800 protein-coding genes, 16 tRNA genes, 5 pseudogenes and 3 riboswitches (1 of these 824 only partly in view) are annotated in these 919,862 nt (G+C 70.1%); of the genes and pseudogenes, 310 read left to right on the top strand and 511 right to left on the bottom strand.

Going from position 1 to position 919,862, the window contains the following annotated elements:
- Positions 1-36: 36 nt before the first annotated feature.
- From CHAN_RS05575 to rplS, 4 genes are all read right to left on the bottom strand, one after another.
- A complete protein-coding gene (locus CHAN_RS05575) occupies positions 37-342 on the bottom strand; it encodes a DUF2469 domain-containing protein (protein WP_046650144.1) in 306 nt (101 codons plus the stop codon).
- A 1-nt stretch (position 343) separates the two neighbouring features.
- Positions 344-1,090 carry a ribonuclease HII gene (locus CHAN_RS05570; RefSeq protein WP_290292686.1) on the bottom strand — a complete coding sequence of 249 codons (747 nt, stop codon included), beginning with the start codon at positions 1,088-1,090 and terminating at the stop codon, positions 344-346.
- Positions 1,065-1,889, bottom strand: a complete 825-nt coding sequence (gene lepB / locus CHAN_RS05565) for a signal peptidase I (RefSeq protein ID WP_048743978.1) — start codon at positions 1,887-1,889, stop codon at positions 1,065-1,067. The genes CHAN_RS05570 and lepB overlap by 26 nt, the downstream gene beginning before the upstream one ends.
- 138 nt (positions 1,890-2,027) lie before the next feature.
- Entirely contained in the window at positions 2,028-2,369 is a 342-nt protein-coding gene (gene rplS, locus CHAN_RS05560; protein ID WP_048743977.1) for a 50S ribosomal protein L19, read from the bottom strand.
- Positions 2,370-2,592: 223 nt separating this feature from the next.
- Between rplS and CHAN_RS05555 the strand changes: the two genes are divergently transcribed.
- Positions 2,593-3,576, top strand: coding sequence for a DUF1648 domain-containing protein (locus CHAN_RS05555; protein ID WP_290292682.1), 984 nt, complete (start codon positions 2,593-2,595; stop codon positions 3,574-3,576).
- Positions 3,577-3,715: 139 nt separating this feature from the next.
- On the opposite strand, the gene CHAN_RS05550 is transcribed toward CHAN_RS05555, so the two are convergent.
- Positions 3,716-5,221, bottom strand: a complete 1,506-nt coding sequence (locus CHAN_RS05550) for an HNH endonuclease signature motif containing protein (RefSeq protein ID WP_290292679.1) — start codon at positions 5,219-5,221, stop codon at positions 3,716-3,718.
- Between the two features lie 868 nt (positions 5,222-6,089).
- Here CHAN_RS05550 and CHAN_RS05545 point away from each other — a divergent pair.
- Positions 6,090-6,611, top strand: coding sequence for a hypothetical protein (locus tag CHAN_RS05545; RefSeq protein ID WP_290292677.1), 522 nt, complete (start codon positions 6,090-6,092; stop codon positions 6,609-6,611).
- Between the two features lie 6 nt (positions 6,612-6,617).
- Here CHAN_RS05545 and CHAN_RS05540 read toward each other — a convergent pair whose 3' ends face one another.
- Positions 6,618-6,956, bottom strand: coding sequence for a hypothetical protein (locus CHAN_RS05540; protein WP_290292675.1), 339 nt, complete (start codon positions 6,954-6,956; stop codon positions 6,618-6,620).
- Positions 6,957-6,965: 9 nt separating this feature from the next.
- Positions 6,966-9,254: a Tex family protein gene (locus tag CHAN_RS05535; protein WP_290292673.1), complete on the bottom strand. Its 2,289-nt coding sequence runs from the start codon at positions 9,252-9,254 to the stop codon at positions 6,966-6,968.
- Positions 9,255-9,408: 154 nt separating this feature from the next.
- Here CHAN_RS05535 and CHAN_RS05530 point away from each other — a divergent pair, with 154 nt between their 5' ends.
- Positions 9,409-9,927: a DUF2938 domain-containing protein gene (locus CHAN_RS05530; RefSeq protein WP_290292671.1), complete on the top strand. Its 519-nt coding sequence runs from the start codon at positions 9,409-9,411 to the stop codon at positions 9,925-9,927.
- Here the strand turns inward: CHAN_RS05530 and CHAN_RS05525 are convergent.
- Positions 9,874-10,455, bottom strand: coding sequence for a helix-turn-helix domain-containing protein (locus CHAN_RS05525; protein WP_290292669.1), 582 nt, complete (start codon positions 10,453-10,455; stop codon positions 9,874-9,876). The two genes, CHAN_RS05530 and CHAN_RS05525, sit on opposite strands and share 54 nt — an antisense overlap.
- Positions 10,456-10,517: 62 nt before the next feature.
- Here CHAN_RS05525 and CHAN_RS05520 point away from each other — a divergent pair, with 62 nt between their 5' ends.
- The 4 genes from CHAN_RS05520 to CHAN_RS05505 are packed head-to-tail and all read left to right on the top strand — an operon-like array spanning position 10,518 to position 13,694.
- Positions 10,518-11,579, top strand: coding sequence for an ATP-binding cassette domain-containing protein (locus tag CHAN_RS05520; protein WP_290292667.1), 1,062 nt, complete (start codon positions 10,518-10,520; stop codon positions 11,577-11,579).
- Positions 11,576-12,349, top strand: a complete 774-nt coding sequence (locus tag CHAN_RS05515; RefSeq protein WP_290292666.1) for a hypothetical protein — start codon at positions 11,576-11,578, stop codon at positions 12,347-12,349. Before CHAN_RS05520 ends, CHAN_RS05515 begins: the two co-directional genes overlap by 4 nt.
- 6 nt (positions 12,350-12,355) lie before the next feature.
- Positions 12,356-12,718, top strand: a complete 363-nt coding sequence (locus tag CHAN_RS05510; RefSeq protein ID WP_290292663.1) for a GntR family transcriptional regulator — start codon at positions 12,356-12,358, stop codon at positions 12,716-12,718.
- A 1-nt stretch (position 12,719) separates the two neighbouring features.
- Entirely contained in the window at positions 12,720-13,694 is a 975-nt protein-coding gene (locus CHAN_RS05505; RefSeq protein WP_290292662.1) for a DUF1648 domain-containing protein, read from the top strand.
- Here the strand turns inward: CHAN_RS05505 and CHAN_RS05500 are convergent.
- Positions 13,691-14,356, bottom strand: coding sequence for a phosphatase PAP2 family protein (locus CHAN_RS05500; RefSeq protein WP_290292660.1), 666 nt, complete (start codon positions 14,354-14,356; stop codon positions 13,691-13,693). The two genes, CHAN_RS05505 and CHAN_RS05500, sit on opposite strands and share 4 nt — an antisense overlap.
- Entirely contained in the window at positions 14,353-14,712 is a 360-nt protein-coding gene (locus CHAN_RS05495; protein ID WP_290292658.1) for a hypothetical protein, read from the bottom strand. The genes CHAN_RS05500 and CHAN_RS05495 overlap by 4 nt, the downstream gene beginning before the upstream one ends.
- Positions 14,713-14,796: 84 nt before the next feature.
- Here CHAN_RS05495 and CHAN_RS05490 point away from each other — a divergent pair, with 84 nt between their 5' ends.
- On the top strand, positions 14,797-15,129 hold the full coding sequence (locus CHAN_RS05490; protein WP_290292656.1) for a cupin domain-containing protein: 333 nt from the start codon (positions 14,797-14,799) through the stop codon (positions 15,127-15,129).
- Between the two features lie 9 nt (positions 15,130-15,138).
- Here the strand turns inward: CHAN_RS05490 and trmD are convergent, their stop codons facing one another.
- The 4 genes from trmD to rpsP form a co-directional block, all read right to left on the bottom strand.
- Positions 15,139-15,999, bottom strand: coding sequence for a tRNA (guanosine(37)-N1)-methyltransferase TrmD (gene trmD / locus CHAN_RS05485; RefSeq protein ID WP_290293357.1), 861 nt, complete (start codon positions 15,997-15,999; stop codon positions 15,139-15,141).
- A gap of 5 nt (positions 16,000-16,004) precedes the next feature.
- The gene (gene rimM, locus CHAN_RS05480) at positions 16,005-16,598 is read right to left on the bottom strand and encodes a ribosome maturation factor RimM (protein WP_377748515.1); all 594 of its coding nucleotides are present in this window, start codon (positions 16,596-16,598) and stop codon (positions 16,005-16,007) included.
- Between the two features lie 23 nt (positions 16,599-16,621).
- Entirely contained in the window at positions 16,622-18,268 is a 1,647-nt protein-coding gene (locus CHAN_RS05475) for an ABC-F family ATP-binding cassette domain-containing protein (protein ID WP_290292654.1), read from the bottom strand.
- A 78-nt stretch (positions 18,269-18,346) separates the two neighbouring features.
- The gene (rpsP, locus tag CHAN_RS05470; protein ID WP_048742422.1) at positions 18,347-18,829 is read right to left on the bottom strand and encodes a 30S ribosomal protein S16; all 483 of its coding nucleotides are present in this window, start codon (positions 18,827-18,829) and stop codon (positions 18,347-18,349) included.
- 407 nt (positions 18,830-19,236) lie between these two features.
- Here rpsP and CHAN_RS05465 point away from each other — a divergent pair, with 407 nt between their 5' ends.
- A complete protein-coding gene (locus CHAN_RS05465; protein ID WP_435384054.1) occupies positions 19,237-21,261 on the top strand; it encodes an acyltransferase family protein in 2,025 nt (674 codons plus the stop codon).
- Positions 21,258-23,393 (top strand): acyltransferase family protein, encoded by a 2,136-nt coding sequence (locus CHAN_RS05460; RefSeq protein WP_290292652.1) that lies wholly within the window; start codon positions 21,258-21,260, stop codon positions 23,391-23,393. The genes CHAN_RS05465 and CHAN_RS05460 overlap by 4 nt, the downstream gene beginning before the upstream one ends.
- A gap of 26 nt (positions 23,394-23,419) precedes the next feature.
- Here CHAN_RS05460 and ffh read toward each other — a convergent pair whose 3' ends face one another.
- From ffh to ftsY, 4 genes are all read right to left on the bottom strand, one after another.
- Positions 23,420-25,036 (bottom strand): signal recognition particle protein, encoded by a 1,617-nt coding sequence (gene ffh / locus CHAN_RS05455; RefSeq protein WP_048742416.1) that lies wholly within the window; start codon positions 25,034-25,036, stop codon positions 23,420-23,422.
- Between the two features lie 91 nt (positions 25,037-25,127).
- The gene (locus tag CHAN_RS05450; RefSeq protein WP_048742413.1) at positions 25,128-25,469 is read right to left on the bottom strand and encodes a P-II family nitrogen regulator; all 342 of its coding nucleotides are present in this window, start codon (positions 25,467-25,469) and stop codon (positions 25,128-25,130) included.
- Between the two features lie 54 nt (positions 25,470-25,523).
- Entirely contained in the window at positions 25,524-26,864 is a 1,341-nt protein-coding gene (locus tag CHAN_RS05445; protein WP_290292648.1) for an ammonium transporter, read from the bottom strand.
- A gap of 145 nt (positions 26,865-27,009) precedes the next feature.
- The gene (ftsY, locus tag CHAN_RS05440; protein WP_290292646.1) at positions 27,010-28,611 is read right to left on the bottom strand and encodes a signal recognition particle-docking protein FtsY; all 1,602 of its coding nucleotides are present in this window, start codon (positions 28,609-28,611) and stop codon (positions 27,010-27,012) included.
- A gap of 86 nt (positions 28,612-28,697) precedes the next feature.
- On the opposite strand from ftsY, the gene CHAN_RS05435 reads away from it, so the two are divergent.
- Positions 28,698-30,071 carry an FAD-binding oxidoreductase gene (locus CHAN_RS05435; protein WP_290292640.1) on the top strand — a complete coding sequence of 458 codons (1,374 nt, stop codon included), beginning with the start codon at positions 28,698-28,700 and terminating at the stop codon, positions 30,069-30,071.
- Positions 30,072-30,083: 12 nt separating this feature from the next.
- Here CHAN_RS05435 and CHAN_RS05430 read toward each other — a convergent pair whose 3' ends face one another.
- Genes CHAN_RS05430 through smc form a run of 3 tightly spaced genes read right to left on the bottom strand, consistent with a single transcriptional unit; the run spans position 30,084 to position 35,603 of the window.
- Positions 30,084-31,169 carry an ABC transporter permease gene (locus tag CHAN_RS05430; RefSeq protein ID WP_290292638.1) on the bottom strand — a complete coding sequence of 362 codons (1,086 nt, stop codon included), beginning with the start codon at positions 31,167-31,169 and terminating at the stop codon, positions 30,084-30,086.
- Positions 31,166-32,086, bottom strand: coding sequence for an ABC transporter ATP-binding protein (locus CHAN_RS05425; protein WP_290292636.1), 921 nt, complete (start codon positions 32,084-32,086; stop codon positions 31,166-31,168). Before CHAN_RS05425 ends, CHAN_RS05430 begins: the two co-directional genes overlap by 4 nt.
- A gap of 25 nt (positions 32,087-32,111) precedes the next feature.
- Positions 32,112-35,603, bottom strand: a complete 3,492-nt coding sequence (gene smc, locus CHAN_RS05420; RefSeq protein ID WP_290292634.1) for a chromosome segregation protein SMC — start codon at positions 35,601-35,603, stop codon at positions 32,112-32,114.
- A gap of 95 nt (positions 35,604-35,698) precedes the next feature.
- Here smc and CHAN_RS05415 point away from each other — a divergent pair, with 95 nt between their 5' ends.
- Positions 35,699-36,232 (top strand): hypothetical protein, encoded by a 534-nt coding sequence (locus CHAN_RS05415; RefSeq protein WP_290292631.1) that lies wholly within the window; start codon positions 35,699-35,701, stop codon positions 36,230-36,232.
- On the opposite strand, the gene CHAN_RS05410 is transcribed toward CHAN_RS05415, so the two are convergent.
- The 14 genes from CHAN_RS05410 to CHAN_RS05345 form a co-directional block, all read right to left on the bottom strand.
- Complete coding sequence (locus CHAN_RS05410; protein WP_290292630.1) at positions 36,222-36,503, bottom strand: acylphosphatase; 282 nt, start codon at positions 36,501-36,503, stop codon at positions 36,222-36,224. The genes CHAN_RS05415 and CHAN_RS05410 overlap by 11 nt on opposite strands.
- Positions 36,500-37,978, bottom strand: a complete 1,479-nt coding sequence (locus CHAN_RS05405) for an alanine/glycine:cation symporter family protein (protein WP_290292628.1) — start codon at positions 37,976-37,978, stop codon at positions 36,500-36,502. Before CHAN_RS05405 ends, CHAN_RS05410 begins: the two co-directional genes overlap by 4 nt.
- The gene (locus CHAN_RS05400; RefSeq protein WP_290292625.1) at positions 37,954-39,213 is read right to left on the bottom strand and encodes a glycosyltransferase 87 family protein; all 1,260 of its coding nucleotides are present in this window, start codon (positions 39,211-39,213) and stop codon (positions 37,954-37,956) included. Before CHAN_RS05400 ends, CHAN_RS05405 begins: the two co-directional genes overlap by 25 nt.
- Positions 39,210-40,058, bottom strand: a complete 849-nt coding sequence (gene mutM, locus CHAN_RS05395) for a bifunctional DNA-formamidopyrimidine glycosylase/DNA-(apurinic or apyrimidinic site) lyase (RefSeq protein WP_290292623.1) — start codon at positions 40,056-40,058, stop codon at positions 39,210-39,212. Before mutM ends, CHAN_RS05400 begins: the two co-directional genes overlap by 4 nt.
- Positions 40,059-40,064: 6 nt before the next feature.
- Positions 40,065-40,793, bottom strand: coding sequence for a ribonuclease III (gene rnc / locus CHAN_RS05390; protein ID WP_048742385.1), 729 nt, complete (start codon positions 40,791-40,793; stop codon positions 40,065-40,067).
- Positions 40,790-41,365 carry a YceD family protein gene (locus tag CHAN_RS05385; protein ID WP_377748516.1) on the bottom strand — a complete coding sequence of 192 codons (576 nt, stop codon included), beginning with the start codon at positions 41,363-41,365 and terminating at the stop codon, positions 40,790-40,792. Before CHAN_RS05385 ends, rnc begins: the two co-directional genes overlap by 4 nt.
- Before the next feature lie 50 nt (positions 41,366-41,415).
- On the bottom strand, positions 41,416-42,180 hold the full coding sequence (locus CHAN_RS05380; protein WP_048742382.1) for a DivIVA domain-containing protein: 765 nt from the start codon (positions 42,178-42,180) through the stop codon (positions 41,416-41,418).
- A gap of 74 nt (positions 42,181-42,254) precedes the next feature.
- Positions 42,255-42,728: a pantetheine-phosphate adenylyltransferase gene (coaD, locus tag CHAN_RS05375; protein WP_048742379.1), complete on the bottom strand. Its 474-nt coding sequence runs from the start codon at positions 42,726-42,728 to the stop codon at positions 42,255-42,257.
- Entirely contained in the window at positions 42,725-43,303 is a 579-nt protein-coding gene (rsmD, locus tag CHAN_RS05370; protein ID WP_290292617.1) for a 16S rRNA (guanine(966)-N(2))-methyltransferase RsmD, read from the bottom strand. The genes coaD and rsmD overlap by 4 nt, the downstream gene beginning before the upstream one ends.
- Positions 43,300-43,557: a biotin/lipoyl-containing protein gene (locus tag CHAN_RS05365; RefSeq protein WP_377748517.1), complete on the bottom strand. Its 258-nt coding sequence runs from the start codon at positions 43,555-43,557 to the stop codon at positions 43,300-43,302. The genes rsmD and CHAN_RS05365 overlap by 4 nt, the downstream gene beginning before the upstream one ends.
- Before the next feature lie 33 nt (positions 43,558-43,590).
- On the bottom strand, positions 43,591-45,723 hold the full coding sequence (locus CHAN_RS05360; RefSeq protein WP_290292614.1) for an ATP-dependent DNA helicase RecG: 2,133 nt from the start codon (positions 45,721-45,723) through the stop codon (positions 43,591-43,593).
- Positions 45,724-45,735: 12 nt separating this feature from the next.
- Complete coding sequence (locus CHAN_RS05355) at positions 45,736-47,325, bottom strand: DAK2 domain-containing protein (RefSeq protein ID WP_290292611.1); 1,590 nt, start codon at positions 47,323-47,325, stop codon at positions 45,736-45,738.
- Positions 47,326-47,335: 10 nt separating this feature from the next.
- Positions 47,336-48,028: a uracil-DNA glycosylase gene (locus CHAN_RS05350; RefSeq protein WP_048742373.1), complete on the bottom strand. Its 693-nt coding sequence runs from the start codon at positions 48,026-48,028 to the stop codon at positions 47,336-47,338.
- A complete protein-coding gene (locus CHAN_RS05345; RefSeq protein ID WP_290292608.1) occupies positions 48,028-48,978 on the bottom strand; it encodes a thiamine-phosphate kinase in 951 nt (316 codons plus the stop codon). Before CHAN_RS05345 ends, CHAN_RS05350 begins: the two co-directional genes overlap by 1 nt.
- Positions 48,979-49,077: 99 nt before the next feature.
- Here CHAN_RS05345 and CHAN_RS05340 point away from each other — a divergent pair, with 99 nt between their 5' ends.
- Entirely contained in the window at positions 49,078-50,022 is a 945-nt protein-coding gene (locus CHAN_RS05340; protein WP_290292606.1) for a DUF3515 domain-containing protein, read from the top strand.
- Between the two features lie 15 nt (positions 50,023-50,037).
- Here the strand turns inward: CHAN_RS05340 and CHAN_RS05335 are convergent, their stop codons facing one another.
- Positions 50,038-51,174, bottom strand: a complete 1,137-nt coding sequence (locus CHAN_RS05335) for a D-alanine--D-alanine ligase family protein (RefSeq protein ID WP_290292603.1) — start codon at positions 51,172-51,174, stop codon at positions 50,038-50,040.
- A gap of 38 nt (positions 51,175-51,212) precedes the next feature.
- Positions 51,213-52,211, bottom strand: a complete 999-nt coding sequence (locus CHAN_RS05330; protein WP_290292599.1) for an NAD(P)H-dependent glycerol-3-phosphate dehydrogenase — start codon at positions 52,209-52,211, stop codon at positions 51,213-51,215.
- A 232-nt stretch (positions 52,212-52,443) separates the two neighbouring features.
- On the opposite strand from CHAN_RS05330, the gene CHAN_RS05325 reads away from it, so the two are divergent.
- Complete coding sequence (locus CHAN_RS05325) at positions 52,444-53,421, top strand: NUDIX hydrolase (protein WP_082144432.1); 978 nt, start codon at positions 52,444-52,446, stop codon at positions 53,419-53,421.
- A 77-nt stretch (positions 53,422-53,498) separates the two neighbouring features.
- On the opposite strand, the gene CHAN_RS05320 is transcribed toward CHAN_RS05325, so the two are convergent.
- The 3 genes from CHAN_RS05320 to leuC form a co-directional block, all read right to left on the bottom strand.
- Positions 53,499-53,837, bottom strand: a complete 339-nt coding sequence (locus CHAN_RS05320; protein WP_290292597.1) for an HU family DNA-binding protein — start codon at positions 53,835-53,837, stop codon at positions 53,499-53,501.
- Between the two features lie 190 nt (positions 53,838-54,027).
- Positions 54,028-54,621: a 3-isopropylmalate dehydratase small subunit gene (gene leuD, locus CHAN_RS05315; protein ID WP_048742361.1), complete on the bottom strand. Its 594-nt coding sequence runs from the start codon at positions 54,619-54,621 to the stop codon at positions 54,028-54,030.
- A 39-nt stretch (positions 54,622-54,660) separates the two neighbouring features.
- Complete coding sequence (leuC, locus tag CHAN_RS05310) at positions 54,661-56,091, bottom strand: 3-isopropylmalate dehydratase large subunit (protein ID WP_290292593.1); 1,431 nt, start codon at positions 56,089-56,091, stop codon at positions 54,661-54,663.
- A gap of 136 nt (positions 56,092-56,227) precedes the next feature.
- Here leuC and CHAN_RS05305 point away from each other — a divergent pair, with 136 nt between their 5' ends.
- The 3 genes from CHAN_RS05305 to CHAN_RS05295 are packed head-to-tail and all read left to right on the top strand — an operon-like array spanning position 56,228 to position 58,906.
- Positions 56,228-56,953 (top strand): IclR family transcriptional regulator, encoded by a 726-nt coding sequence (locus CHAN_RS05305; RefSeq protein WP_048742359.1) that lies wholly within the window; start codon positions 56,228-56,230, stop codon positions 56,951-56,953.
- Positions 56,953-58,194 (top strand): MFS transporter, encoded by a 1,242-nt coding sequence (locus tag CHAN_RS05300; RefSeq protein WP_290292588.1) that lies wholly within the window; start codon positions 56,953-56,955, stop codon positions 58,192-58,194. Before CHAN_RS05305 ends, CHAN_RS05300 begins: the two co-directional genes overlap by 1 nt.
- Before the next feature lie 28 nt (positions 58,195-58,222).
- On the top strand, positions 58,223-58,906 hold the full coding sequence (locus tag CHAN_RS05295; protein WP_290292586.1) for a metal-dependent transcriptional regulator: 684 nt from the start codon (positions 58,223-58,225) through the stop codon (positions 58,904-58,906).
- Positions 58,907-58,909: 3 nt separating this feature from the next.
- Here the strand turns inward: CHAN_RS05295 and CHAN_RS05290 are convergent, their stop codons facing one another.
- Both CHAN_RS05290 and CHAN_RS05285 read right to left on the bottom strand, forming a co-directional pair.
- Complete coding sequence (locus CHAN_RS05290) at positions 58,910-59,407, bottom strand: flavin reductase family protein (protein ID WP_048742353.1); 498 nt, start codon at positions 59,405-59,407, stop codon at positions 58,910-58,912.
- Positions 59,404-59,811 carry a pyridoxamine 5'-phosphate oxidase family protein gene (locus tag CHAN_RS05285; protein WP_035122131.1) on the bottom strand — a complete coding sequence of 136 codons (408 nt, stop codon included), beginning with the start codon at positions 59,809-59,811 and terminating at the stop codon, positions 59,404-59,406. Before CHAN_RS05285 ends, CHAN_RS05290 begins: the two co-directional genes overlap by 4 nt.
- Before the next feature lie 104 nt (positions 59,812-59,915).
- Here CHAN_RS05285 and nrdI (CHAN_RS05280) point away from each other — a divergent pair, with 104 nt between their 5' ends.
- Positions 59,916-60,365: a class Ib ribonucleoside-diphosphate reductase assembly flavoprotein NrdI gene (gene nrdI, locus CHAN_RS05280; RefSeq protein WP_290292581.1), complete on the top strand. Its 450-nt coding sequence runs from the start codon at positions 59,916-59,918 to the stop codon at positions 60,363-60,365.
- Positions 60,362-61,351: a class 1b ribonucleoside-diphosphate reductase subunit beta gene (gene nrdF / locus CHAN_RS05275; protein ID WP_290292579.1), complete on the top strand. Its 990-nt coding sequence runs from the start codon at positions 60,362-60,364 to the stop codon at positions 61,349-61,351. The genes nrdI (CHAN_RS05280) and nrdF (CHAN_RS05275) overlap by 4 nt, the downstream gene beginning before the upstream one ends.
- Positions 61,352-61,783: 432 nt before the next feature.
- On the opposite strand, the gene CHAN_RS05270 is transcribed toward nrdF (CHAN_RS05275), so the two are convergent.
- The 6 genes from CHAN_RS05270 to CHAN_RS05245 form a co-directional block, all read right to left on the bottom strand.
- A tRNA-Glu gene (locus tag CHAN_RS05270) sits at positions 61,784-61,856 on the bottom strand.
- A gap of 282 nt (positions 61,857-62,138) precedes the next feature.
- Positions 62,139-62,211, bottom strand: a tRNA-Glu gene (locus CHAN_RS05265).
- A gap of 43 nt (positions 62,212-62,254) precedes the next feature.
- A tRNA-Gln gene (locus tag CHAN_RS05260) sits at positions 62,255-62,326 on the bottom strand.
- Positions 62,327-62,425: 99 nt separating this feature from the next.
- A complete protein-coding gene (gltX, locus tag CHAN_RS05255; RefSeq protein WP_290292577.1) occupies positions 62,426-63,919 on the bottom strand; it encodes a glutamate--tRNA ligase in 1,494 nt (497 codons plus the stop codon).
- 59 nt (positions 63,920-63,978) lie between these two features.
- Positions 63,979-64,179 carry a YgaP family membrane protein gene (locus tag CHAN_RS05250; RefSeq protein WP_290292575.1) on the bottom strand — a complete coding sequence of 67 codons (201 nt, stop codon included), beginning with the start codon at positions 64,177-64,179 and terminating at the stop codon, positions 63,979-63,981.
- A gap of 86 nt (positions 64,180-64,265) precedes the next feature.
- Positions 64,266-65,024 carry a TIM barrel protein gene (locus CHAN_RS05245; RefSeq protein WP_290292573.1) on the bottom strand — a complete coding sequence of 253 codons (759 nt, stop codon included), beginning with the start codon at positions 65,022-65,024 and terminating at the stop codon, positions 64,266-64,268.
- A gap of 37 nt (positions 65,025-65,061) precedes the next feature.
- Here CHAN_RS05245 and CHAN_RS05240 point away from each other — a divergent pair, with 37 nt between their 5' ends.
- Entirely contained in the window at positions 65,062-65,850 is a 789-nt protein-coding gene (locus CHAN_RS05240; protein ID WP_290292571.1) for an SDR family oxidoreductase, read from the top strand.
- 177 nt (positions 65,851-66,027) lie between these two features.
- Entirely contained in the window at positions 66,028-67,185 is a 1,158-nt protein-coding gene (locus CHAN_RS05235) for an isochorismate synthase (RefSeq protein WP_048742342.1), read from the top strand.
- 60 nt (positions 67,186-67,245) lie between these two features.
- On the opposite strand, the gene CHAN_RS05230 is transcribed toward CHAN_RS05235, so the two are convergent.
- The 3 genes from CHAN_RS05230 to CHAN_RS05220 form a co-directional block, all read right to left on the bottom strand.
- The gene (locus CHAN_RS05230; RefSeq protein WP_048742340.1) at positions 67,246-68,034 is read right to left on the bottom strand and encodes a fumarylacetoacetate hydrolase family protein; all 789 of its coding nucleotides are present in this window, start codon (positions 68,032-68,034) and stop codon (positions 67,246-67,248) included.
- A gap of 89 nt (positions 68,035-68,123) precedes the next feature.
- Positions 68,124-68,750: an exonuclease domain-containing protein gene (locus CHAN_RS05225; RefSeq protein ID WP_377748518.1), complete on the bottom strand. Its 627-nt coding sequence runs from the start codon at positions 68,748-68,750 to the stop codon at positions 68,124-68,126.
- Between the two features lie 13 nt (positions 68,751-68,763).
- Positions 68,764-70,623, bottom strand: a complete 1,860-nt coding sequence (locus CHAN_RS05220; protein WP_290292564.1) for a DUF294 nucleotidyltransferase-like domain-containing protein — start codon at positions 70,621-70,623, stop codon at positions 68,764-68,766.
- An 89-nt stretch (positions 70,624-70,712) separates the two neighbouring features.
- On the opposite strand from CHAN_RS05220, the gene CHAN_RS05215 reads away from it, so the two are divergent.
- Both CHAN_RS05215 and CHAN_RS05210 read left to right on the top strand, forming a co-directional pair.
- On the top strand, positions 70,713-71,513 hold the full coding sequence (locus CHAN_RS05215; protein ID WP_290292561.1) for a hypothetical protein: 801 nt from the start codon (positions 70,713-70,715) through the stop codon (positions 71,511-71,513).
- A 57-nt stretch (positions 71,514-71,570) separates the two neighbouring features.
- Positions 71,571-72,299: a mycothiol transferase gene (locus CHAN_RS05210; protein WP_065421498.1), complete on the top strand. Its 729-nt coding sequence runs from the start codon at positions 71,571-71,573 to the stop codon at positions 72,297-72,299.
- Positions 72,300-72,321: 22 nt separating this feature from the next.
- Here CHAN_RS05210 and CHAN_RS05205 read toward each other — a convergent pair whose 3' ends face one another.
- Positions 72,322-73,452: a SufD family Fe-S cluster assembly protein gene (locus CHAN_RS05205; RefSeq protein WP_035123823.1), complete on the bottom strand. Its 1,131-nt coding sequence runs from the start codon at positions 73,450-73,452 to the stop codon at positions 72,322-72,324.
- 36 nt (positions 73,453-73,488) lie between these two features.
- Entirely contained in the window at positions 73,489-74,229 is a 741-nt protein-coding gene (locus CHAN_RS05200; protein ID WP_290292557.1) for an ATP-binding cassette domain-containing protein, read from the bottom strand.
- Positions 74,230-74,466: 237 nt separating this feature from the next.
- Between CHAN_RS05200 and CHAN_RS05195 the strand changes: the two genes are divergently transcribed.
- Genes CHAN_RS05195 through CHAN_RS05185 form a run of 3 tightly spaced genes read left to right on the top strand, consistent with a single transcriptional unit; the run spans position 74,467 to position 76,993 of the window.
- Positions 74,467-75,582 (top strand): isochorismate synthase, encoded by a 1,116-nt coding sequence (locus tag CHAN_RS05195; RefSeq protein WP_290292554.1) that lies wholly within the window; start codon positions 74,467-74,469, stop codon positions 75,580-75,582.
- Positions 75,579-76,187: a GNAT family N-acetyltransferase gene (locus CHAN_RS05190; protein ID WP_052054479.1), complete on the top strand. Its 609-nt coding sequence runs from the start codon at positions 75,579-75,581 to the stop codon at positions 76,185-76,187. Before CHAN_RS05195 ends, CHAN_RS05190 begins: the two co-directional genes overlap by 4 nt.
- The gene (locus CHAN_RS05185) at positions 76,184-76,993 is read left to right on the top strand and encodes an alpha/beta fold hydrolase (RefSeq protein WP_290292551.1); all 810 of its coding nucleotides are present in this window, start codon (positions 76,184-76,186) and stop codon (positions 76,991-76,993) included. The genes CHAN_RS05190 and CHAN_RS05185 overlap by 4 nt, the downstream gene beginning before the upstream one ends.
- A 12-nt stretch (positions 76,994-77,005) precedes the next feature.
- Here CHAN_RS05185 and CHAN_RS05180 read toward each other — a convergent pair whose 3' ends face one another.
- The 11 genes from CHAN_RS05180 to CHAN_RS05130 form a co-directional block, all read right to left on the bottom strand.
- Positions 77,006-78,646, bottom strand: a complete 1,641-nt coding sequence (locus tag CHAN_RS05180) for a (2,3-dihydroxybenzoyl)adenylate synthase (RefSeq protein WP_377748519.1) — start codon at positions 78,644-78,646, stop codon at positions 77,006-77,008.
- Positions 78,646-81,714, bottom strand: a complete 3,069-nt coding sequence (locus tag CHAN_RS05175) for an acyltransferase domain-containing protein (RefSeq protein ID WP_290292548.1) — start codon at positions 81,712-81,714, stop codon at positions 78,646-78,648. The genes CHAN_RS05180 and CHAN_RS05175 overlap by 1 nt, the downstream gene beginning before the upstream one ends.
- Positions 81,711-83,045, bottom strand: a complete 1,335-nt coding sequence (locus CHAN_RS05170) for a beta-ketoacyl [acyl carrier protein] synthase domain-containing protein (RefSeq protein WP_290292545.1) — start codon at positions 83,043-83,045, stop codon at positions 81,711-81,713. The genes CHAN_RS05175 and CHAN_RS05170 overlap by 4 nt, the downstream gene beginning before the upstream one ends.
- Entirely contained in the window at positions 83,042-83,806 is a 765-nt protein-coding gene (locus CHAN_RS05165) for a thioesterase II family protein (RefSeq protein ID WP_290292542.1), read from the bottom strand. Before CHAN_RS05165 ends, CHAN_RS05170 begins: the two co-directional genes overlap by 4 nt.
- Before the next feature lie 44 nt (positions 83,807-83,850).
- Positions 83,851-89,802 carry a non-ribosomal peptide synthetase gene (locus CHAN_RS05160; RefSeq protein ID WP_290292538.1) on the bottom strand — a complete coding sequence of 1,984 codons (5,952 nt, stop codon included), beginning with the start codon at positions 89,800-89,802 and terminating at the stop codon, positions 83,851-83,853.
- On the bottom strand, positions 89,799-93,302 hold the full coding sequence (locus CHAN_RS05155) for a non-ribosomal peptide synthetase (protein WP_290292535.1): 3,504 nt from the start codon (positions 93,300-93,302) through the stop codon (positions 89,799-89,801). Before CHAN_RS05155 ends, CHAN_RS05160 begins: the two co-directional genes overlap by 4 nt.
- Positions 93,302-97,657 (bottom strand): non-ribosomal peptide synthetase, encoded by a 4,356-nt coding sequence (locus CHAN_RS05150; RefSeq protein ID WP_290292532.1) that lies wholly within the window; start codon positions 97,655-97,657, stop codon positions 93,302-93,304. Before CHAN_RS05150 ends, CHAN_RS05155 begins: the two co-directional genes overlap by 1 nt.
- A complete protein-coding gene (locus tag CHAN_RS05145; RefSeq protein WP_290292530.1) occupies positions 97,654-99,048 on the bottom strand; it encodes an acyl carrier protein in 1,395 nt (464 codons plus the stop codon). The genes CHAN_RS05150 and CHAN_RS05145 overlap by 4 nt, the downstream gene beginning before the upstream one ends.
- On the bottom strand, positions 99,045-100,349 hold the full coding sequence (locus CHAN_RS05140) for a SidA/IucD/PvdA family monooxygenase (RefSeq protein WP_048742314.1): 1,305 nt from the start codon (positions 100,347-100,349) through the stop codon (positions 99,045-99,047). Before CHAN_RS05140 ends, CHAN_RS05145 begins: the two co-directional genes overlap by 4 nt.
- A gap of 277 nt (positions 100,350-100,626) precedes the next feature.
- Complete coding sequence (locus CHAN_RS05135) at positions 100,627-101,547, bottom strand: esterase/lipase family protein (RefSeq protein ID WP_290292525.1); 921 nt, start codon at positions 101,545-101,547, stop codon at positions 100,627-100,629.
- Positions 101,548-101,593: 46 nt separating this feature from the next.
- Entirely contained in the window at positions 101,594-102,565 is a 972-nt protein-coding gene (locus CHAN_RS05130) for an ABC transporter substrate-binding protein (protein WP_290292522.1), read from the bottom strand.
- 228 nt (positions 102,566-102,793) lie between these two features.
- On the opposite strand from CHAN_RS05130, the gene CHAN_RS05125 reads away from it, so the two are divergent.
- The 3 genes from CHAN_RS05125 to CHAN_RS05115 are packed head-to-tail and all read left to right on the top strand — an operon-like array spanning position 102,794 to position 105,665.
- Positions 102,794-103,786, top strand: coding sequence for a FecCD family ABC transporter permease (locus CHAN_RS05125; RefSeq protein WP_048742309.1), 993 nt, complete (start codon positions 102,794-102,796; stop codon positions 103,784-103,786).
- Complete coding sequence (locus CHAN_RS05120) at positions 103,783-104,883, top strand: FecCD family ABC transporter permease (RefSeq protein WP_048742307.1); 1,101 nt, start codon at positions 103,783-103,785, stop codon at positions 104,881-104,883. Before CHAN_RS05125 ends, CHAN_RS05120 begins: the two co-directional genes overlap by 4 nt.
- Entirely contained in the window at positions 104,880-105,665 is a 786-nt protein-coding gene (locus tag CHAN_RS05115) for an ABC transporter ATP-binding protein (protein WP_048742304.1), read from the top strand. Before CHAN_RS05120 ends, CHAN_RS05115 begins: the two co-directional genes overlap by 4 nt.
- Here CHAN_RS05115 and CHAN_RS05110 read toward each other — a convergent pair.
- The 3 genes from CHAN_RS05110 to CHAN_RS05100 all read right to left on the bottom strand — a co-directional run bounded on the left by CHAN_RS05110 (position 105,649) and on the right by CHAN_RS05100 (position 108,226).
- Positions 105,649-106,047 carry a chorismate mutase gene (locus CHAN_RS05110; RefSeq protein ID WP_290292515.1) on the bottom strand — a complete coding sequence of 133 codons (399 nt, stop codon included), beginning with the start codon at positions 106,045-106,047 and terminating at the stop codon, positions 105,649-105,651. The two genes, CHAN_RS05115 and CHAN_RS05110, sit on opposite strands and share 17 nt — an antisense overlap.
- Before the next feature lie 143 nt (positions 106,048-106,190).
- Positions 106,191-107,213, bottom strand: a complete 1,023-nt coding sequence (locus tag CHAN_RS05105) for a 3-isopropylmalate dehydrogenase (RefSeq protein ID WP_290293342.1) — start codon at positions 107,211-107,213, stop codon at positions 106,191-106,193.
- Positions 107,214-107,296: 83 nt separating this feature from the next.
- Complete coding sequence (locus CHAN_RS05100) at positions 107,297-108,226, bottom strand: hypothetical protein (RefSeq protein ID WP_290292512.1); 930 nt, start codon at positions 108,224-108,226, stop codon at positions 107,297-107,299.
- 145 nt (positions 108,227-108,371) lie between these two features.
- Between CHAN_RS05100 and CHAN_RS05095 the strand changes: the two genes are divergently transcribed.
- Positions 108,372-109,313 (top strand): hypothetical protein, encoded by a 942-nt coding sequence (locus CHAN_RS05095; RefSeq protein WP_290292509.1) that lies wholly within the window; start codon positions 108,372-108,374, stop codon positions 109,311-109,313.
- Positions 109,314-109,378: 65 nt separating this feature from the next.
- On the opposite strand, the gene CHAN_RS05090 is transcribed toward CHAN_RS05095, so the two are convergent.
- From CHAN_RS05090 to CHAN_RS05075, 4 genes are read right to left on the bottom strand one after another with little or no spacing between them, the layout of a single operon-like run.
- Positions 109,379-111,061 carry a dipeptide ABC transporter ATP-binding protein gene (locus CHAN_RS05090; protein ID WP_082144430.1) on the bottom strand — a complete coding sequence of 561 codons (1,683 nt, stop codon included), beginning with the start codon at positions 111,059-111,061 and terminating at the stop codon, positions 109,379-109,381.
- A gap of 50 nt (positions 111,062-111,111) precedes the next feature.
- Positions 111,112-112,089 carry an ABC transporter permease gene (locus CHAN_RS05085; protein WP_082144420.1) on the bottom strand — a complete coding sequence of 326 codons (978 nt, stop codon included), beginning with the start codon at positions 112,087-112,089 and terminating at the stop codon, positions 111,112-111,114.
- Positions 112,082-113,008, bottom strand: coding sequence for an ABC transporter permease (locus CHAN_RS05080; RefSeq protein WP_048742294.1), 927 nt, complete (start codon positions 113,006-113,008; stop codon positions 112,082-112,084). Before CHAN_RS05080 ends, CHAN_RS05085 begins: the two co-directional genes overlap by 8 nt.
- A gap of 5 nt (positions 113,009-113,013) precedes the next feature.
- Complete coding sequence (locus tag CHAN_RS05075) at positions 113,014-114,642, bottom strand: peptide ABC transporter substrate-binding protein (protein WP_290292501.1); 1,629 nt, start codon at positions 114,640-114,642, stop codon at positions 113,014-113,016.
- 293 nt (positions 114,643-114,935) lie between these two features.
- Between CHAN_RS05075 and CHAN_RS05070 the strand changes: the two genes are divergently transcribed.
- The gene (locus CHAN_RS05070; protein ID WP_290292498.1) at positions 114,936-116,075 is read left to right on the top strand and encodes a GTP-binding protein; all 1,140 of its coding nucleotides are present in this window, start codon (positions 114,936-114,938) and stop codon (positions 116,073-116,075) included.
- 327 nt (positions 116,076-116,402) lie between these two features.
- On the top strand, positions 116,403-117,914 hold the full coding sequence (scpC, locus tag CHAN_RS05065; protein WP_048742291.1) for a succinyl-CoA:acetate CoA-transferase ScpC: 1,512 nt from the start codon (positions 116,403-116,405) through the stop codon (positions 117,912-117,914).
- 67 nt (positions 117,915-117,981) lie between these two features.
- Here the strand turns inward: scpC and CHAN_RS05060 are convergent, their stop codons facing one another.
- The 8 genes from CHAN_RS05060 to CHAN_RS05025 form a co-directional block, all read right to left on the bottom strand.
- Positions 117,982-119,784 (bottom strand): ABC transporter ATP-binding protein, encoded by a 1,803-nt coding sequence (locus tag CHAN_RS05060; RefSeq protein ID WP_290292492.1) that lies wholly within the window; start codon positions 119,782-119,784, stop codon positions 117,982-117,984.
- Position 119,785: 1 nt separating this feature from the next.
- Positions 119,786-121,426, bottom strand: a complete 1,641-nt coding sequence (locus tag CHAN_RS05055; RefSeq protein WP_290292488.1) for an ABC transporter transmembrane domain-containing protein — start codon at positions 121,424-121,426, stop codon at positions 119,786-119,788.
- 64 nt (positions 121,427-121,490) lie between these two features.
- A complete protein-coding gene (locus tag CHAN_RS05050; protein WP_153251525.1) occupies positions 121,491-122,618 on the bottom strand; it encodes a hypothetical protein in 1,128 nt (375 codons plus the stop codon).
- Between the two features lie 35 nt (positions 122,619-122,653).
- The gene (serA, locus tag CHAN_RS05045) at positions 122,654-124,249 is read right to left on the bottom strand and encodes a phosphoglycerate dehydrogenase (protein ID WP_048742283.1); all 1,596 of its coding nucleotides are present in this window, start codon (positions 124,247-124,249) and stop codon (positions 122,654-122,656) included.
- Between the two features lie 178 nt (positions 124,250-124,427).
- A complete protein-coding gene (locus CHAN_RS05040) occupies positions 124,428-126,053 on the bottom strand; it encodes a hypothetical protein (protein ID WP_290292482.1) in 1,626 nt (541 codons plus the stop codon).
- 173 nt (positions 126,054-126,226) lie between these two features.
- The gene (gene ilvC, locus CHAN_RS05035; RefSeq protein WP_290292480.1) at positions 126,227-127,240 is read right to left on the bottom strand and encodes a ketol-acid reductoisomerase; all 1,014 of its coding nucleotides are present in this window, start codon (positions 127,238-127,240) and stop codon (positions 126,227-126,229) included.
- Between the two features lie 102 nt (positions 127,241-127,342).
- Complete coding sequence (gene ilvN, locus CHAN_RS05030) at positions 127,343-127,852, bottom strand: acetolactate synthase small subunit (RefSeq protein WP_048742451.1); 510 nt, start codon at positions 127,850-127,852, stop codon at positions 127,343-127,345.
- 36 nt (positions 127,853-127,888) lie between these two features.
- Positions 127,889-129,799 carry an acetolactate synthase large subunit gene (locus CHAN_RS05025; protein ID WP_290292478.1) on the bottom strand — a complete coding sequence of 637 codons (1,911 nt, stop codon included), beginning with the start codon at positions 129,797-129,799 and terminating at the stop codon, positions 127,889-127,891.
- Positions 129,800-130,026: 227 nt separating this feature from the next.
- Between CHAN_RS05025 and CHAN_RS05020 the strand changes: the two genes are divergently transcribed.
- The 3 genes from CHAN_RS05020 to ilvD all read left to right on the top strand — a co-directional run bounded on the left by CHAN_RS05020 (position 130,027) and on the right by ilvD (position 134,344).
- A complete protein-coding gene (locus CHAN_RS05020) occupies positions 130,027-131,775 on the top strand; it encodes a mechanosensitive ion channel family protein (RefSeq protein ID WP_290292476.1) in 1,749 nt (582 codons plus the stop codon).
- 23 nt (positions 131,776-131,798) lie between these two features.
- On the top strand, positions 131,799-132,344 hold the full coding sequence (locus tag CHAN_RS05015) for a PH domain-containing protein (RefSeq protein WP_290292474.1): 546 nt from the start codon (positions 131,799-131,801) through the stop codon (positions 132,342-132,344).
- 155 nt (positions 132,345-132,499) lie between these two features.
- On the top strand, positions 132,500-134,344 hold the full coding sequence (ilvD, locus tag CHAN_RS05010) for a dihydroxy-acid dehydratase (RefSeq protein WP_290292472.1): 1,845 nt from the start codon (positions 132,500-132,502) through the stop codon (positions 134,342-134,344).
- Between the two features lie 84 nt (positions 134,345-134,428).
- On the opposite strand, the gene CHAN_RS05005 is transcribed toward ilvD, so the two are convergent.
- Positions 134,429-135,610, bottom strand: coding sequence for a DoxX family protein (locus CHAN_RS05005; RefSeq protein ID WP_290292470.1), 1,182 nt, complete (start codon positions 135,608-135,610; stop codon positions 134,429-134,431).
- Positions 135,611-135,689: 79 nt separating this feature from the next.
- Here CHAN_RS05005 and CHAN_RS05000 point away from each other — a divergent pair, with 79 nt between their 5' ends.
- The 3 genes from CHAN_RS05000 (at position 135,690) to CHAN_RS04990 (ending at position 140,038) form a co-directional block, all read left to right on the top strand.
- On the top strand, positions 135,690-136,727 hold the full coding sequence (locus CHAN_RS05000) for a glucose dehydrogenase (RefSeq protein ID WP_290292468.1): 1,038 nt from the start codon (positions 135,690-135,692) through the stop codon (positions 136,725-136,727).
- 550 nt (positions 136,728-137,277) lie between these two features.
- The gene (locus CHAN_RS04995; RefSeq protein ID WP_290292465.1) at positions 137,278-139,065 is read left to right on the top strand and encodes an HNH endonuclease signature motif containing protein; all 1,788 of its coding nucleotides are present in this window, start codon (positions 137,278-137,280) and stop codon (positions 139,063-139,065) included.
- Between the two features lie 166 nt (positions 139,066-139,231).
- Positions 139,232-140,038, top strand: coding sequence for a siderophore-interacting protein (locus CHAN_RS04990; protein ID WP_290292462.1), 807 nt, complete (start codon positions 139,232-139,234; stop codon positions 140,036-140,038).
- Positions 140,039-140,070: 32 nt separating this feature from the next.
- Here CHAN_RS04990 and CHAN_RS04985 read toward each other — a convergent pair whose 3' ends face one another.
- The 4 genes from CHAN_RS04985 to gatB form a co-directional block, all read right to left on the bottom strand.
- Positions 140,071-140,754, bottom strand: coding sequence for a sortase domain-containing protein (locus CHAN_RS04985; RefSeq protein ID WP_290292460.1), 684 nt, complete (start codon positions 140,752-140,754; stop codon positions 140,071-140,073).
- Positions 140,755-140,788: 34 nt separating this feature from the next.
- Positions 140,789-141,472, bottom strand: coding sequence for a sortase family protein (locus tag CHAN_RS04980; RefSeq protein WP_290292458.1), 684 nt, complete (start codon positions 141,470-141,472; stop codon positions 140,789-140,791).
- 18 nt (positions 141,473-141,490) lie between these two features.
- On the bottom strand, positions 141,491-141,970 hold the full coding sequence (locus CHAN_RS04975; RefSeq protein WP_048742571.1) for an LPXTG cell wall anchor domain-containing protein: 480 nt from the start codon (positions 141,968-141,970) through the stop codon (positions 141,491-141,493).
- Between the two features lie 436 nt (positions 141,971-142,406).
- A complete protein-coding gene (gene gatB / locus CHAN_RS04970) occupies positions 142,407-143,915 on the bottom strand; it encodes an Asp-tRNA(Asn)/Glu-tRNA(Gln) amidotransferase subunit GatB (RefSeq protein WP_290292456.1) in 1,509 nt (502 codons plus the stop codon).
- 109 nt (positions 143,916-144,024) lie between these two features.
- On the opposite strand from gatB, the gene CHAN_RS04965 reads away from it, so the two are divergent.
- Entirely contained in the window at positions 144,025-144,576 is a 552-nt protein-coding gene (locus CHAN_RS04965) for a hypothetical protein (protein ID WP_290292454.1), read from the top strand.
- Between the two features lie 18 nt (positions 144,577-144,594).
- Positions 144,595-145,419: a class I SAM-dependent methyltransferase gene (locus tag CHAN_RS04960; RefSeq protein WP_290292452.1), complete on the top strand. Its 825-nt coding sequence runs from the start codon at positions 144,595-144,597 to the stop codon at positions 145,417-145,419.
- Here CHAN_RS04960 and CHAN_RS04955 read toward each other — a convergent pair.
- The 3 genes from CHAN_RS04955 to CHAN_RS04945 form a co-directional block, all read right to left on the bottom strand.
- Entirely contained in the window at positions 145,416-146,447 is a 1,032-nt protein-coding gene (locus CHAN_RS04955) for a 6-phosphofructokinase (RefSeq protein ID WP_048742579.1), read from the bottom strand. The two genes, CHAN_RS04960 and CHAN_RS04955, sit on opposite strands and share 4 nt — an antisense overlap.
- A gap of 100 nt (positions 146,448-146,547) precedes the next feature.
- On the bottom strand, positions 146,548-147,942 hold the full coding sequence (locus CHAN_RS04950; RefSeq protein WP_193388839.1) for a DHA2 family efflux MFS transporter permease subunit: 1,395 nt from the start codon (positions 147,940-147,942) through the stop codon (positions 146,548-146,550).
- A gap of 38 nt (positions 147,943-147,980) precedes the next feature.
- A complete protein-coding gene (locus CHAN_RS04945) occupies positions 147,981-148,343 on the bottom strand; it encodes a helix-turn-helix domain-containing protein (protein ID WP_290292446.1) in 363 nt (120 codons plus the stop codon).
- Positions 148,344-148,451: 108 nt separating this feature from the next.
- Here CHAN_RS04945 and CHAN_RS04940 point away from each other — a divergent pair, with 108 nt between their 5' ends.
- Positions 148,452-149,846 (top strand): LssY C-terminal domain-containing protein, encoded by a 1,395-nt coding sequence (locus CHAN_RS04940; RefSeq protein ID WP_290292445.1) that lies wholly within the window; start codon positions 148,452-148,454, stop codon positions 149,844-149,846.
- Here CHAN_RS04940 and gatA read toward each other — a convergent pair.
- On the bottom strand, positions 149,843-151,336 hold the full coding sequence (gene gatA / locus CHAN_RS04935) for an Asp-tRNA(Asn)/Glu-tRNA(Gln) amidotransferase subunit GatA (protein WP_048742878.1): 1,494 nt from the start codon (positions 151,334-151,336) through the stop codon (positions 149,843-149,845). The two genes, CHAN_RS04940 and gatA, sit on opposite strands and share 4 nt — an antisense overlap.
- Before the next feature lie 20 nt (positions 151,337-151,356).
- Positions 151,357-151,656 carry an Asp-tRNA(Asn)/Glu-tRNA(Gln) amidotransferase subunit GatC gene (gatC, locus tag CHAN_RS04930; RefSeq protein ID WP_048742582.1) on the bottom strand — a complete coding sequence of 100 codons (300 nt, stop codon included), beginning with the start codon at positions 151,654-151,656 and terminating at the stop codon, positions 151,357-151,359.
- A 298-nt stretch (positions 151,657-151,954) separates the two neighbouring features.
- On the opposite strand from gatC, the gene CHAN_RS04925 reads away from it, so the two are divergent.
- Both CHAN_RS04925 and CHAN_RS04920 read left to right on the top strand, forming a co-directional pair.
- Positions 151,955-152,617, top strand: a complete 663-nt coding sequence (locus CHAN_RS04925; RefSeq protein ID WP_048742583.1) for an ACT domain-containing protein — start codon at positions 151,955-151,957, stop codon at positions 152,615-152,617.
- Between the two features lie 87 nt (positions 152,618-152,704).
- A complete protein-coding gene (locus CHAN_RS04920; protein WP_290292439.1) occupies positions 152,705-155,071 on the top strand; it encodes a glycogen/starch/alpha-glucan phosphorylase in 2,367 nt (788 codons plus the stop codon).
- On the opposite strand, the gene ligA is transcribed toward CHAN_RS04920, so the two are convergent.
- Positions 155,064-157,142, bottom strand: a complete 2,079-nt coding sequence (gene ligA, locus CHAN_RS04915; RefSeq protein WP_290293334.1) for an NAD-dependent DNA ligase LigA — start codon at positions 157,140-157,142, stop codon at positions 155,064-155,066. The genes CHAN_RS04920 and ligA overlap by 8 nt on opposite strands.
- A 165-nt stretch (positions 157,143-157,307) precedes the next feature.
- Here ligA and CHAN_RS04910 point away from each other — a divergent pair, with 165 nt between their 5' ends.
- Entirely contained in the window at positions 157,308-158,006 is a 699-nt protein-coding gene (locus tag CHAN_RS04910; protein WP_048742586.1) for a 3'-5' exonuclease, read from the top strand.
- On the opposite strand, the gene CHAN_RS04905 is transcribed toward CHAN_RS04910, so the two are convergent.
- The 3 genes from CHAN_RS04905 to CHAN_RS04895 are packed head-to-tail and all read right to left on the bottom strand — an operon-like array spanning position 157,990 to position 160,846.
- Positions 157,990-158,760, bottom strand: a complete 771-nt coding sequence (locus CHAN_RS04905; RefSeq protein WP_290292434.1) for an ABC transporter ATP-binding protein — start codon at positions 158,758-158,760, stop codon at positions 157,990-157,992. The genes CHAN_RS04910 and CHAN_RS04905 overlap by 17 nt on opposite strands.
- Positions 158,757-159,791, bottom strand: a complete 1,035-nt coding sequence (locus tag CHAN_RS04900) for a FecCD family ABC transporter permease (protein ID WP_290293332.1) — start codon at positions 159,789-159,791, stop codon at positions 158,757-158,759. Before CHAN_RS04900 ends, CHAN_RS04905 begins: the two co-directional genes overlap by 4 nt.
- A 20-nt stretch (positions 159,792-159,811) precedes the next feature.
- Entirely contained in the window at positions 159,812-160,846 is a 1,035-nt protein-coding gene (locus tag CHAN_RS04895) for an ABC transporter substrate-binding protein (protein ID WP_377748406.1), read from the bottom strand.
- A 94-nt stretch (positions 160,847-160,940) separates the two neighbouring features.
- Positions 160,941-161,112, bottom strand: a riboswitch (cobalamin riboswitch).
- Positions 161,113-161,202: 90 nt separating this feature from the next.
- On the opposite strand from CHAN_RS04895, the gene CHAN_RS04890 reads away from it, so the two are divergent.
- Positions 161,203-161,901, top strand: a complete 699-nt coding sequence (locus CHAN_RS04890; protein WP_290292429.1) for an HAD family hydrolase — start codon at positions 161,203-161,205, stop codon at positions 161,899-161,901.
- A 2-nt stretch (positions 161,902-161,903) separates the two neighbouring features.
- Here the strand turns inward: CHAN_RS04890 and CHAN_RS04885 are convergent, their stop codons facing one another.
- The 8 genes from CHAN_RS04885 to CHAN_RS04850 form a co-directional block, all read right to left on the bottom strand.
- Complete coding sequence (locus CHAN_RS04885) at positions 161,904-162,926, bottom strand: uroporphyrinogen decarboxylase/cobalamine-independent methonine synthase family protein (RefSeq protein WP_290292425.1); 1,023 nt, start codon at positions 162,924-162,926, stop codon at positions 161,904-161,906.
- A complete protein-coding gene (gene mnmA / locus CHAN_RS04880) occupies positions 162,923-164,035 on the bottom strand; it encodes a tRNA 2-thiouridine(34) synthase MnmA (RefSeq protein WP_290292421.1) in 1,113 nt (370 codons plus the stop codon). The genes CHAN_RS04885 and mnmA overlap by 4 nt, the downstream gene beginning before the upstream one ends.
- Positions 164,036-164,083: 48 nt before the next feature.
- Positions 164,084-165,280: a cysteine desulfurase family protein gene (locus CHAN_RS04875; protein WP_290292419.1), complete on the bottom strand. Its 1,197-nt coding sequence runs from the start codon at positions 165,278-165,280 to the stop codon at positions 164,084-164,086.
- Positions 165,281-165,392: 112 nt separating this feature from the next.
- Entirely contained in the window at positions 165,393-166,343 is a 951-nt protein-coding gene (locus CHAN_RS04870; RefSeq protein ID WP_048742597.1) for an electron transfer flavoprotein subunit alpha/FixB family protein, read from the bottom strand.
- Between the two features lie 48 nt (positions 166,344-166,391).
- On the bottom strand, positions 166,392-167,177 hold the full coding sequence (locus CHAN_RS04865; protein WP_048742599.1) for an electron transfer flavoprotein subunit beta/FixA family protein: 786 nt from the start codon (positions 167,175-167,177) through the stop codon (positions 166,392-166,394).
- Positions 167,178-167,439: 262 nt separating this feature from the next.
- The gene (locus tag CHAN_RS04860; RefSeq protein ID WP_290292411.1) at positions 167,440-168,693 is read right to left on the bottom strand and encodes a THUMP-like domain-containing protein; all 1,254 of its coding nucleotides are present in this window, start codon (positions 168,691-168,693) and stop codon (positions 167,440-167,442) included.
- The gene (locus tag CHAN_RS04855; RefSeq protein ID WP_048742607.1) at positions 168,690-169,559 is read right to left on the bottom strand and encodes an NUDIX hydrolase; all 870 of its coding nucleotides are present in this window, start codon (positions 169,557-169,559) and stop codon (positions 168,690-168,692) included. The genes CHAN_RS04860 and CHAN_RS04855 overlap by 4 nt, the downstream gene beginning before the upstream one ends.
- Before the next feature lie 5 nt (positions 169,560-169,564).
- Entirely contained in the window at positions 169,565-170,419 is an 855-nt protein-coding gene (locus tag CHAN_RS04850) for an ABC transporter ATP-binding protein (RefSeq protein ID WP_048742610.1), read from the bottom strand.
- Positions 170,420-170,671: 252 nt separating this feature from the next.
- Here CHAN_RS04850 and CHAN_RS04845 point away from each other — a divergent pair, with 252 nt between their 5' ends.
- Together CHAN_RS04845 and glgB are read left to right on the top strand one after the other, a co-directional pair.
- Positions 170,672-172,702 (top strand): maltotransferase domain-containing protein, encoded by a 2,031-nt coding sequence (locus CHAN_RS04845; protein ID WP_290292400.1) that lies wholly within the window; start codon positions 170,672-170,674, stop codon positions 172,700-172,702.
- A gap of 158 nt (positions 172,703-172,860) precedes the next feature.
- Positions 172,861-175,053 (top strand): 1,4-alpha-glucan branching protein GlgB, encoded by a 2,193-nt coding sequence (glgB, locus tag CHAN_RS04840; protein WP_290292397.1) that lies wholly within the window; start codon positions 172,861-172,863, stop codon positions 175,051-175,053.
- Between the two features lie 21 nt (positions 175,054-175,074).
- Here the strand turns inward: glgB and CHAN_RS04835 are convergent, their stop codons facing one another.
- On the bottom strand, positions 175,075-176,205 hold the full coding sequence (locus CHAN_RS04835; RefSeq protein ID WP_290292393.1) for a serine hydrolase: 1,131 nt from the start codon (positions 176,203-176,205) through the stop codon (positions 175,075-175,077).
- Positions 176,206-176,549: 344 nt separating this feature from the next.
- Here CHAN_RS04835 and CHAN_RS04830 point away from each other — a divergent pair, with 344 nt between their 5' ends.
- Positions 176,550-176,945, top strand: a complete 396-nt coding sequence (locus tag CHAN_RS04830) for a TIGR02611 family protein (protein ID WP_048742615.1) — start codon at positions 176,550-176,552, stop codon at positions 176,943-176,945.
- 57 nt (positions 176,946-177,002) lie between these two features.
- On the opposite strand, the gene CHAN_RS04825 is transcribed toward CHAN_RS04830, so the two are convergent.
- Together CHAN_RS04825 and CHAN_RS04820 are read right to left on the bottom strand one after the other, a co-directional pair.
- Positions 177,003-178,034, bottom strand: a complete 1,032-nt coding sequence (locus tag CHAN_RS04825; protein ID WP_290292388.1) for a tetratricopeptide repeat protein — start codon at positions 178,032-178,034, stop codon at positions 177,003-177,005.
- A gap of 75 nt (positions 178,035-178,109) precedes the next feature.
- Entirely contained in the window at positions 178,110-178,409 is a 300-nt protein-coding gene (locus tag CHAN_RS04820) for a thiamine-binding protein (RefSeq protein WP_048742620.1), read from the bottom strand.
- 70 nt (positions 178,410-178,479) lie between these two features.
- On the opposite strand from CHAN_RS04820, the gene mce reads away from it, so the two are divergent.
- Both mce and CHAN_RS04810 read left to right on the top strand, forming a co-directional pair.
- Positions 178,480-178,932 carry a methylmalonyl-CoA epimerase gene (gene mce, locus CHAN_RS04815; protein WP_290292382.1) on the top strand — a complete coding sequence of 151 codons (453 nt, stop codon included), beginning with the start codon at positions 178,480-178,482 and terminating at the stop codon, positions 178,930-178,932.
- A gap of 215 nt (positions 178,933-179,147) precedes the next feature.
- Positions 179,148-179,783 (top strand): DedA family protein, encoded by a 636-nt coding sequence (locus CHAN_RS04810; RefSeq protein WP_353959830.1) that lies wholly within the window; start codon positions 179,148-179,150, stop codon positions 179,781-179,783.
- A gap of 224 nt (positions 179,784-180,007) precedes the next feature.
- Here the strand turns inward: CHAN_RS04810 and CHAN_RS04805 are convergent, their stop codons facing one another.
- The 19 genes from CHAN_RS04805 to rho all read right to left on the bottom strand — a co-directional run bounded on the left by CHAN_RS04805 (position 180,008) and on the right by rho (position 199,647).
- Positions 180,008-180,982: a PDDEXK family nuclease gene (locus CHAN_RS04805; protein WP_290292376.1), complete on the bottom strand. Its 975-nt coding sequence runs from the start codon at positions 180,980-180,982 to the stop codon at positions 180,008-180,010.
- A gap of 217 nt (positions 180,983-181,199) precedes the next feature.
- Positions 181,200-183,308 carry a glucose PTS transporter subunit IIA gene (locus CHAN_RS04800; RefSeq protein WP_290292374.1) on the bottom strand — a complete coding sequence of 703 codons (2,109 nt, stop codon included), beginning with the start codon at positions 183,306-183,308 and terminating at the stop codon, positions 181,200-181,202.
- Positions 183,309-183,554: 246 nt separating this feature from the next.
- Complete coding sequence (locus CHAN_RS04795) at positions 183,555-183,836, bottom strand: Rv1322 family protein (RefSeq protein ID WP_048742628.1); 282 nt, start codon at positions 183,834-183,836, stop codon at positions 183,555-183,557.
- A 110-nt stretch (positions 183,837-183,946) separates the two neighbouring features.
- A complete protein-coding gene (nucS, locus tag CHAN_RS04790; protein WP_048742630.1) occupies positions 183,947-184,639 on the bottom strand; it encodes an endonuclease NucS in 693 nt (230 codons plus the stop codon).
- A 32-nt stretch (positions 184,640-184,671) separates the two neighbouring features.
- Positions 184,672-185,193 carry a DUF2550 domain-containing protein gene (locus tag CHAN_RS04785; RefSeq protein ID WP_065421507.1) on the bottom strand — a complete coding sequence of 174 codons (522 nt, stop codon included), beginning with the start codon at positions 185,191-185,193 and terminating at the stop codon, positions 184,672-184,674.
- Positions 185,194-185,487: 294 nt separating this feature from the next.
- Positions 185,488-185,862 (bottom strand): F0F1 ATP synthase subunit epsilon, encoded by a 375-nt coding sequence (locus CHAN_RS04780; RefSeq protein WP_048742632.1) that lies wholly within the window; start codon positions 185,860-185,862, stop codon positions 185,488-185,490.
- Between the two features lie 12 nt (positions 185,863-185,874).
- Positions 185,875-187,314, bottom strand: coding sequence for a F0F1 ATP synthase subunit beta (gene atpD / locus CHAN_RS04775; protein ID WP_048742634.1), 1,440 nt, complete (start codon positions 187,312-187,314; stop codon positions 185,875-185,877).
- 2 nt (positions 187,315-187,316) lie between these two features.
- Positions 187,317-188,297, bottom strand: coding sequence for a F0F1 ATP synthase subunit gamma (locus CHAN_RS04770; protein WP_290292365.1), 981 nt, complete (start codon positions 188,295-188,297; stop codon positions 187,317-187,319).
- A 52-nt stretch (positions 188,298-188,349) separates the two neighbouring features.
- A complete protein-coding gene (gene atpA, locus CHAN_RS04765; protein WP_048742638.1) occupies positions 188,350-189,993 on the bottom strand; it encodes a F0F1 ATP synthase subunit alpha in 1,644 nt (547 codons plus the stop codon).
- Between the two features lie 55 nt (positions 189,994-190,048).
- Complete coding sequence (locus CHAN_RS04760) at positions 190,049-190,867, bottom strand: F0F1 ATP synthase subunit delta (RefSeq protein WP_048742640.1); 819 nt, start codon at positions 190,865-190,867, stop codon at positions 190,049-190,051.
- 5 nt (positions 190,868-190,872) lie between these two features.
- Positions 190,873-191,439 (bottom strand): F0F1 ATP synthase subunit B, encoded by a 567-nt coding sequence (locus tag CHAN_RS04755; RefSeq protein ID WP_048742642.1) that lies wholly within the window; start codon positions 191,437-191,439, stop codon positions 190,873-190,875.
- A gap of 34 nt (positions 191,440-191,473) precedes the next feature.
- Complete coding sequence (locus CHAN_RS04750) at positions 191,474-191,725, bottom strand: ATP synthase F0 subunit C (protein ID WP_290292360.1); 252 nt, start codon at positions 191,723-191,725, stop codon at positions 191,474-191,476.
- Positions 191,726-191,850: 125 nt separating this feature from the next.
- Positions 191,851-192,645, bottom strand: a complete 795-nt coding sequence (gene atpB, locus CHAN_RS04745; RefSeq protein ID WP_048742645.1) for a F0F1 ATP synthase subunit A — start codon at positions 192,643-192,645, stop codon at positions 191,851-191,853.
- A gap of 423 nt (positions 192,646-193,068) precedes the next feature.
- Positions 193,069-193,518, bottom strand: a complete 450-nt coding sequence (locus CHAN_RS04740) for a Cg1360 family ATP-synthase-associated protein (RefSeq protein WP_290293330.1) — start codon at positions 193,516-193,518, stop codon at positions 193,069-193,071.
- A gap of 25 nt (positions 193,519-193,543) precedes the next feature.
- On the bottom strand, positions 193,544-194,731 hold the full coding sequence (locus CHAN_RS04735; RefSeq protein WP_048742646.1) for an MraY family glycosyltransferase: 1,188 nt from the start codon (positions 194,729-194,731) through the stop codon (positions 193,544-193,546).
- A 13-nt stretch (positions 194,732-194,744) separates the two neighbouring features.
- The gene (locus CHAN_RS04730) at positions 194,745-195,410 is read right to left on the bottom strand and encodes an L-threonylcarbamoyladenylate synthase (protein ID WP_048742648.1); all 666 of its coding nucleotides are present in this window, start codon (positions 195,408-195,410) and stop codon (positions 194,745-194,747) included.
- A complete protein-coding gene (gene prmC, locus CHAN_RS04725) occupies positions 195,407-196,408 on the bottom strand; it encodes a peptide chain release factor N(5)-glutamine methyltransferase (protein ID WP_048742893.1) in 1,002 nt (333 codons plus the stop codon). Before prmC ends, CHAN_RS04730 begins: the two co-directional genes overlap by 4 nt.
- An 86-nt stretch (positions 196,409-196,494) precedes the next feature.
- On the bottom strand, positions 196,495-197,568 hold the full coding sequence (gene prfA, locus CHAN_RS04720; protein ID WP_290293326.1) for a peptide chain release factor 1: 1,074 nt from the start codon (positions 197,566-197,568) through the stop codon (positions 196,495-196,497).
- 12 nt (positions 197,569-197,580) lie between these two features.
- Complete coding sequence (gene rho, locus CHAN_RS04715) at positions 197,581-199,647, bottom strand: transcription termination factor Rho (protein ID WP_377748368.1); 2,067 nt, start codon at positions 199,645-199,647, stop codon at positions 197,581-197,583.
- Between the two features lie 360 nt (positions 199,648-200,007).
- On the opposite strand from rho, the gene CHAN_RS04710 reads away from it, so the two are divergent.
- Entirely contained in the window at positions 200,008-201,726 is a 1,719-nt protein-coding gene (locus CHAN_RS04710; RefSeq protein ID WP_290292343.1) for a long-chain fatty-acid--CoA ligase, read from the top strand.
- Between the two features lie 60 nt (positions 201,727-201,786).
- Here the strand turns inward: CHAN_RS04710 and thrB are convergent, their stop codons facing one another.
- The 4 genes from thrB to argS all read right to left on the bottom strand — a co-directional run bounded on the left by thrB (position 201,787) and on the right by argS (position 207,201).
- Positions 201,787-202,713 (bottom strand): homoserine kinase, encoded by a 927-nt coding sequence (gene thrB / locus CHAN_RS04705; protein WP_048742652.1) that lies wholly within the window; start codon positions 202,711-202,713, stop codon positions 201,787-201,789.
- A 2-nt stretch (positions 202,714-202,715) separates the two neighbouring features.
- Entirely contained in the window at positions 202,716-204,059 is a 1,344-nt protein-coding gene (locus tag CHAN_RS04700) for a homoserine dehydrogenase (protein WP_048742653.1), read from the bottom strand.
- Between the two features lie 145 nt (positions 204,060-204,204).
- Positions 204,205-205,545 carry a diaminopimelate decarboxylase gene (gene lysA, locus CHAN_RS04695; RefSeq protein WP_290292334.1) on the bottom strand — a complete coding sequence of 447 codons (1,341 nt, stop codon included), beginning with the start codon at positions 205,543-205,545 and terminating at the stop codon, positions 204,205-204,207.
- Between the two features lie 3 nt (positions 205,546-205,548).
- Positions 205,549-207,201: an arginine--tRNA ligase gene (gene argS / locus CHAN_RS04690; RefSeq protein ID WP_290292331.1), complete on the bottom strand. Its 1,653-nt coding sequence runs from the start codon at positions 207,199-207,201 to the stop codon at positions 205,549-205,551.
- A gap of 141 nt (positions 207,202-207,342) precedes the next feature.
- On the opposite strand from argS, the gene CHAN_RS04685 reads away from it, so the two are divergent.
- Genes CHAN_RS04685 through CHAN_RS04675 form a run of 3 tightly spaced genes read left to right on the top strand, consistent with a single transcriptional unit; the run spans position 207,343 to position 210,466 of the window.
- Entirely contained in the window at positions 207,343-208,167 is an 825-nt protein-coding gene (locus tag CHAN_RS04685) for a (Fe-S)-binding protein (RefSeq protein WP_290292328.1), read from the top strand.
- The gene (locus CHAN_RS04680) at positions 208,164-209,747 is read left to right on the top strand and encodes a lactate utilization protein B (RefSeq protein WP_290292326.1); all 1,584 of its coding nucleotides are present in this window, start codon (positions 208,164-208,166) and stop codon (positions 209,745-209,747) included. Before CHAN_RS04685 ends, CHAN_RS04680 begins: the two co-directional genes overlap by 4 nt.
- Positions 209,744-210,466 (top strand): LutC/YkgG family protein, encoded by a 723-nt coding sequence (locus CHAN_RS04675; RefSeq protein ID WP_290292321.1) that lies wholly within the window; start codon positions 209,744-209,746, stop codon positions 210,464-210,466. Before CHAN_RS04680 ends, CHAN_RS04675 begins: the two co-directional genes overlap by 4 nt.
- A gap of 92 nt (positions 210,467-210,558) precedes the next feature.
- Here the strand turns inward: CHAN_RS04675 and CHAN_RS04670 are convergent.
- The 4 genes from CHAN_RS04670 to CHAN_RS04655 form a co-directional block, all read right to left on the bottom strand.
- A tRNA-Arg gene (locus CHAN_RS04670) sits at positions 210,559-210,631 on the bottom strand.
- A 100-nt stretch (positions 210,632-210,731) separates the two neighbouring features.
- Positions 210,732-210,974 carry a PspC domain-containing protein gene (locus CHAN_RS04665; RefSeq protein WP_241485416.1) on the bottom strand — a complete coding sequence of 81 codons (243 nt, stop codon included), beginning with the start codon at positions 210,972-210,974 and terminating at the stop codon, positions 210,732-210,734.
- A 91-nt stretch (positions 210,975-211,065) separates the two neighbouring features.
- Positions 211,066-211,545 carry a MarR family winged helix-turn-helix transcriptional regulator gene (locus CHAN_RS04660; protein ID WP_290292317.1) on the bottom strand — a complete coding sequence of 160 codons (480 nt, stop codon included), beginning with the start codon at positions 211,543-211,545 and terminating at the stop codon, positions 211,066-211,068.
- 114 nt (positions 211,546-211,659) lie between these two features.
- On the bottom strand, positions 211,660-212,148 hold the full coding sequence (locus CHAN_RS04655) for a MarR family winged helix-turn-helix transcriptional regulator (RefSeq protein ID WP_048742904.1): 489 nt from the start codon (positions 212,146-212,148) through the stop codon (positions 211,660-211,662).
- A gap of 157 nt (positions 212,149-212,305) precedes the next feature.
- Here CHAN_RS04655 and CHAN_RS04650 point away from each other — a divergent pair, with 157 nt between their 5' ends.
- Positions 212,306-212,848, top strand: a complete 543-nt coding sequence (locus tag CHAN_RS04650) for a YceI family protein (protein WP_048742661.1) — start codon at positions 212,306-212,308, stop codon at positions 212,846-212,848.
- Positions 212,849-213,135: 287 nt separating this feature from the next.
- Here the strand turns inward: CHAN_RS04650 and CHAN_RS04645 are convergent, their stop codons facing one another.
- The 7 genes from CHAN_RS04645 to CHAN_RS04615 all read right to left on the bottom strand — a co-directional run bounded on the left by CHAN_RS04645 (position 213,136) and on the right by CHAN_RS04615 (position 224,644).
- The gene (locus tag CHAN_RS04645; protein WP_290292312.1) at positions 213,136-215,871 is read right to left on the bottom strand and encodes an AAA family ATPase; all 2,736 of its coding nucleotides are present in this window, start codon (positions 215,869-215,871) and stop codon (positions 213,136-213,138) included.
- Positions 215,872-215,882: 11 nt separating this feature from the next.
- A complete protein-coding gene (locus CHAN_RS04640; RefSeq protein ID WP_290292307.1) occupies positions 215,883-217,073 on the bottom strand; it encodes a metallophosphoesterase family protein in 1,191 nt (396 codons plus the stop codon).
- Between the two features lie 91 nt (positions 217,074-217,164).
- Positions 217,165-218,181, bottom strand: coding sequence for a hypothetical protein (locus CHAN_RS04635; protein ID WP_290292303.1), 1,017 nt, complete (start codon positions 218,179-218,181; stop codon positions 217,165-217,167).
- On the bottom strand, positions 218,168-221,467 hold the full coding sequence (locus tag CHAN_RS04630; protein WP_290292300.1) for a DEAD/DEAH box helicase: 3,300 nt from the start codon (positions 221,465-221,467) through the stop codon (positions 218,168-218,170). Before CHAN_RS04630 ends, CHAN_RS04635 begins: the two co-directional genes overlap by 14 nt.
- A gap of 84 nt (positions 221,468-221,551) precedes the next feature.
- Positions 221,552-222,322, bottom strand: a complete 771-nt coding sequence (locus CHAN_RS04625) for an ABC transporter ATP-binding protein (protein ID WP_290292298.1) — start codon at positions 222,320-222,322, stop codon at positions 221,552-221,554.
- 1 nt (position 222,323) lies between these two features.
- Complete coding sequence (locus CHAN_RS04620) at positions 222,324-223,319, bottom strand: FecCD family ABC transporter permease (protein WP_290293324.1); 996 nt, start codon at positions 223,317-223,319, stop codon at positions 222,324-222,326.
- A gap of 143 nt (positions 223,320-223,462) precedes the next feature.
- On the bottom strand, positions 223,463-224,644 hold the full coding sequence (locus tag CHAN_RS04615) for an ABC transporter substrate-binding protein (protein WP_377748369.1): 1,182 nt from the start codon (positions 224,642-224,644) through the stop codon (positions 223,463-223,465).
- A gap of 440 nt (positions 224,645-225,084) precedes the next feature.
- On the opposite strand from CHAN_RS04615, the gene putP reads away from it, so the two are divergent.
- The 9 genes from putP to CHAN_RS04570 all read left to right on the top strand — a co-directional run bounded on the left by putP (position 225,085) and on the right by CHAN_RS04570 (position 237,804).
- Positions 225,085-226,653, top strand: a complete 1,569-nt coding sequence (gene putP / locus CHAN_RS04610) for a sodium/proline symporter PutP (protein ID WP_290292296.1) — start codon at positions 225,085-225,087, stop codon at positions 226,651-226,653.
- 75 nt (positions 226,654-226,728) lie between these two features.
- Entirely contained in the window at positions 226,729-227,442 is a 714-nt protein-coding gene (locus tag CHAN_RS04605) for a GmrSD restriction endonuclease domain-containing protein (protein WP_290292294.1), read from the top strand.
- A 228-nt stretch (positions 227,443-227,670) separates the two neighbouring features.
- Complete coding sequence (locus tag CHAN_RS04600; RefSeq protein ID WP_048742671.1) at positions 227,671-228,171, top strand: hypothetical protein; 501 nt, start codon at positions 227,671-227,673, stop codon at positions 228,169-228,171.
- Positions 228,172-228,456: 285 nt separating this feature from the next.
- Positions 228,457-232,338, top strand: coding sequence for a bifunctional proline dehydrogenase/L-glutamate gamma-semialdehyde dehydrogenase (locus tag CHAN_RS04595; RefSeq protein WP_290292288.1), 3,882 nt, complete (start codon positions 228,457-228,459; stop codon positions 232,336-232,338).
- Between the two features lie 528 nt (positions 232,339-232,866).
- On the top strand, positions 232,867-233,454 hold the full coding sequence (locus CHAN_RS04590; protein ID WP_290292284.1) for a hypothetical protein: 588 nt from the start codon (positions 232,867-232,869) through the stop codon (positions 233,452-233,454).
- A 133-nt stretch (positions 233,455-233,587) separates the two neighbouring features.
- Positions 233,588-234,172 (top strand): hypothetical protein, encoded by a 585-nt coding sequence (locus tag CHAN_RS04585; RefSeq protein WP_290292282.1) that lies wholly within the window; start codon positions 233,588-233,590, stop codon positions 234,170-234,172.
- 415 nt (positions 234,173-234,587) lie between these two features.
- Positions 234,588-235,688 carry a biotin/lipoyl-binding protein gene (locus CHAN_RS04580; protein ID WP_290292280.1) on the top strand — a complete coding sequence of 367 codons (1,101 nt, stop codon included), beginning with the start codon at positions 234,588-234,590 and terminating at the stop codon, positions 235,686-235,688.
- 9 nt (positions 235,689-235,697) lie between these two features.
- The gene (locus CHAN_RS04575; protein WP_048742680.1) at positions 235,698-236,417 is read left to right on the top strand and encodes an ABC transporter ATP-binding protein; all 720 of its coding nucleotides are present in this window, start codon (positions 235,698-235,700) and stop codon (positions 236,415-236,417) included.
- Positions 236,410-237,804, top strand: a complete 1,395-nt coding sequence (locus CHAN_RS04570; RefSeq protein ID WP_290292276.1) for an ABC transporter permease — start codon at positions 236,410-236,412, stop codon at positions 237,802-237,804. The genes CHAN_RS04575 and CHAN_RS04570 overlap by 8 nt, the downstream gene beginning before the upstream one ends.
- Positions 237,805-237,949: 145 nt before the next feature.
- Here CHAN_RS04570 and CHAN_RS04565 read toward each other — a convergent pair whose 3' ends face one another.
- Both CHAN_RS04565 and CHAN_RS04560 read right to left on the bottom strand, forming a co-directional pair.
- On the bottom strand, positions 237,950-240,673 hold the full coding sequence (locus CHAN_RS04565; protein WP_290292272.1) for a DEAD/DEAH box helicase: 2,724 nt from the start codon (positions 240,671-240,673) through the stop codon (positions 237,950-237,952).
- Positions 240,674-241,660: 987 nt separating this feature from the next.
- Complete coding sequence (locus CHAN_RS04560) at positions 241,661-242,902, bottom strand: MFS transporter (protein ID WP_290292270.1); 1,242 nt, start codon at positions 242,900-242,902, stop codon at positions 241,661-241,663.
- Between the two features lie 229 nt (positions 242,903-243,131).
- On the opposite strand from CHAN_RS04560, the gene CHAN_RS04555 reads away from it, so the two are divergent.
- From CHAN_RS04555 to CHAN_RS04525, 7 genes are all read left to right on the top strand, one after another.
- Complete coding sequence (locus CHAN_RS04555) at positions 243,132-244,337, top strand: dipeptidase (RefSeq protein ID WP_290292268.1); 1,206 nt, start codon at positions 243,132-243,134, stop codon at positions 244,335-244,337.
- 179 nt (positions 244,338-244,516) lie between these two features.
- Positions 244,517-247,162: a Z1 domain-containing protein gene (locus CHAN_RS04550; RefSeq protein ID WP_290292266.1), complete on the top strand. Its 2,646-nt coding sequence runs from the start codon at positions 244,517-244,519 to the stop codon at positions 247,160-247,162.
- Positions 247,162-248,130 carry a PD-(D/E)XK motif protein gene (locus CHAN_RS04545; protein WP_290292263.1) on the top strand — a complete coding sequence of 323 codons (969 nt, stop codon included), beginning with the start codon at positions 247,162-247,164 and terminating at the stop codon, positions 248,128-248,130. Before CHAN_RS04550 ends, CHAN_RS04545 begins: the two co-directional genes overlap by 1 nt.
- The gene (locus CHAN_RS04540; RefSeq protein ID WP_290292260.1) at positions 248,127-249,962 is read left to right on the top strand and encodes a hypothetical protein; all 1,836 of its coding nucleotides are present in this window, start codon (positions 248,127-248,129) and stop codon (positions 249,960-249,962) included. The genes CHAN_RS04545 and CHAN_RS04540 overlap by 4 nt, the downstream gene beginning before the upstream one ends.
- Complete coding sequence (locus CHAN_RS04535) at positions 249,962-250,852, top strand: hypothetical protein (RefSeq protein WP_290292257.1); 891 nt, start codon at positions 249,962-249,964, stop codon at positions 250,850-250,852. Before CHAN_RS04540 ends, CHAN_RS04535 begins: the two co-directional genes overlap by 1 nt.
- Positions 250,852-251,598 (top strand): DUF6339 family protein, encoded by a 747-nt coding sequence (locus tag CHAN_RS04530; RefSeq protein WP_290292254.1) that lies wholly within the window; start codon positions 250,852-250,854, stop codon positions 251,596-251,598. Before CHAN_RS04535 ends, CHAN_RS04530 begins: the two co-directional genes overlap by 1 nt.
- Before the next feature lie 89 nt (positions 251,599-251,687).
- Positions 251,688-252,779, top strand: coding sequence for a DNA cytosine methyltransferase (locus CHAN_RS04525; RefSeq protein WP_290292251.1), 1,092 nt, complete (start codon positions 251,688-251,690; stop codon positions 252,777-252,779).
- A gap of 21 nt (positions 252,780-252,800) precedes the next feature.
- Here the strand turns inward: CHAN_RS04525 and CHAN_RS04520 are convergent, their stop codons facing one another.
- Positions 252,801-253,238 (bottom strand): very short patch repair endonuclease, encoded by a 438-nt coding sequence (locus CHAN_RS04520; protein WP_290292249.1) that lies wholly within the window; start codon positions 253,236-253,238, stop codon positions 252,801-252,803.
- Between the two features lie 132 nt (positions 253,239-253,370).
- On the opposite strand from CHAN_RS04520, the gene CHAN_RS04515 reads away from it, so the two are divergent.
- Complete coding sequence (locus CHAN_RS04515; RefSeq protein ID WP_290292246.1) at positions 253,371-253,952, top strand: hypothetical protein; 582 nt, start codon at positions 253,371-253,373, stop codon at positions 253,950-253,952.
- A gap of 66 nt (positions 253,953-254,018) precedes the next feature.
- On the opposite strand, the gene CHAN_RS04510 is transcribed toward CHAN_RS04515, so the two are convergent.
- Complete coding sequence (locus CHAN_RS04510) at positions 254,019-254,966, bottom strand: ADP-ribosylglycohydrolase family protein (protein WP_290292245.1); 948 nt, start codon at positions 254,964-254,966, stop codon at positions 254,019-254,021.
- 45 nt (positions 254,967-255,011) lie between these two features.
- Positions 255,012-255,551: a hypothetical protein gene (locus tag CHAN_RS04505; protein WP_290292242.1), complete on the bottom strand. Its 540-nt coding sequence runs from the start codon at positions 255,549-255,551 to the stop codon at positions 255,012-255,014.
- Positions 255,552-255,630: 79 nt separating this feature from the next.
- Here CHAN_RS04505 and CHAN_RS04500 point away from each other — a divergent pair, with 79 nt between their 5' ends.
- Positions 255,631-256,275 (top strand): TetR/AcrR family transcriptional regulator, encoded by a 645-nt coding sequence (locus CHAN_RS04500; RefSeq protein WP_290292240.1) that lies wholly within the window; start codon positions 255,631-255,633, stop codon positions 256,273-256,275.
- Positions 256,276-256,661: 386 nt separating this feature from the next.
- Here CHAN_RS04500 and CHAN_RS04495 read toward each other — a convergent pair.
- Together CHAN_RS04495 and CHAN_RS04490 are read right to left on the bottom strand one after the other, a co-directional pair.
- Positions 256,662-257,483 (bottom strand): annotated as a pseudogene (locus tag CHAN_RS04495) (hypothetical protein); the annotation flags it as partial.
- Between the two features lie 108 nt (positions 257,484-257,591).
- Entirely contained in the window at positions 257,592-258,539 is a 948-nt protein-coding gene (locus tag CHAN_RS04490; RefSeq protein WP_290293319.1) for a (2Fe-2S)-binding protein, read from the bottom strand.
- A 278-nt stretch (positions 258,540-258,817) separates the two neighbouring features.
- Here CHAN_RS04490 and CHAN_RS04485 point away from each other — a divergent pair, with 278 nt between their 5' ends.
- The 3 genes from CHAN_RS04485 to CHAN_RS04475 all read left to right on the top strand — a co-directional run bounded on the left by CHAN_RS04485 (position 258,818) and on the right by CHAN_RS04475 (position 267,547).
- On the top strand, positions 258,818-259,786 hold the full coding sequence (locus CHAN_RS04485; protein ID WP_290292238.1) for a hypothetical protein: 969 nt from the start codon (positions 258,818-258,820) through the stop codon (positions 259,784-259,786).
- Positions 259,787-263,758, top strand: a complete 3,972-nt coding sequence (locus CHAN_RS04480; RefSeq protein ID WP_290292236.1) for an ABC transporter ATP-binding protein — start codon at positions 259,787-259,789, stop codon at positions 263,756-263,758.
- A gap of 66 nt (positions 263,759-263,824) precedes the next feature.
- Positions 263,825-267,547 (top strand): multifunctional oxoglutarate decarboxylase/oxoglutarate dehydrogenase thiamine pyrophosphate-binding subunit/dihydrolipoyllysine-residue succinyltransferase subunit, encoded by a 3,723-nt coding sequence (locus CHAN_RS04475; RefSeq protein WP_290292233.1) that lies wholly within the window; start codon positions 263,825-263,827, stop codon positions 267,545-267,547.
- Between the two features lie 610 nt (positions 267,548-268,157).
- On the opposite strand, the gene CHAN_RS04470 is transcribed toward CHAN_RS04475, so the two are convergent.
- From CHAN_RS04470 to CHAN_RS04460, 3 genes are all read right to left on the bottom strand, one after another.
- The gene (locus tag CHAN_RS04470; protein ID WP_290292232.1) at positions 268,158-269,279 is read right to left on the bottom strand and encodes a cation diffusion facilitator family transporter; all 1,122 of its coding nucleotides are present in this window, start codon (positions 269,277-269,279) and stop codon (positions 268,158-268,160) included.
- Between the two features lie 90 nt (positions 269,280-269,369).
- The gene (locus CHAN_RS04465) at positions 269,370-269,789 is read right to left on the bottom strand and encodes an ArsR/SmtB family transcription factor (RefSeq protein ID WP_290292230.1); all 420 of its coding nucleotides are present in this window, start codon (positions 269,787-269,789) and stop codon (positions 269,370-269,372) included.
- A gap of 98 nt (positions 269,790-269,887) precedes the next feature.
- Positions 269,888-270,658 (bottom strand): type 2 periplasmic-binding domain-containing protein, encoded by a 771-nt coding sequence (locus CHAN_RS04460; protein WP_290292227.1) that lies wholly within the window; start codon positions 270,656-270,658, stop codon positions 269,888-269,890.
- Between the two features lie 228 nt (positions 270,659-270,886).
- Here CHAN_RS04460 and CHAN_RS04455 point away from each other — a divergent pair, with 228 nt between their 5' ends.
- Entirely contained in the window at positions 270,887-271,948 is a 1,062-nt protein-coding gene (locus CHAN_RS04455) for a magnesium and cobalt transport protein CorA (protein WP_241485422.1), read from the top strand.
- Between the two features lie 13 nt (positions 271,949-271,961).
- On the opposite strand, the gene CHAN_RS04450 is transcribed toward CHAN_RS04455, so the two are convergent.
- Positions 271,962-272,564, bottom strand: a complete 603-nt coding sequence (locus CHAN_RS04450; RefSeq protein ID WP_377748407.1) for a YflT domain-containing protein — start codon at positions 272,562-272,564, stop codon at positions 271,962-271,964.
- Positions 272,565-272,604: 40 nt separating this feature from the next.
- On the opposite strand from CHAN_RS04450, the gene CHAN_RS04445 reads away from it, so the two are divergent.
- The 4 genes from CHAN_RS04445 (at position 272,605) to CHAN_RS04430 (ending at position 277,069) form a co-directional block, all read left to right on the top strand.
- Complete coding sequence (locus tag CHAN_RS04445) at positions 272,605-273,978, top strand: magnesium transporter MgtE N-terminal domain-containing protein (protein WP_290292222.1); 1,374 nt, start codon at positions 272,605-272,607, stop codon at positions 273,976-273,978.
- Between the two features lie 3 nt (positions 273,979-273,981).
- The gene (locus CHAN_RS04440) at positions 273,982-274,569 is read left to right on the top strand and encodes a DUF1003 domain-containing protein (RefSeq protein WP_290292218.1); all 588 of its coding nucleotides are present in this window, start codon (positions 273,982-273,984) and stop codon (positions 274,567-274,569) included.
- A gap of 11 nt (positions 274,570-274,580) precedes the next feature.
- Positions 274,581-275,714 (top strand): Mrp/NBP35 family ATP-binding protein, encoded by a 1,134-nt coding sequence (locus CHAN_RS04435; protein WP_048742711.1) that lies wholly within the window; start codon positions 274,581-274,583, stop codon positions 275,712-275,714.
- A 215-nt stretch (positions 275,715-275,929) separates the two neighbouring features.
- Positions 275,930-277,069: a nitronate monooxygenase gene (locus CHAN_RS04430; RefSeq protein ID WP_290292212.1), complete on the top strand. Its 1,140-nt coding sequence runs from the start codon at positions 275,930-275,932 to the stop codon at positions 277,067-277,069.
- Positions 277,070-277,111: 42 nt separating this feature from the next.
- Here the strand turns inward: CHAN_RS04430 and tatB are convergent, their stop codons facing one another.
- From tatB to sigE, 4 genes are all read right to left on the bottom strand, one after another.
- A complete protein-coding gene (gene tatB, locus CHAN_RS13695; RefSeq protein WP_353959826.1) occupies positions 277,112-277,687 on the bottom strand; it encodes a Sec-independent protein translocase protein TatB in 576 nt (191 codons plus the stop codon).
- Positions 277,688-277,777: 90 nt separating this feature from the next.
- Positions 277,778-279,277: a S1C family serine protease gene (locus CHAN_RS04420; protein ID WP_290292210.1), complete on the bottom strand. Its 1,500-nt coding sequence runs from the start codon at positions 279,275-279,277 to the stop codon at positions 277,778-277,780.
- Entirely contained in the window at positions 279,274-279,633 is a 360-nt protein-coding gene (locus CHAN_RS04415) for a zf-HC2 domain-containing protein (protein WP_290292208.1), read from the bottom strand. The genes CHAN_RS04420 and CHAN_RS04415 overlap by 4 nt, the downstream gene beginning before the upstream one ends.
- A gap of 167 nt (positions 279,634-279,800) precedes the next feature.
- A complete protein-coding gene (gene sigE, locus CHAN_RS04410; protein WP_290292206.1) occupies positions 279,801-280,463 on the bottom strand; it encodes an RNA polymerase sigma factor SigE in 663 nt (220 codons plus the stop codon).
- A gap of 208 nt (positions 280,464-280,671) precedes the next feature.
- Here sigE and CHAN_RS04405 point away from each other — a divergent pair, with 208 nt between their 5' ends.
- The gene (locus CHAN_RS04405) at positions 280,672-281,298 is read left to right on the top strand and encodes an O-methyltransferase (protein WP_290293316.1); all 627 of its coding nucleotides are present in this window, start codon (positions 280,672-280,674) and stop codon (positions 281,296-281,298) included.
- Positions 281,299-281,303: 5 nt separating this feature from the next.
- The gene (locus CHAN_RS04400; RefSeq protein WP_290292204.1) at positions 281,304-282,464 is read left to right on the top strand and encodes an LD-carboxypeptidase; all 1,161 of its coding nucleotides are present in this window, start codon (positions 281,304-281,306) and stop codon (positions 282,462-282,464) included.
- Positions 282,465-282,468: 4 nt separating this feature from the next.
- Here CHAN_RS04400 and CHAN_RS04395 read toward each other — a convergent pair whose 3' ends face one another.
- Positions 282,469-283,017: a type 1 glutamine amidotransferase domain-containing protein gene (locus CHAN_RS04395; RefSeq protein WP_290293314.1), complete on the bottom strand. Its 549-nt coding sequence runs from the start codon at positions 283,015-283,017 to the stop codon at positions 282,469-282,471.
- 408 nt (positions 283,018-283,425) lie between these two features.
- Positions 283,426-284,643, bottom strand: a complete 1,218-nt coding sequence (gene glgC / locus CHAN_RS04390) for a glucose-1-phosphate adenylyltransferase (protein WP_377748372.1) — start codon at positions 284,641-284,643, stop codon at positions 283,426-283,428.
- Between the two features lie 183 nt (positions 284,644-284,826).
- Here glgC and glgA point away from each other — a divergent pair, with 183 nt between their 5' ends.
- The 4 genes from glgA to CHAN_RS04370 are packed head-to-tail and all read left to right on the top strand — an operon-like array spanning position 284,827 to position 289,224.
- On the top strand, positions 284,827-286,023 hold the full coding sequence (gene glgA, locus CHAN_RS04385; RefSeq protein ID WP_290292199.1) for a glycogen synthase: 1,197 nt from the start codon (positions 284,827-284,829) through the stop codon (positions 286,021-286,023).
- 10 nt (positions 286,024-286,033) lie between these two features.
- A complete protein-coding gene (locus CHAN_RS04380) occupies positions 286,034-286,555 on the top strand; it encodes a thiol-disulfide oxidoreductase DCC family protein (protein WP_290292196.1) in 522 nt (173 codons plus the stop codon).
- A 10-nt stretch (positions 286,556-286,565) separates the two neighbouring features.
- The gene (gene budA / locus CHAN_RS04375) at positions 286,566-287,333 is read left to right on the top strand and encodes an acetolactate decarboxylase (protein ID WP_290292194.1); all 768 of its coding nucleotides are present in this window, start codon (positions 286,566-286,568) and stop codon (positions 287,331-287,333) included.
- Between the two features lie 4 nt (positions 287,334-287,337).
- On the top strand, positions 287,338-289,224 hold the full coding sequence (locus CHAN_RS04370) for a glycoside hydrolase family 32 protein (protein ID WP_290292192.1): 1,887 nt from the start codon (positions 287,338-287,340) through the stop codon (positions 289,222-289,224).
- A gap of 908 nt (positions 289,225-290,132) precedes the next feature.
- On the opposite strand, the gene CHAN_RS04365 is transcribed toward CHAN_RS04370, so the two are convergent.
- The 7 genes from CHAN_RS04365 to CHAN_RS04335 form a co-directional block, all read right to left on the bottom strand.
- Positions 290,133-291,005, bottom strand: a complete 873-nt coding sequence (locus tag CHAN_RS04365; RefSeq protein WP_048742723.1) for a methyltransferase domain-containing protein — start codon at positions 291,003-291,005, stop codon at positions 290,133-290,135.
- Between the two features lie 321 nt (positions 291,006-291,326).
- The gene (locus CHAN_RS04360) at positions 291,327-291,494 is read right to left on the bottom strand and encodes a DUF3117 domain-containing protein (RefSeq protein WP_065421513.1); all 168 of its coding nucleotides are present in this window, start codon (positions 291,492-291,494) and stop codon (positions 291,327-291,329) included.
- Positions 291,495-291,683: 189 nt separating this feature from the next.
- Positions 291,684-292,595 carry a glucosyl-3-phosphoglycerate synthase gene (locus CHAN_RS04355; protein ID WP_290292186.1) on the bottom strand — a complete coding sequence of 304 codons (912 nt, stop codon included), beginning with the start codon at positions 292,593-292,595 and terminating at the stop codon, positions 291,684-291,686.
- Positions 292,592-293,404, bottom strand: coding sequence for a dihydropteroate synthase (folP, locus tag CHAN_RS04350; RefSeq protein WP_290293312.1), 813 nt, complete (start codon positions 293,402-293,404; stop codon positions 292,592-292,594). Before folP ends, CHAN_RS04355 begins: the two co-directional genes overlap by 4 nt.
- A 53-nt stretch (positions 293,405-293,457) precedes the next feature.
- Positions 293,458-294,306, bottom strand: a complete 849-nt coding sequence (locus CHAN_RS04345) for an LOG family protein (protein WP_048742725.1) — start codon at positions 294,304-294,306, stop codon at positions 293,458-293,460.
- Positions 294,307-294,336: 30 nt separating this feature from the next.
- Positions 294,337-295,485, bottom strand: a complete 1,149-nt coding sequence (gene dapE / locus CHAN_RS04340) for a succinyl-diaminopimelate desuccinylase (RefSeq protein WP_290293309.1) — start codon at positions 295,483-295,485, stop codon at positions 294,337-294,339.
- A gap of 64 nt (positions 295,486-295,549) precedes the next feature.
- Positions 295,550-296,530: a hypothetical protein gene (locus tag CHAN_RS04335; RefSeq protein ID WP_290292181.1), complete on the bottom strand. Its 981-nt coding sequence runs from the start codon at positions 296,528-296,530 to the stop codon at positions 295,550-295,552.
- A gap of 240 nt (positions 296,531-296,770) precedes the next feature.
- Here CHAN_RS04335 and CHAN_RS04330 point away from each other — a divergent pair, with 240 nt between their 5' ends.
- The 3 genes from CHAN_RS04330 (at position 296,771) to dapD (ending at position 300,382) form a co-directional block, all read left to right on the top strand.
- A complete protein-coding gene (locus CHAN_RS04330) occupies positions 296,771-297,697 on the top strand; it encodes a DapH/DapD/GlmU-related protein (RefSeq protein ID WP_048742732.1) in 927 nt (308 codons plus the stop codon).
- Between the two features lie 163 nt (positions 297,698-297,860).
- Positions 297,861-299,273 carry an amino acid permease gene (locus tag CHAN_RS04325; protein ID WP_377748409.1) on the top strand — a complete coding sequence of 471 codons (1,413 nt, stop codon included), beginning with the start codon at positions 297,861-297,863 and terminating at the stop codon, positions 299,271-299,273.
- A gap of 143 nt (positions 299,274-299,416) precedes the next feature.
- Positions 299,417-300,382, top strand: a complete 966-nt coding sequence (dapD, locus tag CHAN_RS04320; RefSeq protein ID WP_048742736.1) for a 2,3,4,5-tetrahydropyridine-2,6-dicarboxylate N-succinyltransferase — start codon at positions 299,417-299,419, stop codon at positions 300,380-300,382.
- Between the two features lie 146 nt (positions 300,383-300,528).
- Here dapD and CHAN_RS04315 read toward each other — a convergent pair whose 3' ends face one another.
- Positions 300,529-301,752 carry a cutinase family protein gene (locus CHAN_RS04315; protein WP_290292174.1) on the bottom strand — a complete coding sequence of 408 codons (1,224 nt, stop codon included), beginning with the start codon at positions 301,750-301,752 and terminating at the stop codon, positions 300,529-300,531.
- A gap of 177 nt (positions 301,753-301,929) precedes the next feature.
- The gene (locus CHAN_RS04310) at positions 301,930-303,066 is read right to left on the bottom strand and encodes a pseudouridine synthase (protein ID WP_290292171.1); all 1,137 of its coding nucleotides are present in this window, start codon (positions 303,064-303,066) and stop codon (positions 301,930-301,932) included.
- 62 nt (positions 303,067-303,128) lie between these two features.
- Between CHAN_RS04310 and CHAN_RS04305 the strand changes: the two genes are divergently transcribed.
- From CHAN_RS04305 to CHAN_RS04290, 4 genes are all read left to right on the top strand, one after another.
- On the top strand, positions 303,129-303,476 hold the full coding sequence (locus tag CHAN_RS04305; protein WP_290292170.1) for a hypothetical protein: 348 nt from the start codon (positions 303,129-303,131) through the stop codon (positions 303,474-303,476).
- A 203-nt stretch (positions 303,477-303,679) separates the two neighbouring features.
- Positions 303,680-303,892: a helix-turn-helix transcriptional regulator gene (locus CHAN_RS04300; protein WP_290292167.1), complete on the top strand. Its 213-nt coding sequence runs from the start codon at positions 303,680-303,682 to the stop codon at positions 303,890-303,892.
- 5 nt (positions 303,893-303,897) lie between these two features.
- Positions 303,898-304,377 (top strand): hypothetical protein, encoded by a 480-nt coding sequence (locus CHAN_RS04295; RefSeq protein ID WP_290292164.1) that lies wholly within the window; start codon positions 303,898-303,900, stop codon positions 304,375-304,377.
- A 197-nt stretch (positions 304,378-304,574) separates the two neighbouring features.
- Entirely contained in the window at positions 304,575-305,771 is a 1,197-nt protein-coding gene (locus CHAN_RS04290) for a hypothetical protein (protein ID WP_290292160.1), read from the top strand.
- Positions 305,772-306,195: 424 nt separating this feature from the next.
- Here CHAN_RS04290 and dapC read toward each other — a convergent pair whose 3' ends face one another.
- The 6 genes from dapC to typA form a co-directional block, all read right to left on the bottom strand.
- Positions 306,196-307,341 carry a succinyldiaminopimelate transaminase gene (dapC, locus tag CHAN_RS04285; RefSeq protein WP_290292157.1) on the bottom strand — a complete coding sequence of 382 codons (1,146 nt, stop codon included), beginning with the start codon at positions 307,339-307,341 and terminating at the stop codon, positions 306,196-306,198.
- A 6-nt stretch (positions 307,342-307,347) separates the two neighbouring features.
- Positions 307,348-307,671, bottom strand: a complete 324-nt coding sequence (gene fdxA / locus CHAN_RS04280) for a ferredoxin (RefSeq protein WP_048742754.1) — start codon at positions 307,669-307,671, stop codon at positions 307,348-307,350.
- Positions 307,672-307,725: 54 nt separating this feature from the next.
- Positions 307,726-308,175, bottom strand: a complete 450-nt coding sequence (locus CHAN_RS04275; RefSeq protein WP_048742756.1) for a hypothetical protein — start codon at positions 308,173-308,175, stop codon at positions 307,726-307,728.
- Complete coding sequence (gene mshB, locus CHAN_RS04270) at positions 308,172-309,197, bottom strand: N-acetyl-1-D-myo-inositol-2-amino-2-deoxy-alpha-D-glucopyranoside deacetylase (protein WP_290292151.1); 1,026 nt, start codon at positions 309,195-309,197, stop codon at positions 308,172-308,174. The genes CHAN_RS04275 and mshB overlap by 4 nt, the downstream gene beginning before the upstream one ends.
- A 119-nt stretch (positions 309,198-309,316) precedes the next feature.
- Positions 309,317-311,509 (bottom strand): ABC transporter substrate-binding protein, encoded by a 2,193-nt coding sequence (locus CHAN_RS04265; RefSeq protein WP_290292149.1) that lies wholly within the window; start codon positions 311,507-311,509, stop codon positions 309,317-309,319.
- A gap of 113 nt (positions 311,510-311,622) precedes the next feature.
- On the bottom strand, positions 311,623-313,539 hold the full coding sequence (gene typA / locus CHAN_RS04260) for a translational GTPase TypA (protein WP_290292146.1): 1,917 nt from the start codon (positions 313,537-313,539) through the stop codon (positions 311,623-311,625).
- Positions 313,540-313,805: 266 nt separating this feature from the next.
- Between typA and CHAN_RS04255 the strand changes: the two genes are divergently transcribed.
- The 5 genes from CHAN_RS04255 (at position 313,806) to CHAN_RS04235 (ending at position 317,954) form a co-directional block, all read left to right on the top strand.
- Entirely contained in the window at positions 313,806-315,086 is a 1,281-nt protein-coding gene (locus CHAN_RS04255; RefSeq protein ID WP_290292141.1) for a TsoY family (seleno)protein, read from the top strand.
- A 391-nt stretch (positions 315,087-315,477) separates the two neighbouring features.
- Positions 315,478-316,188 carry an Rv1157c family protein gene (locus CHAN_RS04250; RefSeq protein ID WP_048742767.1) on the top strand — a complete coding sequence of 237 codons (711 nt, stop codon included), beginning with the start codon at positions 315,478-315,480 and terminating at the stop codon, positions 316,186-316,188.
- Positions 316,189-316,457: 269 nt separating this feature from the next.
- On the top strand, positions 316,458-316,616 hold the full coding sequence (locus CHAN_RS04245) for a DUF8730 family Cys-rich protein (RefSeq protein WP_193388843.1): 159 nt from the start codon (positions 316,458-316,460) through the stop codon (positions 316,614-316,616).
- A 36-nt stretch (positions 316,617-316,652) separates the two neighbouring features.
- On the top strand, positions 316,653-317,264 hold the full coding sequence (locus tag CHAN_RS04240; RefSeq protein WP_290292138.1) for a DUF402 domain-containing protein: 612 nt from the start codon (positions 316,653-316,655) through the stop codon (positions 317,262-317,264).
- 93 nt (positions 317,265-317,357) lie between these two features.
- Positions 317,358-317,954, top strand: a complete 597-nt coding sequence (locus CHAN_RS04235; protein ID WP_290292135.1) for a suppressor of fused domain protein — start codon at positions 317,358-317,360, stop codon at positions 317,952-317,954.
- 32 nt (positions 317,955-317,986) lie between these two features.
- Here CHAN_RS04235 and CHAN_RS04230 read toward each other — a convergent pair whose 3' ends face one another.
- Positions 317,987-318,274, bottom strand: coding sequence for a metal-sensitive transcriptional regulator (locus tag CHAN_RS04230; RefSeq protein WP_048742957.1), 288 nt, complete (start codon positions 318,272-318,274; stop codon positions 317,987-317,989).
- Positions 318,275-318,569: 295 nt separating this feature from the next.
- Here CHAN_RS04230 and CHAN_RS04225 point away from each other — a divergent pair, with 295 nt between their 5' ends.
- The 3 genes from CHAN_RS04225 to CHAN_RS04215 all read left to right on the top strand — a co-directional run bounded on the left by CHAN_RS04225 (position 318,570) and on the right by CHAN_RS04215 (position 320,948).
- On the top strand, positions 318,570-319,106 hold the full coding sequence (locus CHAN_RS04225; RefSeq protein WP_290292134.1) for a hypothetical protein: 537 nt from the start codon (positions 318,570-318,572) through the stop codon (positions 319,104-319,106).
- A gap of 3 nt (positions 319,107-319,109) precedes the next feature.
- Positions 319,110-320,024 (top strand): EamA family transporter, encoded by a 915-nt coding sequence (locus tag CHAN_RS04220; RefSeq protein WP_290292130.1) that lies wholly within the window; start codon positions 319,110-319,112, stop codon positions 320,022-320,024.
- A 108-nt stretch (positions 320,025-320,132) separates the two neighbouring features.
- On the top strand, positions 320,133-320,948 hold the full coding sequence (locus CHAN_RS04215) for an NAD-dependent deacylase (RefSeq protein WP_048742774.1): 816 nt from the start codon (positions 320,133-320,135) through the stop codon (positions 320,946-320,948).
- 112 nt (positions 320,949-321,060) lie between these two features.
- Here the strand turns inward: CHAN_RS04215 and CHAN_RS04210 are convergent, their stop codons facing one another.
- The 6 genes from CHAN_RS04210 to CHAN_RS04185 all read right to left on the bottom strand — a co-directional run bounded on the left by CHAN_RS04210 (position 321,061) and on the right by CHAN_RS04185 (position 328,993).
- A complete protein-coding gene (locus CHAN_RS04210) occupies positions 321,061-321,726 on the bottom strand; it encodes a GntR family transcriptional regulator (protein WP_048742776.1) in 666 nt (221 codons plus the stop codon).
- A gap of 308 nt (positions 321,727-322,034) precedes the next feature.
- On the bottom strand, positions 322,035-323,618 hold the full coding sequence (locus tag CHAN_RS04205) for a long-chain-fatty-acid--CoA ligase (RefSeq protein ID WP_290292122.1): 1,584 nt from the start codon (positions 323,616-323,618) through the stop codon (positions 322,035-322,037).
- Between the two features lie 127 nt (positions 323,619-323,745).
- On the bottom strand, positions 323,746-324,531 hold the full coding sequence (locus tag CHAN_RS04200) for an enoyl-CoA hydratase/isomerase family protein (protein ID WP_290292119.1): 786 nt from the start codon (positions 324,529-324,531) through the stop codon (positions 323,746-323,748).
- Entirely contained in the window at positions 324,528-325,514 is a 987-nt protein-coding gene (locus tag CHAN_RS04195) for an NAD(P)H-dependent flavin oxidoreductase (protein ID WP_048742785.1), read from the bottom strand. The genes CHAN_RS04200 and CHAN_RS04195 overlap by 4 nt, the downstream gene beginning before the upstream one ends.
- A gap of 2 nt (positions 325,515-325,516) precedes the next feature.
- A complete protein-coding gene (locus CHAN_RS04190) occupies positions 325,517-327,718 on the bottom strand; it encodes a 3-hydroxyacyl-CoA dehydrogenase NAD-binding domain-containing protein (protein WP_290292114.1) in 2,202 nt (733 codons plus the stop codon).
- Between the two features lie 57 nt (positions 327,719-327,775).
- Complete coding sequence (locus CHAN_RS04185; RefSeq protein ID WP_048742791.1) at positions 327,776-328,993, bottom strand: acetyl-CoA C-acetyltransferase; 1,218 nt, start codon at positions 328,991-328,993, stop codon at positions 327,776-327,778.
- Positions 328,994-329,357: 364 nt separating this feature from the next.
- Here CHAN_RS04185 and CHAN_RS04180 point away from each other — a divergent pair, with 364 nt between their 5' ends.
- On the top strand, positions 329,358-330,500 hold the full coding sequence (locus tag CHAN_RS04180; protein WP_048742794.1) for an acyl-CoA dehydrogenase family protein: 1,143 nt from the start codon (positions 329,358-329,360) through the stop codon (positions 330,498-330,500).
- 237 nt (positions 330,501-330,737) lie between these two features.
- Here CHAN_RS04180 and CHAN_RS04175 read toward each other — a convergent pair whose 3' ends face one another.
- The 6 genes from CHAN_RS04175 to CHAN_RS04150 all read right to left on the bottom strand — a co-directional run bounded on the left by CHAN_RS04175 (position 330,738) and on the right by CHAN_RS04150 (position 336,578).
- Complete coding sequence (locus CHAN_RS04175) at positions 330,738-331,925, bottom strand: acyl-CoA dehydrogenase family protein (protein ID WP_048742799.1); 1,188 nt, start codon at positions 331,923-331,925, stop codon at positions 330,738-330,740.
- A 90-nt stretch (positions 331,926-332,015) separates the two neighbouring features.
- Positions 332,016-332,969: a YdcF family protein gene (locus CHAN_RS04170; RefSeq protein ID WP_290292108.1), complete on the bottom strand. Its 954-nt coding sequence runs from the start codon at positions 332,967-332,969 to the stop codon at positions 332,016-332,018.
- Positions 332,970-333,043: 74 nt separating this feature from the next.
- The gene (locus tag CHAN_RS04165) at positions 333,044-333,538 is read right to left on the bottom strand and encodes a nucleoside/nucleotide kinase family protein (protein ID WP_290292104.1); all 495 of its coding nucleotides are present in this window, start codon (positions 333,536-333,538) and stop codon (positions 333,044-333,046) included.
- Complete coding sequence (locus CHAN_RS04160) at positions 333,535-334,293, bottom strand: energy-coupling factor transporter transmembrane component T family protein (protein WP_048742806.1); 759 nt, start codon at positions 334,291-334,293, stop codon at positions 333,535-333,537. The genes CHAN_RS04165 and CHAN_RS04160 overlap by 4 nt, the downstream gene beginning before the upstream one ends.
- Complete coding sequence (locus CHAN_RS04155; protein WP_290292099.1) at positions 334,290-335,858, bottom strand: ABC transporter ATP-binding protein; 1,569 nt, start codon at positions 335,856-335,858, stop codon at positions 334,290-334,292. Before CHAN_RS04155 ends, CHAN_RS04160 begins: the two co-directional genes overlap by 4 nt.
- 15 nt (positions 335,859-335,873) lie before the next feature.
- On the bottom strand, positions 335,874-336,578 hold the full coding sequence (locus tag CHAN_RS04150; protein ID WP_290292096.1) for an ECF transporter S component: 705 nt from the start codon (positions 336,576-336,578) through the stop codon (positions 335,874-335,876).
- A 1-nt stretch (position 336,579) separates the two neighbouring features.
- Positions 336,580-336,709, bottom strand: a riboswitch (TPP riboswitch).
- Between the two features lie 47 nt (positions 336,710-336,756).
- On the opposite strand from CHAN_RS04150, the gene CHAN_RS04145 reads away from it, so the two are divergent.
- Together CHAN_RS04145 and CHAN_RS04140 are read left to right on the top strand one after the other, a co-directional pair.
- Positions 336,757-338,667, top strand: a complete 1,911-nt coding sequence (locus tag CHAN_RS04145; RefSeq protein WP_290292093.1) for a hypothetical protein — start codon at positions 336,757-336,759, stop codon at positions 338,665-338,667.
- 59 nt (positions 338,668-338,726) lie between these two features.
- The gene (locus tag CHAN_RS04140; protein WP_290292089.1) at positions 338,727-338,951 is read left to right on the top strand and encodes a hypothetical protein; all 225 of its coding nucleotides are present in this window, start codon (positions 338,727-338,729) and stop codon (positions 338,949-338,951) included.
- Between the two features lie 373 nt (positions 338,952-339,324).
- Here the strand turns inward: CHAN_RS04140 and CHAN_RS04135 are convergent, their stop codons facing one another.
- From CHAN_RS04135 to CHAN_RS04125, 3 genes are all read right to left on the bottom strand, one after another.
- Positions 339,325-340,626, bottom strand: coding sequence for an alpha-amylase family protein (locus CHAN_RS04135; RefSeq protein ID WP_290292086.1), 1,302 nt, complete (start codon positions 340,624-340,626; stop codon positions 339,325-339,327).
- 16 nt (positions 340,627-340,642) lie between these two features.
- Positions 340,643-342,226 (bottom strand): M20 metallopeptidase family protein, encoded by a 1,584-nt coding sequence (locus CHAN_RS04130; protein ID WP_290292084.1) that lies wholly within the window; start codon positions 342,224-342,226, stop codon positions 340,643-340,645.
- A gap of 149 nt (positions 342,227-342,375) precedes the next feature.
- Entirely contained in the window at positions 342,376-343,818 is a 1,443-nt protein-coding gene (locus CHAN_RS04125) for a M18 family aminopeptidase (RefSeq protein ID WP_290292083.1), read from the bottom strand.
- A 70-nt stretch (positions 343,819-343,888) separates the two neighbouring features.
- Here CHAN_RS04125 and CHAN_RS04120 point away from each other — a divergent pair, with 70 nt between their 5' ends.
- The 3 genes from CHAN_RS04120 (at position 343,889) to CHAN_RS04110 (ending at position 346,410) form a co-directional block, all read left to right on the top strand.
- Entirely contained in the window at positions 343,889-344,857 is a 969-nt protein-coding gene (locus CHAN_RS04120) for a patatin-like phospholipase family protein (protein WP_290292081.1), read from the top strand.
- A gap of 414 nt (positions 344,858-345,271) precedes the next feature.
- Positions 345,272-345,523: a HigA family addiction module antitoxin gene (locus tag CHAN_RS04115; RefSeq protein ID WP_048742818.1), complete on the top strand. Its 252-nt coding sequence runs from the start codon at positions 345,272-345,274 to the stop codon at positions 345,521-345,523.
- 167 nt (positions 345,524-345,690) lie between these two features.
- Positions 345,691-346,410: a hypothetical protein gene (locus tag CHAN_RS04110; protein WP_290292077.1), complete on the top strand. Its 720-nt coding sequence runs from the start codon at positions 345,691-345,693 to the stop codon at positions 346,408-346,410.
- A gap of 289 nt (positions 346,411-346,699) precedes the next feature.
- On the opposite strand, the gene CHAN_RS04105 is transcribed toward CHAN_RS04110, so the two are convergent.
- Positions 346,700-347,320: a hypothetical protein gene (locus tag CHAN_RS04105; protein ID WP_290292074.1), complete on the bottom strand. Its 621-nt coding sequence runs from the start codon at positions 347,318-347,320 to the stop codon at positions 346,700-346,702.
- A 182-nt stretch (positions 347,321-347,502) separates the two neighbouring features.
- On the opposite strand from CHAN_RS04105, the gene CHAN_RS04100 reads away from it, so the two are divergent.
- Positions 347,503-347,982, top strand: a complete 480-nt coding sequence (locus CHAN_RS04100; protein WP_290292073.1) for a DUF1877 family protein — start codon at positions 347,503-347,505, stop codon at positions 347,980-347,982.
- A gap of 96 nt (positions 347,983-348,078) precedes the next feature.
- On the opposite strand, the gene CHAN_RS04095 is transcribed toward CHAN_RS04100, so the two are convergent.
- From CHAN_RS04095 to CHAN_RS04080, 4 genes are all read right to left on the bottom strand, one after another.
- Positions 348,079-349,602: a DUF6114 domain-containing protein gene (locus tag CHAN_RS04095; RefSeq protein ID WP_290292071.1), complete on the bottom strand. Its 1,524-nt coding sequence runs from the start codon at positions 349,600-349,602 to the stop codon at positions 348,079-348,081.
- A complete protein-coding gene (locus CHAN_RS04090) occupies positions 349,592-350,164 on the bottom strand; it encodes a DUF6230 family protein (protein WP_290292069.1) in 573 nt (190 codons plus the stop codon). The genes CHAN_RS04095 and CHAN_RS04090 overlap by 11 nt, the downstream gene beginning before the upstream one ends.
- Before the next feature lie 164 nt (positions 350,165-350,328).
- Entirely contained in the window at positions 350,329-351,117 is a 789-nt protein-coding gene (locus tag CHAN_RS04085; RefSeq protein WP_290292067.1) for a DsbA family oxidoreductase, read from the bottom strand.
- A 138-nt stretch (positions 351,118-351,255) separates the two neighbouring features.
- A complete protein-coding gene (locus CHAN_RS04080) occupies positions 351,256-352,329 on the bottom strand; it encodes a bile acid:sodium symporter family protein (RefSeq protein WP_290292065.1) in 1,074 nt (357 codons plus the stop codon).
- Positions 352,330-352,443: 114 nt separating this feature from the next.
- Between CHAN_RS04080 and CHAN_RS04075 the strand changes: the two genes are divergently transcribed.
- Positions 352,444-353,028, top strand: coding sequence for an HD domain-containing protein (locus CHAN_RS04075; protein WP_290292063.1), 585 nt, complete (start codon positions 352,444-352,446; stop codon positions 353,026-353,028).
- On the opposite strand, the gene CHAN_RS04070 is transcribed toward CHAN_RS04075, so the two are convergent.
- Positions 353,015-356,419, bottom strand: coding sequence for an exonuclease domain-containing protein (locus CHAN_RS04070; RefSeq protein ID WP_290292061.1), 3,405 nt, complete (start codon positions 356,417-356,419; stop codon positions 353,015-353,017). The two genes, CHAN_RS04075 and CHAN_RS04070, sit on opposite strands and share 14 nt — an antisense overlap.
- A 180-nt stretch (positions 356,420-356,599) precedes the next feature.
- Here CHAN_RS04070 and CHAN_RS04065 point away from each other — a divergent pair, with 180 nt between their 5' ends.
- The 3 genes from CHAN_RS04065 (at position 356,600) to CHAN_RS04055 (ending at position 360,981) form a co-directional block, all read left to right on the top strand.
- Complete coding sequence (locus CHAN_RS04065; protein WP_290292059.1) at positions 356,600-358,450, top strand: GmrSD restriction endonuclease domain-containing protein; 1,851 nt, start codon at positions 356,600-356,602, stop codon at positions 358,448-358,450.
- A 287-nt stretch (positions 358,451-358,737) separates the two neighbouring features.
- A complete protein-coding gene (locus CHAN_RS04060; protein WP_290292057.1) occupies positions 358,738-359,940 on the top strand; it encodes a Gfo/Idh/MocA family protein in 1,203 nt (400 codons plus the stop codon).
- A 126-nt stretch (positions 359,941-360,066) separates the two neighbouring features.
- Positions 360,067-360,981 carry an SDR family NAD(P)-dependent oxidoreductase gene (locus tag CHAN_RS04055; protein WP_290292056.1) on the top strand — a complete coding sequence of 305 codons (915 nt, stop codon included), beginning with the start codon at positions 360,067-360,069 and terminating at the stop codon, positions 360,979-360,981.
- A gap of 138 nt (positions 360,982-361,119) precedes the next feature.
- On the opposite strand, the gene CHAN_RS04050 is transcribed toward CHAN_RS04055, so the two are convergent.
- Together CHAN_RS04050 and CHAN_RS04045 are read right to left on the bottom strand one after the other, a co-directional pair.
- Positions 361,120-361,596: a DUF302 domain-containing protein gene (locus CHAN_RS04050; RefSeq protein ID WP_241485426.1), complete on the bottom strand. Its 477-nt coding sequence runs from the start codon at positions 361,594-361,596 to the stop codon at positions 361,120-361,122.
- A 161-nt stretch (positions 361,597-361,757) separates the two neighbouring features.
- Positions 361,758-363,296, bottom strand: coding sequence for a hypothetical protein (locus tag CHAN_RS04045; RefSeq protein WP_290292054.1), 1,539 nt, complete (start codon positions 363,294-363,296; stop codon positions 361,758-361,760).
- 195 nt (positions 363,297-363,491) lie between these two features.
- Here CHAN_RS04045 and CHAN_RS04040 point away from each other — a divergent pair, with 195 nt between their 5' ends.
- From CHAN_RS04040 to CHAN_RS04025, 4 genes and pseudogenes are all read left to right on the top strand, one after another.
- On the top strand, positions 363,492-365,012 hold the full coding sequence (locus CHAN_RS04040) for a protein adenylyltransferase SelO (RefSeq protein ID WP_290292051.1): 1,521 nt from the start codon (positions 363,492-363,494) through the stop codon (positions 365,010-365,012).
- Between the two features lie 1,488 nt (positions 365,013-366,500).
- A pseudogene (locus CHAN_RS04035) lies at positions 366,501-367,538 on the top strand (PTS transporter subunit IIC); the annotation flags it as partial.
- A gap of 380 nt (positions 367,539-367,918) precedes the next feature.
- Positions 367,919-369,535 carry a Re/Si-specific NAD(P)(+) transhydrogenase subunit alpha gene (locus CHAN_RS04030; protein WP_048742840.1) on the top strand — a complete coding sequence of 539 codons (1,617 nt, stop codon included), beginning with the start codon at positions 367,919-367,921 and terminating at the stop codon, positions 369,533-369,535.
- A gap of 3 nt (positions 369,536-369,538) precedes the next feature.
- Positions 369,539-371,167, top strand: coding sequence for an NAD(P)(+) transhydrogenase (Re/Si-specific) subunit beta (locus CHAN_RS04025; RefSeq protein WP_290292047.1), 1,629 nt, complete (start codon positions 369,539-369,541; stop codon positions 371,165-371,167).
- A gap of 174 nt (positions 371,168-371,341) precedes the next feature.
- Here the strand turns inward: CHAN_RS04025 and CHAN_RS04020 are convergent, their stop codons facing one another.
- Both CHAN_RS04020 and CHAN_RS04015 read right to left on the bottom strand, forming a co-directional pair.
- Positions 371,342-371,578, bottom strand: a complete 237-nt coding sequence (locus CHAN_RS04020) for a hypothetical protein (RefSeq protein ID WP_290292045.1) — start codon at positions 371,576-371,578, stop codon at positions 371,342-371,344.
- A gap of 59 nt (positions 371,579-371,637) precedes the next feature.
- On the bottom strand, positions 371,638-373,332 hold the full coding sequence (locus CHAN_RS04015; RefSeq protein WP_290292043.1) for a glycerol-3-phosphate dehydrogenase/oxidase: 1,695 nt from the start codon (positions 373,330-373,332) through the stop codon (positions 371,638-371,640).
- A gap of 301 nt (positions 373,333-373,633) precedes the next feature.
- On the opposite strand from CHAN_RS04015, the gene CHAN_RS04010 reads away from it, so the two are divergent.
- Positions 373,634-375,286 carry an FAD-binding oxidoreductase gene (locus tag CHAN_RS04010; protein WP_290292041.1) on the top strand — a complete coding sequence of 551 codons (1,653 nt, stop codon included), beginning with the start codon at positions 373,634-373,636 and terminating at the stop codon, positions 375,284-375,286.
- Positions 375,276-376,274 carry a diacylglycerol kinase family protein gene (locus CHAN_RS04005; protein WP_241485428.1) on the top strand — a complete coding sequence of 333 codons (999 nt, stop codon included), beginning with the start codon at positions 375,276-375,278 and terminating at the stop codon, positions 376,272-376,274. The genes CHAN_RS04010 and CHAN_RS04005 overlap by 11 nt, the downstream gene beginning before the upstream one ends.
- Positions 376,275-376,340: 66 nt before the next feature.
- On the opposite strand, the gene CHAN_RS04000 is transcribed toward CHAN_RS04005, so the two are convergent.
- Positions 376,341-377,240 (bottom strand): L,D-transpeptidase, encoded by a 900-nt coding sequence (locus CHAN_RS04000; RefSeq protein WP_290292036.1) that lies wholly within the window; start codon positions 377,238-377,240, stop codon positions 376,341-376,343.
- Positions 377,241-377,393: 153 nt separating this feature from the next.
- Between CHAN_RS04000 and CHAN_RS03995 the strand changes: the two genes are divergently transcribed.
- Positions 377,394-378,704, top strand: coding sequence for a CapA family protein (locus tag CHAN_RS03995; RefSeq protein WP_290292034.1), 1,311 nt, complete (start codon positions 377,394-377,396; stop codon positions 378,702-378,704).
- A gap of 34 nt (positions 378,705-378,738) precedes the next feature.
- Here CHAN_RS03995 and CHAN_RS03990 read toward each other — a convergent pair whose 3' ends face one another.
- The 3 genes from CHAN_RS03990 to CHAN_RS03980 all read right to left on the bottom strand — a co-directional run bounded on the left by CHAN_RS03990 (position 378,739) and on the right by CHAN_RS03980 (position 381,468).
- Positions 378,739-379,071 (bottom strand): rhodanese-like domain-containing protein, encoded by a 333-nt coding sequence (locus CHAN_RS03990; RefSeq protein ID WP_065421526.1) that lies wholly within the window; start codon positions 379,069-379,071, stop codon positions 378,739-378,741.
- An 88-nt stretch (positions 379,072-379,159) separates the two neighbouring features.
- Entirely contained in the window at positions 379,160-380,251 is a 1,092-nt protein-coding gene (locus tag CHAN_RS03985; protein ID WP_290292031.1) for a DUF2339 domain-containing protein, read from the bottom strand.
- A gap of 176 nt (positions 380,252-380,427) precedes the next feature.
- Positions 380,428-381,468, bottom strand: a complete 1,041-nt coding sequence (locus tag CHAN_RS03980) for a hypothetical protein (RefSeq protein ID WP_290292028.1) — start codon at positions 381,466-381,468, stop codon at positions 380,428-380,430.
- A 262-nt stretch (positions 381,469-381,730) separates the two neighbouring features.
- On the opposite strand from CHAN_RS03980, the gene CHAN_RS03975 reads away from it, so the two are divergent.
- The 4 genes from CHAN_RS03975 (at position 381,731) to CHAN_RS03960 (ending at position 386,555) form a co-directional block, all read left to right on the top strand.
- Positions 381,731-382,303, top strand: a complete 573-nt coding sequence (locus CHAN_RS03975; RefSeq protein ID WP_048742856.1) for a TetR/AcrR family transcriptional regulator — start codon at positions 381,731-381,733, stop codon at positions 382,301-382,303.
- A gap of 220 nt (positions 382,304-382,523) precedes the next feature.
- Positions 382,524-384,044, top strand: coding sequence for a CoA-acylating methylmalonate-semialdehyde dehydrogenase (locus CHAN_RS03970; RefSeq protein ID WP_048742859.1), 1,521 nt, complete (start codon positions 382,524-382,526; stop codon positions 384,042-384,044).
- Positions 384,045-384,052: 8 nt separating this feature from the next.
- A complete protein-coding gene (mmsB, locus tag CHAN_RS03965; RefSeq protein WP_290292022.1) occupies positions 384,053-384,958 on the top strand; it encodes a 3-hydroxyisobutyrate dehydrogenase in 906 nt (301 codons plus the stop codon).
- Between the two features lie 103 nt (positions 384,959-385,061).
- A complete protein-coding gene (locus CHAN_RS03960; RefSeq protein ID WP_290292020.1) occupies positions 385,062-386,555 on the top strand; it encodes a GntP family permease in 1,494 nt (497 codons plus the stop codon).
- A 261-nt stretch (positions 386,556-386,816) separates the two neighbouring features.
- Here the strand turns inward: CHAN_RS03960 and CHAN_RS03955 are convergent, their stop codons facing one another.
- A complete protein-coding gene (locus CHAN_RS03955) occupies positions 386,817-387,770 on the bottom strand; it encodes an NAD-dependent epimerase/dehydratase family protein (protein WP_290292017.1) in 954 nt (317 codons plus the stop codon).
- Between the two features lie 253 nt (positions 387,771-388,023).
- Here CHAN_RS03955 and CHAN_RS03950 point away from each other — a divergent pair, with 253 nt between their 5' ends.
- Complete coding sequence (locus tag CHAN_RS03950; protein ID WP_290292015.1) at positions 388,024-389,112, top strand: DUF5692 family protein; 1,089 nt, start codon at positions 388,024-388,026, stop codon at positions 389,110-389,112.
- A 153-nt stretch (positions 389,113-389,265) separates the two neighbouring features.
- Here the strand turns inward: CHAN_RS03950 and CHAN_RS03945 are convergent, their stop codons facing one another.
- Positions 389,266-390,324 carry a hypothetical protein gene (locus CHAN_RS03945; RefSeq protein ID WP_048742869.1) on the bottom strand — a complete coding sequence of 353 codons (1,059 nt, stop codon included), beginning with the start codon at positions 390,322-390,324 and terminating at the stop codon, positions 389,266-389,268.
- Between the two features lie 411 nt (positions 390,325-390,735).
- On the opposite strand from CHAN_RS03945, the gene CHAN_RS03940 reads away from it, so the two are divergent.
- Positions 390,736-392,139, top strand: coding sequence for a DUF5692 family protein (locus CHAN_RS03940; protein WP_290292012.1), 1,404 nt, complete (start codon positions 390,736-390,738; stop codon positions 392,137-392,139).
- 280 nt (positions 392,140-392,419) lie between these two features.
- Positions 392,420-392,926 carry a hypothetical protein gene (locus CHAN_RS03935; RefSeq protein ID WP_290292009.1) on the top strand — a complete coding sequence of 169 codons (507 nt, stop codon included), beginning with the start codon at positions 392,420-392,422 and terminating at the stop codon, positions 392,924-392,926.
- A gap of 144 nt (positions 392,927-393,070) precedes the next feature.
- Here CHAN_RS03935 and CHAN_RS03930 read toward each other — a convergent pair whose 3' ends face one another.
- A complete protein-coding gene (locus CHAN_RS03930) occupies positions 393,071-394,360 on the bottom strand; it encodes an O-acetylhomoserine aminocarboxypropyltransferase/cysteine synthase family protein (protein ID WP_290292007.1) in 1,290 nt (429 codons plus the stop codon).
- A gap of 322 nt (positions 394,361-394,682) precedes the next feature.
- Between CHAN_RS03930 and CHAN_RS03925 the strand changes: the two genes are divergently transcribed.
- A complete protein-coding gene (locus CHAN_RS03925) occupies positions 394,683-395,801 on the top strand; it encodes an RluA family pseudouridine synthase (RefSeq protein ID WP_290292005.1) in 1,119 nt (372 codons plus the stop codon).
- A gap of 204 nt (positions 395,802-396,005) precedes the next feature.
- Here the strand turns inward: CHAN_RS03925 and CHAN_RS03920 are convergent, their stop codons facing one another.
- From CHAN_RS03920 to CHAN_RS03905, 4 genes are all read right to left on the bottom strand, one after another.
- Positions 396,006-396,797: an ABC transporter ATP-binding protein gene (locus tag CHAN_RS03920; protein ID WP_048742870.1), complete on the bottom strand. Its 792-nt coding sequence runs from the start codon at positions 396,795-396,797 to the stop codon at positions 396,006-396,008.
- Positions 396,797-397,825 carry an ABC transporter permease gene (locus tag CHAN_RS03915; RefSeq protein WP_290292001.1) on the bottom strand — a complete coding sequence of 343 codons (1,029 nt, stop codon included), beginning with the start codon at positions 397,823-397,825 and terminating at the stop codon, positions 396,797-396,799. The genes CHAN_RS03920 and CHAN_RS03915 overlap by 1 nt, the downstream gene beginning before the upstream one ends.
- A complete protein-coding gene (locus CHAN_RS03910; RefSeq protein WP_048742871.1) occupies positions 397,822-398,814 on the bottom strand; it encodes an ABC transporter substrate-binding protein in 993 nt (330 codons plus the stop codon). The genes CHAN_RS03915 and CHAN_RS03910 overlap by 4 nt, the downstream gene beginning before the upstream one ends.
- A 964-nt stretch (positions 398,815-399,778) precedes the next feature.
- Positions 399,779-401,143 (bottom strand): MFS transporter, encoded by a 1,365-nt coding sequence (locus CHAN_RS03905; protein ID WP_290291997.1) that lies wholly within the window; start codon positions 401,141-401,143, stop codon positions 399,779-399,781.
- An 89-nt stretch (positions 401,144-401,232) separates the two neighbouring features.
- Between CHAN_RS03905 and CHAN_RS03900 the strand changes: the two genes are divergently transcribed.
- The 4 genes from CHAN_RS03900 (at position 401,233) to CHAN_RS03885 (ending at position 406,533) form a co-directional block, all read left to right on the top strand.
- Complete coding sequence (locus CHAN_RS03900; RefSeq protein ID WP_290291994.1) at positions 401,233-402,849, top strand: cation:proton antiporter family protein; 1,617 nt, start codon at positions 401,233-401,235, stop codon at positions 402,847-402,849.
- Positions 402,850-402,965: 116 nt separating this feature from the next.
- On the top strand, positions 402,966-404,009 hold the full coding sequence (locus CHAN_RS03895; RefSeq protein ID WP_290291991.1) for a DUF4272 domain-containing protein: 1,044 nt from the start codon (positions 402,966-402,968) through the stop codon (positions 404,007-404,009).
- Positions 404,010-404,261: 252 nt separating this feature from the next.
- Positions 404,262-405,842: an alkaline phosphatase D family protein gene (locus tag CHAN_RS03890; RefSeq protein WP_290291987.1), complete on the top strand. Its 1,581-nt coding sequence runs from the start codon at positions 404,262-404,264 to the stop codon at positions 405,840-405,842.
- A 151-nt stretch (positions 405,843-405,993) separates the two neighbouring features.
- A complete protein-coding gene (locus tag CHAN_RS03885; protein WP_290291984.1) occupies positions 405,994-406,533 on the top strand; it encodes a hypothetical protein in 540 nt (179 codons plus the stop codon).
- Between the two features lie 52 nt (positions 406,534-406,585).
- Here the strand turns inward: CHAN_RS03885 and CHAN_RS03880 are convergent, their stop codons facing one another.
- Positions 406,586-407,098: a hypothetical protein gene (locus CHAN_RS03880; protein WP_290291982.1), complete on the bottom strand. Its 513-nt coding sequence runs from the start codon at positions 407,096-407,098 to the stop codon at positions 406,586-406,588.
- 172 nt (positions 407,099-407,270) lie between these two features.
- Here CHAN_RS03880 and CHAN_RS03875 point away from each other — a divergent pair, with 172 nt between their 5' ends.
- The gene (locus CHAN_RS03875; RefSeq protein WP_290291978.1) at positions 407,271-409,310 is read left to right on the top strand and encodes a KAP family P-loop NTPase fold protein; all 2,040 of its coding nucleotides are present in this window, start codon (positions 407,271-407,273) and stop codon (positions 409,308-409,310) included.
- A 48-nt stretch (positions 409,311-409,358) separates the two neighbouring features.
- Here the strand turns inward: CHAN_RS03875 and CHAN_RS03870 are convergent, their stop codons facing one another.
- On the bottom strand, positions 409,359-410,561 hold the full coding sequence (locus CHAN_RS03870) for an MFS transporter (RefSeq protein WP_290291977.1): 1,203 nt from the start codon (positions 410,559-410,561) through the stop codon (positions 409,359-409,361).
- 545 nt (positions 410,562-411,106) lie between these two features.
- Here CHAN_RS03870 and CHAN_RS03865 point away from each other — a divergent pair.
- The 11 genes from CHAN_RS03865 to CHAN_RS13680 all read left to right on the top strand — a co-directional run bounded on the left by CHAN_RS03865 (position 411,107) and on the right by CHAN_RS13680 (position 419,984).
- Positions 411,107-411,430, top strand: a complete 324-nt coding sequence (locus CHAN_RS03865) for a hypothetical protein (RefSeq protein WP_290291974.1) — start codon at positions 411,107-411,109, stop codon at positions 411,428-411,430.
- Positions 411,417-411,737: a hypothetical protein gene (locus CHAN_RS03860; protein ID WP_290291972.1), complete on the top strand. Its 321-nt coding sequence runs from the start codon at positions 411,417-411,419 to the stop codon at positions 411,735-411,737. The genes CHAN_RS03865 and CHAN_RS03860 overlap by 14 nt, the downstream gene beginning before the upstream one ends.
- 146 nt (positions 411,738-411,883) lie before the next feature.
- A complete protein-coding gene (locus tag CHAN_RS03855) occupies positions 411,884-412,384 on the top strand; it encodes a hypothetical protein (protein WP_290291969.1) in 501 nt (166 codons plus the stop codon).
- A 70-nt stretch (positions 412,385-412,454) separates the two neighbouring features.
- Entirely contained in the window at positions 412,455-413,522 is a 1,068-nt protein-coding gene (locus CHAN_RS03850) for a DNA adenine methylase (protein ID WP_290291967.1), read from the top strand.
- Positions 413,523-413,893: 371 nt separating this feature from the next.
- Positions 413,894-415,672 carry a hypothetical protein gene (locus tag CHAN_RS03845; RefSeq protein ID WP_290291965.1) on the top strand — a complete coding sequence of 593 codons (1,779 nt, stop codon included), beginning with the start codon at positions 413,894-413,896 and terminating at the stop codon, positions 415,670-415,672.
- Between the two features lie 134 nt (positions 415,673-415,806).
- On the top strand, positions 415,807-416,229 hold the full coding sequence (locus tag CHAN_RS03840) for a hypothetical protein (protein WP_290291962.1): 423 nt from the start codon (positions 415,807-415,809) through the stop codon (positions 416,227-416,229).
- Positions 416,219-417,328, top strand: a complete 1,110-nt coding sequence (locus CHAN_RS03835; protein WP_290291961.1) for an AAA family ATPase — start codon at positions 416,219-416,221, stop codon at positions 417,326-417,328. The genes CHAN_RS03840 and CHAN_RS03835 overlap by 11 nt, the downstream gene beginning before the upstream one ends.
- 5 nt (positions 417,329-417,333) lie before the next feature.
- Positions 417,334-418,593 (top strand): 5-methylcytosine restriction system specificity protein McrC, encoded by a 1,260-nt coding sequence (locus tag CHAN_RS03830; protein ID WP_290291959.1) that lies wholly within the window; start codon positions 417,334-417,336, stop codon positions 418,591-418,593.
- Between the two features lie 106 nt (positions 418,594-418,699).
- Positions 418,700-419,158: a transposase gene (locus CHAN_RS13745; RefSeq protein WP_494337347.1), complete on the top strand. Its 459-nt coding sequence runs from the start codon at positions 418,700-418,702 to the stop codon at positions 419,156-419,158.
- 62 nt (positions 419,159-419,220) lie between these two features.
- Complete coding sequence (locus tag CHAN_RS13685) at positions 419,221-419,361, top strand: IS3 family transposase (protein ID WP_353959825.1); 141 nt, start codon at positions 419,221-419,223, stop codon at positions 419,359-419,361.
- Between the two features lie 302 nt (positions 419,362-419,663).
- Entirely contained in the window at positions 419,664-419,984 is a 321-nt protein-coding gene (locus CHAN_RS13680; RefSeq protein WP_353959824.1) for an integrase core domain-containing protein, read from the top strand.
- 94 nt (positions 419,985-420,078) lie between these two features.
- On the opposite strand, the gene CHAN_RS03825 is transcribed toward CHAN_RS13680, so the two are convergent.
- Together CHAN_RS03825 and lepA are read right to left on the bottom strand one after the other, a co-directional pair.
- Positions 420,079-422,229, bottom strand: coding sequence for a hypothetical protein (locus CHAN_RS03825; RefSeq protein ID WP_290291956.1), 2,151 nt, complete (start codon positions 422,227-422,229; stop codon positions 420,079-420,081).
- A 51-nt stretch (positions 422,230-422,280) separates the two neighbouring features.
- Complete coding sequence (gene lepA, locus CHAN_RS03820; protein WP_290291954.1) at positions 422,281-424,122, bottom strand: translation elongation factor 4; 1,842 nt, start codon at positions 424,120-424,122, stop codon at positions 422,281-422,283.
- Positions 424,123-424,244: 122 nt separating this feature from the next.
- Between lepA and CHAN_RS03815 the strand changes: the two genes are divergently transcribed.
- Both CHAN_RS03815 and rpsT read left to right on the top strand, forming a co-directional pair.
- Positions 424,245-424,931 (top strand): type II toxin-antitoxin system PemK/MazF family toxin, encoded by a 687-nt coding sequence (locus tag CHAN_RS03815; protein ID WP_290291951.1) that lies wholly within the window; start codon positions 424,245-424,247, stop codon positions 424,929-424,931.
- Positions 424,932-425,700: 769 nt separating this feature from the next.
- Positions 425,701-425,967, top strand: coding sequence for a 30S ribosomal protein S20 (rpsT, locus tag CHAN_RS03810; protein WP_048739448.1), 267 nt, complete (start codon positions 425,701-425,703; stop codon positions 425,965-425,967).
- A gap of 141 nt (positions 425,968-426,108) precedes the next feature.
- Here the strand turns inward: rpsT and holA are convergent, their stop codons facing one another.
- The 10 genes from holA to obgE form a co-directional block, all read right to left on the bottom strand.
- The gene (holA, locus tag CHAN_RS03805) at positions 426,109-427,101 is read right to left on the bottom strand and encodes a DNA polymerase III subunit delta (protein ID WP_290291948.1); all 993 of its coding nucleotides are present in this window, start codon (positions 427,099-427,101) and stop codon (positions 426,109-426,111) included.
- A complete protein-coding gene (locus CHAN_RS03800; RefSeq protein WP_290291945.1) occupies positions 427,098-429,095 on the bottom strand; it encodes a ComEC/Rec2 family competence protein in 1,998 nt (665 codons plus the stop codon). The genes holA and CHAN_RS03800 overlap by 4 nt, the downstream gene beginning before the upstream one ends.
- A gap of 4 nt (positions 429,096-429,099) precedes the next feature.
- The gene (locus CHAN_RS03795; RefSeq protein ID WP_290291941.1) at positions 429,100-429,999 is read right to left on the bottom strand and encodes a ComEA family DNA-binding protein; all 900 of its coding nucleotides are present in this window, start codon (positions 429,997-429,999) and stop codon (positions 429,100-429,102) included.
- A 109-nt stretch (positions 430,000-430,108) separates the two neighbouring features.
- On the bottom strand, positions 430,109-431,689 hold the full coding sequence (locus tag CHAN_RS03790) for a DegV family protein (RefSeq protein WP_290291938.1): 1,581 nt from the start codon (positions 431,687-431,689) through the stop codon (positions 430,109-430,111).
- Positions 431,686-432,375, bottom strand: coding sequence for a histidine phosphatase family protein (locus CHAN_RS03785; RefSeq protein ID WP_290291935.1), 690 nt, complete (start codon positions 432,373-432,375; stop codon positions 431,686-431,688). Before CHAN_RS03785 ends, CHAN_RS03790 begins: the two co-directional genes overlap by 4 nt.
- Positions 432,376-432,509: 134 nt before the next feature.
- Positions 432,510-432,968, bottom strand: coding sequence for a ribosome silencing factor (gene rsfS / locus CHAN_RS03780; protein ID WP_048739440.1), 459 nt, complete (start codon positions 432,966-432,968; stop codon positions 432,510-432,512).
- Positions 432,969-432,977: 9 nt separating this feature from the next.
- Positions 432,978-433,736 (bottom strand): nicotinate-nucleotide adenylyltransferase, encoded by a 759-nt coding sequence (nadD, locus tag CHAN_RS03775; RefSeq protein ID WP_082144228.1) that lies wholly within the window; start codon positions 433,734-433,736, stop codon positions 432,978-432,980.
- Positions 433,737-433,852: 116 nt separating this feature from the next.
- Positions 433,853-435,151 (bottom strand): glutamate-5-semialdehyde dehydrogenase, encoded by a 1,299-nt coding sequence (locus CHAN_RS03770; RefSeq protein ID WP_290291929.1) that lies wholly within the window; start codon positions 435,149-435,151, stop codon positions 433,853-433,855.
- 142 nt (positions 435,152-435,293) lie between these two features.
- Positions 435,294-436,421, bottom strand: coding sequence for a glutamate 5-kinase (gene proB / locus CHAN_RS03765; RefSeq protein ID WP_048739423.1), 1,128 nt, complete (start codon positions 436,419-436,421; stop codon positions 435,294-435,296).
- A gap of 84 nt (positions 436,422-436,505) precedes the next feature.
- Positions 436,506-438,014, bottom strand: coding sequence for a GTPase ObgE (gene obgE / locus CHAN_RS03760; RefSeq protein ID WP_290291927.1), 1,509 nt, complete (start codon positions 438,012-438,014; stop codon positions 436,506-436,508).
- A gap of 417 nt (positions 438,015-438,431) precedes the next feature.
- On the opposite strand from obgE, the gene CHAN_RS03755 reads away from it, so the two are divergent.
- Positions 438,432-440,765, top strand: a complete 2,334-nt coding sequence (locus CHAN_RS03755) for a RecQ family ATP-dependent DNA helicase (RefSeq protein ID WP_290291924.1) — start codon at positions 438,432-438,434, stop codon at positions 440,763-440,765.
- A 197-nt stretch (positions 440,766-440,962) separates the two neighbouring features.
- Here the strand turns inward: CHAN_RS03755 and rpmA are convergent, their stop codons facing one another.
- The 4 genes from rpmA to ndk all read right to left on the bottom strand — a co-directional run bounded on the left by rpmA (position 440,963) and on the right by ndk (position 446,946).
- Positions 440,963-441,229 (bottom strand): 50S ribosomal protein L27, encoded by a 267-nt coding sequence (rpmA, locus tag CHAN_RS03750; protein ID WP_046650489.1) that lies wholly within the window; start codon positions 441,227-441,229, stop codon positions 440,963-440,965.
- A 34-nt stretch (positions 441,230-441,263) separates the two neighbouring features.
- Positions 441,264-441,572, bottom strand: coding sequence for a 50S ribosomal protein L21 (gene rplU / locus CHAN_RS03745; protein ID WP_048739419.1), 309 nt, complete (start codon positions 441,570-441,572; stop codon positions 441,264-441,266).
- 263 nt (positions 441,573-441,835) lie between these two features.
- Entirely contained in the window at positions 441,836-446,233 is a 4,398-nt protein-coding gene (locus tag CHAN_RS03740; RefSeq protein WP_290291918.1) for a translation initiation factor IF-2 N-terminal domain-containing protein, read from the bottom strand.
- A gap of 302 nt (positions 446,234-446,535) precedes the next feature.
- Entirely contained in the window at positions 446,536-446,946 is a 411-nt protein-coding gene (ndk, locus tag CHAN_RS03735) for a nucleoside-diphosphate kinase (protein ID WP_290291915.1), read from the bottom strand.
- A gap of 121 nt (positions 446,947-447,067) precedes the next feature.
- On the opposite strand from ndk, the gene CHAN_RS03730 reads away from it, so the two are divergent.
- Positions 447,068-448,672 (top strand): cryptochrome/photolyase family protein, encoded by a 1,605-nt coding sequence (locus CHAN_RS03730; RefSeq protein ID WP_290291912.1) that lies wholly within the window; start codon positions 447,068-447,070, stop codon positions 448,670-448,672.
- A gap of 48 nt (positions 448,673-448,720) precedes the next feature.
- Here the strand turns inward: CHAN_RS03730 and CHAN_RS03725 are convergent, their stop codons facing one another.
- The 4 genes from CHAN_RS03725 to CHAN_RS03710 form a co-directional block, all read right to left on the bottom strand.
- On the bottom strand, positions 448,721-449,140 hold the full coding sequence (locus CHAN_RS03725) for a DUF4233 domain-containing protein (RefSeq protein ID WP_048739493.1): 420 nt from the start codon (positions 449,138-449,140) through the stop codon (positions 448,721-448,723).
- A gap of 98 nt (positions 449,141-449,238) precedes the next feature.
- A complete protein-coding gene (gene folC, locus CHAN_RS03720; RefSeq protein ID WP_290293302.1) occupies positions 449,239-450,711 on the bottom strand; it encodes a bifunctional tetrahydrofolate synthase/dihydrofolate synthase in 1,473 nt (490 codons plus the stop codon).
- 350 nt (positions 450,712-451,061) lie between these two features.
- Positions 451,062-453,806, bottom strand: coding sequence for a valine--tRNA ligase (locus CHAN_RS03715; RefSeq protein WP_377748412.1), 2,745 nt, complete (start codon positions 453,804-453,806; stop codon positions 451,062-451,064).
- A gap of 137 nt (positions 453,807-453,943) precedes the next feature.
- On the bottom strand, positions 453,944-454,927 hold the full coding sequence (locus CHAN_RS03710; protein WP_290291907.1) for a malate dehydrogenase: 984 nt from the start codon (positions 454,925-454,927) through the stop codon (positions 453,944-453,946).
- Between the two features lie 218 nt (positions 454,928-455,145).
- On the opposite strand from CHAN_RS03710, the gene CHAN_RS03705 reads away from it, so the two are divergent.
- Entirely contained in the window at positions 455,146-455,934 is a 789-nt protein-coding gene (locus tag CHAN_RS03705; protein ID WP_053088008.1) for a TetR/AcrR family transcriptional regulator, read from the top strand.
- 495 nt (positions 455,935-456,429) lie between these two features.
- Here CHAN_RS03705 and clpX read toward each other — a convergent pair whose 3' ends face one another.
- From clpX to CHAN_RS03670, 7 genes are all read right to left on the bottom strand, one after another.
- On the bottom strand, positions 456,430-457,692 hold the full coding sequence (gene clpX / locus CHAN_RS03700) for an ATP-dependent Clp protease ATP-binding subunit ClpX (RefSeq protein WP_048739413.1): 1,263 nt from the start codon (positions 457,690-457,692) through the stop codon (positions 456,430-456,432).
- A 301-nt stretch (positions 457,693-457,993) separates the two neighbouring features.
- On the bottom strand, positions 457,994-458,665 hold the full coding sequence (locus tag CHAN_RS03695) for a suppressor of fused domain protein (RefSeq protein ID WP_290291901.1): 672 nt from the start codon (positions 458,663-458,665) through the stop codon (positions 457,994-457,996).
- 160 nt (positions 458,666-458,825) lie between these two features.
- Positions 458,826-459,497, bottom strand: coding sequence for a suppressor of fused domain protein (locus CHAN_RS03690; protein WP_290291899.1), 672 nt, complete (start codon positions 459,495-459,497; stop codon positions 458,826-458,828).
- 217 nt (positions 459,498-459,714) lie between these two features.
- Positions 459,715-460,329 carry an ATP-dependent Clp protease proteolytic subunit gene (locus CHAN_RS03685; RefSeq protein ID WP_377748413.1) on the bottom strand — a complete coding sequence of 205 codons (615 nt, stop codon included), beginning with the start codon at positions 460,327-460,329 and terminating at the stop codon, positions 459,715-459,717.
- Positions 460,330-460,432: 103 nt separating this feature from the next.
- Positions 460,433-461,101, bottom strand: a complete 669-nt coding sequence (locus tag CHAN_RS03680) for an ATP-dependent Clp protease proteolytic subunit (protein ID WP_082144223.1) — start codon at positions 461,099-461,101, stop codon at positions 460,433-460,435.
- A 250-nt stretch (positions 461,102-461,351) separates the two neighbouring features.
- Positions 461,352-462,731, bottom strand: coding sequence for a trigger factor (tig, locus tag CHAN_RS03675; protein ID WP_048739411.1), 1,380 nt, complete (start codon positions 462,729-462,731; stop codon positions 461,352-461,354).
- A gap of 67 nt (positions 462,732-462,798) precedes the next feature.
- Positions 462,799-462,875, bottom strand: a tRNA-Pro gene (locus CHAN_RS03670).
- 264 nt (positions 462,876-463,139) lie between these two features.
- On the opposite strand from CHAN_RS03670, the gene CHAN_RS03665 reads away from it, so the two are divergent.
- Positions 463,140-463,214 (top strand) — tRNA-Gly (locus tag CHAN_RS03665).
- A 154-nt stretch (positions 463,215-463,368) separates the two neighbouring features.
- The gene (locus CHAN_RS03660; protein ID WP_048739484.1) at positions 463,369-463,581 is read left to right on the top strand and encodes a helix-turn-helix transcriptional regulator; all 213 of its coding nucleotides are present in this window, start codon (positions 463,369-463,371) and stop codon (positions 463,579-463,581) included.
- 67 nt (positions 463,582-463,648) lie between these two features.
- Here the strand turns inward: CHAN_RS03660 and CHAN_RS03655 are convergent, their stop codons facing one another.
- From CHAN_RS03655 to CHAN_RS03645, 3 genes are all read right to left on the bottom strand, one after another.
- Positions 463,649-465,190 carry an alpha/beta fold hydrolase gene (locus CHAN_RS03655; protein ID WP_290291895.1) on the bottom strand — a complete coding sequence of 514 codons (1,542 nt, stop codon included), beginning with the start codon at positions 465,188-465,190 and terminating at the stop codon, positions 463,649-463,651.
- Between the two features lie 65 nt (positions 465,191-465,255).
- Positions 465,256-466,539, bottom strand: a complete 1,284-nt coding sequence (locus tag CHAN_RS03650) for an MFS transporter (protein ID WP_290291893.1) — start codon at positions 466,537-466,539, stop codon at positions 465,256-465,258.
- The gene (locus tag CHAN_RS03645; protein WP_290291891.1) at positions 466,536-468,116 is read right to left on the bottom strand and encodes a glycoside hydrolase family 1 protein; all 1,581 of its coding nucleotides are present in this window, start codon (positions 468,114-468,116) and stop codon (positions 466,536-466,538) included. Before CHAN_RS03645 ends, CHAN_RS03650 begins: the two co-directional genes overlap by 4 nt.
- A gap of 273 nt (positions 468,117-468,389) precedes the next feature.
- Here CHAN_RS03645 and CHAN_RS03640 point away from each other — a divergent pair, with 273 nt between their 5' ends.
- Positions 468,390-469,226, top strand: coding sequence for a DUF1542 domain-containing protein (locus tag CHAN_RS03640; RefSeq protein WP_290291887.1), 837 nt, complete (start codon positions 468,390-468,392; stop codon positions 469,224-469,226).
- Between the two features lie 132 nt (positions 469,227-469,358).
- Here CHAN_RS03640 and CHAN_RS03635 read toward each other — a convergent pair whose 3' ends face one another.
- Entirely contained in the window at positions 469,359-469,835 is a 477-nt protein-coding gene (locus CHAN_RS03635) for a ribose-5-phosphate isomerase (protein WP_035123591.1), read from the bottom strand.
- A gap of 237 nt (positions 469,836-470,072) precedes the next feature.
- On the opposite strand from CHAN_RS03635, the gene CHAN_RS03630 reads away from it, so the two are divergent.
- The 3 genes from CHAN_RS03630 (at position 470,073) to CHAN_RS03620 (ending at position 472,998) form a co-directional block, all read left to right on the top strand.
- A complete protein-coding gene (locus CHAN_RS03630) occupies positions 470,073-470,756 on the top strand; it encodes a YdcF family protein (RefSeq protein ID WP_290291885.1) in 684 nt (227 codons plus the stop codon).
- Positions 470,757-471,054: 298 nt separating this feature from the next.
- Positions 471,055-471,645, top strand: a complete 591-nt coding sequence (locus CHAN_RS03625) for a hypothetical protein (RefSeq protein ID WP_290291884.1) — start codon at positions 471,055-471,057, stop codon at positions 471,643-471,645.
- Between the two features lie 78 nt (positions 471,646-471,723).
- Complete coding sequence (locus tag CHAN_RS03620; RefSeq protein ID WP_377748376.1) at positions 471,724-472,998, top strand: TIGR04053 family radical SAM/SPASM domain-containing protein; 1,275 nt, start codon at positions 471,724-471,726, stop codon at positions 472,996-472,998.
- A 9-nt stretch (positions 472,999-473,007) separates the two neighbouring features.
- Here CHAN_RS03620 and CHAN_RS03615 read toward each other — a convergent pair whose 3' ends face one another.
- From CHAN_RS03615 to CHAN_RS03600, 4 genes are all read right to left on the bottom strand, one after another.
- Positions 473,008-473,463, bottom strand: coding sequence for an META domain-containing protein (locus tag CHAN_RS03615; protein WP_290291879.1), 456 nt, complete (start codon positions 473,461-473,463; stop codon positions 473,008-473,010).
- Between the two features lie 3 nt (positions 473,464-473,466).
- Positions 473,467-474,096, bottom strand: a complete 630-nt coding sequence (locus tag CHAN_RS03610) for a mycothiol-dependent nitroreductase Rv2466c family protein (RefSeq protein WP_290291877.1) — start codon at positions 474,094-474,096, stop codon at positions 473,467-473,469.
- A 101-nt stretch (positions 474,097-474,197) separates the two neighbouring features.
- Positions 474,198-474,692: an SMI1/KNR4 family protein gene (locus tag CHAN_RS03605; RefSeq protein ID WP_048739402.1), complete on the bottom strand. Its 495-nt coding sequence runs from the start codon at positions 474,690-474,692 to the stop codon at positions 474,198-474,200.
- A 63-nt stretch (positions 474,693-474,755) separates the two neighbouring features.
- Complete coding sequence (locus CHAN_RS03600) at positions 474,756-475,289, bottom strand: SMI1/KNR4 family protein (RefSeq protein ID WP_048739475.1); 534 nt, start codon at positions 475,287-475,289, stop codon at positions 474,756-474,758.
- 73 nt (positions 475,290-475,362) lie between these two features.
- Between CHAN_RS03600 and pepN the strand changes: the two genes are divergently transcribed.
- Complete coding sequence (gene pepN, locus CHAN_RS03595) at positions 475,363-478,119, top strand: aminopeptidase N (RefSeq protein ID WP_290291870.1); 2,757 nt, start codon at positions 475,363-475,365, stop codon at positions 478,117-478,119.
- A 57-nt stretch (positions 478,120-478,176) separates the two neighbouring features.
- The gene (locus tag CHAN_RS03590) at positions 478,177-478,608 is read left to right on the top strand and encodes a globin (RefSeq protein ID WP_290291867.1); all 432 of its coding nucleotides are present in this window, start codon (positions 478,177-478,179) and stop codon (positions 478,606-478,608) included.
- A gap of 33 nt (positions 478,609-478,641) precedes the next feature.
- Here CHAN_RS03590 and CHAN_RS03585 read toward each other — a convergent pair whose 3' ends face one another.
- The 5 genes from CHAN_RS03585 to CHAN_RS03565 all read right to left on the bottom strand — a co-directional run bounded on the left by CHAN_RS03585 (position 478,642) and on the right by CHAN_RS03565 (position 484,883).
- On the bottom strand, positions 478,642-479,496 hold the full coding sequence (locus CHAN_RS03585) for a DUF8185 domain-containing protein (RefSeq protein ID WP_290293299.1): 855 nt from the start codon (positions 479,494-479,496) through the stop codon (positions 478,642-478,644).
- Complete coding sequence (locus CHAN_RS03580) at positions 479,489-479,995, bottom strand: acyl-CoA thioesterase (RefSeq protein WP_290291864.1); 507 nt, start codon at positions 479,993-479,995, stop codon at positions 479,489-479,491. The genes CHAN_RS03585 and CHAN_RS03580 overlap by 8 nt, the downstream gene beginning before the upstream one ends.
- 19 nt (positions 479,996-480,014) lie before the next feature.
- Positions 480,015-481,685 carry an energy-dependent translational throttle protein EttA gene (gene ettA / locus CHAN_RS03575; protein ID WP_048739391.1) on the bottom strand — a complete coding sequence of 557 codons (1,671 nt, stop codon included), beginning with the start codon at positions 481,683-481,685 and terminating at the stop codon, positions 480,015-480,017.
- 179 nt (positions 481,686-481,864) lie between these two features.
- A complete protein-coding gene (locus CHAN_RS03570) occupies positions 481,865-482,497 on the bottom strand; it encodes a single-stranded DNA-binding protein (RefSeq protein WP_290291860.1) in 633 nt (210 codons plus the stop codon).
- Between the two features lie 265 nt (positions 482,498-482,762).
- Positions 482,763-484,883 carry a bifunctional copper resistance protein CopD/cytochrome c oxidase assembly protein gene (locus CHAN_RS03565; RefSeq protein ID WP_290291858.1) on the bottom strand — a complete coding sequence of 707 codons (2,121 nt, stop codon included), beginning with the start codon at positions 484,881-484,883 and terminating at the stop codon, positions 482,763-482,765.
- Between the two features lie 113 nt (positions 484,884-484,996).
- Here CHAN_RS03565 and CHAN_RS03560 point away from each other — a divergent pair.
- Positions 484,997-485,070: transfer RNA gene (locus tag CHAN_RS03560), tRNA-Arg, on the top strand.
- Between the two features lie 142 nt (positions 485,071-485,212).
- On the opposite strand, the gene CHAN_RS03555 is transcribed toward CHAN_RS03560, so the two are convergent.
- On the bottom strand, positions 485,213-485,611 hold the full coding sequence (locus CHAN_RS03555) for a hypothetical protein (protein WP_290291856.1): 399 nt from the start codon (positions 485,609-485,611) through the stop codon (positions 485,213-485,215).
- On the bottom strand, positions 485,611-486,234 hold the full coding sequence (locus tag CHAN_RS03550; protein WP_048739472.1) for a TetR/AcrR family transcriptional regulator: 624 nt from the start codon (positions 486,232-486,234) through the stop codon (positions 485,611-485,613). Before CHAN_RS03550 ends, CHAN_RS03555 begins: the two co-directional genes overlap by 1 nt.
- Positions 486,235-486,528: 294 nt before the next feature.
- On the opposite strand from CHAN_RS03550, the gene cmrA reads away from it, so the two are divergent.
- The 3 genes from cmrA to CHAN_RS03535 all read left to right on the top strand — a co-directional run bounded on the left by cmrA (position 486,529) and on the right by CHAN_RS03535 (position 488,199).
- On the top strand, positions 486,529-487,326 hold the full coding sequence (gene cmrA / locus CHAN_RS03545) for a mycolate reductase (RefSeq protein WP_290291852.1): 798 nt from the start codon (positions 486,529-486,531) through the stop codon (positions 487,324-487,326).
- Positions 487,327-487,409: 83 nt separating this feature from the next.
- Positions 487,410-488,009, top strand: coding sequence for an oligoribonuclease (gene orn, locus CHAN_RS03540; protein ID WP_377748414.1), 600 nt, complete (start codon positions 487,410-487,412; stop codon positions 488,007-488,009).
- Positions 488,010-488,126: 117 nt separating this feature from the next.
- Positions 488,127-488,199, top strand: a tRNA-His gene (locus CHAN_RS03535).
- Positions 488,200-488,274: 75 nt separating this feature from the next.
- Here the strand turns inward: CHAN_RS03535 and CHAN_RS03530 are convergent.
- Both CHAN_RS03530 and CHAN_RS03525 read right to left on the bottom strand, forming a co-directional pair.
- Entirely contained in the window at positions 488,275-488,877 is a 603-nt protein-coding gene (locus tag CHAN_RS03530; RefSeq protein ID WP_290293296.1) for a histidine phosphatase family protein, read from the bottom strand.
- A gap of 153 nt (positions 488,878-489,030) precedes the next feature.
- Positions 489,031-490,278, bottom strand: coding sequence for a PEP/pyruvate-binding domain-containing protein (locus CHAN_RS03525; RefSeq protein ID WP_290291850.1), 1,248 nt, complete (start codon positions 490,276-490,278; stop codon positions 489,031-489,033).
- On the opposite strand from CHAN_RS03525, the gene CHAN_RS03520 reads away from it, so the two are divergent.
- On the top strand, positions 490,277-490,684 hold the full coding sequence (locus tag CHAN_RS03520) for a DNA-binding protein (protein ID WP_082144215.1): 408 nt from the start codon (positions 490,277-490,279) through the stop codon (positions 490,682-490,684). The two genes, CHAN_RS03525 and CHAN_RS03520, sit on opposite strands and share 2 nt — an antisense overlap.
- A gap of 2 nt (positions 490,685-490,686) precedes the next feature.
- Positions 490,687-491,343, top strand: a complete 657-nt coding sequence (locus CHAN_RS03515; RefSeq protein ID WP_290291846.1) for a hypothetical protein — start codon at positions 490,687-490,689, stop codon at positions 491,341-491,343.
- A 1-nt stretch (position 491,344) separates the two neighbouring features.
- On the opposite strand, the gene CHAN_RS03510 is transcribed toward CHAN_RS03515, so the two are convergent.
- The 3 genes from CHAN_RS03510 to CHAN_RS03500 form a co-directional block, all read right to left on the bottom strand.
- Positions 491,345-492,064, bottom strand: a complete 720-nt coding sequence (locus tag CHAN_RS03510; protein ID WP_290291845.1) for a type 1 glutamine amidotransferase domain-containing protein — start codon at positions 492,062-492,064, stop codon at positions 491,345-491,347.
- 160 nt (positions 492,065-492,224) lie between these two features.
- Entirely contained in the window at positions 492,225-493,028 is an 804-nt protein-coding gene (locus CHAN_RS03505) for an ABC transporter ATP-binding protein (RefSeq protein ID WP_290291842.1), read from the bottom strand.
- 71 nt (positions 493,029-493,099) lie between these two features.
- Positions 493,100-494,095, bottom strand: coding sequence for an ABC transporter permease (locus tag CHAN_RS03500; RefSeq protein ID WP_290291838.1), 996 nt, complete (start codon positions 494,093-494,095; stop codon positions 493,100-493,102).
- Positions 494,096-494,237: 142 nt separating this feature from the next.
- On the opposite strand from CHAN_RS03500, the gene CHAN_RS03495 reads away from it, so the two are divergent.
- Together CHAN_RS03495 and CHAN_RS03490 are read left to right on the top strand one after the other, a co-directional pair.
- Positions 494,238-495,566, top strand: a complete 1,329-nt coding sequence (locus CHAN_RS03495; RefSeq protein WP_290291837.1) for a sensor histidine kinase — start codon at positions 494,238-494,240, stop codon at positions 495,564-495,566.
- Entirely contained in the window at positions 495,563-496,213 is a 651-nt protein-coding gene (locus CHAN_RS03490) for a LuxR C-terminal-related transcriptional regulator (protein WP_290291834.1), read from the top strand. Before CHAN_RS03495 ends, CHAN_RS03490 begins: the two co-directional genes overlap by 4 nt.
- A gap of 730 nt (positions 496,214-496,943) precedes the next feature.
- Here CHAN_RS03490 and CHAN_RS03485 read toward each other — a convergent pair.
- On the bottom strand, positions 496,944-498,128 hold the full coding sequence (locus CHAN_RS03485) for a L,D-transpeptidase (protein ID WP_082144213.1): 1,185 nt from the start codon (positions 498,126-498,128) through the stop codon (positions 496,944-496,946).
- A 671-nt stretch (positions 498,129-498,799) separates the two neighbouring features.
- Here CHAN_RS03485 and CHAN_RS03480 point away from each other — a divergent pair.
- Positions 498,800-498,875 (top strand) — tRNA-Lys (locus CHAN_RS03480).
- Positions 498,876-499,002: 127 nt separating this feature from the next.
- On the opposite strand, the gene CHAN_RS03475 is transcribed toward CHAN_RS03480, so the two are convergent.
- The 3 genes from CHAN_RS03475 to CHAN_RS03465 all read right to left on the bottom strand — a co-directional run bounded on the left by CHAN_RS03475 (position 499,003) and on the right by CHAN_RS03465 (position 501,189).
- Positions 499,003-500,211, bottom strand: a complete 1,209-nt coding sequence (locus CHAN_RS03475; RefSeq protein ID WP_290291828.1) for a tyrosine-type recombinase/integrase — start codon at positions 500,209-500,211, stop codon at positions 499,003-499,005.
- Positions 500,211-500,639, bottom strand: a complete 429-nt coding sequence (locus CHAN_RS03470) for an ImmA/IrrE family metallo-endopeptidase (RefSeq protein WP_290291826.1) — start codon at positions 500,637-500,639, stop codon at positions 500,211-500,213. Before CHAN_RS03470 ends, CHAN_RS03475 begins: the two co-directional genes overlap by 1 nt.
- Before the next feature lie 79 nt (positions 500,640-500,718).
- Positions 500,719-501,189: a helix-turn-helix domain-containing protein gene (locus CHAN_RS03465; RefSeq protein WP_290291824.1), complete on the bottom strand. Its 471-nt coding sequence runs from the start codon at positions 501,187-501,189 to the stop codon at positions 500,719-500,721.
- 128 nt (positions 501,190-501,317) lie between these two features.
- Here CHAN_RS03465 and CHAN_RS03460 point away from each other — a divergent pair, with 128 nt between their 5' ends.
- From CHAN_RS03460 to CHAN_RS03380, 17 genes are all read left to right on the top strand, one after another.
- Positions 501,318-501,560 carry a helix-turn-helix domain-containing protein gene (locus CHAN_RS03460; protein WP_290291820.1) on the top strand — a complete coding sequence of 81 codons (243 nt, stop codon included), beginning with the start codon at positions 501,318-501,320 and terminating at the stop codon, positions 501,558-501,560.
- Positions 501,557-501,838, top strand: coding sequence for a helix-turn-helix transcriptional regulator (locus tag CHAN_RS03455; protein ID WP_290291817.1), 282 nt, complete (start codon positions 501,557-501,559; stop codon positions 501,836-501,838). The genes CHAN_RS03460 and CHAN_RS03455 overlap by 4 nt, the downstream gene beginning before the upstream one ends.
- A 16-nt stretch (positions 501,839-501,854) precedes the next feature.
- The gene (locus tag CHAN_RS03450) at positions 501,855-502,865 is read left to right on the top strand and encodes a YqaJ viral recombinase family nuclease (RefSeq protein ID WP_290291816.1); all 1,011 of its coding nucleotides are present in this window, start codon (positions 501,855-501,857) and stop codon (positions 502,863-502,865) included.
- Between the two features lie 5 nt (positions 502,866-502,870).
- Complete coding sequence (gene recT / locus CHAN_RS03445; protein ID WP_290291813.1) at positions 502,871-503,743, top strand: recombination protein RecT; 873 nt, start codon at positions 502,871-502,873, stop codon at positions 503,741-503,743.
- A complete protein-coding gene (locus tag CHAN_RS03440; RefSeq protein ID WP_290291810.1) occupies positions 503,740-504,018 on the top strand; it encodes a WhiB family transcriptional regulator in 279 nt (92 codons plus the stop codon). Before recT ends, CHAN_RS03440 begins: the two co-directional genes overlap by 4 nt.
- A complete protein-coding gene (locus CHAN_RS03435) occupies positions 504,015-504,251 on the top strand; it encodes a hypothetical protein (protein ID WP_290291808.1) in 237 nt (78 codons plus the stop codon). The genes CHAN_RS03440 and CHAN_RS03435 overlap by 4 nt, the downstream gene beginning before the upstream one ends.
- Positions 504,248-505,243: a hypothetical protein gene (locus tag CHAN_RS03430; RefSeq protein WP_290291805.1), complete on the top strand. Its 996-nt coding sequence runs from the start codon at positions 504,248-504,250 to the stop codon at positions 505,241-505,243. The genes CHAN_RS03435 and CHAN_RS03430 overlap by 4 nt, the downstream gene beginning before the upstream one ends.
- Positions 505,240-505,665 (top strand): hypothetical protein, encoded by a 426-nt coding sequence (locus tag CHAN_RS03425; protein WP_290291802.1) that lies wholly within the window; start codon positions 505,240-505,242, stop codon positions 505,663-505,665. The genes CHAN_RS03430 and CHAN_RS03425 overlap by 4 nt, the downstream gene beginning before the upstream one ends.
- 112 nt (positions 505,666-505,777) lie before the next feature.
- Positions 505,778-506,221 (top strand): hypothetical protein, encoded by a 444-nt coding sequence (locus CHAN_RS03420; protein WP_290291797.1) that lies wholly within the window; start codon positions 505,778-505,780, stop codon positions 506,219-506,221.
- Between the two features lie 31 nt (positions 506,222-506,252).
- On the top strand, positions 506,253-506,561 hold the full coding sequence (locus CHAN_RS03415) for a helix-turn-helix domain-containing protein (RefSeq protein WP_290291794.1): 309 nt from the start codon (positions 506,253-506,255) through the stop codon (positions 506,559-506,561).
- A 130-nt stretch (positions 506,562-506,691) separates the two neighbouring features.
- Positions 506,692-507,405 carry a hypothetical protein gene (locus tag CHAN_RS03410; protein WP_290291792.1) on the top strand — a complete coding sequence of 238 codons (714 nt, stop codon included), beginning with the start codon at positions 506,692-506,694 and terminating at the stop codon, positions 507,403-507,405.
- Positions 507,406-507,701: 296 nt separating this feature from the next.
- Positions 507,702-507,881 carry a hypothetical protein gene (locus tag CHAN_RS03405; RefSeq protein WP_290291790.1) on the top strand — a complete coding sequence of 60 codons (180 nt, stop codon included), beginning with the start codon at positions 507,702-507,704 and terminating at the stop codon, positions 507,879-507,881.
- Positions 507,882-508,055: 174 nt separating this feature from the next.
- Positions 508,056-508,691, top strand: coding sequence for a hypothetical protein (locus CHAN_RS03400; protein WP_290291788.1), 636 nt, complete (start codon positions 508,056-508,058; stop codon positions 508,689-508,691).
- Positions 508,688-509,080, top strand: a complete 393-nt coding sequence (locus tag CHAN_RS03395) for a hypothetical protein (protein ID WP_290291785.1) — start codon at positions 508,688-508,690, stop codon at positions 509,078-509,080. The genes CHAN_RS03400 and CHAN_RS03395 overlap by 4 nt, the downstream gene beginning before the upstream one ends.
- Complete coding sequence (locus CHAN_RS03390) at positions 509,077-509,259, top strand: hypothetical protein (protein ID WP_290291784.1); 183 nt, start codon at positions 509,077-509,079, stop codon at positions 509,257-509,259. The genes CHAN_RS03395 and CHAN_RS03390 overlap by 4 nt, the downstream gene beginning before the upstream one ends.
- A gap of 255 nt (positions 509,260-509,514) precedes the next feature.
- On the top strand, positions 509,515-509,772 hold the full coding sequence (locus CHAN_RS03385) for a hypothetical protein (RefSeq protein WP_290291782.1): 258 nt from the start codon (positions 509,515-509,517) through the stop codon (positions 509,770-509,772).
- 32 nt (positions 509,773-509,804) lie between these two features.
- Complete coding sequence (locus CHAN_RS03380) at positions 509,805-512,549, top strand: LAGLIDADG family homing endonuclease (protein WP_290291778.1); 2,745 nt, start codon at positions 509,805-509,807, stop codon at positions 512,547-512,549.
- Here the strand turns inward: CHAN_RS03380 and CHAN_RS03375 are convergent.
- Positions 512,546-512,749, bottom strand: a complete 204-nt coding sequence (locus CHAN_RS03375; RefSeq protein WP_290291776.1) for a hypothetical protein — start codon at positions 512,747-512,749, stop codon at positions 512,546-512,548. The genes CHAN_RS03380 and CHAN_RS03375 overlap by 4 nt on opposite strands.
- Positions 512,750-513,026: 277 nt before the next feature.
- Between CHAN_RS03375 and CHAN_RS03370 the strand changes: the two genes are divergently transcribed.
- The 10 genes from CHAN_RS03370 (at position 513,027) to CHAN_RS03325 (ending at position 522,684) form a co-directional block, all read left to right on the top strand.
- Positions 513,027-513,347 carry a hypothetical protein gene (locus CHAN_RS03370; protein ID WP_290291774.1) on the top strand — a complete coding sequence of 107 codons (321 nt, stop codon included), beginning with the start codon at positions 513,027-513,029 and terminating at the stop codon, positions 513,345-513,347.
- Positions 513,348-514,832, top strand: coding sequence for a phage portal family protein (locus CHAN_RS03365; protein WP_290291771.1), 1,485 nt, complete (start codon positions 513,348-513,350; stop codon positions 514,830-514,832).
- On the top strand, positions 514,829-518,164 hold the full coding sequence (locus CHAN_RS03360) for a hypothetical protein (RefSeq protein ID WP_290291769.1): 3,336 nt from the start codon (positions 514,829-514,831) through the stop codon (positions 518,162-518,164). Before CHAN_RS03365 ends, CHAN_RS03360 begins: the two co-directional genes overlap by 4 nt.
- The gene (locus tag CHAN_RS03355) at positions 518,161-518,439 is read left to right on the top strand and encodes a glutaredoxin domain-containing protein (protein ID WP_353959823.1); all 279 of its coding nucleotides are present in this window, start codon (positions 518,161-518,163) and stop codon (positions 518,437-518,439) included. The genes CHAN_RS03360 and CHAN_RS03355 overlap by 4 nt, the downstream gene beginning before the upstream one ends.
- The gene (locus CHAN_RS03350; protein ID WP_290291767.1) at positions 518,436-518,591 is read left to right on the top strand and encodes a DUF7196 family protein; all 156 of its coding nucleotides are present in this window, start codon (positions 518,436-518,438) and stop codon (positions 518,589-518,591) included. The genes CHAN_RS03355 and CHAN_RS03350 overlap by 4 nt, the downstream gene beginning before the upstream one ends.
- Before the next feature lie 32 nt (positions 518,592-518,623).
- A complete protein-coding gene (locus CHAN_RS03345) occupies positions 518,624-519,040 on the top strand; it encodes a hypothetical protein (RefSeq protein WP_290291765.1) in 417 nt (138 codons plus the stop codon).
- Positions 519,041-519,134: 94 nt separating this feature from the next.
- Complete coding sequence (locus CHAN_RS03340; protein ID WP_290291764.1) at positions 519,135-520,784, top strand: major capsid protein; 1,650 nt, start codon at positions 519,135-519,137, stop codon at positions 520,782-520,784.
- Positions 520,785-520,877: 93 nt separating this feature from the next.
- Complete coding sequence (locus CHAN_RS03335) at positions 520,878-521,612, top strand: hypothetical protein (protein ID WP_048740879.1); 735 nt, start codon at positions 520,878-520,880, stop codon at positions 521,610-521,612.
- Positions 521,613-521,620: 8 nt separating this feature from the next.
- Positions 521,621-521,851 carry an SPRY domain-containing protein gene (locus CHAN_RS03330; RefSeq protein WP_048740877.1) on the top strand — a complete coding sequence of 77 codons (231 nt, stop codon included), beginning with the start codon at positions 521,621-521,623 and terminating at the stop codon, positions 521,849-521,851.
- Positions 521,852-521,934: 83 nt separating this feature from the next.
- On the top strand, positions 521,935-522,684 hold the full coding sequence (locus CHAN_RS03325) for a hypothetical protein (RefSeq protein ID WP_290291760.1): 750 nt from the start codon (positions 521,935-521,937) through the stop codon (positions 522,682-522,684).
- On the opposite strand, the gene CHAN_RS03320 is transcribed toward CHAN_RS03325, so the two are convergent.
- Positions 522,681-523,328: an NUMOD4 motif-containing HNH endonuclease gene (locus CHAN_RS03320; RefSeq protein WP_048740875.1), complete on the bottom strand. Its 648-nt coding sequence runs from the start codon at positions 523,326-523,328 to the stop codon at positions 522,681-522,683. The two genes, CHAN_RS03325 and CHAN_RS03320, sit on opposite strands and share 4 nt — an antisense overlap.
- 326 nt (positions 523,329-523,654) lie before the next feature.
- Here CHAN_RS03320 and CHAN_RS03315 point away from each other — a divergent pair, with 326 nt between their 5' ends.
- On the top strand, positions 523,655-524,392 hold the full coding sequence (locus tag CHAN_RS03315; protein ID WP_290291757.1) for a hypothetical protein: 738 nt from the start codon (positions 523,655-523,657) through the stop codon (positions 524,390-524,392).
- On the opposite strand, the gene CHAN_RS03310 is transcribed toward CHAN_RS03315, so the two are convergent.
- Positions 524,377-524,943 carry an NUMOD4 motif-containing HNH endonuclease gene (locus tag CHAN_RS03310; protein ID WP_290291756.1) on the bottom strand — a complete coding sequence of 189 codons (567 nt, stop codon included), beginning with the start codon at positions 524,941-524,943 and terminating at the stop codon, positions 524,377-524,379. The genes CHAN_RS03315 and CHAN_RS03310 overlap by 16 nt on opposite strands.
- Before the next feature lie 135 nt (positions 524,944-525,078).
- Here CHAN_RS03310 and CHAN_RS03305 point away from each other — a divergent pair, with 135 nt between their 5' ends.
- From CHAN_RS03305 to CHAN_RS03285, 5 genes are read left to right on the top strand one after another with little or no spacing between them, the layout of a single operon-like run.
- The gene (locus tag CHAN_RS03305) at positions 525,079-525,594 is read left to right on the top strand and encodes a hypothetical protein (protein WP_290291752.1); all 516 of its coding nucleotides are present in this window, start codon (positions 525,079-525,081) and stop codon (positions 525,592-525,594) included.
- A gap of 9 nt (positions 525,595-525,603) precedes the next feature.
- Entirely contained in the window at positions 525,604-525,795 is a 192-nt protein-coding gene (locus CHAN_RS03300) for a hypothetical protein (protein ID WP_290291750.1), read from the top strand.
- Between the two features lie 3 nt (positions 525,796-525,798).
- Complete coding sequence (locus CHAN_RS03295) at positions 525,799-526,227, top strand: hypothetical protein (protein WP_290291747.1); 429 nt, start codon at positions 525,799-525,801, stop codon at positions 526,225-526,227.
- Positions 526,228-526,277: 50 nt separating this feature from the next.
- Positions 526,278-526,763 carry a hypothetical protein gene (locus CHAN_RS03290; protein ID WP_290291746.1) on the top strand — a complete coding sequence of 162 codons (486 nt, stop codon included), beginning with the start codon at positions 526,278-526,280 and terminating at the stop codon, positions 526,761-526,763.
- 8 nt (positions 526,764-526,771) lie between these two features.
- Entirely contained in the window at positions 526,772-527,284 is a 513-nt protein-coding gene (locus CHAN_RS03285) for a DUF7240 domain-containing protein (protein ID WP_290291743.1), read from the top strand.
- A gap of 62 nt (positions 527,285-527,346) precedes the next feature.
- Here the strand turns inward: CHAN_RS03285 and CHAN_RS03280 are convergent, their stop codons facing one another.
- The 5 genes from CHAN_RS03280 to CHAN_RS03260 all read right to left on the bottom strand — a co-directional run bounded on the left by CHAN_RS03280 (position 527,347) and on the right by CHAN_RS03260 (position 529,388).
- Positions 527,347-527,553 (bottom strand): hypothetical protein, encoded by a 207-nt coding sequence (locus CHAN_RS03280; RefSeq protein ID WP_290291741.1) that lies wholly within the window; start codon positions 527,551-527,553, stop codon positions 527,347-527,349.
- Positions 527,550-527,801 carry a hypothetical protein gene (locus CHAN_RS03275; RefSeq protein WP_290291738.1) on the bottom strand — a complete coding sequence of 84 codons (252 nt, stop codon included), beginning with the start codon at positions 527,799-527,801 and terminating at the stop codon, positions 527,550-527,552. Before CHAN_RS03275 ends, CHAN_RS03280 begins: the two co-directional genes overlap by 4 nt.
- Complete coding sequence (locus tag CHAN_RS03270) at positions 527,798-528,625, bottom strand: phage antirepressor KilAC domain-containing protein (RefSeq protein WP_290291734.1); 828 nt, start codon at positions 528,623-528,625, stop codon at positions 527,798-527,800. Before CHAN_RS03270 ends, CHAN_RS03275 begins: the two co-directional genes overlap by 4 nt.
- A gap of 124 nt (positions 528,626-528,749) precedes the next feature.
- Positions 528,750-528,986, bottom strand: a complete 237-nt coding sequence (locus tag CHAN_RS03265) for a helix-turn-helix domain-containing protein (RefSeq protein WP_290291730.1) — start codon at positions 528,984-528,986, stop codon at positions 528,750-528,752.
- 9 nt (positions 528,987-528,995) lie between these two features.
- Positions 528,996-529,388, bottom strand: coding sequence for a hypothetical protein (locus CHAN_RS03260; protein ID WP_290291727.1), 393 nt, complete (start codon positions 529,386-529,388; stop codon positions 528,996-528,998).
- Positions 529,389-529,468: 80 nt separating this feature from the next.
- On the opposite strand from CHAN_RS03260, the gene CHAN_RS03255 reads away from it, so the two are divergent.
- The 12 genes from CHAN_RS03255 to CHAN_RS03200 are packed head-to-tail and all read left to right on the top strand — an operon-like array spanning position 529,469 to position 544,511.
- The gene (locus tag CHAN_RS03255; protein ID WP_290291724.1) at positions 529,469-534,901 is read left to right on the top strand and encodes a tape measure protein; all 5,433 of its coding nucleotides are present in this window, start codon (positions 529,469-529,471) and stop codon (positions 534,899-534,901) included.
- Positions 534,902-534,910: 9 nt separating this feature from the next.
- Positions 534,911-536,209: a hypothetical protein gene (locus CHAN_RS03250; RefSeq protein WP_290291721.1), complete on the top strand. Its 1,299-nt coding sequence runs from the start codon at positions 534,911-534,913 to the stop codon at positions 536,207-536,209.
- Positions 536,209-537,372, top strand: a complete 1,164-nt coding sequence (locus CHAN_RS03245) for a hypothetical protein (protein WP_290291719.1) — start codon at positions 536,209-536,211, stop codon at positions 537,370-537,372. The genes CHAN_RS03250 and CHAN_RS03245 overlap by 1 nt, the downstream gene beginning before the upstream one ends.
- Entirely contained in the window at positions 537,369-537,575 is a 207-nt protein-coding gene (locus tag CHAN_RS03240; RefSeq protein WP_290291716.1) for a hypothetical protein, read from the top strand. The genes CHAN_RS03245 and CHAN_RS03240 overlap by 4 nt, the downstream gene beginning before the upstream one ends.
- 2 nt (positions 537,576-537,577) lie before the next feature.
- Positions 537,578-538,228, top strand: coding sequence for a DUF7172 family protein (locus CHAN_RS03235; protein WP_290291714.1), 651 nt, complete (start codon positions 537,578-537,580; stop codon positions 538,226-538,228).
- A gap of 57 nt (positions 538,229-538,285) precedes the next feature.
- Positions 538,286-540,046: a collagen-like domain-containing protein gene (locus tag CHAN_RS03230; RefSeq protein WP_290291711.1), complete on the top strand. Its 1,761-nt coding sequence runs from the start codon at positions 538,286-538,288 to the stop codon at positions 540,044-540,046.
- A 10-nt stretch (positions 540,047-540,056) separates the two neighbouring features.
- Complete coding sequence (locus CHAN_RS03225) at positions 540,057-540,650, top strand: hypothetical protein (RefSeq protein ID WP_290291708.1); 594 nt, start codon at positions 540,057-540,059, stop codon at positions 540,648-540,650.
- On the top strand, positions 540,647-541,342 hold the full coding sequence (locus tag CHAN_RS03220; protein ID WP_290291703.1) for a LamG domain-containing protein: 696 nt from the start codon (positions 540,647-540,649) through the stop codon (positions 541,340-541,342). Before CHAN_RS03225 ends, CHAN_RS03220 begins: the two co-directional genes overlap by 4 nt.
- A 34-nt stretch (positions 541,343-541,376) precedes the next feature.
- Positions 541,377-543,344 (top strand): glycoside hydrolase domain-containing protein, encoded by a 1,968-nt coding sequence (locus CHAN_RS03215; RefSeq protein WP_290291701.1) that lies wholly within the window; start codon positions 541,377-541,379, stop codon positions 543,342-543,344.
- On the top strand, positions 543,341-543,709 hold the full coding sequence (locus tag CHAN_RS03210; protein WP_290291697.1) for a hypothetical protein: 369 nt from the start codon (positions 543,341-543,343) through the stop codon (positions 543,707-543,709). The genes CHAN_RS03215 and CHAN_RS03210 overlap by 4 nt, the downstream gene beginning before the upstream one ends.
- Positions 543,710-543,712: 3 nt before the next feature.
- The gene (locus tag CHAN_RS03205; RefSeq protein ID WP_290291696.1) at positions 543,713-544,156 is read left to right on the top strand and encodes a hypothetical protein; all 444 of its coding nucleotides are present in this window, start codon (positions 543,713-543,715) and stop codon (positions 544,154-544,156) included.
- The gene (locus tag CHAN_RS03200) at positions 544,116-544,511 is read left to right on the top strand and encodes a KIAA0408 family protein (RefSeq protein WP_290291694.1); all 396 of its coding nucleotides are present in this window, start codon (positions 544,116-544,118) and stop codon (positions 544,509-544,511) included. The genes CHAN_RS03205 and CHAN_RS03200 overlap by 41 nt, the downstream gene beginning before the upstream one ends.
- Before the next feature lie 394 nt (positions 544,512-544,905).
- Here CHAN_RS03200 and CHAN_RS03195 read toward each other — a convergent pair whose 3' ends face one another.
- On the bottom strand, positions 544,906-545,187 hold the full coding sequence (locus CHAN_RS03195) for a DUF3618 domain-containing protein (protein WP_048739369.1): 282 nt from the start codon (positions 545,185-545,187) through the stop codon (positions 544,906-544,908).
- Positions 545,188-545,289: 102 nt separating this feature from the next.
- On the opposite strand from CHAN_RS03195, the gene bcp reads away from it, so the two are divergent.
- Entirely contained in the window at positions 545,290-545,790 is a 501-nt protein-coding gene (bcp, locus tag CHAN_RS03190) for a thioredoxin-dependent thiol peroxidase (protein WP_290291692.1), read from the top strand.
- Between the two features lie 52 nt (positions 545,791-545,842).
- The gene (locus tag CHAN_RS03185) at positions 545,843-546,520 is read left to right on the top strand and encodes a TetR/AcrR family transcriptional regulator (RefSeq protein ID WP_048739466.1); all 678 of its coding nucleotides are present in this window, start codon (positions 545,843-545,845) and stop codon (positions 546,518-546,520) included.
- A gap of 64 nt (positions 546,521-546,584) precedes the next feature.
- On the opposite strand, the gene CHAN_RS03180 is transcribed toward CHAN_RS03185, so the two are convergent.
- The 6 genes from CHAN_RS03180 to CHAN_RS03155 all read right to left on the bottom strand — a co-directional run bounded on the left by CHAN_RS03180 (position 546,585) and on the right by CHAN_RS03155 (position 560,356).
- Positions 546,585-547,529 (bottom strand): DUF7716 domain-containing protein, encoded by a 945-nt coding sequence (locus tag CHAN_RS03180; protein ID WP_290291688.1) that lies wholly within the window; start codon positions 547,527-547,529, stop codon positions 546,585-546,587.
- 33 nt (positions 547,530-547,562) lie between these two features.
- Positions 547,563-548,018, bottom strand: coding sequence for a holo-ACP synthase AcpS (gene acpS / locus CHAN_RS03175; RefSeq protein ID WP_290293286.1), 456 nt, complete (start codon positions 548,016-548,018; stop codon positions 547,563-547,565).
- A 346-nt stretch (positions 548,019-548,364) separates the two neighbouring features.
- Positions 548,365-557,556: a type I polyketide synthase gene (locus CHAN_RS03170; RefSeq protein ID WP_290293284.1), complete on the bottom strand. Its 9,192-nt coding sequence runs from the start codon at positions 557,554-557,556 to the stop codon at positions 548,365-548,367.
- 594 nt (positions 557,557-558,150) lie between these two features.
- Complete coding sequence (locus CHAN_RS03165; RefSeq protein WP_193388806.1) at positions 558,151-558,324, bottom strand: hypothetical protein; 174 nt, start codon at positions 558,322-558,324, stop codon at positions 558,151-558,153.
- A gap of 84 nt (positions 558,325-558,408) precedes the next feature.
- A complete protein-coding gene (locus CHAN_RS03160; protein ID WP_048739359.1) occupies positions 558,409-560,016 on the bottom strand; it encodes an inorganic phosphate transporter in 1,608 nt (535 codons plus the stop codon).
- A 258-nt stretch (positions 560,017-560,274) separates the two neighbouring features.
- Positions 560,275-560,356 (bottom strand) — tRNA-Leu (locus tag CHAN_RS03155).
- 85 nt (positions 560,357-560,441) lie between these two features.
- Here CHAN_RS03155 and CHAN_RS03150 point away from each other — a divergent pair.
- Positions 560,442-560,885, top strand: coding sequence for a hypothetical protein (locus CHAN_RS03150; RefSeq protein WP_377748379.1), 444 nt, complete (start codon positions 560,442-560,444; stop codon positions 560,883-560,885).
- Between the two features lie 77 nt (positions 560,886-560,962).
- Positions 560,963-561,307, top strand: a complete 345-nt coding sequence (locus CHAN_RS03145; protein WP_048739459.1) for a DUF3817 domain-containing protein — start codon at positions 560,963-560,965, stop codon at positions 561,305-561,307.
- A gap of 107 nt (positions 561,308-561,414) precedes the next feature.
- On the opposite strand, the gene CHAN_RS03140 is transcribed toward CHAN_RS03145, so the two are convergent.
- The 8 genes from CHAN_RS03140 to clpS form a co-directional block, all read right to left on the bottom strand.
- Complete coding sequence (locus CHAN_RS03140) at positions 561,415-562,119, bottom strand: non-canonical purine NTP pyrophosphatase (RefSeq protein WP_290291686.1); 705 nt, start codon at positions 562,117-562,119, stop codon at positions 561,415-561,417.
- 142 nt (positions 562,120-562,261) lie between these two features.
- On the bottom strand, positions 562,262-563,032 hold the full coding sequence (rph, locus tag CHAN_RS03135) for a ribonuclease PH (RefSeq protein WP_290291683.1): 771 nt from the start codon (positions 563,030-563,032) through the stop codon (positions 562,262-562,264).
- An 18-nt stretch (positions 563,033-563,050) separates the two neighbouring features.
- Positions 563,051-563,809: an MBL fold metallo-hydrolase gene (locus CHAN_RS03130; protein ID WP_290291681.1), complete on the bottom strand. Its 759-nt coding sequence runs from the start codon at positions 563,807-563,809 to the stop codon at positions 563,051-563,053.
- 61 nt (positions 563,810-563,870) lie between these two features.
- Positions 563,871-564,728 carry a glutamate racemase gene (gene murI, locus CHAN_RS03125; RefSeq protein ID WP_290291677.1) on the bottom strand — a complete coding sequence of 286 codons (858 nt, stop codon included), beginning with the start codon at positions 564,726-564,728 and terminating at the stop codon, positions 563,871-563,873.
- Positions 564,725-565,375, bottom strand: a complete 651-nt coding sequence (locus tag CHAN_RS03120) for a rhomboid family intramembrane serine protease (RefSeq protein ID WP_290293276.1) — start codon at positions 565,373-565,375, stop codon at positions 564,725-564,727. Before CHAN_RS03120 ends, murI begins: the two co-directional genes overlap by 4 nt.
- A gap of 2 nt (positions 565,376-565,377) precedes the next feature.
- Positions 565,378-566,517 (bottom strand): P1 family peptidase, encoded by a 1,140-nt coding sequence (locus CHAN_RS03115; RefSeq protein ID WP_290291675.1) that lies wholly within the window; start codon positions 566,515-566,517, stop codon positions 565,378-565,380.
- Positions 566,514-567,065, bottom strand: a complete 552-nt coding sequence (locus tag CHAN_RS03110) for a DUF2017 domain-containing protein (RefSeq protein ID WP_290291673.1) — start codon at positions 567,063-567,065, stop codon at positions 566,514-566,516. Before CHAN_RS03110 ends, CHAN_RS03115 begins: the two co-directional genes overlap by 4 nt.
- A gap of 40 nt (positions 567,066-567,105) precedes the next feature.
- Positions 567,106-567,399, bottom strand: a complete 294-nt coding sequence (clpS, locus tag CHAN_RS03105; RefSeq protein ID WP_048739347.1) for an ATP-dependent Clp protease adapter ClpS — start codon at positions 567,397-567,399, stop codon at positions 567,106-567,108.
- Positions 567,400-567,474: 75 nt separating this feature from the next.
- Here clpS and CHAN_RS03100 point away from each other — a divergent pair, with 75 nt between their 5' ends.
- Entirely contained in the window at positions 567,475-568,797 is a 1,323-nt protein-coding gene (locus tag CHAN_RS03100) for a nicotinate phosphoribosyltransferase (protein ID WP_048739346.1), read from the top strand.
- Positions 568,790-570,754 carry an ATP-dependent DNA helicase gene (locus CHAN_RS03095; protein ID WP_290291670.1) on the top strand — a complete coding sequence of 655 codons (1,965 nt, stop codon included), beginning with the start codon at positions 568,790-568,792 and terminating at the stop codon, positions 570,752-570,754. Before CHAN_RS03100 ends, CHAN_RS03095 begins: the two co-directional genes overlap by 8 nt.
- Positions 570,755-570,989: 235 nt before the next feature.
- Here CHAN_RS03095 and CHAN_RS03090 read toward each other — a convergent pair whose 3' ends face one another.
- From CHAN_RS03090 to CHAN_RS03070, 5 genes are all read right to left on the bottom strand, one after another.
- Positions 570,990-572,216 carry an MFS transporter gene (locus CHAN_RS03090; protein WP_290291669.1) on the bottom strand — a complete coding sequence of 409 codons (1,227 nt, stop codon included), beginning with the start codon at positions 572,214-572,216 and terminating at the stop codon, positions 570,990-570,992.
- Between the two features lie 162 nt (positions 572,217-572,378).
- Complete coding sequence (locus CHAN_RS03085) at positions 572,379-573,434, bottom strand: phosphotransferase family protein (RefSeq protein WP_290291666.1); 1,056 nt, start codon at positions 573,432-573,434, stop codon at positions 572,379-572,381.
- Positions 573,431-574,690 carry an acyl-CoA dehydrogenase family protein gene (locus CHAN_RS03080; RefSeq protein ID WP_290291663.1) on the bottom strand — a complete coding sequence of 420 codons (1,260 nt, stop codon included), beginning with the start codon at positions 574,688-574,690 and terminating at the stop codon, positions 573,431-573,433. The genes CHAN_RS03085 and CHAN_RS03080 overlap by 4 nt, the downstream gene beginning before the upstream one ends.
- 8 nt (positions 574,691-574,698) lie before the next feature.
- Entirely contained in the window at positions 574,699-575,469 is a 771-nt protein-coding gene (locus tag CHAN_RS03075) for an SDR family oxidoreductase (RefSeq protein ID WP_290291660.1), read from the bottom strand.
- Positions 575,470-575,542: 73 nt separating this feature from the next.
- Positions 575,543-576,187, bottom strand: a complete 645-nt coding sequence (locus CHAN_RS03070; protein WP_290291658.1) for a TetR/AcrR family transcriptional regulator — start codon at positions 576,185-576,187, stop codon at positions 575,543-575,545.
- A gap of 198 nt (positions 576,188-576,385) precedes the next feature.
- Between CHAN_RS03070 and CHAN_RS03065 the strand changes: the two genes are divergently transcribed.
- The gene (locus tag CHAN_RS03065) at positions 576,386-577,966 is read left to right on the top strand and encodes an AMP-binding protein (protein WP_290291655.1); all 1,581 of its coding nucleotides are present in this window, start codon (positions 576,386-576,388) and stop codon (positions 577,964-577,966) included.
- Between the two features lie 15 nt (positions 577,967-577,981).
- Here the strand turns inward: CHAN_RS03065 and CHAN_RS03060 are convergent, their stop codons facing one another.
- The 3 genes from CHAN_RS03060 to ctaD form a co-directional block, all read right to left on the bottom strand.
- Complete coding sequence (locus CHAN_RS03060; RefSeq protein ID WP_290291653.1) at positions 577,982-578,764, bottom strand: peptidyl-tRNA hydrolase; 783 nt, start codon at positions 578,762-578,764, stop codon at positions 577,982-577,984.
- A complete protein-coding gene (gene serB / locus CHAN_RS03055) occupies positions 578,764-580,059 on the bottom strand; it encodes a phosphoserine phosphatase SerB (protein WP_048739333.1) in 1,296 nt (431 codons plus the stop codon). The genes CHAN_RS03060 and serB overlap by 1 nt, the downstream gene beginning before the upstream one ends.
- A 142-nt stretch (positions 580,060-580,201) precedes the next feature.
- Complete coding sequence (gene ctaD / locus CHAN_RS03050) at positions 580,202-581,902, bottom strand: aa3-type cytochrome oxidase subunit I (RefSeq protein WP_048739332.1); 1,701 nt, start codon at positions 581,900-581,902, stop codon at positions 580,202-580,204.
- 494 nt (positions 581,903-582,396) lie between these two features.
- Between ctaD and CHAN_RS03045 the strand changes: the two genes are divergently transcribed.
- Positions 582,397-583,086 (top strand): TetR/AcrR family transcriptional regulator, encoded by a 690-nt coding sequence (locus CHAN_RS03045; RefSeq protein WP_290291648.1) that lies wholly within the window; start codon positions 582,397-582,399, stop codon positions 583,084-583,086.
- A gap of 21 nt (positions 583,087-583,107) precedes the next feature.
- On the opposite strand, the gene CHAN_RS03040 is transcribed toward CHAN_RS03045, so the two are convergent.
- The 11 genes from CHAN_RS03040 to CHAN_RS02990 form a co-directional block, all read right to left on the bottom strand.
- On the bottom strand, positions 583,108-584,784 hold the full coding sequence (locus CHAN_RS03040; protein ID WP_290291646.1) for an ABC transporter ATP-binding protein: 1,677 nt from the start codon (positions 584,782-584,784) through the stop codon (positions 583,108-583,110).
- Complete coding sequence (locus CHAN_RS03035) at positions 584,781-586,601, bottom strand: ABC transporter ATP-binding protein (protein ID WP_290291643.1); 1,821 nt, start codon at positions 586,599-586,601, stop codon at positions 584,781-584,783. Before CHAN_RS03035 ends, CHAN_RS03040 begins: the two co-directional genes overlap by 4 nt.
- 287 nt (positions 586,602-586,888) lie before the next feature.
- A complete protein-coding gene (nrdF, locus tag CHAN_RS03030) occupies positions 586,889-587,911 on the bottom strand; it encodes a class 1b ribonucleoside-diphosphate reductase subunit beta (RefSeq protein ID WP_048739330.1) in 1,023 nt (340 codons plus the stop codon).
- 51 nt (positions 587,912-587,962) lie between these two features.
- Positions 587,963-589,360: an MFS transporter gene (locus tag CHAN_RS03025; RefSeq protein WP_377748416.1), complete on the bottom strand. Its 1,398-nt coding sequence runs from the start codon at positions 589,358-589,360 to the stop codon at positions 587,963-587,965.
- A 17-nt stretch (positions 589,361-589,377) separates the two neighbouring features.
- Positions 589,378-590,094 carry a purine-nucleoside phosphorylase gene (gene deoD / locus CHAN_RS03020; RefSeq protein ID WP_290291639.1) on the bottom strand — a complete coding sequence of 239 codons (717 nt, stop codon included), beginning with the start codon at positions 590,092-590,094 and terminating at the stop codon, positions 589,378-589,380.
- Positions 590,095-590,335: 241 nt separating this feature from the next.
- Positions 590,336-592,480 (bottom strand): class 1b ribonucleoside-diphosphate reductase subunit alpha, encoded by a 2,145-nt coding sequence (gene nrdE, locus CHAN_RS03015; protein ID WP_290291637.1) that lies wholly within the window; start codon positions 592,478-592,480, stop codon positions 590,336-590,338.
- 215 nt (positions 592,481-592,695) lie between these two features.
- Entirely contained in the window at positions 592,696-593,118 is a 423-nt protein-coding gene (nrdI, locus tag CHAN_RS03010; RefSeq protein ID WP_290291635.1) for a class Ib ribonucleoside-diphosphate reductase assembly flavoprotein NrdI, read from the bottom strand.
- A gap of 80 nt (positions 593,119-593,198) precedes the next feature.
- Positions 593,199-593,423, bottom strand: a complete 225-nt coding sequence (nrdH, locus tag CHAN_RS03005) for a glutaredoxin-like protein NrdH (RefSeq protein ID WP_048739318.1) — start codon at positions 593,421-593,423, stop codon at positions 593,199-593,201.
- Between the two features lie 361 nt (positions 593,424-593,784).
- On the bottom strand, positions 593,785-593,907 hold the full coding sequence (ykgO, locus tag CHAN_RS03000) for a type B 50S ribosomal protein L36 (RefSeq protein ID WP_005511141.1): 123 nt from the start codon (positions 593,905-593,907) through the stop codon (positions 593,785-593,787).
- Between the two features lie 193 nt (positions 593,908-594,100).
- Complete coding sequence (locus CHAN_RS02995; protein WP_290291629.1) at positions 594,101-594,547, bottom strand: DUF3995 domain-containing protein; 447 nt, start codon at positions 594,545-594,547, stop codon at positions 594,101-594,103.
- A 69-nt stretch (positions 594,548-594,616) separates the two neighbouring features.
- Positions 594,617-595,990 (bottom strand): sugar porter family MFS transporter, encoded by a 1,374-nt coding sequence (locus tag CHAN_RS02990; RefSeq protein WP_290291626.1) that lies wholly within the window; start codon positions 595,988-595,990, stop codon positions 594,617-594,619.
- Positions 595,991-596,046: 56 nt separating this feature from the next.
- Here CHAN_RS02990 and nadE point away from each other — a divergent pair, with 56 nt between their 5' ends.
- Entirely contained in the window at positions 596,047-596,910 is an 864-nt protein-coding gene (nadE, locus tag CHAN_RS02985; protein WP_290291624.1) for an NAD(+) synthase, read from the top strand.
- On the opposite strand, the gene CHAN_RS02980 is transcribed toward nadE, so the two are convergent.
- Together CHAN_RS02980 and CHAN_RS02975 are read right to left on the bottom strand one after the other, a co-directional pair.
- Positions 596,907-597,500 carry a TetR/AcrR family transcriptional regulator gene (locus CHAN_RS02980; protein WP_241485322.1) on the bottom strand — a complete coding sequence of 198 codons (594 nt, stop codon included), beginning with the start codon at positions 597,498-597,500 and terminating at the stop codon, positions 596,907-596,909. The two genes, nadE and CHAN_RS02980, sit on opposite strands and share 4 nt — an antisense overlap.
- Positions 597,501-597,563: 63 nt before the next feature.
- Complete coding sequence (locus CHAN_RS02975) at positions 597,564-597,992, bottom strand: pyridoxamine 5'-phosphate oxidase family protein (protein ID WP_290291620.1); 429 nt, start codon at positions 597,990-597,992, stop codon at positions 597,564-597,566.
- Positions 597,993-598,240: 248 nt separating this feature from the next.
- Here CHAN_RS02975 and CHAN_RS02970 point away from each other — a divergent pair, with 248 nt between their 5' ends.
- Both CHAN_RS02970 and CHAN_RS02965 read left to right on the top strand, forming a co-directional pair.
- Positions 598,241-599,047 (top strand): helix-turn-helix domain-containing protein, encoded by an 807-nt coding sequence (locus CHAN_RS02970; protein ID WP_290291617.1) that lies wholly within the window; start codon positions 598,241-598,243, stop codon positions 599,045-599,047.
- Positions 599,048-599,051: 4 nt separating this feature from the next.
- Positions 599,052-599,459 carry a VOC family protein gene (locus CHAN_RS02965; protein ID WP_048739311.1) on the top strand — a complete coding sequence of 136 codons (408 nt, stop codon included), beginning with the start codon at positions 599,052-599,054 and terminating at the stop codon, positions 599,457-599,459.
- 117 nt (positions 599,460-599,576) lie between these two features.
- On the opposite strand, the gene CHAN_RS02960 is transcribed toward CHAN_RS02965, so the two are convergent.
- The 5 genes from CHAN_RS02960 to pgm form a co-directional block, all read right to left on the bottom strand.
- Positions 599,577-599,649: transfer RNA gene (locus CHAN_RS02960), tRNA-Ala, on the bottom strand.
- 61 nt (positions 599,650-599,710) lie between these two features.
- Positions 599,711-599,783: transfer RNA gene (locus CHAN_RS02955), tRNA-Ala, on the bottom strand.
- Positions 599,784-599,887: 104 nt separating this feature from the next.
- Positions 599,888-600,622 (bottom strand): DsbA family protein, encoded by a 735-nt coding sequence (locus CHAN_RS02950; protein WP_290291578.1) that lies wholly within the window; start codon positions 600,620-600,622, stop codon positions 599,888-599,890.
- A gap of 46 nt (positions 600,623-600,668) precedes the next feature.
- The gene (locus CHAN_RS02945) at positions 600,669-601,109 is read right to left on the bottom strand and encodes a MauE/DoxX family redox-associated membrane protein (RefSeq protein WP_290291576.1); all 441 of its coding nucleotides are present in this window, start codon (positions 601,107-601,109) and stop codon (positions 600,669-600,671) included.
- Entirely contained in the window at positions 601,109-602,752 is a 1,644-nt protein-coding gene (pgm, locus tag CHAN_RS02940) for a phosphoglucomutase (alpha-D-glucose-1,6-bisphosphate-dependent) (protein WP_290291574.1), read from the bottom strand. The genes CHAN_RS02945 and pgm overlap by 1 nt, the downstream gene beginning before the upstream one ends.
- Positions 602,753-602,863: 111 nt before the next feature.
- Here pgm and CHAN_RS02935 point away from each other — a divergent pair, with 111 nt between their 5' ends.
- From CHAN_RS02935 to CHAN_RS02920, 4 genes are all read left to right on the top strand, one after another.
- Positions 602,864-603,232, top strand: a complete 369-nt coding sequence (locus tag CHAN_RS02935; protein WP_290291570.1) for a fluoride efflux transporter FluC — start codon at positions 602,864-602,866, stop codon at positions 603,230-603,232.
- Positions 603,222-603,590, top strand: a complete 369-nt coding sequence (locus CHAN_RS02930) for a fluoride efflux transporter FluC (protein ID WP_290291567.1) — start codon at positions 603,222-603,224, stop codon at positions 603,588-603,590. The genes CHAN_RS02935 and CHAN_RS02930 overlap by 11 nt, the downstream gene beginning before the upstream one ends.
- Positions 603,591-603,682: 92 nt before the next feature.
- Positions 603,683-605,092 carry an alanine/glycine:cation symporter family protein gene (locus tag CHAN_RS02925; RefSeq protein WP_290291565.1) on the top strand — a complete coding sequence of 470 codons (1,410 nt, stop codon included), beginning with the start codon at positions 603,683-603,685 and terminating at the stop codon, positions 605,090-605,092.
- A gap of 19 nt (positions 605,093-605,111) precedes the next feature.
- Complete coding sequence (locus CHAN_RS02920) at positions 605,112-607,886, top strand: HAD-IC family P-type ATPase (RefSeq protein ID WP_290291562.1); 2,775 nt, start codon at positions 605,112-605,114, stop codon at positions 607,884-607,886.
- Here the strand turns inward: CHAN_RS02920 and CHAN_RS02915 are convergent.
- A complete protein-coding gene (locus CHAN_RS02915; protein WP_290291560.1) occupies positions 607,816-608,838 on the bottom strand; it encodes a YlbL family protein in 1,023 nt (340 codons plus the stop codon). The genes CHAN_RS02920 and CHAN_RS02915 overlap by 71 nt on opposite strands.
- A gap of 104 nt (positions 608,839-608,942) precedes the next feature.
- Here CHAN_RS02915 and CHAN_RS02910 point away from each other — a divergent pair, with 104 nt between their 5' ends.
- Positions 608,943-610,370 (top strand): zinc-dependent metalloprotease, encoded by a 1,428-nt coding sequence (locus CHAN_RS02910; protein ID WP_290291558.1) that lies wholly within the window; start codon positions 608,943-608,945, stop codon positions 610,368-610,370.
- Here CHAN_RS02910 and CHAN_RS02905 read toward each other — a convergent pair.
- Positions 610,367-610,903 carry a YgjP-like metallopeptidase domain-containing protein gene (locus CHAN_RS02905; protein ID WP_290291555.1) on the bottom strand — a complete coding sequence of 179 codons (537 nt, stop codon included), beginning with the start codon at positions 610,901-610,903 and terminating at the stop codon, positions 610,367-610,369. The genes CHAN_RS02910 and CHAN_RS02905 overlap by 4 nt on opposite strands.
- An 82-nt stretch (positions 610,904-610,985) precedes the next feature.
- On the opposite strand from CHAN_RS02905, the gene CHAN_RS02900 reads away from it, so the two are divergent.
- The 3 genes from CHAN_RS02900 to CHAN_RS02890 are packed head-to-tail and all read left to right on the top strand — an operon-like array spanning position 610,986 to position 613,429.
- The gene (locus CHAN_RS02900) at positions 610,986-611,825 is read left to right on the top strand and encodes a TOMM precursor leader peptide-binding protein (protein ID WP_290291553.1); all 840 of its coding nucleotides are present in this window, start codon (positions 610,986-610,988) and stop codon (positions 611,823-611,825) included.
- Between the two features lie 16 nt (positions 611,826-611,841).
- Positions 611,842-613,152 (top strand): ABC1 kinase family protein, encoded by a 1,311-nt coding sequence (locus CHAN_RS02895; protein ID WP_290291550.1) that lies wholly within the window; start codon positions 611,842-611,844, stop codon positions 613,150-613,152.
- A 10-nt stretch (positions 613,153-613,162) separates the two neighbouring features.
- The gene (locus CHAN_RS02890) at positions 613,163-613,429 is read left to right on the top strand and encodes a hypothetical protein (protein WP_290291548.1); all 267 of its coding nucleotides are present in this window, start codon (positions 613,163-613,165) and stop codon (positions 613,427-613,429) included.
- Positions 613,430-613,529: 100 nt separating this feature from the next.
- Here the strand turns inward: CHAN_RS02890 and CHAN_RS02885 are convergent, their stop codons facing one another.
- From CHAN_RS02885 to CHAN_RS02840, 10 genes are all read right to left on the bottom strand, one after another.
- Positions 613,530-615,407 (bottom strand): hypothetical protein, encoded by a 1,878-nt coding sequence (locus CHAN_RS02885; protein ID WP_290291546.1) that lies wholly within the window; start codon positions 615,405-615,407, stop codon positions 613,530-613,532.
- Between the two features lie 594 nt (positions 615,408-616,001).
- Positions 616,002-616,658 carry an NAD(P)H-binding protein gene (locus CHAN_RS02880; RefSeq protein ID WP_290291544.1) on the bottom strand — a complete coding sequence of 219 codons (657 nt, stop codon included), beginning with the start codon at positions 616,656-616,658 and terminating at the stop codon, positions 616,002-616,004.
- A gap of 27 nt (positions 616,659-616,685) precedes the next feature.
- Positions 616,686-618,809, bottom strand: coding sequence for an ATP-dependent DNA helicase UvrD2 (locus CHAN_RS02875; RefSeq protein ID WP_290291543.1), 2,124 nt, complete (start codon positions 618,807-618,809; stop codon positions 616,686-616,688).
- Complete coding sequence (locus tag CHAN_RS02870; RefSeq protein WP_048742986.1) at positions 618,796-619,881, bottom strand: potassium channel family protein; 1,086 nt, start codon at positions 619,879-619,881, stop codon at positions 618,796-618,798. Before CHAN_RS02870 ends, CHAN_RS02875 begins: the two co-directional genes overlap by 14 nt.
- A 2-nt stretch (positions 619,882-619,883) precedes the next feature.
- Complete coding sequence (locus tag CHAN_RS02865) at positions 619,884-623,168, bottom strand: ATP-dependent DNA helicase (RefSeq protein ID WP_290291537.1); 3,285 nt, start codon at positions 623,166-623,168, stop codon at positions 619,884-619,886.
- Entirely contained in the window at positions 623,165-626,281 is a 3,117-nt protein-coding gene (locus tag CHAN_RS02860) for an ATP-dependent helicase (protein WP_290291535.1), read from the bottom strand. The genes CHAN_RS02865 and CHAN_RS02860 overlap by 4 nt, the downstream gene beginning before the upstream one ends.
- 55 nt (positions 626,282-626,336) lie before the next feature.
- Positions 626,337-627,170: a TIGR02569 family protein gene (locus tag CHAN_RS02855; RefSeq protein ID WP_048742992.1), complete on the bottom strand. Its 834-nt coding sequence runs from the start codon at positions 627,168-627,170 to the stop codon at positions 626,337-626,339.
- Positions 627,167-627,961: a HesA/MoeB/ThiF family protein gene (locus tag CHAN_RS02850; protein WP_290291531.1), complete on the bottom strand. Its 795-nt coding sequence runs from the start codon at positions 627,959-627,961 to the stop codon at positions 627,167-627,169. Before CHAN_RS02850 ends, CHAN_RS02855 begins: the two co-directional genes overlap by 4 nt.
- Positions 627,912-628,766, bottom strand: coding sequence for a DUF3152 domain-containing protein (locus CHAN_RS02845; RefSeq protein WP_048742995.1), 855 nt, complete (start codon positions 628,764-628,766; stop codon positions 627,912-627,914). Before CHAN_RS02845 ends, CHAN_RS02850 begins: the two co-directional genes overlap by 50 nt.
- Before the next feature lie 31 nt (positions 628,767-628,797).
- The gene (locus CHAN_RS02840) at positions 628,798-629,022 is read right to left on the bottom strand and encodes a DUF3107 domain-containing protein (RefSeq protein WP_048743045.1); all 225 of its coding nucleotides are present in this window, start codon (positions 629,020-629,022) and stop codon (positions 628,798-628,800) included.
- Between the two features lie 75 nt (positions 629,023-629,097).
- Between CHAN_RS02840 and CHAN_RS02835 the strand changes: the two genes are divergently transcribed.
- Together CHAN_RS02835 and CHAN_RS02830 are read left to right on the top strand one after the other, a co-directional pair.
- Positions 629,098-630,387 carry a DEAD/DEAH box helicase gene (locus tag CHAN_RS02835; RefSeq protein ID WP_048742998.1) on the top strand — a complete coding sequence of 430 codons (1,290 nt, stop codon included), beginning with the start codon at positions 629,098-629,100 and terminating at the stop codon, positions 630,385-630,387.
- Positions 630,384-631,580 carry an Rv3212 family protein gene (locus tag CHAN_RS02830; RefSeq protein WP_290291523.1) on the top strand — a complete coding sequence of 399 codons (1,197 nt, stop codon included), beginning with the start codon at positions 630,384-630,386 and terminating at the stop codon, positions 631,578-631,580. The genes CHAN_RS02835 and CHAN_RS02830 overlap by 4 nt, the downstream gene beginning before the upstream one ends.
- On the opposite strand, the gene CHAN_RS02825 is transcribed toward CHAN_RS02830, so the two are convergent.
- Positions 631,568-631,996, bottom strand: coding sequence for a hypothetical protein (locus CHAN_RS02825; RefSeq protein WP_241485435.1), 429 nt, complete (start codon positions 631,994-631,996; stop codon positions 631,568-631,570). The two genes, CHAN_RS02830 and CHAN_RS02825, sit on opposite strands and share 13 nt — an antisense overlap.
- Positions 631,997-632,029: 33 nt before the next feature.
- Between CHAN_RS02825 and CHAN_RS02820 the strand changes: the two genes are divergently transcribed.
- The 3 genes from CHAN_RS02820 to CHAN_RS13730 all read left to right on the top strand — a co-directional run bounded on the left by CHAN_RS02820 (position 632,030) and on the right by CHAN_RS13730 (position 633,837).
- Positions 632,030-633,100, top strand: coding sequence for a diacylglycerol/lipid kinase family protein (locus CHAN_RS02820; RefSeq protein ID WP_290291518.1), 1,071 nt, complete (start codon positions 632,030-632,032; stop codon positions 633,098-633,100).
- A 350-nt stretch (positions 633,101-633,450) separates the two neighbouring features.
- Positions 633,451-633,717, top strand: coding sequence for a WhiB family transcriptional regulator (locus CHAN_RS02815; protein ID WP_046650008.1), 267 nt, complete (start codon positions 633,451-633,453; stop codon positions 633,715-633,717).
- 45 nt (positions 633,718-633,762) lie between these two features.
- The gene (locus CHAN_RS13730) at positions 633,763-633,837 is read left to right on the top strand and encodes a 50S ribosomal protein bL37 (protein WP_377748417.1); all 75 of its coding nucleotides are present in this window, start codon (positions 633,763-633,765) and stop codon (positions 633,835-633,837) included.
- A gap of 61 nt (positions 633,838-633,898) precedes the next feature.
- Here the strand turns inward: CHAN_RS13730 and rsrA are convergent, their stop codons facing one another.
- Positions 633,899-634,171, bottom strand: coding sequence for a mycothiol system anti-sigma-R factor (gene rsrA / locus CHAN_RS02810; protein WP_053088125.1), 273 nt, complete (start codon positions 634,169-634,171; stop codon positions 633,899-633,901).
- Positions 634,172-634,175: 4 nt separating this feature from the next.
- Positions 634,176-634,811 (bottom strand): sigma-70 family RNA polymerase sigma factor, encoded by a 636-nt coding sequence (locus CHAN_RS02805; RefSeq protein ID WP_048743005.1) that lies wholly within the window; start codon positions 634,809-634,811, stop codon positions 634,176-634,178.
- 39 nt (positions 634,812-634,850) lie between these two features.
- On the opposite strand from CHAN_RS02805, the gene ybaK reads away from it, so the two are divergent.
- A complete protein-coding gene (gene ybaK / locus CHAN_RS02800; RefSeq protein WP_290291510.1) occupies positions 634,851-635,369 on the top strand; it encodes a Cys-tRNA(Pro) deacylase in 519 nt (172 codons plus the stop codon).
- On the opposite strand, the gene CHAN_RS02795 is transcribed toward ybaK, so the two are convergent.
- A complete protein-coding gene (locus CHAN_RS02795; RefSeq protein WP_290291507.1) occupies positions 635,366-635,995 on the bottom strand; it encodes an SOS response-associated peptidase in 630 nt (209 codons plus the stop codon). The genes ybaK and CHAN_RS02795 overlap by 4 nt on opposite strands.
- 58 nt (positions 635,996-636,053) lie before the next feature.
- On the opposite strand from CHAN_RS02795, the gene aroA reads away from it, so the two are divergent.
- From aroA to CHAN_RS02780, 3 genes are read left to right on the top strand one after another with little or no spacing between them, the layout of a single operon-like run.
- Complete coding sequence (aroA, locus tag CHAN_RS02790; protein WP_290291505.1) at positions 636,054-637,382, top strand: 3-phosphoshikimate 1-carboxyvinyltransferase; 1,329 nt, start codon at positions 636,054-636,056, stop codon at positions 637,380-637,382.
- A complete protein-coding gene (gene rsgA / locus CHAN_RS02785; protein WP_290293274.1) occupies positions 637,379-638,392 on the top strand; it encodes a ribosome small subunit-dependent GTPase A in 1,014 nt (337 codons plus the stop codon). Before aroA ends, rsgA begins: the two co-directional genes overlap by 4 nt.
- Positions 638,379-639,707 (top strand): chloride channel protein, encoded by a 1,329-nt coding sequence (locus tag CHAN_RS02780; protein WP_290291503.1) that lies wholly within the window; start codon positions 638,379-638,381, stop codon positions 639,705-639,707. Before rsgA ends, CHAN_RS02780 begins: the two co-directional genes overlap by 14 nt.
- Here the strand turns inward: CHAN_RS02780 and CHAN_RS02775 are convergent.
- The 4 genes from CHAN_RS02775 to CHAN_RS02760 all read right to left on the bottom strand — a co-directional run bounded on the left by CHAN_RS02775 (position 639,704) and on the right by CHAN_RS02760 (position 643,155).
- Positions 639,704-641,068 carry a fatty acid desaturase family protein gene (locus tag CHAN_RS02775; RefSeq protein ID WP_290291501.1) on the bottom strand — a complete coding sequence of 455 codons (1,365 nt, stop codon included), beginning with the start codon at positions 641,066-641,068 and terminating at the stop codon, positions 639,704-639,706. The genes CHAN_RS02780 and CHAN_RS02775 overlap by 4 nt on opposite strands.
- Before the next feature lie 27 nt (positions 641,069-641,095).
- Entirely contained in the window at positions 641,096-642,082 is a 987-nt protein-coding gene (locus CHAN_RS02770; protein ID WP_082144479.1) for a ferredoxin reductase, read from the bottom strand.
- Positions 642,083-642,244: 162 nt separating this feature from the next.
- Entirely contained in the window at positions 642,245-642,745 is a 501-nt protein-coding gene (locus tag CHAN_RS02765) for a DUF6912 family protein (RefSeq protein WP_290291497.1), read from the bottom strand.
- Entirely contained in the window at positions 642,745-643,155 is a 411-nt protein-coding gene (locus tag CHAN_RS02760) for an HAD family hydrolase (RefSeq protein WP_048743052.1), read from the bottom strand. Before CHAN_RS02760 ends, CHAN_RS02765 begins: the two co-directional genes overlap by 1 nt.
- Positions 643,156-643,266: 111 nt before the next feature.
- Between CHAN_RS02760 and CHAN_RS02755 the strand changes: the two genes are divergently transcribed.
- Positions 643,267-643,707 carry an Rv3235 family protein gene (locus tag CHAN_RS02755; RefSeq protein ID WP_290291495.1) on the top strand — a complete coding sequence of 147 codons (441 nt, stop codon included), beginning with the start codon at positions 643,267-643,269 and terminating at the stop codon, positions 643,705-643,707.
- A 9-nt stretch (positions 643,708-643,716) separates the two neighbouring features.
- On the opposite strand, the gene secA is transcribed toward CHAN_RS02755, so the two are convergent.
- The 10 genes from secA to CHAN_RS02705 form a co-directional block, all read right to left on the bottom strand.
- Positions 643,717-646,446, bottom strand: coding sequence for a preprotein translocase subunit SecA (gene secA / locus CHAN_RS02750; protein ID WP_290291493.1), 2,730 nt, complete (start codon positions 646,444-646,446; stop codon positions 643,717-643,719).
- A gap of 119 nt (positions 646,447-646,565) precedes the next feature.
- Positions 646,566-647,117 (bottom strand): hypothetical protein, encoded by a 552-nt coding sequence (locus CHAN_RS02745; protein ID WP_048743014.1) that lies wholly within the window; start codon positions 647,115-647,117, stop codon positions 646,566-646,568.
- 113 nt (positions 647,118-647,230) lie between these two features.
- The gene (hpf, locus tag CHAN_RS02740) at positions 647,231-647,884 is read right to left on the bottom strand and encodes a ribosome hibernation-promoting factor, HPF/YfiA family (RefSeq protein WP_048743016.1); all 654 of its coding nucleotides are present in this window, start codon (positions 647,882-647,884) and stop codon (positions 647,231-647,233) included.
- A gap of 171 nt (positions 647,885-648,055) precedes the next feature.
- A complete protein-coding gene (locus tag CHAN_RS02735) occupies positions 648,056-648,703 on the bottom strand; it encodes a ComF family protein (protein WP_290291486.1) in 648 nt (215 codons plus the stop codon).
- Positions 648,704-648,714: 11 nt separating this feature from the next.
- Positions 648,715-650,472, bottom strand: a complete 1,758-nt coding sequence (locus CHAN_RS02730) for an LpqB family beta-propeller domain-containing protein (protein WP_290291485.1) — start codon at positions 650,470-650,472, stop codon at positions 648,715-648,717.
- Entirely contained in the window at positions 650,469-652,127 is a 1,659-nt protein-coding gene (mtrB, locus tag CHAN_RS02725; protein ID WP_290291483.1) for an MtrAB system histidine kinase MtrB, read from the bottom strand. The genes CHAN_RS02730 and mtrB overlap by 4 nt, the downstream gene beginning before the upstream one ends.
- Before the next feature lie 9 nt (positions 652,128-652,136).
- Entirely contained in the window at positions 652,137-652,811 is a 675-nt protein-coding gene (mtrA, locus tag CHAN_RS02720) for an MtrAB system response regulator MtrA (RefSeq protein WP_290291482.1), read from the bottom strand.
- Between the two features lie 10 nt (positions 652,812-652,821).
- Positions 652,822-653,472, bottom strand: coding sequence for a dTMP kinase (locus CHAN_RS02715; RefSeq protein WP_290291479.1), 651 nt, complete (start codon positions 653,470-653,472; stop codon positions 652,822-652,824).
- A complete protein-coding gene (ahcY, locus tag CHAN_RS02710; RefSeq protein WP_290291476.1) occupies positions 653,472-654,926 on the bottom strand; it encodes an adenosylhomocysteinase in 1,455 nt (484 codons plus the stop codon). The genes CHAN_RS02715 and ahcY overlap by 1 nt, the downstream gene beginning before the upstream one ends.
- 78 nt (positions 654,927-655,004) lie before the next feature.
- Positions 655,005-655,370: a hypothetical protein gene (locus CHAN_RS02705; protein WP_290291474.1), complete on the bottom strand. Its 366-nt coding sequence runs from the start codon at positions 655,368-655,370 to the stop codon at positions 655,005-655,007.
- Positions 655,371-655,683: 313 nt separating this feature from the next.
- Between CHAN_RS02705 and CHAN_RS02700 the strand changes: the two genes are divergently transcribed.
- On the top strand, positions 655,684-656,439 hold the full coding sequence (locus CHAN_RS02700) for a hypothetical protein (protein ID WP_290291471.1): 756 nt from the start codon (positions 655,684-655,686) through the stop codon (positions 656,437-656,439).
- Here CHAN_RS02700 and manA read toward each other — a convergent pair.
- The 4 genes from manA to CHAN_RS02680 are packed head-to-tail and all read right to left on the bottom strand — an operon-like array spanning position 656,436 to position 660,478.
- On the bottom strand, positions 656,436-657,626 hold the full coding sequence (manA, locus tag CHAN_RS02695) for a mannose-6-phosphate isomerase, class I (RefSeq protein WP_048743033.1): 1,191 nt from the start codon (positions 657,624-657,626) through the stop codon (positions 656,436-656,438). The genes CHAN_RS02700 and manA overlap by 4 nt on opposite strands.
- Positions 657,627-657,633: 7 nt before the next feature.
- The gene (locus tag CHAN_RS02690; protein WP_290291464.1) at positions 657,634-658,629 is read right to left on the bottom strand and encodes a hypothetical protein; all 996 of its coding nucleotides are present in this window, start codon (positions 658,627-658,629) and stop codon (positions 657,634-657,636) included.
- 25 nt (positions 658,630-658,654) lie between these two features.
- A complete protein-coding gene (locus CHAN_RS02685) occupies positions 658,655-660,034 on the bottom strand; it encodes a phosphomannomutase/phosphoglucomutase (protein WP_048743035.1) in 1,380 nt (459 codons plus the stop codon).
- Between the two features lie 51 nt (positions 660,035-660,085).
- Positions 660,086-660,478, bottom strand: coding sequence for a DUF3499 domain-containing protein (locus CHAN_RS02680; RefSeq protein ID WP_048743036.1), 393 nt, complete (start codon positions 660,476-660,478; stop codon positions 660,086-660,088).
- A gap of 95 nt (positions 660,479-660,573) precedes the next feature.
- On the opposite strand from CHAN_RS02680, the gene CHAN_RS02675 reads away from it, so the two are divergent.
- Positions 660,574-661,032 (top strand): metallopeptidase family protein, encoded by a 459-nt coding sequence (locus CHAN_RS02675; RefSeq protein WP_048743055.1) that lies wholly within the window; start codon positions 660,574-660,576, stop codon positions 661,030-661,032.
- A gap of 71 nt (positions 661,033-661,103) precedes the next feature.
- Here the strand turns inward: CHAN_RS02675 and CHAN_RS02670 are convergent, their stop codons facing one another.
- The 5 genes from CHAN_RS02670 to rfbD form a co-directional block, all read right to left on the bottom strand.
- On the bottom strand, positions 661,104-661,469 hold the full coding sequence (locus CHAN_RS02670) for a WhiB family transcriptional regulator (RefSeq protein WP_048743037.1): 366 nt from the start codon (positions 661,467-661,469) through the stop codon (positions 661,104-661,106).
- 235 nt (positions 661,470-661,704) lie between these two features.
- Complete coding sequence (gene manB, locus CHAN_RS02665; RefSeq protein ID WP_290291454.1) at positions 661,705-662,817, bottom strand: mannose-1-phosphate guanylyltransferase; 1,113 nt, start codon at positions 662,815-662,817, stop codon at positions 661,705-661,707.
- Positions 662,818-662,887: 70 nt separating this feature from the next.
- Positions 662,888-663,871, bottom strand: coding sequence for a glycosyltransferase family 2 protein (locus tag CHAN_RS02660; RefSeq protein WP_290291452.1), 984 nt, complete (start codon positions 663,869-663,871; stop codon positions 662,888-662,890).
- 484 nt (positions 663,872-664,355) lie between these two features.
- Entirely contained in the window at positions 664,356-666,143 is a 1,788-nt protein-coding gene (locus CHAN_RS02655) for an HNH endonuclease signature motif containing protein (RefSeq protein ID WP_290291449.1), read from the bottom strand.
- 499 nt (positions 666,144-666,642) lie between these two features.
- The gene (gene rfbD / locus CHAN_RS02650) at positions 666,643-667,626 is read right to left on the bottom strand and encodes a dTDP-4-dehydrorhamnose reductase (RefSeq protein ID WP_290291446.1); all 984 of its coding nucleotides are present in this window, start codon (positions 667,624-667,626) and stop codon (positions 666,643-666,645) included.
- Positions 667,627-667,759: 133 nt separating this feature from the next.
- Between rfbD and CHAN_RS02645 the strand changes: the two genes are divergently transcribed.
- The gene (locus CHAN_RS02645; protein WP_048740309.1) at positions 667,760-669,334 is read left to right on the top strand and encodes an LCP family protein; all 1,575 of its coding nucleotides are present in this window, start codon (positions 667,760-667,762) and stop codon (positions 669,332-669,334) included.
- Between the two features lie 18 nt (positions 669,335-669,352).
- Here the strand turns inward: CHAN_RS02645 and CHAN_RS02640 are convergent, their stop codons facing one another.
- The 11 genes from CHAN_RS02640 to CHAN_RS02590 form a co-directional block, all read right to left on the bottom strand.
- Positions 669,353-671,077, bottom strand: coding sequence for an AMP-binding protein (locus tag CHAN_RS02640; RefSeq protein WP_290291443.1), 1,725 nt, complete (start codon positions 671,075-671,077; stop codon positions 669,353-669,355).
- A 136-nt stretch (positions 671,078-671,213) separates the two neighbouring features.
- Positions 671,214-672,059, bottom strand: coding sequence for an HpcH/HpaI aldolase/citrate lyase family protein (locus CHAN_RS02635; protein ID WP_290291440.1), 846 nt, complete (start codon positions 672,057-672,059; stop codon positions 671,214-671,216).
- A 25-nt stretch (positions 672,060-672,084) separates the two neighbouring features.
- On the bottom strand, positions 672,085-673,293 hold the full coding sequence (locus CHAN_RS02630; protein ID WP_290291437.1) for an acetyl-CoA C-acetyltransferase: 1,209 nt from the start codon (positions 673,291-673,293) through the stop codon (positions 672,085-672,087).
- Positions 673,294-673,406: 113 nt separating this feature from the next.
- Positions 673,407-674,066, bottom strand: a complete 660-nt coding sequence (locus CHAN_RS02625; protein ID WP_048740313.1) for a CoA transferase subunit B — start codon at positions 674,064-674,066, stop codon at positions 673,407-673,409.
- Position 674,067: 1 nt separating this feature from the next.
- Entirely contained in the window at positions 674,068-674,781 is a 714-nt protein-coding gene (locus tag CHAN_RS02620) for a CoA transferase subunit A (protein ID WP_048740422.1), read from the bottom strand.
- A 5-nt stretch (positions 674,782-674,786) separates the two neighbouring features.
- Complete coding sequence (locus CHAN_RS02615; RefSeq protein WP_193388819.1) at positions 674,787-676,484, bottom strand: AMP-binding protein; 1,698 nt, start codon at positions 676,482-676,484, stop codon at positions 674,787-674,789.
- Positions 676,485-676,544: 60 nt separating this feature from the next.
- Positions 676,545-677,381 carry an HpcH/HpaI aldolase/citrate lyase family protein gene (locus CHAN_RS02610; RefSeq protein ID WP_290291422.1) on the bottom strand — a complete coding sequence of 279 codons (837 nt, stop codon included), beginning with the start codon at positions 677,379-677,381 and terminating at the stop codon, positions 676,545-676,547.
- Positions 677,378-677,869: a MaoC family dehydratase gene (locus CHAN_RS02605; RefSeq protein WP_290291420.1), complete on the bottom strand. Its 492-nt coding sequence runs from the start codon at positions 677,867-677,869 to the stop codon at positions 677,378-677,380. The genes CHAN_RS02610 and CHAN_RS02605 overlap by 4 nt, the downstream gene beginning before the upstream one ends.
- 12 nt (positions 677,870-677,881) lie before the next feature.
- Complete coding sequence (locus CHAN_RS02600; RefSeq protein ID WP_048740319.1) at positions 677,882-679,042, bottom strand: acyl-CoA dehydrogenase family protein; 1,161 nt, start codon at positions 679,040-679,042, stop codon at positions 677,882-677,884.
- Positions 679,043-679,111: 69 nt separating this feature from the next.
- Positions 679,112-681,184 carry an acetyl-CoA carboxylase biotin carboxylase subunit gene (locus CHAN_RS02595; RefSeq protein ID WP_290291416.1) on the bottom strand — a complete coding sequence of 691 codons (2,073 nt, stop codon included), beginning with the start codon at positions 681,182-681,184 and terminating at the stop codon, positions 679,112-679,114.
- Between the two features lie 33 nt (positions 681,185-681,217).
- Positions 681,218-682,789 (bottom strand): carboxyl transferase domain-containing protein, encoded by a 1,572-nt coding sequence (locus CHAN_RS02590; RefSeq protein ID WP_048740424.1) that lies wholly within the window; start codon positions 682,787-682,789, stop codon positions 681,218-681,220.
- Between the two features lie 434 nt (positions 682,790-683,223).
- Between CHAN_RS02590 and CHAN_RS02585 the strand changes: the two genes are divergently transcribed.
- Positions 683,224-685,347 carry an AMP-dependent synthetase/ligase gene (locus CHAN_RS02585; protein WP_290291413.1) on the top strand — a complete coding sequence of 708 codons (2,124 nt, stop codon included), beginning with the start codon at positions 683,224-683,226 and terminating at the stop codon, positions 685,345-685,347.
- Here CHAN_RS02585 and CHAN_RS02580 read toward each other — a convergent pair.
- From CHAN_RS02580 to CHAN_RS02560, 5 genes are read right to left on the bottom strand one after another with little or no spacing between them, the layout of a single operon-like run.
- Positions 685,344-686,672, bottom strand: coding sequence for a flavin-containing monooxygenase (locus CHAN_RS02580; protein ID WP_290291410.1), 1,329 nt, complete (start codon positions 686,670-686,672; stop codon positions 685,344-685,346). The two genes, CHAN_RS02585 and CHAN_RS02580, sit on opposite strands and share 4 nt — an antisense overlap.
- A gap of 18 nt (positions 686,673-686,690) precedes the next feature.
- The gene (locus CHAN_RS02575) at positions 686,691-687,389 is read right to left on the bottom strand and encodes a TetR/AcrR family transcriptional regulator (RefSeq protein WP_290291408.1); all 699 of its coding nucleotides are present in this window, start codon (positions 687,387-687,389) and stop codon (positions 686,691-686,693) included.
- A 60-nt stretch (positions 687,390-687,449) separates the two neighbouring features.
- A complete protein-coding gene (purH, locus tag CHAN_RS02570) occupies positions 687,450-689,051 on the bottom strand; it encodes a bifunctional phosphoribosylaminoimidazolecarboxamide formyltransferase/IMP cyclohydrolase (RefSeq protein ID WP_290291407.1) in 1,602 nt (533 codons plus the stop codon).
- Positions 689,048-689,689 carry a phosphoribosylglycinamide formyltransferase gene (gene purN / locus CHAN_RS02565; protein ID WP_275042081.1) on the bottom strand — a complete coding sequence of 214 codons (642 nt, stop codon included), beginning with the start codon at positions 689,687-689,689 and terminating at the stop codon, positions 689,048-689,050. Before purN ends, purH begins: the two co-directional genes overlap by 4 nt.
- A 50-nt stretch (positions 689,690-689,739) precedes the next feature.
- Positions 689,740-691,401 carry a cell division protein PerM gene (locus CHAN_RS02560; RefSeq protein WP_290291403.1) on the bottom strand — a complete coding sequence of 554 codons (1,662 nt, stop codon included), beginning with the start codon at positions 691,399-691,401 and terminating at the stop codon, positions 689,740-689,742.
- Between the two features lie 427 nt (positions 691,402-691,828).
- Between CHAN_RS02560 and CHAN_RS02555 the strand changes: the two genes are divergently transcribed.
- Complete coding sequence (locus CHAN_RS02555; RefSeq protein ID WP_241485357.1) at positions 691,829-692,554, top strand: M23 family metallopeptidase; 726 nt, start codon at positions 691,829-691,831, stop codon at positions 692,552-692,554.
- A gap of 129 nt (positions 692,555-692,683) precedes the next feature.
- On the top strand, positions 692,684-693,208 hold the full coding sequence (locus CHAN_RS02550) for a hotdog fold domain-containing protein (RefSeq protein ID WP_241485358.1): 525 nt from the start codon (positions 692,684-692,686) through the stop codon (positions 693,206-693,208).
- A gap of 34 nt (positions 693,209-693,242) precedes the next feature.
- Here CHAN_RS02550 and pcrA read toward each other — a convergent pair whose 3' ends face one another.
- The gene (gene pcrA / locus CHAN_RS02545) at positions 693,243-695,660 is read right to left on the bottom strand and encodes a DNA helicase PcrA (RefSeq protein ID WP_290291393.1); all 2,418 of its coding nucleotides are present in this window, start codon (positions 695,658-695,660) and stop codon (positions 693,243-693,245) included.
- Positions 695,661-695,714: 54 nt separating this feature from the next.
- Here pcrA and CHAN_RS02540 point away from each other — a divergent pair, with 54 nt between their 5' ends.
- The 3 genes from CHAN_RS02540 (at position 695,715) to CHAN_RS02530 (ending at position 699,385) form a co-directional block, all read left to right on the top strand.
- Entirely contained in the window at positions 695,715-696,023 is a 309-nt protein-coding gene (locus CHAN_RS02540; RefSeq protein WP_082144304.1) for a chorismate mutase, read from the top strand.
- Positions 696,024-696,074: 51 nt separating this feature from the next.
- On the top strand, positions 696,075-697,382 hold the full coding sequence (locus CHAN_RS02535; protein ID WP_290291388.1) for an MFS transporter: 1,308 nt from the start codon (positions 696,075-696,077) through the stop codon (positions 697,380-697,382).
- Positions 697,383-697,555: 173 nt separating this feature from the next.
- Positions 697,556-699,385 carry a phosphoenolpyruvate carboxykinase (GTP) gene (locus CHAN_RS02530; protein WP_290291385.1) on the top strand — a complete coding sequence of 610 codons (1,830 nt, stop codon included), beginning with the start codon at positions 697,556-697,558 and terminating at the stop codon, positions 699,383-699,385.
- Between the two features lie 70 nt (positions 699,386-699,455).
- Here CHAN_RS02530 and CHAN_RS02525 read toward each other — a convergent pair whose 3' ends face one another.
- Entirely contained in the window at positions 699,456-700,928 is a 1,473-nt protein-coding gene (locus tag CHAN_RS02525) for an NAD-dependent succinate-semialdehyde dehydrogenase (RefSeq protein WP_290291382.1), read from the bottom strand.
- 163 nt (positions 700,929-701,091) lie between these two features.
- On the opposite strand from CHAN_RS02525, the gene CHAN_RS02520 reads away from it, so the two are divergent.
- Positions 701,092-703,332, top strand: a complete 2,241-nt coding sequence (locus tag CHAN_RS02520; protein ID WP_290291380.1) for an Ig-like domain-containing protein — start codon at positions 701,092-701,094, stop codon at positions 703,330-703,332.
- A gap of 130 nt (positions 703,333-703,462) precedes the next feature.
- Entirely contained in the window at positions 703,463-705,097 is a 1,635-nt protein-coding gene (pgi, locus tag CHAN_RS02515) for a glucose-6-phosphate isomerase (protein WP_048740345.1), read from the top strand.
- Between the two features lie 107 nt (positions 705,098-705,204).
- Here pgi and CHAN_RS02510 read toward each other — a convergent pair whose 3' ends face one another.
- A complete protein-coding gene (locus tag CHAN_RS02510; RefSeq protein ID WP_290291377.1) occupies positions 705,205-705,609 on the bottom strand; it encodes a YccF domain-containing protein in 405 nt (134 codons plus the stop codon).
- 66 nt (positions 705,610-705,675) lie between these two features.
- Between CHAN_RS02510 and CHAN_RS02505 the strand changes: the two genes are divergently transcribed.
- From CHAN_RS02505 to CHAN_RS02490, 4 genes are all read left to right on the top strand, one after another.
- The gene (locus tag CHAN_RS02505; RefSeq protein WP_290291375.1) at positions 705,676-706,434 is read left to right on the top strand and encodes a 3'(2'),5'-bisphosphate nucleotidase CysQ; all 759 of its coding nucleotides are present in this window, start codon (positions 705,676-705,678) and stop codon (positions 706,432-706,434) included.
- Positions 706,435-706,476: 42 nt separating this feature from the next.
- Positions 706,477-707,313, top strand: coding sequence for a thymidylate synthase (locus tag CHAN_RS02500; RefSeq protein WP_290291373.1), 837 nt, complete (start codon positions 706,477-706,479; stop codon positions 707,311-707,313).
- On the top strand, positions 707,313-707,849 hold the full coding sequence (locus tag CHAN_RS02495) for a dihydrofolate reductase (protein ID WP_290291370.1): 537 nt from the start codon (positions 707,313-707,315) through the stop codon (positions 707,847-707,849). The genes CHAN_RS02500 and CHAN_RS02495 overlap by 1 nt, the downstream gene beginning before the upstream one ends.
- A gap of 115 nt (positions 707,850-707,964) precedes the next feature.
- On the top strand, positions 707,965-708,249 hold the full coding sequence (locus CHAN_RS02490; RefSeq protein ID WP_048740352.1) for a mycoredoxin: 285 nt from the start codon (positions 707,965-707,967) through the stop codon (positions 708,247-708,249).
- A 117-nt stretch (positions 708,250-708,366) separates the two neighbouring features.
- Here CHAN_RS02490 and CHAN_RS02485 read toward each other — a convergent pair whose 3' ends face one another.
- Positions 708,367-709,776, bottom strand: a complete 1,410-nt coding sequence (locus CHAN_RS02485; RefSeq protein WP_048740357.1) for an NAD(P)H-quinone dehydrogenase — start codon at positions 709,774-709,776, stop codon at positions 708,367-708,369.
- Between the two features lie 75 nt (positions 709,777-709,851).
- Complete coding sequence (locus CHAN_RS02480) at positions 709,852-711,075, bottom strand: amidohydrolase (RefSeq protein ID WP_290291364.1); 1,224 nt, start codon at positions 711,073-711,075, stop codon at positions 709,852-709,854.
- A 143-nt stretch (positions 711,076-711,218) separates the two neighbouring features.
- Here CHAN_RS02480 and CHAN_RS02475 point away from each other — a divergent pair, with 143 nt between their 5' ends.
- Positions 711,219-711,824 carry a hypothetical protein gene (locus CHAN_RS02475; RefSeq protein ID WP_290291362.1) on the top strand — a complete coding sequence of 202 codons (606 nt, stop codon included), beginning with the start codon at positions 711,219-711,221 and terminating at the stop codon, positions 711,822-711,824.
- Positions 711,825-711,852: 28 nt separating this feature from the next.
- Here CHAN_RS02475 and upp read toward each other — a convergent pair whose 3' ends face one another.
- Complete coding sequence (upp, locus tag CHAN_RS02470; RefSeq protein WP_290291360.1) at positions 711,853-712,488, bottom strand: uracil phosphoribosyltransferase; 636 nt, start codon at positions 712,486-712,488, stop codon at positions 711,853-711,855.
- A gap of 117 nt (positions 712,489-712,605) precedes the next feature.
- On the opposite strand from upp, the gene CHAN_RS02465 reads away from it, so the two are divergent.
- The 3 genes from CHAN_RS02465 to CHAN_RS02455 all read left to right on the top strand — a co-directional run bounded on the left by CHAN_RS02465 (position 712,606) and on the right by CHAN_RS02455 (position 715,216).
- Positions 712,606-712,956 carry a hypothetical protein gene (locus CHAN_RS02465; protein ID WP_290291357.1) on the top strand — a complete coding sequence of 117 codons (351 nt, stop codon included), beginning with the start codon at positions 712,606-712,608 and terminating at the stop codon, positions 712,954-712,956.
- Positions 712,953-713,870, top strand: a complete 918-nt coding sequence (locus tag CHAN_RS02460) for a C40 family peptidase (RefSeq protein WP_290291354.1) — start codon at positions 712,953-712,955, stop codon at positions 713,868-713,870. The genes CHAN_RS02465 and CHAN_RS02460 overlap by 4 nt, the downstream gene beginning before the upstream one ends.
- An 86-nt stretch (positions 713,871-713,956) precedes the next feature.
- On the top strand, positions 713,957-715,216 hold the full coding sequence (locus tag CHAN_RS02455; RefSeq protein WP_048740416.1) for a SatS C-terminal domain-containing protein: 1,260 nt from the start codon (positions 713,957-713,959) through the stop codon (positions 715,214-715,216).
- 382 nt (positions 715,217-715,598) lie between these two features.
- On the opposite strand, the gene CHAN_RS02450 is transcribed toward CHAN_RS02455, so the two are convergent.
- The gene (locus CHAN_RS02450) at positions 715,599-716,777 is read right to left on the bottom strand and encodes an adenosine deaminase (protein WP_290291349.1); all 1,179 of its coding nucleotides are present in this window, start codon (positions 716,775-716,777) and stop codon (positions 715,599-715,601) included.
- 150 nt (positions 716,778-716,927) lie between these two features.
- Between CHAN_RS02450 and CHAN_RS02445 the strand changes: the two genes are divergently transcribed.
- Positions 716,928-718,244, top strand: a complete 1,317-nt coding sequence (locus CHAN_RS02445; RefSeq protein WP_290291346.1) for a D-alanyl-D-alanine carboxypeptidase family protein — start codon at positions 716,928-716,930, stop codon at positions 718,242-718,244.
- Between the two features lie 42 nt (positions 718,245-718,286).
- On the opposite strand, the gene CHAN_RS02440 is transcribed toward CHAN_RS02445, so the two are convergent.
- From CHAN_RS02440 to CHAN_RS02430, 3 genes are all read right to left on the bottom strand, one after another.
- The gene (locus CHAN_RS02440; protein WP_290291343.1) at positions 718,287-719,312 is read right to left on the bottom strand and encodes a YhjD/YihY/BrkB family envelope integrity protein; all 1,026 of its coding nucleotides are present in this window, start codon (positions 719,310-719,312) and stop codon (positions 718,287-718,289) included.
- Between the two features lie 133 nt (positions 719,313-719,445).
- A complete protein-coding gene (trpS, locus tag CHAN_RS02435; RefSeq protein WP_290291341.1) occupies positions 719,446-720,522 on the bottom strand; it encodes a tryptophan--tRNA ligase in 1,077 nt (358 codons plus the stop codon).
- Between the two features lie 60 nt (positions 720,523-720,582).
- Positions 720,583-721,065 carry a hypothetical protein gene (locus CHAN_RS02430; protein ID WP_290291340.1) on the bottom strand — a complete coding sequence of 161 codons (483 nt, stop codon included), beginning with the start codon at positions 721,063-721,065 and terminating at the stop codon, positions 720,583-720,585.
- Positions 721,066-721,341: 276 nt separating this feature from the next.
- Here CHAN_RS02430 and CHAN_RS02425 point away from each other — a divergent pair, with 276 nt between their 5' ends.
- Together CHAN_RS02425 and CHAN_RS02420 are read left to right on the top strand one after the other, a co-directional pair.
- Entirely contained in the window at positions 721,342-724,323 is a 2,982-nt protein-coding gene (locus tag CHAN_RS02425; RefSeq protein ID WP_290291339.1) for a DUF6541 family protein, read from the top strand.
- A gap of 8 nt (positions 724,324-724,331) precedes the next feature.
- Positions 724,332-725,216 carry an N-acetylmuramoyl-L-alanine amidase gene (locus CHAN_RS02420; protein WP_290291337.1) on the top strand — a complete coding sequence of 295 codons (885 nt, stop codon included), beginning with the start codon at positions 724,332-724,334 and terminating at the stop codon, positions 725,214-725,216.
- Here CHAN_RS02420 and CHAN_RS02415 read toward each other — a convergent pair.
- Together CHAN_RS02415 and CHAN_RS02410 are read right to left on the bottom strand one after the other, a co-directional pair.
- Positions 725,197-726,153, bottom strand: a complete 957-nt coding sequence (locus tag CHAN_RS02415) for an exodeoxyribonuclease III (RefSeq protein WP_290291335.1) — start codon at positions 726,151-726,153, stop codon at positions 725,197-725,199. The two genes, CHAN_RS02420 and CHAN_RS02415, sit on opposite strands and share 20 nt — an antisense overlap.
- A gap of 63 nt (positions 726,154-726,216) precedes the next feature.
- On the bottom strand, positions 726,217-727,497 hold the full coding sequence (locus CHAN_RS02410; protein ID WP_048740206.1) for an MFS transporter: 1,281 nt from the start codon (positions 727,495-727,497) through the stop codon (positions 726,217-726,219).
- A gap of 209 nt (positions 727,498-727,706) precedes the next feature.
- Between CHAN_RS02410 and CHAN_RS02405 the strand changes: the two genes are divergently transcribed.
- The 4 genes and pseudogenes from CHAN_RS02405 to CHAN_RS02390 all read left to right on the top strand — a co-directional run.
- Positions 727,707-729,020 carry a hypothetical protein gene (locus CHAN_RS02405; RefSeq protein ID WP_290291331.1) on the top strand — a complete coding sequence of 438 codons (1,314 nt, stop codon included), beginning with the start codon at positions 727,707-727,709 and terminating at the stop codon, positions 729,018-729,020.
- Between the two features lie 303 nt (positions 729,021-729,323).
- The gene (locus CHAN_RS02400; protein ID WP_290291330.1) at positions 729,324-731,546 is read left to right on the top strand and encodes an NADP-dependent isocitrate dehydrogenase; all 2,223 of its coding nucleotides are present in this window, start codon (positions 729,324-729,326) and stop codon (positions 731,544-731,546) included.
- A gap of 214 nt (positions 731,547-731,760) precedes the next feature.
- The gene (locus CHAN_RS02395) at positions 731,761-733,089 is read left to right on the top strand and encodes an O-acetylhomoserine/O-acetylserine sulfhydrylase (protein WP_290291328.1); all 1,329 of its coding nucleotides are present in this window, start codon (positions 731,761-731,763) and stop codon (positions 733,087-733,089) included.
- Positions 733,090-733,232: 143 nt separating this feature from the next.
- Positions 733,233-733,454: pseudogene (locus tag CHAN_RS02390) on the top strand (transposase); the annotation flags it as partial.
- A 315-nt stretch (positions 733,455-733,769) separates the two neighbouring features.
- On the opposite strand, the gene CHAN_RS02385 reads toward CHAN_RS02390, so the two are convergent.
- Entirely contained in the window at positions 733,770-735,371 is a 1,602-nt protein-coding gene (locus CHAN_RS02385; protein WP_290291326.1) for an LGFP repeat-containing protein, read from the bottom strand.
- Between the two features lie 121 nt (positions 735,372-735,492).
- Here CHAN_RS02385 and CHAN_RS13725 point away from each other — a divergent pair.
- Both CHAN_RS13725 and CHAN_RS02370 read left to right on the top strand, forming a co-directional pair.
- A pseudogene (locus CHAN_RS13725) lies at positions 735,493-736,485 on the top strand (DDE-type integrase/transposase/recombinase); the annotation flags it as partial.
- Positions 736,486-736,701: 216 nt separating this feature from the next.
- Positions 736,702-736,827: pseudogene (locus CHAN_RS02370) on the top strand (PLP-dependent transferase); the annotation flags it as partial.
- On the opposite strand, the gene CHAN_RS02365 reads toward CHAN_RS02370, so the two are convergent.
- From CHAN_RS02365 to CHAN_RS02355, 3 genes are read right to left on the bottom strand one after another with little or no spacing between them, the layout of a single operon-like run.
- On the bottom strand, positions 736,784-737,635 hold the full coding sequence (locus CHAN_RS02365; protein WP_290291319.1) for a DNA-formamidopyrimidine glycosylase family protein: 852 nt from the start codon (positions 737,633-737,635) through the stop codon (positions 736,784-736,786). The pseudogene CHAN_RS02370 and the gene CHAN_RS02365 sit on opposite strands and share 44 nt — an antisense overlap.
- Positions 737,622-742,541 carry an Lhr family ATP-dependent helicase gene (locus CHAN_RS02360; RefSeq protein WP_290291318.1) on the bottom strand — a complete coding sequence of 1,640 codons (4,920 nt, stop codon included), beginning with the start codon at positions 742,539-742,541 and terminating at the stop codon, positions 737,622-737,624. The genes CHAN_RS02365 and CHAN_RS02360 overlap by 14 nt, the downstream gene beginning before the upstream one ends.
- 8 nt (positions 742,542-742,549) lie before the next feature.
- Positions 742,550-743,053 carry a DUF1707 SHOCT-like domain-containing protein gene (locus tag CHAN_RS02355; protein ID WP_290291315.1) on the bottom strand — a complete coding sequence of 168 codons (504 nt, stop codon included), beginning with the start codon at positions 743,051-743,053 and terminating at the stop codon, positions 742,550-742,552.
- 106 nt (positions 743,054-743,159) lie between these two features.
- On the opposite strand from CHAN_RS02355, the gene CHAN_RS02350 reads away from it, so the two are divergent.
- Entirely contained in the window at positions 743,160-743,909 is a 750-nt protein-coding gene (locus tag CHAN_RS02350; RefSeq protein ID WP_290291313.1) for a TetR/AcrR family transcriptional regulator, read from the top strand.
- A 256-nt stretch (positions 743,910-744,165) separates the two neighbouring features.
- Entirely contained in the window at positions 744,166-745,278 is a 1,113-nt protein-coding gene (gene metX, locus CHAN_RS02345) for a homoserine O-acetyltransferase MetX (RefSeq protein ID WP_290291311.1), read from the top strand.
- Between the two features lie 83 nt (positions 745,279-745,361).
- Here the strand turns inward: metX and CHAN_RS02340 are convergent, their stop codons facing one another.
- From CHAN_RS02340 to CHAN_RS02300, 9 genes are all read right to left on the bottom strand, one after another.
- Entirely contained in the window at positions 745,362-745,805 is a 444-nt protein-coding gene (locus CHAN_RS02340; RefSeq protein ID WP_290291309.1) for a hypothetical protein, read from the bottom strand.
- A gap of 10 nt (positions 745,806-745,815) precedes the next feature.
- Positions 745,816-746,241 (bottom strand): DUF3017 domain-containing protein, encoded by a 426-nt coding sequence (locus CHAN_RS02335; RefSeq protein ID WP_290291307.1) that lies wholly within the window; start codon positions 746,239-746,241, stop codon positions 745,816-745,818.
- Positions 746,242-746,250: 9 nt separating this feature from the next.
- Positions 746,251-747,105, bottom strand: coding sequence for a bifunctional methylenetetrahydrofolate dehydrogenase/methenyltetrahydrofolate cyclohydrolase (locus CHAN_RS02330; RefSeq protein WP_290291305.1), 855 nt, complete (start codon positions 747,103-747,105; stop codon positions 746,251-746,253).
- A gap of 84 nt (positions 747,106-747,189) precedes the next feature.
- The gene (locus CHAN_RS02325) at positions 747,190-747,828 is read right to left on the bottom strand and encodes a hypothetical protein (RefSeq protein WP_290291303.1); all 639 of its coding nucleotides are present in this window, start codon (positions 747,826-747,828) and stop codon (positions 747,190-747,192) included.
- A 17-nt stretch (positions 747,829-747,845) separates the two neighbouring features.
- Positions 747,846-748,385, bottom strand: coding sequence for a hypothetical protein (locus CHAN_RS02320; RefSeq protein WP_290291301.1), 540 nt, complete (start codon positions 748,383-748,385; stop codon positions 747,846-747,848).
- A 104-nt stretch (positions 748,386-748,489) separates the two neighbouring features.
- A complete protein-coding gene (locus CHAN_RS02315) occupies positions 748,490-748,969 on the bottom strand; it encodes a tRNA (cytidine(34)-2'-O)-methyltransferase (RefSeq protein WP_377748418.1) in 480 nt (159 codons plus the stop codon).
- Positions 748,970-749,244: 275 nt separating this feature from the next.
- Positions 749,245-749,841, bottom strand: coding sequence for a hypothetical protein (locus CHAN_RS02310; RefSeq protein WP_290291299.1), 597 nt, complete (start codon positions 749,839-749,841; stop codon positions 749,245-749,247).
- A gap of 63 nt (positions 749,842-749,904) precedes the next feature.
- The gene (locus CHAN_RS02305) at positions 749,905-751,779 is read right to left on the bottom strand and encodes an alpha/beta hydrolase family protein (RefSeq protein WP_290291296.1); all 1,875 of its coding nucleotides are present in this window, start codon (positions 751,777-751,779) and stop codon (positions 749,905-749,907) included.
- 99 nt (positions 751,780-751,878) lie between these two features.
- Positions 751,879-755,163 (bottom strand): error-prone DNA polymerase, encoded by a 3,285-nt coding sequence (locus CHAN_RS02300; RefSeq protein WP_290291294.1) that lies wholly within the window; start codon positions 755,161-755,163, stop codon positions 751,879-751,881.
- Positions 755,164-755,412: 249 nt separating this feature from the next.
- Between CHAN_RS02300 and CHAN_RS02295 the strand changes: the two genes are divergently transcribed.
- The 3 genes from CHAN_RS02295 (at position 755,413) to CHAN_RS02285 (ending at position 758,121) form a co-directional block, all read left to right on the top strand.
- Complete coding sequence (locus tag CHAN_RS02295; RefSeq protein ID WP_048740184.1) at positions 755,413-756,309, top strand: MetQ/NlpA family ABC transporter substrate-binding protein; 897 nt, start codon at positions 755,413-755,415, stop codon at positions 756,307-756,309.
- Complete coding sequence (locus CHAN_RS02290) at positions 756,299-757,402, top strand: methionine ABC transporter ATP-binding protein (RefSeq protein ID WP_290291291.1); 1,104 nt, start codon at positions 756,299-756,301, stop codon at positions 757,400-757,402. Before CHAN_RS02295 ends, CHAN_RS02290 begins: the two co-directional genes overlap by 11 nt.
- Before the next feature lie 89 nt (positions 757,403-757,491).
- The gene (locus CHAN_RS02285) at positions 757,492-758,121 is read left to right on the top strand and encodes a methionine ABC transporter permease (RefSeq protein WP_290293269.1); all 630 of its coding nucleotides are present in this window, start codon (positions 757,492-757,494) and stop codon (positions 758,119-758,121) included.
- Between the two features lie 292 nt (positions 758,122-758,413).
- On the opposite strand, the gene CHAN_RS02280 is transcribed toward CHAN_RS02285, so the two are convergent.
- Complete coding sequence (locus CHAN_RS02280; protein ID WP_290291290.1) at positions 758,414-759,448, bottom strand: sucrase ferredoxin; 1,035 nt, start codon at positions 759,446-759,448, stop codon at positions 758,414-758,416.
- A 149-nt stretch (positions 759,449-759,597) separates the two neighbouring features.
- Here CHAN_RS02280 and CHAN_RS02275 point away from each other — a divergent pair, with 149 nt between their 5' ends.
- Positions 759,598-760,284, top strand: coding sequence for an AMIN-like domain-containing (lipo)protein (locus tag CHAN_RS02275; RefSeq protein WP_153251447.1), 687 nt, complete (start codon positions 759,598-759,600; stop codon positions 760,282-760,284).
- Positions 760,285-760,871: 587 nt separating this feature from the next.
- Here the strand turns inward: CHAN_RS02275 and CHAN_RS02270 are convergent.
- The 7 genes from CHAN_RS02270 to guaB form a co-directional block, all read right to left on the bottom strand.
- A complete protein-coding gene (locus CHAN_RS02270; RefSeq protein WP_290291287.1) occupies positions 760,872-762,500 on the bottom strand; it encodes a Y-family DNA polymerase in 1,629 nt (542 codons plus the stop codon).
- A 31-nt stretch (positions 762,501-762,531) separates the two neighbouring features.
- The gene (imuA', locus tag CHAN_RS02265) at positions 762,532-763,413 is read right to left on the bottom strand and encodes a DnaE2-dependent mutagenesis accessory factor ImuA' (protein WP_290291285.1); all 882 of its coding nucleotides are present in this window, start codon (positions 763,411-763,413) and stop codon (positions 762,532-762,534) included.
- Positions 763,414-763,595: 182 nt separating this feature from the next.
- The gene (locus tag CHAN_RS02260; protein WP_048740287.1) at positions 763,596-763,904 is read right to left on the bottom strand and encodes an antibiotic biosynthesis monooxygenase family protein; all 309 of its coding nucleotides are present in this window, start codon (positions 763,902-763,904) and stop codon (positions 763,596-763,598) included.
- A gap of 136 nt (positions 763,905-764,040) precedes the next feature.
- Complete coding sequence (gene guaA, locus CHAN_RS02255) at positions 764,041-765,609, bottom strand: glutamine-hydrolyzing GMP synthase (protein WP_048740176.1); 1,569 nt, start codon at positions 765,607-765,609, stop codon at positions 764,041-764,043.
- 92 nt (positions 765,610-765,701) lie between these two features.
- Complete coding sequence (locus CHAN_RS02250; protein WP_048740174.1) at positions 765,702-767,417, bottom strand: FAD-dependent oxidoreductase; 1,716 nt, start codon at positions 767,415-767,417, stop codon at positions 765,702-765,704.
- 316 nt (positions 767,418-767,733) lie between these two features.
- The gene (locus CHAN_RS02245) at positions 767,734-768,873 is read right to left on the bottom strand and encodes a GuaB3 family IMP dehydrogenase-related protein (protein ID WP_048740172.1); all 1,140 of its coding nucleotides are present in this window, start codon (positions 768,871-768,873) and stop codon (positions 767,734-767,736) included.
- A gap of 30 nt (positions 768,874-768,903) precedes the next feature.
- On the bottom strand, positions 768,904-770,433 hold the full coding sequence (guaB, locus tag CHAN_RS02240) for an IMP dehydrogenase (protein ID WP_048740170.1): 1,530 nt from the start codon (positions 770,431-770,433) through the stop codon (positions 768,904-768,906).
- Positions 770,434-770,542: 109 nt separating this feature from the next.
- On the opposite strand from guaB, the gene CHAN_RS02235 reads away from it, so the two are divergent.
- Complete coding sequence (locus CHAN_RS02235; protein WP_241485350.1) at positions 770,543-770,920, top strand: DUF5319 domain-containing protein; 378 nt, start codon at positions 770,543-770,545, stop codon at positions 770,918-770,920.
- Positions 770,921-770,966: 46 nt separating this feature from the next.
- On the opposite strand, the gene CHAN_RS02230 is transcribed toward CHAN_RS02235, so the two are convergent.
- Positions 770,967-772,040, bottom strand: a complete 1,074-nt coding sequence (locus CHAN_RS02230; protein WP_290291278.1) for a hypothetical protein — start codon at positions 772,038-772,040, stop codon at positions 770,967-770,969.
- A 2-nt stretch (positions 772,041-772,042) separates the two neighbouring features.
- Entirely contained in the window at positions 772,043-772,636 is a 594-nt protein-coding gene (shbA, locus tag CHAN_RS02225) for an RNA polymerase sigma factor ShbA (RefSeq protein ID WP_290291276.1), read from the bottom strand.
- Positions 772,637-773,071: 435 nt separating this feature from the next.
- Between shbA and CHAN_RS02220 the strand changes: the two genes are divergently transcribed.
- The gene (locus CHAN_RS02220) at positions 773,072-773,386 is read left to right on the top strand and encodes a WhiB family transcriptional regulator (protein ID WP_048740166.1); all 315 of its coding nucleotides are present in this window, start codon (positions 773,072-773,074) and stop codon (positions 773,384-773,386) included.
- Positions 773,387-773,552: 166 nt separating this feature from the next.
- On the opposite strand, the gene groL is transcribed toward CHAN_RS02220, so the two are convergent.
- Together groL and groES are read right to left on the bottom strand one after the other, a co-directional pair.
- A complete protein-coding gene (groL, locus tag CHAN_RS02215) occupies positions 773,553-775,166 on the bottom strand; it encodes a chaperonin GroEL (RefSeq protein WP_290291273.1) in 1,614 nt (537 codons plus the stop codon).
- 12 nt (positions 775,167-775,178) lie between these two features.
- A complete protein-coding gene (gene groES, locus CHAN_RS02210; protein ID WP_048740285.1) occupies positions 775,179-775,478 on the bottom strand; it encodes a co-chaperone GroES in 300 nt (99 codons plus the stop codon).
- Between the two features lie 309 nt (positions 775,479-775,787).
- On the opposite strand from groES, the gene CHAN_RS02205 reads away from it, so the two are divergent.
- Positions 775,788-775,958, top strand: a complete 171-nt coding sequence (locus CHAN_RS02205; protein WP_290291271.1) for a hypothetical protein — start codon at positions 775,788-775,790, stop codon at positions 775,956-775,958.
- A gap of 481 nt (positions 775,959-776,439) precedes the next feature.
- Here CHAN_RS02205 and tsaD read toward each other — a convergent pair whose 3' ends face one another.
- From tsaD to CHAN_RS02170, 7 genes are all read right to left on the bottom strand, one after another.
- On the bottom strand, positions 776,440-777,597 hold the full coding sequence (gene tsaD / locus CHAN_RS02200; RefSeq protein WP_290291269.1) for a tRNA (adenosine(37)-N6)-threonylcarbamoyltransferase complex transferase subunit TsaD: 1,158 nt from the start codon (positions 777,595-777,597) through the stop codon (positions 776,440-776,442).
- A 9-nt stretch (positions 777,598-777,606) separates the two neighbouring features.
- Positions 777,607-778,092, bottom strand: a complete 486-nt coding sequence (gene rimI / locus CHAN_RS02195; protein WP_290293266.1) for a ribosomal protein S18-alanine N-acetyltransferase — start codon at positions 778,090-778,092, stop codon at positions 777,607-777,609.
- An 89-nt stretch (positions 778,093-778,181) separates the two neighbouring features.
- Complete coding sequence (tsaB, locus tag CHAN_RS02190; RefSeq protein WP_290291267.1) at positions 778,182-779,060, bottom strand: tRNA (adenosine(37)-N6)-threonylcarbamoyltransferase complex dimerization subunit type 1 TsaB; 879 nt, start codon at positions 779,058-779,060, stop codon at positions 778,182-778,184.
- Positions 779,061-779,065: 5 nt separating this feature from the next.
- Positions 779,066-779,572 carry a tRNA (adenosine(37)-N6)-threonylcarbamoyltransferase complex ATPase subunit type 1 TsaE gene (gene tsaE / locus CHAN_RS02185; RefSeq protein ID WP_290291265.1) on the bottom strand — a complete coding sequence of 169 codons (507 nt, stop codon included), beginning with the start codon at positions 779,570-779,572 and terminating at the stop codon, positions 779,066-779,068.
- A 99-nt stretch (positions 779,573-779,671) separates the two neighbouring features.
- The gene (locus CHAN_RS02180) at positions 779,672-780,742 is read right to left on the bottom strand and encodes an alpha/beta fold hydrolase (protein WP_290291264.1); all 1,071 of its coding nucleotides are present in this window, start codon (positions 780,740-780,742) and stop codon (positions 779,672-779,674) included.
- Positions 780,743-780,751: 9 nt separating this feature from the next.
- Positions 780,752-781,960, bottom strand: coding sequence for an alanine racemase (alr, locus tag CHAN_RS02175; RefSeq protein ID WP_290291262.1), 1,209 nt, complete (start codon positions 781,958-781,960; stop codon positions 780,752-780,754).
- Between the two features lie 5 nt (positions 781,961-781,965).
- Positions 781,966-783,834, bottom strand: a complete 1,869-nt coding sequence (locus tag CHAN_RS02170; protein ID WP_290291260.1) for a bifunctional ADP-dependent NAD(P)H-hydrate dehydratase/NAD(P)H-hydrate epimerase — start codon at positions 783,832-783,834, stop codon at positions 781,966-781,968.
- A 172-nt stretch (positions 783,835-784,006) separates the two neighbouring features.
- On the opposite strand from CHAN_RS02170, the gene CHAN_RS02165 reads away from it, so the two are divergent.
- The 5 genes from CHAN_RS02165 (at position 784,007) to CHAN_RS02145 (ending at position 792,200) form a co-directional block, all read left to right on the top strand.
- On the top strand, positions 784,007-784,864 hold the full coding sequence (locus tag CHAN_RS02165) for a MerR family transcriptional regulator (RefSeq protein WP_290291258.1): 858 nt from the start codon (positions 784,007-784,009) through the stop codon (positions 784,862-784,864).
- Positions 784,865-784,877: 13 nt separating this feature from the next.
- Positions 784,878-785,888 (top strand): ABC transporter ATP-binding protein, encoded by a 1,011-nt coding sequence (locus CHAN_RS02160; protein ID WP_290291256.1) that lies wholly within the window; start codon positions 784,878-784,880, stop codon positions 785,886-785,888.
- The gene (locus tag CHAN_RS02155; protein ID WP_290291254.1) at positions 785,885-787,483 is read left to right on the top strand and encodes an efflux permease Rv1217c-related protein; all 1,599 of its coding nucleotides are present in this window, start codon (positions 785,885-785,887) and stop codon (positions 787,481-787,483) included. Before CHAN_RS02160 ends, CHAN_RS02155 begins: the two co-directional genes overlap by 4 nt.
- 70 nt (positions 787,484-787,553) lie before the next feature.
- Positions 787,554-789,452 (top strand): acyltransferase family protein, encoded by a 1,899-nt coding sequence (locus CHAN_RS02150; RefSeq protein WP_290291252.1) that lies wholly within the window; start codon positions 787,554-787,556, stop codon positions 789,450-789,452.
- A 639-nt stretch (positions 789,453-790,091) separates the two neighbouring features.
- On the top strand, positions 790,092-792,200 hold the full coding sequence (locus tag CHAN_RS02145) for an acyltransferase family protein (RefSeq protein ID WP_290291250.1): 2,109 nt from the start codon (positions 790,092-790,094) through the stop codon (positions 792,198-792,200).
- Positions 792,201-792,290: 90 nt separating this feature from the next.
- On the opposite strand, the gene glmS is transcribed toward CHAN_RS02145, so the two are convergent.
- Positions 792,291-794,165, bottom strand: a complete 1,875-nt coding sequence (gene glmS / locus CHAN_RS02140) for a glutamine--fructose-6-phosphate transaminase (isomerizing) (protein ID WP_290291248.1) — start codon at positions 794,163-794,165, stop codon at positions 792,291-792,293.
- Positions 794,166-794,282: 117 nt separating this feature from the next.
- On the opposite strand from glmS, the gene CHAN_RS02135 reads away from it, so the two are divergent.
- Positions 794,283-795,140 carry a dienelactone hydrolase family protein gene (locus tag CHAN_RS02135; protein WP_048740273.1) on the top strand — a complete coding sequence of 286 codons (858 nt, stop codon included), beginning with the start codon at positions 794,283-794,285 and terminating at the stop codon, positions 795,138-795,140.
- Positions 795,141-795,269: 129 nt separating this feature from the next.
- Here CHAN_RS02135 and CHAN_RS02130 read toward each other — a convergent pair whose 3' ends face one another.
- The 4 genes from CHAN_RS02130 to glmM form a co-directional block, all read right to left on the bottom strand.
- On the bottom strand, positions 795,270-795,656 hold the full coding sequence (locus tag CHAN_RS02130) for a hypothetical protein (RefSeq protein ID WP_290291244.1): 387 nt from the start codon (positions 795,654-795,656) through the stop codon (positions 795,270-795,272).
- Complete coding sequence (locus CHAN_RS02125; protein WP_290291241.1) at positions 795,653-797,239, bottom strand: hypothetical protein; 1,587 nt, start codon at positions 797,237-797,239, stop codon at positions 795,653-795,655. Before CHAN_RS02125 ends, CHAN_RS02130 begins: the two co-directional genes overlap by 4 nt.
- Positions 797,236-797,538 carry a hypothetical protein gene (locus CHAN_RS02120; RefSeq protein ID WP_290291239.1) on the bottom strand — a complete coding sequence of 101 codons (303 nt, stop codon included), beginning with the start codon at positions 797,536-797,538 and terminating at the stop codon, positions 797,236-797,238. The genes CHAN_RS02125 and CHAN_RS02120 overlap by 4 nt, the downstream gene beginning before the upstream one ends.
- 354 nt (positions 797,539-797,892) lie before the next feature.
- Positions 797,893-799,236, bottom strand: coding sequence for a phosphoglucosamine mutase (gene glmM, locus CHAN_RS02115; protein ID WP_290291238.1), 1,344 nt, complete (start codon positions 799,234-799,236; stop codon positions 797,893-797,895).
- A gap of 178 nt (positions 799,237-799,414) precedes the next feature.
- Here glmM and CHAN_RS02110 point away from each other — a divergent pair, with 178 nt between their 5' ends.
- Complete coding sequence (locus CHAN_RS02110; RefSeq protein ID WP_290291235.1) at positions 799,415-802,024, top strand: excinuclease ABC subunit UvrA; 2,610 nt, start codon at positions 799,415-799,417, stop codon at positions 802,022-802,024.
- 345 nt (positions 802,025-802,369) lie between these two features.
- Here the strand turns inward: CHAN_RS02110 and CHAN_RS02105 are convergent, their stop codons facing one another.
- The 10 genes from CHAN_RS02105 to eccCa form a co-directional block, all read right to left on the bottom strand.
- Positions 802,370-802,696, bottom strand: a complete 327-nt coding sequence (locus CHAN_RS02105) for a type II toxin-antitoxin system HicB family antitoxin (RefSeq protein WP_290291233.1) — start codon at positions 802,694-802,696, stop codon at positions 802,370-802,372.
- 11 nt (positions 802,697-802,707) lie between these two features.
- Positions 802,708-802,974: a toxin HicA gene (locus tag CHAN_RS02100; protein WP_290291231.1), complete on the bottom strand. Its 267-nt coding sequence runs from the start codon at positions 802,972-802,974 to the stop codon at positions 802,708-802,710.
- Positions 802,975-803,531: 557 nt separating this feature from the next.
- Entirely contained in the window at positions 803,532-804,101 is a 570-nt protein-coding gene (gene rpsI, locus CHAN_RS02095) for a 30S ribosomal protein S9 (RefSeq protein ID WP_048740139.1), read from the bottom strand.
- Entirely contained in the window at positions 804,098-804,541 is a 444-nt protein-coding gene (rplM, locus tag CHAN_RS02090; protein ID WP_048740271.1) for a 50S ribosomal protein L13, read from the bottom strand. The genes rpsI and rplM overlap by 4 nt, the downstream gene beginning before the upstream one ends.
- Before the next feature lie 335 nt (positions 804,542-804,876).
- Positions 804,877-805,167 (bottom strand): WXG100 family type VII secretion target, encoded by a 291-nt coding sequence (locus tag CHAN_RS02085; protein ID WP_048740137.1) that lies wholly within the window; start codon positions 805,165-805,167, stop codon positions 804,877-804,879.
- A 79-nt stretch (positions 805,168-805,246) separates the two neighbouring features.
- A complete protein-coding gene (locus CHAN_RS02080) occupies positions 805,247-805,576 on the bottom strand; it encodes a WXG100 family type VII secretion target (RefSeq protein WP_048740135.1) in 330 nt (109 codons plus the stop codon).
- Between the two features lie 194 nt (positions 805,577-805,770).
- Positions 805,771-807,135 carry a type VII secretion-associated protein gene (locus CHAN_RS02075; RefSeq protein WP_290291225.1) on the bottom strand — a complete coding sequence of 455 codons (1,365 nt, stop codon included), beginning with the start codon at positions 807,133-807,135 and terminating at the stop codon, positions 805,771-805,773.
- Positions 807,125-807,457 (bottom strand): hypothetical protein, encoded by a 333-nt coding sequence (locus CHAN_RS02070; RefSeq protein ID WP_290291223.1) that lies wholly within the window; start codon positions 807,455-807,457, stop codon positions 807,125-807,127. The genes CHAN_RS02075 and CHAN_RS02070 overlap by 11 nt, the downstream gene beginning before the upstream one ends.
- The gene (gene eccCb, locus CHAN_RS02065; protein ID WP_290291221.1) at positions 807,369-808,775 is read right to left on the bottom strand and encodes a type VII secretion protein EccCb; all 1,407 of its coding nucleotides are present in this window, start codon (positions 808,773-808,775) and stop codon (positions 807,369-807,371) included. The genes CHAN_RS02070 and eccCb overlap by 89 nt, the downstream gene beginning before the upstream one ends.
- Positions 808,676-811,192: a type VII secretion protein EccCa gene (eccCa, locus tag CHAN_RS02060; RefSeq protein WP_435384053.1), complete on the bottom strand. Its 2,517-nt coding sequence runs from the start codon at positions 811,190-811,192 to the stop codon at positions 808,676-808,678. The genes eccCb and eccCa overlap by 100 nt, the downstream gene beginning before the upstream one ends.
- A 146-nt stretch (positions 811,193-811,338) precedes the next feature.
- Between eccCa and eccD the strand changes: the two genes are divergently transcribed.
- Both eccD and CHAN_RS02050 read left to right on the top strand, forming a co-directional pair.
- Positions 811,339-812,715, top strand: a complete 1,377-nt coding sequence (gene eccD, locus CHAN_RS02055) for a type VII secretion integral membrane protein EccD (RefSeq protein WP_290291219.1) — start codon at positions 811,339-811,341, stop codon at positions 812,713-812,715.
- Positions 812,712-813,857, top strand: coding sequence for a S8 family serine peptidase (locus CHAN_RS02050; RefSeq protein WP_290291216.1), 1,146 nt, complete (start codon positions 812,712-812,714; stop codon positions 813,855-813,857). The genes eccD and CHAN_RS02050 overlap by 4 nt, the downstream gene beginning before the upstream one ends.
- Before the next feature lie 4 nt (positions 813,858-813,861).
- On the opposite strand, the gene CHAN_RS02045 is transcribed toward CHAN_RS02050, so the two are convergent.
- The 4 genes from CHAN_RS02045 to eccB all read right to left on the bottom strand — a co-directional run bounded on the left by CHAN_RS02045 (position 813,862) and on the right by eccB (position 817,933).
- Entirely contained in the window at positions 813,862-814,644 is a 783-nt protein-coding gene (locus tag CHAN_RS02045) for an ABC transporter permease (RefSeq protein WP_290291214.1), read from the bottom strand.
- Positions 814,641-815,432, bottom strand: coding sequence for an ABC transporter permease (locus CHAN_RS02040; protein WP_290291212.1), 792 nt, complete (start codon positions 815,430-815,432; stop codon positions 814,641-814,643). The genes CHAN_RS02045 and CHAN_RS02040 overlap by 4 nt, the downstream gene beginning before the upstream one ends.
- Entirely contained in the window at positions 815,429-816,439 is a 1,011-nt protein-coding gene (locus tag CHAN_RS02035) for an ABC transporter ATP-binding protein (protein WP_290291210.1), read from the bottom strand. The genes CHAN_RS02040 and CHAN_RS02035 overlap by 4 nt, the downstream gene beginning before the upstream one ends.
- A gap of 195 nt (positions 816,440-816,634) precedes the next feature.
- Positions 816,635-817,933, bottom strand: a complete 1,299-nt coding sequence (gene eccB / locus CHAN_RS02030; RefSeq protein ID WP_290291208.1) for a type VII secretion protein EccB — start codon at positions 817,931-817,933, stop codon at positions 816,635-816,637.
- 157 nt (positions 817,934-818,090) lie between these two features.
- Between eccB and CHAN_RS02025 the strand changes: the two genes are divergently transcribed.
- A complete protein-coding gene (locus CHAN_RS02025; protein ID WP_290291206.1) occupies positions 818,091-819,083 on the top strand; it encodes an amino acid adenylation domain-containing protein in 993 nt (330 codons plus the stop codon).
- A 25-nt stretch (positions 819,084-819,108) separates the two neighbouring features.
- Here CHAN_RS02025 and CHAN_RS02020 read toward each other — a convergent pair whose 3' ends face one another.
- The 25 genes from CHAN_RS02020 to rplN all read right to left on the bottom strand — a co-directional run bounded on the left by CHAN_RS02020 (position 819,109) and on the right by rplN (position 840,086).
- Complete coding sequence (locus CHAN_RS02020; protein WP_290291204.1) at positions 819,109-819,795, bottom strand: hypothetical protein; 687 nt, start codon at positions 819,793-819,795, stop codon at positions 819,109-819,111.
- Between the two features lie 138 nt (positions 819,796-819,933).
- The gene (locus CHAN_RS02015) at positions 819,934-822,303 is read right to left on the bottom strand and encodes a DUF6541 family protein (protein ID WP_290291201.1); all 2,370 of its coding nucleotides are present in this window, start codon (positions 822,301-822,303) and stop codon (positions 819,934-819,936) included.
- A gap of 86 nt (positions 822,304-822,389) precedes the next feature.
- A complete protein-coding gene (gene truA / locus CHAN_RS02010; protein ID WP_065421439.1) occupies positions 822,390-823,307 on the bottom strand; it encodes a tRNA pseudouridine(38-40) synthase TruA in 918 nt (305 codons plus the stop codon).
- 224 nt (positions 823,308-823,531) lie between these two features.
- Complete coding sequence (gene rplQ / locus CHAN_RS02005; RefSeq protein ID WP_290291198.1) at positions 823,532-824,113, bottom strand: 50S ribosomal protein L17; 582 nt, start codon at positions 824,111-824,113, stop codon at positions 823,532-823,534.
- Positions 824,114-824,154: 41 nt separating this feature from the next.
- Positions 824,155-825,171: a DNA-directed RNA polymerase subunit alpha gene (locus CHAN_RS02000; RefSeq protein ID WP_048740117.1), complete on the bottom strand. Its 1,017-nt coding sequence runs from the start codon at positions 825,169-825,171 to the stop codon at positions 824,155-824,157.
- Between the two features lie 159 nt (positions 825,172-825,330).
- On the bottom strand, positions 825,331-825,936 hold the full coding sequence (gene rpsD / locus CHAN_RS01995; protein ID WP_048740116.1) for a 30S ribosomal protein S4: 606 nt from the start codon (positions 825,934-825,936) through the stop codon (positions 825,331-825,333).
- Between the two features lie 23 nt (positions 825,937-825,959).
- On the bottom strand, positions 825,960-826,364 hold the full coding sequence (gene rpsK, locus CHAN_RS01990; RefSeq protein WP_046650836.1) for a 30S ribosomal protein S11: 405 nt from the start codon (positions 826,362-826,364) through the stop codon (positions 825,960-825,962).
- A 2-nt stretch (positions 826,365-826,366) separates the two neighbouring features.
- Entirely contained in the window at positions 826,367-826,735 is a 369-nt protein-coding gene (rpsM, locus tag CHAN_RS01985) for a 30S ribosomal protein S13 (protein ID WP_048740115.1), read from the bottom strand.
- Between the two features lie 251 nt (positions 826,736-826,986).
- Positions 826,987-827,205, bottom strand: a complete 219-nt coding sequence (gene infA / locus CHAN_RS01980; RefSeq protein WP_048740264.1) for a translation initiation factor IF-1 — start codon at positions 827,203-827,205, stop codon at positions 826,987-826,989.
- A gap of 366 nt (positions 827,206-827,571) precedes the next feature.
- Positions 827,572-829,041 carry a hypothetical protein gene (locus CHAN_RS01975; RefSeq protein ID WP_290291189.1) on the bottom strand — a complete coding sequence of 490 codons (1,470 nt, stop codon included), beginning with the start codon at positions 829,039-829,041 and terminating at the stop codon, positions 827,572-827,574.
- A gap of 10 nt (positions 829,042-829,051) precedes the next feature.
- The gene (locus CHAN_RS01970) at positions 829,052-830,299 is read right to left on the bottom strand and encodes a dicarboxylate/amino acid:cation symporter (protein WP_048740113.1); all 1,248 of its coding nucleotides are present in this window, start codon (positions 830,297-830,299) and stop codon (positions 829,052-829,054) included.
- 147 nt (positions 830,300-830,446) lie between these two features.
- Positions 830,447-831,205 carry a hypothetical protein gene (locus CHAN_RS01965; protein ID WP_290291187.1) on the bottom strand — a complete coding sequence of 253 codons (759 nt, stop codon included), beginning with the start codon at positions 831,203-831,205 and terminating at the stop codon, positions 830,447-830,449.
- 22 nt (positions 831,206-831,227) lie between these two features.
- The gene (map, locus tag CHAN_RS01960) at positions 831,228-832,028 is read right to left on the bottom strand and encodes a type I methionyl aminopeptidase (RefSeq protein WP_377748384.1); all 801 of its coding nucleotides are present in this window, start codon (positions 832,026-832,028) and stop codon (positions 831,228-831,230) included.
- Between the two features lie 136 nt (positions 832,029-832,164).
- Entirely contained in the window at positions 832,165-832,719 is a 555-nt protein-coding gene (locus tag CHAN_RS01955; RefSeq protein ID WP_048740111.1) for an adenylate kinase, read from the bottom strand.
- Positions 832,719-834,059: a preprotein translocase subunit SecY gene (gene secY / locus CHAN_RS01950; protein WP_048740110.1), complete on the bottom strand. Its 1,341-nt coding sequence runs from the start codon at positions 834,057-834,059 to the stop codon at positions 832,719-832,721. Before secY ends, CHAN_RS01955 begins: the two co-directional genes overlap by 1 nt.
- 334 nt (positions 834,060-834,393) lie before the next feature.
- A complete protein-coding gene (rplO, locus tag CHAN_RS01945) occupies positions 834,394-834,840 on the bottom strand; it encodes a 50S ribosomal protein L15 (protein WP_048740109.1) in 447 nt (148 codons plus the stop codon).
- A 7-nt stretch (positions 834,841-834,847) separates the two neighbouring features.
- Positions 834,848-835,033 (bottom strand): 50S ribosomal protein L30, encoded by a 186-nt coding sequence (gene rpmD / locus CHAN_RS01940; protein WP_035121291.1) that lies wholly within the window; start codon positions 835,031-835,033, stop codon positions 834,848-834,850.
- 5 nt (positions 835,034-835,038) lie between these two features.
- Positions 835,039-835,680 (bottom strand): 30S ribosomal protein S5, encoded by a 642-nt coding sequence (gene rpsE, locus CHAN_RS01935; protein ID WP_048740108.1) that lies wholly within the window; start codon positions 835,678-835,680, stop codon positions 835,039-835,041.
- 37 nt (positions 835,681-835,717) lie between these two features.
- Positions 835,718-836,116: a 50S ribosomal protein L18 gene (gene rplR, locus CHAN_RS01930; protein ID WP_048740107.1), complete on the bottom strand. Its 399-nt coding sequence runs from the start codon at positions 836,114-836,116 to the stop codon at positions 835,718-835,720.
- Positions 836,116-836,652 (bottom strand): 50S ribosomal protein L6, encoded by a 537-nt coding sequence (gene rplF / locus CHAN_RS01925; RefSeq protein ID WP_048740106.1) that lies wholly within the window; start codon positions 836,650-836,652, stop codon positions 836,116-836,118. Before rplF ends, rplR begins: the two co-directional genes overlap by 1 nt.
- A 15-nt stretch (positions 836,653-836,667) precedes the next feature.
- On the bottom strand, positions 836,668-837,066 hold the full coding sequence (rpsH, locus tag CHAN_RS01920) for a 30S ribosomal protein S8 (protein WP_048740105.1): 399 nt from the start codon (positions 837,064-837,066) through the stop codon (positions 836,668-836,670).
- A gap of 362 nt (positions 837,067-837,428) precedes the next feature.
- A complete protein-coding gene (locus tag CHAN_RS01915) occupies positions 837,429-838,331 on the bottom strand; it encodes a GDSL-type esterase/lipase family protein (protein ID WP_290291179.1) in 903 nt (300 codons plus the stop codon).
- 499 nt (positions 838,332-838,830) lie between these two features.
- The gene (gene rplE, locus CHAN_RS01910; RefSeq protein WP_048740103.1) at positions 838,831-839,400 is read right to left on the bottom strand and encodes a 50S ribosomal protein L5; all 570 of its coding nucleotides are present in this window, start codon (positions 839,398-839,400) and stop codon (positions 838,831-838,833) included.
- 2 nt (positions 839,401-839,402) lie between these two features.
- Positions 839,403-839,717 (bottom strand): 50S ribosomal protein L24, encoded by a 315-nt coding sequence (rplX, locus tag CHAN_RS01905; protein ID WP_048740102.1) that lies wholly within the window; start codon positions 839,715-839,717, stop codon positions 839,403-839,405.
- On the bottom strand, positions 839,718-840,086 hold the full coding sequence (gene rplN / locus CHAN_RS01900; RefSeq protein ID WP_048740101.1) for a 50S ribosomal protein L14: 369 nt from the start codon (positions 840,084-840,086) through the stop codon (positions 839,718-839,720).
- A gap of 374 nt (positions 840,087-840,460) precedes the next feature.
- Here rplN and CHAN_RS01895 point away from each other — a divergent pair, with 374 nt between their 5' ends.
- Positions 840,461-842,002 carry a PAS domain-containing protein gene (locus CHAN_RS01895; RefSeq protein ID WP_290291175.1) on the top strand — a complete coding sequence of 514 codons (1,542 nt, stop codon included), beginning with the start codon at positions 840,461-840,463 and terminating at the stop codon, positions 842,000-842,002.
- A gap of 173 nt (positions 842,003-842,175) precedes the next feature.
- Here CHAN_RS01895 and CHAN_RS01890 read toward each other — a convergent pair whose 3' ends face one another.
- The 15 genes from CHAN_RS01890 to rpsJ all read right to left on the bottom strand — a co-directional run bounded on the left by CHAN_RS01890 (position 842,176) and on the right by rpsJ (position 851,904).
- Positions 842,176-842,814, bottom strand: a complete 639-nt coding sequence (locus tag CHAN_RS01890; protein ID WP_048740260.1) for a class I SAM-dependent methyltransferase — start codon at positions 842,812-842,814, stop codon at positions 842,176-842,178.
- A 58-nt stretch (positions 842,815-842,872) separates the two neighbouring features.
- Complete coding sequence (locus tag CHAN_RS01885; protein ID WP_290291173.1) at positions 842,873-844,081, bottom strand: hypothetical protein; 1,209 nt, start codon at positions 844,079-844,081, stop codon at positions 842,873-842,875.
- A gap of 55 nt (positions 844,082-844,136) precedes the next feature.
- Positions 844,137-845,276, bottom strand: coding sequence for a hypothetical protein (locus CHAN_RS01880; protein WP_290291171.1), 1,140 nt, complete (start codon positions 845,274-845,276; stop codon positions 844,137-844,139).
- Between the two features lie 76 nt (positions 845,277-845,352).
- The gene (locus tag CHAN_RS01875) at positions 845,353-846,612 is read right to left on the bottom strand and encodes a hypothetical protein (protein WP_290291169.1); all 1,260 of its coding nucleotides are present in this window, start codon (positions 846,610-846,612) and stop codon (positions 845,353-845,355) included.
- Between the two features lie 139 nt (positions 846,613-846,751).
- Positions 846,752-847,030 (bottom strand): 30S ribosomal protein S17, encoded by a 279-nt coding sequence (gene rpsQ / locus CHAN_RS01870; RefSeq protein ID WP_048740092.1) that lies wholly within the window; start codon positions 847,028-847,030, stop codon positions 846,752-846,754.
- Entirely contained in the window at positions 847,027-847,263 is a 237-nt protein-coding gene (gene rpmC / locus CHAN_RS01865) for a 50S ribosomal protein L29 (protein ID WP_035121313.1), read from the bottom strand. Before rpmC ends, rpsQ begins: the two co-directional genes overlap by 4 nt.
- On the bottom strand, positions 847,263-847,679 hold the full coding sequence (gene rplP, locus CHAN_RS01860) for a 50S ribosomal protein L16 (protein ID WP_290291165.1): 417 nt from the start codon (positions 847,677-847,679) through the stop codon (positions 847,263-847,265). Before rplP ends, rpmC begins: the two co-directional genes overlap by 1 nt.
- On the bottom strand, positions 847,680-848,423 hold the full coding sequence (gene rpsC, locus CHAN_RS01855) for a 30S ribosomal protein S3 (RefSeq protein WP_035121318.1): 744 nt from the start codon (positions 848,421-848,423) through the stop codon (positions 847,680-847,682).
- Entirely contained in the window at positions 848,423-848,785 is a 363-nt protein-coding gene (gene rplV / locus CHAN_RS01850) for a 50S ribosomal protein L22 (protein ID WP_048740087.1), read from the bottom strand. Before rplV ends, rpsC begins: the two co-directional genes overlap by 1 nt.
- Positions 848,786-848,788: 3 nt before the next feature.
- Positions 848,789-849,067, bottom strand: a complete 279-nt coding sequence (gene rpsS / locus CHAN_RS01845) for a 30S ribosomal protein S19 (RefSeq protein WP_005509882.1) — start codon at positions 849,065-849,067, stop codon at positions 848,789-848,791.
- Between the two features lie 14 nt (positions 849,068-849,081).
- Positions 849,082-849,924, bottom strand: coding sequence for a 50S ribosomal protein L2 (gene rplB / locus CHAN_RS01840; protein ID WP_048740085.1), 843 nt, complete (start codon positions 849,922-849,924; stop codon positions 849,082-849,084).
- Positions 849,925-849,960: 36 nt separating this feature from the next.
- On the bottom strand, positions 849,961-850,266 hold the full coding sequence (rplW, locus tag CHAN_RS01835; protein ID WP_048740083.1) for a 50S ribosomal protein L23: 306 nt from the start codon (positions 850,264-850,266) through the stop codon (positions 849,961-849,963).
- Positions 850,266-850,916: a 50S ribosomal protein L4 gene (gene rplD, locus CHAN_RS01830; protein ID WP_048740081.1), complete on the bottom strand. Its 651-nt coding sequence runs from the start codon at positions 850,914-850,916 to the stop codon at positions 850,266-850,268. The genes rplW and rplD overlap by 1 nt, the downstream gene beginning before the upstream one ends.
- Entirely contained in the window at positions 850,913-851,569 is a 657-nt protein-coding gene (gene rplC / locus CHAN_RS01825) for a 50S ribosomal protein L3 (RefSeq protein WP_048740079.1), read from the bottom strand. The genes rplD and rplC overlap by 4 nt, the downstream gene beginning before the upstream one ends.
- A gap of 29 nt (positions 851,570-851,598) precedes the next feature.
- Complete coding sequence (rpsJ, locus tag CHAN_RS01820; protein WP_035121337.1) at positions 851,599-851,904, bottom strand: 30S ribosomal protein S10; 306 nt, start codon at positions 851,902-851,904, stop codon at positions 851,599-851,601.
- A gap of 626 nt (positions 851,905-852,530) precedes the next feature.
- Here rpsJ and CHAN_RS01815 point away from each other — a divergent pair.
- From CHAN_RS01815 to CHAN_RS01790, 6 genes are read left to right on the top strand one after another with little or no spacing between them, the layout of a single operon-like run.
- On the top strand, positions 852,531-853,061 hold the full coding sequence (locus tag CHAN_RS01815; protein ID WP_290291161.1) for an Asp23/Gls24 family envelope stress response protein: 531 nt from the start codon (positions 852,531-852,533) through the stop codon (positions 853,059-853,061).
- Positions 853,030-853,338 carry a hypothetical protein gene (locus CHAN_RS01810; RefSeq protein WP_065421438.1) on the top strand — a complete coding sequence of 103 codons (309 nt, stop codon included), beginning with the start codon at positions 853,030-853,032 and terminating at the stop codon, positions 853,336-853,338. The genes CHAN_RS01815 and CHAN_RS01810 overlap by 32 nt, the downstream gene beginning before the upstream one ends.
- Before the next feature lie 49 nt (positions 853,339-853,387).
- Positions 853,388-853,582 carry a hypothetical protein gene (locus CHAN_RS01805; RefSeq protein WP_048740074.1) on the top strand — a complete coding sequence of 65 codons (195 nt, stop codon included), beginning with the start codon at positions 853,388-853,390 and terminating at the stop codon, positions 853,580-853,582.
- A gap of 1 nt (position 853,583) precedes the next feature.
- Positions 853,584-854,159, top strand: coding sequence for an Asp23/Gls24 family envelope stress response protein (locus CHAN_RS01800; RefSeq protein ID WP_290291156.1), 576 nt, complete (start codon positions 853,584-853,586; stop codon positions 854,157-854,159).
- Positions 854,156-854,728 carry a DUF6286 domain-containing protein gene (locus CHAN_RS01795; RefSeq protein ID WP_290291154.1) on the top strand — a complete coding sequence of 191 codons (573 nt, stop codon included), beginning with the start codon at positions 854,156-854,158 and terminating at the stop codon, positions 854,726-854,728. Before CHAN_RS01800 ends, CHAN_RS01795 begins: the two co-directional genes overlap by 4 nt.
- Positions 854,725-855,285, top strand: a complete 561-nt coding sequence (locus CHAN_RS01790) for an Asp23/Gls24 family envelope stress response protein (protein WP_290291153.1) — start codon at positions 854,725-854,727, stop codon at positions 855,283-855,285. Before CHAN_RS01795 ends, CHAN_RS01790 begins: the two co-directional genes overlap by 4 nt.
- 250 nt (positions 855,286-855,535) lie before the next feature.
- Here the strand turns inward: CHAN_RS01790 and tuf are convergent, their stop codons facing one another.
- The 6 genes from tuf to CHAN_RS01760 all read right to left on the bottom strand — a co-directional run bounded on the left by tuf (position 855,536) and on the right by CHAN_RS01760 (position 863,387).
- Complete coding sequence (gene tuf, locus CHAN_RS01785) at positions 855,536-856,726, bottom strand: elongation factor Tu (protein WP_048740066.1); 1,191 nt, start codon at positions 856,724-856,726, stop codon at positions 855,536-855,538.
- 419 nt (positions 856,727-857,145) lie between these two features.
- A complete protein-coding gene (fusA, locus tag CHAN_RS01780) occupies positions 857,146-859,278 on the bottom strand; it encodes an elongation factor G (RefSeq protein ID WP_290291149.1) in 2,133 nt (710 codons plus the stop codon).
- A 209-nt stretch (positions 859,279-859,487) separates the two neighbouring features.
- On the bottom strand, positions 859,488-859,958 hold the full coding sequence (rpsG, locus tag CHAN_RS01775; protein ID WP_048740064.1) for a 30S ribosomal protein S7: 471 nt from the start codon (positions 859,956-859,958) through the stop codon (positions 859,488-859,490).
- A gap of 2 nt (positions 859,959-859,960) precedes the next feature.
- A complete protein-coding gene (rpsL, locus tag CHAN_RS01770; RefSeq protein ID WP_035121347.1) occupies positions 859,961-860,332 on the bottom strand; it encodes a 30S ribosomal protein S12 in 372 nt (123 codons plus the stop codon).
- Positions 860,333-860,663: 331 nt separating this feature from the next.
- Positions 860,664-862,109, bottom strand: coding sequence for an MFS transporter (locus CHAN_RS01765; protein ID WP_290291146.1), 1,446 nt, complete (start codon positions 862,107-862,109; stop codon positions 860,664-860,666).
- 348 nt (positions 862,110-862,457) lie between these two features.
- Positions 862,458-863,387: a LuxR C-terminal-related transcriptional regulator gene (locus CHAN_RS01760; RefSeq protein WP_290291144.1), complete on the bottom strand. Its 930-nt coding sequence runs from the start codon at positions 863,385-863,387 to the stop codon at positions 862,458-862,460.
- A gap of 206 nt (positions 863,388-863,593) precedes the next feature.
- A riboswitch (TPP riboswitch) is annotated at positions 863,594-863,710 on the top strand.
- Between CHAN_RS01760 and thiC the strand changes: the two genes are divergently transcribed.
- The 5 genes from thiC to CHAN_RS01735 all read left to right on the top strand — a co-directional run bounded on the left by thiC (position 863,703) and on the right by CHAN_RS01735 (position 868,907).
- Positions 863,703-865,415 carry a phosphomethylpyrimidine synthase ThiC gene (gene thiC / locus CHAN_RS01755; protein WP_290291141.1) on the top strand — a complete coding sequence of 571 codons (1,713 nt, stop codon included), beginning with the start codon at positions 863,703-863,705 and terminating at the stop codon, positions 865,413-865,415. It overlaps the preceding riboswitch by 8 nt.
- Positions 865,416-865,737: 322 nt before the next feature.
- Positions 865,738-867,006 carry a Na/Pi symporter gene (locus tag CHAN_RS01750; protein ID WP_082144283.1) on the top strand — a complete coding sequence of 423 codons (1,269 nt, stop codon included), beginning with the start codon at positions 865,738-865,740 and terminating at the stop codon, positions 867,004-867,006.
- Between the two features lie 30 nt (positions 867,007-867,036).
- On the top strand, positions 867,037-867,312 hold the full coding sequence (locus tag CHAN_RS01745) for a hypothetical protein (RefSeq protein WP_048740060.1): 276 nt from the start codon (positions 867,037-867,039) through the stop codon (positions 867,310-867,312).
- A 387-nt stretch (positions 867,313-867,699) separates the two neighbouring features.
- Positions 867,700-867,900, top strand: coding sequence for a hypothetical protein (locus tag CHAN_RS01740; protein ID WP_290291136.1), 201 nt, complete (start codon positions 867,700-867,702; stop codon positions 867,898-867,900).
- A gap of 245 nt (positions 867,901-868,145) precedes the next feature.
- Complete coding sequence (locus CHAN_RS01735; protein WP_290291134.1) at positions 868,146-868,907, top strand: DUF1707 SHOCT-like domain-containing protein; 762 nt, start codon at positions 868,146-868,148, stop codon at positions 868,905-868,907.
- A gap of 88 nt (positions 868,908-868,995) precedes the next feature.
- Here CHAN_RS01735 and CHAN_RS01730 read toward each other — a convergent pair whose 3' ends face one another.
- From CHAN_RS01730 to CHAN_RS01660, 15 genes are all read right to left on the bottom strand, one after another.
- A complete protein-coding gene (locus tag CHAN_RS01730) occupies positions 868,996-872,961 on the bottom strand; it encodes a DNA-directed RNA polymerase subunit beta' (protein ID WP_048740054.1) in 3,966 nt (1,321 codons plus the stop codon).
- A 111-nt stretch (positions 872,962-873,072) separates the two neighbouring features.
- On the bottom strand, positions 873,073-876,561 hold the full coding sequence (rpoB, locus tag CHAN_RS01725; RefSeq protein ID WP_048740248.1) for a DNA-directed RNA polymerase subunit beta: 3,489 nt from the start codon (positions 876,559-876,561) through the stop codon (positions 873,073-873,075).
- A gap of 348 nt (positions 876,562-876,909) precedes the next feature.
- Positions 876,910-877,962 carry a cell envelope lipid trafficking protein PgfA gene (pgfA, locus tag CHAN_RS01720; protein ID WP_065421436.1) on the bottom strand — a complete coding sequence of 351 codons (1,053 nt, stop codon included), beginning with the start codon at positions 877,960-877,962 and terminating at the stop codon, positions 876,910-876,912.
- Positions 877,963-878,101: 139 nt separating this feature from the next.
- On the bottom strand, positions 878,102-878,488 hold the full coding sequence (gene rplL, locus CHAN_RS01715; protein WP_048740052.1) for a 50S ribosomal protein L7/L12: 387 nt from the start codon (positions 878,486-878,488) through the stop codon (positions 878,102-878,104).
- A 90-nt stretch (positions 878,489-878,578) separates the two neighbouring features.
- The gene (gene rplJ, locus CHAN_RS01710; RefSeq protein ID WP_048740050.1) at positions 878,579-879,094 is read right to left on the bottom strand and encodes a 50S ribosomal protein L10; all 516 of its coding nucleotides are present in this window, start codon (positions 879,092-879,094) and stop codon (positions 878,579-878,581) included.
- A 269-nt stretch (positions 879,095-879,363) separates the two neighbouring features.
- Positions 879,364-880,146, bottom strand: a complete 783-nt coding sequence (locus tag CHAN_RS01705) for a hypothetical protein (protein WP_290291125.1) — start codon at positions 880,144-880,146, stop codon at positions 879,364-879,366.
- Between the two features lie 118 nt (positions 880,147-880,264).
- Positions 880,265-880,981 (bottom strand): 50S ribosomal protein L1, encoded by a 717-nt coding sequence (rplA, locus tag CHAN_RS01700; protein WP_290291123.1) that lies wholly within the window; start codon positions 880,979-880,981, stop codon positions 880,265-880,267.
- A 96-nt stretch (positions 880,982-881,077) separates the two neighbouring features.
- Complete coding sequence (gene rplK, locus CHAN_RS01695) at positions 881,078-881,515, bottom strand: 50S ribosomal protein L11 (protein ID WP_048740046.1); 438 nt, start codon at positions 881,513-881,515, stop codon at positions 881,078-881,080.
- 213 nt (positions 881,516-881,728) lie between these two features.
- Complete coding sequence (gene nusG, locus CHAN_RS01690) at positions 881,729-882,697, bottom strand: transcription termination/antitermination protein NusG (protein ID WP_290291119.1); 969 nt, start codon at positions 882,695-882,697, stop codon at positions 881,729-881,731.
- Between the two features lie 159 nt (positions 882,698-882,856).
- Positions 882,857-883,168: a preprotein translocase subunit SecE gene (gene secE, locus CHAN_RS01685; protein ID WP_048740044.1), complete on the bottom strand. Its 312-nt coding sequence runs from the start codon at positions 883,166-883,168 to the stop codon at positions 882,857-882,859.
- 38 nt (positions 883,169-883,206) lie between these two features.
- Positions 883,207-883,279: transfer RNA gene (locus CHAN_RS01680), tRNA-Trp, on the bottom strand.
- 76 nt (positions 883,280-883,355) lie between these two features.
- Positions 883,356-883,429, bottom strand: a tRNA-Met gene (locus CHAN_RS01675).
- Between the two features lie 53 nt (positions 883,430-883,482).
- Positions 883,483-883,558, bottom strand: a tRNA-Thr gene (locus tag CHAN_RS01670).
- 360 nt (positions 883,559-883,918) lie between these two features.
- A tRNA-Tyr gene (locus CHAN_RS01665) sits at positions 883,919-884,003 on the bottom strand.
- 130 nt (positions 884,004-884,133) lie between these two features.
- Positions 884,134-885,183, bottom strand: coding sequence for a polyprenyl synthetase family protein (locus CHAN_RS01660; RefSeq protein ID WP_290291116.1), 1,050 nt, complete (start codon positions 885,181-885,183; stop codon positions 884,134-884,136).
- Between the two features lie 220 nt (positions 885,184-885,403).
- On the opposite strand from CHAN_RS01660, the gene CHAN_RS01655 reads away from it, so the two are divergent.
- The 7 genes from CHAN_RS01655 (at position 885,404) to CHAN_RS01625 (ending at position 892,412) form a co-directional block, all read left to right on the top strand.
- A complete protein-coding gene (locus CHAN_RS01655; RefSeq protein WP_290291114.1) occupies positions 885,404-886,684 on the top strand; it encodes a geranylgeranyl reductase family protein in 1,281 nt (426 codons plus the stop codon).
- A gap of 305 nt (positions 886,685-886,989) precedes the next feature.
- On the top strand, positions 886,990-887,532 hold the full coding sequence (locus CHAN_RS01650; RefSeq protein WP_048740041.1) for an OsmC family protein: 543 nt from the start codon (positions 886,990-886,992) through the stop codon (positions 887,530-887,532).
- 59 nt (positions 887,533-887,591) lie between these two features.
- Positions 887,592-888,665, top strand: coding sequence for an acyl-CoA dehydrogenase family protein (locus tag CHAN_RS01645; protein WP_290291112.1), 1,074 nt, complete (start codon positions 887,592-887,594; stop codon positions 888,663-888,665).
- Positions 888,666-888,717: 52 nt separating this feature from the next.
- The gene (locus CHAN_RS01640; protein WP_290291110.1) at positions 888,718-889,284 is read left to right on the top strand and encodes a flavin reductase family protein; all 567 of its coding nucleotides are present in this window, start codon (positions 888,718-888,720) and stop codon (positions 889,282-889,284) included.
- Positions 889,284-890,540, top strand: a complete 1,257-nt coding sequence (locus CHAN_RS01635; RefSeq protein ID WP_290291108.1) for an ABC transporter substrate-binding protein — start codon at positions 889,284-889,286, stop codon at positions 890,538-890,540. The genes CHAN_RS01640 and CHAN_RS01635 overlap by 1 nt, the downstream gene beginning before the upstream one ends.
- 299 nt (positions 890,541-890,839) lie before the next feature.
- On the top strand, positions 890,840-891,571 hold the full coding sequence (locus tag CHAN_RS01630) for an ABC transporter permease (protein WP_290293258.1): 732 nt from the start codon (positions 890,840-890,842) through the stop codon (positions 891,569-891,571).
- The gene (locus tag CHAN_RS01625) at positions 891,564-892,412 is read left to right on the top strand and encodes an ABC transporter ATP-binding protein (protein WP_290291106.1); all 849 of its coding nucleotides are present in this window, start codon (positions 891,564-891,566) and stop codon (positions 892,410-892,412) included. The genes CHAN_RS01630 and CHAN_RS01625 overlap by 8 nt, the downstream gene beginning before the upstream one ends.
- 54 nt (positions 892,413-892,466) lie before the next feature.
- Here CHAN_RS01625 and CHAN_RS01620 read toward each other — a convergent pair whose 3' ends face one another.
- The 5 genes from CHAN_RS01620 to CHAN_RS01600 form a co-directional block, all read right to left on the bottom strand.
- Positions 892,467-893,156 (bottom strand): demethylmenaquinone methyltransferase, encoded by a 690-nt coding sequence (locus CHAN_RS01620; RefSeq protein ID WP_048740036.1) that lies wholly within the window; start codon positions 893,154-893,156, stop codon positions 892,467-892,469.
- 63 nt (positions 893,157-893,219) lie between these two features.
- Positions 893,220-894,374: a glycosyltransferase family 4 protein gene (locus tag CHAN_RS01615; RefSeq protein WP_290291103.1), complete on the bottom strand. Its 1,155-nt coding sequence runs from the start codon at positions 894,372-894,374 to the stop codon at positions 893,220-893,222.
- 11 nt (positions 894,375-894,385) lie between these two features.
- Positions 894,386-894,967 carry a DUF3592 domain-containing protein gene (locus CHAN_RS01610; protein WP_290291101.1) on the bottom strand — a complete coding sequence of 194 codons (582 nt, stop codon included), beginning with the start codon at positions 894,965-894,967 and terminating at the stop codon, positions 894,386-894,388.
- On the bottom strand, positions 894,968-896,677 hold the full coding sequence (menD, locus tag CHAN_RS01605) for a 2-succinyl-5-enolpyruvyl-6-hydroxy-3-cyclohexene-1-carboxylic-acid synthase (protein WP_290293256.1): 1,710 nt from the start codon (positions 896,675-896,677) through the stop codon (positions 894,968-894,970).
- Positions 896,678-896,723: 46 nt separating this feature from the next.
- Positions 896,724-897,827: an o-succinylbenzoate synthase gene (locus tag CHAN_RS01600; protein WP_290291099.1), complete on the bottom strand. Its 1,104-nt coding sequence runs from the start codon at positions 897,825-897,827 to the stop codon at positions 896,724-896,726.
- A 38-nt stretch (positions 897,828-897,865) separates the two neighbouring features.
- On the opposite strand from CHAN_RS01600, the gene CHAN_RS01595 reads away from it, so the two are divergent.
- A complete protein-coding gene (locus CHAN_RS01595; RefSeq protein WP_048740031.1) occupies positions 897,866-898,852 on the top strand; it encodes a 1,4-dihydroxy-2-naphthoyl-CoA synthase in 987 nt (328 codons plus the stop codon).
- Positions 898,853-899,052: 200 nt separating this feature from the next.
- Here CHAN_RS01595 and CHAN_RS01590 read toward each other — a convergent pair whose 3' ends face one another.
- Complete coding sequence (locus CHAN_RS01590; protein WP_290291097.1) at positions 899,053-899,922, bottom strand: trypsin-like serine protease; 870 nt, start codon at positions 899,920-899,922, stop codon at positions 899,053-899,055.
- 317 nt (positions 899,923-900,239) lie between these two features.
- Here CHAN_RS01590 and menE point away from each other — a divergent pair, with 317 nt between their 5' ends.
- Positions 900,240-901,562 carry an o-succinylbenzoate--CoA ligase gene (menE, locus tag CHAN_RS01585; protein ID WP_290293253.1) on the top strand — a complete coding sequence of 441 codons (1,323 nt, stop codon included), beginning with the start codon at positions 900,240-900,242 and terminating at the stop codon, positions 901,560-901,562.
- On the top strand, positions 901,559-902,464 hold the full coding sequence (locus tag CHAN_RS01580) for a 1,4-dihydroxy-2-naphthoate polyprenyltransferase (RefSeq protein ID WP_290291095.1): 906 nt from the start codon (positions 901,559-901,561) through the stop codon (positions 902,462-902,464). Before menE ends, CHAN_RS01580 begins: the two co-directional genes overlap by 4 nt.
- A 59-nt stretch (positions 902,465-902,523) precedes the next feature.
- Here CHAN_RS01580 and CHAN_RS01575 read toward each other — a convergent pair whose 3' ends face one another.
- Positions 902,524-903,417: a trypsin-like serine protease gene (locus CHAN_RS01575; protein ID WP_290291092.1), complete on the bottom strand. Its 894-nt coding sequence runs from the start codon at positions 903,415-903,417 to the stop codon at positions 902,524-902,526.
- 356 nt (positions 903,418-903,773) lie between these two features.
- Positions 903,774-904,148: a DUF4229 domain-containing protein gene (locus CHAN_RS01570; RefSeq protein ID WP_065421435.1), complete on the bottom strand. Its 375-nt coding sequence runs from the start codon at positions 904,146-904,148 to the stop codon at positions 903,774-903,776.
- 43 nt (positions 904,149-904,191) lie between these two features.
- Between CHAN_RS01570 and CHAN_RS01565 the strand changes: the two genes are divergently transcribed.
- A complete protein-coding gene (locus CHAN_RS01565) occupies positions 904,192-904,659 on the top strand; it encodes a hypothetical protein (RefSeq protein ID WP_290291090.1) in 468 nt (155 codons plus the stop codon).
- Positions 904,660-905,049: 390 nt separating this feature from the next.
- Here the strand turns inward: CHAN_RS01565 and rfbA are convergent, their stop codons facing one another.
- The 15 genes from rfbA to CHAN_RS01490 all read right to left on the bottom strand — a co-directional run.
- Positions 905,050-905,925: a glucose-1-phosphate thymidylyltransferase RfbA gene (gene rfbA, locus CHAN_RS01560; RefSeq protein ID WP_290291088.1), complete on the bottom strand. Its 876-nt coding sequence runs from the start codon at positions 905,923-905,925 to the stop codon at positions 905,050-905,052.
- 7 nt (positions 905,926-905,932) lie between these two features.
- On the bottom strand, positions 905,933-906,631 hold the full coding sequence (locus CHAN_RS01555; protein ID WP_290291086.1) for a dTDP-4-dehydrorhamnose 3,5-epimerase family protein: 699 nt from the start codon (positions 906,629-906,631) through the stop codon (positions 905,933-905,935).
- 75 nt (positions 906,632-906,706) lie between these two features.
- Positions 906,707-907,744, bottom strand: a complete 1,038-nt coding sequence (gene rfbB, locus CHAN_RS01550; RefSeq protein WP_290291084.1) for a dTDP-glucose 4,6-dehydratase — start codon at positions 907,742-907,744, stop codon at positions 906,707-906,709.
- A gap of 100 nt (positions 907,745-907,844) precedes the next feature.
- Entirely contained in the window at positions 907,845-908,225 is a 381-nt protein-coding gene (locus tag CHAN_RS01545; RefSeq protein WP_290291082.1) for an NfeD family protein, read from the bottom strand.
- Positions 908,225-909,271 carry a c-type cytochrome biogenesis protein CcsB gene (gene ccsB / locus CHAN_RS01540; RefSeq protein ID WP_048740009.1) on the bottom strand — a complete coding sequence of 349 codons (1,047 nt, stop codon included), beginning with the start codon at positions 909,269-909,271 and terminating at the stop codon, positions 908,225-908,227. The genes CHAN_RS01545 and ccsB overlap by 1 nt, the downstream gene beginning before the upstream one ends.
- 151 nt (positions 909,272-909,422) lie before the next feature.
- On the bottom strand, positions 909,423-911,033 hold the full coding sequence (locus tag CHAN_RS01535; protein ID WP_290293251.1) for a cytochrome c biogenesis protein ResB: 1,611 nt from the start codon (positions 911,031-911,033) through the stop codon (positions 909,423-909,425).
- Between the two features lie 64 nt (positions 911,034-911,097).
- The gene (locus CHAN_RS01530) at positions 911,098-911,943 is read right to left on the bottom strand and encodes a cytochrome c biogenesis CcdA family protein (RefSeq protein ID WP_290291079.1); all 846 of its coding nucleotides are present in this window, start codon (positions 911,941-911,943) and stop codon (positions 911,098-911,100) included.
- Positions 911,944-912,588: a TlpA disulfide reductase family protein gene (locus tag CHAN_RS01525; protein WP_377748389.1), complete on the bottom strand. Its 645-nt coding sequence runs from the start codon at positions 912,586-912,588 to the stop codon at positions 911,944-911,946. It lies immediately after the preceding gene.
- Positions 912,589-912,740: 152 nt separating this feature from the next.
- Entirely contained in the window at positions 912,741-913,385 is a 645-nt protein-coding gene (locus tag CHAN_RS01520; RefSeq protein ID WP_048740005.1) for a histidine phosphatase family protein, read from the bottom strand.
- Entirely contained in the window at positions 913,382-914,713 is a 1,332-nt protein-coding gene (gene hemL, locus CHAN_RS01515) for a glutamate-1-semialdehyde 2,1-aminomutase (protein WP_275042079.1), read from the bottom strand. Before hemL ends, CHAN_RS01520 begins: the two co-directional genes overlap by 4 nt.
- A gap of 126 nt (positions 914,714-914,839) precedes the next feature.
- Positions 914,840-917,611 carry a heavy metal translocating P-type ATPase gene (locus tag CHAN_RS01510; protein ID WP_290291076.1) on the bottom strand — a complete coding sequence of 924 codons (2,772 nt, stop codon included), beginning with the start codon at positions 917,609-917,611 and terminating at the stop codon, positions 914,840-914,842.
- Entirely contained in the window at positions 917,608-917,994 is a 387-nt protein-coding gene (locus CHAN_RS01505; protein ID WP_290291074.1) for a hypothetical protein, read from the bottom strand. The genes CHAN_RS01510 and CHAN_RS01505 overlap by 4 nt, the downstream gene beginning before the upstream one ends.
- The gene (locus CHAN_RS01500; RefSeq protein ID WP_290291073.1) at positions 917,984-918,580 is read right to left on the bottom strand and encodes a hypothetical protein; all 597 of its coding nucleotides are present in this window, start codon (positions 918,578-918,580) and stop codon (positions 917,984-917,986) included. Before CHAN_RS01500 ends, CHAN_RS01505 begins: the two co-directional genes overlap by 11 nt.
- Positions 918,577-919,605, bottom strand: a complete 1,029-nt coding sequence (gene hemB, locus CHAN_RS01495) for a porphobilinogen synthase (protein ID WP_290291071.1) — start codon at positions 919,603-919,605, stop codon at positions 918,577-918,579. The genes CHAN_RS01500 and hemB overlap by 4 nt, the downstream gene beginning before the upstream one ends.
- Positions 919,606-919,721: 116 nt before the next feature.
- Positions 919,722-919,862, bottom strand: the final stretch of a protein-coding gene (locus CHAN_RS01490; RefSeq protein ID WP_290291069.1) for a bifunctional uroporphyrinogen-III C-methyltransferase/uroporphyrinogen-III synthase. 1,593 nt of this gene lie beyond the right edge of the window; only the last 141 of its 1,734 coding nucleotides appear in the window; the start codon falls outside the window, past its right edge — the gene reads right to left on this strand; the stop codon is at positions 919,722-919,724.

Below are 919,862 nucleotides of genomic sequence, written 5' to 3'. Positions count from 1 at the left end.
TCCGTGGATGGATCGGGGCCTGTGGATGAACGGTTCCTACTCGGGAAGCCGCAGGTCGGGTTTGTCCAGCTCCTCGATGTTGACGTCCTTGAAGGTGATCACGCGGACGTACCTCACGAACCGCGCGGGACGGTACATGTCCCACACCCATGCGTCGGACATCCGCAGCTCGAAGTACACCTCGCCGCCGGAGTTGTGCGGGATCAGCTCCACGGCGTTGGCCAGGTAGAAGCGGCGCTCCGTCTCCACGACGTAGGCGAACTGGCTGACCACGTCGCGGTATTCCTTGTAGAGGGACAGCTCGACTTCGGCCTCGTAGTTGTCCAGATCTTCGGCGCTCACGTCAGCGTCTCCCCTCGGTTGCGGTTCGGTCTTCCATTGCGTCTGTCCTGCGGTGGCGACGGTGCGCCGCCGCCACGTTGGCGTAGCTTCTCCGGTGTTCCCGGCTCGCGCCGAGCAGCTCCACCGCGGCCATGTGCGCGGCGGTGCCGTAGCCCTTGTGGGCCGCCAGGCCGTAGCCCGGCAATTGCTCGTCGAGGTCAAACATAATGCGGTCCCTGGTCACTTTGGCGACGACACTCGCGGCGGCGATGCATCGGGCCGCCGCGTCGCCCCCGATCATCGGCAGGTGGGGCGCCGGCAGGCCGGGCACCTTCATCGCGTCGGTGAGCACGTACCCGGCCGGGGCATCGAGCTTTTCGACGGCCCTCCGCATCCCCGAAACGTTCGCGTGCTGGATGCCCAGCGCGTCGATCTCCGCTGCGGGGATGACGACGGTGGACACGGCCGTCGCAAAGCGATGGATCAGCGGGAACAGGCGCTCGCGGGCCGCCGGCGACAGCGCCTTCGAATCGGTCAGGGCGGCGAGCTCCGGGATCGTGCGGCGCGGCAGGATGCACGCCGCGATGACGATCGGCCCCGCGCACGCGCCCCGGCCCGCCTCGTCGACGCCGGCGACCGGCCCGAACCCGCGGGAGTCCAGCGCGACCTCGAACATCCGGTCCTGCGCGAGCCTGCGCAGCGCCGGTCGCGGCAGGTCGTCGAGCAGCGCGGGACGGTCGGCGCTACTTGCCCTGGATGTCCGGGTCATCGACGCCGCCGATGCGGCTGAACGGCAGGATGATCGCCTGGACCTTGCCCACCACGTTGGCCACCGGCACGGAGCCCTGGAACTCGTCGCCGAGGTGGTAGCGGGAGTCGAGGGAGTTGGTGCGGTTGTCGCCCATCATCCACAGGTGATCGGCCGGGATGGTGACGGGGCCGAAGAAGGGGCCGCCGCACGCCTCCGAGCCCGTGGTCGGGTCGATCGGGTTCTGCGGCGGGGCCAGGGTGAAGGATTCGTCGACGAGCTTGCCGTCGACCATGATCCCGGGGTCGCCCTCACGACACTGCACCGTCTGGCCGCCGGTCGCGATGACGCGCTTGACCAGTGCGTTTTCATTCGGCGCGACGACGCCGATCCAGCTGCCCAGCGTCTGCAGCGAATTGACCACCGGGTTCGGGGAGCGGTGGTTGACGAACGAGTCGTCCCACGACGGCGGGCCGTTGAACACCAGGACGTCGCCCGGCTCCGGGTCGGAGAACCGGTAGCTCAGCTTGTCCACCCAGATCCGGTCGCCAGTGCAGCCCTGGCAGCCGTGCAGCGTCGGCTCCATCGACTCCGAGGGGATCAGGTACACGCGGCCCACGAACGTCTGCACGCCCACGGAAATCAGCAGCGCGATGACGATGATGATCGGGATCTCGATGAACCACGGCGTCTGCCGCTTCTCTTCCCCTTCGTCGGCCTCGGTCACGGCCTCGGGTTCGCGTTCGCGGGGCCGGGGCTCGTCCTCGCGGCGCCCCGAAGGCCTCCAGGTCCGCCCGGTGGTGGCTTCGTCCTCGCTCATGCCCACGAACTATACGCGCCGCACCGGAGGGGGCCGCGTTGCCGCGCGCGAAACGCCGACGGCGCCGGGCCCACCGTCGGGGTGGGACCGGCGCCGTCGCAAAGCGAAACGGAGCAGGAGCGAAAAGGCTCCGGGCGCTTAGCGCTTCTCCTTGATGCGGGCGGCCTTGCCGCGCAGGTTGCGCAGGTAGTACAGCTTGGCGCGACGGACGTCACCGCGGAACACGACGTTGATGGAGTCGATGTTCGGGGAGTGGACCGGGAAGGTGCGCTCGACGCCGATGCCGAACGAGATCTTGCGGACGGTGAAGGTCTCGCGGATGCCGCCGCCCTGGCGGCGGATCACGACGCCCTTGAACATCTGGATGCGCTCGGTCTTGCCCTCGACGATCTTCACGTTGACCTCGACCGTGTCACCGGCGCGGAAGTCGGGAATGTCGTCGCGGAGCGACGCGGCATCAACCTTGTCGAGAATGTTCATGGAATTGGTTTCCTATCTACTGTGCTGGACAGAGGACCCTGGCGGCTCTTCCCCTCGGGGCGCTCGGCCGGTTCGTGCCCGAAACATGATCAGCCGTCGCGACGGACGCCGTTTCCCCGTGGCGGGGGCGGTGAACCCGCGATCAACCGGCACAGTATGCCACGAACCGCAGGTCGGGGCCAAATCCCGCCCGGTTGGCGGAGGTTCGGGCATCGTGTGGGACATGGATCGCTTTACGACGCCCCGACGTGGTGCCCCGGCCGGCCGATGGGAACCGATCGGGTTGGCGGGTTTCGTGGCCGCGCCCGTGCTCGCCGTGGCCGCCGCCGTCGGATGGGCGCTGTCCGTGCGGGGTGAGCTGCCGGATCGGATCGCAGTGCATTTCGGCGCCGGCGGCGAGGCCGATGGTTTCGGCGGGTTGGCGGGGATACTTGCCGTCCTGGTCGTGGTGACGCTGCCGATGGTGCTGTTCTTCGGTTTGTTCGGGTCGTGGCGGCGGCATCCGCGGATCATGCGCCGCAGCCTCGGCCCCGGGGCGCCGGTGTTCGCCGGTTTCATGGCGGGAATCGTTCCGGACACGTTGGCGCCGCAGTTGGGGCTCGCGTCGGCGGAAGGCACGGTGATCGGTTCCGCGTGGATGATCATCGGCACGTTCGCCGGACTGGTCGTCGGCGCGGTGACCGCCCGGTTGATTCCGCCGGCGCCGGCCTCCACCGCCGATTCGGCCCCCGATCCGTCGCTCCTCCGCGGTCCCCGCAGCGAACCGGTGCGGACGGTGACGTCGACGGGGATGAAGATCTTCGTGGTCATGTGGCTGGTCGGCGCGGTGGCGTCGTTGCTGTTGTCCACGGCGTTGTTCCTGATTCTCTTGCTCAGCACCTTTTATCTCGCGCAGACGTATGCCGTGCGCCTGCGGGTGGATGATGATGCGGTGCGGTTCCGCGCGTTGCTCGGCGAGACCATTCCCCTGGACACGATCACCGCCGCGCGCCCCGCCACGTACGACTGGGGCGATTCGGGAGGCGTCGGCATTCGGACGGTGTCGTTCCCCGGCACGCGTGGCAAGCGAGTCGCCGTAGCGTCGCGGTCGGGCGAGGCGCTCGACATCGACACCACCGGCACCAGTTGGACGTTCGTCGTCCCCGACGGAACCGCCGAGGCCCTGGCCGGCGATATCAACGCTCGCCTGGACCGACTGCACGGGTAGTCCGCCTTCTTGTCGCCCTGGGACGGCCAGGTTAAGCGTCTCCTTCAAAACGGCACCATCAAAGCGCCACCGCCACAAGGGAGCCATTCGAACGGCCCCTTCAAGTGGCTCCACCAGCACGGCACCGTCAAGCGCCTCATCAAAACGGCACCGTCGGGTCCGGCCCCAACGGCCGCGGCGCCTGAGGCGCCGAGTCCAGGTCATCGTCGCCCAGGCCCGGCCACCCATCATCGGTCGCATCGACCACCGCCTGCGCATCCGCCGCGATCACCGGGTCCGGTGAATTCAACGGCCCGGCAACGAACTCCGCCATGTCACGCTCATACTTCGCGGTTTGTCGGGCGTGTTCCCGCAAGGCCGCATCAACCTCGGCTTGGTCCATCGCCTCCCGCGCTTGGGTTTCGGCCCGCATGCGCTTGTCGTTGTTGGCGCGGATGGTCTTCGCCAGCCTGGTGGCCCGCTGATCGAAGGTCTGTCGTTTGATGTGGGCGATCGGGCCATGCGGCACCGTCGTCGCCTGGGTTTCGCCGGTGTGGTCGCTCCACGTCACCGACGCGTCGTCGTGCATCACCGCATGCCAGTGGCGGGAGGTCTTGAGGTTGTGGTGGTGCTGGCACAGGCACTGCAGGTTCCACGTCGCCGTCGCACCCAGGCCATTGGCCGCGTTGCCGGCGACGAACCCATCGGCACGCTCATGGTCGTGGCTGCAGCCGCCATGGTCGCCGTGACCGTGGCCTGCGGTGTTGAACAGCGGGTTATCCACCATCGCGGCGTGGTCGAGGTTGGGGTCGTAGTTGACGACATGATCGATCTGGCACTTATCCGCCGGCACCGAACACCCCGGAAACCTGCACCCACCATCCCGGCCCCGCACCCTGGCCTTCTGCGCCTCGGTGGGCACATACCCACCAGTGACCGAATCGGATGAGAGGCGTACTGAGCTCGCGCGTTCCAACCACTGCTTCGTGACGTACCTCGGCAACCACCCGGCACCGTCCAACCACAACCGAAGCTCCCCCTCATCGGTGACCGCACCATCGGCGTAGACGTTGAGGGTGACGTTCGCGCCACCATGGTCTCCCCGGCACAGGTGCATGAGCGCATCGGCGAGGGTGCAGGTCTCGCCGGCGTTGAGTTTGGTGTCGCGGATGGCGCGGACGGTGGCGTCGAACTCGGCCAGCCGGTCCTTGCGCAACACCACCTCCACGCACCCGTGATCACCGGGTGCGTCGTGGTCGGCGACGTACCCCTCCGAGGCCGGTTGTTCTTCTTCGTCGTCGGGTGGGGTGGAGATCGGTTCGATGTCCTCGACGATGCGGGCCAGGTGCCGGGCGAAGACCCTGATGCCGGGAAGCGCCTGGAAGTCCCGCCGGGGCGTGAGGTACTCCAGGAACCGGGTTTCTACTTCCGGGAGGTGGTCGTCGGTGACGGCGATGATGGCGGCGGCGATTTTCACCAGGTGCCCCATCGGCACCACACCGCCAGTACAGAAGTCGCGGATGCGGGGCATGCGGTGGAGCATCACCCCGACGTCGCAGTACTGCATCGCCCGCACCTTGCCCGCCCCGATGCGGGTGGCGATGGCCGCGGCGTGGGAATCGACGTCCGTGCCACCGTCGGGTGTGCAGGCAATCGCCATGTCCACCTCGGCGATGTTGCGGCCGCGCGCGAGGCAGGCCAACGCGTCGTCTGCGCGTTCGGTGACCCACCTCTTCCGCGGCGGGGCCTCCTGCTCGTCTGACCGATGCGGCCGGGGCTCCGGTTCGGCAGGCTTATGCGGCGATGGCTCTTGCTGGCCGCAGTCCCCGCTATCCCGATCGACCTGATCGGGGTGGTCTACGTGGCCGGGTGCGTCCCGCCCACCGTTGTCGGGTGGGTGGGTGTGGTGGTTGCGGTGGTGGTCCGGACAGTTGTGCTCATCGTCGCTTGCATCGGATGGAACATGGTCGAAAGCCATGTCGATTCCCCCACGGTGGCGAAAAGAAACTGGAACTGCAACGTCAACGGGAAACCCTCAAGATCCCCCTGCGGAAGCCGGCCCATTATCCCCATCCCGCTTCACCACAGATGATACACGTGTTCGACCGATATCGCTCGAACATTGCGTCACGTTTTCGCTTCTTTTCGCACCATCGGACACTTTCACACCAGGCAGGGTGGCGCGCAAGAGGCTCGCACGTATAGCCGACTAATGGCTGACTGGCGGTTGCTGGGGGGTGTGGGTGTGTGTCGCCCGCACGGAGGGCGGCGCGGGTGCCCGCATGAATGACCGGACGGCACATAGGGCCATGTGGCGTTTCACCAGGAATTCAATGACCGGGCAACCGACGGGACCGCGGGACGATCGCCCGGCCGAGGGGAAAAATGGGAAATCACCACGCAACGGGCCGCTCAATGGGCGCGGCGGGCCGTCGTCAAGCGGGACGCGAGGCACAACTCCGACCGCATGCAGGCGCAACCCCGTCCAACCACTTCCGATGGCGAGTGACCCTCGCCACATATATTGTATTGCCATGAGAAACGCATTGCACACCAAAAGCACCCGGACGAAGGCCCTCGCGATGACGGCGGCGGCGACGCTGACCCTCGGGCTCGCAGCCTGCGGAAACGTCGGCACCGACAAGCAGGCCGACGACGCCGCGACGACGGAAACCGCGACTACCGAAACCTCGGCGGCCGACGCCCCGAAGAACACGGCCCCTAAGAGCGCAAGCGAAACCCCTGCCGCCCCCACCGGCGAAGGCATCGTCGAAACCAAGGGCTCGACGACCGTGACCATCGGCCCGAGCAAGAACCCCAAGCTCAACGAGCCGCTGAAGGTCACGTGGAACTCGGAGGGCCACTCGGACTGCGGGACCATCGTGGTGCTGAGGACCCCCGACGGCCTGATGCTCCAGTTCAACCCGAACGCCGGCTGCACCGGCGAGTTCACCGAGTCGATGGACGAAAGCCTCGGCAGCAAGGCCGGCACGTGGACGCTGATGCTGAAGGGCACGCCCGACGGCGATTTCGAGATCCCCTTCGACGTCAGCTGACCGGGCTCACGCGCCCCCGACGGTCGTCCCGTACCAACCGGCGCCCTCGGGCAGCGCACCGGCCAGGGCCTTCGTGATCGCCCGCTCGGCCTCCACTCCGGACCTGCCGCCGGACGACCGCACGCGGATGAGGTGGATCTCCTCGACCGTCGGCGGCGACTCATGCGCGGCCATGTGCTGGTCGAGGAGCATGTTGTCCTCCTCGCAATAATTGCGCTGGACCCGCACCCCGACCTCGTCGGCGCGCAGGCCCAGGTCGGCCAGCGCGGACCGCATCCGCTTTTCGACGGCCGGCCACGCCGCGGGATCGGCCAGCGCAGTCAAGTGAGTGGTGAAGGTTCCCATGGGGCGAGGCTACGCCCCGAAGCCGGCCCTCTTCAGGGCATCCGCCATGGAGCCGCCGCCGGAGTTGCCGCCCTTGCGCTGCGCGCCCCGGTTGCCGCGATTGCCGCGCTTTCCCGACGCTCCCCGGTTCCGGCCGCCCCGCTCCGGCTTGGCGCCCGGCTCGTCGTCGAGGCGCAGCGACAGGCCGATGCGCTGGCGGTCGACGTCGACGTCCATGACCTTCACCTTGACCACCTCGCCGGACTTGACCACCTCGTGCGGGTCGGACACGTAGCCCTTGCTCATGGCGGAGACATGGACCAGGCCATCCTGGTGCACGCCGACGTCGACGAACGCGCCGAACGCCGCGACGTTGGTGACCGTGCCCTCGAGGATCATGCCCGGGGTCAAGTCGGAGACCTTTTCCACGCCCTCCTTGAAGCTGGCCGTCCGGAACTCGGGGCGCGGGTCGCGGCCGGGCTTGTCCAGCTCGGCGATGATGTCGGTGACGGTCGGCACGCCGACGCCCGCCGCCTCGTCGACGAAGTCGCGCGGGTCCAGCGACGACAGGACGCGGGAGTTGCCGATCAGCTCCGCCACGCCCAGGCCCGTCGCCTCGGCGATGCGGTCGACGACGCCATAGGACTCGGGGTGCACCGCCGACGCATCGAGCGGGTTGGCCGCCCCGCGGACGCGGAGGAAGCCCGCGCACTGCTCGAAGGCCTTCGGGCCCAGGCGCGGCACCTTCAGCAGCTCGCGGCGAGACGCGAAGGCGCCGTTGTCGTCGCGGTAGGCGACGATGTTCTCCGCCACCGTCGAGCTCACGCCGGCGACGCGGCCCAGCAGCGGGGCCGACGCGGTGTTGACCTCCACGCCCACGGCGTTCACCGCGTCCTCCACGACCGCGTCGAGCGAGTGTGCCAGCTTCGTCTGCGAGACGTCGTGCTGGTACTGGCCGACGCCGATCGACTTGGGGTCGATCTTCACCAGCTCGGCCAGCGGGTCCTGCAGGCGGCGGGCGATGGAGACCGCGCCGCGCAGCGACACGTCCATGTCGGGGAACTCCGCCGCGGCCAGAGCGGACGCCGAGTACACCGACGCGCCGGACTCGGACACGGTGACGGGCTCGGGCCGCGCTCCCCCGGCCTTGACCAGGAGGTCGACGACCTCGCGAGCCAGCTGGTCCGTTTCGCGCGATGCCGTGCCGTTGCCCACGGCCATGAGTTCGACGCGGTGGGTGGCGCACAGGGTGGCCAGGGCGTCGCGGGCGGCGTCCCACTTGTTCTGCGGCTGGTGCGGGTAGACGATCGCGGTGTCCAGCACCTTGCCCGTGCCGTCGACGACGGCGCACTTGACGCCGTTGCGGAAGCCCGGGTCGAGACCCAGTGTCGCGCGCTGCCCGGCCGGGGCGGCGAGCAGCAGATCGCGCAGGTTCCGGGCGAAGACCTCCACGGCCTCGGCCTCGGCGCGCTCCTTCAGGCGCATGCGGGCGTCCAGCGCCGCGGAGACCTCCAGCTTGGTGCGCCAGCCGAAGCGGATGGCCTGGTCGATCCACTCGGATTCGGGCAGGTCGAACGCGCGGCGGACCATGCCCTCGTAGACGGCGTCGTCGCCGGCGTCGATGCCCAGCTGCAGGATGCCCTCGGATTCGCCGCGCAGCACCGCCAGGACGCGGTGGCCCGGCATGGTCTCCAGAGGTTCGGTGTGCTCGAAGTAGTCGCGGTACTTCGCGCCGGCCTGCTCCTTGCCCTCGACGACGCTCGCCACCGCCGATCCCGTGGACCACACGCGCTCGCGGACCTCGCCCACCAGGTCGGCGTCGGTGGAGAACGACTCGACGAGGATCGCCCGGGCGCCGTTCAGCGCGTCCTTCGGCTCGGCGAAGCCCTCGGTGACGTACCCGGCGGCGATCTGCGACGGGTCGGCGGACGGCGAGGACAGCAGCTCGTCGAGAAGCCCGTCCAGCCCGGCCTCGCGCGCGATGTCGGCCTTGGTGCGGCGCTTCTTCTTGAACGGCAGGTAGAGGTCCTCCAGCCGCGCCTTGGTGTCGCAGGCCAGGATCAGGGCGCGCAGGTCGTCGGTGAGCTTCCCCTGCTCCTCGATGGCCTTGAGCACCGCGGTCTTGCGGTCCTCGAGTTCACGCAGGTAGGTCAGCCGTTCCTCGATGGTGCGCAGCTGGCCGTCGTCGAGGCCGCCTGTGGCCTCCTTGCGGTAGCGGGCGATGAAGGGCACGGTGTTGCCCTCGTCGAGGAGCTTCACGGCGGTGGCGACGTGCGCCTGATCCACCCCGAGTTCGCGGGCGATGGTGGTCTCGATCATTCCGGCGAGTGTAGTGGCCCGGGTGGGTTGGCTTGACGACGGCCCGCCGCGGCGCGGGAAGCGGCGTATTTGCCATTTCGGCAAGTTCTGTTGCGGCGATTTCAATGCCGCGTTCATAGTTGTGCTCCAGACCACTTCCCCCGAAAGGAGCCCCATGTCCCCCACCCGCTCGCAGCTGCTGCGCGCCGTCGCCATCGGCGCCGGCGCCACGGCGCTCATGGACGTCACCGCCGAAATCCTCCGCCGGACCCGAGGCACCCGTTCCCTCGACTACGGCCTGGTCGGACGGTGGATCGGCCACATGCCGTCGGGTACGTTCGCCCACCGGCCGATCATGGCCGCCGAGCCCGTGCCCGGCGAACGACCGCTCGGCTGGGCCGCCCACTACGGAATCGGAATCGGGTTCGCCGCCGCCCTGGTGGCGCTGAAGCCGGATTGGGTCGACCGGCCGACGCTCGCGCCGGCGCTGGCGATGGGCGTGGGCACCGTCGCCGCGCCGTGGCTGCTGATGCAGCCGGCGTTCGGCATGGGCGTGGCCGCCGCCAAGACGCCCGACCCGGCGAAGGCGCGGATGGGCAGCCTGCGCGCGCACGCCACCTACGGCGCCGGATTGTGGCTGTCAGCCAAGCTTCTCCGGATCGGTCAGGTGGACGCGCTGCCCCTGAAGTCCTAGCAGACTCAGCACCTCGACCGGGCCGTCGCCGGTGGAGCCGAACCAGTGCGCGGCCCTGGTGTCGAACTCCGCCGCCTGGCCCGGCTCCAGTTCGACGTCGTGCTCGCCGACGATCAGGCGCAGCGTTCCGGAGAGCACGTAGAGCCACTCCCGCCCTTCGTGGCGGCACGGGCGCGGGGTGGACCGGGAGGCGGGCAGGATCATCTTCAGCGCCTGATGCGGGCCGGGGACGTGGGTCAACGGCACCACGGTGATGCCGTTGCGGCGGACGGGGCGGGCATGCACGCGCGGGTCCCCCACCGGCGGGGCGCCGACGAGGTCGTCGAGAGGAAGCCCGTAGACGCCGGACAGGGCCAGCAGAAGCTCCAGCGTGGGCCTGCGGCCGCCGGATTCGAGGCGCGACAGCGTCGACCCCGATATCCCCGTCATCTCCGAAACGTCGCCGAGCGTCAATTGCCGCGCGCGCCGCGCGGAGCGAAGCCGTTCCCCGACACCATCGAGGACCTCGCCGATCCGGCCGTCGTCCATGGAGCAAGGGTACCGGACGCGTCGTCGGCACAAGTGCGAGTTGTGCTAGCGTTAATGGCACTATGAACTTCACCGGGGTACACGTCGCGCTGGGGGCGCTGGTCGCCCTGCAGATCCTCTTGATCGCGGCCGCGCTGATCGTGCTCGCCCGCACGCCCGCCGACCGGATCAAACTCCTTTCGAAGCCCGTCTGGGTCCCGGTCATCCTCCTCGCCAACGGCATCGGGCCGATCGTCTTCTTCGCCGTCGGGCGGGAACGGGCCGGCCGGTCGGCGCCCGCGACCACGGCCCCTGCGACGGGCGACCTGCTGGAGAAGTACGGCGCGGCAGTCGGGCCTGGGACCGCCATCTCCTTCGACGGCGTGCGCAAAACCTACGGCGACCACGTGGTCCTCGACGGCGTGACGCTGGAGGTCCCGCACGGTTCCGTCTTCGGATTCCTCGGTCCGAACGGATCGGGCAAAACGACGGCCCTGAGGATCCTCATGGGCCTCTCTCGCGCGGACGCGGGCGTCGTCACGCTCGACGGGAAGGTCGGGTACCTGCCCGACGTCCCCGCCTTCGACCCGTGGGCGACCCCCGCGGAGTACCTGCGCCTGTCGGCGCGCCTGGAGGGTTACCGCGGCGGCGAGCTCGACTCGCGCGTCGGCGAAGCGCTGGCGCTGTCGGGGCTGGCCGCCGTGGACCGTCCCGTGTCCGGGCTGTCGCGCGGCATGCGGCAGCGGCTCGGCATCGCGCAGGCGCTGATCGCCACGCCCGGCATCGTCGTCCTCGATGAACCGACGTCCGCCCTCGACCCGATCTCGCGCCGCGAGGTCCTCGACGTCATCGCCTCGCTGCGCGGGCGGGCGACGGTGTTCTTTTCCACGCACTCGATGGCCGACGTCGAGGCCGTCTGCGACCGCGCGGCGTTCCTGGGGCGGGGGCGGATCCTCGCCGCCGGGACGCTGCCGGAGCTCGTCGAGGAGTACGGCGACCCCGGCCGGGTGACCGCGACATTCCGCGCCCCCGACGCCGGCGCCGCCGCGCGCGCACTCGAGGCGGCGGGCTGCACCGACGTGGCCACGTCCACCGGAGGCGCACTCGACGACGCCTTCGCAAACGCGATGGGAGGCGCCCGATGACCCCCTCGACCATCTTCGTCCTGCTCGGCCGGCAATTCCGGGCCCTGCGCGCCTCGTGGGCGACGTGGGCGCTCGCCGCCGCGGCGGTGTTCTTCGCCCTCGTGGCACCGGTCACCGCGCGCTACCTGCGGGAGATCCTCGGTGGAGTGCTCGGCGGTTCCGGCGGGGAGGTCCCCATCGACGTCGGCGCCCTGCCGGATCCGTCCGTCGCCGACGCCTGGGCGCAGTGGGCGTCGAATCTGTCGCAGGTCATCGTCGTGATCGTGGCCATCGTCGCCGCCTCCGCGATATCCGCCGACGTCTCCCGCGGCACCGCGGTGCCCCTGCTCGCCCGCCCCGTGACGCGGGCCGGGCTGTGGGGCACCGCCTTCGCGGCGGTGTGCGCGGTCGTCGCCGCCGTCGCCGTCATCTCCACGGCCGTCATGATCGGCGTCACCGCCCTGCTTTTCGACGATCTCGCAGCGGCCGATCTCCGCGCCCCGATCGGCGGTTCGGCGGCGTGGCTGTTCTTCGCCGCCTCCCTCGTCGCCGTGACCATGGCTGCGTCCGGCGCCGGGGCCACCGCCCTGGGCGCGACCGCCGCCGGCATCGGCTATTTCGCGCTGACGGCGGCGGCGGGATTGTCGCCCGCGCTGGTCGAGTGGGGGCCGTCGGGGCTGCTCATGGCGACCGCGGGCAAGGCGGGGACCGGGGCGTTCGCGGTCACGGCCGCCATCGCCGCGGCGGCCATCGCCATCGGGATCGCCGCTTTCCGGCGGCGGGAGTTGTAGGGCGCGATGCTGATCCACTTGGACACGACGTCATCGACCCCGCTGTACGCCCAGCTGGTGGCCACGCTGCGGCGATCGATCTCCAACGGGGAAGTCGCCGTCGGCGAGAAGCTGCCGGCGGCCGGAGACCTGGCCGACTCGCTCGACCTGAACAAGAACACCGTGCTGCGGGCCTACCGGCAGCTGCGCGACGACGGCCTCGTCGAACTGCGCCGCGGCCGTGGCGCGACGGTGACGCGCGCCCCCGCCGCCCCCGGGTCCGACCCCGGGCTGGAATCCGCGCTCGACGCCCTCGCCTCGGCCGCCCGACGCACCGCCACCCCACTGTCGGACGTCATCGCCGGCCTGACCATCAGAGGAGTCCGCTGACATGTCCCGTTTCACCCCGGCCCGCAACCGCTTCACGGCGATGCTCGTCGTCCCCTCGGCCATCGCCCTGGCCGCGTCGATCATCTGGTCGGCGCTGCTCGTCCCCGACCTTCCGGACCCGGTGGCCACGCACTTCGACTTCACGGGCACGGCCGACGGTTTCGGTTCCGCGGCCGGGTCGATCGCGGGGCTGTCCGGGATCGCCGCGGCGATGCTGGTCATGTTCGCGGTCATGGCGCTCGCCGGCATGAGCTCCGGCGCGATGTCCCGCGTCCTCGCCGGATTCGGCTCGGGTTCGGTGTTCCTGCTCGCCGCACTGCAGGTGGCGCTGCTGCTGCCGCAGCAGGGGCTCGACGACGCCCGCGGATTCACGCTGCCCTTCGGGTACCTGGCCGTGCCATTCCTCATCGCCATCGCCGGCGGCGCGGCCGTCGCGCTGCTGATCGACCCGATCGAGGAGCCGGAGGACACTGTTCCGCCCGCCGACCCCATCGCGGTGACGGAGGCGTCGCGGGCCGTGTGGTTCGGCAGGGCCAGGGCCTCGTGGATCCTGTTCGTCGCGATGGCGGCGGGCGTGCCGGCGTGTGCGGTGCCCGCCGTCATCGCCCACCGCGGGGGCGAGACTCTCATCGCGGTGCTGCTGTTCATCGGTGCCGTGGCCCTCGCCCTGCTCACCGCCGCATTCGCATCGGTGCGGGTGCGCGTGGATTCCACCGGCGTGCACTGGCGCCTGGTGCCCGGGCTGCCGGAGCGCACCGTCGAATACGGTGACCTCGACGACGTCTCCGCCGTGGAGCTGAAGGCAGGCGATTGGGGCGGCTGGGGCTACCGCCTCGGCCCGAAGGGAAAGGCCATTTTGCTGCGCGGCGGCGAGGGCCTGCGCCTGTCCCGGAGGAAGGGCGCGGACCTGTACATCAGCGTCGACGACGCCGCCCGCGGCGCGGAGCTCGCGCGCGGTTATCTGCGGCGCGGCTAGAACCTACCGCCGCCCATCATGCGCCGCGCGGGCGCCGAACGCAGGACCAGCAGGGCAATGATCAACCCGACCACGCCCGCCGCGAGTCCACCGGCGACGTCGGAAAGCCAATGGGCCCCGACCCACACGCGGCTCAGCGCCACGACGCCCACCAAAGCCACGACCGCCCATTTCAGCGCCGTGGCCATCCCGCGCCGCACCATCGGCGCGAGGAGCTGGATCAGCGCCATGCCGGTGCCCGTGACACCGGCGACGTGGGCGGAGGGGAAGGCGCCGTCGTGCAGCGCGGGCAGCTCCGAAAGCCGCAGCGGCCCGTCGGGGCGGTCGCGGTCGAGCAGCCACTTCATGGCGTAGGTCATCGCGATGGACGCGCCGAACGCCAGCGGCACGAGCAGCGCCATCGCGCGCAGCCGCCGCCACAGGAAGAAGGCGGCGACCAGCGAAGCCGGAGCGATGAAGATCGGCCGGAACACCTCGGTGATGCCCAGGAACGCGCCGTCGAGATCGCCGCTCAGGGCGCCGGCCCGCAGGTCGCGCACCCAGCCGGCGAAACGCAGGTCCACTTCCGAGCCGGTCGTCGTCGTGGCGAACCAGGCCAGCGCGACCAGGGCGGCGACCCACCCGATGACGTGGGCGGGGCGGGCCACGGCGGTGCGCCTCATTCGTCCTCGCCGTCGCCGAGGACGATCGTTTCCCCGGTCCACGGCGTCGAATCGCCGAGACCGCGGCCGATGGCGGCGGTGATCTCGTCCCCGAGGCCCGCCGGCCCCTCGGTCACGAAGAGCAGCGCATGCAGCTTCTCGATCGTCGGCGGCTGCGAATTCATGGACAGCCACCGGTCCATGAGCGATTCCGCCTGGGCGTCGACCGCGGCGTCCTCCCCCGCCAGCGGCATGGCCACGCGGTTTTTCACGATGGTCAGATTCAGCGCCGCGAGTTCGGCGACGATGCGCTCGCCGATGGACGGGAGGTCCTCGGGGTCGAACAACGCGCGCGTGATGGTCCGGTATCGGGTCATGGCAACTGTCTAGCACGTCCGCCGGATCGCGCCTATCGTGGTACCTGACATTCCAATTTGGATCGCCCCACCCGAGGAGCAGCCATGACCGACACCGCCACGCCCGAAACCCTCATCGACGTCCCCGGCGCGGCCCCGGCGGCCAAGGACGGGGACTTCCCCGCCGCGACGCGCCTGCTCACCGCGGACGGCGCCACGATCGTGGCGTTCAGGTTCGCGAAAGGCCAGCGCCTCGACGATCACCATGCCCCGCATCCCCTGACCGCGCAGGTGATCGAGGGGAGCCTGACGTTCACCGTCGAGGACCGGGACCACCTACTCGAGCCGGGGCGGGTCCTCCACGTGCCGGAGGGCGTCGTCCACTCCGTGCACGCCGGCGACCGCGACGCGGTGCTGCTCCTGCTGCTGTCGTCGTAGCGGCGCCCGCTACTCCTCCGGGCTGCGGCCGGCGTCGAGAGCCTCGCGGTCGCGCGCGGACAGCTCCACGTCGTCCAGGAGCTCCGGCCGGCGTGCGGCGGTGCGAAGCAGGGCCTGGTCGCGGCGCCACCGGTCGACCTTCGCGTGGTTGCCCGACAGCAGCACCGGCGGCACCTCCAGGCCTCGCCACACGCGCGGTTTGGTGTAGCCGGGCCCCTCGAGCAGGCCGTCGGAGAAGCTGTCCTCCTCGTGGCTGCGGCGGTTGCCCAGCACGCCGGGCACCAGGCGGACGATGGCCTCCGCCATCACCAGAACCGCCACTTCCCCGCCGATGAGCACGTAATCGCCGATGGACACTTCCTCGACCCGGTAGCGGTCGCGGGCGTCGTCGACGACGCGCTGGTCGATGCCCTCGTAGCGCCCGCAGGCGAACACGATGTGCTTCTCGTGCGACCAGCGCCGCGCCATCTCCTGGGTGAAGGGGACGCCGGCCGGGGTGGGCACGATGAGCAGCGGTTTATCGGCGGGGGCGGCGTCGCCGTAGGACGACGTCGGCGGCAGTCCCGCCAATTCGTCGTGGCGGGCCTGGCCCTTGTGCGGCATGGCGGAATCCAGCGCCTCTGCGCGTGCGGCTGGGCCGGTGCCCTCGGCGACGTCGTCGAGCGCAGGACCCCACACGTCCGGCTTCATGACCATCCCCGGGCCGCCGCCGTACGGCGAATCGTCGACCGCCTGGTGGACGCCGGTCGCCCACTGACGCAGGTCGTGCACGCCGACTTCGAGGATGCCCTTTTCGATGGCCTTCCCCAGCAGCGCGTGGCGCAGCGGATCGAGGTAGCCGGGGAAGATGGTCACCACGTCCAGGCGCATGGAAGTCACAGGTCCAACAGCCCTTCCGGAGGGGTGATCACGACGGCCCCGTTGTCCACGTCGACGATCGGCACCATGGCGTGGACGAAGGGCACGAGGACGTCGCGGCCCGAGTCATCCAGCCGCACCTGCAGCAGCCGCTGGGCGGGATTGCGGATTACGCCGGTGATCTCGCCGATGTCCTCGGGCTCCGGCTGCGCGCCCTCGTAGGCCCGGGCGTTGGCGGTCTCCTCGTCGACGTCGCCGACGTCGAGCACGCGCAGCCCGATGAGCTCGTGGTCGTAGTAGGCGTCGTCGGCGTCGTCGAAGACGGGCGCGGCGAAGAACCGCATGCCGCGCAGGGTTTCGGCGTCGTTGCGGTCGGGGACCTCCTCGAAGAACACCAGCAGGCGGCCCTGGTGGGGGCGCATCGACTTCACGGTCAGCTCGCGCTCGCGGCCCGACTGCTTGCCGACGAGCACCTCCCCGACGGCGAAGCGGCCCGCGGGGTCGTCGGTGGTGGCGTCGACGACGACTTCGCCGCGCACCCCGTGGGGCTTGATGACGCGGCCGATCTGCACCAGATCCGCACCGCCGGTTCCCGAATTCTTCTGGCTCACGCGCCCAGACTATCGCGCCGGCGTCAAAGATCCGTCACGCGGCCGCCGTCGACGGAGATGGTGCGCGTCGCCCGGAAGGCGTCGCGCATGCGGCGGTCGTGGGTCACCAGCAACACGGTGCCCGGGAAAGACTCGACCGCTTGCTCCAGCTGCTCGATCGCGGGCAGGTCCAGGTGGTTCGTCGGCTCATCGAGGACGAGGGTGTTCGTGCCCCGGGCCTGCAGCAGCGCGAGGGCGGCGCGGGTGCGCTCCCCCGGCGACAGCGAGTCGCACGGCCGCGGCACGTGATCGCCGGTCAGCCCGTACTTCGCCAGAAGGGTGCGCACCTCCGCATCCGGCCATTCGGGCATCTGCCCGGCGAAGCGGTCGAACAGCGGATCCGGGCCGTCGAAAAGCTCCCTGGCCTGGTCGACCCGCCCGAAGACGACGCCCGCGCCCACCGCCGCCGAGCCCGCGTCCGGCCGTCGCTCGCCGATGAGCAACGACAGGAGCGTCGACTTGCCGGACCCGTTGGGGCCCTCGACGAGCACCCGGTCGCCCTGGTTGATCTGCAGCGTCACGGGGCCCAGGGTGAAGCCCGGGAATCGGGCCTCGGCATCGTGCAGCGTGGCCACCACCGTGCCCGAGCGCGGCGCGGCGGCGATGGACATGCGCAGCTCCCACTCCTTGCGCGGCTCCTCCACGACCTCCATGCGCTCCAGGGCGCGCTCGGTCTGCGCGATCTTCCCCGCCTGCTTCTCCGACCGCTGCCCCGCCCGGTGGCGGATGTGCTTGTCCTTCTCCGGGTTCTTCCCGCCGTGGGCGCGCATGGCGTTGCGGGTGCCCTTGTCCAGCCAGGTCTTCTGGGTCTGCAGGCGGGACTTGAGCTTGTCGACGTCACCGGCGTACTCCTCGTAGGCCTCCCGCGCCCGGCGGCGGCGCAGTTCCCGCTCGGCCAGGAAAGCCTCGTAGCCGCCGTCGAACACGGTGATCTGGCGCTGCGCGGCGTCGAGTTCCACCATTCGGGTCACGGTGCGGGCCAGGAACTCGCGGTCGTGGCTGACGATGAGCATCGGGCGGCGCTCGCCGGAGATGAAGGCCTCCAGCCGGGCGATGCCGTCGAGGTCGAGGTCGTTGGTCGGCTCGTCGAGGAGCAGGATGTCGTGGCCGGCCAGCAGGATCACCGCGAGATTGGCGCGCGCGGCCTGGCCGCCGGACAGGGCGGTCATGGGCAGGGCGAGCACCGCCTCGTCGAGGCCCAGCTCAGCGGCGACCCGGGGCAGGCGCTCGTCGAGGTCGGCGCCGCCCAGCGCCAGCCACAGGTCCAGTGCGGCGGAGTAGGCGTCGGCCGCGGCGGGATCGTCGGCCATCGCCTCCGCCAGGGCGTCCATCCGCGCGGCCGCCGCCGCGACGCCCGTGCGGCGCGCGACGAACCCGGCGACGGTCTCGTCCCCGCGCTCCACCTCCTGCTCCAGCAGGCCCACCGTCGCATCCGGCGGAGACGTGGAGATCGAGCCGGTCATCTCCGCGGTCGGGGCGCCGGCCGCGGCGGCGAGAAGCGTGGACTTGCCCGCGCCGTTGGGCCCCGTCAGCCCCGCGACGTCGCCCGGCGCCAGCACCAGATCGAGATCCGCGAACAGCGTGCGGGGGCCGTGGGCGGCGCCGACGCCGCGGAACTCGATGGTTGCCATGGGCACCGATGCTACCCCGGACATGCGAAAACGCCGCCACCCGAGGGGTGGCGGCGTCGTCTGGCGCGGGAGCCGGGATTACTCGGCGGACTCCTCGGCCGGGGCCTCCTCGGAGGACTCCTCGGCCTTGGCCTCCTCGGCCTCCTTCGCGGCCTTGGCCTCGGCGGCCTCCTTGGCGGCGCGGCGCTTCTCGGTGATGGCCTCGGCGGACGGGCCCTCGTTGGCCTCGGCGAGGGCCTGGTTGAACAGGTCCAGCTTCGAAACCTTCTCCTCGGCCACCTTCAGGGTGCCCTCGGCGCCCGGCAGGCCCTTGAACTTCTGCCAGTCGCCGGTGACCTTCAGCAGGGCCAGGACCGGCTCGGTCGGCTGGGCGCCGACGGACAGCCAGTGCTGCGCGCGCTCGGAGTCGATCTTGATGACGGACGGCTCGGACTTCGGCTCGTAGGTGCCGATGTTCTCGATGACGCGGCCCGAGCGACGGGTGCGGGCGTCGGCGACGACGACGCGGTAGTGCGGGGTGCGGATCTTGCCGATGCGCTGGAGCTTGATCTTGACGGCCATGTGGCGTCTTCCTCTCGGTCACGGGGCAATTCTTGTGACACCCCCGCATCGTTCGGCGGGGGCCGGTTTTGCCCTTGGTTTGGTCTGCGGGTGACCATCGGGCGACCGTGGTCGGGTCCGACGTACCGCAGCGTCGCCCACGCGGCGCGCGGACAACCCCGGAGACGATACCAGCGCCGGTGCCCCCAACCCAAACCGCCGGGCCCCGCGCGGGCGCTGGTTCGGCCAACCGTTCACCCGATTGTTATCCTGCCATCGTCACGTCCCCTTGGTGAACGCAAGCAACCGGCCGACCGATCCCCCAGAGGTGCCAACTGAACACCGCCGAGCGACCCAGCGCCTACCGTCATGATCTCGACGGTCTGCGCGGTCTGTCGATCGCACTGGTCGTTCTGTTCCACGTCTTCGTGGGCACCGTCTCCGGCGGCGTCGACGTGTTCCTCCTTCTTTCGGGATTCTTCTTCCTCGGCTCGCAGATCCGCAACGCGGACCGCACCGGTCAGTCGATCAACCCGCTGCATTCGATCTGGCGCACCGCCCGCCGGCTGTTGCCGGCGCTGATCCTCGTGCTGGCGTCGACCACCGCGATCGCGCTGGCCAAGTTCCCGCAGCTGCAGTCGCCGTCGATGGCGAACCAGCTGACGGCCTCCATCCTTTACCGGCAGAACTCGGAGTTGGCCGCCCAGGCCGAGGACTACGCGGTCGCGGGCTCCACGGTCTCCCCCTTGCAGCATCTGTGGTCGATGTCGGTGCAGGGGCAGTTCTACGTCGGCGCGATCCTCTTCGTCTCCGGCCTCGCCTTCGTGCTGCGGCGCTCGGGATCCGGCCGCACCGTGCGTTCGGCGATGCTGCCGATCCTCCTGGCCGCCACCGTCGCCTCCTTCGTCTACGCCACGTGGCTCCACGGGGCATCGCAGGGCCTGAACTACTACTCCCTCTGGTCGCGGATCTGGGAGATCTCCGCCGGCGGCGTGCTCATCTACGTCGCCGCGGGACTGCCCATTCCTCCGAAGATCCGGCCATGGCTGCCCGCCGCGGGCGTGGCCATGATCGTGTCCACCGGCTTCTTCCTCGACGGCGCCCGCCAGTTCCCCGGGCCGTGGGCGCTGTGGCCGCTGCTCGGCGCCGCCCTGGTGATCATGGGCGGCGGCGCCGGCGCCACGTCCGCGCTGCTGGCCTCGCGCCCGATACGGTGGCTCGGCGACGTCGCCTACGCCCTCTACCTGTGGCACTGGCCGCTGCTGATCCTCGGATTGCTCGCCACCGGCGCCAACGCCCCCGGCCGGCGGCTCGGCACCCTCGTCATCGCCGCGTCGCTGGTGTTGGCGTGGCTGACGCACCGGTTCGTCGAAAAGCCCCTGATGCAGAAACGCAAGCGGCCCGCGATCGGCGAACGCCCCGTCCGGGAGGCCGGCCGGGCCCTGCGGACCGATCCCGCCGCCCGCCGACGCGCCCTGGCCGGGGCGGCGCTCGGGATGGCGGCGCTGCTGATGCTGTCGGCCTCGCCGCTGCAGAACCACCGCATCGGCGTCGCCCGGGCGGAGACGCTCGACCCCGTCGCCTACCCCGGCGCGCGGGCGGTCACCGACGGCGCCCCCGTGCCCGCGGACGTCCCCTACCGTCCGGCCCAGGACCTGATCAACAACATGTGGCCCCTGCCCGCGCAGGAGGGCTGCCTGGCCGTGCGCGCCGACGACCCCGACGAAATCGTGACGGTCAAGCGCTACACCGACCAATCGCCGTGCGTCTACGGCGACGTCGACTCCGACCGCACCATCATGCTCGTCGGCGGCTCCCACTCCGAGCAGTGGTTCTCGCCGCTGGAGGAAGTCGCGCTGGAGGCCGGGTACCGCCTGGAGGTCGTCCTCCGGCCCGGTTGCGCGACCTTCCTCTCCCCCGTCTGGGACATGGACGACATGTGCGTGGAATGGTCGGAGGCCGTCGTGGAGCATCTCTCCGAAGAGCGGCCCGACGTCGTGGTCACCACCTCCAGCCGCCCCGGCTTCGAGAACACCGACTACACCCCCGACGGCTACGTGGACTTCTGGCATGCGGTGACCGGCATGGGCATCCCCGTCGTCGGCATCCGCGACACCCCGTGGCTGCGCGACGGAGCCGGCGACCCGTTCAACGCGACCGACTGCGTCGCCGCCGGCGGGGACCCCGTCGAATGCGGTCCGCCGCGGGACCGGGTGCTCTCCCCCGGCGACCCGGCGGCGGGGATCCTGGCGGGCATGCCCGGCGGCCTGGGCCTCGACTTCTCCGACGTCATCTGCGGTCCCGAGCGCTGCCCGGCCGTGATCGGCAACATCTACGTCTACCGCGACGACAACCACCTGTCCGATCAATTCGCGCGGTCGCTGTCGGCGGAAATGAAGCGGCGGTTGATCCCTTTCCTCGATGATCTGGAAGCACTGGAGGATTTCGAATGACCGGCGGCTACCGCCACGATCTCGACGGGTTGCGTGGCCTGGCCATCGCGCTGGTCGTGCTCTTCCACGTCTTCGGCGGCCGGGTTTCCGGCGGCGTCGACGTGTTCCTGCTGCTGTCGGGCTTCTTCTTCCTCGGGTCGCAGATGCGCAACGCGGACCGCCCCGACCGCTCCGTCAACGTGTGGCACTCGCTGTGGCGGACCATCCGCCGGCTGCTGCCGTCGCTGATCCTGGTGGTCACGGCCACCGCCGCCGGCGTCCTGGCCTTCGCCCCCGCCCTGGTCAACGGCGAAATCGCCGCCCAGCTGCCGGCGTCGTTGCTCTACGTGCAGAACAACGTCCTGGCCGCCCAGGGCGCCGATTACGCGGCGGCGTCGGCGCAGGTCTCGCCGCTGCAGCACCTGTGGTCGATGGCGGTGCAGGGGCAGTTCTACCTGTTCGGCATCCTCATCGTCTCCGCCATCGCCTTCGTCCTGCGCTCAACGCACGCGCCCGCGCGGGTGTCCGCAGTGATGGCGCCGCTGCTCGTCGCGGCGACGGTCGCCTCGTTCTGGTACGCCACCGTCCTCCACGGCCAGGACCAGGGGCAGAACTACTACTCGACATGGACGCGGATGTGGGAGCTCGCGGCCGGCGGGCTGCTCGCCCTGGCGGTCACGCGCTTCACGACGCCCCGGTTCCTCGCCCCCGTGCTCCCCGTCGCGGGCGTGGCCATGATCGTGGCCACGGGCTTCATGTTCGACGGCGCCGCCGAGTTCCCCGGCCCCTGGACGCTGTGGCCCCTGGGCGGCGCTGCGCTGGTGATCCTCGGCGGCGGCGCCGGCTTCATGTCGCGGATCCTCGAATCCGGCCTCATGCGCATGCTCGGCGACGTCGCCTACGCCCTGTACCTGTGGCACTGGCCGCTGCTGATCATCGCCATGTCGGCGCTGCGCATCGACGACGTCGACGCCGGCATCGGATCGGCGGGCATCGCCGTGTCTCTCGGGTTGGCGTGGCTGACGCACCGTTTCGTCGAAAAGCCCCTGATGCAGAAGGCGCCCCGGCCGCTCGTCGGGGAAAGGCGGGCCCGCGCCGCGGTGCGCTCCCTGAAGACCCCGCCCGGCGCCGCGCGCGCCGTGGCCGGCGTGGTGCTGCTGGCGATGTTCGGATCGATGCTCGGCCTCGGCCAGGAGTACACGCGCAGGGCCACCGAGTCCGCCGGGCAGAGCCTCGACGCCCTCACCTACCCCGGTGCCCGCGCGCTGACCGACGGCTACCCCGTCCCCCGCGGCCTGGACCCGAAACCCGACCCCGAATACGTCGCCGACGCCTACCCGCTCGCCGCCGAGGACGGCTGCATGACCTACGCCCGCGAGGACGCCGGCCACATGGCCGACGGCAAGCGGTTCGGGTCCCGCGCCGGCGAACCGTGCGTCTACGGCGACCCGGACGGCGACAAGACGATGTTCCTCATCGGCAGCTCGCACTCCGAGCAGTGGAGCACCGTCCTCGACCGGATCGCCCGCGACCGCGGCTGGCGGATGATCCCCGTCACCAGGCAGGGGTGCGTCATCACTCTGGGCACCCCCCTGCCCAGCTCCGACGACGCCTGCATCGAATGGTCCCAGCGCGTGCTGGACCGGATCGCCGCCGAACGGCCGGACCTGGTGATCACGACGTCGACCCGCGCGCGCGGCGACTGGGGCGAGGGCCCCGACGAGCTGGCGCCGGGCATGGCCGCCGCCTTCCGCTTCCTCGACGAAAAGGGCATCCCGCTCGTGGGGCTGCGCAGCAACCCCTGGCTGGTCGACTCCGACGGCGACCGCCTCAACGCGCCCGCGTGCCTGGCCAAACGGTCCGTGGACTGGCGCGACGAGGACGAGGCCGCGGAAGCCGCCGAGGACTGCGGCATCGCCCGGGACAAGGCGTTGGCGCCGCGCGATCCCGCGGCGCGCCTGTTCGCCGGCTTCGACCGGGCCTGGGCCATCGACCTGTCCGACGCGTTCTGCCGGGGCAACCGGTGCCCCGCGATCATCGGCAACATCCTCGTCTACCGCGATTCCAACCACCTGAGCGTGGCGTACGCGGATTCCCTCCAGCCGGCGCTGATGCGCGAACTCGCGCCGATCTTCGCCGAGCTGGAGGGCTGAGGGCCCGGGGGCCGGGCCTACTTCGCCTACTTCCGGCCCTTGCCGCCCTGCCCGAAGTCCAGGTTGTCCAGGTCGATGCCCTCCATGCCCGGGGGCATCTGGCCCTTCATCTGCTTCTGCAGGTCGGCGAGGTCGGGCATTCCGCCGCCGCCCATGCCCGGCATTCCGGGCATGCCCGGCATACCGGGCATTCCCGGCATGCCGCCCCCGCGCATCGACTTCGGCGGCGTCGGCCCGCGGCCCCTGCCCTTCTTGCCCTTGCGGCCCTTCTTGTTCTTGCGGTTCGACGGGCGGCCGCCGGGCATGCCGAACTTGCCGGCCATCTGGGCCATCATCTTGCGGGCCTCGAAGAAGCGGTCGACCAGCTGATTGACCTCGCTGACCGAGACGCCCGAGCCCGCGGCGATGCGCTTGCGGCGCGAGGCGTTGAGGATCTTCGGGTCGTTGCGCTCGGCCGGGGTCATGCCGCGGATGATCGCCTGCATGCGGTCGAGGTGCTTTTCGTCGACCATGTCCGCCATCTCGGACATCTGGGCGCCGCCGGGCAGCATCTTCAGGATGTTCCCGATCGGCCCCATCTTGCGGACCATGAGCATCTGCTCGAGGAAGTCCTCCAGTGTCAGCTCGCCGGTGCCCATCTTGGCGGCGGTCTTCTCCGCTTCCTTCTGGTCGAAGACCTGCTCCGCCTGCTCGATGAGGCTGAGCATGTCGCCCATGCCCAGGATGCGGCTGGCCATGCGCTCGGGGTGGAAGACGTCGAAGTCCTCGAGCTTTTCGCCGGTGGAGGCGAACATGATCGGCTTGCCGGTGACCTCGCGGATGGACAGGGCGGCGCCGCCGCGGGCGTCGCCGTCGAGCTTGGTCAGCACCACGCCGGTGAAGTCGACGCCGTCGCGGAAGGCCTCGGCGGTGGTGACCGCGTCCTGGCCGATCATGGCGTCGATGACGAAGAGGACCTCGTCGGGGTTGACCGCGTCGCGGATGTTCCGCGCCTGGGTCATCAGGGTCTCGTCGATGCCGAGTCGGCCGGCGGTGTCCACGATGACCACGTCGTGCTGCGCCCGCTTGGCTTCCTCGATGCCGGCCTGGGCGACGGCGACGGGATCGCCGTGGGACGTGCCCATCTCATGGTCGTGGGAATCCATCGACGTGCCGGGATCCGGCGCGAAGGTGGGCACGCCGGCGCGCTCGCCGACGATCTGCAGCTGCTGGACGGCGCCGGGGCGCTGCAGGTCGCAGGCCACGAGCATCGGGGTGTGGCCCTGACCGGCCAGGTGCTTGGCCAGCTTGCCGGCCAGGGTCGTCTTGCCGGCGCCCTGGAGGCCGGCGAGCATGATCACCGTCGGCGGGTTCTTCGCCAGCCGCAGGCGCTGGGTGTCGCCGCCGAGGATCTGGACCAGTTCCTCGTTGACGATCTTGATGACCTGCTGCGCCGGGTTGAGCGCCTGGGACACCTCCGCGCCGGCGGCGCGCTCCTTGATGCGCTTGATGAAGGCGCGCACCACGGGCAGGGAGACGTCGGCCTCCAGAAGGGCGAGGCGGATCTCGCGGGCGGTGGCGTTGATGTCCGCTTCGGACAGGCGCCCCTTGCCGCGGAGATCCTTCAGTGCCCCGGTGAGCCGTTCGGAGAGTGATTCAAACACGGGTGGTCGATCTCCCTGGGGGTCGGTGTCATGGATATGGCTTTCCCACCATACCCGCCGCCGCCACCGGCCACGGCAACCGCCGGGGCGTTCAGCGCAGGGCCGCCTCGCCCATTTCCCCGGTGCGGACGCGCACGGCGTCGGTCACGTCGGTGGCCCAGGCCTTGCCGTCGCCGATGGACCCGGTGCGGGCGGCGTCGGCGATGACCGCGAGGGTCTCCGCGGCGAGGTCGTCGGGCACCGCGACGTCCAGGCGGAGCTTTTCGACGAAGGCGACCGCATATTCCGTTCCGCGGTACACCTCGACGTGCCCCTGTTGCCTGCCGAAACCGCGGACTTCGGCGACGGTGAGCCCGGAGACCCCGAGTTCCTCGAGTGCGGCGCGGACGTTTTCCAGGGTGGTGGGCTTGATGATCGCCGTGATCAGCTTCATGGCGGGTTCCTTCCGTTGTTCTTCGCTGTTCTTCGCGTTGGTTGCCGGGCCGCGTCAGCGGGTCAGCGAGACGGGGATCCCGCCCGAGGCGTCGTAGGCGGTTTCGCGGTGCTCGGCGTTGTCGACGCCGCCGCGTTCGTCGTCCTCGCCGATGCGCCAACCCATCGTCGACTTCAGGGCCATCGCCAGGACGAAGGTGACGATGCCGGAGAAGGCCAGGGCGACCGCGGCGATGATGACCTGGATGGCGAAGAGCTTGAGGCCGTGGACGCCGCCGCCGGTGAGCAGGCCGTCGCCGGTGGCCAGCAGGCCCGCGCCGACGGTGCCCCACAGGCCCGCGACGAGGTGGACGCCGACGACGTCGAGGGAATCGTCGAACCCGAAGCGGTACTTCAGCGAGACGCCCAGGCAGGCCAGCGCGCCGCCGACGGCGCCGAGGAGCAGCGAGGTCACGGGGCTCAGCGCGCCGGCCGCCGGGGTGATGGCGACGAGGCCGGCGACGATGCCCGATGCGGCGCCCAGCGACGTCGAGTGGCCGTAGCGGATGCGCTCGACCGCGAGCCAGCCGAGCATCGCGGCGGCGGTGGCGGCGGTGGTGTTCACCCACGCCAGGCCCGCCAGCCCGTCGGCGGCGAAGGAGGAGCCGGCGTTGAACCCGAACCAGCCGAACCACAGCAGGGCGGCGCCGAGCATGACGAGCGGAAGGTTGTGCGGGCGGTGCGCCTCGCGCATGAAGCCGTGGCCGCGTCCGATGATCACCGCGAGCACGAGGGCCGCCATGCCGGCGTTGATGTGGACGACGGTGCCGCCGGCGAAGTCGATGGGGGCCACGGCGGCGACGGTCTCGCCGTTTTCGGTGACCGTGCCGAACAGCTTCGCGGACAGCGAGCTCGCCGAGTCGCTGAGCAGGCCGCCGCCCCACACCATGTGGGCCATCGGGAAGTAGGCGAAAGTGGCCCACAGCCCGGTGAAGGCGAGCCACGTGCCGAACTTCACGCGGCCGGCCAGGGCGCCGGAGATCAGCGCCGTGGAGATGACGGCGAAGGTCAGCTGGAAACCGACGTCGATGACGTTGGCGTACCCGCCGGCCCCGGCCACGTAATTGCCGGCCCCGTCCGTGATCTGCCCCGCCAAGCCGAACTGCTCGAAGGGGTCGGCCACGATGCCCGCGATGGACTTCGTGCCGTAGGACATCGACCAGCCCCACAGGACGTAGACGACGCTCACGACGCCGAGTGCGCCGAAGGACATCATCATCATGTTCAGGACCGACCTTCGGCCGGTCATTCCGCCGTAGAACAGCGCGAGGGCGGGGGTCATCAGCAGCACCAGCGAGGCGGAAACGAGCATCCACGCCGCATTGCCGGAGTTCAGCACAACCTCTTCGGGGGTCATCGCGTCTCCTGTTTTCATCTTCGTTTCGGGTGGGACGAAATGATCATCGGACGACGCCGTTACGGCGGAACCCGCCGCCCGGTTACGTTTCCGTCACCGGTCGGCGGGTTCGTGTTTCGCGGTTGTTGCGCTCGTTTCGGGTGGGTTACCCCAGCAGGGCGTCGACGAAGCCCTCCGGCTCGAAGGGCGCCAGGTCGTCGGCGCCCTCGCCCAGGCCGACGAGCTTGACGGGCACGCCGAGCTCGCGCTGGACCTGGAAGACGATGCCGCCCTTGGCGGTGCCGTCGAGCTTGGTCAGGACGACGCCGGTGATGTCGACGACGTCGCGGAAGGTGCGGGCCTGCAGCAGGCCGTTCTGCCCGACCGTGGCGTCGAGGACCAGCAGCACCTCGTCGACCTCGGCCTTCTTCTCCACCACGCGCTTGACCTTGCCCAGCTGATCCATCAGGCCGGTCTTGGTGTGCAGCCGGCCGGCGGTGTCGATGAGCACCACGTCGGCGGAATCGTCGATGCCCTTGGCCACGGCGTCGAAGGCGATGGAGGCGGGGTCGGCGCCCTCCGGCCCGCGGACGGTGGCGGCACCGACCCGGCGGCCCCAGGTTTCCAGCTGGTCGGCGGCGGCGGCGCGGAACGTGTCGGCCGCGCCGAGCAGCACCTCATGGCCCTGCGCCACGAGGACGCGGGCGAGCTTGCCGGTGGTGGTGGTCTTGCCGGTGCCGTTGACGCCCACGACGAGGACGACGGCGGGCTTGCCCTCGTGCGGCAGCGCGCGGATCGAACGGTCCAGGTCCGGGCCGCACTCCTCGATGAGGACCTCGCGCAGCAGGGCTCGGGCCTCCGCTTCCGAGGACACGCCGCGGGAGGCGATGCGCTCGCGGAGCTTTTCGACGACGTTCATCGTCGCCGCGGTGCCGAGGTCCGCCATGATCAGCGTGTCCTCGATCTCCTCCCACGCGTCCTCGTCCAGATCGCCGGCGCCGAGGATGCCGAGCACCGACTGGCCGATGGCGTTCTGCGACCGCGACAGGCGACCGCGCAGGCGCGAGATGCGGCCCTCGGTCGGGGCGATGTCGTCGAGCGGCTGCTCCGGCGCGGCGGGGGCAACGGGCTCGGCGGCGGCGGGCTCCTCCAGGATCTCCTCGACGGGCTCGGGCGCGAGATCGGCCGGCGGCACGACGTCCGGCGCGGGCTGCCCGAGATCCTCGACCTCCGGCAGGGCCGGCTCGGCGGCGAGCTCCTCCGGAACCTCCGGCGCCTCCATCTCCTCGACGGGCCGGGGCTCGGGTTCGACGAGCGCAGCCTCAGATTCAAGGGCTTCCGGCGCGGCCTCGGCAGACTCAGGCTCAGGCTCGGGCTCGACCTTCTCGGTCTCCACGGGCTCCGGCTCCGGCGCAGCCTCAACCCGCTCAGGCTCCGGCTCCGGAGCAGGCTCGACGCGCTTGCCCAGGTCCGACCCTTCGGGGCGCGGCGGCAGCGGCGGGCTCGGCGGGGTGCCCAACTCCTGGCCGGGCAGGAGGTCGGGCTGCTTCTCCGGCTTCTTGGTCGCCGGAGCGGCCGGGGCGAAGTTGAATCCGCCGGTGGCCTGGTAATTCCCGGACTTTTCCGCCTGGGTCAGCTCCTCGGGGGCCTTCTTCTCCTCGAACGAGATGGTGTTCTTCTTCCGGCGGGCCAGGCCCACGAGAAGCAGAATCACCAGCAGCAGCACCACGACAACCGCGGCGAGAATGATCCATTGCGTAACCGTCATGCCCCACAGTCTTGCAGGTTCCGGCGCGCCCGTCTCGCCCCGGGTGCTCGCGCGGGTTCCGGCCGCCCCGGTAATACAGTGGCGGCATGGCCACCACCGCACTCCAGGAACTCATCGATTCGCTGCCGCCCGGCGCCGTCATCGTCGACGCCGACGTCCTCGACTCATACGCCCGCGACCGCACCGACGTACTCGCCGCGGGGGCTCCCCTCGCCGCCGTCACCGCCCGCTCCACGGACGACGTGGCCGCCGCGCTCGCGTGGGCCCATGCGAACGACGTGCCCGTCGTCACGCGGGGCGCCGGCTCGGGTCTGTCCGGTGGCGCGACCGCGACGCCGGGCTGCCTGATCCTGTCGCTGGCGAAGATGAACCGGATCCTGGCCATCGAACCGGACGATTTCGTGGCCAGGGTCGAGGCGGGCGTGATCAACGGCGACCTCGATCGCGCCGCGGCGGCGCACGGGCTGATGTACGCGCCGGACCCGTCGAGCATGGACATCTCGTCCGTCGGCGGCAACATCGCCACCAACGCCGGCGGCCTGCGCTGCGTGAAGTACGGCGTCACCCGCAATTCGGTGCGGTCCCTGACGGTGGTGCTCGCCGACGGCCGCGTGCTGCGCACCGGGCATGACACGGTCAAGGGCGTTTCCGGCTTGGACATGGTCGGGCTCTTCTGCGGCTCGGAGGGCACGCTCGGCGTGATCACCGAGGCCACCGTCGCGCTCGTGCCGCGCCCCGGAGGCGATCCCGTCACCCTGCTGGCCCCCTTCCCCACCGCCGACGCGGCGCTCGGCGCGGTATCGGCGGCGATGCGGCTGGGCGCCGACCCCGAGCTGATGGAGTTCATGGACCGCCGCACGCTGCAGGCGATCGACGATTGGAAGGGCACCGACTTCGCCTCCGCCGGCGGGATGGTGCTGGCGCAGGTCATGGGCCCGGACGCGGCGGGCCGCGCGGAGAAGATCGCGCAGGCGTTCCACGCGGGCGGTGCAGACGACGTCGCGGTGTCCGACAACGCCGCCGAAGGCGAGCAGCTCATCGCCATCCGCCGCATGGCCTACCCCGCCAAGGAGCGCCTTGGCCATTTGCTCACCGAGGACGTCTGCGTCCCCCGGTCGCAGCTGGCGCACATGATGCGCTTCATCGACGACCTCGCCGCGGAGCGCGGCTTGGCCATCTGCACCGTCGCCCACGCCGGCGACGGCAACCTGCACCCGGTGTTCATCTACGACGGCGCCACGCCCACCGACGTCCCCGACGAAATCTGGGAGGCCGCGGGCGACGTCTTCCGCGAGGCGCTGCGCGTCGGCGGCACGCTCACCGGCGAACACGGCGTCGGCACGCTGAAGCGCCGTTTCCTGGCCGAGGAACTCGGCGACGTCGGCGTGGAGGTCCAGCGCGCCGTGAAGCGCGCCCTCGACCCCAAGGGACTGCTCAACCCGGGCAAGGCCCTGGCCTAGACCCACCCGGGCTCAGGCGATGCGCACGCCCTTCGGCAGTTCGCCGGCGGGCACCCTGAGCCTGCGGTGGGCGAACGCGACGCCCAGCGCGCCGAGCAACAGGTTGACGGCCAGGCCGGGCGCCCACTTCCAGCCCGGGCGGCTCTCCGAGCGCGGCGGCGTCGGCTCCGTGATCGCGCCCGTCTCGGGCTCCCGCATGGACTCGGCGAGCTGGGCGCAGGTCTCCGGCTGGCGCTCCGGTTCGCGGAAGGCGCGGTCGGCGACGTCGCGCACGATGGGCGTCACCCCGGCCAGCTCGGCCTTGTACGGCAGGGCGTCGGAAAGCACCACCACCGGGTTGGGCGGCAGCAGCCACGCGATGCGGCGGGTGTCCATGGTCCGGATCTCGGTCATTTCCTCGCGGCACCAGGTGGTGGTGTCGCCGAGGTCGAGGTTCTCCTCGTAACGCACCATGTACGCGACCTGGCGCGTTTCGCGGTGCTCGGTCAGGGGCATCGACAGCAGGAACACCATGGGCAGCCCGATGACCAGCACGGCGACGATCAGATACGACAGCATCGTCGACGACGCCGTCCGCGGCGTCAGCGCCGATACGCCGAGCCCCATGCCGGACACGGCGAGCAGCAGCAGTGCCACGACGACCGTCCCCAGCAGCAGGGCCCACCACGGCATGCCGCCGCGGATGACGGTCCACACCAGCACGGGCAGCGAGACCAGCAGGAAGGCCAGGGAGGACAGCCATGCGGCCATGAGCTTGCCGACGGCCACCGCCCACGTGGGGATGGGCGCCGCCTGGATCAGGGCCAGCACCCCGTCGCGCCGGTCGCCGTTGATGGACGTCGCGGTTTGGGCGGGCGCCACCAGCAGCCCGACGAGCAGGACGAACAGCAGCGTGCCGGACGCGGTGGCCTCGGCCGACGCCGCCGCCCAGGCGTCCTCGTCGCCGGACAGGCCCGGCCCGACGTTGCGGAAGAACAGGGTCTGCAGCAGCACCGTGCCCGAAAGCACGACGAACCATCCGATCAGCAGCGCGCGCCACCGCGTCGATCGCGCCCGCTGCGTCAGTTCGAGGGCCAGGACCTCGCGCATCGCGTTCATTCGTTCGCACCCCATTCCAGGTATCGGGATTCCAGCGTCCTCCGGCCGAAGGACGCCACCACCACTCCGGCCGCCAGCGCCCGGGCCAGCGCGGCCGATGCGGCCTCCGGGCCGGCGGCGAATTCCGCCCACGCCAGCCGGGGCCCGTCGTCCGGGGACGCGGCGCCGACGGCGATGCCGAGAGCGGGGTCCTCGGCCTCGGCCCAGCGCCGCAGGTCGGCGTCCCCGCCGCCCGCGACCTCCAGCCGCCACATGGGCGTCCCGTCGCCGGACGACGGGGCCAGGGTACGGCCGTCGCGCATCATGATGACGTCGTCGACCATCTCCTCCAGCTCCGGCAGGATGTGGGAACTCACGATGATCGCCGCCCCGGCATCCGCCCGGCGCCGCAGGATGCCGCGCAGCGCCACCCTGGAATCGGGGTCGAGCCCGGACGCCGGCTCGTCGAGAAGCAGGACCGCCGGGTCATGCACCAGCGCCCGCGCCAGCGACAGGCGCTGCTTCTGGCCGCGCGACAGCACGCGCACGCGGCTGCCGGCGAAGTCGGAAAGGCCGACCTCCGCGAGCAGCTCCGTGGCGCGCTCGCCCGCGACGTCGCGCGGCAGGCCGTAGACGCGGCCGAAGGCGGCGACGATCTCCCACGACGTCAGCGTCTCCCACGTGCCCACGTGATCGGGCATCCACCCGATCCGCGCGCGGGCCCGGGGGCCGTCGGCCGCGGGGTCGGAACCGGCGACTTCCACCGTGCCCGAATCCGGCGCCAGCAACCCTGCCAGCACCAGCAGCAGGGTGGTCTTGCCGCAGCCGTTCGGGCCGATCAGGCCGGTGATCCGGCCCGGTGCGACGTCGACGTCCGCATGGTCTATGGCGACGTGTTCGCCGAAGGTCCTGCGCACGTCCCGGGCCTTTATGCTCATGCGTCCAACGTATAGGATGCGGCCGCTACTTCGCCGTCTCCGGCGACATGCGCTGCGAGATCACCCGTGTGACGCCGTCGCCGCGCATGGTCACGCCGTACAGGACGTTCGCCACGTCCATGGTCGGCTTCTGGTGCGTGATCACGATCAGCTGGGACGACTCGCGCAGCTCCTCCAGCAGGGCGATGAGCCGGCGCAGGTTGACGTCGTCGAGCGCCGCCTCGACCTCGTCGAGGACGTAGAACGGGCTGGGGCGGGCGCGGAAGATGGCCACCAGCATCGCCAGCGCCGTCAGCGACTTCTCGCCGCCCGACAGCAGCGACAGCCGCTTGACCTTCTTGCCCGGCGGGCGGGCCTCCACCTCGATGCCGGTGGCCAGCATGTCCTCCGGCTCGGTGAGCACCAACCGGCCGTCGCCGCCCGGGAAGAGGGTGTCGAAGACCTTGGGGAACTCCCGCTCCACGTCCAGCCAGGCCTCGGTGAACAGCCGCAGGATGGTCTCGTCGACCTCCTCCACGACGTCGAGCAGGTCCTTGCGGGCGCGGCGGACGTCGTCGAGCTGCGTGGCCAGGAAGTCGTGGCGCTCCTCCATGGCCTTGAACTCCTCCAGGGCCAGCGGGTTGACGCGGCCGAGCACGCGGAGGTCCTTTTCCGCGCGCTTGAGGCGGGCCTCGGCCTCCGCGCGGTCGAAGTCCTCCCCCGGCGCATGCGATTCGAGCAGGTCGGCGACGGGCACGCCGAGCCGGTCGACGATGGACTCCTCCATCTGATCGACGCGAAGCTGGGCCTCGGCCCGGGCGATGTCGCCCCGGTGCGCGCCGTCGGTGAGCTCGGCGACGCGCTTGGCGGCGGCCGATGCGTCGGCGCGCGCCTTGTTCAGTTCGGCGCCGATGGCCTTGCGGGTGGCCTCCAGCTCGTCGCGGTCGGCGGCGGCACGCTCAAGAGACACCGACACCTGCTCGGCGACGTCGCCGGACAGCTCGGCGACGGTGGCCGCCAGCTCGCGGGAGCGTTCCCGGCGCACCTGGGCGGCCTCGTGGCGGGCGCGGGCCTGGCGTTCCGCGGTTGCTTGGCGACGCAGCCGTTCGGCCTTCCCGCGCACCCCGCCCGAGCGTTCCTCGGCGGTGCGCAGCGCCAGCCGCGCCTCGGTTTCCATGGCTCGGGCCTGGGCCAGCGCCGCGGCGGCGTGATCGCGTTCCTCGGTGGAGGGTTCGCCCTCGGCCGGATCCTCGTCGACGCGGGACAGGCGGTCGGAGACCTCGTCGAGTTCCTCGCGCAGCTGCACCAGCCGGGCCTCGGCCTCCCCGCGGCGGGCGGCGGCGCGTTCGGCGTCGTGGTCGACTCCGGCGAGCTGCGACTGCGCGCGGGTGCGGGCGTCCTTCAGGGTCTTCAGGCCACGTTCGTGCTCGCGCAGGGCGGCGCGGGCCGCGGCGGCGTCGGTGCGGCGGTCTTCTTCTTCGGCGGCGGCGCCGGCCAGGACTCCGCCGAGGTCGGCGAGCTCCTCGCGGGCGGCGGCGAGCTCCTCCTCCGCCGCGGCGATGCCCGCGCCGATCTCCACGCTGGACTGCGCGCCGCCCGCGCCGCCCGACGCCCACCCGGGGCCGTGCAGGCGCCCGTCGGCGGTGGCGGCGCGCAGGCGGTTGTCCTCGTCGACGACGCGGCGCGCGGTCGCGGCGTCGGGGCACAGCACCACATCGACGAGCAGCGCCGACAGCGCCGCCGCCAATTCGTTCGGGTGCTCCACCACGTCCAGGGCCCACGTGCAGCCGGGCGGGATGCCCGCGTCGAGGCGCCAGCCCGCGCCGGACCCCGGTTCCACGACGGTCGCGGTGCCGGCGCCGGCGTCGGACAGCGAGGCGATCAGGTCGTCGGCCGAATGGTCCGGTGCGTCCTCGTCGCCGGCGACCAGCGCCTCGGCGGCGGGGCCGAGTGCCGCGGCGATCGCCGAGTCCCAGCCGCCGGTGACGTGCAGCGCCCCCGACAGCGCGGGCAGCCCGTGGGTGTCGCGCAACCATCCCGCCCCGTCGGTGGCGGCGGCGCGGCGGGCGGCGTCGAGGGCCTCGATGCGCGCGGACAGGCCCGACACCGTCTTCTCCAGCGCGCGCTCGCGGTCGCGGAGCTCCTTCACGCGGGCGGTGGCGGCGGTGGCCTCGGCGTCGGCGCGCTCATGGGCGCGGGCGAGCTCGGGACCGGCCGTCTCGGCTTCCGCCAGTGCCTCGGCGGCGTCGTCGAGGGCGTCGGCGGCATCGTCGCGGCGCTGCCCCGCTTCGGCCACGTGCTCGGCCAGGCGGGCGGACTCGGCTTCGGCCGACTCGATGCGCGCGCGCAGGGATTCCTCCGCGGCGACCAGCCGGACCACGCCTTCGCGGCGGTCGGCCAGAGCGCGGACCTGCGCCATGTGCTCCGATTCGGCGGCGCGGAACGCATCCTCGGCCTCCGCGAGGACGTCGCGGACCGATTCCAGGCGCTCGCGCGCCTCCGATTCGGCCTCGGCCAGCTCCTCTTCCTCGGCGGCGGCGCGTTCGGCGCGGGACTCGAGCTCCTCCGGGTCCTGGCCGGTCCACGGGGCCGGGGCGGAATCGGCGGCGCGGTCGGCGGCGATGCGCCGGGTCGCGCCCACGCGCTCCGCCAGCGCGGACAGCCGGAACCACAGGTCGCGGGCGGCGTCGGCGCGCGGGGTGACGTCCTCCAGCTCCGCTTCCAGATCATCGCGGCGTTCGGCGACCGCTTCGGCCACCGCCTCCTCCGCCGCAACCTTGTCCGCGACCATTTTCGCGCGCTCGGCGGCGTCGGAAAGCGCCTCGCGCAGCGCGACCAGGTCGGCCGCCGCGAGCGCGAGCCTGGCCTGGCGCAGATCGGCCTGCACGGTCTGCGCGCGTTGGGCGGCCTCCGCCTGCCGGGCCAGCGGCTTCAGCTGCCGGCGCAGCTCCCCGACCAGGTCCTCCAGACGGTCGAGGTTGCCCTGCATCGACTGCAGCTTGCGCTGGGCCTTTTCCTTGCGACGCCGGTGCTTGAGCACGCCGGCGGCTTCCTCGATGAACGCGCGGCGCTCCTCCGGCCGCGACTCCAGGATCTGGGCGAGCCGGCCCTGGCCGACGATGACGTGCATCTCGCGGCCGATGCCCGAATCGCTGAGCAGCTCCTGGACGTCCATCAGGCGGCAGCGCGAACCGTTGATCTCGTACTCGCTGGCGCCGTCGCGGAACATGCGGCGCGTGACCGAAACCTCGGAATAGCCGATGGGGAGGACGCCATCGGAGTTGTCGATGGTCAGCGTCACCTCGGCGCGGCCCAGCGGCTTGCGGCCGGACGTGCCGGCGAAGATGACGTCCTCCATCTTCCCGCCGCGCAGGGTCTTCGCGCCCTGCTCGCCCATCACCCACGCCAGGGCGTCGACGACGTTGGACTTGCCGGAGCCGTTCGGGCCGACGACCGCGCAGATGCCCGGCTCGAACTTCAGCGTGGTCGCCGACGCGAAGGACTTGAATCCCTTGAGGGTCAGCGATTTGAGGTGCACGGCTGATCATTGTGCCATGTCGGGTACGTGAATAGCACCGCACGCGCCCGCCGCGACGGGAGGCCGGCCACCCGCGGCCGGGGTATCGTGCCCACATGAGCATCCACGTGACCGATCCGGATGAGGGTCTGTCCCCGCGCACCAGCCATCCCCGATTCGTCGAATTCGCACCCGAGCGCTTCTACTCCGAAGTCGACGAATTCGCCCCGTTCGGCAACGACTCCGGCGCGGACGTCCTGGACGTCCTCGAGGAACTGGCCGAATCCGACGGTGACGGCGTCGACGCCCTCGACGCGCTCCGTGAAATCCTGTCCGACTGGGACTTCGGCATCGACCCGGAGTTGTTCGGCGCCGGCGACGACGAAGTGCGGGCCTGGGTCGCCGAGAACCCGGGCGAGGTGAACGCGCTCGCCGCCGAAGCCCAGGCCCGCATCGCCGCCGCCATCGGGCAGGTCAAGATCACCGGCGCCGCCGAGGACCGGCTCCTCCGCGTCGGCGAGCAGGGCGCCCGCGTGCTCGGCATGCTCGATCCCGGGGAACATCGGGAAGAGCATCTCGCCGCACTCGCGGAAATCCGCGAATTCCTCGCGGCCGCGGCGGCGAGGGAGCGCGGGGGCGCTACTTCCTGAGGAAACCCTCGTAACCGCCGCGGGCGTCGCCGACCTCGCTGACGACCGTCGACACCGAGCCCGGGGCGTCGGGGCCCTCCAGCCAGGCGAGCAGCTCCTCGCAGGCCGCGGCGGGCCCTTCCGCGATGACCAGCACCCGGCCATCCGTGTAATTCTTCGCGTATCCGGTCAACCCCAGCTCCAGGGCCCGCACGCGGGTGGCCCAGCGGAAGCCGACGCCCTGCACGTGCCCGTGGACCCAGGCGGTCAGGCGCGATCCGCCGTCGCTCATCGCGCCACCTCGGCCGCGCCGCCGTCGTCGGCGCGGACCGTCATCGGGTCGGAGCCGTCCCAGCACTCGATGTTCTCGCGGCCGCGCAGGCCCGGAATATCATCGCGGTGGAACACGGGGTTGAGTCCCCTGGCCCTCTGCGCCGAGTAGTTGGCCAACAGCGCCACCGCCACCCCGCCCAGCGGCAGGATCGCGGCGATGTTGATGGTGGCCATCAGCGCCGAGAAGACGTCGGCCAACGCCCAGACCAGCGGCACCGAACCGATCGCGCCGCCGAGGACGCACAGCATGATCAGCGCGCGCACGCCGTTGAGGACGCTCCTGCGCTCGTCGAGGAAGGGCACGTTGGCCTCGGCGTAGTAGTAGTTGCCGATGATCGACGAGAACGCCAGGAAGAAGATGATCACCGTCACCGCGTGGGTGGCCCAAGAACCGACTTGGGCGGCCAGCGCGGCCTGGGTCAGCGACGTGCCCTCCGCCTCCGCGCCGTACACCGGGTTCGACAGCAGGATGATGACGGCCGTGACCGTGCACACGATGATCGTGTCGAAGTAGACGCCGAGCGTCTGGATCAGACCCTGCTTGCACGGGTGGGACACCGACGACGTCGCGGCGGCGTTCGGCGTGGAGCCCATGCCGGCTTCGTTGGAGAACAGGCCGCGGCGCATGCCCTGCATGATGGCGGTGCCCACGGCCGCGCCGGCGATTTCGCGGATGCCCAGGGCGTGCTCGACGATCAGCGCCAGCATCGACGGGACCTCGCTCCAGTTGAGCACCAGGACGATGATGCCCAGGATGATGTACGCCATGGCCATGACGGGCACGATGACCTGGGTGACCTTCGAGATGCGCTGCACGCCGCCGAAGATGATCGCGCCGGTGGCCGCGGCGAGCACCAGGCCGATGATGACCTTCAGGTTCGGCGAGTCGTTTCCGGTGGATTCGGCCACGGCGGCCGTGATGGAGTTCGACTGCACCGCGTTGAACACGAAGCCGTAGGTGATGGTGATGGCCAGCGCGAACAGGATGGCCAGCCACCGGAACTTCTCGCCCAGGCCGCGGGTGATGTAGTAGGCCGGGCCGCCGCGGTAGGACTCCCTGTCCTTCACCTTGTACAGCTGGGCGAGGGTGGACTCGACGAAACTGGTCGCGCCGCCGACGATGGCCAGCAGCCACATCCAGAACACCGCGCCCGGGCCGCCCGTGGAAATGGCCACCGCCACGCCGGCGACGTTGCCGGTGCCCACGCGCGACGCCGCCGAAATGGTGAACGCCTTGAAGCTGGAGATGCCCTTGACGCCCTCGGAAATGTCCGACGGCTTCTCGGCGATGGCGCGGAACATGTCCGGCACATAGCGGATCTGGACGACGATCGTCCGGATGCAGAAGTACAGGCCCGCCAGAATGAGCAGGCCGATCATGAACAGCCAGTACTTGTCGTTCCAGGCCGTTACCGCGCTTGTGGCGCTTTCCATCCATTCCATGAATGCGACATTAGACGCGACTCAGCGGACGGTAAATGCCTTGACAGGAACCACATCATGATCAACGCGGCCACCGCCCACCACAGGTAGGCGTTGCCGAACACGTGCCAGAAGGCGCTCCAGTCCAGTTCACGGCCTTGTTCCGCCGGTGCGAGCGCCTGGGGCTCGAATGCGAAGCACACCACTCCGGAGGCGATGAAAATCCACGGCAGCGCCCCACCCGGATCGCCCCTCCGGCGTGGTGCCCGCAGGGCGAGAACGGTCACCGCGATGACCATGACGGGCACCCAGACCCAGTGGTGCGACCACGATATGGGCGACGCCAGCAGCCCGAACAGGGCGTTGGCGCACACGGCGAGGAAGGGGTGCCCGTCGCGGAGCAGCCGCAGCATCACGGCGACGGTGACGGCCAGCGCCGCCAGCACCAGCGCCAGCCACAGCCCGCCGCCGGAGTCCTCGGTGTGCAGGCCCAGGCGCCACAGTTCGGCGTCGATGGATTGGTTGGAGGCGTACATGGGGCCGCCGATGCGCCCGGTGTTGGCCAGCGTGTCCGTCCAGTACCGGGCCGAATCGGCCGGCGCCGCGAGGTGCCCGAGCAGCGTCAGCCCGCCGGCCGACGCCGCGATGCGCGCGATGCCGCCCCAGTCGCGGCGCAGCAGGAACCACAGGCCGAACACCGCCGGCGTGAGTTTGACGGCGATGGCGGCCCCGGTGAGCAGGCCCCGCCAGCGCGGCGGCACGACGAGGACGTCGATGGCCACGAGCATCATCAAAATGACGTTGACCTGCCCGAAACCGATGGTCGTGTGCACGGGGCCGAACCACAGCAGGGCGGCGGTCAGCGCCAGCGCGAGCCATCCCGCGTCGGCGGCGCGCAGGCCCCCGAGCTTTGCGACGACCTCCCGCAGCACCCACCACAGCGACCCCATCGTCGCGGCCGCGACGAGGACGAAGACCAGCTGCAGCGGCATCATCGCCAGCGGCGCGAAGAGCACCGCGGCCACCGGCGGATACGTGAACGGCAGCCAGACGCCGCTGGACGTCGGGAAGGAGCCGTCGTAAAGCGGGAGCCCCTCGAGGAAGCGGAGGCCGCCGACCGCGTACACGTCGGCGTCGAGGAAGTAGCGCGGTGCGCCGGAGAAGTGGACGAGCTTCGACGCCGCGAGCGCGGCGAAGACGACGGAAATGAGCGCGCGGACCCCGGGCCGGCGCAGAACGGGCATCATGCGGCCTCCCGCGGCAGCCGCTGGCACCGCGGGCAGTGGTAGCTGGAACGGTTCATGAACGTCGACCGGACGATCGGCCGGCCGCAGCGGGAGCAGGGCTCGCCTTCGCGGCCGTACGCCTCCAGGTCGCGGGAGAAGTAGCCCGATTCGCCGTTGACGTTGACGTACAGCGAGTCGAAGCTGGTGCCGCCGACCTTGACCGCCCGGCCCATGACCTCGCGGCCCGCCCGCAGGAGCTTCGCCAGCGTGCGCACCGACAGCTCGTCGGCGGGGGTCTCGCCGTGGACGCGGGCGGCCCACAGCATCTCGTCGGCGTAGATGTTGCCGATGCCCGAAACGACCTCCTGGTTGAGCAACACGCGCTTGATGCCGCTGGTGCGGCGGCGGATCACGTGGGCGAGCGCGACGGGGTCCACCCGCGGATCCATCAGGTCGCGGGCGATGTGCGCGGCCGGCTCCGGCACGCCGTCGGCGCCGGCGTCGCAGGCCCACACCCACCCGAACGTCCGCTGGTCGCGGAACTGCAGCGTCAGGCCGTCGAGTTCGAGCGTGGCGCGCACGTGCGGCGAGGGCGGCGTGTCCGGGCCGGGCACGATCAGCTGGCCGCTCATGCCCAGGTGGATGAGCAGCGCGGAGGCGTCGTCGAGCGTCAGCCACAGGAACTTGCCCCTCCGGCCGGTGCCCGTGATGGTGCGGCCGACCAGGCGTTCGCCGAACTCCGCGGCACCGCCCGGCTGACGGCGCACCGCACGGTCGCGGAGCACGCGCGCGCCGGTGATGCGGCGCCCGCGGACGTGGGGATCGAGCCCGATGCGGATCGTCTCGACTTCGGGCAGTTCAGGCATCCGCCCCTACCCCAGCGCCGTGTGGGCCCGGTGGGCCGCGAGCATCTCGGCTTCCTTCTTCGTCGCGCCGGTGCCGGTGCCGCGGACGACGCCGTCGACGAGCAGTTCGACGGAGTACGTGCGGGCGTGGTCCGGGCCCTCGGAGCTGACGACGTATTCGGCGGCCGGGAGCTTCTTCGCCGCCAGGCGCTCCTGCAGCAGCGTCTTCCAGTCGCGGCCGCGCGACTGGGTCGGGGCCTCGTCGATCATCGCGTCGAACAGCCGCAGGATGGTGTCCCGCGACGTGGCGAAGCCGTGCTGGAGGTAGATCGCACCGAGCAGCGCCTCCACGGTGTCCGCCAGGATCGAATGCTTGTCGGCGCCGCCCGTCGACTTCTCGCCGCGGCCCAGCAGGATGTGCGGGCCCAACTCGATGCGGCGAGCCAGGTCGGCGAGGGCGTACATGTTGACCACGCCCGCGCGCATCTTGGAGATGTCCTGCTCCGCGCGATCGGGGAAACGCCGGTACAGCTCCTCGGCGACGCACATGCCCAGCACGGCGTCGCCCAGGAACTCCAGGCGCTCGTTGTTGGTCAGGTTGCCGTTTTCGTTGGCGAAGCTGCGGTGCGTCAGCGCCAGGCACAGCCGGTCGTCGTCGAGCCCGACGCCCAGCCGCTCGAGCAGCGGTGCGTGATCGACCGCGGTGAACGCCGCCTGGCGCGCCGCCTCACCGCTCAGGCGCCGCTTCCGGCTCACTTGGCGTCCCCGTCGCCGGAGCCCAGGTCGCCGAACTTCTCGGCCAAACCGGCCCAGCGCGGATCCGGGAGGTCACCCTCCTGGCCGGACACGCCGTCGGGCTCGGGCACGCCGGTCTCCTCCCCGTGGCAGGGGTGATCCTCGAAGCTCTCGCACGTCGGGTTGAAGGGCAGCGCCAGCACGGCCTCGTCGATCACCGCCTGGGTGATGTCGGCCAGGTCGCCGTCGAGGGCCGGGACGTCGTCGTCCACGTCGCCGTCCTCCGGATCGGCGGTGACGAAGCCCTCGCCGGCCGAGAACACGGTGGACACGTGGATGTCCAGCTCGTCGGCCAGGTTGCCCAGGCAGCGCACGCACTGGCCGGACAGCGGGGCGCGGACGTCGGCGTCGATGAGCACGCCGCCGCCGAGGGGGGTGACCACGCCGTCGAGGCGCACCTCCGTCCCCTTCTCCACCGCGATCATTTCGGCGCCGATGCGCTCGGGCGCATCGCCGACACGGGAAAAGGGCTCGGGCGCGCCTTCGCGCAGCACCCGGCCCACGTCAAACACGAAAGGGGAAGCGGCAGTCATAATGCCGCCATCCTACCTCCCCCGCCGGATTCCCTCTCCGGCGCGGGGCCTCAGCGGCGGTAGTCCCCGCCGCGCTCGTACGGGCGGTCCGACCCGAGCTCCTCGCGGTCGGCTGCGGCGCCCGGCCCGGAGGCGCCGGCGCCCTTGCGCAGCGCCGCGCGGTCGCGGCCGACCGAGCGCAGCGTCTCGGACAGCGACGCCTCGAATTCGGCGAGCTTGTCGTCGACGTACACGTCGCACTCCCCGCGAAGCCGCTTCGAGTCGGCGTAGGCGGATTCGACGACCCGGCGCGCCTCCTCGTTGGCCTCGTGGACGACCGTCGACTCGGAGACCAGCCGCTCCTGCTCCGCCAGGCCGTCCTTGACGGAACGGTCGTAGGCGGCGTTGCCGGACGCGACGAGGCGCTCGGCCTCGGTCGCCGCGCGCTCGGTGACCTGGCGGTACTCGCGGTCGGCGTCCTCGCGCCGGCGGGCGGCCTCTTCCTGGGCCTCGGCGACGGTGGCGTGGGCGCGGTTCTCCGCGTCCTCCACCATGCGGCGGGAGCGCTCCTCGGCCTCGTCCATGATGCGGCGGGCCTCCTCCTCCGCGGCCGCGATCGACTCGGCCGCGGTCGCCTCGGCCTCGCCGATGATCGCGTCGCGCTGGTCGAGCACGTCCTGGGCGTCGTCGAGCTCCGCGGGGAACGCGTTGCGCAATTCGTCGAGAAGCACCAGCACGTCGCGGCGCGGCACCATGCAATTCGCCGTCATCGGGACGCCATAGGCTTCCTCGACGGTCTGGACAAGTTCATCGAGGGATTCAAAGACGCGGTACATGGCCCCGAGATTACGCGACGACCTGCGGGGATGCCGTGATTGCAGGCCACGGCGTTTTGCGGTCGGCGATGCGGCTACGTCAGCCGCGCGCGCAGGGCCTCCTGCACCGGTTCCGGCACGAGCCCCTCGACGGAGCCGCCGTAGCGCACGACTTCCTTCATCAGGGTCGACGAGACGTGCCCGTACTTGGGGTCCGCCTCGATGAACATGGTGTCCACGCCGGACATGCGGCGGTTCATCTGGGCCATGGGAACTTCGTATTCGTAGTCCAGCGCCGAGCGCAGGCCCTTGACCAGCGTCGCGATGCCGTGCTCGGTGGTGTAGTCCACCAGCAGCTCGGACCAGGAATCGACGCGGACGTTGTCCAGGTGGCCGGTGCACTCCTCGATCAGGCGCATCCGCTCATCCGGGGTGAACATCCCCGTCTTGTTGGGGTTGTGGGTGACCAGGACGGTCACTTCGTCGAAAAGCACCGAGGCGCGCTGGATGACGTCGAGATGGCCGCTGGTGAGCGGGTCGTACGAACCGGGGCAGCAGGCATGGGTCATTGGTCTTCCCCTCGTCGGTAGATCGCGGTGTCGAAGCGGGCCAGGCCGTGGATGCGGCGCTTGAGCTTCTGCTCCAGGATGCCGTATCCGTCGGGCCAGACGGTTTCGTCGTCCGCGGAATGCCGCTCGACGGTGACCACGGCGCCGTCGCGCAGCGCCGGGCGCAGCGCCTCGAGCATCTCGGTGACCGCCTCCCCCGCCAGCTCATAGGGCGGATCCGCGATGACGCGGTCGAAATGGTCCGCCGGCGCACCGGCCAGGTACGTCGACGCCTTCATTTCGGCGACGGTGACCCGGGGGTGGCCCACCGTGCCGATGTTCGCGCGGATCGCGCGGCACGCCGCCGGGCTCGACTCGACCAGCACGACCTCCGCGGCACCGCGCGACGCCGCCTCCAGGCCCAGCGCGCCCGACCCCGCGAACAGGTCCAGCACCGTGGTGCCCTCGATGCCGAAGCGCGAGGACCAGGAGGAGAAGATCGCCTCGCGCGCCCGATCCGTCGTCGGCCGGGTCGCGTCGCCCTTCGGGGTCACCAGCTTCCGGCCGCGGGCGACGCCCGCGATGATGCGGCTCATCGGGCCCCCTCGCCCTTCGGCGCCAGGGTCAGCAGCGGGTCACCGCCGGAGACGTCGGAGAAGTCCTCCACCAGCACCTCGGCCACCGTCGCGGGGCACGGCGCCTGCACGGGGGCCTCCAGCTTCACGGCCTCGACCACCGCGACGGGCAGCCCGGTGGTCACGTCATCGCCCGCGGCGACCTGCAGCCGCACCACTCCCGCGAAGGGGGCGCACACGACCACGGCGCCGTCGTCACCGTTCGATTCGCTCATGGCACCGAGTCTACGGGCGCGGCGCGGTGGGGCTCAGCTGCGGTCCAGGAACCCGGCTTCCTCGTCGGTGATGTCGTAGGTCAGCGTCCTCGCGTGCTTGGGGTCCGCGGCGGCGAGCTTTGCGGCGTCCTCCCGCGCGCGCTCGATGATCCGCGCGTCGCCGCCGAGGTCGAGCAGGCCGAGCCCGGCGGTCAGGCCGGACTGGCTCTCGCCCAGGACGTCGCCGTGCTTGCGGGTGCGCACGTCGATCTCGGCGAGCCGGAAGCCGTCGTTCGTCGCCGCGATGGCGTCGAGCCGCGCCCGCTCCGGCGTGTCCGGCATCGTCTCGGTGCACAGGAAGCACCGCCCGGGCAGCTCGCCGCGGCCGATGCGCCCGCGCAGCTGGTGCAGCTGCGAGACGCCGTAGCTCTCGGCGCGGCGGATCATCATCACGGTCGCCTCGGGCACGTCGACGCCGACCTCGACGACCGTCGTCGCCACCAGCACCGACGTCCGGCCCGCCGCGAAATCGGCCATCGCCGAGGACTTCTCCTCCGCCGACATGCGGCCGTGCAGGAACCCGACCGCGACGCCCGGCAGGTTGCGCCGGGCCAGGTCGAAGTTGTCCTCCACGGATTCTCCCTCGCCCAGGATCCGCGGCGACACCACGAACGCCCGGTGCCCCGCTTCGGCCTCCTCGCGGATCACCTCCCAGGCACGTGCCTCCCACTTCGGCTTTTCCACGGTCGGAACGACGATCGTCCGCACGTTCCGGCGCCGCCCGGGCAGTTCGGCGAGCTCCGAGACGTCGAGGTCGCCGAACACCGTCATCGCCAGGGTGCGCGGGATGGGCGTGGCGGTCATGACCAGCACGTGGGGCGTCATCCCGTCGCGCCCGCGCTCGCGCAGCCGGTCGCGCTGGCGGACGCCGAAGCGGTGCTGCTCGTCGATGACCACCATCCCCAGGTCAAAGAAGTCCACGCCCTCGCTCAGCAGCGCGTGCGTGCCCACGATGATCCCCGACTCGCCCGAGACGATGTCCAGCAGCGCCGCCCGCTTCTCCCCCACGGGCATCGAACCGGTCAGCGAGGTCACCTTCGCGTCCACGCCGGCGTCGTCGAGAAGCCCCGCGATGGTCCGCGCGTGCTGCGCGGCCAGGACCTCCGTCGGGGCCAGCAGCACGCTCTGGCGGCCCTCGTCGAGGACCTGCAGCATGCCCAGCAGCGCGACGACGGTCTTACCGGAGCCGACCTCGCCCTGCAGCAGACGGTTCATCGGCGTCGGGCGGGAAAGGTCGGCGGAGATGTCGGCGAGCACCGACCGCTGCCCGCCGGTCAGCTCGAAGGGGAGATTCCCGGCGAGCCGGGCCGCGCGGCCGTCGGCGGACGGCGGGCACTCAGGCGCCACCCGGTCGGCGTTGCCCGCGCGGCGCAGGGCGAGGGCGAGCTGCAGCTCCAGGGCCTCGTCGTATTTGAGGCGGTCGATGGCCGCCTGCGGGCCGGCGGCGCCCGGGAAGTGCGCCTCGCGCAGCGCCACGTCAAACGTCGGCAGGTGCGACGGCCATTCGGGCAGCGGCTCGTCCTGGCGCGGCAGCCACCGCAGCACCCGCCGGATGTACAGCGCCAGGAGAATCCCCGACAGCCCCTTCCGGCCGCGGTGGATGGGCAGATACGGCCGCGCCAGCAGGCCGCGGAGCTCCGCCATGCCGTCGGCGCCGTCGATGAGCTTCTTCAGCTTGCCCGTCGCCGCGCCCGGCTGGCCGTCGGCGCCGATGACCAGCAGGTCCGCGCCCTTGATCTGGGGATTCCCGCGGTATTCGTCGAGCGTGCCCAGCACCAGCAGCCGCGTGCCCGGGTGCAGCACGTGCACCAGCCACCCCTGCCCGAACAGGGGCATCGGCATGATCCGCCGGCCATCGGTGACCGTGACGCGGAGCGGGCGGCGGGTCGCCCCCGGAGCCGATTCGACGACGCTCACCACCTCCACGACCGCCGTGATCGACTCCCCCACCTGGGCGTAATCGACGTTGAGGCTGTGCCCCTGTGCGGCGTAGCGCTGGGGCAGGCGCGAGAGCAATTCGCCGACCGACGTCGCGCCGATCGAATCCCCGACCTTCTTCGCGGCCTTGGGCCCCAGGACCTCGCGCAGCGGCGTCATGGCCGTCGCCGTCGCCAACCAGCCCAGCATCGCCGTCGCCCGCTACTCGACGCCGATCTGGGCGAGCTCGGCGATGCCGTCGGCGGCGTACGCGGTGACGTCGACGCCCGGCGCGATGTCCCGCAGCCGCCGGCGCAGGGCCGTGGTCGACTCGGGGTCGACGCCCGTGCCCAGCAGCACCGTGACCAGCTCTCCGCCGGAGCGCAGCATCAGCTCCACCGTCCGGGTCAGCGCCTCGGCGACGGTGTCGGCGACGACGAGGATGTCCCCGCCGACCGTCGCCAGCACGTCCCCCTTGGCGCAGGGCCCGGCGGCGGTGAGGCCCGCGCCCGGCGCCGCGCCCAGGGTGGCGGTGCGCATGCCGGCGGACGCCTCGCTCATGGCGTAGGCGTCGACGGCCAGGGGGATCGTCGGATCGTGCACCGCGACGGCGGCCAGCCCGTTGGCCAGCGTCGCCGTCGGCAGGATGGTGATGGAATGGCCCCCGGCCTGCGCGGCCAGCTCGACTTGGATCAGCTCGCGGTTGCCCACCAGGCCGTTGGGCAGCAGCAGCACCTCGCCGTCGCCGGGGATGCCGGCGATGGCCCCGAGGATCGATCCGACGACGTCGCCGTCCGGCCCCACCGGCGTCGCGCCCGCGGACGCGAACAGGTCGGAGATCGGCCCCGTCGGCGCGACGGCCAGCAGCGACCGGGCCGGTGCCTTCCGCCCGCCCGCGGGGACCTCGTCGATGACCTCGATGCGGATGTTCTCCGGCCGCCCGTAGTCCAGCGCCGCCTCGATGACGGCCCCCGCCTCGGCGGAATGGATGTGCGTCATGTGGCGTTCCCCGCCCTCGCCGGCGATGACCAGCGAGTTGCCCAGCGCGTGCATGGTGGCGCGGTACTCGTCCATCCGGTCGGCGGCGACGTCGATGAGGAACATCACCTCCAGCTCGGGGCCCTCCGGGGCGGATGCCGTGACGTGCAGGTCGGGTTCGTCGGGGGCTTCGCCGGACACTTCGTCGAGGAGCGCGTCGAGAAGCAGCACCAGCCCCGCGCCGCCGGCGTCGACGACGCCCGCCTCGCGCAGCGCCGGCAACTGCGACGGGGTGCGGTCCAGAGCCTGCCGCGCGGCCTCGGAGGCCGCCGCGATGACGTCGACGAGGTTCGCCGGGTCCCGCCGCCCGGCGGCGACGGCCGCCTGCCGCAGGACGGTGAGGATCGTGCCCTCCACCGGATCGGCGATGGCCCGGTCGACGTGCTTCACCGCGGTGTCCAGCGCCTTCTGCACGTGCTCGCCGCCGAAGCCGCCGGGCGCCGCGGCCTCCGCCAACGCGCGCAGGACCTGCGACAGCACCGTCCCGGAGTTGCCCCGCGCGCCGCGCACCGCGCCGGCGGCCAGGGCGATGGCGATGTCGTGCGCCCCGGGGGCCGCGCCGCTTTGCGACGGGCCGGCCGCGGCATGCTCGGCCGCGGCGAGGGCGGCGGCCATGGTCGCCGCCATGTTCGACCCCGTGTCGGCGTCGGGCACCGGGAACACGTTGAGCTCGTTGATCTCCTCGCGGCGGCGCTCCAGCACGGACACGCAGCGGCGGGCCCAGCTGAGCAGCGACGGCCCATCGATGCGGGTGGGCTGGGCGGGCGACGGCATGGCGGGCATATTACAGCGTCCAGTCCACGGGCTCGGCGCCGAGCGAGCGCAACGCCTCGTTGGCGCGGGAAAACGGGCGGGAACCGAAGAAACCCCGGGAAGCGCTCAGCGGCGACGGGTGCGGCGAACAGATGCACGGCACGTCGGCGCCGAGGAGCTTCTGCGCCGTCTGCGCGTCGCGGCCCCACAGGATGGCCACCAGAGGGGTGCCGCGGCCGGCGAGCGCGCGGATCGCCTCGGCGGTGACCTCCTCCCACCCCTTGCCGCGGTGCGAGGCGGGCTTGCCCGGCTGGACGGTGAGCACCCTGTTGAACAGCGCGACCCCGTTGTCCGTCCAGCGCGACAGATCCCCGTGCTCCGGAGGGGTCAGGCCCAGATCGGACTCGTACTCGCGGTAGATGTTGGCCAGCGACCGCGGCAACGGCCGGACGTCGCGGTGCACCGAGAAGCTCAGGCCCATCGGGTGCCCCGGCGTGGGGTACGGGTCCTGGCCGACGATGAGCACGCGGACGTCGTCGAAGGGCTTGGTGAAGGCACGCAGGACGTCGTCGCCGGCGGGCAGGTACCCGCGCCCGGCGGCGTTTTCGGCCCGGAGGAAATCGCCCATGGCGTGGATGCGGTCGGCTACGGGCTCCAGCGCGCGGGCCCAGCCGGCCTCGACGGGCAGCGGGCGGTTACCTCCATCGGTGGTCCGGTCGGCCATCAGAAGCTCACCCATCCCCCGCGCAGCCACGGCTGGCGCCCGGCGACGGACACGGGCAGGCCGCGGTCCCGGTGGACGGTGCCGATGCGCCGGAAGCCCGTGGGCGGCTCGCCCGACGTCGTGCCCAGGAGGGTGTGGTCCTCCCCGCCGGCGAGCACCCACCGCCATGGGTCGGTGTCGAGCGCGTCGGCGGCGGCCATGAGCAGCTCCGGCGGGGCGATCGTGTCCTCGTCGACGTCGATGGTGACGTTGGAGGCTCGCGCGATCTCGGAAAGGTCGACCACGAGGCCGTCGGAGTTGTCGGTCAGCGCGTTGACGCCGGCCGCACGGGCGACGGGGCCGCGGCCGTAGGCGAAATCGGGGACGAGGTGCGCTTCGACGAGCGCCCGGAACTTGTCGGGGACCGCGGAGGGAGAACCGTACCGGCGGAGCAGATCCAGGCCGGCGCCGGAGTGGCCGATGCGGCCGGCGGCGATGACCGCGTCGCCCGGCCGGGCGGCGGAGCGGACCAGCGGGCGGCCGGGACCGCCGAGCTCGCCCATCGCGGTGATGGAGATGACCAGCGAATCGCCCCCGACGACGTCGCCGCCGACCAGTTCGGCGGCGCACTTGCGGCCCTGCTCGCGCAGCCCCCTGGCGATGCCCCGCACCACGTCGAGCTTCGTGTGCTCGGGGACGGACAGGCTCATGAGGATCGCCGTGGGGCGGGCGCCCATCGCCTCGACGTCGGCGAAATTCTGCACGGCGGCCTTCGCCCCCACCTGCTCGGGGGTGGACCACTCGAGGGAGAAGTGGCGGCCCTCGACGAGCATGTCGGTGGAGGCGATGTAGCGCGCGTTGGGGGTCGTCATCGACAAAACGGCTGCGTCGTCGCCGTTTCGGGCCGAGGGGGCGGCCTCCCGGATGGCCGCGATCACCGCGTGCTCGCCGACTTCTCCGACTGTCGTCATGGTTTTGGGGTCACCGTTCCTTCCGCGGCGCCGTGGCCCGCCCGGGACGCCGCGGGGTGGCGCGTCGCCCGGGGCGGTGGCGAAGTAGACTTTTCCCACATGGGAGAAAACGTTCAGGCACAGGGTAGCCGTCGCCGTGCGGGCATCGCACTGGCCCTCGCGGTACTGCTCGCTTTCGGCGTCATCGTCGGGGCGAAGTTTTTCCAGGACAAACAGGCCCGCCAGCCGGTGCTGCTGTCGACGCTGGAGATGCCGGAAGACGATTCCCTCAAGTGCGCCGAGCTCGTCGAACGCCTCCCCGACCGCCTGGACGGCCTGGTCCGCGCCGAACTCGCCGACCCGGCGCCGAAGGGCGCGGCCGTGTGGCGCAACACCTCCGACGACCGCGTGACGCTGCGGTGCGGCGCCCCGGTGCCGATGCAGTACACGGAGCAGTCCGTCACCGAGGAACACGACGGCGTCAAGTGGATCCGCATCGACGACCCCACCGACGGGGTCAACCTGTCCACGTGGTTCTCCGTGGGCCGCTCCCCCGTCGTCGCGGTGACGGCCGACTTCTCGCGCCCGGGCGCCGTGAAGGAACTGTCGAAGGTGATGGGCCCCGATTCGGAGGTCGGCGGCGCCCCCGCGGCCAACCCGATCCCGCTGACCGATCTCCCGGCCGACGAGGCCGATGACCGCTGCTCCGCCCTGATGGCCGCGCTGCCCTCGGAAATCGGCGAGCGCAAGCGCATCGAGGGCAAGAAGCTGCCCGCCGGGTCGATGGTGTGGGCCGATGACCGGGGCAGCCTGATTTCCCTGCGCTGCGGCGTCGCCGAGCCGGCGGGTTACGAGGACACGACGGAGCAGCTGACGCAGATCAACGACATCGTGTGGTTCATGGAGCCCTCCCTGACCTCCGGCGAGGTGGGCACGTGGTACGCGATGGGCCGCGAGCGGTTCGTCGCCGTCCACCTGCCCGTCGGCGAGGCCTCCGGGATCCTGCCGAGCCTGTCCAACATCATCTCGGCGAACCTGAAGAACATCTCGCCGAGCGAGAAGTAGCGGCGGCGCCCCGCGCTATCTCCGCGCGACCAGGGCGCGCTGCACCAGCGTGCCCAGCAGCTCCGGGTAGGGCACGCCGGAGGCCGCGAACATCTGCGGGTACATGGAGATCGGGGTGAAGCCGGGCATCGTGTTGACCTCGTTGAGCACCGGCCCCCGGTCGGTGACGAAGAAGTCGACGCGGGTCAGGCCGTCGCAGCCCAGCGAGCGGAACGCCAGCTTGGACAGCTCCTGCACCTCGGCGATGGTCTCGGCCGGCAGCGGGGCGGGGATCTGGGCGGTGACCACGTCGTCGAGGTACTTGGTGTCGAAGCCGTAGAACCCCTCGTCGGAATCCTCGGTGCCCGCCAGCTGCGCGGGCGCCGACGCGATGAGCTCGCCGTCGGGGCGCTGCAGCACGCCGCACTCGACCTCCGCTCCGACGATGCCCTTCTCCACGATCACCTTCGCGTCGTGCGAGCGCGCCAGCTCCAGGGCGGCGTCGAACTCGTCCCAGGAATCGACCTTGGAGATGCCGATCGACGAGCCGCCCCGGGCCGGCTTGACGAACACCGGAAGGCCCAGCCGCTCGCGGTCGGCCCCCGACAGCTCCTCGCCCTCCAGCAGCACCGCCTGCTCCCCCACGGGGATGCCGCCGGCGACGGCCAGGTTCTTGGTGCGCTCCTTGTCCATGCCCGCAGCCGACGCGAGCACGCCCGGCCCGACGAACGGGATGCGCGACAGCTCGAGAAGTCCCTGGATCGTGCCGTCCTCGCCGTTGGGGCCGTGGAGCACCGGGAAGACGACGTCCACGACGTCGAAAAGCTCGCCCGCATCCGGCCCCGCGACGAAGCGGAGCTCTCCCTTGCGCCGCGGATCCGCCGACAACTGCAGTTCGGCGCCGCCCTCGGCGACATCCGGCACGTGCGGCAGCTCGCGGCCGTGCTTGCTCAGCGCCTCCGGGGCCGAGGTGCCCGGGGTCCACGTGCCGTCGCGGGTGATGCCGACGGGCACCACGCGGTACGTCGCGGCGTCCAGGTGCGCCATGATCGCGCCGGCGGACACGCAGGACACGTTGTGCTCGGGGCTCGCGCCGCCGTAGAGGACGGCGACGGAAATGCGGTCATCGGTGCGGCCTTCGGGGCCGGCGGTGCGCTGTGCGGGCGAAGTCATGGTTTCGCATCCTACCCGCGGCCGTGCACCGCATTTGCTCACTCCGCCTTGCGGGAGCGGCCCATCAGCGCGCGGATCATCTCCTCGACGGATTCGCCCTCGTGGCACACCGCGTGGACCGCCTCGGTGATGGGCATTTCCACGCCGTGGCCGCGGGCGAGGTCGCGCACGGAGATGGACGAGATGACGCCCTCGGCGACCTGGCCGCGGGTGGCCTTCTGGGCCTCCTCGACGGTGTCGCCGCGGCCCATGCGCTCGCCGAAGGTGCGGTTGCGCGACAGCGGCGACGAACACGTGGCCACGAGGTCGCCGAGTCCGGCCAGGCCCGAAAACGTCTTCTCCTGCGCGCCGGCGGCGACGCCGAGTCGGGTGATCTCCGCCAGGCCGCGGGTGATGATCGTCGCCAGCGTGTTCTCCCCCAGCCCCTGCCCCGTGGCCATGCCGCACGCCAGGGCGATGACGTTCTTGCACGCGCCGCCGATCTCGCAGCCGACGACGTCGGGGTTGGTGTAGGGGCGGAAATACCCGGTGGCCACGGCCGCCTGCACCAGTTGGGCGCGCGTGACGTCGGTGCACGCGATGACGGTCGCCGCGGGCTGGCCGTCGGCGATCTCGCGGGCCAGGTTCGGCCCGGACAGCACGGCCACGCGCTCCTCGGGGACCTCGGCGACCTCGGTGATGACCTCGCTCATGCGCTTGTGCGATTCGCGCTCGATGCCCTTGGCCAGGCTCAGCAGCGTCGCCTGCGGGCCGATCAGGTCACGCCAGTCGGCGAGGTTCGCGCGCAACGTCTGCGACGGCACGGCCAGCACCACGATGTCGGCGCCGTCGAGCGTCCCGGCGGCGTCGTCGGAGGCGGTGATGTTCTCGGGCAGGACCAGGCCGGGCAGGTAGTCGGAGTTTTCGCGCGTGGCCTGGATGCGCTCCGCCTGCTCGCCGCGGCGGGCCCACAGCCGCACCGGGTTGCCCGCGTCCGCGAAGACCTTGGCCAGCGTCGTGCCCCACGATCCCGCGCCCATCACGGCCACGTCCACCATCGTCGGTTCCTTCCCGTCGATCCGTTGCGTCCCGTCGGTTCCCGTGTCCGCCGGAAAGGGCGCGAACGCGCCGCCGGAAACCGTTTTCGCCGTCAAGCCTAGCCGTGCCCGGCCCGGCCGCGTTCGGCAGGTGAGCCGATTCGGCCGGGGTTATGCTTGGTCGAAGCATGAACCCCGCCCACAGCCGAATGCCGCGCCGGCCCCGGCGCACAGGAGTCGCAGCCACATGACCATGCACGAAAACGACAAGGACCAGGTCAACGACCAGAGCCTGACGGGTCGGTTGCGCGAGATCGGCTCCGAGCCGGGCGAGGGCGTGGCCAAGCCGACGTACGCGGCGGGCGCGGTCCTGTGGCGCGGAGATGTGGCGGACCCGGAGATCGGCGTCATCCACCGCCCCGGGTACGACGACTGGTCGCTGCCGAAGGGCAAGCTGGATCCCGGCGAGAACCTGCCCATGACCGCCGAGCGCGAGCTACGCGAGGAGACCGGCTACACGGTGCGCCTGGGCAAGCTGCTGGGCAACGTCAGCTATCCGGTCGCCGGGCGCACGAAGCTGGTCTGGTACTGGACGGGCGAGGTCCTCGAGGGCGAGTTCACGCCCAATTCCGAGGTCGACGAGCTGCGCTGGGTCGGCTTCGACGAGGCCGCCGAGCTGCTGACCTACGACCTCGACCGCGACGTGCTGAACAAGGCCCGCAAGCGCCTGGGCAACGAGCCGGACACGCGCGTCATCTACGTCCGCCACGCCCGCGCGCACTCGCGCAAGAACTGGGCCGGCGACGACAACCTGCGCCCGCTGGACAAGAAGGGCCGCCGCCAGTCGGAGCTGCTCGTCCCGGAGCTGCTGCCCTTCCGCCCGGAGCGCGTGTACTCGGCCGAGCCGGTGCGCTGCCGCCACACCGTGGAGCCCCTGGCCTCCGAGCTCGGCGTCGACGTGGTCGTCGACGAGCTCTTCGGCGACGAGGCCTGCATCTCCCGCCTGGTCGATTCCCAGCGCCGCTTCATGGAGGTCGTCGCCGAGGGCGGCGTGTCCGTCATCTGCGCCCAGGGCACGGTCATCCCCGACACCATCGCGTGGCTGTCCGCCCAGGGCACGCTGCCCATCGCGGACATCCCCTGCAAGAAGGGCTCCGCGTGGGTGCTCGGCTTCAACGACGGCGTGCTCACCACCGCCGACTACTACGCCAGCGCCCTGCCCGTGAAGTAGGACCGCGGCCTTCCCGCTTTACGACGGAAAGCCGGCTCCGACGTTCGATGTCGGAGCCGGCTTTCGTCGTGAAGCAGTCAAGCGTCGAAGCCCGTGTGGGACGACGAACGGCGCACGGAGATTCCCTCGTCGTCCGCCCTGCCCTCCTTGACCACGGCCCGGAAGTAGTTGCCGGGCCGGAACGCCGGGCTGCGCGTCGCCGGGACCTCGATGGTCTCGCCGGTGTGCGGGTTGCGGGCGGTGCGCGGCGCGCGTTCGCGGGATTCGAGGGTGCCGAAGCCCATGATCGTCACCGACTTACCCTGGGCCACCGACCGGACGACGATGTCGAGCGTGCCCTCCACCGCGGCGGCGGCGTCGGCGTGGTTGATGTCGAGCTTCTCTGCGAGCTGGGCGACGAGGTCGGCCTTGTTCATCGCGGTTGGCCTCCGGGGAATTCGGGGGTGGGGCGAGCGGTGGACGGATGCGCGGCGTGCGGGCCAATTCATCGTTTTCGACTAATGCCGCCATTGAACCAATGGCCCGACTTTCTTCCCTCAACTTAACCGCGCATGCGAAAGGGCGCCACGCGAACGTGGCGCCCTCACCCCGGGCCGAACTCGGGGTTTACTGCAGGGTACGCGGCTTGTGCGACGGCCGGGATTCCTCAAATGCCTTAATGTCGGCTTCATTTCGGAGGGTCAGGGAAATGTCGTCGAGGCCCTCGCGCAGGCGCCAGCGGGTGTAGTCGTCCACGTCGAACGGCAGGACGACGTCGCCCGCGGCCACGGTGCGGCCCTCGAGATCGACCGTCAGCTCCAGGCCCGGCTCCTCCTCGAGCTTCTTCCACAGCAGCTCGACGTCCGACTGCTCCATCTGCGCGGCCAGCAGACCGGCCTTGCCGGAGTTGCCGCGGAAGATGTCGGCGAAGCGCGACGAGATGACCACGCGGAAGCCGTAGTCCATGAGCGCCCAGACGGCGTGCTCGCGCGACGAGCCGGTGCCGAAGTCGGGGCCGGCGACCAGCACGGAGCCGTCGGCGTAGACGGGGCGGTTGAGCACGAAGTCGGGCTCGTTGACGCGCCAGTTCTTGAACAGGCCGTCCTCGAAGCCGGAGCGGGTGACGCGCTTGAGGTAGACCGCCGGGATGATCTGGTCGGTGTCGACGTTGGAGCGCCGCAGCGGCACGCCGACACCGGTGTGGGTGGTGAACTTCTCCATTTTCGGAGTCCTTTCGGAGTACGTGTCGGTGTTCGGGCGCTACAGGTCTTCCGGCGACGCCAGGCGGCCGGCGACGGCGGAGGCGGCGGCGACCGCCGGGCTGACCAGGTGGGTGCGGCCGCCCTTGCCCTGGCGGCCCTCGAAGTTGCGGTTCGAGGTCGACGCGCAGCGCTGGCCCGGATCGAGCTGGTCGGGGTTCATGCCCAGGCACATGGAGCAGCCCGGCTGGCGCCATTCCGCGCCGGCGGCGGTGAACACGGCGTCGAGGCCCTCGGCTTCGGCGAGCTCGCGGACGCGGGCGGAGCCGGGGACGACGAGCATCTGCACGCCCTCGGCGACCTTGCGGTCGCGCAGGACGTCGGCGACTGCGCGCATGTCCTCGATGCGGCCGTTGGTGCAGGAGCCGACGAAGACGACGTCGATGGGCACCTCGCGCATCGGGGTGCCGGGCTCGAGGTCCATGTATTCGAGGGCGCGCTCGGCGGCGAGGCGCTCGTCGTCGCCGGAGATCAGCTCGGGGTCCGGCACGGTTTCGCCCAGCGGGACGCCCTGGCCGGGGTTGGTGCCCCAGGTGACGAAGGGGGTCAGCGCGGAGCCGTCGATCTCGACGACGGTGTCGAATTCGGCGTCGTCGTCGGTGACCAGCGACTCCCAGTACTCGACGGCGGAGTCCCACTCCTCGCCCCGCGGCGCGTGCGGGCGGCCCTTGAGGTACTCGTACGTGGTGGCGTCGGGGGCGATCATGCCCGCGCGGGCGCCGGCCTCGATGGACATGTTGCAGATGGTCATGCGGGCTTCCATCGACAGCTTGGAGATGGCCTCGCCGCGGTACTCGATGACGTGGCCCTGGCCGCCGCCGGTGCCGATCTTGGCGATGATCGCCAGGATCAGGTCCTTGGCGGTGACCCCGGGGCGCAGCTCGCCGGAGACGTTGACCGCCATGGTCTTGAACGGCTTGAGCGGCAGCGTCTGGGTGGCCAGGACGTGCTCGACCTCGGAGGTGCCGATGCCGAAGGCCATCGCGCCGAACGCGCCGTGGGTGGCGGTGTGCGAGTCGCCGCAGACGACGGTGGTGCCCGGCTGGGTCAGGCCCAGCTGGGGGCCGACGACGTGGACGATGCCCTGCTCGCGGTCGCCCATGGGGTGCAGGCGGATGCCGAATTCCTCGGCGTTGGCGCGCAGCGTGGCGATCTGCGTGCGCGACGTCGGCTCTTTGATCAGCTCGATGGCGCCGCCGCCCGCGCCGTCGGTGGGCACGTTGTGGTCCTCGGTGGCGATGGTGAGGTCGGGGCGGCGGACCTTGCGGCCGGCGAGGCGCAGGCCGTCGAAGGCCTGGGGCGACGTGACCTCGTGGACGAGGTGGAGGTCGATGTAGATGAGATCGGGTTCACCGTTCTCGCCCCGCTTGACGACGTGGTCGCGCCACACCTTTTCGGCGAGCGTCTTCGGGCTGGCGTCCGTGGTGCTCATGGTCACCTCTCGGGTCGTGATGGGCTGCTGTGTCATCCTTGGATCCGGGGCCCGGCACGGGGTGGCGGCCCCGGTCCGAGGGTCGGCCGGCGAACCGGCCATTACATCCCAGATCGTGAGATGTTAATATCATGGCATGGGACAGACTAGCACAGCCGACGCCGCCCCGATGAGCGGGATCAAGGTTCTCGACCGTTCGGTCCTCATCCTCACCACGGTCGCCGCCGGCCCCTGCACGCTGGCCGAGTTGTGCGACCGCACCGGCCTGCCGCGCGCCACCGCGCACCGCCTGGCCACCGCACTGGAGGTGCACCGCCTGGTCACCCGCACGCCCGACGGGCGCTGGACGACGGGCCCCGGTCTCACCGACCTGACCCCGGTCACCTCTGACCTGCTGGCCGACGCCGCCGCGCACGTGCTCCCCCGCCTGATGGAGACCACCGGCGAATCGGTGCAGCTGTACCGCCTCACGGGCGACACGCGCACGTGCATCGCCTCCCTCGAACCGCCCACCGGCCTGCGCAACACCGTCCCGGTGGGCTCGCGCATGCCGCTGTCGGCCGGTTCCGCGGCGAAGATCCTGCTCGCCTACGGGCCCGCCGGCTTGGCGGAGCGCATTTTGCCCGACGCCGACTTCGATGCCGCGGAGCTGGACGACGTCGCGAAGCAGGGCTGGGCCGAGTCCATGGGCGAGCGCGACCCGGCGCTGGCCAGCGTCTCCGCCCCGGTGCGCGACGGCGCCGGCGAGATCGTGGCGGTGCTGTCCATTTCCGGGCCGGTCGAGCGCCTGTCGCCGTCGCCGTACCAGGCATGGGGCCGCGAGGTGCTCACCGCCGCGGCCGACATGGAAAAGAGGTTGTAGTGCCGCGCGGGGCCTCCCCGGCATACCGTCATTTCGTCCTGGGCCTGTCGACGCTCGCCGCCGTCGGCTCCTCCGTCGTGCACATGGGCACGCCCTTCCTCATCCCGGCGCTGACGGCGTCGGGGCTGTCGCTGCCCGCCGCGGGATTGATCGCCGCGATGCCGGCGGCGGGCATCGTGTTCACGCTCATCGCGTGGGGGTGGTTCGTCGACGTCTTCGGCGAGCGCGCCGCACTGTCGCTCGGCCTGGGGTCGACGGCGGCGATGACGGCGGTCGCGGCATGGGCGGCCGACCGCGGACCCGCCATGCTGGCGGGCGCGCTGTTCCTGGCCGGCTGCGCGGCGGCGTCGGTGAATTCGGCGTCCGGGCGCGTGGTGTCGGGATGGTACCCGCCGTCGCAGCGCGGCACGGCCATGGGCATCCGCCAGATGGCGCAGCCGCTGGGCGCGGCGCTGTCCGCCGTGACGCTGCCGGTGCTCGCGGCGTCGCACGGGATCCGCGCCGCACTGTTCTTCGCCGCCGCCCTGTGCGCGGCGCTGGCCGTCGCCTGCCTGCTGGGCATCGCCGACCCGCCGCGCCCGGAGTCCGGATCGGCGGATCACGCGGCCGCCGCCGTGAGCCCCTACCGGGGTTCGCGGCACCTGGTGCGCATCCACGTCGCATCGGCGATGCTGTCGTGGCCGCAGTCGATGATGGGCTCGTTCATCCTGGTGTGGCTCATCGCGCGGGGGCATTCGGAGGTTTCCGCCGGCGTGATCGTCATGGTCGCCCAGCTGTCCGGCGCGGGATCCCGCGCGGCGATGGGGTTCATCTCCGACCGGGCCCGTTCGCGCCTGCGCCCCTACCGGCACGTGGCCATGACGACGCTCGGGCTGCTGCTGCTCATGGCGCTTCTCGACGGCCTCGGCGGCGGATCCGACGCGGCCGATTTCGCCGCCACCCCGCTGGGCATCGCGGCGACGATCGTCATCGGGGCGCTCGCGGTCGCGGCGGTATCGCCGAACGGCCTGGCGTTCACGGCCGTGGCGGAATACGCCGGGCCGCTGTGGTCCGGGCGCGCGCTGGGCACCCAGAACACTTTCCAGAACATTATCTACGCCGCCACTCCCCCGCTGGCCGGCGCCGTGGTGGCGGGCGCCGGGTTCCCCGCGCTGTTCGCCCTGTCGGCGGTCTTCCCGGCCATCGCGCTGGCCGTCGGGCCCCGCGACGACGAACGCCGCCACGCGACCCTCGACCCCTGACGCGCGCCCCCGGATTAGGCTGAACGCCATGGAGCTCACGGACCTCAGCGACAGCGCGCAGAATTACCTGAAGACCCTGTGGACGCTGTCCGAATGGTCGGGTGCGCCGGTGCCGCCGTCCGAGGTGGCGGCCCACCTGGGGCTGCGCCCGTCGTCGGTATCGGACCAGATCCGGCGCCTGCGGGAGCAGTCGCTCGTGGAGCACGCGCCCTACGGCGCCGTGTCGCTCACCCCGGAGGGCCGGCGGTTGGCTCTGCAGATGGTGCGCCGGCACCGGCTCGTGGAGACGTTCCTCGCCGAAGTGCTCGGCTACCCCTGGGACGAGGTCCACGAGGACGCCGACCGGCTCGAGCACGCCGTCTCCGACCGCATGCTGGAACGCCTCGACGAATACCTGGGGTCGCCCGCCCACGACCCCCACGGGGACCCCATCCCCGGGCCCGACGGCGACTTGGGCGATCGCGGTGATCGCCCGCTGACGTCGTCGAGGATCGGCGAGGCCATCGAGATCACGCGGATCAGGGACGCCGACCCCGCCCTGCTGCGCCATCTGGGCGCGCGGGGCGTGGTGCCCGGGGCGGGGTTCACGGTCTCCGACGACGGGGCGTCGTCGGGCGTCATCGCCCTGGAACCGGCCTCGCCGGAGGGCGGCGCCGTCGCGGTGTCCGTCGACGTGGCGGAATCCATCCGCATCGCCGCGCCGCGCGGCTGACCCTCAGGCGGGCATGGTCGCCCAGTACGCGCGGTCGTGATGGACCAGCGGCGGGCGGCGGTTGCCCGGGATATGGGTCTCGGTGGCCCTGCACAGCAGCAGCCTCGACTCCCCGACCGGGACGATCGTGAGGATTTCCGCGCTCATCCAGCCGTTGGAGCCCTCGATCAGCGGCAGGCCGTCCGCCGCCGGCCTCCAATTCACGCCGCGGAAGCGGTCGACGCCGGAGGTCGAGAAGAGGCGGGCCACGGCCTGCTGGCCGGCGGATAGCGCGTGGACGATGAGCCGCCCGGTCGCCTCCACGGCGGGCCACGATGACGAGCCCGCCTGCATGGAGATGGTGAACACCGCCGGATCGAGGGACACCGACGCGACGGACGACGCGGTGAAGCCCACCGGCCGCCCATCGGGGTCGACCGTGGTGATCACCCACACCCCGGCCGCGCAGCCGCGGAAGAACGTCCGCAGCCCCTCGCCGAAATGATTGGTTTCCGGGTTCATCGCCCTCCGGCCACCCGGGTCCCGGCCTTCGGCCCGGAACGCAGGGAATGCACTTCCTCGATGTGGATGACCACCGCGTGCTTCGGTTCGCCCATGCCGTTGGCCGCGGCGAACGCCAGGCAATCGTCCCACGCCGGGCCGTCGTCATGCAGTTCCGCGCGGCCGAGGAAGCGGTAGCCGTCGAGGTTCGGCCGGTCGATGACCGCCACCGCGACGGGAGAACCGGCCCTGATGTTCTCCAGGTGCTGCCCGCCGGTGTTCTCGTTGTAGATCAGGGCGTCGTCGCCGTACGCGCGCAGCGATCGCTTCGGCCCGACGTTGGGCCGCTCGCCGTCGGTGACGGTCGCCAGGATGGGCAGCTGCTCGGACAGCATTTCTCGCATGCTCTCGTCGATGAGCGCCATGTGGGTTCTCCTTCTCCCGCTCGGGCGGGATTGATTGATCGATGCACCACACCCTAAACTACGGTGCTACGTACTTCAATATTCGGACTACCGGAAAGGGATGAATGGGACTCATCGTCTACTTCTCATCCGCATCGGAGAACACGCGGCGCTTCGTCGGGAAAGTGGGGCTCGACGCGGTGCGCATACCGCTCGGCCCCAAAGACCCGCCACTGCGCGTCACGCGCCCGTACGTCCTGATCACCCCGACCTACGGGGGCGGCGCACTGCGGCACGCGGTGCCGAAACAGGTGATCCGGTTCCTCAACGACCCGGACAATCGCGCGCTGATCCGCGGCGTCATCACCTCCGGCAACACCAACTTCGGCGAGGCGTTCTGCTGCGCCGGCCCGATCATCTCCGCGAAATGCGGGGTCCCGGAGCTCTTCCGCTTCGAGCTGCTGGGCACCGACCACGACGTCGACGTCGTCCGCGCGGGCCTCGCCGACTTCTGGGCCACCGCAGCCCGCACCCACCCGACCAACGACCACACCAAGGACCACGCGACCACATGAACGACATCACCCCGCCGGAATGGCGCCCGGGAGACACCCGCCCGCTGCGCCCGATCAACTGGAACCGGCTGCAGGACGACAAGGACCTGGAGATCTGGCAGCGCCTGACCGCCAACTTCTGGCTGCCGGAAAAGGTGCCGCTGTCCAACGACCTGCCGAAATGGCGGCAGATGGAACAGCGCGAGCGGGACCTCACCGTCCGCGTCTTCACCGGGCTGACCCTCCTGGACACGGTGCAGGCGACCGTCGGCGAAGTCAGCCAGATCCCCGACGCCCGCACGGAGCACGAGCAGGCCGTCTACGCGAACATCGCATTCATGCAGGCCGTCCACGCGCGGAGCTACTCATCGGTGTTCTCCACCATGTGCTCGACGGCCGAAATCGACGACGCTTACGCATGGGCCACCGCCAATCCCCTGCTCCAGGTCCGCGCGACGGCCGTGATGGCCCAGTACCGCGGGCCCGACCCGCTCAAGCGGAAGGCGGCGGCGACGCTGCTGTCGTCGCTGCTGCTGTACGCCGGCTTCTACCTGCCGCTGCGCTTCTCCTCGAGGGGCGTGATGATGAACACCGCCGACATGATCCGCCTGATCCTGCGCGACAAGGCCGTCCACGGCTACTACTCCGGCTACAAGTACCAGCGCGGCCTGGAGGCTCATCCGGAGCGGCGCGCGGAAATGGAGGATTTCACCCTGGGCCTCGTGGAAGAACTGCTGGCCATGGAGAAGGCCTATTCTTCCGAGCTTTACGACGGCTTCGAGATGATCGACGGAGTCATGGCATTCGTCCATTACAACGCCGACAAGGCCCTGATGAATCTCGGGTACCGCCCGCAGTACGAGGGCGAGGCCTCGAAGGTGGAACCGGAGATTCTCGCCGCCCTCGCGCCGGATTCGGCGGAAACGCATGATTTCTTCTCGGGCTCGGGATCGTCGTACGTGATCGGCCGGGCCGAGGAGACCGACGACGGCGACTGGGCCTTCTAGGCGCCGCGTCCCGTGACGGTGAATTGTTGGGCCCCGTGACGTTGCGATCGGCTTCTGCGGCGGTTCAGCCGCCCCGCCACCGCAACCCGCCGGGACGCGCCGGCTAACCCACCCCGAATCGGGCCCGGCCGGCGCAACCTCCCGGAACGCGCCGGCTAGCCCCTGCTAACCCACCCCGAATGGGCAGACCCACCCGTTGCAGCGGGTGGGCCTGCGCATTCGGGGTGGGTTTACGTTTAGGGGCGATGCACCGACCGGGTGGACCGACGGTTTAGACCGAGGGTGCCGTGCGCCTGGCGCCACGACTCCCCGGGCGCCGCCACCCCAGTCGCCGGCGTTCGCAACTCACCGGGACAATGACGACTGGACGGGGCTGACGGATGCGCCAAAAAGAAGAAGGCCCCCACCGAGTGGTGGAGGCCTTCTGCGTTGTACCCCGTACGGGATTTGAACCCGTGCCGCCGCCGTGAGAGGGCGGTGTCCTGGGCCGCTAGACGAACGGGGCTCATGGACGGCGATGGGGCGATCCGTTTCCGGAAGCGCTCTTCGCTGACTTGAAGAAGATTAGCAACACCCTTCGCACACTCCTAATCGCCTGGTGAAGGGCACTTTTCGGCCCCACTGCAGCCCACTGCGGCCAATCCCGAGGACTATCCCGGCGACGAGTGCCGGCGCGCACCGCAAACTCGCCGAGAAGGTCCGCGTAGCCCTGCCCAAACCCGCTGCACCCAATCCTCCCAACGAAAAAAGAAGACCCCCACCGTGAAGGTGGAGGTCTTCTTCGTCGTACCCCGTACGGGATTTGAACCCGTGCCGCCGCCGTGAGAGGGCGGTGTCCTAGGCCGCTAGACGAACGGGGCGCAGAACTCCTGCGACCACCGTTGCAGATGATCTGGAATTCAGCTGGCCTACCAGGACTCGAACCTAGAATGACGGTACCAGAAACCGTAGTGTTGCCAATTACACCATAGGCCATTGCGCTTCCGGCTCCCGGCCTTGCGACCGGCTGCCGTTGCAACGAGGACTAATATAGCCAGAGTTCCCGGAAGCACACAAATCCCCAGGTCACGGCGATTATTGCGTCGCGTCGGCCTGCCAGGGGGTGACCTCGCGGGCGGCCTTGAGGCGGGCGAGCGACTTCTCGCGGCCGAGCAGCTCCATGGACTCGAACAGCGGCGGCGACACCTGGGCGCCGGTCACGGCGACGCGGATCGGGCCGAAGGCCTTGCGGGGCTTGAGCTCCAGATCCTCGATGAGCGCCTTCTGCAGGGCGGCCTCGATGGCGGGCGTGGTGAACTCGCCGTCGCCAAGCCCCTCGACCGCCGCGATGGCGGCGTCGAGCGCCGCCACGGCATCCTCCTTGAGGTTGCGGCGGGCCGAGCGCTCGTCGAGCTCGAACTCGTCGTCGGAGACCACCAGGAACTTCACCAGGTCCCACGCCTCGCCCAGGGTCTTGATGCGGGTCTGCACCAGATCGGCGAGGAACGCGAAGTCCTTCGCGGAGAAGTCCACGGGCCATTCGCGGGTCTCGGCCAGGTAGGTGCGCAGGCGGGCCGCGAAGTCCTCCGGCTCGAGGCGGCGGATGTGCTCGGCGTTGATCGCGTCGGCCTTCTTCTGGTCGAAGCGGGCGGGGTTGGAGTTGACGTCGGCGACGTCGAACGCGGCCACCATCTCGTCCATGGTGAAGACCTCGTTGTCCGCCGAGATCGACCAGCCCAGCAGAGCCAGGTAGTTGAGCAGGCCCTCGGGCAGGAAGCCGTTGTCGCGGTGGATGAACAGGTCCGACTCGGGGTCGCGCTTGGACAGCTTCTTGTTGCCCTCGCCCATGACGAACGGCAGGTGCCCGAACTTCGGGGCGCCGGAGCCGATGCCGATGCGCTCCAGGGCGCGGTACAGGGCGATCTGGCGCGGCGTCGACGGCAGCAGGTCCTCGCCGCGCAGGACGTGGGTGATCTCCATCAGCGCGTCGTCGACCGGGTTGACCAGGGTGTACAGCGGCTCGCCGGTGGAGCGGGCGATGACGAAGTCGGAGACGGCGCCGGCCTTGAACTCGACGCGGCCGCGGACGAGGTCGTCGAAGGCGATGTCCTCGTCGGGCATGCGCAGGCGGATGACGGGCTTGCGGCCCTCCGCGCGGAACGCGTCCTTCTCCTCGTCGGTGAGGGTGCGGTCGTGGTTGTCGTAGCCGAGCTTCGGGTCGCGGCCGGCGGCGCGGTGGCGGGCCTCGGTCTCCTCCGGGGTGGAGAAGGACTCGTAGGCCTCGCCGGACTCGATGAGCTTGGCCAGGACGTCCGCGTAGATGTCCTTGCGCCGCGACTGCCGGTACGGGCCGTGCGGCCCGCCGACGTCGATGCCCTCGTCCCAGTCGAGGCCGAGCCACGTCAGGGCGTCGATGATGGCCTGGTAAGACTCTTCGGAGTCGCGCGCGGCATCGGTGTCCTCGATGCGGAACACGAGCTTGCCGCCGGTGTGGCGGGCGTAGGCCCAGTTGAACAGGGCGGTGCGGATCAGACCGACGTGGGGTGTGCCGGTCGGTGAGGGGCAGAAGCGGACGCGAACATCAGACATGCTTGACGACGATACCCGCCCCGGCCTGCGGTCTCACCGCCAACCGGCGCCGGGGCGGGCTAGTGGCGCACCTTGCAGGTGGAGATCCCGAACACGCGGTAGAGCGGGCAGAACCCGACGATGGCGGTCAGGGCCATGATGGCCGCGACGATCCAGGCGATGACGGAGATGGCGCCGGCGGTCTTCCAGGCCACGACGGCGGCGATGATGGCGATGACGAAGCGGATGATGCGGTCGGCGTTGCTTTCGTTGGTTTTCATGCCGCCGATTCTATTGGCGCGAAACACGTCGGTCATCGGCACGGCGAGTGTCTTCGGACACATGCCCCACCGGGCATGCGCGGGACTCATGCGCCGGGGCGCCGCTCCCCCACCCATTCGTCGGCGACGCGGCCGGCGTAGCCGAGTTCGCGCAGCCGGCCGAGCCACTCGCCGATGGGCGCCTCCCCGGTGCCCGGTGCGCCCCGGCCGGGGGAATCCGCGATCTGCACGTGGTGCGGCAGCGGCTGCTCCCCCGCCGCGACGTCGTCGAGCCACGCCCCGACGTCGACGCCGAGTTCCGCAAGGTGGAAGAAGTCCAGCAGCAGACCCGCCCCGGTCTCGCGGCACAGCTCCACCGCCGTCCACGGGTCGCGCACCGGCAGGTCCGGGTTGCCGGACAACGGCTCGATGAGCGGGGTGAAGCCCGGCAGCGCGGCGACCGTCTCACGCAGATGGCGACGCTGCGCCTCCGACACCCCGGGCCCGCCCGCGCCGGGGAGCAGATTGCCCATGGACACGCCCGTCAGCTCGCGCAGGCGGTGAACGGCCTCCAGGTGGCCGTCGGCAAGCATCCTTTCGTGCAGGACCCCGCGCTCGCCGGCCGCCATGTCGCCGCCCCACAGATTGACCGCGATGAGGCGCACGCCCGCGGAGCGCAGCGCCTCGGCGAACCCGTCGACGTCGCTTTGCGACGGCTCCTCCACCGGGAAGGGCCACCAGAACTCGACGTCGCGGTATCCCGCATCCGCGGCGGCGCGGGCGGCTTCGGCGGGAGTGCGGCCGGGAAAGAGAATGGAGCAATTGGCCACATGATCGGTCCGGGCCACGTGATCGGCGGGGGTCATGGAGGCCAGAGTAGTGGCGCATGCCACAATTCGAGTCATGAACCAGGCCAAGGCAGTCACGGATGGCGGCGACGACGGGGTTCCCCGCTTCGCCCTGGTGACCGGTGGCGGGGCCGGCATCGGCGCCGAAGTGGCCCGCGCGCTCGCCGCCGACGGGTGGACGGTGCGCATCTGCGGCCGCACGCCGGAACCTCTCGCCGGGGTGTGCGCGGCCGACCCGGAACGCCTCAGCTGGGCGCGCTGCGACGTCACCGACGAGGGCGACGTCGAGGAGCTGTTCGAGGGCATCGACGCCGACTTCGGCAGGCTGGACCTCGCCGTGGTCAACGCCGGGGTGCCCGGCCCGACGGCCCCGCTGGGCGACGTCGGCGCCGACGGTTTCCGCGACACCGTCGCCGTCAACCTGACGGGCGCGTTCCTCACGGCGCGCGCGGCGTTCCGCGCCATGGCGGCGCAGGAGCCGGCCGGCGGGCGGATCATCTTCAACGGCTCCATCGCCGCGCAGACCCCGCGCCCCCACTCGGCCCCCTACGCCGCATCGAAGGCGGGCCTGGCCGGGCTGGCCGCCGTGACCTCCCTCGACGGCAGGCCCCACGGGATCACCGCCACGCGCATCGACATCGGCAACGCCGCCACGGGGCTGCTCGCCGGATTCGGCGCGTCGACGGGGGCGCTGCAGGCCGACGGCTCCCGCATCGCCGAACCGACGTTCCCCGCCGCGGAAGCCGCCCGCGCGTTCGTCTACGCCGCATCGCTGCCCCCGACCGCGGTCGTCGACCAGCTGACGGTCACCGCCGCGGGAATGCCGTTCGCCGGAAGGGGATGAGCCGGCCATGAATGCCGCTGACGTGGAGGTTTCCGGGGCGAATCGGTTCTCGGACATCGGCTGGGTATCATCTGGATACGCCCGGGATGCCGGATCGGCCGGGGCAGTGCACGGCACTCACGAGCCCATTTCCGGCATCCCGCAAGGTCAAGTGCGGGAAGGCGGTGAACGGGTCCGATGACCTCGGAAGGCGACGAATGCGTCCGCGGCCGACGAGGCCCCTTCAACGGCCGCCCCGCCACGGCCCCCGATTTCCTGCTCTCCCGCAGCCACGGCTCCGTGCGCACCCAGGGGGCGCTGGCCACCTACACCGACCCGTGGCTGGCCGCCGAGCGGCTGCGCCGCGGCGAGCACCAGATGGTCGTCGGCGCCATCCCGTTCAATCCGGAACATCCCGCCGCGCTGACCGTCCCGCGCGACATCATCCGCTCCGAACAGCCGCTGGAGCCGCCCGCCCACTACCGGTGGAACGCGCCGCAGATGAAGGCGCGGATCCTGGGCCACGACCCCGCGCCCGAGGAGCACCTCGAGCGCATCGACGCCGCCATCCGCACCATCAAGGTCTCCGGGCTGGAGAAGATCGTCCTCGCCCGCGCCATCGACCTGGCCATCGACCCGGCCATCGACCCGCTGCAGCTGTCCGCCCGGCTCATCGACCAATCGCCCAACCGCGACGGCTTCGTCGTCGACCTGGGCCCCGCCGGCGGGCGCTTCACCGGACGGATGCTGGTGGGCTCCTCCCCCGAGATGCTGGTCCGCCGCCGCGGGCGCATCGTCGAGGCCTTCCCCCTGGCCGGCTCCGCGCCCCGTTCCCGCGATCGCGCCGCCGACGAGGCCGCCGCCGCGAAACTCACGGCCTCGCGCAAGAACAACGAGGAGCACGAGTTCGTCGTCGACGACATCGCCGACAACCTCGACCCGCTGTGCTCGCACCTCGACGTCCCCCTCGAACCGCAGCTGCTGAGCACCTCCGAGATGTGGCACCTGGGCACCTTCATCCGCGGCGAGCTTAAGGACCCCGTCATCTCCGCGCTCGACCTGGCGCTGCTGGTCCACCCCACCCCGGCCATCTGCGGCACCCCCACCGAATCGGCCATGAGCGTCATCGAGGCCGTCGAATCCGACCGCGGCTTCTACGCCGGCTGCGTCGGCTGGTGCGACTCCGACGGCGACGGCGAATTCGTCGTGTCCATCCGCTGCGCCGAAATCGACTCCGCCGGCACCGACGCCCGCCTGTGGGCCGGCGGCGGCATCGTCGCCGATTCCAACCCCGAGGAAGAACTCGCCGAGACCACGGCGAAGCTGCGCACCGTCCTGCGCGCCTTCGGGCTCTGACGCGCGAAAACCCCTCCCCGACCTCGAAGGTCCGGGAGGGGTTCGTCGTGAAGCGGGAAGTTACGCGCGCTCGACCGGGTTGGCCAGGCGGCCGATGCCCGGGATCTCGATCTCGATGCGGTCGCCCGGGAACATCGCGGCGGTGCCGGCCGGGGAGCCGGTGCAGATGACGTCGCCCGGCAGCAGGGTGATCGACGCGGTGAGGAACTCGATGATCTCCGGGATCGACATGATCATCTGGTTGGAGTTCGAGTCCTGCTTGGTCTCGGTGGTGCCGTTCTGCGTCAGGTGCGCCTTGATCGGCAGGTCCTCGTAGTCCAGCTCGGTCTGGATCCACGGGCCCAGCGGGCAGAAGGTGTCGATGCCCTTCGCGCGCGCCCACTGGCCGTCGGCGAACTGCAGGTCGCGCGACGAAACGTCGTTGACGATGGTGTAGCCGAAGATGACCGACTCGGCGTCGGCGGCCTTGACGTTCTTGCACGGCTTGCCGATCACGATGGCCAGCTCGCCCTCGAACTCCACCTTCGTGGCGAAGTCCGGGATGCGGATGGGGGCCTCGGGGCCGATGACGGCCGTCGGCGGCTTGAGGAACATCGTCGGCGGCAGCGACTCGCCGGAGGTCTTGAAGACCTCCTTGACGTGGTCCGCGTAGTTGCGGCCGATGGCGACCACCTTCGACGGCAGCATCGGCGCGAGCAGGCGCACGTCGGCGAGCGGCCACGAGCGGCCGGTCTTGGTCACCTCGCCGAACGGGTGGCCTTCGATTTCGTGCAGCTGGACACCGTCATCTTCGCCCTCGACGAGCGCGAAGCACATGCCCTCGGGGTGGGCGATTCGAGCAATACGCATGCGGGACAGGTTACATGGCGCCCCGCGCGCGGGCGTGATCGGCCCCACTTTCCCGGGCACCCCCGCGCCTCCCCGCGGCTCCCCCGCGACTACCTCGGCAGGCCCGCGGCGTTCTGCGCCAGCCACAGCTCCGCCCCCGCCAGGGCGTCGGTGAGCGCGTGGTGGGCCTTGTACGGCGGCAGCCCGTAGCGTTCGCGGCACGTCCACAGGCGCAGCTCGTCGCGCCGGGGTTCGCGGTCCGCGGCCTGGTATTTCAGGTATTCGCGCTGCATGGTGTCGGCGACGTCGACCTTGAGGCCCGCGCCGAAATGCTTGCGGCAGGCCCTGTCCAGGAACCCCGTCTCCAGCTTGGCGAAGTGCGCCAGCAGCTTCCGCCCCGCCAGCGCGCGGAGCACCATTTCCATGGCTTCCCGCGGCTCAACGCCCGCGGCGACGTCGTCGTCGGTGAGCCCGTGCAGCGTGGCCGACGCGCCGACGGACGCCTCCCCCTCCGCGCCGCGCAGGATGACGTGGCCGGCGCCGCCGAGGATGATCTCGTCGCCGTCGACCGGCACCCAGCCGATGGACAGCAGGCGGTCCTTGTTCGGGTCCAACCCCGTGGTCTCCACGTCGACCGCCAGCCAGCGGTCGTCGCGGGTGGGTGCGGCGTAGAACTCGGCCAATGCGCCCGTCGCCTTGCGACGGCCACCGCCGAGCATCGAATCGAAGATTCCCATGTCGCCCGCCCCGTCACGACATCTGACTGATGGGGTACTTCGTCGCCAGCGACTGCTGGAGACGGCGGATCACGCCGAAGGCGTCGCGCAGGTGCTCGCGCTCGAGGCGGGAGAGCTCCTTCGGGTTGACGTGGTTGTCCGGCTCGCCGCCCGCGTTGACGGCCGCGCGCTGGTGGCCGAGCTGGACGGTGGCCAGGAAGTCGAAGGCGTCGCGCAGGTCGTCGGCTCCCTGCCGGCTGACCGCGCCGGCGCCGACGGCGGCGTTGAGGCGTTCGCGGGTGCCGATTTGCGGCAGCCCGGAGGCGACGGCGAACAGCCGGGCCATCTGCACGACGGTGGCCAGGCCGCCCTTCTTGATGTCCAGGGTGTTCTCGTGGCTGCCGCCCTTTTCCAGCACCAGGCCCCGGAAGAAGCCCAGCGGCGGTTCCCTGTGGGCGGCGAGCTTGGCCAGGTGGGCATGCAGGCGCTTGGAGCCTTCCGCGATGGGCACGTAGGTCGCGCGCAGCTCCTCGACCAGCTCGTCTTCGCCGTGGATGCCGCGGATGTCGAAGAAGGTCTGCGCGTGCAGCAGCGCATCCGGGTCGGGCCGGGTGATCCACTGGTGGAACACCGTCTTCCACCGCGACAGGCTCATGCGCCAGTCCGGGTTGGAGGCCATCATGTCGCCGGGGCACAGCGGGTAGCCGCACTCCGCCAGTGCGCCGCAGACGAACTCGGAGATGTTCCGGAAGTACTCGCCGTGGGTGGCTTCGTCGTAGGAGTCGTCGATGATCAGGGCGTTGTCCTGGTCGGACGCCATGCCCATCTCGCGGCGCCCCTGCGAACCGAGCACGACGAAGGAGTACGGCACCGGCGGGGCGCCGAATTCGTCCTCCGCCATGTCCAGCAGGCGCCGGGTGACGGCGTCGGCGGTGACGGTGAGCAGGCGGGAGATCTCGTCGGCGGAGACGCCGCGGTCGACGAAGCGGCTGACCACCCGCCGGGAGTTCGCGGCGACCTCGGCGATCTCGGCGACCGTCTTCTTCCGAGCCAGGGTCGCCGTGGCGTACACCGGGTCGGTGTGCAGCGTGCGCAACAGGTCGCCGATGACGATCATGCCCACCACGCCGGAGTCGTCGGACACCGGCAGGTGGTGGTAGCCGCGCTCCGCCATGAGCAGCATGGCCTCGAACGCCAGCATGGAGGGGTCCACGGTGACGGGGTTGGGCGTCATCGCGTCGGCGATGGCGATGTCCGGGCCGTGGCCGGCGGCGAGCACCCGCCGCCGCAGATCGCGGTCGGTGAGGATGCCGGTCAGGTCGCCGTCGTCGATGATGAGCAGCGAGGAGACGTTGCGCTCGGTCATCAGCTTCGCCCCGTCGCCGATGGTGGCGCCGGAGCCGATGTGCACGGGCGGGCCGGCCATGAGGTCGGCGACGCGGGTGCGCAGCGCATCGGAGGACGCGGAGCTGCGCAGGTCGGAGGCCACCGCGCGGATGCGGGCGTTCTCTCCGCCGAAGTGGCGGCTGACCTGGGGGTAGCGGCCCATCAGGTCGTCGAAGACCTCCTCCGGGAACACCAGCAGCAGGGTGTCCTCCACCGCCGTCATGGTGTACAGCGACGGCTCGTGGGACAGCATCGTGGAGTAGCCCATCGCGGCGCCGTCGTCGCGGCGGTCGAGCAGCGTGCCGGAGGCGTCGAAGACGTCGACGAGGCCGGAGCGGACCACGTACAGCGCGTCGCTGCTGCGCCCGGCCGCGATGATCTCCTGCCCGCGCCGCGCGTAGCGCATGGTCAGCCGACGGGGAAGCGCGTTGAGCTCGTCCTCCGGCAGCTCCGAAAACGGCGGGGTCTGGCGCAGGAATTCGCGGATTTCGTCGAGCTCGACGGACATTGGGGCCTCCCGGGGCTCCCGCCGGGCGTTTTCCGCCCGGACGACGGCATTTTCCCCAGAGTATCGAACACCGCTGCTAGGTTGGCCCCATGTTCAGCCGACGCAGCCACACCGGTCCCCGGGACACCCCCGAACCCGCCCCCGCGGCGGAGGATCGGCTCGACGAGATCCCCTCGGACGACGTCGAGCTGATGCATTCCCTGCGGTCCCGGCTTTTCGACGGGATGGCCGACGAGACCCGCGACGGCACGTTCTCCTACTCCCGCCGCATCGGCCCGCTCGTGGAGGTGATGTGCAGGGATTCCCCCACCCACGTCACCACGCTGACCGACGCCCACCTCGAGGGCCGCGACCTGGAGCTGCTCTTCGCGGCCGCCCGGAAGAACACCGAAGTCGAGCCGTCGGACCTCAGCTCCGTCGACGTCGAGGGCGGAGGGCCGATGTGGCTGCTGGAGGGGGACCACTTCTTCGTCTCCTCGCAGCTGCCGTCGCTGCCGGCGCGGATCGCCGAGCGGGCCGGCGTGCCCGCCGTCGGCGAGGGCGTGCTCGCCGTCGCCCCGCGCCGGGGTTCCCTGGTCGGGGTGCCGCTCATCGACGAGGACTCGCTGAAGGGCGTGGGCATGCTCTTCGATTTCCTGGACCGCTTCGGCGACGAGACGGGGTTCGGGGGGCTGTATTACATCCATGACCCGGAGGTGTCGTCGGTGGCGTCGGGAAGCGGATTCAGCGACGGGCCGCTCGTGCAGAACGTCCGCGGCCCGGACGGCCCCGGCGGCAAGCCGTCCGTCGTCGTCGACGGCCCCTTCGAGGACGCGATGATGCGCGCGGGCCTGATCAACCCCGGCGGTCCCGCGGGCGGCGATGCGGGGCCGGGGCAGGGCGAACGGTGACGCCCGGCGGCGTCGCAAAGCCTGCCCTGTGAGATCGATCACGGCTATGGTGGGTGCATGAACACGCAGAACCCCGCCCGCCCCCTGGAATCCCACATTCTCACGGCATTCGACGCGATGGCCGCGATCGTCGGCGGCATGGACGACGAGCAGGCGAACGCCCGCCCGGACATCCCCGGCGTGAACTCGCCGCTGGTGCTGCTGCGCCACGTCGGCGGGTCGGCCAGATACTGGCTCGACCACGTGTGCCTGGGCAACGAGGACGTCCGCGACCGCAGCGACGAGTTCTCGGCCTCCGGCCCCGTCGCCGAGGAGATGGAGCGCCACGCCGCGCAGCGCGAGGTCATCGTCGCCGCGCTGGAGAAGCTCCGCGACGCCGACCCGCAGGACCCGCCCGCCGCTCCCCCGACCGACAAGGAGCGCTGGTGGCTGCCGACGATCGGCGGCGTGATGGTGCACGTCTACAACGAGTGCGCCCAGCACCTCGGCCACCTGGAGATCACCCGCGACGCGCTCGCGGCCGGCCTGCCCCGCGCCGGCCAGAAGCGCTCGGTGCTGGACCTGATCATCGACGAGCTCGACCGCCAGGGCCACCCCGCCGACGCCATCGAACCCGACGAGTACTACGGCGGGCACGTCATCACCACCACCGACGGCAAGCAGCTGGGCACCGTCGACATCGAGGCCGCGTGCATCCGCGTCTCCGACGGCGTCGCCGGCCCGGAACGTTCGCAGCGCCGCCGGTGGGTGGTCCGCGAGCAGCTCATCGCGCTGCTCGAGGACTAGCGGGCCGGCGCCCGCCGCGCGCCTACATGTTCTCGGCGCCGCGGGCGGCTTCGACCAGCCCCTGGACGGTCTTCCGGATCGACGACGGGATCCGTTCATCGTCCAGGTTCAGGAACCCCTGGACGATGAGGTCGCGGGACTCGGACTCCGTCAGGCCGGTGGACATGAGGTAATCCATCTTCTCGTCGTCGATCATGCCGACCGACGCCTCGTGGGACAACTGCGCCCGCGCCACCCCGGCGTCGAGCGCCGGAATGGACTCGACCCGGCCGCCGGCCCGCAGCATCAGGCCGTCGCACTCGAGGAACCCGCGGGTGTCGCCGCTGGTCGCCTGGAGGACGTTGTGGTTGCGGATCGTGCCGCCGTCGGAAACCATGCGGGACACCTGCTCGGCTCGGGCCTCCGGGCCGGCGAGGGTGATGGCCGTGTCGAGGACGCGCTCCGACCCGCCCGTGGCCAGGATGATCGAATGGTTCACGCACGATGAACCGGCGCCCACCTCGGTGCGGGAGTCCGAGCGGCAGCGGCGCAGCGGCCACACCGCGACGGACACGCTGCTGGCCGACGCATTCTCGCCGATCTTGGTGCGGGCATAGGACGTCACGTCCATGTCCGAGCCCCAGCGGTCGACGTCGACGGAACGGACCTGCGCGCCGTCGCCGATGAACGTCTCGGACAGCGACACGTGGTGGCCGCGGGTCAGCGCCGGGGCGACGGCCGCGCCGGACACCATGTCCACGACGGCCCCCTCCCCGATGACGGTGACGTCGTGGATGAACTGGCGCTCCTGCGGGACCGTCATCACGCAGAACGACTGCGACGGCAGGTCCACCGTGGCGCCGGGGCGCACCCAGGTGAACGTGCCCAGCGGCTCCCGGGTCGACTCGAACGCGCGCCGCAGCACCTCGTCCTCGTCGGGGGAGACCAGGCTGAACATCAGGTCCTGCACCCACGGGTATTCCACGAGGGCGCGGGACAGGGGCATGACGACGACGCCGTCGTCGTTGACGTCGAGCGTCCCGTGGGCGTGGTCCACGATGATGCTCGTGCTGGAACGGGTCTCCTCCGGCGCCCAGCCGACCGGCGAGAGCAGTTCGGGGGTGGCCGTGGCGGCGCCGAGCGGCACCCTGTTGGCGCTGAGATCGGTGCTCATGATCGCGATTCCTTTCGTTGCTCCGGCGGTGCCGGATCAGGCGCGCGCCGGCGCGTAGCCGTCGCGGCGAATTCGTTCGAACATTTCGTGTGCGTCGCCCGACTCGACGATGCGCCCGTCGATCATCAGGTGCGCGGTAGTCGCCTCGACGCCGTCGAGGATGAAGCCCGTGTGCGTGATGATGATCGCCGCACGGTCCCGGCCCCCGGCGTCGGGCTTCGACAGGAGGTCATCGATGACCTCGGCGACGATGCCGACCTGCTCCAGGTCGACCCCGGATTCCGGTTCGTCGAAGAGGCACAGCGACGGGCCCTGGACCCCGAGCTTGGCGACCTCCCACCGCTTGACTTCGCCGCCGGAGAACCCGCGGTTGACTTCGCGGTCCAGCAGGTGGTCCACGCCCAGGTCCGCGATGAAGGGATGGTCCTCGGCATCTGCCCCGACGCCGTGCTCGTCGAGCGTCTGGACGAGCCGGCGGGCGGTGACGCCGGTCAGGCTCGGCGGGCGCTGGAAGGCCATGCCGATTCCCGCGCGGGCCCGTTCGTCGATGGACATGTCGGCGAGGTCGCGGCCCAGCAGCGTCGCGGTGCCGGCGACGATGCGGAACGGCCGCACCCCCATGAGGCCGCAGAGGAGCGACGACTTCCCGGAGCCGTTGGGGCCGATCAGGATGTGCCTCTCCCCTTCGTTGACCGTCAGGTCGATGTCGCGGCAAATGACGTCGTCGCCCGCGGCGATGGCGACGCCTTCGAGTTCGAGAATGGGATTGCCGGTCATGCCGGTCCTCCTTGCTTCCGTGCCCCGGATGCCGGGGCGGGCGAATTAGCGTGGGCTACTGCCCTAAGGATAGGCGCACCTCATGGGAAGCGTCGCCAAGCCGCACCCGCGCATACCCCCACGGGCAAAGGTCCGGCCGCCCGCGAATACTTGAATAACCATATGACCTAAGGCTAGCCTTACCTGTCGTGCGGATCCGTCCGCTCCCCATCCGGCAACCGATCCCAAAGGAATCCGATGATCTCGTTTCTCCTCCGAACCCAGGGCCGCGGCGTGGCCGCCGAAGGCATCGCCGAAGTGCCGTCCGGCACCGATGAAGCGATCCGGCTCCTCCGCCGGCGCCGGGGTCCGGTGATCGTCGGCGCGCTACCGTTCCATCACGGCGACGCACCAGCACTCTTCGCGCCCGAGACATTCCGGGCCGCCCCACCGCCCCGACCGGGGGTCCCGCCCCGGGTGACGGGATGGCGGGAAATCCCCGACAGGAACGAACACACGCGGCGCGTGCGCGAGGCCGTGGACCTGATCAGGGACGGATACGCGGAAAAGCTCGTGCTGTCGCGCGCCCTCGTGCTCGACCTCGAATCCCGCCCCGATCCCGCCGCATTGGCGGACGCGTTCGCCGCGGGCGGCGGCAACGCGTACCTCGCCCTGCTCACGCCCTCCGGGCCCGAATCCGATGCGGCCCATTTGGTCGGTTCCAGCCCGGAACTGCTCATCCGCAAGCGCGGGTCCATCATCTCGTCGCATCCCCTCGCCGGAACGGCGCCCCGGTGCGCGGACCCCGTCAAGGACCATGCCCGCGCCACGGAGCTGATGCTCTCGCAGAAGGACCGCGCCGAGCACGCCGTCGTTACCGACGCGATCAAGCGCGCGCTGTCGCCGCTGTGCCTGGAACTCCATGTGCCGGACCGCCCTTCGCTGATGAAGACCGAGCACACCTGGCACCTCGGCACCCCGATCTCCGGCATCCTCAGGGACCCCTCGTGCACCTCCCTCGAGCTCGCGGAACTGCTGCACCCGACGCCCGCCGTCGGAGGGCACCCCGCCGCCGAGGCGCTCCGCTACCTGCGAAAGCACGAGCCGGACCGGGGCTTCTACGCCGGGGCGGTCGGATGGTCCCGGGCCAACGGGGACGGCGAATGGAGGGTCGCCATCCGCGGTGCCCTGCTCCGCGGCCGGCGGGTGACCGCGCATGCCGGCGGCGGCATAGTCGCCGATTCCGTCCCCGCCGACGAAACCGCCGAAACGACCGCCAAGTTCGGCCCGGTCACCGACGTGTTCCGGCTCGGCCCGGAATGGGCGGCCGCCTCCGCAACCGGCGAACCCGCGACCTCGGGTGCCGCGCAGTGAACGATCCCGCCGCAATCCTGCCCCGGCTCCGCGAAGTCCCCGCCGACGCCGTGCTCGCCGAACGCCCCCCGCTGCCCGACATGCCGCCCCCCTTCGGGCTCCGGCCAGTCGACCCCGACTCCGGGGACCCCGAACTGATCGCCGGGTGGATGGCCCTGCCCCACCTCGTCGCCGCCTGGGAGCAGGACTGGGGCCCCGACCGGTGGCGCGCGGACGCACGCGCGCGGCTCGACGGCACCTATTCGATGCCGGCGATCATCCGGTACGAGGACCGCGACGTCGGGTACCTCGAGGTCTACCGCCCCATGCGGGACGAAATCGGCGTCCTGTACGGGGCATCCCCCCATGACCTCGGCTACCACATCGCGATCGGGCGCCCGGAGCTGACCGGGCGGGGCATCTTCGGCCGGTTCATGGCCGAACTCGGCCCGGCGATGCTGCGCAGCGACCCGGAGTGCGAAAAGCTCGCGGTGGAACCCGACTACCGGAACACCGTGGTCCACAAGATCCTGCGCGGCGCCGGGTGGCGCGACGAAGGGGAATTCGACGCCCGGCCCGACCGCAGGATCAGGCTGTTCACCTACGAACGGGGCACTGGCCGATGACGGCCGCGGCGCCGCCGGAGGGCGGCCACGGCGTGCGCACCCGCGGCGACGGCCCGCCCGTCGTCCTGGTCATGGGCCGCGGGCACGGCGGGCGCGTGTGGGAGCTGCACCAGGTGCCGGCGCTGGTGCGGGCGGGATACCGCGTCACCGTGTTCGACAACCGCGGCTCCGGGGTCTCCGCCGGCCACTCCATCCCCTTCACCCTCGACGACATGGTCGCGGATCTCGCCGGCATCATCGAGTCCGAGCACGGGCAGCCGGCCTTCGTGGTGGGCACGTCGTTGGGCGCCCGGATCTGCCAGGAACTCGCCCTGTCGCGCCCGGATCTGGTGCGCGGGGCGGTGTTCGCCGCCGGCCACGCCCGCCAGACGCCGGCCCAACTGGCCATGTCCCGGCATTCCGCGGACGCGGATGCCACGCTGCGGGCGGAACACCCCGAGTTCGCGGCCGCGGCGGAGGTGTCCCGCAACCTGTCGGCGTCGACGCTTCTCGACGACGTCGGGTGCCGCGATTGGATGGACATCGTCCGCCACGCCCCCGCGCCCGGCTACGGCGCCCGCCTGCAGGCGATGGTCGATGACGGCCGGGACCGCAGGGAGGCCTACGGGCGGATCACGGCGCGTTGCCTGGCCCTCGCCTACGCCGATGACGCCGTGATTCCACCCGCCCAGGTCCGCGAAGTCGCCGACTCCATCCCGCGGTGCGGGTACGTCGAGCTTCCGCGGACCGGGCACTGGGGGTACTTGGAGCGGCCCGAGGCGTTCAATGCCCTGCTGCTCGGTTTCCTCCGCCTCGGCGGCGGGTGACCCGGGCCCGGGTCACCGGCCGCCGGTCCGCTGATTGCCCTTGTCCACCTTTCCCACCGCGGTGAACGGGAACTCGTCGACGAGGTCGATCACATCGGGAATCGAGAACGAGGCCAGCCCGTGGCGCCGCAGATGCATTCGCAGTTGCGCCGGGGTGGGGCACTGCCCCTCCTCCCGCGACCGGGGGATGACCAGCGCCCGGATCTTCTCGCCCAGCACCTCGTCCGGGATGCCGACCACCGAGGCGTCGTGGACCCCCGGGTGCGTGAGCAGGCCGTTTTCGACCAGCTCGGGGGCGATCTTCTCCCCTCCCCGATTGATGATGTCCTTCGAGCGGCCGGTGACGGTGATGTTGCCCCGCTCGTCCACCCGCACCAGGTCCCCGGTGCGGTAGAAGCCGTCGTCCGTGAAGCTGCGGCGGTTGTGGTCGGGGGCCCGGTAGTAGCCGCGGATGGTGTACGGGCCACGCGTCAGCAGATGGCCTTCCGTTCCCGCGGGCACCGGCTCCCCGCCGTCGTCCACGACGAGCACTTCATCGGCCGGCGAAACCGGCCGCCCCTGGGTCTTTTCCACGACCTCGTCGGGGTCGTCGAGGCGGGTGTAATTCAACAGCCCCTCGGCCATGCCGAAGACCTGCTGCAGCCGGCAGCCCAGCTCCGGCGTCACCCGGCGCGCCGCCGCCTCGGACAGCTTCGCGCCCCCGACCCACACCGTCCGCAGCGAGGACAGGTCCGAGCCCGCCAGGTCCAGCGAATTGAGCCATGCCAGCAACAGCGGCGGAACCAGAGCCACGTGGGTGACTCGGTGGCGGCCGACGAGCTCCAGGCACGTCGCGGGCGACGGGTCCGGGGCCATCACGATTTCCGCGCCCACCTGCATCGCGCCGAGGATCCCGGGGGCGCTGAGCGTGAAGTTGTGGGTGCACGGCAACGCGATCATCATGACGTCGCCCTTGCGCAGCCGGCACACGTCGACGCTCTCCCGCACGGAGTACAGGTAGTCGTCGTGCGTGCGCGGGATCAGCTTCGGCGCCCCGGTGGTACCTCCGGACAGCAGCATCAGCGCCATCGAGGACGGCGGCGCCTCATGAGGTGCCTCGACCCCGTCTCCGCACGCCCGCCACGCCCTCGCCCCGGGCGCGCCGACGGCCGCGACGCGGAGATCGCCGACTTCCCCGGCCACCGTCTCGGCGATGGCCAGGGGGTCGGTCATGCCCTTCCGCTCCTCCGTGACCAGCAGCCGCGCGCCGGAGTGCCGTGCGACGTGGACGAGTTCGGCGCGCCCGTGGGCGGCCAGCGCCAGCACCGGTACCGCGCCGACCCGCAGGATGGCGCAGAAGACCTCGACGAAGGCGATGGTGTTCGGCATGTAGATCAACACCCGGTCCCCCGGGGCGATGCCGCTCTCGCGAAGCCATTGCGCGGCGCGATCCGCCGATTCGATCAACTGCCGGTAGGTGAGCGTGCCGGATTCGTCCGTCACGCAGGGGGCGTCGCCGTGCTCGGCGCAGACGCGGCCGATGAACCCCGGCAGCGTCTCCCCGGTCCAGTACCCCGCCTCCCGGTAGGCGCGCGCGACGTCGGCCGGGTATTCCACCATGTCGGGGTACCCGCCGGCCTCCGTCTCCGTCGCGTTCCTGTCATCGTTGTCCATCAATCTCGTCCTTTCTCGGTCATCATTGCGACTACGTCGTCGAGGGAGGCGCCGGAGAGGATGCCCGCGATCGGCACCTCCGCACCCGTCGCCGAAGTGATGCGGTTGCATGCGTCGAGGGCCTGGACCGAGTCCAGCCCCAGGGAAACCAGGGGCACGGTCGGGTCGGGGTCGTCGCCTTCGGCGTACCCGAGGGTCTCCAGCAGCACCGACCGGGCGATCGCCCCCGCTCCGGCGGAGGCTCCTGGCGCCGGGGCGGTTTCGGCCGCCGCCGGTTCCCCGTCCTTCACCGGTGTTTCCGGGGCAGGCGCCCCCGCGATGCGCGCGAACAGCCCGGGCATTCCCCGGAGTGCGTGGACCGCCGCCACCTTGCGCCAATCGCCCGAGGCGACCGTGGCCATCGCGTCATCGCCGCCGAACAGCCCGAGCGCGGCATCGACGGCCGCATCCGGGTCCATCGGGCGAAGGCCGATGGCCTCGATCTCGCCGATCGCCCCGTCGTTGTCGGCCCCGACCCCGTGCCACAGGCCCCACCGGATGGCGAGGGCGTCCACCCCGTTTTCGCGGGCCCGGGCCGCCTCGACTTCGAGGAGCCGGTTGACGGCGGCATAGGCGGCGTGGCCCCGACCCCCGATTCCCGCGGACAGCGACGAGCAGGCCAGCACCCGGTCCCCGGGGCGGGCCAGCTCCGCCACGACGGCGGCCAGCGATCCCCGCTTGGCGGCGTCCGCGCGGTGCCAGGCGCCGGCATCCGCGGCACCGTCGTCCGCGGCGGCCGATTCGGCGGAGGCGTAATCGACGGTGCAGTGGACGATCAGGCGCGGGCCGGCGGAGCCCAGGTCCGCGGCCAGCCGGGCGAGCTGCGCCCGATCGGTCGCGTCGCAGCGCACGTGGCGGACGGCGGCGGTTCCCCCGTCCGCCAGCCCGGCGATCTCGGCCGCGACCGCCGCCGACGGTGCACTGCGGGACACGAGCACCACGTCGGCGGCCCCGAGGGCGACGCACCGGGCCGCGAAGGCCCTGCCGACGGGTCCGGTGCCCCCGATGATCACCACGGTGGGCGGAGCGTCGGGCGTGCCGGCGGAAATCGGGACGAACCGGCGTCCCAGAAGCTCCCGGCCCCGGACGGCGATTTCCGGTTCCCCCGTGGCGTGGAGGGCCCTGATCACCGATCGGGCGGTCTCGGCGGGGTCGTCGTCCGGTTCGACGTCGATGCGCATCGGTCCCGGGCCGGTCGCGGCGCCGATGCAGCGCATCATGGCCGCCGCCGCGGCGTGCCCCGCGTCGACCCGTCCCGGTGCCACGTCTCCGGCGGATTCCCCGCCCCGCGTGACCAGGCACGCGACGCCGGCCGTGCCCGCGGCATCGGCGACGTCCGCGAGGAACGCCGCCATGGCCTCCGCCGGTTCGTCTCCGGTCCCGCCGTCGGGCGGCATCACCAGGATGCGTCCCGCGGCGGCCGGCTCATCGACGATCCGGTCGCCGAAGCGGGCCGCCGCGGCCGCCAATTCGGCGCGGAAGGCGTCATCCGCGCCGACGATGCACAGGGAGTCCGGTGCGGCGAGCTCTCCTTCGCCGAGGGCGGACCATCGTTCCGAGAAAACGAGCGGCGGTTCTCCCGCCCGCGTCAACGGATTCTGAACCGGGGCCGGAGTCGGGGCCGGACGCGCGGGCACGCCGCCGCCCGGGACCGTGGCGTCCGGTCCCGGTGCCCAGTACTCCGCCCGTTCCCAGACGGTGGCGGGGAAACCCCACGGCACGGCCCCGGGCGGCGTCCCGTCCGGCGCGTCCAGGCCCCGATGCACCGCGCGGACGGCGGCGAGGGACCCGAGGAAGCCGGAGAGGTCGCCGTCATCCCGGCGCAACGTCCCGATGTTGACGGCGCCCGGGCCGCCGGCCCCGCCGATTCCCGCGAGGATCCCGTTGATCGACAATTGGAGGGTGGGATGCTCGGAGGCCTCGATGAACACGTCGGCGCCGGCTTCGGCGGCCCGTTCGACCGCGAGATCGAAGCGGACCCGGTTGCGCAGGTTCCAGTACCAGTACGTCGCCGGGTCGAGGTCGGGGGTGATCGGCCCGCCCAGCGCACCGCCGAAACAGGGGATCGCCGCCGGATCGAAGCGCGGCTCATCCAGGTCATCGAGCAGCCCCAGGAAATCGTCCCGGAAGGCGCCGACGAGCGAAGTGTGGGCCGGGTAGTCGACCCGGATGCGGCGGGCGAACACGCCCCGGTCGGCCATGTCGCCGACGATGCCGTCGATGGCGGGGGTCTCTCCGGCGATGGCGTGGATGCCCGGAGCGTTGACCACGGACAGTTCCGCCCATCCGACCTGCCGGGCCAGGGCCGCCTCGACGGTGTCGCGGTCCGCGCCGATCACCGCCATCGCGTTGTCGGCGGACAACCGCCCGTCGGCGATGAGGTCGTGGACCAGCCGCGCCCGCGACCCGACGACCCTGACGGCGTCGCGCGCCCCGATCAGCCCGGCGACCCGCGCGGCGGCGATCTCCCCCTGGCTATGCCCGATGGTCATGTCCGGTTCCACCCCGTGCTCGCGCCAGAGTTCGGCGAGCCCGATCATGTGCACGAACAGGGCGGGCTGCACGACGCGGATGTCGTCGCCGTGTTCGGGTTCCAGCAGGTACCTGCCGGGGCGGAACCCGAAGATCTCGTCGAAAAGCAGGTCGTATTCGGCGACCGTCGCGCGGTACCCGGGCGACGCGGAGTGCGCCAGCAGCCCCATGCCGGGGCGCTGGGACCCCTGTCCCGGGAACACCATCGCGATGGTTCGGGCGGAGGCTTCGCCGGCCGCGGTTTTCCCGGCGGCGCGGCCCTGCGCCAGCGCGTCCAGGTTCTCGAGCAGTTCCGCCCGGTCGGCCGCGACGATGACGGCGCGGAAGCGCCTCCACCCGCGGGTCGCGTCGAGGGCCGCCGCGACGTCGCCGACGGAGACGTCCGGCGACTCCCGCAGGAAGGCGGCGATGGCGGCGGCCTCGCGGGCGACTCCGCCGCGGTGCGCCGACGAGACGACGACCATCGGCGGCGCGCCATCGTGGTGTGCGGTGTTCATCGTGATGCTCCTTCGGTGTCGCCGGGCGCGGAATCGCCCCCGCGTTCGTCCATTTCGATGATCAACTGCGCGTTGGTCCCCGCCATCCCGAAGGAGGACGCCACGGCGCAGCGGCGCCCGTCGCGGGCGGGCCACTCGGCGGATGCCATCGCCGGCCGGAGCCTCGTCTCTTCCCAATCCAATGCCCGCGTCGGCTCCCCGATGTGCGGGCTCCGCGGAATCCGGCCGTGCCATCCCGACAGCAGGACCTTGGCCAGGCCCAGGCCACCGGCGGCGGCCTGGGCGTGGCCCAGGTTGGCCTTGATGGACCCGATGGACGCCGGCGGAGCGCCATCCGGGCCCGGTTGCCCGTAGGTGCCGTGCAGCGCCCGGAGTTCTATGGGATCTCCGACGGCCGTGGCGGTGCCATGGCCCTCGATCATCGTGATGTCCGCCGCGGCCAGGCCGGACACGGCAAGCGCCCTGCGGCACAGCGCCTCCTGGGCCCGCTGGGAAGGCACCGCGAGCGGGGCACCGGAGCCGTTGTGGTTGACCACGGCCGCCCGCACCCGGCCCAGGATCCGCGCGCCCCGGGCCCGGGCGGCGTCCTCCCGTTCCACCACGAACAGGGCCGCCCCCTCCGACCACACGGTCCCCGACGCCCGCGACGAATACGGCCGGCAGCGCCCGTCCGCCGAAATCGCGCCGTTCGCCGAGAATTCGACGAAGGGTGCCGCGGAGCCCATGACGCAGACCCCGCCCGCCAGCGCCCAGTCGCTCTCCCCCGACGCGACGGAGGCGACGGCCGCGGAAATCGCCGCGAGGGACGACGCGCAGGCGGCGTCGACGGTCATCGACGGCCCATGCAGGCCGAGCGCATGCGACACCCGCCCCGACACCGCGGAGAGGGACACGCCGGTCCCCCGGAACCCGGAGAGCTCGTTGACTTCGTCGATGCGCGGGCCGTATTCGGTGTAGGACGCCCCGATGAAGCAGCCGCCCCATTGCCCGGACAGGGACGCCGGGTTCAATCCGGCGTTCTCCAGCGCCTCCCACGCGACCCTCAGCCCGACCCTCTGCTGGGGATCGAGCGCAGGCGCTTCGCGGGGAGCCACCCCGAAGAACGCGGCATCGAACTCCGCGGCATCGTCCAGGAACCCGCCCGAATCGGGCACCGGCGCCCAGCCGGGCCGGTCGCCGAGGGAGAACAGCAGGTCCAACGGCCAGCCGCGGTCCCGGGGCAGGGGGCCGAGCACGTCGCGCCCGGCCTCCAGCATCCGCCACAGGGAGGTCGGCCCGGTCACGCCCCCGGGGGCGGCGACGCCCATTCCGGTGATCACGATGGAGCTCATGGCCGCACCAGTCCCACGATGGCGGCGGCGACGGCCCCGACGCGGTCGTCGATGTAGAAGTGCCCGCCGGGGAACAGCCGCACGTCGCAGCCGCCGCAGGTGTGCCCCGACCAACCGAAGAGGTCGCCGGGCGTGACGTGTTCGTCGTCCTCGCCGCCGAAGGCGCTGATGGGGGCGGCCAGCGGCGCCTCCCCGGCCGTCTCGTAGCGGTCGAAGGCCGCGTAGTCGGCGCGCAGGGCCGGCAGCGCGAGCCGCATGATGTCCGGGTGGCCCAGCACGTCCCCGCCGGTTCCGCGCAGCGCCGCCAGGTGGCGTGCCAGCCCTTCATCGTCGGTGGGATGGGGCGGCAGGTCGGCCACCCGCGACGGCGCCACGGCACCGGAGACGAACAGGCGCCCCACGGCGACCCCCTCCTCCTCGAGGCGGCGCGCCAGCTCGAAGGCGACCATCGACCCCATGCTGTGGCCGAACAGGATGGGCGCCGGGCCGTCGCAAAGCAGGGGGCGCAGCTCGGCGAGCGCGCCGTCCGCGTAGCCGCCGATGGTCTCCGGGGCGGGGTCGGCGATGCGGTCCTGGCGGCCCGGGTACTGCAGCGCGATGACGTCCACCGCCCCCTGCGCCGCTTCCTCGATTGCCGCGGCCAACGGCCGGTAGGCCGCCGCCCCGCCGCCCGCGTGGGGGCAGATCACGAGGGGCGTCGCCCCCCGCACCGCTTCGCGCCCGAAGCGGCGCAGCCAAGCGGATCCGATCTGGGTCTGCATGTTTTTCCTTTCGAAGTGTGTGATTCGGGTCCCGGTCAGGGCCGTCAGCGGAGAATTCCCCCGAGGGCCATGGCATCGAATTCGTCGGGCACGGGCCCGTCCGCGATCGCCGCGTCCGGGGCGTCGGCGATGGCGCGCACGCACCCGAGGAAGAGCTTTTCGATGACCTCCGCCGCGGCGTCGTCGATGACGCCCGCGGCGAAGGTGAACAGGAACCGGGTCCCCGCTCCCCCGATGACGGAGTCCCCGGGGAACACCATCAGCAGCGCCGCGTTGTCCGTGGTGCCGCCCGGGTCGGTGCCGACGTGGCCCAACCCGCAGGACTCCAGGATCGACGCGAGCCGGTCCTGGTGCGGGGGGTAGGACTGGTGCACGAACATGGTGTCGAACAACCGGCGCGCGCCCGTGACGGACAGCGCCCGGGTCATGGGGAAATGGTCGTGGCCCAGCAGCGGCAGGCGCTCGTCGCGCATCTGCGCCAGCGCGCCGGCCCAGGTGCCGGAGGGGTCGACCGACGCCGGGACGGCGACGAGGTTGGCGAAGCAGCCGATGCCCTCCGCCACTCCGGCGATGGAGGGATCCCGCCCGGACACGACCTCCCCGAACACGACGTCGCCCCTGCCGAGGACGATCCCGAGGGTCCGCGCCCACGCCGCCTGGTAGGCGACGGCCGGGGTGACCCCGAGTCGGCGGGTGACCGCGTGGAGCCGGTCCACGACGTCCTGGCCGACCGAGCTCATGCGCGACGACTGACCCGCCCGGGTGGGCGTGGACTCCGGCCCGACCAGCGCCGGGGCGACCCCGCGCAGCCTGGCTTCCCAGGCCCTCCGGGCCTCCGGCCCGTCTTCCGCGATCGCCTCGAGCAGCGCCGGGAACGCCCCGGGGTCGCCGATGCGGCCGGCGCCCGGGTCGGCCCCGATCTCGCGGGCGTATTCGGCGAAGATGGCCACGGGCAGCAGCTGCCCGGTCCAGCCGTCGGTGAGGATGTGGTGGGCCGAGATGAGCACCAGCGTCTCGCCGTCTGCGCCGTCGCCGGGGTGCGCGACCGTGACCCGCAGCAGGGGCGCGGCGGCGAAGTCGAATCCCTCGGCGGCGTCGGCGGCGATGAGGTCGGGGGCCCGGTTCGCGTCGCGGACCCGGCAGCCGAACGCGCCGCAGGGCCTGACGACGCCCACCGGGGTGCCGTCCACCGTGGCCGCGGGTTGGATGCGCAGGTTGGGGAACCGCCGCAGCACGGCGCCGACGGCTCGGCCCAGCGCCGCGGCATCGACGCGGCCGCGCACGCGCAGCGGCGTCTGCACCGCGTATCCCGCGGGATCGCCCGAGGTCAGCGACGAAAGCATCAGCCCTTCCTGCATCGGCGTCAGCGGCAGCACGTCCTCGATCTCGCCGCCCCAGGCGCGGACGTCGGCGTCCGTGATGCCGGGGGCGGTGAAATCGGCGGGTGCGCGCCGGGCATCCCCCGTCGCCGCCGCGGCCGCGATGTCCGCCAGCGCGGCCCCGAGCTCCCGGCCGACGTCCGCGGCGCCGGGTGCGCCGGGCACCTTCGCGGCGACCCTGATGGTCGCGGCCAGCAGCCCGTCCGCGCCGACGTGCGACATCACGTCGATGACGTTGGGCAGCGGCGCCGACGCATCGGCCGCGCCGATGAGGGCGGGGGCTTCCGGGGCGGGCGCGAAGTCCCCTTCCGGGACATCGGAGGCGACGGTCCCGAGGTGGTTCAGGCAGGCGATGGGCCGGGGCGCCGGTCGCCCGCCCAGCCATATGGCGCAGCCGTGGACGTGGACGTCATCGGGCAGGCGCCGGCGGGCCCGGCGCACGGCGTGCACCGCGGCGACGGGGTCGAGGCCGTCGCCGACCTCCACCGCGACGGGGTACGCGGCGGTGAACCATCCCACCGCATCGGGCGGCACCGGTGGCACGGAGCCGGTCGCGTCGCGGCCGTGGGATTCGAGGGTCAGCCCGACCGTGCCGTCGGCGTCGAGGCCCAGCCGGCGCAGCGCCATGGACAGCCCGGCGATGAGCAGGTCCTGCCCGCGGCACCCGAAGGCCCGCTCCACGCCGCCGGCGAGTGCGGCGGACGACGCTTCGGGCATGGTGATCTCCGCGATGTCGACCGTCGCTTCGGTGTCGCGGGCCGGGTCGATGGCCAGCGTCCCCGATGCGTCCGCGGCGATCTTCTCCCAGGCCGCGAGATCTTCGTCGAATTCGCCCGACAGTGTGGCGGCGCGCAGGCGGCGCGCATGGTCCGCGACGGCCGCTTCCGGCCGGCGGTCGGCGGCGGTGTGCTTTGCGACGCCGCGGAGATCGCGGAAGTCGTCGATGAGGGTCTCCCAGGACACCGCGTCGACGACGAGGTGATGGGCGACCAGCACGATGCGGCGCCCGGCGGGAAGTTCGGCCACCGCGCCGGCGAGCATCGTCCCGCGGGCGGGATCGAGCCGGGAGGCGAGCTCCGCGATCAGTTCCCCGACCCCGTCCGCGGCGGCGACCTCCGCCTCCGCCTCCGCCATCGTGAATGGTTCGGCGCCGGCGGACGGCTCCGCGAACATCGGCCATCCGCCGTCGTCGGCCACCGCGCGGGAGAGGACGGGGTGGAGCCCGGCCAGGCGTTGCAGAACCTCCGACAGCCGTTCCGCGCCGAAATCCGCCGGCGCGGTCAGCAGCCGCGCCTGGCACAGGCCACCGCCGCCGGGGGCCGACTCCAGCAGCGCCGCGGCCAACGGATGGACGGGGGCCGGCGCGGCGAATCCCCCGCCGTCCGCCCCGTCGGCGGGATCCGTCGCGGACACCGGCCGCGCGGCGGCGGCCACGGTGCGGACGGTCCCGCCGCCGAGGATGTCGCGCACCTCGGCCTCCCAGCCGCTGCGGCGCAACAGCGAGATCGCGCGGATCGCCGTGATGGAATCGCCCCCGAGCTCGATCAGCCCGGACTGCGCGGTCGGCCGGACATCCTTCCCGATGGCGCGCGCGAACGCATCGGCGACGGCCAGCTCGGCCGCCCCGCGCGGTTCGTCGGCGTCGCCTCCGCCGGCATGTGCGCCCGGGCGTTCCGGCAGGGCCGCGCGGTCGAGTTTCCCGGTCGCGGTCGTGGGGAGGGAATCCACTGCGACGATCGTCCCGGGCACCATGTACGCGGGCAGGGCCCGGGCCAGCTCCGCGAGAATGGCGCGCTCGTCCGGCTTTCCGCCGTCGGCCGCGACCACGTAGCCCACGAGCCGCGCCGGTGCGCCGGTTACCCCGAAGAGCCGGCACGCGCCGGCCGCGACCCCGTGCACCCTGCACAGCGCCGCGTCGATGTCGAGCAGTTCCACCCTGTTGCCCCGGATCTTCACCTGGTCGCCGATGCGGCCGAGGAAGCGCAGCATGCCGTCGGCTCCCCATTTCGCCACGTCGCCGGTGCGGTACAGGGTTCCGCCGGGTTCGAAGGGGTCGTCCACGAAGGCATCCGCGGTGGCGTCCGGGGCCCCGTGATACCCGTGGCCGACCTGCACCCCGCCGATGCACAGCTCGCCGGCCTCGCCGACGGGCAGCTCCCGCAGGTTTTCGTCCAGGACGTGGAGGTCGTTGTTGTCCTCGGCGGCGCCGAGCAGGAAGCCGTCCTCCGGGAAATCATCGCCGTATTCCACCCAGGCGACGTCCATCGCAGTTTCGCTCGGGCCGTAGAGGCCGTGCACGCGGCAGCCGATCTCCGCCCTCGCCCGGCGCGCGAGATCGGTGGGCACCGCTTCGCCGCCGAGCAGCAGGTGGCGCAGCGTCCTCAGCCGCCCGGCCGCGCCCGCCGCGAGCAGCTCGCGCAGCAGGCCGGGCACCAGCGACAGCACCGTGACCCGGTGTTCCTCGATCATCGAGGCAAGGCCCTCGGCGTCCCCCGCCCACCAATCGGCCGGGGGAATCACGGCCGTGCCCCCGGAAGTCAGGGCCAGCAGCACTTCGCCCATGCCCACGTCGAACGAGATCGGCGCCTTGTGCAGCATCCGGATCGGGCCGTCGCCGAAGGTGCGGGCCATCCACTGCAGATGGGACGCGACGCCCCGGTGGTGGTTGACCACTCCCTTGGGCCGGCCCGTCGTCCCCGACGTGTAAATGAGGTAGACCGGGTCGTCGCCGCGGATGGGCCGCGCCGGAACGAATTCGGGCGTTCCGGCTTCCGGCCCCTCCTCATCGATACGCTCCACTTCGACGATCGCGGCCGCCGTGTCCGGCAGCGGGACATCGCCGGCGCGGACGATGGCCGCGGGTGCGGCGTCGTCGAGCATCATCCGGATCCGCTCGGCGGGGTACCGGGGATCCACCGGGACCACCGCCGCGCCCGTGCGGATCACGGCGGCGATCGCGCAGGGCAGCCACGAACCGCGTTCGGCGACGACGGCGACGATCTCGCCGGCGCGCGCCCCCGCCTCCGCGAGCCGCGCGGCCAAGGCCGAGACCCGCGCATCGAACTCGGCGTAGGTGAGAGTGCGGTCCTCCGCGACCACCGCCACCGCATCCGGGGACGCGGCCGACGCCGCGCGGATCATCGCGTCGACGTCGCCGGGCTCGACCGGCACCCGGCGGCCCCGGCCCATCGCGGAGGCGGGCGCGGCGGCCGACTCGATCTCGGCCCGCGCCACCTGCGCCAATTCCTCCGTCGGCACGTCGGCGCCCGCGTTCGACAGCACCGCGGCCAACGCCCGTTGCAGGGCCCGCGCCCCCTCGGCCGACACGGAGTCCAGGCGGTGGGTCATCTGGACCTCCACCCGGCCCGGGTGCATGAACGCCTCCGTGGCCACCGCGTGGAGCGCGGCATCGGCGTGGACCAGCTCCCACGAGGTCTCCGCGCCCGGCAGCCGCGGCCCGGCGATGCCCTCGTGGAGGAAGAGGACGAGCACCGGGAACAGGGTCTCCCCCGCCGCCCGGTCGACCCCCGCGATGGCGGCGATCCGATCGAAGGGGACGGATTTCGCCGACATCGCGCCGGTGATGGACCGTGCGGCCCGCAGCACCAGATCGCCGAACGTCTCCGCTCCCCCGTCCGAGATCCGGATGGGCACCTGGTTGCTGAAGTTGCCGATCAGCTCATCCGCGCCGACGGCCTCCCGGTTGGCCACCGTCGTGCCGGTCACCGTGTCCCGCGCCCCGGTCACCGCGCGCAGCACCAGATGATGCGCCGCGAGGAACACGGCGAACGGGGTCACCGACGACTCCTCCGCGATGGCCGTCAGCGCCCGCGCGGCGTCGTCGGGAAGCACCGCGTCGACCCGTCCACCGGCGTTCGGGGGAGCATCCGCGGCCCCGCCGAGCATCGGCCTCATCTGCGGCACACCGTCCGGGAACACGGAACGCCAATGGTCCTCTCCGGAAGCGTCCGGATGGGTCGCCTCCCATTCCGCGAAGTCGGCGACCTGGACGGCCAACGGCGGGACGGAGCCGTCCCCCTCGGTGGGCCGGCCGGTGCGCAGCCGATACGCGCGGGCGACGTCCCGGGCCAGCACGGGCATGGTCATCCCGTCCCAGGCGATGTGCTGGATCACCATCACCGCATCCACCCGCCCGGGGCCCCGTTCGCAGATGGCCAGGCGCAGCGGCGACTGCGCCGCCAGGTCGAAGGGCCGGCGGACCTGCTCGGCGGCCAGCGCATCGACGGCGGCGTCGCCCGCGTCGCCCGGCGGCATCGCGTGCCGGGTGATCTCCGGTTCGAGGTCGGCGTGGATGCGCTGTTGCAGGGCTCCTTCGTCGTCTGCGTGGTACGTCGTGCGCAGCACTTCGTGCCTGTCGACGAGATCCCCGAAGGCCCCCGCGAGCGCTTCGGCGTCGATGCGGCCCTCGAAGGTGAACTTCAGGCAGAGGTTGTACGACACGTCGTCCGGGTCGAGCGCCGAGGCCAGCCACACCGATTTCTGCGCCGCCGACGCGGGCGCCCGATCCGGCAGCGACCGGGCCGGGCGGTCGGCCACCGTGCCGGATTCGCCGCGGTGCCGGGCCATCAGCCGCCGCACCTCTTCCAGGTCCCTCATCGCGCGTCCTCCCCGCCATCGGCGAACTCCATCAGCATCGCCGCCATCGCGGCGACGTCCCCCGGCGATCGGCCGGACTCGCTCACCCGCGCGGCGATGCCGCGCACCGTCCGCGCCTCGAAAACGTCCGCGACCGAGAACGCCGCGGCGTCGAGAAGCTCGCGGATCTGGGCGGTCAGGGTCGTGGCCAGGATCGAGTTGCCGCCGACGTCGAAGAAATCGTCCGCGGCGGAACAGCCGCCGGCCCCGGTCAGGGCCCCGAACAGGTAGGCCACCGCCGACTCGACCGGACCGTCCGGGGGCTCGGCGACGCCGCGCGGCCCACGGTCGACCAGCGCGGACACGGCGGCCCGGTCCTTCTTGCCGTTGGCGGTCACGGGCAGCTCCTCGATGACGGCGATCGCATCCGGGATCATGTACTCCGGCACGATCCCCGCCAGCGCCGCGCGCGCCTCGGCGCCGGTGGGCACACGCCCGGCATCCGGCGCCGGCACGATCGCCGCGACGATCGCGCCATCGGCCCCGGTCGCCGCGGCACCGGAAACCCCGGGCAGAGATTCGAGCGCCGCCTCCACCTCGCCCAGCTCGACGCGGTAGCCGCGGATCTTCAGCTGACCGTCGGCGCGGCCGATGAACTCCACGCGCCCGTCGGGCAGCACGCGGCCCAGATCGCCCGTGCGATACCAATCCACGGAACCGGACCGGATGAACTTCCGGGCGGTCAATTCCGGCATGCCGCGGTAGCCCCGCGCGACGGCGGCGCCGCCGATCCACACTTCGCCGATCACGTGATCGGGGCATTCCTCGCCGCGTTCGTTCACCACCTTCAGCTGGACCCCGTCCAGAGGCAGCCCGTACGGGACCGACGCGAAGTCGTCCGGGTAATCGGGCCCCACCTCCTCGCGGGTGGAGTGGATCGCCGCTTCGGTGGCGCCGCCCATGGCGATGAACCGGAGCCCCGGGACGCGCCTCGACAGGGCGCGGCCCAACGACGGCGGCACCCGGTCACCTCCGGTGAGGATCAGCCGGACGCCCGCCAGCTCGTCGTCCGACGCGATGTCGTGGAGCATCCCCACCAGCCCGGGCGCGGCATTGACGACGGTGACGGAGTGCTCGCGGATCAGACGCGCCCATTCCGCCGCGTCGCGGGTCGACTCCTCGCCGACGAGCACCACGGCGCCGCCGACGGACAGCGGGAGCATCAGATCCAGGACGGAGAGGTCGAAGTCGAACGCCGACAGGGCGATGGTCCGGTCCTCCGGCCCGCACCCGAACCTCGACGCGATCGCGTCGATGGTGTGGGCCGCCGCGCCATGAGCGACCTCCACCCCCTTGGGCTCGCCGGTGGAACCCGAGGTGAACAGCACGTAGGCCAGGTCCTCCGGCCCCGCGCCGGCGTCCACGCCATCCGCCGCCCCGTCCGGGACGGCCGCGGGATCGACGACGGCGACCTCCGGGGGCAGTTCGCCGATGCGGGCCGGATCGGCGATGACGTGCCGGGCACCGCCGCTCCGCAGAATCGCATCCCGGCGCGGACCCGGCTGCCCGACGCCGATGGGCAGGTAGGCGGCGCCCGCCATGAGGACGGCCAGGATCGCGGTGATCTGGCCGACTCCCCGGGGCAGGGACACTGCGACGACGTCTCCCGATCGGACCCCTCGACGGCGCAGTTCGGCCGCCAGCGCCGCGGCTCCGTCCGCCAATTCGCCGTAGGAGACGGCGCCGTCCGCGGACACGGCCGCGACCCGCTCCGGGGCCTCCTCCGCGCGGCGCAGGAACTCCCGGTGCAGCGTCCGCCGCCCGATCGCGGCGCCGCCATCGGCCGAGTCGCGGGCGATGGCCGCCCGGCGCGAGGCCTGCGCCGGGGGCAGCGGCACCGACAGCGGGCGGTTCCAGTCCGGGACATCGCGGGCGACCGCGTCGAGCAGGCGCGTGAACGCGCCGAACATGTCGCCGATGACGCCCTCGGGCAGGCAATCGCGCCGGACGTCCCAGTTGACCAACAGTCCCCCGTCCAATTCCACGACCTGGGCGTCGATGTCGACCTGCGGGCCCTGCGAAAGGATGTGCACGGGATCGCCGGCGATGTCCCGGACCCGGCTCGAGAAGACCTCGCCGAGATCGAGGCCGGACGTGAACACCACCGAGGCCATGACCGGCTCGCCCCGGTGGGCGCCGAGCGACCGGAGCACGTCGAGCCCCGTCACCGTCGAGTGCGAGGCCGCGAGATGGACTTCGCGGGACAGCGCCCGGACGCGGTCGAGGAACGATGCTCCCGGATCCGCGTCCACCCCGACGATCACGGAGTTCGTGAAGTCGCCGACGACGCCGCCGATGTCCGGGTGCACCTGCTCGCGGGCGAACAACGGCACGTTGAGCAGGAACCTCCGCTGCGTCGACCAGCGGGCGATGACCTCGGTGAACAACGTGGCCAGCACCATCGCCGGCGTCACGCCCGCGGCGTGGGCCGCATCGCCGAACCGGGCCGCGTCGAGTGCCCCGACCCTGTGCTCGAGCCGGATGCTGCGCCGGGGGTCGGCGCGCCGGGCCTCCTCGACGAAGGGCAGGGCGGGGGGCGGCGGCAGTTCGGGCACCCGCGTTTCCCAGTACCGCGCGTCCTCCGCGTCCGGTCCGCCGGAATCCGCCATGGCCAGGCGGTACTCCCGGTACGTCACGCCGGGTCGCTCGGGGACGGTGCGGTCGTCGTCGCCGTCGGCGGGCTCCGTCCCGTGCGCCAGCTCGCTCCGGTAGATGCGCATGAGGTCGTCCAGGAGCGTGCGGTAGCTCATCGCGTCGCAGGCGAACATGTCGACGTCGACGTGCAGGCGATGGCGGTCCCCCGGCAGCAGCGTGAGGGTGAGGTCGATGACCTCGCCGGCATCCACCTCGAGTTTCTGGTGGCTCTTCGCCTCCCGCTTTTCCCGCAGCCGCCGCTCGATCTCCTCTTCGGGCAGGCAGGTCGCGTCGTCGATGGTCAGGGCCGGCCCGGGCGAGGCGGGCAGCACCCGCTGCCGCCCGTCGCCGAGCGCCCGGGTGCGGAGCATCGGGTGCAGGTCGATGAGGGCGCGGGCGGCGCGCTCCAGCGCCGCGGCGTCGATTCCCCCGCCATCGAACTCGACGTAGAGGTGCGCCGCGACTCCACCGAGGCCGAGGTCGTCGCGCCGTCCCACCCAGTAGGCGTGCTGCATGGGAGCCATGGGGAAAGGCTCGCCATCATCCTCGTCCGCGCCACCGGGGACGGTCATCCCGCCCGAGGGGTCCGCCCCACCTTCGGCGGCGGCGGATTCGCCGATGATCCGCAACCACGCTTCGGGCGTCGGCTCCAGCACCAGGGCCGAATAGTGGACGCCGCAACCTCTGCGGCGGAGTTCCTCGCTGATCCCGATCACGCCGAGGGAATCGAGGCCGAGGTTCACCAGATCATCGCCGGCGCCGATGTCGGCCGGGCTCACGCCGAGTTCTTCGGCGAGGATGCCGCGGAGGGTTTCCAGGTCAATCATTAGTCGTTTTCGTCTTTCTCGTTCATCGCCGATCCGGCGAAGGTTTCCAGCGCCCGAACGACGCCGGTGCGGAATCGTGCGGCCGCGTCCTCGCCGACGGCGGGGACGTCGATTTCGAACCGCAGGCCGAGCACGGGTCCCCCGGGGCCCCGGTCCATGGCCGCCGTGATCTCCGCTCCGTGGCACGGGGGGACGGCGGAATGGCCCGGTGCGCCGAATCGCCGGAAGAACTCCCCCTGGCCGATCAGCCGGCATTCGCGGGTCTCGGGCATCGCCATGTCCATGCGCCCGAGGTAGTTGACGTTCACGGCGCCCACCGCCGACGGATCCGTCGTCGGCGACGGCGGGGGCCCGCCGCCCGCGATGAAGCCCCTCGCGTCGGCCGCGGGAATGAGGACGGCTTCTTCGGCGGTCAACCAGCCGACCCGCCGATCGGCGCCACCGTCGGGGCGGCCCAGCGTGGTGCGGGTGATTGCCGTCATCCCCGATTCATCTGGGGTCGCGGCGACGGCGACGGCCGATTCCAGGACGTCCCGCAGGGATGCGCCGCGCTCGAGCGCCGCGCGTTCCACCGCGGCGGTGGTCGCGGCGTCGAGAACCTCGTGCCGGGCGCGGACGTCGGCGGGCCGGTCGACCCGCGGGTCCGCGTGCCGCAGCCCCACCGGGGGGACGGGCACCCGCCGGAACGGGCTGCCGGGGGCTTCCGTCTCGGACGGGCCGTGCGGGGCATCGCCGCGCGCTTCTTCGCCGAGGGGCGGCTGCCCGCCCAGGGCCAGCGCGAGATCCTCCAGGATGAAGCGCCACGACATCATGTCGACCGCGAGATGGGCGATGGTGACCACCAGCCAGGGGTCGGTTCCGCCGCCGTAGGTGGCGGCCACCATCCGGCCGGCGGCCGGATCGAGTGCGCCGTGGTGGGCGTCGAGGACGCCGCCCTCGTCCCGTTCGCCGGATCCGGCGATGCGGAAGACGAATTCCGGGTCCTCCCGCGGGATCAGCCGTGCCCGGGGGCCGGAATCGTCGTACCGGGCGCCGAGTGCGGGGTGCGCGCCGATCACGCGCCGCAACGCGGACTCGGCGGCATCGGCCGAGATGCCCGGGCGCAGGCGCAGGCCCTGTGAATGGGTCGATTCGACTGCTCCGCCGAGCACCGCGAACCGGGCCGCCAGCGGGGCCAGTTCGATCGGTCGGTCGGGGTCGGCGCCGGCCGCGGGAGCCGGGGGCTCGGCCGCGATCGGCCGGACGATCGCCGCCAGCGACCTGAGGTCCGCTGCGCCCAATGCCGGGGCCGCGCCGACGTCGAGCCCCTCGGCGCGCAGGCGCACGATGAGATCCATGACGCCGAGGCTGTCGATGCCGGCGTCGGCGAGACCGGAGGACAATGCGACGTCCATGCCCGTCATGTCGCGGACGCACCGGGCCACCGCCTTCTCCTCGGGAGTGGAGGGCGCCCCGTCGGTGCGCGCCATCTCTTCGCGGACCATCGCCGCCGCCGCGGCGGAGTCCAGTTTGCCGTTGCGGTTGAGCGGGATCGACGCGCATTCGACCACGGGCGAGGGCAGCAGGTACGACGGCAGCAGCTTCGCCGCCTCGGCCCGGATGTCCGCCACCGGCGACGATGCGACGACCAGGGCCGCCAGCCGCATCCGGTTGCCGACCCGGTGCGCGATCACTTCGGCGGCCTCGACTCCGTCGATGGAGCGGAGCACCACTCCGGCCTCGGCCGGTTCGACGCGGTAACCGTTGATCTTGATCTGCTCGTCTGCGCGCCCCCCGAACACCAGCAGCCCGTCGCCGCTGCGGCGGCGGACGACGTCCCCGGTGCGGTACCAGCGGCGGCCCTCCCTTTCCACGAAGGAACGCCGCGTCAGTTCGGGCCGGCCGATGTAGCCGATCGCCAACTGCGGGCCCGAGATGATCAGTTCGCCCGACCCATCGGGCGGCACCGGGCGCAAACGGTGGTCGACGACGGCGACGGCCATCCCGTCCAACGGTCGCCCGATCGTCGGCTCCGGGTACTCGGACAAGGGGGCCATGAGGGCCTCGACCGTGGTTTCCGTCGGGCCGTAGCAGTTGATCGCCTCGAGGCCGGCCATGCCGCGCAGCCTCCGCCAGACGTCGCGGGAGATGGCCTCCCCGCCCAATGCGAGGACGGACAGGGGCGCGCCCTCCGCGAAGAACCCGGCGCGTTCCAGTTCCGCCAGCATCGACGGGGTGGTGTCGAAGACATCGATGGCGTTGTCGCGCAGGGCCGCGACCAGCCGCGCCGGATCCGAGCGGTCGGGGCCGTCCAGCATGACGACGGCCGCCCCGCTGAGCAGGGCGATCCCCGGCTGCCACGCGGCGTCGAACCCCGTGGACCAGCCATGCCCGACGCGCACTTGCCGCCCCAGTTCGGCGGCGAGCGGCGCCAGGATGTTCCGGTCGTGGTGCCTCCACAGGTTGAGCAGCGCGCGGTGCGGGACCAGGACGCCCTTCGGCCGGCCCGTCGTGCCCGAGGTGAACACCGCGTACATGGGGTCCTCCGGTGCCGGGGCTTTCGTCCCGGCCGAGGCACGCAACGGCCCCCACCAGCGCAGTTCGCCGGAGAGGTCCGGCATGGCCGTCGTCAAGCGCCAGTTGGCGTCCTCTTCCGACGACGGCGCGTTCCCGGGGTCGTCCTCCCCCAGGCAAGCGCGCACCCGGCCGGCGACGCCATCGGCGGCCAACAGGTGGCGCGCCCCGGAATCCTCGATGATCGCCGCGGCACGCTGCGGCGGCGAATCGGGATCGATGTGGATGGTGTGCGCCCCGAGGGCCGCCACCGCGAAGGGGGCCGCGAGCACGCGGCGATCCCGCGGCAGCATCACGGCCACGGCGTCGCCGGCGGAGACCCCGGCGGCGCGCAGCCCCGACGCCATCGCCTCGGCGAGCTCGGCCACGCCCCGGAAATCGACGGTCCCGTGCACGTCGACGATCGCGTCCGCACCGGGGCACTCGTCCGCGATGGCGCGCAGCGCTTCATCCGCCGTTTCCGGCCCCGGCCCGGGATCCGGCCGGGCGCCCCGGATGATCGGCGTCTCGGAATCGAGCAGCACGTCCACGGAAGCGAGCGAGTCCGCCCCCGCCAAACGCCCGAGAACCGCCACGAAGCGGCGCGCCATGATGCCCGGGTCGAATCCCGACCCGGGAGCCGATTCGACCCGCACCACCAGGCGCCCGCCCTCGATGACCGGCACGACCGTCAACGGATAGTGGCTGGGCGAGTCGATGCGGTCCAGGCCCAGGCGCGCACCGCCGCCGCAATCGAAATCGTCGCCGTGGGCGGGGGCGTCCCCGCGCGGCGTGTTCTCGAAGACGAGGAGGGTGTCGAAAAGGTCGCCCGCGCCGATCGACTTGATGATGTCGGACATGCCGATGTGATCCGCGTCCCGCAGGGCTCCGGTGACCGACTGGAGACGGGCACCCGCCTCCGCGGGCGAAGCATCGCCGACGTCCACGCGGACCGGGACCGTGGAAACCAGGCCCCCGATCAAGCGGTCCGCACCGGGGATCGACGGGTGCCGGCCGGCGACGGTCTGCCCGAAGCACACGTCGTCGCGGCCCACGAGCCCCGACAGGATCCGCGCCCACGCCAACTGCATGAGCGTGTTCGCGGTCAAACCGGATTCCCGGGCGAAGGCCAGCAGCCCGGCGGTATCGGCCTCGCCGAGCACGGCTTCGCCCACTTCGGGGGCGCCCGCCGGCCTTCCCGCGGGCCCCACCATCGGCATTTCGGCGAATCCGGAGAAGGCGCGGCGCCAGGCGTCGCGGGCTTCCCCGGGATCCGCCGCGGCCACCCAAGCGGCGTGATCGCGGATCGGCGGCGCCGGCGGCAGCTCGTCGGCCTCGTTTGCCATGGCCGCGACGATCTCGCCCAGGAAGATCGGGATCGACCATCCGTCAATGACGATGTGATGGACGGTGATCAGGATCCCCCACTCAGATTCACCGAGCCGGACTGCTTTGACCCTGGTCAACGGCCCCTCGATCGTGTCCAGGGGCCGGGCCTGCTCCCGCTCCGCATGCCGTTGCAATTCGGCGCCGGGATCCGCGGCCCCACGGGCGTCGACCTCGGACCAGTCGAACCGGGGCGCCCCGGGCACGATGAGCACGGGGTGGGGCACGCCGGCGGACAGCACCCGGCCCCCGAGGTGCGGATGGCGCCCGACGACGGTGCCGAGGGCCTCCCGAAAGCGATCGAGCGCTCCGGGACCGGTCAGCCGCAGCCGGAGGACGACCAGGTAAGGGTCATACTCTTCCGTCGCGGCGCCGGTCGCCCACAGGCCCGACTGCTGCGGGGTCAGCGCGACGACGTCGGCGATGGCACCCGTCATCGGTTCTCCTCCCCGAGCAGCGCCGAGAGCTGCTCGGCGCTGAGCCCGGACGCGGACATGGGTTCGGCGGACGCGGCGGTCTCCGCCGCCCCGCCGGCGGCATCCGTTTCGGCCCCATCCGCGGCGCCGGGGCGCAACAGGCCGGCGAGCTCGCCGAGCACCGGATGCTCGAAAATGCCGCGGACCTCGAGGGACATCCCGCGCGCGGACAACGCGGCGCTGAGCCTCAACGCGGCCATGCTGTCGCCGCCGAGCCGGAAGAAGTCGTCGCCGGGGCCCGGCGCCTTTTCCTCCGGAAGGTCGAGGACTTCGGCCACCGCGGCGCACAGGACGCCGAGGTTCGCGTCGGCCGCGCCTCCGGGCGCCCCGGAGCCGGCTTCCGCGCCGGCTTCCGCGCCGGCTTCCGCGCCGGCTTCCGATGCGCCGACTTCCGATGCGCCGGACGGGGCGGCCTTCTGCCCGGTTCCCTCGATCGCGGCGGTGACCGCGGCGAGGAGTGAGCGGGCGCCGGCCTGCCCGCCGCGGGCGCGCACGCTCAGGGAGACCGCGGAGGCGTCGCCGACGACCGCGTCGATTCCGGCCAGGCAGAACTCCGGCACGGGGGCGCGATCGTCGACGATCCGCGCCCCTCCGCAATCGAGGGGCGACCGAATGACGACGGCCACGGGAAACGGCGGCCTGCCCAGCGCCGCCACGATGCCGGGCAACCCCACACGGCGTACGCCATCGTCGGCGGCTGCGATCCGCGCGAGAGCTTCGGCGGCGGCGTCTTCGCGGGACTGCCCCGGCCGCGGCCGCACGCGAACGGGCAAGGGCTGCCCGGACCACGTGTCCGGGCCGATCTCGGGGACGACCCCCACGACCGAATCACGGGGCGCCCCGGTGCAGGCCGCGACTGCCGCGACCAACGCCGCGACGGGGTTCGCGCCCAACGCCTCGCGCGGCACCCTCCCCTTCGCCACGCCGATCGCCCGGTCCTCCTCGATGCCGGGCACTTCGGCGATGGCGGGCACGCCGACGGTCCCCTCCAGTTCATCGGTCCAGAACGGGACGGCGTTCTCCGCCGCGTCGCCGGACGGAGTCGGGGCGGCGGTTACGCCGTCGCCCGACCCCGCGCAGATGCGATGTGCCACGGACGGCGCATCGTTCCCGCATACGGTCACCAGCGTTCCCGAGGGCCGGGGATGAACGGCGACGCGGGGCTCCCCGAGGTCCTCGCCGGCATCGGCGTCGGCGTCGGCGTCGAGAATCGCCGGCACCGGGGTGGACGGGTCATCCGCGACGCGCACGGATTCGGGGCCCACGACGGCCGCCGCGTCCGCCGCGACCCGGTCATGCGGCCGGTCCGGGCCGATGACGCGGGCGGCGAAGCGAGCCAGGGCCCGGCTCATGCCTTCACCTCCGCCCGGGCTTCGAGTGCGCGCTGCGCGGAGGCGGGCGGAAAACCGCCGAGGACGCGGTCCGACAGCTCGCCCAGGCAACTCAGGTTGGCGAACCCGGGGCCCTGCGCCATGCCCGCGAGGCCGGGCAGGAAGAGCTTCGGCGTCATGCCCTCGACCGAAAGGTCGCGGCCGATCACCGCCTCCACGGATTCGACCGCCAGGTCGCCCCCGGCGGCGACGCGGAGCTCGGCGACGATGTCGTCGCCGAGCAAGCCCGCGAACCACATCGGGGAGTTGCCGCGGGCGTCGATGACGAGATCCGTGCGCAGCACCTGCGCCGAATGCCGGCTGTCGACGACGGTGACCGCGAGCGCGGGCCCGGCGTCGCCCGCCGCGTTCACTTTTTCGACGCGGCCGTGGACGTGATGCACCCGATCCTCGGCATGGAGGGATCCCTGCACGCGCCCGGAGAAGACGCCGCGGTCGGTGCGGCGGATGACGTCCCGCCTCTCGTCGTCGTCCAACATCGCCCACTTCCGGGGATCGGTGTACAGGGCGTTCTCGAACTGGCTTTCACCGCGGGAGAAGATGGCGGCCAGGGGCGAAATGACGTCGATGATCTCGAGGTCGTGGCGCACGAGCTCGTCGATGACGCTGGCCGCGGTTTCCCCGCCGCCGATCACCGAGACTCGGGCGGCGTCGGGAAGCGAACCCGCCACCACCGCCTCCCAGAAGGCGGCCACGGAGAGCACCCCCGGGATCTCCGCGAATCGCCGGTCGCTGCGGCCCGGCCCGGTGATCATCAGGGCGTCGGCCGACATGGTGCGCGTGCCCCCGCCGACTTCGTCGATGGAGACGCTCCACGCCGCGGGATCGCCGGGGTGCCGCGACGCCCGGGTGACCGTTCCGGCGATGACGTCCATGCCGACCCGGCCGGCGACCCATTCGAGGTAGTCGGCCCACAGGTCATGGCGGGGGCAGGGGTTGCCGCGGTCGATCCATTCGGAGTAGCGGCCCGACTCGATGAGGTACTGGACCCATCCATTGGCCAGCAGTCGCTGATCGACCGCGGGACCCAGCGTTCCCGCGATCTCGGACCGGTACGGGAAGCCGATGTCCTTGGCCGGCGGGGTGCCCAGCAGGTGCTTGCCGTCGGTCCAGCCGCCGACCGCCCGCCAGTTTGCGCCGATCCCGTGCGGCTCGACCACGGTGACCTCCGGCGCATCCAGGCCGACTTCCCGCAGTGCGTGCGCCTTGGCCGCGACGGCGACGGCCTTGGGCCCGGCGCCCACGATCATGAGGTTCGTCATCTGATTGGTTCCTTTCTGGGGGTGCGCCGCGTACGGCGGCCCCGGGGTGTCGGTTCCCGGCCTCCGGGGAAACCGGGGCCGGGCCAAAGCAAGATATTAGGTTGCCCTCGCTTGCTATGGCTAGGCTTTCCTCGCTCTGTGGCAATAATCATATTTTCACTGCGGCATCCGCCCTGAACGGCCCCGGAAGGAAAGTCCCCGCGCACGCGAAAGCGGTGCCCGCCGAGGAGGAGGGCACCGCTTCATTTCCGCCGGGCCCATCGGCCCGGCCACCGGATCAGGTGACCTTGGGGCCGTTCTCGACCGGCGGGACGTCCTTCAGGGACGGCGCCCCCGGCGGAGAATCGGGGGTCATGCACTTCATTTCGAGCGGACCCCCCTTCAGCGCGGAGGCGACGAGGGACTGCACCGACGGGGTCATCGTCATCGTCAGATGGACGACCGGATCGTTCGGGCACAGGTCCTGCGTGACGATGTTGTAGTAGTCGCCCGGACCGTCCATCAGATTGATGCGGTAGGGCGAGGCATCGTATTCCAGGGTCGTCGTGATGTTGTAGTACCGGATGCCGGGCAACGCCTCGGACGGGGTGTTCAACCGGCGCACCTCATCACCCTCCGAGGACATTTCCAGGCAGGCGTCGGAGGGGTTCTTCGCCAGTTCCGGGGGCACGAGAAGCTCCAGCCCGGGCGGCGGGCACTGGCCGTTGCGCACCGCATCGGCCTGGAACGGCGACCCCTTGATCATCCCCGAGAGGCTCACGACCTTTCGGACGTGGCGCGCCCCGTCGAAGTCCTTCAGCCAGTACCTCGTCACCAGGCCACCCTGCGAATACGTGACCACGTCGAACTTGTCGTGGCCGGTCTCGGCCCTGAGCTTCTCGATGAAAGCCGGGATCCGGGCCGAGTTTCCCTTCACCGTGACATAGGGGCTGGTGGCGGGGTCGGACGGCTCCCACACCATGAACACGTGGACGTCCACGCCGAAGCGCCGCATCGAGGCGGCGAAGGCATCCGCCGATTGTTTCGGCTCGTTCGAGCCGGTGACGTAGATGACCGGCAGCTTCTCGGACTCGTCGATCGACGCGGCGGGACCGGGGCCCCGCACGACGCCGGCATCGGCGACGGGAGCCGCCGCGAAAGCCAGCGACATGCTCAGCGCGCACGCCACGGAGCAGCGCCGCAGCAGTTTCGAACTCATCGTTTGCACCTTTCTTCGGGCCCCGCCGGGCGGGGCCCGTCTGGGACTACTGCTTCGCGACCTTTTCGAGGGTCGGGCGGAGCTGCTCGAGGACCCAGGCGCGGCTGAGGGAACTCGGGCTGTTCAGCGCCTGCACCAGCACGGCATCGCCGAAGATGGTCGTGTCGTTCTTGACCTGGCGCAGGTCCGAGAAGCCGGGGATCGCGCGAATCTCGTCGGGACCGCCGGAGACGGCGTACACGGCCATGAAGTCGGCGTCGATCACGGAGATGTTCTCGGGGGACACCATGGCGCGGCCCGATCGCTGCGGGAGGGACGCGAAGGAATCGGGCACCTTCATGCCCAGGTCGTAGAGCGCGGAGTTGCCCGGCTCCTCCGGATCCGCGACCACGCCCATGCCCCGCTGCGGCGCGTACTGGGCGATGACGCCCGTCTTGCCCTCGAGCTTCGGCAGGTCCGACTTCACGGAGTCGAAGCGCCCGGCGTCTTCGTCGATGACCTTCTTCGCGTCGCCCTCCTTGCCGTAGATCTTGCCCAGGGCCTCCAGCTGCGGCTTCCAGCCGAGGGATTCGCCCTCCGCGCCGATGCCGCCGAGGGTCGGGGCGATCTCCTTGAGGCTCGTGTAGGTCTCCTGCGTGATCCGCCAGAAGTCGCCGACGATGAAGTCGGGCTTCGCGGCGGCGATCTTCTCGACGGGAACCGTGCGGAAATCGGGGACGTCGATGCGCTCGACCCCCTTCAGCGCCTCGGCGCGCCACGGGGCGCCCTTGTCCTCGGGGGTTTCGATGACCACGTCGGGGGTCACGCCCAGGGCAAGGAGGTTGTCGACGGCGACGCCGGAGGCCACCACCTTGGCGGGCTTGACGGGGTATTCGTCGGTTCCCCACGCGTGGGCGATGCTGACCGTTCCGGCGTCCTTCCGGTCGCCTTCCGCGGGTTCATCGGCTTTCGAGCAGCCGGTCAGGAGGAGGCCGGCCGCCGCGACGATCGCCGCGGCTTTCCCAATGGTTCGCTTCACTGAATCTGGTTTCCTTAACTCGTTCCGGGGTGCGCCACCCGCGCCACGCACGGGATTTAGGCCCACCATTCACAGGCAACGCAGGCTTGCGTAACCTGAATGCTAGCCTATGTCCTGGCCAACATCCATGCAACCCCTATTGCGGAGAATCACATGTCACACACAACCGTCCGGGCCCCGAGCGCCGGAGTCGCGGGCGCACCATGCCGCCGGCGCAGATCCGGCTGGGTGATCGCGCTGCCCGTGCTCATCATCGCGGCCTCGGCACTGAGCCTGGCCATCGGCTCGAGGCCGATGTCGGCCGACCAACTGGCCGATGCCATCGGGCCGGCCCTGGAGTCCCTGCGCACCGGGTCGCGCGGCGGGTCGGACGGCGAGATCATCGCCAACCTCCGGGTGCCCCGCACCATCCTGGCGTTGTCCGTGGGCGCCGCGCTCGGCGTGGCGGGGGCGATCATCCAGGGCCACACCCGCAATCCCCTCGCGGAGCCCGGGATTCTCGGGATTTCCGCCGGCGCCGCCTTCGCGGTGGTCGCGGGGACGCTGCTCGCCGGCTCGCTGTCCACTCCGGCGACGGCCGCCCTGGCCTTCGTCGGCGCGGCGATCGCGGCATTCGCGGTGTTCGGCGTGACCTCCTTCGGGGGCGGGCTCAACCCGCTGACGCTCATCCTCGCGGGCGCAGCCATCACCGCCCTGCTCGCTTCGCTGACGTCCGCGCTGGTCCTGTCGGATGCGCGGGCCCTCGACCGGGTGCGGTTTTGGACGGTGGGGTCGGTGGCCGCCGGCGATCTGGGGGTGGCGCTGACCATCGCCCCGATTCTGGCGATCGGGATCCTCGCGGGATTCGCCACGGCCCCGACGCTCAATCTCCTGGCCCTGGGCGACGACGTCTCGGCGGGGCTCGGCGTCAACGTCCCGGTGGCCCGGATCGCGGCGATGGTCATCGTCGCGGTTTTGGCGGGGGCCTCGACGGCCGCGGCGGGGCCGATCGGCTTCGTCGGGCTGATGGTCCCCCACCTGGTCCGCAGTTTCACGGGGCCGGACCATCGTTGGCTGCTGCCGGCCTCGGCGGCGGCCGGTGCCGCGCTGCTCACCTTCGCCGACGTGGTCGGGCGCGTGATCATCCCTTCGGGCGAACTCGAGGTCGGCGTCGTGCTCGCGTTCGTCGGCGCCCCGTTCTTCATCGCGGTCGTGCGCCGCAGGAAGTTGGTGACGGCATGACCCCCAAATTGATCGGCCCGCCGGTGGTGCCGGGGCGTCCGCCCCTGCGGTTCGCTGGCATGTCGGCGGTGTGGCGGCCGCGTGCGGCCCTCGCCGCCGGTGGCCTCGCGGTCCTGTGCTTGGCGACGGTCGTCGTCGGCCTGGGCATGGGCGACTACGCGATTTCGCCGGCCCGCGTCATCGAGGTCCTCTTCGGCGGCGGCTCCTCGCTGGACCGGACGGTGGTGCTGGGTTCGCGCCTGCCCCGGGTGGTGGGCGGCGTGATCGTGGGCGCCGCCCTGGGCATTGCCGGGGCGTTGACGCAGTCGATCGCGCGCAATGCGCTGGCCAGCCCCGATGTCCTGGGCATCACCGAAGGCGCCTCGGCGATGGCGGTGACGATCATCGTCGCGGGCACGGTTCTCGGCGGCGGCGGTTACGGGGCGGCGGCGCCGACGCTGTCGGGCGTCGGCATCCCGCTCGCCGCGTTCGCCGGCGCGTTGACGGTGACGGCGGCGATCTGGCTGCTGGCGTGGCGCCGCGGCGTGGATCCCTTCCGGCTGGTGCTGATCGGCATCGCCGTGTCGGCGCTGCTGCAGGCGTACATCATCTACTTGATGGCGGCGTCCGATCTGCGGGATGCGGCCGCGGCGCGGACCTGGCTGTCCGGCAGCCTGTCGGGGGCGTCGTGGTCGGGGCTGGCGGCGGTGGCGCTGTGCGTCGCCGTCGCCATGGGCCTGTTCGGGTGGATGGCGTTTCGCCTGTCCGTCCTGCAGCTCGGGCCGGCGACGGCGTCGGCCCTGGGCGGCCGGGTCCAGCTCAGCCAGGTCGCCCTGTTGCTCGTGGCCGTCGCATTGGCCGCGTCGTCGGTGGCCGCGGCGGGCCCGATCGGATTCGTGGCCTTCGTCGCGCCCCAGTTGGCGCTGCGGCTGGCCGGCGTACCGTCCCCTCCCCTGGCCACGTCCGCCGCGGCGGGTGCCGCGCTGGTGACGGTGGCCGACGTCATCGCCCGCGGCATCGCGCCGTGGGAATTGCCGGTGGGCATCGTCACCTCGGCCATCGGCGCCCCGTTCCTCATCCATCTGCTCATCCGCTCGAATCGGAGGACCACCGCATGACCACAACGACCGAAATCGGAATCAGGGCGCGCGGGCTGCGGGCCGGTTACGGCGGAGGCGTCATTCTCGATGGCGTCGACGTCGACATCCCCAAGGGGGCCGTCACCACGGTGATCGGCCCCAACGGCTGCGGGAAGTCGACGCTGCTGAAGTCATTGGCGCGCACGCACCCGGCGGAGGGCTCCCTGCACGTCGATGGGCGCGACGTGACGTCGGTGGCGCGGCGGGAGCTGGCCCGGATGGTGGGGATGCTCCCGCAATCGCCGTTGGCCCCGGATGGGATCGTGGTGGCGGATCTCGTGTCCAGGGGGCGCCATCCGCATCAGAGTTGGCTGCGCCAGTGGTCGGGGTCGGACGAGATGGAGGTCGCGGAGGCCCTGGCCTTGACCGGCATCTCGGATCTGGCGGAGCGCCCGTTGTCGTCGTTGTCCGGCGGGCAGCGCCAGCGGGTCTGGATTTCGATGGTGCTGGCCCAGCAGACGCCGACCCTGTTGCTCGATGAGCCGACCACGTACCTCGATCTGGCCCACGCCATCGACGTGCTCAAGCTGGTCGGCACTCTGCGGGACCGCCTGGGCCGCACGGTCGTGATGGTCCTCCACGACCTCAACCTGGCCGTGCGCCACTCGGATCATCTGGTGGTCATGCACGAGGGGGCGATCGCGGCGACCGGGTCGCCGGGGCAGGTGCTCACGGAGGGTTTGCTTGCCGACGTCTTCGGCCTGGATGCCCTCATCGTGGAGGATCCGGTTGCGGGCGGTCCCCTCATCGTCCCGCGGTGACCCGCGGGGCGGTGCTCCGGGCCCGCAACAGGCGGTGCGCCCCCAGCTGATGGTCGATGGATGCGGCGATCAGAGCGCGGTAGGTGGGTTCGGCGATGTCGTGGGACAGCCCGTTTTCATCAGCGAGGGCCTTCACCTTGCCCAGGACCTCGTCGACGCGTTCGGGCGCCCGCACCGCCTCTTCCCCGGATTCCCGTTTCACGAATGCGGCGAGGGTGACCCAGTGCTGGCGGCGTGCGAGCAGGGCGACGATCTCCTCGTCGAGTTCGTCGATGTTGCGGCGAAGGGTGCCCAGGGTGGCACCCGCTTCCCAGTCCGCCTTCGCCGAGGCCATTGCGCGCTCGAGGTCGAAGCCGTGCCGGGTGTGGTCTGCGTGGGACATGCTGAATCCTGACGGTGGAAAAGGTTGGGACCTACTTCATGACTGGACTAATCTTAGCCTAACCTGACCCACCGTAGGGCAATCCCCGGCGCCGTTCCATGGGGCGGCGCCACCTCCGCCCCATGGACGCTTGCGGAGTGGACCTACCCCTGCGCGACGGCGGCCGCGATGCGGTCGCCGACCTCGGCGGTCACGATGGGCGCGTCACCGCGGGCGGCGACGTCGGCCTCCACCGCGCGCTCGATGCGGGCGGCGTCGTCCTCGCGGCCGAGGTGGCGCAGCATCATCGCCCCCGAGAGGATCGCGGCGGTGGGGTCGGCGATGCCCTGGCCGGCGATGTCCGGCGCCGAACCGTGGACCGGCTCGAACATGGAGGGGTTCGTGCGGGAAGCGTCGATGTTGGCGGACGCGGCGAGGCCGATGCCGCCGGAGATCGCCCCGGCCTCGTCGGTGATGATGTCGCCGAAGAGGTTGTCGGTGACGATGACGTCGAAGCGCGACGGCTGGGTGACCATGTAGATGGTCGCGGCGTCGATGTGGCTGTAGTCGACGGTGACCTCGGGGTACTCCCGCGCGACCTCGTCGACGGTGCGCTGCCACAGGCCGCCGCCGTGGACCAGCACGTTGGTCTTGTGCACCAGGGTCAGGTGCTTGCGGCGGGTCATGGCCAGCTCGAAGGCGTAGCGGACCACGCGCTCGGCACCGAAGCGGGTGTTCACCGAGGTTTCGTTGGCGACCTCCTGCGGAGTTCCGACGCGGATCGCCCCGCCGTTGCCGGTGTAGGCGCCCTCGGTGCCCTCGCGCACGACGACGAAGTCGATGTCGCCCGGGTTCTTCAGCGGGGATTCGACGCCCGGGTACAGCTTCGACGGGCGCAGGTTGACGTGGTGGTCGAGGGCGAAGCGCATTTTCAGCAGCAGGCCGCGCTCCAGGACCCCCGGCGGCACCTTGCGGGGGTCGCCGATGGCGCCCAGGAGGATCGCGTCATGCTCGCGCAGGCTGTCGAGGTCGGCGTCGGTGAGCAGCTCGCCGTTGCGTTCGTAACGGCGTGCGCCCAGGTCATACTCGGTGGTCTCGAAGTCGCCGATGGTCGCGCGGAGGACCTTGAGGGCCTCGGCGGTGACCTCGGTGCCGATGCCGTCGCCGTCGATGACGGCGATCTTCAGCGTGCCGGTGGTGTCGCTCATTGTCGCGGGGATCCCTTCTCACTATATGGACTCCCCAATCCTACCAAATGAGACGCACGCCATCAGCCGGGCGGACCCGAATTGCACAGATCCTGCCAGAGCTCCTCACCGCATTCCTGGCGTCCGTAGAGACCACCGCAGCACCTCTCGCCCATCAGAGCCCGCTGCGCTTCGGGCGTTTCCACGCACTCCCGGGCAAATCCCACCGAACCATCGCTGTACTCGGCGGGGCCGGGCGTCCCCTCGATGCACCTGACGACGGTCGGCGCCGCCGCGGGCTGCGCTCCGGCGCCAGCTCCGGCCCCCGGCGCCGACGCCGACTGCCGGTATTCGTGGACGTCGTAGACGACGTCGCCGAGATTGCTCACGTCCGACGACGACAGGAACTCCCATTGCGGCGTCGCGCAGTTCGTCAGCAGCATCCACCCCCGCGACGTCCTCTCGGAGGCGACGACGTCCCGCACCGAATTGATCAGGCTCGCGTTCAGCGACACGTTGTCGTTCGCGGCCCGGAACACCACGAGGTACATCGCCGCACCGCAGGAGTTCATCGACATCGGCCACTGCCCTCCGTCGAGCGTCGCCTGGCTCGCCTCTTGCCCTTCGAACACGCGGACCCGCCCATTCGTCGACCGCTCCCGGCGGTAGCCGCCCCACGTGTCCACGGCCTCGGGCGCGGGCCCCGACATGACGACGTCGAACCCCGCCCCCTCCAGCATCGCCGCCGAATCGACGGCCGGGGCTTCTTCGGTGCTCTCCGTCTCCGGCGGCGGGTCGCCCGTGTCGGACGTCGGCGCCGTCGCCGACGTTTCCGAGGCCTTCCCCTCGCCCCCGTCGCCTCCCCTGAGCACGGCCACGGTGACGGCCACGGATACGGCGATCACGGCGAGCAGCGCGACGACGATGATCGTCCCCCGCAGCGCCGGCGACATCCTGGCCGAACCGGTTCCCCGATCATCGTCGTCAAGCGGATCTTCGTCGGCGCGCGCCATGGTTCTCCGGCCTCCTCGGATGCACGGGCGATTCTTGTTTCCCGTTCGAGAGTACCCGCGTTCACCCTGCCCGTCCCTCCCCCGTCGCGTTGCCCCCGTGACTGCACTTCTGCGGACACGCGCCCGCCGGGCTAGTTTGCGGGCCATGGGGGAAACGACGACGGCGCGGCCGTCACTGGGAATGATCATCCGCACGCTGAAATGGTCCGGCATCCGGGTCGAGGTGATCGCCGACGACGGCGACGGGGCCCGCCTGAAACTGGGCGACGGAACCATCTTCGACACGCACAATCTCGAGCACATTCTCGGCGGCGCACCGCGCACGAAGTGGCGGCGCATCATCGAGGACTTCATCAAGCCGGCGATCGACGGCGTGCCGGATTTCCCCTCGATCGACGAGGTGGATCTGCTGAAGAACACCTACTCCCGCCTGGTGTGGGAGCTGCCCGCCGAGGTCGGGCCAGAGGCCTACACCTACTCCCGGAAGTTCGGCCCGTTTCATGAAGTGCTGCAAATGAAGATGGGACAGCATCTGGCGTACCTCTCCGACCTCCAGGTGGAGGGCAGGGACCTGGATCTGCTTTACGACGCCGCCCGCAAGAACACCGAGCTGCTGCACTGCGACGTCGACCTCATGGCCCACCCGGAGACCGGGGCGATGCTGTGGTCGTTCAAGGGAGACTCGAATCTGGTGGCTTCGAAGCTGCCGTTCGTGCCGGCGGCGATCCGGAAAGTCATCGGCGGCGTTCGCCGTGAGTCGCGATGGGGCGACTCCCTGGGCCACGGCCTGTTGTTCGCCATTCCGAACCGCCACGAGATCCTCGCCACCGGCTTGGCCGAGCCGTGCGACCTGACCGCCATCGAGCTGCTCATGAAATTCTCCGCCGACGCCGCCGATCCGACCGGCATGCCCGGGGTGTGGTTCATGCATTGGGACGGCGGCGAGATGGAGATCGAGGCGGTGACATACGGGACGCATCCGATCGCGGGCGAGATGCGACTGTCCGACGGCGCGTTCCGCGAGGCGATCCTGCAGCTGGAGGACGAGATGGACGATTGGGAGGCGTGGAACGAGCCGGAGGACTGACCACCGTAACGCCGACGACGCCCGCCCCGGCCTGGATGGCCGGGAACGGGCGTCGTCAAGCGGGGCTACCCCGCGTGGAGCTCGATGCTGCCGCCGGGGATCGAGTCGATCAGGCGGCGGGTGTACTGCTCCTTCGGGTTCTCGAAGAGCTCATCGGTGCGGCCGGTCTCGACGATCCTGCCCTTCTCCATCACCAGCACCTGGTCGGCGATCTGCTTGACCACCGCCAGGTCGTGCGTGATGAACAGGTAGGACAGCCCGAGTTCGGCCTGCAGCGAATTGAGCAGGTCGAGGATCTGCGACTGCACGAGCACGTCCAGGGCGCTGACCGCCTCGTCGCACACCACCAGCTCCGGGTTCAGCGCCAGGGCGCGGGCGATGGCCACGCGCTGGCGCTGGCCGCCGGACAGCTCACCGGGATAACGGTGCGCCATCTGCCGGGGAATGGACACGCGGTCGAGCAGCTCGTTGACGCGCGCCTGCCGCGACTTCTCGTCGCCGATGCCGTGGATGCGCAGCGGCTCCGCGATGGTGTTGTACACCGAGTACATCGGGTCGAGGGAACCGTACGGGTTCTGGAAGATCGGCTGAACGCGGCGCCGGAAATCCAGTTCGCCGGACTCTCCCCGCCGGCCGGCGCAGCGCTCGGCCACGTCGATGCCGTCGAAGGTCGCCGTGCCCGACGTCGGTTCCAGCAGCCCCAGCACCATCTGGGCGACCGTTGACTTGCCCGAACCGGACTCGCCGACGATGGCCGTCGTGGTGCCGCGCGGCATGGAGAACGACACGTCGTCGACGGCCGTGAACTTGTCCTTCCGCCACGGGCGGCTGCCCGGGACGTCGAACACCTTCGTCAGCTCGCGGACCTCGAGGATCGGCACCTCGGGCGCGACGTCGTGCTCTTCCACGACCTCCGTCGCCTGGACCATCGCCTCCTCGCGGACCTCCGCGCGGAGATCGAGGACATCATCGCGCCGGGCGCGCAGCGACGGGGCCGCCGCGACCAGGCGCTTGGTGTACTCGTGCCGCGGATCCTGCAGGATCTCGAGGGCCGGGCCCCACTCGACCACGTGCCCCTGGCTCATGACGATGATGCGCGAGGCGCGCTCCGCCGCCAGGCCCAGGTCGTGGGTGATCAGCAGCACCGCCGTGCCCAGCTCCTCGGTCAGGCCGTCGAGGTGGTCCAGGATCTGCTGCTGCACCGTCACGTCCAGCGCCGACGTCGGCTCATCGGCGATGAGCAGCTTCGGCCGCGCCGCCAGCCCGATGGCGATGAGCGCACGCTGGCGCATGCCGCCGGAATACTCGTGCGGGTACTGGTCGATGCGGCGGGCGGCGTCGGGAAGCCCGGCCTCCTCCAGCAGCTCGATCGCCCTGGCGTGGGCCTTCGAACCGGAGGCGATGCCGTTGGCGCGCAGCGACTCCTTGATCTGGTGGCCGACCTTCCACACCGGGTTCAGGTTCGACATCGGGTCCTGCGGGACCAGGCCGATCTGCGCCCCGCGCAAGGCGGTCATGCGGCGGTCGCCGGCGTTGGTGATGTCCTCGCCGTCGAAGGTGATCGTGCCGCCGGTGACGTGCCCGCCGCCGGGCAGCAGCCCGATGATCGAATGCGCCAGCGTCGACTTGCCGGACCCCGACTCGCCGACGACGGCCACCGTCTCGCCCGGATAAATGTCCAGGTCGACGCCGAAGACCGTCGGCGACGGGTTCTTCTTTCCGCCGAAGGCGATGTCCACTCCGCGCATCGACAGCAGCGGCGCCGGTCCCGACGCGTGATCGGGCTGAGGTGATTCCGTCACTTCTTCCTCTCCTTCGGGTCCAGCGCGTCCTTGACCACGTCGCCGAGCAGGATGAAGCCCAGCACGGTCAGGGCCAGGGCCCCGGCCGGGTAGAACAGCGTCTGCGGCGACTGGCGCAGGGTCTGCTGGGCGACGGAAATGTCGTTGCCCCAGCTCACCTCGGTCGGCGGCAGGCCGATGCCCAGGTAGGACAGCGTCGCCTCCGCGACGATGTAAATGCCCAGCGAGGTCGTCGCCATGACGATGATCGGCGCCAGGCAATTCGGCAGGACGTGCCGCAGCAGGATGCGCCCGCCGGACAGCCCCAGCGCGCGCGACGCCATGACGTACTCGTTGTTCTTCACCGACAGCACCGCCGACCGCACCACGCGGGCCATCGACGGCCAGCCGAACAGCGACAGCACCAGCGTCACCGTCCACACGTCGCGCTGCGGGAAGACCTGCATCAGGACGATGCCGGCCAGCAGCAGCGGGATGGCGAAGAAGATGTCGGTGACGCGCGACAGGACGGAGTCGAGGAGTCCCCCGACCCAGCCCGCGGTCGCGCCGATGAGGATGCCCAGCAAGGTCACCAGCAGCGTGACGCACACGCCGACGATCACCGACGGGCGCGCGCCGTGGATGACGCGCGAGTACACGTCGTAACCCTGGCGGGTGAAGCCGAACGGGTGCCCGTCGGTGGGCGCGCCCAACGAGTTGCGCAGGTCCGCGGCGCGCGGATCCACGGACGTGAACAGGCCGGGGAACAGCGCCATGAGCGAGACGAACGCGATGATGGCGATGGAAACCCAGAAGAGGGGGCGACGGCGCATGCGCCGCCACGCCTCCCCCCACATGCCCAGGGGCACGGTGTCGGGGAGCTTCTGGTCGCGGGTGAGCACGTCCTCGGTGGACACGGGCGCATGGCCGCGCCGCAGCCTCGGGTCACCGTCGGCGATGCCGGTGCCCGCGGGGACGTTTCTTGGATCAGGCATATCGGATCCTCGGGTCGAGTGCGGCGTACAGCAGGTCGATGAGCAGGTTGGCCACCATGTAGATGATCACCAGGACGGTGACCACGCTGACGACGGTCGGGGTTTCGCCGATGACGACCGACCTGTAGATCAGGCCGCCGACGCCGGGGATGTTGAAGATTCCCTCGGTGACGATCGCCCCGCCCATCAGCGCCGCCAGATCCGCGCCGATGAACGTCACGACCGGGATCAGCGAGTTGCGCAGAACATGCGAGCCCACGACTTCCCGGCGGGACATGCCGCGGGCGTAGGCCGTGCGGACGAAGTCCGAGCCGACCGCCTCGGCGACCGAGGATCTGGTGAGTCTGAGCACGTACGCGAAGGACACCAGCCCCAGCACCGCGGCGGGCATGATCAGGTCGATGAAGCCGGCGTTGCCGCCCACCGTCGGCGGGACCACCGCCCACTTGATGCCGAAGAGGAACTGGGCGACGAAACCGATGACGAAGATCGGCACGGCGATGATGAACAGCGACGCCACCAGCACGGTCGAATCGAACCAGCCGCCCTTGCGCAGGCCGGCGACGACGCCGAAGCCGATGCCGAAGACCGTCTCGATCACCAGGGCCATCAGCGCCAGCTTGATGGTGACGGGGAACGCCTCCGCCAGCACCGTGGTGACGGGGCGACCGGAGAAGGTCTGCCCGAAATCGAACTGGAAAATCCCGCCGACGTACATCAGGTACTGCACGATGAAGGGCTTGTCCAGGTTGAATCGCTCGCGGAGCTCGTTTTCGACCGCCGGCGTCAGCGGCTTGTCGCCGGCCAACGCCTGGATCGGGTCACCCGGGGTCAGGAACACCATCGCGTAGATCAGGAAGGTGGCCCCGAAAAACACCGGGATCATTTGGAGCAGCCGCTTGCCGATGTACCACGGCACTGCGGTCAGCCCTTCTTCATGGGCGCGTAATCGAACGTGCCGTTCCACATCATCTCGACGCCGGACACGTCCGGGTTCCACGCGTACGCGGTCTTGGGCACCAGCAGCGGGATGGCGGGCAGTTCGTCGACCAGGATCTCCTGGGCGCGCTTGTACAGGGCATTGGCCTTGGCGTCATCGGTCTCGGCCGAGGCCTCCTCCAGGAGCTTGTCGAACTCGCGGTTGGAGTACTTGCCGTCGTTGGACGAGCCGTTGGTCTTGAACTGGGGCTCGAGGAAGTTGGCGACGGACGGGTAGTCCGCCTGCCAGCCGGAGCGGAACGCCGCGCCGACGGTGCCGTTGGTGACGTCGTCGCGCAGGCCCTTGAAGATCGGGTACGCCTTGCCGGTCGCCTCGATGCCGAGGGTCTTGGAGATGCCGTTGGTCACCGCTTCGACCCAGGACTGGTGGTCGCCGTCGGCGTTATAGGCGAGCTCGAACTTGCCGGACCACGGCTTGATCTCGTCGGCCTTCTTCCACAGCTCCTTGGCGCGCTCGGGGTCGTACCCGATGGTCTTGGAGGAGTCCGGGGACTCGATGCCCGGCAGGGTGGGCACGGCGAAGTCGACCGGCGTCTGGGCGGCGCCGGAGAAGATGGAGTCGATGATCAGCTGGCGGTCGAAGGCGAGGGAGATCGCCTGGCGGCGCAGCTTGCCTTCTTCGTCATTTCCGAAGTGCGGGAGGTTCTGCGGGATGACGAAGGTCTGGGACCGCATCGCCGCGAGCTCGCCGTTGGAATCCGGGAAGTCGTTCTTGTAGGTCGACAGCGCGGCGTTCGAGACCGGCCCCATGACGTCGAGCCGACCGGACTGGAGGTCGGCGTAGGCGGTGTCGAGGTTCTGGTAGAAGATGAAGTTCACGCCGCCGTTGGCGGGCTTCTCGCCCGCGAAGTCCTCGTTGACCACGGTCTTCAGGCCGACGTTGTGCTGCCATGCGGAGTCGGATTCCAGCTTGTACGGGCCGTTGCCGATGGGCGCCTCGCCGTAGGCCTTGACGTCGTCGAAGGCGGCCTTCGGCCACGGGGAGTACGCCGTGTAGCCCAGGCGCTTCGGGAAGGAGGCCTCGGGGCTGGACAGCTTGATCTTGAACTCGGTGTCGGAGACCTTCTCCAGGCCGGACAGCTTGTCCTCGGTGGCGCCTTCCTCGGAGACCTTGTCGTAGCCCTGGATGTTCTCGAAGAAGTACTGCTGCTTCTGCGCGTTCTTCGAGGCGGCGGCGTAGTTCCAGGCGTCGATGAACGAGTCCGCGGTGACCTTCTCGCCGTTGGTGAACGTCCAGTTGTCCTTGAGCTTGACGGTGAACTCGGTGGCGTCGTCGTTGGCGTCGATGGAGTCGGCGACCGCCATCTCGGTCTCTCCGTCGTTCTTGTAAGTCACGAGTCCGGTGTACAGCGTGTCGAGGATGTCGCCGCCGCAGGTTTCGTTCGTGTCCGTGGTCAGCAGCGCGGCCTGGGGCTCGCAGCCGTAGGCGTTGATGATGGCGGATCCGTCTCCGCCGCCTCCCCCGCTTCCGTCGTCGGAGCTGCACGCGACCATCGCGGCGCTCGCCGCGATGGCGGTGAGCCCGGCGAGGATCGCCTTCTTCTGTGACTTCATGGTCCTGCCTTTCGTCGGGCCGGGGTTGTGCCCCGGGACTGTGGGAAGCTTCCGGCCTCCGCTGTTGGGTGGCGCCGGGGAGCGGCTCCGCCGGTGAAATTATGGAAAGGGTGAGAACTCCGTGATTCACCTTTGTAAACCGTGAGTTGCACATTAGTCCGTTCCACCTACTGTTGTGACTCAGTTCACCCCCGATGTCAACCTTCCGTTCAGGTCACATTCAGGTAAAGGTCACCCATCGGGCATTTCGCGTCTTGTTGCAATCGGTTTTCATTTACGTGATGATGTCCCCCATGTCGAATACGAACCCCGAGGGCCCCACCTCCTCCGCCGACGCCGTCGGCACTCGGACCCGGACCCGGACCCCCGTCACCGTCCTCTCCGGCTTCCTGGGCGCCGGCAAGACCACCCTGCTCAACCACCTCCTGGCCAACCGCGCGGGCCGCAAGCTCGCGGTGATCGTCAACGACTTCTCCGAGGTCAACGTCGACGCCGACCTCATCGCCGCGGGCTCCCACCTGACCCGCGGCGAGGACCGCTTCGTCGAGCTGTCCAACGGCTGCATCTGCTGCACGCTGCGCGAGGACCTCGTGGAGGGCGTCGGCGCGCTGGCGCGCTCGGGCGAGTACGACCAGATCGTCATCGAGTCGACGGGCATCTCCGAGCCGATGCCGGTGGCCGCGACGTTCGAGTGGGAATTCGAGGACGGCACGCGCCTGGCGGACATCGCGCCGATCGACACGATGGTCACGCTCGTCGACGCCTCCCAGTTCCTGGACATGCTGCGCTCCGGCACGGCGCTGGCCGACGCCGACCGCCAGGCCACGCCGGACGACGAGCGCACGGTCTCCGACCTCCTCGTCGACCAGGTCGAGTTCGCGGACCTCATCCTCATCACCAAGACCGACCTCGTCGACGAGCGGCTGGCCCGGGCCACCGAGGACGCCGTGCGCGCCATGAATCCCCGCGCGCGCATCCTGCGCGTCACCGACGGCGAGGTCGGCGCCGGCGTCGTCCTCGACGCGGGGCTTTACGACGAAGCCACCGCCGCGACCTACCACGGTTACGCCGAGGAGCTGGCCAACCCGCATACGCCCGAAACCGAGGAATACGGCATCTCCTCCGTGACCTTCCGCGGCGACCGCCCCTTCGACAGGGACCGGCTCGTCGCCGCGCTGCGTTCGACCCGCGGGCTGGTCCGCTCGAAGGGCCACTGCTGGATCGCCGATCGCCTGGAGATCGCCCAGGTGTGGAGCCAGGCCGGGCCGAACCTGTCCATCCAGCCGGCGGTGGAGTGGGCGCGCACCGACGTGGCCCCGTCCAACGAGGTCGTGCTCATCGGCGTGAACTTCGACGCCGACGCCGCGCTGGCGGCCTTCTCCGACGCGATGCTCACCGACGAGGAGACGATGGCGCTGCTGGCCGAGCGCTGAGCCCGCGGGGGGGAGCGCCGGCACCGGAAAACGCCCGCCGGACTACGTCCGCTCCCCCTCCATTCGGGGCCACCGGGGCCGTGGGGCGACTCACGTGCCCCGGTTCACGCTGTTCGCGCGATTGTGGCCCACGACACCCTCCGGCGCCTGGGGCACCCGACGTCATGCCTTCTCAACTGCGCCTATGATGGAATACGCCGTTCGCATGGTAGGTTCGCCGACAAACCGATGCGAACCGGGGACGCTCGCGCGGTCGCCATGACCGGGGAGGTCCCGGAAACGGGTCGGCGGTTTTCAAGGACGAACATCCACATTTCAGGAGGAACAATGTCGGAACGCATCGCGCACGCTGGTTTGCGCGGCAAGGTCATGACCGCTGATGAGGCCGCCGGCTTCATCAACCCGGGCGACATGATCGGATTCTCCGGCTTCACCGGCGCGGGCTACCCGAAGGAGCTGCCGGGCGCGCTGGCCAAGCGGATCACCGACGCGAAGGAGCGTGGCGAGGAGTTCCGCGTGAAGGTGCTGACCGGCGCCTCCACCGCCCCCGAGCTCGACGCCGCCCTGGCCGAGACCGGCGGCATCGCCTGGCGCATGCCGTACCAGTCCGACCCGAGCATGCGGAAGGCCATCAACGACGGCACGTCCTACTACTCGGACATGCACCTGTCGCACTCGGGCCCGCAGACCGAGCAGGGCTTCTTCGGCAAGCTCAACGTCGCGGTGGTCGAGGCGACCCGCATCACCGAGTCGGGCTCCCTGGTCCCGACCTCGTCGGTCGGCAACAACGTGTCCTACCTGAAAGCCGCGGACAAGATCATCGTCGAGGTGAACTCCTGGCAGTCGCTGGGCCTCGAGGGCATGCACGACATCTGGAACGCGGGCCTGCCGCCGCAGCGCCAGATCATCCCGATCGTCGACTCGGGCCAGCGCATCGGCACCACCGCCATCGAGATCGACCCGAGCAAGGTCGTCGCCGTCATCGAGACCAACGCGGCCGACCGCAACTCGCCGTTCAAGCCGCTGGACGACGACTCCAAGGCCATCGCCGGCCACCTGATCGACTTCTTCGAGAACGAGGTCGCCCAGGGCCGTCTGCCGGAGAACCTCCTGCCGCTGCAGTCGGGCGTCGGCAACATCGCCAACGCCGTCCTCGCCGGCCTGCTGGACTCGGACTTCGAGAACCTGACCTCCTACACCGAGGTCATCCAGGACGGCATGGTCGAGCTGCTGGACAAGGGCACCATGTCCGTCGCGTCGGCCACCTCGTTCGCGCTGTCGCCGGAGGCCGCCGAGCGCATGAACGACAAGGCCGAGGAGTACGCCAAGAAGATCGTGCTGCGCCCGCAGGACGTCTCCAACAACCCGGAGGTCATCCGCCGTCTCGGCGTGATCTCCTGCAACGGCCTGATCGAGGCCGACATCTACGGCAACGTGAACTCGACCCACATCATGGGCACGAAGATCATGAACGGCATCGGCGGCTCGGGCGACTTCACCCGCAACGCCTACATCTCCACCTTCGTCTCGCCGTCGACGGCGAAGGGCGGCGACATCTCGGCGATCGTGCCGATGGTCTCGCACCACGACCACACCGAGCACGACGCGATGGTCATCATCACCGAGCAGGGCCTCGCGGACCTGCGCGGCCTGGGCCCGCGCCAGCGCGCCCGCGTGGTCATCGACAAGTGCGCCCACCCGGATTACAAGGACGCGCTCACCGAGTACGTCGAGCGCGCGGAGAAGAGCGGCACCTCCGCCCTGCACACCCCGCACGATCTCCAGGAGGCGCTGGGCTGGCACCGCCGCTTCGTCGAGACCGGCACCATGAAGCAGTAGTTCTCCCCCGCTTTACGACGCCCGGCCCGCGCATTCCCACCCCGGAGTGCGCGGGCCGGGCGTTTTCCTATGACTGGCGCCTGCGCCCCTCCGACCACGCGGCCCACAGCGCGGCGTAGCGGCCGCCGGCGGCGACGAGGGCGTCGTGGGCGCCGGATTCGACGATGCGCCCGCCTTCCATGACCACGACGCGGTCGGCCGCCGCGGCCTGGTCCAGCCGGTGGGCCACGATGAGCGCGGTGCGGCCGCGGGTGACTTCGTCGGCGGCCCGCGCCAGGGAGCCGGCGCCGGCGGACCCGGCTTCGGCGGTGGCTTCGTCCAGGACGATCACGGGCGGGTCGGACAGCAGCACGCGGGCCAGGGCGACCTGCTGGGCGGCGACGGGGTCCAATCGGAGGCCGCCGTGGCCGACGATGGTGTCCAGGCCGTCGGGGAGGCGGCGGTGCCAGCCCGCGCCGACCCGCTCGAGCGCGGCAAGGACGGCGTCGTCGCCCGCGTCCGGCGCGGCCAGGGTGAGGTCGTCGCGCAGGGTGCCCTCGAAGACGTGGACTTCCTGGGTGACCAGGGCGACGGTGCGGCCGCGGGCGGCCTCGGCATCGCGGGTCAGGTCGTGCCCGCCGACCATGACGGTGCCGGCGTCGGAGATGCGCAGGCCGGCGACGATGGCGGCGAGCGTGGATTTCCCGGCGCCCGAGGACCCGACCAGCGCGACCGTCTCCCCCGGCGCGATGGCCAGGTCGATTCCGGACAGGGCGCTGCCGCGGCCGTAGGAGAAGCCCACGCCCCGCAGCTCCACGCCGGCCGCCGGGTCGGGCGCGGCGTCGGCGTGGTCCGGTCGGCGCTCGCGCAGGACGCCGACGATGCGGGTCAGGGACGTCACGCCGGATTGGGCGACGTCGAGGACCATCACCATGCGGGTCAGCGGCGCGAACAGGCGCATGAACAGCAGCATCGCGGCGGTGGCCCCGCCGATGGTCGTGTGTCCCGCGCGCACCAGGTGGAAGCCCAGGACCAGGGTCGACGCCATGCCCAGGTATTCGGCCAGGTGCATCCGCGCCATGATGACGTTGTTGGTGATGCGCGCGTCGACGCCGTGGCGGACGACCCGCCAGCTCCACTCGGCGATCCCGGCGCGCCGCAGGCCGGCCAGCCCGAAGGCGCGGACGGCGGGCAGGCCGTGGATGGTCGACAGGACCATGCGGGCGCGCTCGGCCATCGCGCCGCGCTCGGCGGCGTAGACGGCGGGTGCGGTGCGCAGGTACCCGCGCACGGCGAGCACGTGGACGGGGGCGACGACCAGGAACGCCACCATGAACCGCGGGTCCACGGAGCCGACGCCCGCGATGGACACCAGCACCGTGAACGCCGCCCCCGCGGCGATGGGCAGGGTCTGCGTGACGGCGTCGGACACCCGGGCGACGTCGTCGGTCGCGCGGGAGACGACGTCGCCGGCGCCGGCCCGTTCGACGCGTTCGACGGGCAGGCCGAGGGCGGTGGCGACCATGTCCTCGCGCAGGTCGGCGATGGCGGTCTCGGCGAGCCGCGCGACCATCCGGAAGCCGAGCGCCGACAGCACGCCGGAACCGATGGCGGCGGCGATCATGCGCAGCGTCAGCCATCCGATGGCGCCGCGGTCGCCGCCGCCGGCGACCACGTCGACGATGCCGCCCATGAGTTTGGGCACCAGCACACCGCACCATGCGGCGGCGACGAGCACCGCGACCGCCGCGAGCAGCCGGAGCCGGCGGCCGCGCACCAGCGTGCGCAGGTGCCGCAGGGTCTCCCCCGCGCCGGCCACCGGGAATCGGTCGGCGGTGGTCGCCGCGTCGCGGCCGTCGGCGAGGAATACGGTCCGGTTCCTGCCGCGCATGTCACGCCACCTCCATCTCGGCGGCCCAGGCGGGCGCCGACGTCAGGACGACGGTGGTCCGCCCGGCCCTGTGCTTTGCGACGCCCCTCGCCACCCGTTGCTCCGTCACCGAGTCCACGGCCGTGGTGGGATCGGCCAGCACGAGCGCCGGTGGATCCGCCAGCAGCGCCCGCGCGAGGGCGATGCGCTGGCGCTGCCCGCCCGAGAGCATGACGCCGGCGTCGCCGATGCGGGTGTCCGCGCCGTCGGGCAGCACCTCGATGACGTCGGCGCAGCCCGCGGCCGCCAGCGCGGCGTCGATCTGCGGCCCGGTCGCGTCGGGGCGCACGGCCAGCAGGTTCTCGGTGACGGTGCCGTCGAAGAGGTCGGCGGAATGCGGTGCGGTGACCACCCGGCGCAGGACCGAACCGAGTTCGGCCTCCGCCAGATCGACCCCGTCCACGGCGAAACCGCCGGGCTCCGGGCGGTGCGCGAGGGTGAGCGCGTCGACGATCGCCGCCATCTCCCCCGCGTCGGCCGGGATCACGCGGTGCGCCCCCGGCGGAACGACGGTGCCGCCGACGAGGAGTTCGGCGGGCTCGTCGTCACGCGCATCCGCGCCCGCCGGGGTGCCGTCCTCCGAGGCAGCGTGGGGCTCGCGCAGCAGGCCCAGGACCCGCTCCGCCGACGCCACCGACGTGGCCCACACGGCGGAGGCGTTCTTGCCCAGGGCGGTCATCGGGTCGATGATGAACTGCGCCAGGCCGACGACGGTGATCAGCTCGCCGACGGTCAGCCGGCCCTGCAGCGCGGCGATGCCGGAGCCCGCGGCGACGAGCGTGACGAAGACGCCGCCCAGCACCTCCACCCACCCGATCAGCCGGGCCTCCGCGTCGACGGCGTGCACCGTCGCGTCGAGCGCCTCGCGGGACCGGTCCCGGTAGCGGCCGGCGGCGGTGCGGCGCGCGCCCAGGCCCGCGAGCGTGCGGAACCCCGCCACCAGGTCAGCCGCCGTGGCCGAGGCCCGGGCGGCGGCGGCTTGGCGACGCCCCACGCGGCGCCGCAGCGGCGCACCCGCCGCCATCGACCCCCACGTGAGCAACGCGCCGCCCACGAGGACCACCAGTCCGATCGGGACGGAGACGGTCAGCAGGATCACCGAGGCGAAGACCAGCGCCGCGACCTCCGCCACCGGGCGCAGGCCCACGATGACCGCCCGCGCGGTGTTCTGCGCGTCGGTGGTGGACACCGTCAGCAGCGCCCCCGGAGGGCGGGCGCCGTCGGCGAACCCCCGGCGATCGACGATGCGGTCGGTCAACTGCATGCGCAGCGCATGCTCGACCGAGAGCATGGCGATGGTCGCCAACCGCCCGCCGAAGCGCGCGGCCACGTCCAGGACCAGGAACACCGCGGCGAGCACCAGCATCCACCGCCACAGCGCCGCGGAATCGCCGTCCGCGATGGCGGTGTCCACCGTCCGGCCGGCGACGACGGGGACGAGGGCCTCGCACACCTGGTGGACGATCATCAGCAGCATCGCCGGGATGGTCACCGGCTTGCGCGAGAACATCACGCGCAGCTGGTAGACGGTGGGCGACGTCGACTCGTCGAACGCGGGCGGCGCGATCGGCGGCGGCGTCACCGGGGCGGTGATCAGCGGCACGGGACCTCCTGGCGGTGGCGATGGCAAAGCGAAGTCTCACCTTACTCGCCCCCGGAGGCCTACCTCAGCGCGTCGTCGCGTCCTCCCCGATGATCCCCGCGGCCTTGAGCGCGCCGCGGACCTCCTCGGTGATGGGGCCCAGCTGATCCTCGCGCGCCGCCTTGTCCGCGGCGGTCGCCGTGACCATGTACAGCGACGCGAAGGCCCCCAGGACCCACGACACCTTCACCAGGGCGCCGGGGATGTTCAGCGAGCCGATTTCCACGAGCACCGGGGGCTTCTGCGTCCATGCGGTGATGGTCGCCTCCGGCACCGACACCATGCCGAGGAACACGAAGCCCGCGAACACGAGGACCCCGAAGAAGCTCGCCTGCGCCGCCTGGACCGACGCCGCGACGTAGCGCAGGTTCAGCTTGAGCCGGATGGGGAACTTGCGATCCTCCTCGATGCCCTCGCGGACGTGCTCGTTGACGACGATGAACGACGCCAGCACCCCGAACCCCCACAGCATCGCCGCCACGGTGGCCGCGCGCCCGACCGTCCACGCCACGCCCAGCTGCCACAGCTCGGCGTTGTAGAAGAAGAAGAGGAACGCCACCAGCAGCAGCGGCAGGGTCCGCACGGCCCGGGACAGCGAGTCGGCGACTTCCCGGAACGCGCGCTTGAGCGTCCACGCCAGCAGGCTGCCCCACCCCAGGAAGACCATCGCGGCGACGAACACGACGGGCAGGAACGACACCCGGTCCACGAAGTTCTGCGAGCCCGGTGCCTCGATGGTCAGCAGAGTCCCGATGCTCGGCGACACGAAGGTGACCGCCAGGACCACCGCGCCGCCGATCGCGGCGGCGCGCGGGGACAGGAACTTGAGCACGCCCCACGTGATCAGCGGGACGACGACCGCGGCGATGAGCAGGCCGAGAACCGCCCAGCCGATCAGGTCGACGTCCAGGCCCTCGTCGGGGGCGTTGACGAACGCCTCGAGTTCCTTGGGCGAAAACGCCCGCAGGAGGAACGCCCGGCCGATCTGGAACACCGCCACCGCGGACCACGCCGGGGCGCACCGCTGCAGCAGATGCTTCGCCCGCACGCGCGTGGGCAGGGCAGACGGAAGCCCCGAAACCCACAGCCTGCGGATGACCTCTGGGGCCATCCGGTCGGCTTCTCTGTCGGGCTCCGGGGCTCTGTTCCGCACGACGTCCAGATTACGCCATGCGCCGCGTCACGCCGCTAGTTGAGCACCAGCTGCAGCGCGTGGTTGGCGTCGATGTCGTCCACGATGGACTCGATCAGATCCTCCGGCACCTCTTCCGAGACGCGGAGGATGAGGATGGCGTTGTCGCCGTCGGCCTCCGGGGACAGGGCGGCGGCCTCGATGTTGATGCCGGCCTGGCCCAGCGCCACGCCGACCTTGCCCAGGGCGCCCGGCTGATCCTTGTAGGTGAGGAACAGGTTGCGGCCCTCGGAGCGCATGTCGACGCCGCGGCCGTTGATGCGCACGATCTTCTCGACGCGCTCCAGGCCGGTCAAGGCGCCGGTGATGATCGAGGTCTTGCCGTCGGCGGCGATGACCTTGACCTCCAGCACCGAGCGGTGGGAGACGGACTCCGGGGCGGTGCCCACGGAGATCTCCACGCCGCGCTCCTCGGCGATGCGCGGGGCGTTGACGAAGGTGACCGGCTCCTCGATCATCGCCGAGAACAGGCCGCGGGCGGCGGCCAGGCCCAGGACGTCGACGTCCTCGGTGGACAGCTCGCCGCGGGCGGTGACCTCCAGGGCGGTCGGGGCGCCGTCGAGCAGGCCGCCGGCGACGAGGCCGAGCTCGCGGGCGAGCTCCAGCCACAGGGCGACCTCCTCGCCCACGGCGCCGCCGGAGACGTTGACGGCGTCCGGCACGAACTCGCCGGCCAGGGCCAGCAGCACGGACTTGGCGACGTCGATGCCCGCGCGGTCCTGCGCCTCGACGGTGGAGGCGCCCAGGTGCGGCGAAACGACGGTCTGCGGCAGCTTGAACAGCGGGGAGTCGGTGCAGGGCTCGGAGTCGTACACGTCGAAGCCGGCGCCGCGGATGTGGCCCGACTCGATGGCGTCGGCCAGGGCCTGCTCATCGACGAGGCCGCCGCGGGCCGCGTTGATGATGATCTGGCCCTTCTTCGACTTCGCCAGGAGGTCGGCGTCGAACATGCCGGCCGTTTCCTTGGTCTTGGGAAGGTGGATGGTGACGAAGTCGGCGCGGGAGACGAGCTCCTCCAGGTCGACGAGCTCCACGTTCATCTGGGCCGCGCGCGCCGGGTTGGCGTACGGGTCGTAGGCGATGATGGTGGTCTCGAAGGCGGCCAGGCGCTGCGCGAACAGCTGGCCGATGTGGCCGAAGCCGACGATGCCGACGGTCTTGCCGAAGATCTCGACGCCCTTGAAGGACGAGCGCTTCCACTCGCCGTCGCGCAGCGTGGCGTCGGCGGCGGGGACCTGGCGGGCGGTGGCCAGCAGGAGCGCGATGGCCTGCTCGCACGCGGAGTGGATGTTGGAGGTCGGGGCGTTGACGACCATGACGCCGCGCTCGGTGGCGGTGTCGATGTCGACGTTGTCGAGGCCCACGCCGGCGCGGCCGACGATCTTCAGGTTGGGGGCGGCCTCGAGGACTTCCTTGTCCACGGTGGTCGCCGAACGGACCAGCAGGGCGTCGGCATCGGCGACGGCGGCGAGGAGTTCCGGGCGGTTCGGGCCGTCGACCCAGCGCACCTCCACGGAATCTCCGAGCGCGTCCACGGTGGACTGCGCGAGCTTGTCGGCGATGAGGACGACCGGGCGAGCGTTCTGGCTCACGAGCAACTCCTGATTATGTGCGTATGCGTCCGATCCGATCCGGCACGACCGCGCCCGAAAGGATGGGTCCACGCCGGCTCGTTGGCGTGGACCCGATCATCATATCCCCGGGTGCCGCGGGCGGGGGTGGCAGGCCCCGGAACGTGGGGCGCGCGACGCCCGATTCCGGGGGCGGCGCCTACTGGTAGGTGACGATCCAGGGCCGCGGCTTGATGTCCATCGTCTGCTGCGGGGTGAACATCGGTTGGTCCTCGTCGATGAAGTTCTTCCACGCCATGAAGAACTCGGGCTGGAGATCCTGGCGCATGACGTTCCACGTCTCGAACTTCTGGTCCGGCGTGCCGTGGCCGTCGGCGTGGAGGACGACGGCGAGCTCGGGGCGGGACAGGTCGATGGTCTCGCGGTCGCGGAGCATCTGCAGCTGGAACTGGTGCAGCATGAGCACCTTCTGCGGCAGGTTGTTCTTCGCGGTCAGATCCGCGAGGTACTCGATGGCGCGGTTGACCTCCTCCGCCTCCACGTGGCCGACGGCGACGTTGGGCATGCCGTCCGGGGTGAGCTTCCACTCCGGGTCGAGGGCGAGGCCGACGTTGGGGCGCTTGAGCAGCTCCTCGTAGAACTTCGCCTGCTCGACGAAGTCGGCGCGGCCGGGCTGCAGGTCGATGATGACGTAGCCGCCGGCCTCCGTCATGGCGTCGACGTAGGGCTTGAGCACATCGACGGGCGCGGGCTCGGAGAAGTCGTTGCGCGGCCCGGGGGCGGCCTGGGCGACGGACGCGATGATCTCGAACGCCGGGATGACCTTGTCGCCGGTCAGCCCCTGGTACTCCTCGACGAGCTGCTTGGCGTGGGCGACGGCCTCCTCGGGCGTCTCCTCGCCCATCACTCCCAGCACCGGGGCGCCGGGGTGGCCGTATGTGGCGATCATGTGGCGGCCCGGGAACACCAGCTGGCCGCCGCCGGGCAGCTCCTCGATCTTGTCGTCGGAGGCGAGCTCGGCGGACTTGGCGAACTTCTCCTCGCCGCCGAATGCGTCGCCGAGCCCGATGAGCGGGCGGCCGTCGCGCGCCGCCTTGATCGACTCCGAGGTGGCGCGGGCATCGCCGATCGGAAGCCACTGGACCTCGATGCCCGCGGCGCGGGCGGTGGCGATGGCGCCGAGCGGCGTGCCGGGGGCCGCGAAGGCCACCGGGTCGTCGCCGCCCGTCTTCGGCTTCGTGGGCTTGGAGGCGGCCAGGGCGTCCGAATCCCCCGCGGCCCCCTCCGCATCCTTCGCGGCCGGGACGGTCGGCTTGTCGGCCTCCATCTCGGCGACGGCCCGGGCCGGCTCCTTCTCTTCCTCCGCCTCGGCGAACTCGGTGCCGGTGAGCTTCTTCAGGCCATCCAGGTCGGCCGGGGCGGCGACGACGGTGCGCTCGCCCTCGGCGGCGACCTCGGCGTCGCCGACCGTGACGACGGTGCCTGCGCCCAGCCGCTTGATCTCCTCCTCCACCGACGACGCGTCCGAGCCCTGCTGCACGAGCATGGGCACGCCGGAGGTCACGGCGATGCCGGCGGCGCGGCGCTGCGAATCCTCGTCGGCGGCGGACACCACGACGGCCTGGGCGGAGTCGAGCAGCTTCTGCGACGCAGCGAGCTCGCTGTCCACGGCGACCGGCTTTTCCGGGGCCTTGGCGGCCTTCGAGGGGCCATCGTCGCCGGAGCAGGCGACGAGGCCGAATGCGGTCGCGGCCCCGGCGACGAGGGCCAGGGACCGGCGGACGCCCGAGCGGAGGGGCGAGGGACGGGCGGAGGACCAGACCAAGGCGGGCCTGCCTTTCATGGGGGTGGCGATCGTTTACCCGACCAGACTATCGGACAGGCGGGTAAACGACCGTTAACGGGGACCCGCATCCTCCCCCGCAGCGCCGCTTGACGACGAAACCTCCCCCGCACGGCGTGGTGCGGGGGAGGTCGGCGTCGTGAAGCGGGGAAACCCTACGCGGTGGCGTCCAGCGGGTTCTTCACCCAGGACATGAGGTCGCGCAGCTTCGAGCCGGTCTCCTCGATCTGGTGGTTCGCGTACTCGGCGCGCAGGCCCTCCAGCTCCTTGTTGCCCTTCTCGACGTTGGCGATCAGGCGCTTGGTGAAGGTGCCGTCCTGGATGTCGGCCAGGATGTCCTTCATGCGCTTCTTGGTGTCGGCGTCGATGACGCGGGGGCCGGAGAGGTAGCCGCCGAACTCCGCGGTGTCGGACACCGAGTAGTTCATGTTGGCGATGCCGCCCTCGAACATCAGGTCAACGATGAGCTTCAGCTCGTGCAGGCACTCGAAGTACGCCATCTCCGGCTCGTAGCCGGCCTCGACCAGCACCTCGAAACCGACCTTGACCAGCTCCTCGGTGCCGCCGCACAGCACGGCCTGCTCGCCGAAGAGGTCCGTGACGGTCTCCGCCTCGAACGTGGTCGGGATGACGCCCGCGCGGGCGCCGCCGATGGCCGCGGCGTAGGACAGGCAGAGGTCCTTGCCCTCGCCCTTCGGGTCCTGGTCCACGGCGATCAGGCAGGGCACGCCCTTGCCGTCGACGAACTGGCGGCGGACCAGGTGGCCCGGGCCCTTCGGGGCGACCATGCCCACGGTGACGTTCTCGGCCGGCTTGATCAGGTCGAAGTGGATGTTCAGGCCGTGGCCGAAGAGCAGCGCGTCGCCGTCCTTCAGGTTCGGCGCGATGTCCTCGGCGTAGACCTTCGCCTGGGTGGTGTCCGGCACCAGGACCATGATGACGTCCGCCCACGCGGCGGCGTCGGCGTTCGACTTGACCTCGAAGCCGGCCTCCTTGGCCTTCTCCGCCGACTTCGAGCCCTCGCGCAGGCCGATGACGACCTCGACGCCGGAGTCGCGCAGGTTCTGGGAGTGGGCGTGGCCCTGGGAGCCGTAGCCCAGCACCGCGACCTTGCGGCCCTGGATGATCGACAGGTCGGCGTTGTCGTCGTACAGCAGTTCAATAGCCATGGAAGTGAGATTGCCTTTCGTGCAAATCAGGTTTCGTTCGCGTCCGGCGTCGACCGCCCGCTCTCGCTCGGGGACAGTCTAGCCAGGGGATTGTTTCGGGGGTTACAGCGCCCGGGACGCCAGCATCGGCTTCGGGCCGCGGGCCACCGCGACGGTGCCAGACTGCACCAGCTCGCGGATGCCGAACGGCTCGAGGACCTCGAGCAGCGCGCGGAGCTTCGAGCGCTCGCCCGTGGCCTCGATGACCACGGACTCCTGCGCCACGTCGACGACGCGGGCGCGGAAGAGCTTCGCCGCGTCGACCACCTGGGGACGGTTGTTGTTGTCCGCCGTGACCTTGACCAGCAGCAGCGCCCGGGACACCAGCTGGTCGTCCGGCTGGCGGACCACCTTGAGCACCGGCACCAGCTTGTTCAGCTGCTTGGTGATCTGCTCGATGGGCAGATTCTCCGTTTCAACCACGAGGGTGATGCGGTTGACTCCCTCGACCTCGGTGGTGCCCGAGGTGATGGACTGGATGCTGAACCCGCGGCGGGTGAACATGCCCGCGATGCGGACCAGGATGCCCGGCTCGTCGAGGGTCAGCACGGACAGGGTGTGCAGTTCGGCCATGATGAGCTTCACTTTCCTCTTCGTCTGGTTGCCGGGTTACCGGGACTGGATGGTCGGGTGGTTGGCGTCGGGCGACTTCGCCGCGTCCTCGGCATTGTCCGCCATGGTGTCGTGGATGTCCGCCGGGGACTCCCCCGCCGACATGTCCTCGTCGAAAAGCGGGCGCAGGCCGCGGGCCGACTCGATCTCGTCGTTGGACTTGCCGGCGGCGACCATCGGCCACACCTGGGCGTCCTCGCCGACGATGAAGTCGATGACCACCGGGCGGTCGTTGATCTCCCGCGCCTTCTCGATGGCGGGGATGACCTCCTCTTCCTTGGTCACGCGGATGGCCACGCAACCGAGCCCCTCGGACAGGCGGACGAAGTCCGGCACGTAGGAGTTGTCCTCCGGGCGCAGCTTCGTGTTGGAGTAGCGCTGCTCGTAGAAGAGCGTCTGCCACTGGCGCACCATGCCCAGGTTACCGTTGTTGATCAGGGCGACCTTGATGGGGAAGCCCTCGATGGCGGAGGTGGTCAGCTCCTGGTTGGTCATCTGGAAGCAGCCGTCGCCGTCGATGGCCCAGACTTCCTTCTCCGGCGCGGCCGCCTTGGCGCCCATCGCCGCCGGGACGGCGTAGCCCATGGTGCCCAGGCCACCGGAGTTGAGCCAGGTGCGCGGGTTCTCGTACTGGATGAACTGCGCGGCCCACATCTGGTGCTGGCCGACGCCGGCGCAGTAGATGGCCTCCGGGCCGACGACGTCCGACAGGGTCTTCAGCACGAACTGCGGGGACAGCGAGCCGTCGGACTGCTCTTCCCAGCCGAGCGGGAACTCGTCGCGCAGGTCGTCGAGCTCGCGGCGCCACGGCACGATGGACGGGGCCTTCAGGCCGAGGGCGCGGTAGGCGTCGGCCAGCGCGGAAAGCACCTCGCGGGCGTCGCCGACGATGGGCACGTGGGCCTCGCGGATCTTGCCGATCTCCGCCGGGTCGATGTCGGCGTGGATGACCTTCGCCTGCGGGGCGAAGGTGGACAGCTGACCGGTGACGCGGTCGTCGAAGCGGGCGCCGATGGTGATCAGCAGGTCCGACTTCTGCAGCGCGGCCACGGCGGAGACCTTGCCGTGCATGCCGGGCATGCCCATGTGCAGCTCGTGGGCGTCCGGGAACGCGCCGCGGGCCATGAGGGTGGTGACCACCGGCACGCCGGTCATCTCGGCGAAGGCGATCAGCTCGGCCGAGGCGTCGGCCTTGATCACGCCGCCGCCGACGTAGAGCACCGGGCGCTCGGCCGCGGAGATCATGCGCACGGCCTCTTCGATCTGGCGCGAGTGCGGGGTGGTCACCGGGCGGTAGCCGGGCAGGTCCACCTCCGGCGGCCACGTGAAGTCGATCTCGGTGTTCTGCAGGTCCTTGGGCACGTCGACCAGGACGGCGCCCGGGCGGCCGGTGGAGGCCAGGTGGAACGCCTCGGCGATGGCCTTCGGGATGTCGTTGGCGTCGGTGACCATGAAGTTGTGCTTGGTCACGGGCATGGTCACGCCGCGGATGTCGGCTTCCTGGAAGGCGTCGGAGCCCAGCAGCGGCATGCCGACCTGGCCGGTGATGGCCACGACGGGCACGGAGTCCATCTGGGCGTCGGCCAGCGGGGTGACCAGGTTGGTCGCGCCGGGGCCGGAGGTGGCGATGCACACGCCGACCTTGCCGGAGACCTGCGCGTAGCCGGTGGCGGCGTGGCCGGCGCCCTGCTCGTGGCGGACCAGGACGTGTCGGATCTTCTCGGAGTCGAACAGCGGGTCGTACAGCGGCAGGATCGCGCCGCCCGGGATGCCGAATACGACGTCCGCGCCGAGCTCCTCGAGGGACCGGACGATGGCCTTGGCGCCGGTGATGCGCTCGGTCGTCGTGCGGCGCGACTGTGCGGCCACGGTGGCGGGCGAGGGGCTGTGCTGTGGGGCGGCGTTCATTCCGTGCGCTCCTGTAGTCGGGTACGGGCGGGCCCGAGCTGGATGGACCGGGGAAACGCCCGTGGCGGGAATCCCCGTCGGCCCATGTCTCCTCCGAGCCTAGCGTCCACATAGTAGACAGTCAATCCCACATAGTTGGACGCCACCCCTCCGGAACTGGCGGAACTCCACCGTATTATCCCCCGCACCTCAGCGTCCTCTAAGTCTCCGAACCTACCGTGGCGCCCATGGACTTCATTCTGTATTTATTGCAGCGCTCGTGGGCGTGGATCGCGACAAACGGTCTGGCAATCGCGTCGCTGCTCATCCTGATCGTCCTCGTCCCCCGGATCCGCCGCTTCGTCATCGCCGTGGCCACCTGGAACATGGCCGATGGAGCGGAGTCCACCAAGGGGCGCCGCGCGCTGATCGGCGCGGTGGTCTACATCGTGGAGATGATCGCCTACTTCGTCATCGGCATCGCCCTGCTGAACAAGTTCGGGGTCTCGCTGACGGCCGCGGCCATCCCGGCGACGGTCGTCTCGGCGGCGATCGGCTTCGGTGCGCAGGGCGTCATCGGCGACCTGATCGGCGGCGTCTTCATCATCGCCGAGAAGCAGTACGGCATCGGCGACTGGGTGGAGTTCCACTCCCCCTCGGGCACGGTGCAGGGCGACGTCGTCAACATGACGCTGCGCGCGACGACGATCCGCACGCTCAACGGCGAGGAGGTCGTGGTCCCGAATTCGCAGGCCCGCATGTGCGTGAACTACTCCTCGCGGTGGTCGCGCGCGGTCATCGAGATCCCGGTGCCCATGACGGCCAGCGGCTCCATCCGCGACCTGGAGGAACGCACCCTCGAGGCCGCCCGGCGCGCCATCGCGGCCGACGGCGTGCGCGAGCACGTGCTGTCGGAGGTCCGCATCCAGTCCTCCACGGAGCTCGTGGCGCCGACGACGATGGGCCTGCCGTGGACGGTCACCATGCGCCTGATCGCGGATTGCGAGCCGGGCGACCAGTGGCTCATCGAGCGCGCCGTGCGCGCGGAGATCATCGACACCTGGTGGGACGACTACGGCGAGCGCGCCGAGTCCAATCCCCTGCAGTCCGCCGAGGCGATCACCGCGCAGCTCGGCGCGCTGCCGGCCCAGCTCGGCCAGTCCCCCGTCACGCGGCCGGATGCCCCCAAGACCTTCTCCGACACCCCCGACACCGTGCTCGGCGCGGATCGCGGCGCGGGCCCGGCGGATGCGGCGTCGCGCCGCGGCGAGGGCTCGCTCGAGGTCGAGCAGGCGAACGCGGCCAAGGCCGCGCAGGAATCCTCGGGTTCGCTTGACGACGACGACCGCCGCCGCAGCGACCTTCCGTCCGCGGGCGCCGCGATGGATGAGCGCCGGCGCGACGAGGAGACCAAGGTGGAGCCGGCCGCCGGCGAAGAGGCGGGGTCCTCGACCGCCGTGGGCGCCGATGATTCCGGCTCGGAGCGGATGTCCAAGCGCGAGCGGGTCCGCCGGGTGCTGTCGGCGGGCGGCCGCGCGCGGCCGTCGACCGTGGTGATGATCGTCGCGCTGATCGTCCTGGGCATGCTCAACCTCGCCACCGTCGAGCCCGGCGAGGGAGAGGAAGGCGTCGCCGGTTGGCTGGCGCCCAGCCGCTTCGAGGGCGGCGGCTCCGGCGACGACGGCGCCGGGAAGAAGACCACCGGCACGGAAACCCCCACCCGCGACGGCGGCGCGACCACGACCACCCCGGCCACCCCGGCCGAAACCCCGCGCCCGCAGGACGGCGAGCGCGACACCGGCACCGGCGACACCGGCACCGGAACCGGGACCGGAACGGGCTCGGACGAGACCGGGACCGGCACCGGTGACTCGGGCACGGGCACCGGCACCGGAACCGGCGACTCCGGCACGGGCACCGGCACCGGCAACGCCGGCCAGGGCGCCCGCCCCGACTCCGCGGACGCCGGCACCGGGGGCGCGGCCGCGAACCGGTGACCGGCCCCCTACAATGAGCCCCCATGAGCAACGATCAGCCGGCCGAGCTGCCCACCACCCGTTTCCGCCCCCAGAAGACTCACTTCATGGCCGTGGTGTTCCTGGTGTTCCTGGCCTTCGTGGCCATGGGCTTCTCGCTGTGGCTGACGCCGCTGCTGCTGGCCCCGCTGGTCTACGCGCTGTGGATCATGCGGGTCCGCACGACGGTCAGCTCGCGCGGCATCACCGCCGTGTATTTCGTGGGCGGCCACCGCTCGCTGCCGTGGGAGCGCTTCCGCGGCATCCTCTTCGACAAGCGGGGCCGCGCCTTCGCGGTCGGCCGTTCGTCGGAGGACTCGGAGGACGATGACGTCCGCTTCGCCCTGCCGGCGATCTCCTTCAATTCGCTGCCGGCCCTCAGCGAGGCGACCCGCGGCCGGATCCCCGACCCCGTGACCCCGGGTCGCCTGGCCGACGAGGAAAAGGTGGAGGTCTTCGACCGCGACGGCAACTCCGTCAAGATGACCCGCGCCGAGTACGCGAAGCACGAGGCCGAAGCCCGGGCCAGGGCCGAAGACGCCGAGGCCTGAAACCCCGCACGAGCCCCGCGCCGTGCGGGGTTCTCCGCATCGACCCCACGACTGTCCACATAGTGGACACTCAAGTCCACCCGGTGAGACTTGAGGCCTCCCCGGGGTTTATCATCGAAGAAACTCGCCGCCAACCAGAGAGGAATGGGGCAGCCATGATCCCCCTTCGTTCCAAGGTCACCACCGCCGGCCGCAACGCCGCGGGCGCCCGCTCGCTGTGGCGCGCCACCGGCATGACGGACAACGACTTCGGCAAGCCGATCATCGCCATCGCGAACTCCTACACCCAGTTCGTGCCCGGCCACGTGCACCTCAAGGACGTCGGCGACATCGTCGCGGAAGCGGTCACCGCCGCCGGCGGCGTCCCCCGCGAGTTCAACACCATCGCAGTCGACGACGGCATCGCCATGGGCCACGACGGCATGCTCTACTCGCTGCCGTCCCGCGAGATCATCGCCGACTCCGTCGAGTACATGGTCAACGCGCACACCGCCGACGCGCTGGTGTGCATCTCCAACTGCGACAAGATCACCCCGGGCATGCTCAACGCGGCGCTGCGCCTCAACATCCCCGTCGTGTTCGTGTCGGGCGGCCCGATGGAGTCCGGCTTCTCCGTGGTGGTCGACGGCGTCGTGAAGCCCGGATCGGACCTCATCTCGGCGATCTCCGCCTCCGCGAACGACAAGGTCGACGACGATCAGCTGCTCGACATCGAGCGTTCCGCCTGCCCGACCTGCGGTTCCTGCTCCGGCATGTTCACCGCCAACTCCATGAACTGCCTCACCGAGGCACTGGGCCTGTCCCTGCCGGGCAACGGCTCCACGCTGGCCACCCAGGTCGCCCGCCGCGACCTGTTCACCCGCGCCGGCGAGCTCATCGTCGACCTGGCCAACCGCTACTACCGCGACGGAGACGAGTCGGTGCTGCCGCGCAACGTCGCCAACCGCGACGCGTTCGTCAACGCCATGACCCTCGACGTGGCCATGGGCGGATCGACGAACACCGTGCTGCACATCCTCGCCGCCGCGCAGGAGGGCGAGATCGACTTCGACCTCGCCGACATCGACGAGATCTCGCGCCGCGTCCCCTGCCTGTCCAAGGTCGCACCGAACTCGGACTACTACATGGAGCACGTCCACCGCGCGGGCGGCATCCCCGCCATCATGGGCGAGCTGCGCCGCGGCGGCCTGCTGAACATGGACGCCAACTCCGTCCACGCCCCGTCGCTGGCGGAGCAGCTCGACGACTGGGACATCCGCGGCGGCAAGGCCACCGACGCCGCCATCGAGCTGTTCCACGCGGCGCCGGGCGGCGTGCGCACCACCGAGCCCTTCTCCACCGACAACCGCTGGGAGTCGCTGGACGTCGACGCCGAAAACGGCTGCATCCGTTCCATGGAGCACGCCTACACCGCCGAGGGCGGCCTGTGCGTCCTACGCGGAAACATCGCCCGCGACGGCGCGATCCTGAAGACCGCCGGCATCTCGGAGGACCAGTTCCACTTCGAGGGCACCGCCCGCGTCGTCGAGAGCCAGGAGGAGGCCGTGTCGGTGATTCTCACCCGCACCCTCCAGCCGGGCGAGGTCCTGTTCGTCCTGTACGAGGGCCCCGCCGGCGGCCCGGGCATGCAGGAGATGCTGCACCCGACCGCCTTCATCAAGGGCGCCGGCCTGGGCAAGAAGTGCGCCCTGGTCACCGACGGCCGCTTCTCCGGCGGCTCGTCGGGCCTGTCCATCGGCCACATCTCTCCCGAGGCCGCCGCCGGCGGCGACATCGCCCTGGTCCGGGACGGCGACCCGGTGTACATCGACGTCGCCGAGCGCCGCCTGGAGATCAAGGTCGACGACGCCGAGCTGGCCCGCCGCCGCGAGGAGGAGCTGCAGCGCGACAAGCCCTTCACCCCGCACAAGGAGCGCCCGCGCAAGGTGTCCAAGGCCCTGCGCGCCTACGCGAAGATGGCCTCCAGCGCCGACAAGGGCGCGGTCCGCATCGTCGACTAGCCTCCCCCGCACGAAGAAAGCCACCTCCGCCGGGAGGTGGCTTTCTTGTTTTTCGGCTCAGGGTCTCAGCGGCTCAGCGGCGACCTAGATCGACGCGCCCGTCGTGGTGTTCACGAAGGGCAGCTGACCGGCGGTGAGGTACCACAGGCCGACGGCCGCGGCGATGGCCAGGGCGCAGAAGATCCAGGAGCTCGCCAGCGGGCGGCGCGCCCAACCGCGGCTGAAGTCGATGCCGTAGCGGCCGGGGCCGGTGAACTGCAGCGCCAGAGCGGTGGCGGTCAGCGCCAGGTGCAGGCGGACGGGCTCCGCGCCCTCCGCCAGCACGTTCCATCCGGAGTCGCCGATGGCGACCTCGAACATGGTGAGGAACGCCGAGATCGCCAGGGCGAGCGCGGCGCCCAGCGGCGTCGCCAAGCCGAGGACCAGCAGACCGCCCGCGATGACCTGGATCGTCGGGATGGCGATCGCGATGACGTTGGCGTAGTTGTAGCCGTTGTCCGCGAACTGCGCCTCCAGCGTGCCGATGCCCGGCGCCCCTCCGAACTGGAAGAACGTGGCCAGGCCCAGCATCAGCAGCATGCCGCCGACGCCGAGACGCAGGAGCAGCAGGCCCAGGTCGAGGGTGCCGCGGCGCGGATCGAGGTCGGGGTCCCGCTCCTGGTCGTCGCGGAAATCGGGGTCGCCCGCCGCCACCGGGACCGCCGCCGCGGCCGCTGTCGGGGTGGTCGCGTCGTCGAGCAGCGCGTCATCGCGGGGATGCTCCGGTGCCGCGTCGCCATAGCCCGTGGGCGCCGGCGCGACCTGGGTGGGCTGATCGTGGTCGGCCGCGAAGTCGGCGTCGGCCTCGCGGTAATCGTCGGCCCGGTCCAGCGGCTCGATCTTCTGCGGGGCGGTGCGCCCGGCTGCGGCGTAGACGTCGCGGCGCGGGATGACCTGGGTTTCGGCGGGATCGTCGTCAAGCGTGCCGGAGGTCGCCGCGGCGGCGGCCGCGCTCCCTCCGTCGGCGGATCCGGCCAGCGGGCCGGCCCCGGTGCCGTCGAAGATCTCGGTGCGGGCGTCGGGCTCGGGGTCTTGCTTGGAGACGGGCACCGCGATGGATTCCGTCTTGGCGTCGTCGGCGGCCTTGGGGCGGGTTTCGGGGGCGACATCGACTTTGGGGTCGTCGTCGGCGATTCGACGGTAGGTCGGGACGTCGAAGTCGTCGTCAAGCCCCTCCTCGTAGTCGCCCAGCTTGCGGGGATTCGGGTTCTTGGTGTTGTCGCTCACGATGCCCAGGGTAAGCGCTGGACACCCGTTGGGCCGGGTGCCGTGCCGGGCGGGCGGCGTTTTTCCTATTGTTGCGTGCATGGGACGGAATCGGATGGGGATCGGCGTCGCGGCCGCCGCGCTGGCGGCCGCGGTCTCGCTGTCGCTGTCCGCGTGCATGGAAAACTCCCCCGCGCTGCAGGGGCACTTCGCGGAACGCAGCGGCGAGCCCTCGGGGATCCGCATGCCGGACGCCAAGATCGGGGACGCGATGCCCGCCCCCGGCACGAAGCGCGAACCTCGCGGCACGTCCGATCCCGATCCCTGCGCCATCGACGACGTCGTCCTCGCCGCATGCATGCCGGAGATCACGGCCATCGCGTCGCCGGGGAAGGGCAGGGCGATCGCGGCGACTGCGGATGGGCGCCTGCACCTCATCGTCGCCGGCGCCGAGCCGCGGGAGATCGCCGACGCCGGGTCGCGCGTCGCGCAGATCACGGCGGGGCCGACTGTCGCGGAGGACGGGCAGATGTTCCTGCTGCGCGCCGATGGTTCCGTCGCCAGGCTGACGCTGCTGCCGGGCGGCCGCGCCGACCTGCGCGACCTGCCGGAGCACCGGAACGTGGGCAACATCGGCCTGTTCCTCGACGATTCCGCCCAGGTGAACACGCTGTTGGCCGGCGACCCGGGCATCGAGGTGATTTCGATGTGTCACGGCCCCCACGGCGCCCCTCCCCTGATGACGGTCCGCCTCGACGGCACCCCGATGCTCGCTCAGTGGTCGTATGGCCGGATCGAGCCGCTGGGCGGAGTGGATCTGGATGATTCGATCGGCGGCTGCGCGGTCGCCGGCACGGACGTGTTCGTGGCGGTGCCGGGGGCGCAGCGCGTCGTGTCCGTGCCGATCGCCCCGCCCGAAGCGGGGCGCTTTGGGGCGTGGAAGGTGATGGGTTCGCCGAAGAAGTTGCTCGAGGGCGAGTTCGGCCACGTCGGCTGGCTCGCGCCGGTGCTCGCCGAGGGAGGCGCCGAGGTGTGGGGCGCGACCGTCAACAAGGCCGACGGGCGCGACGGCGGCGAGTCGGACGAGCGCATCTTCCGCATCCCCTCCGGCGGCGCCGCGGGCGGCTCGCCCGACTAGCGGGGCACGGACCGTTTGCTTTGCGACGGGCCGGCGCGGGGATTGAGGGGCCGGGGGCGCGGAGTGGCCGTGCCGTGGAACCATCCCCGCCAAAGCCGCAACCTCGCGTGACCCGCGCCCGCGACCCCGCGCAGACGACGCACGCCCACGCGACCCGCAGCGCCCGCGGCCCCGCCCAGACGACGCACACTCACACCCCCCCAGCAACCGCCCGCGGCCCCGCGCACACGACGCACACCCACATGGACCGCAGCACCCGCGACCCCGCGCAGACGACGCACACCCACATGACCCGCAGCACCCACCAGCCAGGCATTGGTCGGTGATACGTGCGAGCCGCACACGCGCCACCCCGCGTGATGCGAAAGTGTCCCGTGGTGCGAAAAGAAGCGAAAACGTGACGCAATGTTCGAGCGATAGCGGTCGAACACGTGTATCATCTGTGGTGAAGCGGGATGGGGATAATGGGCCGGCTTCCACAGGGGGAACTCGAGGGTTTCCCGTTGACGTTGCAGTTCCAGTTTCTTTTCGCCACCGTGGGGGAATCGACATGGCTTTCGACCATGTTCCATCCGAAGCAAACGACGATGAGCACAACTGTCCGGACCACCACCGCAACCAACACGCCTACCCGCCCGACAACGTTGGGCGGGACACGCCCGACCCCGTAGGCCAGCCCGATCAGGCCGATCGGGATGGTGGGGCAGGCGGCCAGCAGGAGGCATCGCCGCATCAGTCGACCGAATCGGAGGCCTCGCCGCGCAAGATGTGGGTCACCGAACGCACCGACGACGCGTTGGCCTGCCTCGCGCGCGGCCGCAACATCGCCGAGGTGGACATGGCGATTGCCTGCACACCCGACGGTGGCACGGACGTCGATTCCCACGCCGCGGCCATCGCCACCCGCATCGGGGCGGGCAAGGTGCGGGCGATGCAGTACTGCGACGTCGGGGTGATGCTCCACCGCATGCCCCGCATCCGCGACTTCTGTACTGGCGGTGTGGTGCCGATGGGGCACCTGGTGAAAATCGCCGCCGCCATCATCGCCGTCACCGACGACCACCTCCCGGAAGTAGAAACCCGGTTCCTGGAGTACCTCACGCCCCGGCGGGACTTCCAGGCGCTTCCCGGCATCAGGGTCTTCGCCCGGCACCTGGCCCGCATCGTCGAGGACATCGAACCGATCTCCACCCCACCCGACGACGAAGAAGAACAACCGGCCTCGGAGGGGTACGTCGCCGACCACGACGCACCCGGTGATCACGGGTGCGTGGAGGTGGTGTTGCGCAAGGACCGGCTGGCCGAGTTCGACGCCACCGTCCGCGCCATCCGCGACACCAAACTCAACGCCGGCGAGACCTGCACCCTCGCCGATGCGCTCATGCACCTGTGCCGGGGAGACCATGGTGGCGCGAACGTCACCCTCAACGTCTACGCCGATGGTGCGGTCACCGATGAGGGGGAGCTTCGGTTGTGGTTGGACGGTGCCGGGTGGTTGCCGAGGTACGTCACGAAGCAGTGGTTGGAACGCGCGAGCTCAGTACGCCTCTCATCCGATTCGGTCACTGGTGGGTATGTGCCCACCGAGGCGCAGAAGGCCAGGGTGCGGGGCCGGGATGGTGGGTGCAGGTTTCCGGGGTGTTCGGTGCCGGCGGATAAGTGCCAGATCGATCATGTCGTCAACTACGACCCCAACCTCGACCACGCCGCGATGGTGGATAACCCGCTGTTCAACACCGCAGGCCACGGTCACGGCGACCATGGCGGCTGCAGCCACGACCATGAGCGTGCCGATGGGTTCGTCGCCGGCAACGCGGCCAATGGCCTGGGTGCGACGGCGACGTGGAACCTGCAGTGCCTGTGCCAGCACCACCACAACCTCAAGACCTCCCGCCACTGGCATGCGGTGATGCACGACGACGCGTCGGTGACGTGGAGCGACCACACCGGCGAAACCCAGGCGACGACGGTGCCGCATGGCCCGATCGCCCACATCAAACGACAGACCTTCGATCAGCGGGCCACCAGGCTGGCGAAGACCATCCGCGCCAACAACGACAAGCGCATGCGGGCCGAAACCCAAGCGCGGGAGGCGATGGACCAAGCCGAGGTTGATGCGGCCTTGCGGGAACACGCCCGACAAACCGCGAAGTATGAGCGTGACATGGCGGAGTTCGTTGCCGGGCCGTTGAATTCACCGGACCCGGTGATCGCGGCGGATGCGCAGGCGGTGGTCGATGCGACCGATGATGGGTGGCCGGGCCTGGGCGACGATGACCTGGACTCGGCGCCTCAGGCGCCGCGGCCGTTGGGGCCGGACCCCACGGTGCCCTTCTGATGGGAGCCGTGCTGGTCGCGGCGTTTCGATTGGGCGACCTCACCGTCTCTCGAGAACCAGCCGCGCCCCAAAGCCGACCGCACCGCGACGACGCCCCACCCCGAACCACACAGAACCGCACCACACAATCAGGCCCGCTCAAGAAAGGTTAGGCTATGGTTCGTTCATGGCTCGCATCATTTCCACGTTCACCGTGACAGCGTCCGACCGGATCTCGCCGACCATGCAGCGGGTGACCTTCGACGTTTCGGACATCGCCCCCTTCGCCGAGAACCCGCACACGGACGCGTACGTGAAACTCCTCTTCGACACCGCCGATGCGGCAACCCCGGCACCCGACGCCGCCCCGACCATGCGCACCTACACCGTGCACTCCATCGACGCGGAAGCCGGCACGCTCGCCATCGACTTCGCGCTGCACGGCGACGGCGACACCCCCGGCATCGCCTCCGCCTGGGCAGTCGACGCCCGCCCCGGCGACATCATCGACGCCCGGGGCCCCGGAGGCGCCTACTCCCCCGACCCCGCCGCCGCCCACCACCTCATCTGCGGCGACGCCACCGCGATCCCCGCCATCGCCGCGGCCGTCCGCGAACTTCCCGCAGACGCCTCCGCCGACGTCGTCGTCGAAGCACCCGACTACGCCGACGTCGACCTCATCCCCAACCACCCCGGCGCATCGATCACGCACGTCACCCCGGCGCACGGGACCGACGCCGCTCCCGGGGACGCGCTAGTCGAAATGACCACGGCGATCGTCGGAAAGCTCGCTTCCCGCCCCACCCACGATCCCGCCGGCATCCAGGTCTTCGTGCACGGCGAAGCCCACGCGGTGATGAAGCGCATCCGCCCGATGCTCAAGGACGCCGGCATCCCCGTCCGGGGCGCGTCGATCTCGGGCTACTGGCGCGTCGGCCGCACCGAAGAGGGATTCCGCACGTGGAAGAAGGAAAACCGGCCCGCCGACGACTGAATCGCAGACGGGCCGGAGACGATGCGCGGAGGCTAAGCCCCCATGCCGCCGTCATCCTCCACGCGGTCGAACTGGTACCCCACCACCGCGTTGTGCAGCGCCGGCGCATCGGGTTCGGCCGCGCGCAGACACGTCAGCAGCAGCAACCGCCCGGGGGTCGGCTCGCTTCCCCACACCTCGTCGTCGATGGCCAGGTCCTCCTTGGTCGGGGTGTGGAAATCCGTCGCCTTGTAGACCAGCCACTTGCTTCCCGACGCCTTCGTCCGCACGCGCAACTCGTCCCCGATCTTGACGTTGAACTCCTGCTTCTCGGCATCGAAGACATCGTCGAACACGCCGGGGATCCGCGTGTTGGCGTGGCCCGCCATGACGGCGACGTCCTTCTGGTCGGTCGACGGCAGGACGTACGGCTTGTCATCCGCCGTGTAGAAGCAGACGTCCATCAGATGCACCGGGTCGAGACCGCGGTCGGTCATCGGGCACAGGTCCTCGACGACCGGCTCGTGCAGCCCGAGTGCGGGCAGAGTCATCTCCACCGGCATCGACTCCTCGATCGACACTTGCTCCGGCGTCGCCTGCGGCTTCTCGGAACCCGGGGCCGGAGGCGCCGGCGCGGGCGCGTCCGTCGAGCAGCCGGCGAGCAACGTCGGCACCGCGATCAACGCCGCGATGATGGCCGACCGCAACTTCGGTGCATGGGCTGACGAGGTGGGCATGATGAACCTCTCCTCCGAAATACTCGGGGCGCCGTCAAGGCGCCGGGGCGTCGGCCAGGCCCGCGAAAGTCCAGCCGACGATGACGTTGTTCGTCGCCGGTGCGAACGGGTTGCGGGGTTGAATGCAGCTGATCGTCAGCATCCGCCCCGGCATGGGGCCATCGCCCCAGATCTCGGCGCTGCCGCCGAGCGACGGCTTTGCGACGTCATGGAAATCCGTCGCCCGGTACACCAGCCACCGATCCCCGCCGGCGCGGGTGCGGACGAGCAACTCGTCGCCCTCCCGCACGGTGAAGGCGCCGGCGCGGCTGTCGTACAGGTCGTCGAACACCGCGGCCCGCCCGGCGGCGGCATGACCGGCGATCACCGACACGTCCGGGGCGTCCGTGCCCGGCAACGAGTACGGGCGGTCGTCGGCGACGTAGTAGCAGGCGGTGTCCAGGCGGGCGGGGTCGAGCGCGCCGTCCTCGAGCGGGCACGCCTCGGGATCGATGCCGGCGCGCAAGCCGAGGGCGGGGATGGCCAGCTCCACGGGTTCGGACGGCGCAACCGCCTCACGGGGCTGCGCCACCTCGACGTTCGCCTCGACGCGGTCGGCGGGCGACCGCGATTCAGCGAACGGGCCGAACCCGAGGACGTGGACGCCGGCCGCGAACGCGGCGACGACCACCAGCAGGACCGCGACATCCATCACGCGGGTCCGCACCCTGCCGGTCATCTCCGCACCTCCGCGGCGTCAGGCTTTGCGACGGCGCAGCGCGTACACGCCACCCGCCACCGAGACCAGGAGCACGCCTCCCGCAGCGGCCCACGCGGCGTCGTTGTCGCCCGTTCGGGCGGGAACGCCGCGGTCACCCTTCTTCGGCTTCTCCTTCGGCTCGACGGGACGGGCCTTCTCCACCGGAACCTTGGGCTTTTCCTTCGGGGATTCCGAGGGCTTGGACGTCTCGGTGGGCTTCGACGTCTCCGTGGGCTTGGACGTCTCGGTGGGCTTCGATGTCTCCGTTGGCTGGGACGTCTCCGTCGGCTGCGAGGTTTCCGTGGGCTGGGAGGTTTCCGTGGGGGTGGACGGATCGGGGGCCGCGCTGCTGGACTGGGCCTGGATCAGCGAACCGCCGTCGGCCGCATCCGCGAGGGCCGCCGGAGCGCCCATCGCCATCGCGCCCGAAGCGAGAATCGCCGCACCGGCCCACGCCGTCGTCTTCCTGACTTTCATCGTGATCTCCTCACGTGTAAGTGGCCATTCACGCCACGACTGCGTCATGGGCCACGTCGTTGAGCAACTTCCACTTCAGGCTAACCGAGGAAAATCGATTCCCGACCAAATGTTTTTTCTTCACCCCCAACAATTGTGATCGACACTGGTCATGCGTGAAAAATTGCCACCCCTGCCAGTTTTTCGGACCATCCCCCACCCTCCGAACCGCCCCACGCTGCGCCGATAGGCCACGACGGCCCCGGTCGCCCCCGGGACCTAAAACGCGACTTTCACCCGTTCCGCGACTTTCAATCACCCGCAAAATGTAACGCGAATCGCACCCCTCACGACACCGAAAAAACGTTAATCCGCTATCACTTTCGCTATTTTCATGCCAAAATCATGGCCCGGGATCCGCGAGGGATCCCGGGCCACGGAGGCGTCGCAAAGCGAACTAGGCGAGCTTCTTTGCGATCAGCTGATTCACCTGCGCCGGGTCGGCCTTGCCGCGGGTGGCCTTCATGACCTGCCCGACGATCGCGCCGACGACCTTCTTGTTGCCCGCCCTGTACTTCTCCACGATGTCCGGGTTCGCGGCCAGGGCCTCGTCGACGGCGGCCTCGATGGCGCCGTCGTCGCGGACGACCTCCAGGCCGCGGGCCTTGACCACCTCATCGACGTCGCCCTCGCCGGCCAGCACGCCGTCGACGGCCTGGCGGGCCAGCTTGTTGGTCAGCTTGCCCTCCTTGATCAGCGCCACGACGCGGGCGACCTGCGCCGGGGTGATCCCCAGCTCGGCCAGCTCCACGCCCCGGGCGTTGGCCTGCTGCGACAGGTAGGCGACCCACCAGGCGCGGGCCTCGTCCGGCGTCGCGCCCGCCTCGACGGTGTCCACGATCAGATCCAGCGCGCCGGCGTTGACCAGGTCGCGCATCTCCTCGTCCTTCAGGCCCCACTCCTCCTGGATGCGGGCGCGGCGGACCCACGGCAGCTCCGGCAGCGTCGCGCGGATCTCCTCGACCCACTCGCGCGGCGCGATGACCGGCGGCAGGTCCGGGTCGTTGAAGTAGCGGTAGTCCTCCGCGGTCTCCTTGATGCGGCCGGCCGACGTCGAACCGTCGGCCTCCTGGTAGTGGCGGGTCTCCTGGCGGATGGAACCGCCGTCGACGAGGACCTGCGCCTGGCGCTGCATCTCGTAGCGCACCGCCTGCTCGACGGACTTCAGCGAGTTGATGTTCTTCGTCTCGGTGCGGGTGCCGAACTCCTCCTGGCCGATCGGGCGCAGCGACAGGTTGGAGTCGACGCGCATGGACCCCTGGTCCATCCGGGCGTCGGACACGCCCAGGGCCTTGACCAGGTCGCGCAGCGCCGACACGTAGGCGCGGGCGACCTCGGGGGCGCGCTCGCCGGCGCCGATGATCGGCTTGGTGACGATCTCGATCAGCGGCACGCCCGCGCGGTTGCAGTCCACCAGCGAGCGGGTCGCGCCGTGGATGCGGCCCGACGCGCCGCCCAGGTGGGTGAGCTTTCCGGTGTCCTCCTCCATGTGGGCGCGCTCGATCTCGATGCGCCACTCGGTGCCGTCGTCGAGGACGACGTCGAGGTGGCCGTCGTACGCGATGGGCTCGTCGTACTGGGAGATCTGGTAGTTCTTCGGCTGGTCCGGGTAGAAGTAGTTCTTCCGCGCGAAACGGGAGGACTCCGCGATCTCGCAGTTGAGCGCGAGGCCGATCTTGATGGCCCACTCGATGCCGGTCTTGTTCACCACGGGCAGCGCGCCCGGCAGGCCCAGGCTGCACGGGTCGACGTTGCTGTTCGGCGCGGCGCCGAAGTTGGCGGAGGAAGAGGAGAACATCTTGGTGTTCGTCGCGAGCTCGACGTGCACCTCCATGCCCATCACGGGGTCGAAGCGCGCGAGGACCTCGTCGTAGTCCATCAGATCATCAGCGTAAGCGGCGGTCATGGGGGACATCGTACTAGTGGCCGGGTGGACCCGGGCACCCCGGGCCGGGCGGTGGACTACTCTTATCTCGTTGCCCGACCATTGCCGCCGACCATCAACGGGAGCCCAGATGACCCACGCCCACACCGACGACAAGCCGACCTCGTCCCCGCGCAGGGGCCTGCTGGTCGGGATCGGGATCGCCATAGCCGTGATCGTGTCCGTCGCGGTGATCGCCTCGATGTTCGTCGGCAAGTCCAATGAAGGCTACGGGGCGGAGCTTCGGCCGCAGGACCTGCGGGATTCCCTGCCGGAGAAGCTGGCGGCGGGATGGAAGCCCGACATGTGCTTCCCGATGATGGACAAGCCGCGCGGCCCGGGCACGCCCGAGGAGGATCTGCTCGCCATCAACTGCCTGCTCGACGACGGCTCGCCCAACGGCGTGTCCACGACGATGGTCTCCGACCAGAAGTTCGCCGAGTCGGTGAAGAACCCGGCGGAGGGCGTCGACATGGTCGACCTCGGCTCTTCCGCGGATGGCAGGCACGAGTTGAGCTGGTTCTCCGGCACCGGCCTGATCTACGACGTCACGGAGCAGTCCGTGCTGCGCTTCGGCCCCTTCAAGGACCCCGACGCCGCCCGGACCTTCGCCGTGGAGCACGAACTGCTCGAAGCCGAGTAGTCCGCGCAGCCCGCGCCCATGCCCGGCCCCGACGAACATCCCCCGGTCCCGCCGACCTCGCGCGCGGCCATGCCCTCGTTCCGCGACCGCCTGCATCGCGCGGCCGGCGCGGGGGCGTTCGGGCATTTGCTTTCCGACGGCGACGCGGCACGCTACGACGACGTGCGACCCGGGTATCCGCCCGAGGTCGTGGCGCTGGCGCGCGGCCGCGACGTCCTCGACGTGGGCGCCGGCACGGGGAAGTTGACGGCCGCACTGGTGGCCGCCGGCCATCGCGTCACCGCAGTGGAACCCGGCGCGGAGATGCTCGCCGCCCTGGGACGCGCCTGCCCCGGCGTCGCCCGGGTGCGCGGGACGGCCGAGGCCACGGGGTTGGCGGGCGGATCCTTCGACACGATCACCTGCGCGCAGACGTGGCACTGGGTCGACGTGCCGGCCGCGTCGGCGGAGTTCGCCCGCCTGCTGCGCCCGGGGGGCCGCGTGGTGCTGACGTGGAACACCCTCGACGTCCGCGTGCCGTGGGTGCACCGCCTGACGCGCATCATGCACGCCGGCGACGTTCAGAAACCCGGGTTCGTGCCCGACGTCGCCCCTCCCCTGCGCATCACGGGCGAGCTGCGCCTCGAATGGGAGCAGCGGCTGACGCCCGGGCAGATCATCCTGCTCGCGCGCACCCGCTCGTATTGGCTGCGGTCGAAACCCGCGACCCGCGAAAAAGTCGAGGCGAACCTCCGGTGGTATCTCCATGACCACCTGGGGTTCGCCCCGGGCGACGAGGTGGCGCTGCCCTACCGCAGCGACTCCTTCGTCGCGGAACCGATTCAGCCGAACAGCGCCCTTTAGCCGAACAGGGCCTTCGCGGTGGCGTAGCGGCGCTCGGGCACGACCTTCAGCTCGGCGACGGCGTCGTCGATGTCGATGCGCTCGATGTGCTCGCCGCGCAGGGCGACGATCTTGCCGTAGTCGCCGTCGTGGACGGCGCGGGTGGCGTGGACGCCGTAGCGGGTGGCCAGCACGCGGTCGTAGGCGGTCGGGGTGCCGCCGCGCTGGATGTGGCCGAGGACCGTGGTGCGCACGTCGTAGCCGGTGCGCTCCTTGATCTCGCTGCCGATGACCTGGCCGATGCCGTTGAAGGTCTGGTGGCCGAACTGGTCGAGGCCGCCCTCCTCGAATTGCATGGTGCCTTCCTTGGGCATGGCGCCCTCGGCGACGACGATGATGCCGTACTTCTCGCCCATCTGGAACCGCCGCTCCATGGACTTGCAGATGGCGTTGATGTCGAAGGGCTCTTCCGGGATCACGATGTAGTGCGCGCCGCCGGCCATGCCGGCGTGGAGTGCGATCCAGCCGACGTGGCGGCCCATGACCTCGACGATCATGACGCGCTCGTGGGACTCCGCGGTGGTGTGCAGGCGGTCGACGGCCTCGGTGGCCACGGCGACGGCGGTGTCGAAGCCGAAGGTGTAGTCGGTGCCGTTGACGTCGTTGTCGATGGTCTTGGGCACGCCGACGACGGGCACGCCGTTGTCCGCCAGCCACTTGCCGGCTTTGAGGGTGCCTTCGCCGCCGATGGGGATCAGGGCGTCGATGCCCGCGTCGGAGAGGTTCTCCTTGATCCGGTCCAGGTTCGACATCAGGATGTCCGGGTGGACGCGGCCGGTGCCCAGCATGGTGCCGCCGCGCAGCAGCATCTTGTCGATGTTCTCGTCGTCGTACAACTGGACCCTGCGGTCCTCCATGAGACCGATCCAGCCATCTTCGAAGCCGACGACGGTGGAGCCGTATTCGGAGCTGGCGGTGCGCACGATGGCGCGGATGACGGCGTTGAGACCGGGGCAGTCGCCACCGGAGGTCAGGGTCGCGATTCGCATGGCACCCACTTTAGCCACGTATCGGCCGCAATGCGCCTCGGACATCGGGGGCCGCCGGCATGCCCGTTTCGGGCCGGATTTTCGCTTGCCGACGTCCCCCCTACCCCCTGTTCGTCCAGCTGAAACCGGCGACGGCCACGAAACCGATGCACAGAACCGCGGCATGGAGCAGGAGCGCCCGCCCGAATACCGCGGGGCCCGCGCCCGCCGCCTGGCCGACTTCGATGAAGGCGGCGGTGGCGGCTGCGCCGAAGACCGCGCCGACCTGCCGGGTGGTGTTGTAGACGCCGGAGCCGGCGCCGGCGATCCGGGTGTCCAGGCCGCGCAGGGTGATCGTCGAGTTGGGGGCCCACACGAAGGCGTTGCCCACGCCGAGGATGAGTACGGCGAAGGCGATGGCGATCGTGGGCACGGAGTCGCGCAGGACGCCGAAGAGGACGACGTGGCCGACGATCATCGACCCGAAGCCGATCATCGACAGCCGGTTGGCCTTCGTGCGCTCGACCATGGACCCGACCCACGGCGCCAGGACGCCCGACAGCAGCGCCATCGGGGCGACGAGCAGGCCCGCCCGGAAGGCGGAGAGGCCGTCGTACGTCTGCACGTAGAGCATGATCGGCAGCGCGTTCGCGGCGGTCGCGAAAGCCATCGTGGCGATCGACAGGGCCCCTCGGGCGAAGTTCGGGTCGTCGAAAAGCCGGAGCGGGACCAGCGCCTCCACGCCGCGGGCCGGGGCACTGGCCTGGAGCCGGACGAAGACGAAGAAGAGGACGGCCGAACCTCCGAGCATCGCCCAGATCCACGGCGCCCACCCCGCGGCCTGCCCCTGCTGCAGGCCGAAGACCAGCCCGACCATGGCGAGCATCGAGACGGCGATGCCGGCGACGTCGAAGCTGCGGGCCGTCGACGGAAGGTCCGGCACCCACTTGGCCACCAGCACCATCGACAGCACGCCGAAGGGGATGTTGACGAAGAAGATCCACTCCCAGCCGACGGAGGTGGTCAGGAATCCGCCGAGCAGCGGGCCCGTGAGCGTCGCCAAGCCCGCGACCGTGCCCCACCAGCCCATCGCGGCGCCGCGGCGCTCGGGCGGGAAGATGCGGGTGATGATGGCCAACGTCTGCGGCCCGATCAGCGCCGCGCCGAGGCCCTGCGCGAAGCGGGCCGCGACGAGCGATTCGATGGAACCGGCCAGGCCGCACCACAGCGACGACAGAGTGAATATGACCATCCCGGCCTGGTAGACGCGCTTCTGCCCGAATTGGTCGCCCAGCCGCCCGGTGACCAGCAACGGCACGGCGTAGGCCAGCAGATATGCGGACGTCACCCAGATCGCGGCGGCGTACTCGGCGCCGAGCCGGTCCATGATCCGCGGCGTGGCCACCGCGACGATGGACTGATCCAAGAGGTTCATGAAAAACCCGACGCAGAGCGCGAACAACGCGAGATACGCCTGTTTCGGCGGCAGATGGTGCTGCACGTGACCGCCCTTCATCCGATTGCGTCGGGCCGATGTTACGCCACGGCCGTGCGCTACCCGCGATCCCACCATCCGCCCTCGCCGCGGGACGGCGACTCGAGGACGCGGCGGACTTCATCGGCCGGACGATCGTCGATCCCATCGCCCGCCACCGCCGAATGCCTGTCGCGCGTCCGGTACCCCGCTTCCACGATGAGCCGCTCGAAGCTGACCCCGATGGCGCGGCAGATGTTGTCCAGTTCGTCGATGGTGATGGGCCGGATGGCCCGGAGGTACTTGCTCACCTGCGAGGTGGAGATCCCCGCCTTCTGCCCGACCTCGGCCTGCGTCATCTCGCGCCGTGCGACGGCCTCCCTGAGCAGTGCGGCCACTTCCATTCCCAGCGCCTGCGGCGCGGTGCGTTCTTTCGTTCCCATATGGAGATCATGACACACTATTCCAGCATTAGCAATCCATTTGAACTGTCCACCGTAAATTTGAACATGCCCGTACCGTCATCGCCGCTCCGGCGATACGCTGTGCCCATGAGCGAGATTCGGGAGTCCCGCCGCGTCCTCGACGCCCAGATCCGACCGGAATCGCGCGCGCAGTGGGTGGACGTAGGCTTCTTCGTCGCCGCCGGCGCGCTGGCGGTGTGGTTCGCGCTGCTGCTGCTGGACAATTCATTCCAGCTGGGGTGGTCGCTCGTGCTGCTCGTGCCCTTCTGGGCGGTCACGGCGTATCTGACGCTGCCGCGGCTGCACAGGATCCTCACGTCGCTGTACGTCCCCGATTACTTCTTCGGCCGCACCCGCACCTCCGAGGGCATGCTCGGCGACCCGGTGAATCTGGCCGTCGACGGCACCGCCGCGGAGATCCACGAGGCCATGACCGCCGCCGGATGGACCCTCGCGGACCCGGTGAACCTGCGGACGTCCTGGCGCATCGTCGTGTCCTCGGTCCTGGGGCGCTCCTACCCCGAGGCCCCGGTGTCGCCGCTGTTCCTCTTCGGGCGGATGCAGGATCTGGCGTACCAGCAGGAGGTCGAGGGCTCGCCCTCGCAGCGCCACCACGTCCGGTTCTGGCGGTGCCCCGACGGCTGGCCGCTGCCCGGCGGCCGCCGCGTCGGGTGGCTCGGCGCGGGCACGTTCGACACGTCCGTCGGCCTGAGCCTGTTCACCCTCCAGATCACCCACCGCATCGACGAGAACATCGACGTCGAGCGCGACTACATCGTCGATTCGCTGCAGTCCGCCCCCGAGGTCGGGCAGCACGTGTCCGTCGACCTGATCCGCGAGTTCTCCACCGGCTACCACCACCGCAACGGCGGCGGCGACAGGGTGCGCACGGACGGCGACTTGCCGGTCATCGATCTGCGCGGGGTGCCCGTGCGCCCCGGGGCCGAGCAGCCTCCCGCGGTCGCCGTGGCCGCGGCCGGGTACGCCGTGCCGGATGGCCCCGTCGCCTCACCCGACCCGGATGCCGTGGCCGACGCCGGTCCCGCTCAACCGCACGTGCACCGGCCGCCGAAGCTCATGCTGGCCCTGTCCATGCTCATGGTGTCCTTCGCGGCGCAGATCGCCGTGCTCGCCTGGGCCGCGGTGAAATCGCCCTCGGAGATTTTCGCGAGCCCCGACGCGACGGAGCCGATCGACGTCGTCGATTTCTTCGCGTCGCTGTCCATCTGGCTCGTCGCGCTGGTGACGCTCACCATCCTGACGCTGGCCGGCCGCACGTGGCCGCGCATCGCGCTGATGGCGCTGCTGGCCGCGGGGCTCTTCCTCCAGCTTCGCGACGGCCGGGCGGCGGAGACCGAGAGCGTCACGGTGCATCTGGTCACCACCGCCGTCAGCCTCATCGCCCTGCTCGCGCTGTCCTCCGACGAAGTCCGCCGGTGGGTGCGGGAGCGCAAGCGGGCGCGGGCGCTGTCGCGGAGTTAGACCACCCGGCCGCGGACCTTCTCGTAGGCGGCGCCGACCTTGTACAGGCGGTCGTCGCCGTGGCGCGGGGCCATGATCTGCAGGCCGACGGGCAGGCCCGTGTCGGCGGCGAGCCCGGAGGGCACCGACATGCCGCACATGCCGGCCAGGTTCAGCGGCAGGGTGCACAGGTCGAACATGTACATGCTCAGCGGGTCGTCGACCTTCTCGCCCAGCTTGAACGCGGTGGTCGGCGTCGTCGGGGACACCAGGACGTCGACCTGCTCGAAGGCCCGCTCGAAGTCCTGCTGGATCAGCGTGCGCACGCGCTGCGCCTGCAGGTAGTAGGCGTCGTAGTAGCCCACCGACAAGGCGTAGGTGCCGATGATGATGCGGCGCTTGACCTCGTCGCCGAAGCCCTCGGCGCGGGTCTTGGCCATCACCTGGTCGGCGGACAGCGTGCCGTCGTCGCCCGAGCGCAGGCCGTAGCGCATGCCGTCGAAGCGGGCGAGGTTGGAGCTGACCTCGCACGGGAGGATCAGGTAGTAGGCGCTCAGCGCGTGGTCGAAGTTGGGGCAGTCGACCTCCACGACCTCGGCGCCGGCCTCCTTCAGCTTGTCGACGGCCGCGTGGAACGAGTCCAGCACGCCCGCCTGGTAGCCCTCGGTCCGGTCGAACTGCTTGACGACGCCTACCTTCACGCCGGTCAGGTCGCCGTTTGCGCCGGCCTTCGCGGCGGCGACGACGTCGGCGATCGGCTGGTCGGTGGAGGTGGAGTCGCGGTCGTCGTGGCCGGCGATGATCTCGTGCAGCAGCGCCGTGTCCAGGACGGTGCGGGCGGTCGGGCCGCCCTGGTCCAGCGAGGACGCGCAGGCGACGAGGCCGTGGCGCGACACCGTGCCGTAGGTCGGCTTGACGCCGACGGTCGCGGTCAGGGCGGCCGGCTGGCGGATCGAACCGCCGGTGTCGGTGCCGATGGCCAGCGGCGCCATCGCCGCGGCCAGCGCCGCGGAGGAACCGCCGCCGGAGCCGCCGGCGGTGCGGTCGCCGTCCCACGGGTTGCGGGTCGGGCCGTACGCGGAGTTCTCGGTGGACGAACCCATGGCGAACTCGTCCATGTTGGTCTTGCCCAGGATCGGGATGCCCGCGGCGCGGAGCTTCTCGGTGACGGTGGCGTCGTAGGGGCTCATGTAGCCCTCGAGCATCTTCGACGCGCAGGTCGTCGGGGCGTCGACGGTGACGAAGACGTCCTTCAGCGCCAGCGGCACGCCCGCCAGCGGCGACGCCGGGGCCTCGCCCGCGTCGAGGGACTCGTCGACGGCCTTCGCGGCGGCCAGGGCCTCGTCGGCGCCGACGTGCAGGAAGGCGTGGATGCCCTCGTCGACGGCGGCGATGCGGTCGAGGAACGCCTGCGTGACCTCGACGGAGGTCAGCTCGCGGGAGTGGATCTTCTCGGCCAGCTCGGCGGCGGTCAGGCCCAGGATCGGGTCATCGGCGACGGCGGTGAACAGGTTCGGGTTGTCGGCCACGGTCACTCCTCCTCGCCCAGGATCTGCGGGACCTCGAAGCGCTGGTCCTCGACGGACGGCGCCTGGTCCAGGGCCTGCTCCGCGGTCAGCGTCGGCTTGACGACGTCCTCGCGCATGACGCCCGCCAGCGACGACGGGTGGCTCATGGGCTCGACGTCCGCGGCGGCGACCTGCTGGACGTCCTGGACGTGGTTGATGATGCCGTCGATCTGGCCGGCGAACTCGTCGAGCTCCGCGTCGGTCAGCGCCAGGCGGGACAGTCGTGCGAGGTGGGCGACCTCGTCGCGCGAGATTGCGGGCACGCGTGACCCCTTTCGTTGTCTCCGGGATTTACCCGCTCAGGTTAGCCGCTGCGGACCCCGCTTGACGACGGACCCCGCCGGGAGCGGCCGCAACGCCGAATCAATGCGGGCGCTACGCCGTCGTAAAGCGGGCCCGGGAGGATGGGGGAACCGCAGAACCGCTACCCGACTTGTAGCCCGGGTCACATTCCCTTCATTGCCTGAGCCCATGTAACCTGGTGAACCGTCTTGTCGAAACCGGTCGGCGTCACACGGGATTGCCCAGGTGGCGGCCACCACGAAAGGTACTTGTAACCACATGTCCTACCTGATGCGAGTGCAGATCCCCGACGCCCCCGGCTCTTTGGGCCTGCTGGCGGCGGCGCTCGGCGAAACGGGCGGCGACATCCGCTCCGTCGACGTCGTGGAGCACGGCGAAGGCGGGACCGTCGTGGACGACATCGTGGTCGAGCTGCCCAACGGCTCCCTGCCGGACACCCTCATCACCGCGGCGCAGTCGCTCGACGACGTCGAGGTCGACTCCATCCGCCCGTTCTCCGGGTCCGTCGACCGCCGCGGCCAGATCGCCATGCTCGCCGAGCTGTCCCGCCACCGCGGCCAGCCGGAGCGCGCCCTCGGCGAAATCGTCGACGGCCTGCCGCGCACCATGACCGCCGGCTGGGCGCTCGTGCTCGGGCATTCCTCCGCCGGCACCCGCCGCGTGGTGGCCTCCATCGCCGCCCCCGAGGACGACGGCCGCACGCTGGACGAACCGCCGGTGGACTCCGCCCGCCGCCTCGACGGCGAGAACGAGGACTGGATCCCCGAGGCGTGGACCCTCATGGAATCGTCGCTGGCCGCGGCCCCGATGGGCAAGGGCTGGACGCTGGTCATCGGCCGCCCGGGCGGACCGGATTTCCTGCCGTCGGAGGTCGAGCACCTCGGCCGCATCGGCGACATCGTCGGCGCGATCCTGCACTGACCGCGCGCTCGGCGCGAGGTCGGCGGAATCGCCGGGTAGTGTCGGTTTTCGTCTGCGTCCACCATCCGCAATCGGAGACCCAACCCCATGTCGACTTTCACTGATCGCCTCGCCTCCCACGTGCGCGCCGAGTCCGGCCGCACGCCCGAAACCTCCTCCGAGATGGAGTTCTGGTCGGGAATGTCCCGCGTCGTCGTCGATCACCTCGCCGACGACTGGGAGGCGACCACCCGCGCCTACGCCGTGACCCGGCAGCAGCACTACTTCTCGGCCGAGTTCCTCATGGGGCGCGCGCTGCTCAACAACCTGCTGAACCTGGGCCTGGTCGACGAAGCCTCCGAGGCGGTCGCCGCCTTCGGCAAGAACCTCGTCGACGTGCTCGAGGCCGAGCACGACGCCGCGCTGGGCAACGGCGGCCTCGGCCGCCTCGCCGCCTGCTTCCTCGATTCCTGCGCCACCCAGGATCTGCCGGCCACCGGCTACGGCATCCTGTACCGCTACGGCCTGTTCAAGCAGACCTTCGAGGACGGCTTCCAGGACGAGCACCCGGACCCGTGGATGGAGGAGGGCTACCCCTTCGTCGTCCGCCGCGAGGACGAGGCCCGCATCGTGCGCTTCGACGACCTCACCGTCCGCGCCGTGCCCCACGACATGCCGATCACCGGCTACGGCACCGACAACGTCGGCACGCTGCGCCTGTGGAACTCCGAGCCGATGCGCGAGTTCGACTACGACGCGTTCAACTCGCAGCGCTTCACCGACGCCATCGTCGAGCGCGAGCGCGTCCACGACCTCTGCCGCGTGCTGTACCCGAACGACTCCACCTACGAGGGCAAGGTGCTGCGCGTCCGCCAGCAGTACTTCTTCGTCTCCGCGTCCCTGCAGGCGATGATCGACTCGCACCTGGCCAACCACGGGTCGCTGGACTCCTTCGCCGAGTACAACAGCATCCAGCTCAACGACACCCACCCCGTGCTGGCCATCCCCGAGCTGATGCGACTGCTTCTCGACGAGCACGGCATGGGCTGGGACGAGGCCTGGGCCATCACGTCCGCGACCTTCGCCTACACCAACCACACCGTGCTGGCCGAGGCCCTGGAGACGTGGGAGTTCTCCATCTTCGAGCGCCTGTTCCGGCGCATCCTCGAGATCATCCAGGAGATCGACCGCCGCTTCCGCATCGACCTGGAGCAGCGCGGCGTCGACCACGGCACCATCGACTACATGGCGCCGATCTCGCACGGTTTCATCCACATGGCGTGGATCGCCTGCTACACCGCCTACTCCATCAACGGCGTCGCGGCGCTGCACACGGAGATCATCAAGCGCGAGACCCTCGGCGTGTGGCACGACATCTGGCCGGAGAAGTTCAACAACAAGACCAACGGCGTCACCCCGCGCCGCTGGCTCCACCAGTGCAACCCGCGCCTGCGCGAGCTGCTCACCCGCCTGTCGGGCTCCGACGCGTGGGTCACCGACCTGGACGCGCTCGCCGAGCTGGAGAAGTTCGCCGACGACGAGGACGTCCTGCGCGAGGTCATGGCCGTCAAGCGCGGCAACAAGGAGGACTTCGCCGCCTGGATCGAGGCGCGGCAGGGCGTGCGCGTCTCCCCCGACGCGATCTTCGACTCGCAGATCAAGCGCCTGCACGAGTACAAGCGCCAGCTGCTCAACGCGCTGTACATCCTGGACCTGTACTACCGCATCAAGGCCGACCCCGAGTGGGACGTCGTGCCGCGCGTGGCCATCTTCGGCGCGAAGGCGGCCCCGGGGTACGTCCGGGCGAAGGCGATCATCAAGTTCATCAACTCGATCGCGGACCTGGTCAACGGCGACCCGGAGATCGGCGACAAGCTGAAGGTCGTGTTCGTGGAGAACTACAACGTCTCCCCCGCCGAGCACATCATCCCGGCGACGGACATCTCCGAGCAGATCTCCACCGCTGGCAAGGAGGCCTCGGGCACCGGCAACATGAAGTTCATGATGAACGGCGCCCTGACCCTGGGCACCCTCGACGGCGCCAACGTCGAGATCGTCGAGGCCGTCGGCGACGACAACGCCTACATCTTCGGCGCGAAGGAAGAGGAGCTGCCGGAGCTGCGCATGACCTACGACCCGCGCGCCGCCTACGAGTCGGTGCCGGGCCTGAAGCGCGCCCTGGATTCGCTGGTCGACGGCACGTTCTCCGACGGCGGCTCGGGCATGTTCCACGACCTGCACCACTCGCTGCTGCACTCCCCCGGCTACGAGCCCGCCGACGTGTACTACGTCCTGGGCGACTTCGCCGATTACCGGGAGACCCGCGACCGCATGGCCGAGGACTACCGCGACGAGCTGAAGTGGGCGCGGATGTGCTTCCTGAACATCATCCGCTCGGGCCGCTTCTCCTCCGACCGCACCATCCGCGACTACGCGGACGAGGTGTGGAAGATCGAGGCCACCCCGATCAAGTAGCGGCCCCGGGGATCGCCGCCGCGCCGTCGGAAAGCAGGCGGCGGAACCCGGCCTCGTCGAGCATCGGGACGCCCAGCTCCTCGGCTTTGGCGGCCTTGGAGCCGGCGTTCTCGCCGACGACCACCACGGAGGTCTTCTTCGACACCGACCCGGCTGCCTTGCCGCCGCGCACGAGGATGGCCTCCTTGGCGCTGTCGCGGGTGAAGTCCTCCAGCGAGCCCGTGACCACGACGGTCAGGCCCTCCAGCACCTGTTCGGGCCGGTCGGTGGCCTCGTCGGCCATGCGCACGCCGGCCTTCTCCCACTTGTCGACGACCTCGCGGTGCCAATCGACCCCGAACCAGTCGATCACCGAATCCGCGATGATGCCCCCGACGCCGTCGGTGTCGGCGAGCTCCTCGCGCGACGCCGAGCGGATCGCGTCCATCGACCCGAACTTCTGGGCCAGGGCGCGCGCGGCGGTCGGGCCGACGTGGCGGATGGACAGGCTCACCAGCACCCGCCACAGTTCGCGGCTCTTGGCGGATTCGATGAAGTCCAGCAGCTTCCGGCCGTTGGCGTTGAGGGCGCCGCGCGCGACGCCGTCGTCGCCGACCTTCTTCTTCGCGGCGGTGGTGTAGACCTCCGTGCGGGCGAGGTCGTCGGCGGTGAGCGCGAAGAGGTCGCCCTCGTCGGCGAGGACGTTGCGGTGGATCAGGTCGGCGGCGCCCCGCTCCCCCAGATGCTCGATGTCGAAGCCGCCGCGGGAGGCCAGGAACTCCACGCGGCGCCGCAACTGGCCCGGGCAGTAGCGGGTGTTCGGGCAGCGCCAGTCGGCGTCGTCCTCCTTCGCCGGCGCCAGGCGCGTGCCGCATTCGGGGCACAGCGTCGGGTAGATGAACTCGCGCTCCGACCCGTCGCGGACCTCGGCGACGGGGCCGAGGACCTCGGGGATGACGTCGCCGGCCTTGCGGATGGTCACGCGGTCGCCGATGAGCACGCCCTTGCGCTTGACCTCGGTCGGGTTGTGCAGGGTCGCCATCTCGACCGTCGAGCCGGCGACGGTGACCGGCCGCATGACCGCGTACGGCGTGGCCCGGCCGGTGCGGCCGATGGACACGCGGATGTCCAGCAGCTCGGTGGTGACCTCCTCCGGCGGGTATTTGTAGGCGATCGCCCACCGGGGCGCCCTCGACGTCGCTCCGAGCGCGCGCTGCTCGCCCAGGTCGTCAACCTTCACCACCAGGCCGTCCATCTCGTGTTCGGCGTCGTGGCGGTGCTCCCCCCAGTGCAGCATCTGCGCGACGACGTCCTCGGCCGACTCGACCCGCTTCGTGTACGGCGAGACGTGCAGGCCCCAGGCGGCCAGCGCCCGGTAGGCGTCATGCTGGGACGACGGGCGCCAGCCCTCGACGTGGCCGATGCCGTGGCAGATCATGGCCAGCGGGCGCTTGGCGGTTTCGGCGGGGTCCTTCTGCCGCAGGGACCCGGCGGCGGCGTTGCGGGGGTTGGCGAAGGTCCGCTGCCCCGCCTCGGCGCGCGCGGCGTTGAGCGAGTCGAATTCGCCGACCGGGATGTACACCTCGCCGCGGACCTCGAGGACGTCCGGCACCGGGAACTCGTCGGTGGCGGTCAACTCGTGCGGGATGTCCGCGATGGTGCGCGCGTTGGCGGTGACGTTCTCGCCCACCCGGCCGTCGCCGCGGGTCGCCGCCCGCGTGAGCTTCCCGTTTTCGTAGACGAGGTCGATGGACAGGCCGTCGATCTTCAGTTCCGTCAGGTACGCCGACGCCGGGGTGCGGGCGAGCCAGTCGCGCAGCTCCGACTCGTCGAAGACGTTGTCCAGGCTGTAGAGGCGCTGGAGATGCTCGACCGGCTCGAACGCCACGCCGTCGGCCGGCGCGTCCACGCGGGCGCCCACCTGCTGCGTCGGGCTGGCGGGCACGGCGAGCTCGGGATGGGCCCGCTCCATCTCCTGGAGCCGGTGGAACAGGACGTCGTATTCGGCGTCGGAGATCACCGGCTGGCCCGTGTAGTACTTGGCCGAGTGATCGCGGATCTCGTCGGCGAGCTCCTCCCAGGCCCGGCGCACGTCCGGGCCCGCGGTCCCCCCGGCCGGCGCGTCGGCGGTGCTTTCCGGGATGGCGTCTGCGATGTCGTCGGTCGAGTCAGTCACGCCGACGATTCTATGCGGCGGACCGGATCGCCCGCGCCACCCGAACCCGCCCCGATCCGGCGCGCCGCATAGAGTGGGCGCATGACCACCTTCGACGCGGGCAGGATGTTCGCCTTCGACTTGGAGACGACGGGCACCGACCCGCATCAATGCCGGATCGTGACATCCGCGCTGGTCCGCATCGACGGTGGGCCGCCGCAGGCCAGGGAGCTGCTCGCCGATCCGGGGGTGGAGATCCCGGCGGCCGCGGCGGAGGTGCACGGCATCACCACGGAGCACGCCAGGGCCCACGGCCGCCCGCACGACGAAGTGCTCGCCGAGACCATCGCGGAGATCCGCCGGGCGTGGCGCGACGGCCTGACGTTGGTGGCCTACAACGCCGCGTACGACCTCACCGTGCTGCGCACCCAAGAGCCGTCCTTCACCGTCGACGGGCTCGTCTTCGACCCCTTGGTCATCGATCGGGCGCGCGACCGGTTCCGGGGCGGCAAGCGCACCCTCGGCAACGTCTGCGAGCACTACAACGTGCGCCTGGACAACGCGCACGAGGCCACCGCCGACGCCCTGGCCGCGGCGCGCCTGGCCTGGATGATGGCCAAGAAGGTGTGGCCGGACCTGGCCGCCATGGACGGCGACGAGCTCATGGAGTACCAGGCCGTCTCCCACTTCGAGAGCCAGCGTTCCCTGCGCGAGTACCTGCGCAAGCAGGGGCGCGACGTGTCCGATTTCCGGATCACGGCCTGGCCCATGGACGCGCGGGCGGCTACGTCGACTCGATGATCAGGTGCGGCCGCGGGCTCCCTTCCGGCCGCACCACCTGGCTCTCCACGTCGAACGCCGCCCGCACCGCATCCGGCGCCAGCACGTGCTCGGGTTCGCCCCGGCGGAGCACCGTGCCGTCGTGGAGCAGCACCACGCGGTCGAAGTGGGACATGGCCAGGTCCAGATCGTGGATGTTGGCGACCACCGTGCGCCCCGATTCCCGCAGCACCCGCAGCAGGTGGATACGGTGGTGGACGTCGAGGTGATTGGTCGGTTCGTCGAGAAGCAGCAGGCCCGTCTCCTGCGCGAGCCCGCGCGCCAGCACGACCCGGCGCACCTGGCCGCCGGACAACCGGTCGCACATGGAATCGGCGTGCTCGGCCACGCCCATCAGCTCCAGCGCCGACCGCACCGCCGCATGGCCGGCTTGGCCGCCCAGGTCCCAGGGGCTCGTGTGCGGCAGCCTGCCCAGCGCCACGAACTCGGCGGCCGTGAGCTCCCCCGGCGGGCGTTCGTCCTGTCCCACGAAACCGACCAGCCGCGCCCGTTCGCGGGGGCGCATGCGGGCGAGGTCGCGGCCGTCGTAAAGCACCCGGCCCTCCGCCGGCGCGACGATGCCGGCCAGCGCGCGCATCAGCGTCGACTTGCCGACGCCGTTGACCCCCACCACCGCCGTGAGCGACCCGGGCGCGGCGGCGAAGGTGACGTCCGTGAGCAGGCGGCGCTTGCCGACGTCGACGGCCACCGACTCCACATCCAGCGAAGCGATCATGACTGCCCTCCGAAACGGTAGCGGGAACGGCCCATCAGCAGCAGGAACACCGGTGCGCCGATCACGCCCGTGACCACGCCCAGCGGGATCTCCTGCGGCGGGGCGATGAGGCGGGCCAGGACGTCGACCCACAGCAGGAACAGCGCGCCCGAGAACACCGCCACCGGAATGGCGCGGCGGTGCACCGACCCCACCAGCAGCCGGGCGAAGTGCGGGATGACCAGCCCGACGAAACCGATGCCGCCGGCCACCGCGACCATCGCGCCGACCAGCACCGCCTGCACGCCGAAGAGGACCTTGCGCAGCAGACCGACCCGCACGCCCAGCGCTGCGGCGGTCTCCGGGCCCGCGGACAGGGCGTCGAGGCGCGGGCTCAGCAGGAACAGCAGGACCACCGCGGGCACGAGCACGAGCAGCGGCAGCGGCAACCGGTTCCACTGGGCGCCCGACACGGAGCCGAGCATCCAGAACAGCACCGACTGCGCCGACCGCGAATCCGGGGCCCGGAACACCAGCAGGCTGGCGACGGCCGAGAACGCCGACGACAGCACGACGCCCGACAGGATCAGGCGCAGCGGGGTGATGCCGCCCTGCAGCATGGTCACCAGGTACACGATCGCCGTCGCCGCCACCGCGCCGACCAGCGCGCCGCCGGACAGCGCCCACACGCCGAACCCGGAGAACGCGCCGACCGTGATCACGGCCGTCGCGCCGACGCTGGCGCCGGCCGAGATGCCGAGCAGGTAGGGGTCGGCGAGCGGGTTGCGCACGAGCGTCTGCATGGCGACGCCCGCCATCGCCAGACCGGCGCCGACGACGATGGCCATCAGACCCCTGGGCGCCCGGAGCTCCCACACGATGTCGTTGACCGCGCGATCCGGGTACGCGGCCCCGGACAGTTGGGCCGCGACGACGTCCCACACCTGCGGCAGCGAATAGCCGACCGATCCGAACGTCAGCGACGCGACGAAGCTGACCGCGGTCAGCGCCGCCAGCACGAGCACGAGAAGCGGCGTGGCCGCCTTCCCCAACACGAAAACCGCCCTTCCGGCTAGGAGGCGAAGTGCTCGCGCCCGTCGAGGCTCCCGGGCAGCTTCATGGCGGGCTCGATTCCGGACTCGGGCACGAGGCCGAACTTCTCCAGCCCCTTGCGCAAGTGCTCGGCGGCGTCGATGTTCAGCGGCGAGGACACCCACATCGAGTACGAAAGGTTGACGAAGCGGTTCTCCTTCACCGCGGGCAGGTCGCGGGTCACCGGGTGGTTCTTCAGGACGCGGACCTTCTCGTCGAAGGTCTGCCCGTCGTAGTCGACGAACACGAAGGCGTCCGGGGCGTCCTTCGCCAGCGATTCCCAGCCGACCTGCACCCACGAGTCGTCCAGGCCCTCGGCCTGGTTGCGTCCGCCGGCGGTCTCGATGATCGCCTGAGGGCCGCCGAACCTGCCGGAGGTGTAGATCGCGTCGGTGCCGGAGTCGAACACGAACACCGTCGGCGCCTTGTCCGCCCTCGGGGCCGCGTCGAGCTTCTTGCGGCGCTCGGCGATGTCCTCGATCACCGCCTCCGCCTGATCCGAGCCTCCCGTCATCGTGCCGACGTTGCGCAGGTCGGTTTCCAGCGCCTCCCACGGGTCGACGAGGCCGCGCCGGTCGGTGCCCTCCTTCCGGCAGGATTCGGTGAGCACGTAGGTGCCGATGCCGCGCTGGTCCAGCAGCTCCGGCGTCACCCCGCCGCCCTCGGACAGCCCGTAGTTCCAGCCGGAGAAGTAGACGTCCGGCTGGGCCGCGACGATCTGCTCGAGGGTCGGCTGCTTCTCGGCGATTTCGTTCAGCCCGCCGATCACGTCGGCGCCGTACTTCGCCGCGAGGGTGTCGCGGTCCTTGCCGATGGCGGCCACGGCGTCGAGGTTGTCGCGCGCGCCGGCGGACAGCGCGATCGAGATGATCCCGGAGTCGTACGCGAGCATCTTCGGGTCCGCCGGATACGGGGTTTCCTTCCCGCAGTTGACGACGGTCGTCTCGCCGCCGGGCTTGGCGGCGGAATCCGCGCCACCGCCGCCGACGGAGCAGGAAACCAGGAGCAGGGCCATCGATGCGGCGATGGCGGTCGGGACGGCGCGGAGCGCGAGCTTGTTCAAGGGGCCCACCTTCGTGGAACACCGCCGTCACCCTGACGCGGGGCGCGGCGTGGACGTCGAACCGGCGGGTCTTCGGACTCGAGGTCGACTCCCGCGCGCCTTCCCGGACGGCCATGCGCCGGTCCAGTGGCATCGTGCGGGGGATGGGCCCTCTCACCGCTGCGCGACAGTTCCGGATTCCCACCGGATTCCCTGGCGCCGATTCCTTGCCCGAGCACCGTAGCACCCCGGCGGGGGCCGTCGGACCGGCCGGACGGGCGAGGCAGTAACCTGATGCCGCCACGCGCTTGCCACATAAGGGAGTACCCGTGCTCGTCATCTGGGACATCGATCTGACGCTCATCGACAACGCCGGCTTCGGCCACGCCGAGGCGGACCGGCTGTTGGCGGAGCGCGGCATCGAGCGCCCCGCGGACCTGACCTTCGCCGGGCGCACGGACGCCGACATCTGGGGTTCCGTGCTCGGCGCGCAGCCGGGCGATGCGGTCCTCGGGGATTTCCTGACCGACCTCGCCGACGCCTGCGCCGTCGCCGAATGGCGGGGTTCCGTCCTGCCGGGCGTGCGGGCCGTGGTGTCGGCGCTGGCCCGGTCGGGGCATTCGCAGACGGTGGTCTCGGGCAACATGGCCGAGACCGGCTGGCTGAAGCTGCGCCACGCCCACCTGTCGGAGTTCATGGCGCCGCGCTTCTCGGCCTTCGGCGACTACGAGGTCGACAGGTCGGAGCTGCTGCGGGTCGCTCTGATGGAATGGGGCGGCCGCGGCCCCGTCGTCGCCGTGGGCGACACCCCGGCGGATGCCGCGGCGGCACTGGAAAACGGCATCGGGTTCGTGGGCGTGACCACCGGCCGCCACACGGCGTCGGACCTCACCGCGGCGATGGTCAACGTCAATCGCCTGGCCACGCCGTATTTCACCGACGATGACCTCCCCGACGGCACCGCGATCGTCGAGGATCTGCGGGATGCGCCGGCCGTCGTCAAGCTCCTGGAGTCGATGGCGCGCTGACGCTACAGGTCCCCCGCCGCCCGCGAGATCAATTCCGCGGTGCGGCGCCCGCCCGCGTATGCGGGGGCGACCCACGACGCGGGGGCGGCGGCGAAATCGCGGTCGACGGTGATGTCCACATGATCGACGAGGTCGACGCGCGGGAAGGACAGCTCGTCCCACAGCCGGGCGATGCGCTCGGCGATGTCCCGCGCGTCCGGCTCCAGGTGGGCGCCGGTGTGCTCGTCGGTGGCCCCGGGCCGGGCGGGCACGGCGCCGAGCGTCAGGTCCAGCCCGGCCGCGCGCAGGCGCCCGACCCGGTCGAGCATCTCCGACCCGCGGATCTTCCCGATCGGCAGGGCGAGGCCCGACGCGCCGGATTCCGGCAGCGCCTTCTCCAGCGACGCGCCGATCCCGGGCAGCGCCAGGGTGATCCCCGGCAGCCCGGCGGCGTCGTCGGTCAGCGTGCGCCACTGCTCCGCCATCTCGCGGTACCCCACCGCGGGCAGCGTTGTGCCCGCGACCGCCCCCTCCACCAGGCCCGCGGCGACGGCGGGCGCGGCGGGCTCGTGCATGACGACGCCCACCTCCGCGCCGAACCGCCTGCGCACCTCGGCGACGTGGGCCGCCAGCCCCTCCGCGAGCGACGCCGCCAGGTAGGCCACGGCGCCGCGGTCGACCAGCATCCGGTGGCCGCCGGGCAGCTCGATGGCCGCCGCCAACGTCCACGGGCCGACGATGGGCACCGTCACCGTCTCCGGGGTGGTCCCCCAGAACTCCTCGCACGCGTCGAGGTCGCGTTCGAGATGATCGGCGGCCAGCGACACGGCGCGCCCGCCGCGGTCGGCGATGCGCCACGACCGCGGCCCGGCGTCGAGATCGAGGTCGGCGCAGATCGCGCCGGTGCGGCCGATGGCGTCGGCGCCCAGGCCCCGGTCGGCGAGGATGGGCAGATGCGGGGCGGCACCGCACTCGCCCGCGAGGATCTCGGCGGCGGCGCGGACGTCGGTGCCCGGCATGGGCCCGAGGCCCCGGAAGGCGGTCATCGGGTCGCCTCCGTGGACGTGATGGTGCCGGAACCGAGCACGACGTCGCCGCCGGCGTCCGGGCGGTAGAGCACCGCGGCCTGGCCCGGGGCGACGCCGCGCAGCGGCTCGAGCAGGGTGCACTCGAACGACCCGCCGGTGCCCGCGTCGTCGACGGCGCCGGTCCACCCGACGCGGCACGGAACCGGGCGGCCATGGGCCCGGACCTGCACTTCCGCGTCGAATGCCGCGGGCGGGGCACCGGCGTCCAGCCACACCGCCCGGTCGACGGAGAGGACGCCGACGTCGAGGTCCTCCCGGCGCCCCACGGTGACGGTGCCGGTGGCGACGTCCATGCCCGTGACGTAGCGCGGCTTCCCGTCGGGCGCGGGCCCCGGCAGGCCCAGGCCCTTGCGCTGGCCGATGGTGAAGGCGTCGACGCCGTCGTGGTCGGCGAGCTTCTCCCCCGTCACCGAGTCGACGACGGCGCCCGGCCGGCGCGGGATGTGGCGGCCCAGGAACGCCTGCGTGTCGCCGTCGGGGATGAAGCAGATGTCGGTGGAGTCGGGCTTGTTGGCGATGGTGATGCCGCGCGCCGCGGCCTCCGCCCGGATCTCCGGCTTCTCGGTGTCGCCGATGGGGAACATCGAATGCGCCAGCTGCTCGCGGTTGAGCACGCCGAGCACGTAGGACTGGTCCTTCGCCTGGTCACCCGCGCGGCGCAGCCGCCCCTCTTCGTCGACGAGCGCGTAATGCCCCGTGGCCACGGCATCGAAGCCCAGCGCCAGGCCGCGGTCGAGCAGCGCCTGGAACTTGATGCGCTCGTTGCAGCGCAGGCACGGGTTGGGGGTCTCGCCGCGCGCGTAGGAATCGATGAAGTCGTCCACGACCTCGGCGCGGAACCGCTCCGAGAAGTCCCACACGTAGAACGGGATGCCCAGCAGGTCGGCGACGCGGCGGGCGTCGCCGGAATCCTCCAGAGAGCAGCAGCCGCGGGCGCCGGCGCGCAGGGTGACGGGGTCCTTGGCCAGCGCCAGGTGCACGCCGACGACGTCATGGCCGGCGTCGACCAGCCGCGCCGCCGCGACCGCCGAATCCACGCCACCGCTCATCGCCGCCAAAACACGCATCGCGCTACCTCCCCGTGAACGTCTTTTCCCGTTGAACGCCGCGCCCGATCAGGCCATTCCCGCCGCGCGCGCCCGTGCGACGGTATCACCCAGCACGGACAGCACCGCATCGACGTCCGCGCCGGTGGAATTCCAGCCGAGGGTCAGCCGCAGCGCCCCGCGCGACACCGCGACGTCGACGCCCATCGCCTCCAGCACGTGGCTGGCGCGGTTGACCCCGGCGGCGCAGGCCGACCCGGTCGCGGCGGAGATGCCCGCGGCGTCGAGCAGCATGATCAGGCTGTCACCCTCCGCACCCGTCACGCTGACGTGCAGGTGCCCCGGCAGCGCGGGCTCCGAGGTGTGCAGCACCACGCCGTCGATGTCGCGGAGGCCCGCCAACAGACGGTCCCTGAGAGTGGCGACGGCCCGCCGCTCCTCGTCCATCGCCGCCGTCGCGGCCCTCAGCGCGGCGGCCATGCCGGCGGCCGCGGCGACGTCGGGGGTGCCCGAGCGCAGTCCCCGCTCCTGGCCGCCACCCGCGTTCAACGCGGTGAGCGACGTGGCGCGCCGCACCAGCAGCGCGCCGATGCCGCGGGGGCCGCCGAACTTGTGGGCCGAGGCAGCCAACGTCGCGGCGCCGCTGCCCCGGAAGTCCACCGGCACGTGCCCGACCGCCTGGACCGCGTCGACGTGGACCGGGGCATCATGCTCCCCGGCGGCGGCGATGAACTCCCCGATCGGCTGGATCGCGCCGGTCTCGTTGTTCGCCCACTGGCAGGTCCAGACGTGATGGGGTCCGGCGTGGGCGTCGCAAAGCAACCCAAGCTCCCCCACCGCGACCCGGCCCCCGGCATCCACCGGGGCCTCGAGGACGCGCGCGCCATGGTGCTCGGCCAGATGCGCGACGGCCTTGCGGACGGCATCGTGCTCCACCGGCGTGGAAACCACCGTCCCGGGCGCGCCCGCCCGCGCCGCGCCGGCGAGGTAGAGGCCGCGGACGCCGAGATTGTCGGCCTCGGTGCCGCCGGAGACGAACACCACCTCCACGGGCTCCGCCCCCAGGTCGGCGGCAATGGACTCGCGGGCCTCCTCCAGGATCTTCCGCGCCGCCCGGCCCTCCGCGTACTGCGCATTCGGGTTGCCCGCGCCGAGCGCCGCGACCATCGCCTCGCGGGCCTCCGGGCGCAGCGGCGACGTGGCGGCGTGATCGAGGTGGTGGCGGGCGGCGGGACCCGTGCGGCGGGACTGTGCGGTGCTGGACATCCCGGACAGATTAGCGCGGCGGGCATGCGAAAGGGGCCGCCCGCATGAAGCGGGCGGCCCCTGCGCGGGGTCCGGGAGAGCCGGGGCCGGCCGGAAGCCGGCGGCGGAAGGACTAGGCCTTCTTGATCTCCTCGGTGGCCTGCGGGGCGACCTTGAACAGGTCGCCGACGATGCCGAAGTCGGCGATCTCGAAGATCGGCGCCTCCTCGTCCTTGTTGACGGCGACGACGGTCTTGGAGGTCTGCATGCCGGCCTTGTGCTGGATGGCGCCGGAAATGCCCAGGGCGACGTACAGGTCCGGGGACACGGTCTTGCCGGTCTGGCCGACCTGGAACTGGCCCGGGTAGTAGTCGGCGTCGACGGCGGCGCGGGAGGCGCCGACCGCGGCACCCAGGGCGTCGGCCATCGGCTCGACGACGTCGGCGAAGCCCTCGGCGGACGCGACGCCGCGGCCGCCGGAGACGACGATCTTGGCCTCGGTCAGCTCGGGGCGGTCGCCGCCCTCGGCCGGGGTGAAGGACACGATCTCCACGGCGGTCTCGTCGGCCGCCGGGTACTCCACGGCGGTGACGGACGGCGAGGCGGCGGCCTCGACCGGGTCGACGGAGCCCGGGCGCAGCGAGTACGCCGGGGAGGCGCCGTAGCCCGCGCCCTCGACGGTGAACTCGCCGCCGAAGATCGAGTAGACCGCGGTGCGGTCGTCCTTGATCTCGATGACGTCGGACAGAACGCCGGAGCCGGTCAGGGCGGCGACGCGGCCGGCGATCTCCTTGCCGGCGGCGGAGGCGGCGACGAGGACGGGCACCTCGCGCTCGGAGGCCAGGCCCACGAGGACGTTCACCTCGGGGGTGATCAGGTGCTTGCCGGCCTCATCGGACTCGGCGGCGAGGATCTCGCCGGCGCCGTACTTGCCCAGGGTCTCGGCGAAGCTCTCGGCGGTGCCGGGCTTGCCGACGACCACGGCCGCGGGGGTGCCGAAGGCACGGGCGGCGGTGAGCAGCTCGGCGGTGGTGTTCTTCAGCTCGCCATCGGTGTGGTCGACGAGAACGAGGACGTCGGTCATTGTGATTCTTCTCCTGCTGTTCGTTCGTGCGGTGTTCGCGATGGACGCTTAGATGAACTTCTGGGCCTTGAGGAACTCGGCCAGCTTCACGCCGCCGTCGCCCTCGTCGTTGATGCGCTCGCCGGCGGACTTCGGCGGCTTCGGGGTCGCGGAGGTCACCGAGGTGGCGGCGTTCTCCAGGCCGACCTGCTCGGCCTCGGCGGCGACGTCGGCCAGGGTCAGCTCGCGGACCGGCTTCTTCTTCGCGGCCATGATGCCCTTGAAGGAGGCGAAGCGCGGCTCGTTGGCCTTCTCGGTCACCGACACGATGGCCGGGAGGTTGGCCTTGAGCTGGTGGACGCCGTCCTCGGTCTCGCGCTCGCCGGTGACGGTGGAGCCGTCGACGGCGACGGAGCGCATGTGGGTGAGGACCGGGAGGCCGCGGTAGACGCCGAGGACGGCGGGGACGGTGCCGGTGCCGCCGTCGGTGGAGGCGTTGCCCGTGATGATGAGGTCGACGTCGCCGATGGCGTCGATGACGGTGGACAGGGCCCAGGCGGTCTGGACCGCGTCGGAGCCGGCCAGCGCGTCGTCGGACAGGATCACGGCGTCGTCGGCGCCCATGGAGAGCGCCTTGCGGAGGGCCTCCACGGCGCGCTCCGGGCCGATGGTGGCGACGGTGACGTTGCCGCCGTGCTCTTCCTTCAGCTTCAGAGCGGCCTCGACGGCGTTCTCGTTGATCTCGTCGAGCACGGCATCGGCGCTGTCGCGGTCGAGCGTGAAGTCGTCGTCGGCGAGCTTGCGCTCGGACCAGGTATCCGGGACCTGCTTGACCAGAACCACGATGTTCGGCATGTGTCTGTCGTCCTTACTGGTTGAGTGACTGTGTACGTGTCATGGATTTGTCCGGCGCGCCCGTCCGGCGGGTCATGTTCGCACCTGAAACGGTGTTCCCGTGACCGCGACCGGCGTTCGCGCCCTCTGTGTCGAAGGTAACAGAGTCGATTTGCGACTGTAGGTGATCCACGTAACAAAGTCGATATTTTTTCGTTTCTAGTTCAGTTAGCCAGCATTAACGCAGCGTGGCAAAGGCGCACGTCGGGTGCCCCCGCGTGATTCAGGGGCCGGGACCCCGCTGCCGGGGGCCGCAGACGAAGGCCGTGGCCGCCGATCCGATTCGCGTGACCACGACGCCCAGGGCCACCCCCGGGCCTCCCCCGCCCCTCCCCTTTTTTCCGCCGCCGCCCAGCTTCCACTGCTTGCGCAGCACGTCCGGGTTGGCGTCGACGCCGCGCACGAGGATCTCCGCCGACGCGCAATCGCGCGCCGCGAGCGCCTGCCGCACCCTCTTCAGGGGCACCTGCTCGAGCACCTCGAACCCCGAGGCCCCCGGTGGGATGGCGTCGCCGGTCAGGTGCGCGATCCGCTCGTCGAGCTGCCGCAGCCCATGCGCGGCCGCGTAATGCCGCACCAGCCCGGCGCGGACGACCGCCCCATCGGGGTCGATGATGTAGCGGCCCGCGTCCCCGGCCCCGCAGTCGTCGGGCATCGTGTCGTCGTAGAGCTCCGGGGGCGCGCCGGCGCCCCGGGTCCGCAGCAGTTGCGCGCTCCGCTTGGCGACGCCGCCCGTGCCCGCGATCGACGTGCCCGCAAGGCCCGGCGTATACAGGCAGACCTCCTTGACTCCGCCGTCGACCGAGGTGACCGCGGCTTCGCCTTCCCAACCGGAGTAGTCGATGCCGGGCGCGCATTTGATGGCCATCTCGTGCCGCACGCGGGCCGAGGGGCCGCGCCAGGCGTCGATGAGGTCCGGCAACGGCGGGAGCAGATCCTCCGGGCGCGGGATGCGGCGGCCGCCGGCCCGGCGCGCGGGATCGGCGACGACGATCATCCCCTCGCTGACCGGCGCCAGCGCATCGGCGACGGCGACGTGCGCGCCCGGCGCGTTGTGGCGGGCCATGAGCGCGCGGGCGAGGTCGATGTCGGTGCCCAGGACCGTGATGCCCTCCTCCGCCAGCGCCGCGATTTCGGCGCCGATGGAGCAGGTGACGTCGTGGACGCCCGGCGCGACCCCGCTTTCGACCGCCTTGGCCAGGCGCCGGGCCCGCGACCGCGCGACGGCGGCGTGCGTGGCCTGCTGCGCCGAATCCGAATCCAGCAGCCACCCGTCGGGAAGCTTCCCCCGCACCGACCGGCGGGCGCGCTCCAGCTCGACGACCGCCCGCGCCATGGCGGGCGACTCCGGCAGGGCGGACTTCAGGTGCGCCAGGTCGGAGAGCAGCGAGGCGTCGGAAAGTTCGAGGTCCGCGGCCGCCGCGGCGAGATCGGGATCCGCCAGCAGCGCCCGGACCTCATCGGCGGACAGGCTCACCCGCGACCCCGCGCGGCGTTCTCCCGCAGGTGCCCCAGGTGCGTGGCCACCGCGAAGAACTCGTCCATGAACGGGTCGCCGAAGAAGTCGCTGGTCGTGCGGACCGAAGGCTCCTCGCCGGCGTCGGCGGCCGCGAGCACCTCCGCGACGGTCGCGTACGGCAGCAGCCGCTTGATCTGCGCCCACGTCGGCGGCATGAGCCCCACCTTGCGGTCGCGCCAACCCTCCATCAGCGCGGTCGGCCGGAACCAGCCCGTCGACGACGCCTCGGAAGTGTCGCCGTCGGCCACCTGGCCCTCCGGGTGGGCGGCGAGGAAGAAGTACGTGTCGTAGCGCGTCGGCAGATTCTCCGGCGTCACCCAATTGCTCCACGGGCGCAGCAGGTCCGAGCGCAGGCCCAGCCCTTCCTCCGCCATGAAGTCGGAGAACGCCAATTCATGGGATTCCAGCGCCTTGCGCTGAGCGTGATAGCGCCCCGAATCCGCGATCGTGGTGCCCGACGCATCGGCGGCCAGCAGCGTGCCGGTCTCCTCGAAGGTCTCGCGCACCGCCGCGCACACCAGCGCGCGGGCCGTCGCCGGGGCGACGTTGAGCTTCTCCGCCCACCACTGCGGCGGATGGCCCGACCACGTCAGCCGCGGGCTCTCGTGCCCGTCGCCGTCGACGTCGCCGGGGAAATCGCGCGCGTCCACCCCGCCCCCGGGGAAGACCGTCATGTTCGCGGCGAACTTCATGGTGCTCACGCGCTCCTGCACGTACAGCTCGATGCCGTGCAGCGAATCGCGCACCAGCAGCACCGTCGACGCCAGCCGCGGGGTCGCCGGCGTGGCCGTGCCGGCGCCGTCCCGATTCTCTTTCGTTCCCATGTTCCCTACTTGCCCCTCCTGTGCGCGCCGGCCTTGCGGGCCCGGCGCGCGAAGAATCGACCGTCGATGCGGTCCACCGCAATGGACTGGTGGAAGGCCTTCGACAAATTCTCGCTGGTCAGCACATCCTCGATGAGGCCCTGGGCGACCACGCCGCCGTCGTCGAGAAGCATCCCGTGCGTGAACCCGTACGGGATCTCCTCGACGTGGTGGGTGATCATGACGATCGCCGGGGCATCCGCATCGAGCGCGAGATCCCCCAGGTACCCGACCAGATCCTCGCGGCCGCCGAGATCCAGGCCGGCGCCCGGTTCGTCGAGGAGCAGCAGCTCAGGATTGACCATCAGCGCCCGCGCGATGAGCACCCGCTTGCGCTCGCCCTCCGACAGGGTCCCCCACGTGCGGTCCGCCAGATGCTCCGCGCCCATTTTCTCCAGGATGTCCGCGGCCTGGTCGAAGTCCATCTCCTCGTACGTCTCGCGCCAGCGGCCCAGCACCGAGTACGAGGCCGAGATGACCAGGTCCGCGACCTTCTCGTCGTCGGGGATGCGGTGCGCCAGCGCGGAGGACGTCAGGCCGATCATCGTGCGCAGGTCGCGCATGTCCGTCCGGCCCAGGCGCTCCCCCATCACCCGCGCCACGCCAGAGGAGGGGAACTCCTCGGCCGCCGCGATGCGCATCAGCGACGTCTTGCCCGCGCCGTTCGGCCCGAGCACCACCCAGCGCTCGTCGAGCTCCACCTGCCAGTCCAGGGGACCGACCAGGGTACGGCCGCCGCGCTTGAGCGAGACCCCGCGAAAGTCGACCAAAAGGTCGTCGTCGAAGTCATCGTCGTTGAAGTCAGTGTCAAAGTCAGCCACGTACCCATCGTGCCCCACTTCACCGCCCCGCGCCCCCGACTCGCTCCCCCGCGTGGCGCGGCGTCCACCGTTCCCCCAACGGGGCCCGCCCGCATTTTGCTCCCGTGTGGGATCACCGGACCTCCACTACTCTGGTGGGGTACCCGCGGTGACCCGCAGGTTTCGGCGGGGACGCTTGCACGACCACTGCACACGGAATCGACACATGGAATCGATCAGATGCGCCGACCGCGGCGCGAAGGAGACTCGAAGGTGACCGGACGACTCGGAATCGACGATGTACGACCCCAGGTTGACGGTGGCGCCACCCCGTCCAAGGCGGTGGCCGGTGAAGTCGTCCCCGTCTTCGCCGTCGTCTGGCGCGAGGGCCACGACGCCCTCAACGCCACGCTGAACGTCAAGGGCCCGAAGGAGTCCACCTTCGCCGCCCGCACCCAGCGCATCCCCATGCGCTTCAGCGACCACGACCCCAACCAGGTCAACGCGACCTTCGTCCCCGACGCCCCGGGCCTGTGGACCTTCCGCGTCGACGCCTGGTCCGACCCGATGGCCACCTGGCGCAACGCCGTGACCAAGAAGATCGAGGCCGGCCAGTCCGCCGAGGAACTGGCCAACGACCTCGAGATCGGCGCCCGCCTGTTCGACCGCGCCGCCACCGGCGCCGCCACCGTCTACCGCTCGCACCTGCGCGGCGTGGCCCAGTCGCTGCGCTCCGACGCCGAGCTGCGCGCCCGCGTCTCCCCCGCCCTGTCCGACGAGACCCGCGGCATCCTGGAGCTGCACCCCCTGCGCGAGCTGCTCACCCGCGGCAAGACCCGCAAGGTCCTCGTCGAGCGCCGCGAGGCCCTGGTCGGTTCCTGGTACGAATTCTTCCCGCGCTCCAACGGCGGCTTCGACGAGGACGGCAACCTGCTGCACGGCACGTTCCGCACCGCGATCCCGCAGCTGGACCGCGCGGCCCGCATGGGCTTCGACGTCGTCTACCTGCCCCCGATCCACCCGATCGGCGAGATCAACCGCAAGGGCCGCAACAACACCCTGACCCCCGAGCCGGGCGACGTGGGCTCCCCGTGGGCCATCGGCTCCGCCGCCGGCGGCCACGACGCCATCGAGCCGAAGCTCGGCGGCGAGGACGAGTTCGCCGAGTTCGTCGCCGCCGCCGAGGAGCGCGGCCTGGAGGTCGCCCTCGACCTGGCCCTGCAGTGCGCCCCCGACCACCCGTGGGCCGCGGCGCACCCGGACTGGTTCACCGTCCTGCCCGACGGCACCATCGCCTACGCCGAGAACCCGCCGAAGAAGTACCAGGACATCTACCCCCTGAACTTCGACAACGACCCGAAGGGCCTCTACGAGGAGGTCCTGCGCGTGGTCCGCTTCTGGATCAAGCGCGGCGTCAAGGTCTTCCGCGTGGACAACCCCCACACCAAGCCGGGCAACTTCTGGGAGTGGCTGATCGAGACGGTCCACCAGACCAACCCCGAGGTCATCTTCCTGGCCGAGGCCTTCACCGCCCCGGCCCGCCTGTACGGCCTGGCCAAGGCCGGCTTCACGCAGTCCTACATCTACTTCCCGTGGAAGACCACGAAGAAGGAGCTGACGGAGTTCGGCGAGGAGATCGTCAGGCACACCGACATCGCCCGCCCGTCGCTGTGGGTCAACACCCCGGACATCCTCCACGAGTTCCTGGTCAAGGGCGGACGTGCGGCGTTCGCCATCCGCGCCGCGCTGGCCGCGACCATGTCGCCGCTGTGGGGCATGTACTCCGGCTTCGAGCTCTACGAGAACGTGCCGGTGAAGGAGGGCTCCGAGGAGTACCTGGACAGCGAGAAGTACCAGCTGCGCCACCGCGACTTCGACGCCGCGCTGGAGGCGGGCGATTCGCTCGAGCCGTTCATCACGCTGCTGAACACCCTGCGCCGCGAGCACCCGGCCCTGCAGCAGCTGCGCACCCTGCGGTTCCACGACATCGGCAACGACAACCTGCTGGCGTACTCCAAGATCGACCCGCTGACCGGCGACGCCGTGATGGTCGTCATCAACCTCGACCCGTGGAGCGCCCAGGAGGGCATCCTCGACATCGACATGAACGCCATCGGCCGCCGCAGCACCGACCGGATCGACGTCCGGGATCTGGTCACCGGCCAGCGCTTCAACTGGGGCAAGCAGAACTTCGTGCGCCTCGAGCCGTGGTCCAACGTCGCGCACATCATCCAGCTGCCCGACGTGCCCGAGAACCTGCGCCGCAAGCTGGCCTGGCGCGACGTCCCCGATTACGAGGGCTGAGCCCCGCCCGCCCCCACCGGCCCCACCCGGGGCCACCCCGGCACGTGACCCGCCTCCCGCGCATACGCTGGAGGCGGGATTCCGGGCCACCCAGTTCGACCCGATCCCCGTCGACCGAAAACGACGCACCCCACGGAAATTCACCTGGAAGGACCGCCATGAGCGCCACCGATCCGCGCCTGACCATCCCGGCCGGAGACATGGATCGTCTCCGCAGCTGCACGCACCACGATCCCCATTCGTTCTACGGCGCGCATCTGATCGACGGCGACACCGTCATCCGCACCCGCATCTTCGGGGCGACCTCGGTGACGGTCGCGTCCACCCGCGGCGACTTCGAGGCCGAGCCGGTGGGCGACGACGTCTACGCGGCGCTGGTCCCGGGCGACCTGGCCTTCGACTACCGCCTGCGCATCACGTGGGCCGACGGTTCCGTCGAGGAGCGCGCGGATGGCTACCGCTTCCTGCCGACGGTCCGCGAGGGCGATCTGCACCTGATCGGCGAGGGCCGCCACGAGCGCCTGTGGGAGGCGCTCGGCGCGCACCCCCGCACCTACGAGACCGAACTGGGCGAGGTGTCGGGCGTGTCCTTCGCGGTGTGGGCGCCCAACGCCCGCGGCGTCGCGGTGATCGGCGACTTCTGCATGTGGAACGGCGCCCAGTACCCGATGCGCTCGATGGGCGGCTCGGGCGTGTGGGAGGTCTTCATCCCGGGCGTCGGGCCGGGCGACGTCTACAAGTTCGCCATCACCACGCCGGAGGGCCACCGCCGCGACAAGGCCGACCCGATGGCCTACGCCACCGAGGTCCCGCCGGCCACGGGGTCGATCGTCGCCGAGTCCGAGTACGAGTGGCGCGACGACGCGTGGATGGCCGAGCGTTCGGCCACCGACTGGCAGTCGCAGCCGATGTCCATCTACGAGGTCCACCTGGGCTCGTGGAAGAAGGACCTCTCCTACGAGGTCATGGCGGAGCAGCTGGTGCGCTACGTCAAGGAGATGGGCTACACGCACGTGGAGTTCATGCCGGTCGCCGAGCACCCGTTCTCCGGTTCCTGGGGCTACCAGGTGACGTCCTACTACGCGCCGACCAGCCGCTTCGGTTCACCGGACCAGCTGCGCGGGCTCATCGACGCCTTCCACGCCGCCGGCATCGGCGTCATCGTGGACTGGGTCCCGGGGCACTTCCCCAAGGACGACTGGGCGCTGGCGCGTTTCGACGGCACCGCCTGCTACGAGCACCCCGACTGGCGCCGCGGCGAGCAGAAGGACTGGGGCACCTACGTCTTCGACTTCGGCCGCAACGAGGTCCGCAACTTCCTGTACGCCAACGCCCTGTACTGGGCGGAGGAGTTCCACGTCGACGGCCTGCGCGTCGACGCCGTCGCGTCGATGCTCTACCTCGACTACTCCCGCAACGAGGGCGAATGGCTGCCCAACCAGTACGGCGGCCGCGAGAACCTGGACGCCATGCAGTTCCTGCAGGAGTTCAACGCGACGGTGCACAAGCACCACCCGGGCTTCCTCACCATCGCCGAGGAGTCGACGTCGTGGCCGGGCGTCACCGCGCCGACCGAGCACGGCGGCCTGGGCTTCGACATGAAGTGGAACATGGGCTGGATGAACGACACCCTGGAGTACTTCTCCAAGGACCCGATCCACCGCTCGTACCACCATCATGAGGTCACCTTCGCGATGGTCTACGCCTACTCCGAGAAGTTCATCCTGCCGTTCAGCCACGACGAGGTCGTGCACGGCAAGGGTTCGCTGTGGGAGCGCATCCCGGGCGACGACTGGAACAAGGCCGCCGGCCTGCGCACCCTGCTGAGCTTCATGTGGGGCCACCCGGGCAAGCAGCTGCTGTTCCAGGGCCAGGAGCTGGGCCAGAACCGCGAGTGGAACCACGACGAGTCGATCGCGTGGGACAACCTCGACGGCTGGGGCGGCGAGTTCCACCGCGGCATCCAGCTGCTGGTCAAGGACCTCAACGCCATCTACCGCGGCACCGACGCCCTGTGGTCGCGCGACGACCGCCCCGAGGGCTTCTCGTGGATCAACGCCGATGACGCGAACAACAGCGTGCTGTCCTTCGTCCGCTACGGCGAGGACGGTTCGGCGCTGGCGTGCGTGTACAACCTGTCGGGCGCGACGCAGGAGCGCTACCGCATCGGCGTCCCCCGCGCGGGCGAGTGGACCGAGGTGCTCAACACCAACGACGAGCGGTACGCCGGTTCGGGCTACGGCCTCAACGGCACGCTCACCGCGCAGCAGTTCGGCTGGAACGGCCAGGACCAGTCGTTCGAGCTGACCCTGCCGGCGCACACCGCGGTGTGGTTCCGCCACGAGGGCTGATCCCGCGGGGCGTGATCGCCCCTAGACCGCGCGGTGGGGGTTGAACCAATCCGGCTCGAGGGTCTCGTCGTAAAGCGGGTCCCCCGGGCCCTCGGTTCCGCCGAGGCGATCGGCGATGCCGTCGCCGTCCGCGTCGGCGTTCCAGGTGGCGGCCTCCTTCGGGCTCGGGGCCTTTCCGCCCGCGCCGAGGAGGTTGTAATCCGGCAGCAGCGCGGCGATCCTGCCGCCGAGCCGGCCCAGCAGGGCATCGGTGAGCTCGTTCATCGGGGTCTCGAAGCGGGTGGTGATGCCGAAGGCCACCGGCCCCGCGCCGGAGTACAGGATGCCGTGGTCGTTCGTGCCCTCGATGGTGTCGCCCGTCTTCTGCGCGGCGCCGCCGACGTACATGGCGAACTTCTGGGCCCCGCCGTAGGTGAGGTAGGTCAGCGCCGTCCGGGCCGTGTCCCGGTCGATGAACGCGTGATCGCCGTGGCCGTCGGCGACCTCCTGGATCCGCGCCATGAACAGCGCCGACTGGCTCGGCGAGAACCACGATCGGTCGCCGGTCGGATTCGGCGTGTTCATCTTGTTGCCCAGGTGGTAGCGCTCGCCGTCCACCCCCGCGTCCTCGATGATCCCGTTGACCGCGTCGAATCCGCCCACGGCGTCGATGAGGGCGTTGGCGGCGGTGTTGTCGGAGTAGGCCATGACGTACCTGAGCAGCGACTCGACGGTGTACTCGCCCGGGCCGATGACGCTTCCGCCCACGGCGTCCTCCCAATCGGCGGTGACGACTTCATCGAGGTCGTCGCCGAACTTGTCGAGGGCCGTCACCACGAGCGGGGCCTTGATGGTCGACGCCGAATACTGCCTCTCGTCGCCGCCCGCCGACGCGGTCAGGCCGCGGTAGGGGCCGTCGATGACGCGGACGTAGGCGGCCAGATCGATGCCGTACAGCTCGGAGAACTCCGCCACGGCGTCATCGAGGATCTCCTGGGCATCGGTCCATTCGACCTCCTCCGCGGGATCCCATCCGTCGGTCGGCTCGGCGACGCGGGTTTCGGTGCCCGGGCCCTCCTCCGGGGACGTTCCCGCGCAGCCGACCAGCATCGCCGTCACCGCCAGGGCGGCCGCGATGAGGCCGGGCCGCTTCCTCGTAGATCCCGCTCGCATGTTTCTCTCCTGGGTATCCGGCCGCGACGGCGGCGCCCGACCTCGGGGCGGCAGCACCTGGACCGCAAAAAAGGCGCCCGAGATTCAGGGGCTCGGGCGCCGTCAAGCTATCTCCGTTAACGGCCGGAAGACTAACACCTCCCCCGCCACCGGGGCATTTCCGGGCCGATGACCGGGCGCCCCCGTCCCCGGCCGCGATCGTTCCCGCGAATGCGACGGAGATTTCGGGGACTCGGGCGGGCGCGCGCGACCGCGGGGTGGCAAAATCGGATGGATGAACCCGCCCGGGGGACCGCGGGCGCCGAACGAGCTCGGATCCCAAAGAGAACTGAGGAGGAGGGACGATGGAGGATCGGATCAGCCGGTTGATGGATCGGATGGGGGAACGCCATGAGCGGATGCGGCGCCGCTGGTACGGTCCGTTCCTCTCCCCCGTGCTGCTGGTGCTGGGCTTTTGCCTGCTCATCGTGGGCATCATCATCTTGCCCACGCCCGCGCCCGGCTGGCTGCTGATCTTCGTCTCGCTGGGTGTGCTGTCGCTGGTCCATCCGCCGATGCGCAGGCTCAACGTCAGGCTGGCACGGCTTTACGACGCTTCGGAGGCGTGGTTCCGCAAGCAGCACTGGGTGACCCAGGTGGCGCTGGGCGCCGTCCTGACCATTTCGGTGGCGGCGATCATGGCGTCGGTGTGGTACTTCGTCGCCCCGGACGACTGGCCGTACACGAGGCAGGACGCATGAACCCGCCGCAACGGCCCCGGCTCGTCGGGTGGGGCGCCACCGCCGCCGCGCTGAGCCCTAGAACAGCGCGCTGGCCATCCGGCGGCGGGCGTCGAGGGCGACGGGGTCGGCGGCGTCGAAAAGCTGCAGCAGGTCCAGCAGCCGGTCCTTGATGGCCGTGCGGTCGTCGCCGAACACCGTCGGCAGCAGGGCGAGCAGGCGCTCCAGTGCCTGCGCCGGGTCCCCGACGAGCATCTCCACGTCGGCGGCCTCCAGCGCCAGCTCCACGTTCTTCGGGTCGGCGTCGGCGCGCGCGACGGGGTCGGAGGAACGGTCGATCTTCTGCGCCCGGGCCAGGAACGCCACGTTGGTGCGCGCCGCCTTCAACTCGGCGTTGGCCGGCTCGGACTTGAGGATCTCGTCGTAGACCGCCACCGCGCCCTCGAAGTCGCCCTCGTTGAGCTTCTCCTCGGCGACCTCCAGGCGCGGGTCGTCCGTCGGGGGCTTCATGCCGGCGCCGTCGCCTTCGCCGGGGCCCTCCTCCCCCTCGCCCATCATGCGGGTGCCGGCGGGCAGGCCCTTGAGGCGGCCGCGCGTGGCATCCATGACCGCCTCGATCCACTGGTCCATGTACTCGCGGGTCTGCTCGCCGACGAACTGGCCGATCGGCTGGCCCATCGCCACGGCCACCACCGTCGGCAGGGCCTGCACGCCGAAGGCGCGGGCGACGTCGAACTGCGTGTCCGCGTCGACCCACGCGGCGATCCAGTTGAGGTTGGCCTCCCGCGCCATCTCCTCCAACGTCAGGCGCAGGCGCACCGACTCCGGCGACGCCACGGCGCCGATGAGCACCACCACCGGCACCTGCTCCGAGCGGATGACCACCTCGGGCTCGAAATTCTCCGCGGTGACCTCCACCAGCGGCGGCAGCCCCTCCCCCTGGTCGGAGATGCGCTTCTCCGCCTCCGCGCGGGCGTCCGCCTCGCGCTTCAGCGCCTCCAGATCCACGGTGCCCGGCGGCGGCGGGGGCGTCGAACACGCGCGGTGGCCGCCGTGGGAGTGTCCGTGCGAGTGCGAGTGACCATGGGAATGTCCGTGGGCGTGCGTCATGGAAATGGGATCCTAGCGTTCGTCGAATCGGGCGGAATGCGGGGGGATGGGCCGTCGTAAAGCGAAAAAGCGGGGCTACTCGGCCAGCCTGCGCTCGACCGCGTCGACCTTCGCCGACAACTGCCCCGTGTACCCCGGGCGGATGTCGGCCTTGAGCACCAGCGACGTGCGCGGCGCGACGGAGGACACCGCCTCGGTGGCGCGCTTGACCACGTCCATCACCTCGTCCCACTCGCCCTCGACGAGCGTGAACATCGAATTGGTTTCGTTGGGCAGGCCCGACTCGCGGACCACGCGGACGGCCTCCGCGACCGCGGCGGACATCCCCTCATCGGGGTCCGCCGAAGCGGGGGCGACGGAAAAGGCGACGATCATGGGCCCCAGGGTAGCGCCCGGCGCGCGGCCCGGGGGCGGGCGGCGGAGCGAACGCCGTATTCTGGAGGGCATGACCGAGAACAACGTCACCGTCCCCCACCACTTCGTCACCCACGTCGACCACGTCGGCATCGCCGTCCCCGACTTCGACGCCGCCGTCGAGTGGTACCGCGCGAACATGGGCTTCGTGAACTACCACGAGGAAATCAACGAGGAGCAGGGCGTCCGCGAGGCCATGCTCGGCCCGGCCGAAAAGGTCGAGGGCGGCACCCTGGTCCAGATCCTCGCCCCGCTGAACGAGGAATCGACCATCGCGAAGTACCTGGACAAGAAGGGCCCCGGCATCCAGCAGTACGCCCTGCGCGTCACCGACATGGACGCCCTGATGGCGCATCTCAAGGAGCAGGGCACCCGCGTGCTCTACGAGGTGCCCAAGAACGGCACCGCGGGCTCCCGCATCAACTTCGTCCACCCGAAGGACGCCGGCGGCGTGCTGCTCGAGCTCGTCGAGCCGGCCAAGTAGGTCCCGCTTTTCGCTTTACGACGCAGCCCCGGCGCCCGCATCACGCGGCGCCGGGGCTTCGTCGCTGCCGCTGCCGTTCACGGTCCTCCGCTACTGTCGCAGGGGTGAACCAGCAGCCGAACGAGCGTCCCGAGGGGACCGAAGACGAGCGCAACGGGAAAGGCCGGGCCGAGAGGGGCGGGGCCGACCGCGAGCAGCCGGAGCTGCCCTCCTTCATGAAGGACCCGGAGCCGATGGACAAGGTCCTGCTCGGCCTGCTCATGGCCATGGGCGTCTACTCCATGGCCATGCTGGCGCTGCGCGCGTGGATGCTGACGCACCCGCTGGCGTACTCGTTCCTGATCGGCGGCTACACCAGCGCGACGGTCTCCGGCGCCAACGTGTCCGTGGGCAACGGGCAATGGTGGATGTACCTGGGGGCGTCCCTGGTCGGTGCGCTGAAATTCGTGCCCGTCTACTGGCTGATGGGCAAGCGGTGGGGCATGGAATTCATCGAGATGTCGCTGCAGTACATGCCCAGGGCGCACCGGTTCTTCAGGAAGGCCATCAAGCAGGAGGCGTCGCGCACCCGCGCCATCACCCTGGGGCTGCTGCCGCTGGGGTACGCGCCGGGGCCGGTGCCGGGCACCGTGCTCAACGCCGTCGCCGGCCTGCTGAAGGTGGGGTTCGGCCTGGTGATGGCGCTCAACATCGCCAGCGTCCTCGCCCTCAACGGCCTGTTCATGTGGCTCGGCTACACCTTCGGGGACCCGGTGCTGGAGGTCGTCAACCTGGTCAACCGCTACATGCTGTGGGTGACGCTGGGGCTGCTGGCCATCGTGATCATCCGGGCGCGGAAGAAGACGGCGTAGGGCTGCGGCGCCGCCCACCGCTTCCCCCGGCGCAAACCCACCCCGCCCAGCGCTGTCCACCGCTTCCCCCGGCGCAAACCCACCCCGAATGCGCAACCCCACCCCGCCCAGCGCCGTCCACCGCTTCCCCGGCGCAACCCCACCCCGAATGCGCAACCCCACCCGTTACAGCGGGTGGGTCTGCGCATTCGGGGTGGGTTCAGCGGCGAAAAGGGCGGGTGCTCTCACCTGCGCTGGGACGACGGATCCGCGAGCCGATGATGCCCCGTGAAGTCCGACCCCTGCGCCTGCCGCTGCCGGTACGCGTCGACCAGCACGGCGATGCACCGCCCCGAAAACACGTCGTCCCACTCCAGCCGGATCACCCGCACGCCGGCATGAAGCAGCAGATTCTGGCGGTCCAACTGCTTGCGCGCCACCTCCGACGGAGCACCGAATTTGCCGGAGGTCTTCACCAAGCCGTCGAATTCGATGACCAGCCCGAGCTCCGGCCAGAAGAAGTCGACCACCGCGAGCCAATTGCCGCGCCGGTCGTACAACGCCACCTGTTGCAGCGGCTGCGGCAGCCCCGCACGGTCGATGCACCAGCGGACCAGCGATTCGCCCGCCGATTGGCTGCGGTCCGACGCCAGCGCCACCACGCGCCGCGCCTCTTTGATCCCGCGCCGGGGCCCCATCGAACGCAGCTCGGCGGCGAAGGCATCGGCATCGCCGCATCCCCGCCACATCACCGATTCGGCGACGACCAACCCGGCCTTGAACCCGTGCAGCACGCACGTCTCCAGCACGGTCCGCACCGGGGAGGTGACCCTGATTCCGCGCGAGATGTACACCGTGCCGGCGGATTTCACGGCCCGCCGCGTGACCGTCCGCCCTCGGTGCCGATCCTTCGATCCGACCGCGAGCACGTCCACGCGCCCGTCCCCCGGCCTGAGGAACGCGAACCCCATGATCGCCGCGGCCGCCGGCCCCGTCACCACCGATGCGCCATTGGTCAGCCCGACCGCCATCGCCAGCAGCACGTAGGTCTCGTGCGCCGGCCGACTTGCCGCAATCGCGTACACCCCTCGGACGAGCCGCTCGATCCGGCCCCGAGCAACCGCCGACCGCAGCAGCTCCGGCCCCGCCTCCCCCTGCATAGAGCTGAGCACCAGGCCCGTGTCCCCGTGCACCGCAAACGTCTCCCGGTCCCCCGGCATCGCTTCTCCCCCATTTTCCGCATCATGCGAGCGCCGGCTTTCGGCCCTCCCGCCGTGTTAGACGCGGACCGGAGCCGATCGGTTCCCCCGAATCGCGCAAACCCACCCCGAATGCGCAACCCCACCCGTTACAGCGGGTGGGTCTGCACATTCGGGGTGGGTTAGCCGGCCTCGGTGCCGCCAGGGGGTGGGTTTGCCCGAAAGAAGCAGCGGGCGTCTACGCCTGCTCGGCCTCCGTCTTCGGCGGCTTCGGGGTCGCCTCCAGCAGCTCGTCGCCGATGGCGATCGGGCCCTGCTTCGCGACGACGTCGACCGAACCGAACTTCCTGTGGTTCGTCACCAGAACCGGGGTGATCGGCGAGTAGCCGGCGGCGACGATGGCGTCGCGGTCGAAACGCACCAGCGGGGTGCCCGCGGTGACGTGATCGCCCTTGGACACCAGGAACTCGAAGCCCTTGCCGTCCATGTTCACGGTGTCGACGCCGATGTGGACCAGGATCTGCAGGCCGTTGTCCAGCTTCAGGCCGACGGCGTGGCCGGTCGGGAAGGTCACCATGACCTTGCCGTCGGCGGGCGCGACGACGGTGTCGCCATCGGGGTCGATGGCCGCGCCCTTGCCGACCTTGCCGGCGGCGAAGGCGGCGTCGGGCACCTCCGACAGCGGCAGCAGCGTGCCGCTCATCGGCGCGGCGACGGCGAGGTCGAGCTGCTCGGCGGTCGGGGCATCGGCGACGGCCACGGCGGTCGCGGCGCCGGCGCCCGCACCGGCGGCGGCGGTCGCGGGGACGGCGGCGTCGTCACGCGAGGATTCGGGCAGGGGCGCGTTGGCCGCTTCCTCGACCTCGGCCATGGCGGCGGCGCGCTCGCGGGCGATGCGCTCGTGGGCGTCTGCCTTCTCCTCGGCGGAGCGGTAGTCGAAGAACAGCACCAGCAGCAGCGACGTGAAGAACGCCGCGGCGATGCCGATGACGTAGCCGCCCAGCGGGTCGAACGCGCCGACGGTCAGCATCGAGGTGAACACGAAGGCCTTGGCCTTGACGTTGAATAGGCCCATCACCACGCCGCCGACGAAGCAGCCGGGCAGCAGGCGCAGGTAGGTCTTCTTGAAGCGCAGCACGACGCCGTAGAGGCTGGGCTCGGAAATGCCGCCGAGCAGGCCGGCGAACATGCCGCCGGAGGAGACCTGGCGCATGGAGGCGTCCTTCTCGCGCATGGCGACGATCATGACGCCGGTGACCAGGCCGAAGCACGCGAAGTTCCACGCGCCCATGGGGCCCTGGATGAAGTCGTAGCCCAGCGACGCGATGTTCTGGATCATGATGGCGTTGAGCGGCCAGTGCAGGCCCAGCGGAACCATGAACGGGTAGATCAGCGGCACGACGATGGCGAGGACGAACGGCGAGAACCCGTTGATGGCCAGCAGCATGTTGGAGATGCCGTTGCCCAGGCCGATGCCGAACGGGCCGACGAGGAACGCGGTCAGCGGGATCATGATCAGCAGCGAGAAGAACGGCACGAACACCATCTGGATGTCGCCCGGGATGATCTTCTTCAGGCCCTTCTCCACGAAGTACAGGATCACCGCGGCGAACAGCGGCGGGAAGACCTGGCCGGCGTAGTCGTTGAGGACCATCGGCAGGCCGAAGACGGTGACGGTGTCGCCCTGGCTGCCCAGCTTGAGGAACTCCGGGGTGAGCATCGCGGCCGGGATGGCGGCGCCGACCCACTCGTTGGCGCCGAGCTTGCGGGCCGCGGTCGCGCCGACCATGACCGGCAGGAAGTAGAACACCGACCGCCACATGGCGTGCAGGAACTGCCACGTCGGCGGCAGGGTCTCGCCCTCGGGGGCGCTGAACGACTGGATGCCGAAGGTGTCGGCCAGCACCAGCAGGGTGATGATCAGCGACGCGCCCAGCAGTGCCCACAGGACGGGGCGGAACGTGTCGGACAGGAACTCGAAGCAGAAGTCGACCCAGCCGAACTTGCCGCGGACGCCGTCGTACTCCTTCTTGCCGTCGGCGCCGACCTTCGGCCCGCGGGACGCCTTGGCCGAGCCGCCGCCGGATTCGCCCATGCCCGGCTGGCGGACGAGCGCCTGGTGGTAGTTGCCCACGTCGCCGCCCATGATCACCTGCAGGCCCGTGGAGCCCTGCGGCACCACGCCGAGCACCTTGTCGTCGGCGTCGATGGCGTCCTGGTCGGCCAGGGAGAGGTCGTGGAGGTGGAAGCGGAGGCGGGTGGCGCAGTGCGTCACGGAGGAGATGTTCTCCGGCCCGCCGACCTTGTCGAGGATGAATTTCGCTGTGGACTCGACCGTAGCGGCCACTGAGGTCCCTTTCGTCGGCCGCGGCCGGACATGACCGGTCGCGGGGGCTGCCGGAAACGAAGGCCGACCGGGTCCGCGGTTCCCGCCTCACACCGCGGGACGTGCGGTTATGTCCGAATCTTGGTCCGATTCCGGTACTGTCAGCATTCAGACTACTCCCGCGGATGCCCGAACGGAATAGTGACCTTCCCGGAATCTTCCGGTTGCGCCCGTTCGATGCATCCGGGATGCAGCCAGCCCCGGCGGCTAGCCCCGGCGGCGGGTGATTCCCCGGTCCGCGCGCTTGCCCCAGCAGTTGCGGTGCCAGTGCCGGCGGTCGTCGGCCCGCCCCCCGTAGTCGGCCGGCCACGCCACGACATGCGCGACGCCCGGCGGAATCTCCTGGTCGCAGCCGGGGCAGCGGTACCACTTCGTCGCCTGGCCCGATGCGACGTCGCGCACGTGGAAGTCCTCCCCCGCCAGCCTCCCCGGCCCCGGTTCGGTGCGCGTGTTCTGGAATGCGCCGAGGCTCGGCAGCGGCCTCGTCACCGCATTTTTGCTTTGCGACGCCCCGCGTCCCCGTCCTCCGGCGCCCTTTCCCAGGCGACGCTTCTTGCCCCGTCCCACTTTCCCGCCTCCGACTTTGACCGTTCGGGCGCTCAGAAGAGGCGCAGCTCGTTGGACTCGGTGCCGCGCAGCGTGTCGTAGTCGACGACCACGCACCGGATGCCGCGGTCCTCGGCGAGGGTGCGGGCCTGCGGCTTGATTTCCTGCGCGGCGAACACGCCGGCGACGGGGGCGAGCATCTCGTCCCTGTTGAGCATGTCCAGGTAGCGGGTCAGCTGTTCCACGCCGTCGATGTTGCCGCGGCGCTTGACCTCCACGGCGACCGTCGCGCCATCGGAGTCGCGGCCCAGCAGGTCCACCGGTCCGATCGCCGTCGGGTACTCCCGGCGGATGAGGGTCCAGCCCTCGCCGAACGTGGTGAAATGCTCCGCCAGCAGCTCCTGCAGGTGGGTCTCCACGCCGTCCTTGACCAGCCCCGGGTCCTGCCCGAGTTCGTGGGTTTCGTCGGAAAGCACCTCGGAAATGGTGATGCGCAGCTGCTCCCCCTTGGAGTTCTCCACGATCCACAGCAACTCGCCGGTGTCCTCCCCCGACTCGTCGAGAATCGGTTGCTCCGACAGCGAGCACGGCGGGGTCATCCAGTTCAGCGGCTTGTACGCCCGGTCATCGGCGTGGACGGAGACCGAACCGTCCGCCTTGACCAGGAGCAGGCGCGGGGCCTCCGGAAGGTGGGCGGTGAGACGGCCGACGTAGTCGACGGTGCAGCGGGCGATAACGAGGCGCATGCCCACCACCCTAACGATGCGTGGCGTGCGCCTCAGCGACGGCCCCCGCCGGAGCGGCCGTTGGAACGGCCCTCGCCGGCGCCGCGGGCGCGGACCCTGCGGAAGCGCTCCTCGATGTTCGTGGGCAGCCTGCGCGTCTGGCGCACCGACGGCGACGACTCCACCCACGCCACCAGCGCGGTGTCCCCGGAATCGTCCACCGCGAGCTCCCACTCGCCCTGCCCCGCGACGGAAAAGACGACCACGTGGAGCCCGCGATCGAAAAACCCCGCCTCGATCGTGGTGGGCTCTCGGCGAGAGAGGATTTCCACGTCGCTGCGGGGGAAGGACAGATCCGCGCCGGGACGGAGCGAACGGAGCTTGTATACGAAGGCGGTGCAATCCGTGTACTTGAACACGCCATGACGCCACGCGCCGCCGTCCTGGGCGGGAATCGGGCGGATGATCACCGGCGTGCCCTTGGAACGCAGCTTCGCGAACCTCCACAACGCCAGCGCTCCCCCGAGCAGCAGAACGAAGGCAACGACAAGCACGAAGACGTTCAGGGCGTCCACAATGACCTCGTTTCGCTCGCCCGCGGAGCGGGAAGATGGCGCTGGATGGGTGCCGGGATGGGTTATGGGGTGGGGCTTGAAAGGGTGCTGGAAAGGGTGCCCGAAAGGGCGCCCATAAGGGTATTGAGAAAAGCCTAGTCGACGCCCGGGCCGCCGGTAAAACGAACGGCGGAGCCGGCTGCCGGGCGGCCGTCGGCAAGCAAAAGAGAAGGGCGCCGGAACCACGCTTTCACGTGGTTCCGGCGCCCCTCCCCCGATGCGGGTGAAGAACCTGGTCGTGCGACCGGTTGCCGCCTAAGCGGCGCCCGAGGCGCGGCGCGAGGCGCGCAGCTCGGACTCTGCCCGTGCCTTGACCTCCGGGTCATCCGACTGGAGACGGGACTCCGCGTCGGCGACGTCGACCTCGTCGGCCCAAACGGCCTTGTCGGCGAGGACGGTGATCTTGTGCGTGGACACGGAGAGGAACCCGCCCTGCACCGCGGCGACCAGAACCTGGCCGTCGTCGGTCCGGATGGTCACCGTGCCCTTTTCGGTCAACTGGCCGAGGAAGGGCTGGTGGCCGGGCAGCACGCCGATCTCACCCTCGGTGGTCTCGGCCGTCACGGAAGTGGCCCTGCCCTCCCAGAGCTTGCGCTCGACGGCGACCAGTTCGGTGGCGATGTCAGCCATGTGGAACGCCCCTTACTTCTTCTGCATCTCGGCGTACTTCTTCTCGACGTCGTCGAGGCCGCCCAGGCCGTCGAAGGCCATTTCCGGGTAGTTGTCGAAGTCGCCCTTGCAGATGCGGTCGAAGGCCACGATGGTGTCCTTCAGCGGCACGTAGGAGCCCGGCAGGCCGGTGAACTTCTCCGCGACGAAGAAGTTCTGGCCCAGGAATCGCTGGATGCGACGGGCGCGCTGGACGGTGACCTTGTCCTCCTCGGACAGCTCGTCCATGCCCAGGATCGCGATGATGTCCTGGAGCTCCTTGTTCTTCTGCAGGATGTTGATGACCTGCTGCGCCACGCGGTAGTGCTCCTCGCCGACGATGGACGGCTCGAGGATGCGAGACGTCGACGACAGCGGGTTCACGGCCGGGTAGATGCCCTTCGACGCGATGGAGCGGTCGAGCTCCGTGGTGGCGTCGAGGTGGGCGAACGTGGTCGCCGGAGCCGGGTCGGTGTAGTCGTCGGCGGGCACGTAGACGGCCTGCAGAGACGTGATCGAACGGCCCTTGGTCGACGTGATTCGGTCCTGGAGGACGCCCATCTCGTCGGCCAGCGTCGGCTGGTAGCCCACGGCCGAGGGCATGCGGCCCAGCAGGGTCGACACCTCGGAACCGGCCTGCGTGAAGCGGAAGATGTTGTCGATGAACAGCAGCACGTCCTGGTGCTGCACGTCACGGAAGTACTCCGCCATGGTCAGGCCCGACAGCGCGACGCGCATGCGGACTCCCGGCGGCTCGTCCATCTGGCCGAAGACGAGGGCCGTATCCTGCAGCACGCCCATCTCCTCCATCTCGAGGAAGAGGTCCGTGCCCTCACGCGTGCGCTCGCCGACGCCGGCGAACACCGACGTACCCGAGAACTCGCGGGCGATGCGGGTGATCATCTCCTGGATCAGAACGGTCTTGCCGACGCCGGCGCCACCGAACAGGCCGATCTTGCCGCCCTTGACGTAGGGGGTCAGGAGGTCGATGACCTTGATGCCCGTCTCCAGGATCTCGGTCTTGCCCTCGAGCTGGTCGAAGGCCGGGGGCTCGCGGTGGATGCCCCACTGCTCGCCGTCGCGGCCGAGGCCCGGCTCGTCCAGGCAGTCGCCCATGGCGTTGAAGACGTGGCCCTTGACGACGTCGCCGACCGGAACCGAAATCGGCTTGCCCGAGTCGATAACCTCCGCGCCGCGGACCAGACCGTCGGTCGGGGCCATGGCGATGGTGCGCACCAGGTTGTCGCCCAGGTGCTGCGCCGTCTCGAGGACGATCTTCTTGGCGACCGACGGAAGGGTAACTTCCACGGTCAGCGCGTTGTACAGTGCCGGGAGCTCGTTACGCGGGAACTCCACGTCGACGACGGCACCGATGACACGCACGATGCGGCCGGTGGCCGTCGCAGTGTTCTGCTCGTTGAGAGCTGTGCTCATATCTAGTCACTTTCTCCGCTGTCGTCGAGCGCACCGGCGCCACCGACGATCTCTGTGATTTCCTGGGTGATCTGCGCCTGACGGGCCTGGTTGGCCACGCGCGAGAGGTCCTTGACCAGCTCGGTCGCGTTGTCGGTCGCGGACTTCATGGCGTTGCGTCGCGCCGCGGACTCGGAGGCGGCGGCCTCCAGCATCACGGCGAACAGGCTCTTCGACACGTACTGCGGAAGCAGCTCCGAAAGCAGCGTGTCGGCATCCGGCTCGAATTCGTAGTCCGGGTGCAGGTCCCCGCCGCCGTCGGAAAGCATGTCCTCGCCCAGATCCATCTCCTCGGTCTCAATGACCGGCTCGATGGGCAGCATCTGGTGCGCCCGCGGGATCTGGGACAGCATGGACACGAACTCCGTGTACACCACGTGCACCTGGTCGAAGCCCTGGATCGGCTCTCCCTCGGCCACGCGCAGTCCCTCGCGGTACTTGGCGGTGCCCTCGGAGGAGGCGACGAACCCGTCGATCAGGTGGCGACGGACGTCATGGGTGAGGTCGTAGTCCGGATCCTGGGAGAAGCCCTCCCAGGTGCCGGCCAACGGCATCTCGCGGAAATCGTAGTAATCGATGCCCTTGCGGCCCGTGACGTAGGTGACGGTCTCGTACCCCTCGTCCTTCAGGGAGGCGCGGAGCTCCGCGGCCTTCTTCAGGACGTTGTGGTTGTAACCGCCGCACATGCCGCGATCGGACGTCACCACGAGAATCGCGGCACGGGACGCGCCCTCGCGCTCGTGCAGCATCGGGTGATCAAGCGAGGAAGCCGAGGCGAGGCGACCGATGACGCTCTCGATCTCGTCGGCGTAGGGCTGGGAATCCGCAACGCGGCGCTGCGCCTTGGTGATGCGCGAGGTCGCGATGAGCTCCTGTGCCTTGGTGATCTTCTTCGTCGAGTTCACCGACTTGATGCGGTCTCGAAGTTCACGAAGATTCGCCATGTTCTAACGCCTCCCTTCATTTTCGATAACGGTCATTGCAAACACGCCCCGACTACTTCGCGGCGGACTTGCGGGAGACCGAGATCTGCTCCTTGGTCTTCTCGCCCTCGGCGAGGGGCTCGGCGGGAGCCTCCTTCACGACGGGCGCGCCCTCCGAGGTCTGGAAGCCCTTCTTGAACTCCGCGACGGAGCTCTTCAGGGCGGCCTTCGACTCGTCGGTGAAGGGCGTGCCGCCCTCGATCTGCTCGAAAACGGCCTCATTGTTGGAGTACAGGTACTCCATCAGCTCGGTCTCGAAGCGGCGCACGTCCTCGACCGGGACGTCGTCGAACTCGCCCTCGCCGGCCAGGTAGATCGAGGTCATCTGGTACTCGACCGACTGCGGCTGGTTCTCCTTCTGCTTCAGCAGCTCGACCAGTCGCTGGCCGCGCTCGAGCTGGCGCTTGGAGGCGTCGTCGAGGTCGGACGCGAACATGGCGAACGCCTCGAGGTCGCGGTAGGACGCGAGGTCCAGACGCAGGTTGCCGGAGACCTTCTTCATGCCCTTGGTCTGCGCGGCGCCGCCGACTCGGGAAACCGAGACGCCGACGTTGATGGCCGGGCGGACGCCCTGGTTGAACAGGTCCGACTCCAGGAAGACCTGACCATCGGTGATGGAGATCACGTTGGTCGGGATGAAGGCGGAGACGTCGTTGGCCTTCGTCTCGATGATCGGCAGGGCGGTCAGCGAACCGGCGCCCATGTCGTCGGACAGCTTCGCCGCGCGCTCCAGCAGACGGGAGTGCAGGTAGAAGACGTCGCCCGGGTACGCCTCGCGTCCCGGCGGGCGGCGCAGCAGCAGGGAGATGGCGCGGTAGGCCTCGGCCTGCTTGGTCAGGTCATCGTAGATGACCAGGACGTGCTTGCCCTGGTACATCCAGTGCTGGCCCAGGGCGGCACCCGCGAAGGGGGCCAGCCACTTGAAGCCGGCGGCATCGGAGGCCGGGGCGGCCACGATGGTGGTGTACTCGAGCGCGCCGTGATCCTCGAGGGTCTTGCGCACGCCGGCGATGGTCGAGCCCTTCTGGCCGATCGCGACGTAGATGCAGCGCACCTGCTTCGTCGGATCGCCGGACTCCCAGTTCGCCTTCTGGTTGAGGATGGTGTCCAGGCAGACCGCGGTCTTGCCGGTCTTGCGGTCACCGATGATCAGCTGTCGCTGACCGCGGCCGATCGGGGTCATCGCGTCGATGGCCTTGATGCCGGTGGCCATCGGCTCCTCGACCGGCTGACGCTGCAGCACGGACGGGGCCTGGAGCTCCAGGACGCGGTCCTCTTCGGCCTCGATGTCGCCCAGGCCGTCGATCGGCTGGCCCAGGGGGTTGATAACGCGGCCGAGGAAATTGTCCCCGACCGGGATGGACAGGACATCGCCCGTCCGCTTGACCTCGTCGCCCTCGGCGAGCGACTCGAAGTTGCCCAGCACCACGACGCCGACCTTGTCGGTGTCGAGGTTCTGCGCGACGCCGATGACGCCGCCCGGGAACTCGAGAAGCTCGTTGGTCATGACCGACGGCATACCCGCAACCTGCGCGATGCCATCAGCAGCACTGATGACCACGCCGACCTCCTCGCGGGAGGCCTCCGGGGAGTAGCTCGAGGTGTAATTCGCAATCGCGCTACGGATCTCGTCGGAGGAGATCGTCAGCTCCGCCATGTTCTTCCTGCTCTCGGTAAATTCTACTTCCAGTGAAATTTCGTCAAACCATCCGTCAGCCAAGGCCGACGCGCAACTTCTCGAGCTTCCTCGAAAGGCTGCCGTCGATGACCTCATCGCCGACCCGGATGACCAGTCCACCGAGGATCGAGGGATCGATCTCGGTGTGGATGGACATCTCTTCGCCGTAAACCCGGCCGAGCTTGTCCGCCAGCGCACGCTGCTGCTCCGGGGAGATAGCGGTTGCACTGGTCACACGGGCGACGGTGCGATTCCGGAGGCCGGCGGCGAGCCGGGACAGGAAGTCGATGTCGTCCGCGGGGCGCTTTTCGGGGCGCCCGACGGCCTGCAGCGCCAACGCCTCGGTCACCGAAGTGACCTTGCCGTACAGCACGGAGGCCAGGAGACCCCGCTTCGCCTCGGGGGTCGCGGCCTTGTCGGCCAGCAGCTGCTCGAGCTGCGGCTCGTTGACGAGGATGCTGCTCAAACGGAACAGCTCATCCTCGACCGTTTCCAGCTGGCCCTGGCCCTCGGCCGAGCGCAGCAGGGCACGGCGGCCCAGCTCCACCAGGCCCGCGCGGAATTCGCGCGAGTTCGACCAGGTCTGCGCGGCGGCGTCCGTGATGACCTTGAGGGTCGTCTCGGACACCTTCCCAGCGAACAGGCTCCGGATGATTCCGGTGCGCTGCTCCGCCGCAACCGACTGATCGGCGACGGCGACACGCAGGCCGCGGTCGGAGTCGAGGGTTTCGACGACGTCGAAAAGCTCGGAGCCGGTCTGGGCCGCGTTCGCGACGGAGACGTTGGCGCCGCCGACGGCGGCGTCGAGCTCCGTACGGAGCTGCGCCAAAGATTCGCGGCTAGCTGCGTGCATGTCGCCTACTTTCCGGCCGGGGCCACGGTGTCAAGGTTGCTGAGGAAGCGATCGATCGTGCCCGACGTCTTGACGTCATCGGACAGCTGCTCGCCGAGCAGACGCTCCGCGAGGTTGATCGAGTTCTGCCCCATCTCCTTGCGAAGCTCGGCGACGACCTGCTCACGCTGGGCCGCCAGCTGCTTCTCACCGGACTCGATGATTCGTGCGCTCTCGTCGTTGGCCTTCGAAGTCGCCTCGGCGATGATCTTCTGACCCTGGACTCGGGCCTCATCGCGGATCTTGGCGGCTTCGGTGCGGGCCTCGGCGAGCTGGCTGTTGTACTTCTCGAGAGCGGCCTTGGCCTCGGCCTGCGCGGCCTCGGCACGCTCGATGCCGCCCTCAATCCGGTCCTCCCGCTCGGTCAGGACCTCCTGGAACTTCGGAAGCACGAGCTTCCAGAAGAGCACCAGGATGACAATGAGCGGGACAATGGACCAGACGATGTCATAGGACTTGGGCAGAAGGGGGTTGATCTGCTCCCCAAGGGGAAGTGCCTCCCCCGCCGCCAGGTAGTGAATGAAATCCGTCATGGTTCAGTGTTCTCCGCTTAGTTGAGGTCCGGACTTAGAAAACGAAGCCGGCGACCAGGCCGATGAGGGCGAGCGCCTCGGTGAAGGCGATGCCCAGGAACATGGTGGTGCGGAGCTGGCCGGCCATCTCGGGCTGGCGGGCCATGCCCTCGACGGTCTTGCCGGCGACGATGCCGATGCCGAGGCCCGGGCCCAGGGTGGACAGGCCGTAGCCGATCGTCTTCAGACCGGAGGTGGTGTCCGGGTTGGTGACAGCGTCCTGGGCGGAGAGGATGACGTCGTTCATTATGAACCGTTCCCTTTCTGAGGATTCCCGGGCTCATGGAGTCGTAGTGGATGCCCGGGCGGGGTCAAATGGGTCGTGCTATGAAATTGGGCCCGTTGCCGGGGCGTGCCCCGGCGGCGGGCTTGCTAGTGCTCGTCTGCGTGCAGCGACAGTTCGATGTAGACGGCGCTCAGCAGGGCGAAGATGTACGCCTGCAGGAAGATCACCAGAAGCTCGAACAGCGTGAACAGGATCGAGGCGATGAGGGTCAAGCCGGACAGGGCCGTCCACCCGTTCATCTGCCAGAAGAAGAAGTTCGTGGCACCGAACAGGAGGACCAGGACCATGTGGCCGGCCAGCATGTTGGCCATCAGACGGATGGTCAACGTGGCCGGGCGCAGAACGAAGGTGGAGAAGATTTCGATGGGCACCACGATGAGGTGGAGCGCCGGGGGCAGGTTCGGGATGACCACCGACGACTTCACGTACTTGAAGAAGCCGTACTTCTTCGAGCCCGCGTAGATGAAGGCGATGTAGGCGAACACTGCGAGGACCAGCGGCATGCCGATTCGCGCGTTGGGCGAAATGTTGAGGCCGGGGATCACGGCCGCAAGGTTCATCGAAATGACCAGGAAGAAGATGGTGGCCAGCACCGGCATGAACCGGCGGCCCTCCTTCTTGCCCAGAATCTCCTCCGCGATGTTGATGCGGACGAAGTCCATCATCATCTCGGCGACATTCTGCAGTCCCGTCGGCACCAGCTTCGGGCGCCGGAAGGCGACCACGAAGAAGATGGCGACGATAACGGCCATGAGCAGGCGAACGACCATCAGGCGATCCATGGCGAACCAGTCGCCGGCACCACCAATGATGAAGTCGTTGTACAGCTCACCCGGGAAGTACTCCTCCTGCAAGTTGGGTGAGTGAAACTCACCCTTCATCTCGGCAAGTGTTGTAACGCTCAGCGTTCTCTCCCGTGATTGGGCCGCAAGAACTGGGTCAAGCGGTGCGAAGGACGTCGTTTAACGTGGAGCGCCGCGGATTCCATTCGCACATCTGCACGGCGTACACGGGGCGTCAGCAGAAGCCGACCCGTATCACTACGGCCGTCGACCCGCTCCCCTCTTCCGGGATGCCCGAAACAGGGGCAAGCCGTCTTACCCGTCGCTCAGGATAACAGTTCCGGCACGTTTTTCACATCGGGCACACCCCCGGCCATTCGGCCCCGAAAAAAAGGAAAACGGCGCCTGATCCTGTGGGATTGCGCCGTTTTCGGGGGAAAACCGGAGGTGAACGGGCGGGTTGCCGTAACCGCGGTGCACCGGCGCGCACTCATTCGGTCAGGCGTTCGCCCCCGGGTCGGTTCAGGAACCGGTTACATAGGTGAGATTCGACTGAGACATGCCCCACACTTCCGCGCCCAGGGTCACGATCAGCGCCAGCACGACGGTGACGAAGAACGCCGTGGTGTCGTAGAAGGTCAGGTCCTTGATGGCGAAGAGGATGAGGATCAGCACGACGATCTTCGCCAGCCAGCCGAACATCACCACCGCGCCGGTCATGGTCGGAGTCGACCTCGCGGTGAGGAGCACCGAGAGCACGGTCAGCAGCACGAAGCCGCCGCCGATGGCGGCGCCCAATACGACGCCCCACACTCCCGGCATGCCTTCCTTGCCACCCCAGACGAGCAGCGAGAGAACCGTCAAGATGCCCAGCGCAATCGCGCCCGACCGCGCCGCGGCCAGCAGCGGGACGCGGGGATCGTCGTACTTGGACGTCAGCTCGCCTGCTGTGGCGGTTTCGCCGCCGGTCACGCCGTCGTCGTCATTGATGGGGGTGTCATCGCTCACGGGTGGACATGGTACCCGCTCCCCCGCGGCGCCAGATAGGCAGCATCGTCAGCGCCACGGCCAGCACCAGCAGCAGACCGAAGCCGACGGCCACCACCGGGGCGGGGAACACGGTGGTGCCCACGGCTCCGAACGCCACCACGGACACCCACATGTAGAGGACCAGCACGACCCTGCGGTGGCTGTGCCCCATTTCCAGCAGACGGTGGTGCAGGTGCATCTTGTCGGGGGCGAAGGGCGACTGCCCGCGGCGGGTGCGGCGGACGACGGCGAGCAAGAGGTCGAGCATGGGCACGCTCAGCGCGGCGACGACGACGATGATCGGCGACATCAGCGCCAGCGCATCGGCGGTGCCGTACATCGACGGCGAGATGCGGCCGGAGGCCGACACCGACGCGCCGGCGAGCATGAGGCCGATGAGCATCGCCCCGGAGTCGCCCATGAAGATCCGCGCAGGCTCGAAGTTGTGCGGCAGGAATCCGATGCACGCGCCCAGCAGGCACGCGGAGATCATGGCCGGCGGGTACGCCGACACGGTGCCGCCCTGGTCGTGGAGCATGACCATCGAGTAGATCAGCAGCGAGCCCGCGGCGATCATGCCGAGGCCGGACGCGAGCCCGTCGATGCCGTCGACGAAGTTGATGGCGTTGATCAGCGCGACGGTGAACAGCACGGTCACCAGCGTCGACGACACGGGATCGAGGATGAGCGTCGTGCCGCCGCCGAAGGGGATGTATAGCAGGTACCAGGTCACGCCCATCAGGGACATGACCACGGCGGCGAGCACCTGGCCCGCGAATTTGGTCAGCGCGTCGAGGTCGAAGAGATCGTCGAGTATGCCCACCAGAAGCAGGATCGTCGCCGCGACGGCCATGGCGTTCATGTCCGGCGTCATCGGGGGGAAGCCCCTGTTCAGGGCGGGCAGCTCGCTGGCCACCCAGATGGCGACCATGATGCCGCTGTACATGGCCACTCCGCCCAGGCGGGGCTTGGGGATGTCGTGGACGTCGCGCTCGCGCGGCATGTCCAGATAGCCGGTGCGGACCACCATGTAGCGGACCACGCCGGTGAGCAGGTAGCTCACCGACGCGGAGACGAGCACCAGCAGCGCGAGCTCCCGCAGGGGCACGCCGGCCCCGGCTCCGGAGGCGGCGAGCAGTGCGACGTCGTTGGGCATGGGTGACCGTCGATCAGGCGTCGGCCGGTCGTCGGAGCGCGGCGGGGTCCTTGCCCAGGACCTCGCCGATCTGTTCGGCGGTGATGGCGCCTTCGCGCAGGATGCGGGCCTCCTGGCCGGACAGGTCGACGATGGTCGAGGGCTTGCCGATGGTCGCGCGGCCGCCGTCGAGGTACACCGCCGCCTCGGCGCCGAGCTGCTGCTTGGCGCGCACGGCGGTCAGCGCCGGTTCCTGGCCGGAGATGTTCGCGCTGGACACGGCCATGGGGCCGGTGCGGCGCAGCAGTTCGATGGCGATTGGGTGCAGCGGCATGCGCAGCATGACGGTGCCCCGGGTGTCGCCGAGGTTCCACGGCAGGCTGGGCGCCTGGTTGACCACGAGCGACAGGCCGCCGGGCCAGAACGCCTCGACGAGCGCGCGGCCGGCGGCGGTGTGCTCGCGCACGAGGCCGTCGACGGTGGTCCAGGATCCGACGAGCACCGGCACGGGCATGTCGGGCCCGCGGTGCTTGGCGCGCAGCAGCGACGCCACGGCGGCGTTGTTGAAGGCATCGCAGCCGAGGCCGTAGACGGTGTCGGTGGGCAGCACGACCAGCCGGCCGGCCTGCACCGCGTCGACCGCGGCCTTCAGCCCTTTTTCGCGGCCTTCGTCGGTGGAGCAGTCGTGGATGATGCTCATGTCGCCTGGTCTGTCCCTTCGTGCGAGTGTCGGTCGGATTGCTCGTGCGGTCGCCGTTCCGCCGCGCCGCGCCGCGCGACGGTGAACCTGTCGCGCCCCGCGAGGTCCCGGTGGACCCCGATGTCCCGGAGGATCCCGGTGCCGGCGAACAGCTCCGTCATGTCCGCGCCGGAGTCGTCGTCGTGCTCGATGGCCACGGCGCCGCCGGGCTTCAGGAGCGCGAGCACGTTGTTCATCATAGGGCGGATGACGTCGAGCCCGTCGTCTCCCCCGAACACCGCGTGATGGGGGTCGTGGCGCACCTCGGGGCCGACGTCGGCGGCCAGCGGCACGTACGGCGGGTTCGACACGACCAGATCGACGCGCCCGCGCAGGTCGGCGAGCGCTCCGCCGTCCGCGACCAGCGCGGGGTCGGTGACGTCCCCGGCGATGACGCGCACGCCGCCGGTGCGCGGCGCCCGCTCCCCCGCCCACAATTCGCGGCACGCGGCGGCATTTCGGCGCGCCCACTCCAGGGCCGCGGGATCCAGTTCGACGCCGGTGACCGACGCCGCCGGGACGGCATCGGCGATGGCCAGCGCGAGCGCGCCGGACCCGGTGCACAGGTCGACCACGACCGGGCCCGGCTTTCCGGCGCCATCTGCTTCACGACGTTCCGGGGCGTCGTCAAGCGGGGTTTTTCCGAGGAAGCCGATGCACCATTCCGCCAGGAGCTCGGTTTCCGGCCGGGGCACGAAGACGCCCGGGCCGACGGCGAGCTCAAGGCGCCCCATCGGCGCGGTGCCCAGGATGTGCTGCAGCGGCTCCCGCGCGACGCGGCGGTCGACGAGGGCCGGCAGATCCGCCAGCAGCGGATCGCCGGGCCCGACCGGATCACGGCGCGACAGCACCAGGTCGGTGCGGGAGCGGCCGCTGACGTGCATCATCAGCTGCTCGGCGTCCGCCTGCGGCGACGGGCACCCGGCCGCCGCCAACGCTTCGGCGACCCCGGAGAGGATCGACCCGACGGTCGGCGGAGCCGGGGACGGCCCCGACGCGGGCGAAGGGGAAGGCGGAGTGGAAGACACAGACGCTGCCCGGCCTTCTACTCGGCTTCCAGGCGCTCCTGGCGTTCCGCGTCATGCAGGGCCTTGAGCAGGTCCTCCATGTCGCCGCCGAGGACCGCGTCCAGGTTGTGGGCCTTGTAGCCGATGCGGTGATCGGACACGCGGTTCTCCGGGAAGTTGTACGTGCGCACGCGCTCGGAGCGGTCCATCGTGCGGACCTGCGACTTGCGGGCGTCGGAGGCGTTGGCCGCGGCCTCCTCCTCCGCCATCTGCTGCAGGCGCGCGGCCAGCACCTGCATGGCGCGGGCCTTGTTCTGGATCTGCGAGCGCTCCTTCTGGCACGTGACCACCAGGCCGGTGGGCAGGTGCGTCAAGCGCACGGCGGAGTCGGTGGTGTTGACGCCCTGGCCGCCCTTGCCGGAGGAACGGTAGACGTCGACGCGCAGGTCCTTCTCGTCGATCTGCACGTCCTCGATCTCGTCGGGCTCCGGGTAGACCAGCACGCCGGCCGCGGAGGTCTGGATGCGGCCCTGTGACTCGGTGACCGGCACGCGCTGGACTCGGTGGACGCCGCCCTCGAACTTGAAGACGCTCCACGCGCCATCGCGGGACGGGTTCTTCGCGCGCACGGACAAGGTCATGTCCTTGACGCCGCCGAGATCGGACTCGGACAGGCCGAGGATCTCCGTGGTGAAGCCGTTCTTCTCCGCGTAGCGCTGGTACATGCGCGCCAGCTCACCGGCGAACAGCGCGGCCTCCTCGCCGCCGGCGCCGGACTTGATCTCCATGACGATGTCGTCGGAATCGTGCGGGTCGCGCGGGGCGAGCAGATCGGCGAGGCGCTCCTCGAGCTCCTCCTCCTCCACCGCCAGGCGCTTGGCCTCGGCAGCGAACTCCGAGTCCTCCGAAGCCATCTCGCGGGCGGCCTCCATGTCCTCGCGCACCTGGGTCAGGCGGGCGTGGGTCTGGATGATCGGCTGCAGCTCGTTGAAGCGCTTGCCCACCTTGCGGGCGCGCGCGGCGTCGTTGTGCAGGTCGGGGTCGGCCAGCTGCGCCTCGAGACCGTGGTACTCGGACAGGACGTCGTCTACTGCGGTGACCTTGTCTGACAATTCGGCCACCCCCTACAGCATCTCGTCGACGTCGACGTCCGCGGCCATCGGCGCGCTCGAGGCGACCTGCATGAGGAACTCGCGGTTGTTCTTCGTCTTCTTCAGCTGCTTGATCAACAGGTCGATGGCGGCCTGCGGGTCCAGGGCGGAAAGGATGCGGCGCAGCTTGTGCATGACGCGCGCCTCATCCGGGGCGAGCAGCAGCTCGTCCTTGCGGGTGCCCGACGGGTTGACGTCGACGGCCGGGAACACGCGGCGCTCGGAAATCTTGCGGTCCAGCTTCAGCTCGGCGTTGCCCGTGCCCTTGAACTCCTCGAAGATCACGGTGTCGCCGGCGGAACCGGTCTCGACCATGGCGGTGGCGATGATCGTCAGCGATCCGCCGCCCTCGATGTTGCGCGCCGCGCCGAGGAAGCGCTTCGGCGGGTACAGCGCGTTGGAGTCGACGCCGCCGGAGAGGATGCGGCCCGACGCCGGCGAGGAGTTGTTGTAGGCGCGGCCCAGGCGGGTGATGGAGTCGAGCAGGACGACGACGTCCTGGCCCTGCTCCACCAGGCGCTTCGCGCGCTCGATGGCCAGCTCGGCGACCGTGGTGTGGTCCCCCGGCGGGCGGTCGAAGGTGGAGGCGATGACCTCGCCGCGCACGGAGCGCTGCATGTCGGTGACTTCCTCCGGGCGCTCGTCTACGAGGACGACCATCATGTAGCACTCGGGGTTGTTCGTGGCGATCGCGTTGGCGATGTTCTGCAGGATCGTCGTCTTGCCGGCCTTCGGCGGGGAGACGATGAGGGCGCGCTGGCCCTTGCCGATCGGCATGATCAGATCGATGACGCGGGTGGTCAGGATCTTCTGCTCGGTCTCCAGGCGCAGGCGCTGGTTCGGGTACAGCGGCGTCAGCTTGCCGAACTCCGGGCGGGCCTTCGACTGGTCGGGGGTCTGGCCGTTGACCGTGTCGACCTGGACCAGCGGGTTGTACTTGCGCTTGTTGCGGCCCGAGCCGTGGGTGACCTGCCCGCCGCCGCCATCGCGGGGCATGCGGACCTGGCCGGTGATCGCGTCGCCCTTGCGCAGGCCGTACTTGCGCACGAGCTGCTGGGAGACGTGGACGTCGTTGGAGCCCGGCAGGTAGCCGGAGGTGCGGACGAACGCGGAGTTGTTGTCCATCACGTCGACGATGCCGGCGACGGGCTGGAGGACGTCGCCCTCGCGCACGCCCTCGTCGCCGCCCTGGTTGTCGCGGCCCTTGCGGTCGCGGCGGTTGCGCCGGTTGCGGCGGCCCCCGCGGCTCTCGTTGTCGTCGTTGCGGTTCCGGTTGCGGTTGCGGCCGCCCTGGTTGTCGCGGTTGTCGCGGTTGTCGCCGCCGCCCTGGTTGCCCTTGTTGTCGCCGCCGCCCTGGCCACCCTGATTGTCGCGGTTGTCGCGGTCGCCCCTGTTGTCGCCGCCGCCCTGGCCGCTCTGGCCACCCTGGTTGTCGCGGTTGTCGCGGTTGTCGCGGTTGTCGCCACCCTGGTTGCGCTGGCGGGCGCGGTCGCGGCGGGCGCGGCGGGACTGCGAGCGGGACGGGTACTCGTCCCGGCCGTCCCCGCCGGAGCGGTCGTCGCGGTTGCCGTGATCGTCGCGGTCATCCCGCCGGTCGCGGCCGGACGAGGCGTCGGACGGGGCGTCGTCACGCCCGGCGGAGCCGGAATCGCCGCCCCGGGCCGGGGCGGAACCCTCGTCGGCGGCCTTGCCCGCATCCTGCGCGGGGCCCTCGGCGGAGGCGGAATCCTTGGCGGAATCCTTCGCGGTTTCCTTGGCCGTCTCCTTGGCCCTGGCCGGCTTGTCGCCCGCATCCTGCGCGGGGCGCTCGGCGGGGGCCTTCGCCTTCTTCTCGGCCGCGGGCGCCTGCCCGGAACCCGCCCCCTGGATCGCGGCGATCAGCTCGTGCTTGCGCATCGCGGAGATCCCGCGGATGCCCTTGCCGGAGGCGATGGCGCGGAGATCCGCCATGCGCAGCGCCGTCAGATTCTCCTGGCCCTGGGTGGCGCCGGTGGTGTCCGTATCGGTCACGGAAATCCTTTCGTGTTTTTCCCTCGACATCGTGGCCTGCACCGAAAAGCCGGTGCGGCTCGAAGCGGGGGCCGGGACTGCGGGGCCCCGATCAACCCGGCCGCATCTGGCGGCCGATCCCGTCGCGCGGGTGTCGTGGGGTGCTGGCGCCGCGGGGTTCATCGCGCCCCCATCGAATCCCCGGGGGCGATCAGGTGCCGATCGCGGGACCTGGCGTCAACCCCCGTCGCCCGGCGATGCGGGCGGCGGTGAAATGAAATGGGATGGCGGAGCGGTCCGGCGGTCTACGTCGCGGCGTCCTGGGACACAAGAGTAATCGCCGCCGTCGCCGCGGGGCAACCGGGGCCCGGGGGCGGCGTGTCGGGGGAGCCTTCGGGCTAATCTGTACACATGCGCAGCACGATGCAGGAAATCCCGCTGTCGGTGGCGAGGATCCTCGAATACGGCCGCACGATCCACGCGAACACCACCGTGACCTCGTGGCACGCGGACGGGCCCGAGATCACCACCTTCGCCACCATCGCGTCCCGCGCATCCGCCTTCGCCAATGCCCTGCGCGACGAACTGGGCATCGACGGCGACCAGCGCGTGGGCACGCTGATGTACAACTGCGCCGAGCACCTCGAGGTGTTCCTGGGCGTGGCGTCGATGGGCGCGGTGTTCCAGCCGCTGAACCAGCAGCTGATGGACGACCAGATCGTGCACATCATCAACCACGCCCACGACGAGGTCATCGTCTGCGATCCGGCGCTCGCCGAGAGCCTGGGCCGCATGCTGCCGGAGTGCCCGGGCGTGCGGGCGGTGGTCTTCATCGGCACGTCCGGCCTGGATGAGGCCGCCGCGCACCTGCCGGAGGGCCTGGACTGGTACTCGTACGAGACGCTTCTCGACGGCCGCCCGACCACCTTCGACTGGCCGGAACTCGACGAAACCCTCGGCGCGGCGATGTGCTACTCCACGGGCACCGAGGGCGCCCCGAAGGGCATCATCTACTCGCACCGGTCGCTGTACCTGCACAGCCTCAACCTGCGCACCACCGATTCCTTCGCCATCGCCCACGGCACCCCGTGGCTGTGCTGCGTGCCCATCTACCACGTCCTGAGCTGGGGCGTCCCGCTGGCGAGCTTCGCCTGCGGCGCTCCGCTGGTCTTCCCCGGCGCGGATCTGTCGGCGCCGCGGCTGGCGGAGATCATCGCCACCTCCCTGCCCCGCGTGGCGCAGGGCGTGCCCACCCTGTGGATCTCGCTGATGGTCCATTACCTGAACAACCCGCCGGAGCGGATGAGCCTGCAGGACATCTTCGTCGGCGGCTCCCCCGCCCCGCCGGCGCTGATCCGCATGTGGGAGGAGCGCTACGGCGTCGACGTCATCCACCTATGGGGCATGACCGAAACGTCGCCGGTGGGCACCGTCGCCAGGCCGCCGTCGGGCGCATCCGGCGAAGCCCGCCAGCGCTACCGCGTCAGCCAGGGCCGCTTCCCCGACATCATGGACTTCCGCATCGTCGACGAAGAGGGCCGCATCCTCGACCTCCACGACCGCAACCAGGGCGAACTGCAGGTCCGCGGCAACACCGTCACCGGCGCGTACTACCACTCGCCCGAAGAGGACGACGGCGGCGACGCGCACGTCTTCCGCGGCGACGAGGTCGACACCGCCGATGCGCGCTTCACCGCCGACGGCTGGCTGCGCACCGGCGACGTCGGCTCCATCACGCGCGACGGGTACCTGACGGTCCAGGACCGCGCGAAGGACGTCATCCGCTCCGGCGGCGAATGGATCTACTCCGTGCAGCTGGAGAACCTGGTCATGGAATCGCAGGAGGTCGTCGAGTGCGCCGTCATCGGCGTGCCGGACGACAAGTGGGGCGAGCGCCCGCTGGCCGTCACCGTCCTCTACCCGGACGTCCCGGCCGATCGCGGGCAGGCGGAGAAGCTCCGCGACGAGCTGCGCCCGAAGCTGCCCAAGTGGATGCTCCCCGACTACTGGGCCTTCGTCGACCACATCGACAAGACGTCGGTGGACAAGTTCGACAAAAAGGACCTCCGCGCCCACCTGGCGGCGGGCGAGCTGGAGGTCATCAAGCTGAAGGGCCCGGGCGAGCGGTAGGCCCTGCCGGGCGGGGCCGCTCGACGACGGCCGGCGCCGTCGCCAAGCAGCCGAGGGAGGCTAGCCCTCCACCTCGACCTGGACGGGCCCGGCGACGGTCAGCTCCATGACCTTGATGCCGGCCTCGCGGGCCTCGTCGAGCACCTTGTCCGGGATCTCGCCGGTCGACAGGACCAGGCACGTCGGGCCGGCGCCCGACAGGAACGCGGCGTACCCGCGGTTGCGCAGGCGGTTGACCCACTCCGCGGTGACCGGCAGCACCTCGGCGCGGTAGGTCTGGTGCAGGCGGTCGCGCGTGCCCTCCCACAGCAGCTCCGGATGATTGGTCAGGGCGGTGACCATGACGGCCACGCGGGAGACGTTGAAGCGGGCGTCGATGTGGCTGACGTCGCTGGGCAGCACCTGGCGCACGGCATTGGTCGACGCATGGAACGACGGCACCAGCGCGGTGGCCCGGATGTCCGGGTGCACGTCCAGGCCCACGGCCCGGTACTGCGGCGCCGTGCGGCCGTCGACGGGCTTGTCGGTCCAGCTGACGACGGCCCCGCCCAGCACGGACGCGGCGGCGTTGTCGGGATGGCCTTCGAAGACGGAGGCCTCCTGGATCATCTGGTCCTCCGACAGCGGGAACCCGCACAGGCCGTTGGCCGCGGCGACGCCGGCGACCGCGGCGGCCGCCGACGACCCCAGCCCGCGCGACTGCGGGATGGAGTTGTGGCAGACCACCCGCAGGCCGGGAGCCTCCATGCCCGCGGCGCGCAAGCCCGCGCGGATGGCGCGGACCACCAGGTGGGACTCGTTGGTGGGCAGCTCCTCGGCGCCCTCCCCGTGGAGCTCGACCTCGACGCCGCCCTCGGTGACCTCCACCTCGACGGTGTCGTGGATCGACAGCGCCAGGCCGAGGGTGTCGAAGCCGGGGCCCAGGTTGGCGGACGATGCCGGCACCGTCACCCGGACCTTCTGGCCCGGCAGCAGTTCCTGCACCATCGTCAGATGTCCATTCCCTCGATGCGGATGACGGAGTTGACCTCGAGGACGGCGTCGAGCTTCGACAGCGCGTCGACGGTGGCCTCGAGCTCCTTCTCCTTGGCGCGGTGGGTGATGATCACCAGCCGGGCACCCGGGTTCGCGCCCTCCTGGCGGACGGTGCGCAGCGAAATGCCGTGGTCGGCGAAGGTCTGCGCGACCTCGGCGAGCACGCCCAGGCGGTCGTCGACGTGGAGGTCGATGTGGTAGCGGGTGCGCACCTCGCCGAAGTCGAGGATCGGCAGCTCGGCGTAGGTCGAGTCGCCCGGGGCGCGGCCGCCGAGGACGATGTTGCGGGCCGCGGCGACCACGTCGCCGAGCACCGCCGACGCGGTCGGGTTGCCGCCGGCGCCGTTGCCGTACAGCATCAGGTTGCCCGCGGCCTCGGCGACGATGAACACGGCGTTGAACGACTCGCGGACGGTGGCCAGCGGGTGGCGGCGCGGGATCAGCGCCGGGTACACGCGCGCGGAGATGCCCTCGTTGCCGGACTCGTCCTTCACGCGTTCGCAGGTGGCCAGCAGCTTGATGGTGCAGTCGGCGGCCTGGGCGGCGGCGATGTCCTCGGCGGTGATGTCGGTGATGCCCTCGCAGTGGACGTCGTCGGCGGTGACGCGCGTGTGGAAGGCCAGCGAGGACAGGATCGCGGCCTTGGAGGCGGCGTCGTGGCCCTCGACGTCGGCGGTCGGGTCGGCTTCGGCGTAGCCCAGGCGGGTGGCCTCGGCCAGCATCTCGTCGTAGTCGGCGCCGGTGGAGTCCATCGCGTCGAGGATGAAGTTGGTGGTGCCGTTGACGATGCCGACGACCTTGTTCACCGTGTCGCCCGCCAGCGAGCGGCGCAGCGGGCCGACGATCGGGATGGCGGCGGCGACGGCGGCCTCGAAGAAGAGGTCGGCGCCGGAGGACTCGGCGGCGTCGGAAAGCTCGGCGCCGTGCGCGGCCACGAGGGCCTTGTTGGCGGTGACCACGGACTTGCCGGCGCGCAGGGCGGCGAGCACCACGCGGCGCGGGTAATCGATGCCGCCGATGACCTCGACGACCAGGTCGATGTCGTCGCGCTCGACGAGCGAGTAGGCGTCGTCGGTGATCAGGTCGGGGTCGATGCCCGGGCGGGGCTTCGACTTGTCGCTCACCGCGACGCCCCTGACCTCGACGGGGCCGCCGATGCGGCGTTCGAAGTCCTCGGCCTTCTCGCCCAGCAGGCGCAGCACCTGCGTGCCGACGGTGCCGAGGCCGAGAATGGCCACGCCTACGGACTGCCCCTCGCCCTTGCCGGGGTTGAAGGTGGTCTCGTTGTTCGCGCTCATTGCTCTCCCGTTGTGTTCGTCGAGTGTCCAAACCGGATCGGTGTCCCGGATCAGCCTACTGGTGGCCCCTTCCCCTTCGCCCGTCGGGTGAGGGGCGCCACCCTCCGGCCCCGCCCGGGCGGCGCGGCGCCGGGCGGTGTTCTTCTCAGCCCTCCAGGGCCAGGAAGTCCTCGATGGTTTCGCGGCGCATCATGGGCGTCACCTCGCCGTCGCGCACCGACACGATCGCCGGGCGGTTGAAGGCGTTGTACCGGCTCGACATCGCGTAGGTGTACGCGCCGGTGGCCGCGACCGCCACGAGGTCGCCGCGGCGGATGTCGTCGGGGTACTCCGCGTCGCGGACCAGGATGTCGCCGGACTCGCAGTGGGATCCGACGATGCGGGTCGGGGTGACCCGGCCGCCGACGTTGCGGGACACCACGCGGGCCTCGTACGCCGAGCCGTACAGCGCCGGGCGGATGTTGTCCGACATGCCGCCGTCGACGGACAGGTAGCGGCGGGTGGTGCCCTCGTCGACGGTGACGTCCTTGACCGTGCCGACCTCGTAGACGGTGACGGTGCCGGGGCCGGCGATCGCGCGGCCGGGCTCGACGAGCACGTTCGGGGCCTCGATGCCCAGCTCCGCGGCCGTCTTGGACACCGCCGAGAGCAGATCGCGGGCGACCGCGTCGACGTCGAGCGGCTGCTCGTCCTCGGTGTAGGCGATGCCGTAGCCGCCGCCGAGGTCGAGGTCCTGGAGCTCTACGCCCAATTCGGAGTGGATGCGCGAGTACAGCTCGAGGACGCGATCGGCCGCGGCGGTGAAGCCGCGGGCGTCGAAGACCTGCGATCCGACGTGGCAGTGCAAGCCGACCAGTTCGAGGTTGGCGGCGCGCACGGCGGCCTCCGAGGCGCGGTAGGCCGATCCGGAGGCCAGCGAGAACCCGAACTTCTGGTCCTCGTGGCTGGTGGCGATGAACTCGTGCGTGTGCGCCATGATGCCGGGCTTGACCCGGACCATCACGCGCTGGACGCGGCCCGCCTCCCCGGCGATGGCGTCGAGGCGCTCGAGCTCCTGGTCGCTGTCGAGCACGACGTGGCCGACGCCCTCGTCGACGCACGCCCGGAGGAATTCGTCGTCCTTGTTGTTGCCGTGCGCGGTGATGCGCTCGGCGGGGAAGCCGGCCAGCAGGGCGATGCGCAGCTCGCCGAGCGACGCGGCGTCGAGGGACAGCCCTTCTTCGTCGATCCAGCGGGCGATGGTGCGCGTCAGGAACGCCTTGGAGGCGTAGTGGACGTGCTCGGCGCCGCCGAAGGCGCGGGCCATGTCGCGGCAGCGGGAACGGAAGTCGTCCTCGTCGACGACCATGACCGGGGTGCCGAAACGCTCGGCGATGTCGGTCAGGGGCACGCCGGCGATGGACACGACGCCATCGGCGCAGCGGGTGGCGTTGCGCGGCCAGACGTGGGCGGGCAAGCCGTTGAAGGCGGTGGTCGGATCGGTCATGCGCTACATCCTTTCGGGGGCGGTGACGCCGAGCAGGCCGAGCGCGTTGGCCAGGGTCCGGCGGGTGGCCTCTGCCAGGCCCAGGCGCGCCGCGTGGAGCGGCTCGGAATCTTCGCCGGCCTTGGGCAGGATCTGGCAGGCGTCGTAGAAGCGGTGGAACACGCCGGCGAGCTGCTCGGCGTAGCGGGCCACGCGGTGCGGCTCGCGCAGCTGGGCGGCGGCGGCGACGACGGCCGGGAATTCGCCGAGGGTGCGGATCAGCTCGCCTTCGCGGTCGTGGACCAGCAGCCCGAAGTCGGCGCCCTCGGAGGTGACGCCGGCCTCGGCGGCGCGGCGGGCGATGGAGCTGATGCGCGCGTGGCCGTACTGCACGTAGTAGACGGGGTTGTCGTTGGACTGCGACGCCCACAGCGCGAGGTCGATGTCCAGCGAGGAGTCCACCGACGAGCGGATCAGGGAGTAGCGGGCGGCGTCGATGCCGATCGCCTCGACCAGGTCGTCGAGGGTGATGACGGTGCCGGCGCGCTTGGACATGCGCACGGCCACGCCGTCGCGCACCAGGTTGACCATCTGGCCGATGAGGACCTCGACGGCGTCGGCGTCGTAACCCAGCGCCGCCGCGGCGGCCTTCAGGCGGGCGATGTAGCCGTGGTGGTCCGCGCCGAGCATGTAGATGCACAGGTCGAAGCCGCGGTCGAACTTGTCCTTCGCGTAGGCGATGTCGCCGGCGATGTAGGCGGCGTTGCCGTCGGACTTGATGACCACGCGGTCCTTGTCGTCGCCGTAGTCGGTGGACTTCAGCCACCAGGCGCCCTCGTTCTCGTAGAGCTTGCCGTCGTTCTTCAGCTGCGCCACCGCCGACTCGACGGCGCCGGACTCGAACAGCGAGTTCTCGTGGAAGTAGACGTCGAAGTCCGTGCCGAACTCGTGCAGCGACTTCTTGATGTGGCCGAACATCAGCTCCACGCCCTCGGCGCGGAAGAGCTCCTGCACCGCGGCGGGCTCGCCCTCCAGGGCGTCCGGGTGGGCGGCGACGACCTGCGCGGCGATGTCGGCGATGTAGTCGCCGCCGTAACCGTCCTCCGGCGTCGGCTCGCCCTTGGCGGCGGCCACCAGCGAACGCGCGAAGCGGTCGATCTGGCCGCCGTGGTCGTTGAAGTAGTACTCGCGGGTCACGTCGGCGCCGCGGGCGGACAGGACGCGGCCCAGGGCGTCGCCGACGGCGGCCCAGCGGGTGCCGCCGAGGTGGATCGGGCCGGTCGGGTTGGCCGAGACGAACTCGAGGTTGACCCTGGTGCCGGCGTAGTCGTCGCCGTGGCCCCACTTCTCGCCGGCGGCGAGGATCTCGGAGACGATCTTGCCCTGCGCGGCGGAACCGAGCCGGATGTTGATGAAGCCCGGGCCGGCCACCGACGCCTCGTCGATGCCCTCCGCCGCCGCGAGCTTCTCCACCAGCCAACCGGCGACGTCGCGCGGCTTCGCGCCGGCGCGGCCCGCGGCCTGCATGGCCACGTTGGTCGCGTAATCGCCGTGCTCGGGGTTGCGGGGCCGCTCGACGACGACCTCCTCGGGCAGCACGGACGGGTCCAGGTCGTGTTCGGCGAAGACGTCGACGGCGAGGCCGCGGATCAGGGCGGCGAGTTCGGCTGGAGTCATGGTTGCCCATCCTAGCGGGTGGGGCGGACCCCGCTTTACGACGGTCGACGCTGCCCCACCAGCGACGTCTGAATCGGTTCCGCCCGCTGGTGTCCGGCGTACACTCGGCGGGGAAACCAGCCCATCACCCCAGGAGCCACCATGAAGGTCGCGCTATTCGCAACCTGCGTCGGCGACGTGATGTTCCCGTCGGCGGTGCAGGCCACGGCAGCCGTTCTCACCCGCCTCGGCTGCGACGTCGTCTTCCCCGAAAAGCAGACGTGCTGCGGTCAGATGCACGTCAACACCGGATACCAGGAGGAGGCGCTGCCGCAGATCGACGCCTACGCCGGGGTCTTCGCCGACCCCTCCATCGATTACGTGGTGGCGCCCTCGGGGTCGTGCGCCGGCGCGGTGCGCCACCAGCACCCGATGATCGCCGCCCGCTTCGGCACCGCCGCACAGGCCGACGCCGCCCGCACCTGCGCCGGCAAGACGCTGGATTTGTCGGAGTTCATCGTCGACGTCGCCGGCGTCACCGACGTCGGCGCGTGGTTCCCCCACCGGGTGACCTACCACTCCACGTGCCACAGCCTGCGCGTGCTCCACGTCGGCGACCGGCCCCTGAAGCTGCTGCGCGCCGTGGAGGGCATCGACCTGGTGGACCTGCCGGCCGCGGAGGAATGCTGCGGATTCGGCGGCACCTTCAGCGTGAAGAACGCCGAGACCTCCGCCGCGATGGTCGCCGACAAGGTGGGCCACATCGAATCCACGGGTGCGGAGTTCGTCACCGCGGGCGACGCCTCCTGCCTGCTCAACATCGGCGGATCGCTGCGCAAGCGCGGCGGCCGGGCCCGTGCGCTGCACATCGCGGAGATTCTCGCGTCGACGCACCGCCGCCCGTATCAGGCGGACGGCGGGCACGGCGACGTCGCAAAGCAACCCGCGCAGGCCCCCGCCGACCGCGAAGGAGGCGGATCGCGATGACCCCCGTCAACCTGGGGCTGCCCGTGCCCCCGCGCGCGCCCGCCGGCGTCGGCCACCTGCGCGGCGACGAGGGATTCACCGCCGCCGCGCACCACGAACTGCGCAACGGCCAGCTGCGGTCCAACCTGCGCAACGCCACCCACTCCATCCGCGCCAAGCGCGCGGCGGTCGTCGGCGAAAAGCCCGACTGGGAGAAGCTGCGGCTGGCGGGCTCGGCCATCAAACGCGACGTCATGGCGCGGCTTCCCGAACTGCTGGAGCAATTTGAGTCCGCCGTCACCGCCCGCGGCGGCCACGTCCACTGGGCGCGCGACGCGGCGGAGGCCAACGCCATCGTCACTGACCTGGTGAAGGCGACCGGCGAGACCGACGTGATCAAGGTCAAGTCCATGGCCACGCAGGAAATCGGACTCAACGAGGCCCTGGCCGATGCGGGCATCTCCGCCCGCGAAACGGACCTGGCCGAGCTGATCGTGCAGCTCGGCGAGGACAAGCCGTCGCACATCCTCGTGCCCGCCATCCACCGCAACCGCGACGAGATCCGCGACATCTTCCTGCGCGGCATCCCCGGCGTCGACCCGGGCCTGGGCAACGAACCCGCCGAACTGGCGGAGGCCTCGCGGCAATTCCTGCGCGATCAGTTCATGTCGGCGAAGGTCGCCATTTCCGGCGCGAACTTCGGCGTCGCCGAAACCGGCACCGTCGCCGTCGTCGAGTCCGAGGGCAACGGCCGCATGTGCCTGACGCTGCCGCAGACGCTGATCACGGTGATGGGGATCGAGAAGCTGCTGCCGCGCTTCGAGGATCTGGAGGTGTTCCTGCAGCTGCTGCCGCGGTCGTCGACCGGCGAGCGGATGAACCCCTACACCTCCATGTGGACGGGCGTCGCCGACGGCGACGGCCCCCGCGAGTTCCACATCGTGCTGCTGGACAACGGCCGCACCGCCACCCTGGCCGACCCCATCGGCCGCGAGGCGCTCAAGTGCATCCGCTGCTCCGCCTGCCTGAACATCTGCCCGGTCTACGAGCGCGCCGGCGGCCACGCGTACGGCTCGACGTACCCGGGGCCCATCGGCGCGATCCTGTCGCCGCAGCTGACGGGCATGGATTCCGCCAAGGACCCGAATGCCTCGCTGCCCTACGCGTCGTCGCTGTGCGGCGCCTGCTTCGAGGTGTGCCCGGTGCGCATCGACATCCCGGCGGCGCTGCTGGAACTGCGCCACCAGAAGGTCCGCGACCACCGCCCGCCGGTGGAGGGCAAGATCTTCGGGCTGCTCGGCTGGGTCATGGGCGGACCGCGCCTGTGGGACATGGCCGTGCGGTCGGCGTCGCTGGCCCGCGTGCTGGGGCTGCGCGACGGCGAAATCCACCGCCTGCCGCTGTTCCTGTCCGGGTGGTCCGACGCGCGCGACACCCCGGTGCCGCCGAAGAAGCCCTTCCGGGCGTGGTGGGGCTCCGATTCGGCGCGGGCCCTGCTTGACGACGAAGCCGCGCACCCCATCCCGTCCCGGATCACCGGCGGCGGGGAACCGACCACCGGAACCGACGCCGGTCCGGGCACCGAGGAGGACGACCGATGAGCGGGAACGGCACTGCGGGCGCGAAGCGCGAGATCCTCGAGCGCATCCGGGAAGCCCACGCGCGGGCCGAGGAGGGCCGCGTGGTCTCCGACGGCGCGGGCATCGAGGCCGGCACGCCCGGCGAGGCGTTCCCCGTGCCGCGCGACTACGTCCGCGGGCGCACCACGCCGGGAACCGAATTGCTGGACCTGCTGGTCGACCGGCTCGAGGACTACCGCGCGGAAGTCATCCGCTGCTCGGCCGCCGTCGACGGGGATGACGGCATCGGCGCGGCGGTGGCGAAGGCGCTGGCGGCGCATGGCGTCGGCCGGGTCGGCATCCCCGCCGGCCTGGACGAGGCGTGGCTCGGCGACTTCGGGGCGGCCGGCGGAGGCGGCGCGGTCGTCGTCGACGAGCCCGGCCTATTCGCGCCGACGGAGCTCGACGCCCTCGACGGCGTGGTCACGTCCTCGGCGGTGACGTCGGCGGAAACCGGCACGATCTTCCTCGACGGCTCCCCCACCTGCGGCCGGCGCGCGCTGACCCTGGTCCCCGACCTGCACGTGTGCGTGGTGCCGGTGGATTCCATCGTCGACGGCGTGCCCGAGGCCATCGCCCGGCTGGAGCCGACCGCGCCGATCACCATGATCTCCGGCCCGTCTGCGACCTCCGACATCGAGCTCAACCGCGTCGAGGGCGTCCACGGCCCCCGCACACTGGTGGTGGTCATCGCGGGGTAGGCGGGGTAGGCGCCGCGCGGGATCGGGTGCCGTTCGGGATCGGAGCCGCGCATGAAAAAGTCCCGCACCTGATGGTGCGGGACTTTTCGAGGTGCCCCCGATAGGAGTCGAACCTACGACCTTCGGTACCGGAAACCGGTGCTCTATCCACTGAGCTACGGAGGCGTGCGCCCTTGCGGGCAACGTCCGATACTTTAGCACCGCCTCCCGCGCAACGGCGAAAGGGCCGGTAGGCCGCGTGGCGCGGGCTCGATCGCCGGTCGGATCACGACTCCGGCAGCACCAGCCACAGGCCCAGGTACAGGATCAGCGCGAGCGGCGCGACGGTGAGGCCGAGCACCGCGAAAATGACGCGCAGCGCCGTGACGTTGAAGCCCGTGGCCTCCTCGATCCCGCCGCAGATGCCCGCGATCCACTTGTTGGAGTGGCTGCGGCGCACCGGTCGGCCCGCCATTTTGTCGATCGACCGGGAGATGGCCTCTTGGTTGAAGAGTTCGTTCTTGTCCATGTTCGCCATACCCCCGTTATACGGGAACATGCGGTTCACGGCGCGCCGGTCGCGGGACGCGGGAGACGCCGCGGCGCAGGTCCGGGCGGGGTCAGAGCAGCTGGGAGTCGTCGCCGTCTTCCGCGTGGCGCATGATCGCCGTGAAGCAGCGCGACATGTGGGCGAGGTCGTCGTCGGAAAGCTGCTCGAAGACCTCGGACCGGACCGTCGCAACGTAATCCGGGGCGGCCTCCGCGAAGACATGGCGGCCGACGCCGGTCAGCGCGACGGTGTAGTCCGAATCCGGGTCGGGGCCGGGATCCTCGACGGTGATGACGCCGCGCTTCTCCATCCGCGTCGTGTGCAGCAGCGCGCGGGGGTGGTTCCACTTCAGGCGGCGGCACAGCTCGTCGACGTGCATGACGCCGTCCTCGGTTTCGCTCAGCGCGATGAGCACGGTGAAGTCGCCGAACGTCAGGCCCGTGTTCTCGCGCAGGCTCAGCTCGATGTTGCGCTCGACGCTGCGGAAGGTGGGCACGAGCATCTGCCAGAACTGCTGCTCGTCGTCGGTCAACCACTCATACTCGTTCATGCGACAAGGCTAACGGGTGTACCGCGGAATGGCCCGCATTGCCGGGGCCGACAGGGGTGGGGCTGGTTCGGGTGCGGTCGCGGCGGGGGTGGCAGGGGCCGAACGGGAGCGCCGCTACCCAATCGTCTTGTCGCGGAAGTCCTCGGCCGCCGCGGAGACGTTGCGCAGGGCGGTGAGGGCTGCGGTCCGGTCGAGGCCCGGAACGGCGTCGAGCTCGTCGAACACGATGCGGCGGATCATGCGGACGTGGTCGGGCGCGGCCCGCTGGATGACGTCGCGGCCATGGTCGGTCAGCTCGACGTCGATGCCGCGGCTATCGTTGGCGCAGCGGAGTTTGGTCACCAGGCCGCGCTTTTCCATGCGGGTGATCTGGTGCGACATGCGGCTTCGGTCCCATTTCAGCCCCTCGCACAGCTCGCGCATGCGGACGGTCTCGCCTTCGGCCTCGGAGAGCTGGACGAGCACGGAAAAGTCGGCGCTGGAGATCTCTTCGGTGGTGAGCAGGCGCGTGTCCATCGCGCGCTCGACGGCCTTCGCCGCGTTCATCATCGCGCGCCATAGCGTCTGCTCGTCGTCATTGAGCCATGGAACATCCTGCTGCATGTCGATCACGCTACCGGATTGACCACGAGTTTCACCAAAACCCCGCAAAGTTGTTGACACATCACCTACAGTGCGTTACAGTTCCAATTGTTGATGCGGCAACATGCCGTCCGGTCCGGACTCCGGCCCGGGACACGAAAACCCGAAAGGATCTCCCATGGCTCTCTCCCCCAACCTCGCCGGCACCTGGAACATCGACCCCGCGCATTCCCAGATCGGCTTCATGGTCCGCCACGCGATGGTGACCAAGACGCGCGGCCAGTTCACCGATTACACCGGTTCCTTCACCATCGACCCGGACAACGGCGCCAACAATGCGGCGAACGTGACCATCAAGGCCGCGTCGATCGACACCGGCAACGAGGACCGCGACAACCACGTCCGCGCCGGCGACTTCTTCGAGGTCGAGACGTACCCGGAGATCACCTTCGTGGCCACCGGCGCCAAGGTGACCTCGGAGAACGAGGGCGTCCTGACCGGCGATCTGACCATCAAGGGCGTGACCAAGTCCATCGATCTCGACGTCGAGTTCGAGGGCACCAACGTCGACGCCTTCGACGTCGAGCGCATCGGCCTGACCGCTTCCGGCTCCATCAACCGCAAGGACTTCGGCGTGGACTGGCAGGCCCCGCTGAACTCCGGCGTCATGGTGTCGGACAAGGTCGTCCTGGAGATCGAGGTCTCCGGCACCAAGGCCTAGTCCGGCATCGCGCCCGGCGATCCCGACTTCCCGGGACGCAACGGCTGATCCATCCCGAATCGGGCCCGGTCACCGCGCCCTCCCGGGACGCAACGGCGAACCCACCCCGAATGCGCCAACCCACCCGTTCCAGCGGGTGGGTTGGCGCATTCGGGGTGGGTTGAGGAGCCACATTCGGGGTGGGGTGACGAGCCGGGCCCGCTTTGCGACGCGCGGCGTCTCCGCCATCTCGGCGGCGGCGCCGCGTTTCGCCGTTCGGGGGAAGAACGGGAGCACCCGCCCTCCCGCTACCGCCGCAGGAGGTCGTCCATGTCCAGGCGATGGCTTTCGGCGATGCGCGAGAAACGCTCGGGGTAGCAGGTGAGCACGAGGATCTGGCTGTCCTCGCCGGCGCGGGCGAAGGCGTTGTTCATCTTCCTCAGACGATCGGGGTCCGAGTAGCCCAGCGCGTCGTCGATGATCACCGGCGCTCCGCCCTCGCCGTCCATGACTCCGGCGACGGCCAGGCGCAGAAGCACGTCGATCTGTTCCTGGGCGCCGCCGGACAACGCGTCGAACTCGAAGGTGCCCGAGGCATTCGAACGGGACTTCACCGCCATGCCCTCGTCCAGCTCAAACGTGGTGCTGTGGCCGAAGACCGCGCCGCCGTACTGCGCGAGCTTCTGCAGCAGCGGCTCGCCGATGGTCCGGCGGGTTTCCCTGCGTGCTTCCTCGAGGGTTTCGTAGAGGAGCCTCGCCGCCGCCGCCCGGCGGGTGATGGATTCCAGCTCGCGGCGCAGGCGGGTGCGCTCGGCTTCGGCGTCGGCCAGTTCCTCGTTGACGCCGGTGACCGACTTCAGCTCGCCGGTGATCGCGCCGCGGCGGATGCGCAGGCGGATCTGCTCGTCGCGCAGCCCCGCGAGGTGCGCTTCCGCGCCGGCGAGCGATTCGTCGGCGTCCTCGGCTCCCCGTTCGACCAGGATCCGCGCGGCACTGTCGGCGGCGGCGCGGGCATCGTCGAAGGTGGACTGCGCGCCGTCGAGGCGCTCCGCCAGGGCATCGTCGGTTTCGCGGGAACGGGCCTCCGTCAGGGCGTCGACGGCGCGGCGCACGTCCTCCACGCGAGCATGCTCGTCGGCCTGCTTGGCGTGCAGCTCGTGGCGGGCCGGGCGGGCGCTCATCGACTGGGCGGCCTGCATCGCGGCCTCGTATTCGCCGGCGGTGGTGCGTTCGCGCTCCTTGGCTTCGTCGAGAACCCGCTGCGCTTCTGCCTCGTCGGCCGGCATGGCGACGTCCCCGATGCCGGCGGCGGCCGCGGCGTCGGCCTCGCCGCCGTCACCGGCTCCACCGCCATCGCCGCCGCCATTGCCCGACCACCCGGCGATCATGTCCGCGCGGACGGCCGGGTACGCCTCGACTTCGGCGTCGAGCGCGTCCCGGGCATCGCGCATTTCGCCGAGGTCCCGATTGCTCAGCTCGGCGTCGAGGCGGGCGCGGGCGACCTCCAACTCGGATTCGACCACCGAGCGGGCCTTCGCCTTCTCCTCCGCCCTGCGCACGGAACTGACGCCCAGCTCCGACAGGATCTCGTCCAGCTTCTCCTTCGCCAGCGACTCCCGCCCGGCGTACGCGCCGGCGCCGTCGCCGGGCGTGACCGTGACGGTCACGTCGCCGACGCGCACGCTCGTCGGAGCGGTCACGGCCCTCGTCTCCGGAGACTCCCCCACCTCGACATCCTCGCCGTTGATGGACACCGTCGTCGCGGCGGCCGCGCCGACGGTCAGCTCCGACGACGACGCCTCCAGCACCGTCGTCGCCGTCCGCCACTCGCTTTCGGCATCGTAGGCGCGCTTGGCGTCCTCGGCGGTGATGCGGTGCTCTGCGAGCTTGCGGCGCTTCTCGCGCACGACCTCATCGAGCTCCCGCACCCGCTCGAGGACGTCCTCAAGTTCGGCGAACCTGCGGACGTTCGCGCAGTGGTTCAGGTCATCGCCCGCCAACTGCAGCAGACGTCGGGCGGCGTCGCGGCGGGCGCGCGTGCGCACCACCGTCGCCTCGACCTCCTCGACCTCCCGAGACTCCGCCTCGGCGGCCTCGCGCAACGGCTTGAGCTCCTCGATGACCCGCTCCAGCGCGGCCTGCGCCTGCTTTTCCTGGGCCATCAGCTCGTCGCGGCTCTCGCGGGCCTGCCGGACGGTCTTCAACTCGACCGTCGCCAACCGCACGGCATCGTCCGCCCGCGACTTCGCGTGGCGGAACTCGGCGAGCTCCTCCACCGTCTTGCGCCACTTGGCCACCTCCGCCTCGGCCTCCGGCAGAGAAGATTCCAGCGTGGCCCGGCGGCGATCGTTCTTCTTCGCCTCGTCCACGAGGTCGCGGACCTGCGCCACCCGCTCCGACGCCGCCGCCCACCGCCCGTCCGCGGCCTCGACGGCCTCCCGGGCCTCCTTCAGCGATGCCTTCTCGCGCCCCTGCGCGGTGTAGTACAGCGCCCGCTCCGCCAGCGCCGCTTCGACGATCGACTTCTGATCCTCCGTTTCCGCCGTACCGCCGGAAGCCTCCTGCAACGCGGCCGTCACCTGCGCGTACGCGCCCATCTGCAGCGCCTTCTGCTCCCCGCCCTGGCGCGCCACGAATGCGTTCCACAGGTCGCGGGTTCCTTCCCCGCGCGTCAGTTCGTCGAGCCACTGCTGGGCCGCTTCGCCGGTCAGCTGCCTGCGCTCCGGCTCGGTCACGGTCACTTCGGTGACGGTGGCGGCGCGCTGCCCGGCGAACACCTTGCGCAGGGTGAAGCGCGTCCCGCCGAGCGTCATGTCCAGCGTGATGTCCGGGTATGCATCGCGGTTGTTGGGCCGCAGCGCCTTCGTCTCCTTGCGCTCGGCCTTCGCCGGCCAGGTCAACGCGACGTGGATCGCCTCGGCGATGGTCGACTTGCCCATCTCGTTGTCGCCGGCGATGACGATGACGCCCCGGTCCGGCAGCTCGTCGACGACCAGATGGCCGATGCCGCGGACGTTCTTCAGCTCGATCGAGTGCAGTTTCATGGCGTGCTCCCCTACTTCCCGGTCCCGGCCAGGCGCGCGAGCAGCGCCAGCGCATCCGCAGCGGTGCGGCGGTCGTCTTCCGCCAGCGTCAGATCAGCGGTCCGCGCCTTCAGCCGCTCGGCGGCATCGAGCGGGAAACCGTTGACGCCCAGCGAATCGATGTCGCCGTCCTCCGGCACCACGGTGACCTCCGAACCGCTGCCCCGCCTGTACAGCGCGGCGAACGACGGCTCGATCTCTCGCAGCCCCCGCTTCAGTTCCGCATCGGCGATGAGGTTGAGCGTCCCGCGCAGCGAGTACTTGACGCAGGTCCGCGACTTGTCGCTGAGCATCCGCAGCTCGTCGAGCCACGCCCGCGCGTCGCCCGCGTCGGCGAAATCGCGTTCCATCGCCCGGAAATCCCATTGGCCCACGCGCACGGTTTCCACGTGCGGGGCGCGATCCGGCCACGCGTCGACGACGAGCACGTTGCCCGAGTCGCGCTCCTTGTCGTCGTAATCGGTGGTCTCCGGCGATCCCGAGAACCACACCCGTCCCTCGCCGTCGAGCCGCTGCGTCGAATGCGAATCGCCGACCGCGACGTAATGCACCGCCCGCTTCTCCACCGCCGCGGCCACGGCATCCAGCGACAGCGTCGCCCCGACTTCCGCGCCGAAGCCCGCGACCTGGCCGTGGGCGACGGCGATGCGCACGCCGCCGGTCGGCTCGAGCTCCTCCAGCGCCTCGGCCAGCACATCGACGTCCGGCGCGCGGGTGGTCAGCGGGGCGCCGACGATCTCGACGCCGGGCCGGACCTCGACCGGGGAGGAATCCCGCAGCACGTGGACGCCCTTCTCCTCCACCTCGCCGAACACCCGGCGATGGTAGATCGACGTCGCATCCAGCGCGTCGTGGTTGCCCGGCAGCAGGTACACCGGCACCGGCAGCTCGCGGATCACGTCGAGCGACCGCTGGAAATCGCGGTCGGGCAACGTGTTCGACTCGAAGACGTCGCCGGCGACGACGATGAACTCCGCCCCGCGCTCCTGCGCCAGCCGGCCGAGCCCGCGCACCGCCTCCAGACGGTCGGCCGAGTACCTGGCCTGGGCCTCGCCGTCGCCCTCCTTGAGGAACCACCGCGTCATGCCCAGCTGCCAGTCCGACGTGTGCAGGAACCGCACCGCCGAATCGTCCCCAGCCCGCGAATCCCGCTGCTCATCCATGTCCCGAGTCTTATCAGAGCCCCCGGATCACCGCCCGGCGAAACACCCCCGGGTCGCACCCCCGTTCGAAGGGCTGATCATTCCTCATTTCTCACTCCTCATCGTCGAAGGACGCCGCCACGACGCCATCGTCGTCTTCGCCGCGCGGCCGCCCGGCCCCCGCGGCGAAGTCCCCGTCGTCGAACGACGGCGGCGACGTCAAATGATCCCAGCAGTCCTCCAGATCGGACACCGCCCGCAGCGTCTCCACGGACAGCACCGTCGTCGACCGCAGCGCCGCGTGCAGCAGCGTCGGATCGGTGTCGCGCAGCACGACCATCGGCGCCGGCGCCGGCACCTCGATCGACGGCAGGTCCGCTCCCCAGAAGTCCTCCCTAACCAGCTCGAGAACGGGATCCTCCGTCCGCGGCCCCGTCGTCCGGCGCACCGGTCCGCGGGGTTTGCCGTCGGCGCCCCGCCCGGCCGACTTCGCCGCCGCCTCCGCCATCAGCCCCGCCAGCCGGTGCTTGGCCTCGTGCACGCCGACGCCGCGCAGCTCCAGCGCGTTCATCGGTTCCGCGTCGATGGCCCGCGCCGCCGCGGCCGCCACCGCCACCGCATGCTTGCAGGCCGGCGCCGGGTCGGGGCACGAGCACCGGCACACCGGGGCCTCGTCGGCGGCGAGCAACAGCTTCCCCAGCGGCACTTCCGGCAGCGTCCCGCGCGCCAGCTCATCCGCCGCGCCGTTCGTCGCCGCGAGCCACCGCAGCACCCCGTCGGCGGCGCCGGCGTCGCGGTACGGAAGCTTGATCACCACGGTGAACGGCTCGATCTGGCTGCCCTTGACCTCGCCGACGACCTGCCCGTCGACCATCCGGAAGCCCAGCACGTGGCCGTCGCGGAAGTACGCCTCGCCCCGCTCGCGCCGCCCGCCGTCGGCGACGCCGGCGACTGCGTCGTAGAGCCTGCGCGCCACGTCCGTGCGCGGCCGCGCCTGTCCCGAATCGGCTTTGCGACGCCCCGGCCCCTTCTTCCCCCGCCGTGCGCCCCGGGTTCCGCCGCCGGCGCCGCGCGCGCCGAAATCGGCGTAGATGACGTTGTCGCCCCAGGTCACATCACCGTCGGCCATCGCGTTTCCCCTTCCTCGCCGAATCCTTGCCGGCGCCGAGCTCGATCACGTCGGCGACGGCGTCCTTCTCGTCCTTCCCGCCCTCTTCATCCGCGCCATCCGCGCCGCCCCCGCCTTTCCCGCCCCCGGCCGCGTCCCGCGCCCACTCGTCTTCCACGGTGTGCCCGGCTTCGGCGGCCTCTGCGGCCCTGCGCGAGCGGTCGTCGTCAAGCCGCCACAGGCGGTGCAGTTCGTCGAGCCCCATTTCCGTCAGCCACGACTCGCCGGTGGGCATCACCGCCCGCGCGAGGTCGACCTTGCCGGCGATGACCTGGTCGATGCGCTCCTCGATGGTGCCCTTGGCCACCAGCTTGTGCACCTGCACGTCGCGCCGCTGGCCGATGCGGTAGGCGCGGTCGGTGGCCTGGTCCTCCACCGCCGGGTTCCACCAGCGGTCGACGTGGACCACGTGGTTGGCCGCCGTGAGGTTCAGGCCCGTGCCGCCGGCCTTGAGGCTGAGCACCATCACCGGCGCGCCGCCCTCGGCGTTGAACTCGTCGACCATCCGCTGCCGCGCCGCCCGCGACACCCCGCCGTGGAGGAAGGGGATCTCGCGGCCCAACCGCTCGGACAGCCAGGGCTGCAGCATCTTCCCGAACGTCGTGTACTGGGTGAACACGAGCACGCGCTCGTCGGCCAGCACGGCCTCGTCGACGATGGCCTGCAGCTGCGCGACCTTGCCCGACCGGTGCCGGCCGCGATCGAGCAGCGGCGACCCGTCGGACTGGTAATGCGCGGGGTGGTTGCAGATCTGCTTGAGCTTGGTGATGCCCTGCAGCACCAGCGCCCGCCTCTTCATCCCCTTCGCGGCGTCGACCTCCCGCTCGAGCTCCTCGACCCAGCCGCGGTACAGAAGCGCCTGCTCGGCGGTCAGCGGCACGAGCGTGACGGCCTCGTCTTTCTCCGGCAGCTCGTCGAGGATCCCCGGGTCGGACTTCATGCGCCGCAGGATGAACGGCGCGGTGATGGTGCGCAGCTCCGCGGCCGCGTTTTCGTCGCCGTCGCGCTCGATGGGCGCGGCGAACCGCGATCGGAAGGACCGCGCCGAACCGAGGATGTTGCGGTTGCAGAAATCCATGATCGACCGCAACTCGCCCAGGTTGTTCTCCACCGGCGTGCCCGTCAGCGCGATTCGCTGCCGCGCCGGCAGCAGCCGCACGGCCCTGGCCACGGCGGTGTTGGGGTTCTTCACCGCCTGCGCCTCGTCCAGGATCACGTGGTCCCACTGCACCGCGCCCCATTCGCCGGGGTCGCGCGCGACGATGCCGTAGGTGGTCACCACCAGATCGGCGCCCTCGGCGACGCGCTTGAGTTCCGCCCCGCGCGGGCGGTTGCCGCCGTGCAGCACCTTCACCGTCAGGCCCGGAGCGAACTTCCGCGCTTCGGCGGCCCAGTTGGACACGACCGACATCGGTGCGACCAGCAGCGTCGGGTACCGCTTGACGACGCCGTCCAGCGCCCGCACCGAGCCGTCGCCCGCGTCGAGGGCGGCGTCGAGTTCTTCGCGCGCGCGACGCTCATCGTCGGATTCGGCGGCCAGCCGCGTTTCCTTCTCGTGGAGCAGCAGGGCGAGGATCTGCACCGTCTTGCCCAGCCCCATGTCGTCGGCGAGGATCACGCCGAAACCGGCGTCCGACATCCACGACAGCCAATCCAGGCCGCGGCGCTGGTATTCGCGCAATTCGCCGACGAATCCTTCCGGCACGGGCACACGGCGACGGTGGATTTCGGCGGGGCCCTCGAAGCCATCGTCATCGGGGTCGCCGATCATCCCGCCGTAGAGCGACCGGGCCCAGCCGCGGGCGTCGACGTCGACGGGCACCGGCGCCCGCGTCACCGACCCGCCGGCGAAGTGGATCTCGCTCAGCGCCGCCGAGCCCCTGCCCGTGGCCTCCCCGGCCTTCGTCTGCTCCTCCAGGAACTTCAGCGCCCTGCGCGTGGTGTCCGGGTCAGCCGCGATCCACGAATCCCGCAGCCGCACCAGACCGGAGCCGGACTCGGCCAGGCGGCGGACGTCGTCGTCGGACAGCACCTCGTCGCCGAGCGTGAGCCGCCACTTGTAGTCCACGATCTGGTCGAACCCGACGCGCGATTCCGTCGCGCCGCGCACCGACCCGACCGGCTCCTTCTCCCGGGGATCGACCTCCAGGCGCAGCGACGGGCGGGCGCTGACCCACGACCGGGGCAGCATCACCGCGATGCCGGCGTCGCGCAGGGCGTCGACTCCGTGCGCCACCAGGTCCACGACCTGGCGCGGGTTGAGCAGCAGATCCAGGCCCGCGCCGTCCGAGATCGCCTCGCGGAACGGCGGGAACGCCTGCTGCGCCACCTCCAGCTGCGGCCGCAACTGCGTGAGCACCGACCCGCGGCACATCGACGGGTCCAGGCGTTCCGGGGCGCCCACCCCGATGCGGTAGTGCATGCGCAGCGGCCACCACAGGCCCTCGTCGGGGTCGTCGGCGCCACCGCCGCGGTTGTTCACGATGTCGATGACGCGCCCATGGTCGGGGTCGTCGAACTCCTCGGGCTCCTCCAGCACGAGCAGCAGCCGGACGTCCTCCCCGGACGCCGACGACCGCCACTGGGCCAGATCCGACGCGACGTCCGGCGTCGCCCGGCGCAGCGGCTCCGAATCGAGCAGCGCGCGCACGAACGCCTGGCGTCCCTTCGGCGGGTCCGGCAGGTCCGCCAGCAGAGCGTTGACGGTCCAGTGGAACAGCCGCCCCATCAGGTCGTCGAGCATTTCGCCGCCGCCGTTGACGGTCAGCACCGGCGGCGTGCGCTGCGCGACCTGCGCCCGCCACGACGTTTCCTTCAGCCCGTCCGGCAACCGCCATTGCGGCCACCACCGGCCGTCCTCCCACGTCACGGCGACCAGCGCACGCCCGGCGCGCGCCCACCGCTCGAGGGACTCCTGCACGCGGATGAGGAAACGCAGGTCCGGAGCGAACGCCGGGTCATCGGCGTCGGCGCGCAGCGATTCCAGAACGGTCACCGCGCGCTCGGGCACGAACGCCCACGTGGGCAGCACGTGGCGGACGGCCCTCCCCTTCGGCGTGCGCAGCTCCACCTCGGGGCGCCCCCTGGGCACGGAGGCCAGCACGGCCGATGCGGCGGCCGGCAACGCGGCCCGCGAGGCGTCGTCGAGCGCCCTCAGCACCCGGTGCCCCTCGACCCGCTCCAACCACAGATTCAGCCCCGTGCCGGGCAGCCACAGTCCGTGGAGCAGATGGGTGGGCGAAGACATGCCCCGATCATGCCACCCGCCCCGGATCGCCCCCGCCCACCCCGGACCGCGCGTTCGAACACGCGGGCCGGGAAGCGCGCCCCGTTACTCGGGCACGGGGCACACCACGGGCACGCCGCCGTCGTCGAGCACGCGGGCCCGCAGGCCGTAAACCTCCTGGAGCAGCTCGGGCACCAGCACCTCCGCCGGTTCGCCCACCGCGCGGATGACGCCGCCGGACAGCACCGCCAGCCGGTCGCAGTAGCGCGCCGCCAGATTCAGGTCGTGGATGGCCACCAGGGCCACGGCACCGTTGGCCTCCGCCTCGCGCCGGATCAGCTCCAGCAGGCGGACCTGGTGGCGCAGGTCGAGGGCGGACGTCGGCTCGTCGAGAAGCATCACCGCCGGCCGCCGCACCAGCATCTGCGCCACCGCGACGAGCTGGCGCTGCCCGCCGGACAGCTCGCCGAGCCCGCGGTCCGCCAGATGCTCGATGCCCAGCGCGGACATCGCCGAGGCGGCCGCGGCCAGCGCATCATCGCCGACGCGCCACATGCCGCCGCGCCGGGAGGAGGCGAGAACCGACTCGAACGCCGTCAGCGATGCCGTGCCCGGCAGGTCCTGCGGGACGTAGCCGATCGCATCGCGGGCGGCGGCGCCGGTCAGCGGCCCGCCGCCGGCCTCCACCCCGATGCTGCCCCTCCGGACGCGGTCGATGCCCGCGATGGCCCTGACCAGCGTGGACTTGCCGGCCGCATTCGGGCCGATCAAACCGGTCACGGTGCCGCCGGGCACCGGGCCCAGGTCGACCCCGCGCAACACCTCGCGCCGCCCGTAGGAACGGCGCAGCCCTTCCACCGTCAAAGTCGCGGTCATGTCAGCGACCTCCCAGCACGCGGCGCCGCGCCAGCACGAGCACCACGAAGAACGGCACGCCGACCAGCGCGGTGATGATCCCGATGGGGATGGCGATGCCCGGCACGATGGTGATGGACACGGCGTGGGCGGCGGCCAGCAGCGCGGCGCCGGCGGCCATCGACGCCGGCACGAAGAACCGGTGATCCTCGCCGACGAGGATCCGCGCGACGTGCGGCCCGACCAGTCCGATGAACCCGATGATCCCCGCGAAGGCGACCGCCGTGGCCGCCAGCAGCGACGCCACCACGAGCGTCGCCGCCCGCAGCTTCGGCACGTCGACGCCCATCGCGGCGGCGCGGGACTCGCCCAGGCGCAGCGCGGTGAGCTTCCACGCGGACAACATGGTGAACGGCACGGCGATCAGCAGCGCCCCGGCGATCAGCCCGTTGGCGGTCCACGTGGCGCGGCCCAGCGACCCCATGGTCCAGAACACGATCTGCTGCAGCGCCTCGGTGGTCGCCCGGTACTGCATCAGCGCCAGCAGCGCCTGGAACAGGAAGACCAGCGAAATGCCCAGCAGGATCATCGATTCCGAGCCCGCGCCGCGCCACAGTGCCGCGACCATGACCACGGCCACGGCGATCATCGCCGACGCCCAGGCCACGGCCGCCAGGTTGAACTGCGGGTTGGCGATGACGCTCCACCCCAGCACGATCGACGCCGCCCCGCCGAACGCCGCGGCCGCGGAGATGCCCAGCGTGAACGGTTCGGCCAGCGGGTTGTCCAGGATCGTCTGCATCTGCGCGCCGGCCAGCGACAGCGCGGCGCCGATGAGCACCGCCATGACGGACATCGGCAGCCGCAGGTTCCACAGCACCGTCCGCGTGCGGTCATCGACCGACGACGGGTCGGCGATGCCGCCGAGCACGTCGCCCACGGACAGCGGCAGCGGCCCGACGACGGTGGCCACGACGAACGCCGCGAACGCGATCACGGTCAGCGCGGCGATGGCCAGGACCTTGCGCCGGGCGCGCGAGCGGTACCCGGCCGCCGCGCCGGGGCTCGGCGACGCGTCGGCCGGCGGGGCTCCGGGGGTTGCCGGTGCGTCGGCCGATGGGGTTTCGGCCGGCGGGCCTTTCCGCTTGACGACGGACAGCGTCACTTCCCGGCCCCCGTGGAGGTGAAGAAGGTGCCGGTCAGCTCGAAGGGCAGCCACTCGCGGTGGAACTCGGCGAAGTCGGCCACGGGGTCGACGTCCTTGAACTTGTCGGGGTGGAGCCACGCGCCGATCTGCTGGAGCGCGAAGACGTTGTAGGGCGAGTCGTAGAACTGGTGGTAGAGGCCGTGGAGGTTGCCCTCGGCCGGCGCGCGCAGGTGGTCGAAGCCGGGCGTGGCGGTCAGGCCGTCGAGAGTCTTGCGCGCGGTGCCGTCGTTGGCGCCGTAGCCGAGCTCGACGTGCGGCAGGACGGCGGGCTTCTCCGGGTCCGGCGCCCAGGAGCCGCCGGTGGCGATGATGGCGTCGGGTTCCTCGGCCAGCACCTTCTCGGCGGTGACGTCGCCGGATTCGGAATCGAGGATGCCGTCGCCGATGTTGTCGCCGCCGGCGGCGTTGACCAGGTCGCCGAGGTTGGAGTTCTTCACCGTGGCGCAGCAGTCCTTCAGGCCCGCGGCGCGCCACACGAAGGTGCGCGGCTTGTCCTTGACGTCCTTCACGCGGTCGGTGACGTCCGCGACCTTCGCGTCGTAGAACTTGGCGAACCGCTCCGCGGCGTCGTCCTCGTCGAGGATCCGGCCGAGGAGCCGGACCGACGCCGTGGTGTTCTCCAGCGGCTTCTGGCGGAAGTCGGTGAAGACGTATTTCAGGCCGGCCTGGTCGAGCTTGGCCAGGAAGCCGTTCTTCTCGGCGGCCTTCTTGTGGTCGAGCGTCATGACCACGACGTCGGGGTCGTGGGCCAGCAGGTTCTCCACGGTGACGTCGCCCTTGGCCAGGTTGCCGATGACCGGCACGTCCTTCGCCTTCGGGTGGGCCTCGAACAGCTTCTTCTCGAAGGAGGGGGCGCCGGAGTGCAGGTCACCGCCCCAGGCGACGACGTGCTCGGTGGGGTTGTCCTTGTCCAGCAGCGCGGTGACGAACGACGCCCGGCCCTCGCCGAGGATGACGCGCTCCGGGCGCCGATCGAAGGAGACCGTGCGGCCCGCGACGTCGGTGACGGTGAATTCGCCGCCGGAGGCGGAGTCGTCGGAGGCGGCTCCGGGCGCGGAGCAGCCGGCGAGCAGGAGGGCGGCGCCGGTGAACGCGGCGACGGCGGCCGCCGCCTTGCGGAAGATCGGACGTTGCACGTGAAGTGCCTTTCGGTTCGGGGCCGCCGAGACGGCCGGGATGGTGCTCACGGTGACGGGTGCCCGGTTCCGGCCGTGCCCGGAATTGGCTCGGCCGACGGGTGGGCGTACCACCGCAAGCCCGCAAATGCCTTAGGTAAGGGTAGGCATTGCGGGCCCGGCTAGTCTTACCATCCTCGAACGCCGATCAACAAGAGAGTGCGCAGATTGCCCGAAAAGCCCCGATCACGCCCGAACCCCACCACGAGGATGGGCTGCGCCACATTGTTACCGATTCGTTATCCTTGCCGCTCACAGGCGACATTAAGGTTCCAAAGAACACGGTTGACCGGAAAAACCCTGGTCACCGTTTTGCGTGCCCCGCCGGGAACGTGAAAGCGTCGTTAAGTCGCTTTTACGAACGTAGACATGATTGCCCTCACCAGAAGGAGTCGAAGCACTTGCAAACGACGACTTGGTATTTCATCGCCATCGTCATCTACCTGGCCCTGATGCTGTACATCGGCTACACGGGCTACCGGAAGACGACCGAGTACGACGATTACATGCTCGCCGGGCGCGGTCTGCACCCGTTCATCGCGGCGCTGTCCGCAGGCGCGTCCGACATGTCGGGCTGGCTGCTGATGGGCCTGCCCGGCGCGATCTACCTCTCCGGCCTCAACCAGACGTGGATCGCCATCGGCCTGTGCATCGGCGCGTGGGCGAACTGGAAGCTGACGGCGCCGCGCCTGCGCAGCTACACGAAGGTGGCCAAGAACTCGATCACCATCCCGTCGTTCCTGGAGAACCGGCTCGAGGACCGCACGAAGATCCTGCGCGTGGCCTCGGGCATCATCATCCTGGTCTTCTTCACCTTCTACGTGTCCTCCGGCATGGTCGCCGGCGGCCGCTACTGGGAGTCGACGTTCGGCGGCGATTACCTGGTCGGCCTGCTGCTGGTCGCCACCGTGACGGTGCTGTACACGCTCTTCGGCGGCTTCCTGGCGGTGTCCTACACCGACGCCGTGCAGGGCGTCATCATGTTCCTGGCGCTGCTCATCGTCCCGGTCGTCGCCATGTTCGTGCTCACGAGCGAGGGCGAGCCGGTCTCGGACCTGTTCTCCTTCGCCGCCGAGAACGCCTACCCGGGCAGCGGGGGCGCCCCGGTCGACGGCTTCTTCAACGCGTTCAGCGGCGTGCCGCTGCTGGGCACCATCGGCCTGATCGGCTGGGGCCTGGGCTACTTCGGCCAGCCGCACATCATCGTTCGTTTCATGGCGCTGCGCTCCCCCGCCGACGCCGTCGCCGGCCGCCGCTACGGCGTGACCTGGCAGGTCATCTGCATGCTCGGCGCAACGCTGGTCGCCGTGGTGTCCACGGTGTTCTTCGCCCGCAACCCCGATGCGTCGGTCACCGACACCGAGTCCTACGAGACCATCTTCCTGGACCTCACCCGCGTCATCTTCCACCCGCTGGTCGCCGGCCTGATCCTCACCGCGGTCCTCGCGGCGATCATGTCCACCATTTCGTCGCAGCTGCTGGTGTCGTCCTCCGCGCTGATCGAGGACCTGTACCGCGGCGTGGTCAACAAGAACCTGCGTTCGTCGACGTCGATGCTGGCGTCGCGCATCGCCGTGGCGGTCGTCGCGCTGATCGCGGGCGTCATCGCCTCGAACCCGAACTCGTCGATCCTGTCGCTGGTCGGCTTCGCGTGGGCCGGTTTCGGTTCCGCGTTCGGCCCGGTCATCCTGGCGTCGCTGTACTGGCGCCGCCTGAACATGCCGGGTGCCGCGGCGGGCATCATCACCGGTGCGCTGGTGTCCTTCGCGTGGGGCATGAGCCCGCTGACGGACGTCATCTACGAGATCGTCCCGGGCGTGGCCGCCTCCGCCATCGCGATGGTCGCGGTCACCCTGATGACCAAGGCCCCGTCGCCGCACATCGTCGAGGAGTTCGACCACGCCGCCGCCGAGGCCGCCAAGCCGGTCGCCCCGCGTGGCGAAGCCGTGAAGGTCGAGTCCACGGCGTAGGCCGCCGCCACACCCCGATGGGGTGGGCGGAAAACTGAACGGAACCGCGAAGGGGCGGGCCGCGTCCAATGGGATGTGGCCCGCCTCTTCCGCGTTCTCGTCCCCGCTCCCCGTCTTGCTCCCCGTCCCGCCCCCGATCCCGCTCCCGACCCCGTTTCCGCATCCGCTTTACGACGGCTCGCGCCCCCGCTCCTCGCCCTTTTCCTGTCATTCGCCGCGGCCTGCGGCGGCGCGGGCGACGGCCCGGGCAAGGGTGAGGGCGCCGGCGAGTCCGGCGATGCACGGGACGCCGCCGCTCTCCTGTCCTCCGTGGCCGTCGCCCCGGAGCGCATCACCGTGCTGGGCTACGACCGCTCCCGGTTCGGAGGATGGACCGCGGCCGGGACGGCTTCCGGCGCGGGCGACACCCGGGACGCGGTGCTCGCCGAGTGGTTCTCCGGCTCCCCCACCATCGCCGACCCGTATACGGGCGAAGACGTCGCGGCAGACGGCGTCGACGTCGACCACCTCTACCCGCTCGCCGCGGCGTGGGATTTCGGGGCGCACGCCTGGGGCGCGCGGGCGCGGCGCGAATTCGCCAACGACGCCGCGCTCAACCTCGTGCCGGTCGCCTCCGCCGTGAACCGCGAGAAGTCCGACCTCACGCCCGCGGAGTGGCTGCCACCCGCCCGGGAACTGCGGTGCGGCTACTCCGTCCGCTACCTCCGCGTCGCCGTCGCATGGGAGCTGCCGGTGTCCGTCGCCGACTGGACCGCGATGGCCGGAGCCTGCGGCATCCGGGCGCGGTAACCGCCGCGCACGCTCCCCGCCGCTCCCGCGGGAGGGGCGATGTCTCGGGCGCCGGGCCGTCGCAAAGCGAGCCCCGGATTTGACGACGCCGCGTCGGTACCGCTTGGGCGCCGGGCCCCGCCATCGGCTACCATTGCGCCCCGATGGACTCCCCGCCCAGCCCGGCGGAATCCCCGTGAACCAGCCCACACCCGCACATGGGCCCACCCTCCCAATGAAAGGCACTTCGTGAACAACGTCGTCCTCATCGCCCACGTCGTCGCGGCGATCCTGCTGCTCGGCCCGGTCACCGTCGCCATCTCCATGTTCCCGCGGCTCGCGCTCGCCGCGCGCGACGGCGAGGCCGGCTCCGTCGGCGCCGCCCGCACCATGCACGCCGTCACCCGCACCTACGGCCTGTTCTCCCTGGCCGTGCCGCTGCTCGGCTTCGGCGTCATGTTCACCGACCTCGGCACCTACATGAAGGCCGGCGCGCTGCACGCCTCGATCCTGCTGGCGGTCATCGCCTGGGCGCTGCTGTACTTCGTCATCACCCCGAAGCAGTCGGTCATGATGGCCGGCCTCGGCGTCGCCGGCGAGGACGAGCTCGCCGACGACCCCGACTTCCGCAAGCGCGCCGAGAAGGCCGCGAACCTCGACTGGGGCAAGGCCAAGGGCCAGCTGGCCATGTTCTCCGGCATCTTCAGCGCCCTGTGGCTGATCACCGCGGTGCTGATGTTCTTCATCTAGGTTTTCCCGCCCGGCCCCGGGCGCCCCTTCCGCCCCGAGGCCCGCACCCGACCCGAAACCGGTCGGCGGATCCGTTCCGCCGGCCGGTTTTTCCGCGTTCGCGCCGACCCCCGAAAACCCCCGCCACGCTGGAATCACGGCACGGGCCAGCATGGTTGTTTTCTCCCTCGAAGCATACGTAGGGTCGCGGACGGGAGCGGCCATCGCGCCGCCCGCCCCGCGCGACCCCACGGGAAACCCCCGTCCGGCGCGGGGAACGCCCGATTTTCGCACGAGGAGGAAACCATGGCCCCAACGCACGACGCCCGCCATCAGATCGACGACGACGGTCGGGACGACGGCACCGCCCGGATGGCCGCCGGCCGGGACGACGGCCTGGTTCCCCTGGACGACCTCGTCGACGCCGCGGTCGACCGTGCGATGGGCTGGCTCGCAGAATCGGAGAAGGTCGCCGGACGCACCGGCGCCAGCGACCTCGCGCAGGCGCGGGCCGGCGACGGGGAACCCGAGGATCCCGTCAAGGACGCCTCCGACCACGCGGCCGAGCAGCTGGCAAAACTCGTCCACGACCCCGCGGGCGTGGACTACACCATGGCGTTCGTCGACCAGGTCGCCCGCCCCGAGGACGACGCCACCGCCGCGCGCCAGCTGGCTGGGCTGACGGGCGGCACGAAGACGCCGGAGTTCCTCTCCGCGATGGACCGCGCGGCGATGAAGCTCGGCGGCGTGCTCGCCCCGAAGCTGCCGTGGCTGGTCATGCCCATCGCCCGGCGCCGAATGCGCCAGCTGGTCGGGCATCTCATCCTCGACTCCGACGGCGAAGCCCTCAACGAATTGCTGTCCGGCGCCCGCGCCCGCGACCGCCGCCTGAACCTCAACCTGCTCGGCGAGGCCGTGCTCGGCGCGAAGGAGGCCGAGCGCCGCCTGCACGCAACGATGGCGCTGCTGCGCGACCCGATGGTCGACTACGTCTCGGTGAAGGCGTCGAGCGTGGTGTCGCAGCTGAACCCCTGGGACTTCGACGGCAGCGTCGACAGGCTCGTGGGCACCCTGCGCCCCCTCTACCGCATCGCCGCCGACGCGCCGGGCACGTCGTCGCGCACCTCTCCCCCGTTCATCAACCTGGACATGGAGGAGTACCACGACCTGGACCTGACGCTGGAGGTCTTCGAGCGCATCCTCTCCGAGGACGAGTTCATGGGCCTGGAGGCGGGCATCGTGCTGCAGGCGTACCTGCCGGATTCGGTGGCGGCGCTGGACCGGCTGATCGGCTTCTCCCGCGACCGCGTCGCCCGCGGCGGCGCGCCGGTGAAGGTGCGCCTGGTCAAGGGCGCGAACCTGTCCATGGAGACCGTCACCGCCGACACCCACGGGTGGGTCCGCGCCCCGTACGCCACCAAGGCGGAGACCGACGCCAACTACCTGCGGCTTCTCGATCGGGCGCTGCGCCCCGACGTCGCCGAAAGCCTGCGCGTGGGCGTAGCCAGCCACAATCTCTTCTCCATGGCCGCCGCGGTGGAACTCGCCCGGGCCCGGGGCGTCGAGAAGCAGATCGACGCCGAGATGCTGCAGGGCATGGCGCCGATGCAGCAGAAGGTGATCCAGGAGGACGTCGGGCGCCTGATCCTCTACACCCCGGTGGTCGACGCCGGCAGCTTCGACGTCGCGGTGAGCTACCTGGTGCGCCGCCTGGAGGAAAACGCCGCGGAGGAGAACTTCCTGCACGCGATGACCTCCCTCGACGAGGGCGAGCGGGCGGGCGGCGACGGGCCGTCGCCGAAGTCGCCGCAGTCGCCGATGTCCGGGCAGGAGGCGCGCTTCCGGCAGGCCGTCGACGAGCGCGACGCCACCCGGTCCGAGCCGCGCCGCACGCAGGACCGCCGCGTGGAGGGCCCGCCGACGTCGCCCGACGCCGCGCCCGGCACGACCACGACGCCGCGGGCGGAGAAGGCGAAGACCGCGCCGACCCTCACCGATTTCGCCAACGAGCCCGACACCGATTCCGCGCTGCCCGCCAACCGCGACTGGGCGAAGGCGCTGGTCCACCCGTCGCAGGATCCGGGCCCGTCGCGCGCGCCGCTGATCGACGACGTCGCCGACGTCGACGCCGTCGTGCACCGCGCCACCCGCGTCCAGTCGGCGTGGGCGGACCTCGGCGAGCACGGGCGCGCGTCGGTGCTGGAGGTCGTGGCGCAGCGTTTCGCTTCACGACGCGGCAGCCTCATCGCCGCCGCCGTGCACGGGCCGGGCAAGACGGTGGCGGAAACCGACCCCGAGATCAGCGAGGCCATCGACTTCATCCGCTACTACGCGGCGTCGGCGCGGGCGCTGGCGGACGAGCCCGGCGTGGCGTTCACGCCCAACCGCGTGACGGTCATCGCCCCTCCGTGGAACTTCCCCGTGGCCATCCCCGTCGGCGGCATCGTGTCGGCGCTGGCGGCGGGGTCGGCGGTGATCATCTCGCCGGCGCCGCAGGTCGTTCGCGTGGCGGAGGTCGCCGTGGCCGCCCTGCGCGACGGCCTGCGCGACGCCGGCGCGGACCCCGATCTCATCCAGCTGGCCAACACCGACGAGTCGGCCGCGGGCAAGCACCTGATCACGCATGACGACGTCGACGCCGTCGTGCTCACCGGCGCCTCCGAAACGGCGGCGCTGTTCCGGTCGTGGCGCCCCGAGCGCCCCGTGCTGGCGGAGACCAGCGGCAAGAACGCGATCATCGTCACGCCGGCAGCGGACCCGGACCTGGCGGCCGCCGACATCGTGGCATCCGCGTTCGGCCACGCCGGGCAGAAGTGCTCGGCGGGGTCGCTGGCGATCCTCGTCGGCGCGGCGGGCAAGTCCGAGCGGCTGCTCGAGCAGATCCTCGACGCCACCCGCACCCTCGAAGTCGGCCACGGGCGCGACCTGTCCACGGACATGGGCCCGCTGGTGGAGCCGCCGGGCGAAAAGCTGCGCCGCGGCCTGACCATCCTCGAGCCCGGCGAGAAGTGGCTGGTCCGGCCCCGCCAACTCGACGACGAGGGCACGATCTGGTCGCCGGGCATCCGCGACAACGTCCAGCCGGGATCGTGGTTCCACATGACCGAGTGCTTCGGCCCGGTGCTCGGCATCATGCGCGCCCCCGACCTGGAGACCGCCATCGAATGGCAGAACGCCGTCGACTTCGGCCTGACCGGCGGCATCCACACCCTCGATTCGTCGGAGGTGGCCACGTGGCTGTCGAAGGTCGAGGTGGGCAACGCCTACGTCAACCGGCACATCACCGGTGCCATCGTCCGCCGCCAGCCGTTCGGCGGCTGGAAGGGCTCGTCGGTCGGCCCGGGCGCGAAGGCCGGCGGCCCGAACTACGTGGCGCAGCTCGGGACGGTCCACGATGCGCCGTCGTCGAGCATGCCGAAGGCCAGCCCCAGCCGCGGCGTCAACGCCGTGCTGCGCGACCTCGCCGATGCGCTGCGCGAGGGTGCGGCGCGGCCGATCGACGGGCGCGAGGCGACGGCGCAGCTCATCGACGACGCCATCGAGTACCTGCGCGCCGCCGCCGGATCCGACGCGTACTGGGCCGGCACCGAATTCGGCGTGCCGCGCGACCAGTCGGGCCTGATCGGCGAGGCGAACGTGTTCCGCTACCGCCCCTACCCGCGGCCGACCGTGCGCGTCGGGCCGGGCGCGCACCCCGTGCAGCTGGCGCGGACGGTGCTGGCCGCGGCCGCGGCGCAGGAAGCCGTGGGCGCCGGCGGCGCGGGGACGGGGACGCGGCGGGCGGACGTGCCCGTGGTCACGGTCGCGCCGTCCGTGATGGGCGACGCCGAGGACGCCGCCCGACCGGGAACGTCGCCGAGCCGCGCCGATTCGCCGATCGCCGCAACGTTGCGGGTGCTGGCGGCGCACGGGCTGGCTGACGTCGTCGTGGAGGATGACGCCGACTTCACCGCGCGAGTGTCCGTGGCGGCGTCGTCGCGGGTGCGGTGCCTGGGCGCCGTGCCGGCGGGGGCGCTGAAGGCGGCTGCCGAGAACGGTTCGTGGCTCGACCCCGCGCCGGTGGTGCAGAGCGGCCGCCACGAGATGCTGCATTACCTGCGCGAGCAGTCGATCTCGTGGTCGTTGCACCGTTTCGGCCACGTGTCGGCGGGCGTCGAGGCGGGCCTCCGCCGGGCGCTGGAGGCGTAGGCGCGGGGCGGGTGCGGGCGGCGCGGGCGGTGTCTCCCGGTCGGCGTCTGCCGGTCGGTTGGCCGCCCGCGTCGCTCGTTCCCGCTTCACGACGGGAACCGGGTCGCTCGATAACCGGGCGACATGGCGCCCGCGTAACGCCCGTCGGCGCCACTTTCAAGTCCCGCGCGCGAGGGGAACCACCCCCGACGCCGACGCCGAAAAATGCACGTCATTGATCCAGCGCACCACCGTAAATGACGCCCAGCACCCGCCGAACCAATGAATAACGGTTCGATAACGCCTCAACTACGATGGTTTAACAACATTCATGAGCGCTTGCGATCACCAAACAAGGCGAGCACCGTGGGCGCCACAGTTGATCGGGACTCCGGGACACGCTCCGGACCCGGGAGACGGGTTCCGCCCCAACCGGCGGGACGCGCCACCGGATCCGACGCCGGGTACCGGGTCCCCGTTCAACTCGATCCGCCGCCCCGACCCCAACAGCTCGACCCCCGGCGGATCGGAGAGGACACCATGTTCGACATGATGCACACTCCGAATTCCCGCGAGGCCGGTACCCGCGGGTCCGGCATCCGCAAGGCCGCGCTGGCGACCGCCGCGTCGCTGACCATGGCCTTCGGCGCCGCGGCGACCGCACCCACCGCGGCCGCCGTGCCCGAACCGCCCGCCCGGGACGTCACCGGCAAGTGCGACGAGAACCTCCCGCCCGCCGATCCGCACGCGGCCATCGAGCAGGCGATCGCGGAGGGCCACATCTCGCCGAACCACGACTGGCAGCCGAACAAGGCGATGCCGTACCTCGAGGGCCCGTGCCACCTGCCGACGGCGCAGCCGATTTCGGCTCGCGGCGGCGACCCGACGGCCCCGACTGCGGTGCTGCTGTACTACCCGGGCCAGGGCGGCTACGCGACCACGGCCGAGATCCCGAGCTTCGCGGCGGAGGGGCCGGCGTGGGGCGATTACACCAGCGGCATGGTCCACATCGCCCGCACGGCGCCGTACGACATCACCGTCTGGTGGAGGAACGCGGCCGGCGAACACGCCACGATGCGCTACATGCTCGACGACGGCGTGTTCCAGCCAATGTTCCTGGAGGGCTCGACGCCGTAACGGCGCACCGCGCAGGCATAACCGCGCCGCACCCCGGCGCCGCGCCGGCCCAGCACCACGCCGCGCGCGGCGCACGACCGCTCACCGCACCATCCAGTCCGCAGAACACACGACCATCCATTGGAAGGAAGACATGTTCCGCACGAACAACGCCAACCGCACGACCGCCGACGTCACCGACGCCATCACGGCCGACGCCGGTGCCACGCACACCCGCCGCCCGCGCCGCGCCGGCGCGCTGACCGCTTCGGCCGCCGCGGCGCTGGCACTGACGGCCGGTGGCGCCGCCCCCGCCGTCGCGGCCCCCGCGGCCGATGCCGCCCCCGCCGCCGAGGCGGCCGCCGATCCCACCGGCGATTCCCGCCTGAAGGAGGCCATCGGTCAGGCCACGCGCGACGGCCACATCTCCGCCGGCCACGAGTGGGTGGCGGATCCGTGGTTCCCGGTCGCGAGGGGCACCGACGGTTCGGTGTCGGCGCAGGTGATCACCGTCGCAGGCGCGACCGGTTCGTCGCCGCAGGCGGTGCTGCTCTACGGACCGAACGACGGCGGGTACGTGGGCACCGCGGCCGTGCCCGAGGGCTTCGGCGCCGACCGGACCTTCGGCGACCGCACCGGCCAGGTCGAGTCCGTGTCGGTGATCGGCATGGACGCGGTCAAGGTCACGTGGAAGGGCCCGGACGGCCAGAGCAAGGACGTGACGTACCGTCAGCCGTAACGCCCCCACGGCACCACCGAGGCCACACCGATGATTTCGCCGTCGGGCAGGCCTCTGATCCTGCTTGACGACGCCCGGCCCGCACCCCATTCGGGGTGCGGGCCGGTTCGTCGTGAAGCGGGCCCGGTCGGGCAACCGTCGGACATGAACCGGCCCTCCCCCGCCTGCGCTCGCCCGCACCCTCCCCTCTGCCATACTCGGCGGCGAACGAATGCCGGGTACAACGGTGTTCGGCACGATCGACGCCGCGACCGACGGCGGCGCTGGAAATCGTTGCCAAGAACACAATGTGGATGGGACTCAAGGGCTGATAGGCTCGCGTCGTTACATTTTTGCCGTGGCTGTTATCGACCGCCCGGCCATCCACGCCGGCGACCCCGGCGCACGCCCTTCCCGAACGGACGAAACACCCACGATGAACAACACGAAGCGAGGCGCGGGAATCCTGCGGGGCCTCAAGTACGCCCTGCTGATCCTGGCCACCGTGTCACTTGTGAAGATCGCCTTCTTCCCCGGCAACGACACGCCCGAGCACGTCAGCGAAGGCGACTTCTCCCAGCCGACGACGACGCTGGAGAAGAACACCATCGACAACGAGACCAAGCTGTCGGCGACCATCCTCCGCGACGCGCCGACGCCGATCCGCGCCACCGCGTCGGGTCAGGTCAGCACGCTGTTCGTCGCCTCCGGCCAGGCGGTCAACGCCGGCCAGGGCCTTTTCCAGGTGAAGTCGACGACCATGCCCGCCGGGTCCGGCGCAGCAGCAACCGGCGCCAACTCCGATTCCGACGCCGAGGCCGCCGCCCCCGCCCCCGTGGTGAAGTACCAGGACATCGCCGCCCCCTCCGGCGGCACGGTGCAGCTCAACGTGGTGCTGGGCCAGAACGTCGAGGCGGGCCAGGAGATCGGGACCATCTCGCCCGGTTCCTTCCACGCGCTGGCGCAGCTCAAGCCGAGCCAACTGTACTCGATGGGCGACGCGCTGCGGTCCGGCAAGCTGAGCATCACCGACGGGCCGGGGCCGTTCCTGTGCTCCGAGGTGAAGATCGTCACCGCGTCGTCGGCGCCCGCCACCGGCTCCGGCGAAGGCTCCGGCGCGGCGGCGCAGAACACCGGCTCGACGACGGGCGGCGGCCCGCAGATCCGCTGCTCCATCCCCTCCGACCAGACCGTCTACGAGGGCGTCCCCGCCACGCTGACCATCGGCGGCGCCACCACCGGCGAGGTCTCCACCCTTCCGGTCACCGCCGTCGAGGGCCGCTTCAACGAGGGCATCGTGTTCCTGCCCGGCGACGGGCCCGGCAAGAAGCCCGTCAAGCGCAAGGTCCAGCTCGGCGCCAACGACGGCACCAACATCGAGATCAAGGGCGGCCTGAAGGAGGGCGAGAAGGTGCTGACGTTCGTGCCCGCCGTCTCCGAGCGCGAGGGCGCCAAGGGCTCCGGCGACGGCGGCTCCGGCGATGGCTCCGATGGCGGCGGCGACCCCGCCCCCGCCGACGCCCCGGCCGCGAACTGACGGCGCCCGATGCTGAAACTGACGCGGGTCACCCGCACGGTGGAATTGCCCAACGGCGAAATGCTGCCGATCCTGCAGGGCATCGACCTGGAGGTTTTTCCGGGCGATCACGTGAGCATCATCGGCCAGTCCGGCAGCGGCAAGTCGACGCTGCTCAACATCATGGGCATGCTGGATCTGCCCGACGGCGGCACGTACACCTTCGACGGCACGGACGTGTCCAAGCTCGGCGACAAGGCCCTGGCCACCCTCCGCGGCGACTCCTTCGGGTTCGTGTTCCAGCAGTTCAATCTCTTCCCCACGCGCACGGCGCTGGAGAACGTCGAGGTTCCGCTCATGTACGACAAGGGCCCGAAGTTCTGGAACCGCACCGAGCTGGCGACGGAAATGCTCGAGCGGGTGGGCCTCGGCCACCGCATCGACGCGATGCCGGGCCGCCTGTCGGGCGGCGAGCAGCAGCGCGTGGCCATTGCGCGCGCGCTGGTGCGCCAGCCGAAGGTCATCCTCGCCGACGAGCCGACCGGCGCGCTGGACCTCGACACCGGAAAGGTGGTCATGGAACTGCTCGAGGAGGTCGCCGCGGAGAACAACTCCGCGCTGGTCCTGATCACGCACGACATGGAGGTCGCCGAACGGGCGAGCCGCATCGTCGAACTGCGGGGCGGGAAGCTTCACGACGATTCGCTGCTCCGCGCACCCCATCTGCCGATCGGGGGCGACGATGAATAAGACGACGAACAACAAGCTCGCGTATTCGCTCACCCCCTACATCGGGGCGCTGCTGGAGGCGTGGCACGAGCTGCGCATCAACCGCAACCGCATCATGCTGTCGCTGGTCAGCGTGGCCGCCGCCGTGTGGGCGATGTCCACGGTGATCGCGCTGGGCAACATCCTCACGTCCTCGTCGGAAGCCTCCAGCGCCCAGTACTCCGGCATCGCCGGCACGGTGACGCTGTCGGCGACGCCGGGCTCCGGCGGGGGCGAAGGCGGCGGCGCCGCCGCGGGCGGACCGGCCGGCGCGCCCATCCCGGGGATGCCGCCGATGGCATCCTCGCAGGGCTCAGCCGGGGAGACGCTGGACGTCGTCAAGCCGGACGGTTCCATCGACGACGCGTTCTCCGACGCCGCCCTGAAAACCGTCGGCCAGGTCGGCGCGAACACGTGGACGCGGATGCGGACGCAGACGCTCGACGTGCAGATCCCCTCGCAGCCGAAGTGCGACCCGGCCACCGACCCGTCGTGCGTCCCGCAGCAGACGCCCGAAATGCACGGCGTCGACCCCGGGTGGTTCGACATCCACCGCAAGACCATCATCGCCGGCCGCGCGCTGCAGCCGGAGGACGGACAGCGGCTGATGAACCCCGTCGTGGTCAACGAGGCCCTGTGGGAGAAGCTCGGCAACCCCGACGTCGCCTCCCACCCGACGTTCACGGCGCGGGAGACCGGCCGCGCGCAGTTCACCGTCGTCGGCGTGATGAAGGGCATCGGCTCGTGGGACTCCCCGCTGGCCGTCACCCACTACGACACGCTGATGCACGCGCGGCACACCTCCGTCGGTTCGCCGAAGCTGCTGGTCGCAGCCCCGCCGGAGGAGGCGAAGGAGGCGCAGCGCACCCTGTCCGACATGCTGCGCGGCCACCTCGGCGGCGGCTGGCAGGTCACCGGATCGACCGCGGACCGCAACGTCGAGCAGACCGAGCAGATGAACTCGATGATCACGAAGGTGCTGGGCATCATCGGCGGCATCGTCATCGCCCTGGGCGCGCTGGGCCTGCTGACGGTGTCGATCGTCACCATCGGCCACCGCGTCCGCGAGATCGGCATCCGCCGCGCGATGGGCGCGTCGGCGGCGCGGATCTTCATCTCCGTGTTCCTCGAATCGATCGTGGCGACGACGGTGGCCGGCGTGGTCGGCGTGATCCTGTCGATCATCACCGTCAAGCAGCTGCCCATCGCCGACATGCTCGAGATGCCGATGGACCTGGGCAGCGTGCCGTACCCGCTGACCGCGGCGTTCATGGGCGTGGCCATCGCATCGCTGGTGGGCGCGATGGCGGGCGTCATCCCGGCGACGATCGCCGTGCGCGTCAAGCCGATCGACGCGATCAGGTTCTAGGGGCGGCGGCCGGGGCAGGGTGAGGCCGGCTCGGCGCCTCCCCGCCCCGCTCGTCCTGGCCGCCCCGCTCCTCCCCATCCCGTCGCTCGCACTCAACGACGAATCGGCCCGCACCCCATCAAGGGTGCGGGCCGATTATCATTCGCTAGTCCCAGCTGCCGCGGCCGCCACGGCCACCGCGGTCATCGCGGTTGCCCCGGTAGCCGCCGCGGCCTCCCCGGTCGTCGCGGCCGGCGTGGAAACCACCGCGACCGCCGCGTCCCCCGCGGCCGCCGCGGTCATCGTCGTGGCCGCCGCGGTAACCGCCCCGGCCACCACGGCCGCCGCGGTCATCGTCGTCACGGCCACCCCGGCCGCCGCGGAAACCACCGCGACCGCCACGGTCCCCACGGTCGCCCCGGCCACCGCGGTAACCGCCGCGATCGCCGCCGCGCCCGCCACGTCCACCGCGGTCATCGCGATCGTCGTAGGCGTGCGACCCGTCGTCGACGTTGGTGCCGTCGTCGGGCGTGATGTGGATCAGCTGGCCCGAAATCCGGGTGTCGCGGAGGTTGTCGAACACCCGCTGCGGCATGTTCGCCGGCAGCTCGACCAGGGTGTGGTCGCCGCGGATGTCGATGTGCCCGAAGTCCTTCGACGTCAGGCCGCCCTCGTTGGCGATGGCGCCGACGATCGCGCCCGGCCGCACATGCTGGCGGCGGCCGACGCTGATGCGGAATTTCGACATGCCCTCGCGGGTGAACTCGGCGCGCTCCGCCCGGCGGGCGGCGTGCTCGCTGCGGCGGTCGCGCTGGCCGCGGCCACCGCGCTCCTCCTCGAAACGGCCCCGGCCCTCGCGGCCGCGGTCGTCGCGCTTGCGGCGGGGCTGCTCCTTCATCAGGAACTCGCCGTTCTGCGACTGCGCGGCCAGGGCGGCGGCGATGTCGACCAGCGGCGTGTCATGCTCCTCGGCGTACGACTGGATGAGCTCCCTGAACACGGGCACCTGCTCGTCGGCAAGCGCTTCCGTGATGGCGTCCATGAACTTGGACTTGCGGGAATCGTTGACCTCGTCGACGCTCGGCAGCTGCATCTCGTGGAGCGACGACTTGGTCGCCCGCTCGATGGAACGCAGCAGCCGGCCCTCGCGCGGCGTGACGAACAGCAGCGCCTCGCCCGAACGGCCCGCGCGGCCGGTGCGGCCGATGCGGTGGACGTAGGACTCCGTGTCGTGCGGGATGTCGAAGTTGACCACGTGGCTGATGCGGTCGACGTCCAGGCCGCGGGCGGCGACGTCGGTGGCCACCAGGATGTCCAGGCGGCCGGACTTCAGCTGGCCGATGGTGCGCTCGCGCTGGTTCTGCGCGATGTCGCCGTTGATCGCGGCGGCGGTGAAGCCGCGGGCGCGGAGCTTCTCGGCGAGCTCCTCCGTCTCGTGCTTGGTGCGCACGAACACGATCATCGCCTCGAACTCCTCGACCTCCAGCACGCGGGTGAGGGCGTCGAGCTTGTTGCGGTGGGCGGTCATCAGGAAACGCTGGCGGATGTTGTCCGCCGTGCGGGTCTGCGACTTGACGGTGATCTCGCGCGGGTCGTCCAGGTACTGCTTGGACAGGCGGCGGATGGCGGCCGGCATGGTCGCCGAGAACAGCGCGACCTGCTTGTCCTCCGGGGTGTCGGCGAGGATGCGTTCGACGTCCTCCTGGAAGCCCATGTTCAGCATCTCGTCGGCTTCGTCGAGGACCAGGAAGCGCAGGCCGGAGATGTCCAGCGAGCCCTTTTCCAGGTGGTCGATGACGCGGCCGGGGGTGCCCACGATGATCTGCGCGCCGCGGCGCAGGCCGGACAGCTGGATGCCGTAGGACTGGCCGCCGTAGATCGGCAGCACGGAGATGCCGCCCAGGTGGTCGGCGAACGACTGGAAGGAGTCGGCGACCTGCAGCGCGAGTTCGCGGGTCGGCGCGAGCACCAGGGCCTGCGGGGCGCGGACGGAGCGGTCGATGCGGGCGAGGATCGGCAGCGCGAACGCGGCGGTCTTGCCGGTGCCGGTCTGCGCCAGGCCGACGACGTCGCGGTCGGCCATCAGCGTCGGGATGGTCGCGGCCTGGATCGGCGACGGCGTTTCGAAGCCGACCTTCGCCACCGCGCGGACGACCTCGTCGGGCAGGTCGAGCTCGTCGAAGCCCGGGCCTTCGGGGCGGTCGTCGTCGTTCTTGGAGGCCTTGGTGTCGGTCTTGTCGCCGTTCTTGGTTTCGGCCTTCTTGTCGGCCGTTTCGTCCTGCTTGGCGGACTTGGCGTCGGCGGGCTCGTCGTCAAGCTTCTCGGTCTGCTTTGCGACGCCCGCGTCCCCGCTCTTCTTCGCCTCTTCGACTTCGGCGTTGGCCTCGAAGGGCGCTTCGTCGGCGTTGGAGACCTCGTCCCCGTCGACCTTCACGGCCGCGGTTTCGGACTGCTGCTCGGCGGCGGCGTTTTCGGTGTTATCGCCGTTGTTCTGCTCGGCGTTGTTCTCGCTGCGGTCCGCTCCCAGCTCTTCGCGGATCACGTCGTTGTTGTCGTTATTGCCCATGTAGTTACCCATCTCATCGCCCGTCGGGGCGTCTTCCCGGCCCCGCGGGGCCTCGTGTGCGGCCCGTGTGGCCGTCTCGTCCGCGGTCTCGTGTGCCGCGTGCTCTGCATGTGAATTGTCGTCGTGGGCCGTTGTGGCCCGCCCATCTTCAGTGTCCGCGGTGGTGCTCTTTTCCCTGCTGACCTGCGCAGCATCAACCCCCGACGCGTTGATTACGTCGTCGAGGGTGAGGGGTGCGCCGTCGTGCGAGCTATCCGTGGATACCGATTCGTCATAGTTCTCCGGCGTTTTCGCGTCGCCGGCACCGTCATCGGTTGTGCTCATTGCTCGGGCCACCTTACCCGTTCTACATGCCAAAACGCGATTAACTGGGGTCAACGGTGGCGGAGGTCACTCTAATCGCGTACCCATCGCCGCCACGCGAGCTTTCGGCCGCTGCTTCCCCGGTGCCCGCGGCGACCCCTTCCCGGCGCTCTCCCCGGCATCTACGTCGACCCACTCCCCGGCATCTACGTCGACCCCGTTTCCGGCTTCCGCGCCACCCAATCCTCGGCGCCCCGCAGCTCCCCACTTTCCGGCGGCTCAGCTCCAGCGTCGGAGTTCTCCGACCACCGGGACGACGTCTTCGTGTCATTTGATCGACGCTCCGTGCCGGCGCCCTCCAAAAGACCAGGTCGTCACAAGTGCTACTCGGGAGCGTTGATCAAACGACATTTCGCCCCACGAAAACCTTCGTTTCGCCGCGCGGGAAGGCAGCAGCAACGCCGGCCTCGAAGGAACTATGAGCCCGAACTACGGATGAGCCCGAACTACGCAGGATCATTGGGCCAAAACCACCAGGTGCGGGGGGCGACGACGGAGGACCGACCGGGCCGCCGTCTCCCGGAAAATGGCCGGGGCGATGTCGGAAGAAGACCACGTCGCCGGTACCCGGACGATGTCGGGCGGCGAGCCTCCGGCCACCAGGAAACGGCCTTCGTGTCATTCGATCGACGCTCCTCACCGGCGCTCTCTAAAACACCAGGCGGTCACAAGTGCTACTCGGGAGCGTCGATCAAACGACATTTCGCCGCGAGGGGAGGCAGCGGAACCGCCGGCCGCGAAGGAAAGTTGGCCCACACCACGGGCGGAGGCGAGGACGATAAGCCAGAACCACCAGGCCGGGGCGAGGACGGTGCGCCCGAACCACTGAGCAGGGACGATAAAGCAGGAAGAGGACGTCGCCGGCTCCCAGGAGAGGATGGCAGGCTCTCGACCACCAAGGACACGGGCTTCTTGTCATTTGATCGACACACGACACCAGCCCACGCGCTACTCCCCCGCGGGCTTCACCTTCGTCGGCACGCTCGCCAGCGTCTCGCGCCCGCCGAGCCACGCGATGAACGCGATCGCGGTGATCACTCCGCACGCGATGAACCCCGCCCGGTACCCCGCGAGGTCGACGATCAGGCCCACGACCAGCGGGCCGGAAATCGCGCCGAAATCCATGGCCATCTGGAAACTCGCCAGGACCTTGCCGCCCTGCCGGTCGGACCCGATGACGTCGGCAAGCACGGCCTGTTGCACCGGATTGATCATGCCGGCGCCGAAACCGGCGGCGGCGGACACGGCGAGGAGGGTGACGTCGCCGTGCATGAAGCCGACCAACCCGGTGAACAGGCCATTCACGGCCAGGCCGGTGAACAGCAGCGGGCGCCGACCGATGCGGTCGGACAGCGACCCGGAAAACTGCAGCGCGATGACGTTGCCCACGGCGAACGCGGTCAGCGCCAGGCCGGCGACGGCGGCGCCGTGCTCGAAGGTGGCGGCGGCGTACAGCGGCACGATGGCCACGCGCACGCCGAAGTTGGACCAGCCGTTGGCGAAGCCGGACACCAGCGCGGCGCGGTAGGCGGAGTCGCGCCAGGCGTCGCGGAAGCGCATGACGGGCGTGGTGCGCTTGGGCACCTTCTGCCGCAGCGCCTCGGGGTTGAGGCGCACGGCGACGATCAGCGTGGCCACGACCAGGGCGAATCCGTAGATGAAGAACGGCGTCCGCATGCCCCACGCGGCCATGGCGGCGCCGAGCAGCGGGCCGAACACGTTGCCCAGCAGGAACGCGGAGCCGTACGCGGAGGAGCATTTGCCCCGGATGTTCGGCGGCGCCATGCGCACGATCAGGCCCATGGCGGAGACGGTGAACATGGTCGAGCCGATGCCGCCCATCGCACGGAACGCCAGCAGGGACCAATAGTCCCAGGCGACGGCGACGAGCAGGGTGGAGATGGCGACGATGCTCAGACCGGTGAGATAGGTGCGACGGTAGCCGACCTTGTCCACGAGCCGCCCGGACGTCGGCGCGAAGATAAGGCGGAAGATGGAGAACGAGCTGACCACGAAACTCGCCGCGAAGACGGAGACGTCGAAGCTGCGGGCGTACTGGGGCAGCACGGGCGCGATGAGGCCGAAGCCGAGCGCGATGATGAATGCCGCGCTGACCAGCACCCAGATCTCATGAGGGATCGGCGTTTTCGCCGGGTGCGTGGCAGCGGGGCGGCCACGATTTTGTTGCATGTGTCCACCATAGACCCGGGGTCAAAACGCCCGGATTTCGCTTTGCGACGCCCGCGGCCTCCCCTTTTCGGCCGTTTCGACGGGGCTCCGGGGGCCGGGCATCGGGCGCGGCAAGGCGCGGGCATGGCGCGGGCATGGAGGCTGACTTGGGCCGAGACGCGGCGCAAGCACGACTCGAATCGAGGTGATCCACGCCACACTCGCGTGCGATTAAGTTAGCGTGGCAAACATGAATGCGCGACGAGGGCAGCGACAGGACCGGGGCGGCCGCGGGCTGAAGATCGGGGGCGCGCTGCTGGCGGTGCTGGTCGTCGGGGTGGCGGTGGTGCTCGCGGTGGCTCCCGGCGTCGTCGAAAAGCAGCGCAATCCCGTCGCCGACGTGGACCTGAAGCAGCCGACGCCGGAGGCCCTGGACCTGCACGGGCGGTTGACCATCGCCGACATGCATTCGGATGCGCTGTTGTGGAAGCGGTCGATTCTGGAGCGCGCCGACCGCGGGCACGTGGATCTGCCGCGGCTGCGGGAGGGCAATGTGGCGCTGCAGGTGTTCGCGTCGGTGACCAAGTCGCCGCGGGGGCAGAATCTGGACGGCAACACGGATGAGACGGACAACATCACTCCCCTGTCGGTGGTGCAGATGCAGCCGCCGCGGACGTGGAATTCGCCGTTCGAGCGGTCGATGTACCACGCGGAGAAGCTCGACCGGGCCGTCGAGGGGTCGGAGGGGCGGCTGCGGTGGATCCGGACGAAGGGTGATCTGCGGGCGTTGCTGGCGGATCGGGAGGCCGGCGGCGATGCGGTCGGCGCGCTGTATTCGCTGGAGGGGCTGCACAACTTGGAGGGCGATGGCGCGAATCTGCGGCGGCTGTTCGACGCAGGGGCGCGGATGGCGGGGTTCACGCATTTCTTCGACAACGAGGTCGCCGGGTCCATGCACGGCGTCGAGCGCGGGGGCCTGACGGATCTGGGACGCGAGATGTTCGCGCAGATGCAGGAGATGGGCATGGTGGTGGACTTGGCGCATGCGAGTCCTGCGGCGATGGAGGAGATGATTTCGCTTGCCGACGGGCCGGTCGTCTATTCGCATGGCGGCGTGCGCGCCACCTGCGACGTGAACCGGAATCTGAGCGATGAGCAGATCCGCGGCATCGCCGGCACCGGTGGCGTGATCGGCGTCGGCTACTGGGAGGACGCCGTGTGCGGCCTGGGGACGGGGCCGGTGGTCGATGCGATCGACCACGTGGTGAAGGTCGCCGGCATCGACGCCGCGGCGCTGGGGTCGGACTTCGACGGGTCGGTGGAGGTGCCGTGGGATGCGTCGCAGCTGGCGGTGATCACCCAGGAGCTGATGGACCGCGGGTACTCGGAAGAGGACATCGCGCAGATCATGGGCGGCAACACCCTCCGCGTGCTCGGCGAGGTGCTGCCGGAGTAGGGGTGGGAGGTGAATGGAAGCGGGAGAATGCGATTCACTCCACACCCCCATGAAACACCCCCGGCAACCACGGCACATCGAGCATTCATTCGAGAAAACGGCCCGTGGGCCCGGTCCGGCAATGCTCGAATCCGGTGCGCGCGATAACCTTTCACCGAAATCGTGAATTGGAGGATGCAATGCAGATGTTGGACGCTTTTCGGGACGTTTTCGACTCCTACGCCCGAACGCACGGCATGGAGGCGGCTCGTTCGAAATTCGAGCACATGGTCCCGGACCCGGAGACCGTCGAAGAGCTGTGCAAGGGTTTCGAGTTCAAGCTCACCGAAATCATCGAGTCTCAGCCCGCCGCGATTCGCCCCGCCGGAATGGAACCCTGGTACCCCGGCCCCGGCGCAGACGACATTTGCTGGCCCCGCTTGCGCGAGTACTACCTGACGGAGAAGAAGCGCCCGGAGAACCAGGTCGACTCCGTCGATGAGGCTTCCAACGTCGTGGTCGCCCACACCCATCGTCCCGACGACAGTTCCTTCAATTGCCGGGGCCTCGTGGTGGGTTACATCCAGTCGGGCAAAACCACCAACTTCACGGCGGTGGCGGCGAAGGCGGCCGACCTCGGGTACCACCTCGTCATCGTGCTTTCGGGCATCCACAATTCACTTCGAAAGCAGACGCAGAATCGCCTGTCCTCCGAATTGACCGATCTCAATTCCGACAAGTGGCTCTCCCTCACCACCGATGAATCGGATTTCCGCAAACCCACCTTCAACGGCGAAGCGGCGCTGGGCGAAGGCAATGCCACCGGCCTGATGGTCATCAAGAAGAACCCGGTCGTTCTCCGACGACTCAGGGACTGGCTCGGCACCGACGTCATGCGCGAGCACCTGAAGAGCCTCCGGGTGCTGGTCATCGACGACGAGGCCGATCAGGCATCGGTCGGAACGGCCACGATCAACCCGCTCATCCGCGAGATCCTGGCGTTGATGCCGCGCAACACCTACATCGGGTACACGGCCACCCCCTTCGCCAACGTCTTCATCGACCCCACCGAATCCGAGGACTTCTATCCCCGGGACTTCATCCTGAACCTTCCCCGGCCCGATCGTTACTTCGGTCCGGAGATGATCTTCGGCCGGCTCGACGCCGAAAACGATTCCGAGGAGTCGGCGGGGTACGACATGGTCCGGCTCGTGGACGAGAGCGAACTCGGCGCGTTGCGCCCGGCGACCAAGAAGGACATCCCGAACTTCAAGCCGTCCGTCTCGGGCGTCCTGAAGAAGGCCGTCGATTGGTATTTCCTCGCGACCGCCGCACGATTCGCGCGCGGCCAGGAGGAGCACAGCTCGATGCTGGTCCACACGCACATCGCCACCGACGTGCACGAGACGTTCAGGGAACCGCTGGAAACGTACCGGGATGACCTGCTCGCGAAGATCGAGGCGAACGACCCGGAGACCATCGATCGCCTCCGACTGCAATGGAACGAGGAATCGTCGGCCGTGCCCGCCGAAGATTTCCAGAGGGCCAGCCTCGGCTTCGACAAGGTGCTCGAAAAGCTCCCCGAAGTCGTTCGACGCACGAGGATCGTGCTCGACAACTACCGAAGCAAGGACCGCCTCGACTACACGGGCGCGACCGAGCCCCAGTTGGTCATCGCCGTCGGCGCCAACACCCTTTCGCGCGGCCTCACGCTCGAGGGCCTCGTTTCGTCGGTGTTCGTCCGCACCGCCCGCGCGTACGACACCCTCCTCCAGATGGGTCGATGGTTCGGCTTCCGCAACGGGTACGAGGAACTCCCCCGAATCTGGATGACGGAGGAGCTGCGCGACCAGTTCCGGCACCTCGCCCAGGTCGAGTTCGAAATGCGCCTGGACATCGACCGGTACCAGGAACAGGACCTGACCCCGACGGACGTCGCCGTCCGCATTCTCACGCACCCCTCGCTGGCAATCACCGCCAAGATGGGAGCGGCCAAGACGACCGACATCACGTTCACGGGGCATGCGTTGACCACCCGCTACTTCGACGTGAGCGACGAAGAGCTCCTGCGGGCGAACCTCGCCGCCGGCGCGAAACTGGCCGATGCCGCCGTCCGGGACGGAAAGCTCCTGCCGGAAAGCGACAATCTCGGCGGATCCAAGGTGTTCGATGATGTGCCGGCCGACGCGATCCTCGATTTCCTCTCCGAGTATTCGATCCACGACTCGCAGCCCAACATGGACCCGCGTCTGCTGTCCCAGTTCATCCGCGACAACGTGAACGTCGGGGATGATTACCTGGAAAAGTGGACGGTCGCGTTCATCGCCGGTGACGGAAGCGACGTGGAGCTCGGGAAGCTCGGGGCGATTTCGTCGTCCCGTCGTTCGGCCGAGATCCCGGACCCCACGAAGAAGCGCATCCACACCCTGTCGAATCCCACGGACTTCGGCCTCGGACTGGGCAAGAGCCGTTCGGAACTCCGCGTGGCCGGCGGCGGAGAGAAGAAGATCGCCTCCGATCCGAGGATGCTGACGCTGCGGGGATTGGATGACGAACAATGCCGGAAGGGCATTCTCCTCGTTTATCCCATCGATCCCGTCTCGGAACCGAAGGCGACCGGAAAGACGCCGAAGATGCGCAAGTACAACATCGACGCGGCCGGCGGCATCGCGCCGATCGGCATCGGCATCGGTTTCCCCGAGCCCGAATTGAACGGCGAGGTGGACGTCAAGAAGCGCCGTCTTCGCACTCACATGGCGGTCGAGCTGCCGCAGTACGAGGACACGGCCGAAGAAGCCGCCGAAGAGATGCAGACCATTTTCGACTCCGATGCCGAGGACGACTGATGAGCGAACCCAAGTTTTCCGACCTTTGGGCGCAACTGGAACGCCCCACGACGGGTGAATTCACCATGGGCTACGCCCTTGGCACCAAAATCCGGCTGGCGCTCGATCAGGACGGATTCCATCATGTGTTGATCCCGGCCGGCGATTACTGTGGTTCGGTGTTCCACGACGGCGATTCGCTCCGCGTCAGGATCCGCGACGTGGGAGTCGCACGCCATCGTTACGAGCGCCATCTCGACGTCTACTGCGTCAATCCGTCTCTCACCCGGACGTTCGACCGGCTCGCGGCCGCGCTCATCGATGTCGCCGCCGCAAGCGCCGATCCCGTCAAGGCTTCGCTCGAGTGTCTCGGCGAGTGGAAGCACCTCTTCCTGGATCGCCGACGTCGTTCGCTTACGCCGCAACAACGCATCGGGATATTCGCGGAACTCGGCGTGCTGAAGGATTTTCTCGAAGCAGGGCAGATCATCGAGACCACCTGCTGGACCGGGCCGTCCAAGGCCCCCCATGATTTCGAGTTCGACACCATGTCCCTGGAAGTCAAGGCATATGGTTCGGGTTCCGACCAGGTGACCTTCCACGGTCCGCTCCAACTCGACAATCTCGGGAACAAGCCCCTCTTTCTTTGCCTTCGGCAGGTCGAAGAGGACGACGGAGGAAACAGTCTGCTGGAGCTCGCCGAAGAAATCGAGGATCTGGTCGAGGACAAGCAGAAGTTCCGCACCACCCTGAACAAGATCGGCGTGCTCGAGGACGACGAGTCCCTCGCACAGTTCAAGTACGCGGTGGTCCGGGAATCTCTCTTCGAGGTCACCGACGAGACTCCCCGCATCGTCGCTTCGTCCTTCGCGGACGGCGAATTCCCCGCCGGCATCGAACGTCTCAGGTATTCGATCGAGCCGGAGGACTTGGTCACCGGCGACGCTTACTCGAACGTCCGGTCTTGGCTGGCGGAGGTCGACGAATGAGCAACATTCGCTGGTGGTCCCAACCTTTCCCGCCGGAGGGAGGGGTGACCGGTTCGGGCGTCATGCGGCAGCTCGGAACCCCCTCGATGGAGCTCCTCGACGTGCTGGTCAGGGAATCCGCCCAGAACAGCTGGGATGCCGCGATCGGCGACCAGATTCGTTATTCGATCGAGTTCCGGCGTCTCGGAGAGCACGCGGATGCGTGGCGCCGGCTGATCGGCGACTCGGATTCAACCGACGGAACCGTCGTACACCCCGGAGACCTGACGCCCGACACCCTGATCCTGATCATCGGCGATCGCGGCACATCGGGCCTGGGCGGTCCCCTGCTCGCGGATGAAAAGGTGAAGCCCGGGCACGTGGCGAATTTCGTGCAGTTTCTCCGCAACGTCGGCGAGCCCAGGGACAAGGATCTCGGCGGCGGCACGTACGGCTTCGGCAAAGCGATCTTCTACAACCTCAGCGCGTGCGGGGCCATTCTCGTGGACACCCACTGCACGGATCGGGTGAACCGGCGGCGACTGATGGGAGCCGCATTGGGCGATCCGTTCAGCGGCACCGACGGCGTGCGCTACACCGGTCGTCATTGGTGGGGCGCCACGGATGACTCGCGCGGCGTTCCCCTCCCCCTGCTCGAGGACGAAGCCGCCGCCATGTCGCGGCAATTCGGGTTGCCGGGATTCGACGACGGGGAAACCGGCACGGACGTCGCCATCCTGATGCCGAATCTCGGCTTGGCCGAGGGCGAGGAAGAATCGCGTCACGACAACATCGATGAAGCGGCGGATCGCGTCGTTTCCGCGATCCTGTGGCATCTGTGGCCGAAGCTCGGATCAGCCGGCCGGCGACCGGAAATCAAGGTATCGGTGGTCGCGGACGGCCGTCCCGTGCCCATCCAACGGCCCGATCAGTACCCGTTCCTTCGCCCCTTCACGCTTTCCCTCGACGCCATCGAGGCGGACAAGGGCAGCACCATCGTCCGAAAGACCAAGAAATTCCCCGGGGAAGTCGGGAAGTGGGCGATTCACTTCTGCCAGGCGGACCCCACCTCGGGCTCCAACGCGGGATTGCTGTCGGCGAAACCATTCACCAGTCCCTACCACCACGTCGCCCGGATGCGTCAGGCGAAACTCGTCGTGGACTACCTCGAATGCGAGCCGTATCCGGGGCAGGACATGGGATACGGTGCCGCGTTCATCGCGTCCCCCGATTTCGACCAGTGCTTCGCGGATGCGGAGCCGCCTACGCACGACAAGTGGGAAACCCGCGGCCTCCCGGACAAGGCACGCCTCGTCGTCAACCATGCGACCACGAACCTCCGAAAGGGCATCAAGGAACTCCTCGCGAGCAGGGCGTCTTCGAGATCGTCCGATTTGGCCGGGCTCGGACGACTGTCGTCCAATCTGGCCCGCCTGATCCCCTTCGACGGACGCGAAGCCAATCCGGCGACGCCCAAGAAGACCCAGGCCACGCGGGCCGGGGGCAAACGTGGCCCGACTGCGAAGGTCATCGGTCCGCCGAGACTCGTGCGGGAGGGAAGCGAACTCAAGATGATCGCGGAGGTTCGGCCACCGGATGTCGGCCATCGGCAAGTCACCTTGATCGCCGACCCTTACGTCGTTCTCGACGACGGACGCCGGGAAAACGACGCTCCGATCAACGCTCCCACGCCGACGATCATCGGCTGGCGCGACGAGGAGGGAAACGTCCTTTCCGACGGCAGTGCGTTATCGGTCACCGGTGACGTTTCCCGCAATGAAACCCTCACCGTGGTGATCTCGAGGGTCGCCAATGCGTCGATCGGTCTGAGCGTCGAAACGAAGGAGGAGTGATGCTGAATCGTCCCTACCTCATCCCTTCGGAAGAACGGATCGATTTCGAAGACTGGACGCGCCGCGTCGGCGAAGACTGGTCCGTTTTGGAGGATGGCATTCCGGATTGGAATCCCGGAACCGATCTGGAGATCTCGCGCCCCTACGAAATCGACATCGACGGCATACGCGCCGATTGCGGATTGGCGGACCATTCCGCCGTTCGCGTGACGGTCTCGTGGTCCAGCGATTCCACGAAAATGGGAGGCATCGTCGCCCTTGACATCGTCGTCGACGAGAAGCAACGCAGCATCCGGGGAAAGCTGGACGGGATGGAGATCGGCGGCCGCCTGACGCTCCGAACCACGGTGACGGCGGTGCCGGCGGCGGGCTCGGAGGAGGGCTCCCCGAGCAGCCCCGGAACCGTCTTGTACGAGGACTCCCAGACCGTGCTTCTCGGCGATGACGAAGGAAAATTCCCCGTGTGCATCGACGATTTCGCGCACACGCCCTTCGACCCCGATGCTTCCTGGTACTTCGAACTCGATTCGACGGACTTGACGGCATCGTTCAACTCGGCCTCGGTTCTGCATCTGAACGAGAGGGACGAGAAGTTGGTCAAGGCGACCACCGCGGAGAATCCGACTCCGACGCAGAAAACCCTGCTGCGCGAACTCAGCCATGGATTGTCGACGCACATGCTCCACCTGGCGATGGAAATCGACCGGGTCGAAGAACTCGGCGAAGTTTCCTCGTGGCCGGTGGGGTCGCTCGGGGCGATGTTCTCGTTGCTGCTGGAACAGGCTCAGCTTTCAGGCTCGAACCTGGGCGGAGGTCTCGACCAAATCACGCGTCTCCGAGCAAGCCTCGAAGGAATCACTCGACGACAAGGAAAGGGGCGTCCCTTCTGATGACCGCCAAACAGGCCCAACTGTGGCCGCGGATCGCCAGGTCGATCGCCGAGACCATTTTCCAAACGGAGCTGCTGGCGGGAGACATTCCCCCGCAGGGTCTGAGCCACAACGAAATGACTTACGGCCCCACCGGCGGCCGCATCGGCCAACGGGACATGGAGGCGATGAGGGCAGCGCTGATCGCGGTCGCCCGGGAGCACGGGTACGGCCCCGATGCACATGCGTCCGCGTCGGGAACGGATTTCGATCGCGCCGCGGCGCCGCTGATCGTGGACCACATGCGGCTGACATGGGAAGAAGCCGGGCAGCCCGGGATCTGGTCTTTCGTTTCCCTGATTCTGCTTCCCGACCTCACGCACTGGCGATGGGCGAACGCGAACGGGACGCCCGGAAACAAGGAACGGTGGATCTGCATCGATCCCACCAGGCATGCCTGGGGCCGCCTGTGGTGGCAGGAAACCGTTTGCCGGGAACGCCCCGGACTTCTGGAAACGTTCAATGAATCCGAACTGAACCAGTTCTTCGAACGCACCTCCTTCACGCGCCACCGGGAGTTCTTCCTGTACTTCATGGAGGCGACCGCGCGCCACCTGACACGGTTGCCGCGAAGGAAGTTCGTCCGAGACGTCACCAAGCGCATGCGACGTCGGCTCGCGTTCATCGACACGTTCGCCTTGACGCCTCCCGAGCTGCGGGCATTCGTGGACGAAGTCGTCGCCGAAAGCGTCGATGCGCTCGGGTGAAGGAAGTGCGAAGCCCACGCGAGATGGCGAATGCCGGCCGTGTGACCCCGCGTTTGGTGATGGAACATGCGGCCGGCTAGCCTGGGGCAATGACCTCGACTCCCCTCCGCACCCTGGACCTGTTCGCCGGTGCGGGAGGAATCACCGAAGGGTTCCGGCAGGCCAGCGATCGATTTCGATGCGTGCGCGCAGTCGAATGGGACGTCGACGCCGCGAACACCTTCGACGCGAACCACGGCGACGGAGATCGAATCACTTTCGCCGGCGACATCGAGACGTGGACGGAACACGAAACCGTCCCCGAAGTCGATGTCGTCGTCGGCGGGCCTCCGTGTCAGGGCTTTTCGCAGCTGGGGAAGCAAGCCGCCGATGACGAACGAAACCGGCTCTGGCGTCGTTACGCGGAAGCCGTGCGCGACTCCGGCGCGACGTACTTCGTCATGGAGAATGTTCCGCAGTTCATGAAGTCGTTGGAAGCGCCCCTGTTCATGAAGGAGTTCGATCCGGGCGGAATTCTCGCAGATTACACTCATGACCAGTTGATATTGAACGCGAATGACTACGGTGCGGCACAGAATCGCAAACGGTTCATCGCTCTTGGATGGAAGAAGGGCGCCACGGCACCTGCTTGGCCCGATGACTTGCCCGAAGAGAAGAAGCTCGTACTCCGCGACGTCCTGGCGGGCGTGCCCGCTTCCGTGACGAGCACCCATCTCCGCAGCGAACGTCCCGTGCAGACCCACGAGCTTCATTTCACCCGCGACTACCGCGAGATCTCTTTGAAGCGATTTCGGGACATTCCCCCGGGCGGCAACCGGTTCGACATCAGGGAGGAATACCTCGCCCCCTGCTGGCGCAATCACAAGTCCGGATCCGCCGACGTCATGGGCCGGCTCCGGTGGGATCGCCCTTCCGTGACGATTCGCACCGAGTTCTTCAAGCCGGAGAAGGGCCGTTACATTCATCCGACCGAGCATCGTGCGATCACGCACTTCGAGGCCGCGCTGATTCAGGGTTTCCGGGAAGACTATCTCTGGTTCGGCTCGAAGACCTCGATCGGAAAGCAGATAGGAAACGCGGTTCCGATTCCTTTGGCGAAAGCGATCGCCGATTCGTTGCTCGATGCCTTCGAAGGTATCGGGAGGATCGAGGCCACGCCGACTCTGCCGGGAATGGTCTGACTTCGTCTTTCCCGCATCTCATCAAACCCGTGCCAGGGGCTCCAAACCGACGAGGTCTCTCCAGGTGTCCTCGATTTCATCGGCCATTTCGTCGACGTCGTCATGCGTCCAATACCTGAGAACGATCCATCCGAGGTTTCGAAGCTCTTGGGATACCTCGGCATCACGTGCTCGGTTGCGGTCGATCTTGGCTCGCCACCACTCGGAGTTGTTCTTCGGCATCGATCCATGGATGTCGCAGCCGTGCCAAAAGCATCCATCGACGAAAACGGCGATCTTCGCCTTGGTGAACGCAACGTCGGGATGACCGGGTACCCGTCCATAATCCACCCGAAACCGCAAGCCACGGCGATGAAGCTCCCGCCGCAAAGCAATCTCCGGTTTGGTGTCGCGCCGCTTGACGCGACTCAAGTTCTGCGAAACCCGATCACTCAGGGGTTTGGGACCCGACCGCTTCATTTCCGCTCCCTGGATCTTCGACCGCCACCACCGCCGTTCCGTCAACCCCGATCATGCCGGCCAAAGCCGGTTGGCACACATGTTCGATATATGTTCGAACACCCGTCCGAGCCATGTTCTAGAGTGCGGGCCATGACGACGCCCTCGAACCATCCCACCACCGACCAGCCCATTTCTTCCCCCGACAGCTCCAGCCGGGACGTGCATCAGCTCCCGCAGCACGCCCCCACGCTCGCCGACCTCTACCGCTCCGCGTGCGCCGACGAACTTGCGCTGGTGTCGACCTTCTACCGCCACCCCGTCGCCGCACGCACCATCCGACCGGGCGCACTCGACCACACCATTGCACTACCCGACTCCGGCGGCGTCACGGCGACCATCCGCACCCGACGGGCACGAGTACCCGCGGGCCTGGTCCGGGATTTATCGCTCCGCTACCCCGAATACCTCATGCTCGGCGGCAATCCGGTCTACCTATTCACGGCTTCGATCCGCGTCGGGCTTCACGACGACCACCCCACTCCCCTCGCCGGCCCCGTTCACGCCCGGGCGATCGCCGAAGCACTCCACGGCCGACACGATGCCGGCAACATCCACCCCAACGGCACCGACCCCGCCAGCGGCGCATTCCGATTCAGTTGGATCGGCGACCGAGAGGGCCGGGTGTTCACCAGCCCACCCGAGTTGTTCAACCCACGCACGCGAGCCGCATGAGAGATCGGGGCAATCGTCCAGGATCGCGCCGTGGCTCCAAGTACAAGATCTACGTGGCTGCGCGGGCTACGCCAATCCCGCCAGCTCGTCGGCCTGGGCAAGCAGGTCCGTCGCCCAGAACTCGGGGCCCAACGGATTGGCCACGCCCGTGCGGCCCTCTGCTGGCTCACACTCGAGCACGCCAGCGACCCACCGCTCCGGCCACGCCTCCGCCCCATGCACCGCGCCGAGCAACGCCCCCGCGATCGCGCCGTTCGTGTCGGTGTCGCCGCCCATGCCTATCGCGTCGACAAGGGCGTCGGCGGGGTCGTCGAAAAGCAGGAGCTGACGCACCGCGATGGCAAGCGCCAGCAACACCCAGCCCATGTGCTCCTCAAAGTCGGAGACATCACCCGTCCGCCCCGCCGCAATCGCCTGCGCGACCGACTGCTCGGAGGTCGCCGCCTCCATCGCATCGACGACCTCCTTCGGCGTGCCGCCGCGAATCGCCGTGACCAGGCCGGTGACGAACACCGCGTTCGCATCGACGCAAACTGGATTGGGGTGGGTCAGCGCGGCATCCTCGCGGGCGAAATCCGCGGCGACGCGAACGCCGACATCCTCGCGAGCGCCGAAAACACCCAACGGCGAAACGCGCATCAACGCGCCATTGGCCTGAGAGTCCTCGTTGAGCCCGGCGCCGCCGAGCGCCTGCGCGCACGTCGCGCCGATGTCGAACGGCCCCGTCGAATACCAGTGGACGTAGCCGCGCAGCACATCATCCGCGTCGAACGTGCCGCGGCGCAGGAGGCTGCGGATGAGCATCATGGCCATCTGCGAATCGTCCGTCGGCTGGCCGGCGATGAGATTCCACGTGCCGCCGTCGGCAAGATCGCGCACCCCATCCGGATAACGCTCGGCGATCTCCTCCGCGGTCTCGAACTCCACGAGGCTGCCTAGCGAATCACCGATGAACTGGCCCAACAGGCACCCGCGGGCGCGGTCGCGCAAAAGCGCGGGATCGACGGAAGTCATGAGCACCACAATAAGGAAAAGCGCGCTCCCGGAGCCGCGACGCAGTTACCGCGCCTCCACCGCACGACGCTCCGACGGCGACAGCATCACCCACGCGGGACCGGTGACGAACCAGAAAAACAGCACGACGCCGATGCGCGGATGCCAATCCCGCAGCGCCATCGCTTCCGGACCACCGCCGGCCAACGCCACGCACACCTCGAGCACCACCGCCGCAATCCCCGCGGCAACGACCGCCCGGCCAAAATCCGCCCACTCCCGGCGCAGCTTCGAACCGGCGACGGGGTCGGGCACTTGCTCGCCACGCACGCGGCGCCGGTACGTCCGGTCCGCCCACGCGATCGCCCGCTTGCCGAACATCACCGAATACCCCAGATACAGCGCCGCCAACCCGTGTGCCCATCCCGGCTGCCCGCCCGCGCGCAGATCGATGACCGTGAACGCCAGCAGCGCCACGTCGACCACCGGCGTCAGCGCCAGCAGCACCAGCCCCAACCGCGGCCGGCGCAGCGGATACCGCGCAACCAGCCCCAGCGCGATGAGCAACCAAAACCCGATTTCACAAGCGATGATCGCGTACACCATGGCCGATCACTTCCCTTCCCAGCTTTTAGCACGGTCGTGCCACTTCCGGACACTAGCACGACTGAGCTAGACTTGGCCCATGGCAGCATCCGGCACCTCCCGCCCCGCCCCTCGCAGGCGGCTCACCGCCGCCGAACGTTCCGAGCAGGCCCTCGCCGCCGCACGCCGCCTGATCCTCGCCGGCGGCATCGAAGCCGCCAGCGTCCGCAACGTCGCAGCCGAAGCCGGCATGGCCACCGGCTCGCTGCGCCACATCTTCCCGTCGCACGAATCACTGTTCATCGCCCTGATGAGCGACAACGCCGCCCGCGCCGCCACCCGCATCCAGGGCGTCTTCGCCCGCGAGCTCGCCGCCGGAACCCCGGTTCGCGACACGTTCCTCGCCGTCTTGCGCGAGGTAATTCCGCTTGACGACGTCTCGCGCACCGACTTCGTCGTCCAGCTCGCCCTCATGACCGGCCACCCCGACAGCGCACCCATCCGAGAGGCCGTCGCCGATGCCGGGCGGCAGCTTGATGAGTTGTGCGCGGGCACCGTCGCAAAGCTGCGCCCGGACCTCGAACCGGACGGCGACATGACCGCCGAGTTGGTCACCGACCTGCGCGTCACCGTCGACGGGATCGCCCTGCGCTGCCTGGAGAATCCCGGGTACGCGGCCGACGCCGGCCCCCACGGCGCCGAAGCGACGCTCGCCCGTGCGCTCGATCGCGTCGCGGAGGCATAACCGCCCGCTGCTCGTCACACCAGCCCCAACATCCCGGGCGCGCGTTCATTTTGAAACACCGCGACGGCAAATCACCAGGAGTTTTGCGCCGCGGGCGTTTCAAATCGAACGCGATCGACGGACCTTGGGGCTGGTATGACGAAAGCGGGGCACCGGCCCAAAGCCAGTGCCCCGCTTCTCGCCCGCCAACGCGGGTTTGAGGCCGTCTACGCCTCGTCGACGGTCACGCCCTCGTTCTTGTCCGACTCATCCGCGCCATCATCGTCCGCGCCGCGGCCCGCATCGCTGCCGGCGCCGCGGTCACCACTCCGGTCGCCGCGGTCACCGTCCCGGCCGGCGCCATCCCGGCCGGCGCCAGCGCCATCCCGGTCGTCCGCGTCGTCCTCGGCGGCGTCATCATCGTCGAAGTCATCTTCGTCGTTGTCGTCGTAGTCATCGTCATCGCCGTACTCGTCGTCATCGTCGTCCCAGTCGTCGTCCTGGTACGTGGAGTACAGGGTCTCGGCGAAGCCGTCCTCGACGGGCGCGAGCTGGTCCTCCCACTCCTCGGCCTTGTCGGCGGCGAGCGACAGGACGTCGAGAAGCTTGTCGAAGTCCTTGAACGACCCCAGCGTCAGCACCTCATTGCGCAGGCTCGCGGCGTCGGCGTAGAGGTCGGCGAACATCTTGCGGCGGTCATCGTCGGTGAGAATCGTCTCGGTGTCCGAATCCCAGAACTCCGCGATCGCCTGGTCCACGATGTCGTCCAGGTTCTCGTCCTGGGCGATGAACCGCACGTGCGCCACCGGGTCGTTGTCGTTCGCGGTGACCAGCACCTGCAGCAGCGACGCCTCCCCCACCTCGGCGGTGACCAGCGTCGCCTCCTCTGCGTCCTGCTCGAATTCCAGGTCCGACACGCGGTCGTCCTCGCCGTCGAGAAGCACGCGCAGCAGATTGACCACCCGGTCGGTGGCCACGTGGTGCGCCACCGCATCCACGGCGTCCTCCACCGAGAACACCACGGACACCAGCACGGCCTCGAAATCGGCGTCGTCCGAATCGACGTCGGCCGCCGCGACGTAGACCTCCGCGGCCGGCAGATCGTCGTCGATGGTGACGAACTGGACCTCGAGATCCATGGTGATGGGCACGAACAGGGTGTCTCCGTTGACCCGGCTCTCGATGTCCTCGCGGTCCAGCGCCGCGGCAATCTGCTCGAAGAAGCTCATGAATGGGACCCTTCCCTCAATCGACGGAGGCCATCGCCCGCTCACCGGTCGCGGCCCGCACGCCATCGTAGCGATAACGGGCCGGTCACGCCCCGGGCTCGGCCCCGGTCACGCGCCCGCCCACAGGGCCCGCCGTTCGTCGGCCGACCGGCGCGGGCACGACACGCACAATCCGGCCTTCGGGCTGCGGTAGATCATGCAGCACGAGGTCCTCTCCAGGTGCGTGACGACGTCGAAATCCGCCATCTCCCCCTCCGCCGCCGCCTCCAGATCCGTCGGCGCCACGCCCTCCGGCCCGGCCCACGGCTCGACGTCGACGAACCTCGGCGCGGGCACCCGCCCGACCTCCGCCAGGCCCTCCACCAGCCACGTTCCCACCAGCGCCCCGGCCCACGGCTCCATCATCTCGTTGCCCGCGGCGACGGCGGCGCCGGCCAGCCCGTCGGCGGCGATCGCCCACAGCGGCGCCGGCCGCACGCCGAGCTCATCGCCGATCGCCTCCACCACCGGCTCCAGCATCTCCCCGACGGCGCGCCCGTACGCCCGCACGCCCTCGGCCGTCTCGGCATCCCCCGGTTCCAGCCCCGCGTCCGCCCCCAGGTCGGTGAAGCGGTCGGCGGCGTACCCCAGCCAGTAGTCGTCGCGGCGGAACACCGTCAGCCCGTCCCACCCCGGCCGCGGCGCGCGCCCCTGCACCACGATCGACGCCGCCGCCGGCCCCAGCCACGAATTGCACGTCGAGTACCACCACACCTGGATCTGGAACCGCGTGTCCCCCGGCAGCCCGCCGCGACCGGTCTCGTCGGCCTCCGGCATCGGGTACAGCTCCCGCGACGCGGCCACGCGCGCCCGCAGGAAATCGCCGTCGCACAGCAGCGCCCGCGCATCCCCGCCGCTCCACCAGCGCGCACCCTCGGGCGCCTCGACCTCGGCGCTCATCCGCGGGATCTCGGCGAACGTCCGCGCGTACTCCCGCGCGGGTTCGGGAATGCCGCCCACGTTCCCGGCGTTGCCGCTTTCGCTTGGCTCGCACCTGCTTGACGACGTCCCGGCCACCTCGACCAACCACCTTCCGCCACGATTCCGCCGCATTCCTATTCCGGCGTCCGCAACCCAGCGTAAAGACAACCCACGGCGGACGACGCGGCCACCGGCCGTCGCAAAGCGGAAACCGCAACCGGCCACCCCACCCCAACCACCATCAGGACAACCGCAACCCCGCACCCCGCGGCACCGCCCGACACAGTTGGGTAACGGCACTCACTGCGCCGTGCTCGCAGGCGCAAATTACGGATAGAATCAGGCTGATAACCGACGATCAGGGAGGACCCCACATGTTCGGATTCTTTGGCAAGGACGACAAGTCCGGCGGGAAGACCACCGGCGGCGACCAGGCCGGCGGCCCCATCGGCGTCGACAGCGCCCCGCGCGACGGCGGGTTCCTCACCGATGCCGTCGGCTCGGACCCGAAGAAGCTGCAGGACGAATCCGGCGTCGCCGGGCGGATGCTCATCAAGTCCCTGGACACCGCCATGGGCTGGCAGACCTCCGCGATCTCCGGCTACGTCCGCCAGCTCCACGCCCGCAAGCCCGACGAAACCCCGGCGGAGATCCAGAAGCGCATCGACGACCACTTCCTCGCCCTGGTCACCGGGTCGGGCGGCGCGGCCGGCGGCGCGGCGGTCATCCCGGGCGTGGGCTTCGTCACCGGCCTGGGCGCCGTGGCGCTGGAATCCGTCGTCTTCCTGGAGATCGCCGCCTGGTACACCCTGGCGTCGGCCTCCCTGCGCGGCATCGACATCGAGGCCGAGGAACGTCGCCGCAGCCTCGTGCTGGTCACCCTCATGGGCTCCGCCGGCACCGCGCTGGTCGCCGCCGCGATGGGCGACGAGCCGCTGCGCAAGCAGGCCCCCGAGAAGGACCCGGCGGCGTCCCTGATCGCGCGCCTGGGCATCCCGCAGCTCGGCGGCCTGAACAAGATGCTCATCAAGCAGGCGCAGAAGCGCATCGCCAAGTCGGCGCGGCTGGCGATCATCGGCAAGCTCATGCCCATGGGCATCGGCGCGGTCGTCGGCGCCGGCGCGAACCGGAAGATCGGCAAGACGCTGCAGGAACGCGCCCGCATGGCGCTCGGACCGATCCCGGCGACGTGGCCGGACGCCTTCGAGCTTTCCGAAGACGACGTCAAGAAGGCCGGCTTTTCCCTGCCCAAGATCCCGCTGTCCATCGGCGCCATCGGCGGCAAGGACGACCACACCGGCGAAGACGACCGCACCCCCGGCGCGAAGGATCCCGAGGCCTAGATGACCGACTCCGCCGCCACGTCCCCGAGACGCCCGGCGCGCGCCATCTGGCGCTCCTGCCTCCGGCACCCGGGGCCGCTGGCGGCGGTGATCGCCGCGACGGTGGCGCTGACCGTCCTGGAGACCATCGCGCCGCTGCTGACCCGCGACGCCATCGACGTCGCGACGGGCCAGGGCGATGGCGGCGCGTCGGCGCGCGTCCTGTCCGGCCTGGCTCCGCTGACCGCGGTCATCGCGGTGTTCCTCGCCGTCGCCGCCGCGCGTTTCGTCGCGCAGATGGCCCGGCGCTTCACCGCGGGCCTGCTCTCCCTCGACGTGCAGCATGACCTGCGCGTACGGCTGCTGACGTCCCTCCAGGCCCTCGACGGCCCGGCGCAGGATCGCGTGCGCACGGGGCAGGTCGTCTCGCGGTCGATCTCGGATCTGCAGGGCATCCAGGGGATGCTCGCGATGCTGCCGCTGACGCTGGGGTCGGTGTTCAAGATCTTCCTCACCGTCGGCGTGATGCTCATGCTGTCGCTGCCGCTGACGTTCGTCGGTCTGGCGGTGATCCCGGCGGTCGTCGCCGTGGCGCTGAAATCCCGCTCGGCGCTGTACGCCGCGACGTGGACGGCGCAGCAGAAGGCGGCGGACGTGGCCACGCACGTGGAGGAGACGGTCACGGGCGTGCGCGTGGTCAAGGCCTTCGCTCAGTCGGCCCGCGAGGTCGAGGAGCTCGATTCTCTCTCCCGCGCCCTGTACGCGCTGCGCATGCGGTCGGCGAAGCTGAACGCGCGGTTCCAGCCGGTTCTGCAGGCGCTGCCGCAGGTGTCGCTGGTGGCCAACATCGCCGTGGGCGGTTGGCTGGCGCTGCGCGGCACCATCACGGTGGGCACGTTCGTCGCGTTCGCCTCCTACCTGGCCACGCTGACGGCGCTGTCGCGCATGGTGTCCACGATGCTCATCTCGCTGCAGCTGACGGCGGCGAGCATCGACCGCGTCGGCGAGGTCATCGAATCCGCGCCCGACCACCCCGACCCGGCCGACCCCGTCCCCGTCCCGGAAGGGCCGGTGGGCCTGCGGCTGCGCGGGGTGACGCATTCGCGCGGCGGCAGGACCTTGCTTGACGACGTCACCGTCGACCTCCCCGCCGGATCGACCCTGGCGCTGGTGGGCCCGCCCGGCGCGGGGAAGACGATCCTCACCGAGCTGCTGGGGCGCTTCTACGTCGCCGATTCGGGTTCGATCGAGATCGTCGGCCGGGGCGCGGGGCACGGTGCCGGGGCCGATTACGCCGCCGACATCGCCGATGCCGCCGCCGATGACGTGCGCCGCGCGATCACGGTGGTGCCCGACGAGCCCTTCCTCAAGACGGGCACACTTCGCGAGAACATCGCCATGGCCGACCCCGACGCCACGGACGCGGAAATCGACGCCGCGGCGGCCCACGCGCAGGTCACCTTCGTCGACAAGCTGCCCGACGGCTGGGACACCGCCATCGGCGAACGCGGCCACAACCTCTCCGGAGGCCAGCGGCAGCGCGTCGCACTGGCGCGGGCGCTGCTGGCGCGGCCGCGGATCCTGGTCCTCGACGATGCGACGTCGGCCATCGACGCCGGCACCGAGGCCCTCATCTTCGATGCGCTGCGCACGCACTACGGCGACATCACCACGGTCATCGTCGCCCACCGCTCCTCCACGCTGGAGCTGGCGGACCACATCCTCGTCCTCGACGGCGGCCGCGTCACCGGCTACGGCACCCGCGATGAACTCGTCGCCGGCCACCCCGGCTTCGCCGACCTGATGGACCTCTCCGACGCCGACCGGGCCCGCGCCCGCGCCGCCCTCGCCGCATCCCGGGATTCGGGCGCGGCTCCCCTGGTCATCGACGAACCCGACTGCGCCGGGCCCGACCGCGAACTGCTGTGGCCGGGGTCAAGCGGAACGGCCGGCGCTTCCGGGACTTCCGCCGACGCATCATCGGGCTCATCCACCGGCACTTCCTCCGGCCGCTCCGACGGGCGCACCGTCCAGGGCCCCGGCGGCATCGGCGGGCCCGGTTCGAGTGCCGGCGGTGGCCCCGGCCGCGGCGGAATGGGCGGCGGCATGGGCGCTGCGATGATGAACGCCCCCGCCACCGACGACCTCCTCGACCGCATCAACGCCCTGCCCCCGGCCACCGAACAACCGCGCATCCCGGCATCCGCCCTCGACGATTCCCGCCGCTTCAGCCTGATTTCGCTGCTGTCGAATGCGCGGCTGCTCATCCTGGCCGTGATCGCCATGCTGCTGGTGTCCACGGCGGCGGACCTCGCCTTCCCCATGCTGGTGCGGTGGGCCATCGACGACGGCGTCTCCGCGGGCGATGCGTCGGCGCTCTGGCGGGCCGCGGCGGCCGGGCTCGGCGTCGTCGCGCTCGGGTTCATGGCGGTGGCGGCGACCACGGTACTCACCTCGCGCACCGGCGAGCGCCTGCTCTACGCCCTGCGCGTCCGGTCTTTCCGCCACCTGCATTCGCTGGGGCTGGACTACTTCGAGCGGCAGCGGTCGGGGCGGATCATGACGCGCATGACCACCGACATCGACGCCCTGTCCTCTTTCCTGCAGACGGGCGTCGCCCAGGGCATCATCGCCCTCTTCACGCTGATGGGCGTCTCGGGCATGTTGCTGGCCACGAACCTGTCGCTGGCCGGGGTGGCGCTGCTGGCGCTGCCGGTCGTCGCGGTGGCGACCGTGGTGTTCCGCTCCATTTCGTCGAAGCTCTACGCCGCCGCCCGCGAGCAGGTCTCCACGGTCAACGCGGATTTCCAGGAGGCGATCGGCGGCCTGCGGGCCAGCCAGATGCACCACCGCGTCGCCGATGTCGAGGAGTCCTTCACCCGCGCCTCCGACCGCTACCGCCGTCTGCGCATCCGCGCCCAGGCCGCGGTGAGCACCTTCTTCCCCGGCATCAACTTCATCGCCGAGCTGACCACCGCCGCCGTCCTCTTCGTCGGCGCCACCCAGGTCACCGAGGGCGCGACCACCGCGGGCGTGCTCATCGCCTTCACCCTTTATCTGGGCATGCTCTTCGGCCCGATCCAGCAGCTGTCCCAGGTTTTCGACGGCTACCAGCAGGCCCGCGTCGGACTGACCCGCATCTCGGATCTGCTGGCCACCGAAGCCGTCGTCGCCGACGAGGGCACGCGCCCCGGGGCGGGCCGGGCCGCGCGCGGCGACATTTCGCTTGACGACGTCTCGTTCCGTTACTCCGCCGTCGAACCCGACGGCAACCCCGTCATCCTCGACGGGCTCGACCTCGACATCCCCGAGGGGCAGACCATTGCCGTGGTGGGGCCGACGGGCGCGGGGAAGTCGACCGTCGTCAAGCTCCTGGCCCGCTTCCACGACCCGGTGTCCGGCGCGGTGCGGGCCTCCGGCACCGACATCCGCGAATTCCCCCTCGAGGAATGGCGCGGAGCCCTCGGCTACGTGCCCCAGGAGCCCCACCTGTTCAACGGAACCATCGCGTCGAACATCGCCTACGGACGGCCCGACGCCGACGAGGACGCCATCACCGACGCCGCCCGCCGCGTCGGCGCGCTCGGCGCCATCGCCGCCATCCCCGGCGGCTTCACCCACCCCGTCGGCGAACGCGGGCGCGGGCTGTCGTCGGGCCAGCGTCAGCTCATCGCGCTCGCCCGCGCCGAGATGATCGACCCCGCCCTGCTGCTCCTCGACGAAGCCACCGCCACCCTCGACCCCGCCACCGAAGCGACCATCCTCGCCGCCGCCGACCGCGCCACCGAGCGGCGGACCTCGGTCATCGTCGCCCACCGCCTGGCCACCGCCGCCCGCGCCGACAGAATTTTGGTCCTCGAAAATGGACGTATCATCGAAGACGGCCCGCACACCGTTCTCCTGGAAAAGGGCGGCGCCTACGCGCGGTTGTGGGACACGTACCATAAAGGCACGGCGGACGTGGAGGAACCGGGCAACACCCGTTATCCTTGATTGACCCCAAAAACTCCGCGGTATCCGCGTAAATGCAATCAACATGAAATGAGGCGAGTACCTGCCGTGAGCAGCGACATGAGCTTCGGCCAGAACGAGTGGCTGGTCGACGAGATGTTCCAGCAGTTCAAGAAGGATCCCGAGTCCGTCGACCAGGAATGGCGGGATTACTTCACCAAGAACGCCTCCGGTACGGACCTGTCGGCCGCCAGCCGCATCGGCTCCGCCGCCCCGCGCAACGCGGCCCGCGACGCCGCGCCGATGGCCAAGCGCGCCGCCGCGACCGAGGCCGAGGTCAAGGAGACGGGCCGCCGCCCGTCGAAGGGCCCCGAGCCGACCCGCACCCCGCAGAAGGCCGCGCCCATCAAGGCGAAGAAGTCCCCCATGGACATCGCCGCCGACGCCGAAGCCCCCGAGGCCGGCAAGACCGCCCTGCGCGGCATCGGCAAGGCCATCGCCAAGAACATGGACATCTCGCTGGAGATCCCGACCGCCACCTCGGTCCGCGACATGCCGGCCCGCCTCATGTTCGAGAACCGCACCCTGGTCAACGACCAGCTCAAGCGCACCCGCGGCGGCAAGATCTCGTTCACGCACATCATCGGCTACGCGATGATCAAGGCCGTCATGGCCCACCCGGACATGAACAACTCCTACGACGTGATCGACGGCAAGCCGACCCTCGTCGTCCCGGAGCACATCAACCTGGGCCTGGCCATCGACATGCAGAACAAGGACGGCTCCCGCGCCCTCGTCGTGGCCGCCATCCGCGAATGCGAGACGCTGTCGTTCAAGCAGTTCGTCGACGCGTACGAGGACATCGTCGTCCGCGCCCGCAACGGCAAGCTGACCGGCAAGGACTTCTCGGGCGTCACCATCTCGCTGACCAACCCGGGCGGCATCGGCACCCGCCACTCGGTGCCCCGCCTGACCAAGGGCCAGGGCGCCATCATCGGCGTCGGCTCCATGGATTACCCCGCCGAATTCGCCGGCGCGTCGGCCGACCGCCTCGCCGAGCTGGGCGTCGGCAAGCTGGTGACCATCACCTCCACTTACGACCACCGCATCATCCAGGGCGCCGAGTCCGGCGAGTTCCTGCGCACCATGTCGCAGCTGCTGGTCGACGACAAGTTCTGGGACCAGATCTTCGATGACATGGGCGTGCCCTACACCCCGGTTCGCTGGGCGCAGGACATCCCGAACGTGGGCGTCGACAAGAACACCCGCGTCATGCGCCTCATCGAGGCCTACCGCCAGCGCGGCCACCTGCTCGCGGACATCGACCCGCTGCACTTCGACCACCCGAACATCATCACGCCCGACCACCGCGACCTGGACATCGCCACCCACGGCCTGTCGCTGTGGGACTACGACCGCACGTTCAACGTCGGCGGCTTCGGCGGCAAGGAGCGCATGACGCTGCGCGAGGTGCTCATCCGCCTGCGCAACGCCTACTGCCTGAAGGTCGGCTCCGAATACAGCCACATCCTCGACGCCGACGAGCGCGAGTGGCTGCAGGACCGCATCGAAGGCGGCCAGCCCCGCCCGACCCACGCCGAGCAGAAGTACATCCTGCAGAAGCTCAACGCCGCCGAGGCCTTCGAGAACTTCCTGCAGACCAAGTACATCGGCCAGAAGCGCTTCTCCCTCGAGGGCGCCGAATCGCTGATCCCGCTCATGGACGCCGCCATCGACACCGCGGCCGGCCAGGGCCTGGACGAGGTCGTCATCGGCATGCCCCACCGCGGGCGCCTCAACGTGCTGGCGAACATCGTCGGCAAGCCCCTGTCGCAGATTTTCACCGAGTTCGAGGGCAACATGGACCCGGCGCAGGCCGGCGGCTCCGGCGACGTGAAGTACCACCTGGGCACCCAGGGACGCCACATCCAGATGTTCGGCGACGGCGAGATCGACGTCACCCTGACCGCAAACCCGTCGCACCTCGAGGCCGTCAACCCGGTCGTCGTCGGCCTGGCCCGCGCCAAGCAGGACATCATCGACCGCGGCGAAGAGGGCTACACCGTCATGCCGATGCTGCTGCACGGCGACGCCGCGTTCGCGGGCCTGGGCATCGTCCAGGAGACCCTGAACCTGATGGCGCTGCGCGGCTACAAGGTCGGCGGCACCGTCCACATCGTGGTGAACAACCAAATCGGCTTCACCACCTCCCCCGACTCCTCCCGCTCGTCGTACTACGCCACCGACCTGGCCAAGGCCTACGGCTGCCCGGTCTTCCACGTCAACGGCGACGACCCCGAAGCCGTCGTGTGGGTCGGCCAGCTGGCCGTCGAGTACCGCAACCGCTACGGCAAGGACGTCGTCATCGACCTCGTCTGCTACCGCAAGCGCGGCCACAACGAGGCCGACGACCCGTCGATGACCCAGCCGGCCATGTACGAGGTCATCGACGCCAAGGAAGGCGTCCGCGCCGCGTACACCGAGGACCTCATCGGCCGCGGCGACCTGTCCGAGGAAGAGGCCGAGGCCGCCCGCCGCGACTTCCACGACCAGATGGAGGCCGTGTTCAACGAGGTCCGCTCCGCCGAGGCTTCCGGCCCGGGCGAGCAGACCGGCATCACCGGCTCGCAGCCGCTGCCGCACGGCCTGGACACGAGCATCGACAAGATCGAGCTGCAGTCCATCGGCAACTCCCACGTGGAGCTGCCCGAGGGCTTCGAGATCCACCCGCGCGTCGCGCCCGTCGCCAAGAAGCGCGCCCAGGCCGCCAAGGAAGGCGGCATCGACTGGGGCTTCGCCGAGCTGCTGGCCTTCGGTTCGCTGGCCGGCGAGGGCCGCACCGTCCGACTGGCGGGCGAGGACGTCCGCCGCGGCACCTTCACCCAGCGCCACGCGGTGCTCGTCGACCCGAAGACCGGCGCCGAGTACAACCCCGTCGACTCCTACGCCGAGGCGCAGGGCAACGGCGGCCGCTTCATGGTGTACAACTCGGCGCTGACCGAGTACGCCGCCATGGGCTACGAGTACGGCTACACCCTGGGCAACCCGGACGCGGTCGTCGCGTGGGAGGCGCAGTTCGGCGACTTCGCCAACGGCGCGCAGACCATCATCGACCAGTACATCTCGTCCGGCGAGGCGAAGTGGGGCCAGACCTCCAAGCTGATCCTGCTGCTGCCCCACGGTTACGAGGGCCAGGGCCCGGACCACTCCTCCGCCCGCATCGAGCGTTTCCTGCAGCTCGCCGCGGAGGGGTCGTACACCGTCGCCCAGCCGTCGGACCCGGCGAACTACTTCCACCTGCTGCGCCGCCACGCGCTGTCGGACCTGCACCGCCCGCTGATCGTCTTCACCCCGAAGTCGATGCTGCGCAACAAGGCCGCGGTGTCGCCGGTGGAGGCGTTCACCGAGCAGACGAAGTTCAAGTCCGTCATCGACGACCAGTACTTCGAGTCCGGCGAGGGCGACAAGGAGAAGGTCAAGAAGATCCTGCTCGTGTCGGGCAAGCTGTACTGGGAGCTGGAGAAGAAGCGCCAGAAGGACAAGCGCGACGACGTCGCCATCGTCCGCCTGGAGATGCTGCACCCGATCCCGTTCAACCGCCTGCGCGATGCGTTCGAGAATTACCCGAACGCCGACGAGGTCCGCTTCGTCCAGGACGAGCCGGCGAACCAGGGTCCGTGGCCGTTCCTGGCGCTGGGTCTGCCGGAGGCGCTGCCGGACATGCCGAAGCTCACCCGCGTTTCCCGTCGCGCCCAGTCGTCGACGGCGACCGGCGTGGCCAAGGTGCACGCCATGGAGCAGAAGGCCCTGCTGGACGAGGCCTTCGAGTAGGCCGCGGGCGTCCGGGGCCCGACCAGGCTCCCGGGCACGTTCCGGGCCCCGCTCCCGGTGGTGCCGGCAAGTTCCCGGGCACCACGGTTGACTTAGGCCCCGGGGTTGGCCCCCGCTCCGACTTTCGAGTCGGCGCGGGGGCCTTCCGCATGTCCGGCTGCTTTACGACGTCGTGTTCCCCCGCCTCCCCCTCCGCCCCGCACCCCACCGTTCCTCCCGCCCCACCGCAGATGCGCCAGTTCCGTGCAGATACACCTGTTGCAACGGGCGCACCTGCCTGTAACTGGCGCATCTGGGGAAGGTGGGCGGGGCGCGGCAGATCAGTGGGCCACGGTGTGGGGGGCGGGCGCGGAGTTGGCAGGGACCGGCCTCGGAATTCGCGCAACGAACCAACTGGGCGGCTGTTGGTCTGGTGGAGGCGCGGCCAGCGGGGCAGGCTCCGGCGGCCTTCCGCATGTCCGGCTGCTTCACGACGCCGTGTCCCGCCGCACCCCACCACACCTCCCACCCCGCCCGCAGAAGCGCCAGTTCCGTGCAGATACACCTGTTGCAACGGGCGCACCTGCCTGCAACTGGCGCATCTGGGAAAGGTGGGCGGGGCGCGGCGGGATCAGACGCCGGCGGCGCCCCGGGTGCACTGCCCGGCGGGCAGGAACTCCACCCGAACATCGCTCGCCCGGGGCACATGGGCGCGGACCGATGCGATGATGTCCGCGCGCATGGCGGTGGCGGCGGCCATCGGCATCTCGGGGTCCACGGCCACGCTGACGTCCACCAACAGCCGATGCCCCGACCAGCGCAGCCTCGGCGGATGGGCGATCCGCGCGGCATCGACGTGGTCGGCGATGGCGTGGACGGTGGCGTCGTAAAGCGAAGGATCCACGCCATCGAGCAGCCGGCCGCCGATGTCGCGCGCGGTGCCCACCAGCAGGACGGCGATCATGGCGGTGATCAGGAGGCCGACGATGGGGTCCGCGAGCGGGAAGCCCGCGAGCACGCCGACCGCGCCGACGACGACCGCCAGCGACGTCAGCCCATCCGTGCGGGCGTGGACGCCATCGGCGACGAGCGCCGCCGACCCGATGCGGCGGCCGATGCGGATGCGGTACGCCGCGACGACCTCATTGCCGATCGCGCCGACGATGCCCGCGGCGAGCACCCACCCGACGTGGTCGATCGGCTGCGGATCGATCAGCCGCCGCACCGACGTCACCCCCGCCACGACCACCGACACAGCGATGACCAGCACCACGAACAGCCCCGCGAGGTCCTCGGCCCGGCCGTAGCCGAAGGAGAACCGCTTGGTGGGCAGACGCTTGCCGACGATGAACGCCAACCACAGCGGCAACGACGTCGAGGCGTCGGCGACGTTGTGGATCGTGTCCGCCAGCAGCGCGACGGAACCCGAGAACGCGAAGATGATCATCTGCAGCGCCGCCGTCACGCCGAGGCCGATCAGACCGATCTTCGTCGCGCGAATGCCGGCTTCGGAGGCCTCGAGGGCGTCGTCGATGCGGTCGCCCACGTCGTGGCTGTGCGGAACGAAGAAGTGCTTCAGCGCATGCAGGACGCCGCCGTGGGAATGGTCGTGGTCGTGCGGGTGGGAGTGACCGTGCTCGTGCGAGTGGGAATGGCCGTGCTCGTGGGAATGGTCGCGATCGTGGTCATGTCCATGGCCGCGACCATGCGAGCGCCGCCCCGCATCTCCCATTCCCTGCATACCTGCATTCATGCGCATATTGTGGACCAAAAGAAGCCCGCCCGGCAACCCCGAAGGGCGCCGGGCGGGAAAGTCCGCGAAATCAGCGCAAACCGCGCCCCGCTACCGCCACCTGCGCGGCGGGTGCGGATCCCCCTCGATCGCATGCTCGGCCTGGTAGATCGCCTGCACGACCAGCGTCGCGGCGTGCTCGTCGACGAGCGAGTAGAACACCCGCGTCCCCTCCTGCCGCGCGTGCACCATCCGCGCCATCCGCAGCTTCGCCAGGTGCTGCGACACGCTCGTCGGCGTCTTGCCCACGCGCACGGCCAGCTCGCCGACGGGCAGCTCGGAGTCGCGCAGCGCGAGGATGATCTTCACGCGCGTCATGTCCGCCAGCATCGAGAACACCTCGACCGCCACGTCGATGTACGGCGAGTCCGGCTCCAGCGACGTCGCGTGCCCCGACTCCTCGCAATATGCGGGATCGTCCTTGACGACGTCTTCAGCCGGCTCGTCGACTGCACGCGGGTAGCTGTTCATGCCGACACATTAACACAGGCGAACATCAATCCGAGCAGCACTTATCATGTTCACCTTCGCATCTGCGCAGGTTCCCCGATGACGGCTCCAACCTGCGCCTATCCCGTCGTGAACCTCGACGTGTCCAGCCATTCGGCGGCGACGGCATTCGGCTCCCGGCCCTCGCGGACGCGCCGCGTGAGGTCCTCGAGCTCCTTCGTCGACAGCGACCCCGCCACCCGGTTGAGCACGTTGACGCGGTCGGCCCGCGTCATCGCCGGCTTCAGATAGAACGGCACGATGTGCTGCGGCAGCACGGCGCCGGGATCCTCGTCGGCGGCGGCCTCGAGCTGGGCCCGCTCCCCCTCGGTCAACCCATCCTCGCGGCCGCAGCCCTGCGCGTTCGACGGGTCGGTGGCCATGATCTCGCCGGGCAGCGCCGCCGACATCGCCCCGTACACGCGGTCGCGCCACTCGGCGGACATGGCCTTGCCGGGGTCGTCGTCGGCGATGTACTCCTTCGCCAGTTCGCGGGCGGTGGCCGGGTCGATCAGGCCGAGCAGCTCGCCGGTGCAGCCGAACGACAGCGTCACCGTGCCCGACTGCACCGCCTGCATGCGCTCGTCCGACGGCACCTCGACGACTCCCGACGACCCGCGGCCGCGCCGTTCCAGCGCGCCGACGTACACCTCGGCCATCACGGCCTGCTGCGCGATCCGCGCGTCCGCGCCGACCGATACGGGTTCACGCTGCGTCGACGGCGTCGGCAACGCCGGGTCCTGCGACGCGCAGGCCGTCAGCGCCAGCGTCCCCGCCAGCGCGCCGGCGATCACGGGGACGCGCCTGCTTGACGACGCCCGCCTCCCGCCGGTTCGGCGGGCATCCCGCATACGACGTAAGCTTTTTCCGATGCGCCCGACCACCGCGTTCGCAGCGAGGGCGGCGCGGGGAGCCCCGGGGACGACGCCGTCGCCGCCCGAAGCACCCCCCGCGGCACCCTCCGCAGCGTCGTTCCTGGACACCATCCGTCGCTCCTGATCCATCGGGCCGGCCCCGGCCGCGCCACCGCGCACGCCAACTCGCATAACGTCGCCAGACTACCCCCGAAGGAGGCTCCCGTGCCCTCGTCCCCCCGACAGCTCCCGCGGACGAATCGTCGCAAAGCCTTCCGGCCCACCTCGGACGCGATGCGGGACTGCGGGGTCTACGTCGACGGCCACCGCCTGCCCGGCGAATACGACCACCGCAGCGCGCTGGAGGAGGTCCGCAACCGCGGCGAGGGTTTCGTGTGGCTGTCTCTGTCGCGCCCCGACGAGGTCCAGATGGACGCCATCGCGGAGGAATACGGGCTCCACGAGCTGACCGTCGAAGACGCCCTGACGCCGCGCCAGCGCCCGAAGGTCGAGATCCACGACGACCACATGGTGTTCGTCCTGCGCTCCGTCCACTACAGCCCGGAGGGCACGGCGGAGGACGAGAACGAGAAGATCAGCACCGGCCAGCTGCTGATGGTGCTGGGGCGCAACTACATCATCACCATCCGCATGGGCATGAACCGCGAGAAGCTGAGCATCCTCGGCGAGCGGGTGTCCAAGGATCCCGAGATGATCCAGCCCGGCCCCGCCGGCGTGCTGTGGGCGATCACCGACCTCCTGGTCGACGACTACCTGCGCACCATCCAGCAGCTGGAGGATCTGGTCGAGGACATGGAGGACGAGGTCTTCGAACCGGGGTACATCACGGAAATCGAGGACATCTACATTCTCAAGCGCGAGATTCTGGAGATGCGCCACGCCATCGACCCGCTGACCACGGCGCTGCGCACGCTGATGGGCATGCGCGGCCAGCTGATGCCGAAGGCCGTGCGCCGCTACCTCTCCGACGTCCTGGACCACCAGCTCGTCGCCGCCGACATGGCGCAGGGTTTCGACGAGCGGCTGTCCGCCCTGATCGACGCCGCGGCCGTGAAGATCCAGCTGCAGCAGAACACCGACATGCGCACCATCTCCGCCTACGCCGCCATCCTGGCGGTGCCCACGGCGCTGGCCGGCATCTACGGCATGAACTTCGACAACATGCCCGAGCTGCACTGGAAGTACGGGTACTTCGCGGTGCTGGCCATCATGGGCGCCGTGGTGGCGTTCCTGGTGTGGCTGCTGCGCCGCAACAAGTGGCTGTGACCGCCGTGACCCGCTACCTCAGGCGGCGCTGCGCCAGCAGGTCGCGGGCCTTTTCGGCGTTGCGGGGGTTGCACAGTACGTCGTAGCGCCGGGCGACGATCTCCGTGGTCGACGCGAAATCGCGCTTGCCGTTCTGCATGGCGTACGGCACGGCGGCGAGGATGACGCCGAAGACCGCGCCGACGACGACGCCGGTGATCAGCGGGCTGATCCAATTGTCCTGGAACAGGCCGAGCAGCAGGCCGAAGAACAGGCCCATCCACACGCCGTACAGCGCACCGCCGCCGAGCACCTTGCCCCACGTCAGGCGGCCCACCACGCGCTCGACCTGCATCAGGTCGACGCCGACGATGGTCAGGTCGGACACCGGGAATTCGTCGCGGTCGGACAGCTCGTCGACGGCGGCCTGGGCCTCGGCGTACGTGGTGAACGTCCCGATCGGCCACCCCTCCGGCGGCGTCGCGGTGGGTTTACCGTAGGTGCGTCCCTCGGCCATGGCGGTGCTGCTCCTCTGTGATCGTCCGGCGGTCGGTTCCCGCCCATTCTCCCCGTTCAACGGCGCCGGCGCCCCTTTTGTTCCAGTCGGGCGGACGGCGGGCCGCGTGGGCGTCGTCAAGCGGGAGGGGTGATCCGGAGGGGCGGTTATCCTGGGGACCATGACTTCCATCGACCGCGTGTACGCGGGCCGTCTGTCGGGGATGATCGTGCGCAACCCGGATGGCGACGCCATCGGCCGGGCCCGCGACGTGGTCGTGCGGCTGCGGCCCTCCGGTGCGCCGTCGCAGGCGTTGGGGCTGGTTCTGCAGCTGACCGACAAGCGGCGGGTGTTCGTGCCCATGGGGCGCATCACCGCGATCGAGCCGAACGAGATCCTGCTCAACTCCGGGCTCGTGTCGCTGCGCCAGTTCAAGGTGCGGCCCGGCGAATCGACCGTGCTCGGCGACCTGGTCGGCGCGAAAGTGCAGATCGACGACCCCGACCTTGAACACCTCCACGGCGTGCCGCAGGAGCTGACGGACGTGGAGATGGAGCGGTCGCGCACGCGGGACTGGGTGCTCACGCGCGTGGCGGTGCTGGGGCCGAAACGGGGCCTGCGCGGGCGTCGCGACGTCGCGGTCGCGCCGTGGAACCACGTGCACGGTCTCGGCGCCGGTGCCGAACCCAGCGACCACGACGCCGAGCTGATCGCGGAATTCCACGAGATGCGGCCCGCCGACATCGCCGCGGCCATGGCCGAAATGGCCGCCGACCGCCGGCGCCGCATCGCCGAGGCCCTCGACGATGAACTGCTGGCCGACATCATCCAGGAGCTTCCCGACGACGACCAGACGGAAGTCCTGGAGGACCTGACCATCGAGCGCGCCGCGGACATCCTCGAGGAGATGGACCCCGACGATGCCGCCGACCTGCTCGGCGAGCTCGACGAGAACCGCGCCGACGTGCTGCTGGAACTGATGGATCCCGAGGAATCGCAGGCTCTGCGCCGTCTGATGGTCTTCGAGCCCGACACCGTCGGCGGCCTGATGACCTCCGACCCCCTGATCCTGCAGCCGACGACGACCGTGGCGGAGGCGCTGGCGCGGGCCCGCGACCCGGAGCTGCCGACGTCGCTGGCGTCGATGGTGTTCGTGGTGCGCCCACCGACGGCCACCCCCACCGGCCGCTACCTCGGCTGCGTGCACCTGCAGAAACTGCTGCGCGAACCGCCGTCGACCCAGATCGGCGGCATCCTCGATCCCGACCTGCCGCCGCTGTACGCGGAGGACGACGACGAAACGGCGGCGCGGTACTTCGCCACGTACAACCTCGTGTGCGGTCCCGTCATCGACGACGAAGGGCACCTGCTCGGCGCCCTCAGCGTCGACGACCTGCTCGACCACATGCTGCCCGAGGACTGGCGCGAGGACGGCATCCGCCCGGACGAGAATTCCGGGGCGGGGGCGGCGGCGTCGCAAAGCAGCGGCGCTGGGACGACCAGCGCCGGGGCAACCGGGGCCGCGACGACGGCCACCGCGAAGAAGGAGGCGTAACCCATGGCGAAGGACAACCACCACGGCGGCGTGAACCTGTCCAAGGAACGCCTGGTCCTGGACACGCCCGTCGTCGACCGGCGGAAGAAATACGTCGACTTCGACGGCGACCGCGTCGGCGAAGTCGCCGAGAGCGTCGCGCGGTTCCTGGGCACCGGCAAGTACCTGGCGTTCCAGACGATCATCGTCATCGCGTGGATCGCCCTCAACATCGGCGGCATGTGGTGGAACTGGGACCCCTACCCGTTCATCCTGCTCAACCTGGCGTTTTCCACGCAGGCCGCGTACGCCGCGCCGCTGATCCTGCTGGCCCAGAACCGGCAGGAGGACCGTGACCGAGCGTCCATCGCCGAAGACCGCCGCCGCGCCGCCGAAACGAAGGCCGACACCGAATTCCTCGCCCGCGAAATCGCCGGCGTCCGCGCCGTCGTCGGCGAAGCCGTCACCCGCGACTACCTCCGCCGCGAACTCGACGACCTCACGGGCGTCCTCGAACGCATCGAGGCCCGCCTGTACGAGGAGGACCGCCACCCCGGCGGGCACCCGGATGATCGGCACCCCGGCTCCCCCGACGACCACCGCGACCGATAGGATCCCACCCGATGTCCACGATTACTGAAGCCCAGGTCCGCACCGCCCTGTCCACGGTCGAGGATCCCGAGGTCCGTCGCCCGATCACCGAGATCGGCATGGTCAAGTCCATCGCCATTTCGGAGTCGAACGACGTCGCCGTCGAGGTGTACCTCACCATCGCCGCGTGCCCGATGAAGAACACCATCGTCGAGCGCACCGAGGATGCCGTCAAGGGCATCGAGGGCGTCGGCGCCGTCACCGTCACCACCGACGTGATGAACGACGAACAGCGCCGTGAATTCCGCAACGCCGTCCGCGGCTCGTCCGCCGAGCCGGTGATCCCCTTCGCCCAGCCGGAATCCCGCACCCGCGTGTACGCGGTGGCGTCGGGCAAGGGCGGCGTCGGCAAGTCGTCGGTGACGGTGAACCTCGCCGCCGCGCTGGCCGCCAAGGGTCTGGCCGTCGGCGTGCTCGACGCCGACGTCTACGGCCACTCCGTGCCCCACATGATGGGCTCCGAGGACAAGCCGCACCAAGTCGACGACATGATCATGCCGCCGCAGGCGCACGGCGTGTCGCTGATCTCGATCGGCCACTTCGTCGACGACAACGCCCCCGTCGTGTGGCGCGGCCCGATGCTGCACCGCGCGATCCAGCAGTTCCTCGCCGACGTCTTCTGGGGCGACCTGGACGTGCTGCTGTTCGACCTGCCCCCGGGGACCGGCGACATCGCCATCTCGGTCGCGCAGCTGGTGCCCAACGCCGAACTGCTGATCGTGACCACCCCGCAGATGGCGGCGGCCGAGGTCGCCGAGCGCGCCGGCACCATCTCGCTGCAGACGCGCCAGCGCATCGCCGGCGTCATCGAGAACATGAGCTGGATGGAAATGCCCGACGGCTCGAAGATGGAGGTCTTCGGCTCGGGCGGCGGCGAGACCGTCGCCAAGCGCCTGACGCAGCTGACCGGCGCGCAGGTGCCGCTGCTGGGCCAGGTGCCGCTGGACACCCGCCTGCGCGAGGGCGGCGACGAGGGCACCCCGATCGTGCTGTCCGAGCCGGAGTCCGGCGCGGGCAAGGCGCTCAATGACATCGCCGGCAAGCTGTTCACGCGCCGCGAGTCGCTGGCCGGCAAGTCGCTGGGCCTGGGCGTCACGCCGAAGTAGGCGGGCTTCACCGGCCGGGCATGGCTCCCGGCCGGGCCTCCCGCCGGGCTTCACCAGCCGCACCTCACCGGCCGCACCTCACGAACTGCCAACCCACCCCGAATGTGCACGACCCACCCACTGCGACGGGTCATTTCGCCCAGTCGGGGTGGGTTGGCCGTTTCGGGCTGCGCAGGCCCTACTCCGCAGAGCCTCAATTGCGTAATCTGAACGCCATGTTCAGTCCCCGCGACCTCCCGCTCCCCCTCGTCGGCGCCCCGATGGCCGGCGGCCCGTCGACGCCCGAACTCGTCGCCGAGGTCGCGCGCGCCGGAGGCCTGGGCATGGTCGCGGCGGGTTACCTGACGGCCGAAAAGCTCGGCGAGGCCATCGATTCCGCTTTCTCGCTTTACGACGGCCCGCCGTCCCGACGTCCCGCCCACGGGTTCCCCGACCGCAATGGGTCGGGCGGCGGGCGCATCGGCGTGAACCTGTTCGTGCCGAACCCGGACGTGTCCGACGGGTGGCACGAGTACCGCGATCGCCTCGCCGCCGACTTCCCCTCCGTGGAGCTCCCCGAGGACCCGAAGTGGTCCGACGACGACTGGGACGCGAAGATCGCGCTGCTGACCGGCGACGGCGCGGCGTCGTCGTCGAGCGGCCGGGTGGCCACCGTCACCTTCACCTTCGGGCTGCCCAAGCGGCGGATCGTGCGCGCCCTCAACGACGCCGGACAGTCCGTCGGCGTGACCGTGACCAGTCAGGACGAAGCGCGGGCGGCGCTGGCCGTCGGCGCCGACTACCTGGTCGTCCAGGGCCCCGGCGCGGGCGGCCACCAGTCGACGTTCGCGGTGTCCGAGATGCCCGCGGCGGTGGGCTTCCACGCCGGTGTGTCCGGGACCGCGGCGCTGGTGCGGTCGGTGCGCCAGCTGACCGAGGACTACGCCGTGATGGTCGACGGCGAGGCGACGACCGTGCCCATCGTCGCCACCGGCGGCGTCGGCGGGCGCCACGACGTTCGGGTGCTCATCGAAGCCGGCGCCGACGCCGTGCAGGTGGGCACGCTGCTGCTCACGGCCGGCGAGGCGGGGACGAAGGAACCGCACCGCAACGCGCTGCTGGCCCACGACCGTGACACGGTGCTGACCAGGTGCTTCTCGGGCCGCTACGCCCGGGCGCTGGAAAACGACTTCACGCTGGAGTATTCGGACATCGCGCCGGCGGCGTACCCGCACGTGCATTTCCTGACGTCCCCGATCCGCGCCGCCGCCACCGCCGCCGGGGATCCCGAGGGCCTGAACCTGTGGGCGGGCGTCGGGCACCGGTCGTGCCGTGCGGCATCCGCCGCGGAGATTCTGGCCGAACTGACACCGTAGGCGGCGGATTCAAAGGGCGGGCGCCCAATCGCCGTCCGCAGACTAGAGAACGTCGTCGTCGGCCCAGTTGCGGACGCCCGAAGCCTGGCCACCGGGCTGTGCGCCACCGGTCGCGCCGGTCGCGCCGGTCGCGCCCGTGGCGCCCGCAGCACCACTCGCGCCAGCGTCGTTGAGGTTCACCGTGTTGTTCACGCCGGAACCCGGGTTGGGCTGCGCGGCACCCGCCGCGCCGGACCCCACGGCACCGGCTCCGGCAGCACCCGCACCAGCCGCCCCTGCACCGGTCGCGCCGGCGTCGGCGGCCCCTCCCCCCGCGGCCGGCTTGCCGGAAAGCAGGTCGAGGTAGGTGTCGTCGCCGTCGAAAAGCGTGCGCGTCAGCGCCGTCTTGGGGTTGAGCTTGCGCAGCTCGCCCAGCTCCCCGAGCGGCTTGCGCAGTTCGTCGAAGTCCTCGCCGAGCTCGCCGGTGAGGCTCTGTTTCGCGTCGTCGATCGCGGTGCGGGCCGCGAGGATCATCGCCCGGACATCGGTGATGATGTGCGGCAGCCGCTCGGGCCCGATCAGCACCAGGCCGACGATGAGAATGAGGAGGATCTCTCCCCAACCGACATTTGAGAACACGGGAAACCACCTTAGCCGCCGCGCCACGCGATTGCAGGTGCGGGGCGCGGTTCCCGGCGGACGCGGACCATCCCCGCGGAGTAGCGCGGCCTACCCTCGCGGAGTGACGTCGAGTTCCATGGTCTGCCCGCGGCGGACGATGGTCACGCGGACCGGCTCATCCGCGCCGGCCGACCAGACGGCCACGGTCAGCTCGTCGGCCGACCCCACCGCCCGGTCGCCCACGGCGGTGATCACGTCGCGCTCGCGGATGCCGGCGGCCTCGGCGGGCCCGCCGGGCACCAGGGTGGCGACCTCCGCACCGGTCACGGCCCCGTTCACCGCGGACCGCGCGGTGACGCCGATGCTCGGGTGCACGGGCTCTTCACCCGCGATGAGCTGCTCGGCGATGTCCTTGGCCATGTTGATGGGGATGGCGAAACCCAGGCCCTGCGACCCGCCGGACACCGTGTAGATGACGGTGTTGATGCCGATCACCGCCCCGCGCAGGTCGACGAGCGGCCCACCGGAGTTGCCCGGGTTGATCGACGCATCGGTCTGGATCGCGTCGGCGAAACCGTCGGTGTCGGTGCCCTCGCCCGCCAGGCGCACGGGCCGGTTCAGCGCCGAGACGATGCCCGACGTCACCGTGCCGTTGAGCCCCTGCGGCGAACCCATCGCGATGACGGTGTCGCCGACGCGCACCTTCGACGAATCGGCCAGCTCGGCGACGGTGAGCCCGGTGACGTTCTCCACGCGGATCACGGCCAGGTCGGTCATCGTGTCGCGGCCGACGATGCGCGCGGGCACGCTGCGCGGGATGCCGTCCACCTTGAACGTGACCGTCAGCGTCGCGCCGGGGACGTCGGCGGCGGAGACGACGTGGTTGTTGGTCAGGATGTGCCCGTCGCCGTCGAGGACCACGCCCGAGCCGACGCCACTGATGCCCGGCGCGCCGATGTTGATCGACGCCACCGCCGGTTCGACGCGCGTGGCGACCTCGCCGATCTCGGTCAGGTCGCCGGAACCGGGCCGCCCGTCGACCTGGCGCAGCTCGACGCGCTCGTGGCCCGAGCGGAATGTCTTGCCCGCCCAGCCGCCGGCGAATCCGCCGATCCCGCCGAGCGCCAGCACCACCGCCGCCCCCAGCGCGAGGAAGCGCCACGGCACGATCCGGCCGAACATCGCCTCGCGCACGTCGACGCGCGGCACGGGGACGACGGGTTCCTCCTCGGGCCGCTCCGCCTTCCGCGCCGTCCCGCCGGTGACCATGCGCGTGCGCGCGTCGGCCCACGGCGAGTACCCGCCGCGGCTGCCGCCGCCGGATTCCGCCTGACCGTCCGAATCGCCGAACAGCCCGCCGCCGCCATCGCGTGACGACGCCCCGCCGCTGCCCCGTTCCGGCGGCAACTGCAGGCCCTGGTGGGTGCGGCCGGCGGGCGCGAAGGCCGCGTCCCATTCGATGTCGTGCGCCGCGACGATGCGGCCGAGGTCGACGTCGGCTCCGGCCGTTTCGTCGATGTGCCGGGGATCCGCCCCGCCGACCACGCCCGGCGGCCGCGCGAACGGATCGTTCCGTGCCGGCTCCGGCTGCTCGCCCGGCCCCGTCACTGGCCGTTCCTGGACTTGCGCAGGGTGCGCCACGCCGATTCCACGAACGCCGCCAGCGAATCGGGGCGGCGGTGCGACAGCCGCCGGGCCCCGGGCGCGTTCTCCGGCATCTGGTCCCGCGACATCGACGCCAGGCGCTTCCTCAGATCGGCGGGGATGTGCACCTCGCTGGAATCGCGCAGCCGCCGCGCGGCCTGGCGCTGGCGGGCCACCTCACGGCGGCATTCACCGCACGCGAGCAAATGCTCCTGGGCACGCCGGTGCGCGCTCGGGCTGAGCTCCCCGTCGACGAAGGCCGCCACGGCCTCCGTCCCCAAATGATCGGTCGACGCGAACTCATGATGCGGTGCAGCCATTCCGCGCCTCCTCACGGGTGTCGGGCGGTGGGCGCGAACGCCGGACCGTCGTCAGGCAACCGCGCGGAAAACCGCGGCGCGACGGACCGGCCACCCACCGGATGATTCTCTTGCCCACGATACCGAGGAGCCCCGCGGCGCGGGGCGAACGACGCCGACCGCCCGGATCAGCGCACGTGGCTGAAGCTGCCCAGCTCCTCGCGCTCGCGCTCGGCGGCCTCCAGGTGCGCCCGCAGCTGCGAACGGGCGCGGTGGATGCGGGAACGGACGGTGCCCATCTTCACGCCGAGGGTGTCGGCGATCTCCTCGTAGGTCAGGCCCACGACGTCACACAGGACAACCGCCGCGCGGTAATCCGGGTGGAGGGCGGCCAGCGCGCGCTCCAGGTCCGGATCCAGGTTTGCGTCGGCGTACACCTGCTCCGGCGTCGGCGCGGTGCCCGGCACGCGGTCGTAATTCTCCGGCAGCGCCTCCATGCGGATGGCCTGGCGGTGGCGGACCATGTCCAGGAACAGATTCGTGGTGATGCGGTGCAGCCACCCCTGGAACGTCCCCGGCTTGTAGCGCTTCAACGACCGGAACACCCGCATGAACGTCTCCTGCGTCAGGTCCTCCGCGTCATGCGGGTTGCCCGTCAGGCGGAACGCCAGGCGGTAGACGCTGTCGCCGTGCTCCTCGACGAGCTGCGACCAGCTGGGCATCTCCCCCTCGCCCGCGTCGAAGGCGGCCGTGCCGGAAAGGGTCTCGGGCGCCGCGGAAGCGGCCGTGGCCGTGTCGAGCGCCTCGGGGAGCGCGTCGATGCGTGCGCGGGAAGAGCCTTCGTCGTTCATGGGAGGTACCTTGCCCTATTCACCTGGGGGTCCATTGACCTTAACCTGATAGACGAGTGTGAGTACAGTTCCAATTCGGCAACGAACGTCCGCCCGCGGGTCGCCTTCGCCCCGCGTTTCCGGCGCGCCGTCACCTGCGGGCCGGGCCAAAGACCCTAGACTCGGCCCCGTGACCGATTCCGCAGCTCCGATCTCCGCCCTCGACGCCATGAGCGCCCACATCAACGCCACGGCCGTGGCCGATGAGGCCCTGGCCGGCGCGCGCGACGACGCCGCCGAATTCGGCCTGTCGATCCCCGACGCCGTCGCCGGCGGCATGCTCACCGCCTTCGCCGCCCTCGCCTCGGCCCGCCGCCCCGATGGGCCGGCCGCCGTCGCCGCGACCCCCGCCGTCGGCGTCGTGGGCCTGCACCTCTTCGCCGGCATGCCCGACAACGGCGTGCTGACGTGCATCGATCCCGAAATCGAGCACCAGAAACTCGCCCGCGACGCGTTCCGCCGCGCCGGCGTCGGCCCGTCGCGCCACCGCTTCCTGCCCTCGCGCCCGCTGGACGTGCTGGGCCGCCTGGCGCCGGGCGCCTACGACCTCATCTACGCCGACGTCTCCCCCGCGGAGGTGGCGGTGTTCCGCGAGCGTGCGTGGCCCCTGCTTTCCGACGGCGGCGTGCTCATCTTCGCCGGCGTCCTCCTCGACGGGACCATCGCCGACGAATCCCGCCGCGACCGCGACACCGTCGCCGCCCGGGAGGCCGAGAAGCACCTCCTCGAGCGCGAAGACGCCCTGGTCACCCGCATGCCGATCGGCGCGGGGGCCATTGCGCTGATCAAGAAGTAGGGGCGATGCCGGAGCGAATGGGGCCGGGCTCTCGCCCCCACCCCGACCAGCCGCGGTTTCGCAGGCTCCGCCGGGGCGACCGCGTCGCGGTCATTTCACCGTCCTTCGCGGCGCCGTCGGTGGGCCCGCACGTCCACGAGCAGGCCCTCCGCCGGATCCGCGATGAGCTCGGCCTCGTCCCCGTCGAGTACCCCTGCACGCGCAACCCGTCGTCCCCCGCCGACCGCGCCGCCGACATTCACGCCGCGTTCTCCGATCCGGAGATCCGGGCGGTGTTCGCCACCGTCGGCGGCTCCGATCAGGTCAAGGTCGTCTCGCTTCTCGACGACGACGTCCTCCGCGACAACCCCAAACCCTTCTTCGGCTACTCGGACAACTCGCATCTGCTCAATCATCTGCACGGGCTCGGCGTCGGCGGGTTCTACGGCGGCTCCACCCAGGTTCACCTCGGTGCCGGGCCGGCGATCGACGACATCCACATGATCGCCCTGCGCGCCGCCCTCTTCGGAGAGGCTCCCGGCGGCGATGGTTCGGGCAGCTCCGGCTCCTCCGGCGGCTTCGCCGTTCCCGGCGGGTCCGGCGGCTCCGGAACCTCCGGCAGCGTGGAAGTCGAGATCACGGATCCCGGCGAGATGGAGGATTTCGGCGTCGACTGGCCCTCGCCGGATGCGGTCACGAGGTTCGGCGAGCGGCGTCCGACGCGCCCCTGGGAGTGGTCGGGCCCCTCCATCGAGGTCGCCGGCCCCACGTGGGGCGGCTGCCTGGAATCCCTGTCGGAGATCGGGATGGCGGGGAGGCTGCCCGCTCCGGAAACGCTGCGCGACGCGATCCTCATGGTCGAGACCAGCGAAGAAGTGCCGACTCCGGCGTGGGTCGCCCGATGGATGACGTGCCTCGGCGAACGCGGGATCCTCGGGGCCGTCACCGGCGTCATCGCGGCGTGCCCGCCGTCGTCGACGTTCACGAACGTCCCCTCCGAGGCCGACCGCCGGGCATACGCCGACGATCAGGCGCGCGCGATCATCTCCACCGTGTCCGCGTACAACCCCGGCGCCCCGGTGTGCGTGGGCATCCCCTTCGGGCACACGCGCCCGCAGTGGGTTCTGCCCTACGGCGGGCAGGTGCGCTTGGACGGCGTCAACCGCCGCGTGTTCGCGACCTACTGACGCCTCAGCGCGCGGCGGCGGTCGCCTCGACGATGGCCGAGCAGAACTGCTCCAGGTCACCCGGGTTGCGCGAGGTGATGATGTTCCCGTCGACCACCAGCGGCTCGTCAACCCAGTCCGCACCGGCGTTGAGCAGGTCGTTCTTGCACGAGACGTAGGACGTCAGCTTCGTCCCGGACGCCAGACCGGCATCGATCAGGATCCACGGCGCATGGCAGATCGCCGCGAGCGGGCGGCCGGTCCGGTGGAACGCCTTCACGAAACGCAGCACGCCATCGTCGATGCGCGCCGCATCCGCGTTGAGGGTGCCGCCCGGCAACACCAGTGCATCGAAGCTCTCGACGTCGGCCTCCTTGACGTCGACGTCGACGACGAAGGAATCGGCGTGCTCCCAGTCGCCGTTCATGGCCACGAAGGAACCGTCGGCGTAGGACACGATCACCGGTTCACCGCCGGCGGCCCGGATCGCGCGCATCGGATCGGTCAGCTCGACCTGCTCGACGCCCTGCCCCGCCAGCACCGCCACGCGACGCCCCTCGAGCACGCGGCTCACCGCGGGCGACTGGTTGGCCTGGTCCTGGTCGGCCTGATCCTGATTGGTCGAATCCGTCATGGTCTCCTCATTCCTCATTCGTCCATCATCCGTCCATCGAATCCGGGGCGATGACGCCCCGGCCCGGACCGTCCGACCCGCGACCGCGGATTGCGGCGACCCAGCGGTAACCATTATTCACTGATCGGGGACGGCGTGCCACAACCGGCCGCGCCCCCTGACAACGCAAAAGCCGCGGCACGTGAGAGACACGCGCCGCGGCCGTTCCGCCGAAAACCGGGGCGGACGCCGGGGAGTCAATGACGCCGGGACGTCGTCAAGCGAACGTGCGCGAACGCGCACCTCGCCGACGACGGACGGCGACGCCCCCGACCACCGCCCGAAGCGGCGGCCGGGAACCGGGAAAAGCTACACGACCTCGCCCTTGCCGACGGTGACGACGCCACCGGGGCTGATCTTGAAGCGCTCTGCATCGCGCTCGCGGTCGACGCCGATGATCTCGCCGTCGCTGACCACCACGTTCTTGTCCAGGATCGCGTGGCGCACCACGGCACCGCGGCCGACGCGCACGCCCGGGAAGAGCACCGAGCCCTCCACCGTCGCGCCATCCTCGACGACGACGCCGGTGCTCAGCACCGAATTGCGCACGGTGCCACCGGAAATGATGGTGCCCGCGCCTACCATCGACGCCTGGGCGATGCCGCCCTGGACGAACTTCGCCGGCGGCAGGTTCTCGTCCGCGAAGGTGTGGATCGGCCACTTCTTGTTGTAGAGGTTGAACACCGGGTGGACGGAGATCAGGTCCATGTTCGCCTCGTAGAAGGCGTCGATGGTGCCGACGTCGCGCCAGTAGCCCTTGTCGCGCTCGGTCTCGCCCGCGACGTAGTTGTCCTTGAAGTCGTAGACGTAGGCCTCGCCCTCGTTGACGAGCATCGGGATGATGTCGCCGCCCATGTCGTGGTTCGAGTCCTCGTTCTCCGAATCGCGCTTGATCGCCTCGATGAGCGCATCCGTGGTGAACACGTAGTTGCCCATCGACGCGAACGTCGCCTCCGGGTCATCCGGGGTGCCCGGCGGGTCGACCGGCTTCTCCAGGAAGCTGGTGATCCGGTTGTTGTCGTCGGCGTCGATGCAGCCGAAGGCGTGGGCCTCGCTGCGCGGGACGCGGATGCCCGCGACGGTGACGCCGGCGCCGGACTCGATGTGCGCCTGGACCATCTGCTCCGGGTCCATGCGGTACACGTGGTCGGCGCCGAAGACGATGACGTACTCCGGGGACTCGTCGTACACGAGGTTCAGGGACTGCAGGATCGCGTCGGCCGAGCCGGTGAACCAGCGCTTGCCCAGTCGCTGCTGCGCCGGCACCGGGGTGACGTACTGGCCGGTGATGCCGGACAGCTGCCACGCCTGCGAGATATGGCGGTCGAGCGAATGGGACTTGTACTGGGTCAGCACGCAGATCTTCAGATAACCCGCGTTGACCAGATTCGACAGCACGAAGTCGATGAGGCGGTAGCTCCCGCCGAAGGGCACCGCGGGCTTCGCGCGGTCCGCGGTCAGCGGAAACAGGCGCTTGCCCTCGCCTCCGGCGAGAACGATGGACAGAACATTCGGTTGACTCCTCACGGGTTCCAACCTATATGCGTTTTCGTTGGCCCGCTTCCGATGTGACTACCCCCGCGGCGGCACCTGCGGGCTTTGCGACGGCGGCCCGTGAGGCGGTTAGCGCGCCCCTTCGGGCACGCTCCGCGCCGCCCCCGCGCTTGCGGCCCCCGGCCAAGCCCCGGGAATGCGGATACGCTGGTGACCATGCGAGTTGCGATGATGACCCGAGAGTATCCCCCGGAAATCTACGGCGGCGCAGGCGTGCACGTCACCGAGTTGACGCGCTTCATGCGCGGGCTCGACGGCGTGGAGGTCGACGTCCATTGCATGGGCGCCCCGCGCGACGAGGAAGGGTGCTTCGTCCACGGCGTCGACCCCGAACTCGCGGACGCGAACCCGGCCGTCAAGACGCTGTCGACCGGGCTGCGCATGGCCGACGCCGCGGCGGCCACCGACATCGAGGTCGTCCATTCCCACACCTGGTACTCGGGCCTCGGCGGGCATCTGACCGGCAAGCTCAAGGGCATCCCGCACATCGCGACGGCCCATTCGCTGGAGCCGCACCGCCCGTGGAAGCGCGAGCAGCTCGGCGGCGGCTACGACGTGTCGTCGTGGTCGGAGAAGAACACCATGGAGTACGCCGACGGCGTCATCGCGGTGTCGGCGCGCATGAAGGACGCCATCCTGGAGGCCTACCCGCGCATCGAGCCGGACCGCGTGCACGTGGTGCTCAACGGCATCGACACGGAACTGTGGCACCCGCGCCCGACGTGGGAGGAGTCGAAGGAGGCCAACGGCTGGTCGGTGCTGGAGGAACTCGGCGTCGATCCCTCACGCCCGATGGTGGCGTTCGTCGGCCGCATCACCCGCCAGAAGGGCGTGGCCCACCTGGTCAAGGCGGCGTCGCAGTTCGACGATGGCGTGCAGCTGGTGCTGTGCGCGGGCGCCCCGGACACCCCGGAGATCGCGGCGGAGACCGAGCAGCTGGTCACGGATCTGCAGGCGGAGCGCGACGGCGTGTTCTGGGTGAAGGACATGCTGCCGAAGGAGAAGATCCAGGAGATCCTCACGGCCGCGGATTCCTTCGTGTGCCCGTCGATCTACGAGCCGCTGGGCATCGTGAACCTGGAGGCCATGGCGTGCGGCACCGCGGTGGTGGCGTCGGATGTCGGCGGCATCCCGGAGGTCGTCGTCGACGGCGAGACCGGCACGCTGGTCCACTACGACGAGTCCGACCCGTCCGGTTTCGAGGCCGGCATCGCCGCCGCGGTGAACAAGATGGTCGCCGACCGCGGGGCGGCGAAGAAGATCGGCGAGGCCGGCATGCAGCGCGCGATCGCCGTCTTCAGCTGGGAGAACATCGCCCGGGAGACCGTCGAGGTCTACAAGAGCCTGATGTAGGCCGCTCCACATGTCCCCGCAATTCCCCGCACGAGCCGCGGCCACCTTCGTCTACGACGGCGGCTGCGGTTTCTGCGCGCGTGCGGCGCGGGCCCTGGGCCGGATCACGGTCGCCGGCGCACCGGGTCCGCGTTCGCTTGACGACGTCCCCGCCCCCTCCCTCAACATCGCCTCGTCGTGGGATTACCCGTTCGAGGAGGTCGGCGTGGACGCCGCCCTCATCGAGCGGAACGCGCTTTACGTGGAAGAACGCGACGTGACGGCCGGCGCGAGCACGGGCGCGACCGGCGCGCGCACGGGCGCGGAGAACGACACGGCGCACGCGCCACCGTTCGTCGCGCTGGGCCACGAAGCCATCGGCCACGCCCTGCGCGACCACGGGCGCACCCGCCGGTGGCGCCTGGCCGGCTCGATCCTGCTCAACCCGCTGGTGCGCGCCCCCGCATCCATCGTCTATCGGCTCATCGCAAACAACAGGGTCGCCGCATCACGGGTGACGGAGGCCGTCGTAAAGCGAACGCGGCGGCGCTAGCCTGGGAACCGTGACCATCGACGCGAACCCCGCCCGCGGCAACCACCCCGCGGACCTGCCCACCACCCGACACACGTTCTTCCAGGCGTCGCTGATGACGGCCCTGCTCGACGGCATCTACGACGGCGAAATGTCCATCGGCGAGCTGCTGGGCAAGGGCAACTTCGGCATCGGCACGTTCGACGGCCTCGACGGGGAAATGGTGATCATCGACGGCGTGTGCTGGCAGCTGCGCGGCGACGGCTCCGCGACCAGGGCCTCCATGAACCAGAAGACGCCCTACGCCGTGGTGACCAACTTCGTGCCGCACATCGTCCGCGACGCCCCCGCCGACACCGTGCGCGCCGACATCACCCCGTTCATCGACGCCGCCGTGCCCAGCGCCAACTACATGTACGCGCTGCGGATCACCGGCGAGTTCGAATGGGTGAAGACGCGGACCGTCGTCAAGCAGTCCCGCCCCTACCCCAAGATGGTCGAGGCGACCGAGGCGGACGAATCCGTCGACTTCGAGAACGTCCGCGGCGTCATCGCCGGGTTCCGCACGCCCGTGTACGAAAAGGGCATCTCCGTGCCCGGCTGCCACGTGCACTTCATCGACGACGCCCGCACCGGCGGCGGGCACGTGCTCGACTTCAAGCTGAAGAGCGGCGTCATCGAAATCTGCCCCGGCACCGACCTGCAGCTGCGGCTGCCGCTGTCCGAGGAATTCTCCGGCGCGCAGCTGGCGCCCGAGGACCTGGACGCGCAGATCCACGCCACCGAAGTCAAGGGCTGACGCGGTGGCGGCGAACCGGACTCACCGCCCCGCGTTCCACCTCACGCCCGAGCGCGGCCGGCTCAACGACCCGAACGGGCTGGTCCGGCTGGATGGCGTCTGGCACGTGTTCTACCAGCTCGACCCCGGTTTCCCGCGGGCGCCGCGGCGCACCGGCTGGGGCTACGCGACGTCGGAGGACCTGCTGACGTGGCGCCACCGCCCGCAGGCGCTCCACCCCGACGACGACTACGACGCCGACGGCTGCTACTCCGGCGGTGCCGTCCCGCCGCAGGAGCCGGGCGGGCCCGTTGAGCTGTTCTACACAGGGAACCTGCCGGCGCCCGAGGAGTACGGGGGCGGCGGGGTGACCGGGGCCAGCGGGGTCGGCGGGGACGCTGGTGAGGCCCGGGACGCCGGAGATACCGGGTCCACCGAGGAAATCGACGACGCCGCAGGCGATGTGAGGGCGGCCCTCGCCGCCGACCGTCTGCGCGAGGAGTTCCCCGATGGCCTTCCCGTCGGCCACGTCTGGGGCGCGACGCAGAATCTGGCGACGGCCGACGTGCTGCCCGACGGGTCGCTCGCCGAACCCGTAAAACATCCCGGAAATCCGCTGATCCCGGGACCGCCGCCGGGGATCACCGCGCATTACCGCGACCCGATCGTCACCGAGGATCCCGATCACCCGGGCGTGTGGCGGATGATCCTCGGCGCCCGCACCGACGATGACCGCGGCACTGCAATCGTGCATTTTTCGCGGGATCGCCGCAGGTGGGATGCGGGCCGAGAGCTGCTCATCGACGGCCCGTCGCCTGGCGGCTACATGTGGGAATGCCCGAATCTGCTGCGCATGACGGATGCGGCGACCGGCGAGGATGCCGACGTCCTGGTCCTGTCGCCCCAGGGCATCCGCGCCGACTCCGGCGATCCGCTGCGCAATCGCTACCAGTGCGGGTACGTCGTCGGGCACGTCGAGGCGCCCGAATCTTCCGCCGCTCCCCTGGTTTTCCGCGTGACCACGCCTTTCACGGAGTTCGACCACGGCTTCGAGTTCTACGCGCCGCAGATTTTCGCCGATGGGGACGACGGCGACTCAGGCAACTCCGCCGCGTCGATGTTGGGGTCGAGCGGCCCGGACAACTCCGCCGGGTCGTCTTCGTCGTCGCCCACCGGCCCGGGCGCCGCAGAAAGCTCGGACAAATCCGCTGCGTCGATGTCGTCGCCAAGCGGCCCGGTCATGCTCGGTTGGATGGGCATGCCGGAGGAGGACGATCACCCTTCCGTCGCCGCGGAGGGTTGGGTCCATTGCCTGACGTTCGCCCGCGAGCTCGCACTTCACGACGGCCGCCTCCTCCAATCCCTCATCCTCCCCCCGGGCGAGGAGCTGCCCGAGGTCGGCGACGGTCACATCGGCGGAGTCTTCCGGGTGCGGCTCGAGGGCGACGGGATCGTGGAGCTTTACGACGCCGACCGTCTCGCCGATTCACCCGACACCTCGAAGTCGGCCAATCATGGACTCGCCGAAAACGACAACCGCGCCGCCGATTCACGCGGCACCTCGAATTCGACCCCACACGGAACCGTCGAAGGCACCACCTGCGACAACACCGGCGAAACGCCGCTGGTCACGGTGTCGTTGACCGGTGATCGCGTGACCGTGACGCGCAGCGATGCCGCCGCCCCCAACCATTTCGGCGATGAGCGTGCCACGACGTTGCGGCCCACCGAAGCGACGAACGGCACAGGAGCTGCCGGCGGCCATCGCCTCGATGTCGTCGTTGATCGGTCGGCGATCGAGATCATCGCCGACGACGGTGCCGGCGTCTTCTCTCTCCGAGCGTTCACGGGCGGCGGGGGAGGTTGGGCGGTCCGGCGGCGTTCGTGTCATTCGGTCAACACTCCCGAGTAGCACACTCGACCACCAGCGGTTTCCCCAACGCCACGTGCGGACCGTCGATCAAATGACACGACGCCCCCTCTGGCCGGCCGCTAACCCACCCGCAATGGGGCCAATCGCCGAACCCTCGCCCCCGGTAGACACTTGCCGGCCGTAAACCCACCTCGGATGTGGCCAATCGCCGACCCCAAGACTCCGGTCGACACTTGCCGGCCGTAAACCCACCTCGAAATGGGGCCAATCGCCGACCCCACGCCCGCCGCCGGCACTCCCCGACCCTCATCCCGAGGCGTTCGTGTCATTCGGTCAACACTCCCGAGTAGCACACTCGACCACCAGCGGTTTCCCCGACGCCACGTGCGGACCGTCGATCAAATGACACGACGCCCCCTCGGGCCGGTCATAAACCCACCTCGAGTGGGCCCAACCGCCGACCCCAAGACTCCGGTCGACACTTGCCGGCCGTAAACCCACCTCGAAATGGGGCCAATCGCCGACCCCACGCCCGCCGTCGGCACTCCCCGACCCTCATCCCGAGGCGTTCGTGTCATTCGGTCGGGGTTCGCGGGTGGGAGGTGTCGCAAAGTGCTACCACCGCTCCGCAAAACTCCAGGTCGGGGTTTTGAGTGGGCCGAAAATGTGCACTTTTCGACGGTCGCCGGGACGTGGAGGGGCCACTTCGGTGAAGCGGTCGGGCGCGTCAGGTCGGCGGGAACGGACGGCCTGGCGTGGTGGGGCCGCTCAAACCAGGAGGTGGAAGGAAGTCGACCGGACGTGGAGGGGGCACCCAGACGAGGAGGTGGGAAGAGGTCAGCCGGGCGTGGATGGGCCACTCCGGTGAAGAGGCCGTCGCACCACCCCGAAAACGACGAAACGGCCGCCCACGAGGAGGGCGGCCGTCGTCAAGCGAAAACCGGGCGCTACCCCACCTTGCCCAAACGCGTCACGTACGCGCGGGCCGTGACCTCCATCTGCGTGGGCAGCGCCGCAATCCGCTCCGCCAGCACATCCGGGTGGATGTGGCGCGCCGACGGGCTCATCCCGATCTGCGACGCAATGGCATCCTGATCCAGCGTCATGGTGAACTCCACCAGCTCCGGCTCCCCGACCGGCACGAGATGCCCCTCGGCCTGCGCGATCATGCGCTCGACCTTGCCGCGCTCCACATCGATGATCCCCAGCGGCTGGCGCAGCTCACCGAGGTGGCCCGTCGCCGCCGTGAGCACCACGACCTGCCCGCCCGGCTTGAGCACCCGCGCGAACTCCTCCGCGTTGCGCGGCGCGAAAATCACCGTGATGGCGTCGATCGACCCATCGCGGATCGGCAGCCGCGCCCACGCATCGGCGACGACCGCACCGACCCGCGGATGGCACTTGGCCAGGTGCTTCGCCGCCGGCACCGACACGTCGATGCCCACGCCACGCGCGCCATCGACGCCGTCGAGGGTGTGCGCCAGGTAGTAGCCGGTGCCCGCGCCGATCTCCAGGATCGCGGGGTTCGCCTCCTCCGCGACGCCGGCGTCGTCCAGGACGTCCTGCACGTTGCCCGTCACGGCCTCGACGAACGGCGCGTAATGCCCGCCGGAGAGGAACTCCTCGCGGGCGCCGATCATCTTCGCGTCATCGCCCGAATAGCGCAGCCCCGCGCCGCCCGCCAGCGTCACGTAGCCCTGCTTCGCGACGTCGTAGCTGTGGCCGGACTCGGACTTCAGCGTCGCCCACTCGGGGTCGCCGCAACGCAGCGGGGACCCGTCGATGGGGTCTGCGAGCACGTCGATGATGTCGGCGAGCAACCTGGTTCCTCCTCGGAAATCGGGCGAACCGGCGGCGATGACCGCGGTCGCCGGTGAATGGTGGCCAATCCTACCGGGCGCGCCCCCGCCCGCGGCCCCCGGCCCCCTCCATCGGGTCCGGCAAACGGGCCGGTCGGAAGGGGCGGGCATGCTGGGCGGGACAGACTTCCCGGCCAGGCCGTCCGGCCAAACCGGCCGGGCCACCCCGCCCCTCCCCACGCAAACGCAACGCCCCGCCGACATTTCGTCGGCGGGGCACGGCGAACATCGGCCGGGTCCTCGGGTGGCGGGGCTCCCGGCGCGATCGAAGATCGTCCGGGGCTACTGCCCGACGGCGCTGAGGGCGGCACCGAGCTCGGCGGCCTCCTCCGGCGTCAGCTCCACCACCAGGCGCCCGCCGCCGTCCGCGGGAACGCGCATCACGATCTTCTTGCCCTCCTTCACGGCCTCCAGCGGGCCATCTCCGGTACGGGGCTTCATCGCTGCCATGTGGTTCTCCTCATTCGCGAAAATGCATGGGCGGCTCATCGTCGATGCCGCGCCTGTGTGTCCATGATACGCGCTTTCGCACCGCCGGGGGCCGTTCCGGGCCATTCGGCAACCGGGACAGCACCACGGAGAACAGCCCCCAGAACATGGGAATGAGCAGCACATATAAGGTGAATGCGAGAGCTTGGATCATTGTTTCATAACCTCTCCCGGAGCGCCCGCGCCGAGCACCCGCGCCAGCGGCGGGCGGTCGTCCGGCAAGTCCTCCGCGGTCGCGGGCTCCAGGCCGATTTTGCGCAGCAGCGTCGCCGACACGTCGACGGCCATCGGGCCGAGCTGCCCCAGCGGCCGGTTGCGGTGGGCGCGCACGCCCAGGTCGACTTCGTGGATGGTCTCGGCGCCCCACCGGTCGGCGACGTCGACGAGCAGGCCGATCTCGACGCCGTACCGCGCCGCGAACGGCAGTTCCATCAGGTCGGCGCGGCGGGCGGCGTATTCGCCGGACAACGGTTGGCGGATCACGGCGAGGTCGGGCCGGAAGGCGGCGAGCAGCGGCCGGGCGGTCAGTTCGGTGACGCGCCCGCCGCCGACGTCGCCCGGGGTGTCGCGGCGGTAGTGACCCTTGACCAGCCGCACGTCGTCGCCGTTCAGCAGGGGCGCCACCAGCGAGGGCACGAACGTCGGCGACGGGTCGCGCAGGTCGGCGTCGAGGAACACCACGATGTCGCCGCGCGCCGCCGCGACGCCGCGCCACATCGCCTCGCCCTTGCCTGGCCGGGTGGGCACGCCGGGCAGGGCGTCGGCCCAGTTGACCACGCGCGCGCCGGCGGCCGCGGCGACCTCGGCGGTGCGGTCGGACGAATCGGAATCGACCACGATGATCTCGTCGACGATCCCGGCCGCCAGGCTCGGCAGCACCGACTCGACCACGGCGCCGACGGTCGCTTCCTCGTCGAGGGCCGGCAGGATCACGGATACGGTGGGCCGCTTGACGACGCCCGCGTCCCCGCCGTCCGCCGTCCCCGTCGCGGCTCCCGAACCGACGCCCGTCGCGCCGTCCCCCGCGCCGCTGACGCCGCTCACGCCCTTCACGCCGCTCATTGCAGCCCCCGGATCGTGGACAGGGGCGGGACGTCGCCGCGGATGGCGCCGATCATGCGGCAGACGTCGACGGTGTCGCCGACTTCGTGGACGCGGAACATGGCCACGCCCTTCGCCGCCGCCCATGCGGTCGCGGCCAGCGTCGCGGGCACGCGCCCCTCGAGGCCGCGGCCGACGGTTTCGCCGACGAAGTCCTTGTTGGACAGCGCCATCAGCACGGGCCAGCCTGCGTCGACCAGCTCGTCGAGCCTCCGCAGCAGCTCGAGCCCGTGGAAGGTGTTCTTGCCGAAGTCGTGCGTCGGATCGACCAGGATCCGGTCCTCGGGCACGCCGCAGGCCACGGCCTTCTCCGCCAGGGCGGCGGTCTCGGCGATGACGTCGGACACGACGTCGTCGTAATGCACCCGGAACGGCCGGGTCCGGGGCACGGCGCCGCCGGTGTGCGAGCAGACGTACCCCGCGCGGTGGGCGCCGGCGACCTCCACGAGCTCTGGGTCGTGCCCGGCCCACGTGTCGTTGACCAGGTCGGCGCCGGCGGCGATGGCGGCTTCGGCGACCGACGCCCGCCACGTGTCCACGCTGATGGTCACCCCGGGGTGCCGGCGGCGGGCCTCGGCGATGGTGGGCACGACGCGGTCGATTTCCTCGGCGGCGTCGACCACCGGCCCGGGCCCGGCCTTCACCCCGCCGATGTCGATGACGTCGGCGCCCGCGGCGACCACGGCGTCGATGCGCGCCAGGGCGGCGTCCTCCGCGGCGGTGGCCCCGCGGTCGTAGAAGGAATCGGGCGTGCGGTTGACTATCGCCATCACCGCGGGCAGCGGCGTCGGCTGGAACGCGCTGGCCACCCGTCGAGAAGCGTTCACCGTCGGTCCAGCAGCCCCTGGTCGCCGTCGCGGTGGGCGCGGGCGACGGCGCGGCGGGCGGCTTCCTCGCGGCGGTCGCGCTCCTGCCCCTCGTGGGCGGCGACGATGAATTCCAGCGCCTCGTCGATGGAGTCGGTGACCAGGAACAGGTCCATGTCCTCCGGCGAGATCATGCCCTCGGCCAGCACGCGGCCGCGGATCCAGTCGATCAGGCCGCCCCAGAACTCGGTGCCGAGCATGACGACGGGGAACCGCGTGACCTTGCCGGTCTGCACCATGACCAACATCTCGAACAGCTCGTCCAGGGTGCCGAAGCCGCCGGGCAGCGCGATGAACGCCTGCGAGTACTTCAGGAACATCGTCTTGCGCACGAAGAAGTACCGGAAGTTCAGCCCCAGGTCGACCCAGTCGTTGAGCGACTGCTCGTGCGGCAGCTCGATGCCCAGGCCCACGGACAGGCCGTCGGCGTCGTAGGCGCCGCGGTTGGGCGCCTCCATCAGGCCGGGGCCGCCGCCGGTGATGCAGGCGTAGCCGGCGTCGACGATCGCGCGCCCGAGTTCGCAGCCCTGGATGTAGTACGGGTGATCCTCGGGGGTGCGGGCGGACCCGAAGACGGTGATCGCCTTGGGTATCTCCGCCAGCGCGCCGAACCCGTCGACGAACTCGGATTGGATCCGCATGACGCGCCAGGTGTCCGTGTGCAGCCAGTCGGTGGACTGGTGCGGGTCGAGCAGGCGGCGGTCGGTCGTGGACCGGTTGTGGTCGGCCGCCCCGGTGTCGCGGACCATGATGGGTCCGCGCAGCTGGCGCTTGCGGTCCGGGGACGGGGTGCGGTGGGGGGCCATGTTCGTGGTCTCCTGGGTCGGTTGGTTGCTTTACGACGACGCCGGCGCGGTGGTCAGATAGCGCAGCAGGTCGTCGGACAGCGCCGTGATCATGTCGACGGGGATCTGTTCGTCGCGCTTGTGGCAGTAGGCGGGGTCGCCGGGGCCGAAGTTGACGGCCGGCAGGCCCAGTCCCGCGAATCGCGAGACGTCGGTCCACCCGTACTTCGGCTTGGCCACTCCCCCGGCCACGTCGACGAGTTCCGCGGCGGCCGGGCGGTCGAGCCCGGGCAGCGCGGCGGGGCTGACGTCCTCTACGTCGACCTCGACGAGGGGATCGTCGATGGCCAGCACGTCCATGAGGTGCGCCATGGCCTCGTCTGCGCTGCGGTCGGGCGCGAACCGGTAGTTGACGTACGCCCAGGCTTCGTCGGGCACGGTGTTGGTGGCCACGCCGGAGTGGATGTGGACGACCTGCATTCCCTCACGGTAAGTCAGGCCGTCGATCTCCGCAGTTCCGGCGGAATAGGCGGCGACGCGGGAGAGCACGCCGACCAGCCGGTGGGCGGCGTTGTCGCCGAGCCACGCGCGGGCGGAGTGGGCGCGGGTGCCGCGGGCGGTGATCTTGACGCGGATGGTGCCCTGGCAGCCGGCTTCGATGACGTTGCCGGAGGGTTCGCCGAGCAGGGCGACGTCGCCCTCCAGCAGCTCGGGGTGGCTTTCGGAGAGGTGGCCCAGGCCGTTGAATTCGCCGGCGATTTCCTCGCAGGCGTACATGATCAGCGTCAGGTCCCGCTGCAGATCCCCGGAGCCGGCCAGCGTGGCGAAGGCGTGGAGGTAGCAGGCGTCGCCGCTCTTCATGTCCACCGCGCCGCAGCCGAAGAGGGTGTCGCGGCCCTCTGCGTCGACGCCGCGGGTCGACGGGACGTTGTCGGCGATGGGCACGGTGTCCAGGTGGCCGGCGAGGATGACGCGCTGCGGCAGGCCCCGGTGGGTGCGGGCGACGATGTTGTCGCCGATGCGCTCGACGGTCACCTCCGGCATTCCCTCCGGGATGCTCCGCGCCACGTCGCGCAGCGCGGCCTCTACGGCATCGGCGATGCGGGCTTCGTCGCGGGAGACGCTGGGGATGTCGATGAGCGCCGCGGTCAGCTCGACGGGGTCCGCGCGCAGGTCGAGGACGTCGCGGGCCGTGTCCACGGTCCCGTCCGTCCGAGCGGCCCCGGCGGCCCCGAAGGCCCCGGTGGAAGCGGCGGAGGTGTCTTTAGCGTTCACCCGACCCAGGGTAGCCATCCAGGGCGCGGAGCACGCGGGCATGCAGGTCGGCGGCGATGCCGTGGCGGGCGTCGCCGTCCGGCGGGGTGCCCGCGCCGAGGTGGGCGGCGAGTTCCTGGGGTTCGGTGGCGATGATCTCGACCGCGCCCGCCGTCCCGCCTTCCCCCGTTCGGCCGGTTTCGCCCGGCGCGGCGGAGGGTGCGGGGGCCGGGCCGTCGCCAAGCTCAGTCGCCCCGCCAAGCTCGGTGCCGTCGCCAAGCTCCGTGCCCTCCCGCAGGACGAAGACCCGCGCGGTCGCGCCTTCGGGCAGGCGCGGCAGCGGCGGCGCCTGGTCGGCGCGGTCCAGGCGCGGGCCCCACGCGACGACGGCGACGCGGGATCCGTTGACCGCGACGGCCGGCTCCCCCGCCAGGACCGTCGCGCCGGGCAGGGGGCGGCAGACGGCGGCGAGCAGGCGCACCGCCGGGTCCGAATGCGACCCGACGACGGCCGGCCCGGGGTCGCGGCGGAATTCGGGGTCGAGGTCGTCGGCCGCCGCGCCGAGTTCGTCGCGGGCCCAGTCGGGCAATGCGGCCAGCCTCCGCTCCCGTTCCGCTTGGCGACGGTCCCACGACACCCGGACCGCCGCACCCCCGACCAGCCCCGCGGCGAGACCCGCGAGCGGGACTCCGACCAGAACGGGCAAACCCGCGGGACCCGGTGCCGACAGACCCGAGACGATGGCCCACACCGCCGGGACGCCCACCGCCGCAGCGGCCGCCAATGCCCATGCCCCGGAGGCCACGCCGGCGAAAACGCCCCAGCTCAGGCACCACGCCAGCACCACGAGCATCGCCGTCCACGCCAGCAAAGGCCAGCCGACGACCACCGCCACCACTCCCAGGACCAGCGCGATCAGCGCCGCACCGCCGAGCGCCTGTGACGCCGCGATCGCGCCCTTCGCCGCCCTCGGCAGATCCGAACGGACCAACAGCGCGGAGGTGACGGACGCGCGCCCCTCCCGACGCGCCGGGCCCGACCGGTTCGAGGGACTCCCGGGGCGCGGCCGGCGCCCGGAACCCGGGGATCGGCGGGACGGATCGCTGGTCGGCTGGCCGGGCACGGGGAACCTCCGGGGTCGATGGATGAACGCCGCGGACCTCGGGCAATTCGCGCGGCGCGGGCGGCGGTGCGGTCGAGGGCGCCGTCGGCAGCGGATAGTATCGGAAGCATGATGACGACTGGTGCCTCGGCCACGGGTATCGCGAACATAGCCATGGACGGCACGGTCCTGGACACCTGGTACCCGGATCCCCGGCTCGACGACACCGTCACCGAATCGGGCACGCACCGCCTGGGCGCCCAGCACCTCACCCCGCAGCTGCTGCGCCAGGTCCTGCTCGACGAGGACCGCCGGGTGGAGCAGGTCGCCGTGCGGACCACCATCGCGGACCTGTCCAAGCCGCCGGTCGATTCCCACGACGCCTACCTGCGGCTGCACCTGCTGTCGCATCGCATCGTCACCCCGCATTCCATCCAGATGGCGGAGGTCTTCGACGCCCTCAACATCGTCGCGTGGACCAACAAGGGCCCCTGCCTGCCCGACAACTTCGAGGCCGTGCGCACCAACCTGCGCATGCGCGGGCTGATCCACGTCTACTCCATCGACCGCATGCCCCGGATGGTCGACTACGTCGTGCCCTCCGGCGTGCGCATCGCCGAAGCCGAGCGGGTGCGCCTGGGCGCCTACCTCGCGCCGGGCACCACCGTACTGCGCGAGGGTTTCGTGTCACTGAACTCCGGGTCGCTCGGCCCGTGCAAGATCGAGGGCCGCCTGTCCTCGGGCGTGGTGCTCGGCGAGCACACCACCGTCGGCCTGGCCGGCACGGTCATGGCCCGCCACGACTCGCGCGGCCGCCGCATCCCCCTCACCGTCGGGCGCCGCTGCAACATCGGCGTCTCCGCCGGCACCGTCGGCGTCGACCTCGGCGACGACTGCGTGATCGACAAGAACATCCTCATCGACAAGGACACGCCCATCGAGCTCCTCGAGGAAGGTCGCCGCGTGTCGGCGTGGGAGCTCAACGGCCGCGATCGCATGCATTTCCTGCGCCATCCCGACTACGCGGCGGTGTGCATGAAGCCCACCGAGGTGTAGCGCGCGGCTCGGCCCGGCGAGGCCCGCGGCGGCACGGACCCGGCCCCGGGCGTCCGCCCGGCACCCCGCATTCCGGCCCGCCGACGCGTGAAATGGCGGCGCGGGGACGGCTAGTAATGTCCCTTTCATGACCAATTCCCCCTTGTCCCGGACCGATGAGGCCGTGCCGGACGCCGCGAACGACGCGAAGCTCGGCAAGGGACTCAAAGTCCGCCACCTGACCATGATGGGCCTCGGCTCCGCCATCGGAGCGGGGCTCTTCCTGGGCACCGGCGTCGGCATCAACGCCGCCGGCCCCGGCGTCCTGCTGTCCTACCTCGCCGCCGGCGTCATCGTCGTCCTGGTGATGACCATGCTCGGCGAGATGGCCGCCGCGCGGCCCGCCTCGGGCGCATTTTCCACGTACGCGGAGATGGCGTTCGGCCGCGGCGCGGGGTTCGTCCTGGGTTGGCTGTACTGGTTCATGCTGATCATGGTCCTCGGCGCGGAGATCACGGGCGCCGGCGCGATCATGGGCGCGTGGTGGGGAATCCCGGGCTGGATCCCGGGCCTGGCGTGCGTGGTGTTCTTCGCGGTGGTCAATCTGGCCCAGGTGCGGGGCTTCGGCGAGTTCGAATTCTGGTTCGCGTTCATCAAGGTCGCGGTGATCATCGGGTTCCTGGCCATCGGCACGCTGCTGGTGTTCGGGCTGCTGCCGGGCACGACGTTCGTGGGCGCGCAGCACATCATGGAGTCCGGGTTCCTGCCCAACGGCCTTTCCGGCGTCGCGGCGGGCCTGCTGGCCGTGGCGTTCGCGTTCGGCGGCATCGAGATCGTCACCATCGCCGCCGCCGAGTCGGATGACCCGAAGCGCTCCATCGCCTCGGCGGTCCGCTCGATCATCGTGCGCATCGGCGTGTTCTACCTGGGCTGCGTGCTGATCATCATCATGCTGCTGCCGTACTCGCAGATCGACGGCGCCGACACCGCGGCCGAGTCGCCGTTCACGATGGTGCTGCAGCAGGCGGGCATCCCGGGCGTCGTCGGCTTCATGGAGGCCGTCATCGTCCTGGCCCTGCTGTCGGCGTTCAACGCGCAGATCTACGCCACCTCACGGCTGGTGTACTCGATGTCGCGCCGCGGCGAGGCCCCGCGCCTGTTCACCGCCATGAACTCGCAGTCGGTGCCGTACAAGGCGGTCATCATGTCGATGGTCTTCGCGTTCCTGTCGGTCGGTTTCCAGGTGGTCTTCGACGGCTCGTCGGTCCTGGTGTTCCTGCTCAACGCGGTCGGCGGCTGCCTGCTGGTCATCTGGCTGCTCATCGCCCTGTCGCAGATCAAGCTGCGCCCGCGGATGGAGGCCAACGACGAACTCACCGTGCGCCTGCCCGGCTACCCGTGGCTGTCGTGGCTGTCGGTGTTCATGATCCTCGGGCTGACGGTCATGATGCTTTTCGACGACACCGCCCGCCAGCAGGTCTACGCCGTCGCCGCGGTCTGCCTCTTCCTCGGCGTCATCGCCGGCCTCACCTCGAAGACCCGCGCCCGGGCTCGCGGCGCCGCCGATCAGACCCCGGTCGACGGCGTGCACCACTAGCTCCCGCGCCGCTCCCCCGCGGGCACGCCGAATCGGGGTGCCCGCGGGCGTCGCAAAGCAGTCGCGGACGCCCGCCGACCGCGTAACACGGACGTAACAAACACGCCGCGACCGTCAACGGAGCGCGGAGTACCGTTGTGCGCATGACACGAGGAGCACACTCTTACGGACTCGCGAGCCTGGCCTCCGACGGCACCGTCCTGGACGTCTGGTTCCCCTGCCCCGAGCTCGACGGCAACGGCAAGACCGGCACCGGCCTCATGGCGCCCGATGATCTGCCGGATTCGTGCGACTTCTTCGCGCACCTGATCGGCGAGGACCCCGACCGCGGCGTCCACCGCGTCGGCGTGCGCACCGACATCGCCGACCTCTCCGAACCCCCCGTGGACGCCTACGACGCCTACCTGCGCCTGCACCTGCTGTCGCACCGGCTGGTGCAGCCGCACGGAGCGAACGTGGACGGCATCTTCGGGCTGCTGGCCAACGTCGTGTGGACCAACTACGGCCCGTGCTCCACCGCGGACTTCGACGTCGTCCGCGCGAAGCTGCTGGGCCGCGGCCCGCTGACCGTCTACTCCGTGGACAAGTTCCCCCGCATGATCGATTACGTGCTGCCCACCGGCGTGCGCATCGGCGACGCCGACCGCGTGCGCCTGGGCGCCCACCTGGCGGAGGGCACCACCGTCATGCACGAGGGCTTCGTCAACTTCAACGCCGGCACGCTCGGCAGCTCCATGGTGGAGGGGCGCATTTCGGCGGGCGTCGTCGTCGGCGACGGGTCGGACGTCGGCGGCGGCGCGTCGATCATGGGCACGCTGTCCGGCGGCGGGAAGCAGACCATCTCCATCGGCGAGCGGTGCCTGCTCGGCGCCAACGCCGGCGTGGGCATCTCGCTCGGCGACGACTGCGTGGTCGAGGCCGGCCTCTACATCACCGCGGGCACCAAGTGCACGGTGCTTCTCGACGGCGTGCGCAAGCACCGCAAGGCCGCCGAACTGTCCGGCGGCTCGAACATGCTGTTCCGGCGCAACTCCCAGACCGGCGAGGTCGAGGTCGTGCCGTGGGCGGCCGAGCGCGTCAAGCTCAACGAGGCGCTGCACAAGAACTAGCTGCACGAGAACTAGCCGCACGAGAACTAGCCGCACGAGAACCGGCTCCACAACAACCGGGGGCGGGGGCCGTGAGCTGCCCTGGGCCGGCCCGAGCTGCGCGAGCGGCGGGCGCGGGCCCCGGATCATCCCGCCCGGCGCGCCCCTCAGTTGCCCTGGGCCGGCCCGATCTTGCCCATGAGGAATTCGCGGGCCGCCGTACGCGCCGACGGCACCCCATCCGCCTCGGTTTCGTACTGCAGGTGGTCGGAGGATTCGTCGAGCAGGAACCGCAGCAGCTTTTCGACGGCCCGCCGCACCTCGGGGTCGGCCAGCAGATCGGTGCCGGCCACCGCCTCGATGGACGCGAGCGTGCCGTCGGCGTCGCGGGGGTTGAGCGACGCCGTCATCACCGCCGGCGCGAGGGCCCGCATCCCGGGGGTGGAGTCGCACCACACGTCGCCGGCGTTGCAGGAATCGAAGACCCGGTCCGACAGCGGGCCCCACGTGCCCTCGCTCGGGCCGAGGATGCCCAGGGAATCCGTGGGAGCGGTGCCGTGCGCTTCTGCGACGACCGGGCCGCGCCGGGGGTTGCCGAACATTGCGATGCCGATGACGCGGTCCGCCACCTGATCGGCGGACAGTCCCGTACGGCCGGCCAGCGCGTCGCCGGCCCACCTGTTGACGATGTCCGCGCCCTGCGAATACCCGGAGAACACGAAACGGGTGTCCGGGCAGGCGGCGGCGACGCGGTCGACCAGGTCGCGGAGGATCTCCACGCCCCGATCGGCCGACGCCCGGTACGACGTGGTCAGGAGGACATCCGAGGGATAGGGCAGGTAGAGGTTGCGGACCTCGTCGCCGTAGGCCGCCGCGAGATCGTGGCCCAGGCCCGAGACGACCCGGCCGTGGGGGACGTCGGGGTCCCGCTGTTCGTTGGTCTCCGCGGTGCCGGGGACGTGGATGGCGGTGATGGGGGTGCACTCGCGGTCATCCAGGGCATCCATGCCGAGGTCCTTGCCGGCGAGGCGCCCGATGGTGCGTTCCGCCCGGTCCCACGCGGCGGCAGGGAGCTTGGGGCTGCGCACGCCGCCGTGCTCGAGCTCCGGCGGCTCGTACGGGATCGTCGGCGGGGTGGTCAGCAGCGGGCCCAGGTTCAGGTCGTCCCCGATCGAGGAGGGGGACGAAGAGGGGAACGAGGAAGGGACCGAGGAGGAGACCCGAGAAGGGACCGAGTCGGGCGGCGACGCGAATGCCGCCGCGGGCGCTTCCGCCGCCGTTCCGGGTGCGGCCGACGCGGGCGCCGGGGCGCCGATCGCGGCCGCGACCGTGACGGCGATGGCGGTGATGCCGACGGTGACGCCGGTGACTGCGGCGCGCGTGTTCTTCATGTTCGTCCCCTGTGCGGTCAACAACTCGACACAGGCGATGTTAATCCCGGTTCACCGGAGTTCCCGAACGCCGCAAAAACGGGTGACCACCGACATGGCGCAGGTCACGCCACTTTTGGGGGCTTCGTCGGGTTGGGGGCGCGGTCAGTGTGGGGCGCGGTCAGTGCGGGGGCGCGGTCAGTACGACGGGTCGGCCAACGGATCGGCCACGTCGCGGTTCGAGCGGAAGTGCCGGGGCGAGCCGTCGAGGGGGTCGTCGTAAAGCAATTCGGTGGCCACCAAACGCAGCACCCTGGTGACGTTGCCGAGATCCAACCCGAGATCGTCGGGGTACGTGTCGTCGCCGAGGATCGGGTAACCGAGGTGCGCCATCGTCGCGCGGAGCTGATGCGTGCGGCCGGTCGACGGCTCGAGGCGCCACTTCCCCACCGTCATCCGCGTGCCGCACGCACCGCAGGAGCAGCTCGCCGAATGGCCCGCGCCGGCGGCGCCGCCGAACATGCCCGGCAGCACGTCGCCGACGTCCGACGCGACCGTGCCCACGTAGGTCACGCGCGTCGCAGCGGTGCGCCAGAGGTTATCGGGGATGGAGTCGGCGGTGGTGGGCTCGGTGGCATCGGCCGTGTCGGGAACGCCGTCGGACGAGGCGTCGGCGAGCAGAGGATCCCGGACCCGCACCCCGCGCTCGCCGTCGACGTTCGCGAGCTCGACGACGACGTCGCGGGACTCGCCCGGCGCCCAATCATCCGGGACGACGGTGAGGGCCTCATAGGTCTTGCGCACCCGCCCGTCCTGGAAAAGCCGCTGGTAGGCGCCGCGGGTCGCGGGATCGCGCGACACCAGCAGCAGACCCGAGGTCAGCCGGTCGAGGCGATGGACGCACGTCAGATCCGGCTCGCCGAAACGATCGCGCAACCTTTGCAGCACCGTCGCCCGCACCAGACGGCCGTTGGGGGTCGAGGCCAGGAACGGCGGCTTGTCGACGACGACGATGCCCGCCTCCTCCGCCACCACCACCGGATCAAACGGGATGTCGGGTTCGGGGTGGGCGTGCGTTGGGGCGGGGACAGAGGCGGAGGTGCACGCGGGGACGGAGGCGGAGTCGCCGACGCCGTCGGCACCGCCCGGGCTCATGGGCGCCGGCGCGCCCGTGGCGCCGCGCTGCGCCGAACTCTGCCCCGAGAACGTCTCCGGGCCGTTCCCCGAGAACGTCTCCGATTCCTTGCCCGGCCGCCGCCCCGCGCCCTTCTCGGCGCCCCACCATTCGTCGCGGTTGCCCGCCGCCCTGCCCATCGAGCCACGCTCCCTTTCCACGTCCGCGCCACGGTTCGGCGATTGCCGATCATGCGCCCGCAATACTGCCGTATCCTGGCCGCATGACCGACGCCACCCCCTCCAACCACGCAGATCGCCCCGATCACGCCGCCGCGGGCCGCCCCGACGCGCGCGCCACCGCCGACGTCCACGCGCCCCAGACCCCGCAGTCCGAGGCGAACCCCGCCACGGCCTCGTCGACGGCGTACAGCGTGCGCATCGTCGCGGGGCTTCTGCTCATCGTGGTGTTCGGCGGACTGCCGACGGTGGTCGATGGGCGGCCGCTGTGGGCCGCGATCGTCGGGCTCGCCGGCGTCGTCGCGGGGGCCGTGCTCATCGGGCTGGCCGTCAATTCGATGATGCGCGAGCGCCGCGCCCGCAACCGCGCAGGCGCCGCCGCCCAACGGTGACGATGGACCAGGTGACGGCGGGGCCGTCGTAAAGCCAACCGCAAAGCGGGATTTCACGCCCGGGCCACCGTGCCCGGGTTTTTTCGTGCAACCACCCTTGCCAGTGTGACAAGTATTCTTTACACTGGGTCATGCAAGATGGGCACGGTGGGAACTTTCGAAGCGCCGCGCCCGACCGACGAAAGAAGCGGAGGTGAGCCGTGATGGACGGGGAACTGGCCAACATGGTCCGCAAATACCGCCGCTGGAACGAGCTGTCGCAGGCCGAACTCGCAGAGCGCGTGTCCGTGTCGCGGCAGACCATCGCAAACATCGAACGCGGCAACTACTCCCCCTCCGTGCACCTGGCGCTGGCCATCTGCCGGGAACTGGGGAAAACCGTCGAGCAGGTCTTCGGCGACGAACAGGAAGGATGATCACGATGAGCCTCGGAGACAAGATCGTCGCCGGCTACGAAACGACCGTCGACGACGAATATCAGACGCTGGTCCTGCACCAGTCGAACACCATCGGCTTCCACATCGCGTACTACGGGTACATCGCGCTCGGCGCGGCGCTCGGGTGGCTGCTGCCGTACGAGCGCAGGTGGGCGTCCATGATCGTGATCGTGCCCATGCTGGTGTCCGCGATCATCGGCACGAAGTGGCTGCGGCGGCGCATCCCCCGCCCCCGGGTGCTGGCGCCGAAGCCCGCCGAGCTGGCGCTGATGATCTTCCTCGCCGCCGTGTGGCTCGCCGGGTTCCAGTTCAACAACCCCGAGCATGACCTGGCGACGGCGTTGGGCATGGTCGTCGGTGGCATCGTCGGCGGCGTCGGCGGCGGCGCGATCGCGATGTGGATGCAGAGGCGGGGGCGCCGCAAGGACGTCGAGCGCCTCGACGCGGAGTTCGCCGACGACTAGGTTCACGCCTTCGCTTTGCGACGGCCACCGGGGAGCCGGTTTCGTTCGCTACTCGGCTGCGCGACCATGCTCGGCTGCCGCTCACTGCCCGCGCCGCCAATTCGCCGGCCCCTCCGAACGCCCCGCGGATACAACGACGGGGACACCCGGCCGAGAATCGACGGAACCGATCGGCGGCGGCCCGCGTCGATAAGGACATGGGGGACAACGACGCACAGGGGAACGGGCGCGCCGCTCCGCAGCACACGACCATGACCGAGGCCGCGACAACGGTAACTACGACTACGCTCACAACTAATACTTCCACCGCCAATCTCTCAGCGGATTCGACGACGGCAACTTCGGCGACGGCGACGGCGACGACGGCCACGATCCGGGGAATCCGCTCGGTCCACGGCGGCCTGCTCCACGCGATCGACTCATCCGGGCGGGCCCACCTGAGCCGCGAATGCCACGCCGGGCGCCTGGTCCGCCTCGCCCCGTCGGTCGCCGTGGCCACGGACACCTGGGAATCGACCGCGTGGCGCGACCGCAGACGGGCCCGATGCGCGGCGCACGCGCTGGCCAACTCGGATCTCGTTCTGACCGGCATCAGCGCGGCCCGGGTCCTGGGCATGCCGGTGCTCGACGATCCGGACGCCGACACCGGGGAGCTCGTCGAACTCGGACGCCCCGGACGCAGCCGCGCCATCAATCAGGACGGTCGCCGCATCATTCGGCCGCTTCCCCGCCACGCGGAATGGACGTCGCTCGGCGGCATCAAGGTGTGCACGGACATCTCGGTCATCCACCAGTTGTGCCGCCAAGTGGGGCCTGGTCAGGCGTTGGCCGCCGCCGACCACGTCGTTCGCGAGCGGGGCGGCCGCGGGAGCCTGGCCCGGGGCGCGGCCCGACTCATCGAGTCGAGGGCACCGGGCGCCGCACGGACCGCCGAGGTGGTCATGTTGGCGTCGGATCAGTCGGAAAGTGCGGCGGAGTCGCTGACCAAATGGATCCTCCACGGCACCGGCATCGACGGTTGGTTGCAGCAGGTGTGGATCGTCGGTCCGGGGAGCATGCCGATCGGCCGGGTGGACTTCTTCCATCCTGGGCTGGAGATGGTCGTCCAGTTCCACGGCGCGATGAAGTACGACGGGCGGTACGGCGATGGCGATGCGATTTCCACCTACGAGAACATGCAGGTCAGACAGTTGATCAACGCCGGCGTCGACGTCGTGCAGCTCACGTGGCCGATGGTGGTAAGCGATGAGGCGAGGCGGATGGTCCTCGAGCGGGCGGAGAAGCGCCGCGCGCTCCTCGCGGCTGCAGGGTCCCAGTTCGGTGGCGAGCACTTTCGGGACCACGAGAAGCTGCCGGACCGTGTGCGGGCGAACTTCCGTTCCCGCCGGCGATAACGCCGCCCTCGTCAACCATGCCCTCCGCATAACCCCGGGTCGATCACCCACCGCCGATAACCCCGCCACCGATATCCGGGGGTCATGTCCTCGCCACCGAAACCCCTTCCCCACGGACCAGTTTGGCGCCGGCGCACACCCGCCGTACAACCTGAGAATTTCTTACACTCCTTTCGTTGCTCCACAAGGCCGATTTCGGGGTTTTCGACCACTTTCAAGCAACGAAAAGTGTGTATGAATGCGCCAAGTGCACCAGTGGGGCGCTTGTGGTCAGTGGGGAACAGTGGACCGGTAGCGGGGACGCCTTTCCAAGTCGTCGGGCATGAAGGGACGGGCTGATCCGCGCTCTCCGCACGAACCGGGGCTTTACGATGGCCGGCGGACCCGAGATCGGCCAAACCGACCGGATCGTCGCAGGTCAGAGCTACGCGCGGAGACGGCCGGCGGCGACGTCGATCGCCTCATCCGACGCCGTCAACCCGATGCGCACATGCCGCACGCCCTTCGGCCCGTAAAACTCGCCGGGAGCGACCAGAATGCCGCGCTCGGCGAACCAATCCACCAGTTCACGGCACGTTTCGCCGCCGCCCACGCCATCGCGGGTCGTCCACAGGTACAGGCCACCGTCCGAATCATCGACGCGGAACCCCGCCCCCTCCAGCGCCCCACGCAGAACCGCGCGGCGCCGCCCGTAACGGGCACGCTGAACCTCGGCGGACCGGTCGTCGTCAAGCGAGGCCACCATCGCCGCCTGCACCGGCCCCGGCACCATCAGCCCCGCCTGCCGCCGCAACGCCAGCAACTCCTGGACCAGCGACTCATCGCCGCACAGCCACCCCGCGCGGTACGACGCCATGTTCGCGATCTTCGACAGCGAATGCACGGCCAACAGCCCCGTGAAATCACCGCCGCACACGCGCGGATCGAGGATCGACGGCGCCTCCAGCTCCCAATCGAGCCCCAGGTAGCACTCGTCGGACACGACGATCACGCCGCGCTCCCGCGCCCACTCGACCACCTTCCGCAGGTGATCGACGCCCAGCACGCGGCCCGACGGATTCCCCGGCGAATTCACGTACATCAGCGTCGGGCGCGACGGCCCCAACTGCGTCAGCGAATCCGCGCGCACCACGCCCGCCCCCGCCAGCCGCGCGCCGACCTCGTACGTCGGGTACGCCAGCTCGGGGATGACCACGGTGTGGCCCTCCCCCGCGCCGAGCAGGAACGGCAGCCACGCGATGGCCTCCTTCGTGCCCACCACCGGCAGCACGCCGCGGTCGGCCGACAGGCCCGCCACCCCATGGCGGCGCTCCATCGCCCCCGCGATCGCCGCGCGCAGCTCCGGCGTGCCCGCCGTCTGCGGGTACCCCGGCGCCGCCGAGCCGGCCGCCAGACCGGCGCGCGCGGACTCGAAGACGTCGTCGACGGGCGTGCCGATGGACAGGTCGATCAGCCCGTCCTCATGCGCCGCGGCCTTCGCCTTCGCGTCGGCCAGCGAATCCCACGGGAACGCGGGCAACCGCCCGGCCGGCGTCGTGCGCGGACGGTACTGCGGGGGCAAACCGGTCATGCGCGGCTAGTCCTCGGCCTGCGGCGGCAGCTCGGCGATGAACTTGACGTCGAAGTCCTGCGGGCCGAGCTTCGCGGCGCCGCCCGGGGAGCCGAGCTCGTCGAACCAGTCGACGTTGGCGTCGGTGTAGTCGACCCACTCGTCGGGCACGTCATCCTCGTAGAAGATCGCCTCGACGGGGCACACGGGTTCGCAGGCGCCGCAGTCGACGCATTCGTCGGGGTGGATGTACAGCATCCGCTTGCCCTCGTAGATGCAGTCGACGGGGCATTCCTCCACGCAGGCGCGGTCCATCACGTCCACGCAGGGCTGGGCGATCACGTATGTCATGGCTTGGGAAACGGCCTTTCACGAATGCGGGCTGGTTGTAACCAGCCCATTGTGTCACTTGAGGTGCCGGAGCGGCCAACCGCCCCCGACGATACCGGCGATGAGCAGCAGTATGGTCCGGATGCTCTCGCCGAGCACCTTGTCGCCGCCGAAGGGCAGGCCGGTCCAGATGAACAGCGCCACGAACCCGGCGATCCAGGCCCACATGGGCACCAGGGCGATGGCGCGGTTTTTCGTCCACAGCATCGCGGTGCGCGTGATGATCAGGTTGAACAGGTACGCCGCCGCGATCGTCCACGGCACGGGGATGGACGCGCCCGCGACGTCGACGCGCATGCCCAGGTACACGACCTCGAGCACCAGCGACACCAGCGACGCGACGGACAGCCACGCGATGCCGGTGATCATTTCCCCGCGGCCGATGTCCTCGCGGACCTGGCTGCGGTCGGGGTCGCCCCAGTGCTTTTCGACGGTCACCTCGCCGCCTTCGCCCGGCCCGTTCATCGCGCCGCTCCCGTGGTTTCGTCCTCCGCGCCGGCCCGGTCCTTCCCGCCGGCCCGGTCCTTCTCCCCCGCGAGCACGGCGGCGAGGTCGGCGGTGGCGGTGCCCAGGCGGTAGTGCTCGGCGGGCATGATCGGCTGGCAGATGAGGTTGGACAGGGCCCACACCCCGCGGGCGGCGCCGGATGCGTCGACCGCGCCGAGGGCCGCGTGCGGATTGACCATGTTCACCGCGCCGTCGCCGACCCACACCTGGGTGGCGTGGGCGCGCAGGGCGGCGGCCTTGGCGGCGACGTCGGAGTCGGACAGTTCGATGGCGAAGTCCGACGCCACCGACGGCAGCTCGTCGAAGCCGGCCCGCGTCCATCCCTCGGGCACGACGGTGACGGCGTCGAGGCCGGCGCGCAGGGCGTCGTCGTCGGTGACGGTCCAGAGGGTGGCCCACAGGTCCGCGTCGGATCCCGCGTCGGAACGGGCGTCGGAACCGGCGCGAACCTCCGCGCGCAGCCGATCGCACGCAGCGACGGTGAGCTCGTGGGCGCGGATGTGGTCGGGGTGGCCGTAGCCGCCGTCGGCGTCGTAGGTGATCACGGCGTGCGGGCGCAGATCGCGCAGCACGTCGGTGAGCTGGTCCAGGGCCTCGTCGCCGGAGCGGATGAACGCCCGCTCGGCGTCGTTGCCGGGGTCGCCGACCATGCCGGAGTCGCGCCACCGCCCGGCGCCGCCGAGGTGCACGGGCGCATGCCCGGGCCCGTTGCAGCCCAGCGCGGTCAGGGCCGCGTGGAGTTCGTGGACGCGGAAGCCGCCCAGCTGATCGGCTTCGCCGCCGACGAGCCCCTGGTACGGCTCGCCGATGACCTCGCCGAGTTCGCCGAGCGTGCACGTCACCACCGTCACTTCGGCACCGCGTCGCACGAGCTGCGCGATGGTGCCGCCGGTGGTGATCGCCTCGTCGTCGGGGTGCGCGTGAACCAGTGCGACGCGCATCCCGGTCAGATCGCGTGCCTGGTCGGCGGGCTGGGCCATGTCGGCTCCTCCGTGGGGTCGGTGGTTGTCGCTGTCGGGGTCGGGGTCCGGTTCAGGGGCCGGGCCGGGTTCGGGGTCGGCGTCGAATTCGGGGCTCGGCGTCGGTGGCGGGTTTCGCTTTACGACGTCCCGCCGCCGCCCGCACCGCCCCCGCCACGGGGTTCGGCCCCGCCGTCACCGGCGCCGCCTTCGCCCGCGCCGTCTCCGGCACCGTCTCCGGCTTCATCCGCGCCGGGGCCCGCGCCTCGTTCGTCGCCGGGATCGGCTCCGTCCGATGCCGTGGCCGAGGGTACCCGCCGCCAATCCGGCAGAGTCATCAGCGGTCCGATGCGGGGCCCGGCCGGCCACTCGGCGGGATTGCCGGCCGCGCCTCCCGCCATGGGCAGCTCGACGCCGGGGCCCATGACCGTGAGAATGCGGTCGACGACGATGCCCAACTCGATGGCCTCGGCGTCGATGGCATCGCGGATTTCGGCGGGAACCGAACCTTCGGGGGCCGCGACCGTCGCGCCGAGCCCCCGGGCACCGGTGGCGGCGCCGGTGCCGCCCCGGGTGACGGCCTCGTCCAGCATCGCGTCGATGCGCGGGTCGCACAGGCCGGAGAGGTTGGAACCGCGGGCGACGTCGGGCGACGCGGCCGGCGTCGGCTTCCGATCGCCGCGTGCGCCCTGCCCCGCATCCCGATCCCCGCCGGACTCGCGCGGAGCCGATGAGCCGGGCGCCGACGATTCGGAGGTGGGTCGCCCGGAGCGGGCGGACGTTTCGGTCGACGGGGAGGCCGCCTCCTCGGACGGCTTCACCGACGCGCGCTTCTCGTAGGGGCACGACCACCGACTCGCCGCGCGCTGCGGCGAATCGGCGACGTCGTTCCACGCCACGACCATGTCCACCCGCCCATGCGGCAGCAGTGATCCCGCGAGTTCCTGATCTCCCGCCCCGGTCACCTTCGCCGGCAGCCCGGCGGCGGTCAGCTGGTCGGCGATGGCCCGCGCGGCGGCGACGGCCTGCTGGTCCTCCCCCATGACGCCGATGAGCAGCGGATCATTCTCGGTCACGCCGTCGACGATCCCGGCGAGCGACCGCCGCTCCCCGCCATCGGCGGACTCCCGCGACGAACCGAGCTTGGGCGGCGCCGGGATCTCCAGGTCATCCGTTCGCCCCGTCGCGATCGCGGCCACCGCACGGACGTCCACGGCGGAAAACACTGCGCGGCGAACCGAGACGTCGTCAAGCAACGGCGACGCCACGTTGGCGTGCAACGTCAACTGGCGCGGAAGCGTCGCGGGAAGCTCCACGGCACCCGGCACCAGCCCATACGTCAACGCCGTCGTCTGCTGCGGGCGCAGGCGCAGGGCCTGCAGCTGGGCGGCGCGCAACTGCTCCGCGCCCGTGACCGCGCCATCGACCGAACGGACGATGACCGTGTCCGTCTTCGCCGGCACGTCGCCCCAGAAACGGTCGTTGCGAACCAGGCGCACCTCGCCGCGGCCGACGTCGATGGACTGCGCCGTGTAGCGCCCGCCCGACGCCGGCAGCCCGCCGTCCAGGATGTCGACGAACGGCGTCGCCGACGGGCGCAGCAGGTGGCTCGGCAGCAGATGCCGGAACAACGTGCGCCACTCCGGCATCGGCCCGGACACCAGCACGTCGACCTGCCGGCCGCCCGAAGACACCGTGATGGCCTTGATGCGCTCATAGGCCGAGGCATCCACCACGCCGGCGTTGGCCAGCAGCGACGCATGCAGGTACCGGAAGTCGGAACCCGAAATCGGCGTGCCGTCCGACCACTGCGCGCCCGGCCGGATGCGGTAGCGGATGCGGGTGTCGCCCGGGCGCGCGTCGGTGGCGTCGGCCTCCGCGGCCTCGGCGGCGATCGACGGCGCCGACCCCTCCGCCGCGGCACCGTCGCCCGAGCCGTCGCCGCGGCCGGCCGCCCCCGCGTCCTCGTCGGGCACCGGTTCATCGACGGGCACGATCTCGGCGCTCTCCAGCAGATCCGGGCTCATCCGCCACCGCTCCGGATCCCGCGGATCCGGCTCGAAGGCGCTGGGCAGCGTCAGCGACGCCACCAGATCCGTCACCGGCGAGGCATCCGCGATCAGATGCGGGTTGAAACCCTCGCCGAACGCGTCGACGCCCACCCGGATCTGCTTCGCCGATTCCTCCGACCGCACCGGATCCTCGCGCCGCGGCTCCTCTTCCCCCACCGTCGGCGCGTCCCCCGGGTTGGCCATGCACCCGGACAGCAGAACCGCCGCCGCGAGGCTCCCGAACAGAGCTGTGCGACGACGGCGATTCTGGCGTTCGAACATGGAGATCAGCCTACTTCACCGGCCGGATCGCCCCGCCCGATCGATGCGGACGGGCGCCGGGCCCGGGCCGGGCGGACGGGCGGCCGATGCCTCCGCACCAACCGCCGCAGCCGCTACTTGCCCTGGTTGCGGGCCTTCTCGCGGGAGCGGGCGCGGTTGCGCTCGGTGGCGTTGAGGATCACCTTGCGCACGCGGATGCCATCCGGCGTGACCTCGACGCACTCGTCGGCGCCGCAGAACTCCATGGCCTCGTCCAGCGTCAGCGAGCGCGCCTTGTCCAGCGTCACCGTCGTGTCGGCCGACGCCGCGCGCATGTTGGTGAGCTTCTTCTCCTTGGTGATGTTGATGTCCATGTCCTCGTCGCGCGGGTTCGCGCCGACGACCATGCCCTCGTAGGCCTGGTAGCCCGGCTCGACGAAGAACGTGCCGCGGTCGGCCAGCTGCAGCAGGGCGTACGCGGTGATCTGGCCGGTGCGGTCGGCGACCAGCGAACCGGTCGCACGGTCCTTGATCTCGCCGGCCCAGTCGTCATAGCCCGCGGAGAAGTGGTTGGCGATGCCGGTGCCCTTGGTCTCCGTCATGAAGATGGTGCGGAAGCCGATCAGGCCGCGCGACGGGACGACGAACTCCATGCGGACCCAGCCGGAGCCCTGGTTGCCCATCTGCTCCATGCGGCCCTTGCGGGCGGCCATGAGCTGGGTGACGGCGCCGAGGTGCTCCTCGGGGACGTCGATGGTCAGGTGCTCGTAGGGCTCCTGCAGCTTGCCGTCGACGGTCTTGGTGACCACCTGCGGCTTGCCGACGGTCAGCTCGAAGCCCTCGCGGCGCATGGTCTCCACGAGGATGGACAGCGCCATTTCGCCGCGGCCCTGGACCTCCCAGGCGTCGGGGCGCTCGGTGGGCAGGACGCGCAGCGACACGTTGCCGATGAGCTCCTGGTCCAGGCGGGCCTTGACCACGCGGGCGGTGAGCTTGTCGCCGCCGCCCTGGCCGGCCATCGGGGAGGTGTTCACGCCGATGGTCATGGAGATCGCCGGCTCGTCGACGATGATGCGCGGCAGCGGGTTCGGGGCGTCGACGGCGCAGAGGGTGTCGCCGATCATGACCTCGTCGATGCCGGAGATCGCCGCGATGTCGCCGGCGATGGCCTCTTCGGTGGGCACGCGGGTGACGCCGACGGTGCGCAGCAGCTCCGCGATCCTGGCGGTCTTGACGTGCTGCTCGCCCTCGGAGTCGTAGTGGATCCACGACACCTGCTGGCCCTTGCGGATCTTGCCGGAGTGGATGCGGATCAGGCCGATGCGGCCGAGGAAGGAGCTGGAGTCGAGGTTGGTGACCTGCGCCTGCAGGGGGCCGTCGACGTCGGCGGAGGGCTCCGGCAGCACCGAGGTGATGACGTCGAACAGCGGCTGCAGGTCGTCGTTGTCGGGCAGCTCGCCGTTGCCGGGATTCTCGGTGGACGCCTTGCCGGCGCGGCCGGAGGCGTAGAGGACGGGCAGCTCGAGGTTGCGCTCGGCGGCCTCGGCGGCGTCGGGGTCCTCGACGGTGGCGGCCAGCTCGAGCAGCAGGTCCTGGGCCTCCTCGACGACCTCGTCGATGCGGGCGTCGGGGCGGTCGGTCTTGTTGACCACGATGATCACCGGCATCGAGGCGGCAAGCGCCTTGCCCAGCACGAAGCGGGTCTGCGGCAGCGGCCCCTCGGAGGAGTCGATGAGCAGCACGACGCCGTCGACCATGGACAGGGCGCGCTCGACCTCGCCGCCGAAGTCGGCGTGGCCGGGGGTGTCGATGACGTTGATGATCAGGTCCCGGCCGTCCTTGCCGGCGCCCTTGCGCCGGATGGCGGTGTTCTTGGCCAGGATGGTGATGCCCTTTTCCTTCTCCAGATCACCGGAGTCCATCACGCGGTCGGCGACCTCCCCGTGGTCGCCGAAGACGCCGGACTGCTCCAGCATGGCGTTGACGAGGGTGGTCTTGCCATGGTCGACGTGGGCGACGATGGCTACGTTGCGGAACTCGGTTTCGTTCACGTGGGGGGTGCTCCTTGGAGATTGAGGCATCAGGGCCCCGGTGGGCCTAGCGGATACAGGCTACTCGCATGTCGGGGGCGGGCGCGATTTCGGCGGCGGGCGGGGTTGGGCGGACCGACGGCCGGCCCACGGCGAACGGGTACCCCCATGGGCATCCCGAATCGCTTTGCCGCTCAGGGTGCTCTAATGTTCGGTTTCCATACCCCAGGGGGTATCCACTCCCGCGGGGCATGTTCCCACGACCACGAAAGTGAGCGTCTTCACCGATGATCCGCGACCTGGGCGAAAAGTACTCGCCCCTCTACTTCCTGGCCGCCCTCGGCTTCGGCGGCATGTCCGTCTTCTTCTTCATGGCGTTCATGCACATCACGCCCCACCCCGACACCCCGATGCCGACCTTCGAGTCGATTCAGAATGCCTGGGCCACCGGCGGCACGTTCCTGAAGTCGGCGATCGCGATCGGCTACGCTGGCATGATCGCGATGTTCGCCGTGCACCTGTTCCTGCTCGCGTGGAACATCCGCGAGTTCGCGCAGTTCCGCCGCACCCCGGCGTACCGGACGCTGAAGTCCACCAACGCCGAGGTCACCCTCATGGCCATCCCGCTGACGCTCGGCATGACGGTCAACGGCATGTTCGTCGCCGCGATGGCGCTCGTCCCCGGACTGTGGGGCGTCATCGAGAACCTGATGCCGCTGGCGCTGCTGGCCTACGGCTCCGTGGGCGCGCTCGCCCTGGTCATCATGTCCGCGTACCTCAAGCGCGTGATCGCCGCGGGCTTCGACTTCAAGGCCAACGGCGGCCTGAACCAGCTGCTGTCCGCGTTCGCCTTCACCATGGTCGCCGTCGGTTTCGCGGCCCCGGCCGCGATGTCGGGCAACAAAACCATCGTCCTGATCGCCCTGCTGGGCTCCCTGTTCTTCGGCTCGGTCGCCGTGCTGCTGTTCACCGTGTTCCTGCCGCTGGGCGTGATGAGCATGCTGCGCTACGGCCTGTCGCTGCAGAACTCCGCGACCCTGTGGCTGGCGGTGCCCATCTCCACCCTGCTGGCCATCACCATGCTGCGCCTGCGCCACGGGCTGCAGACCCTCGAGACCTTCTCCCCCGCCCATGAGGGCGCGGTGCACGCGAAGTCCTCGATCCCGGTTCTGGTCATGCTGGCCGCGGCGATCATGTTCCAGATGACCTTCCTCGGCCTGGGCCATCTGGTCATGCGCGCCAACGGCTTCTACCGCGAGTACGTCTTCGGCCGCGAGACCGCGTCGCCGGCCGCCTTCACCCTGGTTTGCCCGGGCGTGGGCCTGTCGGTGCTGTCGATGTTCGCGCTCCACGTCGGCCTGGTGGCCAATGGTCTCGTGGAGAAGTTCTCCGTCATCTATTACGTGCTGCTGGCCATCATCGTCGCCGTCGCCTCGGTGACCCTGTGGACTGCCGTGACGCTGTTCCGCAACCAGCTGTCGACGTCCGGCGCGATCGCCCGGACCCGTGCCGCCGCACCCTCCGCGCCCATCGCATCCGCCGCGACCCCCGAGAAAATCGACGCCTGATTTTCCGGGTTCCCACCCCGGCCACCCCCTGTCACCCCACCGCGCTCCGGCGCCGTGCAACGCAAGGGGTGGCCGGGGCTTTTCGGGGCTTAATGGCGAACACCAGCAGTAACTCCATAGCACACGCGCCTCACCAGTCACACAAGACACGCCGATCGCGGTTTTCCGCGGGGGGAAGAAATTTACCGAATCTTTTCCCAAATGAGTTTGAGGGCCTTATGATGGCGTCGATTCCGTAAACGTCGCCTCAGGCGCTCCTCAGCAAATGCTCCGGCACCGGCCGTCGCAAAGCAAGGGGGTCGCCGACGACGACCGGAACGGACCGACCGAACGACGCCGGGAGACCGCAGACGCGGCCACCCGCACACGACCTACGAGGGGTATTTCAACCGTGGTCTCGAACCGACGAACCTTCATCCGCCGCACCGCGGCCGCCCTGGGCACCGCCGCACTGCTGTCGGCCGGTCTCGCCCCCGCCTCCATCGCGCAGCCCGCCCTGCCGGCCCCGAACTACGGCTCCATCCCGCAGGCCCCGAGCAGCGCCGACCTGCCGGCCGACGAGATCGCCGCCGCCATCGAGCGCATCACCAGCCAGCCCAACGTCCCGGAGGACCTCCGTTCGGCCCTCGAGCGCGTGTCCGGCTTCCTCACCGGCTCCGGCGAGCCGGGCTGGGAGCAGCCGTCCGACTCCCCGTCGACCTCCGACTTCCCGCTGCCGACCGTCGCCGAGAAGTGCATCAACGGCGAGGGCCGCTCCTTCGGCCTGGCCACCTCCGTCCCGGGCCCCGCGCCGCTGCCGCTGCCGGGCGTCCCGGCCCACCAGGTCGGCTACATCTTCACCGGCCTGGGCACCAAGGGCGTCTACAACGGCCAGTCGAACATGAAGGTCCACTGGGTCAACATCGCCAACGGCAAGTTCGGCACCACCCCGCTGACCTACAACGGCATCAACGAGGGCAGCCACGGCACCGTCAACGGCGTCGCCGACACCGGCTCCGGCATCGTCATCGCCGCGCTCCAGGGCGGCTTCACCGCCGACGAGGAGTCCGGCCCGACCGAGTGCAACTACACCCCGACCGCCACCTACACGGTCGTCGAGTAAAAGAGGCACTTCGCTTCACGACGGACCCCGTCCCCGGCCCACGGCCGGAGGGCGGGGTTCCGCCGTTTCCGGGCGATGGCGGGTGCACCGTCGATGACCCCACCGTTGATGCTCGTCACATTCGCTGGATTTTTATACCCGGTGGGGTATAGTACCGTGCATTGCGGTGCCCGATCGGGCCCCGCCGAAGCCGAACTCGCCCATTGCCCGGGCGCGGACTTCACCCGGAAACGTCTTCCAGCCGAGACACGAACCCCAAGGAGCCCCGCATGTGCTACCCCGTCGAATGCCCCAAGTGCCACAAGACCACGTGGGGAGGCTGCGGCATGCACGTCGACCAGGTCATGGCCACCGTGCCCAAGGAGCGCCAGTGCACCTGCCGCGCGCAGCAGCCCAAGGCATCGGGCTTCATGGGCCTGTTCGGCTGACGGCGCGTCCGCGGCGCCGGCACTAGAGTCGGGGCCATGCCCGTCCCGCACGCACCCAAGCTGGAGACCTTCGACCTCGGCGCCCGCGCCAACGTCGACCCCAAGGGGTTCGTGCGGGACGTCGACGTCTTCGAGGTTCACCCGCACGGCCTGTACATGGCCCGCGGCGCCGACCACCCGCAGTTCGGCTACCTCGAATCATGGCTGCTGCCCTCGCAGGGCCTGCGGGCCAACATCTTCCACTTCCGCCCCGGCGCCGAAGCGACCAGCCGCCGCTACCTCGACGTCGCCGACGTGACGCGGGAAACGGGGGCCGACGGCTCCGAGGTGTGGCGCACGCGCGATCTCTACCTGGACGTCGTCGCCCTCGACGGCGCCGTCCGCGTCGACGACGCCGACGAACTCGCCGCCGCCCTTGCCGCGGGCATCGTCGATGCCGACGCCGGCGCCCGGGCCATCGACCGGGCCTTCGACGCCCTGGCCGGCATCACCGCCCACGGTGGCGACCCCGATGCGTGGCTCGCCGCCGCCGGCTGCCCCGTCACGTGGGCGGAACGGGTCACGCTCGCCGAGCCGAATCAACCGCACCCGAAGCGCGTCGCCATCGGCGCCGGCCCCGGCTCCGAACCCGTCGGGGATCCCGCTTGACCCGTCCCGGCGGCCCGAACGCGGGCGCCGATGGCGGAGGCATTAGCGTCATAAGGCAATGACCGACCACCCACCGACCGGAAAGCGGGAACCATGACGGCCATCATCGATGCGGTGCGCGCGCAGCTGTGCGGCTACTTCGAGGAAAGCCAGCCCGGCGAGGCGAAGCTGACGTTCCTCGGCGCCGACCCCCTGACCGTGCTGAGGTTCGGCCCCGACCGCGAGCGCACGGTCACCTACGCGACGCTCGGCTGCTCGCGGTCGCCCATGCAGGATCCGTCAGCCATGGTCACCGACCCCAACGAGGGGCCGCGCGCCGAACTGGTGCTGCCCGTCATCGGCGGGCTCGATGCGGTGACGCGCCCGCTGGCCATGCTCGCGGCGTCACCCAGCATCGAGGGACTGGTGCTGCAGGACGGCGCGCTTCTCGATTTCGGCCGACCGCTGTGGCCGGACGCGCGGTTCACGGGTTTCGTGCTCGTCGACGCCGACGTGCCGGACGTGACAGTGCCGGACGTGACGGTGGCCGGCGGCACCGGCGAGCAGGTGCTGGTGTCGATGCTCCAGGCAGTCCCGGCCACTCCCAACGAATTCGCGCTGGCACGGGCGAAGGGCACGGCGGAATTGCGCGCGCAGTGGCGCGACCGGGGCACCGTGCTCGCGGACCCGCACAGGGCCAGCGCGGTGTAACGGCCCGGGCGCCGCCCCGGGGACCGTGCCGATCAGGTCAGGCGGAGGAACAGCTCCTCGATCTCGTCCGGGCTGAGGTTGCCGTTGTCCGTGCCGTTGAGGCAACCCCGCATGGACGACGACACCAGCTTGAAGCCGGCGCGGTCCAGCGCCTTGGACACCGCCGCCAACTGGGTGACCACGTCACGGCAGTGGCGGTCCTCCTCCATCATCGCGATGACCCCGGCGAGCTGCCCGTGGGCGCGCTTGAGCCGGTTGATGATTGCCCGACGCTGCGCGTCGGGGTCGAACCCGGGATCCGGATCCGTGGTCGAAGCAATCGCCTCAGCAGCCACCGAACTCCCCTGTCTGATCGTCGATCGATCCATCCTGGCGCAGAGTCGGCGCCCGGGGTTCCCGCCGGCATCGCCCACCGACGGCCATTTCGGCGGTTCGGCGATGGGCGCACGGCGGGAAACCCGGGGGCGTCGGCACCTGCGCGGTACCTTCACATACCCCGTACCGTACCCCATGAGATGAGCGTTTGAACAGATCTGTCTGAGTCCTCGTTCATAATCGCAGGTAAGAAGGTAATGCCGTTAAGGCTGGTGACCCCCGATTGATACATTGATGGGCATGAAATCGAGCGCCGAAGGCACCCCTCACCGCACCACTCCGTTCCATGCCGCGCAGGCGAGCAGGCTGTGGCGCATCGCCGTCGCCGTATACGTGCCGGCGCTCGTGCTGACCGTGGCGACGGCCATCCTCAACTGGGACCACATGATCGACGCCGCGATGTCCGGCCGCACCGGCACCATCGTTCCCACCCGGGCCCAGGCGCAGACGTCGATCCTGATCAGCGTGGGATTCGCCACCGTCGCGCAGGGGCTCGTCGCCCTGGCGTGCTGGTTCCTGGCGGGCAAGCTGCTGCGGGGCAGCGCGGCGGCGCGGATGATCCTCAGCATCGCGGCCACCGTCTTCGCGGTCAACGCGGTGCTTTCGCTTACCGCCATGGCCACCGGCGCCAACGACGCCGGCGTGAGCGGGGGCGCGGCGGAGTTCATCGACAGCGCGGTGACCGTGCTCATCGTCGTCGCCGCCGCGATCGCCGTCTGGGCGACCGTGCAGGCGTACCGGGGGTCCGACAACCGCGCGTTCTTCACCACGACGTAGCCCGTGCCGCAGCTTCCCGCCGCCGGGGCTCCCGGCGCTTCCGCATCGGGGCCCTCCTCCCCCGCCCCGGCCACCGCCGCCCGCCTCTGGTTCTTCGCCGTCCTGCTGGTCATCGGCATGTTCTCGCTCGAATTCGGGTCGGCGTTCGCCGCCGTCGCCATCACATCCGCGTCGGCCGGCGTCGTCGTCACGCTGCGCATGGGACTGGCGGGGCTGATCCTCCTGCTCCTGCTGCGCCCGAGGGTGCGGGGGCTATCGCGGACGGATTGGGCCTGGCTCGGCGGCCTGGCCGCGACGATGGGCTCGATGAACCTGTTCTTCTACCTGTCCATCGATCGCATCCCCCTCGGCGCGGCCGTGACGTTCGAGCTGGTGGGGCCGCTGATCCTCGCCGCCGTCCGCGCCCGCTCGCCCCGGTCGGCCCTGTTCACGGCGCTGGCGTTCGGCGGCGTGGTGATGCTCGGCTGGTCCGGGCTCCGCGACCTCACCGTCGCGGGCGTCGCGTGCGCCCTGACCGCCGGCGCGTTCTGGGCCGGCTACATCCTGACCACCGAAGGCACCGGCCGGCGCTTCTCCGGGCAGACGGGCCTGGCGCTGGCGCTGACCGTCGGCGGCATGAGCCTTGCACCGATCGGTCTGCTCACCGCGCCGTCGGCGTTCCTCGACCCGCGGATCCTCGGGCTCGGCGCGGTCGTCGCCGTGATGTCGAGCATCATCCCCTACGGCATCGACATGGCCGCCCTGCGCGTCCTGCCCGCGGGATTGTTCGCCACGCTCACGGCGCTCGCGCCCGCCACCGCCGCCATCGCCGGGGTCGCGATCCTGGGCCAGCGGCTCGCGGTGCTCAGCTGGATCGGGCTGGTGGTGGTCGTCGCCGCCGCGGGCCTGGCATTGCGCGAGTCCGCCGTCGCGTCCTGATCGGCCCGGCGATCGGCCTTCCACCGTGCGGCCGGAACCGCCCACCGCGGCGCGCGAAGGGGCGGGCGGCACGTCGTAAAGCCGCGCGAACCCGCATAACCTGGGGGCATGAGGCGCCATGACGACAACCATCACGACGGCTCCGGCCCCGGCGAGGTCCCCGAATCAATCGCCGAACTCGCGCGCGACGCCCGCCGCGTCGAGTTCTTCACCGGCGCGGGCATGAGCGCGGAATCCGGCCTGGCCACCTTCCGCGACGCGCAGACCGGCCTGTGGACGAAGGTCGACCCGCAGGCGATGGCCAGCTTCGACGCCTGGCGCAACGACCCCGGCGCAATCTGGCCCTGGTACCTGTGGCGCATGAACCTGGCGCGGCGCGCCGCCCCGAACGCGGGGCACGAGGCCATCGCCGCCTGGTGCGCCGCACTCGACCACGGCGCCGGCTGGGGGCACGTGACCACCCAGAACATCGATGACCTGCACGAGCGCGGCGGCACCTCCCCGCGCTCGATCGCCCACCTGCACGGCAGCCTGTTCGCGTTCCGGTGCGACCGGTGCGACGCCCCCGCCGATGAACCGGAACTGCCCGACGAGCCCGTCGAGCACCTCATGCCGCCGTTCTGCGCGGTCTGCGGGCTCGGCTTCGTGCGGCCCGGCGTCGTGTGGTTCGGCGAGGCCCTGCCCCAGCGGGAATGGAACGACGCCGAAACGCACGCCCGGCACTGCGACCTGATGGTCGTGGTGGGCACGTCGGGCGTGGTGTTCCCCGCCGCGGGGCTGCCGCTGATGGCCGTGGCGGCCGGGATCCCGGTCATCGAGATCTCCCCCGACGACACCGACTTCACCCCGCATGCCACGCACTCGTGGCGGACGACCGCGGCCACCGGCCTGCCGGCGCTGGCGGCCGCCGCGGGCGCTGCGTGACGCGCCCGGCAAGCGAGCGTGGCGACTGACGCACGCGAGTCGGGCCCGCCGGCGCACATGGCGCCGACGGGCCCGATTCATGGTGCGGACCGGAATGCGGACCGCAGCCGCCCTAGGCGGGCCCGACCAAGGCCCCCACGGCCTTGAGATGGGCCACCAGGACCTCGGTGCTCGCCTCGAACTGCTTCCGGTTCGCTTCTTCGATGCCGCCCAAATCGCTGCAGGCCATCGCGTCGATGAGCTTCCGGTGCGACGACACCGACGCCTCGCCCCAGCGCGAGCTGTGCGCGAACACGTCGACCGGCGCGTAGCTGGCCACCTTCTCGCGGAACCACACCAGCTTGTGGCGCTTGGACCGGATGTTGATCAGCCGGTGGAACTGGAACTCGTTGTCCACCACGCGGTCGATGTCGCCCACGGCCATGGCCACCTCCAGCCCGCTGGTGAAACCACGCAGGGCGGCGATGTCCGCGGCCGTGAGATTCGGCGCGGCACGGCGGCAGATCTCCGTCGACAGGAACTGCGCCAGCGAGTACAAGTCGGAGATGTCCTCCTCGTTGAGCTCGTTGACCTTGTACCCGCGCCGGGGCATCAGGGACACCCACCCCTCGCCCTGCAGGGACAGCAGCGCCTCGCGCACCGGGGTGACGCTGACGCCCAGGCTCCGGGCGGTGTCATCCAGGCGGATCGACGTGCCCGGGACCAGCTGGCCCGACAGGATCATGTTGCGGATGTGGTCGGTGACCACCTCCGACAGCTGCGTCTTGAACCGGGGCAACCGGCTTCCCTGCATGGGCGCCGCCGGCGGGGGCGCCGTCGCCGCCGCCTCCGCCGCAGGAGCGGCCGGAGCCGCCGGAGCCGCCTTGGCGGCGGAAACCGATGACGATGCGGAAGCCGCGGGGGCGGGCGGCGCTACCTCCGCCGCCGCGGGCGCCTGGTCGCCGCCGGTCGCCGGTCCCGCATCCGCGGTTGACCGGGAAACGACGCCATGGTCAGGCTCTTCACCGACCCTCGAGGACTCTTTCATGTAAACCAACCTTACACACCACCCGCATCTATCGGATAAATTTATCGCAATAGAACCACCTAGACATGGGCGGCACGCAGCGTATGCTTCTCCACCTTGCCGGCGGCGTTGCGTGGCAGCGCTTCCGAGGCGATGACTTCGCGGGGGAACTTGTAGCGGGCGATGCGGCCGTCGAGGAACTCGCGGAGCTCGTCCACGCTCGGCACCTCCGAACCCGGCTTCGGCACCACGACGGCGACGGGGATCTCGCCCCACTTGTCGTCCTTGCGCCCGATGACCGCGGACTCGAGGATCGCCGGGCGCTCCGCCAGGGCGTTCTCGACCTCGGCGCAGTAGATGTTCTCGCCGCCGGAGATGATCATGTCCTTCTTGCGGTCGACGATGTAGATGAAGCCCTCCTCGTCGCGGCGGACCAGGTCGCCGGAGTGGAACCAGCCGCCCTCGAAGGCCTCGGCGGTGGCCTTGGCGTTGTTCCAGTAGCGGGTCATCATCGTCGGGCCGCGGTAGACGATCTCGCCGACCTCGCCGTCGGGGACCTCGTTGCCCTCGTCGTCGATGATGCGGGCCTGGATGGTCGGGATGACCTTGCCCACCGAGCCGAGCTTGCGGATCGCGTCATCGCCGTCGAGGACGGTGGTGATCGGCGACATCTCGGTCTGGCCGAACACGCAGACGTTCAGCGCATCCGGGAACTTCTCGTTCATCGCCCGCAGAATCGCGTCGGTGGCCGGCGCCGCACCCCAGGAGATGACGCGCAGCTTCAGGTCGCGGCCTTCCAGGGTCGGGTCGGCGCAGATCGCCTGCCACTGCGTCGGCACGCAGAACGTGGTGGTCACGCCCTCGCGCTCCCAGGCGTCCAGCATCTCGGTGGAGTTGAACTCCTTCAGCGGGTGGATGACCGTCAGGCCGCCGAGCATGATCATCGGGGCCATCGAACCCAGCGCCGCGACGTGGAACACCGGCGACGCCAGGAAGCCGACGTTGTCGTCCTGGTAGTAGCGCATCGCGCGGATGCAGGTGATCGACTGGGCGACGATGTTCGAGTGGGTCAGCACCGCACCCTTCGGACGGCCGGAGGTGCCCGAGGTGTAGAGCACCAGGCACTCGTCGTCGGCGCCGACGAACACGTGCTCGCGGCGCGGATCCTCGCGGTGGATCAGGTCCTCGTAGGGCACGTTGCCGTGGACGGTGGTGCCGCCGAGCTCCGGGCCGATCTCGATGACCTTCTCCAGCTGGTGGGCCTCGGCGCGGGCCGCCGCCAGCAGCGGCGACAGCGGGGTCTGCACGAAGGCCAGCTTCGCGCCGGAGTCCTTGATCAGGTACGCCAGCTCCGGCGGGGCCAGGCGGAAGTTCACCGGGACGGCCAGCGCGCCGAGGTGGTTGATGGCCAGGACGGCCTCGAAGAACTCGGTGCAGTTGAGGGTGAGCAGGAGCACTCGGTCACCCTGGCGGACGCCCATCGTGTAAAGGCCGTCGGCGAGGCGCTTGGAGCGCTCGTCGAGCTGCTTCCACGTGGTGGTCACGCCCAAGAAGCGGAGCGCCGGCGCATCCGGGCGCATCCCGGCGTGGTTCTCCACCCAGTTCATCCAGTTGTTCGGCCTGGAGTGGAGGGGCTGGCGAAGGGGGCTGGTGACGATGGACATCAGTTACTCCTTGGGTTGCGGCGGCATGATTTGCCTTTGGCTACAAATATCAATGAAAAGATGGAAATACCGGAGATCCGCGAAGACGCCGGGTGGTCGACGACACTTCGACCACCCGGCGCCTGCGTCAGGCCTTGCTCTTCCCGGCCAGGGCCGCGGCAGCCGCCGCGAACTCCGGTCCCGTCAACAGCGAGGCCTGGCCCCGACCCTCGATGGTCAGGGCAGCCTTGATTTCCCCTGCGAAGGCGCCGGACAGCGCCTCCCGGGTGTGCGCCACCGCGTTGGCCGGCCGTGCGGCCACTGCTGCGGCAAGTTCTCGTGCGGCGTCATCGACCCGGTCCGTCGGGACCACGTCCACGACCAGCCCGTCGTCAAGCGCCTGCTTTGCGGCGATGTCCCCGCCCAACAGCAGGATCTTCGCGGCCCGCTGGCGGCCCAACCGCGCCGGCAGCATCTGCGTGGCGCCGCCGTCGGGCATCAGTCCCAGATTGATGAAGGGGAACTTCAGCTTGGCGTCGTCGGCCATGACCGTGAGGTCCGTGGCCAGGGCCAGCGAAGCGCCCACGCCGACGGCGTTGCCGCGCAGCGCGCAGATCACCGGGACCGGCGACTCCACGACGGCGAGCACCGCCCGGTCCGACACCTCCATCGTCTGCTGCGGGGTGACCTTGTAGGTGCCCTCCATCGCGGCGCGCATGTCCGCGCCGACGCAGAAGGACGGGCCGTCGCCGCGGATGATCACCGCTCGGACGTCATCGCGCCGGGACACCTCGGACACGGCGTCGCCGAAGGCCTCCAGCGTCCCGTAGTCCACGGCGTTGAGGCGCTGCGGGCGGGCGAAGGACACCTGCGCCACGCCGTCGGACACCTCGACGCGCACGGCGTCGGCTCCGGTGGGGGGCGAGTCGCTCATCGCGCACCTCCCCCGCCGATCATGCCCGCCAGACGCGAGCCGATGATCTCCTCGGCCTCGCCGACCATCCGCGAGACGAGCTCGCCGGCGGTCGGCACGTCGCGGATGATGCCCTGCACCATGCCGGCGGTCCAGATGCCGGCGTCCAGGTCGCCGTCCTCGAAGACCTTCCGGCCCCGCGCTCCCGCGACCAGGTGCTGGATGTCGGAGAACTCGCAGCCCTTCGACTCGATCTGCACGACTTCCTCGCTGATCGCGTTCTTGGCCACGCGGGCCGTGTTGTTCAGCGTGCGGAAGATCAGCTTCGTGTCCAGCTCCGAGGCCTCGACCAGGCGGTCCTTCACGGCGCGGGCGACCGGCGACTCCTGCGTCGCCATGAAGCGCGTGCCCATGTTGACGCCATCGGCGCCCAGCGCCAGCGCCGCGACGAGGCCGCGGGCGTCGGCGATGCCGCCGGAGGCGATCAGCGGGATCTCGATCTCGTCGGCCGCCGCCGGGATGAGCACCAGGCCCGGCACGTCATCCTCGCCCGGGTGCCCCGCGCACTCGAACCCGTCGATGGACACGGCGTCGACGCCGATGTCCTGGGCCTTCAGCGCATGGCGCACCGAGGTGCACTTGTGGATGACCTTGATGCCGGCATCCTTGAAATGCGGCAGGTGCTCCTGCGGGTTCGAGCCTGCGGTCTCGACGATCTTGACGCCCGACTCGATGATCGCGTCGCGGTACTCGGCGTACGGCGGCGGGTTGATCGACGGCAGGATGGTCAGGTTCACGCCGATCGGCTTGTCGGTGATCTCCCTGGCGCGCCGGACCTCCGCGACCAGATCGGCCGGGGTCGGCTGCGTCAGGGCCGTGATGATGCCGAGGGCACCGGCCTCCGACACCGCGCCCGCGAGCTCGGCGCGGCCGACCCACATCATCCCGCCTTGGACGATGGGATGCTCGATCCCGAATTCCTCGGTGAAGCGAGTGCGCAACATGATCAGTTCACTTCCTCGTACGTGCCGCCGTTGGCGGCCTTCTCGCGCAGCGAGGCCGGCGGGCGGAAGCGCTCGCCGTACTTGTCGGCCAGCTCATCGGCGCGGGCGACGAAGCCGGGCAGGCCGCCGGGGTACTGGTCCATGTAGCGGACGACGCCACCGGTCCAGCCCGGGTAACCGATGCCCAGGATCGAGCCGACGTTCGCGTCGCGGGCCGTCTCCAGGACGCCCTCGTCGATGCAGCGGACGGTCTCGACGGCCTCGATGAAGAGCATGCGCTCCTTGACGTCCTCGAACGGGATCTCCTTGTCGCCGCCGAAGGCGTCGGCCAGGCCCTTCCACAGGCCCACGCGCTTGCCGTCGGCGTCGTACTCGTAGAAGCCGGCGCCGGTCGAGCGGCCCTTGCGGTCGTGGACGTCGATCATCTCGTCGAGGATCGGGTCTGGCAGCGGGGCGTCCTCGGGGATGGCGCCCTCGGCCTTCTTGGCGGCGAAGGTCTCGTCGCGGATCTTGCGCGGCAGAGTCAGGGTCAGCTCGTCCATGAGGGCGAGGACCGGGGCCGGGTAGCCGGCCTGGGTGGACGCGTGCTCGACGACGGCCGGGGAGATGCCCTCGTGGACCATGGCCATGCCCTCGGAGGTGAAGGTGCCGATCACGCGGGAGGTGAAGAAGCCGCGGGCGTCGTTGACGACGATCGGGGTCTTCTTGATCTGCGACACGACGGCCAGCGCGCGCTGCAGGGTCTCGTCGGAGGTCTGCTCGCCCTTGATCAGCTCCACCAGCGGCATCTTGTCCACCGGCGAGAAGAAGTGCATGCCGATGAAGTCGCGCGGGCGGCTCATCTTCTCGGCCAGCAGGGTGATGGGCAGGGTCGAGGTGTTGGAGCACAGCAGCGCGTCGGGCTTGATGTACTCGTCGATCTCGGCGAAGACCTGCGCCTTGACCTTCGGGTCCTCGAACACGGCCTCGATGACGACCTCGGAGTCGCGGGTGTCCGCGGGATCCTCGGTCGGGTGGATGCGGTCGAGCAGGGCCTGGTTGCGGGCGACGACGTCGGCGTCCTCGCCGGCGCGCTTGTTGGCCTTGGCCACCAGCTTCTCGGAGTAGCCCTTGCCGCGCTGGGCGTTCTCCAGCGAGATGTCCTTCAGCACGACCTCCGCGCCGGACTTGGCGCAGACGTACGCGATGGCGGCGCCCATCATGCCGGCGCCGAGGACGGTGACCTTGGAGACCTTCTCCTGCTTGCCGCCGGACAGCTTCTTGCCCAGGGCGTTGGCGGCCTGGAGGTCGAAGAAGAAGGCGCGGATCATGTTCTTGGCCACCTGGCCGGTGGACAGCTCCGCGAAGTAGCGGGACTCGATGACCGAGGCGGCCTCGAAGTCGACGTGCGCGCCCTCGACGGCGGCGGACATGATGGCGATGGGGGCCTCGTAGGGCGCGCCCTTGGTGGTCTTGCGCAGGAAGGCCGGCAGGACCGGCAGCTTCGAGGCCAGCTTCGGGTTGCTCGGGGCGCCGCCCGGCAGGCGGTAGCCGTCGCGGTCCCACGGCTGCTTCGCGGCCTCGGCGTCGCCGGCGACGCTCTCGATCCAGCGGCGGGCGGCCGGGATCAGGTCATCGGCGCTGTCGACCAGCTCGTCGGCGATGCCGACCTCGACGGCCTTGGCCGGGCGCAGCTGGTTGCCCTGGAGCAGGACGTTCTGCAGCGCGGCCTCCACGCCGAGCATGCGCACGGTGCGGGTGACGCCGCCGGCGCCGGGGAGCAGGCCGAGGGTGACCTCGGGCAGGCCGAGGACGACGCCGGGGCCGTCCAGGACGATGCGGTGGTGGGTGGCCAGCGCCAGCTCCAGGCCGCCGCCGAGCGCGGCGCCGTTGATCGCGGAAACCACCGGGATGCCCAGGGTCTCCAGGGTGCGCATGTTCTTCTTCAGCTCGTTGGAGGCCGTCGCGGCCTCCGCCATGTTCTCGCGGCTGGAGTGCAGCAGGTCGCGCAGGTCGCCGCCGGCGAAGAACGACTTCTTCGCGGAGGTGAGGATGGCACCCTTGACGCCACCCTCCTCGACGTCCTTCTTCAGCTTTTCGACGACGTCGGCGTAGGAGGCCAGGAAGGCCTCGTTCATGGTGTTCGCCGACTGATTCGGATCATCCAGGGTGAGGGTGACGATGCCCTCGGAATCCCGGTCGTACTTGATGGTGCTTTCGGTCATTGTGTGCAGGCCCTTCTATTGCGTAATTCGGTGTGAATTGAGTGATCCGGGGCCCGATCAGACCCGCTCGATGATGGTGGCGATGCCCATGCCGCCGCCGACGCACAGCGTGGCCAGGCCGTATCGCTTGTCCTGGCGCTCCAGCTCGTCGAGCAGGGTGCCGAGGATCATCGTTCCGGTGGCGCCCAGCGGGTGGCCGAGGGCGATGGCGCCGCCGTTGACGTTGATCTTGTCCATGGGGACGTCGAGGTCCTTGGCGAACTTCATGGGCACGGCGGCGAAGGCCTCGTTGACCTCGAACAGGTCGATGTCTTCAATGGACAGGCCGGCCTTGGCCAGCGCCTTCTGCGCGGCGGGCGTCGGGCCGGTGAGCATGATCGTCGGGTCCGAGCCGGTGACGGCGACGGAGACGATGCGGCCGCGGGGGGTGAGGCCGTTGCGCTCGCCCGCCTCCTTCGTGCCGATGAGCATCAGGGCGGCGCCGTCGACGATGCCCGAGGAGTTGCCGGCGTGGTGGACGTGGTCGATGCGCTCGACCTCCGGGTAGCGCTGGATGGCGACGTCGTCGAAGCCGGTGGCCTGGCCGAGCTGGCCGAACGACGGCTTCAGCTTGCCCAGACCGTCGACGGTGGCGCCGGGGCGCATGTGCTCGTCGCGGTCGAGGACGACGGTGCCCGCGATGTCGACGACCGGGACGATGGAGCCGTCGAAGCGGCCCTCGTCCCACGCCTTCTGGGCGAGATCCTGCGAACGCACCGCGTAGCCGTCGACGTCTTCGCGGGAGAAGCCCTCGAGGGTGGCGATGAGGTCGGCGGAGATCCCCTGGGGAACGAAGTAGCCGTTGTAGTTGGTGCGGGGGTCGTCGTGAAGCGGCCCGCCGTCGGAGCCCATGGGCACGCGCGACATCGACTCGACGCCGCCCGCGAGGACGAGATCCTCCCAGCCGGAGCGGATCTTCTGCGCGGCGTCGTTGACGGCGGAAAGGCCCGATGCGCAGTAGCGGTTCTGCTGGACGCCGGCGACGGTGTGCGGGAGGCCCGCGGCGATGGCGGCGGCGCGGGGAAGGACGGAGCCCTGCTCCCCCACCGGCGACACGATGCCGAGCACGAGGTCGTCGATTTGCGCGGCGTCGAGCTCCGGGTTGCGTTCGCGGATGGCCTCGATCAGGCCGACGGCCAGGTCGATGGGCTTGACGGTGTACAGCGAGCCGCTGCTCTTGCCCCGGCCGCGCGGCGTGCGCACCGAGTCGAAGATGTAGGCATCTGGGTTCGTCATCAATTTCCTCTCATCGTGTGTGGTGCGCCGTGGCCCTGGTCCCGGGATTCGCCGCGGACGATCCGGAGATCCTGTGACGGCCGTTCGACCGGCCACCGCGACGCCTGATTTCCAGGTCACATATATGCACTATGTGTGATCCACATCATGCTTGGCCGCGGCGGCCCTGTCAAGCGTTTCGCGAATATCCCTTCAACCAGGGCATTTTGACGCACCATGTTCGTTTTCTAGCCAAAGGCTAGCCTCGATCATATATTTTATGTACGCTGAAGTGGCCGCAATCACATAATGCTCGCGTTCCAACCGGAACGCGGGTGCAACGAACGCTCCCGCCCCGCGGCGAGCGAGAGAAGTGGAGGAACGAATGCTCAATCTCCTGACCCCCGAACAGGAGTCTTTCGCCCAGTCGATCGATGACTTCTGCAAGCGCGAGATCGGCACCCGCGAGCAGCGGGACGCGTACACCGACAACGGCGCCGAGCTCCACTCGCAGGAGCTGTACAAGAAGATGGCGGAACTCGGCTGGGCGGGCATCACCGTGCCGGAGGAGTACGGTGGCGCCGGCGGCGACGCCGTGGACATGGTCGTGCTGCTGGAGCACGCCATGAAGAACCTGGCCCCGATCGGCGGCATCGGCCCGACGATCATCACCGCGGCCGCGTACGAGAAGTTCGGCACGGAGGAGCAGAAGAAGGAGGTCCTCGGCGGCGTCGCCGAGGGTGACTCCCTGTCGGTGTCGATGTCCGAGCCCGAGGCCGGCTCCGACGTCGCCAACGTGACCTGCAAGGCGGAGAAGACGGACAACGGCTGGGTCATCAACGGCCAGAAGACCTGGTGCTCCAACGCGCACTTCGCCAAGTCCATCCTGCTGATCGCCCGCACGGACTCCTCCGGCGGCAAGCACGAGGGCCTGACGCAGTTCCACGTCCCCGCCGACACCCCCGGCCTGACCATCAAGGGCATCGAGACCCTGGGCGGCCGCGAGGTCAACGACCTCTACTTCGACAACGTCGAGCTTCCGGACTCCGCCGTCGTCGGCACCGTCGGCAACGGCTGGAAGCAGCTGATGGCCGGCCTGAACATCGAGCGCCTGATCCTGGCGGGCATGCAGCTCGGCGTCGCCGAGCGCGCCTTCGAGGACACCCTGAAGTTCGTCACCGAGCGCCACCAGTTCGGCCGCCCGGTCGGTTCCTTCCAGGCCCTGAAGCACCGCATCGCGGACCTGGCCACCGAGCTGGAGTGCACCAAGCTGCTGGTCTACTCGGTCGCCCACAAGGTCGCGGCGAACCCGAAGGCCATGCTCCCCCGCGAGGCCTCCATGGCCAAGCTCAAGGCCACCGAGCTGTCCAAGCGCATGACCATCGACGGCATGCAGATGATGGGCGGCTACGGCTACGCCACCGAGTTCGACATGGAGAAGCAGATGCGCGGCGCGATCATCTCCACCGTCTACGGCGGCACGAACGAGATCCAGCGCGACATCATCGGCAAGACCTTCGGCCTGTAGGTCCGCCCCGGTCACGGGGCCCGGGTCCGCCACCGGATCCCGGCCCCGGCCCCGGTCGCCGATCCCGGGCCCGGCGGCCGGTCCCCTGAAACCGGCCCCGCTCCCCGACCCGGGACAATGCGAAAGCCCCCGCGGCGCACACGTGCGCGGCGGGGGCTTTCGGCATGCGGCGATCCGCTTCGGATCGACGTCCGGTCAGATCATCGCATCGTCAGATCATCGGATCTTGGTCCGCGATCAGCGCTTGTTCTTGCCCTCGGCCAGGACCTGGCGGCCGGCGACCATGCGGCAGATCTGGTTGGTGCCCTCGTAGATCTGGGTGATCTTGGCATCGCGCATCATGCGCTCGACCGGGAAGTCGCGGGTGAAGCCGTAGCCGCCGAGCAGCTGCACGGCGTCGGTGGTGACCTCCATGGCCACGTCGGACGCGAAGGTCTTGGCGGCGGCGGCCATCAGGCCGATCTTGGAGCCGCCGTCGGCGGAACCGCGCTCGGCGTTGGCGGCGGCGGTGTAGACCATCAGGCGCGCGGCCTCGATCTTGGTGCGCATGTCCGCCAGCATGAACTGGGTGTTCTGGAAGGCCGAGATCGGCTTGCCGAACTGCTCGCGCTCCAGCACGTAGCCCACCGCGTACTCGTACGCGCCCTGCGCCAGGCCCAGCGCCTGGGCGCCGATGGTCGGGCGGGTGTGGTCGAGGGTCTCCAGGGCGGTCTTGAAGCCGGTGCCCTCCTCGCCGATCATGCGGTCGGCCGGGATGCGGCAGTCCTCGAAGTAGAGCTCGGCCGTCGGCGAACCCTTGATGCCCATCTTCTTCTCCAGGCCGCCGACGCGGAAGCCCTCGTCATCGGCGCGGACCATGAAGGCCGAGATGCCGTTGGCGCCCTTCTCCGGGTCGGTGACGGCCATGACGGTGTACCACAGCGACTTGCCGCCGTTGGTGATGAAGCACTTGGAGCCGTTGAGGACCCACTCGTCGCCGTCGCGGACGGCGCGGGTCTTCATGGCGCCGGCGTCGGAGCCCGCGCCGCGCTCGGTGAGGGCGTAGGAGGCCATCTCGCCGTTGGCGATGTCCGGCAGCACCTGCTTCTTCAGCTCCTCGGAGCCCTTCAGGATCAGACCCATGGTGCCCAGCTTGTTCACGGCCGGGATCAGCGACGAAGAACCGCAGACGCGGGCGACTTCCTCGATGACGATGGTCGCCGCGACGGAGTCGCCGCCCTGGCCGCCGTACTCCTCCGGGATGTGGATGGCGTTGAAGCCGGCGGCGTTCAGCGCGTCGAGGGCCTCCTGGGGGAAGCGCTCGTTCTCGTCCACGTCGGCCGCGTGGGGGGCGATCTCCTTGTCGGCGAGGTCGCGGATGACGGCACGCAGCTCCTGGTGCTCTTCGGGCAGCTGGAACAGGTCAAATCCGGGGGTGAGTGCCATTGGGGTGATCCTCCATGCGGTCGGTGCGTTTGGTCAAGGGCCGAGCATAACGATTAATCGCCATTAGCGGAACGTTCGCCGTGGCATGGCTCACCCCCGACGGGGGATGCGGTGTTGCAGCCACAGGCCGAAAAATGTTGCGCCCACCGCCGCGCCGGGGGTGGGCCACCAGGCGCCGAGCGCCAGGAACTCCCGCAGCATCGAAGTCGCCCAGTACCGCGGCGGCGTCGGCGCCCCCTCCACCCGCCATTCGGGATGCCCCGCCCGGCGCGCCAGGGATCCGGTCCGGAACACGTGGAAATCACTGGTCACGACCGTGACGGGGCCGCGCTCGACCATCGGTTCGGCGTTGGCGAGGTTCTCCTTCGTCGACGTGGAATGCGACTCCAGGCGAAGGTCCGCGAGCCCGCGTTCGCCCAGCCAGGAGCTCATGACCTCGGCTTCCGACGGCCCTCCGTCTTCGCCGACCCCACCGCAGCAGATGACCGTCGCGGTGCCCGGCACCCGCCGGGCCACCTCTTCCGCCTTCTCCAGGCGGTGGCGCAGCAGCGATGACGGCCGACCATCGCGCAGCGCGCACCCGAGGACGATGACCGTCCCGGCCGGCCCCCTGTTGCGGCGCGCCCACGTGCGCCGGGCGACCTCGAACACCGGGAGCATCGCGCCGGGGGCCGCGGCGGCGGACAGCACGAAGGCGGACGCGGCGACCGCGGCGGGCGGCGCGCCACGGCCGGCTCCCCCGCGGTCTTTCCGGCCCGCTCCCCCGCGGTCTTTCCAACCGTGTCCGCGGCCGCGCGTCACTCCACGCCCCGATCCGCCCCGCGCCACGACATTCGCCGCACCGAGGACCACCGCTCCGTAGGCGACCCCGGCGGCGGGCAGCCCCCAGTTCGGCGGCCGGCGGTTCGGCAATTTCGGCGGCCGCATCAGCGGGTCGCGCCACGCCACGATGCCGCCGACGGTCAGCGTCGCCGCCATGAGGCACCCCGGGACCGCGGCCAGTGCCGCGAACATGGGGCGGCGGGGCGTCGTCAAGCGGGTCATGGACCCACGGTAGCCCAGCCCCCGGATGCCGCCGCCGGGCACGAACCCGCGCGAGGCACCCGCGCATGGCGGTGCTACCGCGGGCGCACCGTCCAGTCCGCGAGCGCCCGCGGATCGTGGCGGGCGATGTGGGCGTCCTCCTGCTCGGCCCACATGCGCCAGTGCCCGCGGAAATACGGGTCGCGCGCCATGGCGCGGGCGAACCGGGTGGGCTCGTCGAGCTCGACCCACGCACCCCACGCCTCGCCGTCGCCGATCGCGCGGGCCGCGGCCAGGTTCGCGGCGGTCAGCGCACCGCAGCCCTCGATGATCAGCGACCGGCCCGGCGCCATGTGCCCCGACAGGTCGACCCACTCCGCCCAGTCGGAGGCGAACCAATCCCAGCGCCGGAAGCCCGCCGCATCGGGGTCGAGCATCGACTCGGCCACCGCGCCGGACGCGGCGGCCAAACCTCCCCACCCGGGGTAGGCGTCCTCGAGGTGGACGACGGGCCAGCCCAGCACGCCGCGGAGCTTCTCCGCGAACGTCGTCTTGCCGGAGCCCGACCGGCCGTCGATGAGCAGGATCATGCGACCCCCAGGAACCGGAACTCGCCGGTCCACACCGCGATGCCCAGCGACGCCGCCGCCACCAGCGCGCACGCCGCCAGCACCGCCCATTCGCGACCGCCGAACGTCGACTCGCGCGCCCACGTCCGCTCGCCGGGGGCGCCGAATCCGCGGGCCTCCATGGCGGTGGACAGCTTCGTGCCGCGCCGCAGCGCGAACACCAGCAACGCGAAGACCTGCCCGAACAACCGCCGGATGCGCCCGCGATCACCCAGCCCGCGCGCGCGGCGGGCACGGGTCAGCGCCCGCCAATCGTCGAGGAAGAGGGTGATCAGCCGGACGCCCGCCACCGACGCGAGCACGAACCGCGACGGCAGTTTGAGCACCTGCGACAGGCCGTCGCCGAGCTCCGTCGGGTCGATGTCCGCGGTGAGCACCACCACCGGCAGCCCCACCGCCAGCACGCGCACCGTGATGGCGATGGCCAGCGCGATCGAGTTGTCCGTCACGGTCGCCAATAGGAAGGAGAAGTATTCGCGGCCCTCGGGCGCGCCGTACAGCAGCATCGACATGCCCGACACCGGCGAGGCCAGCAGAATCGGCCAGCCCCTGCGAACCAGCCGCCGCGGCCCGACGCCGCACAGCGGAGCCGCGGCCAACGCGCACGCCAGCGCCACCGCGGCCGACACCCAATCGATCGACAGCAGCAGCGGAGTGGTCACCAGCAGCAGACCCAGGAGCTTTGCGACGGGATTGACGTCACGGATGAGATTCACCGCGCACCTTCCTTCCCGGGGCCGACGTCGTCCGAACCGTTGCCGCGCCGGTCATCGCCCCGCCGGCCATTGCCGCGTCGGCCAGTGCAGCCCGAGCCGATCTCCCCCAGGTCGATGACATGGTCGCCCATCGCGGCCACCACCAGCGGGTCATGCGTGACGGAGGCGACCGTGACGCCGTCGTCGACGAGGCCACGGAGCATCCGCAGCAGTTCCGCGAACGTGCGGCGGTCCTGCCCGAAGGTCGGCTCATCGAGGATCACCGCCGACGGCGCGGTCGACAGGACGGTGGCCACGGACAGGCGACGCTTCTCCCCGCCCGACAACGTGAACGGGTTCGCCCCGGCCAGGTGCGCCAGGCGCAGGCGCTCGAGGAGCTCCTCCACGCGCGCGGCGCCGGCGGGATCGCGCAGCAGCTTCGGGCCCAGCTCCAGTTCCTCGCGCACCGTCGGGGTGACGAACTGGTGCTCCGGCGCCTGGAAGACGCTGCCGATGCGCTGCGCCAGCTGCTTCGACTTCCATTTCATCGGGTCCGGGCCGGCGCCGCGGGCGATGGCATCCGCGGCGGCGATGCGCCCGCCCATCGGCTCGAGCAGGCCGCCCATGGTCAGCGCCAGCGTGGATTTGCCGGCGCCGTTGGGCCCGACGATGCACGTCGACGCCGCCGCGGGCACCATCGCGGTGATCCCGCGCCGCACGGGCGCGCCATCGCCGCCGTAGCCGATGGCGAGGTCGTCGAGGATGAGCGCGGGCGGCGCGGATGCGGGCACCGGCACGGCCGCGCCCGTCTCCGGCGGCGGCCCCGGCAGCCACACGCCGGCGTCGCGGAGGAAGTCGCCGTGGCGGGACAGGATCTCCGCCGGCGGCCCGTCGGCGATGACGGTCGAACCCGTGGTCGCCCGATCGCGCGCGGCACCCTCCGGCGAGTCGATGACGAGGATGCGGTCGACGTGACCGACCCACGCCTCCACGCGGTGCTCGACGACGATCAGCGCCGCACCCGTCGCGTCGGCGGCGCGGATGGCGGCGTCGCGCAGAACCGGCACGCCCTCCGGGTCGATGTTCGCGGTGGGCTCGTCCAGGCAAATCACCCGGGCGCCCATCGCCAGCACGCCCGCCAGCGCCAGGCGCTGCTTCTGGCCGCCGGACAGCTTCGACGTCGGATGATCGAGCGGCACGTCCAGCCCCACCAGATCGAGGGCCCGGCGGACGCGCCGCCAGATCTCGTCGCGTGGCACGCCCAGGTTCTCCGCGCCGAAGGCGACGTCATCGCCGACGCGGGCGGAAATGACCTGGCTCTCCGGGTCCTGCAGCACCAGGCCGACGACGCCGCGCACCTCGGCCGGGTCGTCGCCGCCCACGCGCAGCGTTCCGGCGTCCTCGCCGTCCTCGTCGTCGCCGAGCACCCCGGCGATCGCCGCGAGCAGCGTCGACTTGCCCGCGCCCGAGGGGCCGAGCAAAAGGACCTTCTCGCCCGAATCGATGTCCAGGTCTACGTCGGAAAGCGCGGGCCTGCGCCGGCCCGCGTGGCGCCACCCGAAACCGGCGGCGGAGATGAATGCCATCGCGCCCTCGCGCGGCTAGATCTCGCCGCGGCGCTCGCGGCCCGCGGCGAAACGGTCCAGCGCACCCGTGCCCGCCAACGCGCGGACCAGGGCCCAGCCGACCAGGCCGGCGAGAACCGCGCCGGAGACGAGCAGGCAGACGAGGTAGATCGAGTTGAACTGCCAGGTGCGCGCCAAGTTGCCGGAGGTGAACAGCTCCAGCAGGAACGCGCCGGCGCCGGCCGCGGCCCCCGCCAGCACGGCGACGGGCGCGGTGAAGCGGCGGTACGCGAAGAGCAGGAAGATCAGCTCCGCACCCAGCCCCTGGGCCAGGCCGGAATACAGGGTGGAGATCCCCCACTGGTTGCCGATCAACGCGGACACCGTCGCCGCGATGACCTCCACGAACAGCGCCGCACCCGGCTTGCGGATGACCAGCCCGCCGATGACGCCGCCCAGCAGCCACGGGCCGACGACCAGGCCGCCGAGGCCCGGCGTCAGCGCGTCGGCCGCGGTGAACCACGCGCCGCCGACGACGTTCCACACCACGAAAATCAGGCCGACCGCCACGCCCAGCACGGCGGCCGTGACGATGTCGATGACCCGCCAACCTCGGCGGGCCTTCTTGCCGGCGTCGGGCGCCGGGGCGGTGCCGGAGCCCCCGATCACCCCCGCCCCCTCATCGACTCCGGTCCGGGCGGGCTGCGCCGCATCGGACGAATTACGGTGATCGCTGGACATGTGAGTGGCCTCCGTCGCTTCCTTCGCCGGCATTACCCGGACAGGTTCCTACGGTCGAGGGCGGCGGACCGCGCCCTCCTCTCAGCCCCACGTCATCCGTCGGATCGGCCGGGGCTCCCGTGCGCATTTCGACCGAATGGTACCTCACCCCGGGGACCGCCCCTAAAGTTGGGAAATTATGAGCACCGAACACGCGGACCAGACCGCCGCAACCGCCACGCGCGTGGACGACGCCGAGGCACCCGAGCCGATGGACGACCAGGAGGCCTTCGAGCCCCGCATCACCCGGAAAACGTGGCTGCTGCTCGTCGGGGTCATCGTGGCCATCCAGGCGATCGGCCGCATCTGGGTGCTGGCGGGCCGGACGTTCTACTGGGACGACTTCATCATCGTGGGCTCCGCCGCCGACGCCGCATGGTGGACCCCGGACTACTTCCTCCAGCCCCACGACGGGCACCTGGCGCCGCTGGCGTTCATCGTCCAGGCGGTGATCAACCAGCTCGCCCCGTGGCAGTGGTGGCTGCCCGCGACGCTGATGCTGCTGGGCCAGGTGGCGGTGACGGTCCTCATCGCCCGGGCGCTGCGCTACATCGCCGGCCGGTCCTGGCAGGCGTTGGCGGCCCTGGCCCTGGTGGCGTGGACGCCGCTGACGCTGCCGGGGTCGACGTGGTGGTCGGCCGCGGCCAACGCCCTGCCCATGCAGCTGGCCATCGCCGGCATCACGGCGCTGGCCATCCGCGTGAGCCTGCGCCAGGAGCGCCCCGTTTCCTTCCGCGCCATCGCCGCCGCGACCGTCGGACTGGTCATCGCCCTGGGCTTCTTCGAGAAGACGCTCGCCGTCGCCCCGGTGGCGCTGGCCGTGACCATCGCCGTGGCCTACATGGAGCGCCGGTCCATCGTCGAGGTGCTGCTGCGGGCCCGCGCCCTGTGGCTGTCGCTGGGCCTGGTCACCGGCGCGTGGGCGCTGTTCTACTCGCTCACCGCCCTGGCCGACGCCGGCGAGGCGTCGTCCGAGCCGCGCGCCGAGCTCTTCTTCAACGGCCTGGGCCAGGTGCTGGCGGGTCTGGCGGGCGGCCCCTGGTTCTGGGACCGCTGGGCGCCGGGCCAGCCGTGGTCCGACGCCCCCTCGGGGCTGGTCAGCGTAGGCGCGGTGCTGGTGCTGCTGACCATGGCGGTGACCATCGGCCGCGACTACCGGGCCTGGCTGCCGTGGTTCATCGCCGCCGGCTACCTGTCCGTCACGCTGCTGTCGGTGACGCTGATGCGCTCGGGCGACCACACCTCCGACGTCCTGGCCCGCACGCTGCACTACTACGGCGATTCGGCCATCGTCACCGGTTTCGCGCTGGCCGCGTCGTGGTCGGACCGGGTCCGTCCGCTGCCGGCACGCTCGCGGTTCGGCGTGCTCGCGCTGGCCGGCGTGCTGCTGGTGTCCGCGACGATTTCGGTCGTGGGCTACCGCAACACCTGGTCCGACGACAACACCGGGAAGTGGCTCGAGACCGCGTCGGCGTCGCTGACCGAGGCCGCGAAGGAGGGCGGCCCGGTGATCCTCGACCAGCCGGTGCCCTACGAGGTGCTGCTGCCCGTGGCGTACCCGAAGAACATGTACTCGCAGGTCTTCCGCGATCTGCCCGAGCGCCCGGAGTTCGGCCGCGTCACCGACGCGGCCCGGATGTTCGACCAGTCCGGCGCGCTGGTGCCCGCCCACGTGGCGGAGATCACCAGGATCCCGCAGGGCGAGGTCGAGTCGTGCGGCAACCAGATCATCGTCGGCCCCGGCGGCACGGCCACGGCGGAGATCACGCTGCGCGACATCGCGAAGCTCGGCGACTGGGTGCTGGAGCTGCGCGCGATCTCCTCCGCCCCGGCCCAGCTGCGGCTGAGCCTGCCCAACCCGTTCGAATCCCCCGAGGAGACGCTGCGCGGATCCACCGTCGTCGACGTCGACGATGACCTGCGCACCCGCTGGGTGGCCATCTCGGGCGGCGGCAACACGCTGCGCATCGACGTCACGGGCGCGCCCGAGGGCACCTCCGTCTGCGTCGGTTCGGGGGCGATGGGGCCACTGGTTCCCTCGGATGGCTGAGAATCAACTACGATGACGGTGAGAATTTCATTCGTGAAGCCGCTTTAAGGAGTCCATCCATGCGCAACCGTCTCGTCGGTGCCGTCGCCGCCACCGCCATCGCCGCAGCCGCCCTGGTCGCCTGCTCGCCCCCGAACGAGAACCCGTCGGACATCAAGGTCACCGACCAGGAGAACCCGACCCCCACGTTCGACAAGGGCTCCAAGTCCTCCTCGACGTCCCCCTCCGAGTCCTACGACGGCACCGGCACCGGCGGCATGATGCAGGAGCCGGCCGTCCAGTAGCGCCCAGCGCCCTCCCGCGTCGCCCGGTCCCCGGGTGCGCGGGCGGGCCCGGCTTCGCGCCCCGGCCGTTTTCCGGCTTTGCGACGCGCACGTTCCCGTGGCACACCGTGCCCGGAGCGTGCGCGTCGTCGTTTTTCGGCGGCCCCTCTTCTCCGCCCGCGCAAACTCCCGGGGCACCAATGGCTAACCCACCCCGAATGCGCAGACCCACCCGCTGTAGCGGGTGGGTCTGCGCATTCGGGGTGGGTTTACGCGAGGGGGTGGGCACCCGCCGGCGCCGGCGCGTCCCAGGTACCGCGGTGCTGCGGTACCGCGGCGCTGCGGTGCTTCGGTGCCCCGGTATCCGGCGTTCGCAATCTCCGGGGCATGACGGCTACGGGCGCGGGTAGCGGAATTCCACGTTCTCGCCTTCGCGGACCACCGCGGAGGGCTTGCCCGTAACCTCCAGTTCGATGGTCAGGGTGCGGCCGTCGGCGGTGACGTCGTAGGTGATGCGCTCGTTGGCGATCGACGTGACGGTGACCCGGCCACGGTGGAGCCACGGGTGGCGGCGGCGCAGCGCGATGAGCCGCTGATGGGCGGTGTGCACCCACGCGCCCAAGGTGGACAGCTCCGCGGGCGTCGCCGGGAAGGACGGCCGGACCTGGTCGTCGCCGCCGAAGCGGTCCTCCTTCACGCCGGTGTAGCCCTGCTCGTCGCCGTAGTAGATCAGCGGGATGCCGCCGACGGTCATGAGGATCACCAGCGCGAGCACCGCCTTGTCCTGGCCGACCTGCGATGCGATGCGGGTGACGTCGTGGTTGCCCACGAAGGTCACGGGAACGAAGGATTCCAGGAACGTGTCGTGGCGGCCCAGCGTCCACTGGAGCTCGAAGAAGTTGTGCTCCTTCAGCGACGACCACGTGGCCTTCCACAGCTCGTACTCGGTGACGGAATCCATGGTCGAGCGGCCGACGATGTCCACGTAGTCGCCGTGGATGACCTCGCCGTAGATGAACGCGTGCGGGAAGTCGGCGCGCACGGACGCAAGTACGCCGGACCAGAAATCCGGGTCGACGGCATAGGCGGCGTCGAGGCGCCACCCGTCCACGCCGCGCTCCAGCCAGTGCCGCATGACCGATTCGACGAATTCGGCGGTCTCCGGCGCCCGGTGGTCGAATTCGACCAGATCCAGGTGCCCCTCGAAGCAGGGGGCGGTGGGCCGGTCACCCGAACGGTCGACGTCGAAAAGCTTGGCGGCGTCCGAATCGGGGTCCTCCAGTGCCTCGCGGAACATCGGCGCGTCGGAGGACAGGTGGTTGAACACGCCGTCGAGCAGGACCTTGATGCCGCGTTCGTGGGCGGCGGCGATGAGGCGGTCGAAGGCGGCGTCGTCGCCCAAGCGGCGGTCGATGCGGAAGTAATCGAGGGTGTCGTACCCGTGGGTCGCCGATTCGAAGACCGGGCCGAGCTGCAGGACGTTGAGCCCCAGCTCCTGCACGTAGTCGAGCCAGCCGGTCAGGTGATCCAGCCGGGCGCCGTCGGGGGCGTGCCCGTCGGCCGCCACGGCCGCTCCCGCCGCCCCGTCCGCACCGGTCCCGTCGCCGTGGATCGGGGCGCCGGTGAAGCCCAGCGGGTAGACGTGCCAGCCGATGGCGTGCCCGATCCAATCGGGCGCGGGATGCGAATCGCTCATGCCCCCACGTTTACCATCACTCCTTGCCGTCGAGCGCCGCATCCCGCGCCCGACCTGCGGCTTCCTCGGAAATGAAGGGCTGCTGCACGCCCGGCCCGCCGTCGGGCGCCGACCGGCTGCCGTCGAAGGTGCCGGCCTTCGCGGCAGCCTCGATCACGCGGTCCCGCTCGGCGTCGGGGGCACCGGCCGCACCGCCCATTCCGGCCCCGTCGGCGGCATCCGCCGCGTCGCGGAACTCACGACGGTCCCGCTGCTCGCCGGCCTTCGACTCCGGCACGCCCAGCCCCGGGGTCGCCGGGCGGGGCGGGATGGTGCCGGCGGCGGCCATCCCGGCCGTCTGCTCGGGGCGCGGCGGCGGGGAGGGCAGGCCGGGGGCCAGCGCGTCGAGCGCGATCTGCACCTCCACCTTCACGCCGGCGGACATGGCGCGCTCGGCGACGTCGTAACGCGAATTGTGCAGGAAGTACGGCATGCCATTCTCAGGCCCACCGCCGCCGAGGAACATGTAGCAGCCTGGCACCTCGCGCGAGAAGTACGAGAAGTCGTCGGACGGGGCCCACGGGTCGGCGTCGAAGACTCGGGCGGGGCCGATCGCGCGGGTCGCGGCGTGCCAGGCGCGGTCGCTGGCCAGGTCTGCGTTGACCACCATCGGGTACGGCGTCTGCCATTCGAAGCCGGCGGTGGCGCCGTGGGCGTGGCAGATGCCGGTGACCAGGGTCTCGATGCGCCCGCAGATCGACGCCCAATCGTCTTCGTCGACGGAGCGGATGGACACCTCCAGCCATGCCTCGTCGGGGATGACGTTGCCCGCTTCGCCGCCGTGCAGCGAGCCGACGTTGACGATGTTCATGTGCCGCGGATTGAGGTTGCGGCTGACGATAGTGTTGAGCATGACCGTCACTTCGCTGGCGACCAGCACCGGGTCGACGGCCAGCTGGGGGCTCGACGAATGGCCGCCGCGCCCGCGGATGGAGATGGACACGATGCCCGACATCGTGGACACGCGACCGCGGCAGATGCCGACGTGCCCGATGGGGTGCGGGGCGACGTGGAAGGCGTAGACCTCGTCGAGGTCGTCGGCGGCCCCATGGGCGACAAGTTCGCGGGCGCCGCCGGGCAGCATTTCCTCGGCGTGCTGGAACAGCAGCTTCACCCGGCCGTGCAGGCGGTCGCGCATGCCCTGCAGGATTTGGGCCGTGCCCAGCAGCATGGCGGTGTGCACGTCGTGGCCGCAGGCGTGCATGACGCCGGCGTTCTGCGACGCGAAGTGCAGGCCGGTCTCCTCCTTGATGGGCAGCGCGTCGATGTCGGCGCGGTAGCCGATGGTCCGGCCGGCGGCGGGGTCGCCGGCGGTGCCGACGATGGTGCCCACCACGGACGTCGGCGTCAGCCTGACGGTTTCGATGCCCCATTCCCCGAGCAGGCCCTCGATGAAGTCGGCGATGGCGTATTCCTGGAAGCTCAGCTCGGGGTGCTGGTGGAGGTGCCTGCGCCAGTCGATGATGTCGCTCAGCGGGACGTCGATCGTCGCGGCGGGCCCGTTTGCGTGCCCCGCCGAGGGGGCGAAGGCCATGCCTTCGTGCGTGCGTGGGTCCGTCATGGGGCGGGTCCTCGTCTGCCTCTGCGCCCGCGGCCGGGTGCCGCGGGTCTCGCTTGGCGACGGCCGGCGTGCGGCACGTCGCCGTGCCACCGACACTATGCGGGGGCGAACCACCCGTGCCACCGCTGCGGGGCGGGTTCGCCCGGATTTCAGGCGCCCGCCCAGTAGGCCCCGATGATCCGCGCCAGCCACCAGGGGTCCTTCACGCCGCACATCTCGCGGGGCGAGTGCATGGACAGCATCGCGGCGCCGACGTCGACGGTGGCGATGCCCAACCGCGTCGCCGTGATCGGCCCGATGGTCGAGCCGCAGGGCCTCTGGTTGGACGACACGAAGTACTGCACGGGGATGGTCTCCCCCGCCTCTTCGGCGGCCGCGGCGGCGACGCGCTCGAACATGCCCTGGCCCACGGCGTCGGTGGCGTAGCGCTGGTTGGCGTTGATCTTCAGCACCGGGCCGCCGTCGAGCACGGGCAGGTGGCCGGGCTCGTGGTCGCCGACGTAGTTCGGGTGGACGGCGTGGGCGCCGTCGGCGGAGATGCACGACGAGCGGCGGAACATGCGCTGCATCCCGTCGGCGTCCGCGCCGGCGGCACCGGCGATGCGGCGGAGCACGTCCTCCAGAAGCGGCCCGGCGGCGCCGGTCGTGGAGGCCGAGCCGACCTCCTCGTGGTCGAAGGCGACCATCACCGGGATGTCGGCCGAAGCCGATGCGCGGGCCGGGCCGTCGTCAAGCAAACGCTCGAAGGCGACCAGGGAGGAATGGACGCTGAGCAGATTGTCCAGGCGCCCGCAGGCCAGGAACTCGCCGTCGGCGCCGAAGATGCGCGGTGGCTGCGTGTCGCAGGTGATCAGATCCCAGGCGACGAGGTCCTCGGCGGTGACCCGGGCGCCCGCGGCATCATCCGGGGCCGCGGAATCACCGGCGCCCGCGTTGACGGCGGCGGCGAGCATCCGCGCGAAGGCTCCGGCGTCACCCGAATTGCCGATCACCGGGGTGGTGTGCAGCTGCTTGTCCAGCTTCAGGCCCTGGTCGTTGACGCCCCGGTTGAGGTGGATGGCCAGCTGCGGGATGCGCGCCACCGGGCCGGTGCGGGCGAGGTGCACGCGACCATCGCGGGTGACGGCGCGGCCGGCGAACTCGATCTCGCGGTCAGTCCACGCCCCGATGAGCGGGCCGCCGTAGACCTCCACCGCAACCTGCGCGTAGCCGGCCGCACCCGCGTCCGGATTGGGCTTGACCCGGAAACCCGGCGAGTCGGTGTGGGAGCCGACGATGCGGAACGACGCGGAAGCTGCGGCGCCGGACGTCGAATCGTCGGCGTCGCCAAGCCCCTCCGGCACGACCCACGCGACCGCCGCGCCACCGCGGACCAGGACATACGCCCCCGGCGCGGAGGGCCACGCGTCGGCCTCGTCGATGCGCGTCGCCCCGGCGGCCGTCAGGCGGCGCGCGACCTGTTCGGCTGCGTGATACGAGCTCGGCGAAGCGACGACGAAGTCCATCAGATCCGCGAGATGATCCCCGGCGGAATCCCACGGGGCGCGGGCCCCGGAAACGGCGTGTGCGGTGCGGTCATCCGAAGAGTTCATGTCCCCATCATGGCGCAAACGCCGGCGATACCGGCACGCCCCCGGCCAATCACCGTTACCATCGCGCAGCATGGGAGAACGGGCACGCGAAACCACGGCAATCGACGCAGACCCCCGCACGGCCACGAGGGTCGGCGGGGACGGCGCCGAGCGCATCGCGGCGCCGAACGTCGCGCTCGTGCTCGAGGGCGGAGGCATGCGCAACTCCTACACCGCCCCGTGCATCGAGGTGCTGCTGCGCCACCGCGTCGACGTCGGCTGGGTCGGCGGCATCTCCGCCGGCGCCACCATGACGGCCAACTACCTGTCCGGGAGCATCCCCCGCTCCCGGGCGACGTTCACCACGATGACCAACAACCGCGAGTTCGGCGGGTGGGGCAGCTTCGTCCGCGGCCGCGGCTACTTCAACGCGGAGTGGATCTACGAAAAGTCGCCGCTGGTGCCCACCGCGGGCATCGACCCGTACCCCTTCGACCGGTTCCTGTCGTCGGCGACGGAGATGCGCATCGGCTCGGTGCGGGCGGACACCGGCGAAAACGTCTACTGGGGCCGCGACGACGTCGACTCGCTGCAGACGCTGATGAAATACGTCCGCGCCTCGTCGACGCTGCCCGGGTTCATGGTGCCGCCGGTCATCGACGGGGTCCGCTACGTCGACGGCGCACTCGGGCCCTCCGGCGGAATCCCGCTGCAGATCGCGGAGCAGGACGGGTACGACAGGTTCCTGGTGATCATGAGCCGCGAGCGCTCGTACGTGAAGCCCCCGGTGACGCGGCCGGCGATGATGCGGCGGATCTTCCGGCGCAACCCCGCCGTGGCCGAGGCGATCATCGCCCGCCCCGAGCGGTACAACGCCACCCGCGCCCGGCTTTTCGAGCTCGAGCGCGAGGGCCGCGCGGTGCTGTTCTTCCCCGACGAGATGAAGATGTCCAACCGCGAGCGCGACCTGGCCAAGCTCAGCGCCGCCTACGGCGCGGGCCTGGCGCAGGCCGAGCGCGACTGGCCGAAGTGGCGGGAGTTCTTCGAGTCGGAGGGCTGATCGCGGGGGCGGAGCCGGGCCGATGTGGACGGAGCCGGGGCGATGTGGACGGAGCCGGTCGATCGGGGCGGAGGCGTTTTGCGGCCGCTGCGGACCCGCCGTCGGTGGCTCCGCGGGGGCTGCCGCGGGCCACTGTGGGGCCGCTTCGGGCCGCCGCGCGCCGTTGACCGAAACGTGACCATGCGGGGTACCGCAGGACAACACCGATACCCCCTCGCCACACCCGTAACAGGGTGGCGGAAAATCGATGCGTGACAAATCGCCCCAGCGTGCCGTAGCTTCACGCAGAACGCCTGGGGCCGTTACCGATTCGTTTTGAAACGTATCGCCCGCGTCACACGATGAAGTAATTGAGACCCAGATCTCATCCGGGTACGGCTCCGTCGTACCGCCTCCAATTTGAATGGTTCGCCCATGACGCTTCCGACGAACGCCCCCAACCCCGGCACGGTCCTCCACGACCGTTTCCTCGCTCCGCTGGGCCTCGACGCCCCACAGCTGGCCGCCGCCACCGGCCTGTCCACGGAGCTGATCAACGGCGTGCTGGCGGGCACCGAGCGCGTCGACGACGAAATCGCCGCCTGCCTGGGCGACTTCCTGGGCACCGACTCGCACTTCTGGCTGGAGCTGCAGCGCCACGCCGACCGCGGCCTGCTGACCGCCTGACCCCGCACCACACGCTCCCGCCGAGCCGGTGCCACGTGTTCCCGCCGAGCCGGCACCACTAGTTCCCGCCGAGCCCGCGCCACGCGCTCCCGCCACCCTGCCCCACCTCGGCACCGAGGCACCCCCGAGCCCACCGAAATGCCTCGTCACGGGCGTAAACTGGGTTCATGCGCGAACTATCCGAGGGCACCATTTCCGATGCCGTCGCCGCCTACCGCGGTTGCGGCCCCGACGAGCCGTTCGCCGACGGCTCCGACCCCGACCGGCTGCGGCACCTCTCCTGGGACATTTGCCGCCTGCACTTCGCCGGCGCGAAACTGTCGGGCAAGCGCAAACAGCGCGAGCGCAACGGCCTGCACATCGCCGCCTACTTGGCCGCGCAGGGCCTCATCCAGGGCGCGTCTCCCCTGCTGACCTCGTCGAACGCCATGGTCTTCGAGTCCGCCGCCGACGTGCTGGCCGCGCACGCGAAGAAGATCGCCGGCCTCGACGTCGACGCTTACGCCAAGAGGAAGAAGCGCGGGCGGCTGCTCGACGCCCACCGCGAGCTTTCCGACGTCCTGGTCCCCGGCGCCGACGGCACCGCCACCGCGGCGTCGCGCACGCTGATGGGCGCGTTCGGCTGCCTGCCCGGGTTCGGCGCGAGCTTCGCCCGGGCAATGGGCGACCTCGCGGGCGGGGACGTCCCGAATGCCGCGTTCGCCACCCCCAACGATGCGTCTCTGGCATTCCTCCACCGCTTCTGGTCCGCGCACCGCGATGAGATAGATGAACTCGCCAGGCGGATCACCGTCGTCGACGTCGCGAAGCGGCGCCGCACCGACATCGGCATCGGCCGCGCCCGCGTTCTGGAGATGTTCGCCGAGCGATGGGCCGCCGACCTCTAGGCCCCCCTTCGGCTTTTCGACGCCCACGGGAGTCGAGCCACCCGGCCACCGCAACCCCGGTCGCAGACCCACCCCGAATGCGCTGACCCACCCGTTACAGGGGGTGGGTGTACGCATTCGGGGTGGGTTAACCAACCGGCGGCGGGTTCAGGGCGGGTTAACGCGCCCGCGGCGGGATCTGGGGGGGTTAACGCGCCGGCGGCGGGTTCAGGGCGGGGTAACGAGCCGGCGACGCTCCGCCGACCTCTGGCCCCTCCGGCTTAGCGACGCCCGCCGATCAACGGGGACTTCAGCAGGGGCTGACGTATTCGGCGCGGTCGCTCAACACCCTCGCGTTGCCGCCGGTCCTCGCCGCCGCACTGCACAGTGCACCCGTGTCGTTCCCGTAGTCGACGTACACGGCGTAGACGTCGGCGCCGTCGACCCGCGACCGCAGCGACGGGCACGCGCCCGGGACGGTGAACTCGCTGCCCGGGTTGCGGTCGAGCGCCGCACCGATGGAGCTGCGCGCATCATCCCCGGGGTGGACGAGCACGGATTCCAGGATCAGGATCCCCCGCGAGTCGCACGACGGGGACGAGGCCCGCACGGTTCCCGATGACGTCGGCGCGCTGGTGGCGTACCCCATCGGGTTGTCGGAACCCCGCATCCCGGTGTCCCCCGCGTTCTCATTCGCGCGCGTGGCCTGCGGGTGCCGCGTGGGCTCCGGCCGGTTTCCCGCGCCGTCGGCGGGGCGCTCGACGATCGACGTGACGGTCACCGGCCCCTCGTCCGCGGCGGACGGCTGCTCCGCTCCCGAGCGACTGGCGTCGATCGTGACGCCGCACCCGGTCACCGCGATCGCGGAGAAAACCGCCGCGGCCGCGAGGGCCGGGCGATTGCGCCGATGGGGGAATGCGAAGCGGATCATGCATTCACCATATGGTTTCCCCGTCGAAACGCCATCCCGCCGCTTCGCCGGGGCCACCCGCGGGCCGGGCGACTCGGGGACGGTGAATTCTCCGACCCGGCTGCCCGTCGCGTCGGCGGCCGTCGCAAAGCCCGGTCCCCTAGACTCGTCTGCCCAACCGTCCGAACGGAGAGGATGACGCGATGCCGATGGGAATGTGCGCCGAATACGTGCGCCTGGGCGACGACGAGATCGCCGAGCTGCGCAAACTCGCCGAAGCCGGCGATGACCGGGCGACGGGCGAGGTGATCTTCGGGTATTTCGAGGCCGTCGGCGAGGACGCCGCGTTCGACCTCGACACCGCGTGGGAGGACGTGCTGCTGGCGCTGACCGGCAATCCGCTGGACGGGCAGACGGTCGGCGATCCGCTGGGCGAGTCGATCCTCGGCGGCGAGCGAGTGTGCCGCGAACCCCTGACGTCGGTGCTCGAACCGGGCCGCGTCGGCGAGATCGCAGAGGCGCTGCGCACCGTCGACTTCGACGCGCGGATGAGCGACAACGGCGTCGCCGCAACGCTTTCCGACGACGACGCCGCCGACCTGCGCCGCCGGTTCTCCGAGCTCGCGGGGTTCTACGGCGGCGCGGCCGACGCCGGTTCGGCCATGCTGGTGACCATCGCCTGATCGGCGGTCCCCGGGGGGCAGTGTCGGCCCCGGGACCGTCGCGGTCACGGGGCCGTCGCGGTCACGGGGCCGTCACGGGCCGGCCGCGCGGGTGGATCAGGCGATCCTCGCCGACGGCGGCAGATCGAGTTCGTCCGACCGGACGATGAAAGTCTCCAGGCTGACGTTGCGCATGATCAGCTCGTCGCTGAGCTTGTCGGGCAGCCCGAGGGACTTCGCGCCCAGCGCCTTCAGCGCGTTGTCGTCGATCCACCGGGCGTCGATGGTGATCGGGATCAGCTCGGCGGATTCGGCCGCCGGCGTGACCGTGAGCGACCGGACGATGATGTGGAAGTTGCCGGTCAGCGTCGAAATCTCGCCCGGGCCGGTGGTCATGCCGATGTTCGACCCGTCCACCGCCAGCCCCAGGTTGTCCAGCACGACGCGGTCGGCGTCGAATCGGAGCGCCTGCACGACCTCGCCCGACGGGACGGTGACGGCGGTTTCGGACAGCCGCACGTTGCCCAGCATCCGCACGGAATCGGCGGTGATGGTTTCCATCGTGTCCGACACCGCCAGCTCTCCCTCGCGCGGGGCGGGCGGGTCGTTCAGGGTGATCCCCGCGACGCCCTCCTCCGAACCGGAAGACCCGGGCAGGTCCGGCAGGATGTCGCTTGGCGACGGCAGGCCTTCCCCGCCGGGCAGCGCCGGAGCCGGGAGCGGCCCCTCGGGTGCGGCGGGCGGCATCAGCTGGTCGGGGATCCCCGGGATCCGCCAGGGTGCGGGGGCGGCCCACGCCGCGGGCGGCGTCACGGCGGGGGTGCCCGCAATGGCTCCCACCAGTGCCACGGCGGCGGCGATCGACGCCGCCCCCTGTGCACCCCGGCGGCCGTTGGAGCGGCGGGACTTCTTCTCGGCCTTGTCGGCCTTCATGGCCTTTTTGGCTTCCTTGGCTTCGGCCTTGCTCTTGGGCTTGTCCTTGGCCCGACCTTTGCCTTTGGCCCTGCGCTTGCCGGACTTGCTTTCCTCGGCCTCCGGCTTCTCCTCCGGGCTCCACGACAGCGCAAGCGCGCCGCCGACGAGGGCGAGGCCCGTGCCCAGGATGAAGCCGCCGAAGTTCGAGGTCGGCAGGGCGACGATCGCCAGGATCAGGGCGGTGACGCCGGTGAGGATGCGCACGTCGCCGCCGCGCCACGTCAACACGCCGCAGACGATGAGCAGCACGCCGATGAGCAGCGTCGAGACGCCCGAGATCGTAGCGATGTTGATCAGGATGCCCTGGATCTCGATGGTCAGATAGGTGGGCGTGAGGATCACGGCGCCGCCGAGGATCATGCACAGGCCGGCGCCGAAGGGGCGCTCCTTCCGCCACTTGGTGAAGGAGCGGCCGCGCGGACCGTCGGACGTGGCTTGGGCGGAAGTGTCGACGTCGGCATCTGCGTTTGTTGCCGGCGCCGCTGCGGTGGCAGGTTCGGCACTCGATTGGGCGGCCGGAGCGGGATACTGATCCGCGGCAGCTGCGTGAGACTGCCCCGCGGCCGCAGCGGGAAACTGATCCGTGGCGTCGGCGTCGGCGCGGCGATTGCCGGCGGGGCCGTACGAGGGGTCGTTGAAGGGTCCGGGATTCGCGTCAGCAGCCACCGTTCTCCCCGGTTTCGATTGTGATCTTCGCCCCGGCGATGGTCAGCGAGTCCGCCGCCACCGACGTGGCCAGGAGCTTCTGGTCCTGGACCACCATCTGCGTGGCCGCCAGACCCCAGCTGCCGGGATTGGCCCGGCCGTCGACCTGGTGGGCGTCGATGCCGATCTGCGGCTTGTACAGGGTCAGGGCACCATTGATGTCCGTGGCGCCGATCAGGAGGTTGTCCGCCGCGAAGTTCTTGCCGGGGACGACGAGCTTGAACGTGGCGTTGCCGACGCCGGGGATCTCGCCCAGCGGCGCCGACATGCAGACGTTGGTGCCCGAGGCGTCGCCGAAACGGAGCTTGGACACCCCGGCCTGGCCCTCCCCGACCTTCTCGGGCCCGACGAACAGGCTCGACTGGTCGCCGACGAGGTCGTCGACGGTCATCTTCATCACGGTGCCGGACAGGGCGAGGTTGGCGGAGATGCCTCCCTGCGCCATGGCGACGCCGGTGCCCGCCGCAACGATCAAGCCTCCCGCGAGGATCCCGATGAATCTGGCCTTCTTCACATGTCCCATTCGTCCGCTCACTTCCGGTTGACTCGGCGTCGTCCTCCGAAACTGACCGGTTCCGGAGACGGCGACATGTTTCTTTTGCGGGGACTATATAAGTGAGCGGGCGCGACTAGGCCGAATTCGGGAAAAAGATTTCGGCGGATATAAAATTTTCCAGGTCAAGGGCACTAAATCTGCTGCTGCACGGAGCAGGAGCCATCCGAGCAGTCGGGGTTTCCGGCGGCGCCGGGGGCCGTGGCGTCACCGGCTGCGTCGTTCTCCACCCCCGCCTCCCGCGATCGGGCATCGCCCCCATCCTCGGCGTCCTCCTTCTGCGACTCCACCCACGCGGTGTCCAGTGCCTGACGGAACACCGCGACCGGCTGGGCGCCGTTGACCGCGAACTTGCCGTCGAAGACGAAGAAGGGCACGCCGGAAATGCCCAGGCCCTGGGCGATGGTCATGTCATGGCGCACGTCGAGCGAGTATTCGTCGGACGCGAGCATGGCGGCTACCTCGTCGCCGGGCAGCCCGATCGACTCGCCGACCTCGCGGAGCACGGCATGGTCGGACACGAGGCGACCGTCGGTGAAGTACGCCTTCTTCAGGGCTTCGTCGGCTTCGTCGTCGAGGTCGCGGTCGGATGCCATCGCGGCCAGCCGGTGGGCGTCGAAGGTGTTGCCGGCCTTGGCGTCGCGCCAGTTGAACTCGAGGCCGACCGCCTCGAACTGCGCCGCGATCTGCTCCTGGGATTCCACGGCGGCCTCGAACGGGATGGAGTACTTCCGGGCGATCATCTCGGGAACCGTCTCGGAGGACTCGGCGGCCGCGTTGGGATCGAGCTGGAACGCCCGCCAGAGGATCTCCACCTCGGCGTCGGGATGCTCGGCGCGGAACTCTTCTAGGGCTCGTTCCAGGTGCCGCTTGCCGATCCAGCAGAACGGGCAGACGACGTCGGACCAAATATCGATGCGCATGACCCGTGCAACGGCACCGGGACCCGGGGAATTCCCGGGGAGCGTTACCCGAGCGCGTCGCCGGAACGCGGACTCGCACCACTCGGGCCACCGCGCGTTGGACTACTGCACCTCGAACTGTTCCGGCGCCGGTTCCGCCTACTCCGACGACGTTTCCGCGGCGCTCCGCTCGGCCGTCCCGCTCTCCGCCGCGGGCCGCTCAGCCGCCTTGCGCTCGGCCAGCTTGCGCGCGCCGGCGGCGAAGATGGCGCCGGCGACGTTGTGCCACACCGCGGCGATGGCGCCGGGGATCGCGGCTTCGGGCGCGAAGAACTTGCCCGACATGCCCGACGCCAGACCGGCCGACTGGGTGGAGACCTCGATGGCGGTGGTGCGGCAGGCCGCCGGCGGGAGCTTGAGCACCCGCGCGGTGGCGTAGCCGAGCACGTAGCCGAACAGGTTGTGCAGGATCACCGCGCCGATGACCAGCAGGCCCACGGTCCGCAGGGTGTCGGCGGACTTCGCCACGGCCGGGAACACCACGGCGCCGATGCCGAGGATGGACAGCCACGGCAGGATCGGCAGCAGCTTGTCGACGACCTCGTCGAACAGCACGCGGATGACCAGGCCGCCGAGGACCGGGATGAGCACGGTCTGGGCCAGCGTCCACGCGATGCCGGCGCCGTCGACGGGGGTCTCCTCCCCCGCGAGCAGCAGCATGATGATCGGCGTGACGATCGGCGACAGCAGCGTAGACACCGACGTCATGGCCACCGACAGCGCCACGTCCCCCTTGGCCAGGTACGCGATGACGTTGGAGGCGGTGCCGCCCGGGACGGAGCCGAGCATGAGCAGGCCGATGGCGAGCATCGGGTTCAGTCCGAGCATCTTCGACACGGCGACGGCGGCCAGCGGCATGATCACGAACTGGCCGACCACGCCGATGGCGATGGGCCAGGGGCGGCGGGCGACGACCTTCAGGTCGGGGATGGTCAGCGTCAGGCCCATGCAGAACATGATCACCATCAACGCGTACGTGATGTACCCGCCGATGGGCACGAACGGTTCCGGCACGAAGAAGGCGATGACGGCGCCGATGAGGATGAACGCCGGGAACGCGACGACCGCGATGGCGGCGGAACGCTCCTCGGCCCGGTTCTCGGCGTGCCCGTTCTGCTCCGTGGCCGGTGCACCCGACGGGTCGTGCGGAGGGTTGTGGTTGAGCATCGTCATGCGTCCACTATATGAGACGTAAATCCCATACCATGAAATCCACTGGTGGGCGCAGCCGAACTCGACCACCATGGGCCCGCGCACCCGCCGCGCGATCGCACCTAATCTGGCCCCATGACGGACTTCTCCGCGCACCCCGACGCCATGATCCGCGCCGCCCACGCACTCGCCGCCCGCGCGCACCGCGATGACGTTCGCCCGGGCCCCGGCGGCTCCGACGAACCGTACCTGCGCCATGTCGAGCGCGTCGCCGAAATGGTCGACGCCGTCGGAGGCTCCCCCGACATGGTCGCGGCCGCTTTGCTTCACGACGTCGCCGAGGATCATCCGGAGCTCTGGGAGGAAGAGCGCGGCCGGCTGGACGCGGGCGTCGTCAAGCATGTCGAAGCGGTGACCCGCCGGCCCGGCGAAAGCTACCCGGACTTCGTCGAGCGGGCGGCCGCCGGCGAGGAATCCCGGGCGATCAAGCTCGCCGACGTCCGCGACAACCACGGTGGCCTGGGCAATCTGCCGACCGCCACTGCGGCGGAACGCGCCCGCGCGGAAAAGCTGCGCGCGCGGTACGGGGCGGCGCTGAAAAAGCTGGAACCGACGGAAAAGCTGGAGCAGCCGGAAGAGCCGGAGTGGCCGGAAAAGCTGGAGCGACCGGGTTCGCTGAGGAAGCAGGAACCGGACGGCGGCCGGTTCACAGCTCCCTGACCAGCTCGGCGAGGTCGTCGTCGCGCCGGTGCCGGAAGCGGGAGACGGTCTTTCGGCGTGCTGCATCAGCCGGCAGCCCCACGGCCTCGTTGACGGCGGCGAGCGCCTCGTCGACGTCCGCGGCGTCGCACACGTCGTCCAGTCCCGTGGCGTTGAGGAGCTCGGCGACGCCCGTGAGCCCGTCCCGGCGAGGCGTCGCCGGCACGACGTCGAACTCTTCGCCGAAGACCAGCCACACCCGATCCCCCTCGGCGCACCCGAGGTCCTCCATGAAGCGCGAGACGGTGCCCGTCGAGGTCGAGACTCCCGACCACGAGAGACGCTGCGGGCCAAGCCGGCTCGGCAACTCCGCGGCCTGCCCGTACCGCAGCCCGTGCACGGCCACCACGCCGCCGGGCACCCCGGTCCCCGAACCGCGGAGATGATCGCGTGTGACGGTGACCAGCAGCCTCCACGCGCCGTCGCGCAGGTACAGCGCCTTCGACTCTTCGGGCGTGGCATCGATGTCGACCTCGTCGAGGTCCTCGGCCAGGCGCACCATGCCATCGGCCACGGTGAACTCGGGCGTCGCGGCGTAGGCGTGGACCGACCCGGGCTTCACGCCCAGCTCGGCGGCCTCGGCGGCCAGCCCGTCCAGCGGCACCTCGCCCGAGTCGGATTCCGCGATCCGGCGTTTGATGAAGTCGACGATCGACGTCCACTCCTCCATCTCCCATTCGGCGAGCGCCCACGTGTCGACGGCGCAGCGCCGCGTCAGATCGGAGACGGACAGGGCGTTGACGATGGAGCGGGGCGACCGATCCGGGATCAGCTCCGTCAGCTGGTCGGTGGTCAGGGGCTCGCCCGCCAGCGCCAACTCGGTGGCCGCGCGTTCCGGGATGCTGCCGATCCCGGTCAGGATCATCCCGTCGCGGACTTCGCACCTGGTCGTCGCGGCCAGGCGCGCGGCCAGCGTGTCCTCGCGGAGCCCGACGGCTTCGGCGACCTCGGCCACGCCCGCGATCCCGTGGCGGTCGGCGTTCGCCGCCAACGCCGCCGCGATCCGGTCGTCCACGTCCCCGGCGAGCAGCCAGCCCTCGTCCACGCGCCACTCGGGGGCGCCGCCGTCCGCGGTCAGCGGCAGCAGATCCAGCAGCGTCGAATTCGCGCAGTCCGGGTGCCGCCGGAGGCCCGGCAGCGCGGCCGCGATTTCCTCGACGGGCGCGCACGGGCCGAAACGGTGCGCGACGGCGGAATGAACGAGCCCGCACGCCGGTCCCGCCTCGCGGAGATCACGGCGGAGCGCCGCCTCCAGCTGACGGATGCGCTCGCGCGTCACCCCGAAATCCTCCCCGAGCTCGGCGAGCGTTTTGCCGTCCATGATGCGCCCATCGAGGATCGCCGCCCGCCTGAGATCGTCCACGCCGACGGCACGATCGATCTCGGCCAGCGCGCGGCCGATGACCCGCTCGGCCGGGTCCCCCACGGTCTCCAGGGCGTCGCGCACGATCTCCGGCAGGGCGGCGGGGGGCTCCTTTTCGCTTGACGACGGCCACCCGCCGACCAGCGCGGCCCACCCCGCCACGATGTCGGCGGGGTCCAGTTCGTCCGCGGCGACGCCCTCGGGTTCCCCGTCCACGCCGTAGAAATCCGAGGCGACGTCCGGGGTTTCCGGGTGGCCGTCGAGAAGCTCGGCGTCATCGATGGCCTGGAGCACCGTCGCGTAGACGAACGACCGAACCTTCACCCGGCCGACGTGGCGCAGATCCCGGAGGTCCTCCACCGAAGCGGCGAGAGGTTCCGGGTACGCGGTGAACCAGGTCATGGTGGTCTTCAGGCCGACGTCGACCCCTTCCGGCCGGGTGGCGGGGTCGAGCACCGGCGACATGGCGTGCAGCGGAGCATCGGCGCGCGACGACAGCCACGTTTCGACGATGTCCGACGCATCGGCCACGCGGTGCGGGACATCGGCCGACCAGGGGAAAAGCCGCCCGAGGTCGAGGATCGCCGAGTCCGCCGCGTCCGCCGCGTCCGCCGAGTCGACGGCCGACGTGGCCGCGACGTCCTCCGCGGCTTCTCCTTCGCCGCGTTCGCGGGGCTCCCCGGTCTCCTCGGTCTCCCCGGGCGCCGGCATCGCGGCGAGGGCCTTCGCGAACTCGCGCTCGCCGATGATCGGCACCCCGATCTCGCGGGCCTTCTTCGCTTTGCCGGACCTCGATTCAACGTCGGCGGCGACGAGGACCCGGCTGCGCCTGCACACCCCGCCCACGTCGAGCCCCGCGTCGGTGGCGCGGCGCTCCCATTCTTCGCGGGAAATGGCCATCGCACCGGTGAACGTGACCCGGTCGCCCGGCCGCAGGACGACGTCGACGAGCTCGCCGCCGGACTCTTCATCGTCGGCTTCTGCGCTTTCGCCGTCCCCGTCCCGGCTGACGACGCGCCACTGCCCGAGCGGTTCGGCCAGCCACACCGACGCCGCCGCACGGCCGACGGACAGTTCGTCCGCGATGGCCAGCAGCCGTTCCCGCTCTTCCGGGGTCACGACGCCATCGGCCCACGCCTCGATCGAGACCTGCTTGAGGTACTGCTCGTGGAGGGCGGCGACGTCGTCGTCGGAAAGCTCCAATTGATGCGCCGCATCCAGCAGGCGCGCGATTTCATCGGCGTCGAGGCGGTCATCGACCATCGCGTCGGCGAGGAGCCCCATGTACGCGTCGGCGGCCTCGTCCCCGATGCCCGGGGCGGCGGCCGTGATGCGGCGCATCCAGTCGTCGGACTCGGCTTCGGTGTCCTCGTCGTCGGCGAACAAGCCGTCGTCACGCACCAGCAGCGGCGCGGTCGACGCAGGCAGGACCGCGAGGTCGAAGTCGTCGAACCGGAGGGGCTCGACGTACTCGAGGTCGGCGGCCATCCACGGGAGCAGGTGCTCCAACAGGTGCGCGGTGGCGTCGGCGTCGGACAGCGCGGAATGCGCGGCGCCGTTCGTCACGCCGATGCTGTCCAGGCACGCGGAGAGCTTGTACGAGGGGCCCGGCAGGATGTTCTTCGCCGCCGCCACCGTGTCCAGCAGCCACGCGCCGGATTCGGGCAGCTCCAGTCCGGCGCGCGCGAATTCGAGGGCCAGGAACCGCTTCTCGAACGACGCGTTGTGGGCGACGATGACGCGGCCGTTGAGCAGGTCCGCCACTCGCAGCGCGACGTCCTCGAACAGCGGGGCGTCGACGAGATCCGACGGGGAAATGCCGTGGACGAAGCCGTTGTCGAAACCGCGGTTCGGCTGGACCAGCGTGCGCCAGCGCTTCTGCACCTTGCCGGCGGAGTCCGTCAGCACCACCCCGATTTCGATGATCCTGTCCGAGTTGGAGAATCCGGTGGTCTCCAAGTCGATGACGGCAAAGGAGTGGTCGCTCATGTCGGGCCTCGGCTGCTTCTCGCGGGGACGGTGCGGGCCAATGATGAAATGGCCGGGACTTCCGGTTATATCCCACCCCACGCTCTCGGGCAGCGGTGCGCGGGCCCGGACGGGGGCACGTGAATTCACCTAACCTGGCGGTATCCAAGTCTTCGATGCGACCGAGCAAGGACGTATGCCATGGGTTTCGAAACGCCCCAGTACCCCCTCTCGGATCTCCTGCGGAAAGTCGAAACCGGCGAGATCCAGCTTCCCGATTTCCAGCGCGGCTACAAGTGGGACGAAGAGCGAATCCGGGCTTTGCTCATCACCGTTCTCCGCGGTTACCCGATGGGCTCCCTGATGGCTCTCGATACCGCCAACTCCATGGTCCGGTTCAAGCCGCGCCCGATCACCGGAGCGCCCCCGGAGGCAGCCAAAAACGAGCCGTCGCTCTTGATCTTGGACGGGCAGCAACGGCTCACCTCGCTCTTCCAGTCTCTGTGGGGCGACGGGATAGTCGAAACCGAAACGGACCGCCGAAAGAAGGTCCAGCGCAGGTACTTCCTCGACCTGAACAAGGCGCTCGAATCCGAGGAAATCCCCGACGATGCCGTGTTCATGACTCCGCCCGACGGTGTGATCCGCTCGAATTTCAACCGCGACATCGACCTCGATCTATCGACGGAGGACAAGTGGATCGAGCATCTATGCGTCCCCATGTCCTCCATCTTCTCGGGAACGATTCACTCGGTGTTGGCGAAGGTCGCCGCCTCCGAGGGAAACGCGGAACTGCAGACCAAGTTTTCGAACCGAATCATGAATCCCCTCATGCAATACCGGCTGCCGGCCATCAAACTCGACAGAGAAACGCCGAAGGGCGCCGTGGCGACCGTTTTCGAGAAGGTGAATACGGGCGGGCTGCCCCTCAACGTCTTCGAGTTGCTGACGGCGACATTCGCCGGTGACGGGGACTACTTCGAGGAGCACGGGCACGATTTCCGGCTCGTCGACGATTGGAAGAAGACGGAAGAAATTCTCCGATCCAGCCCGGTTCTGGAGTACGTGGGCCGATCCGAGTTCCTGACGGCGGTGACGCTGCTTGTGAACCACGACCGCCCCGGTCGCACTTCCGCACGACGGGAGGACATCCTTCGCCTCGATCTCCGTGATTACGTCGCGGCGGCGGATCGGATCCGGGGCGCGCTCAAATGGGTCGCCGCCTTCCTCAAGCGCAACAGGATCCACACCGCATTCGACATCCCCTACGGGACCCAGCTGATTCCGCTGCTCACGATCCGCGCGATTCTCGGTGAACGGGCCGATATCCACGGAGTTTTCGAGCGGATTTCCCAGTGGTATTGGTGCGGCGTGTTGGGCGAGATGTACGGAAGCACCACGGAAACCCGTTTCGCCTGGGACGTCGATGAGGTACCCGAATGGGCCACCGATGAAACCGGCGAGGTTCCTCTGCCACACACGATCAAGCAGTCCAGTTTCGTGGAGTCCCGCCTGGTCAGCCTGAAAACCCGCAACGCTGCCGCATACAAGGGGATATACGCCCTGCTCATGCAGCACGAATGCCAGGACTGGGCGACCGCCCGGAACTTCAACGACGCGACGTTCCTTGACCTGGACGTCGACATCCACCACGTATTCCCCCGAAAGTGGTGCGACGACAAGGGCATTGACCCGCACCTCCGGGACAGCATCGTCAACAAGACTCCGCTGGGTCGGGCCACGAACATTGCCATTGGCGGATCATCTCCCCAGGATTACGTGCCGAAACTTGAAAAGCGGGCGCGGCTAGATTCCGAGAAGCTGGACGCCATCATCGCGTCACATCAGATCGCCCCCGAAACACTGCGCAACGCGGACTTCGTCAGCTTCTTCACCGACCGTCGCCGCCGCATCCTCGCATTGGTGGAAGCTGCGATGGGCAAGCCCGCCCAACGCGACATCGACGACACCGAACTCCTGGGAGGCCTCGAGGGCCCCGCGGAATTCGAGGAAGAAAACGGCGACACCACTTCGCCGACCCTCCCCGTCTAGCTGTTGCGCCTCGGCGGGTAGCGAGCGCCGCCACCGGGGCACCAGCTCACCCGGCGCAGCGCACCCGCTCATTAACCCACCCCGAACCCGCTTAACCCACCCGTCATGACAGGTGGGTTTCACAATTCGGGGTGGGTTAGCGACGGAGGTTGTGGTGGCGAAGCGCAATTCGGGGTGGGTTGGCCAAAGGGGCCGCGGCCGACCGGGCCGGCCTCGCCGGGATCGCGGAAAACAGCTGGCGGCTCGATCATGGCGGCGCCTCCGCAGCGTCGGTACCGTCGGCGATGATGAGCGACATTAACCAGACCTCAGCCACCTCCGACGCCCCCTTCCGCTTCGCCGTCGTCGGCGTCGGCCAAATCTCGCAGCAGGCGTTCATTCCCGCGCTGCGCAGCCTGCCCGATGCCGTGATCGCCGCCGTGGTGACCGGCTCGGACGAGAAGGCGCGGGCCGTCGCCGACCGCGAAGGGGCCGGCGCCGCACCCGACGACGATCCGGGCACCGACGGCCGGGCCACCGCCGACGACGTCGCCGTCTACGCCTACGACGAATTCCCGCAGCTGCTCGAGCGCGGCGACATCGACGGCATCTACGTGGCCACGCCGGTGTTCCGGCACCGCGAGTTCGCCGAGCCCGCGCTCGACGCCGGCATCCCGGTGCTGCTGGAGAAGCCGATGGCCGACTCCGTGGCGGACTGCGAGGCGATGATCGCCGCCTCCGAACGCACGGGCGCGACGCTGATGGTCGCCTACCGCATGCACCAGGACGCCTACATGGTCGAGCTGGCGGACATGGTCGCCCGCAGCGCCATCGGCGACACCCGCACGTTCACCTCGACGTTCAGCCACGACATCGCCGAGGGCAATCACCGCGGCCACTCCGGCTTCTGGGGCGGACCGGTGCCCGATTTCGGCGCGTACCCGCTGAACATGGTGCGCCACCTCTTCCGCGCCGAACCCACGCACGTCCACGCCATGGGAGTCAGCTCGCGGGGCCGCAACTTCGATTTCCGGGACGGCGTCGGCGTCACGCTGCGCTTCCCCGGCGATCGCATCGCGCAGTACACGCTCAGCTACAACGGCGCGAACCTGGACACGTTCCAGCTGGTCGGCGCGAAGGGCACCATCACGTCGGACTCCTGCTACGGCTTCGCGCCGGAACCGCCGCGCAACTGGACGCTGACCACGGACCGCGGCTCGCGGCGCCACGTCGCCGATTCCGTGGACCAGTTCGCGGGCGAGACCCGCTACTTCATCGACTGCGTGTGCGCCGGCGTCCGCCCCGAGCCGGACGGGCGCGAAGGGCTGGCCGACGTGCGCATCTTCGCCGCCATCGAGGAGTCGCTGCGACTGGGCCGCGAAGTCATCCTGCCGCCGCGGCAGTTCGGGCCGGGCCTTGGCCGCAACCAGATCCGGGCGATCCCGCCGCGGCCGGCCAATGAGATTCCGGGCGACGGCGACCTCGTCGACCAGACCCCGCAGGATCGTTGACCGCCTGAACCTTTCCTCCGCGCGACTGCCGGACGGCCAGCGCGTCAGTTGGGCGGCCAGCGCGACAGTTGGACGGATGGAGGAAATCTGCAACGGTCCGCGCATGGCTCCACTAGCGTTCGGGCCATGAACGCTTCATCCCCCAAATCCAAGAATCCCGTACGCAAGGCCGCCGTCGCCGGGCTCGTCGGTGCCGCGGGCCTGGCCGCCGCGTCCTCCGCCGGGCTCATCGGCCGCCCCGAGGCTCCCCGCGGGCCGCGGCGCGTCCTCATCACCGGCGCGGCGTCGGGTTTCGGCCTGGAACTGGCGAAGCTCTTCATCGCGCGCGGCGATCACGTCATCGCGACGGATCTGCATGATGCGGCGAACGAGGCCGTCGCAAAGCTCGGCGACAACTGCACCTACCGCAAGCTGGACGTGACCTCCGACGAGGACTGGGCCGCGGCGGCCTCCGAGGTCGGCGCGGTGGACGTGCTGGTGCTCAACGCCGGCATCGCGGTCGGCGGCGCGATCGAGAACGTCAGCATGGACACGTGGCACCGGGCGCTGGAGATCAACCTGCTCGGCGCGGTGCGCGGATGCCGCGCGTTCGTGCCGTTGCTGCCGCGCGGTGCGCAGATCGTCATGACCGCTTCCAGCGCCGGCCTGGTCCACGCCTTCAAGATGTCCACGTACAACGCCACGAAGGCGGCCGTCGTCGCCCTGGCGGAGACGGTGGACTTCGAGCTGCGCGACCGCGGCATCACCACGTCGGCCATTTGCCCGCAGTTCTTCCGGTCGAACCTGGCCAGCTCGCTGAGCGGCGACGACGCCGAGGCCGACGACTTCGCCCGCACGCTGCTGACCAAGGCACCCCTGACGGCCGCCGAGGTCGCCGAGCGCGCGATGCGGGGCATCGACGCCCGCCGCCAGGTGATCACCCCCGACCGCGGCGCGACCGTGAGCTGGTACTTCAAGCGTTTCGCGCGCCCGCTGTACCTGACGGTGATGCGCCGGGCGGGCGAGGACCCCCAGCGCCTGGGCAAGCTGCTGGGCAGGTAGTTTCCGCTTGACGACGACGCGGCGCCGGAGAAATCCGGCGCCGCGTCGTTTTTCGCCGTGGGAGCGGGGCCGCCCGCGATGGCGGGGCGGCTGCTCCGGCGAGCCTTTAACTCCAGCGGGGGTTACTTCAGCGGGGGTTTACTTCAGCGAGTCGATGATGGCGGTCATCATCTTGGTGGCCTCGGCCATGATGTCGTCGAGGCCTTCGACGCCGGCCATCTCGCCCATGGCGGAGGGGTTGAGGGCGGTGACGCGGATGGCGTCGCCGCCGTGGGCGAGGTCCTCGCGGACGACGACGTTGCAGGGCATGACCAGCGAAATGTCGCGGGAGGCGTCGAGGGCCTGTGCGGCGAAGGTCGGGTTGCACGCGCCGAGGATGAGGATGCGCTCGATGTCGCGGTCGATCTTCTTCTTCAGCGTGGCGGTGACGTCGATTTCGGTGAGGACGCCGAAGCCGCCGTCGGCGATGGCCTGGCGGGTGCGGTCGGCGACCTCGTCGAAGTCGCCGTGGACGATGGTGCCGATGCCCATGCGCTCCGCGGCGTCGACGCCGGCGTGGGGGTCGGCGCCCTGGGTGTTGCCGGTGAAGTTCGGTCCTGCGGTGTTCTCGGCCATGATCGCTCCTTGTCCCGTCGCCGTCGGCGGCGACATGTCGGCTTGATGGCGCCCATCATACCCCCTAGGGCATACCGTGTCGAGGGTTCACCTGACGCCACCGGACGAGCACCGCATGGGCACCCCGCGGACACCGCATGGGCACCGATGGGGCGAGGCGCTCATTCGGACAGCAGCGCATCGGGGAGGTTTCCCCAGCGCAGGCGGACGACGTGCCGTGCGGTCTCCTCGTCCATCCCATCCTCCATGCACTTCTCCACTTCGCCGCTGACGCTGCGCCGCGTGACCCCCTCGACTTCCGCGAATGGGTCTGCCAGCAAGTCGACCCAATCCTCCGCCTCTTCGCGGGTCGCGGATCTGAACAGACCGGATTCCAGCGCCATTTCCTCGAGGACGGGATCGCCGAACCACTCATCCATCGCCGGGTAGTACAACTGCCAGCCCGCGGCGCCGAACCGGATCAGGCAGGGGTCGACGTCGTTGCCCTCCTCGTCTTCGACGAAGTAGACCCACGTGGCATCGATGATCGACGACTCCGCGGGCGGTTCCACATCGAAGAGGCTGAACAGCGGCACGTCTCCGAGGTTTTCGCCGGCGTCCTCCGCGTCGCGCCACACCCCGTCGACGTCGTCTTCTCCGGGCTCCTCGGAATCTTCAAGCCCCTGGGACGCGTCGCCGATGACCGCTTCATCCCACTCTTTTTCCCACTCCTCCGGAGCCGCTCCTTCCTCCTCGTCCGCGTCTTCCCCTTCCTCGCCGTCCTCCCCTTCCTCGTCTTCGTCGTCCCCGTCGTCTTCATCTTCACCTTCGTCGTTTCCCCCGAACAGAATGCCGAAGTTGATGCCACCGTATGACTCGCCACCGGCGTCGCCATCCGGATCGTCGCACTCGTCGAACTCGTCGTCTTCGTCAAAATCGGCGTCGTCGTCGAACTCATCGTCCTCGGCATCGTCGTCATCGTCGAGGCCTTCGCCCGCCAGCTCCTCGAGTTCTTCGATCTCCTCCATGAACTCGCGGAATCGCTCCGCCGGCAGGCCATCGACCATCGGAAGATCCGGAAGCCCTTCCGTGCGCGCGAGCACGTTGACGGTGTCGCCCCACATTTCGTCGACGTAGCGCTCCGCCAACTGCAGATCCACGGCGAAGTCATTGATGAGCCCACCCCGGGCGGCTGCGAGGGCCTCCGTCTCATGGAGCCTTTCTCCGACCCACACGGCGACGTCGAGCATCGCCGAAGAGCGGGAGCGGTAGAAGTCCATGCCATCGCCGGACGGGGCGCCGTTCGGCCCCGTGCCCTTTCCATCCGGCGGCCCGATGAAGCGGGTGAGCAAGCGCAGGTCCGGGTCGATCAGCTCGAAGAGCAGCCGTGCCCGGTCCACGTGCGGCGCGCACCCGACGAAGAGCCCGACCGTCGGAGCGTCCTGCGTCAGCGACCCGATCCACGCGAAGGAGCAGTGCAAACTACGCGCGATCTTCGTCGCCAACGCCGCGCGCTCCCACCGGTAGGCCTGCGTCAGCTGCACATCCCGGACCAACGGCCGTTCGCGGGCCTCCAATTCATCCTCGGAGAGCTGCCACTTCGGCTGCGTCGTCCGCCCCTGCTCCGCGAGCAGCCCGAACGCGACCTGCATGTGCAGCTCCATGTTGCGGGTCTCGTCGTCCGCGTCCGCCCATGCGAACAGTCGCTTGACCTGCTGCATCAGGTGAAGATCCATGGCGGGCACTCGCTTTCGCTCTCCGTGGCCGCGGCCGGTTCCGCGGCGTCGCCCGCAGACTATGCGGCGCGCCGGATCGCCCACCGGCTCCGCCCGCACGGTCGTTCGAGATCCATGCCCGGCCTCGGCCGCCACCACGGGCTTCCGCGGGCGATGGCGGGCCATCCGTAGACTCGACCCATGTCACAGACGAACGAGCCGACCGCCACCCCCGACCCGCCCGTCCGCCTGAACTCCGATTTCGCCGGCGCCACGCCCGAAATGGCCATCGACTGGCCCGCGCAGGAGTACCCGTCGCCCGAGATCGTGGTGCTCAACGACGCCCTCGCCGGCGAACTCGGCCTCGACCCCGAGTGGCTGCGCACCCCCGACGGCATCGATTTCCTGCTCGGCCGGTCCGACCCCGCCCCCTACCGCACGGTGGCGCAGGCCTATTCGGGCCATCAGTTCGGCCAGTTCGTGCCCATTCTCGGCGACGGCCGCGCGCTGCTGCTCGGCGAGATCACCGACCGCGACGGCAGTCTGCGCGACATCCACCTCAAGGGCTCCGGCCCGACGCCCTTCGCCCGGCGCGGCGACGGCCTGGCGGCGCTCGGCCCGATGCTGCGCGAATACCTCGTTTCCGAAGCGATGCACGCCCTCGGCATCCCCAGCACCCGGTCGCTGGCGGTCATCGCCACGGGTGGCCGCGTCCAGCGCGAACGGGCGCTGCCCGGCGCGGTGCTCGTCCGCGTCGCGGCGAGCCATCTGCGCGTGGGCTCCTTCCAGTTCGCGCGGGCGCATTGCGGCGACGACGTCGTCAAGCGGCTCATAGACCACGCGGCCTCCCGGCACTACCCGGATCTGCTGGCCCTTCCCGAAGACAAGCGTCCGCTGGCCCTTTTTGATGCGGTCGCGAAGTCGCAGGCGAACCTCGTCGCGGCGTGGCTTGGCGCCGGCTTCGTCCATGGGGTGATGAACACCGACAACATCACCGTCTCCGGCGAGACCATCGATTACGGCCCATGCGCCTTCCTCGACGCCCACGATCCGCGCGCGGTGTTCAGCTCCATCGACCGGCAGGGCATCTACGCCTACGGCACCCAACCACGGGTGCTGGAGTGGGATCTGGCCCGGTTCACGGAAACCCTCGCGCCGCTTTACGACGCCGACGCCGACCGTGCCCTGGCGCTCGCGCGGGAGCACCTGTCCGGGTTCAGGAAGCTGGTCGACGGCCGGATCCTGGACACGTGGAAGACGAAGCTGGGGCTGGACCCCGGGCGCGACGCCGATTCGGCGGCCGCCACCGCCGTGGCCGAGGAGTGGCTGGCGATGCTCGGCGACGACAACCCCGACCACACCCTCGTCCATCGGGCGCTGACGGACGTGGCCGGGGGCGGCGACGAGACTGCGCTGCTCGGCCACTTCGCCGATGCCGCCCGCACGAAGGAATGGCTGGGCACCTGGCGGGGCCTGTCCCCCGATGCCGGCCTGATGCGGCGGGCGAACCCGATCTACATCCCGCGCAACCACCTGGTGGAAGAGGCGCTGGCCGCCGCCGGCTCGGGAGACGCCAACGAGCCCCGCGACCTCCGGCCGTTCGATGCGCTGCTGGCCCGGATCACCGCCCCGTACACGCCCAGCGGCAACCCCGACGACGAACGCTACGAACGCCCCGCGCCCCCGGAATTCGGCGAGTACACGACCTACTGCGGGACGTAGCCCTTTGGCACTAGAATTAAGATGCAACTCCAATAGAAAGGAAGACGTTGACCACTTCAATTCCAGAAAAAACCCTAGAACATTGGCTAAGCATGAACATTTACGACCATTTCAAGGGACACGTGGACCTATGGTGGAAAACCTCAGGAGAAGATATCACCGTATGCCCGACAGGAATTCCCGGGAAGGAAATATGGATCGAAGTTAAGACTTCACAATGGGACGACACTAGAAACGTCCACACTGTAAAAATAGACCTAGAACAACTGCGTGCCTATAAATATTCCAAGTACCCCATCTATTACGCATTTCCAATTCCCCCATGGCAGAGGCCCCTGACCGAAACGAGTATATTACCACTCCCCAGTACACAATCCCATATTCGCGCACCAAAGCTTGGATTCACTCAAATCTCACCGTACGATCTGGGCACATGGATCAAGGTGATCCCCGCTCGAGATATTGCCAACTTTTTGACCCCCTAGTCACAAGTCCAAATTCAAAAAAGTGCAACACTTCTCTCTTCAACATTTCACGGACCGCAAAGCTTGAATACGTCACACTGGACTTCCTGGAAATGGAATACAAGAAAACAGATGAATAATCGCCCAACTAGCATGATAAGCTGGAAGGCATTTTTACAACAGCTCCAACTTTGCGGATCCTCCAAATATCCATCTATCGTTTCACTCCCGCCGGGCGCGATACAACAAAACGCCGCGAACTCCGATATCAATATCAAGGGAAAGGAAATGGCAAACCTTTTATCACTACCCGCCAGCCAGATCCAAGTGGAAAAAGGCGAGTTAATTCACTACACGTCATTCCAGGAACGTCACGAAGAGGGACAGGAGTCCACAGAATCAGTTTTCAAACGCATCGACCGCCCATTACTTCCGGCCCGAATTCGCAGCAGAAGACTCATGCACATGTCAATCCATCCGTCTAGCTTTGTACGATAATTTGTTCCAACATTGCAATTACTGGCAGAATGCTTGCTTCGCCTAGCATCACAGGTCACGACTAGTACCACACTCGACAAGCCGGGGAACGCTTCACTTCCCCACATTTCTTAGATGCCTACGAATTGTGATCGAGGTATAGATGACGATCACTAACAACGCATTGACAACACGGCCTGCCAGTAATCGCTTCGCGACTCGAATGGATGCGACGGATTCCTAAGTTCCAGATAGCCAGCCATAATCAAAAGTCCCCATTGGCGGAGCACCTACACCACCTGGAGTCACCATCGCAATCGAGGCCAACTATGGTTTGATCGTCTTTGCCCCAGTTCGCCTCCTACGGCGAACGACAAGTTCTCCGGCAAACCGCCGCCGCAACACAACACGTCATTTCGCGACGCTTTCCTGTCCATCCAGGTACACAGTGCAATGCGAGTGGTGATCAACTGCCCAACGCAATCAGCTTCTGGACTTCGCCGTTGCCCGTGACCGCTATTTGACCGCGAGAGGACTTTACGCACTCTTTGTCACCGCCGGTTACATCGCCGTCGGCTCCGCCGTGGGCGGGCGCGGCGAGAAGCGGTCCCGCTCCACCGAAGAGCTCAAGCTGCCCGAGGGCCTGCGGTTCCTGCGCGACTCGATGGTCGCCACCGCCCTGTCGATGGTGCTCATGTACGTGATCCTGGCCGTGATGTACCTGGTCCGCGCGGGCTCCGAGGAAGCGTTCACCGCCTTCGAGGACGGCGCGAAGGGCGTCGGCAATTACCTGATGATGTCCGTCACCCAGGGCCTGCAGTTCGGCGTCGCCGTGGCCGTCATCCTCTTCGGCGTGCGCACCATCCTCGGCGAGCTCGTGCCCGCCTTCCAGGGCATCGCCGCGAAGGTCGTGCCCGGCGCGATCCCCGCGCTCGACGCCCCGATCGTCTTCCCCTACGCGCAGAACGCCGTGCTGATCGGCTTCATCTCCTCCTTCATCGGCGGACTGGCGGGCCTGGCCATGCTGGCCGCGTGGCTCAACCCGATGTTCGGCGCCGCGCTGATCCTGCCCGGCCTGGTCCCCCACTTCTTCACCGGCGGCGCGGCCGGCGTCTACGGCAACGCCACCGGCGGCCGCCGCGGCGCCGCGCTCGGCGCATTCGCCAACGGGCTGATCATCACCCTGCTGCCCGCGTTCCTGGTCAGCGTCCTGGGCACCTTCGGATCCGAGAACACCACCTTCGGCGACGCCGACTTCGGCTGGGCCGGCATCCTCATCGGCTCGGTGGCCAAGCTCGGCCCCGTCGGCGGCGCCATCGGCATCCTGGTCTTCGCGGCCGTCCTGCTCGGCGGTGCGATCGCGGTGCAACGCAAGCTCGTCGACGGCCACTGGGATCCCGCGAAGCACCGCCCCACGGGCACCGCCGCCGCGGCGGCCGGAAGCGCTGCGGGTGCGGCCCCTTCCGGCTCGGCCACCGCCGGAAGCACCTCTCCGGCCTCCGCCACCGCCGGCACGTACCCGAAGATCGCCCCGCCGAAGGGAGCCCCGGCGCCGCCGGCGACGCTGCCGTCATCCGACGCATAGGCACCGCAGGCAGCACGCCGCCCGCACCGCCGGGCGCACCCCCGACACCGCCCGGCACCGGCTCCCGCGACCTCGGCTCGGGACACCCCCGCTTCCCTCACCCGTTTAACGGAGAGGGGGCCGCGGGGAGGAAAATCATCATCGTTGACGCACCCCAGCACCGTTATTCACGGGACCGCCGGACTCCACCCCACAGCGGCGTCGTCAAGCAACTGACTGAATCCAGAACCGTTTTTGGCGAAACTCCCACGAAACATACGGTCTTCATCTTTTAATAAGCAGACCGCACACGGCGGAGCATCGGTTTACCCCCGCTTCCCACATCACGGACCGCCGCACGCCCGTTTTTCACGTCCCGCAAGCACACTCAGGAGTCCACAGTGCGAATCGGAATCCCCATCGAACCGGATGTCCGGCAGCCGCTCGTCGCGGCGACGCCCGACACCGTCGCCAAGCTGATCAAGCTCGGCTACGACGTAGACGTCCAGTCCGGGGCAGGCGACCATGCCGCCTACCCGGACGATCTTTACGCCTCCGCCGGCGCCCGCATCGTCGGCGAGGACGTGTGGCGCGCGGACATCATCACCACCCTCGACGCCCCGCCGCGCGAATGCCGCAACCTCATGAAGCCCGGCGCGATGCTCGTGTCCCGCATGGCCCCGGGCCGCAACCCGGAGCTCGTCGACGAGCTGGCCGCGTCGCACTTCACCTCGCTCGCCATGGACGCCGTGCCGCGCCTGTCGCGCGCGCAGTCGATGGACGTCCTGTCCTCCATGGCCAACATCGCCGGCTACCGCGCCGTCGTCGAGGCCGCCAACTCCTTCGGCCGCCTGTTCACCGGCCAGGTCACCGCCGCGGGCAAGGTCCCGCCGGCCACCGTCTACGTCATCGGTGCCGGCGTCGGCGGCCTCGCCGCGATCGGCACCGCCAACTCCATGGGCGCCATCGTCAAGGCCACCGACCTGCGCCCCGAAGCCGGCGAGCAGGTCGAGTCCATGGGCGCGGAGTTCATCCCGATCCCCGTGGCCTCGGAGAAGTCCTCCGACGGCTACGCCAAGGAGATGACCGACGACCAGGCCACCGCCGCCGCGAAGCTCTACGCCGAGCAGTCGGCCGCCGCGGACATCGTCATCACCACGGCCAACATCCCCGGCCGCAAGTCCCCGCTGCTGCTGACCGCCGACGACGTCCGCGCCATGCGCCCGGGCAGCGTCATCGTCGACATGGCCGCGGCCAACGGCGGCAACTGCGAGCTCACCGTGCCCGGCGAAGTCACCGTCACCGACAACGGCGTGACCATCATCGGCCACACCGACCTCGCCGGCCGCCTGCCCGGCCAGGCGTCGCAGCTCTACGGCCAGAACATCGTCAACCTGTTCAAGCTGATCACCCCGGACAAGGACGGCACGCCGATCCTGGATCTCGACGACGAGATCATCCGCGGCATCACGGTCACGCTGAACGGGGCGTCGGCAAGCAAGGGCGGCGACGGCAACGTCGAGGCGGAGACCACCGGCGCCGCCACCGACACCCGCATCCTGTGGCCCCCGCCGCCGGTGCAGGTCTCGGCCACCCCGGCCGCCGCAGCGCAGGAGAAGCTCGCCGCGGCCGCCACCGCCGAAGCACCCGAGAAGGTCGCCTTCATGGGCGGCGCCAAGGCGAAGGTCGGGCTGGCGCTGGCCATCATCCTCGGCATCGCCGTGATCCTGGCCAGCCCCGCCACCGTCAGCGTCAACTACATGGTGCTCACCCTGGCCATCGTCCTGGGCTTCTACGTCATCTCCGCCGTCACCCCGCGACTGCACACCCCGCTGATGTCCGAGACCAACGCGATCTCCGGCATCGTGCTGGTCGGCGCGATCCTCGTGGTCGGCTCCGGCAACCTCGTGGTCAGCTCGCTGGCGTTCCTGGCCATCATGCTGTCGTCGATCAACATCTTCGGCGGCTTCACCATCACCGACCGCATGCTCGGCATGTTCCGCAAGGAGGAGGCGTAAACCATGAGCGCAATCACCGACATCACCAACGGCGCCACGCTCCTGGCCGCCGCGGCGACCGGCACCGAAACCGACGCCGTGCTCGACTGGACCAACCGCCTGTCCACCCTCGGCTACATCGCCGCCGCGCTGCTGTTCATCCTGTCGCTCGCGGCGCTGTCCAAGCCCGAGACCGCCCGCCGCGGCAACACGCTGGGCATGACCGGCATGGGCATCGCGGTGCTCATCGCCATCGTGCAGGCCACGGCCACCTCGGCCCGCGACACCACCGGCGAGCACCACGGCCCGCTGGTCACGCTCCTGCTCATCGGCCTGGCCATGGCGCTGGGCGGCATGTACGGCGTGTGGCGCGCCCGGTCCGTCGAAATGACCGGCCTGCCGCAGCTGATCGCCTACTTCAACGGCTTCGTCGGCCTGGCCGCCGTGTTCATCGGCTTCAACTCCTTCATGGAGGACGGCGGCCTCAGCGACGGTGCGCGCGCCTTCCACCTCGGTGAGGTGTACCTGGGCGTCTTCGTCGGCGCGGTGACCTTCTCCGGTTCCGTCGTCGCCGGCCTGAAGCTGGCCGAGAAGATCAAGGGCGCCCCGGTGCTCCTGCCGGGCCGCAACGTGCTCAACGTCCTGATCCTGCTGGTGTCCCTGGCGCTGATGGTCACGTTCATCATCGTCGGCGACGGCTCCATCGCGTGGACCGCGCTGGGCGTCATGACCGGCCTGGCCCTGTTCCTGGGCTGGCACCTGGTCATCGCCATCGGCGGCGGCGACATGCCGGTCGTCGTGTCGATCATGAACTCCTACTCCGGCTGGGCCGCCGCGTTCACCGGCCTGATGCTGGCCAACCCGCTGCTGATCATCACCGGCGCCCTGGTCGGCTCGTCCGGAGCGTACCTGAGCTACATCATGTGCCAGGCGATGAACCGTTCCTTCCTCAACGTGCTGCTGGGCGGCTTCGGCACCGACGGCGGCGCCATCGCCGACGGCGGCGAGGCCGGCACCCACACCGAGGTCTCCGCCTCCGAGACCGCGGACCTGCTGAAGATGGCCAACACCGTCATGATCACCCCGGGCTACGGCATGGCCGTGTCCCAGGCGCAGTACCCCGTCGCCGAGCTGACCCGCACCCTGCGCGAAGCCGGCAAGGAAGTCACCTTCGGCATCCACCCGGTCGCCGGCCGCCTGCCGGGCCACATGAACGTCCTGCTCGCCGAGGCCAAGGTCCCCTACGACCTGGTCCTGGAGTTGGACGAGGTCAACGACGACTTCGGCGACGTCGACGTCGTGCTGGTCATCGGCGCCAACGACACGGTCAACCCGATCGCCGAGCAGCCCGGCTCCCCCATCGCCGGCATGCCGGTGCTGAAGGTCTGGGAGGCCGAGAAGGTCATCGTGTTCAAGCGCTCGATGGGCTCCGGCTACGCGGGCGTGCAGAACCCGCTGTTCTTCAACGACAACACGGACATGCTGCTCGGCGACGCGAAGTCGTCGGTCGAGAGCATCATCTCCGAGCTGAAGTCCGGCTCGGGCGGTTCGGCCCCCGCCCCGGCGGGCGGCGCGTCCGGCGGATCCGCGCAGGGCACCCAGCGCGACGCCGGCGGGGCACGCCAGGTCCCCGCCTCCGTGCGGCAGAAGTAGGGCCGCCCCCGGGAAGCACCGAAGCGCCCGCGCCACCACATGGTGGCGCGGGCGCTTCGCCGTACGGGGCACAAAAAGGCCGGGGCGGCCGGGTCCTTCTCGGATCCGGCCGCCCCGGCCTTTCGCATTGTCGCGGTGACTGCGCCCATCGACGCTCCGCCGCGCTCCCCGCCTTTATCGGGCCCCGGGGACGCGGGCGGCGACGTTGGCCGCGCGCAGGCCGTTGTTGCGGGTCAGCGGCCCGGGCTCGGGCGCCGGAACGCCCCGGGTGGCCGCCATCTGCGCGGTCTTCTTCGCGGAGCGCTTCGAGCCCTTGGAGCCCTTCGCGGTCAGCTTGCGGATGACCTTCGCCGCAACGGCGGGCTTCTCCACGAGCACCCAATTGATTGCCCTGTTCCTGATGTCGTTCATCGTCGCGGAGATCCTCTTCCTCATCTCGTTCATTGTCCCGGCGGTCGCTTCCCGCCGGCCTAGTCGTCGCTCGCGACGGCGATGCCGTGCAGCTCGAGCACTTCCCGGGCGAACGGCGCCGCGGCCGCCCGGTCCTCGGCGATCATGCCGATGCGCGTGCGCCGGTCGAGGATGTCGCCGACGGTCAGCGCCCCTTCGTGCGTCACGGCGTACTCGAATTCGGCGCGGGTGACGTCGAATCCGGCGACGCGCCCGAGCGGGTCGGACACCGTGGCGGCGGCGACGACCTTCGGCGCCTCGTGCCCGAAGCGGGCGACGAGGGACTGCGGAAGCGCGGCCAGCTCGGCGTGCGACACGCCCCGGCTGCCCGGGTGTCGGGGAGCGCCGACCAGCGGCATTTCCTGCGTCGCGCACTCGCCGGCGCGCATGCCCCGGTCGTCGAGCACGAAGTCGACGGCCTCCTCCGCCATCAGGCGGTATTCGGTGAACTTGCCGCCGACGATGGAGATCAGCCCGTCGGCCGACTTCACCGTGGCATGCCGGCGCGACAGGTCGGCGGTCTTCGGCGCGTCCTCGCCGTCGGCGGGGCCGGCGCCCTCGGGCACGAGCAGCGGGCGCAGGCCGGTGAAGGCCCCGCGCACGTCGTCGCGGGTGACCTTGACGCCGAGCGCACGGTTGATGTTCTCCAGCAGGAAGTCCACGTCGCTGTCCGGCGTCGGGGGGACGTCGGGGATCTCGCCGGGGGTGTCCTCGTCGGTCAGGCCCAGGTACACGCGACCGAGCTGAGCCGGGAGGATGAACAGGTAGCGGCTGATCGACCCGGGCAGCGGCACGGTCAGCGCGCCGGTCGGGTTGCCGAACTTCTCGGCGTCGAACACCAGGTGGGTGCCGCGCGACGGGCGGACGCGGATGCCCCCGTCGAGCGTCCCGGCCCACACGCCGGTGGCGTTGACCACGGCGCGGGCGGGCAGATGGAAGCTGTCGCCGGTGAGCTCGTCGACGAGCGTCGCGCCGTCGCCGGTGGCGTCGACCGCCGAGCAGTGGGTGATCACGCGGGCTCCCTTCTCGGCGGCGGTGCGCGCGATGGCGGTGACCACGCGGGCGTCGTCGATCATCTGGCCGTCGTAGTTCACCCACGCGCCGTGCAGGCCGTCGCGCAGGGCGGCGGGCACCATGCGCAGGGTCTTGTCGCGGTTGAGGTAGCGCGAGCGCGGCAGGATCGTCGACGGGGTGCGGGCGGACAGGCGCAGCATGTCGCCGGCGATGTAACCCATGCGCACGGCGGCCTTCTGGATCAGGTTGGTGTCGTCGGCAAGCGGCGTGACCTGCGGCAGGGCGCGCACCAGGTGCGGTGCGATGTGCCGCATCAGGCGGCCGCGCTCGACGGCGGAGTGGTAGGCGATGCCGATCTCGAGCTTGGTCAGGTAGCGCAGGCCACCGTGGGCCAGCTTGGAGGACCAGCGCGAGGTGCCGAATCCGAGGTCGTGCTTTTCGACGAGCACGACGTCCAGCCCGCGGGTCACGGCATCGAGTGCGACGCCGACGCCGGTGATGCCGCCGCCGATGATGAGCAGGTCGACCGGCCGGGCGCCATCGGAGTCGGCCGCGGAAGCGTCGGCGGAGGCTCCGTCGGCTCCGTCGGCGCTGCCCCGCTTTTTCAGTTCGTCGAGCCAGGCGCGGCGGCGGGCCGCGTCGAGCGCGGTGGGGTCGTTCGGGGAGGTCGGTGCGGATGAGTTGCCGTTGGTGGTGTTCATCGACTCAAGTGTCCCTTCTCCGAGTCGGGGAGGCCGTTCCGCGGGGGATGCCCGCGGGGCAAACGCTCGGCTGCGTCCGCGCGATCGGTGCGCGCCGACCTCGATGATGACTCCAGATTGTCCCGAGCATTACAGTTTGTCAACAACTGTCACGCTCCAAAAATCACCCCCGCCTACCCCGCGCCGCCTGGCCGGCCCTACCGGCGCCTGCGATCATGATTCCGACCGCCACCCCCGGCGGACACCCCTGAACGAAAGTTCCCCTGGTTTCCACTTTGGGCCAAAGTGTAACATCCGGGTCATGGACGGTCACGAACACACCGGAGTCCCCCTTCCGCCGATGGAGTTCAACCTCTGGGGCACGCCCGGGGAGGCCAAACCGCTCTCCCACGGCGTGCACAAGTTGCTCGACGGCGTATTCAACGTCGACAAGCCCCTGCCGCGCATCCCCGAGGAAGACATCCTCATCCGCGAATCCATGCTCGGCACCGGCGACCTCGAGGCGCTGGCCGCGATCGTCGGCGCCGACCGCGTGAGCGGCGACAAGGGCCAAAAGCTGGGCCGCGCCCGCGGCAAGTCCTACCCCGACCTGATCGGCTGGCGCCTCGGCGGCACGCACGACGTCCCCGACGCCGTCGTCGCCCCCGCCACCGACGAAGAAGTCCTGGAGATCCTGCGGTGGGCCACCCGCGAGCGCGTCGCGGTGGTGCCCTTCGGCGGCGGCACGACCGTCGTCGGCGGCGTCGCTCCGGAACGCGGCGGCGCCCGTGCGGTGATCAGCCTGGATCTCGCGCTTTTCGACGAGCTCAGCGACGTCGACGCCGAATCCGGCCTGGCCACCCTCGGTGCGGGCCTCACCGGCCCCGCCGCGGAGCTGCTGCTGGCCGAGCACGGCCTGCAGATCGGCCACTACCCGCAGTCCTTCCCCTACGCCACCATCGGCGGCTACGCGGCGACGCGCTCGTCGGGCCAGTCGTCGGCGGGCTACGGCCGGTTCGACGAAATGGTGCGCTCCTTCACCATCGTCACCCCGTCGGGGATCCTCGAGGTCGGCGACGCCTCGCCGGCTTCCGCCGCGGGCCCGGACCTGCGCGAGCTGTTCCTGGGTTCGGAGGGCGCGTTCGGCATCATCACCCGCGTGCGCCTGCGCGTGCACCCGGTCCCCGAGGTCAAGCGCTACGAGGCGTTCTCCTTCCGCACCTTCGAGGAGGGCGTCGCCGGCCTGCGGGCCGTGGAGCAGGCGGGCGCCGGACCGACGGTGATCCGCCTGTCCGACGAAATCGAATCCAGCGTGAACCTCACGTCCGGCGATTCCATCGGCGATGCGTCGAAGGCGCCGGAGGGCTGCCTGTGCCTGACCATGTACGAGGGCACCGAGGAGCACACGGCGTCGCGCCACGCGGAGACGCGGGCGCTGCTCATCGCCGCCGGCGGCACGTCGGCCGGCGAGGGCCCGGTGCGCTCCTGGGAGCAGGGCCGCTTCGGCGCGCCGGTGCTCCGCGACGGCCTGCTGGACAACGGCGCCATCTGCGAGACCCTGGAAACCGCCACCGATTGGTCGAACGTGCCGCGCCTGAAGAAGGCCGTCACCCGCGCGCTGTCCGACACGCTGCGCGAGTCCGGCACGATGGCGTTGGTCATGTGCCATGTCTCGCACGTCTACCGCGAGGGCTGCTCGCTGTACTTCACGGTCATCGCCGCCCAGAGCCACGACCCGGAGGCCCAGTGGTGGGCCGCGAAGAACGCGGCCTGCCGGGCGATCGTCGAGGCGGGCGGCACCATCACGCACCACCACTCGATCGGCATCGACCATGCCCCGTACCTGCGCGACGAGATCGGCGACCTGGGCGTCGCGGTGCTGCGCGCGGTGAAGAAGGAACTCGACCCCGCCGGGATCATGAACCCCGGCAAGCTGCTCACCATCGACGCCCCGGAGGCCCCCGATGAACACTGACGGACCGGGTGCCGGCGACGCCGGGATGACCGCCGAGAACGAAACCGGGCCGGCGCACGGCCCCCACCCCGAGACGTACCGCGAGGGCAAGCTCGACGTCCGCCGCGTTGCGCTGATCAGCAACCCGAAGGCCGGCAAGGGCCGCACCGGCGACAAGCTGGCGAAGGCCCGCAATCGCCTGGCGGAGCTCGGCGTCGACGTCGTGCACATGCAGGGCTCCAGCCCGCAGGCGTCGCGCGAGCTGGCCGCCGAGGCCGTCGCCGACGACGCGATCGACGTCATCGCCTGCTGCGGCGGCGATGGCCTGGTGTCGCTGGTGCTGCAGGAGCAGGCGATGTCCGGCAAGCCCATCGGCATCATCCCCACCGGCACGGGCAACGACCACGCCCGCGAGCACGGCATCCCGCTGGATCCGGAGCGCGCGGCGGAGACCATCGCGGTCGGCCGTTTCCGGACCACGGACCTGGGCCTGATGAAGGGCCCCGGCTTCGAGGACCATTGGTTCGGCACCATCGCCATGGCCGGCTTCGATTCGCTGGTCACCGAGCGGACGAACCAGATTTCCTGGCCGACGGGCAAGTCGCGGTACGTGGCGGCCATCGCCATCGAGTTCGCCAAGTTCCATTCGCTGCCGGCCCGGCTGGTCATCGAGCGGGATCTGGTGCTCGACGAGAACCTGACCATGGTCGCCATCGGCAACACCCGGACGTACGGCGGCGGCATGAAGGTCTGCCCCACCGCCGACCCGACGGACGGGATGCTCAACGTGACGGTGCTCAAGCGCCTGTCGCGCCGCCGTGCCGCGATGAAGTTCCCCAAGATCTTCACCGGCGATTTCCTCAACGAGGAGGGCGTGTCCACCTTCCGGGCGTCGCACATTTCGCTGCGCATGGACGGCGTGACCGCCTTCGCCGACGGCGATCCGGTCGGCCCGGCGGATTTCACCGTCGAATGCGTGCCGGGCGCCGGCTGCTACATCGTTCCCTGAGGTGAAACGCGGGCGTCGCAAAGCAAGTGGTGTGCTTTGCGACGCCCGCGTCGTGCGTGCGGCGGCCTAGAAGGTGACCACGACGTCGTTGGGTTTGAGCACGTCGAAGAAGTGCGCCGCATCCGGCTCGGACAGGTGGATGCAGCCGTGCGAGTCCTGCGTCAGGTCGCCCTGGTGGAACGCGACGCCGGTGGAGGTGAAGTACACCGAGAACGGCATCGGCTCGTTGTCGAAGACGTAGCTGATTTCGTCGCGGACCTTGCGCTGGACGGTGAATTCGCCGCGCGGGCTTTCGTAGCCCGGCATGCCGGTGGTGGTGGGCACGGGGCCGCGGGTGATGCGGCCGTCCTCCTGCAGCCACGCCAGGCGGTTGTCCACGTCGACGCACGCGCGGGCGTGCGGCGGGCAGTTGTTGTGCACGAGCTTCCCGTCCGGCGTGAGGTTCCACGAGTGGAGCACGCCGTTGACGGCCTCGATGACGTCGGCCTCGGTGCGCGGCTGGGTTTCGGCGACGCGGTCGTGGATTTCGACGTTGCGCGGGAACGGCACGGGCACGCCCTGCAGGTGGCGCTGGATCATCTCGCCGCGGACGTCGGCGGGCAGCGGCTCGGGCGCGGCCTGGGGAGTCTGGTCGGCGGTGAGCACTTCCTCCGTGTCGCGCGGCATGTCCATCGCGATGGCGCCGACCACCCCGAGGACCGCGACCCCGAAGATCGCGGTGACGCCGGCGAGCACGGAGCGCCGCGGCACGGCCGAGGCCACGGGGGCGGGCGCCTGACGACGGCGCCGACGCGCCGCCCGATGCGCCGGACGGTCGGGATCGACCTGCACCCGCCACTGCTGCGCGCCGCCGTTGGCCCGGTGGCCGCGGGCACGGTGCTTCGCCGGACGGCGCTCTTCGGCGCGGCGGCGGGGGCGGCGCGCGTCGTCGATCGGGCGGCGGCGCGGTGCGGGTGAATGGGTCACGGTTCCAATGTACCGGGTCAGGCCGGGGTTTTACGATCCGCATCGAATTCGCGGGCGAATGGCCGCGTGATCGAACCCGGTGCCCGCCCCACGGCGCGCTCGTGCGCACGGGTGGCTGACTTCCGGCGCGAACGCACCCATACTGGAAGCACCATGAACGCCACTTCCCGTCCCCGCCGCAGCGGCGCGGCCCGACCGAGTCGCCGGGGCCTCGCCGCCATCCTCGCCGCGATGACGGTCGGCGCCGCCCTCGTCGCGGGCGCCGATCACGCCACCGGCTTCCTCGGCGGCGACACCGGGTTCTTCGGCGGCAGCCGGATCGATGCCCGCGGCGGCGCCGAACCCGGGGCGGCCGGTCCCGACGGGGGCGGCGCGGACGGGAGCGCGGGGCCGTCGTCAAGCGAAAAGCCGGACCCCGACCGCCTGACCGTGACCGTCTCGGGCGACCTGCTGTGGCACGAAGAAGTGTGGGCCTCCGGTGAAAACGGCGACGGGACGTGGAATTTCGCGGACATGTTCGCCGACGTCAAGCCCATGATCGAGGGCGCCGACATGGCCGTGTGCCACCAGGAAACCGTCTTCGCGCCACCGGAGGGCCCGTACCTGGGGTACCCGGGGTTCCAATCGCCGCCGCAGATCATCGACGCGATCAAGGACACCGGCTGGGACATGTGCACCACGGCCTCCAACCACTCCGTCGACGCCGGCACCGAAGGGCTGTTCCGGACGCTGGACACGTTCGACGCAGCGGGCATCCTGCATTCCGGCGCGGCGCGCAGCCCGGAGGAGATGGACGCGCCGCGGATCTTCACCGCCGCCAACGGCGCCCGCGTCGCCGTGGTCACCGGCACGTACGGCACCAACGGCATCCCCGTCGAGCACCCGTGGATGCTCGGCGACCTCGACCCCGCCAACCTGCTGGGCAAGGCCGCGGCGGCGCGGGCGGCGGGCGCGGACATCGTGATGGTGGCCATGCACGCCGGCGAGGAAGCCGTCGTCGAACCGACGCAGCAGCAGCTCGAGCTGGCGCAGGCGCTCACCGCCTCCCCCGACGTCGACGTCGTCTATGGCCACCACATCCACGCCGTGCAGCCGATCGAGATGGTCAACGGCAAATGGGTCATCTACGGGCTGGGCAACATGGTCGCGCACCAGTCCGCGGAAACCGTGCTGTCCTACGAGGGAATGACGGTTGAGCTGGAGTTTTCGCGTGCCGACGGCCGATGGGGAGTGTCCGGCCTGACGTATGTGCCGACGGTCGTGACCCCGTACCAGACGTTCCCCGTGCGGGTCGCGCCGGTGTCGGCGATCCTGAAACGCCTCGACGCCGACGGTGCGCCCGGGCCGGACGGGCCGGACGGGCGCGGCTTCCCCGACCGCGCGCGGCTGCAGGAAACCCTGGATCGCACGCGGGCGGCGGTGTTCAGCCGCGGGCTCGACCCGGCGCTGGTCCGCGAGAGGTAGCGGGGAGTGAGGGGCGCGGCGCAGAGGGTGCGGCCTACTGCTTGACCTGGCCGCCCGCGTTCTGCCAGGCGTTGACGCCGCCGGCGAGCCAGTAGGCGTCGAAACCTTGCTTGCGCAGCACGTTGCAGGCCCGGCGGGCGCGAGGGCCGTGGGCACACACGGCGATGACCGGGTGCTTCTTGTTCAGCTCACCGCAGCGCGCGGAAATCTGCTGCACCGGGATGTGCGACGACTTCTTCGGCGAGGCCAGGCGGCGTTCGGCGTCGGTGCGGACGTCGACCAGGCGGGCGCCGTCCTTGCACATCTGCACAGCCTCGGCGCCGCCGATCTTGCCTTCGGAGCCGAAGAGCTTCGCGAAAAATGACATGGGGACCTCCGGGGTCGGGTGCATGGGCGAATTCCCGGCACATCATACCCCCTAGGGCATGCCATGGGGAGGTGGGCGTCGGAAAGCACTACGCGCCGGTGCCGGCCCCCGGTCCCCCATCGCCGTCCGCGGCAGCGCGCACGGCCAGCCGGCGGTAGACCCACGGCGCCGCGAAGAAACAGACTCCCATCACCAGCTGCGCGGCCGGGTGCCACAGCCCCGTCAGCGCGCCCAGCGCCACGACCAGCACCGCGCCCGCCGCGTACGGACGCCAGTGGGCGGCGCGGTCGATGTGCCGCCGGACCACGCGGCGCCGCCCATCCGGGGCATACCAGCCGGCGACGCGGGCATGCTCGGCCGCCCACGCCTCGAACTCGGCCTGGCCCAGGTCCTCCACCACCCGCGCCACGCCGACGTGCCACAGGAAGCGGACCATGAACGCGCTGGCCACGGGCAGCAGGACCAGCGCCATCGCCAGCGAGCCCGCATGCAGGCGCGGATCGCCGACCATCTCGTGAACGAAACCCATGCCGGGCAGCGCCAGCCACAGCTGGAGCCACACGATCGCCGTCACGCCCGTCGCCGCGATGGCCGCCTCCCACCACGGGAAAAGATTGACGATGACCACCTGCAACGCCATCTGCAGCGCCCACGACCCGAAGATCAGCGCGCTGGCGAAGGCCACGGCCGTCAGGCGGCCGGGATCGCTGTCGAGCGACGCGAGCAGCGCGATGAGGAAGACCGTCGCCGGCCAATGCGCCAGCAATGTGGCGAAACTGATCCGGCCGCGGCCGGGGTGCGCGGAACCGAAGCGGGCGAAGGCCGGGCGCGGGAAGCCGGCGCGGGGCGTCGGCAAGCGAGGCACGGAGAGGCGCGGCGGCACGAAGTGCGGGAGCCCGAGGCGCGGGATGCGGAAGTGCGGGAGGCCCGAGCGCGAAATGGCCGGCCACGAAATGCCGAGCCGGTCGAGCTCGGCGCGCAGGCCGCGGAAATGCCGGAGGGGGCCGCGTTGGTGGCGGTGGTCGTCGCCGTGGGAGTGAGCGTGGGCGTGTCCCTGGCGGTGCCCGTGGCCGCGGGGATGGTCGTCGCCGTTGACGTTGCGGTAGCGGTGACCATGGCCGTGAACATGGTCGTGGCCATGGCGGGAAATGCCGACGCTGGTCGGCTGGCGGAGGTCCACGGCCGTCAGCGATCACCGGCTAGATCAATATGCACTTGACAAACATTAGCCAAACGTCCGCTCGATTCATGGGAAAACCCGAAAAACGGGAGTGCCCGGCTCCCACGAATGTGGGGACCGGGCAGTGTGGGCGTTGGTTATGCGGGAGTCATGCGGGAGCGCCGGCCGCCGGGACGTCACCCGTTGCGGATGCCGATCGCCGTGCCATCCGAGCCACCGCACGTCAACGAATATCCCGACCGCTGCGCGGACCCGTGGGTGGGCATCGCGCAACTCCAGTCTCCGTACTGGCGGATGTTCGCATTGCCATGGTCCGCATCCGTCGGCGTATCCAGGTATTCGCCGAGAACCTCCATCGCTTTGCCGCAATCGACCGGTCCCTGCTTCACCTCGACGTTCATGCCGTCGAACCCGGGGAACTCGGAGCTCCTGGCCGTGCCACACGAGTCACCGGTCGCGCTCATCTTCTGCGCGCCCGACTTCTTCTTGCCGGATTCGCCCGCTTTCCCGGAATCGCCGACGAAGTAACGCCCGACGGGCTTCTCGCTGGTGGAAATCAACGCATCCGCGCCGCGCAAAGTGAAGGAGGCGCCGTCGTACTCGCACGTCAGCGTCGATTCATCCGGTACGGAGCAGACGCTCTTGCCGACCTTGACGCGTTGACCGGCTTGCAGCGTCTCCGGCGCAGGCGGAACACCTTCGAAGACCAGATATTCGGTGCCGTCGACGCCGACGCTGACCGCACTGGCGGGCTTCCGCGGGAAAGGCGGGACCTCGACCTCGGGGATGTCGTCGCCCGCGGTGCCCATGCACATCGCTCCCCGTTCGCCGATCGAGCATTCGCCGGACTCGCCATCGAGCACGTACCGGAAGACATGGCCGCCTCCGATGGCGAACGCCGAAGCATCGACGTCGATGATCTCTCGCTCGACCGTGCTGGTCACGGTGACCGTCGAGCGGGTTTCACTTTCCGACGATCCCGCCGCCGGAGACGGAGCGGCGTCCCGCTGCGCCCCACCCGCACCGCAGGAGGCGAGAAGAAGGCCGGTCGCGCCGAGGAGCGCGGCGGCGACGCGGATGGAGGTCGACTTCGTTTTCATGGCAATAGATTGCCATGGGTTGGGTGCGGCGGCCGGTCGGAATGGGGCCGGTCGCGGGTTCAACCGATTGATGAGCCGATTCAAAACGATGGCCTTCTCCCCTCCGGAGGCCTCCATTACCCCGGAGACCCCGTCGACGCCCGATCCACCGAGGGCTCCTTGCCAGATGCGCCCGTTCCAGGCAGATGCGCCCGTTGCAACGGGAGTATCTGCCCGGAACGGGCGCATCCGTGGATGGGGACGGCGTGGAAATTCGTTTGTTGCGCGCGCCATACGCGGACCGCGCAGCGCCGGGACGGCGGTAACGTCTCCCCAGGAGTGCCATGACGTGCGCGATGGCGATTCGGGGCCGCGCGGCAGCGCTTGTAACCTCGAAAACATGCAGCCCACCGCGCCGCAACCCGACGCCCGCACCCGAATCCTGAAGTGCTCCCGAGAGCTGTTCAGCCAACGCTCCTTCGCCCAGGTGTCGCTGAAGGACATCGCGGCGGCAGCCGGCGTCAGCTCCGCGTTGATCATCAAGCATTTCCACAGCAAAGAGCGCCTTTTCGAGCAGACGGTCGACTTCACCGACAGCGCCTCCGCGTTGTTCAGCGGGCCTTTCGACCAGCTCGGAATGACATCGGTCCTGGAGACGATCAGTGCTCCGGACAACGCGCCGTACTCCACCATCCGCGTTCTCACGGTCACCGACGGCGGCGAGGAATCCCTCGGCGCCATCGGCCGGAGGATCAAGGAAGACCTCCTGCGCGTGCTCGCACGGCGCATCGCGAAAGAGGCCCCGCACCCGAATCCGTCGCCGGATCTGCGCGCCCAAGCGGCGATGGCGATGCTCGCCGGCCTGTCGTTCATGCGGCGCGTGGGAGACGTCGACTTCGCGGCCTTCGACCGCACCGAACTCATCGACCACTACGCGGCGATCATCCAGGGGATCGTGGACGGGAACGAGTAGCCGGCCCCGGGGGTGTTCAGCGGACACCGCTTGCCGACGAAGCCCCACACCACCGCACCGCAGCACCGTTTTCGGCGGGGTAATCGGCGCTCCACGTCACAATCGTTTTCGAGTGTGACCCATGTCTCCATTAGCGTCTCGGCTCAGATTCGTTCCGGACCGAACAGGAATTCTCGACCGGTAACGACACCGAATCCCAGCCGACCATGCAGGAGCAGAGATGACCCGCACGATCACGCATTTCGTCGACGGTGCCGCCAAGCCGGGCACCAGCGGCCGCACGGCCCCCGTCATGAACCCGTCCACCGGTCAGGTGCAGGCGAATGTCGAACTCGCCTCCGCCGCCGAAGTCCACGACGTCATCGCGAGCGCGGAGCGCGCGCAGGTCGGGTGGGCGAAGACCAACCCGCAAAAGCGAATCCGCGTGATCATGAAGTGGATCTCGCTGATCAACGACAACATCGATGAAATCGCCCGCACCTTGTCGCTCGAGCACGGCAAGACGTTCGAGGACGCCAAGGGCGACATCGCCCGCGGCACCGATGTCCTCGAGTTCTCGGTCGGCGCGCCCCACTTCCTCAAGGGCGAGTTCTCCAACTCCGTGGGCACCGGCATCGACGTCTTCTCGATGCGTCAGCCGCTCGGCGTCGTCGCGGGCATCACGCCGTTCAACTTCCCGGCGATGATCCCCCTGTGGAAGGCCGGCCCCGCGTTGGCCGCCGGCAACGCCTTCGTCCTCAAGCCTTCGGAGCGCGACCCCTCCGTCCCGGTCCGCCTCGCGGAACTGTTCATCGAGGCCGGCGGACCCGCCGGCGTGTTCAACGTCGTCCACGGCGACAAGGAATCCGTCGACGCGATCCTCGACTCCGAGGTCATCCAGGCCGTCGGTTTCGTCGGCTCCACGCCGATCGCCAAGTACATCTACGAGCGCTGCGCGGCCACCGGCAAGCGAGCCCAGTGCTTCGGCGGCGCCAAGAACCACATGATCATCCTCCCCGACGCCGATCTCGACAGCGCCGTCGATGCTCTCGTCGGCGCGGCGTACGGTTCCGCCGGCGAACGGTGCATGGCCATCTCCGTCGCCGTTCCGGTCGGCAAGGAAACCGCCGATGCCCTGCGAGCCAAGCTCGAGGAACGGATCCCGGAACTGAAGGTCGGCCACAGCCTCGATCCCGACGCCTCCTACGGCCCCGTCGTCGCGAAGTCCGCTCTCGACCGCATCGGCCAGCTCATCGACGAAGGCGAAGCGGCCGGCGCCGAGTTGGTCGTCGACGGCCGCGGCAAGGGCGCCACCGACGCGGACTTCGAGGGCGAATCGCTCGCCGACGGCTACTTCATCCAGCCGACGCTCTTCGACAACGTCACCACCGACATGTCGATCTACACCGAGGAGATCTTCGGCCCGGTGCTGTGCATCGTCCGCGCCGACGATTTCGAGGAGGCGTTCCGCCTTCCGGACGAGCACGTCTACGGCAACGGCGTCGCCGTCTTCACCCGCAACGGCCGCGCCGCCCGCGAGTTCGCCGACCGCATCCGCGTCGGCATGGTCGGCGTCAACGTCCCGATCCCCGTGCCGATCGCGTACCACACCTTCGGCGGCTGGAAGGCCTCCGGCTTCGGTGACCTGAACCAGCACGGTCCGGATTCGTTCCGCTTCTACACGCGCACGAAGACGGTCACCCAGCGCTGGCCCGACGGCGTCGCCACGGGCGCCGATTTCTCGATGCCGATCATGGACTGAGGCCGGACATGACCGACAACTCCAACTCCGCGATCGCATTCATCGGGCTCGGCAACATGGGTGGTCCGATGGCGGGCAACCTCGCCGCCGCCGGTCACCAGGTCCACGGTTTCGACGTCGGCGCGGAAGCGCTCGCCACGGCCCGCGAGGCGGGCATCGACACCTTCGACTCGGTTCCCGCGGCAGTCGAGGGCGCGGGCATCGTCATCACGATGCTGCCCAACGGCGCCCTCGTGGACTCGGTGGTCACGGAAGCGCTGACCGTCGCAAAGCCCGGCACGCTGTTCATCGACTGCTCGACCATTTCCGTCGAAGACGCCACGGACGTGCACGACAAGGTCACCGCGGCCGGATCGGCCTTCATCGACGCACCGGTATCCGGCGGGGTCACCGGCGCCGCGGCCGGTGGCCTGGCGTTCATGGTCGGCGGCGATGCCGACGACATCTCGCGCGCCGCCCCGCTTTTCGACGTCATGGGCCGCGCCGTCACGCACTGCGGGCCAGTCGGCGCCGGGCAAGCCGCGAAACTGTGCAACAACATGGTCTTGGCCATCCAGCAGCTGGCCATCGGCGAGGCGATGGTCCTCGGCGAGAAGCTGGGGCTTTCCGCCGAGTCGTTCCACTCCGTGGTGTCGAACTCGACCGGGTCGTGTTGGGCGCTGACCACCAACTGCCCGGTGCCGGGCCCCGTCCCGACATCGCCGGCGAACGACGGCTTCAGGCCCGGTTTCGCCACGGCCCTCATGGTCAAGGATCTCGGTCTGGCGATGGGCGCGCTCGACGCGACCGGTGCCGCCGCGCCGCTCGGGCGCACCGCCGCAGAGAAATTCCGCGAGTTCGCCGACGCAGGCAACGCGCACCTCGATTTCTCCGCGATCATCGACACCCTGCGCACCGACCCCGTGCGCCGCTGATCGATTCCACCGAGCCGGCAAACTCCGGCTCCCGGGCGCCGGCCGTGCACGCAGCACGACCGGCGCCCGCACCTCCCTTTCCGCATTCGTCTCAGGAGGACTGATGGCCATTGCCTTGATCGGCATTTTCCTGTCGCTCGCCTTCCTCATCTTCTTCGCCTACCGCGGCCACTCCGTCATCGTCGTCGCGCCGCTCGCCGCGCTGCTGGCCGTCCTGCTGTCGGGCGCTCCGCTGCTGGCCACGTACACGCAGATATTCATGCCCGCCCTCGGCGGGTTCATCATCAGCTTCTTCCCCCTGTTCATGTCCGGGGCGATCTTCGGTCACCTGATGACGATCAGCGGTTTGGCGCAGGATCTCGCGGCCGGCATCTCCAAGCTCCTCGGCCCGAAGCGCGCCCTGCTGTCGACGGTTTTGGCCACCGCCCTGCTGACCTATGGCGGCGTTTCCGCCTGGGTCGTGGCGTTCACCATCGTCCCGATCGCGATTGCGCTGTTCAAGGAAGCGGAGATCCCGAAGCGACTGATGCCCGGCGCGCTGGCCCTGGGCACGATCACATTCGCGTTGGCCGCCCTGCCCGGCAGCCCCCAGGTGCACAACGCCATTCCGACGAAGTACTTCGGCACCACCACGTATGCGGCGCCCATCGCCGGCCTTATCGGCGCCGCCATGACGTTCACGCTCGGCATGCTGTGGCTGGAATACCGCGTCCGCCGGCTGAAGGCCGCGGGTGAGGTGTTCGCCCCGGAGCCCGACCCGAAGCACGATTTTCACGAGCTCGAGGGCCACGGCAGCACCTCCGAAGCCGAGTCCATCGGCGTCGACGCCAACGTGATCGGCCACGGCGAAACCTCGCCGGTGCTCACGCACGAAGGAGAGCGGGTGCAGAACCCCGTCATGCGGGGCGCGATCGGTTTTCTGCCCATCCTCGTGGTCATCGTGATGAATTACCTGTTCACCTACGTTTTCGCGAACATGATGAACTTCGACTACCTCGCGGAGGAGAAGTTCGGCGGCGTGGAACTCAGCGGCGTGATCGGCGTGTGGTCGGTGACCGTCGCGTTGGTCACCGCCATCCTGCTGATCTTCGCGCTCAACCCGCGCAAGGCCAAGGACTACGCCACGGGGCTTTCGGATGGCGCGAAGACGGCCATTCTCCCCGCCTTCACCACGGCCTCCGAGGTCGGGTACGGCGCCGTGATCGCCTCGTTGGCCGTCTTCGCGGTGCTTCGCGACGGCATCTTCTCCGTCAGCGAGAACGCTCTGGTCGTGTCGATCCTCTCCACGGGCGTGATTTCCGGCATCACCGGCTCGTCGTCGGGCGGCCTGAGCATCACTTTGTCCACCTTCGGCAAGGATCTGCAGGAGATGGCGGCCGCCGGCGGCATCGACATGGAACTCATGCACCGTTTGACCGCGATGGCTTCGGTCAGCTTCGACTCATTGCCGCACAACGGTGCGGTGCTGACGATGCTGCTGGTGTGCGGCCTGACCCACCGGCAGTCCTACAAGGACATTTTCATGGTCACCGTCGTGGTGCCCCTATCGGTGCTCGCGCTGCTCATCCCGCTGACGCTGGGTCTCGGCATCGTGTAATTCACCGGTTGCGTCACGGAGCCCCGGACGTCGATCACGGCACGGAGCACCGACCATCGATCACGGCACGGAGCACCGACCATCGATCCCCTACCCACCGGTCGATGCCTCGCCAGATGCGCTTGTTCCAGGCAGATGCGCCCGTTGCAACGGGAATATCTGCCTGGAACGGGCGCATTTGCGGATGGGTGGCGACATCGCGGTCGGCAGCCACGTCTCGGGTAATGCAGCCACCAAATCCGGGGCCGAATCCCCCGAACGCTAGCCCTGCCGGCGGCACCACTCCCCGGCGCGGCGCTGCCCTTCCTCGAGGCCGACCTGCGGCTCGTAGCCGAGCAGCTTCCGGGCCTTCCCGATGCCGTATCCGCCGGTCTCGCGCATGAAGTACCGGATCGTGGTCGGGTTCGACTCGGTGCGGCGGCCGCGCAGGCGCTCGATGCGATCCAGGGCGGTCGCCAGACCCAGCGCGAGACGGCTGGGCAGGCTGGGGAACCACCCCGTCCCGGCATGGCGGGCCAACAGGGTGAAGAACTCCTTGCAGGTCACCACGGTGCCGTCGGTGATGTTGAAGACCTCGCCCGGCGCGTTCGGCGACTCCACCGCCGCGGCGATGCCCCGTGCGAGGTCGTCGATGAACACAGGCGTGAAATGCCCCTTGCCCATCTTGGGCAGCACGAACTGCTTCTTCTTCATGGCCTCGTACGGCAGCGCGGTCCACGGGCGCGACCGGGGGCCGTAAATGTCGCCGGGGCGGACGATCGAGCACTCCAGGTCGCCGGCGATCATCGCCCGATACACCGGGATTTCGCTGACCACCTTCGTGTCCATGTACGGGACGCCGCTGACGTCGATCGGGCTGTCCTCGTCGAGCATGCGCGGCACGTCCGGGTAGACGACCACGGAGGACACGTGGACGAAGCGCCTCACGCCCGCGTTCCGCGCGGTGTCCAGGATGTTCTGCGTCCCCTCGACGTTGACGGCGAAGGCGTCCTCGTGGGTCATCGCGTAGGAGACCAGCGCGGCGGTGTGCACCACCGCGTCGGCGCCGGCGAAGTGCTCGGCGCCGGCGCCCGGTTCGCTGACGTCGGCCCGGTGGATGCCGCGCGTCTCGTCGGCGGCGATGTCCAGGCCCACAACTTCATGGCCCCGCGATTCCAGTTCCCGGCGCACGGCGTCGCCGACGAATCCCGCGGCCCCGGTGATGACTACCTTCACGTTCGTTCCTTTTCCCTTAGGCGGATGTCCGGCGGATTCGGCGCGCGTGGCCGCGGCCGGCACGTGGTGCACGCTCACTATCCCCCATGCCGCGGGAGCGCACGCCCCCAATCGCGCGATATATCACATTGTGCCAATGTGTAACGCAGGCGTACCCTGGAATCGGGTCCGACACGGAGACCCGACGAGCCCCCACGAAGCACGACCGGAAGGCCGCCTTCGCGCAAACGCCGGACCCATGGACCCGAAAGCGATGCTTGTCATGTGGCCGGCGATCACACCGCCCGATTACGCGACTCTGTTCTTTTTCGAGGTGGGCGAATGGTGGGACTATGCGATGCTCATCATCGTCACCGTGGCATTGGCCGCCACGGCATGGATGGCCCAGAGAAACAAATGGGTCGTCCTCGCCGTCTTCATCGTGGCGCCCATTCTGCTCACCATTTTCTGGTGGCCCCATTCGACGGAGGGCACCAATTCCGCGGGATGGTTCCCCGTCGTCAAGCAATACTCCGCGCTCGCCGGCAGCCTCTGCCTCGTCGCATTGCAGTACGCGAAGAAGCTGCGCACGAATTATTGGTACCTGCTCATTCCGCCGGCGATCCTGGCGCTGAACATCATCGAAGCGGTCATCCGCGATTTCCAGTGCTACGGCATCCACGGCGTCGACCCCACGCAGGGAATGGTGACGTGGGGCGGGCCGTGGAACATCATGAACGGCATCGCCGGCATCCTCAATCTGCTGGCGATATCCGGCTGGGCCGGCATTTTCGTGGCCAAGGGCAAGTCCCGCGCCATCATCTGGGGCGACCTGACCATCTGGTGGATCATCGCCTATGACGTCTGGAACCTGGCCTACGTGTACAACTGCCTCGCCGACCGCGCCTGGTACTCCGGCGTCGCCCTGCTGGCGTCCTGCACCATCCCGGTTCTGTTCCGGTTCGGCAAGGGCGCCTGGATCCAATACCGCGCCTACACCCTGACTCTGTGGTCCGCGGTGGTGCTCACGTTCCCGCACTTCATGCAGGATTCGATGTTCGCGCACCGCTCGGCGCACAACCCCACGGCGCTGCTGATCCTGTCGGCGCTGTCCCTGGCCATCAACCTCGCGGTGTTCATCTACCACGTCCACCGGATCATCACCCGGCACCGCAACCCGGTGACCGCGGAGGTTTACTCGGACACCCCCTTCAACGTGGAATTGGCACGCGAGCTTGCCGACGGCCCCACGCAGGACCGCATCGCCGCCCGCCTCGGCACCACCCCGGAGGATCTCGGTCTCCGCGACCGCGGGAGGGCCGCTTCCGGCGAGAGCGCGGTTCGCACCCCGATCCGGACCTGACCGCGCGGCGGGCGTCGGGGCCGTCTGCTGCGGACGGGGTTTTTCCGCCTCCGGATCCGGACTTTGCCTCCGCCGGACTCCGGCCCCCGCACCGCCGCCCACGCGAAAACCCCCGGCACCGCTTCCGGTGCCGGGGGTTACGCATGCAGTCGGTCACGGCCGCGCCGACGACTCCTTGCCCCAATCGGGCAGGTAGGTGCGCTGCTGCTTCTGGCGGATCTGCTCCTCCCAGCTGAACTCCGGTTCCGTCCAGCCCTCGAAGTAGTCCTCGTCGACCTCGCCCGCCCACGGGGTTCCGGGCCCCTTCGGCGGCCAGGACGGATTGTCGGTGACGGGTTCGCGGATCTCCTTGACCGCCGGATTCTGGCGGCCGTAGCGGAACCACTGCGTGTAGGTGTCCTCGAACAGCGGCGTGCCATCCCAACGGCCCGCCGGCGTGCCGCTGCCGAACCAGCGCCCGCCGAGCACGCCCCGCATGAACTTGCCGGTGTGCTGCTGCTTTTTCTCGAACTCGAGCACGCGCTTGACGTAGATGTTCTGCAGGCGCGTCATCACCCCGCCGATCAGCTCGATGTTGACCCAGTTCAGTGCCTTCATCGCGGCCGACGCCGGCTCGTAGCCGATGCGCCAGTGGTTGATCAGCCGGGACCGCCCGCCGCGCAGCGGAACGACGTAGAAGCACCACGCGGCGGCGAAATGCGTCATGCCGGGGAAGCGGAACGCGTAGGAGCCGGGCGCCGCCGGCGGGTGCTTCGTGTCCACCCACTGCACCAGGTACTTGCCGGGAACGACGTCGGCCCACTCCATGGACATGCCGTGGAAGTCGAATGCCGCGATGTCACCGGGCACGAGGGAGTCGGGCTGCTGGAACTCTTCCTGGATTTCGTAGCTGTTGAAGAACGGCAGCCGCGCGAACACGCGCTCCAGGAATTCGGAGGAGAAGGACCCGGACTTGTCCGCGCCGATCTGCTTGAACAGCCGCCACACCGCGTAGGCCGGGGCGTCGATGGTCACCGCGTACGTCGACGAGTACGCATTGTCGTAGTTGGCGTCGATGAGGTCGTCCGCCGGGTACCGCCAGGCCTTTTCCTCCGGAGTGGCCTGGCCGGTCAGCCGGCTGAAGACGTACATGCCGCCGATCGTGGCCGCGCCGGCCACACCGGCGGCGAGGGCCGGGCTTGCTCCCCGGCGGGCCTTGTTCTTGTCGTTCATGGTTCAACCACCTTCGGTCGAAGTTCTCGGGCGGCCGCCTTTCGGCCGCTCCGCTTGGTGCTTCCGGGGGGCTACGGGCGACGCCGGCGCAAGGCGCGCAGCCGCGCGCCCGGGCCTTTCCACCCGTCCCATTCGCCTTCTCCCCATCCGTTCGTCCATTCACGCGATGTGACATGGGCGACCGATTGAATTCGGAAAATTCATGTGTTGAATTTTCAAACTCCGCGAATGCCCGGGCAATGGAAACAACTTCCACCGAAAACGATCGTGCACGATGCCGGGCTCCGGAAGTGATATACACATCATACCATTCTGTAACGCGCAGAGATACGATTATCTTGATCACTCCCACCGCAATATCGGAAGGCCAACAAAATGTCTTCGCTTTTCCTATGGGAACTGGGAACTCCCATGGTGTATTTCCTCTGGATCGTCGTATTTGCGGCCCAGGTCGCGGTAGCCGAAATCAACCGGAGATGGACCTGGACCGTCTTCGCCATCTGGACGGTCGGCGGCATCGCGCTCATGCCCTACGCCGCAATCCACGGAACCCCGATGGTCGGCTGGTTCCCCTTCGGCAAATACGCGATCATGATCGCCACCGCGACCATGACCGGGTTCCTGCTCTGGTACGGCAAACGCAACCCGGAAAAGGCGCACCGTTACGCGATTTGGTTCGGCGTCGCCCTGTGGATCGGATTGGCCCTCAACATCATGGAGGCCAACATCCGCGACCTGACCATCTTCGCCGAGAAGGACACCTACCTCGCCTGCGCGGCCGACCCGGCCTGCCTGAAGTCCATCAACGACTCCCACGCCGGAATCGACATGATCAACGGCCTGCCGGAATCCCGCGGCGTCGCGGGGGCCGTGGGCAGCCCGGAGTGGTACCGCGGAGTGGCGGAGAACTTCCGGGCGTCGGGCGTCGGCATCGACCCGGCGACGGGTTTCCGCACCATCGGCGGCTACTGGAACATCATCACCGCGATCGCGGGCCTGCTCAACATCATCACCATCACTGGCCTGGGCAAGATCTTCATCACCTCCAACCCGGAGAAGAAGACCAAGGGCCTGATCTGGGTGGACATGGTGTGGCCGTGGGTCGTCGCCTACGACCTGTGGAACCACGCGTTCCTGTACAACTCGCTGTCGGATTACACCTGGTACTGCACCCTCGCACTGCTGCTGGCATGCACCATCCCGGCGTTCACGTGGGCGAAGGGGCAGTGGATCTGGTTCCGTTGCTTCACCCTGGTGTTCTGGATCGCCATGAACAACCTGCTGCCCGAGGTTCTGGTGCCGCCGGGCGCGATGACCAACTTCTCCACGATGAACCCGACGGCCAACGCGGTGTGCGCGTGGGCGGCGCTGCTGGCCAACGTCGCGCTGTTCATCTACTGGATCCACAAGATCCGCACCACCGGGCGCAATCCGCTGCGCGATCCGCTCTATGCGGAGCTCGGCGAGTTCCGCACCATCATGAGGGAGCACGCCGACGAACGCGACAAGTACTTCGTCGTCGACACGATCAGGGAAACCCCCGCGGAGCTCGGCTTCGAGCCGAAGTCCCCGACGCCGCCGGCCGATGGCTGGGTGGGCAACATGCCCTGGTGGAAGTCCGACAAGAGGTTCCCGAAGCCGCGCACCCCGTTGTCCGCGGACCCGGTGCTGGTGGCCAAGGGAGTCGCGCCCGATCCCACGTGGGACGTCGTGCCCGCGGCGCCGGGCGCCCGGAGTGGCGGAGAGAAGCCGTCGGCGCAGATTCCCGCGGCACCGGATGACGCCGGCGCGAAGCCCCCGGCGGCAGCGAGGTAGGCGCCGCCCCGGCCCGCGCCGCTTCCCACCCCCACACACGCAGATGCGCCAGTTCCAGGCAGATGCGCCCGTTGCAACGGGTGCATTTGCCCGGAACTGGCGCATCTGGGACTTGGGGCAGAATTGAGACGAACCGTTTCCGACGCAAACAAATCCCGCCAGTTGAATCCGGCCCCGATGCCCGATCCCTCACTGGCCCCAATCACCGCCGTCCGCGGCCACGTCGCTTGAACCGAACGCCTCACCAGCAACCCGGTCTCCCACATCCGGAAGGAAGCCCATGTACAGGAAACTCTCGATCGGCCTTCTCGCCGCCGCCGCGCTGATGGTCCTGCCCGCCTGCTCCGGCGGAGACGTCCCGGCGGACCCGACCAGCGAATCCGGCACGAACAGCACGACCGGCACGTCCGACAAACCGAAGCCGACGTCCGACACCAGCTCCAGCGCCGCCCCCGGCCCCAACACCGGACAAGCGGACGCCCCGACGTCGACCCCCTCCGGTCACATGGGCTACACGGGAGCCCCGACGGGTGATCCGACGCCGATCAACAAGTCGATCGCCCGCTGCGCGAAATTATCGGAAGGTCTCTACGAACGGGGCACGACCTGGTTCACCGACGGAACGTCGGGATGGACCCAGTACTGCTCCAACAACTTTTACGACGGCCCGCCGCCCGTCTATGAGCCCCGCGAACCGTACATTCCGCCGGCAGAGGACACGCCGTACCCGGAGGCGCCGGATTACTCCGACGGGCAGGGCGAGCAGGGGGACGTCGGCCCGTCGTAAAGCGGGAAAAGCGGGAAGGAATGGCTGACCCGAGTCCAACGCCCGCAGATGCGCCAGTTCCAGGCAGATGCGCCCGTTGCAACGGGCGCATTTGCACGTACCTGGCGCATCTGGAGCGACGGCCGGGCCGAAGCCGCCCCTCCCTTACTCCGCCACCTTCGCCAGCGCCTGCTCGATGTCGGCGATGATGTCGTCGGCGTTCTCCAGACCCACCGAAATGCGCACCAACCCCGGCGTGATGCCGACCGACTCGAGCTGATCGTCCGGCACCTGGCGGTGGGTGGTCGACGCGGGGTGCAGGACGCACGACCGCGCATCCGCGACGTGGACCTGGCGCGAAATCAGCTCCAGCGAGTCCATGAACTTCACGCCGGCCTCGCGGCCGCCCTTGACGTCGATGGTCAGCACGCCCGACGCGCCCTTCAGGTACTTCTCCGCCAGATCGCCGTAGGGCGACGACGGCAGGCCGGGGTAGCGGACGTCGTCGAGCACGTCGTCGCGGGTGGCCAGGTACTCGGCGACCTTCTGGGCGTTTTCGCAGTGGCGGCGCATGCGCACGTCCAGGCTCTCCAGCGACAGGTTGAGCATGAACGCCGAATGCGCGGCGGGGTAGGCGCCGAAGTCGCGCTGCAGTTGCATGCGGGCCTTGATCACGAACGGCGCGGCGGCGTAGTCGCGGGTGTAGACGACGCCGTGGTACGACTCGTCCGGCTCGGTGAACCCGGGGAACTTGCCGTTGGCGTAGTCGAACGTGCCGGCGTCGACGATCATGCCGCCGACCTGCACCGCATGGCCGTCGAGGTATTTCGACGTCGAGTGGATGACCACGTCGGCGCCCCATTCGATCGGCTTGCACAGCACGGGCGTGGCGAACGTCGAGTCGACGATCAGCGGCACCCCCTGGCCGTGGGCGATGCGGGCGAATTTTTCCACGTCGAGGACGCTCATGGCCGGGTTGGCGATGATCTCGCCGAACAGCGCCTTCGTGTTCGGCTTGAACGCGGCGGCGATTTCCTCCTCGGAGGCGTCCTGGTCGACGTAGATGACCTCGATGCCGAAGCGCTTCAGCGTGGTGGAGAACAGGTTGGACGTGCCGCCGTAGATCTCGGACGACGCGACGAAGCTGTCGCCGGCGGAGCACAGGTTCATGATGCTCAGCGCCGTCGCCGCCTGCCCCGACGACGTCGCCATCGCCGCGGCGCCGCCTTCGAGGTCGGCGATCTTCGCCTCGACGGCCATGACGGTGGGGTTGGCGAAGCGCGAGTAGATCAGCGCGTGCGTCGGCTCGTCGAACACGGCGGCGATGTCGTCGGAGGAGTCGAACGTGTACGTCGTCGACTGCACGATCGGCACCTGCCGCGGGTCCTTGTTGCCGGGGGCGTACCCGGAGTGGATCAGCTTCGTTTCGTCGTGCAGCTTCTTTTCGTCGTGCATGGCCGTCGCGGTGCCTTTCGGTGGGGTTTCAGGTCACATAGCGGTTTCCATTCAATCACTGCGGCCGCTTTACGACGCCCATGCCCCCTCCCCCATTCCCATCCGCCGGGGCGCCGCTGGACCTGGTTCGGTGTGGGCGTGGCGGTGTGGGATGTGATTGGCCGAAGCGTGATGGGGCGGGCGTACCGGCTTCGGCCGGGCTCCGTGGAGCGGGCGAACCGGCGCCGTGCGTGATTGGCCGGAGCGCCGCGTAGCCGACTATGGTCGGGCATTCCTGGTCAGGGTCCGCCAGCGGCCCGAAGTCATGGTCTTTTTCGAAGTGGTGAGCACAATCGGCGGCAACTCGGGGCAGCGTCGGGGCGGACGGCACGGTCGGGGGTCGCCGGGGCGGGGCGCGCGGCGCGGCTCCACCGGCCGCCAGTCACCCAACCGCGGATCGCCCCAGCATGGTTCAACCCGGCGGGGCTCCACCGGCCGCCAGTCACCCAACCGCGGCTCCCCCACACGGCGCGCCACCGGCGACCGCACCTTCACGGCGCGGACCATCACCATCCCCGAGGCCCACGACGGCCGCCGCCTGGACAAGTACATCCGCTCCCAGCTCAAGGGAGTGCCCGCCACGCTGCTGTTCCGCCTGATGCGCGAGGGCAAAATCCGCGTCAACGGCGCGAAGGTCAAGCAGAACCACCGCATCTCCGGCGGCGACGAACTCACCCTCCCCGACATCACGGTCGCCGCGGAGAAGGCGCCCCGGCAGGTGCCGGCGCATCTCGTCGAGGCGGTCGAAAAGTCGATAGTGCACGAAGATGATCGGCTCATCGTCGTCGCAAAGCCCGCCGACCTGGCCGTCCACCGGGGCACCGGGGTCGACGCCGGGGTCATCGAGGCGCTGCGGCGGGCGCGGCCCGACGAACCCGACCTGGAGCTGGCGCATCGCCTCGACCGCGAAACGTCCGGGCTGCTGATGGTGGCCAAGACCCCCGCGATGCTGCGCCATCTGCAGGAGATTCTCCGCGACCGCGAGCACGAGATCGACCGGCGCTACCTCGCCGTCGTCGAAGGCGCATGGCCCGATGACCTGCGCGTGAGCACCACTCCGCTGCTGCGCACGGCGAAGGCGACCGTCGCCGCGCCGGAGCACCGCGGCGGGCAGCGCGCCGAAACCCGCTTCCGCGTCATCGAGCGACACGGGCGCCGCGCGACGCTCATCGAGGCGCGGCTGCTCACCGGCCGCAAACACCAGATCAGGGTGCATTGCCGCGACGCCGGCCACCCCATCGCCGGCGATTCCCGCTACGGGTCGGCGGGCTTCAACCGGCACGTGCGGGGGCGCGGGATCACGATGATGATGCTGCACGCGCACAAGTTGACCGTGCCGCTTCCCGACGGCGACGTCCTCCGCATCGAGGCCCCCGTCCCCGAGGAGTGGGGGCGGTTTTAGGCGGTTGCGACGGTGCGGACCTTTTCGGCCACCCCAGCGCGGTTGCGGCGGATACATGGAGATGCTGCGGCTCACCCACCCCCAATCCGCAGATGCGCCAGTTCCACCACGCCGAAACGTAGATGCGCCAGTTACATGCAGATGCGCCCGTTGCAACGGGAGTATCTGCATGGAACTGGCGCATCTGGAGGTGGGAGGACCGCCCTACCCCAGGAATGCCTTGTCGGACAGGGTGGCGCCCTTGATCTTCACGAACTCCTGCAGCAGATCATGCACGGTGAGCTTCGCCTTCGTCTCCGCGGAGGCCTCGTAGACGATGCGGCCCTCGTGCATCATGATCAGCCGGTTGCCCAGGCGGATCGCCTGCTCCATGTTGTGGGTGACCATGAGCGTGGTCAGCCCTCCCTCCTCGACGATCTTGTGCGTCAGCTCGGTGACCAGCGCCGCACGCTGCGGGTCGAGCGCGGCGGTGTGCTCGTCGAGAAGCATGATCTTCGGGTGCGTGAACCCGGCCATCAGCAGCGACAACGCCTGCCGCTGCCCGCCGGACAGCAGCCCGACCTTCGCGGTCAGGCGGTCCTCGAGGCCCAGCTCCAGCGACTTCAGCTGCTCGGCGAAGATGTCGCGCCGCGCCTTCGACAGGCCCAGGCGCAGGCCGCGCCGCTTCCCGCGGAGGTACGCCAGCGACAGGTTTTCCTCGATGGTCAGGCTCGGCGACGTCCCGGCCATCGGGTCCTGGAAGACGCGCCCGATGTATTTGGCGCGCTTGTGGTCGGGCATCTTCCCCATCGGGGTGCCGTCGACGGCGATGTCGCCGGAGTCGATGGGGATGCGCCCCGCCACGGCGTTGAGCAGGGTCGACTTGCCGGCGCCGTTGGAGCCGATGACGGTGACGAAGTCGCCCGTCGCCAGCTCCAGCGACACGTCGACGAGTGCGCGGCGCTCGTTGGCGCTGTTGGGGAAGAACGTCTTGGAGACGTTGCGGATGGTCAGCATCAGGCCTTCACCTTCCCGTCCGCGGCGCCCGCGGCTCGCGCGGTGCCGTTGCTTGACGACGCCGACGCCGCCGTGTTCGGCGTGACCGCATCGGCGCCGGCACCGTCGCCCGCGCCGGCCCCGGCCGCGCCACCGTCGCCGTCCCGGCCCCGGTTCGCCCGGGTGCCGGCGATCGCCCCGCCGATGGCCGAGCGCCACTGGGGAACCAGCAGCGCGATGACCACCAGCGCGGCGGTGATGAACTTCATGTCGTTCGGGTTCAGCCCCAGCTCCAGCGCGGCGAAGATGATCAGGCGGTACAGCACCGCGCCGACCACGACGGCCGCGGCCGACAGCCACAGGAAACGCTGGCCCAGGATCGCCTGGCCCATGATCACCGACGCCAGCCCGATGAGGATCAGGCCGATGCCCATGGAGTTGTCGGCGAAGCCCTGGTACTGCGCGAAGACCGCGCCCGCGGCGCCGACCATGCCGTTGGACAGGGCGAGCGTCACCAGCTTCGTGCGGTCGGTGGACACGCCGAAGGACCGGATCATCGGGCCGTTGTCGCCGGTGGCGCGCACCGCCAGGCCGAAGTCGGTGTTCAGGAACCACACGATCGCCGCGGTGATCGCCGCGACGACCACCGCGAAAATGCCCACCGACGCCCACGTGCCCATCAGGCCCGCCTCGCGCATCGGGGTGAAGATCGTCTCCGCGCGCAGCAGCGGCACATTCGACGACCCCATGATCCGCAGGTTCACGGACCACAGCCCGATTTGCGTCAAGATGCCCGCGAGCAGGCCGTCGATGTTCCCCTTGGTGTGCAGGAGTCCGGTGATCAGGCCCGCGGCGAATCCCGTCGCAAAGCCAGCGGCAATGGCCAGGTAAGGGTTCCACCCGGCCAAGATGGCCACCGCCGCGGTGGCGCCGCCGGTGGTGAAGGAACCGTCGACCGTCAGGTCCGCGAAGTTGAGGATGCGGAACGTGAGGAACACGCCCAGCGCCATCACCCCGTAGATGAGGCCGAACTCGACGGCGGGGATCATGCCTTCTCGGCCTCGTTCAGGATCTTCTCGGGGATGGTGACGCCCTGCCGCTTGGCGGCGTCCTCGTTGACCATGTAGGTGAACTGCTTGGCGGTTTCGACGGGCATGGTCGCCGGGTCGGCGCCCTCGCGGAGGATGCGCAGCGCCATCTCGCCGGTCTGGCGGCCCAGCTCGTTGTAGTCGATGCCCAGGGTGGCCACGGCGCCGCCCTCGACGGTGCCGGACTCGGCGCCGATGACCGGGATCTTGGCGGTCTCGGCGGCCTGGATCAGGGAGGAGATGCCGGAGACGACCAGGTTGTCGGTGGGCACGTAGAACGCGTCGACGTCGCCGAGGGCCTGCACGGCCTGCGGGATTTCGGTGACGTTGGTGACGGTCTGGGTCATGATCTCCAGGTCACGCGACTTCGCGGCCTTCTTCGCTTCGTCGACCTGCACCTTCGAGTTGACCTCGCCGGAGGCGTAAACGATGCCGACCTTCTTGGCGTCGGGGACGATTTCCTTGAGCAGGTCGAGCTGCTTGTCCACGGGCGCGGCGTCGGACGTGCCGGTGACGTTGCCGCCGGGCTTCTCCATCGAGTCGATGAGGTCGGCGGACACCGGGTCGGTGACGGCGGTGAACAGCACCGGCGTGTTCTGGACGTTCTGCGCGGTGGCCTGGGCGGCCGGGGTGGCCACGGACAGGACCAGGTCGAGGTTCTTCGACCCGAACTGCTGCGCGATGGTCAGCGCGGTGGACTGTTCGCCGTTGGCGTTCTGTTCGTCGAATTCCACGTTCACGCCGGCGTCTTCGAAGGCCTTCTTGAAGCCCGCGGTGGCGGAGTCGAGCGCGGGGTGCTGGACCAGCTGGTTGATGCCGATCTTGTAGCCGTCGCCGTCGCCGCCGGCGTTGTCGCCGCCGCCGGCGCCGCCGTCGGATGAGCAGCCGGTCAGGGCGAGGGCGCCGGCGGTGAGGATCGCCGCGATTTTGGTTTTGCGGGACGTGAACATGGGGAGCCTCCTGTTGTTCCGGAAGGGACAGTAAAAACTTATCCGCCGGGTGGTGGTTCCAGAAGGGCCGCAGCGGTTACCGGTGGTTTTCGGGCCGGGCGGGGGCACCCGATGCGCCCGGTTTGTGGGGTTCGGGGGTGGCGGGCGGCGGTACGGGTGCGGGCCCGACTGCCGGCGGGTAACGGGCGCCAACAGTGCGCGCCCGACTGCTGGCGGTGCGAGGCCAGCTCCCCGCCCGACTGCTCGCGATGCTGGCTCGGCTGCCGGCTCAGGCCTTCGCTTTACGACGGCCCGTGTTCCCCCCTCCTAAAAACGCACCCGCGTGACGACTGCCCGTGTTCCGCCTCCCCAAAAACACCCGCGTGCCCACGCCCGTCTTCCGCCTCCCCAAAAAACACCTGCTTAACGACGCCCACCTACCCGCCCGACGCCCCACTCTCCTCACGTCGGAGTCCCCGACCGACCGGTGACAGGCCGGTCCCCTGCTCACGGCCGGCGCATCCCGCGGCTTCGTGTCATATGGTCAACGCTCCTGAGTAGCAAACCTGACCACCTGCGGTTCCCCAGCGCCCAAAACATGACCGTCGATCAAACGACACGACGGTGCACGTCACCCGTCCGCGAAGCCGCCCGCGAACCCGGCCAAAAGCTCGCCCGCACCCCACCCGCCCCACGTCATAGGCACCCACCGGACCGCGACATGCTGGCCCCTCGCTCACGCCAGGCCAGTCCCCTGCTCACGGCCGGCGCATCCCGCGGCTTCGTGTCATATGGTCAACGCTCCCGAGTAGCAAACCTGACCACCTGCGCTTTCCCAGCGTCCAAAACATGACCGTCGATCAAACGACACGACGGCACCCGCAACTACCCGCTAACCCGGCCGAAATCCGGGCAGCCCGCGCAAAACCGCGGACACCACTGACGACGGTCGGCGCGCTCAGGAACGGGATGAAGGTCGCCCGAACTAGGGGCGCGCGGCAGCGGCCAGCTCATCATCGATGGTCGTGGACGCCGCCGCACGAATCCCGACCGCGCCCATCAGCACGGCGCTGACCACGAGCGCGACGAGAATCTCCCGCCACTGCCCCGTCGCGCCGTACACCGCCCCGACCACGACCGGCCCCGCCCCCGCCACCAAATACCCGTACGGCTGCACGAACCCGGACAACTTCGCCGTCACCACATGCGAGCGGCTGCGGGCCGGGATGAGGGCGATGGCCGTCGGGAAGCAGAAACCGCCGACTCCCAGGAAGAAGGCCCAAAGGAGGGGCAGGTGGGCGTCGAAAAGCAAAAGCCCCAGGTACCCGCCCGCGGTGGCGATCGCAAAGATGACCACGAAGGGCGTCAGCGTGCGGGCGCGTGCGATGAGCATCGGCATGACCAGCCCGCCGATGACGTTCAGCCCGCCGACCAGCGCCAACGCGATCGTGCCGGTCGCCGCCGACGCGCCGTTGTCGCGGTAGATCTGCGGCAGCCACCCCATCTGGACGTACGCGTTCATCGACTGCAGGCCGAAGAACACCAGCAGAAACAGCGCCGTCGGCGAACGCCACATGGGGACTTCGAGCGCGGGGTCGGGAGCCGAGTCGGGCTCGGCAGCCTTCGTACCGGCGCCGGCCCCGGCCTCCCCCGCGGCACCGGTCACACGGCGGCGCCGGGCGTCGTCGCCAAGCTTCGCGACGACCACGATCCACACCACCACCTGCACCGCCGCCGGCACGGCCCACACGCCCAGCGCCCACTGCCACGCGCCGTCGCCGGAAAACACCAGCGCGCTCAGCGGGCCGGCGGCGCCGGACAAGCCGAGCAGGGCGCCATAGGCCGTCATCAATGCCACGACGTGCCGCCCGCCGTGCCGCTTGATCCACGCCGGCAGCAGCACGTTGGCCACCGCGATGCCCGCCACGACGAAGCCCGTGAGCACGATGAACACCGCCATCGCCCCCACCCACGGCCGCGCCGCCAGCCCGACCAGCGTGAGCGCGGCACCAAGCGCGATGGTCCGCGTCAGCCCCAATCGCATTGCGACGGGCACCGCCCCCAGCCCCAACAGCGCGAACAGGAATCCGGGCATCGCCGTGATCAGGCCCGCCTGCGACGCCCCCGCCCCGAACGCGGCGAGGGCTTCCTCCAGCACCGGGCCCACCGACGAAATGCCCGCGCGCAGGTTGACCGCGACCGCGACGACGGCGGCGAACAGGAGCGGGGCCGACAGGAGCGATGCGGTGCCGGGGCGCTTCGCGGTGGTCTGCTTCGGGGCGGAGCGCTTGAGGGTGGAGCGCTTCGTGCCGCGACGCATGGGGGTGGGGCGCTTCGGGGTGGGAGCCATCCGACCATTAGGCGCCCGAATTCGGGGTCACGTCAACTCGCCCGGGCGGCGGCCTCGAATGAATCCGGGCCGGGCGGTACATTTTGTTCATGGAGTCCCTGTACCTGACGGTGATCTTGTTCTCGATCATCGGCGGTCTGGGCGCGACGGTTCTGCGCCTGCCGCCGCTGATCGGTTTTCTGGGCGCCGGTTTCGCCACCAGCGCGGTCGGGATCACCGAGATCCCGTTCCTCGACGTCCTGGCGGAGCTGGGCGTGACGGTGCTGTTGTTCACCATCGGGTTGAAGTTGAATCCGCGAGACATCGCGCAGCCGCGGGTGATCGGCACGGCGGCCGGCCATGCGGTGACCAACACGGCGGCGTTCGCGGCGATGTTCGGGCTGTTGGGGTTGCTGCCGTTGGCCGCACTGACGGGGTTGGACGTCAAGGCGCTGATTTACGTGGGCATTGCGGCGTCGTTTTCGTCGACGGTGTTCGTCATGTCGCAGTTGGACGACAGCAACCGGGGCGATTCCGTCGTCGGCCGCATCGCGCTGGGCGTGCTGGTGCTGCAGGACATCATGGCCGTGGGCGTGCTGGTGTTTTCCACGGGCAAGGCGCCGGCCCCGTGGGCGCTGGCGCTGCCGTTGCTGCTGCTGATGCGCCCGCTGGTGAAGCGGATGCCGGACCGGATGTTCCGCACGGAGCTGCTGGTGCTCACGGGCATCGGCATCGCGCTGGGGGCGTATTCGCTGTTCGAGCTGGCGAACGTGTCGGGTTCGCTGGGGTCGCTGATCGCGGGGATCATCCTGTCGGGCCACCCGGTGGCGGACCGGTTCTCCGATGCGCTGATCTCGGTGCGCGAGCTGCTGCTGGTGGCGTTTTTCATCGAGATCGGCCTGGGCGGGCTTCCCGACGCCGGCGGTTTCCTGGTCGCCGGGGTGCTGGCCGTGCTGCTGGCGTTGAAGGCGGTGATTTTCGTGGCCTTCCTGCAGCGGATGGGCCTGTCGAACCGCACGAGCGCGCTGGCCGGGCTGACGTTGGCGAATTATTCGGAGTTCGGGTTGATCGTCATTTCGGTGGGCGTGGCCAATGGGTCGCTGGCGTCGTCGTGGACGTCGATCATGGCCATCGCGGTGGCGGCGAGCTTCATCGTCGGGTCCGTGGTCATGGCGAAGGAGGACCGCATTCTGCCGTGGCTCATGCGCTTCATCCCGGAGGTGCCGGAGGAGCGGCTCATCCCGGACGAGCGCCCGGTGCAGATCCGCCACGCCGATGCGCTGGTGCTGGGCATGGGGCGCGTGGGCGCGGGCGTGTACCGGCGGTTGAGCGACACGTACGGCAAGCGGGTGTACGGCATCGAGTTCGACGAGAGCCGCATCGAGGAGCTGCGCCGCCGTGGCAAGAAGATCATTTCGGGCGATGTGACGGATCTTGAGCTGTGGCGGCGCATCGAGCTGGATTGCGAGCCGGAGTTGTTCGTGTTGGCTCTGCCGGCGCACCGGGACGGGATGACGCTGGTCAAGGCGATTCGCGAGCATTACCCGAACGCGGTGATCGCGAGCACGACGCTGGCGCGCGAGAACAAGCGGGCGCTGCTGGCGGGCGGCGCGGACGTGGCGGTGTACCTGTACCAGGGCGCGGGCGAGGAGCTCGCGGACCAGGCGATGACGGCGGTCATGGCCCCGCCGTCGCCGGAGGCGGGTGCGCGGGAGCCGCAGGGCTGAGGCCGGTTGCGGCGGGTCTTCGCTTGATGACGGCCCGGCGCGTCCGCGGTTTCCGTGTGGGAACCGCGGGCACCCGGGGCGTGGGCGGCCGGTTCCCCGGCGGGATCGGTTGGACCATGGAAGAATCGATGGGCATGTACATCAACGCCTATGCAACGGTCCGCGACGAGATCCCCGGCCCCTACTCACAGCAACGCGGGACGGATGATCCGCAGCTTGCCGAGCACCTGCAGGGGTTCACCGGCTTCGTGTGGGAGCGCGGCGGCCAGGAGATGACGTCGAGCATGTTCGGGCTGATCCGCCACATCGGGGACACGCGGCGGCAGTACGTGTTCGAGCGCGAGGATCTGCGCGGTCTGGAGGAGTGGGCGGAGCAGACGAATTCGGTGTTCTTCATGCCGGACGGGTCCGTCGTCAATGCCCGTGGCGAGGACATCGTCGCCGGTGGTGCCGTGCCGTATCACCCGGCGGCGAGGGAGCGGGCGCTGCGGGTGCGGGCGGGTATCACGAAGGACACCGGTGCGACGCTGCCCGGGCATTATCCGCCGGTGCGCGGCGAGGCCGAGGCCGTGCTGCGGGAGCCGCGGGAGATCGCCGACCGGATCCTGTCGTTGATCGCGGTATCGGAGTTGGCCGGGTTCTTCTTGGGAGAGTCGGCGCCGCCGCTGGAGGCGGTGCGCGGGGTGCTGCCCGGCGCGTTCGACACGCTGACGCCCGCGGAGAGGCGGTTCATCGAGTTGCTCGAGTCCGGCGTGACCGCCGAGACCGACTCCCCCGCCGGCGAAGAGGCGCGTCACGCGGCGACGCAGCTGGCGTGGCAGGCGGTGGCGGCGCAGATGCTCGCGCATGTGGCGGGCATCCGGGAGATTCCCGAGGGGCAGATCGTCGTCGACCCGTGGCCGCTGGTCAAGTGGGTCGCCGATAACGGCGAGGACGCCGTCCGCGAGCGGGCCCGTGCGCTGATCCCGCTGCCGCGGATCTGCGACATGTACGAGTTCGTGCATTCGATGCGGTGGATCGCCGTCGACGAGCAGCTGCACCCCGAGGAGCCCGCCACCATCGACGAGCAGACCGCCGGCACGCTTCTCGAGTGGCATCGCGCGCTGTCGTGGCTGTTCAACGTCGACGCCGACTGGGATGACGTCGACCTGTCGACGTAGGGCGGTCGAGTAGGGCGGTGATGTGTGGGGCGCCGGTCGCCCCGTGTCTCCGCGCCGCGCCCCGAGGCATTTCGCTTTGGGGCCTTCCGCTTTGGTCCCTTCAGCTCCGAGGTCTTCCGCTCCGCGCCGCGAACCTCATATTCAGTTCCCGTTCACCTCATCGCAGCACTGCTGCTACCTGGGTTGCCTAGCGTGTCGCGGGCATCCGTGAGCCCATTGCCCCCGCCCGCACCCCAGGAGTTGAACCCGACCATGAAGATCTCGCGCCGCACCGCCATCAAAGCCACCGGACTGAGCAGCGCCGCCCTGCTGCTGCCGGTGTCCGCGTGCTCGAACGGCCCCGACGCGTCCGCCACTCCGGGGGCGGGCTCCTCCCCCGGGCTCCTCGCCGATCGGCCGTCGCTGACGCATGGCGTCGCCGCCGGTGACGTCCGCGCCGACGGCGGTCTGATCTGGGCGCGGTCGGATCGGCCGGCGCATCTGATCGTGGAAACCGCCGCGACGCCGGACTTCGCCAACGCCCGCGAGTTCCGCGCCCCCGCGCCGCTGACGCCGGAGACCGACGGCACGGGCCGCGTGCGCCTGGTGGGACTGGAGTCCGGGCAGGACATCCACTATCGGGTGCGTCTCGAAGACGTCGATACGGCCGCCGCGTCCGAGCCGATCACCGGCGTCTTCCGCACGGCCCCGACGGCCCCGGACGACATTCGCCTGCATTGGTCCGGCGACGTCGCCGGCCAGGGCTGGGGCATCAACCCGGATGTCGGCGGCATGACGGGCTTCGCGGCGATGGCCGACCGGAACCCGCACCTGTTCATCCATTCGGGCGACACCTGCTACGCGGACGGCCCGATCGAGGAGACCGTCGCGCTTGACGACGGCCGCACGTGGCGCAACGTCACCGCCGACGCGAAGAACAAGGTCGCGGAGACCCTCGACGAGTTCCGCGGCCAGTACGCCTACAACCTCACGGACGACAATTGCCGGCGCTTCAACGCGTCGGTGGCGCAGGTGGTGCAGTGGGACGACCACGAGACCACTAACAACTGGTACGCGGGCGAGATCCTCGACGACGACAAGTACACCGAGAAGAACGTCGATGTCCTGGCCGAGCGCGCCTACCGCGCGTTCCACGAGTGGCAGCCGTTGGACGAGAAGATGGCCGTCGACGGCCGCGTGTACCGCAAGATCGCCTACGGGCCGCTGCTGGACGTGTTCGTGTTGGACATGCGCACGTACAAGGACGACAACCGTCGGGCGGGCGCGGGTGCCGGGGAGGATGGCACGATCCTCGGCGCGAAGCAGGTCAGGTGGCTTGTCGACGAGGTTCGCGCCTCCCGTGCGACGTGGAAGGTCATTGCGGCCGATCTGCCCATCGGGATCATCGTGCCGGACGGCAAGAACGGCGATCAAGAGGGCGTCGCCGATGGCCGTCCCGGTGCACCGCGGGGCCGTGAGTCGGAGCTGGCGAAGGTGCTGTCGGCCATCAAGGAGGTCACCAACGTCGTGTGGCTGACCGCCGACGTCCATTACACCGCGGCGCACCACTACTCGCCGGAGCGGGCGGCGTTCCAGAATTTCAAGCCGTTCTGGGAGTTCGTCTCAGGGCCGCTCAACGCCGGCGCCTTCGGCCCGAACGACATGGATCCGACGTTCGGCCCCGAGGTCGTCTACGTCCATGCGCCGGACGAGGACAACCAGAATGCCTCGCCGCTGGATGACTTCCAGCACTTCGGCGAAGTCGACATCGACGGCCAGTCGCGCGACATGACCGTGCGGCTGCTGACCACCCGCGGCAACGTCCTGTGGGAGAAGACGCTTCGACCCGAGTAGATCCCCGTTCGCGTTCCTTCGCGCCGAGAAAACCACCGTCCGCGCCGTTTCCCGCCGAGTAAACCGCCGTCGGCGCTGCTTTGCGGTGCGGAGCGGGCGGTGGTGTGGCAGCGTCGTCAAGCAAACCCGTGGAGCACGAAAGGCGCAGGACATGTCTTCCCCCACTTACCTGGCGGCGCGGGGCTCGTTCGAGGAGTTTCGGACGGCGTTCGACGGCGACGGCGGCGATGTCACGGAGTTGCTGATGGACGCGTTGACCAATCGCGACGGCGACGCGCGGGCGGACATCGCCGGGTTCCTGCTGGATCGGGGCGCGGATGCGTCGGTGGTGGCGTACGGGCAGAATGCACTGTCGGTGCTGATCGGGGCGCATGAGTGGGTTGGGCCGCGGGATGGCGGGTTGTTTGCGCGGCTTGTCGACGCCGGCGCCGACGTGAATTACCGGGAGCGGCGCGGTAAGCTGGTGATTCACCTGGTGGCGAAGGCCCGCGTGGAGGACGAGTCCATGCGCGCCCCCATGTGGGCCGCGCTTTTCGGGCAGCCGAGGCTGGACCTGTCGAAGCCGGTCAACGCCAGGCGGGGCGACGGGCCGACGATGCTGGAGTGGTCGGAGAAGTTCGCCGCCCGCCGGCCCGAGCGGCACGCCGTTTTGGAGGGGTACCTGGCCGCGTATGCGGAGGGGCGGGGCTGAGGTCAGGACCGTGCGGCGCGGCTGAGATCAGGCCGCCACGGCGCGGCTGAGGTCAGACCCGCACGGCGTCGGGGAAGAGTTCGGTGAATTCGGCGACGCTGTCGTCGGGAAGCCAGATGTAGGTGCCGCCCTGGCCATTGTCGATGTACAGGCGAGTGCGGCCGGGGACGGTGCCGAAGTCCTCGAGGACGCGGTCGTGGACGTCGGGGTCGAGCCAGTCGTCGTCCTGCTTGAATTCCAGGCGCACGGGGCGGCCGTCGAGGGTGTAGGTCAGCCACGAGGTGCCGCCGTCGAAGTCGATGTGCGAGGCGACGTCGGTGACGCGGTCCTGCTTGGCCGTGGCGCGGGCCCAGTCGAGGACCCAGCGGGTGTAGGCGTCGTCTTCTTCGATCATTTCGGTGTCGTAAAAGAGCACGTGCGAAAACGCCGGGCGGTCCTCGTCCTCGCCGATGAGAGTGAAGATAGGCTCGTCCTCCCAGGTGGGGATGGCGGCGGGGTTCTGCAGCTCCAGGCCCAGGCGCTGCAGCGTCGCGATGAGGTCTTCCTGATTCAGGTTCTCTGCCATGCCGAGGACGGTACCCGCGGGCGGCGGGGCTGTCGCGGGGATGGATTTGCGGAGTGGCACAGGAGACCCAACCGCCCTGCCGTTAATCGCTGGCCGACCGGCCTACCCCCAACGATGGGGAACTCATCGGATATACCCGACGAAAGACCCCGTACACCCATATTCTATTCGCATGACGAAATCAACGGACAATCCTACGTTCTACGGCACAACCGACGAGCCAGCTCGCACGGATCAGCTTTCCTTTCAAGCCCAGGTTAAGGGCCTGTCCGAGTTCATTCAGAAGTGCCCCACCCCAATGACGATTGCCATCCAAGGAGGTTGGGGCAGTGGGAAGTCAACGATTCTCAAACTAATTGAGGACGAGCTCAAGAACAGCACGACGGGCCACTCGATCAAAACAGAAACCATCGAAACGTGGCCCCTCGCCCACACCAACTCCGAAGAAGACATCCCCGCCGCGTTCGTCGCAGAAGTCTTCGACAGGATGACGTCGGACAGCAAAGAAAAGAAGGAGAACAGGAAGAAAATCTTCAAAACGATAAGCCCAAGCTTTCGTAGGACACTTACGAATATCGCGGGCAGTTTCATGGGACCCGCCGGCAACATGGTATCCGCCGGTATCAATGAGGCGCTCGACGCCATCACACAGAACGGAACGAGCCGCAGCGAAGCACAAGAAATCCAAGAGGAATTCAAGCAAGACGTTGCCCAGCTGCTCCGCGACCCCAACACGAACGAGATCCCAGAGGGGAGCCGACTCGTAATTTTTGTTGACGATCTCGATCGCCTACCCCCCGCCCGTGCAGTGCAAATTATGGAGACCCTCAAGCTCTTCATCAATTCAAGGCACTGCATTTTCGTTTTGGCAATCGATTTCGATGTCGTCGCCGATGGAACCCGGGCCATCTACGGAGACTCGATGAGACAAGATAAAGCCAGAATGTTCTTTCACAAGATCATCCAGGTACCTTTCAACGTCCCGTCCCCCGGAAAGGAAGTCGAAAGTTACCTAAAGGAAATTCGAAAAGACTGGCCCGACAATACGGATCTCAGCCCGTGGGCCGAAGTTGCCATGGGGGCACTCGACTCGAACCCACGCGCCATCAAGCGGGTTTTCAATGCCATGAGCCTGCTCAAGCTGATTCGAGCCGAGCAAGGACACAACGAAGTGGGTCAAGAACGCAAAGAAGCCGATCGTGACGAATTCTTTGATTTCTGCCTGTTTACTATTTTGTGCATTCAAAACGTTGACGATATGCTGGCCAGCCAATTGATCGAGGACATCCTTGAACACGAAAGTTACAGGGATTTCGTCACTCTTGAAACCGACGAACAGGCGCTTGAGTCAACGCAGGACGCCGATTGGGAAGCCGACGACACCAAGCAAGCGGACTCCCCGGAAGGCGACGCCCCCGATTTGTGGAATCGACCCGTCGGCCACTCACGTTTCACCTCTGCCGAACTTCTGAAGAAACACCCAATGACCTCGTCGATTTTCGAGCTCGTCGACGATGCAACGGACGCCAACGAAGGTTCATCGAGTTCGAAGAACGACGCGAGCGAGGAGACACTCAAAGCAGCAGCACGACTGTGCAGCCTCACATCGCTCGTCCATACACCATCTTCCAAGAAGAGGTCCTCACGACCGCCGGCGGGCATCGATTCGGCGCGGGGCCACTTCCTCTCGCATTTCACCCCCAAGAAGGGCGAATGGTCAACTACCATCTTCGACGCTGTCGCCGAAGCGTTCAACCGCGCTGAGCTGGATCGCAGCATCATCGTGCGGGCAAGTTCCAACGAACGACTTTTCTTCGATCTGAGCCCTGAACTTCCGCTGCCGAAGGACGCACGTCGCAAATCTCGCAGGCTCGCGGACCTCCGATTCACTTCCACGGGACGATTTACTCCCTACATAAACATCCCCGACCTCGAATACAAGTCCGTCGACTCCTTGAACGAGGAATTCTCACACTCTCAAAACTCCGCCCTGAAGGAGACCTTCGCCCTTCTCTCAACGATTGATGAAAAGAAGGATGGCGAGAGCTGGTCCGGAGATGCTCGCATCATCCCAGCGCGAAACAAGGGAATCGGTACCGGATATCAGCTTGCCCAGGTTAAAAATGTTGAAACCGCGAAGAATTTCGCTGCTTTCATGGTCGAGCACTTCAAGGACACTCTCGAGAAGTGCGCGGTGGACGGAGTGGAGTAGAGAACCTCTTCGGGGCTTCGGCAATTCGGCCGGATCCCGGAGTGCCGCTCACCCGCGCGCACCATCTATGCTGGAGCGGAGCAGCCAGACATTGACGCCGAGACAGAGCACAAGCAGCGCTCCGACAAGCAGGTAGGCGGCGGTAAGACTGACTCCCAGCACCGCTCCGATCACCGGTAGTGCGAGCACGGTGAGGACGCCGATGACCGCCTGCCGCAGCGCGCCAATCTTGCCGACGGCCCCGGTGCCGACGGCGCGCTGCAGGATGCTCACCTGTTGGCTCGACGAGACCGCCACGCCAGCTCCAAGAACCAGAGCGCCAGCACATACGAGCAGGCGGCCCGCCGCCGGCACCACGGTCCCCGACGCGATGACGAGCAGACCGGCGACCTGCGTGATGTACCCGCGCGAGATGGCGTTGCGCAGTGCGGACTCGGTTGTCCGTCCGCCGAATCCGATCAACGCGACCCCGCCGGCACCCAGCGCGAATAGGGCATCGAGAATGCCCAGCCACAGCGTATCGCCGAAGACGCGTTCCACGAGTGGAGCGAGGGCCACCGTGAACGTGGAGATGGTGACGAAGTCCGCACCAATCAGCAGAACGGCGATGAATCGCCGGGGTTGCCCCACGGCGTCGCGAAGCAAAGCGCGCCAGCCGGCTTGTTCGTGATCGCCAACGTCAGGCAGTGGGGCGACGCCGGAGCGCGCGATTGCCATCGCGACGGCCGAAAGCCCGAATGCGACGGCCGCGGCCGCCAGGGCAGCGTTGACGCCGCCGAAGGACAGGAGGAATCCCGCGGCCGCTCCGCCGAGGATCTGCCCGGCCTGGACGGACACCGTCCACCGCATGTTGTACTGCGGAAGGTCAGCCGGATCGACGCTGCGGGCGCCGGCGGCGAATATGCCCGCGCGATAGAAGGGGCGCAGGATGTTGATGACTATTCCCAGGGTGACCGCGGCCGCCGTGACGGCACCGGGAACCAACAGGTAGGCCGTGACCGACACCGCGGCCAGGGCGGCGGACCATAGGCACAGCAGCGCCGCGTTGACGCGGTCGGACAGGCTGCCGGCGACGGCGCCGAGGATGATGGGGCCGAGGTATTCCATGATCACGACCGCCGTGAACGCCGCGACCGAGCCGGTCGATTCGAACAGCCCCTGCCCCAGCGCGATCGCGTAGCCGCCCGAGGCGAAGTTGAACAGTCCCGACCCCGCCAGCAGCGGGGCACCTGGGATGCGTTGCCGAGGCATCAGCGATCGCCCCCTGATGGCTGCTTCACGACGTGCCGGCCGGTGAAAGCGGTCACCTGATCGCTTGCCTCGGCGTTTACGTCTTTGCTGTACCCACTACGAATGAGCCTGCCGCGTGGCTCGTGGCTGCACTCGCGGGTGAGCAATGTCCTGCCGATACGAGGCGTGGCCTGCCGAGCAGCGGCGTCTGCTTCGGTGCGGGTGGGTGTCATCGGTCCTGCTACGTGGATTGCGTGTTGGCTCGGACGAGCGGAGGGACCGTGGACACGTTAGTGCCATAAACCGTCCGCGAGGCCGTTCCGGCGAATTCGTCGTCGTGCGCGGCGTGGAATCGCGGACCGTCTCCGAAGGCCGTAGATGCGGAACGTTCCAAATGAGCCAACGGATAACGGTGTTGCATTCCTCATCTCCTCGAAGGTGGACGACGGTAACCGAATAAGAGAACCCTTCTGGCCACAAAGACGTTCGAAGGCGCGGTTCGGCGATCCGCAGGTCCGCCTACCATCGGCTGCGGCAGTACACACACCAAAAGGAAAGGCGCCACCATGGAGTGGTTTGAAGAACACCGCAGGCTCGAACTCACCGAACGCAACATCACCACGCTCCTGGCAAAACTCGACGATCCGAAGTCGTGGGGGATCATCGTTCCTGCGGGGCACCAAATCAGAGTTCGGGCGGTGGAGTCCGCCTACCCCGCGACGGTGGCGGAAGAACTATCCAATGGGGATGTTCTGATCACGCGAGAGCAGCTCGTGGCGCTTTCCACGGAGGGCGCGAGCGTTCACGTCGAGGACATCACGGTTGTGTCGGTTTCCGACGCGGCGCACTACTGCCCGCCCTTCCAGCGAGGTGTACATGCCCAGCAGTGATACGAGAGTGCCGCCCAACATGGACCATTGGCGCTTCCCGCACATTTGCGAGGTCTGCGGCAAGGAGGAACTTCTCACCCGTCACGAGGCGTTCAACGCCGGCTGGGACTATCCCCCGGATCACGGGAAGTTCGGAGTGATCAGCCCCCGATGCTGCCCGAATTGCCCGAACCAACGGACACTGTGGTGGGCCATGGCGGTCGAGAAGTACACCGAGGACATCCTGTCGGAGAGGCACCTCAAGACTGCGCGGCGAATCCTGGCGAAGCCGGATGATCTGCAGATTCCCTACTCGATGCGCCCGTAGTTCTGCGGCCTCTCACCATCGTTTCCCTTCAACCGACCCGCGACAACAAGGAGTCCCCCATGTTCAGCAGGAAGATGATCGCAGCGGCACACCGCCGGCTCGGGCTGCCCGCAGACCCGATTTCCGTCTAGGATAAGAAGATTGAGATGGAACAGGCATTCGAGGAACGCCTGCCGGGTCTCGAAAAAGCGATGCAAAAGAGGTATCGGCAGGAGAACCCCGAGAACAGCAATCCGATTCCCCACGAACCACTGAGGATCATGTACCTGCGGGCGTACAACCAGATGCAGGAAATGGCCTGTCACGCCCCGAGTCTTGTAGACAGTGCTTATCTGACAACGACAAGCTCAGTGTCGACAGGTTCGGATGATGGTTGCATCCGATGGGCACGTGGGACCGCGAAGCTCGACGACCGCAAGTCGGGACGAAAGCTCCATGCCGGGGACAGAATGGTGGCGGTTCAGGCGGTAGATTTCATTGACGTCTCAACCATCCGGAGGCAGATCGCGTCCAGCGTCACCTCAGCGGCATTCGAGCAGCTAAGAAGGCTCATGGTCGAGGTACCACCCCCGAATGCCAGGCGAACAACGGCCGAGACCTACCGGCTGTGCCGAGCACAAGACGCTAGTGGGAGCGTCCTCGACTGATAGCGTTCGAGTGATAACTAGAAGAGAGCATCTGCTGCGCTGATTTGCGCAGGGCAAAGGAGGAGGAGCGGTGGGAGTTCGCTACATCGGGAGCAAGGCGCGCGTCGCGGACGCGATCGTCGACCTAGCGGGGGATCCTCGCGGCGGACGTTTCATCGACGCATTCTCCGGCACCGGTGCGGTCGCCGCTGCAGCCGCGTCGCGAGGCTGGAACGTTTCGGTGAACGATGCCTTGCCGTCGGCCGTCGCGATGAGCATTGGCGCGACGGTTGGGCAGGGCAACGTCCCGTTCGTCGGCTTAGGCGGATACAACAATGCCGTCAATAAACTCAATGCAGTCACTGCCAAGCCCGGATTCCTGCACTCCGAGTACAGCCCGGCGTCAGCACTCACCGGAGAAGTTGAGCGCCGCTATTTCACCGAGCACAACGCCGCACGACTCGACTCAATGAGAGCTCAGATCGCCACGTGGGCCGCGGCCGGGCGCCTGTCCAACCTTGAGGAAGAGCTTCTGATCGCTGATCTGCTGCAAGCTGCCAACAGCGTTGCAAACATTTCCGGTACTTACGGCTGTTTCCTAAAAGACTGGTCCTCCACGGCACTCCGCCCGGTACAGGTTCGAGCCCGCGAACTCCCTAGACGTACAACTGATCTCCGTGCGTCCGTTGGAGATGTGACCTCAGTTGCGACCACAATCAACGACACCGTCTATCTAGATCCTCCATACACGAAGCGACAGTACAGCGCCTACTACCACATCCTGGAGACGATTCATGCGGGCGACTCCCCAGTCGTCGGCGGCGTAACCGGACTGCGCCCATGGAAGGATAAGGCGTCGGACTACTGCTACAAGACACGAGCTCTCGACGCTCTCACCCGCCTGGTTCGTGGGACCAACGCACGGCGGATCCTTCTCAGCTACAGCAACGAGGGGCACGTTCCGCGTGAGCAGCTTCTCAACGCCATGAGTGGAGTCGGCCAAGTGACGCTACACGACATCAAGACGATCGGCCGTTACCGGCCCAATGCGCGAGCGTCGGCAAAAGCAGACACAGTCGAAGAGTACGTGATCGAGGTGCAACCGACCCCGCTTACTCAGCAGGCCGGCAACAACCAACGCTCGACGGTGCGCGCGTGAAAAGCCTTGAACAGCGCCTCCTCGCGCACGCTGATCGCATCCTTGACGAAGCTGCTGCTGAAGTCCTTCCCCAAGGTAGCCGCACAGACGCTCGCCTAGCCGTATTGGAGGCAGCTTCGTCCACAGCAGGGGGTTGGGACTTGGCCGACTTCCAACGGCTCATGCGACGCGACCCCTCGCACCTACAGACAGACCCGTTCCCCTGGGCGGAAAAAGTCCTCGGAAGTATCGCGAGCACCGGGATACCGATAGCCCTGGCACTTTCAGCTCTGAGCAGAGAGGTAATACCACAGACCCAGCAGCGCAAAACCGGCGCCTACTACACCGACTGGCGTCTCGCCGAGTTGCTAGCTGCCTCTGCAGTACCCAACGTGACCACTGATGGCCCATGGGTCGATACCGCATGCGGATCAGGAGCGCTGCTCGCTGCGGCTGTAATGCAGGTGCCCGCAGGTGCGCGACGTGACGAGGTCATTCGCGATCGCCTCATAGGCGCCGATCTCTCTACAAACGCGCTGCGCGGGGCACTGCTCTCGGTGGCAAGCCTCACCGGAGACCTCTCGGCAATCGAAGGCTTTGCAACCAGGCTCCTTCTTCAGGACAGCCTCCGCAGCCCCGACGTCTGGGCTCGGGTCGCGCCCTTCGGAGCTGCTCTCGTCATCGGCAATCCCCCTTGGGAGAAGCTGCGCGTGTCCCGCCACGAAACTGCTAAAGCGGCTGGCGCAACTCGCTCCTACGGCGAAAGCTACGATGTCGATTTGGACCTAACTCACGATCGGTCGACCTTGTTGACGTACATCGAAACGGTGGCGGCCGGTACTCGCCTTCAAGGACGTGGAGAGCACGACCTCTACAAGCTGTTCCTCGAACTTGGGATGGGCATCGCCGCGGATGAAGGTGTCCTCGCATTGCTACTCCCCGCCGGCCTCATCCGATCGCAAGGGACCGAAAGCCTCCGCCGCGAACTCATCTCCTTGGCGCGTAAACTCTCCGTTTCCGTCATCGAAAACCGCGCCAACCACTTCGCCATCGACACTCGATTCAAATTCCTCTCGATCGTGGCGACGATCGGTCGCGGCCGTAAACGCCCCATTTCCTTGAAGGTCGCAGACCGCACCGGTGCCCTCCCGGCTAACGCCGTCCATCTGAGCCGCACCCGGCTGGCAGAAGTCCGGCCCGACCTGAGCATCCCTGAGGTTCGTACGGCTGAAGAATGGAACCTATACTCACGACTCGCTTCCAACGCGCACGCTATCGGCGACCCGACAGGCCCTTGGGATCCCACGTACCTTCGCGAAGTGGACATGACCTCGGACCGAAAATCGTTCCAACGTAGCCCAAGCACCGATACGCTGCCGCTGATCGAAGGGCGTCACGTGAGCCAGTTTCGTTGGCGTGCAAAGACCTATCGGTCCGGCGAGGGACGATCTGCCATCTGGACGCCAGAGTCTCTTTCCCGGACCACACTGCAGACGCAGTGGCATGTACCATCTGGCGCCCTGAAAATTGGGGCGCGTCGGCGGACCAGCAGATCCCGAATCGGATTCCGAGACATCACTGGACAAACCAATGAACGTTCGCTCCTGGCCGCCCGGGTCCCCCCCGGAGTCGTGTGTGGAAATAAGGTTCCGACGTTGTCGTTCGACGACGGCTCAACCGACAAAGAGGATCTGTTCCTTGTGCTGGCCAACTCCCTTGTCGTGGACTGGATGCTTCGCCGTATCGTCACTACCACCGTCAACTTCTTCTTGCTTGACACGCTAACGCTGCCGCGAATCCACGAGTCCTCGGACACAGGTCGCGAACTCATCGCTCTCGCGCGACGGCTGACCGACGCGGAGGGGGACTCTTCAGTGGATGCGTGGGAGGTTGGTCAGTGGCGTGCCAGATCTGACGCTCTCGTTGCAGCTGCATGGGGGATGAACATTTCGGACATGGAGATCGTCCTTCGTGACTTTCCTTTGATAGATCGGGGACAGCCGACAATCCTCGGTGAAGACCGCTCCACAATCACCGCCGACTCAGTTCTCGAACAATTGGCTAAGATTTTGGGTGTTCAGCATTCAAGTGCAGATCGTGCACGCCTAGCTCAAATTGCTGGCGCCATCCCATACATCCCGGCGGAGTACGCATCAGGAGGCCACCAGTGACTCGCCCAGTCCTGCTCGTTTATAAGGAGATCGTAGCCGGCGATCTCCGAAAGCTCATCGCAGCGTCCAATAACTCGCAAACCGGAGGTGGCGCGAGAGACCTACGGCTTCCGTGGAGAGCTTTCCGTCCGATCATGCATCAGATTTTTACCGAGGCCGGGGTGGGGCGAGGGGGCAAGCCGATCCGAGTCGCGAAGGTCTCCTACATCGACACCAACCAGCAGCTCGCCACAACTCAGCTTCAATACTGGCCACCTACCAATGCCCGACCAAGCGAGGATCGAATCTCGCGCATTCACGCGAGCCCAGCGCTCGGCGGCCAGCTCCCGGCCACTAATCGCGGCCGCGTCTTCGTGATATTCACCAAGTTCTCAAATTCTATGGTTAGGTGCGACTACGCTTACGAGAACGACCTGAAGGCGAAAAATGTCTGGGCTCCTGAGGTCAGCACACAAATCCTTAATTGCATGGCCTCCGCGGGTGCACACAAGGGGAGCCGCACAGTTCAAGGATACTACGATTTCGTCACGGGGAAGGGTTACTGCCATGCCGACTGAATCCAGCATCAGCTCTGACGCGAAGAATATTCTCAAGGCCCTCGCGACCCGCAAGAACGTGATCATCACAGGGCCTCCCGGAACGGGGAAGTCGCGACTTCTCAATGAGATTCGTGAGCTATTCAAGTGGGATCATAGTAGGACCGGGAGCGCACCCACCGGCGCTATCCCAGTTCCCGCAGAGCTCAGTCCAATCCCTGCATGGTTTCCAAGTCCGGATCAAATCCACAGCCGCGAAGTTTTTCAAACAGTCTTCGACCAAAACACCAAATACCGAGACTTCATGCGAGGGCTGGTCCCGAAAGTCGGCGAAGCTGGCGTATTCGAGGTAACCAGCGGCACACTCCATCGAGCCGCACTGAAGGCGCGAATTGCTGGAAATGCAGCGCTCGTGATCGTTGATGAAATCAACCGAGGCCCGGCTGTCGCCGCATTCGGCAGTGCCCTCGTTGGGCTTGAGCCAGACAAACGTCTGCCCACGAATGGTGAAGCCACGAATTCCACCCAATTCTTCGAAATACTCGGAGACCAGGGCAATCATGAGTCGTTTGCCTTACCTACTGACTTGTACATATTGGCCGCCATGAACGAAGCCGACACCAGCGTCGAGCCGCTCGACGTTGCTTTTCTGAGGCGATGGCACATTCACCGACTGGAGCCTGACGAGAGTGTGCTCCGCACGCACTTCAATCTTGGGGCCCCCACTCCCCTGCCTGACAAGCCGCTTGACCCAGGGGACTACTACGAATCCCTAGTTCAAGCATTCACTAGAATCAATGAGCAGATTATGCTTGGACGGGGTGCCGCTTACCAACTTGGGCACGGCGCTCTTATGCATGCATCTCCTGATCTCGCCGGCCTTAGGTCTGCGGAGGAATACGTAGCCACTGCTTGGGCGACCTTGCGAGGCCACGTCGATGAAGTTTTCTACGGCAATACCCGGGCCATTTCCGACATTCTGCGGGCCGAGAGCAGCAGGAGTGTCTACTCCCTGAGTGAACAACTGTTCGCCGGCCAGCGAGTTCGGCGGATCATCGGCCCTCTCCGACCTTCTGCCTCGGAACTCTACAAGCTCTTGATGCTGATCGCGACGGACTAGACGCTATGGAGCGACTTACCTTCCAAGAACTCCAAGAGCGACCCGGCACCACCAAGCAAATTGCAGAAATGAGCGGAATTTCTGCTGGCGAAGTTTTACTCCAGCTGGCCGAACTCAACGAGCGGGTCCGACTTCAGTTGGGCTACAAAAAGGACCCCATTACAGCAATCGGCTCTGATACTTGGAAGGTTGACGGCGTCGCTGGAGTCTTGCGTCTAAACTCGATAGTCGAGCTTGAGGTGGTACCCAAGTTCTTGGACCCGAGCAACCCCACATGGCGCACTGACTTTTTTCTCCTCGCTGTTCTCGCGAAGACTGGCCACTTGTTTCTCCACGATGAGATTTCCGCTGCAACTCAGGAGCGCGGCGACCTAGCAACGCTCATCGCAATGTCGCTGCTCGACAGTCACGCTGAGAACCGGCGCCGCCCAATCCGTGGCTACCGAAGAAGGCGGCGTCTCGATTTTTCGATCGACGGCGACGTCGATTGGGAGACGATCTTCCTTCCGGACGCAGACGGGTTTGCTGTGTCGGGCTTAGAACTAACCCGACAGAACCCGTACAACGCCACTTTGGCGGCAGCGGCCCAGATCCTGTCGCCTGAAGTTCCCGATGCCGACACCCAGAGCCAGCTCGTGCAGTTGGCAAGGCAGCTGTCCCCTCAGACGGGCGTCCCCACGACGTTTCCGCCGCTCACCCCACGCCACCAGAGCTGGCAGCAGGCATACGACCTTGCACGACTAGTGATCGAAGGTTTGGGGCTCAATTTGGACGATGGCTCATTCAGTGGACCTGGGTTCATCCTATCGACCTGGTCCGCATGGGAGTCCCTCTGTGAAGAGCTACTTCGCCGCGCACTCCCGGACATGTCAGTCGAGGGCCAGCATGAGTGGCTTCTTGGCCATCGCGGAACTGAAAACATAGTCGTCAAGCCAGACATCTCTCCGATGGAGAATGGTACCGCTCAATTCCTCCTGGATGCGAAGTATAAGACCCGACTCGGGCGAACCCCTGTCATTAACGCGACCGACCTGTACGAGTCTCTTGCGTTCCTGCAGGCCGCCGAGGCTGACATAATGTACCTGCTTTACCCCGCGATCTCGTCACCGTCTGACCTGGCACTGGGGGAATGGCGGCGATTTGATCGCATCACGGTCGACTACATGGCGGTCGAAGGATACGAAGTCCAAATTCAGGGGTTGTCGCAGACCGGAGCCTTTGATCGCCTCGTCGACGGCGTACGCCGCGCGTTGTACGGCCGGTGAAAACGAACCGGTAAACGGTATTCGTAGCCGCATACAGAGGGGACTGTTGCATGAAGAGATGACAGCTGGTCTGGCTTGCTCGAAGGGCGGCCTGGAAAGATGTTGAATGGTCCCGGGTGTTATGGAGGCACGGAGATCGGAAGAAGGAGACTCTCTCGTGCCAGCGAAATACACCGACGAACTCAAGACTCGTGCCGTCGAACGCGTCCTGCATGCCCAGACTGATCGGAACACCTCGAACGGAGCAATCACCCGGGACGCGAACAAACTCGGGCTGAGCAAAAAAGATTCGCCAGTCTGGGTGCGTAAGCACAAGTATTCCGACAACGCCGCACCGACTGGGTCGGTCGACCTTGAGCAGGAGAACCGCCGGCTGCGTGCGAAATTGGCCAATGCAAAGAGAACCGACGAGACCCTGAAGAGAGCGCCGGCTTGTCTATCGCGGCAGCAGCCGCCGACTGTCCATCGAAGTGATCATCGGCTTCATTTACGTGAGTCGCGAGGAGTTCTCGAGCGAACTCAATCGTGTGCGCCCTGTCTGGGACGGTTGCACGCGTTTCTGTGAGCTCGCATTACGACTACAAGAAGCATAAACCATCAGCCACGGCCCGTCGGGACTAGGCACTGATGGTCATGATCCAGGATGCTTATGACGGGAACCATTCACGTTATGGGGTGCGGAAGTTGCGGAAGTCGATCATCCGCGAGTACGACGACCAGTTCAGTCCGGTAGCCTCCAACACGGTGGAACGGTTGATGCGCCAGTGACGCATCGACGGAAACCGGCGGAAGCGGAAGTGTCCGAAGACTGCCTCAGCGCATGTTAAAGGCCGCCCGCATGATCTCGTCGCACGCGAGTTCATGGTACCGACACAACACTGTTTTTGGGCAGCCGGCATCCCGTGTGTGTCTACGCAAGCCGGGTTATGGTACATGAAGTCTATCCTTGATGTCTTCGACCGGGAGTTGGTTGGCAGGTGATTAACCACATTCGGGAGTTCATGGTCAGGGACACACTCATGGTGGCTTTAGCGGCGAAATATCGGCCTCGTTAAGACGTTTCCGGGCTGGTGCACCACTTGGATCGACGGGTGCAACTCTTATCTATTCGTTATGGCGAGAACCAGGCGGAGTCAGAGGACGAGGCGTCAGTAGGGTCACACGGGGACTCGTACGACAAAGCCACGGCTGAGGCGGTGAACTCGGCCTACAAGGCAGGGCTTACCGATCGGAAAGTGTGGTCAGAGTTGATCGAGGTAATGTCGGCGACGTCGCGGTGGGTGACCTGGTACACCCGATCCAGGTTGCATTCAGCGATCGGGTGCCGCCAGCCGTTCGAGATCCATTCGCAACGGAACAACCAAACCACGAAAGATTCCGCGGCTGCTTAGAAAACCAAGAAAAGTAGCCTGTACGAGTCCCGAAGCTCGACACGGTGATCTCAATGAGCTGGCTAGCACCAAAGATAAACAACTAAGAAACCGCTTATGACGATACTTGTTTAGCCTGTTCGAGGCTGTCACGCACTCTTCTACGAATTACCCGTTCACTCAAACCGGCACATTCGGCGCGAACCGCATCGGCAATATCAAGAATATCGTCCGGGACATCGAGACTTTCAAGTCTTTCATAAAACACATCGACGTCTACAGATGCCGAACTCTGCCCTTCGGATTGGTGTGCGAAACGTAAATACTGAGAGAAAAACTCCAAAGACATAAGCGGAGATATCCGAGGCGCCCGCGTATCCAACTCTTCGACAATGGAGCTGTAAAACCCGTGGGCTTGCCGGTCGGTTGTTAGCCACCATGAAGAATAACCAAGATGATGGGATCGCTCTGATTCACGACGCATAAGAACGCCCACCGAATTCTCAATATCATGGTCGGCCATTCGATCAGTCACCCCTGACGCCACTCCGTCACGACCTGCACGACGACGAGAATGAACATCAACCCAAAATTTCTCCGCGGCATATCTAAGTTCGTCTGGCGCTGAGCGGCATTCCTGCACGAGACTCTTGCATTCAATTGAATGCTCACCGCTTAAATATTCTATGACATCATCCTCGGGTCGCGAATTTCCACAAAGATTTTCGCAAGCCGCTGCGAAAGCACTCCTATCGCATCCATTTAAAACATAAGAGTGCAACAGAAACGGGACCTTGCCGCGCCAATTCGCACCCCACATTCTCGCACAATTAATTGAATTTGATATGTGTGTAGTGGCCTCTTCGATAACACCTTCCGTCACATAGAGATTGACCCCCAAGGTGCTAGCTGCCTTCATTAAGCGCGCATACCTCCCACTTTCCCCCTCTCCGCAAATTTCCTCCAAAAAAAGTGGAAGGATAATGTTGGTATCGAGCCATATATCACCCTCTGACCAGACCTTGCTCATGGATTTTTGAACGTCGGTTGATCGACGAAGAAAAGCTGCAAACGTGTAACTATTTGCCAATCTCCGGAAATAATTCTGAATTTCAGGATCTTCAACCGAAAGCACTTCTGCTACACAGACTCGCACATCTTCCCAACTTAAGCCATTCGGAATATCGGTTCCATTCTCCATAGCACTCAAGTACTCGAGCTTTAAGTCTGGCAGCTTCCCTTCAAGTACCGACGCCGCGAACTCCTCCCCCATGTGTAAAAGCACACGCCCTATAGTAGAAACTAAGAATTCGATAACTGTTTCTATATTGTTTTCGGGAATCCTTTCAACAAGTCGCTTAACTTTCAAATGTTCCCTAAGTCGCGCTTGTTCTATTGCAACCGCTGCGGCAGCCTCATTTCGTCGTTCCTGCTCAGAATGAGCTATATGATAATTCTGGGTTTGCCCATGCCTTACTATACGTCGTTTTCCTTGATACTTCTTTGTGAGCCTATCTATAGCTTGCGACACTTTGCTTTCAAGGAAGTCATCATGAAGCTCGTCGCTCTGTACAGTAAAATTGACCCCCTCCGGCGCCCAATGTTTCACTTCCTCAATGATTTCTTCCTTAGACATCTGATTTTCTGCATTGGTACCGTCGAGGGCAGAAAATACCAGCGACTCGAAACAGGCTTTGGTCAGGTTCTTTCCGGTACGATCTCGCTCCTCAAAAGCTAACTGCAGCATAGCAATTTGAGCATCCTTTTTCGTGAGCTGTTGCGGCCTCCGGATCAATCGACGTTCACTCAAGATTGGATCTGCAACTCTACGGCAGAAGTCGTCGACCGCACTGTCCCAAATCGTCGAGCTGGATTCCCGTTCAATAAACCAATTTCGATCCCTGATATCAAGATGAATTTTGCGCTTTTGGCGAAAATCGATCTTTAATTGATCTGCTTTTGCCCCAATCTCTTGATTAGTGACATAGATCAGGTGCGTCATTTGAGGTTGCGTTTGCTCTAGGCGGTTTACTGTTTGTTTCAGTTTCGCTTTGAAATCTTTAGCGAGGGAAACCTGAATAAATTCAGTTGAAACATGTTCATATTTATATATTTCCGCATCGCGCCCGCCGTCTCCGTCGGGCGAGGCCATCGAACGCAGATTTGGATATTCAGAAGCAAGAACTGCGGTTGCGAGTTTTTCGAATGCTCTCCAGTGTTCGGAAGGATTAGCGTTTTCAAGAGAGAATTGAAGCTTATTACGCACTGATTTGCCTACTTCCTATTAGTGCACAACTGCCATCAAGCTTGATGGCCCCTACTCCCCATCCGTGCTCAACGCCGCCACGAACGCCTCCTGGGGGACGCTCACGGAGCCGATGTTCTTCATCCGCTTCTTGCCGGCCTTCTGCTTCTCCAGCAGCTTACGTTTGCGGGAGATATCTCCGCCATAGCACTTGGCCAAAACGTCCTTGCGCAGGGCCCGGATGTTCTCGCGGGCGATGATCTTCGCGCCGATCGCCGCCTGCACCGGCACCTCGAACTGCTGCCTCGGAATCAGCTCGCGCAGCTTCTTCGTCATCTTGTTGCCGTACCACTGCGCGTTGTCGCGGTGCACGATCGCGCTGAACGCGTCCACGGCCTCGCCCTGCAGCAGAATGTCGACCTTCACCAGGTCCGCCTGCTGCTCGCCGGCTTCCTCGTAGTTCAGCGACGCGTACCCCTTGGTCCGCGACTTCAGCATGTCGAAGAAGTCGAAGATGATCTCGCCCATCGGCATCGTGTACCGCAGCTCCACGCGATCCTCGGACAGGTAATCCATCCCGCCCATCTCGCCGCGCTTCTGCTGGCACAGCTCCATCGTCGAGCCGACGAACTCGCTCGGCACGATGATCGTGCACTTCACGATCGGCTCCCACACCTCGCGCAGCTTCCCCTCCGGCCAATCCGACGGGTTGTGCACCACGACCTCGGAGCCGTCCTCCGCCACCACGCGGTACACCACGTTCGGCGCCGTGGAAATCAAGTCCAAGTCGAATTCGCGCTCCAGGCGCGTGCGCGTGATCTCCATGTGCAGCAGACCCAGAAAACCGCCGCGGAAACCAAAGCCCAACGCCACGGACGTCTCCGGCTCGAACGTCAAAGCGGCGTCGTTAAGCTGCAGCTTTTCCAGCGCATCGCGCAAATCCGGGTAATCGGCCTGCGAAATGGGGAACAACCCCGAGTACACCATCGGCGTCGGCTCGGCGTAGCCCTCCAGGGGCTCCTCCGCCGGCTTCTTGTTCAGCGTCACCGTGTCGCCGACCTTCGACTGGCGCACGTCCTTCACGCCCGTGATCAGGTACCCCACCTCGCCGACGCCCAGGCCCTCGCACTTCTGCGGCTGCGGCGACACCACCCCGATTTCCAGCAGCTCGTGCTTGGCGCCCGTCGACATCATCTGGATCACGTCGCGCGGCTCCAGCCGGCCGTCGACCACGCGGATGTAGGTGACCACGCCCCGGTACGTGTCGTACACCGAGTCGAAGATCATCGCGCGCGCCGGCGCATCCGCATCGCCCACCGGCGGCGGCACCAGCTCGCACACCCGGTCCATCAGCGCCTCGACGCCCTCGCCCGTCTTGCCCGACACCCGCAGCACATCCTCCGGCTCGCAGCCGATGATGTGCGCGATCTCCTCCGAGTACTTCTCCGGGTCGGCCGCCGGCAGGTCGATCTTGTTCAGGACCGGGATGATCTCCAGGTCGTTTTCCATGGCCAGGTACAGGTTCGCCAGCGTCTGCGCCTCAATGCCCTGCGCGGCGTCGACCAGCAGAATCGCGCCCTCGCACGCCTCCAGCGCACGCGACACCTCGTAGGTGAAGTCCACGTGGCCGGGCGTGTCGATCAAATGCAGCACGATCTCCTCGCCCGCATGCGCCCCCGACTTCGGCACCCACGGCAGCCGCACGTTCTGCGCCTTGATGGTGATGCCGCGCTCGCGCTCGATGTCCATGTTGTCCAGGTACTGGTCGCGCATGTCGCGCGCCTCGACCACGCCGGACATCTGCAGGATGCGGTCCGCCAGGGTCGACTTTCCGTGGTCGATGTGGGCGATGATGCAGAAATTGCGGATCCGCTTCGGATCCGTGAACGTCTGCGCCGCGAAATTCCTGGTCACGTTGGCCTTGCTCCGTACTTCTGGGGGACGAATGGGTATTCTCCGCCCACACTACCCGGCGCCGATTCGCCGTCGGGCACCGTCGCCGCGAACACCCTTTGCCTGGGCTAAACTTGTGCGTCATGACGTCCCCCGAGCCCGCAGTCTCCGCCAACGCCTCGGCGGTCGGTTCCGGCTTGACGACGCCCACCGCCGACGAATCCGCCGATGCGACCCCGAAGCAGCCGAGCAGGTTCGGCCGCGCGGCGCGGCGCCTGTGGCGCAGGGGCCTGAACCGCGGGTGGCGCTGGGTGATCGCCGCGACGGAGTGGTTTCGCGGCGTGGACACCCTCGACCGCGGGTTGGCCATGCTCAACGAGCAGCTCGGCCTGACCCCCGACGCCGACGAGGACCGCCTCGCCCACCGCGAACCCGCCACCGTCGCCCGCCCCACCGCCGAAGTGGCGCGGTCCATCGTCTACGCCCCCGACATGGACGGCCAGACCGACCCCGGCGAGGTTGTGTGGGCGCCCGTTCTTCTCGAGGGCGACGCCGAGAAGCCCCGCGAACGCGCCGTCGTTGTGGTCGGCCGCCACAAGCAGACGTTGCTGGGCGCGCTGATTTCCACGCATCAGCGGCACGCCGATTCGCCGACGTGGCTGTTCATCGGCTCCGGTGCGTGGGACCCGGAGGGGCGGCCGTCGTGGGTGCGCCTGGACAAGATCCTCGAGGTCCCCGAGTCCGGCATCCGGCGGTCAGGCGCGATGATGCCGAGGCGCCGCTTCGATCGCATCGCGGCGCGCCTCCGGTCGGACTACCACTGGAGCTGAGCGCGGCTAAAAGTGCGGCACCTGCACGTTCACGTGAGCGTCGGCAAGCAATGGTGCCGCAAGCGCGAATAGCCGGCGCCTCAACCGCGCAGCGCAACCATCGTTTCGCCCGCATGCCGCCACAAGCGCCGTAGAGCGATCGGCCACCGGCGGGCGCACTCGCGTACCCGACAAGCCCTCTGAGAGCCTCCTGGCGAGCGTTCCCATTACTGCAGGTCACAGCGCCGCAGTCTTCGGCGTTCCATGGGCCCTCCCCCACCAATTCAACTTCGGCGTTTTCGTGCCACTTCCGGTCGCCGCGAAACCGTCATAGTTGAAGAAAACGGGCCCGTTTTCTTCAACTACAGCGTTCTCGCTCCAAATACTCGCGCACGAAACCGCTCATGTTGAATTCTCGTGCCCGCGGGCGCCACATCGCGGGGCGAAGACGCCGAAATTGGGTGCCGGCGCGGGCGGCACGGTGCCGGGGGGAGTCTCGTGGCACTGCCCCATCGGGCGCTCCGGAGTTTTCTCGCCCCGACACACGCCGCACTCGAACGCCGCCGTATGCCGTGCCCACACCCCACACACGCCCCTCCCCACCCCGAACGCCCACCGCACCGGGGATTTCGCCGTCCACGCGCCGCCTGGTAAAGTCTCCCGAGTTGTTTACGCGAGTCTCGCGTGGCCGCCGGTGATCAGGACCTTGGGTTCGCCGCGGACGCGCCTGGCGCCGGGCCTCCCCGGGAGCCGCGGACCATCACCGACTACGGATACAAGAGGTATTCACATGGCTAACATCAAGTCCCAGATCAAGCGCAACAAGACCAACGAGAAGGCCCGCCTGCGCAACCAGGCCGTCCGCTCGGAGGTGCGCACCGAGATCCGCAAGCTCCGCGAGCTCGTCGAGGCCGGCGACAAGACCGCCGCCGAGGCTCAGCTGCGCGTCGCTTCCCGCAAGCTCGACAAGGCCGTGTCCAAGGGCGTCTTCCACCGCAACAACGCGGCGAACAAGAAGTCCGCGCTGGCGAAGTCCGTCAACAAGATCGAGGGCTAATTCCCCTGGCTTGACGACGGCCGGCGTCCCGCATCGGACGCCGCAGCCTTCGAGCGCCCCCGCCGATTTGTTCGGCGGGGGCGCTTATCTTTGCGTGGTGGGGCAGCTCCTCCATTGATGGCACGCCCACCACCCCTCCGACTACCGCCGGTGCGAGCCCTTCGCCAGCGCGGCGATGTCCGTGACGGCCTTCTCCACCGCGTATTCCGGATCGGCGGCCCAACCCTTCACGCCGGCGTCCAGCTCGGCGATGATCTGCGCCGCCTGCGCGATCGCCGGCGTGGACCACCGCGTGGCCAACCGGTGGGTCTTCTCCAGCTTCCACGGCGGCATGCCGTAGGTGCCGGCGTCGCGGCTGCTCACGCCCCGCGCCGCATGCAATCGGGCGACGTCGCCGACCATCCCCGACAGCGCCGACGCCAGCAGCACATGGGGCACGCCCAGCTGCATCGCCCGGCGCGCCAACGCCAGCGCCTCGGAACCGCGGCCGGTCAGGGCCAACTCGGCGACCTCGAAACCCGACACCTCGGCGGTGCGCCCGTAGTAGGTGCGCACGGCGTCGACGGTGACGTTGCCGCCGGTGTCCGACACCAGCTGCGACACGGCCGTCGCCAGTTCCCGCAGGTCCGACCCCACCGAATCCAGCAGTGCATCGATGACGTCGGGCGACACCCGCAGCCGGTGCGCCTGGAACTCGCCGCGCACGAAACCGGGGAGGTCGTTGCGTTTGATGGGGTGCGCCTCGAAAAGCTGCGCTCCGGTTTTGCGCAGCGCGGCGACCATCTTCTTCTGCCGCCCCTCCCCCGAGTGCTGCAGGATCAGCGTGATGCCCGGCGCGGGGTCCCCGGCGGCCTGCACGATGAGGTCCGCCGGTTCCTTGCCCGCGGCGTCGCAGTCGGTGAGCACGATGATGCGGTCCTCGCCGAACAGCGACGGGCTGAGCAGTTCGACCAGCTCGGTGGTGGTCACGTCGCCGCCGCGCAGGTCGGTGATGGGCACCGCCCGCCCCTCGGGGTCGCCGGGGGTGGCGGCGGTGCGGCGCACGGCGGCGATGATGGCCAATCGGGCGCGGTCGATGAGCAGCCCTTCCTTGCCGACGATCACATTCACCGGTGCGGGCATCGTCTGAGTCACTCCCCCATCGTGCCAGACGCCCCGGATCGGTCTTTCCCGGAGCGGCCCTTCCCGGCGCCGCTTCTCCACGTCGCGCCGTCCGGGTACAGCGCATGGGTGCCGTCGCGGGCGGGGCACACCACGGGGATGCCGTCACTGGTGCGGATGCGGGCGCGCGCCCGATCGCCGCAATGCTTGACGACGAACCACCGCGGCCGTGGTCCCGCCTCATCCCGGGCGGCTTTCTCCACGTCATCGAGCGTCGCATGCACCGTCAGTTCCGCTGAAGTAGGAGGGGCCCAGCCCGCACGCCCGGCGCCGCCATCGGCTCCGAGCGCAGCTTCTTCGCCCTCGCCTTGCTTCCCCGCCGCTCCCCTCCCGAGCACCAATCGGCAGGGGCGGGGAAGGGCGTCGAGGTGGGCGTCGTCAAGCGGGGCCGCGGCGACCACCCGAACTCGCCCGCCATCGACGCAGGCGCCGGCGATCCAGCCGGGAGGGGCGACGGGAATGTGCCATCCCAGGGTGACGACGACCGCCGCCGCTCCCACCGCCACCACCGTCACCGCGGCGGCGACGGCCGGCCACGCGATCGCCGCCACCGCCACCGCGAGGAACACCGCCAGCCCGATCGCTCCCATCTTCCCCGACGCCGCCGGCATCCCCGCCGCCGCGTGCCCCACCGCGTACACCCACCACGCGAAGGGCGCGGCGACGTGCACCAGCACCGCGACCACCGGCCCCAACCCCAGCAGCGCGGCGACGGCGGCCAACGTCCCCAGCACCGTCACGGGCGCCACCGCGGGCGCCGCGGCGAGGTTGGCCAGCACGGAGACGTGCGACACCTCGCCGATGGTGAGGGCGAGCACGGGCACCGTCGCGACGTGCGCCGTCAGCGCCACGGCGGCCGCGCGCACGATCGGCGCCGGCACCCTGCCCACGCCGGGGATGCGCAGCAAGCGGTGCGTCATCGGCGCCGCCGCGAGCACCAGCCCCGCCGTCGCCGCCACCGACAGCGCGAACCCGACGGACACGGCCAAGTCCGGAAACGCCACCACCAGCCCGATCGTCCCCGCCAGCAACGCGGGCAGCGCCTGCCCTCGCCGCCCGAGCAGCACGGCGAGCAAGCCGACGCCGCCGGTGACCAGCGCCCTGAGCACGGATGGCTCGGTGCCCACCACCGTCACGAACGCCGCCAGCGTCACCGCCGCGACCGCCACCCGCCACCGCGGCGGCGCCCACGCGAAGGCCCACACCGCCGCCCCGACGATCAGCGCCACGTTCGCCCCCGACACCGCCGTCAGGTGCGCGAGCCCGGAATCGGCCATCATCTCGCGGTCGGCGGCGCCGAAACCGCGCTCGTCGCCCAGCGTCATCGCGGGAATGAGCCGGTCGGGCCCGGCGGGCAGTGCCTCGGCGGCCTCGCGCAGGCCATCGCGGACGCGGGCGACGTGGCCATCGGGATGCTTGACGACGTCCACCGTCCCCCGCACCGACGCCACCGTCCCGGACAACGACGGACGTTCCGAAGCCGACACCCCCGCGTACGCATCCAGCACCGTGCCCCGGTCGTGGTCGAGCAGGCGTTCATCGCCGAAGACGCGGACGCGGCCGGGCAGCCCCGCGATGGATGCCTCGACGGTCGCCCCGTGTTCGGTGGCCTTCGGCGTCGTGGTGAGGGTCAGACGCGTGCGCGTGGTCGCGCCGAAGCTCTCTGTGATGGGGTGGGCGGCGGCGCGGGCTCGGCGCAGCAGCGTGCCCATCACGGCGACGGTCACCGCCACCGCCGGCAGCGCCACCGTCGGGGCATCCCGCCGCCACGCCACCGCCCCCGTGAACACGGCGGCCACCAGCAGCATCCACCCCAGCGGAGTGGCCAAAGCCAGGGCGGTGGCGGCCCAGACCAGCACCGCGGCGGGCAGCAGGCGCAGGTCGAGCCCGAGCCGCGGAACCGCCGGGCCCGAATCCGGTGGCGGCGGCGCGGGATCGGCGAGAGAGTACGTCCGAGGCTGCGTCATGGCGTCACACCGTCACCTCGGAACGCATGCCCTCCAGCTTCGCGGGGCCGATGCCGGGGACCTCTTCGAGTTGGTCGACGGTGGTGAAGGGGCCGTTCTTCTCCCTGTGCGCGACGATCTTCTTCGCCGTCGCCGGCCCGATTCCGGTGACGGTTTCCAGCTCCGCCTCGGTCGCCGTGTTGATGTTGACCAGCCCCGCGCCGCCACCCCCGGCACCACCTCCCCCGGCGCCGCTGCCATGTCCCGCGCCGCCACCAACTCCTGCACCGCCACCGCTCCCAGCACCACCGGCCCCATCACCGCCCACTCCACCGGCCGCCGTCCCACCCGTGGACAACTCCGGCAACGGATCGGGGCCGACGAGGATCTGCTGGCCATCCGCCAACGGCGCCGCCAGGTTCACGCTGGCGGGGCTGGCCTCGGGCAACATCCCGCCGGCGGCGTGGATGGCGTCGGCCACGCGCGCGGCGCCGGGCACGGTCACCACGCCCGGACGGTGCACCATCCCCACCACCGACACGATGATCTCCGCCGGCGGCGCGACGACCTCCCCCGACGGGCCCGCCGCACCCGCGTCCCCCGTGCCCGCGCCGCTGCCCCCATCCCCAGGCCTCCCCGCAGCCCGGCCCCTCCCCGTTTCCCCCGCACGTGGTCCGCCGCGTCCGGCTCCCGCGTCCCCCGAACCCACCAGCGACGCATCCGCCACCGGCATGTCCACCACGGGCCCGCGCGACAGCGCCCACCCGGCGACCAGCGCGGCGAGCACCATCGCCCCGGCCATCGCCACCGCCACCACGGTGCGCCGGCTGACCGCGATGCGCCGCCGCGAATAATCGACGGGCATCGCCTCCTCGGCGGGCACCGGCTCCAGCAGGTCCCCCAAACGCGAACGCAACGAATCCACGGCCGCAGATTAGGCCCGGCCGCCCCTCGCCCGCCCACGACGAAGGGCCGAAAACACCCTGTTTGTGGATGAATCCGGCCCTGTGGAAAAACCCCGAAAAGCGTTGCGGCTACTGCTTTACGACGCCGCCCTCGTCACCTTCGCCGTCCATCTTCGCGGCGCCGCCCGCGTCGCCATTGACGGCGACATCGTTGCTTCCGGAGGAGGTGGTTTCAGTGGAAGTCGTTCCGGAGGTAGTGGTTCCAGAGGAGGTGGTTCCTGAGGTAGTCGTTCCGGAGTTGTCGGCCCCGTTGGCGGCGGTTCCGGAGTTGTCGGCCCCGTCATCATCGACGTCGCCATTGGCCCTTTCGGCGGCCTTGCGGGCGGCCTCCTCGCGGGCCTGGCGACCGAACGCCGCGCCCTCGGGATCGGAGTGATCGCGTCGCGCCAGCTCGGCGATCGCATGCGCCAGTGCCTCTGCCTTTTCGATGGCCGCGCGGCGGTTCTCGCTCCACGTCGGCAGCTTCGCGGCGACCGTCGTGAACAGCGCCGACGACTCCCTCCCGACCACGGAGGTGGGCGGCAACGGCTTGCCGTCCGCGCCAACGGCGTCGTCTCCCGAACCGGCCGCATCGGCACGGGCACCGGCGACGACACCGGAAGCGGCGTCGGGTGAAAAGGTCTCGCCCGCGCCGTTTGCACCCTCAACGTTCGCGGCGCCATTCCCGGCGCCCACGCCATTTGCACCGACGCCATTGGCTCCGGCACCATTCGCGGTCGCGGCACCCGCCCCGGCCGCGCCGGCAACTCCACCAGCCCCAGCCACGCCGGCAACCCCAGCGGCCCCGGCAACTCCGGCAACCCCAGCTGCGCCGGCAGCCCCGGCACCACCACTGGCACCGACTTCCTCGGCCACGACCATGCCCACGGCGTACGCGCCCGGGCCGGTGTGCGCGACCAGCGCGGGCGGCAGGTCCACGATGTCGAAGGTCGAGCCCTTCGGCAGCTTCAGCGACAGCATCGCGTGCAGCTCCTCCACGCGCTCACGCGCCCCGGAGTGGTGCAGCATCACGTGCGCGGGACGCCCCGCGGCCTCGGCGGCGGCGAGCACGACGAGCTTGTCCAGCACCTTCGCCTCGGTGCGGCACTTGGCCACCAGCCCCAGCGTCCCATCCTGGATGCCGACGATCGGCTTGATCGCCAGCGCCGTCGACAGCACCGCCTGTCCGGTGGAAATGCGTCCGCCGCGGCGCAGCGGCTCGAGCTTGGGCACGTACAGCCACAGGCGGTTGCGCCGCAGCACGTCTTCGGCGACGGCGACGCATTCCTCCAGATCCGCGCCCTCGGCGGCCTTCTTGGCGGCGGCGACGGCGGCGGCGCCCATGCCGGCGCCGACCATCGACGTATCCACCACGGTCACGCGCTCGAGCACGGCCGCGGCGGTCACGGCATTCGACCACGTCGCCGACAGCCCCTTGCCCAGGTGCAGCGCCACCACCCCGGCGTCGCCACCACGCTCCAGCGCCCGCGCATACGCCGCGCACAGCGGCAGCGGACCGATCGCCGAGGTGGTCTGCTCCCCGTCGACGTCGTCAAGCCCCAGCGGCACCACGGTGATGCCATGCCGCTTGGCGACGGACTCCTCCACGCACGCCGACTCGTCCACCACGACCTGGACGCGCCCGGCCGCTTTCTCCCCCGCGCCGGTCATCGGGCCGATCCTCCGTCGTCAAGCCCGGCCTGCGCGGGCCCGGCATCGACCAGCTCGCCGTTGAAGGCGCCGAGGTACCAGCCGAGCTCGCCATCCGGCCGCGGCATGGCGGTCAGCTCGACCCACGCGGTGTTCCGCAGGCCGTTGAACATGGTGTAGTGGCTGACCGGCACATCCAGCAGCGACGCCGTCAGCGCGGCGATGGCCCCGCCGTGGGCGACGAGCAGCACGGTGGAACCGGGCCAGGAGTCGTCGGCGAGCAGGTCCTCCACGACCGAGCGCATGCGGGCCGCGACCTCGACGCGGGTCTCGCCGCCCGGCGGGGCCCACGTCGCATCGTGGCGCCACGTGGCGCGCTGGCCGGGGTACTCCTCGTCGATCTCGCCGTGGGTGCGGCCCTGCCACACGCCCAGGCGGGTCTCGCGCAGGCGGGGATCGCGCTCGACGTCCACCCCCAGCACGCGGCCGGCGACCTCGGCGGTGTCGGCCGCCCGGCGCAGATCCGACGACACGATGCGGCGGATGCCCCGCTCATGGCGGCCCAGGTGCGCGGCGACGCGCTCGGCCTGGGCGATGCCCTCCGCCGACAGCTCGGTGTCCATCTGCCCCTGCATGCGGCGCGTGGCGTTGTACGTCGTCTGGCCGTGGCGGAGCAACAGCAGGCGGCGGGCGGCGACGGTGTCCATCGGCGCATCATCCTCTCGGATCGGGGCGGGCGGGAAGGCGGGCCGGGCGGGTGGCTGGCAGGCCTGGCCGGCTGAGTTGAACCGGGCCGGCTGACCGGACTCAAGCGCGAACGCAGCGTCCGGCAACCCAAAAACTAGAACTCGCCCGCGTCCGGCTCGGGGGCGGCCAGCGGGATCTCGTCGATGGAGCGCGCCTGGTGCGACGCGTCGGACGAGCCGGCGACGGCGGTCTGCTCGACGCCCTCGACCTCGATGCGGGGGCAGTCCTTCCACAGGCGGTCGAGGCCGTAGAAGTCGCGCTCCTCGTCGCGGAACACGTGGACGACCAGCACGCCGTAGTCCAGCAGCGCCCACCGCCCCTCGCGGACGCCCTCGCGGCGCACGGGCTTGGCGCCGGCGTCGCGCAGGTCATCTTCGACCTCGTCGACGATCGCCGACACCAGGCGCTCGTTGTCGGCGCTGACCAGCACGAACGCGTCGGTGATCACCAGGGGGCCGGACACGTCGATCACGGCGATGTCCTCGCCCTTCATGCGGTCGGCGGCGCGTGCGGCGATGGTGGCCAGGTTGGCGGCCTCGGTGGATGCGGTCACGAGTGGAATTCAGCTCCCGTTGTCTTCGAAGGTGTCCCCGCCCGCGGGCGAGGGGTCATGGGGCCGCACATCCTGGTACAGGCCCCTTTTGGCAATGTACTGCACCACGCCATCGGGCACGAGATACCAGACCGGCCTACCGTCGGCGGCGCGCCTGCGGCAGTCGGTCGAGGAGATCGCCATGGCGGGAATGTCCACTAGGTGCAGGCGGGCGCGGTCGACGTCGGGCAGGTCGTCTTCGGCCAGGTGGAAGCCGGGCCGGTTGACGCCGACGAACGTCGCGGAGTCGAACATCTTCTCCCAGTCCCGCCAGGTGACGATCTGCTGCAGCGCATCCGCGCCGGTGATGAAGAACAGCTCGTCGTCGGGGAATTGGGCGTTGAGGTCATCGAGGGTGTCGATGGTGTACGTCGCGCCGGGGCGGTCGATGTCCACGCGCGAGACGGTGAAGCGCGGGTTGGAGGCGGTGGCGATGACCGTCATCAGGTACCGGTCCTCGGAGTCCGACACGCGCCGGCCGCGCTTCTGCCACGGCTCGCCGGTGGGCACGAAAATGACGCTGTCCAGCGCGAACCGGTCGGCCACTTCGCTGGCGGCGACCAGGTGCCCGTTGTGGATGGGGTCGAACGTGCCGCCCATGACGCCGATGCGCCGCGGCCGGTCGGCGCGCTCGGCCAGCGCGCGCGGCGGGGTCGGCTCGTTTCGCTTGACGACGCCGCCGTGGTCCGCCGAACGGCCCCGCGTCGCCTCATTCTGTTCTCCCGGCATGGCGGGAATCGTACCCGCCGCAGGTGGCGGCGGATAATCGGCGGTCACTGCGGCGCGTCTCCGGGGCCCGCCGCACGACGGGCCCCGGCGCCGATGCGGGGAGGTTCAGTCCCCCGCTACGGCCGCGTGTGGCCGGTGCCGCGGAGGATCCACTTGGTGGAGGTCAGCTCCGGCAGGGCCATCGGGCCGCGGGCATGCAGCTTCTGGGTGGAGATGCCGATCTCCGCGCCCATGCCGAACTGCTCGCCGTCGGTGAACGCGGTGGAAGCGTTGACGTTGACGGTGGAGGCGTCGACGCGGTCGACGAAGATCTCGCAGGTGTTCCAATCCTTCGCGGCGATCGCCTCGGTGTGGCCGGAACCGTGGGCGTTGATGTGCTCGGCGGCGGCTTCCACGCCGTCGACGACCTTGGCGGCGATGTCCATGGACAGGTACTCGTCGTTCCAGTCCACGTCGGTGGCGGGAACCACGTCGCCGGACCAGCCGAGGTTGTCCGCGTCACCGTGGACGGTGACGCCGGCGTCGACGAGGGCGTCGAGCACCTTGTCGATCTTCTCCTGCCCCAGGGCCTTGTCCAGCAGCACGGCCTCGGTGGCGTTGCACACCGAAACACGGCGGGTCTTGCCGTTGACCATCAGCGCGATGCCCTCGTCGAGGTCGGCGGAGGCGTCGATGTAGATGTGGCAGTTGCCGGTGCCGGTCTCGATGGACGGCACGGTCGCGCCGGTGACCACGGCCTCGATCAGGCCGGCGCCGCCGCGCGGGATGACCAGGTCCACCAGGCCGCGGGCGGTGATCAGGTCCTGGACGGAGTCGTGGGACTCGCAGGGCAGCAGCTGCACCAGATCCTCGGGGGCACCGTCGTCGGCGAGCACGCCGCGCAGCACCTTCACCAGGGCCTCGTTGGAGTTGCGCGCGGACTTCGAGCCGCGCAGCAGGGCCACGTTGCCGGACTTCAGCGCCAGGCCGAAGGCGTCGACGGTGACGTTGGGGCGGGCCTCGTAGATCATGCCCATCACGCCCAGCGGCACACGGACCTGCGACAGCTTGATGCCGTTGGGCAGCACGCGGCCGCGCAGGACCTCGCCCACGGGGTCGGACAGGCCGGCGACCTGGCGCAGGCCGCCCGCGATGCCCTCGATGCGGTCCTCGTCGAGCTTCAGGCGGTCGATCAGGGACTCCGCCAGACCCCGCTCGCGGCCTTCCTCGATGTCGCGGCGGTTGGCCTCGAGAATGTCGGCGGACTGCGCCACCAGGGCTTTCGCGGCGGCGAGCAGGATGCGGTTCTTCCGCTCCGACGTGAAGCCCGCCAGCTCGGTGGTCACGGCCTTGGCGCGCCGCGCCTTCTCCAGCACTTCGGCGCGCTCGGCGGCGCGGGCGTCGGTCATCGTCCGGTCATTCGTCGCGTCAGTCATGCGACCCAGTGTAGGGAACCCCCCGGGTGGGGCTTCAAGTCACGGGGCTTTGCGACGACCGCGCCCCCGCACGGGGGTGTGGCACCACATGGGCGTCGTAAAGCGCCGGCAGCGGGAGCGACCCGCCGCGCCCCCGCGCGCCCTACGCGCGGGAGGCGTACCCGGAGAGGTAATCGGCGTGGATGACGGGCTTCTGCATGCTGTCGGGCAGCTCGGCGGTCGTGCGGCCGATCATGCCGGACAGCTCCTCGGAGTCGTAGGCCACCTCGCCGCGGCCGACGATCTCGCCGTTCGGGCCGACGATGTCCACGATGTCGCCCGCCGTGAACTCGCCGTCGATGCTGGTCAGGCCAACCGGCAGCAGCGAGCGGCGGTGCTCGGTGACGGCGGTGACCGCGCCGGCGTCCAGACGCAGCACGCCCGAGGCGTCGGCCGCGTAGAGCACCCAGAACTGCCACGCGGACAGGCGGTCCTCCTTCGGCGCGAAGGCCGTGCCCACGTCGGCCTGATCCAGCGCGGCGTCGATGTTCTCCGTCGACGTCAGCAGCACCGGCACGCCGCCGCGGGACGCCAGGCGGGCGGCCGACACCTTCGACGCCATGCCGCCGGTGCCCAGCTTGCCGCCGTCGCCGGCGATGACGCCCTTCAGATCGTTGCCGCTCCACACCTCCGGCACGAACTTCGCGCCCGGCTCGGAGGGGTTGCGGTCGTAGAGGCCCTCGACGTCGGAAAGCAGCACCAGCGCGTCGCAGAACGCCAGGTGCGACACCAGCGCGGCCAGGCGGTCATTGTCGCCGAAGCGCATCTCCGAGGTGGCCACGGTGTCGTTCTCGTTGACGATCGGGATGGCGTGGAGCTGGCGCAGCCGGTCGATGGTGCGCTGCGCATTGCGGGCGCGCGGGCGGTCGCCGGCATCTGCCGAGGTCAGCAGCACCTGCGCGGTGGTCCGCCCGAAACGGGCGAAGGACCGCGACCACTCCTGCGCCAGTCGCACCTGGCCGACCGCCGCGGCGGCCTGCTTGGTGGCCAGATCCGTCGGTCGCGTCGACAGGCCCAGCGGGCCCATGCCCGACGCCACGGCGCCGGAGGACACCAGGATCAGGTCACTGCCGCGGGACATCCGCTTTTCCAGGGCCACGGCGATCTCGTCGATCTTCGCCGGGTCGGTGCGGCCATCGGGCCCGGTCAGCGACGAGGAACCGATCTTCACCACGATCCTCTTCGCATCGCGGATGCTGTCGCGGGTGGAACTGGAGTAAGGCGGGTTCATGGGCCCTTTCGTTTCCTCGTGGTCGGGGGCTTGTGTTTCGTTCAGTTGTCCCGGGCGGCTTTTCCCGGGGGTCGTGCCGGGGTCCTACTGGTACCGCTCGCGCTCGGCCTGCTCGCCGTCGCCGTAGTCGAATTCGTCGATCAGGCCGCGGCGGGCCTGCGACGCGCGCTTGCGCTCCTCGGCGGAGACGCGCTCGGTGGTCTCCAGGCGCTGGTCGGTGCCGCGCCCGGAGGGGACGAAATCGTCGACGCCCGCCGCGGTCTGCGGGTGCCACTCGAAGGTTATGTCGCCGATGGTCACGGGGCAGCCCGGGACGGCGCCGGCCTTGGCCAGGGCGTCCTCGACGCCCAGCTTGGCCAGCCGGTCGCCGAGGAAGCCGACGGCCTCGTCGTTTTCGAAGTCGGTCTGCAGGATCCACCGGCGCGGCTTGCGGCCGAGGACGATGAAACCGTCCGGATCCTCGGGGTCGCGCTCGATCTCGAAGTCCTGCGTGCGGCCGCGGCGGCCGACGGCCTTGGGCACGATGACGGCCGGCTTCTCCTCCCGCTTCGCGGGGTTTTCCTTGCGGTACTTCGCCACGGCCTCGGCGAGGCCGTAGGTCAGCTCCTTCAGGCCGTCGCGGGTGGCGGTGGAGATGCCGTAGATCGGCCAGCCGAACTCCTCGAGCTCGTCGCGCATGAATTCGGCCATTTCCTTGGCCTCGGGCACGTCGAGCTTGTTCAGCACGATCACGCGCGGGCGTTCGGCGAGGTCGCCCAGCCCGACGTCGCCGGCGAGCTCCGACTGGTAGTTGGCCAGCTCGTGCTCCAGCGCCTTGATGTCGTCGACCGGGTTGCGGTCGGACTCGTAGGTCGCGCAGTCCACGACGTGCGCCAGGACCGCGCAGCGCTCGATGTGGCGCAGGAAGTCCAGGCCCAGGCCGCGGCCCTCCGACGCGCCGGGGATCAGGCCCGGCACGTCGGCGACGGTGAAGGATTCGTGGCCGACGTTGACCACGCCCAGGTTCGGCTGGAGCGTGGTGAACGGGTAGTCGCCGATCTTCGGCTTGGCCGCCGACAGGGCGGAGACCAGCGAGGACTTGCCCGCCGACGGGAAGCCGACCAGGCCGACGTCGGCCATCGACTTCAGTTCGAGGACCAGGTCCTTCTCCTCGCCCGGTTCGCCGAGCAGGGCGAAGCCGGGGGCCTTGCGGGAGCGCGACGCCAGCGCCGCGTTGCCCAGGCCGCCGTAACCGCCCTCGGCGGCGACGAAGCGGGTGCCCTTGCCGGTCAGGTCCGCGAGGACCTCGCCGTCGGTGGTCATGACGACCGTGCCCTCGGGCACCTGCAGCACCAGGTCCTGCCCGCGGGCGCCGTTGCGGTGGTCGCCGGCGCCGGGGCGGCCCTTCTCCGCCTTGATGTGCGGGTGGAAGTGGAAGTCCATCAGCGTGTGCACCTGGGGCGACACTTCGAGCACGATGTCGCCGCCGTGCCCGCCGTTGCCGCCGTCGGGGCCGCCGAGGGGCTTGAACTTTTCTCGCAGCACGGAATTGCAGCCGTGGCCGCCGTCGCCCGCCTGCAAGTGCAGGACGACGCGATCGATGAACCGTGACATGGGGCCTCATTCCTCGGGGGTGCTGGGGACGGGGGCCGGTCCGCGGCGGCGCCCGTGGGGGTGCCGCGTCGCTTCCGGGCCGTTTCCGGACCGTTTCCGGGGCCGAAGCGCACCCATTTCCGGGCACGCGAAAGCCGGGCCCGATTGATCGGACCCCCGCATGACCCTCGATTGTCGCACAATTGCGCCGCCAACCCGAATGGTTCGGGGTGGATCGTGAGAAGTTCAACGCCCTCCGTGACCTGCGACGCACATCACTTCCAGCCCCGAAATTCCCCTCTCACCTTTGCTTTGCGACGCCCACGTCCCCCGCCGTCCGCCGTGCGAACCGCCGAGGGGCGGGGGCGCGGGCCGTCGTGAAGCAGGGCGCGGAGCGTTCGAACGGGGCGAATCCGGGCGCCGTGCTTTAGTGGGGTCATGAACGCCGGCGATTCGAGCCAGTCCCCCCAGCCCCCGACCGAGCGGCCCCGGCATGATCAGGCGCCGCATGATCAGGCGCCGTATGAGCCCGCCACCCGCGCGGAGGCCGATGAGCTGCTGCAGGGGTTGGCCGGGCCGGAGACGTCGTTGCGCGACGACCAGTGGCGGGCCATCGACGGGCTGGTCAACGCCCGCGAACGCCTGCTGGTGGTGCAGCGCACGGGCTGGGGCAAGTCGGCGGTGTACTTCATCGCCGCGAAGCTGCTGCGGCGGCGCGGGCGCGGGGCGAGCGTGATCATTTCGCCGCTGCTGGCGCTGATGCGCAACCAGGTCGCGGCGGCGCGGCGGGCGGGCATCCGGGCCGAGACCGTCAACAGCGCGAACATGACGGAGTGGGACGACATCCAGCGGAGGGTGGCAGCCGGCGAGGTCGACGTGCTGCTGGTGTCCCCCGAGCGGCTGAACAACCCGCAGTTCCGCGACGACGTGCTGCCGTCGCTGGCGCGGGCGGCGGGCATGGTCGTGGTCGACGAGGCACACTGCATCTCCGACTGGGGCCATGACTTCCGGCCCGATTACCGGCGCATCCGCGATCTGCTCGCCGGGCTCGGCGAGGGCGTGCCCGTGCTGGCGACCACCGCGACGGCCAACGACCGCGTGGTGGAGGACGTGCGTTCCCAGCTCGGCGACGGCACCGGCGTGCTGCGCGGCGGGCTCGACCGGGAGTCGCTGCGGCTGAGCGTGGTGCGTTTGCCGGATACGACGAAGCGGCCGGCGTGGCTGGCGCAGCATCTGCGCGAGCTGCCGGGCTCGGGCATCATCTACTGCCTGACCGTGGCGGCGGCGGAGGACCTGGCCCAGGCGCTCGGCGCCGCGGGGTACGAGGTCGCCGCGTACACCGGGCGCACCGACGCCGCCGAGCGCGAGCGGCTGGAGGCGGCGCTGCTGGACAACGAGGTCAAGGCGCTGGTGGCGACGTCGGCGCTGGGAATGGGCTTCGACAAGCCCGACCTGGGGTTCGTGGTGCACATGGGCGCGCCGGGATCGCCGATCTCCTACTACCAGCAGATCGGACGCGCCGGCCGCGGCACCGAACGCGCCGAGGTCGTGCTGCTGCCCGGAGCCGAGGATCGGGACATCTGGGAGTACTTCGCATCGCTGTCGTTCCCTGAAGAGGATGTGGTGCGGTCGCTGTTGGACGCGCTGGCGGCGTACGGGGGTCAGCCGGCGTCGACGGCGCGGTTGGAGACCGCCGTGGACCTGTCGCGGTCGCGGCTCGAGCAGGTGCTGAAGGTGCTCGACGTCGACGGTGCGGTGCGGCGCGTGCGCGGTGGCTGGGTGTCCACGGGCGCGCAGTGGGAGTACGACGCCGCCCGTTACGGCGGCCTGGCCGAAGCCCGCAAGGCCGAGCAGGATGCGATGGTCGCCTACGAGCGGCTCGGCGACGACGGGAGCACCGGCGCCGACGCGTGCCGGATGCTGTTCCTGCGCCGCCAGCTCGACGACCCGACCGCGACGGGGCCGTGCGGACGGTGCGACAACTGCACCGGTCGGCGCCTGTCCCCCGACGTCGACGCCGACGTGGACGAGATCGTGCGCGTGCGGCTGACCGAACCGGGCGTGCGCATGCCCGCGCGAAAGCAGTGGCCGACCGGGTTGGACCGGCTCATGGCCGGTGGCGAGGGGCTGGGGCGCGCCGGGGCGACGCTCGGCGCGACCGGGCTGCGCGTGCCGCTGAAGGGGAAGATCCACGGCGTGGGCGAGGGGCGCGCGATCGGCCGCCTCAACGACATCGCGCGGGGGCCTGCACTGACGGAGTTGCTCGCGGCGGCGTCGTGGCGGCCCGATGCCGCGGAATGGAAGCGCGACCGGACGCTGCGCAACCTGGTCGAGGTGCTCGCGGGCTGGGATTGGGACACGCGGCCGGACACCGTCGTCGCGCTGGTCACCCACGACGCGGTCGATCCCGCGGGCGGAGCGACGGCGGGCGCGGCCGGCACGAGCGAAGCCCTCCACGGTTCCGCGTTGGACGAGATGGTGGTGGCCTGCGCCATCGCCGTTGCCGACATCGGGCGCATGGGCTTCGGTGGTGTGCTGCCCGTGCGCGACGGATCACGCCCCGTCGAAGCCCAGAACTCCGCCTACCGGGTGGCCGGTCTGGCCGATCGGTGGGATTGGGTGGCCATCGGCGCACTCGAGCTCGGCGAGGGGCCCATCCTGCTGGTCACCGACTGCGTGGACACGGGCTGGTCGGTGACTCTCGCCGCAGCTGCGCTGGCGTCGGCGACTGGCCGCGAAGTTCTCCCCCTGGCGCTGGCCTCGAGGGGCTGACCCGCCGGCCCCTGCCCCCGCACTCGGCCGCCCCGCACTCGGAGGGCCCGCACTCGGCCGCCCCCCCCACCCCGGCCGAATGCGCGAAAGCGCCGCACCTCCCACGGGGAAGTGCGGCGCTTTCGACGTCAACGCCGCCCCGCGCCGAAACGCGGGGCGGCGAGCGAGGCGCCCGGCCGAAGCCGGAACCGCGGGGCTTACGCCTCGGCGGTCTCGGCCTCGACGATGTTGACGGTGCGCTTGTTGCGCTTGGTGCCGAACTGGACGGCGCCGGCCTTCAGGGCGAAGAGCGTGTCGTCGCCGCCGCGGCCAACGTTCTCACCGGGGTGGAACGAGGTGCCGCGCTGGCGGACCAGGATCTCGCCAGCCTTGACCTGCTGGCCGCCGAAACGCTTCACGCCGAGGCGCTTGGCCTCGGAGTCGCGGCCGTTGCTGGTGCTGGAAGCACCCTTCTTGGAAGCCATGATTCCTCCTTCAGGAAAAGCTTGTTTCGGTGGCTTACTTGGAAACGCCGGTGATCTTCAGGACCGTCAGCGGCTGACGGTGACCGAAGCGACGCTTGTAGCCGGTCTTGTTCTTGTAGTGCATGCCGCGGATCTTCGGGCCCTTGGTGGCCTCGACGATCTCGGCGTTGACGGTGATCTTGGCAAGCTTCTCGGCGTCGGAGGTGACGTCGGAGCCGTCGACGAGCAGAACCGGGGTGAGAGCCACGGTGGAACCCGGCTCACCCTCGATCTTCTCGACCTTGACGAGGTCACCTTCGGCAACCTTGTACTGCTTGCCGCCGGTCTTGACGATCGCGTACATAGGAGGGCTACCCCTTTTTCGTTTACTCGACTCGAGGGACGCAAGTCCCTCGACATGGACAGTTTCTTCTGCGTTCAGCGGCGGCCTCGCGGCTCGTCGTCGCGGCTTCGCGCGCGCTCCCGGCAGGGGCTCGATTCGGGCATGCCCGATACGCCTCTGAACAGCGACTGGTCAAGACTAGCGAATCCCGCCCGCAAATGACAAACCGCCCCCGGGCCGCGAATGAGATCGCGGCCCGGGGGCCAGTCGTCGGCGGTTCGAGCTTAGCCGCGGGAGGTCCGGCGGACTGCGCGGCGGCGGCCTCGGCGGGGCTTGCGGCCGGCATCGTCCTGCTTGGCGACGCCGCCGTCCTTCCCTTCGCCCTGCGCCCCGGAAGACTTCGCCTTCGGGGAAGCGTCCTTCTTCGGCGCATCCTTCTTGGGGGCGTCAGCCGACGTTCCGGCCGGGCCCCGCGAGGTGACGCGGCGGACGGCGCGGCGGCGGCCACGGCGACGGGCGGGACGGCCATCGCCGGAACCGGTCTTGGCCGCTTCCGCCGACCCGGCCTTGGACCCGTCGGAGGACGAGGACTCGGCGCGGGACCCATCGGACGCCTTCGCCGCGCCGCTCTCGCCGCGGCCGCCCTTGCCGGCGCCATCGCCGGAGCCCTTGGCGGGAGACTTGCCAGACTTCTCGCCGGCCCCGCCCTTCGACTCGGCCGCACCCTTGGCGTCGCCCTTGGACTCAGTCGCACTCTTGTCCTGGGCGCCGCCCTTGGCGTCACCGCCGCCCTTGCGGGCACCGGCGCCCTCGCCGAAATCCTCCGGCTTCGGAGCGTGATCCGACCGCGAGCGACCTCGGGTCGGGCGATTGCGGCGCGGGGACTTCTCGAACGCCGCGAGCGCCTCCTCGTACGTCTGCGGCTCGATCGGGGCGTCGTCGGCGCCCCGCTCCGGCTTGGCCTCGACGGACACGGTCTTCTCGGGAGCCTCCGAAACCTCGGCGGTCCCCTTGCCCCGCTGCTCGCCCTGGCCGGAACCGCGGCGCGACGTCGAACGTCGGCGACCGCGGGAACCGCCGCCGGAACGGCCGGCGCCTGCACCGGTGCGGCCCGAATCGTCCTGCGCCGGCTTCTCCGGCTCATCGGCCTCGGCCCCGTACTTCGGCGACGACGGGGTTTCGGCCTTCGCCTCACGCTGGGCTTCAACCTCGCCCGAATCCCGCCGCTGCGCGTCCTCCCGCACGTCATCGCGCGCGCCCTGCCCCTGCTGCGAGGCATGCACCACGCGGCGGCGACGGCGGCGTCGCGCCGAGCGGGACACGTAGCGATCATCCGACGGCTCGTCCGGATCCTTGTCCCGCGCCTCGGCGACGGCGTCCGCCGCCACGCGGGCCAGGGCATCCCCGACGTCGGCGTGCTCGTCGCGGTTGTCGCGCGACGTCTCGCGGCGGCGCGCATCGGCGTCATCCGACGAACGCCCATCGTCGCCACGGCCCTCGCCGTCGCCACCGCGACCGCGCGACGTGGAACGGCGGCCGCGACGGCGGCGGCGCGGCGGACGCGACTCCTCCGATTCGGCGCGCGTCACCGACTCATCGACGGCGCGCTCCTCCTCGGTCATCTCCTCGGCCGGCGCCTGCTCCGACTCGACACCCGGCCGATCATCCGACTGGCCGCCGGACCGATCATCGCGGGCCCGGTCATCGCCCGACTGCTCCGGCCCCTGGCCCGCGCCACCCCGGCGCGCGCCCCGGCGGCTGCGGCGGCGACGGCCGTTGCCGCCGTTTCCGTCGCGCCCATCGGACGAGGCGTCGCGCCGGCCGTCGTCAAGCTGCTCTTCCCGGCCCTCGTCGGCGGAATCCTTCGCGGAGACCTCCGCGCGATCGTCGCCGTTGTCCTTGCGGTGCATCGCCTCGGCCACCGGGTGCTTGGCCGGCGCCTGGTTGCGGCGGCGCTGGCGGCCACGCTGCGGCTCGCCCTCATGGTCCACCGGATCGACGTGGATGATCAGCCCGCGGCCATCGCACGCTTCGCAGGTGGTGGAGAACGTCTCCAGCAGCCCGGTGCCCAGGCGCTTGCGCGTCATCTGGACCAGGCCCAGCGACGTCACCTCCGACACCTCATGGCGGGTGCGGTCGCGGCCCAGCGCCTCCTTCAGGCGGCGCAGCACCAGGTCCTGGTTCTCCGGCAGCACCATGTCGATGAAGTCGACGACGATCATCCCGCCGAGATCGCGCAGGCGCATCTGGCGGACGATCTCCTCCGCCGCCTCCAGGTTGTTGCGCGTGACGGTCTCCTCCAGGTTGCCGCCGGCGCCGGTGAACTTGCCCGTGTTGACGTCGATGACCGTCATGGCCTCGGTGCGCTCGATGATCAGCGTGCCGCCCGACGGCAGCCACACCTTCCGGTCCAGCGCCTTGGCCAGCTGCTCGTCGATGCGGTGGTGGGCGAAGACGTCCTCGCCGCCGTGCTGCTCCGGGCGGTAGCGCTGCAGGCGCCCCACCAGATCCGGTGCGACCTCGTCGACGTAGGAGCGCACGATGCCCCACGCCTTGTCGCCCTCGACGACCAGGCGCGAGAAGTCCTCGTTGAACAGGTCGCGGACGACCTTGATCAGCATGTTCGGCTCTTCGTACATGGTCACCGGCTTGGCGCCCTTGCGGCTCTTCGCCTCCGCGGTGCGCTTGTCGATGTCCTGCCACAGCCCCTCGAGCCGCTGCACGTCGGCGGCGATGGCCTCCTTGGACACGCCCTCGGCGGCGGTGCGGATGATCGTGCCCGACCCCGCCGGGGTGACCTCCTTGAGAATCTCCTTCAGCCGCTTGCGCTCCGGCTCCGGCAGCTTGCGCGAAATGCCGGCGCTGTGGCCGCCCGGCACGTACACCAGGAAGCGGCCGGCCAGCGAAATCTGCATGGACAGGCGGGCGCCCTTGTGGCCCACCGGGTCCTTCGTCGCCTGCACCAGCACCTGGTCGCCGGCCTTGAGCGCATGCTCGATGCGGCGCGAACGCCCCGACGAGCCGAACGCGCGCCAGTTGACGTCCGCGGAGTACAGCACGCCGTTGCGGTCGGTGCCGATGTCGATGAACGCGGCCTCCATGCTGGGCAGCACGTTCTGCACGCGGCCCAGGTAGATGTCGCCGATGATCGACGTCTGCGTGTCGGACGTGACGAAGTGCTCGACCAGCAGATCGTCCTCCAGCACGCCCACCTGCGTGACCATGCCGTGGCCGTCGCGGCGGCGGCGCTCGCGCACCACCATCGTGCGCTCGACGGATTCGCGGCGGGCCAGGAATTCGGCCTCCGAAATCACGTGGCGCTTGCGAGATTCGGCGCGGCGGTCGGCACGGCGACGGCGCTGGGCCTCCAGCCGCGTCGAGCCCTTGATGGCCACCGGCTCGTCGACGACCGGCACCTCCGGCTCGTCGTCGGCGTCGCGCTCGTCGCGCTTCTTCCCGTCCTGTTTTGCGACGCCCGCGTCCCCGCGCTTCGCCGCATCCGAGCCTGCGCCGGACTCGTCGTCGCGGCCGCTGCGGTCATCGCGGTCGTCGCCGCCGTTGCCGTCGTTCTGGACCGAATCGTCCTGGGCACCGCGGCCACGACCGCGGCCGCGACGGCGGCGGCGCGGGCGGGGCTCCCGGGTGCGGTCGGAGTCGTCGCCGGAACCGGAACGGTCATCGGAGTCGTCGGCGTCATCCACGGCATCGGCGATGGCGTCGGCGGATGCGTCATCGACGTCGGCCGAGACGACGGTGACCGGCTCGGGCGCCATGAACACCGGGATCGCGAACGAGGGCTCGGCCGGCGGCGGCGTCACCGGCGGCACGACCTCGACGAGGTGATCGTCCTCGGTGGCGCCGTCGATCGAGTCCGGGATGATCGGCTCGGCGACGTCGACGTCCTCGGCCTTCTTCGCCGGTGCGGCCGGCTTCGACGCGGTGCGCTTGGCCGTGCGGCGGGACCGCGACCGGCGGGTGGCCTTCTCGGGGGTTCCGGTGTCGGCAGCCGCAGTGTCGGAGGTCTCGGGGGCGTCGGGGGTCTCGGGGGTCTCGGGCACCGCAGGCGCCTCGGCGACGATGGTCTCGGCGACGTCGACCTCGTCGGCCTTCTTCGCCGGCGCCGACTTCTTGCCCGCCGTGCGCTTGGCGGTCTTCTTCGAGGTCTTCTTGGCCGCCTTCTTCGCGGTCTTCTTTTCGGTCTTCCGCTCGGCGGCGTCCTCGTCCGCGTCCACCGGGGCGGTGGCCGTGGCCTTCTTCGCGGTGGTCTTCTTGGCGTTCGGCTCGGAGGCCTTCTTCGCGGCGTTCTCGGTGGACTTGGCGGCCGACTTCTTCGCCGTCTTCTTGGTGGCCTTCGCGGCCGTCTTCTTCGCGGGCTCCCCCGGGTTCTCGCCCGCCTTCTGCTCCGCGGCCCCTTCGACGGGCGCATCCGACGGCTGCGACGCCACGACGTCGTCAAGCGACCCCGACTTGGCAACCGCATCCAGGAACCGGTCCCGGTCCCCCGCCGCCACGGACGACGACGCCGACTTCACGGCGACGCCCATCTCCCCCAGGGCGGCGATCAATTCCTTCGACGTGATGCCCACGGCCTTCGCCAGGGCATGCACGCGCATTTTCTCCGGTGCCGATGCGCGATCGAAATCACGGGCATTCGACACGGTGTTGTCGCTGAACTTCAGCACGATATGCGGTTCTCCTCAAGCCGCCCGGCCCTCGCACGGACCGCGCGTTCTGGCGCGGAATCCGGGGGCCGCCTCGGCGGCGATCGTCGTTTTTGATCAAGTTCTGTGGTCGCACGGGCGTTCTGCGGTCAACGTCGTTCCAGTAAATCGCGGAGCGAACGCGGCGTACGCCCGCCATTGTCGCACACGCGAACCATCACCGCCGCCACATGCGCACCCCGGAAACGCGAAAACCGGCTCCCCGCAGGAAAATGCGGGAAGCCGGTGGGTCAACCGCCGGGAAACGGCGGGACAACCGAGGATCAGAGGTTCGGGAACCAGATGCCGATCTCGCGCTCGGCGGACTCCGGCGAATCGGAGCCGTGGACGATGTTCTCCGCGACCTCGAGAGCGAAGTCGCCGCGGATCGAACCCGGGGTGGCGGCCTCGACCGGGTTGGTGCCGCCGGCCAGCTGACGCCACGCGGCGATGGCGTTCGGGCCCTCGACCACGCCCGCGACCAGCGGGGCGGAGGTGATGAAGTCGACGAGCTCGCCGTAGAACGGGCGCTCCTTGTGCTCGGCGTAGTGCTCCTCGGCGGTGGCCTTGTCGGCGACGCGGAGGTCCATGGCGACGAGCTTCAGGCCCTTGCGCTCGATGCGGGAGACGACCTCGCCGACGAGGCCGCGGCGGACGCCATCGGGCTTGATCAGAATCAGAGTGCGTTCGGTCATGCAGGGAAGCATACTTGGCGCCATCTCGGGGCGCGCAGCCGCGCCAAGTGACCCCGGTCACCCTCCGGCGGCCGCGCCGGGGGCGAGGTGAAGTGAACCGCACGGCCGTACCCTGGCCACCATGACCGACGACGCGCCCCGCCCGGCCCTGGTCTGGTTCCGCGACGACCTCCGCACCACCGACCACGCGGCACTGGCCCGCGCCGCCGAATGCGGGCCCGTCGTCGGCCTCTACATCGCGGAGGAAATCCCGGCCGGCGAGTCGGCGGACGCGCCCGGCTCCCCTCCCCCGGGCCCGCGCCCACTCGGGGCTGCCGCGAAGTGGTGGCTCCACCACAGCCTCCACGTTCTCGCCGATGACCTCGCCGGGCTGGGCATCGAACTCCACGTCGCCGCCGGCGACCCGCGTGACATCGTGCCCCGATTGGTCGCCGACCTCGACGCGATCGCCGTCACGTGGCACCGCCGTTACGCACCGGGAGCCCGCGCACTCGACGCCGAGATCGAGGCCGCCTTGCCCCACGCATCCACCCACCCCGGACACCTGCTCAACGAGCCCGGTGACGTGGCCACCGCGCAGGGCCGCCCGTACAAGGTCTTCACCCCCTTCAGCCGCGCCGCGGCCGACAGGCTGGGCGCTGACATGAGCGCCAACCCGGACACCGACCCTGGCGCTGGCCCCGACGGCGACCCGGATGTGGGCGTGGTCGCCGTCCCGACGCAGGAACGTCCGCGGCCGGGCGGGCGCGGGGTCTCCGGCGGGCAACTGCGCGCCACCCATGCCGCCATCGATGCACTGGAGCTGACTGCCGGAGGCCCCGAGAACCCCGCCCCGAACCAATCCGCCGATTTCCACCGATATTGGACGCCGGGAGAAGCGGGCGCGCACGAACGTCTCGCCGCATTCATCGAGCGCCTCGGGGAAGGCCCCACCCCGTCCGATCGCCGCCAGTCCACAGCCGACCTCGAGCACCGCTACGCCACCGGCCGCGATTACATGGCCCTCGACGCCACCAGCCGCCTGTCGCCGCACCTGCGCTTCGGCGAGATCAGCCCGCGGCAGGCGTGGGATGCCATCGCCGGGGCCGTCGACGCCGGGAGCATCGACGCGGCCGATGGCCGGGCGTTCCAGCGGGAACTGCTCTGGCGCGACTTCGCCTGGCACCGCCGCCACCACCTGCCGAATCTCGAGACCGCCAACACCCGCTCCGCATTCGACGCCTTCCCCTGGGCGCGGCTGCCGGAGGATGGCGACGACGCCACGACCAATTCCACGGAAGGCGACGACGCCCTCCGCGAAGCCCTGGCGGCCTGGCGAAACGGCACCACGGGCTTCGGCCTCGTCGACGCCGGCATGCGCGAGCTGCTGGCCACCGGGCACATGCACAACCGGGTGCGCATGGTCGTGGGGTCGCTCCTGACCAAGAACCTGGGCATCCATTGGCGCCACGGCGAGGAGTGGTTCTGGGATCGGCTCGTCGACGCCGACGAGGCCAGCAACCCGTTCAACTGGCAGTGGGTCGCGGGCTGCGGCGACGACGCCGCGCCCTACTTCCGCATCTTCAACCCGGAAACGCAGGCCCGTCGTTACGATTCCACGGCCGCCTACATCCGCCGGTGGGTTCCGGAATACGGCACGCCCGCCTACCCCGCGCCGATCGTCGACCTGCGCGAGTCGCGGGCGGCGGCGCTGGCCGCGTACGAGGCGATGAAAAACGCCGGATAGCCGCCGCCCCGTGGGGCCGCGTCCATCCGGCGCAGTGTGCAAAATGCGCTACAGGTGCTGCGTGGTCAGCAGCCCGCGTTCCATGCGGGCGATGAGGTTCTTGCGCAGATGCAGGATGTACGCCCACACCAGCGCGAAGAAGATGCCCACGAACCCCATGGACCAGTGCACCAGGATCGCCAGCACGCCGAAGACCTGCAGCACGATGTTCGCCGGCAGCGCCCACGGCTTCTTCTGCAGGAACGCCATCACGGCCAGCGCCAGGCCCAGCAGCCCGACGTACCACATGGCGACGGTCGGCCCGAACAGCCCGCCGCCGTCGACGCGCGCCACGACGGTCAGCCCGAGCCACACGGAAATCGCCTGCATGATCAGGGTGCCGGCCATGACGCCGCGCAGCCCCTTCATCGGGTCCTTCTCCGGCTCGTGGCCCGCGCCCAGCGGGCCGTACTTGCCGCCGTCGGACAGGTCGCGCCCCTCGCGGAACGCCCGCAGCTCCTCGTCCGTTTCCGCGTGACGACGGCCCGCGCCGCCCGCGTCCGGCGTGCCGGTGGATCGATCCTCGGTCATTGGGGGTCCTTTCCGAACAGGGTGCGCGCCTCTCCGGCGGTGACCACCGAACCGGTGACCACCACGCCCGAGCCGCTGACGATGCCGTCGCCGGAGTCGGTCTCCTCCGCCAGCGCGACGGCCAGCTCGACCGCCGAGGGCAGCGTGTCGATGCGGTGGATGCGTTCCTCGCCGTAGATCTGCTCGGCGAGCTCGGCCAGATCATCGACGTGCAGGGCGCGCGGCGACGAATTCTGCGTGACGACGAGCTCCTCGAAGTAGGGTTCCAGCTCTTCGAGGATGCCGCGGGCGTCCTTGTCGCCGAGCACCGCGACCACGCCGACGACCTTGCGGAAGTCGAACTCCGCCGTCAGTGCCTCACGCAGCGCCCGGGCCCCATGGGGGTTGTGCGCGGCGTCGACGAACACCGTCGGCGTGGACCGGACTCGCTCGAGGCGGCCGGGCGAGGTCACCGTCGCAAAGCCCTCGCGGACCGCGTCGATGCTCAGGGGACGGCCGGGGCCGGCGCCGAAGAAGGTCTCGACGGCCGCCAGGGCGGTCGCCGCGTTGCGGGCCTGGTGCGCGCCGTGCAGCGGCAGGTGGATGTCCTCGTACTCGCCGGCCAGGCCGCGCAGCGTGAGGTTCTGCCCGCCCACGGCCAGGGTGTGCGCGACGACGCCGTACTCGGAGCCGGCGCGGGCCACCGCGGCATCGCACTCGACGGCGCGGGCCAGCAGGACCTCCATGGCCTCCGGGGCCTGCTCCGCGATGACGGCCACGTTGTCCGGCGGCGCCAGCAGATCCCCGGCGTTCCAGCGGGACTTGATGATGCCCGCCTTCTCCCCCGCGATCTCCGCCAACGTGTCGCCCAGGTAGTCGGTGTGGTCGAGGCCGACCGGGCACACCACGGCGACGTCGGCGTCGGCGACGTTGGTGGCGTCCCACGTGCCGCCCATGCCGACCTCGACGACCGCGACGTCGACCGGGGCATCGGCGAAGGCCGCGTAGGCCATGGCCGTGAGCACCTCGAACTTGGACATCCGCGGGCCGCCCTCGGCCTCCGACGCGGCGTCGACGAGCTCCACGTAGGGCTCGATCTCGCGCCAGATGCGCACGTAGTCGCGCGGGTGCAGCGGGGCGCCGTCGACGGCGATGCGCTCGGTGGCCAATTGCAGGTGCGGGCTGGTGGTGCGCCCGGTGCGGCGGCCCAGGGCGCGGACCAGCGACTCGATCATGCGCACCGTCGACGTCTTGCCGTTGGTGCCGGCGACGTGGATCACCGGCGCGGACCGCTCGGGGTTGCCGAGCAGGTCCATGAGCTTTTCCATGCGCTCCAGCGTCGGGTCGATCTTCGTCTCCGGCCACCGGGTGTCCAGCTCGGCCTCGACGGCGGCGAGCTCGGCGAGATCCTCCTGGGTGATTTCCATCGGCGCCGGGGCGTTGACCGGCTGGTCGACGTCGACGGGCAGGCTCAGGCCCTCCTCATCCATCGACACGGCGCCGAAGCGGCCCAGAAGGTCCGCGTCCGCGCCCCCGTCGCGCTCCTCCTCCGCCGCGGCGATGCCGTCGGCGGTCGGAGAGGACTCGTCGGTGGTGCCGCCGGACAGCGTCGCCGCCAGCTCGCGGGGCTCGGTGTCCTCCACGATCTGCGCGGTGGCCGGATCGAAGCCGTCGTCGTCGGAAAGCTCCAGGGGCTCGCCGGCCGAGCCTTCCGCGCCGTCCCCGTCCGCGCCCGCCTCCGGCTGGTCGGCCGGGGCGAGGTCATCGAGGATCAGGCGGATCTCGTCGTCTCTGCCGGCGGCGCGGTCGCGGCCGCCGCCCGTGGCGTCGTTGCGCTCGGTCATGCCTTCGGCAGTCCCTCCAGGCGGGCGGTGATGCGCTCGATCTCCTCGCGCGCCACCTTGTTGCGGGTGCGGATCTTGTCCACCACGGCATCCGGGGCCTTCGCCAGGAAGGACTCGTTGCCCAGCTTCTTCTCGGTGCCGGCCAGCTCCTTCTCGGCGACGGCGAGGTCCTTCTCCAGGCGCTTGCGCTCGGCGGCGACGTCGACGGTGCCGGAGGTGTCCAGCTCGACGGTGACGGTCGCCGTCGACAGGCGGACCTCGATGGAGGCGGTGGCCGTGAAGCCCTCCTCCGGGGTCTCCAGCCGCGCCAGCGAACGGACGATGCCCTCCTGCGCCGCCAGATCGGCCGCGGCCGCGTCGAAGCGCGCGGGCACGCGCTGCGACGGCTTCACGCCCTGGTCGGAGCGGAAGCGGCGCACCTCGGTGACCAGCTTCTGGGCGTCGTCGATGCGGCGCGCCGCGTCGGCATCGGCCTCGGCGCCGCCGTTGGCCGCGCCCGCCTCCGGCCACGACGCGATGACCAGCGACTCGGGCGTGCCCTCGTCGCCGTCGGTCAGGGCCTTCCACAGCACCTCGGTGACGAACGGGATCGTCGGGTGCAGCAGGCGCAGCAGAGTGTCCAGCACGTGACCCAGCACCAGGCGCGTCGACTCGGAGCGTGCGGCCTGCTCGGCCGTCGGCTCCTCGCCCTCGGCCAGGCGCGGGAAGTCCACCTTGGACATCTCCAGGTACCAGTCGCAGAACTCGTCCCACGCGAAGTGGTACAGGGCCTCGTTGGCCTTGGCGAACTCGTACTTGTCCAGCGCACCGTCGACGTCGGCGCGGACCTGCTCCAGGCGGTCGAGGATCCACCGGTCGGTGTCCGTCAGCGTCTCGCGCGGCGGCAGGCCTCCGACGCGGGCGCCGTTCATCAGCGCGAAGCGGGTCGCGTTGAACAGCTTGGTGGCGAAGTTGCGCGAGCTCTGCGCCGAATCCTCGCCCACCGGCAGGTCGGAGCCGGGGTTGGCGCCGCGGGCCAGGGTGAAGCGCAGTGCGTCGGCGCCGTAGTCGCGCACCCAGTCCAGCGGGTCGATGCCGTTGCCCAGGGACTTGGACATCTTGCGGCCCTGCTCGTCGCGCACCAGGCCGTGCAGGAACACGTCGGTGAACGGGATCTGCGGGCGGCCGCCGGCGCCCTCACCCAGCGGCGAGTTCGGCAGGGTGGCGGCGAAGGTCGAGAACATCATCATGCGCGCGACCCAGAAGAACAGGATGTCGTAGCCCGTGACCAGCACGGACGTCGGGTAGAACTTGGCCAGCTCCGGGGTGGCCTCCGGCCAGCCCATCGTGGAGAACGGCCACAGCGCCGACGAGAACCACGTGTCCAGCACGTCGGGGTCCTGCGTCCAGCCCTCGCCGGTCGGCTCCGGGTCATCCGGCCCGACGCAGACGATCTCGCCCTCCGGCCCGTACCAGATCGGGATGCGGTGGCCCCACCAGAGCTGGCGCGAGATGCACCAGTCGTGCATGTCGTCGACCCAGTCGAACCAGCGCGGCTCCTGCGACGCCGGGTGGATGACGGTGTCGCCCTCGCGGACGGCGTCGCCGGCCATCTTCGCCAACTCGTCGACCTTCACCCACCACTGCTCGGACAGGCGCGGCTCGATGACCTCGCCGGAGCGCTCCGAGTGGCCCACCGAGTGGACGTACGGGCGGACCTCCTTGACGATGCGCCCCTGCTCCCGAAGCGCCTCCGTCACGGCCTTCCGAGCCTCGAAGCGGTCCATGCCGTCGAAGCGGGTGCCGGTGCCGGCGATGGTTCCGGTGGCGTCGATGACCTCCGGCATGTCCAGGTCGTGGCGCTGGCCCATGGCGAAGTCGTTGGGGTCGTGGGCGGGGGTGATCTTCACCGCGCCGGAGCCGAACTCCGGGTCCACGTAATCGTCGGCGATGACCGTCAGCGTCAGGTCGTCGCGGAACGGGTGCGGCAGGGTCTTGCCCACCAGCGCCGTGTGCCGCTCGTCCTCCGGGTGGACGGCCACCGCGACGTCGCCGAGCATCGTCTCGACGCGCGTGGTGGCCACCACGATCGAATCCTCCCCGTCGCCGTAGCGGAAGGACACCAGCTCGCCGTCGCGATCCTCGTACTTGACCTCGATGTCGGAGATCGCGGTCTGCAGCACCGGCGACCAGTTGACCATGCGCTTGGCACGGTAGATCAGGCCGCGGTCGAACAGCTCCTTGAAGATCGTCTGCACCGCCCGCGACAGGCCGTCGTCAAGCGTGAAGCGCTCGCGCGACCAGTCGACCGAATCGCCGATCTGCCGCATCTGGCCGCCGATGACGCCGCCGTACTCCTTCTTCCACTCCCAGACGCGCTCGATGAACTCCTCGCGCCCGTAGTCGAACCGGTCCTTGCCCTCGGACTCCTTCAGCTGCGCCTCGACCTTCGTCTGCGTGGCGATGCCCGCGTGGTCCATGCCCGGCAGCCACAGCACCTCGAACCCCTGCATCCGCTTGCGGCGGGCGAGGGCGTCCATCAGCGTGTGGTCGAGCGCGTGGCCCATGTGCAGCTGGCCGGTCACGTTCGGCGGCGGCAGCACGATCGAATACGCCGGCTTGTCGCTGCCGGCGTCGGCGGTGAAGTACCCGGCATCCACCCAGCCCTGGTAGAGATCCGCCTCCACCTCGGAGGGGTTCCACGACTTCGGCAGATTGTCGGCGCGGTTCGGAAGATTCTCGGCGTTGGTCACGTCGGACAGTCTAGAGGGTCGGCCGGACCGCGCCGCCCACCACGTCCGTCCCTGGTCGCACGGGAACGGCGGAGGGGACGTCGCAAAGCGAAATGCTTTGCGACGCCCCCTCCCGGGCCGGTGCGCCCGGCCCCGCGGTGCGCCGGTTACGGCAGCAGGTCGGCGATCGCGTCGCGCTCCGCGCGCAGCTCCTCGACGTTGGCGTCGATGCGGGCGCGCTGGTAGTCGGAGATCTCCAGGCCCTGGACGATCTCCCACTTGCCGTCGACGCAGCGGCACGGCATGCCGGTGACCAGGCCCTCGTCGATGCCGTAGGAACCGTCGGACGGCAGGGCCACGGACACCCAGTCATCGCCCGGGACGCCCTGCACCCAGTCGCGCATGTGGTCGATGGCGGCGGCCGCGGCGGAGGCGGCCGAGGAAGAGCCGCGGACCTCGATGATCTCGGCGCCGCGCTTGGCCACGCGCGGGATGAACTCGTCGTCCAGCCAGGCCCGGTCGACCAGGTCGGAGACCTTCTCGCCGCCGACGGTGGCGTAGGTGACGTCCGGGAACTGGGTGGCCGAGTGGTTGCCCCACACGACGACCTTCTCGAAGTCGGTGATCGTGCGATCGAGCTTGGCCGCCAGCTGCGACAGGGCGCGGCTGTGGTCGAGGCGCATCATCGCGGTGAAACGGTCGGACGGGATGTCCTTGGCGTGCTGCGCGGTGATGAGGGCGTTGGTGTTGGCCGGGTTGCCGACGACGAGCACGCGGATGTCGTCCGCGGCGTGGTCGTTCAGCGCGCGGCCCTGGGGGCCGAAGATCTTGCCGTTGGCGGACAGCAGGGCCGAACGCTCCTCGCCCTTGCCGCGCGGCTTCGCGCCGACGAGGAACGCGGCGTTGGCGCCGTCGAACGCCTTGTTCGCGTCATCGGTGATGTTGATGCCGCGCAGCAGCGGGAAGGCGGAGTCCTGGAGTTCCATGGCGACACCCTCGGTCGCGCCCAGCGCGGCCGGGATCTCGAGGAGGTTCAGCTCGACGGGAACGTCGTAGCCGAAGACGTCGCCGTGGGCGAGACGGAACAGCAGGGAGTACGAGATCTGACCGGCGGCGCCGGTGACGGCGACCTTCACGGGAGAAACGCTCACGATGGTCCTTTCCTTGGATTCGCTTACGCGGTCAACGATATAGGCGCATCGGCCGCTGCGCAGATGGGGGAGGACGGGACCGACCCAGCGCAAATCTGGATAGCATGAAGCGGATCCGCCCCTGCATTTCCGCTTTTTCAGGTTGCCCACCGCGCAATCCGGGGCGGCCACCCCCGTTCACAGACGGGACACCACCCGAATCCCCGGAAAGGCGATACATGAAGGCCTCAGGCAGCACCGACGCGATCCCCCACGCCGTCCTCGAGGCGGCGCTCGGTGAATTCACCGCGAAGGGGTACGCCGATGCACGCCTCGACGCCATCTCGTCGTCGTCCGGCGTCTCCAAGCGCATGCTGCACTACCACTGCGGCGACAAGATGGGGCTCTACCGCACGACCATGAACTACGTGCTGAGCCTCCTGCGCCCCGACCCGGAGGACCTGCGCGTCGACTCCGAGGTCCCCGTGGACGTCCTCCGCCACGTCGTCGGCGTCATCTTCGACTGCTTCGCGAACAACCCCTCGGCGGTGCGCTTCATCGCCCAGGAGAACATGCACCCGGTGCTCCCCCTCGAAGAGTCTTCGGCCCTGGCGGAGCAGTCCCCCATCGTGCTCGAGTTCGACCGCGTGCTGCTGCTCGGCCGCGACTACGGCGCGTTCCGCACCGACGTGTCCGCGCTGGACATCTACTACATCGTCGCGTCGATGGCGCAGTTCCCGACGCTCAACGAGCGCACCTTCGACAACCTCTACAGCCTGGAGCTGACGTCGGAGACGCTCATCGACCGCCTGCGCGAGATGGCCCGTGACGCCGTGACCGGCTTCCTCACCGCGACCACCACGTGGCAGCACGGGACGTCGTACGTCACCACCACCCCGCGGCGGAAGGTCGAGCCGCGCCTGGTCGACGAGGTTTACGCCGACGACTCCCCGGCGATCCTCGACGAACGCGCCGAAGGCGACGTCGCGCCGCAGTTCACCGACATGTACGACGAGGGCCAGGAATAGGCCGGCGGAGTTCCCGCCCGCGTAGGCGACTCGCGCCACCTGTTCCCCCACCCGCGTAGGCGACCAGCACCACTTGTCGACCCCGTTCGCCTGGTCGACCAGCACCATATGTCGACCCAGTCCGCGTGGTCGACCAGCAACACCGCACACCTCTCGGCGACGATCCCGAGCCGCGTAGGCGACCTGCGCCCGTGGCCCCGACCTGCGCAAACGACCTGCGCCGGATGCGGCCGCTTCACCCTGGGCCGGCCGCGATGGGCTCGTGTCATTTGATCAACGCTCATCCCACGCTCGCCACAAACACGCAGGTGGTCACAAGTGCTACGCGGAAGCGTCGATCATTTGACACGACTGCGCCTAGCCGGCGAAGCACTCGAGCCGACGGCGGCCCGGAGCAGACGACGGCCGTGAGCAGACGACGGCCCGGCCCCACGCGATGTGGAGGCCGGGCCGATTCCGCGCGGGCCGTCGTCAAGCGGCGGCCGCGGGCAAGGTCTACGCGCTGCGCTCGTCGGGCTCCGCGAGCACCAACTCCGGGGCGTCGCCGTCGGTGACGCACCCCCGGTGGATGATCACCTGCGCGATGTCATCGCGGTCCGGCACGTCGAACATGACCGGAACCAGGATCTCCTCCATGATGCCGCGCAGTCCGCGGGCACCGGTCTTGCGCTCGATGGCCTTCGCCGCGATGGCATGCAGCGCGTCGTCGTCGATGCGCAGCTCCACGCCGTCCATCTCGAAAAGGCGCTCATACTGGCGGACCAGCGAATTGCGCGGCTCCGTGAGCACGCGCACCAGTGCATCCTCATCGAGGTTCGTCACCGACGCGATGACCGGCAGACGGCCGATGAACTCCGGGATGAGCCCGAAGCGGATCAGGTCCTCCGGCAGCACCTCGCGGAACGGATCGACCTCGTCGACATCGGCCTTCGAGTGCACGTCCGCACCGAAGCCGAGGCTCTTCCGCCCCACGCGCTCCTGCACGACCTTCTCCAGCCCGGCGAACGCGCCCGCCACGATGAACAGCACGTTGGAGGTGTCGAACTGGATGAACTCCTGGTTCGGATGCTTGCGGCCGCCCTGCGGCGGGACCGCGGCGACGGTACCCTCGAGGATCTTCAGCAGCGCCTGCTGCACGCCCTCGCCCGACACATCGCGGGTGATGGACGGGTTCTCCGACTTGCGCGAGATCTTGTCCACCTCATCGACGTAGATGATGCCGCGCTGCGCCTTGGCCACGTCGAAATCGGCGGCCTGCAGGAGCTTGAGCAGGATGTTCTCCACGTCCTCGCCGACGTAGCCGGCCTCGGTGAGGCTGGTGGCGTCGGCGATGGCGAAGGGCACGTCCAGCTTCCGCGCCAGCGTCTGCGCCAGATGCGTCTTGCCGCAGCCGGTCGGGCCGAGCATCAGGATGTTCGACTTCGACAGTTCGACGTCGTCGCGGGCCCCCTGCTCCTCGGCACGGATCCGCTTGTAGTGGTTGTAGACGGCCACCGCGAGCGTGCGCTTGGCGACGTCCTGGCCGATGACGTACTCGTCGAGGAAATCGCGGATCTCGGCCGGGCGGGGCAGACGGTCGCCGCTCTCCTCCGGCGCCGAGCCGACGTTGAGCTCTTCCTCGATGATCTCGTTGCACAGCTCGATGCACTCGTTGCAGATGTAGACGCCCGGCCCGGCGATGAGCTTCTTGACCTGCTTCTGGCTCTTCCCGCAGAAGGAGCATTTCAGAAGGTCGGCGCTTTCCTGCATGCGTGCCATATCCGTCCGGCCCCACTTCCTTGGTCGTTGTCTCGGCGGACACCCCGCCGACGGTCGCGTCGACCGCCCGTTGGCTGCAACCCCCGGGCGGACGACGATATTCCGTGCGAACCCCGCGACGCCAATCGCTTGCGACGCGCGGGCCCGATCGCACCCAGCCTAGCCCGCCGACCGGACCGCAACGGTGAAGCCCGGGCCCCACGGCGCGGCGACGCCATGGCGTCGACGTGAGCGCCGCGATGCGGTTGTCGGACGGTCGATCCGCCGGGCGTCACACCACCGGAGGCCGGTCCGCCGGGGGTCACACCACCGGCGGCCGGTCCGGATGGATACCCTCGGTCACCCCGTGCTCCTCGAGCAATTCGAAGAGCGCATCGGCACCATGCTCCATCTTGTACTCCAGCTCCGAGGGGTACAGCGGGTAGAGACCGTAGAAGAAGCAGGTGACGTCGCCGACTTCCAGCCCCATAACGGCGTAGTCGTCTTCGGGCAGCGAAAACACCGGGCCGAGGAACATAGAGTTGAAGCCGGTGCCGGGGTACGTCTCCGCGGGGTCCTCTGCGACCTGGATCGTGTGGCCGATGCAGAAGAACGTGTCCATCTCGTACGGGACGCGGGCAGCCTGCTTCAGGTTGGAGATCGGCCAGAACCACCGGTCCGCTTCATCATCCGGCATGGCCTGGATCTCGTCGAGGCGCGGCCAGTCGGCGGGCAGGGTCATGATGAGCTCAAACCGGTCGGGCATCGACTTGTCGGGCATCTTCATGCGGTAGGCGGAGGCGCCGACGGTGGCCAGCGTCCACACGTTGCGCCCCTCCGTGGGCTCCCACACGAAGACGTCGAGGTGAATTTCGTCGGAAACGATCTCGTGCCACACGTAGGGCTCGCCGGGGATGTACTTGTCCAGGTGCGGGACGACATTGTCGACGAAGTCATGGTCGATGCGGGATTTGCTCTTGAAGAAGTTGAACATGCCGATAAAGCTACAGTGGCCCGCCGCCTACCGATCACGAATTTCTCCGGTGCACTCCATCCCGGCCCCTTTCCCCGGCCTTCCCCCTGCCCTCTCCCTGTCGCTCCCCCCGCGCCCGCCATCCCCCCGCACGACGAAGCGGCGGGGGCACGGCCTGGCGTCACATCACCGGCGGCCGGTCCAGGTGGACGCCTTCGGTCACCCCGTGCTCCTCGAACAAATCAAAGAGGGCATCGGCACCATGCTCCATCTTGAACTCCAGCTCCGAGGGGTACAGCGGGTAGAGAGCGTAGAAGAAGCAGGTGGCGTCGTCGGCTTCCAGCTCCTGGACGGCGTAGTCGTCTTCGGGCAGCGAAATCACCGGGCCGAGGAGCATGGAGTTGAAACCGGTGCCGGGGTACGTCTCCCCGGGATCCTCGCCGGCCTGGATGGTGTGGCCGATGCAGAAGAACGTGTCCATCTCGTACGGGACGCGGGCGGCCTGCTTCAGGTTGGCGATCGGCCAGAACCAGCGTTCCGATTCATCATCCGGCATGGCCTGGATCTCGTCGAGGCGCGGCCAGTCGGCGGGCAGGGTCATGATGAGCTCGCAGCGGTCCGGCATCGATTTGTGGGGCATCTTCATGCGGTAGGCGGAGGCGCCGACCGTGGCCAGCGTCATCACGTTGCGCTCCTCCGTGGGCTCCCAGACGAAGAGATCGAGCCGAATGTCGCCGGAGACGATCTCCTGCAACACGTAGGGCTCGCCGGGGATGTACTTGTCCAGGTGCGGGGGGACATTGTCGACGAAATCATGGTCGATGCGGGATTTGCTCTTGAAGAAGTTGAACATGCCGATAAAGCTACAGTGGCCCGCCGCCTACCGATCACGGGTTCCCCTCCCCCTTCCCCCGTGCGCGCCGTCGACGGCCTCCCCCTTCCCCCGCGCGCGCCATCGCTCCCCCGCGCCATCGCCCCCGCGCCCGCCACCCCCGCGCACGACGAAGCGGCGGGGGCACGGCCGATGCGCCGTCGCCCCCGCCGCCTCGCTCGCGGCGACCGTCTCCCGCTTACTTGTTCAGCTTGCGGTACTCGAAGACCTGGTCGATGATGCCGTATTCCTTGGCCTGCTCGGCGGTCAGGATCTTGTCGCGGTCGGTGTCCAGGCGGATCTGCTCGGCGGACTGGCCGGTGTGTTCCGCCAGGGTCTCCTCCATCAGCTTGCGCATGCGCTCGATCTCGGCGGCCTGGATCTCCAGGTCGGACACCTGGCCCTGCACGCCCTGCGTCGCCGGCTGGTGGATGAGCACGCGGGCGTTGGGCAGCGCCGCGCGCTTGCCCGGCGCACCGGCGGCGAGCAGCACGGCGGCGGCCGACGCGGCCTGGCCCAGGCACACGGTGCGCACGTCGGGGCGGACGTACTGCATGGTGTCGTAGATCGCCATCAGCGACGTGAACGAGCCGCCGGGCGAGTTGATGTACATGGTGATGTCGCGGTCGGGGTCCAGCCCCTCCAGCACCAGCAGCTGCGCCATGATGTCGTTGGCGGCGGTGTCGTCGACCTGCGATCCGAGGAAGATGATGCGCTCCTCGAACAGCTTGTTGTACGGGTTCGACTCCTTGGCGCCGAAGCTGGAGTGCTCGACGAAGGACGGCAGCACGTAGCGCGACTGCGGCATCTGCATGTTGTTGCTCATCTCCATGTTCGTTCCGGACGTATCGGTGCCGGCGTTGCGGGCGGGGTATTCCTGGTGCATCTTCGTGGCTCGCTTTCCTCTGCCCCGGGGCCTACTTGCCCGAGTCCCGCTGCTCGCGGGCGACGTCGGCGGCGTTTTCGGCGTTGCGCTCGGCGTCGTCGCTGGCCTTGTTGCCGGTGCCGGCCTTGGCGTCGCGGGCGTCCTTCAGGGACGTCACCACGTGGTCGACGAAGCCGTATTCCAGCGCCTCGGCGGCGGTGAACCAGCGGTCGCGGTCGGAATCCTCGACGATGCGTTCCAGGGGCTGGCCGGTGTGCTCGGCGATGAGGCGGGCCATTTCCTTCTTGGTCTGCGCGAACTGCTCGGCCTGGATGGTGATGTCCGACGCGGTGCCGCCGATGCCGGCGGACGGCTGGTGCATCATGATGCGGGCGTGCGGCAGGGCGTAGCGCTTGCCGGGGGTGCCGGCGGACAGCAGGAACTGGCCCATCGAGGCGGCCAGGCCCATGCCGTAGGTGGCGACGTCGCAGGGCACGAACTTCATGGTGTCGTAGATGGCCATGCCGGCGGTGACGGAGCCGCCCGGGGAGTTGATGTACAGCGCGATGTCACGCTCGGGGTCCTCGGCGGACAGCAGCAGCATCTGGGCGCACAGCTTGTTGGCGATCTGGTCGTCGACCTGGTCGCCGAGGAACAGGATGCGCTCCTTCAGGAGCTTGTCGAACACGGAGTCGGCCGGGGCGGGGTTCTGGTCGCTCATCGAAAAAGGGTTTCCCTTCCATTTCGCCTTCGCCGCCGTTTCACGGGCGGCCCGCCTCGGGGGCGGGATCTCTCATTGAGGGTAACGAAAGGGACCGCCCCTTTGTTTCGGGACGGCCCCATGTTCGCTGTCAGCGTCGGGGCCGGGGATCGGCGGCGCGCTTCCCCCGGGCCCGGGCCCGATTTTCGCGGGTGGGCCGGGGTCCGCCTCCGCTTTTCGCTTTGCGACGGCCCCCGGTTCCGCGTGGGTTCTACTTCTCGGCGTCGGCCTCGTCGGCCTTCGCATCGGCCTCGGGGGCCTCGGGCGCCTCGGCCTCGCCGAAGAACTCGGCGACGTCGACGTCGTTGCCGTCGGTGTCCTTGACGGTGGCCTTCAGGATGGACACGGCCAGGGCCTTGCCGCGGCGGACGTCGGCGAAGAGGTTGCCGAGCTGGCCGGACTGCTGGATCTGCTGGATGAACTGGTTCGGGTCCATGCCGTAGGACTGGGCGGTGAACAGGATGTGGTCGGTGAGCTCCTGTTGGGAGACCTCCGGCTGCTCCTGCTCGGCCAGCTCGTCGAGGAAGAGCTGGGTGCGCACGGCCTCTTCGGCGGAGGTGCGGGAGTCGGCGTCGAACTGCTCGCGGGTGGTGCCCTGGGCCTCGAGCATGGTGTTCAGGACGGCCTCGTCGCCGCCGAACTGGCCGAGCAGCTGCTGCAGCTGGCCGTCGACCTGCTCCTTGACGACGCCCTCCGGCAGCGGCACCTCGGTCTTCTCGAGGGCGGCGGCGAGGACCTTGTCGCGGATCTGCTGGGCCTGCTCGCCCTTCTTGGTGTTCTCGACCTGCTTGGCCAGGTCCTCGCGCAGCTCGTCGATGGTGTCGAACTCGGAGGCCATCTGGGCGAACTCGTCGTCGGCGTCGGGAAGCTCGCGGACCTTCACGGACTGGACGGTGACGGTGACCTGGGCGTCCTCGCCCTCGTGGTCGCCGGCGACCAGCTTGGTGCCGAACTCCTTGGACTCGCCCTGGGCCAGGCCGGTGACGGCCTCGTCCAGGCCGTCGATCAGGTCGCCGGAGCCGACCTGGTAGGACAGGCCCTCAGTGGAGGCCTCCTCCAGCTCCTCGCCGTCGACGGTGGCCGACAGGTCGATGGAGATGAAGTCGCCGTCCTCGACCGGGCGCTCGACGCCGGTGAGGGTGCCGAAGCGGGCGAGGAGGTTGTCGAGCTCGGCCTGCACGGCGTCGTCGTCGGCCTTGAGGGCGTCGACCTCGACGGAAATGTCGGAGAAGTCCGGCAGCTCGATCTCGGGGCGGACGTCGACCTCGGCGGTGAACTCGACGACCTCACCGTCCTCCAGCTTGGTGACGTCGACCTCCGGCTGGCCGATGACCTTCAGCTCATGCTCCTCGACGGCCTGGCCGTAGCGGGAGGGAACCATCTCGTTGAGGACCTGCTCCAGGATCGGGCCGCGGCCGACGCGGGCCTCGATCAGCTTGGCGGGGGCCTTGCCCTTGCGGAAGCCCGGGATCTGGACCTGCTGGGCAAGGGCCTCGTGGGCCTTGTCGAACTCGGGCTTGAGCTCGTCGAAGGGAACCTCGACGGTGATCTTGACGCGGGTGGCGCTTTGCTGTTCGACGGAGGACTTCACTGGTTGCACACTCCTGTTAGTAGATGTGAGTTGATGATTTCACAGACCACGGGAGTGCCCGTGATGCTGGTCGGGGTAGCGGGATTTGAACCCACGGCCCCTCGCTCCCAAAGCGAGTGCGCTACCAAGCTGCGCCATACCCCGTTGTGAATTTGTCCGGACCCCGCACGCACCCGCCGATCCGGGCCGAGCACCCGCCTGAACGGGGACATCGGCCCGTCGTGAAGCGGGTCCATGCGATGACGTCGTGCAGTCTACGTGGCTCCCGTTCGGGGGGCGATCACCGCCCCGGTTTAAGCCCGCGGCGCGGCGATTATGGCGGCGGGCTCCGGGTGCGCTATAGTTTCCCCCACGTTCACGAGGGGCCGCTTCCGCTTCGGCGAGAAATCTCGGCCCCGGATGAGCTGCGGGGATGTCGTATAGTGGCTAATACCTCAGCCTTCCAAGCTGAAGACGCGGGTTCGATTCCCGTCATCCCCTCCACTTCGCCGCCGCACCCGATCGGGTGCGGCGGTTTTTCCATGTCACGCCCACGTGTCACGTGTGAAGTCACGGTTGGATAGAGAGCAGGTCACAAGTCGCATCCACTGCCCCGCCGGGTCTTTTCAGGGCCCGAACCAACACTATGGTGGGCTGCATGGACCCCCGCATCATCGACAAGGACACCGGCGTGGAGCTGTGGACCGCCGCGGAATGCGCCGAGTTCACCGGCACCGCCCGCGGCACGTTCACCAGCTATGCGGGCCGCGGCAAGGCGCCGGTGCCCACCACGAAGCTCCACGGCCTGACGCTGTGGAACTCTGACGACGTGCGCGAATGGCAGAAGAGCCGCGAAGAGCGGAAGAAGTGACCGCCCCGCAACAACCCAGGTAGCGCCCGCCGGTCAACGCCCGCGCACGCCCCGGGCAGTACCGCCATCAACCCAGGTAGTGGGCGCTGACCAGGTCGGCGACCGCATCGGCGTCGTTGTCGCCGCCCAGCACGCCGTGGCCGTATCCCGGCAGTTCCTTCAGCTCGCCGCCCATCGCCGCCTGCATCGCGCGGCCGGCCGTTCCGGTCACCGCGGCGTCCTTGTCGTAGTGCAGCAGCAGCGGCTTGTGCTTCAGCGCCGACCCGTCCAGGGCGACGGCCGAGCTCTTGCCCGGCCATCCCAGGCACAGCTGGCCCGAGCCCATCGAATCGGCGTTGACCCGGAAAATGTCGCCGCCCGTGTACTGGTCGGCGTAGGCGCGGGGAATGCGGGACGGATCGGCGGCGACCAGGTTGTCGTTGCACACGATCGAACGCTCGACGACGGCCATCGCCTCCATCTCGGCCGCCACGTCCTCCTCCGTCTTGCCCTCGGGAAGCGGCGGGGTCTCGGCCTTGCCGCTGACGATCGCGTCGGCGACGTCTGCCCACATGCCCTCCGAGTACGTCGCGGCGAACGTCATCTGCAGCAGCACCGACTGGGCGCCGGCCCCCGGCCGCAGCATCGACGCGGCGAAGGACTGGCCGCGCCAAACGGCGGGGAGGACCCGGTCGGCGAGCTGGAGGTATGCCTCGGGGTCGTCGGCGAGCGCGCCGGGTACGTCGCCCACCTGCGCCGGCGGCGGGTACAGCTGCCCCGGTGCGCCGACCTCCTCGTTGATGCGCTCCGTCCACCGCGTGTACACCTGCAGCGGCGTCGTGCCCAGCCCGTACCGGTCATCTCGATCGGCGATCCACTGGAACATCGCGTTCACGGCGTCGCGGCGCCACGGCTCGCGCGAATCCCCGAGCCGGAACCAGCGGTCCGCCGGGTCCACCGAAGAGTCGAGGACCATGCGGCCGGTGCGCTCCGGGAACAGAGTCGCGTACGTGCCCATCAGGTCCGTGCCGTAGGAGACCCCGTAGAGGTTCAGCACGTCCTGGCCGAGGACGCCCCGCACGTGGTCGAGATCCCGGGCCGTGTTCTCGGTGGTGATGGTCGCCGCGTAACCGGGGTCGTTCGCCTCGCACGACGCGTACATGGCGCCGACCTGGCCGGCGAGGGCCCCGCTGGCGGGGATGTCCGCCACGTTGCAGTTCAAGGGGGTGCCCCACCGCAGGCCGCGGGGCTCCACGGCGATGAGGTCGAAGTGCTCGCGGACGGCGGCCGGCATTTTGATGGCCTCGTCGGAGAACATGTTCAGCGCGTCGCCGCCCGGGCCACCCGGGTTGCCCGCGATGACGCCGCGCCGCTCGCCCGTCGCGGGCACGCGGCTGACGGTGAGGGTGATCATGGCGCCGTCCGGGTCCGCGTGATCGCGGGGGACCTCCACGTCCGCGCACACCGTGCCCGGCGCGACGGATGCCGCGGCGGGGCAGGCTCCCCAGTCCAACCCGCCCAAATCCGCGAGGCCGCCCGCCGACGCTTGGGGGGCGGACAGCAGGCCGCCCGCGAGGGCCACGACGGTGGCCGGGGCGAGCGCCCGGCGGAACATGGAAGCGAGTTGCACGGAAATCCCTTTCTTCGACTCCGGAAAGCGTATCAGACGCCCGGGCCCGCCGCCGGACCAGGCCGTCACGGCACCGAGCGGACCCCGTACACCAGCACCGCGCCGACGGCGGTCAACGCGCCCGCGAAGAAGTACAGGCCCGGGTAGCCGCCGAGGTTCGCCAGCGCGAAGGCGGCGAGCACCGGGGCGGCCATGTTCGGTCCGGCGACCGCGAGGTTCATCACCCCGACGTCGCGCCCGCGTTCGTCGGCCTTGGGCAGCACCTGGTTGATCAGCGCCTGGTCCACCGCCATGAACACTCCCCACGACAGGCCCAGCAGCACCGCGGCGCCGACGACCGTGCCGAAGGACTCCGCCACCGCCATGACCGCGCACGCGCCGGCCACTCCCAGCGACGACGCCGCCACGAACACGCGCCGCTTGCCCAGCTTGTCGGACAGCCGTCCCGACGCGACGGCGGTGAGGATCACGCAGCCCGCGTAGGCGCCGGTCAGCACGAGCACGCCGGAGTCCGGGTCCCCGTGGCGGATGTGGTCGCGCAGGTAATAGAACAGGTAGAACAGCGCCACGGAGTTGCCGGTGGTCACCAGGAACCGGGCGAGGAAAACCCAGTTGAAGTCCCGGTACAGCCCTCCCGGCGATTCGGCGACGGCGGGCACGACCGGTTCGACGTCGTCGTCGTAAGGCACCGGCGCCAGCGCCCCGCGGTGCCGCACGCGGGAGACGTCGCGGAAGCCGGGCATGAACTGGAAGATGAGCGCCAGCAGCAGCGCCGCGGTGACGATGTACGCCAGCCCGAGGTCGAACACCGTGGCCACCACCGTCCCCAGCACCACGCCGAGGGTGTACGTCAGCCCCAGCACCCCGGACACCACGCCGTATTGGTGGTCGGGCACGGTGTCGGGCGCGACGGCCTGCGCGGCGTTGATCGAGGCCGCTATGGCCAGCTGGAACACCGCCCACCCCAGGGTCAGCGCGGCGAACCCCGGGGCGGCGCCGAGGAACATCAGCGCCCCCGCCGCCGCGAGCCCGCCGAAGAGGATCCACGGCGCGCGCCGGCCCCACCTCGAGTCGGTGCGGTCGGACAACCAGCCGGCCAGCGGGTGGCCGACGATGGAGAAGAACCCGCCGATCGCCATCAGCAGCGCCAGCTTCGACTCCTTGTCCCCCGGGTGCCACACCAGGATCTGCTGCGCGAGCAGCAGCTGCGTCGGCGCGGCCCACGAAATGTTCTGCCCCAGGTAGAGCAGGCCGTAGCGGACGACCCAGCCCGTGGTGACGGGCGTGCGCTGCGCGGGGTCGGCGGCGAAACGGCCGACGTCGGCGAGGGCGCGTTCGGCGGCGCTCATCGGCTCCCCTCCCCTGTGTCGGACATGTTGGCGGCGTCGGACGTCTTGGTGGCGTCGGGCATCGTGGCGGTGTCGGACGTCATGGCGCGCATGGCGGACCGCACGGTCGGGTCGGTGCGTTCGTCGGCGACGGGGTAGCGCCGCCCGGCGGTGTAGCGCCCATGCAGCTCCGGGGTGATCCGCCCGGTCCGCGCCAGTTCCGCGAGCAGATGCGCCGACGGTTTGAGCGTGCGCTCCTGCGTTTCGTAATCGAGGTGGACGATGCCGAACCGCGGCCCCTCGCCGTCGGCCCATTCCCAGTTGTCCACGAAGCACCAGTGGTACCAGCGCTCGATGGGCAGACCGGACTCCGCGATCGCGCGCAGATGCTCCAGAATGAACCGCGGCCGGAAGGATTCCAGACTGCGGTCGGCTGCGGCGGACGCCTCCTGCTTTGCGACGCCCGCCTCCCCGCCCGCGCCCGGCGCCGGATTGGCCGCCGACCCGGGGTCGCCGAGATCGCAGGTGCCGTTTTCGGTCACCCACACGGTTCCCCCGTACCGCTCGTGCAGGTCACGGGCGCAGTCGACCAGGCCGGCGGGGTGGATTTCCCAGCCGAGGTCGTTGACGGGGGCACCAGCGAAGGTGCCGTCGTCAAGCCTGTCCACTGCCGTGCGCGTGTAGTAGTTGAGGCCCAAAAAGTCGTGGTGGCTGCCCGACGGCAGGTTCCGCCCCACCTTCGCACCGCCCAACAATGGGTGGAACTCACCCGCCAGGTGCGCGTCGGCGACGATGTCCTGGAACAGGAACCGGTTCAGCCGCGACAGGCCGCGGTGGATGGGATTGCGGGGATTGCGCGGCTCGAACCCGCGGGCATGGTGTGCGAAGCCGACCTTGGCGCGGTCGCCCTGGATGCCGTGGATGAGCTGGTGGCCGAGGATATGCGACACCGCCATGTTGCGCAGCACCGCCATCGTGTCCCGCCACGACCGGTTGCCCGGAGGGCCGGACCGGAACAAGTGGGCCTGGGTCGCGTAGACGTTGGGCTCGTTGACCGTCACCCACTCGTCGACCAGGTCATCGAGCGCGCGCACGGTCGTCTCCGCGAAACGCAGGAAGGCATGGGGCGCGTCATCCGAGGTGAAGCCCCCGCGCGCGGCGAACCAGCGCGGGTTGGCGAAGTGGTGGAGCGTCACCAGGGGCCGGATTCCCCTGTCGCGCAGATCCGCGATCTCCTCTCGGTAGCGGTCGAGCACCGCATGGTCGAACTCCCCCGGCCGCGGCTCGATGCGCGACCATTCCACGCCGATGCGCGCAATGGGCAGGCCGAGCGAGGCCATCAGCCGGTTGTCCTCGCGCCAGCGATTCCAATGGTCGGTGGCGCGCAGCGGCGTCGAGCCGTCGGCCACGTTGCCCGGCTCGAGTGCCCAATCGAGCCAATCGTTGTTCTGATCGCCGCCCTCGATTTGGAGCGCCGCAGACGCCGTTCCGATGAGCAGGCCGCGCAAATCGACGTCGTGAAGCAGCGGTTCCGCAGCCGGTGACGTGCGCGGCGCGGGCATTGGCTTGGGTGTGCCGCCGGGCCCCGTGGTTGACATACCAACACACTAAGAGCCACGGTCCGCGAAAAAGTGGTTTTCGGCGGAAACGTTGTGTCCGTTTTCGTCCGCCCGGCGACGCCGATTCGACGCTGGGCAAAGGCGGCCGGACGGCGCGGCGCGTGGGCGTCGCAAAGCCCCGGAACAAGGGATAATCCGGGGAGAAGGGGAACGAATCCGGCCCCTCGCCCGTTGCATGGGATGGACCCGGAACAACCCCCGGGCCACACGAAAGCACCCGGAACCACCCACCGAGATAGGACCGTGACCACAATGTCAGCCATCCTCCTCATCGGCATCGCGATCATCGGCGGCGTCCTGCTGATCCAGATGACCCAGAAGCGCCAGAACAAGGCCATCGCGCAGCGCGAACACGACGACGTCGCCGACGCCGTGGCCGACGCCCGCCGCTGGATCGAACGGCTCGGTTCCCAGGTGCTGTCCATCTCCGGCACCGACACCGCCTCCACCCAGGCGATGGCCGACGCCTCCGAGCGCTACAACGCCGCGTCGTCGCAGATCTCCACCGCCAACACCGTCAAGCAGGCGCAGCTCGCGCGCGAATCCGCGCTCGAGGGCCTGCACTACGTCGCCGCCGCGCGCGAGATCATGGGCATGCCCGCCGGCCCCGAACTGCCTCCGCTGGAGGGCCAGCGCTCCGCCGGCTCCGTGACCGAGCAGCGCACCATCAAACACGAGGGCCGCGAGATCACCGCGTCGCCCGTGGCCACCGAGGAAACTCCCAACTACTACCCCGGCGGCCGCGTCGCCGGGCGCCCGGTGCCCGCCGGCTGGTACTCCGAGCCGTGGTGGCAGTCCGCCCTGCGCACCGGCATGTGGGCCATGGGCTCGGTCGCCCTGTTCTCGCTGATGTTCAACGGCATGTCGGGCGTGGCGTATGCCGCGTCGAACTTCGAGAGCGGCGCCGGCGACGGGTCCGATGGGCCCGCCGACACCTTCATCGACGAGGGCGACGCCGGTGACCTCGGCGACGGCGGCGGCGATGACGGCGGCGGCTTCTTCGACGGCCTTTTCGGCGGCGACGGCGATGGCGGCGACGGCGGGGGCTTCTTCGACGGCGGCGGCGACGGCTTCGACTTCGACTTCTAGTTTTCGCCTGGCTGCGGGCCCGGGCCGGTCCGTCGCAAAGCAAAAAAGCGGCACCCCACTCGAACGTGGGGTGCCGCTTCGTCGTCGCGGCAGGTGGGCCGGCGACCCGGCTTAAACCGCCGGCGCCTCGCGCTACTCCTGCTCGGGCAGGGCGGGGGCGATGCCGGTCTTCTCGTACTCGGCGAGGATGTCGATTCGGCGCTGGTGGCGCTCCTCCTCGCTCCACGGCTGGGCGACGAAGGCATCGACGATGGCCAGCGCCTCCTCCTCGGAATGCATGCGGCCACCCAGGCCGATGAGCTGGGCGTTGTTGTGCTCGCGGGCCAGCTTGGCGGTCTCCACCGACCAGGCCAGGGCACAGCGGGCGCCCTTGACCTTGTTGGCGGCGATCTGCTCGCCATTGCCGGAACCGCCGAGCACGATGCCCAGGGAGCCCGGGTCGTTGACGGTGCGGGAAGCGGCCTCGATGCAGAAGGCCGGGTAATCGTCGGCGGCATCGTACACGTGGGCGCCGCAATCGACGACCTCGTGGCCCGCCTTCTCCAGGTGGTCCTTGATCAGGTTCTTCATCTCGAAACCGGCGTGGTCCGCGCCAAGGTAAATACGCATGGGACAAGCATAACCAGGCGCGGGCGCGGGGGTGCCCCACGCCGCGGAGGGGGCGGTGGCGGCGCACCGGCGCCGTTGTTATCAAAAGCGAAAGTTTTGATAAATCCGTTACTTTTCGCTACCTTCTCGGCCATGCGATTTTCCTGGGACCGAGTTCACCCGTCCGGCGCCGCGGCAGCCGCACCGATCCGCGGCACCACCGCCCGAACCCATTCCGGGGAAGGGATTTCCGCCCGCGTGGTCTTCGGTCGCGCGCTCCCCGTGGCCATCGCCTCCGCGCTCCTCGTGGCTTCCCCGATGGCCGCGCAGACGGCCCACGCCGAACCCTCCCCCACCCCCGCCCCGGCGGCTTCTCCCGCGCAGCCGAATCCGAACCGCGCGCCCGACGGCCCCACGGCGGTGCGGGATGCGGTGCTGTCGTCGAGCCCGCTGTGCATGTCCGACAACGAGGACCTCATCCGCCTGTGCACGCGCCTGGAGTCGGAGTCGACGTCGTACCCGGTGCAGCTGACCGCCGACCCGCGGGGGCACCACATCGTGGTCCTCGGCTACGGGCTCACCGACGAGGGAGAGCTTCGCGACGAACTGGTCACGCGACTGGCCGGCGCGAAGGACCTGGCGGAGGCCTTCCCGGAGACCCCGATCATCGTGTCCGGCGGCGCCCCGAAGAAGGGCAAGTCCGAGGCCGAGGCGATGCGCGAGTGGCTGACGGGCCACGGCATCGACGGCTCGCGCATCACCTCCGAGGACCGGTCGGGCAACACGAAGGAAAATGCGGCGCTGTCGTCGAAGATCGTCGCCGAGCGCGGCGGCCGCGGCATCACGCTGATGACGTCCCGCGACCACATGGAGCGAGCCCTCAACGAGTTCCGCATCGCCGCCGCCGGCAAGTGGCCGGTCACCGGCGCCGTCGCCCAGTAGGGGCCCGGTGGGGGATCGCGGGGGCCACGCTTCACGACGGGCCGCCCACCTCGCCGAAAGGCCTGAAAAACACTGCTCGCTCGCCCATTCGATGTAGAAAAATAGGCGATCCGGACGGTTCGACATGATGCTCGCGAAGTCGCCGGACAACGTTCCGTGGCGGGCACCGCCGCCCACGGATCCGGTTGCTTCGAAGAGGCCCCGCTCACGCGAGCCTCACCCGGTCCGCCACCGCGGATCGCGTCCACGCCGGCTCACACTCCAACCCGCGATCCGGCACGAGCTTTCAGGAGCGACGATGTCGAACCCCAATCCCGACCCCCACGGAACCAACCCCTCCGGCATGCCCGGCCCGCAGCAGGGCCCGGGCGGGCCGCATTACGGCAACCCGCGGAACGCCGGGCCCTACGTCGGCGGCGAACCCGGCCAGCCCAACGTCGTGTACGTGCAGGAGCCGAAGAAGCCCCTCTACAAGCGGCCCGGCTGCCTGATCCCCCTGATCCTGGCGATTCTGCTGCTCCTCATCGCGGGCGGTTGCATGGCCATGCTGGGTGGGGCGGCCAACGAAGTCGACAAGCAGCTCAACGCCGAGCACACCATCACCTACGCGATCGAGGGCGACGCGACCGACGCGACGGTGACCTACAACGTCGACGAAGCGAACACGGCGCAGGATTCAGGCGTCGCCGCCGGCTGGACCAAGGACGTGACCGTGAAGGGGATCTTCGGCGGCCACCTCAGCGTCACCAACGGGATCAACGACACCGGGGCGATCACGTGCAAGATCATCGCCAACGGCAAGACGATCTCGGAGAACACCGCCACGGGCGAGTTCGCGTCGGCGACGTGCAGCGCCGATTCCACGGCGATCGCCGACGCCTTCAAGTAGGCCGCGACCGAGCGTAATGTGGCGGGGGAACCTGCGTTTACCGCGCGTTTCCCAGCCACCATGATCCGAGGAAGTTCAGTGCACCGGCCCCCTGCAGTCCGCACCGTCCGCCACGACATCAACGAGAAGCCGTTCATCGTCATCTGGGAGGTGACGCGGGCGTGTGGCCTGGTGTGCAAGCACTGCCGGGCCGACGCGCAGCACGAGCCGCACCCGGATCAGCTGACCACGGAGGAGGGCAAGCGCCTTCTCGACGCGCTGGCGTCGTACGACAGGCCGCTGCCGCTGGTGGTGTTCACGGGCGGCGATCCGTTCGAGCGGGCGGATCTTGAGGAGCTGACGGAGTACGGCACGTCGAAGGGCCTGAACGTCTCCCTGTCGCCGTCGGTGACGCCGAAGCTGACGCCGGAGCGCGTCCGGTCGCTGCGCGAGGCCGGCGGCAAGGCCATGTCCATGTCGCTCGACGGTGCGACGGCGGCGACGCACGACGCGTTCCGGGGGTTTTCCGGCACGTTCGAGAAGACCGTCGAGATGGCCCCGGTGATCAACGAAGCCGGCTACCGCCTGCAGATTAACTCCACGCTGACGCGCGACAACATCCACGAGGCCCCGGCGCTGCTGAAGCGGGTCATCGAGATGGGCGCGAAGATGTGGTACGTCTTCTTCCTCGTGCCCACGGGCCGCGGGGCGGCGCTGAATTGCCTGTCGCCGCAGGAGCGCGAGGACGTGCTCAATTGGCTGGTCGACGTGTCGGACCGCATCGCCATCAAGACCACGGAGGCCCCGCAGTACCGCCGCGTGGTGCTGCAGCGCCGCGAGGCCGAGGAGACCGGCGCGCCGAAGTACGAGGGCGGCCCGCTTTACGACGAGCTGACGCGCCAAACCACCGAGCTTCTCGGCGAGCACCCCGCCAAGCCCCGCCCGCCGCGCTCCCCCATGGCGGTGAATTCCGGCTCGGGATTCGCCTTCATCGACCACATCGGCGACGTGTACCCCAACGGCTTCCTGCCACTGCACTGCGGCAACGTGAAGGAGACGCCTTTTCCGGAGATCTACTCCGAGTCGCCGGTGTTCAAGGAGTTGCGCGACCCCGACAATTGGCACGGCAAGTGCAGCGTCTGCGGGTTCCACAACGTGTGCGGCGGTTCGCGGTCCACGGCGTTCGCGCTGACCGGTGACTACCGCGCGTCGGATCCGACCTGCGTGTACGTGCCGCCGGCGTGGCACCCCGACGCCGACGCCGTCGAGGAGGAGGGGGCGACGGCTGAGGATCTCGCGCCCATCGGTTCCGGCCCGGGCGAGCACGCCCCCGCGCTGAAGCTCACCGTCATCGACGGCTCGAAGGGGATGTAGGGCGCGCGGCTACTTCACGAACCGCCAGCTGTTGCCTGTCGCTTCGTCGACCAGCACGATCGTCCCCTCATCGGGGCGCTCGACCAGCCGCCGCCCCTCCAACGCCACCCGCATCGCTTCCTGCGTGTCCACGCCGTCGGGGCAGGCCATCCGCGTCGAAGCGAGCACGCCGAACTCGATGACCATCGGCTCCCCCTCGGACACCGACGCGTCGCCGAAGATTCGGTTGCACGAATCCGTGCCCTTCAGCTCGGTGCCGTCGATGCGGAAACTCGCCCGCCGATCCGACTCGAGGTGCCAATCCACTCCGGTGATCGGCTCGGGCCCGCGGAACGCCCCCATCGCCCACGCAACCCCCGCGGCGACTGCGGCGACGACGACGAGCGCGGCGCCCACGGCGAACGCCCGGCGCGTCATGCCGATCTCCCCCGCCGAACCCGCAGCCCGGCGCCGTCGCAAAGCCATGCCCTAATCGAACTCGGGCGACTCGGTGCGCGAGCGCTTCAACTCGAAGAAATGCGGGTACCCGGCCAGAGCGATGGCGCCGTCGAAGATGGTGCCGGCCTCCTCGCCGCGGGGGATGCGCGTCAGCACCGGGCCGAAGAACGCGGTGTCGCCGAGCTTGACCACCGGGGTGCCCACGTCATCGCCGACGGCGTCCATCGCGCCGGCGTGGTACTCGCGCAGCTTCGCGTCGTACCGGTCGGAATGCGCGGCGTCGAAGCGCTCGGCGGGCAGGCCCACGGCGGCCAGCGACTCGCGGATGATGTCGTCGTAGCCGTCGGCGGTGTCCTTGCCGCCCTGGCCGCCGTCGTGGATACGGGTGCCCATCTCGGTGTAGAGCGCGTCGAGCACGTCCTCGCCGTCCTCCGCCGCGACCGCGGCGAACACGCGGGCCGGCCCCCAGTTGGCCACCATCATCCGCTTGTAGTCCTCGGGCAGTTCGTCGCGGCCCTCGTTGAGCACCGACAGGCTCATCGGCTTCCACGTGACGTCGATGTCGCGGACCTTCTCCACCTCCTTGATCCACCGGGAGGTGATCCAGCAGAAGGGGCAGGAGACGTCGAACCAGAAGGTCACGGTGTCACGGGAGGTCATGATGGGAACCCTTTCGTCGAAGCTGACCGCCAGGTTAGATCAGCTTCGTTTCCCGTGCATCGGCCAACGGATCCGGCTTTGCGACGGTCGGCCGGCGCGCCCTACGTCCAGTAGACGGCAACCTCGGCGCCGGATTCGGCGTTCGCGGCGACGGCCGCCAGGTATTCCGCCCACGTCTTGAATTCGTACTCCAAGGGCCCCAACTCGTGGTCCATGTTCATCAGTTGGCCGGTCGTGAGGTCGACGCACACGGAATTTCCCCCTCCGTCCGACACCAGCGGCACGAGGTTCGGCGTCCACCACCGGTCGTTCCACTCGTCGTTCTCGGCGTCGTACACGCCCTTCCACCCGGCCCAGTCCGTGGCGATATCCCTGCACGACATGATCCAGCCGCCGAAAGGCAATTCCTTCCCCTCGCGCATGGCGTCGTTGACCGTCTCGACATCGATGCCGTCGTGGATTTTCAGCGAGGCGACGATGTCGTCGGGAAGCGGTGCCCCGATGACCTCGGCGACGTGGGCGAGGTCCTCGTCGGTGGCGGGCGGGTTGGCGGGGACGACGGAGACGATGGTCTCCCAAGACTGTTCGATGGTCATGCGGACATTGAACCCACTGCAACGGACCCGCGCCGGACGATCATCCCCTGCGCCCACCCCCGCTCAATGCTCCGACGGGCGGCCCTTCGTCTCCAGCATCCCGGCGGTGTGCTCGAGGTAGCCCGCCCAATCGGTGTAGCGCAGGAACGACGAGCCGTACTCGTGGTCCATGTCGACGTACCGGCCGGTGCGGGTGTCCAGACAGATGTGGTTGCCGCCGTGGTCGTGGACGAGGGGGATCCACGCCTCGTGGAACCACTTGCCCTCGGAGTCGGCGTTGTCCTCCGCATCTTCGACGAAGCCCTCGAAGCCGCCGTCGGCCTCGGTTTCGGTCCACATCCGCCAGTCGGAGATGATCTTCGCGGGCGGCTGGATCCAGCCTCCGTCCCACGGCGGCCCCTCCATCGAGCCATGGCGCGACCACGAGGCGCGGACGTCGTCGGGCAGGGTCACGCCCAACTGCTTCTCCAGGTCGTCGAGGTCCTCGTGGGAGGCGGCCGGCCCGAACGCGTCCTCGGGGAGCAGCCCCTCGATGCGGTCCCACGCGGCGTTGACGCGGGCGACGGGGTCTTGTGCGTTGGCGTTGCTTTCGGTCATGCAACCGATCATGGCCCGCGGCCCGCGATCGCGCCACGCCACCCGATCCGCGGCCGCGGTTACCCTGAATCCCATGACTTCCACGAACCTGACGCAGACCGAGGCCGCCGACCGCGCGGCCATGCTCGAGGTGTCCCACTACGACATCTCCCTCGACGTCACCGGCGCCCCCGGCACCACCTCCGCCCCGGGCGACGAGACGTTCCGGTCGATCACCACCGTCACCCTGACCGCGAAGACCGCCGGCGAGACCTTCCTCGACCTCCGCAACGCCGACGTCCGCTCCGTCACCGTCGACGGCGCCGACGTCACGGACGCCGCCTGCGGCGGCTCCAAGGAGCTTTACGACGACGAACGCGGTCTGCTGCTGAACCTGACCGAGGGCGGGCACGAAGTCGTGGTCGACGCCGACTGCCGCTACACCACCACCGGCGAGGGCCTGCACCGCTTCATCGACCCCGCCGACGAGCAGACGTATCTTTACTCCCAGTTCGAGACGGCCGACGCCAAGCGCGTGTTCGCCTGCTTCGACCAGCCGGACCTGAAGGCCACGTACTCGATGGACGTCACCGCCCCCGGCGACTGGACCATCGTGTCCAACTCCGAGCCGGAGGTCTCCGACGTCGCGCCCGGCGAGGGCGAGGTTCCCCCGCTGGACGGCCCGGCGGCCCGCGTCCACCGCTTCCGCGTGGATGTCCCGCTGTCGACGTACCTCATCGCGTTCTGCGCCGGTCCGTGGCACGAGGTCCGTGACGAATGGGCGGGCACCGTCGCCAAGCATCCCGAAACCCCCGCATCGCACCAGCCCGACGGCGAGCTGACCATCCCCCTGGGCCTGTACTGCCGCGCCTCCATCGCCGAGCACCTCGACGCCGAGCGGCTGTTCCGCGAGACCAAGGAGGGCTTCGACTGGTACGCCGCCAACTTCGGCGAGCCGTACCCCTTCGGCAAGTACGACCAGATCTTCTGCCCCGAGTACAACATGGGCGCCATGGAGAACGCCGGCGCGGTGACCATCCGCGACGAGTACGTCTTCCGCTCCCGCACCACCGGCTACCTGTACGAACGGCGCAACGAGACCATCCTCCACGAGATGGCGCACATGTGGTTCGGCGACCTGGTGACCATGCGGTGGTGGGACGACCTGTGGCTCAACGAGTCCTTCGCCACCTGGTCGGCGTGCGCGTCGCAGGCCGCGGTCAGCGAGTACCGCGGCGCCTGGACCACCTTCGCCAACGTGGAGAAGGCGTGGGCCTACCAGCAGGACCAGCTGCCGTCGACGCACCCGATCGCCGCGGACGCCTCCGACATCGACACCGTCGACCAGAACTTCGACGGCATCACGTACGCCAAGGGCGCGTCGGTGCTCAAGCAGCTGGTGGCCTACGTCGGCGAGGACGCGTTCCTGGCCGGCGCGCGGCTGCACTTCGCCCGCCACCGCTTCGGCAACGCCACCTTCGACGACCTGCTCGCCGCGCTGTCGGAGGCGTCGGGCCGCGACCTGTCCGGGTGGGCGGACCAGTGGCTGACCACGACGGGCATCAACACCCTGGCGGCGGAGTTCACCACCCGGAAGGGCGACGGCAGCGGGGCCGGGGATGGCGGGGCCGGCGGCGAGGCCGCCAACGCAGCGCACGGCGGCGAGGTCTACGACGCCTTCGCCATCCGCCAGTCCGGCGCCGAGCCGGGCGCGGGCGAGCTGCGCGACCACCGCGTCGCCGTCGGCGTCTACGCCCTCGAGGATGGCGTGCTGCGCCGCACCCACCGCGTGGAGGTCGATGTCAGGGGCGAGGTCACCGAGGTCCCGGAGATGGCCGGGGTGCCGGCGGGCGACGTGGTCCTGGTCAACGACGACGACCTGAGCTACTGCTTCATGGAGCTCGACCCGGCGTCGCGGACGGCGCTGATCGACCACATCGGCGCCTTCGAGGACCCGATGCCGCGGACGCTGGCGTGGTCGACGATGTGGGAGATGACCCGCGCCGCGAAGGTCCGGGCCCGCGACTTCGTGGATCTGGTGCTGCGCGGCGCCCCCGCCGAGGACCAGATTTCGGTGCTCGAGCGCGTGCTGGCGCAGGCCGTCACCGCCGTGGAGCGCTACGCCGCCGTCGAGTGGGTGGATGAAGGCCGCCGCCGGCTCGGCGCCGGGCTGCTCGACCACGCCCGCGCGGCGGAGGCCGGTTCCGATGCGCAGCTGGCCTTCGTCAACGCGCTGGCCATGCTGCCCGCCGACGGCGCCGGTTCCCTCGACGTCTTCCGCGCGATCCTCGACGGCGCTCCGGAGAAGGTCGGCCTGGAGGGGCTGACCGTCGACGAGGACATGACGTGGAAGGCCCTGACCGTGCTGGTCGCCGCCGGCGACAAGGCCGCGGACGACGTCGCGGCGGCCGAGCAGGCGGACCAGTCGGCGTTGGGCGCGCAGTCCGCGGCGAAGGCCCGGGCGGCGATCCCGGCGGCGGACAACAAGGTCCGCGTGTGGAACTCGTGCACGGCCACCGGCGCCGCCGCCCCGTCGAATCTGATGCTGCGGTCGATGATGGCGGGCTTCACCGCGCCCGGCGCCGACGAGCTGCTCCGCGATTTCACCGACCGCTACTTCGCCGAGGCCCCGGGCTGGTGGGGCGCGCATTCCTCCGAGACCGCGCAGCGCATGCTCGACGGCCTGTACCCGCATTGGGAGGTGTCGCAGGCGGGCCTGGACAAGGCTTCGCGGCTGCTTGACGACGACTCGGTGCCCGCCCCCGTCAAGCGCATCGTCGCGGAGAACCGTCACCGGGTGCAGCGTGCGCTGGCGGCGCGGGAGTGCGACCGCTCGGCGCCGGAGGCGTAGGGCGCGCGCCGGTGCCCGGGGCCCCGCGGCGTGCGGGGGCCTGGGTAGCCTGGGGGCATGACCAACGGCCAGACCCCTCAGGCAGCCCCCGGCGGCGGACAGCCGCAGTTCAGCGATTTCTACCGCGAGGTCGGCGAGGAGACGTTCGCGAAGATCGTGCACGGCTTCTACGTGCGCGTCCGCGAGGACGACATCCTCGGGCCGATGTACCCGGCGGGTGATTGGGAGGGCGCCGAGCGGCGCCTGCGGATGTTCCTGGAGCAGTATTGGGGCGGCCCGGCCACGTACAACGTGGAGCGGGGCCATCCGCGGCTGCGGATGCGCCATCACCCGTTCGTGGTGGACATGGCGGCCCGCGACCGGTGGCTGGAGCTGATGTCCGAGGCGCTGGCCGAGGTCTCCGACGAGGAGCTGCCCAAGCCTCACCGGGACGCCATGTGGGAGCACATGGTGCGGGTGGCGGACATGCTCATCAACACGCCCGCCTGATTTCCCGGGCGGGCCACGGTGGCCGGGGCACCGCTACAGCGGCAGCACCCCGAATCCCTCGGAAGCGTAGACGCTGCCGAAGCGCCCGTCGAGGCGCCGCCAGCGCCCCTTCACCGACACCCGCACCGGCTCTTCCGCGGCGGGTTCACCGGGGATGAAGCCCATCGCGCACAGGGCGAAAACCTCGCGCATCGAGATCTCCGCGGTGGGCGATTCCGCGGCGGGCGTTTCCATGGCGGGTGTTTCCGCGGCGGCATCTTCTGCCGAAGGCGTTTCGGCCGAGCGGGAATCGGCGGCGCGTTCATCGGCCGCGCCATCACCTCCGCCACTGCCCGCGCTGCTCCGGACGGTGAGGACCTTCTGGTCGAGCAGCGACGTCGGCAAGCCCAACGGGCCGGATTCTTCCTTCGCCACTCCCCTGGCCCGTGCCTCCAAATCACGGAAGACGGCGGCGGGCACGGCGTCGAGGACGGTCCACCCGCCGTCGACCGGCAGGCGGCCCGGCCAGGAGGCGTCGGCGGCCGCGCCGCAGTCCAGGGTCATCGGGACGGCGGCGTCGAGCTGGGGCACCGACCGGGCGTCGCCGGTGGCGGCGGAGACGGCGTCGGCGCGGACGATCATGTCGTCGCGGCCGGGGCCGATCGCCATGGTGCGGCAGGCCACCGGGCCGAAGGGCGTGGTCGCCCACACCCGGGCGATGCCGGCGGGCCGGGACGCGGCAACCGGGTCATCCGGCGAGCCGGGCGCGACCGAGCGGATGCGCACCAGCGCCTCCGGGTCCATCGCCTCGGCCTTGCGGGCGAGGACCCCGAGGTTGGTCAGCGCGGCGGCGTCGTGGACGACGAGGGTTTCCCCGCCGGCCCCGGCGCCCGCGCCGCCATCATTCATCGCGGTCACCGGCGGCGGCATCGTCCCCGCCGCCACCGCCGCTACCGCCGTCGCCGCTGCCGCTGCCTCCGCCGTTGCCGGCGGTCAGCTCGGGCGAGGCGAAACGCCCCAGCACCCGGCGCACCGACGGCGTCAGCTCGCGGGCGCGGGACTCCTCGAGGTCGAACAGCACCATGACGGTGGTCAGCACCGCCGCGATGTGGCCGTGCTGGTCCTTGATCGTCTGGCGGATCGTGTAGGACGTGTTGCCGATGGCGATGATCTCGGTTTCCACGAGCACCTCGCGGGTGTCGGGCAGCAGGGCGCGGAGGTAGTCGATCTCCGCGTGGCGCACCACGGTGCCCAGTTTCCCGCCGCCGCCCTCGACGCTCGCGCGCGCGAAGGCGACCCGGGCTTCCTGCCCGTACTCGAGGTACGCCAGGTTGTTGACGTGCCCGTACTGGTCGAAGTCGGACCAGCGCACGGGGATGGTGGTCAGAAACGCATTCGTATCGGGCATGCCGTTACCTCTCCTGGGGTCAGCGCGTCAGCTTGCGGTGCGTGACGCGCGACGGACGGGCGGCCTCGGGGCCGAGGCGCTCGACCTTGTTCTTCTCGTAGCCTTCGAAGTTGCCTTCGTACCAGAACCACTGGCCTTCTTCGACGTTGCCCTCCCACGCGAGGATGTGGGTGCAGGTGCGGTCCAGGAACCAGCGGTCGTGGGAAATGACCACGGCGCAGCCCGGGAACTGCTGCAGGGCGTTCTCCAGCGAGGACAGGGTCTCGACGTCGAGGTCGTTGGTCGGCTCGTCCAGCAGGATCAGGTTGCCGCCCTGCTTGAGGGTCAGCGCCAGGTTCAGGCGGTTGCGCTCGCCGCCGGACAGCACCTTCGCCGGCTTCTGCTGGTCGGCGCCCTTGAACCCGAAGGCCGACAGGTACGCGCGCGACGGCATCTCGTTCTGGCCGACGTGGATGTAGTCCAGGCCGTCGGAGACGACCTCCCACACGGTCTTCTCGCCGTCGATGTTCTCGCGGCCCTGGTCGACGTAGCTCAGCTCGACGGTCTGGCCGACCTTCACCTCGCCGGCGTCCGGCTCCTCCAGCCCGACGATGGTCTTGAACAGGGTGGTCTTGCCCACGCCGTTGGGGCCGATGACGCCGACGATGCCGTTGCGCGGCAGCGTGAACGACAGGTCCTTGATCAACGTGCGGCCGTCGAAGCCCTTCTCCAGGTTCGACACCTCGACGACCTGGTTGCCCAGGCGCGGCGGGGTCGGGATCTGGATCTCCTCGAAGTCGAGCTTCTTGTACTGCTCGGCTTCCTCCACCATCTGCTCGTAGCGCTCGAGGCGGGCCTTGTTCTTGGCCTGGCGGGCCTTCTGGCCGGAGCGGACCCACGCCAGCTCGTCCTTCAGGCGCTTCTGCAGCTTGGCGTCCTTCTTGCCGGCGACCTCCAGTCGGGCGGCCTTCTGCTCCAGGTAGGTGGAGTAGTTGCCCTCGTAGGGGTACAGCTTGCCGCGGTCGACCTCGCAGATCCAGCCGGCGACGTGGTCCAGGAAGTAACGGTCGTGGGTCACGGCCAGCACGGCGCCGGGGTACTTCTGCAGGTGCTGCTCCAGCCACAGCACCGACTCGGCGTCGAGGTGGTTGGTGGGCTCGTCGAGCAGCAGCAGGTCGGGCTCGCTCAGCAGCAGCTTGGCCAGGGCCACGCGGCGGCGCTCGCCGCCGGAGAGGTGGGTGACGGGCTCGTCGCCGGGCGGGCAGCGCAGGGCGTCCATGGCCTGCTCGATCTTGGAGTCGATCTCCCAGGCGTCGGCGGCGTCGAGCTCCTCCTGGAGCTTGCCCATCTCCTCCATCAGCTCATCGGTGTAGTTGGTCGCCATTTCCTCGGCGATCTGCTCGAAGCGCTGCTTCTTCTCGAAGATGTCGCCGAGGCCCTCCTCGACGTTGCCGCGGACGGTCTTCTCCTCGTTCAGCGGCGGCTCCTGCAGCAGGATGCCCACGGTGGCGCCCGGCTCGAGGTACGCCTCGCCGTTGGAGGGCTGGTCCAGGCCGGCCATGATCTTCAGGATCGACGACTTGCCCGCACCGTTGGGGCCCACGACACCGATCTTGGCGCCCGGGTAGAACGCCATGGTCACGTTGTCGAGGATGACCTTGTCGCCGTGCGCTTTGCGCACGTTCTTCATCTGGTAGATGAACTCAGCCACTGCTGCGCTCTCCTTCGGAGGTAGGTGGTTTCGCTTCAGGTGCGCGGGGAACCGCCCGCCGGCCCCCGGGTTCCGCGTCGCGCCGACCCCGGTTTCGCTTGGCGACGGTCACCGCCCGCGCACATTCGCCCTCACCTTACCGGTACGCCCGGCAACTTCCCCGCCCGGCGGCCACGAAACTACGACGCCATCGCCGCCTCGCCGAGCTCCGGGGCGCGGGCCTCGTCGGGGAAGAACGCATGGGCCTCGTCGCCGGGCGTCTCCCCCGCCCCGTGCCCGCCGTCCTGCGCACCATTCGGGCCGCCGTCCACCGCACCGCCCCCGCCGTTTCCGCCCGCTCCGTTCGCGGCCCCGCCATCCCCGACGCCTCCGTTCCCTCCGACGCCGTTCCCGCCCGCACCCAGCTCCGCGGCCTCCCGCGCCCGGCGCTCGCTTTCGGCCACGCGCCCGCCGGCGGTCTTGGTCCGGTGGATCACGGCGGTGGCGAAACGCAGCTCCGGGCCGACCGAATCGGCGACGACCTTGGTGAAGGACTTCTTCGTGCCGTGCTCGTCCTCCCACTCGTCGGTGCGCAGCCGCCCCTCGGCGATGACTCGGTCGCCCTTGCCGAACGTGTTCACCGCGTTCTGCGCCAGATGCCCCCAACAGTCGACGTCGATGTACGCGCTTTCGCCGTCGACCCACCGCTCGTCGACGTAGCGCTTGCGGGTCGACGCGACGCGCAGGCGCGTCACCAGCTTCCCCGTGTTGGTGGTCTTGATCTCCGGCTTCCTGGTGATGTTCCCGACGATGGTCACGCTGATTTCGGACACTGCGGGTCCCCCTTCTGGTCGTGGACCCCGGAGCGCTGCTCGATCCGGGTCTTCCGCCACCGACCCTTCCGTTCCCCGCCGGCGGCCACCACCGCCGCAACCGCCGCCTGTGGATGGATCCCGCATTACGCCGCTCATCCACAGCCGGCAGATTCCCCGGCTTGACGACGGCACCCGGGCGCAGGTCCGCCCGGCGGTCGTCGCAAAGCCGAAAAAAGGCGCGCGGCGGGGATGACCCGCCGCGCGCCCGTGAACCGGAAAAGCCCTACCTGTGGTGCTGCTTGCCGGCGTCCTTCGCCGAACCGAGGTGCACCTCGTGCTCGGCGTCGACGGTGCCGGTGTAGTACTCGCGCTCCTCATCGGTCATGCTCTGGCTGGAACGCGCCGCCAACATGGCGTTGTACGCCTCCAGCTCGGCATCGTGGTCGCGCTCGGCGTTGCGGTCGTAGCGCGCCGCGTCCTTCTCGTCGCTGCGGCGCCACTGGACGAACAGGGCCGTCATGACGATGAACATGGGCACCTCGCCCAGCGCCCACGCCACCGCGCCGCCGACGTTCTGGTCGGCCAGCAGATCGACCTCCCACGGCAGCGCCAGATTGCGGTAGTAGTCCTCCGCCAGGATCTGCTGCATCTGCATCAGCGTGATGCCGAACCACGCGTGGAAGGGCAACGAACCCATCAGCGACACCAGCTTCACCGCCGGGGAGATCTGCTGCGGCGCGGCATCCACGCCGATGATCACCCAGTAGAAGATGTAGCCGGAGATCAGGAAGTGGATGTTCATGAACAGGTGGCCGGCGTGCTCGTCGGCCAGGTAGTCGTACAGCGGCGTCATGTACAGCAGGTAGAAGCCCGCGACGAACTGCGCCGTGGCCACCACCGGGTTGGTCAGGAACCGCGACACCGGGTTGTTGATGAACGCCACCAGCCACTCGCGCACGCCCGGAAGCCCCTTGCGGCCGGCGGGCTTCAGCGCGCGCAGCGCCAGCGTCACCGGGCCGCCCAGCGCCAGCATGACCGGGATGGCCATCGAGTACAGCATGTGCGCCAGCATGTGCACCGAGAACAGCGCCGGCATGTACACGCCCAGCGCCGACGACGACGTGAACAGCAGCATCGCGCAGCCCGCCAGCCACCAGAAGGTGTTGGAAATGGGCCACTCGCCGCCGCGCTTGCGCAGCTTGCGCAGCCAGTACAGGTAGATCCACGCCGCGATGATCGCCGCCGACCCGAAGAAGATGTCGAAGCGGAACTGCGTGAACAGCGCCTCCCAGCCGAAGGGGATCTCCAGCTGGTAGCCGAGCTTGACCTCCATCTGGGTGATCGGCGGCAGGCCCTCGCCGCCGGCCTGGTCCGAGTAATTCGGCGGCGGGGGCGTGCGGCCCAGCGCCACGGCCACGCCCACCGCGACGGCCATGACCACGACCTCCACGATGGCCAGGCGCCAGAACGCCGGGCCGTTGGGATCCTTGTCCAGCTGCGGGATGGTCACCTTGCGGTGCATGTAGCCGAACAGGCCCAGGATGATGATCAGGAACGCCTTGACCACCACGAGGATGCCGTAGTTGTTGTTGAACAGGTCCTGCCACGACACGTTGATGGCCGCGTTGATGACGCCCGACACGCTCATGGCCACGAACGCCACCAGCGCGACGAAGCTGTAGCGCGACGCGACCTCCGTCATGAACTCGCCGCGGCGGCGCGCATGGCCGATCAGCGCCATCAGGCCGCCGACCCAGAACACCGTGAACGTCAGGTGCCAGATGTAGGAGTTCGTGCCGTAGTCGTGGTTGCCGCCGGTGGCGTTGTGGCTGACGACGGCCAGCGGCATCATCGACACCAGCGACACCGCGAAGAACACCGGCTGCCAGATCCACTTCGTGGTCAGCGACGACCCGATGGCCACGGCCATGGCGAAGATGCCCACCCACAGCCACGCCAGCGCCTCACTGACCTGGTCGAGAGCGACGGACCAGTTCTGCGGGCTGATGGTGGTCGACAACGGCTGACCCGAAACGTCGGAAAGCACAAGCGGGATCTGCAGGAACGCGATGGCGCCCCAGCTGAAGATCGCCCACCGGCCCGTCCGCGCCGCCGCCCAACCGTCGAGGTCGATCGTGCCGTCGGGCCGCGGGCGGGAACCGAACGCCGCCAACATGAACGAGCCGATCGCCAGCGCCGCGAGCATCTCGCCGCCGGCCTTCGCCAGCGGGAAGCCCACCGTGGTGATCACGCCCGGGTCGGGGATGCCCAGCGTCGCGCGCGAATCCATGTTGAACGCCAGCGACAGCGCGCCCGCGAGCGCACCTGCCACCAGGGCGAAAACCACGTACCAGCCGAGGGATCCCCTGACCTTGTGGGTCGGTCGGGTCATCGTCGCAGTCATGCCCCCTAGGGTAGACCCCCTCCCCCGCCCCGCAGAAGTTCGGTGCGCCCCCGGAAAGGCGCGGACCCGCTTGCCGACGGCCCCGCGCACCGGGCTAGAATTCCGTCTCGCATGCCTCGGTAGCTCAGTGGATTAGAGCATCCGGCTTCTACCCGGCTGGTCGCGGGTTCGAATCCTGCCCGGGGCGCGACGAAAGGCGGCGGTCCGGGTGCGGAGCCCGGGCGCCCCTCACGAACACGACACCCCCGTGGCCTTGCCAAAAGGCACTAACGGGGGTGTCGTTTTTCACTTGTCTTTCGCTCGTCGGCCGTGCGCGCCGGCGGGGCCCGTCAGTGGCGCGGCGACCGGCCCGCGCCTGCGCCACGGGCGGAAGGCAAAAGCGCCGCGACCAGGTAAACGATCGCCGCGAGCCCGGGCAGCAGGATGCCCCAGATGTTGATCGGGGCGCCGCCGGCGCCGGAGTCGGTGAACCAGATCACCGGCCACGACCCCCAGCCCAGAACGGCGATGATCCCGGCTGCGGTGCCCACCCACCGGGCCGCTCCCCCGCCCCCTCGGGCGAGGACGATTCCGCCGATGATCACGGCGGCGTTCAGCCCGGCGCCCGCCAAGACCAGAAGGCTGATCGGGAGCATGATGGCGGCCGTCAGCACGGCGTGGATCGCGGCGGAGGCGAGGAAGAGCGCACGCAGCGAGGGCGGCCGCGGAGCCTCGCCGCCGGCGGCCATCAGGGCCTCAGGTAGCGGTCGACCATCTCGGTGACTTCCGCCACCGCGTTGTGCGCGGCCCCGTCGGAGCCCGCGCCGTCACCGGTGCTCTCGCGCAGCATGTTGGAGCACATCAGCACGGCGGACTGCATGACCATGAACACGTTGTTGGACAGCACCATGGGGTCGCCGTCGCGGACGGACCCGTCCTCCTGGCCGTGGACGATGCCGGGCAGGATGAACTGCTCGATGATGGTCCGCTCGCTCGAGCCCTTCGGGCGGATGATGGCGCGGACGATGCGCTCGGGGTCGGTTTCGGCGAGGTTGAGGAAGAAGTCGCCGTTGGAGAGTCGCTCGAGGATGATGCGGAAACGGTCGACGATGCGGGCGCGGGCGTCGCCGGGCATCTGGCGCAGGTCGGCGAGGATGCGCAGGAACTCGCGGGTGATCACTTCGTTGGCCAGCTCGTCGAGGTCCGCGTAGCGGCGGTAGACGGTCGGGCGGGACACGCCGGCTTTGCGGGCGATCTCGGCGATCGACGTGCGGCGGAGCCCGACGGTCATGATGCTGTCGCGCGCCGCCTCGATGATCGCCTCGTCGACCGAGGGCTTTGCGCCGTTGGCTTCGGGGGTGTCGCCGTTCATCGTCATTCCTTTCCTGCGCCCCGTCGTTTGCGGCGGGGTTGATGGCCGTCGGCCATCGCAGCCATTCGCTTAGCCGCCAATGCTAATGGGCGGCGGCCGCGATTTTCGTTTTCCACGCCGGGAATGGGGACACCCGTTAACGGTGTCCACATGCGTAAACAGCATATTTTCAGCCATTGGCAGGAGGATGCGGAACCCCTCCCGAAACGGCACTCGCCCGCCCGTCCCGTGTCGCGCGGCCGGGCGCACTAGGCTTGCGGCGTAACCATCCGTCGAGCGACCACGAGGACGAACATGGCATTGCCCGCACCCCATCCCGATTACCGCGCGGTGGTGACCGGCGCGTCATCCGGCATCGGAATGGCGTTGGCCCGGGAGCTCGCCCGGCGCGGACATTCCCTGATCCTCGTCGCGCGGTCCGAGGACAAGATGACCGCCCTGGCCGCCGAACTCTCCGGCCCCTCCCTGACCGTCGAGGGCCGGCCCTGCGACCTGTCCGACCCCGAGGCGCGGGCGGAGCTTTGCGACGAGCTGCGTGAACGCCAGATCAGCGTGATGGTCAATTGCGCCGGCGTGGCCACGTTCGGCCGTTTCCAGGATCTGGATCCGGAGTACGAGCGCGCGCAGTTCGAGCTCAACGCCACGGCGCTGTTCGACCTGACCCAGCTGGCGATCGGCCCAATGGTCGAGCGGGGATCGGGGGCGATCCTCAACGTCGGTTCGGCGGCCGGCACCACGGTGATCCCGAACAACGCCACCTACGTGGGCACCAAGGCGTTCGTGAACACGTTCACCGAGGCGCTGCACTACGACCTCAAGGGCACGGGCGTGCATTGCACGCTGCTGGCCCCCGGCCCGGTCCGCCCCGACGTGCGCGACGGCGGCGCGAACGAGGTCGACGAGAACATCCCGGATTTCCTGTGGACCTCCACGGACGACTGCGCCCGCGACAGCCTGGATGCGCTGGCGGCCAACCGGCTGCGCGTGGTGCCCGGCGTGCTGAGCAAGGGCATGAACACCGCCGGCAACTACCTGCCGCGCTGGCTGGTGGCGCCGATCGTCGGCAAGCTCTACGAGGGGATGGCCCAGTGACCGGCGGCAACGGAAGCGCGAACGGAAAATCCAACGGCGGCGCGAACGGCAACGGCAACGGGACGCACCCCAAGTACGACCGCATCGTTTGGATCGACTGCGAGATGACGGGCCTGGACCCGCAGAAGCACGTCATCGTCGAGATCGCGGCGCTGGTGACCGACGCCGACCTGAACGTGCTCGGCGAGGGCGTCGACATCGTCGTCCACGCCTCCGAGACCGATCTGGCGCAGATGGACGAGTTCGTCACCAACATGCACAACTCGTCCGGGCTGACCGAGGAGATCCGGGCGTCGTCGGTGAATCTCACCGAGGCGGAGCAGATGGTCCTCGACTACGTCCGCCAGTGGGTTCCGGCGGAGCGCCAGGCGCCGCTCGCGGGCAATTCGATCGCCTCGGACCGGGCCTTCATCAACCGGTACATGCCGGAGCTCGACCAGTTCCTGCACTACCGCATGATCGACGTGTCCTCGCTGAAGGAGCTCGCCCGCCGCTGGTACCCGCGCGTGTACTTCGGGCAGCCGGAGAAGGGCATGGCCCACCGGGCGCTGGCCGACATCCGCGAGTCGATCCGCGAGCTCGAGTTCTACCGCCGCACCATGCTGGTGCCCGGAGATGGGCCGACCACGGAAGAGGTCGCCCGGGCCGCCGACGACGCGTGCCGCGCGATGCCCACGGACTGACCCCGGCCAAACCCCGCCGGACATGCCCCCGACCTGCGGTTTTGTCGGGCGCATTTCGTGGGTTATCCTGTAATCCGCTGCACGGCAGGGGCTCACGCCGCTGACGTGAATGCGATGGTGACTGTAGTTCAGTTGGTAGAGCACCAGGTTGTGATCCTGGGTGTCGCGGGTTCGAGTCCCGTCAGTCACCCCGACAGAGAAGGCCCGGACCGCAAGGTCCGGGCCTTCCTCATTCGCACGGCCCACAGGAGAGTTCGCCGCCAAATCACGGCCGCAATCTCTCGGGGAACCCGGTCCAGCGCAACTCCTCCGGTAAATGGCTCATGTCGTTGAACATGATGACGCTCGGCGCCAGTTGCAGCCGGTACTCGATCACCGTGAGCGCTGCATTCGCGCTCTCCACTCCGAGCCAACGTTCGGGTGGAGCACCAAAGGCGTCACGCAGCAGCCAAGCGATCGGATACGCATGCGTGATGAGGACTTCGTGCACGTCTTCCCCGCTTTCCGGGGCGACCGCGAAACGATCCACCAGTGAGCGCGCGACCTGATGTCCCGCCTCGGCTTCCTCTCGCGCGTATCCATCGAAAAACGGCAACCACGGACCTGGGATCCGTGACCGAGGGGGAACATACGGGACGTGGTCCACCAACTCAGGGCGAGCCGCCAGTTCGGGATCGCCTTCCAAGTAGAGGTCCAACTGTCTCGCCGTATCCCTGGCCCTCGGCAACGGGGAGTGCCAAACACCGCTGATGGGAAGCCCAGCGAGGCGACGACCGAGTAAGCGGGATTGCTCCCGGCCAATTTCAGTCAAGGCTCCGAATGCATCGGCGTCTCCATGCCGGGCTATGTAGAGGAATCTGGTTGCCATGGCGTTTCGGGAGCGCTTCACGCTCCTTCACCTTTCCGTCGTCGTTCCTTCTGCATGGGCTCGCGGATACTTGGATCCGTCATGGGACGGCTGCATTCCGATTCAGTTGGCGGGAATCATGGCAGAGCCGCCCGCCCCCCACCAAGGCCCCCATTACCCTGGCCCCAACGTGCCGGCAGTGCCGTCGAGAGTGACGCGCACACCATCGGGGATTAATCGAGTGGCGTCGGGGAGACCAGTGACGGCGGGAATGCCGTATTCACGAGCCACAATCGCCGCATGACATAAAGCACCTCCGGTTTCAGTCACCACTCCGCCGGCAATCGCAAATAGGGGGGTCCAAGAGGGGTCGGTCCATGGGCAGATGATGATGTCGCCGGGGCGAACGCGACCGAACTCATCGGGCCCGCGCACTACACGTGCCACGCCGGTGGCGGAGCCGCGTGCCGCAGGCATCCCCGCCACCCACGTCTCCGCCGCCGAGGAGATGGATGCCGAATGTCCCGGGAGGTCCGCGGTTATGGGGCGCGACTGAAGCAACCACGGCTTCCCCTCCGCAATGGCCCACTCAATGTCCTGGGGTGCACCCAGCAATTCGGAGGACTTACCACCGAGTTCCACGATTAGGCCGATCATCTTTCCATCGAGTGCAACCGCCGATCGCTTAAACTCGGGGACCGACGAAATCACGATGCCGCCCCGAGCTCGACAACGATCGGCTCGTTGCGCTTTCGATCCAATCACGCAGGTGACATCTCCATCTTCGGGCACCTCGAACGAGTCTGGCGTGACGGATCCGCCAACCAACGATGTTCCCAACCCCCAAGTCGCTTCGATCCTCGCCGATTGACGTTCGGCGGATGGAGTGAACAGCACACCGGACACTTCGGCATCGACGTGTTTCTGGACGAGAACGGCCAAACGCTGCGGTTGGAGGAGTCGCTCGCTTTCAGCTTCGCCGAGCTCGATCCGGGCCCGGTACTGCGCGACTCTTGGAGCCAGCGCGGAACGGTGACACTGTTCGATCGCATCCAAGACGTCATCGACTCCCTCGACGGCGAGAAACGTCTCATACTGACCGGCCGCAGATGCGGCAGAAGTGTCCTCCTCTACCCCGGAGGACCTCACTGCGACCGGCCCACCTCCGAGCTCACGCAAAACGAATTCCATCGCCCGCCGAAGTCTCGCCCGTTCACTTGCGCTGGTCCGTACCGAAGGTTCGTCGCCGACCGGAATCACGAATCCCTCGGGCACCGGCAAACCAGCGCGCAGCAGCAGCCCGAGATTCGCCGCCTTGGCCCCGCTCGTTGCGGTCTCGGCATCGCGAAGGGGGATCATCGCCTTGAGTGTCATCAACAACATGTTGACAACATTTTGTTGATACCGCAAGGTGGATTCCATGGGACACGAGAAACACCCCCGGTTGAACGAGAGCGCATCGCCCACCGACGCGAGCGACGCGGCCCGAGCCCGCAGAGAGCAAGAAGCAACCTCGCACTTGCTGAATCTGGGTGCGGATCAACTTGAGCGACGCCCTTGGCGCCCGGCCCCGGCCCCACCCACGGCCGTCGACCTCACCCAGTTCGCCCTGTGGAAATCAGGGGAGCTATCCGGCGCCGAATTGCTCAGCGCGCTATCCCTGCTTCAGGCCGCTCGAGATGAGGTCGACGGCGCGGAAATCGGCCTGCTCTTCAGCGCGCGCAACATCGGTTTGACGTGGGCTCAAATCGCCGAGGCAACCGGATTTCGTTCCCCCCAGGCCTGCCAGCAACACTTCACCCGCCTGAGTTCCCGGAAAGGCCTCTGATCATGGGAGCCCGGTCACGCACGCCCTTGCGGATTCTCCACGCCGTCCGGCTCCTGGGCTTTTCGGACGTTCCCCGGATCGCGGCCCGGTCCGAAACATCCATCGCCGAGGTCCGATTGTTGCTCCGGGATTTCGAGACCAACGGGTGGATCCGAAAGACCTCGTTCGCGGACTTGAGCGGTTGGTCGCTCACGGAATCGGGACGCATCGAAAACGAGAGGCAACTCGCTCACGAACGTGAAATTGCCGATCCGGACGGAATCATCGAGGCAGTCCACCAAGACTTCATGCCACTGAATGCGCGACTCTTCCGCGCCTGCACCGACTGGCAAGTCAGACCGACGGTCGAGGACAAGTACTCCCCGAATGACCACGAGGACCCTTCATGGGACGAGCGTGTTCTCGATGAATTGGCCGCGCTCTCGCGAGAGCTGGAGCCCCTGAATGATCGTTTGACCTCGGTCCTCGACCGGTTCTCCGGTTACGCCCCAAGATTTGCGAAGGCGTTGGAGTTCGCACGACGCGGCGACCGGGGATGGGTCGCCGCCTCGTCCTGCGATTCCTGCCACCTGGTGTGGTTCCAGTTGCACGAAGACCTGATCGCCACCCTCGGCATCAGCCGCGAAGACGAACCGGGGAGGGGCGACCAGGTCAGTTGAACTACTTCGACAGGTCGCCGATCACGCGCTCCGCGAGCTTCTCCGACGACTTCGGGTTCTGGCCCGTGTACAGGTTGCCGTCGACGACGACGTTCGACGCCAGCGGCACGAGCGCCTTGTCGTAGTCCACGCCGAGGCGCACGAGCTCGTCCTCCAGCAGCCACGGCGCCTTGTCCGCCAGACGGTTGAGGCGCTCCTCCGCATTGGAGAAGCCCGTCATGCGGCGCCCGGCGAACGGCGACGCGCCATCGTCGCCCGTGGCCGCGCGGATCACCGCCGGCGCGTGGCACAGCAGCGCCAGCGGCTGGCCGGCGTCCATGCGCATGCGCAGCAGCTCGCCGGAATCGGAATCCGCGGCGAGATCCTCCATGGGGCCGTGTCCGCCCGGGTAGAAGACGAGGTCGTAGGACGCGGCGCCTGACTTGATCTCGGAGACGACGTCGGCAAGCACCCGCGGCGACCCCAGCACCGGCGCGAGCTCGTCGAGCGCGGCCTTCATCTTTTTGCCGGTGCCCGGCAGGCCCGCGGCCATGCCCAGGCTGGCCTCGTCGACGGTCGGCGCGACGCCGCCGGGGGTGGCGATGGTGACGTCCCACCCGGCGTCGACGAACTTCCGGTACGGCACCACGAACTCCTCGGCCCAGAAGCCCGTCGGGTGCTTCGTGCCGTCGTTGAGGGTCCAGTGGTCGGCGGCGGTCATGATCATCAAGACGGAAGTCATGCATTGTCCTTCTGTTGACGTCGGGGCGGGCCGGCCGGTCCGCCCGGAGCCGGTTTCCCGGTCCGCCGTCGACCCTAGCCCCACCATCCGGCCCAGCCCCACCCACCGACCGGGCCCCACCAACCAACCGAGCGCCGCCGCATCCGCCGCCCCGGCCCGGTTACGCGGCGACGTGCTCGGCGGCCCGCTCCCCCAGCCGGCCGTCGACCATCTCCAGCGCGCGGTCGGCGCGCCCCGCCTGCCCGGGATCGTGGGTGACGTAGAGGGTGGCCACGCCGTACTTGCGGGTCACGTCGATGATCAGGTCGGTGACCTGCTCGGCGGCGCGGCGGTCGAGGGCCGCCGTCGGCTCGTCGACGAGCAGCAGGTCCGGTTCGTTCATCAGCGCCCGCGCCAGATTGACGCGCGCCTGCTGGCCGCCGGACAGCGTGGAGATCTTCCGGTCCGCCAGGTCCGCGAGCCCCACCGCGGCGAGCAGTTCATCGGCCCGCTCGCGTGCCTCGCGGCGCTTGCTTGACGACGGCGGCAATACCCGGTCCAGCCGCGTCATGACGATCAGCTGCTCCCGCACGGTCAGCGCCGGCAGCAGATTGGGCTGCTGGAACACGATGCCGATGTGGCCGCGGCGGACCTTTGCGGCTTCCGCGCCGCCGACGACGAGATCGATGGTGCGCCCCTCCTCGTCTGACGGGTGTAGTTCGGCGGTGCCCGAGTCGGGGCGCTGCAGGCAGCCGGCGACGGCGAGCAGCGTCGACTTGCCCGAGCCCGACGGGCCGGTGATGGCGACGATCTCGCCCGCGTCGACGGACAGCGACACGTCGTCGAGCAGCCGGCGGTCCGCCGAACCGTCGCGGACGTCGAGCGTGATGCCGTCGAGAATGAGCGCGGCCCGGTCCGTGTCGGCGTGAGCGCTGGTGCTGGTGCTGGTGCTGGTGCTGGTGCTGGTGCTGGTGCTGGTGGTCATGGTGCTCTCCTGGTTTCCCGTGTCTTTCGCGTTTTCCGTGTCTTCGGTGTCTTGGGTTTCTTCGGCGACCATCAGGCGTTGGCCAGCGCCGCCCGCGGCTGCACCCGCAGCACGGGCACCAGCGCCACGGCCGCGCCGATCACGCCGGTGGCCACCAGCAGGGCGCCGGGCCACAGGGTCGTCGAGGCGTCGATGACGATGGGCATGACGTCGGCGTTGGACAGCAGCGCACCGGCTCCCGCGGTGATGGCGACGCCCGCACCGACTCCCAGCGCGAGCACGACCAGCGCCTGCCCCAGGGCGTCGGCGACGAGCACGCCCCGCGAGGCGCCGAGGGCCGACGACACCGCCACGCCGCGCATCCGCTGCACGGTCCACACCATGAAGAACGCGCCCACGACGAGCGCCGAGATGACGTAGAGCAGGCTGGTCATGGCACCCAGCGACATCTGCTCGCCGGTGTAGGACGCCGACAGCCCGTAACGGTCCTCGCCGCGCAGCACCGTCGTTCCGTCGACCTCCGGCACTGCGCCGTGGGCGGCCTCGTCGACGACCACCGCGGCGACCTGCCCCTCTCCCAGGCGCTCGGCCAGCTGCGGCGAGGCCAGCACGACCGGCTGGTGCTCCCACCAGATGTCGCCCGCATCGCCCGAGACGGTCACGGTGCGGCCGCCGAACGTCGCCGTGGACTTGCCGGACAGATCCCCGGCTACCTCATCGGCCGGGCGGATCACGTCGCCCGTCAGGGCGGCGTCGGGAAGCACGGTCACCGGGACGTCGCCCACCCGGGCACGCCCCACGGACCATGCCTCGCCACCGGCGGCGGTGAGCCGTTCGACCTGCTTCGGCGTCAGCCGCGACGCCGACAGCGACGGGGTGCCGGTGTCCGCGACGACGACGGCGTCGTCCGGCCCCAACAGCTCATCGAGCGCCGACACCGACCGGTGCGACAGCCCCGCGGCGAGAGAGGACAGAAACGTCACCATCACCGCGATGAGCCCGACGGTGACGGTGATCAGCGCCGTACGGCCCGGCGCGGCCTTCAATTCACGCAATCCCTGGAACATGCCATCGATGTTCGTCGGCGCGCGGCGAAAGCGAATCACCCGCGGGATTGGACTTCGCCACCAACTTTCGGTTGACCCGGGGATCGGGCGGCCAGGCCCGCGGCGGCGCCCTCCCCCGTGCCGAGCCCCTACGCTGGACACCGTGAATGCGCCGAACCCCGTTGCCCCGGTGCCGGATCGCGGCACCGACCCCGTGGCGCTCAGCCGTTTGTGGCGGGTGCTGCGGATCTGCCTCGACCTGCTCATCGCCGTGCTGTGGCTGTTCGCCGTGGTGCGCGGCGACGGTTGGGCGACGTGGGCGTGGGCCGTCGGGTTCGCGGCGGTCTACGCCGCCGGGCGGTTCCGGTCCGACGAGCTGGGCCCGGGTCTGCCCACGTGGCCGTGGCTGGCCGCGCTGTCGGCGACGTTCGCGGGACTGGCGTGGAATTCGGCGGACGCCGCGTATCTGGCGTTCCCCCTGTTCTTCGTGGTCATGCACATCGCGGCGGGCTGGGCCGCCGTCGCCTTGGTGGTGGCGCTGACGCTGGTGGCCATCGCCGGCATCGCGCGGCACGGTGATTTCGGCGTCGGCGGCATCGTCGGCCCGGTCCTCGGCGCGGCGGTGGCCATCGGCATCGGCCTGGGTTTCCGGTTGCTCATGCGCGACGCGCTGGCCCGCGAGCGCGCCATGGCCGAGCTGGTCGCCGCCCGCGCCGACGTCGCCGCGATGTCCCGCCGCGCCGGCGAGCTCGACGAGCGCGCCCGCCTGGCCGCCGACATCCACGACACCGTCGCCCAGGGCCTGTCGTCCATCCAGCTGCTGCTGCATTCGGTGGAGAGCACCCTCGACCCGGCTGAGCCCGCCCTCGAGCGCATCCGCATGGCGCGCCGCGTCGCCGCCGACAATCTCGCCGAGACCCGGCGCATCATCGCCGCCCTCCAGCCCGCCCCGCTGTCCGGGGCCGATCTGCCGCTGGCGCTGGCTCGGACGTGCGCGGCCACGCCCATCGACGCCGAAGGCACCACGGCGGGCTTCACCGTCGACGGCGATCCGCGGCCGCTGCCGGATGACATCGAAGCCGCCCTGGTGCGGATGTGCCAGGCGTCGGTGGGCAACGTCGTCAAGCATTCCCGCGCCACCCGCTGCAACGTCACGCTGACCTACCAGCCCGACTGCGTGTCCCTCGACATCGTCGACGACGGCGTCGGCTTCGACCCCACCGCCGCCGCCCCGGCCGGGGCCGTCGGCATCGCCGGCGTGCGGCGCCGCGTGGAGGCCCTCGGCGGATCCATGACCATCGAGTCCGCGCCGGGCGCCGGCTGCGGGGTGTCGGTGCGGGTCCCGCTTGACGACGCCCGCCTCCCCGAGTCCGCCGTGCCAGGCTCCACCATTCTCGGCTCCACGCCACCCGAGTCAGCCCCGCCCTCCTCCGACTCAACCGGTACCGGCGACGGCGCCGCACCGACCGACCCCACCCAGGAGCCCCGATGATCAACGTTCTGCTGGCCGACGACCACCCCGTCGTCCGCGCGGGCCTGCGCGCCGTGCTCTCCACCGCAGACGATATCTCCGTCGCCGCCGAAGCCGGGACACCCGACGACGCCGTGCGCGCCGTGGAGGACGCGCAGCGCTCCGGGGCGCCCATCGACCTCGTCCTGATGGACCTGCGCTTCGGCGAGGGGCCCGGCGCCCACGGCCAGGCCGGCGGCGTCGACGCGACCACGCGGATCCGCGCCCTGCCCGACCCGCCGCAGGTGCTGGTGGTGACCAACTACTCCTCCGACGCCGACATCCTCGGCGCGGTCTCGGCGGGGGCCGTGGGCTACCTGCTCAAGGACACCGACCCCGAGCAACTGGTCGATGGCGTCCGCGCCGCCGCCCGGGGCGAGACGGTGCTGTCGGGCGATGTGGCGACGCGGCTGATGGGCCGCCTGCGCGACCCGGGCCGCAGCCTCACCGCGCGGGAAACGGACGTGCTGCGGCTCGTCGCCGACGGCCTGTCCAACCGGGAGATCGCCGCGCGCCTGACGCTGACCGAGGCGACCGTGAAATCGCACCTGGTCCACGTGTTCACCAAGCTGGACGTCGGCTCGCGCACCGCAGCCGTGGCCAAGGCGACCGAGCTGGGGATGCTCTAGCTGCAGTGCCCCGGTCGGTGGGTCCCGGTGTTGATGCATCCCGGTCCGTTGTGGCCCAATGTCGCTGCGTCCCGGTGTCGTCGCGAACGCCACCCATCGTGGGGATCGCCGCGCCCGGCACGCCACCCCGCTGGTCAACCCGCTCCGCTCCCTGGGCACACCGCGCCGCTCCTCGGGCACGCCACTCCTTGGGCGCGTCGCTCAACGTCAACCCCAGTTGGAGTTGGGCGCGAAACGCAGCCACTGACCGCGTGAACGGCGATAAACGCCCAGGTGGCGAAATCGTGTGGCTGCATCGCCGAGCTACCGCCGCCCCATGCGCCGGCGGCGACGGGGACGGGGACGGGGACGTAGGGGCGATCGGTTCGTTCACCCGCGTCGGCAACCCGCGGGCTGTCCCGCCCGGGGCAATGCACCCCGCCGGCTACCTGGTCGGCACCGCCTCCGGCCCGTAAACCCACCCCGAATGCGCAGACCCACCTGCTACAGGGGGTGGGTGTGCGCATTCGGGGTGGGTTAGCCGGGGACTTTTCGGCGTGGGGTTGCCGGGGATCTTTCGGGGTGGGTTAGCCGGGGGCTATTCGGGGTGGGTGTGCGCATTCGGGGTGGGTTAGCCGGGGACTCTCCGGGACGGGCAGAAGCGGGCTGCCGCGGCCGAACACGGAAAAACCCCGCCCGGCCGAGTGGCCGGACGGGGTTGTGCGTCGACGTCGTAAAGCCTATTCCCGGATCACCAGGAAGAGGTCTCGTTGGCGTTGCCCGCCTTCCAGGTCTCCCACGGGATGTTCCAGTCGCCCAGGCCGTCGGTGCCGGGCAGGGTGCCGCCGATGGTGTTCTTCACCAGCACGATGTCGCCGCGCTTGGTGTTCTGCTGGAACCACGCCGCATTGGCGTCGGTGACGTTGATGCAGCCGTGCGACACGTTCTGCGAGCCCTGCGCCCACACCGACCACGGCGCACCGTGGACGTAGATGCCCGAGTAGGACATCTGCGTCGCGTACTTCACCGGCGTCCGGTAGCCGCCGGCTTCCAGCGACAGACCGTAGGTCGTGGAGTCCATGATCATGCTCGAGTGCTGGTCGCCGATGACGTAGGTGCCGTTCGGCGTGGGCCAGCGCGCCGAGCCCATCGAGATGGGCATCGAGTTCTCCACGGTGCCGTTGCGCTCGATGGTCATCGTCTTCGTCGCGTCATCCGCGATGGCGACGACGCGGTCGCCGATGGTGAAGTTCGTGGAGCTGTTCTCCTGGCCGTAGTACCCGTTGCCCAGGTCCTTGCCGTAGATGTCCACGTCGACGTTGACCTTGGTGCCCGGCTCCCAGTACTCCGCCGGGCGCCAGCGCACCTCGGAGTTGTTCAGCCAGTAGAACGCGCCCTCGACGGCCGGTTCCGTGGTCACTTTGATGGCGTCCTGCGCGGCCTTGCGGTCGGAGATCGGCTCATCGAAGCGCACCGCGATGGTCTGGCCGACGCCCACCGTCGAGCCCTCGGCCGGAGACAGGTAGCCCATCGTCATCGTGGTGGGCGTGACCGTCTGGAAGGAGCTGGACAGCTTCTCCTCGCCGGCCTTGGCCTCCAGCTCGTACGTGCGGCCGTAGCCGAGGTTCTCCGTGGTCGACCAGGACTTGCCGTCGGAGGCCAGCTCGCCGGCGACTTCCTTGCCCTCTTCGTTGGTCAACTTCACCGAATCGAGCTTCGCGCCGTCGATGGTCACCTTCACCGGCTCGGTGACCGACCAGTCGTCGGCGCCGTCCTTGACGTTGGCGACCGGCTTCGGATCGGCCTGCTCCACCTGGTTGGTTTCCCCGGTACCGCCCGCATCACCGACGGTGCAGCCCGTAAGAGTCAGCGCGGCAACGCCGAAGGCCGCGACGGCGGCCCGGAAACGGCGGCCGCGGATCAGCTCAACACCCATTTTTTTCAATCGCTCCACACACTCGTCCATGTCGTCGACACAAATGCCCTGCGACGGCAGCCGTCAGGGGACACCCCCGCACACATGCCATGCAAATGCATACCCGGCCAACCTAGTCGCTCGCCCCGGAAAAACGCTCCTCAAGAGGGCCGCAGACAGGTCACAATCCGACAACATCCCGTAGCCGCAGGTGACGCGCGGTCGATTTGAGTATCGAACCAGCAACGTCGCACGTCCGGGGGGCTTCATGATGACTATCGGTCCCCAAAGGGAGTTGCGTTACGCGCCCTTCACTCCGGACCGCCGTTCACCCCCGCAACCGCCTCCCGCCACGTCCGATGCTCCGTCCGGGCTCTCCCCCTCCCCTCCTTCGATCGACCGCCACTCCTCGTCGGGCCCGCCTGCGGCCGCCTACTTCCGCGTCTCTCGCCGCCCCGCCCGAAACGGGCATTTCCCGCACTTCGCGCACCGGCGCTGCTCCGGTGCCGCCCCGGAGCTGCCCCGGATGGCACCTCGGCGCGACGATGCCCGCGAAGGCGTGCCGATGCACGCCAAAGCTTGCCGACGAAAACCGCCCCTGACCAGGCGATTTTGAATCGCGCGGCGAAGAGGGTTATATTTCTTCTCGTTGCAGCGGAGGCCAGCGCACAGCGGGCCGAAGCCAAGACCAAGCGCCATTAGCTCAATTGGCAGAGCAGCTGACTCTTAATCAGCGGGTTCGGGGTTCAAGTCCCTGATGGCGCACCAAAGAAATCATCCCCGACCAGCGGAAACGCGGGTCGGGGATTTTGCTTTTCCCTGACTCGAAACACCCCCGCTCACCACTTATCCACCACTTTGCCTACCAGCGGAAATGCACGATTGTGCGATTCGCTCACCCGGCGAAGCGCTGCAGAATCGCCGTCAGGTCCGGCGCCCGCTTCGCCCGCGCCGCGATGTAGTGCCGTCGCGTCATCGCCGTCGACGCGTGCCCGAGCTGCGCCGCGGCATCCTCATCGCCGGTGACGGAGTCGACCAGCGTGGCCACCGACCGGCGCAGCGTGCGGAACTCCACCCACGACCACATGTCGACGTTGCCGCGGCCGGCGGCGCGTCGGGCGGTGCGCCACTGGCGCCGGATGTTCGCCGGCGACCGATGCCCGCCGTCCGCCGTCGGGAAGACGGGGGCGATGCCGATCGGGGTCATCTGCGTTGCCCGCATCGTCGCCAACAGTTGCACCGCGAACGGCGGCAGCACGAGCTCGCGGATGTCGCGGGCCTTGGTGTGCTCTTGGCGCACGAGCCCCTCCCCCTTGATCCACACCATCGTCGCCGCGATGGTCACCGTCGGCGTCGCGGCGTCGAGGTCGATGTCGCACCACCGCAGGGCGGCGATCTCCCCCGGCCGGGCCCCGGTGGCCAGCAGCATGTCAACGAAGTCCAGCAGGTCATGTGCCCGGCCCACCGACCGTAGGTTGACCCGTTCAACCGGGCGCCCATCGTCTGCGATGCGCACGGCCATCCAGTCGACGACGCCGGCTCGCAGCTCGAGGAACTGCGCGGGGGTCAGGACGACGACGTCGGGCTCGGGGGCTCGCTTCTTCGGCAGCGGGCGGACGGGGTTCGCCGTGACGGCGTCGTGCGACAGGGCGAGGGCGAATGCCTGCGACAGGATCGTCCGGGCCCGGACTCGTTGGGAGTCGGGCAGGCCGTCGAGGAACTTCGCGATGCGCCCCGGGGTGGCCTCAATGAGCGTGACCTCGCCGATACGCGGGCGGATGAGGCTGCTGATGGTCTGCTCGTAGTCGTCGATCGACTGGGGCAGGATCTCCCCGGCCTTCGTTGCGATCCAGGTGGCGCAGAGGTCGGTGATGGTGGTGGTGGGGCCAAGTCCGGCAGCGGGGGCCGTGGTGGCGGCGCGCGCGGCGAGGCGGTCGCGTAGCGCGCCTTTGGCGGCGCTGGCGCTGGGGCCGCGGGCGGAGACGGGGCGCAGGCGGCCGTCGGGGTCGCGGAAGCGGGCGCGGGCCTCAAAGGTGCCGGGCCGGATGGAGCGGACGTTGATGTCTCCCCAGGTGCCGATGGGGGTGCGGGGTCGGCCGGCCATCAGGCCACCTGCCCGAGTTCGTCGAGGGCGCGGTTGATGGCGGCGGCTTCGTCGTCGGTGACGGTGCGCAGGCGGACGTCGAGGGTGCTGAGGTCGACGTCGACGTCGGTGGCGATGCCGTGGCGGTCGCCGTCGCCCTGGGCCCAGACGATTGCGGTGACGAGGTCGTCGATGGTGATCAGCCGGTGGGCGGCGATGCGGTCGACGGTGCGTTCTTCGCGTTCGGCGAGGACGTTGGGGAGGTGGTGGATGATGCCGCGTTCGACGTGGATGAGTTCGTGGGCGAGGGTGCAGCGTCGTCCGGTCGGGGTGAGTGCGGGGTTGAGCCAGATGGTGTGGCCGTCGGTGAGGCCTGCGATTCCCGCCGGCAGGGGCAGGCTGCTGATGATTCGGAGGCCCTGGGTGTGGTCGTCGGGGTTCCAGGTCATGCCCGATGTTCTAGCACACGCTTTCGAATACGGGTGTGAGACTGTTCGAACATCCCAGGTCACGACTGCCCCCCTCCCCCTAGTCGCGATAGAACGACGACGCGTCGTTCGGGTCGATCTCGCGTGCCGCGGCGAGGTACGGCACTTCCGACGCTTCCCTCGCCCCTTCGCGAAGTCGCCGACGCAGCTCGTCGAGGAGGTCATCGCTGTCGACCTGCGAAAGGTCTACGGCGGGCGCGGCTTGGTCCTGCGCGCGCAGCAGTGATTTCAGCTCGGACGCAGCGTCGCCACGCCCAACGCTGATCAGGTCCGCGGGGGTTACGCCGACGGCGGCGGCGATGATGGCCAGCGTCGGCGCCGGCGGATGGTCGACGATCGGGACGCCCTTGGATTCCCAGCGCCACCCGCGCTCGATGGACTGCCAGCGCGAGGGGCTGATCCCGGCTTTCTTGGCGGCGGCTGTCGCGGAAATGGCGGGCCACAGCGCGGCGCGCGCTTGTCGAATGAGCGCGCCCTCGGGGGCCGGCGTGATGCCTTCTGGGACGTCCATGGCCGAAATTTTACGCGCCATTGTGAGCAATCCGCGCGAGTGCGCGAATTACATTGCCGCAATTCAATCCAGCCTGGTCAGATGTCACACGGTTGTGCTTACGCGCAATTGCGCGTAATCTGTTGACCATGACCCGCCATCGCACCCCCTCAGATCTGGCCGCGCTCCGGGAAGCCAGCCGCCTGACCCTCCGGGAAACCTCCCGCCGGGTCGGGCATTCCGAATCGCACATCCGCGCCGTCCTCGCAGGTAAGACCGGAGCCAGTCCCTACATCCTCGAATCCCTCGACCACGTCATCGTCTCCGACGCTCTCGCACAGAAGGCGCACCTCGACCAGCTCGTCGCCGAATTCATCGGGGGTGCAGCATGAGCGCCCTCGACCCGCTGCTCGCCGAAATCACCGACGCCGTGCGCGCCGTCGTCCGCGAGGAACTCGCCAAGATGACCACCCCCGAACCGGTGATCCTCGACGCCGACGAGTGGCTGCCGACCGGAGCCGCCGCAGACCTGATCGGCGCATCAGCGTCCACCCTCGCCCGGTGGCGCGCCGAAGGCTCCGGCCCACCGTTCGCCCGCCACGGCCGCGTCATCCGCTACCACCGCGACGCACTCCGCGACTGGATGGCCGACCGCACCGCCGCCGCCTAACCCGAAAGACCACACCATGCTCCACTTCCCCACCACCGAGGCCATGCCGCCGACAGCAGGCCGCACCGAATGGCTGACCCAACGCCGCGAAGGCATCGGATCCTCCGACGTCTCCGCCATCCTCGGCCTGTCGACCTACGAGAGCGCCTACTCCCTGTGGGAGCAGAAAACCGGGCGCGCGCCCCTCGACCCGCCGGCAGACGACCGCATCGAAGAACTGCGGTACTGGGGCAATCGCCTCGAGCCCATCATCCGGGAGGACACCGCCCGCGAGCTCGGCGTCGACATCATCAAGCCGCCCGTCGCCTACCGATCCATCGAGCACCCCCACATGCTGGCGAACCTCGACGGCTGGGTCCCCGACCTCGAGGCCCTTTTTGAGGCGAAGAACACCGACGCCCGCAACGCCTGGCTCTGGGACGGACAGGTCCCCGACCACGCCGAGCTGCAGGTCCACCACTCCGCACACGTCGTCGGCGCCGACCGGGCGATCATCGCCGGGTTCGTCGGCGGAAACCGCCTGCGGATCCACGAGATCACGATCAACCCGGCCGTCGTCGACATCATCCTCGACGCCGAGTCCCGCTTCTGGGAGCACGTCACCAGCGATACCCCGCCGCCGGTCGACGGGCACGTTCGCACGATGGAATCCCTCACCCGGGCGTGGGCGCACAAGCCCGGCGTCCGCGAAATCCCCGCCACCGACGTGCAAGACGCCTGGGCGCGGTGGGCCGACGCCGACGCGGCGGAGAAGGCAGCCGCGGCCGCGAAGAAGCAGGCCGTCGCCGAACTCGCAGCCGCGATGGACGGCCACGACGAACTGCGCACCGGCGACCGCGTGTGGGCCCGAGCCCAGCGCGGCCAGCTCGTCATGTCCCGCCTGGCCGCCGACAAACCCGACCTCGTCGCCGAGTACACCCGGCCCGCCCCGGTGTTCGACCTCGAAGCGTTCAAGACCGACCACCCCGACATCTACGGCGCCTACCAGGGCGTCTCCATCCGACCCAAGACCCCCAAGGAGAACTGATCACCATGGCCCGCGACCTCGCCACCCGACTCGAAAACAACCAGTCCCCCGACACCCGCCGCCCGGCCGGTCTCGCCGACCAGATCCGCAGCATGGAGAAGCAGTTCCAGCTCGCCATGCCCCGCGGCGCCGAAGCCGCCCAGCTCGTCCGCGACGCCCTGACCGCCATCCGGCAGACCCCGCAGCTCGCCGAGTGCGACGCCCCGTCGGTCCTCGGGTCGCTGATGACCTGCGCCCAGCTTGGCCTTCGCCCCGGCGTCCTCGGGCACGCCTACCTCTTGCCGTTCTGGGACACGAAGGCCGGCGGCAGGCGGGCGCAGCTCGTCATCGGCTACCAGGGCCTCATCGAGCTGGCGCACCGCTCCGGGCAGATCAAGAGCTTGATTGCGCGAACGGTGTACGAGAACGACTTCTTCGAGGTCGACTACGGCCTCGATGACCGTCTCGTCCACAAGCCGACGATGACCGGCCCGAAGGGCCAGCCCATTGCGTACTACGCCATCGCGAAGTTCACCACCGGCGGGCACGCGTTCTACATCATGAACCACTGGGAGATGGAGCAGTACCGCGACAACCACGCCACCGCGAAGACCCGCGACGGCCGGGTCGTCGGCCCGTGGCGCGACCACTTCGAGGGCATGGCCCACAAGACCTGCGTCCGTCAGCTCGCCAAGTGGATGCCGAAGAGCACCGACTTGGGCCGGGCGATCGAGGCCGACAACTCCGTCCGTGTGGATCTAACCCCCGCCGCAGTCGACTACCCCGAGCACGTCGACGGGCAGGTCATCGACGACGCCGCCCCGGACACCACCCCGGACGCTGCCCCGGGAGACGCTGACGCCGTCTACGCCGCCCAGGCCGACGGCACCGACGCGTGACGTGGGCCGCCCGCGCGCGGTGCGGAGGTGACCCCCGCCCCTGGGACCTGGACACCTACCGCACCCGCAGCGACGCCGAGACCGCCTGCCGCCAACTGTGCCGCGGATGCCCCGTCATCGCCGACTGCGCGACCGACGCCGCCGCGGGCGGCGACGCCTTCGTCATCCGCGCCGGAGTGTGCCTCTGGCCCGCAAACTCCTACGGCCGACAGCGCTCCGAGGACACCCGCCGGCTGCATTCCATCGCCCACCAACACCGACAGGACACGACATGATGACCGACAAGCAGCTCGGAGAAGAGCTCAAGATCGCCGCCGACAACCTCGCCCGAGCCGTCCACAAGGAGGTGGACGACGACTACAACGTCCAGACCGGCTACGAAACCATCGTCGTGTGCCGGTACTTCATCGAGAACCGCAAGGACCCCAAGGTCCAGCAGTTCTGGCTCGACTTCCGGCGCAATTGGGAATCTTCCCCGCGCACGGATGCAGGAGTTGCAGGACAGTGACGTGGTTCAAGGTTGACGATGGATTCTGCTCCCACCCGAAGGTCATCGGGCTCGACATGGCCGCCCGGGGGCTGTGGGTCACTGCCGGCTCCTGGTGTGCCCAGCAGCTCACCGACGGAGTCATCGACGACCGGCAAATCCGGGCGCTCGGAGGCACCCGGAAACAAGCCGAGAAACTCGTCGCGGCGGGCCTTTGGAGCCACGACGGAGCGCCGTTGAGCGCTCGCCGTTACTCCTTCGAGAACTGGCGGGACTTCCAGCCGACGCGCGACGACGTTGAGGCGAAGCGCCGAGAGGCACGCGAGCGAATGGCCCGCGCGAGAGCCAAGAAGGCCGCCACCAGTAGCAATGCCGAAACGTTCGCGCGAACAGACAGCGAACGTTCGCGCGAAGTTCGCTCAGATGGATTGAGCGAACGTTCGCATTACCCCGACCCGACCCGACCCGACCCGACCCGACCCGAAGTAAATACAGCTAGCAGCCAGCCTCACGGTGAGCAGGACGCCAGCACCGAAAGCGCCAGCAGCGATCCCCACCACCCGGCCGAACTCGCACCGACGATCCGCCGGCTCCTCACCGCCGGACATTCCCCCGCAGCCATCGACACCGCCGTCGCTGCCTGGATCGCACGCCCCCGGCCGAAGGGCCCCGGTCTCCTCCCTCACCTCGTCGCCGATGCGGAGGCAACCGCCGAAGCCGGACGCGCCGAAGCGCAGAAGCGCGAACTCGCGGCATCCAAGCGCGCCGCGACCAACGCCTGCGACCTGTGCGACGAGACCGGCCAGATCCTCGACGACCGCGGCCGCCCCATGGCACCGGCGATCCACTGCACCCACGACGAGGACGCCAACGCGGCGCTCGTCCTCGACGCCCGCCAGCGCGCGGAAGCGGAAGCCGAAGCCGAAGCGGAGCGCCGTGACCGTGCCGCCAAAGCCGCCGCCCAAGCCCGCGAACTCCGGGCCCGCCTCGCCGAGCAAAGGACCTCCGCATGATCGAGCACACCCTGTGGCTGCCCTACGCCACCCCGCCGCTCACCGCGAACCAGCGCATGCACTGGGCCGTCAAGGCCCGCACTACCGCCGACGTCCGCCGCACCGCGATGCTGCTGGCCCGCGCCGTGAAACTCCCCCAGGGCGTCGAGCACGTCACGATCGAGCTGCACTACACCCCGCGCGACCGACGGCGCCGCGACGCCGACAACCTTGTCCCGACGCTCAAAGCCGCCTGCGACGGACTCGTCGACGCCGGCCTCGTCCCGGACGACACCCCGGACCTGATGACCAAGCACATGCCCACCATCGACCAGCCATCCCGCGAAGCCCCCGGCCCCAACAACTCGCGCATGGCCCTAAAACTCAAAATTCGGGGCCTCTCGCAGCCGCACACCCACACCCCGCCACCCGACCACCCCTAGCGCACTACAGCGCGCGACAAGCCCGCACAGCCGAAAACCAACACCCCGCAAAACCCCACAGGCCACCCACCCGCACCACGATCGACCACCACCACCAGAAAGGACACCCGACATGGCCAACCGCCGCACCCTCCCCGAAGACGACGTCCACATCGCCGAACGACGCAAGCGCGCACTCGACCTCCGCCTCGCCGGCGCGACCCTCGCGGAGATCGCCGAAGCGCACGGCGTGTCGATCACCACCGCCCACAAGGACATCCGCAGGTGCCTGTCGGACATCCCGAAAGCGAGCGCGGACGAGCTGCGGAAGCAGGAGATCGCACGCCTCGACAAGCTGCAAAACGCCTGCTGGGACGACGCCGTGCGTGGTGACCTGTCGGCGATCGACCGGGCGCTGAAGGTCATCGACCGGCGGGCGAAGATGCTTGGCCTGGATGCGCCGCAGCAGGTGGAGGTCACCGGCGTGGACGTGGACCTGGATGCGACGGTCGCGCGGATCATGGCGGTGGCCGATGCGGTGTCGAAGCATGGGGACGAGGTGGTCGGCGGTGAGTGATGCGGAGTGCTGGTGGGAGCCGGATCCAGTGGTGACCGAGCAGGTGCTGCAGGGCCGGCGGCGGATTGCGGATTTGTCGACGGATGACACGAACTGGGTGGTGGCCGAGCTCAGTGCGCGGCGGCGGACGGTCGCGGAGATTGCGCGGGCATTGGGGTGTACGCCGCGGCATGTGAAGCGGGTGCGGGCGCGGCCGGTGGTGCGGGTGATGCGGGCGTTTGCGGAGGAGCGGGCGCGGGCTGTGGGGTGCGAGCGTCGGGCGTTGGATGCGGAGGCTGTGGCGCGGCGGGTGGTGGCGGAGCGTGATGCGTTGGAGCGAGCAAGGTATTCCCCCCGTTGATTACCCCCCAGTTCGCATTACGCGCAATTGCGCGTAATCTGATCCACAGGCAAGCGACCACGCCACCCAAGAAGCGAATACCGGCCCCTTACGCGCAATGACGCGCAACCAACCGAAAAGGACCCGCACCATGCTCACCCTCCGCGACCTCATCACCGACGCGCTCTACGAAACCTCGTCCTGCCCCGTCGTCGACGAGCTCACCGTCCACACCACCACCGAGTCGACGATCCTCGTCGACATCGAAATCCCCGGCGCCCCGCACATGACCCGCTACGCCGACGGGTCCGGCGGCTTCTCCCTCATGGAGGACTGGACCGACACCACCGAATCCACCGACCACATCGACTGGGACCCCACCACCGACCCCACCGTCGCCCTGTCCGACATCACCTCCGGCGCGATCCCCGACGGCGCCGACGAAGCCGATGCCCACATGGACATCACCATGCCCGTCGAGATGCTCGCCCGCATCGTCGACACCTACCTCGACGGCCGGCCCGAGGTCGTCCTGCCGTGGGAGCCGGACCCCACCATGTACGGCACAAACCGCGACTTCACGGTGTTCAACTCGGAAGTCGCCACCCTCGCCAAGCGCCGCACCGACGGCGGCTGGCTCGAAGGACTGTGGGCCGGAACCGACCTCGCCGCCGCGATGCGCACCGCCGTCACCCTCGACGACCAGCTCGAACACCTGGGCCTGGAGGCCGCGTTCACCGAACTGTGCGTGCCCCGCCGCATCACCGGCGACGACATCCGCGCCGGTCTCGTCGCCCACATCGACGCGCTCCGCACCCGGGCGGAAGCGGTTCGCCACCACCGCCCGGGCACCGCCGCCGCCTAACCCGCGCGGAAGCCCCGTCACCCACGCCAGGTGGGCGCGGATCAGATCCGAGACGGGGCACCAGGGGCGGGGGCTTCCCCAGAAGGGAGTCCTCCCTTTACTCACCGGGCCCCTCACCGGCCACGACCCCGTGGCCACCCGGACCCCCGCCCCACACAAGCCGGTGCGTCAAAAGCGGTCTGGGAACACCGCAAAGCCCCGCCACCCCATACAGCCCGGGTTTCCAAATTTCCCCGAGCCGGCGGGGCTGCGCACCACCAAACCACCCCCTCCCACGAAATCGAAAGGCCCCTATCGTGCACCGCGATCTCACCGCCCTCGCCGTCGCCGTCGGCGTCATGAACCCACCTGCCCGACCGCGCTGGCGCACCCACCTCACCTGGGCCCTGATCACCATCACCACCCTCACGATCACCCTGTGGATCGGACACCAAGCCGACCAGCACCTCACCGCCATCCTGGAAGCGACCGCGTGATGGCCGCCCCGCCCGCCACGATCCCGTTCCCCGAGTCCCACATCCGACCACTCCTCGACGCCGGATACCCGCTCACCGCCATCAGCCGCGCCGCAGGACTCGCAGCCAGCACCCTCATCGTCGCCCGCCGCCGCGGCACCGTCACCCACCCCGCCGCGCCCGACGCTCGCCGACATGACCCCGGACGAACGGGAAGCGTGCCAGTGGATGCAAGCCGACGTGCGCACCTTCGCCCGCCGCATGGTGATCATTGAGATCCACGCGTCGAGCGTTGAACTGATCGAGAAGGACGGCGCCCGGTGGAACGTTCCCCCCGAGCGCGTCACCCCTCGCCCTGACCTCCCCCGCCTCGAATGGCCCGACTCTGAGCCTGTCTCTGATACTCGACCGTCCATCAATGATGCTCTGCCGCATGGGTTCCGGTTGGCTGACCACCCGGTGCATGGGCGGGTCGTGGTCACCGCCACCGAACCGGACAGGGACGGCGAACTGTACTTTGTCTGCCCCTTCCCCGGTACTGGCAGGAATCGCGGCGGCGGCTGGTGCAAGCCCGACGTGTTGACGTTCGTGGGCACCACCCCCGCCCCGAACCGGCTGGCCGTCGGCAGCACGTGGGACGACGGGGACGCTCTGGACGAAGCCGTTCGCACGTCTGGGCGTGACGACGTGATCGCGATGAACGCCGCGAACAGGCCGCACCGCTACTGCGCCGCCACCGGCCGCTGGCATGGGGAGCACTGGGGGCCGGACGGCCCTCACGACATGGCCCCGTGGACGGTGCTGCACACCGGGTGGGAGGCCGACCAGTGACCATGACCCCCGACCACGCACGCGAACTCATTAACTGGCGCAACGATGAAGATCACCCGAAGGTGCGCGACGGAAAGGGCCACGCCATGTTCGAGGTCGAATCCGGAGGCGACGAAGCCAAGTACTGGAACCAAATCGCCGACGCGCCGTATGAGGACGTTGTCCTGTACGCCGCCGCCCCCGACATGGCCGAATTCATCGCCGGAATGCGCGAGGAATGGGGCGCGGAACGCCGGGTGCGCGGGCGCTGGCACCGTGTCGTCTTTGCGTTCAACACCATCTGGACGGACGACCGCGCCGTCGCGGAAGACGCCGCCGACGAATGCCGCAACCTCGGCCTCCCCACCCGCGTCGTCCGCCGGTACGTCACCACCCCGGAGGAAGCATGAACCTGAGCCTCGATGACGTGGCCCGCGCCATCACCGAAGAGCGCCGCGCATGGGGGCAGATGCTCGAAGGCATCCCTATGGATTCCCCGAACCGCAGCATCAACCAAGCCCGGAGGGACGCCGTGAACCTCGCCCTCCTCCGCATCCTCGACCGACTCACACAACAGGAGGAAGCATGAGCACCCGAGGGGGCACCGTGTGGGTGACGTAATCGGGCGCGACCGCATGGCCCACCGCCGAAACATGGTCGCAGCGCTGCGGGGGTTTGAGCGCTTGTCCGAATGGGGCGACCAATGGGTGCGCGACCACTGCGCTGAAATGCACTTCCCGGACGGCGACGAATGGCAGGGCGACTGGCTGCAATGCGGCGAACCCCCAGGCCATGCCGGACCCCACCGGCACCACGAGGACCGACGACACACATGGAGAACCACATGACCCCGGAAGACACCCGCGCCTGGGCCGAGTTCTATGCGGCCATGACCCGCCTGGGCCTGGACCCCGACGTGGAAGCCGGGCACTGGCCACCCGCCGCCCCCGACACCACGCCCGGCCCGTCGACCGGCCTGGCGGTCGACTTCTTCATCGACGCGATCTCCCAGGCCCCCGAAACGCACCGCGACGTCGTCCTCGTCCACGCGATCTCCACCATCGTCGCCGTCTACACCTGGGCCGCCCTCGCACCCCGCTAACCCGGTCACCACTGCCCACGACCATCACGGGCATGACCGACCACGCCGACCTGCTCCGCCGCACCATCCTCGCCGAAACCGCCGGATGGTCCCCCACCCAACGCGCCGCCCTCCTCCACCGCCTCGACCGCGAAACCACCCGCGCCCACACCGCCCGCACCCACCCCACCGCCGGCACCCTCGCCCAAGCCATCGAACCATCGACGGTGCAGACCCCCGCCCTCGAAGCAATCGACCAGGCCCTCGAATGGGCCCTGTCGACCCGCGACGCCCGCCTCGCCATCTCCATGCCCCCACAGGAGGGGAAGCTAGTCGCCCACGACACCCCCGTGCCCACGCCCACCGGCTGGACCACGCACGGCGAGCTCCGCCCCGGCGACCAGGTGATGCACCCCTCCGGCCGCCCCGTCACCGTCACCGCCATCCACCCCGAAGCGATGGCCACCATGCGCGTCCACATCGACGGCAACGACCACATCGATGTGCACCCCCGCCATGAATGGACCATCCACCGCAACGGCTGCCCCGCCCCCCGCACCGTCGAAACCCAATGGCTCGCGGACCACGCCATCACCACCGGCCCGGCGGGCCGTCGGGGATGCAAGTACCTGAGCCACCTGCCGCACCGCGAGGCCTTCACCCTCCCCGACGCCAACCTCCCCATTGACCCGTACACCCTGGGGCTGTGGCTCGGCGACGGCCGCGCATCCGGCGCCTACATCCACCACGACGCCGCCGACGACTACCAGTACGCCTACCCCGTCACGTCCACCTGGACGCACAAGGACACCGGCGTCGTGCAGGACTACCTCGGCGGCGGCTTCCTCACCGCACTGCGGGCCCTGGGCCTGCTGGGCAACAGGCACATCCCCTCCGTGTACCTGCGGGCGTCGGAGGCGCAGCGGCGGGCCCTGCTGGCGGGCCTCATCGACTCCGACGGGCACGTGCCCGCCACGGGGAATCAGGTGTGCTTCGACAACACCTCCCGCCGCCTCGTCGCCGACGTCGCCGAGCTCATCCGCACCCTCGGCTACCGCGCCGGCGAACACCGCCCCATCGCCCCCAGCGACGGCGGAACCGGCGTCCGCGGACAGCAGATCACCGGGCGGCGGGAGATGTGGCGCGTCGCATTCAGCCCCCACGACGGCATCGTGCCGACCCGCCTGCCCCGTTACGAGGGGCGCATCACCGCCCGCGCCGCCCGCCGCCGCACCCCCATCACCGGCATCGAGCCCATCCCCCCACGGCCCGGCCGGTGCATCACCGTCGACGCACCCGACGGCCTGTACCTCGTGGGCCGGACCATGGTACCGACCCACAACTCGCAGCGCGTCGGCGTATGGGGCGTCGTCCGCGCCCTCGTCCAAAACCCCGACCGCCGCGTCGTCCTCGCCTCCTACGCCGAGCACCTCGCCCGCGGTACCGCCCGCCAGGTCCGCAACATCATCCGCGAACACGGCCACGGCGCGAAAGACCCCCTGACCGGTGCCGCACTGGTCGACAAGCTGGGCCTGGCCCTGGCCGACGACAACGCAAGTGCGGGGTCCTGGCAGCTCGCCGGACACAAGGGCGGTCTCTACGCCGTCGGCGTCGGCGGCTCGCTGACGGGCCGCCCCGCCGACGTCCTCCTCGTCGATGACCCCCTCAAAGGCATGGCCGAAGCCGACTCGGTTGTCGAACGCCGGAAGGTCATCGACTGGTGGGAATCCGTCGCCCAGACCCGCCTCGCCCCCGGAGCCCCCGTCGTCATCATCATGACCCGCTGGCACGAGAAGGACCTCGTCGGACATGTCCTCGCCCAGGACAAGCAGGCCGGCAGGTCGTCGTGGCGGGTGGTGAACATCCCCGCCGTCGCCACACCCGGAGTGCCCGACGCCCTGGGCCGCGAGCCCGGGGAGGCGATGATCTCCGCCCGCGGCCGCACCGCGGAGGACTTCGACCGCATCCGCGCGGATGTCGGCGAGCGCGTCTGGTCGGCCCTGTACCTCGGCCAGCCGACCCCCGCCGGCGGCGGCCTGTTCGCCACCGAGTGGTTCGCCCGCCACCGCGCCCCCACCGTCGGCGGCACCCCAGCGGCCCGCATCGTCTCCGTCGACCCCGCCGAAACCGGCAAAGCCGACGAAGCCGGCATCATCGGCCTGACCGTCACCGCCGACGGCCGCGCCTGGGTCACCGACGACCACTCCGGCCGCATGCAATCCGACGAGTGGGCACGCACCGCCGTCCTACTGGCCCTGGGCACCGGAGCGGGAGAAGTGCTGTTCGAGGCGTTCACCACCGGCCCCACCTACGAGCGGGTCCTCGACGCGGCGTGGCGGCGGGTGCGCGACGAAGCCCGCCTGCTCCGCGACCATGCCGGTGACCTCGCCGCCGCGGCGATCGCCTACGCCCGACTGGAGGACCGGCCCGCCGACCCACTGGCCGCCCTCCGGCAGCTCGACGGAGTGCCGGTGCCCGACCAGACCGACCCGCCGTTCCGGATCCGCCCGTGGCGCGCCCGCGGCGACAAGGTCGCCCGCGCCGCCGGCACCCGGCAGGCCGCGTCCACCGGGCGGCTGCGGATGGTCGGCACGCACCCGGAGCTCGAGGAGCAGGCCACCCGGTGGCTGCCCGGGCAGGATTCCCCCGACCGCATGGACGCGCTGGTCAATGGGTATGAGCGGTGCATGCAGCTCGTCGGGGCGGAAGCGCAGATCGCCACCCCAGGCATGCCCGCCGCGGCCCCAGCTGCGTCGCCCGGGGTCGGCTCGGGGTTCTGGTCCAGCCCGATCGGCTAGATCACCCCGAGCGCGACGGCGTCCGCGATCAGCTGCACGGCGAGGCATACGACCGCAGTGGAGAGCGTCAGCCGGTAGGCGTGCCGCTCCGTGCGATCGTCGACGACCAGGACGTAGTGGGCGGCGGCGTAGGCGGCGAGCGCAAATACGCTGATCAGGGTGGTAGCGAGGATGATCATGAGGTGTGTGGCAGAAGTCATGCGTGGAGCGTCGCACGCCGCTGTTCCCCGCCCCCCCTTCAAACGGGGGTAAGAGGCGTAATTAACCCAGATCACGGACGATTTCGTACGCCCCCGACTGCTGGGCTTACCTCGGCGCTCGCCACGACATGCGCACCCCCACCGGGCCCGCTACCATCATCAGCAGTCGCCGCCCCTCCCCCCGAGGCGGCGGCGAGGCCTCGCGGTTGAGCACCCCCCCCGCTCCCGCGGGGCCGACTCATTTCCATGGTCACCCCGCCGCGCGACCATCCCGGGCATGACCGCCGCGCTGATCACCCTCGCCCTCCTCACGCTGGCCACCGCCCGCGTCACCCGAATCATCGTCAACGACAAAATCTCCGACCCCATCCGCACCTGGGTCGTCCGACGAAACGGCGAGAACGGCTGGTGGACGTATCTGTTCCACTGTCCCTGGTGCATGGGCTGGTGGCTCGCCGCCCCCGCCGCCGCCCTCGCCACCTGGCCCGGCGCCCTCCACACCGCCCTGAACCTCCCCGCCTGGCTGGCCTTCCTCACCACCTGGGCCGCCATCTCCTACGCCACCGGCTGGATCCTCACCCGAGGGGAGGCCAACTAAATGCCCCGCGTCGCCCGCCGCCCCATCACCGGCGCCGAACTCGCCTCCCCCGCCCTCGTCGCCGCCGCCACCCCGGTCAAAACCGGCAACTCCACCAAGAAGGTCGCCGAAGCCACCGGCTGGAAAAAGGAAGCCTGGGACTTCTACGACACCGTCGGCGAACTGTCCTACGTCTGCGACTGGCTCGGTGACGCCCTCTCCCGCGCCCGCCTCATCGCCTCCGACATCGCCGACGACGGACGCCCCACCGGCACCACCGACGACACCACGGTCGCCAGCATCGTCGCCGACATCGCCGGGGGACCCGCCGGCCAATCCACCATGCTCGGCCGCCTCGCCACCAACCTCACCATCGTCGGCGAAGCGTGGGTCGCGATCCTCACCCGCGACACCGACCTCGGCTCCGTCGAGGAATGGCACATCCTCTCCGCCGACGAGATGACGACCCGCGGCTCGGAAATCCTCCTCACCCTCGGCGACGACACCACCCACGTATTCAACCCCGACGTGGACCTCCTCACCCGCGTGCACATCCCCCACCCGCGCAACGCCCGCGAGTCCGCCGCCGCGACCCGATCCGCCCTCGAACCGCTGCGCGAGCTCGCCGGCACCGCCGCCTCGATCCGCGGCGCGACTCGCTCCCGCCTCGCGGGCAACGGCATCCTTCTGCTGCCGCAGGAAATCAGCATGCCGATGGCAGCCCCGCCGACCGGCGACCCCGACGCCCCCGGCCTGCCGACCCCGGAGCAGCCGGTCATGGAGGACCGGCAGGTCACCGCGCAGGACGTTATGGGCCAGCTGCAGCAGGTCATGACGCTGGCGATTCAGGACCCGGCGTCGGCGGCGGCGATGGTGCCGATCATCCTCAAGGCCCCTGGTGAGCATCTCGACAAGGTGCGGCACATCACCCTGGAATCCGAGGTGACGGAGATGTCGCTGCGCACCCGTGATTCGGCGATCCGGCGGCTGGCGCTGTCGCTGAAGGTGCCGCCGGAGATGCTGCTCGGCCTGTCGCAGGGCAACCACTGGTCGGCGTGGGCGATTGACGCGTCGGCGGTGAATACCCACGTCGTGCCGATGCTCACCGTCATCTGCGACGCGCTGACCGACGCGGTGCTGCGCCCCCTGCTCGCCCGCGCGGGGCACCAGGATCCGTCGTCGGTGACGATCTGGTTCGACGTCTCCGACCTCGCCAACGGCGCATCCAGGACGGAGAACGCCGTCGCCGCCTTCGACCGCGGTGCGATCAGTGCGGTGACGCTGCGGCAGTCCCTCGGCTTCGGTGATGACGATGCTCCCTCCGACGAGATGAGCGACTCGGAGAAGCGGGCGCTGGCGATCCAGATGGTGTCGAAGGCCCCGTCGCTGCTGCCAATGCTCGCCCCGATCCTCGGCCTCGACATCGACTCCACCGTCGGCCCGGTCGCCGGCGCCCCGGTGGCGCAGGCCCCCGTCTCCTCGCCTGCTCCGCCGAAGGGAGCATGACCATGGCCGTGTTCCTGCCGGACCCGTTCGACGACTGGGCCGCCATCCTCGAAGAGCCGGTGATGCGAGCGATGCGCACATGGCTCGACGAGCATGTCCGCCCCTCCGTCTTCCGGGCGCTTCTCGCCGCCGCCGACGACGAGGAGGTGATGCCGAACATCGAGGCGATCCTCGCCGCAGCCGCCGCGTGGGACCTCGTCCTCGCCCAGGAAATGACGCCGACGCAGATCGGGCTCATCGCCGCCCGCGTCGCAGCAATGACCGACGCGAGGGGCGTCGACGTTGCTGCCCTGCCCCGCGCCGCCGGGCTGCGCGACGAGCTCGCCGACGCCCTCGACGAAGCGATGGTCGCCATGACCCGCGCCGGCGTCGCCACCGGGCAGATGGCCGTGATCATCGACACGGCGACGTGGGTCGACTTCATCGACGATTACGCCCGTGCCGCGGTCAATCGGGTGTCGGGGATGCCGGAGTCGGTGTACCGGGAGATGGTGCAGGCCCTGGCGAAGGCCGTGAAGGACGGCATGAACCCGCAGGACCGGGCAGCCCTGGTGCGGGAGTTCCTCGACCTCGACGACCCCGCCCAGTACGAGCGATGGCGGCGCCGCGCGCAGACCATCGCCCGCACCGAAACGAACTCCCTGATCAACGCCGCCGACCTTGAGGCCGGGCGGATGGAGCAGCACCTCACCGGGGAGGAAATGCACAAGGCGTGGCTATGCGTTGCTCCGGACACGGTTGTCGGTGCCATCGACGTTCGGCATGCTGCCCGTCGAGAGTACGTAGGCACCCTTGTACGCATCACCACCGCGAGCGGGCGGGAACTCTCCCTCACACCTGAGCATCCGGTATTGACCGGGCGTGGCTGGGTCGCCGCTGGCGATCTTGACTTGTCGGACAACCTCTTCCAGGTCGTCCATGCTCAGACCCCTGGGGCACCAGACGTACAGGACTCGCCACCCGGCATTGGTCAGGTCGTCGATGCGGCGATGAATGCGTCCGACGCCAAGGTGAGGACCGTGCGCAGCGGTGTGGATCTCAACGTCGACGCCAAGGCACACGATGTCGAGGTTGTAGTTGCCGACCGCGACCTGTCGGTCAACCTCGAAGCCGTAGTAGCGGAGCGCTCCCGCGACCTCCATCTCACCTCGGCCGACGCGCTGGCTCATGCGCTCGTGCTTCGTGCGAGCGGACCTTTGGTGGGTGCCGGGCGGCATCGGTCGACCGCGGGCCTTTTCTCCGATTCGGCGGTACTTCTCGGACTTCACCGCGGGGTCTTCTCGGCTGGCGCGGATGATTCCAGCGGCGGATTGACCACGGATGGGAACCCCGGCTTCCCGGAGAATACGGCGGATCACGTCGTGGCTGGTGCCGTGGCGATCGCCGACAGTGTTGAGGGAGTCTCCGGAGGTGTACTCAGCGATGACGGCCGCAGTGTCTATGTCGGATCGTCGCCGGGCCGCGACTCCGAGCTTCTGGGCGGCGCGGGCTTGCTCGGCGGCGGCGGGGTCGCGATCGAACCTAAGGCGCGTCCCCTCACCCGCCGTTCGGGTGCGGACGCCGCGTTCGGCGAGTCGGCGGCTGACGGTGCTGTAGTTCGATCCGACGGCGGCGGCGACCTCCTTGAGGGAGTGTCCGGACTCGTAGAGGCGGACGATCTTGTCGACATCGAGCGGTACTCGTTTGTTGGGCATGTGTACGACCTTGAGACGGCTGGGCACTGGTATCAGGCCAATGGCCTGGTGGTTCATAATTGTACCCTCGACCGCCGCACCCGTGATTCGCACTTCCAGGCCGACGGTCAGCGTGTCCCCCTCGACGGGAAGTTCACGATCGGTGGCCACGAGTGCGACCACCCGGGCGACCAGCATCTCCCTGTTCACGAGGCGGCAAATTGCCGGTGCAGCCTCCTGCTCCTCGATGCTGACGAGCCCCTGCCGGATGAGTCGGACCGGCAGACGGAGCGGGAGCGGGCCGACGGCACTCGCCGGGACCCGCAGGCCGAGGTGAGGCGCCGCGCGGCTGATGGGGTCACCCGGGCCCGCGACGATGCACCGCAGACCGTGACCGCAGCCATGAAGGAGCAGCCCATGCGCACATCCTGGTCGGGGGTCCTCGCCCCCATCGACAAGCCCACCGGCGATGGACGCGTCATCGACTCCGACGCCGACATCAAGTTCCGGGAGTTCCCGCTCCCCTTGATGTTCCAGCGGGCCACCAGCGCAGGCCACGACACCGCCGTGGTCGTCGGGAAGATCAGCACCGCCGTCGTGGAGGGCGGCGCGATCCACGCGACCGGTGAACTGTTCGACACCGACGACGCCGCCGAGGCCCGCGAGTTACTGGCCGAGGGCGTCATCCGCCCGTCGGTGGACATGTGCGACATGGTCGTCGACTTCACCGTCGTCGACGGCGACGGCAAGAAGGTCGACCCGGAGGTCGACGAGTGGGATCCGTCGTGGTCGGAGACGATGCATGTCCGCTCCGCGACGATCATGGCCGCCACCCTCGTTAGCAAGCCGGCGTTCGCGGAGGCGAAGATCGTCCTCGGCGACGAGGTTGCCTCCCCGGACGATGCGGAGGAGGAGACGGCGGCGCTGGTCGCGTCGGCCGTCGCCCTTGCCCCGGTCGACGCGGCGGTGGACTCCGCCGCGTTCGCGGACCCGGGCCTCGACGGGCCGACGGCCCTGACCGTCACCGACGACGGCCGCGTGTTCGGTCACCTCGCCTTGTGGGGCACCGAGCACGTCGGCATCGGCCGCGGGGTGACCCCGCCGCACTCGAAGACGGACTACGCCCTATTCCACGTCTCCACCGTCGCCACCGACGAAGGCCCCATCTCCGTGGGCCGGCTGACCGTCGGCTGCGGCCACGCCGGGCCCCGCGACGGGGCGCACGCCGCCACCGAGCACTACGACCAGACCGGCACCTGCTGGGCCTACGTCCGCGCCGGGGAGGACGCCCACGGCATCTGGGTCGCCGGGATCATCAACCCCGACGCCGACACCGCCACCGTCCGCGCCGGAGCGTCCGCGCCCCTGTCGGGGGATTGGCGGTCGGTGGGCGGCAACCTGGAGCTCGTCGCCGCCCTGTCGGTCAACACCCCGGGCTTCCCGGTGCCCCGCGCCTACGCGGCCGCCGAAGGGGCGGAGATGTCGCTGGTCGCCGCCGCCGTCATGCCGCGCCGCACCCGCGAGGACGTCCTCGCCGACGCCGTCGCCGAAGGGCTGCGCCGCTACGAGGAGCGCCGCGCCACCGCGGAGGCCACCGAGGCCCGCACCGTCGAAGCGCGCCGCATGGCCGCCTCCCTGCTCGCCGGGGGCATCAAGTGACCCCCGACCGGATGATCACCGTCTACACCGCCCCGTCGTGCATGCAGTGCCACGCTACGAAGCGGCATCTCCGCCGCGCCGGCGTGGATTTCAAGCTCGTCGACGTCACCCGCGACGCGGTGGGCCGCTTCGCCGTCGAGCAGCTCGGGTATTCGATGCTGCCGGTCGTCACCGTCGATCTGCCGGATGGTCTCGACCACTGGTCGGGGTACCGGCCCGACATGCTCGACGCCGCCATCACCGTCGCCACCGAGGCGTTGGAGGTCCTGCCGTGAGCTGCGGCATGTGCGGCGGCGCCGCCCGCCCGGCACCGAAGTACGAGGTCACGTTCCCCGACGGCTCCACCCGCATCTACCTCACGGAGACCGAGGCCCGCATCGCCGCGACGTCCGCCGGCGGCGGCACCATCCTCCGCACCGACGCTTAACAAGGGGCGCCCACCCGGTTAGTTTCGAAGGCATGTGCCCAGCAATCCTCTACACCCTCCATTCAGTCGCCGCCGGGCTGCAGTTGCTCGGCGGCGGCCTCGTCGTCGCCGACGTGAAGTCCACGATGGACAACGCCCGCGCTTTCAAGGCCGACCTCGAAGCCGCTGACGCCAAAGCCGACGAGCACCGCAACCACCTCAAGAAGCGTGGCCTGTCCCCCGAGATCCGATCCGGGCGAATCACCATCCCCAAGATCCAGGCTCCGTCTGACGTCACCGAAGCAATCGTCAACCAGGTCGGCCCCTCCGCGGCGATGGAACGCGAAGCGATGAGGAGATTCCTGCGGGCCCAGTTCCCCGACAACCGTCGGTCACCGTGGCTGGGCGTAGCGCTCCTGGTCGGCGGAATCATCACGAGCCTGGTCGCGAATCTCCTCGGAGTTTCGTAGCCGCGAGGCAATGTCACCCCTGATCCCTTGGATGTGTGGTGAGCCCACGGGCATGGCCGGGGCGCACACCACAATCAAGGAAGGATCAGGACAGATGGGATTCAAGCTCCCCGAGAACCTGCCCACCGACGCTGACGGCCTCGCCCAGCTGCGAGCCCAGGCAGTCGACGTTTTCAACGAGATCTACGGCGACGGCACCGGCGCCCCCACCCAGGACGAGTTCGCCGAGATGAAGGCGATCACCGAGGCGATCGCGTCGATCGACGGCGCCGCCGCGGAACTGTCGGCCGCCGATGAGCGTGCCACCGCCGCCGCGGAGATGGCCGCCACCGTCGCCCCCGCCCCGGCCGCCGAGGAGACGGACGAGGACGAGGGCACCGCCCCGGAGGACACCGCCGAGCCCGCGGACGACGGCAACGACGATGACGGTGAGGAGGCGAAGGCCGACGAGAAGGCCGACGACCGCCAGCCGGTCACCGCCTCCGGCCGCCGCACCCGCTTCGCCGACGCCGCCAACGGCGAGACCCCCAAGGTCCCCGCCCCCGAACGTGGCTTCCGCCTCACCACGTCCGCCCAGAACTTCGAGACCGGCATCGTCGACTCGATGCGCGTCGCGAAGGAGTTCGGCAACCTCGCCACCGGCCGCGCCGCCCGCGTCATCGGGTCGAACGGCCGATCCGAAACCACCCTCGCCTACGTCGACCGCGACATCCCCGCCGAGTTCATGATCGGCGACGAGGCCGACGCCATCGAGGTGTTCGACCGCGCCACCGACGAATCCCGCCTGCCCGGCGGATCCCTCGTCGCCGCCGGCAGCTGGTGCGCCCCCAGCGAGACGATGTACGACTTCCTGCCGACGCTGCCGGTGTCCGGCCTGCTGTCCCTGCCGGAGGTCGGCGTCAAGCGCGGTGGCATCAAGCTGCCGAAGGAACCGGACTACTCCGCCCTCTATGCCGCCATCGGCTTCGAGCAGACCGAGGCGCAGGCCCAGGCCGGCACCGAGAAGACCTGCTACGAGATTCCGTGCGGCGAGTTCGAGGAGTCCCGCCTCGACGCCGTCGGCGTGTGCATCACCAACGGCATCCTGCAGGACAAGGCGTGGCCGGAACTGACGAAGAAGTACATCGAGGAAGCGCTGCGCCTGCACCAGCACAAGATCAACGCCCGCACCATCGGCAAGATCGTCGCCGCGTCCACCGACGTCAGCGGCTTCACCGGCGTGTTCGGCGCGGCCGGCGCGGTGCTGTCGACCCTGGAACTGCAGGTCGCCGACATGCGGGCCCGCCACCGCCTGGGCCGCACCCAGTCGCTGGAGGGCATGGCCCCCGAGTGGCTGCTCGGCCTGCTGCGCTCCGACCTCGCCTACCGCGACGAGGTGCTGCCCGAGCGGGTCACCGACCAGCACATCATCGACCACTTCCGCGACCGCGGCGCGAACCTGCAGTTCGTCGCCGACTGGCAGAACGACGTCATCGGGGCGAAGACCCCGGCGAAGGCCTGGCCGGCGGAGGTCAAGGTCGCCCTGTGGCGCGCCGGAGCGTGGGCGAAGGCCCTGGAACCGGTCGTCAACATCGGCGTGACCCACGACTCCACCCTCCTGAAGACCAACAAGCAGATCCAGCTGTTCACCGAGGACGGCCTCGCGGTGATCAACCGCGACATGGAGTCCCGCGTCGTGACCATCCCGGTGAAGGTCGACGGCATGGTCGGTCTCCGTGGCCCGGTCGCCGCGGCCGCCGGATAGCACCACCCCGTTGAAAGCGCCTGGGGGCGTGGCGGCTTAAGGCCCCCACCCGCCGGGCGCTTTCCCCATCCCACAGCAAAAGAAGGAGGAGCGATGGCGCTTCCCACCGTGCCGGTGGTGCTGCCCCCGGCCAACCCCTACACCGGTGGCCTGTACGACGCGGCCACCCTCATCGACGACCTCGCGGCCCGGCACCTCGGTGGCCTGACCGTCGACTCCCCGAACCACGGGCCCCACGGTTCGTGGCCCACCGAGTGCCCCACCCCCGGCGATACCCCGGGCAAGGGCGGTCCCCGGCCGGCGCCGCGCGACGTCGACGCGACGATCGTGTGGGCCGCCGACGAATGCAACACCGTCGGCATCACCGACGAGGAGGCGAAGGCCCGGGCCGCCCAGGCCCTCCGGCTGGCCGAGCAGGTCGACGTCGAGAAGCACGCGGCCACCGACCTGAAGAAGGTCACGGCCACGCAGGTCGCCGACATCGTCGCCGCGGTCGCCCACCTGGAGCAGGAGCTCACGGCGGATGGATTCACCGGGGTGATCCACGCCCGCCGCGGACTGCTGGCCGTCGCGGAGAAGGCGTCGATGATCATCCGCCAGGGTTCCCGCCTGCTGACGCCGGGCGGCCACCGGTGGGCGTTCGGCGCCGGGTACACCGACCTCGGCGACACCGTCGTGGGCACCGGCCCGGTGATCATCCGACGCTCCCCCGTCACCGAGTCGCTGACGCTCAACGCCCGCACCAACACCCGCATGGCCCTGGCGGAGCGGGTCGTCGCCGTCGCGTGGGACACCCCGACCGCCGCCGCCACCATCACCAGCCCCTAGGAGACACCATGGCCACCCGTAAACCCGCCACCCGCAAGCCCACTGCCCCGCCGCACGTGTCCATCGACCGCGGCGACGGCACCACCGCCATCACCCCGGTCGACGTCGCCGACACCCCGGTCCTCGTCGGGCTGCTGCTCGACGCCGCCGGCAGCGCCTCCGACGTCGCCACCACCACCGGCCCGCATGGGTGGGTGGTGCCCACCGCGGTGGCGAAGAAGGCGGGGCTCGCCCCCTAGGCCGGGTCACCCCCCACCCCTACGAATACCTGTGACGGCTCGGAGTGGGCCGCACCCACAAAAACACATCTCTAGGAGGAGATATGGCACACGCCATCGTGCGGGGCAAGCGGCTCCGCGCCACCCGAGTCGGCCCGTGCGGCCTGCCCCAGGCGGGCGAATCGTCCACCATCGTCACCAAGGGCTTCGTGACCGTGAAGTTCACCAAGGTCATGAAGGACGCCGAGGACCTGGAGACCACCAACGCCGACGGTGAGGTGTGCGTCGCCGACCGCACCCCGCCGGAGCTGAAGTGGTTCGAGTTCGAGGCCGAATTCTGCCGCGTCGACCCGGCCCTGGTGTCGTTCTTCACCGACGACCCCGTCGTCCTCGACTACGCCAACAAGCCCGTCGGCTTCCGCTCGAGCAAGACGGTCAAGACCGACGGTGGCGCCGCCGTCGAGGTGTGGACCGGCGTCGGCGCCGACGACTGCGAGATCCCGAAGGACGACTCCGCCCTCGCCGCTGGCGCCAACGCCGTCGGCTACGGCTACTTCCTGCTGCCGTGGATTAAGGAAGCCACCATGGGCGACTTCGAGATCGGAGCGTCCGCGATGACCTTCACCCTCACCGGCATCACCGGCGCCGGCCCCAAGTGGGGCAAGGGCCCGTACAACGTCGTCGCCCAGGACAAGGAGAACACCGCGGGTCGGCTGCTGACCCCGATGGGCATGGAGCACCTGCATCACGAGCGCGTGACCATCGCCCCGCCGGAGGTCACCGACGGCCCGACGAAACTTTCATTGCCGCAACCCTACTTCGCTGCGGTCGCTGGCGAGAGCACGGACAACTAGGCTGCCCGCCTCGTCGCCTGGCCCCTCCGCTTCCTTTCGACGGGAAGTGGAGGGGTCTCGCCGTTTCGGACGAAGGGGACGCCGGTGAACTGCTCGAAGTAGCGGTCAGCGACTTCCGTGAAGTCCTCCCGTCGCGCGCTCCCGCGCTGGATCGCGGAGTGGGTGGCCGCGCACGAGCGGCACACGCGTCGTCCCACGCCAACTTCTCCACGAAGGTTGGCGCCGCTGTAGGGGTGTCCTTGGGGGCAGTGTGTCTTGGAGACGTTGTTGCGCCCGTGGCGGACCATGTCCCGCATGTTCTCGGAGTGGGTGCCGTAGGCGAGGTTTTCGGGGCGGTTGTCGGTGGGGTCGCCGTTGAGGTGGCGGACGTGCATGCCGTCGGGGCGTGGTCCGAGGAAGGTCTCCGCGATGAGTCGGTGGACCATGCGGTTGTTGGATCGTCCGTCGCCGCGGGAGAGGTTGAGGGTGAGGTGCCCGTATTTGTCTTTGCGTTGGGGCGTGAGGATTCGGGGGCGGATTGTTTTGGGGATGCCGTTGCGCATGATGATGCGGCGGGGGACGTTGCGGATTCGGCCGTGGGTGCTGGCTTCGTAGCGGCCTTCCCATCCGGGGATGGGGCGCCACGTTTCGGTGTGGTCGGTCATGGCGCGGAAAGTACGAAGGAGGGGTGACATCGGGCGGCCCCCCTACCTCGCCGTATTCGTCACAGTGACGTTGCGGGCCCATGCCCGCGTATGCCCGCCGGGCGGGGTCCGGGGCCCGGTTGGGGCGCGGGTCACCCCGTGCCCGTAGTTTTCGGCTCGTGCCGGGGCCACCGGGTCTGGAATGGTGTGGTCGCCATGGGGCCCTGCCGGCCCCGGCACCGGCGGCCACCGTTGCTGCGGTGAGCACAGGGGAAGGAAGGCCCCACCCGAACGACTGGCCGGGTGGGGCCTTCACCATGTCACCTCCACCCACCACCCTGAGCCACATGACCACCAGACCATGCACCTGGCCCGTCGACCGCACCTGCCTGCCCGAAAACGCCGACCCGGCCATCGTCGCCGAAGCGGTGAACACCGCCGTCGGCGTCCTCTGGGCACTCACCGGCCGACGCTTCGGGACCTGCCCCGTCGAAGCCCGCCCCTGCCCGCCCGGCACCCCACCGTCGGGCATCCCGCTGGCCCCCGGCCCCGGCTGGGTCCCCCACCTCGACAACGGCACCATCCGCAACGCCCCCGCCTGCACCACCACCGCCTGCGACCGCACCGGAGCGATCATCCTCCCCGGCCCCGTCCACAAACTCCTGGGCATGAGCGTCGACGGCGACGACGTTGACCTGTCGTCCATCGTCGTCCACGGCGACCGGATCATGCGCCGCGACGGGCACCCGTGGCCCGCCCAGCACCTCGACCGCCCCGAGGGTGACCCCGGCACCTGGTCGATCCGCTACCTCCGCGGCACACCTCCCCCAGCAGGCGCGGCGCACGCCGTCGGGACGCTGGCGAAGGAGTTCCTCGCCGCGTGCACCACCGGCAAATGCGCCCTCCCCCGCCGCACCACCCAGGTACAGCGCCAAGGCGTCACCGTCTCCATGGTCGACCCGCAGGACATCTTCGACTCCGGTGCGACCGGCCTGCCCGAGGTCGACCTGTGGATCCGGGCGTGGAACCCCAACCGGCTCGTTGAGCCTTCGACCGTTTGGTCGCCCGATCAAAGCATTTGGTAGTAGCCGTCGGCGATCTCCTGGAACTTGGGTTTCAGCTCCTTCCGGTAGCGGATGTACCCGTGGGCACGGTTGCATGCGTAACAAGCACGCTTCCCTTTCCGAAGGGCAGACGGCATGAGATTTGCCCCTTCGAGCGGGTGCCCGAACTTACACGTCGTCTGGTTTGCCTGATAGCCGATGCCGTTGCGTGCACGGTCGTCAAAATTCTCCATGCGTGTCCCCCACCGGAGGTTGTCTAGGCAATTGTTCGACGGGTTATCGTCGAAGTGGCAGCACTCCATGCCGGGCGGGCAGGGCCCAACGAACGCCTCAAGAACGAGCCGATGGACGAGACGATTCGACCGCTTCCCGTTGGCGCGGAGGTCGACTCGATGCCGCCCCATCTTGCAGATCGACTGCCTGAGTAGTTTTCCCGGATGAGTATGGACAGAACCATCGGCGTAAACCACCCGGCGGCCCAGGCTCCGAACCCTCCCCTGGTTCGAGACTTCGTAGAATCCCTCGAACCCCGGAATCGGTAGCCACAATTCGTCATAGGTAGGCTGAGTCACAGCCCTCACGCTCCTTCGCAGCGTCTGGGTTAGGCCCGTCTAGTGTTGGCGCACTAGGCCGGGCCGCTTTTACTTGATTATACACCTTTTCGCTGGTCAGGACCACAAGTCACCTGATGATGCGAACCTCTGACCATGCGCGCGCTCATACCAGTCGTCGGCGAGGTCATCGAAGCCCTCCGTGCCGAGTTCACCGACCCCGACAACGTCCCCCTCGGCGGCACCGTCCCGTCCGTCGAGCACCGTCCCGGTGCCGACATCGCCCTCGATGGCCTGTGGTCCGCCGACTGTGCGGGCATCGTCTGGGCCAACGTCATCCGCATCTACCGCACGAACATGTTCCCCAGCGAGACCGACATCGCGGTGCCCTGCAACGGCTCCCCCGTCGTCTCCATCCAGGTCGGTGCCGCCCGCTGCGTGGCGACCGTCGACGACAACGGCGACCCGCCGCCCCCACACGCGATGGAACACGACGCCCTCGTCGGCCTCGACGACGCCACCCGCCTGGAACGCGCCCTGTGCGCCGCGGTCACCGCCTGCGACGACCGTGACCTCATCATCCAGGGCACCTGGACCGCCACCGACCCCATCGGACCCCAGGGCGGGGCACTGGCCTGGGTGAAGACCCTCACCGTCGAACTCGCCTACTAAGGAGCAATCATGACCGCGAAGAAGACCACCACCCGCCGCGCCACCAGCACCCCGGAGCCGACGCCGAAGACCGAAACCGTGACCCTCCGAGGTCGCATCTCCACCACCGCGCTGCGCGCCGGCGACACCGTCACCGTCACCCGCACCCCGCAGACCGACGAGCTCGTCGCCGGTGGGTGGGCCACCATCGTCGAGGACTAGGTCGTGGCGTCCCGCACCGAACTGCGCATTGACCAGGGTGCGCTGCGCAAAGTCCTGACGGGTCCGCAGTCGGAGGCCGTGACACTGATCAAGAAGGCGCAGCGGCAGACGATCAACGCCGCACGAACGCGCGTGCCGGTAGATACGGGCGCGCTGCGCACTGGGCACATGGGGACGAACACAACGATCAGAGGGAATATCGTCTCCGCTGATGTCATTGCCGTTCAGGACTACGCCGCCGCGGTGCACGAGGGGCGTTCGGCGATGATCATCCGCCCCAAGCGCGCGAAGGTGCTGTCGTGGGTCGGCCCGAATGGTCGGGTCTTCGCCCGGTCAGTGCGGTCCCCCTCCCGCCGCGGACGGCCCTGGCTCCTCAACGGCATGAAGGACGCCGCCGGGGCCCTGGGCTTCGAGGTCACCGAGGGCCGGTAGACCTACCTGCGCACCGCACGAGACCAAACCCCTTGGAAAGGACCACACACATGAGCACCCCCGATTCCACCGCCGCGTTCGACGCCGACGTCGCCCGCGACCACGACGACGTCGACGCCCTCAAGGCCCGCATCGCCGAGCTCGAACAGCGCGGCAAGGACTCCGCCGTCGCCGACGGCGAGGTCGTCGAGGTCATCGACCCCAACGACCCGGCCCCGTCCGACACGATCGCCGCCGCGCATGTCGCGACGGTCGGCGGCCACGAGTTCCGCTTCCACCTGCCGACGTCCGGCGCGCTGATCGCGTTCGGCCTTGGAGCGTCGAACAAGCGATCCGGCGAAATGCAGATGGCCACCATGAGCATGTTCTTCCAGTTCCACCTGCTCGCCGAGGACTACACCCGCCTCCTGGAACTCCTTCTCGACCCCAACGAGGACTTCGGCGACGAGGAGTACGGCGACCTGCTCAACGTGATCATGGACGCCGCGTCGGACTCCCCGGAGGCCAACGCCCCGAAGACCGGGCCCCGCCGCTAGGGGCCGTCGTGCCCATCACCTGGGCGGGCAGGCAGTGGCATCCCCACGACCTCCCGCCGTCGACGGCCGCCGCGGTCTCCCGCCTCGCGTCCACCGACCCGGTCGAGCACATGCCCGCCGCCGTGGACATCATCCGCGCGGCGGGCCTCGACGTCGAGGAGGTCATCGATGCCGCGTTCGACGCCGATGGTGACCTCGACGTCCTCGACCTGGTGGCCGACATCCTCCGCACGGGCACGGCCCGGCCGTGGCGGTCGACGGTGGGCCTGTGCCGCTCGACGGTGACGCAGTGGTCGTCGGTGCGGGGACGGCTGATCGAGAAGGGCATCCCCGACCCGCTACGGTCGCTGCGGTCGCTGACGGCGCTGCTCGATGTGGTGGAGACGATGATCCTCGACGGCGCGAAGGACGACAAGGACCGGGAGCGTCTGCTCCGCGACTTGTACCCCACTGACGTGGATTCCGAGGGTGCGCCGATCGGGTGGGAAGACGGCGCCGACGGCTTCGACGGCCTGCTGTAGGCACACCAGAAATGGACTAGTCCCGGCTGTTCGCGGCAGCCGGGACTAGGGTCGTGGGCCGGTTATCGGCAGACGAGCAGGGTGTTGAGGTAGTCCGCGAGGCGGAGGACGCCGTCGCGGTCGAGGACCAGATGATGAACGTCGTCGGAGGCGTTGTTGAAGATGTCGAAGAACGCCGCATCCAGTCCGCCGGCCCCCATGTCGGGTTCGATGTAGATGGTGCCGGCGGCGTCGGCGTCGACGTCGATGTTCAGGGTCATTGCGTTCATCGGGAGGTCTCCTTGCAGATGCGGGCCAGGTAGTCGTGGCTGGTGTTGTAGAGGTTGGCGAGGTGGTTGATGGTTTCTTCGCGGCTGTATCCGCAGAAGCGGAAGAAGGCGTATTCCTCGCGGCAGATCATGGATTTGGTCTGCTTGGCGGCCGTTTCGACGGTGAGCAGTGTCGCGGTGTCGATGCGGTCGAGGGCGTTGTCTGCGGCGGTGCAGGCGTCGTTGAGGATGTCGTTTGCGCAGGTCATGCCGTCACCTCTTCGAGTGCTCGGGTGGTGGTGCCGCCCAGGGACTTGTGGAGCTCGTGGAGGCCCTTTGGGGTGACGCGGATGGTGGGTTGGGCTTGTTCCCATTCGCCGGTTTTTTCGTTGATGAATCCGCCGCCGAGTTTGTGGGTGAGGCGTCCGGTGTTGATGGCCTTGTCCTGGTAGGCCTCCCAGTGGGCTCGGCGTCCGGTGGTGCGGAAGATCCATCCGATCTTGTGCATGTGCTTGAAGAGTCGGTCGCGGCCGATTTCGATGTCGGGGTCGCGGGAGAGGACTTTTGCTGCTGCGGCGACGGAGTAGTCGCCGCCGGGGGCGGCCAGTGCGTTCCAGGAGTGGGCGGGGGCCTCGAGTTCCTGGCGCCGTGCGCGTTCTTCCTTGAGGTCGGTAGCCAGGCGGATGATGAAGTCGGGGTCGGTGAGTGCTTGTTCGGCTGCGGCAGGGGTGAGGTATCCGCCGTGGCGGCGGATGGAGGGCAGAACCTCGCGGGTGACCCAGCGCCGGAAGTCGACGGCTTCGGGGCGGCGGGATTTGAGGACCGCGGCGTAGAGCCCGGATTCGGTGATGACGGCCATGCTGCGCGTCTCAAAAGTGCCGTTGACCTGCGAAGTACGCACTTTGTGCGTACCCTTCTCGTCTTCTTCAAGCCAGCGGGTCATGTCGGAGGACATGCGATATCCGAGGATCTTGGCGACGTCGGCGGCGACCCAGCGGGGTTCGCCGTCGTCGGCGAGGACGACGCGGACATCGTTGCCGCGGAAGTCGAAGACCTCCGGGGCGTTGCGGTCGGTGGGGCTGATAGAATGCATGACGCACCCTTTCGATAGGTGGTGTCGCATCGCCGTCCCGAGTAGCTACCAACTTCAGCGGGACGGCGTTGCCGTATGTACACCCCAGACTATACGCCCACTAGCCAAGCGTGTCTAGCCCCGCCTAGACACCATCGCGAAGTTGGTACACCCTACCCCTGGAAACACCCAGTTCACGGGCCAGTTCAGTTACCCCCACACCAGCCTCCAATGCCTTACGCACGGCCTCAGCACGTTCACGACTAAGAGCAGCAATCGCAGCATTTGCCACGATCTGGACCTGATCGAGGCGCTCAGTGCGATCTTTCACAGCCTCGATCGCTGCCGTCTTCGCGTCGCGCATGTCGTCGTTGGTGGTCATGCGTCGAGTCTACGTCCCGCCCTGACCTTCCTCCGGGTCGAGGACCGCGAGCCATTCCAGGGCGCGGCGCAGCCCGGTGTTGCCGCCCTCCGGGTCGATGTTCACCGTCTCCAACGTGGCCTTGAGGTACCGGTTCACCTCCGCCAGCGCCGCGGCGTCGTCGCCCTGCGACTTGTACAACGCCAGCAGCCCCTGCGCGGGACCGAACGGTATTGCCCACCCTGCGATCTCCGACGAGCGTTCAACGGCGTCGCGCATCTCGATCAACAACGCTTCGGCCCCGGCGAGGTCCCCGGTGTTTCGCATCCGGTCGAGCTCTTCCCACCACTCGGAGTGGTGCCGGCCTCGCACGATCTCCGCCCGCTCCGCGCGGGCGATGGTCAAGTCATCTGGTGTGGTCATGCTCGCGCACGGTACCCGCCGGCGCGGATTTCACTGTTCGAACGCCGGGGCAGTCACCCCCGCCGGGGATTCTGCCCGACATGAGCACTGTGGGGCAGGCGAAAGTCGTATTCGAGGCGGAGACCGGGCAGGTCTCCGACCAGCTCGTCGCTGCGATGGAAAAGGCGATGGCGAAGATCGACAAGATCCTCGCCCGCATGTCCCAGGCCACCGAAACCGAGGGCAAGAAAGCCGGGGCCGGCCTCGCCGACGGCCTCGAAGACGGTGCCCAGCGAGCCGGCAAGGCCGTCGACGGCATCGACGGGTCCGGCCTGTCCAAGGTGCAGGAAGCCGCCGCGAAGGCCGGGGCGGCCGTCGCCGACGAGATGACCGGCGGCGTAGCGAAGGCCGACGCCGCGATGGACAAGATCGACGGGTCTGCTCTGCATGATGTGGGGGCGGCAGCCCAGGAAGCGGGCGCTCGCATCGGCGCTGAAATTCCGGCAGCGGCGCAACGGGCCGATGCCGCACTCGACGCCATCGACGGGGCTGGTCTTCGCGAAGCTGGTGCAGCCGCTTCGAGCGCCGCCGCTTCCATCGAGGGCCGGGTCCCCGCTGCTGCCGCGCGGGCGTCCGCGGCGATCGACGACGTCGGCGCGTCCTCAGATCAGGCCTTCGACAAGGGAGTCGCCGGCGCAGGGCTGATGGAAGGCGCACTCGGCAAGCTCGCGCTGGCCGCTGGCGCGATGATCGGCCCGATGACGGTCCTCAAGAAGGGCTGGGACCGCCTCGTCGCGCAGGACGACGCACAGCACAAGCTCATCGCGCTGGGGCACACCACCGAGGATGTCTCCGCGATCATGGACAACGCCATGTCCGCGGTCACCGGCACGGCGTTCGGGTTCGGCGAAGCCGCATCGCAGGCCGCCACGCTCGTCGCGGCTGGCGTGCAGCCCGGTGCCGACCTCGAGCGGGTGCTGCGGCTCGTCGCGGACTCCGCCTCCATCGCAGGCACGGACCTGGCGGACATGGGCATGATCTGGGGCAAGGCCGCCGCCCGTGGACGTATCTCCGGCGAGGAGATGGCCATGCTCCTCGACCGTCAGATCGGCCTCCTCCCGGCACTGGCGGAACATTACGGCGTGACGACCGAGGCCGCCGAGAAGATGGTTTCCGACGGCAAGGTGTCCTTTGAGGACTTCACGCAGGTCATGGAGAACATGGTCGGCGGCGGTGCCGAGATTATGGGCCAGACCGTCACGGGCTCACTGAAAAACGTCGGTGCCGCGGCCGGTCGTCTCGGCGAGGCTCTGCTGAAGCCGATCTTCCAGGCCGCGCCCGCGTTCCTCGGCGGGGTGCAGAAAGGCCTGAACTGGACGACGAACGTGATCAAGGGGTTCATGGGGTGGTTGGACTCCGGTTCCTTGGCGGCGGATATCTTCAAGTACTCCCTGGTAGCACTCGGGACCGCGATGACGGTCATCGTTGCCCCGTCAGCTGCGGCCGGCATCGCAGCATTCGTTAGTGGACTTTGGAAGGGTTCTGCGGCAGCAGCGGCTCTGGGCAAGGTCATCGCGGGGCTGAAGGCGGCGATTTCCGCTGCTTTTGTGACTAGTCCCATCGGATGGGTCATCGTCGGAATCACAGCCCTGGTCGCCGCGTTCGTCATCCTGTGGAAGCGATCGGAGGCGTTCCGCGACTTCTGGACCGGCCTATGGAACACGATCGCCGACCCCGTGCGGCAGGCCATCGACGCGGTGAAGGGCGCGTGGGATGGCCTCACCGCCATTTTCCGGGGCGAGGCCACCGACGAGGGTAACTCGGCGCTGGCGCGGCTAATCGGGGCCGATCGGGTGGCGTGGATCATCTCGACCATCACCACCGTCAAGCAGTTGTGGCAGGACGTGAAAACCGCGTTCGGTGGTGGCGAGGTGCCCGGCGGCGGTGCCCTCGCCCGCCTCGTGGGGATCGACACCGCCGAACGCGTGATGGAAATCATCGGCTCGATCAAGGGGGCGTGGGGCGAGCTGTGGTCCGCGTTCCAAGGCGACGGATCCGGCACCGGGGCCCTGACCGCGTTACTCGGCGACGAGGGCCGCGCCGAGTTCGTCGTGAACCTCTTCGCGCGCCTCGGCGACGCGGCGCGGTTCGTCTGGGACACGATCAAGCAGGTCGGGCAGGCCCTCGCCGACGTCGGCACATCCATCGCGTCGGCCGGGTGGGAGACGATCAAGGCCGTCTTCGGTGCCCTGGTCGAGGTCGGCAAGTCCCTGTGGTCCGCGATCTCCGAAATCGCCGGGGCCGTGTGGGATCTGGTGCAGGCCCTCGCGCCGGTGCTGATGCCGATCCTCAAGGTCGTCGGCGCGATCATCGGCGGCGTCATCGTCGCCGCGTTCTTCGTCCTCATGGGCGCTTTGCGCCTGGTCGCTGGGCTTTTCCAGATCTTGGCCGGCGTGATCTCGTGGCTCGCGGAGAACGTCCTCTCGCCCTTGATCGGCATCATCGGCGAAGTCGTCGGCTGGCTCGTCGAAAAACTCGGCGGCGCGATCGCCGGCGTCGTCGACTTCATCCGCGGACTCTTCGAGACCATCGGCGCGGTCTTCTCCTGGGTGTGGGAGCAACTTCAGGCCGCGTGGGACAACATCGGCCGCCCCGTCGTGGACTTCATCATCGCCGCTTTCCAGTGGTGGTGGGAGGGCATCCAGCTCGGCTTCCGCCTCCTCGGCGCGACTTTTGAGGTGATCTGGACCGGCCTGCAGATGGCCTGGGACGCCTGGGGCCGGCCGGTCCTCGACGCGATCATCCAGGGCTTCCAGTGGGTCTGGGACGGTGTGCAGGTCATCTTCGGCTGGCTCAAGGCTGGCTGGGATCTGCTGTGGGTCGGGGTCCGCTGGGTCTACGACACGATCATCGCCCCCGTCATCGGCTGGATCGTCGACCGCTTCAATGACCTGCGCGCCGGGGTGCAGCTCGCGCTGGATTGGGTGCGGCTGCAGATCGACCGGGTGTCGAAGGTCGTCTCCGCGTTCTACGACCAGTACGTGCAGCCGATGGTCGACCGCGTCATCCGCGGCTTCGACCGCGTCAAGGACACCGTCGTCGGGTGGAAGGACAAGATCGTTGGCGCCCTGTCCGGGGCGGGCCGGTGGCTGTGGGATACGGGCCGCAACATCGTCCAGGGCCTCCTCAACGGCATCGGCAGCCTGGCTGGGCGGATCGGTAGCTTCTTCCTCGACCGCATCCCCGGATGGATCAAGGGGCCCTTCAAGAAGGCCCTCGGCATCGCCTCCCCCTCGAAGCTGTTCGCCGAGTACGGCCGCAACATCGGCGAAGGCCTCGTCGCCGGCGTCGGGTCGATGGAGGGGGTGGTGCAGGCGTCAACGCAGGGGCTCGCGGACTCCGCGGCGAACATCACCCTGCCCGCAGCCCCAGCGGTCGCGGCCGCCCCGGTCGTCACGGACGGCGCCGCCCCGGCCATCGCCGCCGATGCGTCGACCGGCATCGCCGAGGCGTACTCGGGCATGGCCGCGCAGATGGGAGCGACGTCGACCGGCCTGCTGGACCCGATGTGGATGGGCCAGTCGGCGCAGATGATGGGCCTAGGCACGACGATGACCACGCAGGCCCAGGGCGTGATTGCCCCGTCGTGGGACGCGATGGCAGCCCAGATGGCGGCAACGCAGGCCGGAGTGATCACCCCGACGATGGCGGGCACGCAGGCGGCGATGACGCAGACCGCCGCCGTGATCATGGGGCAGATCACCACCGTGATCCGCACGGCGTTGCAGTACCTCGTCACGACGCTGTTCTGGACGCTGAACTCCGGCGTGAACCCGGTTTTCGCGGGCATCCGCGGCGGCCTGCAGCACGTCGTGTCCACGTTCCAGTGGGCCGTGTCGTCGATCGGCACGCTGTGGTCGCAGGTGCGGGAGGCCACGGCGCGGCCGGTGCGGTTCACCATCAACAGTGTCTTCAACGACGGCGTCGTCGGCATGTGGAATTCGGTCAGCGATCTGCTGGGGACGACGAAGATGGCCCCTTACCCCGTGCGCTTCGCGTCCGGTGGCGTCCTGCCCGGCTACACCCCGGGCCGCGACGTCATGGAGTTCGTCGAACCGTCGTCCGGCATGCGGCTGGGCCTGTCCGGTGGTGAGGCGATCATGCGGCCGGAGTGGACCCGCGCCGTCGGTGGGCCCGCCGCCGTCGAGGCAATGAACGCAGCCGCCCGTTCCGGCGGTGTCAACGGGGTCCGCCGCACCATCGGCGAGGGAGCCGCCGCCCGGTTCTCCACCGGCGGCATCCTCGACGAACGCATCCAGCGCACCATCCGAGAGGCCCGCCGCCACCACGGCAAGCCCTACCAGTGGGGCGGCGTCGGCAACCCGTCCTTCGACTGCTCCGGCCTGTGGTCCGGTATCCAGTCGCACCTGTCCGGCGGCCGGTTCGGCGGGCGGCTGTTCACCACCCACACCTTCATGGGCGGCGGCGGAGCCCGCCTCGGCTGGGTCCCCGGCCTCAACGGGCCCGTCACCGTCGGCGTCAACGACGGGCACATGGCCGGCACGCTCGCCGGCATCAACATGGAGTCCGCCGGCGGCGGCAAGGGCGTCCAGATCGGCGGATCGGCATGGGGATCCAACCACGGCTCCTTCACCCGCCGCTTCACCCTCCGTGATTTCACTGGCCGCTACATCGCGGGCGCCGCCGGGGGCGGCATCGACATCGGCGACGTCATCTCCGGGGAGATGGACCAGTACAAGCAGAAGATGGCCACGGCCATTGCTGCGTTCACCCGCCAGCAGCCGGGCCGCTTGGCCCAGACGTACCCGACGCAGGTCAAGGAAAAGCTGGTCGACGCGACGCAGAAGAAGATCGACAAGCTGATGGAAGAGATGATGGGCGACCCGGGCGGCGCCGGGGTCGCTCGGTGGGCGCCGATGGTGCGCCGCGCCCTTGCCCGCGTCGGGTTCGAGGTCACCGAGCGCAACGTGCGCTTGATGCTCGCGCAGATCGCCTCGGAGTCCGGCGGCAATCCCGGCATCGCCCAGCAGATCGTCGACATCAACGGCACCGGCGACTCCGCCGGCGTTGGCCTGCTGCAGATCATCCCGTCGACGTTCGCGGCGCACCGCGACCCCGCGCTGCCGAACGACCGGCGGAATCCCTTCGCCAACATGGTCGCGGCGCTGCGGTACTACAAGAGCAGGTACGGCATGGACCTTGGCCGCATGTGGGGCAAGGGCCACGGCTATGCGCACGGCGGGCTCATGGGCGAAGGCCAGGGCATGTTCCACAAGACCGCGTTCGGCCCGGAGCGGGTCCTGTCGCCGCGGCAGACCGCCAGCTTCGAGCGGCTGGTCGACTGGATCGACGCCCAGCCCTCCCTGCCGATCCAGCCCGTCCCTGCCCATGGCACCGGCGAGGATTACGGTCGCCACACGAAGACGGTGCTGGTCACGCAGAACATCATCGCCGACGACCCCAGGGCCGCGGCGGACGCCGTCGAGGACCGGCTCATGGGCCTGCTGACCTAAGGAGGACACGTGCATCGAGGGTGGCTTCAGCTGGGGCAGACCGAGATCGCCAACACCGCCCGGACCGTCGCCTACATGAGGCACGGCGTCCGCAACCTCTCCGCCGAGGTCGTCACCGACGACTCGTGGCGGGACCTGTGGCGCTGGCTCGGCCGCGACAAGCCGTACTCGACGCCGTGGGGGGACGCCGACTGCCCCTGGCATGACCCCCTCATCCCCGCGTCCGCCGAGTTCGCCGGCGTGTGGGTCCTGTCCATCGACGGCGCCGACGCCACCCCTCACGATGTCGACGTCATCGATTCCGCCCACGTCGGGGCGGCGTTCGGCACGACACGCACCCCGGCCCGGCAACTCAAGATGGAGGCTCTCGTCGTCGGCGGCACCCCCGCGGGCCTGACCTACGGCCTGTCGTGGCTGGGGTCGGTGCTCCGCGGCGACCAATGCGCCCCCGGCGACGACGCGCGAACCTTGTTGTGGTTGGAGACCGCCCCACCCACCGATGACCAGATGACTACGGCAAACGTCCTCGCCGTGGGCAACGCCGAGGCCCGCATGTACTCGCAGGTCAGGTTGACCAGCAGCATCGACGTTGAAGAGCGCCTGGGCCGGTGGGTGCCCGAGGGCCACGGGTCGACGATGGCGCGGGTGACCTTCACCCTCACCGCCGGAGTTCCGTGGGCGTGGGGCCTGCCGACCCCGCTGGTATCCGACCTGAAGCCGTACATGGGCGACCCCCAGACGGTGCGGTTCGAGTCGATCAGCGACGACGGGACGTGCCCGTCGGCCTGCGCCCCACCGTCGCCGGTGCTCGTCGACCCCACGGCCCCCGCCCTGGCGACGCTGCCCCGCCCGATCAGCCCGTCGGCGGCCGCCGGCTGCTCCCCGATCCAGTCCCGCCGGCTGACGTGGCTCCTCGAGTCCGGGCGGACGGCGCAGTGGATGGAGACCGTCCCCACCGTCACGGTGCGCACCGGGGCGCGCGACGAGCGCAACGTGCGGATCCAGTGGGTGGAGGGCCAGCCCACCGGGGAGGCGGACATCGCGTGCGCCACGGTCGGGGAGGCGATGATCGGGTACATCCCCGCCTTATCGACGCTGACGCTGGATGCGGTGACCGGCCTGGCGACGGTCGTCACCGACGATGGGCGGCGCCTGGACGCGACGCCGATGGTGACGGGCCGGATGGGTGGGCCGTGGCGCCCGGCGGTGCTGCGGTGCGCCCGCCCGTACACGCTGATCATCGACACCGAGCAGGCGGTGCACCGGGACGTCCGCGTGTCCGTTGATGCCGTGATGAGGAGGCCGTGATGCTGGGGCGCCTCGGAGCGGGTGATTACGCGGTCGTCGTCACCGATTGGGCGGCGGGCCGCATCGTGTGGCAGTCCCCGGATCGTGGGCTGCGGAAGGCCGACTGGGGGCGGGAGTCCAACGAGGTGTCGAAGGCGACGGTGCAGGTGCATGTGCCGCTGCATATCGCCGACCGCATCGAGCCGTGGATGCACTGCCTGACGGTGTACCGTGCCGGCGACGTCGTGTGGCATGGCGTCGTCATGCAGGTCACCGCCACCGCGACCGGCATGGCGATCGTCGGGTGGGACGGGTCGGGGTTCTTCTCCCGCCGGCGGGTGCCGCTGGCGCGGTCGTGGGCGCAGCACGACGCGACGCAGGTGATGCGCACGATGGTGGAGGACGCCTGCGGGTACGCCGACGCCACGGGCCTGGTGGAGGGCATCGTGACCCGCGAGTCCCGGGTGTGGGTCACCGCGGGGTGGACGCCGTCGGAGTGCATGCTCGACGACGTCGTCGATGAGCTCGTGAAGATGGGCCTGGCCTGGTCGGTCGTCGCCGGGCGGCTTCTCATCGGCCCGGTGGGGGCGCAGCACACCACGGCGACGCTGGCGGACCGCGACGTCGATGGCGACTTCACCGTCGTCAAGGACGGGGCGGAGGTCGTCACGGACTGCCACGTGCAGGGCAAGGGCGTGTGGGGCCAGTGGATGGCCGAGGGCTCGCCGTTGGGGCTGGTGCAGGGCATCAAGAAGGCCGACGGTGCGGTGCGGGAGGAGGAGTGCGTGCAGATGGCCAAGCGGGTCGTGAAGGACGCCTCCGTGACGCCCCGCCGGCTGGTGGTGCCGTCGGGTGCCCGGTTGCTGCCGACGGCGCCGGTGAGGATCGACGAGCTGGTGCCGGGGGCGCGGGTCCCGGTGTCGTCGCGGCAGACCGGGGTCGTGGTGTCGTCGGTGATGCAGGTGCGTGAGGTGCAGGTGTCGGTGGATTCCGGTGGAGAGGATGTAAAAGTCACCCTGGGTGAGACAAGCGTCACACAAGAGGTGACGGAAATGCCCGATCCGGCGCTGATCGACATGCGATCGCCCTACGAAAAAGAACAAGCCTCCAAGGCCAACACCGGCACCGGCTCCGGAGCCAAGAAGGACGAAGACGGCGCGACCGTCGGAACGGCACCCGCATGACCCTCAACGAACGCCCCACCACCGACGCCCAATGGGCCCGCGCCGTCGAGCGCCGCCTCCGCTCCCTCGAACGCCCCCGCAGCGTCACCCTCGGCCCGTGGGAGATCAGCGTGTCCCCCATCTCCGGTGATCTGGTGGCCGATCACATCCCCACCGGCCGGCGGCGCGTCATCGCGGCGGCCGAGCCCGACATGAAGGAGTAGCCATGGCCACCCAGTGCGCCTCGTCTCAGTTCACGACCAATGGTGGTGTCCTCGGCCTCGACCGCTCCGCGATGAGCCGCGTCGTCGCCCGCTCCACCGTCGAATCCACCGGCGACGGCGACCACGGGGCCCACGCCCCCGCCCGCGTCTTCCCCGAGGGCGACGAGGTGTCCCGCACCTTGAAGACGATGATCGACCAGCGCGTGCACTGGAAGAACGACTACGGGTGCCCCGTCACGGTGCAGACGCAGATCCAGCGGCAGCGCCGCACCATGCACCTGTCGGCCCCGAACTACGCCTTCGTCCGGGAGCGGTACACCCAGCGCGTCGGCGTCGACGGTCCCGCCAACATCCTGGCGGAGGAGCCCGACCCGACGCTGCGGTGGAACACCGAGTGGGGCGGCGGCATCCACGTCGGACTGAAACCCGACGGCAAGCCCCTCTACGGCCAGTACCGGTCCTCGACGCCGGAATCGTCGCTGATGCTCGAACCGGTGCGCGTCGGCGCCGGCGAGTCCATCGACGTTCGCTTCCGGTGCTCGCTGATCACCCCCTACGACTGGTACCAGGCATCGCAGATCGAGTTCTTCGTCGCCCGGATGGAGGTCTTCTCCAACACGATCCTGCTGTGGGCGCACCCTGAGCCCGTTTAAGCAGGTCACCGGCGGCCCTTAGCGTCCCGTGTGATCGCCGACCCGCTAGGAGATGCCGTGACCAGCCCCGACCTGACCCCCACTAAGCCGGAGGATTACTACCACCTGCCCGATGTGGGGCAGGCCGTCCGCATCCGCGGCCTGGTGTCGACGACGTTCCTGCGGCGCGGGGAGACGATGGTCATCCGGTGGACGCAGTTCTGGGCCGATCATGTCGTCCGCAATTACGTCGACATCATCGGCATGGTCGAGGAACCCGCCGCCAGCGAGTATTTCCCCACCATGGCGGAGGTGTGGCGCCTGATCGAGCAGGGCGCGAAGACCCTGCCGGGCGAGCGGATCCTCGGCATCCGCGCCACCGATTCGCAGCTCATCGTCCGCGTCGGCACCGAGGACGCGTTCGGCCGGGACATCCCGGTGACGTGGCCGGAGCTGACGAACCTCATCCGCGAGGTCGTCAACCTGCGGGACAACACCCGCGAGCTGTCGGACCAGGCGGTCCGGCACCTGGAGGCCGGCGTCGAGGAGCTGAAGAACCGGCTGGTCGACTACAACGGCATCGCGTCGGCGGCGGCAAAGGTGGCGCTGGACGCGGCGCAGGAAGCGAAGGACAACGCCGCGGAGTCCGGGGCCAGCGCGTATGAGGTCGCGGTGCGCCACGGGTTCAAGGGCACCGAGGAGGAGTGGGTCGCGTCGCTGACTGGCCCGCGTGGCGAGGCTGGCCCGCCCGGGCCGCAGGGCGCGCAGGGCGGCACCGGGCCGGCTGGGCCGCGTGGACCCGAGGGGCCGGAAGGCCCGCGAGGCGCGGAGGGCCCGCGGGGCCGGGACGGCACGTCGGTGACCGTCGCCGGGCAGGTCCCGACCGCCGGTGATCTTCCCGGTGGTCTCGGCGCCGGCGACGTCGGCACGGGGTACATCACCGCCGACGATGGGCACCTGCACGTCTGGTCCGGGTCGGCGTGGGTCGATGCGGGGCCGATTCGCGGGCCGGAGGGCCCGCAGGGGCCGCAGGGTGAGCGCGGCGCCCCGGGCGCCGACGGCAGGGACGGGGAGACCGGGCCGGTCGGCCCGCCTGGCGCGGATGGCACGCCGGGTGCTCGAGGCCCGGAGGGGCCCCGTGGCCCGCAGGGGTTGAAGGGAGATCCCGGTGACGTTGGCCCGCCCGGTGCGACCGGTGCGCGTGGCCTGCCCGGCGAGAAGGGCGAGAAGGGCGACACGGGCGAACCCGGTCCGCAGGGTCCGCCCGGCACCAGGGGGGAGACCGGCCCGCCCGGCCCGAAGGGCGACCGCGGCGAGATGGGCCCGGTTGGCCCTCCCGGCGCCGACGGCAAAGACGGCGTCGTCCCGCAGCCGATGGCCTGGACCACCTGCTACTGCATCCTCCGCGACAACGGCAGCATCAATCCCGGCTCCGGCGGGTGGCAGCGCTACCGCTACCGCGTCGTCAACGGGTGGTGCGAACTGCAGGGCTCCATCCGGTGGGGCACCAACCCCTCCTCCGGCGGCGGCTACCTGCGCGTCACGAACCTGCCCGTCCTCCCCGACCGCTACCAAGCGGCCACCGAACCCGTCGGCACCGGAATCCTGTGGCTCGCCGCACCCGCCTTGCTCTTCGACGTCACCATCGCGATGCCCCCGTCTGTGAACCAAATCGAGTTCCTCGTCCCCGAGCACGGCGGCTCCACCCTCCGGAAGGGCATGCGCATCTGGGACGGATCCAACGGATCAGGCACCGGCTACCCGGGCAACCCCACCTTCGCCATCGACTCGAACACCTCCGCCCTGAACTTCACGGCCCGCTACCCCGTCACCACGTAGGAGGCTCACCATGAGCACACCCGAACGCGCCACCGAAATCGTCGATGAAATGGTCGACCGCCTCCGTGTCCTCCAGGGCTCCGGAGAATTCGTGCCCCTCGGCCGCCGCGTCATCGCCGGCACCGGCCTCGCCGGTGGCGGCACCCTCGTCAACGACATCACCGTCAGCCTGTCTCCCGACGCCACCACCGCCATCGAGAAGCTCACCGCCCTCGGCGACACCGCCCACCTCGCCACCGACGAGGAGGTCACCGCCGCCATCGCCCCGTTGGCCCGCCGGGACCAGGTCGCCCCGCGCATCGTGTACCGCGATTTCTCCGTCCTCGATCCCCCGGCATCCCAGATCACCGCCCCTCCCCTGCGGATCGACGCCGACTGCCAGGCCGCCAGCGTCTCCGTGTCCGTCGGCACGCCGGGCACCCGGTCGGTCACCGCCACCGTCGGCGGGCAGACCATCACCGTCGCCCCCGGCGGCTCCCAGGGCACAAAGGCCCTGGCCCTGGCGTTCCGCGCCGGCGACGTCCTCCGCCTGACGGTCGGGTCAACCGACGCCGCCGGAATCGTCGTGTCCGTGCGCCTCGAGGAACCGGGGGTCACGTCGTGAGCATCGTGACCGACGCCGCCGCCGGAGCCACGTTCGCCGCGTGGGCCGGATCCGCCGGCGTCGTCACCGCCGGGACCGGCACCGTACAGACCATCGGGACGGTCACCACCGCACCGGGGCTCGACGGGCACCAGGCCCTGCGCCTGTCCACGGGGGACCTGACGGTCACCGGCGTCCCCAGCTTCACCGACGTCGACGCCACCGTCGAAGCGTGGGTGCGGCTGTCGCCGGCAGCGACGGGACGCACGGTCTTCGCCCGCGTCAACGGCGGCACGGAGGTGTCCCTCACCGTCGGCGCCGACGGCCGCCCGACGGTGGTCGTCGCCTCGACTGCCGGGCCGTATCGGGTGACGCTGCGGGGCTCCACGCGCGTCGACGATGGCCGGTGGCACCAGCTCGCCGTCGTCATCGACCGCGGGTGGTTCTCCGTCGTCGACGTCACCCTCGTCGTCGATGGCTCCCCGGTGTCGTCCGGTCAGATGCGGCCGGGCCTGTTCGGTGCGTCCCCGCAGCTCGGCATGACGAGCGTGGTGCAGATCGGCGCACGGGACGGCCGGTCTCGGCTGATGGGTGATCTCCTCGTCGTCGCGATGCACTCGCGGGCGGTGTCGGCGTCGTCGCTGGCGTGGCGGTGGGAGTCGCGGTCGGCGAAGGGCCGGGCGACGACCGGGTGGGGCATCCTGCTGGGTTGATCGGCGGTCACCCCAGGGTGCCAGCCTCCGGGCCATGACCACGATCGTGCACCCGATGAAGAAGGGCACCTACACCGTTTCCAGCGGGTATGGGCCCCGGTGGGGGACTCACCACAACGGCTTGGACTTCGCCGCGCCGGTCGGCACCCCGGTCTACGCCCCCGCGGATGGCGTGGTGGTGCAGGGGAAGGATCGCGCCCAGGGGTCCGTGCAGGGCTTCGGGTCGTGGATCTGGCTCGACTGCCAGGCCAGCGCTGGACTGGACTTCATCTTCGGCCACGTCAAGCATTCGGGGATCCTCGTCAAGCGGGGCGACCGCGTGCGCGCTGGCCAGCAGATCGGCGTCGTCGGCAACGAGGGCGAGTCCACGGGCCCGCACCTGCATTTCGAGGTGTGGGGCCCGCCCGGCAGGTCGGGGGGCCGCCACCAGGACCCCGCCCGGCTACTCGCCGGCGCCCGCGAGCCCGGCGGGGTGTCCGCCCCCGCGCCCCGAGGGACGGTCATCGACACCGCGGCCCGCCCGCCGTCCCCGTCGGTGATCAAGGCAGCCGGGCACATCGGCCACGTCGTCTACGTCTCCCCCGACCGCACGCGCGGCGGCCTGCCGGGCAAGCCCGTCTCCCGCGCCCACGTCGACGCCATGCGCGCCGCCGGCATGGGCATCGCGTGCGTGTGGCAGTACGGCAAGGACGGCGGCGACGCCCCACCAGACTTCCGCCGCGGCCACGACGGCGGCGTCGCCGACGCCCGCGCCGCCGACAAGAAACTCACCGAGCTCGGCCTGTCGGGCTGGCCCGTGTTCTTCGCCGTCGACGTCGACATCGACCCCGACACCGACCACCGGTCCTGGGAGCAGATCCGGGCATACATGCGCGGCGCCGCCTCCGTCATCGGCCGCGACCGGTGCGGCATCTACGGCGGCTGGAAGGTCGTCGAAGGCGCCTGCCGCGACGCCCTGATCGCCAACCTCGGCACCGCCGGCAAGCAACTCGCGTGGCAGACCCGCTCCTGGTCGGCGGGCCGCATCCACTCGGCGGCCGTGCTGTACCAGCGGATCGTCGACACGAAGGCCAACCCCGCCCCGCGGATCGGCGGCGTCGCCGTCGACGTCAACGACGTCCTCCACGCCGACTGGGGCCAGAAGCCCCGCACCGGTACCGCCCCCACCCCAACCCCACCGAAGGAGAAGCCGTTGGGCACCCAATTCCAAGCCGACGTAACGATGCTCACCACCGTCGACCGCGGCAAGCGCGACCCCTCCCGGGTCCCGCACATCACGCTCCACACCTACGAATGCCCCCGCGAATCCGGTGCCGCAGCACTGCGCAACCGCGCCGGCTGGCAGCAGGACTCCCGCACTGGCTCCTACACGATGCTCATCGCCGCCGACGGCGCCACCCTGCGCGCCAACGACGACGACTACACCCCCTGCGCGAGCCTGCCCACCGGCGACGTCAACGGCTTCCACCTGTCGTTCCTCGGCTACGCCCGCGACTCCCGCGCCGAGTGGCTCAAGTACCCCGAGCAGCTCCGCTCCGCCGCCCGCATCAGCGCCGACTACATCCGCCGCTACGGGCACGAACCCCGCCACCTCACCGTCGCCGAGGTCCGCGGCCGCAAGGCGAAGGGCTTCGCCACCCACGACGACGTCTCGAAGGCATTCCGCGAATCCACCCACACCGACCCCGGCCCGAACTTCCCGTGGGACGTCTTCCTCGACATGGTCCACCAGGAGCTGCGCGAACCCGGACGCGGTGAACCCCGGCCCGGTGGAACACCCCCCGCCCCGAACCCGAAGGAGAACAACGTGCTTCCCGAGACGATCCGCTCGATCATCAACCCCACCGTCGAGCTGCCCATCGCCACCCTCTTCGCCCTCCTCGACGCCTACGCGTGGGAGCAGCGCGCCGCAATGAAGCACCTCTACGGAGAGCTCGGCCTCGACTACCAGGCCACCATCGACGCCGCGATCGCCGCCGACCGAGAGGAGAAGCAGCAGTGAAGCGCCCCATCCCCACCTGGGCCGTCCTCAAGGGCACCTACGCCCTCATCGGCGTCGTCCTCGCCGGCCTCGGCGTCTTCGGCGTCCTGTCCGAAACCGAGGTCAATTCCCTGTCCGGCCAGCTCGGCGACGTCGTCATGATCATCGGCGGCCTGATCTCCGGTGTCGCGTCCGGCCGCACCGGCCCCGACTCCGGCAACGACCGGCCCCTCATCGTCATCGACCCCGACACCATCGCCGAGACCATCGACCGAGCCAAGCCGGTCGTCACCGCCCCCATCGACCGGGCCCGCGAGCACATCGACACCGCGGTCACCGGCACCCCGATCGACGACCTCCGGCGCCGCATCCACGAGGGGAACTGACGCATGAGCAGCCGCCGAGAGAAGCTGCATCGCACGGCGATGATGGCCGTCATCGGCGGCTTCGCAATCACCACGGGATCGGCGTACCTCGTACCGTCCACCCCGGCGTCGCTGGCGCAGCTCGAAGCGATCTCGTGGATCCCCATGCCCGCCCTCGGCGTGCTGTGGATCGTCTCCGGCCTGCTGGCGGTGCTGGCGATCCCCGTCCGCCGCATCCAGCCGGTGGCCATCGGCCTCGTCGGGTCGCTGACCGTCGCCTGGGCCGCGTCCTTCGCCACGTCGGTGCTGCTGACCGACATCACCCGCGCCTGGGTGTCCGCCAAAAACTACGCCGCCATCGCCGCGCTCATCGCGCTGCACGCGTCCGCCCCCGTGCGGGCCGGCACGATCAAGGAGGTGATCGTCTATGACGTGGGACACGACGACCCTGATCACCGCGGGGACTAGCGTCCTGGTCACCCTCATCACCGGCATCTTCGGCGTCCTCATGGGCCTGGCCAACGGCCGGCGGGAAAGCGAGCACCGCGAGGCCGAGCGTGAGGACCGGCGCATCGACCAGACGCTCGAGGCGATCGAGAATCACCGCATGTGGGCCGAGGGGTCATTCAAGCGGATGCAGGTGCGCATCGAGACGCTGGAGGGCGAGGTGTCGAATTGGCGGGGAAAAGCATCACGCCTCGAGGGGGCGAATTCGGCGCTCGCCCGGTACATCCACGTCATCTTGGACTGGGTGGAGAGCGTGGTGCCGGACAGCCACCCGCCGCAGCCGCCTGACGAGATTCGCCAGTATCTTCGATCCTGAGACTCACCACTTATCCACCGGTTTGAGTGGGCCGGATGGTGCCCTACGGGGTGGCATCGGAAGGTAGCTCGTGGTGTTGCCGCTGGTCGTTGGCGCTCACGGGCCGACCTGATGCCGGATGCGCGGGACCGGCGATATCAGCGGGTTCGGGGTTCAAGTCCCTGATGGCGCACCACTCACCAGGCCGGGTAACCCCGGCCTGGTTTTTTCATGCGCGGCGTTCTTCTGCGCGACATCGCCCTACGACACACGCCATCGGACGCCGGACACGAGCCGTCGCAAAGCAAACCGCGCGAAAAAAGGGGGAAGCCCGAAAAAGGGAAAGCCCGAAAAGGGAAAAGGAGGGCGGGCCCGCAACGGGACCCGCCCTCCGACTGTTCCGGCGCGCCGGAGATCAGCGCGAAGCGGCCTCGATCATCTCGCGGATGCGCTCGATCTCCGCGGAACGCTTGCGGTTGCGGACCACCGACAGCGCGATCGCGCCGACGATCACCGCGGCGACGGCGCCGAGGACGGCCTGGACCTTCGGCTCCTGCAGACCATCCACCGCACGGGACTTGGCGTCGTCCGCGACGTTCTTCGGGTTGGTGCGCACGGCGAGCTCGTCCAGCGTCTTGGCGAGCTGGGTGCGGTTGCGTTCGATGTCGCGCTGAATGTCGTCAATGCTGCGGGCCACGTGGACTCCCCTTGATCGGTGAACGGTCGTCTGATGAAAAAGGGTAACACTCGGCACCGCCTTTGGGCGCCCAACGCCCCTTAATCCCGCTACCATGGGCCCATGGCCGAGAACGACACCACCGCACCGCAGAACACCCGGCTCGAACCCGGGGACGCCGCCCCCGGATTCACCCTCACGGCCGACGACGGGCGGGAAGTGTCGCTGGCGGACTACCGCGGCCGCCGAGTGCTCGTGTACTTCTACCCGCGGGCCAACACCCCGGGCTGCACCACCCAGGCCTGCGACTTCCGCGACGAATCCGCCCAATTCAACGACGCCGGCGTCGAGGTCGTGGGTATCTCCCCCGACAAGCCGGAGAAGCTGGCCACGTTCCGCGAGGACCACGGCCTGGACTTCACCCTCCTGTCCGACCCGTCCAAGGAGACCCTCGCCGCGTGGGGCGCGTTCGGCGAGAAGAAGAACTACGGCAAGGTCGTGCAGGGCGTCATCCGCTCCACGGTCCTCGTCGGCCCCGACGGCACCGTCGAAAACGCCTGGTACAACGTTCGCGCGAAGGGCCACGTCGGCCGCGTCCTGCGCGACCTGAACTCCGGTGACTGAGCGGCGGGCGGAGTCGGCCGCGGAGGCCGGCGCCAAGGCGGAGAAGGCATCCGTGCGCCTCGACCCCGCGACCGACCCCGACCACGACCATGAAATCCTGCGGCCCCGGCGCCGCCCCGCGCAGCAGCGCAGCCGCGAACGCTACGCCCGCATCCTGGCGGCCGCCCGCGAGGTGCTGGTCGACGTCGGATTCGAGTCCTTCACCTTCGACGAAGTGGCCCGGCGCGCGGAGGTGCCCATCGGCACGCTGTACCAGTTCTTCGCCAACAAGTACGTGATGATCTGCGAGCTCGACCGCCAGGACACCGCGGGCGTCGTCGAGGAAATCACCCGGTTCGCCGAGCTGGTGCCGGCGCTGGAATGGCCGGAGTTCCTGTCCGAGTTCATCGACCACATCGCCGACCTGTGGCGCGACGACCCGTCGCGGCGGTCGGTGTGGCTGGCCGTCCAGGCGACGCCGGCGACGCGGGCGACGGCCGCGCACACCGAGCAGGAACTGCTCGACGGCATCTCCGAGGTTCTGCGCCCCCTAGCCCCCCGGTCCGACGCCCACGTGCGCAGCTTCATCTCCGGCCTGCTGATCCACACGACGTATTCGCTGCTCAACTACTCCGTCGACCGCCCGGGCGACGCCGGCATGCGCGAGCTGCACTACGAGCTGACGGTCCAGGAGGTCAAGCGCATGCTCATCTCCTACCTCATGACCGTCGCCGAGAAGGCGGGCGGTTAGGCGCCTTTCGGGCGGTCCGCCTCGGGCAGCTTGCTTTGCGACGGCCCGCCGCCGCCATGTTCGCCTACCTGTAGGGCCACGGCCACGAGTCCGCCGGCGCCGGCACCAGCGGCGCCACCTTTTCGCGGAACTCGGCGAGGATGGGATGCGCGGCCGGGTCCGGTCCGAGTTCGAACCGCTTCGATTCCAGGGCGCGCCACACGTCGGCGATGCGCAGGAAGGTCGCCACGTCGACGCCGAGATCGACGATGTTTCCCGCGGTGTCGTCCCCGGCGGCGCCGAAGAACACGACGGGCGCGTCCGGGTCGTCGGTGCGCACCGCCCACGCATCGCCGTCGTGGCCCCACGCGAACAATCGATGGGTGGCCCCATCGGTCACCCGCCCCGCAAAAGGACTCTGGCTCCACTGGTTCCAGGCGGCGACGTCAATGGTCACCGCAGTCGACAGTGGGTGACCGTGGAGGGCGAGCAACGCATCGGCCGCCTCCTGCCCGAGCGTCTTGCGCACCGACAACCCCAGCACCCGCGAGACCGCTTCCACCCGGGTTGTGCGCAGGAGATCGCGGTCGGCGACGACGTCGGACAGCGCCCGGACGCCGGACGGGCAATCGACGACGAGGAAAGCGTCGTGCTCCAGGTAGTGGTTGATCGCTTCGACGCACGTCGCCACATCCGTGGGAGCGCCCTGATGCCGCAGATTGTGCACGACATCATCGAGGTGCTCCCCCATGGCGAGGAATTCAAGGCCCGCGGACGCAGCTGCCTCGGGAAGGACTTCCCCGTCGTCGTCGCCGACCTCGGGGCATTCGTCGACGAGGTAGGTGCCGTCCGCGCGAAGGCCTCCGTCGGACGGAGGGCCGTAAAGACAGAATTCCCGCGGCCCGACTACCACGCCCCGCGAATCGGCGTCCACCGAATGAACGTCCCGGGGCTCGTTGCCCGGCGTCGGCGCGTGCAGCAGCGCCTCGACGATGTCCGCCATCGGATAAACGTGCCCCAGTTTCACCACGCGCTCAATGTACCGGCATCGCGCCGTTGGCCGTCATTTCGCCAGAATCGCGATGGCGATGGCGTGATCGCCGTCGTGGCTGATGCTGACGTGGAAGTCGACGCCGGAACCCCCGCGGGCACGCTCCTGCGGGGAGGAGGTGGGCGTCGCAAAGCAATCGGCCACGGCATCGCGCACCCGGCCGTGCAGCGCCACCGCGACGCGGCCCCACGCGTCGGCGACGACCTCGATCTCGCGCCAATCGAGCTCGTCGCGCGGGATCACCGGCGGCGCGCCATAAATCGCCTGAGACCAGGCCTTGATCACGGCCTCCTTCACCGCCCAGCGGCCCGCGAGGTGCCGGGCCAGGGCGTCGCCCGCGAGGCCGCGGCGATTCGCGGCCGTGCGCTCCCCCACCGTGAACACCGACGCCGCGAACGCCGAACCCGGACGGGCAAGGTCCTCCGCGAACGACGGCACGTGCACCATGTCGATGCCCGTGCCCAGGATCGCGGCCGCGAGGGCGTCGTGAGCGGTGGTGTGTTCGGTGTCGTGGGCGGCGTCCTGGCCGGTCGCGTGCCCCTGAACCGGCTCCGATGCCGGCCCCACCTCCGGCTCCCGCCCCGATTTTCGCCCTGATTCCATGCGCCCACGATACCCGGCGGCGCGGCCGTCCCCTCGCGCCGACGAACGTGGAGCCCCGCCAACGCGAAAGCCGCGGCGGCGACCCCTTCCGGGATCCCCACCGCGGCTCACGCAGCTCGATCAGACGGCGCAGCCCACGCAGCTCACACGAGCCACGCGCCATCACGGGCGGCGTGGCGCGGACGGCGCAACCGCCGCCCGCCCCGGACCGCTACTGCGCCGGCTCGTCGGAAAGCACTCCGTCCACCAGACGCGCGTCCGGGTTCAGGATGACCGCCTTCTCCAGCGCGGCGGTGTCGCCGTACGCACCGCCGTCGCCCAGGCGACGGCCCTCGGGCCGCTCGAAGAGGCCCTCGCCGCCGTAGATCGCCTCGTCGATGCGGCGCAGGCCGGCGGCCTCGCGCTCATCGGCGGCGGCGCGCCACTCGTCGGCGGCCCCGGCACCGTTCTCCGCGGCGACGGCCGCATGGAACGCCTCCGGGTGCACGATCGCGACCAGCGCGGACACGTGGCCGAAGCCGAGGGAGGTGACGAAGCCGGCCTTCATGGGCAGCGCGCCGCCCATCTCGATCGGCTTGGTCGGCCACACCAGACGGCCGTGCTTGGCCAGCTCCGGATCGACGCAGTCCAGGGACCGGTTCGCCGGGAGCACGCCGGTGCGCAGCACCTGGGTCAGGCCGATCATCTGGAACGCCGCGGCGCCGCCCTTCGCGTGGCCGGTCAGCGACTTCTGCGAGACCACGAACAGCGGGTTCGACTCATCGCGGCCCAGCGCATCGGCGACGCGCTCGTGCAGCTCCGACTCGTTCGGGTCGTTGGCGTTGGTCGAGGTGTCGTGCTTGGACAGGATGGACACCTCGTCCGCCGCCACGCCATGCTTGGCCAGCGCCCGCGCCAGGCGCGAACCCGTGCCGCCGCGCGCCGCGCCCAGGGCACCCAGGCCCGGGGCCGGGATCGACGTGTGGGCGCCGTCGGCGAAGGACTCCGCGAAGGCGACCACGCCGAGCACCGGCAGGCCCAGGTCGCGGGCGACCGAGCCGCGGGCCAGCAGCACGGTGCCGCCGCCCTGGGACTCGACGAACCCGCCGCGGCGGCGGTCGTTCGGCCGCGAGAAGAAGCGGCGGTCGATGCCCTTGGCGTCCATCGTGGCGGAATCGGCGGTGGCGTTCATGTCGCCGAAGCCGGTGATGCCCTCGGTGGACAGGTCGTCGAAGCCGCCGGCGACGACGAAGTCGGCCTTGCCCAGCTGGATCTTGTCCAGGCCCTCCTCGACGGACACCGCGGCGGTGGCGCAGGCCGCGACCGGGTGGACCATCTGGCCGTAGCCGCCGACGTAGGACTGCATGACGTGCGCGGCGATGACGTTCGGCAGGGCCTCCTGCAGGACGTCGCTGGCGCGCGGCAGGCCGAGGATGCCGTCGATGTACAGGCTGCGCAGCGATTCCATCGCGCCGATGCCGGTGCCCTGGGTGGAGGACACGAGGCCCGGGTGGACGGCGCCGAGCAGCTCCGCCGGGGTGAAGCCGGAGGACAGGAAGGCGTCGACGGTGCAGACGATGTTCCACAGGGAGACGCGGTCGAGGTTCTCGCACATCTCCGCCGGGATGCCGTACACCGACGGGTCGAAGCCCTCGGGGATCTGGCCGCCGACGTAGCGGGACATGGCCATGCGGCGCGGCACCTGGACGGCCGTGCCGGCGAGACGGGTGACGATCCACTCGCCGGACTCCTCGTCGGGGCGCGCGGTGGTGTTCTCCGGGTCGGACTCGACGAAGGTGATCGCCGCCGCCTTGTCGCGGACCGGGAAGGACAGGTCGCGCTCGAGGTAGACGGTGGTCAGCTCGGTCATGGAATTGTCCACCAGGTCGCCGTCGTCGCCGTAGCGGCGGACGCCGACGCGGGCGGTGACTTCGTCGCGGTAGCGCTCGACGATGTCCTCTTCGTCGATGGGCTGGCCGTCGGCGTCGAGCCAACCGCCGTCGTAGCTGATCAGGCCCATGGTCCAGGCCAGTTCGACGATGCCGGCGCCCGAGATCTCGCCGATCTCCGCCTCGAAGCGGGTGCGCGAGGAGCCGTAGGGGCCGAGCTCGCCGGCGCCGACGATGACGATCATGTCCTCGGGCGCGACCTTGACCCCGGAGAAGTCGGGGGCGGTGCGGTCGAGCGGCTTGCGCAGGCCCGGCAGGGCGCGGATGGAGCGGGGCTTTGCGACGCCGCCGTCCTCGCCTTCGCCGTCCTTTTCGGCCGCGGCCGCGGCCTCCTCGGCCAGCTTCGACATGTTCAGGTCGACGTCGCCCAGGCCACCGGTGAGGTCGATGGTGATGGGCTGCTCGGCGGCCTTGGCGCGGGCCTCCGGGGTGGCCTGCTCGAGCAGGAGCTCGGCCATTTCCTCGGTGGCGTAGGTGCGCACGCCCTTGGCCTCGACGGCGTCGACCAGCGGGTCGTTGCCGCCCATGAGTCCGGTGCCGCGGACCCAGCCGATGTGGGCGTGGACCAGGGAGGTGCGGGAGCCCCAGATCTCCTCGGCGTTCCAGCGGGTCACCACGGCGTCGAGGGCGGCCTTCGACTCGCCGTAGGCGCCGTCGCCGCCGAAGCGGCCGCGGTTCGGGGAGCCCGGCAGGACCACGTGCAGGCGGTGGGCGACGTCGGTGTCGGCGCCGATCTGCGACAGACCGGCGACGAGCCGCTCGACCGACCAGAGGAGCAGGCGCATCTGCATCTCGGCGGCCGGGCCTGCGTCGGCCAGGGAGCCCATGACGCGCGGGGCGGCGAACGGGAACAGCAGCGTCGGCGACATGGCCGGCTTGGTGACCACGGAGCCGCCGCCGACGGTGGCGGTCTGCTCGTTGCCGACCCAGTCGACGACCGCGTCGAGGTCCTGGTAGCTGGTCAGGTTCGCCGGGACGACCCACAGGGCCGCGCCATCGATGGCGTGGGTGCGGTAGAGCTCCTTGTAGAACGCCAGTCGGCCCGGGTTGAGGGACGACGTGGTGGCGACCACGGTGGCGCCGTCGGAAAGCAGCCCGCCGATGACGGCCGCGGCGATGGAGCCCGGCGAGCCGCCGGTGACCACGGCGACGTCGGAGGCGCGGGCGCCCTCGCCCGGCTTCGTGGCGTTCGCGGCCAGCTGCTCGTACGCGGCGGCCAGGTCGGTGCGGCCCGCGGCGGTGGCGCGGCCGGCCCAGAACTTCGCCTGCGGCGCGGCGGAGGCGGAGATCGTCTTCGGCGTCGCGGCGGCCAGATCCTCGTCGGAGGAGGCGGCCCACATGCGGGCCAGGTCCTCGCGGGAGGTGGCCCAGCGGTCGTCGATGAGCACGGCGCGGTCGGCGTCGAAGGACGGGGTGACCAGGCGCGGCCAGTCGGAGCCGAGCTCGGCGGTGACCAGGTCCAGCAGCTTGTCGTCGGCGTCGTCGGCGTCGAAGTCGACGGCGCCGGTGATCTCGTGGCCCAGCTGCTCCAGGATGGTGCGCGCGGCCACGGCCAGCACGCCGCCGGAGCCGGTGACCTGCTCGGCGAAGGCGCCCAGCGCGGCGGAGTCGACGACCCCGCCCGCGCCCCCGCCGGCGGCCGGCATGGTCACGGCGACGCCGCGGTTGGAGCCCACGGCCTGCACCGCGGAGTCGATGAGCTGGTTGAGCTCGTTGGTCGACGACGGCGGGTTCGGGGCGAGGTGGCCCAGGTCGCCGCCGCGCAGCGAGGAGCCGTCGCGGGAGCCGAGGACGACCTCGGCCACGGTGGCCTCCACCCAGCCATCGCCGAGCTGCCAGGTGTCGCGGACGCGGTCGGCGACGTGGTTGGCGCGGGCGCCGGCGGGGCCGGTGACGCGGCGCAGGCCGTCGGCCAGCGCCTCGGACAGGACGGGGCCCCACGGGGTCCAGCCGCGGACCATGCCGCCGATCTTGTCCTTCAGGGAAGGCATGTCGGCGTCGGCGGCGCCGTCGATGGCGCCCAGGCCGAACTCGGCGCCGAGGTCCAGCAGCAGCTGGTTGCGGCGGGAGCTCACGCCGTCGACGAGGGTCTCGATGGAGTCGGCGGCGCCGATCTGGTCGGGGCGGACCTTCGTCCACAGCGCGATGAGCACCTCGACGGCGTCGGCCGGGGTGAGGGCGATGTCGGCCGGGCGCTCCGCGGAGGTCGCGACCGGGGCGGGCGCGGCGTCGGCGGCGGCCGGCTTCTGCAGCGGCTCGGCCGGCGAGGAGGTCTCCTCGACGGCGGCTGCGTCTGCGTCGTTGGCCTCGACTTCGGCCTCATCCGCCTCGGGGCGGACCTCGTCGCGGGCGAAGACCAGGTCGCGGTCGCGCTCGACGTTCCAGACGGTGACGTCGCGGTCCGCGTGGCGCGGCAGCGCGGCGGTGCGGGCGGCGAGGTTCGCGATGGTCGGGGCGGTGCCCACGCCGACCTCGATGATGCGCGAGGCGCCGAGGGCCCCGAGCACCAGGTCCTGCGTCTCGATCCAGCGCACCGGCGAGCAGAACTGCCAGGCCAGCAGCTCGACGAGCAGCGTGCGGGCCAGGCGGCCCGGGTTCGCGGCGGCGGCGCCGAAGTCGGCGAGGATCTCGTCGAGGACCTTCGACTCCGCGACCTCCGCCATCTCGCGGACGAACTGCTCGGTCAGCGCGAACTGGGTGGCGGTGAGGTTCGGGATGTAGCGGCCGACGAGGGCCTCCGGGTCGACCTCGTCCGGCAGCAGGCGGTCGAGGTGGCCGCGGAACTCGTCGACGCCGTCGCGCAGGACGGCCGAGTGGAACGGCACGTCGATGCCCGGGATGCGCACGTAGGCCTTGCCGTCGGGCGCGGCCTCGTTGGCGGCGGCCTGCAGGGCCTTCAGGCCGGCGACGGTGCCGGCGACGGCGTACTGCTTGCCGGCCAGGTTGTGGTTGACGACCTCCAGGAACTCCCCGGACTGCTTCGCGACGCCCGCCACGAACTCTTCGACGTCGGATTCGGCGACGCCGCACTTGTCCGGGCGCAGGGCGGCCAGGCCGTAGTTGGAGCGGCCGTTTTCGTCGCGCGGGACCAGCGAGTGCATGGTCAGGCCGCGGTGGTAGACGACCTCCAGGACGGCGGCGGCGTCGAGCACGCCCGCGAAGGCGGCCAGCGCGTTGTACTCGCCGACGGAGTGGCCGGCGAAGTAGGCGTCCTCGTCGAGGACCCCGGCCTCGCGCAGCTCGGCGGCCTGGGCCAGGCCCAGCGTCGCCATGGAGACCTGCGTGAATTGGGTCAGGTTGAGCACGCCCTCCGGGTGGTGGAAGCGGCGGCCGTTGACGGTGACCTCGGTCGGGTTGTCGCGGACGATCGCCAGCACGGAGAAGCCGAGCTTCTCGCGGGTGACGGCGTCGGCCTCGTCCCACACGGCGCGGGCGGCGGCGGAGTTGTTCCGCGCGGCCAGTCCCATGCCCTTGGACTGGATGCCCTGGCCCGGGAAGGCGTAGAAGGTGGTCGGCGCGGCGATGACGGCCGTGGCGGAGAGCACCGGCTCGCCGTCGACGGTGGCCATGACCTCGCGGACCTCGCCGTTGCCGGGGCGGGAATCGATGCCGCGGCGCTCGACGGTGAAGGTGACCTCCTGGCCCGGCAGGACCGGGGACAGCATGGTGGAGGTGAACTCGGTGATGCGGTCGCCCAGGCCGGCGGACGCGCCGGCGATGGCGGCGTGCTCGGCGGCGGCGGACAGCCACATGCCGTGGACGATGACGCCCGGCAGGCCCGCGAGCATCGCGGCGCGGTCGTCGACGTGGATCGGGTTGCGGTCGCCCGAGACGGTGGCGAAGGGCACCAGGGTGCGCGGCGCGGTCACCGTGACGGTGGCGCGGTGGCTGCGCGGGGTGTCGGTGACGGTCGGCAGCGGCACGGTGTTGACCTGCGCCGGGGTGTCGCCGTTGCGGCCGCGGATGGCGAAGCGCTCCGACAGGGTGGCCACGAGGTTGCCCTCGCCGTCCTCCCCGGCGTCGGCGGAGGCGTCGCGGATCTCGGCGCGGACCACGACGACGCGGCCCATCTCGGTGTCGGCGACGTCGTCGGCGTGGGCGGTGATGGCCAGGCGGGTGCCGTCGGCCAGCAGCGACGGGCCGGCGGCCGCGGCATTGTCGGCGTCGGCGGCGGTGACCAGGCGCACGTGGTGCTCCAGGTGGACCAGGGCGAGCATGCCTTCGACGACCGGGACGCCGGACTCGGTGGTGGCGTCCGCGACGGCGGCGAAGATCGCCGGCCAGGCGTGGCCCACCAGGGCGTCCGGTGCGGTGCGGGCGCCGGAGCCGGTGACGGCGCCGTGGTCGGCGGCCGCGGCGGTGGTCCAGACGGACTCCCACTCGGCGATGCCGTCCTTGATCTCCGGCAGCGTGCCGCCGGCGGCGATCGCGGTCAGGGCGCGCATGGAGGCGGCGGCGTCGTCGACGGAGATGACCGGCACGGTGCCGGCGGGGCCGGAGACGTCGAAGCGCAGGGTCAGCTCGTGGTCGCCGCCGGAACCCTCCAGCGGGACGGTGAGCACGGCGACGTCGTCGCCCTCGGTGGCCAGGGTGGCGCCGGTGTCCGGCTGCTCGGCCGAACGGGCGTCGTCGGAAAGCTCCCAGGAGGCGCGGGCGCCGAGCTGCAGGGCCGGGTTCGCCTGCTGGCGGCCGGCCCAGCGGATGACCGGGTTGGCCAGGACGCGCGCGACCGGGGCGACCGACTCGTCGGCGGCCGGGGCGGAGGCGGCCAGCTCGTCGGCGGCGGCCTCCTCGAAGGAACCGAGGATCTCGGCGACCGGGACGTCGGCGGCGGTGATGCCCGCGACGGCGGCGGTGCCCGGGATGATGCAGACGCCGTCGGCGTCGTAGCGCTCGTCGTGGGCCTGCCACAGCGAGTCGGAGCGCCACCAGCGGCGCACCTCGGCGTCGATGACCGGCACGAAGTTCACGGGCTTGCCCGGCGTGCGGCACGCCTCGGACAGGAAGTGCTCGGCGTCGGCCGGGTGCAGGCGGACGTCGAGGTCGTACGCCTCGGCCAACAGCGCCACGGTGGCGGAACCGGACGCGGCGCCCTCGCCCACCGAGGAACCGGTGCGCACGGACTCGAACTCGCCGGAATCGGCGTCGGCCAGGCGGGCCTCGAAACGGTCGAGGATCACGTCGAAGCGGGCGGCCCACGACGGGTCGAGGAACTCGCCCTCCGGCGCGGCCAGCTCGAGGTAGCGGTCCAGGACCTCGCGGTAGGTCATCTCGGCGACGTCGCCGAAGTACGGCTTCGCGGTGCCGTCGATGGCGGCGATGATCTCGTCGCGGCGGGCGGCGACGGCGTCGGCGTCGTTGGCGACCTCGTCGAGCAGGCGGCCCGCGCGGGCGGCGGCGTTGTCGATCTCGTGGATGTCGGCGCCCAGCTGCGAGCGGCCGGAGGCCATGCCCTCCTCGGCGCCGCCGGCCGGCACCCAGGCATCGGTGCCCTTGGTGTCGACCAGCATCTTCTTGACGCCGGCGGAGGCGGTGGACTCCTTGGCGGCCATCGCGGCGGTGCCGATGATGATCGCGTCGACCGGCATGGCCGGGTAGCCGTGCTTCTCGGACCAGCGGCCCAGCAGGTACTCGGCGGCCTGCTCCGGGCGGCCGATGCCGCCGCCGACGGCCAGCACGGCGTTGCCGCGCGCGCGGATGTCGGCGTAGGTGGCGGTCAGGAGGTCGTCGAGCTCCTCCCACGAGTGGTGGCCGCCGGCGCGGCCGCCCTCGACCTGGATGATGACCGGGACGTCCGACAGCTCGTCGTCGGCGGCCAGGGCATCGGCGATGGCCAGGACGGACTTGATCTGCTTGACGGTGCCCGGCTTGAAGGACACGTGCGGGATGCCCCCGGCGCGCAGCTCGCGCACCAGGGCGACGGCCTCGTCGACCTCGGGGATGCCGGCGGAGACGGTGACGCCGTCGATCGGACGGCCCGCGGCCACGGCGCGCTGCACCAGGCGGCGCGAGCCGATGTGCATGCCCCACAGGTACGGGTCCAGGAACATGGTGTTGAACTGCGCCGACGCGCCCTCGTCGAGGAGCTCGTGCAGGCGCGAGACGTTCCGGTTGAAGATCTCCGGGGTGACCTGCCCGCCGCCGGCCAGCTCGGCCCAGAAGCCGGCGTTGGCCGCGGCGGCGACGATCGCCGGGTCGACGGTGGTCGGCGTCATGCCGCCCAGGATGATCGGCGAGCGGCCGGTGGCCTCGGTGAACTTGGTCTCCACGCGGGCGCGGCCGTCGCGGGTGACCAGGCGCGGGGCGTGGGCGTCCCACGACTGCGGGGCGGCGGGGGCGGAGCCCGGCTCGAACAGCTCGGCCTGGCCCTGGTCGACGGCGGCGGTGACGACGCCGACGCCGGTGCCGGCGAGCAGCTCGCGGGTCAGCGGCGCCACGCCGGCGCCGGGGCCGACCTCGATGATCCAGTCGGCGCCGGCCTCGACGGCGGAGGCGACGTCGGCGGGCCAGTCGATGACGGCGGTGAGCACGTGCTCGGCGATCGGGCGGGCGAAGGCCTCGTCGATGCCCGCGGCGGCGGCGAGCTCGATGGTCTCCTCCACGCCGGCGGCCATGTCCGGGTGGTGGAAGCCGGCACCGACGGGCAGCGGGGAGCAGGTCGGGGCGAACGGCGCGCCGCCGCGCTTCTTTGCGCTCAGCTCGGCGGCGTCCTTCGCCGCGGCGCGCTCCAGGTTGGCCTCGGTGGCGCGGAGGTCGGCGGGGGTGCCGACGACGACGCACATGGTGCGGCCGTTGCGCAGGCCGACGACGGCATGGCCGGCGAGGTGCGGGGTGACCAGGTCGGGGCGGACGCCCGAGACGATCATCATCGGGTGCGACGCGGCGCCGTTGCCGGGCGCGGGGCGGGAGGTCATGCCGGTGACGCGGCCCTGGCGGGCGACGGTGACGCCGATGATCTCGGCGAGCGCGACGACGTCGGCGGCGCGGTCCGGGTTCCGCACGGCGTCGACGCCGAGGACGCCCTGGGAGTGGCCGATGGCCGCGACATGGGCGGACACGTCGACGCCCTGGGCGGCGAGCAGGTCGAGCACGGCGATCTGCGAGATGAGGATGCCCGGCACGGAGACGGCGGGGGCGCTCAGGTCGGGCAGGCCGGCGACGGAGACCGGGGCCTTCTTCTGTGCCTTCTTCTGGGCGTCGGCGTCGAGCGCGTCGGCGTCGGCGACGGGGCTGGACTCGGCGGCGCGGGCGGCGCCGGCCTTCTCGGCCCATTCGAAGGGGGTGAAGCCGTCGGGGCGCTGGCCGGCGAGCCGGTCGGCGATCGGCGCGAGGCGCTCCTCCGCCTTCGCCACGAGCTCGCGGACGCGACCGTCGACGCCGGCGGCGGCGCAGGTGGTCAGGGTCTCGAGCCAGGGGTAGCCCTGCCCGGAGAAGCTGAGGGCGAACTTCTCGCCCCCGCCCAGCCGCTGGGACAGCGTGGGCTCGACGCGGCGCGACGTTTCGTCGGCGGTGGGGCGCGAGCGGAAGATGGACAACGCGTCCGCGGCGGTGCGGTGCTCCGGCTTCTGGTTGGGGGTCACGCGGTGGGCTCCTTGTTCAGACTTGGGATCCGCGGGCATGGACATGCGAATGCCCGCGAAGTTGGTTCGCCCGACAAATATGCCACAACATTCGTGAGGGTTTCTTCATGTTTCTGGCTTGACGACGGCCCTCGCACGGGTTTGCAACCGATCCCATAACTTCGGTGAAACTCTGCAAAGTTGCGGCACAACGGCGTAAACGATGCCAAGTTCATCGTCGCGACGTGCATGTTTGACACGTGAAGAAACTCATCGGCCGCTCCCCCGCGCCATCCATGGGCCACCGGGAGCGGCCGTCGCGACCGCGGAAAGGAGCCCGGAGAAGTGACGAAGGTCACGCGGATTCGGCAACGGGAAGGGCTCGAAAACGGCCGAAAACGACAAAATCCGCCCCAAGATCACGGGCGGATGGCGCTCACATAACGGAGCGGCGGCGGGATGGGCACGGCACGGTAACGGCGGACGGCGCCGGCGGCCGGACGGAGGGGCTCAGCCGAGCAGGTCCCGGACCGCCTCGGCGGCCTCGTCGAGCTTGGCCGGTTCCCCGTCCGCCTTCTCGACCGCGCCGTCGAACACGGCGCATGGGTCATCCACCACGACGGTGTCGTCGGGCGTGATCCCGCGCCGCGCCATGTATTCGTCGATGTGCATGGAGATGCTCATGGCCCGGATCCTACCGTCGCAAAGCAGAGGGCCCGCCGTCCCCCGGTGACGGGAACGACGGGCCCGCCGCGGACCGGCCGAGGGTCAGCCGAACACGGCGCGCAGGACGAGCACGCCGACGGCCGAGATCGCGGCGGCCGCGGGGAGCGTGATGACCCAGGCGGTGGCGATGGGCTTCATCAGGTTCCAGTTGGCGGCCTTGTTCACGATGCCGACGCCGAGGACGGCGCCGATGAGGATGTGCGTCGACGACACCGGCAGGCCCAGCAGCGAAGCGCCCATGACGACGCCCGCGGCGGCGAGTTCGGCGGAGAAGCCGGAGGCCGGGTGCATCTCGGTCAGGCCGTGGCCGACTGTCTGGATGACGTAGCGGCCGATGAACCACAGGCCGGAGATCAGCGCGACGCCCATGGCCACCATCACGGCCATCGGGACGGCGGATTCGCTGTTGATCTGGTTGGTCTTCAGCACGTCGAGCACCGCCACGAACGGGCCGATGGCGTTGGCGATGTCATTCGAGCCGTGCGAAAACGCGAACGCCGAGGCGGTGAACACCTGCATCCAGCTGAACAACAGGAAGGTCGACTTGGACAGCGCGTGCTTCTTCAGGGTCTTGGCGAAGATGAACACGGACATCCACACCACGGCGGCGATCATCGCGAGGATGAGGCCGTTGCCCAGGGCGCTGAGGTTGAGCTCCAGGTTCGACAGCCCCTTGAACAGCATCATCGAACCGATGACCACCGAACCGAAGGAGGCCAGCAGCGGCACCCAGGTCTCCAGCGCCTTGTGCGCGTGGACCTTCTCGGCCTCCTGGTTGAGCTCCTCGAGCTTGCGGTAGTAGTCAGACTCCAGGTCATCCGGGGTGTAGTCGTGCGTGGACACGATCTCGGCGTCGCGGACCATGGCGTTGGTGTAGGAGATGCGCTGGAGCTCGTCGAGGCGCTCGAAGGCGCGCTTCTGCTCGTTGCGCACCTCGGCGCGCCGGGTCTTCAGCCGGCGCAGCGACTGGTCGGCGCGCTCGTTGTACACCAGGATGTTGTCCTTGATCGCCCGGAACAGCAGCCAGGCGACCAGGCCGCCGAGGACCGGCGACAGCACCCAGGAAATGGCGATCTGGCCGATCTGGTCCCACTGGACCATTTCCCAGCCGCCGGTGCCGGTGACGAAGCCGAGGGACAGCGCGCCGCCGACGATGCCGCCGACGATCGAGTGCGTCGTCGACACGGGCCAGCCCATGCGGGTGGCGACGAGCAGCCACAGCGCCGCGCCGAGCAGCGAGGCCATCATGATGAACACGAAGTCCATGGGCAGCAGGTTGATGGAGCCGAGGTCGACGATGCCGGAGCGGACGGTGTCGGTGACTTCGCCGCCGGCGAGGACGGCGCCGGAGACCTCGAAGATCGCGGCGACGATGAGCGCCTGCTTCATGGTCAGCGTGCCGGCGCCGACGGACGTGCCGAAGGAGTTCGCGACGTCGTTGCCGCCGATGTTGAAGGCCATGAACACCGCGAAGATGATCGCGGTGACCAGGATGATGATGTTGTCGGTGCCCCCGACGTAGCCGCGGGACCACAGGATGAAGACGATGAGGGTGATGCCCAGCAGCGCACCGAAGGCCAGGTGCCAGGGGAGGTCCCCACCGCGCTTGACGCCGGTGGGCTCCATTTGAATTGCGGTTTTGGTCGACATGGGAAGTCCGACTCCTCGTACCGTGTCGGCGACCTCGGGCGGGTGGGCGCCGTTTCCGGGGGTTCGGCGCAGTCCGCTGGTGCCGCCGTATGGATGGATGCCGGTGACGCGGGGGCCACCGGGGGCACTGTGCCTCGCGGGGATGAATGCCGCTTTAAGCAGGCATTAACGCGGGATGGCCCCCGGGAGAATTCTCGGTGCCGCTCCCCCGCCGTCCCCCGTACCGGCCTTCCCCCTCGCCCGGAAAACCCGGACAAGTGCGCCCGGGGGGACTTGAACCCCCACGCCCTAGGGCACAGGAACCTAAATCCTGCGCGTCTGCCAGTTCCGCCACGGGCGCCCGCCCGGTCCCCGTCGATCCCCCGAGGGGGTTTGCCGCGGGGTGCCGCGGGCTTCGACAATCTTAACGGGTTAGGGTGGTGAGCGTGTCATCCACCAGGCAGAAGTCCCAGCGGCAGCCCGACGGACGCTCCTCCGGCCCCTCGGGGTCGGCGGCGCATGGCCCGTTCAAGCGGCGCACGCGCATCATACAGCTGGTTTTCCTGATTGCGGCGGTCGTCGCCACGCTGGCGCTGGCCTATTGGCAGCTCAGCCGTTGGAACACCACCAGTTCCTTCCAGAATCTGGGGTATGCGCTGCAGTGGCCGGCTTTCGGCATCTTCTTCATCTGGGCGTACCGCAAGTACATGCAGTACGAGCGCGAGAAGTTCGAGGGCAACGAGGAAGCGGGCGTCACGGTCCGCGATGGCGACATGACGGAGATCCCCGAGGATTTCCTGCCGAACCGCCCCGTTTCCGCGCCGGGTGAGACGACCGCAGACGACACCGCAGACGACAACGACGTCACCCTCGACGAGGAGAAGCAGTGACCAACCCGAATCAGGCGCAGGAATCGCAGCAGGGCGGGGTCCGGCCGGACACCGCCCCCGCCACCGATGGCCGCGCCATTCACCCCAACCGCCAGAAGCGGGTCCGGACCGCGCTGAAGGCGTTTTCCATCACCGCGTACATCACCGGCGTGATGCTGCTGGTGCTGGTGGCGGAGATGATCTACAAGTACGTGATCATGCCGGAGGGCCAGGAGGCCCCGTCGTGGTTCTTCTTCGTGGCGCAGGCGCATGGTTTCGCGTACATGGCGTTCCTCATCGCGATCGTGAACCTGGGCACGAAGGCCCGGTGGTCGCCGGGCAAGTGGATCATCACGGCGTTGGGCGGCGTGGTGCCGTTCCTGTCGTTCATCGTGGAGCGCAAGCGCCGCGACGAGGTCGAGGCCGAGTTCAACTTGGCCTAGCCTTTGGCTTTGCGACGGCCGGCGCCCCGCATTTTCCGTTCGGGAAATGCGGGGCGCCGGTTTTTCGTCGAGGGGCGTCTGCCGCGGCGTGGGTGGTGCCGCGGCGGTCAGCGCATGGTCTTCACCAGGCGGGCGAGCTCGGGGACGAGCTGGCGCAGCGCACGGCCGCGGTGGCTGATGGCGTCCTTCTCCTCCGGCGGCAGCTCCGCCGCGGTGCGGGGCTCGTCGCCGGCGACGTCGAGGTCGCGGCCGGCCTTGACGCGGGAGTCCTCTTCGCGGGGGACGAACAGCGGGTCGTAGCCGAAGCCGCCGTCGCCGCGCGGTTCGGTGAGCACGCGGCCGCGCCATTCGCCGTGGAAGGACAGGACCAGGTCGCCGTCGCCGGAGTCGGGGGCGACGCCGTCGCCGACCTCGCCGGCGCCGGGGACGACCAGCACGACGGAGGACACGAAGGACGCGCCGCGGCGGTTCTCCGGGATGTCGCGCAGCTGGCCGAGCAGCAGCGTGTTGTTCGCCTCGTCGTCGCCGTGGCCGCCGGACCAGCGGGCGGAGAGCACGCCGGGCATTCCGTTGAGTTCGTCGACGGACAGTCCGGAATCGTCGGCCAGGCAGGGAAGTCCCGTGGCGTCGGCGCCGTCGTTGGCCTTGATGAGGGCGTTGGCCTCGAAGGTGCGGCCGTCCTCGGGCCGTTCGGGGTATTCGTCGACGTCGTCGATGGACAGCAGCTCGACGCCTTCGACGCCGGCTCCCTCGAGCAGCCGGGCGAGCTCGCCCAGCTTCTTCTTGTTGCGGGTGGCGACCAGTAGTTTCATCGCCGTTCCCCTTCCCGTGGTCGGATTCCCGGCGGCGGGTGGCGCCGCCGACGCGACGGTCGTTGCGTCGTCCACCCCCAGTTTTCCACCATGCGGGCTTCACGTCACGTACCGCCCGCAGCGCGGCGTCCCCCGGGGCGGATCAGACGCGGACGCGGCCGTCGGGAAGCTCCCCCGGGTACGGCGCGCGCAGGACCTCCTGCTGCAGCTGGATGAGCTCGCGCAGGCCCTTGTCCGCGACGTCGAGCATGGCGTCGAGCTCGCCGCGGCCGAAGGTGGCGGCCTCGCCGGTGCCCTGGATCTCCACGTACTCGCCCTCGGCGGTCATGACGACGTTGAGGTCGACGTCGGCGCGGGAGTCCTCCTCGTAGGGCAGGTCCAGGCAGACGTTGCCGTCGATGACGCCCACGGACACGGCGGCGACGGGCGCCTTCAGCGGCGCGCCGGGCACGGCGCCGGCGGCGTGCAGGTAGGTCAGGGCGTCGGCCAGGGCGACGTAGGCGCCGGTGATCGCGGCGGTGCGGGTGCCGCCGTCGGCCTGGAGCACGTCGCAGTCGATGTTGATGGTGTTCTCGCCGAGCTGGCCCAGGTCCACGGCGGCGCGCAGGGCGCGGCCGACCAGGCGGGAGATCTCGTGCGTGCGGCCCTTGACCTTGCCGCGCATCGACTCGCGGGGCATGCGCTCGTGGGTGGCCGCCGGGAGCATCGAGTACTCGGCGGTCAGCCAGCCCTCGCCGGAATCGCGCTTGAAGCGGGGCACGGACTGCTCGACGGACGCGGTGCACATCACGCGGGTGTTGCCGAAGCAGACCAGCACCGAACCGGCGGGGTTGTCGGTGAAGCCGCGGGTGATGGAAACCTTGCGCATCTCGTCGCCGGCGCGACCGTCGGCGCGGGTGAAATCAGAAGTCATGGCCCCAACGGTACCGGCCTACGGTGCGAGCACCATCCCGGGGCGGGCCAGCTCGACCGGCCCGTCGAACTCGGCGCGGGCGGCGGCGAGGGCGCCGTCGGGGTCGCCGTAGGGCGGGATGTGCGTGAGCACCAGCTTCTTCGCCCCCGCCAGCGCCGCGGCGCGGCCGGCTTCGGCGCCCGACATGTGCATGTCGGCGGGCTTGTCCTCCCCGTCGCCGCACCAGGTGGCCTCGCAGATGAAGACGTCGACGTCCCGGGCGAGGTCCACGACCGCGTCGGTCCAGCCGGTGTCGCCGGTGTAGGCGATGGTCCCGTCCGGGCCGGTGATGCGGAACCCCCACGCCTCGATGGGGTGGACCATGGGGAACGCCTCGACGGTCAGCCCGGCCACCTCGAACGGGGTGCGCCCCTCGATGACGCGGATGTCGAAGGTGTCGCCGAGGTCGTCGAAGCCGTCGCCGGTCTCGGCGGATGCGTGCCCCAGCCGGTCTGCGGAGTCGGCCGGCCCCCACAGCAGGTTGCGGCGGGTCGACGGGGCGGTCGGGTGGAAGCGGCGCCACACCAGCAGCCCGGGGATGTCCAGGCAGTGGTCGGCGTGCAGGTGCGACAGCACGATGTCCAGCTCGGCCGGGTCGCGGTACTTCTGGAGCTGCCCCAGCACTCCCGGGCCGAAGTCCATGACGAACGCGCCTTCATCGGATTCGACCAGGTACCCGGAGGCGGCCGCATCGGGTCCGCACATGCTCCCCGTGCATCCCAGAACCGTCACTTTCATGACCCCACAATGCCACGGCACCCGCGCTTCGGGCATGTCGACCCTCCGCCGGAGGGCCGGATCAGCGCGCGACGTGAGGGCTGACGTCGGTGCCGTGGGGGCTGACGTCGGTGATGGCGGGGCCGAGGAAGCGGGCGGCGAGCTTCTGGAACATCGCCGGGTCGCCGGTCGATTCGAAGACCCGCGTCGGCGGCGGGTCGGTTTCGGGGTCGGCGAGCAGATCCAGTTTGGTGAGGGTCCGCAGCACGTCCTTGGCGGTCTCCTCGGCGGAGGACACCAGGGTGACGTCCTCCCCCATGGCCAGCTGCACGACGCCGGACAGCAGCGGGTAGTGGGTGCAGCCGAGGACGAGCGTGTCCACGCCGTCGGCCTGCAGCGGGGCGAGGTATCCCTCGGCCAGGCCGAGGATCTGGCGGCCGGAGGTGATGCCCCGCTCGACGAAGTCGACGAACCGGGGGCAGTCGGCGGCGGAGACGTCGACGCCGGGGACGGCGTCGAAGAGGTCCTGGTAGGCGCGGGAGCGGATGGTGGCGGCGGTGCCGATGACGCCGACCCTGCCGTTGCGCGTGGCGGACACCGCCCTACGCACGGCGGGCAGGATCACCTCGACGACGGGGACGGGGTACCGCTCGCGGGCGTCGCGCAGGAAGGCGGCGGAGGCGGTGTTGCAGGCGATGACGATCATCTTGCAGCCGCGGGCGACCAGGTCGTCGGCGATGGCTTCGGCGTGCCGCCGCACCTCGGCGATGCGCAGCGGGCCGTAGGGCCCGTTGGCGGTGTCGCCGACGTAGATCATCGATTCGTGCGGCAGCTGGTCGACGATGGCGCGCGCCACCGTCAGGCCGCCGACGCCGGAGTCGAAGACCCCGATCGGCGCGGTGCGGTCGATCTCCAGCTGGTTGGCGTCGCCGTCGATCATTTGGCGGTCGCCTTGCCGCGTTTGAGCATCGAGGCGGCGATGATGCCGCCGATGGCGCCGAAGAGGTGCATCTGCCAGCTCACGCCCATCTGCGTGGGGAACACGCCCCAGAGCAGGCCGGAGTAGCCGAAGCCGAGGATCATGCCCAGCAGGATCTGGCCCGGCGCGCGGTTGTAGAAGCCGCGGACGATGAGGAACGCCAGCCAGCCGTAGACCAGGCCGGACGCGCCGACGTGGGCGGTGCCGACGCCGCCGATGAACCACGTGCCCACGCCGGACACGAGCATGACGATCGCCGTCACCTGGAACCACAGCCGCTTGGAGGTGAACGCGATCAGCGCGGCGAACAGGGCGGCGGGCAGCGTGTTGGCCATGAGGTGCTCGAGGTCGCCGTGGAGCACCGGGGCGAAGAGGATGCCCCACAGCCCGTGGGTGTCCAGCGGGCGCAGCCCGAGCGACTGGTTGAGCTCGCCGAGGAAGAAGATCTTGTTGAAGAAGAAGACCACCCACGTCAGCACCGTGAAGCCGATGCCTGCGCCGAGGGCGGAGCGGATGCCGCCGTCGGAGGTCTTCGGCGCGACGGCGGTGCCGTATCCCGCGCCCAGGGCGTCGGTGCCGGGGCGTCGCCCCCGTGGTCCGGGCTGCATGGTCACTGTCGTCGGGTCCTCTCGGGTTCGGTGGCGGTCTCGGCGAGTTCGCCGAACGCGGGCACTCCCGCGCGCGACTCGGCGGAGACTACGGCGTCGACGATGGCGTGCTCCACCGCGTCGGCCGCGGCGGCGGCCAGCAAGGCCAGGGTCGCGGGGTCGACGGGATCGCTTGACGACGTCCCGGCCGGATCCCCTGCTCCCTCCAACGCGCCGGCGCCGGGGAACGTTCCCGTGGCCAGGCAGAAGAGGGTGTCGCCGTCCATCGGCAGATGCGAGGGGCGGATGGCCCGCGCCATGCCGTCGTGGCCGGCCATGGCCAGGCGCTGGGCCTGGTCCTGGGTCAGCGCGGCGTCGGTGACGATGCAGCCGATGGTGGTGTTCAGGGCGCCGCCGCCGTCGCCGGGGCCGCCGGGCACCGGCACCTTGGTCAGCCCCAGGAACTTCTCGCCGATGGCTTCCAGCGCCGGTGCCGGGATGGCGCCGCGCCCGGGATCGGACCACAACCTCCCGTCGGGCCCGGCGACGGCGCCCATCGGGTTGGCCACGACCAGCGCGGTCACCGTCGCACCGTCCGCGAGCGCGACCGACGCCTGGCCGACCCCGCCCTTGATCGCGCCGGCCATTGCGCCGGTGCCCGCGCCGACGCAGCCGGACGGGGCGGGTTCGCCGCCGTCGCCGTCCAGCGCCGCCGCCAGGGCCTTCTCGCCGAGCTCCGCGTCCGGCACATCGCGCTCGCCGAGCAGCAGGTCGAAGATGACGGCCGCGGGCACGATGGGCACTCGGACGTCGGGGAACTCCTCCGTCACTCCGAAGCCGCACCCGCGCCCGGCCAGGCCGCGCATCACGCCGTCGGCGGCGGCCAGCCCGAAGGCCGACCCGCCCGCCAACACGATGGCGTGGGCTTCCCGCACGGTGTTCCGCGGCTCCAGCAGATCGGTCTCCCGCGTCCCCGGGCCGCCGCCGCGCACGTCCACGGCCGCCACCGCGCCATCCGGGCAGGCGATGACCGTCACGCCGGTGTCCGCGGCGGAGGCGTGCCCGACCGAAATGCCGGGCAGGCGGGACGGCGACGCGGCCGGGCCCGTCGTCAAGCGTCCCCCGAAGGACGCCGACGCCACGTGGACGGCGCCGCCGGTCATTCGCGCATCAGCTCCTGCACCAGCGACTCCTGGTTGTAGCTGAGCCACTGGTACATCGCGTCGGTCTCCTCCGCCTTGGAGATCGGCCCGTCATGCCGCTCCAGCGCGGCGTGCAGGTACAGGCGCAGGCTGTTGATCGCCGCGATCCACTGGTTCGCCTGCTCCTCGGTCAACGACACCTGGCCGTTGTCCGCCGGCTCCAGCGCCTCGATGATCGCCCGCAGGTCCGTCAGCTTGCCCTTGACGATGTCCGACTCGTGCAACTGGCGCATCAGCCGGTTCTCGCCCTCCACCGACTCGTCGCCCTCGGCGGCGAAATCCGGCAGCAGGCGCGCCAGGCGCGGATCCTCCGGCGCCTCCGCATGCCCCGACGGCATGCCCGTCAGCTCCGACAGCTCATCCTTCGGCGCCGACTGCGCCCGCCCGATCAGGGCGTCGGCGACTGTGGCGGACAACTCCCCCAGCAGCGCCCGCTCCGCCGGCTCCAGGACCGTGACGTACCGGGCGCCGCCTCGCAGCATCCCCCGCTTCCTCTTCCAGGGGCGCATGGGCTCTCTCCTCTTGTCGACTGAATGGGACGCGCGCCGATCAATCGGCCTGCTGCATGGTGGCCCACAGGCCCGCCTTGTGCAGCTTCTTCACGTCCGCCTCCACCTTGTCCCGCTCCCCCGACGACACGACGGCCTTGCCCTCGTTGTGCACCTTCAGCATCAGCTCGTGGGCCTTCTTGCGGTCCATTCCGAACAGCATCTGGAACACGTAGGTCACGTAACTCATGGAGTTGACCGGGTCGTCCCACACGATGCACTGCCATGGCCGATTGGACTCGGTCACGGTCTCGGCGTCGATGACGCCCATCGGGGTGGCGGCTGGCATGGTCATGCGCCCAAGGATAACGACGCGGGCGATCCCGTGCACCGGGCCACCCCGGCCGCGCACCGGACTAGACTCGGCGGGGTGACGAATCCGACGCCCCACGACACCGAGTCGACCGCCCTGCTCACCGACAAGTACGAGCTGACGATGCTCCAGGCGTCGCTGCGCGACGGCACGGCGGACCGGCGATGCGCGTTCGAGGTCTTCGGCCGCCGGCTGCCCAACGAGCGCCGCTACGGCGTGGTCGCGGGCACCGCCCGCGTGCTCGACGCCATCTCGCGGTTCCGGTTCACCGACGAGCAGCTGGCGTCGCTGGACTTCCTCGACGACGCGACGCTGGAGTACCTGCGAGACTACCGCTTCACCGGCGACATCGACGGCTACCGCGAGGGTGAGCTGTACTTCCCCGCGTCGCCGATCCTCACCGTGCGCGGCACCTTCGCCGAGTGCGTGATCCTGGAGACGGTGATCCTGTCGATCCTCAACGCCGACTCGGCCATCGCGTCGGCGGCCGCCCGCATGGTCACCGCCGCCGGCGGGCGGCCGATCATCGAGATGGGCTCGCGCCGCACCCACGAAGAGGCCGCGGTCACCGCCGCCCGGGCCTCCTACCTGGCCGGATTCACCGCGACGTCGAACCTGGAGGCCGCCGCCCGCTACGGCATCCCGGCGTCGGGCACCGCCGCCCACTCGTGGACGCTGCTGCACACCAACCCCGACGGCACCCCGGACGAGGCCGGCGCCTTCCGCGCCCAGGTGGAGACCCTGGGCCTGGACACCACGCTGCTGGTGGACACCTACGACATCACCGCCGGCGTCGCCACCGCCATCGAGATCGCCGGCCCGGAGCTCGGCGCCGTGCGCATCGACTCCGGCGACCTGGGCGTGCTGGCCCGCCAGGTGCGCCAGCAGCTCGACGGCCTGGGCGCCCACAACACCCGCATCGTGGTGTCCTCCGACCTCGACGAATTCGCCATCGCCGCCCTGCGCGCCGAGCCCGTCGACGCCTACGGCGTGGGCACGTCGGTGGTCACCGGGTCCGGGGCTCCCACGGCGGGACTCGTGTACAAGCTGGTGGAGGTCGACGGCGTGCCCGTCGCCAAGCGTTCGCGGGACAAGAAGAGCCACGGCGGCGCGAAGGCCGCGGTGCGCGCGTGCCGGCGTTCGGGCACCGCCGTGGAGGAAATCGCCTACCCCCTGGGCACCGGCGTCCCCGACACCGGCACGCTCGAGGCCGTCGGCCTGACCATCCCGATGATGCGCGGCGGCGAGCTTTCCGACGACCTGCCCACCCTGGAGGACGGCCGCGACCACCTGGCCCGCGCCCTGATCTCGCTGCCGTGGGAGGGCCTGGCGCTGTCGCGCGACGAACCCGTCATCAACGTCCGCTTCGCCGGTGTCTGACCCGGCGGACGGGGCCGACCGCGTCGAGGAACTGCTCGGCCATGCCGTCGCCGCGCTCGGCGGCACGGAGCGCGCCGGGCAGGTGAAGATGGCCCGCGCGGTGCACGGGGCGATGGAGTCCGGCCGCCACCTGGCCGTCCAGGCGGGCACCGGCACCGGCAAGTCGCTGGCGTACCTGGTCCCCGCGATCGTGCGGGCGATGGAGGACGGCCGGGCGGTGGTCGTGTCGACTGCCACCATCGCGCTGCAGCGCCAGCTGGTCGAGCGCGACCTGCCGCGCCTGGCCGATGCCCTGGAGCCGCACGTGTCGCGGCGGCCGACGTTCGCCATCCTCAAGGGCCGCAACAATTACCTGTGCCGGAACAAGGTGGCGGAGGTGCCGCTGGACGACGGTGGCGGTGCCGGAGACGGATTCGGCGCCGAAGCCCTCATCGACCCGTCCTCCCTGTCGCGCACCGCGGCGCAGGTGCTCAAGCTGCGCGAATGGGCGAACGAGACCGAGGACGGCGACCGCGACAGCCTCGACCGCGGCGTGTCCGACATGGCGTGGCGCCAGGTGTCGGTGACCTCGCGCGAGTGCGTCGGGGCGATGAAGTGCCCGATGGGCGAGTCCTGTTTCGCCGAGGCCGCCAAGGCCCGCGCGGCCGACGTCGACGTGGTGGTGACCAACCACGCGCTGCTGGCCATCGATGCGATGTCGGACGCGATGATCCTGCCGGAGCACGAGTACGTCATCGTCGACGAGGCCCACGAGCTCGACGGGCGGATCACGTCGGTGGCCACGGAGGAGCTCACCGCCACGGGCATCACCCTGACCGCGAAGCGCGCGAAGAAGGTCGGCGCGGCCGAGCAGGCGGGCGACCTCGAGGATGCGGCGGGGATGCTGCAGGAGGCGCTGATTTCGCTTGGCGACGACGGCGTGGGCAGGTGGGACGACATTCCCCCGGAAGCGGGCGTTCCCCTGACCGCCCTGCGCGACGCGCTGTGGAAGACGCAGACGGCGCTGGCCACGGGCCAGGAGGGCGACGCCACCGAGCGCCAGACGGTCCGCGCGGCGTTGGAGAACATGCACGATGCCGCGGTGCGGATGCTCGCGCAAGATGACGGCGATGTGGTGTGGATGACCGACCGCCGCGCCCTGTGCGTGGCGCCGCTGACGGTGTCGGATCTGCTGCGCGACCGGCTTTTCGGCGAGAACACCGTGGTGCTGACGTCGGCGACGCTGGCGTTGGGCGGCCGGTTCGACGCGATGGCCGCCACGTGGGGCCTGCCGAAGGGCAATTGGGACGGCATGGACGTCGGCACGCCGTTCGATCCGGCGAAGTCCGGCATCTTGTACGTCGCCAGGCACCTGCCGAAGCCCGGCCGCGATGGCACGGACCCGAAGGTGATGGACGAGCTGCAGGCGCTGATCACCGCCGCCGGCGGCCGCACGCTGGGCCTGTTCTCGTCACGGCGCGGGGCCGAGGCGGCGGCGGAGGAGATGCGGAAGCGCGTCCCCTTCGACGTGCTGTGCCAGGGCGACGACGCGATCGGCAACCTGGTCGAGCAGTTCGCGGCGTCGGAGAATTCGTGCCTGTTCGGCACGCTGACGCTGTGGCAGGGCGTCGACGTGCCCGGCCCGGCGCTGTCGCTGGTGGTCATCGACCGCATCCCGTTCCCCCGCCCGGATGACCCGCTGCTGTCCGCCCGGTCGGATGCGGCGAATCGGGCCGGTCGCAGCGGTTTCATGGAGGTCTCCGCGACCCACGCCGCCCTGCTGATGGCGCAGGGCGCGGGGCGGTTGCTGCGGTCCGTCGATGACCGCGGGGTGGTCGCGGTTCTGGACCCCCGCTTGGCGACGGCCCGCTACGGAACCTGGATCGCCGCCTCCATGCCGCCGTTCTGGCGCACCACCGACGGGGCCGTCGCCCGGAAGGCGCTGGAACGCCTGGTGGCGCAGAGGTACGGGAACTAGGTGTTGGGGCCCGGCGCCGGGGAATCGCGGCACCGGAAGCACCGCACCCTCCGTCGACCCCGTCGGTGCCCGCAGCGAACGCCATCTGATGCGCCTCCCCGCCCCCTGACGCAAACCCACCCCGAATGCGCAGTCCCACCCCCTGTAACGGGTGGGTATGCGCATTCGGGGTGGGTTGACCACGCAGGATGCGCGGGGCGACCACCCGGCGTCGTGGACTACCGCCCCTGTGGGCTCAGTGGGCGATGCCCGGATTGAGATTCTTTTTCGCGCCGGCATATGCCGCATGCGCGGCGAGGACGAGTCCGGCGCAGACGACGGTCATGGCCAGGAAGCCGCTCCACGCGGCACCGCCGAGGACGAGGAGCATCCAGCTGCCGAGCCCCGGGCCCATCGCGATACCCACCGCCTGGAATGCGGCCAGGCGCCCCTGGGATCGGGACTGCGCGGCCTTCGGGGACAGCTCGGCGACGTAGGTGTTGGACATGGGCGCGAAGATGCACTCGCCCAGCGAGAACAGCAGCCACCCGACGATGACGAGCGCGGGCACCTCGGCGAAACCCACCGCCATGGCGACACCGGCGCCCATGATGGTGGTCCCGACGGCGAGCGCGATGCTCGCGGGCATGCGTTTGGTGAAGTGGCTCAGCGGGTACTCGACGGCGATGACGAACACCGGATTGATGATCAGCAGCAGGGCGTAGAGCCGCACGCCATTCGGCTCGGACTCCAGGCGCAGCGGCACCGCGCTCTGGTGCTGCGCGTACACCACCATGGCCAAGCCCATGGCCACGTAAACGAGTAAAAGCGCCGCGCGCAGTCGCGGGGTGGGCGCGGAGGGCTCGCCGTCGCCGTGCCCGGCAGCGGCCTCCGTAGATTCGCCCCCGTCGGTGTCCGTGCGCCGCGACCGGATCCCCGCGAGCAGGATCACCGGCACCAACACCGAGCCGATCGCGGAGAACCAGAAGAGCATGTCGAACCGGTCCCTCCCCAGAAAGCCGACGAGCGCCGGGGCGACGATGGCGCCCACGTTGATGAAGATCCGGTAGAAAGCGAACCTGGTGACGCGGTCCCGCCCCTCGGACGACTCCGCCACCACCGCCATCGACGGGCCATAGAAGACTTGCGACGCCAACGCGCTCATGGCCGCGATGCCCACGACCCATAAGGTCAGGGAATGGTCGATGATGGCGAGTACCGCGAACAGACCGGCGTTGACCAGGGAACTGGCCACCAGCACCGCGGTCTTGCCGAACCTGTCGGCGAGCCGTCCGCCCAGCAGCGAACCGGACACGCCGGCGACGCCCAACACCGACAATGAGAGGACCACAGTCTCGGGGGACATGCCGGTCCCGGTGAAGAAGATGGCGGCGAAAAGCGTGAGGAACCCGGTGGCGCGGTTGATGAACGTGGCGATGGACAGGGCCCAGATGTCCCCGCCGATACGACGGCGGTCGGTCACCGGTCAGCCTTTCGGGGATGTGCCGCGCTGCCATGACCGCGGTGGTGGGTGGGCATGGTCGCTTCGCCTTTCGGGCCGATGATGCCGGACTGCTTCCGGAGGTGAAAGCTATCACCGGCACCCCTCCGGCGGCGGGGTTTTCCCCGTTTCCCGGCTCGCCCCCTACAACCCCGCGCGGTCGGCGGCGGCGCCGGCGTAGGCGATCAGCCCGTCGACCATCTCGGCGGTCGGGGCGCCGGTGGGGGCTTCGTTGGCGGGCATGTCGCGGACGCGGCGGACCACGCCCTCGGCGATGATCGCGACCTTCCATAGGCCCAGCACCCGCCAGTACTCCAGGGCGGCGCGATCGCGGCCCGTCGCCGCCAGGTAGCGGTCGGCGAGTTCGTCGCCGGTGGGGAACCCCTCCTCCAGGGCGGCGGCGAAGCCTGGCAGCACCAGGCCGTCGCGTTCGGGCCAGTAGGCCAGCAGCATGCCGACGTCGGCCAGCGGATCGCCGAGCGTCGCCAGCTCCCAGTCGACGACGGCCTTGATTTCACCGGTTTCCGGATCGCACATGACGTTGCCCAGGTGGAGGTCGCCGTGGACGAGGACGGTCGCGTCCTGCTCGGGCACGCCGTCCCACAGCCGCCGGGTCAGGTCGTCGAGCGCGGCCGAATCCCGCGTCCGCGTCTTCTCCCACTGCCCCGACCACCGCCGCAGCTGCCGCGGCGCGTAGGGGTCGTGCGACGCCAGCCCGTCCAGCCCCACCTCGGCCAGGTCGACGGCGTGGATGGCGGCCATCGCGTCGACGAGCCCCTCCCCGACCGCTCGGCGGGCCGCCGCCGGCATCTCCTCGGCGATGGCCGGCGACGTTACCGCGGTGCCGTCGACCAGCTCCATCGCAACGACGGGCACTTCGGCGACGTCCGGTTCGGAGCGCACGCCCAGGATCGCGGGCACGGGGACGCCGGTGCCGGCGAGCGCCGCCATGATGCGCCCCTCCCGGGCGACGTCATGGGCCGACGATGCCAGGGAGCCCATCGGGGGCCGCCTGACGACGACCACGTGCCCCTCCGCATCGCGCGCCAGGTAGGTCAGATTCGATTGCCCCGCACCGAGGCGCTCCAGCCGGACGGGTCCGCGGGTCGCGCCGGGCAAGGTGTCCAGCCACTCGGCCAGCCGGGCCTCGTCGAAGGGGGTGACGTCGCCGTCGTGGTTCGTTCCGGTTCCCGCGTTCATCGATTCTCGCCTTTCTCCGTTGCCGCCTCCGCCGCGCGGTGGCTTCCCCCTCCACGGTATCGGCGGAGTTCGCCGCGCGCGATGGTCATCAGGTGCACCTCATCCGGCCCGTCGGCCAGGCGAAGTGCGCGCAGCCCCGCCCAGAAGTGCGCCAGCGGCAGATCGTCGGTGACGCCTTCGCCGCCGTGGAGCTGGATCGCCTCGTCGACGATGCGCAGCGCGGCGTTCGGGGCGGCGACCTTGATCGCGGCGATCTCCTGTCGCGCCGCCTTGTTTCCGGCCTCGTCCATGAGCCACGCCGTCTTCAGCGTCAGCAGCCGCACCATCTCGATGTCGATGCGGGCCCGGGCGATGCGGTCGCGAACGTTGTCGCGTTCGGCCAGACGAACACCGAAGGTCGACCGCTCCAACGCGCGGCGGCACGTCAGCTCCAGCGCCCGCTCGGCCATGCCGATCGCCCGCATGCAGTGGTGGATGCGCCCCGGGCCGAGCCGGTCCTGCGCGATGCGGAATCCGCCGCCCTCTTCGCCGAGCACGTCGGAATCCGGGACGAACACGTCGTCGAAAAGCACCTCCGCGTGCCCCTCGCGGTCGTGGAACCCAAAGACCGGCAGGTCCCGAACCACGGTCACGCCCGGCGCGTCGGCGGGCACGACCAGCATCGACTGCTGCCGGTGCGGCTCCACGTCCGGGGAAGTCTTGCCCATGACTATGAGCACCCGCAGGTTCGGGTGCATGCCGTTGGAGGTGAACCACTTGCGGCCGTTCAGGCGAAATCCACCGTCGACGCGGTCCATGCGCATGGCCACGTTGGTGGCGTCCGACGAGGCCACGCCGGGTTCGGTCATGCAGAACGCCGAACGGATCTTGCCCTCCAGCAGCGGCTCCAACCAGCGGCGGCGGTGCTCCTCGGTTCCGTAGAGCTCAAGGATCTCCATGTTGCCGGTGTCGGGGGCGCTGCAGTTGCAGGCCTCCGGGGCGATGTGGGGGCTGCGGCCCATGATCTCGGCCAGCGGCGCGTATTCGGCGTTGGTCAGGCCCGGCCCGCGGCCGGGGTGCGGGTGGAAGAGGTTCCACAGGCCGCGGGCCTTCGCCTCGGCCTTGAGCTCTTCCATCGCCGCCGGGTGGTGGTGCGGGTCGCCGGAGGCGCGCACCTGCTCGGCGATCGTCGCCTCGGCGGGGTACACGCACTCGTCCATGAACGCCTCGAGGCGGCGACGGTACTCGCGGGCGCGGTCGGTTTCGCGGAAGTCCATCGTCCGTCCTACATCAACGCTGTGCCGACGAGTTGGCCGCCGTCGACCACGATGTCCGAGCCCGTCATCCACCGGGCGCCGTCGCCGGCGAGGAAGCAGATGACGTCGGCGACGTCGTCGGGCTCGCCGATGCGGCCCAGCGGGGTCATGCCGGCGACGGCGGCCTCATGCTCGCGCCACAGCGCCTCGGCGAGTTTGGTGCGCACCACGCCCGGAGACACGGAATTGACGCGGACGGCGGGCCCCAGTTCGCGGGAGAGTTGCCTGGTCACGTGCAGCAGCGCTGCTTTGGATGCGTTGTAGGCGCCGAGCCCGTCCTCCACGGTCCACGCGCCGATGGACGCGACGTTGACCACCGCCGCGCCGGGCCTTTCGCCGAGGCCGTGCGCGACGGCGGCTCGGATCCAGTTCATGGGCGCCAGCGCGTTGATGGCGAACGTCTTCTCCAGCGCCGAGCGCTCCTGCTCGATGACGGGGCCGTAGGCGGGGTTTGTGCCGGCGTTGTTGACCAGCACGTCGATTCCCCCGAGTTCCGACCGCACCCGCGCGCACGCGTCGTCCGCGGCGCCGGGCTCCCCCGCATGGGCGGCGAGCCCGATGACGGTGCCGCCCGTGGCGCGGGCGAGATCGGCCGCGGCCGCTTCGGCTGCGTCGGCCTTGCGCGAGGTGATGGCCACCTTCGCGCCCGCCTCGGCAAGCATTCGCGCGGTGGCGTTGCCGATACCCCGCGTACCGCCGGTGACCAGCGCCACCTTCCCCTTGAAATCGTGGGTGACCATTGCCGTGTCCTTTCCTCGGCGCGCCCCGGGTGGGTGCCTTCGGACGACAGCCTAAGTTGAATCGTGATTCAAATCACGGTTTCGGCTGCTTTTCGACGCCCACGTCCCCGCCCTCCGGCGCCTCGAGCCCGAGCGACGCCCACCAGACGCGGTTGACCGTGGCCAGGATCCGCTCGAGGGTTTCATCGTCGTCGGGGTACGAACCGTTCACCCACGCCGCATAGGAGAGGCGCGAGACCATCGCCGACAGCGCCGCGGCCATCATCGGCACGTCCACGTCGGCGTCGATTGCGCCGTCGTCGCGAAGCACGTCCAGCGCGCGCGCATTGCGGGCGACGAAGTCGCGGGCCCGCCGCACGCGCAGCTCCCGGAAACCCGGATGCACCTGCGACACCTGCTCCAGCAGCGCCATGACCCGCGCATTGCGGCGGTAGGCCTCCAAGTACGCGCGGTTGGCCACGGCGATCCGCTCGGCCGGCGTGCCCCCTCCGCCATTTCCCCGCCGGATGGCGCGGGCGTGGCGCATCTCCTCCTCGGCCCCGCGCAGGACCGCCTCGAGCAGGTCGTCGCGGTCGCGGAAATACGTGTACAGCGTGCCGACGGAACAGCCGGCCTCTTCGGCCACGACCGTCAGCTTCGCGCCGGGATAACCGTCGCGCACGAACACCGTCCGCGCGGCGGCGAGGATCGTCGCCCGCCGCTCATCGGCCTTCGCCATCGCCTCTCCTTTCACCACCGCACTGCCACCGTCCGTACCGGCGCCGTACCGCCGTCGTCCCGCCGCCACGTTCCCGGTCGAAAACCTGGTTCCTGAATCGGGGTTCAGTTACGATCGCCCGACAAGGACGATTGTGACCCATCACACATCGTCCGCGCCCGCGGCCCACGCCGCAACCAGAGCCCACACGGAGGAACAATGCCGCAGAGCAGCCCGAACCCCGACGTCATCATCCCCGACGAATCTATCTTCGATTACATTTTCGGCGACATCGCCCCCGAATTCGCCGACAAGCCCGCCATCGTCGACTCCGGCGCGGCCACCACGTACTCCGAGCTGAAGTCGATGATCGAGGCCTTCGCCGGCGCGCTCGCCCACCGCGGGATCGGCAAGGGGGACGTCGTGGCCCTGCACTGCCCGAACTCCACCACCTTCGCCGTGGCGTTCCACGGCATCCTCCGCGCCAACGCGACGGTCACGACGGTGGCCACGCTCGCCACCGCGGAAGACGTCGCCAAGCAGCTCAAGGCGTCGGGGGCGAAGATGATCCTGACCACCTCCGCCATCGGCTGGGCCGGCACCCACGGTGCCGAGAACGCCGGCTTCTCCGAGGACCAGGTGATCGGACTGACCGGCGTCCACGGCATCGCCGAACTGATCGCCGAGGGCCACGCCGCCCCCGAACAGGACATCGACCCGTCGCGCGACGTCGCGGTGATCCCGTTCTCCTCCGGCACCACCGGCGTGCCCAAGGGCGTCATGCTCTCGCACACGAACCTCGTTGCCAACATGGCGCAGGTCGTCGACCTGACGCCGTCGATCCTCGGCTCCGACACCGTCGCCATCACGCCGCTGCCGTTCTTCCACATCTACGGCATGAACGCGCTGCTCAACCTGCTGCTGCGCCTGCGCGCCACCCAATACACGATGGCGAAGTTCGACCTCGGCGACTTCCTGGAACTCATCCAGGACCACAAGGCGACCTTCGCGTTCATCGCCCCGCCGATCGCCGTCGGCCTGGCCAAGCACCCCGCCGTCGACGCCTACGACACCTCCTCGCTGCGGACCATGCTCTCCGGCGCCGCGTCGCTCCAGGCCGATCTGGCCGCGCAGGTGGAAAAGCGCCTCGGCTGCGTCATGGCGCAGGGCTACGGCATGACCGAGATGTCGCCGGTGTCTCACCTGCGGGTCGGCCACGATTCGCCGCTGGATTCCATCGGCCCGGCGGTGTGCAACACGGAGTTCAAGATCGTCGACGTCGCCGACGACGACCTCCCCGAGATCCCCCGGCCCGCCGAAGGCCGTTCGCGGTCCGGCGAACTCTGGGTCCGCGGCCCCCAGGTCATGCTCGGCTACCTCAACAACGAGGAGGCCACCGCCGAAACCATCGTCGACGGCTGGCTGCGCACCGGCGACATGGCGGAAATCGACGCCAACGGCGACGTCTTCATCGTCGACAGGCTCAAGGAGCTGATCAAGTACAAGGGCTACCAGGTCGCGCCGGCCGAGCTGGAAGCCGTCCTGCTGGAGCACCCGGCCATCGCCGACGCCGCGTGCTCGGGCATCATCGGCCGCGACGGCGAGGAGATCCCCAAGGCCTACGTCGTCCCGCAGCCGGACTCCGGCCTGACCGCCGACGACGTCATCGAGTTCGTGGAGCAGCGCGTCGCCCCGTACAAGAAGGTCCGCGCCGTGGAGTTCCTCGAGGCCATCCCGAAGTCCGCGACGGGCAAGATCCTGCGCAAGGACCTCAAGGCGATGGAAGCGGCCCGCGCCTGAACCACCGCGCCCAGATCACCGCGCCTGGCCTCGCGAGTAGCGCCCGCCCGTGACCAGCACCGTCGCGGCGCCGGGTGCTATTTCGGTGAAACCGGCGTCGCGGACGACGACGTCGGCGCCTTCCGCACCCTGCACGGCATCGAGGCCGCCGTCGATTTCCCGCACCCGCAGCGGAAAGCCGTCGCGGGCCCACGCCCACGCGGCCTCCGTGCCGAGCACCGCGGCCAGCAGCATCGACCCGTGGCCGACCTGCGCCGCGGCCTTGCCCACCGTCATGCCCAGGTCCGCGTCGACCCAGATGATCGGCGCGTCCGCGTCACCGGTGTCCGCGGCGGGCTGATCCGACGGCGGCAGGTCGGTTCCCCCGATCTGGAGCTTTGCGACGACCGCGTCCTCCTCCCCCACCGGCCCCGGCGTCAGCGCCCGGGCCGAAGCGCCGCCGATCGTCGCCGTGACCCCGGGCAGCTCCTGTACGCGGTCCCACTGGGCATTGCGCGCGCGGCGGGCGATCTTCCGGATGCGGGCGCCGTACCACGAGCGCAGATCCTGAGCGTACGGCGAAGCCGGGGCGCCGGCCGCCCGTTCGTCGAGGCAGCACGCCACGACGGCCGTCGCGGCGGCCTCCAGAAGCTCCGTGCGGTCGGGCCGGTCCTGCTTGGGGATGTGCAGGATGATCGGCATCGACCACGGCACCTCCTCGCCGGGGTCGCCCCTCATCGGCTTCGGCAGCGCCGCGTGCGCATCGGCGAACCAGTCGGGCACTCGTCCGTCGTTGAGCGCGCCGTCGTGAAGCGGCATCACTGCTCGAGCGGAACGCGGCGGAACGTGCCGTCCTCCAGGTCGGCGTGGTCGATCTCGTCGCGGGAGACGCCGAGGATGAACAGGACCTCGTCCAGGAAGGGCGTGTTCACCGACGTGTCCGCGATCTCCTTCAGCGCCGGCTTGGCGTTGAAGGCGATGCCCAGGCCGGCGACCGACAGCATGTCGATGTCGTTGGCGCCGTCGCCGACCGCGACGGTCTGGTGCATCTGCAGGCCCGACTCCTCCGCGAAGCGCTTGAGGCTGCGGGCCTTCTCCTGGCGGTCGATGACGTCGCCGATGACGCGGCCGGTGAGCTTCCCGTCGACGATCTCGAGGGTGTTGGCTCGGTAGAAGTCGAGGTCCAGTTCCTTAGCCAGCGGCTCGAGGATCTGGATGAAGCCGCCCGACACCGCGCCGGCCTTGTAGCCGAGGCGCTTGAGCGTGCGGATGGTGGTGCGGGCGCCCGGCGTCAGGACGATCGACTCCGAGACCTCCTTCAGCACCGATTCCGGCAGCCCCTCCAGTGCCTTCACGCGCTCGTGGAGGGACTCGGCGAAGTCGAGTTCGCCGCGCATGGCCCGCTCGGTGACCGCCGCGACCTCGGCTTCGCGGCCGGCGTGGGCGGCCAACATCTCGATGACCTCGCCCGTGATCAGCGTCGAGTCGACGTCGAAGCAGATCAGCCGCTTCGAGCGGCGCTGCAGACCGTCGCGTTCGATGGCGATGTCGATCTTCTGCGCCAGGGCGAGCTCGGCCAGCGCCTTGCGCACCGGGATGCCGGCGCCCGGCTTCGGGTCCGGGATGGAGACCTTCAGTTCGAGGCCCGTGACCGGGTAGTCCGCGATGCCGCGGATGGTGTCGATGTTCGCGCCATAATCCGCCAGAGTCTGGCCGATGCGCGAGATGTCCTCCGCAGTGAGCGGGTTGCCCAGCACCACGACGGCGTGCGACGAGGCATGGCGGGTCGACTCAACGCCGTCGACCGAGACTTCCACGGTCACGCCGTGCCCGCGCAGGGTGTCAGTCAGGCCGGCGGCGAGGACCTCCAGCCGATCCGGGGCGACGCCCACGAGCGCGCCGAGCGACAGCCGCGAGCGGAACAGGGACTGCTCGACGTCGAGCACCTGCGCGCCGTGTGCGGCGAGCACCCGGAAGAAGGAGGCGGAGACGCCGGGGCGGTCCGGCCCTGTGGCGGTGACCACTGCGGGGACGAGCCCCTCGGGGAGGGTCACCGTCTCCAGCGTCGGGTCGGCGGCTTCGGGGGCTGCGGGGACATCAACCTTGTTCTGCACGCCGCGATTATCCCATGTCACCGCGCGCACCTCGACTCCGGGGCCGCTGGAAGACCCTTTTCGAGCACGACGAAGGCCCCCGCCGGGAGGAACCAGCGGGGGCCTGTCTTCGTGACGCGTAGTCTAGTGCAGCTTCGTCACCTTAGAGCTGGCGGCCGACGTGAGCCTCGGCGCGCATGCGCTCGACCATGTGCGGGTAGTGCAGCTCGAACGCGGGGCGCTCGGAGCGGATGCGCGGCATGGAGGTGAAGTTGTGGCGCGGCGGCGGGCAGGAGGTCGCCCACTCGAGGGAGTTGCCGTAGCCCCACGGGTCGTCGACGGTGACGACCTCGCCGTAGCGCCAGGACTTGAACACGTTCCAGATGAACGGCAGGACCGAGACGCCCAGGATGGCGGCGCCGACCGTGGAGATCATGTTCAGGGTGGTGAAGCCGTCGGACTCGAGGTAGTCCGCGTAGCGGCGCGGCATGCCCTCGTTGCCCAGCCAGTGCTGGACCAGGAAGGTCAGGTTGAAGCCGACGAAGGTGAGCCAGAAGTGGACGTGGCCCAGCTTCTCGTCCAGCATGCGGCCGGTCATCTTCGGGAACCAGAAGTACACGCCCGAGTAGGAGGCGAACACCAGGGTGCCGAACAGGGTGTAGTGGAAGTGCGCCACCACGAAGTAGGTGTCCGAGATGTGGAAGTCCAGCGGCGGGGAGGCCAGCATGATGCCGGTCAGGCCACCGAACAGGAAGGTCACGATGAAGCCGAGGGCGAAGGTCATCGGGGTCTCGAACGTCATGTGGCCGCGCCACATGGTGCCGAGCCAGTTGAAGAACTTCACGCCGGTCGGAACCGAGATCAGGAACGTCATGAACGAGAAGAACGGCAGCAGGACCGCGCCGGTCACGAACATGTGGTGCGCCCAGACGGCCATGGACAGGCCGGCGATGGACAGGGTGGCGAAGACCATGCCCGCGTAGCCGAACAGCGGCTTGCGCGAGAACACCGGCACGACCTCGGTGATGATGCCGACGAACGGCAGCAGGAGGACGTAGACCTCGGGGTGGCCGAAGAACCAGAACAGGTGCTGCCACATGATGGCGCCGCCGTTGGCCGGGTCGTAGATGTGGCCGCCCAGCTTGCGGTCGTACAGCACGCCGAGGGCGGCGGCGGTCAGGATCGGGAAGATCAGCAGGGCCAGGATCGAGGTCACCAGGATGTTCCAGGTGAAGATCGGCATGCGGAACATGGTCATGCCCGGCGCACGGAGGCACAGGACGGTGGTGGTCATGTTGATGGCGGACACGATGGTGCCCACGCCGCCGATGCCGACGCCGACGATCCACAGGTCCGAGCCGACGCCCGGGGAGTGGATGGAGTCAGACAGCGGGGAGTACATGGTCCAACCGAAGTCGGCCGCACCGCCCGGCGTCAGGAAGCCCGACAGCATCAGGATGCCGCCGATGGTGGTCAGCCAGAAGCCGAAGGCGTTCAGACGCGGGAAGGCCACGTCCGGAGCGCCGATCTGCAGCGGCAGGATGTAGTTGGCGAAGCCCCAGACGATCGGGGTGCCGAACAGAAGCAGCATCACCGTGCCGTGCATGGTGAAGAGCTGGTTGAACTGCTCATTGGACAGGAACTGAAGGCCCGGCTGGAACAGCTCGGCGCGGATGAGCAGTGCCATGAGACCGCCCACGAAGAAGAAGGAGAAGCTCATGATGATGTACATGACGCCCAGCTTCTTGTGGTCGGTCGTGGTCAGCATCTCCCACGCCCAGCTGCCCTTACGCTCGTGCCCGAACGGCTCGGGCCGTTCCGCCGCGGCCACTTCGTGGCCGGGACGAGGCGCTACTGCAGTCATTCTTCCTCCTGACTACGCGACTCCCCGTGGTGTTCACAGGGTCGTCAAAGATTTGTTGCTGCCTAGATGTTAGAGGAGGTGGACGCGCCAATGCGAGTCCACCTCGCGCTATGTGGCCGAGTCTAACCCCGACCTGTGAAAATGTTAAGGCCTGCGATGGGGAGGGGGGTATCCCGCCATGATTGCCGGCGCCGTCGACGTTGCTGAGAATTCCCTTAAGCAGCGACGATGCCCCGAAACCATGTGATGCGGGTCGCCGGTGCACCCGTCTCCCCCACACCACCCCCGACGAAAGTTCCCGCGAATTTCGCGGATCACTCCCAGGTCGAGGTGTGACGTTCGCCTCATCGAGACCGTTCCCGTCGGGATGCGCCCACCGGGAACTGAGAGCAACCTTAGCGGAAGGGCCGTCGCGGCGCCCACTCCCCTGCGCTCCGCCTGCCGTCTGCGACACGGGATTCCGCTCCGCCCACTCGTTGGGACAGGATGGGAGCATGAACGACGAGCGGCACGCCCGCCGAAAGCCGCAGTTGCGGCCGGCGGACATCATCGACACGGCCGTCCGGCTGACCGCCCGCAAAGGACTGTACGGCTGGACCGTCCGCGACATCGCACTGGAGTCGGGTGCGTCGATGTCGTCGATCTACCACCACGTCGGCGGCAAGGACGAGATCATGCGGAAGGTCGTGGAGGAGGTTCTCTCCGGGACGCGGATGCCGCCCGGCGACGTCGACTGGCGGAAGTGGTTCACCGAAACGATGCTCTCGCTGCGGAAGCAACTCGCCCCGTATCCCGGCGTCGCCCACTGGATGATGCTGCACGGCCCCTTCTTCTCCGATTCCCTCCGGGGACTCGACGTGGCCATCGACCTCCTCGAATCGGCCGGCTTCGGCGCGGATACCGGGAAGGTCTACGGGACGATCTTCAACGCGGCGCTGAGTTCCATAGCCTTCTCGGACTTCAGGCGGGGTCACGCCGTCGACGGCTTTCCCGGGCACGAGGGCATCATCCGGGGTTTCGCGGATCATGCCCCCGACAGCCCGGGCAGCAGGGTCCTCCTGGAGACCATGGCGCCCTTCGCCCGGGACGCGGACGCCGCGGAAGCCGCCGGCGAGGAGTTCTACCGTTTCCTGCTCTCCTCCTTGCTGAACGGCATCGCCCGGACCTTGGGGCCGCAGGACTGAATCCCTCGGAACGGCATCCGGCTAATTCCTTTCAATCTCCCGCACGCGGCCGCCCTTCACCATGAGCACGCGGTCGGCGGCCGCGATCACCGTGTCGCGGTGGGCGATCATGATGACCGTCCGCCGCTCGGCTCGGTCCCGCAGCGTCCGGATGAGAGCCGCTTCGTTTTCCGCGTCGAGGGCCGAGGTGATCTCGTCGAGAAGCAAGATGGGCGCATCTTTGAGGAGGGCCCTCGCGATCGCGACCCGCTGCCTCTCCCCTCCCGACAGCCGGGAACCGCCGGGGCCGACCCGGGTGTCCCACCCGTCGGGCAGCCGCTCGATCACGTCGTCGAGGCGCGCGGCGCGCGCCGCCGCCCGGACTTCCCCGTCCGTAGCGCCCGGCCCGCCGATCCGGATGTTGTCCAGCACCGTGGCGTCGAACAGGTACACGTCCTGGAACACGAACGCCACGTTCCGCATGAGCGATTCCGTGCCGGCGTCGCGCACGTCGGCGCCGCCCACGCGGACCGCGCCCCCGTCGACGTCCCAGAAGCGCGCGATGAGGCGGGCGATGGTGGATTTGCCCGCCCCCGACGGACCGACGAGCGCGACGATGCCTCCCGATGCCACCCCGAGGTCGACCTCCCGCAGAACCGGTTCGCCCCCGCCGTAACCGAAGTCCACGCCCTCGAAGCGCACATCGTGCCCGTCGAGGGGTTCGGGCCGATCCGGCTCCGGCAATTCCGGAGCCTCGAGGATGCCGTTGACGGCCTCCATGGATTCCCTCTCCTTGAACAGCTCCAGCGAGTACTGGACCGCCAGGGTCAACGGCTCCACGCAGCGGACGGCGAGCAGGCACAGCATCGCGAACGTCGCGGCGTCGATGCGCCCGGCCGCCGCGGCCATGGCCGTCGCCGCCAGAGCAACGGCGAAACACAGTTGCGTGCCGATCTGGAACACCAGGTTCGGCCGGCCCTCCGCACGCATCCGCGCGAGTTCCGCTTCGCCGTCCTCCGCCACCGCCGCGGCGAGATGATCCCACTTCATTCCCGCCCGCCCCGAGGCCCGGAGGAGCGGTTGCAGGGCCGCGGCTTCGAGGACCGCCCCGTACATGCGCAGATCGGCCTGCTTCTCGAGGGCGTAGATCCGTTCGAGCACGCGCATCGACCAGGCGATGCAGCCCACGCCGACGGGTATGACGATGAACAGCGCGATCCCGACGAGCGGTTCGATGAACAGCGCCGCCACGGCCACGGTCAGCGGGGTGACGACGCCATTGACGAGGCCCGGCAGGACGATGGGTCCCAGATGCGAAAGTGTCTGCACGTCCTCGGCCATGGCCTTGGAGACCTTCGCCGAGCTGGAGGCGTCGAACCAGCCGAGCGCGATCCGGGTGATCTTCTCCCCGATTCGCCGCAGAAGCCGGTCGCAGATCGCGTAGACCGAGATCCGCGCCGAGCGGACCATCCCGATAACGTGCGCGGCGAAGGCCAGGACGACGCAGCCGCCGAATGCGGCCCACGCCCCGGCTCCGGCGTCGGGCCCGCCGAACAGCTGCCGCACCAGGGGGATGGCGGCCACGAAGGCCACGCCCTGCAGCACCGCGGACACCACGTACAGCGCGACGAGCGTCGCGACGCCGGTTCGGGTGCCCGCGGCCTTCTCCAGCGCCCCGAAGATGAACTGCCGCTTCGATGTCGTCCCCGCCATGGTCATCGGTCGATTCCTTCCGCGGTGCGGGCTTCCCACATCCGCCGGTACGGTCCCGGCCGGGCGAGGAGTTCGTCGTGGGTTCCTTGTTCCGCCACGCGTCCCCCTTCGATCACCGCGATGGAATCGGCGTCGGCGACGGCGGACAGTCGGTGCGTGACGGTGATGACCGTGCGCCCGGCGAAGAACCGGGCGAATTCCCCGCGGAGCAGTTCCTCGTTTTCCCGATCGAGGAATGACGTCGCCTCGTCGAGGACCAGGACCGGGGCATCCTGGAGGAAGACGCGGGCGATGCACAGCCGCTGTTGCTCGCCGCCGGAGAATTGCGCGTCGCCGGACCCCGCGATCGAGTCGTACCCATTCGGCAATTCCATGATCCGGTCGTGGATGCGCGCGGCCTTCGCCGCCGCGACGACGTCGGCGTCGGTGGCGTCCGGCCGGGCGAGCCGGATGTTGTCGCGGACCGGGATCCCCGCCAGCATGACGTCCTGGAACATGAACGAGACGTTGCGCAGCAGATCCTCTCCGCGGATCCCCGCGATGTCCCGGCCGCCGATGCGGATGCTCCCGCCGGACGGCTCCCAGAACCGGGCGAGCAGGCGCGTCACCGTGGTTTTCCCCGAGCCGGACCTCCCCACCAGCGCGACGGTGGCGCCCGCCGGCACCGTCAGGGAAAGGCCATCCAACACGAGACGGTCGTCGCCGTACCCGAACGCCACATCCTCGAACGTGATGTCGCCCGCCGCGTCGGCGCGCGTGAACGGTGCGGGGTCGGCGGGCTCGGGCAGCGCGGGTTCACCGAGGAAACGGGCGATCCTCCCCGCCGCGGCCGCGCCCAACCGGGCGCCCTGGACGAGGCTCAGCGTGCCGAAGAAGGTCTGGGGCACGCCGATTCCGACGAGCAGGAAAACGATGACGCCGAAAGGGGACGCCCATCCGAGTTCCAGGGCCACCCAGCACAACAGCAGCATCGGGCCCAGCAGCACACCGGGCAGCACGAAGCTCGTGATCACCGACATCGGCCGGATGACGACGCGGGTGCCGTCGTAGCTCGTCCGCGAGTAGCGGTCCAGGGATTCCCGGAACCGCCGCATGAAACCGCCGGTGAGGCCGTGGCTCTTGATCTCGGCGATTCCTTCCGTCAGTTCCACCGCCGCCGCGGCCAATTCGGACTGGGCATCGGCGAAGTCTTCCTGCACGTTCCCGCCGATGCGCGGCGTGACCGCCTTCGCGACGGCGGCGACGATGAGGAACACCGCGAAGTAGCCGGCCGCCAGGGGCCAACTCACGGCGAAAAGGACGGCCAGGGACACGGCGACGCCGGTGAATGCGCCCGCCGCCTCCGCCAGGACGTGGGCGACGATGGTGTGGATGGCGGCGGTGTCGTCGATGACGAGCCGGCGGATCCGCCCGGCGCCGCGGGAGCCGATCTTCCCCAGGGGAACCGCGCCGATGTGGTCCAGGATCTTCTCCCTCAGCGAGCGCCGCAGCCGGGCCTCGACGAGGTGGGCGTAACCGATGCCGCCGATGTAGAGGATTTGACGCAGAGCCAACGCCCCGATTGCCACCGCAATCGCCGTGACCGCCGCCGTGCCAATGTCCCCGCTCCCGGAGAGCAGGCGGTCGGTGACGAACGCGACCGCCAGGTACGGCACCAGGGCCACCACCGCAGACGCGCCGTTCATCACCGCGATCACCGTCAATTCGCGGCGCATGGGATGGAGCAGCCGCCCGAGATCCCGGAACGCCTCCCCTGACTCCTCCGCGTTTCCGGACCTCGGCGGGGTCTCCGTCTCCGCCCCGCCGGTTCTCACTTGCGTCATTGCCATCCTCGATTCACTTCGTCGCCAGCATCCACTGCCATTATTTGGCGTGGCTCACCTAAGTAGCGCCGGAGCAAGGTGGGGCCATGCCGCACCCGCCCAACGCCCGTCCGGCATGCGCGGAGCGTCCCGCGCACATCATTGGAACATTGCTCCAGAACCTAACACCGTCACGGCATCACGTCCATGCCCGATCTCTCCCCCGCGCCCCGCCTTCCCCCGGCGTCGGCAAGCGAAAAAGACCCGGCCCCGCGGCGTACCGCGGGACCGGGCCTTGCGACGGGGACCTAGAAGTCCCAGTCCTCGTCTTCGGTGCTCTCGGCCTTGCCCATCACGTAGGACGAGCCGGCGCCCGAGAAGAAGTCGTGGTTCTCGTCGGCGTTGGGGCTCAGCGCCGACAGGATCGCCGGGGACACCTTGCACTCGTCCGCCGGGAAGATGCCCTCGTAGCCGAGGTTGTTCAGCGCCTTGTTGGCGTTGTAGCGCAGGAACCGCTTGACGTCCTCGGTCCAGCCGAGCTCGTCGTACATGTCCTCCGTGTACTGGATCTCGTTGTCGTAGAGGTCCAGCAGCAGGTCGAAGGTGTAGTCCTTGAGCTCCTGGCGCTGCTCCTCGGTCAGGCGCTCCAGGTTCTTCTGGTACTTGTACCCGATGTAGTAGCCGTGGACGGCCTCGTCGCGGATGATCAGGCGGATGATGTCCGCGGTGTTGGTCAGCTTCGCGTGCGAGGACCAGTACATGGGCAGGTAGAAGCCCGAGTAGAAGAGGAAGGACTCGAGGATGACCGAGGCGACCTTCTTCTTCTGCGGGTCATCGCCCTCGTAGTAGTCGAGGATGATCTTCGCCTTGCGCTGGAGGTGCTCGTTCTCCTCCGCCCAGCGGAAGGCGTCGTTGATCTCCGGCGTCGACGCCAGGGTCTGGAAGATCGACGAGTACGACTTCGCGTGCACCGACTCCATGAACGCGATGTTGGTGTACACCGCCTCCTCGTGGGAGGTCAGGGCGTCCGGCAGCAGCGACACTGCGCCGACGGTGCCCTGGATGGTGTCCAGCATGGTCAGGCCGGTGAACACGCGCATGGTGGTGCGCTGCTCGAGCTCGTTGAGCGTGTTCCAGCTCTTGATGTCGTTCGACAGCGGCACCTTCTCCGGCAACCAGAAGTTTCCGGTCAGGCGGTCCCAGACCTCGAGGTCCTTGTCATCCGGGATGGTGTTCCAGTCGATGGCCGCCACCGGGCACTCCCGGGCCTCGGGGTGCTTCTCCCTGTGCGCGGGCGTCGACGGCGGGCAGTCCGAGCGATTCACGGTCATGTAATTCCTCCTGGTTCAACCGGGGAGTCTAGCCCCGATCTCCCCGGCGGGCTAACCCCTGGCGCGCGCCAGCTCGCGGCGCGACAGCACGCCGTCGGCGATGAGGTAGATGATCAGTCCGACCACGACGAGCCCGGTGAGGATCCACAGCACCGTGGCCACCACGGCCTCGGCGTCGTTGCCCGCCGGCGACAGCCCGGACAGAAACGTCGGCCCCAGGTCGACGAGCTTCGCGGTGTACGCGATGCCCACCGGCACGGCGATGTTGATGACCAGGTTGTAGAAGCCGATGGCCACGCCCGACTTCTCCGCCGGGATGTCCCCGACCGCCGTGGCCACCAGCGGTGCGTAGATCAGCGCGAAACCGCTGGGGAACAGCAGCATGGAGATGACGATGATGGACACGGACTTGCCGACGAACACCGCCGGCAGGATCAGCGCCAACATGATCAGCAGCAGCGCCGCGATGATGGTGTTGCGCGACGACAGGATCTTGCCCACCTTGCCCGACAGGGCGCCGACGACGACGGCGAGCGCATAGCCGGGCGCCAGGATGTACGCGGCGCCGTCGATCTTGATGCCGTGGAGCTTGTCGGCCAGGTGCGGCAGCAGGATGGCGGAGTAGCCCAGCTGCACGGAGTAGACGACGAGCACGACGGCCAGGACGGTGACGTAGCGGCCGTTGGCGAAGAACGCCGAGGTGACCAGCGCGTCGTCGTGGGCGCTCACGTGCCAGGCGAAGACGGCGATGCCGATGACGGCGGCGACGGCCCACGGCCAGGCGAATTTCTGCATGTACATCATCACCGCGGTGGCGACGACGGCGATGAGGAACAGGCCGAACACGTCGAGGTGGCTGCGCACGCTGGCGGAGTCGGGGACCTTCTTCAGGATGACCGGGATGGCGGCGACGAGCAGCAGGGACACCAGGAACATGGCGGTCCACGAGATGTAGGTGGCCATGATGCCCGAGGTCAGGGTGCCGATGAGCAGCGCGCCCTGGAACGCGGAGGTGGAGAAGCCCAGGTAGGTCTTCTGGTCGTCCTTGGACAGGTACTTGGTGACGTAGATGACGTACAGCGTCTCCGCGGCGGCGAGGCCGCAGGTCTGGATGATGCGGCCGACGAGGACGACCTCCCAGACGTTCTGGAACGCGAAGCCGATGGCGGAGCCCGCGGCGATCATGGTGATGCCGGCGACGAGCAGCTTGCGCATCGAGATCGAGTCGGCCAGCGCGGCGTAGACCACCGCGCCGATGCCGATGACGATGCCCGCCAGGGTGGCCTGGAGGCTGGCCGTGGTCAGCGACAGCCCCAGGTCTTCGGCGATGGGCTTGGTCATGAACTTGAAGCCGTTGTCGATGACCAGGCAGAAGACGAAGGTGAACAGGATGATCGGGACGGCGGCCTTGGGGTTCGGCGCGGCCAGCGGCTTGTCGGAGACCTTCATGGACTTGATTCCCATGGCTAGATCGCCGCCAGCGGGAGCGCGAGCTCCATCATGGTGGTGAACGCGGTCTGGCGCTCTTCGGCGGTGGTCTGGCCGCCGGTGACGATGTTGTCGCTGACGGTGAAGATGCCCAGCGCCTCGACGCCGGCGCGCGCGGCGGTGGCGTAGAGGCCGGCGGATTCCATCTCGACGGCGAGCACGCCCATGCGCGCCCACCGCTCGTTGGCGTCGGGGTTGTCGTTGTAGAAGATGTCGGACGACAGGATGTTGCCCACGTGCGTCTTCACGCCCTGCTCGCGGGCACGGTCGCGGACGTCCTCCAGCAGGCGGTACGAGGCGGTCGGCGCGTAGGTGCCGGGGATGCCGTACTGCGACAGGAAGTTGGAGTCGGTCGACGCCGACTGGCCGATGACCACGTCGTAGAGGTCGATGTCGGCCTGGAACGCGCCGCAGGAGCCGACGCGCACCAGCTTCTTCACCCCGAAGTCGTGGATGAGCTCGTACGCGTACAGCGAGATCGACGGGATGCCCATGCCGGAGCCCATCACGGACACCGGGTTGCCCTCGTACGTGCCCGTGAACCCGAGCATGTTGCGCACGGAATTGAACTGCACGACGTCGTCCAGGTAGGTCTCGGCGATGAACTTGGCGCGCAGCGGGTCGCCGGGCAGGAGGATGGTCTCGGCGATGTCGACGCCGTTCGGGTTGATGTGCGGGGTGCTCTCGCGGGCCATGGGGGCTCCTTCGGATCGGGCCTTTTCGGCGTGGAATGTGCGGCGTGGGCTTTCTTCGCTTTGCGACGGCTCTCATCCGCCGTATCGCGTCCCACGCTACGCCCGTCCAGAACACTCGTCAATAGCGCGATTTACATCTGTGCGCGGATCGTCGCAAAGCGGCCCGCACCGGCGCAAAAGCGAGGGCGGGCACCCGGGAAACCCCGGATGCCCGCCCTCTGCGATGCTCGCCGACCGGCCGCTACAGCATGCAGCTGACACAGCCCTGGACCTCGGTGCCCTCGAGGGCGACCTGGCGCAGTCGGATGTAGTAGATGGTCTTGATGCCCTTGCGCCACGCGTAGATCTGCGCGCGGTTGATGTCGCGCGTGGTGGCGGTGTCCTTGAAGAACAGCGTCAGCGACAGCCCCTGGTCCACGTGCTGGGTGGCGGCGGCGTAGGTGTCGATGATCTTCTCGTAGCCGATCTCGTACGCGTCCTGGAAGTACTCCAGGTTGTCGTTGTCCATGTGCGGCGCCGGATAGTAGACGCGGCCGATCTTGCCTTCCTTGCGGATCTCGATCTTCGACGCGATCGGATGGATCGACGACGTCGAGTTGTTGATGTACGAGATCGAGCCCGTCGGCGGCACTGCCTGCAGGTTGCGGTTGAACAGGCCGTGCTCCTGGATGGAGGCCTTCAGCTCGCGCCAGTCGTCCTGCGTGGGGATGGAGATGTTCGAGGCGTCGAAAAGCTCCTTGACCCGCTCGGTCGCCGGCGCCCACTCGGCGTCGATGTACTTGTCGAAGAACTCGCCGGTGGCGTACTTCGACTCCTCGAAGCCGCCGAACTTCACGCCGCGCTCGATGGCGATCTTGTTCGACGCCTTCAGGGCCTCGAACAGCACGCAGTAGAAGTAGATGTTGGTGAAGTCGATGCCCTCCTCGGATCCGTAGTGGATCCGCTCGCGGCCGAGGTAGCCGTGCAGGTTCATCTGGCCCAGGCCGATGGCGTGCGACTTGTCGTTGCCCTTGCGGATCGACGGCACCGAATCGATGGCGGTCTGCTCGGACACGGCGGTCAGGCCGCGGATGGCGGTCTCGATGGTCGCCGAGAAGTCCGGCGAGTCCATGGCCATGGCGATGTTCATCGAGCCGAGGTTGCACGAGATGTCCTCGCCGACCTCGTCGTAGGACAGGTCCTCGTGGTACGTCGACGGCGTGGAAACCTGCAGGATCTCGGAGCACAGGTTCGAGTGGGTGATGCGGCCCGCGATGGGGTTGGCGTCGTTCACCGTGTCCTCGAACATGATGTACGGGTAGCCGGACTCGAACTGGATCTCCGCCAGGGTCTGGAAGAACGCGCGGGCGTTGAGCTTGGTCTTGCTGATCCGCGGGTCCTCGACCATGTCGTCGTAGTTCTCGGAGATGTTCACGTCGGCGAACGCCTTGCCGTAGACGCGCTCGACGTCGTACGGGCTGAACAGGTACATGTCGTCGTTGCGCTTGGCCAGCTCGAAGGTGATGTCCGGGATGACCACGCCGAGCGACAGCGACTTGATGCGGATCTTCTCGTCGGCGTTCTCGCGCTTGGTGTCCAGGAAGCGCATGATGTCCGGATGGTGCGCGTGCAGGTACACCGCGCCCGCGCCCTGGCGCGCGCCGAGCTGGTTGGCGTAGGAGAACGAGTCCTCCAGCAGCTTCATCACGGGGATGACGCCGGACGACTGGTTCTCGATGTGCTTGATCGGCGCTCCCTGCTCGCGCAGGTTGCTCAGCAGCAGCGCGACGCCGCCGCCGCGCTTGGACAGCTGCAGCGAGGAGTTGATGGCGCGGCCGATGGACTCCATGTTGTCCTCGATGCGCAGCAGGAAGCAGCTCACCGGCTCGCCGCGCTGGGCCTTGCCGGAGTTGAGGAACGTCGGCGTCGCCGGCTGGAAGCGGCCCGAGATGATCTCGTCGACCAGGTGGCCGGCCAGTTCGAGGTCGCCGTCGGCCAGCGTCAGCGCGACCATGCAGACGCGGTCCTCGTAGCGCTCGAGGTAGCGCTTCCCGTCGAAGGTCTTCAGGGTGTACGAGGTGTAGTACTTGTACGCCCCCAGGAAGGACTTGAAGCGGAACTTGTGCGCGTAGGCCCGCTTGAACAGGGCCTTGATGTCCTCGAACTCGTACTTGTTCACCACGATCGGGTCGTAGTACTTGTTCTCGACCAGGTAGTCCAGCTTCTCCTTCAGGTTGTGGAAGAAGACGGTGTTCTGGTTGACGTGCTGCAGGAAGTACTGGCGCGCCGCCTCCCGGTCCTTGTCGAACTGGATCTTCCCGTTGTCGTCGTACAGGTTCAGCAGCGCGTTGAGCGCATGGAAATCAAGCTCGTCCTTGCCGATCGGCTCCGCCACGGTTTTCCCCATTTCAGCCACTGTGTTAGCTCCCTCTTCGTTTCCCTGGCTCGCGCCGGCTCGCTTGTCGCGTATCGCTTCTATTTGCTGTGCGTTTTTGCTTTGCGACGGCGCCCTCGCCGTCGCCCCTGTGTTTCTTGTCGGCCGCGTCCCCGTGCGACCGCCGTCCCCTCCCCTCTATATAAGAGGAACGGTGCGGCCGCCATGGGCGCGTGTCCCGGCGTCGGTCAGGAGGCCGCGCGGTGCTGGAAAAAGTCCGCCAGCCCGGATCGAACGACCTTCACGTCTTCGTCGTTGCCCATCAACTCGAACCGGTAGACGTACGGCACCTTGCATTTCTCGGCCACGATTTCCCCGGCCAGCCCGTAGTCGATGCCGAAGTTGGTGTTGCCCGCCGAGATGACCCCCCGGATGAACGAGCGGTTGTGCTCGTTGTTCAGGAACCGGATCACCTGCGGCGGCACCGGCCGGGATTTGTCCCCCGTGATGGATGATCCGCCCCCGTAGGTGGGGACGATCAGCACATATGGCTCGTCGACCATCAGTTCCGGCTCATTCCGGTGGATCGGGATCCGTGCGTTGGGGATGCCCAGCTTCTGCACGAACTTGTGGGTGTTGCCGGTGGCCGACGAGAAATAGACGATGAACAATGGCTTTCGCCACCCTTCGACGAAAGGCCGTGGTTCCCGCTGGAGCGGAAAAGCCACGGCCGGGGTTTCGGGCCCGCGGTTTACGCGGCCCGGAGGGCCTGGATGCGGTCGGGACGGAAGCCCGACCAGGTCTCGGAACCCGTGTCGACGACCGGGGCCTGCAGGTGGCCGAGCGCCATGACGTAGTCGCGGGCCTCGTCATCGAGGGTGATGTCCACGACGTCGTAGGAGATGCCGGCCTTGTCGAGGGCTCGGGTGGTGGCGCGGCACTGCACGCAGGCGGGCTTGCTGTAGACGGTGACCATGTCTCGCACGTTCCTTCAGTCAGTCGGTTCGAGGGATGTCGACCGGCGAGCCCTTCGGATCCTCCGGTCCGCGCCCTGAGTGGCGCAACACCAGAAACACTACACTTGGGGTTTGAAAAAGGCCAGTGGCACAACATGTAGTAGTTACAAGCATCGAATTCCCAGGATGGGGATTCCCCCGCCACTACATGTGGGGCGAAATGGCCTCACAACCTTGTGATTTAGTGGTCGAGGTCCCGAAATTCGCCGAAAACCGTCTATCGGAGACCGGCCGGTCCAGCTATCGGCCAATGTCCACGCAAAGAAAACCGCGCCGCATGGACCAGTCGGTCCATGCGGCGCGGCGGGAAACCCTTCGCTCTTAACCCTGGCGGGCCTTGAAGCGCGGCTCCTTCTTGTTGATCACGTAAACCTTGCCACGGCGGCGCACGACCTGGGCGCCCGGCTTGTTCTTCAGCGACCGAAGGGACTTGCGGACCTTCATTCGGGCGCTCCTTTCTTCTCGGCTCCTGTGGGCGGTGGCGGGCCGCGCCACTCCCCCGTCGGAAAAACGATTGGGATGCGACAACCCGGTGGCGCCGACCTGCGGCGCCACGACACGAACGGCCATGTTACCCAAACCGGCGCCCCGACACAAAAAGCCCCGCATCCCGAAACGGGAGGCAGCGGCCTCCCCGTCAGCGCCGACGGGTGCGCGCCAGCCCGACGAGCAGGGCCACGCCCCACACGGCGAACAGCGGATCCCACAGCCACGCATGGCCGATCATCGCGCCCCGGTCGTACCCGCCGACCGGCTCGATGACCGAGGCAAGCACGAGGTTGCCGATCACCGTCGTCAGCCCGCCCCACCCGATCAACGTCACCGCCGCCAGCCACGACGCCAGTCGCGTCAGCCGTGGCCACGGCCGCCACGCCCGGGACTGCAACCACAACGGCCCGATCGCGACGGCGAACTTGACCAGCGCCACCGGGTACAGCAGCCACATTCTCGAGGCGAACCCGTCGGCGAACGACTCGCCCATGGTCCACAGCAGACCGGTCCCGCCGAGCGCCCAGTACAGGGAGATCGCCGCGTGCGCCCCGCCGGCCAGCGCCGCAAGCCAGAACCAGTTGGACCTCGTCATGCCCGAACCGTAGGCGCGTCCGAGTCGACCGTCCAACCGGGAACCCGGCATCGTCGGGAAAAGGGCGCGTCAGGCCCCCGCGGCGCGCAGGTCTTCGCTGACCTCCGACAGCGATCGCCCCGTGGTTTCCGGGACCATCTTCCACGTGAAGGCCAGCGCCATCGCACCGGTGACGGCGAAGAAGAGGAAGGACCACGAGCCGCCGACGACGTCGACCATCGGCAGGAAGGCCTGCGCCACGAACCAGTTGGCCGCCCACAGCGCCAGGCCGGCCAGGCCCATGCCCGCACCCCGGACCTCGGCGGGCACGACCTCGGAGATGAGCAGCCACGTGGCCACGGAGACTGCGGCCTGCTGGAAGGCGATGAATACGGTCATCAACGCCAGCGACGCCATGGCCCCGGCCGTCGAGTTCGACGCCAGGCCGTAGACCGGGGCCAGCACGCCCAGCGAAATGGCGCAGCCGGTCAGGCCGATGATCAGCATCCGTCGGCGGCCGACGCGGTCGATGATGCCCATGCCGACGGCGCAGGCGATGACCGACACGGTGCCGATCAAAATGGACGTGTACACGGAGTTTTCCGCCGACAACCCGACCTTGTTCATCATCGTCGGCGCGAAATACATGATGGCGTTGGCGCCCGTGACCTGCTGGGTCACGCCGATGAGCATCGCGATGATCACCGCGCGCCGGATCCACGGCACCTTCAGCGCCGCACGTTCGGCCGCCCGCTGGTCCTCGCTCATGGAACCCTCGGCGATCTCGACGTCGGAAAGCTCCGCCCCCGGCCCGTGCATGCCGCGCAGGACCTTGAGCGCATCGTCGCGGCGATCGCGGCGCAGCAGGTAAGCCGGGGTGTCGGGCAGCAAGAGCATGCCGACGAGCAGAATCACCGCGGGCACGGCACCCAGCCCCAGCATCCAGCGCCACGACCCCGACCCCGCCAACGCGGAGTTGGTGAGGAACGCGACGAGCTGGCCGATGACGATCATCAGCGAGTTGAGGCTGACCAGGCGGCCGCGGATGTGCGGGGGCGACATCTCGGAGATGTACATGGGCACGACGATGGACACGCCGCCGATGCACACGCCCAGCAGCGTCCGCGCGGCCCCGAGCTCCAGCGCCGACCCGGCCGCCGCGCACCACAGGCTGCCGGCGATGAATCCGACCGCGCCGATGAGCACCGTCGACCGGCGGCCGATCGCGTCGGCCACCCGGCCGCCGGTGAAGGCGCCGATGGCCGCGCCGACCAGCAGCATCGCGGTGACGGTGGATTCCTGTGCCGGCGTCAGCTCGAAGGACCGCTGGATGAACAGCAGGGCCCCGGAGATGACGCCGGTGTCGTAGCCGAAGAGGAGGCCGCCCAGGGCGGCGATGACGGCGACGGCGATGGCCCGGCCGGAGCCGCGGGCCTCGGTGGAGGGTCGGGTTGGTGCGTTCACGGGGGCAATCATGCCACCGAAACCGGATGGAAACCTCGCCGACGTACCCTGGGCCCATGAACTACCCGAAGGATGGCCTCCGCGAGCGCATCATCGCCGAACTGCACGTGTCCCCCGAGATCGACCCCGCAGCCGAGGTCGACGAGCGCGTGACCTTCCTGGCCGACTACCTCGCGGCGACCGGCGCCCGCGGTTTCGTGCTCGGCATCTCCGGCGGGCAGGACTCGACGCTGGCGGGCAAGCTCGCGCAGATGGCCGTGGAGCGGGTGCGCACCGACGCCGGCGGCACCAACCCGGACCACCTGGCCGATCCGGTGTTCGTCGCGGTGCGCCTGCCCCACGGCGTGCAGGCCGACGAAGACGACGCCCAGACCGCCCTGCGCTTCATCCACCCCGACGAGTCCGTCACCGTGGACATCGAGCCGGCGACCACCGCGATGAACGCCGCAGTGTCCGGGGCCATGGGCATCCGCGGGCTCGGCGACTTCAACAAGGGCAACGTGAAGGCCCGCCAGCGCATGATCGCCCAATACGCCATCGCCGGCGAGCGCGGCCTGCTGGTCGTGGGCACCGACCACGCGGCCGAGGCGGTGACCGGCTTCTACACCAAGCACGGCGACGGCGGCGTGGATCTGGTCCCCCTCGAGGGCCTGACCAAGGGCCAGGGCGCGCGGATGCTCGAGCATCTCGGCGCACCGGAGTCGACGTGGACGAAGGTGCCGACGGCCGACCTGGAGGAAGACCGCCCCGCGCTTCCCGACGAGGTCGCCCTGGGCGTCACCTACGCGGCCATCGACGCCTACCTGGAAGGGCGCGACGTGTCCGACGCCGATGCCGCGCGCATCGAGCACCTGTGGCGGATCAGCCGGCACAAGAGGACCACGCCCCCGGGGCCCTCGCAGGATTGGTGGCGCGCCTAGGCCTCCCGGGCGAAGGCGTCCGCCCCCGCCGTCCACACCGGGTCGGCGGTGTCCCCGGATTCCTGCACCAGCTCCGCGATGACCAGGCCGTGGGCGAAGGCCCACAGCGCCAGTCCGCGGGCCTCGTCCCCGCCGGCGACGCGCGTGAACGGCTCCCGGATCCAGCGGTCCAGGTCGGTGGGCTCGACCATGTTCACCACGCGGGCGCGGCTGATCAGCCGGTACCCGTGGGGATCCGCCGACGCCGCGCGCCGGTACGCCTTCAGCAGCGAGCGCGGGCAGGGGTCCTCGTCCACGGCCTCATGCAGCGCGGCGCCGAGGTTGCGCAGCGTTTCGTCGAGAAGCAGCCGGTACAGCTCATCCTTGCCGGTGATGTGCTTGTACAGCGACGGCGCCTTCACGTCCAGGCGGGCGGCCAGCCGGCGCATGCTGACGTTGCGCCACCCCGACTCGCGCAGCATCGACCGCGCCTCGTCGAGGATGTGCTGGACTCGCGGCGAATGCTGGCCGGGTGCGGCGATCGTCGGCGGGAGCTCGCGCGCCTCGGACATGGGAGCATCACCTTCCGGAATGTTCATGATGCTGGTCACAGACCGGAGGGTAGCGCCGAAAACGGCGGTGCGTGCGGCTTTCGGTGAAAACGGGTGACGCCGTCAGTAACGCTCGGGCTCGTCGCCGAGGTGGAACTTGCGGCCCGAGATCTCGTCCGGCGTGACCACGACGTAGTTGTACTTCAGGGTCGGCAGCCACGGCTTCAGCGGCAGCTGGTCGGCCTTCGCGATCTCGTCGTTGGACTTCAGGGCGCGGGCGGTGCCCTTGACGATGACGGACCAGGCTTCCGCGGCCTCCGAGTCGACGTTGTCCGCCTCGAAGAGGACGTCGTCGTTGAGGGTGAGGGTGAACAGCTTGGACCCCTCCGCGGTGCGGAACCAGATGGCGCCCTCGTGGACGACGTAGTTCAGCGGGAAGAGATCCATGTCGTCTTTGCGGCGCACCACGAGGCGGCCGAAGGTCTTGGTCGACAGCAGTTCGAGGGACTCCTCGTCCGACAGCTTCTGGATCACGTCATTGTTTTCGCTCATGGCACCCATTGTTCCATCGTCCGGACTTTCACGCAGACCCGCCCCTGCCCTATCTGCGCACCTGACGTGCGCATATCGGATATCCCCAGGCAGCCGGACGTTCGGCGGCCGAACGCCGTTAGGGGTGGCGACTGGGATGGCCGCCGACTCAGGGCCGGACCGCCCGCCGACCGGACGTTTGGCCCGAAGAGACCGGTGAACCCGCTCTGCGGGACCCGGGCGGGTGGTCCCGTGGCTAGGCTCGAGACATGGAGACCGTGACACGAGCGGTTCATCCCGCTCTTCGGAGCTGCCTGGCTGCGCCCATGGTGGCCTACGACATGGTGCTGCCGGCCGACGCCGTCCACGTGGGAGTGCCCGGCACGGCCGCCACGGTGATCATCGCGGTGGAGGAGCCTCTCGATGTGGGGTGGCTTCACGAACCCACCCGATCCACGGCGCGCTGGTGTTCGATCTCCGGTCTTCATCTGCGTCCGGCGCTGATTCACACGCACGGGCTGCAACGGGGCATCCATCTGGCCGTCACGCCGATCGGGTGCAGGGCACTCTTCGGCGCACCGATCGGCGCGGTGACGGAACACACCGTCGACATGGACGACCTGCCGCGGGGGCTGACCCGTGACGAGCATGAAGCCATCGCCGGCCGCACCACGTGGACGGACCGCCTCGCCGCCGCGGAAGCCATGCTGTTGGCCCGGCTGAACGGGTGGGCCGCCGACGCCACGGTGACGGCGGCGTGGCGCCTCCTCGGGGACGGTCTTCCCGTCGCCCGGGTGGCCGCCGAAGTCGGGTACTCCCGGCGCCACTTGAGGAATCGCGTCCGGGCGGAGTTTGGCCTGTCACCCAAAGAGATCAGCCGTCTGGCGCGCTTCGAGAAGGCCCGGCGCCTCGTCGCATCGGGAGCGTCCCTGACCGAAGCGGCCGGCGGGTGCGGCTATGCGGACCAGTCTCACCTCTCGCGGGAATGGAAGGGATTCGTCGGAGCCAGTCCCAAAGCCCGAACCGAAGACTTCCCAAACCTTCAAGACCTGGCGCCGGTCGCCGACCATGATTGAACGCATGACGACGACCAAGCCCCAGCTTTTCCACTCCCTCACCTACGCCGATGCCGACAAGGGTCTGGCGTTCCTCGCCGCGCTCGGTTTCGAGCAAATCCTCGTCGTCCGCGACGATGCGGACCCCAGCCGAGTCGAGCATGCCGAACTGCGGTGGCGCGACTCGGGCGGGATCATGCTCGGCTCCAACCGGCGAGCGGGCACCCACGAGATCCCCGACACGGCGGGGCAGAAGTGCTGCTACCTCGTGGTCCCGACGGACGCCGACGTCGACGCAACCTACGAGAAGGCGCTGGCAAACGGCGCCACGACCATCGAAAAGCCCGCCGACCAGCCCTACGGCGGTCGTGTCGCCACCGTCGCGGATCCGGAAGGCAATCACTGGTCCGTGGGCTCGTACCCCGGCCAGTGAGAACACGAAAGCCGCAACCCCGTACGACGCCCCGGCCCACATCACCGCGGAAAAGAAACCGCGAACGCAAAAGGCGGGGCCGCACCCGGTTTCCCGGATGCGGCCCCGCCGTTCAAGTGGAGCTAAGGGGACTCGAACCCCTGACCCCCACACTGCCAGTGTGGTGCGCTACCAGCTGCGCCATAGCCCCGCATGAAGTTGTGTTTCCGCGATCTCCCGCGGCCACGGGAAAACGGCGAACCGTTTTCCTGTGGAGCTAAGGGGACTCGAACCCCTGACCCCCACACTGCCAGTGTGGTGCGCTACCAGCTGCGCCATAGCCCCTGATCATTTCCGCGCCCGCACCTTCCGGCACGCGCCTCGGACTCCCTGTAAATTACACGGCCACCCGGGGATTACCCAAATCCCCAGGTGGCCGGATAATTCGGCTACTTGGCCTTGCCGGCTTCCAGGGCGTTCTTGACCCACTCTCCAAGAGTGCCCTGCTTGGCGTCCTTCAGAATGTCCTTGCCGTCGACGATGACGTGCGGCGAGGAAATGGTGCCGATGGCGCCGTTGAGCTTCTCGCCGTTGGCCTTGGCCGCCTCGCGTGCCGCGGACAGGTCCAGGCCGTCGCGGACGTCGTCGACGACCTCGGAGGGCGCGTCCATCATCTTCAGGCGATCGGCGTACTGCTCGAAGTCCCACGTGTACGCCTGCTGCATGTCGCCCATCAGCAGGGAGTGGAAGTTCCAGAACAGGCGGGCGTCGCCGGTTTCGGCGATGCGCTGCATGACGGCCAGTGCCTTGGTCGAGTGCCCCTCGCCCTGGCGGTCCAGGAAGTTCAGCGGGTGGTATTCGACCACGAGCTTGCCATCGTTGAGCGCCTGCAGCTCATCCGCGTGGCCGCCCTTGGACATCTCCGCGCAGTGGGGGCAGGAGAAGTCCTCGTAGACCTGGGCGACGACGGCGTCGCCGCCGGCCTTGTCGGAGGCCAGCCGGAAGACGTTGTCCTTGGCCTGGACGGAGAACGACACGTCCTCGTTCGGGAGCCCCTCGATCGGCTGGTTGCGCCCCATGTACAGGACGACGCCGATGACCGCGGCGACGATGGCGATGAGGGCGACGATGCCGACGACGAAGCCGGAGCCCTTCTCGTTCGGATTCTTGATTTTCTGGCTCACGGATCACACGATAGCGGCCCGCCGCCCGCCGGTCACGCGAGCGGAATCAAGGGCGCAACGCGAAACGCTCGAACGGCCGCCACATCGTCCACGCCGCCATGGCCAGGAACAGCGCGTCGCGCCCCATGGATTTCAGGTACGTGGCCGGGCCCGCGCCGGCGTCGTACCCGCCGCCGCCGAAGCACCCGCAGTCGATGCTCAGGCCCCGCGCCCACGCGGAGGCGATGCCGAGGATGAACCCGACCAGGATGATCGCCGACGCCGCGCCCGCCCAGCGGAGGAACACGCCGAGCAGCAGCATCAGCCCCAGCACGAGCTCCCCCGCCGGCAGGGCAGTGGCCAGGAAATCGATCCATCCCTCGGGCAGCAGTTCGTAGGCGGCGATGGCCTGCCTGCTGTCGAGGGGGTTCGCGAGCTTCACGCCGCCGGACCACAGCCACACCGCGGCGAGCCCGAAGCGGGCGATGAATGCGATGGCCTCCCGCATCACGCGCCCAGCACCTGCGACACGACGTCCTGGGCCTCCGCCTGCACCTGCTCGAGGTGGTCGGCGCCCTTGAAGGACTCGGCGTAGATCTTGTACTTGTCCTCGGTGCCGGACGGGCGGGCCGCGAACCAGGCGTTCTCGGTGGCCACCTTCAGGCCGCCGATGGCGGCGCCGTTGCCGGGGGCCTCGGTGAGCTTGGCGACGATCGGTTCGCCCGCCAGCGTGTCCGCCGTGACCTGCTCCGGCGAGAGCTTCTTGAGGATCGCCTTCTGCTCGCGGGTGGCGTCGGCGTCGGTGCGCGCGTAGGCGGGCGCCCCGAACTTGTCGGCCAGCTCCGCGTAGCGCTGCGACGGCGTCTTGCCGGTCACGGCGATGATCTCGGCGGCGAGCAGGTCCATGATCAGGCCGTCCTTGTCGGTGGACCAGACGGTGCCGTCGTGGCGCAGGAAGGACGCGCCGGCGGATTCCTCGCCGCCGAAGCCGACGGAGCCGTCCATCAGGCCGGGCACGAACCACTTGAAGCCGACGGGCACCTCCACGAGCTTGCGGCCCAGGTCGGCGACGACGCGGTCGACCATCGAGGAGGACACGAGGGTCTTGCCCACGGCGGTGTCCGCGGCCCAGTTCGGGCGGTTGGCGAAGAGGTAGTCGATGGCGACGGCCAGGTAGTGGTTCGGGTTCATCAGCCCCGCGTCGGGGGTGACGATGCCGTGGCGGTCGGCGTCGGCGTCGTTGCCGGTGGACAGGTCGAACTTGTCGCGATTTCCGATCAGCGACGCCATGGCGTTCGGGCTGGAGCAGTCCATGCGGATCTTGCCGTCGGTGTCGAGCGTCATGAACCGCCACGTGGCGTCGACCAGCGGGTTGACCACGGTGAGGTCGAGGCCGTGGGCGTCGGCGATGGCGCCCCAGTAGTCGACGGAGGCGCCGCCCATGGGGTCGGCGCCGATCTTCACGCCGGCGCCGCGGATTGCGTCGAGGTCGACGACGTTGGGCAGGTCGGCGACGTACTCGTTCATGTAGTCGTGCTTGACCACCAGATCGCCGGCCTTGTCGGCCGACTGGCGCTTGACGCCGTCGAGGCCCTCGGCCAGGTATTCGTTGGCGCGCGCGGCGATCCAGTCGGTGGCGTCGGAGTCGGCGGGGCCGCCGGTGGGCGGGTTGTACTTGAAGCCGCCGTCGCGCGGCGGGTTGTGCGAGGGGGTGACCACGATGCCGTCGGCGCGGCGGCGGTCGGAGGCGCCCAGGTCGCGGTTGTGCCGCAGGATGGCGTGGGACACGGCGGGCGTCGGGGTGTAGCGGCCGCGGGAGTCGACCATGACGGTGACGCCGTTGGCGGTGAGCACCTCGATCGCGGAGATCATGGCGGGCTCGGACAGCCCGTGGGTGTCGCGGCCGATGTACAGCGGGCCCTCGACGCCCTGCCCCGCGCGGTAGTCGACGATCGCCTGCGTGGTGGCGTGGATGTGGTCCTCGTTGAACGCGGTGTCCAGCGAGGAGCCGCGGTGGCCGGAGGTGCCGAAGGACACGGCCTGGTCGGCGTTGCCCGGCTCCGGGTGGCGCGTGTAGTACGCGGTCACCAGCTCGGCGACGTCGATCAGATCCTGGTGCTGGGCAATCTGCCCGGCGCGCTCGTGGGCCATGGGGTGTCCTCCTGCTGTCGTGCCGTAACCGGTTTCCTTTCCAGTGTCCCCGTTTTCACCGGGCGCCGCAGCGCGGCCCCTGCCCATCCGGGGGAGGGTACGATCCGTGCCGTGACCGTCCCTTCCGTTTCCCGCGCCCGCGCCCATGCGCTGGTCGCCGCGGGGTCGGCGGCGGGTGCGGTGCTGCGGGTGCTGGCAGGTTGGGCGGCGTCGCCTTTGCTCGGCGACGCCTGGTCGACGGTCCTGGTCAACGTCCTCGGCTGCTTCGCCATCGGCGCGGTCGCCGCCATGCCCGCCCTGGCGCGGTGGTGGCCCCTGGTCGGGCCGGGGCTGCTGGGAGGTTTCACCACGTTCTCGGCGTTCATCGTGCTTCTCGACGGCGCCTCCCCACGGGAAGCGGCGATCCTCGTCGTCGTCACGCTCGTCGCCTGCCCCGTGGCCGCCCTGCTCGGGGAGAGGACGGTGACCCGTGCCCGTTGACTCCCCCGCGGGCGCGCTGCTCGCCCTCGTCCTCGTCGCGGCGGGGGCGGCGTTCGGCGGAATTACGCGGCACTGGTTCGGCGAGATCTCCGCGCGAATCGCGTGCAGCGCCCTGCCCGGGACGTTCTTCGCCAACGTCGTCGCCTGCGCGGTGGCGGGGCTCGCGTGGTCGCTGTGGGGCGGCGCGGGTCCGCTCTGGGCTTTCGTCGGCGCGGGTTACGCCGGGGCGCTGTCCACGTGGTCGACCCTGGCGCGCGAGGCCGTCGATCTGTGGCGCACCCGATCGTGGTGGGCGGTGGGATACCCCGTGCTGACCGCCGTGACCGGGGCGTCGGCGGCGTCCGTGTTCCTGGGCTGAATCCGTCCCCGGGGTGAGATTCCCGGGCGAATCCCACGTTTCGCGGCCCTACCACGCCCGGAATGGGGTGGTCGGGCGGTAACTTCTCCCCCATGAACGAATTCTTCAGCGGGCTCGACTCCTTCGTCTGGAGCCCCTTCCTCCTCATCCCCCTGCTGCTGGGCACGGGCCTGTGGCTGACCATCCGCCTCGGCGCGGTGCAGCTGCGCATGCTCGGCCCGTCGCTGCGCCTGGGCCTCATCGAACGCAAGGACGACGGCGGCGAAGGCGACATTTCCCAGTACCAGGCCCTGTCCACCGCGCTGGCCGCGACGGTCGGCGTCGGCAACATCGTCGGCGTCGCCACCGCCATCGGCCTCGGCGGCCCGGGCGCCCTGTTCTGGATGTGGGTCACCGGCCTCGTCGGCATGGCGTCGAAGTACGCCGAGGCGTTCCTCGGCGTCAAGTACCGCACCACCGACGCCGCCGGCGAACAGTCCGGCGGCCCGCAGTACTACCTGAAGAAGGCCATCCCGAACTCCTTCGGCAAGGTCCTCGCCTACCTCTTCGCGGTGTTCGCGGCCATCGCCGCGTTCGGCATCGGCAACCTGACGCAGGGCAACGCCGTGGCCACCAACCTGGAGAACGTGTTCGGCCTGCCGGCCTCGGCCACCGGCGCCATCATGTTCATCCTCGTCGGCGCGGTGCTCATCGGCGGCATCAAGTCCATCGGCCGCTTCACCGCGGCCTTCGTGCCGATGATGATCATCCTCTACATCGCCGCCGCCATCTGGGTCCTCGTGGCCAACATCTCCGCCATCCCCGACGCCATCGGGCTGATCTTCACCGACGCGTTCACCGGCACCTCCGCCGTCGGCGGCTTCGCGGGCGCGGGCATCATCCTGGCCATCCAGATGGGCGTCGCCCGCGGCCTGTTCTCCAACGAGTCCGGCATGGGCTCGGGCGCCATCGCCGCCGCCGCGGCGACCACCACCCACCCGGTCCGCCAGGGCCTGGTCTCCATGACCCAGACGTTCATCGACACCATCATCGTCGTGTCCTTCACCGGCCTGGTCATCATCACCACCGGCGCCTGGGAGGAGGGCGCCGAGGACGCCGGCGCCATGACCGCCCACGCATTCTCCGCGGGCCTGCCGGGCACCTTCGGCGGCCAGCTGGTGGCCCTGTCCATCGTGTTCTTCGCGTTCTCGACGATGCTCGGCTGGTCCTACTACGGCGAGCGCGCCCTGGAGTCCATCGTCGGCCGCCACGGGACGATCCCCTACCGCTTCATCTTCACGTGCGTCGTCTACGTCGGCGCCGTCACCGAGCTGGAGACGGTGTGGGCCTTCGCCTCCGCCCTCAACGGCCTGATGGCCCTGCCGAACCTCATCGGCCTGATCGTCCTGTCCGGCCTCATCGCCCGGGAAACGAAGGCCTACCTGGACTTCGACCCGCAACTGCGGGCGTCGGCCAACGAGGTCGCCGAGTGGGAGCGCAACCGGGTGCTCTCCGGCCGCTGACGCGGATACGCTGGGGGCGATGGCCGACCATGAACCCCACGCCCTGAGCACCTCCGATGCCCTGTCGCTGGTGAATTCCGGCGACGGGGGACTCGCCTCCGCCGAAGCTTCGCGACGCCTCGCGTCCGACGGGCCCAACGCTCTGCCCGAACCGGACCGCGACGGCGTCGTCACGCGTTTTCTGGGCCATTTCAACGACCCGCTGATCCACGTGCTCCTGGCCGCGGCCGCGATCACGGCCCTGATGCGGCACTGGATCGACACCGCGGTGATCCTGCTGGTGGTGGTGGTCAACGCCCTCATCGGCTTCATCCAGGAGGGGCAGGCCGAGAAGGCGCTGGAGGGCCTGCGGACCATGCTGACGGCGTCGGCGCGGGTGCTTCGCGACGGCTCGCCCGTCACCGTCCCCGCCGATGAGCTCGTCGCCGGCGACGTCGTCCTCCTCGGCCCGGGCGACCGCGTGCCCGCGGACCTGCGGCTGCTGCGCACCTCCGATCTGCGCGTCGACGAATCGCCGCTGACCGGCGAATCCGAGCCCGTCACCAAGGGCGCCGAGCCGGTCCCCGCCGATGCCGGCGTCGGCGACCGCACCTCCATGGCCTTCTCCGGCACGCTGGCCGTGGCGGGCACCGGCGCGGGCGTGGTCACCGCCATCGGGCGCGACACCGAGATCGGCCGCATCGACCGCATGCTCGGCGACGTGCAGACGCTGGAGACGCCGCTGACCCGGTCGATGGCGAAGTTCGGGAAGCAGCTGACCTTCATCGTCGTCGGCCTGGCGGTCCTGCTCATGGCCGTCTCGCGCCTGGTGCACGGCTCCGCCCTCCTCGACGTCGGGCTCCAGGCGATCAGCTTCGCCGTCGCCGCCATTCCCGAGGGGCTGCCCGCGGTGATGGCCATCGCCCTGGCCCGCGGCGTGCAGGTCATGGCCCGGCGCAACGCCATCACCCGCAAACTCGGCGCGGTGGAGACCCTCGGCTCCGTGTCGGTGATCTGCACCGACAAGACCGGCACGCTGACCAAGAACGAGATGACGGTGCGCGAGGCCGTCGTCGCCGCCGGGCCGGTGGAGATCTCCGGCACCGGCTACTCCCCCGACGGCGAACTGTCCGGCCCGGCCGCCGGCGACCCGGCCATCCGCGCGCTGGCCGCCATCGCCGACCGCGCCAACGAGGCCGAGGGGCGGCGCAAGGACGGCCGGTGGCTCCTCGTCGGCGAACCCACCGACGGCGCGCTGCGCGTCTTCGCCCTGAAGGCGGGCCACTCCCGCGGCGCCGACGACCGCGTCAGCGACGTCCCCTTCAACTCCGACAACAAGTGGATGGCCGTCCACGACGACGCGCCCGCGCCCCACGATCTCCCGCCCGCACCCGCCGGCGGCGACGACGGCAGCGTCTTCCTCAAGGGCGCGCCCGACCGGCTGCTGGACCTGTGCACCCACGAAATCGCGCCCGGCGGCGGGGTCCGCGGGCTCGACCGGGGATTCTGGGAGGCGGAAATCGACCGCCTCTCCGGGCGCGGCCTGCGGGTCCTGGCGGGCGCGTTCCGGCGCGGCGGGGCGTCGGAAAGCGACGGGGACCTCGACGAAAACGACGTCGCCCTGGGCGGGTTCACCTTCGCGGGGCTCTACGGCATCATCGACCCGCCGCGGCCCGAGGCCATCGAGGCCGTGGCGCACTGCCGGGCCGCCGGCATCCGCGTGAAGATGATCACCGGCGACCACGCCGGCACCGCCTCCGCCATCGCCCGCGAAATGGGCATCGGCGACCCCGACCCCGCCACCGGCGAGATCCCCGCCATCACCGGCCGCGAGCTCGAGGCGATGGACGACGGGGAACTCGCCCGCGCGGCCGCCGCCCACGACGTCTTCGCCCGCACCTCCCCCGAGCACAAGCTGCGGCTCGTCGGCGGGCTGCAATCGCTCGGCGAGGTCGTGTCCATGACCGGCGACGGCGTCAACGACGCCCCGGCCCTCAAGCGCGCCGACGTGGGCGTGGCCATGGGCGTCAAGGGCACCGAGGCGACGAAGGAAGCCGCCGACGTCGTGCTCGCCGACGACAACTTCTCGTCCATCGCCCGCGCCGTCCGCGAGGGCCGCGCCATCCACGACAACCTGCGCAAGACCATCGTCTACATGCTGCCGACCAACGGCAGCGAGGCGCTGGTCATGTTCGCCGCGGTGATGGCGAACCTGACGCTGCCGCTGACGCCCCTGCAGATCCTGTGGGTGAACATGGTCTGCGCGGTGACGCTCGGCGTGGCGCTGGCGTTCGAGGACCCCGAGCCGGACGTCATGGACCGGCCGCCGCGCGACCCCGGCGAGCCGCTTCTCGACGGCATGGCCGGCATCCGCATCGCCGTCGTGTCCCTGCTGCTGGGCGGGATGACCATGGCGGTGTTCTATTGGGCGCTCGACGGCGGCACCGCGGTGGGGACGGCCCGGACGCTCGCCGTCAACGCGCTGGTCGTCGGCCAGATCTGGTACCTGTTCAACGCCCGCCACCTGCGGGAGCACAGCTTCCGGGCGGACCTGTTCACCACCAACCCCGCGTCGTGGATCGCGGTGGCGGCGCTGGTCGCCCTGCAGCTGCTGTTCACCTACGCGCCGTTCATGCACGCGGCCTTCGGGTCGGCGCCGCTGGGCGCCGCGCAGTGGGGCCTGATCGTGGCGCTCGGCACGGCGGTGTTCGCGGTCGTCGAGGGCGAGAAGGCCCTCGGCCGGGTCATCCGCAGGTCGGGGCGGCGCCCGGGTCGTCGAGCGCCTTCACCGCGTCGCCCAGCGACCCGACCTTGATCAGCTTCATGTCGCCGGCCTCGGCGGTGCGCGCCTCGGCGCAGTTGGCGCCGGGGACCAGGAAGAACTCCGCCCCGCCCTCGCGGGCCGCGGAGATCTTGTGCGTGATGCCGCCGATCGGCCCGACGACGCCGACGCCATCGATGGTGCCGGTGCCGGCGATGGTGCGGCCCTCGGTCAGGTCCCCCGGGCTGAGCTTGTCCACCACCGCCAGCGACAGCATCAGGCCCGCGGAGGGGCCGCCGACGCCGGAGACGTTGTACTGCACCTTCACGTCGCCCTTGGGCTGCGCGGCCATGCCGACGCCCAGGAACGCCCTCTTGTCGTCGTCGGGGTTCGCGCCGAGCTCGACCTCGATCTGCTTCTTCTCGCCGCCGCGGACGACATCGAGGGTGACGCGGTCGCCGGGCGCATGCCCCGCGACGGTGCGCTGGAGGGTCTCCGGCCGGTCGATGTCGTCGCCGTCGATGGCGGCCAGCACGTCGCCCTTCTCCAGCTTCCCCTCGGCGGCCGAGCCCTTGGTCACCAGCGCCACGGTGACCTCGATGGGCAGCCCGAGCTGACGCAGCGCCGACGCGGTGGCGTTGGCCTCCGATTCGGTGAACATCAGGGCGTTTCGTTCCTTGACGTCGTCCTGGCTCAGCCCGGGCGGGAACACGGCCTCGATGGGCACGACCTTCTGGTCCGGATCCGCCCACATTCCCATCACCTGCGCCAGCGACAGCTTGTGCGCCACGGCGACGGTGGTCATGTTGAGCTCCCCCGCGGACGGGTCGGGGTCCCCGCCCGCGACGACGACCGCCTCCTTCCCGTCTATGTCGCCGAGGACGTCGAAAAGCGGCCCCGGCCCTTCGGCGGCGAAGGGCACGGCGATCTGCGGCGAGGACAGCACGGCCGCCAGCGCCAGGATCGGCGCGGCGCCGACGAGCAGGGTTCTGGTGCGGCGATTCACGAACGCCAACCCTACCGGTGCTTCGTGTTCGCCCTGCGCGAGCATCGCCGGGAACCCGCGGACGAACAGTGACCGGGCACCCCCGCGCCGGTACGGTTGGGAGCATGAGTGGACAGGGATTCGGATTCACGCCCGACGACGATGACGACCGCGACAAGGGCCGTGACAAGGGCAAGGACGAAGGCAAGGACCGGGGCGGCCAGAACCCGTTCGGCGACTTCGGCATTTTCGGGTTCCCCATGGGCGGCCAGGGGGGCCAGGGCGGCGCGGGCCTGGGCGACTTCCTCAACCAGCTGGGCCAGATGATGTCCGGCATGGGCCAGCAGATGGACGGCCAGGGCGGCGGGGGCGTCGACCATTCCGTCGCCGAGCGCATCGCGCGCCAGCGGATCGGGCAGGTCGCGCCGGTGCGCGACTCGGAGCGGGAGGCGCTTTCCGACGCCCTCCGCCTCGCCGAGCTGTGGCTCGACGAATCCACGACGCTGCCCGCCGGCGCGAACCGTGCCGAGGGCTGGAACTCGCTGCAGTGGCTCGAGCACACGCTGCCCACGTGGAAGCGCATCGTCGACCCGGTCGCCGAGCAGATGGCGGAGGCGTCCGTCGCCGGCATGCCGGAGCAGGCCCGCGAGATGATGGGCCCGATGCTCGGAATGATGTCCCGGATGAACGCCATGAATTTCGGCGTCCAGCTCGGCGGCGCGCTGGCGGACCTGGCCAAGGACGCCCTGACCGGCTCCGACCTGGGCCTGCCGCTGCACACGACCGGCGCGGCGGCGATGCTGCCGACGCACCTGACCGCCCTGGCCGAGGAGCTGGAGCTGCCCGCCCGCGAGCTGTACGTATACGCCGCCGCCCGCGAGGCCGCCCACCAGCGCCTCTACGACCGGGTGCCGTGGCTGGTCGAGCGCATGATTTCCTCCGTCGAGGAGTACGCGTCGGGCCTGGTCATGGACTACTCCGGCGTCGAGGAAGCCGCCCGCGGCCTGGACCTGGAGTCGCTGCAGGACCCGTCGAAGCTGCAGGAGGCCATGTCCGCCATGCAGAACATGGACCTGTCGCCGAAGATCACCTCCGCCAACCAGCACGCCCGCACCCGCCTGGAGACGCTGCTGGCGCTGGTGGAGGGCTGGGTCGACGTCGTGGTGGCCGACGCCCTCGGCGAGCGCCTGCCCGGTGCGGTGCAGCTCGACGAGGCCTGGCGCCGCCGCCGCGCATCCACCGGCGCAGAGCAGGCCCTGGAGAAGGCGACCGGCATCGACCTGGGCGCCCCGAAGGTCCGCGAGGCCGCCGACCTGTGGCGCCGCCTGACCACCGCCGTGGGCGTCGAACGCCGCGACGGCGTCTGGGACCACCCCGATTTCCTGCCCGTGGCCGAGGACCTGGACAACTCCGCCGAGTTCATCGACGGCGTCCTCGGCGGCGACGCCTCCGACGACTTCGACCCCATCGCGGAACTCGAGGACCAGCTGCGCCGCGAGGCCGAGGAAGGCGACGAGCGGGACAAGCGCGACGACGGCGACGCGAAGAGCTAGGACCGCACCCCCCACCGCTGATACGCCTCCAGATAGCCCCGCGCCCGCTCGTGGTGCGGGGCCTTCGACGCCCAGGCCCAGAATTCGTCCGAGTGGCCGTCGTCGATGAACGTGTGCACGAGCTCATGGACGATGACGTCGTCGAGGACGTACTCCGGCACGTCGGCAAGCCTGTGCGAGACGCGGATGCGCCCCGGGTCACCCGTCACCGACGCCCAGCGCCGCGACATGTTGCGGACCCATTTGATCGACTCCATCCGCGGCCGGCCCTCCAGCACGGTGCGGGCGAGGCGGCGGGCGCGCTTGTCCAGCGCGGCGTCGTCGAGGTTGTTGCCGACCTTGTGCCGCACCCGCTCGACGATCTCCTCGACCTGGCGGCGCTCCTCCGCGTCGGGCAGATCGTCGGGGACCATGACCACGATGCGGCTGCCCTCCGCGCGGGCGGAGACCGTCCGGCGGCGTCTCTTCGAGCGCCGCACGTCGACGTCCGGCCCGTAGTCGGGTCGATCGCGATTCGGGCGCTTTCGGTCCATGGCCCCAGCGTAGACGGGTGCGGGGGTGAAACGCGCCGTTTCCGGGGGTGCGCGTGTGCGGCACCCGTGCTTCAGTGGCGCCATGGGGGTCGGGATCGGGGGATCGGCGCCGGTGCACCTGCACCGCCACGTCGCGGTGCTGCTGCGGCCGGGCGGGCGCATCCAGTTCGGGTCGGATCCGCGCACGTGCCTGGTTTTCCCGCTTCCCGACGACGTGTCCCCCGGCCCCGTCTTCTCCGCCCTCCTCGCGGGCACCCGCGGCGCCTGCGTGGCCGAGGGTTTGGCCGGCACCGAATTGCCGGCGCCGATGGCGTCGGGGCTGGTGGGCGAACTGCGGAGGGCGGGGCTCGTCGAAAAGCACCGCGAACCAGGCCCCGTGTCGCTCATCGGCCGCGACGGCCTGCGCCCGCGGTTGGCCGAGGCGCTGCGGCTGCGGGGCTGGTCGCCGACCTCGCGCATTCCCGATGCCGGCGCCCGCCGGTGGGTGGAGCGGGCGACGGTCGCGGACATCGGCGCGATCGTGCTCACCGGTTTCGAGGTGCCGGACGTCCCCCTGCTGCGGACCCTGCGTGGCCGCGGGATCCCGCATCTGTCCGTGGTGCTCCGCGACGGCGCCGGCATCGTCGGGCCGTGGGTGCCGGATCCCTCGGCGCCGTGCCCCGCCTGCGCCGAAGCGCACCGCGCCGACGACGACCCCGCCCGCCGCGTCCTGGCGCTGCAGCTGGCGGGGAGGGTCGGGACGGCGCCGCCGGAGACGATGACGGCGACGGTCGCGACGGCCATGGCCCAACTTCGCGATCCCGGGGCGCTGCGCGGCGCGGAGGTGGTCGTCGATCCGCATGGCCTGCGCGGCGGGGTGCGCCCCCTGCTGCCGCATCCGCGTTGCCCGGTGTGCGCGGGGGCGGCGGCCGTGGCCCGATGACGGCACAATGGCCCCCATGAACGATGAGTCCGTCTCCGGGTCCTCCATCCGCCGCGCCGCAAGATTGGCGTCGGTGCCGTTGGCGGCGGGCGCCCGGGCGCTGAATCCCCGCAGCCGGGCGTCGAACCCCCGGAAGACGGCGGAGCAGTTGGCGGCGGTCCTCGGCGAGCTCAAGGGCGGCGCGATGAAGGTCGGGCAGGCGCTCAGCATTTTCGCGCCGATCCTGCCCGACGAGTTGGCCGAGCCGCTGTCCGGCACCCTGCGGTCGCTGCAGGCGGAGGCCCCTCCCCTGCCGGCGTCGTCGGTGCACCGGGTGCTGGACCGGCAGCTGGGCACCGCGTGGCGGACGCGTTTCCTGGAATTCGACGACGCCCCCGTCGCCGCCGCGTCCATCGGCCAGGTGCACAAGGCGGTGTGGGCCGATGGTTCGCCCGTGGCGGTGAAGGTGCAGTACCCGGGCGCCGACAAGGCCATCAAGGCCGACCTGCGCCAGTTGAAGATGGTCACGCCCATCCTGCAGCAGCTCGAAGCCGGCATGAACATGTCGGACCTGGTCGACGAGATCGCGGACAACGTCCTCGACGAGTTGGACTACCGCATCGAGGCCGACCACCAGCGCGCCTTCCATGCGGCGTTCGGCAGTGGGCGGGAGCCGCGGCTGCATGTGCCGAAGGTGTACGCGTCCGCACCGAAGGTGCTGGTCAGCGAGTGGGTGGAGGGCGTGCGCCTGGGCGAGATCATCGAGCACGGCACCGCCGAGCAGCGGTCGCGGGCGGCGGAGGCGCTGACGGTGTTCGAGTTCGCGTCGCCCGACCTGGTGCATCGCATGCACACGGACCCGCACCCGGGGAATTTTCTGCTTTCCGACGACGGCGTTCTGACCGTCATCGATTTCGGCGCGTGCATCCACGTGCCCGAGGGGTTGCCGCGGCCGTTGATCGAGCTGGTCGCGGCCGTCGTGGATGGCCGGCGGGAGGATCTGTTGGATCTCGCCGTGGAGCACGGGTACGTCACCGGCGGCAGGGAGAAGGAGTTGACGCCGGCGGAGGTCGAGGCGTTTCTGCTGCCTTTCGCGGAGCCGTTGTCGCAGGACGATTTCGTGTTCACGGTCGAGTGGCTGAAGCGGGTGATGGGCCCGTTCATGGATCCGATGTCGCCGCAGTCGAAGTTGGGCCGGAAGTTCGGGATGCCGAAGCGGTACATCATGATCCACCGCATCCTCGCCGGCGCCGTGGCGGTGTTGTCGCAGTTGGCGGCGCCGGCGCCGTATCGGCAGGTCATTGCGGAGCATTATCCCGAGATGGTGGGGTTGGGCCCCGCGCGGTAGCGTCGCGGGCATGCGGCCGCAGGAGTTGTACGCGCAGGTGGGCATGACCCATGAGGGGTTGTCCGGCATCGTCGACCAGGTCCGCCAGTTGGCGGCGTCGGCCGAGGTGTGGGACCGGCGGAAGCTGACGGTCGACGACTCCGCGGTGATCACCCCTTCCGAGGCCGTCGACGCCGTCGCCGAGGAGCTCCGCGCCTGCGCCGACGCCCTGGACCTGGCCATCGAGCACGTTGAGGCCGCCTGGTCCGCCAGTTCCCGCATCGGCGACGAAGGGTAGGCCGGCAAGTAGGGGCCGTGGGGTTCTTCTGACCTCCTCGTGGGGTTCTCCTTGGGCGGCCGTTTTACATCTGCCGCGGTTTTTCCCAGCAGGCGTCTCATCAGAACGGCACCGTCGGGTCCGGCCCCAACGGCCGCGGCGCCTCCGGCACCTCACATTGTTCGACGTCATCCATGCAGGGCCATCCGTCGTCTGCGGCATTGACCACCGCCCGCGCGTCCCCGGCCACCACCGGGTCCGGTGAATTCAACGGGCCGGCAACGAACTCCTCCACCTCCCGCTCATACGTCGCCATCTTTCTGGCGTGTTCCCGCAAGGCCGCATCAACCTCGGCTTGGTCCATCGCCTCCCGCGCCTCCGCCGCCGCGCGCATGCGCTTGTCGTTGTTGGCGCGGATGGTCTTCGCCAACCTCGCGGCCCGCTGATCGAAGGTCTGGCGTTTGATGTGGGCGATCGGACCATGCGGCACCGTCGTCGCCTGGGTTTCGCCGGTGTGGTCGCTCCACGTCACCGACGCGTCGTCGTGCATCACCGCATGCCAGTGGCGGGAGGTCTTGAGGTTGTGGTGGTGCTGGCACAGGCACTGCAGGTTCCACGTCGCCGTCGCACCCAGGCCATTGGTCTCGTTGCCGGCGACGACCCCACCGGCACGCTCATGGTCATGGCCGTGGCTGCAGCCGGTGTGGTCGCCCTGGTCATGGTCGTGGTCGCAGCCGCCATGGTCGCCGTGATCGTGGCTGCAGTGGTCATGCCCCTGGCCTGCGGTGTTGAACAGCGGGTTATTCACCATCGCGGCGTGGTCGAGGTTGGGGTCGTAGTTGACGACGTGATCGATCTGGCACTTATCCGCCGGCACCGAACACCCCGGAAACCTGCACCCACCATCCCGGCCACGCACCCTGGCCTTCTGCGCCTCGGTGGGCACATACCCACCCGTGACCGAATCACCCGACAACCGCACCGCGGTGGCGCGCTCCAACCACTGCTTCGTGACGTAGGTCGGCAACCACCCGCCACCGTCGAGCCACAACCGAAGCTCCCCCTCATCGGCGGCCGCACCATCGGCGTAGACGTTGAGGGTGACGTTCGCCCCGTCGTGGTCTCCTCGGCACAGGTGCATGAGCGCATCGGCGAGGGTGCAGGTCTCGCCGGCGTTGAGTTTGGTGTCGCGGATGGCGCGGACGGTGGCGTCGAACTCGGCCAGGCGGTCCTTGCGCAACACCACCTCCACGCACCCGTGATCACCGGGGGAGTCCCGGTCGGCGACGTACCCCTCCGAGGCGGGCTGTTCTGCGTCGTCGTCGGGTGGGGTGGAGATCGGTTCGATGTCGTCGACGATGCGGGCCAGGTGCCGGGCGAAGACCCTGATGCCGGGAAGGGCCTGGAAGTCCCGCCTGGGCGTGAGGTACTCCAGGAACCGGGTTTCTACTTCTTCGAGGTGGTCGTCGGTGACGGCGATGATGGCGGCGGCGATTTTCACCAGGTGCCCCATCGGCACCACACCGCCAGTACAGAACTGGCGGATGCGGGGCATGCGGTGGAGCATCACCCCGACGTCGCAGTACTGCATCGCCCGCACCTTGCCCGCACCGATGCGGGTGGCGATGGTCGCGGCGTGGGAATCGACGTCCGTGCCACCGTCGGGTGTGCAGGCGATGGCCATGTCGACTTCGGCGATGTTGCGCTCACGGGCCAGGCAGGCCAGCGCATCGTCGTCGCGTTCGGTGACCCACCGCTTGCGCGACAGGGCCTCCGATTCGGTCGACTGATGCGGCGATGCCCGCTCGGCAGACTGGGGCGACGAAGCCCCCTGCTGGTCGCCGGCCCCGCTATCCCGATCGGCCTGATCGGGGTGGTCTACGGGGTCGGGTGTGTCCCGCCCACCGTTGTCGGGTGGGTGGGTGCGTTGGTTGCGGTGGTGGTCCGGGTCGTTGTGCTCATCGTCGTTTGCATCGGATGGAACATGGTCGAAAGCCATGTCGATTCCCCCACGGTGGCGAAAAGAAACTGGAACTGGAAACTGCTCGCACTGCTTGGCGTTGCGCCTTGGAAGCCGGGCCCATTATCCCCATCCCGCTTCACCAAAGATGATACACGTGTTCGACCGATATCGCTCGAACATTGCGTCACGTTTGCGCTTCTTTTCGCACCACGGGACACTTTCGCACCACGCGGGGCGGTGCACTCGAGACTCGCACGAATCAGTGACTAGCGGCCGGCGGGCACGTACTGGATGCCATGTGTGTAGTCGGCACGTACTGGATGCCATGTGGGTGGCGGGTTGCGGTTGCCCGCAGGTCAGGAGAGCTCGCGCCCAGGTGGAGGCAGCGCAGTGCGGGTTGCAAAGGGCGAAGATCGGAGTTGTTGGCGGACCGTAGTTGCGGCGCTGGGCCGCGGGCGTGGGTCACGCGAGGTTGCGGCTTTGGCGGGGGCGGCGCCAGGGCACGGTCACTGGACACACCGGCCCCTCCCTGCCACACCGGCACGTCGCAAAGCAAGCACCCACGCACGCGAAAGGCCCGCGCCAACCGACGCCGGCGCGGGCCAGGGGGAACGGGCAGGGGCGCCGAAGCTACGCGGTGACGGCCTCGCCCAACGGCACATCGCCGTCGAGGAAGGCGATCTCGCGGGCGCCGCCGAGCTCGCCGAAACGACCCACCACATGCGCGATCATCGCCGCGACGGTGGCGCGGGCGGTGGTGCGCCCGACTCCCTCGGGCACCTCGGAATCGTCGCCGACGTACACGTTGCCGGCGGGCTCCTCGGTCAACGCACCCGGCTTCAGGATCACGTACCGCAGCCCCGACTCCCGCAGATGCTCGTCGGCGGCGGCCTTCGCGTCGGCGTAATGGACGAACGGGTTGTCCTCCGGCACGCCATGATCGCGGCGCGCGCCCCAATACGACACCATCACGTACCCCGCCTCGCGCGGGCAGGCGTCCATCGACGCGATAGCCGCGTCCTCGTCGACGGCCTTCGTCCGCCGCGGATCGCCCCCGCCGGCGCCGGCCGACCACACGACCAGATCCGTCCCCTCCAGCAGCGACGCCCACCCGCCGGCGTCCAACCGCTCGATGTCGGCGACGTGCGGCTCGGCGCCCGCCGCCTCCACCTCGTCGGCGTGATCCGGGTTGCGGATCACCCCGACGACCTCATGCCCCGCGGCCGACAGCAGCGGCAGCGCCCGCAGCGCGACTTTTCCGTGTGCTCCGATGACGTGGATTCGCATGGCCCCACGCTACCGACTTCCCCCGCTTCACGACGACGCGATCAGCGCCAGCAGCTGCGCCCCGAACCTCTCGAATTTCACGGGGCCGATGCCCGGCACCGCCAGCAGCTCCGCGGGCTCCGACGGGCGCGCCTCGGCGATGGCGGCGAGGGTGGCGTCGGAAAACACCACGTAGGCGGGCACGGACATCTCGCGGGCGGTTTCCGCGCGCCAGGCGCGGATGGTCTCCACCAGCTGCGGGTCGACGTCCGACGGGCACGCCGAGCACCGGCCGATGATCCGCTCCGCGTTCGTGGTCAGGCGCCCGCCGCACGTGCGGCACGTCGTGGGCTTCTTCTTGGCCGGTTGCGGGGGGGCGGCCGTCGCCAAGCCGGGGACGTCCAGCCCCTCCAGGAAGCGGCTGCGGCGCCGGGTGCGGCGCCCGCCCTCCTGCCGCGACAGGGACCACGACAGCTCGAGGTGCTCGCGGGCGCGGGTGACGCCGACGTAGAGCAGGCGGCGCTCCTCCTCGACGTCCTGCGAATCGTCGCCCTTCTTCAGCGCGTGCTGGATGGGGATGTTGCCGTCGGTCAGGCCGACCAGGAACACCGCGTCCCACTCCAGGCCCTTCGCGGCGTGGAGGCTGGCCAGCGTCACGCCCTGCACCGTCGGCGGCTGCTTCGCCTGCTGGCGGGTGCGCAGCTGGCCCAGCAGGCCCTCGATGCGCAGCTCCGGGTCGGCGTGGACCAGTTCCTCGCACAGGTCGGCCAGCGCGCCCAGCGACTGCCAGCGCTCGCGGGCCTGGGCGCCCTCGGGTTCCTCCTTGGTCAGGCCCAGCGGCACCAGCGTCTCGCGGACCAGGGCCGATAGCTTCCGGCCCCGCAGCGCCTCGCCCGTGGTGCCCGCCGAACCGTCGCCGTTGGTGGCCACGTCCGGCCGCCGCGCCACGCGGATCAGTTCCGCGACGGCCTGCTTGATTTCCGGGCGCTGGTAGAAGCCCTCGCCGCCGCGCACCTGGTACGGGATCGCCGCCTCGCTGAGCGCCTGCTCGAACACCGCCGACTGCGCGTTGACGCGGTAGAGCACCGCGATCTCCGACGCCGGGACGCCGGAGTCCATGAGCCTGCGGATCTGCCTTGCGACGACCCGCGCCTCCTGCGGTTCATCGTCGTACTCGGTGTAGCCGGGCTCGGGGCCGTCGGGGCGCTGGCCGACCAGCTTCAGCCGCGACCCCGCCAGGCGCCCCTTCGCCTTGCCGATGACCTCGTTGGCCAGGTGCACCACCTGCGGCGTCGAACGGTAGTCGCGCTGCAGGCGCACGACGGTGGCGTCGGGGAAACGGCGCGAAAAGCCCATCAGGTATTCCGGCGTGGCGCCGGTGAACGAATAGATGGTCTGGTTGGCGTCCCCGACCACGGTGAGGTCGTCGCGCTCGCCCAGCCACGCGTCGAGCACCCGCTGCTGCAGCGGGGTGACGTCCTGGTACTCGTCGACGACGAAGCTGCGGTACTGGGCGCGGAACTCCTCCGCCACCGCCCGCGAATTCTCCATCGCCCCGGCGGTGTGCAGCAGCAGGTCGTCGAAGTCGAGCAGCATGCCCTCGGGCGAGGTCTTCATGTCCTCGTACGTCCGGTAGGCCGCCGCGAGCTTGTCGGCGGGCACGGGGGCGACGCGCCCGCGCTTGTCGACGGCCGCCGCATAGCCCTCCGGCGTCACCAGCGACGCCTTCGCCCACTCGATTTCGCCCATGACGTCGCGGATGGTCTCCTTGCCGGAGTCCAGGCCGGTGGCGCGCACCGCCCGGGCGACGACGGAGAACTTGTTGTCCAGCAGCCGCCACGGCAGATCGCCGGCGACCTGCGGCCAGAAGTACCGCAGCTGCCGCAGCGCCGCGGAGTGGAACGTCCGCGCCTGCACGCCGGCGGTGCCCATCGCGGTGAGTCGGTCGCGCATCTCGCCCGCCGCGCGGGCGGTGAACGTCACCGCGAGGATCTTCTGCGGCTGCACGAACCCCGACCGGATCAGGTGGTCGATGCGGTGGGTGATGGTGCGGGTCTTGCCGGTGCCGGCGCCCGCCAGAATGCACACGGGACCCAGCGGCGCCGTGGCCGCCTCCAGCTGATCCGGGTCGAGGGAGATCGCGCCGCCGAAGGCGGGGTCACTTGCCGGCATCCGGATCGGATTCCTCCTTGAGCACGCGGCGGACGAAGAGCAGCCGGTCGCCCGGCTCGACGGACTCGCACTCCGGCGAGTCGATGCGGTACAGCTCGCCGGAGCGCACCACGCCCAGCACGATGTCCGCCAGGTGGCGCGGGTTGGCGCCGATCTCCTCCTCGGTGACCAGGCGCTCGGCGACCGAGAAGCCCTCGTCGGGGCTGAGCAGGTCCTCCATCATCTCCACGACGGAGGGGGTGACCGTGGCCAGGCCGAGCATGCGGCCGGCGGTCTCCGAGGAGATGACCACCTGGTCGGCGCCGGACTGGGTGAGCAGGTGCCGGTTCTCCGATTCGCGCACCGAGGCGACGATGGTCGCGCCCGGGGCGATCTCGCGCACCGACAGGGTCACCAGCACCGCCGTGTCGTCCTTGTTCGGGGCGACGACGACGGACCTCGCCCGCGGGACGCCCGCGAGTTTGAGCACGTCCGCCTTCGTCGCCGAACCGTGGACCGTGACCAGGCCGCGCACGCCGGCCTGGTCGAGCGCCCCCTGGTCCTTGTCCACCACGACGATCTCCGAGGGGTCGACGCCGTCGGCGAGCAGCGCCGCGATGGCGGAGCGGCCCTTCGTGCCGTAGCCGATGACGACGGTGTGGTTGCGCATTTGCTTCCTCCAACGCTGGATCTGCAGTGCCCGGCGGGACTCCTCCGTCAGCACCGTGAGGGTCGTGCCGACCAAGAGGGCCAGGAACACCACGCGCAGCGGGGTGATGATCAGGATGTTCAGGATGCGGGCCCGCTCCGTCACGGGCGTGATGTCGCCGTAGCCCGTCGTCGACAGCGACACCGCCGAGTAGTACAGCGCGTCGACGAAGCTCAGCGGCTCCGTGTAGCCGCCCTTGTCCAGGTAGACGACGATCGCCGCGATGAGCAGCATCGCCAGCGCGTAGCTCAGGCGCCGCACGATCAGCCGCCACGGCCCCCTCCGCGCCGCCTCCGGCATGCGGATGACGCCCAGCAGGGCGTGATCCGGAAGATCGTCCAGCTCGATGTCGGCGCCGAACCGATCGCGGATCTTGTCGCGCATCGTCAGCCACCTTTCCTCGTCGTGTCCGCGACGAGCTCTCGCATCGCCTCGTCCAACTCTAGCCGGTCGGGCAGATCCCGCCCGGCCGGTTCCACGGTCTCGTCCTCGGCGATGTAGTGGAACGCCGCGCGCACGTCTTCGGGTGCGATGTCCTCCCCCATCGCGCGGCGCCGGTCGGCCCAGGCGATGCGGTACACGGCCAGCTGCAGCGCCGCCTGCCGGGCCTTTTCCCCGACCGGCCGCCGCCCCGTCTTCCAGTCGACGACCATCCACCGCCCGTCGATCCGGAACACCGCGTCGATGCGCCCGACGATGCGCCGGCCGCCGACGCCGATGTCGAACGGCTCCTCCACGAAGGCCGGCGTCAGATCCGCCCACCGGCTCCCCGCGAATTTCTCCTTCAGCTTTTCGACGGCCACGTCCGCGCCTTCGCCGTCTCCGTCGATTGCGGCGAACAGGTCGTCGTCGTCAAGCAGAACCGCGGAACCGAAACGGTTCTCCAGCCACGCGTGGAAAGCCGTGCCGCGGCGCGCGAAGCGGTTCGGCTTGTACGGCAGGGGCCGGGCGCGGCGGCGCGCGAAGGCCGCCGGGTCGGCGCGCAGGGCCTGGTACTCGCTGGTGGACAGCTGCACCGGCATCGGCACCGACACCGCCTCGGCGCGGGCGCGGCGGCGTTCCTCCAGGAGCATGGAGACTTCGTCGTCCCACACGCGGGAGATGTCGCCGTCGATGGGTTCGGACCCGTCGGGTTCGCCGGCGCGCACCAGCTCCGCGGCACGTTCGAGCACGGCGCGGCGCGCGGGGTCCGGGGCGGCGGGCCAGGCGACGCCCTCCGCATCGGGGATGGGCAGGGGTTCGCCGGGGGCCTCGCCGACCCACGTCTCCACCGCGTCCGGGCGCAGCGCGCGCAGCGACTCCAGGTGCGCCGACGGGCCGTCGGGCTTCTTGCGGCCGGGCGTCATGCGCTGGCTGCCGGACACCAGCAGCGTGTCCTCCGCGCGGGTGACGGCGACGTAGAACAGCCGGTCGGCCTCGGCGACCTTCGCCGCGCGGTACTCCGCCCTGTGCTCGTCGAGGGCCGCCGCCAGCTCGCTCTGGTTCTCCGCCGCCGAGGTGTCCAGCACGGGCGCGCCGTCGCCGGACTCCCCCTCGGCCACGGCGTCGGAGGGCAGCAGCTGCGGCTTGGTCAGCCACGTGTCCACCATGACGTCGTCGTAGACCGACGCGCACACGTGGGGCACCGCCACGACGTTCCATTCCAGGCCCTTGGCCTTGTGCACGGTCATGATCTCCACGCGGTCGCCCTTCATCCGCGTCTTGCCGGGCTCCAGGCCCTTGTCGTGGGCGGCCGCGCGGTCCAGGTACCCCAGGAACGCGGTCAGCTCACCGCCGAGGCGCCGCGAGAAATCCGCCGCCACCTCGGTGAACCTGTCCAGGTGCACGGTGCCCGCACCGCCGCCCGCCGCGGCCTCCACGCGGATGCCGAACGCCTCCTCGATGTCCGCGATGAGCTCCGGCAGCGGCTTGCGCAGCGAAAACCGACGCAGGTTGCGCAGCGCCGCCGACAGTTCGGCGATGCGCCGGGAGCCCTCCTCCGAATAGCCCGGCGCGGACTCGCCCTCATCGCGCAGCGCGGGGTCGGCGACGGCGTGGCCCAGGCCGGTCGGCGGGGTCGCCCGTTCCCGCGCCACCGCCGCCAGATCGGCGTCGAGGGCGGACAGGGGGCCGTCGACCTCCTCCTGCGGTTCGTCGTCGTCGCGCGCGTACCGGGCGAGCTGCCGGGCGCGGCGGCCGAGCGCGGCGATGTCGGCGGCGCCCAGGGGGGCGCGCGGCCACGTGAGCATCCGCAGCATCGCCCGGTCGTCCGCCGGGTCCGCCAGAACCCGCAGGCAGGCGATGACGTCGAGGATCTCCGGCAGCGTCAGCAGCCCCGCCAGCCCGACGATTTCGGCGGGCACCCCGGCGGCGGTCAGCGTGTCGAGGATCGCCGCCGAGTGCTTGTTCTTCCGCACCAGGACCGCCGCGGTGATCGGCCGGCCCTCTTCGCGGGCGGCGCGGAACTCCTCCGCCATGTGGCCGGCGACCCACTCCAGCTCCTCGTCGGCCGTCGCGTGCAGGGCCAGCCGCACCGTGCCCCGGCCGGCGCCGCGCCGCGGGGTCAGCTCCTCGACCGTGCGCGGGCCGGCGCCGAACGCGCGGGCGGAGACGTCGTTGGCCAGCTCCAGCACCGACGACGGGTTGCGCCACGACGTCAGCAGCTGCTTCTTCTCCGCCGGGCGGCCGTCGGGCCGGGGGAAGTCGGTGACGAAGCGCGTCAGGTTCGCCGCCGTCGCGCCCCGCCATTCGTAGATCGCCTGCATCGGGTCGCCGACGGCCGTGACCGCCGTGCCCGCGAACAGCGCCCGCAGCAGCACGCGCTGGGCGTGCGAGGTGTCCTGGTACTCGTCGAGCATGACCACGCGGAACCGCCTGCGCTCCGCCGCGCCGACCTCCGCGATGCCGTCGGCCAGGCGCGCGGCCATGGCCATCTGCCTGCCGAACGTCACCGCCCCCTCTTCCTCGTGCCGCCGCCGCAGCTCCCCCACCAGCGGCAGCAGCGCGAGCCGGTCCCGCTGCGCGCGCAGCGGCGCCTCCAGCTTCGAGTGGAGGTCCCTGCGCTGCCGCGGGGCCTTCGGCGTCTGCACGATGTTCGCGATGAACGCCTCCGTCTGCTCGCGCACCTCGTCGACCGACGCGAGGTTCGAGTCGATTTCCTCGGACAGCGTCATCAGCTTTCCGACGAGGTCGGCCACGCCGAGTTCCGTCTCGATGGAGCCCCGGTCGCGGACCAGTTCCCACGCCATCTGCCACTGCGTCGCGCCGTCGAGGACCTCCGCGCCGGGTTCGGCCGGCAGCAGCAGGCCGTACTCTCGGACCAGGGACCCCGCGTAGGCGTCGTAGGTGGACACCTCGGGCGCGATGACCCGCAGCGCCTCGCGGACCTCCGGCGATGCGACGCGGTCGAAGGCGCGGCTGGCGGCCAGCGCGGCCAGGCGCTCGCGGATGCGCTGGCCCAGCTCGCGGGCCGCCTTGCGCGTGAACGTCAGGCCCAGGACCTCCTCGGGCCGCACGAAACCGTTGGCCACCAGCCACACCACGCGGGCGGCCATGGTCTCGGTCTTGCCCGCGCCCGCGCCGGCGACGACGAGCAGCGGCTCCGGCGGGGCGCCGATGACCTCCGCCTGCGCCTCGGTCGGCTGATGCGGCTGCCCGATCATGCGGGACAGCGTCACCGGATCGATGGTCATCGGATCCCCTCCTTCGCCGGGCACGCCAGGCGCACCCCGCAGTGGTCGCAATGGCGCCCCGGCGTGGCCAGGGCACCGGGGCCGCGCAGGGCGCCGGCGACGCCGAGCACCGTGCCGCGCCACTGCGCCAACCGTTCCGGCGTCATCTTGGACTGCACCCGCACCGCGGGCCCGGTGGCGCCGGCCTTGCGCGGGTACACGAGCTTTCCGCCCGCGACGTCCACATCCCCGCTCTCGGACAGCGCCAGCTGGTACGTGGCCAGCTGCGGATTCGCCTCGGCATCGGCGGCCGACGGCACGCTCGCGCCCGTCTTCACGTCCACGATGGTGCGCCCGCCCTCGGGATGCTCCTCCAGCCTGTCGATGCGCCCGGCGATCACGGCGTCGTCGCCGAGCGGCACGCGGACCGGGACCTCCGTGCCCACCGCCCGCGAGCCCGCGGCCCACTCCGCCCACGCCGCGACCGCCGCGGCCCAATCGCGGCCCATGGCCTCGATGCGCCAGGCGGGCTCGTCGACGATCTCCGGCAGCGCGCGCAGCAGCGACTGGGTCGCGTCCTCGGCGGACACGCCCTCCGCCATGGCCTCGACGACCCGGTGGAAGGCGGTGCCCAACGCCATCTGGTCCGACGACGACGGCTGCTCCAGCAGCGCCCGCAGCGGGCACTCGAGCACCTTGCCCACCTTCGACGGGCTCACCCGCACCGGCGCCGCCTCCACCGGCGCGTCCGTGCTCGGGTCGGCCAGGCCCCACCACTGCGAGGGGTCGGCCCCCGGCACGCCGTCGGCGGCCAGGCGCGCCAGCTGGCGGGCGGCCTGCGCCCTGCGCACCGGGCCCGCCTCGTCGGACAGCACCGCCGCGCGCAGCTCGGCCAGCAGCGAATTCACCGACAGCACGCGGGAGACGTCCTCGGCGGTCTCGGGCACCGGCGCCTCGGCCACCGCACCCGTCTTCAGTTCGACGTCCTCGCCGAGCTCGCGGAGGAAACGGCTGGGCTCGCCCTCGTCGTCCGGCGCGTCGACGGCGGTGACCAGCAGCCGGCGGCGGGCGCGGGACACCGCCACGTGGAACAGGCGGCGTTCCTCCGCCAGCCGCTCCGCCGCGTGCGAGACGGGCGTGCCGGGCTCGATGCCCTCGTCGAGCAGGTCCACCAGCTCGCCCTGGCCGACCACCGAGCCGGTCCGCCCCAGCGACGGCCACGCGTCCTCCTGCACGCCGGCGACGGCGACCGCCTCCCACTCCCGGCCCAGCGCCGCATGCGCGGACAGGATGACCACGGCCTCGCGGTCGGCGCCCCGGCGGTCGCGGGCGCCCGTCGGCAGCTCATGGGCGGCGATCTCGCGGACGACGCCCGCGATGGTCACCGAGGGGTCGCCCTCGACGAGGTCGCCGAGGAAGTCGAAGAACGTCATCACTCCGTCGAGGTCGCGGTCCGCCGCCGACCCCGCCGCGCCGCCGCGCAGCGACGCCGCCATGAGGTGGTCGGCCAGGCCCGAGGACTCCCACAGCGCCCACGCGACCGCCTCCGCGCCCTCGTCCCGCGCGGCGCGGCCGGCGTCGAGAATGCGCAGAGGTCCCGCCAAAACGTCGCGCTCGCGCTCCGGCAGGCCGGCGATCAGCTCCTCCTGCTCCGGGGTGCGCTCCTCCGCCGCGAGCAGCCCGATGATGCGGTCCATCGCGCGGCCGCCGGCGAGGTGCGCGCGGCGCACGCCTCGGATGAGGCGGGTGAGCGTCACCGGGTCGGCGTTGCCGAGCGGGCCGGTGAGCAAGCGCTCCCACTCCGACGGCTCCAATCCCCCGTCGACCGCGCGCAGGGCCAGAACCAGCGCGGCGACCATGCGCTGCTCGCCGAGCACGACGTCGGTGGGGTCCATGCGCACGGGCACGCCGGCGCGGGCAAGGGACCTGTGCAGCGCGGACTCGCCCGCACCCGAGCGCACGAGCACCGCCATGTCCTTCCACGCCACGCCGTCCTCGAGGTGCGCGCGGCGCAGGAAATCGGCGATGGTCGCCTTTTCTCCCATCCCCGTGTCGTGGACGACGACGCGGGCAACCGGACGCTCCCCCTCGGCCCGCATGCCGCGGATGCCCCGTTCCGGCGGCGACCCCGGCAACCGCGCGGACACCCGATTCGCCGCCACGGCGATCTCGGGCGTCGCCCGCCACGAGGAATGCAGCACGATGCGCCGTTCGGGATCCGCCACCGAATCGAGGAACGCCGAATCCGCGCCGCGGAACCGCAGCACCGACTGGTCGTGGTCGCCCGTGACCACGGCGAGGTCCGTTCCCGGCAGCAGCCGGCGGATCAGCTCCGCCGACTGCGGGTCCAGATGCTCGGCGTCGTCGACGAGGAGCACCCGGATCCCGGCGGCGTCCACCAGCGACGGGTCTTCGTCGATGGCCGCCACCGCCGCCGACACCAGCTCGGCGGCGTTGAGCTCCTCGTGCCACGACAGGCGCATCACCCGCCGGTACTCGCGCAGGAACTTCCCCGCCGCGACCCACTCCGCGACGCCGTGGCGACGGCCGAGCTCCTCCAGCTCGTCCGCGCCCACCCCGCGCTCGGCGGCGCGCAGCAGCAGATCCCTCAACTGCCGGGCCATGCCCCGCATGCGCAGCGCCGGGACCAAACGCTCCGGCCAATACGCCCCGCCGGCATCGGCGTGCCCCGCCAGCAGCTCGCGGATCACGGCATCCTGCCGCGCGCCCGTGGCCAACGACGGCTCGGGACGGCCCGCGCGCACGGCGGCGGCGCGGACCAGCGCAAAAGCCATCGAATGCACTGCGCGTACCATCCCGCCCGAGCCCGCGCCGGACGACCGCGGCAGCCTGCGGGCGACGTCATCGCGCAACCGCGACGCGGCCTCCTTCGACGGCGCCAGCACCTGCACGGAATCCGCCGGCCACCCCGCCGCGACATGCGCCACCGCCAGGTCCGCCAGCAGCGACGACTTGCCCGTGCCCGGGCCGCCGACGACCTGCCACGCGGCCCCCGGCACCTTCAGATCCGCCAGGCGATCGTCCCCCGGGAACAGCGCCGCGACCGGCCCCTCCCACGTCCGGCGGGCCGGCGGTTCCGGCTCGGTCAAGCGCACGGCGGGCATCTGATTCATGGCAGCATCATCGCACACGCGCCGGATCGGTTCGAACTGGCGTTCCCCACCAGGGTCAGAGCCGGGCGCGCACCAGCTCCGCCGCCCAGGCCAGGCCGCGCCACGCGGCGGGCCGGGACTCCGGATGCGCCGCATGGAGGAACAGCCGGTTGCAGATCGCCCGCGCCAGCAGACCATCCCAATCGGGCACGTGGTCGAAGCGCTCGAGCAAATCCTCGTCGGCGCCTCCCCAGGCCAGCGAATCCACCGCGGCGACGGCCTGCGTCCAACCGGCGGGATGCCAGCGCGGCACGAGGTCGACGAACAGCGGCGGGGCCGAGCCGTCGTAAAGCACCGTGCCCACCGGATCCCCGTGGACCAGCCGGCCCTCGCCGCGCAGCTGCCCGCGCAGGCCGATCAGCCCACCGGCCGCCGCCAGGGCCTCCGCCGCATCGCCGCGGGGCACGGCATCCGGGTCGAGCAGGCCCTCGAGCTGCTCGATCGGGTCGTCCGCCCACGCCGCACGGTCGCACACGTCGAAGACGTCGCCGCCGCCGCGGGCCAGGAACCGGGGGCGCTCGACGTCGGCCAGGGCGTCCTCCAGGCGGCCGCAGGCGACGATGGTCTCGTCCGCGCGCGGCTCGGGGCGGCCCGGGCGATGCTGGCGGGCGCGCCACCCCGCCAGCACGTGGCGGCCGTCGGTGGTGCGCACCGGATGGGCCACCTCGACGCCGTCGACCGACAGCACCTCCAGCACCTTCGCCGACCACGCGGCGCGGGAGGCGTCGGCCACCGCCGAAATGACGGTGTCGCCGTAGATCCAGCCGTCGTCCCACGCGGGACCGGCGGGCTCGGGGGTGCCGGAGACGCCGAAGGCCTCCGGGACGTGGGCGGGGGGCATGCCGGTCATCGCACGGCCCCCGCATCCCCGGCGAAGCGGAACTCGCGGAACGACATCGCCGCCGAATCGTAGAAGAGCACGCGGCCGGACAGGGGCTCGCCGAGGCCGGTGATCACCTTCACCGCCTCCGTGGCCATGAGCGTGCCGATCGTCCCGGGCACCGTGCCCAGGATGCCGGTCTGCTCCGCCGTGAGCACCGTCTCCGGCGCCGGCGGCTCCGGGTACAGGTCGCGCAGCCACACGCGCCGCCCGCCGCCGAGGTCCAGGCCGAAGACGCTGACCTGGCCGCCCAGCTGCCGGATGCTGCCCCACACCTCCACGACGCCGAGGCGCCGGCACGCGTCGGCGATGAGGTAGCGGGTGTCGAAATTGTCCGTGCCGTCGATGACCAGATCATGCCCGGCGATGATGCCGTCGACGTTGTCCGCGGTCAGCCGGGCGTCGACCGCCGACACCTCGATGTCCGGGTTGAGCGCCGCCATCTTCTCCGCCGCGGACTCGACCTTCGGCCGGCCGATGTCCGCCTCGCGGTGGATCACCTGGCGCTGCAGGTTGGTCAGGTCCACGCGGTCGTCGTCGACGACCGTGAGCTTTCCGACGCCCACCGCCGCCAGGTAGAAGCCGACCGGAGACCCCAGGCCGCCCGCGCCCACCATGAGCACCCTCGCGCCCGCGAGCCTGCGCTGCCCCTCCTCGCCGAAGCCGGGGATGGGCAGGTGGCGGGCGTACCGCCCGGGATCGAACGCCGCCTCAGCCGAGCGGGTAGGGCCAGGGGTTGGGCGTGCAGCGGGCTCCGTCATCGGGGTACACCTCGTTCGGATTGAGCTTGTGCAGTTCGGAATTGTCCAGCGACAGCGTCTGCTGCATCATGATCGGCGCCACCGCGCCGTCGGACGGGCACGCCTCGTGGGCGGCGTAGCCGATGGCGTGGCCGACCTCGTGGTTGATCAGGTACTGGCGGTAGGCGCCGAGGTCGCCCTCGAAGGGAAGGGCGCCGCGGACCCAACGGGCCTCGTTGATGAGGACGCGCGTCGGGTCGTTCTCGCCGTCCGGGATGGAGCAGCTGGTCTCCAGCGGGATCTCGTAGCCGCACCGATCATGCGCCGTGTTCGTGGACACCAGCTGGAACACCAGGTCCGGAGAATCGCCGCGGGCGACGTGCTCGAAGGCGAAGGCGTCGTCGTGGACCCACCCGCGCTCGTCGGCGAGCGTCGCGTCGATCATCCCCGCGAACGCGTCCGCGCCGCCGAAGCGGGCGGGGTCGACGGTGTCCTCGATTTCGACGGCGTAGCGCAGGACCTTCTTCTCGCCCTTGCCCACCTTCTCCGACACGAGGTCGACGGGCACGAAGACCCCGGAGGATTCCTCCGTGAACGGGCCGCCGGGCGGCAGCTGGCCGACGTCGAGGTTCTTCCCGTACCCGCCCTCCGGCACCGGGCCATGGGGCAGTTCGCTCGTCTGCGCCGACGGCCCGGTCTCCTCGCCGCGGACGTCCTGGACGACGTCCACGACGACGATGACGGTGAGGACCATCAGAACCGGGATCGCGTACGCGCGCCATCCCCAGTCCCGGGCGAATCTGACGAAGAAGGACTCTCTGCTCATGTGCGGCGCTGCCGGATCGTGGCGCGCGGGATCAGGCGATGAAGCCGACCTGGCGGGGCGCCGCCGGGCCGACCTGCACGTACGCGATCTTCGCGATCTGCGCGAGGTACGTCTTGCCGGCGCCGTCGACGAGCTCGAGGACGCCCTCCCCGCCCGCGAGCCGCTCCGAGATGGAGGAGGCCAGTTCGCGGCCGCCCTCGGCTCCCGAGATGTTCAGTTCGCGGGGGTTGTCAACGAATCCGATGGTGATGTCCATGCGGGACATCATAACCCGCACCGTCACGGCTAGTATCGGGTACGACCGACCAGCACCGACCCGAAGGAGATTCCGGTGGCAGACCGACCCGCGCCGACGTTCGTCGAATTGGGGGTCGCGGCGGAGATCTGCGATGCCCTGGCGTCAGGGGGCATCACGCGGACCTTCGCCATCCAGGAGCTGACGCTGCCGCTGGCGCTCGACGGCACGGACATCATCGGGCAGGCCCGCACGGGCATGGGCAAGACGCTCGGCTTCGGCGTGCCGCTGATCGACCGCGTCTTCGACGACGCCCGCGTGCCGGAGCCCGACGGCACCCCGCGCGCGCTCGTGGTGGTGCCCACGCGCGAGCTGGCCGTCCAGGTCGGCGAGGACCTCGAATCGATCGCGAAGGCCGTCGATCTGCGGGTGACCACCATCTACGGCGGCCGGCCGTACGACGAGCAGATCGACGTGCTCGAGGCCGGCGTCGACGTCGTCGTCGGCACGCCGGGCCGCCTGATCGACCTCCACCAGCGCGGCGACCTCCACCTCGGCGCGGTGCGGGTGCTGGTGCTCGACGAGGCCGACGAGATGCTCGACCTCGGCTTCCTGCCGGACATCGAGAAGATCCTGCGCGCGGTTCCGGAGGGCAGGCAGACCATGCTCTTCTCCGCGACGATGCCGGGGCCGATCCTGAACCTGGCCCGCACGTTCATGGACCGCCCGGTGCACATCCGCGCGGAGTCCGGCGAGTCGGAGGCGAGCATCCACGACACCACCCGCCAGGTGGTCTTCCAGTCGCACCAAATGGACAAGCTGCCCGTCATCGCCCGCATCCTGCAGGCCGAGGGCCGGGGCCGCACCATCATCTTCGCCCGCACGAAGCGATCGACGGCGGCGGTGGCCGAGCAGCTCGGCGAGCGCGGGTTCAGGGCCACGGCCGTCCACGGCGACATGGGCCAGCCGGCGCGCGAGAAGTCGCTGAACGCCTTCCGCTCCGGCGACGTCGACGTGCTGGTGGCCACGGACGTCGCGGCGCGCGGCATCGACATCGACGACGTCACGCACGTGATCAACCACCAGGTGCCCGAGGACGAGATGACCTACGTCCACCGCATCGGCCGCACCGGCCGCGCGGGCAACGCCGGCACCGCGGTCACGCTGGTCGGCTGGGACGAGCTGCCGCGCTGGAAGATGATCGACGACGCCCTCGGCCTGGGCTTCCCGGAGCCGCCGCAGTGGTTCTCCACCTCGCCGGAGCTTTACGACGCCCTCGGCATCCCCGAAGACGCCGCCGAGTCGGTGGGCCCGGCCCGCCCGGTTCTGGGGTCGCGCCCCGTGAAGGACCGCAGGGACCGCGGGAACCGCCGGCGCGGCCGATGAACCGCAACCGGATCGCGGCGGCGATCATCGTCGTCGCCGTCGTCGCCGTCGTCGCGTGGACCTGGTGGCGGGCCCCCGCCCGCGGGGTCGAGCACGTCGTCGGCGCCGCGCCCTCCGCCCCCGCCGCGCCCCTCGAACGGGCGCCGGAGAAGTTGAAGGAGATCTGGTCGGTCGAGGCGCCGCGGTCCTCCGCCCCCTTCACCGTGGACGGGCTGGCCATCGCCGCCGATGACCGGGGCGTCACCGCCGTCGACCCCGCGACCGGGGACACGGCGTGGTCGTACCACCGCGACATCCCGCTGTGCCGGGCGATGGTCTCGCACGGGCGCGTGATCACCGTCTTCCGCGGCCCGGCCGGCTGCGGCGAAGTCACCTCGCTCGACGCCGCCGACGGTTCCTACGCCGCCACCCGCCGGGGGATGTCCACCGACGAGGTCGAGCCGGTGCGCTCGAACGACCGCTCCGGCATCCGCGACGGGCGCATGGTCGAACTGTGGCGGGATGATCTGGTCCGCACCGTCGAGTACGGGTTCGTCGAGGCGTCGTCGGAACCGAACCTGCAGCCGCACCCCGCGTGCACCATCGTCGACGCCCTGACCCGCAGCAACGTGCTCGCCGTGGTCAACGCCTGCCCGGACGGGCACCGCCTGGTCATCCAGGAGGCCACGCCGGAGGAGTCCCGCGAACCGAAGATCCACTCCGACGTCGAGCTCGACGGACCCGCCCGGCTCGTGGCCGTCGGCCAGCTGTCGGCGGCCGTGCTCGTCGGCGACGAGGTCCGCACCTACTCGAAGGAGGGCCGCCCCGGCCCGTCGTGGCGCCCGGCGCCGGGCGAGCTCCCGGCCCCCGCCGCCGGCGACGGCCCCGCCCCCGCCGCGCAGACCGCCGATCTCCCCCACCACATGACGTGGTTCACCGGCAGCGCCCTGGCGGCGTTCCGCCCCGACGACCTCTCGCTCGCGTTCGTCGTGCCGAACGCCCTGGGCACCGGCGTCGCCGTGGGCGGCGAACTCATCGTCCCCGTGCCCGGCGGCCTGGCCCGGGTGGACTGGACCAGGGGCGAGGTCACCGGCGTCATCCCCGTCGCCCGGCCGCACCTGGCCCCCGGCGAAACGGTGACGGCGGCGGTCGCGGGGAACGTCATCGTCGAAAAGCGGGGCGACCGCCTGGTGGGGCTGGCTCAGGCCCCGTAGGAGTTGGCCGCCCAATCGACGGCCTTCGGGTTGAACATGCACCCCAGGGCACCGAGCGCGAACAGCGCCGTGACCAGGCCCAGCGGCACCGCGCCCGACGTGAACATGTAGAAGGCCACGCCCGCCAGGCACAGGTTGAGCATGACGATCGGCCCGCGCCCCCACCGGTGCCCGCGGAGCAGGAACACCGCGCCGGCGAGCACCGCGCCGAAGATGAAGAAGAACCACAGCGCGGTCCCCCACCCGGAGATCACCGCATCGGGGTCGTGGTACCCGCGGAGATCGCGGATCAGGAGGAAAAGCCCGTACCCCAACCCGAGGGCGCATTCCGCCACGGCGATCCAGGCCCCGATGAGGACGGAACGGGGCGCCGCCATGGGCGCGGGACGATTGGCTGCGGAAAATCGGCTGTTCACGCCATCACCATAACGCCCGCTACGATCGTTTTCGTGCGCGCCCTCCTCATCTCCAACCCCAATTCGACCTCGATGACGGACTCCCTGGCCCGGACCGTGGTCGCGGAGCTGCGGTCGGTGCCGGGCGTGCGCCTGCGCTCCGAATTCACCCGCCACCAGGGGCACGCGACGGCGATCGCCACGGGGCTGACGCGGGCCGATTGCGACCTGGTCGTCTGCATCGGCGGCGACGGCACGGTCAACGAGGTGATCAACGGGCTGCTCGGCGCGCCCCCGGTGCGCGCCGCCGGCGACATGCCCGCCCTCGCGGTGATCCCCTCCGGCAGCGCCAACGTCCTGGCCGGGGCGCTGGGCCTGCCGCGGGACCCGAAGCTGGCGGCGCGCGTGCTCGCCGACCTGCTGCGTTCCGGCGAGCGGCGCTCGATCAGCGTCGGCCGCGCCGCCGACCGGTGGTTCGCGGTCAACGCCGGCCTGGGCCTCGACGCCGAGGTCATCTCGCGCATGGAGGACCTGCGCGCCAGCGGCGTCAGCGCCAATCCGCTGCGCTACGTGCCGACCGGACTGGGCGCGTGGGGCCGCATGCGCGCCCGCCCGCCGCGGATCACCGCCCGCGCCGACGGCGAGCTGCTCGGCACGGATCTGGCCATGGCCGTGGTGTCCAACTCGAACCCTTGGACCTTCCTCGGCGACCTGGCGGTGGTGACCAACCCGAAGACCAAGCTCAGCGGCGGCCTCGGCTTCTACGGCCTGACCTCCGTCTCCGGCGTCAAGGGCATGGTGGCCATGCTCCGCCTGGCCGGTGCGGGCCGGACGCTGTGGACGCTCCTCGGGGTCGCGGACCGGGAGCTTCGCGACGACGACGTCGACGACGTCACCCTCACCTCGCCGGAACCGCTGAAGTTCCAGGTCGACGGCGAATACGTCGACGAACGCGCGGAGCTGCGGATCACGTGCGAACGCGACGCCGTCGAGTTCGTCGCGCCGTCGGAAACCCGCGAATACGGGGCGCACGTGGGCGACAGGGCGTGGTGGATCCGCCTCGGGGCGATGCTCGGCCGGAAGTTCCGGGCGCTGCTGCTGCCCCGCCGCGGCGGACGGCGTTAACCGGCGATTCCGCCCGGCGGCGTCCTTCACCTGCGGATGTAACGCCCAGTTCACCTGTTTGTGACGTTCGGCACTTTTTGGCCGGAAGGTCTTCACAAGCAGGGCATGACGTGTCATCATTCATCAGGACCGCGGGGGAGCAGATACCTCCACCCGCATGTGACCGGCGGGCGCCTCGCGCCCGCAGTCCGCGGATCCACCGGTGAACCCCCTGATTCCCGCACACGGGACATCACGCCGGCGCGAGTCCGCACGTTCATCACCGCATGGGGAGCAATTCAGTCACGAGGTGGCCTCGGCCGCCGCGTTGCCCCGTGCCCACCCGGGTTTCGAATGAAGGAGTTTTTGTCATGGATTGGCGTCACAAGGCCGTTTGCCGCGAAGAGGATCCCGAGCTGTTCTTCCCGGTCGGCAACTCCGGCCCCGCCCTCGCCCAGATCGCGAAGGCCAAGGTCGTCTGCAACCGCTGCCCCGTCACCTCGCAGTGCCTCGCGTGGGCCCTCGAGACCGGCCAGGACGCCGGCGTCTGGGGCGGCATGTCCGAGGACGAGCGCCGCGCCCTCAAGCGCCGCCGCAACCGCGGCCGCACCCGCCGCACCGCCCGCACCACCGTCTAGTAAACTGATCGGGTTGAATCAAACCCCCTACGGAGGAGGCACACCATGAGCAAGCGTGGCCGCAAGCGCAAGGACCGTCGCAAGAAGAAGTCGAATCACGGCAAGCGCCCCAACAGCTGATCGGCACCGATCAACGGCGAAACCCCGCCCCCATCATCACGATGGCGGCGGGGTTTTCGCGTCACTCGCCGGAGGTCCGGTAGGTCACGCGGATGCGGGTGGTGATGCGCCGGCGCAGTTCCACGGGGGCGGGCTCGCAGAAGCAGCGGCGCAGGATCCGGCGCAGGGCGCGCTCGCACCCGACGTCCTCCATGCACCGCGGGCATTCGCGGATGTGCCGCTCCAGGATCCGGGTCTCCTCCGGATCGCATTCGCCGCCGAGCAGGGAATCGAGCCTCCGGCGCACGTCGGCGCACGTCCCGGGGTGTCCGCAGGGCTTCGCGCTGTCGTTCATCGACTCACCTTTCCGAAAGTTCCGATTCACGGATGAACCCGCGATCCTTCGCCACATCCTTCAACGCCTCGCGGAGCTGTTTCCTTCCACGGTGCAGCCGGGACATCACGGTCCCGATGGGAGTCTCCATGATTTCGGCGATTTCCTTGTACGGCAGCCCCTCCACGTCGGCGTAGTAGACGACCATCCGGTAATCCTCGTTGAGGTCCATCAACGCGGCGCGGATTTCCTCGTCGGGAAGCAGAGCCATGGCCTCCACCTCCGCGGACCGCAGGCCGGAGGACGTGTGGGAGGCGGTCTCGGCGATCTGCGAATCGGTGATGTCGTCCGTCGCGTACTCCGCCGGGCGGCGCTGGGCCTTGCGGTAATTGTTGATGTACGCGTTGGTCAGGATCCGGTACATCCAGGCCTTGAGGTTCGTGCCCGGCTTGTACGACCGGAACCCCTGGTAGGCCTTCATGTAGGCCTCCTGCACCAGATCCTCCGCATCGGCGGGATTGCGGGTCATGCGCAGCGCACCGCCGTAGAGCTGATCGAGCAGGGGCAGTGCGTCGCGCTCGAAACGTTCCGCCAATTCGGCGTCCGTCTCCCCGGTCCGCACGGTTCCCCCGCCATCGGTTCCCGTCGCTTCGGCTGTCATGCGTCCCATCCTATCCGCCCGACGTGGGAGGATCGGATCATGGCCAAGAAGAAGAAAGCGAAGGGCGACGGCGCGGCGACCCCCGCCATCGCCGCCTGCGTCTCCGCCGGGATCCCGCACACCGTCCACCAATTCCCCCATTCGGACGACCACTTCGGCGAGGAAGCCGCCCATTGGCTCGGCGAGCACATGGGCGTCGCGGCGGAGCGGATATTCAAGACGCTCGTCGTCGACATGCACGGCAAGCGCACCGGACTGGCCGTCGCCGTCGTGCCGGTCACGGGGCGCCTCAACCTCAAGGCCACCGCGAAGGCGCTCGGCGCCTCGAAGGCCGAACTGGCCGACCCCGCCGCCGCGCAGCGGTCCTCCGGCTACGTCGTCGGCGGCATCTCGCCGCTGGGCCAGAAGCGGGCGCTGCCCACGGTCGTCGACGCCAGCGCCGACGGCCACGACACGATTTTCGTCTCCGGCGGCCGACGCGGCCTGGACATCGAGCTCTCCCCCGCCGACCTCGCGGCGCTGACCGGCGCGACGTTCGCGGCCATCGGCGAGGATTAGGGCTCCAGCAGCCACTCGCCGTCGTTGGCGACGTTGCCCACGGCGCGGTTCGCCGGCTCCACCGTCAGCGTCTCCACCAGCGCGGGGTCCGTCATGCCGACTTCCCCGCCGCCGAGCCAACCGGCCACCTCGTCGTCGGCGAGCACGCGCGGCATCCGGTGGTGCAGGTCCGCCAGGCCGCCGACGGCGTCCGTGGTCAGGATGGTCGCGCTGACGATGTCCCCGCACCGCGCCCACAGCCCCGCCACCAGCATCGGCCGCCCGCCCGGCGCGGCGACGAAGAAGGGCGCCTTGTCGCGCCATTCGTACCAGCCGTCCATGGGGATGGCGCAGGGCTCGCCGTCGCGGAAGACCGGCTTCTCCCGCCACGTCTCCGCCCGCGCGTTGAAGTAGGGCGTCTTCGGCATCGACTTCGACCAATGGGGCACCAGGCCCCAGCGCACCGCCGCGGCCACGGTCCCGCCGTCATCGGCCCCGGCCACCGCCGTGATGGGCATGGTCGGGGCGACGTTCCAGCGCTTGCCCGGCAACTCCCCGTCGACGGCGACCGGGGCGAGGCCGGGGACGTCGCTAAGCGATTGGACGAGCTCATCGCCCACGGTGAAGGTCACGAATCGTCCGCACATGCCCCAATGGTCGCACCCCTTGCCGACCCGCCGCCGCGAATTGGGGGATGATGGATGCGTGACTCCCCCCAGTGAATTTTGGCCAGCCCCCGCCGCCGACCACCCGGTGACCGCGACGGTCTCCATCGGCGGGTCCAAGTCCATCACGAACCGCGCGCTGATCATCGCGGCGCTGTCGTCGACGCCGTCGACCATCCACGGCGCCCTGCGCTCGCGCGACACGGACCTGATGATCTCGGCGCTGAAGGCGATGGGCACGGAAATCCGCACCGGCTCCGGGTACTCCGGCGCGCCCAACCACACCCTGGAGGTCAACCCCCGCGTCCTCCGGGGCGGGACGATCGACTGCGGGCTCGCCGGCACGGTGATGCGCTTCGTGCCGCCGATCGCCGCGATCGCCACCGGTTCGGTGTTCTTCGACGGCGACCCCGAGGCCCGCGTGCGGCCCATGGGCGCGGTGCTCGATGCGCTGCGCGACCTGGGCGCCGACATCGACGGCGATGCGCTGCCCTTCACGGTCAACCCCGTCGGCGACATCGGCGGCGAAGTCGAGATCGACTCGTCGGCGTCGTCGCAGTTCGTCTCCGGCCTGCTGCTGGCGGGCGCGCGCTACCAGAAGGGCCTGACGCTGCGGACCGTCGGCGACGTGCCGTCGCGTCCGCACATCGACATGACCATCGACATGCTGCGCCGGGCCGGCGTCACCGTGGAGGAAAGCGACGGCGCCTTCCACGTGCGCAACGGCGAGATGCGCGGCCGCACGTGGCACGTCGAGCCCGACCTGTCCAACGCGACCCCGTTCCTCGCCGCCGCCGCGGTCACCCGGGGCCGCGTCACCGTCGCCGGCTGGCCCACCGACACCGTGCAGCCGGGCGACCGGATCCGCGAGATCCTCCAGGCGATGGGCTGCCGCGTGCTGCTGAAGCCCCGGGGCGCGCACGAATCGGGCGTCCACGACCTCACCGTCGAGGGCCCGGCGTCGCTGCACGGCATCAACCTGGACATGGGCGACATCGGCGAGCTGACCCCGACCGTCGCCGCGATGGCGGCGCTGGCGGACACCCCCTCGGAGCTCACCGGCATCGCGCACCTGCGCGGCCACGAGACCAACCGCCTGGCGGCGCTGGTCGCCGAGATCAACCGGTTGGGCGGCCGCGCGACCGAGCTCGACGACGGCATCCGCATCGAGCCCGCCCCGCTGCACGGCGGCGACTGGATGTCCTACGCCGACCACCGCATGGCCACCGCCGGGGCGATCATCGGCCTGCGGGTGCCGGGCGTGCGGGTGGAGGACATCGCCACCACCGGCAAGACCATGCCGGACTTCGACATGCGGTGGAGCGAGATGGTCGGGCTCCCGCTCGCCCCGGAAGAGGACGCGCCCTGAGCCGCCGGCGCCGCGATTGGGATGAATCCGACGTCCGCGTCCGGCCGGGGCGGGGGTCGAGGCCGCGGACGAAGGACCGGCCGAAGCACGCCGACGCCAAGTGGGGGCTGGTGGTCACCAAGGACCGCGGGCGGTGGGGCGTGGTGCTCGACGGCGGGGACGAGCCGATCAACTGCATGCGGGCCCGCGAGCTCGGCCGCACGAACATCGTCGTCGGCGACCGCGTCGGCGTGGTGGGCGACGTCTCCGGGCGGGAGGGGACGCTGGCGAGGATCGTCAAGCTCGCCGACCGCACCAGCGTCCTGCGCCGCACGGCGGACGACAACGACCCCTTCGAGCGCATCGTCGTGGCCAACGCCGAGCTGCTGCTCATCGTCTGCGCCGTGGCCGATCCGCCGCCGCGCACGGGTTTCGTCGAGCGCGCGCTGGTCGCCGCCTACGCGGGCGGCGTGTCGCCGGTGCTGTGCCTGACCAAGTCCGACCTCGCGGACCCGGCGGAATTCGCCGGCGAATTCGCCGAGTTGGGCGTGCCGGTCATCGTCTGCGGGGTGGAGGACCCGATCGAGCCGCTTCTCGACGTCGTCGGCGGAAAGGTGTCCGCCCTCATCGGCCATTCGGGCGTGGGCAAGTCCACCCTGGTCAACCGCCTGGTCCCGGGCGCCGGGCGTGCCACGGGGGAGGTCAGCGGCGTGGGCAAGGGGCGCCACACGTCGACGCAGTCGGTGGCGCTGCCGCTGTCGGGCGGGGGCTGGGCGATCGACACCCCGGGCATCCGGTCCTTCGGGCTGGCGCACGTCACGCCGGACACGGTGCTGGCCGTCTTCGACGATCTCGCCGCCGCCATCGAGGACTGCCCCCGCGGCTGCACGCACCTGGGCCCGCCCGCGGACCCGGAATGCGCGCTGGACAGGTTGGAGGGGGCGTCCCACCGCCGCGCCATGGCCGTGCGCGGGCTGCTGACGACGCTCCAGGACAACGAGGACTGGGAACTCGACATTGACAGGGACTGAGGGGAACACCGACAAGGACACGGACAAGGAGGTGCGGCGCGATCGCCGCACCGCCGCGGATCTGGTGCGCCTGTGCCTGTGGACGTTCGTCGTGGGCGTCGCCACGGGCCTGTTCGCGGCGCTGCTGGTCTACATGCTCCACGGCATCGAGAGCATCGTCTACGGCCAGCACGAGGCCGACGTCCCGGTGGTCACCCAGGGCACGTCGGGCGTGCAGCGTTTCCTGGGCATCACCGTCGCCGGGCTCATCGCCGCGCCCGCGTGGTGGGCGGTGCGCAGGCTCGGCCGCCCCATTCAGTCGGTGGAGGAGGGCATGTCCGGTGCGCGGATGCCCGTCCTGGAGACGCTGATCAACGTATTCCTGCAGATGGGCACCGTCGCCGCGGGCGCGTCGGTGGGCCGCGAAAACGCGCCCCGCGAGGCCGGCGCGATGATGTCCACGCAGATCGCCCACCGCCTGGGCATCGACCGCGGCACGACCCGGCTTCTGGTGGCGGCCGCCGCCGGTGCGGGCCTCGGCGCGATCTACCACATTCCGCTGGCGGGAGCGGTTTTCGCGTTCGAGATCCTGCTGACGACGGTCACCGTCCGCGCCGTGATGGTGGTCCTGGCCTGTTCGGCGGTGGCCACCGTGACCGCCGGCATCGTCGTGGGCGACCAGCCGCTGTACTCGACGGTGTCGCTGTCGGAGGGCTTCGGCAACCTCACCGTCGCCCTGGCGCTGGGCGTCATCTGCGGCATCGCCGGGATGGCGTTCCGGTACGCCGCGTCGCGCGCCGAGGCCGCGACCCCGAAGGGCGCGCACATCCTGTGGGCCCTGCCGCTGGCCTTCGCGACCGTCGGGGCGATGTCGCTGCACCTGCCGGAGGTCCTGGGCAACGGACGCTTCGCCGCCACCTCGGTGCTGGAGTCGACCCCGGTGTGGACCTTCGCGCTGACGCTCGTGGTGGCGAAGATCATCGCGGTGCTCATCACCCTGCGTTCGGGCGCCGTGGGCGGCGTGCTGACCCCGGGCTTCGCCATCGGGGCGCTGCTGGGCTACCTGGTCGGCTTCGTCGTCCAGCCGCTCTTCCCCGGCCTGCCGCCGGCGGACTTCGCGCTGCTGGGCGCCGCGGCGTTCCTGTCGACGTCTATGGCCGCGCCGTTGTTCGCGCTCATCGTCACCGTCGAGTTCACCGGCCAGTCCTCCGAGGCATACCTGGCCCTGTTCCTGGCCTGCGCCACGGCGGCGCTGACCGGTGAGATCCTGCGGTCGGCCCTGAGCCTGCCGAAGCAGATCCAGATGCCGTGGAGCCGCAGGAAGCGGGGCACCTAGCGCGCCGGCATGACCTCGCGGGTCGAGCGGCCGGTGTAGGCGGCGACGACCTCGCGGACGCCCGGGCGCAGCTGCTTGAGCAGTCGCAGGCCGGTGCGCAGGCCGCGGCGCGGGTTGGCCGAGGCGTCGAGCTGCGCCTCCACCTGCGGGTACTTGACGAACGCCTTTTCCGAGCGGACCTCCGGCGCGTTGTCCGGGTCGGCGACCAGGAAACGGTCCGGCAGCGACAGCTTCAGGATGGTCCGCTGGACCTGCATCAGCTGGCGCGGGAAGGAACCCGTGTTGTACGGCAGGTCGTACTCGCGGCAGATCTCCTTGACCTGCTCCGAGATGGTGGCCAGGCGGTTGGACGGCATGTCCGGGTACAGGTGGTGCTCGATCTGGTAGTTCAGGTTGCCGGACAGCACCGACAGGATGAACCCGCCGTGGAAGTTGGCGGAGCCGAGCATCTGGCGCAGGTACCACTCCGCCTTGTTCTCGTTGTTGTACTGGTCCTTGGTGAACGTCTCGGCGTCATCCGGGAAGTGGCCGCAGAAGATCACGGCGTAGGCCCAGACGTTGCGGATCAGGTTCGCCACGGCGTTGCCCTTGGCCACCTCGCCCCAGCGGGGGCCGGCGAGCAGCGGGAACAGCGCGTAGTCCTTGAGCAGCTGGCGGCCGGACTTCTGGAAGACCTCCATCAGCTGGGGCTTGGCGTCCTCCCACTTCTTCTTCTCGGCGAACACCGCCCCCAGCTCGACGTCGTAGAACGCCACGGCCCACTGGAACAGCGACGCCAGGATGACGTTCTGGATCGGCTGCGTCAGCGTCAGCGGCTTCCACTTCTTGTCGCGGGTGACGCGCAGGATGCCGTATCCCACGTCGTTGTCCATGCCCAGGACGTTGGTGTACTTGTGGTGCACGTAATTGTGCGAGTGCTTCCAGCCGGACGACGGGCAGGAGTTGTCCCACTCCCACGTCGACGAGTGGATCTCCGGATCGTTCATCCAGTCCCACTGGCCGTGCATGGTGTTGTGGCCGATCTCCAGGTTCTCCAGGACCTTGGCCAGGCCCAGCGCGCCGACGCCGGCGAACCACAGGCCCTTGTGGGCGGGGGTGCGCAGCGAGCGCGGCAGCAGGCCGCCCTTGCGGGTCTTGTAGCCGGCCTTGTCCAGGGCCATGCCCAGGGTCGGGAGCATCAGCAGGCTGCGGCCCGCGACCTCCAGGCCGCGCTGCACGCGGATGAGGGTGCGGATGTAGCGGGCGTCCTTCGGCCCCAGGGTGGCGCGGTGCTCCGCGGCGATGGCCTCGAAGCGGCGCCCGATCTCGGCGACGTCTTCCTCGGACAGGTGCGAATAGGCCTTGATGTCGGCGATTGCCATGTGTGTGTCTCCGTGTTTCCCGTGTGTCTACAGTTCGATTGCGACGTCGCCGGCGGGGACGCAGACGCAGGCGCGGATGCGCTCGCCGGCTTCATGGGTTTCGCCCGTGCGCAGGTCGCGCGCGGTGCCGTCGGCGAGCTGCTGCACGCAGGTCGCGCAGATTCCCATCCGGCAGCCGTAGGGCAGCTGGATCCCGGCCTTCTCGCCGGCCTCCAGGATGGTGGTGGCTCCGTCGACCTCGATTTCGCCGCGGCCGGGGAAGCTGACGACGCCGCCCTGGGCGTCGGTGTTGCCGCGGTCGAGGGTGAAGCGCTCGGTGCGCACGCCGGGCAGGCCGTCCTCCAGCTCGTCGAGCATGGCCGACGGGCCGCAGGCGTAGGTGGCGCGGTCGGCCACGTCCGGCACGAGCCGCTTGATTTCGTCGATGGACAGGCGGCCGTCGATGCCGGTTTCGCGGACGGTCAGGGCGTACCCCGGCTGTTCGCGGCTCAGGCGGTCCAGCTCGCCGTCGAAAAGCAGGCCCGCGCGGTCGCGGACCGAATGCAGATGGATGACGTCCTTGATGCCGCCGCGGCGCTCCAGGTCGCGGAGCATGGACATCACGGGGGTGATGCCGGAACCGGCGGTGATGAACAGCAGCTTCGCCGGCGGCGGCTCCGGCAGGTGGAAATCGCCGGCCGGCGCGGCCAGGCGCACCACGGTGCCGGGGGTGACGTTGGCGACCAGGTGCTGCGACAGGCGGCCCTGCTCCTGCGCCTTCACCGTGACGGTCAGCATGCCGTCGGCGGACTGCGGCGCGTTGGTCAGCGAGTAGGAGCGCCACACCAGGCGCCCGTCGACGCGCACGCCGACGCCGATGTACTGGCCGGCGCGGAAATCGGCCGGGACTCCCCAGCCGGGCTTGATGACCAGCTCGACGACGTCCTCCGCCGGCCGCGACACGCGCTCGATCTGCCCGCGCAGTTCGCGCTTGGACCACAGCGGATTGACCAGCCGCGTGTAGTCGTCCGGCATCAGCGGCGTGGACAGGTGACGGAACGCGCCGCGAAGGCGATTGCCAATGCTCACCGGTTCCCCTTTCCGTAGATTACGGAAGCGTAGCTTACGGCGGGGTAACTTTTCGGTCAAGCCGGGGAAACGACCGGCGGTGGGGGCGGCCACCCCCGTCGGCGCCGGTTACAGCAGATCCACGAGCATGGGCAACTCCGCGGCGTCGTACCAGGCCAGCGGCCGCTCGAGGCAATCCCCCACGGTCAGTTCGGCGTCCTCGTCCCCCAGGTCGGCGGCGTCGACGGCGGCGATGGCCTTCTCCACCGGCTGCTCCGCGGCCTCCACGTCGACGTGGATGGCGGCGACGTCGTCGCGCGACAGATCCCCCGACAGCGCGACGACCGCCTCCCCCATGTCCGGCTTGAGCTCGACCGCATCGTCGGCGACGTCGGCGGCGATCACGACGCGGCGGTGCGGAAACTCGCCGTCGTACGCCGACAGCAGCCGCAGCGACGCCCGCGAGGCCTCGTCGAAGGCGATGTCCGCCAGCTCCTCGTCGTCGCCCTCCACGTAAAAGTCGCGCAGGGCCGGCGTCACCGCGAAAGCCCAGCCGCGGCGCGGGACCACCGCGCCGTCGGAAAGCAGCTCGCCGAGCATGCCGAACGTGGCCGGCACGTACACGCGCACTAGAACTCGCCCTCCAGGTCGAACAGGCCCGTGATCTCCACGACCGCACGGTCGAACTGCTGGTAGAACACGCCGACCATGCCGTGCGACACGGCACCGTGGATGTTGACGATCGAATCGTCGACCAGCACGCAATCGCGCGCCGGCAGCCCCAGCCGCTCCGCGACGATGTCGAAGACCTCCGGTTCGGGTTTCTCGGCGCCGACCTCACCCGACAGCACGACGGCGTCGACGAGCCCGTCCTCCTCGAACTTCCGGATCGGATCCGCCCCGGGGCCGCCCGGGTCGTTCGACAGCACCGCCAATGCGACGCCGTTGGCTCGGGCGGCGGCCATCAGCTTCCGCCACCGCGCCCGCTCTTCGTCGGTGCCGTCCAGGACACCGCAGTAATCGATGATGAGACCACGCATGACCACGAGCGTAGTTGTCCGCGCCGGGTTCCGCCGACCGCCCCGCCGCGCGGCCGCCCCGGCCCGCTGGCACAATGGCCGCGGGGCGAACGGATCGGGGGATTTCGGGGAATGACGGGGGACATCGGGGAGCTCGCGCCGGTGCGCGGGTTCGAGCTGCTGCGGGGCCTGCGGCCGGGCGGCGGGACGGAAACCGCGCTTGACGACGGCCGGCCGTCCGGGCCGGGAATGCCGGGATGCGGCGACGCCGCGCGCGCCAGTCTGGCGCAGTCGATGACGGTGATCGTCGAGGTGCTGTCCGGGCGGCGGCGGCCGCAGGCCCTGTCCCGGGCCTCCATCGACGAGCGGGTGCTCGCCGGGCTGCGCCACCGGCTCCGCGCCGGCGGCCTGCGGGGCGCGGCGTTGCGGACCCTCCACCCGTCGGGGCGGCCCTGCGGGACCCGCGTCGAATTCGTCGGGTCCTACGCGCACGCCGGCCGCGTACGGGCCCTGGCCGGCGCGATGATCGACGATGGCCGGGGCTGGACGATCACCGCGCTGCGGTTCATCTAGGGCTGTGGCTCACTTGGAGTGGCGGCCCCGGCGCGCGGCCCGGCGGCGCTGGGCGCGGTTGCCGGTCTCGCCGCCGACGCGCTTCTGCTCGGCGGTGCCGTCGGCGGACGGGCCGGAGTACGTCATCTGCGTCGGCTGCGTCTCGGCCTTGGCCAGCTCGGGGGCGAAGTCCTTCTCGTCGACGACGCCGTCGTCGTTGAGGTCCGCCGTCTCCTTCTGCTCGGCCTGCATGACCTGCTTGCGCACCAGGAACAGCTGGCGGATGGACTCCTCCTTGATGCCCTCCATCATGCCCGCGAACATGTCGTAGCCCTCGCGCTGGTACTCGACCAGCGGGTCTGCCTGGGCCATGGCGCGCAGGCCGATGCCCTCCTTGAGGTAGTCCATCTCGTAGAGGTGCTCGCGCCACTTGCGGTCCATCACGTTGAGGATGGTGAAGCGCTCCATGTTGCGCATCTGGTCCTCGCCGCCGATGGCCGCCACGGCGTCCTCCAGCTCGGAGTAGCTCGCGTGGATGTCCTCCCGCAGCACGTCCTCGAGATCCCGGGCCGACAGGTCGCCGGGGGCGCCGTACTCGTCGCCGTCGACCAGGTCCCGCCACTCGACGGTCGGGCCGTAGAGCGACTCCAGCGCGTTCCACAGCTCGTCGAGGTCCCAGTCCTCCACGTAGCCGTCGGCGGTGGCGCCGGCGACGTACGCCGAGATGACGTCCTCCTGCATGTCGCGGACCTGGTCCTTCAGGTCCTCGCCCTCGAGGATGCGGCGGCGCTCGGCGTAGACGACCTTGCGCTGCTGGTTCATCACCTCGTCGTACTTGAGGACGTTCTTGCGGACCTCGAAGTTCTGGCTCTCCACCTGCGTCTGCACGCTCTTGATGGAGTTGGACACGACCTTCGAGTCGATCGGCACGTCGTCCGGCACGTTGAGCGTGTTCATCAGCGCTTCCATGCGCTGGCCGTTGAAGCGGACCATCAGCTCGTCGCGCATGGACAGGTAGAAGCGGGTCTCGCCCGGGTCGCCCTGGCGGGCGGTGCGGCCGCGCAGCTGGTTGTCGATGCGGCGGGACTCGTGGCGCTCGGTGCCCAGGACGTACAGGCCACCGACCTCGCGGACCTTCTCGGCCTCCTCCTCCGCTTCCTCGCGGACGCGGACGATCTCGTCGTCCCACGCGGCCTCGTACTCCTCCGGCGTCTCCGTCGGCGACAGGCCGCGGGCGCGGAGGTTGAGGTCGGCGATGATGTCGGGGTTGCCGCCCAGCACGATGTCGGTGCCTCGGCCGGCCATGTTGGTGGCCACGGTCACGGCGCCGACGCGGCCGGCGACGGCGACGATCTCGGCTTCCTTCTCGTGGTGCTTGGCGTTGAGCACGCTGTGCTTGATGCCCTCGCGCTGGAGCAGCTTGGACAGGTGCTCCGACATCTCCACCGACGCGGTGCCGACCAGCACCGGCTGGCCCTTCTCGTGGCTTTCGCGGATGTCCTCGATGACCGCGTAGAACTTCGCCTCCTGCGTCTTGTAGACCAGGTCGGGGTGGTCCTTGCGCTGGTTGGGGCGGTTCGGCGGGATGGGCATGACGTTGAGCTTGTACGTCTGGTGCAGCTCGGCCGCCTCGGTTTCGGCGGTGCCGGTCATGCCGGCGAGCTTGTCGTACATGCGGAAGTAGTTCTGCAGCGTCACCGTGGCGAGGGTCTGGTTCTCGTTCTTGATCTCCACGCCCTCCTTCGCCTCGATGGCCTGGTGCATGCCCTCGTTGTAGCGGCGGCCGGCCAGCACGCGGCCGGTGAACTCGTCGACGATGAGGACCTCGCCGTTGCGGATGATGTAGTCCTTGTCGCGGGCGAACAGCTCCTTCGCCTTGATGGCGTTGTTCAGGTAGCTGACCAGCTGCGAGTTCTCGGCGGCGTAGAGGTTCTCGATGCCCAGCTGATCCTCGACGAAGGCGACGCCCTCCTCGCGGACGCCGACGGTGCGCTTGCGCACGTCGACCTCGTAGTGGATGTCCAGGCGCATGCCCTTCACGATCCCCGCGAACGCCTGGTACCACTCCGGCGAGCCGTCGGCCGGGCCGGAGATGATCAGCGGCGTGCGGGCCTCGTCGATGAGGATGGAGTCGACCTCGTCGACGATGGCGTAGTGGTGGCCGCGCTGCACCAGGTCGCCGAGGGAGTGCGCCATGTTGTCGCGCAGGTAGTCGAAGCCGAGCTCGTTGTTGGTGCCGTAGGTGATGTCCGCGGCGTAGGCCTCGCGGCGCTGGTCGGGGCTCAGCCCCGACAGGATGACGGAGGTCTCCAGGCCCAGGAAGCGGTGGACGCGGCCCATCCACTCGGCGTCGCGCTTGGCGAGGTAGTCGTTGACCGTGACCACGTGGACGCCCTTGCCCTCCAGGGCGTTGAGGTAGGCGGGGAGCACACAGGTCAGCGTCTTGCCCTCGCCGGTCTTCATCTCGGCGACGTTGCCGAAGTGCAGCGCCGCGCCGCCCATGACCTGCACCGGGTAGTGCTTCTGGCCGAGCACGCGCCACGACGCCTCGCGGGCGGTGGCGAAGGCCTCGAGCAGCAGGTCGTCGAGGGTTTCGCCGTCCTCGAGGCGGGTCTTGAATTCCTCGGTTTTCAGCCGCAGCTCCTCGTCGGACAGCTCCGAGTACTCTTCGTCGAGCTCGAGCACCGCGTCCGCGATGCCCTTGAGGCGCTTCACGGCGCGCCCCTCACCGACGCGGAGCAACTTGCTGAAAGAAAACACTGCGGATGGGACCTTTCCGACAGACGACTCATGGCCGCGCCCCAGCCGGGGCGCTCAAGTGCCCCAGTATACGAGCAACCCGCACCCCGGGGTGGGGTACGGGTGCTTTACGACGGCGCTCAGCCGGCGACGCCGACGAAGACGACCGCGTTGTTGCCGCCGGTGCACTTGTACGTCGCGTCCCGGCCGCTCATCGACCCCAGGGTGCAGTTCATGGTGTAGGTCTTGTTCGTCGTCGGGCTGTAGGCGCGGACGGTCAGGTGGCTCGCGCCGACGTTGGCCCGCCACACCGCGTCGGTGACCTTCTTCGCGAACGGGCAGCTGGTGGTCGACGTGCCCGTCACCGCGCCGTTCCCGCAGTATTGGTAGGCGGCGTTGGGCCCCCAGACCGGGCCTCCCCCGGAATCCCGCTCCCGCTCGCGCACCCGCTCGGTCTCCGTCACCGTTTCCGGGGCCGGCGCGGCGGCGGTGGGCCGGGGCGCCGGCGGCGCCTGCATCTCGCCCGAGTCCGCGACGTTCGCCGCGTCGTCCCCGCCGAAGCCTCCCCCGAACGCCATCACCGCGACGACGCCCAGGGCCACCGCCATCACGGCGACCAGCGCGATCAACGCGTAGAGCGGGCCGTTCTGCTGTCGTGGCGGCTGCTGGCTCGGATACCACTGCTGGGTCATCTCGGGGGCCCCTTTCCGTTTCCCCTTCCATACTAGCCCCGGCGGCGGGGCCCCGGGCACGGCAAAACCCCCGGCCACCGCCCGAAAGCGGGTGCCGGGGGCGTCGCGTGAAACTACTCGGCGTCGTTCGCCAGGGCGATCATGCCGTAGTCGTAGGCGTGGCGGCGGTACACCACGGACGGGCGGCCGGTGGCCTCGTCGACGAAGAGGTAGAAGTCGTGGCCGACGAGCTCCATCTCGGACAGCGCGTCATCGACGGACATCGGGGTGGCCGGGTGCTCCTTGGTGCGCACGACCTTGCCCAGCTGGATCTCCTCGACCTGATCCTCGTACGGGTCGGCCTTCGGGGCGGTCTCGTTGGCCTCCTCGACCAGGGAAGCCGTGGCCTCGCCCACGGAGATCGGCGCGCGGTGGCCGGAGCGGCTGATCTTGCGGCGGGCCTTGACCTTGCGCAGGGAGCGCTCCATCTTGCCCAGGGCGGACTCGAGGGCGGCGTAGAAGCTGTCCTCCTTCGCCTCCGCGCGGGCCAGGTGGCCCTTACCGGTGGCGGTGATCTGGATGCGGTCGGAACGATCCGCGCGGCGGGGGTTCGGCTCGTGCTGCAGCTCGACGTGGAAGAACGTCAGGGTCGGATCGAGGCGCTCAATCTTGGCGAGCTTGCCGTTGACTCGCTCGGCGAAGTGTTCCGGGACCTCCACGTTGCGCCCGGTGATGGTCACCTGGGCATTGGGGCTGAGGACCTCGTTGTTGTCAGCAGGTGTCGTCACTTGCTTCCTACCTCCCGGTATGGCCACCGCCCATCCGTGAGCGGGATTACTCACGGCGTCCACGGTGACGCGACTAACTGTGCCTCCAGGATACAGACGCGGTTACCCCCGCGGCCATCAACCTCCCGTCCGATTTGACGCGCCCCGCGGCACATCCGGGGGCAATCGCCCCTAGGCGTGCGAAAACACGATCACGCCGTCGACCCGGATGCCCAGCGACGCGAGCACGAGCACGGAATGCGCCGCCGTCGCGCCCGTCGTCAGCACGTCATCGACGAGCAGGACGGGCCCCGCGACCGTCCCCGACGGCACGATCCGGCCGGCGATGTTGCGGCGCCTGCCGGCGGCCGTGAGCCCCGCCGAATCCTCCGCCCCCTCGGCCGTCCGCAGCAGGCCCGCCGCCACGCGCGCACCCGGGATGCGGCCGGCTGCGATCCGGCATGCGGCGGCCACGGGGTCGCCTCCCCGGCGCCGCGCCGCAGAGGCCCGCGTCGGCGCCGGCACCAGCGTCACGGGGCTTTGCGACGGATGCGCCACCGCGCCCTCCGCCGCCAAACGGAGCACGGCCGCTCCGATCACCGCGCCCATGACGTGGCGGGCCGAGGCGTCGCAAAGCTCCTTGGCGGCCAGGACCACCGCCCGCCGGGGCCCCGCGTAGGACCCGCAGGACCACGTCGGCGCGGCGACGTGCACCCGCGGCGACAGTCGCACCGGCGGCCGGGCGAACTCGCGGCGGCACTCCGGGCACGGCGGCGGGCCCGGCGCCCCGCACCCCGGGCAGGCGCGGGGCAGGGCGACGTCGGCCAGCTCCCCCCACATGCCCGCCGACGCTACTCGACGGTCACCGGGGCCGCGCGGCCCTCGACGCCGGGCACGGCCCGCCAGAACTGGGCCTCGCCCTCGCCGGTGACCAGCTCCATCAGGGCGTTGTCGTCGAGCGCGAAGATCTTCGACGACGTCGCCGACACCACCGCGACCGGCGGGCTCAGGTTCAGCTTCGGCAGCATGTAGTTCACCGAGCCATCCGGGTAGATGCGCCACATCGGGGCGCTGTCGCCGTAGGCGCCGACGATGATCGTCGAATTCGGCGCCCACGCCAGGGTCACCGGCGTAACCCCGTCCGTCAGCGACAGGCGGCGGGCGTTGACCAGCCGCCACGGGCCGGACTCGGCCTGCTCGATGGTGGCGATCCAGATGTTGCCGCCGGCGATCATGGCCACCTGCGTGCCCGACGGGTCGACGCGCAGCTCGGAAATGCCGCCGCCGACCTCGGGGATGCCGGAGACGTCGATCTCCTCCACCGCCGGCACCGCGGAGGAATTGCCCACCAGCCGCAGCACGCGGTCGCCGTCGACGACCGTCCACACCGACGCCGCGTCGGGCGACCAGCTGGGGCGGGTCAGGCTCTTGGCGGACAGCACCCTCTCCGGGGCGACGCCCGCGCGGCCCAGCAACAGCGACGATTCGCCCGAGCCGCCGCGGTCGGCGCGGGACACGCCCGCGATCAGGCGCGTGCCGGCCTCGTCGACGCCGATGCCCGCGGACACCAGGACCCGCCCGCCCTCGGAGGTCCAGCCGGGCAACTTCCGCTGCCCGTTGTCGGTGACCTCCACGACGCCTCCGGTCTCCACCGCGTGCAGCGGCGCGCGGTCGCCGGGGCCCTTCGTCGGGTCGAGGGTGCGCAGCTCGTCGGAGTCGCGCGTCCACGGCCCCGGGTGCGACTCGACCAGCGGGCGGCCGTCGGCCTCCAGCACCCACGGCCCGCGCACGTCGGCCGACGCGAGCGTCCACACGATCTGGGCGGCGAGCAGCCTGCGCAGCGTCTCGTCGAGGTCGCCGAGGCCGGTCAGCCGGATCACCCGGCCCGGACCCTCCTCCTGGCGGCCGACCTCCACCGCGGCCTCCGCCGGGAACGACGACGTCACGCCCGGCATCAGCCTGTTGCGGGGACCGCCGCGCATGGTCTTCAGCAGCTCCATGGCGGCGTCGCCGACGCCGCGGTAGATCCACCGGTTGTCGGGCACGAGCTGGTTGCCGGACGGGTCGAGGAAGTACACGTTGCGCGGTGCGTGGCTGTCCAGGAAGGCCTGGCGCTCCAGCAGCACCCCGTCGGGGAGCCGGGCGATGCGCCACTGCCCCTCCTCGTTCATGCGCAGCTCGACGGAGTCCTCGTACAGCGCCGACTGGGTCTCGTACGCGCCGTTTTCCGCCAGGGCGCCGACGATGGAGCCGCGGGTGCCGAAGCTGCGCGCGTCCTCGTCGCCGCCGCCGTCGCCGATGACGTTGATGCCGTCGACGATCCACCTGCCGGCGTGGGGGTTCCACTTCTCGCGGGCGTCGTCGGTGAGGAACTTCTTCGCCGCCGCGTAGTCGTCCGTCGGGTGGGCGGAGGCGGCGTAGAAGTCGCGCAGCACCAGGTCGGGGGCCGCGTCGGGGCGCGGCGTGGGCACCTCGATGTCGTGCGCCGGCGCCTCGAAGGGCCGGATGGCCTGGGGCGTGGTGTCGCCCGGCATGGTGGTGCACCCGGAGAGCACCAGCGCGGCGGCGCTCGCCGCGGCGACGATCGTCTTCCTGGTCCGGCGCATCATGCCCGCTCCCCCTCCGTTCCCGCTTCGCGTTCCTCCCGCTTGACGGCGATGGCGTCGATCACCTCGGTTTTCGGCACCGGGGCCGGCGCCCCGGGCACCTCCAGCGGCAGCGGCTCCGTGTCCACGGGGCCGCCGGGCTCCAGCGGCAGGAGCAGCCGGAAACAGCTGCCGACGCCGGGGACGCCATGGCCCTCCAGCCGGCCGCCGTGGAGCAGCACGTCCTCGCGGGCGATGGCCAGGCCGAGGCCGGTGCCGCCGGTGCGGCGCTCGCGCGACGGGTCGGCGCGCCAGAACCGGTTGAACACCAGCTCCTCCTGCTCGGGTTTCAGGCCGACGCCGTGGTCGGTGACGGTGCAGGCGACCACTCGGTCGTCGGCCCGCAGCGCGACGACCACCGGATTGCCCTCCGAATGGTCGATGGCGTTGGCCATGAGGTTGCGCAGCACGCGCTCGACGCGGCGCGAGTCGACGCTCGCCGGCACGGGCTCGTCCGGCACGTCGAGGACGACCTGGGTGCCCGACTCCTGCGCCACGACCTGCAGCGGCTGGTGGGCGGCGTCGATGCACCGGCGCATGTCCACGCGCTCGGCGGACAGCTCCGCGACGCCGGCGTCGTGGCGCGAGATCTCCAGCAGGTCGGCCAGGAGCATCTCGAAGCGGTCGAGCTCGGCGATCATCAGCTCGGAGGCGCGGCGCGTGGCGGGGTCGAGGTCCTCCGCGGCGTCGGCGATGAGATCGGCCGCCATGCGCACCGTGGTCAGCGGCGTGCGCAGCTCGTGCGAGACGTCCGAGGTGAACTGGCGCTGCAGGTCGCCGTATTCCTCCAGCTGCTGGATCTGCAGGGCGAGCGATTCGGCCATCTTGTTGAAGCTCACCGCGAGGCGGGCCATCTCGTCCTCGCCCTCGACGGCCATGCGCTCGCGCAGGTGCCCCGCCGCGAACCGCTCCGAGATCCGGGCGGCCGACCGCACGGGGCCGGTGACCTGGTTGGCGAAGAGCCACGTGATGCCCACCAGCAGCAGCGTCATGACGACGGTCGCGCCGGCGAAGAGGCCGCGGACCAGCGCCAGGGTGGACTCCTCCGCGGTCAGCGGCATGACCAGGTACAGCTCCAGGCCGGGCACGTCGGCCGACGTCGGGGTGCCGATGACCAGCGCCGAATAGTTCGACCCGTCGCGGGCCTCCATGGTGGCGTACTGGTAGCTGATCTGGCCCTGCTGGATGAAGGGCCGCAGCTGCGTGGGCACGAACCCGTCGACGGGCGAGCGCACGGTTTCGCCGTCGGCGCCGGTGGCGATGAGCACGGCCTCGTAGATCGTCGCCGAGCCCGTCGTAGCGCCGGTTTCGCGGTCCGCCAGCGCCTCGCGGCCGACGTTGAGCTTCGCCTGCGTCCCGTCGGCGCCGGACGCGGCGATGGTCTGCTCCACGACGACGCGGGCGCGGTCGATTTCCTCGTTGGCCACGTTGAACTTCGCGTCGAGAAGCCGCTGGGCGACGATCGACACCAGCGCGAAGCCGAGCATGCCGACGACGAGCACCGACACGACCATCACGGACGTGACCACGCGCACCTGGAGCGACGTGCGCCACGACCGCAGGGCACGCCGCCACGCCGCCCCCAGCCGATCCCCCAGCCGCCGCCGGTCCTCCGCCATGTGTCCCCTCTACTCGCCGGTCTTGTAGCCGACGCCGCGGACCGTCAGCACGATGCGCGGGTTCTCCGGGTCCTGCTCGATCTTCGAGCGCAGGCGCTGGACGTGGACGTTGACCAGCCTGGTGTCGGAGGAGTGGCGGTAGCCCCACACCTTCTCCAGCAGCTCCTCGCGGCTGAACACCTGCTTCGGGCGCTGGGCCAGCGCCAGCAGCAGGTCGAACTCCAGGGGGGTCAGCGCGATCTCCTCGCCGCCGCGGGACACCGCGTGGCCGGGGACGTCGATGACCAGGTCGCCGACCTCGATGACCTCGCCGGGCTCGTCGTCCTGGCGGCGCAGGCGCGCGCGGACGCGGGCGACGAGCTCCTTCGGCTTGAACGGCTTGGTGACGTAGTCGTCCGCGCCGGATTCCAGGCCCAGCACCACGTCGACGGTGTCGGTCTTCGCGGTGAGCATGATGATGGGCACCGCGCTTTCCTCGCGGACGTTGCGGCACACGTCGACGCCGCCCATGCCGGGCAGCATGAGGTCCAGCAGGATCAGGTCCGGGTGCTCGCGCGACGCGGCCCCCACCGCTTCCAGCCCATCGCCGACCACGACGGTCTCGAAGCCCTCGCGCTGGAGGACCATGGTCAGCATTTCGGCGATGGCGGGGTCGTCGTCGACGACCAGGATTTTGGCACTCATGCGCCCCATCCTATCCGCCCGGGCGGATCGGCCGTCCGAGGTCCGCGAGGATCCGCTCCGCGAGCCCCTCCGCGGAATCCCCCGCGACGTGCCACGGCGACGCCCAGGATTCCGCGGCGAGGTCCGAATACGCCGCCGCGACCCGGCCCTGCAAACCGCCGTCGCGCTCGTAGGCGTCGCGGACGCGGGCGGCGTCGGAGGCTTCGCGGCGCTCGGCCCGGCGGGCGGCCTCCGCCACCCCCGTGCCCAGGTGCACCTGCAGATCCGGAACCGGCATCGCGTGGCGCCCGAATTCCTGCTCGCGCACCCAATCTACGATCGCCCGGTCGCCGGTGCGTCCCCACGAGTACGCCGCGTTGGAGGCGACGTACCTGTCCAGGACGAGCACGTCGGCCGATTCGGCCGCCGCGATCACCTCGTCGCGCATGTCCCGGCGGTCCAGCGCGAACAGCAGCGCCATCGCCCAGGCGGAATCGGCGACGTCGCCGAGTCGGCCGTGCAGGGCGTCGTCGGCGAAGTCGGCGAACGGGGTGCGGCCGTAGGCGGGGAACCCCAGCTTTGCGACGGACGCGCCGGCGTCGAGAAGCCTCTTTTCCAGGGCCCCCGACAGAGTGTTCTTCCCGGCCCCGTCGATGCCCTCGATGGCGACGATGAAGCCCATCAGTAGCGGTAGTGCTCGGGCTTGTACGGGCCCTCGACGTCGACGCCGATGTACTCGGCCTGCTCCTTGGACAGGGTGGTCAGCGAACCGCCCAGGGCCTCGACGTGGATGCGCGCGACCTTCTCGTCGAGGATCTTGGGCAGGCGGTAAACCTCGTTGCCGTACTCGTCGCCCTTGGTGAACAGCTCGATCTGCGCGATCGTCTGGTCCGCGAAGGACGTCGACATGACGAACGACGGGTGGCCCGTGGCGTTGCCCAGGTTGAGCAGCCGCCCCTCGGACAGGACGATCAGCGACTTGACCTCGCCGTCCTCGTGCTCGAAGCGGTACTCGGCCACCTGCGGCTTGATCTCCACCCGCTCGACGTCGTCGCGGTGGTGCAGCGAGTGCATGTCGATCTCGTTGTCGAAGTGGCCGATGTTGCCCAGCAGGGCGTGGTCCTTCATCTTGCGCATGTGGTCGAAGGTGATGATGCCCATGTTGCCGGTGGCGGTGATGACCACGTCGGCGTCCGCGATGGCCTCGTCGACCGTGACCACCGGGAACCCGTCCATGAGCGCCTGCAGCGCGTTGATCGGGTCGACCTCGGTGACCCGCACGCGGGCGCCCTGGCCGGCCAGCGCCTCGGCGGAGCCCTTGCCCACGTCGCCGTAGCCGCAGACGAGGACGTTCTTGCCGCCCAGCAGCATGTCGGTGCCGCGGTTCAGGCCGTCGAGCAGCGAATGGCGGGTGCCGTACTTGTTGTCGAACTTCGACTTGGTCACCGCATCGTTGACGTTCATGGCCGGGAAGGGCAGCACGCCCTCCTCCGCGAAGTGGTAGAGACGGTGGACGCCCGTGGTGGTCTCCTCGGTCACGCCCTTGACCGCCTCGGCGGTGCGGGTCCACAGATCCGGCTTCTCCGCCAGCACGCGGCGCAGCATGCCCTTGAAGGCCACGAACTCGTCGGAGTCGTCCTCCTCGACGGGCGGGACCACCCCCGCTTCCTCGTACTGGCGGCCGCGGATGACGGCCATCGTCGCGTCGCCGCCGTCGTCGAGGATCATGTTCGGCAGCTCGTCGCCCCAGTCGAAGATGCGCTCCAGGCACCACCAGTACTCGTCGAGGGTCTCGCCCTTCCACGCGAACACCGGCACGCCCTTCGGGTCCTCCGGGGTGCCCTCGGGGCCGACGACGACCGCCGCGGCGGCCTCGTCCTGGGTTGAGAAAATGTTGCACGACGCCCACCGGACCTCGGCGCCCAGGGCGACCAGCGTCTCGATGAGCACCGCCGTCTGAACCGTCATGTGGATGGACCCCGCGATGCGGGCGCCGGCCAGCGGCTGCTCCTCGCGGTACTCCTCGCGCAGGGCCATCAGGCCGGGCATCTCGTGCTCCGCCAGGCGGATCTGGTGGCGACCGGCCTCCGCGAGCGAGACATCTGCGACCTTGTGCTCGATGACAGTCTGGGACATGCGACCTCTTCCGTGTTATTCGCGATATTCGCGCCCGTTCATGTCGCGCCGTCGGCGCGCGATGGGTTGCCCACCAGGCTAGTTGACGGCCTCGGCGAAGTCCTCGACCGCCTCCTGCTCCTCCTCGGTCAGGCCGGGGACCAGAACGTCGAACGTCTCGGCCGCCGCCTCGCGCAGTTCCTCGGGGCAGGCGCCGATCCCCTCCCTTATGAAGGGGTACTCGTCGACGAGCTGGCCGGCGCTGAACGGCGCCCCCGACCAGATCGCCGCGACGGTGGCGGCACCGAGGCCGGCGCGGGCCTCGTCGTCGTCGGCGTCGCCCGCGGCCAGGCGGCAGGCGTCCCGCAGGGCGTCGGCCAGATCATCGTCCTCGAGGGCCGACACCTCCTCGAACAGGTCTATGACGGCATCGCTGCTGAAGATGATGGAATCCCAGGTGGACATTGGCGGTTCTCCTTCGGGTACCGGAACGGGATCTCGCGGCGATCCCACGGTGGCGGGCCATCCCGGCCCCCATACCCCGATGTTCTACCCCACGGGGGCGCGCGACGGCGACCATCGCGGCCCCGATTCACCCGTCCGCCGCCGCCGATTCCTCCCCCGCTCCCCTTTCTTCCACTACCGCTGACATAACGAGTGTGTTAAGTTAACCGCCCAAACGGTGATCGAATCGTTATCTGCTGCGCAATAGTCCAGTTCGCCGCGGGATTCGCCAACCGCTCACGACCGTCATCGACTTTGAAGGGAGACCGGGAACATGCGCTCACGGACCGCGGGCCTCGGGATCGTCGTCATCATGGCGGCCGCGACCGCGGGGTGCTCCGGCGCTTCCGCGATCGACGGCCCCGTCAACGCCGATCCTTCCGCGGGGCAGCTCCCGCGCGTCGCCGACGACTCCGGCCTCGGAGCCGGCGACGGCCCCTCCCGACCCCGGACGTCCGCCCTGAACGAGGCCCCGGACCGCGCCACCACGGTCGCCCCGTCCGCGCCGAAGCCGGGCCGCGGCAACATCGCCGATGACCCGTACCTGCCGCCGCGCGCCGTGATCCCCTCGGATCCGAACGTCCCCCCGGCGCCGCCGTCGTCGCGCCCGTCGACTCCCCCGCCCTCCCCGCCGGAGGATTCGGAGGAGACGGAGCCGACGCGCCCGACCCTGCCCACGCCGAAGCGCCCCAAACCGCTGCTGCCGCCGGGCATCGGCGGGCCGGGCCTGCCGGACTGGAAGTTCGGCGACAAGGGCGAGGAAAAGCCCGGGGAAAAGACGGAGGAGGCCCGTCCGGGCACCCCCGCCGAAACCCAGAAGCCGAAGGAACCGACGGAGCCGACGCAGCCGACCGAAACCACGGAATCTCCGAAGCCCACCGAGTCTCCGAAGCCGTCGAAGCCCGCCAAGCCCGCCGACGCGATCGTGCCGGCCGAGCCGACGCCGGCCGAGACCGAGCCCAAGGAGACCACCGAGTCTCCGAAGCCGACCGGGTCCGGCTCCGCCGAGCCGACCGCGGAGCGGAACTAGACGGGCACGGAGGCCACGAACGCCTCGACGGCCGAGCCGCCGACCGAGCGCAGCACGCGCGGCGCCTCGTCGGCCGGCACCCACGCCGCCCCGCCCGGGGACAGGCGCACCTCGCCGGATTCCGACGACATTTCGGCGGCCCCCTCCACGACGAGGACGATCAGCGCACCGGTTTCCGGCACCTCGACCGAGTCCCCCGCCGGCACGCTCACGCGCCCCAACCGGAATTCCGGGGCGGCGGTCGGATACGTCGACACCGCACCCTCGACGACCGGGCGCACCACCGGGTCCTCCGCCGGGGAGAAGTCCAGCACGCGCAGCAGCTCCACGACGTCGACGTGCTTCGACGTCAGGCCACCGCGCAGGACGTTGTCGGAGTTGGCCATGATCTCCACGCCCATGCCCGACAGGTACGCGTGCAGTTGGCCGGCGCCGAGGTAGATGCCCTCGCCCGGCTCGAGCGTGATGCGGTTGAGCAGCATCGACGCGAGCACGCCCGGGTCCCCCGGGTACCGCGCCGCGATGTCCGCGGTCGTCGCCGCGACCTCGCCGACCCAGCCGCCGCCGGAGTACGCGGCGCAGGCGGCGCGCACGGCCTCGACCAGATCGCCCAGCACCCGGCTGGGCAGGGTCAGCCACGTGGTGAACAGCGCGCGCAGGGCCTCCACCGGGGACGGGGCGTCGAGCATGACCGTGTAGTGGCCGAGCTCGGGGATCGCCAGCTCGTCGAAAAGCTCCTTGGTCCGCTCCACCGGCCGGAAGCCGGCCAGCGCGTGGAAGCGGGTCAGGGCCACGATCAGCTCCGGCTTGTGGTTCGCGTCGCGGTAGTTGCGGTGCGGCGCCGTCGGCGGGATGCCGCGGTCGTTCTCCGCCGCGAAACCGGCCTTCGCCTGCTCCAGCGTCGGGTGCGCCTGCAGCGACAGGGGCTCGGCGGCGGCGAGGATCTTCAGCAGGAACGGCAGCGTGCCGTCCGCAAGCTCCGCCGCCGGGCCGAGGGCCGCCGCCGGATCATCGGCGATGACCTCCGTCAACGGGCGCCCGCCGACGGTCGACGGGGCCAGCGGGTGGGCGCCGAACCACGCCTCCGCCTGCGGCCGAGCCGACGGCGACGATTGCCCCATGAGCTCCGCGATCAAGGTACGCGACCCCCACGGGTACGACTGAATGACCGCGTCGATGCGCTCCATCAGGCCGTCATCCCTCCTCAGGTACATAAGCGGCCGCCGCGGCAACGCGGGCCGCGGTGACGCAGACGTCCACCAACGGGTGGCGGACCTCGACTTCCTCGGCGGGGCATTCCACGCGGGCCCAATCGAAGGGCTCCAGGCGCGCGCGCACGGAGGGCGCGTCGGCCGGGGAAGTCACGGCAATGACGCTCAAGGTTAGCATCCGGCCGCCGTCGGCCGGACCATCGATCAACGGGTCGTGGAAGAGGTCGCCCAACGCGGCCTCCGGCGACGGCGCCAGCGCCACCGACGCGCGCAACATGTCCGACACCGTGGTGCCGTGGGCGGGCACGCCCGCATCCAGCAGCCACGCCGCCGCCAGCTCCGCCACCGTGCGCCACGCGTCGCCCTCGCCGGCGATCACCACCGCGTGCCCGCGCATCCACTCCGCCCACTGGCGGGCCGGGTTGACCAGCAGATCGCGGTCCGGCGCGCAGGCCACCGCCTCGGCGTCGACGGCATCGGCGACGTCGCCGAGCACGGCCGCGGGCCCCAGCGCCGTCACGCGGGCCGCCGTCAGCGCCCCCAGCACGGCACCGAGATAGCCGCAGAAGGACCCCGCGGCGGACAGCGCGGGCCGCGGCACCACGACGGTGCGCGGCGACGCCGCGGCGCGCACGGGCCCCTCCCCGGGATCGATGAGCACCGTGGCCGCGCCGCGGCGGTCGGCTTCGGCGAGTACCTCGGCGATGGGGTCGCCGGGGTCGTCGGTGAGCACGAACACCAGGTCCAGGGCGCCGACGAACCTCGGCAGCGACCGGGCGATGGTGATCGGCGCCCTCGCGTCCGTGGCCAGCGCGATGACGGCCTCCGCCGCCAACCGGGCACGGGATTCGTTGGTGATCAGGACGACGGCGCGGGGCTCCGGGAGGGAATCGAAGAGCCCCTCGGCGGCGGCCGAGGCGGCGGCGCGCAGGTGCGGCCCCTCGGCGGCCGCGATCAACGGCAGGCTATGCGGGTCCATGCCCCCAAGCATGCCGGAAAACCGGTCAGGAGCGGATGATCGACAGGACCTCGTCGACGATGGCGTCGACCTCTTCGCGGGTCGGGGCCTCGACGTTGAGGCGCAGCAGCGGCTCCGTGTTGGACGCGCGGACGTTGAACCACGCCTTCGAGTCCTTCAGGCCGATGGTCAGGCCGTCGACCCAATCGTGCTCGCGGGTGCGCGGGGCGAAGATCTCGGAGATCTTCGCCTGCTTCTCGCGCTGCTCCTCCGCCGAGCCCAGCCGCGAGTTGATCTCGCCGGACTGCTCGTAGCGGTCGAACTCCGCCATGAACTCGCTCAGCGGCTTGTCCTGCTCGGCCAGCGCCGCCAGGACGTGGAGCGCGGCGAGCATGCCGGAATCGGCGTTCCAGAACTCGCGGAAGTAGTAGTGCGCCGAGTGCTCGCCGCCGAACACCGCAGACGTATCCGCCATCTGCGCCTTGATGAACGAGTGCCCCACCCGCGTGCGCACCGGGACGCCGCCGGACTCGATGACCATCTCGGGCACCGCCGCCGAGGTGATCAGGTTGTGGATGATCACCGCTCCCGGGTCGTCGGCCAGGTAGCGGGTGGCGATGAGCGCGCAGATCGCCGACGGCGACACCGGGTCGCCCTTCTCGTCCACCACGAAGCAGCGGTCGGCGTCGCCGTCGAAGGCCAGGCCGATGTCCGCCCCCTGCTCGACGGTGAACTTCTGCAGGTCCACCAGGTTCGCCGGTTCCAGCGGGTTCGCCTCGTGGTTGGGGAAGGTGCCGTCGAGCTCGAAGTACAGCTCGCGGACGTCGCACACGTCGCCGAGCACGGCCGGAGCGGTCAGGCCCGCCATGCCGTTGCCCGCGTCGACCGCGACGGTGAGCCGGCGGCCGCCGGTCAGGTCCACCAGCCCGCGCAGGAATTCCGCGTAGCCCTGCAGGACGTCGCGCTCGGTGATGTCGCCGGCCTCGCCGTCGTATTCGGGGACGCCGGTGACCAGCAGATCCTTGATCTCCGCCAGGCCGGTCTCCTGGCCCACCGGGCGGGCGCCCGCGCGGCACAGCTTGATGCCGTTGTACTCCGCCGGGTTGTGCGAGGCGGTGAACATGGCGCCGGGGCAGGCCAGCGTGCCGGACGCGTAGTACAGCTCATCGGTGGACGTGTGGCCGAGCATCACCACGTCGACGCCCTGCCCCGCCGCGCCTTCCGCGAACGCGCGGGACAGTCCCGGGGAGGAATCGCGCATGTCGTGGCCGATGGCGATGCGCTCCGCCCCCTCGCGGCGCATCAGCAGGCCGAACGCCGCACCGGCGTCGCGCATGAGTTCCTCGTCGATGCCGTCGCCGACCACTCCGCGAACGTCGTAGGCCTTGATCACGGCGTCGATCGCCGCTCGGCTGCGCTTGGTCACTTGTGCCGTCCTCGCTCCTAGATTGCTGCTTACAGGAGCGAAATGTTACCCCTACCCGTCCTCGGGGTCGGGCACCACGTGCAGATGCGCGCGGCCGGAGCGGCGCGACGGGTGGCGGGCGGGGTCGACCTGCGTCCAGCGCGACTCGCCTTCGTCGCGGAGCACGAGGCCGGTGGCGTGGCGCCCCGCCTCGCGGACGGCCTCGGCCAGCGCGGTGAGGTCGTCGTCTTCGGCGGGTTCGGCGGGCAGGTCGTAGCGCACCAGCTCCCAACCGAGCGGTGCGGTGATGGACTGCGCGTGGCGTTCGCACAGGTCCCAGCTATGCGGTTCGCTGGCGGCGGCCAGCGGCCCGACGACGGCGGTGGACTCGGAATACGCGTAGGTCAGGGTGGCGATGGCGGGCTTGCCGCACCCCGGCCTGCAGCAGCGGCGGAATTGACTCACGCCAAAAAGTCTAGACCCTGGGTTGAGGTTTTGGGAGCCCCACCCCCGGAGCGCCTTCGCCGGGCGCGGCGGGGCGGGCCATAGACTTGGCCACCATGAACGTCTCACGTCGCATCGAGCGCCGCGGCCGCGGCCCGCGCGGCCCCCTCCTCCCCCCGGAGGTCCCCCGGTGGCGCAGCCGCACCGAGGCGTTCGACCAGGCGGTCCTCGACGCATACGCCCCGATCGAGGCCCGCTGGCACGACCAGCTCGCCCACCTCGACATCGCCGTGGACACCGTGCCGCTCATGCACCTCCACCCCGGCGCGCTGCTTCCCGACGAAGTCGCCGCCGATGGGCCGATTCCCCTGGGCCGCCTCATCCCCGCCGGCGTGGACCGCCTCGGCCGTCCGACGCGGCCGCGGATCGTGGTGTTCCGCCGGCCCGTCGAAAAGCGCGCGCCCACCATGTCCGACCTGCAGGACGTGCTGCGCAACGTGCTCGCCCGCCTGGTGGCGGTGCACCTGAACATCGACCCGTCCGTGGTGGACCCGGGGTACGACGACGGCTTCTAGGGGAACGAAAAAAGACCCGGCGATGCCGGGTCTTCTCGATTTCGGTCGAATGCGATCCTTTGCATGCGCCGCTACCCGATCTGCTTCTTCAGGCGGCGGCGCTCACGCTCCGACAGACCTCCCCAAATTCCGAATCGCTCGTCGTTCGCCAACGCGAACTCGAGGCATTCGTCGCGGACTCCGCAGGCCCGGCAAATCCGCTTGGCCTCACGGGTGGAACCGCCCTTCTCGGGGAAGAACGCCTCCGGGTCCGTTTGGGCGCACAGCGCCTGCTCCTGCCAATCCTCGTCGACCGCCTCGAAAAGTCCGGTCAGATCTTCGGCCCAATCCACCGGCGGGCGGGGCTGCTCGACTGCCGTCGTCTCGTGCACCTGGGACTCCCCCACGCTCGAATCCCGTCCCACGGCACGTCCGCCGAACACGGTGGACTCATCCATGCGAGGCCTCCTGCCTGGTAAACGGGGTGGAAATTCGGTCACGCGAACCGCGGCGGGAATAAATCTTCCGGGTGGTTAACTCGATTCCATCCGCAATCACACACTTGTGATTACACACGTGGAACCCCGCGAAGGTCAAGCGCTCAGGTTGATTCACCGCGAAAACTCAGGAAGCCGCCTAACGGCGATCCCCCCGGCGTGGGGGATGAAGCCGGGCTTGAGGCTTGCGACCGGGTCACACGTCCGTCGAGAACCGCACCCCACCGTCGGGGAGGACCACCCCGGGCCACACCCGCGCCCCGGAAACGAGTTCACAGCGGGCGCCGATGTCCGCCCCCTCGCCGATGACCGCGTCGCGGATGACGCTGCGCGGGCCGATCGTCGCGCCCGCCGCGATGATCGACCGCTCGATCACCGCGCCGGCGCCGATCTTCGCGCCGTCGAACACGACGGTCTGGTCCAGCCGCGCGCCCGCGCCGATTTCCGCGCCGCGCCCCACGACGGTGCCGCCGTACAGCAGCGCCCCGCCGCCCAGCGACGCCGACTCGTCGACCAGCGACTCGCCGTGGCGCCCCTCCAGCAGCGGCGACGGCGCGATGCCGCGCACCAGGTCGGACGACCCGCGCACGAAATCCGCGGGCGTGCCCATGTCGCGCCAGTAGGCGTAATCGACGTACCCGTACACGCGGCGGCCGTTGTCCAGCAGCGACGGGAAGATCTCCCGCTCGACGCTGATGGTCCGGCCCGCGGGGATCTCGCCGATCAGCTCGCGGCGGAAGACGTAGCAGCCGGCGTTGATCTGGTCGGTCGGCGGGTCCTGGGTCTTTTCCAGGAACTCGAGCACCCGGCCGTCGTCGTCGGTGGGCACGCAGCCGAACGCGCGCGGGTCGGGCACGCGCACCAGGTGCATGGTCACGTCGGCGTTCTTCTCGGCGTGGGTCTTCAGGATCGCGCCCAGGTCCGTGCCGCCCAGGACGTCGCCGTTGAACACCATGGCGGTGCCGTGGCGCAGGCGGTCGTAGACGTTGCGGATGCCGCCGCCGGTGCCCAGCGGCTCGTCCTCCACCACGTATTCGATGTCCAGGCCCAGGTCGGAACCATCGCCGAAGTGATCCTCGAACACCTCCGCCTTGTACGACGTCCCCAGCACCACGTGCGTCATCCCGGCCGCCTTGATGCGACCGAGCAGATGCTCCAGGAACGGCACGCCGGCCGTGGGCAGCATCGGCTTCGGCGTGCCGACGGTCAGCGGCCGCAACCGCGTGCCCTGCCCGCCGACGAGGATGACGGCGTCGGTGTTCGCCGCCAGCTCGGCCGCGTCCGTCGTGGACGTGTCATGGGTGGTCATGGTTGAAGGGTTCCTCCTGGGTTTTCGCTTTACGACGGGACGTCGCAAAGCAATCACTTGTGCCTCGCGTTCAGGGGCGCGGGACTCGAGCCGCCACAGCCTTCTGCCTACGCTTCTTCGCGGCCAAAATGATGGTGCCACGCAGCGAGAGGCCGATTTTCAGCGCCCACCGGATGGGCGCGCGCCATGGGCCGGGCAAACGGTCGGACATGAAGCGGTACGCGGATTCGTGGTGCGCGCGGACGGTGATCTCCGGGTGCGACGACGCGGAATGGCCCTGCGCATGGCGGATGACGGCATCCGGGCAGAACACGTTGCGCCAGCCGGCGCGGCCGAGGCGGTCGCCGAGGTCGACGTCCTCCATGTACATGAAGTAGCGGTCGTCGAATCCGCCGATGGATTCGAATGCCTCCCACTTGAGCAGCAGGCAGGAGCCCGACAGCCAGCCGGCGTCGCGTTCGCGGGACATGTCGGCGTCGTCGCGGTAGCGGCGGGAGAACGGGTTGGACGGCCAGATGTCGGCGAGCAGGGCGTGGCCGATGCCGCCGACCAGGTCCGGCACCGCGCGCGCCGAGGGGTAGGCCGATCCGTCGGTTTCGCGGATCAGCGGGCCGATCGCGCCGGCGCGGGGGTTGCGGGCGGCGCAGTCGAGCATCGCGTCGATGGACCCGGGTTCGAATACGACGTCGGGGTTGACGAGCAGCACGTAGTCGCCGCGGATCCGGCCGGCGTCGCGCATGGTCGCGAGTTCGGCGATGCCGATGTTCGCCGCCTTGCCGTAGCCGACGTTGCCGCCGGTCGGCAGGAACATGACGTCGCCGACGGTGCCCGTGCGGCCTTCTTCTTCGGCGCGGGCGGCTTCGGCTTCGGGGGCGCCGTCCTTCGAGCCGTTGTCGGCCATGACCAGGACGGTGCCCGCGGCGGTCGATCCGGGCAGCGAGTCGACCAGCGCCCGGATGTGCTCCCCCGGCGAGTACGTGACCGTGACGACGCCAAGGGGCCGGCCGGACTCGTCGCCCGCCCCGGTTGCCGCCCGGTTGTTCGCCTGGTTCACGATCGCGCACCTTTCTTTTCGCGTGTCGCCGCGCTCGTCTTTCACGGCATAGACCCTATGACACCGGTCGGCTGGTTCGCCCCCGCCACTCCGGTGGGGGCAGCCGGGGTTGGCGCCCGGCGGGCCGGCTGGGGCGTGGCGCCTGGGCGAAATTTCCGGGAAGGGCGGGGGCGTTCGGCGGCTTGAGCTGCGTTGGTCGTGTTTCCCCCTGCTGTCTTTCCCGCGCGATCCTCCACGCGTGGATTTCCCGTGCCGCCCTCACTGTTCGCCCCTCCCCGAGCGATCTTCACTATTCCCATCTCTTTGAGTGACTCATCTATATCTTCTGTAACTCTGCATCGACTGTTGGCCTCGGGCGCAACATCAGAACAGCGCCATCAAAGCGCCACCGCCCAAAGCGCACCATCAACACCGCCTCCATCGGAACGGCCACATCAGGCGCGACATCAGAACGGCCACATCAGAAGCGCCACATCGGGCACCATCAGAACGGCACCGTGGGGTCCGGCCCCAACGGCCGCGGCGCCTCGGGCACCGACGCCGGCTCCGTGTCATCCTCCGTGCACGGCCACCCATCATCGGCCGCATCGACCACCGCCCGCGCATCCCCGGCCACCACCGGATCGGTCGAATTCAACGGCCCGGCAACAAACTCCTCCATCTCACGCTCATACTTCGCGGTTTGACGGGCATGGTCCCGCAAGGCCGCATCAACCTCGGCCTTCTCCATCGCCTCCCGCGCTTGGGTTTCGGCCCGCATGCGCTTGTCGTTGTCGGCGCGGATGGTCTTCGCCAACCTCGCCGCCCGCTGATCAAAGGTCTGGCGTTTGATGTGGGCGATCGGACCATGCGGCACCGTCGTCGCCTGCGTGGTGCCGGTGTGGTCGCTCCACGTCACCGACGCGTCATCGTGCATCACCGCATGCCAATGCCGGGAGGTCTTCAGGTTGTGGTGGTGCTGGCACAAACACTGCAGGTTCCACGTCGCCGTCACACCCAACCCATTGGCCGCATTGCCGGCGACGAACCCACCGGCATGCTCATGGGCATGGTCGCAGGTGGTGTGGTCGAGGTTGGGGTCGTAGTTGACGACATGATCGATCTGGCACTTATCCGCCGGCACCGAACACCCCGGAAACCGGCACCCACCATCACGGCCCCGCACCCTCGCCTTCTGCGCCTCGGTGGGCACATACCCACCAGTGACCGAATCACCCGACAACCGCACTGAGCTCGCCCGTTCCAACCACTGCTTTGTCACGTAGGTCGGCAACCACCCGGCACCGTCCAACCACAACCGAAGCTCCCCCTCATCGGTGACCCCACCATCGGCATACACATTCAGCGTCACGTTCGCCCCACCATGGTCTCCCCGGCACAGGTGCATCAGCGCATCAGCCAGGGTGCAGGCCTCCCCGGCGTTGAGGCGGGCATCCCGGATGGCGCGGACGGTGGCGTCGAACTCGGCCAACCGATCCTTGCGCAACACCACCTCCACGCACCCGTGATCACCGGGGCAGTCCCGGTCGGCGACGTACCCCTCCGTTACCGGCCCGGGGTCCTCGTCGTCGGGTGGGGTGGAGATCGGTGCGATGTCCTCGACGATGCGGGCCAGGTGCCGGGCGAATACCCGGATGCCGGGAAGCGCCTGGAAGTCCCGCCTGGGCGTGAGGTACTCCAGGAACCGGGTTTCTACTTCTTCGAGGTGGTCGTCGGTGACGGCGATGATGGCGGCGGCGATTTTCACCAGGTGCCCCATCGGCACCACACCGCCAGTGCAGAAGTCGCGGATGCGGGGCATGCGGTGGAGCATCACCCCGACGTCGCAGTACTGCATCGCCCGCACCTTGCCCGCCCCGATGCGGGTGGCGATGGCCGCGGCGTGGGAATCGACGTCCGTGCCACCGTCGGGCGTGCAGGCAATCGCCATGTCCACCTCGGCGATGTTGCGCTCACGGGCCAGGCAGGCCAGAGCATCGTCGTCGTGTTCGGTGACCCACCGCTTGCGCGGCTCGGCCTCATGCCCGGCGGACTTATGCGGCGATGCCCGCTCGGCAGACTGGGGCGACGAAGCCTCTGGTGCGGAGGACTGGCGCGATGCCTCCTGCTGGCCGCCGGCCCCACCATCCCGACCGGCCTGATCGGGCTGGCCTACGGCGTCGGGCGTGTCCCGCCCACCATTGTCGGGTGGATGGGCGTGTTGGTTGCGGTGGTGGTCCGGACAGTTGTGCTCATCGTCGCTTGCATCGAATGGAACATGGTCGAAAGCCATGTCGATTCCCCCACGGTGGCGAAAAGAAACTGGAACTGCAACGTCAACGGGAAATCACGCAGATCCCCCTGTGGAAGCCGGCCCATTATCCCCATCCCGCTTCACCACAGATGATACACGTGTTCGACCGTTATCGCTCGAACATTGCGTCACGGTTTCGCTTCTTTTCGCACCATGAGACACTTTCGCATCACACGGGGCGGTGCACGCGAGGCTCGCACGAATCAGCGACTAGCGACTGGCTCGCACATATCAGCGACTAGCAGCCGACTGGCACGTACTGATTGCCATGTGGGTGGCGGGTTGCGGTTGCCCGCAGGTCGGGAGGGCTCGCGTCCAGGTGGAGGCAGCGCAGTGCGGGGTGCAAAAGGGCGAGGATCGGAGTTGTTGGCGGACCATAGTTGCGGCGCCGCGATTCGGGCCGCAGATTCATCCCACCACCAGGCCCCTCCCCTCCCACGCCGGCACGTCGCAAAGCAGCCGACGAGCAGGCGTAAGCTCAGCCGTCCAACGCGCGGCGCAGGCCATCGCGCCAGTCGGGCAGGGGCGCGAAACCCGCGGCGACCCAATCCGAACCGTCCAAAACGGACCATGCGGGTCGCTTCGCGGGCCTCGGGAACTGCTCGGACGTGCACGGGCGCACCCGGGCGCGGGCGGCCTCCGGGTCCTCGCCGCGCCGGCCGGCGGCGATGGCGAACACCTCCGACGCGACCTCATGCCACGTCGCCCGGCCCGACCCCGTCACGTGGAACACGCCCTCCACGGGCCGCAGCGCCAACTGCCACAGGGCATCGGCGAGGTCGTCGGCGAACGTCGGATTCCCGTGCTGGTCGTCGACGACGTCGATGCACTCGGGCCCATCGCCCGTGCGGCCGCGCTCCTCGAGGCGCAGCATGGTCGACGGGAAGTCGGGCGCATCCGGCTGCGTCGCCCCGGAGTACACCCACGCGGTGCGCACGATCGCCGCGCGCAGGCCGTCCGCCTCCACCGCCTCCAGCACGGCTCGCTCCCCCGCCAGCTTCGTGCGCCCGTAGGCGGTGTCGGGCACCGTGGGATCGCCGGGCCGAAGGGGCCGGCGCCCCGCGCCGTCACCGCCGCCACCGCCGAACACGTAATCCGTGGACACGTGAACGAGGAACGCCCCCTCCCGCGCGCACCGGCGGGCCAGCAGACCGGGCGCGACGGCGTTGACCTCGTGCGCGGCGTCCTCACCGGCGGGGGTCTCCGCACCGTCGACGTCGGTCCACGCGGCGGCGTTCACCACTACGTCGACGCCCCGCAGCGAAGGATGGGACGCGACCGCCGCGGCATCCGTGACGTCCAGATCGCCGCGCGCCAGCCACTCCACGTCGGGGCCGCCGCCGATGGGCATGCGCCGCAGCATCGCCACGCCCAACTGCCCCGCCGCGCCCACCACGGCGACCCGTTTCACGTCGCCGCGTCCCCCCGCTCCATGGGCCATCCGGGCGCGTGGTTCGGTCATCGGGAGTCCATTTCATTATCGTGGGGACGACTGAGCCGTCGCAAAGCAATCGAATCCGCTTGGCGACGCCCACCTGACGGCATCAACCGTAGTGCACGGGACCAGCCGCGACGGCCCGAAGGAAGGAACCACTTTGAGCGCACGCACACCGCAGTCGAGGCACGCTCGCGCGATCCAGGCGCCGCCGGCACAACGCCGCGACGTCAGCCAGGCATTGCCCATGCCCGTGCGCTCGCTGCTCGTCCTGCTGTCGGTGCTGTGCCTCGTCGTGTCCGCCGTCGGCTGGTGGACGGTCGTGCGCACCACGGGCAACCTCGGTTCCGGCGGCGACTTTTCGCTGGGCAAGGAAAAGGACGGCGCCACCGACATCCTCCTCGTCGGCTCCGACTCCCGCGCCGATGCGCAGGGCAACCCCCTGACGCAGGAGGAAATCGACCTGCTGCGCGCCGGCAACGAGGAAGTGACGAACACCGACACGATCATCGTCATCCGCGTGCCCAACGACGGATCCTCGGCGACGGCGATCTCCATCCCCCGCGACACGTACATCAGCACCGACGACGGCAACAAGAAGATCAACGGCGTCTACGGCGACAAGAAGCTCGCCACCGCCGAACGCCTCACGTCGGAGGGGAAGGACCCGGCGGCCGTCGAGAAGGAATCGACCGAAGCGGGCCGCCAGGCGCTGATCACCGCCGTCGCCGACCTCACCGGCGTCACCGTCGACCACTACGCCGAAGTCGGCCTGCTCGGCTTCGTGCTGCTCACCGACGCCATCGGCGGCGTCGACGTCTGCCTCAACGCCGACGTCTACGACGAATTCTCGGGCGCCAACTTCCACGCCGGGCGCCAGTCCATCGGCGGCGCCGACGCGCTGAGCTTCGTGCGCCAGCGCCACGGCCTGCCCCGCGGCGACCTCGACCGCATCACCCGCCAGCAGGCGTTCATGGCGTCCTTCGCCAACAAGCTGCTCTCCGCCGGCACGCTGTCCAACCCCAGCAAGCTCCACGAGCTCGGCGGCGCCGTCAAACGCTCCGTCGTACTGGACAACGACTGGGACGTCATGGGCTTCGCCACCCAGATGCAGAGCCTGACCGGCGGCAACGTCAAGTTCGAGACCATCCCCGTCACGTCCATCGACGGCGTCGGCGACTACGGCGAATCCGTGGTCACGGTGAACAAGACGCAGGTGCACAAGTACTTCGACCAGCTGCTGGGCAACCCCGAGGCCGAAGGGGCCTCCGAAGCCGCCAAGCCCCGCGACCACGACCCCGCCGAGTACACCGTCAGCGTGTACAATGCCACGGGCATCGAGGGCCTCGCCGGCCGTGCGTCCGCCGTGCTGACGGAGAAGGGATACGGCGAGGGCACCGTCGCCAACGCCGAATTCGCCGGCGTGGCCATCAGCCAGGTCAACACCGCCGATCCCGACGACCCGGCCGCCGCCGCCATCGCCGAGGCCCTCGGCGGGCTGCCCGTCGTCCACGACACCACCATGGCGCCGAAAACGATCTCGGTCACCGTCGCCGGCGACTACGACGGCCCGGGCCTCAACGCCGACGGTTCGACCCCCTCCGCCACCGACGCCGCCCCCGCGGACGGCGGAAGCGGCGCCGGCGACGTCGTCGGCCAGGAGGGCATGGCCCCCGAAGAGGACCTGAACAAGCACATCGACGCCGGCGGCGACGGCGTCATGTGCGTGAACTAGCTCAGACCCGGCACCAAATCAGACCCAGTTCAGGATCCTCGGGGCCATCTCCCGCATCTCCACCTTGCGCACCTTGCCCGACGCAGTCATGGGGAACGAGTCGGTGATGTGCAGGTAGCGCGGGATCTTGTGCCGGGCCAGCTTGCCCTGCGCGAACTCGCGCAGCTTTTCGACGGTCAGTGGTTCCGCCCCCTCGTGGAGGATCACCCACGCCATGATCTCCTCGCCGTACTTGTCGTCCGGCACGCCGATGACCTGGGCGTCGACCACGTCGGGATGCGTGAACAGGAACTCCTCGATCTCCCGCGGGTAGATGTTCTCGCCGCCGCGGATGAGCATGTCCTTGATGCGGCCGGTGATGGCGAGGTAACCCTCGTCGTCAAGCGAACCCAGGTCGCCCGTGCGCATCCAACCGTCGGGGTCGACCGCCTCCGCGGTCTTCTCCGGGTGGCGCCAGTACTCCTTCATGACGGCGTAGCCGCGCACGAGGATCTCGCCCTGCTCGCCGCGCGGCAGCGTCTCGCCGGTGACCTGGTCGACGACCTTCGCCTCCAGGTGCGGCATGATCTGGCCGACCGTGTGCACGCGCTTCTCCGCGGGCGAGTCCTTGCGGGTCTGGAAGCTGCACGGCGACGTCTCGGTCATGCCGTAGCAGATGGCGATCTCGCGCATGTTGAAGCGCTCCATCACCTCGGTCATCGTCTTCGACGGGCAGGACGTGCCGCCCATGATGCCCGTGCGCAGCGACGACAGGTCGTACGGGCTGCCGTACTCCTCGTGGTCGTGGGCCTCCTCCAGCTCGACGATGAACATGGTGGGCACGCCGTACAGCGACGTCGCCCGCTCCGAGTGGACCGCCTTGAGCACCTCGCGCGGCTGGAACACCGGGCCCGCGATGATCAGCGCCGCGCCGCGGTTCAGCGTCGCGATGATGCCCAGCACCATGCCGAAGGTGTGGAAGAACGGGATGGGCACGACGACGCGGTCGTGCTCGTCGTAGCCCAGCTGCTCCGCGGTCTGGTTGGCGTTGTTGATCAGATTGCGGTGCGTCAGCGTCGCGCCCTTGGGGAAGCCGGTGGTGCCGGAGGTGAACTGGATGTTCACGGGATCCGCGGGATCGACCTCGGCGATCGCGGCGTCCAGGTCCGCGCGGTCGCCGTTGACGTCGTGCGCCATGACGTCCAGCCACCGCTCCGAACCGAAGTAGATGACGTCCTTCAGGTCCACGCCGCGCTGCTTCGAGGCCTCGATGAGCATGGTGCGGTAATCGGAGTCCTTGTAGCGGCGGGCGGCGAAGACGCAGCGCACGCCGGCCTTCTCCAGGACGTAATTGAGCTCCGACTGGCGGTAGGCCGGGTTGATGTTGACCAGGATCAGTCCCAGGCGGTGGCAGGCGTACTGCACGACCGGCCATTCCCAGCGGTTGGTGGACCAGATGCCCACGCGGTCGCCCCGGCGGTAGCCGGCGCGCAGCAGCGCGGCCGCGAGGCGGTCGACCTTGTCGCCGAACTCGCGGTAGGTCAGGCGGACGTCGGCGAAGACGTCGACGACGGCCTCGCGGTCCGGGAACCGCGCGATCTGCGCGGCCAGTGCGTCGCCGAGCGTGTCGGAGCGCAGCGGGGCGGCGCCCTGGTCCACGGTCGCGCCGAAGACGTGGGACATCACGCGGCCGTCGGGGTCGATCACTTCCCTTCCGAAGGGGGTGGGCCTGGTGGTGATCTCGGCGATCGTCGCGGTCGACATTGAGTCTCTCCCTGGGGTCGGTGACGGTGACCCACGCCACACTAATGTGACGCAGAGCACAAGTCATCAGTTACGGGCGATTAACTCTTGTCGGCAAAAAAATCTCGGTTTTTCACCCCCGACCGGGGCCGATTTTTCAGCATCCCGCCCGCGCAACGGTGATCGCCGCCTGCCTGACGACGGGGGCGTCGATCATCTCGCCGTCGAGCTGGAATGCGCCCACGTTGTCCGCGGCGCGCTCGAGGATGCGGCGCGCGCGGTCCAGTTCCGCATCCGAGGGGCGGTAGGCGCGGCGCACCGGTTCCACCATCGCCGGGTGGATGCAGGCGGTGCCCGCGAAGCCGCAGCCGGCGGCGTCGAGGGCCTCGAGGTACTGGCCCTCCGCGTCGCGGAAATCCACGTGCACGGCGTCGATGGCGGCGATGCCGTTGGCCGCGGCGTGGATGACCATCATCGTCCGCGCCAGCTGCTGCGGGGCGCGGTAGGGGCGGGCGCCGGCGCCCGCCTCTTCGGCGGTGATGCGCGACGATGTGCCGCCCAGCTCGGCGGCGAGGTCCTCGGCGCCCCAGAACATGCCCACGACGTCCGGGTGCGACGCGATGGCGCCGATGTTGAGGATCGCCTGCGGCGTCTCGATCATCGCGATGATCTTCAGGCCCGCGAGCTCCTCCGGGATGCGGTCGCGGACCTTGGGCAGCATGACGACGTCGTAGGGGCCCTCCTGCGCCAGTTCGGCGTCGCCCGCGAAGGTCGGGGCGTCGGGGCCCGTGACGCGCAGGATTGTGCGGGCCGGGTCGAGGGGGTGGTCGAGGACGTTGCGGCGGGCGGCTTCGTGCCCGTCGAGCGCGGCGCCGTCCTCGAGATCCACGATCACGACGTCGGACCGCTCCGCGGCTTTGGCGAAGCGGTCCGGACGATCGGCGGGGGCGAACAGGAGCGCGGGGCCCGCGGGCAGCCAGGCGGGCGAATCGGAGGTGCTCATGCCCCCGAAACTACCGCCTGCGGGACTAGTCCCGGTACAGCAGCAGGGCGTCGCCCTGGCCGCCGCCGCCGCACAGCGAGACGCCGGCCTTGCCGGAACCGCGGCGCGACAGCTCCATGGCCGCCGTCAGCGTCAGGCGGGCGCCGGAGCAGCCGATCGGGTGGCCCAGCGCGATGGCGCCGCCGTGGATGTTGCACTTCTCCAGCGGGTAGTCCAGGTCGCGCAGGGACTTCACGGCGACGGCGCCGAAGGCCTCGTTGATCTCGATGAAGTCGAGGTCGGACGCATCCCAGCCGGCCAGGCGCAGGGCCTCGGCCAGCGAGTCGGACGGCTGGGCGTGCAGGCCGTTGTCCGGGCCGGCGGTCTGTCCCGCCTTGCCGACGACGGCGAGGTAATCCAGGCCGCGCTCCTCCGCCCAGCCGCGGCGGGCCAGCACCAGGGCGGCGGCGCCGTCGGAGATCGGCGACGAGTTGCCGGCGGTGATGGTGCCGCCCTCCTTCATGAACACCGCGCGCAGCTTCGACAGCGACTCGACGGTGGTGTCCGGGCGGATGCCCTGGTCGGAGTCGACCACGACCGGGTCGCCCTTGCGCTGCGGGATCTCGATCGGGGCGATCTCCTGCGCGAAGATGCCGTCGGCCTGGGCCTTGGCGGCGCGCTGGTGCGACAGCGCGGCGACCTCGTCCTGGTCGGTGCGGGAGATGCCCAGGTCGGCGTTCGGGCCGTCGGTCAGGGTGCCCATGGACACGCAGTCGTAGGAGTCGACCAGGCCGTCGAGTTCCAGCGAATCCTCCAGCTTCAGCGAGCCGTAGGACTTGCCCTTGCGCACGCCGTGGGCGATGTGCGGGGCGTTGGTCATGGACTCCTGGCCGCCGGCGACGACGACGTCGACCTCGCCGAGGCGGATCATGCGCGCGGCGTGGATGACGGCGTCGAGGCCCGACAGGCAGACCTTCGCCACGATCTCGGCCGGGGTCGACCACGGCAGGCCGGCCTTGATGGCGGTCTGGCGGGCCGGGTTCTGGCCCGCGCCGGCGAGGATGACCTGGCCGAGGACGACGCGGCCGACGTCCTCCGGCTGGATCCCCGCGCGCTCGACGGCGGCGCGGACGGCGTGGGCGCCGAGATCGACGACCGACAGATCGGCCAGCTGGCCGAGCATCTTGCCCTGCGGGGTGCGGGCGCCGGCGAGGATGACGACGTCGTCGGCGTTCGGGGTGGTGTTTCCGGTCATGGTGTTCGTCTCCCTGTGGGCGCTGCGCGTCGGCAGCGCGGTTGTGGTTGTTGCACTCGGTTGATTGTGGCGCTCAGTTAATCGAGCCTAGCGTTTTTGGCCCCGGCCGCCCGCTAATTCTCCAGATCCACGACGTACGCCGCGGCGGTGTTGTTCTCGATGTCGCCGAGCGTCACGCCCGGCGCCAGGCGCCGCAGGACCAGGTGGTCGTCGGCGACGTCGAAGCTGCCCAGGTCGGTGATCACGCGCTTGACCACCTTCGCGCCGGTCAGCGGCAGATCGCATTCCTTGACCAGCTTCGGGCTGCCGTCGCGGGCGACGTGGTCGGTGAGCACGACCACGCGGGGCGTGCCGGCGACGAGGTCCATCGCGCCGCCCATGCCCTTGACCATCTTGCCGGGGATCATCCAGTTGGCCAGGTCGCCGGACTCGGAGACCTGCATGGCGCCGAGGACGGCCATCTTGACGTGCCCGCCGCGGATCATGGCGAAGCTCGTGGCGGAGTCGAACACGGCGGCGCCGGGCACGAGGGTCACGGTCTGCTTGCCGGCGTTGATCAGGTCGGCGTCTTCGTCGCCCTCGTACGGGAAGGGGCCCATGCCGAGGATGCCGTTCTCGCTCTGCAGCAGCACGCGCACCCCGTCGGGGATGTGGTTGGCCACGAGCGTCGGGATGCCGATGCCCAGGTTCACGTAGTCGCCGTCGGAAAGCTCCGAGGCGGCCATGGCGGCCATTTCGTCGCGGGTCCAGCCCCGCTTGTTCGCCTGGTCCATGTCAGTTCTCCTCCCCGCGCGGCCGGGTGGTCCGCTTTTCGATGGGCTTCTCGCGCTCGGTCGACCGGACGACGTGGTCGACGAAGACGCCGGCGGTCATGACCGCGTCGGGCTCGATGGCGCCGCGGTCGACGAGTTCCTCGACCTCGGCGATGGTGACCTTGCCCGACGTCGCGCACAGCGGATTGAAGTTCTGCGCCGTGGAACGGTAGACGAGGTTGCCGTCGACGTCGCCGCGCCAGGCGTGGACCAGCGCCAGATCCGCGACGATGCCGCGCTCCTGCACGTAGGTCCGGCCGTCGAACTCGGCGTGGGGCTTGCCCTCGGCGACGAGGGTGCCCACTCCGGTGGCGGTGTAGAAGGCGGGGATGCCCGCGCCGCCGGCGCGCAGCCGCTCGGCCAGCGTGCCCTGCGGATTGAACTCCACCTCCAGTTCGCCGTCCAGGTACTGCTGGGCGAACATCCTGTTCTCGCCGACGTAGCTGGCGACGACCTTGCTGACCTGGTGATTCTCCAGAAGAATGCCCAGGCCCATCCCATCGACGCCCATGTTGTTGGACACGATGGTCAGGTCCTTGGCGCCGGAATCGCGCAGGCCCTCGATGAGGTCGAAGGGCACGCCGCACAGGCCGAAGCCGCCGACGGCGATGGTCATGCCGTCTTCCACGTAACCCGCGACGAGGTCGCGGATCGATGCATCGGTGGTCTTGGACATCGCGATCACACCCATCCCAGCAGCTTCGGCGCCATCTCGCGCATCTCGACCTTGCGGACCTTGCCCGACGCCGTCATCGGGAAGGAATCGGTGACGTGGACGTACCGCGGGATCTTGTGCCGCGACAGCTTGCCCTGGGCGAACTCCGCGATCTGCTCGGCGGTCAGGTCCCCGTCCTCGTCGTGAAGTATGACCCAGGCCATGATCTCCTCGCCGTACTTGTCGTCCGGCACGCCGATCACCTGCGCGTCGACGATGTCCGGGTGCGTGAACAGGAACTCCTCGATCTCGCGGGGGTAGATGTTCTCGCCGCCGCGGATGAGCATGTCCTTGATGCGGCCGGTGATGGCCAGGTACCCCTCGTCGTCGATGACGCCGAGGTCGCCGGTGTGCATCCAGCCGTCGTCGTCGATGGCCTCCGCCGTCTTCTCCGGGTGGTGCCAGTACTCCTTCATCACCGAGTAGCCGCGGACGACGACCTCGCCCTGCTCGCCGCGCGGCAGGGTCTCGCCGGTGTTCTCGTCGATGACGCGGGCCTCCAGGTGCGGCATGATCTGGCCGACCGTGTTGACGCGCTTGTCCAGCGGCGAGTCCTTGCGGGTCTGGAAGCTCACCGGGGAGGTCTCCGTCATGCCGTAGCAGATGGCGATCTCCTTCATGTTCAGCTTCTCCATGACGTCCCGCATGGTCTTCGACGGGCAGGAGGTGCCGGCCATGACGCCGGTGCGCAGGGTGGAGAAGTCGTACGGGCTGCCGTACTCGACGTGGTCGTGGGCCTCCTCCAGCTCGTTGATGAACATGGTGGGCACGCCGTACAGCGACGTCGCGCCGGCGGAGTGCACGGCCTTGAGGGTCTCGCGGGCCTTGAAGCTCGGCGCCGGGATGATGATCGCCCCGCCGTGCGTGAACGTGGCGAAGGTGCCGATGACCATGCCGAACGTGTGGAAGAACGGCACCGGCACGCAGACGCGGTCGTTCTCGTCGTAGCCGAGCAGCTCGCCGATGAAGAAGCCGTTGTTCAGCAGGTTGCGGTGCGTCAGCGTCGCGCCCTTGGGGAAGCCCGTCGTGCCGGAGGTGAACTGGATGTTGATGGGGTCCTCGGGCTTGACCTGCGCGGTGTACTCCGACAGGTCGTCGATCTCGCCGTGCATGCGCTCGTACCAGTCGGCGGAGCCGAAGTAGATGACCTTGTCCAGGTTGACGCCGCGCTGCTTCGACGCCTCGATGAGCATGGTGCGGTAATCGGAGTCCTTGTAGCGGCGGGCGGCGAAGACGCAGCGCACGCCGGCCTTCTCCAGCACGTAGTTCAGCTCGTGCTGGCGGTAGGCCGGGTTGATGTTGACCAGGATCAGCCCCAGGTGGTGGCAGGCGTACTGGACGACCGTCCACTCCCACCGGTTCGTCGACCAGATGCCGATGCGGTCGCCCTTGCGGTAACCGGCGCGGATGAACGCGGTGGCCAGGCGCAGGACGCGGTTGTAGAAGCGCTCGTAGGTGAAGGACACGTCGGCGTAGACGTCGACGATGCATTCGCGGGAGGGGTACTTCTCCACGATCGCCTTGAGGTTCTCGCCGAGGGTTTCGGTGCGCAGCGGCGCGGCGCCCTGGTCGACGCCGGCGCCGATGACGTGCGACAGCTTGTTGCCGTCGTCGTCCACGACGTCCTTGCCGTACGGCGCGGGGATGGTCTTGAGCTGGGACATCGGTTTCTCCTGGTGGTCCATTTTCGGGTGTGTGCCGGGTTTTTCGGTGCTTTGCGACGCCTACGTGGCGGTGGCTTCGGCGCGCCTGTGGATGGCTTCGGCCTGCCTGAACAGCGGGGCATCGACCATGCGCCCCTCGAAGCCGAACGCTCCCCCGTCGTCGCGGGCGGCGGCCAGCAGGCGGCGGGCCCAGTCGGCCTGTTCGGCGGTGGGCCGGTAGGCGTCGCGGATGATGGCCACCTGCGACGGGTGGATGCAGACGGTCGCCGCGTAGCCGAGCGCGGCGGCGTCGAGTGCCTCGTCGCGAAGGCCGTCGGCGTCGGCGATGTCGACGTGGACCGAATCCAGGGCGGCGCGGCCGAAGGCGGCTGCGGCGAGCTGCGTGCGGGCCCGGGCGTGGCGGGCGACGTCGCGGTACGTGCCGGGGTTCTTCTCGCCCTCGCCGAATCGGGAGGCGGTGCCGCCGAGCCCGGCGGTGAGATCCTCCGCGCCCCAGAACAGGGCCACGGCGTTGTGGGCCGAGGCGACCTCGTCGGCGCGCAGGACGCCCAGCGGGGTCTCGATGAGCGCGATGACGCGATGGCCGGCCAGCGACTCCACCGCCGCGGCGGACTCCGCCTTCGGCAGCATGATCAGGTCGTAGCGCACGTCCGCGAGCATCTCCAGGTCCGCCGCATGCTCCGGGGAATCCACCGGGTTGATGCGGACGATGACGCGCTCCGGGTCCAGCTCGCTGTCGATGATCGCCCGGCGCGCATCCGCGCGGTTCTCCGGGCGGCAGCCGTCCTCGAGGTCGAGGATGACCATGTCCGCGCGCTCCGCCGCCTTGGCGAAACGGTCGGGGCGGTCGGCCGGGACGAAGAGGATCGCCGGGCCGGCGGGAATCCAGTCGTTCATCGGTCGGCCTCCGGGTCACACTGCACCAACGTCGCCCGAACCGCCCTGCAGACGACGTCGCCGTCCTGGTTGCGGCCGATGTGCTCCAGCTCGACGATGCCCTGGCCCGGCCGGGACTTCGACGCGCGCTTGGACAGGCACTTCGTCTCCGCGTACAGCGTGTCGCCGTGGAACATGGGCTTCGGGAACGAGACCTCGGTGAAGCCCAGGTTCGCCACGATGGTGCCCAGCGTCAGCTGCGACACCGACAGCCCCACCACCGTCGACAGGGTCCACATCGAATTGACCAGGCGCTTGCCCCCGAAACCCGGCTGCTGCGACGACCAGTGGGCGTCGAGATGCAGCGGCTGGGTGTTCATGGTCAGCGTGGTGAACAGGACGTCGTCGGTCTCGGTGACGGTGCGGCCGGGGCGGTGCAGGTAGCGGGCGCCCTCCTCGTACTCGTCGAACCAGAGGCCGCGCTGGACGATTCCGTCGTTGTCCGTCATGGCTCCCCTCCCCTACAGGCCCAGTCCGCGGGCGATCAGCATCAGCTGCACCTCGGTGGTGCCCTCGCCGATCTCCAGGATCTTGGAGTCGCGGTAGTGGCGCGAGACGCGGTACTCGTTCATGAAGCCGTAGCCGCCGTGGATCTGCGTGGCGTCACGGGCGTTGTCCATCGCGGCCTCGGAGGAGATGAGCTTGGCGATGTACGCCTCGCGGCGGAACTCCTTGCCCTTCACCATCTTCGCTGCGGCGTCGTACCAGGCCATGCGGGCGGCGTGGGCGCGGGCCTCCATGCGGGCGATCTTGAACGAGATCGCCTGGTACTCGGCGATCGCGCGGCCCATCGAGTGGCGCTCCTTGGCGTACTTCACCGACTCGTCGACGCAGCCCTGCGCGGCGCCGGTGGCCAGCGCGGCGATGGCGACGCGGCCCTCGGCCAGGGTGGACAGGAAGTTCGCGAAGCCGCGGCCGCGGGTGCCCAGCAGGTTCTCCTGCGGGACGCGGACGTCGGTGAAGGTCAGCGGGTGCGTGTCGGAGGCGTTCCAGCCGACCTTGTCGTACGCCGGCTCGGCGACGAAGCCCTCGGAGTCGGCGGGCACGATGATCGTGGAGATCTCCTTCTTGCCGTTCTCCTTCTCGCCGGTGACGGCGGTGACGGTGACCAGCGAAGTGATGTCCGTGCCGGAGTTGGTGATGAACTGCTTCGAGCCGTTGATGACGAAGTCCCCGCCGTCCTCGCGCGCGACGGTGCGGGTGGCGCCCGCGTCGGAGCCGGCGTCGGGCTCCGTGAGGCCGAAGCCCGCCAGCGCCTTGCCCGCGGTGAGGTCCGGCAGCCACTTTTGCTTCTGCTCCTCGTTGCCGAAGTGGTAGATCGGCGAGGCGCCGAGGCCCACGCCGGCCTCCAGGGTGATCGCGACCGACTGGTCGACCTTGGCCAGCTCCTCCAGGGCGATGCCCAGCGAAAGATAATCGCCGCCCATGCCGCCGTACTCCTCGGAGAAGGGCAGGCCGAACAGGCCCATCTCGCCCATCTGCGCGACGACCTCGTAGGGGAACGTGTGGTTGCGGTCGTGCTCGTAGGCGACGGGGTCGACGACCTCGTTGGCGAACTCGCGGACGACGGTCTGCAGCTCGCGGTATTCGGCGGGCAGATCGGCGGTGTTGACGTCGGTCATGGTGGCTCCTTGTTGTCGGGGTGCTTTGTGAGGGCGGGTGCTTGTTGAGGGCGGGTGCTTGTTGAGAGATCAGTCTTCGTCGGGCGTGACGGTGGCCAGGGCGATTTCGGAGGAGACCTGGGCGCCTTCGGCGACGTGGTATTCGACGACGCCGGCGGCGGGGGCGCGGAGCGTGTGCTCCATCTTCATGGCCTCCACGACCAGGACCGGGTCGCCGGCTTCGACGCGGTCGCCGTCGGCCGCGGACAGCGCGATGACCGTGCCCGGCATGGGCGAGCTCAGCGTGCCGTCGCCGGAGCCGTCGTCGTCGGCGGCGGAGCGGACCACGTTTTCGCGGTGCAGCACCCAGGTGCCCTCGTCGGAGGAGACGATGACGTCGGTGCCGCGCCGGCTGGCCACGGTCTCCACCTGCCAGTGGCGGGCGATGCCGTCGCAGTCGACGCGCCACAGGTCGCCGTCGCGGTGGATGGCCGAGGAGTGGTCGCGGGGCTCGGGGGCGTCTTCGCCTTCGGCGGGTTCGCTGATGCCCGCGACCCGCGCGTCGACGGTGACCGTCGCGCCGGAGGGGGTGCCGGACACCGCGATGAGGCGGGAGCCGTTGGTGGTGCCCAGGCGCAGGCGCTGGGTGCCCGGCCGGCCGGAGCGCCAGGCGTCCGGCACGGCCCACGGCGAGGCCGGGCCCTCGGGCCAGCGGCCGGCCAGCCACGCCATGGCGGCGGCGACCAGGGCCTGGTCGGGCACCTCGAAGTCGGCGTAGTCCCCGGCGACCCGGTCGAGCAGGCCGGTGTCCAGGTCGCCGGAGGCCACCTCGGGCACCGCGAGCAGGTAGCGGCAGAAGTCGACGTTGACGCCGACGCCGGCGACGACGGTGTTGGCCAGCGCCCGGACCAGCCGGTCGAGGGCCTCGGCGCGGTCGGCGCCGTGGACGATGACCTTCATCAGCATCGGGTCGTACAGGGACGTGACCTCGGCGCCGTCGGCGATGCCGGAGTCGACGCGCACGCCCGGGCCGGAGGGCTCGACCACGCGGGTGACGGTGCCGCCGGTGGGCAGGAATCCGGCGGCCGGGTCCTCGGCGTAGACGCGGGCCTCGATGGAGTGGCCGGTCATGGTGACGTCGTCCTGCGTGATGGGCAGCTCCGCCCCGCGGGCGATGGCCAGCTGCAGGGCCACCAGGTCCAGACCGGTGACCTCCTCGGTGACGGGGTGCTCGACCTGGAGGCGGGTGTTCATCTCCATGAAGTAGAACTTGTCCGGGTCGGCGGCGGGGACGATGAACTCGACGGTGCCGGCGCCGACGTAACCGCAGGAGCGGGCGGCGTCGCAGGCCGCCTCGCCGATCCGGGCGCGGACGGTTTCGTCGAGAAGCGGGCTCGGCGCCTCCTCGATGACCTTCTGGTGCCGGCGCTGCAGCGAGCACTCGCGCTCGCCGAGGTGGATGACGTTGCCGTGCGCATCCGCCAGCACCTGCACCTCGATGTGGCGCGGGGTGTCCACGAAGTGCTCGATGAACAGCGAATCGTCGCCGAAGGCGCCGGCGGCCTCGCGGCGGGCGGTGACCAGCGCGTCGGGCAGGTCCTCGATGCGCTCGACGCGGTGCATGCCCTTGCCGCCGCCGCCGGCGGACGGCTTGATCAGCACCGGGAACCCGATGCCCGGCGCGGCGTCGATGAGCTCCTCGTCCGTCAGGCCGGGGCGGGAGATGCCGGGCACGGTGGGCACGTCGCGCTTTTCGACGGTCGCCCGCGCGGAGATCTTGTCGCCCATCGTCTCGATCGCCGAGGCGGGCGGCCCCATGAAGATGATGCCGGCATCCTCGCAGGCGCGGGCGAACGCCGCGTTCTCGGACAGGAAGCCGTAGCCGGGGTGGATGGCCTGCGCGCCGGTGCGGCGGGCCGCATCCAGGATGCGGTCGATGACCAGGTAGGACTCCCGCGCCGGCGACGGGCCGATGTGGACGGCGACGTCGGCCAGGCGGACGTGGGGGGCGTCGGCGTCGGCGTCGGAATAAACGGCGACGGAGCGGACCCCCTGTTCGCGAAGGGTGCGGATCACGCGGCAGGCGATCTCGCCGCGGTTGGCGACGAGCACCGTGTTGATGGTCTCCGCGCCGGGGGCGGTGGTGGCGGTGGCGGTGGTCATGGGCTTCTCTCCTCTCTGTGCTGTCGGTTCGGGTTACATGCGGAAGACGCCGTAGCCGGCATCGTCGAGCGGGGCGCCGCCGGCGACCTCGAGGGCCAGGCCGAGGATGCGGCGGGTGTCCGCGGGATCGATGACGCCGTCGTCCCACAGGCGGGCCGACGAGTAGTAGCAGTGCGACTGCTCCTCGAACTGCTCGCGGACGGGGGCCTCGAAGGCCTCCTGCTCCTCGGCCGACCATTCGCCGCCGGAGCGCTCGATCTGGTTGCGGCGGACCGTCGACAGGGTCATGGCCGCCTGGGGGCCGCCCATCACGGCGACGCGGGCGTTGGGCCACATCCACAGGAAGCGGGGCGAGTACGCGCGGCCGCACATCGAGTAGTTGCCGGCGCCGAACGCGCCGCCGATGACCACGGTGAACTTGGGCACGCGGGTGGTGGCCACCGCGTTGACCATCTTCGCGCCGTGCTTGGCGATGCCCCCGGCCTCGTACTCGCGGCCGACCATGAAGCCCGTGGTGTTCTGCAGGAACACCAGGGGGATGCCGCGCTGGTCGCACAGCTCGATGAAGTGCGCGCCCTTCTGCGCGGACTCCGCGAAGAGGATGCCGTTGTTGGCGATGATGCCGACCGGGTGGCCGTGGATGCGGGCGAAGGCGGTGACCAGCGTGGTGCCGAACTCCGCCTTGAACTCGCGGTACTCGCCGGCGTCGACGATGGTCTCGATGACCTCGCGGACGTCGTAGGGCTGTCGGGCGTCGACGGGCACGATGTCGTAGAGGTCGGTCTGCTCGCGCAGCGGATCCCGGGTCTCGCGGACCTCCCACGGTGCGTCGTCGGCAAGCGGAAGCGTGTCGACGATCGCGCGGACGCGGTGCAGCGCATCCGCGTCGTCCAACGCGAGGTGGTCGGTGACGCCGGAGGTCTTGGAGTGCAGATCGCCGCCGCCGAGCTCCTCGGGCGTGACGTCCTCGCCGGTCGCCGCCTTCACCAGCGGCGGGCCCGCCAGGAAGATGGTGCCCTGCTCCTTGACGATCACCGCCTCGTCGGACATCGCCGGGACGTACGCGCCGCCCGCCGTGCAGGAGCCCAGGACCGCCGAGATCTGCGGGATGCCCTTCTTGGACAGGTTCGCCTGGTTATAGAAGATGCGGCCGAAGTGGTCGCGGTCCGGGAAGACCTCGTCCTGGTTGAGCAGCATCGCGCCGCCGGAATCGACCAGGTAGATGCAGGGCAGGCGGTTGGCGTCGGCGATCTCCTGCGCGCGGAGGTGCTTCTTCACCGTCATCGGGTAGTAGGTGCCGCCGGAGACCGTGGCGTCGTTGGCCACGATCATGCAGCGGCGGCCCTCCACGAGCCCGATGCCCGCGACGACGCCCGCCGCCGGGACCTTGCCCCCGTACATGTCGTGCGCGGCGATCGGCGCGACCTCGAGGAAGGGGCTGCCCGGGTCCAGCAGCTCGGTGATGCGCTGGCGCGGGAGCAGCTTGCCGCGGTCCACGTGGCGCCGGCGCGCCTTCTCGGGGCCGCCCTCGGCGGTGCGGGCGAGCAGGTCGCGCAGATCCGCGACCAGGGCCTCGTGCTTCTCGCGGTTGGTGGGGTCCGACATGTCGTTCTCCATGGGGTTGGGGCGGCGGGCACCGCAGTGCGTTAATGCCCATTAACTCTCTGCGGCGAAACTCTACTGTGACCCCCGACACTTGCCAACCGAAACTATGGCGAAAATCACCGGAAAGCGGGGCGATCACCGGCCCGCATGTGACCTGGAACACCGTTGCGATGCGGCAACCAGCGCCAATGTGCCATTTTTCCGTTAATCGCGATTAACGGAATGGGGGTATCGGCCCCCACCCCCGGCTACGGGGGTAGCCCCGCCGGCCCCGGGAAAAACGCGGGGCGAAAGGACACGACCCGGACACAATGCGAAAAATCTTCCCCACGGAAACAACGCGCGTGCATACGATTGACACCAACGTGATTCACGTCACTCAAAAGTGACGGGGAGGCACTCCCACCACCGAAAACATCCGAGAAAGGTGAACGATGAACAACCCGCAGAACGACCTCAGCCCCCCGCCCGTCAGCACCATCGGCCTGCCGAAGGCGCGGTCCGGCGCCGGCACCGGATGGTCGATCGACGGGTACGCCACGCCCGCCGACGAACCCATCGACCGCGAGGTCCTGGACAACCCGGCCCCCAGCGTCGGCGCGATGGTCCTGCGCCGCGCGGCCGCCACCCCGGATCGCACCGCCTGGCGGTTCCGCGACGCCGACGACGAATGGACCTCCGTCACCTGGGAAGGGTTCCGGCGCATCGTCGAGGAACAGTCGGCGGGGCTCCTCGCCGCGGGCCTGGCCAAAGGCGACGCCGCCGCGCTCATCTCCGGCACCGGCATGCACTGGGTCAACTCGGACATGGCGCTGATGTCCATCGGCGTCAACTCCGTGGCCATCTACCCGACGTCGGTGCCCGGCGACATCGAGTTCATCATCAACGACTCCGGCTCGCGCATGGTCATCGCCGAAGACGGCGGGCAGGTGGCCAAGCTGCTGGACATCCGCGATGCGATCCCGAACGTCGAGCACGTCTACGTCATCGACCCGGGCTGGTCCGCGCAGACGCAGGCCGTCAACGCCCCGGGCGGGCTCACCGCCGAGGACATCCTCGACTGGGTGTCGCCGCTGTCCGACCTGATGGCGCAGGGCCGCGAGCTGCTCGACCACGAGCCCCACGTGGTCCGGCGCGCCATCGACGGCATCACCCCCGACACCATCGCCACCTTCCAGTACACGTCCGGCACCACGGGCAAGCCGAAGGGCGCGATCATCACCCACGGCGCGTGGATGAACAACGTCGCCGCCGTGACGTCGACGCCGAACATCTACGAAACCGACGTCCACTTCCTGTGGCTGCCGCTCGCGCACCTGATGGGGCGGTTCCTGCTGTACGTGTCCATCAACACGGGCATCACCACCGCCATCGACGGGCGCATCGACAAGATCGTGGAGAACCTCCAGGAGATCAAGCCGACCGTCATGGGCGGCGCGCCCCGCATCTTCGAGAAGGCCTACTCCGCCATCCACGCCCAGTTCGAGGGCAACGGAGTCAAGGCCAAGCTGGGCAAGGTCAGCATGCGGCTGGCCATGGAGGCCACCGAGCTGCGGCTGGCCGGCAAGGAGGTGCCGGGGTGGCTGAAATTCCGCCTGGGCATCGCCGACAAGGTCGTGCTGTCGAAGATCCGGGCGGCCCTCGGCGGGAACGTGCGCATGTTCATCTCCGGCTCGGCGCCGATCAACCAGGACATCACCAAGTGGTACCTGTCGGTCGGCATGCCCATCGCCGAAGGGTTCGGCCTCACCGAGGGCTGCATCACCCACATCACGCGGCTGGAGGCCTACCGCATCGGCACCATCGGCTGGCCGTTCCCCGGCGTGGAGGACAGGATCGCCGAGGACGGCGAGCTGCTGCTGAAGAGCCCGTGGAACATGAACGGCTACCACAACCGGGAGGACGCGACCGCCGAGTCGCTGCCCGGCGACGGCTTCCTGCGCACCGGCGACATCGCCCGCAAGGACGACCGCGGCTTCGTCTACATCACGGACCGCAAGAAGTCCCTGTACAAGTCCTCCAACGGCAAGTACATCGCGCCGGCGGCGATCGAGTCGGAATTCAAGGGCCTGTGCCCCCTCGCCATGGAGCTGGTGACCTACGGCGAGGGCAAGAAGTTCATGGTCGGCATGGTCGTGCTCGAGGAAAAGGCCACCCGCGATTGGTGCGAACGCAACGGCGGCGCCCCGGCGACCTTCGCCGAGATGACGCGCGACCCGCGGGTCGTGGCGCTGGTGCAGGCGTCGCTCGGCCGCCTCAACGAGGGCCTCAACTCGTGGGAGCAGGTCAAGCGCTTCCGCATCCTCGACCGCGAGCTCACCGTCGAGGCCGACGAGCTCACGCCGAGCCTGAAGCTGCGCCGCAAGCACGTCCACTCGGAGATGAAGGACATGTTCGAGGAGCTCTACTCGGATCCGCTGCCGAAGGGCTGCCACGACTCCGCGGGCGTGAAGTGGGTCAGCTTCGAGCAGCCGGCGCTGCAGGAGCATCCGGTGCTGGCCGAGGGCTCGGATATCCCGCTGCCCCCGACCCGGCACCGCAGGGGCCGCCGCCCCTAGCCGGCGAGCCCGCCGAGCAGTTCCCGGCGGGCGTCGAGGCCCAGCGCCTCGAGCTCGTCGGCCAGCGCGGCGTGGAGCGCGTGCGAGTCGGCGTACCCGCGGTGGCGCTCCGAGCCGTCCATGTTCAGGCCGCCGCTGAGGTCGACGTCGTTGTCCCGGACGCGACGGGCGAATTCGGCGGCCTTCGCCTCGTCGGAAAGCACCGCGGCGATGAGCCGCGCCTGCTGCCCGATCGCTCCGAACGCCCCCGAGTTCAGCTCGATGAGGCCCGGCGCCCACAGCCCGGGGTGCTCCGGGTGCGCGAAGCCGAGGTACAGCTGCTCCATGGCGTTGGCGCGGGGACCGCCGAACAGGTCGGCGGCGTAGGGCACCGAGTGGTGGAACCCGGTGCACGCCAGCACGAGGTCGTAGCTGCCGCGGGAACCGTCGGCGAAGACCACGTCGTGGCCGTCGAAACGCGACACGTCCCCGCGCACCGAGATGTCCCCGTGCCGCAGGTGGTGGATCAGCTGGTCGTTGAGCAGGGGGTGGGTCTCGAAGATGCGGTGGTCGGGCTTCGGCAGCCCCAGCTTGCGCAGGTCGCCGAAGTGGAGCCGCAGGTACGTCTGCGCCACGGCCTGCATGATCCGCGCGGGCAGCTGCGGCCCGGTCACGGTCCATTCGTCGGACGGGCGGCCGAAGACGTGCTTGGGAATGAACCAGTACCCGCGGCGCATGCTCAGCTCCGCCGACTCGGCGGCCTGGGCGGCGTCGCACGCGATGTCGCAGCCGGAGTTGCCGGCGCCGATGACCAGGACCCGCTTGCCGCGCAGCTCATCGATGCCGCGGTACGTGGCCGAATGGCGGTACTCGCCGGCGAATTCGCCGGGGATGTCGGGGAGGTTCGGGGTGGACAGCGTGCCGGACGCGCAGATGACGTTCGCGTAGCGCTTCGTCTCGGGCTCCCCGTCGCCGCCGAAGGGGCGCATGGTGACGTCGAAGCCGCCGCCCTCCCCCGCCGGCGTGACCGAGGTGACCTCGACGCCGAAGCGGATGCGGTCGGTCAGACCCTCGTCGGACGCGAAATCGCGCAGATAGCGCACGACTTCGGTGCGCGGCGGGTAGTCGGCGACGTCGTCGCGGAAGGGCCGCCCGGGCAGGCAGGACAGGCGCTTCGACGAGATCAGGTGCGCCGATTCGTACATGGGGGTCGTCGGGTTGTCGATGTCCCACAGGCCGCCGACGCCGTCGTGCCGTTCGACGTGGTCGTAGTCGAGCCCGGCCTTCTTCAGCTCCGCGGCGGTGGCCAGCCCCGACGGTCCGGCCCCGATGATCAGAATGTTCATGGGGCGAAGAATATTGCTTTACGACGCTCCGGAATCGCCGTTTTCCGGAATTTCCCCGGTGCTGCGGGGGTGCCCGCCCAGGGCGGCGCGGGCGATGTCGCTGATGTCGCCGATGTCGGGGTCCCCGTCGCTGGGCAGGTCCATGGCGCGGAAGGCCATGTCCATGGCCGCGCGGCGCACCGCGTCGGCGCCGGCCCAGCGGACCACGTGGCGCGACGAGTTGATCAGGCCGGCCGCCAGCTGGACGCGGACTCGGGCCTCCTCCTCGGTCAGGTCCGGGAAGGAGCCGCGCAGGGCATCGACCCACATGGAGATGTACATCCGCTGCAGCGAACGGACCTTCTCCCGCTGCTGCGGCGCGAGGTTGCCGATCTCGCGCTCCTGCACGCGGATGCGGTCGGGCTCGGTGACCGCGAACTCGACGTGGAAGCCCAGCAGCTCCCGCAGCGTGCGGTCGGGGGCCCAGTCCTCGGTGCGTGAACGCTCCATCACCGCGCGGGCGCCGTCGACGAGCCGAACCGAGATGTCGACCAGGATCTGGGCGAGCATGTCGTCCTTGCCGGAGACGTAGCGGTACAGGCCGGGCCCGGAGATCCCCACGACCTGCCCGACGTCTTCGAGCCTGGTGACATGGAATCCGCGGTCGGCGATCATCGCGGCGGCGGCGGCGATGATCTCCGCGTGCCGCCGCTCCCTGAGTTCGGCTCGACGTGACATGCCTTACATACTAAATGCCCGGAGCCGCGTCGGGTGAATAATCAGTAACTTGGCCGGAACTCAGTGCGCGAAGTGGCGCGCCCCCGTCAGGTACATGGTCACGCCCGCCTTCTCGGCGGCCTCGATGACCTCGGCGTCGCGGATGGAGCCGCCCGGCTGGACGACGGCGCGCACGCCGGCCCGGGCCAGCATCTCGAAGCCGTCGGCGAAGGGGAAGAACGCGTCGGAGGCGGCGACCGCGCCACGGGCGCGCTCGTCGTCGCCGGCCAGCGAATTCGCGCGCTCGACGGCGAGCTTCGCGGCGTCGACGCGGTTGACCTGGCCCATGCCCACGCCGACGGTGGCGCCGTCCTTGGCCAGCAGGATCGCGTTGGACTTCACCGCGCGCACCGCGTTCCAGGCGAAGACCAGGTCGGCGAGGGTCTCCTCGTCGGCGGCCTCGCCGGCGGCGAGCGTCCAGTTCGCGGCGACGTCGCCGTCGGCCTGCAGCGCGTCGCGCTCCTGCAGCAGCATGCCGCCGGAAACCTGGCGGTACTCGGTGGCCGAGCCCTGCGGCGCCGGGGCCCGCAGGATGCGGATGTTCTTCTTCTGGCTCAGCACCTCCACCGCGCCGTCCTCGTAGCCCGGGGCGACGATGACCTCGGTGAAGATCTCGGCGACCTGCTTCGCCATCTCGACGGAGACCTCGCGGTTGACGGCGATGACGCCGCCGAAGGCCGACACCGGGTCGCACGCGTGGGCGGCCAGGTGGGCCTTGGCGATCGACTCGTCGGACACGGCGATGCCGCAGGGGTTGGCGTGCTTGATGATGGCCACGCACGGGCGCTCGTGATCCCACGCGGCGCGCCACGCGGCATCGGAGTCGGTGTAGTTGTTGTAGCTCATCTCCTTGCCGTGGAACTGCTCCGCCTGGGCGAGGCCCTCCGGCGCGGCCGGATCGACGTACAGCGCCGCGGCCTGGTGCGGGTTCTCGCCGTAGCGCAGGGTGGCGGAGCGCTCGTAGGTGTGGCCGAACCACTCTGGGAAGGCGGTGTCGGCGTCGGCATCTTCGTCGAGGCGGGAACCCATCCAGGAAGCCACCGCGACGTCGTAGGACGCGGTGTGGCGGAAGGCGTCGACGGCCAGCTCGGTGCGCTCGGCGCGGGTGAAGCCGCCGCCGGCCACGGCCTCGGCGACCTCGCCGTACTTCGCCGGGTCGACGACCACGGCGACGGACGGGTGGTTCTTCGCCGCCGCGCGGACCATCGACGGGCCGCCGATGTCGATCTGCTCGACGCAGTCGTCGAAGCCGGCGCCCGAGGCGACGGTCTCGGTGAAGGGGTACAGGTTCACCACGACCAGCTGGAACGGCTCGACGCCGAGGTCGGACAGCTGCGACAGGTGGTCGTCCTTGCGGGTGTCGGCGAGGATGCCGGCGTGGACGCGCGGGTGGAGCGTCTTCACGCGGCCCTCGAGGCACTCCGGGAACCCGGTGAGCTCCTCGACCGGGGTCACCGGGACGCCGGCGTCGGCGATGCGGGACGCGGTGGAGCCGGTGGACACGATCTGCACGCCGCCGTCGTGGAGGGCGCGGGCGAGATCCTCCAACCCGGTCTTGTCGTAGACGCTGATGAGAGCGCGCTTGATGGGCTTGCGGTCCATGCTGCCGTGATCCTGGGTCATGAAAACTTCGCCTTTCGTCCGTCCCGCGTGATGCCGCGTTCCGAGATGGTGTGGAGAACGTCGACCAACAGCCGACGCTCGACGATCTTGATGCGTTCGTGCAGCGTTTCCACGGAATCGCCGTCCTCGACGGCGACCGGCTCCTGCGCCAGGATCGGCCCCGTGTCCACGCCCGCGTCGACGATGTGCACCGTCGTTCCAGTGACCTTCACCCCGTGCGCCAGCGCATCCGGCACCGCGTGCGCGCCGGGGAACGACGGCAGCAGGGCGGGATGCGTGTTGACGATCCGGTCGGGGAAGGAATCGATGAACCCCTGCCCCAGAATCCGCATGAACCCCGCCGACACCACGAAATCCGGGCGATGCTCGCGCACCGCGGCCAGCAGTTCGGCGTCCCACGCCGCACGGTCGGCGCGGGCGGCGGCGTCGAAGGGCACCAGGAACGACGGGATGCCCGCCGCCTCCGCCCTCTTCAGCGCCTCGCAGTCCTTGTCGGAGCCGACGGCGGCGACGCGGACGCGCGCCGGGTCGAGGGCATCGAGCATCGACTGCAGCAGCGAACCCGTGCCGGAGGCCAGCACGACGATGGTCAAGGGCACCGCAGCGTCTTCGGGCTGGGCGCTGTGGGATTCGGTCACGGCTGAACAGTCTACCCACCCGCGGGAACCGCCCCGATTCCCTCCCCCGGTCAGGAACGCGGAGCGGAGTCCTCCGCCGGTGCGTCTTCGCCGGGGTCGGGCCGGGGTTCGGGGGCGGAGTCGATCGGGCCAGTCGGATCTTGCGCCTCAGTCAATTCGGGCTCGTCGTCCGATGCCGGCTCCGCAGCCTCGTCGGACTCCGCCTCCGCGGACTCCCCCTTCTCGGATTCTTCCGCCTCAGCCTCGTCCGCGGCGTCTTCCTCCGCCCCTGATTCCTCCGCCCCAGCTTCTTCCGACTCGGCTTCCTCCGCACCAGATTCTTCCGCGGGCTCCTCTTCCGGCTCGGGCTGCTGCGCGGGCTCGGGGGCGTCGTCAAGCTCCTGCTCCGGCATGCCGAGCGCGGCGGGCCTCGGCAGGCCCGCGACCATCACCGCGACGACCGCGCCCGGCACCGCGAGCCACACCGACGCCAGGACCCCGGCCAGCCACCAATTCGCGCCCGACCAGCCGTACTGCCCCAGTTCACCGCCCAACAACAGCGCCAGCACCGCGACCAGCGCGCCCGCGATGACGGCGGCGAGCACGACCTCGACGTAGGGGCGGTCCGACTCCTCCCTGCGCAGGTGCCGGTGCACGCACCACACCGCGACGCCCACCGGCACCGCCAGCAGCAGCCCGAACGCCGGGGTCAGATGCGACTGCGGCATCGCCGCCAGCGCCGGCAACGGCGGCAAGGTCCCCGGCGACACCGCGAACAGCCCGGCCTCCGCCGCGCCGACGTTGGCGGGGGCGCCGACGAGGACGCCCGCCGCGGCGAAGGCGACGTTCGGCAGGTACGCCAGCGACAGCAGCAGCAATCCGGCGAGCCCGCCGCCCCCATCGGCGATCGCGAGGGTCTCGCGGACCGCCCCGAGGTGCCACAGCAGCGACACGACCGTCGCCACCGCGCCCACCGCCCACAGCGCGCCCACGTAGGAGGAGGCAAGGCGCAGCGACGCCAGCGGCCACTCCGGAAGCGCCCGGCGGCGCAGCAGAGCCCGCGTCAGGCGCGGTCCCATGCCCGCGACGAGCGCGGCGGCGTGGATGGCCAGCGTCGAGCCGATCGCGGCCGGGAAGAAGGGGGCGTCGATGCGCAGCACCCCGGAGGCGTCCCACAGCATCAGCCAGGCGACGACGGTCAGCACCAGGGGCGAGCCAAGGAACACCGCAGCCATGGTGCGCACGTCCCGGATGCTCACCGGACCGGACACCTCGCGGCGGATGCGCCAGGCGACGGCGGCGAAATACGCCATCGCGGGCAGCGCGGGCACCAGGCCCAGGTCCGTGCCTCCGTACCCGAACGGCCCGAGGTTCAGGAGCATCCACAGCGACGCGATGGTCGCGGGCAGCGGGGTGAAACCGCCGCCGGCGACCGTCACGCCGACGACCGCGACCGAGATGATCAGCAGCAGCGCCACGCCATGCACGCCCGCCGCGGCGAAGGCGAACCTGCGGAGCCGCGCCGCCCGGGCGGTGGCGGCCGCCGGGCGCGGCGTGCCGCCGGCGGGAGCGTCGGGCTCCGCCGTCTCCTGCGCGGGCGCGGGCACCGACGAGATCTCGGCGGGGCGCGCGGCTTCCCGGCGCGGGGACCGGCCCCGCGAGCGGCGGGACGACGGCCCGGTGCGCCGGGTGCCCCGGCCCGGGGTGCGCTTGCGCGGATTGGCGTCACTCACTTCGATGCCGTGCCTTTCCTCCGTGGGCGAATCGTTCGTCTCGGCCCACCCGAGACATCTGCGACGAGACTATCGCGATGCGCGGATCGGGCTCGTGCGGCGCGGCGGGGCGGCGGAAAGGGCCTCGCCCGCGTTACGACGGGGGTAGCGGGGGTGAATTTCCCGCCGGATAACGATAAGAACACGCTGACCAGCGTTACTGGGGAGACACATGTGACAAATGAAGCCCGGTAACCCACTCACGGCGCCGGAAATGAGAGGGACAGGTCACAAATCCCCGGCAATCAGGGAAAACTGCTTGCCCGCGGGTTTTCGTTTCGTTATCGTTACACGCGCTGCATAACGACATGGTTACGTTTTGCGGCCTCGAGGGCAGGACAGAGGCCCCAAGGTAACCGGAACATCACATCGTTTTAAGGGAGTGGACGTGACGCAGACTACGACGCGACGCAAGGGCGGAGCCCATCGCAAGCCGGGCAAGTCCATGAAGAGCCGCATCGCGATGGTCGCGCTGACCTCCTCCGCCGTCTCCGTCTCCGGCGCCGCCGCCACCGCGGCCGCCGCCGATTCCAAGGACGACGGCAAGGACCTCGTCGCCCAGGACGGCGCCCAGGCGCAGATGTCCTCCACCCCGATGGTGCTGTCGGTCCGCGACTTCCGTCCGGCCTCCGACCTGGGCACCCACCTGGCCACGGCGCTGGAGTACAACGACATCCGCGCCGCCGCGGACCGCGCCGCGCGCGCCCCGCAGCTGTCCGTGCCCGCCCTCGGCGCCCTGACCTCCGGCTTCGGCCCGCGCTGGGGCACCATGCACAACGGCATCGACATCGCCAACGTCACCAACACCCCGATCATGTCCATCATGGACGGCACCGTCATCGACTCCGGCCCGGCGCAGGGCTTCGGCCAGTGGATCCGCGTCCTCCACGACGACGGCGCGGTGTCGGTCTACGGCCACCTCGAGACCCTCGGCGTCGCCGTCGGCGAGCGCGTCTCCGCCGGCCAGGTCATCGGCGGCATGGGCAACCGCGGCTTCTCCACGGGCACCCACCTGCACTTCGAGATTCACCCCGACGGCGTCACCCCGGTCGACCCCGTGTCGTGGTTCCTGCAGCGCGGCCTGGACGTCGTCACCGGCGGCATCTCCGCGTAACCCGCACTCCCCGGCTTTCCGGCCGGTCCCGCATCGCGCGGGACCGGCCTTTCGCTTTGCGACGGCCCGGATGCGGCGGATCCCGTGATTTCCGCCCGTGCGCACCATCGCCGGGCTTACGCTGGCGGAATGAACGAAGCGAATCTCCCCGCCACCCGCCCCGCGGCGGGCAAGCCCACCGCGACGCTGGGCATGTGGCAGAAGGCGTCGCGCATCCCGGTGCTGGGCTCGCGCATCTTCTCCGCGGGCGTTTCCCTGCGGGCGCCGTACTTCCGCACCTCCGTCCCCCACCTGCGCTCCATGGAGCCCGGCCGCGCCGTGGCGACGGCCCCGAAGTGGTGGGGCGTGCAGAACCACATCGGCACCTTCCACGCCATCGCCGCCTGCAACCTGGCCGAGTTCGCCATGGGCATGCTCTGCGAGGCGTCCGTGCCGGCGTCCCACCGCTGGGTGCCCAAGGCCATGACCACGAACTACCTGAAGATCTCCAAGGGCGGCCTGACGGCCACCGCCACCGCCGACCTGCCGGACTTCACCGAGATCACTCCGGAGTCCGGGGGCCGCAACCTCGACGTCCGCATCGAGCTCGTGGACTCCAAGGGCACGCTCGTCCAGGACGCGGTGATCACCTGCTGGATCACGGCGAAGCGGTAGCCGCCCACCGCCGCAACCTACCGGGACACAACACCTAGAGCTTCTCCATCGGCAGGCCGCCGATCAGCATCAGGCGGACCTTGCCGGCCGAACCGAAGTCGATGGTGGCCGTCGCCCGGGGCCCGACCCCGTCGACCGCCATCACCGTGCCCAGCCCGTACTTGTCGTGGACGACCCTGTCGCCCGCGGCAAGTTGGAGCTGGGTGTTCTTCTTGCGGCCGGCCGACGACGCCGGGGCCGCGGCGGAGCGGCCGAAGCCCGAGCGCGACGACGCCCCGAACCCGGAGCCGGAGCCGCGGCCGAACGCCGCTCCCCCGCCCCACGACGTCGCCGGTTCCTCGCGCAGCCACTCGACCAGCTCGTCGGGGATCTCCCCGAGGAAACGCGACGGCGGGTTGTTCTGCGGCGCGCCCCACGACGACCTCGTCTGCGCCCGCGATACGTACAGGCGCTTGCGGGCGCGGGTCAGGCCGACGTAGGCCAGGCGGCGCTCCTCCGCCAGTTCCTTGGGGTCGCCCATCGCCCGCAGGTGCGGGAACTGCCCATCCTCCCAGCCCGTGACGAACACGACGGGGAACTCCAGGCCCTTGGCGGTGTGCAGCGTCATCAGCGTCACCACCCCGCGATCGTCGTCCGGGATCTGGTCGGCGTCGGCGACCAGCGACACCCGCTCGAGGAAGGCCTGCAGGCTGCCGGGCTCCGGCTGGCCGTCGTCCATGCCGTCGCCGGCTTCCTCCACGCCCTCCCGCAGGGCGGCCTCCGCCGAAAACTCGCGGGCGACCGACACGAGCTCGTTGAGGTTGTCCAGGCGCGTGGCGTCCTGCGGGTCCGACGACCTCTCCAGTTCCGCGCGGTAGCCGGTGCGGTCGAGGATCGCCTCGACCACGTCGCCGATGTCCCCCAGGTCCCCGGTGGACATGTCCGCCGCGATGCCGTCGAGAAGCTCCGCGAAAGCCTTCATCGCGTTGCGCGACCGCGCCGCGACCATGGCGACCTCGCCGCGGCCCGTCGCGCGCAGCGCCGCCCCGAAGGACGTGCCGGTGTCCTCCGCGTGCAGCGCGACGTGGGACTGGGCCTTGTCGCCGATGCCGCGGCGCGGGGTGTTGATGATGCGCCGCATCGAGACGTCGTCGTCCGGATTCGCGATCACCCGCAGGTACGCAACCACGTCGCGGACCTCGCGGCGCTCGTAGAACCGCGTGCCGCCGACGACGGTGTACGGCACGCCCATGCGGATGAACACGTCTTCCAGCGGGCGGGAGGAGTTGTTCGTGCGGTAGAACACCGCCACGTCCGAGTAGGTCGCCTCGCCCCGGTCGACGAGGTCGTCGATCTCGTTGGCGATGAACCGGGCCTCGTCATGCTCGTTGTCGGCGACGTAGCCCTTGATCCGCTCGCCCTCGCCCAGGTCTGTCCACAGTTTCTTCTCGCGCCGGTTCTCGTTGCGCGCGATGAGGGCGTTGGCCGCCGACAGGATCGTCTGCGTGGACCTGTAGTTCTGCTCCAGCAGGATCGACTCGGCCTCCGGGTAGTCCTCCTCGAACTCCTCGATGTTGCGGATCGTCGCCCCGCGGAACGCGTAGATCGACTGGTCCGAATCGCCCACGACGCACAGCTCGCTCGGCGGGACCTCACCGCCCGGCTTGCCCACCAGCGCCGAGACCAGCGCGTACTGCGCGTGGTTGGTGTCCTGGTACTCGTCGACCAGCACGTGGCGGAAACGGCGGCGGTAGTACTCGGCGACCTCCGGGTGCTCGCGGAAGATGCGCACCGTCTCGCCGATCAGGTCGTCGAAGTCCAGCGCGTTCGCCGCCCGCAGCCGCACCTGGTACTCGCGGTACACCCGCGCCACGACCTCGTCGAAGGGATTGCGGGTGACCTCGGCTTCCGACGCCGCCTGCTCGGGCCCGATCAGCTCGTTCTTGAGGTTGGAGATCCGGTTCGACAGGACGCGGCCGGTGAACTTCTTCACGTCCAGGTCCATGTCGCGGGCGATCATCGACAGCAGTCGGCGCGAATCGTCGGCGTCGTAGATGGAGAAGTTCGAGTTCAGCCCCGGCACGAGTGCGTGCTGCATGCGCAGGATGCGCACGCACGTGGAGTGGAAGGTGGCCACCCACATCCGCTGCGCCGCCGGCCCCACCAGCGCCGCGACGCGCTCGCGCATCTCCGCCGCCGCCTTGTTGGTGAAGGTGATGGCCAGGATCTGCCCGGGGTGCACCCCCCGCGCCCCGATGAGGTGCGCGATGCGCCGCGTGAGCACCGCCGTCTTGCCCGACCCGGCGCCGGCGACGATGAGCAGCGGCCGCCCCTCGTGCAGCACCGCGGCCCGCTGCTGGGGGTTGAGCCCCTCCAGAAGGTCGTCGCGCGAGCCGAACGCATCGCGGGAATCGGCGGTCGCGGGGGCGGCGGGATCGGGGGACGGGGCGGCAAAACCGAGCGAATCAACCATGATGGGCCAAGCCTAGCCCAGCCCCCGGATCGCCCATTTGGCAGAATGGAACGCATGAACGACGACCTCATCGCCGCCTTCGACGTCCGCACGCCCACCGGCACGGACGACCCCCTGAGCTCGTCCGAGATCGAGAAATACCGCGAGGAAATCAACCGCCTGGACAAGCTGATCATCGACGCGATCCAGCGCCGCACCGAGGTGAGCAAGGCCGTGGGCAAGACCCGCATGGGGTCCGGCGGCACGCGCCTGGTGCACACCCGCGAGGTGCAGATCATCAACGAGTTCCGCGACGCCCTAGGCCCGGAGGGCCCGGCCATCGCCACCGCGCTGCTGCGCATGGGCCGCGGCCGCCTGGGGTAGCGCGGGCGAAACCCCCGCCCCTTTCCGCCCCGGGTAATTAGCCTGGGGAACATGAGCAGCTTTCGCACGGACCGCGCCACCGTCGCCGCATGGGCGTCGTGGGACTGGGGGTCGGCCGCGTTCAACGCGGTCATGGTGACGTTCATCTACTCCGTCTACCTCACCGAATCGGTGGGCGCGGACATCGGCGGGCCGATCCCGGCGTCGTCGTGGTACGGCTGGGCGATGGCCGCGGCGGGCGTCATCATCGCCGTCGTCGCCCCCGTCCAGGGCCGCCGCGCCGATGCGAAGGGCAAGCGGCGGTGGTCGATGACGATGTGGACGCTCGTGGTCATCGCGCTGATGGCGTCGCTGTTCTTCATCCGCAACGAGCCCGCCTGGTTCTGGCCGGGCATCGCGATCATGGCGGTCGGCGCCGTCGCCTTCGAGTTCGCGGAGGTCTCCTACTTCGCCATGCTCCGGCAGGTGTCCACCCCGGACAACGTCGGCAGGGTGTCCGGCATCGGCTGGTCGGCGGGGTACTTCGGGGGCATCTTCCTGCTCCTGCTCTGCTACGTCGGGTTCATCGCCGGCGAGGGCGGGGCGTTCGGCTTGTCGACGGCCGACGGCATGAACGTCCGCGTGGTCGCGCTGGTCGCCGCCGCGTGGTTCCTGGTGTTCGCGCTGCCGACGTTCTTCCGAGTGCCCGAGATCGCGCCCGACCGGGACATCGACGGCAGCTACGGCGAGTCGTACAAGCGGCTGTTCGGCGAACTGAAGCAGTTGTGGCGGGAGGATCCGCGGTCCATCAAGTTCCTGGTCGCGCAGGCCGTGTTCCGCGACGGCCTGGCCGGCGTGTTCACCTTCGGGGCGATCCTGGCCGTGACCGTCTACGGGCTGTCCCCCGCCGACGTCCTGCTGTTCGGCATCGCCGCCAACGTCGTCTCGGCGCTCGGCGCACTCGGCGCCGGCTTCCTGGATGATTTCATCGGGCCGCGCCCGGTCATCCTGTGGTCGCTGGGCCTGATGGTGGTCACGTCCGTCGCCCTGCTCTTCGTCGACGGCCCCGGGTGGTTCTGGCCGCTGGGCCTGACGCTGTGCCTGTTCGTCGGCCCGGCGCAGTCGGCGGCGCGCTCTTTCCTGGCGCGCATCGCGCCGGAGGGCCGCGAGGGCCAGATGTTCGGCCTCTACGTCACCACCGGCCGCGCGGTGAGCTGGATGGCGCCGGCCGCGTTCGCCGCGCTGGTGGCCGTCTTCGGCACCGACCGGGCGGGCATCGGCGGCATCGCCCTGGTGCTGATCGCGGGCATGATCCTCTTCGCGCTGGTGCCGAAGAACCCCGCCGCCCCCGCCGTTGAGGTCGCGGAAGCGCGGGTGTGACGCCGGCCGGCCGTCGGTTGCGGAACATGCGGCTCGGGTTGCGGACCATGAGCCTCCACCGAGGCAATAACGAACATCACATTACGTAGCAACGTACATTGGGATACGCTCGGGGCGAACGCGCCGCCCGATCCACCCGGGCACCTGCGGCCACCGGTTGAAAGGAATCCCCAATGACGACGACCCGCCCTTCCGCCATCCCCGAGAGCATCACGAGCGCTCCGATACGCGAATTCGTGGAAGAGTGGGCGGCGATCACCGACCCGGACCGGATCGAGCTCATCGGCCCCGAGGACGACGGGCGGCTGATCGGGGAGGCGCTGGCGGACGGGACCCTCCTGCCCGCCGGCGAAGGCCGGTACTACTCGCGCTCCTACGTGAAGGACACGGCCCGCACCGAGGAACGCACGGTCGTGGCGACGGCCGACCCCTCCGACGCGGGCGCCTACAACAACTGGAAGCCGAGCTCGGAGGTCATCGCGACCATCACCGAGCGGATGCGCGGCGCCTCGAAGGGCAAGACCATGTACGTGGTGCCCTACCTGATGGCGGCGCCCGGGGCCCCGCTCGAGCAGTTCGCGGCGGGCGTGGAGCTCACCGACGACCGCAACGTGGTGCTGCAGATGATCCGCATGGCCCGCGTCGGCCTGGAGCATGTGGCGAACCTGGAGGATCCCGACAATTTCGTCCGCGGCGTGCACGTCGTCGGCGACCTGCCGAACCTCGGCCAGGGCACGGATGAGGACCTGCGCCTGTTCGCGACGATCCCCGACCGGCGGATGATCCTCCACTTCGGTTCGGCCTACGGCGGAAACGCGCTGCTGGGCAAGATCGCCCACGGCCTGCGCCTGGCCTCGTCCGACGGCTGGAAGAACGGCTTCCTGGCCGACCAATTCCTGCTGCTGGGCATCACCGACCGCGAGACGGGGAAGAAGTACCACGTCGCCGGCGGGTTCCCGTCGGCGTCGGGCAAGACCAACCTGGCCATGACCCTGGCCCCGGACGGGCTAGGAGACCGCTACCACGTCGAGTTTTACGGCGACGACATCACCTGGATGTGGCGCGACGGGGACGGGCGGCTGCGCGGCATGAACCCCGAGTACGGGGCCTTCGGCATCGCCAAGGACACCAACCGCGATTCGAACCCGACCGCGCTGGAATCGATCGCCCCGGGCACCGGCACCATCTTCACCAACGTCGCCTACAACGAAAAGACCGGGGACGTGTGGTGGGAGGGCCTCACCCCGGAGCCGCCCGCGGACCTCGACGGATGGCTCGACTGGAAGGGCGAGCCGATCGCCGAGCGCGCCGAAGAGGACAAGGGAGCCCCGTGGGCCCACCCGAACTCCCGGTTCACCACGCAGCTGGCGAACCTCCCCAATCTCGCGGAGGAGTACGCCAACCCCGAGGGCGTGATCATCGACGCGATCATCTTCGGCGGACGCACCCGGGACCGCGAGCCCCTGGTCCGCGCGCTGCCCGACTACGTCGAGGGCGTGTACGACGGCCTGACGCTCGGCGCCGAGGCGACCTTCGCCGCCGAGGGCCTGGACGGCAAGCTCCGGTACGACCCCATGTCCATGCGCCCGTTCATGTCCTACGGCGAGGGCGACTACGCCCGCCACTGGCTCGACGTCATCGGGTCGCTGTCGGAGAAGCCCGCCTTCGCCCACGTGAACTGGTTCCAGCGCGATCCGGGGGACGGCCGCTTCCTGTGGCCCGGCTACCGCGAGAACCTCCGGGCTCTGCTGTGGCTCATGCAGTGGAAGGCCGGCGAAGTGGAGGGCAACCCGACCCCGGTCGGCGTCCTGCCCACGGCGGAGGAGCTGGACCTCACCGGCCTGGAGATCGACGCGGACGATCTCCATCGCGTCCTGACCATCGACCGCGACCGGTGGCGGCGGGAGATCGCGTTCAGGTCGGAGCACCTGGCCCAGTTCGATCGGCTGCCGCGGGAAATCACCGACGCCCACGAGCGCCTGGCCAGGGCGCTGTCCGAATAGACGGCACCGCAAAAACGGCACAGTCCGAATGACCCCGCCCCCGGGGTCTGCGTCTCAACCCCGGGGGCGGCTATCCCTCCAGCGAGATCAGCTTGTCCTCGAGGAACTCGTCGATGCCGGTGAAACCGCCCTCGCGCCCGAGCCCCGACTGCTTCACGCCGCCGAACGGTGCCGAGGCGTCGGAAAGCCCGCCCTTGTTCACCGCGACCATGCCGGCCTCGATGGCCTCCGCCGCGCCGAGCGCGCGCGTGAGGTTCTCGCTGAACACGTAGGCCGCCAGGCCGAAGATCGTGTCATTCGCCCGCGCGATGGCCTCCTCGTCGTCGGCGACCTCGGTGACCGCGACGACGGGGCCGAAGATTTCCTCCGCCACGATGTCCGCGTCCAGCGGGAAGCCGGTGAGGACGGTGGGCTCGAAGAAGTAGCCGTCGGCGAGCTCGCCGGGGAGCTCCGGGATGGAGCCGCCGCAGCGCACGGTCGCGCCGCGCTGCACGGCATCGTCGACGAGCCTCGCGACGGTCTCCTGCTGATCCCGCAGGGCCAGGGGGCCGAGATCCGTCCCCTCGTCGGTGCCGCGGCCCAGGGTGAGCTCGCGGAACATCGCGACGACGCCCTCGGTGAACTCCTCCGCCAGCGACTCGTGGACGATGAAGCGGTTCGGCGCGATGCAGACCTGGCCGCCGTTACGCAGCTTCGCCGCCTTGACCGCCTGCACCGCCTTGTCCACGTCGGCGTCCTCCAGCACGACGAACGGGGCATTGCCGCCGAGCTCCAGCGAGACCTTCATTGACGTCTCCATGGCCTTCGCCGCCAGCATCTGCCCGACCTCGGTGGAACCGGTGAACGTGAACTTGCGCAGGCGATCGTCGTCGAGGATGGCCGACACGTTCTTCGCGGAGCCCGTCGGCAGGACCTGCACGACCCCGGCGGGAACGCCCGCCTCCTGCAGCAGCTTGGCCAGGTACAGCATGGTCAGCGGGGTCTTCGACGCGGGCTTGGCGATGATCGTGCACCCCGCCGCCAGCGCCGGCGCGATCTTCCGCGCGCCCATGGCCAGCGGGAAGTTCCACGGGGTGATCGCCAGCGCCGGGCCGACCGGCTGGCGCACCGTGACCACGCGGGAGTTGCCGTCCGGCGAGCGGCGGTAATCGCCGCGCATGCGCACGGCCTCCTCCGAGAACCAACGGAAGAACTCCGCCGCGTACTTCACCTCGGCCCTCGAATCGGGCAGCGCACGGCCCATCTCGAGGGACTGGAGGCGGGTGAGCTCGTCGCCATGCTCGATGATCAGCTCGTAGGCCCGCCGCAGGATCTCGCCGCGCTCGCGCGGCGCCGTCGCCGCCCACTCGGCCTGCGCCCCGCACGCCGCGTCGAGGGCCGCCCGCGCGTCGGCCTCCGTGGCCGAGGCGACCTCGACGAGGACGCGGTCGGTCGCGGGGTCGCGGAGCTCGAACGTGCCGCCGTCGGAGGCGTCGCGGAACTCCCCGCCGAGGAAAAGCCGGGTCGGCGCAGTTGAAGTAATGTCGTTAACTGAGTGTCCCATGACACCCATGGTGCGCGCGGGCGCGGGATTTGTCGACGGAGGGCGGCAACCCCGCGCAAGATTTGAACATTGTTCGACTTTTACGACGGTGATGACGGATCCGTCGCCAACGGGTGCCCCCCGCGAACCGACCCGGATCAGACGATCAGATAAGGACACGAACGTGAAACTCAGGACTCTCCGGCTCCCCGCGGCCGCGACCGCCGCCACGGCGCTCGTCTTCGGGCTGATCAACCTGCCGGGCGCCGCGGCCGCGCCGTCCGCACCAGTGACCGAAACCAAGACAGTCGCAAACCAATGCGTCGAGGACCGCTCGTTGACCTCCACGGGTTCCGGCGCCGATCTGGCCACCGAGAACGTCACGGTCACCTACCCCGAGCAGGTCCATCCCGGCGACGAGTTCACCGTCGAGCTCCAGCCCGGGCAGATGACCGCCGGCGGCAAGCAGCTCGGCCGCATCAAGTACGACTTCGCGCTTCCCTCGGGCGTCGAGATCTCCAACCTGCGCATCGCCGGTGCCGGCACCTCCCTGGACGGCGACCCCGTGGTCCAGCGCGTCAACGAATCCGGCAACCCGGATCCCGCCGGCGCGTTCGCCCGCATCTGGGACGGCGCCAACTCGGTGAACAACGGCGGCAACGAAAACGACTGGTGGAGCGGCGGCGGCAACCTGAAGGTCGGCACGGACCGGACCTTCCGCCTGCCCAAAATCGCCTTCGACGTGACCGCCCCGGACACCGCCGGTTCGACCATCGTCACGGGGCTGCGCGGCGCGGGCGTCCCCGCCGCGATCAAGTCCACCGACAACTCCGTCTCCTTCGTCGCCACCGCGAACGTCACGGACGCGGTGTACTGCAACCCGAACTCCGCCGGCGCCACCCTGACCTCCACCCGCGTCGTCGAGCGCGGCACCGACACGCAGTTCGCCCCCACCTCCACCGACCTGGAGATCACCTCCGGAGACGGCCCCACCACCCTGACCGCCAACGTCACCCACGATGACGGTTCCCCGGTGACCGAGGGCAAGGTCGAGTTCGACTTCGGCGACGGCTCGCCGCGGGCGACCGTGGACGTCGCCGACGGCGTCGCCACCACGACGCACACGTACCCGAAGCTCGACGGCCGCGACCCGGTCACCCACACCGCCACCGCCCGCTACCTGGGAGTCCAGGGCCGCATCAGCCCGTCGGAGGACTCCACCACCGTTAAGGTCAACCCGGTGCCGCGCGAGCGGGTGAAGGCCACCGTCGACCTGACGGCCGACGCGAAGGTCGCCGACGCCGCCGACGGCCAGGTGCCCGTCGAGCTGCGCGCGGCGGTCGGCGCCGAGGACGGCAAGACCCTGCCCGAGGGCGTCGAGGTGGTCTTCCACGAAGGCGACCGGGAGGTCGGCCGGGCGCCGGTGTCCAACGGGGCCGCCACCGTCACCGTGAACGTCCCGGACGAGAAGGCCACCCGGACCTTCCGCGCCGTCGTCGCCGACATGGAGACCGAGACGCAGGAGCTCACCGGCGCCGAGGACACCGTCGACGTCGACATCGCCCCCGTCGCCCGCACCTCCATCTCCGTCGATCTCGACGAGGACGGCGTCCTGGTCGGCAAGAAGGCGACCATCACCGCCAGGTACGCGGCCACCCCGTCCATCCCCGAAGGCGCCGAGGTCATCTTCCGCGCCGACGGCATCCGCATCGGCACCGCCACCGCCGGCCCCGACGGCGTCGCCACCATCGAGCACGCCTTCGACGCCTCCGGCCCGAAGCGCATCACCGCCCTGGTCGAACGGCGCGAGGTCGACGGCCGCGTCTACCCGCGCGCCGAATCGGAGGCCGCGGTGCTCACCGTCGCCGACCCGGGCAGCCGGGACACCGACACCGACCTCACCTACACGCGTCCCGACGTCGACGTCGACGCCGAGGTGCGCACCGGCGACCTGATCCGCTTCATCGCCACGGTCGACGCCCACGGCAGCACCATCCGGGAAGGTGCCACGGTGTCCTTCTTCGACGGAGAGACCTTCCTGGGCACCGCCCCGGTCGACCCCGCGACCGGGAAGGCCACCTTCGACCACCGCTTCGCCGAACGCGGCGAGCACAAGGTCCGCGCCGTGTTCAACGGCCAGGAGAAGAAGGACGAAGAGGGCGTGATCACCGAGGTCCTCGAACCCTCCACCTCCGACCCCGTCACCTTCGACGTCAAGCCGCACGACGTGATCATCGACGAGCCCACCCCGGACCCCGACCCGGAGCCGACCCCGGATCCGCGGCCCGACCCGGGCAGCGGCTCGTCCGGCTCGTCCGGATCCTCCGGCTCGTCGAGCTTCCTCGACGCGATCATCGGCGTACTGGGCAGTCTCGGGATCATCGGCAAGTTCCTGATGTCGCTCTTTGGTCCGGGCAGCTCCTAGCCGCCCGAACCCGCCGCACGCGAGACCGGGCGCGGCGTCGTCAAGCGGGGCCTTCCCGCCCCGCACGACCCGCCAACCGCAACTAGGCTGGACTGGCGTAACCGCCACACCGAAGGAGCTGGAGAAACCCATGACGGACATCACCACCACCCCCCAGTGGGAGGCGCTCGAAGAGCAGCAGAACCGCATCATCGAGCTGGATCTGCGCGGCATGTTCGCGGAGGATCCGCAGCGCGCGGAAAAGCTGACCTTCGACGCCGCGGGCCTGCGGGTCGACCTGTCCAAGAACTTCGTCGATGACGCGGCCCTGTCCGCCCTGCTGGACGTCGCCCGCGCCGCCGACGTGGAAGGCGCCCGCACCCGGATGTTCGCCGGCGAGCACATCAACAACACCGAGGACCGCGCGGTGCTGCACACCGCCCTGCGACTGCCGGTCGACGAGGACCTGGAGGTCGACGGCCAGGACGTCGCCGCCGACGTCCACGACGTCCTGGGCCGCATGCGCGACTTCGCCCGCGCCCTGCGCTCGGGCGACTGGCTGGGGCACACCGGCCGCACCATCAAGACCGTGGTCAACATCGGCATCGGCGGCTCCGACCTGGGCCCGGCGATGGTGACCAAGGCGCTGCGCACCTACGCCACCGCCGGCATCGACGCCCGCTTCGTCTCCAACGTCGACCCGTCCGACCTGTCGGCGGTGCTCGAGGAGGTCGACCCGGAGTCGACGCTGTTCATCGTGGCGTCGAAGACGTTCACCACCCAGGAGACCCTGGCCAACGCGCACGCCGCCCGCCGCTGGCTCATCGAGCGGCTCGGCGACGAGGCCGCGGTGTCCAAGCACTTCGTCGCGGTGTCCACCAACGCGGAGAAGGTCGCCGAGTTCGGCATCGACACGGACAACATGTTCGGCTTCTGGGACTGGGTCGGCGGCCGCTACTCGGTCGACTCGGCGATCGGCCTGTCCATCATGGCCGTCGTCGGCCCGATGGACTTCACGCGCCTGCTCGAGGGCTTCCGCCTGATGGACGAGCACTTCCTGAACACCCCGCTGGAGAAGAACGTGCCGGTCCTGATGGGCCTGCTGGGCCTCTGGTACGGCGAGTTCCTGGGCGCCGACTCCCACGTGGTGCTGCCCTACTCCGAAGATCTGTCGCGCTTCCCGGCGTACCTGCAGCAGCTGACCATGGAGTCCAACGGCAAGTCCGTGCGCCGCGACGGCGAGTGGGTCAACTGCGAGACCGGCGAGATCTACTGGGGTGAGCCGGGCACCAACGGCCAGCACGCCTTCTACCAGCTGCTGCACCAGGGCACGCGGCTGGTGCCGGCGGACTTCATCGGCTTCGCCCGCCCCCGCCAGGACCTGCCGACGGCCGACGGCACCGGTTCGATGCACGACCTGCTGATGTCCAACTTCTTCGCGCAGTCGAAGGTCCTGGCGTTCGGCAAGAACGAGGAGGAGCTGGCCGCCGAGGGCGTGCCCGAGGAGCTCATCCCCCACAAGGTCATGCCGGGCAACCGCCCGTCGACGACGATCCTGGCCGAGGAGCTCACCCCGGCCGCGGTCGGCGCCCTCATCGCGCTCTACGAGCACATCACGTTCGTGCAGGGCGTCATCTGGGACATCAACTCGTTCGACCAGTGGGGCGTCGAGTTGGGCAAGAAGCAGGCCGGCGATCTGCTGCCGGCGGTGACGGGCGAGGCCGAGCCGGATTCCGGCGACGCCTCCACCGACGCCCTGCTGGCCTGGTACCGCGCCAACAGGTAAGCGTTCCCCGCTTTGCGACGGCCCGCCTCCTCGTTCGAGGGGCGGGCCGTTTCGCGTTGCGCGGTGGAAAGTGAGGGGCGCGGGCTACGGCGTGGATCGGACGGGGATCAGAACGGCGAGAAGCCGTTGCGGGCCCGGTCCGCGTCGATGATTTCCTTGCCGAAGGGGAAGCAGGTGACGGGGATCATCTTCAGGTTCGCGATGGCCAGCGGGATGCCGATGATGGTGACCGCCTGGGCGATGGCCGTGGCGACGTGCCCGAGGGCCAGCCACACGCCCGCGATGACGAACCAGATGATGTTCATCACGGCGGAGACGCCGGCCGACCCGCCGGGCTTGTCCACGACCGCCCGGCCGAAGGGCCAGAGGGCGTAGGAGGCCATGCGGAACGAGGCGACGCCCGCGGGGATGGTGACGATGAAGATGCAGGCCACGATGCCCGCCGCGATGTAGCCGAGGGCGAGCCAGATGCCGCCGAAGATGAGCCAGATGATGTTGAGCACGAAGTTCATGGCACCGAGGATATTCGCGTCTGCGGGGCCGGGCGCGGCGGCGGCGCACGACCTATGATCGAAGGCATGTCTGCCTACGTCGATGACGACATCTTGACCCTCCGACTGGCCCTGGGCACGGGCGAAATCCTCAAGGGCGTCCGCAACGTCGGGCTCCTGCGGGGCCGCGTGCTCGGCGACGCCGGCGACGCCCTGTCGCAGGAGTGGATCGCCCGCGTGCTCCAGCAGCATCGCCCGGACGACGCCGTCCTGTCCGAGGAGGCCGCCGACAACCGCGACCGCCTGGACAACTCCCGCGTCTGGATCATCGACCCGCTCGACGGCACCCGCGAGTTCGCCGGGGGCCGCCAGGACTGGGCCGTGCACATCGCCCTGGTCGAGGACGGCGTGCCCATCCACGCCGCCGTCGGCCTGCCGGATCTGGGCCAGGTCTTCCACACCGGCGAGGCGAAGGCCGTCACCGGCCCGATGTCGGGCAAGATCGTGGTCTCCCGCACCCGCCCGCCGGCCGTCGGCCAGTTCGTCGCCGAGAAGCTCGGTCGCGAGATCACCCACATGGGTTCCGCGGGTGCCAAGGCCATGCACGTCCTGCTGGGCGACGCCGACGCGTACATTCACGCCGGCGGCCAGTACGAATGGGACTCCGCCGCGCCGGTGGGCGTGTGCAAGTCCGCGGGGCTGCACGTCTCGCGCCTCGACGGCTCGGAGCCGAAGTACAACCAGGTCGACACCTTCATGCCGGACATGCTGTTCTGCCGCCCGGAGATCGCCGACGACATCCTCGCCGCCGTCGCCGAGTACAAGAAGGAGCACGGCGACTTCTAGTCCGCTCCCGGCCCCCGCGCGCCGCCCGGTACCCTGGGCCGCATGAGCGCGACCACCTCCACTTCCGCCACCGACGGGGCCACCGTGAAGACGCCGTACGAGGATCTCCTCCGCGAGATCCTCGCCGACGGCACCCCGAAGGCCGATCGCACGGGCACCGGCACGCGGTCGCTGTTCGCACGGCAGATCCGCTACGACCTGTCCGAGGGCTTCCCCCTGCTGACCACCAAGAAGGTCCACCTCAAGTCGATCATCTACGAGTTGCTGTGGTTCCTGCGCGGCGATTCGAACGCGAAGTGGCTGCAGGACCGCGGCGTGACCATCTGGGACGAGTGGGCCGGCGAGGACGGCGACCTCGGTCCCGTCTACGGCGTGCAGTGGCGCTCGTGGCCGACGCCGGACGGGCGGCACATCGACCAGATCTCGCGGGCCCTGGAGACCCTGAAGACCAATCCGGATTCCCGCCGCAACATCGTCTCGGCGTGGAACGTCTCGGAGCTGGAGAACATGGCGCTGCCGCCGTGCCACCTGCTGTTCCAGTTCTACGTCGCCGACGGCAAGCTGAGCTGCCAGCTGTACCAGCGCAGCGCGGACATGTTCCTGGGCGTGCCCTTCAACATCGCCTCGTACTCGCTGCTGACGCACATGTTCGCGCAGCAGGCGGGGCTGGAGGTCGGCGAGTTCATCTGGACCGGCGGCGACTGCCACATCTACGACAACCACGTCGAGCAGTGCGAGCTGCAGATCTCCCGCGAGGCGCGCCCCTACCCCACCCTGAAGCTGCGCAAGGCGGATTCCCTGTTCGACTACGACTTCGATGACGTCGAGGTGGTCGGCTACGACCCGCACCCCCCGATCCGCGGCAAGGTGTCGGTCTGATGGCCGGGCACGGGCGGGGCCGTCCGGAGTCGATCCGGATGATGTGGGCGCAGACGTCCGACGGCGTCATCGGCGACGGCAACGCGATGCCGTGGCACATCCCGGAGGACCTGGCGCATTTCAAGGCCACGACGATGGGCGCGCCGGTGATCATGGGCCGCCGCACGTGGGATTCGCTGCAGGAGAGGTTCCGGCCGCTGCCGGGCCGCCGCAACGTCGTGCTGTCCAGGTCGCTGACGCCGGAGGACGTCCCCGGCGCCGAACTCGCGCATTCGCTCGACGCCGCGCTGGACCTGCTCGGCGACGTGCCCGTCGCCTGGATCATCGGCGGCGGCCGCGTGTACCGCGAAGCCCTGCGCATCGCCGACGAGTGCGAGGTCACCGAAGTCGACGGCGCCTTCGAGGTGGACACCCCCGTCCTCGCACCGGAGCTGATCGGCTGGCGGCCGGTGCGCAAGGGCGAGTGGTCGACGTCGGCGAACGGCCCCCGCTTCCGCTTCACGACGTGGCGGCCGCGCCCCGAAGACGACCGCTGACCGGGCGGGCGCGGGCGTCGTCAAGCGGCTGCCCCGCACCCCCGCCCACCGTGATGTCCGCCACGCACCGGGGGCACCCCGGAACATTCGCGGCGCGGGCGCCGTTGCACCCGGCATGAGCAACGAGAAGATCACCCTTCCGAAGACCACCGAAGCCGTGACCATCTACGCCACCAGCTGGTGCCCGTACTGCCGGGCGCTGATCGGCGACCTGAAGAAGCGCGGGGTCCCCTTCGAGGCGTGGGACGTGGAGAAGCACGCCGATCTGGCCTCGTGGGTCGAGTCCGTCAACGGCGGCAACCGCGTCGTGCCCACCGTCCTGTACTCCGACGGCAGCCACGCCACCAACCCGCCGGCCGTCGAGGTCGAGCTGAAGTACTCGGAGCTGTCGAAGAAGTAAGCGCCGCGCCCGCTCGCCGACGAATGCCGTCGGCGTGGATGACGGCGAGAAAATGACGGCCACAAGATGAAAGCCGCCCGGGAAGACCGGGCGGCTTTCGTCGTGGATCGGCTTTCGCTAATCCAGGTCGTCGTGCGCCATCAGCTGGCGCGCGGCCTCGGTGATGGAGCCCGACAGCGACGGGTACACCGAGAAGGAGCTGGCCAGGTCGGCGACGGTGAGCTGGTTGGACACGCACACCGCGATGGGCAGGATCAGCTCCGACGCCGTCGGGGCGACGACGACGCCGCCGATGATCATGCCGGAGTTCTTGCGGCAGAACAGCTTGACGAAGCCGCGACGCAGCGAGCGCATCTTCGCGCGCGGGTTGCCGGCCAGCGGGAACACCTCGACGCGGGCCGAGACCTCGCCGGACTCGATCTGCGCCTGCGAAACGCCGACCGTGGCAATCTCCGGGCGGGTGAACACCGCGGAGGACACCGTGCGCAGGCGGATCGGCGACACGCCCTCGCCCAGCGCGTGGTACATGGCGATGCGCCCCTGCATGGCGGCGACCGACGCCAGCGGGAACAGGTCGGTGCAGTCGCCGGCGGCGTAGATGCCCGGCACCGAGGTGCGCGAGACGCGGTCGACCTTGATGTGGCCCGACGGCGCCATCTCCACGCCGACGGCCTCCAGACCCAGGTCGGCGGTGTTCGGGATGGAGCCGACGGTGATCAGCGCGTGGGAGCCGAGGACCTCGCGGCCGTCGGAGGTGACCACGCGGACGCCGCCGTCCTCGGTGCGCTCGACGAGGTCGCATCGGGCGTTCTTGACCACGTCGACGCCGAGCTCGAGCAGCACGCCCTCCAGGGCATCGGCGGCGTCGGCGTCCTCGTGCGGAAGGATGCGGTCGCGGGAGGCGACCATGGTGACCTTCACGCCCAGCTCGGTGAACGCGGAGACGAACTCCGCGCCGGTGACGCCGGAACCGACGACGACCAGGTGCTCGGGCATCTCCTCCAGGTCGTAGACCTGGCGCCACGTCAGGATCCGCTCGCCGTCCGGGCGGGCGCCCGGCAGGATGCGCGGGGAGGCGCCGGTGGCCACGAGCACGAGGTCGCACTCGATGGTCTCCTCGCCGCCCTCCAGCAGCTCCACGGTGACGTAGTGGGTGATGCGCCCGGCCTCGTAGTCGTCGAGGCGGCCGCGGCCCTGGAGCATGCGCACGCCCTCGCGGTCCATCTGGGCGCGCACGTCCTCGGACTGCGACGCGGCGAGGTGGCGGACGCGGTCGTTGACCGCGGTGAAATCGATCTTGCGCGACGAGAAATCGGGGCGCAGGCCCATGTCGTCGGCGCGGCGCATGTCGGTGCGGACGCCGGTGGCCGCGATGAACGCCTTCGACGGGACGCAGTCGTACAGGACGGACGAACCGCCCATTCCCGCGTCCTCGACGACGGTGACCTCGGCACCGTACTTCGCGCCGACCAGCGCCGCCTCGTAGCCGGCGGGGCCTCCGCCGATGATCACGATCCTCTTGGTCACGGGTCCTCCATGCTCGCCTTGCAATGCTCGCCCCAGTCTAATGGAGCGCCCGGAATCCGCCGGGCCGGGTCGAGGTCAGGGCCGCGCGCCGGTGCGGTCCGCGTCGCCGTTCTCGTAGCGCGCGACGATCCCGCCGAAGAGGCGGACGCCCACGCCGAGGCAGCGCTCGTCGACGACGATGTCGTCGCGGTGCAGGTCGTGCTTCTCGCCGCGGCCGGACCAGCAGCCCAGGCGCGCCATGGTGCCGGGCACGTGCTCGAGGTACCAGCCGAAGTCCTCGCCGCCGGAGGACTGCGGGGCCTCGATGACGGCGTTTTCGTCGATGCGGCGGACGGTCTCGGCGACCAGCGCGGTGCAATAGTCGTCGTTGAGCACCGGCGGCACGCCGCGCTCGTAGTCGAGGCGGTGGGTCACGCCGGTCGGCGCGAGCACCTCCGCGATCAGCTCGCGCAGCAGCGGGTCGATGGCGCGCCACGTCTTGATGTCCGCGGTGCGGATCGTGCCCTGCAGCCGCCCCTCGGCGGGGATGGCGTTGGCGGCGTACCCGGCGTTGACGGACCCGAACACCAGGACGGTGCCGGTGCGCGGGTCGACGCGGCGGCTGAGCAGCCCCGGCAGGTCGGTGACGAGCTTGCCCAGGGCGTAAACGACGTCGGCGGTCAGGTGCGGGCGGGAGGTGTGCCCGCCCGGGCCCTCCAGCCGGATGTCCAGGGTGTCCGACGCCGACGTGATCGCGCCGACGCGCACGCCGACCTGGCCCACGCGCAGCTTCGGCTCGCAGTGCACCGCGAAGATGCGCTCGACGCCGTCGAGGGCGCCGAACTCGATGACGTCGGGGGCGCCGCCGACCATGACCTCCTCCGCCGGCTGGAAGATGAAGCGCAGCGGCACGGGCAGCGGGTGCTCGCGCCGGTATTCGGCCATGGCGATGGCCGTGGCCAGGGTGATCACGGTGTGGAAGTCATGGCCGCAGGCGTGCATGACGCCCTCGTTGACGCTGGCGTAGGACAGGCCGGTGGCCTCGGTGATCGGCAGCGCGTCCATGTCGCCGCGGAACGCCAGGCGCCCGACTCGCTCGCCGGCGGCGCCGGAGTGGTCGCCGACGTCGCCGATGTCGACCATCAGGCCGGTGTTGGGGAACATGACCGGCTCCAGGCCGGCGGCGCGGAGCTTGTCGGCGACGAACTTCGTGGTCGCCTGCTCCATGTGGGACAGCTCGGGGTGGGCATGCAGATGACGGCGCCAGGCGAGCACCTGGCCCTCGTTGCGCGACCACCATTCCCGAATGAAGTCCTCCATCACGCTTCCCGAGTGTAGGCGCACCCGGGTCGCGGCCTCGAGGGCGGTCGTGTATTGGGCCGGGCGGGCACGGCCAATGCCGCCCAGCTGCGACTTCCTCCCCAACATCCACATCGGGGCCGCGGTGCTGCCACAATGAACCCATGAGTTCCCAAGGAAATCGCGATAGTGCGACGACGAAAACCCTGGCCATCGCCATCGGGGTGGTGGCCGCGGCGCTGGTGTTCGTCGTGGCCGTCGCCCTGGGCCTGTACCTGGCCTCCGGGAACGACGAACCCGACATGCCGGCCCCTGCACCGCGCACGTCGGCGACGTCGCAAAGCACATCTTCGTCGAGCTCGACGAGCTCGAGCTCGTCGTCCTCCAGTTCGTCGACGTCGTCGAGCACCAGCTCCTCGCCGACCACCGAGCCGCGCGACGACCTGGGCACCGGCCGCGACGACGTCGACGCCCGCGGTTGGACCGCTCCCCGCGCGCGCTGCCACGCGGGAGACCGGGCGCTGGCGGTCGTCGCCACCGACGCCGGCACCCGCGCCGCGGCGTGCGAGTCCCCCGACGGCACGAAGTACTACCGCGGCGACGCCGGCGACATGGGCTCCCTCGAGGCGCCGATCATCGTCGACGAAGGCGACCGCATCGTCGCCCGCAACGGCGCGTGGAAGTACCAGATGAGCCCGGAGGGGCTGCTCATCACCGAAAACAACGTCGTGCGCAAGAAGCAGGACGCCACCGTGTGGGGCCGCGCCTGAGCGGGCCCCGGGCCGGGGCGCGGGCGGCCTACAGGTCGATGTTGCGCGGGCCGTACAGGCGATCCCCCGCGTCGCCGAGCCCCGGCACGATGTAGGCGTCCTCGTTGAGGTCCGGGTCGATGGTCGCGGTGACCAGGCGCACCGGCATGCCGGAGTCCGCCAGCGCATCCACGCCCGCCTGCGCCGACACCATGCACACCGCCGTGATGTCGTCGGCCCCGCGGTCGACCAGCAGGCGCAGCGCGTGCAGCAGCGAACCGCCCGTCGCCAGCATCGGGTCGACCAGGAACACCGGCTGGCCGGCCAGGTCCGCGGGCAGGGCCTCCAGGTACGGCACCGGCTCGTGGGTTTCCTCGTCGCGGGCCAGGCCGATGAAGCCGACCTGCGCGTCCGGGATCATCGACAGCGCCGGGTCGATCATGCCCAGCCCGGCGCGGATCACCGGGACGATGATCGGCGGCTTGCTCAGGCGGTGGCCGCGGGCGGTGGTCACCGGCGTCTCCACGTCGAAGTCCTCGACGTCGAGGCCGCGGCTGGCCTCGTAGATGAGCATCGCGCCGAGGTCGGCGAGCGCGGCCCGGAAACCCGAATTGTCGGTGCGGGCGTCGCGCATGATGGTGAGGCGCGACGCGGCGAGCGGATGATCCACGACGGTGATGTCCATGGCTCCCAAAATACAACGACGGGGGCGGCGGGCGGGGGCGCGCGAAAATCGGATGGAACCGATCGGCGCCGGGGCGCGTCTAAAGGGGCGACACGAACACCCGACCCGAGGAGCACCATGCCCCATCCGCCGATCAGTCCACCTCCCGCCGCGCACCTGGCCGCGGATCCCGCGGCGCTCGCCGAGTCCGCGGCCATGTTGCGCGGGCTCGTGCCCGCCGCGGCGCCTTCGCTTGCCGACGCCCGCGTCCCCGCCTCCGCCCCGGATTCGGGAATCGGGCGCTTCCTGGCGGCGCTGTCGGCGGCGTTGACCGAGCAGGAGGGCCGGGTCGCGGCTCTCGGGCGGTACGCGGGCGGCGCGGCCGGCGCCCTCGACAGGTTCGCCGGGGAGGTCGCCGACGCCGAAACGTCGTCGTCCGCGCGCTTCGACCGCGATGGGTTCGACCGCGATGGGGAGGTGCGGGCATGATCTCGCCGATGCAGGACGTCCCGCGGTTGCTCGCCGCCGCGGTGCCGGCCGTTGCGGCGCCCGCGGCGGCAGCGGCGCCCACGCTCGTCGACGACTGGTGGAGCGTGGCCGATTCCGTGGCCGGGAACTGGTCCGGCGAGGGCGGCGCAGCGGCGGCGGACAGCCTGCGCCGCGCCGCCACGGGGGCCGGGATCCTCGACGGGCACGCCGCCGGCATCGACGGCGCAGCCGGCGAAGGGCTGGGGTTCATCGCGGCCGCGGCGGCGGACATGGCGACGATAGCCGCGGAGTTCCTGCTCAAATGCGCCGGCGCCGCAACGGGCGCGGCGGGGGCGGGACCGGCCGGTCCCCTGCTGGCGCTGACGGGCATGCAGGGCCACGCCGTCGACGCGCTCGCCGACGCCGGCGGTCGGATGACGCGGCTCGACTCCGAACTCTCCGACCCCACGTCGACGCTGGAATCCATCGCCGGAGCCGACGTGGACATCCCCGATGCCCCGGCGCCGGCGGCCGTGCCATCGGGAGGGGCGCGGGAGCCGGTGGCGGGAGCGGGCGACGGCGCGCCGACGCCCCAGGCGAAGGCGGCGGTCGAGCACGCGCTGTCGGCGCTGGGCACCCCGTACCAGTGGGGCGGCAACACCCCGGGCGTGGGGCTCGACTGCTCGGGGCTGACGCAGTGGGCCTACGGGCAGGCGGGCGTCGAAATCCCCCGCACCGCCGCCGAACAGGCGGTCGGGCGGCAGGTCGACGCCTCCGAGTTGCTGCCCGGCGACCTCGTGGTCTGGGACGGCCACGTGGCCATGGTCATCGGCGACGGGCAGATGGTGGAAGCCGGCGATCCCGTGCAGGTCAATCCCATCCGCACCAACAACATGAACATGGGCTTCCGGGGCTTCTGGCGGCCGACCGGCTGATCCGTCGTGCCGTGGCATCCCGGCGGGCACGTCCGGGTATCCTTCCGGGTGCACCGAACACCGATGAATTGACGTTAGGACGAACCATGGCCAGGCAGGGCATCGTCGCGATTGAGCTGGAGCTGACCGAGGGCACGGCGTACACGCTGTGGGCGCCGAGCTGGCGGGAGGGCAACGCCGAATGGCAGGCCCTTATGGGCGACGGCGACGACGTGCTGATGTTCGCCTCCCGGGCCGAGCTTCTGGCGTTCCTCCGCTCCGGCGCCTCGCACGACATGACGTCGCACCCGTCGTGGCGCCGGTTCGAGCGGGAACTGCCCTCCTCGGTCATCGCCGAGCCGCGCGACCGCCACGACCTCGTCGGGCTGCCGGATGTGCTGGCGGGCAAGGCCGATTACGACCGCGTCTCCACCGTGGACCGGGCGTTCGGCATCACCAGGTCGATCGGCGCGATCGCCGACATCACGCCGATCAACCGCATGTTCGCGTCCAACTCCATCCTCGCCGCGACGGCCAACGGCGCCGACCACTTCCACGGCGCGGGCGCCGCCCAGTGGTCCGCCGTCGGCCGCGTCATCCTGCTCAACTGGGACAACTGCATCGACGACCTCGATAAACTGTTCAAGGAGGGCCTCAAGGCGGTCGGCGGCGTCGACGCGGACGCGGTGAAGGAAGCGGAGGCCGAACTCGAGGAAGCCGAGAAGACGGTGGAGGCCCGCCGCGCCGAGGCGATGGAGGCCCGGGCGAAGGAGAAGGCCGCCGCGGCCGCCGCCGCGGAGGAGGCCGACCCGTACGACTCGACCGTGTGGGCGCGGGCCGGCATCGACCCGGTGCGCATCGCCATCGGCGGCCGCACCCTGTACACCCTGCGCTGCTACCTCGACGGCAATCCGGTGTTCCTGGGCCGCCACGGTTCGATCAACACGTTCCCGCAGCCCCGCACCATGGTCCGCTGGCTGCTTGAGAACGACGAGCACGACCTCGCCGCCATGAGCACCTGGGATGAGGTCATGACCGCCGCCAACGCCGGCGAACTGGAGGCCACCGTCCACCCGGACAACGAGTACTCGTTCACCGGCCTGGTGGAGGACATCAAGGCCGGCCCGGCCAGCGTCGACCCGGATCAGCTGGGCCGCGCCTACGAGCTGCTCGCCGACTCCGCCGACTGGGCGGGCGACGACGCCGTCAACGAGGTCCTGGCCGGCAACCAGCAGCTCCAGTGGCTGCTGAACTACCTGCTCGACACCGGCGAGCAGTCCGAGCCGGTGCCTCCGTACGACGACGAGGCCGACGGCTGGGCCCGCCTGGAGAAGGGCCTGACCGCGCGCTTCACGACGAAGCTGTAGTTCCGGAGTCGGCCGAGGAAGCGCGAGCCGGCTGCCATGCCCCGGTGGATTGCGGACGCCGCCCACCGGGGCTTCTCCATGTCCGGCGCAGCACACGGCCCCCGCACCTTCGTGGCTAAACCCACCCCGAATCGGGCCCGGGCACCGCAACCTCCGGGAACGCACCGGCCAACCCACCCCGAATTGGGTCTGGCCTGCGCAACCTCCACGGCAAACCCACCCCGAATGCGCAGACCCACCCGCTGTAACGGGTGGGTCTGCGCATTCGGGGTGGGTTTGCGTGCGGGGGCGATGGGCCGGCCTTGGATCCGGCCGGGCGGTGCACCAACCGGGTCGACGGCGGGGCGGTGGCGGTGGGCCGGCCACGTGGGCAATGCGGGGGCTAGCCGATCGTCGGCTCCTCTTCCTCGCACGGGTCGATCTCGCCGTCGCCGTCCTGGTCGGTGAGCTCCAGGTACGGCGGGTAGATGAGGGTGTCCAGGATGCGCTCGCGGGTCGGCAGATCGGCGAAGGCGCTCTCGATGGCGTTGCACGTCAGCTGGAACAGCTCGGTGTACCCGTAGTCGAAGACGTCGACGAGGATCATCATCTCGCGCGTCATCGTCGTGCCGCCGAGCAGGCGGCTGCCGGTGTTGACGGTGCAGGTGAACCCGAGGTCGTCGAGAAGCGGGAACGGGTGATCCGCGATGGCGTCGACGATGCCCGTCTGCACGTTGGACGACGGGCACAGTTCCAGGGGGATGCACCGGTCGCGGATGTGGCCGGACAGCCGCTGCAGCTCGATGCCGTCCATGCTCGACGTCAGGTCCTCGAAGACGCGGGGCCCGTGGCCGATGCGGTTGGCGCCGGCGACGACCGCGGCGCGCACGGACTCCAGGCCCGCGCCCTCGCCCGCGTGGATGGTCACCGGGGCCAGATGGTCGCGGAGCAGCGCGAACGCCTCGGAGTGCTTGTCCGGGGAGTTGCCCTCCTCCGGGCCGGCGAGGTCGAAGGCCACCACGTAGTCGTGGTCGGCGTTGTCGGGCAGATTGTCCACGAGCAGGCGGGCGACCTCCGCCGAACGGTCGCGGTCGCGCATCGCGGAGAGGATCAGCCGCGCGGTGATCTCGTGGCCGGCTTCGGCCGCGGCCCGCTCGCCCTGGCGCAGGCCCTCGACGACGGCGTCGACGACGTCCTGCATGGACAGGCCGCCCTCGACGTGCAGTTCGGGGGCGATGCGCAGCTCCGCGTAGACGACGCGGTCGCCGGCGAGGTCGACGACGGCCTCCCGGGCGACGCGGGTCAGCGCGTCGGCGGTCTGGGTGACGGCGGTCGTGTGGGCGAACGCCTCGCGGTGGGCGGAAAAGTTGCCCGCGTTGCCGGCCTCCACGAACCAGCGGGCGACCTCCTCGGGCTCATCCGAGGGCAGTCCCCCGTACCCCGCCTGCGCCGCCAGCTCCACGAGCGTGGTGGGGCGCATCCCGCCGGTGAGGTGATCGTGGAGGACGACCTTCGGCAGATCTGCGACGACACTCGCCTCGACCCGCCGGGGGTCGGGGCCCATCTCGGATGAGTTGTGCATGGCGTGTCAGCGTATTACAGATCACCGCCCTCTTCCATTCCCGTCGGCCATTCCCGTTGACCATTCCCATTGGCCATTCCCATTGGCTATTCCCGTTCGCCCATAACCCGACGCCATGCGCGGGCCGCCGAACGACTAGCGTGATCGTCCGTGGAGACCACGACTTCGAAACGCGCCGCCGCACTGGCGGTCGCCGCGGCACTCGCCCTGACCGCCGCCCCGATGGCTCCGGGCGCGGCCGCGCAGGCCGTCCCCGCCGATCCGACCCCCGAACCGGCCGTGGCGGCGTCTCCGACGTCCTCCGGCGAAGAGGAATCCCCGGGGCCGGTGCCGGGCCGCCGACACACGGCTAACTGCCAATTCAAGGCCGCTCCCCCGCCGCCGGTGGACACCTCCGAGGTTCCCGCGCCGGGGTCCCCGTCGCCGGATCCCCTGCCGGTTCCGGCCACTCCCGCCGGCGGCCCCCGCATGGGCGAGTGCGACGTCGTCGCCTCGGGCGGTTTCCGGGTGCCCGACGAGGTCGCGGCGTCGTCGTGGATCGTCTTCGACTCCGGCACCGGCGACGTCATCGCCGCGAAAGACCCGCACGGCCGCTACCGGCCGGCCTCCATCGCGAAGGTGCTGCTCGCGCTCGTCGCCCTCGACGAACTGCCCATGGACCGCAAGATCACGGCCCGGTACGAGGACGCGGCCATCGAGGGCTCGCGCGCGGGAATCCTGGAGGGCGTCGAATACGACGTCGAAAAGCTCCTGCTGGGGCTGCTGATGAGCTCCGGCAACGACGCCGCATCCGCGCTATCCGGGGCGCTCGGCGGCCGCGAGGAGACGCTGCGCAAGGTCAACCGCAAGGCCCGCGAACTCGGGGCGTCGGACACGCGCATCGCCGATTTCACCGGGCTCGACGGCCCCGGCCAGATGACCTCCGCCTTCGACATGGCGCTGTTCTACCGGGCCGCGTTCAACGACCCGAAGTACAAGAAACTCAGCGGCACCCCCATGACCGAGATGCCGGGCGACGAGGAAGCCGAGATCGAGGGCTTCACCATGTCCAACGACAACCAGCTGCTCGCCTCCGGTTTCGAGGGCGCGCTGGGCGGCAAGACCGGCTTCACCGACGATTCGCGCCACACCTTCGTCGGCTTCGCGGCGCGCGGCGGCCGCAGCCTGGGCACCGTCATCCTGGACACGACGGTCGAGGAGGGCCACCGCGCCTGGCAGCAGTCCGCGGCCCTGCTGGAAGCGGGCTTTGCGACGAAGCCCGGCACCGGGGTCGGCGACCTCGGGATTCCCGCCGCGGGCGAGGGCGCGAACGAGCTCGGCCCGGAGGACATGGAAAACGAGGTCCTGGGCGCCACCGGCGACGACGACGCGGAAGGCCCGTCCCCTCGCGTCATCGCGGCGGGGGCGGGCCTGGCGGGAGTGCTGCTCATCCTGATCGGCGCCCGGGTGGCGCGACGGCGGACGTGACCGGGACGGGGGCGGGAGCCGCCCGGGCTACATCCGATCGAGCTACATCCGCATGAGCCGCGCGAGGCTGCGCGGCTCGCGGGCGGCCTCCGGGCGGATGTTGATGACCGCCGGCGGCGGGGCGTCCGGTTCCTCCATCGCCAGCGCCTCCTCCGTGGTGGCGGTCCACGCCGAGGCGTACATGGTGATGCGCCAGATCAGGTAGAACACGACCATCAGGCCGATGATCGGGCCGAAGACGGCGCCGGCGGGGTTGGACAGCGCGTTGGAGAAGAACAGCGAACCCAGCTGCTTGACCACCTCGAGGCCGATGGCGCCGATGACCGCGCCCTGGGCGGCCGGCTTCATGGGGACCTTGCCGCGCGGCAGCGAGGCGAGCATCCAGAAGAACAGGATCCAGTTGGCGATCAGGCCCAGCACGATCGCGACGACGGCGGTGAAGATGCCGATGCCGGGGATGCCGTCGAGCCCGACCTTCTCCACCAGCGAGGACGTCAGCCCGGAGGAACCGATCGCGGTGACCGCGAAGGTGAGGGCAATCATGAGCATCATGCCCAGCAGGCGCAGCAGGTCGCGCAGCTTGCCCAGGATGAAGTTCTCGGCGAGGATCGGGCGCTTCCACAGCGCCGTGACGCCCATGCGCAGGTTGCCCATCCAGCTCAGGCCCGACCACAGGGCGGTGACGAAACCGACGGTGAACACGCCGCCGGCCTGGCCGACCGCGCTGTCGATGATCGACGACACCGTCTCGCCCATCTGGCCGTCGAGGTTCTCGGTGATGGCGTTCTCGATCGTCCGCATCAGCTCGTCGTTGCCGCGCAGCACGAAGCCGATGATGGCGAACGCGAGCATCAGCAGCGGGAAGACCGACAGCACGGAGAAGTACGTGACGCCGGCGGCGAAGTGGTTGCCGCCCTCCTGCGAGTAGCGCTCCTGCATGCGCATGACATGGTCGAACCACTCGTGCTTCATGCGCATCTTGTCGACGAACCCGGGATCGTCTTCCGTGACTCGCTCGATGCCGTAGCGATCGGTCTTCTTCGGATTGGGGCGCGTCGATGTTGCCACCGCTCGAACCTGCTTTCGTCGTTGAGGGGGAAGCGGCCGATCGACGGCGGATTCACCCGGGCGAACGTAACGCCCTCAGTTTACCGGCATGCACCGGCGACGACCCGGCGAGCGTCGCAAAGCAACGAAGCCGTTACCGTCCCGCCGAGCGGAGGAAGCCGACCCGGTCGTACACCTGCTCCAGGGTCCGGGAGGCGACCTCGCGGGCCCGGTCGGCGCCGTCGGCGAGGATCCGCTCGATTTCGCCGCGGTCGGCCATGAGCTCGTCGAAGCGGGCGCGCAGCGGGGTGGTGAAGGCCTCCAGGGCCTCCGCCGTATCCCCCTTGAGCTGCCCGTACCCGGCGCCGGACGCTTGGTAGCCGGCGACGATGTCGTCGACCGGCACGCCCGTCAGGCTCGACTGGATGACCAGCAGGTTGGACACGCCCGGCTTGCTGTCCCGGTCGAAGCGGATCTCGCCGTCGTTGTCCGTCACCGCGGACCTGATGCGCTTGGCCGACACCTTCGGGTCGTCGAGCAGGTTGACGATGCCCTTCGGGTTCGAGCCCGACTTGCTCATCTTCGACGTCGGATCCTGGAGGTCGTAGATCTTCGCCGAACCCTCGATGATGTGGGCCTCCGGCACCACGAACGTCTTCTTGTACCGCGAGTTGAAGCGCTGCGCGAGCGTGCGGGCCAGCTCCAGGTGCTGGCGCTGGTCCTCACCCACCGGCACCAGCTGCGGGCGGTAGAGGAGGATGTCGGCGGCCATGAGCATCGGGTACGCGAACAGGCCGGCCGAGGTGTGCTCCGAGCCCTGCCGGGCGGACTTGTCCTTGAACTGCGTCATGCGCGACGCCTCGCCGAACCCGGTCAGGCATGTGAGCACCCAGCTCAGCTCGGCGTGCTCCGGCACGTGCGACTGCACGAACAGGACCGACTTCGCCGGGTCGATGCCCAGCGCGATGAGCTGCGCGGCACCGGCGATGGTGCGCTCGCGCAGCTCCTTCGGATCCTGCTGCACGGTGATCGCGTGCAGGTCGGGGATGAAGTAGTAGGCGTCGAAGTCGTCCTGCAGGCCGATCCAGTGCTTCACCGCGCCCAGGTAATTGCCCAGGTGGTACGAGTCCGCCGTCGGCTGGATGCCGGACAGCACGCGCTGGCGGCGCTCCGGGGCGGCGGGCGCGCCGGTCGAATCGGTGGTGGTGGTCGGATCCTGCTCAGTTGCCATGCCCGGCAGTCTAGTTCGGTCCGGCGGGCGGTTTCGCGCCGGGGAGCCCCGGCGGCGGGGTCAGCCGCGCTCGAGCAGCAGGCGGACGGTCTTCGTCGCCGCCACGCTGGACTCCCCGGGGTACAGGGCGCGGACCAGGGCGACGGCCGCGCGGACGCCGTGCTCGTCGAGGACGCGCCGGACGCGGTCGCGCTCATGCGACGTCAGCTCGAGCGGGGCCACGGGCGGACGGCGGAGCATGGCGGCGATCATGAGGGCCACCAGCCCGGCGATGCACAGGATCCCGGCCCACAGCGGCCAGCCGTACATGAAGGACAGCGCGGTCAGCGCGACGAGCACGCCGGCGGCGGCGACGAGCGGCACGCTCACCGAGGCATGGTCCCCGCCGGCCAGGCTGCGGGCCAGCGCGTCGAAGTCGAAATCGGAGCCGGCGCCGCTGCGGGAGCCATGCTCCGGCGCAGGGGAGGGCGCGGGCCCCCGATCGGCCTCGGCCCCGCTGTACCGCATGTGCCGGTCCGAGGGGCCGTACGTCCGATCGTCCACGACACTCCCCTTTCACCGTCCCCGGGCCGCGCGGTCGCGTCCGCGCCGGTCGCCCGGGGCTCCTCTTCGAATCAGGTGCGATTCAGAGTTTCGCACAATCCTACGCCGACACCGACACCCTCCCCCGTATCGGAGGTGACATATGTCCGATTCCGGCCAGGTGCACGGGATTCGCCGTCGTTCCGCCTATCGTGGAAATGTCAATCCGACGGTCCCACATCCACTCCGCGCCGAACACCGGATCCCCCGGGGCGGCGCCGCACGAATGAGGCTCACATGCTCGCTGCAGCCGCGATGACGTTTCTGCTGCTGCTCCTGCCCGGCGCGGTCACCGGACTCGCCGCCGGGCTGCGTCCCATGCCCGCCTTCGCCGCCGCCGGCCCGATCATCCTGGGCATCGCGGGATACGCCGCATGGGCGGCCGGCGAACTGGACATCGCATGGGACTGGCCCGTGTTGGCCGCGGCCTGGGCCGGCACGACGGCCGTCGCGTACCTGGTGCGGCGGTTCATCCCCCGGGCGGATCCGCAGGCGTGGAAGCGCAGGTCCGGCGTTCACCATGCCTCTTCCCCGCTGCTGCCGACCGCGGCGGAATGGGCGGCGGCCGCGGTGTCCGCGGCGGCATCGCTGATCGCGTCGGTGCGGTATCTGCTGCCGCTGCGGGATCTGCCGGGCGGGGGCTCCAACCTCCGCGAGGCGTGGGACATGCACTGGCACAACAACTTCCTGCGGTGGATCGCGGAGGAGGGCATCGCCTCGCCGACGCGGGCGGGCGAGCTGATGAACCGCGAGACCGCCGCCGACCTGTTCTACCCCGCCGCCTGGCATGCGCTGGGTTCGCTGGTGCCGGGCGATCCGGTGCTGCAGGGCAACGTCTTCGGCGCGGTGGCCCCGATGGTGCTGCTGCCGGCGGGCGCCGCGTTCCTGGCGTGGGCCGTCGCCGGGCCCCGGTGGGCGGTCGTGGCCGCGCCGGCTGCGGCGGTGGCCTCCATCGCGCTGCCGGAGATCACCGGCTCACTGATGATCACCGCGTCGCTGCCCTACCTGCTCGCCGTCGCCGCCATCCCGGCGACGCTGGCGCTGCTGATCACCGGCCGCACGGTGGCGGTGATCCCGGCGCTGGCCGGCGTCTTCCTGACGCACCCGGCCGCCGCGGTGGCGCTGGCGATCTTCACGTTGCTGTGGTGGCTGACGCGCCCGCGCCCCGGCGCCCTGCTGCGCCTGCTGATCACCGGCGCGATCGTCGCCGTCGCCGCCATCCCGGCGACGCTGGCGCTGCTGATCACCGGCCGCACGGTGGCGGTGATCCCGGCGCTGGCCGGCGTCTTCCTGACGCACCCGGCCGCCGCGGTGGCGCTGGCGATCTTCACGTTGCTGTGGTGGCTGACGCGCCCGCGCCCCGGCGCCCTGCTGCGCCTGCTGATCACCGGCGCGATCGTCGCCGGCATGCTGTGGCCGATCCTCGCCGCCGCGTCCGGCAACGGCGAGGAGGTGGCCGGGTACACCGGCCAGGTGGGCATCGACCGGGCCCAGTCGGTCTGGTGGACGATCACGGGCCAGTCGAACCACACGCAGAGGATCGGCTGGTACCCGCCGGCGGTCGTGCTGACGCTGCTGGGTGCGGTGGTCCTGCTGGTGCGCCGCCGCCCGTGGACGCCGTGGCCGGTGTTCGGGCTGCTCGTGCTGGGCGTGGTCTCCGACAGCGCGCAGGTGCGGTGGGCGGATCCGGTCGGCGGCTGGCTGCGCTCCCTGGGGACGTTCTTCTACGACATGGCGTACCGCATCCAGGCGCCGATGGGCATCCTCCGTCTGGTGTGCATCGGCGTGGCGGTGGCCTGGTTGGCCGACCTGGCGTTCCGGGCCTGGTCGGCGGCCCGCCGCCGGCGTTCCGGGGGCCCGGAAAGGACGCGTGACGACGTCCCGCCGGGCGAGGAGCCCGGCCTCCCCGATGAAGCGGCCGCGACGGCGGCCCGGCGGACGCGACGGCGCCGGGCGACCGCGGCGGTGCTCGCCGCGGCGGTGTCGTCGGTGGCCCTGGTCCCGGTGTCGTGGGCCACGGGCGACGACGCGCGGCGGAGCATCACCGCCGCCCGCGGCACCATGTTCGTGTCCGACGCCGACAAGCGGGCGATGGAGTGGCTCGCGCGGCAGCCCCACGCCCGCGAGGGCCACGTGCTGGTGAACCCGTCGGAGGGCTCCGGCTGGATGTACGCACTGCACGGCCTGCCGGCGCTGTTCACCCACTTCCACTGGCCCGACCCGGATTCGGAGCTGACCGCCGAGGCGCTGAACAACCTGGACATGGCGGGCGGCGACCCGAACGGCCCCAACGACGTCGACGTCGCCCTGCGCAAGCTGGGCATCCGGTACGTGTTCGTGTCCCCGCCCTCGGCCGGTTCGGCGGGCGGGCCGGCGCTGGCGAGCCGTTCGTGGGCGTGGTGGGCGCGGGGCCTGACGCCCGTGTACCAGGACGGGCCGACGACGATCTTCGCGGTCAACGCGATGCTCTCGCCCGATGAGCTGCGGTCCGTGGCCTCCGATTCGCCGCGACCGCCGGGCCGGCCGGATACGGCGCGGACGCCGTGGCGCCAGCCGATCATCCCGCCGCCGTCCGAGGAAGTCTCGCCGCTGACGGGCAAGGTGATCGGCCTGCGCCGGGGCACCTCGGGCGTCGATGCCGACCTCCGCGAGGAGCACCGCCTCGCCGACGGCCGGAAGACGCGGGACCTGACCGCCGCGCTGGCCGAAGCCACGGCGGCGGAGCTGCGCCGCCGCGGGGCGACCGTCGTCGAGCTGTCCGACGCCCGGCTCTCAGGCGGCATGCTCACCGGCGACGACGCCGATGCCGGGGACGCATTCCCGCTGGCCGGGACCTTCGACGCCGTGGTCGACGTCGGCGTGGACGCCGATGGGCCGGGCGCCTCCGGCATCCGCGTCACCGGGCTCTACCCCGGCACCTCCGGCGCCGAATCCGAGCGCACGGCCAACCTCGCCGCGGGCGTGCGCGACGCGCTCATCCTCCAGGGCTTCTTCCCCGACAACGAGTACGACGAAGAGGGGCGGCCGGGCTACGTCGTCGATGGCCTGGCGCCGGCGTTCCGCACGCCGCCGCCGCTGGGGTCGCCGGAGATCATCGTCTCCGCCGGGAACTTCGACCGCGAGCCCGACGTCAAGGGGCTGGAGACCCGCGAGTGGCGGGCCCGCTACGCCCGCGGCATCGCCGACGGCATCGCGTCGATGTTGCGCCAGGCCATATGATCGGCGGCATGGCCCTCCCCCGCGCCCGCACCGCACCGTTGCTGCTTGCGGCGACGTGCGCGCTGCTCGCGGCCGGCTGCACCATCGACGGCGGGACCATCGACCGGGAAGCCACCGGCGCGGGCACCGAAAACCGCGGGAAGGCCGCCGAGGTCGCGGCCCCGGCGTCGCAAAGCACGCGGACGGCCACCGCCCGCCCGTCGCCCTCCGACCCCGGCCCGGAACCGGGCGAGGCAACTCTGGCCGGGGCGACCATCCACCTCGACCCGGGGCACGCCGCGGTGATGCCGGAGGGGAATCCGCAGGTCACCGATGGCCGCGGCGGCTCGAAGCCCTGCCAGGTGCCGGGGACGGCCGCCCAGGACGGCTGGCCGGAGCACACCTTCAATTGGCTGATGGCCGGCGCGATCCGCGAACGGCTCGAGGCGCGGAGCGCGACGGTGCTGCTCACCCGCGCCGACGACGACGGCACCGCCGACTGCATCGACGAACGCGCCCGCAAGGAAAACGAATCCGCAGCCGACCTGGTGGTCAGCCTCCACGCCGACGGTTCGGCGGAGGGCAACAGGGGATTCCACGTCATCGCCGTCGCCGACCCGCTGCCCGGAAACGACGCCGAGGGTTCGGCGGCGCTGGCGGCGGACCTGCGCGACGCGCTCGTCGACGCGGGATTCGCCACGTCGAACTACCTCGGCGAGGACGGCATCCACCTGCGCACGGACCTGACCGGCCTGAATCTCTCCACCAAGCCCAAGGCCCTGGTGGAGTTCGGCAACATGCGCGACTCCGCCGACATCGCCGTGCTGCGCTCGGAAGACGGCCGGGCGCGGCTGGCCGACGCCGTCGTCGACGGCATCGCCCGGGCGCTCGGCGCTACCGGTACTCGACGATGACCGGTGCGTGGTCGGTCCAGCGGCGGTCGTAGGCCGACGGCTTGTCCACGATCGACGACTGCGCGCGCTCCAGCATCGGCTTCGTCACGGCCTGGTAGTCGATGCGCCACCCGGCGTCGGTGTCGAACGCCTGGCCGCGGTACGTCCACCACGACCACGGGCCGTCGGCGTCCGGGTGCAGGCGGCGGGTGACGTCGAACCAGTCGGGGTCGGCGTTGACGTCCGGCGGGGTCCAGGCGGAACCGTCGGTGAACGCGCCGGCGTCGAGCTCGCGGGCGGAGGCGTTCAGGCGCGTGTCCTGCGGGGCGTCGTCCGGGAAGGTGCCGAATACGGAGTCCATCCACGCCCGCTCCTGCGGCAGGAAGCCCGACTTGGTGCGGTTGGTGCGCCAGTTCTTCAGGTCCTGCTCGCGGTGGCAGATGTTCCAGTCGCCGCCGATGACGGCGTGCGCGCCCTCCCGGCCGGCCGCGCCCAGCTCGGCGAGGTGGCCGGAGAACGCGTCGAGGAAACGGTACTTCTCGTCCTGCTTCTCGGTCTTCGCCGAACCCGACGGCAGGTAGAGGCTGGCGATGCGCACGTCCTCGGCGATCCCGGAATCGGCCGCGCGCAGCACGCCGGACACGTAGCGGCCCATGCGGTCGAACTCGTCGGAACCGAAGCCCACGCGGACGTCGTCAAGCGGGGCCCGGGACAGGATGCCCACCCCGGCGCGACCCTTGGCCAGCTCGTTTTCCGCGCCGACCCAGTGCCAGCCGTCCTCGAGCGCCGGGGCGAGGGCCTTGCGGGCCTGCTCGTCCGTGGAGCGGACCTCCTGCAGCAGGACCACGTCGGCGGAGGTCTCCGCCAGCCAGGGCAGCATGCCCGGGTTGTCTTCGTGGCGCTTCTTCACGGCGGCGCGGATGCCGTTGACGTTGAGGGTTGCGATGGTGAGCGGCATGCCCGGCAGCCTACTTCCCCGCACGGGCGAGCTTGACGACGGCCCGCGCACCGGCGCAGGGGCCTACGCGTGGAGCAGGGTCTTCTCGCGCTCGGCGGCACCGGAGCGCAGCGCCCGGGCCCGCAGCAGGGCGGCGGGGGCCCACACGAGCATCGCGGCCACGGCCATGGCGGCGCCGGCAAGCGCCGGGGCGCGGTAGCCGTAACCGGCCGCGATGACCGAACCGCCGATGGCCGCGCCACCGGCGTTGGCCAGGTTCAGGGCGGCCTGGTTCAGCGCCGCCGCCAGCGTCTGGGCGCGGCCGGCGACGTCCATCAGGCGGGTCTGCAGGTTGGGCACCAGCGTCGAGCCGAGCATGCCGATGACGCCGAAGTTGATCACCGCCGGCCAGCCCAGCGGCGCGGTGAAGAAGAACGCCACGAGCGCGACGGCCATGGCGATCAGCGTCCACAGCAGGCCCATGTCGCCGACGCGGTCGCTGACCCAGCCGCCGAGGTACGTGCCCACGACCATGCCGACGCCGTAGGCCATGAGCACCAGCCACATCATCTTCTCGGGCAGGCCGCCGACCTCCGTCATGGTCCACGTGATGTACGTGTACACGGAGAACATGCCGCCGAAGCCGACGGTGCCGATGGCGACGGTGAACCACACCTGCGGCGTCGCCAGGGCGCCGAGCTCCTCCAGCGGGCGCGTGGCGGGCATCCGCGTCATGTGCGGCACCGCGAACCACAGCGCGGCGAGAGCGGCGACGCCGATGGCGGCGACGAGCACGAACGCCGAGCGCCAGCCGAAATGCTGGCCCAGGGCCTGGGCGGCGGGCACGCCGGCGACGGTGGCCACCGACAGGCCCATGCCCGACAGCGCGACGGCGCGGCCGCGCTTGCCCGGCGCGGCCAACGAGGCGGCGACGAGCGCGGCGACGGAGAAGTACGCGCCGTGCGGGATGCCGGCGATGAAGCGGGACGCCATCACGGCGCCGAAGGAGCCGAGCGACCCCGCCCAGACGGTGGCGGCGTTGCCGACGGTGAAGGCGGCCATGAGCAGAAGAAGCATGCGCCGGCGCGGGACCGACCCGGTGAGCACCGTGATCAGCGGGGCGCCGACGACGACGCCGAGGGCGTACATCGAGATCACCGCGCCGGATTCGGCTTCGGTGCGGCCGAAGTCGGCGGCGATGTAGGGCAGCAGGCCCATGGCGACGAACTCGGTGACGCCGATGCCGAATGCGCCCACGGACAACGCGGCGACGACCCAATTGCGTCGGGCGTCGGACACGTCATCCTGGCGCGGCACGGGGCGCCGGTGTGACGAGAATGACTGTGCGTGAGCGGTCTTTGGCAAGGAACCTCCCGGTTGAGAGTGGGTGAAATCGCTTGATCGATCCGGTCGAAGCGCTGGTCCGGGCGCTGAACCCGCAGGTCGTGCGGCCACCCGGAGGAAACCGGACATCATAGCGGATGTGCGCCGCGTTGGATATCGTGAACAATCGTGCATCGGGCGCGGGGCACCGCCGCCCCGCCAACCAACGGTCGACCTTCGAAAGGAACCGCGTGAACGCGCACTACGACTTCTACGAGAGCCTCGGACTCGACAAGGATTCCTCCACATCCGACATCCAGGCGAAGATCCTGGAGACCCTCGAGGGGCTCAAGCGCGACGGCGTCCCCGCCCACGACGCGCGGGTGCAGGAAAACTCCGTCGCCCTGTCCGTGCTCGGCGACGATCGCGTCCGCTCGAAGTACGACGCCCGCCTCGCCGACGATTCCGCCCCGCGGATGGGCATCCCGGAGCTCCGCGCCCTGGCCTCCACGGGCACCTTCCCCGACGAGCGCGAGCAGGCGGCGCCGTCCGCCGGCGCCACCGCCGTCTCCGCGCGGGACCGCGGCTCCCATGACGAGCAGGCGACCACCGTGATCCCCGCCTCCCGGCCGGAGCGGAAGGACGCGGACGAGGACCGCCCCGGCGCGGACACCGGACCGGGTTCCGCCTCGGGCTCCGACGTTCCCTTCGCCCCGCTCGCCGGGCCGGCCACTCCCGCGTCCGCCGACGAGGACGACAAGACCGCCACCGGCCCGGAAACCCCGTTCCCGGCGTCCGCGCCGGCGGCCCCGCAGCCGCCGCAGCAGTACCAGCGGGCGGCGGCCGCCCCCGAGGGGAGCCTGAAGCGGCTCGCCTCCGCCGTGCCCGGCACCGCCAAGATCCTGATGTTCGGGCTGGCGGGCATCGGCGCCGTCTCGATCCTGTTCGAGGTCCTCACCCTGATCGCCTGGCTGGCGGACTCGCTCAACGTGCCCGGCGGCTCCTACCTGCACATCCTGTCGGCCCTCGTCGCGGCGTTCCTCATCCCGAAGCTGCTCAAGGGCAAGGACCCCGTTTCCGTCGTCCCTGTTTCCGCGGTGCCGCCCACGATGGCGCTCGCGTTCCTCTTCAACATCGCCACCGGCCTGATCGCGGAATTCGGCAGCTTCATGTGGTTCGTCGCGTCGGGCCTGCTCTTCATCGCCTGGACGGCCGCGTCGATCCTGGCTTTCCTCCCGGACACCCGGGCCTGGCTGACCGGCACGTACGTGGCTCCGCCCGCGCAGCCGAAGCCCCAGCAGGGCGCCCCGTACGGCGCGCCGCAGTACGGTCAGCCGTTCCCGCAGGCCCCCCAGGCCCCCCAGACTCCCCAGGGCCCGCAGTCTCCCCAGTACGGCGAGCCGTACCAGCCGCAGCCGACCGGCGGTTCGCCGTACGGGCAGCAGTCCCCCGCGGCCCCGCAGTACGGCTGGCCCGACTACGGGCAGCAGGGGTACGGGCAGCAGGGTTACGGGCAGCCCGGCAACCCCGGCGACCTCGGCAACCCCGGCCAGCGGGACCAGTAGACCCGCCCCGCCCCGAATGCTCCCGCCCCCGCGGCGGGGAGCGCGGCTTTCCGCCGCCCTCCCCATCGCGGGGGTAGTTTTGTGTCTTAAATTAGTAATGGCCGCATTGCATAACGCGGGCGCCGCCGGGCAAATGCCGCGGGAATATCCCGTGACCTGGGGCACAAGCGGGAGTTGCGCAGGTCACAACGCAGATAGGGCGGCATTTCGCCCCCTGAAGCGATTCGGCGAAGTGCGTTATCGTGGTCTCCGACAGTTCGTAGTTTTTCCACGGATCCTGCACCAAATAGGAGAACCCACCACATGGCCACGATCATCTGGACCCGCACCGACGAGGCGCCGCTTCTCGCGACCTACTCGCTGAAGCCCATCGTCGAGGCGTTCGCCGCCCAGGCGGGCATCGACGTAGAGACCCGCGACATCTCCCTCGCCGGTCGCATCATCGCGCAGTTCCCGGAGCGCCTGAACGAGGACCAGCGGATCGACGATGAACTGTCCGCGCTGGGCGAGCTGGTGAAGGAGCCCGAGGCCAACATCATCAAGCTGCCGAACATTTCGGCGTCCATCCCGCAGATCAAGCGCGCCGTCGCCGAGCTGCAGGAGAAGGGCTACGACATCCCGAAGTACCTGTCGCAGCCGGACACCGAGGAGGAGCGCGCCGACCGCGCCAAGTTCGACAAGGTGAAGGGTTCCGCCGTCAACCCGGTGCTGCGCGAGGGCAACTCCGACCGCCGCGCCCCGGAGGCCGTGAAGAACTTCGCCCGCAAGCACCCGCACCGCATGGGCGAGTGGTCGTCCGACTCCAAGACCAACGTCGCCACCATGGCCTCCAACGACTTCCGCCACAACGAGAAGTCCGTGATCATGGAGAAGGACGACAAGCTCACCTACCTCCTCGAGACCGACGACGGCCACGAGATCATCCTGAAGAAGGACATGCCCGTCCTCGAGGGCGAGATCATCGACGGCACCGGCATCAACTCCCAGATCCTGTCGTCCTTCCTGAAGTCGCAGATCAAGCGCGCCAAGCGCGAGGACATCCTGTTCTCCGTGCACCTGAAGGCCACCATGATGAAGGTCTCCGACCCGCTGATCTTCGGCGAGGTCGTCAAGGCCTTCTTCCCGTCCGTGTACCCCAAGTTCGAGGCCAAGCTGGCCTCGGTGAACCTCACCCCGGACTACGGCATCGGCGCCATCCTCGACGGCCTGCACAAGCTCGACGAGGGCACCGCCTCCGCCGTCAAGGCCGCCATCGAGCGCGACCTGGCCGACGGCCCGGCGCTGTACATGGTCAACTCCGACAAGGGCATCACCAACCTGCACGTCCCGTCGGACGTCATCGTCGACGCCTCCATGCCGGCGCTGATCCGCAACGGCGGCAAGGGCTGGGGCCCGGACGGCGAGGAGAAGGACACCCTCGCGGTGATCCCGGACTCCTCCTACGCCGGCGTCTACCAGGCCGTCATCGAGGATTGCCGCGCCAACGGCGCCTACGACCCGGCCACCATGGGCACCGTCCCGAACGTCGGCCTCATGGCGCAGAAGGCCGAGGAGTACGGCTCGCACGACAAGACCTTCCACCTGCCGGAGAACGGCGTGCTGCAGGTCGTCAACTCCGCCGGTGAGGTCCTCATCGAGCACCACGTCGCCCGCGGCGACATCTGGCGCTCCTGCCAGACCAAGGACGCCCCGGTCCGCGACTGGGTGAAGCTGGCCGTCAACCGCGCCCGCGCCACCGGCGACCCGGCCGTCTTCTGGCTGGACCCGGCCCGCGCCCACGACGCCAACCTGATCACCAAGGTGGAGAAGTACCTCGGCGAGCACGACACCGAGGGCCTGGACATCCGCATCATGGATCCGGTGTCGGCCACCAAGCTGTCCGTCCAGCGCATCCGCGAGGGCAAGAACACCATCTCCGTCACCGGCAACGTGCTGCGCGACTACCTCACCGACCTGTTCCCGATCATGGAGCTGGGCACCTCGGCGAAGATGCTCTCCGTCGTGCCGCTGATGGCGGGCGGCGGCCTGTTCGAGACCGGCGCCGGCGGCTCCGCCCCGAAGCACGTCCAGCAGGTGCAGGAGGAGAACCACCTGCGCTGGGATTCCCTGGGCGAGTTCCTGGCCCTGGCCGAGTCGCTGCGCTACGCGGCGTCGGACGACGACGACCCGCGCGCCTCGGTCCTGGCCGACGCCCTGGACCGCGCCACCTCCAAGCTGCTGGAGAACGGCAAGTCCCCGTCCCGCAAGGTCGGCGAGATCGACAACCGCGGCTCGCACTTCTACCTGGCCCTGTACTGGGCGCAGGAGCTGGCCGCGCAGGATGACAGCGCCGAGCTGAAAGAGACCTTCACCCGCGTCGCCGAAGAGCTGGCGGCCAAGGAGGAGTCCATCGCGAAGACCCTCATCGACGTGCAGGGCGAGCCCGCCGACCTGGGCGGCTACTTCCTTCCGGACGACGAGAAGGCCAACGCCGTGATGCGCCCGTCCGCCGAGTTCAACGAGATCATCGACGGCCTGCGCAAGTAGCCCGCCCGATTCTCCGCGGCGCCCCGCTTCCCTTCCCGGGAGGCGGGGCGCTTTGCGACGCCCGCCGAACCGCCGCCGTTTTACGTACCGCATGGTTCACCGGGGATTTCGCGCCTTTTCCACCATTGCCTTGCACTAGACAGCTCGGTTCATTAGCGTGGCTCTGGTGCGACCGCGCAAGCGTTACGCGGCGCGAAGACGAAAGGACTCTCCCATGACCACCCGCTACGACAACTCCGGTGCCGCCGATTGGGCGCTCGAGACCCGCGCCATCCACGTCGGCCAGACCCCCGACGCGCAGACCTCCGCGCGCAACCTGCCGATCTACAACACCACGTCCTACGTGTTCGATTCCGCGGAGCACGCCGCGAACCGCTTCAACCTCTCGGATGCCGGCCCGATTTACTCCCGCCTGACCAACCCCACAGTTGACGCGGTCGAGCAGCGCCTGGCCAACCTCGAGGGCGGCGTCGCGGCGGTGCTGTTCGCCTCCGGCCAGGCCGCGGAGACCGCCGCGATTCTGACGCTGGCGCGGGCCGGCGATCACATCGTGACCTCGCCGCGCCTGTACGGCGGCACCGAGACCCTGTTCAAGGTGACGCTGCCCCGCCTGGGCATCGACGCGACGTTCGTGGAGGATCCGGACGACCCCGAGTCGTGGCAGGCGGCCGTGCGAGGGAACACCGTCGGCTTCTACGCCGAGTCCATCGCCAACCCGCAGGCCGACATTCTCGACGTCGCCGCCGTCGCCGAGGTCGCGCACCGCAACAATGTGCCGCTGATCGTGGACAACACCGTGGCCACCCCGGCACTGCTGCGCCCGCTGGAGCTCGGCGCGGACATCGTCGTCGCGTCGACCACCAAGTACCTCACGGGCAACGGGTCGGCGCTGGGCGGCATCCTCGTCGACGGCGGAAAGTTCGACTGGACGCAGACCCGCGAGGGCCGCGGCGACGTCCACCCCAACTTCACCGAGGCCGACGAGGCCTACCACGGCCTGAAGTTCGCCGACCTGGGCGCCCCGGCCTTCGCGCTGCGCGCCCGCGCGGGCATCCTCCGCGACACCGGCGCCGCCCCCGCCCCGTTCAACGCGTGGATCCTGGCGCAGGGCCTGGACACCCTGGCGCTGCGCATCGAGCGCCACAACGCCAACGCGCAGAAGGTCGCCGAGCACCTCGAAGGCCGCGCGGGCGTGGCCAAGGTCAACTACGCGGGGCTGGAGTCGTCGCCGTGGCACGCGACGAAGGCCAAGCTGGGCCTGGCCGGCGCGGGCGGCGTGCTGTCCTTCGACCTCGCCGACGCCGGCAAGGACGAGGCCTGGGCCTTCATCGACGCCCTGAAGCTGCACTCCAACGTGGCCAACATCGGCGACGTCCGCTCGCTGGTCGTCCACCCGGCGACGACCACGCATTCGCAGTCCGACGAGCACGGTTTGGCCCGCGCGGGTATCTCGCAGGCGACGGTTCGCCTGGCGGTGGGCATCGAAAACGCCGACGACATCATCGCCGACCTTGAGGGCGCGTTCACGGCTATCGGCAAGTAGGCGGGCCGAGTGCCCCGGAGCCACATCTGAAGGACTCCGGGTCTCGTTCCCATCCTCATTGTAGAAGTAGGTCGCAACGAAACCCAGGGTGCTTCAGCCCTATGGTCACTGGTCAACAAGATCCGACGTAGGGGACCGGGGGGTTAGACGAGGTCGCCCAGCTGGGGCGGACACTATGGCGGCGCAAGGACGTCGTTGCCTACTTCGACCGGCGGGCGTCGAGCGGCCCGGTGGTAGCAATCAATGGGCGGTTGGAGTTCCTACGCGGCATCGCCCTGGGATTCCGCAATCTCGAGCCTTACATATTGCGGTGCCTGATCCAATCCGGGCAGCTGCAGATAGGATCAACGGATTCTAAACCCTGAAGATCCAGTATGGCGAGTGAAAAAGGACCATTCGGACAAGTGGTAATTCGATCAACTATGACTTATATCCAACCCAGGCAACTGCAAGCCAAACGGTAAAGAAGCCGACGGACGCAATAATGTAGTCCAAAAATACCCTGCCCGTGAAGAATGCAAAGTAGGTGGACCATGCGATCCAAGCCAGGAGGCCAATCGTCAAAAAGACGTCTCTCTTTATCCTGAAAGATGCGCCACCGGTAGTGCGGATTAAGTAAGCGCCCAGTCCGAGCGCACCCCAGAGGGTCACGGCTACGGCTACTCCTGGAATGAGGTAAATCACTCGGAGTCCTCGGGTCGGGTATCGCTAAACTCCGAATCCTCAGGCCGGCCCGAAACGGAACCCGGGGCTGATTTTCCGGAAACTCCACGATCCTCATCGGGTGATTTTTCGGGTGAAGGATCGCGGCGACTTGGGTCGGTAATCGCGGGGGCATCACTGTTTGGGGGTGCCTCGCGTGCGGTTTCCGTAGTCGGTGAAATGGGTTCCAACGGAACCTTGTTTGTGATATGTGAAGTGTCGACCGTAGCAGGATCGATGTACTCGGCCTCGGGAGGAAGTGAGGTGTCGTTGATTCCTTGCGATCGGCTTCTTGCCGTACCGGCACCTGCGTTGTTATCTGAGGTTATGAAGCTTGTCGGTGAACTGTTGATCCGCGACTGGATATTCTGGACAAATCGAGACCAGGAGTACCGCGCCAAAGTTTCGGAATTGAGTGGCCCCGTAGCAGTTACGGCAGAATTTGGCCCCCAGGCGAATACGTGAAGCCTGACATCGTTTGCCTCGCCAGAAGGTTGACGTGAGAAGTTAAAGGTGATAGTCCTTCCCGCCCCTTCGGGATGGCCTTCGAGTGATTTGAATGCAAATCCCGTGGCCGATATTGCAATAACCTGAATGGGCGCGGGTCTAATAATGACCGTTTCGAGGTTGCATATGGATCCAACTTCGAGAACCGAGCCGCATCCGGTAAAGGTAAAGTATTTATCGAAGTTCTGTGTTACCTCTGCATTGATCGATTCTGGAGACCAGCGTTTCGGTTCTGGGCTGAATACATTATAAACGTGGACGTAGCTTCCCCACGATGATTCATAGGCCGGAAGTGTGCTGGAGTTGGGGGCTACCCACTGAATGCGTCCGTTTTGAAAGTTCTGGCGCATATCCTGACGGATGGCTATCTCGCCGCTCGTGGGGTAGCCGAATGTGCTATTCTCCCAGCCGGCATTTGACCAATAGTCGTAAATTCTTCCAGCAACAGGATGTGCGCCCGTTTCCGGCGTCCAGTAGATGGACCCGCGTTCGAATCCGTTAAATCTCCCGATTCCATCAGGGGTTCCTGTTTCGTCGGTGACGGGGTAGCCGAGGATCCCGGACTCGCGATTGAGTCCATACCATCGCTCGCGAATCTGCCCTTCTATTTGGTTTGCGCCTGAGTTGGCGCTCCAATAGATGGATCCGCCCTCAAAGTTATTGTAGCGTCCGGTGTTAGTGTCTGTCGGAAGTTCATCGGTAGTTGGGTAGCGAAGTCGGCCATTCTCCCACCCTAGTGATCCCCATTTATCACGGATGCTCCCTTTGACTTGGTGGGCATTTGCATTGTCTACGAGCGGATGCCAGTAGATTGACGCGTTTTTCTGAAAGACCTGGAATTTGCCGCCGCGTCCAGCGTCGAGCTCGTTCGTCGTCGCGTTTCCGAACTCTTCCGTGCCTCCTAGGCGATTGAAAGCATCCAGGATCTTTCCGTTGATCCAGTGGCCGTGAAACTCTGCCGCAACTGCGGGAGGCTGAGCTCCGAGCAAGCAGAGCGCCAGGGCTGTCGCTGCGACGGCAGCTCTGGTTTTGCGACTCCTCATTGCGCCCTCCGTGTCCGGTTTTGTATCCATGGTAAATCTCTAGCTGATAAGTCTTCTAGGTGCATCTGCAGCAGTATCCGAAGGGGTCTGCTGCATGGATTGGTGACATCTGGTCTGGCTTGCCCGAGGGTGGGTCTGGAAGGATGTTGCTGTGCCCAAGCCTTATCCGAAAGAGTTCCGCGACGATGTCGTCCGCGTCGCCCGAGGCCGTGAGCCCGGCGTGACGGTCGCCCACATCGCCGCGGACTTCGGCGTCGACCCCATGACCCTGCAGAAGTGGCTGCACCGCGCCGACATCGAGACGGGCGCGTAGCCCGGTCAGACCCGGACGGAAGCCGCCGAGTTGCGGCAAGCGCGCAAGCGGATCCGGCCGCTGGAATAAGACAGGAGGTCCTGCGGCGTGCCGCGCCAACGCCCTATTCGACGCCCGCCGTGACGGCCCGCCAATATCGGCCACCGCCTCCTGGCCAACCAGGCCCTCGGCGCCGGACAGTCGATGTGCACCCGCACCGCATGGAAGATCACCCTCCAACAACCGGTGGTGGAGCGTATCCGGTAAGAAGCGGGACGCCGACGGGGAACGGCCGGGGCCTGCGGGCGCCGATGACCTGTGCACCATCGTAGACGGAGACGGCCGTACCCTGCACACGTTCACCACCGACGGCCCCAACCGGCTGTGGCTAACCGACATCACCGAACACCACGCCGTCGACGGAAAGCTGTACCTGTGCGCCATCAAGGACGCCTGGTCGAAGCGGATCGTCGGCTATTGAATCGACTCCCGGATGACTACCCACCTGGCGGTTACCGCCCTGGACAATGCGGTGATGATACGCAGCGCCGAGGCTGGGACTGCGAAACCGAACGACACCTCAAATTCATCACCCGACTCAACGATCTTGTCAACGAAGTCCACGGCCGATTAGCCGGTTAATGCGGCGACAATGCGGCGAAGGCGAGCTTCTTCTCGCTGTTGCAGAAAAACGTCCTGAACAGGAAAACCTGGACCACCCGTGATGAGCTGCGCATCGCGATCATCACCTGGATCGAGCGGGCCTACCACCGGCGCCGCCGGCAGGACGGGCTCGGCCGATTGACGCCCATGGAATTGGAGGCCACCATGACCCCACCAGCCGCCGAGGTTGCGTCGACTACCCCTTGTCACCTAAACGTGCAGCAGACCCGCTACCAACGCCGAGCCGGTCAGCAGTCCGAGCGATCGCGCCCCGCTGTCGATCAGGGTCCGCCAGAGTCCCGAGCGCCATCCGCGCGGCGCGCTCCCGCAACTCGCCCGGGTACTTCCGTGGTGCTGCCATGAACTGAATGTCCTTACCGGGTATTCGGTGCCGAGACACAACCGTCCGACGAGCACGGTTTGGCGCGCGCGGGTATCTCGCAGGCGACGGTCCGCCTGGCCGTGGGCATCGAAAACGCCGATGACATCATCGCCGACCTCGAGGGCGCGTTCGCGGCGATCGGCAAGTAGCCGGCCCGGGCTGGCAGGTTGGGCACCACCAAATGATGCGCTCGAGGTCCGGGCCGCCCTCCCCCAGCGTGCCCTTCCGGATGGCGGTGCCGCAGCGCCGGCAGGCCCGGTGGTTGCGGCCGAACACGAAGCTGGTCTGCCCGGGACGGTTGATGCCGGTGATCACGCGCACGGGCGACAACCGATTCGCCCACATCAGCCGCCGCGTCACGTCCAGGATGCGGTCGACGTCCACGTCCCCGACCGGCGTCGCGGGGTGGACGCCGCACAGGAAGCAGACCTCGGCGCGGAATTCGTTGCCCACCCCGGCGAGCGTGCGCTGGTCCAGAAGGGCAGTTCCGACGGGTCGGCCAGGGTCCCGCAGCATCCTGTGCTTGGCGACGTCTCGTCCGCCGTCGAACCAGTCCCGCCCGAGGACGTCGGGTCCGAGGTGGGCGACCCGCCGGTCGTATTCGGCGAAGGGGAATACCCGGACCAGGCCCAGGTCGTGGCCGACGACTTCGATCGGCGTGTCCTCCGGCGCCCCGTCGACGGCCAGCACCACCCGCGCGGTGTGCCCGGGCTTGCGCCACCGGGTGCCCAGCCGGTGCACCGACCACGTCCCCTCCATCTTGAGGTGGGTGTGCAGCACATCGTCGCCGAACTTCATGAACAAGTGCTTGCCGTGGGGCCACACCTTTCCCACCGTGCGGCCGTCGAACGACGCCACGGCGTGGGCGGGGACGCGGATGCTCGTGGACAGGACCTCCCTGCCCACCATGAACTGCATCCGGTGCGCCAACCGGTATACGGAGTCACCTTCGGGCATCGCCGCCTCCAATGTGCCCGGCTCCGTCCCGGCCGGGTGGTGCCGTCGCCGTCGCGCCAACGATGCGCACTCCCTTCGGGGTGATCCGCGCGCCCGCCGCGCGCAGCAGCCCCGCCCATTCCGATCCGATGACGGGGTCGCCGCCGACCTTTTCGATGATGATGGGCGACACCATGTTGCGCTCCACCGCCGCGCCCAAGCCCGCCACGACCACGCGCACCATCTCGGCCGGAGTGATGCCCGGCGGCGGATCGGACAGGGTCAGTGTGCGACCGCCGCGGGTCAGGTGCGCGGCGAGCAGGCCGTCGACAAGCACCACCACGCTGCCGGCGGACCTGGTCGGCCCACGCTGCGGCCACGGCAGGGCGGCACCGTAGGGGTTGGCGGGATCGGCGGCGGCGAGGACGTGAACCTCCGGGACGTCGGTGCCCGAGGGCCAGCCTTCGACATCGGGCGAATCGGTAAACGAGCGGAGCCGGTCGATCACCGCGGGGGTGGAAAACTGCGCCGCCCCCAGCCCGTCGACGACCATTCCCCTCACCGCCTTGCCCGCTTCCTCGAACCGCGACAAGACCCCGTAGGCCAGGGCAAATCCACCCACCGTTCCCTCCGCCACGACACTGCCGCGGGTGACCACGCCGTACCGGTCCAGCCACGCCTCCCCATGGGCGACACCGCGCGCCGTGGCCGAGTCATCGGCGGTGATCGACGCGGACCAGCGGCCCACCATGTCGGCGGGGGCCATCGCCCGCTGGGCCCGGGCGAAACTGGTGCGCCCCATCCGCAGCCGCCCGCGCGCGGGTGTTCTGCGAACCCGATGGGCGGTGCGCCCGCCTGCGCCCCTGCTCAACCGGGCCCGCAGCGGGGCAAAACCATCCGGGCTGACCAGGCCCGACTCGAACAGCGCCCACAGCGCATCGCGGATATCGGAGTCGGTGGCCGTCGGCACCGCACCCGCTTGCGTTTCCCCCGCTTCGGTTTCCTCCGCTTGCGTTTCCCCCGCACCGCCTGCGGCCGTGCCCACCTGGCCGTCCCCGGACCTCACCCGCCGGGCAATGGCGTCGAAGAGGAACCCGCCGCCACCGCCGTGGCCGAGAACCTCCAGGATGCGCCGGGGCAGTTCACCGGTGGAGGCGCGGTCGGCGGTATCGGGCACCTCGATCAACTGCGCGGCGTAGTCGGCCGGGAGCAGCATCACCCACGGGTCCGCGGCCCCGGCGCTGCCCGCCCCGACCACGATGACCTCACCATTCGCCGTCAGCTCGTCCAGGTCACGCGGCTGATAGCCGCGCACCCGCTGCGGCAGCACCACCGTTTCCCACGCCGACGCCGGCAAGCGCACCCCCGCGAGCTGCTCGATGACGGCGAACACGCCGTCGGCGCCGCGCGCCTCCGGCTCGCGCCCGGCCGGCAGCACGGGCGCGACCTGCTGCCACTGCGGCAGAAACCGCCCGAAAGCGGAGGCGCTCACCGGCTCCGTTTGAGCGCGGGCGGCCGCCAGCGATCGGGACCGGATGGTCTTCAGCACCTCGGGCGCGAGGAACTCCGGCTCGTCGACGCCGCGCCGGTACCGGCCCTCCACCACGGTCTTCGCGGCGGCGAGCTTTCCGACGACCGCGTGGACCACGCTCGCCGCCAGTCCGAAGGCCTCGCCGACGTCGCCGTGGGTGAACGGCCCCCGGGTTCTGGCCCATCGCGCGACGAGCTGCTCGAGTGCGTCGGGGATGACCTCGGCGCGTGCCGGGATCCCCGGCGGAACCGGGACCCCGAGGCCGTCGCGAAGCAATGCCGCGTCGAGGGACTGCGCGATGTGCTCGACCCCGGCGATGCGCACCCGCATGATGCGGTGGCCCAACTCCCGCTCCGCCTCCTCCGCGCCGACCGCGGACACCAGGCCCAGCTCGTCCAGGGGCACCGGGCCGATGACCCGCAGGGTGTCCATGAGCTGCTCGGCGGTGGTTGCTTTGCGACGTTCCGACCGCCTGCGCAGATCGCCGTCCACCTCGGCGATGATGTCCGGATCGAGCAGGTCGCGCAGCTCCACCCCGCCGAGCAGCTGCGTCAACAGCCCGGCATCCAGTGCCAGTGCCGCCGCCCGCTTCTCCGCCAACGGGGCATCGCCCTCGTACATGAAGGCGCCGGTGTAGGTGAACAGAATCGACGAGGCGAAGGGGCTGGCCGTTTCCGTGGTCACCTCGGCCACGCGCACCGTGCGGTCGCGCAGGCTGGCGCACAGCTCCACCAGGGCGGGCAGGTCGTAGACGTCCTGCAGGCATTCCCGCACCGTCTCCAGCACGATCGGGAACTTCGGGTACTGCCTGGCCACGTCCAGCAACTGCGCCGAACGCTGGCGCTGCTGCCACAGCGGGGCCCTCTTCCCGGGATTCCGGCTGGGCAGCAGCAGCGCCCGCGCCGCACATTCCCGGAAGCGGGAGGCGAACAGCGCGGAGTTGCCCACCTGCTCCGCCACGATCGTCTCGACCTCGCCCGGATCGATGAGGAACAGTTCCGACGACGGTTCGGCGGCCGCATCCGGCACCCTCAGCACGATTCCGTCATCCGAGGCCACCGGCTGCGCGTCCATCCCCGTGGCCTCGGAGAACCTCGCGCCGGCCGCCAACGCCCAGGCGGCGTTGACCCCGCGACCGTAGGGGCTGTGCAGCACCACCCGCCAATCTCCGAGCTCATCGCGGAAACGCTCCAGCACCAGCGTCTTCTCGTCCGGGATCACCCCGGTCGCACTCGCCTGATCGGCCAGATACACGGTGAGATTGTCCCGGGCCCACTGGTCCAGCCCGATCTCGTCGAGGACGGCGGCATCGGCTGCCGCGAGGCGTCGGAAAGCACCCAGCGCCCGGCCCAGCTCCGCCGGCCGGCCCGCCTGATCGCCGTTCCAAAAAGGCAACCTGCCCGTGTGGCCGGGAGCGGGCGTGACCAGCACCCGATCGCGGTCGATCTCCTCGATCCGCCAACTGGAAGCCCCCAGGGTGAAGACGTCGCCGACGCGGGATTCGTAGACCATCTCCTCGTCCAGCTCGCCGACGCGGCGCGGCACCGCGTCCCCGCCGCCGGCCAGGAACACCCCGAACATCCCGCGATCCGGGATCGTCCCGCCATTGATGACCGCCGTGCGCTGCGCCCCCGGCCTGGCGGAAAGCACCCCGGTGATGCGGTCGTAGACCACCCGCGGCCGCAGTTCCGCGAAGTCCGTCGACGGGTACACGCCGGAGACGAGGTCGATGACGGCGTCGAAAAGCTCGCGCGACAGCTCCCGGTACGGATGCGCGGCGGTGACCGTGGCGAACCAGTCGTCGGCGTCCAGGTCCTCCATCGCGACCGCCGCGACCGTGTGCTGCGCCAGCACGTCGAGGGCGTTGGCCGGCACGTGGAGCTCCTCGATCAGCCCCTTGCGCATGCGGTCGACGACCACCGCCGTCTGCAGCAGGTCCGCCCGGTGCTTCGGGTAGAACGAACCCCGGGACACCGCCCCCACCACGTGCCCGGCGCGGCCCACCCGCTGCAGGCCCGACGCAACCGACGGCGGCGACTCGACCTGGATGACCTTCTCCACCGCGCCCATGTCGATGCCCAGCTCCAGCGAACTCGTGGACACCACCGCGCGCAGCGAGCCCTCCTTCAGCATCGACTCGATGGTCGCCCGCTCGTCCTTCGACACCGAACCGTGGTGGGCGCGCGCGATGACGGCCGGGGCGGTGCCCGCGGTGTCGGTCGGCTTCATGACCTGCGCGGGCGGGCGGCGCAGCTCCGGCGACAGCGACGCGGGATCGTGGCGCAGGGCGTGGAGCTCGTTGAGCCTGCTGGTCAGCCGCTCGGCCGTGCGGCGGGAATTGACGAACACCAGCGTCGACCGGTGGCCCATGATCTCGTCGAACACCTGCTCCTCGATGTAGGGCCAGATCGAGCTCTGAGTTGGCGGGGCGAGTGGCGGGGAGATGGGGGCGTCGGGGGCGGAGGCGTCTGGTCCCCTCCCATCGGTACCCGCGCCATTGAAGCCAAAGCCGTCCGCCCCAAGTCCGTCGTCGATTATCGCGTCGCGGGATTCGACCGGCTGATCCCGCAAGTCGCTCATGTCCTCGACGGGCACGCGGACCCGGAGCTCCCACTCCTTCTGGGACGGCGGATCGATGATCTCCACCGGGCGGTCGCCGCCGAGGAAATGCGCGACGGCGGTCAGCGGGCGGACCGTCGCGGACAGCCCGATGCGCTGGATTTCCCGCCCGGCCAGGCGCTCCAATCGTTCGAGGCTCAGCGCGAGATGCACGCCCCTTTTGGTCCCGGCCAACGCGTGGATCTCATCGACGATGACGGTGTCGACCGTGCCGAGGATCTCCCGCGCTTTCGACGTCAGCAGCAGATAGAGCGACTCCGGGGTCGTGATCAGGATGTCCGGTGGATTGCGGACCTGCCTGGCTCGTTCGGACGGCGGCGTATCCCCCGACCGGACGGCGACGGACACCGTCGCCGGCTCCCTGCCCAAGCGGGCCGCGACGCGGTTGATTCCGGTGAGGGGTGCCCGGAGATTGTTCTCCACGTCGACGGCGAGGGCCTTGAGCGGGGAAATGTAGAGCACCCGCACGCCGCGGGGGCGGGAATCGGCTCCGGAGGTGCCGCGCGAGCGAGAATCGGAGCGGGTCGCCTCACCGGAGTCATCGTCCGATTCGTTGTCTGACTCGTCGCCCGCCACCAGGGAGTTGATCGCCCACAAGAAGGCCGACAGCGTCTTTCCGGAGCCGGTCGGCGCCACGACGAGGGCATTTTCTCCCTCGGAAATGGCTCGCCATGCCTCCATCTGCACCGGCGTCGGCGCGGCAAAGGAATCGCGGAACCAGGTCGAGACCGATTCCGAGAACCGGCCCAAGGGATCCGGATTGCGCGATGGGGCCATGGCCCCGATTAAACACCGGCCTCCGGATCGCGGGTGCCCTCGATCCGTTCGAGGCGCCGGCGGCGGTCGGCTTCCTTCATGGCCTCGTACTCGTCGTCCTCGTCGAAGTCGAGGGCCATGCGGCCGCCGATGGAGCACACGGCGATGGCCAGGAGGGCGAAGCCGGGCGGCGCCCACCCGGTGATGAAGAACAGTGCGCCCAGCCCGATGGCGAGGGCGACGCCGATCCAGTCGATGTTCTCGGCGAGTCGGCCGCGCGTGCGGATGCGGTCGAGCTCCGGATCGCCGGCGTTCTGGTCCGGGACGCCGCCGAGCCCCTCGAACGCGGGCCGCAGATCCGATTCGACGACCGCGCGGGCGACGACGGCCGAGCGGGCGTCGAACTCGCCCACGTCGATGCGGCCGTCGGACAGGTGGGCGCCCAAAGCCTCCATGGCGGCGGAGCGGTCGCCGTCGGAAAGCCTGGCGGGTACGGACGAAATCTCGGGTTCGGTGGGGTGTTTGCCGGACATGACGCGCCTCCAATACGGTCGTATGGCTTTGCTCCATTATGCATTGACGAGGGCGAAGGGTCAATACGATTGTATTTTTCGTGGCGCGCGCCCTACCGTGGGAGCCATGACCAGGGACACCGCCACGACACGGACCGCAATCCTCGACGCAGTGACGTCGATCCTGGCCAGGCGCGGCGCCGAACACGCCACGGTGCGCAAGGTCGCCGCCGAAGCCGGGATGTCCGCCGGCGCCGTCCAGCACCACTTCTCCACCCGCGACGCGCTCATCGCCGCCGCATACGATCACGTCGCCGAGCGTTTCCAGGCGGACGCCGACGCGGCGATCGCCGGGCTCGACTCGCCCGAGGAACGCTTCCGCGCCACATGCCACCTGCTGGCGGGGTGCGCGGAGCAAACGAAATCGGAGCGGGCGCGAGAGACCATCGCGGCGTGGCTGGCCTTCGCGGGCATCGCGGCCATCGACGGCCCGGCCACCCCCGCGTACCGGGAGGCGTGGCGCCGAGTGGAGGACGACCTCACCGATGCGCTGGGCGACCGGGATGAAGCCGCTCTGTTGCTCGCGATGCTCGACGGGATCGCCGTGGCGCGGCTCGCCGAGCCGGAACGGATGTCGGCGCGGAGGGGGCGGGAGCTGGTCGACCGCCACCTCCTGCGGCTGGCCGCAGAGAGCGGCGACTACGCGGAGCACGCCGATACCGGCACCAACCCCGGCGCCGGCCGCAACACCGGAGCGGGAGCCGACGAGGGAGACGGCACCACCGACGGAGACAGCACCACCCACGGAGACAGCACCACCGACGGAGATGGCGACGACGCCACCCACGACAACAGTGACGGCGGCGGCGAAAGATAGGACACTCGACCATCGCCCCACTCAGATGCGCCAGCTACAGGCAGATGCGCCCGTTGCAACGGGCGCATCTGCACGGAACGGGCGCATCTGCGAGGAAGGGACGGGACGGGGCCGAGGTGGGATACGGCGAGGAACGGATTGGCGGGAACGGGCGCATCTGCATGGAGCTGGCCCATCTGCGGAGTGGGGGCGGGAGGGCGCCCGGAACCGGCGGGACGTTTCCCCGCGATTACTAGACCGAGTAGTCTTTGACCTGATGAACATCACTCTCCCGCCCGAAGGTCGGCCCGGGTACGTCCAGATCGGCGACGTCACCACGGAAGCCGGCGCCACGATCCAGGACGTCACCGTCGCCTACGAGCGGTGGGGCCGCCTCAACGCCGACGCGTCCAACGTCATCCTGCTCCAGCATGCGCTGACCGGCGACGCCCACGCCTCCGGCCCGTGCGACGACGAGCACCCGACGGCCGGCTGGTGGAACGGCATGATCGGCTCCGGGCGGGCGCTGGACACCGACCGGTACTGCATCATCTGCACCAACGTCATCGGCGGCTGCCGCGGCACGACCGGCCCGTCGTCGGAGCACCCCGACGGCGGCGCGTGGGGTTCACGGTTCCCGGCGATCTCGGTGCGCGACACCGTCACCGTCGAACGCATGGCGCTGCGGGCGATCGGCATCGAATCGGTCGTGGCGGTCATCGGCGGTTCGCTGGGCGGCGCCCGCACCCTCGAGTGGACGCTCATGCACCCGGACGAGGTCGGCCGCGCCCTGGTGCTGTGCGTCGGCGCCCGCGCGAGCGCCTGGCAGATCGGCATCCAGAGCGCCCAGATCCAGTTCATCGAAAACGACCCCGCCTGGCACAGCGGCGACTACTACGACACCGGCGAAAGGCCCGTGCACGGCCTCGGCTTCGCCCGCCGCGTGGCGCACCTGACCTACCGCGGCGAGCTGGAGATGGACGACCGCTTCGGCGCGGCAGCCCAGCCGGGCGAGAACCCCCTGGGCCCGATGCGCACCGGCGACCGTTTCCAGGTGGAGAGCTACCTCGACCACCAGGCCGAAAAGCTCGCCGCCAGGTTCGACGCCGGCTCATACGTGGTGCTCACCGACACCCTCAACCGGCACGACATCGGCCGCGGCCGCGGCGGAATGAACGATGCCCTGGCCTCGTCGACGGTGCCCACGATGGTCGCGGGCGTGGACACCGACATCCTCTACCCGTTCCACCAGCAGGAGCACCTGGCCCGCAACCTCGGCAATTGCATGGGGCTGGAGAAGATCGAGTCGGCCGTCGGCCACGACGGATTCCTCACGGAGTTCGAGCGGGTCGACGACATCGTGCGCGGTTTCCTCGCCGCGCAGGTCTGACCTCCGGGCCGGCGCGGACCCGACCCCGAAACATCGCCGCGCAGGTCTGACCCCGCGGCAGCGCGGGCAGCACGGACCCCGACCTAAGCCGGTTCGCCCGCCTTGATCGCGGCCACGACCACGGCCATGGACACGATGTACGCGGCGACGGTGGCGAAGAAAGCCGCCTTCGCCGCGAGCCCCGCGATCTCGTGCTGGGCCCGCAATACCGCGCCGGCCAGGAACGTGGCGTGGTACACGAGCACGAACAGCCACATCAGCAAGCACCGCAGCGGCCGCATGATGCGCGGCGGCACCTGTGCGATGTACACCGCCATCAGACCGTTGGCCAGCACGAACGACGGCACCCACATGTACATCACCAGCAGGCCGGCGGTGTCGTCCACCGAAATCCCGTCGGCGATGACGTACACGGCCACCGGCACCAGCACGCTGGCCAGCCACGTGTAGGCGATCAGCGGGGCGCGCCCCACGCAAGGGCCGCGGCGCCTGCCGGCACCCGTCTCGCATTCGGTTCCCGTGGTCACGATGCCCATTTCAACTCCCCAACGCATCGACGGAGCTGGCCAGGAAAACCATGGCGCCGCCGACGACGAGGCAGAACCACAGGTCGAACTTCCGCGACCGGACGCTGAAAACCCCCAGCAGCGAATCGGGCAGGTACTGCCGGATCACGCCCAGGTACATCATGGTCAGGCCCAGCATGAACGTCGCCCGGCGCCAGCGTTCCAATCCGAGGAATACCACCGACGCGCCCAGCCCGAAGAACAGCGCCCCGTACAGCAGCCACCGGGTGCGTTCGGGCCACGACTCCGCCGGCGCCGGTTCCTCCGGCGAGTGGGGGTTGACCATGGGGTCGGGCAGGTCGTCGCGGTCCGCCCGCTCGGCGATTTCGCGCGCGCCGAACCTCGTCGCGGCGCCTTCGATGAGGCGCGGCGACCGGTGCTGGCGCGGCGTCGTCAAGCCAACCCCCTACAGTCCCGCCAGGCGCTCGGCGCGCTCGACGACGTTGCGCACCAGGAAGGCGCGGGTCAGCGGCCCGACGCCGCCGGGGTTCGGGGACACGGCGCCGGCGACCTCCCAGACGTCGGGGTGGACGTCGCCGGCGAGCTTGCCGTCGAGGCGGGACACGCCCACGTCGAGCACCGCGGCACCCGGCTTGACCATGTCGGCGGTGAGCATGTGCGGCTTGCCGGCGGCGGCGACGATGATGTCCGCCTGGCGGGTCTCCGCCGCCAGGTCCTTCGTGCCGGTGTGGCACAGGGTGACGGTGGAATTCTCGCTGCGGCGGGTGAGCATCAGGCCGATCGGGCGGCCGACGGTGACGCCGCGGCCGATGACGCACACCTTCGCGCCGGCCAGTTCCACGCCGAAGCGGCGCAGCAGGTGGATGGAGCCGTTGGGGGTGCACGGCAGCGGCGCCGGTTCGTTCAGCACCAGCTTGCCCAGGTTGACGGGGTGCAGGCCGTCGGCGTCCTTGTCGGGGTCGATGAGCCCGAGGATGCGGTTTTCGTCGAGGTGCTTCGGCAGCGGCAGCTGCACGATGTAGCCGGTGCAGGCGTCGTCGGCGTTGAGCTCGGCGATGACCTCCTCCAGTTCCTCCTGGGTGGTCTCCTCCGGCAGGTCGCGGCGGATCGAGTTGATGCCGATCTTCTCGCAGTCCCGGTGCTTCATCTTCACGTAGGAGTGGCTGCCCGGGTCGTCGCCCACCAGCACCGTCGCCAGGCCGGGCGTCACGTCGGCCTCCTTCAGTCGGGTGACGCGGGCGGCGAGATCCTCGAAAATCTCGTCGCGGTACATGTTGCCGTCAAGCTTGGTCGCCGTCATGGGCTCCAGTATGGCAAACCCTCCGGATGGGCACGGCATTCGAGCCCCGTACCGCGGCGGGGGTCGGGCTCGGCGGCGGGGGCTTTACGACGGCGCCCGGCCCGGGGCCGCCGGGGAACCCGGATGCTCCGGGGCACGTGGACCGGTGGCCGTCCCGCGCGTTTTCCACAGGCGGACGGCCATCGCCGCCACGAGTGCGAACCAGGCGACGAGAGCCACGGCCGCCAGCGCGTACACCGCCGTCACGCCCGGGATCTCGTTGTGCAGATCGACGAAGTGTTCCAGCACCCACCTCATGATCGGGTTGTAGTAATACGGACCCTCTTGGGGCACCGGGCTGAGTACCTCTTGGGTCTCCGGGCCGAGTACCACCGGGGACGCGGCGAGCGCCCACCACGTCGCCGCCATGATCTTCAGCCACCGCTCGATTTCGGCGCCCGACCGTACCCGCACGGACTGCATGAGCACCAACGCCACGAGATTGAAGGTCAGGAACGGAAACTGCCAGAAAACCATGAAAACCAACCAAGCCCAGCCCAGGACCGGGATGAACACCGCGCGCAGTCCGAACGCGATGACCGGGACCCACAGCAGGGACGTCCACGCGACGACCATGAACATCCGCCCGGGCGACGCCGGGTGCGCGTCCGGAGAATCCGCGGGAGGCCCGGCGGTGGCGTCCGCCGGATGGGGATTGGCGTGCGGAAGCGCATCGTCGTACATGCCGCCATTGTCCCGGATCAGCCCGCCCCCGTCACGGCGGCGGAGTCTTCGGGCGCGGCATCTTCGGCAACGGCACGCTTCGCCGTGACCACGGCCCCGAGGGCCACCAACCACCACATTCCGGCGATGATCGCGATGGCGATTCCGAGCTCCATCCACTGGTCAATCGGCAGCGACTCAACCGGCAACCACGTCGAAAGCCAATCCAGCAGCCGATTCGGGCTTGACTCCTGATCATCGAAGTCGGCGGGCAGGATGACGACGAGGGAAGCGAGGAACCACCACACGAAGACAGCTAGCCGGGCGAAACCGGCGTGGGCCCCGGAACGCCACCGGAAGGCCACGACGCCCATCAGCAACGCGTTGAGAATCGTGAACGCCGGCGCCCACAGCCACATCAGAAAGGCGGTCACCCACCAACCGGAGGTCAGATAACCCCTGATGAACAGCGCAATGGCCGGCAGCCACAGCCACGAGGCGCCCACCGCAATCGCGTACCCGACCCTCAGCGTCTTCGATGCGAGCGCCCGGCGATCCCGTTTCCCGTTCCCGTTCATGCGCCAAAGTATGCAGGCTCCCCGCGCCCGCCGTCATCCTCTTTCGGGCCCCCGCTTCACTTCCCTCCCGGGGTGCGCAGTCACTTCCCTCCGGGGCCCCGCAGTCACTTCCCTCCCGGGAAGCCCAACTGGCGCCACACCTCGTACGCCGCCACCGCCGCGGCATTCGACAGGTTCATGCTGCGGCGCCCCGGGATCATCGGGATGCGGATCCGCTCCGTCACCCGCGGATCTGCCAGCGCCTCGTCCGACAGTCCCGTCGGCTCCGGCCCGAACAACAGCACGTCCCCCGGCCGGTACTCGACGTCGGTGTGCCACTTCCCGCCGTGCGCCGTGAACGCGAACACGCGCGGCCGCCCGCCGTCGTCCCCGGGCCGCTTTACGACGCCGCCGTCTCCATCACCGTCGTCAAGCGAAACAGGAGCCGGGCCCACCAGCCGCGTCAGCGCGGCATCGAGCGATGGATGGACGTGGACCTCCGCGAGATCGTGGTAGTCGAGGCCCGCGCGGCGCACGTGCTTCTCCTCGAAGTTGAAGCCCAGCGGCTCCGCCAGGTGCAGCGCCGCGCCCGTGCCCGCGCACATGCGGATCGCGTTGCCCGTGTTGGGCGGGATCTGCGGGCTGGCGAACAGCACGTGGCAGAAAGGCGCGGCGGTGGGGGCGGCGTCGTCGGTGCCGTCCGGGGTGGGGGCGTCGGAAGAGTCGGTCACCGTGCAGAAGATACGCGCCCCGCCGGAAACGTTCGCCGTCGAGTGGCCGGCGGCCGCGCCCTTTGACCGTCAACTGGAGCGCAATCGCCCGAAACGCCCCACGGCGGCGCCGCAGCGGTGCACCGGATTGCGCCCACGCCGCGGCGCGGTCACCGGCCCGCGTTGCCCTGGTCGGGCGGCCATGGACCGGTCCGGGCTGCTCGCCTCACCGCGGCAAGCGTCGGCGTGGACGGCTTCGACGTCGCCACGGAGGCCATGGTCACCACCCACCAAAGGAAGGCGATGACCGCCGCCCCGAGCGCGATGTCCAGCCCCTCGTCGTATGAAGCGCGCGGCGCCACCGGCAGCCACGTCAGCAGCCAGTCCAGGAACGGATTGCTGAGGCCCTTCTGATCCGTGAGATCCCCGGGAATCATCACCGGGAGCGCGGCGAGGAACCACCACGCGCAGATCGCGAACCGGGAAAAGCCGCCGACGATGGCGCCTTCACGCCACCGGACGTGCGCCACGATGGCCAGGGACGCGTCGAGGACCCAAAACGCCGGAGTCCACAGCAAAAGGAGATACGCCGTCAACCACCCGCCACCGCCGGTCAGCCCGGACCGGAACATGAACGCCACGAACGGCAGCCACAGGCACGAGGTTTTCATCATCGCCGCGAAGAAGGATTTCGACGTCCGCGAATCCGCCGCCCGGTCGTCCCGTGCCGTGTCCCGTGCCGTGTCCCGTCGCGGATTCGTGTTCATGTGGCAAAGTATGCCGACGGTCGGCGACGCTGTCATCCGCTTTGGGGCGGGGCCGTCCCGTCGTCAGTCGTCGACGCCGGGCGCCCCGGACTTCATCTCCGCGATGCGGGCGTCCAACGGCGTCAGGTTCGGCGCCGTGACCAACCCGTGCCGGCCCAGGAAATCCAGCAGCGCCGCGGCGATGAGTCGGCGGCTCTTGGGTTTGACGAACTTGTGGCCCTCACCCGGCACCCGCAGGAACTCGGTGGGCACGCCGCGGGCGCCGAGGGCATCGCGCATCTGCGTCGACTCCCGTTCCGGCACGTTGGTGTCCCACTCGCCGTGGATGAACAGCACCGGCGCCGTGATGTGCTCGGCCCGGTTCAACGGCGACACCTGGCGCAACAGCTCCGCGTCCTGGAACGGGTAGCCGTACTTCGGGTACGCGGCCGCCGCGAGCCACGGCTCGGTGGACCCGTAGTAGCTGTCGAAGCTGGTCATGCCGCACGCGTCGACGATGCACCGGAACAGTTCGGGGTGGTGCGCGGCGACGAGCAGCGACAGGAACCCGCCGTAGCTGCGGCCGCCCAACGCCAGCCGCGCCGGATCGCCGATGCCGGCGTCGGCGAGGAACCGCGCGGTGTCCGCGACGTCGTCGATGGCGGCGAAACGGCCGTAGCGGTCGTCGGCGTGGATGAACTGCCGGCCGGCGCCCGACGACCCGCGGATGTTCGGCGTGAACACCGTTACGCCGGAGTCGACCAGCGTGGTCAAGATGTCGTGGTTGACGGGCCGCGACTGCAGTTCGGGGCCGCCGTGGAGGTGGATGTACGTCGGTTGCGGACCGGCGGCGTCGTCGCCTTCGCCGTGGTAGAGCCAGCCGGACAGCTCCAGGCCGTCGCGTGCGGTGTAGTGGACCAGCTCGGGGATGCAATTGCGCTGGGCGCGCTCGGCGATGCGGCGGGTGCGGTCGATGTTGATGGGCTCGATTTTGCCCGTCGACGTCCGCAGGATCTCCACCGTCGGCGGCAGGTTCGGGCCTTCGACGGTCATGGACAGCAGTTCGCCGTCATCGGTGATGGACAGGTCGGAGGCGACCATGCCGGGCAGTTCCACCGACCGGCGGACCAGCACCTTCTGGTCGTCGCCGAGGATCAGCAGGTCGAGCAGGGACACGCCGGAGGTGTTCCACAGCACGGCGGCGGTGGACAGGTCCTCGCTGATGACGAACTCGTCGACGTCGGAGTCGGGGTTGCCCACGAGCTCTTCGACGGTGACGTCGTGGCCGTCGACGGCCACCCGCAGCACGCGGCGGCGGTCGGAGGAATGGTCGGAGCACACGATGGCGGTGACGCGGCCGTCGGCGGCGGTGGTTTTCTCGCGGAGGATGATGCCGGCGTCGGTGGTGGCGCCGGGTTCGGGGCGCAGCAGCGGCAGCCATGTCCCGTCGGGTTTGACCAGCAGCAGCTCGCGGCTGCCGCGGGGCCCGACGCGCATGAGGGCGTGGCCGGCTTCGGCGGAGACCAGCAACGAGTCGGTGCGGCGGTCGAGGACGTCGTAGTCGCCCGTCACCGGGTCGACGAGGCGGGCCTCGGTGATGCCGTCCGCGCCGACGGCGTCCATGGCCAGTTTGTCGCGGTCCCATTCCACGAGGGTGGTTTTCGCGTCGCCGGACAGCTGCAGCCGCTTCGCCCCGGGGACGGCGGGGTCGGTGGACACCAGCCACGTTTCCAGGCGTTCGGTGCCGCGCGGGGAGACTTCGCAGGCGATCCACCGTGCGTCGGGCGAGTGCAGCACGCGGGTGACGGGGCCGTCGACGGGCAGTTTCACGGTCCGCTCGGCGCCGAGGCCGCCGTCGGTGAGCGCCACCTGGACGGCCTTGGGGTAGCCGCGGTCGCGCACGATGTACGCGATCGCGCTGCCGTCGGGCGCGAGGGAGGAGCCGTGGGTGTGCCGCATACCCGCCGATCATAGGAAACCCGCCGGGCACGGCGGTGGCGCGGCCGCGGAGTCCGATGATGGCCGCCACCGCGCGCACCACGGCCCAAACCACCGCGCTCACCGGAAGTCCCGGCTGCGCCCGGCGACGACGGGTGCGGTGACGGCCTCGCGCAGCGGGGTGATCTTGTCGGCGACGATGGTCACCGCGCCGGATGCGTTCTGCGCGATGCCCCGGATGACCAGCGCCCGTTCTGTGGTGGCGACGACGCGGAACCGGTTCCACAGCCCCGGCGTGCACAGGACGTTCATCAGCCCGGTTTCGTCTTCCATGCCCAGGAACACCACGCCGCCGGAGGTCCCGGGGCGCTGCCGGTGGGTGACCACGCCCGCCACCAGCACCCGCGACGAATCCTCCGCATGCGCCAGCCCGGCCGCCGGGGTGACGCCGAGCGCGTCGAGTTCCCCGCGCAGCCGCGCCATCGGGTACTCCCCCGGAGTGACGCCGGTGCCCGCCAGATCGGCGGCGGCCAGTTCGAATTCGGTCATGCCGGGCAGCGCCGGGGCGGAGGCGACGGTCAGCCCGGGCAGCATGCCCTCGTGCTCCGTGGCCGCGATGCCCGCCGCCCACAATGCTTGACGACGGTCCATGCCCAGACATTCCAGCGCCCCCGCCCTGGCCAGGGCCTCCACGTGGGAGACGGACAGCGAGGCGCGGCGGGCGAGATCGGCGACGTCGCGGAAGGGGCCGGTCGCGTCGCGGGCGGCGACGATCCGTTCGGCCACGTCGGCGCCCAGGCCCGACACCGCCCCGAGCCCAAGCCGGATCCTCCCGCCGGGGCAGTCCGCTTCGACGCCGGAGACGTTGACGTCGGGGCCGTCGCACCCGATCCCGTGGCGGCGGGCGTCGGCGACCAGCGACTGCGGCGAGTAGAAGCCCATCGGCTGCGCCCGCAGCAGGGCGACGCAGAACTCCGCCGGGTAGTGGTGCTTGAACCAGGCGGAGAAGTACACCAGCGACGCGAACGACTGCGCGTGGGATTCGGGGAACCCGTAGGCGGCGAAGGCGACGATCTTGTCCCACAGCCGGTCGGCGACGTCGCCGACGATGCCGTTGGTTTCCCGCAGCCCGTCGAGGAACCGCGTGCGCAGCGCCTCCATCCGCTCCACCGACCTCTTCGCGCCCATCGCCCGGCGCAGCGAATCGGCCTCCGCCCCGGTGAAGCCGGCGGCGTCGACGGCGATCTGCATCAGCTGTTCCTGGAACAGCGGGATGCCCAGCGTCTTGCCCAGCGCCTTCTTCAGCACCGGGTGGTCGTAGGTGACCTCCTCCAGCCCGTTGCGCCGGCGGATGTAGGGGTGGACGCTGCCGCCCTGGATCGGGCCGGGGCGGATCAGCGCCACCTCGACGACGAGGTCGAAGAACTCCCGCGGCCGCAGCCTGGGCAGCGTGGCCATCTGCGCCCGCGATTCGACCTGGAACACCCCGACGGCGTCGGCGCGCGCCAGCATGTCGTAGACGGCCTTCTCGGCGACGTCGATCTCCCACAGCCGCACGGTCCTGCCGCGGTGTTCCCGCACCAGGTCGATGCAGTGGTGGATGGCCTCGAGCATGCCCAGCCCCAGCAGGTCGAACTTGACCAGCCCGGCGGCGGCGCAGTCGTCCTTGTCCCACTGCACCACCGACCGGTTTTCCATCCGCGCCCATTCCACGGGCACGACGTCGGCGATGGGGCGGTCGCAGATGACCATGCCGCCGGAGTGGATGCCCAGGTGGCGGGGTTGCCCGCGCAGCCCTTCGGCCAGTTCGGCGACCTGCGCCGGCGGTTCGGCGGTGTGGTTCACCCACGCGTCGATGACGCCCGGCGCGTGGCCCAGCGCCCGGGCGGCGTCGCGCAGCGCACCGCGGCGCCGGTAGGTGATCACGTTGGCCACCTGCGCGGCGTTGTCGCGCCCGTAGCGGCCGTAGACGTATTGGATGACTTCCTCGCGCCGCCCCGATTCGATGTCGAGGTCGATGTCCGGCGGGCCGTCGCGCTCGGGCGACAGGAACCTCTCGAACAGCAGCCCCGCGGAGATGGGGTCGACGTTGGTGATGCCCAGCGCGAAGCACACCACCGAATTCGCCGCCGAGCCCCGCCCCTGCGCCAGGATGTCCTCGCGCCGGCAGAATTCGCAGATGTCGTGGACGATCAGGAAGTACCCCGGAAAACCGAGTTCGTCGATCACGTCCAGTTCGCGTTCCAGCTGCAGCCAGGCCCGCTTGACGACGCCGGGGGCACCGTCCCCGCCCAACCCGTCCCTGGGCCCGTAGCGCCGAAGGGCGCCTTCGGCGGCGAGCTTGGCCAGCCACGAGGATTCGTCGTGGCCCTCGGGCACGTCCCATGCCGGCAGCGCGGGGGCGATGAGGTCCAGCGTGAACGCGCATTCCTCCGCGACCTGCGCCGTGGTTTCCACCACGCCCGGCAGGTGGGCGAACATGGCCTCCAGTTCGGTGCCGGACCGCAGCCACGACCCTCCCGTCGGCGGCAGCTTCGGCTCGTGGTCGTCGAGTGATTCGCGTTGCGCCAGCGCATGCTTCGCCCCCGCCACCCGCGCCTCGGCCGGGGTCGCCGCCGTCGCCGCGGCACCCGCCACCTGCCGCAGGCCATGTTCGGCGGCCGCGGCGGCGAGGTCGCGCTGGTCGTCGGCGGCGCCCGGGGTCAGGTCCGCGTGGTGGTCCACCGCCACCTGCCCCGCCCCGAATGCCGCGACCAATTCGCCGAGGTGCGGCAGCCAGGCGACGTCGGCGAGCACCTGCCAGTGCCCGCCGGCGGCCTCCGCCAGCTGCGGCAGCGCCGGATACCGCGCCACGCCCTTCTCCCCGCCCGTCATCAGGGCGTCGTTGATGGCGTGGCTCAGCCGCCGGTATCCCTCCGGCCCGCGGGCCAGCACCGTCAGCGGCGCCTGCGGCAGCGACAGTTCCGCCCCGATGATGGTGTCCAGCCCCGCCTCCGCCGCGGCCTCGGCGAAGCGCGCGACGCCGTAGAGCCCGTCGCGGTCGGCGATGCCCAGCCCGCGCAGCCCCAGCCGCACCGCCTCCTCGACCAGATCCACCGGGTCCGACGCCCCGTGCAGGAACGAGTAGCTGGACCGGCAATGCAGGTCGACGCCCCTGCGCTCCGGCGCCGCCCGATTCGCCCGATCGTTCGCCCGCCCATCCGCCCGGCCGTTCGACCTCCCATTCGCCCCCGAAGCTTCCCGGCGGCGGTTCCCGTTGACCCCGTATCCGGGAGTCAGCTTCCCCACCGACCGCCCCGAAAGAATGCGCTCCACCCGCGACCAGCTCAGCGGCCCCTCGCGGCGCGACGCCGCACCGCCGGACACGTCTTCGGCGCCTCCCGCCGAACCCCTCCACACGCTCATGGCACACACGGTAGACCCTCCCACGGATTAATACGAACGCTCATTCGAACATGCCCGGTCACGGCCATGATCCGCGCCGAACCGAACCGTCGTCAAGCAACCGCGGCAACCGCGGGCGACGCAACGCGGACGCCCGCCGGCTCACGCCGTTTTTCGCGCGATCCGCCCAGGGTGCTACGCTGATCCCACAACAAGACAGCTTGGTCTATTCGCGAACCGCGAGACGGGCCCACACTGAAGGAGAAGCACATGGCATTGCGACGTTTCGCAGCCGGCGCCGTCGCCCTGGCCTTCGCAGCCACCGGCCTGGTCGCCTGCGGCAACGACGAGCCCGCGCAGCCGCTCGCCGAGGGCGACACGATCCGCATCGGCACCACCGACTTCGAAAAGGAGGCCTGGCAGGTCTTCGAGAAGAAGGTCAAGGAAGCCGGCATCGACATGGAGATCGTGCCCTTCACCGAATACCCGCCCGTCAACACCGCCCTCAACGAAGGCGAACTCGACGTCAACCTGTTCCAGCACATCAAGTACCTGGCGCAGTACAACGTCGGCGCCGACGCCGACCTCACCCCCATCGCCTCAACCGAAATCGTCCCCCTCGGCCTGTACTGGAAGGGCGGCGACAAGCCCGAGGACATCAAGGACGGCACCGAAGTCGTCATCCCCAACGACTCCACCAACCAGGGCCGCGCCCTCAGCGTCCTGCAGAAAGCCGGCCTGATCACCCTCAAGGGCGACTCCGCCAACCCGACGCCGCTGGACATCGACGCCGAAAAGTCCCGCGTCACCGTCACCCCCATCGACGCCGCCCAGACCCCCGCCGCCTACGGCGAAGGCACCCCGGCGGTGATCAACAACACCTTCCTCGACCGCGCCGACATCGACCCGAACTCGGCGATCTTCAAGGACGACCCCAACGACAAGGCCGCCGAGCCGTACATCAACGTCTTCGCCACCACTCAGGCCAACAAGGACAACCCGCAGCTGAAGAAGCTCGCGGAGATCTGGCACAGCCCCGAGGTCACCGAAGCCGTCGCCCGCGACTCCCGCGGCACCTCCATCCCGGTCCAGCGCCCCGCCGCCGACCTCGAGGCCATCCTCGACGCCGCCGAAAAGGACGCCCGCGAGAACCCCGATGCCCAGTAATTCCGGCGCCGGCACCCGCGTCGAACTGCGCGGAGTGTCCAAGGTCTTCGGCTCCGGCAAATCGGCCACCCCCGCCGTCGACGACGTCACCCTGTCCGTCGAGCCGGGCGGCGTCCTGGGCGTCATCGGCTACTCCGGCGCCGGCAAGTCGACGCTGATCCGCCTGATCAACGGCCTGGAATCCCCGACGTCCGGCGAGGTGCTCCTCGACGGCACGGACATCGCCGGGATGAAGGAGCGGGAGCTGCGCGAGGTCCGCCGCGACATCGGCATGATCTTCCAGCAGTTCAACCTCTTCACCTCCCGCACCGTCGCCGGCAACGTCGCCTACCCGCTGGAACTGGCCGGCATGCCCCGCGCCGAGCGGAAGGAACGCGTCGCCGAGCTGCTCGAATTCGTCGGCCTGGGCGACCGCGGCGATTCCTACCCCGAGCAGCTTTCGGGCGGGCAGAAGCAGCGCGTCGGCATCGCCCGCGCGCTGGCCACGAACCCGTCGCTGCTGCTCGCCGACGAGGCCACCTCGGCCCTCGACCCGGAGACCACCGCCGACGTGCTCGAGCTGCTGCGCGAGGTCAACCGGAAATTCGGCGTGACCATCGTCCTGATCACCCACGAAATGTCGGTGGTGCGCGCCATCGCCGACCACGTCGCGGTGATGGAAAACGGCCGGGTCGTCGAGCACGCCGCCGTCCACGACCTCTTCGCCCACCCGACCACCGAGGTCGGACGGCGGTTCGCGGCCACTGCGCTGCGGGACCGCCCCGCGGGGCGGGAGCTCGATTCGGTGGTCGGTTCGCTTGCCGACGACGCCGCCGCACTGGTCACCGTCCGCGTCGACGACGACGTCCCCCTGGGCCGCGTGCTCGACATCGCGCGAGCCGAGGGGCTCGACGCCACCGTCGCCCACGGCTCCGTTTCCAACGTGCAGGCCCGGTCGTTCGGCCGTCTGACGCTGCGGCTCAGCGCGACCGGGGGCGCCGCAACCGCGGGCGCCGGCGGGGAGACCGGGGACGCCGGCCGCGACGTGACCGCGGCGGCCGAGCGCATCGTCGCAAAGCTCAACGAGTTCACCGAAAGCGAGGTCATCCGATGACCGCGACCACCGCGACCGTCAACGCCGCCGCGACCGCGACGACCGAGATCCTCGCCCGCGACACCAACTGGGACCAGCTCGGCCCGCGCATGTGGGACGCCTTCGGCGAAACGCTGTGGATGGTCGGCGTGACCATGGTCATCGGCGGTTTCGTCGGGCTGGCGCTCGGCGTGCTGCTGTACGTGTCGCGCTCGTCGGGCGTGCTGCCGTCGGGGCCGCTGCACACGCTGCTGAACCTCGCCGTGAACTTCGTCAGGCCCATCCCGTTCATCATCCTGGTCACCGCCGTCGGCCCGCTGACCAAGATCGCCGTGGGCAAGACCATCGGCACCGAGGCGGCGATTTTCGTCATGACCATCGCCGCGTCCTTCGCCGTCGCCCGCCTGGTCGAGCAGAACCTCATGTCCATCGACCCCGGCGTCATCGAGGCGGCGCGGGCGATGGGCGCGAGTCCGTGGCGGATCATCCGGACGGTCATCGTCCCCGAGGCGCTCGGCCCGCTGATCCTGGGCTACACCTTCGCGTTCATCGCGGTGGTGGACATGTCCGCGATGGCCGGTTACATCGGCGGCGGCGGGCTCGGCGACTTCGCCATCGTCTACGGCTACCGCGCGTTCGACTGGAACGTGACGCTGGTGACCACGCTGGTGATCATCCTCATCGTCCAGGCCGCCCAGCTGCTGGGCAACGTCCTGGCGAAGAAGGTCATGCGGCGGTAGGTGGGGCGGGTGCGGTGGTGCCGGTGGTGGTGCCGGTACTGCCCCACCTCCCGGACCAAACCCTCGCGTTCGGGGCCAAATCTCGGCACCGGCCGACCGCACCGGCCAGCTCCACCCGCCTCACCTCGCAGATGCGCCAGTTACAGGCAGATGCGCCCGTTGCAACGGGTGTATCTGCCTGTAACTGGCGCATCTGTGCTTGAGGGGGACGACTAGACACGGCGAACCGTCCCGCGCACCGTCGGAACTGGCGCATCTGCCTGGAACTGGCGCATCTGCGGTTGAGGGGCCGCTAAATCCGCTCCGCCGCCAGCGCCCGCCACCCCTTCTTCGGCCCGGGCGCATCGCCGCAGGACGACACCACGCCCTCGGTGACCATCTTCCCCAGGGCGACGCCGAAGCAGCGGCCGTCGCCGAACTCCACCACGGCCGCGGCGTCGGCGGCGGGCGCGTGCACCAGCACCCCGCGCAGCCGTCCGAGCATCTCCGGCGAATGCTCCCCGGCATCGGCCAGCACGGCGTCGACCACGCCGGACACGGTCACGGACGCCACGGCGTCGATCCCCCACTCGTCGGCCTCTTCGCGCGCGGCGAGCTCCGCGACTTGCCCGCGGGCGTCCCACACCCCTCGCCCGCGGCAGCCGCCGGAATGGAGGACGCCGGACGAGGCGTCGTGAAGCATCTCGTTCGTCTCCACCGCCGACAGCCGCCCGTACGAGTAATTCCACGGCAGCAGCACCAACGCCGGCGCGAACCGGTGCCCCTTCGAATGGGAGGTCTCCCACACGATGTCGGGGTGCACGTTGTTCAGCGCCTGCGCGATCGGCCGGCCCTTCACCGCGCAGCACCGGTCGCGTTTGCCGTGCGTGCACACCAGCAGCAGGGGCTTGTCGACGGCCCGCGCCCCCTCCGTCCGCCGCCCCAACCGGATGTCCAGGGTCAGCATTTCCTCGACGTCGCGGACCTTGCGGACCTCCAGGTGCGGGGACGTGATCGCGGGCGCGGGGGCATCGGCGTCGGTGCCGCCCGTGCCGCCACTGCCATCCCCCTCCCCCGCAATCCGCGGCGGGCAGTGCGCGACGTACATGGTCACGCCGTCGCAGGGGATCTGGCCGAGCCGCCCCGGCTTGCGGATCAGCTGCAGCGCCCCGCCGCGCTCCGCGAGCCATTCCTTGATCCGCGCGGTGAGCTCGTCGCCGAAGACGCCGCCGTCGAGGATGTCGTGGCTCCACCCGTACTGATGCTCGAGCGCGATGAACAGGGTGCCGCTCTTCGCCGTGCCCGGCAGCGGCTCGTGTCGCAGGTCAGAGCACACGGAATCCGTCATGAGCTAAGCCTAACAAGGTGCATTTGGCCGCGTTCGTCGCCCCCGTCAGGTCACTGTTTTACAACACTTTGCACTCTGTACCGGGCGACCTGGGGTTTTGTTCCCAAGGCTTATTGCCAATCATGTGGGCCAGCCCTACGGTCGAATGCATGATGTCCGACACCCGCACCTCGCTCCGATCGAATCGGGCCGCCGTCCGTTCCGTGGTGGCGGTGCTCGCCGCCGGCTCTTTGGCTCTTGGTCTCGCCGCCTGTTCGCCCGGCGGTGACGCCGGGGCGGATTCGGCGGTGTCGATGCGCAACGGCGATTCGCCCTCGTCCTCCGGCGGAAATGGAAACGGCGACCGCACCACCGGCGGTTCGCCCGCGACGCTGGAGGCCGATGCCGCCCCTGAGGGGGAGTACTCCGCCGCGCCTGCGGAGGCCGCCCCCGCGGATGGGTCGTATCTGGGCATCAAGGATGTGCGCATCGGCTCGCATGATGGTTTCGACCGCATCGTCATCGAGTTCATGGGCGACGGCGCGCCGGGGTATTGGGTGCGTTACGAGGACATGCCCACCCAGCAGGGCAGCGGCAAGCCGATCAGCATCAGCGGCGCTCACAAGTTGGCCATCGACGTGCGGGGCACGGGGTACCCGTTTGATTTCAACGTCGACGATTACCCGAATGGTCCGGTGAAGCCGAAGGGCACGTCGGCGATTTCGGAGGTCCGAGGGTTCGGCACGTTCGAGGGCACCACGCAGTACGTGGCGGGCATCGACGGCGAACGTCGCCCGTTCAAGGTGTTCAAGGCGAAGAACCCGACGCGGCTGATCATCGACATCGAGGCGCGGTAGCGCGCGGCTTTTTTCGCTTTACGACGCCCCGGCGCCCGGTTTGTCCGGCGCCGGGGTTTCGTCGTGTCGGGGTGGTGTTCGGCGGGGGTGAAGGCATGCGCGCGTCGGCCGCAGCTGTTCGGCGGACACACCGGTTCACCGCCGTGCACGCCCGCCGGCCCACGGGTTCGTCACACTGGCCCCAACATCGGCCGATCGCGTTCATTCTGAAACACCGCCGGCGCAAAACACCTGGTGTTTTCCCGGCCGGCTGTTTCAAAATGAACGCACGGCCCGAACTTTGGGGCTGATGTGACGCCAGGTTCTGATCGGCCCCCGTCGTCTCTGCCCGCCGGGGCCACCGACGCCGTCATTTCGAGCGCGCGGCGGCGTGCGGCCGGACACGGTTTACGCGCGACCGTGACACAGTGCGCGTTCGACGGAGCGCTGGTTGTCAGGCGCGAGCAACAACGTGTGCGCTTGATGGAAGGCGGTTACCGGGCGCGCGTGTCGGAGTGCGTGTTTGGCGGGGCACGATTGACAGACACGGGTGTCGGGCGCATGGAAGGCCCCAACCATTTCCATTGCCCATGGTGGGCCTTACCCAATCACCCGTACCTGCCTTCGATGCGCCACCTGCCCGCGTGACCGATGAGCAGAAACGCCTGCGGCCCCCGCTCGCCCCCGTCGACGGCGACGTGCATGCGGGCGGCGCGGCGCGCCCCATCGGGCGCCCACCACCGCTCATCAACCGGCCATGGCCCCGCCCATGCGGTGACGGCATGATCCCTGCCGCCCCAGCTCAGCACCGCCGGAACCGCGGTGAGGGCGCCCCGGCCGGTGACGGCGATGGGGTTGCCGGAGTCGTCGCAAAGCGAAACCTTCGACGCCGGATGCCTCACCGACGGCGCACCCGCCGGCGTGACCGCCGGATTCGGCGCGGGCAACGCACCGGGCCACGGGCCGGAACAGGGAGGGGACTCCTCCCCCACCGGAACCATGGCCACCCGCTCCGACGGGCCGCGGCCGCCGACGTCGACGGGGCGGCGCACCGCCTCCGGCCCCAACAAACCCTGCACGCGGGCGGCGGCGCGACCGGCACGCTCGGACGCAGCATCCGCGCCGCCCCACAGGGCATCGCGCTCGACGCCCGCGACGATGACCTCCAGGGGCTCGAGCGTCAAGGCCGTGATGCCGCGGGCCTCGGCGGAATCATCGGGGAAAGTGTCTGGGAAGGCGTCGGGGAATTCCTCCGCCGCCGCGATGGCGCGGCCCGTCAGCCAACCGTCGAGCTGCCAGCGCACCCGGTCGGCGGTCGCCGCCTCATCGAGGGGCCCGGCGCACCGCCACACGCGGCGCAGCTCCGCCCCATCGGTGAACTCGGCGGTCACCGCCAACCTGTGGCACGCCAAACCATGCTCCCGCAGCCGGTTGTGCAGCTTCGCCGCCAACGCACGGGCGATGAACGCCGCCGCATCGACGCGGGACAGAACCTCCTCCGGCCGATGCACGATCGCCAAATCCCGCGGCGGCGTGCGCGGCGCCACCCGCCGCTCCAGCTCCCCGGCTGCGACCATCCGCCAGCGCGCCCCCTCCGCGCCGAACCGCCCGGCGACATCGCGCACCGGCAGATCCGCCACATCCCCCAGCGTCCGCAACCCCAGGTCCGCCCACGCCCGCCCCAACTCCACGGGGAAATCCAGCGCCGCCTCCGCCGCAACCTCCGCCAGCGACACCCCGCGCAGAAACGCCGGGCCGCCTCCCACGGGCACCTGCACCCCGCGGCGCGCCGCCAGCACCGCGGTGATCACGTCATCGGCCATTCCCGCCAGGCAGTCCGCACCGGCGAGGGCGGCGGCGTCGAGAAGCATCTCCACCGCCCTCGCCTCGCCCCCGTGATACTTCGCGGGCCCATCGGCGCCGAGGACCACCAGGCCCGGGCGCAGCGCCTCCACCCCCGCGGCGACATCGCCGATGCGCGCGAGCACCGGCTCGAACTCCGCCGCATCACGCGCCGGATCCGCGTCCACCACCACCAGATCGGGACACGCCGCCTGCGCGTGCCGACGCCCCTGCCCCCTGCGCACGCCCGCCCGCCGCGCCGCATCGGAGCAGGCCGCGACGGTCGTGTCGTCGACGACGGCGATCGGCGCCGCCGGCCCGGCATCCCCCGTCGCCCCGGAAAAACGCGCGGCCTGGATCGGCCAATCCGGCAGCCACAGGCCCAGGATCCGCATCAGTCCGCCCCGCCCGTCATGCGGGCGCCCATCACTCGGCCCTCCGCAGCGGGAAAGCGGCAACGTTCGAGGCGTCGGGGGCGCCCATACCGCCGCTCACGCCGCCGCCCACCCCATCGGCGCCGCCCCACTCCGCAGCCGCCTCCGACGCCGGGCACTCGCCGATGGCCCACCGCACGCCGCGTTCGGGCCGCCCCGCCCCGCGCGCCGTCACGTGGAACTCGACGCCGCGGATGCGCCCGTGCCCCGCGCCGAGCCCGTGGATCGCCGTCACCCGCGACGCCACCGACACCTTCGACCCCGGCCATTCCCCGCCGACGTGCAGCAGCGCGCACCCCGACCCCCGCAGCCGCGCCATCACCGGACGAGCGGCGGAGGGCGGGGGCGTGCGGTCCAGCTTGACGACGACCACGTCAACCCCATCGGCCAACAGCGCCACCACTTCGAGCGGTGAATCGCCGGGGTCCGGGACGTCGAGGACCCTGGCCAGGTCGCCCCCTTGTTCGACGATGCCCAGCGGGGAGAAGTCCGGCAGGCCGACGAGGGCGACGTGCCCGCCGGCGGCCGTCACCTCGGCGAGGATTCCCGCCACGACCGCTCCCGCGGCGTCGATGGAGCTGGCGGCGCCTTTGATCAGGCCGCCGTCGAGAAGCCCCGCCAGCCCGGCGGGGACCGGGACGCGGCCGTCGGGGGTCGGCGCCGACGGGGACGAGTCCGGGGAATTGCCCTTGTGCGCAGCGGAAATGCGGCCGCCACCGTCACCGGCGGTCCCGGCGGGGCCGTACCCCTCGTCGACGCCGCCGACCGATTCGGGCACGGCGACGCCCAGCCCCGCCATGGATTTCCGCAGCGCGGCGACGGTGTCTTCGCGATTGAGGCCGGACAGGTCCGGCACGGCGCGCAACGCGGGCATGCCCACCTCCCCGACGATCGAACTCCCCGGACGATCGAACAAACGTCCTACGTTCGAAAGTGTATGCGCATGCGCGGAACCGCGTCAACCGCGCCGGTCACGTAGGCGGCGGTGGGCCCGCGAGTGTGCGCCACGGCCCCGAGGCCGCGCACTCGTGGGCGGAGATGCGGCGGGCCGCCCCCTTACTTCGTGCCCGGCACGTCCAGGACCACGTCGAACTCCAGGAGGTTGGCGCCGGTCGCCACCGGCTTGCCATGACCCCCTGCGTGGGCGGCGCGGGCATCGCCGTCGCGCCACGCCGCGTAGGACTCCTCGTCGGCCCAATGCGTGACCACGAAGTAGCGGTCCTCGCCGGCGGTCGGGCGCAGCAGCTGGAAGCCTTCGAATCCGGGCTGGCCGTCGATGGAACCGGCGCGGGCGGCGAACCGGCGCTCCAGCTCCTCGCCGGCGCCTTCGGGGACGGAAATGGCGTTGATCTTCACGATGCTCATGCCCGCGAGCATAGCCCGCCCTAACCCCGCGCGGCGGGCTCCCGCCGCAGCGCCGGCAAAGAAAGCGAAAGCCGGCCCCGGAAAACGGGGGCCGGCTTTCGGCTTCGCGGGAAGGCGGTCGCGCGCTGCGCGGCGCCTACTCCCATTCGATGGTTCCCGGCGGCTTGGACGTGATGTCCAGGACCACGCGGTTGACCTCCGCGACCTCGTTGGTGATGCGGGTGGAGATGCGCTCGAGCACCTCGTAGGGCACGCGGGTCCAGTCGGCCGTCATGGCGTCCTCGGAGGTGACGGGGCGCAGCACGATCGGGTGGCCGTAGGTGCGGCCGTCGCCCTGCACGCCCACGGAGCGGACGTCGGCGAGCAGCACCACCGGGCACTGCCAGACGATGTCGTCGAGGCCGGCGGCGGTCATCTCCTCGCGGGCGATGGCGTCGGCGCGGCGCAGGGTGTCCAGGCGCTCCTCGTCGACGGCGCCGATGATGCGGATGCCCAGGCCCGGGCCGGGGAACGGCTGGCGGCCGACGATGGCCTCCGGCAGGCCGAGCTCGCGGCCGACGGCGCGGACCTCGTCCTTGAACAGCAGGCGCAGCGGCTCGACGAGGGTGAACTCGACGTCGTCCGGCAGGCCGCCGACGTTGTGGTGGCTCTTGATGTTCGCGGTGCCCGAGCCGCCGCCGGATTCGACGACGTCCGGGTACAGGGTGCCCTGGACCAGGTAGTCCACGGTCTCGCCCTCCGGCGCGCCCTCCAGCGCACGGGCCACGGCGCGCTCGAAGGAGCGGATGAACTCGCGGCCGATGGTCTTGCGCTTGGTTTCCGGGTCCGTGATGCCGGCCAGCGCGTCGAGGAAGACCTTGCGGTCGTCGACGGTGATCAGCTTCGCGCCGGTGGCGGCGACGAAGTCGGTTTCGACCTGCTCGCGCTCACCCTGGCGCAGCAGCCCGTGGTCGACGAACACGCAGGTGAGGCGGTCGCCGATGGCGCGCTGCACCAGCGCCGCGGCGACGGCGGAGTCGACGCCGCCGGACAGGCCGCAGATCGCCCGGCCTTCGCCGACCTGCTCGCGCACGGCGTCGATGAGCTCCTCGGCGATGTTCGCGGCGGTCCAGTTCTGCTCCAGGCCGGCGATTTCGGTGAGGAAGCGCTGCAGCACCTGCTGGCCGTACGGCGAGTGGTTGACCTCCGGGTGGTACTGCACGCCGGCCATCTTCCGCTCGGGGCACTCGAAGGCCGCGACGGGCGCGCCCTTGGTCGACGCGGTGACGGTGAAGCCCTCGGGGGCCTCGGACACGGCGTCGCCGTGGCTCATCCACACTTCGTGGCTTTCCGGGGTGCCGGCGTGGAGCACGTCCCCGCCCGCGACGTTCAGCGTGGTGCGGCCGTATTCGCGGTCGCCGGTGGCGGCGACGGTGCCGCCCAGCGCGCGGGCCATGGCCTGGAAGCCGTAGCAGATGCCGAACACCGGGATGCCCAGTTCCAGCAGCTCCGGATCCAGCGCGGGGGCGCCGTCCTCGTTGACGCTGGACGGGCCGCCGGACAGCACCAGCGCGCGCGGGTTCTTGGCGCGGATTTCCTCGATCGTGGCGGTGTGCGGCACGACCTCGGAGTAGATGTTGGCCTCGCGGACGCGGCGCGCGATGAGCTGCGCATACTGCGCGCCGAAGTCGACGACGAGTACGGGGTGATTTACCTGATCGGACACACCGCGATCTTAGCGCACCGGCGGGGGCGGCCCGGTTTCGGCTCCGGGCCGCCCCGCCCGCTCGCTTTGCGACGTCCCGCGTCTCCCCCGCATCACCTGCGGACGGGCATGCCCAGATTCAGTGCGGCGGGCGCATCGGCGGGCACCACCGGGGCGACGGGCGCGACGGGGGCGATGTCGCGGTAGGCCTCGTCCTGGGAGGGGCGGGGGTCGGCCTCGCCCTTGTTCGGCCACAGCGCGGTGGCGCGCTCGGCGATGGCCGTGATGGACAGCGACGGGTTGACGCCGGGGTTGGCGGGCATCGCCGTGCCGTCGGTGATGTGCAGCGTCGGATGGCCCCACACGCGGTTGTAGGGGTCGACGACGCCGCGCTCCGGGGAATCGGAGATCGGCGCGCCGCCGATGAAGTGGGCGGTCAGCGGGATGTCGAAGATCTCGCCCCACGTGCCGCCGGCGACGCCGCCGATCTTGTCGGCCACGCGGCGGGTGGCCTCGTTGCCGGCGGGGATCCACGACGGGTTCGGCTCTCCCTCGCCCTGGCGCGACGACAGCAGCCGCAGCGGGCCCCAGTTGCGCAGGTGCGTGGTCAGGCTGTTGTTGGAGTTCTGCATGACCAGCGAGATCACCGTGCGCTGCGACCACTTGCGCAGGTTGACCAGCTGCAGCAGCACCTTCGGGTCCTCGGCGAGGCCCTTGATCAGCTTCCACCAGCGCGGGCCACCGGGGCCGCCGTCGGTCATCAGCGTCTGCAGCAGCGCGATGGCGTTGGAGCCCTTGCCGTAGCGCACCGGCTCGATGTGCGTGTGCGGCTCGGGAAAGAACGACGACGTGATGGCCACGCCCTCCGAGTAATCCGCGTTCGGGTCGATGGTCGGGCGCATGGCGCCGACGATGGCCTCGGAGTTGGTGCGGGTCATGTGGCCCAGGCGGTCGGAGATGTTGGGCAGGTGGCCGTCCTGCTTCTGGCGGTGCAGCAGATTCTGGCTGCCCCAGGCGCCCGCCGCCACGATGACGTGGTCGGCGGTGAAGGTGCGGCGGCGCTTGTTCACCCAGGCGCCGGTGCGCTCGACGACCACGTCCCACGAGCCGTCGGCGCGCGGGTGCAGCTCGCGGACGGTGGTGCGCGGGATGATGTGCGCGCCGCCCTTCTCCGCCAGGTGCAGGTAGTTCTTCAGCAGGGTGTTCTTGGCGTTGTGGCGGCAGCCCGTCATGCACTCGCCGCACTCGGTGCACGCGGTGCGATCGGGGCCGGCGCCGCCGAAGTACGGGTCGGGCACGGTCTCGCCCGGCTCGCCCTCGCCGCCGGTCTTGGCGCCGAAGAACACGCCCACCGGGGTGGGCACGAAGGTGTCGCCGACGCCCATGTCCTCCGCGACCTCGCGCATGACCCGGTCGGCCGGGGTGATCGACGGGTTGGTGACCACGCCGAGCATCTTCCGCGCCTGCTCGTAGTACGGGGTCAGCTCCTTCTCCCAGTCGGTGATGTGGCCCCACTGGGCATCGCGGAAGAAGGGGGACGGCGGCTTGTACAGGGTGTTGGCGTAGTTCAGGGAACCGCCGCCGACGCCGGCGCCGGCGAGGATCATGACGTCCTTGAGCAGGTGCACGCGCTGCACGCCGAACAGGCCGAGCTTCGGCGCCCACAGGTACTTGTTCAGGCGCCAGCTGGTCTTGGCGAACTCGTGGTCCTCGAACCGCCGTCCCGCCTCGATCACGCCGACGCGGTAGCCCTTTTCCGTCAACCGCAGCGCCGCCACGGAGCCGCCGAAGCCGGAGCCGACGACGAGCACATCGTAATCCCGTGCCATTATTCGCAACCTTTCCTCCTGCGGGCGCGCATCGACTGCGCCCGGGCGAACTCCACCCGGCGAAACCCGTTTGTTACGCACGTCACGCTAGCAGCGTTTCCGGACCGCGATGCCGGTTTTCGCGGGCGAAACCAACGAATGAGGGGCGTCGCAAAGCGAAGGCCCCCGCGACGCGGGGAGGCCGGGCAGGAAGGGGGGCGGGAAGGCGCCTCAGGGCGAGCGGCGGAGCGGGGAGGCGCCGCAGACGACGAAGCGGCGCCCGGGGAAACCCCGGGCGCCGCAACGGGCCTCGGCGCAAGCGAAGGCCGGAAGGGTCCTAGCGGACGGTGAGCTCCACGCGCTGGAAGGACTTCACGTCGGTGAAGCCGCACTTGGCCATCACCCGGCGCAGGCCCCCGACGATGTTGCGCTTGCCGAACGGATCCGACGTCGGCCCGAACAGCAGCTGCTCCATGGGCACGGCGGGATCGGTGTCCGCGTCGACGTCGGCGAACTCGACGTAGCCGCGCGGGTACTTCGGGTGCGCGGCCGCCGACGGCCAGTGCCAGCCCTTGCCCGGGGCCTCCGTCGTGGTGGCCAGGACCCGCGACAGCGCCACCGCGTCGGCGCCGCACGCGATCGCCTTCGCGATGTCGCCGGCCGAGTCGAACGCGGCGTCGGCGATGACGTGCACGTAGCGGCCGCCGGTCTCGTCCAGGTAATCGCGGCGGGCCGCGGCGGCGTCGGCGATGGCGGTGGCCATCGGGACGTCGAGGCCCAGGGCCTCCGGCGACGTGGTCGTGCCCGGGCCGACGATGACGCCGGCGGCGCCCGTGCGCATCAGGTGCAGCGCCGTGCGGTAATCGCACACGCCGCCGACGATGACCGGCACGTCGAGCGACCCGATGAAGTCCTTCAGGTTCAGCGGCTCACCGTCGGAGGTCACGTGCTCGGCGGAGATCAGGGTGCCCTGGATGATCAGCAGATCGATGCCGGCCTTCACCAGCACCGGCGTCAGCTCGCGGGCTCGCTGCGGGCTCACGCGCGCGGCGGTGACCGCACCGGACTCGCGCAGCTCCGCGATCCGGCGGACCAGCAGCTCCTCGTCGATGGGGGCGGCGTGGAGCTTCTGCAGCACCTCGTTGCCCGCGGAATTCAGCTGCCATTCGGCCCCCGACACCGCGTCGAGCACCTCGCCGATGGCGGCGTCGCCGTCCTCGTGCCGGGCCCAGATGCCCTCCGCGTTGAGCACCGCCAGGCCGCCGAGACGCGCGAACTCAGCCGCGGACTCCGGGCCCGAAATGGAATCGGTCGGGTGCATCATCAGCGGGAAGCCGAACTCGTAGGCGTCGATCTTCCACCGGGTGTCCACGTCCTTCGACGAACGCGTGCGCCGCGACGGGACGATGGAGATCTGCTCGAGGTCATAGGTGCGGCGGGCCTCGCGGCCGATGCCGATTTCGACCATGTCACGCATGGGTAATGGATTCCTTAGTAGCGCGGTTGGCTAGCGCTGGTAGTAGTTCGGGGCCTCGACGGTCATCTGGATGTCGTGCGGGTGCGACTCGCGCAGGCCCGCGGCGGTGATCTGCACGAACTTGGCTTCGTTGAGCTGCTCGATCGTGGCGGAGCCGGTGTAGCCCATCGCGGCGCGCAGGCCGCCGACGAGCTGGTGGACGATGGTGTCCAGGTGGCCACGGTACGGCACGCGGCCCTCGATGCCCTCCGGAACCAGCTTCTCCTCGCTGAGCACGTCGGCCTGGAAGTAACGGTCCTTCGAGTAGGAGCGCTTCTCGCCGGTCAGGCCGCGGCCCTGCATGGCGCCCAGGGAGCCCATGCCGCGGTACATCTTGTACTGCTTGCCGTTGACGACGACGGTCTCGCCCGGTGCCTCCGCGGTGCCGGCCAGCAGCGAACCCAGCATCACGGTCGACGCGCCGGCGGCCAGCGCCTTGGCGATGTCGCCGGAGAACTGCATGCCGCCGTCGGCGATGATGGGCACGCCCGCCTTCTTCGCCGGGACCGCCGCCTCCATGATGGCGGTGATCTGCGGCGCACCGACGCCCGCCACGACGCGGGTGGTGCAGATGGAGCCCGGGCCGATGCCGACCTTGATGGCGTCCGCGCCGGCGTCGATCATCGCCTGGGCGGCCTGCCGGGTGGCCAGGTTGCCGCCGATGACCTGCACGCGGTCGCCGAACTCCTTCTTCACGCGCGAGACCATGTCCAGCACGCCGGTGTTGTGGGCGTGAGCCGTGTCCACGACCAGGACGTCCACGCCGGCGTCGGCAAGCGCCTGGGCGCGCTCCCAGGAATCCTCTCCCGTGCCGATGCCCGCGCCGACCAGGAGACGGCCCTTGCCGTCCTTCGACGAATTCGGGTACTGGTCCTGCTTGACGAAGTCCTTCACCGTGATCAGGCCGGTCAGCTTGCCCTCGCCGTCGACGATCGGCAGCTTCTCCACCTTGTGCGAGCGCAGCAGGTTCAGGGCGGCGTCGCCGGACACGCCCTGCTCCGCGACGACCAGCGGCATCGGCGTCATGACCTCGCGCACCGGGCGCGTCGGATCGGTCTCGAACCGCATGTCGCGGTTGGTGCAGATGCCGACGAGCTTGCCGGCCTCGTCCACCACCGGCAGACCGGAGATGCGGAAGCGGGCGCACTTGGCGTCGACGTCGCCGATGGTCTCGTCCGGCGAGCAGGTGACCGGGTTGGTGACCATGCCGGCCTCGGAGCGCTTGACGATCTCCACCTGCTGCGCCTGATCCTCGACCGAGAGGTTGCGGTGCAGGATGCCCATGCCGCCCTGGCGGGCCATCGCGATGGCCATGCGGGACTCGGTGACGGTGTCCATCGCCGCCGAGATGATCGGCACGTTCAGCCGGATCTCGCGCGTCAGCTGGGTGGACGTGTCCACCGCCGACGGAATCACGTCCGAAGCATCCGGGATGAGCAGGACATCGTCGAAGGTCAGGCCGACGAGCGGAATCTTGCCCGCGTCATCGCCCCCCAAGCTGATTCCGGTGGGGTTCGTCATGGATAGTCGTCCTCCTGGTCGCGCCGCCGAAAGTTCGGATCACCGTACAGGGTAATCCCAATCTCGGGCGGGTAGTAACTTGCCCCCGGCCCCCGCTACGGTGGGCCGTGTGAATCGTGATTTTTGGTCGTCCATGCCGCGCGACCCCTTCGAGGGCGATCCCGACGACCCATCGCACCTGCTCGACCCGGACGAGCCCTTCGAGCCGCTGTCGGACCAGGAGCGCATCGAGGTCGCGGAAGATCTGGAGGCGGTCCGCGAATTCCGTGCCGTCCTCGGCCCCGAAGGCCTGTGGGGCGTGTCCATGATGTGCGACGACTGCGGCGAAATGCACTACTACAACTGGGACGTCCTGGAGACGCACTACAAACTGCTGCTCAGCGGCAAGCAGTCCCCCGTGCATGAGCCGCAGTACGATCCGGACCCCACCCGCTACGCACCGTGGGATTACTGCGCCGGGTTCGTCGACGGGCGCCGCCGGCCCTAGTACATCGGGGCAAGTCCCCCGGGGGCGCCCGGAAGCTCGGGTACGCCTAGAACCGCTGGATCGCCGCCGCGGCCGCCGGGGCGACCGTCTCCGGCACCGACGTCAGGGCCGAACGGACGGCCTCGGGGTCGGTGGTCGGCTTCGTCGGGCGCTCGTTGGACAGCGGCTCGCTCGCCGGATTGGAAGTGGTCGTCGGCTGCGTCGGCTGCGTCGGCTCGTTGGGACGCGTCACGGTCTCCGTCACCGTTTCCGTGCGGGTCTCGGTGCGCGTGGTCGTCCCCGGCTCCAGAGTCTGAGTTTCGCGCTGCGTGGTGGTGCGCTCGTTGGTCACCGTCTCCGGCGCGCGGGTGACGGTGCGGACGCGCTCCACGGTCTCGCGCATCTGGGACTCCAGAGCGGGCCGGTTGGACTCGCCGACCTTCGCCATCAGGCGCTCCGCGTGCTCGAGCAGTTCGCGGGCGCGCTCGACGTCGCCCGCCCTGCCCGCCGCATCGGCCTCCTGCAGGGTCGCCGCCAGGTCCATTTCCACGGAACGTTCGCCGAACATGGCCACGCGGGCGGGCCACAGCGCGCTGCCGGGGGCGGCGGAGTGGATCGCGGACAGGCCGCCGGCGACGAGCGTCAGCGACGCGGCCGCGCCGATCAGGGCGCTGCCCAGGCGCGACGGCTTCCACCAGGTAGCGGGGCCGCGCAGGACGCCGCCCGCCTCTGACCGGGGTTCGGTGGCGCCCGCCAGCGGGGCCTCGTTCCCGGATCCGTGGGCCACGGCCGACTCCCGCTCCGACTCGACGTCCTCTTCGGCGGCCACGACCTCGACGTCGACGACGTCGCGGTCCGGCACGGCCACCGAGGGGTCGATCTCGGGCAGCGGCGGCAGCTCGGCCCCGATGGACTCGCGGGCATCGGTGATCAGCGACGCGAGGTACGAGTCGGTGCCGTACACGCCCGCGCCGCACACGTCGCGGCGACCGGAGGCGAGGGCGTCGAGGAAGCGGTCGTCCGCCGCCAACTCCTGCGGGGTGGGCATCTTTTCGACGCCCGCCGCCGCGTCATCCCACCGGGCGCGCCGGGGGTCGCGCTGATCGCCCATCGCCGCCTCCTTTTCCTGCCTGTCGTCCATCGTCACCGGGCCCTCCGGATTTCCCCGGACTGGTCCCGCGCCGCCTTTTCCTCTACCACCGCACGAAGCTTGGCCAATGCACGGTGCTGCGCGACCCGCACCGCGCCCGGGGTGCTTCCCACGAGCCGCGCGACCTCTTCGGCCGGCAGCCCCTCGAACACCCGCAGGATGATGATGTCCCGCGCCTTGTCACTCAATGAATCGAGCAATGCGCTCACTTCGTTACCGGCGTCGCCCAGAAGGGCCGCTTCCTCTGGTCCGCCCCCCGCTACGGGGGCATCCGGCAGCGTTTCGTAGGGGTGGGACAGGTCCCTGGCGCCCGCCCGATGCGCGTCCGCGACCTTGTGGGACGCCACCCCGTAGACGTAGGCCATGAAGGGCCGGCCACGGTCGGTGTAGCGGTCCAGGGACTTGGCGACGGCCAGCATGGTCTCCTGGGCGACGTCGTCCGCGGACACCGCGCCATCCTGGCCCATGCGCGCGCGGCAGTACCGGACGATCGGCGGGTGGATGTGGCGCATCAGGGAGTCGAAGGCGTCGGCGTCGCCGTCGATGGCACGCCGCACCCATTCGCGGACCACGTCATCGTCGGCCATGCCGTTCCTTCCCTCCCCGTTTGCCGACGGGGGTCATCGGCCGCCGGCCTGGGCGGTCATCACGATCGACGGCGCGGCGGCCGCCGCGGGGCGCGCACCCCGCACACCGGATACTCGACGTCAATGATCGTCGCCAATGCGCGTCGATTCTACCTCACCGCTTTCTCAGGTTGTCCGGCGTTGGCCGTATTCGGCGAGCCGGTGATCCCCGCCACACCCGGCGGCCCTCAAATCCCGCGCGGGCAAGAAGTTCTCCGAAACTGCGTCCCGAATCTGCCGGTTGGTTCCCCGCACTTAACCAACGGTTCACAATGCGCGCCCACACTGGCCGCCGTGGGCGACCCGACCGGGGAGCCGATGCGCCCGGGCGGTTCCGGCGGGCCGGAGCGCGCTCGACGCACAAGCACGAGTGTCTTTTCTAGGAGATTCCAGGCCATGACGCACATCGACCATCTTCCCGGACCGAACGCGGACCTGTGGGACTGGCAGCTGCACGGTTCCTGCCGCGGCGCGGACTCCTCGGTGTTCTTCCACCCCGAGGGCGAGCGCGGCCGCGCCCGGGCGATGCGCGAGATGCGCGCCAAGTCCATCTGCCAGTCCTGCCCGGTGCTGGAGCAGTGCCGCGCGCACGCGCTGGCGGTCGGCGAGCCCTACGGCATCTGGGGCGGCATGAGCGAGGCCGAGCGCTCGGAGATTCTCCGCAGCCGCCCGCGCCGCCGCGACAAGTCCCGCGAGACCGTCCTCGTCTGACGCACCGTCCTCGTCTGACGCTCCCGGCCACGCACCCTCCCCGCCGCGCCCCATCACCTCACCGGCGCGGCTGCCGAGCCGTTTGCGCCCCGACCGAACGAGGACGACGCCCCACCCGACCATGCGGTCGGATGAGGCGTCGTGAAGCAGGGGACCCGGCCCGCGACTAGTGCGCGTGACCGTGACCGTGGCCCTGCTGCTCCTCCTCGGGCTTGTCCACCACGGAAACCTCCGTGGTCAGCAGCATGCGGGCCACCGACGCGGCGTTGACCACCGCGGAGTGGGTGACCTTCACCGGGTCGATGACGCCGGCGGCGATGAGGTCGCCGTACTCGCCGGTCGCGGCGTTGTAGCCCTGGCCGTTCGGCAGCTCGCCGATGTGGTGGACCACCACGGCGCCGTCGACGCCGGCGTTGACGCCGATCCAGTACGCGGGCTTGGTCAGGGCGCGGGCCAGGGCGCGGACGCCCACGGCCTCGTCGCCGGCGAACTCGCCCGCGAAGGACTCCAGCTCGCGGGAGATCTGCACCAGCACCGAACCGCCGCCGGCGATGACGCCCTCCTGCACCGCGGCGCGCGCGGCGTTGATGGCGTCCTCGACGCGCAGCTTGCGCTCGTTGACCTCGGTCTCGGTGGCGGCGCCGACGCGGATGACGGCCACGCCGCCGGACAGCTTGGCCAGGCGCTCCTCCAGCTTCTCGCGATCCCAGGTGGAATCGGTGCGCTCGATTTCGTTGCGCAGGTGCTGGCGGCGCTCCTCGACGGCCTCGGCGGTGCCGGCGCCGTCGACGATGACGGTCTCGTCCTTCGTGATGGTGATGCGGCGGGCGCTGCCCAGCACCTCCAGGCCGGTGTCCTTCAGCTGCATGCCGGTGTCCGCGGTGACCACGGTGCCGCCGGTGACGACGGCGAGGTCCTCCATGAACTCCTTGCGGCGGTCGCCGAAGTACGGGGCCTTGACGGCCGCGACCTTCAGGGTCTTGCGCATGGCGTTGATGACCAACGCGGACAGGGCCTCGCCCTCGATGTCCTCCGCCATGATCAGGGTCGGCTTGCCCGACTCCGCGATCTTCTCCAGCAGCGGCAGGAAGTCCGGCAGGGACGAGATCTTCTCGCGGACGAGCAGGACCTGCGCGTTCTCGAGGATCGCCTGCTGGGCGTCGATGTCGGTGATGAAGTAGGGCGACAGGAAGCCCTTGTTGAAGGACACGCCCTCGGTCACCAGCAGCTCGGTGGCGATGGTCTGCGACTCCTCCACGGAGACGACGCCATCCTTGCCGACCTTGTCCATGGCGCCGGCGACCAGGTCGCCGATCTCCTCGTCGCGCGAGGACACGGTGGCCACCTGCGCGATGGACGCGGAGTCGGTGACGGCGGTGGCCTTGGACTTCAGCAGCTCGACGGTCTTGTCGGCCGCGGCGGCGATGCCGCGGTTGAGGGCGACCGGGTTGGCGCCGGCCGCGACGTTGCGCAGACCCTCGTGGACGAGAGCCTGGGCGAGCAGCGTCGCGGTGGTGGTGCCGTCGCCGGCGATGTCGTTGGTCTTGACGGCGACGGACTTGACCAGCTGGGCGCCGAGGTTCTCGAACGGATCCTCGACGTCGATGTCGCGGGCGATGGTCACGCCGTCGTTGGTCACCAGCGGGCCGCCGAACGCCTTGTCCAGCACCACGTTGCGGCCCTTGGGGCCCAGCGTCACCTTGACGGCGTCGGCCAGCGTGTCCACGCCCCGCTTGAGGCCTTCGCGGGCCTCTTCGTTGAATGCAATGAGCTTGGCCATATGGGGGTCGCCTTACTTCTCGATGACCGCGAGGATGTCGCGCTGGGACAGGAGCAGGAACTCCTCGCCCTGGTACTTCAGCTCGGTGCCGCCGTACTTGGAGAAGATGACGACGTCACCCTCCTTGACGTCCATCGGAATGCGCTCGTCGTCGTCCGCCCAGCGGCCGGGGCCCACGGCGATGACGGTGGCCTCCTGCGGCTTCTCCTTCGCGGAGTCGGGGATGACCAGGCCGGAAGCGGTGGTGGTCTCGGCCTCGTTGATCTGGACCAGGACGCGGTCCTCGAGCGGCTTGATGTTGACGTTCGCCACGATGAATTCCTCCATGAGCGGGGCACCCGGCGCGGCCCGGAGCATCGGGCGGGGCGCGGGCGCCTGGTTGATGTTCTTGTGCCGGTTGGTCTGCCGTGCACAGCCGTCGTCGCGGGTGAACAACTGTGTGTCAAACAACCTGGTTGGCACTCTACCTTCGCGAGTGCCAGCACTCAACATTAGTGGGTGCAGGGCTTTGCGACGGCCCGTGCACGGCCCATTCACCGCGCGAACCGGTCGGCGCCGATACCGTGGAGGGAGTCCGCGGCACCCCCGCCGCAGGGCCGTCCAGCCCGCCAAGGAGCAGACATGTCCTCGACCGTCATGGCCATCGCGATGATCGCCATCGCCGTCTTCATCATCGGTTTCGCCGTCGTCGCGCGGCTCTTCATAGGCAAGCAGAAGGGCTACGACGAGGAAATCGTCCGCGCGAAAGAAGAGGGCCGCGAACCCGACGAGAGGAACGCCGGCCACCGGTAGGCGTCGCCGCCGGCACATGCCCTCCCCGTAGCAGCCGGTTTTGCCCTCCCCGTCGCAGCCCGCCTTGCCCTCCCTGTCACGGTCGGCCTTCCCTCCCCGTCACGGCCGGCCCATGGGCCGCGGTAGCGCGAAAGCGCAGCCACTCAGTTTTGCGTCCTGGGGTTATACCGGCGTTCACCTGGCCAGTGGCCGCATTCCGGAGCTAACGCCGCCCATGGGACGGCGACGGGAAGGACCGGTCGATCCGCGCGCGTGCCCTACGGCTACCGGACATCACGACGCCGTACTTGCCACCCTTCCGATTGGCGCAGCGCACACGCACGCCAACCCACCCCGAATGCGCAGACCCACCCTTTATAACGGGTGGGTCTGCGCATTCGGGGTGGGTTAAGCAGGCACATCGCGGCACGGCGCGTCGCGGCACGTCGCAGCACGGTACGGTGCGGCGCGGCACAGTGCGGCGCGCGGCGACCTACCCCGCTCAGGTCGCGGCTGCGGCGATCGGCTCTTCCACCGGCATCGACGGGTCGGTGGCGCAGCCGTAGCCGGAGGGCTCGGCCCCGGCGGCGATGAGGTGGGCTGCGATCGCGCCGATCATGACCCCGTTGTCGGTGCACAGCCGCATCGGCGGCACGTGCAGGGTCAGCCCGGCCTCCTCGCACCGCTGCGCCGCGAGCTCGCGCAGCCTCGAATTGGCCGCCACTCCCCCGCCGAGCAGCAGCGTGGTGGCGCCGACGTCCTTTGCGGCGCGGACGGCCTTGAACGTCAGCACGTCACACACCGCTTCCTGGAACGAGGCGCAGGTGTCGGCCATGTCGATGACGCGGCCCTCCCGCTCGGCGGCCTCGACGTATCGGGCGACGGCGGTCTTCAGGCCCGAGAAGGAGAAGTCGTGGCGCGAATCTTGCGGGCGCATCATCCCCCGCGGGAACTTCACCGCCGCCGGATCACCCTGCTTGGCCAACCGGTCGATGACCGGACCACCGGGGTAGCCCAGGCCCAACAGCCGGGACACCTTGTCGTATGCCTCGCCGGCGGCGTCGTCGAGCGTCGACCCCAGCTCCGTCATCGGGCGGCCCGCGCCGCGCACGTGCAGCAACTGCGTGTGCCCGCCGGACACAAGCAGCGCCACCGCGTTGGTCAGGTCCGCGCCGACGAGGGCGCCGATGGCCACGTGGCCGCCCAAATGGTTGACCCCGTAGAACGGCACCCCCCACGCCGCCGCGTACGCCTTCGCACCCGCGGAACCGACCAGCAGTGCGCCCGCCAGACCCGGGCCGACGGTGGCGGCGACGCAATCCGGGATGAAACGCCCCTCCGACGGTTCGCGGCCGAGCTCGTCCCCGGCGCGTCGCAAAGCCTCCCCGACCACGGGCTGCAGGGCCTCAAGGTGCGCGCGCGAGGCGATCTCCGGGACCACGCCGCCGAAGCGGGCGTGCTGCTCCATCGAGGAAGCCACGACGTCGGAAAGGACCTCGATGCGCGGGCGGTCGGCGGAACCCTCGCGCTCGGCGGGCAGATCATCCGACCAGGTCACCCGCATCACGGCGGCACCGGTCTCGTCACAGGAACTCTCGATGGCGAGGATCGTGCGGCTGTGCGTGCTGCTGTCGGCGGCGGCGGGCGCGGAGGAGGTCATGCCCGGATTCTACGACCCGCCCGCCGCCGGGCGGCACATCGTGTACGCGTCGGCGCCCGACTGCCGGTAGTAGCGCTTGCGCACGCCCATCGTCTCGAAGCCGTGCGACGAATACATGGAGATCGCCGGTTCGTTGTCCGTGCGGACCTCCAGGAACACCGGGCCCGGCGCCGCATCGGCCGCCGCCAGCAGATGCCCCAGCAGCTCCCGGCCCAGGCCGCGGCCGCGCAGGGCCTCGTCGACGGCGATGGTGTGGATCTCGTACTCGGGCGCCGACTCCGGCCCCAGCCGCGTGATGCCGCCGTAGGCCAGCACCCGGTCGCCCGCGCCGCTTCCCCCGCCGCCACTCGCACCACCGCCCGGCACGACCCAGCCGAGGTACAGGTTGCCCGGGTTGGCCAGCTCGGAGGCGAACGCCGACTCGGGCCACGGGTCGTCGCCGGCGAAGATCACGGCCTCCAGCGCCGCGCAGCCGGGCGCGGCACCCGCCGCCAGACGCCCGAACGTCGCGGCGGCGAGCAGCTCATCCGGATTCTGCTCATCCGGGCTTTCCCCCTCCGGGTTCGCCCCGGGCCCCACGGCGGTCACGGCACGTCCGGGATGGCGGGCGACTTCGGCTTCGGCTTCGGCGGCACGGCGTCGGGCCGGCGGAGGTACAGCGGCACCAAAGGCCCGGCCGGGGCCTTCAGCGCGGCGGTGGCGCGGAAGGGCACGTGATCCGGTTCGCCGTCGCCGTCGGAATCGGGTCCGTCCTCGTCGTGCTCGTGCTCGAGCTCCGCGATGGCGGCGGCGATGAGCCCGGCGGGCGTCGGATAGGCGGCCCTGATGTCCGGTGCCGACGCGTCGCCATCGACCTCCGCAAGAGCCTCAAGTCCGGCGCGGACGTCGGCGCACTTCGCTTCGTCGCCGACGAGCAGTGCCGGCTCGAAGTCGTGGACCGCCTCGAACACCGCCTCGGCGCAGGCGGCCGCGGGCAGCACCGCCGGTCCCCATACGCGCTGGCCATCGCGGTAGGCGGCGGCGTACACCTCGCGGCGGCGGGCATCGGTGACGGCCAGGACGTCGCCACGCAAACGCTCCCCGCCGGGGTGCGCCAGCGCGTCGAGGGAGCAGGCGCCGTGGGCGGGGACGCCCCACGCATCCGCGAAAGAGGCCGCGGTGGCCATGCCCACCCGCAGCCCCGTGAAGGGCCCCGGCCCGCAGCCGACGACGACCGCGGCGACCGCCCGGGCCGCACCGCCCTCGAGCCCCGCCTCATCCAGGCAGCGGCGGATCAGCGGCGTGAGCACCTCGTTGTGGGCGCGTGCGTCGACGTGGCCCGAGGCGGCGAGCTCCTCGATGATCGGCGTGCGGCGCGTGCTTGCCGACGCCCCCGCGCCGCCCCGCGCCCCGGGCAACTCCGCGACGCGGACGAGACCGGCGGTGACCTGCTGCGTGGACGTGTCGACGGCGAGAACGAACATGCCCGTCACGATACCCGCCGCCAGGTGACCCGCCGGGAGTCGTCGGCGGCGGAGCGGTCGATGCCCACCAGCAGGTGGGAGTCCGTCAATTGCTCGACCAGGCCGGCGCCCCACTCGGCGACGACGACGCATTCCTCCAGGTCGGTGTCCAGGTCCAGGGAATCCAGCGCGTCGAGGGCGTCGAGCCCGCCGGTCGCGGAGTCGGCCCCGCCCGGCCCTTCCTCGCCGAACAGGCGGTAGGCGTCGACGTGGACCAGGTCCGGACCCCCGCCCGGGTTGCGGTGGTGGCGGGCGATGGTGAACGTCGGGCTGGTCACGCGGCCCCGGACGTTCATGCCCGCGGCGATGCCCTGCGTCAGGGTGGTCTTGCCCGCCCCGAGGGGGCCGTCGAGGATGACCAGGTCACCGGCTGCCAGGGCAGCTCCGAGTTCTTCGCCGAAGGCCCGCATGTCCTCGGCGGTCGGCAGGACACGTTCGCCTGATTCCGGGAAAGTGCTGGGGCGGGAAGTCATGGGGACATCGTAATGCGGGCCGCGGATGCCGCGGGGCGGTGCCACCGGCGCAGCCACGCTGGCAGCCGGCCGCCAACGCCCCCTTGCCCCCCTTCGCCCCTACACCGGCCAGTTCTCGCGCACGAGGGTTTCGATCGCGTCGCCGACGATCTCCGGCTGCTCCAGCTGGACCATGTGGCCGGCGCCGGGGGCGCGGACGAGTCGCGCACCGGGCCAGTCCTCGATGATCTCCACCGACCGCTCGAAGGGGATCATGCGGTCGCGGTCGCCGGCGATGACGACGCCGGGGAAGCCCGCCAGGGCGGCGAGGCCCTCGGATTCGTCGTGGAGCTGCAGGGCGCCGAAGAAGTTGAGGATGGTCGTCGCGTCGGTGTCGTCGATCATCTTCTCGTTGAGCTGCACGATGGCGTGCGGGGTGCGCTGGTCGCCGAAGGACGCGCCGCGGATGAACGGCATCTCGCCGATGGTGGCCAGTTGCCGGACCTGGTTGGCCAGTTGCGGCAGCGAACGCGCGGTCCGGGTCAGGGTCTGCCCGACGGGGCCGAGCATCATCTGCGGGATCCCGCCTTCGGACAGTCCCGCCGATGCCGTCGCCACCAGCGCCACGCCCGACACCCGTTCCATCAGTTCCGGGTACCGGCGTGCGAAGGACATGACGGTCATGCCGCCCATGGAGTGGCCGACCAGGAAGATCCGCCCTGCGGGGATGCGTTCGCGGATGATGCACGCCAGGTCGGAGGCGGTGTCGGCGATGGTGCAGGCCTCGGCGTCGGGGTCGCCGGAGTCGCCGTGGCCGCGCTGGTCCCAGAACAGCAGGCGCGCGTCGTCGCCGAAGCTTTTGCGGAATCGGTGGGACAGCAGGCACCAGCAGTCCTTGCGCTGGCAGTAGCCGTGGGTGAACACGATGGTGACGGGGGCGGTCTGGAATCCGCGTTCGACGACGCGCAGGTCGATGCCGTCGGCGGATGTCACGGTGCCGGACCAGGTGGCGTCGCCGAGGGTCAGCAGTTCCGGCGGGATCAGCGGGGCGTTGCGGGCGAGCCAGTGTTCGCGCCAGCCGATGAGGCCGGCTCCGGCGGCGGTGGCCAGCGCGCCGGCGCCCGCGACGATCCCCCACCCGGGTATGCCGCCCAGGCCCCGGCTCGAGCGATCGCCGCCATTTCCAGCCATATGCCAACCTTAGCCAACGGCCCCCACGTGCCGCCTGCGCGTGCGGCCGCGCGGCGCCGTCAGAATTTCGTAGTTGATGGTGCCCGCGGCTGCGGCGAGTTCGTCGGCGGTGGGCTCGCCGTCGCGGGTGCCGACGATGACCGCGACGTCGCCGGGGCGCACCGGGGCGTCGGGGCCGAGGTCGACGACGAATTGGTCCATGCACACGCGCCCGACCTGCGGGTAGCGGACGCCGTTGATGCTGACCTCGAATTTCCCGGACGCCGATCGCGGCATGCCGTCGGCGTAGCCGCAGGGGATGACGGCGGTGCGGGTGTCGCGGTCGGTGGTCCAGGTGCGCCCGTAGCTGACGGCTTCGCCGGCGGGGACGTGTTTGATCACGGGGATCCGCGCTTCCCAGCGCATGACGGGTCGCAGCCCGTGGGTGCGGTCGGCGATGGGTTCGAGGCCGTAGATGGACAGGCCCGGCCGGACCATGTCGAAGGACAGGTCGGGCCGCGACAGGGCACCGGGCGAGTTGGACAGGTGGTTGAGTTGCTTTGCGACGCCCGCCCGCGCCAGCAGTTCGGCCGCCTCGCGGAATCTGGCGGCCTGCATGTCATTTGCGGGATTTTCGGGTTCGTCGGCGCAGGCGAGGTGCGAGAACACTCCGGTGCAGTCGATGTCGCCGCGTGCGTGGGCTTCGCCGAACTCGGGGGAGAGGCGCCCGAAGGTGCCGTCGACGACGGAGATGCCGGAGCGGTTGAGGCCGGTGTCGGCCATCGCGGTGACCCGCGGGCGGACACCCGCGCGGCGCCCGGCGGCGATGACCGCGGCGAGGTGGTCCTCCGAGGGGATGCCCAGGTGGATGCCGGAGGCGACGGCCGCCTCCAGCTCGAGGGCCTCGTCGGGGTGCCACAGCCAGGCCAGGATCGTCGCGGACGTGCCGCGCAGTTCCAGGGATTCGCGCAGGTCCAGCGATTCCTGGAGGGTGGCCACGCCCAGCTGGTCGGCACCGCCGTCCAGCGCGGCGCGGGCGACGTCGGTCGCCCCCTGGGAGTAGCCGTCCGCCTTGACCACGGCCATGAGGCGCTGCGCGCCGGAGATGGTCTTGATGGTGTCCACGTTGTGCCGCACCGCGGCCAGGTCGACGGTCTGCGCGAGCAGGCCGGGGAACGTGGGATCGGCGGTTTCCGGGTCCCGGTGTTCCGGTGAGGTGTCTCCGTGTGCGGCGTCCATGGCGGTCATTCTGCCACCGAGGGCCACTCCGTTTCGGCGGCGAGTGCCGCAGTCGCTTCGCGGATCGCCTCGGCGATGAGCGACGCCGAGGTCGGGGCGTACCCGGCGGGCGTGCGCGCCGCGATTTCCGCCGCGCGGGCGTGGACGGTGACGGCGGGGGCGACGCCGGCCATGCCATCCTTCGCCAGCCACGCCCCGATCAGCCCCGACAGCACGTCGCCGCTGCCGGGCGTCGCCGCCCACGACGTGCCCGCGTCGATGATCCGCACCGTGCCCGCGTGATGGCCGCCGCCCGACGGCATGGCGACGATCGTCCGCCGCCCCTTGAGCAGCACCGCGCAACGCAACGCCATGGCCAGTGCCTTAGCGGCGTCGATCGGGTGGCCGACGGGGTCGGGGATCTCCTGGTCGAGCGCATCGGCAAGGCGGCGGAACTCCCCCGCATGCGGGGTCAGCAACGTCTCCGCTTCGCGGGCGACGAGCCTGTCCCGCAGCTCCGGGCGCTGCGCCAGAAGAGTGATCGCGTCCGCGTCGACGAGCAGCGGCTCATCGCGGCCCAGCAACTCCGACAGCTCCGCGGCCGCCGCATCATCGGTCCCCCGTCCCGAACCGACCACCCACGCGTCGACCCGGGCGGCGTCGTCAAGCGAGGGATGCGCGACCACCTCCGGCAGCGCGCGCACCACCTCCGCCGACCCCGACCCGACGTAGCGGACCATCGCCGACGTCGCGCGCACCGCGGCCGTCGTGGCCAGCACGCCCGCGCCCGGGTACCGCTCGCCACCGGCGCAGATGCCGACGACGCCGCCGGAATACTTGTCGTCGTCCGCGGCGGGCTCCAGATCCCGCGGGAAACCCGGGCGGGGCGGGCGCGGATGGTCGCCGACGGACGTCCAGACGTCGCCCGGATCGCCGTCGTACACCGTCGGCCACGTGAACGCATTGCGCGGCGGCACCGCCAAAGACCTGTAATACGTCCACGTCGGGGTCGCCCCCTCCGCCGCATCGCGCGCCAGGTTGCGGTGCAGCTGGCCATGCAGGCTGCGGCCGGCCTCCGCACCGGCGGGCCACTTCTCCTTCGGCCGCAGGTACAGCTCGGGGCTGTCTCCGTCGAGCGCGATGTCCGCGACGACGACCTCGCCGCACTGGTCCGACAGCGCATGGGCGAAGCGCAGGCCACCGAAGGTCACGGTGACGTCCGCCGTGACGTGGCCCGGCAACTCGATGACGCTTGGCGACGGCTCATCCGGGTCGCCCGGCTCCCACTCCGGATCGGCGATCGACGCCCCCGGCTCCACCAGACCCGTGTCCGCCGAAATGCCCGAAGGCACGTCGATGGCCAGGAAACGGGCGTGGTTCTTCGCGGCCACCCGCACGATCCGCGCGGCCTTCTCCCGCAGCGGCCCCGACCCGCCCAACCCGGCGATGCCATCGATGACCAGGGAATGGCCCCACGGCCGCACCGACTCCGGGTGCGCGGGATCAAGAGGCTCCGGGTTGCCGTCGCCGCGCAGGCCCGCCGGGAAATCCGGCAACCCGTCGACGAGGACCACCCCGCCGCGGCGGCGGAACGTGGCCAGCGCCCGCTCGTTCGGAGCGTCGCCAAGCAACACGGCGTCGACGCCGACGCCCTCGGCGGCCAGCAGCGACCCCGCGTACAGCGCGTCACCGCCATTGCCCCCGGAACCGACCAGCAGCAGCACCCGCGTGGCGTGGCGACCCAGGAAATACGGTTTCGGGGCGGCGAGCATCACCTTCGCCGCGTCGGCGACGGCCTTGGCCGCGTGCCGCATCAATTCATCTGGTTCATCCTGCGCCCCCAGCAGGGGCTGTTCGGCGCGGCGGATCTGGTCGACGGTGAAAACGGCTTCCATGACCCGAGGCTACGTCGGGCCGCGCGAACGTGCCCCGGCCGCGCGGAAACGATGCGCGGAACGGGCATCCGTAAACATCCCGGCCGCCACGGCGACGCGTCCGCGACGCCCGACCCAACCCCGCGAAAACCGCCCTTGACTGCGACGCAACGTAACAGTGGATGATCGCCCCATGAGGGTTTCAGAGCTCGCCGGAGTCGCCGGGGTTTCCGTGCGCACCATCCGGCATTACCACGCGATCGGGTTGATGCCCGTGCCGCCGAGGGTCGGCGCGTGGCGGGACTACGGCGTCGACGACGCCGCCCGCCTGCTGCGCATTCGAGCGCTCGCAGACGCCGGCATCGCACTGTCCGACATGCCCGCCCACCTCGACGGCGACGCCCCCGTGCCCGACGCCGACGGCCTCGACGCCGCGATCGCCTCCATCGACGAGCGCATCGCCGAGCTCGAGGAACACCGGGCGCGGCTGGAAGAACTGCGGCGGGCGGGCACCGCCGCCGATGGCTCGGGGGCGTGGACATCGCTGCCTCCGACGCTGAATGCCACGTTCACGCGCATAGAGGCGGCGATCATCGAGCGCGGCGACGCCCGGGCGCTGACGCTGCTGCGCAGAAAGCGCCGGCTGACGGAAATCGCGGTGCGCATCGGTCTGCTCGGCGACGACGTGGACGGCCCGTTCAACCACGTCGACCCGTCCGACATCGCCGATCATTTCTCGAAGTTCGCCCGGCTGACGGAAGGCCCGATAACCCGGGAGGAATGCGCCGCGCTCGTCGAGGAGGGGTTCGCACTGATCGAGACCTTCGGCCCGCTCCCGCGGGCGCTGACCATGGCGCTCGAGGTCTTCGCCATCGACCGTTTCGCCCATGCGCTCGTGGTCGCGGCGTTCCCCGCCCCTTCGCAGCGGATGTACGTCGACATGGCGTTCGAGGAGCTCCCCAAACGTTTCGCGGCCGCCCGCGCCACACCGGCCGGCCCCGATTCCGACCCCTCCGATTCCTCCCGCCCCGATTCATCGGCCACCCGATAAAGGACCGCAGAAAATGACCGCTTCGCTTCACGACGCCCCCGCCCCCGCCATCACCGTGCGGGGCCTGACCAAGCGCTTCGGGTCGGTCACCGCCGTCGACGACCTGGACCTCACGGTGCGCCGCGGCACCGTCCACGGCTTCCTGGGGCCCAACGGCGCCGGCAAGTCCACGACCATCCGCGCCATCCTGGGCATGCTGCGCCCCGACGCCGGGACGATCGGCGTCCTGGGCCACGATCCGGTGCGCGATCCGGCGTCGGCCACCGCCAGGGTGGCCTACGTGCCCGGCGACGTCGCCCTGTGGCCGCAGCTGACCGGCGGGGAGGCGCTGGCCACGATGGCCAAACTCCGGGCCGGCGGCGCGGGCACATCCCGGGGATCGGCAGGCGACGACCCCGCCCGGCGCGCCGAGCTCATCGAGCGTTTCCGGCTGGACACGTCGAAGAGGATCCGCGACTACTCCAAGGGCAACCGGCAGAAGGTCATGCTCGTCGCGGGGCTGGCCGCCGACGTCGACGTGCTGGTCCTCGACGAGCCGACGTCGGGCCTCGACCCCCTGATGGAACGCGAGTTCGCGGCCTGCGTGCGCGAGCGCGTCGCGGAGGGCGCGTCGGTGCTGCTGTCCAGCCACATCCTGTCGGAGGTCCAGGACCTGGCCGACGACATCACCATCATCCGCGATGGCCGCCTGGTCGAATCCGGTTCGCTGAAGGACCTCACCCACCTGCGCGGATCCCGGCTCCAGGCGACGCTGCCCGACGGTTCGCGCGTCGACCGCCTGCTCCCCCGCGACGACGTCCCCGCCGCGCTGTCGGACCTGCTGGCCCGCGGCGCGGCCGACATCTCCTGCACCGACGCCGGCCTGGAGGACATCTTCCTCGACCACTATTCCGGCACCTCGGCGCCGGGCAGCGGGGCCGACGATGCGCCCGCCGGGCCGTCGTCAAGCGAAACCCGCGCTGCCCACGGAACCCGCCATGCCCGCGCCGCCCGCCGTTCCCGCGAAGCCGGTGACGCGCGATGACCACCCTGCTGCGCCTGCACCTGCGCACCCGCCGCGGCTTCCTCATCGCGTGGCTCGCACCGCTGATCGCGCTCATGGCGCTCACCCCGCCCGCCTACCGCGCGACCTACCCCAACCCGGGCGAACTCGAGCTCCTGGCCGGGCCGATGCGCGTCAACCTCGCCCTGCGCGCGATGTACGGGATCGTCCCCGAACCGTTCACCTTCGGCGCCTTCGCCCAGTGGGAGGTGGGCATGTGGGCGTCCATCCTCGGCTCCGTCATGGCGATCCTGCTGGCCGTCCGCCTGACGCGGGCCGCCGAGGACGACGGCATCGCGGAAGTCCTGCGATCCTCCGGCTTGACGACGCGCACCCACGCCCTGTCCGCCGCCATCGTCGTCTTCGGCGCCTGCGCCGCCCTGGGCGCCGGTTCGGCGCTCGCGCTGCTGGCGTGCTCGATCTCCATCGAGGGCATGTCCGCCGTCGGCTGCGTGCTCACCGGTGCCGTGGTCGCCGCATCGACGTCGGCGGCCGGTGCGGTGGGGCTGCTCGCCGGGAACGTCGCCGCCACCGCCCGCGGCGCCCGCGGCCTGGGCCTGGCCTTCCTGGGCGTCGCGTACGCCGTGCGCGCCTTCGCCGACGTCCGCGAACTCGACTGGCTGCGCCCGGCGTCGCCCCTGGGCTGGCGCGACGTGGTGGCGCCGTACAGCGGGGACCGTGCGTGGGCGCTGCTCCCCATGGCCGCGGCGGTGCTCGCCCTGGCCTGGCTCGCCATCGCCGTCGCCGCCCGGCGCGACCTCGGCGCGACATGGCCCGTGCGGTCCGCCGGCCGCGGGGCGCGGCGCGACGCCGAATGGCGCGGCCTCGGCCCATGGAGGCTGCGGGCGCGCCTGGAACGGCCCGCCCTGCTGGGCTGGGCCACCGCGATCATCCTGCTCACCGTCTTCTTCATGTCCATGACGGGCGAAATGACGTCGCTGCTGGAATCGTCGCCGGGCACCGCCGACCTCGCCCGCCAGATGACGGGCGGGGCGACGATGGAGGACGCATTCACGGAAATGACCGCGGTCCTGCTCGGGGTGCTCGTCGTCTGCGCGGCGGTGCAGGCCACGCTGTCCGTCCGCGGCGACGAAATCGCCGGGCGGTTGGCGCCCGAACTCGCCGCCGGCGTGCGGCGCCGGACGCCCCACCTGGTGGCCTGGGCCGTGGCGATGACCGCCGTGACCGCGATCCTGGCCGTCGCCGCCCCGCTCGGCGCCGCCGCGGCCGAAGCGTCGTCGGGTTCCCCCGGCGTCGGCTCCGGTGCCCTGTGGTCCATCGCCGGGCAATGGCCGGCCGCGTTCGCCGCCGCCGGCATCGCCATCTTCTTCGCCGCGACGCTGCCGAAGGTCGCCTGGCTGGCGTGGCTGCCCGTCGCCTGGTCCGGCGTGGCCTCCTTCTTCGGCGGGATCTTCTCCTTCCCCGACTGGCTCCTGGACGCCTCCCTCTTCGCCCACGCCCCGCACGCCGCCGACGGCACGGTCGATTGGACCGGCTCGCTGGTGCTCGCCGCAATCGGGATGCTGGGCATGATGCTCGGGGCGGTGGCCGTCGGAAAGCGGGATCTGGTCGGGTAGGCACCCTCATAGTCGGGCGATCCGCGGAGCCCGGCACCACGGCACCGGGGTCGGCGGCTATGTTGCCTTCGTGTGCCGGCCCCGCGCCGTCGCCACCGACAGCCCCGACCCCGACGAAAGCCCCGCCCGAATGCCGAAGCCCGCAGATTCCCGCACCACGTACATCCCGGCGCTCGATGGCCTGCGGACCATCGCCGTGATGGCCGTGCTGTTCTACCATCTCGGGGCGCCGTGGGCGCCGGGCGGGCTGCTGGGCGTCGCGGTGTTCTTCACCCTGTCCGGGTACCTGATCACCGCGAACCTGCTGCGGGCCAAGCACCGCCACGATTCCTTCCGGCTGAGCACCTTCTGGCTGCGCAGATTCCGCAGGCTCGTACCCGCCGTCGTGGCCACCGTCGCCGCCGTGTTCCTGGTCACCGCGCTGTCGACGCCCGGGGAGCTCGGCGAGCGGGTCGGCGAATCGATCAGCTCGCTGCTCTACGTGAACAACTGGTGGGTCATCGCGCAGGGGCAGTCCTACTTCGACCAGTTCGAGTCGACCGGGCCTTTGGACCACATGTGGTCGCTGTCCATCGAGGAGCAGTTCTACCTGGTGTGGCCGCTGGTGCTCGCCCTGCTGTTCGCGCTGTTCGGGCGGCGGCGGAAGGCGCGGTGGCTCATCGGCGGCGCGACGCTGGCGCTGGCCGCCGCGAGCTTCGCGTGGATGGCGCACCTGGCCTCCGCCGGCGCCGACTCGACCCGCGTCTACGAGGGCACCGACACCCGCGCAGGCGGCCTGCTGATCGGCGCGCTGCTGGCGATCCTGCTGGTGCGCCGCAGCGGGCGGGCCGTGCCGAAGCGCCTGTTCCGCGAGGCCGCGGGGCTGGCTGGCATCGCCGTCATCGTCGTGCTCGTCGCCGTCATGCCCGACGACTCGCCGTTCCTCTTCGGCGGCGGGCTGGCGGTGCTCAGCTTGGCGACGATGGCCGCCATCCTTTCCATCCTGGATCAGCGCACGGTGGTGTCGCGGGTTCTGGCGGTCGCGCCGATGCGGTGGATCGGCGAACGGTCCTACGGCATTTACCTGTGGCACCTGCCGGTGACCGTGTACCTGCCCAGGGAACTCGACGACATGCCGCTGGCGCGCGGCGCGGCCGTCATCGCGCTGTCGTTCCTGCTGGCGGCGATGTCGTGGGCGCTGGTGGAGGATCCGATCCGACGCAACGGCGTCGTCGAGCCGCTGCGCGCGTGGCGGGCCGCCCGCCGCCGCGCCCGCCGCGACCGCGTCCCCGGGCCGGGCATCCCCCGCACCGTCTTCGCCGGTGCGACGGTGGTGCTCGCGGCGGTGGCGATGATGGGTCTGCCCGCCGGCGTCACCGGCGGCGCGCGGCCGGGCGATTCGCTGGAAAAGGACCTCGAGTCCCTGGCCCAGAGCCGCGAAGCCGCCCAAGCCGCCGCCCCGGCGCAACCCGACCGGACCATGCCCACCGGCGACCGCATCACCGCCCTGGGCGATTCCGTGCTGCTGGCCAGCTCCGAGGCGATGGACGCCGAGTTCCCCGGCATCTACGTCGACGGCGCGGTGTCGCGCCACTACGGGTCGCTGCCGGAGATCATCGCGAACATGGAGGCCGCCGGCACGCTCGACCAGTTCGTGGTCCTGGGCTTCGGCACCAACGGCGCGGCCCGCGAGGGCGAGTTCGAGCAGATCGTCGACCAGCTCGGCGAGGACCGCGTGATCATCGTGGTCATGCCCTACGGCGACCGCTGGTACATGCCGGAGGCCAAGGAGCAGATCATAAAGTTCGCGCGCGAGCACGACAACGTCTACGGCGCCGGATGGTGCCAGGCGGCCACGGCGGACCCGACGCTGCTTCGCGACGACTACATCCACCCGACTCCTTCGGGTGCCGGCGCCTACGCCGGTGCGGTCCGCGATGCGCTGAAGCAATGGGCCGAGGGCAAGGACGGCGTGCTCTCCGAGTGCTGAGGTGCGGGTGACGGGGTGCTCCCGCGAACACGCGCCAACCCGACACCGCTCGCAAACCCACCCCGCGCCCGCCCAGTGGAGCCCCCCGCGCGTTGACCCCACCCGGCGGAGCGGTCCCGAACGTTAACCCACCCCGAATGCGCAAACCCACCCCGCGCAGCCTCCCCTTCGTTAACCCACCCCGAATGCGCAAACCCACCCGCTGTAACAGGTGGGTTGGCCGATTCGGGGTGGGTTAGCAGAGGACGTCTCGGCGGCCGGGGAGAGTGCAGTGGCCGGGCCCCCGCGCCCTCGACCGCGTCCTCGACCGTGCCCGCGAGCGAAGGACACCCCCGTTCTCGGGGTAAAAAGAGCCCATTCTCACAAGCTCCTCAGATTCTACTTTTGGGGAAATGGCGGTGTTTTGCAGCCAAAACCCCTCTCCCGGCGGGCAATTGACGCCCGGGAGACGGCGGCGGAGCAAACACCCCGTAACTGGCGGCTGGCCCCGATAGGCCGAGGAGAACACTATTATCCCGGCGCGACTCCATGTGCGCGTCCGGCCTCGCCCGGGCGCGACTCCGCATGGACGCCCGCCCTCACCCCGGCACGCCCCGTGCCCCCTCGCAGCCAGCCCCGAATACCCCCGAAAGCTCCGCCATGCCCAAACCCGTAGATTCCCGCACCACGTACATCCCGGCGCTCGACGGGCTGCGGACCATCGCCGTGATGGCGGTCATCTTCTACCACCTCGGGGCCTCGTGGGCGCCGGGCGGGCTGCTGGGAGTGGCGGTGTTCTTCACGTTGTCCGGCTACCTGATCACCGCCAACCTGCTGAAGTCGAAGTACCGCCGGGATTCCTTCGGACTGCTCACCTTCTGGCTGCGGCGCTTCCGCAGACTGGTGCCCGCGGTGGTGGTCACCGTCATCGCGGTCATGCTGGTCACGGCCCTGAGCACGCCGGAGCTGGTCGGCGAGCGGACCGGCGAAGCGCTCAGCGCCCTGCTCTACGTGAACAACTGGTGGGTCATCGCGCAGGAGCAGTCCTACTTCGACCAATTCGCCGGCCCGGGCCCGTTGGACCACATGTGGTCGCTGTCCATCGAGGAGCAGTTCTACCTCGCCTGGCCGCTGGTGCTCGCCCTGCTCTTCGCGCTGTTCGGTAGGCACCGGAAGGCGCGGTGGATCATCGGCGGCGCCGCCGTCGCCCTGTCCGCCGCGAGCTTCGCGTGGATGCGCCACCTGGCCGACGCCGCCGTCGACGCGACCCGCATCTACGAGGGCACCGACACCCGCGCGGGCGGCCTGCTCCTCGGCGCGGCGCTGGCGATCTTCCTGGTCCGCCGCACGGGCCGCGCGATGCCCGGCAGGTTCACCGCCGAAGTCGCCTCGCTGGCGGGCGTCGCCGTCATCATCGCGCTCATCGCGACCCTGCCCGACCACTCCCCCTTCCTCTTCGGCGGCGGGCTGGCGGTGCTCAGCTTGGCGACGATGGCCGTCATCCACGGCATCCTCCACGGACGCACGCTCGTGGGACGCATTTTGGCCACCGCGCCGATGCGGTGGGTCGGCGAGCGCTCGTACGGCATCTACCTGTGGCACCTGCCCGTGACGGTGTTCCTGCCGGCCGACGCCGGGGGCGGCGAGCTGTGGCGCGGGGCGATCATCATTGCGCTGTCGTTCTTCCTCGCCGCGGTGTCGTGGTCGCTGGTGGAGGACCCCATCCGCCGCAACGGCGTGGTCGAGCCGGTCAAGGCGTGGCTGGCCGCCCACCGCCGCGCCCGCCGCGACCTGGTGGCCGGGCCCGGCTTCCCCCGCCCCGTCCTCGCCGGCGCCACGGTGACGCTGGCGGCGGTGGCCGTGATGGGACTGCCGCACTCGCTGACCGGCGCGCCCGCTTCGCCCTCGATCGACCAGTCCATGGCCGTGGACGAACGCCCCCTCGTAGACGCCGACTCCGTCGCCGCGATGGAGGCGGACAAGGGCGCGCGGGGCCCCGCCGCCACCTCGTGCACGACGGTGGTCCACGTGGGCGATTCGACGTCGATCGGCATGTTCTCCGAGGCCCAGCTGCCCGACCCCGCCGACAACGCCGTGCTGCGCTACCTCGAAGTGGGCGCGGAGGACGTGATCACCTCCGTCTTCGGCGCCCGGGCGACCGCCGAAGGGTGGCAGGAGTATCCCAGCGCCGTGGCCTCCGTGGCGGAGTTGCGGGCGCAGGGCATGCCCGAGGGCACCTGCTGGGTCATCGCCACCGGCGTCAACGACGCCGCCAACGAGGCCGTCGGCCACGGCTACCCCCACCCCGACCGCATCCGGGCGATGCTCGACCAGCTCGAAGGCGAGCGGATCCTCTGGGCGACCGCCGCCACCGGCCGCGACTTCGGGCCGTGGGACGTCGCCAACATGGACCCGTTCAACCGGGCCCTGCGCGAGGCGCAGAAGAAGAACCCGAACCTGCACATCTACGACTGGGCCGCCGACGCCCGGCCGGAGTGGTTCCTCGAAGGCGACCTGGTGCACTACAACGCCACCGGCAACGCCGAACGCTCCGCCCGGTTCGCCGACGCCCTGGCCCAGGCGTTCCCGGAAACCGGCTCGGCGCCGAAGTCGCGGATCGTCTCGACCAAGGACCGGGACATCTCCACCTCGCTCACCGGACCGGCCTCGGGCTCGGGCGGCTCGGATTCAGCCGGCACGGGCACCGGCGGCGCAGGAACCGGCCCGGCCGCCGCCACCGACGCCACCGTCACCGGCGGCACGGCGTAAACGGCGCATACGACGCGAAACGGCGAAGGGCCGGGACACGGACCGTCGTAAAGCGATCCGCGACCCGGCCCCCGCAAGGCCGCAGGTGAACTACTCCACCGTCACCGACTTGGCCAGGTTGCGCGGCTTGTCGATGTCCTCATTGCCGCACTGGCGCGCGATCTCCGCCGCCAGGAACTGCAGCGGAATGGTCGACAGCAGCGGCTGCAGCAGCGTCGACGACTCCGGGATCTCGATGAGGTAATTCGCGAACGGGCGGACCTTCTCGTCGCCCTCCTCCGCGATGACGATCGTCTTCGCTCCGCGGGCACGAATCTCCTGGATGTTCGACACGATCTTCGAGTGCAGCACCGCGCGGCCCTTCGGCGACGGCACCACCACGACGACCGGCAGATCATCCTCGATCAGCGCGATCGGGCCGTGCTTCAGCTCGCCCGCCGGGAAACCCTCCGCGTGGATGTACGCCAGCTCCTTGAGCTTCAGCGCGCCCTCCAGCGCCACCGGGAAACCGACGTGGCGGCCCAGGAACAGCATGGTCGGGATCGCGCCGAGCTCGCGGGCGATGTCGTAGACCTGCTCCTGCATCTCCACGACCTGCGCGATCTTGTCCGGGATGGACTCCAGCTCGCGGTACTCGCGGGTGACCTCGTCGGGGTACTTCGTGCCGCGCGCCTGCGCCAGCGCCAGGCCCACGATGTAATTCGCCGCGACCTGCGCCAGGAAGGACTTCGTGGCCGCCACGCCGATCTCCGGGCCGGCATGGGTGTACAGCACCGCGTCCGACTCGCGCGGGATCTGCGCGCCATTGGTGTTGCACACCGCCAGCACGCGGGCGCCCTGCGACTTCGCGTGGCGCACGGCCTCCAGGGTGTCGGCGGTCTCGCCGGACTGCGAAATGGCGACGACCAGCGTCTGGCGGTCCAGCACCGGGTCGCGGTAGCGGAACTCCGAGGCGACCTCGATCTCCACCGGGATGCGCACCCAATGCTCGATGGCGTACTTGGCCAGCAGGCCCGAGTGGTACGCCGTGCCGCAGGCGATGACGAAGACCTTCTCGATGTCCCGCAGGTCCTGGTCGGTCATGCGCTGCTCGTCGAGGACGATGCGGCCGTCGACCAGGTGGCCGGCCAGCGTGTCGCGCACGGCGCCGGGCTGCTCGTGGATCTCCTTGATCATGAAGGAGTCGTAGCCGCCCTTCTCCGCGGCGGCGAGGTCCCAGTCGATGGTGAACGGGCGGCCGGTCTGCTCCGAACCGTCGAAGCCCATGATGCGGTAGTCGTCGGCGGTGATGACCACGACGTTGTCCTGGCCCAGCTCCACGGCCTCCTTGGTGTGGGCGATGAACGCCGCGACGTCGGAGCCCAGGTACATGCCTTCGCCGCCGACGCCCACGATCAGCGGGGTGGAGCGGCGGGCCGCGATGATGCGGTCGGCGTGATCGGCGTGGGTGAACAGCAGCGTGAACGCGCCCTCGAGACGGTTGAGCACCGCCAGGGCGGAGGCCTCGAAGTCGCCGGCGGTGCCGGAGCCGTCTTCGCCGTTGTACGCGCGGGCCAGCAGGTGGCAGGCGACCTCGGAGTCGGTGTCGGACTTCAGCTCGACGCCGGCGTCCTCCAGCTCGGCGCGCAGCGGGGCGAAGTTCTCGATGATGCCGTTGTGGACGATCGCGACCTTGCCGTCGTAGGACAGGTGCGGGTGGGCGTTCGAGTCGGTCGGGCGGCCGTGGGTGGCCCAGCGGGTGTGGCCGATGCAGGTCGCGCCGACGAAGCGGTCGCGGCCGGTGGCGTCGAGCTCGTTTTCCAGGTTGGCCAGCTTGCCGGCCTTCTTCTCGACGTTGACGCCGCCGTCGCCGTCGAGCACGGCGATGCCCGCCGAGTCGTAGCCCCGGTACTCCATCCTCCGCAGCGCCTCGACCGCGATGTCGAGCGCCGGCTGCCGTCCCACGTATCCAACGATTCCGCACATGCCGTACAGGATAACCGGGCGGGGCCGCGTTGCCCGCATCGAGAAAAGGGGAAATTCGCGCTCGCGTTTCCGTCGCTGGCACACATGGGTTTCGGCATTGCCGATATGCTGGTTTTCGTGGCTGAGAATCTGAAGACCCTCGTCTCCAATCTGTCGAAGCGCGGCCCGCACCGCGTCCTCGTCGGCGATCTGTCCTACGTCGGGTTGCCCGGCGTCGTCTACACGCCGGCGAAGGGCAAGGGCGTTCCCGGCATCGCGTTCGGCCATGACTGGCGCGCGCCGGTGGAGCATTACCACGCGACGCTGCGCCATCTGGCGTCGTGGGGAATCGCGGTGGCCGCCCCGAACACCGAGATCGGTTTCGTGGCCGATCACCGCGGGCTGGCCAACGATCTGGAGTCGGCCCTGCAGATCCTCGGCGGCGTCCGGTTGGGCGAGGGCGAGGTGACGGTGTCCCCGGCGAAGCTGGGGTTGGCCGGTCACGGCATGGGCGCGGGCGCGGCGGTGCTGGCCGCGGCGGGCCGCGACAACATCAGGTCAGTGTCCTGCGTGTTCCCGGCGGATACGTCGCCGTCGGCCGAGGCCGCCGCGACGAACGTGCGGTGCCCGGGCCTGGTGCTCGGCCCCGGCGAGAATCAGTGGCTCGACCGCGGCAACCCGAAGCGGCTGGCGGTGAATTGGGCGGATGACGTCATCTTCCGCGAGGTCGATCGCGCGGAGCAGGAGGATTTCTCCGAGACGTCGCTCGGCGAGCGTCTGCTGGGCTTCTCCAAGTCGAACGTGAAGCAGCAGGAGATCACCCGTTCGGCGCTGACGGGCTTCATTCTCGCGACCGTGGGCGACGACAAGAAGTATGCCGCCTTCGCGGAGCCGGACACGAAGATCAAGGGCATCACCAACCGCAGCTTGGAGTGGCTGCGCGATCAGCTGCCGGAGACCGAGTACATGCCGCTGCCCGGCCAGCCGCGCTCCTAGTTTTCGGATTCCGTTTTCGGATTCCACTTTTCCCGCCGCCCGGCCTCCCGGGCGGCGGTTCTTGTTTTTCGCCTGCTCCGCTCCGGTTGATCCCGTGCCTTTTGCTTTGCGACGCCCACCCGATCCCGGTCAGCCGCCCTTGTTCAGGATCGACCGCACCGGGCCACCGGCGATTCGACTCCCGTCGCGGGTCCGCCGGTCGCGTTCCCCGGCTACGGTGTCCCTCGCCATGGTGTTCCCTGCAGCGGTGTTCTCTGAGGCCACGTCCACGGCAAAGGCACCCTCGGCCATGGCATCCCCGGCAATGGCGCCATTGGCTCCCGCACTCTCGCCGGTGTTCGCGGCCCGCCGTTTCGGGTCGTGCCGGCGGTTGAGTTCGGCGATGGCGTCCTTCGCTTTGCGCAGTTCCGATTCGAGCCTCGCGCGGTGCGCGGCGACGGTGTCGTGGTAGCGCTGGACCGCAGCGTCGTAACGTGCTCGCTGCAGCGGGTCCATGCCCGCGAGCGGGTCCATCATGACCACTCGCCCGCCGACGGCGCATGCACCGCTCCGGATCCGGCGCGCGGTTCAGCTCCCGATTCAGAGCCCGGTTCGGAGCCCAGTCCAGAAGCGGAGTCCGCCGCCGGTTCATCCGTGGCAGGGGCAGCGGCCTCCGGTGCCGGCGGTGTGGCGGGTTCCGGGGCCGGTTCGGGCGCAGGCTTCGGCGCCGGTTCGGTTCCGGGAGCGGGCGCCGTCGAAACGGCACCGCCGTCGTTCCCGCCCGCAGCGTCGACCGGCGCACCCGCGCCACCTGCGCTGTTGACCCCGCCGTCACCCAGATTCATGTGCTCCAGCTTCCCTGCGGGAGGAGGCGGCTCCCAGGGCTCCGGCTCTGGCTCGGGCTCGGGTTCCGGCTCCGGAGCAGGTGCAGGTGCGGGCTCGGGTTCGGGCAGAGGTTCCGGCTCCTCGCATGCAACCGGAGCAGGCGCGGGCTCCTCGCATTCAACCGGAGCAGGCGCGGGTTCCGCGCATTCGGCGGGTGCGGGCGCGGGCTCCGCGCATTCCACTGGAGCAGGCGCGGGCTCCGCGCATTCGGTCGGAGCGGGCGCGGGAACGCAGTCGCCCGTCTGCGGCGGCATGCACAGATCCAACATTCCGCCGCCGTTGACTGCAGCCTCGATGCCACCGACCAGGGCACCCGTGACCTGCGCCGCGATCGATCCGACCACTCCGCCGACCACGTTCGCGATCGGCTGCCCCGCCGCAGCACCGCCCGCGGAACCACCCGCCGAACCACCACCGCCACCGCCGGCCGTACCGCCGCCGGAGCCGACCCCCGCACCACCACCGGAGCCGGCCGAACCCGTCGCCCCGTCGGACACGGGCGTCATTCCCGCGGGAGGCACCGAAGGCCCGGGCACGGGCGCCGGAGATTCGGGCGCGAACGGCACCGGCGACGCAACCGGTTCACAGTCGGCGACGACCTCGGGGCACTCCGGAACCGGCGCGGCATCGGACTCCGCCACGCACGCCTCCACGTCCGCGATGGCGCAGTCGAGCAGCTCGCCGACGCACACGTCCCGCGCCCCGATGATGCCGTGGACGCAGTCGACCAGCGACGCCGAAACCTGGCTCGCCACCTGCGCCGCCCCGGGACCGGCCCCGGGCAACGCCGAAGCGCCCTCGCACGCCGCGATCACGCCGCCGGCCGCACCGATCGCGCCCGTCATCGACGCATCCGCCGCCGCGGCCACGGTCGCCGCGGCATCGCCGGCGCACCTCATGCCGAACCCGGCGCCCGCCGCCGATGTCCACTGCCCCAGGCACGCCGCATCGGCGCCGCCCACCGCACCGGCCATGGCATCGGCCGCCGCACCGCCCAAACCGGCGAAGTCCACGGCACCGTTGCCCGCGGCATCGGCGCAGCCCACGTTCACGCCATCGGCCACCGCCCCGAACGCCCCGGAATCGAACCCGTCGACGGCCGCCGCGGCCGCGGTCACCTCCGGCACCGCGACCGGTGCCAGCGGCGGCGCCCCGTACGGCACGGCGCACGCATCCGCCGCGCCGAGCACCGGACCGAGCCCCGCCGCGCCCGAACTGATGAATCCCCCGTTCACGCAGAATCCCCTCCGCTCACATCGATCCGGCCCACGGCGTCGCGCGACGCCGAATCGGCGTCCTCCAGCGCCGCAAACTGCGCGGCCACCGCCGGCGCGTACTCCGCCAACTCGCCGTGCGCCCGGCGCCCGCGCCCGCGCATCGCCTCCACCGCGGCCTCCAACCGCGCGCCGCGATCGAAGAAGGCCAGGCCCGCCGCGAACGGCCGGAACCCCGGCACCGCGACCCACCGGCCATCGCCGTCGCCGGCCCGCCCCGTCACCTCCGACGCGACGCGCACCACCCGATCGTCCGACATCCGCATGCCATCGCCGAACTCAACCACGACGCTCCCCCATCTCCGCTGCGCCCACTCTCACGTCCCCCACTCCTGTTTTCCCTTCGCTCGATTCCGCTGCGTTCGATTCCCTTGCGTTCGATTCCCCCACGCGGCACGCGCCATCCGCATCATCCGCCTGGCACCCCGTTTAGACGCGCCCCGGCCCCCATCGGTTCCATCCGATTCCCCGCCGCCCCGGTCCGGGGGTGGCCGCCCCCACCGCGCCCACGGAAAAGAGCATGAAAAAAGCTTGACGACGCCCCACGCGCACATGGGACGTCGTCAAGCGAAAAGCAGCCCGCGAACCCGGATTCCGGGGCGCGGCCGCGGAAGCTACACCGCCGCGACCACCGCGGACAGCTCGCCCGCGATGCGGCGGGCGGTTTCGGCGTCGGGGGCCTCCACCATCACGCGGAACAGTTCCTCGGTGCCCGACGGGCGCAGCAGCACCCGGCCGGTGTCGCCCAGCGCCTCCTCCGCCCGCGCGATGGCCTCCTTGACCGCCGGGGCATCCGCGATGGCGGCCTTGTCCGCCACCGGCACGTTGATCAGCGTCTGCGGCAGCACCTTCATCACCGCGGCCAGCTCCGACAGGGACTTGCCGGTCGTCGCCATCCGCGCCATCAGGTACAGGCCCGTCAGCGTGCCATCGCCCGTCGTGGCGAAATCCGGGATGACCACGTGGCCGGACTGCTCCCCGCCCAGCGAATACCCGCCCGCGTTGAGGTCCGCCAGCACGTACCGGTCGCCGACCTTCGTGGTGCGCAGCTCGATGCCGTTGTCCTGCATCGCCAGCTTCAGGCCCAGGTTCGACATGACCGTCGCCACCAGCGTGTTGTGGTGCAGCAGGCCCTGCTCCTTCATCGCCAGCGCCAGCACGGCCATGATCTGGTCGCCGTCGACGATGTTGCCCTCCGAATCGACGGCCAGGCAACGGTCGGCGTCGCCGTCGTGGGCCAGGCCCAGATCCGCGCCATGCTCGACGACGGCCTTCTGCAGCACGTCGATGTGCGTCGACCCGCAGCCGTCGTTGATGTTGTAGGAATTCGGCGAATTGTGGATGGCCACCACATCCGCGCCCGCGGCGGCGTAGGCCAGCGGCGCTGCCTCGGACGCGGCGCCGTTGGCGCAGTCGACCACCACGCGGATGCCGTCGAGCTTCGCCGGCACCGCCTTGGCCAGGTGGAACAGGTACCGGTCCAGCCCGTCCGGGGCCTCCTCGATGACCCGGCCGACGCCGGTGCCCGTCGGGCCGCCCTCCTCCAGGTCCAGCAGCGCCCGCTCGATCTCCTTCTCCACGGCGTCGTCGAGCTTCGTGCCGCCGGCGGCGAAGAACTTGATGCCGTTGTCGGGCATCGGGTTGTGCGACGCGGAGATCATCACGCCCATGTCGGCGCCGTAATCGTCCGTCAGGTACGCCACCGCCGGAGTCGGCAGCACCCCGACGCGCAGCACGTCGACGCCCTTCGACGCCATACCCGCGGCCATCGCGGCGGCGAGCATCTCGCCCGACACGCGCGGATCGCGGCCGATGATCGCCGTCGGGCGGCGCTTGGCAGGGTTCGACCCCCGGGTCAGGACGGTGGCGGCCGCGGCCCCCAGCTTCATCGCCAAAGGCGCGGTGAGGGTCTTGTTCGCGAGTCCGCGGACACCGTCGGTGCCGAAGAGACGGGCCATGTCAGATGCATCTCCTGATCGTCGGGTGCCGACCTCCCGGTCAAGGGGCCGATTTCCGTATCCCGACATTGTGCCACCCCCCGCCCCCGCCCACATCAGCGGCCCGCACCGACCGTTGCCCGCCCACCCCCGACCGGAGGACAATGGGGGCTCGCCCTCCCCGACCCCGAAGGCCGCCATGTCCGAAGCGACCGTCCACCCGGCAAACGCGACCGCCCGCGCAGCCGCCTCCACCGCCCACCCCGCCGACTCCCACGGGCTCATCTCGGTTCGCGGCGCCCGCGCGAACAATCTCCGCGCCGTCGACGTCGACCTGCCGAAGCGGCGCCTGACCGTGTTCACGGGAGTGTCCGGCTCCGGCAAGAGTTCGCTGGTCTTCGACACCATCGCCGCGGAGTCGCAGCGGCTGATCAACGAGACGTACCCGTCTTTCGTCCAGGGTTTCATGCCCACGCCGGCGCGCCCGGACGTCGACCTGCTGTCGGGCCTGACCACGGCGATCGTCGTCGACCAGGAGCCGATGGGCTCCAACGCCCGCTCGACCGTGGGCACCGCGACCGACGCCGGCGCTCTGCTGCGCATCCTCTTCTCTCGCGTCGGCGAGCCGAAAATCGGCCCGCCCAACGCCTTTTCCTTCAACGTCGCCTCGATCTCGGGCGCGGGCGCGGTGACCAAGGCCGACGGCACGAAGGAACGCCGGGAGTTTTCCATCCTCGGCGGCCAGTGCCCGGCGTGCGAGGGCCTCGGCACCGTCTCCGACTTCGACCTGACGGCGCTTTACGACGCTTCGAAATCGCTCTCCGAGGGCGCCCTCACCGTGCCCGGCTATTCGATGGACGGCTGGTACGGGCGCATATTCGCCGGTTCCGGGTACTTCGACATGGACAAGCCGCTCGGCGACTTCACCGATGCCGAGCTCCACGACCTGCTGTACCGCGAGGCCACGAAGATCAAGGCCGACGGCATCAACGTCACCTACGAGGGCGTGATCACGAAGATCCGCAAGACGATGCTGACCAAGGACGTCGAGTCGATGCAGCCCCACGTCCGCGCCTTCGTGGAACGCGCCATCGTCTTCCGCCCGTGCCCGGCCTGCGGCGGGACGCGGCTCAGTGACACGGCCCGATCGGTGACCGTCCACGGCAGGAACATCGCGGAACTCTCCGCCATGCAGATCACCGACCTCGCCGAATGGGTCCGCAGCTTCGCCGCGACGGGGCAGTCGGCGACCATCGCCCCGTTGCTGGCGACGCTGCGGGAAACCCTCGAATCCTTCTCCGACATCGGCCTGGGCTACCTGTCGCTCGACCGCGCCTCCGGCAGCCTGTCCGGCGGCGAGGCGCAGCGGGTGAAGATGGTCCGCCACCTCGGCTCCGCCCTCACCGACGTCACCTACGTCTTCGACGAACCCACCGTGGGCCTGCACCCGCACGACATCGCCCGGATGAACGACCTGCTGCTGCAGCTCCGCGACAAGGGCAACACCGTGCTCGTGGTCGAGCACAAGCCCGAGACCATCGCCATCGCCGACCACATCGTCGACGTCGGGCCGGGCGCCGGTTCCGAGGGCGGCGAAATCCGCTTCGAGGGCGACGTCGACGGCCTCCGCGCCTCCGGCACCCTCACCGGCCGCCACTTCGACCACCGCGCCGAACTCAAGGAACATGTGCGCCCCGCCGCCGGTGCCCTGGAAATCCGCGGCGCGGACCAGAACAACCTCCGCGACGTCGACGTCGACGTGCCCCTCGGTGTGCTCACCGTGGTCACCGGGGTCGCCGGATCCGGGAAGTCGTCGCTGATCCACGGGGCGCTGGGCGGGGAGGGCGGCGGCGTCGCAAAGCAAGGCGGCGGCACTGGGCACGCCAGCGTGATCTTCGTGGACCAGGCCCCCATCAAGGGCTCGCGGCGCTCCACGGTGGCAACCTACGCGGGGCTCGCCGACCCGGTGCGCAAGGCGTTCGCGAAGGCCAACGGCGTCAAACCCGGCCTGTTCAGCGCCAACTCCGATGGCGCCTGCCCCACCTGCAAGGGCGCCGGGATGATCTACCCCGAAGTGTCCTTCCGCGGCGGCGCCGCCACCATCTGCGAGGACTGCGAGGGCCGCGGCTTCCAGGATGCCGTGCTCGAGCACAAGCTCGGCGGCCGCGACATCGCCGAGGTGCTGGCCATGACCGTCGCCGATGCTCTGGAGTTCTTCTCCGCCGGCGAAGCGCGGGTCCCCGCCGCCATGAAGATCCTGGACACACTGGCCGACGTGGGCCTCGGCTACCTCACCCTCTCCCGCACCCTGCCCACGCTGTCCGGCGGCGAGCGTCAGCGCCTGAAACTGGCGACGCATCTGAAGGGGCGGAAGTCGGGGAAGGCGGGTGCGCGCGGCGGCGGGAAGAAGGCGGGGTCGGGCGGCGGGAAGAATGACGCAGCGAAGGGTGGTGCGGTGAAGGCGGACGCGGCGACGAGTGATGCGAGTGCCGCAGTGAAAGCCGGGGCCGCGACCGCCGGCGAGGTGTTCGTCCTCGATGAGCCGACCAGCGGTCTGCACCTCGCCGACGTGGACAATCTGCTGGCGCTGCTGGACCGGCTGGTCGACGGCGGATCGTCGGTGATCGTGATCGAGCATCACCAGGCCGTGATGGCGCACGCCGACTGGATCATCGACCTCGGGCCCGGGGCCGGCCACGACGGCGGGCGCGTGGTGTTCGAGGGCACGCCGGCCGACCTCGTCGCCGCCGCGCGGGACGGCCGCGGGACGATCACCGGCGAGCACCTGGCGAAATACGTGGGGGTGTAGGCCGCACCGCGCGCCACACCCCGCGCCCTCCATCCCCTCCCCTCGGCTCCGGCGCCCCCTCCCGCCCCGGCGCCCCACCCCTCCTTCCACGCCCCGGCGCCCCACCCCTCCAGATGCGCCAGTTACATGCAGATGCACCCGTTGCAACTGGCGCATCTGCATGTAACTGGCGCATTTGCGAGATCAAGCGACTGAAACGGGCGCATCTGCGAGGCAGGCTGGCGGGAAAGGACTCACCCGAGCCTCGCCGAACCCCGAAAACGCGAAAACGCCCCCACCCCGAGCGAACCAGGGATGGGGCGTTTCGGTGAAGCACTCCACCGGCGAACCAGCTGCGCCGACGCCTCACGCGGATGTCAACCGACTGTTGATCAGGCGGTTCAACGACACTCCCTCTCTCGCGGCTTCCATAGCCAATCGTCGGTGAACCTCCACCGGCATCCGCAGTTGGAGTTTGCCCGAATACGTTCGTTCGCCGTAGGGGGTCGGGATCTCCTCGCCGGTTTCAAGCATGTCCTCTATCACGTCCTCCACCAGCGACGTGATCCCATTCAGCGCCGCATCGCGATTGGGGGCGAGCCACGACAACGAGCGGAACTCGAGGACGGTGCCCACGTACTCCTGATCCTCCGGTGACCAGGCGACCTGATAGGTGTAGTGATCGCTGCGCATGATGTCGCTCCTCACTGTTTTTCGTCCAACAACCGGTCGATCGCCTTCAACGCCTGGCGGACTTGGTACGGCTTGGCGTTTCCGCCTTCGCCCCGTTGCAGGTTGATGCGGGGATCTCCGATCCACGGCATTTTGTAGACGGCCACGTGCGACCCTTTCCCCGGCCTGCGCTCGAAGAAGTGGTCGCACACGATCCGAAGGTCGTCGAACGAGACGGAATCCGGACGTCTCCTGATTCTCCGAAGCCGCTTTTCGACGGCCTGCGGCGTTTCGATCACACCGTTTATGGTACCACTATTGGCACCATGGCGTGCGGCGAGTCGATGCGATTCGAGCCACCACCGCCGGTTTCATCGTCGCGGAAGAAAGCTTGTTCCATTGCTCGACGAGTCCACGCCGGCCGACCTCGTCGCCGCCGCACGGGACGGCCACGGGACGATCACCGGCGAGCACCTGGCGAAATCAGTGGGGCGTAGGCGACGCCCCGCGCCCCGGCGCCCCACCCCTCCTTCCACACCCCGGCTCCGGGCGCCCGCTCCCGCCCCGGCGCCCCACTCCTCCAGATGCGCCAGTTACATGCAGATGCGCCCGTTGCAACTGGCGCATCTGCATGTAACTGGCGCATCTGCGAGGCCGGCTGGCGGGAACGGGCGCACCCGAGCATCGCCGAACCCCCGAAAACGCGAAAACGCCCCACCCCGGGCGAACCCGGGATGGGGCGTTTCGGTGAAGCACTCCACCGGCGAACCGGCGGCACCGCACCACCACCGGCGAACCGGCGGCACCGCACCACCACCGGCGAACCGGCGGCGGCACCCGAAGCCGAAGCTTCGGTTTAGCGCTTGGAGTACTGCGGCGCGCGGCGGGCCTTGTGCAGACCGGCCTTCTTGCGCTCGACGGCGCGGGCGTCGCGGGTGAGGAAGCCGGCCTTCTTCAGCTGGCCGCGCTCCTCCGGGTTGTACTCGTTGAGGGCGCGGGCGATGGCCAGGCGCAGGGCGCCGGCCTGGCCGGACGGGCCGCCGCCGTTGATGTTGGCGGCGATGTCGAACTGGTTCTCGCGCTCGAGCAGGACCAGCGGGTCCTTGATCTCCTGCTGGTGCAGCTTGTTCGGGAAGTAGTCCTCGATGTCGCGGCCGTTGCAGGTGATCTTGCCGGTGCCGGCGGTCACGTTGACGCGGGCGATGGCGCGCTTGCGGCGACCGACGGTCTGGATCGGGCGATCCAGGGCGGCGGGCTCGGCGACGACGGCGTCGTCGGCCTCGACCTCGGCGGTCTCATCGACGAGGGCCTCGCCGATGGTCGAGGTGAAGTCCTCGGTGGCGGCTTCCGCCGCAGCCTGGACGTCGTCGTAGGTGGCCTCGGTGTTCTCGACCTGGGCCTCGTTGGTGTCCTGGGGGTTGGTCACTGCGCCACCGCCTTGATCTCGTAGTTCTCGGGCTTCTGGCCGGCGTAGGGGTGCTCGGAGCCGGCGTAGACGTGAAGCTTCTTGATGGACTGACGCGACAGCTTGTTGTGCGGCATCATGCCCTCGATGGCCTCGGCGACGACGCGCTCGGGGTGCAGCTCGAGGGAGCGTCCCAGGGTCATCGACTTGAGGCCGCCCGGGAAGCCGGAGTGGCGGTAGCGCATCTCGCGGTCCCGCTTGTTGGAGGAGATGTGGATCTTGTCGGCGTTGATCACGATGACGTGGTCGCCGCAGTCGACGTTGGGGGCGAAGTAGGCCTTGCCCTTGCCGCGCAGCAGGTCGGCGGCGTGGGTGGCGAGGCGACCGAGCACGACGTCAGTGGCGTCGATGACGTACCACTTGCGCTCGATGTCACCGTCCTTGGGGTGGAAAGTAGACAACATGACTCCTTTACGGGTCCGTGTGATTCTGCCGGCCGGTGTGCGCCGCGTGCCCTGCCCCCGGCGGCCGGTGGAGACCCGGGGAGGTTGTGCTCGCCGCTTTTTCGCTTGACGACGCCCGGCGTGGGGCGTGTTTCGTCGCGCGTGCGGGAGTGGGGTGCACACAGGCGGCCTACTTTACCGGTGCGGCCGCTGCAATCCAAAACGCGTCGGCGCCGGTGAACGGGTGCGGCCGATGCATCCGCCCCGGGTGCGGGGCGGTGGCATCGGCCGTCGTAAAGCAGTCCGTCGAGCAGTTCGCGCAGCGGTTCGTGAAACGGCTGCGCGGTGGCCGGTCAGCCCCAGCTGGCGGCGGCGCGGCGGTTGATGTCGGACATGCGGTCGTTGCCCTCTTCGACGGTGCGGGCGATGGTGTCCAGGATCTGGTTGAGGTCGGTGGCGGAGTCGTCCCACTTGCGCTGGGCTTCCTCGTACGCGACCGCCGAATCGCCCTCCCAGGTGGCGGTCATCGGGGCGATGCGGGACTTCAGGTCGCCGAGCAGCGTCTGGATGTGCCCGGAGGTGGCGCGGATGTCGGCTGCGCCGGCGGCGATGGAGCCGAATTGGTAGCGGATGGTGTCGGTCATGTGGTCCCCCTCGTGATGGTTGGTCGTGGTGTTCGGTGGCCGCTCGGCGGCCGGTGCGGTGCCCGGTGGGGCGCCGGCGTCACAGGTTCAGCAGCCCGCCGCCGGAGGCGCTGACGCGGTTGAGGTCCGCCACGCCGGTTTCCTCGCCGTCGTCGAAGGAGCCGGCGTTGGCGCGGATGTTCTCGGCGATGTCGGTGAGCGCGCCGGACAGCTTCGCCGCGGCCTCGTCCCACCGGATCATGAGGTCGTCGAAGGCCTGCTTGGCCTGGCCCTTCCACTCCCCCGCCAGGCCGTCGACGACGCCGCGGAGCCGGCTCAGCTCGCCGGAGACTTCCTGGTTGACCCCGTCGACGTCCCCCGCCGTCGTTTTCATCGTGCCGGATTCGGTGGTGAAGATTCCGTCGGTCATGTGATTCCCCCTCTATTTCTCGTGTCGTGCCCATCGTGTCGCCCGCGTCGTCTGCCGCGGGCGCGGGTTCCGGTGCGGAGGTCCCCGCACCGGGTCAGGTGGCCGGTGTGCGTTCCCCGGCCGCCACATGATTGGACGCGCCCCGGCGCCGATCGGTTCCATCTTTTTTCCGCCCCTCCCCCGGGCCACCCCCGTCACCGGCGCTCGTCCACTGCGGCGGTGCGCACTGCTTCGCCGCAGATCGGGCGGACCTGCGGGATCGTCGCGCCGCGGAATTGGCAGCCGACGGAGATCTGCCACCCGTCGACCACCCGGTGCTGCCACAGGACGACGGACCCGTCGGCTGGACGTTCCTCGTGGACCACGACATCGAGGCCCTCGAGGACCTCCCGGCGCACCGCGTCCATCCCCGGTGTTCCCTCCGCGTGTTCGGCGAGGCCGGCGGCCAGCGCGTCGACGTCCGTTCCCGCCGGCAACCGGCCGGCCGACACGAGCACGCGCATGGTGCCGCCGTCGACGAGGACCAGTGCATCGGCCCCGGCGGCGGCGTCGATGCGCCATCCCTCCGGCATTTCGACGCGGACGCCCTTGCCCGCCAGCTCCCGCACCGGAGGTTTCGTGCCGGCCTTCGGCGCCGCGGGATCGGTCGGCGCGGGCTCCGCTTCCGGCGCCGGGCGCGCGGCTCCGTCGGGTTCTTCCGCCGCGGCGGCCACCACCGTTTCGTCGCGCCACGCCGCCCCGACCGGACCGTCGACGATGAGGACGATCGCGACCGCGGCGATGACGCAGGCCAGAGCGGCTGCGGCCAGCGACGGCACGGGAAGGAGCCGGTGGCGCGGCCGTCGGGGCGCTCGTGAAAGGTCGCGGGCGCGGCGGCGCAGAGCGGCGATGTCCAGGCCATCGGGAACGTCTTCGACCGCGGGCGGGCCATCGACCACCCTCCCGTCGCCGGAGTCTCCATCGGAGCCGTGCCTCCGCGCCCCCAGCAGTTCAACCGGCACGGGGAACGCCAGCCAACCTCGCCGGCGCATGTCCGAAAGAAGGCGGTCGTCGTCCGCGGCGACGATGAACTCCGCATCCGAACGGTCGAGCACGTCATCGATGCCGGCGGCGTCCCCGATTCCCACGGCATGCCCGCCGCCCACATCACCCACCGCATCCCCGGCGGCCCCGAGCAACTCCGCGGCCACGTCGCGGATGATCTCGATCGCGTCGCCGCCTCGGAAGGACAACCTCGAATCGGCGAGCCCGGAGTCGAAGTCGAGGCGCGAGACGCAGATGCGGCCGGGCTCGACCTCCACGAGGAAACTGTGCCCCACGGCGGGGCGCTCCAGTCCCATCAGCTCGGTGGCGACATCCCCGATCCGGGGGTCGAAACCGCGCCGGACCAGCTCCTCCGCGAACAGCTCGCGGCGCCTGCCGCCCCAGTACGACGGGGTGATCACGACATCCGGGGCAGCGTCGAACCCGTCGATCGTCGCCGCATCCCCCTCCGGTCCCCGCGCCGCCGGACCCCAGGCGTGGAGCACCCGCGGGCCGGGATGGGCTTCAGCGTTCATCGGCATCTCCGTTCCCCTCCGGCGGCGCCACCTTTTCCTTTGACGGCAGCGCGACCTTTTCCTCCGGCGGCAGCGCCACCTGCATCACGCGCGGCGGCTTGCCGTGTTCGACCCACGTGCCGCGGCCGGGCGGGCGCTGCCGCAGGGCCACGCCCATCAGCGGCCCGTCGTCGCGGGAGCCGTCGAGCACCAGTCCCGTCGCGCCCTGGTCCTTCGCCGCCCCGAGCACCGGGTCATGCAGCGACCGGGTCGCGGCACCGGTGCGCCGGGCCAGCACCACGTGCAGGCCGATGTCCGCGGCGTGCGGGATGAACTCCCCCAAGCGGCGTCAGCGGCGACCCCCGCGAACCCGACACGAGGTCGTAGTCGTCCACCACCACCGCGATGTCCGGCCCGGTCCACCAGTCGCGCGCCCGCAGCCGCTCCGGGGTGACGTCCGGGCCCGGCAGCCGCCCGCGCAGCGCCGCGGCCAGTTCGGCGACCATCGGTTCGGCCACCGCCGGCGATCCCGCGTATCCCGCCAGGCGGTCCGCGGGCACGGCGTCGAGCAGTCCGCGGCGGTAATCGACCACCAGGAGCTTCAGCGTCGGCCGCGTCCGCAGCAGCCCGGCGATCATGGTGCGCAGCGCGGTGGTGCGCCCGGAGCCCGCGGACCCGAAGATCAGCAGGTGGCGGTCACGGTCGGCGTCGAAGGTCACGGGCGCCAGGGCGTCCTCGTCCAGGCCCGCGGCCACGGCACCCGACGCCACGGCCGCTTCGACGGCGTCCCAGCCGACCCGCGCTGGCAGGAGCTTCAACTGCGGGACCCGGGCGTCGCCCCGCGCGCCGCACGATCGGGCCACTTCGGCGACGTCGTCGGGCCCGCACAGCGCGATCAGCGCACCGCATCCGTCCGGCGACAGCCCCCGGCCCGGCGCGTCCGGCACGAGTTTCGCGGCCTTGCGGTCGATGACGGAGTCGATGGCCTCGGCCTGCCGCAGTTCGATGCGGGTGCCCAGCAGGTCGCGCACCGCCGGCCGCAGCTCGGTCCACCGGTGCGCGGTCAGCGCCACGTGCACGCCGACGGCCAGGCCGTCCGACAGGATCGCCTGCACACGGTCGCCGAGGTTCTGGTGTTCCTGCCGCAGCGCCGGCCACCCGTCGACGACGAGCAGCACATCCGGTTCCCCGCCGGCCCGCGCCTCGGCGATGGTGCGCCAGCCCCGTTCGCGGTGCCGTTCCTCGCGTTCGGCGACCTCCGACGACATCGCCGACACCACGCGGTTGAGCTTGTCGACGTCGCCGCGGTGCGTCACCGACGCCACGTGGGGCAGTTCCGCGAGATCCGCCAGGCCACCCGCGCCGTAGTCGATGACGTGGACGTGGAGCTTTTCCGGCGGCGTCGTCAGCGCCAGCGAGGCCACGAGCGTGCGCACCGCCGTAGATTTTCCCGACCGCGGCGCGCCGACGATCGCGGCATGCCCGCCGGGGCCCGACAGATCCACGACGTACGGGTCCTGGCGCTGCTCCAGCGGCCGGTCGATGAGCCCCACCGATGCCGTCAGCGGCGGCAGCGACGAATCGACGGCGTCGGCCAAAGCGGTGCGGGCGGGCAGCGGCGGCAGCCACACCCGGTGCGCGGCATGCGGGTGCCCGGCCATCGCGGCGACCGTGGCATCCAGGATGCTGTGCGACGGCCCCCGGTTCCGCGCCGTCTCCGATGCGTCGTCACGCCGCCGGCGCCGTCGACCGCCGGCCCGCCCGAGGCCGCGAACGCCGACACCCGCGCACCCGCAGCCGCCCCGGGGCCGTGCCGCCCGGCCGCGGCGACCGCGGGCACCGGCCCGGACACGTAGGCGGAGTGGAAGCGGACGGGCGCGCCCGCGTCGGTCTTGAGGAAACCCGCGCCCGGCGTGGCCGGCAGGTGGTGGGCGTCGGGGACGCCGAGGACGCTGCGGGATTCGGCGGCGGAGAAGGTCTTCAGGCCCACCCGGTAGGACAGGTGGCTGTCCAGCCCGCGCAGGCGGCCCTCCTCCAGACGCTGGCTGGCCAACAGCAGATGCATGTGCAGCGAACGGCCCAGGCGGCCGACGGCCACGAAGAGCTCGGCGAACTCCGGACGGTGGCCCAGCAGCTCCGAGAACTCGTCGACCACGATGACCAGCGCCGGCAGCGGCTTCAGGTCCGTGCGGCCGGCCCGGCGCGCGGCCTCGTACTCGGCGACGCCCGGGAAGTTGCCCGAGGAACGCAGCAGCTCCTGGCGGCGGGTCATCTCGCCGCGGATGGCGTCCTGCATGCGGTCGACGAGGACGAGCTCGTCGGCGAGGTTGGTGATCACCGCCGACACGTGCGGCAGACCCTCCAGTCCCAGGAACGTCGCACCGCCCTTGAAGTCCACGAGCACCAGGTTGAGCTGGTCCGGGCCATGCGTGGCGGCCAGCGCGAGCACCGCCGACTTGAGGAACTCCGACTTGCCCGACCCCGTCGCGCCGATGCACAGACCGTGCGGGCCGACGCCGCCCTCGGCGGATTCCTTCAGGTCCAGGTGCAGCACCGACCCGTCCGCGCCGAGCCCGACCGGGATGCGCAGGCGCTCGGGACCGAGGCGCTCGCGGAAGCGCAGCACCGCCGGCGGCGGCGCCAGATCCAGCTCCGCCAGCACGGGGTCGCGTTCCACGGCGCCATCGCGATTGGCCCGCTTCGGGGCATGCGGCGACAGCCTCCGGGCGAGCGCCTCCGCCGCGCCCGCGCCGAGCGCGTCGGCGGCGGCGATGTCCTCCTCACCCGCGGCGGTGGTCGCGCGCACCCGGCCCCCGGAGACGGTCAACGCGAGACCCGACGCGACGGCGGCGGCCATGGTCCGGCCACCCGCTCCGCCCGCACCTCCCGCGACGTGGGCACCGCCCGTCCCGCCCGAACCGCCATCACCTCCCGCACCGCCCACCGGCACGGCGAGGACGGACACGATGCCATCCGCCGCGGGGCGCATCCCGAGCAGCGCGTCCAGGTGCCCGGGTTCCCGATCCAGGTCCCGGCCATCGGCGACGATCACGAGCAGCGGCACATCGACGCCGGCCAGGGCGTCGGCGAGCTCCGGCACCGTCGATGCGCGCAGCCTCGCCGGCCCCGACGCATCCGCCCGGCGCGGATGGGCGTTGTGGGGCAGCCACTTCGCCCACTCCCACTCCGGGCCGACGCCGACGACGGCGATGGCCAGGTCCTCCGGGTGATGGGCCACCGCCAACTGCGCGATCATCGCCCGCGCCAGCGCCAGGGCCGCATCCCCGTCACCGCCCAACGCCACCAGGGGGAACGCCCGGACGTCGACGGCGATGGGCAGATCCGGCACCGACCGCGCCGACCTCACCACGTGCCGCAGCGCCACCGCCGACACCGGGTCGAGCTTCTCCGGGGCGGCCACCGCAGGCGGCGTCACCGGCGTGGCCGGACCGTGGGGGCCGGTGCCGATGCGCACCGCGCCGAAATCATCGTCGCCCGGGTCGCGCTCCCACATGCGCCACGTGCCCGCGAAGGTCCAGGCATCGGCGGGGTCGGGGTGGACGTGGACCACGCTGGCCCGCTGCATGCCCACCGCCACCGCCACCGCCACCGCCCGGCGCACGCTGGCCAGGTGCCGCTGGTAGTCGCGCCGGGCGGGCCCCGCATCGGCCGCGCCCGACGCACCGCCGGCCATCATGCCCAACGTCGAGACCACCATGAGCAGCGGAAACATGAACGTGATCGGGTTGCGCCCCGAGCCCGACACCACCATCACCGCGACCATGCCCACCACCGCGACGAGCATGACCACGGGCAGCAGCGCCCGCATCAGCGGCACCGGCTTCGCTTCCGGCGCCTCCGGCGGCGCATCGGGCCGGATGTCCCCCGGCCTCGGCTGCGGCCCGGGCACCCTCGGCGGGCGTTCCGGCGCCGGCCGCGGCTCCATCGCCACGGCCATCCCCGCCACCCCCGGCATCCCCGCCGCCGCTCCCGCCACCGCAGTCCCCGCGGCACCCCGTGCCGTGGCCGCGGCGGTGCCGCCGTCGGCCGTCGTCAAGCGCGTGCGCGCATCCCCCATCGTCGAAGCCCTCCCCCGAGTGACCCAGCCTCTTCGGCTGGACGCGACGCAGAGCATAGGCCACCCTGGATGGGCGCGCCCGGCCAACGGGGGAGCGGGCGCACGGGAGACGCGGGGGCGGACGGCCACCGCGGGTTGGGGGAATCATGTCGCCGACGGCGTCGATGCTGCGGATCCGGGTCGATTTGCTGCCCGGGGACGGACCTGCGCGGAGGGCGGATCTGCTCGTCCCGGCGGAGGCGCCGGTGGCCGCCGTGCTGCCCGAGATGCTCGACATGTTCGGCTCCGGCGCCGCGCCGGGGGCGTCGTGGCGGGCCCGGCTGCCCGACGGGACCATCGCCGATCCCGAGTCCGGCCTGGCCGGGGCGGGGGTGCGCGACGGCGACCGCATCGTCATCGTCGACGATCCCGGGCCCGCGCCGCCGCCGATGGTGATCGACGTCGCCGACGTGCTCGCCGACGGCGCGCCCGGGGTCGGGGTCGCAGATGCCGCCGTCGGCCTGTCCGCGGCGTCCGCGGCGACCGTCGCCACCGTGGCCGGGGTGCTGGCGATGTCGCCGCAGGATCCGGTGCTCGCCGCCGGGGTGGCGGGCGCGATCGCGCTGGCGGCGGGCGGGGGCCTGCGCATCGCGCTGCGCCGGGGCGGTTCCGCCGCGACGGCGCTGTTCCTGGCCTGCCAGGTTCTGGTGTTCGCGTCGGTGGCCGGTGCGGTGCTGACCGGCATCCGCGCCGCCGACGTCGGCGCGGATTGGCGGTTCGCCGCGGGCCTGGTCCCGGGTGCGCTGGTCGCGTCGTCGGCGCTGCTGGTGCCGTGGCCCGCCCGGCGTGACGTCTCCGCGGCGCTGACCGCGGCCGGTGCGGGCGGGGCCGCGATGGCCGTCGGCGCCTCCGGGTACGCGGCGGCGCTGGCCTGGTCCGGCGAGGTCCTCCCCGCCGCCGCGTTGACCATCGCCCTGGCCGTGATCGGCGTGGCGGCGGCCCCGGGTCTCGCCGTCGCGGCGGCCGGGGTGCGGGTGCCGCGCATCCCCGCCGCGGGAGAGCCCTTCCCGGACGACCCCGACCCCGATGACCCCGTCGACGCCGTCGCCTCGCGGGCGGGCCGGCTTCTCGACGGCATGGTCGCGGGGTGGGCGGCGGTCCTCGTCGCGGCGGCCGCGCCGATCGCCGCGGGATCGCCGGACGGCTGGTCGACGGGGCTGCTCGCGGCGGCGACGGTGCTGTGCCTGATCCAGTCCCGGGGCCATGCCCGGCTGATCCCGTCGGCGGCCCTGGGCTGCGCCGGCGCCGCACTGCTCATCGGTCTCGCGCTGGCGCAATGGGACGCGGGCCGCTGGCCGATCGCGTTGCTCCTCATCGCCCCGCCCCTGGCGGCGACGGCCGTCGCCGCCGTGCCCGCCGCGCGCGTCACCCCGACCATGCGGCGCGTGCTCGAGCTCGTCGAGGCCGTGTCCATCGCCGTGTCCCTGCCGCTCGCGGCCGTGGTGGCGGGGATCCCCGAGCTGGCGGCGGGGCTGGTCCGGTGAGCCGGCGCCTGCGCGCCGCCGCCTGGTCGGCGGGGCTCCTGTGCTTTGCGACGGCCATCGTCGGCGCCCCTCAGCCGGCCGCCCAGACCCGGTGCACGGAGGCCGCGGCGTCATCGACGGCGATCCTGTCCGAACCGACCGGCGCCGAACGGGCGCTGCGGTTCCGGGATGCGTGGCCCCTGGCCGACGGCGCGGGCATCACCATCGCGATCATCGACACCGGAGTGGCGGATCACCCGCGGTTGGGAGGCGTCGTCGACGGCGGCGACGTCACCGGCGGGGAGGGCGCGTTCCACGATTGCGACGCCCACGGGACCTTCGTCGCGGGGTTGGCGGCGGGTCGGCCCGGCGCGGATTCCATTGCGGGCGTCGCGCCGGGGGCGACCGTGCTGAGCATCCGCCACACCACGGGAGACGAGGGCACCCTGCTGTCGCTGGCCACGGCGATCGATTCGGCGGTGGCGCAGGGGGCGCGGGTGATCAACATCTCGCTGACCTCGTGCGCCCCGCCGGGGGCCGTGCCGCCCGGTGCCCCGGACGTCGCCGAGGCGGTGCGCGGTGCGGACGATGCCGGTTCGGGTGCGGCGGTGACCGGCGCAAACGGTGCGGGTTCGGGCGCGGCCCCGGCGGCGGGCAACGACGGAGAGGCCGTTGCCGCCGGCTACGCGGTGACCGCGGAGTGGGTCGACGTCGCGGCACCCGGCGGTCCCGTCGCCGGGCCCGCGCCGGATGGCGAGACGATGGCGGACCTCCGGGTGACGGGTTCCCGGGCGGCGCCGATCGTCGGCACGAGCTTCGCCGCGCCGCTGGTGTCGGGCACGGCGGCGCTGATCCTGTCGCGCCATCCGGCGCTGTCGCCCGCCGAGGTCCGGGAGATCATCGCCGCGACGTCCTCGCCCGTGGCGTCGACGCCGGGCATCGGCATCGGCGTGGTCGACCCGGTCGCCGCCGTCAACTGGGCGGGCGCCGCAAGCCCCGGGGCCCCGGCGGGCGCCGCGCCCCCGCACCCGCCGCCCCGTCCCGACCCGGTTCCGGGGTCGAGGGTGCGGATCCTCTTCCTTGGCGCGGTGGTTTCACTGGCCGCTTCCGCGCTGTGGGCCGCGGGATCGGCCCGTTCCGCGAACCGGGGCGGACGGCAGTGACTTTTCAGCGCCGGGTGGAGGTGGTCTTGCGGGCGAGGATCAGAAGACCCAGCGCCGTGAGCGCGGCGAACCAGGCGACGAACGGAATGACCGCCGCGGCGGTGACGTCACCGTCCATGAACGCGTTCATCAGCTCGAGCACCGCAGTCACCGGGGAGAAGTCGACCATCGGCCGCAGAGGTTCGGCGTACAGCTCCCGCGGCATCATTCCGGGATTGAGGAACATCGCGACCATGACCAGGGGAACGAAGCTCATCGCCCCCTGCGGGGTGTCGACCATGAAGCCGAGCATCACGCCGATGGAACCGGACGCCAGGGCCACCGCCATCAGAATCGCGAGAGTCCCCGCCAGCGCCGCCGGAGAACCGAAATCGGCGCCGAGGACCAGGCCAACCGCGACCGCCGAGAGCATCGACAGCCAGGAGATCACCGACGAGGCGAGGATGCGCCCGGCCATGCCCGCGAAGCGGGGGCCCGGGACCGTCGCCAACCTGTCCGGCAGGCCGTCATGGCGTTCCTGCACGATGCCGCCGGCTCCGATCAGGGCGACCGTGAACGCCTGGGACACCGCGATCATCACCGAGATCGACGCCATGTTCATCGGGACGCCGCTGAACTGCTCGACCATCCCGGAGAACATGATCTTCATGATCACGAGCATGACTATCGGCATCATCACGGTGGAGAAGACCGATGCGGGGGATCGGCGCCAGCGCTTCAGCAGGCGCCCGGCGTGGACGCCGACGGCGCCGGCCCAGCCGATGTGCAATCCTTCCCTCGTGCTCATCGCTGCCTCCTGAATGCCGCGGCGACCCACCAGCCGCCGAGGACCAGTCCCAGCACCAGCCACGCCAGGGCCTCCCAGCCTTCGCTGCCCGGGCCCCGCCCCATGAGGAAGGCGCGGTTGGTCTCGATCATCACCGTGAACGGCATGTGCGCGATGACGGGTTCGATCCACTCGGGGAGGGCCGACAACGGGATGAAGGCGCTGGAGAGCATCAGCAGCGGCATTTCCACGCCCTGGATCAGCCCCGCCATTTGCACGGGATGCCGCCGCGAACGCAGCGCCAGCCCGCAGAACGCGAGCACCAGAACCTCCCCCATCAGCAAGGCCAGGAGGCATGCGAGCAGCAGCCCCATCACGCCCGCGGGCTTCGCGCCGCAGAGCAGGCCGATGGCGACGACCGCCAGCACGGAGAGCAGGGAGCGCACCAGATCGGTGATCATGCGCGCGCCGACGGCCACCAAAGCGGGGATCGGCATCGCGCGCAGCCTTCCGATCAGCCCGCTTTCCACGTCCACGGCCAGGGCCATGCAGGACCCGCCGGCGGTGAACATGACGGCCTGGAACATCGATCCGGCCATCAGGAACAGCGCGTAGTCGAATCCGGATTCCTTGGCCGCGTGCCCGAATACGACCCAGAACGCGAGCATCATCATGCCGGGGATCACCAGGGCCGACACCAGTGACGCGGAGTTGCGGAACAGCCGCAGGTTGTTGCGCGTGACGGCGCCGGCCAGGGCGTGGGCGGCCGGGGGCCTCCGGCCGGTCAGGGTTCCTGCGGGGTGGGTCACGGCCGGTTCTCTCCGCCCGCTCCGCCGCCGGCGAAGGCGGTGCCGAGGAAGACGTCGTCCAGCGAGGGCGGGGTGATCGCGGCGGAGACGATCTCCGGCCCGGTGGACCCGAGCGCGCGGGTCGCCCCGATCAGATCCTCCGTCCCATCGTGGGCGATGAAGGAGACTTCCAGGGCATCGACGGTGAAGTCCTCCCGCGGGCGGCCCAGGCTCTCCGGCAGGGTGTGCGACGCCGCGCGCCGCGCCGATGCCTCATCGTCGAAACCGAGGCAACACCGCGGGGCGCCGAATTTCCGGCGAAGCTCCGACGGGGAACCCTGCGCCACGGTGCGCCCGTCCCTCAGCAGGACGACGTCGTCGGCCAGCCGCTCGGCTTCGTCGAGGTATTGGGTGGTCAACAGGATGGCCACGCCGCGGCCGCGCAGTTCGTCGACCATCGCCCACAGCTCCCGGCGCGACAGGGGGTCGAGACCGGTGGTGGGTTCATCGAGGAACAGCAGCTCGGTTTCGACGATCATCGACGCCGCGATGTCCAGCCGCCGCCGCATGCCCCCGGAATACGCGGAAACCCGCTGATCGCCGGCGTCGTCAAGCCGGAATCGCTTCAGCAGCTCATCCGCGCGGGCGGCGGCTCCCGCCCTGCCGAAGCCGTTGATCCGGGCGAAGAAGATCAGGTTCTCCCGCCCGGTCAGTTCCCCGTCCACCGCGGCGAACTGCCCGGTGAGCGAGATGTGCTCGCGGACCTCGCGGGCGCGGGCGACGACGTCGGCCCCGCACACCAGAACCGTCCCGGAGCTCGGCATCAGCAGGGTGGTGGCGATGTTCACCAGCGTGGTCTTGCCGGCGCCGTTGGCGCCGAGCAGGGCGACCGTTTGCCCGCGGCGAACGCGGAAGCTCACCCCGTCCAGCACCCGTTTGGCCCGGGGGCCGTTTCCGTAGGTCTTGCAGAGGTCCCGGACATCGAGCACCACATCATCCGGCGGCGCCCCCTCCGTGGGTTGATTCATGCGCGTTCCTTCCGAGAAGAATTCCGTCTGCGATCCATTACGGCGAACCGTAGCCTTACCTCACATCACCCGGCAAGGTTTGACTTATTTTACCTTTTCGCGCGCCCGTCACCCGCACCGATCGCCGCGAAGGTGAGTCGTACCCGTCGCCCCGGCACCGGGCGCCCCACCACACCGCCCGCTGCCGACCGCCCGTCACGCCGGGGCCAGTGCGGCGGCGCGCGTCAGCTCCGGCCCCTCGCGAAGCGACGCCAGCACCCGCCACGGCACGGGCACCGCCGAGTGGTAGCCCAGCACGGCCAGCGCGCGGCGGTTCTCCACCTGGTGCCGCGTGCCATCGACGGTGACCAGGTGCACGCCCGCTCCGGTGTCCACGGCGACGGTGCCGGGCGCGCCGCCGGAAAACCCGTCCATCGCGGGCCCCGGCCCGTCGGCCCCCGGGTAGGGCACGACTCCGGCGGGTGGCTTGCCGACGGTGACCGACGTGTCCCGTGCATCGGCGTCGACGCACAACCAGCCGTCGGCCGGGGCCCATTCGGTGATCTCGCCGGGCAGCGAACCGGCGTCGGGTGCGGCGGCGACGGGAACCGCGGCCAGCTCCGGCTCCGTCGCCGAGGCGGAACCGAACCGGGCCGCGAAGACGTCGGCGAGCACCGGAGGGACTTCGACGGCGCCGTCGGAAAGCACCGCCACGCGCCGGTCCGCCACCTCGACGACCCGTCCGACCAGGTCGAACGGCGCGGGCCATGCGGTCGCCTCCCCCACCCGGGGCACCTCGGGGACCGTCACCGGCGGCGCCTCGGGCAGCGCCCGCAACAGGGCCGGCCCGGCGGGGCGAACCGGCGCCCCGGCCAGCCCGAGCGACCGCGCCAGCGCGGGATCGGCGGCGTCGATCAGCGCCCGGCGCCCGCCGTGGACCAACCACAGCCGCTCCCCGTCGCCGAGCAGGGCCGCCACGCCGTCGTCGGCGGGCAGGCCCCCGGTGCGGGCCACGGTGGACCGGACCGCGACCGGCTCATGCAGGGCGGGCTCGGCGTTTTCGCACACGCCCACCGCGGCAGGCGCGCCGGGCGGGTCGGAGGCGGCGATGGCCGGCGCCCCCGCGATGCCGATGGGGTGCCCCGCGGGCACGTCGCCCAGCGCCCCTCCCCCGACGCGGACCGGTTCGGCCGGCTGCCCCAGCACCAGCCGCGCGGACGCCAGGTTCGCCACCGGGTGGACGCGGTCGTCGATGCGCACGTGCAGCGCCCCCGTGTCGCGCACCAGGAGCAGATCCGCGTCGGCCGTGCCATCGCGGGGCCGGATCAGCCCGAAGATCACCGTCCCCGCAAGCACGAGCACCAGCAGCGCCGCCCCCGCGGCCACCGCCCGGCCCCGGGTCCGCAGCGGATCGTGGAGCATCCGGGCATCGGCCCTGACCAGCGCGTGTTCCACGCGGCGGACCAGGAACCTGTGCCCGCTGATCTGCGCGGGCGTGGTCGGAGTGCGAGGCATGTGACGTTCCCCCCGAATCGTCGTCACCCATGTTCTTCGCACGGCAGCCTAGGCCAGCCGCCGCTAGGCTGCCCGTCGACGGCCGCCGGACGGGTGGCCCGAGGCGCGGGGGTGCGCCGATCATTTGCCGGGGGTGGCGCAGTTGGATTGGTCTGGCATGCCGGGGTTTCTCGCGGACAACGCGGCCCCTTTGCTGGTGGGGGCGTCGGCGCTCGTCGTCGCCGGGGTACACGTCCCGGTGCGCGGCCGGGCGCTGCGCGACCGATGGCGCGGACCGAATCCGGTTCCCACGGCGGGCGCCCGAATCGTCTCCGCCGACCGTGACGTGCTGCCGATGCCGGCCCTGGTCGATGCCGTCGCCGAGTGCCCGGTGCCCGTCGACGTGGTCTCGGTGCACCGCCGCCCGGTCCGCGCCACGGGCGAAGCCGCCCACCGCTACCGGGGTTTCGCCGATCAGCTCGGGGTAGCCGAACCCGAGTGGGCGTCGGTGCTCGTCGGCGGCCCCGCGGAGCACGATCGCGCGCGCCTGGACTTCTTCATCCACCGGTTGGGACTGCTCGGTCTGCGCGCCCGGCCCCTCTCCCCCGGCGAATTCGACCTCGACGCCGCCACCGAGCCCGAGCGTCTCCTCGCCCGCGCCCCGGGCCGGGGCCACGTCCGCCGCCCGCACCTGTGGTTCACCCCGGCGCACGACTTCGACGTGCCGCACGCTCCGGCGCAGCTGGTGGGCACCTCCCGCGACGGCGGCCCGCTGGTGATGTCGCTGCCGTCCCTCGAGCGCCTCGACGTCGTCGCCGACCCCGCCCGCCTAGCCGAACTCCTCGTGCCCACGCTCATCACCGGCGCCCGCATCGGCATCCGCACGCACCGCCCCCGCGCTTTCGGCATTCTCCTCGACCACGGGGCCGTGCCCGTCACCGCCGCCGGCGACCCGACCGTCGACCTGCTCGTCCTCGATCGCGGTGCCACGGCGGACGGGTCCCCGCGCACCGCGGCGATCATGCTTCACGACGCCCCGCCGCCCGAACCATCCGGCCCCGCCCGCGCGGACGTCCCGCGCCTGATCATCGGCGCCCACGCCTGGCACCTGCGCATCGGGGACGCGAAAACGCCCGTCAGGCCCCTGCCGATCATGTCGGCGAAGGTCTGACGGGCGTCGTCGTGAAGCGGGGGCGCTACTGGCCCGGCTTGGGGCCGATGATGTCGCCCATGTCGGGGACCTCGATGTTCGGCAGCGACGGGGCGGGCAGCCCCTCCGACGGCGGCGCGGGGGCCTCGGTCGGCGCCGGGACGGTCGCGCCCGTGACGTTGCCGGCGTCGAGCGATGCGCTGCCGCCCGGGCCGCCGCACTCGACCGTCGCGGGGCCATAGGCCGTGCAGGTGAAACCGAACATCTTGACGCGCTCGTAGGCGTTCAGGGTCGCCGGCTGATGGCCGGTGTCCGGGAAGTTCATGTGGGCGTACACGGGCGCCGCGCCCGGCGACCACGTCACCGCGTTGGCCGGGACCTGCTCGCCGCCGTAGGACTGCACCATCGGCGGATTGGCGAAGTTCGTGCGGCACGTCAGGAAGGAATCCGGGCCGAGCGAATTGGCGAAGCACTCCGTCGCACCATCGGCGAGGCGGAAGATGCGCGAGCCCGTGGCCCCCGGCGGCATGAAGCGCGAGTCCGGGACGTCCGTGACCTTCTGGCCGGACTGCCCCTGATTGGCGCCGCCGTCGTTGAGCGGCGCCGCGCTGGTCGGCGTATTCGACGAGGTGTCGGCGATCGTCTCGGACTCGGAATCGACCCCGCCGCCCGAGCACCCGGCCAGCAGAAGGGTCGAGGCGGCGAGGGCGGCGAACGTGGTGAACTTGCGCATGGTCCCTCACCCTACGTGCTCGGGCCGGTCGAACCCACCCAATCGCGCAGATGCCCGCCGCCCGTGATCGATGTCACCGGTGCGGCGGGCGAAACGGCCCAGGGCGCGCGGGGCGCGGGCCGGAGGGGGATCGTGCGCCTACTTGGGGCGCACCGTCAGCGGCTCCTGCCCCTCCGGGAACACCGAGCCCTCCCCGCGGTAACCGGTAGAGAAGTCCGGCACCCAGGCGTGCGGGGCGTCGTAGTCGGCGTCGCCCGGCTTGGCCGCGCCCGCCTGGCCGCGGGTGGTCATCGGCGGCATCTCCATCGGCGAGCCCTTGCGCATCTCTTCGATGCGCTCGGGGTCGATCACGGCGTTGACGGCGTAGATGGTGACTTCCTCGTCGCGGTACACCGGCGTCAGGCCGCGCGACCACCAGGCGCCCTCCTGCATGCGCATGTTGATGCGCTGGTCCGCCCAGAAGTACGGCGGCGAAACGTAGATGAAGCCGACGTCGAGCTTCTTCAGCGCCAGGTCCACCTGGTTGGCGGCCGTCGGGTTCCACGGTTCGCCCCAGCCGATCTTGTCGGTGTGCCAGTAGATCATCGACGTCGCCGAGTGCTTGTCGGCGTCCGGCCACACGAAGTGGCGGAACACGGTGGGGATGTCGTTGCGCATGTACATCCACGCCGAGCCCTCGTTGGGGTTGGTGAACACCCGGTGCTCGTGGGCCTCGGGCTGTTGCGCCAGCCAGTCGAAGGCGCGCAGGTCGCGCTCGCTGACCAACCGGTGGTCGCGGATGTCCAGGTACGAGTGGTCGTTGACCGGCGCCATGCGGTGCACCGCCCACGGGACGAACCCGGCCACCAGCAACGCCGCGACGAGCATGCCCGCGACCGGGGCGGGTGCCGGGTTGGGGCGCGCGAGCCGGTCGGCGAAGGGCACGGGAGCGGCATCCTCGCCTGCGGGGGCGGTGCTCGCGTTACCTGTGCCCGCCGGTGCGTCACACGCCGTTGCATCGCTCGCCGGTGCGTCGCTCGCGGTGGCCGCGCTCCGGGCTTTGCGACGCGCCGCGTACGCCGCCGCAGCGGCGATGAGCAGGGCCACGCCCGCGCCGCCGGCCGCCGTGATCAACAGCGCGGTCTGCAGGACCAGGCGGTGCGGCGTGGAGTAGTGCAGGCCGGTGTAGACGCCGAGCAATTTGCCGAAGACCCCGTCGAAGGTGTTGATGGCGTGCGTGGTGTACAGCACCGACACCGCCCACGCGACCGCCGGCCAGTAGCGCCGCAGCAGCAGCGCCAGGACCGCCAGGCCGATGACGCCGACGATGATCACCGGCTTGACCGACCCGTAGTCCTCCGCGTGGCGGGTGAGCATCGTCGCGGCGCGGTACCAGGATTCGAAGCGGTTGACGTCGACCGTGGCGCTCTCGGCGCGGATTTCCTGGGCCTGCTGCTCGCCGGAGAGCCACTGCGGCAGCAGGAACGCGGCGGAGACGACGCCGGGCAGGGCCATCAGCCCGATGTCGCGCAGCCGGGACTTCGCGGCCCCCAGCTCCGGGCGCACGGGCCGCCAGAGCCGGCCGAACAGCCACCAGGCGGCGAGCAGCAGCACGGTCGACGGCACGGCGGAGGGGTGGAGCTGGCCGATGCCGATCAGCGCCAGCGCGCCGGCGAACATGCGGATCGGCGCGTGCGGCACCGACGACAGCACGGCGAAGGTGACGCCGGTGAGGGCGATGCCCAGCAGGTAGGGCCATGCGCCGACGTAGACGCCGATGGGCGCCATCACGGGCACGGCGGTGGTCAGCACCGCGGCCAGGCCCGCCGCGATGGAGGCGGTCCAGCCGCCGCGGTCGATCATCCGCCAGCCCAGCGCGGCCGCGCCCAGCGGCAGCAGCAGGGCGGGGGCGACCAGGCCGAGGATGTTGACGGTGGCCGGCACGCTCAGGCCCGTGACCTCGACGACCGTCGCGCCGAACGCGTGCCAGGCCGCCGGGTAGTACATGTCGCCGGAGGTCTCCAGGTTCTGGATCTCGCCCATCCGCGTCGACGACACCATCCCGGTGTCCAGCGCGTACTTGATCACCGAGGCGTGCCAGTGCACGTCCCACGACTGCTGGATGGCCTCGATGCCCTCGGTGGCGCGGGCGAGCCGGGACAGCGCGGCCCACCCCAGGGTCACCACCGCGACCGCCAATCCCGCCACGGCGGGCAACGCCATGAGGGCCCGTGCGCGGCCGCGGGGCTCCTCGCTTGACGACGCCCGCCCCGCCGCATCCTCCCGCTTGGGCGCGAAGCGGCGCCACACCAGCGCGACGGCGACCATGACGAGCCACGCCAGGGCGACGGTGAGCGTCGAGTAGCCGATGCCGACCGCGCCGAACAACCACCCGGCGAGGCCCGTGACCGCGAAGGTGAGCGCCGGGCCGAGCGCGAGCGCCCAGCCGAGCCGGAGGCCCGACGCTACGGCCAGGATGGCTCCGGGGACGACGAGCAGCAGGACCAACACGATGGCGGGCCAGATCACGGTGAAGCGCCTCCGGGGAAACTAGGGACCCAGGTCGATTCGATGGGTCGGTGAGAGTGGAACGAATGGTTCCGACCGGCGTCAGTCTAGCGGTCGGGCATTCCGTCGAACCACGGGTTGGTGTCGGGGCAGCCCTTGCCGACGGCGCGGTGCTCCTCGCCGGGCAGGACGCGGATGTCCCGGGTCTTGGCGGCGCGGGCGGCCAATTCGCCGTCATCCGGGTAATCCACCCCCGCCAGCGCCAGGCCCTTGGCGGGCGCCACGGGCACGAGCGGCGAGCGTTCGCGCTCGTCGAGCAGCCCGCCGGTGAAGCCGCGGGGGCGGCGGCCCTCCGCCGTCGCCAGGCAGGCGCCCACCAGCGACCGCACCATCGACCAGCAGAAAGCGTCGGCGGTGACCCGGGCCTCGTACAGCTCCGGCTCCGCGGCCGTGGAAATGTCGTGCCACTCGAACAGCTGCAGGTCGCGGATGGTGGTCGCGTTTTCGCGGTGGCGGCAGAACGCGGCGAAATCGTTCAGGCCGACGAGCATCTCCGCGGACTCGCGCAGCACGTCCAGATCGACCTTTCGCGTCCACGTCGCCGTATCGCGCGCACGCGTGGGCAGCGGGCCCGCGTCGGAGGTGGTGATGCGGTAGACGTAGTGGCGTCGCAAAGCCGAGAACCTGGCGTCGAAGCCCTCCGGGGCGAAGGAGCAGGCCCGGATGGAGACGTCGTCGGGCAACAGGCGCGCCAGCCGCCGCACCAGCCGCGCCGGATCGCCGGCGATGGACCTCGTGTCCAGCGACTGGCGGGTGACGTCGACGTGGGCGACCTGCGCCAGCGCATGCACCCCCGCGTCCGTGCGGCCGGCGACCGTCAGGCGCGCCTCCTGGCGCAGGATCTTGGCCAGGGCGTCCTCGATCACGCCCTGGACCGTGCGCAGCGACGCCCCGCCCGGCCCGCCCTGCGCGGCCCACCCGTGGAAATCGGTGCCGTCGTAGGCGATGTCCAGGCGCAGCCGCACGAGGTCCGCCGAATCGCCGGCACCGGCACCACTCGGGGCGCCGGCACCGGCGTCGCTCGCACCGGCGCCACTCGGGGCATTCGCGTCCCCTTCGCGCGGGGCATTCACGTCAAGGTCGTTCACGGAAGGCAATGATCCCCCGTCTTCCGGGGAAAACGCAAAAGCGCCCCGCCACCCGAAACGACGGGTGGCGGGGCGCTCGAGCGAAAAGCGACCGCGGGGGTTTACTTCTCGTCGGCCTTCTCGGCGTCGGCGTCGGCCTCAGCCTCGGCGTCGGCGTCGGCGTCGGCGTCCTTGGCCTCGGCCTCTGCCTCGGCGTCGGTCGACTCCTCGGCCTCGACCTCCGGAGCCTCCTCGGCGGCCTTGGCGTCGGCGTCCTCCGCCTTGGCCTCCTCGGCCTGCTTCGACGCGGCGGCGCGGGTGGCGCGGGTCGCCTCGGCGGAAGCGGTCTCCTCGGTGACCAGCTGGATCAGCGAGATCGGCGCGTTGTCGCCCTTGCGGTTACCCAGCTTGATGATGCGGGTGTAGCCGCCCTCGCGGTTGGCGAACTTCGGCGCCAGCTCGTCGAAAAGCACCTGGACGACGTAGTTGTCGTTCAGCAGCTTCGCGGCGTTGCGGCGATCCGCCAGGGTGCCGCCCTTGGCCTTCGTGATCAGCTTCTCCGCGTAGGGGCGCAGCAGCTTGGCCTTGGTGTCGGTGGTCTTGATCTGGCCGTGCTCGAACAGCTGCTTCGCCAGGTTCGCCAGAATCTTCTTCTGGTGGGAAGCGGAGCCGCCGAGACGGGCGCCCTTCTTGGGCTTGGGCATGGGATTCTCCTCGTGTTTTTAAGTCGCGTGCGCTGTAGCGGCTACTCGTCGTAGCCGACCTCCGCGTCCTCGGTCCATTCGCCGGTCTCGGCGTCGTAGCCCTCAACGGTGGACGGGTCGAAATCGTTCGGCGAGTCCTTCAGGGACAGGCCCAGCTCCGAAAGCTTGACCTTGACCTCGTTGATGGACTTGTCGCCGAAGTTCCGGATGTCCAGCAGGTCCGACTCCGTGCGGGCGGCGAGCTCGCCGACCGTGTGGATCTCCTCGCGCTTCAGGCAGTTGTAGGAGCGCATGGAGAAGTCCAGGTCCTCGATGGGCATGGAGTAGGCGGCGATGTCCTCGTTCTGCTGCGGGGACGGGCCGATCTCGATGCCCTCGGCGGCCTCGTTGAGCTCGCGGGCCAGGCCGAAGAGCTCCACCAGGGTCTTGCCGGCCGACGCCATCGCGTCGCGGGCGGAGATGGAGTTCTTCGTCTCCACGTCGATGACCAGCTTGTCGAAGTCGGTGCGCTGCTCGACGCGGGTCGCCTCGACCTTGTAGCTGACCTTCAGCACCGGGGAGTAGATCTGGTCGACCGGGATGCGGCCGATCTCGCCGCCGGAATTCGGCTGGGCGGGAACGTAGCCGCGACCGCGCTCGACGACCATCTCGATGTCCAGGCGCCCCGACTCGTTGAGCGTGGCGATGTGGTGATCCGGGTTGTGGATCTCCACGCCCGCCGGGCACTCGATGTCGCCGGCCGTGACGGCTCCGCCGCCCTCGCGGCGCAGGTACACGGTCGCCGGCTCGTCGAAGTCGGAGCTCAGCACCAGGCCCTTGATGTTCAGGATGATGTCGGAGACATCCTCCTTCACGCCCGGGATGGTGGTGAACTCATGCAGCACGCCGTCGATGCGGATGCTCGTCACCGCCGCGCCCGGAATGGACGACAGCAGCGTACGGCGAAGCGAATTGCCGAGGGTGTAGCCGAAACCCGGCTCCAGCGGCTCGATGACGAACCGGGAGCGCGAGGAATCGATGAAATCCTCGGTGAGCGTGGGACGCTGGGAAATGAGCATGATCTGTGATCCTCCTGGTGGCGACCGCTATTTGACGCCTTGGGGAATGGGGATGCGAAGTTGCCCCGACTCTACGGCCGAACCGCGGTTGACGCGGCCGTCGCAAAGCCGGGTCGAAGGGGTTCCGCGCGGACGCCCGGAAGGGCGCCGCGCCGAGCCTTACTTCGAGTAGAACTCGACGATGAGCTGCTCCTGCAGCGGGGTGTCGATCTGGGCGCGCTCGGGCAGCTGGTGCACGAGGATGCGCAGGGTCTCGGGGACGACCTGCAGCCAGGCCGGGACGACGGCGTCGACCAGGCCCTCCTGGGCCTCCTCGAACCACAGCATCTTGCGCGACTTCGGGCGCACGTCGATGATGTCGTACTGCGTCACCTGGAACGACGGCACGTTGATCTTCTTGCCGTTGACGGTGAAGTGGCCGTGCGACACCAGCTGACGGGCCTGGCGGCGGGTGCGCGCGAGGCCGGCGCGGTAGATGACGTTGTCGAGACGCGACTCGAGCAGGATGACGAGGTTGTCGCCGGTCTTGCCGGCGCGACGGTTCGCCTCGGCGTAGTAACGGCGGAACTGCTTCTCCATGACGCCGTAGGTGAAGCGGGCCTTCTGCTTCTCCTGCAGCTGGAGCAGGTACTCCGACTCCTTGATGCGGGCGCGGCCGGCCTGCCCGGGCGGGTAGGGGCGGCGCTCGAAGGACATGTCGCCGCCGACGAGGTCGACGCGGAGACGACGGGACTTGCGGGTTGCGGGTCCGGTATAACGGGCCATTTTGTTCTCCTCTTTCCCTTCTCTTAGACGCGGCGACGCTTCGGCGGACGGCAGCCGTTGTGCGGCTGCGGCGTCACGTCGGAGATCGAGCTGACCTCGAGGCCGGCGGCCTGGAGGGAACGGATGGCGGTTTCGCGGCCCGAACCCGGGCCCTTGACGAACACGTCGACCTTCTTCATGCCGTGCTCCTGCGCCTTGCGCGCAGCGTTCTCGGCGGCCATCTGAGCGGCGAACGGGGTGGACTTGCGGGAGCCCTTGAACCCGACGTGGCCCGAGGAGGCCCACGAGATGACGGCACCCTTCGGGTCCGTGATGGACACGATGGTGTTGTTGAAGGTGGACTTGATGTAGGCGTGGCCCTGGGCCACGTTCTTCTTCGCGACGCGACGGCCGGTACGGCGGCCGCGGGCGGACTTCGGAGCTGCCATGTTTACTTCTTCTTCCCGGCGATCGTCTTCTTCGGACCCTTGCGGGTACGAGCGTTGGTCTTGGTGCGCTGGCCACGGACGGGCAGGCCACGACGGTGGCGCAGGCCCTGGTAGCAGCCGATCTCGATCTTGCGGCGGATGTCGGCCTGCACCTCGCGGCGGAGGTCGCCCTCCACCTTCCAGGTGGCCTCGATGACGTCGCGCAGGGACGAGACCTGCTCGTCCGACAGATCGTCGGTGCGCAGATCCGGGGAGATGCCGGTCTTCTCCAGCAGCTCGGAGGCACGGGCGGGCCCGATGCCGTAGATGTAGGTGAGAGCGACCTGCATGCGCTTGTTGCGCGGCAGGTCAACTCCAGCAAGGCGTGCCATTAGGCATTTTCCTTCCGGTTGGTGCGGTGGTTTGCTCCACTGCCGTCCCCGCCCGAGATCCCGCCGTGGCCCGGTCGGACGCCGGGTGGGCGGGGTGAAAAGCGCGGGGCTCCGGCCACCGTTGCCGGAGGTGAACTGACGGAACGTCGGAAAAGGGCGCGGACCCGGCGCCGAGCCGGGTCTGGTGATTCCTCCCCCGCGCCCGCCGATGACGGGCGCCCGTTCCGCTAGGACGGTGGAGTTGTGGTGTCTTACTTGTAGCGGTAGACGATTCGGCCGCGTTCCAGGTCGTACGGGGAAAGCTCCACGACGACCCGGTCCTCCGGGAGAATGCGGATGTAGTGCTGGCGCATCTTCCCACTGATGTGGGCGAGCACCCTGTGCCCGTTGTCCAGCTCCACTCGGAACATCGCGTTCGGCAAGGGCTCGACGACGCGGCCCTCAACCTCGATTGCGCCTTCCTTAGCCATGTCCTCCACGTTTCTCGGACCCGATCCGGGCCCGTTGGCTGATGTCTCTGCTACGTTCCACGGCAATGCCGCGGAGCGGCTCGGGTACACGTGTCCCTCGCCAGCGGCCCAGTTTACCCCCGAGCTGCGCAAACGCCAAATGCCCGCTGGCGTGACCCGCGCCGCACCTGGAGCGTCCCGCGCTCGCGGTCTGCGGCTGCGGTCTGCGGTTGCGGTCTGCGGTTGCGGGGCCTCCGGGGCGGGCGGTCCGGGAGCCGGGCCGCTGAACCCAATCGGACCGCTCGGGTGCTCGAGCCGCTCGGATGATCGAGCCGCTCAGCCGGCTGAGCCGCTCACTTGATCGGACCGCTCACTTGATTAGGCCGCTCACTTGATTAGACCGTAGTGCCGCAGCAGTGCTTCTCCGGCGGCCCGGTCCTTGAGCCCGTGGATGCGGATCAGGGGATATTGGGCACCCGCTTGGCTCCGGTACACGTTCCTCATGTCGACGATGTACACGTCCGCTCGCCCGTCGGCGGGCCACTCCCCCTCGTATGGCCGGTTGTTCGCGTCGCAGGGTTCCTCGATGAAGGCGAACGTGTCCCCGGGCGTTTCGTAGACCCGCTTGAACGTTTCGCCGCACCGCGGCGGTTCGAACAGGCGGCGATCCGGCGGGCCCGTCGTGGAGAAGTGGACCTGGACGACGTCCCCGGGATAGGCCAGTTCCGGCAGGCCATTCGCCTCGGCGAACCGGTTCGTCGCCGCGCCATAGTCGAGGCAGTAGTAGTTCAGGTTCTCGTACCCGGGGCCGCCGTTGCGGTCGCAGTTGGAATGGGCCGCGAACAACGGCGCGGGGTCGAAAAGATCGAAGACGCGGGCCACGGCCTCCGGCACCGGCACCCCGTCGGGCACCGGCGGGGGCGCCGGCCGGAACGGCTTCTCCTCCGAATCACGGCCTGCTGCGGCGGCCTCCGCGGCGGCTTCGGCGGGATTCTCGCCACGTCGCACTTCGAAGGAAAACTCCCCGGTGATCACGCTGCCCCCGAGTTTCCCGTCCTCGCCGAACAATCCCAGCACGCTCCCTCCGATTGAGGCGAGCGCGAGGATCGCGCCCACGGCAAGGGGGAGGATCACGGCCGCTCGCGAGGGTTTCCACGATGCGGCACCGTGCCCGGCCACCGCATCGTCATGGCAATCACCGTCGTCGCAATCGCAATCGTCGCAATCGCAGTGGCAGTATTCGTCGTCTTCGTCGTCGCCGTTCCCGGCATCTGCCAGCCGGTGGAACAGTCCAGGATCCAGCGCCCCCGCCGCCAGGGCGGCCGAACGGCATTCGAAGGGCCGCACGTGGGTGCCACGGAATCGGTCCCGAGCCTCGGCGATCGCCTCTTCCGATCCGATCAGCACGGCCCACGTCGACAGGGAACCGGCGTCGGAGATCATCGTCGCCACGGCGTCCGCCAGCGGCTCGCCGTCGGCCGAACGCATGCCCAGGCGGCTGTACGCCAACCCCGTTCCCGCATCGCCGACGACGATGTCGCGGCCATCGTTCATCCCGTACTTCACGTCGGCCAGCACTTCGGTGTCCGGCACCGTGCGGACCGACGCCGCCCGCACGCCCATGGCCTGCAGCCGGCCGAGCCAATCGCCGACCTCGTCGACGCCCATGGTCACCGGGTGGACGAGCACCAGCTCCGCGGGTTCCGCGCGGGGCGCGAATTCGGTCGCGGCCGCGATGAGATCCGGCAGCGGGCCGGGCCCGAGGGCGTGGACGCGGTTGCCGTGCACCACTGCACCGGCGGGCTCCCCCGCCACGGAAATGCTGAGGCGCCAGGTGGGCGACGACGGCGACGTCATCGATCCGGCCCTAACGCGCGGCGCCGTCTTCGGCGGCGGCCGCGGGATCCCCCGCACCCGGCACCGACGCGTTGAACTTCTCGCCGCCCAGGTCGCCCCGCGCCATCTTGTTGACGGTCAGCGCGATCGCGCCGTCGCCGGTGACGTTGCAGGCGGTGCCGAACGAGTCGATGGCGATGTACGCGGCGATCATCAGGGCGATCTGCGACTCGTCGAAGCCGAGCTGCGTTTGCAGCAGGCCGACCGCCGCCATGATCGCGCCGCCCGGCACGCCCGGCGCGGCGACCATCATGATGCCCAGCATCAGCACGAACCCGAGCGCCATGCCGAACGTCAGCTGGGCGTCGGTGAGGTACATGACGGCGAATGCGAACAGGCCGATCTTCATCATCGAGCCCGACAGGTGCACGGTCGCGCCCAGCGGGACGACGAATCCGGCGACGGACTCGCTGACGCCGTTGTTGCGCGTCGACTTCAGGGTGACCGGGATGGTCGCCGCCGACGACGACGTGCCCAGCGCGGTGAAGTACGCCGGCAGCATGTTCTTCAGCGCGCGGAACGGGTTGACGCCCGCGTAGGCGCCGGCGAGCAGGTACTGGATCAGCAGCACGATCCAGGTCATCACGGTCGCCAGGATGAGCACCTTCAGGAACGCCGACAGGGTGTCGGTGAGGTTGCCGTTCATGCCCATCGACAGGAACATGCCGAAGATGAACGGCGGCAGCAGCGGGATGACGAACTTCTCGATGACCTTCATGATCACCGACCGCAGCTCCTCGGCCGCCTGCTGCAGGGTGTCCGACTTCACGGCGGTCATGGCGATGCCGACCGTGAACGCCAGCAGCAGCGCCGACATGACGGCGAACGGCGGATCCATCTCGATGGTGAAGTACGGCGACAGCCCGCCCTCGTCGATGTCCGCGGCTTCGAACAGCTGCTGGTCCGCCAGCAGCCACGAGTAGGTGGCCACGGAAACCCCGTAGGCGATCAGGCCGGAGATGACCGTCGAGGCGTACGCCAGGCCGACGGTGACGCCGAGCCACTTGCCGGCGCCGCGCCCGAGCGACGAGATCGCCGGGGTGATCAGGGCGAAGATGAGCACCGGCACGAAGAACCCGAGGAATCCGCTGAACAGCGAGTTGAAGGTGACGAACACCCTCGCCAACCAGTCCGGGAAGAAGAAGCTGCAGACGATGCCGAGCAGGATCGCCACGATGATCTTGAACAGCAGCGAATTGAGTATGCGGGAGGAATTCATCGAACCTCGATCAATCGGAGTCGGGGGCCGCACCCGTCCTGTGGCGGGGCCTCGGCGCGGAGGCCGAACGGCCGCACCCGGGTGCGGAGCATGATCCTGAGAATACTTCAGGCAACGCGTTTTCCCGCACCCCGGTCCGCCCGGGATTCACCCGCGGCCGAAGAGCTTCCGAAGGCCGCCGAGGACGCCGGTTCGGCCGGGCCGTTTCCCCCGCACCATCGCGGACCGCGAGTTCGGTGCGGCACGGTGGCGCTCGGTGCGGATCGACTCGGGCGCGAGCGCGCCGCGGGCGAGGTCGAGCAGCGAATATCGCGTCGGCTCGGCGACCACGGAGGCCAGCGCTTCGCCCATGGCCCGGGTGTCGCGGGGCAGGCCGACGAGCGCCACGTCGGCGCCGGCTCCGCCGTGCTCCCGCAGCCGCGCAGATACTTCGGCGGCGACATCGGCGGCGTCGGCGACGTCATTGGCTGCCACGTCGGAGCCCTCACCGACCGGCGATGCGGCACCGTCCACCCCGTAGACGCGCCCGGATGAGGCATCGACGATGACCAGCCGCCCCCGGGCCCCGGGATCCAGCCCATCGCGCACCATGTCGGAAACGGTCGACGTCTTCGACGCCATGAGCACCTCGGCATCGGCGGTGGCGCGAACCAGCCGTTCGGGAACGCCGGCCCGGTCGATGTCCCGCAGCGCCTCCCCGAGCGTGTCCGCGCCCATCCACCGCGGGTGCACGAGCGTCGCGGCGACGGGCTTCATGCCGCCGTGCTTGCGCAGCGCCTCCGCCACGATCTCGCCGACCGACTCCCCGGCCACGCGCCAGGGGTCCGACTCCTCGATGCACGTCGCGCCGGCGACCCCGCCGCGCGCGTCGACGGCGATGGCCAGCCACCACGGATTGCCGTTCATCCCGCGTCCCCTCTCCCCCGGCTCACGGCCGCGGCGTCAGAATGCGCGGCCCGTCGGCCGTCGCGGCCACCGTGTGCTCCCAGTGCGACGCCGGCTGCCCGTCGGCTGTCACCACCGTCCACCCGTCGTCGAGCTCATCCGAGCCCCACTCCCCGCCGAGGATGAGCATCGGCTCGATGGCCAGCACGGAGCCCTCCTGGATCAGCGGGCCCTTGCCGGGTTTGCCCTCGTTGGCCAGGAAGGGCTCCATGTGCATCTCGCGGCCGATGCCGTGGCCGCCGTACCCGTCGACGATGCCGAGCTCGATGCCGTGCCGCACCTCCGCCGCCCGCGTCGCCTGCTCCAGCGCATGCGAGACGTCGGTCAGGCGGGCGCCGGGCACCATCGCCGCGATCCCGGCTTCGAGCACCTCGGAGGTGGCCACGTTGAGCTTCTCCCAGTCCTCGCGCAGCTTGCCGACGCCGAACGTGAGAGCCGAATCGCCGTGCCAGCCGTCCAGGATCGCGCCGCAATCGATGGACACGAGGTCGCCTTCCGCGAGCACCCGCTCGCGCGAGGGGATGCCGTGGACGATGACCTCGTTGACCGACGCGCACACCGAGGCGGGGAAACCCTCGTACCCCAGGAACGACGGCACGGCGCCGGCGGAGGTGATGACCTCATGGGCGACGTCGTTGAGGTCCTGCGTCGTGGCGCCCGGCATCGCGGCGTCCCGCACCGCCGCCAGCGCGCGGCCGACGATTTCGCCGGCCGCCTGCATGGCGTCGAGTTCCGCGGGGGTCTTGGCGGGGATGGACGGGCGATTGCGTCGGAATCTGATCACGGTGGGCAACACTACTCCCGGCGCACGAGAAGACGGGCCGGGGCCACCGCGGCACCCGCGGACATGCGGATGATGCGGTGACGCCGGCCCGTCGTGAAGCGGACCCGGGAACCGGGCCCGCGGGGAAAGCGCGGGGTTACTTCTGGAGCTTGTCCAGCTCCGCCATGGCGGCGGCGTTGATCTCCTCGACCGTGCCCTCGGCCTTGATCTTGACGACCTTGTCCGCGTAGTGGTCCAGCAGCGGCGCGGTCTCGCGCTCGTAGACGTGCATGCGGTTTCGGATGACGTCCTCGGTGTCGTCGGCGCGGCCGCGGGCGAGCATGCGCTCCACCACGACGTCCTCGGACACGTCGAACTGCACGACGCCGTCCAGCTCCAGGCCAAGGCCCTTCAGGATGCGCTCGAGCTCATCGGCCTGCGGGACCGTGCGGGGGAAACCGTCGAGGAGGAAACCGGCCTTGGCGTCGTCCTCCTCCAGGCGGGACTCCACCATGCGGACCGTCACGTCGTCGGGGACCAGGTTCCCGGCGTCCATGTAGGACTTCGCCTCGAGGCCCAGCGGGGTGCCCTCGCCGATGTTCGCCCGGAACAGATCACCGGTCGAGATGTGGGGGACGCCGAGCTTCTCGGAGAGAATGGCGGCCTGGGTGCCCTTGCCGGCACCGGGGGGACCAAGGAGAACGAGTCGCATTACTTCAGGAACCCTTCATAGTTTCGTTGCATGAGCTGGCTCTCGATCTGCTTCACCGTCGTCAGCGCGACGGACACGAGAATCAGCAGAGCCGTACCACCGAACATACCGCCGCTCATGCCGCCCTGGTTGCTTCCGATGCCCAGATCGAGCATGAAATTCGGCAGCACCGCGATGAGCGCCAGGTACAGCGAGCCGACGGCCAGCAGGCGGGTGATCACGTAGCCCAGGTACTCGGCGGTGGGGCGTCCGGGGCGGAAGCCCGGGATGAAGCCGCCGTACTTCTTCATGTTGTCGGCCTGGTCGTTCGGGTCGTACTGCACCGAGGTGTAGAAGTACGAGAAGAACACGATCAGGGCGAAGAACAGCACGATGTACTGCCAGCTGGACGGCGACAGCAGGTACTGGATGACGTTGCGCTGCCACCAGTTGTCCTGCGACGGGTTCTTCTGGCCGGACTGCACGATCTGGGTGATCAGCACCGGCACGTAGATCAGCGACGACGCGAAGATGACCGGGATGACGCCGGCCTGGTTGACCTTCAGCGGCAGGTAGGTGGACGAACCGCCGTACTGGCGGCGGCCGACCATGCGCTTGGCGTACTGCACCGGGATGCGGCGCTGGCCCTGCTCGATGAAGATGACGCCGATGATGAGCACCAGGACGGCGGCGATCACGGTGGCGAACACCAGGCCGCCGGCGGACTGCAGGATGCCGGCGCCCTCGGCGGGCATCTGCGCGGCGATGCCGGCGAAGATCAGCAGCGACATGCCGTTGCCGACGCCGCGGTCGGTGATCAGCTCGCCGATCCACATCACCAGCACGGCGCCCGAGGTGAGCACCAGGACCATGACGACCATGTCGAACAGGCCGGCGCCCTGGATCAGCAGCGACTGGTTGCCGCCGAGCAGCGCGCCGCGGTCGGCCATGGCGACGATGCCGGCGGACTGCAGCAGGGCGAGGGCGACCGTCAGATAGCGCGTGTACTGCGTCATCTTGGCCTGGCCGGATTGGCCTTCCTTCTTCAGCTGCTCGAAGTGCGGGATCACCACCGTCAGCAGCTGCACGATGATCGACGCGGTGATGTACGGCATGATGCCGATGCCGAAGATCGACATCTGCAGCAGTGCGCCGCCCGAGAACAAGTTGATGAGCGAGTAGACGCTGGACTGGTCCTGCGTGATCTGCTCAAGGCGTGCCGCCACCGTCTGGTAGTCGACGCCCGGGGTGGGGATCTGCGCGCCGACGCGGTACAGAACGATCATGCCCAGGGTGAACAGGATCTTCTTCCGCAGATCGGGGTCGCGCAGGGCCGCCAGGAAACCGGAAGGCACGTGCATCCTCCTGAACCCGCTTGACGACGTCCCGTGCCCGCCGCTTCGAGGCGTTCGGGCAGTTGGGCCGTGGTTCGTGGGCGGCCCCGGTTGTGGCGGGGCGCCCTCGGTCGCGGGCGAACTGATAGTGGACGTAATTGGACTCTGTGAGTCTAGCAGCGCCGTTGGTTTCCGGTCTCATCACGGCAAGATAACGGCGCCGGGGCTCCCCCTGGAACGCCGAAACGCCCCTTCCCCGGGGAACGGGGAAGGGGCGCCGACGCGAAAACCGCGGGCCGGCCGAAGCCGGACCCGCGGTCCTCGTGGGGTCGCGCGATGCGGATCGCGCCCCCGAAGCGTTTTACGCCTCGGTGACGGTGCCGCCCGCGGCCTCGATCTTGGACTTCGCGGAGCCCGAGAACTTGTCGGCGGTGACGTTGACCTTGACGTCGATGTCACCGTTGCCCAGGATCTTCACCGGCTGCTTGGCGCGCACGGCGCCCTTGGCGACCAGGTCGGCGACGGTGACGTCGCCGCCCTCCGGGAAGAGACGGGCCAGATCCGAGACGTTGACGACCTGGAAGGTCACCTTCGCCGGGTTCTTGAAGCCCTTCAGCTTCGGCAGGCGCATGTGCAGCGGCATCTGGCCGCCCTCGAACGCCGCCGAAACCTGCTTGCGGGCCTTGGTGCCCTTGGTGCCGCGACCGGCGGTCTTGCCCTTGGACGCCTCGCCGCGACCGACGCGGGTCTTGTCCTTCTTGGCGCCCGGGGCCGGAGCCAGGTCGTGGAGCTTGATGGGATCAGTCATGATTTACCTACTCCCCCGCCACTTCTTCGACCTCGACCATGTGACGCACGGCGTTGATCAGGCCGCGGACCTCCGGGGTATCCGGACGGACCACGGACTGGTGCCGGCGCTTGAGGCCGAGGGTGCGCAGCGAGTCCTTCTGGTTCTGCTTGGTGCCCGCGGTGCCGCGGAGCTGGGTGATCTTCAGAGCCATGTCAATCACGCTCCCTGTCCCGCGCGGGCGCGCAGCATACCGGCCGGGGCGACCTCTTCGAGGGTCTTGCCGCGGCGAGCGGCGACCTCTTCGGGGCGCACCAGCTGCTTGAGGGCGTCCACGGTGGCGTGGACGACGTTGATGGCGTTGTCGGAGCCCAGGGACTTCGACAGCACATCCTGGATGCCGGCGCACTCGAGCACCGGGCGAACCGCGCCACCGGCGATGACGCCGGTACCCGGGGCGGCCGGGCGGAGCATGACGACGCCGGCGGCGGCCTCGCCCTGAACCGGGTGGGTGATGGTGCCGGCGATCATCGGGACGCGGAAGAAGTTCTTGCGGGCCTCCTCGGCGCCCTTCTGGATCGCTGCCGGCACCTCCTTCGCCTTGCCGTAGCCGACGCCCACGTTGCCCTCGCCGTCGCCGACGATCACGAGAGCGGTGAAGCTGAAGCGACGACCGCCCTTCACGACCTTGGACACGCGGTTGATGGTGACGACGCGCTCCAGGTACTGGTTGCGCTCGTCCTGCTGGCGACGGTTGTCGCGGCCGCCGCGGCCGCCGTCGCGACGATCGTCGCGGCGGTTGTTGTTGTTCTGGTTGTCGGCGGAGCCACGTCCGCCGTCACGCCGTTCACGTCCCGGCATCACGCGTTCCTTCCGTAGAACTGATTGGTCTGCATCATTAGAACTTCAGGCCACCTTCGCGGGCGGCTTCGGCCAGCGCGGCCACGCGGCCGTGGTACTGGTATCCGCCGCGGTCGAAGACGACCGAGTCGATGCCGGCGTCCTTGGCGCGGGCGGCGAGGACCTCGCCGACCTTGGCGCTGCGGGCCTTCTTGTCGCCCTCGATGGCGCGGATGTCCGCGTCCAGGGTCGACGCCGAGGCCAGGGTGCGGCCGATGGAGTCGTCGATGATCTGGGCGGTCATGTGGCGCGAGGAGCGGTGGACCACGAGACGCGGGGTCTCGGCGGTGCCGCGGATGTTCTTGCGCAGGCGCGCGTGGCGGCGAGCGCGGGCGACGCGGCGACGCGTCGAGATGTCCTTGCCGACCGGGAGGCGCTTTTCGTTGTTGTTGCTCATTACTTACCCGTCTTTCCGACCTTGCGACGGATCTGCTCGCCCTCGTAGCGGATGCCCTTGCCCTTGTAGGGGTCGTCCTTCCGCAGACGACGGATGTTGGCGGCGATCTGTCCGACCTGCTGCTTGTCGATGCCCGCGATGGACAGCTTGGTGTTGCCGTCCACGTCGAAGGTGATGCCCTCGGGGGCCTCGATGAGGACCGGGTGGGAGTAGCCCAGGGCGAACTCGAGGTCCTTGCCCTTCTTCTGGACGCGGTAGCCCACGCCGAAGATCTCCATCTTGATGGTGTAGCCCTGCGTGACGCCGACGACCATGTTGTCGATCAGCGAGCGGGACAGACCGTGGAGGGAGCGGTTCTTGCGGTTGTCGTCCGGGCGGGCGACGACGATCTGGCCATCTTCCTGGGCGACGGTGATCGGCGCCGGGATGGTGACGGACAGCTCGCCCTTCGGGCCCTTGACGGTGACGTCCTGGCCCTCGATCGTGGCGGTGACGCCGTTCGGGACGGCGATGGGGTTCTTGCCGATGCGCGACATTGTTCGATATCCCCCTTACCAGACGTAGGCGAGGACTTCCCCGCCCACCTTCTTCTCGGTGGCCTGACGGTCGGTCAGCAGGCCCTGGGACGTGGAGATGATGGCCACGCCCAGGCCGCCGAGGACCTTCGGCAGGTTGGTGGACTTCGCGTACACGCGCAGACCCGGCTTCGACACGCGGCGGACGCCGGCGATCGAACGCTCACGGGAGGGGCCGTACTTGAGGTTCAGGGTCAGGGTCTTGCCGACCTTGGCGTCCTCGACGGTGAAGTCCTCGATGTAGCCCTCCTGCTTGAGGATTCCGGCGATGTTCGCCTTGAGCTTGGACGAGGGCATCGAGACGGTGTCGTGGTACGCGTTGTTCGCGTTGCGCACGCGCGACAGCATGTCGGCGATGGGATCAGTCATGGTCATGGTGAGTGACCGCATTCCTTTCTCGCTGCGGTTCCTTCCCACCCCATCACGTGATCCACGCGATTTTCGGGGCAACTGGCGCCAGCCGGGTTCAGTAGCCCGGTTGGCTCGCCACCCGATACGCCCGGGACGCTGCAGTCGGGGCGGGGGGCCTTCAGCAAAGTGTGTGCTTGGCAATCCTGCTCGGGAGCGCGGCGCCGTGCCGATGGCATGGCGGAATGCGCGTCCATGGAGCGGACCGTTCGAACCTACCAGCCCGCGGGCCCCGCACCCAAATCGCCTTTCGCCCCGCGAAACGCGGAAACCCCGCCCGGGCGCCCATGTGGGCGCCCCGGACGGGGAGATCGCGAAGAAGTCGGAACTTAGCGGATGTGCGGGGCGATGAAGCGGGCCATCGCGTACTGGCCGTCGATGGTCGGGTGGTTCGTCATCGGGCCCATGTTCGGGTCCTGGAAGCCGGCGACCCAACGCTCGTGGTCGACCGGGTTGCAGGTGCCGTGGCCGATCGTCTGCTGGTAGACGTCGATGAAGTTGGCGCCGATGTTGCGGGCGGCCATGGCGATGGTGTTGCGGAAGGACTCCTGGACCTGAGTCGCGCCCGGGGCCGGGATCGGGAAGGTCTGGCCCGGAACGTTGACCAGGCACAGCTGGTCGTTGGTGGCGTACTCCGGGTAGGAGGCCAGGTGGATGCGGACGCCCGGCGCAACCTCGCGGATGCGGTTGGCGACGTGGGTCAGCTCCTGCTGGTACGCGGTGGCGTTCAGCTGGCCCTGGCTCTGCATGACGCCGGCGACGTCGGCCCACATGAGGGCGTCCATGCCGCCGTACATGAAGACGACGTCCTGGGTGCCCGGCCCGATGTCGCCGTGCATGATGGCGGCCTCGACGTAGCCGACCAGCTGGATGACCGGGGCGCCGCCCATGCCGTTGCAGGACCAGTCGCCGAGGGACTTGCCGGCCTCCTTGGCGGCGATCTTCGGCCAGTTCTCCATGTCGGTGGCGCAGTTGGCCACGATCGGGGTCTGGCCCGGCTCGAGGCCGCGCGGGCCGGACTTGCCGGCGTTGGCGGTGAAGGAGTCGCCGAAGGTGACGACCTGCTTCGCGCCGGTGCCCGGAGCGGAGTTGACGTTCGGCAGACCCGGGGTGGCGGGCATCGGGGGAAGGGCGGGCTGGGCGGCGGCGCCGGCGGCACCCAGGCCGAGGCCCAGAACCGTGACGGCGGCGATGGCCGCGGAGCGGACCTTGGTGGTGAAAGACTTCTTCATGAGTGGAAACCGTGCCGTTTCTCTGTGGCGGTGTCAAGTCGTGGGCCTGCGGTTCTTACCGCAAATTCATCGGGTACCCAGGGACCCTCACGTTACCGTGTCTCCCGACGTTCGTGACCGGTTTGTTACAAACCGCAGGTTGACGGGATTCCCGGAGGGGCCGATCGGCGCCCATTTCCCGGCCATGGGTCGCCCAACGGCCGATTTCGCGCCAAGATCGACACTCAAATGTGATCTCACTCACTACCTAAAGGCACACCCGAATTCGGGGATGCATCATCGATGCAATTCACCCGTTCGCGGGCCGGCTAACGGCTCTGCGGTGCGGTTTCCCCCGCCGAACCGTCGCAAAGCAAGCCCCGGGAAGGCCCCCGGAAGCGCCCCATCCGGGGCACCGGAACGCCCGGTTAACGGCGAAACCCCCGCTTCCCGGAGGGGAAGCGGGGGTCACCGCGCCACTGCACGGCACGAATCGGCCGGAAAGACGGCCGAAACCGGATTAATCCTTGTGCTGGGCGGTCTTGAACGGGAAGCCGAGCTCGCGCAGCAGGGCGCGACCCTCGTCATTGTTCGTGGCGGTGGTCACGACGGTGATGTCCATGCCGCGGGGGCGGTCCATCTTGTCGATGTCGATCTCGTAGAACATGGACTGCTCCGAGAGACCGAAGGTGTAGTTGCCGTGGCCGTCGAACTGCTTGTCCGACAGGCCGCGGAAGTCGCGGATTCGCGGCAGCGCCACCGTCAGCAGACGGTCCAGGAACTCCCACATGCGGTCGCCGCGCAGCGTGACGCGGGCGCCGATGGGCATGCCCTCGCGCAGCTTGAAGTTGGCGATCGACTTCTTGGCGCGGCGCAGCTCCGGCTTCTGGCCCGTGATCAGGGTCAGGTCGTTCAGCGCGCCGTTGATCTGCTTCGAGTCGCGGGCGGCCTCGCCGACGCCCATGTTCACGACGACCTTGGTGACGCCCGGAATCTGCATGACGTTGTCGAAGGAGAATTCCTTCTGCAGGTTCTCGCGGATCTCGGAGCGGTAGCGCTCCTTGAGGCGGGGGGTGTAGTTCTCGCTCATGCTTAGATGTCCTTCCCGGTGCGACGGGAGATGCGAACCTTGTTGCCGTCCTCATCGAAGCGGTAGCCGACGCGGGTCGGGGTGCCCTCTTCATCGACGAGCATGACGTTCGACACGTGGATCGGGGCCTCCTGGGTGACGATGCCACCGGACGAGGCGCCACGCTCCGGAGCGGAGTTCGCGACGTGCTTCTTGATCTTGTTGACGCCCGAGACCAGGACCTTGTCGCGCGTCGGGTAGGCCTCGATGACCTCGCCCTGCGCGCCCTTGTCCGGACCCGAGATGACCAGGACGGTATCGCCCTTGCGGATCTTCACTTAAATCACCTCCGGTGCGAGCGACACGATCTTCATGAACTTCTTGTCGCGAAGCTCACGCGCGACCGGGCCGAAGATGCGGGTGCCGCGCGGCTCGTTGTCGGCCTTGATCAGGACGGCGGCGTTCTCGTCGAACGAAATGTAGGAGCCGTCCGGGCGACGGGTCTCCTTCTTCGCGCGGACGACGACGGCGCGGACGATCTCGCCGGCCTTGACGTTGCCGCCCGGGGCGGCCTCCTTGACGGTGGCCACGATGACATCGCCGATGCCGGCGAAGCGTCGGGTGGAGCCGCCGAGCACGCGGATGCACAGGATTTCCCTGGCACCGGTGTTGTCGGCGACCCGCAGACGCGATTCCTGCTGAATCACTACGGTTCTCCTTGACCTGGATTGCTGTGTGCGCCGGATTTCCGTCCCGGGCGCACGCGGTCTGATTCGGCTGCGGGGTGGTCCGGGCCGTGCCGGGGCGGAGGCCGCGCCATGCGCGCCAGTGCCCGGCGGATCGGCTCCTTCGGCCACCCGCAACCCGAAAATTATGGCATGCGCGCCGGTTGAGGCCAAATCCCGCCTCAACCCGGCGACCGGCCCCGGGGGGGAATCGGCGGGGCGGGACCGGGTGTCCGGGAATTTCGCGGCCCACTTTCCCGGGGTTTACAATCTCGACCTATACGTCCCACAGTACGTCTCACAGCCGGCCTCATTTCCCCGTCGTCCGGCCCATACCCGACCAGCGAGGATCGCACGTGCATCAAGCCTCCCCCACCGGCGCCGTTCATGAGGTCGGCGTCGACCAGATCTTCTTCTCCACGACGGACGACCGCGGCGTGATCACCGCCGCCAACGACGTCTTCATCGACTTGTCGCGCCATCCGCGCGAGGAACTGATCGGCGCGCCCCACAACGTCATCCGCCACCCGGACATGCCGCGGGGCACCTTCCGGGTCATGTGGGATCGCCTGCAGGCCAAGACCCCGTTCGCCGGGTACGTGCGCAATCTCGCGTCCGACGGCAGCGCCTACACCGTGTTCGCCACGGTGACGCCGATGCCCGGCTCGGGCTATCTCTCGGTGCGCACCCGCCCGATGTGCGAGGACGTCGCCGAGATGGCCGATTCGCTCTACCGGCAGATCCGCGAGCGCGAGAGCAGCGCGGCGGAAGAGGGCGCGGGCGGCCGCGACGTCGCCGCCGTCGGCGCGGAGGCCCTCGCCGAGATGCTGAACGAGGCCGGTTTCGCCGACTACGCGGAGTTCCAGCGCGAGGTCCTGCCCGCCGAGGTCGCGGCGCGCGAGGCCGCGGGCGCCGGGCTTCCCGACGTGCCGGAGTGCGATGGCCGCCTCGCGGAGGTCGACGCGGCGGTCCGCGAGATCTTCGGCGAACTCGATGCGTCGATGGCCGCGCAGGACGACATCGTCGACCTGGCGCGCTCGCTCAAGCGCTGCGGCCGCAAGATCCGGCACGACATGGACACCGCCGCCACCATCACCGATCGGCTGGAGGACACCCTCAAGGACGACCCGACCCACGTCGCCGACATGATGCCGGTGCGCGTGTGGTCGCAGATGCGCGGCATCGCCGCCCGGTACACGGGCTCGCTGCTCGATTCCCTGGAGGACTTCACCGCCCTGGGCGCCGAGACGCGCTTCCAGGTCGCGCTGGCCCGCCTGCAGACCACCGAGCTGGCGTCCTTCGTGGCGGAGGTCGCCGCCGGCGGCGCCGAATCGCACCACGCGGCCAAGGCCATCCGCCCGCTGTGCGGCGTCCTCCACGAGGAGGTGTCGGCCATGGACGATCAGACGCGCCTGCACCGCGAGCGCGCCGCCGACGTCGCCGAGCACATCGACCGGGTGGTCGAGATCATGCGCATCCCCCAGCAGGTCGCGGTGGCGTGGAGCAAGGGCGTGCCCTCGATGGGGTTGACCGGCGAGATCAGCTCGCTCGCGGCGTCGATGGCCGCAGCGGTGGTCAGCGCCGGCGCCGCCATCTCCGAACTGGAGGCCCTGCGCGAGCGGTGCCGCGACATCGGCGACGTGGAGCACTCGGTCCGTCTGCGCGAGCTGATCGACACCGTCCGGGACTTCGCGGTCGAGGACGGCGCTTCGGCTGACGACGAGCCGACCGAAGGGGGCCCGACCGAAGGGGAGCCCGCGGCCGCGGAGGAATCCGCCGTGGAAGCCGCCGCCGAGCAGCCCGCCGCGGAAGAGGCCCCCGCCGAGCAGCCCGCGGAGGAAGCCCCCGCGGAGCAGCCCGCGGCCGAAGAAGTCACCGCCGAGCAGCCCGCCGTATAGCGGCCACCTCGCCGGACCCGGCAGCTAACCCACCCCGAATGCGCCAACCCACCCGTTGCAGCGGGTGGGTTGGCGCATTCGGGGTGGGTTTGCGTGAAGGGGGCGCTGCGTAATGAGCGGTGATCCCCGGTGCGCGGCGTTCCCGACTTCCGGGGCGTGACCGCCAGCCCGCCTCAGGCCCGTTCGGCGACGGCGACGATGAAGTTCGCGCGGTCGTCGAAGGGCAGCAGATCCCACGTCGAAAAGCGATGCGTGATGCGCAGGCCGGCCTCGAAGGCGTCGGCCTCGAAGTCGTCGTGGGACCAGCCGCGGCCGGCGCCGAAGCCCATGACCGCGCGGCCGTCGGCGGCGAGCGCGTCGCGGAAGCCCGCGAGCACGGCGCCGCGGTCGGCGGGGTCGATGAAGGTCAGGACGTTGCCCGCGGCCACCACGATGTCGAAGTCGCCGGTGGGGTGCGCGCCCGCCTCCTCGTTTTCGGGGTCGGAATCGGCCGCCGCGAGCACCTCGGCCAGGTTGGCCAGGTCACCGACCTTCCACGTGCCGCCGGGCTGGACCTTCCGCGCCTCGGAAATCAGGTACGGGTCGATGTCGACGCCGACCACCCGGTGGCCGCGCTGCGCAAGGTAACCGCCGAGGCGGCCCTGACCGCAGCCGGCGTCCAGGATGCGCCCGCCGCGCGGGGCCATCGCGTCGATCAGGCGGGCCTCCCCGTCGATGTCGCGTCCCTGCGCCGCGAAGTTGGCCCACCGCTCCGCGTACCTGCGGGAGTGGCCGGGGTCGGCGGCGACGATCTCGGTCCAGGTGCGGTGCATGTTCATGCCGCCCAGTATTGCTCACTCGCCCGTGCGGGTGCGGTTGGCGCGCGCCGCCTCAGCATTTCTCGAACTCCGCCCGCAGTTCCGCCTCCTCGGGGGTGGCCATCTCTCCCGTGCAGCCGCCGAGCGTCAGCTCGGCGTCGCCGCCGTGGTCGAGGTAACGCACCCTCACCGGAACCTCCGTCCCCGCCATGCCGCCGGTTGCCCGGGTCGCCTCCAATTCGCGCAGCACCAACCGCACGCGTTCGGCGGCCGCCGCGACGGCCGCGTCCTCCTCGCCCGGGTCCCCGTCGCCGACGTTGGTCACGTCGAGCCACACGTACGGCACGCCCTGGTATCCGGCGCGGATGCTCGGCGTGACCCGCAGGGGCCGCGACCGCCCGTCGTCGTCCAGGCCGATTGCCGCGGCGCCGCCGAGCGCCCGGCCCGCCCACCGCATCAAGTCGGCGGCGGCCGCCCGATCGTCGGGACCCCCGATCACCGCGAGCACCCCCATCGCATTCGCCTCGGGCGTCCCCCGTTCCGGACGCTCCTCGCGGCCATCGTCCAGGGGTGCGTCGCGGACCGGGATCGACAAGTCCACGTGCCCCATGCCCCGCGCCGATTCGCCGGACCGCGCCCGGTACGGGGCTTCCTCGATCCCCGCGGCAGCGTCCGCGGCGGCCTCGAAACACACCCGGTCGGCTCGGTCGCAGCCGGGGGCATCGAGCTCGATCGACTGGCGCGTTCCGGCGATGCGCGCCTTTTCGAACGTCCACGCACGGTCGTCGTCGAGCAGCCCGCGCAGTTCGCGACCGTCGGTCAACGTTTCGAATGCCACGTCCAGCTCACGCCCGGAATCGGGTTTCCGCACGTGGACCAAGATTTCCGACCTGAATCCCCACTCGGCGTCCCCCGCCATCGACGCCAGCTCACGGGCGACGCGGTGGATCTCCATGACCTCGTCCACGGATCCGGCGTCGGCGCCGATGCGCAACGAAATGTCGCGGGTCTTGCCCACGCTCTCCCTCAGCTCGACGTTCGTGCCCGGCAGTTCCCGGGCGGCATGCTCCTCGAGCTTCCGCAGCGTGCGTCCGCCGTCGCCGTGCGCCGACAGGCTGGACACCACGATCGCAAACGCGGCCATGACCAGTGCCACCACGACGAAGACCGCGATCAGACAGCCCCAGGCAACCCGCCCCGCGGACGTTCCGCCGCCCTTCGCGGCGCGTCCGCCCGGCATTTGCCCCGCGGCGTGCTCGGGTCCCCGACCATCGACGGTCATCTTCGGCCTCCTTCATGCGGGTTCGCTTTCCGACGCCCACCGTCGCCCATTCCGGTCAGCATTTCTCGAATTCCGCCCGCAGCCTCGCCTCCTGATCGGATACTGCCGGTTCGTCCGAGCAGCCTCCGACGACGACTCTGGTGGGGCCGGATCCATATTCTTCGCGGATCGTGACGTGAATTCCCTTGCCGGCCGATGGTGCGTCGGAACCTGCGGCCACCAGCTCCCGCAGCATCGCCTCGACGCGATCGGCGACCCGATCGTGATCATCAGGCGAGGTCCCCGTGTTTTCGGCGCGGAGCTCGATGACGACGGTGCCGTCGTAACCCGTACTCAGGTCCGGTTTGACGCGCAATGGACGTTGGCGACCGTCATCTTCGAACCCGATGGCGGTCATCTTGCCGACCACGGGAACGGACCACCGAACCGCGTCCGCTGCAGCCGCCCGATCCCGCTGCCCGCTTACTTCGACGACGACCGTCGTGTTACGTCGCAGGTCGGCTCCGAAAGCCGGGTCTCCACGCACCTCGGCCTCGCGTTCCAACAGCGGCGCATCGTGGACCGGAATTTCGATGGCGATGTGCCCGCCCGTGATGGTCTCCCGTGAGATGGGGGTCCGGTACCCGGCCTCCTCGATGCCGGCCGCGGCGGTCGCGCGATCCGTGAAGCACCGCATGTCCGCCCGCCTGCATGATGGCCCCGTGAAGCGCACCGGGTGCGGGCGCTCGCCCAGCGCAATTTGATCGAAAACCCACGCACGTTCGTCCTCGAGAATCCCCTTGAGCTCGCCGGGGTCGGTGCGGTCGCCGAATGTCAGGCCAAGCTGATCCCCGGGTCGTGCCATGTGCACCGTGATCTCCGACCCGAACTTCCAATCGGCGTCGCCGGCCGTCGCGGCCAGGGCGACGGCGCCCCGATGGATGCTCATCACCTCGTCGACCGACCCCACATTGGCCGCAGCCTCCAGCTTGATGATCCGCGGTTTCTCGGTGGATTCGCGAAAGCGGACGTCGACGCCCGGCAATTCGGCCGACGCTTGCCGTTCCAGTTTTGCCAGCGTCTTTCCCCCGTCCCCATTCGCGAACATCGCGTTCAGGAAATGCACTCCCCCGATGACCAACAGCCCGACGGAGACGAGCACCATCGCCAAACGAACCATGAAGCTCCACCAGGGCTTTTCGCCCTCGGCCGGCATTGCCGTGCTTCGCCGATTCCCGTTGCCGCCGGCGTCGCGCGCGAATGCGTGACGACGCCCCGCGTTCCCCGCAGATTCATCGGCACACTTCGAATTCATCCCGAAGCCTCGCTTCCTCATCGGAATCCGCCGGTTCCTCCGAGCAGCCTCCGACGACGACTCTCATCGAACCGGTTTTGCGGATCCCGTCTATGGTGACGGGAATTCCCTTGTCGGCCGATGGTGCATCGGGACCGGCCGCGGCCAGCTCCCGCAGCATCGCCTCGACGCGGTCGATGGCACGGGCGACTGCCGGTTCGTTGCGCTCCTCCCGACGCTTCGCCACCCCGGGATCGATGGAAGGGTCTGCGCCGCGCCACACTTCCCCGACATTTTCTGCGTCAAGTTCGATGCTCGTACCACGGGGACTGTCCCCTACGCGCGGCCTGACCCGCAATTGCTCATGATGGCCGTCGTCATCGTCGAACCCGATGGCGGCCATCCGCCCGACGGCGGGAACCGACCACCGAATCACGTCCGCTGCGGCCGCCCGATCCTTCGGCCCAACGATTTCGACGAGGATCGTCGTGGAACCTCGCTCAAAGCTTCGCACCGGATTCCGTTCACGGGTCCTGGCCTCGTTCTTCGACATCGCCGCGTCGTGCACCGGAATTTCGATGCTGATCTGCCCGCGCCCAGTGACCTCCCGTGAGATGGGGGTCCGATACCCGGCCTCTTCGATGCCGGCGGCGGCGGTCGCGTGATCGGTGAAGCACCGGATGTCCGCCCGACCGCACGACCGACCGACGAGGAGCACCGGCAACGAGGACCGACCCAACCTGATTCGATCGAAAACCAACGAACGTTCGTCCTCGAGAATCCCCCTGAGCTCGCCGGGGTCGGTGCGCTCGCTGAATTCCACGACAAGTTCCCCCTCGGGTCGTGCCATGCGGACCGTGATCTCCGACCCGAACCCCCAAAGGGCATCGCCGGCCGTCTCGCCCAGGGCGACGGCGCCCCGATGGATCCTCATCACCTCGTCGACCGACCCGACGTCGGCCGAAGCTTGCATGTTGATGTCTCGCCACCTCGCGATGTGCTCGCGAAAGTGGACATCGACGCCCGGCATTTCGGCCGACGCCTGCCGTTCCAGTTTTCGCAGCGTCATCCCCCAATCCCCGAAGCCGAATCCGCCGAGGGCGATGGCAAAGAACAGCATTGACCCGATCATCACCAGACCGACCGCTATCATCACCATCCCCGAACAACCCATGATGAGCCGCGAAGTCTTTTTGTTCTTTTGCGCATCCGTCATCGGCTTGCCATCGCGAGGTGCGGCACCTGTGTCCCGGGTCACGCCGCCATCATAATCCGCAACCGCTCCGACGAACGGCCGCCCACCCGGGTCCGACGCCGGCACGACGAAACCCCCGCCTCCCCGGAAAACCGGGGCGACGGGGGCGTCGCAAAGCGAAGGGGCCTTCGCGGAAAACCGCTTAGCGGGCCTTCTCGATGATCTCGATCAGGCGGAAGTGCTTGTCCTTCGAGAGCGGACGGCACTCCTCGATGCGGACGTGGTCGCCGACGCCGGCTTCCTCGTTCTCATCGTGGGCCTTCACCTTGGAGTTGGTGCGCATGATCTTGCCGTACAGGGCGTGCTGCTTGCGGTCCTCGAGCTCGACGACGATGGTCTTCTGCATCTTGTCGGACACGACGTAACCGGAGCGGACCTTGCGGGCGCCGGACTCGGTCTGGTTCATGTTTTCCTCGCTCATGCCGCATCACCATCGGTGGGGGCGGCGGACAGGCCGAGCTCACGCTCGCGCATCACGGTGTAGATGCGGGCGATGTCCTTGCGGACGGCGCTCAGTCGACGGTTGTTGGTCAGCTGACCGGTGGCCATCTGGAACCGGAGGTTGAACAGCTCCTCCTTGGACTCCTTGAGCTTGGCGACCAGGCCATCGTTATCCAGCGAGCGGAGCTCGTGGGCGGGAATGCCGTTAGACATCAGTACTGATCCTCCTTCCGGACGACTCGGGTCTTGCAGGGAAGCTTCGCGCCGGCGCGCTTGAGCGCCTCCATCGCGGTCTTCTCGTCCGGGTAGGACATCTCGAACATGATGCGGCCCGGCTTGACGTTGGCGACCCACTTCTCCACGGGGCCCTTACCGGAACCCATGCGCACGCCGAGCGGCTTCTGGGTCAGCGGACGGTCCGGGAAGATCTGGATCCACACCTTGCCGCCGCGCTTGACGTGGCGGTTGATGGCGATACGGGCGGCCTCGATCTGGCGGTTCGTGATGTACGCCGGCTCGAGGGCCTGCAGGCCGTAATCGCCGAACGTCACCTGGGTGCCGCCCTTGGCGACGCCGGAGCGGTGCGGGCGGTGCTGGCGGCGGTACTTGACGCGCTTCGGGATGAGCATTTAGCCCTCCTTCTTCTCGGAGGCCCGCTGGCGGCGCTGGCCACCACGACGCGGGCGCTCACGGCGGTCGCGGCGCTGACCGTCGCGACCGGCGTTCATCTCGGACTCGCGGCGGCCACCGATGACGTCACCCTTGTAGATCCACACCTTGACGCCGATGCGGCCGAAGGTGGTGTGGGCCTCGTGGGTGCCGTAGTCGATCTCCGCGCGCAGGGTGTGCAGCGGGACGCGACCCTCGTGGTAGCGCTCCGTGCGGCCCATCTCGGCACCGCCCAGGCGACCGGAGCACACGACCTTGATGCCCTTCACCTGCGGCTGGCGCATGGAGGACTGGATGGCCTTGCGCATCGCGCGGCGGAACGCCACGCGGTTGGTCAGCTGCTCGGCGATGGACTGGGCGACCAGCTTGGCATCCGCGTCGATGTTCTTGACCTCGAGGATGTTCAGCTGGACCTGCTTGCCGGTGAGCTTCTCCAGCTCACCGCGGATGCGGTCGGCCTCCGAGCCGCGGCGACCGATGACGATGCCCGGTCGGGCGGTGTGGATGTCGACGCGAACGCGGTCACGGGTGCGCTCGATGACGACGTCGGAGATGCCGGCGCGCTCCAGGCCGGTGGACAGCAGATCGCGGATCTTGATGTCCTCGGCGAGGTAGTCGGCGTACTGCTTGTCGGCGTACCAGCGGGACTTCCAGTCGCTGGAGATTCCCAGCCGGAGGCCGTGGGGGTGGATCTTCTGTCCCACTACTGAGCACTTCCCTTCTGGCTCTCGACGACCACGGTGATGTGGCTCGTGCGCTTGCGGACGTGGAAAGCACGGCCCTGCGCACGGGGGCGGAAGCGCTTCATGGTCGGTCCCTCATCGGCCCAGGCCTGGGCGATGACGAGGGTGCGGGGATCCAGGCCGAAGTTGTTCTCGGCGTTGGCCGCCGCGGAGGCGACCAGCTTCGAGATCGGCTGGGACGCGGACTGCGGGGCGTACTCCAGCATGGAGAGCGCCTCGGAGACCGACTTGCCGCGGACCGTGTCCAGCACGCGACGGGCCTTCATCGGGGTGACCCGGACGAACCGCGCGGTGGCGCGGGCGGAGGTGATGTCGTTGCTCATGGCTTATCGACGTCCCTTCTTGTCGTCCTTGACGTGACCCTTGAAGGTCTTGGTGGGGGCGAACTCGCCCAGCTTGTGGCCGACCATCGAGTCGTCCACGAAAACCGGCACATGCTTGCGGCCGTCGTGGACGGCGAAGGTGTGGCCGATGAAATCGGGGAGAATCGTGGAGCGGCGGGACCAGGTCTTGATGACCTGCTTGGTGCCCTTCTCGTTCTGAGCGTCCACCTTCGCAAGGAGGTGCTCATCGACGAACGGGCCCTTCTTAAGGCTGCGTGGCATTCTCTGTTCCCTCCTTAGCGCTTCTTGTTCTTGTTGGTGCGGCGACGGCGGACGATCAGCTGGTCGCTCGGGCGGTTGGGCTTGCGGGTGCGGCCTTCCTTCTGGCCCCACGGCGACACCGGGTGGCGGCCACCCGAGGTCTTGCCCTCGCCACCACCGTGCGGGTGGTCGACCGGGTTCATCACGACACCGCGCACGGTCGGGCGCCAGCCCTTCCAGCGCATGCGGCCGGCCTTGCCCCAGCGGATGTTGATCTGATCGGCGTTGCCGACCTCACCCACGGTGGCGCGGCAGCGCGCGTCGACGCGGCGGATCTCCGAAGACGGCATGCGCAGGACGGCGTACTTGCCTTCCTTGCCCAGCAGCTGGATGGAGGCGCCGGCCGAGCGGGCCAGCTGGGCGCCGGCGCCCGGCTTGAGCTCGACGCAGTGGATGGTGGTACCCGTCGGGATGTTGCGCAGCGGCAGGTTGTTGCCGACCTTGATGTCGGCGTTGGCGCCGGACTCGACGACGGTGCCCTGCTTCAGGCCCTTCGGGGCGATGATGTAGCGCTTCTCGCCATCGAAGTAGTGCAGCAGCGCGATGTTGGCGGTGCGGTTCGGGTCGTACTCGATGTGAGCGACCTTGGCCGGCACGCCGTCCTTGTCGTTGCGGCGGAAATCGATGACGCGGTACTGGCGCTTGTGGCCACCGCCCTTGTGACGGGTGGTGATGTGGCCGTGCACGTTGCGGCCACCGGTCTTCGACAGCGGGCGCAGCAGAGACTTCTCGGGAGTCGAGCGAGTGACCTCGCTGAACTCGGAGACGGAGCTCTGGCGGCGACCCGGCGTAGTCGGCTTGTACTTGCGAATAGCCATACTTTTGCTCTTCCTTAACTTCCTCGTCGACCAGCCTTAGGCGGCCGAACCGCCGAAGATGTCGATGGGATCGCTGCCGGCCGCGAGAGTCACGTACGCGCGCTTGGTGGCCTTGCGCTGACCGTAACCGGTGCGGGAGCGCTTGCGCTTGCCCTCACGGTTGGCGGTGTTGACGCTGGCGACCTTCACGCCGAAGATCTCCTGGACCGCGATCTTGATCTGGGTCTTGTTGGCGTCGGTGCGGACCAGGAACGTGTAGACGTTCTGCTCCATCAGTCCGTAGGACTTCTCCGACACGACCGGGGCGATGATGATGTCACGGGGATCCGCGATGGTGGCCATTACTTCTCCTCCTCCGCACCGGCGTTGCGGGCGATGAACTCGTTGAGCGCCTGCACGGCGAACACGACGTCATCGGCCTTCAGCACGTCGTAGGTGTTCAGCTGGTCCTGCGTCAGCGTGTGGACGTTCGCCAGGTTGTTGACGGACTTCCAACCGGTGACGTCCTCGCGCGGGAGGACGACCAGCACGGACTTGCGATCGGTCAGGCGCTCGATGAAGGTGCGCGCCGACTTGGTCGACGGGGTCTGGCCGGCGACGAGCTCCTCGACCACGTGGATGCGGTCGTGGCGGACTCGGTCGGTCAGGGCGCCGCGCAGGGCGGCGGCCTTCATCTTCTTGGGGGTGCGCTGCGAGTAGTCGCGCGGCGTGGGGCCGTGGACGACGCCGCCGCCGGTCCAGTGCGGGGCACGGATCGAACCCTGGCGGGCGCGGCCGGTGCCCTTCTGGCGCCACGGCTTGCGGCCGCCGCCACGCACCTCGGCGCGGGTCTTGGTCTTGTGGGTGCCCTGGCGAGCCGCGGCGCGCTGGGCGACGACGACCTGGTGCATCAGGGCGGTCGACACCTCGGCGTCGAAGATCTCGGCCGGGAGTTCCACGGAGCCGTTCACGCCACCGTCGGCGGTGTGGACGTCAAGCTTGAGGTTCGTCATGCGTGAGCACCACCCTTCACAGCGGTCTTGACAACCAGGAGGCCGCCGCGAACGCCCGGAACCGCGCCCTTGATCAGGAGCAGGTTGGCGTCGGCGTCGATCTTCTGGATCTTCAGGTTCTGGGTCGTGACCCGGTCGTTGCCCATGCGGCCGGCCATGCGCTTGCCCTTGAACACGCGGGCGGGCGTGGCGCAGGCGCCGATGCCGCCGACGCGGCGGTGCGCGGCCTGGTTGCCGTGGGAGGCGCCCTGGCCGGCGAAGCCGTGGCGCTTCATGGCGCCGGCGAAGCCCTTGCCCTTGGAGGTGCCGGTGACGTCGACGTACTCGATGTCGCCGAAGACGTCCACGCCGACCTCCTGGCCGACCTCGTACGAGGAGGCGTCCGCGGTGCGGATCTCCACGGTGTGGCGACGCGGGGTCACGCCGGCCTTCTTGAAGTGGCCGGTCTGGGGCTTGTTGGCCTTACGGGGGTCAATCTCGCCGTAGGCGATCTGGACGGCGTCGTAGCCGTCCACGTCCTTCGTGCGCACCTGGGTCACGACGCACGGCCCGGCCTCGACGACGGTCACCGGGACCACCCGGTTCTCCTCGTCGAAGACCTGGGTCATGCCGAGCTTGGTGCCCAGGATGCCCTTGATCTCGTTTTCACTCATTATCTAGTCTCCGCTGCCGTAGTCCAGGCTCACTGAATGTTGACGTCGACGGACGCCGGAAGGTCGATGCGCATGAGGGCGTCGACGGTCTTCGGGGTCGGGTCGAGAATGTCGATCAGGCGCTTGTGGGTGCGCATCTCGAAGTGCTCGCGCGAGTCCTTGTACTTGTGCGGCGAGCGGATGACGCAGTACACGTTCTTTTCGGTGGGCAACGGCACGGGGCCGACGACTCGGGCGCCCGTACGGGTCACCGTCTCGACGATGCGACGCGCGGACGCGTCAATCGCCTCGTGGTCGTAGGCCTTCAGCCTGATGCGGATCTTTTGTCCCGCCACGCTTGTCCTCTCCTCGGTCGGCGCGCCCTCGAGGGGCGTCGACCCTGTCATTGTCTTCTGTGCGCCGGTGTGCCTAGCCGGTCATGGCCAGCGCCAGAATGTCGATGCTGGGTTATCGATTTCGTCGTGTGGACACCGTCGTCGGGCATGGCGCAGCACAGCGCCGATGCAATCCGAGAGGACGGCGATCCCCGCGCGCACGCGCACGGTTTTCGACCGATATCCCAGTTCAGGAGAGGCTCCCCCGTTTCAAGCGTGGGTGCCTTTCGCCTACTGCCGCTGTGTATTTGCCATGCCAGCACCGGTCCCCGCGGTCGGGCGTGTCGCCCTTCTTTCGACCGCAGGGCACGTCGCGTCGGCCGGTCTCCCGGCTTCGGCTCTCGTGGCCATGCTCACTTCACCATCGGCATGCTCCGCGACTGCGCCGGTTCCCTGGGGCCTGGCGGGTTCGCGTCGACGACGCCGTGTTAAAGCAACCCGTGTATTAAAGCACGGCCCGGGCGCGTCCCCCAAATCTCTCCCCAAAATGTGATCAACATCGCTTCAACCTCCGGCGCGCCGCGTTTTCGGTGCACAATGGAACCGTCGGTTAAGGATGCCGCGATAACTTTGGAAGGGGATTGGACATGGCCGAAAAGGACATCGTTCGCGCCGGCGAAGGCTCCGGTGCGCAGGTGGAGAACAAGGGTGCCGTCGCAAAGCAGAAGCCCGGCGACGCCCCGGCGACCGCGGGCGCGCCCGCGACCGAGGAACGCGACGGGCGCGGCCGGACGATCATCGAGGACGTGGTGGTGAACAAGATCGCCGGCATCGCCGCCCGCGAGGTCACCGGCGTCCACGCGCTGGGCGGTGGCGGCGCGCGCTTCGTCGGCGCCGTCCGCGAGCGCATCCCCGGAGCCGGCGTCGACGTCCAGCAGGGCGTCGCGGTCGAGGTCGGACAGTACCAGGCGGCCGTCGACGTGGCGATCGTGGCCGAGTTCGGCGTCGCCATCCACGAGCTCGCCGACGCCATCCGCGAGAACGTCATCGTGTCCGTGGAGCGGATGACCGGCCTCGAGGTGACCGAGGTCAACGTCACGGTGCATGACGTGCACCTGCCGCAGGACGAGGACGGGGACGAGGACCATGACGGCCCCAAGCCGACCCGCGTCCTCTGAGGCGGAGGCCATTTCCGCGGCGGTACTCGCCGTGCCCTCCGTCGACGGATTCCACCCGGGCCGCCACGGCGAGGTGGCCCTGCTGTACCCGGGGCTGCGCGTCCCGGGGATGAGGTGGACGGGAGACCGGCTCGAACTGCACCTGCGGGTGTCGTTCGATCCCCGTTCCCCCGTGCCGCTGGCCGAAACGTCGGAGCTCGCGAAGTCGGCCGCCTCCGCGGCGTGCGACCTGCGGGCTCCGGTCGACGTGATCATCGCCGACGTCGCACGGACATGAGGCGCCCGCACGCGAGTCGCCCGGAAATGATCGGAGAAACGGAGAAGTCATGGACAACCTGAAATTCGGAGTCTACGCGGGGCTGCTCTTGGCCATCGCCACGGCCGTCGGCGGCCTGGTCGGGTTCCTCGGCGGGATCGTCTTCGCCATCGCCGGCGGCGCCATCGGCGCGCACCGCGACGGGCTCATCGACCTGTTCGACCTTTTCGGTTCCGCCACGGGCGGCCGACGGGGGCGCCGCTGACATGGACGACAGAGAAGCGAGCCCGCCGGGCGACGGCCGCGCGGCGCCGGCAGCCGCCACGCCGGCCTCCCCCGCGCCGGCCACCTCCACACGGGGCGAAAACGTCATCGACGGGAAAGCCGTGGAAAAGATCATCGTCGCCGCGATAGATTCCGTGCCCGGCACGGTCGCCGCCGGCGGAGCGATTAACCGCATGGCCGGCCGCGGGTACCCGCGCGTCGACGCTCAGATCGCCCCGCACGGTCGGGCGGTGTCGGTGGAAACCGACATCGCCGTGTCCTGGCCCTCCCCGGTTCGGGACATCGCGCATGCGGTGCGCGACACCATCATCGCCTGGGTCGCCGACGCGACCGGGATGCCGGTGGTCAGGTGCGACGTCCGCGTCGCCACCGTCGTCGGCGCCGACGGCGATCGCCCCTGGGCCCGGGTCGCGGCCGGCGACGTCGCCGCCCACCCCCGCCGGCCTTCCCTGGTCAGCCCCTCGGCGGCACCGCTTCCGGCGCGCCCGGTCACGGTGCCCCCGCCGAAGGAACTCCGGCCGATCAAGGCCCCGCGTTCGGGACGTGATGTGCGATGACCGAAGACAACGGTTTCCGCAGTGCACCGATCCCGCTGCGCGCGCCGGCCGCGAGGCCGGTGGCGTACCTGGTCGCGCTGGTGCTGGCCGCGATCGGCGTCATGGCCGGCCATGACTGGCTCGCGCGGATGGGCGCCATCGAACGGCCCGAGCTCATCGCCGGTTTCGTCGATTGGCTCGACGCGCACGGATGGGACAACGTCCTGCTCCCCGCGTCCGTCCTGGCGACGCTGGTGGGGCTGGTTCTGCTCTACGTCGCGGTCCGGCCCCGCCGCCGCACTCACGTCCGGGCGTCCGGCCGCGCGGACCAGTGGCTGCGCCCGGTCGACGTCGGCCGCCTCGCCGCCCGCGCCGCCCGCCGGTGCCCGGGCGTGTTCGATGCGACCGCCATCGCCACCGAACGCGCGGTCAGCGTCACCATCGACGCCGGGGGCGCCGCCGACGACGACGCGCTCATGGATAAGGTCCGCGCCGCCGTCGACGGCGAGCTCGCCGCCGCACTCGGCGAGGTCCCTACCGTGAAGATCCGCGCCACCCGCAAAACCCCGGAGGGAGGAAAGAAGCGATGAGACGATCAACCGCCGTACTCGACCGCCTCGTCGCGGGCCTGCTCGGGGCGCTGCTCATCGCCGCCGGCCTGCTCGGCATCGCGGCGAAATACGAGTTCATGCCGTTCGCGGCGTGGACCGACGGCTTCCGCCCGTCCCGCCTGCCCGGCCACGTCGATCAGGATTGGTTCACGTGGGCGCTCGCGGTGGCGGCGATCCTCGGCGTCGTCCTGGCGCTGGCGCTGTTCGCGGCGAACATCGACCGCCGCCTCACCCGGACCAAGATCGACGAGAACTCCGACGACACGGGCGAGATCCGGTTCCACCTCGCCGATGTCGCCGACGCCGTCGCCAAACGGCTCCAATCCCACGACGGCATCCGCCGCGCCCGCGGCCGCGCCGAAGTGGATCGGGGCAGCGAGGCGATCACGATCAACCTCGACCTCGCGCACGACGCCGACATCGCTTCGATCACGAGGCTTTGCGACGAAACCGCCGACGACATCGACGCCGCCCTCGGAGACGTCGACTGCGGAACGCGGTTCCTGCTCCACATCGGCCGCCCTCCTAACGGCTGATCCGGCGGGCGCCGGGCCGTCGCAAAGCCATTCGGCGCGACGACGCGCGGCGCAACGCAAACCGGTACAAGGCGAGCCGGCGCCAGGCACGCCTGCGCCAAGCACGCCGGTACAAGGCAAGCCGGAGCCGAACCAACCGGCACACGAAAAAGGGCCCCGCCCCCGATTCACTCGGGGGCGGGGCCCTTTTGCTGGCCGCAGGCGATCCGCCGGTTCAACCGGCGGGATCAACCCGCTGGAGCATCAAGAATTACTTGATGATCTTGGTGACGCGGCCGGCGCCGACGGTGCGGCCACCCTCGCGGATGGCGAAGCGCAGGCCCTCGTCCATCGCGACCGGCTGGATCAGGGTGACGGACATGTCGACGTTGTCGCCCGGCATGACCATCTCGGTGCCCTCCGGCAGCTTCACGACGCCGGTGACGTCGGTGGTGCGGAAGTAGAACTGCGGGCGGTAGTTGTCGAAGAACGGGGTGTGGCGGCCGCCCTCGTCCTTGGACAGGATGTAGACGGAGCCCTCGAACTCGGTGTGCGGGGTGTAGGCGCCCGGCTTCGCGATGATCTGGCCGCGCTCGATGTCCTCGCGCTTGATGCCGCGGAGCAGCAGGCCACAGTTGTCGCCGGCCTCGGTGGAGTCCAGCAGCTTGCGGAACATCTCGATGCCCGTGACGGTGGTCTTCTGGGACTGCTCCTTGATGCCCAGGATCTCGACCTCGTCGTTCACGTTCAGGGTGCCGCGCTCGACGCGACCGGTGGCGACGGTGCCGCGGCCGGTGATGGTGAAGATGTCCTCGACCGGCATCAGGAACGGCTTGTCGGTCTCGCGGACCGGGTCCGGCACGTTCTCGTCGACGGCCTGCATGAGCTCGACGATGGAGTCGACCCACTTCTGCTCGCCGTTCAGGGCGCCCAGGGCGGAGATGTGGATGATCGGCGCCTCCTCGTCGTAGTCCTGCTCGGCGAGGAGCTCGCGCACCTCCATCTCCACGAGCTCGATGATCTCCTCATCGTCGACCATGTCGCACTTGTTCAGGGCGACGAGGATGTAGGGGACGCCGACCTGGCGGGCCAGGAGGACGTGCTCACGGGTCTGCGGCATCGGGCCGTCGGTGGCGGCCACGACCAGGATCGCGCCGTCCATCTGGGCGGCACCGGTGATCATGTTCTTGATGTAGTCCGCGTGACCCGGGGCATCGACGTGCGCGTAGTGGCGCTTCTCCGTCTGGTACTCAACGTGGGACACGTTGATGGTGATGCCGCGCTCCTTCTCCTCCGGCGCCTTGTCGATGGCGTCGTAGGCGAAGGACTCGTTCAGGTCCGGGTACTGATCGGCCAGCACCTTGGTGATGGCAGCCGTGGTGGTGGTCTTGCCATGGTCGACGTGACCGATGGTGCCGATGTTGACGTGCGGCTTCGTACGCTCGAACTTCGCCTTCGCCACTGTTAGTCCTCCTGGACGTCATGGTGGCCACGACTTTCGTAGCCACAGGTTGTGGTCGCCCACCCCCACGCCGCTGCGAACACCGACGAAAGACGGCATTTCCGGGCGTAAAGAAGGGGGCGGACAGTGCATTTTCACTGTGCCAGTTACACAATCCTAGTGGGACGGCCGGGCCCATATCAAACTCGGGTCCCCAGGATCGATTGCGGGGTAACGGCCGGCACCGCGCACCACCTCCGGCACCGGAAACGAAGTCCGGGTCAGCGGTGAAAAGTGCGGGCCGCTACCCTCCCGGATCCGCGGCACTGCGGATCGCGGGGGCTTTTCGGCGCCGCCCCCGTTCGCGCGCTTGGCGCGGGAACGGCGGCGGGCCGGGAACCCGCCCCGGAATCATCCGGGCGGGGCCCCGATTGACCGACTCAGTTGCCGGTGCGCTCGGCGATGATCTCCTGCGCGACGGAGGACGGGACCTCGGCGTAGGAATCGAAGATCATCGTGTAGTTGGCGCGGCCCTGCGTCTTGGAACGCAGGTCGCCGACGTAGCCGAACATCTCGGACAGCGGGACCAGGGCCTTGACGGCCTTGACGCCCGTGCGGTCCTCCATGGAGTTGACCTGGCCGCGGCGGGAGTTGATGTCGCCGATGACCTCGCCCATGTACTCCTCGGGGGTGATGACCTCGACGGCCATCATCGGCTCGAGCAGGACCGGCTTCGCCTTCTGCACGGCCTCCTTCAGGGCCATGGAGCCGGCGATCTTGAAGGCCATTTCGGAGGAGTCGACCTCGTGGTACTGGCCGTCCTCCAGGGTGGCCTTGATGTTCACCAGCGGGAAGCCCGCCAGGGTGCCGTACTGCATGGCGTCCTGGATGCCGGCGTCGACCGAGGGGATGTACTCCTTCGGCACGCGGCCGCCGGTGACGGCGTTCTCGAACTTGTAGATCGCCGACTCGCCCTCTTCGAGCTCGTCCTGCGCCGGGGCGTAGGGCTCGAGCGAGACGATGACCTTCGCGAACTGGCCGGAACCGCCGGTCTGCTTCTTGTGGGTGTAGTCGTACTTCTCGACCGCCTTGCGGATGGTCTCGCGGTACGCGACCTGCGGGGCGCCGACGTTGGCCTCGACCTTGAACTCGCGCTTCATGCGGTCGACCAGGACGTCGAGGTGGAGCTCGCCCATGCCGCCGATGACGGTCTGGCCGGTCTCGTCGTCCAGGCGGACGGTGAAGGTCGGGTCCTCTTCGGCCAGGCGCTGGATCGCGGTGCCCAGCTTCTCCTGGTCGGCCTTGGACTTCGGCTCGATGGCCACGGAGATGACCGGGTCCGGGAAGCTCATGGACTCGAGCACGATCGGGGCGTCCTGGGCGCAGAGGGTGTCACCGGTGGTGGTGTCCTTCAGGCCGATGAACGCGTAGATGTTGCCGGCCACGGCCTCGTCGACCGGGTTCTCCTTGTTGGCGTGCATCTGGAAGAGCTTGCCGACGCGCTCCTTCTTCTCCTTGGTGGAGTTGAGCACCTGGGCGCCCGGCTCCACGCGGCCGGAGTAGACGCGCACGAAGGTCAGCTTGCCGAAGAACGGGTGCGCGGCGATCTTGAACGCCAGCGCGGAGAACGGCTCCGCGGCGGAGGGCTTGCGGACCATGTCGACGGACTCGTCGCCGACCTGGTGGCCGTGGACCTCGCCCACGTCGAGCGGGGTCGGCAGGAAGTCGACGACCGCGTCGAGCAGCGGCTGGATGCCCTTGTTCTTGTAGGCGGTGCCGCAGTAGACCGGGTAGATCTCGGAGTTGACGACCATCTTGCGGATGGCGCCCTTGATCTCGTCCATGGTCAGCTCTTCGCCGCCGAAGTACTTCTCCATGAGCTCTTCGTCGGACTCGGCGACGGACTCGAGCAGCTTCTCGCGGTACTCGTTGGCCTTGTCGACCAGGTCCGCCGGGATCTCCTCGACGGTGGCCTCGGTGCCGATCTCGGTCTTGCCGCGCCAGGTCAGGGCCTTCATCTGCAGGAGGTCGACGACGCCGTCGAAGTCGTCCTCGGCGCCGATCGGCAGCTGCATCACCAGCGGCTTGGCGCCGAGGCGGTCGACGATGGTGCCGACGGTGTACTCGAAGTCCGCGCCCAGCTTGTCCATCTTGTTGACGAAGCAGATGCGGGGGACGTCGTACTTCTGGGCCTGACGCCAGACCTGCTCGGACTGGGGCTCGACGCCCTCCTTGCCGTCGAAGACGGCGACGGCGCCGTCGAGCACGCGCAGGGAGCGCTCGACCTCGACGGTGAAGTCGACGTGGCCCGGGGTGTCGATGATGTTGATCTGGTTGTCGTTCCAGAAGCAGGTGACCGCGGCGGACGTGATGGTGATGCCGCGCTCCTTCTCCTGCTCCATCCAGTCCGTGGTCGAGGCGCCATCGTGCGTCTCGCCGACCTTGCGGTTGATGCCCGTGTAGTACAGGATGCGCTCGGTCGTGGTGGTCTTGCCGGCATCGATGTGCGCCATGATGCCGATGTTGCGGACCTTGTTCAGATCCTTCTTGACGGGAAGTGCGCCTTCTGCCACTTGATTCCCCACTCGTTTCAAATCGTGCGGCGGGGGCTCAGGACGTTGGTCGTCGTCTTCGCCTCGACCGCCAGCGGTCGGGTTGCTCGATCTATTTTGCCACCGATTGGGCACGATGGCTTGCCGTGATTTCCGCCGGGGAGCCCGAAGGCCCCCGGAGGCGCCGGCGCCGGACCGGCCCCGGGGGCCTCATCCGGCGGTCGCGGCCACTACCAGCGGTAGTGGGCGAAGGCGCGGTTGGCCTCGGCCATCTTGTGGGTGTCCTCGCGGCGCTTGACGGACGCGCCGAGGCCGTTGGAGGCGTCGAGGATCTCGTTGGCGAGACGCTCCATCATGGTGTTCTCGCGGCGCTGGCGGGAGAACATGAGCAGCCAGCGCAGGGCCAGGGTGTTGCCGCGGCCGGGGCGGACCTCGACCGGGACCTGGTAGGTCGCGCCGCCGACTCGGCGGGAGCGGACCTCGAGGGCGGGCTTGACGTTCTCGATCGCGCGCTTGAGGGTCAGCACGGGGTCGGTGCCGGTCTTCTCGCGGCAGACCTCGAGGGCACCGTAGACGATGCGCTCGGCGGTCGACTTCTTGCCGTCCAGCAGCACCTTGTTGATGAGCTGGGTGACCAGCGGCGAGCCGTACACCGGGTCGTTGACGACGGGACGCTTGGGGGCGGGGCCCTTACGAGGCATGTTTACTTCTCCTTCTTCGCGCCGTAGCGGGAACGGGCCTGCTTGCGGTCCTTGACGCCCTGGGTGTCGAGGGAGCCGCGGACGATCTTGTAGCGGACGCCGGGGAGGTCCTTCACTCGGCCGCCGCGGACGAGCACCATGGAGTGCTCCTGCAGGTTGTGGCCCTCGCCCGGGATGTAGGCGGAGACCTCGATGCCGGAGGTGAGGCGGACGCGGGCGACCTTGCGGAGCGCCGAGTTCGGCTTCTTCGGGGTGGTGGTGTACACGCGGGTGCACACGCCACGGCGCTGCGGCGAGCCCTTCAGGGCGGCCGTGGACGTGGCCGACTTCTTGTCGTGGCGGCCCTTGCGGACCAGCTGCTGGATAGTGGGCATGAAGCCTCTTTCTGTTTCGTTCCGATCGCGCCGCGGCTTCCGTCCGGCCTGCGGCGGAGGATCGGTTTTTAAACGTGCGAAACCCAGTCAGCCGCTCTCGCTGGCCTACCGGGTGATGTCGTCGACTCCCAATTACCTCTTGGGACTGTCCATTGACAGTAGTGCAACCTGCGACGATCACCAAAAATCCCAGGTGGCGAAACGGAAGGGGGGCCGTCGCAAAGCGGGTTTCGCTTTGCGACGGCCCCCGCACGACCCCGCGGGCCGGTCCGGAGACTTGGCCGGCCCGCTCTCTCCCGATCGAAGGGCGAGGGGCGCGCGCCCGGTCGGGTTACGGCTTGGCCAGGGCGTCGGATTCGCGGACGAGCTGGTTGTGCTCGTCGATGTCGTCCTCGTGGTTGGAGCGGATCCGCGTGACCGCGATGGTGGAGGTCAGCGAGATCGCGGCGAGGAAGAGGCCGACGGCCAGGCCGCCGTAGGCCTCGGCGAGCGGGGCGGCGATCAGCGGCGGGATGGCGCCGCCGAGGATGGCCGCGATGTTGTACGCCAGGCCGGCGCCGGTGTAACGCAGGTCGACGCGGAACATCTCGGGGAGCATCGCGCCGGCCGGGCCGTAGGAGATGCCGAAGATCACCATGGTGACGATCAGGCCGAGGGCGAAGTGCCAGATGGTGCCGAAGTCGAGGACCCAGAACAGCGCCGGCGTCCACAGGACCGCGAGGATGGTCGACGTCAGGATGACCCTGGTGCGGCCGATGCGGTCGGAGAGCGCGGCGAAACCCGCGATGGCGGCGCCGAAGATGACCGCGGCGACCATGCCGACGGCGAGGATCTCGATGCGCTCCAGCCCGAGCGCCTTCGTGCCGTAGGAGGTCAGGTACGAGGTGCCCATGTAGAACAGCGAGAACAGCGAGGCGAGCGCGATGCCGCCGGTCATGGCCTCGCGCCACTGGTACCGGATGGTGTCCATGAAGGGCAGGGTGCGGCGGACGCCGTTGGCCTTGTCCTGCGCGCGGCGCTCCTGCTCCTTCTTGAAGGACGGGGTCTCCTGGATGGCCAGGCGGACGTACAGGCCGACGAAGACCATCACGATCGACAGCAGGAACGGGATGCGCCAGGCCCACTCAAGGAAGGCGTTGGAGGTTTCGCCGATGGCGAGGAAGACGACCACGAAGGTGCCGGAGGAGAGGAAGAAGGCGATGGCCGCACCGAGCTGCGGGAACATTGCGTAGGCGCCGCGCTTGCCCGGCGGCGCGTATTCCGCCGTCAGCAATGTCGCGCCGGCCCATTCACCGCCCACGGCCATGCCCTGCAGGAAGCGCATGGCCACCAGGAGCACCGGGCCCCAGACGCCGATGCCGGATTCGAAGAAGCCGAAGACGCCCGACTCGTAGCCCGGCAGCAGGCCGATGAACAGGGTCGCCAGACCCATCATCAGCAGGGTCCAGACCAGGGTGCGCTTGCGGCCGAGGATGTCGCCGAAGTGGCCGAACACCACGGAGCCGAGGGGCCGGGCGAGGAACGCGACGCCGAAGGTGGCGAAGGAGGCGACCGTCGACAGCATCGGGGTCATGTTCGGGAAGAACACCGTGGGGAACACCAGGGCGGCGGCGGTGCCGTAGATGAAGAAGTCGTAGAACTCGATGGTGGTGCCCACGAGGCTCGCGGTGGCGACCCTGCGCAGCGAGGGGCCCTTCACGGGCTCCGCGGCGGGGGCCGGCGCCACCGTGGCGGCTCCGATGGCGGACGAGTTGTCCGCCGTGAGGGAATTGGCCATTGGCGTCTCCTGCCTTGGGGGCGGCCACCGGGACCGCCCGTTCAACAATGTGACGCAGAACATATCCAGGCGTGATCCAGCTCTCACATACCCGAAAGAGGGTGTTATGGAGTTAGACGTTAATTGCGACTAGCGGTTTGGTTAGCGATTTAGAACTTGTAGCACCTCTCGCACCGCCCCAGCCAGCACATATACGATGACGAACACCGTTCGCCCGGCCTGACGGTCCACCCCGAACGTCGCGGAAAACTTCGCGAAACGGGGGTTTGCGGCGCGACTTCCGCCCGTTTCAGCGCCCCTTCACCCCTACCCGCGGTCCCCTTTTTCCCGCCCCGCGCACGCTCGATCTCAGGGAATGAGACCGAGGATCCGCGCGCGGCTCACCGCCGCATGCCGACCCTTCGCGCCGAGCTTGGCGCTGGCGTTGCGCAGATAGGCCTTGACGGTCTCCACGCTCAGCGACAGCCGCGCCGCCGCCTCCGCATTGGTGCACCCCAACGCGACCTGCGACAGCACGTCGAGTTCGCGGGCCGTCAACGCCGGCGCATCCGCCTGCGCGCCAGCGCCCCCTCCGGCTGCGGCTCCCGCTCCCCCGGCGTCGGCCGCGCGCACCGCATCTCCCCCGGCGCCCGGGAACAGGATCGCCGCGATGCCGCCGGACGCCGCGAGCAGCTTGTCCCGGGCCTCCTCGTCCGCGGTCGTGGCGGCGATGGCGCGCAGATCCGCGTGCAATTCCCGCAGCCGTTCCAAGTCGGACGATCCGGGCCCCTCCCCCGCCTCGCGGAGTTCCGCGGTGCTGCGTTGCGCCATGCCGATCCGCCGGTCCACTTCATCGCGGATGCGCAGCTCGGTGGCGGCCTTCGTCGCCAGGCGCATCGCCACCGACCGGATCCGGTCCCCGAACTCGAATTTCTCCCGGTGCGCGCCGTACAGCACCATCCTGGTCTCCCCGATGCTGGAGAGTATGGGCACCGCCATGACGGGGCCGAGCCCCTCGTTCTGCACCTGCGTCAGATAACTGTCGGTGATGGTGCGCGCGGCCTCGTAGTCCGCGACGACCGCGGGGCGCCGGTCCCGGAGAACGCGCCCGCCGAGCCCCTCTCCCGGGATGACGTTGACGCCGCGGACGCCGTCCGAGCGCAGGCCGATGCCCTCCCCGATGGTCACCCCCGCCTGCCCGCCGATGCCCAGGAACACGACCGGGAGGTCCGCGTCCCTGCGCAGTTCGCGCACGAGCTGCTTCGCCAGGTCGCGGTCCCGCGGCCGGTTGTGCGGCATCGGCGTGTCCTCCTCGTGGGTCGCGCCCCGCGCGCCCGGGCAATTCGATTGCGGTTCCAAAACATCATAGACGACGCGTCTCCCCCGAAAACGACACCGCATTTGCCGCCGACGTGCATTTCTCCGCTTTCGGGCGCCCCGCCCACCCCCGATGGGGCGTCGCACCGCCCCCGAATGGGTTCCGGTACGCTCGTTTTCCACAACCGAATAACTCCCACGGGAGCGCCCACCGAACCGGCGCTGAGAGGGCATCGGGAATGCGGATGCCGACCGTTCGAACCTGTCCGGGTAATGCCGGCGTAGGAAAGGACCGCTATGGCGAAGCATGCCGCCAACCCCATGGACGAGGCCCGTGACCAGGTCACCACCGGCCCGATCTACCGCTCCGAGAAGCTTTACGACGACGTCGTGTTCGACGGTTCGCCGTTTGATTCGGAGGATGTCGTCCTCCGCATCCCGGCCCGCCGCATCAACCTCACCGATGGCACGCACTTCGACGCGTACGACACCTCCGGCCCGTACACCGAAACCGACGCCGACCCCGATCTGCACGGCGGTCTGCCCAAGACCAGGGACAGCTGGCCGACCCCTGCACCGGCGCCGGCGTCGTCGCAAAGCCCGGAACTCAAGGCTTCGACGCAGCTGGCCTGGGCCCGCGCGGGGATCGTCACCCCGGAGATGGCCTTCGTCGCCGCCCGCGAGGACGTCGACGCCGAGCTGGTCCGCTCGGAGGTCGCCGCGGGCCGCGCGGTGATCTGCGCGAACAAGAACCACCCGGAGCTGGAGCCGATGATCATCGGCAAGAAGTTCGCCGTGAAGGTCAACGCGAACATCGGCAACTCCGTGGTCACCTCGTCGATCGCCGAGGAGGTGGAGAAGATGGTGTGGGCCACCCGCTGGGGCGCCGACACGATCATGGACCTGTCCACCGGCGCCGACATCCACGAAACCCGCGAATGGATCCTGCGCAACTCCCCCGTGCCCGTCGGCACCGTGCCCATCTACCAGGCGCTGGAGAAGGTCAACGGCGACCCGGCCAAGCTGACCTGGGAGATCTACCGCGACACCGTCATCGAGCAGGCCGAGCAGGGCGTCGATTACATGACCGTCCACGCCGGCGTGCTGCTGCGCTACGTGCCGCTCGCCGCAAACCGCGTCACCGGCATCGTCTCGCGCGGCGGGTCGATCATGGCGGCCTGGTGCCTGGCGCACCACCGCGAGTCCTTCCTGTACGAGAACTTCGCCGAGCTCTGCGACATCTTCGCCGAGTACGACATCACCTTCTCTCTCGGCGACGGCCTGCGCCCCGGCTCGATCGCCGACGCCAACGACGAAGCCCAGTTCGCGGAGCTGCGGACCCTCGGCGAGCTGACCAAGATCGCGAAGTCCCGCGGCGTGCAGGTCATGATCGAGGGCCCGGGGCACGTGCCCATGCACAAGATCGCCGAGAACGTGCGCCTGGAAGAGGAGCTGTGCGAGGAGGCCCCGTTCTACACCCTGGGTCCGCTGGCGACGGACATCGCGCCGGGATACGACCACATCACCTCCGCCATCGGCGCGGCGATGATCGCGCAGGCGGGCACCGCGATGCTGTGCTACGTCACCCCCAAGGAGCACCTGGGGCTGCCGAACCGCGACGACGTGAAGGTCGGCGTGATCACCTACAAGATCGCCGCGCACTCGGCGGACCTGGCCAAGGGCCTGCCCCGGGCCCAGGAGCGCGATGACGCGCTGTCCAAGGCGCGCTTCGAGTTCCGCTGGCACGACCAGTTCGCGCTGGCCCTCGACCCCGACACCGCGCTGGAGTACCACGACGAGACGCTGCCGGCGGAACCGGCGAAGACCGCGCACTTCTGCTCGATGTGCGGGCCGAAGTTCTGCTCCATGCGCATTTCGCAGGACGTGCGCGACTACGCCCGCGAGCACGGCCTGGAGACCGTCGAGGCCATCGAGGCCGGCATGGCGGAGAAGTCCGAGGAGTTCGAGGCGGCCGGCGGCCGCGTGTACCTGCCGCTGACGGCGGAGTAGGCGGCACCGAAGTCTGAGGAGGCGGCACCGGCGGCGGAGCAGGAGGCTCGCGGACACCGGGTGCCCGTGAGCGAGCGCCGAGAGAGGCCGACGAGCCGGCGGCGATGGGGATTCGGGTGATCTCCATCGCCGCCGGCTCATTCATGCGGTGCACATCACTCTGAAACGCGCCTTTAGTTCACCTTCCGTTCACCTTTTTTCTTTCAACGGGACACCTCTTGGAGAGACACTGCATTAGACGTATGCCCCGAGCGCGCTTCTGCGCCCCACGCGACCTTTCCGAAGGCCGGGGATCACCCGTGAAACCAGGAATCGAGACACGATGACGAATTCCCGCCGTCCGGGCGACGGAAACCCCGCCCCGGACAACACCCCCGAACCCGCGGGAGCCACCGCGACCGCCACCGAGGCGCCCGTCGCCGACGTCGCGGCCAGCGAGGTTCCCCACGGCCTGCGCCGCCTGCCCAACTGGGCGCTGACCCTGCTGGCCATCGGCACCCTGTACATGCTCATCGTCGCCATCGGCGTGATCGGCGACGGATTCAAGGGCCTGGGCAAGGATGCCGCCGCGAGCCTCTTCGACTTCGCCACCAACCCGTTCATCGCACTGTTCGTCGGCGTGCTGGCGACGGCGATCATCCAGTCCTCCTCCACCACCACGACGCTGGTGGTCACCGCGGTCGGCGCGGGCGCGCTGCCCATCGAGGTGGCCGTGCCCATGATCATGGGCGCGAACATCGGCACGTCGGTGACCAACACCCTCGCGTCGTTCGGCCACGCCGGCCACAAGGACGAGTTCCGCCGGGCCTTCGCGGCCTCGACGGTCCACGACTTCTTCAACCTCTTCGCCGTCATCATCCTGCTGCCGCTGGAGATCTTCTTCCACCCGATCCAGCGCAGCGCCGAGTGGGTCTCCGACCGCATCTTCGGCACCGTCCTGCCCGACCCGGGCCAGGCGGACTTCGTCGGCACCCTCACCGACCCCGTGGTCGACCTCATCGGCATGGACGGCCTCACCGGTCTGCTGCCGGGCTCCGAGTTCATCGACGGCGTCGTCACCATCCTGCTCGGCGTCGCCATGATCTTCTTCGCGGTCTCCTGGCTGGGCAAGATCCTCCAGGTGCTCATGGTCGGCCGCGCCAAGGCCATCCTGGAGAAGTCCGTCGGCGGCCACCCGCTGACCGCGATGGGCGCCGGCCTCCTGGTGACGGTCGCCGTCCAGTCCTCGTCCGTGACCACCTCGGTCATGGTCCCGTTCGCCGGCTCCGGCGCCCTGACCACCCGCCAGATCTACCCGCTGACCCTGGGCGCGAACGTCGGCACGACCATCACCGCGCTCATCGCGGCGATGGCCGTCACCGGCGACGGCGCGAAGCTGGCGCTGACCATCGCGCTGGTCCACACCCTGTTCAACGTCTTCGGCATCCTGATCATCTACGGGCTGCCCTTCCTCCGCAGCCTGCCCCTCATCGGGGCGGAGACCCTGGCCCGCGTCGCCACCGAGCGCAAGATCCTCGCGGTGGCGTGGGTGCTGACGGTCTTCATCATCGTCCCGGCCCTGGCCATCCTCATCAAGGTCCTATTCACCTAGTTCCGCCGACAACGCATCAGGAGCAACCCAATGACCAACGAGCCCATCAGCGCCCAGGAGCCCCGCAACCTCGATGCCGCGTCGATCGACGACCTCGAGAAGATGCTCGCCGACGCGGAACGCAACATCCACGCCATCCGCGAAGAGCTCGCCGAACGGCGCGCGGAAAGCCGCCACGAGCAGATCCAGGCGCTTCCCGACGACATCTCCACGTTCGAGGGCAGCTGGCGCAGCATCATCCGGATCCTCCGCGACGTCATCCGCGAGGAGCGGGAGTCCCGCGCCGCCGCCAAGGCCGAGGACTAACCGCCCGGCCCCGGTAGCTGCGAAGGCCGCTGTGCCCCGGCAGGTTGCGAAAGCCACCCGCCGGGGCTTTTCCATGTCCGCCGCAGCGCTCCCACCGGCAAACCCACCCCGCGCAACGTCCCAAGCCGGCTAACCCACCCCGAATGCGCAGACCCACCTGTTGCAGCGGGTGGGTCTGCGCATTCGGGGTGGGTTGGCGGCGGGGATGGGACGGCCACCTCCCCCTTCCCGACCGCCACACGCACCCCGGGGGTGGGCGTTCACTTTTCGTTAACTTTGCGTTCACCTCGAAACACGTGTAACTTCGTCGCCTAACCCGGATAACCGGGCGCAAATTACAACGCATGCACTTCCCGCATGCCCGACTGAGCCAAGTAGGTGAACGCCATGTTCGATGAGATCAACAACCATTCCGAGCCGTCTGGCGCTGCGCCGACCGGCCTCAACGACGACCAGCGCCACGCGCTTTTCGTCGCCCAGCTCCAGGTGCTCCCCGACGATTGGTCGCGGACGAAGAGCTCCTGGCTCGAGTTCGGACGCGTCCTGCGCGCCGAGTTCTCCGGTCAGCCCGCACTGCGCGCCGCCTGACCGCACCGTCCGGGCGGCCCAACCCCGCCGCCCGACGCAACCGCCGACGCAGCTCAGCCCAGCTGCGCGGCCTCACCGCCGACGCGGGACAACCCCTCCTCGCGGCGCCACTCAAATCAGCCGCCCGACCGCACCGTCGGCGCCACTCGACCCATGCGGGTGATCACCCCTCCGACGCGGGACAACCCCTCCGCCCGGCCCCGGCTTCCCCTCCCCCCACTCCCCGGCGCGCCTAAGCTTGGGGCATGGACGCCAACCCCGGCCACGGCCCCGACGGGACGCCCGACGGCGGTGGCCCGCGGAATCTGCGGGCCACCGACGACGAACGCCGCCGAGTCGCGGATGAGCTTTCCGACGCCCTCGGCCGCGGCCAGATCGACCTGACCGAATTCGACGAGCGCACCAACCGCGCGTGGGCCGCCCGCACCCGCGAGGATCTCGCGGGCCCGCTCGCCGACCTCATCCCCGATCCCTGGACGGTGATCGACGGCCGTCCCGCGGGCGCCGTCGAGCCCTACCGCGCCCCCGGGGCCCCCGCGCAGCGCCACACCGGCGACGTCGCTGGGGCCCCGTCATCCCGCGATCTCGCCGCGGTCGCCAAGGCCCACGTGACCGGCGAAAAGGGCGGCTCCGCCATCAGCGCGGCCGTCATGTTCGGCGCCGACCGCAACGGCGACTGGATCTGCCCGCCCACGCACTACTCCGTGGCCGTGATGGGCGGCATCGACATCGACCTGCGCCACGCGCGCCTGGAATCCGACGAGACCGAGATCATCGCCGTCGCCATCATGGGCGGCATCGACATCTACGTCCCCGAGGACGTGCGCCTGACTGTCCAGGGCACCGGCCTGATGGGCGGCTTCGGATCCTCGACGTCCCGCGACGTCGTCATCGCCGGCCACGACCTACCGCCCGACGCACCCCGCGTCCGCGTGACCGGCCTGGCCCTCATGGGCGGCGTCGACGTGCACCGCGTCCCCCGCAACGGTCCGCTCGAGCTCGAGTGACGCCCGCGTCCGCTTGACGACGAAAACCGCCCCTCCCCCGGCTGTGCGCCATGGGGAGGGGCGGTGGTCGTCGTGAAGCGGGATCGCCTTACTGGTCGTACGGGATGTCGTCCAGCGGGACCGCGCGGCCGGTCGGCTCGGCGTAGGTGTCCTCCGGGCCGTAGAAGCCCTCGCCCAGCGAGGCGAACGGGGCGGCGGCCTGGCGGGCGGCCTCCTCCGTCGGCTCGACCGCGATGTTGCGGTAGCGCGAGATGCCCGTGCCGGCCGGGATCAGCTTGCCGATGATCACGTTCTCCTTCAGGCCGATCAGCTTGTCGGAGCGCTTGTTGATCGCGGCGTCCGTGAGCACGCGGGTCGTCTCCTGGAAGGAGGCGGCCGACAGCCACGAATCCGTCGCCAGAGAGGCCTTGGTGATGCCCATGATCTCCAGGCGCATCTGGATGGCCTTGCCGCCCTCGGCGACGGCCTGGCGCGACGCGGCCACGGCCTCGGCGTGCTCCACCAGCGAGCCCGGCAGGAACTCGGTCGAGCCGGAGTCGATGACGGTGACGCGGCGCAGCATCTGGCGGACGATGACCTCGATGTGCTTGTCGTGGATGGCCACGCCCTGATCGCGGTAGACCGACTGGACTTCCTCGATCAGGTGGCGCTGCACGCCGCGGCGGCCGCGGATGCGGAGCACCTCGTGCGGGTCGGCGGCGCCCTTCATCAGCTGCTGGCCCATCTCGACGGTGTCGCCGTCGCGGATCGCGCGGCGGCGGCCGTCGACGGTGATCTCGGCGAGGCCCTGGCGCTTCGACAGCTTGTCGAAGACGACCTCGTCGGAACCGTCGTCGGGGACGATGGTCAGCGTGAAGAAGTGGTCGTCCTCCTCCAGGCGCACGCGACCGGTGGCGGTGGCCAGCGGGGCGCGGTTCTTGGGCACGCGGGCCTCGAACAGCTCCTGGACTCGGGGCAGACCGCCGGTGATGTCGCCGCCGACGCCGCCCTGGTGGAACGTGCGCATGGTCAGCTGCGTGCCCGGCTCGCCGATGGACTGCGCGGCGACGATGCCCACGGCCTCGCCGATGTCGACCATCTTGCCGGTGGCCATGGAGCGGCCGTAGCAGGTGGCGCAGACGCCGGTGGGCGTGTTGCAGGTCAGGACCGAGCGGACCTTGACGGTGGAGATGCCGCGGGACAGCAGATCGGTGATCTCCTCGTCGCGCAGGTCGGTGCCCACCGGCAGGATCTCGTTGCCGTCGGCGTCGACGACCGGGGCCGCCAGGTAGCGGGCGATCGCCGAGGTCTCGACGTACTGCGCGCGGCGCAGCTCGCCGGTCGGCTTGCCGGTGGCGTCGAGCACGGGCTCGCCGATCTCCACCTCGACGCCGGCGGTGGTGCCGCAGTCCTCCTCGCGGACGATGACGTCCTGCGCGACGTCCACCAGACGGCGGGTCAGGTAACCCGAGTCGGCGGTGCGCAGGGCGGTGTCGGCCAGGCCCTTGCGGGAACCGTGCGAGTTGTTGAAGTACTCCAGCACCGACAGGCCCTCGCGGAACGAGGTCTTGATCGGGCGCGTGATGTACTCGCCGCGCGGGTTGGTGACCATGCCCTTCATGCCGGCCAGCGAGTGGATCTGGCCCATGTTGCCGGCGGCGCCGGACTTCACGATCATCGGGATCGGGTTGTCGTCCGGGTACAGGGACTCGACCTTCTCGCCGACCTCCGCGGTCGCGGCCTTCCACAGGTTGACCAGCGACTCGTGGCGCTCCGCCGTGGACAGCTTGCCGCGGCGGAACTTCTTCTCGATCGTGTCGGCCTTCTGCTCGTAGGAGTCGAGGATCTCCTTCTTGTTCGGCAGAACGAGCACGTCGGACATGGCGATGGTGACGCCGGAGCGCGTCGCCCAGTAGAAGCCGGCGTCCTTGAGCTTGTCGACGGTCTGCGCGACGGTGATCATCGGGTACTTCGACGCGAGGTCGTTGATGATCGCCGCCTGCGGCTTCTTGGCCATGACGCCCTCGACGTACGGGTAGTTCCACGGCAGCAGCTCGTTGAACGTGACGCGGCCAAGGGTCGTGTTGGCGGTCCAGATCTGGCCCTTCTCCCAGCCGTCGGGGAAGTGCTCGGCCTCGATGTCGGCCGGCGGGCGCAGGTGCGAGATGCGCACCTTGATGGGCGTCTGCAGGCCGATGGCGCCGCGGTCGTAGGCCATGATGGCCTCGGCCGGGGAGGCGTAGATGCCCTTCTCCGGCTGGTCCTCGGCGGCCTCGGCGTGGGCGCCGGGCAGCTCGGGCTTCTCCAGCGTCAGGAAGTACAGGCCGGTGACCATGTCCAGTCGCGGCATGGCCAGCGGCTTGCCGGACGCCGGCGACAGGATGTTGTTCGAGGACAGCATGAGGATGCGGGCCTCGGCCTGCGCCTCCGCCGACAGCGGCAGGTGCACGGCCATCTGGTCGCCGTCGAAGTCGGCGTTGAACGCCTCACAGGCCAGCGGGTGCAGCTGGATGGCCTTGCCCTCGACGAGCACGGGCTCGAAGGCCTGGATGCCCAGGCGGTGCAGGGTGGGGGCACGGTTGAGCAGCACCGGGTGGCCGGTGATGACGTCCTCGAGGACGTCCCAGACCTCCGGGCGCTGGCGCTCGACCATGCGCTTGGCCGACTTGATGTTCTGCGCGTAGCTCTTGGCCACGAGCTCCTTCATGACGAAGGGCTTGAACAGCTCGAGGGCCATCAGCTTGGGCAGGCCGCACTGGTGCAGCTTGAGCTGCGGGCCGACGATGATGACCGAACGGCCCGAGTAGTCGACTCGCTTGCCCAGCAGGTTCTGGCGGAAGCGGCCCTGCTTGCCCTTGAGCAGGTCGGACAGCGACTTCAGCGGGCGGTTGCCCGGTCCGGTGACCGGGCGGCCGCGGCGGCCGTTGTCGAACAGCGCGTCGACCGACTCCTGCAGCATGCGCTTCTCGTTGTTCACGATGATCTCGGGCGCGCCGAGGTCGATCATGCGCTTGAGGCGGTTGTTGCGGTTGATGACGCGGCGGTACAGGTCGTTGAGGTCGGAGGTCGCGAAGCGGCCGCCGTCGAGCTGCACCATCGGGCGCAGCTCCGGCGGGATCACCGGGACGCAATCGAGGACCATGGCGGCCGGGTCGTTGCCCGACTGCAGGAACGCGGCGACGACCTTCAGGCGCTTGAGGGCCCGCAGCTTCTTCTGGCCCTTGCCGTCGCGGATGACCTCGCGCAGCGACTCCGCCTCGGCGGCGAGGTCGAAGTTGCGGATCAGCGTCTGGATCGCCTCGGCGCCCATGCCGCCGGTGAAGTAATCCTCGTAGCGGTCGACGAGCTCGTTGTAGATGCTCTCGTCGATGACCATCTGCTTCGGCTCGAGCTTCAGGAAGGTGTTCCAGATCTCGTCGAGGCGGTCCAGCTCGCGCTGGGCGCGCTCGCGGATGTGCTTCATCTCGCGCTCGGCGGCGTTCTGGACCTTCTTGCGGGCGTCGGCCTTCGCGCCGGCGGCCTCGAGCTCGGCGAGGTCGTCCTCCAGGGTCTTGGCGCGCTCGGCCAGCTCCTGGTCGCGGTCGTCCTCGACCATCTTCTTGTCGACCAGCATGTCCGCCTCGAGGGTGGTCTGGTCGTTGTGGCGGGCCTCCTCGTCGACGGAGGTGATGATGTTCGCCGCGAAGTAGATGATCTTCTCGAGATCCTTCGGCGCCAGGTCGAGCAGGTAGCCCAGGCGCGACGGGACGCCCTTGAAGTACCAGATGTGCGTGACCGGCGCGGCCAGCTCGATGTGGCCCATGCGCTCGCGGCGGACCTTCGACTTGGTCACCTCGACGCCGCAGCGCTCGCAGATGATGCCCTTGAAGCGGACGCGCTTGTACTTGCCGCAGGCGCACTCCCAGTCGCGGGTCGGGCCGAAGATGCGCTCGCAGAAGAGGCCGTCCTTCTCCGGCTTGAGCGTGCGGTAGTTGATGGTCTCGGGCTTCTTGACCTCTCCCCGCGACCAGCGGCGGATGTCGTCGGCGGTGGCGAGCCCGATCCGGAGCTCGTCAAAGTTGTTGACGTCGAGCACCTGTTGTCCCTTTCCCCCGGCAGTGTTCACGGGGTTTTCGTGCGTGCTGTGAATGTGCGTACTTGAATTGGGTTGTTTCGCGTGAGCATGGCGCCCGCGCCGGCACCGCGGTTAGGCGGTGTCGGCGTCGGAGCGCTCGTCGCGCGACAGGTTGATGCCCAGAGAGGCCGTGGCGTGGTCCAGCTCGTCGTCGTCGGTGGAGCTCAGCTCCACCGGGACGCCGTCGGCGGACAGCACCTCGACGTTGAGGCACAGCGACTGGAGCTCCTTCAGGAGCACCTTGAACGACTCCGGGATACCCGGATCCGGGATGTTGTCGCCCTTCACGATGGCCTCGTAGACCTTCACGCGGCCGACGACGTCGTCGGACTTGATGGTCAGCAGCTCCTGCAGGGTGTAGGCGGCGCCATACGCCTGCATGGCCCACACCTCCATCTCGCCGAAGCGCTGGCCGCCGAACTGGGCCTTGCCGCCCAGCGGCTGCTGCGTGATCATCGAGTACGGGCCCGTGGAACGCGCGTGGATCTTCTCGTCCACCAGGTGGTGCAGCTTGAGCATGTACATGTAGCCCACCGACACCGGGAACGGGAACGGCTCACCGGAGCGGCCGTCCATCAGCTGCGCCTTGCCGTCGGCGTTGACCAGGACGTCGCCGTCGCGGTCGGGGCGGGAGGACGCCAGCAGGCCGGCGAGCTCCTCGTTCTCCGCGCCGTCGAACACCGGGGTGGCCACCAGCGAGTCGGCCGGGACGTCGTAAAGCTCCTTCGGCAGGCGCTTCGCCCAGTCCGGGTCGCCCTCGATGGTCCAGCCGGCCTTCGCCAGCCAGCCGAGGTGGACCTCCAGGACCTGGCCGATGTTCATTCGGCGCGGCACGCCGTGCGTGTTCAGCAGGATGTCGACCGGGGTGCCGTCCGGCAGGAAGGGCATGTCCTCCTGCGGCAGGATCTTGCCGATGACGCCCTTGTTGCCGTGGCGGCCGGCCATCTTGTCGCCGTCCTGGATCTTGCGCTTCTGCGCGACGTAGACCCGGATCATCTCGTTGACGCCCGGGGCCAGATCGTCGTCGTCCTCGCGCGAGAACACGCGGACGCCGATGACCTTGCCGGACTCGCCGTGCGGCACGCGCATCGAGGTGTCGCGCACCTCGCGGGCCTTCTCGCCGAAGATGGCGCGCAGCAGGCGCTCCTCCGGGGTCAGCTCGGTCTCGCCCTTCGGCGTGACCTTGCCGACGAGGATGTCGCCGTCGCGGACGTCGGCGCCGATGCGCACGATGCCGCGGTCGTCGAGGTCCTTCAGCATGTCCTCGCCGACGTTCGGGATCTCGCGGGTGATCTCCTCGGGGCCCAGCTTGGTGTCGCGGGCGTCGATCTCGTGCTCCTCGATGTGGATCGAGGTGAGGATGTCCTCCTCCACCATGCGCTGGTTGAGGATGATCGCGTCCTCGTAGTTGTGGCCCTCCCACGGCATGAACGCGACGAGCAGGTTCTTGCCCAGCGCCATCTCGCCGTTGTCGGTGCCCGGGCCGTCGGCGATGACCTGGCCGGCCTCGACGCGGTCGCCCTCGTCGACGAGCGGCTTCTGGTTGTAGCTGGTGCCCTGGTTCGTGCGCTCGAACTTGCGCAGGATGAACGTGTGGCGCTGGCCCTCGTCGTCCATGACGGTGATGAAGTCGGCGGAGACGGTCTCGACCACGCCGTCGCACGGGGCGATGATCAGGTCGCCGGCGTCGTAGGCGGCGCGCTGCTCCATGCCGGTGCCCACGAAGGGGGCCTCGGCGCGCAGCAGCGGCACGGCCTGGCGCTGCATGTTCGCGCCCATCAGGGCACGGTTGGCGTCATCGTGCTCGAGGAACGGGATCATGGCGGTCGCGACCGACACCATCTGGCGCGGCGAGACGTCCATGTAGTCGACCTCGGTGGCGCGGACGACCTCGACGTCGCCGCCCTTCTTGCGGACGGGCAGCGTGTCGTTGACGAACTGGCCGTCGGCGTCGACCGGCGTGTTCGCCTGCGCGACGACGTAGCGGTCCTCCTCGTCGGCGGTCAGGTAGTCGACGTCGGTGGTCAGCTTGCCGTCGACGACGCGGCGGTACGGGGTCTCGATGAAGCCGAACGGGTTCACGCGGGCGTAGACCGACAGCGAACCGATCAGGCCGATGTTCGGGCCTTCGGGGGTCTCGATCGGGCACATGCGGCCGTAGTGCGACGGGTGGACGTCGCGGACCTCGAGGCCGGCGCGCTCGCGGGACAGGCCGCCGGGGCCCAGGGCCGACAGGCGGCGCTTGTGGGTCAGGCCCGACAGCGAGTTGTTCTGGTCCATGAACTGCGACAGCTGCGAGGTGCCGAAGAACTCGCGGATGGCGGCGGAGACCGGGCGGACGTTGATCAGGGTGGTCGGCTGGATCGACTCGACGTCCTGGGTGGTCATGCGCTCGCGGACGACGCGCTCCATGCGCGAGAGGCCGACGCGGACCTGGTTCTGGATGAGCTCGCCCACGGTGCGCAGGCGACGGTTGCCGAAGTGGTCGATGTCGTCGACCTCGACCGGGACCTCGCGGCCGTCGGGGGAGGTCATGGTCTTCTCGCCGTCGTGCAGGCGCACGAGGTACTCGATGGTGGTGGCGATGTCCTGCTCGGTGAGGACCATCTCGCCGACGCCGTCGCCGCCGAGACCCAGCTTGCGGTTGACCTTGTAGCGGCCGACCTTGGCCAGGTCGTAGCGCTTGGGCTTGAAGAAGTTGTTCTCGAGCAGGGCCAGCGCGGACTCGCGCGTCGGCGGCTCGCCGGGGCGCTGCTTGCGGTAGATCTCGAGCAGGGCCTCGTCGGTGTTGGCGACGCCGTCCTTCTCGAGGGTGGACATCATGATCTCGGAGAAGCCGAAGCGCTCCTTGATCTCCTCCGTGGTCCAGCCGAACGCCTTCAGCAGCACGGTGACGGGCTGGCGGCGCTTGCGGTCGATGCGGACGCCGACGGTGTCCCGCTTGTCGACGTCGAATTCCAGCCACGCGCCGCGCGACGGGATGATCTTCACGGAGTGCAGGGGGCGCTCGGTCGACTTGTCGATGGTCTCGTCGAAGTAGACGCCCGGGGAACGCACGAGCTGCGACACGACGACGCGCTCGGTGCCGTTGACGATGAACGTGCCCTTGTCGGACATCATCGGGAAATCGCCGATGAAGACCGTCTGCGACTTGATCTCGCCGGTCTCGCGGTTGGTGAACTCGGCCGTGACGTACAGCGGCGCCGAGTAGTTGATGTCCTTGTCCTTGCATTCGTCCACCGTGTTCTTCACGGAGTCGAACCAGGGGTCGGACAGGGTGAGGGACATCTTCTGCGAGTAGTCCTCGATCGGGGACAGCTCGTCAAGGATGTCCTCGAGTCCACTGGTGACCTGAGCCCCTTCGCCGAGTTCCTCCTGGCGGCGGGCGCGCCACTCGGGCGTGCCGATGAGCCATGCGAACGACTCACGCTGCAGATCGAGAAGACCCGGAACCGGAATCGGCTCGCTGATCTTCGCGAAAGAGTACCTCTTCGAAGCTCCGGGGATACCGGCCACTGCCTTGGTCTGGCGGGAGACTGCCAAGATGGGTCCTTCCAGCACCTCACGCGGGTGGGGCGCCGGCAACCGGTGGCGCGCCCTTCCGCTTGGTTTTAAGCGTTTGGTTTGCAGGAATCACACGGTAGCGGGCAGAGCCTCGACGACGATGCCGTCCGAGAATCGGGGAAGGATGCAAAGTACCAGTTCACAGGCTTTGCGACGCCCCCGAAGTCCCGGATGGCGCGTCAAGTGGGGACACTACGACACACCTAATTCCAGCGCAACGACTCAGCCTATACCATCGTCGGCCGCAAGTCCACCGGATATTGCGCGCGCGTGTCCGGCGGGTGTACGGGGCATGCACCCCGGGTTGCCGGGAAGGATGTTGCGGGAGTGCCGGGCCGGTCGGGGTCAGGGCCGGCGCGCTGGATTGCCGGCGCTCGTGCCCCGCTTTCGTGCACGGGCGTTCTCGCGTTGTGGGCCGCGGGGCCGTTCCCGGCCGCCTGAGCGGTCGTGGCCTTCGGGGCGCAGGGCGCCGACGACTCCGCCGAACGCCAAGATAGCACCGATCGTCAGAAGCGCAATCGACCACGCCCGCACCGGCGCCGTGTCCGCGACTTCGAGTGCCTGCTGCAGCAGCTTCGCCGACGCCTGATCGTCGATGCCGCCGGTGAAGCGCAGCAGCGTGCGCAGCCGCTCCCCCTCGCGGGTCTCCCACCGCAGATCCAGGTCCTCGTTGATGTCGACGACCATGCCGCTCTCGGGCTCGACCAGCCATTCGCGGGTGCCCTGGTACATGAGGAAGCCCGTCTTGTCGTCGACGTTGATCTGCGACAGGTTCGACCGGTACAGGGTGGCCAGGTTCGTCGGCGCGATCGTCTGCCGGTAGCGCAGGACCTCGTTGCCGCCGATCTCCTCGGTGCCCGCGAACTCGGCGGGCACGGTGCGGCGCAGGAAGTCGTCGAACACGGGGTAGGTTTCCTTCCCCGCGCCGGCGGGGAACTTCACCCAGTAGCCGTCGACGGGCACCTGGAGCGGCACGCCGGCCATCTGGTCGGTGAGCATCGCGGGGGCGAGGAACTGGCCGCTGAGGCGATCGACCGTGAACGTCCACACGGCGGCGTCGACGAGCTCCAGGATCGGGTCGGTGCCCATGACCTCCGGGGGCAGCTCGCGCGTCGTCGACGTGCCCAGTCGCACGGACACCTTCTTCTCGTCCGCCGGCGGGATCAGCTGCCCGTGGAACTGCCGCCGGATCGGGCCGAAGGCGTCTTCCCTCGATCCGTCGGGAAGCAATTTCGTGGACACGCCGTTTTCCGCCCGCAGCGCGTACGTCGTATCGGGCAGGTCCAGCGGGATCTTCGGGTCATCGGACACCAGCCGGGGCAGGAAAGCGCCGGCGGCGATCATCGCCGCGCCGAGCCCGATGATCAGGACGGCGATGATGCGCGAACGGGGAAGCATGCGCACCATCCTACTCAGCCGCCACTTCCCCACCGCATTTATGGCCGATGCAAATGAACCGGGCCCCGCCGGCATGCGGATGGCATGCGGGCGGGGCCCGGTGAAAAAGCTGGCGCGGGGATGCCGCGGCGCAGGTCCCTTACTTCAGGGAAACCTTGGCGCCGGCCTCCTCGAGCTTGGCCTTGGCGGCCTCGGCGTCGTCCTTGTTGGCGCCCTCGAGGATGGCCTTCGGGGCACCCTCGACGAGCTCCTTGGCCTCCTTCAGGCCCAGGCCGGAGACGAGCTCGCGAACGGCCTTGATGACGCCGATCTTCTTGGCGCCGGCGTCCTCGAGCACGACGTCGAACTCGTCCTTCTCCTCGGCGGCACCGGCGGCACCGGCGTCGGCGCCGGCGGCGGCGACGGCGACCGGGGCGGCGGCGGTGACGTCGAACTCGTCCTCGAACGCCTTCTTGAACTCGGTCAGCTCAACGAGGGTCATCTCCTTGAACGCCTCGAGCAGCTCCTCGGTGGTGTACTTGGCCATGATGTTTCTCCTGTGAAGTCATGTGCGGCGTGAACCGCGGGGTGCGGGCCGGCGCGCGGCCCGCGGTACGGGGTGTGTGGAGCCGGTGCTCTACTGCTTCTTCTCCTCGAGCGCCGCGGCGAGGCGGGCGACCGAGGAGGTGGGGGCATCGAGCAGGCCGGCGACGTTCGCCAGAACGCCATTGAAGGCACCGGCCAGCTTGGCCAGCGTGGTCTCGCGGTTGTCCATGTCCGCGAGGGCCTGGAACTGCGTGGCGTCCATAGCCGCGCCATCCATGTAGCCGCCCTTGATCACGAGGTTCTTGTTCTCCTCGGCGAACTTCTTGATCGCCTTGGCCGCATCGACGGCCTCGCCCTTGATGAAGGCGACGGCGGTCGGTCCGGTGAGGTGCTCGTCAAGACCCTCGACGCCCGCCTCGGCGGCGGCGAGCTTGATCATGGTGTTCTTGGCGACGGAGTACTTCACGTCGGCGCCGAGGGCGCGACGCAGCTCGGTGATCTCCGCGACGGACATGCCACGGTACTCGGTGAGAACGATGGCGGTCGACTCGTCGACGTCCTTCTTGATGGACTCGACGGCGGCCTGCTTAACGGCGTTTGCTGCCATGGGTACTCTCGCCTCCTTCCTGATATGTCGTGGGTTAGACGCCGGAACGGACGGCGGAAACGACGAACGCCCCGGGCGCAAAACGGCCGGGGCGCGAAGAAGGCGGCGGCACGGGGCCGACGCGGGCTTCACGACTCCAAGTCATCCTGCGCGGGCCGTCAGCGTTTGCGCTGAACCTTCATCCTGGTGGGCCAGGAAACCGGCGGTCTTCGGTGAAACTTGAGTCTCCGGCTTCCTCTGGGGAGCCGGTCAAACTTCATGGCGGTACGTTACACGCCGGGTGCGGAATCGCCAAAATCGTCGGGCCGGGTGGCCTGCCCCGGTCCCCCGCACCCGGGTTCCGCTCCGCCCGCGCCGCCGGATTCGCCGGCGGCTTCCTCCTCCTCCGAGGCCGCCTCCGCCGCGGCGGCTTCGGCGCAGATCTCCCGGTCCAGTTCCTCGGCGATGCGCAGGTCGTCGTTCTCGCGGCCGTCGATGGCGACCTCGACGTCGGCGAAAAAGCACAGCAGCTCGGGGTCTCCCGCCAGGAAGACGGCGTCGGCGAAGCGCCCGGGCAGCCGGGGCAGCGCCAGCGGGTGCGCGCCCGGCGCCACGGCATCGAGCACGCCCAGGCTCAGCTCCAGCGCGGTGACGAGCACCGGGTCCGCGCCTTCCGCGCGATCCAGGAGACGCTTGACGACGCTTCTCATTTCGATCGCATCCATCCGGCACAGCGCCCGCAGCATCCGCAGAGACACCACGCGCGCGGCATCATCTCCGCCGCGCGCACGTTCGACCGCCTCCTCCAGGAGCTCCGCCACCCGGGCATCGTCGCCCAGGCCAAGATGCAACTCCGCCAGAAACGGCAACGCCGCGACCCGCACGGTCGGCAGGTCGCGGACGTCGTCGTCGAACCCGGCCAAGGTCGCCTCGAGCTCGCCGAGGACGTAGCCGGTTCCGTCGTCGAGCTCCGCCAAGCGGAGGATCGCGCGGAGCGCGGAAGCCTCGTGGTCCCCGCGATCCCGTCGATCCCCTCGGGGGTCGCCCCCGGGATGGCCGGAACTGAAGTACATGCGGACGACGATAACGGCGGGGCCGACCGGCGGGGCGGGAATGACGAAAAACCCGGCCCGCGCGAAAACGCGCGGGCCGGGTCGAAAGCGGGTGTCCCCGCGGGGTTTCGGGGAGGGGTTACGCCTCCTCGGCGCCCGTGTAGTTCTTCACCACGGTGGTGTCGACCGGGATGCCCGGGCCGTTGGTGGAGGACAGGGTGATCTTCTTCAGGTACTTGCCCTTGGCCGCGGACGGCTTCAGGCGCAGCAGCTCGTCGATCAGCGCGCCGTAGTTCTCGGCCAGCTGCTCGGCGGAGAAGGAGGCCCTGCCGATCAGCGCGTGCAGGTTGGACGCCTTGTCCACGCGGAAGGAGATCTTGCCGCCCTTGACCTCGGTGATGGCCTTGGCCACGTCGGTGGTGACGGTGCCGGTCTTCGGGTTCGGCATCAGGCCGCGGGGGCCCAGGACGCGCGCGACGCGGCCGACCTTGGCCATCTGGTCCGGGGTGGCGATGGCGACGTCGAAGTCGGTCCAGCCGCCCTGGATCTTCTCGATCAGCTCGTCGGTGCCCACGAAGTCGGCGCCGGCCTCCTCGGCCTTGGTGGCGTTCTCGCCGGCGGCGAAGACGGCGACGCGGACGGTCTTGCCCGTGCCGTTGGGCAGGGAGACGGTGCCGCGGACCAGCTGGTCGGCCTTGCGCGGGTCGACGCCCAGGCGGATGGCGACGTCCACGGAGGCGTCGTACTTCTGCGAGGAGGTCTCCTTGACCAGCTTGGTGGCCTCGATCGGGGCGTAGATGCGGCCCTCGTCGATCTTCTCGGCGGCGGCCTTGTAGGCCTTGGACTGCTTGCTCATTGTGGTTCCAATCTTCTCGTTGGAGTGGTGGTGCGGGCCGAAGCGGGCCCTGCCACGGTCATGGGGTGCCGCCCCGGGGTGCGGGGCGGCGGGGAATTACTTGCCCTCGACGACGATGCCCATGGAGCGGGCGGTGCCGGCGATGATCTTCGCGCCGGCCTCGATGTCGTTGGCGTTGAGGTCCGGCTTCTTCTGCTCGGCGATCTCGCGGCACTGGTCCATGGTCACGGTGCCGACCTTGTCGGTGTGCGGGACGCCGGAGCCCTTCTGCAGACCGGCGGCCTTCAGCAGCAGCTTCGCGGCCGGCGGGGTCTTCAGGGTGAAGTCGAACGAGCGGTCCTCGTAGACGTTGATCTCGACCGGGATGACGTTGCCGCGCTGGTTCTCCGTGGCGGCGTTGTACGCCTTGCAGAACTCCATGATGTTGACGCCGTGGGCGCCGAGGGCCGGGCCCACCGGCGGCGCCGGGTTGGCCTGGCCGGCCTGGATCTGCAGCTTGATGACGGCCTGGATCTTCTTCTTCTTGGGGGGCATCGGGGACCTTCTTCCTTGTTACCGGGGTCGCCGCCGCGATGATGCCGGGGCTGCGGCGGCACCCGTCCGGATGCCGGCCGCGCACGGCCCAGCCACCGGGGATGAAAAAATTCGTCGCGCGCCGGTTGGCGCGCGACGAATGACGTTACCTGCAGCGGGCCCGTCGCCAAAATCGCCGTCGGGTGCGACGGCGGGGCGGCGGCCCAGTCCGCGCTAGGTGAGCTTCTCGACCTCGTCCAGGCCGAGCTCGACCGGGGTCTCGCGACCGAAGATGGACACCAGGGCCTTGATGCGGCCGGTGGCGGCGTCGATCTCGGAGATCGTCGCCGCGACGGACGCGAACGGGCCGGACAGGATGGTGACGGACTCGCCGACCTCGTAGTCGATGGCGACCTTCTCGTCCTCGACCTTCGGGGCGGAGGCGACGGACAGCTCGGCGTCGCCCTGGCGGTCGCCCTCGGCGGCGTCGGCGGTGACGGTCTCCTTGGGCATGAGGAACTTGGCGACCTCGCGGATCTTCACCTGGGTCGGGTGCCCCTCGGAGCCGACGAAGGAGGTCACGCCCGGGGTGTCGCGGACGACGGACCAGGACGGGTCGTCCAGGGACAGGCGGACCAGCACGTAGCCGGGGAGCAGCTTGCGCTTGACGGTCTTGAGCTTGCCGTCCTTGCGCTCCTGCACCTCCTCGATCGGGACGATGACCTCGTGGATCTGCTCTTCGACGCCGAGGGTCTGGGCGCGCATCTCCAGGTTGGTCTTCACCTTGTTCTCGTAGCCCGAGTAGCACTGGATGATGTACCAGTCGCCCTTGCGGCGCTTGAGCTCGCGCTGGAACTCGCGCAGGCGCTTGCGGTACTCGGCCTCGGGGTCGACCTCCTCGGCCTCGGCGGACTCGGCCTCGGAACCCTCGCCGGACTCGGCCTGGCCGGACTGACCCGCCTGGTCCGCCTCGTTCTCGATGCCCTGGCCCTCGGCGCCTTCGGCGACGGCCTCGGCGGCGTCGTCCGTGGCGCCCGCACCCTCGAGGCCCTCGGCCGCGTCCTGCCCCGCGCCTTCCGCGGCGGCGGTGGCGCCGGCGTCGACGTCGGTCTCCGCGGCTTCCTTGGCGGCGTCGATGATCGCGTCGCCGATGGGCCCGGTCGACCCCTCGGCGTCGGAGAAGATGTTCTGACCGTCGTTCATTCGGTGCGACCCTTCCTGTCAGTGCGCAGCGTGTGCGCCGTGTCCGTATGTCCCGCCGCCGGCCGGGGAAGCCGGGCTCCGCGGCGGGAACTGCAAAAGATAATCCCGCCTACCGCTTGGTGCGGTGGCGGGATGAAACATCGTTGCGGCGAGTATACCCTACCGCGTGAAAATCGACTGAACGCCCAGGCCGGCGAGAGCGTCGACGCCCCAGACCAGCGTGACCATGAAGACGAGGAACAGCAGCACGACGATGGTGTAGACCACCATCTGCCGGCCGGTGGGCCAGATGACCTTGCGCAGCTCGGAGATGACCTGCTTGATGAAGGTCAGGGGGTTGCGGGTGCCCAGCTTTTCGTCGTCGTTGCGCTTGACGGGGCGGCTGTCGCGCGCCGTGGTGGCGGGGGCACCCGAAACCTGGCGCTTGCCGGTGGGGCGCGCCGCTGCGGTGGTGCTCTTTTCCTCTGCCACGTCTCTCCTAGAAGGGGTTTCCGGCTTAAGGGGTATTGCAGGGGCGACAGGACTTGAACCTGCAACCTGCGGTTTTGGAGACCGCTGCTCTGCCAATTGAGCTACGCCCCTTCGTCGCCCGAAGTCCGGGCGACGGTTTCCCACCCTAGCACGCGGGCTAGCCGGGGATGGTGAACGTGGTCACCAGTAGCGATGGGGGGGATCGAACCCCCGACCTCACGATTATGAGTCGTGCGCTCTCACCATCTGAGCTACATCGCCCCAAATTCTTCCGCGGCGCCATTCCCGGGGAATGCAACTGCCGGACAAAAGAATGGAGCCCCCTGACAGAATCGAACTGTCGACCTTTTCCTTACCATGGAAACGCTCTGCCGACTGAGCTAAGGGGGCATGGCATCAAAGTTCGCGCTTGCGGTCTTGTGGACCCTCGGGCGCTCCCTGCGAAGCCGAGAGAAAGACTAACCCGACATCGCCGACGTACACAAATCCGCAGGCCACGGCGCAATTCCAGGCAGTTTTCCGCGCCGTTTCGGGGGCGCTTCGGGCCGCTTTGCGACGGTGCCCGTCCCCGGCGTCGCAAAGCAGCCCCCGGAGGGGGCGCCATGCGCGCGCGGAAGGCCCCCCGCTCCCCCGCCCGCTCCCCTGCCGAGGACACGGCCCGGGCACGGCCGAGGGGCATGCACGCAAAAGAACCCGCACGCAAAAGACCGGGGCCCGGATCACTGGTGTGATCCGGGCCCCGGTCGAAGCTGGTGCCAGATGATGGATTCGAACCAACGTAGGCGAAGCCGACGGATTTACAATCCGCTCCCTTTGGCCGCTCGGGCAATCTGGCGTGCACCCCGTGGGTGCGAAAGGAATGCTACCCAGAACTCTCTCCGGCGCCAAATCCGCTGGCAGGAGCGAAATCGGGGTGGAGGGGCGGGCAACCGGGAAGGGCGCCGAACCGACGCCCGACTGCGGTCCTACCCGACGCGCTCGACGGTGTACTCGGCGACGCGGCGCAGGGCGGCCTTGGCTGGGATGTCCGGCAGGTCGGCGATGACGCCGTCGGCCTCGTCCATCAGGTCGCGCACGAGCGCCAGGGCGCGCTGCGGGCCGGTGGAGCGCTCGAGGAGGTCGAGGGCCTCGGCCAGCAGATCGTCGTCGGTGATGGGGCCGACGAGGATCTCGCGCAGGCGATCGCCCACGGGCCCCTCCTCGCGCAGCGCGTAGAGCACCGGCAGGGTGAACACGCCCTCCCGGAGGTCGGTGCCCGGCGTCTTTCCGGACTGCGCGGAGTCGGAGGCGATGTCGATGATGTCGTCGACGATCTGGAAGACCAGCCCCACCAGGCCGCCGTAGCGGGCCAGAGCGGCGACGGTCTTGTCGTCGGCGCCGGCGTGCAGCGCCCCGAGGTACCCGGCGGACCCGATGAGAACGCCGGTCTTCTCGCGGATCACCTGCAGGTAATGCTCGACCTCGTCGGCGCCGTCGGGGCAGCCGATGGATTCGCGCATCTGGCCGGTGACCAGTTCGCCGAAGGTCTTGGCGAAGTGCGCGACGGTGTCGGCGCCCAGGCGGGCCAGCAGGCTGGAGGCGGTGGCGAAGAGGTAGTCGCCGGAGAGGATGGCCAGCGAGTTCGACCAGCGGGAGTTGGCGGACTCGACGCCGCGGCGCATGTCGGCCTCGTCCATGACGTCGTCGTGGTACAGCGTCGCCAGGTGGGTCAGCTCGATGACGGTGGCGGCGGTGATCACCTCGTCGGCGCGGGGGCGCGGCCCGAACTGCGCGGAGAGCATGGCGAACATGGGGCGGAACCGCTTCCCGCCGGCGTCGGCGAGGTGGCGGACGTGCTCCACCAGGAAGTCCTCGCCGCGGTTGAGCTCGCCGAGGAGCAGTTCCTCGCTGGCGCGCATGCCCTCGGTGACCACGCGCTCCAGCTCGGCGTCGCCGAGGTCGACGCTGGCGACTCTTTCGCCGCCGGTCCGCTGGATGCTCGGTGCGTCGGAAACGCTGGGTGCGCCGTTACGCATTCGGGTCCCGCCTCGATTCGGATCGTCGTCGGTTCATCGGTTCGTGGGCCTGCGCCGCAGCACCCGGGCTCCGCCCCATGCTCGGAGCATCGCCCGCGACGAACCCGTGGATATGCCGAACATACAGTAATCCACCGCTCGCCATGTCCAATCATCCGACCCCCGCCGGAGGCTCTCCCCCTGGCGGTTTCGCGAGGTCCGCCGTATAGCCTGGGACACCATGACCACGCAGTCGCCGATGCCGCAGCACGTCCCCTCCAGCGCCGATGTCGTGGTGGTCGGGGCGGGCCCGACGGGCGCCGCCGCCGCGGCGCATGCGGCGAACCGGGGATTGGACGTGCTGCTCGTCGACGCGCAGCGCTTCCCCCGCGACAAGACCTGCGGCGACGGGCTGACCCCGCGCGCCATCGCGGAGCTCGGGCGTTTGGGCCTGGATGACCGCGTGCTGTCGCGCACCCGCAATCGCGGCCTGAAGCTCCACGGGTTCGGCGGTTCCGTCACCGCACCGTGGCCGGAGGGCGAATTCCCGGCCGCCGGCTCCGCGGTGCCGCGCACCATCTTCGACGCGATGCTCGTCGACCATGCGGTGAGCTGCGGCGCGACGCTCCTGGACGGCTGCCCGGTCACTTCGGTGGAGCGGGGGCCGGGCCAGAGCGTGGCCGCGGTGAACCTGCGGCTTCACGACGGCTCGGCCCGGCGCGTGGCCGCTCGGTGGCTCCTCGTCGCCGACGGCGTGCGCAGCCCCGTCGGCAAGCAACTCGGCCGGACGTGGCACCGGGACTCCGTGTTCGGCGTCGCCGCCCGGTCGTACTGCTCCACGGTGCGCGAAGAGGAGTGGATCCACTCGGACCTGGAACTGCGGGACGACGACGGCGTCGCGCAGCCCGGTTACGGGTGGATCTTCCCGCTCGGCGGCGGCCGGGTGAACCTGGGCTGCGGCGCGCTGGCGACGTCGGCGCGGCCGGCGAAGGTGAACGTGAAGAAGCTGCTGCACCGTTACGCCGGGCAGGTCCGCGACGAGTGGGGCCTGGGCGAACCGGAGGCGGTGACCTCCGCGCTGCTGCCGATGGGCGGCGCGGTCAGCCACGTCGCCGGGCCGAACTGGGCGCTGCTCGGCGACGCCGCGGCGCTGGTCAACCCCCTCAACGGCGAGGGCATCGACTACGGCATGGAGTCCGCGCGCCTGGCCGTGGGGCTGATGTGCGACGTCGTCGGCGACCCCGACGGGCTGGCGCATTCGTGGCCGGCGATGCTGCGCGAGCACTACGGCGAGGCGTACTCCCTGGCCCGCCGCCTGGCCGCCGGCCTGACCGTGCCGTGGCTGCTGCCCACCGCCGGTCCGCTGACCCTCGGCGCCCCGTGGGGCGACGCCGTGATGGGTGCGGCCGCGCGTCTGATGGGCAACCTGGTCACGCCCGGGGACCGCGACCTCACCGCCCGCGTCTGGCGCGCGGCGGGCAAGGCGTCGCTGGCGCTGGATTCGCGCCGGCCCTGGAGCTGAGTGCGGCAATGCCGCCCCGGAGCTGAGCGGGGGCGATCACTTCCATTCACGGTGAACCCACTTCGATTCACCGTGAATCATCCGGGACGGCCGGCGCGGCGCGCCCGGACTTCGATTCACCGTGAATTCAATTCCGGCGCGACCCGCCACCTGCGGCGACGCGGTTGGGGACGGATCAACGCCACCGGCGGTCAATAGACAACTTTGTCTACCGGGTGGTGATATGTGCGGCGTGACGGCGCCGGAACCGCGGTGCCGTCGGCAGACACCGAAAAACCCCGTTTCACCGCCGAAGGGACCGCACAATGACCACCGTTTCCGCCAAGCTCCAGGGCATCGACGCCAAGGGCCTCGCCAATCTCGCCGAGACCAACAAGACCGATCCGTCCAAGGGCCGCAAGGTCCTGCACGCCGTCACCCGCTGCGAGGCCGGCTTCCGCAACGTCACCTCGGTGCGCGACACCGCCGACGTCGTCGTCTCCGAGCCCTGCGGTCTGCTGGGCGACAACGTCGCGGCCAACCCCTCCGAGGTCGTCCTCGCCGCACTGGGCTCCTGCATCTCCGTCGGCCTGCAGGCCAACGCCACCCAGCGGGGCATCGCCCTGGACAAGATCGAGCTGGTCCTCGACGGCGACATCGACATCTCCGCCGTCTGGGGCGTCGGCGACACCGACCCGGAGAAGGTCCTGGGCTTCACCGACATCCGCATCGACATCACCCTGGCCGCCGAGGGCGCCGACGAGGAAACCCTGAAGGCCATCGCCGACACGGCCATCCGCTGGTCGCCGGTCGTCGCCACGATGACCAACCCGGTCCGGGTGCACCACTCCACGACCGTCGAAAAGTAGGGCCGCCCCGCGCCCGCCCGGAGCAGACCGCCGGAACGAACCGAAGGAACCCGAAACCGATGACCACCGCCACCACCGCCCAGACCACCATCCCCGCGGCCATCCTCGACCAGGTCGCCGAACGGGCCAACGCGCTCGACGACGGCGAGGGTCGGGCCCGCTTCATCCTGCCCCCGCTCGGCGCCGAAGGGCTGCTGGGCCTGGGCGCCCCGCAGAACTCCGACGGCCACCTGCCCGACATGGTCGCGGCGGTGCGCGCCCTGGCGTCGCGGTGCATGTCCTCGGCCTTCGGCCTGTGGGCCCACCGCATGACCATCGAGTACCTGGCGCTGGCGGACACCCCCTACGCCAACTCGGTGCTGCCGGGCCTGCTGGACGGTTCCACCCCCGGCATCACCGGCATGGCGTCGGCGTTCCGCGAGGCCGCCGGCTGCGGCAGCCTCGACCTGACCGCCACCCCGACCGACGACGGCTCCGGGTACGTCCTGGACGGCGCGTTGAAGTGGGCGTCGAACCTGTACGACGACTCGATCATGGTCACCGCCGCGCGGGCGACCAACGGCGACCGCCTGCTGGTCGCGCTGCCGCTGTCCACGCCGGGCATCACGGCGGGCAACCAATTCAGCCTGATGGCGCTGGATTCCACGGCGTCGTCGTTCGTGAAGATCGAGGGCGCGCGGATCTCCGCCGACCAGGTGCTCACCACCGACTTCGAGGAGTTCCTCACCGCCTGCCGCCCGACCTTCCTGGCGCTGCAATCCGCGATGTGCTGCGGCCTGGCCGAGGCCTCGCTGGCCGCCGCCGACCAGGGGTCGCTGGGCACCAACGCCGTCTTCGCCCCGGAGATCGACCGTGCCCGCGGCTCCCTGGCGCTGGTCCGCTCCATGGTCGAGTCGGTGGCGGAGAAGACCGGCCCGGGCGTGCGCTTCGAGCGTTCCGAGCTGCTGTCCATGCGCCTGGCCGCCGCCGAGGTGGCCTCCTCCGCCGCGGCCCTCGAGCTGCGCTGCGCCGGCGGCCGCGGCTACGCGCACCGGTCGGATTCCTCGCGGCGCTTCCGCGAGGCCGCCTTCATCCCGGTGCAGTCGCCGTCGGAGGGCCAACTGCGCTGGGAACTCTCCCAGTGCGAGCGCTGACGCGCCCCGCACACGCACGACCCAACACCCGAGCACCGGAGGACACGACACCATGACGCTCACCGACGCCCCCGCACGCCCGCACATCCAGGACGACGGCCTGACCGGCGACTGGATGCGCGGCGACCAGGTCGACGGCCGCGCGCTGCGCGACACCGCCGGCGCCTTCCCCTCGGGAGTCACCGTGATCACGGCGACGGGCCCCGACGGGTCGAAGGTGGGCATGACGGTCAGCTCGTTCACCTCGGTGTCCATCGAGCCGCCGCTGATCCTGGTGTGCGTGGACAAGCGCGCCCGGTCGCTGCCGGCGTTCCGCGTGGGCACGGCGATGGGCGTCAACGTCCTGGCCAACGACCAGGCGCAGGTGGCCTTCCGTTTCGCCGGCCGCAGCGATGACCGGTTCGCCGGCGTCGCGCACGGGGAGGGCCCCAACGGCCTCCCCCTCATCGACGGCGTCGCGGCGTGGCTGAGCACCCACATCCACCGCATCTACGACGGCGGTGACCATCTGATCCTGCTGGCCCGCGTCAACGAGGTGCACCGTTCCGGCAACAAGCCGTTGCTGTACCACTCCGGCCAGATGCACGACTGGGCGCTCGCCGCCGCCGGGGGCCGTTGATGGTCGCCTTCAGCCGCCGCCGGGCGCTGGGTCTCGGGGCCGGTGCGCTGCTGGGCGGCGCGCTGGCGGCGTGCTCGCATTCCGGCGCCCGCCCCGCCTCCTCCGGCTCCCCCGGCTCCTCACCCACCGGCACCGGTTCCGCCGCCCACGACGGGCCGCCGACCGACGTGACCATCGGCTTCCTGCCCATCACGTGCTCCTCGCCGATCGTCGCCGCGGAGGCGCGCGGGATCTTCGCAAAGCACGGCCTCCGCGTCACCCTGAAAAAGTTCGCCGGCTGGGCGGAGGCGTGGAGCGCCTACGCCTCGGGCGAGCTCCACGTCGCGCACATGCTCGCGCCGATGCCGCTGGCCATCCACCACGGCCTGGCCACGCGGGCGACGCCGACGAAGCTCGCCGCCATCGCCAACGTCAACGGCCAGGGTCTCACGCTGGCCAACCGGCACATGGGCGTCGCGAAGCCGCGGGACATGGAGGGCTTCACGCTCGGCGTCCCCTTCGACTTCTCCATCCACAACCTGCTGCTGCGGGACTACCTCAGCTCCGGCGGCGTCGACCCCGACCGGGACGTGCAGCTGCGGCTGATGCGCCCCGCCGACATGGTGGCCAATCTGGCCACCGGAAACATCGACGGTTTCCTCGGCCCCGGACCGTTCAACCAGCGGTCCATCGCCGCGGGCCACGGCCACCTGCACCGGCTGACCGGCGACATGTGGGACGGGCACCCATGCTGCTGCCTGGCCGCAAACGCCGACTGGGCGGCAGACAACCCCGGCGCGTACCGGGCGCTGACCGCGGCGGTCGCCGAGTCGGCGCTGTGGTGCGACCATCCGCACCATCGCGTCGGGGTCGCCGAGACCCTCGCGCCGGAGAAATACCTGAACCAGAAGCCGGAGCTGCTCGCGTCGGTGCTCGCCGGGTCCGCCGCCGCAGGCTCGGGCCGCGAGCCCGTCGACCCGACCGTCGCCGCCAAGCGCGTCAGCTTCCGGCCCCTGCCGGAGGTGCCCGCCGGGATGTGGATGGGCACGCAACTGTCCCGGTGGGGCCTCGGCGACATCGCCGACCGGGGCGACACCGCCGGCCTGCGCCGCGCCGTCGAGGACGTCTTCGACGTCGCGGGCGCCGCCGACGCGCTCGCCCGGCTCGGCCCCGCCGCACCCGCTCCCCGCCCCGCCCCCGAAACCTTCGAGGTCAACGGCCGCCGCTTCGACGCCGCGGACCCGTGGGCCTGGACCGACAAGGAGATCCCCCGATGAGCGACGCCATCACCGTCACCGACCGCCGCACCTCCCCATCCGGCAGTTCTTCGCGTGCCGGCGAGCAGGGTGCCGGCAGTTCGCGTGGCGGCACCGTGCTTGACGGCACCGTGCTTGACGACGGCCCGGCCTCCCCCGCGAGCGGCGCACAGGGTGCCGGCTCCGCCGCCGCTGCCGGCGGCGGGGGCGCTTCCGGTGCGGCCGAGGCGTCGTCACGCAACCTGCCGTCGGCCCGCACCGCGCTCGCCGATGCCGCCCGCTCCCCCATCCTGCGGGGCGCGGCGGTGTTCCTGGCGTGCATGGCCGTGATCGTCGGGCTGTGGCAGGCGGCGATCGCCGCGGGCCTGCTGACCGGCCTCGCCCCGGGGCCCGCCGACGTGTGGGCGCGCGGCACCGAGATCCTGTCGGACCCGTTTTACCGGGACGGGCCGTCGAGCGTCGGCATCTTCTGGCACCTCGCGGCCAGCCTGCGGCGCGTGCTGCTGGGCTTCGCCATCGCCGCGGCCGTCGCCATCCCCATCGGCTTCGTGCTCGGGATGATCACCCCGCTGCGGTGGGGCCTGGAACCCCTCGTGCAGGTGCTGCGCCCCGTGTCGCCGCTGGCATGGCTGCCCATCGGCCTGGCGCTGCTGCGGGATTCGGAGAACACCGCGCTGTTCGTGATCATCATGTCCGCCCTGTGGCCGATGCTGCTGCAGACCATCGCCGGCGTCATGGGCATCGACCCGCTGTACCGCGACCTGGCGCGCACCCTGGGCACCAACCGCCGCGACACGTTCCGCCACATCCTGCTGCCCGCCACCCTGCCGTCGATCGTCACCGGCATGCGGCTGTCGCTGTCGACCGCGTGGCTGGTCATCATCGCCGCGGAGATGCTCGTCGGCGGCCGCGGCATGGGCTACTTCGTGTGGAACATGTGGAACCGCCTGGACATCGCCGCCATCGTCGTGGCCATCGTCGTCATCGGCGCGGCGGGGTTCGTCCTCGACCAGATCGTCTCCAACATCCAGAAGGTGGTCCCCAGTGCCTGATCAAATCGAGGCAACCCGGCGCGGCGGCGGGGCCGTCGCCACGCAATCGCCCGACCCGGCGGACGGACGCCCCCGCCACCTCAGCTTCCGCGGCGTGGCCAAGAGCTACCCGGCCGCCCGCCGCCGCACCGCCGACACGGTGGTGCTCGACGGCATCGACCTGGACCTGGCGCACGGGCAATTCGTGTCGGTGCTCGGGCCGTCGGGCTGCGGCAAGTCGACGCTGCTGACCATGGCCGCAGGACTGTCCCGCCCGACCGCGGGGTCCGTCGAGCTGGACGGCCGGGAAGTCACCGCACCCGGCCCCGACCGCGGCATGGTGTTCCAGCAGCACGTCCTGCTGCCGTGGATGACCGCCCTGGGCAACGTGAAATTCGCCCTGCGCAGCGCCCGCCCCGAGCTGACGGACGCCGAACGCGACGACATCGCCCGCCATCACCTGTCGATGGTCCACCTCGACCACGCCATCGATCGCAAACCCGGCGAATTGTCCGGCGGCATGCGGCAGCGCGTCGGCATCGCGCGGGCGTTCGCCATCCACCCCAGCGTGCTGCTTCTCGACGAACCGTTCGGCGCACTCGACGCCCTCACCCGGTTGTCGCTGCAGCGGCAATTGCTGGAGGTGTGGGAAAACGACCGCCGCACCGTGCTGATGGTCACCCACGACGTCGACGAGGCCCTGCTGCTGTCCGACCGCATCATCGTCCTCGGCGGCGGCTCGCCGGCGCGCATCATCCACGACGTCGAGGTCCCCTTCGCCCGCCCCCGGCGCGCCGAAGACGTCGAGCTCGACCCCGATTACCTGGCGCTGAAGCGCACGCTCATCCGGTCGCTGACGTAGCGCGCCCCACTATCGGGCGCCCCGCTTTCGGACGCGCAATGCTGGGCGCGCCCCCTACCCCGCCTTGACGGCCGAGTGCAGGGCGGCGATGCCGAAGGTCATGTTCCGCCAGCCGCAGTCGGTCCAGCCGTTGCGGTTGATCTCGCGGGCCAGTTCGTCCTGCCCGGGCCAGGCGCGGATGGATTCGGCGAGGTAGACGTAGGCGTCCGGGTTGGACGACACCGCCTTGGCCACCGCCGGCAGCGCCCGCATGAGGTACTCCTTGTACACCGTCCGGAACACCGGGACGGTCGGGGTGGAGAACTCGCACACCGTCAGGCGGCCGCCCGGGCGGGTGACGCGGGCCATTTCGCGCAGCCCGGCGCGGAAGTCGTGGATGTTGCGCAGGCCGAAGCTGATGGTCACCGCGTCGAAGGTCCCGTCGGGGAACGGCAGGTTCATGCCGTCGCCGCACACCTTGGGCACGTCGCGGTGGGCACCGGCCTTGAGCATGCCGCGCGAGAAGTCGCAGGCGATGACCGTCGCCCCGGACGACGCCAGGGACACGGTGGACACGGCGGTGCCGGCGGCGAGGTCGAGCACGAGCTCACCGGGCGCCAGATCCAGGCGGCGCGCGGTTTCGCGGCGCCAATGCGCGTCGATGCCGCCGCTGAGCACCGTGTTGGTGATGTCGTAGTTCTTGCCGACGCCGTCGAACATCGACGCGACGTCGCGGGGGTCCTTGCCCAGATCTGCCCTAGCCACCCCGCCAGGCTACGCGACGGCCCCCGCCACCCGCGACGGGAGCACCACCGAACCCCGCCGGCGCTACGCGGCGGTGGTGCGGCGCAGGGAACCCGGATGCGCGCCGCTGACGGCGGCGTAGTGGCCCATCAGCTGCTCGCACAGGGCCGACCAGGTGCGCTCGCTGACGGTGTCGCGGCACACGCGGCGCATCCGCTCCGCGGCGGCTGGGTCGTCCGGGAAAATGAGCTTGTCGACGGCCTTGCCCAGATCCCGGACGAACGACCCGGGAGGCAGCAGATCGCCGTTGACGCCGGGCGTGATCAGGTCGCGGGGGCCGCCGGCGTTCGGGGCGATGGCCGGCACGCCCGAGGCGTGGGCCTCCTGCACCGCCTGGCAGAACGTCTCGAAGTCGCCGGTGTGGACGAACAGGTCCAGGCTGGCGAAGGCCTGCGGAAGATCCTCGCCGGTGAGCTGCCCGGTGAACACGGCGTCGGGCATCTTCTTCTGCAGGTCGGCGCGCTCGGGGCCGTCGCCGACGATGACCAGCTGGATGTCGTCGCGCTTGGCCAGCGCGGCCAGGCGGCCCACGGACTTCTCCGCCGCCAGGCGGCCGACGTAACCGACGATGGGCTTGCCCTCCGGGCTCCACATCCTGCGCAGGGCCTCCGAGCGCTTCGCCGGGTGGAAGCGGACGGCGTCGACGCCGCGGCCCCACTTGTGCACGTTGCGGATGCGGTGGCGGCCCAGATCCTCGATGGTCGGCGACGAGGGCGCCAGGGTGCGGGCGCAGGAGTTGTGGATGATCCGCGTCCAGCCCCAGGCCGCCGTCGACAGCCCCGCCAACTTGTAGTTCTTGGCGAAGCCCGCGACATCGGTCTGGTACACGGCCACCGCGGGGATGCGCAGGGTCTTGGCGGTGAACGCCCCGGCGGCGCCGAGGACGAAGGGCGAGGCGAGGTGCACGACGTCGGGCTTGTACTTGGCCAGGATCGCGGCCATGCGCGCCTCCGGGACGCCGATGGGCAGCGAATCCACCATCGGCACCATGACCGTGGGCACCCGTTCGATGCGGAATCCCCGGTAGGACTCGTGCTCCTCCTGGAACGGCCTCGCGCCGGGGGCGATCACCAGCGCTTCGTGGCCATGGTCGTCCAGGTACTCGAGCACCCGGAGGACGGAGTTGGTCACGCCGTTGATGTTCGGCAGGAAGCTCTCCGCAACAATCGCAACTCGCATGCGCTCCACCATCACATGCCCACCTCACCTCGCGGTGTCGATCGGGTAACGGTTGCGGGAGCATCAAGTGAACGCCGGGTGGCCCGGATGCTCAGCCACCACAGCGGGGCGGCGATGATCAGCCCGACGACGAAGACGCTCAGCGCCGGGATGATCGACAGCGTCCACCGCCTCCCCTCCACTCGCACCCGCTCCGGGTCGCCGCGGTCGTATTCCACGCGGACCCGCTGCCCCTTCTCCAGCCCGACCGGGTAGAGCAGGCCGTTCGGCGGCGACCTGAACTCGCCGGTCTCGTCGACGAAGTCCACGGCGGTGCGCAGCGTGCCGACGTGCCGCACCGACGCCACCGCCCGCCCGGTGTCGGACTCGATCGCCCGGTCATTCGACCACGCGCCGAAGACCAGGCCCGCGCAGACGACGAAGAGGCAGATGAGCAGGAACAGGATCAGCTGGCGCAGCCGGCGCGGCCACCCCGCGGGCCCGCGGCGGCCGCTGCCCCGGCCCCTCCCGCGCGCACCACCGATCCCCGCCGCGCCGCCGATTCCCGCCGCGCCGCCGGCGCCCATCTCTCCGCTCCCCGTCTGCCCGGACATCTAGGACAGAGCCGCCTTCCGCGCCAGGGCGTCGTGAAGCTCCCTGCGGCCCGCCCTCGACGTGGCCACCTCGACCACCCGGATGCCGTCGACGTCGGTGTCCGGGTGCAGGACCGCGAGCAGGTCGGGCAGGTCGCGGACCTCCTCGTGCTCCACCCCGTAGGCGGCGCACAGCGCGGCGAGGTCCACCGAATGCGGCGTGCCGAAGACCCTCTCGAAGCTTCCCCGCAGCGCCGGCGCGCCGGCTTCGAGGGTCTCGAAGATGCCGCCGCCGGAGTCGTTGGCCACGACGATGGTCAGCGACTCGGGCCGCGGTTCGCCGGGGCCGATGCTCAGCGCGCCGGCGTCGTGGAGGAACGTCAGGTCGCCCATCAGGGCGATCGTGCGCGGCGGGCGGATCTCGTCGGCGTGCGCGCGGTCCCGGGCGAGCGCGACGCCGATGGCCGTGGCCACCGTCCCGTCGATGCCCGCCGCCCCGCGCCCGGCGTGCACGTCGACGCCCGGGAACGGCAGCCCCGCCCACGACGCGTCGCGCACCGGGTTCGACGCGCCCAGCACCAGCTGCTCGCCGGTGCGCAGGCTGTCGGCGACGGCCGCCGCGACATGCAGCCCCGACAGCGATTCCACCGGCTCCGCCAGCACGTCGCGCACCGCCGACACCGCCAGATCGGATGCCGCGCCGCAGATCTCCAGCCACGCTTCGGGGCATTCGCCGACCGCTTCGACGCCCGCCGCGACGCACCGCGCGTTGGCGGTGACGTCCGGGTAATCGTCGCCGTCTGCGATGACCGTGACGTCGATGCGCGGGTCCGCCAGCAGCCGCGCCACGCCGCGGTGCAGCGTCGGGCGGCCGAGCACCACGATCTGCTCCGGGCGGCAGTCATCGCGGCCGAACGTCGCCGCCGCCAGCGGATGCACGGGCGTTTCCGGCGCCGGCGCATTCGGTTCGGCGATGGTCGGCACCGCCGCCAGCTCCGGCAGGTCGGGCGCGCCGGAGCCCACGATGACCAGCGTCTTCTTCCCCAGATCGAGCTTGACGACGCTCGCGAGCCCCGGCTTCGGCCCAGCCATGTGGCGCACCCGCGTCCACGGCCCGTCGGCGCGGCCGGCGGGCAGCTCCGGCAGGCGTTCCTCGTCGGGCACCAGCGGCTCGACCAGCCGGACGTTCAGGTGGACGGCCCCGCCGCGCCCGGGGGCCAGCGCAGCGGCGACCATGCGGTCGACCCGCGCCCGCAGCGCCGCCGCGCCGGATTCGGGCAGCGGAGCCGTGCCGTCGACGTCGACCTCGGAGACGCTGGCGTCGTCGAAAAGCCGGTCCTGCACGATGGTCTGGTTCGCGCCCGTGCCCCGGTACGACGCCGGGCGATCCGCGGTCAGCGCCATCAGCGGCACCCGCGAATACGTGGCCTCCACCATCGCGGGCAGCAGATTGGCCACGGCGGTGCCCGACGTCACCGCCACCGGCGTCACCGTGCCCGTCGCCGCGGCCAGGCCCAGCGCGAGGAAACCGGCCGAGCGTTCGTCGGCGCGGACGTGCAGGCGCAGGCGCCCGGCGCGCTCGGCGGACAGCAGCGCGCGGGCCAGCGGCGCCGACCGCGAACCCGGGCACACGACCGCCTCGCGGGTGCCGCAGCGGATCAGCTCATCGACGATGAGCCCCGCCACGACCTCCGAAGGGGCCGGATTGCCGTCATTTCCATTGCCGTCCATCACGCTGCCAAGGGTAGTGGAGCGCGCTCGGCGGCCGAGGGGTGGCTCAGCCGAGCACGCCCAGCGCCGATTCCAGCCGGCGGAACCACCAGTCGCGGCGGCCGCCCGGCGCGGCGCACTCCTCCATCACCGCGGCGTCGGGCGTCACGGGACCCACGGCGATGCGGCCGTCGACGATGGGCCGCTCGGCGACGTCCACCGCGAACAGGGATCCCGTCGCCAGGCCGGCGGCGTTGGGGTGGACGGGGGTGCCGTCGTCGTCGTGAATCGGCGGCAGCGCGGCGACCGCCCGCAGGCCCGCGCCCATGCCCACCGCGGACTCCAGCGCCGAGGACACGGTGACGGGCACGCCGAAGCGGCCGATCTCCTCCGCCACCCGCACCACGGCGCCGACCCCGCCCAGCGGCGCCGCCTTGACCACGGCGACGTCGCACGCGCCGGCGCGGACCACGGCCAGCGGGTCGTCGGCCTTGCGGATCAGCTCGTCGGCCGCGACGCGCGCGAAAATCCCCGTCCGCTGGAGGGTGCGGCGGACCTCGGCGAGCTCGTCGACGGTGCGGCACGGCTGCTCCACGTAATCCAGCGGGCCGCCGCGGGTCAGCGCCGCGATGGCGTCGACGGCCTCCGCGGGCGTCCACCCCCCGTTGGCGTCGACGCGCACGCGCGGGTACTCGTGCCGGGCCGCGAACCAGGCCCGGACGGCCTCCACGCGGGCGACGTCATCGGCGAGCGCCTGCCCCGGCTCGGCCACCTTCACCTTCACGGTCGTGCAGCCCGGGTACCGCTCCAGCAGCTTGGCGACGGCCTCCCCATCCGCCGCGACATCCACCGCCGGAATGGTCGCGTTGACCTCCACCGAATCCACCAGCGGGGCCGGCGGTGCGCCCCACCCCATCTCCAGCGTGCACCGCAGCCACCGCGACGCCTCCTCCGCGCCGTATTCCGGGAACGGGGACCACTCCACCCAGCCGCCGGGGGCGTCGAAAAGCATGACCTCCCGGACGTCCACGCCGCGGAAGCGCGTGCGCAGCGGCAGCGCGACCACGCGGGCGCGGTCGAGGAGATCGGTGAGGGCCGGGAGGTCGGGGAGGTTTGGCAGAGCGGGGAGATCTGGCGGTGCGGTGAGATCGGGGCGATCGGTCCGGGACATGGGGCCATCGTGCCACGGCGACCCGATAACCTTGGGCCATGACCGACCAGAACGCTCCCGCCGGCCGCGACGCCGGCGCCACCGCCAATCCGTTCCGCCCCGACCAGTGGAAGGCGGTGCCCGGGTTCGAGGACCTGACGGACATCACCTACCACCGCCACGCCGGCGAGGGCCGGGCCAACGGCATCGTCCGCATCGCCTTCGACCGGCCGGAGGTGCGCAACGCCTTCCGCCCCCACACCGTCGACGAGCTGTACCGGGCGCTCGACCACGCGCGCCGCACCCCGGACGTGGGCGTGGTGCTGCTGACCGGCAACGGGCCGTCGCCCAAGGACGGCGGTTGGGCGTTCTGCTCCGGCGGCGACCAGCGCATCCGCGGCCGGTCCGGGTACCAGTACGCCACGTCGCACGACTCCGACGTCGAGGCCGCCACCGCCGACTCCGTGGACGAGGCCCGCGCGAAGGTCGAGGGCGGGCGCCTGCACATCCTGGAGGTGCAGCGGCTGATCCGCACCATGCCGAAGGTGGTCATCGCCGTGGTCAACGGCTGGGCGGCCGGCGGCGGGCATTCCCTGCACGTCGTCGCGGACCTGACGCTGGCGTCACGCGAGCACGCCCGCTTCAAGCAGACCGACGCCGACGTCGGCTCCTTCGACGCCGGCTACGGCTCCGCGTACCTGGCCAAGCAGGTCGGCCAGAAGTTCGCGCGCGAGATCTTCTTCCTCGGCCGCCCCTACGACGCCGAGACCATGCAGCGCATGGGCGCCGTCAACGAGGTCGTCGACCACGCCGACCTGGAGGACGTCGCCGTGGAGTGGGGGCGTGCCATCAACGGCAAGTCGCCGACGGCGCAGCGCATGCTGAAGTTCGCCTTCAACCTCACCGACGACGGCCTGATGGGCCAGCAGGTGTTCGCCGGCGAGGCCACCCGACTGGCGTACATGACCGACGAAGCCGTCGAGGGCAAGAACGCCTTCCTGGAAAAGCGCGACCCCGACTGGGACGACTTCCCCTTCTACTACTGAGGGGCTGCTTTCCGCCGACGGGGCGGCGCTGCGTCTTCGCTCACGGCGCTCCGTCGCCGCCCACGGCGCCGCTGCCGACCCGGACATGAAAAACCCGCCGCGGACCACGTGCTGTGGTCCGCGGCGGGTTCGCCGTTCGGCGGTGCGCTCGCGGCGCGCCGCCGGCGCGGGCGCGCCTTCGCGCGCTACCGCGTGGCTCCTTACAGGGAGCCGGCGCCGACGATGTTGATGATCTCCGCCGTGCCCGGGATGACCGGCAGCAGCGGGATGATGGAGCCGCCGCCCGGGACCTCCGGATCGTCACCCGGCTCGGTGCCCGGGTCGGTGCCCAGGAGGTTGTTGATCCATTCCTGCAGGCCCGGGACGTCCATGGAGGCGTGCATGTAGGTGCCGGAGATGTTCACCGGGTTGGTGATGGAGCCGATGCCCACCGACAGGACGCCCGCGACCTTGCCGTTGACGAACAACGGTCCGCCGGAGTCGCCCTGCTGCAGCTGGGCGGGGCGCTTCGACGTGGTGACGTACGCCTCGCTGGACTTGTACAGCGGGTGCTGTTCCTTGGTCTTGATGTCGATGTCCGTGCGCGGCAGTCGGCCGGTCGCGCCCATGCCCAGGGTGGACCAGCCGTAGGCGGAACCCTGCTGGTTCGAAACGTTGTTGAAGTCGATGCCCACGGGCTCGACGTTGAGATCGCGGGTCACGTGCAGCAGGGCGACGTCGCCGAGCGCCGGGTTGGTCTCCAGGGCGCTGTGGGCCTCGTTGACCTGGAAGGTGTTCTCCTCGTTGCCCAGTCGGCCTTCCTTGGTGGTCACCGTGCCGGAGATGCGGCCCTGCGCATCGCGGGCGAGGCCCTCGATGCAGTGCTGGGCGGTGAGCACCCACTGCTTGGTGACGGCGGTGCCCGTGCACTCGGCGATGCCGTCCTTGTTGAGCATGTGGATGCGGACGACGGCGTCGCGCTCGGCGGGCGGGCCATCGAAGCTGCCGAAGACGAGGGCGTTGGCGGGTGCGGCGGCGACGCCGATGAGGGCGGCGGCCGCGACGACGGACGTGGTGACGCGACGGAGCATGCGGGGTTCCTTCACTTGGTTGCCTTGTGATGCGACCCGGAGGGCCGCGGCCCGACGTCGTCCGCGCGCGGCATTACCGCAGCCTTCGGGGCGCATCTTCCTGAAGATCCGGCCTCGACCGAAGGTTGCCGACACGGCGGACGAATTCGTCGAAACTGCACTGATCATATTGGTCCCTCCCCGAAACCGAAAGATGGGGAACCAAATTCACCGGGTTGCGCACCCGGAGGCGGCGCTCCCCGCGTGCGCGGCGTGCACCTACCCTGACAATCGTGAATGCCCCAGACCCCGTTACGCACCCGTTGGTTCCCTTGCCCATGTGGCCGGGCGTCCGCGCCTTGGAGGCGGTGCCCGCACTGGCAAAAGCCCTGGACGGAAACGCAAATGTGCTACCCGTGCCGGCCGATGATCCGGTGCGCGCCGAGTTGCTGGAGCGCACCCAGCGGGCGGGCGAGCCGATCGCCGCGGACGTCGCGATCGTCGCCTGCACCTCGGGTTCGACGGGCACCCCCAAGGGGGCAATGTTGACGGCCGCGAACCTGCGCGCGTCGATCGACGCCACGCATGCGCGCCTCGGTGGCCCGGGGCAGTGGCTCTTGGCCACTCCCCCGGTCCACATCGCGGGCCTGCAGGTGCTGCTGCGGACGTTGCGGGCGGGTGAGGTTCCCGTCGCCATGGAGCTTGACGACGGCTTCCGCCCAGCCGCTTTGGCCGAGGCGATCGGGGCGATGACCGGGCGACGCCGGTACACGTCCGTCGTTCCGCTGCAGCTGCGCCGGATCCTCGATGACGCCGACGTGACCGCGGCGCTGGCGTCGCTCGACGGCGTGCTCGTCGGGGGCCAGGCCACCGCGCCGGAGTTGCTCGCCCGGGCGCGCGCGGCGGGCATCACCGCGGTGACCAGCTACGGGTCGTCCGAAACTTCCGGCGGCATCGCCTATGACGGCGTCCCGCTCGACGGCGCCCGGGTGACCGTGGAGGCGGACGGGGACGCCGGCCCGGGATCGGATGCGCACGAGGGGCGCATCGTCATCGAGGGGCCGATGGTGGCGCGCGGCTACCGCAACGTCGATTCGCCGGATCTGAAGCCGAGCCCGTGCCGGGTTCCGCGCGACCGCAATGGCGGAGTCGGCGGTGGAGCCGGGTGCGGGGTGTTCCGCACCTCGGACGCCGGCCGCATCGACGACCGCGGCGACCATGTCGTGGTGACGGTTCTCGGCCGCATGGACGACGTCATCATCTCCGGCGGCTTGAAATTCCTGCCCGGGCCCATCGAGGACGCGTTGACCTCGCTGGACGGCGTGGCCGACGCCGCCGTCGTCGGAGTCCCCGATCCGGAGCTCGGCCGCGCCGCCGTCGCCGCCGTGACCCTCGCCCCGGACCGCGCTGAGCCGAACGCGACCCCCTCAGCCGACGGCACCCCACCCGTGAACCCCACGGACGTTGACGCCACCGGTCCAACCCACGACCGCGCCGTCTCCGACGAATTCCGCCGCCGCCTCGCCCCTCTCCTCGGGAAACACCAATTGCCGAGGGCGGTGTTCGTCGTCAAGCACATGCCCACCCTGCCCAGCGGAAAGCTGGACCGGGCGGGCCTGGCCGGGACGCTCGCCACGCGATGGGGGATGATGTCCGAATGACCGCCCGCACCACCCCCCGCCCCGCAGACCGGCCCGCGACCTTCGCCGACTGGCTCGAAGGCGCCCGCCCCCACACGTGGGCCAACGCCTTCGCCCCCGTCGTCGCCGGCGTCGGCGCGGCCGCCCACCACTCCGACGTGCTGTGGGGCCGCGCCGCGCTGGCGCTCATCGTGGCGTGGGCGCTGATCGTCGGCGTCAACTACGCCAACGACTACTCCGACGGCGTACGCGGCACCGACGACGACCGCTCCGGCCCCCTGCGCCTGACCGGATCCGGCCTGGTGCCGCCGAAACTGGTCAAAGCCGCCGCGTTCGCCGCGTTCGGTATCGCGGGCGTCGCCGGCCTGGTGCTCGCCGTGCTCAGCGCATGGTGGCTGGTGCTCGTCGGCGTGGCGTGCATCGCCGGCGCGTGGTTCTACACCGGCGGCGACAACCCCTACGGGTACCGCGGCCTGGGCGAGGTGGCGGTGTTCATGTTCTTCGGGCTCGTCGCGGTGCTCGGGACCGAGTTCACCCAGGCCGGGCGGACCAGCTGGCCCGGCGTGGCGGCGGCGGTGGCCGTCGGCGCGATCTCCGCTTCCGTGAATCTGGCCAACAACCTGCGCGACATCCCCTCCGACACCGAAGCCGGCAAGGTCACGCTGGCCGTGCGGCTCGGCGACGCCGGCACGCGCAAGGCGTGGGTCGCGCTGGCGTGCGCCCCGCTGATCGCATCGGTGGCGCTGGCGTTCGCCACCCCGTGGGCGCTGGCCGGACTGCTCGCGGCGCCGCTGATCTTCGTCGCCTCGCGGCCGGTGACCGGAAACGCGAAGGGCCCGGCGCTCATCCCCGTGCTGGGGATGGCCGGCCGGGCCATGCTGCTGTGGGCCGTGGTCACGGCCCTGGCGCTCGCGCTGGGATAGCGGGGCGGCGGGTGGCAGAGCGCCCGGTCAGCGGAGACCACGCCGCCGCTGCGGCGAAGCTAATCCGTTGAGGCCGCCTCGGCGCCGGGCAGCTTCGGCATACCCGGCAGAGCGATATCCGCGGAACCGGACGGCAGCTCGATGTCCCCGAGGCTGCCGAAGATGTCCAGGCTGCCGGGCTTTCCGGGGCCGATGGGGGCGCCGGGGTTCAAGGTGGACTGCATCCACGCGTGGAACTTATTGGGGGTGGAGACCTCCGCCACCGGCGTGATGTCGTACCCCGGACGGGTGAGCCTCTTCACCATCACTCCGATGAGCTTCCCCTCCGACGCCACCAGTCCCCCGATATCCGCCGGCATGATCGCGCGGTTGATGGAGTACACGCTGATTTCGGGGTGGTACGTCGGCCCGGAATTCGGCGTCATGAGGAAGCCGGCCCCCCACGCGCGCTGCTTCCCTTCCTCCGTCTCACTCAGAGTCCATCCCGCGGAAACCCTGTTGTAGATCTCCGACACATCCGCATCGGGATCCAGCGCGTACATGTCAGACGTGGTCGGTTCACTCGGATCGACGGGGAGCGGAGCCACGCCGGAAGGCTCGTCCAGCTCCACCAGCGCCACCTTTCCGCCCGCGGAAGCCGGGGCCACGGCCACGGATCGGATCCCGATCCTCTTCATCTCCGCCCCCTCCCCGGTCACCACGGTGCCGCTCTGCGCGCCCTCGACGCACACCGCCGCGGTGAGCACCCATTGATCGGCCACGACGGTGGCCGAACAGGAATCGTTCCCATCCGCCATGACCCTGACATGGGCCGCGGAAACCTGTTCCGTCACCTGCTGTTCGATGACGTCCTGCCAGTTGTACTCAGCCTTGGCGACGGGCGCCGCGACCATGGACGCGGCGAATACCGTGACGGTCGCTGCCGCGAGTGCGGGAAAAAACCTGCGTTTCATGGATCCAAACTCCTGGCTCAGCCGCCGCCGACGAGTTCAGCGGCGAACGGTGGTCGAAAGCCGGCCCTCGTCGACCGGCCCCGACTCGCACGCTAGGGCCCCCGCCCTCCGCGAACCAGGGATTGTTTCGCCCCATGACCTATTCAGTGGTCGCCCGTTGCGGGCGTCGCCGTCGAGCGCCACGGGGGACGCGGCGTCGCCAAGCAAAAGCGATAATGGCCGGTCACGCCGCCCCCGCACCCCGAAAACCGACCGGCCCGCATCCGACCGTCCCCGCCTCACCCCCCCGACGATCCGGGCACCAGAAAAGGGGGCAGCAGCGTACCGCCCGCCCCCTCGCATTTCCGGCGGCGCCGCTACTCCGACTCGCGCTCGGCGAGCTGTTCGCGCACGTACGCCTTGTGCTCGCGGCGGTTCTTGTCCCACACGGCGACGCCCTCGTTGGCGCGGACGCGCAGCTTCGGGAACAGGAACACCGACGCCGGCATGGCCACGATCAGCGCCAGGACGGCGAGGATGGCCAGCGGAACCTGAATCTCGAACAGCACGATCACGACGATGAGAACCAGGAACACGGCCAGGAAAAGCATGAGCCGCGCCAGGCCGTACCAGAGGACGTCCTTGAAGGCCTCGTTGCGCTGCGCGCGGTGGGCGTTTTCGTCGGGGACCTGCCCGCGGTCGGACGCAACGGCGTCGGAGTCGCCGGGGGTCTGCTTAGCATTGTCACTCACACTGGACACTCTACGTATCCTGGATTGACGTAGGAGGTGCCAGGTGGGCCGTTTGTTGATTCTGATCCTCATCATCGTGGTGATCGTGCTGGTGTGGCGCGCGTTCGGCCCCGGGACGTGGGGCAGGGGCGCGGGCCGCAGCGGCATGGCGGGGCCGGGTGCGCTCGGCGGCGGGCTCGGTGCGGGCGGTCGCGGCATCGGCCGTGGCACCCGCGACATGGGGCAGCCGCGCATCAAGGGCCCGGATGACGACGAGGACTTCCTCTGGCGCCTGGAAAAGCAGCGTTTCGACGAGCAGCGTGCCCGCGAGCGCGCCGCCGAGGCCGAGCGTCTGCGGCGGCAGGCCGAGGAACGCCGAGGTCGCGAGGGCGGTGCCGGCGGTTCCGGCAATCCCGGTGGCGGCGGGCCCGGCAGTCCCGGCAATCCCGGTGGCGGCGGGCCCGGCGGTTCGCGTGACGACGACGGCGTGGACGGCGCAGGTAACCACAAAGACCCGCGCAATCCCGACTAAGACGGACGCCCGCGCGACACCGGAGAATCCCGAGAACCCGCAGAATCCGGACTAAGACGGTCACCCACCCGGCCTCGGGAACGCCGGCGGCCACGCTCAGTCACACCAGCCCCAACGCCAGCGGATCGCGTTCAAATTGAAACACCGCGGCCGCAAATGACCAGGTCAAATGCCGCCGCCGTGTTTCAAAATGAACGCAAACGCCAGCACTTGTGACGGATGGGGTTAGCGCAGGTCAGGGCGCCGGCCACGACCTGCGCATTCACGCCGGCACGTTTACTCGCGAATGCACGGCCGGCCGGCACATTCAAGCCCCACCCGCCCGCACATTCACGCCCTCCCCGCCGCGCACGCCCGTCTCACCGGAACGTCCCCGACCCGCGCCCTGCGCTACACGTTCTTGCCGCGCTTCAGCAGCTGCAACAGGTACTCGCCGTAGCCCGACTTCGCCAGCGCCCGCCCGCGCCGCTCGAGGTCGTCGTCGGACAGCCAGCCCATGCGCCACGCGACTTCCTCGGGGCAGCCGATCTTCAGGCCCTGCCGCTGCTCGATGGTCCGCACGAAGTCCCCCGCCGCCATCAGCATGTCGACCGTCCCCGTATCCAGCCACGCCGTCCCCCGCGGCAGAATCTCGACCTTCAGCCGCCCCTGCTCCAGGTAGGCGCGGTTGATGTCGGTGATTTCCAGCTCGCCGCGCGCCGACGGCTCCAGCCCCCGTGCGATCTCCACGACGTCGGAGTCGTAGAAGTACAGGCCCGGCACGGCGAAGTTCGACCGTGGGTTCTCGGGCTTCTCCTGCAGGCCGGTGGCCATGCCCGACTCGTCGAAATCAACGACGCCGTACGCGGTGGGGTCGGCGACCCAGTAGGCGAAGATCGCCCCGCCCTCGGGCTGGCGGAACCGCCGCAGCTGCGTGCCCAGCCCCGCGCCGTAGAAGATGTTGTCGCCCAGCACCAGCGCGACGGCATCATCGCCGATGTGGTCGGCGCCGATGATGAACGCCTCGGCCAGCCCCCGCGGCTCATCCTGCTCGGCGTACGTCAGGTTCACGCCGAAGTCGGACCCGTCGCCAAGCAGGCGCGAGAACTGCGGCGCATCCTCGGGCGTCGTGATGATCAGAATGTCCCGCACCCCCGCCAGCATCAGCGTGCACAGCGGGTAGTAGATCATCGGTTTGTCGTAGACGGGCACGAGCTGTTTGCTCACGGCCCGCGTGATCGGCCACAGCCGCGATCCGGTGCCGCCCGCCAGAATGATGCCCTTCATGGTGCGCTCACGCCTCCCCGGCGTCCTCGTTGGCCATGGCCCATTCGTCGCGCAGTTCGTTTTCCAGGGCGCGGCAGTCGTCCCAGTCGGGCAGGGCCCCGCCGGCGCGCTCGAACTCGGCGATGGTGGGTGCGGCGGCGTCGCGTTCGGACAGGATCGGCTTGCCGACGCCCGCCAGGATCGCCTCGACGTCGATGCCGAGCTCGGGGTCGCGGATGGACACGGCCCTCTCGATGTCGGGGTCATAGCCGGTGGAGGTCAGGTAGGTGAGCACCGAGCCGTCGGCAAGCGAAACGAAACCGTGCGCGACGCCGACCGGCAAGTGCACCACGCGCCGCGTCGCCGGCTCGAGCTCGACGGTCAGCACCCGGCCGAACGCCGGCGACCCGCGGCGAATGTCGACGATGATGTCCAGCACCCGGCCCGCCGCGCACGTGACCAGCTTCGCCTGCCCCGGCGGGACGTCGGCGAAGTGCAGGCCGCGGACCACGCCGGCAGCGGAGACGCTCATGTTCGCCTGCTCGGGGATGAAGGGGTATCCGGTGGCGTCGATGAACGCCTCGGCCTTGAACCACTCGTGGAACGACCCGCGCGCGTCGCCGTGGATGATCGGCTCGAAGACGTGCACCCCCGGGATGGAGGTCGGCTGGAAGGTGGCCCGGGAGGTCTGCTCTGCGTCGGTGCTCGAATCGTTGCCCTGAGTCATGCGTCCGAGTTTAGGTCGCCCGCCGGATCCGGGCGCCGCGTCACGGCCGGGACCGCGCCGTGCCTGCGGCGAACGCTAGAGATCGATCCGCTTTTCGACGCGCGCGTACCCCTCCTCGGCGGCCTCGTACGCATCGCTCCACCACTCCTCGTTGTCCCGGTACCACTCAATGGTCTCCGCCAGCCCCGCCACGAAATCGCGGTGCGCGGGCTCCCAGCCGAGGGCGGTCATGGACGACGGGTCGATGGCGTAGCGGCGGTCGTGGCCGGGCCGGTCGGTGACGTGGACGAAGTCGCCGCGGTCGCGTCCGAACGCCTCCAGGATGTCGCCGACGACGTCGATGTTGGAGCGTTCGCCGTCGGCGCCGATCAGGTACGTCTCGCCGATGGTTCCGCGGTCGAGGATGGTCCACACGGCGTCGTTGTGGTCGTCGACGTGGATCCAGTCGCGCACGTTGTCGCCGGTGCCGTACACGCGCGGCGACCTGCCCCGCAGCAGCCCGCAGATCTGGCGCGGGATGAGCTTTTCCGGGTGCTGGCGCGGCCCGTAGTTGTTGGAGCAATTGCTGATGGTCGCCGCCAGCCCGAAACTGCGCACCCACGCGCGGACGAAGTGGTCGGCCGACGCCTTCGACGCCGAGTACGGGCTCGACGGGTTGTACGGCGTATCCGTGGTGAAGCGCGCGGGGTCGTCGAGGGCCAGGTCGCCGAAGACCTCGTCGGTGGAAATGTGGTGCAGCCGCACGTCGTGCTTCGCGCATGCCTTTGCCACGTTCACCGTGCCCATGACGTTGGTGGTGACGAACGGGTCGGCGTCACGCAGCGAATTGTCGTTGTGGCTCTCCGCGGCGAAGTGGACCACGGCATCGTGCTTGGCGACGAGCCGATCCATCAGTTCCGCATCGCGCACGTCACCGGACACGACCTCGCAGACGAACGGCGCGTCCGATGCCGCGGACGATCCGTCCGCGGGGGCCTCGCGCAGGCTGTCGCGATTGGCGGCGTAGGTGAAGGAGTCGAGCACGGTGACGTCGACGTCCGGCCGGGTCTCCAGGGTCCGGTGCACGAAGTTCGAGCCGATGAAACCGGCCCCGCCGGTGACGAGGATGCGCATGCGCCCACCGTACCCCGCGGCCCGGATTGCTCCGGGAAGACGAAAACCGCCGCGGACGGAAATCCGTCAGCGGCGGTACGGAGGTGCGGCGGAGCGACCGTCAGTGCCGGACCACCTGATCATGGTCGGGTGCGGGTTCTCCCGCGGAGCCCTTCGGGGCGCCGGCGTAGATCGCCATCACCAGCACGCCGGCCAGGAAGAACCCTCCGCCGAGGATCTCCGCCCAGCCGAAGGAATCGTCGGCCCAATCGACCACGGTGAGCACCGCGCCGACGGCGATGAGGCCCAGCCCGGCCAGCAGCGCGCGCTTCGTGCCGAACCTCCGGATCACGCCGGGCGGGGCGAAGGCCGCCAGGATCATGGCGACGCCGGCGACCATGGTCACCTCGCCGAGCCCGCCGGGCGCGAAGAGGGTGAAGAACAGGCCGATCAGCAGCAGGAACGCCCCCAGCGTCAGGGAGCTCTTCGACGTCGGCCGCATCAGTTCAGCCCGGCGTAGGAGTGCAGGCCGGAGACGACCATGTTGATGAAGAACAGGTTGAACACCATCGTCGCGAAGCCGATGATGTTGATCCACGCGGCGACCGCGTTGCGCCAGCCCGTCGTCGCGCGGGCATGCAGGTACGCGGCGTAGACGATCCACGTGATGAAGGACACGGTCTCCTTCGGGTCCCAACCCCAGAACCGGCCCCAGGCGACCTCGGCCCAGATGGCGCCGAACACGACGCCCAGGCCGAACAGCGGGAACGCCCAGATCGCGGTGCGGTACGCGATGGTGTCGAGGGTCTTCGCCGACGGCAGCGGCATGGCCAGCTTGCCGAAGACGCCCTTCTCCTTGCCCTTCGGCTGCGCGATGCGGAGCAGGTACAGCAGCGACGCGATGCCGGACACCAGGAAAATGCCGCCGCCGATGGACACGGTGGAGACGTGGATGGGGAACCAGATCGACTGCAGGGCCGGGACGACCGGCGCGGACTCCGCGTACAGCGACGTTCCGCCGTAGAACATCAGCGCCGCGACCGGGGTGAGCAGCCAGGGCCAGAAGATCCGGGTCTCGTTGCGGCGCAGCAGAATCGACGCGATGACCATGGCGAAGAGGCTGAACACCGAGATGTACTCGTACAGGTTGCCCCACGGGAAACGCTCGGCGGACAGGCCGCGCAGGACCACCGACGCCAGGTGAACGGCGACGCCGACGTAGACGACCATCTCGGCCATCGAACCGACGGACCCGGCCTTGCGGAACTTCGCGGCGATGTCCGCGGAGTCGCGCTCGTTGGCCTCGTAGGTGTCCCGGTTCGGCCCGGAAGAATCGGACGCGGCATCGTCGCCGCCGTAGGGGTTCGCCGGAGCGTTGCCGACGAGAACCTTCTCGCCGACCTGGGCTCGGGCCTCGGCCCGGGCCTCGAGGGCCGACAGGCGACGGGCGTAGTAGGCGACGAACAGCAGCAGCGCCAGCGCGTACAAGGCGAAGGCCGTGAAGTACGACCAGTCGGAGTATTGCGCCAGGGTCTGATTGACGGGCATCGGGGCCGTTTCCTGTCTTTCCGGGGTTCCTGCGATCGGGTATGACCGTAGTCGCGCAGCCCCCCAAAACCCAACCCCCGGGGGCATACATGCAGGCCGGGGGCACCTGACTTAACGACGGAGCGTCGTCAAAACGTCGCGCGACAACCCGTCACTCGTCGTCGGGCTCGGGGCGGCCCAACACGCCGCGCACGAAGGCGTCGAACTCGTCGCCCCAGCCGGCGCGGTCCGTGCGGGCCAGGCCACCGAACTCCACGCGGGTGACGCCCTCCGACACCGGGTGCAGGCGCACCCACAGGCGACGGCGCTTCACCGCCAGCGACACGACCAGGCCGCCGAGCATCGCGATCGCCGACCACAGCACCCACGCCTGCGTCGGGTCATGGGCGACCTGCAGGTTCACGAACTCCTTGGCGCCGAGGAACTCCACCCGCGTGCCGTCGTCGAGGACGGTGTCCTCGCCCGCCTTCAGGTTGACGCGGGCGATCTTCTGCAGCTGCCCCGAATGCATCAGGTCGCGGTCCAGGGAGAACAGCTGCTGGCTGCGCCCGGTGTCCAGGCCCGCGTCGCCGCGGTAGACGTCCACGGCGATGGCGGGGTCGTTCAGGGCGGGGTACGACGACGTCAGCAGCTGGCCGGTCTCGCCGGTGAACTCCGCCGTCGGGGCGAACAGGCCCTCGATGGCGATCTGGTTCTGGCGGCGCTCGAACAGGTCCGGGTACATGCCCGCCGGCGGGTCGAAGCGCATCGCGCCCGACGACAGGAAGAACATCGGGTCATCCGGGCGGAACTGCACCACGGACGTGCGCGACTCGCCGTTGGGCCACGTCACCCGCACCGCCGGCGCGAAACCGTGGCCCTGCAGGTACACGCGGTCGCCGTTGACGCGCAGCGGATGGTTCACGCGCAGCGTCTGCTCGTTCCACGAGTCCACCGGGTCGCGCATCTGGTCCTCGTCGGCCCAGCGGATGTTCGACGTGAACATCTTCGCCTGGCCGTTGGGCAGGTAATCGGCCTTGAAATCGCGCACCTGCACGCAGAACGGGTTGAGGCCGGTGCCGTCGAAAAGCAGGCCCGGGCGCAGCGAATCGAAGTTGGCCGGGGCCGTGTTGCAGAACGGGTTGCCCACCGCGCCCTCGACCGCCTCGTCCTGGATCTCGGTGCCGGTGCCCGTGACCAGGATCACCTGGCCCTCGTAGTACAGCAGCTTGCCCGCGGCGATGGTGATCAGCAGCGCCACCAGCCCCAGGTGGAACACGAGGTTGCCGAACTCGCGCAGGTACCCGCGCTCGGCGGAGAACGACACCGCGCCCGCACGGTCCTCCTCGGCCGGGGTCTCGGTCAGGTGCCACCGCTTCAGCCGGGAGGAAACGTCCGCCTTCACCTCGTCGAGGGGCTTTTCGACGACGCCGGCGTCGTTCATGGGCAGCCTGCCCAAATTCTTCGGCGCCCGCGCCGGCGGCGTGCGCATGGCCTTCCAGTGCTCCCACGTGCGCGGGATGATGCAGCCCACCAGCGACGCGAACAGCAGCACGTAGATGGCGGTGAACCAGAAGGACGAAAAAACGTCGAAAAGCTGGAGCTTGTCGAAGATCTCCGCCATCTTGCCGTTGTTGGCCAGGTACTCGTCGACCTTGTCCTGCGACAGCTGGCGCTGCGGCAGCAGGGCGCCCGGGATCGCCGCGAACGCGAGCAGGAACAGCAGGATCAGCGCCGTGCGCATGCTGGTCAGCCAGCGCCACGCCGCCCGCACCGGGCGCATCGCCTTCGCGCCGGCGGTGCCCCGCGGTGCCTGCGTGGTTGTCGCCATCTGCCCTGCCATCTCCTTAAATCGGCGTCACCGTGTCGGTGATGAACGCCACCTGAATCCAATTGACGAACATATCCCAGAGCCCGGACACCAACGCGATGCCCACCAGCACCAGCATCACGCCGCCGGCGATCTGGATCTTCCGGGAATTGCGGCGCAGCCAATCCACGCCCTTCATGGCGCTGGCCGAACCCAGCGCCACCAGGATGAACGGCAGGCCCAGACCCATGCAGTACGCCACGATCAGCGCCACTCCGCGTGCGGCCGTCAGCCCCTCGGTGCCCGCCGAGACCGAGATGATGGCCGTCAGCGTCGGCCCCAGGCACGGCGTCCACCCCAGCGCGAACACCGCGCCGAGCATCGGGGCGCCCAGCCACGTGGTCCACCGCTTCGGCGCCATTCGGGTATCGCGCTGCAGGGCGGGCACCATGCCCATGAAGACCAGGCCCATGGCGATGGTGACCACGCCGCCGACGATGGTCAGCGTCCGCGCCCCCAGGCGAAGCGAGGAAACCAGCCCGAACACCGAGGCCGAACCCAACACGAAGATCACCGTGAAACCCGCGACGAACAGCAGCGCCGCCAGGCCCACGCGGGCGCGCACCCGCTTCCGCGACGCGGCGGACGAACCGGGGGCGCGGTCGCCGTCGTCAAGCGCCGCCGTGCCCGAACCGGGGGCTCCCTCCCCCGCCGCGCCGGAGATGCCCGTCAGGTAGGAGACGTAACCGGGCACGAGCGGGATCACGCACGGGCTGGCGAAGGACACCAGACCCGCGGCGGCCGCCGCCAACAGGGCCAGGAAGATCGGGCCCTGGGCCGCGGCGTCCGCGAAAGCGTCGCCGATGCCGGAGGCGAGGAGCATCTAGGCCGCCCCACCCTCGTCGGCGACCTTCTGCACCGCGGCCCACAGCTCCGACTCGTTGATCTCCTTCAGGAAGACGACCGCCGGGCGGTGCTCGCGGTCCAGGACGATCGTCGTCGGGATCACCGACGCCGGGATGCCGCCCAGCGAGCCCGCGTTGACGAACGGTGGATCGTAGATCGACGGGTAGGCCAGGCCGTTGTCCTTCACGAAATCGCGCGGGGCGGACTTCACGTGATCGCGGACGTTGATGCCCAGCACCGTGCCGACATTCGCCTCGCGCATCTTCTCGTGGACGACCTGCAGGTCATCCGACTCCGAGCGGCACGGGGCGCACCACTGGCCCCACGCGTTGAGGACCACCATCTGGCCCTTGAAATCCGACAGGCGGATCTGCTTGCCGTCCTCCATCAGGGAATCGCCGTAGACGTCGGCGACCGGCTTGCGGTCCTCCGGGGCGTACTCGATCACCGTCTGCCCGCCGGGCGAGACGAACTCGAAGGTGCCGCCGATGGCGACCGCGTCATGGCCGACGGTCTCGTCGCCGCATGCGGCCAGCGACGCGGTCAGGGCGATGCCCGCCACGGCGGCGATGGTGCGGAAAAGGGGGCGCAATTGGGGGCCGTCCATTTCAAGATCGGGCATTTGGGGTTCGGGCGTTCGAAGCCCGGGCATGTGGAGCTCGGGCTTTTGAAGTTCCGGTTTTTGAAGTTCCGGCTTTTGAAGTTCCGGGTCCACTGCAATCTAACGAACGAGGGGCCCCGACGCCGAATCACGGGTGGGGCCCGATCGGGACGTCAGAGGTGCGCGGCGGGCTCGGAATAGCGCACGTCGACGATGGTGTCGCCCAGGTAGACCAGCGACGTCACCGACGACAGGTCGCACTGGCGGTTCGCCGGGTTGTGGGCCAGGCGCTGCCCGCGGGCGCGGCGGGCGGCCGCGACGACGCACAGCTGGTGGGTGACGATGATCGCCTCCCGCCCCTCCGCGGCCTCGCGGGCGCGGTCGATGGCCCTGAACATGCGGTCGGCGATCTCGTCGTACGGCTCGCCCCAGCTGGGCACGTCCGGCCGGCGCAGGCGCGGCCAGTAGCGCGGGTTCCACAGGTCGGAATCCCAGCCGCGCACGTGCAGGCCCTCGAAGGAGTTGCCCGCCTCCAGCACGTCGGGGTCGATGACCGGCTCCAGCCCCGTGACGCGGGTGACCGGCTCGCAGGTCTCGCGGGTGCGCTGCAGCGGCGAGCACGCGACGTAGGCGACGTCGTGCCCGGCGAACGCCTCGGCGGTGGCCACCGCCATCGCGCGGCCGCGGTCCGACAGCCGGTAGCCCGGCAGCCGCCCGTAGAGGATCTTCGACGGGTTGTGCACCTCGCCGTGGCGGATCAGGTGGACGATGGTCCGAGGCGCGTGGACGGGCGTGCGCCCGTTTCCGCCCCCGGTCACTTGCCGGTCTCCGGGGTCGCGGCGGCCGCGGCCTTCGCGGCGGCGCGGGCCGCCGACTCGATGACCTCGAAGTCCGCGTCGGTGAGGGCGGAGGACACGAACCACGTCTCGAAGCAGCTCGGCGGGGCGTAGACGCCGTTTTCCAGCAGGGCGTGGAAGAACGCCGGGTAGCGGAACGTCTCCGCGGCCTTCATGTCGGCGAAGTTGCGGCCCTCGCCCTCCGCGAAGCGCGGGGAGAAGAACGTGGCGGCGCGCTGGATGTGGTGGGCGACGCCCTCCGCGGTCAGCGCGTCGGACAGGATGGCGGACATGCGGTCGGCGTTGGCGGCGACGGCGGCGTACACCGCGTCGTCGGCCGCACGGAGGCTGGCGAGGCCCGCCGCCACCGACACGGGGTTCCCGGACAGCGTGCCGGCCTGGTAGACGGGGCCCTGCGGGGCGAGGTGCTCCATGATGTCGCGGCGGCCGCCGAACGCGGCGGCGGGCAGGCCGCCGGAGACGACCTTGCCGAAGGTGGTCAGGTCGCCGGCCACGCCGTCGACGCCGTACCAGCCCTTGGCCGAGGTGCGGAAGCCGGTCATGACCTCGTCGAGGATCAGCAGCGCGCCATCGTCGTTGGCGATGCGCTTGAGCTCCGCGTTGAAGCCCTCGTCCGGGGCGACGGTGCCCATGTTGCCCGCGGCGGCCTCGGTGATCACGCAGGCGATCTCGCCCGGATTGTCGGCGAACGCGCGTCGCACCGCCTCCAGGTCGTTGTAGGGCACGACGATGGTGTCGGCCGCCGCCGCGCCGGTGACGCCCGGCGAATCCGGCAGGCCGAAGGTGGCGACGCCCGAGCCGGCCGAGGCCAGCAGCGCATCGACGTGGCCGTGGTAGCAGCCGTCGAACTTCACGACCTTGCCGCGGCCGGTGAAGCCGCGGGCCAGGCGCACCGCCGACATGGTGGCCTCGGTGCCGGAGTTGACCAGGCGGACCTCCTCGACCGACGTGCGGTCGATGATCTCCTGCGCGAGCTCCGTCTCGCCCGCCGTGGGCGCGCCGAAGGACAGGCCGCGGCCCGCCGCCTCGCGGACGGCCTCGACGACGGCCGGGTGGGCGTGGCCCATCAGCATCGGGCCCCAGGAGCACACGAGGTCGACGTACTCGTTGCCGTCGGCGTCGACGAGGCGCGAGCCCTTGGCCGACTCGATGAAGCGGGGCGTGCCCCCGACCGAGCCGAACGCGCGCACCGGGGAATTGACTCCGCCCGGCGTCACCGCGCGGGCGCCGTCGAAGAGGCGCGCGGAGTTTTCGGTCTGCTGATTTGAGGTCCGCTGGGGTGTGTTCACGCCGCCCATCGTAGGGAAACGCCGCGGCGGCGCGGGCACCCGCCCCCGCCCCGTGTCGGGGGTGGGAGCGCGATGAAGGGAGCGGGCGGAGTTGAGGGAGCGGGGCCGTCTCCCCCTCCGGCGACCTCAGCCGTGGTCCGCGGCCCGCAGCGCGCGGCGGCGCGACTGGCCCGGGCGGGGCGGATGGCCGCTGCGGCCCATGATCCGGCCGAGGCGGCGCGAACGCCATTCGATCCACAGGCCGGACACGACCATCAGCACCGAGGCCACGAGCGGATGCAGCACGCCGGCGACGGACAGCGCCAGCACCGCGATGTTGTACGTCCAGGCGGAGATGATGTTGGCGGACATCGTGCGGGTGACCACGCGCGCCAGCGAGATCGCCTCCGGGACGGACCGGACCGCCGAACGCAGCGACACCACGTCCGACTCCTCGATCTCGAGGTCCTCCACGCCGGCGTCGGCGTCCATGAGCACCCCGACGTCGGCGACGCGCAGGCATTCGGCGACGTCGGAGCCGCCGACCATGACCACCGTCTCACCGCCGGCGTGGACGCCGCGCACGGCGGCCGCCTTGCGGCCGGGGACGATGCCGGCGTACACCCGCGAGATGCCCAGGCGGTCGGCGAAACGCCGGGCCACGGGGTACGTGTCGCGGGTGATCATGATGGTGTCGACGCCCATGTCCTCCAGCTCGTCGATCGCCTCGACGGCATCGGGCTTGATGTCCTCGCCGACGGTGATGACGCCGCGGACCTTGCCGCGCCAGCTGATCACCAGGGGCGTGCCGCCGCCGAGGGCGGCGACGGCCATCCGCTCGTCGAGGGCGGACATGTCGCGGGGGCGCCAGAGGCTGGCCTCGACGAACCGCATTTCGACGTCGCCGTCGGAGGTGGACACCGGCAATTCCGCCTGTCCGATGAACGCGCCATCCGCGTCGACTTCGACGTGGTGCACGTCGATCCAGTGCGGGACGTCCCCGCCGCCGGATCCGGCGTCGCGCGAGACGCGGCACGCGCGCACGATGGCGGCCGAAACCGGGTGGTCGCTCTCCATCATCAGCGCGCCCGCCACGCGCAGGATCAGCTCGGGGTTCTCGCCCTTCGCCGCCTGCACCTGCAGCACGTGCATCTCCCCCGCCGTCAGCGTGCCGACGCGGTTGAACATCACCGAATCCGCGGCGGCCAGCGAGCGGAACGCCTCCGCATCGTGGATGAGCAGGCCCCGTTCGGCGGCGTAGAGGATGCCGATGCGCAGCGCCGTCGAGGTCGACATGGCCAGGGCCACGGGAGCGATGCCGATGAGGATCGCCAGCGCCACCGCGAACGCGCCGCCCGCGCCGCCGGAGACCAGCCACCAGATGCCGAAGGCCACCAGGGCCAGCAGCATCGTCCACGGCACCAGGACCGACGCCGAGCGCACGGCCGTCTGGTGGGCGACGTCCTCTTCGTGGATGGCGGTCTGCAGCCACTTCTGGATGGCCGCCGCGCGGGTCTTGGAACCGGTGCGCGAGACGCGGACCTTCAGCTTCTGGTCCAGGTTCATCGACCCGGCCCACACGCGGGAGTTGACTTTGACGTCCTTCGGCTCGCTGCCGCCGCCGACCACGCGGGAGTCGACGCGCGAGGCGCCGCCGACGACGACGCCGTCGACGGGGATGACCTGCCCCGGGGGCACCAGCACGTCCTCGCCGATGTTCAATTCGGCCACGGGCACGCGCCGCTTCTCGGGCTTCGCGGCCTTGCCCGCCTTGCGCACCACGGTGACGTTGCGGTCCGCGGGAATGCGCAGCACGTTCATGGCCGCGCCCGTGCGCACGCGGTTGTACCGGGTGGCCAACCGCCCCGCCAGCAGCAGCACGGTCACGCCGCAGGCCACGTCGAGGAAGAGCTCCGCCGGAGCCCCCCGCTCGTAGTTGAAGGCGAACCACGTCGGCGACGTCGTGAAGCCGATCTTCCCGGCCTCGCCGAGGAAGATCTCGCCCGCGGACCAGACCCACCCGGCCAAAATGGCGACGGCGCTGGCGCCGTCGAGCGCCGACATGCGCCTGCGCATCGACGCCGCCATCGCCCGGTGGAACGGCCAGCCGCCCCACAGCGCCACGATCGTGGTCAGCCCCAGGCACATCCACTGCCAGCCGGGGAACTGCCACGGGACGTACAGCGACAGCACCAGCACCGGGATGCTCAGCAGCAGCGACACGATGAACCGCGTCCGGGTCACCAGGGCCCGGGCGGTGAAGAGCACCTCGTTGGAGCCTTCCGCGCGCAATGCCGCTTCACGACGGCGGATCCGCGCCTCCGACATCTGCTGCGCGGCGGCGGGCACGGCCGGGCGACGGCGCGGCGCGGCGTCCAGCCGGGTCGCCCGGCGGCGCAGTGAATTGCGGGTCAGGTACGCGCCGATGCCGTGCTCCGCCAGCGCGGCGATGAGCACGTCGGGTGCGACGTCGTCGGGGGCGGTGATCCACGCGCGGCCCGGCGAATAGACGACGGTGGCCCGGACCCCGGGGAACCCGTCGAGAATGCGCTCCGCCTCATCCGCCGCCAACGCCGAATCCAGGCCCTCCAGGACCAGGCCGTAGGACGTCAGCCCGGCGCCGGTGCGCCGCGCCAGGCGCTGGTGCAGGCTCTCGTCGTCGTCGCGGCGCCGCGAGGAATGCAGCCACGCGGCGGCGGCCTTGGCCTCGTCGATGGCGCGGGTGACCCGTTCATCGGTCTCGCGCAGGTCGCGCGCCCTGTCCTGCTCCGGGGTCGCGGCGGACCGGGAATCGGCGCGCACGCCGGCATCGGCCGGAGCCGCCGACGCCGGGCTGGGCCCGCGTTTCGCGTCCGGGGCGCTCGCGGACGGCTCTCCGGGCGCGGCGGTGCAGTTCCGCGGTCGGGAAGACGAGCTCATCGCCCGGCGCCCCCTTCCGCCGACTTGATGCCGCCGAACAGCAGGACCAGGCCGATGATCATGACGCCCGCGGGCACGGCGGTCCACGGCGTCACGGCCAGGGCCACGATGCCCGCCAGCGAGGCGAACGTGATCAGCGCGACGGCGCCGATGAGCACCCTGCGGACCACCTTCGACGATCCCGCGGACGGGGCGAGCACGGCGACGAGGGCCGCCACGGCGATGCCCAGCACCCCGACGATGACGACGTCGCGCGCCACCTCCGGGCGGATGCCCGTGCGGTCGCCGGCGAGCAGCAGCATGCCCACCACGGCCTGCGCGATCGCCCCGCCGACCAGCGTGAGCAACCACGCCGGACGGCCGGCCCGTACGTCAGCGGCCATCCCCGCCATCCTTTCCGCCACCGCGCCGCGCTCCCCGGCCCGGCGCAGATCCCGGCCCACCGCCGGAATCGTCTCCTCCGAGGCCAAAATACTCCATGGCGCAGCGGCCGGACGCCAATATCACCGCCGCGCCCGCCGCGGTCGCCGACGCGATGGCCAGCGCCCCGTCGGCGAGCCACAGGGGAACCGGGGCCATCGCCCACGGCCCCACCGGGCCGCCGATGAACACGACGAGCATCCGGGCGAACAGCAACGCCGACCCCGCCACCAGAATGAACCGCGCCCACTTCGCGCCCGCGCGCATGCGGTACGCCAGGAAGGCGAAGACCCCCGCGCAGGCGACGGTGAACAACATGTTGTACACCGCCATATGCCGCCCCACCATGATCGTGTCGTCCGCGGACAGCTCCGGAAGCGAATCGCCGACGGCCCGGCCCCCGAGACCCGGCACCTCCAGCAGCGCGCCGGGGTCGAGCAAGATGATCGCCAGGGTGGTCAGCGCGCCGGCGACCTGCAGGACGCACGTCACCAGCCACGCCTGCCACGCGCCGAGGATCTGCTGCGGGGGTTCGGGCCGGTCCGTCATCGCCCGCGGAGCTTCCTGGCGACGTCGACCGCGAAGTACGTCAGCACCTGCTCCGCGCCGGCGCGGTGGATGCCCAGCACGGACTCCATCATCGCCCCCTCCAGGTCGATCCAGCCGTTGTTGGCGGCCGCGTGGATCATCGCGTACTCGCCCGACACCTGGTACGCGGCGACCGGCACCGGCGACATGTCGGCGACCTCGCGGACGATGTCCAGGTACGCCATCGCGGGCTTGACCATGACGAAGTCGGCGCCCTCGGCGATGTCGAGCTCGACCTCCAGCAGGCTCTCGCGGCGGTTGGCCGGGTCCTGCTGGTACGTGCGGCGGTCACCCTCCAGCGAGCTGCCGACGGCCTCGCGGAACGGGCCGTAGAACGCCGACGCGTACTTCGCCGAGTACGCCATGATGGCCACGTCCACGTGGCCCGCGGCGTCCAGCGCGGCGCGGATGGCCTCGATCTGGCCGTCCATCATCCCGGACGGCGACACGATGTGGGCGCCGGCGTCGGCCTGCGCCACGGCCATGCGGGCGTAGTTGGCCAGCGTCGCGTCGTTGTCGACGATCGTGCGGCCCCACCGGTCGCGGCGCAGCACGCCGCAGTGCCCGTGATCGGTGAACTCGTCCAGGCAGGTGTCGGCCATGATCAGCACGTCGTCGCCGAACTCGCGGCGCAGGCGGGCCAGCGCCCGGTTGAGCACGCCGTCCTCCCGCCACGAGCACGCGCCCTCGCCGTCCTTGTCCGAATCCAGCGGCACGCCGAACAGGTCGACGCTGGGGATCCCCAGCTCCGCGGCCTCCTCGACCGCGCGGACCAGCGAGTCCTCCGTGTGCTGCGAAACGCCGGGCAGCGACGAGATCGGGCGGGGCTCGTCCAGGCCGTCGGCCACGAACATGGGCAGGATCAGATCATCGACAGTCAGCGACGTCTCCGCCGTCATCCGCCGCATCACGGGGGAAGAGCGCAGGCGGCGCGGCCTGCGGATCGGGGCTGGGACGTCGGCTGAGGGGGTGCGGGATTCCGTCATGCCCCCAGGGTACGGTCGCCCGCCGGGAAACGGGCACCGGGGTCGGGCTCCGTCGCGGGGGCACGCGATGCGCGCCTCGCCCGCGCCGGAGGCGCCCCTCCCCGGCCCGGCCCCGCCTACTCCCCGGCCGTCTCGGAGTTGTTCGCCGGGCCGTCGGCAAGCGACTCCGCCGCGGCCCGCGCGGCCTTGCCCTCGGAGGCGCGCTTGCGGCGCTTCTTGCGCGGCGGCGGCAGCTGGCCGGCGGCGCGCAGGTGCGC

It is taken from the genome of Corynebacterium hansenii (assembly GCF_030408795.1).
Classification (GTDB): Bacteria; Actinomycetota; Actinomycetes; order Mycobacteriales; family Mycobacteriaceae; genus Corynebacterium; species Corynebacterium hansenii.
This window is presented reverse-complemented; position numbering and strand designations above follow the sequence as displayed.

What these genes read in the sequence shown, in the direction of transcription:
- CHAN_RS05570 (WP_290292686.1), bottom strand. Translation starts at nt 1,090, where the DNA reads ATGACCCGGACATCCAGGGCAAGTAGCGCCGACCGTCCCGCGCTGCTC.
- lepB (WP_048743978.1), bottom strand. Translation starts at nt 1,889, where the DNA reads ATGAGCGAGGACGAAGCCACCACCGGGCGGACCTGGAGGCCTTCGGGG.
- rplS (WP_048743977.1), bottom strand. Translation starts at nt 2,369, where the DNA reads ATGAACATTCTCGACAAGGTTGATGCCGCGTCGCTCCGCGACGACATT.
- CHAN_RS05555 (WP_290292682.1), top strand. Translation starts at nt 2,593, where the DNA reads ATGGATCGCTTTACGACGCCCCGACGTGGTGCCCCGGCCGGCCGATGG.
- CHAN_RS05545 (WP_290292677.1), top strand. Translation starts at nt 6,090, where the DNA reads ATGAGAAACGCATTGCACACCAAAAGCACCCGGACGAAGGCCCTCGCG.
- CHAN_RS05540 (WP_290292675.1), bottom strand. Translation starts at nt 6,956, where the DNA reads ATGGGAACCTTCACCACTCACTTGACTGCGCTGGCCGATCCCGCGGCG.
- CHAN_RS05535 (WP_290292673.1), bottom strand. Translation starts at nt 9,254, where the DNA reads ATGATCGAGACCACCATCGCCCGCGAACTCGGGGTGGATCAGGCGCAC.
- CHAN_RS05530 (WP_290292671.1), top strand. Translation starts at nt 9,409, where the DNA reads ATGTCCCCCACCCGCTCGCAGCTGCTGCGCGCCGTCGCCATCGGCGCC.
- CHAN_RS05525 (WP_290292669.1), bottom strand. Translation starts at nt 10,455, where the DNA reads ATGGACGACGGCCGGATCGGCGAGGTCCTCGATGGTGTCGGGGAACGG.
- CHAN_RS05520 (WP_290292667.1), top strand. Translation starts at nt 10,518, where the DNA reads ATGAACTTCACCGGGGTACACGTCGCGCTGGGGGCGCTGGTCGCCCTG.
- CHAN_RS05515 (WP_290292666.1), top strand. Translation starts at nt 11,576, where the DNA reads ATGACCCCCTCGACCATCTTCGTCCTGCTCGGCCGGCAATTCCGGGCC.
- CHAN_RS05510 (WP_290292663.1), top strand. Translation starts at nt 12,356, where the DNA reads ATGCTGATCCACTTGGACACGACGTCATCGACCCCGCTGTACGCCCAG.
- CHAN_RS05505 (WP_290292662.1), top strand. Translation starts at nt 12,720, where the DNA reads ATGTCCCGTTTCACCCCGGCCCGCAACCGCTTCACGGCGATGCTCGTC.
- CHAN_RS05500 (WP_290292660.1), bottom strand. Translation starts at nt 14,356, where the DNA reads ATGAGGCGCACCGCCGTGGCCCGCCCCGCCCACGTCATCGGGTGGGTC.
- CHAN_RS05495 (WP_290292658.1), bottom strand. Translation starts at nt 14,712, where the DNA reads ATGACCCGATACCGGACCATCACGCGCGCGTTGTTCGACCCCGAGGAC.
- CHAN_RS05490 (WP_290292656.1), top strand. Translation starts at nt 14,797, where the DNA reads ATGACCGACACCGCCACGCCCGAAACCCTCATCGACGTCCCCGGCGCG.
- trmD (WP_290293357.1), bottom strand. Translation starts at nt 15,999, where the DNA reads ATGCGCCTGGACGTGGTGACCATCTTCCCCGGCTACCTCGATCCGCTG.
- CHAN_RS05475 (WP_290292654.1), bottom strand. Translation starts at nt 18,268, where the DNA reads ATGGCAACCATCGAGTTCCGCGGCGTCGGCGCCGCCCACGGCCCCCGC.
- rpsP (WP_048742422.1), bottom strand. Translation starts at nt 18,829, where the DNA reads ATGGCCGTCAAGATCAAGCTCCAGCGCATCGGCAAGATCCGCACCCCG.
- CHAN_RS05460 (WP_290292652.1), top strand. Translation starts at nt 21,258, where the DNA reads ATGACCGGCGGCTACCGCCACGATCTCGACGGGTTGCGTGGCCTGGCC.
- CHAN_RS05450 (WP_048742413.1), bottom strand. Translation starts at nt 25,469, where the DNA reads ATGAAGCTGATCACGGCGATCATCAAGCCCACCACCCTGGAAAACGTC.
- CHAN_RS05445 (WP_290292648.1), bottom strand. Translation starts at nt 26,864, where the DNA reads ATGACCCCCGAAGAGGTTGTGCTGAACTCCGGCAATGCGGCGTGGATG.
- ftsY (WP_290292646.1), bottom strand. Translation starts at nt 28,611, where the DNA reads ATGACGGTTACGCAATGGATCATTCTCGCCGCGGTTGTCGTGGTGCTG.
- CHAN_RS05435 (WP_290292640.1), top strand. Translation starts at nt 28,698, where the DNA reads ATGGCCACCACCGCACTCCAGGAACTCATCGATTCGCTGCCGCCCGGC.
- CHAN_RS05430 (WP_290292638.1), bottom strand. Translation starts at nt 31,169, where the DNA reads ATGAACGCGATGCGCGAGGTCCTGGCCCTCGAACTGACGCAGCGGGCG.
- CHAN_RS05425 (WP_290292636.1), bottom strand. Translation starts at nt 32,086, where the DNA reads ATGAGCATAAAGGCCCGGGACGTGCGCAGGACCTTCGGCGAACACGTC.
- CHAN_RS05415 (WP_290292631.1), top strand. Translation starts at nt 35,699, where the DNA reads ATGAGCATCCACGTGACCGATCCGGATGAGGGTCTGTCCCCGCGCACC.
- CHAN_RS05410 (WP_290292630.1), bottom strand. Translation starts at nt 36,503, where the DNA reads ATGAGCGACGGCGGATCGCGCCTGACCGCCTGGGTCCACGGGCACGTG.
- CHAN_RS05405 (WP_290292628.1), bottom strand. Translation starts at nt 37,978, where the DNA reads ATGGAAAGCGCCACAAGCGCGGTAACGGCCTGGAACGACAAGTACTGG.
- CHAN_RS05400 (WP_290292625.1), bottom strand. Translation starts at nt 39,213, where the DNA reads ATGATGCCCGTTCTGCGCCGGCCCGGGGTCCGCGCGCTCATTTCCGTC.
- mutM (WP_290292623.1), bottom strand. Translation starts at nt 40,058, where the DNA reads ATGCCTGAACTGCCCGAAGTCGAGACGATCCGCATCGGGCTCGATCCC.
- CHAN_RS05385 (WP_377748516.1), bottom strand. Translation starts at nt 41,365, where the DNA reads ATGACTGCCGCTTCCCCTTTCGTGTTTGACGTGGGCCGGGTGCTGCGC.
- CHAN_RS05380 (WP_048742382.1), bottom strand. Translation starts at nt 42,180, where the DNA reads ATGTACCGCGTCTTTGAATCCCTCGATGAACTTGTCCAGACCGTCGAG.
- coaD (WP_048742379.1), bottom strand. Translation starts at nt 42,728, where the DNA reads ATGACCCATGCCTGCTGCCCCGGTTCGTACGACCCGCTCACCAGCGGC.
- rsmD (WP_290292617.1), bottom strand. Translation starts at nt 43,303, where the DNA reads ATGAGCCGCATCATCGCGGGCGTCGCCCGCGGCCGGAAGCTGGTGACC.
- CHAN_RS05365 (WP_377748517.1), bottom strand. Translation starts at nt 43,557, where the DNA reads ATGAGCGAATCGAACGGTGACGACGGCGCCGTGGTCGTGTGCGCCCCC.
- CHAN_RS05360 (WP_290292614.1), bottom strand. Translation starts at nt 45,723, where the DNA reads ATGCTGGGCTGGTTGGCGACGGCGACGGCCATGACGCCGCTGCGCGAG.
- CHAN_RS05355 (WP_290292611.1), bottom strand. Translation starts at nt 47,325, where the DNA reads ATGCCGTCGCCCGCCCAGCCCACCCGCATCGATGGGCCGTCGCTGCTC.
- CHAN_RS05350 (WP_048742373.1), bottom strand. Translation starts at nt 48,028, where the DNA reads ATGGCCGACCGGACCACCGATGGAGGTAACCGCCCGCTGCCCGTCGAG.
- CHAN_RS05345 (WP_290292608.1), bottom strand. Translation starts at nt 48,978, where the DNA reads ATGACGACAGTCGGAGAAGTCGGCGAGCACGCGGTGATCGCGGCCATC.
- CHAN_RS05340 (WP_290292606.1), top strand. Translation starts at nt 49,078, where the DNA reads ATGGGAGAAAACGTTCAGGCACAGGGTAGCCGTCGCCGTGCGGGCATC.
- CHAN_RS05335 (WP_290292603.1), bottom strand. Translation starts at nt 51,174, where the DNA reads ATGACTTCGCCCGCACAGCGCACCGCCGGCCCCGAAGGCCGCACCGAT.
- CHAN_RS05330 (WP_290292599.1), bottom strand. Translation starts at nt 52,211, where the DNA reads ATGGTGGACGTGGCCGTGATGGGCGCGGGATCGTGGGGCACGACGCTG.
- CHAN_RS05325 (WP_082144432.1), top strand. Translation starts at nt 52,444, where the DNA reads ATGCACGAAAACGACAAGGACCAGGTCAACGACCAGAGCCTGACGGGT.
- CHAN_RS05320 (WP_290292597.1), bottom strand. Translation starts at nt 53,837, where the DNA reads ATGAACAAGGCCGACCTCGTCGCCCAGCTCGCAGAGAAGCTCGACATC.
- leuD (WP_048742361.1), bottom strand. Translation starts at nt 54,621, where the DNA reads ATGGAGAAGTTCACCACCCACACCGGTGTCGGCGTGCCGCTGCGGCGC.
- leuC (WP_290292593.1), bottom strand. Translation starts at nt 56,091, where the DNA reads ATGAGCACCACGGACGCCAGCCCGAAGACGCTCGCCGAAAAGGTGTGG.
- CHAN_RS05305 (WP_048742359.1), top strand. Translation starts at nt 56,228, where the DNA reads ATGGGACAGACTAGCACAGCCGACGCCGCCCCGATGAGCGGGATCAAG.
- CHAN_RS05295 (WP_290292586.1), top strand. Translation starts at nt 58,223, where the DNA reads ATGGAGCTCACGGACCTCAGCGACAGCGCGCAGAATTACCTGAAGACC.
- CHAN_RS05290 (WP_048742353.1), bottom strand. Translation starts at nt 59,407, where the DNA reads ATGAACCCGGAAACCAATCATTTCGGCGAGGGGCTGCGGACGTTCTTC.
- CHAN_RS05285 (WP_035122131.1), bottom strand. Translation starts at nt 59,811, where the DNA reads ATGGCGCTCATCGACGAGAGCATGCGAGAAATGCTGTCCGAGCAGCTG.
- nrdI (WP_290292581.1), top strand. Translation starts at nt 59,916, where the DNA reads ATGGGACTCATCGTCTACTTCTCATCCGCATCGGAGAACACGCGGCGC.
- nrdF (WP_290292579.1), top strand. Translation starts at nt 60,362, where the DNA reads ATGAACGACATCACCCCGCCGGAATGGCGCCCGGGAGACACCCGCCCG.
- gltX (WP_290292577.1), bottom strand. Translation starts at nt 63,919, where the DNA reads ATGTCTGATGTTCGCGTCCGCTTCTGCCCCTCACCGACCGGCACACCC.
- CHAN_RS05250 (WP_290292575.1), bottom strand. Translation starts at nt 64,179, where the DNA reads ATGAAAACCAACGAAAGCAACGCCGACCGCATCATCCGCTTCGTCATC.
- CHAN_RS05245 (WP_290292573.1), bottom strand. Translation starts at nt 65,024, where the DNA reads ATGACCCCCGCCGATCACGTGGCCCGGACCGATCATGTGGCCAATTGC.
- CHAN_RS05240 (WP_290292571.1), top strand. Translation starts at nt 65,062, where the DNA reads ATGAACCAGGCCAAGGCAGTCACGGATGGCGGCGACGACGGGGTTCCC.
- CHAN_RS05235 (WP_048742342.1), top strand. Translation starts at nt 66,028, where the DNA reads ATGACCTCGGAAGGCGACGAATGCGTCCGCGGCCGACGAGGCCCCTTC.
- CHAN_RS05230 (WP_048742340.1), bottom strand. Translation starts at nt 68,034, where the DNA reads ATGCGTATTGCTCGAATCGCCCACCCCGAGGGCATGTGCTTCGCGCTC.
- CHAN_RS05225 (WP_377748518.1), bottom strand. Translation starts at nt 68,750, where the DNA reads ATGGGAATCTTCGATTCGATGCTCGGCGGTGGCCGTCGCAAGGCGACG.
- CHAN_RS05220 (WP_290292564.1), bottom strand. Translation starts at nt 70,623, where the DNA reads ATGTCCGTCGAGCTCGACGAAATCCGCGAATTCCTGCGCCAGACCCCG.
- CHAN_RS05215 (WP_290292561.1), top strand. Translation starts at nt 70,713, where the DNA reads ATGTTCAGCCGACGCAGCCACACCGGTCCCCGGGACACCCCCGAACCC.
- CHAN_RS05210 (WP_065421498.1), top strand. Translation starts at nt 71,571, where the DNA reads ATGAACACGCAGAACCCCGCCCGCCCCCTGGAATCCCACATTCTCACG.
- CHAN_RS05205 (WP_035123823.1), bottom strand. Translation starts at nt 73,452, where the DNA reads ATGAGCACCGATCTCAGCGCCAACAGGGTGCCGCTCGGCGCCGCCACG.
- CHAN_RS05200 (WP_290292557.1), bottom strand. Translation starts at nt 74,229, where the DNA reads ATGACCGGCAATCCCATTCTCGAACTCGAAGGCGTCGCCATCGCCGCG.
- CHAN_RS05195 (WP_290292554.1), top strand. Translation starts at nt 74,467, where the DNA reads ATGATCTCGTTTCTCCTCCGAACCCAGGGCCGCGGCGTGGCCGCCGAA.
- CHAN_RS05185 (WP_290292551.1), top strand. Translation starts at nt 76,184, where the DNA reads ATGACGGCCGCGGCGCCGCCGGAGGGCGGCCACGGCGTGCGCACCCGC.
- CHAN_RS05180 (WP_377748519.1), bottom strand. Translation starts at nt 78,646, where the DNA reads ATGGACAACGATGACAGGAACGCGACGGAGACGGAGGCCGGCGGGTAC.
- CHAN_RS05175 (WP_290292548.1), bottom strand. Translation starts at nt 81,714, where the DNA reads ATGAACACCGCACACCACGATGGCGCGCCGCCGATGGTCGTCGTCTCG.
- CHAN_RS05170 (WP_290292545.1), bottom strand. Translation starts at nt 83,045, where the DNA reads ATGAGCTCCATCGTGATCACCGGAATGGGCGTCGCCGCCCCCGGGGGC.
- CHAN_RS05165 (WP_290292542.1), bottom strand. Translation starts at nt 83,806, where the DNA reads ATGCAGACCCAGATCGGATCCGCTTGGCTGCGCCGCTTCGGGCGCGAA.
- CHAN_RS05160 (WP_290292538.1), bottom strand. Translation starts at nt 89,802, where the DNA reads ATGAGGGACCTGGAAGAGGTGCGGCGGCTGATGGCCCGGCACCGCGGC.
- CHAN_RS05155 (WP_290292535.1), bottom strand. Translation starts at nt 93,302, where the DNA reads ATGATTGACCTGGAAACCCTCCGCGGCATCCTCGCCGAAGAACTCGGC.
- CHAN_RS05150 (WP_290292532.1), bottom strand. Translation starts at nt 97,657, where the DNA reads ATGACGGGTGCCATCGCCGACGTCGTCGCGCTGACCCCGCAGCAGTCG.
- CHAN_RS05145 (WP_290292530.1), bottom strand. Translation starts at nt 99,048, where the DNA reads ATGAGCCGGGCCCTGGCTCGCTTCGCCGCCCGCGTCATCGGCCCGGAC.
- CHAN_RS05140 (WP_048742314.1), bottom strand. Translation starts at nt 100,349, where the DNA reads ATGACGAACCTCATGATCGTGGGCGCCGGGCCCAAGGCCGTCGCCGTC.
- CHAN_RS05135 (WP_290292525.1), bottom strand. Translation starts at nt 101,547, where the DNA reads ATGAGTTCGAAACTGCTGCGGCGCTGCTCCGTGGCGTGCGCGCTGAGC.
- CHAN_RS05120 (WP_048742307.1), top strand. Translation starts at nt 103,783, where the DNA reads ATGACCCCCAAATTGATCGGCCCGCCGGTGGTGCCGGGGCGTCCGCCC.
- CHAN_RS05115 (WP_048742304.1), top strand. Translation starts at nt 104,880, where the DNA reads ATGACCACAACGACCGAAATCGGAATCAGGGCGCGCGGGCTGCGGGCC.
- CHAN_RS05110 (WP_290292515.1), bottom strand. Translation starts at nt 106,047, where the DNA reads ATGTCCCACGCAGACCACACCCGGCACGGCTTCGACCTCGAGCGCGCA.
- CHAN_RS05100 (WP_290292512.1), bottom strand. Translation starts at nt 108,226, where the DNA reads ATGGCGCGCGCCGACGAAGATCCGCTTGACGACGATGATCGGGGAACC.
- CHAN_RS05095 (WP_290292509.1), top strand. Translation starts at nt 108,372, where the DNA reads ATGGGGGAAACGACGACGGCGCGGCCGTCACTGGGAATGATCATCCGC.
- CHAN_RS05090 (WP_082144430.1), bottom strand. Translation starts at nt 111,061, where the DNA reads ATGCGCGGAGTGGACATCGCCTTCGGCGGAAAGAAGAACCCGTCGCCG.
- CHAN_RS05085 (WP_082144420.1), bottom strand. Translation starts at nt 112,089, where the DNA reads ATGCCTGATCCAAGAAACGTCCCCGCGGGCACCGGCATCGCCGACGGT.
- CHAN_RS05075 (WP_290292501.1), bottom strand. Translation starts at nt 114,642, where the DNA reads ATGAAGTCACAGAAGAAGGCGATCCTCGCCGGGCTCACCGCCATCGCG.
- CHAN_RS05070 (WP_290292498.1), top strand. Translation starts at nt 114,936, where the DNA reads ATGTCGAATACGAACCCCGAGGGCCCCACCTCCTCCGCCGACGCCGTC.
- scpC (WP_048742291.1), top strand. Translation starts at nt 116,403, where the DNA reads ATGTCGGAACGCATCGCGCACGCTGGTTTGCGCGGCAAGGTCATGACC.
- CHAN_RS05060 (WP_290292492.1), bottom strand. Translation starts at nt 119,784, where the DNA reads ATGCGCGGCAGGAACCGGACCGTATTCCTCGCCGACGGCCGCGACGCG.
- ilvC (WP_290292480.1), bottom strand. Translation starts at nt 127,240, where the DNA reads ATGGCTATTGAACTGCTGTACGACGACAACGCCGACCTGTCGATCATC.
- ilvN (WP_048742451.1), bottom strand. Translation starts at nt 127,852, where the DNA reads ATGGCCGAACTGCACACCCTGTCCGTGCTGACCCTCGACGAGCCGGGC.
- CHAN_RS05025 (WP_290292478.1), bottom strand. Translation starts at nt 129,799, where the DNA reads ATGAACGCCGCCCCACAGCACAGCCCCTCGCCCGCCACCGTGGCCGCA.
- CHAN_RS05020 (WP_290292476.1), top strand. Translation starts at nt 130,027, where the DNA reads ATGGACTTCATTCTGTATTTATTGCAGCGCTCGTGGGCGTGGATCGCG.
- CHAN_RS05015 (WP_290292474.1), top strand. Translation starts at nt 131,799, where the DNA reads ATGAGCAACGATCAGCCGGCCGAGCTGCCCACCACCCGTTTCCGCCCC.
- ilvD (WP_290292472.1), top strand. Translation starts at nt 132,500, where the DNA reads ATGATCCCCCTTCGTTCCAAGGTCACCACCGCCGGCCGCAACGCCGCG.
- CHAN_RS05000 (WP_290292468.1), top strand. Translation starts at nt 135,690, where the DNA reads ATGGGACGGAATCGGATGGGGATCGGCGTCGCGGCCGCCGCGCTGGCG.
- CHAN_RS04995 (WP_290292465.1), top strand. Translation starts at nt 137,278, where the DNA reads ATGGCTTTCGACCATGTTCCATCCGAAGCAAACGACGATGAGCACAAC.
- CHAN_RS04990 (WP_290292462.1), top strand. Translation starts at nt 139,232, where the DNA reads ATGGCTCGCATCATTTCCACGTTCACCGTGACAGCGTCCGACCGGATC.
- CHAN_RS04985 (WP_290292460.1), bottom strand. Translation starts at nt 140,754, where the DNA reads ATGCCCACCTCGTCAGCCCATGCACCGAAGTTGCGGTCGGCCATCATC.
- CHAN_RS04980 (WP_290292458.1), bottom strand. Translation starts at nt 141,472, where the DNA reads ATGACCGGCAGGGTGCGGACCCGCGTGATGGATGTCGCGGTCCTGCTG.
- CHAN_RS04975 (WP_048742571.1), bottom strand. Translation starts at nt 141,970, where the DNA reads ATGAAAGTCAGGAAGACGACGGCGTGGGCCGGTGCGGCGATTCTCGCT.
- gatB (WP_290292456.1), bottom strand. Translation starts at nt 143,915, where the DNA reads ATGACCGCCGCTTACGCTGATGATCTGATGGACTACGACGAGGTCCTC.
- CHAN_RS04965 (WP_290292454.1), top strand. Translation starts at nt 144,025, where the DNA reads ATGACCCACGCCCACACCGACGACAAGCCGACCTCGTCCCCGCGCAGG.
- CHAN_RS04960 (WP_290292452.1), top strand. Translation starts at nt 144,595, where the DNA reads ATGCCCGGCCCCGACGAACATCCCCCGGTCCCGCCGACCTCGCGCGCG.
- CHAN_RS04955 (WP_048742579.1), bottom strand. Translation starts at nt 146,447, where the DNA reads ATGCGAATCGCGACCCTGACCTCCGGTGGCGACTGCCCCGGTCTCAAC.
- CHAN_RS04950 (WP_193388839.1), bottom strand. Translation starts at nt 147,942, where the DNA reads ATGAAGGGCGGTCACGTGCAGCACCATCTGCCGCCGAAACAGGCGTAT.
- CHAN_RS04945 (WP_290292446.1), bottom strand. Translation starts at nt 148,343, where the DNA reads ATGGGAACGAAAGAACGCACCGCGCCGCAGGCGCTGGGAATGGAAGTG.
- CHAN_RS04940 (WP_290292445.1), top strand. Translation starts at nt 148,452, where the DNA reads ATGAGCGAGATTCGGGAGTCCCGCCGCGTCCTCGACGCCCAGATCCGA.
- CHAN_RS04925 (WP_048742583.1), top strand. Translation starts at nt 151,955, where the DNA reads ATGTCCTACCTGATGCGAGTGCAGATCCCCGACGCCCCCGGCTCTTTG.
- CHAN_RS04920 (WP_290292439.1), top strand. Translation starts at nt 152,705, where the DNA reads ATGTCGACTTTCACTGATCGCCTCGCCTCCCACGTGCGCGCCGAGTCC.
- CHAN_RS04910 (WP_048742586.1), top strand. Translation starts at nt 157,308, where the DNA reads ATGACCACCTTCGACGCGGGCAGGATGTTCGCCTTCGACTTGGAGACG.
- CHAN_RS04905 (WP_290292434.1), bottom strand. Translation starts at nt 158,760, where the DNA reads ATGATCGCTTCGCTGGATGTGGAGTCGGTGGCCGTCGACGTCGGCAAG.
- CHAN_RS04895 (WP_377748406.1), bottom strand. Translation starts at nt 160,846, where the DNA reads ATGGCCCTGCTCCTGGTTTCCTGCTCCGTCGGCGGCGGTGGCGCGGAT.
- CHAN_RS04885 (WP_290292425.1), bottom strand. Translation starts at nt 162,926, where the DNA reads ATGACCGCCTTCCGGGGCCTCGGGCCCATGCCGGGCACCGACGTCCGC.
- mnmA (WP_290292421.1), bottom strand. Translation starts at nt 164,035, where the DNA reads ATGCGTGTTTTGGCGGCGATGAGCGGTGGCGTGGATTCGGCGGTCGCG.
- CHAN_RS04875 (WP_290292419.1), bottom strand. Translation starts at nt 165,280, where the DNA reads ATGTCCAGCACCGCACAGTCCCGCCGCACGGGTCCCGCCGCCCGCCAC.
- CHAN_RS04870 (WP_048742597.1), bottom strand. Translation starts at nt 166,343, where the DNA reads ATGACCGACGTCCTCGTTCTCGTCGACCACACCGATGGCGAGCTGAAG.
- CHAN_RS04865 (WP_048742599.1), bottom strand. Translation starts at nt 167,177, where the DNA reads ATGCCGAACATCGTGGTTCTGGTCAAGCAGGTCCCGGATACCTGGTCC.
- CHAN_RS04855 (WP_048742607.1), bottom strand. Translation starts at nt 169,559, where the DNA reads ATGGGAACGAAAGAGAATCGGGACGGCGCCGGCACGGCCACGCCGGCG.
- glgB (WP_290292397.1), top strand. Translation starts at nt 172,861, where the DNA reads ATGAGCGCCACCGATCCGCGCCTGACCATCCCGGCCGGAGACATGGAT.
- CHAN_RS04835 (WP_290292393.1), bottom strand. Translation starts at nt 176,205, where the DNA reads ATGCGAGCGGGATCTACGAGGAAGCGGCCCGGCCTCATCGCGGCCGCC.
- CHAN_RS04830 (WP_048742615.1), top strand. Translation starts at nt 176,550, where the DNA reads ATGGAGGATCGGATCAGCCGGTTGATGGATCGGATGGGGGAACGCCAT.
- CHAN_RS04825 (WP_290292388.1), bottom strand. Translation starts at nt 178,034, where the DNA reads ATGACGCACGCCCACGGACATTCCCATGGTCACTCGCACTCGCACGGA.
- CHAN_RS04820 (WP_048742620.1), bottom strand. Translation starts at nt 178,409, where the DNA reads ATGATCGTCGCCTTTTCCGTCGCCCCCGCTTCGGCGGACCCCGATGAG.
- mce (WP_290292382.1), top strand. Translation starts at nt 178,480, where the DNA reads ATGACCGAGAACAACGTCACCGTCCCCCACCACTTCGTCACCCACGTC.
- CHAN_RS04810 (WP_353959830.1), top strand. Translation starts at nt 179,148, where the DNA reads ATGAAGGACCCGGAGCCGATGGACAAGGTCCTGCTCGGCCTGCTCATG.
- CHAN_RS04805 (WP_290292376.1), bottom strand. Translation starts at nt 180,982, where the DNA reads ATGCCGGGGGACCGGGAGACGTTTGCGGTGCACGGGGACACGGGCCTG.
- nucS (WP_048742630.1), bottom strand. Translation starts at nt 184,639, where the DNA reads ATGCGCCTCGTTATCGCCCGCTGCACCGTCGACTACGTCGGCCGTCTC.
- CHAN_RS04780 (WP_048742632.1), bottom strand. Translation starts at nt 185,862, where the DNA reads ATGGCTGACATCGCCACCGAACTGGTCGCCGTCGAGCGCAAGCTCTGG.
- atpD (WP_048742634.1), bottom strand. Translation starts at nt 187,314, where the DNA reads ATGAGCACAGCTCTCAACGAGCAGAACACTGCGACGGCCACCGGCCGC.
- CHAN_RS04770 (WP_290292365.1), bottom strand. Translation starts at nt 188,297, where the DNA reads ATGGCGAATCTTCGTGAACTTCGAGACCGCATCAAGTCGGTGAACTCG.
- atpA (WP_048742638.1), bottom strand. Translation starts at nt 189,993, where the DNA reads ATGGCGGAGCTGACGATCTCCTCCGACGAGATCCGTAGCGCGATTGCG.
- CHAN_RS04760 (WP_048742640.1), bottom strand. Translation starts at nt 190,867, where the DNA reads ATGCACGCAGCTAGCCGCGAATCTTTGGCGCAGCTCCGTACGGAGCTC.
- CHAN_RS04755 (WP_048742642.1), bottom strand. Translation starts at nt 191,439, where the DNA reads ATGACGGATTTCATTCACTACCTGGCGGCGGGGGAGGCACTTCCCCTT.
- CHAN_RS04750 (WP_290292360.1), bottom strand. Translation starts at nt 191,725, where the DNA reads ATGAACGACGTCATCCTCTCCGCCCAGGACGCTGTCACCAACCCGGAC.
- atpB (WP_048742645.1), bottom strand. Translation starts at nt 192,645, where the DNA reads ATGAAGGGTGAGTTTCACTCACCCAACTTGCAGGAGGAGTACTTCCCG.
- CHAN_RS04735 (WP_048742646.1), bottom strand. Translation starts at nt 194,731, where the DNA reads ATGCCCAACGACGTCGCACTGCTCGCCGCCTCCGGAGCCGGGGCCGGC.
- CHAN_RS04730 (WP_048742648.1), bottom strand. Translation starts at nt 195,410, where the DNA reads ATGAGCATCATCCACGACTGCTCCACCGACGAAGGCCGCGAAAAAGGG.
- rho (WP_377748368.1), bottom strand. Translation starts at nt 199,647, where the DNA reads ATGTCGAGGGAAAAACACGAAAGGATTTCCGTGACCGATACGGACACC.
- CHAN_RS04710 (WP_290292343.1), top strand. Translation starts at nt 200,008, where the DNA reads ATGCGCAGCACGATGCAGGAAATCCCGCTGTCGGTGGCGAGGATCCTC.
- thrB (WP_048742652.1), bottom strand. Translation starts at nt 202,713, where the DNA reads ATGGTGCAGGAACTGCTGCCGGGCCAGAAGGTCCGGGTGACGGTGCCG.
- CHAN_RS04700 (WP_048742653.1), bottom strand. Translation starts at nt 204,059, where the DNA reads ATGAGCGCGAACAACGAGACCACCTTCAACCCCGGCAAGGGCGAGGGG.
- lysA (WP_290292334.1), bottom strand. Translation starts at nt 205,545, where the DNA reads ATGACCGATCCGACCACCGCCTTCAACGGCTTGCCCGCCCACGTCTGG.
- argS (WP_290292331.1), bottom strand. Translation starts at nt 207,201, where the DNA reads ATGACTCCAGCCGAACTCGCCGCCCTGATCCGCGGCCTCGCCGTCGAC.
- CHAN_RS04685 (WP_290292328.1), top strand. Translation starts at nt 207,343, where the DNA reads ATGAAGGTCGCGCTATTCGCAACCTGCGTCGGCGACGTGATGTTCCCG.
- CHAN_RS04680 (WP_290292326.1), top strand. Translation starts at nt 208,164, where the DNA reads ATGACCCCCGTCAACCTGGGGCTGCCCGTGCCCCCGCGCGCGCCCGCC.
- CHAN_RS04675 (WP_290292321.1), top strand. Translation starts at nt 209,744, where the DNA reads ATGAGCGGGAACGGCACTGCGGGCGCGAAGCGCGAGATCCTCGAGCGC.
- CHAN_RS04665 (WP_241485416.1), bottom strand. Translation starts at nt 210,974, where the DNA reads ATGGACAAGAACGAACTCTTCAACCAAGAGGCCATCTCCCGGTCGATC.
- CHAN_RS04660 (WP_290292317.1), bottom strand. Translation starts at nt 211,545, where the DNA reads ATGAACGAGTATGAGTGGTTGACCGACGACGAGCAGCAGTTCTGGCAG.
- CHAN_RS04655 (WP_048742904.1), bottom strand. Translation starts at nt 212,148, where the DNA reads ATGCAGCAGGATGTTCCATGGCTCAATGACGACGAGCAGACGCTATGG.
- CHAN_RS04650 (WP_048742661.1), top strand. Translation starts at nt 212,306, where the DNA reads ATGGCTCTCTCCCCCAACCTCGCCGGCACCTGGAACATCGACCCCGCG.
- CHAN_RS04645 (WP_290292312.1), bottom strand. Translation starts at nt 215,871, where the DNA reads ATGAAACTGCACTCGATCGAGCTGAAGAACGTCCGCGGCATCGGCCAT.
- CHAN_RS04640 (WP_290292307.1), bottom strand. Translation starts at nt 217,073, where the DNA reads ATGGATGAGCAGCGGGATTCGCGGGCTGGGGACGATTCGGCGGTGCGG.
- CHAN_RS04635 (WP_290292303.1), bottom strand. Translation starts at nt 218,181, where the DNA reads ATGGCCGACGGTGATGTGACCTGGGGCGACAACGTCATCTACGCCGAT.
- CHAN_RS04630 (WP_290292300.1), bottom strand. Translation starts at nt 221,467, where the DNA reads ATGTCTTCGCCCACCCATCTGCTCCACGGACTGTGGCTGCCCGGCACG.
- CHAN_RS04625 (WP_290292298.1), bottom strand. Translation starts at nt 222,322, where the DNA reads ATGACCGCGACTTTGACGGTGGAAGGGCTGCGCCGTTCCTACGGGCGG.
- CHAN_RS04595 (WP_290292288.1), top strand. Translation starts at nt 228,457, where the DNA reads ATGGCCCCAACGCACGACGCCCGCCATCAGATCGACGACGACGGTCGG.
- CHAN_RS04590 (WP_290292284.1), top strand. Translation starts at nt 232,867, where the DNA reads ATGATGCACACTCCGAATTCCCGCGAGGCCGGTACCCGCGGGTCCGGC.
- CHAN_RS04585 (WP_290292282.1), top strand. Translation starts at nt 233,588, where the DNA reads ATGTTCCGCACGAACAACGCCAACCGCACGACCGCCGACGTCACCGAC.
- CHAN_RS04580 (WP_290292280.1), top strand. Translation starts at nt 234,588, where the DNA reads ATGAACAACACGAAGCGAGGCGCGGGAATCCTGCGGGGCCTCAAGTAC.
- CHAN_RS04575 (WP_048742680.1), top strand. Translation starts at nt 235,698, where the DNA reads ATGCTGAAACTGACGCGGGTCACCCGCACGGTGGAATTGCCCAACGGC.
- CHAN_RS04570 (WP_290292276.1), top strand. Translation starts at nt 236,410, where the DNA reads ATGAATAAGACGACGAACAACAAGCTCGCGTATTCGCTCACCCCCTAC.
- CHAN_RS04565 (WP_290292272.1), bottom strand. Translation starts at nt 240,673, where the DNA reads ATGAGCACAACCGATGACGGTGCCGGCGACGCGAAAACGCCGGAGAAC.
- CHAN_RS04560 (WP_290292270.1), bottom strand. Translation starts at nt 242,902, where the DNA reads ATGCAACAAAATCGTGGCCGCCCCGCTGCCACGCACCCGGCGAAAACG.
- CHAN_RS04555 (WP_290292268.1), top strand. Translation starts at nt 243,132, where the DNA reads ATGAATGCGCGACGAGGGCAGCGACAGGACCGGGGCGGCCGCGGGCTG.
- CHAN_RS04550 (WP_290292266.1), top strand. Translation starts at nt 244,517, where the DNA reads ATGCAGATGTTGGACGCTTTTCGGGACGTTTTCGACTCCTACGCCCGA.
- CHAN_RS04545 (WP_290292263.1), top strand. Translation starts at nt 247,162, where the DNA reads ATGAGCGAACCCAAGTTTTCCGACCTTTGGGCGCAACTGGAACGCCCC.
- CHAN_RS04540 (WP_290292260.1), top strand. Translation starts at nt 248,127, where the DNA reads ATGAGCAACATTCGCTGGTGGTCCCAACCTTTCCCGCCGGAGGGAGGG.
- CHAN_RS04535 (WP_290292257.1), top strand. Translation starts at nt 249,962, where the DNA reads ATGCTGAATCGTCCCTACCTCATCCCTTCGGAAGAACGGATCGATTTC.
- CHAN_RS04530 (WP_290292254.1), top strand. Translation starts at nt 250,852, where the DNA reads ATGACCGCCAAACAGGCCCAACTGTGGCCGCGGATCGCCAGGTCGATC.
- CHAN_RS04525 (WP_290292251.1), top strand. Translation starts at nt 251,688, where the DNA reads ATGACCTCGACTCCCCTCCGCACCCTGGACCTGTTCGCCGGTGCGGGA.
- CHAN_RS04520 (WP_290292249.1), bottom strand. Translation starts at nt 253,238, where the DNA reads ATGAAGCGGTCGGGTCCCAAACCCCTGAGTGATCGGGTTTCGCAGAAC.
- CHAN_RS04515 (WP_290292246.1), top strand. Translation starts at nt 253,371, where the DNA reads ATGACGACGCCCTCGAACCATCCCACCACCGACCAGCCCATTTCTTCC.
- CHAN_RS04510 (WP_290292245.1), bottom strand. Translation starts at nt 254,966, where the DNA reads ATGACTTCCGTCGATCCCGCGCTTTTGCGCGACCGCGCCCGCGGGTGC.
- CHAN_RS04505 (WP_290292242.1), bottom strand. Translation starts at nt 255,551, where the DNA reads ATGGTGTACGCGATCATCGCTTGTGAAATCGGGTTTTGGTTGCTCATC.
- CHAN_RS04500 (WP_290292240.1), top strand. Translation starts at nt 255,631, where the DNA reads ATGGCAGCATCCGGCACCTCCCGCCCCGCCCCTCGCAGGCGGCTCACC.
- CHAN_RS04485 (WP_290292238.1), top strand. Translation starts at nt 258,818, where the DNA reads ATGTTCGGATTCTTTGGCAAGGACGACAAGTCCGGCGGGAAGACCACC.
- CHAN_RS04480 (WP_290292236.1), top strand. Translation starts at nt 259,787, where the DNA reads ATGACCGACTCCGCCGCCACGTCCCCGAGACGCCCGGCGCGCGCCATC.
- CHAN_RS04470 (WP_290292232.1), bottom strand. Translation starts at nt 269,279, where the DNA reads ATGAATGCAGGTATGCAGGGAATGGGAGATGCGGGGCGGCGCTCGCAT.
- CHAN_RS04465 (WP_290292230.1), bottom strand. Translation starts at nt 269,789, where the DNA reads ATGAACAGCTACCCGCGTGCAGTCGACGAGCCGGCTGAAGACGTCGTC.
- CHAN_RS04460 (WP_290292227.1), bottom strand. Translation starts at nt 270,658, where the DNA reads ATGCGGGATGCCCGCCGAACCGGCGGGAGGCGGGCGTCGTCAAGCAGG.
- CHAN_RS04445 (WP_290292222.1), top strand. Translation starts at nt 272,605, where the DNA reads ATGACTTCCATCGACCGCGTGTACGCGGGCCGTCTGTCGGGGATGATC.
- CHAN_RS04440 (WP_290292218.1), top strand. Translation starts at nt 273,982, where the DNA reads ATGGCGAAGGACAACCACCACGGCGGCGTGAACCTGTCCAAGGAACGC.
- CHAN_RS04435 (WP_048742711.1), top strand. Translation starts at nt 274,581, where the DNA reads ATGTCCACGATTACTGAAGCCCAGGTCCGCACCGCCCTGTCCACGGTC.
- CHAN_RS04430 (WP_290292212.1), top strand. Translation starts at nt 275,930, where the DNA reads ATGTTCAGTCCCCGCGACCTCCCGCTCCCCCTCGTCGGCGCCCCGATG.
- CHAN_RS04415 (WP_290292208.1), bottom strand. Translation starts at nt 279,633, where the DNA reads ATGGCTGCACCGCATCATGAGTTCGCGTCGACCGATCATTTGGGGACG.
- sigE (WP_290292206.1), bottom strand. Translation starts at nt 280,463, where the DNA reads ATGAACGACGAAGGCTCTTCCCGCGCACGCATCGACGCGCTCCCCGAG.
- CHAN_RS04405 (WP_290293316.1), top strand. Translation starts at nt 280,672, where the DNA reads ATGAGCGCCCACATCAACGCCACGGCCGTGGCCGATGAGGCCCTGGCC.
- CHAN_RS04400 (WP_290292204.1), top strand. Translation starts at nt 281,304, where the DNA reads ATGCCGGAGCGAATGGGGCCGGGCTCTCGCCCCCACCCCGACCAGCCG.
- glgA (WP_290292199.1), top strand. Translation starts at nt 284,827, where the DNA reads ATGCGAGTTGCGATGATGACCCGAGAGTATCCCCCGGAAATCTACGGC.
- CHAN_RS04380 (WP_290292196.1), top strand. Translation starts at nt 286,034, where the DNA reads ATGTCCCCGCAATTCCCCGCACGAGCCGCGGCCACCTTCGTCTACGAC.
- CHAN_RS04360 (WP_065421513.1), bottom strand. Translation starts at nt 291,494, where the DNA reads ATGGCAGCGATGAAGCCCCGTACCGGAGATGGCCCGCTGGAGGCCGTG.
- CHAN_RS04355 (WP_290292186.1), bottom strand. Translation starts at nt 292,595, where the DNA reads ATGAGCGGCGTGAAGGGCGTGAGCGGCGTCAGCGGCGCGGGGGACGGC.
- folP (WP_290293312.1), bottom strand. Translation starts at nt 293,404, where the DNA reads ATGGCGATAGTCAACCGCACGCCCGATTCCTTCTACGACCGCGGGGCC.
- CHAN_RS04345 (WP_048742725.1), bottom strand. Translation starts at nt 294,306, where the DNA reads ATGGCCCCCCACCGCACCCCGTCCCCGGACCGCAAGCGCCAGCTGCGC.
- CHAN_RS04330 (WP_048742732.1), top strand. Translation starts at nt 296,771, where the DNA reads ATGATGACGACTGGTGCCTCGGCCACGGGTATCGCGAACATAGCCATG.
- dapD (WP_048742736.1), top strand. Translation starts at nt 299,417, where the DNA reads ATGACACGAGGAGCACACTCTTACGGACTCGCGAGCCTGGCCTCCGAC.
- CHAN_RS04315 (WP_290292174.1), bottom strand. Translation starts at nt 301,752, where the DNA reads ATGAAGAACACGCGCGCCGCAGTCACCGGCGTCACCGTCGGCATCACC.
- CHAN_RS04305 (WP_290292170.1), top strand. Translation starts at nt 303,129, where the DNA reads ATGACCGACGCCACCCCCTCCAACCACGCAGATCGCCCCGATCACGCC.
- CHAN_RS04300 (WP_290292167.1), top strand. Translation starts at nt 303,680, where the DNA reads ATGGACGGGGAACTGGCCAACATGGTCCGCAAATACCGCCGCTGGAAC.
- CHAN_RS04295 (WP_290292164.1), top strand. Translation starts at nt 303,898, where the DNA reads ATGAGCCTCGGAGACAAGATCGTCGCCGGCTACGAAACGACCGTCGAC.
- CHAN_RS04290 (WP_290292160.1), top strand. Translation starts at nt 304,575, where the DNA reads ATGGGGGACAACGACGCACAGGGGAACGGGCGCGCCGCTCCGCAGCAC.
- dapC (WP_290292157.1), bottom strand. Translation starts at nt 307,341, where the DNA reads ATGACCGGTTTGCCCCCGCAGTACCGTCCGCGCACGACGCCGGCCGGG.
- fdxA (WP_048742754.1), bottom strand. Translation starts at nt 307,671, where the DNA reads ATGACATACGTGATCGCCCAGCCCTGCGTGGACGTGATGGACCGCGCC.
- CHAN_RS04275 (WP_048742756.1), bottom strand. Translation starts at nt 308,175, where the DNA reads ATGAACGGGCCGGGCGAAGGCGGCGAGGTGACCGTCGAAAAGCACTGG.
- mshB (WP_290292151.1), bottom strand. Translation starts at nt 309,197, where the DNA reads ATGGCCCAGCCCGCCGACCAGGCACGCGATCTGACCGGGATGCGCGTC.
- CHAN_RS04265 (WP_290292149.1), bottom strand. Translation starts at nt 311,509, where the DNA reads ATGTTCGAACGCCAGAATCGCCGTCGTCGCACAGCTCTGTTCGGGAGC.
- CHAN_RS04255 (WP_290292141.1), top strand. Translation starts at nt 313,806, where the DNA reads ATGATCCGCGACCTGGGCGAAAAGTACTCGCCCCTCTACTTCCTGGCC.
- CHAN_RS04245 (WP_193388843.1), top strand. Translation starts at nt 316,458, where the DNA reads ATGTGCTACCCCGTCGAATGCCCCAAGTGCCACAAGACCACGTGGGGA.
- CHAN_RS04240 (WP_290292138.1), top strand. Translation starts at nt 316,653, where the DNA reads ATGCCCGTCCCGCACGCACCCAAGCTGGAGACCTTCGACCTCGGCGCC.
- CHAN_RS04235 (WP_290292135.1), top strand. Translation starts at nt 317,358, where the DNA reads ATGACGGCCATCATCGATGCGGTGCGCGCGCAGCTGTGCGGCTACTTC.
- CHAN_RS04225 (WP_290292134.1), top strand. Translation starts at nt 318,570, where the DNA reads ATGAAATCGAGCGCCGAAGGCACCCCTCACCGCACCACTCCGTTCCAT.
- CHAN_RS04215 (WP_048742774.1), top strand. Translation starts at nt 320,133, where the DNA reads ATGAGGCGCCATGACGACAACCATCACGACGGCTCCGGCCCCGGCGAG.
- CHAN_RS04205 (WP_290292122.1), bottom strand. Translation starts at nt 323,618, where the DNA reads ATGTCCATCGTCACCAGCCCCCTTCGCCAGCCCCTCCACTCCAGGCCG.
- CHAN_RS04200 (WP_290292119.1), bottom strand. Translation starts at nt 324,531, where the DNA reads ATGAGCGACTCGCCCCCCACCGGAGCCGACGCCGTGCGCGTCGAGGTG.
- CHAN_RS04195 (WP_048742785.1), bottom strand. Translation starts at nt 325,514, where the DNA reads ATGTTGCGCACTCGCTTCACCGAGGAATTCGGGATCGAGCATCCCATC.
- CHAN_RS04190 (WP_290292114.1), bottom strand. Translation starts at nt 327,718, where the DNA reads ATGACCGAAAGCACCATCAAGTACGACCGGGATTCCGAGGGCATCGTC.
- CHAN_RS04185 (WP_048742791.1), bottom strand. Translation starts at nt 328,993, where the DNA reads ATGACGAACCCAGATGCCTACATCTTCGACTCGGTGCGCACGCCGCGC.
- CHAN_RS04180 (WP_048742794.1), top strand. Translation starts at nt 329,358, where the DNA reads ATGCTCAATCTCCTGACCCCCGAACAGGAGTCTTTCGCCCAGTCGATC.
- CHAN_RS04175 (WP_048742799.1), bottom strand. Translation starts at nt 331,925, where the DNA reads ATGGCACTCACCCCCGGATTTGACCTGTTCCAGCTGCCCGAAGAGCAC.
- CHAN_RS04170 (WP_290292108.1), bottom strand. Translation starts at nt 332,969, where the DNA reads ATGACCCGCTTGACGACGCCCCGCCGCCCCATGTTCGCGGCACTGGCC.
- CHAN_RS04165 (WP_290292104.1), bottom strand. Translation starts at nt 333,538, where the DNA reads ATGATCCTGCTCATCGACGGCCGGTCGGGCTCCGGCAAGACGACGTTC.
- CHAN_RS04155 (WP_290292099.1), bottom strand. Translation starts at nt 335,858, where the DNA reads ATGGCATTCATCTCCGCCGCCGGTTTCGGGTGGCGCCACGCGGGCCGG.
- CHAN_RS04150 (WP_290292096.1), bottom strand. Translation starts at nt 336,578, where the DNA reads ATGTCCAGCGATCACCGTAATTCGTCCGATGCGGCGCAGCCCGCCCGG.
- CHAN_RS04145 (WP_290292093.1), top strand. Translation starts at nt 336,757, where the DNA reads ATGAGCACCGAACACGCGGACCAGACCGCCGCAACCGCCACGCGCGTG.
- CHAN_RS04140 (WP_290292089.1), top strand. Translation starts at nt 338,727, where the DNA reads ATGCGCAACCGTCTCGTCGGTGCCGTCGCCGCCACCGCCATCGCCGCA.
- CHAN_RS04135 (WP_290292086.1), bottom strand. Translation starts at nt 340,626, where the DNA reads ATGAGCGATTCGCATCCCGCGCCCGATTGGATCGGGCACGCCATCGGC.
- CHAN_RS04130 (WP_290292084.1), bottom strand. Translation starts at nt 342,226, where the DNA reads ATGACGGACCCACGCACGCACGAAGGCATGGCCTTCGCCCCCTCGGCG.
- CHAN_RS04125 (WP_290292083.1), bottom strand. Translation starts at nt 343,818, where the DNA reads ATGAACTCTTCGGATGACCGCACCGCACACGCCGTTTCCGGGGCCCGC.
- CHAN_RS04120 (WP_290292081.1), top strand. Translation starts at nt 343,889, where the DNA reads ATGGGAGAACGGGCACGCGAAACCACGGCAATCGACGCAGACCCCCGC.
- CHAN_RS04115 (WP_048742818.1), top strand. Translation starts at nt 345,272, where the DNA reads ATGACGCTTCCGACGAACGCCCCCAACCCCGGCACGGTCCTCCACGAC.
- CHAN_RS04110 (WP_290292077.1), top strand. Translation starts at nt 345,691, where the DNA reads ATGCGCGAACTATCCGAGGGCACCATTTCCGATGCCGTCGCCGCCTAC.
- CHAN_RS04105 (WP_290292074.1), bottom strand. Translation starts at nt 347,320, where the DNA reads ATGATCCGCTTCGCATTCCCCCATCGGCGCAATCGCCCGGCCCTCGCG.
- CHAN_RS04100 (WP_290292073.1), top strand. Translation starts at nt 347,503, where the DNA reads ATGCCGATGGGAATGTGCGCCGAATACGTGCGCCTGGGCGACGACGAG.
- CHAN_RS04090 (WP_290292069.1), bottom strand. Translation starts at nt 350,164, where the DNA reads ATGGGACATGTGAAGAAGGCCAGATTCATCGGGATCCTCGCGGGAGGC.
- CHAN_RS04085 (WP_290292067.1), bottom strand. Translation starts at nt 351,117, where the DNA reads ATGCGCATCGATATTTGGTCCGACGTCGTCTGCCCGTTCTGCTGGATC.
- CHAN_RS04080 (WP_290292065.1), bottom strand. Translation starts at nt 352,329, where the DNA reads ATGACGATGCTCAACCACAACCCTCCGCACGACCCGTCGGGTGCACCG.
- CHAN_RS04075 (WP_290292063.1), top strand. Translation starts at nt 352,444, where the DNA reads ATGACGGACTTCTCCGCGCACCCCGACGCCATGATCCGCGCCGCCCAC.
- CHAN_RS04070 (WP_290292061.1), bottom strand. Translation starts at nt 356,419, where the DNA reads ATGAGCGACCACTCCTTTGCCGTCATCGACTTGGAGACCACCGGATTC.
- CHAN_RS04065 (WP_290292059.1), top strand. Translation starts at nt 356,600, where the DNA reads ATGGGTTTCGAAACGCCCCAGTACCCCCTCTCGGATCTCCTGCGGAAA.
- CHAN_RS04060 (WP_290292057.1), top strand. Translation starts at nt 358,738, where the DNA reads ATGAGCGACATTAACCAGACCTCAGCCACCTCCGACGCCCCCTTCCGC.
- CHAN_RS04055 (WP_290292056.1), top strand. Translation starts at nt 360,067, where the DNA reads ATGAACGCTTCATCCCCCAAATCCAAGAATCCCGTACGCAAGGCCGCC.
- CHAN_RS04050 (WP_241485426.1), bottom strand. Translation starts at nt 361,596, where the DNA reads ATGGCCGAGAACACCGCAGGACCGAACTTCACCGGCAACACCCAGGGC.
- CHAN_RS04045 (WP_290292054.1), bottom strand. Translation starts at nt 363,296, where the DNA reads ATGCAGCAGGTCAAGCGACTGTTCGCATGGGCGGACGCGGACGACGAG.
- CHAN_RS04040 (WP_290292051.1), top strand. Translation starts at nt 363,492, where the DNA reads ATGTCACAGACGAACGAGCCGACCGCCACCCCCGACCCGCCCGTCCGC.
- CHAN_RS04025 (WP_290292047.1), top strand. Translation starts at nt 369,539, where the DNA reads ATGAGCGCAATCACCGACATCACCAACGGCGCCACGCTCCTGGCCGCC.
- CHAN_RS04020 (WP_290292045.1), bottom strand. Translation starts at nt 371,578, where the DNA reads ATGAACGACATCAGGAACAGGGCAATCAATTGGGTGCTCGTGGAGAAG.
- CHAN_RS04015 (WP_290292043.1), bottom strand. Translation starts at nt 373,332, where the DNA reads ATGAACACCACCAACGGCAACTCATCCGCACCGACCTCCCCGAACGAC.
- CHAN_RS04010 (WP_290292041.1), top strand. Translation starts at nt 373,634, where the DNA reads ATGGACGGTCACGAACACACCGGAGTCCCCCTTCCGCCGATGGAGTTC.
- CHAN_RS04005 (WP_241485428.1), top strand. Translation starts at nt 375,276, where the DNA reads ATGAACACTGACGGACCGGGTGCCGGCGACGCCGGGATGACCGCCGAG.
- CHAN_RS03995 (WP_290292034.1), top strand. Translation starts at nt 377,394, where the DNA reads ATGAACGCCACTTCCCGTCCCCGCCGCAGCGGCGCGGCCCGACCGAGT.
- CHAN_RS03990 (WP_065421526.1), bottom strand. Translation starts at nt 379,071, where the DNA reads ATGTCATTTTTCGCGAAGCTCTTCGGCTCCGAAGGCAAGATCGGCGGC.
- CHAN_RS03980 (WP_290292028.1), bottom strand. Translation starts at nt 381,468, where the DNA reads ATGGAGGCCTCCGGAGGGGAGAAGGCCATCGTTTTGAATCGGCTCATC.
- CHAN_RS03975 (WP_048742856.1), top strand. Translation starts at nt 381,731, where the DNA reads ATGCAGCCCACCGCGCCGCAACCCGACGCCCGCACCCGAATCCTGAAG.
- CHAN_RS03970 (WP_048742859.1), top strand. Translation starts at nt 382,524, where the DNA reads ATGACCCGCACGATCACGCATTTCGTCGACGGTGCCGCCAAGCCGGGC.
- mmsB (WP_290292022.1), top strand. Translation starts at nt 384,053, where the DNA reads ATGACCGACAACTCCAACTCCGCGATCGCATTCATCGGGCTCGGCAAC.
- CHAN_RS03960 (WP_290292020.1), top strand. Translation starts at nt 385,062, where the DNA reads ATGGCCATTGCCTTGATCGGCATTTTCCTGTCGCTCGCCTTCCTCATC.
- CHAN_RS03950 (WP_290292015.1), top strand. Translation starts at nt 388,024, where the DNA reads ATGCTTGTCATGTGGCCGGCGATCACACCGCCCGATTACGCGACTCTG.
- CHAN_RS03945 (WP_048742869.1), bottom strand. Translation starts at nt 390,324, where the DNA reads ATGAACGACAAGAACAAGGCCCGCCGGGGAGCAAGCCCGGCCCTCGCC.
- CHAN_RS03940 (WP_290292012.1), top strand. Translation starts at nt 390,736, where the DNA reads ATGGTGTATTTCCTCTGGATCGTCGTATTTGCGGCCCAGGTCGCGGTA.
- CHAN_RS03935 (WP_290292009.1), top strand. Translation starts at nt 392,420, where the DNA reads ATGTACAGGAAACTCTCGATCGGCCTTCTCGCCGCCGCCGCGCTGATG.
- CHAN_RS03930 (WP_290292007.1), bottom strand. Translation starts at nt 394,360, where the DNA reads ATGCACGACGAAAAGAAGCTGCACGACGAAACGAAGCTGATCCACTCC.
- CHAN_RS03920 (WP_048742870.1), bottom strand. Translation starts at nt 396,797, where the DNA reads ATGCTGACCATCCGCAACGTCTCCAAGACGTTCTTCCCCAACAGCGCC.
- CHAN_RS03915 (WP_290292001.1), bottom strand. Translation starts at nt 397,825, where the DNA reads ATGATCCCCGCCGTCGAGTTCGGCCTCATCTACGGGGTGATGGCGCTG.
- CHAN_RS03910 (WP_048742871.1), bottom strand. Translation starts at nt 398,814, where the DNA reads ATGTTCACGTCCCGCAAAACCAAAATCGCGGCGATCCTCACCGCCGGC.
- CHAN_RS03905 (WP_290291997.1), bottom strand. Translation starts at nt 401,143, where the DNA reads ATGGCTCCCACCCCGAAGCGCCCCACCCCCATGCGTCGCGGCACGAAG.
- CHAN_RS03900 (WP_290291994.1), top strand. Translation starts at nt 401,233, where the DNA reads ATGGAGTCCCTGTACCTGACGGTGATCTTGTTCTCGATCATCGGCGGT.
- CHAN_RS03895 (WP_290291991.1), top strand. Translation starts at nt 402,966, where the DNA reads ATGGAAGAATCGATGGGCATGTACATCAACGCCTATGCAACGGTCCGC.
- CHAN_RS03890 (WP_290291987.1), top strand. Translation starts at nt 404,262, where the DNA reads ATGAAGATCTCGCGCCGCACCGCCATCAAAGCCACCGGACTGAGCAGC.
- CHAN_RS03885 (WP_290291984.1), top strand. Translation starts at nt 405,994, where the DNA reads ATGTCTTCCCCCACTTACCTGGCGGCGCGGGGCTCGTTCGAGGAGTTT.
- CHAN_RS03880 (WP_290291982.1), bottom strand. Translation starts at nt 407,098, where the DNA reads ATGGCAGAGAACCTGAATCAGGAAGACCTCATCGCGACGCTGCAGCGC.
- CHAN_RS03875 (WP_290291978.1), top strand. Translation starts at nt 407,271, where the DNA reads ATGACGAAATCAACGGACAATCCTACGTTCTACGGCACAACCGACGAG.
- CHAN_RS03870 (WP_290291977.1), bottom strand. Translation starts at nt 410,561, where the DNA reads ATGCCTCGGCAACGCATCCCAGGTGCCCCGCTGCTGGCGGGGTCGGGA.
- CHAN_RS03865 (WP_290291974.1), top strand. Translation starts at nt 411,107, where the DNA reads ATGGAGTGGTTTGAAGAACACCGCAGGCTCGAACTCACCGAACGCAAC.
- CHAN_RS03860 (WP_290291972.1), top strand. Translation starts at nt 411,417, where the DNA reads ATGCCCAGCAGTGATACGAGAGTGCCGCCCAACATGGACCATTGGCGC.
- CHAN_RS03855 (WP_290291969.1), top strand. Translation starts at nt 411,884, where the DNA reads ATGGAACAGGCATTCGAGGAACGCCTGCCGGGTCTCGAAAAAGCGATG.
- CHAN_RS03840 (WP_290291962.1), top strand. Translation starts at nt 415,807, where the DNA reads ATGCATCAGATTTTTACCGAGGCCGGGGTGGGGCGAGGGGGCAAGCCG.
- CHAN_RS03835 (WP_290291961.1), top strand. Translation starts at nt 416,219, where the DNA reads ATGCCGACTGAATCCAGCATCAGCTCTGACGCGAAGAATATTCTCAAG.
- CHAN_RS03830 (WP_290291959.1), top strand. Translation starts at nt 417,334, where the DNA reads ATGGAGCGACTTACCTTCCAAGAACTCCAAGAGCGACCCGGCACCACC.
- CHAN_RS13745 (WP_494337347.1), top strand. Translation starts at nt 418,700, where the DNA reads ATGGTCCCGGGTGTTATGGAGGCACGGAGATCGGAAGAAGGAGACTCT.
- CHAN_RS13685 (WP_353959825.1), top strand. Translation starts at nt 419,221, where the DNA reads ATGGTCATGATCCAGGATGCTTATGACGGGAACCATTCACGTTATGGG.
- CHAN_RS03815 (WP_290291951.1), top strand. Translation starts at nt 424,245, where the DNA reads ATGACGTCCCCCGAGCCCGCAGTCTCCGCCAACGCCTCGGCGGTCGGT.
- rpsT (WP_048739448.1), top strand. Translation starts at nt 425,701, where the DNA reads ATGGCTAACATCAAGTCCCAGATCAAGCGCAACAAGACCAACGAGAAG.
- CHAN_RS03800 (WP_290291945.1), bottom strand. Translation starts at nt 429,095, where the DNA reads ATGACGCAGCCTCGGACGTACTCTCTCGCCGATCCCGCGCCGCCGCCA.
- CHAN_RS03790 (WP_290291938.1), bottom strand. Translation starts at nt 431,689, where the DNA reads ATGACCGGCGCGGGGGAGAAAGCGGCCGGGCGCGTCCAGGTCGTGGTG.
- CHAN_RS03785 (WP_290291935.1), bottom strand. Translation starts at nt 432,375, where the DNA reads ATGGACACCGTCGCCGCCCGCCGCCTGCTGTTGCTCCGCCACGGCCAG.
- nadD (WP_082144228.1), bottom strand. Translation starts at nt 433,736, where the DNA reads ATGCCGGGAGAACAGAATGAGGCGACGCGGGGCCGTTCGGCGGACCAC.
- CHAN_RS03770 (WP_290291929.1), bottom strand. Translation starts at nt 435,151, where the DNA reads ATGACTGACGCGACGAATGACCGGACGATGACCGACGCCCGCGCCGCC.
- proB (WP_048739423.1), bottom strand. Translation starts at nt 436,421, where the DNA reads ATGAACCCGCCTTACTCCAGTTCCACCCGCGACAGCATCCGCGATGCG.
- obgE (WP_290291927.1), bottom strand. Translation starts at nt 438,014, where the DNA reads ATGTCACGGTTCATCGATCGCGTCGTCCTGCACTTGCAGGCGGGCGAC.
- CHAN_RS03755 (WP_290291924.1), top strand. Translation starts at nt 438,432, where the DNA reads ATGAACGCCGGCGATTCGAGCCAGTCCCCCCAGCCCCCGACCGAGCGG.
- rpmA (WP_046650489.1), bottom strand. Translation starts at nt 441,229, where the DNA reads ATGGCTTCCAAGAAGGGTGCTTCCAGCACCAGCAACGGCCGCGACTCC.
- rplU (WP_048739419.1), bottom strand. Translation starts at nt 441,572, where the DNA reads ATGTACGCGATCGTCAAGACCGGCGGCAAGCAGTACAAGGTTGCCGAA.
- ndk (WP_290291915.1), bottom strand. Translation starts at nt 446,946, where the DNA reads ATGACCGAACGCACTCTGATTCTGATCAAGCCCGATGGCGTCCGCCGC.
- CHAN_RS03730 (WP_290291912.1), top strand. Translation starts at nt 447,068, where the DNA reads ATGACCGACGACGCGCCCCGCCCGGCCCTGGTCTGGTTCCGCGACGAC.
- folC (WP_290293302.1), bottom strand. Translation starts at nt 450,711, where the DNA reads ATGGATGAGGAGGGCCTGAGCCTGCCCGTCGACGTCGACCAGCCGGTC.
- CHAN_RS03705 (WP_053088008.1), top strand. Translation starts at nt 455,146, where the DNA reads ATGAAGGCCTCAGGCAGCACCGACGCGATCCCCCACGCCGTCCTCGAG.
- clpX (WP_048739413.1), bottom strand. Translation starts at nt 457,692, where the DNA reads ATGGCACGCATGCAGGAAAGCGCCGACCTTCTGAAATGCTCCTTCTGC.
- CHAN_RS03695 (WP_290291901.1), bottom strand. Translation starts at nt 458,665, where the DNA reads ATGTTCAACTTCTTCAAGAGCAAATCCCGCATCGACCATGACTTCGTC.
- CHAN_RS03690 (WP_290291899.1), bottom strand. Translation starts at nt 459,497, where the DNA reads ATGTTCAACTTCTTCAAGAGCAAATCCCGCATCGACCATGATTTCGTC.
- CHAN_RS03685 (WP_377748413.1), bottom strand. Translation starts at nt 460,329, where the DNA reads ATGCAGATGCCGCAGTCGCGCTACGTGCTGCCGTCCTTCGTCGAGCAC.
- CHAN_RS03680 (WP_082144223.1), bottom strand. Translation starts at nt 461,101, where the DNA reads ATGAGCGACCAGAACCCCGCCCCGGCCGACTCCGTGTTCGACAAGCTC.
- CHAN_RS03660 (WP_048739484.1), top strand. Translation starts at nt 463,369, where the DNA reads ATGGACCCCCGCATCATCGACAAGGACACCGGCGTGGAGCTGTGGACC.
- CHAN_RS03650 (WP_290291893.1), bottom strand. Translation starts at nt 466,539, where the DNA reads ATGAGCGCCGCCGAACGCGCCCTCGCCGACGTCGGCCGTTTCGCCGCC.
- CHAN_RS03645 (WP_290291891.1), bottom strand. Translation starts at nt 468,116, where the DNA reads ATGTCAACCACGGGGCCCGGCGGCACACCCAAGCCAATGCCCGCGCCG.
- CHAN_RS03640 (WP_290291887.1), top strand. Translation starts at nt 468,390, where the DNA reads ATGTCAGCCATCCTCCTCATCGGCATCGCGATCATCGGCGGCGTCCTG.
- CHAN_RS03635 (WP_035123591.1), bottom strand. Translation starts at nt 469,835, where the DNA reads ATGCGTATTTACCTTGGCGCGGACCACGCCGGTTTCGAGATGAAGAAC.
- CHAN_RS03625 (WP_290291884.1), top strand. Translation starts at nt 471,055, where the DNA reads ATGTCGAACCCCAATCCCGACCCCCACGGAACCAACCCCTCCGGCATG.
- CHAN_RS03615 (WP_290291879.1), bottom strand. Translation starts at nt 473,463, where the DNA reads ATGGCTTTGCGACGGCGCCGGGCTGCGGGTTCGGCGGGGGAGATCGGC.
- CHAN_RS03610 (WP_290291877.1), bottom strand. Translation starts at nt 474,096, where the DNA reads ATGACCTCCCGTGACACCGTGACCTTCTGGTTCGACGTCTCCTGCCCC.
- CHAN_RS03605 (WP_048739402.1), bottom strand. Translation starts at nt 474,692, where the DNA reads ATGACCATCGAACAGTCTTGGGAGACCATCGTCTCCGTCGTCCCCGCC.
- CHAN_RS03600 (WP_048739475.1), bottom strand. Translation starts at nt 475,289, where the DNA reads ATGACCGAAAGCAACGCCAACGCACAAGACCCCGTCGCCCGCGTCAAC.
- pepN (WP_290291870.1), top strand. Translation starts at nt 475,363, where the DNA reads ATGACTTCCACGAACCTGACGCAGACCGAGGCCGCCGACCGCGCGGCC.
- CHAN_RS03590 (WP_290291867.1), top strand. Translation starts at nt 478,177, where the DNA reads ATGACCAACGGCCAGACCCCTCAGGCAGCCCCCGGCGGCGGACAGCCG.
- CHAN_RS03585 (WP_290293299.1), bottom strand. Translation starts at nt 479,496, where the DNA reads ATGAATGATGGCGGCGCGGGCGCCGGGGCCGGCGGGGAAACCCTCGTC.
- CHAN_RS03580 (WP_290291864.1), bottom strand. Translation starts at nt 479,995, where the DNA reads ATGCCCGATACGAATGCGTTTCTGACCACCATCCCCGTGCGCTGGTCC.
- CHAN_RS03565 (WP_290291858.1), bottom strand. Translation starts at nt 484,883, where the DNA reads ATGACTGCGACGATGACCCGACCGACCCACAAGGTCAGGGGATCCCTC.
- CHAN_RS03555 (WP_290291856.1), bottom strand. Translation starts at nt 485,611, where the DNA reads ATGGCCGCCGGCGGCGAGGCTCCGCGGCCGCCCTCGCTGCGTGCGCTC.
- CHAN_RS03550 (WP_048739472.1), bottom strand. Translation starts at nt 486,234, where the DNA reads ATGAACGGCGACACCCCCGAAGCCAACGGCGCAAAGCCCTCGGTCGAC.
- cmrA (WP_290291852.1), top strand. Translation starts at nt 486,529, where the DNA reads ATGGCATTGCCCGCACCCCATCCCGATTACCGCGCGGTGGTGACCGGC.
- CHAN_RS03530 (WP_290293296.1), bottom strand. Translation starts at nt 488,877, where the DNA reads ATGGCAACCAGATTCCTCTACATAGCCCGGCATGGAGACGCCGATGCA.
- CHAN_RS03520 (WP_082144215.1), top strand. Translation starts at nt 490,277, where the DNA reads ATGGGACACGAGAAACACCCCCGGTTGAACGAGAGCGCATCGCCCACC.
- CHAN_RS03525 (WP_290291850.1), bottom strand. Translation starts at nt 490,278, where the DNA reads ATGGAATCCACCTTGCGGTATCAACAAAATGTTGTCAACATGTTGTTG.
- CHAN_RS03515 (WP_290291846.1), top strand. Translation starts at nt 490,687, where the DNA reads ATGGGAGCCCGGTCACGCACGCCCTTGCGGATTCTCCACGCCGTCCGG.
- CHAN_RS03510 (WP_290291845.1), bottom strand. Translation starts at nt 492,064, where the DNA reads ATGACTTCCGTCTTGATGATCATGACCGCCGCCGACCACTGGACCCTC.
- CHAN_RS03505 (WP_290291842.1), bottom strand. Translation starts at nt 493,028, where the DNA reads ATGACCACCAGCACCAGCACCAGCACCAGCACCAGCACCAGCACCAGC.
- CHAN_RS03500 (WP_290291838.1), bottom strand. Translation starts at nt 494,095, where the DNA reads ATGTTCCAGGGATTGCGTGAATTGAAGGCCGCGCCGGGCCGTACGGCG.
- CHAN_RS03490 (WP_290291834.1), top strand. Translation starts at nt 495,563, where the DNA reads ATGATCAACGTTCTGCTGGCCGACGACCACCCCGTCGTCCGCGCGGGC.
- CHAN_RS03485 (WP_082144213.1), bottom strand. Translation starts at nt 498,128, where the DNA reads ATGGGTGTTGAGCTGATCCGCGGCCGCCGTTTCCGGGCCGCCGTCGCG.
- CHAN_RS03475 (WP_290291828.1), bottom strand. Translation starts at nt 500,211, where the DNA reads ATGGCCGGCCGACCCCGCACCCCCATCGGCACCTGGGGAGACATCAAC.
- CHAN_RS03470 (WP_290291826.1), bottom strand. Translation starts at nt 500,639, where the DNA reads ATGACCTGGAACCCCGACGACCACACCCAGGGCCTCCGAATCATCAGC.
- CHAN_RS03465 (WP_290291824.1), bottom strand. Translation starts at nt 501,189, where the DNA reads ATGGACGTCCCAGAAGGCATCACGCCGGCCCCCGAGGGCGCGCTCATT.
- CHAN_RS03460 (WP_290291820.1), top strand. Translation starts at nt 501,318, where the DNA reads ATGACCCGCCATCGCACCCCCTCAGATCTGGCCGCGCTCCGGGAAGCC.
- CHAN_RS03455 (WP_290291817.1), top strand. Translation starts at nt 501,557, where the DNA reads ATGAGCGCCCTCGACCCGCTGCTCGCCGAAATCACCGACGCCGTGCGC.
- CHAN_RS03450 (WP_290291816.1), top strand. Translation starts at nt 501,855, where the DNA reads ATGCTCCACTTCCCCACCACCGAGGCCATGCCGCCGACAGCAGGCCGC.
- recT (WP_290291813.1), top strand. Translation starts at nt 502,871, where the DNA reads ATGGCCCGCGACCTCGCCACCCGACTCGAAAACAACCAGTCCCCCGAC.
- CHAN_RS03435 (WP_290291808.1), top strand. Translation starts at nt 504,015, where the DNA reads ATGATGACCGACAAGCAGCTCGGAGAAGAGCTCAAGATCGCCGCCGAC.
- CHAN_RS03425 (WP_290291802.1), top strand. Translation starts at nt 505,240, where the DNA reads ATGATCGAGCACACCCTGTGGCTGCCCTACGCCACCCCGCCGCTCACC.
- CHAN_RS03420 (WP_290291797.1), top strand. Translation starts at nt 505,778, where the DNA reads ATGGCCAACCGCCGCACCCTCCCCGAAGACGACGTCCACATCGCCGAA.
- CHAN_RS03410 (WP_290291792.1), top strand. Translation starts at nt 506,692, where the DNA reads ATGCTCACCCTCCGCGACCTCATCACCGACGCGCTCTACGAAACCTCG.
- CHAN_RS03400 (WP_290291788.1), top strand. Translation starts at nt 508,056, where the DNA reads ATGACCCCGGACGAACGGGAAGCGTGCCAGTGGATGCAAGCCGACGTG.
- CHAN_RS03390 (WP_290291784.1), top strand. Translation starts at nt 509,077, where the DNA reads ATGAACCTGAGCCTCGATGACGTGGCCCGCGCCATCACCGAAGAGCGC.
- CHAN_RS03385 (WP_290291782.1), top strand. Translation starts at nt 509,515, where the DNA reads ATGACCCCGGAAGACACCCGCGCCTGGGCCGAGTTCTATGCGGCCATG.
- CHAN_RS03380 (WP_290291778.1), top strand. Translation starts at nt 509,805, where the DNA reads ATGACCGACCACGCCGACCTGCTCCGCCGCACCATCCTCGCCGAAACC.
- CHAN_RS03375 (WP_290291776.1), bottom strand. Translation starts at nt 512,749, where the DNA reads ATGACTTCTGCCACACACCTCATGATCATCCTCGCTACCACCCTGATC.
- CHAN_RS03370 (WP_290291774.1), top strand. Translation starts at nt 513,027, where the DNA reads ATGACCGCCGCGCTGATCACCCTCGCCCTCCTCACGCTGGCCACCGCC.
- CHAN_RS03365 (WP_290291771.1), top strand. Translation starts at nt 513,348, where the DNA reads ATGCCCCGCGTCGCCCGCCGCCCCATCACCGGCGCCGAACTCGCCTCC.
- CHAN_RS03360 (WP_290291769.1), top strand. Translation starts at nt 514,829, where the DNA reads ATGACCATGGCCGTGTTCCTGCCGGACCCGTTCGACGACTGGGCCGCC.
- CHAN_RS03345 (WP_290291765.1), top strand. Translation starts at nt 518,624, where the DNA reads ATGTGCCCAGCAATCCTCTACACCCTCCATTCAGTCGCCGCCGGGCTG.
- CHAN_RS03340 (WP_290291764.1), top strand. Translation starts at nt 519,135, where the DNA reads ATGGGATTCAAGCTCCCCGAGAACCTGCCCACCGACGCTGACGGCCTC.
- CHAN_RS03335 (WP_048740879.1), top strand. Translation starts at nt 520,878, where the DNA reads ATGGCGCTTCCCACCGTGCCGGTGGTGCTGCCCCCGGCCAACCCCTAC.
- CHAN_RS03330 (WP_048740877.1), top strand. Translation starts at nt 521,621, where the DNA reads ATGGCCACCCGTAAACCCGCCACCCGCAAGCCCACTGCCCCGCCGCAC.
- CHAN_RS03325 (WP_290291760.1), top strand. Translation starts at nt 521,935, where the DNA reads ATGGCACACGCCATCGTGCGGGGCAAGCGGCTCCGCGCCACCCGAGTC.
- CHAN_RS03320 (WP_048740875.1), bottom strand. Translation starts at nt 523,328, where the DNA reads ATGACCGACCACACCGAAACGTGGCGCCCCATCCCCGGATGGGAAGGC.
- CHAN_RS03315 (WP_290291757.1), top strand. Translation starts at nt 523,655, where the DNA reads ATGACCACCAGACCATGCACCTGGCCCGTCGACCGCACCTGCCTGCCC.
- CHAN_RS03305 (WP_290291752.1), top strand. Translation starts at nt 525,079, where the DNA reads ATGCGCGCGCTCATACCAGTCGTCGGCGAGGTCATCGAAGCCCTCCGT.
- CHAN_RS03300 (WP_290291750.1), top strand. Translation starts at nt 525,604, where the DNA reads ATGACCGCGAAGAAGACCACCACCCGCCGCGCCACCAGCACCCCGGAG.
- CHAN_RS03290 (WP_290291746.1), top strand. Translation starts at nt 526,278, where the DNA reads ATGAGCACCCCCGATTCCACCGCCGCGTTCGACGCCGACGTCGCCCGC.
- CHAN_RS03280 (WP_290291741.1), bottom strand. Translation starts at nt 527,553, where the DNA reads ATGAACGCAATGACCCTGAACATCGACGTCGACGCCGACGCCGCCGGC.
- CHAN_RS03275 (WP_290291738.1), bottom strand. Translation starts at nt 527,801, where the DNA reads ATGACCTGCGCAAACGACATCCTCAACGACGCCTGCACCGCCGCAGAC.
- CHAN_RS03270 (WP_290291734.1), bottom strand. Translation starts at nt 528,625, where the DNA reads ATGCATTCTATCAGCCCCACCGACCGCAACGCCCCGGAGGTCTTCGAC.
- CHAN_RS03265 (WP_290291730.1), bottom strand. Translation starts at nt 528,986, where the DNA reads ATGACCACCAACGACGACATGCGCGACGCGAAGACGGCAGCGATCGAG.
- CHAN_RS03260 (WP_290291727.1), bottom strand. Translation starts at nt 529,388, where the DNA reads ATGACCACACCAGATGACTTGACCATCGCCCGCGCGGAGCGGGCGGAG.
- CHAN_RS03255 (WP_290291724.1), top strand. Translation starts at nt 529,469, where the DNA reads ATGAGCACTGTGGGGCAGGCGAAAGTCGTATTCGAGGCGGAGACCGGG.
- CHAN_RS03245 (WP_290291719.1), top strand. Translation starts at nt 536,209, where the DNA reads ATGCTGGGGCGCCTCGGAGCGGGTGATTACGCGGTCGTCGTCACCGAT.
- CHAN_RS03240 (WP_290291716.1), top strand. Translation starts at nt 537,369, where the DNA reads ATGACCCTCAACGAACGCCCCACCACCGACGCCCAATGGGCCCGCGCC.
- CHAN_RS03235 (WP_290291714.1), top strand. Translation starts at nt 537,578, where the DNA reads ATGGCCACCCAGTGCGCCTCGTCTCAGTTCACGACCAATGGTGGTGTC.
- CHAN_RS03225 (WP_290291708.1), top strand. Translation starts at nt 540,057, where the DNA reads ATGAGCACACCCGAACGCGCCACCGAAATCGTCGATGAAATGGTCGAC.
- CHAN_RS03215 (WP_290291701.1), top strand. Translation starts at nt 541,377, where the DNA reads ATGACCACGATCGTGCACCCGATGAAGAAGGGCACCTACACCGTTTCC.
- CHAN_RS03205 (WP_290291696.1), top strand. Translation starts at nt 543,713, where the DNA reads ATGAGCAGCCGCCGAGAGAAGCTGCATCGCACGGCGATGATGGCCGTC.
- CHAN_RS03200 (WP_290291694.1), top strand. Translation starts at nt 544,116, where the DNA reads ATGACGTGGGACACGACGACCCTGATCACCGCGGGGACTAGCGTCCTG.
- bcp (WP_290291692.1), top strand. Translation starts at nt 545,290, where the DNA reads ATGGCCGAGAACGACACCACCGCACCGCAGAACACCCGGCTCGAACCC.
- CHAN_RS03165 (WP_193388806.1), bottom strand. Translation starts at nt 558,324, where the DNA reads ATGAGCATCTCCATGCACATCGACGAATACATGGCGCGGCGCGGGATC.
- CHAN_RS03160 (WP_048739359.1), bottom strand. Translation starts at nt 560,016, where the DNA reads ATGTCGACCAAAACCGCAATTCAAATGGAGCCCACCGGCGTCAAGCGC.
- CHAN_RS03140 (WP_290291686.1), bottom strand. Translation starts at nt 562,119, where the DNA reads ATGAAACTACTGGTCGCCACCCGCAACAAGAAGAAGCTGGGCGAGCTC.
- rph (WP_290291683.1), bottom strand. Translation starts at nt 563,032, where the DNA reads ATGACTTCTGATTTCACCCGCGCCGACGGTCGCGCCGGCGACGAGATG.
- CHAN_RS03130 (WP_290291681.1), bottom strand. Translation starts at nt 563,809, where the DNA reads ATGAAAGTGACGGTTCTGGGATGCACGGGGAGCATGTGCGGACCCGAT.
- murI (WP_290291677.1), bottom strand. Translation starts at nt 564,728, where the DNA reads ATGATCGACGGCGACGCCAACCAGCTGGAGATCGACCGCACCGCGCCG.
- CHAN_RS03120 (WP_290293276.1), bottom strand. Translation starts at nt 565,375, where the DNA reads ATGCAGCCCGGACCACGGGGGCGACGCCCCGGCACCGACGCCCTGGGC.
- CHAN_RS03115 (WP_290291675.1), bottom strand. Translation starts at nt 566,517, where the DNA reads ATGACCGGCGGCGCCGTCCACGTGGCGTCGGCGTCCTTCGGGGGACGC.
- CHAN_RS03110 (WP_290291673.1), bottom strand. Translation starts at nt 567,065, where the DNA reads ATGCGCCCCTGGAAGAGGAAGCGGGGGATGCTGCGAGGCGGCGCCCGG.
- clpS (WP_048739347.1), bottom strand. Translation starts at nt 567,399, where the DNA reads ATGACCATGCCAGCCGCCACCCCGATGGGCGTCATCGACGCCGAGACC.
- CHAN_RS03085 (WP_290291666.1), bottom strand. Translation starts at nt 573,434, where the DNA reads ATGAACGCGGGAACCGGAACGAACCACGACGGCGACGTCACCCCCTTC.
- CHAN_RS03080 (WP_290291663.1), bottom strand. Translation starts at nt 574,690, where the DNA reads ATGGACTTCCGCGAAACCGACCGCGCCCGCGAGTACCGTCGCCGCCTC.
- CHAN_RS03075 (WP_290291660.1), bottom strand. Translation starts at nt 575,469, where the DNA reads ATGGTCACCCACGATTTCAAGGGGAAGGTGGCGCTGGTCACCGGCGGT.
- CHAN_RS03070 (WP_290291658.1), bottom strand. Translation starts at nt 576,187, where the DNA reads ATGGCGAAGGCCGATGAGCGGCGGGCGACGATCCTCGCCGCCGCGCGG.
- CHAN_RS03065 (WP_290291655.1), top strand. Translation starts at nt 576,386, where the DNA reads ATGCCGCAGAGCAGCCCGAACCCCGACGTCATCATCCCCGACGAATCT.
- CHAN_RS03060 (WP_290291653.1), bottom strand. Translation starts at nt 578,764, where the DNA reads ATGCCGCTTCACGACGGCGCGCTCAACGACGGACGAGTGCCCGACTGG.
- ctaD (WP_048739332.1), bottom strand. Translation starts at nt 581,902, where the DNA reads ATGACTGCAGTAGCGCCTCGTCCCGGCCACGAAGTGGCCGCGGCGGAA.
- CHAN_RS03045 (WP_290291648.1), top strand. Translation starts at nt 582,397, where the DNA reads ATGAACGACGAGCGGCACGCCCGCCGAAAGCCGCAGTTGCGGCCGGCG.
- CHAN_RS03040 (WP_290291646.1), bottom strand. Translation starts at nt 584,784, where the DNA reads ATGACCATGGCGGGGACGACATCGAAGCGGCAGTTCATCTTCGGGGCG.
- CHAN_RS03035 (WP_290291643.1), bottom strand. Translation starts at nt 586,601, where the DNA reads ATGACGCAAGTGAGAACCGGCGGGGCGGAGACGGAGACCCCGCCGAGG.
- nrdF (WP_048739330.1), bottom strand. Translation starts at nt 587,911, where the DNA reads ATGACCGTGAATCGCTCGGACTGCCCGCCGTCGACGCCCGCGCACAGG.
- CHAN_RS03025 (WP_377748416.1), bottom strand. Translation starts at nt 589,360, where the DNA reads ATGAAGGTCTCCGACAAGCCGCTGGCCGCGCCGAACCCCAAGGCCGCC.
- deoD (WP_290291639.1), bottom strand. Translation starts at nt 590,094, where the DNA reads ATGGCCCGCGAGAGCACCCCGCACATCAACCCGAACGGCGTCGACATC.
- nrdE (WP_290291637.1), bottom strand. Translation starts at nt 592,480, where the DNA reads ATGGGGAAAACCGTGGCGGAGCCGATCGGCAAGGACGAGCTTGATTTC.
- nrdH (WP_048739318.1), bottom strand. Translation starts at nt 593,423, where the DNA reads ATGGTCACCGTCTACAGCAAGCCCGCCTGCGTGCAGTGCCGCGCCACC.
- ykgO (WP_005511141.1), bottom strand. Translation starts at nt 593,907, where the DNA reads ATGAAGGTCCGCAAGTCCCTTCGGTCGCTGAAGAACAAGCCGGGCGCC.
- CHAN_RS02995 (WP_290291629.1), bottom strand. Translation starts at nt 594,547, where the DNA reads ATGACGAGGTCCAACTGGTTCTGGCTTGCGGCGCTGGCCGGCGGGGCG.
- nadE (WP_290291624.1), top strand. Translation starts at nt 596,047, where the DNA reads ATGAACTACCCGAAGGATGGCCTCCGCGAGCGCATCATCGCCGAACTG.
- CHAN_RS02975 (WP_290291620.1), bottom strand. Translation starts at nt 597,992, where the DNA reads ATGAGCGAAAACAATGACGTGATCCAGAAGCTGTCGGACGAGGAGTCC.
- CHAN_RS02970 (WP_290291617.1), top strand. Translation starts at nt 598,241, where the DNA reads ATGGAGACCGTGACACGAGCGGTTCATCCCGCTCTTCGGAGCTGCCTG.
- CHAN_RS02965 (WP_048739311.1), top strand. Translation starts at nt 599,052, where the DNA reads ATGACGACGACCAAGCCCCAGCTTTTCCACTCCCTCACCTACGCCGAT.
- CHAN_RS02945 (WP_290291576.1), bottom strand. Translation starts at nt 601,109, where the DNA reads ATGCGGGAGGCCATCGCATTCATCGCCCGCTTCGGGCTCGCCGCGGTG.
- pgm (WP_290291574.1), bottom strand. Translation starts at nt 602,752, where the DNA reads ATGGCCCACGAGCGCGCCGGGCAGATTGCCCAGCACCAGGATCTGATC.
- CHAN_RS02925 (WP_290291565.1), top strand. Translation starts at nt 603,683, where the DNA reads ATGAACGAATTCTTCAGCGGGCTCGACTCCTTCGTCTGGAGCCCCTTC.
- CHAN_RS02920 (WP_290291562.1), top strand. Translation starts at nt 605,112, where the DNA reads ATGGCCGACCATGAACCCCACGCCCTGAGCACCTCCGATGCCCTGTCG.
- CHAN_RS02910 (WP_290291558.1), top strand. Translation starts at nt 608,943, where the DNA reads ATGAGTGGACAGGGATTCGGATTCACGCCCGACGACGATGACGACCGC.
- CHAN_RS02905 (WP_290291555.1), bottom strand. Translation starts at nt 610,903, where the DNA reads ATGGACCGAAAGCGCCCGAATCGCGATCGACCCGACTACGGGCCGGAC.
- CHAN_RS02900 (WP_290291553.1), top strand. Translation starts at nt 610,986, where the DNA reads ATGGGGGTCGGGATCGGGGGATCGGCGCCGGTGCACCTGCACCGCCAC.
- CHAN_RS02895 (WP_290291550.1), top strand. Translation starts at nt 611,842, where the DNA reads ATGAACGATGAGTCCGTCTCCGGGTCCTCCATCCGCCGCGCCGCAAGA.
- CHAN_RS02890 (WP_290291548.1), top strand. Translation starts at nt 613,163, where the DNA reads ATGCGGCCGCAGGAGTTGTACGCGCAGGTGGGCATGACCCATGAGGGG.
- CHAN_RS02885 (WP_290291546.1), bottom strand. Translation starts at nt 615,407, where the DNA reads ATGGCTTTCGACCATGTTCCATCCGATGCAAACGACGATGAGCACAAC.
- CHAN_RS02880 (WP_290291544.1), bottom strand. Translation starts at nt 616,658, where the DNA reads ATGCGAATCCACGTCATCGGAGCACACGGAAAAGTCGCGCTGCGGGCG.
- CHAN_RS02875 (WP_290291543.1), bottom strand. Translation starts at nt 618,809, where the DNA reads ATGCCGGCAAGTGACCCCGCCTTCGGCGGCGCGATCTCCCTCGACCCG.
- CHAN_RS02870 (WP_048742986.1), bottom strand. Translation starts at nt 619,881, where the DNA reads ATGCGCGACAAGATCCGCGATCGGTTCGGCGCCGACATCGAGCTGGAC.
- CHAN_RS02865 (WP_290291537.1), bottom strand. Translation starts at nt 623,168, where the DNA reads ATGACCATCGATCCGGTGACGCTGTCCCGCATGATCGGGCAGCCGCAT.
- CHAN_RS02860 (WP_290291535.1), bottom strand. Translation starts at nt 626,281, where the DNA reads ATGAATCAGATGCCCGCCGTGCGCTTGACCGAGCCGGAACCGCCGGCC.
- CHAN_RS02855 (WP_048742992.1), bottom strand. Translation starts at nt 627,170, where the DNA reads ATGACCGGCATGCCCCCCGCCCACGTCCCGGAGGCCTTCGGCGTCTCC.
- CHAN_RS02850 (WP_290291531.1), bottom strand. Translation starts at nt 627,961, where the DNA reads ATGACGGAGCCCGCTGCACGCCCAACCCCTGGCCCTACCCGCTCGGCT.
- CHAN_RS02845 (WP_048742995.1), bottom strand. Translation starts at nt 628,766, where the DNA reads ATGAGCAGAGAGTCCTTCTTCGTCAGATTCGCCCGGGACTGGGGATGG.
- CHAN_RS02840 (WP_048743045.1), bottom strand. Translation starts at nt 629,022, where the DNA reads ATGGACATCACCATCGGATTCGTTGACAACCCCCGCGAACTGAACATC.
- CHAN_RS02830 (WP_290291523.1), top strand. Translation starts at nt 630,384, where the DNA reads ATGAACCGCAACCGGATCGCGGCGGCGATCATCGTCGTCGCCGTCGTC.
- CHAN_RS02815 (WP_046650008.1), top strand. Translation starts at nt 633,451, where the DNA reads ATGGATTGGCGTCACAAGGCCGTTTGCCGCGAAGAGGATCCCGAGCTG.
- rsrA (WP_053088125.1), bottom strand. Translation starts at nt 634,171, where the DNA reads ATGAACGACAGCGCGAAGCCCTGCGGACACCCCGGGACGTGCGCCGAC.
- CHAN_RS02805 (WP_048743005.1), bottom strand. Translation starts at nt 634,811, where the DNA reads ATGACAGCCGAAGCGACGGGAACCGATGGCGGGGGAACCGTGCGGACC.
- ybaK (WP_290291510.1), top strand. Translation starts at nt 634,851, where the DNA reads ATGGCCAAGAAGAAGAAAGCGAAGGGCGACGGCGCGGCGACCCCCGCC.
- CHAN_RS02795 (WP_290291507.1), bottom strand. Translation starts at nt 635,995, where the DNA reads ATGTGCGGACGATTCGTGACCTTCACCGTGGGCGATGAGCTCGTCCAA.
- CHAN_RS02775 (WP_290291501.1), bottom strand. Translation starts at nt 641,068, where the DNA reads ATGGCAATCGCCGACATCAAGGCCTATTCGCACCTGTCCGAGGAAGAC.
- CHAN_RS02770 (WP_082144479.1), bottom strand. Translation starts at nt 642,082, where the DNA reads ATGCCGGACGACTACACGCGGCTGGTCAATCCGCTGTGGTCCAAGCGC.
- CHAN_RS02760 (WP_048743052.1), bottom strand. Translation starts at nt 643,155, where the DNA reads ATGCGTGGTCTCATCATCGATTACTGCGGTGTCCTGGACGGCACCGAC.
- CHAN_RS02755 (WP_290291495.1), top strand. Translation starts at nt 643,267, where the DNA reads ATGACGGGGGACATCGGGGAGCTCGCGCCGGTGCGCGGGTTCGAGCTG.
- CHAN_RS02745 (WP_048743014.1), bottom strand. Translation starts at nt 647,117, where the DNA reads ATGACCCAGCAGTGGTATCCGAGCCAGCAGCCGCCACGACAGCAGAAC.
- CHAN_RS02735 (WP_290291486.1), bottom strand. Translation starts at nt 648,703, where the DNA reads ATGTGGGGGGAGCTGGCCGACGTCGCCCTGCCCCGCGCCTGCCCGGGG.
- CHAN_RS02730 (WP_290291485.1), bottom strand. Translation starts at nt 650,472, where the DNA reads ATGATGCGCCGGACCAGGAAGACGATCGTCGCCGCGGCGAGCGCCGCC.
- mtrB (WP_290291483.1), bottom strand. Translation starts at nt 652,127, where the DNA reads ATGGCGGAGGACCGGCGGCGGCTGGGGGATCGGCTGGGGGCGGCGTGG.
- mtrA (WP_290291482.1), bottom strand. Translation starts at nt 652,811, where the DNA reads ATGAGTGCCAAAATCCTGGTCGTCGACGACGACCCCGCCATCGCCGAA.
- CHAN_RS02715 (WP_290291479.1), bottom strand. Translation starts at nt 653,472, where the DNA reads ATGGGCTTCATCGTCGCCATCGAGGGCATCGACGGGGCCGGGAAGAAC.
- ahcY (WP_290291476.1), bottom strand. Translation starts at nt 654,926, where the DNA reads ATGTCCCAGACTGTCATCGAGCACAAGGTCGCAGATGTCTCGCTCGCG.
- CHAN_RS02705 (WP_290291474.1), bottom strand. Translation starts at nt 655,370, where the DNA reads ATGTCCACCTGGGATTCCATCATCTTCAGCAGCGATGCCGTCATAGAC.
- CHAN_RS02700 (WP_290291471.1), top strand. Translation starts at nt 655,684, where the DNA reads ATGCGCTCACGGACCGCGGGCCTCGGGATCGTCGTCATCATGGCGGCC.
- manA (WP_048743033.1), bottom strand. Translation starts at nt 657,626, where the DNA reads ATGGAGCGCATCGACGCGGTCATTCAGTCGTACCCGTGGGGGTCGCGT.
- CHAN_RS02690 (WP_290291464.1), bottom strand. Translation starts at nt 658,629, where the DNA reads ATGGACCCGCATAGCCTGCCGTTGATCGCGGCCGCCGAGGGGCCGCAC.
- CHAN_RS02675 (WP_048743055.1), top strand. Translation starts at nt 660,574, where the DNA reads ATGAACGTCTCACGTCGCATCGAGCGCCGCGGCCGCGGCCCGCGCGGC.
- CHAN_RS02670 (WP_048743037.1), bottom strand. Translation starts at nt 661,469, where the DNA reads ATGGATGAGTCCACCGTGTTCGGCGGACGTGCCGTGGGACGGGATTCG.
- manB (WP_290291454.1), bottom strand. Translation starts at nt 662,817, where the DNA reads ATGACCACCCATGACACGTCCACGACGGACGCGGCCGAGCTGGCGGCG.
- CHAN_RS02655 (WP_290291449.1), bottom strand. Translation starts at nt 666,143, where the DNA reads ATGGCTTTCGACCATGTTCCATTCGATGCAAGCGACGATGAGCACAAC.
- rfbD (WP_290291446.1), bottom strand. Translation starts at nt 667,626, where the DNA reads ATGACCGAACCACGCGCCCGGATGGCCCATGGAGCGGGGGGACGCGGC.
- CHAN_RS02640 (WP_290291443.1), bottom strand. Translation starts at nt 671,077, where the DNA reads ATGTCGACCGCGACGATCGCCGAGATCACCACCAGGCCCACCCCCTTC.
- CHAN_RS02635 (WP_290291440.1), bottom strand. Translation starts at nt 672,059, where the DNA reads ATGAGCACCTCCGATTCGCCCGCCTGGCTGCCCGCGGGCCCCGCGCTC.
- CHAN_RS02630 (WP_290291437.1), bottom strand. Translation starts at nt 673,293, where the DNA reads ATGACCGGAAACACCACCCCGAACGCCGACGACGTCGTCATCCTCGCC.
- CHAN_RS02625 (WP_048740313.1), bottom strand. Translation starts at nt 674,066, where the DNA reads ATGGACCAGGCGAACAAGCGGGGCTGGACCCGCGACGAAATGGCCGCC.
- CHAN_RS02620 (WP_048740422.1), bottom strand. Translation starts at nt 674,781, where the DNA reads ATGTCCAAGACCACCGATGCATCGATCCGCGACCTCGTCGCGGGTTAC.
- CHAN_RS02615 (WP_193388819.1), bottom strand. Translation starts at nt 676,484, where the DNA reads ATGTCCCAGCTCAAGACCATCCCCGCGCCGTACGGCAAGGACGTCGTG.
- CHAN_RS02610 (WP_290291422.1), bottom strand. Translation starts at nt 677,381, where the DNA reads ATGAACGACTGGATTCCCGCCGGCCCGGCGATCCTCTTCGTCCCGGCC.
- CHAN_RS02605 (WP_290291420.1), bottom strand. Translation starts at nt 677,869, where the DNA reads ATGACGGACAACGACGGAATCGTCCAGCGCGGCCTCTGGTTCGACGAG.
- CHAN_RS02600 (WP_048740319.1), bottom strand. Translation starts at nt 679,042, where the DNA reads ATGACCGACGTCAACACCGCCGATCTGCCCGCCGAATACCGCGAGCTG.
- CHAN_RS02595 (WP_290291416.1), bottom strand. Translation starts at nt 681,184, where the DNA reads ATGACCACCGCCACCGCCACCACCGCCCCCGGCGCGGAGACCATCAAC.
- CHAN_RS02590 (WP_048740424.1), bottom strand. Translation starts at nt 682,789, where the DNA reads ATGTCGGACCCCACCAACCGCGAGAAGCACGAGGCCCTGGTCGCGGAT.
- CHAN_RS02585 (WP_290291413.1), top strand. Translation starts at nt 683,224, where the DNA reads ATGAACAACCCGCAGAACGACCTCAGCCCCCCGCCCGTCAGCACCATC.
- CHAN_RS02580 (WP_290291410.1), bottom strand. Translation starts at nt 686,672, where the DNA reads ATGAACATTCTGATCATCGGGGCCGGACCGTCGGGGCTGGCCACCGCC.
- CHAN_RS02575 (WP_290291408.1), bottom strand. Translation starts at nt 687,389, where the DNA reads ATGTCACGTCGAGCCGAACTCAGGGAGCGGCGGCACGCGGAGATCATC.
- purH (WP_290291407.1), bottom strand. Translation starts at nt 689,051, where the DNA reads ATGACCCAGGATCACGGCAGCATGGACCGCAAGCCCATCAAGCGCGCT.
- CHAN_RS02550 (WP_241485358.1), top strand. Translation starts at nt 692,684, where the DNA reads ATGAACGAAGCGAATCTCCCCGCCACCCGCCCCGCGGCGGGCAAGCCC.
- pcrA (WP_290291393.1), bottom strand. Translation starts at nt 695,660, where the DNA reads ATGGTTGATTCGCTCGGTTTTGCCGCCCCGTCCCCCGATCCCGCCGCC.
- CHAN_RS02540 (WP_082144304.1), top strand. Translation starts at nt 695,715, where the DNA reads ATGAACGACGACCTCATCGCCGCCTTCGACGTCCGCACGCCCACCGGC.
- CHAN_RS02535 (WP_290291388.1), top strand. Translation starts at nt 696,075, where the DNA reads ATGAGCAGCTTTCGCACGGACCGCGCCACCGTCGCCGCATGGGCGTCG.
- CHAN_RS02530 (WP_290291385.1), top strand. Translation starts at nt 697,556, where the DNA reads ATGACGACGACCCGCCCTTCCGCCATCCCCGAGAGCATCACGAGCGCT.
- CHAN_RS02525 (WP_290291382.1), bottom strand. Translation starts at nt 700,928, where the DNA reads ATGGGACACTCAGTTAACGACATTACTTCAACTGCGCCGACCCGGCTT.
- pgi (WP_048740345.1), top strand. Translation starts at nt 703,463, where the DNA reads ATGACGGACATCACCACCACCCCCCAGTGGGAGGCGCTCGAAGAGCAG.
- CHAN_RS02510 (WP_290291377.1), bottom strand. Translation starts at nt 705,609, where the DNA reads ATGAACTTCGTGCTCAACATCATCTGGCTCATCTTCGGCGGCATCTGG.
- CHAN_RS02505 (WP_290291375.1), top strand. Translation starts at nt 705,676, where the DNA reads ATGTCTGCCTACGTCGATGACGACATCTTGACCCTCCGACTGGCCCTG.
- CHAN_RS02500 (WP_290291373.1), top strand. Translation starts at nt 706,477, where the DNA reads ATGAGCGCGACCACCTCCACTTCCGCCACCGACGGGGCCACCGTGAAG.
- CHAN_RS02495 (WP_290291370.1), top strand. Translation starts at nt 707,313, where the DNA reads ATGGCCGGGCACGGGCGGGGCCGTCCGGAGTCGATCCGGATGATGTGG.
- CHAN_RS02490 (WP_048740352.1), top strand. Translation starts at nt 707,965, where the DNA reads ATGAGCAACGAGAAGATCACCCTTCCGAAGACCACCGAAGCCGTGACC.
- CHAN_RS02480 (WP_290291364.1), bottom strand. Translation starts at nt 711,075, where the DNA reads ATGGAGGACTTCATTCGGGAATGGTGGTCGCGCAACGAGGGCCAGGTG.
- CHAN_RS02475 (WP_290291362.1), top strand. Translation starts at nt 711,219, where the DNA reads ATGAGTTCCCAAGGAAATCGCGATAGTGCGACGACGAAAACCCTGGCC.
- upp (WP_290291360.1), bottom strand. Translation starts at nt 712,488, where the DNA reads ATGGACATCACCGTCGTGGATCATCCGCTCGCCGCGTCGCGCCTCACC.
- CHAN_RS02465 (WP_290291357.1), top strand. Translation starts at nt 712,606, where the DNA reads ATGCCCCATCCGCCGATCAGTCCACCTCCCGCCGCGCACCTGGCCGCG.
- CHAN_RS02460 (WP_290291354.1), top strand. Translation starts at nt 712,953, where the DNA reads ATGATCTCGCCGATGCAGGACGTCCCGCGGTTGCTCGCCGCCGCGGTG.
- CHAN_RS02455 (WP_048740416.1), top strand. Translation starts at nt 713,957, where the DNA reads ATGGCCAGGCAGGGCATCGTCGCGATTGAGCTGGAGCTGACCGAGGGC.
- CHAN_RS02450 (WP_290291349.1), bottom strand. Translation starts at nt 716,777, where the DNA reads ATGCACAACTCATCCGAGATGGGCCCCGACCCCCGGCGGGTCGAGGCG.
- trpS (WP_290291341.1), bottom strand. Translation starts at nt 720,522, where the DNA reads ATGGCAACTGAGCAGGATCCGACCACCACCACCGATTCGACCGGCGCG.
- CHAN_RS02425 (WP_290291339.1), top strand. Translation starts at nt 721,342, where the DNA reads ATGCTCGCTGCAGCCGCGATGACGTTTCTGCTGCTGCTCCTGCCCGGC.
- CHAN_RS02420 (WP_290291337.1), top strand. Translation starts at nt 724,332, where the DNA reads ATGGCCCTCCCCCGCGCCCGCACCGCACCGTTGCTGCTTGCGGCGACG.
- CHAN_RS02415 (WP_290291335.1), bottom strand. Translation starts at nt 726,153, where the DNA reads ATGCCGCTCACCATCGCAACCCTCAACGTCAACGGCATCCGCGCCGCC.
- CHAN_RS02400 (WP_290291330.1), top strand. Translation starts at nt 729,324, where the DNA reads ATGGCCACGATCATCTGGACCCGCACCGACGAGGCGCCGCTTCTCGCG.
- CHAN_RS02395 (WP_290291328.1), top strand. Translation starts at nt 731,761, where the DNA reads ATGACCACCCGCTACGACAACTCCGGTGCCGCCGATTGGGCGCTCGAG.
- CHAN_RS02385 (WP_290291326.1), bottom strand. Translation starts at nt 735,371, where the DNA reads ATGGATACAAAACCGGACACGGAGGGCGCAATGAGGAGTCGCAAAACC.
- CHAN_RS02365 (WP_290291319.1), bottom strand. Translation starts at nt 737,635, where the DNA reads ATGCCCGAAGGTGACTCCGTATACCGGTTGGCGCACCGGATGCAGTTC.
- CHAN_RS02360 (WP_290291318.1), bottom strand. Translation starts at nt 742,541, where the DNA reads ATGGCCCCATCGCGCAATCCGGATCCCTTGGGCCGGTTCTCGGAATCG.
- CHAN_RS02355 (WP_290291315.1), bottom strand. Translation starts at nt 743,053, where the DNA reads ATGTCCGGCAAACACCCCACCGAACCCGAGATTTCGTCCGTACCCGCC.
- CHAN_RS02350 (WP_290291313.1), top strand. Translation starts at nt 743,160, where the DNA reads ATGACCAGGGACACCGCCACGACACGGACCGCAATCCTCGACGCAGTG.
- metX (WP_290291311.1), top strand. Translation starts at nt 744,166, where the DNA reads ATGAACATCACTCTCCCGCCCGAAGGTCGGCCCGGGTACGTCCAGATC.
- CHAN_RS02330 (WP_290291305.1), bottom strand. Translation starts at nt 747,105, where the DNA reads ATGACGGCGACCAAGCTTGACGGCAACATGTACCGCGACGAGATTTTC.
- CHAN_RS02325 (WP_290291303.1), bottom strand. Translation starts at nt 747,828, where the DNA reads ATGTACGACGATGCGCTTCCGCACGCCAATCCCCATCCGGCGGACGCC.
- CHAN_RS02320 (WP_290291301.1), bottom strand. Translation starts at nt 748,385, where the DNA reads ATGAACGGGAACGGGAAACGGGATCGCCGGGCGCTCGCATCGAAGACG.
- CHAN_RS02315 (WP_377748418.1), bottom strand. Translation starts at nt 748,969, where the DNA reads ATGTGCGCGGGCACGGGCGCGGCGCTGCACCTGGCGGAGCCGCTGGGC.
- CHAN_RS02310 (WP_290291299.1), bottom strand. Translation starts at nt 749,841, where the DNA reads ATGAACACGAATCCGCGACGGGACACGGCACGGGACACGGCACGGGAC.
- CHAN_RS02305 (WP_290291296.1), bottom strand. Translation starts at nt 751,779, where the DNA reads ATGCGGCACACCCACGGCTCCTCCCTCGCGCCCGACGGCAGCGCGATC.
- CHAN_RS02300 (WP_290291294.1), bottom strand. Translation starts at nt 755,163, where the DNA reads ATGAGCGTGTGGAGGGGTTCGGCGGGAGGCGCCGAAGACGTGTCCGGC.
- CHAN_RS02295 (WP_048740184.1), top strand. Translation starts at nt 755,413, where the DNA reads ATGGCATTGCGACGTTTCGCAGCCGGCGCCGTCGCCCTGGCCTTCGCA.
- CHAN_RS02290 (WP_290291291.1), top strand. Translation starts at nt 756,299, where the DNA reads ATGCCCAGTAATTCCGGCGCCGGCACCCGCGTCGAACTGCGCGGAGTG.
- CHAN_RS02285 (WP_290293269.1), top strand. Translation starts at nt 757,492, where the DNA reads ATGTGGGACGCCTTCGGCGAAACGCTGTGGATGGTCGGCGTGACCATG.
- CHAN_RS02280 (WP_290291290.1), bottom strand. Translation starts at nt 759,448, where the DNA reads ATGACGGATTCCGTGTGCTCTGACCTGCGACACGAGCCGCTGCCGGGC.
- CHAN_RS02275 (WP_153251447.1), top strand. Translation starts at nt 759,598, where the DNA reads ATGATGTCCGACACCCGCACCTCGCTCCGATCGAATCGGGCCGCCGTC.
- CHAN_RS02270 (WP_290291287.1), bottom strand. Translation starts at nt 762,500, where the DNA reads ATGCGGATCCTGGGCCTGTGGCTGCCGGATTGGCCGATCCAGGCCGCG.
- imuA' (WP_290291285.1), bottom strand. Translation starts at nt 763,413, where the DNA reads ATGCCCGCGTTGCGCGCCGTGCCGGACCTGTCCGGCCTCAATCGCGAA.
- CHAN_RS02260 (WP_048740287.1), bottom strand. Translation starts at nt 763,904, where the DNA reads ATGAGCATCGTGAAGATCAACGCCATTTCCGTCCCCGAAGGCGCCGGC.
- CHAN_RS02250 (WP_048740174.1), bottom strand. Translation starts at nt 767,417, where the DNA reads ATGGCACGGGATTACGATGTGCTCGTCGTCGGCTCCGGCTTCGGCGGC.
- CHAN_RS02245 (WP_048740172.1), bottom strand. Translation starts at nt 768,873, where the DNA reads ATGCGTGACATGGTCGAAATCGGCATCGGCCGCGAGGCCCGCCGCACC.
- guaB (WP_048740170.1), bottom strand. Translation starts at nt 770,433, where the DNA reads ATGACGAACCCCACCGGAATCAGCTTGGGGGGCGATGACGCGGGCAAG.
- CHAN_RS02230 (WP_290291278.1), bottom strand. Translation starts at nt 772,040, where the DNA reads ATGGACGACAGGCAGGAAAAGGAGGCGGCGATGGGCGATCAGCGCGAC.
- shbA (WP_290291276.1), bottom strand. Translation starts at nt 772,636, where the DNA reads ATGGCCGACGATGACGTGGTCCGCGAATGGGTGCGGCGTGCCATCGAC.
- CHAN_RS02220 (WP_048740166.1), top strand. Translation starts at nt 773,072, where the DNA reads ATGACGCACATCGACCATCTTCCCGGACCGAACGCGGACCTGTGGGAC.
- groL (WP_290291273.1), bottom strand. Translation starts at nt 775,166, where the DNA reads ATGGCCAAGCTCATTGCATTCAACGAAGAGGCCCGCGAAGGCCTCAAG.
- CHAN_RS02205 (WP_290291271.1), top strand. Translation starts at nt 775,788, where the DNA reads ATGTCCTCGACCGTCATGGCCATCGCGATGATCGCCATCGCCGTCTTC.
- tsaD (WP_290291269.1), bottom strand. Translation starts at nt 777,597, where the DNA reads ATGACCTCCTCCGCGCCCGCCGCCGCCGACAGCAGCACGCACAGCCGC.
- tsaB (WP_290291267.1), bottom strand. Translation starts at nt 779,060, where the DNA reads ATGTTCGTTCTCGCCGTCGACACGTCCACGCAGCAGGTCACCGCCGGT.
- tsaE (WP_290291265.1), bottom strand. Translation starts at nt 779,572, where the DNA reads ATGACTTCCCGCCCCAGCACTTTCCCGGAATCAGGCGAACGTGTCCTG.
- CHAN_RS02180 (WP_290291264.1), bottom strand. Translation starts at nt 780,742, where the DNA reads ATGGCTGGAAATGGCGGCGATCGCTCGAGCCGGGGCCTGGGCGGCATA.
- alr (WP_290291262.1), bottom strand. Translation starts at nt 781,960, where the DNA reads ATGGACGCCGCACACGGAGACACCTCACCGGAACACCGGGACCCGGAA.
- CHAN_RS02170 (WP_290291260.1), bottom strand. Translation starts at nt 783,834, where the DNA reads ATGGAAGCCGTTTTCACCGTCGACCAGATCCGCCGCGCCGAACAGCCC.
- CHAN_RS02165 (WP_290291258.1), top strand. Translation starts at nt 784,007, where the DNA reads ATGAGGGTTTCAGAGCTCGCCGGAGTCGCCGGGGTTTCCGTGCGCACC.
- CHAN_RS02160 (WP_290291256.1), top strand. Translation starts at nt 784,878, where the DNA reads ATGACCGCTTCGCTTCACGACGCCCCCGCCCCCGCCATCACCGTGCGG.
- CHAN_RS02155 (WP_290291254.1), top strand. Translation starts at nt 785,885, where the DNA reads ATGACCACCCTGCTGCGCCTGCACCTGCGCACCCGCCGCGGCTTCCTC.
- CHAN_RS02145 (WP_290291250.1), top strand. Translation starts at nt 790,092, where the DNA reads ATGCCCAAACCCGTAGATTCCCGCACCACGTACATCCCGGCGCTCGAC.
- glmS (WP_290291248.1), bottom strand. Translation starts at nt 794,165, where the DNA reads ATGTGCGGAATCGTTGGATACGTGGGACGGCAGCCGGCGCTCGACATC.
- CHAN_RS02130 (WP_290291244.1), bottom strand. Translation starts at nt 795,656, where the DNA reads ATGATGGACCCGCTCGCGGGCATGGACCCGCTGCAGCGAGCACGTTAC.
- CHAN_RS02120 (WP_290291239.1), bottom strand. Translation starts at nt 797,538, where the DNA reads ATGTCGGACGATCGGGTGGTGCGCGTCGCGTCGGAGGTGACGGGGCGG.
- glmM (WP_290291238.1), bottom strand. Translation starts at nt 799,236, where the DNA reads ATGGCCCGTCTCTTCGGCACCGACGGTGTCCGCGGACTCGCGAACAAG.
- CHAN_RS02110 (WP_290291235.1), top strand. Translation starts at nt 799,415, where the DNA reads ATGTCCGAAGCGACCGTCCACCCGGCAAACGCGACCGCCCGCGCAGCC.
- CHAN_RS02105 (WP_290291233.1), bottom strand. Translation starts at nt 802,696, where the DNA reads ATGCGCAGCGATCACTACACCTATCAGGTCGCCTGGTCACCGGAGGAT.
- CHAN_RS02085 (WP_048740137.1), bottom strand. Translation starts at nt 805,167, where the DNA reads ATGACCGACACCATCCGCTACCAATTCGGCTCCATCGCCGCCGGCGCA.
- CHAN_RS02080 (WP_048740135.1), bottom strand. Translation starts at nt 805,576, where the DNA reads ATGACCGACGGAATCTTCACCACCGAATCCGGCACGATGAAAACGACG.
- CHAN_RS02075 (WP_290291225.1), bottom strand. Translation starts at nt 807,135, where the DNA reads ATGAACGCTGAAGCCCATCCCGGCCCGCGGGTGCTCCACGCCTGGGGT.
- eccCb (WP_290291221.1), bottom strand. Translation starts at nt 808,775, where the DNA reads ATGGCCGGGCACCCGCATGCCGCGCACCGGGTGTGGCTGCCGCCGCTG.
- eccCa (WP_435384053.1), bottom strand. Translation starts at nt 811,192, where the DNA reads ATGGGGGATGCGCGCACGCGCTTGACGACGGCCGACGGCGGCACCGCC.
- eccD (WP_290291219.1), top strand. Translation starts at nt 811,339, where the DNA reads ATGTCGCCGACGGCGTCGATGCTGCGGATCCGGGTCGATTTGCTGCCC.
- CHAN_RS02045 (WP_290291214.1), bottom strand. Translation starts at nt 814,644, where the DNA reads ATGAGCACGAGGGAAGGATTGCACATCGGCTGGGCCGGCGCCGTCGGC.
- CHAN_RS02035 (WP_290291210.1), bottom strand. Translation starts at nt 816,439, where the DNA reads ATGAATCAACCCACGGAGGGGGCGCCGCCGGATGATGTGGTGCTCGAT.
- eccB (WP_290291208.1), bottom strand. Translation starts at nt 817,933, where the DNA reads ATGCCTCGCACTCCGACCACGCCCGCGCAGATCAGCGGGCACAGGTTC.
- CHAN_RS02025 (WP_290291206.1), top strand. Translation starts at nt 818,091, where the DNA reads ATGCCGGGGTTTCTCGCGGACAACGCGGCCCCTTTGCTGGTGGGGGCG.
- CHAN_RS02020 (WP_290291204.1), bottom strand. Translation starts at nt 819,795, where the DNA reads ATGCGCAAGTTCACCACGTTCGCCGCCCTCGCCGCCTCGACCCTTCTG.
- rplQ (WP_290291198.1), bottom strand. Translation starts at nt 824,113, where the DNA reads ATGCCCAAGCCCAAGAAGGGCGCCCGTCTCGGCGGCTCCGCTTCCCAC.
- CHAN_RS02000 (WP_048740117.1), bottom strand. Translation starts at nt 825,171, where the DNA reads ATGCTCATTTCCCAGCGTCCCACGCTCACCGAGGATTTCATCGATTCC.
- rpsD (WP_048740116.1), bottom strand. Translation starts at nt 825,936, where the DNA reads ATGGCCCGTTATACCGGACCCGCAACCCGCAAGTCCCGTCGTCTCCGC.
- rpsK (WP_046650836.1), bottom strand. Translation starts at nt 826,364, where the DNA reads ATGGCAGCTCCGAAGTCCGCCCGCGGCCGCCGTACCGGCCGTCGCGTC.
- rpsM (WP_048740115.1), bottom strand. Translation starts at nt 826,735, where the DNA reads ATGGCACGCCTTGCTGGAGTTGACCTGCCGCGCAACAAGCGCATGCAG.
- infA (WP_048740264.1), bottom strand. Translation starts at nt 827,205, where the DNA reads ATGGCTAAGGAAGGCGCAATCGAGGTTGAGGGCCGCGTCGTCGAGCCC.
- CHAN_RS01975 (WP_290291189.1), bottom strand. Translation starts at nt 829,041, where the DNA reads ATGACGTCGCCGTCGTCGCCCACCTGGCGCCTCAGCATTTCCGTGGCG.
- CHAN_RS01970 (WP_048740113.1), bottom strand. Translation starts at nt 830,299, where the DNA reads ATGAATTCCTCCCGCATACTCAATTCGCTGCTGTTCAAGATCATCGTG.
- CHAN_RS01965 (WP_290291187.1), bottom strand. Translation starts at nt 831,205, where the DNA reads ATGAACGGCAATCCGTGGTGGCTGGCCATCGCCGTCGACGCGCGCGGC.
- CHAN_RS01955 (WP_048740111.1), bottom strand. Translation starts at nt 832,719, where the DNA reads ATGCGACTCGTTCTCCTTGGTCCCCCCGGTGCCGGCAAGGGCACCCAG.
- secY (WP_048740110.1), bottom strand. Translation starts at nt 834,059, where the DNA reads ATGCACGTGCCTTCCGGTTTCCTGGCGGCCCTGCGCGACCCCGATCTG.
- rplO (WP_048740109.1), bottom strand. Translation starts at nt 834,840, where the DNA reads ATGACTGATCCCATCAAGCTCCACGACCTGGCTCCGGCCCCGGGCGCC.
- rpmD (WP_035121291.1), bottom strand. Translation starts at nt 835,033, where the DNA reads ATGGCTCTGAAGATCACCCAGCTCCGCGGCACCGCGGGCACCAAGCAG.
- rpsE (WP_048740108.1), bottom strand. Translation starts at nt 835,680, where the DNA reads ATGCCGGGACGTGAACGGCGTGACGGCGGACGTGGCTCCGCCGACAAC.
- rplR (WP_048740107.1), bottom strand. Translation starts at nt 836,116, where the DNA reads ATGAGCAACAACAACGAAAAGCGCCTCCCGGTCGGCAAGGACATCTCG.
- rplF (WP_048740106.1), bottom strand. Translation starts at nt 836,652, where the DNA reads ATGTCGCGCATCGGCAAGAACCCCATCGCCGTCCCGAACGGCGTCACC.
- rpsH (WP_048740105.1), bottom strand. Translation starts at nt 837,066, where the DNA reads ATGACCATGACTGATCCCATCGCCGACATGCTGTCGCGCGTGCGCAAC.
- CHAN_RS01915 (WP_290291179.1), bottom strand. Translation starts at nt 838,331, where the DNA reads ATGAAGAAGTCTTTCACCACCAAGGTCCGCTCCGCGGCCATCGCCGCC.
- rplE (WP_048740103.1), bottom strand. Translation starts at nt 839,400, where the DNA reads ATGAGCGAGAACTACACCCCCCGCCTCAAGGAGCGCTACCGCTCCGAG.
- CHAN_RS01890 (WP_048740260.1), bottom strand. Translation starts at nt 842,814, where the DNA reads ATGCACCGCACCTGGACCGAGATCGTCGCCGCCGACCCCGGCCACTCC.
- CHAN_RS01885 (WP_290291173.1), bottom strand. Translation starts at nt 844,081, where the DNA reads ATGACCGTCGATGGTCGGGGACCCGAGCACGCCGCGGGGCAAATGCCG.
- CHAN_RS01880 (WP_290291171.1), bottom strand. Translation starts at nt 845,276, where the DNA reads ATGCCGGCCGAGGGCGAAAAGCCCTGGTGGAGCTTCATGGTTCGTTTG.
- rpsQ (WP_048740092.1), bottom strand. Translation starts at nt 847,030, where the DNA reads ATGAGCGAGGAAAACATGAACCAGACCGAGTCCGGCGCCCGCAAGGTC.
- rpmC (WP_035121313.1), bottom strand. Translation starts at nt 847,263, where the DNA reads ATGTCTAACGGCATTCCCGCCCACGAGCTCCGCTCGCTGGATAACGAT.
- rplP (WP_290291165.1), bottom strand. Translation starts at nt 847,679, where the DNA reads ATGCTCATCCCGAAGCGCGTCAAGTACCGCCGCCAGCACCGCCCGCAC.
- rplV (WP_048740087.1), bottom strand. Translation starts at nt 848,785, where the DNA reads ATGAGCAACGACATCACCTCCGCCCGCGCCACCGCGCGGTTCGTCCGG.
- rpsS (WP_005509882.1), bottom strand. Translation starts at nt 849,067, where the DNA reads ATGCCACGCAGCCTTAAGAAGGGCCCGTTCGTCGATGAGCACCTCCTT.
- rplB (WP_048740085.1), bottom strand. Translation starts at nt 849,924, where the DNA reads ATGGCTATTCGCAAGTACAAGCCGACTACGCCGGGTCGCCGCCAGAGC.
- rplW (WP_048740083.1), bottom strand. Translation starts at nt 850,266, where the DNA reads ATGGCCACCATCGCGGATCCCCGTGACATCATCATCGCCCCGGTCGTG.
- rplD (WP_048740081.1), bottom strand. Translation starts at nt 850,916, where the DNA reads ATGACGAACCTCAAGCTTGACGTCCACACCGCCGACGGTGGCGTGAAC.
- rplC (WP_048740079.1), bottom strand. Translation starts at nt 851,569, where the DNA reads ATGAGTGAAAACGAGATCAAGGGCATCCTGGGCACCAAGCTCGGCATG.
- CHAN_RS01815 (WP_290291161.1), top strand. Translation starts at nt 852,531, where the DNA reads ATGGCCGAAAAGGACATCGTTCGCGCCGGCGAAGGCTCCGGTGCGCAG.
- CHAN_RS01810 (WP_065421438.1), top strand. Translation starts at nt 853,030, where the DNA reads ATGACGGCCCCAAGCCGACCCGCGTCCTCTGAGGCGGAGGCCATTTCC.
- CHAN_RS01805 (WP_048740074.1), top strand. Translation starts at nt 853,388, where the DNA reads ATGGACAACCTGAAATTCGGAGTCTACGCGGGGCTGCTCTTGGCCATC.
- CHAN_RS01800 (WP_290291156.1), top strand. Translation starts at nt 853,584, where the DNA reads ATGGACGACAGAGAAGCGAGCCCGCCGGGCGACGGCCGCGCGGCGCCG.
- CHAN_RS01795 (WP_290291154.1), top strand. Translation starts at nt 854,156, where the DNA reads ATGACCGAAGACAACGGTTTCCGCAGTGCACCGATCCCGCTGCGCGCG.
- CHAN_RS01790 (WP_290291153.1), top strand. Translation starts at nt 854,725, where the DNA reads ATGAGACGATCAACCGCCGTACTCGACCGCCTCGTCGCGGGCCTGCTC.
- rpsG (WP_048740064.1), bottom strand. Translation starts at nt 859,958, where the DNA reads ATGCCTCGTAAGGGCCCCGCCCCCAAGCGTCCCGTCGTCAACGACCCG.
- rpsL (WP_035121347.1), bottom strand. Translation starts at nt 860,332, where the DNA reads ATGCCCACTATCCAGCAGCTGGTCCGCAAGGGCCGCCACGACAAGAAG.
- CHAN_RS01765 (WP_290291146.1), bottom strand. Translation starts at nt 862,109, where the DNA reads ATGGCCAATTCCCTCACGGCGGACAACTCGTCCGCCATCGGAGCCGCC.
- CHAN_RS01760 (WP_290291144.1), bottom strand. Translation starts at nt 863,387, where the DNA reads ATGCCGCACAACCGGCCGCGGGACCGCGACCTGGCGAAGCAGCTCGTG.
- thiC (WP_290291141.1), top strand. Translation starts at nt 863,703, where the DNA reads ATGGCGAAGCATGCCGCCAACCCCATGGACGAGGCCCGTGACCAGGTC.
- CHAN_RS01750 (WP_082144283.1), top strand. Translation starts at nt 865,738, where the DNA reads ATGACGAATTCCCGCCGTCCGGGCGACGGAAACCCCGCCCCGGACAAC.
- CHAN_RS01745 (WP_048740060.1), top strand. Translation starts at nt 867,037, where the DNA reads ATGACCAACGAGCCCATCAGCGCCCAGGAGCCCCGCAACCTCGATGCC.
- CHAN_RS01740 (WP_290291136.1), top strand. Translation starts at nt 867,700, where the DNA reads ATGTTCGATGAGATCAACAACCATTCCGAGCCGTCTGGCGCTGCGCCG.
- CHAN_RS01735 (WP_290291134.1), top strand. Translation starts at nt 868,146, where the DNA reads ATGGACGCCAACCCCGGCCACGGCCCCGACGGGACGCCCGACGGCGGT.
- pgfA (WP_065421436.1), bottom strand. Translation starts at nt 877,962, where the DNA reads ATGCTTCCCCGTTCGCGCATCATCGCCGTCCTGATCATCGGGCTCGGC.
- rplL (WP_048740052.1), bottom strand. Translation starts at nt 878,488, where the DNA reads ATGGCCAAGTACACCACCGAGGAGCTGCTCGAGGCGTTCAAGGAGATG.
- rplJ (WP_048740050.1), bottom strand. Translation starts at nt 879,094, where the DNA reads ATGGCAGCAAACGCCGTTAAGCAGGCCGCCGTCGAGTCCATCAAGAAG.
- CHAN_RS01705 (WP_290291125.1), bottom strand. Translation starts at nt 880,146, where the DNA reads ATGTACTTCAGTTCCGGCCATCCCGGGGGCGACCCCCGAGGGGATCGA.
- rplA (WP_290291123.1), bottom strand. Translation starts at nt 880,981, where the DNA reads ATGAGCAAGCAGTCCAAGGCCTACAAGGCCGCCGCCGAGAAGATCGAC.
- rplK (WP_048740046.1), bottom strand. Translation starts at nt 881,515, where the DNA reads ATGCCCCCCAAGAAGAAGAAGATCCAGGCCGTCATCAAGCTGCAGATC.
- nusG (WP_290291119.1), bottom strand. Translation starts at nt 882,697, where the DNA reads ATGAACGACGGTCAGAACATCTTCTCCGACGCCGAGGGGTCGACCGGG.
- CHAN_RS01660 (WP_290291116.1), bottom strand. Translation starts at nt 885,183, where the DNA reads ATGCGTAACGGCGCACCCAGCGTTTCCGACGCACCGAGCATCCAGCGG.
- CHAN_RS01655 (WP_290291114.1), top strand. Translation starts at nt 885,404, where the DNA reads ATGACCACGCAGTCGCCGATGCCGCAGCACGTCCCCTCCAGCGCCGAT.
- CHAN_RS01650 (WP_048740041.1), top strand. Translation starts at nt 886,990, where the DNA reads ATGACCACCGTTTCCGCCAAGCTCCAGGGCATCGACGCCAAGGGCCTC.
- CHAN_RS01645 (WP_290291112.1), top strand. Translation starts at nt 887,592, where the DNA reads ATGACCACCGCCACCACCGCCCAGACCACCATCCCCGCGGCCATCCTC.
- CHAN_RS01640 (WP_290291110.1), top strand. Translation starts at nt 888,718, where the DNA reads ATGACGCTCACCGACGCCCCCGCACGCCCGCACATCCAGGACGACGGC.
- CHAN_RS01635 (WP_290291108.1), top strand. Translation starts at nt 889,284, where the DNA reads ATGGTCGCCTTCAGCCGCCGCCGGGCGCTGGGTCTCGGGGCCGGTGCG.
- CHAN_RS01630 (WP_290293258.1), top strand. Translation starts at nt 890,840, where the DNA reads ATGGCCGTGATCGTCGGGCTGTGGCAGGCGGCGATCGCCGCGGGCCTG.
- CHAN_RS01615 (WP_290291103.1), bottom strand. Translation starts at nt 894,374, where the DNA reads ATGCGAGTTGCGATTGTTGCGGAGAGCTTCCTGCCGAACATCAACGGC.
- CHAN_RS01610 (WP_290291101.1), bottom strand. Translation starts at nt 894,967, where the DNA reads ATGTCCGGGCAGACGGGGAGCGGAGAGATGGGCGCCGGCGGCGCGGCG.
- menD (WP_290293256.1), bottom strand. Translation starts at nt 896,677, where the DNA reads ATGGACGGCAATGGAAATGACGGCAATCCGGCCCCTTCGGAGGTCGTG.
- CHAN_RS01600 (WP_290291099.1), bottom strand. Translation starts at nt 897,827, where the DNA reads ATGTCCCGGACCGATCGCCCCGATCTCACCGCACCGCCAGATCTCCCC.
- CHAN_RS01595 (WP_048740031.1), top strand. Translation starts at nt 897,866, where the DNA reads ATGACCGACCAGAACGCTCCCGCCGGCCGCGACGCCGGCGCCACCGCC.
- CHAN_RS01590 (WP_290291097.1), bottom strand. Translation starts at nt 899,922, where the DNA reads ATGCTCCGTCGCGTCACCACGTCCGTCGTCGCGGCCGCCGCCCTCATC.
- menE (WP_290293253.1), top strand. Translation starts at nt 900,240, where the DNA reads ATGTGGCCGGGCGTCCGCGCCTTGGAGGCGGTGCCCGCACTGGCAAAA.
- CHAN_RS01580 (WP_290291095.1), top strand. Translation starts at nt 901,559, where the DNA reads ATGACCGCCCGCACCACCCCCCGCCCCGCAGACCGGCCCGCGACCTTC.
- CHAN_RS01575 (WP_290291092.1), bottom strand. Translation starts at nt 903,417, where the DNA reads ATGAAACGCAGGTTTTTTCCCGCACTCGCGGCAGCGACCGTCACGGTA.
- rfbA (WP_290291088.1), bottom strand. Translation starts at nt 905,925, where the DNA reads ATGAAGGGCATCATTCTGGCGGGCGGCACCGGATCGCGGCTGTGGCCG.
- CHAN_RS01555 (WP_290291086.1), bottom strand. Translation starts at nt 906,631, where the DNA reads ATGACTCAGGGCAACGATTCGAGCACCGACGCAGAGCAGACCTCCCGG.
- rfbB (WP_290291084.1), bottom strand. Translation starts at nt 907,744, where the DNA reads ATGCGCATCCTCGTCACCGGCGGGGCCGGTTTCATCGGCTCGAACTTC.
- CHAN_RS01545 (WP_290291082.1), bottom strand. Translation starts at nt 908,225, where the DNA reads ATGCGGCCGACGTCGAAGAGCTCCCTGACGCTGGGGGCGTTCCTGCTG.
- ccsB (WP_048740009.1), bottom strand. Translation starts at nt 909,271, where the DNA reads ATGCCCGTCAATCAGACCCTGGCGCAATACTCCGACTGGTCGTACTTC.
- CHAN_RS01535 (WP_290293251.1), bottom strand. Translation starts at nt 911,033, where the DNA reads ATGCGCCCGGTGCGGGCGGCGTGGCGCTGGCTGACCAGCATGCGCACG.
- CHAN_RS01530 (WP_290291079.1), bottom strand. Translation starts at nt 911,943, where the DNA reads ATGCTCCTCGCCTCCGGCATCGGCGACGCTTTCGCGGACGCCGCGGCC.
- CHAN_RS01525 (WP_377748389.1), bottom strand. Translation starts at nt 912,588, where the DNA reads ATGCCCGATCTTGAAATGGACGGCCCCCAATTGCGCCCCCTTTTCCGC.
- CHAN_RS01510 (WP_290291076.1), bottom strand. Translation starts at nt 917,611, where the DNA reads ATGAGCTCGTCTTCCCGACCGCGGAACTGCACCGCCGCGCCCGGAGAG.
- CHAN_RS01505 (WP_290291074.1), bottom strand. Translation starts at nt 917,994, where the DNA reads ATGGCCGCTGACGTACGGGCCGGCCGTCCGGCGTGGTTGCTCACGCTG.
- CHAN_RS01500 (WP_290291073.1), bottom strand. Translation starts at nt 918,580, where the DNA reads ATGACGGACCGGCCCGAACCCCCGCAGCAGATCCTCGGCGCGTGGCAG.
- hemB (WP_290291071.1), bottom strand. Translation starts at nt 919,605, where the DNA reads ATGACGGAATCCCGCACCCCCTCAGCCGACGTCCCAGCCCCGATCCGC.